The sequence below is a fragment of the Micromonospora sp. NPDC049203 genome (assembly GCF_043197215.1).
Classification (GTDB): Bacteria; Actinomycetota; Actinomycetes; order Mycobacteriales; family Micromonosporaceae; genus Micromonospora.
This window is the reverse complement of sequence record NZ_JBICSV010000003.1, coordinates 55,327-716,279: the sequence shown is the minus strand read 5'-3', so window position 1 is coordinate 716,279 and position 660,953 is coordinate 55,327. Positions and strand designations below refer to the sequence as shown.

The following is a 660,953-nucleotide window of genomic DNA, read 5'->3' as shown; positions in this document are numbered from 1 at the left end:
CATCCGCTGGGAAATCCGCGACGACATCCACGAAGCCTTCCTCAGCCTCGCCTGCGCCCTCATCTGCTGGCGCCAACTCCAACGTTAGGAGTTCTTATTAACGCCTGCGGTAGAGGAAGGGCCCCTTCTTAACAGCCGCAGGCCGGAGCATGGGGCGCGGGGGGCCCGGGACAGGACCCCCCGCAGGGAAGGGACGGCTGGCTGCGCTCAGCAGCCTCGAAGGCCGGCCGGCCGGCGCGCGGCCACGGCCCACCTTCATGGACGCGACTGGCATCTCGTCCACCCTGTCAACGAGGGCGTACCGAACGAGGTCACGCCGTCCCGGCGGGCCTGAGGTGTTAAAAAGGGCCCCTTCTACAACGCGAGGCGTTAAGAAGGGGCCCTTCCTTGCACGTCAGGCGGCGAGCTTGCGCGCCAGGTTCTCGTCGAGCGCGTTCATGAACTCGTCGGTGGTCAGCCACGGGGCGTCCCGCGAGATGAGCAGCGCGAGGTCCTTGGTCATCTGGCCGCCCTCGACGGTGTCCACGATGACCTTCTCCAGCGTGTCGGCGAACTCGGTGACCGCCGGGGTGCCGTCCAGCTTGCCCCGGTGGGCCAGGCCCCGGGTCCAGGCGTAGATCGAGGCGATCGGGTTGGTCGAGGTCTTCTCGCCCTTCTGGTACTGCCGGTAGTGCCGGGTGACAGTGCCGTGGGCGGCCTCGGCCTCGACGGTACGGCCGTCCGGGGAGAGCAGCACCGAGGTCATCAGGCCCAGCGAGCCGAAGCCCTGCGCGACGGTGTCGGACTGCACGTCACCGTCGTAGTTCTTGCAGGCCCAGACGTATCCGCCCTCCCACTTGAGCGCGGCGGCGACCATGTCGTCGATCAGCCGGTGCTCGTAGGTGAGGCCGGCGGCCTCGAACTCGGCCTTGAACTCGTTCTCGAACACCTCGGCGAAGATGTCCTTGAACCGGCCGTCGTACGCCTTGAGGATGGTGTTCTTGGTCGACATGTAGACCGGGTAGCCGCGGTCCAGGCCGTACCGGAACGAGGCGCGGGCGAAGTCCCGGATCGACTCGTCGTAGTTGTACATGCCCATGGCGATGCCGCCGCCGGGGAAGTTGGCGACCTCCATCTCCATCGGGGTGCCGCCGTCGGCCGGGGTGTAGGTGATGGTCACCGTGCCCGGGCCGGGGACGACGAAGTCGGTGGCCTTGTACTGGTCACCGTGCGCGTGCCGGCCGATGATGATCGGCTTGGTCCAGCCCGGGACGAGCCGCGGCACGTTCGACATGATGATCGGCTCGCGGAAGACCACGCCGCCGAGGATGTTGCGGATGGTGCCGTTCGGCGACCGCCACATCTTCTTCAGGCCGAACTCCTCCACCCGGGCCTCGTCCGGGGTGATGGTGGCGCACTTGACGCCGACGCCGTGCTCCTTGATGGCGTTGGCGGCGTCGACCGTGACCTGGTCGTCGGTGGCGTCACGGTGCTGGATCGACAGGTCGTAGTAGTGCAGGTCGACGTCGAGGTAGGGCAGGATCAGCTGCTCCCGGATCTGCTTCCAGATGATCCGGGTCATCTCGTCGCCGTCGATCTCCACGACCGGGTTGTTTACCTTGATCTTCGCCATCGGCCGGCGCTCCTCTCGGGGGACACGTGCTCAAGCAGTACGAGCGTACTGGAAACTGGCCGGCAGTCCCCAGGCGGCCCGGGTGGACCGCCGGAAAAGCGGGCTGCGTCGCGCCGCGACCCGCTGGCATCATCGTCCGATGCCGCACAGCCGCACCATCGGGTCTATCACGGTCACCGCGCTCAGCGACGGCGAGGGGCCCTTCTTCCAGCCCCGCGGCGAGGCCTTTCCCGACGCCACCGAGACGCACTGGGCGGCGGCCGACCGCCTCGATCCGGGCGCGGTCACCGACGACGGCCGGTGGTGGCTGCGGTTCCGCGCGTTCGCCCTGCGGGCCGACGACGGGCCGGTCACGCTTGTCGACGCCGGGATCGGCCCGGCCGACTCCCTCGCCGCGAGCTGGGCGCCGGTGCCGGGCCGGCTCCCCGCCGAGCTGGCCGCCGCCGGGATCGATCCGGCCGACGTCCGCACCGTGGTCCTCACCCACCTGCACACCGATCATGTGGGCTGGGCCGGACCGCTGTTCCCGAACGCGGACCACCTGGTCCAGCGCGCCGAGGTGGACGCGCTGGAGCTGTTCCACCCGGATCTGCCGGCCCGGCTGCTGACGCCGTTGCGCGCCGCCGGCCGGCTGCGGGTGGTCGACGGCGAGACGCCCCTCACCCCTGGGGTACGGCTGCTGCACACGCCCGGGCACACGCCGGGCCACCAGTCGGTGCTCATCGAGGCGGGCGACGACCGTCTCCTGATCACCGGCGACCTGCTCGTGCACGCGATCCAGCTGGCAGACCCGGCCCTCCCCTACGCGCACGAGGTCGATCCGGCCACGGCCCGCCACTCCCGGCAGCACCTGCTGGCGACCCTCTCCCCCGCCCTCCTGGCCACCCCCCACCTGACCGCACCCTTCACCCCATACCCGCCGCCCCGTCGATCATGAAGTTGACGGCGGAAATGGAGATCAACTCGACCGCCAACTTCATGATCGACAGGGGGGAACCGCGGGCGGGACGGCAGAAGGCCCGCCGGCGGAGCCGGCGGGCCTTCTACGCGTTTGCTACGTCACATGCTGGCGACGTCGCCCTGCTTGGCACGGACCGCCTCGGCGGCCTCCTTCAGCGCGGCCAGCTCGTCGGCGTCCAGGTCGGTCTCGACGACCCGCTTCACGCCCTCGGCGCCGATCTCGGCCTCGACGCCCAGGTAGACGCCGGAAATGCCGTACTCGCCGTCGACCCAGGCGCAGACCGGCATGACGTCGCCGGAGTCCTCGGCCACTGCCTTCGCCATCCGGGCCGCGGCGGCGGACGGGGCGTAGTACGCGGAACCGGTCTTGAGCAGCGCGACGACCTCGGCGCCACCGTTGCGGGTCTTGACGACCAGCTCCTCGATCTGCTCGGCCGGCATGACGTCACGCAGCGGCTTGCCGTTCACGGTGCTCTTGGACGGCACCGGGACCATGGTGTCGCCGTGCGAGCCGAGCGTCAGGGTCCGTACCGACTTCACCGGTACGCTCAGCGCCTCGGCGACGAAGTTGGTGAAGCGGGCGGTGTCCAGCATGCCGGCCTGGCCGAGCACCCGGTTCTTGGGGAACTGGGTCGCGAGCTGGGCCAGCGCGGTCATCTCGTCGAGCGGGTTGGACACCACGATGACGACGGCGTTCGGGGCGTACTTGGCGACGTTCTCGGAGACCTGACGGACGATCTTGGCGTTGGTCTCCAGCAGGTCCATCCGGCTCATGCCCGGCTTGCGCGGCAGGCCGGCGGTGATGACGACCACGTCCGAGCCCTCGATGGCGTCGTAGCCCTCGCCGTTCGGGCCGGTGGTGACGCCGACGACCTTGGTCTCGAAGCCCTCGACCGCGCGGGACTGGTTGAGGTCGAGCGCGAGACCCGCCGGCTTGCCCTCCACGATGTCGGTGATCACGACGGTGTCGAAGACGTCGTACTCGGCCAGGCGCTGTGCGGTGGTCGAGCCGTAGAAGCCGGCGCCGACGACAGTGACCTTCTTACCCATGGTCGTCCCACTCCCTGATACCAGTCGGTTTTCCGGACCGTATCAGCCATCCTGGCACCGATCGGGCCAGGGGCGGACGGTTATGACCTGGCTGGGTGTCAGCCGACCCGCTCGGCCCGTTCGACCACGTTGGTCAGGAGCATCGCGCGGGTCATCGGGCCGACGCCACCGGGCATCGGCACCACCTTGCCGGCGACCTCGGTCACCTCCGGGTCGACGTCGCCGGTGTAGCGGCCCTTGCCGTCGTCGCCGATCACACGGGTGATGCCGACATCGACCACGGTCGCGCCCGGGTTGACCATGTCCGCGGTGAGCAGGCCCGGCACGCCGGCGGCGACGATGACGACGTCGGCGGCGCGGGTGTGCGCGGCGAGGTCGAGCGTGCCGGTGTGGCAGAGCGTCACTGTGGCGTTCTCGCTGCGCCGGGTCAGCAGCAGGCCCAGCGGGCGGCCAACGGTGTTGCCCCGGCCGACGACCGCCACGTTCGCGCCGCGCAGCGGCACATCGTGCCGGCGCAGCAGCTCGACGATGCCGCGTGGGGTGCAGGGCAGCGGCGCGTCGTACCCGAGGACGAGCCGGCCCAGGTTGACCGGGTGCAGCCCGTCGGCGTCCTTGTCCGGGTCGATCGACTCCAGGGCGCGCTGGGTGTCGAGGTGCCCGGGGAGCGGGAGCTGGACGATGTAGCCGTGGCAGGCCGGGTCGGCGTTCAGCTCGGCGAGCGCCGCGTCGAGCTGCTCCTGGGTGGCGTCGGCCGGCAGCGTGACCCGCAGCGAGGCGATGCCGACCTCGGCGCAGTCGCGGTGCTTGCCGTTGACGTACGCCTGGGAGCCGGGGTCCTCCCCGACCAGCACCGTGCCGAGACCCGGGGTGATGCCGCGTTCCGCGAGCGCCTTGACCCGGTCTCGTAGCTCGTCCTTGATCTCCGCCGCGGTGGCCTTGCCGTCCAGGATCGTCGCCGTCACGTCGTGATCGTCTCACGTCCGCAGCGGAGGCCGGACGACGACGGCCGACGATCACGCTCAGCAACGTGGCGGAAGTCACGGAGAGTCACCAACCACCGGACGCGCAGGGCGAGCCGGACCCGGGCGGGCACGCACCGGACGTTCGGAGCCGACACCCCAGAGCCATCCGACGTCACCTCGACCGGGCCACCGATGACGAACAAAAGGCCAGTTCAGCACCACTACTAGCAGGCGGGAGCAACGACGGCAAGGTTCGGCGAACACGATCAGTCATCAATTGACCACGCATCAGTTGTCGAGGGGCCGACCCGCGACCTACGGTTACCACTCGTTGCGCAGAGTCACCCAGCGTCGGGACGACCGCGCAGCGTGAGGAGATGAGGAGACCCCCATGCGTGTTCGTAGGCTCGCGGCCTGGGCCGCGCTCCCGCTCGCGGTGACGCTCGGCCTGACGGCCTGCGGCTCGGGCGGTGGCGGCGGCGGCACCGGCGACTCCGACGCGGCCGTGCGGATCGAGATCGCCGAGCCGCAGCACCTGGTGCCCACAAACACAAACGAGACGAGCGGCTCCCAGGTCCTGTCGGCCCTGTTCAGCCCGCTCGTCGACTACGACGACGCGAACAAGCCGCACGAGGTGGCGGCCGAAAAGGTGACGACGTCGGACAACAAGGTCTGGACGATCAAGCTGAAGCCCGGCTACACGTTCCACAACGGCGAGCAGGTCACCGCCGACAACTACATCGACGCCTGGAACTACGGCGCGTACGCGCCGAACGGCCAGAACTCCAGCTACTTCTTCGAGAAGGTGGCCGGCTACGAGGACCTCCAGGGCGAGAGCCCGAAGGCCAAGACGCTCAGCGGCCTGAAGAAGGTCGACGACCTCACCTTCACCGTGACGCTCAGCGAGCCGTACGTGGACTTCAAGTCCATGCTCGGCTACACCGCCTTCTACCCGCTGCCCGAGGCGGCCTTCTCCGCGCCGGGCGTGCTGGCCGAGGGCTACGAGCAGGCGCCGATCGGCCAGGGCCCGTTCAAGATGAAGGGCACCTGGCAGCACGACGCCAAGGTCGAGGTGGAGCGCTACGACGCGTTCCCGGGCCAGCAGCCCAAGGTCGGCGGCGTCGAGTTCCGCATCTACCAGCAGCCGACCGCCGCGTACGCGGACGTGCTGTCGGACAACCTCGACGTGATCAAGACGATCCCGACCGAGAACCTGTCCACCGCCGCGACCGACCTGGGCGACCGCTTCCTCCAGAGCCCGGCCTCGTCGCTGCAGGTGCTGGCCTTCCCGACGTTCCAGGAGGAGTTCAGCAAGCCCGAGGTGCGCAAGGCGATCTCGATGGCGATCGACCGGGACGAGATCACCAAGTCGATCTTCAAGGACTCGCAGCAGCCGGCCCGCTCGTTCGTCTCGCCGGTGGTCGCGGGTTACCGGGAGAACACCATCGGCACCGCCGGCGCGTTCGACCCGGTCAAGGCCAAGGCCGCGTACGAGGCCGCGGGCGGCCCGAAGAAGATCGAGCTGTCCTACAACGGCGACGGCGGCCACAAGGACTGGGTCGACGCGACCTGCAACCAGCTCAAGGCCAACCTGGGCGTGGAGTGCGTGGGCACCGCGGAGCCGAAGTTCGCGGACCTGCTGACCAAGGTCAAGCAGAAGCAGCCGGTCGGCCTGTTCCGGATGGGCTGGGTCATGGACTACCCGTCCATGGAGAACTACCTCGGCCCGCTGTACAGCAGCACCGGCTCGTCGAACTACTACGGCTACAGCAACCCGGAGTTCGACAAGCTGCTCGCCGAGGGCGCCCGCGCGGCCACCGAGGACGAGGCGATCGAGAAGTACCAGGCGGCGGAGGACCTGCTCGCGCAGGACATGCCGGTGATCCCGCTGCGGTACGGGCAGAACAACTTCGGCCACTCGACCAAGGTCAAGAACGTCCACGTGGACCTCTTCGACCGGGTGGACCTGGTGAAGATCGAACGCGCCTGACACCCCGCTGACGGGCCGGGCCACCCCCACCGGGTGGCCCGGCCCTGGCATTGGCCCGCATTTCGCCCGGTTTCGGCAGACTTGCCAGCATGCTCCGCTTCATCCTGCGGCGACTGCTCCAGATGGTCCTCGCGTTCTTCGGAACCACACTGATCGTCTACGCGCTGATGTTCGCCGGGCAGGGCGACCCGATCCAGGCCCTCGCCGGGGAGCGGCCGGTGACCGCGGCGCAGCGGGCCTACCTAACCGAGAAGTACCACCTGGACGCGACAGGTGTCGGCGGCTTCTTCTACCGCTACTTCGACTACCTGCGCGGCCTGGTCCAGGGTGACCTCGGGCAGTCGCTCACCGGGCGGCAGATCAGCGACATCCTCGCCGCCGCGTGGCCGGTCACCGTGAAACTCGCCGTGATCGCGATGGCCGTGACGGTGATCTTCGGGGTCACCGCCGGCGTGATCGCGGCGATCCGCCGCTCCGGCGTGTTCGACCACGCCACACTCGTGCTCACGCTGCTGGTGCTCGGCATCCCCACCATCGTGCTGGCCCCGCTGGCCCAGTACTTCCTCGGCGTACGCTGGCCGGTCTTCCCGCCCACCGCCGGAGCGCAACCCTCCTTCTACGCGCTGCTGCTGCCGGGCATCGTGCTCGGCTCGCTCTCCCTGGCCACCGCGCTGCGGCTGACCCGTACCTCGGTGACCGAGAACCTGCGCGCCGACTACGTCCGCACCGCCCGGTCCAAAGGGCTGCGGCGACGCCGCATCGTCGGCGTGCACGTGCTGCGCAACTCGCTCATCCCGGTGATCACCTTCCTCGGCGTCGAACTGGGCAACCTGATGGGCGGCGCGATCATCACCGAGGGCGTGTTCAACGTCCCCGGCGTCGGCTTCAACCTGTTCCGCGGCATCCGCACCGAGGACGGCCCGCTGGTGGTCGGCATCGTGAGCGTGCTCGTCGTGGTCTACCTGCTGTCCAACCTGGTGGTGGACGTGCTCTACGCCGTCCTCGACCCGAGGATCCGCTATGAGTGAGCACAACGAGGTGCGGCCGTGAGTGACTTCGAGACGGTCGCGGCGACCGAGAACCAGGCCGCGCGGCGCGGTGTCTCCGGCGAACCGGGCACGCCCGGCCGCGCCGGGCGGCCGGACCGGGCCCGCAGCCTGGCCGGGGACGCCTGGCGTGACCTGCGCCGCAACCCGGTCTTCTGGATCAGCCTGCTGCTGGTGGTGCTGGTCGCCGCCATGGCCGTGGCGCCCGGGCTGTTCGCCGCCAACGACCCGCGCGACTGCGTGCTCTCCCGGCAGCACGCCGGGCCGTCCGGCGGGGCCGTCTTCGGGTACGACTTCCAGGGCTGCGACACGTTCGCCAGGGCCGTCTACGGCGCTCGCGCCTCGCTGCTCGTCGGTGCGTTCTCCGCGCTGATCACCGGTGTGATCGCACTCGTCGTCGGCATGGTCGCCGGCTACTTCGGCGGCTGGGTCGACGCGGTGCTGTCCCGGGTGATCGACATCGTGCTCGGCATCCCGCTGCTGCTGGCCGCGATCGTGCTGCTCAAGCGCGTGAGCACCAGCGGCGACACGGTACGGCTCTTCGCGGTGATCCTCGTGCTGGCGCTGCTCGGCTGGACCACCGCGGCCCGGGTCGTCCGCTCCTCGGTGATCACCGCCCGGGAGCAGGACTACGTGGCAGCCGCCCGGATGCTCGGAGCCGGCAACGGCCGGATCATGTGGCGGCACATCCTGCCGAACGCGCTCGCCCCGGCCATCGTGGTGCTCACCATCGCGCTCGGGTCGTTCATCGCGGCCGAGGCGACGCTGAGCTTCCTCGGCATCGGCCTGAAGGCGCCGACCATCTCGTGGGGCATCGACATCGACGCCGGGCGGGTGCACATGCGCGAGTCCGCGACGCCGCTGATCGTGCCGTCGACGTTCCTCGCCCTGACCGTGCTCGCCTTCATCATGCTCGGCGACGCGATCCGCGACGCCTTCGACCCGAAGCTGCGGTGACCCGTGCGAGCGCGAGGAGTGAGCGCAGCGAGCCCCGCAGTCGCGAGCGAAAGGCAGGCACAGCCATGACGCAGAACGCGGTCCGGCCCACGCCGGCCTCACCCACCCCGCCCGGCGGGCACCTGCTGGAGGTACGGGACCTGCACGTCGAGTTCCGTACCCGGGAGGGCGTGGCGCGCGTGATCAACGGGGTGACGTACCACCTGGACGCCGGTGAGACGCTCGCGGTGCTGGGCGAGTCCGGCTCCGGCAAGTCCGTCACCGCCCAGGCGATCATGGGCATCCTGGACACCCCGCCCGCGTACGTGCGCGGCGGGCAGATCCTCTACCAGGGGCGGGACCTGCTCGCCCGCCCGGAGGAGGAGCGCCGGCAGATCCGCGGCGCCGAGATCGCGATGATCTTCCAGGACGCGCTGTCGGCGCTGAACCCGGTCTTCCCGGTCGGCTGGCAGATCGGCGAGTCGCTGCGCGAGCGGGCCGGCATGTCGCGGGCCGACGCGCGCAGGCGGACCGTCGAGCTGATGGACCTGGTCCGGATCCCGGCCGCGGCGAAGCGGCTCGGCGACTACCCGCACCAGTTCTCCGGCGGCATGCGGCAACGCGTCATGATCGCGATGGCGCTGGCGCTGGACCCGAAGGTGCTGATCGCCGACGAGCCCACCACGGCGCTGGACGTCACAGTGCAGGCGCAGATCATGGACCTCCTGGCCGACCTGCGCCGGGATCTCGGCATGGCGCTCGTCCTGATCACCCACGACCTGGGCGTGGTCGCCGGTGTGGCGGACCGGATCGCGGTCATGTACGCGGGCCGGATCGTCGAGCACGCCGACGTGCACGCGCTGTACCGGGCACCGGCCCACCCGTACACGAAGGGGTTGCTGGAGTCGATCCCGCGACTGGACGTGCGCGGCCAGGCGCTGTCCAGCATCCGCGGGTTGCCGCCGAACCTGATGGCGATCCCGTCCGGCTGCCCGTTCCACCCCCGGTGCCCGTACGTCCAGCCGGTCTGCGTGGACGAGGTGCCGCACGACCTGGTGCTCGGCGACGGTCGGACCAGCGCGTGTCACTTCGCCCAGGAGGTGCACGATGACCGCGACGGCTGAACCCGCGAAGGTGCGCGGCGAGGCGATCCTCGCCGTCGACCAGCTGGTCAAGCACTTCCCGATCAGCCAGGGCGTGCTGTTCAAGAAGACCATCGGCCAGGTCAAGGCCGTCGACGGCGTCTCGTTCGAGCTGCGGCGCGGTGAGACGCTCGGCGTGGTGGGCGAGTCCGGGTGCGGCAAGTCGACGCTGGCCCGGCTGCTCATGCGCCTGGAGACGCCCACCGCCGGGCGGGTCACGCTCGAGGGACGCGACCTGCTCCGGGCCACCGGGGCGGACCTGCGCCGGCTGCGCCGGAACATGCAGATGGTGATGCAGGATCCGTACACCTCGCTGAACCCGCGGATGACTGTCGGCGACATCGTCGGCGAGCCGTTCGAGATCCACCCCGACGTCGCGCCGAAGCGCAGCCGGCGGCAGCGGGTGCAGGAGCTGCTGGACGTGGTCGGGCTCAACCCGGAGCACGTCAACCGCTACCCGCACCAGTTCTCCGGCGGCCAGCGGCAGCGCATCGGCATCGCCCGGGCGCTCGCGCTACGGCCCGAGATCATCGTCTGCGACGAGCCGGTGTCGGCCCTCGACGTGTCCATCCAGGCCCAGGTGATCAACCTGTTGGAGCAGCTCCAGGACGAGCTGGGGCTGTCGTACATCTTCATCGCCCACGACCTGTCGGTGGTGCGGCACATCTCCGACCGGGTCGCGGTGATGTACCTGGGCCGGATCGTGGAGATCGGCACCGAGGAGCAGATCTACCAGCGCGCGACCCACCCGTACACCCAGGCGCTGCTGTCGGCGGTGCCGGTGCCCGACCCGGAGGCCCGCGACCGGCGGACCATCATCCGGCTCACCGGCGACGTGCCCAGCCCGGCCGAGCCGCCGTCCGGCTGCCACTTCCGGACCCGCTGCTGGAAGGCCGAGGAGGTCTGCGCGACGCAGGACCCGCAGGCGGTGCCCCGCGCGGCGGACCCGCACCCCAGCGCCTGCCACTTCGCCGAGGTGCGCACCGAGGTGTGACGACGAAGGCCCCGTCCCCCGGAGGAAGAGGGGGCGGGGCCTCCGATGCGGGCACGCGTGCGGAAGGCGGACCCGGACGAACCCGAGCGGGCCCGGCGGCGTGAGGCGCGCCGCCGTACCGGCGCACGGCAGCTCGCGGCGGAACCGCCGGGTCGACGCGGCGGGTTCCGGTGCGGCGCCGACGCGGCGTCCCGGTGCGGGCTGCGGGGTTCGGTGCGGCTCAGGCGGCCGGCGGGGCGCGCGCGGCGAGCGGGCCACGCGGCGGGAGCGGCACGACCGGCGGCCGGGGCGCGGACGCGACCGGCTCCGGCACGACCGGGCCGGCCACGCGCGGGAGCGCGGCCGGGGCCAGGTCGTCCGGGCCGTCGGTGTAGCCGAGGCCGCCGCCGTGGTCGTGCCACGGCCCGGCGACAAGCTCCGACCAGGAGATTCCGGGGTACGGGGCACGCAGCGCGACAGCGCTCGTTCCGCTCGCCGAGGCGGTGGCCGCAGCGGGCGGCGCGGCCGATCCCAGTCCGGCCAGGACGAACGCCAGCGTGACGACGACGGCGATCAACCGGTCGCGAACGCGCATGGCACACCTGCCGGGCTCACAGACAGCGGAGACGCTCGATCGTCGCCGCGCACACGCTAGCAACCGCCTCCGGCGGCGGGCAACGGCCCGGCGTCCGGGTGCGTCAGTCGTGTGGACGACCGACGCGCCCGGACAGGCCGGGCCGGACCGGTCAGTGGAAGAAGTGCCGGGTGCCGGTCAGGTACATGGTGACGCCGGCCGCCTTGCAGGCCGCGATGGTCTCCTCGTCGCGGATCGAGCCGCCCGGCTGCACGATCGCCCGCACCCCGGCGTCGATGAGGATCTGCGGACCGTCGGCGAACGGGAAGAACGCGTCCGAGGCGCAGACCGAGCCGCGGGCCCGCTCGTCACCGGCCCGGCTGACGGCCAGCCGCGCCGAGTCCACCCGGTTCACCTGTCCCATGCCGACACCGACGGTGGCGCCGTCGCGGGCCAGCAGGATCGCGTTGCTCTTGACCGCGCGTACCGCCCGCCAGGCGAACGCCAGGTCACGCAGCGTCGCCTCGTCGGCCGGGTCGCCGGTGGCCAGCGTCCAGCCGGACGGGTCGTCGCCGGGTGCGTCGACCGCGTCCCGCGTCTGCACCAGCACGCCGCCGCTGACCTGCCGCCACTCCGCCGGCCGCACGGCGAACGCTGGCGCCCGCAGCAGGCGGAGGTTCTTCTTGGCCCGCAGCAGGTCCAGCGCGTCCTCGTCGAAGCCGGGCGCCACAAGCACCTCGGTGAAGATCTCCGCGACCTGACCGGCCAGCGCCGCGTCGACCGGCCGGTTCACCGCGATCACGCCGCCGAACGCGGAGACCGGGTCGCAGGCGTGCGCCCTGCGGTGCGCCTCGGCGACGTCCGCGCCCACAGCGATGCCGCACGGGTTGGCGTGCTTGATGATCGCCACCGCCGGCTGGTCCGGGAAGTCGTTGGCGGCCCGCCAGGCGGCGTCCGCGTCGACGTAGTTGTTGTAGGACATCTCCTTGCCGTGCAACTGCTCGGCCTGGGCCAGCCCGGCCGGCGCGCCCGGGTCGGTGTAGAGCGCCGCCGCCTGGTGCGGGTTCTCGCCGTACCGCAGCACCGCCTGGCGGCGCAACGCCAGCCCGGCGAACCGCGGCCAGCCGTCCTCGGCCGGCGACACGGTGGTGGCGAACCAGTCGGCCACCGCGACGTCGTAGTCGGCGATGTCGGCGAACGCACGGGCCGCCAGCGCCCGGCGCCGGGCCAGCGTGAACCCACCCTCGGCGAGCGCGTCCACCACCGCCGGGTACGCGGCCGGGTCGGTCACCACAGCCACCGAGGCGTGGTTCTTCGCCGCGGCCCGCACCATCGCCGGACCGCCGATGTCGATCTGCTCGACGCACTCGTCGGCGTCGGCGCCGGAGGCGACTGTGGCCTGGAACGGGTAGAGGTTGGAGACCAGCAGGTCGATGCCGGCGATGCCGTGCTCGTCGAGCTGGGCGGCGTGCGCGTCCTTGCGCAGGTCGGCGAGGAGGCCGCCGTGGATCTTCGGGTGCAGCGTCTTGACCCGCCCGTCGAGGATCTCCGGGGAGCCGGTGACCTGCTCGACCGGCGTCACCGGCACCCCCGCGCCGGCGATCGTCGAAGCGGTGCTCCCTGTCGACACGATCTCCACGCCGGCCTCGTGCAGGGCGCGGGCCAGCTCGGCCAGGCCGGTCTTGTCGTAGACGCTGACCAGCGCGCGCCGGATCGGGCGGCGGCCGGCGTCCTCAGTGGCGTTCACGGGATGGTGACCTTTCTGCCGGTGATCGTCCAACCTTCACGGACCAGGCGGCCGACCTGCTCGACGAGCTGGCGCCGCTCGGCGGACTTGATGCGCTCGGTGAGCGTGTCCTCGTCGTCGTCGTCGTGCACCGGCACGGCGACCTGGGCCACGATCGGGCCGGTGTCCATGCCGGCGTCGACGAAGAACAGGGTGGCCCCGGTGACCTTCACGCCGTACGCCAGCGCGTCGCGGGGGCCGTGGATGCCGGGGAACGCCGGCAGCAGCGTGTTGTGCGTGTTGAGGTAGCGGTCGCCGAACGCGGTCAGGAACTCCGGGCCGACCAGTTTGAGGAAGCCGGCGCTGATGACCAGGTCGGGCCGGTGCTCGGCGACCCGCGCGGTGAGCGCCTTGTCCCAGTCGGCGCGGGTGGGGTGGTCCTTGACGCGCTCGACGAAGGACGGCACACCCGCGGTGGCGGCCCGGTCCAGGCCGGCGATCCCGTCCCGGTCGGCGCCGACGGCGACCACCCGGGCGCCGTACCCGGGGTCGGCGGTGGCGTCCAGCAACGCCTGGAGGTTGCTGCCGGAGCCGGAGACGAGGACGACGAGGCGGGCGACGGACGCGGGCTCGGTCACCGGGTAACCCTATCGGGCAGGTCAGGCGGCTCGGCTGCGGGGCGGCAGCCCATCGGCTGACCTCGCCGGTGGCATGATCGCGGTACGCTGCCGGTCGCCCGGTGTCCGGTCTCGCGCCCGGCCCGCACCCCCACGTAGAACCCGGCACGCCGCGTGCCGTCGGACCGAGGAGTACTTCGCATGCAGCCCGGATACCCCCAGCAGCAGCCGCAGCAGATCGACAACAACATGACGATGTCCATCGTCGCGATCTTCCTGTTCTGGCCGCTCGCGATCCCGGCCATCATCAACGCGTCGAAGGTCAACCCGCTGATCCAGCAGGGTGACTACGCCGGCGCCCAGGCCGCCGCCGCCGAGTCCAAGAAGTGGTCCAAGTGGGCCCTCATCGTCGGCCTGGTCTGGATCGGCATCATCGTGGTGTGTTGCCTCTTCGGCGGCCTGGCCGGTCTCGTCAGTGGCAGCAGCACAAACTGACCGACAACCCGAACCGATCTGAGGAGCACCCAGACATGCAGCCCGGTTACCCCGGACAGGACCCGTACGGCCAGCAGCCGAACCAGGATCCGAACGCTCAGCCGCACGACCCGTACGCCCAGCCGCCGCAGGCCCCGCAGTACGGCCAGCAGCCGCAGTACGGGCAGCAGCCCACCTCGGGACAGCCGTACGGCCAGCCCACCTCGGGTCAGCCCGCCTACGGCCAGGACCCGTACGCGCAGCAGCAGCCGTACGGCGCCGCGCCGCAGTACCCGGGCGCCGGCTACCCGGCCGGACCGGGCCAGGCCCCGAACAACACGCTGGGCCTCGTGTCGATGATCCTCGGTATCGCCTCGATCCCGATGGTCTGCTGCTTCTACCTGGGCATCCCGCTCGGTATCGCCGCGGTCGTCACCGGCTACCTGGGCCGCCAGAAGGCCGCGCAGGGGCTCGCCAACAACGACGGTCAGGCCAAGACCGGTCTGATCTGCGGCGCGATCGGCGCCGGCCTGGGCATCGTCCTGATCATCCTGAGCGTGGTCGCCAACGTCAGCCTGCCGGCCCAGCCCTGATCGTCCCCCCGTCAGGGGCGTCCACCGACCGGTGGGCGCCCCTGACGCGTCTGTCGCCCTCGGTGACGACGACGGGTCGGCGGGCGCGGGTCAGCGTGCGGGGTGGCGGCGGGTCAGCGTGCGCGGGTCAGCGTGCGGGTGGCGGCGGCGCCGAGCACCGCGCCCACCCCGATGACCAGCGTGGCCACCGCTGCCACCGCCCACGGCGACGGGCCGATCTCGGCCAGCCGGCCGCCGCCGAGCGACCCGCCGGAGGCCGCCGCGAACAGCCCGAGCAGCGCGCCGGCGACCGGCCCGGCGAGCACGGCCGGCAGCAGCAGCGCCGGCCAGCCCACCTCGGACCGCTCCTCGGCCGCCGTGCGCAGCAGCCGCCGGGCCAGCAGCCAGCCGGCCGCCATCGCGGCCAGCAACGGCACGGCCAGCAACGCGCCACCCAGCCCGTCCATCGGCCCGCGCGGCAGGCCGGCCAGCAGCGGTACGGCCGGCAGCGCGCCGACGGAGACCTCGCTCGTGCGTACGGCGCTGTCGGTGCCGACCGCGAACCCGGGACCGAGCAGGTAGCTGGCCGACCAGGCGGTGGCGTTCGGCGCGTAGGCGAGGCTGACCAGGGTGACGCCCGCCTGACCGGCCACCCCGGTCTGGTACGCCCCGATCATGTCGGCCGCGTCGCCGCCACCGGTGGCCACCGCCAGCCCGGCCGCACCGGCGCCCGCGCCACACAGGAGCAGCGCCGCTACCAGTCCGGTACGCAGGCCGTCGCGCACCGGTGGTGGGCAGCGCGCGGCCAGCAGCGCCCAGGCGCCCGTGGTGCGCAGCGCGCCGACCAGCGCGCCCGCCACGCCGAACACGGCGAACGTGAGCGCGGCAGTGACCGGGGAGACCCGCAGGCCGCCCGCGTCGACAGCGAACGCGGCGAGCGCGCCGAGCAGCGCGTACCCGATGCCGACGGCGACCGCGACGGTGAGTGCCTGGCGCGGCGAGCCCGCCCCGCGCGCCCCGACGGCCCGGCTGACGTGCACCCCGGCGCGGGTGAGCCGCCAGACGGCGAGCGCGCTGAGCGCGAGCGGCGCCAGGCCCAGCGGCCCGGCGGTGGTCTGCAACGGGACCCCGTGGCCGAGCAGCCAGCCGGCCAGGCCGGCGCGCAACGCGCCGCCGAACGACCCGGCGTCCTCGCTGAGCTGGGCGAGGCCCAGCACCGCGGAGACCGGCAGCCAGGAGGTCAGCGCCGCCCAGAGCGCGGCCACCCCGGCGGCGACCGGCAGCGGGGCCCGGCTGCGTGGCTCCTCACCCGATCGGGGCGCGGGCACCCGCGCGGCCGGACGGGCGCGGCCGGGCGGCCGGACGCCGGCCGAGGGACCGGTGGCCGGACGGCGGGGCTGGTCAGGGGTGACGCGTGACATCGTGTCTACTCTGGCACGCCGCGCGAAGGACGGCAGTCCGATACCGGGTCGGCAGCGTGGCGAGTTCGCCGAACCCCGGCCGGGCGGCGGTGATCCGGTCTAGCCTCGGCCTCAGACGCGACCGTTCCCGTCGCGGCGCCGACCGCCCGGAGGAAGCCGTGCACGCTCCGTATCCGCCGCCACCGCCGCCACCGGCCGTCGGCCGCGACCGGACCACGCTCTGGGGCGTCCTCGGCATCGTCTTCGGCCTGTTCTGCTGCGGCATCCTGGGCATCGTCTTCGGCGCGCTGTCGATCCGCGACGCCCGGCGCAACCGCAGGTCGCAGTTGCTCGGCTGGCTGGGCGTCGCGTTCGGCGTGATCAACATCGTCGCCAGCGCCATCGTGCGCGCCCGAGGCAACTCGTACTACCCGTACTGGTACCGCTGAAGGGCCAGGGCCGGAAAGCCGATCTCCCGGGGCAGGTCCACCGGATTCCGATGGACCTGCCCCGGGAGTGTCTGACCCGGTGGGAGTCCCGTCAGTAGCTGACCACCACTCGGCTGACGTTGAGCGTGCCGCTGCTCTTGATGGTGAAGTGGTAATTGCCCTTGGCGACGTCGCCGAAGTAGAGGTAACCGTCACCGCCGACGCAGCTGATGGTGCCCCGCTTCACCTCGGTGTCCGGGCCCGTGGCCTCCCGATATACCGCGACCGTGGGGTTGTAGCTGCACTGACGGAACCAGATGTAGCCGTTTGTGGAATCCTTGTTGTTGTCGTACCAGGTACGCGACTCGAATCCACTCCCCGCCCCGCTGATGCTGCTCTCCCACGAGGCTTCGGCGTAGGCGGCGCTTGACACCCCGACCGCCGCCACCGTGCCGATCGCGATTCCGGCGAGTGCGAGCCGGGCGCTTTTCTTGTTCATCTCTTTCCCCTTCCGAGCCATGGACGAAGCCAGCGACTGGCGCCGGGACAGCAGGGGGAATTGCGTACGGTTTCCTTCGACGAACCAGTGCGCCGACCGTCGCGCGCCGATCGGAAAAGAGGTCGAAGGAATGACGCGTGCAGTTGCCGCTTTGAGCCCCCCGTGGGCCAACGCTGAGCGAGACGCTATCCGAGGTCAAGCAAGATAGTCAATACAGGACGCACGCGTGCGACCCTGTCGTATCGCTGGTGGATCTGCGCCGACAGGGGGCGGCCCCTGACACGCCGGCGGGGGGGTGCCGTCCCGACGCCCGTCGTGACCGATGGCCGACAAAGCGGTTGCCAGGCGCCGGAATTTGTCCTATTCCACGGCCCTTTTAGCTGCATTATCGAGCCAACCACCCCGGCACTCCCGCGCGACCAGGTGCTCGCGCCATCCCCTCCCCAACCTCGCCCGCCTGCCGGCCGCGGCTCGACGCCACGAACGTTGACCATTGACGGTATTGCTTGGCATCGGATAACGTCTCGCTCAGCGTTGGCCCACGGGGGGCTCAAAGCGGCAGATGTACGCATCAATCTCGCATGATCTCGAATCGACCGGTACGCACCGGTCTATTCGTTGACCCCCTCCCATCCGGGTGCCTTTCGCTGGCTTTTCCGTGGATCGGACCGAAGGGGAAAGAGATGAACAAGAGAAGCGCCAGGCTCGCACTCGCCGGAATCGCGATCGGCACGGTCGCGGCGGTCGGCGTGTCCGGCGCCGCCTACGCCGAAGCCTCGTGGAACAGCAGCATCAGCGGGGCGGGAAACGGATTCGAGTCGCGCACCTGGTACGACAACAACAAGGATTCCGTAAACGGATACGTGTACTTCTCGGGCTGCAACGCGAATCCGACAGTGGCGGTCTACCGGGAGGATCTGGGACCGGACACCGAGGTGAAGCGAGGCACCATCTACTGCCAGAACAGCAGTGGCTATCTCTACTTCGGGGATGTCGCCAAGGGCAACTACCACTTCACCATCAAGAGCACCGGCACCGGAACGCAGGGCCTCTCGGTCAGCTATGTCAGTGTAGTTTACTGACCAGCCGAGAGTTTCTGTCCGACCGCGGGCACGGCCTGGTGAGGACCGGACCCGTCGACGGCAGCGCGGATGCATCCGCGCTGCCGTCGCGGCGTTGGTGTCGGCGAAGGGCGGCTTCCCGGTCCGGCCCCCGTCGCAACATCCCGAACATTCCTGGGCCGGCACGGGCACCACAGAGGAGGCGCGCATGGCGCTGATCGCCGAGGACCTCAGCTTCTCCTACCGGTTCCGGGGGCAGCGGGTGATCGAGGATCTGACATGGCAGGTGCCCGCGGCCACGCGGACCATCCTGCTGGGGCCCAACGGCGCCGGCAAGAGCACGCTGCTGCGGCTGCTGGCCGGCATCCACCGACCACGCAAGGGCAGGGTCTTTGTCGCCGACGAGCAGGGACGGCGCACGGACGGCCGCGGCCTCCGCCGTCGGGTGGCCTGGATGCCCCAGGACGTCACCGCCATCCGAGGGCTCACCGTGCTCGAGCAGATCACCTACGCCGGCTGGCTCGGCGGGCTAAGGGAGTCCGAGGCCCGGCGACGGGCTCTGGCCGCCGTCGAGCAGGTGGCGCTCGCGGAGAAGTCGGCCGCGCGTGCCGAAACCCTCTCCGGCGGCCAGCTGCGGCGGCTCGGCCTGGCCGAAGCGCTGGTCCTTCAGGCGGACTTCCTGCTGCTGGACGAGCCCACCGCCGGTCTCGATCCGGTCCAGCGGGCCAATTTCCGCAGGGTCCTGCTCGACCTGCCGAGCTGCGGCCTGGTGGTCTCCACCCACCAGATCGATGACATCGCCGACGTGTTCGACCGGGTGGCGATGCTGGTGCGGGGAAAGGTCGTCTTCGACGGCTCGGAGGCCGAATTCCACGCGCTGAGCACAGACGGCAGCAACGGACGTACGTCGGCCGAGCAGGTCTTCGCCTCGCTCCTGCCCGGACTCGACCATTGAACCCGTTGGTCAGCCTCCGCTGGAGCCGAGGGCTGTTCGCGCTGCCGGTGCTGATGATCTCCGCGGTGGTGGTCGCCTACACCACCGCCTCCTCGGCCGTTGACGACTACCCGCTCCCGAGAGTCGCCGCCGCCCACCGCAGTCTCGTCCTGCTGTCGCCGTTGCTGGCGGCCTGGACCGCAGACCGCTCGCATGCCCTCCGAGGCTTCCTCCGCGCCCACGAACCGGTTCGGCGGCGGCCAGCCGCTTTGTTCCTGGCCCTCTGGCCGCTGTTCGCGGCCGCCGCACTCGCGCAACTCGTCGCTCTCGGGGCGGCTCGCGTCGTACCGTGGGATCCCCAGGCCGTCGGGATGACCGTCACCACCCTGGTCGCCCTACTGGCGAGCTTCGTGCTCGGTGCGGCAGCCGGCCAGGCGTTTCCCCGGGTCATCGCCCTCTCGGCGCCCGCCGTCGCGCTGTTCCTCTGGCATGTGGTGCCGGCCGGCGTCAGCCCGTACTGGCTGAGGTACGCGAATTCCACGTTCGTCACCTGCTGCACCCCGGAACAGCAACTCTCGACGCTGGTCTACCGGGCGTCGATCGGCGTCGCCGCCGTCTGGGCCCTGGGCGTTCTCATCCTGCTGGCGACCCGGCTCAAGGGCCGCCCGTTCAGTCTCGGCCTCGGCGTGGTGGTGGCGGTCGGCGTGGCTGCGGGTAGCGCACTCGTCGAGTCACCCGCTGGTGCCCTGACCGTTCAGGTTCGAGCCGAGCAGCCGGTCTGCGCGACGGAGAAGATCACGGTCTGCGTCTGGCCCGAACACGCCGATCAACTACCGGCCGAGGTCAGACTGTTCACGGCTGTCCGGGCCAGCCTGGAGAAGGCCGGCCTGAACATGCCGGACGCCTACAGCGAGTCGCCACTCCACCCGACCGGTGCGCTGCGCATTGAGGCGGCCTCCTACGCGACTGACGCGGATCGCCGGTTCACCGTCGCCACGGCGCTGCTGCCGGACCCGCAACGATGTGTGGTCGGCAGCGCCGAGGACGCCAAGGTGCACGGGGTGTACAACGGCGCTCTGCGCTGGTTGAGCCGGAAGTCAGGAATGACCGAGGCGGAGATCCAGTCCCGGCTGGGCCCGATCGACCCCTCCGACTCGACCATGAGCTCGGTGTTCGCCCTGCCCCCCGACGAGCAAAGACAGTGGTATCTGAAGCAGCGAGCCCTGCTCGACGCGAAATGCGGCGGATGATCGGCAGGTCAGATTGATGACGAACTGGTTGAAGACGCGCCGGGCCAAGATGATCTTTCTGTGGATCGCCGGGATGGCGGTGCTGTCAGCCCTCCTCGGCCAACGTGTCGTGGAGCTTCCCGCCGTGTTGGGCGGGGGGTCGAGTTCCACCCCCTGGGCGATCTTCCTGCCGTTGCCCGTGGTGATCGCACTGGCCCACGGTCTCTCGTCCCGGGCACGCGCGGTGGAGGCGGCGTGTCACAGGTCGATCGGCCGCTGGGACGCCGCACTCGTCGCCGGTACGGTGATGCTCTCGGCGCTCGCGCTCGGAGCCGCTGCTGTGGCCACGGACGGCATGCCTGCCCTGGCCGTCCGCAATCTGATGTTGCTGTCCGGCACCGCGGCCGTGCTGACCGCGCTGCATTCGGCCGAAGCCGGTGCCGGCGCGATCGCGCTGGTCGTCGTGCTCACCAACTCCATCGGTCCGAGCGTGCGCGGCTCGGGCCACCTCCGCGTGATGCAGGCTCCCGCCGACGACTTGTGGTCCTGGCTGCTGGCGTCGGCAGCGCTGCTGGCGGCGATCGCGCTTCTCGTCCGGGATCCTCGACCGACGCGCCACGTCGGACGATGAACGAGTGCGGGGGCGGCCCGATGGGCCGCCCCCGCACTCACTGTTGCCATTGTCCTAGCGGCCGGACATGAGCTCCCGCATCAGGTTGGCGGTCTCGGTCGGGGTCTTGCCGACCTTGACGCCCACCGCCTCCAGCGCGGCCTTCTTGGCGTCGGCGGTGCCCGCCGAGCCCGAGATGATCGCGCCGGCGTGGCCCATGGTCTTGCCGGGCGGGGCGGTAAAGCCGGCGATGTAGCCGACCACCGGCTTGGTGACGTTGGCCTTGATGAACTCGGCCGCCCGCTCCTCGGCGTCGCCGCCGATCTCGCCGATCATGACGATCGCGTCGGTCTCCGGGTCCGCCTCGAAGGCGGCCAGGGCGTCGATGTGGGTGGTGCCGATGATCGGGTCACCGCCGATGCCGACGCAGGTGGAGAAGCCGATGTCGCGCAGCTCGTACATCATCTGGTAGGTCAGCGTGCCGCTCTTGCTGACCAGGCCGATCCGGCCGGAGCCGGTGATGTCGGCCGGGATGATGCCGGCGTTCGACGCGCCCGGCGAGGCGATGCCCGGGCAGTTCGGGCCGATGATCCGGGTCCGCTCGCCCTTGGACTTGTTGTACGCCCAGAACGCGGCGGTGTCGTGCACCGGCACGCCCTCGGTGATCACCACGGCCAGGTCGATGCCGGCGTCGATCGCCTCGACCACGGCGGCCTTGGTGAACTGCGGCGGTACGAAGATGACAGTGACGTCCGCGCCGGTCTCCTTCATCGCGTCCGCGACGGAGGCGAAGACGGGCAGCTCGGTGCCGTCGAAGTCGACTGTGGTGCCGGCCTTGCGCGGGTTCACGCCGCCGACCACGTTGGTGCCGGCGGCGAGCATCCGCCGGGTGTGCTTGGAACCCTCGGAACCGGTCATCCCCTGCACGATGACCTTGGAGTCCTTGGTCAGCCAGATAGCCATTGTCAGACCCCCGCAGCTGCCAGCTCGGCGGCCCGCTCGGCCGCGCCGTCCATGGTGTCGACCCGCTGGATCAGCGGGTTGGCCGCGCCATCGAGGATCGCCCGGCCGGCCTCGGCGTTGTTGCCGTCGAGGCGCACGACGAGCGGCTTGGTGGCCTTCTCGCCGCGCTGCTCCAGCAGCGCCAGCGCCTGCACGATGCCGTTGGCGACGGCGTCGCAGGCGGTGATGCCGCCGAAGACGTTGACGAAGACGCTCTTGACCGACGGGTCGGACAGCACGATCTCCAGCCCGTTCGCCATCACCTCGGCGCTCGCGCCGCCGCCGATGTCGAGGAAGTTGGCCGGCTTGACGCCGCCGTGCCGCTCGCCCGCGTACGCGACCACGTCGAGCGTGGACATGACCAGGCCCGCGCCGTTGCCGATGATGCCGACCTCGCCGTCGAGCTTGACGTAGTTGAGGTCCTTGGCCTTGGCGGCCTGCTCCAGCGGGTCCACCGACGCCTGGTCGACAAGGGCCTCGTGGTCCGGGTGCCGGAACGCGGCGTTCTCGTCCAGGGTGACCTTGGCGTCCAGGAGCAGCAGCTTGCCGTCCTTGGTGGTGGCCAGCGGGTTCACCTCGACGAGCGTGGCGTCCTCGGCGACGAACGCCTGCCACAGCTTGACCGCGACGTCGACGACCTGGTCGGCGATCTCGGCCGGGAAGCCGGCCGCGGTGACGATCTCCCGGGCCTTCGCCTCGTCGACGCCGGTGTTGGCGTCGATGGGCGCCTTGACGACCCGATCCGGGGTCTCGGCCGCCACCTGCTCGATGTCCATACCGCCGGCCACGCTGGCGATGCAGAGGAAGGTGCGGTTCGCCCGGTCGAGCAGGTAAGAGAAGTAGTACTCCTCGGCCACGTCCGCGGTCACGGTGATCATGACCTTGTGGACGGTGTGACCCTTGATGTCCATGCCGAGGATGTCGGTGGCCCGGGCCACCGTCTCCTCCGCGCCCTCGGCCAGCTTCACGCCGCCGGCCTTGCCGCGGCCACCGACCTTCACCTGCGCCTTGACGACCACCCGGCCGCCGAGGCGTTCGGCGATCGCGCGGGCCTCCTCCGGGGTAGTGGCGACGCCGCCGGCGAGCACGGGCAAGCCGTGCCGCTCGAACAGGTCCCGCCCCTGGTACTCGTACAGGTCCACGTTTGCGCGTCCCGTCCCGTCTCCGCGGCGCGCCGTCGCGCCGCCACCAGCTTCGGAAAATCAGTTTGACGCCTGTCATCAGATGAGACAGGCCATTTGCCGCAGCCTAACGAGATGGGAACGGGCGGCAACCGAGCGGGTGCGCGGTGTGCGGTAATGCACAGGCCGGGCCCGGCCGGTCCGGTCACCGCCGCGCCGGCGCGGGCGGGCGTCAGCCGTACGGGGGATGTCCGGACCGGGGCGTAACCGCCCGTCGGGGGCGTCGTTGAGTGTGATGTCGGCGTGCTGGTGAAGCGCGACGACGGGAGCGGCCGATGCCCTGTCGGTCGAGGGGTGGCGGCGGGGCATCGTGCATAGAGGGGCCGGGCGTGTGAGGGGTGCGTCCGGCCCCTCCCCCGTGCCCGGAGCCGGGAACGCGGGGGCCGCGGACCGGCGGGTCAGCCGACCGGCTGGGCGACGTTCTCCCGCACCCACCCGACGATCGACCCGGTGGTCGCACCCGGGGTGAAGATCTTCGCGACGCCGAGCCGCTCCAGCTCCGGGATGTCGGCCTCGGGGATGATGCCGCCGCCGAACACCACGATGTCGGTGGCGTCGCGCTCGGCGAACAGCTCCACGACGCGCTTGAACAGCGTCATGTGCGCGCCGGAGAGCACCGACAGGCCGACCGCGTCCGCGTCCTCCTGGATGGCGGTCTCGACGATCTGCTCGGGCGTCTGGTGCAGGCCGGTGTAGATGACCTCCATGCCCGCGTCACGCAGGGCGCGGGCGACCACCTTCGCCCCACGGTCGTGGCCGTCCAGGCCGGGCTTCGCGACGACGACCCGGATACGAGAGCTCATCTGCGCACACCTTTCACCGGCACTCCTGACCTGAACGAACGGTAACCCGCCCGGACGGGAGGCGGGAAGCCGGGCCTGATCCGTCCCACAACCGGTCCCGCCCCTCTACTGCCCGGGCTCGCATGCGGAAAGCCGGACACCTCCGCCGTTCGGTCACTGTCCGCGACGAATGGGCAGTCGGCAGGCCATCCGACCGGCGGCACGAGATATAACAAGGCCGGATAGATTTGGACATAACGAATCGGCATTTCGGCGCTTCGGCTTGTGACAGGAGTGGCGGTTGGCTAACGTGTCCACGGTTGTCATCAAGTCCACGGACGGGTGACGACGCGACACCGGAGATTCAACCGAGCTTCACCGAGCGGTCCGGAGTCGCATCGGATCCCCGACAACGGAGGGTGTGCGTGCGCCAGCGCCTGTCGTCTGAGCCCGATCGATATCGCGGCCGCCGCCGCGTACCCACCCCCCCGCGGAGCCGCTACGCCGCGGTGGTCACCACCGCGTTCGTCGGTGCCGGCATCGTCGCCATCGGCGCGAACGCCCTCCCCGACGCCAAGAGCGTCAACCCGTCGGTCCTCGACGAGCTGCGGCAGGCCTCGGTCGCCAGCCAGGACGCCGCCGACCGCGGCAAGAGCGCGGACACCGCCTCCCGCTCCGACCGCTCCGACAGCAAGGCCGCCGAGCAGGACCCCTGGCTCCTGCCTCTGCACGGCTACGACTTCAAGTCCCCCTACGGCATGCGCTGGGGCAAGCTGCACACCGGCGTCGACCTGGTCGCCCCGGAGGGCACGCCCTACAAGGCGATCCACGCCGGAACCGTCACCAAGGCCGGCTGGTTCGGCGGCTACGGCTACGCCGTCATCGTCGAGCACGCCGACGGCAGCGAGGCCATCTACGGCCACTCCTCCGCCGTGACGGTCAAGGAAGGCCAGGAGGTGAAGGCCGGCGACCAGCTCGGCCTGGTCGGCAACACCGGCCACTCCTACGGCTCCCACCTGCACCTCGAGATCCATGTCAAGGGCCAGCCGCAGGACCCGGTGGCATACCTGAAGGATCGCGGAGTGAACATTCAGCTCGAACTCGAAGAGTTCTACAGCGACGCAGCCGCTTCCTGACGCTCCGTAACGCCTCTTAACCGCCCGGACCGCACGGTCCGGGCGGTTTCGTCTGTGCCGATGTCTCCCACGTCACATCCGCGAGTGTGAGCGGGACCACGCCGGTCGAAGATCGTCTCTTCGACCGAACCGGTCGCGCGGCGGGAAACCGGACGCGCCGCGACGACCCGTGCCACCGCCTCCGCACCCCCGATACCCGCTGCGAGCTGCGCCGACACCAGTATTTCGAGGTCACGTGCCCCTCGAACCGATGAAGGATCCCGTGCAGCACAGCAGCCCCACCCCGGACAACGCTCCCGCCCGGCACCGGCGCCCCGCCCGGCGTGCCGTCTACGTGGTCACCGGCGCGGTGGCCCTGCTCGGCCTCGGCATCGGAGGCGTGGTCGTCACCACCGCCCCGTCCGACCCGAGGCCGGCCGCCGTCGACCTCGGCGTAGCGGCCCGCGCCGACGACGCCGCCCGCGCCGACCGCTCGGCCCGTGAGCCGGTCACCCCGTCCGCCGTACCGGCCAGCCCGTCGCCGAGCCCGAGCGCGAGCGCGACCACCCCGGCACCGAAGAAGACGGCGGCCGCGAAGCCGAAGCCGAAGCCCAAGAAGACGACAGCGGCGAAGAAGCCGACCTGGGTCATCCCGATGAAGGGTGCCGCCGTCACGTCCTGCTACGGGCCCCGCTGGGGCACCCAGCACGCCGGCATCGACTTCGCCATGCCGGCCGGCACGCCGATCCACGCCGCCGCGGCGGGCACCGTGGTCAAGGCCGGTGACGTGGGCGACGGGTACGGCATCTCGGTCTTCATCGACCACCACAACGGCTACCTGACCCACTACGCCCACCAGAGCCGGCTCGCCGTCGGCGTGGGCGACAAGGTCACCGCCGGCCAGGTCATCGGCTACGAGGGCTCCACCGGCGACTCCACCGGCCCGCACCTGCACTTCGAGGTGCACCAGGGCGCGATGTGGAGCCAGATCGACCCGGCGCCGTTCCTGCGTGCCCGGGGCATCAGCGTGGCCTGCTGACGCGGGTGATCCATCGGCGTGGCCGAGCCGGAGACGGCTCGGCCACGCCTTCGTTTCGTCAGGGGGTCACCCGGGTGGCCGGGCTGTCCCCGGGCAGGCCCGACATGTCCGTCTCGACCGGCGGCACCGGAGTGGCGCCGAGGGCGCTGCCGTCGGTGGCGTACGCGGTGAGGGTGGCCGGCTGGTCCGGCGGTACCCGCGTGGTGCCCGCCTTCGACGCGTCGAGCGCGACGGCGACCGGAGGTGCGCCGCCGACCGTGACCGTGACCCGGGCCGCGTCCGGCGGGGCGATCACCCGCACCTGGCCGGTGGGCGGACGGGTGCCGTCGTCGGCCCGGATCCGCCAGCCGATCGGCCGCCGGTCGGCCCCCTCGGCCGGCAGCAGCAGCCGCAGGTCGGTCCCCCAGCCGGTGCGGTGGTCGCCGCGCATCGCGTACGCGATCACCCCGCCGCCTGCGGGCTGCACGGTGAGCAGCGCGGCAGGCCGGCCACCCTCGGTGCCCGACCACAGCACCCGTACCGTCGTCCCGGCCACCGGAAGGCGGCTGTCGAGGAGCGCCCATCCGGCGACGTCGCGCAGGTCGGCGTCGGCCATCGGCGTGCCTCGGGCGCCCCGCCGGGCGGCGGTGAGCAGGACGTCCATCTCCCGCCCGGTCGGGTCGATCCCGGCGTACGGGCCGCCGCCCAGACCGCCCTGGAAGAGCACATGGTTGTCGCCGCCGACCCGGACGACGGGTTCGTGCCGCAGCGGCCCGGGAGGCAGGACGGCGAACCCGGCCCCGCTGCCGTCTGCCCGCGCGATGTCCTCGTACTCCAGCGTTCCCCTCGTCGTGTACCGGGGGTCGCCACTGATCGTCACAGTCGAGCCCGGGGGCCCGACGACGACCGCGAACCCGCCCCCGTCCGGACCGGCCTGCATCAGCGTCATGACCGGGTCGTCGGCGGCCTCGCTGTGACCGGCGTAGCGCATCTGCGCGGCGTCGGCCCCGGCCGGGCCCGCGTACCAGACCAGCGTCTCCTTGGTGAGCAGGCCGAACCGCAGCGGCACCGCCACCAGTGCGACCCGGCGGCCCGGCCGGTCACTGCCGTAGAGCAGACGAATCCGGTCGCGATCCCCGACCTTCCAGAAGCCGTCCGCCTTCGAGCCGCCCAGTGCGGTGGGGCGGCCCATCGCCGGATCGGCGCTGATCCGCTCCCGTAACGTGTCCAGCCAGGCCCGGTCGCCGGCGAGCGCGCCCCGGGGCGGCGCGTCGAGCAGCGCCGCCGGGGCGGCGGCGACAGCGATGCCGGGCGCCCAGCCCGGGAGGGGCACCACGTTGGCCTGGACCCCGACGAGCGCGGCCACGACCGCTGCCACAGCCGCCCGGATCAGCCGGTTGCGCCGATGCCGTCGCTCGCGCCGGGCGAACCCCGGCCACGGGTCCTCGGGTACGCCGACACCGTGCGCGGCCTGGCACAGCGCGGGACCGAGCGTCGAACGGGCGAAGTTCTCGGTCATGCCGGATCCTCCTGGAGCCGTACCGGGGACGCAGGGGCGGGCGGGGCGAACTCGACCCGCAGCCGGGCCAGCCCGCGCGACGCCTGGCTCTTCACCGAGCCGACGGAGCAGCCGAGAACCCGAGCGGTGTCCGCCTCACTGAGGTCCTCGAAGTAGCGCAGCACCAGAACCGCCTGGGTCCTGGGCGGCAGCCGGCGCAGCGCGGTGAGCAGCAACCGTCGCTGCTCCACCTGCGCGTACTCGTCCGGCGTCAGTGTGGTGTCGGAGGCCAGCAGCGGCACCTCCAGCGGCCGACGCCGCCGTCGCCAGGAGATCGCCGTGTTGACCATCACCCGGCGTACGTAGACCTCGGGCGCATCCCGGCGCAGTACCCTTCCCCAGCGCCGATGGGTCTTCTCCAGCGCAGACTGCACCAGGTCCTCGGCCGTCCCCCGGTCGCCGGTCAGCAGGTAGGCCGCCCGGAGCAGCCTCACCCACTGTTCCTGTACGAACAGCCGGAACTGTTCGTCGTCCTCGTCGCGACTCACGCCACCTCCAGGTCGCATCCGTCTCGCGTCCACGAGCGGACGCAGAGGAAGACGCGAACGGAGACCTGCGGGGTTGAGTGCCGTCGGGCTACGAACGCCCAGCGCTCAGAGCTTGTCGATCGGGGCGTGCCGCAGCACCAGCCACATGGTCTGGTCGCCGAAGTCGATCTGCGCCCGGGCGCCCGGCCCGGCCCCCTCCACCGCCAGCACCCGGCCCAGGCCGTACCGCTGGTGGTTGACCCGGTCGCCGGCCGAGACCTTCGGGGCCTGCTTCAGCTCGCTGGCGGTGGCCAGGCGGCTCGCGTCCACGCCCAGCCGCTTGGCCAGCTCGGTCGCCTTGGGCGTGCCACCGGCGAAGCCGCCGCGGCCGAGCCGGTCCGCCCGGCCGCCGACGCCGCCGCCCCCGCCACCCCACGAGGTGTACGACCCCTCGGTGCGCTCCCAGCGGACCAGCTCCGGCGGCAGCTCCTCAAGGAACCGTGACGGCGGGTTGTACGCGGGCGCGCCCCAGGCCGACCGGGTCACCGCGCGGGACAGGTAGAGGCGCTGGCGGGCCCGGGTGATGCCCACGTACGCCAGCCGCCGCTCCTCCTCCAGCTCGCGCGTGTCGCCGAGCGAGCGCAGGTGCGGGAAGACGCCGTCCTCCAGGCCGGTCAGGAAGACCACCGGGAACTCCAGCCCCTTCGCGGTGTGCAGGGTCATGAGGGTGACCACGCCCTGATGGTCCGGGTCGTCGGACGGGATCTGGTCGGCGTCGGCGACGAGCGCCACCTGCTCCAGGAAACCGGCCAGGGTGGCCCGCTCGTCGTCGGCGCCGAGCGCCTCGATCCGCTCGGTGTACTCCCGGGCGACGCTCACCAGTTCCTGGAGGTTGTCCACCCGGCCGGCGTCCTGCGGGTCGAGGCTCTCCTCCAGCTCGGCCAGGTAGCCCGAGCGGGTCAGCACCGCCTCCAGCACCTCCTCCGGGGTGCCGGTGCCGGCCAGCTCCCGCGCCGCGTCGAGCAGCGCGACGAACTCGGCGATGCCGTTCGCCGCCCGGGTGGAGATGCCCGGCGCGTCCTTGGCCCGGCGCAGCGCGGCGCCGAAGGAGATGCGGTCCCGCGCGGCCAGCGCCTCCACGCACGCCTCGGCCCGCTCGCCGATGCCCCGGCGCGGGGTGTTGAGGATCCGGCGCAGGCTGACCGTGTCGTCGTCGTTCACCACGGCACGCAGGTAGGCGAGCGCGTCGCGGACCTCCTTGCGCTCGTAGAAGCGCACCCCGCCGACCACTTTGTAGGGCAGGCCGACCCGGATGAACACCTCCTCGAACACCCGGGACATGGCGTTCGTGCGGTAGAAGACCGCCACGTCGCCCGGGCGGGTCTCGCCGTCGTCGACCAGCCGGTCGATCTCCCGCGCCACCCAGTCGGCCTCGGCGTGCTCGGTGTCGGCGACGTACCCGACGATCTGCTCGCCGGACCCGGCGTCGCTCCACAGCCGCTTCGGCTTGCGGGAGGTGTTGCGGTCGATCACCGCGTTCGCGGCGTTGAGAATGGTCTGGGTGGAGCGGTAGTTCTGCTCCAGCAGGATCGTGCGGGCGTCGGTGAAGTCCCGCTCGAACTCCAGGATGTTGCGGATGGTCGCGCCCCGGAACGCGTAGATTGACTGGTCGGCGTCGCCGACCACGCACAGCTCGGCCGGCGGGATCCCCTCGGTCCCGGAGACCAGCTCCTTGATCAGCACGTACTGGGCGTGGTTGGTGTCCTGGTATTCGTCGACGAGCACGTGCCGGAACCGGCGCCGGTAGCTCTCCGCCACGTGCGGGTGCGACTGGAGCAGGTGCACCGTCGTCATGATCAGGTCGTCGAAGTCCAGCGCGTGTGCCTCGCGCAGCCGCCGCTGGTAGAGCGTGTACGCCTCGGCCAGCGCCCGCTCGTTGGGCCCCTTGGCCCGGCCGGCGAACTCCTCCGGGTCGACCAGCTCGTTCTTCAGGTTCGACACCTGTGCGGCCAGACCCCGGGCCGGGTAGCGCTTCGGGTCCAGATCCAGCTCGCGGGCGACCATCTGCATCAACCGGCGCGAGTCGTCCGCGTCGTAGATCGAGAACGTCGACTTCAGGCCGGCGTGCTCGTGCTCGGCCCGCAGGATGCGTACGCAGGCCGAGTGGAACGTCGAGACCCACATGAGCCGGGCACGCGGGCCGACCAGCGCGGCCACCCGCTCCTTCATCTCACCGGCGGCCTTGTTCGTGAACGTGATCGCGATGATCTCGCCGGGATGCGCGTCGCGGGCGGCGAGCAGGTAGGCGATCCGGTTGGTGAGCACCCGGGTCTTGCCGGAGCCGGCACCGGCCACGATCAGCAGCGGAGAGCCGGCGTGGGTCACGGCGTCCCGCTGAGGGCCGTTCAGGCCGTCGAGGAGGGCGCCCGGGTCCGGCCCGGGGCCCCCGGGACGGCGCGACGGGGTCGGCCGGGACTCCGGCGCGGGTGGGGACGCGGGAATGTCGAAGAGAGGATGCATCGCAGCCCGAGTCTATGCCGCCCGGCGGACACTTCCCCGCCCGCGCCGCCGGTCGGCGCACACCGGCACGTCTCACCTGTTGGTGCGTCTTCTTGCGCGCCCGCCCGGGTGGTCGGCATACTCGACGCGTGTTCGATCAGCGCTTCTCCTTTTACTACGGCACCGGGAGTCCGGCAGCCGTGGGTCGCGCCTGATCACTGACCTACGAAACGCCCCGGGCTCCCCAGAGCCCGGGGCGTTTTTCGTTCCGGGATCCGGGTACCGGGCCCGAGCCCCGAGAGGGACGACGATGATGACTGACGTGGTGGAGCCCAGCGGCAGCCTGGCGCGGCACGACCGGCCGGCCGGCGGCGACCCGACCGGGGCCGCCGCGGCCCGGACCGGCACCGACGACACGGCGGCGGCGGAACGGATCGGCGAGATCCGGCGGCGGATCGACGAGATCGACCGTACGCTCATCGCGCTCTGGCAGGAGCGGGCCGCGCTCTCCCAGGAGGTCGGCGCGACCCGGATGGCGTCCGGCGGCACCCGGCTGGTGCTCTCCCGCGAGCGGGAGATCCTGGAGCGGTTCCGGGCCGAGCTCGGCGCCGACGGCACGCAGCTCGCGCTCCTGCTGCTGCGCGCCGGCCGCGGCCCGCTGTGACGGCCGCGCGGACGCCGTGACGGCCGTGGAGACGACGAACCGCCTGCCGGCGTCGAGTTGACGCCGGCAGGCGGTCCGGAACGGATCAGGCCACCTCGTGGGTGACGACGATCTCCCGCTTCTCCGCGAAGTGGCAGGCGCTCGGGTGGTCCGAGCCCGGCCGGATCTCCAGCAGCGGCACCTCCTGGGCGCAGACGTCCTGCGCCTTCCAGCACCGCGTGCGGAACCGGCAGCCCGAGGGCGGGCTGACCGGCGACGGCACGTCGCCCTGGAGCCGGATGATCGCCTTGCTCTCCCGCACGGTCGGGTCCGGCACCGGCACCGCCGACAGCAGAGCCTGGGTGTACGGGTGGGTCGGCCGCTCGTAGATCTCGTCCTCGGTGCCGATCTCCACCATCTTGCCCAGGTACATCACGGCGACCCGGTCGGACAGGTGCCGCACCACGGACAGGTCGTGGGCGATGAAGACGTACGACAACCCGAACTCGGCCTGGAGCTTCTCCAGCAGGTTCATCACCTGGGCCTGGATCGAGACGTCCAGGGCCGACACCGGCTCGTCGCAGACGATCACCTCGGGCCGCAGCGCCAGCGCCCGGGCGATGCCGATGCGCTGCCGCTGACCGCCGGAGAACTGGTGCGGGTACCTGTTGATGTGCTCCGGGTTGAGGCCGACCAGGTCGAGCAGCTCCTTGACCTTGCTGCGCCGGCTGCCGCGCGGGGCCACCTCGGGGTGGATCTCGAACGGCTCGCCGATCAGGTCACCCACTGTCATCCGGGGATTCAGCGAGGTGTACGGGTCCTGCATCACGAGCTGGATCTGCCGGCGCAGTCGCCGCAGCGCGCCGCCGGAGAGCTTCGAGATGTCCTGGCCCTTGTAGAGGACCTGACCGGAGGTCGGCTTCTCCAGGTTCATCAGCACCCGGGCGAGCGTCGACTTGCCGCAGCCGGACTCGCCGACCACGCCGAGCGTCTCGCCGGCCTTGAGTTCGAAGGAGACGCCGTCGACGGCCTTGACCTGGCCGATGGTCTTCTTGAACACCACGCCCCGGGTCACCGGGTAGTGCTTGACCAGGTCACGAACCTCGATGATGTTCTCAGTCACGGTTCACCAGCTCCTCGGCGAAGTGGCAGGCGCTGGCCCGGCCGTTGCCCAGTTGCAGCAGCGGCGGGACCTTCTCCCGGCACACCGGCTGCGCCATCGGGCAACGCGGGTTGAACGCGCAGCCCGGCGGAATGTTCATCAGGTTCGGCGGGAGGCCCTTGATGGTGCGGAGCTCCTGGCCCTTCTCGTCCATCCGGGGGATCGAGTTGAGCAGGCCCAGCGTGTACGGGTGCGCCGGCTTGCGGTACAGCTCGTAGACGTCGGCTTCCTCGACGATCCGGCCGGCGTACATGACCGCGATCCGGTCCGCGACGTCGGCGACCACGCCGAGGTCGTGGGTGATCAGGATCATGCCCATCTGCCGCTCGCGCTGCAGTTCGCCGAGCAGGTCCATGATCTGGGCCTGCACCGTCACGTCCAGCGCGGTGGTCGGCTCGTCGGCGATCAGCACCTCGGGGTCCAGCGCCAGCGACATGGCGATCATGGCGCGCTGCCGCATACCGCCGGAGAACTGGTGCGGGTAGTTGCTGAACCGGCCCTTGGCGTTGGGGATCTTCACCTGGTCGAGCATCTCGATCGCGCGCTTCTTGGCGTCCGAGCGGCTCATGCCGCGCCGGACGCGGAACTGCTCGGCGATCTGGAAGCCGACCGTGAAAACCGGGTTGAGGGCGGAGAGCGAGTCCTGGAAGATCATGGCGATGCCCTCGCCACGGATCCGTCGCCGCTGCTCGGCGGACTGCTTGAGCATGTCCTTGCCGTGGAAGCGGACCTCGCCGCCGGTGACGAACCCGGGCGGGGTGTCCAGGATGCCCATGATGGTCTGCGCGGTGACGCTCTTGCCGGAGCCGGACTCGCCGAGCACGGCGAGGGTCTCCCCCGCGTCGACGTGGTACGTGACTCCGTTGATGACCTTGGCGACGCCGTCCCGGGTGCGGAACTCCACCCGAAGGTCGTCGACCTCGAGCAGGCGGCCCGAGGGGCGGCCGGATCCGTCGGCGCCCGGCGCGGACTGCTCGGACACGAGAATGTCGGACAACTCAGTTCCCCTATCGGAGCTTCGGGTCGAGGGCCTCGCGGACCGCCTCGCCGAGCATGACGAAGCTCAGCACGGCGGTGACGAGGAACGCGGCGGGGAAGAACAGCAGGAACGGCGAGACCCGGATGTAGTTCTGCGCCTCGCTGATCATGATGCCCCAGGAAACCACCGGGTTCTTCAGGCCGATGCCGAGGAACGAGAGCGTGGCCTCCGCGCCGATGAACGAGCCCACCAGGATCGTGCCGTAGACCAGCAGCGGCGCCAGGCAGTTCGGCAGCAGGTGCTTGAGGATGATCCGGCCGGTGCTCGCGCCCAGGGCACGGGCCGCGACGATGTAGTCGGCCTCCTTGGTGGAGAGCACCGAGGAGCGCATCAGCCGCATCACCACCGGCCAGGTCAGCACGCTCAGGGACAGGATCACCAGGCCCATGATCGTCCACTCGCCGTTGTCGGTGCCGGACCCGTTGAACGTGGTCAGGATGACGATCGAGCCGAGCACGAACGGCAGGCCGAAGAAGATGTCCGCGATCCGGGACAGCACCGCGTCCACCCAGCCGCCGCGGTAGCCGGCGATGATGCCCATGGCGCCACCGACGAACAGCGTCAGGAGGGTGGAGACCACAGCGACCACGATCGAGGCGCGGGCGCCGTAGATGACCCGGGCGTAGACGTCGCGGCCCTGCACGTCGTAGCCGAACCAGGCGGAGGAGGACGGCTCGACCCGGCTGCGCTCCAGCGCGCCGTTCACCGCGTCGCCGGAGGTGAACAGCGACGGGACGGCGGCCATCAGGATGAACAGCAGGATGAACGTCGCCGAGATCCAGAACAGCGGCTTGCGACGCAGGTCGATCCAGGCGTCGCCGAGCAGGCCACGGGGCTTCTGCTGCTTGGCGCTCTCGGGCAGACCGGCGTCGGTGGGTGCGCCCGACCCGGCCTCGGTGGGCATGGTCGCGGGCGGCGTCGTCACGATCGACGCGGAACTCGGGTCACTCATGCCCGCACCTCGTTGCGCTCGGCGCGGGCGTGGTTACCCGCGCAGACTGCTGGGACGATTCGTTCGCTGCGGCGGTCACTCATAGCGGATCCTCGGGTCGAGGGCGGCGTAGAGCAGGTCGACCACCAGGTTCATGACGAGATAGACAAGCACCAACACCACCACGATCCCCACAACGGTAGCGCTCTCCTTCGTGACGATCGAGCGGAGCACCTGCCGGCCGATGCCGTTGATGCCGAAGATGCCCTCGGTCACGATCGCGCCACCCATCAGCGCACCGAGGTCGGTGCCGAGCAGGGTGACCACCGGGATGAGCGAGTTGCGCAGCAGGTGCACGCCGACCACGCGGCGCATGGGCAGGCCCTTGGCGATCGCGGTACGGACGTAGTCGGCACGCCGGTTCTCGGCGATGCTCGTCCGGGCCACCCGCGCCACGTACGCCATCGACGCGCTGCCGAGCACGAACCCGGGCACGATCAGTTCGCTGAACCGCATCTCGTTGGAGACGGTCGGGTTGATGATGCCCCACTTGACGCCGAGCAGCCACTGAAGCACGAAGCCGATGACGAAGACCGGCAGGGCGATCAGGAAGAGCGTGGAGACCAGGACCAGGTTGTCCAGGAAGCCGTTGCGCCGCAGACCGGTCAGGATGCCCGCACCGAGACCGATCACGGCCTCGATGGTGAGGGCGACCACCGCCAGCTTCAGGGTGTTCGGGTACGACGTGGCGATGATGTCGCTGATCTCGCGACCGCTGAACGTGATACCGAAGTCACCCTGCAGAAGGTTCTTCATGTAGCTGGCGTACTGCACCCAGATCGAGTCGTCGAGATGGTACTTCTCGACCATCATGGCCCGGTAGTTCGGCGGGCAACCGCGGTCGCCGCACTTGCCGGCGAAGGGGTCACCGGGCACTGACCAGACGAGCCAGTAGATCAGGAACGTCGTGCCGATGAACACCGGTACGAGTTGCAGCAGCCGTCTCAAGAGATAACGGCCCATGGGGTGGTCCTCCAGACAGGGAGCGCCGGGTAGGCCGGCGCGGCGGCGACAACGTGCGAGGGGTTCGTTGTACACCCCCTCGCGGAACGGCCCCGGGTCGGGCTCACCGGTAGGCGAGCCCGACCCGGGGTCAGACCGTTCGGATCAGAGCTCGACCGAGGTGATGTCGAGCTCACCGACGTTGGACAGCTCCAGCTTCTTGATCTTCTCCGAGTAGCCGGACTGCTGGCCACCGAAGTAGATCGGCATGGAGGGGACGTCCTGGTCGATCAGCTTGACGGCCTCAGCGAACTTCTTGTGGGCCTCCTCGATGCTGGGGGCCGCGGAGGCCTCCTTGGCGAGACGGTCCACCTCGGGGTTGCTGTACTTGCCGTCGTTGGAGGAACCACCGGTGACGTAGAGCGGGTTGATCCAGTTCTCGACGTCCGGGTAGTCCTGCTGCCAGCCGGCCCGGTAGGCGCCGGTCATCTTGTAGGCGTTGATGTTGGCGCGGAAGACCGCGAAGGTCGGCACGCCGACCGCGACCGCGTCGATGCCCAGGTTGGTCTTGATCTGCTGGGCGACGGCCTCCATCCACTCCTTGTGGCTGGCGTCCGCGTTGTACGACAGGGTCAGCTTGCCCTGGAAGCCACCGGCCTCGGTGAGGAGCTGCTTGGCCTGGGCCACGTCGAACTTGCAGGCGGTGCAGTTCTTCGGCTCGGCACCCGGGGTCAGCGGGTTGGCCCAGCTGTCGGCCGGCTTGCGGTTACCGAAGAAGATCTTGTCGGTGATCGACTGCCGGTCGATGGACAGCGAGATCGCCTTGCGCAGCTTCGGGTTCTGGAAGCGCTTGTCGTAGATCGGGAAGGCGATGATGCCGGTCGACGGGGTGGTCGTCGGCATGGCCCGCTCGCCCAGGTCGGTCTTCCACTTCTCACCGGCCAGCGCGGAGACCGGAACCTGCTGCTGGAAGTCCAGGTTGCCGGCGAGCAGGTCGTTGTACGCCGCCGTGTCGTCCTGGTAGATCTTGACGGTGACGTCCTTGATCTTCATCTTGTCGCGCAGGCTGTAGTCGTCGAAGCGGGTCAGCTTGATCTCGACGTCGTCCTGCCAGGAGACGAGCTTGACCGGGCCGTTACCGATCGGCTTCTTGCCGAAGTCAGCCGGGGTGGACGAGAAGAACGCGTCCGGCAGCGGCATGAAGGCGCTGTAGCCGAGCTTGGTCGGGAACACAGAGGTCGGCGCGGAGAGCGTGACCTCGAAGTTCCAGTCGTCGACGACCTTCAGGCCGGACATGTCCTTGGCCTTGGGCTCCGGAGCCTTCTGCGGGCCCTCCGGGCCGTCCGGGTCCTCGGTGTAGACGTCGTCGAAGCCCTGGATGTCGGAGAAGAAGGAGGCGTTCTGCGCGCCGTTCGGGCCGTACGCCGCCCAGTTCCAGGCCTTGACGAAGCTCTCGGCCTTGACGGTGGTGCCGTCGTGGAACTTGGTGTTCTGCTTGATCTTGATCTTGAAGACCTTCGAGTCGGTCGTGTCGATCGACTCGGCGAGCAGGTTCTGCGGCGCCCCACCGTTGTTGGGGTACTCGACCAGGCCGCTCCACACCCAGTCGATGACCTTGCCACCACCGGTCTCGGTGGTGTTCGCCGGAACCAGGGGGTTCTCCGGCTGGGTGCCGTCGATGACGATCGCGCCGTCCTTGCTGGCGCCGGCGTCGCCACCGTCGTTGTTCCCGCTGGAGCAGCCGGACGCGACGAGCGCGAATGCCGCGCCCACCGCGAGCGCGCCGCTCGCCCGCTTCGAGACTCTCATTCCGAGGGGCCTCCTCTTTCTAACCTGGTTCCGTCGTGAGTTTCACGCACGTCTTGGGGGGTGACACCACCGGCGGCCCGAACCGCAGGACACCGGTTTACCGCAGAGGAATTCGGGACACCCCAGGGGTACCGATCCGCCGGGCGCCACACCCTGGACGAGGCACCGCGCAGGGTCGGCGACCACGCGGCGGCGCGAAAGACGGCGTCACGTGTTCGACGGGCCCGACGAAGTGCCTCACACCGGGGGGTGAGGTGCTGCCACTGTGACACCAACCGGCCCTTTCCGTGAAGGTGCCGTTATCAAGCCGTTAGTTGGTCGCCACGTTGCCGATACTTGAGAAAAGATCACAAAGTGTGCGGACGATAGGGCCCTGAACAGGCAGAACGGGCAGCAAGAGGTCGACGGGTGTCCCTACGGCAGGGGAGCTGTGACGTTCGCCGCGCCGGCGCGGACGTTCCTGGTGGGCGTACGACTGTCGCGTTTTCTGTCCGTCCGGATGATGTCATGCCGACTGAGCGGTCGACACGACCACCCCGGGGTACGAGGCCGCCGAGGCCCCGCCCCCGGGCGGCAGCCGGTCCTAGACCAGCCGGCGGTCGGCGGCCCAGCGGGACAACTCGTACCGGTTCGACATCTGGAGCTTGCGCAACACGTTGGAGACGTGCGTCTCGACCGTCTTGATCGAGATGTACAGCTCCTTGGCGATCTCCTTGTACGCGTACCCCCGGGCGAGCAGCCGCAGCACCTCGCGCTCGCGGTTGGTGAGCTGGTCCAGCTCGGGGTCGGCCACCGGCGCGTCCGGCCGGGAGGCGAACGCGTCCAGCACGAACCCGGCCAGCCGCGGACTGAAAACCGCGTCGCCGTCGGCCACCCGGCGGATCGCGTCGGTCAGCTCCTCCGGCGAGATCGTCTTCGTGACGTACCCCCGCGCGCCGGCGCGGATCAGGCCGATCACGTCCTCGGCGGCGTCGGAGACGCTCAACGCCAGGAACCGCACCTGCGGGTGGGTACGCCGCATCGCCTCCAGCACCGCGCGGCCACCGCCGTCGGGCATGTGCACGTCGAGCAGCACCACGTCCGGCGCGGTGGCCGCGATCCGGGTCACCGCCTCGGCCACCGAGCTGGCCTCGCCGACCACATCCACCCGTGCGCCCAGCTCGGCGCGGACGCCGGCCCGGAACATCGCGTGGTCGTCGACGAGGAACACCCGCAGCGGCCCGCGCGGCGTCGTACCCTCGACCGGTTCCTGCTCGGACATGTCACCTGTCCCTTTCCGCCGTGGGGCCGGAGCCGCTGATCGGCAGGATCAGCCGGACCTCGGTCCCTTCCCCCGGCTCGGACCGGATCTCCGCCCGGCCGCCGTGCCGCTTCATCCGTCCGATGATCGAGCCCCGGACGCCGTGCCGGTGATTCTCCACGGTATCCGGGTCGAAGCCCTTGCCCCGGTCCCGGACGAACACGCTCACCTGCTCCGGCTCCACCTCGGCGTACAGCGACACGGTCTGCACACCGGCGTGCCGGGCCGCGTTGACCAGAGCCTCCCGGGCGGCGGCCACTATCGCGCCCACCCGCTCGTCGGTCTCCCGGTCGCCGACCACCACCACCTCGACGGTGATGGCGAAGGTGTCCTCCACCTCGGCGGCGGCCTGCTCCAGCGCGGCCGCGAAGCGCTCGGTGGGCGACGCGGTCGGCTTGTAGAGCCAGTTGCGCAGCGAGCGCTCCTGACCCCGGGCCAGCCGCTGCACCGTCTTGACGTCGCTGGCGTTGCGCTGGATCAGGGCCAGCGTGTGCAGCACCTGGTCGTGCACCATCGCGGCCAGTTCGGCGCGCTCCTGCTCCCGGATGCGGCCCTCCCGCTCGGATCGCAGCTGGTTCCAGGTGCGCCAGAGCACCGGACCGGTGACCACGCCCACGCCGGCCAGCCCGACCAACGCGAAGATCACGCCGTTGAGCACCGCGTCGAAGTTCTGCGACGGCGAGTAGACGGCCGCCACGCCGATGATGCCGACCGCGACGAGCACGCCGCCGCCGATGAAGCGCAGCACGAACGCACGCCTGTCGCTCTCCTCCACCACCGCGCCCAGCCAGGGCACCGCGGAGTCGCCCCACTGCCGGCGGCGCTCCGGGGCGGCCTGGTGCCAGATGACGCCCGCGCCGACCGCGATGATCGCCACCAGCCAGCCGGCGGTGCCGGCCGCGCCCACCGAGTTGAACGCGACCACCTGGAGCAGCAGCACGCCGAGGCCGATCACCACGAACGGCAGCAGCTGGGCGAGGTCGCGGCGGGGCGGGGCGGCGGTGTCGCCGGGGCGGGGCGGGACCACCGCCCAGAAGGCGGCGTAGAGCAGCAGTCCGAGACCACTCAACCCGAGCAGCACCATGAACGCCACGCGGACCCGCAGCACCGGGATGCCCAGGTGCTCGGCGATGCCCGCGGCCACCCCGGCGGCCAGCCGGTGCTCGGTGGCCCGGTAGAGGCGCGGGGCGTGCGGTGCGGGGGTGCTGCTGATCGGAGACTCCCAGGTCGAGGCGGATGTGGCGGCAGCGCCGACGCTCAGATCGTCACACGGCGGCGACGCCCCGGACCACGGGGACGCCCCGGAGTTTCACCGGCCGCGGATCTCAGGGTGGGGTCAGGGTCGGGTCCGGAGGCTGTTCGGGCGGCCGGGGCAGCAGTATCGAAGCCATGAACGAGGACGCTGCCCGTCCGCCCCGCCCCTGGGCGGCAGCACAGGACGCCCCGCCGCCGCCCCCGCCGGGAGCGGCGCCCACCACCGACCAGGCGGCACCACCGCCCGGCGGCGGCACGCCGTTCGCCGGTCCGCCACCCGGTGGGTACGCCCCACCGCCCGGCGCCGCCGGCTTCACCACCCGGTACGGCCTGGTACGCCCTCGCCAGGGCCGCTACCTGGCCGGGGTGTGCGCCGCCATCGGCCGGGCCACGAACACCGACCCGGTGCTGTGGCGCGTGCTGCTGGCCGTGCTCGGCTTCTTCGGCGGCATCGGCATCATCGTGTACATCGCCGGCTGGCTCATCGTCCCCGGCGAGGGCGACACCGCCTCGCCGCTGGAGGCCATGCTCGGCCGGGGCCGGTCCAGCATGTCGCCGATCACGGTGATCGTGCTCAGCATCGTGGTGGCGCTCGGCTTCGCCTACGTCGTGACCGACGGGTTCCGGGCGATCCTCCTCGGCGCGGTGATCCTGATCGGCGGCGCGCTCCTGCTCAACCGCGACCAGCGCGGCCCGGCGCAGCGCCCGGCTCAGCCGGCGCCGCCGCACGGTCCCCCGCCGGGTCCGGTGCCGCCGGTGGCCTGGCCCGCACCGCAGGCCCCGGCGCCGGGTACATGGCCCGCGGCTCCCCCCGCGGCGCCGTGGACCGGCGCGCCCGCCGGGCCGGCCGTGCCGCCGGCACGCCCCGGCGTGGCGCCCGCCACCGGCCTGCCCGGCGCTGTCCTGCCCGCCACCCAACCGGAGCCCGGCTACCCGCCGGCCCGCCGCCCCGAGCCGGGGTACCCGCCCGCGCCCGAGCCCGGCCACCCGCCGGTGCCCGCCGCCGAGCCCGGCTACCCGACGCCGGGCGCCTCTGAGCCGGACAACCCCGTGACGTCCGGCGCGGAGCACGAGCCGGGCAACCCGGCGAGCTTCTCCGGGCCCGCGACCGGCTACCCGACGCTGCCCGCGCCGGGCTGGCCCGCCGCTGCGGGCACCCGGCCGGCCCCGGCCGAGCCGACGACCGTCTCGATGCGGCACGTGACCGGCGCGGTCGCCGACACCGCCTCCTGGCCCACATACGGCGGGAACCCGGCCTGGCCGGGCGCGCGGGACGCGGGCTCCCGGCTGGACGAGCCGGCCGCCGTGCCGCCGCCCGCGCCGGTGGGCGCGCCGCTGCCGCCCGGCGGCTACCGGCCGCCGTTCGCCCCGCACGGCCCCTACGCCGGATCACCGCCCGGCCCGCCCGTCCCGCCACCGGTCCGGCCGCCGCGGCCGCCGAAGCGGCCCAAGGAGCGCTCGGCGCTCGGCGCGGTCACGTTCTCGCTGATCTTCCTGGCGCTCGGCGTGGTGGCCATGCTCGACCTGCTCGACGTCTTCCCGGTCGGCGCCGCCGGCTACTTCGCCGCCGTGCTCGCGACCATCGGCCTCGGCCTGCTCGTCGGCACCTGGTTCGGCCGGGCCCGCTGGCTGATCGCGCTGGGCCTGGTGACCGCGGCGGCGCTCGGCATCGCCACCGTCGCCGAGTCCTACGACCGGGTACGCGGCATCGACGGCAACGTCACCTGGGCCCCGACCGACCTGCGCGACCTGGCGAGCCGGTACGAGAACAACCTCGGTGACGCGACGCTCGACCTGCGCGGTATCGACTTCGACAAGCAGGACGTCCAGGTGACAGTCGACGTGAACCTCGGCAACGCGACGGTGGTCGTACCGCCGAACGTCGACGTGACCACGGTGGCCGACGTGAACGCCGGTGACGCCACCGTCTTCGGCCGGCGCAGCGGCGGGCTCGGCGGTCGTCAGTGGGAGACCACCGACGCCGGCCCCGACGGTCCCGGTGGCGGCAAGCTACGCCTCTTCGTCCACGTGAACGCCGGCAAGCTGGAGGTGACCCGGTGAAGGCGCACCGTACCGACCTCGTGTCGCTCGCTTTCGGACTCCTCTTCCTCGGCCTGTCCGTCTGGTGGCTGCTGGCCCGGATCCTCGGCCTCGCCGTACCGCCGGTCGGCTGGTTCCTGGCCGGCGGGCTGGTGGTGATCGGACTGCTCGGGCTGATCGGCGCGCTGCGCTCGGGCCGCGCCCCGGAGCAGCCCGCCCCGCCGCCCGCACCGGAGGTCACCGTCGCCGCGCCGTACGGTTCCCCGGCCGGTGGCACGGCGACGGCCGGTGGCACGGCGACGACCGACGGCGCCGACGAATGGGCCACCGAGGCGACCACCGACCCCGCCGAGCCGGCCACCCGCGAACTGCCGCCGCTCGACGAACCAGCCGACGAACCGGTTCGGCAGCGCCGTACGCCGGAGGATCCGGCCTGACCGCGCCACTGCGGCGCCCTTCGGACGCGGCCTATGCTGGTCGGCGGAGATCTCGCCTCCGCCGGCCGGCCCGCGCCCCCGACTCGCCGGAGCCGCCGGTCGGGTCGCCGGAGCCGCCCCGTCCGTTCGCTATCTCGTCAGGAGCCCGTCCGACATGACCCAGTCCCCCGCCGTGCGCGTCACCGGTCCCTCCGGTGCGGTCCGCATCGGCGAGCGCGCCGCCCGCACGCTCGTCAGCGAGTTCGCCCGGCGTAACGACCCGAAGGCCGGCCTGCTGGTCGGTGCGACCCCGGAGTCCGCGGTGCTGGCCGCCGCGATCGAGGCGCTGCTCCCCGGCGACCGGCTGACTGTGGTGCCGGCGGAGGGCGCCGCCGTGGCGGCGCTGCGCGAACACGTCACGGCGCAGGGCCGCTGGGTCGCCGACCGGGTACGCGTGGCCGACACGCTCGCCGAGGCGGACGCCGCCGCGGTGGTGATCGTCGCCGAGCCGTTCACCGGCACCGCGGACGAGGCGCGCGCCGCCGTCGACGGGCTGGTGAAGTACCTCGCCGAGGGCGCGGTGCTGAGCGTCGCCGCGCCGCTGTTCCGCACCGAGGGCGCCGACGGCGAGCTGGACCGGCAGGGCGTGCTGCACGGCGTACGCACCGACCTGGTGCTGCGCAACACCCCGCCGGTACGCGTGCACCACCTGCGCTTCAGCCCGGCGCCGGTCGCGCTCGCGGCCTCGCTGTCCCCGGCGTACCGGCCGTCGAGCGTGCCGCTGACCCGGGGCATGCACATCGACTCGAACGGCGTGGCCGCCGCGGGCATCACGCTCGGCCTGGCCGCCCTGGCCCGGGCCGCGCGGCCGAAGTCGAAGCTCTGGCTGCTGCCGGCGCTGGCCGCCGCGCCGGTGGCCGCGTTCTTCCGGGACCCGGAGCGGGACGTGCCGGAGGACCCGTCGGCGGTGGTGGCCTCGGCGGACGGTCAGGTGCTGTCCGTGCAGCGCCTTCAGGACGAGCGCTTCGGTGACGGCGAGTGGCTGCGGATCGCGGTCTTCCTGTCGGTGCTGGACGTGCACGTCAACCGCGCCCCGGTGGCCGGCAAGGTGGTCGACTACTTCGTCGCCGACGGCGGGTTCGTCAACGCCATGAAGCCGGACGCCGAGCACAACGTGGCCGCGTACACGGTGCTGGACACCGACCACGGCACGGTGGTGGTCGCGCAGCGCACCGGGCTGATCGCCCGCCGGATCGTGCAGCGGGCGCCGGTCGGCTCGCTGCTGGCCCGGGGGGAGCGCTTCGGCCTGATCCGGTTCGGCTCGCGTACCGACGTCTACCTGCCGGCCGACGCCGCGGACCCGCTCGTCGGCCCGGGTGACAAGGTGGTCGGCGGCGCCACGGTGATCGCCCGCTGGCGCTGAGCGCCGCACACGAAGAAGGGGCGCCGCTCTCGCGGCGCCCCTTCTGTCGTTCTCGGGTCAGGCGGTACGGCGCTGGTGCAGCCAGAGCAGCGGGCCGCTGACCAGGTAGCCCACCACCACGAGGGCGAACGTGAGCCGGATGTCGACGAGCGCACCCACCACCGGGGCCAGCCAGAGCCACGGCGGCAGCCTCAGCAGCCGGGCGAGCTTGGCGTACGGGAAGCTGGACACCATGGCGAAGGCGAGCAGCGCCACGCCGGCCACCATGACCAGGCCGGGGACCGGCACGCCGATGGCCACGGTCAGGGCCAGCACTGCTGCCGCCATGGTGGTCGGCACGCCGCAGAAGAAGCGGCCGTCCTTCGGCGAGACGTTGAACCGGGCGAGCCGGATCGCCGCGCAGGCGGCGACGAGCGCACAGGAGACCGCGGCGGCCGCCGGGGGCGCCGAACCGGCCAGCGAGGCGTAGACCACTACCGGCGCGGCGAGGCCGAACGAGCACATGTCGGCGAGCGAGTCCATCTGCGCGCCGAACGGGCTGGCCACGCCGAGCTTGCGGGCCAGCGCACCGTCGAGGCCGTCGAACGCGACGCAGGCGATCAGGCAGATCGCGGCGATCTGCACGTCACCGCGCATGGCCAGGAAGATGGCCAGCATGCCGAGCATGAGGCTGCTCAGCGTGCACGCGTTGACGAGCGCGAACTTGGCCCGGCGGGCGGCGGTGCGCTCACCCGGCAGGAGCGGGATCGACATCGCCGAGGCCTCGTCGTCGACCGGGGCGGCCGGGGCGAGCGCCGGGCTGACCGGGCGTACCGCCTCGATCTCGGTGTCGAGCCGGCCGTAGCGCAGGCGCTGGCGATCGGCGTAGCGGTGGTCGGGGGTGACCCGGTCGGTCCCCGAGACGGCCATGCCGTCCCGGCGGCCCACTCGGACCAGCAGCACCTGGCGGGCGAACGTGCTGCTGCGGCGCAACCGGCCCGCCCAGCGACGCCCTGCGGGGCGCGGACTGTCAGTCGTACGACGCCGGCGCCATGGGGCTCTCGGCACGTTTCCTCCATCACCGGATCGGCTGGCCGCCCTTGGCGGGGCGGGTGTCCGGCTGTCTCGTGCCGGACCTTTCGGATCCGGCAGCCCTTTTGCGGAGTACACCATTGCACAGGGGACAGGGGCTTGGCGATAGCTGCCGGCGGTAGTTATATCTGGCGTAACCGCGCGAACCGCTCAATCATTCCCATCTCGGGCTTCATCGCCCGTTTTCGGTGTCAACCCTTGCTCCTGACTGTACCGGAGGTCACCAAGGGCGGCTCGGCGAGCGATTCAGCTCACCCTCCGGCCGGTGGCGCGGGCCGCCACGTCGGTCATCCGCAGGGCCGTGACCTGCTCCGGGGCGAACCAGGCCGCCCGCGCGGTCGAGCCACCGGCCAGCTCGGTCACCACCGCCTCGGTCGGCGCGTCCACGCGTACCCGGTAGATCACCCGGACGCCGTGCCAGTCCAGCGGGCGCCGCTCCGGACCGAGCGCGCCCGGGTTGTGCAGGTTGTCCACGGCGATCAGGTCGACCACCCGGCCCAGCTGCCCGGCCTCCTCGACCAGCTCGCGCAGCAGACCGGCGGCCGGCTGCTCACCGTGGTCGGTGCCGCCGCCGGGCAGGTGCCACTGACCCGCGCCCGGGTAGCCGTCGGCGATCATGGTGAGCAGCACCCGGCCGGCGGGGTCGGTGACCAGCCCGTACGCGGCGAAGCGCTGCCGTCGGTCGGCGGCCGGCCCGGCCGGGTCGACGGGCAGCCCCCGGGGCATGCCGGCCGGCAGTGGCGTCACCGGCAGGCCGAGCAGCTCGGCGGTGAACGGCATCAGCAGCCGGGCGGCCGCCTCCTCGGGCGTGAACCAGCCCACCTCGTCGGTGCCACCGGCCGGCTCGGGCCGCAGCCGCCCGCCCCGCGCCTCGACCTCGAAGATCAGCCGGTCGGTGTGCATCGCGACGGTCTCGGTGCGGAACGGGGTCACGTCGGCCACCGCGGCCCGGATCGCACCGGGCGCCACGGTCAGGCCGGTCTCCTCGGCGAACTCGCGTACCACGGTGTCGGCCGGGTGTTCCGCGTGCTCGACGCCGCCGCCGGGCAACTGCCACACCCCCGGGTACGGGCACCGCGCCGAGCCGCGCGCCAGCAACACCCGCCCCTCGGAGTCCCGCAGCACCCCGTAGGCCCCGATCCGCCGCCGCTGCTCCACAGCCCACCCCTCCCCCGCGCCCCACCCCGTCGATCATGAGGTTAGCGGTACCGAGGCGGACATCTCGCCCCGTCAACCTCATGATCGCCGGGGTGGGGGCCCGGAGGGGCCGGGGGTCAGAGGAGGTGGGCGGCCTGGACCGCTTCGGCCGTCACCTCGGTGAGGCGGTCGGTGGGGAGGGCGCCCAGTTCCTCGCGGCGGAACCAGCGGGCCTCGCAGGTGGAGCCGCCGATGTCGGCCACCGTGGGTGGCGCGGGCTGGTCGACGACCACCCGGTAGAACGCGCGTACGCCGTGCCAGTCGATCGGGTAGCCCTCCGGGCCGAGCGAGGCGGCGTCCCGGTGGCTGGCCACGCCGAGCAGCTCGACCAGGCGGCCGGTCTGGCCGGTCTCCTCGACGAGTTCCCGGATCAGCGCCGCGCCCGGCTGCTCGCCGTAGTCGGTGCCGCCACCGGGCAGGTGCCAGCAGCCGGCGCCCGGGTAGCCGTCGGAGACCCGGGTCAGCAGCACGCGCTCCTCCGGGTCGGTCACCACCGCGTACGCGGCGAAGCGCTGCGCCCGGTGCAACCCGTCCGGGCCGGGTACGGCGTAGAAGGAGGGGAACTCGGGCACCTCCTCCGGCACGATGTCGTCGGTGGAGGTGGGCAGGCCCAGGGCACGTGCGGTGAACGACCGCAGGGGCAGCTCCCGGGCCTCGTCGAGGGTGAACCAGCGGGCCAGGTCGGTCGGGCGGTCGACCCGCTCGGTGAGCGTCCCGCCGCGTACCGAGACGGTGTAGAGCAGCCGGTCGGTGTGGATCGTGATGTGCCGCTCGGGCAGCGCCCGCATGTCGGCGAGCACGTCCTGGAGACCGGCCACAGCCACCGAGAGCCCGGTCTCGGCAGCGGTCTCCCGTACGACTGTGTGTTTGGGGTCCTCACCGTGGTCGACCGCGCCTCCGGGGAGCGACCAGGTGCCGGGGGTGCCGGAGCGCTCCGATGCGCGGACCAGCAACACTCGGCCGTTTGAATCAGCACAAACTGCGTATGCCGCGATCCTGCGGAGCGGCTCCAGCGAGGTGGTCACGGGAGCAAATTCTCCCCGGAGCGGGTTACCGGGATCGAAAAGAGTCAGATTCCTGACTCTCGGCTGGCGTCTCAGGGACGGTTCAGGGTAGGCGTCCGGGCGGTCACCGAGGTCGCCCGCCACAGCGCGCGGGACCGTTGACACATGACCTTCCCGAACCCCTCCCAGGCCCCGTACAAGCAGCTCCGCCGACCGGTCAGCGACCGCATGATCGCCGGGGTGGCGAGCGGCCTCGGCCGCTACTTCGCCGCCGACCCCACGCTGATCCGGGTGATCTTCGCAGCCGCCACGGTGCTCACCGGCGGGCTCGCCGCGCTCGCGTACCCGATCATGTGGTTCCTGATGCCCGAGGAGCCGGCCGGCGCCCCCGCCTGGCCGCACCCGCCGGGCACCGCGCCGGGCTGGCCGCCGGTCCCGCCGACTACGCAGGCGCCGACTACGCCGCAGGTGCCACGGCCCGAGGCCGGACCGCAGGCGCGGCCGGACGCCGGACCGCAGACACCGCCGGCGGCCTGAGCCCCGTCACTCCCACTCGATGGTGCCCGGCGGCTTGCTCGTCACGTCCAGGACCACGCGGTTGACCTCGGCGACCTCGTTTGTGATCCGGGTGGAGATCCGGGCCACCACGTCGTAGGGCAGCCGCGACCAGTCGGCGGTCATCGCGTCCTCGCTGGAGACCGGGCGCAGCACCACCGGGTGACCGTAGGTGCGCCCGTCGCCCTGCACCCCGACGCTGCGCACGTCGGCCAGCAGCACCACCGGGAACTGCCAGACGCCCCGGTCCAGGCCGGCCGAGGTCAGCTCCTGCCGGGCGATCAGGTCGGCCTTGCGGAGCACGGCGAGACGCTCCTCGTCGACCGCGCCGATGATCCGGATGGCCAGGCCCGGGCCCGGGAACGGGTGCCGCCACACCATCGCCTCGGGCAGTCCCAGCTCCAGGCCGATCGTGCGGACCTCGTCCTTGAACAGCGTGCGCAGCGGCTCGACCAGCGAGAACTTCAGGTCCTCGGGCAGGCCGCCGACGTTGTGGTGGCTCTTGATGTTGGCGGTGCCGGTGCCGCCGCCGGACTCCACCACGTCCGGGTAGAGCGTGCCCTGCACCAGGTATTCCACGTCGCCGTGCGCGGCGATCTCCCGGGCGGCGGCCTCGAAGACCCGGATGAACTCCCGACCGATGATCTTGCGCTTCTGCTCCGGGTCGGTGACCCCGGCGAGCGCGCCGAGGAACCTTTCCCGGGCGTCGACCACCTTGAGCTTGATGCCGGTGGCGGCGACGTAGTCCTTCTCGACCTGCTCGGCCTCACCGGCGCGCAGCAGGCCGTGGTCCACGAACACGCAGGTGAGCTGGTCGCCCACGGCGCGGTGCACGAGCGCGGCGGCGACCGCCGAGTCGACGCCGCCGGAGAGGCCGCAGATGACCTCCTTGTCGCCGATCTGCTCGCGGATCCGGGCGACCTGCTCGTCGATGATGTTCGACGGCGTCCACGTCGGTTCGATGCCGGCGATGTCGTACAGGAAGCGGGTGAGCATCTCCTGGCCGTGCGCGGTGTGCCCGACCTCGGGGTGGAACTGCACGCCGGCCCGGCGGCCGGCCACGTCCTCGAACGCGGCGACCGGCGCGCCCGCCGACTCGGCGGTGACGGTGAAGCCCTCCGGGGCCTCGGTGACGCAGTCGCCGTGGCTCATCCAGACCGGCAGGTCGGCGGGCAGGTCACGCAGCAGCACGCCGGGCTCGGTCAGGCGCGGGCGCAGCGGGGTGCCGCCGTACTCGCGGTTGCCGGTGCGCGCGACGGTGCCGCCGAGCGCCTGGGCCATGGCCTGGAAGCCGTAGCAGATGCCGAAGACCGGAACCCCGGCGTCGAACATCCCGGCGTCGATCTGCGGCGCGTCCGGAGCGTAGACGCTGGCCGGGCCGCCGGACAGGATGATCGCGGCCGGGTTCTTCGCCAGCATCTCGGACACCGGCATGGAATGCGGGACGATCTCCGAGTAGACCTTCGCCTCGCGGACACGGCGCGCGATGAGCTGGGCGTACTGGGCTCCGAAGTCCACCACGAGGACGGGGCGAGGCGTGCTCATGTGCGCAAAGCCTACCGACAGTCACGGGACCGCCGGACGCGCCCCGGCGATGTGGCGGGATGCATGTGTTAACAGGGGGCCCTTCCTCTACCGGAGGCGTTAAGAAGGGGCCCTTCCTTTCACCGCAGGGCGGCGGGGGCGTGGGCGGGGACGGCGGGGCGCCGCGGCGCGACCGGCGCCACCCGGGTGTACGCCGACCCGGGCGCCGGGCGCGGGTCCGCCTCGCCCTTGTTGGGCCAGTACGACATGGCCCGCTCGGCCTGCGCGGTGATCGTCAGCGACGGGTTGACGCCCAGGTTCGCCGAGACCGCCGCGCCGTCCACCACGTGCAGCCCCGGGTGGCCGTACACCCGGTGCCACGGGTCGACGACCCCCTCGTCCGGGGTGGCGCCGATCACCGCGCCGCCGAGGATGTGCGCGGTCACCGGGATGTTGAACGGCTCGGTGACCGCACCGCCGGGGGTGCCGCCGATCTCCTCGGCGAGCAGCCGGGCCGCCGTGTTGCCGGCCGGGATCCAGGTCGGGTTGGGCTCGCCGTGGCCGGGGCCGGAGACCAGCCGGCCCCTGCGGTAGCGGGTGGTCAGCGAGTTGTCGACCGACTGCATGACGAGCGCGATGACGGTGCGCTCGGACCAGCGGCGTACCGACAGCATCCGTGCCGCCAGCACGGGCTGCCGGACGATGCTGCCCAGCCAGCGCCGGACCCGGTGGGGACCGCCGTCGACGAGCAGCGACTGGAGCAGGCCCATCGCGTTGGAGCCCTTGCCGTAGCGGACCGGCTCGATGTGGGTCTGCGGGTCGGGGTGGAACGAGCTGGTGATCGCCACGCCCTCGGTGAAGTCGAGGCCGCGCCGGCGGGCCGAGCCGGGCGCCACCGAGGCGCCGAGGATGGCCTCGGAGTTGGTCCGGGTCAGCTCGCCCAGCCGGGGCGAGAGCGCCGGCAGCGCGCCGGTCGCCTTCATCTCGTGCAGCAGCCGCTGGGTGCCGAGCGCGCCGGCCGCGAAGACCACCTGGTCGGCGTGGATCACCTCGCGCCGCTTGCGCAGCCACGCGCCGGTGCGCTCGGTGTGCACCGCGTAGCCGCCGGCCGGGTCCGGGCGGACGGCGGTCACGGTGGTCAGCGGGTGCACCCGCACGCCGAGCCGTTCGGCCAGCCAGAGGTAGTTCTTCACCAGCGTGTTCTTGGCGCCGTGCCGGCAGCCGGTCATGCACGACCCGCAGTGGTTGCAGCCGGTGCGCTCCGGCCCGGCCCCGCCGAAGTACGGGTCGGCCACCCGCTCGCCGGGACGCCCGATGTGCACGCCGACCGGCGTCGGGTGGTAGGTGTGCGCCACCCCCATCCGCTCGGCCACCGCGCGGACGGCCTGGTCCGCGCGGGTGTCGATCGGGTAAGTGGTGACGCCGAGCATCCGCTTCGCCTGGTCGTAGTGGCGGGCCAGCTCGTCGCGCCAGTCGGTGATGTCCCGCCACTGCGGGTCGGTGTAGAACGCGTCCAGCGGCTCGTAGAGCGTGTTCGCGTAGACGAGTGACCCACCGCCGACCCCGGCGCCGGAGAGCACCAGCACGCCGCCCCCGGCCTTGCGGTCGGCCGAGCGCAGCAGCGTGATCCGCTGGAGCCCGAAGCAGCCGAGCCGGGGCGCCCAGAGGAACCGCCGCGCCCGCCAGGAGGTACGGGGGAACTCGTCGTCGGCGAAACGCCGCCCGGCCTCCAGGACCCCTACCGAGTAACCCTTCTCGGCCAGCCGCAGCGCGGTGACGCTGCCGCCGAACCCGGAACCGATGACGACCACGTCGTAGCGCATGGACGCATCATTACCGACCGGTAGCTATAGCGCCAACGAGGCTTTTTCGCACATCATGCAGAGCGCTCGATCGCCGGGATTCCCGCCGTTGCAACCCGTGGGCCCACCTGGCGCGTCGAATCCACGGGGAGGAACGAACGTGACGAGACGACGCCTGCTGGGCCTGGCCGTACTGGTGGCGGCGCTGCTGGTGGCCACCGGGGCGGTGGTGACCACCCGGCTCGTCGCGAACCGTCCCGCCGCACCGGTCGCCGGCCCGACCACCCCACCCCCGACCCCGGCCTCACCCACGCCCGTCCCGACGACCGCCAGCCCGACGCCGCCGCCCGGCGCCGACCTGAAGGGCCCGCTCAACCTGCTGCTCGTCGGCGTCGACACCCGGGTCAGCATCCCCGGCTGGGAACCGCACGCCGACGCCGTGCTGCTGCTGCACGTACCGGCCGGGCTGGACCGGGCGTACCTGTTCTCGCTCCCCCGGGACCTGGTGGTGGACATCCCCGCCTACCCGAAGGCCCGCTACCCGGGCGGCCGGACCAAGCTCACCCACGCGATGAGCTACGGCAGCCGGGTGCCGGGCGACAAGGGCAACCCCAGCACCGCCCAGGGGTACGAGCTGCTGCGCACCACCGTCTCCCGCTACACCGGCCTGCGCATCGACGCCGGCGCGGTGATCACGTTCGGCGGCTTCGACAAGCTGGTGGACACGCTCGGCGGCGTGGACCTCTACGTCGACCAGCGGGTCGAGTCCCGGCACCGCCGCCCGGACGGCACCATGCGGACCCTGAGCGGCGGCGGCTACACCGGGCCGCAGATGGTCTACGAGAAGGGCACCCGGCACCTGACCGGCTGGCAGGCGCTCGACTACGCGCGGCAGCGCTACACCGCGGGCGGCGACTACACCCGCCAGCGGCACCAGCAGCAACTGCTCCGGGCGCTGGCCCGCAAGATCCTCGACCAGGGCACGGCCCGCGATCCGCAGCGGGTCGAGCAGGTGGTGGCCGCGCTGGGCAGGACCCTGGTGTACGCCGGGGGCGGCCGGAAACTGATCGACTTCGCGTACGCCCTGGGTGGCCTGCCGGCGGACCGGCTCACGCTCGTCGTGCTGCCCGGCGCCGGGGTGGGCAGCGGCGGCGCGTACCGGGGTGAGCAGCTCAGGCCGCTCGGCCGCGACTTCCTCACCGCGCTGCGCGGCGGGCGGGCCGACGCGTTCCTGGCCGCCCACCCGTCGCTGCGCGTGCGGAACTGACGCCCTACAGCGGCTTCGGGGCGGGCGGACGCTCGGTGCCGTACAGCCACGGGTCGAAGACCTTGGCCAGCTTCTTGCCGGAGATCCGCTCGGCCAGCGCCACGAAGTCGGCGGTGGTGGCGTTGCCGTTCTTCCGCTCCGCCGCCCAGGTGCGCAGGACGGCGAAGAAAGCGACGTCGCCCACCGCCACCCGCAGCGCGTGCACTGTCATCCCGCCCCGGTCGTAGACCGAGCTGCTGAACAGGCCGGCCACTCCCGGCTTGCCCGGCGGCGTACGCCACACCGGCCCGCCGGCGTTCGCGTACTTCTGCTCGAACGTGCGCTGCACGGTGGTCGAGCCGACGTGCTCGGCCCACAGCCACTCGGCGTACGTGGCCAGCCCCTCGTTGAGCCAGATGTCCTGCCAGCGTTGGATCGACACGCTGTTGCCGTACCACTGGTGGGCCAGCTCGTGCGCGACCACGCCGGTGTTGTCGCCCCGCTGGAAGAAGCTCGCCGAGTAGACCGGCCGGCTCTGCGTCTCCAGCGCGTACCGGATGCGCTCGTCGGCGATCACCACGCCGCCGTACGCCTCGAACGGGTACGGCCCGAAGACGCTCTCCAGGTAGTCGGCGACCTCGACGGTGCGCGCGATGGACCGGTCCGGCGCGCCCTGCGCCACCTGGGTGGTGACCGCGCTGTAGACCGGCCGTCCCTTGTGCCGCGCGGTGGTGATCCGGAACTTCCCGATCGCCACCATGGTCAGGTAACTGGCCGTCGGCGCGGTCTCCGACCACTTCCAGGTGGTCCAGTCGCCGCTTGTCGTCCTCCCCTTCGGCACGCCGTTGGAGATCGCCGTCAGTCCCTTCGGGACGGTGATCTCCATGTCGTAGGTGGCCTTGTCCGACGGGTGGTCGTTGACCGGGAACCAGGTGCTCGCCGACTCCGGCTGCCCGAGCGCGATCGCCCCGTCGGCGGTGTGCAGCCAGCCGCCCTCGCCCAGCGACTCGGTGCGCAGCGCCTCCGGCCGCCCGTCGTACCGGATCTCGGCGGTGAACCCGTTGCCGGAGGTCAGCCCGACGGCCGGGGTGACCACCAGCTCGTCGGCGGTACGGCTGTGCCGGGCGGCGGCGCCGTCCACTGTCACCGACCGGACGGTCAGCCCGGCCAGGTCCAGGTTGAACGCGGACAGGTCGGCGGTCGCGGTGGCCCGAAGCGTGGTGGTGCCGCTCAGCTTGTCCGTCTCCGGGTCGTAACGCACCTTAACCGTGTAGTGCGCGACGTCGTACCCGCCGTTGCCGTAGCTCGGGAAGTACGGATCGCCGGCGCCGGCCCCGCCCGGCGCGAAGCTGCGCGAGGTCGCCGGCGCGGGGCCGGCCGGGGTCGCGGGACCCGGGTCCGGCTCGGCCGAACCGCAGCCGGCCACCAGCACCGTGCCGCAGACCAGCAACCCGAGCCGTCGTCGTGCGCCGCGCCGCGTCATCGCCTCGATCCCTCCCGGGGGCCCGTTCGGCGGCCCCCGCCCACGGGCCGCTCCGACCGCGGCAGCCTACCCAGCGGCGGTCACGCGTTCGTCACGGCAGTCCCGGCGGCGTGCCACCGACCAGCCAGGCGTCGAGCAGCGCCCGCAACGGCCGCCCGGACGTGCGTTCGGCGTACCCGACGAAGTCGGCGGTGGTGACGTTGCCGTCGCGGTGCTGCGCCAGCCAGCCGCGCAGCACCCGGTAGAACGTCTCGTCGCCCACCGCGCGGCGCAGCGCGTGCACGGCGAGCGCACCGCGCTGGTAGACCGCGTCGCCGAACATCCCGGCCCGGCCCGGGTCGACTGTGGGCTTGGACCAGTCGGTGGCCGCGTAGCGCTCGGTCACCGTCTGCGCCACGGTCCGCCCGCCGTCGTGCTCATCCCAGAGCCATTCGGCGTACGTGGCGAAGCCCTCGTTGAGCCAGATGTCGCTCCACCGGGCCACCGAGACGCTGTCGCCGAACCACTGGTGCGCCAGCTCGTGCGCGACCACCTCGGTGTTCGGCAGGCCGTCGCGGAAGAACGCCGGCCCGTAGACCGGCCGGCTCTGCGTCTCCAGCGCGTACCTGATGCGTTCGTCGGCGACCACCACACCGCCGTACGCCTCGAACGGGTACGGCCCGAAGCGCTCGGCCAGGAAGTCGGCGACCTCGCCGGTGCGGGCCACCGACGCGGCGGCCGGGCCGTCGGCGGGCAGGCTCGCGGCGACGGCGGTGACAATCGGCTTGCCGGCGTGCGTGCCGCTGCTGACGCGGTAGTCGCCGATCACCAGCGTGCTCAGGTAGCTGGCCATCGGCGCGCGCTCCGACCAGCGCCAGGTGGTCCAGCCGCCGCTGGACGTCCGGCCCGCCGGCACGCCGTTGGACAGCGCGGCGAGGCCGTCCGGCACGGTGACCGCGAGGTCGTAGGTGGCCTTGTCCGACGGGTGGTCGTTCACCGGGTACCAGGTGCTCGCCGACTCCGGCTGGCCGAGCGCTATCGCGCCGTCCGGTGTGGCGTGGAAGCCGCCGTCACCGAGTTCGGCGTTCGGCAGCGGCTGCGGCACCCCGCCGTACGTCGCCTCGACGGTGAACCGCTTGCCCGACGGCAGCCCGCGCGGCGGAGTCACGATCAGCTCGGCGCCGTCGTGGCGGTGCTTCGCCGCCTCCCCGTCCACCCGCACCCGCTCGACGCCGAGCCCGGCCAGGTCGAGCTGGAACCGGGACAGCGCCCGGGTGGCGGTGACGGTCAGCGTGGCGGTGCCGGTGAGCTTGTCGCTTGCCGGGTCGTAGCGCACGTCCAGCGCGTAGTGGCCGACGTCGTAGCCGCCGTTGCCGGCCCCCGGCACGTACGGGTCACCGGCGTCCGCCGCGCCCGGCCGGAACCCGCCCTCGTCGCCGCCCCCGGTGCACCCGCTCAGCGCGAGCGCCGCCGCCAGCCCCGCCGCCCAGACCCGCCCGCGTCTCACCCGGCGAGCCTAGACGCGCGACGGCGCGGGCAGGGCCGGAACACGTCCGCGCCGCCGCCCGCGCCGCCGCGCGGTGCTCAGTGGTGATCGGTGGTGCTCAGCGGTCGAGGACCAGCCCGACCTTCTGGAACTCCTTCAGGTCGCGGTAGCCGCACTTGGCCATCGCGCGGCGCAGGCCGCCGAAGAGGTTGAGCTGGCCGTCCGGCTCGTCGGCCGGGCCGAACAGCAGCTTCTCCATCGAGCCGAGCGGCTCGCCGGCCACCTCGAACGCGCCACGGGGCAGCGACGGGTGGCTGGCCGCGGAGTGCCACCAGGCACCGCCGGCCGGGGCCTCCTCGCAGAGCGACAGCGGCTCGCCGAGCATCACCGCGTCCGCGCCGCAGCCGAGCGCCTTGGCGATGTCGCCGGACGTCTGCATGTCGCCGTCGGCAATCAGGTGCACGTACCGGCCGCCGGTCTCGTCCAGGTAGTCGCGGCGGGCCGCCGCGGCGTCGGCGATGGCGGTGGCCATCGGTACCCGGATGCCGAGCACCGACTCGGTGGTCGACCAGTCGTCGCCGCCGATGCCCACGATCACGCCGGCCGCGCCGGTACGCATCAGGTGCAGCGCGGTCTTGTAGTCGGTGCAGCCGCCGACGACGACCGGCAGGTCCAGGTCGGCGATGAACTCCTTGAGGTTCAGCGGCTCGTCGGTGGTGGAGACGTGCTCGGCCGAGACGAGCGTGCCCTGGATGACCAGGATGTCCACCCCGGCGTCGAGGATCACCGGGGCCAGCGCCAGGGTGTGCTGCGGGGAGACCCGCACCGCCACCGTGCTGCCGCCCTCACGCAGCTCACGCACCCGCTCGGCGATCAGGTCGGGGCGGATCGGCTCGGCGTAGACCTCCTGGAGGCGCTTGGTCGCCCGCGCGTCCTCGCCGAGACCGGCCAGCTCCTCCAGGATCTTCGCCGGGTTCTCGTACCGGGTCCAGAGGCCCTCGACGTTCAGGACGCCGAGGCCGCCGAGCTGGCCGAGCCGGACCGCCGAGGCGGGGCTCATGGTCGCGTCCGAGGGGTGCGCGACGCACGGGATGCCGAACTGGTACGCGTCGAGCTGCCACCCGGTGGAGACGTCGTCGACGTCCCGGGTGCGGCGGCTCGGCACGATGGCGATGTCGTCCAGGTGGTAACCGCGCTGCGCGGTCTTGCCCAGCCCGATCTCGACCACGTCACGCATGGGGGACTCCAGGTGGTTTGGGGGTGGTGGGTCAGCGGGAGTGGTAGTTGGGCGCCTCGACGGTCATCTGGATGTCGTGCGGGTGGCTCTCCTTGAGCCCGGCCGCGGTGATCCGGATGAGCTGGCCACGCCGGTGCAGCTCCGGGATGCTCTCCGCGCCGACGTAGCCCATCGCGGCGCGCAGCCCGCCGGTGAGCTGGTGGGCGACGGCGGACAGCGGCCCCCGGTAGGGCACCTGGCCCTCGACGCCCTCCGGGACCAGCTTGTCCTCGGCGAGCACGTCCTGCTGGAAGTAGCGGTCCTTGGAGTAGGACTTGGCCTGGCCGCGCGACTGCATCGCGCCGAGCGAGCCCATCCCCCGGTACGCCTTGTACTGCTTGCCGTTGATGAAGATCAGCTCGCCGGGGCTCTCCTCGCAGCCCGCGAGCAGGCTGCCGAGCATCACCGTGTCGGCGCCGGCCACGAGCGCCTTGGCGATGTCGCCGGAGTATTGGATGCCGCCGTCGCCGATCACCGGCACGCCGGCCGGGCGGGCGGCGCGGGCCGCCTCCATGATCGCGGTGATCTGCGGTACGCCCACACCGGCCACGATCCGGGTGGTGCAGATGGCGCCCGGGCCGACGCCCACCTTCACACCGTCGGCGCCGGCCTCGACGAGCGCCTTCGCGCCCGCGTACGTGGCGATGTTGCCGCCCACGATGTCGATGCTCACGTCCCGCTTGAGCCGGGCCACCATCTCCAGCACGGCCCGCTGGTGGCCGTGCGCGGTGTCCACGATGACGACGTCCACGCCGGCGTCGACGAGCGCGCGGGCCCGCTTGTAGCCGTCCTCGCCCACGCCGACCGCGGCGGCGACCCGCAGCCGGCCCGCGTCGTCCTTGGTGGCGTTCGGGTACTGCTCGCTCTTGGTGAAGTCCTTCACCGTGATCAAGCCGCGCAGCTTGCCGCCCGCGTCCACGATCGGCAGCTTCTCGATCTTGTGCTGGCGCAGCAGGCCGAGCGCGTCGTCCTTGCTCACGCCGACCGGGGCGGTGATCAGCGGCGTACGGGTCATGATCTCGCGCACCGGCGTGGCCGGGTCGGAGACGAACCGCATGTCGCGGTTGGTGACGATGCCGACGAGCTGGCCCTCCCCGTCCACCACCGGGACGCCGGAGATGCGGTAGCGCCCGCAGAGCGCGTCGACCTCGCGCAGCGTGTCGTCCGGGCTGGCGGTCACCGGGTTGGTGATCATGCCGGACTCGGAACGCTTCACCAGGTCGACCTGGAGCGCCTGGTCGTCGACCGAGAGGTTGCGGTGCAGCACGCCGATGCCGCCCTGGCGGGCCATGGCGATGGCCATCCGCGCCTCGGTGACCGTGTCCATCGCGCTGGACAGCAGCGGCACGGTCAGCTCGATGTTGCGGGTGAGGCGGGTGCGGGTGTTGACGCGGCTGGGCACGACGTCCGACTCGCCCGGCTGGAGCAGCACGTCGTCGAAGGTCAGCCCGAGCGGCACCACCCGGGCCGAACCGGCCGGCAGCTCGGGCAGATGGCCACCCAGCTCCCCGCCGTCGGTGCCGGCCGGGATCTCGGTGCTGGGCGAATTCTCCACGATTGCTCCCCTGAGCTGGTCGAACGGGCTGCAGCGAGGCGGCGCGCGGGGGCACCGGCAGGCGCCTGGTGACGGCGCGTCGCCTCATCGTACCCACCTACCCGTCCCGGCCCGGGCAGCGGCGGGCCCCAGGGTAGGCCGGGCCACAGCACGGGCTGGGGCGGGCTTTCCGGCGGCTCGGGGTCTACGGTGAGGGGGTGCACGACGAGCCCATCGACCCGTTCAACGGCGACCCGGCCGATCCGGCTGCCGGCCTGCACGATCCCGGCGACGACGACGCGCTCGACCCGCTGACCGAGGTCGAGCGCCAGGACGTGCTGGAGGATCTCGCCGATCTGGAGATCTACCAGGCGTTGCTCCAGCCGATCGGCGTGCGCGGCCTGGTGATCGAGTGCGAGGACTGCCGCGAGCCGCACTACTTCGACTGGGACCTGCTCCGCGGCAACCTGCGCCACCTGCTCAACTCGGGGCGTCCCCGGGTGCACGAGCCGGCCTACGACCCGGATCCGGATCACTACGTGAGCTGGGACTACGCCCGTGGCTACGCCGACGGCGTGCACGACACGCTCACCGAGGGCACCGACGAGTCCACCGAGGGCTGAGCGCCGCCGTCCGGGCGGTCAGGCCACCAGGCCGGCCCGGAAGCCGGCGGCCACGGCGTGCGCCCGGTCGCGCGCGCCGAGCTTGCGGAACAGCCGCCGGGCGTGCGTCTTGACCGTGTCCTCGGAGACGAACAGCTCCCGCCCGATCTCCGCGTTGCTCTTGCCCTCGGCCATGCCGAGCAGCACCTGAAGCTCCCGCTCGGTGAGCCCGATCGCGCTGCGCGGCGTCCGCGCCGGCCGCTGGGCCGCACCCGGCCGGGACGCGTCCGCGCCGTCGGCCGCCGCGGGGTCGTCCGGGTCCTCACCCCGTTGCACGGGCACCACGGTGGGCAGGCCCGCCGCGTCCACCGGCGCCGTCGCCGGCCAGCCGGGCCCACCCGGGGTACGCCCCGGCGCCGCCGACCGGGTCGGGCCGCCCACCGCCGCCGCGTCCCGGGCGGTGTCCGCCACCCGGTGCCTGTTGCTCCGGCCGGGGGCGGAGAGCAGCAGCAGCGCCTTGGCCACCGCGCTGGTCAGGTCGTGGTCGGCGTTCTGGATCAGACCCCGCGCTCCGGCGCTGATGGTGGCCGCCGCCGACTCCGACTCCTCGGCGCCGAGCAGCAGCACCGCCGCCTGCGGGGCGCGAGCGAGCACCCGCCTGACGAAGCCGGCGCTGTCCGGGCGGGTCAGCGCGGTGTCGGCGAGCACCACGTCCACCGGACGCTCGGCGAGCCGCAGCATCACCTCCGGATCGGAGACGGCCGTCCGGACGACGCCGGACAGCCCGAGCCGCGCCGCCGCGGAGGTCAGATGCTGGGCCGCCAATGGTGTCCGAACGCACACAAGAACACTACGCACAGTGGTCTCCTCTCCGACTCAGAGCAGACCATGCGGAGGTGGGCTCGGGAGGGGGTTCCGGGCAATCATCCGAACTTTTCCGACAGATGGGGCATATGACGCCGACTGTCCGAGCTTTTCGATCACAGATGTGTGAGGCGCGGACCGCTCGGGTACCGAGGGGTTCATCCGGAACCGGCATCCCGCGCGGACCGCCGCCCGGTAGCTGGCCACGAACATTCTCCGCGGTGCCGCGCGGGAGGAGGGGTGCTGATGTCGAACGTACGTAGGCTGCCTGGACCGATCGACGAGCTCTGGGACTGGCAGCGGCTCGGGGCCTGCCGTGGCCGCGACAGCGCGCAGTTCTTCCACCCGGACGGCGAGCGCGGCTCCTCCCGGATGCGCCGCGAGATGGGCGCGAAGTCCGTCTGCCGCGCCTGCCCGGTACGCGCCGAGTGCGCCGCCCACGCGCTCTCCGTCCGCGAGCCGTACGGCGTCTGGGGCGGGTTCAGCGAGTCGGAGCGGCTGCGGCTGCTCGCGCTCGGCTGGGAGGACCTGGCCGACCGCCGCCAGACCAAGGTGGACATCCCCCGGCTGGAGGCTCGCCTCGGCCGGCCGCACAACACCGCCGTGCCGGACCAGCGCAAGGTCGCCTGACCCGGATCACGATCCCCCGACGCCGCGCCCCGGACCCCGGGGCGCGGCGTCGTCTCGCCCCGCCCGGCAGCCCGCCCGCCTCAAGCGCGTCTCTCACGTCAAGACACCCGTAGATCTTGGAAGATTCGGGCCCCTATGAGGGCCATTTCCTTCCAAGATCTCTTTCGAGGGCGGGGCAACGGTGGTCAGGTGACCGTGACCTTGACGGTGTGCCAGCCGGTCGCGCCGTCCGGGGCGACCGGGGCGCGCTGCTCCGTCTGGGTCTCACCGGTCGAGTCACTCGCCCGCACCTGGAGCGTGTGCTCGCCCGGCGTCGCGTCCCACCGCCAGGACCACTGCACCCAGGTGTCCGCAGACACCGCCGGCGCCAGCGTCGCCTCCTGCCAGGGGCCGCCGTCCACGCGTACCTCGACGCGGCCGATGCCGCGGTGCTGCGCCCACGCCACACCGGCAACTGTCACCGGGCCGGCCGCCGGGCGGCTGCGCGGCCGGGGCGTGTCGATCCGGGACTGCGTCTTGATCGGGCCCTGCGCCGACCAGCCGCGCGGCACCCAGTACGCGTCGAAGTCGGCGAAACTGGTCAGCTCCAGCTCGGTCACCCACTTGCAGGCCGAGACGTACCCGTAGAGGCCAGGCACCACCATCCGCACCGGGAAGCCGTGCTGGATCGGCAGCGGCTCACCGTTCATGCCGACCGCGAGCAGCGCGTCCCGCCCGTCGCGCAGCACCGAGGTGGGCGTGCCGCAGGTCCAGCCGTCCACCGCGCGGCCCACCACCTGGTCCGCGCCCTCCTCCGGGCCGGCCTCGTCGAGCAGTTCCCTGATCGGTACGCCGAGCCAGCGCGCGTTGCCGATCAGGTCGCCGCCCACCTCGTTGGAGACGCAGGCGAGCGTCACGTACCGCTCCACCATCGGGCGGGCCAGCAGGTCGTCGAAGCTCAGCTCGATCGGGTTGCGCACCCGCCCGTGGACGCGCAGCCGCCAGGTGACCGGGTCGACCTGCGGCACCACGAGCGCCGTGTCGATCCGGTAGAACTCGCGGTTCGGCGTGACGTACGGCGCGAGCCGGGGCAGCGACAGGTCGGCTCCGGCCGGCACCGGCGGGGCGGGCGTGGCAGGGGCGGGCAGCGTCACCGCCTGCCGGGCCGCCGACACGCCGCGCCGGCCGGCCAGCCAGTGCCCGCCCAGCCCGGCCACCGCAGCCGCGCCGGTGAGCAGCCCGGCACCGCGCAGGAACCGCCGCCGCGACTCCGCGTCGTCGTCGTACCGCACCGGCTCCCAGCCACCCGGGGTCCCCGCTTCGCGGGCGAGCGCGGCGACCGCCGGAGGCGGCGCGGACGGATGCGCGGCGCGAGCTACCCGGTCGCCCTCCGCCGGCTCGCCCCCGTCGCGTTCCGCCGGTCCGGTCTCGGCCCGGTCGCGTCGCGCGGCGTCGGACCGGTCGCGTCCCGGTCGCTTCCGATCCGCCGGTTCGGCGCCCAGCGGACCGGCCACGAACGCCCAGAGGGTCAGCGCGCCCAGGCCGCCGCCGACCAGGGAGGGCAGCGCGTCGAACGCGTCCGCGCCGGCCCGGGTCAGCGCGGCGGCGACGCCGAGGACGGCGAACGCGGCGATGCCGGCCAGGCCGGTCACCAGCCGCCGGGCCGCCGCCAGGCCGAGCAGCGCCCCGAACGCGGCGAGCAGCAGTGCCGTCCCGACCAGCAGGGCGATCTTGTCGTACGTGCCGAAGACGTCGATGGCGAACTGCTTGAGCGGCTCGGGCACCAGGTCGACGACGAGTCCGCCGACGGCGACGAGCGGAGCGGACCGGGGGCCGGTCAGGACCGCCACGGGTTCGGCGGTGCCGAGTGCCACCACTGCGGCGACGACACCGGCCGACGCCGCCCGGCGGCGGGAGAGGGTGCTCACGGCACCCAGTCTGATCGACCCGCCGGTGCGGCTGCCAATTCCGTCAGCGTTCCGTAAGGACATACGCGTCAGGGCACACCACCTGTCGGCGGTGTGCCCTGACGTCGGGCCGTACTGCTCGGGTCAGAAGCCCGGGCCGTGCTGGTGGCCGTGGCCGTGCGAGTGGCCGTGCCCACCGACGGCCGGCTCCGGCTCGGCCGGCTTCTCCACCACGAGGCTCTCGGTGGTGAGCAGCAGGCCGGCGATCGAGGCGGCGTTGCTGACCGCGTTGCGGGTCACCTTCACCGGGTCGATGATGCCGGACTTGGCCAGGTCGACGTACTCGCCGGTGGCGGCGTCGAGGCCGTGGCCCCAGTCCTGGCCGACGACCTTCTGCACCACGACGTAGCCGTCGTGGCCGGCGTTCTGGGCGATCCAGCGCAGCGGCTCGACCAGCGACTTGCGCACGATCGAGACGCCGACCTTCTCGTCACCGGTGAAGCCCAGGTCGTCGTCGAGCGCCGGCAGGATCTGGGCCAGGGCGGCGCCGCCACCCGGGACCGTGCCCTCCTCGACCGCGGCCTTGGTCGCGGCGATGGCGTCCTCGATGCGGTGCTTGCGCTCCTTCATCTCGACCTCGGTGGCCGCGCCGACCTTGATCACGGCGATGCCGCCGGAGAGCTTCGCCAGCCGCTCGGCCAGCTTCTCCCGGTCCCACTCGGAGTCGGAGGCCTCGATCTCCTTGCGGATCTGCGCGACCCGGTCGGCGACCTCGGCGGCCTGGCCGCCACCGTCGACGACTGTGGTGTTCTCCTTGTCGACCACGACGCGCCGGGCGGTGCCGAGCACCTCCAGGCCGACCTGGTCGAGCTTGTAGCCCAGCTCCGGGGCGACCAGCTCGGCGCCGGTCAGGATCGCCATGTCCTGGAGCATCGCCTTGCGGCGGTCGCCGAAGCCGGGAGCCTTGACCGCGCAGACCTTGACGGTCTTGCGCAGCGCGTTGACCACGAGCGTCGACAGGGCCTGGCCCTCGACGTCCTCGGCGACGATGAGCAGCGGCTTGTTGTTCTGGAGGACCTTCTCCAGCAGCGGCAGCAGCTCCTCGATCGCCGAGATCTTCTGGGTGGTGATCAGGATGTACGGGTCCTCCAGGACCGCCTCCTGCGCCTCCAGGTCGGTGACGAAGTTCGGGGAGATGAAGCCCTTGTCGAACTGGAGACCCTCGGTCACCTCCAGCTCGGTGGTGAGCGCGGAGCCCTCCTCGACGGTGATGACGCCGTCGCGGCCGACCTTCTCCATCGCCTCGGCGATCAGCTCGCCGATCGCGGCGTCCTGCGCGGAGACGGTGGCGACGTGCGCGATCGACTCCTTGCTGGAGACCTCGACGGCCTTGCCGAGCAGCGCCTCGGAGACCTTGGCGGCCGCCGCGTCGATGCCCCGCTTCAGACCGGTCGGGTTGGTGCCGGCGGCCACGTTGCGCAGGCCCTCGCGGACCATGGCCTGGGCCAGCACGGTGGCGGTGGTGGTCCCGTCGCCGGCGACGTCGTTGGTCTTGGTCGCCACCTCCTTGACCAGCTGCGCGCCGAGGTTCTCGTACGGGTTGGTGAGCTCGATCTCCTTGGCGATGGTCACGCCGTCGTTGGTGATCGTGGGCGCACCGAACTTCTTGTCCAGGACGACGTTGCGCCCGCGCGGGCCGAGGGTGACCTTCACCGCGTCCGCGAGGGCGTTGACACCGTGCTCGAGCAGGTGCCGGGCATCGTCCGAGAAGCTGAGGATCTTCGCCATCAGTATCCCTTCGAAGCGACGTTGCCCCGGCCCGGCGAGCCGGACCGGGGCAACGACACTGATCGGTTGCTTACTTCTCGATGACCGCGAGGACGTCGCGGGCGGAGAGCACCAGGTACTCCTCGCCGGCGTACTTGACCTCGGTGCCGCCGTACTTCGAGTAGAGGACGGTGTCGCCGACCTTCACGTCGATCGGCACGCGGTTGCCCTTGTCGTCGATCCGGCCCGGGCCGACAGCGAGGACGGTGCCCTCCTGCGGCTTCTCCTTGGCGGTGTCGGGGATCACGATGCCCGAGGCGGTGGTGGTCTCGGCCTCGTTCGCCTGGACCACGATGCGGTCCTCGAGCGGCTTGATCGCAACCTTGGTCGCGGTAGTCACGGGCATACCCTCCCGGGTACTTGGTGTCGTTGCCGGCCGGCACGCCGACCAGCGTCAATCTGCCACATGCCACCGGGCGGGGCCGTCGTCGCGGGTGCCGGTCCGCCTGGCGCTCAACCCCCGGGCACGAGGCTCGGGCGTTGGCACCCTCAGGGTGAGAGTGCTAATCGCAGGTTATTCCTCGGCTAGCACTCCGTCAAGGAGAGTGCCAACGCGTCGCCCTCCGTGTCGCGCCGGAACCGGCCCGGGAGAATGGGCGCGTGGATCTCGACCAGCTCGCCGTGCTGCGTACCCCCGAGGGGTCGGCGGCGCTCGCCGCGGCCGGGCGGGTGGCCGGCGGCGACCCGCTGGCGGCGGCGGCCGCGCTGCGCTCGGCCGGGATCCCGGGCGACCTCGCCGCCGCCGCGCTCACCCAGGCGGAGCTGCGCCGCCGGGCGGCGGGCAAGTTCGGCCCGGCCGCCGCCGGGATGTTCCTCACCCGGGCGGGACTGGAGCAGGCCACCCGCCGCGCGGTCGCCGACCGGCGGGCCGCGCGGCTGCGGGCCGCGGGCGTGACCACGCTCGCCGACCTGGGGTGCGGCCTGGGCGCCGACGCGCTCGCCGCGGGCCGCGCCGGCATCCGGGTGTACGCGGTGGAGGCCGACCCGCTGACTGCCGCGATGGCCGCCGCGAACGCCGAGGCGGCCGGGCTCGCCGGCCTGGTGACTGTCGAGTGCGGCGACGCGACGGCCTTCGACGTGACGGGTGTCGACGCCGTGTTCTGCGATCCGGCGCGGCGGCGGGCCGGCACCGGGCGGCGCGTGTTCGACCCGAACGCCTACTCGCCACCGTGGGACTTCGTCACCGGCCTGGCCGCGCGGGTGCCGCGCACAGTGGTCAAGGTGGCGCCCGGGCTGGACCACGCGCTGATCCCGGCCGGCGCCGAGGCGGAGTGGGTGAGCGTGGACGGCGACCTGGTCGAGGCGGCGCTGTGGTGCGGCGAGCTGGCCGGCGTCCCCCGCCGAGCCACCCTGCTGCGCGAGAAGGAAGGGCCCCTTCTTAACGCCTCCGGTAGTAAAAGGGTCCCTTCCTATCACCTCACCGGCACCGGCGCGGCCGAGGCGGAGGTGGGGCCGGTCCGGCGCTTCCTGTACGACCCGGACCCGGCGGTGGTCCGCGCCCACCTGGTCGCCGAGCTGGCCACCGACCTGGACGCCACGCTCGCCGACCCGTCGATCGCCTACCTGTACGCCGACGAGGCCCGGCCCACCCCGTTCGCCCGCTGTATGGAGATCACCGACATGCTGCCGTTCTCGTTGAAGCGGCTGCGCGCCCTGCTGCGGGAGCGGCGGGTCGGCCGGGTGGAGATCCGCAAGCGCGGGTCGGCGCTGGAGCCGGAGAAGCTGCGCCGTGACCTGCGGCTGTCCGGCGACGAGGCGGCCGGCCTGACGCTGACCCGGGTCGCGGGCAACCCCACAGTGCTCGTCTGCCGGCCGGTTCCGGCCGGCGGCTGACCCGGCACGCGGTTTCGGCTCGCGCCCGGTCCCCGGCCGGGCTAGCTTGAGCCGGTGGCTGGCCCTGGCACTCCGGCGATCGCGTTGCTGAGCAAGCGGAAGATCGCGCACAGCACCCACACCTACGACGTCTCGCCGGACGCGCCGAACTACGGCGCGCTCGTCGCCGCCGCGCTCGGGGTGGCGCCGGAGCGGGTGTTCAAGTCGCTCGTCACCGAGGTCGACGGCGGGCTGACCGTGGCGGTGGTGCCGGTGACCGGTGAGCTGGACCTGAAGGCGCTCGCCGCCGCGGCCGGCGGCAAGCGGGCGACGATGGCGGACCGGGCCGTGGCCGAGCGGGCGACCGGATACGTGCGCGGCGGGATCAGCCCGCTCGCGCAGCGCAAGCGGCTACCGACGGTCATCGACGCCTCCGCGCTGGCGCACCCGACGGTGTACGTCTCGGCGGGGCGGCGCGGCCTCCAGGTGCAGCTCGCGCCGACGGATCTGGTGGCGCTCACCGGGGCGGCGACGGCATCGATCGCCGCCGTCTGAGCGGGCGCGTGACGGTGCGTGTGGGAGCGTTCCCGGTGCACCCCTCCCGGCGGCGTCTCGCGGGTGACAACCGCGTTGCTGAATTGTTACCGCCGCCAACAAACTTCTGACCTCGGCAGCCTTGCGGCGCATGGGTGACGGGGAATACGTTGCCGGGCACAACAAAACATCACCACTCCCCCACCTCCGAAAGGACCCTGCACATGCGCAAGGGCTTCCTCACCTTCGCGGCCGTCGGTCTCCTCGCGACCGGCAGCATGGCCGCCTGCGGCGACGACGGCGGCTCCTCGAACGAGGCCGGCGGCTCCAACGCCAAGAAGCCGAAGATCGGCGTGATCCTGCCGGACAGCAAGTCCTCCGCCCGCTGGGAGGGCGCGGACCGCAAGTACCTGGAGGCGGCGTTCAAGGCCGCCGGCGTCGACTACACGATCCAGAACGCCCAGGGCGACAAGTCCGCCTTCTCCACCATCGCCGACGGCATGCTGACCAGCGGCGTCACCGCGCTCATGATCGTCAACCTGGACTCCGGCACCGGCAAGGCCGTGCTGGAGAAGGCCAAGTCGCAGGGCGTGGCCACTATCGACTACGACCGGCTGACGCTGGGCGGCTCGGCCCAGTACTACGTCAGCTTCGACAACGAGGCGGTCGGCAAGCTCCAGGGCGAGGGATTGAGCAAGTGCCTCACCGACAAGGGCGCGCAGAAGCCGAAGATCGCCTACCTGAACGGCTCCCAGACCGACAACAACGCCACCCTGTTCAAGAACGGCTACGACTCGATCCTCAAGCCGAAGTTCGACGCGGGTGAGTACACGAAGGGCCCGGACCAGAACGTCCCGGACTGGGACAACGCGCAGGCCGGCGTGATCTTCGAGCAGATGCTCACCCAGGAGAAGGGCAAGATCGACGGCGTCCTGGCCGCCAACGACGGCCTGGGCAACGCGGCCATCTCCGTACTGAAGAAGAACCAGCTCAACGGCAAGGTGCCGGTGACCGGCCAGGACGCCACGGTCCAGGGCCTGCAGAACATCCTCGCCGGTGACCAGTGCATGACCGTCTACAAGGCGGTCAAGAAGGAGGCGGACGCCGCCGCCGACCTGGCCATCGCACTCGCCAAGGGCGAGCGCAAGGACACCGGCCAGACGGTCAAGGACCCGGAGGGCAAGCGGGACGTCCCGTCCGTGCTGCTGGAGCCCAAGGCCATCTACAAGGACAACGTCAAGGACGTGGTGGCCGACGGCTACGTCACCAAGGAAGAGCTCTGCACCGGCGCCTTCGCCAAGCTCTGCACCGACGCCGGCGTGAGCTGACCCACCCGGCTCAAGCGACGCCCGGTACGGGGGAACCCGTGCCGGGCGGCGCCCGCGCCGGACGGGATCCGAGACCTCCCTCCGCCCAAAGGAGAACCCCGTGTCCGCAACCCCCCTGCTGGAGCTACGCGGGATCGACAAGAGCTTCGGTCCCGTCCAGGTGCTGCGCGACGTCGCCTTCGCCGCGCACCCGGGCGAGGTGACCGCCCTCGTCGGCGACAACGGCGCCGGCAAGTCGACCCTGGTCAAGTGCATCAGCGGTATCCACCCCACCGACGCCGGCGAGTTCCTCTTCGACGGCCGGCCGGTGACCATCAACAGCCCCCGCGACGCCGCCGACCTCGGGATCGAGGTCGTCTACCAGGACCTCGCGCTCTGCGACAACCTCGACATCGTGCAGAACATGTTCCTCGGCCGGGAGAAGCGCAGCGGCATCGTGCTCGACGAGCCGACCATGGAGCAGATGGCCGCCGAGACGCTCGCCGGACTGAGCGTGCGCACCGTGAAGTCGCTGCGCCAGCACGTGGCCAGCCTCTCCGGCGGCCAGCGGCAGACCGTCGCCATCGCCAAGGCCGTGCTCTGGAACAGCCGGCTCGTCATCCTGGACGAGCCGACCGCCGCGCTCGGCGTCGCGCAGACCGCCCAGGTGCTGGAACTGGTCCGCCGGCTGGCCGACAACGGCCTGGCCGTGGTGCTCATCTCGCACAACATGAACGACGTCTTCGCCGTCTCCGACCGGATCGCCGCGCTCTACCTCGGCCAGATGGTCGCCCAGGTCAAGACCACCGACATCACCCACTCGCAGGTGGTCGAGCTGATCACCGCGGGCCGGTCCGGCAACCTCGGTCTCACCACCGAGCCGGGCAACGGCACCGAATCCGCCGACGCAACCTCGGGAGCCCTCCGATGACCGCCACCGCCGTGAAGAAGGAGGGGCCGGCCGCCGTCACGCCCGCACCCTCCGTCGGCGACCACGTCCGCAACTACCTCGCCCGGGTACGCGGCGGCGACCTGGGCGCCCTGCCCGCGGTCAGCGGCCTCGTCGTGCTCTGTGTGGTGTTCACCATCGTGCGCCCGGTGTTCTTCTCCGCGGGGAACTTCGCCAACCTCTTCACCCAGGGCGCGGCGGTCACCGTGATCGCCATGGGGCTGATCTTCGTGCTCCTGCTCGGCGAGATCGACCTCTCCGCCGGCTTCGCCAGCGGCGTCTGCGCCGGAATCCTGGCGAACGTGGTCAGCGTGCTCGGTTACCCGTGGTACGTCGCCGTCCTCGCGGCCCTGCTCACCGGCGTGCTGATCGGCCTGATCCTCGGGTTCCTGGTCGCGAAAGTGGGAATCCCGTCCTTCGTGGTGACGCTGGCCGGCTTCCTCGCCTTCCAGGGCGTGGTGCTGCTGCTCATGAAGGAGGGCAGCAACATCTCGATCAGCGACGACGTGATCGTCGGCATCGAGAACGGCCGCATCTCGCCGGCCGTCGGCTGGCTGCTGGCCGCCGTCGCGGTCGTCGGCTACGCCGTCGCCCAGCTGCTGCGCCACCGCAACCGGGTCTCCCGGGGCCTGGTGACCGAGCCGACGGCCGTGATCGGCGCCCGGATCGGCGGGCTGGCGCTGCTGATCGTGCTCGCGGTCTACGTGCTCAACCAGGAGCGCAGCATCAACCCGCTGATCACGTCGAACAAGGGCATGCCGGTGGTCGTGCCGATCGTCGCGCTCCTGCTGGTGTTCTGGACGTTCGTGCTCAACCGGACGGCCTACGGCCGGCACCTCTACGCGGTCGGCGGCAACGCCGAGGCGGCGCGGCGGGCCGGCATCAACGTGGACCGGCTCAAGATCTCGGCGTTCGTGATCTGCTCGGGCATGGCCGCGGTCGGCGGCATCATCGCCGCCAGCCGGGACCGGTCGGTCGACCCCAACACCGGTGGCAGCAACGTGCTCCTCTACGCCGTCGGCGCGGCCGTCATCGGCGGAACCAGCCTCTTCGGGGGCAAAGGTCGCATGATCAACGCGGTGCTGGGTGGCGCGGTGGTGGCTGTCATCATCAACGGTATGGGACTGCTCGACCTCAGCTCCGGGCTGAAGTTCATCTTCACCGGCCTGGTGCTGCTCCTCGCCGCCGGCGTCGACGCACTGTCCCGGCGACGTTCGGCCGCGACCGGTACCCGCTGATCCGGTCATCGACACCATGGCAGTGGCAATGCGCGCAGGCCCCAGTCAGGACGAGATCCGTCGGCAGAACCTGGGCGCGTTGCTCCGCTACGTACACGTACACGGGGCCACCACCCGGGCCGAGCTGACCACCGCGCTCGGGCTCAACCGCAGCACCATCGGCGCGCTGACCGCCGACCTGGCCGGCGCCGGTCTGGTCAGCGAGGGGACGCCGAAGGAGACCGGCCGGGCCGGACGACCGTCACTCGTCGTCCGGCCCGAGTCGGAGCGGGTCTACGCGTACGCGTACAGCGTCGAGGTGGACCGGCTGCGGGCCGCCCGGGTCGGGCTCGGCGGTGAGGTGCTCGACCGCCGGGAGATGGACCGGCCGCGCAGCCTGGTCGCCGGGGAGGCCGCCCCGCTGCTGGCCGGCGCGGTCAAGGAGATGCACCAGTCGGTGCCGCCGGACGCGGTCTGCGTGGGCGCCGGGGTGGCGGTGTGCGGCATGGTCCGCCGCGAGGACGGGCTGGTCCGGCTCAGCCCGACCACCGGCTGGGTGGACGAGCCGATCGGTGCGGCGCTCGCCATCGAGCTGGGGATAGACGTACCGATCACGGTGGGCAACGTGGCCGACGTGGCCGCGTACGCCGAGCACGCCCGCGGCGCGGCGGTCGGCTGCGACAACGTCATCTACATCTACGGCGACGTCGGCGTGGGCGCGGGCATCATCGCCGGGGGCCGGCGGCTGACCGGGCACGGCGGCTACGGCGGCGAGGTCGGCCACATGGTGGTGGTCCGCGACGGGGTGCGCTGCGACTGCGGCCGGCGCGGCTGCTGGGAGACCGCGATCGGCGAGCACGGGCTGCTGCGCGCCGCCGGCCGGTCCGAGGCGCGCGGCCGGGACGCCCTGCTCGCCCTCTTCGACGCGGCCGACCGTGGCGACGCCCGCGCCCAGACGGCGGTACGGCAGGCCGGCGACTGGCTCGGCTTCGGCGTGGCGAACCTGGTGAACATCTTCAACCCGGAGATGGTGATCTTCGGTGGCACCATGCGCGACCTCTACCTGGCCTCCGCCGCGCAGGTGCGCAGCCGGCTCAACTCCAACGGGCTGCCCGCGTGCCTGGAACACGTGCGGCTGCGTACCCCGAAGCTCGGTGACGACGCGGCGCTGATCGGCGCCGCCGAGCTGGCGTTCGAACGACTCCTCGCCGACCCGCTGAACTGATCGGCCCGCCGATCCGTACCAGTGTGCGGACGGGCGGCCGGCTTGCGCGGCCGTCCACCACACCCCGCGTACCGGTCCGGACCGAGGAGGCACCGCAACCATGGCATCGCTGGAATCCGCACGCCGCAAGCTGGCGCACCGGGTGGTACTGCTGCTCGCCGCGCTGGGCGCGGGGATCGGCGTCGTTCCCGGGACGGCGCAGGCCGCGCCCAACCCCGGCGTGCAGATGAACGCCGCCGACATGACGCTGCTCAACGGCGTACGGCTGGCCGGGTTGTGGGAGATGCCGGCCGGGCAGATGGCGGCCGAGAAGGGCCAGTCCGCCCGGGTACGCGAGGTCGGCGCGGAGATCGCCAAGCAGCACGCGCAGCTGGACCAGCTGGTGGTCGAGGCGGCCAACAAGCTCGGCGCCACCCTGCCGACGGATCCGACCGCCGAGCAGAAGGGGTGGCTGACCGAGATGCAGAACGCCACCGGCGCCCGGTTCGACCAGATCTTCGTCACCCGGCTGCGGGTCGCCCACGGCAAGATCTTCCCGGTGATCGGCGCGGTCCGGGCCAGCACCCGCGACCCGATCGTGCGCAAGCTGGCCGAGGACGCCAACACGTTCGTCAACGACCACATGACCATGCTGGAGAGCACCGGGCTGGTGCGCTGGCAGCAGTTGCCGCCGGCCGCGCTGCCGCCCGCGCAGAGCGACTCGCTCGTCGCCGCCGCCCAGGCCAACGTGGGCAGCGGCGGTGGGCTCCAGGTCGGCACCGGGGTGGTGTGGGCGGTGTTCCTGATCGCGCTCGGCACCGGCGGGTACGCGACCTGGCGGCTGGCCCGCCGCTCCTGAACCGGCCGCCGAACGGGCCCCGGCACGTCCGCCGGGGCCCGTCGCGCGTCCTCAGCCGTGCCAGGACCGCCACAGCGCGGCGTACGAGCCACCGGCCGCGACCAGTTCGTCGTGTGAGCCCAGCTCGGTGATCCGGCCGTCGGCGACCACCGCCACGCGGTCCGCGTCGTGGGCGGAGAAGAGCCGGTGCGCGATGGCGATGACGGTGCGGCCGTGCAGCACCGCCGACAGCGACCGTTCCAGGGCCCGGGCCGCCCGCGGGTCGATCAGCGAGGTGGCCTCGTCCAGCACCAGCGTGTGCGGGTCGGCGAGCACCAGCCGGGCCAGCGCGAGCTGCTGCGCCTGCGCGGGGGTGAGCGGGTGGCCGTCCGCGCCGACCGGCGTGTCCAGCCCGTCCGGCAGGGCCAGCGCCCAGTCCAGCGCGTCGACGGCGGCCAGCGCCGCGCGTACCCGCGCCGGGTCGGCGTCCGGCCGGACCATCGCCACGTTGTCGGCGAGCGTACCGATGAACACGTGGTGCTCCTGACTGACCAGCGCGACGTGGGTACGCAGTTCGGCCAGGGGCATGCCGGCGAGCGGCCGGCCGTCCACCGTCACCGCGCCGGCGCTCGGCGCGTGCACGCCCGCCAGCAGCCGGCCCAGCGTCGACTTGCCCGCACCGGACGGGCCGACCATCGCCAGCCGCTCCCCCGGCCGGGGTTCCAGCGTCACGCCGTGCAGCACGTCGTGCCCCGGGCGGTACGCGTACCGGACGTCGTGCGCGGCGAGCCGGCCCGCGCCGCCCGCACTGCCCGGAGCGGCGGCGCGCTCGTCCGGCGTGGCGAATGCCTTGGCGCGCTCGTCCGGCTCGGCGGCCACCCCCAGCAGCCGGGCCAGCGACGCGCCGCCGACCTGGAACTCGTCCAGCCAGCCGAGCAGCCGCTCGATCGGGTCGGTGAGCTGCTGGGCGTAGAGCGTGGCGGCGGTGACCTGGCCGAGGGTGGCCCAGCCCTTCAGGTGGAACCAGCCGCCGATGAGCAGGGTCGCCACCATCGGCACCAGGTAGCCGAACTCGGCCACCGGCCAGAACACGGTCCGCAGGTAGAGCGTGTAACGCTCGGCCGCGTACGACCGGCGGATGTCCGCGTCGCCGCGAGCCCGGCGGCGGGCCGCCTGCCGCAACGCCTCGGTGGTCCGCGCCCCCTCGACCGTCTCGCTGATCCCGTCGGTGATGTCCGAGTAGGCGGCGTTCTCCCGCAGGTAGCCCTGCGGCGCGCGGCGCAGGTACCAGCGCGTGCCGGCCCACAGCACCGGCACCGACAGCAGGCTGGGCAGCGCCAGCAGCGGGCCGGTCAGCACCAGCGCACCGAGGATCAGCAGCACTGTGAGCGCCGCGATGAGCGTCTCCGGCCCGGCGAACCGGACCGTGCGGGACAGCGCGGCGACGTCCCGCGAGGTGCGGGTGAGCAGGTCCCCGGTGCCGGCCCGCTCCACTGTGGCGAGCGGCAGCGCGAGCACCCGGTCGACGAACTCCTCCCGCAGCTCGGCGAGCACCCGCTCACCGAGCCGGGCGGAGGCCAGGTGCGCGAAGCGGACCAGCACCGCCTGCACCACCACGAACGCGGCGATCGCCGCCACGACCCGGTCCACGGTCGTCGCGGCGATGCCCTGGGAGATCCCCTGCACCAGGTCACCGAGCAGGCGCGGGGTGACGAGCCCGGCCCCGGCGGCGAGCGCGTGCAGGCCGAGCACGGCGGCCAGGCCGCGCGGGTGACGGCGGATCAGCTCCCGCGCGTACCGGCGGACCTGGGCGCCGTCGGCGACGGGCAGCGCGTTGCTCATCGGTCTTCCTCCCGGCTCACCGTGGCGGCGTAGCGCGGCTCGGTGGCGAGCAGTTCCTCGTGCCGGCCCTCGGCGACGACCTTGCCGTCCTCCACGAAGACGACGTGGTCGGCGTGACCGAGCACCAGTGGGCTCGTGGTGCAGACGAGCGTGGTGCGGCCGTGGCGGGCCGCGCCGAGCCGTTCGGCGACGCGCGCCTCGGTGTGCGCGTCCACCGCACTGGTCGGCTCGACCAGGATCAACGTCTCCGGGTCGGCGACGAGCGCGCGGGCCAGCCGCAGGCGTTGCCGCTGCCCGCCGGAGAACTCCCGGCCGCGTTCGGCCACCTCGCTGTCCAGGCCGCCGGGCAGCGCCTCGACGATGTCGGTGGCGCTCGCCGCGGCCAGCGCCGCCTCCACCACCCCGGGCCCGGCCCGGTCGTGCGGGTCCAGCTCCGTGCGCAGCACGCCGCTGAACAGCTGCGCGTCGTTGTCGGCCACCAGGATCCGCTCGCGCACCGTCGCCAGCGCCACCTCCCGCAGCGGTACGCCGTGCAGCGTGACGTCCCCGTCGGCGTACCGGCCGAGGCGGTCGGCGATCTCGGTGGCGTCCTGCGGGGTGGCGGCGGCCAGCGCGGTGAGCCGGCCCGGTCGCAACACCAGCCCGGACCGAACGTCCGCCAGCTCGCCCGGCCCGGCCGGCACCGGCACCGGGGTGGCCGGGTCGGTGAACTCCGGCGCGAGCCGCAGCAACCGGACCACCCGGCGGGCCGCCACGTGCCCGCGGGTCAGCTTGTCGGCCGCCTCGGTCAGGTTGCGCAGCGGGCTGACCAGGAACGCGGTGTAGCCGTAGAACGAGACCAGCTCGCCGGCGCTGATCTCGCCGCGCAGCGCGAACCGGGCGCCCAGCCAGGTCACCAGCACCACGAAGACGCCGGGCAGCAGGATCTGCGCGGCCTGCAACAGCGACTCGACGCGGGCCACCCGCAGCCCGTCCGCGCGCAACGCCTGCGACCGTTGCCGGTAGCGCTCGGAGAGCACCGGCTCGCCGCCGACACCGCGCAGCACGCGCAGGCCGGAGACGATGTCCGCGGCCCGGGCGGTGAGCCGGCCGGTGGAGTCCCGGTACGCGGCCTGCTGCCTGTGCAACGGGCGGATCAGCAACGCCACGAGCGCCATCAGCAGTGGCACCCCGAGCACCACCACGAGACCGAGCGCCGGGGAGGCGCTGAGCAGGATCACCGCGACGGTGACGATGCCGACCACCGAGCCGACGCCCCGGGCGGTGATGTCGATGGCGCTGCCGATGTGCTCGATGTCGGCGGTGCCGATGCTCACCACCTCGCCGGCCGCGACCCGCCGGGGCAGCGCGGCGCCGAGCCGGTTGGTGGCGTCCACTGTGACCTGCACCGTGCGGTAGGCGGCGCCGAGCCAGTTGTGCACCGCGCAGCGGTGGCGCAGGATCCCGGCGACGGCCTGCACCAGGCCCAGCCCGAGCAGGACCAGACTCCAGCGCACCAGCGCGTCCGGATCGCGTTGGGCCAGGCCGGCCTCCACGGCGCGGCCGAGCACGGCCGGCACCAGCGCCTGGGCCAGCATCCAGATCACGCCGAGCGCGAGACCGGCGCCGAAGAAGACGGGGTGCCGCCCGGCGAGCCACACGAGATACCGGGTGGCCGACCGCGCGTCGGGGGTGCCGGGATCACCGGCCGGTGAGAAGCGCATGACCCACCGACGCTAGGTGCCGGGACGACCCGGGCGCCAACCAATTCCGGCCGCCGTGACGACCCTCGCGTCAGCGGTCCACCTGGGTGAAGTCCCAGCTGTGCGGCGGGCGCGCGATCAGCCGGGCCGGCGGCTCGGTCAGCTCACGGGGGTTGTTCCGCCACTTGGAGATGACCACAAGCCGGTGGTCCGTGGAGGAGAACACCTCGCTGGAGACGTGCATGGGGTCGTGCTCGAAATCAGGCAGCGCGGTCTCGCAGACCCAGGTGATCAACTCGGCGAAGCCGTACGACTCGGCCTTCGCCTCCCACATCCGGACGATCATGTCGGTCCCCTCCCCGCTCACACACTGACCACTGTCAGCGGCATCGCCGAGTCGGCCGGCAGGTCCAGCCGGCTCGGCGCGACGCCCGCGGCGACCAGGTGGGAGCCGAGCGCGGCCACCATCGCGCCGTTGTCCGTGCAGAGCTTCGGCCGGGGCGTACGCACCCGGATGCCGTGCCGGCCGGCCCGCTGTTCGGCCATCGCCCGCAGCCGGGAGTTGGCCGCCACGCCACCGCCGATCACCAGCGTGTCGATGCCGCTGCTGCGGCAGGCGTCGATCGCCTTGCCGACCAGCACGTCGCAGACCGCCTCCTGGAAGGACGCGGCCACGTCGGCGACCGGCACCGGCTCACCGGCCCGCTGCCGCGCCTCCACCCAGCGGGCCACAGCCGTCTTCAGGCCGGAGAAGGAGAAGTCGTACCGGTGCCCGGCCAGGTCCTTCGCGGCGGTCAGCCCGCGCGGGAAGGCGATCGCCGCCGGGTCGCCGGCCCGCGCCTCGCGGTCGATGTACGGCCCGCCGGGGAACGGCAGCCCGAGCAGCCGGGCCACCTTGTCGAACGCCTCCCCCGCCGCGTCGTCGATGGTGGCGCCCAGCGGTACGACGTCACGGGCCAGGTCGTCGACACGCAGCAGCGAGGAGTGCCCGCCGGAGACCAGCAGCGCGATCGCGGGCTCGGGCAGCGGGCCGTGTTCGAGCGTGTCCACAGCCACGTGCGCGGCGAGGTGGTTCACGCCGTACACCGGCTTCTCCGCCGCCACCGCGTACCCCTTGGCGGCGGCGACCCCGACGAGCAGCGCGCCGGCCAGTCCCGGCCCGGAGGTCACCGCGATGGCGTCGATGTCGGCGATGGTGACGCCGGCTTCGCGCAGCGCCCGGTCCATTGTCGGCACGATGGCCTCCAGGTGGGCGCGGCTGGCCACCTCGGGCACCACGCCGCCGAACCGGGCGTGCTCCTCGACGCTGGAGGCCAGCGCGTCGGCGAGCAGCGTGTGCCCGCGCACGATGCCCACGCCGGTCTCGTCGCAGGAGGTCTCGATGCCGAGGATCAGGGGTTCGTCAGCCATGCGCGTCAGTCCTCGTTGCGCTGCATGACCAGCGCGTCGGTGTTGCTCGGTTGGTAGTAGCCGCGCCGTACGCCGATCGGCTCGAACCCGTAGGTGGCGTAGAGCCGTTGGGCGGGCGCGTTGTCGGCAGCGACCTCCAGCAGCGTGCTGCGGACGCCGCGCCGGGACGCCTCGGCGAGCAGCGCCTCCAGCAGCAGCCGGCCGATCCCCCGGCGGTGCGCGTCCCGGCGGACCGCGACGTTCTGCACCCACGCCTCGTCGGGCGGGGACACGGCCAGCCCGGCGTAGCCGAGCACGGCGCCGTCGTCGTCGGTGGCGACCAGGTAGAAGTGCCCGTTGGCGAGCTCGTTCCAGAACATCGCCGCCGACCACTGCTCGGCGCCGAAGAGGTCCGCCTCGATGGGCAGCACCTGGTCGATGTGCCACCAGCGGAACCGGCCCAGCCTCATGGCAGGACCGGCTTGTGGCCGGTGGCCGCGACCGCGTCCGGGCGGCGCAGGTAGAGCGGGGTGAGCGTCTCGCCGGGCGCGCCCGCGCGGATCCGCGGCGCGGCGAGACGGGCCAGCGCCAGCGGGTCCGGGTAGCGCGGCTCGTCGCGTACCGGCAGTCCGAGCACCTCGGCGTACCGGTGCGCGCCGTCGCCGACCGCGACGGTGACGGCCAGGTCGCGCGCCCGCTCCGCGACCACCGCCGGGGCCGCCACCTCCGGCCCGGCCAGGCGCCGGCCGGTGCCGTCGTAGACGGCCCAGTAGATCTCCCGGCGCCGCGCGTCGCTCGCCGCCAGCACCGGCTCGCCGGCGGCCGCCGGGTGGCCGATCCCGTCCAGCGAGCAGACACCGTACGTGGGCACGCCGAGCACCTGGCCCATGGTGGCGGCGGTGACCAGCCCGACCCGCAGTCCGGTGAACGGGCCGGGGCCGAGACCGGCGACGATCGCGGCCAGGTCGGCGGGACGCGCGCCGACGTCCGCCAGGACGGCGTCGACCTGCGGCGCGAGCAGCTCGCCGTGGGCGCGGGCGTCGACAGTGCACCGGGACGCGCGGACCGCGACGCCGTCCGCCGAGACCTCGGCCAGCGCCGCGGTCACCGCGGGCGTCGAGGAGTCCACCACGAGTACGAGCACGGTAAGCCAGCCTAGCCGTCCGCCCCGCCCGCCTCCGGCACGCCCTCGCCGCGCGCCCGGTCACGGTGCGTAGCGCCCCGCATCAAAGAGAAGAGGTGAGAGCCTTATGCCTCTGGGTCATGAGCGCTCCCAGTCGATGGTGGGCAGCCCCGCGTCGGCCAGCGCCTTGTTCGCCGCGCTGAACGGGCGGCTGCCGAGGAAGCCGCGCGGGTTCATCGGGCTCGGGTGCCCGGCCTCCAGCACCACGTGCCGCGGGTTGGTCACCAGCGCCGCCTTCTTGCGGGCGTAGCCGCCCCAGAGCAGGAAGACCACGCGCTGGTCGAGCCCGTCGAGCGCCCGGATGGTGGCGTCGGTGAACTCCTCCCAGCCCCGGTTGGCGTGCGAGCCGGGCGTGGCCTGCCGAACGGTCAGGACCGAGTTGAGAAGCAGGACGCCCTGCGCGGCCCAGCCGTCGAGGTTGCCGTTGCGCGGCTTCGGTACGCCCAGGTCCTCGCCCAGTTCCTTGAAGACGTTGCGCAGCGACGGCGGCACCGCCACCCCCTCGCGCACGCTGAAGCTCAGCCCGTGCGCCTGGCCCGCCTTGTGGTACGGGTCCTGCCCGAGGATCAGCACCCGGGTGTCGGCCGGCCCGCACAGCCGGTAGGCGGAGAACAGGTCCTCCAGCGGCGGGAAGACCGTGGCTGTCGCGTACTCCCGGGCGACGAACTCGGCCAGCGCCGCGGTGCGGGCCGGGTCGAGGTGGGGGGTGAGCACGGCACGCCAGTCCTCCGGCAGCAGGGCCGGCAGGTCCAGGGTGGGGGCGTCGGGCATCGGCAACCTCTCCTAGTCGGTCGCCCTCTTCATACCAGCCTCGACCGACACTCCCCGGCGGCGGCGGGGCCGGGCACTGGCGGGAAAAGTTACCGGAGCGTAACCTACCGGCAAGTTACTTACGCCACACCACCACTGTTAGCTTGCATCCACCACCATCGATGCTTGCTAGGAGTGCCCGTGAGCAGCAGAAACACCCGTCCCCGTACGCCCTCCGCAGCCCTCTCCCCTCGCCGCGCCGTCGGCCTCCGGATGCTGGCCGTCGCCGCGGCGGTAGCCACCTACCTGGCCGGATCCGGCGTCCCCGCGGCGGCCGACGGCGCCACGCCGGTGGTCTCCCGAGGCGTGACGATCCCGGCCTTCTACCAACCGCCCGCCGACCTGCCCACCACGAACGGCACGCTGATCCGCACCGAGCCGCTGCCGCTCGGCCTGAGCATCCCCGGGCTCGACGGCCGCCCGATGCCCGGCACGGCCACCCGGCTGATGTACCGGTCCACCGACTCCAACGGCCAGGCCGTCGGCGTGACCGGCGCCTACATCGAACCGTGGGCGCAGTGGCGGGGCACCGGGCCGCGTCCGCTGGTGGCCCTCGCCTCCGGCACCATGGGGCAGGGCGACCAGTGCGCGCCCTCGTTCGCCCTGCAACACCCGCTCACGCTCACCGGCGACACCCTGTCCGTCGGCTACGAGGCGCTGGCCGTCTACCGCCTGCTCGCCACCGGCGCCGCCGTCGTGGTCACCGACTACGTCGGTCTGGGCGCAACCGACCGGCTGCACACCTACGTCAACCGGCTCGACGAGGGACGCGCCCTGCTCGACGCGGCCCGCGCCGCCCGGGCCGTGCCGGGCGCGTCGGTCACCGACCGGTCCCGGGTCGGCCTGTACGGCTACAGCCAGGGCGGCGGCGCCAGCGCCGCGGCCGCCGAACTCCAGCCCACGTACGCACCCGACGTGCCGCTGGCCGGCACCTACGTCGGTGCGCCGCCGGCCGATCTGACCGCCGTCATCGGCGGCATCGACGGCAGCGCGCTGGCGGGAGCGCTGGGCTGGTCACTGAACGGCTTCGCCCAGTCCGACCCGGCGGTGCGGGACGTCATCGAGGCGAACGTCAACGAGGCCGGCCGGGCGGCGCTGAAGGACACCTCGACAATGTGCGTCGGGGACGCGATCCTGCGCTACGCGTTCACCAGGAGCAGCAGATGGATCACCGGCGGCCGGTCCCTCACCGCCGTCATCGCCGCCTCCCCCGAGGCGAGCGCCGTGCTCGACCGCCAGCGCATCGGCACCCTCAAGCCGGCCGGCCCGGTACGCGTGGCCACCGGCGTCCAGGACGACATCGTGCCGCACCGGCAGGCCCGCCAACTGGCTGTCGACTGGTGCCGCAAGGGCGCCGACGTGACCTACCAGGCCGTCAGCCTGCCCAACCTCGGGGACAAGCTCCTCACCAATCACCTGGCGCCGCTCATCACCGACCAGGGTGACGCGGTGGCCTGGCTGACCGACCGGCTCGCCGGTCGCACGGCCTACTCCAACTGCTGGACGATGCCGCTCCAGCCCTAGGACAGTCCGGCGACCCGGGCGGCCCAGTCGCCGCCGACCGGCTCCAGCGTGACCGCCCGGGTGTCGTCGTCCCGGCGGTCGATGCGTACCCGCAGGTGCGCGTCGGTCAACTGCTCGACCATGCCCTCGCCCCACTCCACCACGGTGACCGCCTCGTCCACCGAGGCGTCCAGGTCGAGGTCGTCGATCTCCGCTCGCGGATCGGCGGCCTCGCCCAGGCGGTACGCGTCGGCGTGCACGAGCGTCACCCGGCCGCCCCGGGCCGGGTCGGGCCGGTGCACCCGGGCGATGACGAAGGTGGGCGAGGTGATGTCCCCGCGTACGCCCAGACCGGCGCCGATGCCCTGGGTCAGCGCGGTCTTGCCGGCCCCGAGCGGCCCGCTGAGCAGCAGCAGGTCGCCGGCGCGCAGCACTCCTGCAAGCCGCCGCCCGAACCCGTGGGTGTCGTCGACCGTCTTCAGCTCCACGAGCACCGTCATAGCGAATCCAGGAACCTCTCCAGCGCCGCGTTGACCTCGTCGGCGTGCTCCAGCATCACCACGTGCCCGCTGTCGTGGATCTTCACGAACTCGGCGTCCGGCAGCCGGCGGACGATCTCCTCGGAGTGCGTCACCGGCGTGATCATGTCCTTGTCACCCACTATCACCAGCACCGGCGTGCCGGCCAGCGCGGCCAGCGCCGGGAACCGGGAGTGGGTGGCGATCGTGCGCAGGTAGCGGGTGACCGTGTCGGCCGATGTGCGCGAGTTCATCATCTCGACGTACGACACCAGGGCCGGGCTCGGCTTCGAGGTGCCGAAGCCGTACTTGCGGGTGAGCAGCCAGGCCACGTTCGCCGTCGACCGACGGGCCCGGTCGATCACGGTGCCGCCGTACCGGGTGGCGTTGCTCATCATGTAGAGCACCGGCGAACCGACGCGCCCGAGCAGCGCGGGCGCCACCAGCTTGGTCTCCGCCGCCAGGCCGCCCGAGGTGGCCATCAGCACGGTGCCGACCACGCGGTCACCGAACAGCTCCGGGTACAGCTCGGCCAGCGCCATGATCGTCATGCCGCCCATCGAGTGCCCGACCAGCACCAGCGGGCCGTCCGGGGCCACCTCGTCGAGCACCCGGCGCAGCGTGTGACCCAGCGCGGTCAGGTCGTACTCGCCGCTCTCCAGCCGGCCGGAGCGGCCGTGCCCCGGCTGGTCGTACGCGACCACCCGGTAGTCGCCGCGCTCGGTGAGCCGCTTGCGCTGGAAGTGGAACGTGCCCATGTCCAGGCAGAACCCGTGCACCAGCACCACCGTCGGGTGCCCGGCGACCGGTCGGGTCGGCTCGACCACCTCCACGTGGATGTCGGTGCCGTCCGGCATCTCCAGCCGGTACGCCTCGTCGTAGCGCTGCTCGCCGAAGACCTCGCCGGCGTACCTGTCGGTCGGGTCGTTCTTGAGCCGGCGGACCAGCACCCGCTCGCCGACCACGCCCGCCGCGAGCCCGGCGGCGGCCACGCCGACCAGCCCGGCGACCTTCCCGGCGGCGGTACGCGGACGCGGCAACCGGACGTTCACGCGCGCTCGCCGTCGTAGACGCGGGGCACCCGCACGCCGCCGAAGCGGGTCACGATCTCGTAGTTGATGGTGCCGACCGCCTCGGCCCAGTCGTCGGCGGTGGGCTCGCCGTCCGCGCCGCTGCCGAACAGCGTCGCCACGTCTCCGGCGGCCACCTCGTCGTCGCCGCAGTCGATCACGAACTGGTCCATGCAGACCCGGCCGGAGATGGTCCGGCGCTTGCCGGCGAGCTGCACCGGGCCGGTGTTGGAGGCGTGCCGGGGCACCCCGTCGGCGTAGCCGAGGGGCACCACGGCGAGGTTGGTCTCCTGCTCGGTGAGGTAGGTGTGCCCGTAGGAGACACCGGTGCCGGCCGACACGCGTTTGGTGAGCATCACCCGGGCGCGGGCGGTCATGGCGGGACGCAGACCGAACTGCTCGCCCGCCACCGGCGACAGGCCGTAGACGGCGATACCGGGACGGACCAGGTCGAAATGGGTGTCGGGCCGGGTGAGCGTGGCGGCCGAGTTGGCCAGGTGCCGGTAGCGCGGACGCAGACCGGCGCGGGCCACCATCTCCAGCCCTTCCTGGAAGACGGCGAGCTGACGGTTGGTGGTGGGGTGACCGGGCGAGTCCGCGTACACGAAGTGGCTCCACACGCCGACCACCTCGACCACGCCCTCGGCCTGGGCCTTCGCGGCGGCCTCCAGCAGCGCCGGCCAGTCGGCGACGGTGGCGCCGCCCCGGGCCAGCCCAGTGTCGATCTTGAGGTGCAGCCGGGCCGCGCGGCCCGCCCGGCGGCTCGCCTCGACCATCTCGTCGAGCTGGGTGAGGCTGGCGCAGCCGAGGTCGACGCCGACGGTGATCCCGTCGTGCAACGGCAGGCCCGGGTCGAGCAGCCAGGCCAGCACCGGCGCGGTGATGCCCGCCTCGCGCAGGCGCAGCGCCTCGTCCAGCGTGCAGACGCCGAGCTGGTCCGCGCCCGCGTCGAGCGCCGCGCGGGCGGCCGGCACCATGCCGTGGCCGTACCCGTCGCCCTTGACCACCGCCATCAGCTCGGCGCTGGTGCCGGCCTTGAGCCGGGTCACGTTCTCCCGGATCGCGTCCAGGTCGACGCGCACCTCCGACTGCCACATGTCCTCAGCCTACTTCCGTCAGTGATCATCAGAGCGGTGAGCCGGGTGGGCGGTGCCCCTCGCTACCTGGCGTCGCCGCCCGGATCAGCCCAGCCGGGCCAGTACCGGACGCAACGCGGCGGCCACGTCGGGCGCGGTCACCGGACCGCCACGCGCCGCCTCCCGCCCGGCCAGCCCGTGCAGGTACGCCGCCGCGGCGGCGGCCCGCTCCGGCGCCAGCCCGGCGGCGAGCAGCGAGCCGAGCAACCCGGCCAGCACGTCGCCGGTGCCGCCGGTGGCCAGTGCCGGGGTGCCGGTCGGATTCACGTACGCGCGACCGTCGGGCGTACCGATGACCGTACGGTCGCCCTTGAGCAGCACCACCGCGTTCATCCAGGCGGCCAGCCGCAGCGCGGCGGCGACCCGGTCCTCCCCCGGCATCTCGCCGCAGAGCCGGGCGAACTCCCGGTCGTGCGGCGTCACCACTATCGGCGCGTCCCGCCCGCGCAGCCGGTCAGCCAGCTTGCCGTCCACCAGGAGCGTCAGCGCGTCCGCGTCGAGCACCACCGGCACCGGCGCGGCCAGCACCGCGCGCAGTTCGGCGGCGGACTCCTCGCCGGTGCCGAGCCCGGAGCCGCAGACCCACGCCTGCACCCGGCCCGCGTCGGCGACCCTGCCGGTGGCGATCACCGACGGGTGCTGGTGCAGCACCTCGCCCTTGGCGCCCCCGGCGTAGCGGACCAGGCCGGTGGGGCCGGCGAGCGCCCCGGCGACCGAGAGCACCGCCGCGCCCGGGTAGGTGGCCGAGCCCGTGGCCACGCCGACCACGCCGACCACGCCCCGGGAGTATTTCTCCGACGACGCGCCGAGCGCCGGCCACCAGTCGGCCACGTCCGCCCGCTCGATCACCTGGAGCGCCGGAGTGCCGCGCAGCCAGGGCGTCAGCCCGATGTCGACCAGCTCGACCTCTCCGGCCAGCTCGGCGGCCGGGCCGACGACCAGTGCGGGCTTGAGCGCGCCGAAGGCGACAGTCACGTCGGCCCGGACCGCGCGGGGCCGACCCGCGTCGGTGAGCGGGACGTGGCCGGTGTCGACAGCGACGCCGCTCGGCACGTCGACAGCGACCACTGTGGCGGGCGTGCCGTCGCGTCCACGCTGCCCGGTCAGGCTCGCGGCCAACTGCTCGGCCGTCTCCCGCAGCCCGCCGGTGCCGCCGATGCCGACGATGCCGTCGAGCACCAGGTCGACCACCTCGGGCGGCCGGTCGGCCACCCGGCCACCGGCGGCGCGCAGGGCGGCCAGGCCCTCGGCGTGCGCCCGGCCCGGCGTGAGGAGCAGCGCTGTCACCGCCGCGCCCCGGCGGGCCAGGTGCGCGCCCGCGAAGAGGGCGTCACCACCGTTGTCGCCGGAGCCGACGAGCAGCAGCACCCGGGCGCCGTAGACGCCGCCCCGGCCGCCGAGCAGCAACGCGCAGCGGCGGGCCAGCCCGGCCGCGGCCCGCTGCATCAGCGTGCCGGGCGGGAGGGCGGCCATCAGGCCCGCTTCCGCCGCGCGAACGTCAGCGACCCGCCACACCCGTCTCATGCCACCCCACCCCGTCCGGTCGCGCCGGCTCAGCTTCCGCCCGCGGCTCCCCCGATCACGGCCTCACCCTACCGGCGGTACGCGGCGCGGACCGGCTGACGGAGCGCCCCTGTGGATAACCCCGGACGTTGTCCACAGGGGTCGGCGGACGCTGTCGAGTGCCGCCTAGCGTCCCGGTGTCCGGAGCCGGCCGGTGGCGCCGGGCGAGGGAGGGCACGTGGTGGAGAAACCGTTCGACGTCGACCCGGGGCTGCTGCGCACTGTGGCGCGCGAGCTGGCCGACGACGCCTACCGACTGGCTCGCGGGCCGGGCGCGGCGCCGGAGTCGTTGCTGGTGGCGGCACCGGACGGCTGGCGCACCGGTACGGCGCTGGCCGACCTTGAGTCGGCGGTTTGCCGCTGGTCCGGCGCGCTCGGTGCCCGGGTGGCCGACACCGCCGAGGCGATACGTCGCGGGGCGGACGGCTACGAGGCGGTGGACGAGCGAGCCGCCCGCCGCCTCGCCGGGGTGCTCCGGTGAACGGCGGCACCACCGACGTGCCGGCCGGCTACGCGCAGCTCTGGCGGGCCGACCCGGGCTCCTGGTGCACCGCCGCGACGGCGTGGCGTGGTCTCGCCGGGCCGGTACGGCAGCGCGCCGACGCGCTGACCGCCCGGATCGGCGCGCTCCGCCCCGGGTGGTCGGGTACGGCCTCGACGGCGGCGCAGCGGCGGATCGAGGGCCTGCGCACCGAGCTCACCGACGTGCTGCCGGCGTTGTTCGAGGTCGACCAGGTGCTCGCCGAGTTCGGCGCGCGGCTGGGCGCGGCGAAGGCCCGGCTCGGCGCCGAGGTGGCCCGCGCCGAGTCCGGCGGCCTGCTCGTGGACCGCACCGGAGCGGTCCGGCCCGATCCGGCCCGGCCGATGGCGCAGGCGGGGCCGGCGGTGGCCGACGCGCGGACCGGGATCCGGCGTGCGCTCACGCTCGCCGGAGCCGCCGACCGGGAGGCCGCCGCCCGGCTGGCGGAGCTGACCACCGCGGCGGTACGCGGCTGGGTCAGTGTCCCGCCCGCGTGGCGGCCCGGCCCCGGCGCCGGGCCGGCCGAGGTGAGCCGCTGGTGGGCGGCGCTGAGCCCGGCCGAGCGGCGCTGGCTGGTGGGGCGGGAACCGGGCCGGATCGGCCGTCTCGACGGGCTGCCGGCCGCCGCGCGGGACCAGGCCAACCGGCTGCTGCTCGGCCGGCGGCGGGAACAGCTGCTCGTCCGGCGGCTCGCCCTGCTGCGCCCGCTTCCGGCCGGCCCGTCGGAGGTGTCCCGGCGGGTCCGGCTGGCAGGTGTCGAGGCGGCGTTACGCGGGCTGGACGGGCTCGGTGAGCGGCTGGCGTCGGGCGGGGCGCCGCGGGCGTACCTGCTGGGGCTCGACCCGGCCGGCGACGGCCGCGCGGTGGTGGCGCTCGGCAACCCGGACCGCGCCGCCTCGGTGCTCACCTACGTCCCGGGCATGACCTCGGATCTCGCCGACGCCCCGGCCGAGCTGGACCGGGCGGCCCGGGTGTTGCGGCGGTGCGCGGCGCTCGGGCCCGGCGACGAGACGGCGGCGGTGCTCTGGCTGGACTACGACGCGCCGGACTTCCTCACCGAGGCGGCCGGCACCCGGCAGGCCGAGGACGCCGGCCCGGCGCTGCACCGGTTTCAGGAGGGGTTGCGGGCCGCGCACGAGGGCCCGCCGGCCCGGCAGACGGTGCTCGGGCACAGCTACGGCTCGCTGGTGGTCGGCGCGGCCGCCCGCGACCACGGGTTGAGCGCCGACGCGCTGGTCTTCGTGGGCTCCCCGGGAGTCGGCGTGGACCACGCCGCCGACCTGCGCATGCCCGCCGGGCAGGTCTGGTCGTCGACAGCGCCGGACGACGTGATCCGGCTGACCCGCCCGCCGGACGAGCTGGCCCGCCGCGCGCTGCTGGCGGGTACGCCGCTCGGTCCGGCGCTCGCCGCGCTGGACGGGCACGGCGAACGCCTCTGGTTCGGCGCCGACCCGAGCGCGCCGGGCTTCGGCGGCCGGCGCTTCCCGAGCGCCCCGCACGGCCACACCGGCTACTGGGATCCGGACAACCCGGCGCTGGACGGCATGGCCCGGATCGTGCTGGGCCGGTGACCAGCGCCCTCCGGCGGCGGCCCGGAACCGCCCGACGACCGCTCGCGTGGCAGGCCGGAAACGGCGCGGTCCCTCCACCCGGTGGACGAGCGGAGGGACCGTGGACGAGCCGGAACTACTCGACGGTGACCGACTTGGCCAGGTTCCGGGGCTGGTCGACGTCGTGCCCGCGGGCGGCGGCGATCTCGGCGGCCAGCACCTGCAACGGCACCGTGGTCACCAGCGGCGCCAGCAGCGTCGGCGTACGCGGCACGTAGATCAGGTGGTCGGCGTACCGGACCACGGCCTGGTCGCCCTCCTCGGCGATCACGATGGTGCGGGCGCCGCGGGCGCGTACCTCCTGGATGTTGGAGACGACCTTGTCGTGCAGCATGCCCCGGCCGACCGGGGAGGGCACGATGCAGATCACCGGGGTGCCCTTGTCGATCAGCGAGATCGGGCCGTGCTTCAGCTCGCCGGCGGCGAAGCCCTCGGCGTGCATGTACGCCAGCTCCTTGAGCTTCAGCGCGCCCTCCAGCGCCACCGGGTAGCCCACGTGCCGGCCGATGAACAACACCGTCGGCTCGGACTTCAGCTCGCGGCCCAGCTCGCGGACCGGCTCGATGCGGTCCAGCAGCTCCCGCAGCTTGCCCGGCATCTCCTGGAGCTGGGCCACCACGGCGCCCACCTCGTCGGCGAACTTGATGCCGCGCACCTGGGCCAGGTGCAGGCCGATCAGGTAGCAGGCGACGACCTGGGTGAGGAACGCCTTGGTGGAGGCGACGGCGATCTCCGGCCCGCCGTGGGTGTAGAGCACGGCGTCGGACTCGCGCGGGATGGTCGAGCCGTTGGTGTTGCAGATCGCCAGCACGCGGGCCTTCTGCTCCTTGGCGTGGCGCAGCGCCATCAGCGTGTCCATGGTCTCGCCGGACTGCGAGATCACCACGATCAGGGTGGACCGGTCCAGCACCGGGTCGCGGTAGCGGAACTCGCTGGCCAGCTCCACCTCGCAGGGGATGCGGGTCCAGTGCTCGATGGCGTACTTGGCGACCAGGCCGGCATGGTAGGAGGTGCCGCAGGCGACGATGAAGATCTTGTCGACGTCGCGCAGGTCCTGCTCGCTGAGGCGGACCTCGTCGAGGGCGATCTCGCCGGTCTCGGTGAGCCGGCCCAGCAGCGTGTCGGCGATGGCCTGCGGCTGCTCCTCGATCTCCTTGAGCATGAACCAGTCGTAGCCGCCCTTCTCGGCGGCCGACGAGTCCCAGTCGATGTGGAAGTCAGTGCCGCTCGCCGGCTGACCGTGGAAGTCGGTGATGTCGATGCTGTCCGGGGTGATCAGGACGATCTGGTCCTGCCCCAGCTCGACCGCGTCCCGGGTGTGCTCGATGAACGCGGCGACGTCGCTTGCCAGGTAGTTCTCGCCGTCGCCCCGGCCGACCACCAGCGGCGAGTTGCGCCGGGCGCCGACCACCGCGCCGGGGATGCCGGCGTCGACGGCGAGCAGCGTGAACGCGCCCTCCAGGCGCCCGCAGACCACGCGCATGGCGGCGGCGAGAAGCTGCGGGCTGTCGGGCTCGCCGGCCGAGCGCAGGTCGGCCAGCGCACGGGCGATCAGGTGCGCGGCGCACTCGGTGTCGGTGTCGCTGGTGAACTCGACGCCCTCGTCCTCCAGCTCGGCGCGGAGCTTCGCGAAGTTCTCGATAATGCCGTTGTGGATCACCGCGACGCGGCCGTCCGGGGAGAGGTGCGGGTGGGCGTTGCGGTCGGTCGGGCCGCCGTGCGTGGCCCAGCGGGTGTGGCCGATGCCGGTGGTGCCGTCGCCGATGCCGATCGGGCTGGCGGCGCAGTCCTCGGGGTTGTCCGCCGCCCGCTCGGAGAGGACCTTCTCCAGGTTGGCGAGCTTGCCGGCCTTCTTCTCGGTCAGCAGCTCGTCCTCGCAGACCACTGCGACACCGGCCGAGTCGTAGCCGCGGTATTCGAGACGCCGCAGTCCGTCGAGCACGATGCCGAGCGCCGGGCGGGCACCGGCGTAACCCACGATTCCACACATGGTCCGCAGCCTAACCGAGTTTCGCTCATCGCGCGTGCTCGGAAGGCCGGTTAACGATCACTGATTTTGAGCGAACCGAACGCCGAGGTGGCCATTGCCGGACAAAGCACCATAGGGGTCGTTCGGACCGCCCGGACCGGTTCGGGACGCGGCACGCGGACCGCCGGCCGGGACCGCGTGGCTGGCCGTCACCGCCTACATTGAGGCCGGGCGCCGTCCCCCGGCCCCGTCGTTCCGCGGTCGTCCGCGCCGTACCCCTGTGAGCTGAGCCCATGTCCGAGACGACCCCCTCCCCCGAACCGGCCCCCGGACCGGCCGACCCGACCGCCGCGCCGGCCACGCCGCAGCCCTCCTCCTGGACGCCACCGGACCCGCTGGCCGCCCCGCAGCCGTGGACGCCACCCGAGCCCTGGTCGCCGTCCCCGGCACCCAGCCCCTGGGCGGCCCCCGGCCCGGAGAGCGCGTCCGGGACCGACCCGGCCACGTCCCCGAGCGGCGCGGGCCGGCCGGTGGGCGGACCGGGGTGGGCGGCTCCGGCCGACCCGGCAGCCCCGCCGGCCCCCGGCGATCCCCAGTCGTCAGGCGTGCCGGGCGGGCCCGGGTGGCCGGCCCAGCCGGGCGTACCCGGCTCGTCGGCGCAGCCGGGCTGGACACCGGGCGCCTACCCGCCCGGCTCCTACCCGCCGGGCCCCTATCCGCCCGCGCCCTACCCGCCGCCGTACGCGCACCCCGGCGGGCTTCCCCGCCGCAGCGCCGGCGGCTGGGTAGCCGGTCTGGTGGTCGGCATCGTCACCGTTCTGGCACTCATCGTGTGCTGCTGCGTCGGGCTGTCCTTCCTCGGCCGGGGGATGGACAGCACGGGAGCCTCCGGCGAGCGGTACGACGGGCCGCTGTACGGCGAGCCCGACGGGCCGCCCGGGTGGGCCGACGAGCCCAGCCGCGCCCCGGCCCGGCCGGCCACCACCCCGTCCGGCGGGCCCGGCAAGTTCACCGTGCTGTACGAGGTGACCGCCACCGACGGCGAGGCCGAGGTGCAGTTCTACGACGCGGACGCGAACTTCCACCAGCCCGGTGCCGTGGACACGCCCTGGCGGCTGAGCTTCACGGCGAACGACCGCGAGCGGGTGCAGATCATCGCCAGCCCGGTCGAGTCCGGCGACGTGACCTGCCGGATCACCGTCAACGGCAAGGTCGTCTCCAAGGACTCGGGCGAGTACGGCGCGACCTGCTTCGGCTGGTGAGCACTCGGCGGCGGGCCGTAGGCTGGCCGCCGTGACGACGACCGATCCCCTGGTGGCCCGGATGCGGCCGTTCGGCACCACCGTCTTCGCCGAGATGTCCGCTCTCGCCGTGCGTACCGGCGCGGTCAACCTCGGGCAGGGCTTCCCGGACACCGACGGCCCGCCGGAGATGCTCGCCGCCGCCGCCGAGGCGCTGCGTACCGGCCACAACCAGTACCCGCCCGGCCCGGGGATCCCCGCGCTGCGCGCCGCCGTCGCCGAGCACCAGCGCCGGTTCTGGGGCCTGGAGTACGACCCGGACGGCGAGATCGTGGTGACCGCCGGGGCGACCGAGGCGATCGCGGCGAGCATCCTCGCGCTCTGCGAGCCGGGCGACGAGGTGGTCTGCTTCGAGCCGTACTACGACTCGTACGCCGCCTCGATCGCGCTCGCCGGCGCGGTCCGCCGCCCGGTGACGCTGCGGCCCGGCCCCGACGGCAGGTACGCGTTCGACCCGGACGAACTGCGGGCCGCGTTCGGGCCGCGTACCCGGCTGGTGCTGCTGAACTCGCCGCACAACCCGACCGGCAAGGTCTTCACCGCCGACGAGCTGGCCACTGTGGCCGAGCTGTGCCGGGAACACGACGTGTACGCGGTCACCGACGAGGTCTACGAACACCTGGTGTTCACCGACGCCGCCGCGCCGCACGTACCGCTGGCCACGCTGCCGGGCATGCGGGAGCGGACGCTGCGCATCTCGTCGGCCGGCAAGACGTTCTCCTGCACCGGCTGGAAGGTCGGCTGGGTCAGCGGGCCCGCGCCGCTGGTGGCAGCCGTACTGCGGGTGAAGCAGTTTCTGACGTTCGTCAACGCCGGGCCGCTGCAACCCGCGGTGGCGGTGGCGCTCGGGCTGCCGGGCGCCTACTTCTCCGGGTTCCGGGACGACATGCAACGCCGCCGGGACCAGCTCGCCGCGGGGCTGGCCGACGCCGGGTTCGGCGTGCTCGCGCCGGAGGGCACCTATTTCGTCACCGCCGACGTCACGCCGCTGCGCGGCCGGGACGGGGTGGAGTTCTGCCGGGCGCTGCCGGAGCGCTGCGGCGTGGTGGCGGTGCCGACGCAGGTGTTCTACGACGACGTGGAGGCCGGCCGCCGGCTGATCCGGTTCGCGTTCTGCAAGCGACCTGAGGTGCTGGCCGAGGCGGTGACCCGCCTGCACCGCCTGCGCACGGACTGAACCACGCCGCCCGCCGAGGGAGCCCTCGGCGGGCGGCGTGGTTCAGGCGACCGGGCTGGCGGTGCGGACCTGCTCGGCGATGCGCTCGGCGACCTCGCGCGCGGTGTCCTCGGTGGCCGCCTCGACCATGACCCGCACCAGCGGCTCGGTGCCGGAGGGGCGCAGCAGCACCCGGCCGGTCTCGCCCAGCTCCGCCTCGGCGCGCTCCACCTCGGCCCGGACGGCGGGCGCGGCGGCACCGACGGTACGGTCGCCGACCGGCACGTTGATCAGCACCTGGGGCAGCTTGGTGACCACCGAGGCCAGCTCGGCCAGCGAGGTGCCGGTGGCGGCCATCCGCGCCATCAGGTGCAGACCGGTCAGCACGCCGTCGCCGGTGGTGGCGTAGGCGGGCAGCACGATGTGGCCGCTCTGCTCGCCGCCGAGCGCCAGGCCGGAGGCGCGCAGCTCCTCCAGCACGTACCGGTCGCCGACCTTCGTCTCGACCAGCCGGATGCCGTGTTCGGACATGGCGAGCCGCAGGCCGAGGTTGCTCATCACGGTGGCGACGAGGGTGTCCTGGGTCAGCTCGCCGGCGTCCCGCATGGCCAGCGCGAGGATCGCCATGACCTGGTCGCCGTCGACCTCGTCCCCGTCGGCGGTGACCGCGACGCAGCGGTCGGCGTCGCCGTCGTGGGCGATGCCGAGGTGGGCGCCGTGCTCGACCACCGCGGCGCGCAGCGCGTCGATGTGGTTGGAGCCGCACCCGTCGTTGATGTTGAGCCCGTCCGGCTCGGCGTGGATGGCGATCACTTCGGCGCCGGCCTCCTGGTAGGCGACCGGGGCGACGTCGGCCGCCGCGCCGTTGGCGCAGTCCACCACGACCTTGATCCCGTCGAGGCGGTGCGGCACGGTGCCGACCAGGTGCTGCACGTAGTGGTCGGCGCCGTCGAGCAGGTCGTTGACCCGGCCCACGCCGGCGCCGATCGGGCGCTTCCAGGCGGTGGTGGCGTTCGCCTTCACCGCCTCCTCGATCCGCATCTCGATCTCGTCGGGCAGCTTGTGGCCGCCGGCGGCGAACAGTTTGATGCCGTTGTCCGGCATCGGGTTGTGCGAGGCGGAGAGCATCACGCCCAGGTCGGCCTTGATCTCGGCGGTGAGGAACGCCACCGCCGGGGTGGGCAGCACGCCGACCCGGACCACGTTGGCGCCGGCGCTGGTGAGCCCGGCGACCACCGCCGCCTCCAGCATCTCGCCGCTGGCCCGGGTGTCCCGGCCGACCACCGCGAGCGGCGGATGGCTCTTGTCGGTCTCGGCCAGCGTGTGGGCCGCGGCGACCGCGACCGCCAGCGCCAACTCCGGGGTGAGATCCGCGTTCGCCCGCCCGCGTACGCCGTCCGTGCCGAACAACCGGCCCATACCCGCCAACCTCCGTGGAACTGCCGATGAGAGGAGAAACGCGGAACGGCCGGTCCGCCTCCCGGGAAGGGGAGGCGAACCGGCCGTCCGTCAGAAGTACAAGACGCTTGTGATCAGCGCTTCGAGTACTGAGGAGCCTTACGGGCCTTCTTGAGGCCGTACTTCTTGCTCTCCTTGACCCGGGCGTCACGGGTCAGGAAGCCGGCCTTCTTCAGGGCCGGGCGGTCGTCGGGCTCGCTGACGATCAGCGCCCGGGCGATGGCGAGCCGCAGCGCGCCGGCCTGGCCGGTGGTGCCGCCGCCACGCAGGTTGGCGATCACGTCGAACGCCTCGGGCTTCTCGGCGGTGACCAGCGGGTCCTTGATGAGCTGCTGGTGCACCTTGCTCGGGAAGTAGGCCTCGAGGTCGCGGCCGTTGCAGGTGATCTTGCCGCTGCCCGGGACGATCCGGACCCGGACGATGGCTTCCTTGCGCCGACCCACGGTCTGGATCGGGCGGTCACCACGGGGCGCGCGCGCGACGGGCGCCGGCGCCTCGGTGGCCTCGGGGGCGACCTCGGTGGCGGTGATGTCGGTCATGCTGCTTCCTTCGCCCGCGCTCACTGCGCGATCTGCTTGATCTCGAACGGCACCGGCTGCTGCGCGGTGTGCGGGTGCTCGGCACCGGCGTAGACCTTCAGCTTCTTGATGAGCTGACGGCCCAGCTTGTTGTGCGGAAGCATGCCCTTCACGGCCAGCTCGATGGCCCGCTCGGGCCGCTTGGTCAGCAGCTCGTCGTAGCCGACCCGCTTCAGGCCACCCGGGTAACCGGAGTGGCGGTAAGCGACCTTGGTCTGGCGCTTGTTGCCGGTCAGCGCGACCTTGCCCGCGTTCACGATGACGACGAAGTCGCCCGTGTCGACGTGCGGCGCGAAAGTCGGCTTGTGCTTGCCACGCAGGAGCGTGGCGGCGTGGGTCGCCAGGCGGCCCAGCACGACATCAGAGGCGTCGATGACGTGCCACTGACGCTCGATCTCACCCGGCTTCGGGCTGTACGTACGCACAGGTCTACCTTGTCTCGTCGTCGGTCTGGGGTCGCGCGCCGAGGTGACCGGGAGTTCCCAGCCGGACCAGCGCGCACGAACGACCAAGCGTACCTGATGCGGCACGCCTAAGAATGTCGTACAACAGCAGGCAACGATACCCGGCCGCCCGGCGGCAGGTCAAAACGGGGTCGCGCCGTGCGTGGCCTGCGGGTCCGTCATGGCACAGGTCACACGCCGGCCAGCGTACGCGACCCGGGACGCAGGTAGACCACCCAGGTCACCAGGAAGCAGAGCGCGTACCAGCCGATGAACGCCAGGTAGGCGGCGTCGGCGGTGCCGGAGGTCAGGAACGACTGCCGGAACGCCACGTTCACCAGCACCCCGCCGGAGGCGCCGACCGCACCGGCGATGCCGATCACCGCGCCGGCCAGCCGCCGGGCCCGCCGCTGCGCCGCCTCCGGGTCGCCGGTCAGCTCACCCTCCGCGACGGCCCGGGCCCGGAAGATCGCCGGGATCATCTTGTACGTCGAGCCGTTGCCGATCCCGGAGAACACGAACAGCGCCAGGAACCCGGCCAGGTAGAGCGGGAACGACCGGTCCCGGGCGGCGTACAGCACCAGTCCGGCGCCGGCGGCCATCGCCACGAAGTTCCAGAACGTGACGCGGGCCCCGCCCAGCCGGTCGGCGAGCTGGCCGCCCACCGGCCGGATCAGCGAGCCGATCAGCGGCCCGAGGAAGGTCAGCCAGGCCGCGTCCACCGGCGTCGGGAACCGGTCGTGGAACTGGAGCTGGAGCACCTGGCCGAAGGCGAACCCGAAGCCGATGAACGAGCCGAACGTGCCGACGTAGAGCAGCGACATCACCCAGGTGTGCGGCTCGCGGGCCGCCGCGCGCAGCGCGCCCGGCTCGTTGCGCGCCCCCGGCACGTTGTCCAGCCACCGGGCCGCGGCCAGCGCGGCGAGCACGATCAGCGGCAGGTAGACGGCCGGCACGAGCCGGGGGTACGCGGCGCCGGCGGTCGCCAGCGCCGCCAGCCCCACCAGTTGCACCGCCGGTACGCCCAGGTTGCCGCCACCGGCGTTGAGCCCCAGCGCCCGGCCCTTGAGCCGCTCCGGGAAGAAGAGGTTGATGTTCGCCATCGACGAGGCGAAGTTGCCGCCGCCGACGCCGGACAGGCAGGCGAGCACCATCAGCGTGGCGTACGACACCCCGGGCTCGATCAGCAGTGCCATCGGCACCGCCGGCACCAGCAGCAGCAGGGCGCTCACGATGGTCCAGTTCCGGCCGCCGAAGCGCGCCACGGCCAGCGTGTACGGCAGCCGCAGCACCGCCCCCAACGCGGCCGGCACGGCGGTGAGCAGGAACTTCCCGGCCGGGTCGATGCCGTACCCGGGGCCGAGGAACAGCACCATGACCGACCAGAGGCTCCACACCGAGAAGCCGACGTGCTCGGCGAAGATCGAGACGTACAGGTTGCGCCGCGCCACCCGGGCGCCACCGGCGGCCCAGAACGCCCGGTCCTCCGGCCGCCATTCGGTGAGCCGGCCGGCGTCGGTGGCCGGCGGCGTGGTGGGTGCGGAAACGAGCGTGCTCACGGGCGACTCCTCCTCGTCGACGACGAGGCGACGCTCTCAGCCGCTGATTTCCCCGGCGTGCCCCGCGCGCGTCGGCCCGGCAACGGAGACCGCACGTCCGCCGGACAGCGCCGGTGAGACGGTCACAGCTCCTGGAGGATCCGCAGCGCCCGGCCGACCCGCTGCATGGTCTCGGTGTCGGCCACGTCCACGCACTCGGCGAACCACTTCTTCATCGGTGAGGAGATCCGGTCGGGCATCACCACGTACGCGCCCATCCGCACGGCGAGCGGCGAGTCGCGCAGCAGCGTCTCCTCGACCACCTCGGCCACGATCACGATGGGCACCGCCGTGGCGTTGTAGACGTCCGAGCTGATCACCAGACCGAAGCGTTCCCGGGCGCCGGAGATGCGCCAGACCTCACCCCTACGCAGCACGCGGGCGCCCGCCGAAGAGGGCGTCGTCGACGAGCGCGGCCTCCTGGGCGTCGGCCAGGGAGGCGGCCTCCAGGTCGAAGCCGGCACGGCCGACCGCGTCGGCGTGCGCGGTGAAGACCTCGCGCAGCGCCTTCTCCCGGGCAGCCTGGTCCATCCAGGCGGAGAGGGAGAGCCCTTCCCGCTTGGCGAACCGGCGCGCCTCCTCGATCGTCTCGTCGGAGAACGACAGGGTCACCTTGGCGGTCATGCCAGGAAGACTACCCAGCGGTATGACCGCCAGTCATCCTCGTGCCCGCCGATCGCTGAATCGGACACCAGCAGGTGAAACAAACGAAGCCAGTTGCGGATATTGCACTTGAGGGCGACGATGGACCAGGTCCGAACGGTTGGGACGACGCAAGCCCCATCTGCCACAGGGAGCCGTCATGAGCCTCAGCACCGGCATGGCCGCCTCGGTCATGCCCACCGAGGGAGTGGAGCGCCAGAAGGCGGCCGCCATGGAGGAGTTCCTCGTGCGGCACCCCCTCGCCGCAGGCGCGGACGCGGGCGCCGCCCGCCTCGTCTCCGCGAACGGTGACGAGGTCGAGGTTCCCGCGCAGATGTTCGACGTTCTCCGTCAGATCTCGGCGATGCTCGCCCGCGGCGACGGCGTCGCGATCAGCGCGGTCTCCCGCGAACTGACGACGACCGAGGCGGCGAAGCTGCTCGGCATGTCCCGCCCCACGCTCGTCCGCCTCCTGGAGAACGGGGCGGTCGCGTCCCACCGGGTCGGCAGCCACCGGCGTCTCTTCCTCCGCGACGTCCTCGCATTCCGGCAACGGCAGATGGACGAGCGACGGAAGTCGTACGAGGCGCTGATGTGGGAGTCCGACGCGCTGGGTTTCACCGACGACGTGTAGTTCCGGCCCCGGCCAGGAGGCGCTGGGTAGGGTGTCCACTGTGATCCCCAGTGCCTCACTGGTGTTCCTGGATGGAACGTTCTCTATTCCAGGACCCTTCGCGACTGGATCAGTCTTCTCGCGCTCGAAGGCGACTGCACCGTCTTCGACCTCCGGTACAGCGAGGACGTCCTGTCGGAATGGATGTATCGCCTGCGCCGGAAGCGACCCGAGCATTCCGAACAGGCAATCGGCGGGCAGCGCCGCAGGTTCGTCCAGGCGTTTCCGTACGGCCTCGTCACCGGCTGTTCGCCGCACGACGTCCCGTGCCCACCGGACCCGGACGACCGGTACGTACTGGCCGCCGCCGTCCACGGCCGCGCCGACATCCTGGTGACCGACGACCGGCGCGCCTTTCCGCCGGAATGCGTACGGGAATCGCTGTCGGTCCGCACCGGCGACGAGTTCCTCAACTGGGCGGCCGGCCGTTCGATGCCTCTGGTCATGAGGACGTTGGCGCGGCAGATCGACTACTACCGGCGCACCCCGGTTCGCCGAGCGGCTTGAGAATCACCTCGCCGATCCGTCCGGCCGCTGACCGCCGAAGACCGCGAAACGCCATTCCTTGAAGAAGCAGTCCACGTCCGCCAGGCCCGCCTCGGCCAGCCACCGGCACTGGTCTGCCACCGTGGCCGGCCGGTCGTGCCGCATCCGCTCCCGGGCGCCGGCGATCTCCTCGGCGTCGGAGCCCAGCTCGGTGATCCGCGCCGTCCACACCTCGTCGTAGCGGCGGTCCAGCGCCGGGGTCGGCCCGGCCACCTGCTCGGCGTTGACGAACACCCCGCCCGGGACCAGCGCGTCTGCGGCCCGCCGGTACAGCGCCCGCTTGCCCTCGTCGTCGAGGTGGTGGATGGCCAGCGCGGACACCACCGCGTCGTACCGCCCGGCGGGCAGCGGGTCGGCCAGGTCGGCGTGGACCGTGCGATGGGGCACGCCGCGTTCGCCCAGGTGCCCGGCGGCCACGGCGAGCATGCCGGTGGCGCCGTCCACGAGCGTCAGGCGGACGCCGGGGACGGCCGCGGCCAGCAGCAGGGACAGCAGGCCGGTGCCCGCGCCCAGGTCCAGCACCTCGGGGGTACGCCCGGCGGCGAGCGCGACGCGCAGCGGCGGCGCGGCCACCTCGACGGCGGTGCCGTAGAAGGCGTCGAAGCAGGGCACCAGGCGACGTCGAGCCTGGTCGTAGGTGCCGGCCACCGCGTCGAACGCGTCCGTCACGCTCATGATGCCTCCCGAAATATGAGATTGTTGTCCCACATTCTAGGCCTTGCGGGCCGTCCCGTCACGTGCGTGCGGTGTGAAGCGCTCGTGACAGGACCGAAACAGAGCAGACCCGGACCGGAAACCGCCCGACGGCACGCTTTTCCGACATGACAGACGGTGCACGCACGGCGACGCGAACGGAGCAACGCTCCGTCGAGATTGCCACGCACTGCCCGTACTGCGCCCTGCAGTGCGGCATGATCCTGCGCGCCACCGGCGACGGCGTCGAGGTAGGCGCCCGTGACTTCCCCACCAACCGCGGCGGCCTGTGCCAGAAGGGCTGGACCGCGGCCGACCTGCTCGACCACCCGGACCGGCTCACCACCCCGCTGCTGCGCGACCGGCCCGGCGGCGAGCTGCGCCCGGCGACCTGGGACGAGGCACTCGACCGCGTCGCCGCCGGGATCCGGGACGTGCAGCACCGCCACGGGCCGGACGCGGTCGCCGTCTTCGGCGGCGGCGGCCTCACAAACGAGAAGGCGTACGCGCTGGGCCGCTTCGCCCGGGTGACACTGCGGACCCGGCACATCGACTACAACGGACGCTGGTGCATGTCGTCGGCCGCCGCGGCCGGCAACCGGGCCTTCGGGGTCGACCGTGGACTGCCGTTCCCGCTCGCCGACCTGGGGCACGCGGACACGCTGCTGCTCGTCGGCGCGAACCCGGCCGAGACCATGCCGCCGCTGATGCGGCACGTCGCCGACCTGCGGGAACGCGGCGGCCGGGTGATCGTGGTCGACCCCCGCGCCACCGCCACGGCCCGGCAGGCCGACCTGCACCTGCAACCCCTGCCCGGCACCGACCTGGCGGTGGCGAACGCGCTGCTGCACATCGCGCTCACCGAGGGCTGGCTGGACCGGGCATACGTGGCGGAGCGGACCGCCGGCTTCGACGAGGTACGGCGGACGGTTGCCGGCTACTGGCCGGCGGAGGTGGAACGGCTCTCCGGCGTGCCGGTGGCCGACCTGTACGCGACAGCCCGTGCGCTGGCCACAGTGGATCGCGCGGTCATTCTCACCGCGCGGGGCGCCGAGCAGCACGCCAAGGGCGTCGACACGGTGACCGCCTTCATCAACCTGGCGCTCGCCCTGGGCCTGCCCGGCCGCCCCGGCTCCGGCTACGGCTGCCTGACCGGGCAGGGCAACGGGCAGGGCGGCCGGGAACACGGGCAGAAGTCCGACCAGCTCCCCGGCTACCGGCGCATCGACGACCCGGCGGCCCGTACGCACGTCGCCGGGGTGTGGGGCGTCGAACCGGACGCGCTACCCGGGCCGGGGGTGCCGGCGTACCAGCTCCTGGACGCGCTCGGCACGCCGTCCGGCGCGCGGGCGCTGCTTGTCTTCGGGTCCAACCCGGTCGTGTCAGCGCCCCGCGCCGCCCGGGTCGAGTCCCGGCTGCGCGCCCTGGACCTGCTGGTGGTGGCGGACTTCGTCCGCTCCGAGACGGCCGAGCTGGCCGACGTGGTGCTGCCGGTCGCCCAGTGGGCCGAGGAAAACGGGACGATGACCAACCTGGAGGGCCGGGTACTGCGCCGCCGGGCGCTGCGCGAACCACCCGCCGGAGTCCGTACCGAGCTGGCGATCCTCGCCGCGCTCGCCGGACGGCTGACCGAGGGCGGTACGCCGCTGCCGACCGACCCCCGCGAGGTCTTCGCGGAGCTGGGCCGGGCCTCGGCCGGCGGGCCGGCCGACTACGCCGGGATCACCTGGGACCGGATCGACGCCGACACCGGCGTCTTCTGGCCCTGCCCGGACCGTGACGGCCCGGACACGCCCCGGCTGTTCGCCCACCGCTTCCCCACCCCTGACGGCCGGGCCCGGTTCCATCCGGTGACCCACCGGCCGGCCGCCGAGCCGGTCTGCGCCGACTACCCGCTGCACTTCACCACCGGCCGGGTGCTGGCTCAGTACCAGTCCGGCGCGCAGACCCGGCGGGTGGCCGCGCTGCGCCGCGCCGCGCCCGGCGGCTTCGTCGAGCTGCACCCGGACCTGGCGGCCCGGATCGGCGTGACCGAGGGGGCGCCGGTACGGGTGGTCTCCCGCCGGGGTGAGCTGCGCGCACCGGCCCGGCTCAGCACGGCGATCCGGCCGGACACCGTCTTCGCGCCGTTCCACTGGCCCGGCGCGCAACGCGCCAACTCGGTCACGAACGACGCGCTCGACCCGGTCTCCGGGATGCCCGAGTTCAAGATCTGCGCGGTCCGGGTGGAGCCGGCATGAACGAGCGCATAGTCGTCGTCGGCTACGGCATGGCCGGCGCCCGGCTCGCCGCCGAGCTGCACGCTCGCGGCGGGGACCGGCGGATCACCGTGCTCGGGGCGGAGCCGCACCGCGCGTACAACCGGATCATGCTCTCCACGCTGCTCGCCGGGCGCATCGGCGAGCCGGACGTGGAGCTTGTCGAAGCCGTCGGGCCGGGCGTCGAGGTCCGCACCGGCGCGGCCGTCACCGCCGTGGACCGGGCCGCCCGCCAGGTGGTCACCGCCGACGGCGCCCGGCACGGGTACGACCACCTGGTGCTCGCCACCGGCAGCCGGGCCGTCGTGCCACCGCTGCCGGGCCTCGCCCCGCTGCCCGAGCGGGTCGTCCCGTTCCGCACGCTCGGCGACTGCCGGCGGATCCTCGCCGCCGCCGAGGGCGCGCGGCGCGTGACCGTGCTCGGCGGCGGGCTGCTGGGTCTGGAGGCGGCCCGTGGGCTGGCCGCCCGAGGGCTCGACGTGACTGTGGTCCACCCGGTCGGGCACCTGATGGAACGCCAGCTCGACCCGCCGGCCGGCGCGGTCCTCGCGGGCACGCTCGCCGGCCTGGGCGTCCGGTCCCGGCTCGGGGCGCCGGCGACCGCCGTGAGCGCCGGCACCGACGGCGTCCGCCTGCACCTGGCCGACGCCGAACCGCTCGACGCCGACCTGCTGGTGCTCTGCTGCGGGGTACGCCCCGACGCCGCGCTCGCCGAGGCGGCCGGGCTCGCCGTCGACCGGGGTGTGGTGGTGGACGACCGGATGCGTACCAGCGACAGACACATCTCCGCGATCGGCGACTGCGCCCAGCACGACGGGACGCTGACCGGGCTCGTCGCGCCGGCCTGGGCTCAGGCCCGGGTGGTGGCCGACGTGCTGACCGGCGCCGATCCGCTGGCCCGCTACCGGCCCCGGCCGGCGGTGACCCGGCTCAAGGCGGCCGGCATCGACCTGGCCGCGATGGGCGACGTGGCCGGGCCCGGCGACCCGGGCGGCCCGGTCGAGGAGCTGACCTTCGCCGACCCGGCCCGGGGCACGTACGCCCGGCTACGCATCCGGGACGAGCGGCTGACCGGCGCGATCCTGCTCGGCGACAACCCGGCGGTCGGCACCGTGGTGCAGCTGTTCGACAGGGGCGCGCCGGTGCCGGCGGACCGGCGTTCGCTGCTGCTCGGTCGGACGCTCGGTGACGCACCGGCCGAGCCGGCCGCGTCGCCGGCGCTGATGCCGGACGCCGCGACCGTGTGCCGGTGCAACGACGTGAGCAAGGGCGCGCTGGTGGCGTGCTGGCGGGCGGGCGCCCGGACGGCGGCGGCGCTGTCCACGGCGACCCGGGCCGCCACCGGCTGCGGCAGTTGCCGGGAGGCGGTGGCCGGCATCGCCGCCTGGCTCGCCGAGGCCGACCCGCTGACGACCGACGAGGAACGCGAGACGGTGGAGGTGGCGTCATGAGCGAGCCGATCAGGGAGCTGGTCGTCGTCGGGAACGGCATGGTGGGGCAGCGCTTCGTCGAGGCGCTGCGGGCCCGGGACACCGACGGGCGGTGGCATGTCACGGTCCTGGCCGAGGAACGGCGTCCGGCGTACGACCGGGTGCGGCTCTCCGCCGTCTTCGACGGGGTGGACGCCGACGAGCTGAACCTGCACACCCCCGACGCCGGTGTGGACCTGCGCCTGGGTGAGCCGGCCACCGGCGTCGACCGGGCGCGGCGGGTGGTGACCACCGCGGCCGGCGAGTACCCGTACGACGCGCTGGTGCTGGCCACCGGCTCGTACGCGTTCGTGCCGCCGGTCGACGGCGCTGATCTGCCCGGCGTCTTCGTCTACCGGACGCTTGACGACCTGGCCGCGATCCGGGAACACGCCCGGGGCCGCCGCACCGGCGCGGTGATCGGCGGCGGGCTGCTCGGGCTGGAGGCGGCGAACGCGCTGCGGCTGCTCGGGCTCGCCACGAGCGTTGTCGAGTTCGCGCCCCGGCTCATGCCGGTGCAGGTGGACGAGGCGGGCGGGGCGATGCTCCGGCGGTACGTGGAGGAGCTGGGCGTCACGCCGTACCTCGGGGTGGCCACCACGGCCCTGCGTTCCGGGCCGGACGGCACGGTGACCGCGCTCGACCTGGCCGACGGCCGCACCGTCGACGCGGACCTGGTGGTGGTGGCCGCCGGGATCCGGCCCCGGGACGAGCTGGCCCGCGCGGCCGGGCTGCCGCTCGGCCCGCGCGGCGGCGTGCTGGTGGACCCGGCCTGCCGGACCGCCGACGAACGGATCTGGGCGGTCGGCGAGTGCGCGGCTGTCGACGGGGTCTGCCACGGCCTGGTCGCGCCCGGGTACGCCACCGCCGAGGTGGTCGCGGACCGGCTGCTCGGCGGCGCGGCCACCTTCCCCGGCGCGGACACCGCGACGAAACTCAAGCTGCTCGGCGTGGACGTGGCCTCGTTCGGTGACACGCACGGCGTCACCGAGGGCTGTCTCGACGTGACGTTCACCGACCCGGCCACCCGGTCGTACGCGAAGCTGGTCCTCTCCGACGACGCGCGGACGCTGCTCGGCGGCGTGCTGGTTGGGGACGCGAGCGCCTACCCGGCGTTGCGCGCCAGTGTGGGCGGGCCGCTGCCCGCTCCCCCGCTGGCGTTGCTGGCGCCGGCCGGCGGCGCGGGCGCCGGTGCGGGCGCGTTGCCCGCCACCGCGCAGGTCTGCTCCTGCAACGCGGTGACCCGCGCCGACCTGGACGCGGCGATCGCCGGCGGGGCGACCGACGTGCCGGCGCTGAAGGCGTGCACCCGGGCCGGTACGAGCTGCGGCTCCTGCGTGCCGATGCTGAAGCAGTTGCTGGACGCCGCCGGGGTGCGCCAGTCCACGGCGTTGTGCGAGCACTTCGACCACAGCCGGCAGGAGCTGTTCGACCTGATCCGGGTACGCGGCATCGGCACGTTCTCCCGGCTCGTCGCCGAGCACGGGCGCGGAAGCGGATGCGACATCTGCAAGCCGGTGGTGGCCTCGATCCTGGCGTCGCTGGGCACCGGGCACGTGCTCGACGGTGAGCGGGCGTCGCTTCAGGACACGAACGACCACTTCCTGGCCAACCTGCAACGCGACGGCAGCTACTCGGTGGTGCCCCGGATACCCGGCGGCGAGATCACCCCGGAGAAGCTGATCGCGATCGGCGAGGTGGCGCGCGACTTCCGGCTGTACACGAAGATCACCGGCGGGCAGCGGATCGACCTGTTCGGCGCGCGGGTCGACCAGCTGCCGCAGATCTGGCGGCGGCTGGTCGACGCGGGCTTCGAGTCGGGCCACGCGTACGGCAAGGCGCTGCGCACGGTCAAGTCGTGCGTGGGCGACACCTGGTGCCGCTACGGGGTGCAGGACTCGGTCGGGCTCGCGGTGGCGCTGGAGCTGCGCTACCGAGGGCTGCGCGCGCCGCACAAGCTCAAGTCGGCGGTCTCGGGCTGCGCCCGGGAGTGCGCCGAGGCCCGGAGCAAGGACTTCGGGATCATCGCCACCGAGACCGGCTGGAACCTGTACGTCGGCGGCAACGGCGGTTTCCGGCCCCGGCACGCCGACCTGTTCGCCACCGACCTGAGCACAGCCGAGCTGGTCACCCTGATCGACAGGTTCCTCATGTACTACATCCGCACCGCCGACCGGTTGCAGCGCACCGCCGCCTGGATCGAGGCGATGGACGGCGGCCTGGACCACCTCCGGTCGGTGATCGTGGACGACTCGCTCGGCCTCTGCGCCGACCTCGACGCGGCAATGGCCCGGCACGTCACGAGCTACTCCGACGAGTGGCGCGACGTCCTGGAGGACCCGGACCGGCTGCGCCGCTTCACCTCCTTCGTCAACGCGCCAGACGTGCCCGACCCGTCCATCACGTTCACCCAGGAGCGGGGCCAGCCGGTGCCGGCCCGGGGCGCGCCCCCGGACGGCGGACACCGCCGCCAGCCCGTCGTTCTGGGCCTGCCGGAGGTACGCCGATGAGCCCCGTCGTCACGCTGGACTGGACACCGGTCTGCCCGCTGGGCCGGCTCGACCCCGACCGGGGTGTGGCCGCGCTCGTCGACGGCGTCCAGGTGGCCGTCTTCCGCACCGCCAACGGGCTGTACGCGGTGGACAACCTCGACCCGGTCGGCGGCGCGTACGTCATGTCCCGGGGGCTGGTCGGCAGCCGGGGCGGGGTGCCCACGCTCGCCTCGCCGCTGCACAAGCAGGTCTACGACCTCACCACGGGGCGGTGCCTGGACCTTCCGGGAGTGACGCTGCGCCGGCATCCGGTGCGCTGCCGGGACGGCCTGGTCGAGGTGCGGTTACGGCAGGAGGAATGATGCGGGACGAGCTGGCCGGCTTCACCATCGGGGTCACCGCCGACCGGCGGCGCGACGAACTCGCCGCGCTGTTCCAGCGGCGTGGGGCGCGGGTGGTGCTCGCCCCGGCGCTGCGGATCGTCCCGCTGGCCGACGACAGCGACCTGCGTGAGGCCACCCGGGCCTGCCTGGAACACCCGCCGGACGTGCTGATGGCGAACACCGGCATAGGCATGCGCGGCTGGCTGGAGGCGGCCGAGGGCTGGGGGCTGGCCGAGCCGCTGCGCACCACGCTCGCCGGGGCGTACGTGGTGTCCCGGGGTCCGAAGGCGACCGGGGCGATCCGCGCCGCCGGGCTGCGCGAGCACTGGTCCCCGGAGTCGGAGAGCTGCGACGAGGTGATCGAGCATCTGGTCCGGCGCGGTGTGGCCGGCCAGGTCGTGGCGATGCAACTGCACGGCGAGCGGCAGCCCGAGTGCGCCGACGCGCTGGTGGCGGCCGGGGCCACGGTGATCGAGGTGCCGGTCTACCGGTGGGCGCCGCCGGCCGACCCGGCGCCGCTGCACCGGCTCATCGACCTGGTGGCCGGGCGGCTCGTCGACGCGGTCACGTTCACCTCGGCCCCGGCGGCCGAGGCGCTGCTGCGGGCGGCCGGGGACCGTACCGAGACGGTGCTGGAGGCGCTGCGCGGCGACGTGCTGGCCGGATGCGTCGGCACTGTCACCGCCGAGCCGCTGGTACGGCGCGGCGTGCCGGTGAGCGCGCCCAGCCGGGCCCGGCTGGGCGCGCTCGTGCGCACCATCGTCGAGGAGCTGCCCCGGCGTACCGTCTCGGTGAAGGCGGCCGGGCACGTGCTGACGCTGCGCGGGCACGCCGCTGTGGTGGACGGGGAACTGCGCCAGCTGGCGCCGGCCCCGATGGCGGTGCTGCGGGCGCTCGCCGCCTCGCCCGGGAAGGTGCTCTCCCGCACCGCGCTGCTGCGTACGCTGCCGCGCGGCGCCGACGAGCACGCCGTGGAGATGGCTGTCGCCCGCCTGCGGGCCGGCCTGAAGGCGCCCCGCGTGGTGCAGACGGTGGTCAAGCGGGGCTACCGCCTGCGGGTCGACTGACCCGCAGGCGGTCAGCCCACCGAGGCCGGGTAGCCGTGCTCGGCCTGGAGGCGGAGCATGGCGTGCTCGACCACAGTCACCAGCACCTGCTTGACCGAGTCGCGCCGCCGGGCGTCGCACAGCACCATCGGCACGTCCGGGGAGATGGCGAGCGCCTCCCGGATCTCCTCCAGCTCGTAGTGCGGCGCGTCTTCGAAGCGGTTCAACGCCACGACGTACGGCAGCTTGCGGTTCTCGAAGTAGTCCAGCGGCGCGAACGCGTCGGTGATCCGGCGGGTGTCCACGAGCACCGCCGCGCCCACCGCGCCCCTGATGATCTCGTCCCACATGAACCAGAAGCGCGTCTGGCCGGGCGTGCCGAACAGATAGAGGATCAGGTCCTCGGCCATTGTGATACGGCCGAAGTCCATGGCGACCGTTGTGGTCTCCTTGCCCGGCACCTTCGACGCGTCGTCGATGCCCACGCCGGCCGCGGTCATCAACGCCTCGGTGGTCAGCGGCTGGATCTCGGAGATCGCCCCGACGAGCGTGGTCTTTCCCACGCCGAAGCCACCCGCGATCACGATCTTCGCGGAGATGATCTCCCGGCCGCGGTTCACCCCGTCGGGGTCATAGTTCGCGAAGTCCACTTAGCACCCTTCCAAGCAGGTTCATCCGCGCCGCGAAACCCGTCGCGGGAGCGGCAGTGTGTAGCGTCAGCAGGCCCTCGGCCACCATGTCGGCGACCAGCACCCGGGTGACGCCCAGCGGCATCCGGGTGTAAGCGGCGATTTCCGCAAGCGACTGCGCCCGGCCCTCACAGACCGAGGAGATGCGGTACTTGTCGTGCCCGGCGAAGCGCGCCTCGGCCGACTGCGTCGGCGTGCTCGACAGCACCGCTTCGAGCGCGATGTTCTGCAACGGCTCGGTGCGGCCCCGGGTGACCGCGTACGGCCTTACCAGCGCGCCACGTGGATCACGTCGCGGTTCCAATTCGCGATCACCTCCCCTCGTACGGAGCCGCACCGGCTCCGGTCGTCAGCACCCCGGGCCGATCAGGACCGGACCGCGTCCCTCGGCAGCGGGACCAGTGCCTGGCCGACCCGCTCCACCAGCAGCGCCATCTCGTAGCCCACCTGACCGACGTCGCAGCTGCGGGCCGCGAGCACGGCCATCGACGAGCCGTCGCTGATGGACATCAGGAACAGGTAGCCGCTGTCCATCTCGATCACGGTCTGCAGCACCCCGCCGGCGCTGAACATCCGCGCCGCGCCCTCGGTCAGGCTCACCACGCCGGAGGTGATGGCGGCGAGCTGGTCGGCCCGGTCGCCGGGCAGATCCCGCGAGGAGGCGAGCAGAAGTCCGTCCGCGGACACCGCCACCACGTGCGCGATGCCCGCGACGCTGTCGGCGAAGTTGGTGAGAAGCCACCCCATGTCCTGCATGGCCGCCGGCCTGTTCATCGGTTCGTCTCCTTGTTCGAGGTGCTGTTCAGGTCGGCGCCGGCCGTACGGCCCCGCTGGACGCCACGGTGGTAGGCGGAGAGCAGGCCGCGTACCTCGTCCGGCGTGCGCCGGCTGCGGTCCCGGCCGCTCTTCGGCTCGATGCCGCCGGGCACGAGCTGGGCCTGCGGCACCCGCTTGGGCAGGCCGGAACGGGTGGTGCCGCCGGTGGTGGGCTCCGCGGCACGGCTGGCCCGCGACCAGCCCTCGTCGGCCGCCGTACGCCAGGCCTCCGGGTCGATCGACGGCGCGGGCGCGGGCTCGGCGGCGGGCGGCGCCGGGGGCGGCGTCGCGGCTGCCGAAGGCGTGGACGGGACCTCCGGCGGGCTGTACGCCGGCGGCGTGGTCAGCCCCGACGCCTGGGCGCCCGGGGTACGGGTGGGCAGCTTCGGACGTGCCGACGCCGCGGGGGGCGCCACGGCCGGCTGTGCCGGCGCGGGCGGCTCGTCGAACGTGGGACGGGTGAAGATGGTGGTCTCGTCCTCTCCGTGCGAACGGAACCAGACCGCCTCCATCTCGCGGAATATCGGCGCCTCGGCCCGCTGCTCGGGCCGGGCCACCACGGGCGTCGCCGGGGTGCTCTCCACCGCCGGCGCCGCGGCGAGCGGCTGGTAGGCCGGAGGTGCGGCCTGGGTAGCGGGTTGCGCCGCATCGACACCCGGCGTCCGCTTGGGCAGCGGGTCGAGCGCGGGATACGCCACGGTCGGGCCGGCCGACCAGCCCGCGCCGGAGACCGGTGCCGGCGCGGCGGGGGCGGGCGCCGCCGCCACCGGGGCGGGCGCCGCCACGGTGGGCAGCGCGCCGGTCGCTCCACCCAGTTGTACGGCGGGCGTGGTGTCGCGGGTCTCGGCGGGCGTCTGCCACCGGGACGGCGGGGCGGTGGTCGCCCCGCGCCACTGGTCGGCGAGCGTGGCGGTGGCCGCGCCCCGCCCGGCGCCGGCCAGCGCGTCGGCGGCACCGACCTGGCTGAGCGGCGACTGCTCCACGGCGAGCGGCTGACGCGGCCGGGTCAGCGGGGCCTGACCCCGGTTGGCCGGCAGCACCACAGTCGAGTTCGGCAGCGTGACCTGGGCGACGGTGCCGCCCTCGACGTTGCGGCGCAGTTCGACGCGGATCCCGTAGCGGGAGGCGAGCCGGCTCACCACGGCCAGACCCATCAGCCGGAACGCGGCCACGTCGACTGTCGGCGGCGCGGCCAGGCGCCGGTTGAGCGAGTCGAGCTGGTCGTCGCTGAGCCCCAGGCCGCGGTCCTCGATCTGGATCAGCACGTAGTCGCGGATCCGGCGGCCGTCGGCCACCACCGAGGTGTTCGGCGGCGAGAACCGGGTGGCGTTGTCGAGCAGCTCGGCGACCAGCCGGACGACGTCGTTGACGGCGTGCGCGGCGACCGAGATGTCGGTGTCGACGGTGCCGAACTCGATCCGGTTGTAGAGCTCCACCTCGGACTGGGCGGCGCGCAGCACGTCGACAAGGAGCGCGTCGTCGCGACGCGGCACGGCCGAGTCGGCACCGGCCAGCACCAGCAGGTTCTCGTCGTTACGGCGCATCCGGGTGGCCAGGTGGTCCAGCTCGAAGAGCTGCGCCAGCCGCTTCGGGTCCTCCTCGGAACGCTCGATCGCGTCCAGTTCGCCGATCATGCGGTCGACCAGGCTCTGCGAACGGCGGGCCAGGTTGAGGAACATCGCCGAGACGCTGGTCCGCAGCGCGGCCTGCTCGGCCGCGACCCGGACCGCCTCGCGGTGGACCACGTTGAAGGCCACCGCGACCTGGCCGACCTCGTCGCGGTTGCTGAGCTTGATCGGGTCCCGTACCTGCTGGACGATCTCGTCCACGCCGCCGTCGCCGATGGCGTTGACGTTCTGCAGCCGGCTCACCGCGTCCGGCAGGTCGTGGTTGGCCACGGCGAGCGCGCCTTCACGCAGCCGGCGCAGCGAGTCGTTGAGCGAGCGGGCGAGCACCACGGCGAGCGTCACCGCGATGGCGAGCGTGAGCAGCACGAGCAGGCTCTCCACGATCGCCTGCCGGATCACGTCGGCGCGTACCTCGTCGGCGTCGGCCAGCATCTCGTCCAGCAGCTGGATCTCGGCCCACCGCATCAGGTCGTCGACCGCACCGATGGCGGCGGACGCCTCGTCGCGGGTGACCAGCGAGGATCGTTCGACGGAGCGGGAGATGTCGCCGGCGACGCGGTCGGCGAGCTGGACGGCGTCACCGGAGACCGTGCGGTCCACCAGGGCCCGCTGGCTCGGCGTCGCGGTCCGGGAGAAGGTCAGCAGCGCCTCCTGCTGGCCGGTGAGCGTGGCCACGAAGGAGGAGAACTGCTCGCCGTCGATCCGGCTGCCACCGAGGGCGGTGAAGGCCACCGCCTGTTCCTCGGCCACCGCGGCCTTGGCGTGGGCGAACGCGGCCACCGCGCGGCGGGCGTCGGCCAGGCTCTCCGCGCCCGGCTGCTGGGCCAGCGCGTCGCTGTACGCGACCAGGTCGCCCAGGACGATCCCGTAGCGCAGGCTGGCCTCGGCCACCGGCATCTGGAGCCGGTCCAGCACCTCCTGCCGGGTGCCGTTCAACGTGGCCAGGTGGGCGTCGATCACCTTGAGCTGGTTGCTGATCGCCGCCGGCAGGTCACCGAGGTCGGCGCGCCCCTTCTGGTACGCGTCGATGCGCTCGTCGGTCTGACGCACGCGCAGGTTGTACGCGTCCGGCTTCTGGTTCGGGTCGGCCAGGAAGACCGCCGCCGCCATTCGCTCCTTGTGCAGGTCCTGGGTGAGCGCCGAGATGTCGACAGACACCGCGCTCAGCGACCGGATCCGGTCCGCCTCGTACGCGCCCTGGCCCACCGAGATGAGTCGGATAGTTGCCAGTGCGATGACGGCTGCCACCGGGACGACCAGGATGAGGGCGAGCTTGGAGCGGATCCGCGCGTCGCGCAGCCTGGGCAGGCGCCGACGGCGGTTCCGCTGTTCGGCGTTTGGGCTCCCGGGCAGGGTCGTAGGTCCGGTGCTCACGACATCGCCTCCGTCGTTTCTTCCACGCGCGACCCACTGACCCGTGCCTGGTGCAGCGGCCAGCGCCGCACGCGGCACGGCCGCGATTTCATCAGACGAGATCGTGTTTGGGAAGCCGCAGTGGGGCAGGAAACGGTCGGGGGTGGCGCAACCCGGGATCCGATCACCTAATACCTTCTTTTCTCCAACCCCCTGAACAGGGGATGTCACTCCAGAGTGGTCATACGCTTCTGTGCAGTAATTGTCGGTTAATGTTCCGTGTCCCCAGCATGTGGGATAGCCGTCCCGAAACAGGACTCCGGATCCCGGCTTGACCACAGGCCCCGGCATTGGCAAGGTTTTGCAGGCTTCGCGCACACCGTACGGCACACCAATCCCGTTCCTCCACTGAGGACGGACTAGCGGCGGTGATCGGGCGTCGGCCCGCGCCGCACCTGGAGGACTGAGTTGAGCCCCATCCGCTCCGCGAGCATCGCGGCGCTCGCATCGGCCGTGCTGGCCACCACGCTCACCGGCTGCGGGATCGGCGGGGAACCGCAGGACACCAGCCCCATCGTGATCGCCGCCGATCTGGAGCTCTCCGGCGCCTCGGCGCCCGTCGGCAAGGTCTACCAACGGGCCCTGGAACTGAAGGTCGAGCAGTTGAACGCCTCCGGCGCACTGGGCGGCCGGAAGATCGATCTGAGGATCAAGGACAACCGCTCGGACGCCGCGGAATCCTTGCGGAACATCAATGATTTCAGCGGTGACTCGCGGGTGAGCGCCGTCATCATGGGCGGCTGCAACGAATGCGCCGTCGGTGCGGCCCGTACGATCGGCGAGAAGCGCATTCCGACGATCGCACTGGCGTCGTCGAGCGCCGTCACCGAGCCGGTGGCCGAGCGGCGATATGTCTTCAAGCTCGCCCCGAACGCCGCGGACAGCGCCGCCGCGCTCGCCGCCGAACTGGACCGGCGCAACGTCCGCAAGGTGGCGCTGCTGCACAGCGCCGAGGGCTACGGCCAGGAAGGGCTCACCGCCCTGCGCCGCGAGCTGAGCAAGACCAGCGTGAAACTGGTCGGCAACGAGTCGGTGCGGTCCACCGACACCGAGGTGACCACGCAGATCAACGAGCTGATCGAGGGCAAGCCGCAGGCGCTGGTCCTGTGGACCACGCCGGAGCAGGCGACGCTCGCCGCCACCACCGCCCGGCAGAGCAAGTTCCGCGGGTCGCTGTTCTTCGACGCCTCGGCCGCCGGTGACCTCTTCCTGGGCCCGTCGGCCCGATCCACCGAGGAGGCGACGCTGATCTTCACCCAGACCATGGTGATCGACGACGTGATCGCCACCACCCCGGCCAAGGCCGCGCGGCGGCAGTGGTTCCAGGACTACACCGCCCGGTTCGGCGGCTACAACGGCTTCTCCTCGTTCGCCGCGGACGCGGTCCAGCTGATCGCCGACGCCGAGCAGCGGGCCGGCGGCGAGCCCGGCAAGGTCGACCGGGACGCGCTGCGCGACGTGCTGGAGACCGCCCAGCTCGACGGGCTGTCCGGGCCGATCCGGATGACGCCGGACAACCACTCCGGGCTGATGCCGCAGGCGTTGACGACGCTCGTTGCTCGTGGTGGGCGTTGGCGGCTCGCCGGCTAGTCACTGTTGGGGGCGTGGCCCCACCGCAACCGGCTCCGGGCGGTCAGGCTTGATCCCTGCGCCGGTTGCGGTGGGGCCACGCCTGTCGTGGTCGGCCGCCATCCGTGGGTTGAGGTTTACCTTCTGGGTGCTCGGTCGACGTCGGGTTCTCGGGTCAGTGGCTAGCGGGCTGAGGTGGTGGCGCGGACCCAGGGCAGGGCCAGGCGCTCGATGAGGCTGAGGGCGGCGTAGAGCACGATGCTCATCAGGGCCACCAGCACGATCGCCGCCCACGCGGTCGCGGTGTCGCCGACACCGTTGTACTGCAGGATCTGGTAGCCCAGGCCCGGACGGTCCGAGTAGAACTCCCCGATCACGGCGCCGATCGCGGCCAGCGGCATGGCCACCTTGAGGCCGACGAAGATCTGCGGCAGCGCCGCCGGGAAGCGCACCTTGCGGAACGACTGCCACCACGACGCGTTCAGCGACCGGCCCAGTTCCGCCAGATCCGCCGGGGTGGTGGTCAGCCCGGTCGCGGTGGAGAGCACGATCGGGAAGAAGCAGAGCAGGAACACCATGGTCAGGATGGGCTTCTGCCCCCAGCCCACGGCCACCACCAGCAGCGGCCCGAACGCGATCTTCGGGACCGCGTTCACCGCCACCAGCAGCGGCGCGAACATCCGCTCCACCCGGCGGGAGGCGGCCAGCGCCATCCCGATCAGCACCCCCGCCACCGACGAGAGCAGGAAGCCGAGCACTGTCATCCAGGTGGTGATGCCCAGCGCGGGCAGCAGCACCTCGGTGGTGCCGGCGAGGGACCTCCCCACCGCCTGCGGCGGGGGCAGCGCGGCCGGGTGCACCAGGTTCAGCCCCGAGGTGACGAGCCACCAGGCCGCCACCGCGATCACCAGGCCGAGCGCCGGCAGTCCCACCGCCGCCGGGCGTACGGCGATCCCGCGCCGGACGACCGCCGGGCGCGGCGGCGTCTCCGGCCGGGCCTCGGTCGACTGTGTCAACGTGTGCTCCTCTCTGCGCCGGTCGGCGTGACCGGCACGCGAAGGGGGTGCGCCCCACCGGGGTGTCCGGCGGGTCGCACCCCCGTTGGCCCGAGCGGACCGGTCAGGCCTTCGGCGCGAGGTTGAAGTCGATGATCTGGTCCGGGGTGAGGTTCTGCTTGAGCGCACCTGCGCCCTGGAGCAGCGCGATGCTCTTGGCCACCCGGCCGCTGTCCAGCGTGCCGATCGCGGTGCCGGAGTTGCTCGACCGGACGTACGCGGCCATCAGCTGAAGCTCGGCGGAGGCAGCGGCCGGCACGGCGGCCGGCACGTTCTTCTTCAGGATCTCGGCCGCCTCGTCGGGGTTCGCCAGCGAGTACTCCAGGCCCTTGAGCAGCGCGGCGGTGAACTTCTTCACCATCTCCGGCTTCTCCTTGGCAATCTTCGAGGAGGTGATCAGCGCGTTGCCGTAGAGGTCCTGCATCACGTTGCTGTACGGCAGGACGACCGGCTTCTTCTTGGTCACCGTCTCCACCGTCGGCTGGCCGACGACGAACTGGCCGATGCCGTCCACCGACCCCGAGCCGAGCATGCCGATCAGGCCCTGCGCCTCACCGTTGACCCAGGTCACCTTGCTGCCGTCGATGCCGGCGAGCCGCGCGTACGTCGGGAAGAGGTTGCGCACGACGGACGTCGGGGTGTCGGCGAGCTTCTTGCCCTCGAGGTCCTTCGGGGTGGCGATGTTCTTGCCCTCGACCGTGACGATCGCGGCCATGGTGCGCTGCTGGATCGCGGCCACCGCCACGAAGTCCTTGGCCTGGCCGTTGCCGAGCTGGAGGATGCCACCGGTCAGGTCGATCGGGCCGAAGTCGGCCTGACCGCCGGTGATGGTCTGGATGACGGAGCCGGTGCCCTGACCGGGCTTGATGTCGACGTCGAAGCCGGCCTCCTTGAAGAAGCCCTTGTCCTTCGCCACCCAGGCGTAGGAGTCACGCCCGAAGTTGCCGAACGAGGTGAGGTACGTCACCTTTTCCAGCGCCGCGCCGTTGCCGCCGCCGCTCTCGGACTTGTCCGAGTCGCTGCTGCAGCCGCCCACCAGGGCGAGGGCGGTGGCCAGAGCCGCGGCGGCGACCGTACGGGTCAGCCTTCTCATCAGTGCACCATGTCCTTTCCGACCAGGACTTCTTCGCCGGTCGGGTCGTGGGTCCGACGGGGTCGGCAGGTGGTTCGGCCGACTGGACCGTCGTGAGGGGACTCTTCGCGCGCAACAGCGTACGAGAAGCCAGATGACCTGCCGCCGCCGTCCCGGTTGCGGAACGGAAACGAAGTTGCGTGACGGAAAGCGGACTGACGTCCACCCCGGACGGTGCTATAAGCACAGTCCCCCGCTACGCTAGCCCGGCTCGCGTCGGAGACGACGTGGCCGAGACGACGTGGAAGGGAGCCGGCAGGACATGATCCGACTGTCCGGGGTGTCCCGCACCTTCGACGGCCGTTCGGGGCGGGTGGAGGCGCTGCGCGGCATCGACCTCGACGTCGCCGAAGGCGAGTTCGTCGCCGTCCTCGGCCGGTCCGGCTGCGGCAAGTCCACGCTGCTGCGCATGATCGCCGGCCTGCTGCCGGTCACCGGCGGCGAGATCACCGTGGCCGGTACGCCGATCACGAAGCCCCGCCGCGACGTGGCCATGCTGTTCCAGCGACCGGCGCTGCTGCCCTGGCGCTCGGTGCTGGACAACGTGCTGCTGCCGGTGGAGATCTTCGGCTGGCGCCGGGCCGAGCACCGCGACCGGGCCCGCCAGTTGCTGGAGATGGCCGGGCTGGGCGGCTTCGAGAAGCGCCTCCCGCACGAGCTGTCCGGCGGCATGCAGCAGCGCGTGTCGCTGTGCCGGTCGCTGATCGGCTCGCCCCGGGTGATGCTCATGGACGAGCCGTTCTCCGCGCTCGACGCGCTCACCCGCGAGGAACTCTCCGGCGAACTCCAGCGGGTGCACATGGAGACCAGGGCGACGATCGTCTTCGTCACCCACTCGATCGACGAGGCGGTGCTGCTCGCCGACCGGGTCGTCGTGCTCAGCCCGCGCCCCGGGCGCATCCGCGAGGTGGTCGAGGTGAACGTGCCCCGGCCCCGCACGCTGGGCCGCCACGAACACCTGGAAGACGTCGCGCGGATCAACGCCGAGCTGCACGAACTGCTGATGGAGCGGGACGCCCCCGGCGTACCCGTCGGAGGCCGGTGACCATGCGGGTCTCGGTGTTCACCGAACCCCACCGCGGTGCGGACTACGACGACCAGCTCCGGTTCGCCCGGCTGGTCGAGGAGACCGGCTTCGAGGGCTTCTTCCGGGCCGACCACTACCGGGCCATGGGGGACGAGCCGGCGCCGCCCGGCCCCACCGACGCCTGGCTGACGCTCGCCGCGCTGGCCCGGGAGACCTCCCGGATCCGGCTCGGCACGCTCGTCACGTCCGCCACGTTCCGGCTCCCCGGTCCGCTCGCCGTCATGGTCGCCCAGGTCGACCGGATGAGCGGCGGCCGGGTCGAGCTGGGCATCGGTGCCGGCTGGTACGAGCGCGAGCACACCGCGTACGGCATCCCGTTCCCGCCCGTCGCCGAACGCTTCGACCGGCTCGCCGAGCAGCTGGAGATCGTCACCGGGCTGTGGCGCACCCCGTCCGACGAGACGTACAGCTTCACCGGTGAGCACTACCGGCTGGTCGACGCGCCCGCGCTGCCCAAGCCGGTGCAGCGGCCCGGCCCGCCGGTGATCGTCGGCGGCCGGGGACCGAAGCGCACACCCGAGCTGGCCGCCCGCTACGCCGACGAGTTCAACATGCCGTTCAAGAGCGTCGCCGAGACCGCCGCCGCGTACGACCGGGTGCGGGAGGCGTGTGACCGCGCCGGGCGGGCCGACTCCGGCCGCGCGCCGCTGACGCTCTCGGCCGGCATCGTGGTGGCGATCGGGCGCACCGACGCCGAGGCGCAGCGCCGGGCCGCGCCGCTGCACGTCACCAGCGCGCTGCCGCCGGAGGACCCGGTGGTCAGCTCCCCCGCCCAGCTGGTCGACCGGATCGGCGAGTTCGCCGCGATCGGGGCCAGCCGGGTGCACCTGCGCCTGATCGACTTCGACGACCTCGACCACGTGGAGCTCATCGCCGCCGAGGTGCTCCCCCGACTGGACGGACCACGATGACCGAACTCTCCGCCGACCTCGAACTCGGCCCGGTGGGCCAGGAGATCGTGTACGAGAACGACCGGGTACGCGTCTGGCACATCCGGCTCGAGCCGGGTGAGCGGCAGCCGCTGCACCGACACGACCACCCCTATCTGGTGGTGGCGATCCAGGGCGCGAAGAACGTGGTGCAGACCATCGACGGCGCCACCATCGACGCCGACGAGCCGACCGGCGGCGTGGTCTACCGGGATCCGGGCGCGGTGCACATGCTCACAAACGTCGGCGACACCACCTACCTCGCGCGCCTGGTCGAGCTGAAGTAGCCACGCCGGGAGGTTCGCCGCGCCGCGCGGCGGCAAGGTGGCGATCGGGGTCACCGGGCCGTAACGTGCCGGACATGGCCTTTCGGACGTGGGGCAGGCTGCTGCTCACGGCGCTCGGCGTGAGCGTGCTGGCCGGGGCCGGCCAGTTGGGCATCGCGTACGGCTTCGGAGTCGTACGCCTCGACGGCGCGTTCGTCGACGTCTCGGTCAACCGGTGGCCCGCCCAGCTCGTCTGGGTGGGCTGGTTCGCCGCTGTCGCCACGGTCGCCGGAGCCGTCCTCACCGAGCGCATCGCCCGCCGCGACGACGGTCCCGGCGGCACCACCGAACTGCTCTCCGTCGCCGGCGTCAGCGCGCTCGGCGCGATGGTGGTCGCCCCGCTGTGCATGCAGCCGGCCCGCGCTGCCGAGCTGGGCGGATCCGTCGACGCGGCCTGGGCCGCCGGCATCTGCGCCGCGCTCGGGGCCGTGGTCGGGGCGGGTGCCGCGATCGCCGTGCTGCTCAAGCCGCCGTTCGGCTGGGGAGTGGCGATCACCGCCGGGATCGTCTGGCTGTTCGCGCTGCTCTCCGTCGCGCCCACGATCCTCTCCAGCCGCCCGCTGGCCACCGTACGGCTCGGCGTGCTCGAACCCTCCTGGCTGGATGCGGAGGCGGCGCAACGCCTGTCCATGCTGCTGCTGCCGGTGCTCGCCCTGCTGGCCGGCGGGGCGGTCGGCGTGCTCGCCCGCCGGGCCGAATGGCCGCCGCTGGTCGGCGGGGCGGCCGGGGCGGCCGGTCCCGTGCTCGTCGCGTTCGCCTACCTGACCGCCGGTCCCGGCTCGGCCACCGACCGCTACCAGGTCGCGCCCTACTACGGCGCGCTGATCGCCGTGATCGCCGGTGCGCTCGGCTCGACCGCCACCACGATGCTGCCCCGGCCGGTCACCGCCAGCGGTGACCCCGACGCGGTCGAGGCCACCGACATCCTCGCGCCGCTGCCGCACTCGTCCGCCCCGGCCGCCGCCACCGTCCCGCCCACGCCTCCGGTGACGAGCGGCGCCGCCGCACCCGCTCACTGGAGCTGGCCCGAGCCCGGCGGCTCGACCACGACGTCGGCGCCCACCGGTGCCGACCTTCCCGCCGCCGACCCGCCTGCCGTCCCCGGTCTGCCCACCGCTGATCAGCCGGCGGGCGACCGTCCGGCCACCGTTGACACGACGACCCACGGCCAGCCCATGCCGGGCCTGCTGCCCCCGGGGCGCCGGACCTCGGCCATCGACGTGCTCGCCGCGGGCCGCCCCGACCCGATCCCGGCCCCGGGCACGGGTCCGGGCACGGGTCCGGGCACGGGTCCGGGCACGGGTCCAGAGTCGAGCGTCACCCCGGCCGCCGCCTCCGCATCCGCCGGCGGCGAGAGCGCCGCCCCCGCTGCCCCGGCCGCCGGGTCGGACGATGCGGCACCGGCTCAGGAAACGACGGCGGCCACGCCACGGGTCACCCGGCCCCGCCGTACCCGCGCCGGCCGGTCCACCGGCGGACCAGGGTCACCCGCCGACGGTCCCACCGCACCCCGCGCCGCGGATGCCACCTCCCCGGGCACCGCCGCCGAGGACGCCTCGCCGCTCACCGGCGGCACCCCCGAGAACCACGTCCCCGGCCCCCGGACGGACGGCGGCGACCTGACCGGACCGGACCGGGCCGACGCGGACAGCGCCGCCGCGCCACCGGCCGAGCCCACTGCCGGGACCGGCCGCCCCACCCGCTCGCGGCGTGGCCGCACCCCGAAGGCCGGACCACGCGCCACCGGCCCGGCCGCACCCGACTCCGCCCCGGCCGACGCCACGCCGACGACGCCGGTCGGGCAGGGCGGCCCGGCGGCGAACGCCGACCCGATCCCACCGGCCGCGAACCCGGCCCGGGACGACGCGAGCGCGGCCTCGACGCCCGGCAGTGTGGACCCCGGCACGCCCGGCGGTTCCCTCGACGGCCCGGCTCCCCGCACGGGCTCCCCGGCCGGCGAGGACGCACCGCCCGGTCGTACCCGACGTAGTTTCTTCTTCGACGACGGCCCGGCGCCGGCCCCGTCGCCCCGGCCCCGGTTCCCGATGTTCGAGGAGGTCGCCGGCGCGCCCGGCGAGGTGCGCCCGGCCTGGCCGATCACCCCGGCGAGCCGCCCGCAGCGCGCCACCGCCGAACCGGACGCGCCGGCAGGGGACAGCGTGGAGGCGGTCACCCCGGCCGAGCCGGCACCGCGTCCCCGCCGTCGGGGTCTGCCCGAGCCGGGCGCGAGCGCCGGCTGGGACGCGCTCACCACGAACGCCCGTCCCGCCGGGCCGGTTTCCCGGCCGGAGGAGAAGGCCGCACTGCCTGTCGCCCGACCGGAGCCGACGACCGCCGTACCGGCCGAGGCCGGTGCCGGCACCGCGCTGCCCGAGGCCACCGCGCCGGAGACGGGCGAGCCGGACCTCCGGCGCGGGCGGCACGCCGGCCCGGCGGACGCCGACACGCCCGCCGGGAAGACGAAGACCCGGCGCGGCCTGTTCCGGCGTAACCGGCCCAAGGCCGACCCGGAGCCGCCCGACCGTGCGGCCGAGCCGGACGCCGCTACCGACGACGAGTACGTCGACTGGGTCGCCGGTCTCGCCTCGGACGACAACGCCGCCGACGCCCGCTCGCTGCGTACCGGGCGGCACCACCGCGACTGAACGGCGACCCGGGGCGGGCCGGATCGACACGCCCGCCCCGGCCTCGCTCACGCCAGCGGCAGGTACACCCGTGAGCCGGAGGCGACGAACTCCTCCGACTTGCCGCGCATACCCCGCGCGGCATAGTCCTTCAGCTCCTGCGTGATCTTCATGGAGCAGAACTTCGGCCCGCACATCGAGCAGAAGTGCGCGGTCTTCGCCGGCTCGGCGGGCAGCGTCGCGTCGTGGTACGCCCTCGCGGTCTCCGGGTCGAGCGCCAGGTTGAACTGGTCGGACCACCGGAACTCGAACCGGGCCTTCGACAGCGCGTCGTCCCACGCCTGCGCGCCCGGGTGCCCCTTGGCCAGGTCGGCCGCGTGCGCGGCGATCTTGTACGCGATCACGCCCGCCTTCACGTCGTCGCGGTCGGGCAGCCCGAGGTGCTCCTTCGGGGTGACGTAGCAGAGCATCGCGGTGCCGAACATGCCGATCATCGCCGCGCCGATCGCCGAGGTGATGTGGTCGTACGCGGGTGCGACGTCGGTGGTCAGCGGCCCGAGCGTGTAGAACGGCGCCTCGTGGCACCACTCCTGCTGGAGGTCCACGTTCTCCTTGATCTTGTGCATCGGCACGTGCCCGGGGCCCTCGATCATCACCTGGACGTCGTACTCCCAGGCGATCTTCGTCAGCTCACCGAGCGTGCGCAGCTCGGCGAACTGCGCCTCGTCGTTGGCGTCCGCGATGGAGCCGGGACGCAGGCCGTCGCCCAGGGAGAACGTCACGTCGTACTTCGCGAGCAGCGAACACAGCTCCCGGAAGTTGGTGTAGAGGAAGTTCTCCTCGTGGTGCGCCAGGCACCAGGCCGCCATGATCGAGCCGCCCCGGGACACGATCCCGGTGACCCGGTCCACCGCCAGCGGCACGTACGGCAGCAGCACACCCGCGTGCACAGTCATGTAGTCGACGCCCTGCTCCGCCTGCTCGATGACCGTCTCGCGGAACACCTCCCAGCTCAGCTTCACCGGGTCACCGCCGACCTTCTCCAGCGCCTGGTAGATAGGCACCGTGCCGATCGGCACCGGCGCGTTCCGCACGATCGCCTCGCGGGTCTCGTGGATGCGCCTGCCGGTGGACAGGTCCATCACGGTGTCCGCGCCCCACCGGGTGGCCCAGGTCAGCTTCTCCACCTCCTCGGCCACCGACGAGGTGACAGCCGAGGTGCCGATGTTGGCGTTGACCTTCACCAGGAACGCCTTGCCGATGATGGCCGGCTCGCACTCCGGGTGGTTGACGTTCAGCGGCAGCACCGCCCGGCCGGCCGCGATCTCGTCCCGGACGAACTCCGGCGTCACCGACTCCCGGATCGCCACGAACTCCATCTCCGGCGTGACGATCCCGGCCCGGGCGTAGGCGAGCTGAGTCGGACGGGTGCCCGCCAGCGGCGTGCCGGCGCCGCGTACCGGGGCGACGTCGCCCCGCTCGGCGATCCACGCCCCACGCAGCGCGGGCAGCCCCGCCTCCGGGTCGGAGCCGGGACCGGAGGTGTCGTAGAGCCGTACCGGTGGGTTGTCCCCGGTCAGCGTCACCTCGGCGAACGGCACCCGGATGTCCGGGCGTGACCCTTCCACGTACACCTTGCGACGTGCCTGCATGACAGCCTCCCTGTCGCTCATGCGGACCAGCCGAAGTGGTCCAGCGGGCCGCGTCCCGCGCCCAGCTCCCAGGTCCGCGCGCCGGTCAGCGCGCGGGTGACGTACTCCTTGGCGGCCTCCACCGCGACCGGCACCGCGTCGCCCGCGGCGAGCCGGACCGCGACGGCGGCCGAGAACGAACAGCCGGTGCCGTGGTTGTGCCGGGTGTCCACCCGGGGCGCGCGCAGCAGCCGGGTGGTCCCGCCACCAGCGAGCACGTCCACCGACTCGCCGTCGGCGTCCACGTCGCCGCCGGTCACCACCACGAAGGCCGGTCCGCGCGCGGCGAGCGCCTCGGCCGCCGCGACCATCTCCTCCACGGTGCCCACCGGGCCTCCGGTGAGGGCCGCGGCCTCCGCGCAATTGGGTGTCGCCACCTCCGCGTACGGCAGCAGCCGCTCGACCGCCTCCACCACGCCGAGCCGGTGCCCGCTCGTGGCGACGAGTACCGGGTCGACGACCAGGTGCGGCAGCCGCCCGGCCCGGGCCGCCTCGGCCACCGCGTCGGCGACCGCCGGGGTGCCGAGCATTCCCGTCTTCACGGCCCGCACGTCGAAGTCGCCGAGCACGCTGTCCATCTGGTCGCGCACTGTCTGCGGTGGCAGCGGCAGGACGGCGTCAACACCCCTGGTGCTCTGCGCGGTGACGGCGGTGAGCACGCTCGTGCCGTACGCCCCGAGCGCGGCGAACGTCTTGAGGTCGGCCTGGATGCCCGCTCCCGCTCCGGAGTCGGAGCCGGCGATGCTGAGAACTGTTTTCGGCGTCACTTGTCTTCTCCGGTGGTTGCGGTTCAGGGCTGCGGCCGACCGTGCCCACTCCGGGCGGTCAGGCTTGATCCCTCCGTGGTCACGGTCGGCCGCAGCCCTTCTCGTGTGGGCCTTCGTCGGATCGCGCGGGGTGGGTGTGCGCCACACGGGTGGTCGCCTCCTGGAAGGCTCTGCCCAGCGTGGTGGCGGTTTCGGTGGGGTCGTTGGCGCGCATGACGGCTCCCAGGACTGCTACTCCTGTTGCGCCCGCCTCAACGCAGGCCGCTACCTGAGCTGCCGTTTCGATGCCGCCGAGGGCGAGCACCGGGACCGGGCTGGCTTTCACCAGCTCGCTCAATCCGTCCGGTCGCAACGCCGGGCCGTAGCCGGGCTTGGTCTTTGTCTCGTAGACCGGGGACAGCGTCGCGTAGTGCTCGGTGGTGAGCCGGGCCAACTCGGCGGCGTCGTGGCAGGAGCGGCCGACGAGTCCGACGGCGGGCGGCGGGTACGGGCCGGCGGCGGGCAGGTGCACCGCGTCCCCGTCGAGCGGGTCGGGTCCGGCGACGATCAGCGTGCCGCCCGCCTCGGCGAGGATCGCGCGCAGGTCGACGGCGAGCGCGAGGCGTTCGGCGCGGGGCAGGTCCTTCTCCCGCAGCACCACCCACCGCACTCCCCCACCCACGGCCCCCGCCACCACGTCAACGAGCCGCCTCCGCGCCACCCGACGATCGGTCAACAGCACGACCCCGGTCGAGCCGGTGTAGTTCTTGGTACGCGGCCGCCCCTGCGGGGGCGTGTCCGTACCAAGATCCGCGACGCGTAGGGCGGTCACAGGTCGGGCCGTCCCTCGTCGGGGGTGGACGCCTGGGCGTGGAAGCGGCGGGCGATGCGGCCCGCGCCGTACGCCAGGCGCCCGGCCTCGACCGCGTACCGCATCGCCGTGGCCATCGCCACCGGGTCGGCGGCCCGGGTCACGGCGCTCGCCAGCAGCACCGCGTCGCAGCCCAGCTCCATCGCGAGCGCCGCGTCGGACGCGGTGCCGATGCCCGCGTCGAGCACCACCGGCACGTCGACCGACTGCCGGATCAGCCGGATGTGGTGCGGGTTGCCGATGCCCAGTCCGGAACCGATCGGCGACCCGGCCGGCATCACCGCCGCGCAGCCCACGTCGGCCAGCCGCCGCGCGAGCACCGGATCGTCCGACGTGTACGGCAGCACCGTGAACCCGTCCGCCACCAGTTCCTCGGCGGCGCGCAGCAGCTCCACCCCGTCGGGCAGGAGCGTGCGCTCGTCGCCGATCACCTCAAGCTTCACCCAGTCGGTGTCGAACGCCTCCCGCGCCAGGTGCGCCGTCTTCACCGCCTCCACGGCGGTACGGCAGCCGGCCGTGTTCGGCAGCAGCCGTACGCCGCACCGCTCCACCAGGTCGAGCAGGCCGCCCGACCCACCGGGCGTGGTGTCCACCCGGCGCAGCGCCAACGTCACCAGCTCGGTGCCGGAGGCCCGGATCGCCTGCTCCAGCACGTGCAGGTTGGCCGCGCCGCCGGTGCCGAGGACGAGCCGGGAGCCGAACGTGACCCCACCGATCTCAAGCGTGGACATCCGCTCACCCGCCCTGGGTGGCGCTGAGCACCTCGACCCGGTCGCCGTCGCGCAGCACGCTCGCCGACCAGCCGCCGCGCGGCACCACCTCACCGTTCACCGCCACCGCGAGCCCGCGCTCCCGGTCGGTGACCGCGCGGACCACCTCCGCGACTGTGACACCGTCGGGCAGCGTCCGGCCGGTGCCGTTGACGATCAGTTCCACGTGCGCTCCTTCCCGAAGCGATCCGGGGTGAAGGGGGCGAGCGCGGGATCCGGCTCGCCGGTGACGATCAGTTCGGTGACCAGGTCGGCGGTGACCGGGGTGAGCACGATGCCGTGCCGGTGGTGCCCGGTGGCCGCGAGCACGCCCGGCCGCCCGGGCAGCGGCCCGATGATCGGCGCGTTGTCCGGCGTACCGGGACGCAACCCGGCCACGGCCTCCGCCAGCTCGTACTCGACGAGTTCCGGCACCAGCTCGGCGGCGGCGCGCAGCAGCGTCAGCACCCCACCGGCGGTGACAGCGGTGTCGGCGCGCTCCTCGACTGTCGCCCCGACGACGACCTCACCGCTGTCCCGGGGCACCAGGTAGACCGACTCGCTGTCCGCGTACCCCCGGATCACGTGCCGGAAGCCCGGCGGGCCGCCGCCCGGCGCGCGCAGCCGCAGCACCTGGCCCTTCACCGGACGGACCGGCAGGCTGGTCAGCGCCGCCGCGCCGCAGCCGGCCGCGACCACCGTGACGCGGGCGTCCACGTCGGACAGCGCGCCGACGCGGGCGGGGCGCAGCTCCGCACCGGCGCGTTCGGCGGCAGTGCGCAGCGCGGCGACCAGCCGCCGCGGGTCGACCTGGTGGTCGCCGGGGGCCACCGCGCCGCCGCGCACGCGCGGCGCCAGCGCCGGTTCGCGGTCGCGCAGCTCCGACGGCCGCAGCGGCGTGATCGGCAGTTCCAGACCCTGTTGGTACGACCACAGCCGCCCCGCCTCGGCCAGGTCGTCGGCGGTGAGCCCGACGACGAGCGTGCCCTCGGTGCGGTACCCGATGTCGACGCCGCTCGCCCCGGCCAGCTCGGCTGCGAAACCGGGCCAGCGGGCGGCGGACTCGACGAGCAGCGCGGTCAGCTCGTGCTCACCGAAGTACGCCTCGGCGACCGGCGACAGCATCCCGGCGGCCACCGACGAGGCGCCCGACCCGGGCCGGTCGTCGTGCACCACCACGCGCAGTCCGCGCTGCGCGCACCGCCACGCGATCGCCCACCCGATCGGCCCGCCCCCCACCACCGCCACGTCGGTAAGGAAGGGCCCCCTTTTAACGCCTCCGGTAGAGGAAGGGCCCCCTTTTAACACGTCAGCGCCCGCATCAGCTCGGCGGTGGCGTGTGCGGGATCGGCGGCCAGGCTGAGCGCGCCGACCACCGCCACCCCGTACGCCCCGGCGGCCCGCAACGTCGGCACGGTCCCGGCGGTGACCCCACCGATCGCGATCACCGGCACGCTCACCGCCTCGGCGACCGCGCGTATCCCCTCGGGGCCGATCGGATCCGGCAGGCCGGCCTTGGTGGTGGTGACGTGGCACGGGCCCACGCCCAGGTAGGTCGCGCCCGCGTCCACCGCCACGCGGGCGCCGGCCGGCTCGCGGGCGGTCGCGCCGAGCACGGCGTCCGGGCCGAGCACCCGGCGCGCGGCTGCGACCGGCAGGTCGTCCGCGCCGACGTGGCCCCCGGCGGCGTCCACCGCGAGCGCCACGTGCAGCCGGTCGTTCACCAGGCACCGCGCCCCGTACGGCCGGCAGGCGTCGACCACCAGCCGGGCCAGCTCGTACGCCTCCCGGTCGGTGGCGTCGTCCTCCACACGCACCTGTACGACGAGGTCGGCGCCCGCTACGGGCAGGGCGGCACGCAGCACGGCGAGCGGGTCACGCCCCGGCCGGGTGTCGGTGATGAGATGCAGTCGTCCCAGGGACAGCACGGCAACGCTCCTCCCTGCGCCGGCATTACCCGGATCAGGTTCGACGGTCGGGGGCTCCCAGCCCCCCTCTCAGCCCGGTCCGCACCGGGCTCCCGTGGGTCACTTGCGGCCTACCGTACGACGCCTCCCGCCCGTACGGAAGCCCTCCGTAACGTTCCTCCCACGCCAACGCGCGCCGATCTTGCAGTTGTCGCCCCCGCAGAAGCCGCGAAACGGGCACCCGAGGGGCAGAAACTGCAAGATCGACGCGCGGACGGTGGGGCGGGCGTCAGAGGATGGCGTCCAGGGCCTCCAGGTCCTCGTCTGAGGGCTGCCAGGTTCCCGCCTCGGCGTTGGACTTCACCTGCTCTGGGGTCGTCGCGCCGGCGATCACCGACGTTACGGCGGGACGGGCGGCCAGGCCGCCGATGGCCACCTGGAGCATGCTGATGCCGCGCTCGGCCGCGTACGCCTCGATCGCCTCGATGACGTCCCAGCGCGCGGCGGCCAGCCGTTCGGCGTACCGGCCGCCACCGGCCAGCCGGCTACCGGCCGGGGGCGCCTCGCCCCGCTTGTACTTGCCGGTGAGCAGCCCGTTTGCGAGCGGGAAGAACGGCAGCATGCCCAGGCCGAACCGCTCGCAGGCCGGGATGACCTCGTCCTCGACGCCGCGTTCCAGCAGCGAGTAGTGGTTCTGCGCGGAGATGAACCGGGTACGGCCCTGCGACGACGCGGTCCAGTCGGCGTCGGCGATCTGCCACCCGGCGAAGTTGGAGTTGCCCAGGTAGCGCACCTTGCCGGCGGTCACCAGGTCGTTCAGCGCGGCCAGCGTCTCGTCGATCGGGGTGCCCGGGTCGGGCTCGTGCATCTGGTACAGGTCGATGTGGTCGGTGCCGAGCCGGCGCAGCGACGCCTCGACGGCGCGGGCGATGTAGCGGCGAGCGCCCCGGGCGCCGTGGTCCGGCCCGTTCGCGCCGTTCATGTCCATGCCGAACTTGGTGGCCACCACCACGTCGTCGCGGCGGCCCTTGAGCGCCTGACCGAGCAGTTCCTCGGAGGCACCCTGCGGCTCACCGTAGATGTCGGCGGTGTCGAAGAAGTTGATCCCGGCGTCGAGCGCGGCGTCCACCACCGCCCGGGTGCCGTCGAGGTCGAGCTTGCGGCCGAAGTTGTTGCAGCCGATACCGACAACGGACACCACGAGCCCGGAGTCGCCCAGCCGGCGGAAGGTCATCTCACTCACGAGATCCACCCTATGCCCGCTCCCCGGGGCCCACCCTCGGGTAGCAGCTCAGCCCACGTCCCAGACCGGCTCCGGTGTCTCCACCACGTCGCCGTCGCCACGGAACAGCACGAACCGGTCGAAGGTACGGGTGAACCACCTGTCGTGGGTGACAGCGACGACCGTTCCCTCGAACGCGGTCAGCCCGGCCTCCAACGCCTCGGCCGAGGCCAGGTCGAGGTTGTCCGTCGGCTCGTCGAGCAGCAGCAGCGTCGCCCCGGACAGTTCCAGCAGCAGCACCAGGAAGCGGGCCTGCTGCCCGCCGGAGAGCGTGCCGAACCGCTGGTCGCCCTGACCGGCCAGCTCGTACCGGGACAGCGCCGCCATCGCGGCGTGCCGGTCCATGCCGGCCCGGTGGTCGTCGCCGCGCCACAGCACCTCGACGAGGGTCTTGCCCATCAGCTCCGGCCGGTCGTGGGTCTGCGAGAAGTGCCCGGGCCGGACCCGCGCGCCGAGCCGGACCACGCCGCCGTGCGCGACCGGCGCGAGCGCGCCCGCGCCGTCGACAGGCGTGTTGCCCGGCTCCGGGTCGGTGCCGCCGCGCGCCAGCAGCCGCAGGAAGTGCGACTTGCCGGTGCCGTTCGCACCGAGCACCGCCACCCGGTCGCCGTACCAGAGTTCCAGGTCGAACGGGTATGTCAGGCCGTCCAACTCCAGCTGCTCGGCGATCACCGCGCGCTTGCCGGTCCGCCCGCCGGTCAGGCGCATCCGGATGTCCTGGTCCTTCGGGGGTACGGGCGGCGGCCCGGCCTCCTCGAACTTGCGCAACCGGGTCTGCGCGGCCTGGTAGCGCGACGCCATCCCGTCGTTGTACGCGGCCTTCTGCTTGTACATCAGCATCAGCTCGCGCAGCTTCTGGTGTTCCTCGTCCCAGCGTTTGCGCAGCTCGTCGAGGCGGGCGTGCCGGGCCACCCGCGCGGAGTGCCAGCTCGCGAAGCCGCCCGGGTGCACCCAGGCGCTGCCGCCCTCCACCGCGACGACCCGGTCGGCGGTCTGCGCCAGCAGTTCCCGGTCGTGCGAGACGTAGAGCACGGACTTGGCCGACTCGCGCAGCCGCGCCTCCAGCCAGCGTTTGCCGGGTACGTCGAGGAAGTTGTCCGGCTCGTCGAGCAGCAGCACCTCGTCGGGGCCGCGCAGCAGCAACTCCAGCGCGAAGCGCTTCTGCTGGCCGCCGGAGAGCGTGCGGACGGGCCGTTCCCGGGCGCTGTCCCACGGCAGGTCCAGCACGATGGTGGCGACGGTGTCGAAGAGGACCTCCGCGTTGTACCCGCCGGTCTCACCCCAGGCGGCGAGCGCCTCGGCGTACGCGAGCTGGGTCTTGGCGGCGGCGGAGCTGTACTTGCCGCGAACCTCGGCCGCCCGCATGGCCGCCTCGGTCTCGGCGAGCCGCCGCCCGGCGTCGCGCAGCGCCGGCGGGGCGAGGGAGAGCGCCAGGTCGGCGAGCGTGGACTCGTCCCCGATCATGCCGATGAACTGGCGCATCACGCCCAGCCCGCCGGAGCGGGCGATCGCGCCGGTCTTCACCGGCAGGTCACCGGCGACCATCCGCAGCAGGGTGGTCTTGCCGGCGCCGTTGGGGCCCACGAGTGCCACCTTGGCGCCCTCACCGACCCGGAACGACACGTCGCTGAACAGCTCACGCCCGTCCGGGAGGATGTGCCCGGCCCCTGCCACGTCCACGTATCCCACGCGGGCATCCTGCCCGAGCCGGACCGGTGGGCGACACCGGATTACCGGGTGACCCGTAGCACCCGGTAGCCCTTCTGGCTGGCGTGCCGTTCGACCGACCAGCCCTGCTCGACCAGCCAGCGGTGCAGCGAGTCGCCGCCGAGGTGACGGGCGACGACGAGCCAGGCCACGCCGTCCGGGGCGAGCCGGGGCAGCCAGCGCCGCAGCAGGCCGTGCAGTTCCGGCTTGCCGATGTGGATCGGCGGGTTGGACCAGATCTGGGTGAACGTGACGTCGTCCGGCAGGTCGTCCGGCGCGACGGCGCGTACCCGGTCGGCGGCGCCGACCCTTGCCGCGTTGGCGGTGGTGAGGGCGCGGGCCCGTTCGTTGACGTCCACGGCCCAGACGGTGGCCTTCGGCGCGACAGTGGCGAGGACGCAGGTGATCGGGCCGAAGCCGCAGCCGATGTCGAGCAACGCGCCGGTGACGTCGGCGGCCGGCAGGTCGGCCTTGCGCAGCAGCACGGCGGTGCCCGGGTCGAGCCGGTCGGCGGAGAAGACGCCGCCGGCCGAGCCGAGTGTGTAGTCGCGCCCGGCGACTGTGAACTCGACCTCGCGCGGGCGGGCCGGGGTCGAGGGCTCAGCGGTGAAGTAGTGGTCGCCGGTCACGCGGGCATTCTCGCACCGGGCCGCAGCGGTTCCGGCGACGGTGTCACAGGCAGGGTTCGACGCCACTCCACCAGAATTTCCCGATATTACCCCTGAAAGGGACAATCAGTCCTACTCTATGCCACATGGTGTACCGGTACGAGTCCGATGAGGACGCCTTCCTGGAGTACCCGAAGCCCGGGTCGGCCCCGAACGGGCCCTCAGCCGTGCCGCCCCCGCCCGCGGGTCCGTCACGCTCCCGCTTCCCCACGCCGTCGCTGCCCCCGCCGCCGCGCCCCACCGCGCAACCCGCGCTGCCGCCGGCCGGCGCGGCCGAGCAGGGCGGCCCCGACGAGCAGGCGGCCGACGACCGTGCCCCGATGCCGGCGCCACCCGCCCCGGCACCCACACCCGGACGGCCCGCGCCACCACGGGAGCCCTCCCCGGTGCCGCAGCCCGCACCGCCGATGCCGGCGCCCGTACCGGCCGCGGCGAACCGGCAGACAGTGCCGATCCCGGTCGGCCCGACCGCCCGCGCCGCCGCCATCGAGCCGCCCCGGACCCGGCGCGCCGAGCGCCGTGGCGGCGGCCGGTTCTGGCAGACGCTCGTCGGGGGCGCCGCCGTGCTGCTCCTGCTCTCGCTCACCGGGCTCGCCGTCGCCGCGCTGCTGGACGAGCGCACCGCCGAGCCGCCCGCCGCCCAGCCCACCCCGCAGCCGACCGAGTCGAGCACGCCGTCCGGCGGCACCGACCTGGACTCCCGGGACACCGACCAGGCGTCGCTCACCGCCAAGGAGGTCTTCCCGGTCAAGGACCTGGTGGTCGCCGACGAGAAGCCGGCCTACCGGGTGCTGAAGACCCAGGCCAGCACGAAGTGTCAGGTCGCGGCCACCGGCGAGATCGCCGACCTGCTGGTCCGGCTCGGCTGCAACCAGGTCGTGCGGGGCACGCTCCGCTCCCCCGACGGCGACCACCTGATCACCGCCGGTCTGTTCAACCTCACCGACGTGGCCACCGCCCAGCGGGTACGCGACCGCATCCGGCCGCTGCTCGACGCGCGCCAGGGACGGTTCCGTGGCATGGCGGCGGGCGACGGCACCGAGGCGGTGGAGAAGGCCGCGGCCCGGGTCGCCTGGCAGGTACGCGGACACTACGTCGCCTACTGCCTGGTCACCCGCGCCGACGGCGAGCGCATCCCGAGTGACGACGCGACCGCCCGCGAGATCATGTACGACCTGGTCGAACTGCACCTGAACCGGGGTGTGCTGGACCGCCGCGCGGCAGCCGGAACGGCCGGGCAGCCCGACGCGGACGCGGCCGACGACAGCGCCGGTCAGCGAGGCACCGACTGAGCCGCGCTCAGCCCTCGGCCACCGGCACCCGCAACCGGCGGGTCTCCTCGGCGCGGCGGGCGTACTCGGCCGGGTCGGCCGGGTAGCCCACAGCGACCAGGGCGAGACCGTGCGCGGGCGCCACAGTCACCTCGCTGGAGCGTTCGCGGCGGGTCAGCAGACCGGCGGGCCACTGGACCGGCCGCCGCCCGTCGCCGGCCACCAGCATCGCCCCGACCAGGCTGCGCACCATGTTCTGGCAGAACGCGTCGGCCTGCACGGTGGCGACCAGGATGCCGTCCGGGTCACGCCGCCAGTCCAGCCGGGTCACCTCGCGCAGCGTGGTCGCGTTCTCCTTGCGTCGGCAGTACGCGGCGAAGTCGTGCTCGCCCACCAGCCCGGCGGCGGAGGCGTTCAGCGCCGCCAGGTCCAGGGGCTTCGGCCAGGCGAGGGTGTCGCCGCAGCGCAGCGGCTCGGCACCCCACGGGGCATCGGTGACCCGGTACTCGTAGCGCCGGAACGTGGCCGAGAACCGGGCGTCGAAGTCGACCGGCACCTCGGTCATCGCGCGTACCCGGACGTCCGGCGGCAGCAGCCGGGCCAGCCGGCGCAGCAGCCGCCCCTCGTGCTCCCGCCACACGGGAGTCGGCAGGTCGAGGTGGCAGACCTGCCCGGTGGCGTGCACCCCGGCATCGGTGCGCCCGGCCACTGTCAGCCCGGTGGCCGTGCCCACGCCGAGCACCAGGTCCAGCGTCTGCATGAGCACGCCGGCCACTGTGCGCCGGGTCGGCTGGGGCGCCCAGCCGGAGAAGTCCGTGCCGTCGTACGAGACGTCCAGCCGCAGCCGGGTCCGCTCGTCCACCTCGTACCTCCTGTCGACGGCGACGGGCCCGGCACCCCCGAGGGGATGCCGGGCCCGGTCGAGCCTGATCTCAGGCCTTGTCGTTCTCGGTGGCCTCGTCGCTGTCCTCACGGGCGGCGGCGGTGTCACCGGACGCGGAGACCGGCGCCTCGGCGTCCTGGTCACCGGCGCTGGAGCGCGGGGTCTCCTCGGCCGGGGCCAGGGCCTCGACCTTGTCCTGCTGGGCGGCCTTGCGGGCGGCGGTCTTCTTGTTCGCCTTCGGCTCGGCGACCTGAAGCTCCTCCACCAGCTCGATGATCGCCATCGGAGCGGCGTCACCCTTGCGCGGACCGGTCTTCACGATCCGGGTGTAGCCACCGTTGCGGTTGGCGTACCGGGGCGCGATCTGGTCGAACAGGGCGTAGACCACGTCCTTGTCCTTGACGACGCCCAGCACCCGGCGGCGCGAGGCGAGGTCGCCGCGCTTGGCCTTGGTGATGAGCTGCTCGGCCAGCGGACGCAGCCGCCGGGCCTTCGTCTCGGTGGTCTGGATCTTGCCGTGCTGGAACAGCGCGGTGGCCAGGTTGGCCAGCATCAGCCGCTCGTGCGCGGGGCTGCCGCCGAGGCGGGGGCCCTTGGTGGGCGTGGGCATGCTTGGTGCTCCTCAGGTGTGGCGGCAGCGCGGACTAGAGCTGCTCGGTCTCGCGGTAGTCGTCGGTGTCGTAGTCGGCCTCGCCGAAGGCGTCCACGACGTGCGCCGGGTCGAAGTTCGGAGCCGAGTCCTTCAGCCCCAGGCCCATCCCGGCGAGCTTCATCTTGACCTCGTCGATCGACTTCTGACCGAAGTTGCGGATGTCGAGGAGGTCGGCCTCGGTACGCCCGATGAGCTCACCAACGGAGTTGATGCCCTCGCGCTTGAGGCAGTTGTAGGAGCGGACGGTCAGGTCCAGCTCCTCGATCGGCAGGGCCAGGTCCGCAGCCAGCTGGGCGTCCTGCGGGGACGGCCCGATGTCGATGCCCTCGGCCGTCTCGTCCAGCTCGCGGGCGAGCCCGAACAGCTCCACCAGCGTCGAGCCGGCCGAGGCCAGCGCGGTACGCGGGCCCATCGACGGCTTGGTCTCGACGTCGATGATCAGCCGGTCGAAGTCGGTCCGCTGCTCGACACGGGTCGCCTCGACCCGGTACGTCACCTTGAGCACCGGCGAGTAGATCGAGTCGACCGGGATCCGGCCGATCTCGGCACCCGCCTGCTTGTTCTGCGCCGCCGTGACGTAGCCGCGCCCCCGCTCGACGGTCAGCTCCATGTCGAGCCGGCCCTTGCCGTTGAGGGTGGCGAGCTTCAGGTCCGGGTTGTGCACCGAGACACCGGCCGGGGGCTGGATGTCACCGGCGGTCACGTCGCCCGGGCCCTGCTTGCGCAGGTACATGCTGACCGGCTCGTCGTGCTCGGAGCTGACGCACAGCTCCTTGATGTTCATGACGAGCTCGACCACGTCCTCCTTGACCCCGGGGATCGTGGTGAACTCGTGCAGCACACCGTCGATCTTGATCGAGGTGACAGCCGCACCCGGGATGGACGACAGCAGCGTACGCCGCAGCGAGTTGCCCAGGGTGTAACCGAAGCCGGGCTCCAGCGGCTCGATGGTGAACCGGGAGCGGGTCTCGTTGATCGACTCTTCGGAGAGAGACGGTCGCTGGCTGATGAGCATCTTTTCTCTTCTCTTCCGGGGCGCCCGCTATTTGACGCCCACGACACAACTGTTCCGGTGGCCCGCCCCGGAGGACGGGCCACCGCAACGAGCCCTTACTTGGAGTAGAGCTCGACGATCAGCTGCTCCTGGACCTGGGTGTCGATCACCTGGCGGGCCGGGAGCGAGTGCACGAGGATCTTCATCTGGCTCGGGATCGCCTCCAGCCACGCCGGAACGGTCCGCGAGCCGGCCTCACCCTGCGCCACGAGGAACGGGGTGAGCTCCTTGCTCTTCGCACGCACCTCGACGATGTCGTGCTCCTTGACGCGGTACGACGGGATGTCGACCTTCTTGCCGTTCACCGTGAAGTGACCGTGCTTGACCAGCTGACGGGCCATGTCCCGGGACTTGGCGTAGCCGGCCCGGTAGACCACGTTGTCCAGCCGCGACTCGAGGATCTGCAGCAGGACCTCACCGGTCTTAGCTTCCTTGCTCACGGCCTCTTCGTAGTAGCCGCGGAACTGCTTCTCCAGCACGCCGTAGACACGACGGGCCTTCTGCTTCTCACGGAGCTGGAGCAGGTACTCCGTCTCCTTCGTGCGGCCGCGGCCGTGCTGCCCGGGCGGGAACGGCCGGGACTCGAACGGGCACTTCGGGCCATCGCACTTGCTGCCCTTGAGGAACAGCTTCATCTTCTCCCGCCGGCAACGGCGGCAGTCAGCACCGGTGTAACGAGCCATCTCTCTCTAACCTCTCAGACCCGGCGACGCTTCGGCGGACGGCAACCGTTGTGCGGCTGCGGCGTGACGTCGGAGATCTGCCCGACCTCGAGGCCCACTGCCTGCAGCGAACGGATGGCGGTCTCCCGGCCGGAGCCGGGACCCTTGACGAACACGTCGACCTTGCGCATGCCGTGCTCCATCGCGCGGCGCGCGGCGGCCTCGGCGGCGAGCTGCGCGGCGAACGGAGTCGACTTGCGGGAGCCCTTGAAGCCCACCTGGCCGGACGAGGCCCAGGAGATGACCGCACCGGTCGGGTCCGTGATGGACACGATGGTGTTGTTGAAGGTGCTCTTGATGTGCGCCTGCCCGTGGGCGACGTTCTTGCGTTCCTTGCGCCGGACCTTCTTGACGGCGGCTCCGGCACGAGCCTTCGGTGGCATAAGTCTGTGCGCTCCTAGTTACTTCTTGCCGGGCTTCTTCTTGCCGGCCACGGTCCGCTTCGGGCCCTTCCGGGTCCGCGCGTTGGTCTTGGTGCGCTGGCCACGCACGGGCAGACCACGGCGGTGCCGGATACCGGCGTAGCAGCCGATCTCGACCTTGCGGCGGATGTCAGCGGCGACCTCGCGGCGCAGGTCACCCTCAACCTTGTAGTTGCCCTCGATGTGGTTCCGGAGCTCGACGAGCTCCTCGTCCGTGAGGTCCCGAACGCGCTTGTCCGGCGAGATGCCGGTCGCGGCGAGCGTCTCCAGGGCGCGGGTGCGACCGACCCCGAAGATGTAGGTGAGCGCGATCTCCATCCGCTTCTCGCGGGGGAGATCCACGCCGACTAGACGTGCCATGTGCGGGCGTACTCCTCGTGATGTTGTGGCGGAGGTGTGGACCCGCCCCACCCCGCTACCGACCGTCCCTGTCCTTCCGGCGTCGACGACGCCGGCGACCGGGACCGGTCGCTGCCCGAGCGGGCCCCGGCCTCCGACCGGGGGTCAACCACGAGGGGTACGCACTGCGTACCAACCGCGGCTGGGGCGAGTTGGTGATGTGTGGGGCGTCAGCCCTGGCGCTGCTTGTGGCGCGGGTCGGTGCAGATGACCATGACCCGGCCGTGCCGGCGGATCACCCGGCACTTGTTGCAGATCCTCTTGACGCTCGGCTTGACCTTCACGGTTGCCTTACTTCCCATCTGGCCCGGAGACGCGACGCAGCGCGACCCGGACGTCGAAGACGGACACGGGAACGTCCCGGCCGCCGTCAGGCTTACTTGTAGCGGTAGACGATGCGCCCGCGGGTCAGGTCGTACGGCGAGAGTTCGACGACGACCCGGTCCTCCGGCAGGATGCGGATGTAGTGCTGCCGCATCTTGCCGCTGATGTGAGCCAGCACCTTGTGGCCGTTCGCGAGCTCCACCCGGAACATGGCGTTCGGCAGGGGCTCGATGACCCGACCCTCGATCTCGATGGCTCCGTCTTTTTTCGGCATGTACTCCGCTGTCCTGACGTCGGTTGCTCCGGACGGCCCACAACGTCTTACACGGGTGAACTGACCAAGATCAGAAAACCCGCGCCAGCCGCGGCTCCGACTCCCACCGAAGCGCAGGGTGGGCATGGCGGAGTGGACGCTGTGCGCCGATCTGAAAGTGTACGCCGACCCGCACGCGCTCGCCAAACCGACCGGCGCGACGGTCACCCGGACGACTCAGATATGACGCAGGTCACGCGTCGGGCAGCTCCCGCTTCGCCGCTCGCCGGGCATCCCGTTCGACCCGCTTGCGCCGCCTGCGCTCGGCGTCCCGCTCCGGCACCCCGGTGGCGAGCCCCTGCGCGGTCTGGTAGAGCACCACGGCGCCCCACGGGCCGAGCACCCAGAGCGGCCAGTAGTCGTCGAACTCACCCTCACCGAGCTGGGACACGAACCAGATCGCGGTGAGGATCAGGCCCACCTTGAGCCAGGGCCCCCAGAGCCCCAGCAGCCAGGCGCCGCGCGCACCGCCCGGGTCCACCGGGGCCGGGGCGGCCCGCGGGGGCGTCACGGCGCTCTCCCCGGCCGCGCGGGGCACCGGCAGGGGACGCCCCGCCGGCCCGGTGCCGGGCAGATCGGTCAGCAGCTCGTCCAGCTCGCCGTAGGTCTTCGACGCGTACGTCCGGCGCAGCCGCTCGTCGTACTCGTGCAGGTCGAGCCGGCCCTCGTTAAGCGCCGCCCGGAGTTGCTCCGCGGTGGCCTCCCGATCCACGTCGGCCGCTCGCATCCGGTTGCGCTCCTCCATGGGAGCAAGCATGGCATCCGACCGCCAGCCAGGCACGGCGTGCCCCGCCACGCGGGCGGGCGAAACCCGCCGGTCAGGCGGCCGGGGAGTCGACGGAGGTCTGCCGCGCGGTCACCAGGTCGCCCAGGCGGGCCCGGCCGCCGTCCTCGGCGGTCAGCACCCACACGCCGTCGTCAAGCAACGCCATCGAGTGCTCGACGTGCACCGCCATCGACCCGTCCCGGGTCACCACGGTCCAGCCGTCGGACAGTTCGACGGTACGCGGCGAACCCATCGTGATCATCGGCTCGATCGCGAGCGCCATGCCCGGCACGAGGCGCGGGCCCTTGCCGGGACGCCCGTGGTTGAGCACGTGCGGGTCCTGGTGCATCTCGGTGCCGATGCCGTGGCCGCCGTAGCCGTCGACGATGCCGTACCGGCCGCCCTTGCGGACCGCGCTCTCGACCGCGTGGGAGATGTCGGTGAGCCGCCCCTTGCCGGAGGCCGCACCACGCGCCGCGGCGGCGATCCCGGCCCACATGGCGTCCTCGGCCACCGCCGTCATCCGCAGCAGCGCCGGGTCGACCTCGCCGACCGGCACCGTGACCGCCGCGTCGCCGTGCCAGCCGTCCAGCACCGCCCCGCAGTCGATCGAGATCAGGTCGCCCTCGCGCAGCACCTGCTGGGGCGACGGGATGGCGTGCACCACCTGCTGGTTGACCGAGGAGCAGATCGACGCCGGGAAGCCGTGGTAGCCCTTGAACGAGGGCACGGCACCCGCCTCGCGGATGGTCGACTCGGCGATCGCGTCCAGGTCAGCCGTCGACACGCCCGGCGCCACCGCCTCCCGCATCCGGCGCAGGGCACGGGCGACGACCAGACCGGCGGCCCGCATCAGCTCGATCTGCTCGGGGGTCTTCAGCTGGATGTCCAGCTGGGGACGGCGCATGGTGGTGATTACCTTTCGTCGCGCGTACGCGGAGCAGCGGGGCACGTCGCACGTACCCCGCTGCTCGCACTCTATCCGTCGGGTGGTGGGTGGGACCTCAGCCGCCGTACGAGCGCAGCGCGTCGATGGCGCGGACGGTGACGTCCTCCACCGGGCCGGTCGCGTCGATGCCGACCAGCTTGCCCTGGGCGCCGTAGTAGTCGACCAGCGGCGCGGTCTTCTCGGCGTACTCCCGCAGCCGGGCCGCGATGGTCTCCGGCTTGTCGTCGTCCCGCTGGAACAGCTCCGCGCCGCAGCGGTCGCAGATGCCCTCCCGGCTGGTCGCGTCGAACTCGACGTGCCAGATCTTGCCGCAGCCCCGGCAGGTACGCCGGCCGGACAGCCGCCGGATCACCTCGTCGTCGTCGACGACGAGCTCCAGCACCAGGTCCAGCGCGGTGCCGAGGTCGGCGAGGAGCTTGTCCAGCGCGGCGGCCTGCGGCGTGGTCCGCGGGAAGCCGTCGAGCAGGAAGCCCTCGCTCGCGTCCGGCTCGGCGAGCCGGTCCCGCACCATGTTGATGGTGACCTCGTCCGGGACCAGCTTGCCCGCGTCCATGTAGCGCTTGGCCTCGACGCCCAGCGGCGTGCCCTGGGAGACGTTCGCCCGGAATATGTCACCGGTCGAGATCTTCGGCACCGAGAGGTGCGCGGCGATGAACTCCGCCTGTGTGCCTTTGCCCGCGCCCGGCGGGCCAACCAGAACGAGTCGCATCTACCGCAGGAACCCTTCGTAGTTCCGCTGCATGAGTTGGCTCTCGATCTGCTTCACGGTCTCCAGACCGACGCCGACCATGATGAGCACAGCGGTGCCGCCGAACGGGAAGTTCTGGAACTGCTGGTTGTCCAGCCAGATGAAGAAGAAGTTCGGCAGGATCGCGACGATACCCAGGTAGAGCGCACCCGGCAGGGTGATCCGGCTGAGGATGAAGTCGAGGTACTCGGCGGTCGGCTTGCCGGGGCGGATGCCCGGCACGAAGCCGCCGTACTTCTTCATGTTGTCCGCGACCTCGGTCGGGTTGAACGTGATCGACACGTAGAAGTACGTGAAGAAGATGATCAGCAGGAAGTAGATCGCGATGTGCTCCGGCGCGCTCGCCTTCACGATGTGGTTCTGGATCCACGCCTGGACCTTGCCCGGGTCGTTCTGATCGAAGAACTGCAGCGCGAGCTGAGGCAGGTAGAGCAGCGACGAGGCGAAGATGACCGGGATGACGCCGGCCTGGTTCACCTTGAGCGGGATGTAGGTGGACGTGCCGCCGTACATCCGCCGGCCGATCATGCGCTTGGCGTACTGCACCGGGATCCGGCGCTGTGCCTGCTCGATGAAGGTGACAGCCGTGATGACCAGCAGGACCAGGGCGATGACCAGGAGGAACATCCCCCAGCCCTTCGTGGTCTTGATCTTCCAGCCCTCGCTGGGGAGCCGGGCCGCGATCGAGGTGAAGATCAGCACGGACATGCCGTTGCCGACGCCCCGGTCGGTGATCAGCTCACCCAGCCACATCACCACGCCGGTGCCGGCGGTCATGGTCATGACCAGGATGGTCAGCGTCAGCCAGTCCGGGATGCCGGTGCCCTTGGGCACGATCGGGAACTGGTCGCACTGGTTGTTGAACAGCTGCCCGGAGCGGGCCAGCGCCACGAACGCCGAGGACTGGAGGATGCCCAGGCCCAGCGTCAGGTAGCGGGTGTACTGCGTGATCTTGGCCTGCCCGGCCTGGCCCTCCTTGCGGAGCTGCTCCAGGCGCGGGATCACCACCGTCAGCAGCTGCAGGATGATCGACGCGGTGATGTAGGGCATGATGCCCAGCGCGAAGACCGAGAGCTGGAGCAGAGCGCCACCGGAGAAGAGATCCAGCAGGTTCAGCACGCCAGTGCTGCCGCCCTGGATCGTGTCGAGGCACTTCTGCACGTTGCCGTACGAGACGCCCGGGCTGGGCAGCGTGGCGCCCAGCCGGTAGACCGCGATGATGCCTACTGTGAACAGCAGCTTCTTGCGCAGGTCAGGCGTACGGAACGCACTGAGAAAGGCGGACAGCAACTTCTTCCTCCTGCGCGACGCGGGCCGCCGGTGACGAATCCCTGGCGGGGCGGGGTGGTGCCGGACGGAGTGTCCGGTATCCATGGCTGGGAACGGACTCTAACAGCCCGGCCCCGGTCCGGGCAGATGTGCCCGGCTACATAAACCGAATCCGATGTTACCCGGCGCACACGTGGCCGGTAGACCATGGCGCCCGCCCAGTTGCGAACAACTGAGCGGGCGCCGTGGACATCGCCTTACAGCTCCGTGACCGAGCCACCGGCAGCGGTGATCTTCTCCTTGGCCGACGCGCTGAACGCGTGCGCCGAGACCTGGAGAGACACGCCACCGAGGTCGCCCGTGCCGAGCACCTTGACCGGGTGACCCTTGCGGACCGCGCCGGCCTCGACCAGCTCGACCGGGCCGACCTGGCCGCCGTTCGGGAACAGCTCGGCCAGCCGGTCCAGGTTGACCACCTGGAACACGACCTTGAACTTGTTCTTGAAGCCCTTCATCTTCGGCAGGCGCATGTGGATGGGCATCTGCCCACCCTCGAACGCCGGCGAGATGTTCTTCCGGGCCTTGGAACCCTTGGTACCGCGACCGGCGGTCTTGCCCTTCGAGCCCTCACCGCGACCCACACGGGTCTTGTCGGTCTTGGCACCCGGAGCCGGACGCAGGTGGTGCACCTTGATCGTCATTACTCGACCTCCTCGACCTTCACGAGGTGGTTGACCGTGAAGATCATGCCGCGGATCTCCGGCCGGTCCTCCTTGACCACCACGTCGTTGATCCGCTTGAGACCGAGCGAACGCAGCGAGTCACGCTGGTTCTTCTTGGTCCCGATCTCGGACCGGACCTGGGTGACCTTCAGGCGTGCCATCAGGACGCCACCCCCGCCCGCGACGCCAGCATGGCGGCCGGCGCGACGTCCTCGACCGGCAGACCACGACGGGCCGCGACCTGCTCCGGGGACTCGAGCCCCTTCAGGGCCGCCACCGTGGCGTGCACGATGTTGATCGGGTTGGACGAGCCGAGGCTCTTGGAGAGCACGTCGTGGATGCCCGCGCACTCCAGCACGGCACGCACCGGGCCACCGGCGATGACACCCGTACCGGCGGAGGCCGGCTTGAGCAGCACCACACCGGCGGCGTCCTCGCCCGTGACCGGGTGCGGGATCGACTGGCCGATCCGCGGCACCTTGAAGAAGTGCTTCTTGGCCTCCTCGACACCCTTGGCGATCGCCGCGGGCACCTCCTTGGCCTTTCCGTAGCCCACACCGACGGTGCCGTCGCCGTCGCCCACGATCACGAGGGCGGTGAAGCTGAAGCGACGACCACCCTTCACGACCTTGGCGACGCGGTTGATCGCGACGACCCGCTCGAGGTGCGGGGTCTTCTCGACGGGCGCGTTTCCGCGGCCGCCCTCACGGCGGTTGTCGCGGCGACCACCCTCGTTGCCACCGGACCCGCCGCCACGGCGCTGTTGACCTGGCATCAGCAGCCTTCCTTCTCTCTCGTGACGGGGTTTCTAGAACTCGAGCCCGGCTTCGCGGGCGGCGTCGGCGAGCGCGGCGACACGCCCCGCGTACCGGTTGCCACCGCGGTCGAAGACGACCTTCGAGACGCCGGCGGCCTTGGCACGCTCGGCGAGCAGGGCGCCGACCTTGCCGGCCAGGGCGCTCTTGTCGCCCTCGGCGCCGCGCAGCGAGGCGTCCATGGTCGAGGCCGACGCCAGGGTGTGACCCTTGGTGTCGTCCACGACCTGGGCCACCATGTGCCGCAGGGAGCGGGTGACGACGAGGCGGGGACGGTCGGCGGTGCCGCTGACGTTCTTGCGGACCCGGAAGTGCCGACGCGCACGCCCGACGGCACGCTTGGCGGCGACGCCGCGGCGGCGCTTGAGCAGCGTGGCGCTCACTTCTTACCTGCCTTTCCAGCCTTGCGGCGGATGACCTCGCCCTGGTACTTCACGCCCTTGCCCTTGTAGGGCTCCGGCGGACGGATCTTCCGGATGTTGGCGGCGACCTCACCGACCTGCTGCTTGTCGATGCCGGCGACGTGGAACAGCGTCGGCTTCTCGACGGTGAAGGTGATGCCGTCCGGCGCCGGCACGAGGACCGGGTGCGAGAACCCGAGCGCGAACTCCAGGTCCTTGCCCTTGGCGGTCACGCGGTAACCGGTGCCGGCGATCTCCAGGCTCTTGCGGTAGCCCTCGGTGACCCCGACGATCATGTTGGCCACCAGCGTACGGCTCAGGCCGTGCAGCTCCTTGGCCTTGCGCTCGTCGTTGGGCCGGTTGACGTGCAGCTCGCCGTCCTCGCCCCGCTCCGCCGTGATCGGCTCGGCCAGCACGTGGCTCAGCTCGCCCTTGGGGCCCTTGACCTTGACGGTCCGGCCGTCGATCGTGATGTCGACGCCGGCAGGTACCGGGATCGACTTACGTCCAATACGCGACATTTCTACCTGTCTCCCGTTACCAGACGAAGGCGAGGACTTCCCCGCCAACGCTCCGCTTGCGGGCCTGCCGGTCGGTGAGCAGCCCCTGGGACGTCGAAATGATCGCCACGCCCAGTCCACCGAGCACCCGCGGGAGCCCGTCCGACTTGGCGTACACCCGGAGGCCGGGCTTGGACACGCGCTTGATGCCGGCCAGGCTCCGCTCGCGGTTCTGGCCGTACTTCAGCTCGACGACCAGTCGCTTGCCGACGGCGCCCTCCTCGGGCTCCTCGACCGACCAGGTGGCGATGTAGCCCTCGGCCTTGAGGACCTCGGCGATGTTCGCCTTGATCTTCGAGTACGGCATCGTCACCCGGTCGTGGTACGCCTGGTTGGCGTTACGCAGACGCGTGAGCATGTCTGCGATCGGGTCGGTCATCGTCATGAAAACTCGTCAACCTTTCTCGCCGGGGTTCCCCGGACCAGGCCCGGGGCCTACGGCGAAGAGACAGTTCAGCTGACGCGCCGGAGCGCGCCGGGCTATTACCAGGAAGCCTTGGACACGCCGGGCAGCTCACCGCGGTGGGCCATCTCCCGGATGCACACCCGGCAGAGACCGAACTTGCGGTAGACCGCCTTCGGACGCCCGCACCGCTGGCAGCGGGTGTACGCGCGAACCGAGAACTTCGGCTTCGCGGCCGCCTTGAGGATCAGCGCCTTCTTGGCCATCTCAGTTCTCCTTGAACGGGAAGCCCAGGAGCTTGAGCAGCGCCCGGCCCTCGTCGTCGGTCGTGGCGGTCGTGACCACCGTGATGTCCATGCCCCGCTGGCGATCGATCTTGTCCTGGTCGATCTCGTGGAACACCGACTGCTCGGTCAGACCGAACGTGTAGTTGCCGTGCCCGTCGAGCTTGCGCCCGTCCAGGCCGCGGAAGTCACGGATACGCGGCAGCGCGATCGAGAGCAGCCGGTCCAGGAACTCCCACATCCGGTCGCCGCGGAGGGTGACCTTCGCGCCGATCGGCATGCCCTCGCGGAGCTTGAACTGCGCGATGGACTTGGTGGCCCGCCGGACCTGCGGCTTCTGGCCGGTGATGGTGGCCAGGTCGCGGACGGCCCCGTCGATCAGCTTGGCGTCGCGAGCGGCCTCGCCGACACCCATGTTGACGACGATCTTGACCAGCCGCGGCACCTGCATCGGGTTGGCGAACTCGAACTGCTTCTGCAGCTCGCCCACGATCTCGTTGCGGTACCGCTCCTTGAGGCGCGGCAGGGTCTTGGTTTCGGTAGCCGTGGTCATCAGAGGTCCTTACCGGTGCTACGCGCGATGCGGACCTTCTGGCCGTTGTCGTCGATCCGGTAGCCGACGCGGGTCGGCTTGCCGTCGGAGTCCAGGACCATCACGTTCGAGACGTGGATCGGGGCCTCCTGGGTGACGATGCCACCGGTCTTGGCGCCACGCTGGGTGGTGCTGATGCGGGTGTGCTTCTTGACCCGGTTCACGCCCTCGACCAGGACCTTGTCCTGCCGCGGGTAGGCCGCGATGACCTTGCCCTTGGCACCCTTGTCCTTGCCGGCGATGACGACGACCGTGTCGCCCTTCTTGACCTTCACGGTCACAACACCTCCGGCGCGAGAGAGATGATCTTCATGAACCGCTTGTCCCGCAGCTCCCGGCCCACCGGGCCGAAGATGCGGGTACCGCGCGGGTCCCCACCGTCCTTGATGATGACGGCGGCGTTCTCGTCGAAGCGGATGTACGACCCGTCCGGCCGCCGCTTCTCCTTGGCGGTCCGAACGACGACGGCCTTGACGACGTCGCCCTTCTTCACACCGGCACCGGGGATCGCGTCCTTGACGGTGGCCACGATGACGTCGCCGATGCTCGCGTAGCGCCGACCGGAGCCGCCGAGCACCCGGATGCACAGGATCTCCCGGGCACCCGTGTTGTCGGCGACGCGCAGTCGCGACTCCTGCTGAATCACGTCTATCTCCTATGTCTGCCGGTTCTCCGGCCGCTCGGGGCGGCCGGAGCCTGGCGGAACCTGCGCCCGACCGAGACCGGCCGAGCTCGAGCCTTCGCTACTTGGCCTTCTCGAGGATCTCCACGATCCGCCAGCGCTTGGTGGCGGACAGCGGCCGGGTCTCCATGATCAGGACGCGGTCGCCGATGCCGGCCGCGTTCTGCTCGTCGTGGACCTTCAGCTTGCGCGTACGACGCATGATCTTGCCGTACAGCGCGTGCTTGACCCGGTCCTCGACCTCGACCACGACGGTCTTGTCCATCTTGTCGCTGACCACGAGGCCCTCACGAACCTTGCGGCGGGCCCGCGCGGGGGCGGTGGTGTTCTCACTCATGATGCAGTCACCTCAGTCGGCGCGGCCGAGAGACCCAGCTCACGCTCACGCATGATCGTGTAGATCCGGGCGATCTCCCGACGGATGACCTGCAGCCGCCGGTTGTTGTCCAGCTGCCCGGTTGCGGCCTGCACGCGGAGGTTGAACAGCTCCGCCTTCGCCTCGCGCAGCTTCGTGACCAGCTCCTCTTCGGAGAGCTCACGCAGCTCGGAGGACTTGACGCCCGCTGCCATCAGGATTCACCCACTTCGCGCGTAACAATGCGGCACTTCATCGGGAGCTTGTGGATCGCGCGACGCATCGCCTCTCGCGCGATCTGCTCGTTGGGGAAGGACATCTCGAAGAGGACCCGCCCCGGCTTGACGTTGGCGACCCACCACTCGGGCGAACCCTTACCGGAACCCATCCGGGTCTCGGCCGGCTTCTTGGTGAGGGCCTGGTCCGGGAAGATCGTGATCCAGACCTTGCCACCACGCTTGATGTGGCGGGTCATCGCGATACGCGCCGACTCGATCTGGCGGTTGGTCACGTACGCCGGCTCGAGAGCCTGGATCCCGAACTCGCCGAACACCACCCGGTTACCACCCTTGGACGCGCCACTGCGGTCCGGGTGGTGCGGCTTGCGGAAGCCCTTCGGGGGCTTGCGCGGCATCAGCATCTGTCAGCCCTCCTGCTGCTGTTCTGCCGGCTGGGTCGCGGCTGCCGCCACGGCGCCGGCGTCGACCGGGTCACCGGCCGGCGTCTCCGCCTGCTGCGCGATGGTGGTCGCGGCAGCCCGGCCGGCCTCGGTGCCACCGGCGGTCGTACCGGACGAGCCCGAGCGGCCACGGCGCGGCCGGTCCGGCCGGTCGCCACGGTCACGGCGCGGGCCGCGCGACGGGGCGGCCTCGGCCGGGGCCTCGCGGCCCGGGACGGCGTCGCCCTTGTAGATCCAGACCTTCACGCCGATCCGGCCGAAGGTGGTACGGGCCTCGAAGAAGCCGTACTCGATGTTGGCCCGCAGCGTGTGCAGCGGAACCCGGCCCTCGCGGTAGAACTCGGTCCGGCTCATCTCGGCGCCGCCGAGACGGCCCGAGACCTGAACCCGGATGCCCTTGCAGGCCGGGTTCTTCATCGCGGACTGCATCGCCTTGCGCATGGCCCGACGGAAGCTGACCCGGCTGGAGAGCTGCTCGGCGACGCCCTGGGCGACCAGCTGCGCGTCCGACTCGGGGTTCTTGACCTCGATGATGTTCAGCTGGACCTGCTTGCCGGTGAGCTTCTCCAGCTCGCCGCGGATCCGGTCGGCCTCCGCACCCTTACGGCCGATGACGATGCCCGGCCGGGCGGTGTGGATGTCGACGCGGACCCGGTCGCGGGTGCGCTCGATGTCGACCTTGGAGATGCCGGCGCGCTCAAGGCCCTTGGACATCATCCGGCGGATCTTGACGTCCTCGCCGATGTAGTCCTTGTAGAGCTTGTCCGCGAACCAGCGGGACTTCCAGTCGGTCGAGATGCCGAGCCGGAACCCGGTCGGGTGAACCTTCTGACCCATTACTCGGCACCCTCCGTCGTGCTCTGCTCCTCAGCCGCCGGCTTGGCCGGAGCGGCCTTCTTAGCCGACTTCTTCGGCGTGGCCGCCGCGACCGCCTCGACCGCCACGGTGATGTGGCACGTGCGCTTGCGGATCCGGTACGCCCGGCCCTGCGCCCGCGGCCGGAACCGCTTCATGGTCGGGCCCTCGTCGACGAACGCCTCGCTGACGAGCAGCGCGTCGGGGTCCAGCCGCTCGTTGTTCTCCGCGTTGGCGATCGCGCTCGCGAGCACCTTGTACACCTGCTCGCTCGCAGCCTGCGGCGCGAACTGCAGCACCGTGAGCGCCTCCTTCGCGGGCAGGCCGCGGACGAGGTTGACCACCCGGCGCGCCTTCATCGGCGAGATGCGCACGTGCCGCGCAACCGCCCGCGCGCCCGGAAGCACCGGAGCGTCGCCCTTTCCTGGCATCGCTGTAACCCCTTGTTCCTCTATCCGTATGCCCGCGGCGTCAGCGCCGGCGGCTCTTCCGGTCGTCCTTCTCGTGACCCTTGAACGTGCGGGTCAGCGCGAACTCGCCGAGCTTGTGCCCGACCATGGCCTCGGTCACGAAGACCGGGACGTGCTTACGTCCGTCGTGCACGGCGATCGTGTGACCCAGCATCTCCGGGATGATCGTCGAGCGGCGCGACCAGGTCTTGATGACGTTCTTCGAGCCCTTGTCGTTCTGCGTCTCCACCTTCTTGAGCAGGTGGTCGTCGACGAACGGGCCCTTCTTCAGGCTGCGAGGCATGTCTTATCTCCCTCAGCCGCGCTTACGCGTGGCGTAGCGGCGGCGGACGATCAGCCGGTCGCTCGGCTGGCCCTTACGACGGGTGCGGCCCTCGGGCTTACCCTGCGGGTTGACCGGGTGGCGACCACCGGAGGTCTTACCCTCACCACCACCGTGCGGGTGGTCGACCGGGTTCATGGCGACACCACGGACGGTCGGGCGCTTGCCCTTCCACCGCATCCGGCCGGCCTTACCCCAGTTGATGTTCGACTGGTCGGCGTTGCCGATCTCGCCGATGCTGGCGCGGCAGCGCACGTCCACACGCCGGATCTCACCGGACGGCATACGCAGGGTCGCGTACGCGCCCTCACGGCCGAGCAGCTGGATGCCGACGCCGGCCGAGCGGGCCAGCTTGGCGCCGCCGCCCGGGCGCAGCTCCACGTTGTGGATGGTGGTACCGACCGGGATGTTGCGCAGCGGCAGGTTGTTGCCCGGCTTGATGTCGGCGCCCGGACCGGACTCGACGCGGTCGCCCTGCTTCAGGTCCTTCGGCGCGATGATGTAGCGCTTCTCGCCGTCGGCGTAGTGCAGCAGCGCGATGCGCGCGGTGCGGTTCGGGTCGTACTCGATGTGAGCGACCTTCGCCGGCACGCCGTCCTTGTCGACCCGCTTGAAGTCGATCAGACGGTACTGGCGCTTGTGGCCGCCACCGTGGTGCCGCGTGGTGATCCGGCCGTGGGCGTTGCGTCCGCCCTTCTTCGGCAGCGGAGCCAGCAGCGACTTCTCCGGCGTCGACCGGGTGATCTCGGCGAAGTCGGCAACGCTCGAGCCACGCCGGCCCGGCGTCGTCGGCTTGTACTTACGGATAGCCATTGTCTACACCCCTCAGCTGACCGGGCCGCCGAAGGCCTCGATACGGTCACCGTCAGCCAGCTTCACCATCGCGCGCTTGGTGTCCTTGCGCTTGCCGAACCCGGTACGGGTCCGCTTGCGCTTGCCCTCGCGGTTGAGCGTGTTGACCGTCAGGACGCGGACGTTGAAGATCTGCTGGATAGCGATCTTGATCTCGGTCTTGTTGGCGTCCGGGTGCACCAGGAAGGTGTACCAGTTGCGGTTCAGCTCGCTGTAGCTCTTCTCCGAGACGACCGGCGCGACGATGACGTCACGCGGATCGGCGATCGTGCTCACTTGCCATCCTCCTCGGTGGTCTCGGCGGGCACGCCCAGGAACTCGTCCAGGGCCTCCTTCGTGAAGACCACGTCGTCGGCCACCAGCACGTCGTAGGTGTTGAGCTGGCCGGCCTCGATCAGGTGCACCCGGCTGTCCCGCGCGTTGCGCAGGTTCCGCAGCGACACCCAGTTCAGCTCGTCGGTGCTGCTCAGCACGACCAGGACCCGACGGGCCTCGGTGAGCTTGGTCAGCGTGGCCAGGGCCGCCTTGGTGGACGGCTTCTCGCCGGAGACGAACGCCTCGACGACGTGCACCTGGCCGGCGCGGGCCCGGTCGGAGAGGGCGCCACGCAGGGCGGCGGCCTTCATCTTCTTCGGGGTGCGCTGGCTGTAGTCGCGCGGCACCGGGCCGTGGACCACGCCACCGCCGGCGAACTGCGGCGCGCGGGTCGAGCCCTGGCGGGCACGACCGGTGCCCTTCTGCTTGTACGGCTTCTTGCCTCCACCGGAGACCTCGCCGCGGGTCTTCGTCTTGTGCGTACCCTGACGGGCCGCCGCGAGCTGGGCCACCACGACCTGGTGCATCAGGGCGATGTTGGCCTGCGCGTCGAAGATGTCGGCCGGCAGCTCGACGGAGCCGCTCTTGGCGCCTTCGACGTTGATGACGTCAACGGTGGTCACTTGGCCGCACCGCCCTTCTTCACCTTCGCCTTGGCCGCGGTGCGGACCAGGACCAGCGCGCCCTTCGGGCCGGGGATGGCACCGCGGACGAGCAGGAGGTTGTTCTCGGTGTCGACCGCCTGGACGGTCAGGTTCTGGACGGTGTAGCGCACGCCACCCATCCGGCCCGCCATCCGGGTGCCCTTGAAGACGCGACCCGGGGTCGCGCAGGCGCCGATCGAGCCGGGCGAGCGGTGCTTGCGCTCGACACCGTGGCTGGCGCGCAGGCCGTGGAAGCCGTGCCGCTTCATCGGGCCGGCGTAGCCCTTGCCCTTGGTCTTTCCGGTCACGTCGATCACGACGCCGGCCGGGAACTCCTCGACCGTGACCTCGTGGCCCGGCGCGTAGTCCGCGGCGTCGGAGGTGCGCAGCTCGACGATGTGCCGGCGCGGCGCGACGTCCGCCTTGGCGTAGTGCCCGGCGAGCGGCTTCTTGACCTTGCGCGGGTCGATGACCCCGTACGCCAGCTGGACCGCGGAGTAGCCGTCCTTGTCGGCGCTACGAACCTGGCTCACGACGCACGGGCCGGCCTGAACCACGGTCACGGGCACAACCTTGTTGTTGTCCCAGACCTGGGTCATGCCGAGCTTGGCGCCCAGGATCCCCTTGACTTGCCTGTCCATTTGTCCGGTCCCTACAGCTTGATCTCGATGTCGACGCCAGCCGGCAGGTCGAGGCGCATGAGCGAGTCGACCGTCTTCGGGGTCGGGTCGATGATGTCGATCAGACGCTTGTGCGTACGCATCTCGAAGTGCTCGCGCGAGTCCTTGTACTTGTGCGGCGAGCGGATGACGCAGAAACGGTTGATCTCCGTGGGCAGCGGCACCGGGCCAGCGACCTGCGCCCCGGTACGCGTCACCGTCTCGACGATCTTCCGAGCCGAGGAGTCGACGACCTCGTGGTCATAGGCCTTGAGCCGGATGCGGATCTTCTGTCCCGCCATGGTGGCTTCTGTTCCTTCTCTCGATGCCGCTGTGTTGCGGGCGCCTGCACCGGCTGGCACAGGCCCACTTCCGCCGACCCCCGCGGTCGGGCGTGTCGCGCCCGTGGGCCAGGCTCCGCCCCGGGACTCCGGAGCGATTCTCTGACCACGCGGTGGGTCATGGCGCCGATCGCGGGGACCGCGACCTGGACGCCGCGCGAGGGTGGTTGACCGCCGATGGCGATCAACCACCCTACGCGAGACAGTCTGACTCCCGGAGGTCCAGCGTTAACCGGACGCAGGCGACCGACTGTCGTTACGCAACCTGACTAGTATGCCGCACGACCGGCGGCGACGCTAATCGGGGTTACCCAGCTCACTTGATGATCTTGGTGACGCGACCCGCGCCGACCGTACGACCACCCTCGCGGATCGCGAACTTCAGGTTCTCCTCCATGGCGATGGGCTGGATCAGCTTCACCGTCATCGAGGTGTTGTCGCCCGGCATGACCATCTCGGTGCCCTCAGGCAGCGTGACGACGCCGGTGACGTCCGTGGTCCGGAAGTAGAACTGCGGGCGGTAGTTCTGGAAGAACGGGGTGTGCCGGCCGCCCTCCTCCTTGGAGAGGATGTAGACCGTCGCCTCGAACTCCGTGTGCGGGGTCGTGGTGCCCGGCTTGATGACGACCATGCCGCGCTCGACGTCCTCGCGCTTGATGCCACGCAGCAGCAGACCGACGTTCTCACCCGCGCGGGCCTCGTCGAGCAGCTTGCGGAACATCTCGATGCCGGTGCAGGTGGTCTTCATCGACTTCTCACGGATGCCGACGATCTCCACCTCCTCGTTCGGCTTGAGGATGCCGCGCTCGGCGCGACCGGTGACCACGGTGCCGCGGCCGGTGATCGTGAAGACGTCCTCGATGGGCATGAGGAACGGCTTCTCGGTCTCGCGCTCCGGCTGCGGGATCGCGGTGTCCACGGCGTTCATCAGGTCCAGGAGCTTCCCGGTCCACTCCGGGTCGCCCTCCAGGGCCTTCAGCGCCGAGACCCGCACGACCGGCAGGTCGTCACCCGGGTACTCCTGCGAGGAGAGCAGCTCGCGGACCTCAAGCTCGACGAGCTCCAGGAGCTCCTCGTCGTCGACCATGTCGCTCTTGTTGAGCGCCACGACGATGTACGGCACACCGACCTGACGGGCCAGCAGCACGTGCTCGCGGGTCTGCGGCATCGGGCCGTCGGTCGCCGCCACCACCAGGATCGCGCCGTCCATCTGCGCGGCACCGGTGATCATGTTCTTGATGTAGTCGGCGTGACCGGGGCAGTCGACGTGCGCGTAGTGACGCGCCTCGGTCTGGTACTCGACATGCGCGATGGAGATCGTGATGCCGCGGGCCTTCTCCTCCGGCGCCTTGTCGATCTCGTCGAACGGCGTGTACGGGTTCAGGTCCGGGTACTGGTCGTGCAGGACCTTGGTGATGGCCGCCGTCAGCGTCGTCTTACCGTGGTCGATGTGACCAATGGTGCCGATGTTGACGTGCGGCTTAGTCCGCTCGAACTTCGCCTTCGCCACTGGGTCCTCCTGTGGACTTTCTTGGTTCGTTCGCCCCGGCGCGCCGTTCGGCGCTTAGGACTCTGTCGACAGCCTTTCCGGCCGGAAGGCCGGAGAGCTTTTGTGGGTTCTGCGGCGATGAAGCCTACAGGCCCGGTCTCACGCAATCCGATCGAGGTGGCCGCGGGCGGGAGAACCCTCCCGCGACCGCCCCCGTGTCATCGGATCAGCCGAGGGTGAGTGTCACTCACCCGTCGCCTTGGCGATGATCTCCTTGGCCACCGAGTTCGGAACCTCGGCGTAGGAGTCGAACTGCATGCTGTAGCTAGCCCGGCCCTGGGTCTTCGACCGCAGGTCGCCGACGTAGCCGAACATCTCCGACAGCGGCACCAGAGCCCGGACGACGCGAGCGCCGCTGCGCTCCTCCATCGCCTGGATGATGCCACGCCGGGAGTTGAGGTCGCCGATGACGTCACCCATGTTCTCCTCAGGAGTGGTGACTTCAACGGCCATCATCGGCTCGAGGAGAGCGGGGTCGGCCTTGCGGGCCGCCTCCTTCATCGCCATCGAGCCGGCGATCTTGAACGCCATCTCCGACGAGTCGACCTCGTGGTACTGGCCGTCCACCAGGGTGAGCTTGACGCCCACCAGGGGGAAGCCGGCGAGGATGCCGTACTGCATGGCGTCCTGCGCACCCGCGTCCACCGAGGGGATGAACTCCCGGGGGATGCGGCCACCGGTCACCGCGTTGGCGAACTCGTAGGTCGGGGCGTCGTTGCCGAGCGGCAGCGGCTCCACGCTGATGATCACGCGGGCGTACTGGCCGGAACCACCGGTCTGCTTCTTGTGGGTGTACTCGACCTTCTCCACCTTGCGGCGGATGGTCTCGCGGTACGCCACCTGCGGCTTGCCGATGTTCGCCTCGACGTTGAACTCGCGGCGCATCCGGTCGACCAGGATGTCCAGGTGCAGCTCGCCCATGCCGGAGATGACCGTCTGACCGGTCTGGTCGTCCAGCTTGACGCGGAAGGTCGGGTCCTCCTCGGCCAGCCGCTGGATGGCGGTGCTGAGCTTCTCCTGGTCGGCCTTGGTCTTCGGCTCGATGGCCACCTCGATGACCGGCTCCGGGAAGGTCATCGACTCCAGGATGACCGGGTTCGCCGGGTCGCACAGGGTGTCACCGGTGGTGGTCTGCTTCAGACCCTGCACCGCGATGATGTCGCCGGCCTGGGCGGAGCTGCGCTCCTCCCGCTTGTTGGCGTGCATCTGGTAGATCTTGCCGATCCGCTCCTTGCGGTCCTTGGTGGAGTTGATCACCTGAGAACCGGACTCGAGCGTGCCGGAGTAGATCCGGACGTACGTCAGCTTGCCGAGGTGCTTGTCGGTCTGGATCTTGAAGGCCAGGCCGGAGAACGGCTCGGAGACCGCGGGCTTCCGCTGCAGCGGGGTCTCGCCGTCGGTGGCCGTACCCTCGATCGCCGGGATGTCCAGCGGCGAGGGCAGGTACGCGACGACCGCGTCCAGCATCGGCTGGATGCCCTTGTTCTTGAAGGCGGTACCGGTGAGGACCGGGTTGGCCTTGCCGGCGATGGTGGCCCGGCGGATGGCGGCCTTGATCTCGTCGACCGAGATCTCCTCGCCCTCGAGGTACTTCTCCATCACCGAGTCGTCGACGTCGGCGAGGGTCTCCATCAGCTTCTCGCGCCACTCGGCGGCGGAGTCGGCGAGGTCGGCCGGGATCTCCTCGACCGCGTAGTCCTCACCCTTCTGGGTCTCGCCGCGCCAGGTGAGCGCGCGCATCTCGACCAGGTCGACCACGCCGATGAAGTCGGACTCGGCGCCGATCGGGATCTGCAGGACCAGCGGGGTGGCGTTGAGCCGGTCGATCATCATCTGCACGCAGCGGAAGAAGTCGGCACCGGTCCGGTCGAGCTTGTTGACGAAGCACATCCGGGGGACGTTGTACTTGTCCGCCTGCCGCCAGACGTTCTCCGTCTGGGGCTCCACGCCGGCCACGCCGTCGTAGACCGCGACCGCACCGTCCAGAACACGCAGCGACCGCTCGACCTCGACCGTGAAGTCGACGTGGCCGGGCGTGTCGATGATCTGGATCGTGTGGCCCTTCCACTCGCACTTGGTGGCGGCGGAAGTGATGGTGATACCGCGCTCCTGCTCCTGCTCCATCCAGTCCATGACGGCGGCGCCCTCGTGGACCTCACCGATCTTGTACGTGATGCCGGTGTAGAACAGGATTCGCTCGGTGGTGGTGGTCTTACCGGCATCGATGTGGGCCATGATGCCGATGTTGCGTACGTTGGCGAGCGCGTCTGCGGCGGCCACTTCAATCCCTACTTATCGTCGTCTCGACACAACTGGTGGCGGTTCCGGCGCCGGTGGGCGCCGGAACCTCAGGTGTTACCAGCGGTAGTGCGCGAAGGCCTTGTTCGACTCGGCCATCTTGTGCGTGTCCTCACGCCGCTTGACGGCGGCGCCGAGGCCGTTGCTCGCGTCCAGCAGCTCGTTCATCAGCCGCTCGACCATGGTCTTCTCGCGCCGGGCCCGGGAGTAGGTCACCAGCCAGCGCAGACCGAGCGTGGTCGCGCGGGACGGCCGGACCTCGACCGGAACCTGGTAGGTGGCGCCACCGACACGGCGGCTGCGCACCTCGAGGGTCGGCTTGACGTTGTCCATCGCGCGCTTGAGCGTGACGACCGGATCGGTGCCGGACTTCTCGCGGCAGCCCTCCAGGGCGGCGTACACGATGCGCTCGGCGAGCTGACGCTTGCCGCGCAGCAGGATCTTGTTCACCAGCTGGGTGACCAGCGGCGAGTTGTACACCGGGTCAGCGACCAGCGGCTTCCGCGGAGCGGGTCCCTTACGCGGCATGTCAGCTCTTCTCCTTCTTCGCGCCGTAACGGCTGCGAGCCTGCTTGCGGTTGCGGACACCCTGGGTGTCCAGCGAGCCGCGCACGATCTTGTACCGCACGCCGGGCAGGTCCTTCACACGACCGCCGCGCACGAGCACGATCGAGTGCTCCTGAAGGTTGTGGCCGACGCCCGGGATGTAGGCGGTCACCTCGATCTGGCTGCTGAGCTTGACACGAGCGACCTTGCGCAGCGCCGAGTTCGGCTTCTTCGGGGTGGTGGTGTACACGCGGGTGCACACGCCGCGCCGCTGGGGAGACCCCTTGAGCGCCGGGGTCTTGGTCTTGGTCGTCTTGGCCTGACGGCCCTTTCGGACCAACTGCTGAATGGTGGGCACCGGGTTTCTCCGCTCCCTTCGGCCGCTGCGAGGCGACCGCGCCGTCTGCTCCAGCCGTCCGGATGGGCGGCTCTCCTACATTCCAACCAGGGCCGCCTGACGGCACCCCAGCACCCGCGGTCGGGCGTGTCGCCCGAGTCACGGCCCGGTGTCGGCCGTGAGGCGTCGTACCGGATCTTCGGTCTTGGTGGTGCGATCGCGCGATCACCGGCTGACCGGTTCCAGCGCACGCACGCATTGCCCGGGCGGGCCCGGGCACAAGGGGAAAGAGTACCTACCACAGCCGCGCCGGTCAAAACGGATGGGTCGGAGAAGGACCGCTGTGCGGTCCGCCGCCCGGCCTCCGGGTCGCCGATGCGCCGGTGATGGGCACCTACAGTGACAAGTGTACCGGCTCGTCCGTCGCGCGGCCGGGCGGCCCCGGGACCGCCCGGCCTTCGGGCACCCGGACATACCGCTCAACCCCGGCCACCGGCCGCAGGCGTCGCGGACACGACCTCAGGTGATCTGCACCACCAGAGCCAGCGCGAGCCCGATCAGGCCGAACAACAGGCCCGCCGCGCCGCAGGAGATCCCGGCCACGGCCAGGCCGGCGCCGGTGAACCGGACCGCCGGTGGCGGCGGCTGCCGCCGGACCTGCCGCCGGGCGAGCAGGCCGGCCACCACCGCACCGACCCCGATCAACCCGCCGAGCACCGTGAACGCGCCCGCCGCCCAGGCGCCGCCGACGTTGCGGCCGGCCAGGCCGAAACACAGCACCAGCAGCGACACCCCGATCGCGGCGAGCCCGGCGACGAGCGACCCGATGGCCAGGCCCGAGGTGACCGGCGGCACGTCGAGGTGGACCACGCCGAACGGCGTACCCGGCACCGCGTCGACCCGCTTCGGCGGCCGGGGCGCCTCGGCCGGCGGCGGCGGAAGCGCCGGCCCGCCGTGCGGACGCCAGCCGCCGTGGCCGGGCGCGCTCCCCGGCGCCGCCCACCCGCCACCGTGCGCCGGCAGACTCCCCGGGTACGCCCCGAACGCCGGTTGGTGCGCGGGCGCGGACGCGGGACCCGGCGGGTACGGCCCGGGGCGGTTCGGGTCGCCTCCCGGCGCAGCCGGTTCCGTCACGGGATCCTCCTGTCCACACGCGCCCGCCGCGCGGCGGACACCGGCCAGGCTACCGTCGCCGATCACGGCCGGGTGGGCGGGCGCGGGCCCGCTCCCCCACCGGGTCAGTCGAAGTTCGGCGCGAAGTCGTGGCCGAACGAGGCGTCCGCGTGCCGGACCACACCGATCACCACCGCGGCGACCACCGCGGCGGCGGTGAGCACCAGGCCGGTCCGCGCCATCTGCTCGCCGCGCCGCAGCCAGTCCGCGCCGGTGAGGTAACCACCCGAGGCGTACGCCTCCCGGCGGGCCTGCCGGGCCAGCATGAGCGCGATGGTCGCCGGCACCGCGCCGCCGATGAAGCACCCGGTGAGCGCACCGATCAGCCCGAGCGCGAAGACCGCGCGGGCCTTGGTGGAGCGGACCGGCTCCGGATCGTGCGGATGGCGGTACGCCTGCGGCACGGCAGGCGCCGGCCCGGGCACTGTCGTCATGCCCTCCATCATGCCCCGGATCCCGCGCACCGGTCCCGGCACCGCGGACGCGACGAGGCCCCCGGCGGATGCCGGGGGCCTCGTCGTTTCCTACTGCTTAGCGGTACGACCCGAAGTCGAAGTCGTCCAGCGGAACCGCCTGGCCGCTGGCCGGCCCGAAGCCGTAGTCGGTCTCCGGGTAGCCGGTCATCGAGTAGACCTTGGCCTTCGCCTCCTCGGTCGGCTCGACCCGGACGTTGCGGTACTTGCTGATGCCCGTACCGGCCGGGATGAGCTTACCGATGATCACGTTCTCCTTGAGGCCGATCAGCGAGTCGCTGCGGGCGTGGATCGCCGCGTCCGTCAGCACCCGGGTGGTCTCCTGGAAGGAGGCCGCCGACAGCCAGGAATCCGTGGCCAGCGAGGCCTTGGTGATACCCATCAGCACCGGGCGACCGGCGGCGGGCTCGCCACCCTCGCCGACGAGCCGGCGGTTCTCCGACTCGAACAGCGCCCGGTCGACAAGCACACCCGGCAGGAACTCGGTCGAGCCGGAGTCGATCACGGTCACCCGCTTGAGCATCTGGCGGATGATGATCTCGATGTGCTTGTCGTGGATGAGCACACCCTGCGAGCGGTAGACCTCCTGGACCTCCTGGGTCAGGTGGACCTGGACCGCGCGCGGGCCGAGGATGCGCAGCAGCTCGTGCGGGTCGATGGTGCCCTCGGTGAGCTTCTCGCCGACCTCGACGTGGTCGCCGTCGTGCGCCCGGAGCCGGACCCGCTTCGAGATCTTGTCGTAGACGATCTCGTCGCTGCCGTCATCCGGGATGACCACGATCTTGCGGGACCGCTCGCCGTCCTCGATCCGGATGCGGCCGGGGGTGTCGGCGATGGGCGCCTTACCCTTCGGCACCCGGGCCTCGAAGATCTCCTGGACACGGGGCAGACCCTGGGTGATGTCCTCACCCGCGACACCACCGGTGTGGAAGGTACGCATCGTCAGCTGCGTACCCGGCTCACCGATCGACTGGGCGGCGATGATGCCGACCGCCTCGCCGACGTCCACGGTCTTGCCGGTCGGCAGCGAGCGGCCGTAGCACGCACCGCAGACGCCCAGCTTCGACTCGCAGGTGAGCACGCTGCGCACCCGCACCGTCTCGGTCCCGGCGGCGACGATCGCGTCCACCAGGATCGAGTTGATGTCCTGGCCGCGGTGCGCCACCACGGTGCCGTCCGGCCCCTTGATGTCGTCGGCCAGCGTCCGGGCGTGCACGCTGGTCTCGGCGTGCTCGTGCACGACCAGCTTGCCGTCGATGCGCTCGCCGACCTGCATCGGGATGGCGCGGTCGGTGCCGCAGTCCTCCTCGCGGATGATGACGTCCTGCGAGACGTCCACCAGACGCCGGGTCAGGTAACCCGAGTCGGCGGTACGCAGGGCGGTGTCCGCGAGACCCTTGCGGGCACCGTGCGTGGAGATGAAGTACTCCAGCACGGACAGACCCTCCCGGTACGACGCCTTGATGGGTCGCGGGATGATCTCGCCCTTGGGGTTGGCCACCAGACCACGGATCGCCGCGATCTGCCGGAGCTGGAGCAGGTTACCGCGGGCACCCGAGTTGATCATCTTCCACAGCGGGTTCTCCTGCGGCAGCGCGGTGTCCATCTCCTTGGCGACCTCGTTTGTCGCCTTGGTCCAGATCTCGATGAGCTCGCCGCGGCGCTCCTCGGCGGTCATCAGACCACGCTGGTACTGCTTGTCGATCCGGTCGGCTTCCTTCTCGTACCGCTCCAGGATCTCCCGCTTGCGCGGCGGAGCGATGACGTCCTCCATGCCGATGGTGACGCCGGACCAGGTGGCCCAGTGGAAACCGGCCTCCTTGAGCCCGTCCAGGGTGGCCGCCAGGGCCACCTTCGGGAACCGCTCGGCGAGGTCGTTGACGATCGCGGAGAGCTGGCCCTTGCGGATCTCGTAGTTCACGAAGCGGTAGCCCGGGGGCAGCGTCTCGTTGAACAGGACCCGGCCCAGCGTGGTCTCCACGGTCACCGGCTCGCCCTCGGTCCACCCCTCGGGGGCGGTCCACGGCTCGGCGCCGGCGCCGTTGTCCACGCCGACCACGTCGCGCAGCCGGATCCGGACCGGCGCCTGCAGGTGCAGCTCGCCGTTGTCGTACGCCATCCGCGCCTCGGCGTCCGAGCTGAACGCCCGGCCCTCGCCCTTGCCACCCGGGGTGAGGTGGGTGAGGTGGTAGAGACCGATGACCATGTCCTGGGTGGGCATGGTGACCGGCTTGCCGTCGGCCGGCTTGAGGATGTTGTTCGACGACAGCATCAGGATCCGCGCCTCGGCCTGGGCCTCGGCGGACAGCGGCACGTGCACCGCCATCTGGTCACCGTCGAAGTCGGCGTTGAACGCGGTGCAGACCAGCGGGTGGATCTGGATGGCCTTGCCCTCGACCAGCTGCGGCTCGAAGGCCTGGATGCCCAGACGGTGCAGGGTCGGCGCGCGGTTCAGCAGCACCGGGTGCTCGCCGATGACCTCTTCCAGCACGTCCCACACGACCGGCCGCTGCCGCTCGACCATCCGCTTGGCGGACTTGATGTTCTGGGCGTGGTTGAGGTCGACCAGCCGCTTCATCACGAACGGCTTGAACAGCTCCAGCGCCATCTGCTTGGGCAGGCCGCACTGGTGCAGCTTGAGCTTCGGGCCGACCACGATGACCGAACGGCCGGAGTAGTCGACGCGCTTACCCAGCAGGTTCTGGCGGAACCGGCCCTGCTTGCCCTTGAGCATGTCGGACAGCGACTTCAGCGGCCGGTTACCCGGGCCGGTGACCGGACGACCACGACGGCCGTTGTCGAACAGCGCGTCGACGGCCTCCTGGAGCATCCGCTTCTCGTTGTTGACGATGATCTCGGGCGCGCCGAGGTCGATCAGCCGCTTGAGGCGGTTGTTCCGGTTGATCACACGCCGGTACAGGTCGTTCAGGTCGGAGGTCGCGAAGCGGCCACCGTCGAGCTGCACCATCGGGCGCAGGTCCGGCGGGATGACCGGGACGCAGTCCAGCACCATGCCGAGCGGCGAGTTGCGGGTGTTCTGGAACGCCGCGACGACCTTGAGCCGCTTGAGCGCCCGGATCTTCCGCTGGCCCTTGCCGGAGCGGATCGTCTCGCGCAGGTTCTCCGCCTCGGCCTCCAGGTCCATGTTCTGGACCAGGGCCTTGATCGCCTCGGCGCCCATGCTGCCGGTGAAGTACTCACCGAAGCGGTCGCGCAGCTCGCGGTAGAGCAGCTCGTCGGTGACCAGCTGCTTCGGCTCCAGCTTGCGGAAGGTGTCGAGGACCTCGTCGAGGCGGTCGATCTCGCGCTGGGCCCGGTCGCGGATCTGGCGCATCTCGCGCTCTCCGCCCTCCTTGACCTTGCGCCGGACGTCCGCCTTCGCGCCCTCGGCCTCCAGCTCGGCCAGGTCGGCCTCCAGCTTGGCGGCCCGCTTCTCGATCTCCGAGTCGCGGCTGTTCTCCGCCTGCCGCTTCTCGGCCAGGATCTCGTTCTCGATGGTCGAGAGGTCGCGGTGACGCGCTTCGGCGTCCACGCTCGTCACGACGTACGAGGCGAAGTAGATGATCTTTTCGAGGTCCTTCGGGGCGAGGTCCAGCAGGTAACCCAGCCGGCTCGGCACGCCCTTGAAGTACCAGATGTGGGTCACCGGAGCGGCCAGCTCGATGTGACCCATCCGCTCCCGGCGAACCTTGGAGCGGGTCACCTCGACGCCACAGCGCTCGCAGATGATGCCCTTGAATCGGACCCGCTTGTACTTACCGCAGTAGCACTCCCAGTCCCGCTGCGGACCGAAGATCTTCTCGCAGAAGAGCCCGTCCTTCTCCGGCTTGAGGGTGCGGTAGTTGATGGTCTCGGGCTTCTTTACCTCGCCGTGGGACCACTGACGGATGTCGTCAGCGGTGGCGAGGCCGATGCGCAGCTCGTCGAAGAAGTTGACGTCGAGCACTATGTCCCCTATGTCGTCGTCTGTACTGCTAGCTAACGAGTGGGATCCGGGGCAGGGTCACCCTGCCCCGGATCACCACCTCAGACCTCTTCGACCGAGCTCGGCTCGCGCCGGGACAGGTCGATGCCCAGCTCCTCCGCCGCCCGGAACACCTCGTCGTCGGTCTCGCGCATCTCCAGGGCCACACCGTCGCTGGAGAGCACCTCGACGTTGAGGCACAGCGACTGCAGCTCCTTGAGCAGCACCTTGAACGACTCCGGGATGCCCGGCTCGGGGATGTTCTCGCCCTTGACGATCGCCTCGTAGACCTTGACCCGGCCCAGGACGTCGTCGGACTTGATGGTCAGCAGCTCCTGCAGGGCGTAGGCGGCGCCGTACGCCTGCATGGCCCAGCACTCCATCTCACCGAAGCGCTGGCCACCGAACTGCGCCTTACCGCCCAGCGGCTGCTGCGTGATCATCGAGTACGGGCCGGTCGACCGGGCGTGGATCTTGTCGTCGACCAGGTGGTTGAGCTTCAGGATGTAGACGTAGCCGACCGCGATCGGGTCGGGCAGCGGCTCGCCGGAACGACCGTCGAACAGCTGCGCCTTGCCGCTGCCGCCGATGAGCTGGTTGCCGTCCCGGTTGGGCAGGGTCGACGCCAGCAGACCGGAGATCTCCTCCTCGCGGGCACCGTCGAAGACCGGAGTGGCCACGTTGGTGTCCGGCTCGGACTCGTGCGCGTTGATCGAGCGGAGCTGGCGCTTCCACTCGGCGTCGTCGCCGTCCACGCTCCAGCCGGTCTTGGCCACCCACCCGAGGTGGGTCTCCAGGACCTGGCCGATGTTCATCCGGGACGGCACACCGAGCGGGTTCAGCACGATGTCGACCGGGGTGCCGTCCTCCAGGAACGGCATGTCCTCGATCGGCAGGATCTTGGAGATGACGCCCTTGTTGCCGTGGCGGCCCGCGAGCTTGTCACCGTCCTGGATCTTGCGCTTCTGGGCCACGTAGACCCGGACCAGCTCGTTCACGCCCGGGGGCAGCTCGTCGCCGTCCTCGCGGGAGAAGGTACGCACACCGATGACCGTTCCGGTCTCGCCGTGCGGCACCTTCAGCGAGGTGTCGCGGACCTCGCGCGCCTTCTCACCGAAGATCGCGCGGAGCAGCCGCTCCTCGGGGGTCAGCTCGGTCTCACCCTTCGGGGTGACCTTGCCGACCAGGATGTCACCGGGGACGACCTCGGCGCCGATCCGGATGATGCCGCGCTCGTCGAGGTCGGCGAGCATCTCCTCGCTGACGTTCGGGATGTCGCGGGTGATCTCCTCCGGGCCGAGCTTGGTGTCCCGGGCGTCGACCTCGTGCTCCTCGATGTGGATCGAGGTGAGCACGTCCTGCTGCACGAGGCGCTGCGACAGGATGATCGCGTCCTCGTAGTTGTGGCCCTCCCAGCACATGAACGCCACGAGCAGGTTGCGCCCGAGCGCCATCTCGCCCTCGTCGGTGCACGGACCGTCGGCGATGACCTGGCCGGCCTCGACGCGGTCGCCCTCGAAGACGACCGGCTTCTGGTTGACGCAGGAGCCGGCGTTGGAGCGGCGGAACTTGTGCAGCAGGTACGTCCGGCGGTGGCCGTCGTCCTGGTGGACCGTGATGTAGTCCGCGCACAGGTCCTCGACCACACCGCCGACCTCGGCGACGACCACGTCGCCGGCGTCCACCGCGGCGCGGTACTCCATGCCCGTACCGACCAGCGGGGCCTCGGCCTTGACCAGCGGCACCGCCTGACGCTGCATGTTCGCGCCCATGAGCGCGCGGTTGGCGTCGTCGTGCTCCAGGAACGGGATCATCGCGGTGGCGACCGAGGTCATCTGCCGCGGCGACACGTCCATGTAGTCCACGGCGCCCGGCGCGACGTCCTCGGTCTCGCCGCCCTTACGGCGGACCAGGACGCGATCCTCGGCGAAGGTGCCGTCCGACTTCAGCGGGGCGTTTGCCTGCGCCTTGACGAACCGGTCCTCCTCGTCCGCGGTCAGGTAGTCGATCTGGTCGGTGACCCGGCCGTCGATGACCTTCCGGTACGGCGTCTCGATGAAGCCGAACGGGTTGACCCGGGCGAACGTGGACAGCGCGCCGATCAGGCCGATGTTCGGGCCTTCCGGCGTCTCGATCGGGCACATCCGGCCGTAGTGGGACGGGTGCACGTCCCGGACCTCGAAGCCGGCCCGCTCGCGGGACAGACCACCCGGGCCGAGCGCGCTCAGCCGGCGCCGGTGGGTCAGGCCCGCCAGCGGGTTGGTCTGGTCCATGAACTGGGACAGCTGCGACGTACCGAAGAACTCCTTGATCGCCGCCACCACCGGGCGGATGTTGATCAGGGTCTGCGGCGTGATCGCCTCGACGTCCTGGGTGGTCATCCGCTCGCGGACGACCCGCTCCATCCGGGAGAGACCCACCCGGACCTGGTTCTGGATCAGCTCGCCCACGGTACGCAGGCGACGGTTGCCGAAGTGGTCGATGTCGTCGGCCTCGTAGCCCTCCTCACCGGCGTGCAGCCGGCAGAGGTATTCCACGGTGGCGACGATGTCGTCCTCGGTGAGCGTGCCGGTGGTGATCGGCACGTCCAGCTCGAGCTTCTTGTTGAACTTGTAGCGCCCGACCTTGGCGACGTCGTACCGCTTCGGGTTGAAGAAGAGGTTGTCGAGCAGGGTCTGGGCGTTCTCACGGGTCGGCGGCTCGCCAGGGCGGAGCTTCCGGTAGATGTCGAGCAGGGCCTCGTCCTGGCCGGCGATGTGGTCCTTCTCGAGCGTGGTCATCATGAGCTCGGACCAGCCGAACTTCTCACGGATGCGCTCGGCGGACCACCCGATGGCCTTGAGCAGGACGGTGACGGCCTGGCGGCGCTTGCGGTCGATGCGAACGCCGACCGTGTCGCGCTTGTCGATGTCGAACTCCAGCCAGGCACCCCGGCTCGGGATGACCTTGACGCTGGAGAGGTCGCGGTCGGAGGTCTTGTCCGGCTGCTTGTCGAAGTACACGCCCGGCGAGCGGACGAGCTGGCTGACCACGACGCGCTCGGTGCCGTTGATGATGAAGGTGCCCTTCGGCGTCATCATCGGGAAGTCACCCATGAACACCGTCTGGCTCTTGATCTCGCCAGTGGTGTTGTTGGTGAACTCCGCGGTCACGAACAGCGGCGCGCAGTAGGTCAGGTCCTTCTCCTTGCACTCCTCGATCGAGGCCTTGACCTCGTCGAAGCGCGGAGCCGAGAAGGAGAGCGACATGGTGCCGGAGAAGTCCTCAATGGGACTGATCTCGTCGAGGATCTCCGCGAGACCCGAGCGTGCGTGCGGGTCGTCCGCCGACCGGCCCTGCCAAGCCTCGTTGCCGACGAGCCAGTCGAAGGACTCGTTCTGGATGGCGAGGAGGTTGGGGACCTCGAGGTGTTCGGTGATCCGACCGAAAGAAACTCGGCGGGGCGCGAATGCGCTCGACGTACGACTGGTCTTCGCAGGGCGGGAAGCTGCCAAGATGCGTCCTTCCGAGGACCGGTGCTGCAGAACGGCTGGTACGCGTGCACTCCAATGACCCCACCAGAAATATCCACAATCGGACATTTCCGAGCAGGGGTCAAGTCGGAAGGCAGCGCAAACTAGCAGTGTAGCCGAGAGGCTAACCGCTGTCCAGCCCAACCCGCAGGTCGTCGCGGAACAAGCCCTGGGACCTCGGAAAACCGGGTCGACCGGGCCGCTCGGAACGCGACGCTCCTGCCGGTCCGCTCGGGTGCCGCGGCGGCGGTGCTGCCGTTGCCCTTACCCGAGAGGCGGCCGTTGCAAGCGCGGAAGGTCTTGCTGATGTTCAGCGTGCCTGGCAGGCCGGTGCCGCGTCAAGGGCCGGTTACCGCTCGGGGTGTCTTTCCCACCGACGGGCTACCGGCAGACGTCGCTGACCGGCCGATGAGAGGACGCTGTACGCCCTGCTCACGCCGTTCGCCCGCGGGTGGCACCAACACGGCGGGCGGTGACCCGGTCTCCCGGATCACCGCCCGCCGCGACGCGGTGTGCCCCGGCTCACGTGAGCCGGACGCGCGTCAGGTGGAGCAAGGTCACTTGAGGGTGACCTTGGCGCCCTCACCCTCGAGCTTGGCCTTGGCCTTCTCGGCGGTCTCCTTGTTGGCCTTCTCCAGAACGGCCTTCGGAGCGGCCTCGACCAGGTCCTTGGCCTCCTTGAGGCCCAGGCCGGTCAGCTCACGCACGACCTTGATGACCTGGATCTTCTTGCCACCGTCGGCGTCGAGGATGACGTCGAACTCGTCCTTCTCCGGCTCGGCCTCGGCGGCCGGGGCACCCGGACCGGCCGGGCCGGCCACGGCGACCGGAGCGGCGGCGGTGACCTCGAAGGTGTCCTCGAACTGCTTCACGAACTCGGAGAGCTCGATCAGCGTCATCTCCTTGAACGCGTCGAGCAGCTCTTCGGTGCTGAGCTTCGCCATGTCTGGCGTCCTTTCTCGCAATGAAAACTAAGAACGTGGTGCGCCGGGAGGGCCTCAGGCCGCCTCGGCGCCCTCCTGCTCGCGCTTCTTGTCCGCCAGGGCGGCCGCCGCGCGGGCGGCCTTGGAGAGCGGAGCCTGGAACAGGGCCGCGGCCTTGCTCAGGTTGCCCTTCATGGCGCCGGCCAGCTTGGCCAGCAGCACCTCGCGGGACTCCAGGTCGGCGAGCTTCGTGACCTCGGCCGCGGAAATGGCCTTGCCCTCGAAGACACCGCCCTTGATGACGAGCTTCGGGTTGGCCTTCGCGAAGTCACGAAGCCCCTTCGCCGCCTCGACGACGTCGCCCGAAACGAAAGTCAGCGCGGTAGGACCGGAGAACAGCTCGTCGAGGCCGGAGATGCCCGCATCGGTCGCGGCACGCTTGGCCAGCGTGTTCTTCGCGACCGTGTAGCTGGTCTCCTTGCCGAGCGAGCGCCGCAGCTGGGTGAGCTGCGAGACCGTGAGCCCGCGGTACTCGGTCAGCACGGTCGCTCCCGCGTTGCGGAAGCTCTCGGTCAGCTCGGCGACGGCCGTGGCCTTGTCGGCCCGGATCGGCTTGTCCGCCATGTCCCTCCTCTCTCGTTGCTCGGAGCTGGTACGCCGACGGCGAGCCGGGGCTCGGCGACGGCGGCGGAGGCATCACGACAACGAAAAAGCCCCGGCGCAGGGCGCACGGGGCGAGGGCCGGGGACACGGGCACAGTCGGCGGACCGTGCGTGACACCGAGTTTCGCTTACCGCCCTGCGCGGGTCGCCCGTCGTCGCGGGACCTTCGACCGTGCCGGAGCACGGTGACCAGCGGTCTTTGGGTGGAACTACCGCACCAGGTTACGCGACGTGCGCCGCAGCACCAAATCGCCCGGGGTGCTCCCGGTCACCCCGGCTCAGGCCCGGGTGCGCCGTGCCCAGGCGTAGCCGGTCAACGCCACCGCCGCCCAGAGCGCCGCCCAGCCGGTGAGCAGCAGCCCCTCGCCGGCCGCCACCGGCCCGGTGACCGCCCGCGCGGTCGCCATGACCGGCGGGGCCAGCCACGGCACGAGCGAGCCGGAGAGCCCGAGCACCACGACCCCGACCGCGCCGGTGACCAGCACCGCCACCCCGTAGCCGGCGCTGCGGGTCACCGCCCGGCTGGCGAGCGCGCCGAGCGCCACCGCAGCCGGCAGCGCGAGCAGGTGCGCCCAGAGCCCCAGGGCCACCCCGACGAGCACCGGCCGCTCCCCCGGCTCGACCGCCGTGGTCAACCCACCGAGCGGCCACGGCAGCGCCAGCGCGACGAGCACCACGACGAGCCCCGCCACCAGCGCCGCGAGCAGCCCGGCGGCCCGTTCCCGGGCCGGCCCGGCCACCACCCGGGCCATCCGGCGCTGCACGTCGGGTTCCACGTCCAGCAGGATCTTGGTCTGCCAGGCCAGCACCGGGAACAGCACCACCGCGGAGACGCCGTAGGCCTCCGCCGGCTCCGCCCGGCCGCCGCCGTAGAGGACGCCGAGGACGAGCAGACCCGCCAGCACCGGCGCCAGCGCCCGTCCGGTACGCACGAAGCCGGTCAGCCGCAGCCGCGTCAGCGCGATCACCGGGCCACCTCCGGCGCCGGGGGCGTGGCGGGAGGCGGGACGGCGTGTTCGCGTACCCGAAGGATCTGGTGGCCGTCGGCGCGCAGGCGGGCGACGGCGGCGGACAGCCCGGCGGCCGGCACCGCCAGCTCGACCACGGCGACGGCCGCGCCGCCCGACGACGCCGCCTCGGTCACCGAGCCGTCGGCGACCGACAGGTGCCGGGCGCCGGGCAGCCGGACCGTCTCACCACGGTGGTCGCTGACCAGCACCGTGCCGCCGTCGGCCAGCACCTCGCCGATGATCTCGGGGACCGACTCGCGGGCGGTGGCGTCCAGCCCCTCCCAGGGCTCGTCGAGCACCAGCAGGCCGGGCGGGCGCAGCAGCGCCTGCGCCAGGCCGACCTTCTGCGCGGTGCCCTTGGACAGCCGCGGCAGGCGCACGTCGTGGAAGCGAGTCAGGCCGAGCCGCTCCACCCAGTGGCGCACCGCGCGGTCGACGGCGGCGCCGGACAGGCCGGCGACGCGGCCCATCCCGGACAGGTAGGCCCCGACGGTGAACGGCTGGTCGGCGGGGAAGCGCTCCGGCACCCAGCCGACGACCGCCGGCCGGTCGGCGACTCGGCCCCGGCCCGGGCGCAGCACCCCGGCGGCGAGCTGGAGGATCGTGGACTTGCCGGCGCCGTTGCGGCCGAGCACCACAGCCGCCTCGCCCGGGCCGATCGCGACGTCGACCTGCCGCAGCACCCACGGGCCGCGCCTGTGGTAGCGGAGCCAGACGCCATCGAACCTCATGCGGCCGACAGTGCCACACCGGACGGACGAACGGGGCCCCGCCACAGCGTGGTGGCGGGGCCCCGTTCGGGAGTACGCGTGCTCAGCCCTCGGCCGAGCCCTCCTGGAAGTTCTTCACGACCTTCGGGTCGACCGGGACGCCCGGGCCCATGGTGGTGGTGAGGGTGACCTTCTTGAGGTAGGTGCCCTTGGCCGCGGACGGCTTGGCCCGCAGCACCTCGTCCAGCACCGCCGCGTAGTTGTCCACCAGCTGGTTCTCCGAAAAGGAGGCCTTGCCGATGATCAGGTGCAGGTTGGAGTGCTTGTCCACCCGGAAGGTGATCTTGCCGCCCTTGATGTCCGAGACGGCCTTGGTGACGTCCATGGTCACGGTGCCGGTCTTCGGGTTCGGCATCAGACCGCGCGGGCCCAGGATCCGCGCGATCCGGCCGATCTTGGCCATCTGGTCGGGCGTGGCGATCGCCGCGTCGAAGTCCAGCCAACCACCCTGGATACGGGCGACCAGCTCGTCGGTGCCCACCTCGTCCGCACCCGCGGCGACGGCCTCCTCGGCCTTCGCGCCGGCGGCGAAGACGATCACGCGGGCGGTCTTACCGGTGCCGTGCGGCAGGTTGACCGTGCCGCGGACCATCTGGTCCGCCTTGCGGGGGTCGACGCCGAGGCGCATCGCGACCTCGACCGTGGCGTCGAACTTGGTGTTGGTGGTCTCCTTGGCCAGCTTGACGGCCTCGACCGGGGTGTAGAGCTTCGACCGGTCGATGACGTCGGCGGCCTTGCGGTAGCTCTTGCTGCGCTGCATTTCTGGTGACTCCTGTGGTCTCTGGCGGGCGCGCGGCGTGCGCGGCCCTCCCACGAACAGAAAGATCGGGTGGAGCGGTGGAGCGAGGTCAGTCGGCGACGGTCAGGCCCATCGACCGGGCGGTGCCGGCGATGATCTTCTCGGCCTGGTCGATGTCGTTGGCGTTGAGATCCGCCATCTTCTTCTCGGCGATCTCGCGCAGCTGGGCGCGGGTGACCGAGCCGACCTTCTCCTTGTGCGGGACGCCCGAGCCCTTCTGCACACCGGCGGCCTTGATCAGCAGCCGGGCGGCGGGCGGGGTCTTCAGCACGAAGGTGAACGTGCGGTCCTCGTAGACGCTGATCTCGGCGGGGACGATGTCGCCCCGCTGAGACTCGGTCTGCGCGTTGTAGGACTTGCAGAACTCCATGATGTTCACGCCGTGCTGGCCGAGCGCGGGGCCGACCGGCGGCGCCGGGGTGGCCTGGCCCGCCGGGAGCTGAAGCGTGAACGTCTTGACGAGCTTCTTCTTCGGAGGCATGTCTCTTCCTGGGGCTTGGAACTGGGATTCTCGCCGGTCCGCGGGCGCGCACGGTCAGCACGGTGCGGACAGCCGACGTTCTAGGGTAGCGCAGCCGTCGGCCACCCTCCGCGCCGAGGTCGGCGGGCGGCGAAACGGCGCACCGGCGGCCACCCCCGAGAGGGCGGGCCGCCGGTGCCGACGTACGTCAGATCTTGGCGACCTGGTTGAAGTTCAGCTCGACCGGCGTCTCCCGGCCGAAGATCGACACCAGCACCTTGAGCTTCTGCTGGTCGGCGTTGATCTCGCTGATCGTCGCCGGCAGCGACGCGAACGCGCCGTCGGTGACGGTGACCGAGTCGCCGACCTCGAAGTCGAGGACCTTGACCTCGGGCTTGGCCTTCTTCTGCTCGGTCTCGACCGCCGGAGCCAGCCACTTGAGCACCTCGTCGAGGCTCAGCGGCGCCGGCCGGTCGGCCCGGTCGGTCGCGCCGACGAAGCCGGTGACCCCCGGGGTGTTCCGGACGCAGGAGTAGGACTCGGCGGTCAGCTCCATCCGGACCAGGATGTAGCCCGGAAAGACCTTCGCCTGCACCTGCGACCGCTTGCCGTTCTTGACCTCGACCTCTTCCCGGGTCGGCACCTCGACCTGGTAGATGAAGTCCTCCATGTCGAGGGAGGTGATCCGGGTCTCGAGGTTGGTCTTGACCTTGTTCTCGTAGCCGGCGTACGAGTGCACCACGTACCAGTCGCCGGGCGCGTAGCGCAGCTTCTGGCGCAGCTCGGCGACCGGGTCGAAGTCCTCGTCCGGGGCCGGCTCGGTGGTCGGGAACTCCGGCTCGCTGGCGGCCTCGACCGACTCGTTGTTGGCCGCCGTCGCCACCGTGGACTGCTCGTCCGGGGTTCCGGCGGTCTCGTCGTACTCAGGCACGCTCGCTCACTTCCGTCAGTATCGCTGTCCGCAGGTCAGCTGGGCTCGCCGAAGACCCACAGCACCGCCTTGGCGAAGCCGTAGTCCAGGCCGGCCACGATCGCCAGCATCACCGCGACGAAGGTGACCACCACAGCCGTGTAGGTCAGCAGCTCCTTGCGGGTCGGCCAGATGACCTTACGCAGCTCTGCCACGACCTCGCGGAAGAACCGCGCGATGCGGGCGAACAGCCCGATCCGCTCGGTGTCCTTGCGGGTCTTCCGGCCCTCGGCCGGCTCGGCCTGCGCCCGCTTACGGGTCGCGGTGCCACCCCGGGAGACCGGTTCGTCCGCGTCGGTGGCGTCGTCGTCGGCCACGTCGTCGTCGGCTACGCCGTCGACGGTCGCGTCGTCGTCCAGACGCTCGTCGCCGTCGTCCTCGCCGCGGCGCTTGCTCTTGGCCACTTCGCCCTCCGTGCGGGATATGGGGTCGCACGCCGGGCGGCGTGCGCGGCGTGTTGGTCACGCCGGCCGGACCAACCGTCCCGCGACGGGCCGCGGCCGGCGGACCGGCCGGGAGGTCCCGAACGCCTCGGAGCCACCCCACCGATGCCACCACCACGGGCCGAGCGCCGCCGGTGAGGGCGGCGCGACCCACGGAACGGTCAGGCCTGAGGCGCAGGGGTGACAGGACTTGAACCTGCAGCCTGCGGTTTTGGAGACCGCTGCTCTGCCAATTGAGCTACACCCCTGTGCGGCAACTCACCTCCACCCGGACACGCTGTGCCGAGCGGGGGTCACTTGCCCCACGGCGGACCAGTGTACGGGTAGTCGTGCGACTTTCCCAACCGGTCTACCCCTCGCGCGTCGGGCGGACCCTCAGCGCGTCGTGCGGATCAGTGCCCGGGCCTGCGACAGCACCTTCTCACCATGGCAGGTGGCGGTGACGTCCAGCCTGGTCAGACCGTCTTCGGTGACCTCCTTGACCACCGCCGACACCTCGATCTCGGTGCCCTCGTCGGTGTCCGGGACGACCACCGGGCGGGTGAACCGGACGCCGAAGTCGACCACCGCGTCCGGCGCGCCGGCCCAGCCGGCCACCGCCCGGCCGACCAGGGCCATGGTGAACATGCCGTGGGCGATGACGCCCGGCAGCCCGACGCCGGTGGCGGTGCGGTCGTTCCAGTGGATCGGGTTGAAGTCGCCCGAGGCGCCCGCGTAGCGGACCAGATCCGCGCGGGTCACCCGGTACGTCTGGGTGGGCAGCTCCATGTCCTCAGCCCTCCCCGCGTACGACGATCTTGGACCAGACGGCGACCACCGGCTCACCGTCCACGGTGCTCACGTCCGTGCGGGTGGTCAGGAAGCCGTGCCCGCCCCGGCTGGTGACCTCCTCGATGGTGTTCACGCACACCAGCTCGTCCCCGGCCACCACCGGCCGGGTGTACGCGAACCGCTGGTCGCCGTGCACCACGCGGCTGTAGTCGACACCGAGCGCCGGATCCTCGACGATCTGCCGGTTGGCCGCCATGGTGACGACCACCGGGAACGTCGGCGGCGCCACCACGTCGCGGTGACCGAGCGCCCGCGCCGCCTCCGGGTCGTGGTGGGCCGGGTCGGTCGCGCCGACGGCGGTGGCGAACTCGCGGATCTTTTCTCGGCCCACCTGGTAGGGGGCGGTCGGCGGGTACGTACGGCCGACGAAGGACGGGTCCAGGGACATGCCGCCGAACCTACACGGAAAACACGAACGCCGATCCGCCCGGTCGGGCGGCCCGGAGGCCACCCGTCAGGTGGATCGGCGTTCGAGAAGCTGGTGCGGTGCCGGCTGCGCCGGCCGCGATCAGCGGGTCTCGCGGTGGACGGTGTGCTTGCCGTCCCGGGGGCAGAACTTCTTCAGCTCGATGCGGTCCGGGTCGTTACGGCGGTTCTTGCGCGTGATGTAGTTGCGCTCCTTGCACTCCACACACGCCAAAGTGATCTTCGGCCGGACATCGGTCGCCTTCGCCACGGCGGAGTGCCTTCCTCGCTCACGGATAACAACTACGGCGTGTCAGCCTACGTGCTGACGACGCGGACATGCAAAGTGGGCGCCTGTGGCGCCCATCCCACCGGCCACCGGGCTGGGCCCGGAGGACGAGAGTAGCGGTGGCCGGACTTGAACCGGCGACACAGCGATTATGAGCCGCTTGCTCTGCCATCTGAGCTACACCGCCGTGGCGGGTCCAGCCGGACCCTCTGAGCCCCCTTACGGAATCGAACCGTAGACCTTCTCCTTACCATGGAGACGCTCTGCCGACTGAGCTAAGGGGGCCTGCCCGATCACCCCTGGGGGGTGTCGCGCAGGGGAAACAGTACACGACCGCGTCGCGGAGGTGAAATCGGATCCCCCAGGTGAGTGTCCGCCCTGGTCAGGGCACCACTCGCAGGCGCGGCAGCTCCCCCGCCACCACCGTCTCCGGGTCGACCTGGGCACCGAACCAGGCCTCCAGCCGCTCGTACGGCAGCGGGCGGCTGAACAGGAAGCCCTGGCCGATCTCACAGCCGATGTCCTGGAGCAGCTCCAGGGTCAGCTCGCTCTCCACACCCTCGGCCACCACCGCCAGGCCGAACTGCTGGGACAGCGTCACCACCGCGTTGACGATCGCCAGGTCGCCCGGATCGGTCGCCATGCCCTGCACGAACGACCGGTCCACCTTCACCTCGTGCACCGGCAGCCGGCGCAGTTGCGCCAGCGACGAGTTACCGGTGCCGAAGTCGTCCACCGAGAGCCGGACACCGAGGTCCCGCAGGCTGCGCAGGGTGGGTATGGGACGTTCGGTGCCGTCCAGGACGCCCGCCTCGGTGACCTCGAGCGTCAGCTGCTGCGGCGGCACGCCGTACTCGGCCAGCAGATCGCGTACCAGCGCCGGGAAGTGCTGGTCGGTGAGCGTACGCGCGGCGAGGTTGACCGCGACGGACAGCGGCTGTTCGCCGTGGCTCCAGTCGCGGCTGCGCCGCAGGCTCTCCCGGAGCACGAACTCGGTGAGCCGGCCGAGCTGGCCGGTGTGTTCGGCCACCGCCACGAAGTCGTCCGGCGCCACCGTGCCGTGCGCCGGGTGCTCCCAGCGGGCCAGGCACTCCACGCCCACCAGGCGGCGGTCCCGCAGCGTGACCTTGGGCTGGAAGTAGACCTCCAGCTCGCCCTCGTCCAGCGCCCGTTGCAGGTCCCCGGCGAGGCCGAGCCGGCGCAGCGACCGGGACTCCAGCGCCGGACTGTAGAGCTGCACGCTGCCCGGCACCGACTTGGCCGCGGTGGCGGCCAGGTCGACGCGTTGCAGCAGCGCCACCGCGTCACTGCCGTGGTCGGGGTGGACGGCCACGCCGACGACCGTGTCCACGTCCAGGGTGAGCGCGTCGAAGACCATCTCGTCGCGGATCTGTTCCCGGAGCTGGGCGGCGAGGTCCAGCGCCGCCTCGGTGCTCTCCAGCCGGAGCGTCACCAGGAACTCGTCCCCGCCGGCCCGGCCGACGAGCGCCGAGGAGGGCGCGCAGGCGCGCAGCCGCTCGGCCACCTCGACCAGCACCTTGTCGCCCGCCGCGTGGCCAAGCGACTCGTTCACCTCGCGGAGCCGGTCGACGTCGAACAGCAGCAGCGCCACCACCTCACCGGGCGCCGCGATCCGGACCGCCTCCGCCACCGCCGCCGTCATCCGCCGGCGGTTGGGCAACTTGGTGAGCGTGTCGTGCTCGGCGTCGTGCCGCAGCCGGTCGACCAGGCGGGTGTTCTCCAGGGCCACCGCGGCGTGGGCGGCCACCGTCTCGAAGACCGCTATGTCGGCCGGGGTGAAGTGGTTGCCGTCGCCGAGCCGGTTGGCCACCTCCAGGGTGCCGATCACCACCGGCCCGGACCGCAGCGGCACGGCAACCGCGTCCTTGATCCGCCGCTCCGCGAGGTCCGCGCGGAACTCGTCGTCCGTCGTCACGCCGTGCCCGACGGCCACGGTACGACGGGCCGACCGCACCTTCTCCCGCAACGCCTGGGGCGTACGTGCCTCGTCGAGCAGGCCGGGGTCGTCGACCCGTGCGGTCAGCAGCGTCTCCGGGTGCCGGCCCTGGGCCGGGAGCCAGAGTGTGGCGTACTCGGCCTGCATGAGTGACCGCACCCGGCCGAGGAGGGCGTCGGCGAGCGTTCCGCTCTGCCCGCTCTCCACCACGGCACGGGTCAGGTCGTACAGGTCGCTGAGGGTGCGGTGCTGCCGGAAGAACTGGGCGTACGACCGGTAGACCAGGACCAGCCCCGCGCCGAGGGCGGACAGCAGCAGCAGCGACCACCACGTGCTGCGGACCAGGATCAGCACGATCAACCCGACGGACACGTTGATGGCCGCCGTCAGCAGACCGGCCTTTGCGCTGCGCAGCGCGCCCCGCCCGGTCTGCCAGCCGTGCAGGAGGGTGTGCACCGCGACCACGCTGACGACGCTCACCAACAGCACCATGCTGACGGCGGCGACGATGCTCACCCAGGTGCGTGGCCCGACCCCCTGGATGGGCGGGAACGCCTGGAGGACCAGCACCCCCAGCGAGGTGCCGGCGGCAGCCCGCGCCACGTTGAACCAGACCTTCGGCGCCGAGAACCGGTGCCGGATGTGCGTGATGACCGCCGTCAGCGTGTAGATGACCACCACAGTCAGCGGCGGCAGGAAGTAGAGCGCCAGGACCAGCGGCAGCTCGGTGAGGGTGACGCCGAGCGTCTGCCGGCGTACGACCAGGCTCAGCAGGGGCAGCCCGGCGACGATCATGAGGCCCAGGAAGAGGAGCGCCTGCGGCCAGCGGCCGAAGGGATCGTCGGCGAGCAGGCCGGTCATCGTGGCGCACGCCACCGCGACGAGCGCCATCGGCGCCGTGATGATCCAGGCGTCCTCAGAGGACCTGCGTCGTGACTGATCGCGACGGATCATGCCGCTCCTTCGGATTGGCGGCGCGCCGCCCCCGTCGTCGACCCCGACAGTCGCCCGACTGATGCGTGCGAGTCGTGCCCGACTGATGCGCTGGTGTCGTGCCCGACTGACGCGCGGACGTCGTGCTCGACGGCAGACCGGAGAAGCCGGTCACTGCCAGACGATGTCCAGGGTCTGAATGCCCCCGTTGATGCCGCCGAAATCGACACCGCCGACACTGCCGCCCACGAGGGCGGCGAGCACAAGGAGTGAGCCAAGCAGCCGGCCCAGCCTTCGACCAGACATGATTGCTCCTGTCGAGAGAATTTCAGAGAGGGTGGAGGTTCCACGATCGTGCCACACCACACGCACCCACAAAAGCGCTGCGCGTGCCTCCATGACGCCCCGAACAGAGGAATCATCCGTTCGTCAGGCGTGCCCCGACCCTCCGGCCCAGGATGAGGTCACGATCAGTCCGGCCGCCGCCACGAAAGGCGCGCACAGCGACTTCAGGCGTAAAGCGCACCTTATCGTCTGATTCCCTCATCAGGCCCTCCACCGACTCACGCGCAGCCACAGTGACGGCTCACGCGCCTCGGCCTCCCGCTCCCCGGACAGCCTCTACCATCATCGATACCTGAGGCAAGGTTTCACGCCGGACGAACCGTGTCAATCATCAGTCAAGGGCTCTCCGGCTCATCTCTCCTCCCATGCCCGACAGATGCCGGTCCGACAGCCCACCTGGGGCGACGGCGCAGCGGCAGGGCTAGTGGCCGACTCAGGGACGACGTGCGGTCAGGGACCTACGAGGTGCGGTCCTCGTGTGAGTACGCGGAGCGGGGTCCGATCAAGTTCCGCAGGTGTCGTCGGCGTCTCCGGCCCCCGTCGCCCCGATCCAGCCTGTACCGGCGGTTCGGCCTCCTGCCTCTCGGCGTCCCAATCGCCACCACACCGCAGAGCCGATTCAGATGTCGGGTCTGAACCTCCGGAACGACAGCCATAGCCACTCCCTAAATCGAGGAGGCCGAGGTCGCAGGATGCTGCCGATTGAGCGACTGCACGTCCCGGACGCTGGGCCTAGCGGGCGGGCCGGCACCACAAGGGCTACCAGCCTTCCGGACGGGGCCAAGGTCGTTCGTCCGGTAGGGCGTCCCCGTTCGGGAAGGCTGGACTGTCTACGACTGCCCGGCAAGGAGATCCGCCAACCCCTTTGGGCGACGGCAGAGGGCAGGGCAGGGCATGATGCTCGGATGACGTTGGCCGATATCTGGCCCGTGCGCGGTGTGCGGGTGACGACGTCCGTGCTTGAGCTGGTTGTACCGGGTGAGGACGAGCTTGCCGAACTGGCGATTCATGCGGCAGCCGGCATCTACGATCCGCAGGACCGCTTTCTGGCGCGTTCGCCGGTAGCGGGGTGGGAGTCGGGGCCGTCTCCCCAGGCCGAGTGGTCGTTCCTGCGGTACTGCTGGGCGTCCCTGGCGGACTGGCGGCCGGGCAGATGGAACCTGGTAATGGCTGTGAAGGTCGATGGCGTCTGCGTCGGGGTGCAGGAGATCGGCGCGCAGGGCTTCGGGATCACCAAGACCGTCTCGACGGGGTCATGGATCGCGCGGCGGTTCCAGCGGCGTGGTTACGGCAAGGAGATGCGGGGCGCCATCCTGCATCTCGCGTTCGCCGGGCTGGGAGCGGAGCGCGCCGAGTCCGCCGCCTGGTCCACCAACGCGCCGTCGCTGGGAGTCTCGTGGTCGCTTGGCTATCAGTCGAACGGCACCACAATCCGGGCTTTCGAGGGTGCCCGCCAGGAGCAGATCAACCTGGTGCTCGACCGCGAACGGTGGGAGAGCCACCGCGACGACATCACGATCCACGGACTCAGCGACGAGATGCTTGAGCTGATGGACGCCAAGCGGGCCGCATCCCGGTGATGGCCGCTGCCCACGTGGCCGCACGTCCGTTGGGCTGTACGGCCACCGGTAAAACCAAGCTGGCCGACAGGCGTGGATGACGAGCGGCGGCAACCGACGAGTTGAGCAGGTCAGCCGCACCAGTCGACGCCAGCCGACAAACAGGCTTGATCCTTGCAAGGCAATGGCTCAGCCCACCGGTTGAGCTTGCGCCCAGCGCGTAACGAACTCTCGGCCGCTCTGGGTGAGGCCAAAATGCTCCATCATGGGCATCCCCATGATGAAGCCCTTCGGTCCTCCCAGGTCGACCGGCACCAGCAGACCGTCGCGGATCAGGTAGCTAAGCATGATCCTGAAGCCACCTGGTAGCTGGATCACGGACATCTCGGGCTCCGCCGCGAAGATTTCCAACAACCTGCGTTCAAGGTCGCCGTAGCGGTGGTTCAAAACAGAGAGGTTTGCCTTGTACTGGAACATTGCCTTGCGATCGATGTGCCCTTGATCGTAACGGGAGTGACACGTCGGGCAGAGAGCGATGATGTTCGCGAAGGTGTGCTCTTGGACCTTGCACCAAGGGTCAATGTGAGCGAACTCCGTTGGCACCTGGCGACACGTCGGGATCGCGCAGCGGTGGCCGGCCTCGACCAGGACGTCCCGCTGTATCGCCATGGGGATCGGTGGCCTTCCCTCTGGCATCTCGTCTCCCATCAGTACGTGCCAGCTACATGCCCGATCAGACGGACTAGCAGGGTCGACCGTGGTAAAACCGCGCGGAGACGACGAAGGCCCCCGACCTTGCATTTCCGCAGGTCAAGGGCCTTGCCGATCCCTGGTGGCGGGTAGAGGATTCGAACCTCTGTAGCTTTCGCGACGGATTTACAGTCCGCTCCCATTGGCCGCTCGGGCAACCCGCCAGGGCACACCACCGCGTCGCAACGCGGCAGCGGAAGCAAGGATAGCGGTTGCCCCCGGCACCACCGCAACCGGGTACCGTCAGGAGGTCCCACGCTGGTCAGTGCGGGACGGACCAGGACAGACCGCCGGACAGCAGGAGCATGAGCATGGCAGCGAACCCGTCGTTCGACATCGTGAGCAAGGTCGACCGGCAGGAGGTCGACAACGCCGTCCGCCAGTCGGAGAAGGAGCTCTCGACGCGGTTCGACTTCCGCGGCACCGGCGCCGAGATCTCCTGGTCGGGTGAGGAGGCGATCAGCCTCCAGGCGGAGACCGAGGAACGGGTCCGGGCCGCGCTGGACGTCTTCAAGGAGAAGCTGGTCAAGCGGAACATCTCCCTGAAGTCGCTCGACGCGGGCGAGCCCCGGCAGTCGGGCAAGATCTTCAAGATCGACGCCAAGGTGGTGCAGGGCATCGACTCGGACAAGGCCAAGGCGATCAGCAAGAAGATCCGCGACGAGGGCCCGAAGGGCGTGCAGGCGCAGATCCAGGGCGACCAGCTCCGCGTCACCGGCAAGAAGAAGGACGACCTCCAGGCCGTCATCGCGCTGCTCAAGGGCGAGGACTTCGGGCTGGCGCTCCAGTTCACCAACTACCGGTAAGCACGACCACCGCCGGTCGATCGAGTGGTGGCAGGTGACCGCATCGGTTCCCTGCCACACGTACGGTCCGGACCGGTGCGGGATGTGAGGGCCGGGAGCGGCAGTCGTCGCTTCCGGCCCTTTCTGCCTTCAGGCGACTTCCTTGGGGTACGGGCCGGGTGTGCGGTCGGGTGGGAGCCATGGCTCTCGCAATGTTCCTCCCCTATCGACCGGTGCTCCGCCAACCGGTACTTCGCCGGCTTCTGCCGGGGCTCGCGGCCTCCGCTCTCGGTGACGTGGCTGGCAGTACCGCTGGGCACGATGCTCGGCGGCCAGGCGGGCCCGCACGACCAGCCCGTCCGGGCGGGCGCGCCGGGTGATCGGGTACGGCCCCGGAGCGCTCTGCGACGGGTGAGCGGTCAGGCGACGAGCGTCTGCTCGGCGCGTACCGCTGTGGCCTCGGCCCGGGCGATCGGGCCGCCGGGCAGCGCGGCGACCGCGGCCCCGACGGCGACCGCCACCCCGGCGAAGACGAACGCCCAGGAGACGCCGCCGGCGTGGTCGATGATGAGACCCGCGATCGAGCCGCCGGCGGCGCTCGCCGCGATCGACATGGTGACCACCCAGGTGTACGCCTCGTTCAGCATGCCCGCCGGGGTGATCCGCCCGACGAGCGTGTTCTCCAGGGTGAGCGCGGGGGCGATGGCCGCGCCGCCGAGCACCAGCGCGACGCCGAGCGCGGCCGGGCCGGGCATCACCGCGAAGACGGCGAAGCTGGCCGCGACGGTGCCGAGCAGCCAGGCGAACTGGCGGGTCATGTTGGCGGCGGGCTTGCGTACGCCGAACCAGAAACCACCGATGGCGCTGCCGACGCCCCAGACGGCGAGCAGCACGCCGGCCAGGCTCTCCGGGTCGTCGGCGCCGGAGTTCCCGGCGAAGGCCGGGACGATGACGCCGGAGGCGCCGAACGCGATGCCGAGGCTGGCCACGCAGAGCAGCAGCGCGGGGAAGCCGCCGAGGCGCAGCGGGCCGAGGCCCCGGGCGTGGTGCTCGCGCGGGTGCGGGCGCCAGCCGCGCATGACCCGGCCGAGCGCGACGGCGCCGGTGCCGACCAGGGTGACCACGGCGGCGCCGACGAGCGCGGCGGAGGCGTCGGCGAACAGCACGAAGCCCGCCACCAGCAGCGGGCCGATCACGAAGACGACCTCGAAGAGGGTGGTCTCGGCGGCGAGCGCGGTGTTGCGCAGCTGCGCCCGGCCGGTGGCGGGTGCGGTGAGGTCGTTCCAGGCGCCCCGGATCGCGGCGGTGAGCGGCGGGTACGTGGCTCCGGCGAGGCCCGCTGCCAGGTAGATCAGCGCGAGGTTGCCGCTGTCGGAGCGGGTGGCGGTGAGCAGCCAGATCAGCGCGAACGGGTGGGCCAGCGCGGTGGCCAGCAGGACGGGGGTGGGTCCGACCCGGTCGGCGATCCGGCCGGCGACCGGGCTGAGCGCGGCGCCGGAGAGCGCGTAGATGCCCCCGGCGACGGCGGCCAGGGAGTACCGGCCGGTGACCTGCTCGACGACGAGCAGCAGCGCCAGCGGGGTCATGCCGATCCCGAGCCGCCCGATGATGCCGAGGACCAGCAGCATCGGAGCGCCGGGGATCCGCCAGACGCCCTGGTACTGGCGCAGTGCGGCCACTGTCAGACCTCCAGGAGGGTAATGAGTGGGAGACGTTTCGACCCTAACGGCGCGGCATGACCGGGGGAAACGCATTGTGCCCGGACACACCACCGCGCCCGCGTCGGGGACGCGGGCGCGGTGTGGGCGTACGGCGGGTCAGCGCTGGAACTGCACCGGCCCGGAGTTGCGGGCCATCTGCTCCAGGCGGGCCACCCGCTGCTCCATCGGCGGGTGGGTGGCGAACATCGCGGCGATGCCGCCGCCCCGCTTGAACGGGTTGTCGATCATCAGGTGGGCGGTGCTGGCGAGCTGGCCCTGCGGCGCCAGCGGACGCGCCTGCGTACCCATGTGGATCTTGCGGAGGGCGCTGGCCAGTGCGAGCGGGTCGCGGCTCAGCTCGGCGCCGGACTTGTCGGCCTGGAACTCGCGGCTCCGGCTGATCGCGAGCTGGATCACCGTGGCGGCGATCGGGCCGAGGATCAGCGTGAGGAGCAGCACTGCCGGGTTCGGGCCGTCCTCGTCGTCGGACGAGCCCAGCGGGATGAACCAGGCGAGGTTCGCCAGCATGGTGATGATGCCGGCCAGGCCGGCCGCCACGCTGGAGATCAGGATGTCCCGGTTGTAGACGTGCGACAGCTCGTGGCCGATCACGCCACGCAGCTCCCGGTAGTCCAGGACCTCCACGATGCCCTGCGTGACGCAGACCGCCGCGTTCTCCGGGTTACGGCCCGTGGCGAACGCGTTGGGCTGCGAGGTCGGGCTCACGTAGAGCCGGGGCATCGGCTTGCCGGCGAGCGTGGAGAGCTCCCGCACCATCTGGTACAGCTCGGGGAACTGTGCCTCGCTGACCGGTTGCGCCTTCATCGAGCGCAGTGCGAGCTTGTCGGAGTAGAAGTAGGTGACGCCGTTCATCAGCAACGAGACGACGACGGCGATGACGAGACCGCCGCTACCGCCGAACCAGTAGCCGATCGCGAGGATCAGCGAGGTCAACAGGCCGAGCAGCGCTGCGGTCTTGAGACGGTTGTGATGCACGATCTCTCCTTCGGTGCACGGGCCCTTGCGGGAGGCCCGCTGACCGGTTCAACACACCGGTACCCGTCAACCATCCGGCTCATGGCTGAAAGTTGGCTGGATGTTGCTGTGCGCAGGCTGAGGCGGTCGCCCATCCGGGCAGGAACCGGTCAGCGCGCCGCGACGTCCAGCACCAGCTGCGGTGCGAAACCGATCACCACCGCCGCCACGGTGGCCACGCCGAGCGCCAGCGCCACGGTCCGGGCGGGCCGGACCGCCGCCGCGTCGGTAGGCGTCGCGTAGAGCGAGGCGGTGACCCGCAGGTAGTAGGCCAGGCCGATCACCGCGTTCAGCGCCACCACGAGCGCCAGCCATCCCGCGTGCCCGGCCAGCAGCGCGCGTACCACTGTCACCTTGGCGAACAGCCCGGCCAGGCCCGGCGGCAGCCCGGCCAGCCCGATCAGCGCCAGCGCGAACGCGCCGCCCACCCACGGATGCCGCCGCGCCGCGCCACGCAGGTCGGCCAGCGTGCCGCCGTCGCCGTCCGCCGGGCGCAACGCCACCACAGCGGCGAACGCGGCCAGCTCCAGCAGCACGAAGAAGATCGCGTACGCGACGGCTGCCGCGTACGCGCCCGCCGGCGCGTCGCCGGTGCGGCCCGCGGCCAGCGCCAACGCGCCCAGCGGGGCGAGGATGTACCCCGCCTGGGCCACCGACGACCAGGCGAGCAACCGCACGGTACGCCTCTGACGCAGCGCCACCAGGTTGCCGACTGTCATGGTCAGCACCGCCAGCGCCGCCAGCACCGGGCCGGTCATGTCGCCGGGCAGGGCCCGCTGCACCACAGCCAGCAGCGCCACCACGCCACCGAGCTTCGAGGCGGTCGACAGGTACGCGGCCACCGGCAGCGGCGCGCCGTCGTACGTGGCCGGGGCCCAGGCGTGGAACGGCACGGCGGCGACCTTGAACGCCAGCCCGGCCACCACGAGCGCCGCCGCGACGCCGGTCAGCGGCAGACCGGTCAGGTCGTCGCGGGCGGCCAGTGTGGCGCCGAGCCGGTCCAGGTGCAGCGTGCCGGCGACCGCGTAGAGCAGTGCCGCGCCGAGCAGCGTCACAGTGGTGGCGACCACGCTCACCACGAAGAACGTCACCGCCGCCTCGGCACCGGCGAGGCTGCCCCGGCGCAGGCCGACGAGCACGTACAGCGGCAGCGTCAGCGTCTCCAGCGCCACGATCAGCGTGATCAAATCACCCGCCGCGCCGAGCACCACGCCCCCGGTCATCGCGCAGGCGAGCAGGAAGCAGTACTCGCCGACCGGGGTACGCCCGGCGCGCAGCAGCGGGCCGGACAGCGCCAGCACGCCGAGCGTGAGCAGGGCGATCACCGCCCCGACCAGCGCGGCCCGGCCACCCCACACCCAGGAGCAGTCCGCGCCCACGCAGAACGTGCGCCGCTCACCGGCCGCCCCGACCAGTGCCGCGCCGGCCGCGGTGCCGGCCGCGCCGAGCGCCGCCACCGCCACCGTGACGGCGGGCCGGGCCACCAGCAGGTCGAACAGGAGCACCAGCACGGCCGTGCCGGCGGCCAGGTACGCAGGCAGCATCGCCAGGTTGTCGACAGGCTGCACCAGGCTCATGGGACGACCCCCAGCAGCGCCTCCACCGGGCCGGAGGCGTACGACAGGACCAGCGCCGGGGCCAGGCCGACCGCGAGCGCGAGCAGCACCAGCGGCGCCCAGGCGGTCAGTTCCGCTCCGGCCAACCCGGGTGCGAGCCCCGCCACCGCCGGACTGGGCCGCCCGTGGGTGACCCGGCGCAGCAGCCGCAGGAAGTACGCGGCGGTGAGCGCCCCGCCCAGCGCGGCCAGCACTGCAAGCGTCAGCCAGAGCGGGCCGCCCCGCCGCACGGCGGCCACCACGGCGAACGCCTCACCCCAGAACCCGGCCAGGCCGGGCAGCCCCAGCGAGGCGACGGCCGCGAAGCCGAGCAGCCCGGCCAGCCGGGGCGCGGTCTCCCGCAGCCCGGACAGGTCGGCCAGCGAGCCGGTGTGCGCGCGGTCCTTGACCGCACCGGCCAGGAAGAACAGCAGGGCGGTGATGACGCCGTGGGCGATGTTGCCGATCAGCGCGGCCTGGAGCCCGGTGGCGGTGAGCGTGGCGACCCCGAGCAGCACGAAGCCCATGTGCCCGACGCTCGAATAGGCGATGAGCCGCTTCAGGTCGTCCTGCGCGAGGCAGACCAGGCCACCGATCAGGATCGCGGCGACGGCGAGGACGCCGAGCACCGGCGCGGCCCAGCGGGCGCCCTCCGGGGCCACTCCCACGGCGACCCGGATCAGCCCGTACGTGCCCATCTTGAGCAGCACCCCGGCGAGGATCACGCTGCCGACGGTGGGCGCCTGGGTGTGCGCGTCGGGCAGCCACGAGTGCAGCGGCCAGAGCGGGCTCTTCACCGCGAACGCCAGCGCCAGCAGCGTGAACGCCGCGAGCTGGGTGCCCCGGGACAGCCCGCCGCCGCCGGTCAGCGTGACCAGGTCGGCGGTGCCCGCGGCGGCCACCACCACGTAGACGCCGACCAGCAGCAGCACCGAGCCGAACAGCGTGTAGAGGGCGAACTTGCGGGCCGCCCGACGCCGGTCCGCGCCGCCCCAGCCGGCGATCACCGCGTACATCGGCAGCAGGACGACCTCGAAGAACAGGAAGAACAGCACCAGGTCGAGCGCGAGGAACGTGCCGAGGATGCCGACCTCGACCACCAGCAGCAACGCCACCAGCGCCCGCCCGCTGCCGCTGCCGGTCGGCACCCGCCACAGCGTGTACGCGCAGCACAGCAGCGTGAGCAGCGCGGTCAGCACCACGAGCGGCCAGGAGATGCCGTCCACGCCGAGGTGGAAGCGCAGGTCGAGCCCGGGCACCCACGGCAGGTCGACCTGATGCCACGGCTGCACCGCCGGGCGGGGCCCGTACCCGAACCAGCCGTGCTCGCCGCCGACCAGCGGCAACGTCGCCAGTAGCGTCAACGCGGCCGCGGCGGTGCCGACCACCCGGCCGGCCCGGTCGCCCGGCACGACCGCTGTGGCCAGCGCGCCGAGCGCCGGGACCGCGACCACGGCGACCAGCAGGACCTGCCCGAACGTCATGACGTGACTCCGATCAGGGCGGCCGCCAGGCCGATCAGCAGGGCGCCCGCGAGCACCCCGGCCGCCGCGCGCGGCAGCGCCGCCCGGTGCAGCGCGGCCAGGCCGCCGCCTGCCTCGGCCGCCGCCCGGCCGCTGCCCTCGACCAGCCCGTCCACGCCCAGTTCGTCACCGGTACGCACGGCCCGCGCGAGCGCGCCCGCCGGGCGTACGACGAGAGTGTGCTGGACGTCGTCGAGCCGGAACGCCCGGGCGAACACCGGCCGCAGCGGACCCAGGAAGCGGGCCGGGTCGGCGGCCGGGTCGCGGCGCCAGCCCGCCCAGGCGACGCCCGCACCGGCGAGCAGCAGCAGGAACGGCAGGATCAGGTTCGGCGCGAGGTGGACCAGCTCGACCGCCTCGCCGGTGTCGTCGCCCGGCACCCGCAGCCGGTCGGCGAACCACGGCGCGAACGCGGCCAGGCCCAGCAGCGCGGCCGGGACCGTGAGCAGCAGCACCGGCCAGCGCAGCAGCGCGGGCGGGTCGTGCGGGCGCAGCAGCGGCGTGCGGGTCGCACCGAGGAACGTGCGCAGCAGCAGGCGGCTCGCGTACCAGGCGGTCACCGCGACGCCGACCAGCCCGGCCAGCCAGACCAGCCAGCCCACCCAGGCCGCCGTCGGCCCCACGCCGTCGAGCGCGGCCGCCTCGGCGGCTGCCAGCACGCCGTCCTTGCTCCAGAAACCCGAGAGCGGGGGTACGCCGGCGAGTGCGCCCAGGCCGACCACCATGCACCAGAACGTCACGGGCATGGCGGTACGCAGGCCGCCCATGCGGGACATCAGCGTGGTGCCGACGGCGTGGATCACCGCACCGGCGGCGAGGAACAGCAGCGCCTTGAACGCGGCGTGGGTGAGCAGGTGGAACAGCGCGGCAGCGGGTGCGCCGACCGCCAGCGCGCCGGTCATGTAGCCGATCTGCGAGACCGTCGACCAGGCGAGCACCCGCTTGATGTCGTCCTGCGCGGTGGCGGCGAACGCGCCGAGCAGCATGGTGATCGCGGCCATCACACCCAGCACGGCGAGCGCGGCCGGTGCGCGCTCGAACAGCGGGAACAGGCGGGCCACCGCGTACACCCCGGCGGCGACCATTGTGGCGGCGTGGATCAGCGCGGACACCGGCGTCGGACCGGCCATGGCGTCGGGCAGCCAGGTGTGCAGCGGGAACTGGGCGCTCTTGCCCGCCACCCCGGCGAGCAGCAGCAGGCAGGCGGCGGTGAGCGTGCCGGTGCCGTAGTCGTGGGCCAGCACGTCGGCGATCCGGAAACTGCCCGCGCCCACGCCGAGCAGCGCGATGCCGAGCAGGAAGCCGACGTCACCCACGCGGGTGACCAGGAACGCCTTCACCGCCGCGCCTGGTGCCTCGGGCAGCCGCCGGTCGTGGGCGATGAGCAGGTACGAGCAGATGCCCATCACCTCCCAGCCGACCAGCAGCATGATCAGGTCGCCGGACACCACCACGGTGAGCATGGCGGCGGTGAAGATGCTCAGCTGGGCCGCGTACGGCGGGTAGCGGTGGTCGACGTCCACGTCGTCGTGCGGGCCCCGGCGCAGGTAGCCGATCGAGTAGACCTGCACGGCCAGCGCCACAGTGGCGACGGCTGTGGCGACGAGCACCGCGACACCGTCCAGCCGCAGGCCCAGCGTGACCCGCAGGCCACCCAGGTCGACCCAGGTGGTGGACGCCTCGACCGGGGCGTCCACGCGGACCAGCAGCGCCAGCGCGGCCAGCAGTGACACCGCCGCACCGGCCACGCCGAGCGCGACAGCCGCCCGTCGGGCCCCCGCCCGGTCCGGGCGCGGGGCGGGCGGCAGCAGCAGGCCGAGCAGCCCGGCGACCAGCGGCGCGGCGGGCAGCAGCGCGGCGAGCCACAGCGTCGGTGTGCTCACCGGACCGCTCCTTCCGCGCCCGGCGCTGCCGTCGCCGGCTGCCCGACGGGGGTCACCGCGACACCCGGTTCCGGCTCGGCCAGCGGCACGTCGTCGACAGTGACGCTGGCGCGCAGCCGGTAGAGCTGGAGCACGATGGCCAGCCCGACACCGATCTCGGCGGCGGCGAGCACGATCACGAACAGCGCGAACACCTGCCCGGAGTGCGGCAGCACGGCCTTGACCGTGGTGTCGGCGGTGACCAGCACCAGGTTCACCGCGTTCAGCATCAACTCCACAGCCATCAGCACCAGGACGGCGTTGCGGCGGCGCAACACGCCGTACACGCCGAGGCCGAACAGCAGCGCGGCGGTGACGTACGGGATGACCGGCCTCACGGACGCCCGCCCTCGTCGGCGGACCGGCGGCCGATGTCGGGGCGGGAGAGCACGATCGCGCCGACCAGCGCGGCCAGCAGCAGCACCGACAGCACCTCGAACGGCAGCACCCAGGAGCGGAACACCTGCTCGCCGATGCGCTCGGCGGTGCCGGCGGCGGGCAGGTCCACCCGGGACCAGCGGAACGCGTCGATCAGCAGCACGGCCAGGCCCAGACCGCTGCCCGCGCCGACGAGCGCGGCGGCCCAGCCCGGCCGGTCCAGGTCGTCCGACGGGCCGATCGGCGCGCGGGTCAGCATCACCGCGAACAGCAGCAACACCACCACCGCGCCGACGTAGATGAGCACCTGCACCCAGGCCACCAGCTCGGCGGTCAGCACCAGGTAGTCACCGGCGAGCGCGCCCAGGCAGACCACCAGCCACAGCCCGGCCCGGACCAGGTGGCGGGTGGTGACCACCAGCGCACCCGCGCCCACCGCCACCGCGCCCAGCGCGAGCAGCAGCACGTCCGCACCGGTCATGAGGCGGCGCCTCCGCCCGGATCGGCGGCGGCGTCGGGGCGTACCCGAGTGGGAGCCGGACGGGCCGACGGACCCGCCGCCTTCCGGGCGGCGGTGGTCTCCTCCTTGGAGGGGTCGCCGAGCGGGTCGTGGGCCGGCGGCGGCGGCACGGTGGCCATCCACTCGCCCAGGTGGTCCTTGTCGTGCAGCAGGTCCTTGATGTCGTACTCGGCGTACTCGAACTCGGGCGACCAGTAGAGCGCGTCGAACGGGCAGACCTCGACGCAGATGCCGCAGTACATGCAGAGCGAGAAGTCGATGTCGAACTTGTCGAGCACGTTGCGCTGGCGGGGGCGGGCGGCACCGGGCACCGCCACCTCCTCCTTGTGCGAGTCGATGTAGATGCACCAGTCCGGGCACTCGCGCGCGCAGAGCATGCAGACGGTGCAGTTCTCCTCCAGCAGCGCGATCACGCCACGGGAGCGCGGCGGCAGCTCAGGCTCGACGTCCGGGTACTGCTGGGTGGTCGAGCGGCGCGTCATCGTCTTCAACGTGACCGCCAGGCCCTTCACCAACCCGGCACCGGGCACTCCACCGTGCTCGCTCATGCCGCCCATCCTGCCCTGTGGCCCGGGCGAGCGCGACCACCACCCGGCTCTTGGCGGCGGTATCGTGAGCGCGGGGAGAACGACGCACCGGGAAGGGCTGGTCGGTGACCACTGACCTGGAGAGTTTCCGGCCGCCCCCGGGCGGGTGGACGACCGATCATCTGGACCTGCTGCCGGAGGACGGGCACCGCCGCGAACTGCTCGACGGAGTGCTGCTCATGTCGCTGCGCGGCCGGACCCACCAGAGCATCGCGGCCCTGCTCATGGTCGCGCTCGACGAGGACTGCCCCGACGGGTACGACGTGACCCAGGGTGTGGAGGTGCGTATCAACCGCACCCGCTCCTTCATCCCGGACGTGCTGGTCACCACCGCAACCGCCGCCGCGCGCGAGCCGTCCCGGTACGAGCCGCACGAGGTGGTGCTCGCCGTGGAGATCGTCTCGCCCAGCACCCGGTCCATCGACCGCGTCCTCAAGCCGGCGCTCTACGCCCAGGCCGGGATTCCGTTCCACTGACGGATCGAGATCGAGGACGAGGACATCGTCGTCTACACCTACAAGATCGATCCGGTGCACGAGGTCTACACGGAGACCGGGCGGTGGACGAAGTTCGTCGACACCGGCGAGCCGTTCCCGGTGAACCTGCCGATCAGCCGGATCACGCCTCGCCGGGTGTGAGCGGCGGCAGCATCTCCACGCCGAGCTGCTGGAGCACCTGGAACAGCTCGTTGACGCTCCACACGTCCAGGATCCGGCCGTCGTCGTCGAAGCGCAGGAACGTCGCGCCCGAATAACTGACCACGCGGCCGGTCGGCGGCACCGGGCCGAACTGCCCGGCCTGGGTGCCGGCGGCCCGCCAGCGCACCGCCACCCGCGTACCTGTCGCCACCACTTCGACGATCTTGTAACGCAGGTCGGGGAACGACGCACGCCGGTCCCGGTGCCACGCGAGCACCGCCGCCGGGCCGGCGCCGCCCAGCCCCGGGCAGTCCGCCGCCACCAGCTCGTACGCGCTCTCCTCGCGCCCGGCGTTCCACACGTCGGCGACGAAACGCCGGGCCGCCGCCTCCACATCGGTCACGGCCGGCAGCCTATGCCCCTCTGTGACGCACTCGCCCTGCCGGGAGCCGCCGGAGCGGCGATGATGGGAGCGAAAAGCGAACTCGGAGGTGGGTGTGGGCAGCGACGACGAGGTCCTGGACCGGACCGGCGGCAAGTACGTGGAGCCGGGTGGCGAGTTCACCCGCGACCAGCGCTACATCGCCACCCGGATCACCGGCGACGGGCGGAACGACTGGCCGGTGGAGCCGGGCCGCTACCGGCTGGCGGTCAGCCGGGCCTGCCCCTGGGCCAACCGGCTGATCATCGTCCGCCGCCTGCTCGGGCTGGAGGACGCCATCTCGATGGCGGTGGCCGGGCCGACACACGACAAGCGGAGCTGGACGTTCGACCTGGACCCGGACGGCAAGGACCCGGTGCTGGGCATCTCGCGGCTGGCCGAGGCGTACTTCGCCCGCTTCCCCGGCTACGAGCGCGGCATCACCGTACCGGCGCTGGTCGACGTGCCCACCGGGCAGGTGGTGACGAACGACTACGCGCAGATGAGCCTGGACCTGACGACCGAGTGGACGGCGTACCACCGGCCGGGCGCGCCGGACCTCTACCCGGAACCGCTGCGCGGCGAGATCGACGAGGTGAACGAGGTCGTCTTCGCCGACGTCAACAACGGCGTCTACCGGTGCGGCTTCGCCGGCAGCCAGGAGGCGTACGACAAGGCGTACCACAGGCTGTTCGACCGGCTGGACTGGCTGAGCGAGCGGCTGGCCGGGCAGCGCTACCTGGTCGGCGACACGATCACCGAGGCGGACGTACGGCTGTTCACCACGCTCGTCCGCTTCGACCCGGTCTACCACGGGCACTTCAAGTGCAACAGGCAGAAGCTCAGCGAGATGCCGGTGCTGTGGGCGTACGCGCGGGACCTGTTCACCACGCCCGGGTTCGGTGACACGATCGACTTCGTGCACATCAAGCGGCACTACTACGAGGTCCACCGGGACATCAACCCGACCGGGATCGTGCCGCTCGGCCCCGACCTGAGCAACTGGCTCACCCCGCACGGCCGGGAGGAGCTGGGCGGCCGCCCCTTCGGCGACGGCACCCCACCCCCGCCCCCACCCCCCTCCGAGCGCGTAGACCCGTCCCACACCCCGTTGCGCTGACCCGCGCCCTCACCCCGCCCCGCCTCGCCCCGCCCCGCCCCGCCTTACCTCGTCGATCTTGCACTTTGGGCCCTGAAGCTGAGGGCTTTGCCCCTTTCGCCGGGGCATAAAGTGCAAGATCGCCGGGGAGGCAGGGAGGGCGGGAGGGAGGTGGGGAGGGCGGGTTAGAGGGCCAGGCGGACTGCGGCGGTCAGGACGAGCTGGGCCAGGGCCAGGGGGACCAGGACCAGCCAGCAGAGGCGCTGGAGCTGGTCCTCGCGCAGCCTCGGGTAACTCACCCGCAGCCAGATGATCACGAAGGCGACGGCGAAGACCTTCAGCAGCGTCCACAGCCAGCCGAGCTGCGCGTCGGCGAACGGACCCTGCCAGCCACCGAGGAACAACACAGTGGTCAGCGCCGCGATCACCACGATGCCGACGTACTCGGCGAGCAGGAAGAACGCGAACCGCAGGCCGGTGTACTCGGTCATGTAGCCGAACACCAGCTCGGAGTCGGCCACCGGCATGTCGAACGGCGGGCGGCGGATCTCCGCCAGCCCGGCCACGAAGAAGATCACCATGGCCGGCGCCTGCCACAGCAGCCACCACGGCTGCCACGCCTCCACGATGCCGGGCAGGCTGAGCGTGCCCGCCGCCATCGCCACCGAGGCGGCGGCCAGCACCAGCGGCAGCTCGTACCCGAGCAGCTGGGCCGCGCCGCGCAACCCGCCGAGCAGGCTGTACTTGTTCGCCGACGCCCAGGCGGACATGAGCACGGCCAGCACGCCGACGCCCACCACGGCGAGCACGAAGAACAGGCCGATGTCCAGCGGCTGGGCGACCAGGTCACCCGGCCCGAGCGGGATGACCAGCAGCACCAGCAGGTACGGCACCAGCGCCACCGCGGGCGCCAGCCGGAACACCGGCCGGTCCGCGTCGCGCGGGGTGACGTCCTCCTTCTGCACGAACTTGATGCCGTCGGCCACGAGTTGGGCCCAGCCGTGGAAGCCGCCCGCGTACATCGGGCCCAGCCGGCCCTGCATGTGCGCCATCACCTTGTGCTCGGCCTGGCCCACGATCAGCGGCAGGGTGAGGAACGCGACAAGCACTCCGGCCACCCGCAGGACCAGTTCCAGCCAGTCCGGCATCAGCTCTCCCCCGTCGCGCCGGGTTCCGGCTCCTGGCGGGGCGGCCCGGTCGGCCGCTCCCCCGGCAGCGGCCGCCCGAGCGGACCCGCCTCACCGGCCGCCGGAGCAGCAGCGGACCCCGCCCCGGCCTCCCCGGAAACAGGCCCCTCCGGAGCATTCCCGGCAGTCGGCCGCGCCGGACGCTCAGCGGCAGCAGGCCGCGCCGGGCGCTCACCCGGGGCGGGCCGCGCCGGGCGTTCCCGGGCCGGGCGGGCCGGCGTACCCCCGCGGGGGCCCTCACCGGCACCAGCCGCACCCGCCGGCGTGGGCGTCGTGCCCCACTCCCCCGGCGCGGGCACGCCCGGCGGGCGGACCGGCCGGCGTCCGCCGCCCGCCTCCGACTCGCCCGGCTCCTTCGCGCCAGGCCACGGCTTGGCGACCCGGGAGGCGAGGACGAACTCCTTGCGCAGCGGGTGCCCCTCGAACTCCGGCGGCAGCAGCAGCGGTCGCAGCTCGCCGTGGCCGGCGAAGTCGATGCCGAACATCTCGTGCGTCTCGCGCTCGTGCCAGGCGGCGCCGGGGAACAGGCCGACCACCGACGCGACGACAGGCGTGTCGCGGGGCACCCGGGTGCGCAGCAGCAGCCCGTGCCGGTGCCGGACCGACCAGAGGTGCAGCACCACGTCGAAGCCGTCGGCCAGCTCGTCCACCGCCGACAGCCAGTCCAGGAAGTCGAGATCCAGCTCGGCGTCGTCGCGTGCCGCACGCACCGCGTCCGCCCAGCTCGCCGGGGGTACGTCGACGGTGGCGCGGGCGTACCCCTGACCGCCGGACACGGACGCGGTGGCCTCGACGGGCGCGAGCAGCGCGACCACTCGCGAGCCGACCTCTTCCGGAGTCATGCGCTGATCCTATGGCCGACGGCTGCGGACCGGGTCGGGCCGCCCGGGCCGGATCGTCGCTTTGCCGGACGCGCGGCGGCAGCGCGCGGAAAGATGGGTCCGTGCGCGCTGTGACTGTGACCCCCGGTGTCCCGGATTCGCTGCGGCTCGCCGAGGACTGGCCCGAGCCGCCGCCGGAAGAAGGCGCGATCCTGGTCGAGGCGCTGGCGGTGGGTGTGTGCGGCACCGATCACGAGATCGTGGCCGGCGAGTACGGCGAGGCGCCGCCGGGCCAGGATCGGCTGGTGCTGGGGCACGAGTCGCTGGGTCGCGTGCTGGACGACCCGACCGGCACGTTGCAGCCCGGCGACCTGGTCGCGGGCGTGGTCCGCCACCCCGACCCGGTGCCCTGCGCGAACTGCGCGGTGGACGAGTGGGACATGTGCCGCAACGGGCGGTACACCGAGCACGGCATCAAGGCGCTGCCCGGCTTCGCCCGGGAACGCTGGCGGTTGCAGCCCAAGTTCGCGGTCGGCCTGGACCCGGCGCTCGCCTCGGTGGGCGTGCTGCTGGAACCGGCGAGCGTGGTGGCGAAGGCGTGGGACCACATCGAGCGGATCGGCCGCCGTGCCGAGTGGAAACCGCAGACCGTGCTGGTCACCGGCGCCGGCCCGATCGGGCTGCTGGCCGCGCTGCTCGGCAGCCAGCGTGGGCTGTCGGTGCACGTGCTGGACCGCAACACCACCGGGCCGAAGCCGGAGCTGGTCCGGGCGCTCGGGGCGACGTACCACACGGCGCCGGTGCCCGAGCTGGACGTGAAGCCCGACGTGGTGATCGAGTGCACCGGCGCTCCCACGGTGGTGCTGGACGCCATGTGCAAGGCCGCGCCCACCGGCATCGTCTGCCTCACCGGTGTGTCGAGCGGCGGCCGGACCGTCAACTTCGACGCCGGGGCGCTCAACCGGGAGCTGGTGCTGGAGAACAACGTGGTGTTCGGCTCGGTGAACGCCGGGCGGCGGCACTGGGAGATGGCCGCCGAGGCGCTCGCCCAGGCCGAACAGTCGTGGCTGACCTCGCTGATCACCCGCCGGGTGCCGCTGTCGAGCTACCGCCAGGCGTACGCCTCGGTCGGTGAGGACATCAAGACGGTGCTGGACTTCACGCAGTGAGCCGGGGCGCCGGATCCGGTGCCCCGGCCCTTCAGATGCCGGGTAGCCGGCCGTTGCGGAACAGGTCCACGAAGAGCTGGTGGTCCTCGCGGGCCCGGATCCCGTACCGGTGCCCGAAGTCGACCAGGTAGTTGACGAACCTCTCCGGCTCGGCGTCGACCACGGCGACGATCGCCTCCTCGGTGGAGTAGTCGACCAGGTCGTGGCTGGACTCGTCGTCGGCGACCGAGTGCATGCGGGCCACCGCCCGGCCCAGGTCGGCGAGCACGCCGGACAGTTCCTCCGGCTCGTTCACGTCGGCCCAGTCCAGGTCGGCCGCGTACGGGGAGACCTCGGCGACGAGCTGCCCGACACCGTCCAGCTCGGTGAAGCCCAGCCACGGGTCGGCGTGCGCCTGCAACGCGCGCTGCGACTCGGCGGTGCGGTGCCCCTGGTGCCGGAAGTACGACCGGACCCGCTCGTCGTCGACGTACCGCGCCACGGCCGGCACCTGCGCCTGCTTCATGTAGATGACGACGTCGTTCTCCAGCGCCTGGGTGTGCCCCTCCAGCAGCACGTTGTACGACGGCAGCCCGGCCGACCCGATGCCGACGCCCTTGCGCAGCACCACGTCCTTGATGCCGGTGGCCACCGGACGCATCCGGGTGGCCGACTGCGGCAGCGTGTGCAGGTAGTCGGCGAACGCCGCGCAGACCTTCTCCCGGGTGGCGTCGTCGATCTCGTACACACCGTCGCCGAGGGAGAACCGGCGCTCGTAGTTGTCGACAGTGGTCTGCCCGGCGAGCAGGTCCACCCGGGTGTTCAGCCGTGCCTGCTGGAGCACCCGCCGCAGCACGCCGTCGGCGTTGTCGAGCGTGATCGAGCCGATCGCGTCGTCCCCGCCCGCGGCGATGGCCCGCAGCTCGGCCAGGTACGACCGCGCGAAGCCCGCCACCAGCTCGCCGATCACCCGGTCGGAGAGCGCCTTGGCGTAGCCGAGCAGCGCCACGCTGGCGGCGAGACGCTTCAGGTCCCAGGTGAACGGCCCGACGTACGCCTCGTCGAAGTCGTTGACGTTGAACACGAGCTGCCCGGAGGCGTTCATGTAGGTGCCGAAGTTCTCGGCGTGCAGGTCGCCGTGGATCCACACCCGGCTGGTCCGCTCGTCGAGGAACCTGTCGCTGCCGAAGTCGCCGCGCTGGTCGGCGTAGAACAGCGCGGCGCTGCCCCGGTAGAAGGCGAACGGTGACGCCGCCATCTTGCGGAACTTGCGGCGGAACGCCGCCGGGTCGATCGCCATGGACGCGCCGAACTCCTCGGTCAGCACGTCGATGATGAATGCGGAGCGCTCCTCCGCGAGGTCGGTCATGGCCGCAGGCTAGCCCCGCGCCGCCACCCGGCGGTTCAGCCGGCCGGCGGGCGTACCGGGGGTGCGGTCAGCGACTCGACCGGCCGCGCCACCGCGTCCGCCGGGGAGGTGAGCGCGTCGGGGCGGGCCACGCCGCCGATGCCGGACTGCTCGGCGGCGATCTTCTCCTGAAGGCGGAGGATGCCGTGCAGCAGCGCCTCCGGGCGCGGCGGGCAGCCGGGCACGTACACGTCGACCGGGATGAGCTGGTCGACGCCCTTCGTCACCGAGTAGGAGTCCCAGTACGGGCCGCCGCAGTTGGAGCAGGCGCCGAACGAGATCACGTACTTCGGCTCGGGCATCTGGTCGTAGAGCCGCTTGACCGCCGGGGCCATCTTGTCGGTGACGGTGCCGCTGACCACCATGAGGTCGGCCTGCCGGGGCCCGTGGGCGAACGGGATCACGCCGAGCCGCATGAAGTCGTGCCGGCCCATGCTGGTCGCGATGAACTCGATGGCGCAGCAGGCAAGGCCGAAGTTGAAGACCCAGAGCGAGTAGCGGCGGCCCCAGTTCAGCACGAACCGGATCGGCTCGCCGAGCACGGCCGGCACCTGCATCTCTGGCCTCCGTTCCGCTGTCCCCGAACCGACAGTCAACCACAGCGCCGGACCGGCAACTTCCGCAACCGGTACGGGCGTCAGGGCGTGTGACCGACGTGACCGCGTCGGCGGTACGCACACGGGGAGGACCAGGTGACGGTGACGAGGGAGCCGATGCTCGACGAGCCACCCGAGGGGACAGCGAGGCGCGTCGAGAGGCGCGAGGCGGTCGACTTCGACGGGCTCTACCACGCACACTTCCGGTCCCTGACGCTTCAGCTCACCGCCTACTGCGGTGACCTGTCCCAGGCGCAGGACATGGTGCAGGAGGCGTTCTGCCGGGCGTTCGCCCGCTGGTCCCGGGTGTCCCGCTACGACGATCCGGTGGCCTGGGTCCGCCGGGTGGCCTGGAACCTGGCCACCAGCCGCTGGCGGCGGCTGCGGACGGCCCAGGCGTGGCTGCACCGCCAGCGGGAGGAGTACGTGCCGGGGCCGGGGCCGGATCGGGTCGCGCTGACCGCCGCGCTGGCCGAACTGCCGCCGCATCAGCGCCGCGCCGTGGTGCTGCACTACCTGGCCGATCTCAGCGTCGCGCAGATCGCGGCGCAGGAGGACGTGCCGGAGGGCACCGTCAAGTCCTGGCTGTACCGGGGGCGGGCCGCGCTGGCGGCGAAGCTCACCACCACGAGCGAGGTGAACCACAGTGACTGAGCCCGACGACATCCTGATCGGCGGCGAGTTCGCCGAGTTCCGCACGGCGTACACGCCTGTGGTGCACCCGGCCGGGACTGCCGCGGTCCGGCGCACGGTCCGGCACCGCCGCCGGCGGACAGCGGTGGTCACCGCGGCGGCCGTGGTGCTCGCCGTGGTGATCCCGGTGGGCGCGAACGCCGCCCTGAACCGGAGGCCCGGACCGCCCCCGGTGCCCGCGCAGACAGTCACCCCGACTCCGTCCGAGAGCACGTCGCCGCCACCGTCGACACCGCCGAGCACCACCGCCCCGACGCGGAGCGCGCCGGACGGACGGATCAGCCGGGCCCAGCTCCTGGCGGCCCGGATCGACCTCGTGTCGTGGGCTGGCGCACCGAAGACGTGCGTCAGCGACAACGTCCGGCTCCGGTCCGGGCCGCAGGACGACTCGGTCCCGACGCTGCTGGCCGGACCGGAGTACGGCGACCTCGACGACGACGGCGCCACCGAGACGGTCGTCCTCGTCGCCTGCCGCATCGGCGAGGCGTCGGCCAAGCAGGTGCTCGCCCTCGACCGGGACCGGGACGGCCGGATCGTCACCATGGGCCGGGTCGTCGGCACCCGTGAGGGCATGGGTGACATCACCGATTTCTCGGTGCGGGACGGCGGGGAGGTCCGGGCGCACGTCGCCGACATCCAGCCCTGTTGCAGCACGCCGGAGTGGGCGCCGCAACGGCAGTGGCGGACGTACTCCTGGAGCGGCGAGCGGTTCCGGCAGGTCGCCGGACCCACCGGGTTCGGCACCGACCCCCGCCTGACCGACCTCGTGCTGACCGCCCGGGACGTGGTGGCCGGGCCGCCGGACAAGGCGGGGATCCGCAAGGTCACCGTCACCGTGACGGTGGAGAACCGGGGGCCGGTGGACGTACCCCGGCTCGGCTTCTCCGGCTGGTACGACCTCGTCCGGCCGAACGGTTCCGACCTGGACCGGTGCCGGGGCGTGCGGTCGGACGGGTCCGACGCCTGCGTGCTGGACCCGCTGCCGGCCGGTGAGCGCAGGAGCTACACCTTCACGTTCGGCCATCCGGTGCCCGCCAGCGGCCCGCCGACGCTGCGGGTCGTCCACTACGACTCGCAGGAGCGGTACTGGAGCGACCTGAACTGGAAGAACAACGAGGTCGAGCTGACCTCAGTCGGCTGACCGACAGATCGCAACCGACCGTCGGATCCCGACGTGTCACAGGCATCGGACGGGCGGAGATGCCGCCGTCCGGCAACGGGGAATCACGGGAGGAACAGCAATGACCACACGTACGGCACGGACCGCCACCGCACTGCTCGGTGGGGCCGCCGCACTGATCGCCCTGGCCGCGCCGGCCACCGCCGCGCCGAGCGCCGCCACCGGCCGCGTCGGCGTCACGGCGCAGCGGCTCGTCCTCGACCCGACCGACAGGGGGTACGTCGGGACGCTCACCGCGACGGTGACCAACCGGCGGTCGACCGCGACGTCGGTGAGCCTGGTCGTCACCGAGCCGGCGGGGGCGTCGTTCACCTCCATCGAGCCCGGCGGTGGTTGCCTCTACAACCGCCTGGTGGAGAACCGGCTGGTGATCACCTGCGGCGGCGACCAGATCGAGGCGGGCAAGAGCCTCACCTTCCGGCTCGGGTTCCACGTCTGGACCACCGCCCGCAGCTACCCGATGGTGGCGAACGGCGGGCGGATCGAGGTCGTCCCGGACGGTGCCGCCGCGGCTTCCGACGCCACCGGCTTCACCACCCTCTTCCGCTCCACCGGCGGCAGCCTGCGGAAGCCGCGCCCGTACGTGCAGGCCGTCGACACCGACCTCGGCATCCGGGGCAGCGCGGTGACGCTGGCCCCGCAGCCGGACGGCACCCTGCTCGGCCGGATGCCGGTCACCGTGCGCTACGGCAACGACGCGCCGACCTTCGCTCTCAACGTCGAGGCCGCCCTGCCCGCGGGCGTGGAGGTGCACCACATCGAGCCGCAGGACTCGCCGAGCTTCCCGTACTGGTTCTCCGTGCCGGGCGGCCGGTTCATGCCGGGCGAGGAGCGCACCTTCGACGTCTTCCTCTGGGCACCCGTCGGCACGGCCACGGGTGAGCTGGGCACCGGCCGCCTCACCGTGACCGGGAGCTACTTCTGGGGGGCCGACGACCCGCAGGACGTGGACCCGTCTGACAACACCACGTCGTTCACGGTGACCGGGGCCGCCGCGAGCTGACAGTCGCCCGCCCGGCCGGCGCCCACGCGCCGGCCGGGCGTCGCCGTGTCACCAGGCCGGGCGCTGGAGCAACCCGACGAACTCGGCGAGCAGCCGTTCCCGCAGCCGCGCCGGGGCGGCGTCGAGCAGCGTGTTGACCACCGCCATCCGGTCCGGCACACCGGCGCCGCCGGCCAGGCCGAGCCCGCCGGCCAGCCCGGCCACCATGTCCGGGGTGAGCGCCTCCGGCGTGAGGCTGCCTGCGAGCGCCAGCAGTTCCGGCGGCAGCACGACCGGCCCGGCGGCGCGGGCCGCCGCGACCGCCTCGGCCAGCGCCGGGCCGAACTCGGCCACCCGGGGCGCCACCGCCGCGGTGACAGTGAGGTGGACACTTGCCGGCAGATCGGCGTACGTGAGCTGGGGCTGGGTGTGCCAGCCACGCGCGGTCAGCTCGTCGACCAGCACGAACAGGTCGAGCCCCGGATCGTCGCTGGTGAAGCAGACCACTGTGGTCTCCGGCTCGGCCATCAGCCGCAGGCCGCCGGTGGCCCGGACCGCGTCGGCGAGCCCGGCGACCGCGTCCCGGGTCGCGGCGGCCAGCCGCAGGTAGCCGTCCTCGCCGAGGTGGCGCAACGTGGCGTACGCGGCGGCGATCGGCCCACCGGACCGGGTGGAGGCGATCACCGGGTTGACCATCGTGTATCCGGGCCAGTCCGCGTACGCGAAGAACTGCGCCGCGCGCAGCGCCGGATCGCGGTGCAGCAGCACCGAGACGCCCTTGGGCGCGTACGCGTACTTGTGCAGGTCCACCGAGATCGAGGTGACCCCCGGCACGGCGAAGTCGAACGGCGGCACCGGCGCGCCGAGCCGGCGCAGCCAGGGCAGTGCCCAGCCGCCGAAGCAGGCGTCGACGTGGCAGCGCACCCCGGCGGCCCGCGCGACGGCGGCGATCTCGGCGACCGGGTCGACGACCCCGTGCGCGTACGACGGCGCGGACGCCACCACGAGCACGGTCTCCGGACGGATCGCGGCGGCCATCGCTGCCACGTCCGGCCGCAACGTCACCGGGTCGACGGGCACGGTGTCCAGCGCGACCCGCAGGTAGTGCGCCGCCTTGGCGAACGCGGCGTGCGCGCCGGCCGGTGCCACGATCCGCTGCTCGGCCAGGTCGGGACGGGCGTCTCGGGCCGCCTTGACGGCGAGCAGCAGCGACTCGGTGCCGCCGCTGGTGACGCTGCCGACCACGTCCGGCGCGTCGGTGCCGGGGCCGCCGCCGAGCAGCCGGGCGGCGGCGCCGACCAGCGCGTTCTCCATCGCCAGCAGCGACGGGAACGCCGTCGGGTCGAGGCCGTTGACGTGCGCGCTCTGCGCGTACGCGGCCTGCGCCAGCTCGTCCAGCCCGGCCACGCCGGGGTCGTAGACGTACGCGAACAGCCGCCCGCCGTGCGTCGGCCGGTCGGCGGCGCGCAGCGCGCGGATCTCGCCTAGTACGTCCGTCGCGGGCATCCCCCGCGCGGGCAGAGCGCTCACACCTACCGTGTCGGTCATCGGGTGGTTCCTCTCGTGGGACGGGCCGGCGCTCACGCCCGCGCGGCCGGCGCGGCGTCGTCGACCACGGGTGCGGCGGTGGCCAGCTGCGCCGGGGTCAGTGTGTAGCCGCGCAGCAGCACCAGCGGGATCGCCACGAGCAGGGCGGGCAGCACGGTGAAGCCGAGCAGCACACCCAGCCGTGCCGAGTCGGACTGGACGGCGGCGGTGCCGGTGGACGAGGAGACGTAGCCGGAGAGCTGGAGCACCAGCCCGTAGATGCCCGGCCCCAGCGCCAGCCCGAACGTCTCCCCGGCGGTCCACAGCCCGGTGAACACCCCGGCCTGCCGCCGCCCGGTGCGCGCGGTGTCGTACGCGATGCAGTCCGGCAGCATGGCCAGCGCGAACACCTGCTGGCCCGCGTACCCGACGCCGATCACCGCGACCACCGCGTAGGCCGCGGCGGCGGGCAGAGCGGGCGCGGCGACCAGGGCCAGCGCTCCCGCCGCGAAGATCAGCGACGCGGCGACCAGCGACGTCCGCTTGCCCAGCCGCGCGCCCGCCCGCGACCACAGCGGCATGACCAGCAGCGCGGGCGCGACGAAGCAGGCGAACAGCAGCGTCGGGCCGCTGTCCGGCTCGCGCAGCACCTGGTCGGCGAAGTACTTCACCCCGGCCAGCACGGTTGCCACCCCGGCGGACTGGATCACGAAGCAGATCAGCAGCACCCGGAACGGCCGGTTGCCGGTGGCGACAGCGAGCTGCGCGCGCAGGCTCGGCTCGCTCTCCCCCACCGTCCCGGTCGGCGCCGACCGGGTGCCGAGGAAGACGCCGATCGTGCCGGCGACGATCAGCGCGGCGACGAACAGGCCCATCCACCGGTGGCCCGGCACGCCGTCGCCGCCCGCGCTCACCACCGCCGGGGCCACCGCGCCGGAGACCAGGATGGCCAGCGCCAGCACCGCGATCCGCCAGGTCATCAGCCGGGTACGCTCCGCCGGGTCGGCGGTCAGCTCGGCCGGCATGGCCACGTACGGCACCTGGAAGAACGCGAACGCGGTGGCGGTGGCCAGGAACGCCAGGGCCACGTACGCGGCGGCGGCCGGACCGTCGGCGAACGGCGCGGCGAAGATCGAGGCGAACAGCACCGCTAGCGCGAGCCCGCCACCGAGCAGGTACGGCCGGCGCGCGCCCCAGCGGGAGCGGGTCCGGTCGGAGATCCGCCCGGCGACCGGGTTGACCAGCACGTCCCACGCCTTCGGCAGCAGCACCAGCAGGGCGGCCAGTCCGGCGGCGACGCCGAGCGTGTCGGTGAGGTACGGCAGCAGGAGCAGCCCGGGCACGGTGCCGAACGCGCCGGTGACCAGGGAACCCAGTGCGTACCCGAGGTGCACCCGGCGGGGCAGGCCCGAAGCTGTCATGGCGCCGAATGCTACTCACGTTATGGCCCGCGTCACATCCCCTCGTCCGGCGACCAGGACGCCGCCGCCAGGTCCACCCGGTCCCCGCGCAGCGGGCACCCCTCGGCGAGCAGCCGTTCCCGCGCCTTGCGCTCGTGACCCGGCGGCAGCCGGCCGGCCGAGTTCACCACCCGGTGCCACGGCACGCCGCCACCGTGCCGCGCCATGATCGAGCCGACCAGCCGTGGCGACGCCCGCCCCGAGCGGTCGGCCAGCGCGTCGGCCACCGCCCCGTACGACATCACCCGCCCCGGCGGAATCCGCTCGACAAGCGCCAGCACCGCCTCGACGTACTCGTCAGGTGTCACGAGCTGCCACGATATGGGAACGCGCCGCGGCGCGGCAGACCGCAGCGCGCAGAATGGTCGGGTGCGCGAAGCAGTCACCTCGGCCCGGCGGATCGTGGTCAAGATCGGTTCGTCCTCGCTGACCACCGCGACGGGCGGCCTCGACGACGCCCGGGTCGACGCGCTCGTCGACACGCTCGGCGGGCTCGCCGCCGCCGGACGCGAGGTGGTGCTGGTCTCCTCCGGCGCGATCGCCGCCGGGCTCGCCCCGCTGCGGCTGCCCCGGCGCCCGCGCGACCTGGCCACCCAGCAGGCCGCCGCCAGCGTCGGCCAGGGCCTGCTCATCGGCCGGTACGCCGCCGCGTTCGCCCGGCACGGCCGCACCGTCGGGCAGGTGCTGCTCACCGTGGACGACGTGACCCGGCGGGCGCACTACCGCAACGCGTACCGGACGCTGCGCAAGCTCCTCGACCTGCACGCCGTGCCGATCGTCAACGAGAACGACACGGTGGCCACCGAGGAGATCCGGTTCGGCGACAACGACCGCCTGGCCGCGCTCGTCGCCGCGCTCGTGGACGCCGACCTGCTGGTGCTGCTCTCCGACGTCGACGCGCTCTGGACCGGCGACCCGGCCCGCCCGGGCAGCACCCGCATCACCGAGGTACACGGCGAGGGCGACCTGGCGGGCGTGGACGTCGGCGGGGCCGGCCGCGCCGGGGTGGGCACCGGCGGCATGGTGACGAAGGTCGAGGCGGCCCGCATCGCGACCGGCTTCGGCATCCCGGTGGTGCTGACCGCCGCGCCGCTGGCCGCGCCGGCGCTCGCCGGGGAGCCGGTCGGCACGTACTTCCACCCGAGCAGCCGCCGCCCCGCCGCCCGTCTGTTCTGGCTGGCGCACGCCACCGCCCCCCGGGGCCGGCTGCACCTCGACCCGGGCGCGGTGCAGGCGGTGGTCGGCCGCCGCAAGTCGCTGCTGCCCGCCGGCATCACCGCCGTCGACGGCGCGTTCACCGCCGGTGACCCGGTGGACCTGGTCGACACCGCCGGGGCGCCGGTGGCCCGGGGCCTGGTCAACTACGACGCGGTGGAGCTTCCCGGCCTGCTCGGCCGGTCCACCTCCGAACTCGCCGCGGCGCTCGGCCCGGCGTACGAACGTGAGGTCGTCCACCGCGACGACCTGGTCCTGCTGTAAGCAAGGGGCCCTTCTTAACAGACGTCTGTTAAGAAGGGGCCCCTCCTTGAACCCCGTCCGAAGGAGTACGCACGATGAGCGTCGTCGAGCAGGCCCGGCGAGCCCGGGACGCGGCGGAAGCCCTGGCCACGGCCACCCGTACCGTCAAGGACGCCGCGCTGCACGCGATGGCCGACGCGCTCGTGGCGCGTACCCCGGAGATCCTGACCGCGAACGCGGCGGACCTGGCGGCCGGGCGCGACGCCGGGCTGTCCGCGGCCGTGCTGGACCGGCTCGCGCTCGACGAGGGCCGGGTCGCCGCCATCGCCGACGCGCTGCGCCAGATGGCCGCGCTGCCCGACCCGGTGGGCGAGGTGGTACGCGGCTCGACGCTGCCCAACGGCCTGGAGCTGCGCCAGATCCGGGTGCCGTTCGGGGTGGTCGGCATCGTCTACGAGGGCCGGCCCAACGTGACTGTCGACGCGGCCGGAATCTGCCTGAAGTCCGGCAACGCGGCGCTGCTGCGCGGCTCCTCGTCGGCCGCGCACTCCAACGCGGCGCTGGTCGCGGTGCTGCGTGACGCGGTCGCCGGCGCCGGGCTGCCGGCGGACGCGGTGCAACTGCTCGACTCCAGCACCCGTGAGTCGGTCAAGGAGCTGATGCGCGCCCGGGGCCTGGTCGACGTGCTGATCCCGCGCGGCGGCGCGTCGCTGATCCGCGCCGTGGTCGAGGAGTCGACGGTGCCGGTGATCGAGACCGGCGTGGGCAACTGCCACGTGTACGTGGACGCCGCCGCCGACCTCGGCAAGGCCCTGGCGGTCACGCTGAACGCCAAGACGCAGCGCCTGTCCACCTGCAACACGGCCGAGTCGCTGCTGGTGCACCGTGACGTCGCGGACGGGTTCCTGCCGGCCGTGCTGGCCGCGTTCGCCGAGGCCGGGGTGACCGTGCACGGCACGCCCGAGGTCGCAGCCCACTCCGACGCAGTGGTCGCGGCCACCGAGGAGGACTTCGGCACCGAGTACCTCTCCGCCGACATCTCGGTCGCCGTCGTCGACTCGCTCGACGCCGCGGTCGCGCACATCCGCCGGTACGGCACCGGCCACACCGAGGCGATCGTCACCGACTCGCAGCGGGCGGCCCGGGAGTTCGTGGCCAGGGTGGACGCCGCAGCGGTCATGGTCAACGCGTCCACCCGCTTCACCGACGGCGGCGAGTTCGGCTTCGGCGCGGAGATCGGCATCTCCACGCAGAAGCTGCACGCGCGCGGCCCGATGGGCCTGCCGGAGCTGACCAGCACCAAGTACGTGGTCACCGGGGACGGTCACGTGCGCTGACAGTGAGGCCGGCTATGTGAGCTGGAGTGGGTCCCCGTCCGCCGAGGTGGCCGGGGCACCCGGTGTCGTGGGCGGCACGACGAGCGGGGGCATCCCCGGGGACACCGGCGCCGACGCCGAGCCGTCCTCCACCGCCAGGTCGGGCAGGACCGTCCAGGCCGACCACGGCGCGGGCCCGGCGTCCGGACCGGGCGACGGATCAGGGCCGGGACCGAGGGACCACTCGGGGCCGGATCCCGGCGGCACGTGCGGCGGCGGCGATTCGCCGGGAGGCGGCGGGACGGCAGGAGGCGGTGGGGCGGCGGGCGGTGGAGGCGCGGCGGAGGGTGGTGGCGCGGCCACGGCCGGCCGGCGCGGAATCGGCACGGCGGGTGGCGGGGGCAGCTCGGCGGTCTGCGGCACCACGAACGGCGCTCCGGACACCGGGGCCTCCGGCGTGTGCGGGCGGCACGCGCGGATCGCCCGCAGCGTGGTGTGCACGTCGAACTGGTGGCCGTCGTCGCTGTCCCAGCCGCCGTCGCTGCGCTGGGTCTCGGCGAGCCGCCGGCGCGCGGAGACCAGCAGCCACTGCTCCTCGCCCACGTCGACCCGGCGCAGTGTGGCGGCCAGCCAGGCCACGTCGGCCGGGGACATCCGGGGGATCCGGTCGGCAAGCACCGCCTGGATGCGCGCCGACTCGTAGTACATCCGCTGGCGGTGCAGCACCGCGGCGGCGAGCCAGCCGGCGGGCAGGAAGGACGGCCAGCTTCCGTCCGGCGCGAGCTGCGCGGCCAGCGCCTGCGCCGCCGCCTGCACCACACCGGCGTACGCGCCGCCGACCCGGTGGTCGAGTGGCCCGGCGGCGCGGGCGTCCAGCCCGGCCACGGTCAGCCAGAACCCCGCGTTCGCGGTCTGGTAGAGCCGGGCCTCGGGATCGCCGGGCGTGGCCCACTCGGGGGCGAGCCCGGCCAGCGAGGGGTCCTCGTCCCAGCCGCCGTCGGGCAGTTGCCGGGCGGCCAGCCAGTCCAACGCGTGCCGGGCGGCCGGGCGGCCCAGCGCCCCGAGGTCGTCCAGCTCGGCGAGGCGGTAGCAGGTCGCGTCGATCGAGGCGACCTCGCCGTCGAGGACGGCGGGCCAGCCGCCGCCGGGCGCCTGCCCGGTCTCGGCGGCGTCGAGCACGCCGGGCGGCACCGGAGCGCCGGTGCGCAGCCGGGAGAGACGGGCGCGGTCCACCGCGTCACCGTGAGCGACGACGAATCCGATCGCCGCGTCCAAGTCCACCACGGCACCGACGGTACTGGCGCGGCCGAAGTTACGCCTCGGTAGCTCGGTCAGGACCGCCCCGGCCCACCGGTCGCCGTGGGGGTTGCGTGACCCGGCGTATGCCCACGCCAAGGGCCCCGGAGAACACGACGGGCCCGCCCGGCGCACCGGGCGGGCCCATCGACGCGACTCAGTACGCGGGCAGCGACGGGTCGACCTGCTTGACCCAGGAGAGCACGCCGCCCTGGAGGTGCACCGCGTCGGTGAAGCCGGCCGCCTTCAGCGCGGCCAGTGCCTCGGCGGAGCGGACGCCGGACTTGCAGTGCAGCACGATCTGCCGGTCCTGCGGGAACTTCGCCAGCGCCTCACCGGACAGGATCTCGCCCTTGGGGATGAGCGTCGCACCAGGGATCCGGACGATCTCGTACTCGGCGGGCTCGCGCACGTCGACCAGGAAGATGTCCTTGCCGGAGTCCTGCCAGTCCTTCAGCTCCAGCGCGGTGATGGTCGAGTCGACCACCGCCTCCTGCGCCTCGTCGGAGACCGCGCCGCAGAAGTCCTCGTAGTCCTCCATCAGGTCGGTGAGGGTCGGGTTCTCGCCGCAGAGCACGCAGTTCGGGTCCTTGCGGACCTTGATCTTGCGGTAGCTCATCTCCAGGGCGTCGTAGACCATCAGCCGGCCGACGAGCGGCTCACCGATGCCGGCGAGCAGCTTGATCGCCTCGTTGACCTGGATCGACCCGATCGACGCGCAGAGCACGCCGAGCACGCCGCCCTCGGCGCAGGAGGGGACCATGCCGGGCGGCGGGGGCTCCGGGTAGAGGCAGCGGTAGCAGGGACCGTGCTCGGCCCAGAACACCGACGCCTGGCCGTCGAAGCGGTAGATCGAACCCCAGACGTACGGCTTGCCGAGCAGCACGGCCGCGTCGTTGACCATGTAGCGGGTGGCGAAGTTGTCGGTGCCGTCGACGATCAGGTCGTACCGGGAGAAGATGTCCCGGACGTTCTCCCGGTCCAGCGCGGTGTTGTGGATCTCCACGTTGACCAGCGGGTTGATCTCGCGGATCGACGCCGCGGCGGACTCGGCCTTGGACCGGCCCACGTCGGAGACGCCGTGGATGACCTGGCGCTGGAGGTTCGACTCGTCGACGGTGTCGAAGTCGATGATGCCGAGCGTGCCGACACCGGCCGCGGCCAGGTAGAGCAGGGCCGGCGAGCCGAGGCCACCGGCGCCCACACAGAGCACCCGGGCGTTCTTCAGCCGCTTCTGCCCCTCGACCCCGACGTCCGGGATGATCAGGTGGCGTGAGTAGCGGCGGATCTCGTCTACGGTCAGCTCGGCGGCGGGTTCGACGAGCGGGGGCAACGACACGGTGGACTCCCCGGGATCGGCGGTGTGACCGCGCCATTGTTGCTCGCCGGGACGGGGATCGGCCATGATGAGGGACACTGCGCCCGAACTGCGGGACCGGGAATAACTCAGACGCCGTCGGTGGGCTCGCCGGAGTAGCGGATCCCGCCGACGTACGGCCAGGCGTTCGGCACGCAGCCGTCCAGCCCGTACGTCTGCTGCTGCATGACCGGCGCGGGCGCCCCCGGCGCGGGGCAGGCCTGGTGCAGCTCGCCGAACTCGTGCCCGACCTCGTGGTTGATCACGTACGTGCGGTAGACCTCGATCGGGGCGCCGTAGTCGGGCACCGCCGTCATCCAGCGGGCCAGATTGAGCACGACCCGGCCGGGCAGCCGGCAGGAGGTGTACCGGTCGGTGCGCAGGCCGCCCTCGGCACACATCCGCTCCGAGGTGACCGGGGTGGCGAGGTAGACGGTGAAGTCGGCCGCCGCCGCCTCGGGCACCCGCTGCACCCGCAGCTCCCCGGAGGCGATCCAGCTCCGCGGGTCGCCCAGCACCGCGTCCACTGTCGCGGCGAAGCCGTCGGCGTCCTGCCCCGTACCCTGCTCCACCTCGACCCGGTAGCGGCGCAGCGGGCCGTCGTGTCCGCGTACCGGAGATCGGCCCTGGGCCACCGCGAACGTGCCGGGGCCGGCGGTGGGGTAGCCGGTCGGCGCCGGGGCCGGGAGGTCCGGCTCGGCGCCGCGCGCCAACGACGGTTCGGCGGCGAGCGGCAGCTGCGTGCGCCCGGCCGGAGGGGCGCTCAGCCGGGCGATGCCCAACGCGCCGCTGACGGCCGCGAGCAGCATCGCCAGCAGCAGCACCGAGCGGCGACGGCGACGGCGCATCCGGCGCAGGGTGGGACGCTCGGGCGGCGGCGCGGCAGGTCTGTCGTAGGGGTACGACGAGGTCATGACCTCAGCGTGCCATGCAATTCGGGCATTTAGCTGCTTTTGCCGCCTATGCCGCGAATGTTCCTCACGATCGGACGATCACAGGCTCGGCCCGGTGTACCGCTTCCCGGCCACGTAGGGCCACGGATTCGGCCGGCAACCCTTGAGGAACAGCGTCTGCTGCTGCATCACCGGTGCCACCCGGCCCGCGCCGGGGCACCCCTCGTGCCGGTGCCCCAGCTGGTGACCCACCTCGTGGTTGACCACGTAGAGCCGGTAGGTGTCCAGCGGCATCCCGGCGGCGACCAGGTGCGGCGCCGAGGTCCGCCACCGGTCCAGGTTGATCACCACCCTGCCCGGCACCCGGCACGACGTGTACGGCACCCCGCCCACCCGGATGTCGATCCCGCCCGCCCCGCACAGCCGCCGGGCCGTCTCCCGGGTCGCCAGGTAGATCGTGAAGTCGTGCCCGCTGTCCGGGCCGACCCGCTGCAACCGCAGCCTGCCACCGGCCCAGCCACCCGGACCGGCAAGCGCCCGCTGCACCGCCTCGCCGAAGTCGCGGACCTCCTCGCCGGAGCCGTTCTCCGCAGCCACCCGGTAACGGTGCAGCGGCCCCGAGCGGCCGAGCACGCCGCTGGTCCGGTCGTCGTACGCGAAGCTGCCCCGCCCCTTCGCCGGCCCCGGGCCGGACAGCGTCAGCACCGGCGCGGCCGGGGAACTGGGCACCACCGAGGGCGACGGCGGGACGCTCGGCGTCGACGGCGCCACAGTCGGGACCGGAGGCTGGGCGACGAACCCGTCGGTGCCCCGGGTGCCCGCACCCGCCGACGGCAGTTGCACGGCCACGCCGACGCCGACCGCGGCGGCGGTGACGAAGGCGCAGACCACGAGCGCGGAACGCCAGTGCGGGAAGGAGGAACGGGAGCGGGGCATCCGGCTCAGCCTGCCATGTCACGCCCCGTTCCGCTCTCCCCCGTGCCGGTGGCGCGCGACGGCGTCGCCTCGGCGAGCAACCCCAGCACCGCCCGCGCCACGGTCCGGGGCACCTCCAGCTGCGCCACGTGCCCGACGCCGTCGAGCATCAGCAGCCGGCTGTCCGGGATCACCCGGGCCGCCTGCGGCGCCACCCGCACGTCGACCAGCCGGTCCTGCCGCCCGCCCACCACCAGCGTGGGCGCCCGCACCGCCGCCGCCTGCCGCCAGAGCGCGCCCTCACCCGGCAGGTACGACCGCAGGAAGCTGCCGACCAGGCCCCGGAACGTGCGCACGTACGCGGCAGCGTAGTGGGCCGCCTCGTACCGGACCCGGATCTCGTCGATCGCCTCCTGCCGGCGCTGCTCGCTGATCCGGGTCAGGTCGGCCACGCACGCCTCCATCACCTGCTGCGCCGTCACCTCCGGGCTGAACTGGGCCAGCCGCCAGGCGGCCAGTCGTTCGCCCCGGGGGATCGCCAGCAACGGCAGCATCCGCCCCTGCAACGAGCGCCGGAAGTCCAGGAACGGCAGGGCGGGCGAGATCAGGGTGAGCGTGCGGACCAGATCCGGGCGCAGCGCCGCCACCCGGACCGAGATCGCGCCGCCCAGCGAGTTGCCGAACAGGTGCACCGGCCCCCTGTCGCTGTGCTCGATCCAGCTGATCACCCGCTCGGCGAAGGACGGGATGGTGTAGCGCGGCCCGGGCTCGCTGCGCCCGAACCCGGGCAGGTCGATCGCCTGGCCGTCCAGCCGGTCCGCGAGCAGGCCGGCCAGGTCGGTCCAGTTCTGCGCCGACCCGCCGAGCCCGTGCACGTACAGGGCGGGCTCCGCGCCGGGCCCGGTGGCCGGGGTGTCGCGGACGTGCACGAGAGTGCCGTCGAGGCGTACGTGCCGGCCGGGCCAGGGCGGCGGGACGTGGTGTGCGGGAAGGCTCTGCTCCGGCCACAGTGCGGCGCGCTTCATGTCTCCAGTCTTCCCCGCCCGCGGCGTACCGCACACCGCACTGTCGTACCGCACACCGGCGCTCAGGACAGCAGCGCCTCCAGCCGCCGGTTCACCGCCGCGAGCGTGGCCCGCACGACCGCCTGCCGGGGATCCCCGGCCACCAGCGCCGAGCCGGCCAGCTGTTCCACCCAGCCGTCGCAGACCAGCAGCACCACGACAGTCGCCACCTCGCAGTTGCCGAACGGCACCACGGCGGCGTGCTCCACGAAGCAGCGGCCCCGCTCACCGGCCGGGACGCTCCCACCGAGCAGTTCGTCCACCGCGGCGGCGGCGGCCACCGCGCAGAGCCGCAGCACGTACCCGTCGACAGCCGGCCCGGTCGCGTGGCCCTCGGCCGTCCGGTCGCCCGCGACCAGGCGCACCTCGGTGGTGGCGTCCAGGCCGAACGTGCTCACCAGGACGTGCTCGATCACCACCCGGGGGCCCGGCAGGCCGCCGGTGTCCAGCGGCCGCGACGGCGCGGTCTCCGTCGTGGTCATCTGACCACCGGAGTACGACGTACCGAGCGTGACCGGGCTGCCGGTGGACATGCCGGTCGGCGCGGCGGCGAGCGACGTCTCGTCCACCGTGGCCCGGCCCCGGTGGGTGGCCTGACGGCGGCGGCGCGGCGGCTCGTCCCCGTCGGCCGGCGCCTCGGCCGGACGCACGAGCCGGTCCGCGCCGAACCGCGCGTCGCCGGAGCGGTTCGCGGCCGGACGGACCACGCCGGTACGCGCCGGCGTCTCGTCGCCGCCCGGCTCGTCACCGTTGGGAGCCTGGGCACGGGGCTCGGGCTGCGCGGCACGGGCCTCGCCCGGCGTGGCCTGCGCCCCGGGCGCCCGGGTCTCGCCCGCGCGCGTCTCACCGGAGCGGTCCAGCCGGGCCGACCGGCGGCGCAACTGGGCCGGTGGCGGCACGGCCGGCGCACCGGGCAGGTTCTGCGGGGCGGCGGCCAGGCCCATCCGTTCCTGGAGCAGCCGGGCCACCAGGCGGCTCACCTCGGCCGGGTCCGCGCCGTCGGACAGGTCCAGCCGGAGGCTGTGCGCGCCGGCCGGGGTACGGCGCAGCGCGGCGTCGCGTACGCCCGCCACCTCCCGGACCGCGTCGAGGATCGCGTTGACGTCGAAGCCCTCCGGCCGCTCCCGCAGTGGCGCGGGTTCGTCGTCACGGCGCAGGTGGGTGGCGATGCGGGCGAGTTCGGGGGTCTCGGCGGACGGTTCCACTGCCGGTGGCTCCGGCACGACTGGCACGTCCGGTTCCGAGGGGACGCGCTGCGGCAGCACGGGGGACGGTTCCTCCGGTCGGGGCTCGGCGACCGCGTCGGCGGCCGGCACCGGTTCCGGTGCGGACCGGCGGGCCGCGTAGGGAGGGGCGCTCGTCGGGTGGGGCGCGGGGGTCTGGTCGGGGCGCGGCGTGCCGCTCGTGGCGGGAACGCCGGAGACGGGCGGGGCGGTGGCCGCCGGTTCGGCGGCGGGCGCCGGGGCGTATCCACCGGCGGACGCGGGCGGCGCACCGGTTACCGGCGCACCGGGCGCGGGCGGGACACTCGCCGGCCCGGGACCGGGGGGCGTGATCAGCGGCGGGACCGGCACCGGCGGCGCGGCCCACGAGGGTCGCTCGTAGCCGCGCGGCGGCTCGGCGTCGCCCCGCGGCAGCCGGAACGGCCGGGTCGCCTCGACTGTCGGCTCCGGCCCGGCCGGCGGCTCGTACCCGCGCGCCGGCTCGGGCCCGGCACCCGGCTCGTACTGCCGGGGCCCCTCGGACTCGGCGGACTGCTGGTACGACCGCGCCGCCTCGGGACCGGCGGACTGCTGGTACGACCGCGCCGCCTCGGACGCGGGGACCGGCTCGGCGCGCGGCGGCTCGTATCCCCGTACCGGCTCGGGCCGGGGTGGCTCGTAGGCGGCGGGCGGCTCGACGCGGGCCGGCTCGTACGGCCGCACCGGCTCGGGCGCCCACTCGGCCGCGCGGTCGTCGCGGACGGTGCGGTGGGCGGCGCTGTCGTCCGCCCACTCCCGCCGCTCGGCGGCGGGCTCCTCGGTGCGGCGGGCCGGTGGCTCCTCGGACCGGTCAGCCGGCGGCTCGTCGGTGCGGGCCCACGGCGGAGCCCAGCCGTCACCCCAGCTCGGGCGGTTCCAGGACGGCCCCGACCAGTCCGGTTCGGCGGCCCGCGGGTCGTCCGGCATCTGAGGATCGGCGGCGGCCCGCGGCTCGGCGGCGGCCGCCCGGCTCTCGGGCGGGTGGACCTCGCCCGGTGCGTGCTCCGGCCGGCTCGCCGCCGGCGCCGGAGTGACCGGCCGGTCGGCCCAGCCCCGGGACAGTGACGGGGTGGATTCGGTGTTCGGCGCGTGGAAACCCGGCGGCACCTCGAAACCGGAGGCGGCGGCACCGACCGGCGGGACCTGGAGGGCCGGGGGCGCGGAGGCCGGCCCGCTGTCGGCCCAGCGCGGCGCCCGGGTGGCCGGGTCGTCGGCGGCGTGCCGGGAGCCGGTGACGTCGCCCGGGTCGGTCTGCTGTTCGATCGTGGGCGCCGGGCGCGGGGCCGGGACGGCCAGCCGTTCGCCGTCGGCGGGCCGGGGCGGCTCGTCCGCGGGCGGGGCACTGACCGGCGCCTGGCGGGTCACTGGCGACTCCTCACCGGCGTGGTGCACGCCGTTGACGTGGCGGCCGTTGGCGCGGGCCGGTTCCGGCGCGGAGTGGCCGGGCAGCGGGGCCGGCAGGTCGCCGTGCCGGGGCGAGGAGGCGGCCCAGCCGCCGAGGTCGCCGTAGGGCCAGCCGCCGGGCGCCGGAGCGCCGCGGGACCAGCCGTTCGGCGGGGGCGCCCAACCGCCGCCGGCACGGGCCGGGTCGTCCTGCTGGCCCGTCCCGTCGCCGTGCTCTCCCGGGGTGGCGGCTCCGGGTTGCCCTGTTTCACTCACCGCGCGCTCCTTGGTCGCCCCCGCTGAGGCTACCGTGTGGTGACAGTGGCGATAAGTTACAGCGGCGGGCCAATTCCGCGACGGGTTCACGAACCCGGACCGGTTCGGGTGATACGTGCCGGCTCGTACGCAGATACTCGGAGGATCCGATGACCGCAGTGGGGAACGGTGCACAGACCGCCGGTCGGCCCACCCGCCTGCCCCGCTCGGCGCGACGTAAGCAGCTGCTCGCCGCCGCCCAGGAGGTGTTCGTCGCGCAGGGCTACCACGCCGCCGCGATGGACGACATCGCCGAGCGGGCCGGTGTCTCCAAGCCGGTGCTCTACCAGCACTTCCCCGGGAAGATGGAGCTCTACCTCGCGCTGCTGGACACGCACTGCGACGCGATAGTCGCAAACGTGCAGGCGGCGATGAGCGGCACCAACGACAACAAGGAGCGGGTCGGCGCGGCGGTGCGCGCGTACTTCGACTTCGTCGACCACGAGAGCGAGGCGTTCCGGCTGGTCTTCGAGTCGGACCTGCGCAACGACCCGGCGGTGCGGCAGCGGGTGGAGCGGGTCGAGCAGGGCTGCATCGCGGCCATCACCGACACGATCATCTCGGACACCGGAGTCAGCCGCTCACGCGCCGAACTGCTCGCCTCGGGCCTGGTCGGTGCCGCCGAGACGGCCGCCCAGTTCTGGCTGGCCGGCGGCCGGCAGGTGCCCAAGGCGGAGGCCGAGGCGCTGGTCGCAGCCCTGTCCTGGCGCGGCATCGCCAGCTTCCCGCTGCAAGGTGAGTCAGCCTGAACATCGGGCCGCCGGATCGGATAGCCTTCCCACGGTGGCTTTTTCGCCCCAGTTGAGGAGGCACAGTGGAGGTCAAGATCGGCGTGCAGTACGCGCCGCGGGAGCTGGTCCTGGAAAGCGCGCAGTCGCCGGCCGAGATCGAGCAGATCGTGACCGACGCCTTCGCCAAGAGTGAGGGCACCCTCTCCCTGACCGACGAGAAGGGCCGGCGCGTGATCGTGCCGGTCGGCAAGGTCGCCTACGTCGAGATCGCCGAGGCCTCGCCTCGCGCGGTCGGGTTCACCGTTCGCTGATTCCCGCGGCACCGGCCGCCGTGGCGGGCCTCCCGCCACGGCGGCTCAGTTGTTCGACCACACCGCTGTCGTCCGCGCGGCGTGCGCCCCGGTCAACCGGCGCAGCAGCCCCGGCGCATCGAGTGCGCCCCGGTGGGCGGCGGGCATCCGCCCCGCCTGGGAGAGCGCCTCACCGAGCAGCCGTCGGGCCACATCGACAGCCTGCCGACAGCCCGGGATCAGCCTCGATCGCGGCCGCGCCCCTCTCGCTGAGCGCGGCGCGGCGCAGGCCGTGCGCGTCGTATCTGTGACTCAAGTCACAACAGCGCGCCCCGCGCGCAGGGCCACCACCTGGGAATCGGGACGACCCAGTGACCGTTCAGGTAGGATGAGACAGTTGCCGTGGGCACCGATTCGGTCACTTTGCTGATCAACGCCGGTCCCCGACGCGCGTGCGGCCCGGTCCGGCTCGGCGAACTCGCCCCTGACCGCGTGGCCCGCGCCACACCGATCGCGCCCTGAGGACCTGAGGGGCGCACCACGAGAGGGCACCCCCAAATCCATATGAGCGAGCAGATTTCCGGCCAGCCACTGGCCCCCACCGCTCCGGTCCCCCCGGAGGCACCCACGTTCGCCGCGCTCGGCGCGCGGCAGGAGACAGTCGAGGCGCTGGCCGCCGCCGGCATCACCCGCGCCTTCGCCATCCAGGAGTACGCGCTGCCGATCGCGCTGCGCGGCGTCGACCTGATCGGTCAGGCGCCGACCGGCACCGGCAAGACGCTCGGCTTCGGCATCCCGCTGCTGGAGCGCGTGTTCGCCCCGTCCGAGGGCAGCGACGGCGTCCCGCAGGCGCTGGTCGTCGTACCCACCCGCGAGCTGGGCATCCAGGTCGCCAAGGACCTCGACGCCGCCGGCCGCACCCGGGGCGTCCGGGTGCTGCCGATCTACGGCGGCGTGGCGTACGAGCCGCAGATCGAGGCGCTCCGCAAGGGCGTCGAGATCCTGGTCGGCACCCCGGGCCGCCTGCTGGACCTGCAGAAGCAGAAGCACCTGCGCCTCGACCGGGTCCGCGCGCTCGTCCTCGACGAGGCCGACCGCATGCTCGACCTGGGCTTCCTGGACGACGTCGAGAAGATCCTGGCGATGCTGCCGGAAGACCGGCAGACCATGCTCTTCTCGGCCACCATGCCGGACCCGATCGTCGCGCTGTCCCGGCGCTTCCTGCGCCGCCCGGTGACCATCCACGCCGGGCACACCGCCGAGACCGGCCCGTCGCCGCAGACCAAGCAGCTCGCGTACCGCACGCACTCGCTGAACAAGGTCGAGATCGTGGCGCGCATCCTCCAGGCCGAGGGCCGCGGGCTGACCATGATCTTCACCCGTACCAAGCGGGCTGCCGACCGGGTCGCCGAGGATCTCGACTTCCGTGGCTTCGCCGTCGCCGCCGTGCACGGTGACCTCGGGCAGGGCGCGCGTGAGCGGGCGCTGCGGGCGTTCCGGGCCGGCAAGATCGACACCCTGGTCGCGACCGACGTCGCGGCCCGGGGCATCGACGTCACCGGCGTCACCCACGTGATCAACTACGACTGCCCCGAGGACCAGGACACCTACACCCACCGCATCGGCCGTACCGGCCGGGCCGGGGCCACCGGTGTCGCTGTGACGTTCGTCGACTGGGACGACATGCCCCGCTGGCGGATCGTCGACAAGACGCTCGGGCTGGACATGCCCGAGCCGCCGGAGACGTACCACACCTCCGCGCACCTCTACACCGACCTGGGCATCCCGACGGGGATCAGCGGCACCCTGCCGACCGCCGAGCGCACCCGCGCCGGCCTGTCCGCCGAGGTCGAGGAGGACCTGGGCGGCGGTGGCCGGGCGCGCCGGGGCGCGCGGCGCGGCGACAGCCGGGGCCGCGAGCGCGGCGAGGGGCAGGGCCGTGACCGCGGTCGTGGCCGGCGTGACGAGGGCGGTTCGTCCGCCGGGTCGTCCGCACCGCAGGCCGACGCCGGGGACGACGAGACCTCGCGTACGCCGCGTCGGCGCCGTCGCCGCCGGGCCGGCGAGACGGTGGCCGGTGAGCCGACCGCGGTGATCGGCACCGAGGGCGCGGCCGAGACCGCCGCTGCCGCACCGCAGCCCGCGGAGGGCGAGGCGGCGAGCAAGCCGCGTCGCCGCCGTCGCCGCCGCGGCGGCAGCACCGGCGTGCCCGCCGAGGCGACGAACGCCGACTGACCGACACCCACGGAAACGGCCTCCCGGACCCCGGTCCCGGAGGCCGTCCCCGTCCCGCCCCCACACTGCGACGATCATGAAGTTGACGGTGCGGCACGCCGTGCGCGCCGCCGCCAACGTCATGGTCGGCGGAGCGTCGGCGGGCAGGGCGGAAGCACGAGAGGTAGGTAGGGATGGCTGAGGCCTTGGACTCGGCGCTGGCTGAGGTGCGGGCGCTGCTGCTCGCGCCGGGGCTGACCCGCGCGGTCGCCGCCGGGCGCCGTCGTGGGCAGCGTCCCTCGGTGGTACGCGCGGAACTGCGGCCGGTCACGCTGAAGGCCGGCCCCCGGTTGCAGATCGCCGTCTCCGACGGCTCACGACCGCACACCCGCAACGTGGCACCTGGCACGGAGGCCGGCGCGGCGGTCGACGAACTGCTCGCCGAGCCGTTCGGCAACTGGCACGTCGAGACCGCCGACGCCACGCTCCAGCTCCGGGTCACCAAGTCCGGCGAGGCGCAGGTGCACCGCGCGGCGGCCAGCCGTCCGGCCGTCGAGCCGGGCGGGCACGACCGGGCCAAGGAGTGGCTGCTCGACCCGGGTGATCCCCTGTTCCGCGAGATCGGCGGCTCGGCGGCCAAGCGCCGCCAGGTCGACGCGTTCCTGCGTGCGCTCGCGGCCACGCTGCCCGACGACCTCACCGGCCCGCTGCGGGTGGTGGACCTGGGCTGCGGCAACGCGTACCTGACCTTCGCCGCCTACCGCTATCTGGTCGGGCGCGGCCTGGACGTGACCCTGGTCGGGGTGGACGTCCGCGAGGACCAGCGCCGCCGCAACACCGAGCTGGCCGAGCGCCTGGGCTGGTCCGACCGGGTCGGTTTCGTGGCCGGCACCATCGCCGAGGCGCCGGTCGACCCGGCGCCCGATCTGGTGCTGGCGCTGCACGCCTGCGACACCGCCACCGACGAGGCGCTGGCCCGGGCGGTGCGCTGGGAGGCCCGCTGGGTGCTCGCCGCGCCCTGCTGCCACCACGACCTGGCCGCGCAGTTGCGGGCCGGGCCGGCGCCCGCGCCGTACGAGCTGCTGACCCGGCAGGGCATCCTGCGGGAACGGTTCGCCGACGTGCTCACCGACGCGGTACGCGCCGCGCTGCTGCGCCTGCACGGCTACCGCGCCGAGGTGGTGGAGTTCGTCGACTCCCAGCACACGCCGCGCAACCTGCTGATCCGGGCGCGGCGGACGGCCGGCGCCCCGACCGACGGGCAGCGGGCCGAATATCGCGAACTGGTCGACCAGTGGGGCGTCACGCCCCGGCTGGAGACGCTGCTGGCCGAGGCGCGCTGACCGGGGGCCTACCGTCCCAGGTCGCCCCGGTTGCGGTCACCCCGGTCGAGCACCGACACCCGCTCACCGGAGCCGCGGCTCGGGGCCTGCTCGGCGTCGTGGGAGACGCTCGGGAACGGCACCACCTTCCCGCGCTGCTCGCCGTTCCCGGCGGCGGCGAAGGCGTTCCACGAGATGTCGACGAGCAGTCGCTTCAGTTCGGCGTGCCGGACGGCGGCGTTGCGCTGCAACGCCATCCGAGCGCCGAGCACCACCGAGACCAGCGTGGTGCAGATCGCGCCGGTCGCGGCGATCAGGTGTACGCCCGTCGCGTCGCCGCCGCGTACCGCCAGCACCAGTAGCCAGAGCCAGAAGCCGAGCGCGAACACCGCGGCCTTGGCCACGAAGAAGAGACTCACCGCGCCAGGGCGATGCGGCACGGAACGGTCCGGCTCGGCCATGCTGCTCCTCCATTTCGGTTCCCAGGGTTCCCCATTTTCTTACCCGAAGCAGATTACCCGAACCACACTTCCGCATTGATCGGTCCTGCCAGCGGGCCCTCCGGGCCGATCAGTCGGTTACTTCTCCCGCCGGGCGTACTACGCTCGATGGGCGAGCCGGGCCACCGGAGGAAGGGGACAGATCCACCAGGGATGGGTTCCGCAGACGTTTCACCGCAGATGGCCTTCGCGCGCTTCGTACGCCGGGCCATCGATGCCGCACGCGAGGAACGCGGCTGGACGGTGACCGACCTCGCCACCCACACCGGCGTGGGCCGTTCCACTGTGTTCCGCTGGCTGGCCGGAGACTGGCAGGACTATCCCGAGCTCGCCAAGGTGCGCGGCTTCTGCGCCGCCCTCGACCTGCCCGTGGCGGCGGCGTTCCGCGCGCTCGGGCTGCCCGACGCCGGGCCGGTGCCCCGCCGCCGTGGTGCCGAGGACGGCCCGGTGGAGGCCGACGTGCGGGTGATCCTGGACCGGCTCGCCGACCCGAACGTGCCCGCCGAGGAGAAGCACCACATCCGCGATCTGCTCCGCTACCTGGCCCGCCGCCCGGTCCGCCGGGCCGGCTGACCGACCGGGGCAGCGGCCCTCGGCTCAGGCCACTGTCAGCGTGAACTCGGCGGTCCGCACCACACCGCCGACCTGAAAGTCCAGGAACATCCGGTAGCTCCCCGGCCCCGGCGCGGTCAGCCAGAACGTCACGTCGTCGCCGTCGCGCACCGGCTCCGGGTGTACGTGCAGGTAGCCGAGATCGCCCTCGCGCAACGCCACAAGGTGCCCGTACGCACCGAGGTACGGCTCCAGCGACGCCGCCGCGCCGTCGGCGCCGGTGACCCGGAACCGCAGCGGCACCGCCTTCCCCACCTCCGGCGTGCCGGTGTGGGCGACGGTGAACCCGTCGACGGTGGCCGACGTGGCGGCTGCGGGCAGCGGCCGGGGCTGGTACGCGCCGGCCGCGGTCAGGTCGGCGCCGAGCACCACGGCGACCTGGCGGCCGTCGTCGGCGACCGTGGTGAAGTCGGCGTACATCCGCCAGGGACCCGCCTCCGGCGACGTGATCGGCACCGACCAGGTGCCGTCGGCGGCCATCGTCGGGTGCAGGTGCCGGTAGCCGCTGAGGTCACGCCGGACCATGATCACGTGCATCGGCTTGTCGTGCACGACGGCGAACCGGGTGACCGCCCGGCGCTGGTCGTCGCGGATCTGGAAGCGCAGCTCACCGGCGCGGCCCGCGACCAGCTCGGTCGACGGCACGAGCGTGTAGCCGGCCGAGGTGATCGACAGCCCCGTCGCGCCGTCGCCGCCGCCCTGGGTGACTGTGGCGCCGTCGTGCGTGTGCGCGCCGGTCCCGGGCGCGTGGGCGTGCGCACCGCCGTCGCCGGTGGCGACTCCCCCGGCCGTCGCGCCCGCGGACCGCACCGCCTCGGCCGGCGCGTTCATCCGCCCGAGGCCGAAACCGAGCAGTACGGCGAGCACCAGGCCGCCCACCACCATGGCCAGCCGCAGCGTCTCCCGGTCCACCGCGTCGCCGGGCCCTGTCGCGGGAGCGCCGGAACCGGCCTCGGCGTCGTCGGGGACGACGCCGGTGCCGGACGTGACCGACAACGACTCAGGCACCGCCGCCGACCAGCTCGTAACCCGCCTCGTCCACCGCGGCACGCACGGACTCGACGGACAGCGGCGCCGCGCTGGTGACGGTGGCGGTGCCGCTCGTCAGATCGATCCGGACCTCGTCGACACCGGGCAGCGCGGACAGCTCCTCGGTCACCGCCTTGACGCAGTGTTCGCAGGTCATCCCGGTCACGGTGTACGTCTGGACGACGGGTCGCTGCTCGGTCATGACCCCACGGTACCGCCGCCCGGACGCGGGCCGGACGACGGTCCGCCGACGGTGGTGACGCTCGCATTCCGCCCGGTCCGGGAACTTTCCGCCGCGAGCCGCGAACCGGCCGCGAACCCGCCGCGCCGCGAACCCGCCGCGACGGGTCAGCCGGCGACCGCGAGCGCCAGCGGCAGCACGTCCGGGGCGCCGGACCGGCGCAGCAGCCGCGCCGCCGTCGCCATCGTCCAGCCCGAGTCGACCAGGTCGTCCACCAGCAGCACCGGACCGTCCAGCCCCGGCAGCGCGCCGGCCAGGTCGTCCGGCAGGTGGAAGGCGCCGTGCAGCGCGCGTACCCGCTGGGCGCTGTTGCCGCGCGGCCCGCCACCGCCAGGCCCGGCCGGGACGACGTGGCCGAGCAGCGGAAGCCGGCCCACGGCGGCGATCCGCTCGGCCAGCGAGCCGACCAGCAGCGGTCGCGTCCGGGAGCCGACCGCGACCACGCCGGCGGGCCGCCGGGGCCACGGGTCGTCGCCGTGCGCCCACGCCTTCAGCACCTCGACCACGGCGGCCACCACGTCGTCGGGCACCGGGCCGTCCGGCGCCTCCGGCCCGACCAGCCCGCGCAGCCGCCCGCCCCACCCCAGGTCGGACAGGCGCCCCACGGCCCGGCCGGCCAGCGCCTGCTCCGCCGGGGGGATGCGGCCCTTCAGGGGTACGCCGACCGCCTCCAACCCGGTCGGCCAGAGCTTCTTCGGCGGGATCGGCACGCCGGGGCGCCCGAGGAACGTCTGCGCGGCGGTCAGCGCCGCCTCGGTGACCTCGGCGTCGAACAGCGGACCGGCGCAGTTGTCGCACCGCCCGCAGTCCTGCGCCCCGGTGTCGTCCAGCCCTTCCCGCAGGTAGCGCATCCGGCAGCGGGACGTCGAGGCGTACTCCCGCATGGCCCGCTGCTCGGCGGCGCGCGCGTCGGCGACGCGCCGCAACCGGGCCTCGTCGTAGACCCACGGCTCGCCGGTGGCGAGCCAGCCGCCGCGTACCCGGCGGACCGCGCCGTCCACGTCGAGCACCTTGAGCATCAGCTCCAGCCGGGTCCGGCGCAGGTCGACCACCGGTTCCAGGGCCTGGGTGGAGATCGGCCGCTCGGTGTCCAGCGCGGCGAGCACGGCGCGGACCTGTTCCTCGGGCGGGAAGGCGAGCGAGGCGAAGTACCGCCAGATCGCCGCGTCCTCCACGCCGGGCAGCAGCAGCACCTCGGCGTGCTCGACGGCCCGGCCCGCGCGGCCGACCTGCTGGTAGTAGGCGATCGGCGAGGGCGGAGCGCCCAGGTGCACGACGAAGCCGAGGTCGGGCTTGTCGAAGCCCATGCCGAGCGCGCTGGTGGCGACCAGCGCCTTGATCTTGTTGTCCAGCAGGTCCTGTTCGGCGGCCCGCCGGTCGGCGTCCTCGGCCTGCCCGGTGTAGGACGCGACCGACCAGCCCCGGCCGCGCAGGAACTCGGCCGTCTCGGTGGCCGCCGCCACGGTGAGCGTGTAGACGATCCCCGAGCCGGGCAGCCGGTCCAGGTGGTCGGCCAGCCAGGCCAGGCGGTGGGCCGGGCTCGGCAGATCGAGTACGCCGAGGCGCAGCGACTCCCGGTCCAGCGTGCCCCGCAGCACCAGCGCGTCGCCCAGTTGCTCGGCCACGTCCTGCGTGACCCGGGCGTTGGCGGTGGCGGTGGTGGCGAGCACCGGCGTGCGCTCGGGCAGGTTGGCCAGGAACGTGCGCAGCCGCCGGTAGTCGGGGCGGAAGTCGTGCCCCCAGTCGGAGACGCAGTGCGCCTCGTCCACCACGAGCAGCCCGGTGGTGGCGGCCAGCTTCGGCAGGACGCCGTCGCGGAAGTCCGGGTTGTTCAGGCGTTCCGGGCTGATCAGCAGCACGTCGACCGCCCCGGCGTGGATCTCGGCGGTGATCTGGTCCCACTCGTCCAGGTTCGCCGAGTTGATGGTGCGTGCCCGGATGCCGGCCCGGGCGGCGGACTCGACCTGGTTGCGCATCAGCGCCAGCAGCGGCGAGACGATCACCGTCGGCCCGTGCTGATTCCCCTCCCGCAGCAGCGCGGTGGCCACGAAGTAGACGGCCGACTTGCCCCAGCCGGTGCGCTGCACGCAGAGCACCCGCCGCCGGTCGACCACGAGCGCCTCGATGGCCCGCCACTGGTCCTCGCGCAGCCGGGCGTGGTCACCCGCCAGCCGCCGCAGCACCGCCTCGGCGCGTTCCCGGACGGCCATCCGATCCTGGCTCATCCGGCATTTCTACCAGGGGCGGCCGGCGTCACCGGCGGACCGGGCTGCGGCGCGGGCGGCAGGAAGACAAGCAGTTCGCGCAGCACGTCGGTCGCCGCCGCCGGCAGCAGGCACCGCGAGGCCAGCTCCTCCATCGACGTGTACGGGCCACGCAGCCTCCGGTCGACCACCACGTGCTGTGCCTGCGACCGGGTCAGTCCCGGCAACCCGACGATCACCTGGTCCGGCACCGAGTTGACGTCCACCAGTCCGCCGTCGTCGTACGCGCGGGGCAGGTCGGGGCGCCCGATGCGCAGGTCGTCGCGGGCCGACGGGTACTGGTAGAGCAGGTAACGGGCGTACTCCCGGCGCAGCCGGTTGCGGTCCGCGTACGGCCGCCCCCGCCAGAGGCCGCGCAACCAGGCGAGCAGCCGGCCGTTGAGCAGCACCACGTGCGGGACGCCCGCCGCCCAGGCGGCCAGCCAGATCGCCATCAGGGTGATCTCGGGTGCGGTGACCTCCTCGGACTCGCTGCTGCCCAGGACCGTCACGAACGTCACGGCCACGGTCAGGTAGCAGACGGCGGCGACGACGCTGCCCCAGCTGCGCCGCCAGAAGCCGTACAGCAGCACCACCAGCCAGGTGAGCATGCCGAACGAGAGCAGGGCGGTGAGCGCACCGCCCACGGTCACGACGACGCTCAGCCACCCCGGCACACCGGACGGACGCCCGGTCGGGGGCACGGCACCGAACAGCGGTGCGACGGGGGGCGAGACCCAGGCCGGCAGGCCGGCAGGCGGCTCGCCGGCCGGTGGCTGCGGGAGCGGACCGCCCGGCTGCGCGGAGACGGTGAACTGCACCGGCACGGTGAGCCGGGCCGAGACCGGCGCCGCAGCGGTGGGCGGAAACGGATTCTCGGCCGGATCAGTGGGCAGCGGCCGGCCCGGCGCCTCGGCGGGGCTCATGAGCGACGGTGGGGCCGGTGCGCCGGTGGGGGTACCGGCGGCGGCCGGAAGCGGCTCCGGACGGCCCGTCCACCTCCCGTCCGGCCCGGCCCGCTCCGGACGCGCCAGGAGGCCCGAATCGGCACGGAGGATCCGCCGGTGCAGATCCTGCAGCGGTTCGCCCGGTTCGATGCCGTACTCGTCGCGGAGCAACCCGGCGTAGTCGCGGTAGGCGGCCAGCGCCTCGGCCTGCCGACCGCTGCGGTGCAGCGCCAGCATGAGCTGCTGGCGCAGTCGCTCCCGGACCGGGAACTCGGTGACCAACTCGACCAGGCGTCCGACCAGCTCGCCGTCCCGGCCGTCGGCCAGTTCCAGGTCGGTACGCGTCTCCAGCGCGACCGCCCGCATCTCCACCAGCCGGTGCCGGGCCGCGTCGAAGAACGGGCCGGCGAACCCGGTGAACGGCTCCCCCTGCCACAGCTCCAGCGCGGCGCTCACCTCGGCCAGCGCCTCCGCCGTACGGCCGCCCGCCTGCGCCGCCCGCGCACGCTGCACGCCCCGTTCGAAGCACACCACGTCCACCGCCTCGGGCGGCACGCGCAACAGGTAGCCCGCGTCGGTGAGGGTGAGCACCCGGCCCGGCGTACGCGGCGACCGGTCGGGTTCCAGCACCCGGCGCAGACCGGCCACGTACTTCTGCACCACGTTGAGGCCGTTCACCGGCGCCTCGTCCGGCCAGACCGCCTCGACGATCTGCCCGGTCGGGACGGGACGGCCGGCGGCGAGCAGCAGCACGGCCAGCACCGCCCGCTGCTTGGCCGGGCCCAGGTCGAGCGGACGGCCGGCGTACCAGGCCCGCTGCGGGCCGAGCAGTTCGAAGCGCAGCGCCTCTGACATGCGAGTTTCCGCCCCCGTACCGGCTGCCGTCGCCCACTGTGGCCGACGGCAGTCGGACGGCAGCATATCGGCAGCGGGGCCGCCGTGACGGCTGCCGATACTTACCCGGCAACAATCACCTGGGAAAGTGAGTCGAACACCATGACGCAGCGATTCGGATCCGTCGTGAAACTCCGGCGGATCGCGGCTCTCGCGACGGCCGTACTGGCCACCACCGTCCTGTCCGCCGGGTGCGGGACCGGGGACGCCACCGAGAGCGCCGGGCCGGCCCCGAGCCCGTCGGCCGACCCGAAGGCCACGCTGCTGGCCGCCGTGCCGGACGAGAACGACCCGGCCTTCCGGTTCACCACGATCGAGGGCGCGGACAAGTTCGACGGGGTGGTCGACCCGGCGGCGCGCGGCCTTGAGCTGTCCATGTCGGAGAAGAGCAAGGACCCGGAGTTCACCATGGGGATGACCTTCCGCGTGATCGAGGAGGACATCTGGATGCGGGTGAAGATCACCGGAATGGCCGGCCTGCAGGACATGATGAAGCTGCCGAAGCGCTGGATGCTCCTGGACCGCACCAAGCTCGACGACACCTCGGAGGTGCCGGTCTACCAGAACGCCGACCCGGCCAACATGGGCGGTGTCATCCGGACCTCGGAGACGGTCGAGGACCGGGGCGACGGGACGTACGCCGGGTTCGCCGACCTGACCGCGAGCGCGGACATCCGCGAGAGCTTCACCACCGTGGACGTGGACGCGCTCGGTGACGCGGCGAAGAAGGTGCCGTTCACGGCCGTGGTCGGGCCGGACGGGAACCTCACCTCGCTGACCCTTGAGGTGCCGGCCGCGGGCAAGAAGAAGGCGATGAAGCTGGTCGCCAAGTACTACGACTTCGGCAAGGCGCCGAAGATCAGCGCGCCGACGGGCGCGCAGGTGCAGAAGGCGCCGGCGTCGGCGTACGAGATGCTCAACGGCTGACCACGACGCACGCTCGGGGGCGGGGGCCACACGGGGGGCCGCCGCCCCTCGCGCGTGCCCCACCGCTCCCTCCCACTCCCTCCCCGGCCTCCCCGCTTCCCGCCCTCCCGCCCGCCCCGTTGATCAAGGAGTTTGCGTCATCCTGGCCGTGGGATCAGGACACAAACTCCTTGATCAACGGGACGGGAGCGGGGCGGGTGGGCCGGGAGAGGGTCAGCGGGGGCGGCGGAGGGCGGCCAGGAGAGGGGTTACGCGGGAGCGCAGGCTGGCCAGGCCGCCGGGGAAGAAGTAGACGGCCAGGATGAACACGGTGCCCAGGACGAACAGGGGCTGGCTCAGCGGGTGGCTGAGGAACGCGGGCAGGCTGTTCACCGCGTCGCTGCTGCCGAACGCGGTGAGCCGGTGGTCCAGGTACATGTAGAGGACGCCGCCCAGCACCGGCCCCCACCGCGTGCCGGGGCCGCCGAGCACCACCATGACCAGCAGCGACAGCGTCAGCTCCGACGAGGTGATGTGCGGGCTGGCCCCGCCGACGATCAGCACGTAGACCACCCCGCCGGCCGACGCGAGACCGCCGGCGAGCGTGAACGCGACAAGCTTGAACCGGTACGGGTCGAGCCCGAGCACCCCGATGCGCCGCTCGTCGTCGCGCAGCCCGGCGAGCACCCGCCCGGTCGGCGAGGCGCTGACCCGGTGCACCACGAGGACCACGATCGCCAGGTACGCCAGCGCCAGCCAGTACAGGTTCACCGTGTTGGTGACCCCCACCAGAGCAGCCGGCAGTCCGGAAACGTCCAGCGGCAGGCCCTCCTCGCCGCCGGTGAGGCCGCCGAAGTCGCGGGCCACCAGGATCGCCCCGACCTGCGCGAACGCCAGCGTCACCATGGCGAACGCGATGCCCACCGTCCGCAGGGCCACCGCACCGAGCAGCGCGGCCAGGGTGGTGCCGCCGACCACCGTGAGCACTGCCGCCTGCCACAGCGGCAGCCCGGCCTTGGTGACCAGGATGTCGGTGCCGTACACCCCGGCGGCGAAGTAGAGCGCGTGGCCGAAGGAGAGCATCCCGGTACGCCCGAACAGCAGGTCGTATCCGGCCGCCAGCCCGCCGAAGACAAGGCAGATGGCGAGCAGTTGCAGCGTGCCGGGCGAGTTCAGCGGCCCCTCGAAGATCCCGGGCAGGTGCAGTGTGGAGTACGGCAGGATCGCCGCCACCACCAGCGCCACCAGCGGCAGGTACGGGCGAAGCCCGTGCCAGCGGGAACGCCCGGGGGTCAGTTCGTCGGGCACCTGCGCCGGAGGCGCGTCGACCACCGAGTTGGTCATGCGTGAGCCACCTTTCCGGCCAGGCCCTGCGGACGCAGCAGCAGCACCACGGCGAGCAGACCGACCACGCACAGGTCACCCAGGCCGGACGTGCCGTAGTAGTTGACGAACTGTTGCAGCAGCCCCACCGCGACCGCCGCGTACGCGGACCCGACCACCGAGCCCATCCCGCCGATCACCACCACGATGAAGGCGAAGATCAGCAGGGAGCCGCCCTGCCCCGGCGAGACGGTGCCGAAGTAGACGCCGCCGAGCGCGCCGGCCAGCGCGGCGGCGGCCCCGCCGATCGCGAAGACCAGCGTGAACGCCTTGCGCACGTCGATACCGAGCGCGGTGACCATCTCCCGGTTCTCCACACCGGCCCGGATGATCAGGCCGTACCGGGTCCAGCGCAGGAACGCCAGCAGCGCGCCGAGCACCACAGCGGCGGCGACGATCAGCAGCAGCCCGGCGTTCGGCACCTGCGCGCCGAGCACCGATGTCACGCCCCGGCTCCAGTCCGGGCGCGGGAACGGTCGCGGGTCGGCGCCCCAGGTGGCCTGGAGCAGCGCCACCCCGGCGAGCGACAGGCCGACGGTGACGAGCACCTGTTCGATGGTGCGGGAGTAGAGCGGCCGGATCAGCACCAGCTCCACGAGCACCGCGACGAGCGAACCGGCCAGCACGCCGAAGACGACTGCGAGCACGAAACCGAACCCGTCCGGCCCGGCGCCGGGCAGGTTGCCCGCCGCCCACCACGTCGCGTACGCGCCGACGCCGAGGAACAGCCCGTGCGCGAAGTTGAGCACGTCGGCGAGGCCGAACACCAGGGACAGTCCGGAGGCCACGAGGAAGTAGAGCGCCGCCAGGCCCAGCCCGGTCAGCGTCAGCAGGACCACCGTGTTCATGCCGTGCCGCCTTTCGTTCGCGACTGCGGGGCTCGCAAACCCGGCTCACTCCTCGCGCTCACCGGCACCTCCGCCGAACCCACACCGAGCAGCGACTTGGTCAGCGCGGTCTCCAGCAGCAGTTCCTGGGCGTCGCCGGTCCAGGCGACCTTCCCGGCGGAGAGCACCACCGCGTCGGTCGCCAGCCGCCGCACCACCGCCAGGTTCTGCTCGACGAGCAGCACCGGCACGGATTCCGCCACCCGTTCCAGCACCTCGGCCACCTCTGTCACCACCTTCGGCGCCAGCCCCTTCGTCGGCTCGTCGACGAGCAGCAGCCGGTTGTCGTTGAGCAGCACCCGGCCGATCGCGAGCATCTGCTGCTGCCCGCCGGAGAGCGAGCCGGCCCGTTGCCGTCCGCGCCGCTCCAGCTCCGGGAAGAGCGAGAACACCTTGTCGTACGCGGGCGTGACGCCCCGCCGTTCGGCGAGCCGCAGGTTCTCCGCGACGGTGAGCGCGGCGAAGACGCAGCGGTCCTCCGGCACGTAGCCGAGGCCGTCGCGGACCAGCCGGTGGGTGGGGCGGGCGAGCAGGCTGCGCGCACCCATCCGCACGGTCCCGCGTACCTCGCCGCCGCGCGGCGTCAGCCCGACGATCGCGCGCAGCGTGGTGGTCTTGCCGACGCCGTTGCGCCCGAGCAGCACCGTGACGCCGGTCGCCGCGACCTCGAACGACACCCCCTGGAGGATGTGCAGTCCGGCGATCCGCACGGACAGGTCCGCCACGGACAGGACAGGTTCAGTCATTTAGAGCGCCTCCCCCAGGTACGCCTCCTGCACGGTGGCGTTCGCCATCACCGTGTCCGGGGTGTCGCATGCCAGCAGCGCGCCGTGGTGCATCACGGCGATCCGGTCGGCCAGCTCCAGGATCACGTCCATGTGGTGTTCCACCATGAGCACCGCCCGGCCGCTGTCGCCGGTCAACGACTTGATCACGCTGACCAGCTCGGGCACGTCCTCGGCGCTCACCCCGGCCATCGGCTCGTCCAGGAGCATCACCCGTGGTTCACCGGCGAGCAGCAGCGCGATCTCCAGCTTGCGCTTCTCGCCGTGGGCAAGGGTGCCGGCGAGCGCCGTACCCCTGTGGTGCAGGCCGACCCGGTCGAGCGCCGCGTCGGCGGCGGCGGCCACCTCCCGGTCGGCCGCCGCCCGCCGCCACAGCTTCATCGAGCCACCCCGGTGTGCCTGTACGGCCAGCCGGACGTTCTCCCGCACGGTCAGCGAGCCGAAGACCGAGGACGCCTGGAAGGTACGTCCCAGGCCGAGCCGGGCCCGCCGGTGCGGCGCAAGCGCGGTGATGTCCGCGCCGTCCAGCAGGACAGTGCCCTCGGTGGGCCGGCGCAGGCCGGTGATCAGGTTGAACAGGGAGGTCTTGCCGGCGCCGTTGGGCCCGATCACGCCGAGGAACTCCCCCGGCGCCAGATCGAGGTAGACGGAGTCGACGATGGCGACCTCACCGATCCGCCAGGTCAGACCGCGGGTGGCGAGCACGGGTCAGCCCTTCATCTGCGCGACCGGCGGCGCGCTCTCGTCACCGGTGAGCGACTTCTGCGCGGTCGCCGTGAAGGCGGTGCCGCTGCCGGAGAGCTTCGCCTGGTACATCGGCTGGAGCAGGGCGTGGTCCTCGGCGCGGATCTTCATGGTGCCCTTGACGCCCTCGAACTCCCAGCCCTCAAGCGCCTTCACCATCTTCTCCACGTCGTCGCCGCCCTCCTGCACGGCGCGGACGACCATCTGCGCGGCGGCGAACCCGTCCGGGTGGAACAGGTCGAGCGTGCCGCCCGGCACCTTCGCCTTCGCGGCCTTGGCGGCCTCGGTGTCGCTGGCCCCGTCGAAGTAGTGCGACAGGAACGAGATCTTGCTGCCGGCCGCGCCGAACGTCGGCCAGGAGGCGCGGATGTCCAGGCCGGTGACGACAGTGGTGGAGGCGAGGACGCCCTGCTGGTCGAGCGTCTGCCACATGGCGCCGGCGGTGGTGCCGGCCCAGGCGACGAAGAGCAGGTCCGGCTTGGCGGCCTTGATCTGGCTGGCGAACGGCGTGAACTCGGTGGCGCTGGCCGGTGCCCGGACGCTGCTCACGTTCGCGCCCGCACCGCCGATCACGGCCTTGACGGCGGCCTCGTTCGCGTCGCCGAACGCGCCGTCCTGCGCGAACACGACGACCTTCTTGCCGCCCGCGTCGCCGATGAACGACCGGGCGGTCACCACGTCCTGCCAGGACTGCCGGCCGGAACGGAACGTGTACTTGTTCGCGCCGGTCACCGCGTCGGTGGCGGCCGGGCCGGAGATGAACAGCACCTTGTTCTGCGCGGCGATCGGCGCGACCTGGAGCGCCACCCCGGACGAGGTGGACCCGGCGATGATCTTCGTACCCTTGCCGATCAGGTCCTTCGCGGCGGACACGGCCTTGGCCGGGTCGCCCGCGTCGTCGGCCTCGCTCACCTCGATGGTGCGGTCACCGACCTTGCCGGTGCCCTTGGTGGCGAAGTCGAGGCCGGCCTTGAAACCCTCGATGTACTGCTTGCCGTAGCTGGCGAGCGGCCCGGACTGGGAGTAGACCAGACCGACCTTGACCGGGGCGGCGTCGCCGCCGCCGGATGCGGTGTCCTGCGGGCTGCCACAGGCCGTGGCGGCCAGAGCGACCGCCACCGAGGTGGCGGCGGTAAGGAACACCCGTCGCGTGTGCCGGATCGTCATTGCGACTCCAGGTGAGGACAGGGGAATGTCAGTTGTCGGCTCACGCTAGAAGTGACGTCACCCACGGGCTATGTGGTCGGCGCACACAAGTCCCCGTGACGGGGTGGCCGCTCGTTACAACGCCGGACATCGCCACGTAACCGCACCGACCCCGGATGGCCGCACCCACCACGCGCAGCTCGCCGGGAATGTCGGCCCACGCCATCGCGCGCCGGTCACCGCCCGCCGCAGTCCCCGTCGTGGTCGGCCGCCCGTGCGCACCGCCGGCCACCGTCGCGCGGCCGGTCGCACCAGACCCAGTGGCGTACGGACTGCTCGTCCTCCCGCGACACGGTCGTCCCGGCGCGCTCCACGTCGGCCAGGAACCCGAGCGCCCGGCAGATGGCACGCGCGAACCCCCGCGCGCCGTCGAGGTCGGCCGCGAGAACCGGCAGGTGTACGACGAACCGCTCCCGGCTCACCGCTGCGCGCCCGGGGTGAACCGGGACTGCCAGCTCTTGAGCGCTGCCTTGATGCGGGTGTTCTCCTCGGCGTACCGCGACGCGTCGCGCCGGGCCAGCGCCAGGTCACCGGCCACCCGGTAGAGGAAGGCGTGCACCTCCGCCGGGTCGAGCCCGTGCCGCACGGTGCGGAACCTCCGCTCGCGGACCTGCCCGACGCTCAGCGGCCGGCACGAATCCGATCGGTACCAGCCCTGGTTCGGCGGCCCGCCCTTGCCACGTCGCCGGGTTGACTGGAACAGGTTGAGCACGTTACGCACGCCGATCCTCCTCACCGAGCCGTGGAGGCGGCCCGCCCGCAGACAGAGGACGCGGGCGGACCGCCGACCCCGAGACCGCAGCCCGTTCGGCGGTACGACCCCGGAGCCCAATCCGGGTCCGACTCCCGAGGTTTGCCGAACCAACCGGAGCCGGACGCGCCTCAACCTACACCAGTATCTGGTTATGCGCGAGCCTCCACTCTCGACGTGCTGGGCAACTTGTTGCAGTTACTTGTGCAGGTAGGGCAGGATCGGATTTGCCGAACCAACCGGAGTCCCCACCATGCCCACAGCAGAAGCACCGTTCCGCCGTATCGCCAACGACATCGCCGCGAAGATCAAGAGTGGCGAGCTGAAGCCGGGCGACCGACTGCCCTCGACACGTGAGTTGGCCGAGACCTACGGCGTCCACATGAACACGGCCTACCGTGCGATGTCATTGCTGCACGATCGCGAGCTGATCACCGGCCAGCCCGGCCGAGGCACCTACGTAGCCGAACCGTCAAACCGCTAGAACTCGCCCTGGATCTTGAGTCGCGCCATACAGGGCAGGACACCATGGTGTTGTCAGATCATGGACTTCGCCCGGCCCGTTGCGCATCCGACCAAGGGCGTCACTGCTGCTCACCGGCACACTCGGCGGCTTGAGCACCCTCCGGCAACCCAACGACGGCCAGCGTGAGCCATTACTCAAAGCTATCTTCACATCACTGAAAGCAAGTGGCGTGGGGAGGGCTCTTGTCCGCGAACGAGGAATTCTTCCGCTCCAAGAAGGCAGCGGCCGCGCTCAAGCACGGCATCCTCAAGCGCTATCCAGTGGTGTTCGCGTCCAAAACGGGCCAGGGCAACCCGATCGTCTTCCTGGACGGCTACGCCGGCAGGGGCGAGTACGACGGCGGGGAGCCGGGTTCACCGCTGCTCCTGTCCCGGTGCGCCGAGTTCGTTCAGGGCTTCCGCGACGTGCTGGCGTTCTTCGTCGAGCAGGAACCGGACAGCTACGCGAACCTGGAGCAGGTCCTTCGCGACAAGGGTGGCCCAGTCCAGCGTGAACTGCGCCAGGGCAGCCTCGACCAGCACCTCCCCGAGTTGTTGGCTCGGGCCAAGGGCGCCTCGCTCTTCGCCTTTCTCGATCCCTTCGGCCCAGCCCTCGATTTCGACCTGATCCGCACCCGACTGCTCGGTCGACCCAATTGGCCACCTACCGAGGTGTTGCTGCACTTCAGCGTCTCCACCGTGGCCCGGATGGGGCGTGCCGTCCACGTCGCCGGCCAGCGGCCGGGCGGCCTGTCGGGGAGCGAACAGAAGACCGCCGCGCGACTGGATCGGTTCCTCGGCGGGCCCTGGTGGCGCGGCTATTTCGCCCAGGTGTCAGACGCGCAAGATGACGAGCGCGCCACGGACGTCGCACTGCGGGTCGCGGACAGGTACGCCCGGAACCTCACCGAGGGATCGGACTACCAAGCGGTGCGGATGCCCGTGCGGCCACGGCCCGGCCTCGCGCCGAAGTACGTCCTCACTCTGTTCACCAGGCACGGCGAAGGTGCCTGGCACTTTGCCGACACCCTGGGCAAGGCGGGTGTCGAATGGGAAGAGGCGTGGGTGAGGGAACAGCTACGCCGAGGCGATCACCTGGCTGACACGTTGTTCGGCGACGGTCCTGTCTTCGATGCCGAGCAGTACAAGGCCGAGAACGCCCAGCGCTGGTCGGGGACGATCGAGCGGAACCTCGTGAAGATGCTGGACCGGCATGTGTCTTGCAAGATCATGGATCACGTGCCTGAGGTCTACGGTGAGGTGCTCGGACAGGCCTGGGCCCCTCACGTGCGGCAAGCCGTCAAGGCGCTGCATCGGCAAGGCCAGATCAGCTGCCCTGGCACGGGCGACTTCTGGAAGGAGGTCGTCTGGCGCCCATGACGGGATCGCCTGACCTCTGCACACCTAGGCCGACGCGAGCGCGCGGGGCAGCGGCATCTCGTCCCAGGTCCGGCCGTCCAGCAGCCGACCTCCGACCTTCGGGGTGCGCCCGCCCCATTGCTTGAAGAAGAAGGCGGTGCCGGCAGAGCTGCACTGATCCCGTAGGTCACGGACCCAGGCCGGATCCATCGAGCGGCAGCCCTGCCCGGACTCTCCTCCTGCGATCAGCCAGTCGATGTTGTCGAGATCTAGGTTGGACAGTGGACCGAGCAACGGCTCCGCCGAGATAAAGCGCACCGAAGCTGGCACCTCTCGCAGGTGGTCGACCCGGTCTCGGTGCGTGCCGTCCTCGACGCTCACGCCCATCCAGACATTCGCCGGCCAATCGAGGTGGTGGGCGACCTTCGCCAATCGCGCAGCTCGCTTGGTGAGCACCTGAAAGGTGTGCCGTGGCGTCTCGCGCATCACGGCGAACACCTGTTGGACATAGTCGAGGGGAACTCGGGCATGAAAGAGGTCTGACATGGAATTGACGAAAACGGTGCGCGGGTCACGCCAGCGGCGAGGAATGTCCAGGGCATCGGCGTGCAGGGCGACACCGAACCCGGGCCCGGAGGTACGCGGGTCGCCGTCGGTCTGGTATTTCGTCGAGCCCATGGCCTTGAGGCGCTTCGCGAGCGTCAACGCGTAGCAGTTGTCGCAGCCGGCGGAGATGCGGTCACAACCGGTGGTGGGGTTCCAGGTTGCTTCCGTCCACTCGATGGCGCTCTTGTCGGCCATGCGCCCTCCTCCGATCGCGAAGTGCCATCTTGTCGAACATCCGTACGTATGGGAAGGGTGACGCAGCTTTCCGACCGATCTCTCGCCTTCATTGTTCCCAACGATTCCCTGATGGCCCGGGTGGCGGGGCACCGGGCGTGCTCGCCGAGCGGAGGAGCAATGAGGGTGCCCAGATATGTCCGGACACCCTCACCCCTACGAGCCGCGGATTAGCGCCTCCCCGGCATGGACGCGCTGGTCAGCGGCCGACTCGGGCGGCCACCGCCGTGTCGGGGTGATCGCTGAACACGCCGTCCAGGCCCAGGTCGAAGAACAGCTCGTACTCGGACGTGATGTCGCCACGCGTGTTCGGGTCGGCGCCGATGCGGAAGTCCACGGGCAGGAACTGGTTCTCGGCCCGGAACGTCCACGCGTGCACCACCAGTTTCTGCCGGTGCGCGTCACGGATCACCGGGGTCGGCGCGAGCAGCCGTCCGGCCGAGTCGCGGGGCACGATCAGGTTCTTGTTCAGGCCGACGCCGTCGGCGTACCGGGAGATCCAGGCCAGTCCGGCGGGCGTGGCCAGGTCGGCGTAGGTCCGCTTGTCGCCGCCCGCGACGAAGTCGTAGGGGGTGCCGCTCGCGTCCATGAGCTGCACCAGCCGTACGTCGATCATCTTGTCGAGCTTGCGCAGGTTGGCGGTCTCGAAGCTCTGCACGAACACCGGGTCGGCGCGGTGGGTGAGCCGGTTGCGGCGCAGCACGGCGACCAGCGGCTCCTCCAGCGGGCGGCCGATCGAGGCGAAGTAGGTGGGGTGCTTGGTCTCCGGGTAGACGCCGATGGTCCGGCCCCGCGCCTTCGACTCGGTTCGCGCCAGGTCGATGACCTCCTGGAACGTCGGGATCTCGAACTTGCCGTCGAACGCGGTGTTGGCGACCCGCACCTGCGGCAGGCGCTCCTTGGCCCGCAGCGTCTTCAGCTCGGCCAGCGTGAAGTCCTCGGTGAACCAGCCGGTGACTGTCACCCCGTCGATGGTCTTCGTCGCCTTGCGGCCGGCGAACTCGGGGCGGGCGGCCACGTCCGTCGTACCGGAGATCTCGTTCTCGTGCCGCGCGACCAGGACGCCGTCCTTCGTCGCGACCAGGTCCGGCTCGATGAAGTCGGCGCCCTGGCGGATGGCGAGCCGGTAGGCCTCGAGGGTGTGCTCCGGGCGGTAGCCGCTCGCGCCGCGGTGGCCGATCACGATCGGCCGCTGGGGCACGCGGGTCTGCTCGGCGGCGTGGTGGTCCGGGCCGGCCTGGGCGGCCACTGCCGGCACCACCACAGCGGCCGCGAGCAGCGCGCCGGCCATGCCGAGGGCGGAAAGGGTACGTCGCAACGCCGTCTCCTGTCGTTGATGGGTACGCACAGCAGACCGGGTGTGGTTGACCGCCAGTTGGTCGGTTCCTGACCTGCCGGTGAATCTCCGGACGGAAGATGACGGGGTGCGCCGCCTGCTCCGGAAGCCCGTACGGCTGGTGCCGTTGGGATTCCTGGCGGTGATCCTGGCCGGCACCGGCCTGCTCATGCTGCCCTGGGCCACGAGCGAGCAGCGGTACACGCCGTTCGTCACCGCGCTGTTCACGTCCACGTCGGCGGTGTCGGTGACCGGGCTGGCGGTGACCGACACGCCGAACTACTGGACCGGCTTCGGGCTCGTGATGATCACCGTGCTGACGCAGCTCGGCGGTCTGGGCATCCTGACCGGGGCGTCGCTGGTGATCCTCGCGGTGTCCCGCCAGCTCGGCCTGCGTAACCGGCTGCTCGTGCAGGCGGAGACCGCCGAGTTCGGTCTCGGCGACGTACGCCGGCTGCTGGTGCGCATCGCGGCCACCGTCTTCGCCACCGAGGCGGTGATGACGGCGGTGGTCGCCGCGCGCCTGTTCCTGGCGTACGACTACCGGCCGGGCCGGGCGCTCTGGTCGGCGGTGTTCCACTCGGTCCAGGCGTTCAACAACGGCGGGTTCGCGCTCTACTCCGACGGCCTGATCGCGTTCTCCCGCGACGGGTGGGTGGCGCTGCCCCTCAGCCTCGGCGCGATCATCGGCGGGCTCGGCTTCCCGGCGCTGTTCGAGGCGGTACGCGAGTGGCGGCAGCCGGCGCGCTGGGCGGTCGCCACGAAGCTGACCGTCTGGGGCAGCGTGGTGCTGATCGTCTTCGGCGTCGCCTACCTGCTGCTGGCCGAGTGGGCCAACCCGTTCACGATCGGCACCTACGACGTGCCGGGCAAGCTGCTGGCGTCGTTCGCCCAGATCGCGCTGAGCCGTACCGGCGGCTTCGACGTGATCCACGTCGGCCGGCTCACCGACGAGAGCTACCCCATGCTGATCGGACTGATGTTCATCGGCGGCGGCAGCGCCAGCACCGCCGGCGGCATCAAGGTCTCCACGTTCTTCCTGCTCGGCTTCGCCATCTGGGCCGAGCTGCGGGGTGAGCTGGACACCACTGTCGGGCACCGCCGGGTGGCCACGTCCAGCCAGCGGCAGGCGCTGACGGTGGCGCTGCTGAGCGTGGCGCTGGTGGCCGGCGGGACTGTCGGCCTGATCGCGATGACCTCGCAGGTGTCGTTCTCGGCCGCGCTGTTCGAGGTCACCTCCGCGTTCAGCACCACCGGCCTGACAGTCGGGGTGGCCGGGCAGCTCTCCCCGCCGGGCCAGTACGTGCTGACCGCGCTCATGTACGTCGGCCGGGTCGGGCCGCTCACCCTCGGCTCGGCCATCGCGTTGAACACCCGTCGACGGCTGTACCGCTATCCGGAGGAGCAACCCATTGTCGGCTAGGCATCCGGAGGAGACGGGCATCGCGGTGATCGGCCTGGGCCGGTTCGGCTCGCGCCTGGCGGGCTCCCTGTCACGCCTCGGTCACGAGGTGCTGGCGGTCGACCGTGACCCGGCCCGGGTCCAGCACTGGTCGTCCGACCTGGACCGGGTGGTGCAGGCGGACAGCACCGAGGAGGCGGTGCTGCGCCAGCTCGGGATGGCGGACTTCCGCCGGGTGGTGGTCGCGATCGGCGCGTCGCTGGAGGCGAGCGTGCTCACCGTGCTGGCCCTGGCGGAGCTGGGCATCGAGCAGATCTGGGCGCGCGCCGTCTCGGAGAAGCACGCGAAGATCCTGCACTCGGTCGGCGCGCACCATGTGGTCTTCCCCGAGGCGGAGACCGGGGAGCGGGTGGCCCACCTGATCGTCAGCCGGATGCTGGACTTCATCGAGTTCGACGACGACTTCGCCATCGCCAAGATCAAGGTGCCCGCGCCGCTGGTCGGGCGGTCCCTGCGCGACATCGCCCCGCAGGACCGGTACGGCGTGATGGTGGTGGGCGCGAAGCAGGCCGGGGAACCGTTCCGGTACGCCGGGCCGGACACGGTGCTGGCGGCGGACAGCGTCCTCATCGTGGAGGGCGGCATCACCCAGGTGCAGCGCTTCTCCGCGTTGACCTGACGGCCGCGCTGACCTGATGGCCGCGCCGACCTGACCGGAGCCGCCGGCCTGACCGTCAGCCCTTCTTCGGCCCCTTGCCCTTGCCGTTCCCACCCCCCTTCGGCCGGTCTACCTTGCTTTTCCCTTGCCGTTCTCCTTGCCCTTGGCCTTGCCGGGCCCTTCGGCCTTGGGCTTCGGTTTCGGCTTGGCCTTCGCCGGCCCGCTCTTGGCGGTGGCCTTGCTGGCCGGCTTGACCGGCGTCCGCACCGGCGGCGCGGTGGTCGGCGCCGAACCGGCGATGCCGGAGACCTGCACCCCGCAGGAGCTGTCCCCGACCCGGAACTCCACGGGCAGCGTGTTGCTCCCGGTGTAGCGGCCGGCCAGCGTCAGCTTCGTCGACGCACCGGGTGCCAGCGCCGGGTCCGCCGCCGGTGCGGCGATCGAGACGGTACGCCCCGCCTGACGTGCCGCGGGCTGGGCCGTGGTGACCGTCTGCTTGCCGGGGAACGTGAAGTCCATGGTCCAGTCGCGCAGTTCCCGGTCGCTGGTGTTTGTGAGCGTCAGCTCGGCGGCGAAGTCCTTGCCGGTGTCGCGGCGCAGCGAGTAGTCGACTGCGCAGGGGATCGGCTCGGGCATGCTCATCCGCGCCTCGGTCGGCTCCACCCCGCCGCTGGCCGGGCTGCGGGACGTCAGCCCCCACAGGGTGGCGGTCACCGCGATCAGGCCGACGGCGGCCACGCCCGCCTCCACCTTGCGCCGCCGTGCCACCGCCCGCCGCGTGCGGGTACGCACCACCGAGAACGGCAGCGCGTCGGTCTCCGCCGACCACGGCAGGATGGTGGTGCCGGCGTTCTCGGCGAGCGCCGGGTCCATCCGGCCGAACGCCGGTGACACCGGCACGATCGCCGCGATGCCGGCCGCCTCGGCGAGCGTACGGGCCACCTCGGCGGTGGCCGGGCGGTCCTCGGGGCGCTTGGCCAGGCACCGCTGCACCAGCGCGGCGACCGGCTCGGGCAGCCCCGGCACGGCGGGCATCGGGTCCGGGTCGCGGTACATGTGCGCGCGCAGCATCTCGGTGGTGGTGCTGGCCTGCCACGGCAGGCGGCCGGTCAGCATGCGGTACAGCAGCAGCCCGACCGCGTACACGTCGGTGGCCGGGGAGACGTGGCCGTTGTCCAGCCGCTCCGGAGCGAGGTAGGCGGGCGTGCCGAGCAGCGCGCCGTCCGGCCCCTTGTCGCTCTCCCCCACCAGCGCCGAGATGCCGAAGTCGACGACCTTCACCCCGGTCGGGGTCAGCATGACGTTGCCCGGGGTCACGTCCCGGTGCACCACGCCACGTGCGTGCGCGGCGGCGAGCGCCGAGGCGACCTCCGCGCCGATGGTCATGGCCTCCCGCCAGGGAAGCTGCCCGTCGCGACCGAGCCGGCCGCTGAGCGGACCGCCGTCGACAAGCTCCATGACCACGTACGGGACGGTCAGGCCGACCTGCACGGACTCGCCGTAGTCGTACACGTTGGTGATGTTGGGGTGGCACAGCCGCGCCGCGGCCTGCGCCTCCACCCGGATCCGGTGCCGGAACGCCTTGTCGCTGGCCAGCCGCGAGGCCAGCACCTTGACTGCTACCTGCCGGCCCAGCACCTCGTCGTAGCCGCGCCAGACGACCGACATGCCGCCCGCACCCAACTGCTCGACGAGCCGATATCGCTCGCCGAGCAGTTGCACGCCGTTCCTGACCGGTCCACCCATGGTCGGTCCTGTTGCCCGAAGTGGGCCCCGGTACACCTCAGCGGTCGGAATCGGTCAGGAAAGTCACCCGTTCAGGCGGTCGCGAGGAGCTGGTCCACCGGCGCGTAGTCGTCGGTGAGCACCATCGCGTCGCCCACCCACTCGGTCACCTGCGCCTCGTTCATCAGCTCGGCCCGCTCCGGCAGCAGCTTCAGCCCGGGCGGGATCGCGTCCAGCGGCAGCGGCGCGTCCGAGGCGACGATCACGAAGTTGGCGCCCTGCTCCCCGTCGATCGCGCCCGGTGGCGCGATCAGCGCGACGTGCGCGAACTCGGCCTTCACGGTGGCCAGCTCGGCCCGGATGAACCGGCCCGGCGGGTAGTCGATGACGTTCTGCACGTAGATCCCGTCCGGGCGCAGCACCCGCCGGATGTCGGCGGCCATCTCCCGGGTGGCCAGGTGCCACGGCACCACCAGGTGCCCGAACGCGTCGCCGACGATGAAGTCGCGGCTGTCGGTCGGCTCGCCGCGCAGCAGCACCCGCGCGTCACCCACCTCGGCGCGCATCAGCGGGCCGGTGCGCAGCCCCAGCTCCCGCCGGTCCAGCTCGACCAGCCCGCCGTCCAGCTCGAACACCAGGTTGTCGGTGCCGGGCCGGGTCGCGGCCAGGTAGTTCGGCACGGTGAAGCCGCCGCCGCCGAGGTGCAGCGCGTCCACCGGCTGCCTCGCCGGCCGCGCCACGTCCGCGACCAGGCCGATCCACTGCGTGTACGCGTACTTCAGGTGGGTGGGTTCACCCAGGTCGACGTACGAGTGCTCGGCCGAGTTGAGGTAGAGCGTGCGCCCCTGCGGCCACGACGGGTCCACCTCGACCCGGGCGCAGTGGTACGCGGTCTCCACGTCACACGGGTTCGGTGCCGCGGCGGTCAGCCCGGCTGCGGCGAGGCCGAGCAACGCCAGCGCGGCCTTGACCCGGCTCGGTGTGGACGGCCCGCCTGCGCCCGCCTGCCGTCGCAGCCAGACGCCGAGCGCCAGCCCGGTCACCCCGAGCGCGGCAGCGAGCCCGAGCACGATGACGGAGCTGGACAGCGCGGCCACCAGCACGAAGCCGGTGCCGAGCGTGGCGGTGATGCCGCCGAGCGTGCCGATGCTGGACAGCTTGCCCACCACCTGGCCGGTGCGGCGCAGGTCGGCGAGCTGAAGCTTCACCACGAGCGGGGTGATACCGGCCAGCAGCGCCGCCGGCAGCACCACCGTCAGCGCGGTCAGCAGGAGCACCGCGCTCGCCGCGCCGCCGCGCAACACCTCACCGGCGTACCTGACGATCGGCAGCGTGACAGCGGTGGCGATGCCGGCGAGCACCAGCGCCGGGGCGAGCAGCGTGCGCGGGTCACGCCGGTCGGCGAGCCATCCGCCGAACCACGCTCCGTACGCGATCGCGGCGAGCGCCATGCCGATCACCGAGCTGGTCACCTGGAGGGTCACCCCGACGTACGGGCCGACCAGGCGCAACGAGACGGTCTCCAGCACCAGCACCGCACCGCTGGAGAAGAAGACGAGGAACGCGGCGAGCCCGTTGGGCAGGGCCCGGGGCGGAACCGGGGCGTCGGCCGCCGGTTCCGCCATGACGTCGGACGATGTGCTGCTCACCGTGGCGATGGTACGCAGCGGTCCTGGCGGGCCGGGTCAGTACATCGAGATGTGAACATGGTTTGTGTGGTCCGCGGCCGGGCTGCCGCCGCCGCTGTACGCCCGCCAGCCGGTGTTCGGCATCCAGATCTGCCGGTACCAGATGACGTACATGATGCCGAGCCGGTTGGCGTTGTTCTTCGCCCAGGCGGCGAGGCTGTCGCCGTACGCCTTGTCGCCGCCGGTGGCGGTCTTGTCCTCGAACCCGCCGCTGGCGGCGGAGAAGTCGCAGGCCCGGCCCTTGGGGTGCTCGCCGCCGCCGCCGCTGCGGTGGCAGGAGGCGTAGCGCTTGTAACCGGCGGCCTTGGCCTGCTGGAGCATGTGCAGCGTGCGCGGGGTGATGCAGCCGGACGCGGGCGTCGGGTCGTCCACCGAGCAGGACTCCGACGGCCACGAGCCGTCCGAGCTGCGCGGCGCGGGCTTCGCCGAGGAGGAGGTGCCGTTGAACCCGGACCCGCTGCCGGAGCTGACCTTCGCCAGCGCCACCTCGGCGTCCTTCTTCTTGCGGGCCTGCACCGCGACCTGCTTGGCCTGCTCCCGCACCTCGGCGTCGATGGCGAGCTTCGCCTCGGCCGCCTGCGCCTTCGCGTCGGCCAGCTCCCGCAGCCGCTTGCTGTCCCGCTGGGCCATCACGTCCAGCTCGGCCGCGCGCTTGAGGAAGTCGTTCGGGTCGGCGCTGGCGAGCAGCATCGACGTCGCGGTCAGCCGGCCCATCCGGTACGACTGCGCGGCCACCTCACCGGCCTGCTCGCTGAGCCCGACGAGACGCGTCTCGACGTCGGCGAGCTGGGCGGCGAGCGCCTTCTGCCGGCGCTTGGAGTTCTCCAGCTTGTTCTGGGCCTCGATGTGACCCTTCGCCGCCGCCTCCAGCGCCGCCCGCAGCTGCTTGCTGCCGCCCTCGTTCGGGGCGTTCGGGCTGGGTACGGCGGCGGCCGGTCCGGCGGCCACGCCGGAGCCGAGAAGCACGGCCACCGCGGCGAACACGGCGAGCAGCGACCGCCGGACGCGCCGGCCGGTAGGGCTGGTCCTGGGCACGTGATGGTCCTTCCGTCGACCGCCGGCCCCCGCACACCGAGCGGCGTCTCCGCCGGCGCCGGATGGCGGCCTGCTGGCGGAGACCGCCGGTCACGATACCGGACCACGCGCGAGACGCCAGGCCGGCGACGGCGTACGGCGCCAGACGTCGACGCAGCGTGCCGGGCTCGTCGCGCAGCGCCGCTCAACCGCCCAGCAGGGCGGTGCTCACCTCGTCCCAGATCTCCGGGCTGGCCGCGACTAGCAGTCCCCGGCCCTCGTCGGCCGGGTGGTAGTCGGTGCCGTCGAACCGGCGGGCCACCCCACCGGCCTCGCGCACCAGCAGGGCACCGGGCGTGTGGTCCCACGGCAGGGTGCGCCAGAACAGCACGAACTGCTGCGCGCCGGTGAGGATGTCCAGGTATTCGCGGCCGGCGCAGTGCTGGCCGGGCAGCAGCTCGCCGATGCGGCGCCCGCCCTCCTCCACCCGGCGGCGGAAGTCCGCCGGCAGGAACCTCGTCGTCGCGGTGCCGCGCAGCGCGCCCACCTGCGGCTCGGTCTCCGGCGACCGCAGCGCCGCGCCGTCCAGCTCGGTGCCGGCACCGAGCCGGGCCGCCGCCATCGTGCCGTCGAGCGGGTCGTACACCCAGGAGGCCACCGGTGCGCCGTCGGTGAGCAGCGCCGCCATCAACGCGAACGGGCGGCGGCCGGCGGCGAAGTTGGAGGTGCCGTCGACCGGGTCGACGAGCCACACGTCGCCGCTGCCGCGCACGTGCCGCAGCAGATCCGGGTCCTCGGCGACGGCCTCCTCGCCGACCACCACCGACCCGGGACGCAGCCGCCGCAGGCCCTCCGAGATCAGCACCTCGGCCTCGCGGTCGGCGACGGTGACCACCTCGCCGGGCGCCTTCTCGGAGATGTCTGACGCGTCGAGCCGGCGGAACAGGGGCACGACGACCTTGGCCGCCGCCTCCTTGAGCAGCGCGCCGACGTCGTCCAGCAGCGGGTCAGCCACGCGGCGGCAGCTTGACCACGCTGACGAAGAACTCGTCGATCTGGCGGACCACCGAGATGAAGCGCTCGAAGTCCACCGGCTTGGTCACGTAGGCGTTGGCGTGCAGCTGGTAGCTGCGCAGGATGTCCTCGTCGGCCTGCGAGGTGGTGAGCACCACCACCGGGATGCGGCAGAGCTGCGCGTCCTTCTTGATCTCCTTGAGCACCTCCCGGCCGTCGCGCCGGGGCAGGTTAAGGTCGAGCAGGATCAGGTCGGGCGTCACCGCGTCCGCGTACTGACCCTCGCGGCGCAGGTAGGCAAGCGCCTCCGCGCCGTCGGAGACGACGGTGAGGCGGTTGCGGAGCTTGTGCTCCTCGAACGCCTCCTGGGTCATCAGCACGTCACCGGGGTCGTCCTCGACGAGCAGGACCTCGATCGGGCTCTTGCCGTCCGCGGGCGCGGTCATCCCACCGTCTCCTTCATGCCACCGTTTGTACCGTGTCGGTCCGCCTCCGCGGGCGACTCTTCGCGTGCCTCGCCGTCCGGCTGCCGCCCGGCGCCCGCCGGGTCGGTCTCGGTGCCCTCGGCGGCCGGCGCCTCGGCCGGCTCCGCACCGTCCGCCGCGTCCCCGTCCGCGGCGTCCCCGTCCGCTGCCGCCTCCGCCGCCTTGGCGGCCTCGATGTCGGCCTCCAGCGCGGGCAGCGTGAACCGGATGGTCGTGCCCTCCCCGGCGTCGGTGTCCACCCAGACCCGGCCGCCGTGATACTCCACGATCTTCTTCACGATGGCCAACCCGATGCCGGTGCCCGGGTACGCGTCCTTCGAGTGCAGCCGCTGGAAGATCACGAAGATCTTGTCGGCGAACTCCGGCTCGATCCCGATGCCGTTGTCCCGGCAGCTGATCTCCCACTCGTCGTCCACCAGCCGCGCCGACACGTGCACCTTCGGCGGCACGTCGGGCCGGCGGAACTTCACCGAGTTGCTGACCAGGTTGACCAGCAGGTTGGTCAGCAGCGGCTCCTCGCCGCGAATGGTCGGCATCTCGCCCCAGGTCAGATCCGCGTCGGCGTACTGCAACGCCGCCTCGGTCTGCCCCGCCACGTCGCCCATCACCTTGTTCAGGTCGACCTCGGTGAAACCGGTGGTCAACCGGCCGATCCGGGAGAACGCCAGCAGGTCGTTGATCAGCCGCTGCATCCGCTGCGCACCGTCCACCGCGAACGCGATGTACTGGTCGGCCCGCTCGTCGAGCTGCCCCGCGTAGCGCCGTTGGAGAAGCTGGCAGAAGCTCGCCACCTTGCGCAGCGGCTCCTGGAGGTCGTGCGAGGCGACGTACGCGAACTGCTCCAGGTCACGGTTGGAGCGGGTCAGCTCCTCGGCCTGCTTCTGCAACTGGCTGTTGACCCACTCGATGCGCTCCCGCGCCTCGCGTACCTCGTCCAGCTCGCGGGCGATCTTCATGCGCATCTGGTCGATGTCCTCGGCCAGCCGGCGGAACTCCGGCGGGCCGGAGCCCTCGATGTGGTGCCGGTAGTCGCCGTCGGCCACCTCGCGTACCTGGCTGACCAGGGCGGCCAGGGGGCGGATCAGGATCCGGTCCAGCGAGAGCAGCATGACCACGCCGGCCGTGGTCACCACCAGCGCGGCGACGATCAGCAGCACGACCAGCGCGTTGCTCGTCGAGTTGACGCGGTCGGCGGTCTCCTCCCGGACGGTGAGGATCTCGTCCTGGAGCGTGTTCACCGCCGACCGGATGCCGTCGAACTGCTGACGGGTCTCGTCGGTGATCAGCGCCTGGCCGGCCTCCGGGCCGTCCCGCTCGACAGTGGTGATCACCGGCTCGGCCACCTGGGCCCGCCACTGCGCGGTCTCCCGCTCCACCACGTCCAGCGACCGGCGCACGTCCGGATAGTCGGCGGAGAGGTCGCGGATCGACGCGGCCAGGCTCTGCTCCCGCTGCACGCCCTGCTGGTAGGGCTCCAGATCGGTGCGGTCACCGTTCACCGCGTACCCGCGCACCGAGGTCTCCTGGTCGAGCAGCACGCTCATCAGCTCCTGCGCCTGGACGCGCAGCGGGCCGGTCTTGAGCAGCACCGCGTCGATGTTCTCGCGGTTCTTCGCGGCGACCGCCGCCTCGGCGGCGGCCAGCCCGAGCAGCAGCACCACCACCACGCCGAGGAGCGCGACCACCCGCCGCCGCAGGGTCCACCCCTGCTGGTACGCCTTCACAGGTTCCTCCCCGTTGCCCTTCGCGCTCGCGCTCACCGTCCGCTGCCCCGCGTGACCAGCAGCATCGCCACGTCGTCGGCGAGCGGGCCGCCGTTTATCTGCTCGGCCCGCCCGACCAGCCAGGCGGGCAGCTCGGCCAGCGGCACCGCCCGGTTCGCCGGGTCGGCGAGCAGCCCGGTCAGGCCCGGCACGTCGAGGCGTTCGTCCCCGCCGTCCACCCGGCCCTCGATCAGGCCGTCCGTGTACATCAGCAGGGACCAGTCGTCGGTGTCGAACTCCAGGTCGAAGGCGATCGGGCGGCGTGGGCGTACGCCCAGCAGCAGCCCGCCCTTGGCCGGCACCGGCGCGACCTTACCGCCGCTGAGCAGCAGCGGCGGCGGGTGACCGGCGAGGCGTACGGTGGCCCGCGCCGACGCCAGGTCGAGCCGGGTGGTGGCCACCGTCGCGAAGATCTCCTGGAGTCGGCGCTCACTCATCAGCACCTGCTCCAGCGCGGGCAGCACCTCGTCGTCCGGCACCCCGGCCAGCACCAGCGCCCGCCAGGCCACGCGCAGTTCGACGCCGAGCGCGGCCTCGTCCACGCCGTGCCCGCACACGTCGCCGACGATGAGGTCGATGCGGTCCGGCTGGGTCTGCACCACGTCGTAGAAGTCGCCGCCGATCAGCGCGGCGTGCCGGCCGGGCCGGTAGAACGTGTGCACCGACACCTCGTCGGTGGTCATCAGCGGCTGTGGCAGCAGGCCGCGCTCCAGGCGGGCGGACTCGGCCTGGCGCAGCTCCACCTCGCGCAGCCGGCGGGCGTTCTCGTCGGCCCGCTTGCGCTCCACCGCGTACCGCAGGGCCCGGGTCAGCAGGACACCGTCGACCTGGCCCTTGACCAGGTAGTCCTGCGCCCCCTCGGCGACCGCGACGATGCCCAGGTGCTCGTCGGACCGACCGGTCAGCACGCAGACCGCGGCGCCGCTCGCCATCTCCAGCACCCGGCGCAGCCCGTCCAGGCCCTGCGCGTCCGGCAGACCCAGGTCGAGCAGGACGCAGTCCACGCCCATCACCCGTTGCCGGGCCTCGCTGAGACTCGTGGCGACCAGCAGGTCGATCATCGAGTTGGTCTCGGCGAGCAGCTCGCCGACCAGGAAGGCGTCGCCCTCGTCGTCCTCGACCAGCAGCACCCGCAGCCGCTCGCCCGGCGGTACGCCGCCGTGCAGCCCCGCCCCGGCCGACGGCACGTAGGCGGCACCCGACGCACCGGCCCCCCGGACCGGTCGGGTCACCGCCGCGAGTCGCGGGAGTTCGCTGGTGATGTCGGGCTCCTTCCGAATGCCCTGCTGATCCTGACTCAGACAACAGTCGCACACAACGCGACCGGCACCGGCGCGGCGGAGCGTGTGACCGGTCCACCTCCACAGCGGCACGGTCGACCCACGATGTTACGCGGCAACAGTTGTCGCACCGGCAGCGCACCGACCGAGGACTGCCGCCGCAGCCCTCGGGGGTGCAGGATGATCCCCACCCCGTAGATCCACCCCGAGGAGTCCCCGTGGGCGCACCCCCCACCCGCCCCGCCGACCGCGCGTTCACCAGGCCCCGCCGCCGGCCGATCGCCGCCGTGGCCGCCCTTGCCGCGCTGCTCGCCGTCGGGGCGGGCGTCCTGGTCGGTCTCGCCACCCCGGCGCCGCGTCCGGCGGACGCGCCCGCGGGCGAGTTCAGCGCCGCCCGGGCGTACCGGAACGTCCAGGTGATCGCGGCCGAGCCGCACGTGGCGGGCAGCGCCGCCAACGACCGGGTACGCGAACACCTGGTGGCGACGCTGCGCGGGCTGGGTCTGGAGACCGAGGTACAGGACGCGGTCGCGCCCGAGGCCGGGCAGTTGTCCGGCGCGGCGGGCGGGGCGACGCTGGCCCGGGTCCGCAACGTGGTGGCCCGGCTGCCCGGCACCGACCCGACCGGGAAGGTCTTCCTGGTCTCGCACTACGACTCGGTGCAGACCGGGCCGGGCGGCAACGACGACGCGGCCGGCACCGCAGCGATCCTGGAGGTGGCACGGGCGCTGACCACCGGGCCGCGACCCCGCAACGACATCGTCTTCGTGCTCACCGACGCGGAGGAGGCGTGCCTGTGTGGGGCCGCCGGGTTCGCCGGCGACCACCCGCTCGCCCGCGACGGCGGGGTGGTGCTCAACCTGGAGGCGCGCGGCTCCACCGGCCCGGTGATCATGTTCGAGACGTCCCGGGACAACGCGAAACTGGTCGAGATCTTCGGCAAGGCCGCGCCGCACCCGGTGGGCACCTCGTTCGCGGTGGAGATCTACCGGGCGCTGCCGAACGACACCGACTTCACCGCGTTCCTGGACCGGAAGTTCGTCGGGCTCAACTCCGCCTACATCGACGGCGGGGCGATCTACCACACCCCGCTCGACGTGCCGACCCGGGTGGACCGGGGCAGCCTCCAGATGCACGGCGACAACGGGCTCGGCCTGGCCCGCGAGTTCGGCCGTACCGACCTGGGCGACCTGCGCGCCGGGCACGACGCCACCTACTTCCCGGTGTTCGGCGCGCTGGTCCGCTACCCCGGCTGGCTGACCCTTCCGCTCGCGGTGGTCGCGCTGCTCGCGGTCGGCGCGCTCGGCTGGCTGCTGCGCCGCCGGGGCCGGGCCACCGCCGGCACGCTCGCCGCCGGCTTCGGCCTGGCCCTGGTGCCGGTCGTCGTGGCGCCGCTCGGCGCGTGGCTGCTCTGGGCCGCGATCACCACGATCCGGCCCGGGTACGCCGAGCTGCTCGACCCGTACCGCCCGGTCTGGTACCGGCTCGCGGTCGTGGCGCTCGCCGCCGCTGTGCTGTTCTGCTGGTACGCGCTGCTGCGCCGCCGCGTCGGCCCGGCCGCGCTGGCGTTCGGCGGGCTGGCGTGGCTCGGTGTGTTCGGGGTACTGCTCGCCGTGGCGGTGCCCGGTGGGGCGTACCTGACGACAGTGCCGGCGCTGGCCGGCGCGCTCGCCGGTCTCGTGGCGCTCGTCACCCGGCGTGACGGTCCGTGGCCGGTGGTGGCGGTGACGCTCGCCGCCTCGGTGGCGGTGGTGGTCCTGCTGCCGCCGGTGGTGCTGCTGTTCCCGGCGCTCGGCATGGGCATGGGCGCGGTAGCCGCGCTCGTCGCGGTGCTGCTCGGCCTCGCCGTACTCCCGGTGGTGGACCTGCTGCACCCCCGGGCCGGCGGCCAGCGCGGCCTGCTCGCGCTGCGCGCGCGCCGGCTCGGCGCGCTGCCCGCCGCGGCCGCCGCGCTGGCGGCGGTGGTGCTCGCCGGGGTCGGCCTGGCGGTGGACCGCTTCGACGCCGCGCATCCCGTGCCGACCCACCTGATGTACGCGCTGGACGCGGGCACCGGGAAGGCGGCGTGGCTGACTCGCGAGGAGAAGCCGCAGCCCTGGACCGACGGTTACGTCGACCGGAGCATCTCGCTGGCCGACGACTTCCCCGGGCTGGGCGACGGCGAGATGCGCGCCGGACCGGCCACGGCCGCGCCGTTGCCCGCGCCGAAGGTGGAGACGCTCTCCGACACTCGCGACGGTGACCAGCGTGTGCTGCGCGTGCGGGTGGTGCCGCAGCGGCAGGTACGCCTGCTCACACTGCACGTCGACACCGGCACCGCCACAGTGCGGTCCGCCACGGTGGCGGGGCGGAGCGTGCCGGTCGAGCCGGGCGACGGGAAGTGGGGCTTCGGAATCGTGTTCCACGCCCCGCCGCCGGAGGGTGTCGAGGTGACGCTGACGTTGACCCCGGCGGCCGGGCCGGTGAACGTGCGGGCCATGGACGCCAGTGACGGGCTGTCCGGGGTGCCCGGCTTCCGGCCTCGGCCGGAGGGTGTGGGCGTGGTCGGCTCGCACAGTTCGGAGATGCTGGCGGTGGCGCGCACGTACCCGCTCTGACCGCCGATTGATCGACTCCACCTCGCCGGAGTGGCGGTATCCCGCGTGCGGATACCGCCACTCGCGATCCCTGCCGGGCGTGCGGTTCCAGACCGTGGTGGCGATTCCGGCGTCCAGGAAGGCGCCGGCAAGCGCGCGACCCATCGGGCCCAGGCCGAGCACCGTGACAGACGCGCAGTCGAGCCCGTGGCTACGTTCGTTGATCGACGGCGGGCCACGTCCGCGAGACTCGGGGCATGGAGTTCTTCTGCTACCACCGCGATCGGCTCGGCTCGGCAGCTCTGCGTCAGGAACTGGTCGAGGAACACTGGTCCTACATGGACCGGTACGCGGGGCAGATGATCGCGCGCGGACCGACCCTCGCCGATGACGGCTCGCCCACCGGCAGCGTGCACATCGTGAGCCTGCCCGACCCCGCCGCCGCCCGGGCGTTCGCCTTCGACGAGCCCAACTACCAGGCCGGCGCGTACCGGGACGTGATGCTGCGTCGGTGGCGCAACATGCTGGGCCGCAGCATGTGGGACTTCCCCGGCGGCCGGACCGGTGGGAACCGCTACCTGGTGCTCGGCCTCGGCCCGGAGCAGAGCGGCGGCCCGGTGCTTCCGCAGCAACAGGACGAGCTGATCGCGTACGGGCCGCTGCTGTCCGACGACGGCGTGACATGGCTCGGTACGGCGGTGCTGGTGCGGGCGGCCGGGCCGGACGAGGCGCGCGCCGTGCTGGCCGACCGGTACGCCCAGGTGGAGTCGCACAACTGGATGTTCGGCGGACGCCCGGACCAGGGCGTCGCATCTCGGCGCAGCGAACGGGGGTGAACCCCGGTTGTAGGGTCGCGGAAGTGATCGACGCGATCTCGGCCGCCGTGGTGCGGCACCGACGTCCCCTCCTACTCGCGGGCCTGCTGGTGGCGGCCGGGAACGCCGCCGCCATGGGCTACGCCCCGGACGTGGCGCGGGCGTCGACCCTCCCGCTTCTCCTCCTCGCGCTGACCCTCCTGATCCTGGCAGTCATCCGCATGGGGACACGGCCCGCCGCTCTGGTGGTGTTGCCGCGAAACGCGGCCTTCGCCTCACCGGTCCCGGCGTGGCGGGTCCTCCTCGCCCTGGGGCTCCTCGGTCAGTCCTCCGCAACCGCCGGCTCATACCTGCGTTCCGTGGACGCGGGCACCGCGACCACGTCCGAGGTCGTCATCGGCCTGCTCTGGCTCGCGCTGATCGCGCTGCTGGTAGCCACGGCGTGGCGCGGGCACAGCGTGCGGCTCAGCCCGGACGGCGTACGCACGATGGGACTCCTCGGGTCGAGGATGATCCCGTGGGAGGCAGGGCCGCGCGTCGAGGGTCCGAGCAACGACACGCAATCCACCCTGCGGCTGCCGTTGACGATCGCGAACCCGGCGCTGGTACGGCGTCGTGGCCTGGTGGGCCGCCCCGCGATACCCGTCGACGACGTCCAGCCCGGCTTCCTCGCATCCGTGATCGACCACTACGTCGCCCACCCGGACCATCGGGCCACCATCGGCACGCCTGACGAATACCGTCGGCTGGTCACCGACCTGCGGGGTACGGCCGGCTGAGCCGGCTGCCGGCATCACTCCGTCACCGCCACGCCGACCGCCGAACCAGTGCCAGGCCTCGGTGATCGCCACGAGATCGCGGCCGACGACCGGCCACAGCAGCTCGACTGCTTCGACGAGTTCGCCCACGTCACGGCACGCTACTGGCGTGCCCCACTACTTCCAGCGGCATTAATCTCGGCTATCGGCAAGGACGACCAAAGCGGGCTTCCCGCCTCCCGACCTGGTACGCAGACTGTCGACAGATCTTGGTGTCATAGTCCGCGCAGCCCGACGCGCGGAGGCGAATCGGTGCACGTTGCCGCCCGCCACCCGAACCGTTTACTGATCGACGGCGCTGCATGCGGGCCAGCGATACGACCGGGGCATCGGAGATGGGGCGACTCGGCTAGGATTCGGTCTCCTCCTAGCGGAATTGGAGTTCGAGTGCGTCCAAACAAGGTCTTGGCTCTCCTTGCCGTCACAATTCTGGGAGTCGGCCCCGGCTTCGCCACCCCCTCCACAGCATCTGCCTATTCGGCCAGCGATGGCAATGCTCAGGCCCTAGAAGCGGGACCTGCCCCGAGCCACCCCCTGCCCGAGGATGCAAGTGCCGCCAGCGTGTGCGACGGGCCCTACCATCATGCAGAACTCCTCACGGCTTTATCTACCGAAGAGGATCATGGCTGCTATGCATTCGCCACGCCCTACAACGGGTGGATTGGGGTAAATGGCCAGATAACCACGCCGACTGAAGATCCACAGCTCTACTCGACCTACACTGATCACGTTAACGGGTTCGTGCAGATGGTGTCCACCGGGTCGAATTGGTCCGTCTGGAACGCGTGGCTGCAGATCGGTTGGTACAGCGGCACAATTCTTGGCTGCCCGACCACGCCGACCAACGAGTACCGCCTCTATGTCGAGTGGAAACTCCCAGGCCAAAGCACAAGCTGCAGGCAGGTGAGCCCGCTATCCAAGGGCGGATCAGTGATCTATCGGGTTGAGTTTGAAGGTAGCGGGTGCTGGCGGGCCTACTACAACTACAACTCGCTTGCAGAGCGGGTCTGCGGCCTGCCGAACTCGATGGCCGCGTCGACTTCAAACGAGCTGTACAACGGCACTGGCCGCAGCACCAAAATGCCCCGCTCCACGTTTGGGGCAAGCGATCCGAACACGAATGCAGCTCTGCGAATCAAGGGTGCTTCCGGCTATCAGCCCTGGGACAGCTCACTGACCAAAGGCGGCACGATCCTGAAGGACGAGAGGGGATCGTTTTGCCCTTGCTATGTGAACTCACCCTATGCCGCCTACTACCACACGGTGAGATACGGGGGATGATCCCTTAACGTGAAGCCCCGGAACGGCCATCGATCATGGCGGCCGAGAAGCGAGGACCAGGAGGAGGACGACCGTCCGGAGCCCGACGACGGCCGGGAACGGCATGATCCTGCTCCTGGCCCATCTGAACGGCCCACGGTGCGGGTCAGGGGGGTATGCGGCCGCTACTTCCAGCGGAAGTGCACGAACAGCCGGCCGAAGTTCTTCGAGTCCTTCTCGACCCGGTGGTAGAGCTGCTTCACGTCCTTCTGGTCGAGGAAGCGCAGCACCTTCTTCTTGAGCGCGCCCGACCCCTTGCCCGGGATGATCTCCACGAGCGTGGCCTTCTTCGCGACCGCCTCGTCCATGATCCCGCGCAGCGCGCGGTCGATGTCGTGGCCCTTGTTGTAGATGTCGTGGAGGTCGAGCTTGAGCTTCACGGTCCCATCCTAGGTACGCGGAAGGGCAGCCCGGGCGGGCTGCCCTTCCGCGTCATCGGTCAACGACCGACCTTGCCCTCCACCCGCCGCAGCGCGGTGGCGTAGTCGGTGTTCGTCGAGTACATCGCGGCCGCGATGCGCAGGTGCCGCAGCGCGTCCGCTGGCCGGTTCATCCGCTCCAGCGTGCGGCCGAGCACGTGGTGCGCGTAGTGGTCGCTCGGGTCCCGGTCGACCAGCTCGCGCAGCTGCTCCTCGGCCCGGTTGAGCTGGGCCGACTGGAAGTACGCGCGGGCCAGCAGCTGCCGGACCGAGGAGTTGTCCGGCTCGGCCTCGATGATCGGTTCGAGCAGCCGGGCCGCTCCGGTCGGGTCACCCGCTTCGAAGAACATGGTCGCCCGCCGGTACTCCGCCAGAAGATCCACTCGACCCACCTCCCCCTCGTGTCGCGCCAGGCCCTAAGGTCCGACGCTGGCACAACACCGGCGCGAGCGCGAGTGTTCCTGCCGGCGAAGATCAGCCGGTCGGGTCGTACCGGCCGCCGATCAGCTCCCAGGCTCGGACACCACCGACGATTCCGGCAGTGTTCGGGACGATCACCACGTCGTCGCCCATCCGGGCCACCTGCTCGGGCCGGATCAGCCGGGAGTTGCCGCCGCCGAGATACAGCCGGTCCCAGCGGAACACCGGCCGCAGGCCGTCCACCACCTGCCGGATCCGCCGCGACCAGAACGCGTCGCCCAGGCGCCGCCGTTCCGGCTCCCCCACGTACGTGTCGTAGGTGGTGTTCCACCGCACCGGCGCGTGCGACAGCTCCAGGTGCGGCGCCAGCACCCCGCCGTCGAACAACGCGCTGCCAAGCCCGGTGCCGAGCGTCAGCACCAGCTCGCAGCCGGTCCCGGCGACCACGCCCGCGCCGTGCACCTCGGCGTCGTTCAGCACCAGCGCGGGCACGCCGAACGCCTCGGCCAGCGCGGTGCGCGCGTCGTACCCGGACCACTCGGCCACCAGGTCCGGGTCGACGCGGCTGCGCGGCCCGGAGCGGGTCACGTAGTGGGGCGTGGCCACCACGACGCCGTGCCGGATCATGCCGGGCATGCCGACTGTGAGCCGGTCCGCCGTGGGCAGGCGGGCGCCGAGATCCAGCAGCGTCTTGACGAACAGGCCGGGCGGCAAGGGGTACGGCGTGGGCACGCGAAGCGGCCGGGCGCGCATGGTCCCGGCGGCATCCAGCACGGAGGCCTTGATCCCGCCGCCACCACAGTCGATCGCCAGTGTGGTCACCACGGCTGTGAGTCTCCCTCAGATCGGCGCCGGCGCGGGCGCGGGTCACGGTAATCCGGATGCGCCCGCCGGTAGGCTCGGTCACCTGATGAGCGCCACGTTGATCGCCAAGGACCTCACCGCCGGCCACGGTGACCGCATCCTCTTCGAAGACCTCGACCTGGTCGTCGCACCCGGCGACGTGGTCGGCCTGGTCGGGGTGAACGGCGCCGGCAAGTCCACGCTGCTGCGTACCCTCGCCGGTCTTACCCCCCGCGAGCAGGGCTCGGTCGCGCTGAGCCCGCCCACTGCGACTGTCGGCTACCTGCCGCAGGAGCCGGAGCGCCGCCCCGGCGAGACGGTCCGCGACTTCCTGGCCCGGCGGACCGGGGTGAGCGCCGCGCAGGCCGCGCTGGACGCCGCCACCGAGGCGCTCACCGCCGGGGCGGCGGGCGCCGACGACGCGTACGCGAACGCCTTGGAACGCTGGCTCGACCTCGGCGGCGCGGATCTTGACGAGCGGGCCGAACAGGTCGCCGCCGAGCTGGGTCTCGACGTCGGCCTGGACCACCCGATGACCGGCCTGTCCGGCGGGCAGGCGGCCCGCGCCGGGCTCGCGTCGCTGCTGCTCAGCCGGTACGACATCTTCCTGCTCGACGAGCCCACGAACGACCTCGACCTGGCCGGGCTGGACCGGCTGGAACGTTTCGTCACCGGCCTGCGCGCCGGGACCGTGCTGGTCAGCCACGACCGGGAGTTCCTCACCCGCACCGTCAACCGGATCGTCGAGCTTGACCTGCACCAGCGGCAGGTCAAGCACTACGGCGGCGGCTACGCGGCCTACCTGGAGGAGCGGGAGGTGGCGCGCCGGCACGCCCGCGAGGAGTACGAGGAGTACGCCGACACGAAGGCCGGCCTGGAGGCGCGTGCCCGCACCCAACGGGCGTGGATGGAGAAGGGCGTCAAGAACGCCCGCCGCAAGGCCACCGACAACGACAAGATCGGCCGCAAGTTCCGCACCGAGTCGACCGAGAAGCAGGCCGCGAAGGCCAAGCAGACCGCCCGGCTGATCGAGCGGCTGGAGGTGGTCGAGGAGCCGCGCAAGGAGTGGGAGCTGCGGATGGAGATCGCCGCCGCGCCCCGCGCCGGCGCCGTCGTGGCCTCGCTCCGGCAAGCTGTGGTACGCCGTGGCGGGTTCACGCTCGGGCCGGTGGACCTCCAGATCGACTGGGCCGACCGGGTGGCGATCACCGGGGCGAACGGCTCCGGCAAGAGCACCCTGCTCGCCGCGCTGCTGGGGCGGCTGCCGCTGGACGAGGGGCACGCCGCGCTCGGGCCGGGGGTGGTGGTCGGCGAGGTCGACCAGGCCCGGGGACTGTTCCTCGGCGACCAGCCGCTGCTCGACGCGTTCGGCGCCGCCGTACCCGATCTGGCACCGGCGGACGTGCGGACGCTGCTGGCGAAGTTCGGGCTGCGCGCCGACCACGTCCTGCGGCCGGCCGCGACGCTGTCCCCCGGCGAGCGGACCCGGGCCGCGCTGGCCCTGCTCCAGGGCCGGGGCGTCAACCTGCTGGTGCTCGACGAGCCGACGAACCACCTCGACCTGACCGCGATCGAGCAGTTGGAGTCGGCGCTGGCGAGCTACCCGGGCACGCTGCTGCTGGTGACCCACGACCGGCGGATGCTCGACGCGGTGAGCGTGAACCGGCGGCTGCGCGTGGCGGACGGACGGATCGCCGAACACTGATCCGTGCCGACCGGCGCGCGGGGGTCCACAATGAGCGCATGCTCAAGTGGGAGTACGCGCTGCTGGTCCGCCGCCGCCAGGCCGCCGCCACCGACGCCGGGTGGGAGGTCGTCTTCATCTGGTACGGCCCGGACGGCTCCATGATCGACGTGACGCCGTACGGCGACACCGCGCTGACCCACCTCAACCGGGCCGGTGACCAGGGCTGGGAGCTGGTCGCGATGAGCGAGGACCCGTCGCTGCCGGGCAACAACGAGCTGCACCGCTACCACCTCAAGCGGCCGAAGACCGCACCCGCCCAGCCCCGCCAGCGCATGCGAGGCTCCCGCACGGTCCGCCGAACCCTCTCCCCCTAACCCCCACCCACGCGATCTTGCGGTTTCGGCCCCTCGCTTGCCCCTTTTGCGAGCTTGGTCCGGGCCGAAAGTCCATGATCGAGCGGGCGGAGTCGCGAGTGCCGGGTGGGGTCAGGTGCCGGGGGCGGCGGCTGCCGGTGCGGGCTGCCGGTCGATGTCGGGTTCGAGGTAGATCGCCGTGGCGATGGGCAGCGCCCGGCGGATCCGCGCCTCGGCGTCGTCGATGGTGGCGGCGACGTCGGATCCCCGGTCTGAGGTGCTGATCGCGATCTTCGCCGCGACCAGGAGTTCCTCCGGCCCCAGGTGCAGGGTGCGCAGGTGGATGACCCGGTCGACGCCCGGGGTGGAGACCAGCTCGGTGTTGATCGTGCTCACCTCCTCGGGCAGGGCGGCCTCGCCGATGAGCAGGCTCTTCGTCTCGACGGCGAGGACGACGGCGATGACGACCAGCAGGACGCCGATGCAGAGGGTGGCGATGCCGTCGAAGAGGGCGTTGCCGGTGAGCACGCTCAAGCCCACACCGGAGAGGGCGAACAGCAGGCCGAGCAGGGCTCCGGCGTCCTCCAGCAGGATCACCGGCAACTCCGGGGCGCGGGCGTGGCGGACGAAGGAGACCCAGCTCCGCTTGCCGCGTACCTTGTTCGCCTCCTTCACCGCGGTCCGCAGGGCGAAGCCCTCCAGAGCGATGGCGATCAGCAGGACGGCGACGGCGATCAGCGGTGAGGACAGCTCGTGCGGGTCGCTGATCTTGTGGTAACCCTCGTAGACGGCGTAGAGACCGCCGAGGGTGAACAGGATGATCGCGACGATGAACGAGTAGACGTAGCGCTCACGGGCGTAGCCGAACGGGTGCAGCGCGGTCGGGGCACGGCGGGCCCGCTTGCCGCCCACCAGCAGAAGGGCCTGGTTCGTGGAGTCCGCGACCGAGTGCACGCCCTCGGCGAGCATGGACGCGGACCCGGTGATGCCGGCGGCGACGAACTTGCTCACCGCGATGCCCAGGTTCGCGGCCAGCGCCGTCACCACGGCCCTGGTGCTGCCCTCCGCAGCCATCGGCTGTTCCCCCTCGTCGTACGTCACGGTTTTGGGGGGTCAGTGTGCCAGCGGCCCGGCCGACCCGCCGACCGGGGTGCCGGTCGGGATTTCGGCCCGGCGGGCGGGGCGGAGCAGCCGACGGCCGGCGGCCCGGAAAGGTCTCCCGGGCCGCCGGAGACGGTGCTACCTCGTGCCGGTCAGGTCGCCGGCAGGTCGCCGCCGGTCCACTGCGGATGGCACATGAGTCACTCCTCTTCGCCGCCGCTCTCGTCGTCGCCGAAGGAGTCGAAGACCTCGTCGGCGACCATGCCGCCGGCGAAGCCGAGGGCGGCGCCACCGACCACGCCCGCGGCGACGGCACCCATGCCGGGGCCGCCGTGCCGCTCGTGGTGGTGCTCGTCCTTGTGGTGGCCGTACGCGGCGTGCCCGTATCCGGGAGCGCCGTACGCGGGCTGCCCGTAGCCGGGCGGCGGGGGCGGGTAGCCGGGCGTGCCGTATCCCTGGGCGGGCGGGGCGTAGCCGTGGCCGACGTGCCGGCTCTGGTAGCCGTCGAGTGCCTGGCGGACCCAGGCGTCGACCTGCGCCGCCCAGTCGACGCGGTCGGCGTCGGCGTGTGCGACGTGGTAGCGGCCGTAGGAGTCATGGCCGCCGGTGAACAGGCCACCGCGCTTGTCGAACTCCAGCACCACGTCGATTCCGTGCTCGTTCGCGACGAAGGTCAGCTCGACCTCGTTCACGCCGTGGGCGTACTGCGGGGCGGCGTAGTACTCGATCTCCTGGTAGAACGGCAGGCTCTGGTGCAGGCCGGAGATGTGCCCGCGTTCCAGGTCGGCGCCCTTGAACCCGAAGCCGAGCCGGCCGAACGCCTCGAGGACGCGCTCCTGCGCCGGCAGCGGGTGCACGTACACCGGGTCGAGGTCGCCCTTGTCGATCGCACCGCGGATCGCGACCTCGGTACGCAGGCCCATGGTCATGCCGTGCAGACGCTGCCCGTACAGGTCGGTCACCGGGGTCTCCCATGGCATCGCCACCTGGAACGGCAGCGACAACCGCTGGCCCTCGCGCAGGTGCAGAGCACCCGCCACCTGTACGCGGTGGAACTCGACGAGGGCGTCGTACTCCTCCTCCGCGCCGTCGATCTCCACCCGGGTGACCAGCCCGACGGTGATGTGGTCGATCTCCACGTCGTGGCTGCCACCGGTCAGGTTCACCTGCCCGCCCAGCATCAGCCCCGGGCGGGTACTCGGATTGGACAGGACCGTATCGACGCTCGGGCCGCCCACCCCGAACGCACCAAGCATCTTCTTGAACACCACGAACCTCTCCCTCGACGACCGCCGTACGCGCGACACGCGGACCGTGAAACCCTTGTGTCACAACGACATCAACGGCGTCCATGATGGAGGCCGCCGAGCGGGGAAGCCAGAAACGCCACCTGAGAAGTAGCTGGGTGAATCCAGGTGGCTACCCTCCGGCGCCGGGGCGGAGCGCCGCGACGGCGCGCATGGCGACGTCGACGGAGGCCTGCAGGTCCTCGCGGCTCGCGCCGGCCGCGGCGTGGACGGCATGCCCCTCGCTGAGCGCCATCACGAAACGGGCGAGCGCCCGGCTGTCCATGCCGTCCGGGAGATCGCCCTCCTTCGCCGCGCGGGACAGCCGCTCCTCGAGCGCGGCCTCGGTGGCCGCCCGGCCGGCGGCGAGGATCTCGGAGATACGGGCATTCTCCGGGGAGCAGGCGAGGCCACCCTGGATGGAGAGGCAGCCGGCGGGGTGGCCCCCGGCGGTCAGGTTGTCGGCGCTGGCGCGCAGGAAGACTTCGATCGCGGCGTACGCGGTCGGTTGTTCGAGGGCGGCGCGCGCGTTCGCGAGGTTGGTCTCGTGGTAGCGGTCGAAGGCCCGCTTGAACAGCTCCTCCTTGCTGCCGAACGCGGCGTAGAGGCTGGGCCGGTTGATGCCCATCGCCTTGGTGAGTGAGCTGAGCGACGCGCCCTCGTAGCCCTGCCGCCAGAAGACCTCGGCGGCCCGGTCGAGGACCGTCTGCTCGTCGAATGCCCGCGGCCGCCCGGGGGTCGGCGTCTCAGTACTCATGCCTCGACTATACCGCTCGGTACAGAACGTGACCCAGCCCACGAACCGGTCGGTACAGAATGCTGCTACGGTGAGCCGTGAACCGATCAGTACAAAACTGGGAAGGCGAGGGAAGATCATGACCGTCACCCTGATCACCGGCGCGAACAAGGGCATCGGCTTCGCGACCGCCAGACAGCTCCTCGACCTGGGGCACGTCGTCTACGTCGGAGCGCGCGACACCGGGCGGGGCGAGGAGGCAGCCTCGGCTCTGGGGGCGCGATTCGTGCCGCTCGACGTCACCGACGACGACTCGGTGGCCAAGGCGCTGGCGACCGTCGACGCCGACGAGGGACGGCTGGACGTCCTCGTCAACAACGCCGGCATCGCCGAGAACGGTGTCGTCGACGGCCCCACCGCCCTCCGCGTCTTCGACACCAACGCGGTCGGGATCGTCCGTGTCACGGAGGCGGCGCTGCCGTTGCTGCGCCGGTCGTCCAACCCCGTCGTGGTCACGGTGTCGAGCAGCGCCGGCTCCTTCTGGGCGGTCACCGACCCCGAGCGGCCGGAGTACAACCTGACCTCACCGCTCTACTCGGCGTCGAAGTCCGCCGCCACGATGATCACCCTCCAGTACGCCAAGTCCCAGCCGGGGATCAGGTTCAACGCGGTCGAGCCGGGCTACACCGCCACCGACCTGACCGCCTCGATCGGCGGCGGCAGGACCCCGGCGGAGAGCGCCAGGACCGTCGTACGCCTGGCGACGCTTCCCCCCGACGGCCCGACCGGAACCCTCCAGGACGACCTCGGGCCCTTGCGCTGGTAGCCACCCGCTCCGAGAAAGCAACTCCGACCAAGCAGACCGAGACCCCGGCCGGGGTCCGCACATCAGAGGACAGTGACATGACCCAGCACGATCTCCGCGACTGGTACCTGCGCTACGGCACACCGGTGAAGGAGTGGCTGGGCGTACCGCCCTCCGGCGCCTCGTTCGAGATCGTCGAGTACGCCATCTACAAGGTCAGCGACGGGCGGTTCGCGCAGATGACCGCCCCGCACGACTCGGCCGAGATGCTGCGGCAGCTCACCGCCGCCCGCTGACGGGCACCGACGATGACAACCATCGGCATCATCGGCGCGGGCGAGGTCGGCAGCCAGCTCGCCCGCGCGGCGGTGGCGGCCGGGTACCGGGTCGTGATCGCCAACTCGCGGGGACCGTGGACGCTGACGGACCTGGTGGCCGAACTCGGGCCGTCGGCGCGGGCGGCGTACGCGCCGGAGGCGGCGGCAGCGGGCGACTTCGCGATCGTCGCCGTACCGCTGAAGGTCGTGAACGACATGCCGGTCGAGGAACTGGCCGGCAGGGTCGTGCTGGACACGAACAACTACATGGTCTGGCGGGACGGGAACATCCCGGTCCTCGACTCGGGCGAGAAGACGGTCCACGAGCTGCGCCAGGAACAACTCCCCACGTCGAAGGTCGCCAAGGCGTTCACCCACATCCAGGCGCCACGGCTGCTGACCTCGGCCCGGCCCGCCGGCGCGCCGGACCGGCTGGCGCTGTCCGTCTCAAGCGATCACCCGGAGGCGGTCGAGCTGGTGACGCGACTGTACGACCGGTTCGGCTTCGACACCGTGGACAACAGCCCGCTGAGCGAGTCCTGGCGTACCGGCCCGGGCCAGCCGGCATGGATCCGCCACGCGCACCAGGACCGGGAGGAGCTGGTGCGCAATCTGAGGCGGGCACGGCGGCTCGTGACTCCGGTGCGGACGGCAGCGGAGAGGTGAGAGGCCCGGCGCGGAGAGCGATCCTCCGCGCCGGGCCCCGGGTGCCGGTTCCGGTCAGGCGGCGCAGGTGGCGGTGGCGCCCTGGCCGGTGCCGGTGCCCTGGAAGCCGAAGTTGGTGGTCTGGCCGGCTCCGACCTGCCCGTTGTAGCCCACGTTCGTGAACCGGACGGTGCCGCTGGTGCCGCTGGCCTGGGCGTTCCACGTGCCGGTGATCGAGGCGCCGCCGGGCAGCGCGACGGTCACGGTCCAGCCGTTGATGCCGGTGGAGCCGGCGGTGACGTTCACGCTCGCGGTGAAGCCGCCGTTCCACTGGTTGATCGCGACCGATGCGGAGCAGCCGTTACCGGCCGGGGGCGGGGTGGTCGGCGGCGCCGTGGTGGGCGGCGCGGTCGTCGGCGGCGCCGTGGTGGGCGGCGCGGTCGTCGGCGGCGCCGTGGTCGGCGGGTTGGTCGTCGGCGGCGCGGTGGTGGGCGGGTTCGGCGCGCCGTTCGCGAGACTGAAGGCCAGGTCCGGCTGGAACGAACCGGCCGTGTAGCGGCAGCCGTCCGCCTCACCCGGCGGCTTCACCCAGAGGTACGCGTCGATGTTGGCGTCGCCGGTGTTCGTGGTCGGGTACTGCCCGATCCGCCGGTCGGTGTTGTCGTCGGCGCACCAGTCACCGGCGGCTCCCCCGTTGCGGCTGGTGTCGATGACCTGCCGCTTGCCGGAGATGCCCATGCCGTTGAGCGCGGAGATGACCGCCCGGCCGAAGTTGGCCTCGCTGGAGGTGGGGTTGAAGTTCGACACGTTCGTGAAGAAGCCGTCGGCGTACTGCACGCCGGCCGCCCGCAGCCGGTTGGCCGTGTCGTTCGCGCTGTTCCAGGTCGAGTGGCCGCCGTCGAGGTAGACCTTGGCGTTGGGGTTCCCCGACTTGATGGTCTGGGTCGCCGTGGTGAGCGCCTGGTTGCGGGCGTTCAGCTCGCTGGGGCTCAGGCAGGTCTGGAGCGCGAGCGAGTCGGTCTCCAGGATGATCAGGACGGTCTGGTTGCCGAGTCCCCTGGCGAAGTTGGACACCCAGGTCTGGTACTGGTTGAGGTCCGGCGCCCCGCCCGCGCTGGCCCCGCCGCAGTCCCGGTTGGGGATCTCGTACACCGACAGCACCGGAATCTGCTGGGCCGCGTTGGCGGCGCCGACGAAGCCGGAGACCTCGGACTGGATGGTCGACGGGTTGAAGTTGGCGTACCAGCGGGCCTGCGGCTGGCTTGCGATCTTGTCGCGGATGACGGCTGCCCGCGAGTCACCGGGGTTGGCGGCGACCCAGCGGACGACCGCCGAACTCGGGTCGCGGTAGAGCGTTCCGGACACGGTGCCGGCGGACGCGCCGCCGACGGCGAGGCAGACACCAGCCGCGGCGGTGCCCGCGACGGCCGCCACGCTGATGGCCGCTGACCTGCGGCGGGACGAGAGGATAGCCACGACGTGTTTCCTCCTGATCACATAGATGTATCTAAGTTCATGGGAGCGTTCCCACGACGGTAACGGAGGCGGGCGTCTATGCCAAGATGTGAACGGCAGCCACTCTCGGAGGAAGTGCCCGGAGTCGGCCGGTCGGCACGTTCCACCGGTATGCCGGACGGCGGCCGCGCGGCCCTACCCGTAATCTGACCATGGTCACCGGCGCGGGCCCGCCGGCCGACCGACGACGCCGGTGCGGAGGGAGACCAGGGATGACGGCGCTACCAGGCCAGCGTCCGACCACCGTGGGTTCACCGGTCGCCGCGCGAGCCGCGGACGAGGACCTGCGGACGCTGTTCGGGCAGTCCATCGCCGTCTTCGCGGCCCTCGCGGGGCCGACGCACGTGGTCGAGGCGGCGAACCCGGCGTTCTTCGCGGCCATCGGCGAGGAGCGCGCGCGCACCGGGGTCACGCTCGCCGAGTTGATGCCCGAACTGGACGGTCAGGGCTTCATCGCCCTGCTGGACGAGGTCTACCGCACCGGCGAGTCCTACACCGGCCACGACGCCCGGATCATGCTGGGCACCGGGTCACAGGCCCGGGAGACGTTCTTCGACTTCACCTACGAGGCACGCCGCGACGCCGCCGGCACGGTGACCGGGATCCGGGTCATCGGAGTGGAGACCACACAGGTCAAGCAGGCGCAACGGCTGATGGCCGAGCACCGCGCCATGCTGGAGCAGATCGCCCGTCAGGCCCCCCTGGCCGAGGTGCTCGACGGGATGGCCCGCCGCATCGAGAACCTCGCGCCGCAGGAGGTGCTCGTCTCCGTCCTGCTCGCCGACACCGACGGCCGGCACCTGCGCCACGGCGCCGCGCCCAGCCTGCCCGACTTCTACAACGAGGCCATCGACGGCATCGCCACCGGTGAGGGCGTCGGCTCGTGCGGCACCGCGGCGCACCGGCGGGAACCGGTCATCGTCACCGACATCGCCACCGACCCGTTCTGGGTCGACTTCCGCGATCTGGCCGGGCGGGCGGGGCTCGCCGCCTGCTGGTCCACCCCGATCCTGGCCCGTGACGGCAGCCTGCTCGGCACGTTCGCCATGTACCACCGCACCCCGCGCGTCCCGCAGGACGCCGACCTGGCCCTCGCCCGGGTCTTCGCCGGCACCGCGGCCCTGGCCATCGAACGCCACCACATCGAGGAGGCGAAGGCCGCCGCGGACGCCCGCGCGCGGGCCGCCCACGACGAACTGGCCCGGGTGGTCCGGGCGGAACGGGAACTGCGGGCCGAGGCGGAGCAGCGCGCCGCAGCCGCCGCGGAACTCACCGCCCGGCTGCGCGCCGCCGCCGCCGCGCAGGCCGCCTCCCCTCGCCCCGAGCGGTGTCAGCTCGGCGGCAGCGACGGCTGCGCGGCACCCGCCGAGATCAAGGTCGCCGACTCGTGGGGCGACTCGGCGTGGGGCTGCCCGGTCCACGTCGAGGAGGCCATCATCAACGTCCGCTCGGTCTTCATCGCCAACGAGGAGCTCGGCGGCCTGGCCGCCTACGTCAACCGCTGACCACTGACAGTGCCCGGCGGCAACGTCCGGAACCTGTGCGTGCGGCTGGCCGTCACGCCCGGGTGCGGGCCTAGCGTCGGGCGGGCGCGGCCGGCTCGTGAGCGGGACGCGCCGCGGTGAACGGGCTCCGCAGGCGCGTCATGGATTCGGCGCTGACGTCCGCGGTCGGGCTGCGCTCGTCGTCGGTGGCCCCGAGCCCGTCTACACGGAAGGGGTTCAGGGCGAACGTGTTGTCGGGCACAAGGTGCTCCAAGGGAATCTGCACGGCAGCGCTCGACTCAGTCATCGCGGCTGGGAAACCGTGGGAGAAGCAAGGGGTGGCGATCAGTCTTCGGTACCCCGCGTCGTCAGCCTAGCGCGCATCGGCCGGGCGGGCGCGCCGCGGTCGAAATCGGCGATGTTCTTACAGCTGGACGACGTGCCCCACCCGTGGTGGCGTACGGCCCGCGAGGACGTCGAGCCACGCCTCCCGCAGCGCCTCCGGGCCGGTGCCGACCCGCACGTCGAGCCATCCGCTCACCACCTGGGAGAACCGCTGCCAGGCATCGGCGAACCGGTCGTCGAGGCCGGCGCGACCCCAGTCCCGACTGCGCTTGCGGATGCGTACCGGCGCGAAGAAGACCTCCCCGGCGGCGTCGGCGTTCGGCGTCTGCTGGGTGAGCCCGACGGCGATGTCCCGGACGAGGAGATCGCCGAGGTGCGTGCGCAGGGCGGCGCGGGTCGCGGGTGAGCCGGACAGGTCGAGGTAGACGGTCGGTGCGGCGTCGAGCGTGCCGATGTCGTCGTACGAGACGACCTCGTCGTAGCAGCCCAGCGCACTGGTGAAGGCGACATTGCCGGGCGAGGTGAGCCCGATCAGGCGTGGGCCGCGCCCGTGCAGTTCGAACGCGGCGGCGTACGCCGTCTTGCTCGACGCCGACGACAGCACCAGTGACCGCGCTCCGTAGGCGCCCTCGTCGAGGATCTGGTCGGCGAGCATGAACGAGGTGAAGAACAGCGGCCGGAACAGGATCAACAGGTCCTCCTGATCCGCCCGGTACGCCGGATCGCCGCCGGTCGACCGGTAGGCGTTGTACGGCGAGGGCAGGCCGGCCCGGTGTGTGCTCGCGTCGCGGAAACCGGACGCGTCCACCCGGTCCGGGCGCACCACGAGGTGACGGGCGGGCGGAAGATAGCCGTACACCCGCTGGCCCGGTTCGACCCCGGCCACCGCGGACGCCTCGACCTCGGCGAAGCCCCACAGTGGTGGGAGGCCCCACCGCTCGTCGAGCGCGCGGGGAGCGGGCGGGAAGAACTCCCAGTAGCGCATCGCCTCGCCGAGCACCGCGTACGTCACGTTGTTCGCGGTCAGGCCGACGCGCTCGACGCGCAGCAGCGCCTCCCCGTCGGAGAGGCCGGGCGCCGGGCCGCCGACGAGCGTGGTGTCGGCGAGGTCGTCCCGGGCCACAGCGAACGTCCACGAGTCAGGCATGGTCTGACGCTAGGCAGGCGCGGCCCCGGAGACAAGATGCACTGCGAGTGCAAAATCCCACTCCGCGCGGGTCACCGCACCGGCTCGGCCGGAAGCTGGTGCCGGCGGATCAGCCGCTGCCCGATGAAGGTGCGCCAGACCCGGTCGGCGACAGCCGGTTCGACGATCCAGAGGCGGCGCTGCGCGTCGGCGAGGGTGAGCGGCGCGCTGAACAGATCCAGGAACAGCCGGCTGCTGCGGTTGAGGGCGAACACCTGGCCGTCGGTGCGACGGAACAGGTGCCGGTTCGCCGGCAGCTCGCCGGGTGCGCCCTCCTGCTCGTCGGAGCGGATCCGCCGGTACGCGTCCCACACCTGCTCGTCGTCGCGATCCACGAAGACGCCGTTGGCGAGGAACTCGGTCTCGTCGTCGGTGTCGTGCCGGACCCGGTCGTGGGCGAGCACGCCGCGCACCGCCGTGCCGTACCGGTCGTGGTAGAAGAACGTGTGCGGGGTGTCGGTGCTGCCCAGCCAGGGCCGGTGGAAGTGGCCCGGGTTCAGGTCGGCCTTGGCCCTGGCCACCTCGGCCTGCGCCGCCTCGGTCACCGGCTCGTCGTACCGGAGCATCCGGACGATGTCCGAGCCCTCCACCGGCCGCACGTTGGTGATGCCGAACCGCTCCGGCTCCTTGGCGACGATGGCGCCCGGGGTCAGCATGAAGTCGCCGAGCCCGCCGAGGGTCCACAGGTCGGGGTTGTCGCGCAGGAACGTGATGCTGTCCAGCGCCTCCTCCCGGGTCTCGGTGGGGAAGCCGGTGAAGCCCATCATCTGCACGCCGATGTTGGCCTTCGTCATCGCGGTCATGGTGCGCCGCACCTGCTCCGGCTTGGTGCCCTTGTCGATCAGGTCGAGGATGCGCTGGTTGCCGGACTCGAAGCCGACCGACACGGCCACGCAGCCGCTGCGCCGCAGCAGCTCGCAGCGCTCGTCCGACCAGTACTTCTCCAGCCGGATCTCGGCGCCCCAGCGGAAGTCGAGCCCACGCTCGACGACCTGCTCGGCGAAACGCAGGATGGTAGCGGGCGCGAGCACGTCCACCGAGAAGTAGATGAACTTGGCGAACTTCGACAGTTCGGTGACGTCCGCGACCATCTTGGTCACCGTGTCCTGCCGCCACGGGCTGGTGGGGCCGTCGGTGTTCAGGCCGTAGTCGCAGAACGTGCACTTGTTCCAGTAGCAGCCGCGCGTCGGCGAGTAGTAGACGAACCGCTCCGGGCTGAGATAGAGGTCCCACGGCAGGCCGGAGAAGTCCGGCACCGGCACCTGGGCCAGGCGCTCGTAGCGCAACGGCAGTTGACGCTGGCGGCCGTACCTGGGGTGCAGGCGGACGTTCGGGTGCCCGGCCGGCAGCGTGCCGGTGGCGACCGCGTCCAGGATCTCGGTGTACGCGCTCTCCCCCTCCCCGACCACTATCGCGTCGAAGTCGGCGAGCACCTGGAAGACGTACTCGGGCCGGCCGGCGCACTTCCAGAGGTCGGAGATCTCCGTACCGCCGGCGACGAGGAAGGCGTCCGGGCAGGCCCGGCGCACGAGCCGGGCGATCCAGAGCGCGAACGGTAGCTGCCACTGGTAGGTGACGCTGATCCCGATCACCTGATGGTCGCCGGCGGCCAGCCGCGGGATGAGCACGTCCTCGTAGTACGGCTGGAAGGGCCGGTTGAGCCGGCCGAGCAGCGCCTCGTCGGTCAGCGCGGCCACCGAGCCGATCGAGACCATCGGTGGTGGCTGGAGCCGGAAACCGGCCCGGAACTGCCCGGGGAAACCGACCGCGCCGAGCGCGTCCATCCAGGAGATCACGCCCTCGACCGCGTCCTGGTAGTGCCGGTAGTCGTAGAACAGGTTCGGGTCCTGCAACACGCCGATCGACCGGCGCAGCCGCTCCGGGTCCGGGTCGGGCAGGCCGAGGTGGTTCGCCCGGGCCATCAACGCGTCCGGGCCGCTGAGGTCGTCGGTCGAGCGCCGGGACAGTTCCCGTCGCAGCCACTCGTACGCCCCCGGGGTGTACGAGTGGTGGAACGCCTCGATGTTGGCGTCGATGATCTCCGCCGGCCGGTGCCCCTGCGCCCGCGCGTACGAGTCGAGGTAGTTCAGCGAGTGGTATCCCGACGTGGGGTCGGTCAGCGGGGGGTAGACAAGTGCCGCCTTCACCGTTGCGGTCATCGACGCCTCCTCAGCCGATCCGGGCCGCTGAACCGGCCGGGCTGTCCTCCTGCGCGCGCTGCGCCACCGCCGGCAGTCGCGGTGCGCCGAACGCCTTGACGTACGCCACGAGCGGTTCGGCGGCGTACCGGAACGCCGCCAGGCTGTCGAAGCCCCGGTCCCACGCCGCCGCTTCCAGGCCACCGTCGTCGCAGCCCCACAACCGCGCGAAGCACCCGTCGACCACCTCGGTGCGGAAGTGGAGCCGGCCGCCCGGGCGGCGGTGTCCCGTCGTACGCGGGACGAGCGTCTCGTTCAGCGACGCCGCGGTCGCCGCGACCTGCCGCGCCGCGGCGAGCATCGCGCGGGTACGCAGCGGCGCCGCGACCATCCAGAGCGCCAGGCTGCGGTACGGCGTGGTGCCGAACGCCCGCACCAGCACCCGCAGCACCGCCTCGCGGTCGTCGATGCCCCGGTCCCGGTCGGTGAGCCATTCCCAGCCGCCCGGTGGCACGCCGGTGAGGCCACGGTCGCGGGCCGCCCGGTGGGCGCGCTCCTCGACCGCCGGGTGGGTGATGTCGAGTTCGGCCAGCCCGGCCAGCACCCCGCGCCGGTGCCAGGCCGGCGCCTCGGGATGCATCAGCATCAGCACCGCCGCGGCCTCCCGGTCGCTGACCCAGTGGCCGCCGACCGACGCCCCGGCGAACCGTGACCGCCAGCTGTCGAGGAAACGGGTGTGCAGGTTGTCGATCGGCTGGTCCCCGGCGTGCGCCGGGCACAACTCCGGCGCGTTCTCCGCCGCCATCGACAGCAGCAGCCGCGCGTCGGCGCCCTTGGCGTCCCCGGGATCGCGCCGTCGCCAGGTGAGGAACCGGTCCACCGCGCCCGCGGCCCCGGGCGGCGCGGTGCGCTCCAGCGCGCGGTACGACCGCCGCCGGAACGGCAGTTCCCGGGCGATGTCCAGCAGCAGCTCGGCCTCGGCCGGGCTGAGCACTCCGGCGGTGACCGCGCGGCGCAGCTCGACCCGGATGTTCACCAGCGGCTCGCTCAACGTGCGGTGACCCTCCTCGGCGGGCCCGTGCACCACCGCCACCTCGTCGTCGCCGGTGACCACACCGTCGCGGTAGAGCCGGAACACCTCGCCCACGCCACGCATGCCGAACGGCCACAGCTCGGCGGCGCGCAGCGCGCCCATGCTTGCCGCGCCGGCCACCGTCACCCCACGGTCGAGCAGGTCGAGGATCTCCCGGTGACGGACCGGCGGGTGTTGCAGGAAGAACCCGTCGATCACGAGGACCCGGTCGCCGGGGCCGACGTCCAGGCGGAGCAGGTCGCCGTGCGCGACAGGTGGCAGCACCACCGCCTCGGGCATCAGCCGGCCCACCTCGTCGGCCGGCAGGCTCGGTCCGATGAAGACGACATCAGTCACGCGGTGCTCCCGGTCGGGTGCTGAGGGCCCGCTCGTCGAACATGCGCAGGCCGGGGGCGAACACCTTGCTCACCGGGATGCCGATGTCGTCGTGCGTCAGGTCGACGCGGAACGGCTCGACTCCGGTGATCCGCTGCACCCGCGCCGCCAGCTCACGCAGCACCTGGGTCACGTCCCCGGCGGGCGGGGGGTCTCGGCGGACCGGCCCGGCGGGCCGGTCGACAGTGGGCGGCGGCACCGGCGGCGCGCCGACGTCGTGGTACGCCGTGGCGTCGATGTCGTCGCGGGCACCGGAGACCATGACCAGCCGGGACTGCGCCGCCTCCGCCATGGCCCGGCCGACAGCGATCTCGGGGTCGACGTGGCAGCCGAAGCCGCCGAAGGTGACCGGCAGGTCCGGGGACCAGATCGAGGCGGCGTAGCAGGGCACGCCGACCTCGTTCGTGATGTCGCAGACCTCCACCCAGCAGCCGGCCCGGAGCAGCGCCTCGTGCACGGTGCGGGTCATGGCGTTGGTGGCGGTGCCCGGGTCGGTGTAGGTGCGCTCGGTCAGCGGCGAGGTGCAGTACGGGGCGATGCAGTCGCGCTCGACGACCTCCAGCAGGGCGTGCAGGCTGGCCTCGGCGAGCGTGTTGCCGGTGGCCAGCCCGTTGCTGCTGGCGGTGAACAGGGCGCGGTCCCAGCCACGCCGGACGGTGAAGTCGAGTTCGATGGTGGCGCGGGGCACCAGGCAGGGCGTACCGGTAACCAGTCCACGGCCTTCGACCCAGTCGAGTTCGACGGCGGGGGTCAGCGGTGACCGCTCCGCCAGGTGCAGCCACCGCACGTCGTACGGCAGGTCCAGCGCCTCGGCCGGGGACCGGACGGCGGTCCCCGGCCGGAGGTTCTCGGCGTGCCAGGACTCGATGCTCTCCATCACCGCGCTGACCCGGGACTGCATCGCCGTGGCGCCGGTGCCGACGCTCACCGCCATGGTGGCGCCGACCGGCCGGTAGGCGACGTGCACCGGCAGGCCGATCTCGTCGAGCCGGGTGATGTCGGCGACCCGGGTGAGCCGGAACCGGTCGAGCATGCCGCCGACCCGTGCCCAGGTCTGCTCCACTGTGGCCGTCCGGTAGGTGCCGGATCGGAAGGCGATGGTCTCGGTCGTGTCAGTCATCGAGGCTCCCGGCGGGGGTGGGGGGAGGAACTCAGACGATGAGGACGGCGATGATGTTGACGTTGTTGTCGGCCGCCGCGGCCACGCCGCCGGCCACCGTCTCCAGTTCGGCCTCGGTCAGCTCGTTGAGGTCGACCAGCGGCACCTCGGGCACGTGCAGCACGTGCCGGCCGGGCGTGCCGGACCAGTCGGCGACGATCTGCTCCTTGGTGTAGAGCGTGGCGGGCTGGGCGCGGTCGACCTCGACAGTGGCGCCGGGGGCGACCGGCAGGCCGGCCGCGGTCGCGTAGCCGGTCGGGTCGGCGAGGAGGCGCTGGAGTTCCTCGTCGCTGCGCCACACGGCGGTGACCAGTTCCGAGTACTTGGTCACGAACCTGGCACCGTATTCCTGGTCGTCGTTGCTCATCTTTCGGTCCTTTCGTGGGGCTGCGGGCCGGGCGGTTAATTGCTGTGGCGAGAACGCTAGGAAGATCGAGGTGAGGCAATCAAGCATTTCCGCTGACTGCCATCAGAATCTGCCGTGCCGCCCGGCGGGCGGCAGACATCGGTGTCAGGTGCAGCAGCACGGACAGCAGCAGGCACAACTGGAGTCCAGCCCGGCGACGACACTGTCCAGTTCGTCCTCGGCCAGCTCCGCCTCGGCCACCGGCAGCAGCGACGGCACGAACAGCACGAAGGCGCCGGTGACCTCCGCCAGCTCCCACGACTCGACCTGCACCTCAAGGTCCGGATCGGCGTCGGCGACGTCGCGAACCACCCGGACCTGCACATCCTCCGGCAGATGAAGGCCGTAGCCGGCGAGGAACGCCCGCGGGTCGGAGTCCAGCGCCCGCTCCCTGGCCGGGTCGGCCCAGACGTCGGCGACCAGCCGGCTGTACGCGGCCACGAAGACCGCCCGATCGACGTTTGTCACACCCCTGCTCCCTTCGACGGTCGGCCGCCCCGCGGTGACACCGGGACGGCGAAGGCAGCGCGGGAGGCCCGGGCCACCGGTTTCCGATTCATCGTGGGCCCGTGGACCGTGCCGCCCCGCCGGGCGAGTGGGAATTTCATCGAATGTGGCCGCGACGGGGCCGCAGCGCGGCGAAAGCCGGGTAATTGGGAATCAACGGCGTGCCACGGATTGGCGATTCTAATGATTGTCATCAGTGTGAACAAGTAGTGATTCCTCGCCTGTCACCCGCGCGTCGCCCGCACCTAGGCTGCGATCGCCGGCTCGCCCCCGTGACAGCGGTCCGGCGGGGTGCCGTGTTCCGTCACCGAGCGCTGCCGGAGGCCACCGTGACCATCGACGAGGTGACGACGACGCCCGGCGGCCCGGCCGGGTACAGCGTGGAGGAACTCGCCCGCAAGGTCGGGATGTCGCCGCGCAACATCCGCGCCCACCAGGCCCGGCGGCTGCTGCCCCCGCCGGTGCGGCACGGCCGGGCCGCGCTCTACGACGACTCCCACGTCCGCCGGCTGGACGCGATCCTCGCCCTGCAACGACAGGGCTTCAACCTGGTCTCCATCGAGGCCATGCTCGGGGTCCGGGCCGGCGACGAGGCGCCCGACGGGCTGACCGCGATGCTGCAACGACTGGCCGCCGAGCGTCCCGCGCTGGCCCACTCGCTCACCCGGCACGGCGTGATCGGACGGGCCGCCGACGGCACCGTCCGGACCACCCGGCCGCGCCCGCTACGCGCCGCCCTGGACCTGCATCGGGTACGGGTCGGCACGGTGCCGGCGTTGCAGACCCTGAGCGAGGTGCTGGACAGCCTCCGGCCGGTCGCCGGCGACCTGGTCGCCGCCGTGACCGCGAGACTGCTGGCCCTCGCGCCGGAGCTGGCCCGCAACGGCAACCGGTCGTCCTGGGCCGACCTCGACCGGGAGACCCTGCTGCTGACCCAGGGGGTGGTCGGCGTGCTCACCGAGGCGTTCCGGCTCGCCGTGGAGAACCAGGCCGAGGCGCACATCGCGGAGCTGCTGGAGAACCACCTCGACACCGACGTGTGCCTGGAGGACGGCGCGGTCATCGACAACGGCTGACCGGGCGGTCAGCCCGCCGCGGGCTGGCCGTCGGGCTGCCGGCTCTCCGCCACGGCGTCGACGCGTCCCGGCTGGTCCACCAGCTGCCGCCGCGCCAGCCGGTGGAACAGCCCGTTCGGCTGGTCCATCAACTCGTCGTAGGTGCCCCGCTGGACGATCCGCCCCGCTTCGAGCACCACGATGGTGTCCGCCGCACGGACCGTGGACAGCCGGTGTGCGATGACCACCCGGGTCGCGGCCATGGTCGCGGTGCTCCTGGTGACCATCTCCTGGGTCCGGTTGTCCAGCGCGCTCGTCGCCTCGTCGAAGAAGAGGATCCGGGGCCGGGGCGCCAGCGCGCGGGCGATCAGCACCCGCTGGCGCTGCCCGACGGAGAGCGTCCCGCCGCCGAACGGCACCATCGTGCTCATCCCCATCGGCAACGCCTCCAGGTCGTCGGCGAGCCCGGCCAGCCGCGCCGCCTCCCAGACCTGGTCCAGCGGGAAGCTGCCGGCGCCGCAGATGTTGTCACGTACCGAGCCGGCGAAGAGCTGGCCGTCCTGCAGGACCACCCCGCACTGCCGGCGTACCGCGTGCACGTCGAGTTCGGAGAGGTCCTGGCCGTCGTAGAGCACCGCGCCCTGCTGCTGGCGCTCGAAGCCGAGCAGCAGCCGCAGCAGCGTCGACTTCCCGCAGCCGCTCGGCCCCACGACCGCGACGAACTCGCCCGGGCGGACGTGCAGGTCTATGTCGACGAGCACCGGCGGCTCGTCCGGCTGGTACGCGAAGGTGACCCGGTGCAGTGCGACCTCGCCGCGCAACTCGCCCGGGTCCACCCGGTCGGGCCGGGCCTCGGGCTCGGCGCGCAGGATGTCCCGCAGGCCGCCCAGCCGGGGCACCGCCGCGATCACCTCGACCCCGGCGGACACCAGCACGAGCAGCGAGCCGAGCAGCATCGCGAAGCCGACGTTGAGGACGAAGAAGTCGGTCGGCGAGACCCGGCCGGAGAGCGGGCCCATCAGCACGGCGAACAGGACGAGCTGACCGGCGACCGGCAGCGCGGTGGCGAAGGCGACGAGGCCCGCCTGGCTCTGCCGGACCCGTTGCAGCGCCGCCCGGGCAGTCGCGGCCGCCTCCGACCAGCGGGCGTGGGCGCGGGACTCGGCGGCGGCAATCTTGATCTTGACGATGCCCCCGAGTAACTGGTTCGTCATCGCCGCCGCCCGGTGCTCGGCCGGCAGCGCGGCGTGCTGCCGGCGGGCGATCAGGACGGCGAAGGCGCCGAACGTCAGCATCGTGACGACGACGATCCCCACCCCCCACAACCCGAGCACGGGCTCCACCACCAGGAGCATGCCGAGGGTCACCGCGACGGTCGCGGACGCGGACGCGAGCTGCGGCAGCAGCGCGCTCAGCGCCTCGCCGACGAACGAGATCCCCAGCATCGAGTTGGCGATCTCACCGCTGCTGCGACCGGTGAAGAACCGGGCCGGCAGTCGCATGAGCCGGTCCCAGATCGCCATGTGCGTGCCGGACTGCAACCGGCCGTCCAGCCGCAGCAACCGCAGGTTCTGCATCACACCGACCAGTCCCGCGACCACCGCGGCGCTGAGCATCAGCGCGAGGAAGCCGAACAGCCCGTCCACCTCGCCCTGCCGGGCCAGCTGGCCGAGCACCTCGCCGGTGGCCAGCGGCACGCCCAGGCCCAGCACCGCCACGCAGGCGGCGGCGACCAGCAGCCCCCGCACGTCGCGGGCCGCGCCCACGAGCCCGGCCCGCAGCAGGTGACGCATCCGGGCGACCGGCGGCAGCGGCGCCTGCACCTGGGTCGCCTCGGCGGCCAGCGCCGCTGCCCCCGCCGCGTCGATCGGCCCGTACGCGCGGGTCTCCGGGTCGACGTGGTGGTAGCGGCCGCGACGGAACAGCAACGGCACCGCGACGGCGGCCGACGGATCGTCGCCGGTCCGCCACCCCACCAGCGGCCCCAGGTCCCGCCGCCACCACCGGTCCGGAAGCCGCACCTCGCGCAAGAAGAGGCTGGACGCCCGGGACACCGCACGCACCGCCGCCCGGTCGTCCAGCGGCGCGCGGCCGCGGTCCGCCGGCTCGTTGACCGGGCTGCCCATCCCCTCGGTCACCACCCGGAGCACCGAGGCCGCCCGCCCGTACCTGTCGAAGCCGGCCTCCGGGTCCGGGACCGCAAGCGCAGCGCCCGCGCCGATCACCCCGAGTGACCGGCGGGCCGCCGCGGCGAGGATCTCGGCGTCGATCTGCCGACGCCGTTCCACGCCGTTCAGCAGTGCCGCGTCGGCCTCCTCGATCCGGCTCTCCACCAGCCGCAGCAGCCGCACCACGTGCTGGTCGACAGCCGACCGGAGCTGGCCGGTGACCAGCAGGTCCCAGCTGCCGTGGCTCTCCACCGCGCACGGCGACTCGGCCACCACCCAGTCCCGCTCGGCGATCAGCAACAGCTCGCGCTCCCCCGACACCTCCGCCGGGCCCCCGTCGTTGCGGCGCAACTGCCCGCCGGCACTACGCAGCCACCAGGCGCCGCCGGTGGAGACGAGGGTGCTCCCCTGCGCCAGCGACACGATCTCGTGCCCGCTCAGGGTGGACGCCTCCCGGGGCGCCTGCCCCCGCCGCAGCGCGTCGGCGACGGCGACGAGCACAAGGTCCACCGCCGCGACCAACTCCGTGGCGGCGCCGCGCGCCCGCGGCGAGACCTCCTCGTCCGCCGGAAGGCCGGGCCGGACCTGCCGCTCCAGGAGGGACAGGTGTGGCCGGGGCAGCGCGCGCAGTTCCGTGCCGGGCAGCGGCACCAGGATCAGCTGCCACACGCCGATCGCCGTGGACGTCGGCACCAGGCCGCCCGCGGGCAGCCGGGCGACGTGGTGCCGACGGGACGGGTTCAACCCGGTCCGGCGCACCGCGAACAGGTCGGCCTCGCCGCCGGTCACCAGCCAGCCCGCCACCGGGTCGTCCAGGCGGCAGACCTCGCGTACGCCCTCGGCGCAGAAGCCGATCAGGCTACCCGCCGCGGGACCCTCCACCGCGCCGCTCATCAGCGTCTCCTCGTGTCGTGGCGGTCAGTGGTCCCGGACCAGGCGCGCGTACGCGCCGTCGCGGGCGACCAGTTGCTCGTGGGTGCCGCGCTCCACCTCCCGGCCGCCGTCCAGCACGACGATCAGGTCGCAGTCGCGGACCGTGGACAGTCGGTGCGCCACGATCAGGCAGGTCGCCCCCCGGCGGCGCAGGTGCAGATCGATCCGGCGTTCGGTCTCGGCGTCCAGCGCGCTGGTGGCCTCGTCGAGCACGAGGACCCGGGGATTGCGGACGAGCGCGCGGGCGATCTCCAGCCGCTGCCGCTGCCCGCCGGAGAAGTTGCGGGCGTTCTCCCGTACCGGACCGGCCAGGCCGCCCGGGCGGGCCGCCACCTCGTCGTATAGGCAGGCGTCGGTCAACGCGGCGACGACGTCCTCGTCGGCGACGGTGAGGTCCCACATGGTGACGTTGTCGCGGATCGTCCCCTCGAACAGCCGCTGGTCCTGGTCCACCATGGCCACCGTGGCCGCCCACAGGCCGTCGTCGGTGGCCGTCCGTTCCAGGCCGTCCACAGTGACCCGCCCGGTCCACGGGCGGTAGAGCCCGGCGACCAGCCGGCCCACAGTCGACTTGCCGCTGCCGGACCGCCCGACGAGCGCCACCCGGGCGCCCGGCGGCAGGTCCAGACTGAAGTTCTCCAGCAGCGGGCGACCCAGCGGGTTGTAGCCGAAGGTGACCTCCTCGATGCGCAGGTGCCCCTCCATCGGGGTCAACCGCCGCGCGGGCCGGTCCTCGGCCGGCGGCAGCGGGTACCGCTCCACGTCGCGCAGCCGGTTGAGGTCGGCGCTCATGTCCTGAAGCCGCGAGCCCAGCGCGGTCAGGTTGCCCAACGGCCGGTTCATCGCGGCGGCCAGGCTCTGCATGCCGACCAGGACGCCGACGCTCATCGCCTCCGCCACCACCTGCCGGCTGCCCAGCCCCAGCAGCACCGCCGTGGTCCCCGAGGCGAGGAACGCGGGCAGGACGGAGAGCACCGCCGTCGGCACCCCCAGCCGCTGCTGGCGGGAGGCGACTGTGGCGTGCCGCGCCGCGAACCGGGCCACGGCGCGTTCCTCCTCGCCGCCGGCCTTCACCGTCTCGATCATCTGAAGCGTGGTGTAGACGGTGGTCACCATCTTGCTGCGGTCCGCCTGGAGGCCCGCGACGGCAGTCGACCGGGTCGAGGCGACGTAACGCAGCACGCTGACGTTCAGCCCGGCGAGGACCGCCGCGCACAGACCGAGCAGCAGGTCGTACTGGCAGAGCAGCGCCCCGTACGCCAGCACCAGTCCGGTGTCCACGACTGTGGTGGCCGCCCGGCGGGTGAGCACCTCGGCGACCACCTCGTTGCCCCGGACCCGTTGGCCGAGGTCGGCGGCCTGCCGCTGGTCGAAGAAGGCCGGCGGCAGCCGCAGCAGATGCCGGAAGAACCGGGCGGCGCTGCTCAGGGCGAGCGCCGTCTCGGCGCGTACGGTCAGGCGCTGCTGGAGCAGGCTGGCCAGGAAGGTCAGCACCGTCGCCACCGCCACCGCCGCCACCAGCCCGGCGAACGCGGCCCGGTCCTCCTGCAACAGCACCCGGTCGACGAAGACCTTCGCCATCACCGGGATGGTCAAGCCGACCACGGCGATCAGCAGGCCGAGCAGCAGCATCTGCGCGATCGCCGAACCCGGGCCGCGCCACCGCTGCGCCAGCGCCCGCAGCAGCCGGTATCGGGTGCCGCCCGGCCGGAACTCCGGGCCGGGCTCCATGGTGAGCGCGACGCCGGTGAAGGCGCCGTCGAACTCCTCCCAGCTCACCGCGCGCGGCCCGGTGGCCGGGTCGTTTATGTAGACCTTGCGGCCGAGCCCCTCCAGCACCACGAAGTGCTCGAACCGCCAGAACAGCACCGCCGGCAGCGCGACGGTGGCCAGGCCGGCCAGGTCCATCTGGAAACCCTTGGCCACCATGCCGTACTTGCGGGCGCCCCGGAGCACGGTGGCCGCCGTGGAGCCGTCCCGGCTCACCCCGCACACCCGGCGCAGCTCCTCCAGGGGTACGTGCCGGCCGTGGTGGGCGAGCAGGATCCCCAGCGCGGCGGCGCCGCACTCCACCGCCTCCATCTGGATCAGGGTGGGCGTACGCACGCGTCGGCGGCGGATCCGGGGAATCTCCGGCGTCGCGGTGGCGGCTGTCGTCGGCGCGGTCATCGGCCCAGCAACCAGTCGATCGGGTGCTCCCGGTCCACTGTGAACCAGGCGGTGACCTCGCTGGCCGAGTTGAGCTGGAACGGTGGCGGGGACTTGGTCCAGCGCAGGCCACCCGGCGCGGCCGGGTCGGGTTCCAGGGTGACGGTCACCCGCACCACGCTGCCCCGGGCGAGCAGCCGCCGGACGTCCGGCCCGGTGCCCAGGAAGGCGCGCAGCGAGGCCTCCGTCTCCGGGAAGGCGCCGATGGTGGTCACCCGCCCGGCCAGGGTGCCGAACACGTTGCGCGGCGCCGCCGCGGCGGCCACCTCGACCGGTACGCCCGGTTGCAGCAGCGGCGCGGCGACGGCCGGGGCGTAGACGACCGCCTGCAACGCGTCCCCGGCGGTGTCCAGCCGCTCCAGGTCGGCCAGGTGCGTGCCGGGGGTGACGATCTCGCCCTCGGACACCAGCCAGGCCACCACGTACGCGTCACCCGGCGCGTTCTCCACCCGCACCTTGCCGTCCATCGACCGCAGGCTGTAGAGGGGCGTGCCCTTCGTCACCCGCTGGTGCGGTGACGCCCACACCTTGGTGACCTGACCGCTGTCCAGCGCGTCGAGTGCGGAGATGCCGTTGGAGTGGATCAGCACGCCGGCCGCCTCGACGGTCCGGGGCACCACCGTACGCACCGACCAGACCCCGGCGGCGACCACGACGATGAGCAGAGCGGCGGTGGCCAGCCAGTTCGGCACGGTGGTCAGCCGGACCGCCCGGTCGAGCTGCTCGGGCGCCTCCAACTGGCGCAGCGCCTGCCGCCGGAACTTCACCGCCGGCCTCCCGCGCCGGCGGGGTGGCGGGAGCCGAGCAGGAAGTCCGCCACGCTCGGTTCGACGAGCGGGTCGAGCCCGGACAACTCGGCGAAGGCCTGGGAGTCCCCGGCGCCGAGAGCACACGGCGCCAGTCCCATCGCGGTGGCGACGAGATACATCTGCTGGGTCAGCACACCAGCGTCCTTGAGAATCATGGCGTAGCTCATCCCTTCGTACTTCCACATCAGCCGCTGCACGCGCGCGGTGACCACCAGGACCGTCTGCGGCGGCCGGGGCATGGCGCCGGCCGCCCGGGCGTACGCCAGCAGCCGGTCGGCGGCCACGCCCCACCCGGCGACCGGTTCCAGCCGGTGCCCGACGGCGTCGTAGTGGTAGAGCCCGGGGTCGAGCCCCGCGCAGCGCGCGACCAGCGGATAGATCTCCAGCTCGTAGACCCCGCCGCCGCCGGGGTAGGGCCGGTGGCCCACCTCCTGCCCGCCGGCCTCACCGGCGACAGTGGTGTGCTGCGTCCGGTACAGGAACTCCGCCAGCCGGTCCAGCGGCAGCGGCGCGGTGTCGTCGTGCTCGCGTACGGTGCGCCGCTCCGCGACGACCTGGCTGAACGCGGGTTCCGCCTTGGCGATCGTCGCCAGGTCGGGCAGCGGCAGCTCGATCGCCCGGTCCCCGTCGTACGGGCGGCGCAACGGCTGCGGCGCGAAGCGCTCCCGCATCCGGTAGGTGCCGCCCACCGGCAGCGCGTGCCGGCCGGCCCGGGAGCGGTGGTGCAGCCGCAGCTCCTCCGGTGACCAGTACGCCAGCGGCGCGTCGTCGTGCTCCGCCTCGTACTCGGCGTCGGTGACCAGGATCCGGGCGGTGGCCAGCTCGTCGAGCACCCGGCCGGCGGCCTCCGGCGACACGCCGAGCGTGCGGGCCACCGTGTCGGGTCCGAGGCCCGGCACCGCGGCGGCCAGGACCGCACCGAGGGCGGCGTCGGCGCAGCCGACGGTGAGGGTGCTCAGCGACGACGCGGCCACCAGCGTTCCCCGTTCGTGCTGGAGGGTGGCGAAGCGGGAGAGCCGGTAGCGGACCCCGGGGGTGTGCGGACGGCTCTCCGGCAGGCTGCCCCGGCCCAGGCCGGTGGGTACGAGGTCGAGCAGCGGCCGGTCGTCGACCTGGACGCGGCGTTCCAGCCAGCAGTGGGCGAGCAGCCGGCGCAGCAGCAACTGGGCCGGCAACACCCGGCTCTCCCCCTCCAGGCCGCTGATCAGCCGTCCCACCTCGACGTCGCCGACCCAGTCGGCGGCGAGCCGCAGCAGCAGCGCCCGCCGGCCCATGCCCGGTCGCTCCAGGGTGAGCCGGAAGCGGGTCTGCCGCAGCACCAGCGAGCCGTCCTCACCGAGCCGCAGCTCGGCGTCCCGGCGCAGCCGGTACGACTCCTGCACCGGCGGGCCGGCGGCGCCGGTCACGACGGCCACCGGCCGGTCGGGTCCGCCACGGTGCTCATCCCCACATCCCTTCCACGTTCCCGGCGGGCCGGGAGCGCCGGTCAGAAGAACACGTTCAGCGGATTGGCCGACGTCTCGTCGGCGGCCAGCGGGGTCCGGCCCAGTCGGCCCGGCACGTCCCACAGCCGTCCCGGGCCGAGCCGGCGCCAGAAGTGCCGCATGCCGGGCACCACGACCTTCACCACCGCCAGCTCCACGTCCGGACGGGACTGGTCGACGACGATCACCTCCAGGCCGGCCCGCTCCGCCCGGCGTACGCACCGGCGCACGTCGTCGCCCACGTCGCCGGTGGTCAGCGCCGGATGGTCGGCGAGGGTGCGCGACGGTCTGGCCGGATCCGGGGACAGCCAGGGCTGGTCGGCGACCCGTACGGTGCCGAACCAGCGCGTGGTGTCCGGGTCGCCGACGCCGTACCGGTTGGGGCCGGAGCCGGGCCCGCCGACGGCGGGCAGGAACTGGTTCACCTCGGTGAGCGCGCGGGTCAGCGCGACCCGCGCGTCCAGGTGCGCGCCGAAGCCCACCAGGACGTCCTCCGGCCCGCCGTCGACCCGCCGGGACACCGCGGCGAACACCGGTATGCCGAGGTCGGCGGTCAGGTCGAGGGCCCACAGCTCCCGGTTGAGGACTCGGGCGTGGTGGTCGGCGCAGGCCACCGCCCACGGGTCGGCGAACGAGGCGAGGTCCACCCCGGGCATCCGGGACCTGTGGTACCACCACAGGGCCACGCTGTCCCGCTCCACGAGTTCGCAGAAGCCCTGCACGATCGCCTCGGACAGGTTGCCGCCGGCCGCGCAGCCGTTCGAGTCGGCCGAGCACACGCCCAGCCCGGTCAGCTCCGGATGGCCGTACCAGCAGTACGCGGCGGGCAGCTCGCGCGGCTGCCGCCGGGTCAGCGACCAGCCGGTGGTCCAGTCCAGCTCCACGTCGTCGGGCAACGGGCGGGGAACCCGGTGCAGGTGGCCGAGGTCGCGGTTGAGCCGGTTCCGGTCGGCGTACTGCCGCTGCGAGAACAGCAGCAGCTCCCGCAGGTGCACCGCGCGGTCCGGACCGAGCTGCCGGTAGGCCGCCCGGTGCACCGGACGGTCGCCGCGCCACACCCCGCAGTAGCGCTCGACCGCCTCCCCGATCGCGCTCATCCGGGCCTGGAGGTCGGTCCGGCCCTTGCCACCGCTCTGCCCACGCAGGTTGCGGCGCAGGCCGTCGAGCCGGCTGGGCTGGGCGAAGTTGTGCCCGGCGGAGTAGGTGTGGGTGACGCCGTTGTCGGTGGCCTCCAGCGGGGTCAGCCGGCTCACCACGCCCAGGTACCTGCTGACGTGGTGCACGAGTGCCGCGTACGTCTCGGCGGCGTCCCGGGTGCGGGACTCCCCGGACCGGCTGGGCTGGGCGCCGCTCGGCGGCAGGTCGATGCGCGGTTCGGCCTTGCGGACGAGGTCCGGGTCGCCGCACGCGGGGCACTGTGGTTGGCGCACCAGCCGGTGGCTCTCCGTGCTGAGGTCCCGGGTGTCCAGGGCGACCATCCGGCCGGTGAGGCGGGGCGACGTGCCGAGCACGGCGAGCACGGCGAGTTCGGCGGCGAGCAGGCCGGCGGCCGTGGTGGCGAGTCCGGGCAGGACCGCCCGTCCGGGCTGCGGCAGCGGGCCGGCCGGGTCCTGGGCGCCGAGGAAGGCGTTCACCTGCTCGTTCTCCTGCCAGCGTTGCCTCAGGCAGGCCCAGCAGCCGGTACGGCCCGGCACCAGGTGCGGGCCGAGGAAGATCACGTTTCCGTGCGGCCGGGCCAGTGTCCACGCGCGGCCGGCGGCCAGGTGACGGTCGTTCATCGGCGCGAGCCGGGGGTCGAGCATCGACGACGGCAGCACCAGCACCTGGGCGTCGTCATCGCCGAGGTCGGCCGATTCGGGCCCGGCCACCGTCACGGCGAGCCCGAGGGCACGCAGCGCGTCGGCCGTCTCGGCCACCCGCGGCGCCCCGAGGTCCACGACGGTGACCTGGCCGCCGGCCATCCACCGCCGCCCCGCCTCGGGCGGGACCCCCCGGGCGTCCCAGCCGGCGGCCTCGGCCGGCGAGGTGTGCGCCGGGCCGGACGCCAGCAGGCCGTGGTCGCGCAGCCGGGCGAGGGCGGCGGCGACGGCGGCGACCGGGTGCCGGGTGGCGAGCCGGGCCACCACGTCGGCCAGCGGCGCGGCGCCGTCGAGCTGGCCGGCCAGGTCCGCGGCGACCGGATCGTCGACCAGCAGGCTTCGGGTCTCGCCCAGCACCACGAGCGGGCCGTCGGGCAGTCGCACCGGCAGGTAGTCCGATCGGAAGCGCGGACGCCACATGGTTCCTCCCGAGCCTGGTGGCCGGAGCGCGGCACCGCCGGCCCCGCCGGCGATCACGGTTGCTGCCATCGTCGCGTTCGGAGCGTCCGATCCCGCGTGATGCCACCGGTTTCAGCCGTCGGCGGGACGGTGCCCGGTCAGCCGGCGGTGACTGTCAGCGCGGTGTCGTTGAGTCCCAGCACCGAGGTGCCGGTGGCCTGCGCCGGTACGAGCAGCAGGAAGGTCTCCACCCGGGTGACCCGGATCGACTTGCCGCGCACCGCCGTACGGTGGCCGGTGGCGATCAGGTCCGGGCTCTGCGGGACCATCTGGACGGTGGCCGGGCCGCCGGGCGCCGGGCTCAGCGTGTCGGCGGCGTGGATCGTCAGGAAGGTCAGCGTGCCGGCCGGCGTGGTGACCGCGCAGTCCGACCACTTCGCCCGGTCCAGGGTCCGCCGGACCCCCGCACCGGCACCGGCGAGTTGCTGCCCGTAGACCTCCCAGCCGCCGGCGAACTGACCGTCGAGCAGCGGGCTCGACGCGAGCAGGGACCGGTTGCCGGTGGTCGACCCGATGCTGCGCGCGAAGACCTCGGCGGCGAGGGCCCGCCGGCTGGTCTCGTCCAGGGCGGCGCCGCCCGCCGTGGCCGCCCGCCCGTCGATGCTCCGGGCGGCCACCAGCGCGGACTGGGTGACCTGGACGTTGTGGCTGAGCTTCCACTGGCCGTCCGCGCCGAGCACGAACTGGCTGACGTCGGTGGGCGCCAGTTCCGAGCCGGCCAGCTTGAGGGTGGCGGTGACGAGGAAGCAGGACGGGTCGCCGGGCGGCACCGCGAACGCCGGGTTGATGTGCTGGAACGACGGTTGCGTCTGCTGGTTGTAGGCGGCCCGGCGGACCGCTGCGATGCTGAGGTCGAGCGAGGGCGGGACCTCCTGGGTCCGCAGCGTCTCGACGTCGCCGGCCACCGAGGCGGCCGAGTCTGCCTGGTCGAAGGCGGTGAGCACCAGCGCGGCCCGGTCCCGGCCGAAGGCGGCCGGGTCGTCGGGGGCCGGGGTCGCCGCGTCCACCGGCTCACCACCACAGCCGGTCAGGACGAGCAGCGCCACTGTGGCGGCGGCGAACGGCATCGCCGGCACGGCGAGGATACGCGGGCCCCTGACGGATCTTCTGCCCAGCATCTCGTCCTCCATCCACAACCGGTGCACGGGAATCGCGCCCGGTGCAGTCGAGTATGTGAGCGGCGGTCGGCCCCTGCCGGTGGCGGCGCGGCCTCGTGCTACCCGGCCCGTGGGCGTTGCACGGAACGACGTCATCCCGCGCGGGCAGCGGTCACCGATCGGTGTCATCGAGCCGGGCGACCCAGGCGACCAGCCCTGACCGGGAGGTGACGCCGGCCTTGCGGTAGATCCGGGTCAGGTGCGCCTCCACGGTGCGCGGGCTGATGTTGAGCTGCCGCCCGATCAGCCGGCTGGTGACTCCGGTCGCGGTCAGCCGCGCGATGTGCCATTCCCGGTCGGTGAGGGCGGCAGCCGCGCGCGGGCCGACCGGCCGGGCCAGTCGCAGGCCGACCCGTTCCGTTCCGCACCATCCGGCCAGTTCCAGCGCGCGGCGGCGGGCCCGCGCCGCCGGGCCGGGCTGTTCCGCGGCTTCGGCCGCCCGGGCCAGGGAGGCCAGCGCCAGGCTGCGCCGCAGGGCCATGCCGCCGGAACGGAACAGGTCGACAGCGGTCTCCAGGTGGAGCTGCGCCGCCGTGATCTCGCCGCGGGCGAGCAGCACCTCGCCGTACGCCGACTCGGCGAAGCCCCGCTGCCCGGGCAGGCCCACCTGCTCCGCCTCGGCCATGGCCAGCCGCGCCTGCCGTTCGGCGCCGGCCACGTCGCCCGCGGCGAGCGCGGCGGAGCAGAGCAGTTCGTGCCACATCGGCCGGACGGCGGGCTGGAGGCGGCTCAGCCGGCTGTCACCGCCGGCCGAGTGCACCAGTTCGGCGCAGGTCGCCGGGTCACCGGCCAGCAACGCGGCAGTCGCCAGGGCGGTCGCCGCGGCACGGCCGCACCAGGTGGCCGGGTCGGTGGCGATTCCGACGGCGCTGCGGCCCAGCGCCACCGCCCGGTCGTCGTCCCGGGGGTCGCCGCGCCAGGCCGTCGCCTCCGCCTCGGACGCCAGGGCGAAGCTCAGCAGGTGGTGGCTGCCGATGCGCCGGGCGACGATGCCCGCCTCGGTGGCCAGTCCGATGGCCGTGCCCAGCAGGCCCGCGTGGTACGCCACCTGGCTGCGCGCGAGCAGGAGCTGGCAGAGCCCGTCGTCGCGGTGCGAGGCGCGGACGAGCGTCAGCCCACGGTCGAGGTGCCGCACCGCGTCGGCCGGCCGTTCGAGGTACGACTCGCTCAGGCCGAGCGCGGTGAGGCAGTCGGGGTGGTCGCGCAGGTCCCGGTCTGGGAGCGAGTCGACGATGCGGCTTCCGGCGTCGAGCAGCCCACGCGCCTCGTCGAGCGCGCCGTCGTGCACGGCGGCCAGGCTGCGTACGGCCAGGAGGCCGGCCCGGTCGACGCCCGAGCCGCCCGGATCCGCGGTGAGCGCGTCGGGCAGCGCGGTCACGGGGCGGCCGGCCAGGATGCCGGCGACACCGATCTCGGTGGCGAGCCGGTAGCCGCCGGTGGGCCCGGTGCCGGCCGGCAGGGCGGCCAGCTCGCGCCGGCTGATCGCCGCCGCCTCCGCGTAGTTACCGAGCAGGCGTTCCACCCGCGCCCACAGCGCCACCGCGCGGGCCCGTCGTCCCTCCTCGTCGGCGGGGAACAACGGCACGATCTCCTGGAGCAGGGCCCGGCTCTCGGCCAGGTTGCCCGCCTCGCCGGTGATCTGGGCCAGCGCGAGCGACACGTCGCGGCGGCGCTGGGTCGAACCGGCCGTCGGCCGCAGCGCCCGCAACGCCTGCCGCAGCCAGTGGACGGCCAGATCCGGCGCCTCACGCCGGATCTCCTGTGCGGCCCGGGAGAGCACGTCGGCGCAGCGTTCGGCCCAACGGCCGTTCGGCAGGGCGAGCAGGCGTTCCGCGTAGCGCGCCTGGTCCACCGGCGGCGCGCCGAGATCGACGAGCGCGGTGAGCGCCCGCGCGCAGGCCTCCACCCGCCACGCCGGGTCGGTGTCCTGGGCGACCGCCATCCGCAGCACCGGGTGCCGGAGGGCGAACCGTCCGGTGCCGGGTACGCGGCGGATCAGGTCGAGCCGGGCCAGCCGCCAAGCGGCCTCGACCGCCTGTGCCGTCGGCACCTGCGCCACCTCGGCCAGCAGCTCCGGGGCGAAGGGCGCGTCGACGATCGCCCCGGCCCGCAGGCAGGCCAGCTCGACGGGCGGCAGGTCGGCCCACTCGCGGCGCAGGGCGGCCACCGCCGCGTCGGGCAGCCGGGCGCTCTGCGCGTCGCGGATCGGGTCGGTGCCGGCCGGAGCGGGTCCGCCCGGAAGCGCCGCCAGGTAACCCGGGTTGCCGCCGGTCAGGTCGTACCGGGCGCGCAGTTCCGCCGGATCGGCGTCGGGGTGCAGGAGCGCGACCTCGGCGAGGCTGAGCGGCAAGAGTTCGATCCGGTCGTGGGACGCCGGCTCCGGATCGGCGTTCTCGTCGGATTCCGGCGGGCCGAACGGCATCGGGGTCGCCGTCTGCCTCGGGCGGTAGACGAGCACGAGCAGCAGCGGCGCCGGCACCGGATACCGCAGCAGGTGGGCGATCAGGCCGGCGGAGGAGGCGTCCGCCCAGTGCAGGTCGTCGAGGACCAGCACCAGTCCGTCCCGGGCAGCCAGCCCGATCAGCCGGCGGGCCGCCTGGTAGGTCCGGAACCGCCTGACGTCCGACGCCCGCTCCGGTGCCGGTGGCGGCGCGGCGGCCTCCGCCCAGTTCTCCGCGGGTCGCCCGGACCGCAGCCCGCGCCGAGGTGGCTGGCCCTTCGTGAGGGCGTGCCGGAACACGTGGAAGGGAACTCCCCGCTCGTCCGGTGCGCACGTCCCGACGGCCCAGACGACGGCGGGGGCGCATCGTCGCAGGGCCTCGTGGACCAGGCGGGTCTTGCCGACACCCGGCTCGCCGACCACTTCACACACCATCTGCCGGCCCTGGCCGAATGCCGCGTCCCGGACTTTCCCGATACGCGCCAACTGCGATTCCCGCCCGGCGAAGCACGGGCCCGTTGACGCATCTCCCAGCCCAGGTGTCATCACGCAGATCAGACGCTTTCCGGCACACTCCATAGGGGATGGTCGAACTATAGCGGCGGAGCGCCGCCGAATGTCACGGGCCCTGAGGCGGTCGGGCCCTTATTTCATCGAAGTGCCGGAACGGCGATTCTTTCCGAGACCGCACCACAGCCCGCAGAAGGGACTGGTCACTACAAGGGCGGAACGATACCGATATCGCCATGATTATGCGCGGCCATGCGAACCGGCCCGAAACCGATATCGCCGACTTCCGCCAATTTCGGCGAGGCCGAGGCGGGTGACGGGCACCTGGGAGACGAAATGGAAAATGCGCGGGGTTCCCACCCCATGGAAACGGGCGGAGCACGGTCAGCGGAAACGGACGCTCCGCCCAGCCCTCGCCCAGCCCGGCGGGAGCACCGGGCTCACCTGCCGCGATTGAGACGGACGATGGCGCCGTTCAGCGCGGTGGCGAAGAGGGTCCACGCAACGTACGGGGCCAGTGCGGCTCCGGCCGGACCGTCGGTGCGCGCCGCGCGGCGCAGCAGCGCCAGGTTGGACAGGTTCAGCGCGGCGATCTCGGCCAGCGCGGCGGCCGGTCTCCGGGCACCGAAGAACAGGGCCGACCAGCCGGCGTTGAGCGCCAGGTTGAGCGCGTAGCCACGCGCGAAGGAGGCCCGCTCGGGCCCTTCGGAGCGGTCCAGCGCCCGGGCGCCGGCGACCGCGATCAGCCCGTACAGCGGGGTCCAGACGAGCGGGAACGCGGTGGACGGCGGCTGCCACGCGGGCTTGCGCAGGCCGCGGTACCAGCGCGAGGAGGTGGCGGACGAGGTGACGGCGGTACCCGCGGCTGCGGTCGCGGCCACCGCCGCCGCGGTCTTGACCAGGGTCGGTACTCGCATACCGCTCAGCTACCCGGTCAGCCTCGGATCAACCCGCGGGTGCGCCGCCTTCGTCCGCGATCCGTTCCGGGCACCGTCCCGGCGCACAGATCCTTCATCGGAGCACGCGTGAGTCGTAGACAATTTTCACACCCTTCGATAGCCTCGCCATTCAGTGATGCTTGTCGATAGGAGGCCCCATGCGACGGCTCGTGCTCTCCTTCACTCTGGCGGCGATCGGCGCCTGGACCGTGGCGCCGGCGCCGGCCTCGGCCGCACCCCGCCCGGCACCGGCACCCGTCACCGACGCGGTGACCGCCAAACTCCTCGGCCAGGCCGACGCCACCGCCCGGACCGCCGGGCCGCAGCGGACCCGGGTCACCGTCACCCGGGCGAACGGCGGGTGGGCGTTCGGCACCGCAGTGCTGCTGGCGGACCGGTCCGCCGACGCGCACCCCACCGGGTCGGTCTTCCTCGCGCGGGCCGGCGCCAAGGGCTGGACCGTCGCCTTCGACGGCGAGGCCGCGTTCGGTGACCTGGCCGCCGCGTCACCGCTGGTGAGCCAGGACGAGAAGGCGGTGTTCCGCACGCCCGTCACCCCAATGTACGCCGGGAGCGACTTCCGGACCGGAATGGCGCTGCCGTTCGCGGTCGGGCAGACGTGGACGCTCACCGGCGGGCCGCACGGCTGGGGCGGCGGCGCGCCGTGGAGTTCGATCGACCTCTCCGGCGGCGACCAGGTGGTCCGAGCCGCGCGGGGCGGAACCGCGTACACGATGTGCACCGGGTGGATCCGGGTCATCCACGACCGGGGGTACTCGACCGACTACTACCACCTGTGGAGCAGCATCTCCGTCAACGGCGCCGCCGTCGCGCAGGGCGCGTACCTCGGCTACACCGGCACCGACGTCACCTGCGGCGGCTCCGCCACCGGCCGGCACGTGCACTTCGGGCTGCGGCAGAACTCGGCCTACGTCCCGATCGCCGGTCACGGCATCGGGAAGTGGGACATCGCCAACGGCGCCGGTGAGTACCAGGGTGGCGCCCGGCACGGGTCCGCCTTCGCCGGCGTGGGCGGCGCCCTCTACAACTACGGCGCGCTCGGGCTCAACCAGGGAGTCGTCGACGCCAACGGCGGCGGCACGCTGACCCGGCGGTCCGGTCCCGGAACGGGGTACGGCGCCCTCGGGTCGGTCGCCGACGGCGCCACAGTGACCATCGCCTGCTCCGCCAACGGCACCTCGCACACCGGCCGGTACGGCACCACAGCGCTGTGGGACCGGCTCAGCGACGGCAGCTGGGTGTCCGACGCCTACCTCTCCACCGGCGTCAACGGGCCGATAAACGGCTGGTGCTGACCACTCCGGGCCGCGTGCGACCGCGCGCGGCCCGGAACCGCCACCCGTGCGAGTGGATCAGGGTGGCTGCTACCTTCCGGACGCATGGACGACTCCCCTCGCTGGTACCGCCCGGCCCCCGACCTGCTGCTCCTGGTCGGCAGCGCCACCGCGCTGCTCGGCTACCTGATCCCCTGGTTCCGCGCCAGCCGCCTCCACCAGTGGTCGTACTCGGGCTGGACCTACCTGGAGGCCGAGGGCGGCTGGACCTGGCTGGTCGTGGTGTCCCTGGCGATCGCCGTCCTCGCCGGACTCTGGGCCGGCCGGAGCGTGGCGTGCGCCAAGCTCGCGGTCGGCGCGGCGGTGGCCGGGATGTTCCTCGCCGGTGCCGTGGTCGCGGTGAGCCTGGACGCGCTGCCGGAGCGCGACAGCATCGACTGGGTCGGTGAACTGCCCTTCGAGATGGGGATGCCGCTCATGGCGATCGGATTCGGGGCCGTCGTCGCCGGGGCGGTGGGCGCCGTACGCCGACCCGTCGAGGAGTGACGCGACGTCACGCCGCCGGCAGGTCCACCACCCGGGTGGCCCAGCGGGCCATCAGCGCCGGGTCGTGGGTGATGACCAGGACCCCGGCGCCCTGCCGGCGCTGGTAGTCGCCGATGACGGCGGCGACGTGTGCCTGGGTGGAGGCGTCGAGCATCGCGGTGGCCTCGTCGCAGAGCAGGTAGTCCGGCCGGTGCACCAGGGCACGGGCCAGGCAGGCGCGTTGCAGTTGCCCGTCGCTGACCGCGTGCGGGCGGCGGGTCAGCAGGTCGGCGGTGAGTCCGACCAGCTCGGCCAGCTCCGCCGTACGGGCGGCCGCCCGCTCGCGCGGTGTGCCGGTGGCGCGTAGCGGCTCGGCGACGATGTCGGCGAGGCTCAATCGCGGGTCGGTGGCGGCGCGCGGGCTCTGGAACAGGATCGCCACGCGGGTGCGCACTTGCGCCGGCAGGCGATGGCGGACACCGTCGAGCGGTTGCCCGTCGATCGTGACGTGCCCGCTGTCCGGGGCGTGCAGCAGCGCGAGGACGCGGGCGAGCGTGGACTTGCCGCTGCCCGACGGCCCGCGCAGCCCGACCGTCTCACCGGGGGCGATGTGCAGGTCTACCCGGTCGAGGACGCGCTGCCCGCCGTACGCGACGCAGACCTGGTGCGCGGCGAGCCCGCCGGCCGGCGCGGCGCCCCGGGCGGCGGCGTCGGTGGCGTCCGGAACCGTGACCGTCATGCCGGTACCTCCTCGCGAAGCGGGTGGTGGCAGGCGACCCGGCCCGCGCCGTCGGCGGCGAGACGGGGCAGCGTCGCGCAGGTGTCGGTGGCGCGGGCGCAGCGCGGGGCGAAGGCGCAGCCGCCGGGCAGGTCGGTGAGCGCGGGCGGGTGGCCCGGCACCGGAACGAAGGCGCGGTCGGGCAGGGCGTCGAGCAGCCCGGCGGTGTACGGGTGGGCCGGGTCGTCGAACAACGCCTCGGCGGGGCGGTGTTCGACGATGCGGCTGGCGTACATCACCGCGACGGTGTCCGCGACGCGGCGCGCGGCGGCCAGGTCGTGCGTGATGAGCAGGACGGCGGCGCCGGTGTCGCAGCGGCGGCGCAGCAGGTCGAGGGTGTGGTCGACGAGCGGCCGGTCGAGGCCGGTGGTGGGTTCGTCGGCGAGCAGCACCGGCGGGTCGGGCGCGAGGGCGAGCGCGGTGGCGAGCCGCTGCGCCATGCCGCCGGACAGCTCGTGCGGGTACCGGTCGAGGGCGGCCGGGTCGAGACCGACGTCGGCGGCGATCCGGTCGGCGGCGGCGGGCGCGTCGCGGCGGGTGTGCCCGTGCGCGCGCAGCGTCTCCGCCAGCAGCTTCCGGCCGGTCCGCACCGGGGTGAGCGCGGTGGCGGGGCTCTGCGGGACGAGGCCGACGGCCCGGCCGCGTACGTGCCGGGCTAGGTGCCGTTCCCCGACGCCGATCAGATCGACCTCGTCCCGGCCCGGCGCGCGCAGGTCGGCCCGCCCGGTGACTGTGGCGTTGCGCGGCAGCAGGCCGAGCAGGGCGTGCGCGAGGACGGACTTGCCGCACCCGGACTCGCCGACCACGGCAAGCAGCTCGCCGGGCCGCAGCGTGAGGCTCAGGTCGGTGACGGCGTGCACGACGGCGTCCCGCAGCCGGAAGCGGACGGTCAGCCCGTCAACGGTCAGCAGCGCCGGGGCGGTCACAGGTGCAGCTCCGCCCGTACGCGCGGGTCGAGGCGGTCGCGCCAGCGGCCGGTGAGCGCGGCGAGCGCCAGCGTGGCCGCCACGAGCAGGAGGCCGGGGACGATGCTGGCCCACCAGGCGCCGGTGAGCAGCGACCGCTGCCCGTCGTTGATCATGTTGCCGATCGAGGCCAGGTGCGGCGGCAGGCCGAGGCCGAGGAAGGACAGCGCGGTCTCGTGCCAGACGGCGTGCGGCACCATGAGCGTGGTCGCCAGCGCCAGGCGCGGCAGCACGTGCGGCAGCAGGTGCCGGGTGAGCACCCGGGCCCGGCTCGCGCCGCCGGAGATCGCGGCGTCCACGAACGGCCGGTTACGCAGGCTGAGCAGCTCGGAGCGGACGATCCGGGCGGTGGACAGCCAGTGCGTCAGCGCGATGGACGCGATCACCGCACCCAGGCTGGGACGCAGCATCGCCACGATGAAGATGCCCAGCAGCAGGTGCGGCAGCGCGGCGACGGTGTCCACGACGCGCATGAGCGCCCTGTCGACCCAGCCGCCGACGCTGCCGGCGAGCGCGCCGACCAGGCCGCCGATGACGGCGGCGACGAGCGCCGCGACCGCGCCGACGAGCAGCGAGACGCGCAGGCCGTAGAGGCTGCGCACAGCCACGTCGCGGCCGAGGTCGTCGGTGCCGGCCAGGTGCTCCGGCGAGGGCGCGAGCCGGGTACGGGAGAGGTCGACGGCGCTCTGGTCCAGCGGCCACAGGACCGGGGCGAGCAGCGCGGCGGCCACGACACCGGCGAGCATGACGACGGCGACTGTCGTGCCCACGCTGCCGGGACGGCGCAGGCGCCGGACGCGCGCGGGGAGGGCGAGGTCAGTCATCGAGGCGTACCCGGGGGTCGGCGGCGGCGTAGGCGAGGTCGGTGAGCAGATTCGCGGTCAGCACCACGACGGCGGTGGCCAGCGTCGTGGCCGCGAGCAGCGGGAAGTCGGCGCCCAGCGCCGCCTCGACGGTGACCGCGCCGAGCCCGGGCAGGGAGAACACGGTCTCCACCAGGACCGCGCCGCCGACGAGTTCGGGCAGGTGCGTGCCGACCAGGGTGAGGAACGGCAGCAGCGCGGTACGCAGCGCGTGTCCGAACAGGACGACCCGGCCGGGCAGCCCTCGGGCGCGGGCGGCCAGGACGTGGTCGTCGCGCAGGCTCTCGGCGACCGCGTCTCGGACGAACAGCACGAACCACGGGGCCTGGGAGATCGCCAGCACTGTCACCGGCAGCACCAGGTGCCGGGCCACGTCGGCCGGGTCGGTGCCGGTGGCGGTGATGTCGGTGAGCCCCCCGGCGGGCAACCAGCCGAGGGTGAGGGCGAACACGGCGATGGCCGCGAGACCGATCCAGAACACCGGCATGGACTGCACCGCGTACGCGACGGCGCGCAGCGCCCTGTCGAACCAGCCACCCCGCCGGTACGCGGCCAGCGTGCCCAGCAGCACGCTCGCCACCAGCACCAGGGCCAGCGCGGTGCCGACGAGCAGCAGCGTCCAGCCGGCCCGGGACGCGAGCACGGACGTGACCGGTTCGTGCCGGCTGGTCGACCAGCCCAGGTCGCCACGCAGCAGGTTGCCGACCCAGCGGGCGTACCGCACCGGCAGCGGGTCGTCGACGCCCCAGTTGGCGCGGATCTGCGCCAGGTTCTCCTCGCTGGTGGTGAACGCCGCCGCGCCCGCGTACTGCTGGGCCGGGTCGATCGGGGAGGCGGCGCCGAGGGCGAACATGCCCATGCTTGTCGCGGCCAGCACCGGTACTGCGACCAGCAGCCGGCGCCGGACCACGACGCCTGCCCCGGCCAGCCGCCGCCGGCCGGTCACGACTTCTTCGTCCAGGTGTGCACGTTCCACCAGATGCTGTTGGCGACGTCGTGCTCGTGCGGCTCGACCCGCGGCGTCACCCCGGTCACGGAGTCCTTCAGCACGTAGGTGTGCTGGAGGTAGGTGAGGAACACCCACGGCACGTCGGCGGCGAGCTGCTTCTGGAACGTGGCGTACGCGGCCTTGCGGGCGGCCGGGTCGGCGTTGTCCCGGCCGGCCTGCAACGCGGCGTCGGTGACCGCCGAGCGGTACGAGCCGGGGTTGAAGAAGCCCTGCCCGGCGAAGGCCGAGCTGAACAGCTTGTAGGAGACGAAGTCCGGGTCGTACGGCGTGCCGTAGCCCATGATCAGCGCGTCCGTCTTCATCCGCGGGGTGATCGCGTCCCAGGTCAGGCCCTCCGGCGTGACAGTGATGCCGACCTTCTTCGCGTCGGCGACGACGGCCAGGGCCAGTTCCTTGCGCAGGCTGTCGGTGGCCGGGTACAGGATCGTGAACGCGGCCTGCCGCCCGTCCTTGACGCGGATGCCGTCCGGGCCGGGCTTCCACCCGGCGGCGTCCAGCGCGGCGGTCGCCGCGGCGGTGTCGGCGGCCGGCTTGCCGACGATCGACGGCTCGGCGTATTCCGACGTGGGCGGCACCGGCCCGAACGCGGGCTCCCCGGCGCCGCCGAGCACACCGGTCACCATGGCCTGCCGGTCCACCGCGACGTTCAGCGCCCGCCGGATCGCCAGGTCGGCGGTGACCGGGTTGCCCATCGGCAGCATGACGCCCCGGTAGTCGGCGGTCGGCACCTTGTGCACCCGGTAGCCGTCGCGGCTCTCGAAGCCGGAGGCGAGCTTCGGCGCCAGCTCCGCCGCGTCGAACTCACCGGCCCGCGTCCGCTGGGCCCGGACGTTGTCGTCGGCGACGAACGCCACCACCACGCCGGAGTTCGCCGGCTTGCCGTCCCAGTACGCCTCGTTCGCCGCAAGCACGAGCCGGTCGCCGGGGGTCCAGGACGTGAACCGGTACGGGCCGGTGCCGACCGGCTTGCGGTTGAAGGCGGCTTTGTTGACGTCCTGTCCGGCGAACGCCTTCGCCGGGACGATCCCCAGCGCCAGCCGTTGCGGGAACGGCGCGTAGGCGTACTTCAGGGTGAACACCACAGTCGCCGGGTCGGGCGCGGCGACGGAGGCGAGCATGTCGAGGTCGGAGCGCAGCGTCGAGTCGACAGCGGGGTCCAGCACCGCCTGGTAGGTGAACACCACGTCCTGGGCGGTCAACGGGCTCCCGTCGTGGAACAGCACGCCCTCGCGCAGCTTCGCGGTGACCGTCCGCCCGTCCGCGGAGACGGTGGGCAGCTCGCGGGCCAACGCCGGCACCAGTTGGTTGCGGGCGTCCCGGGCGACCAGCCCGTCGAAGATCAACGACGCGCCGTCGACCCCGTAGTTGAGCACCGGATTGAGCGTGTCCGGCTCACCGGCGGTGGCGACCACCACCGTGCCGGCCCCGCTCGTGCCGGTCGACGCCGTCGGCGACGAGCAGGCGGCAGCGAGCAGGGCGGCGGCGAGCAGGGCGGCGGCGAGCACCGCCGCCACGCGTACGGGCATGGGCCTGATCCCCACCGGCAGCTCCTTCGGACCGTCGTCCCGGCAGCAACCGGGCGGGTGCCCCGGCGAAGATCAGATCATCGCGTGCCCGGGCACCCACCCGTTGCTGCCAGCATCCTGTAGTTGCAAATTTTATGCAATAGAGCCGCGTCGACGGCCACGGCCTCCGGCGTCCCGCTCGCCAGGCGACCCGCGAGCAGGCTGAATATGCTCGACTGGTGGAGAACAGCGAACGGGCGGTAGTGGCCGGCATACTGCAGGCGGCCGAGGACGGCGCACCGGTGGAGGCGGTCGAGGCCGTCACCGCCACCATCGCCGCAGCCCTGAACGCACTGAGCGTCTCGCTGCTCATCGCCGACCTCAGCGGTCGCGCGCTGGTCCGGCTGACCCATCAGCCGGCTGACGACGGTCCCGGCCGTCGACAGGACGAGGAGGCCGCCGAGGTCCTCCCCTTCGACGGCGGGCCCTACGAGCAGGCACTACGCCAGCAGACCGCCCGGGTGATCCCCGGTCACGGCCGGTGGACGGTGGTCGCGCCGGTCACCGAGCGGGGAGAGGCGATCGGCCTTCTGGAGATCGACCTGCCGGCGAGCCGGACGACGCGGCGGTCGCCCGGATCGCCCGTACGGCGCACGCGCTGGCGTTCGTCGTCATCGCCAACCGCCGGCACACCGACCTGTTCGAGTGGGGGCAGCGCACCACGCCGTTCAGCCTCTCCGCCGAGATCCAACGCCGGCTCCTGCCCGCCTCGTTCACCTGCGAGGCCGGCGCCTTCACGCTCTCCGGCTGGCTGGAGCCGGCCGCCAGCGTCGGTGGGGACACTTTCGACTACAGCCTGGCGCGAGACGTCCTGCACCTCAGCGTCACCGACGCCATGGGGCACGGCGTGGCGAGCGCGCTCACCGCCACCCTCGGCGTCGGCAGCCTGCGCAACACGCGGCGGCGCGGCGGCAGCCTCGTCGCCCAGGCCGAGGAGGCCAACCGGGCCATCGCCCAGCACGCCAACGTGCGCGGCGCGTACGTCACAGCCGTGCTGGGCCGCGTCGACCTACCCACCGGCCGGTGCGAACTGCTCAACGCCGGTCACATCCCACCGATGCTGGTCCGCGGCGGCCGGGTCCTGCCGGTGGAACTGCCGGCCAACTTCCCTCTCGGCATGTTCCCCGAGGAGGGCTTCCGCAGTGGGGACGTGTCCCTGCGGCCCGGCGACCGGCTGGTGCTGGTCACCGACGGCATGCGGGAACGCAACGCCGCCGACCTCGACCTGCCCGCCGCCCTGCTCCGCCTCGCCCACCTGCATCCCCGCGAGGCGGTGCGAGCGCTGTCCGACGCGGTGCTGGCAGCCGCCGGGCCGGTCCTGGACGACGACGCCACGATGCTCGTCATCGACTGGCACGACGGTCACGGGCCACGGAACACCACCGCCGGCGCCGACCCCGCCCGCGTCAGCCCCGACGAGTGACGCTCAGCGCACCGCCGCCGGTGAGGCCTCCTCCGCCTCTCGCACCGTCTCGAAGAGTGGGATGACGCGGTCCACCGAGGTGATCGAGAAAACCTTGCGTACCGGCTGGCGCACGCCGGCCAGACCCATCCAGCCCTCGCGTTCCCGCAGGCTCTTGTAGGCGAGCACGAGTGCGCCCAGGCCGCTGGAGTCCACGAACCCGACCTGGGTCAGGTCGACGACCACCGCCCCCGCACCGGCCTCCACCACCTCGAGCAACCGGTCACGCAACTGCGGCGCGCTGGCCATGTCCAGATCACCGGCGACCTCGATCACCGGGCCGACAGGCCCCTGCCTGGTCGTCAGCGAGAACTCCACCAATCCCCCTCGACGCTAGCCGGTATGGCTGGTCCCATCCACGGTGCCAGAAGTCGGCTCCGATCGCCTCCCGTGGGTCCGGGTAAGTCACGGCGGCCGCCCGCCGCGTGGCGCAGGACACGCCGGTGCCGGTCACGTATCGAATTGTTCCGCCTTCCGAGCAACCTCGGGCGCCACAAGCGACGTGACTATCCCGAATCTGATCGGAGGTCCGAATGAGTGATCGCGACACGGCGTTCGCCGAGTACTTCTCGGCGAGGCACCACGCCATGCGCGCCACCGCGTATCTGCTCTGCGGTGACTGGCACCGCGCGGAGGATCTGGTCCAGACCGGGTTCACCAAGCTGTACCTGGCCTGGGACCGGATCGCCCGGCACGAGGTGCTCGACTCCTACCTGCGCCAGATCATCGTCCGGTCCTTCCTCGACGAACGGCGGCGGGGCTGGTGGCGGCGGGAACGGGTGGGCACGCCCGACGCCGATTCGCCGATGCCGGCGAGTCCGCACGAGGACCGGCTCGTGATGCTCCAGGCGCTCGCCGCCGTACCGCCCCGGCAGCGGGCCGTCCTGGTCCTCCGCTACTGGGAGGACCTGCCGATCGACGAGGTGGCGGCGCTGCTGGACTGCTCGCCGGGAACGGTGAAGAGCCAGTCCGCCCGCGGCCTCGACACGTTGCGCGGCCTCCTGTCACCCGTGCACTCACCGAGCGAGAAGGGGCAACGATGAACGGAGAACAGCTGCGCGAGGCTCTTCGCGACGAGATGCTCAGCGTCGCCACGGCGCCGCGACTCAGCGTCGACGGCATGCTGCGTACCGCCCGGCGGGCGCGCAACAGGCGGCGAGCCGTCCGGGCGTGCGCCGGGTCGGCGACGGCGGTTCTCGCGGTCGCGGGCGTCGTGGCCATCTCCACCCCGGACGGCGGCGATCGTCGCCCACCGGCCGCGCTGCCGCAGGCCGCCCCGCCGCCGTCGGCGGACAAAAGCGCCGAACCGATGCCGACCGGGCCCGACGGCCTGCCGCAGGAGGACCGCACCGCACGGGCGGGCACCCGGTACGACCAGGGCGCCCTGCTGCTCGACCGGCTCCTCGCCGGGGTGCCCGCCGGCTACACCGCCGAGAAGACCACGCCCGGCGGGACCGGCGAGAAGACGCCGGGGACGCATCAGGCGGACTTCACCGGCCGGGTCGACGGCGTCGAGGTGTGGAGCTACATGGCCTCTGTCGACGTGGCGAAGGGGACGTGGAAGGGACGCCTGCTCACCGAAGTGCACACGCCTGGGAACCGGCTGCCGGCCGAACCGTGCGCCCTGGCCCGTGAGTTCTGGCGCATGGGTGGCGAGTGCCAGCCGGTGACCGTCGGCGACGCGACGGTGGGCGTGGTGGTCCGGCCCGGCGCGGACGACCGGTTCGACCAGTGGGCCGCCTACCGGCACCCGGACGGCGTGGTGGTCTTCGTCGCGCAGGGCTCGTACGACAGGCAGACGCCCGCCGCGCCGCTGCCGTTCACCGCGCGCGAACTGGCGGCTCTCGCGGTCGACGAACGGCTGCACCTGCGGTAGCCGCCGCACGGGCGCGCCTGAACTACCCTCGCCGCGGTGGACACTGTGGAGATCGATGCGCCTGTCGTCGGCGTGACCGTCTACCCGGACCGCGCCCGGGTCACCCGCCGCGGCGGCGTCCGCCTGGCCGCCGGCGACCACCGGGTACGCGTCGCCCCGCTCCCGCCGGGCCTGCGCCGGGACTCGATCCGGGTGGGTGGCCGGGGCGCGGTGACGGTGCTCGGGGTGGACGTGACCGCGTGGCGGCGGGCGCGCAGCACCGACGCCCAGGTCGTCGAGCTGGAACGGCGGCGCCGGGAACTCGCCGACGAGCTGGCCGAGGTCGGTGACACCGACGCGATCGAGGACCAGCGCGGTGAGTTCCTCACCCGGCTGGCCGAGCGCGCGGGTGGCACGTACGCCCGGGCGCTGGCCGCCGGCGACGCGGCCCCGGCCGACGTCGCGGCCTTCACCGACTCGGTGTCCGGTCAGCTCGCCGAGTCACGCGCCCGGCGGCGCGGGCTGGCCCGTCGGCGCACCGAGCTGGCCGAGGAACTGGCCGCTGTCGACCGGGAACTGGACGCGACGCGTGGCAAGCGGGAGCCGGACCGACTGGCGGCCGACGTCTCCGTCTCGGTGGACGCGGACGACACCGAGGTGGAGCTGGAGCTGACGTACCTGGTGGACGGCGCCCGCTGGACGCCCTCCTACGACTTGCGGCTGGTCGGGGACACCATGACCGTCACCTGGTTCGGGCTGGTCAGCCAGGGCACCGGGGAGGACTGGCCGGAGTGCGAGCTCCAGCTCTCCACCGCCCGCCCGGCGGCGGCCAGCGGCGTACCCGAATTGTCGCCCTGGTATCTCGACCGGCTCCGGCCGCAGCCGCCGATGGCCGTGTCGGCCGCGTCGTTCGGCGGCGCGGTGCCGCCGCCGGCGCCCGGCGCGGCGCCGGCGGGCCGTCCGGAGACGGCGCGGGCCGCGGCGCCCCGGCCCGCGGTGCGGGAGAGCGTCGCCGAGGTCGAGCAGGGAGTGACGGCCGCTACCTACCGACCCGCCCGGCCGGTGGCGGTGCCCGCCGACGGCGGCACGCACCGGGTCACCATCGCGGTGCTGGAGCTGCCGGCCCGGCTGGACCATGTGACCGTGCCGGTGCGCGCCGCCGAGGCGCACCTGCGGGCGACGGTACGCAACACGTCGGAGCACACGCTGCTGCCCGGCCCGGCGTCGGTGTTCCACGGCGCGGACTTCGTGGCGGCGACGCGGCTGACGACGTGGGCGCCGGGCGAGGAGACCGAGCTGGCGCTCGGGGTGGACGACCGGCTGCGGGTGGAGCGGAAGCTGTCCCGGCGCACCGAGAGCAGGGCCACGCTCGGGTCGACGCGGCGGCGGGAGGTGGAGTACCGGATCACGGTGGCGAACCACACGCCCCGGGCGGCCACGGTCGAGGTGCGCGATCAGCTACCCGTGTCCCGGGACGAGGCGGTGATGGTACGCGAGACCACGCTGACGCCGCCGCCGGCCGAGCGTACGGAGCTGGGCGAGCTGACCTGGCGGCTGTCGCTGGCGCCCGGCGAGAGCGGCGAGATCGTCCTGGGCTTCCGGGTGGAGCTGGCGAAGGGCGTCGAGCTGACCGGCTGGCGGGAGTAGCCGCGCACGCGTTAAGAAGGGCCCCTTCTTATGCGGAATGCGTTAAGAAGGGGCCCTTCCTTCGGTCTCAGAGGCGACGGCGGCCGTAGGCGCCGGCGAAGATGGCGACGCCGATGGCGGCGAAGCCGACCTGGAGCGCCAGCTCGATCCAGTCGATGCCGGCGGTGTCGTCGACACCGAACGCGCCGGCCACCAGGGTGCCGACGATCGCGGCGACCACACCGATGAGCAGGGTCAGCCAGATCGGGATGTTCTGCTTGCCCGGCACCACCAGGCGCCCGAGCGCACCGATGATGAGACCGATGATGAGCGCGGTGAAGAAACCCGTGACCTCCACGAGAGCCGTCCTTCCCTCGGATGTGTTGGCGACTGGCTGGTTGCCCAGATCAACCACTCGACCAAACCCGGAAGCCGCTTTCGTCACGGAACTGTCATGACCGCCACTGATCAGTGGTCCGAGTGCTGGCGGCGGCGGGCAGCGCCCGGCGGCTCCTCCCGGTCGATGCGCAGTTCCCGTTCCAGCTCGGCGATCACCATGCGGAGGTCGTCCAGGCGCTGGCTGATCGCGATCCGGTCCACCTCGTCCGGGATCCCGTCGCCGTCTTCGTCGTAGTCCGGGGCCAGCCCCTCGGTCATCTCCAGCCGGCGCGCCTCCTCCATCGAGTTGACGATGACGGCGATGAGGATGTTCAGCAGGAGGTTCACCGCGATCATGACGAAGCTGACGTAGTAGAGCAGCGTCCACGGCGACACCTCCAGACCCTGTTCCAGCAGGTCCGGCAGCGTCTCCAGGGACAGCAGCACGAACAGCGTGACGAGCGAGCGGCCGATGTCGCCGTACTGCTCGGGGTAACGGTCACCGAAGATCAGCCAGCCCGCCATGCCGTACACGTAGAGCGTGACGGCGGCGAGCGCGAGGAAGGCCGCGACGCCGGGCAGGCTGCGCCACAGCGCGTTGACGATGGTCCGCAGACCGGGTGAGAAGCGGACCAGACGCAGGACGCGGGCGACCCGGATGAACCGCAGCACCGCCGAGTCGCCGCGCAGGCCCGGGATGAAGATGGCCGCGGTGACCAGCAGGTCGAAGACGTTCCAGCCGTGCCGGAAGAAGTCCTGCGGGCGGCGGCCGTACGCGAGCACCCGGATGGTGATCTCCACGACGAAGATCGCCCGGAACGTCCACTCCGTCCACCGCAGCACCGGCTCGGCGGCGCCGAGGTTCGGGTACGTCTCGATGCCCAGCACGATCCCGTTGGCCATGATGAGCACCACGATGGCCACCTCGAACGGCCGGGACGCGACGAGCCGGGCACAGTGGCCGGCCAGCCCACGTCTTCCGTCGCTGGTCCGGCGTCCGCCGCGCGGCGCCGGAACCGTGTCCCCGATCAGCGTTCCGCTCCGGAGCACCGAGGCCGGAGGGCACGCGAACGACAGGGGGTAGCCACCCGGACACTTTAGTGGATCACCGATGACCGGTGCTCCGGCCCGGCCCGGCCCGGCATCACAGCCAGCCCCGGCGCTTGAACAGCAGATAGAGCGCGCCGCAGACGGCGAGCATCAGGACGATCGCGAACAGGTAGCCGTACCGCCAGCCCAGCTCCGGCATGTGGGTGAAGTTCATCCCGTAGACGGTGCCGATCAGGGTCGGCGCGAACAGGATCGCCGCCCACGCGGAGACCCGTTTGATCTCCTCGTTCTGCTCGAAGCTCGCCGCGGTCAGGCTGCGCATCTCCTCGTTCTGCGCCTGCGACACCAGCGTGGCGTTGACGGTGAGGATGTTCTGGAGCAGATGCCGGAACCCGTCCACCCGCTCCACCACCTGGGTCAGGTGGTCGGCCACGTCACGCAGCCGGCGGCGCAGTTCCTCGTCCGTGCCGTACCTGTCGAAGCCGTGTGTGAGCTCGTCCACGACCTTCAGCAGCGGGCGGGCGGCCCGCTGGAACTGGATCACCTCGCGGCTCAGCTCGTAGATGCGGCGGCTGGCGTTCGGGTCGCCGCCGAACACCTCGGTCTCGATCTCGTCGATGTCGTTCTCCAGCCCGGCCACCACCGGCGCGTAGCCGTCCACCACCCGGTCCAGCACGGCGTAGAGCACGGCTTCCGGGCCGAGCGCGAGCACCTCCGGCTCGGCCTCCAGCCGCCGCCGTACGCCGGCCAGGTCGGGCGTGCCGCCGTGCCGCACGGTGATCACGAAACCGGGGCCGAGGAACAGGTGCAGCTCGGCGAACTCGACCGCGTCCCGCGCGTCCAGGTAGCGGGCGGCGCGCAGCACCACGAACAGGGTGTCGCCGTAGCGTTCCAGCTTGGGGCGCTGGTGGGCGTTGATCGCGTCCTCGACGGCCAGGTCGGGGAGCTGGAACTCGGCGGCAAGCGTGGCCACCTCCTCCCGGCCCGGCCGGCGCAGCCCGATCCAGGCCATCGCGTCGTCGAGCTGTTGCAGGCAGCGGAACGTGTCGGCGAGGCTGACCGGCGACGCCCGGCGTACGCCGCCGACGTAGACGCCGCTGTCGACCAGCCCGTCGGGGCGCTCCGGTTCGGCCACGCCGGCGTCGATGGCGTGCTCGTCCAGTTGCCGGCCGAACCCCTCCGAGGACCGGTTGTCCGCCATGCCCCTCCCCCGCCGCCCGACCGGCTCGCCGAATCCCCCGCCGGCGCCCGCGCAAACGTCAGGGGCGGTAGCGGTAGCCCATGCCCGGCTCGGTGATCAGGTGCCGGGGCCGGGCCGGGTCGTCCTCCAGCTTGCGCCGCAGCTGGGCCATGTACTGCCGCAGGTAGTTCGTCTCGTGGTGGTACTCCGGTCCCCACACGTCGTGCAGCAACTGGCGCTGGCTGACCAGCTTGCCCGGGTTGCGCAGCAGCTTCTCCAGCATGGCCCACTGGGTGGGGGTGAGCTTGACCTCGACGCCGTCGTCCCGGGTGACGGTCCGGTCGGCCAGGTCGACGGTGTGGCGGCCGATCCGCAGCGCGGGCACGGCGGGCGAGGCGGGGGCGAGCCGCCGGGTCACCGCGCGGATGCGGGCCAGCAGTTCGTCCACCCCGAACGGCTTCGTCACGTAGTCGTCGGCGCCCGCGTCGAGCGCGGCCACCTTGTCCTCGCTGCCGGCCCGGCCGGAGAGCACGATGATCGGCACACCGGTCCAGCCGCGCAGGCCCCGGATGACCTCGGTGCCGTCCAGGTCGGGCAGGCCGAGGTCGAGCACCACCAGGTCCGGCGGGTGCCCGGCGGCGGCCTTGAGCGCGGCGGCGCCGCTGTCGGCCACCTGGACGTCGTAGCCCCGGGCGCGCAGGTTGATCCGCAGGGCGCGCAGGATCTGCGGCTCGTCGTCGACGACCAGGATCCGGGTCATTCCCGCTGCCCCTCCGGCTGGCTGGCGGCCGGCAGCCGCAGCACCATGGTGAGACCGCCACCGGGCGTGGTCTCCGGGGTGATGCTGCCACCCATCGCCTCGGCCAGTCCCCGGGACAGCGCCAGCCCCAGACCCACCCCGGTCTGGTTGTCCCGGTCGCCGAGGCGCTGGAACGGCAGGAAGACGTGCTCCCACTGGTCCGCCGGGATGCCCGGCCCGGTGTCGATCACCCGCAGCTCGACCTGTCCGGCGTGCGCGCTGCCGGTGATCGCCGGCGGCCGCCCGGGCGGGCTGTGCCGCAGCGCGTTCGCCACGATGTTGACAAGCACCCGCTCCAGCAGGCCCGGGTCGGCCAGCGCCGCCGGCAGGTCGGCCGGGATGTCCGTGGTCACCTCGGCCGCCGCCGCACCCAGTTCGTCGAGCGCCAGGGGTACGGCGTCCTCCAGCCCGATCGCTGTGGCGCGCACGCCCAGCGCGCCGGCCTGCAACCGGCTCATGTCGAGCAGGTTCGCCACCAGCCGGCCCAGCCGGTCCAGCGACTCGTCGGCGGTGGCGAGCAGTTCCTCCCGGTCGTCCGCGTCGAACTCGACGTCGTGGCTGCGCAGGCTGCTCACCGCCGCCTTGGCCGACGCCAGCGGCGTACGCAGGTCGTGGCTGACCGCCGCGAGCAGCGCGGTCCGCATCCGGTCGGCGGCGGCGAGCGGACGGGCGGTGGCGGCCTCCTCGGCCAGCCGTTCCTGGCGCAGCGCGACGGCGGCCTGCGCGGCGAACGCCTCGACCACCCGCCGGTCGGCCGCCTCCAGCCGCCGGCCGGCGAGCACCACGCTGAGCCGGTCGTCCACAGGCACCACCGTCTCGCCCGCGCTCGGGCTACCAGGCGGCCGGTCGCCGACGCTCGCCACCACCCGCCAGGCGTCCGCCTCCCGGGCACGGGCCGGGCGCCCGCCCGCCTCGTCGGCCAGCTCCAGCACGCTCACCGCGCGCAGCCCGAACGTCTCCCGCAGCCGGTCCAGCAGCGCGGGCAGCGGCCGCTCGCCCCGCAGCACGCTGCCCGCGACGGTGGCCAGGGTCTGCGCGTCGGCGGAGGCCCGGGCCGCCTCCCGGGTACGCCGGGCCGCCACGTCGACCACCCAGCTCACCGCGATGGCGACGCCGACGAACACGCCCAGGGCGAGCAGGTTGTCCGCCTCGGCGATGGTGAGCGTCCGGTACGGCGGGGTGAAGAACCAGTTGAGCAGCAGCGAGCCGCCGAGCGCGGCGACCAGCGCGGGCCACAGCCCGCCGACCAGCGCCACGCCCACCACACCGGCGAGGAACAGCAGGATGTCGTTGGTCAGGGTGAGGTCGGGCAGCGTCCGCAGCAGGAGCGTGAGCGCCGGCATGCCGAGCAGCGCGAGCGCGTACCCGATCAGCCGTCGCCGCCGGGACAGCGCGGCGGGCACCGCCGCGCCCCGGCGCCCGCGCCCCGCCTGCGGGTGGGTGACCAGGTGTACGTCGATCGGGCCGGACAGCGCGGTGGTGGTCACCCCCACGCCCCGCGCGAACACCTGCGCGAACCGGCCCCGGCGGCTCGCGCCGAGCACGAGCTGGGTGGCGTTGACACCCCGGGCGAAGTCGAGCAGCGCCGCCGGGATGTCGGTGCCGAGCACCTGGTGGTACGTGCCGCTCAAACTCTCCACCAGCACCCGCTGCCGGGCCAGCTGGGCCGGGTCGGCGCCGGCCAGCCCGTCGCTGCGCGCGACGTGCACGGCGAGCAGGTCGGCGCCCTTGCTGCGGGCGGCGATCCGGGCGGCCCGGCGGATCAGCGTCTCGCCCTCCGGGCCGCCGGTCAGCGCGACGACCACCCGTTCCCGCGCCTCCCAGGTGTCGGAGATGCCCTGCTGGGCGCGGTACGCGTCGAGCTGTTCGTCGACCTTGTCGGCCAGCCACAGCAGCGCCAGTTCGCGCAGCGCGGTGAGGTTGCCGACCCGGAAGTAGTTGCCCAGCGCGGCGTCGATCCTGTCGGGCCGGTAGATGTTGCCGTGGGCCATCCGGCGGCGCAGCGCCTCCGGCGTCATGTCCACCAGCTCGACCTGCTCGGCGGCCCGCACCACCTGGTCCGGCACGGTCTCCCGCTGGGTGGTGCCGGTGATCTGCGCGACCACGTCGTTCAGCGACTCCAGGTGCTGCACGTTGACGGTGGAGAGCACGCTGATCCCGGCGTCGAGCAGCGCCCGCACGTCCTGCCAGCGCTTGTCGTGACGGGAGCCGGGCACGTTCGTGTGGGCCAGTTCGTCCACCACCACGACCTCGGGCCGCCGGGCCAGCACCGCGTCCAGGTCCATCTCGGTGAACTCGACGCCCCGGTAGGTCGTCGACCGGCGCGGCACCGTCTCCAGGTCGCCGATCATCTCGGCGGTGTGCCGGCGGCCGTGCGTCTCGACCAGGCCGATCACCACGTCGGTGCCGCGCTCGGCCCGGCGCTGGGCCTCCTCCAGCATCGCGTACGTCTTGCCGACGCCCGGGGCGGCCCCGAGATAGATCCGCAGTTCACCCCTGCCCACGCCCCCATCCTCCCTGAGTGCAAGGAAGGGCCCCCTGTTAACGCCTCGCGAGGTGAAGGGGGCCCTTCTTAACGCCTCCGTCAGCGCGCCGGGAACGCCTCGTCCAGCGCGAGGTTGAGTTCCAGCACGTTCACGCCGGGCTCGCCCATGAAGCCCAGCGCCCGGCCGGTGGTGTGCGCGGCGACCAGCCGCCGTACCGCCGCCGGGTCCGCGCCGCGCTCCCGCGCCACCCGGGCCACCTGGATCTCCGCGTACGCCGGGGAGATGTGCGGGTCGAGGCCGCTGCCGCTGGCGGTGACCGCGTCGGCCGGCACGGCGGGCCGGGCCGGAGCGTCCCCGCGTACCGGTGTGACGATGCCGCCCTCGGCCACGTAGTCGTGGCCGGGCCGGGCCGCCTCCACCGGCACGCCCTGCCAGGTGGTGACGAACGGTGTGGCGGGTGCGGCCTGGTTGACGCTCACCACGCGGGTGATCCGGCCGGTGAGACCGTCGGCGCGAAACACGGCGAGCACCGCGCCCACCCCGTCCGGCGTGCAGTACGGGCGCCGCCCGTCCACGCCGTCCAGTTCGCCGACCGCCTTGCTGCGGGCGCAGACCTGGGTGAGCAGGCTCTGCGCCGAGGTCTCCGGGTCGCCGGTGAGCGTGTCCACCACGCTCTCCGGGCCGAGGTTGCCCGCCGCCGTCGAGGTCGGGTCGTAGCCGTCCCCGGCGGCCGACGGGCGGGACTGGAAGTAGCGCGGGACCGGGTTGCCGTCCGCGTCGGTGAACGACTGGCCGATCAGCGAGCTGCCGGCGGTCCGTCCGCCGACGGTGCGCAGCGAGCCGTCGGCCCTGCCGTCGAGGCCGGGGAGCCGGCCCAGGGCGACCAGGGCGAGCGGATAGACCAGGCCGAGCAGCACGGTGAAGACGAGCACCGCGCGCAGGGCGGCCAGGTGCTGGGAGAGCCAACTGGGAAGGCGCATCACGAGATCCCCGGGACGAACTGGACGAGCAGGTCGATGAGTTTGATGCCGGCGAACGGCACCACGATGCCGCCGAGGCCGTAGAGCAGGAGGTTGCGGCGCAGCAACGTGGAGGCGCCGGCCGGGCGGTAGCGCACGCCGCGCAACGCCAGCGGGATCAACGCCACGATGACCACCGCGTTGAAGACGACTGCGGAGAGGATCGCCGACTCGGGGCTTTCCAGGCGCATGATGTTGAGCCGGTCCAGCGACGGGTAGATGCCGGCGAACATGGCCGGGATGATCGCGAAGTACTTCGCGATGTCGTTGGCGATGCTGAACGTCGTCAGCGCGCCACGGGTGATCAGCAGTTGCTTGCCGATCTCCACGATCTCGATCAGCTTGGTCGGGTCGGAGTCGAGGTCGACCATGTTGCCGGCCTCCTTCGCGGCCGACGTGCCGGTGTTCATGGCGACGCCGACGTCCGCCTGGGCCAGCGCGGGCGCGTCGTTCGTGCCGTCGCCGGTCATCGCGACGAGCCGGCCACCCTCCTGTTCCTTCTTGATCAGTGCGAGCTTGTCCTCCGGCGTGGCCTCGGCGAGGAAGTCGTCCACGCCCGCCTCGTCGGCGATCGCCTTCGCGGTACGCGGGTTGTCGCCGGTGATCATCACGGTCCGGATGCCCATCCGGCGCATCTCGTCGAAGCGCTCCCGCATCCCGGCCTTCACCACGTCCTTGAGGTGGATGACGCCGAGCGTCCGGGCCGGTTCCCCGGCGGTGTGCTCGGCCACCACGAGCGGCGTGCCGCCGCTGCCGCTGATCGCGTCGACCAGCTCGCCCACCTGCTCGGTCGGGTGGCCGCCGTTCTCGCGTACCCACTTCATCACCGCGGCGGCGGCGCCCTTGCGGACGTGCCGGACGCCGCCGTCGGCGTCCAGGTCGACGCCGCTCATCCGGGTCTGCGCGGTGAACGGCACGAACGTGGCGTGCGGGACGAGGCCGGGCTCGCGCTCGCGCAGCCCGTACCCGTTCTTCGCCAGCACCACCACCGAGCGACCCTCGGGGGTCTCGTCGGCCAGGCTGGACAGTTGCGCCGCGTCGGCGAGCGTGGCCGCGTCCACGCCGGTCACCGGCAGGAACTCGGCGGCCTGCCGGTTGCCGAGCGTGATCGTGCCGGTCTTGTCCAGCAGCAGCGTGCTGACGTCGCCGGCCGCCTCGACCGCCCGGCCGCTCATCGCCAGCACGTTGCGCTGCACGAGCCGGTCCATGCCGGCGATGCCGATCGCGGACAGCAGCGCGCCGATGGTGGTCGGGATGAGACAGACAAGCAGCGACACGAGTACGACGCCGGTGACGCCGGAGTCGGTGATCGCGGCGGTGTCAGGCGCGGCGGCCTGGTAGCCCTTCGCGAAGATCGCCATGGGCTGGAGCGTGACGACGGCGAGCAGGAAGATGATCGTCAGCGCGGCCAGCAGGATGTTCAACGCGATCTCGTTCGGCGTCTTCTGCCGGTTGGCGCCCTCGACCAGCGCGATCATCCGGTCGATGAAGCTCTCGCCCGGCTTCTGGGTGATCCGGACGACGATCCGGTCGGAGAGCACCCGGGTGCCCCCGGTGACCGCGCTGCGGTCGCCGCCGGACTCCCGGATCACCGGGGCGGACTCGCCGGTGATCGCCGACTCGTCGACGCTGGCGATGCCCTCGACCACGTCGCCGTCGCCCGGGATGACCTGCCCGGACTCGACCAGGACGACGTCGCCCTGCCGCAGTTGCGGCGCGGGCACCGCCTCGTCCCGGTACGCGTTCGCGGCGGCGCCCGGCGTCCAGCCGACGAGTCGCGTGGCGACGGTGTCCTGCTTGGCCCGGCGCAGCGTGTCGGCCTGTGCCTTGCCGCGCCCCTCGGCGACCGCCTCGGCCAGGTTCGCGAAGATCACGGTGAGCCAGAGCCAGACGGTGATCGAGACCGCGAAGACCGACGGGTCGGCCACCGCGAGCACAGTGGTGAACAGCGCGCCGATCTCCACGATCAGCATCACCGGGTTGCGCCACAGCGTGCGCGGGTCGAGTTTGCGCAGCGCGTCCGGCAGCGACGCGATCAACTGGCGGGGGTCGAGCAGCCCGCCGCCGACCCGGCGGCCCGGCGTGCCGGGGGCCGGTGTCTCGCCGAGGGCCGGCGCGTCGGCGGTCTGCACAGGTGCGGTCATGTCCTTGTCTCTCATGGTGGTCACAGCCCTTCGGCCAGCGGGCCGAGCGCGAGCGCGGGAAGGAAGGTGAGCGCGACGAGGACCACAGTCACGCCGACGACCATGCCGACGAACAACGGCCGGTGGGTCGGCAGGGTGCCCTCGGAGGCGGGTGTGGGTTGCTGGCGGGCGAGTGAGCCGGCCAGCGCGAGCACGAAGATGATCGGCAGGAACCGGCCGAGCAGCATGCAGAGCCCGAGCGCGATGTTCCACCACTGCGTGTTCACTGTGATGCCGGCGAACGCGGAGCCGTTGTTGTTGCTGGCCGAGGTGAACGCGTAGAGCACTTCGGACAGCCCGTGCGGCCCGACGTTGAGCGCTGTCGAGGCGTTGCCGGTGGCGAACGCGGCGGCGGTGCCGCAGAGCACCAGCGCCGGGGTGATCAGGAAGTACACCGAGGCGAACTTGATCTCGCGTGAGCCGATCTTCTTGCCCAGGTATTCCGGCGTGCGCCCGACCATCAGGCCGGCCACGAACACCGTGATCACCGCGAGGATCAGGAGCCCGTACAGGCCCGCGCCGACGCCGCCGGGGGCGACCTCGCCGAGCATCATGTTCCCGAGCGTCATCATGCCGCCCAACGCGGTGTACGAGTCGTGGAACGAGTTGACGGCGCCGGTCGAGGTGAGCGTGGTGGCCGCCGCGAACGTGGCCGAGTTCGACACGTCGAAGCGCACCTCCTTGCCCTCCAGCGCCGCGCCGACCGCCTGCGGCACCGTGCCGTGGCCGGTCAGCTCGAAGACGTTCGTGAGGGCGATGCTGGCGAGCGCCAGGATCGCCATGACGGCGACGATCGCGTACCCCTGCCGCTTCTGCCCGACCATCCGGCCGAAGACCCGGGGCAGGCTGAACGGGATCACCAGGATCAGGAAGATCTCCAGCCAGTTCGTCCACGCGGTCGGGTTCTCGAACGGATGGGCGCTGTTGGCGTTGTAGAAGCCGCCGCCGTTGGTGCCCAGCTCCTTGATGACCTCCTGGCTCGCCACCGGCCCGCCGGTGATCGTCTGCGCGCCGCCGGTCAGCGTGGTGACGTCGGTGCCGCCGGAGAGGTTCTGCACCACGCCGCCGAGCATCAGCGCGAGCGCGCCGAGCACCGCGATCGGCAGCAGGATCCGCAGCGTGACCCGGGTCAGGTCGACCCAGAAGTTGCCCAGCTCGCCGGTGCGGCCGCGGGCGAAGCCCCGGACCAGCGCCACCGCCACGGCGATGCCGACGGCGGCCGAGACGAAGTTCTGCACCGCCAGACCGGCCATCTGCACCAGGTGGCCCATCGTCGACTCACCCGAGTACCACTGCCAGTTCGTGTTCGTCACGAACGACACGGCGGTGTTCCAGGCGCCGTGCGGCACCACCGGGTCGAAGCCCAGCGAGAGCCACAGGTGGTTCTGCAGGCGCTGGAACGCGTACAGGAACAGCAGGGAGACGGCCGAGAAGGCCAGCACCGAGCGGGCGTACACGCCCCAGGTCTGCTCGGCGGCCGGGTTGACCCCGACCAGGCGGTAGATTCCCCGCTCCATCCGGGACGACCGGGTTCCGGCGACCACGCGGTACATGTGGTCGCCGAACGGCCGGTGCACGGCGACGAGCGCCACCACCAGCGACAGGACGAAGAGCACGCCGGCTGTCGTCGTGCTCATCAGAAGCGCTCCGGGAACAGCAGGGCGACGACCAGGAACACGCCCAGGCCGACCGCCAGCACCAGGCCGACGGCGTTGACGGCGTTCACAGCTTCTCCACGCCCCTCACCACGAGGGCGAGAGCCGCGAACAGCCCCACCGTCAGCAACACGAACAGCACGTCAGACACGGCTGATCTCTCCTAGCGGAAGATGTCCTCGCGACCGCCTCCCGGCCGCGCCGGCCAATCACAACGCCAGGTCCTGCGGTACGGACAGGGGCTTTGACGGGACCATCACGCGCGAGCGCGGTTTCTTGACGCGCTTTTCACGCCGCCTCCGGAGCCGGTGATCCCGGCCACCGGGTCGGACGCGGCGACGATCCCCCGGAGGTGGCGGAACCCGGCGAGCGGTGAGGCGTGAGTCAGCGGGCGGCGGCGCGGGAGACGAGCGCCTCGGCCACCTCGCGCAGCTTGCGGTTGGAGTCCTGGGAGAGCTTGGCCAGCAGCGTGAACGCCTCCTCGGCCGTGCAGCGCCGCTGGCCCATGATGATGCCCTTCGCCTGCTCGATCACGGCCCGGCTGCGCATCGCCTCCCGCATCTGCCGCGCCAGCGTCGCGGTGCTGTCGTAGAGGTGGGCGTTGGCGAGCGCGACCGCCGCGTACGCGGCGAACTCCTCCGCCAGCTCGATCGACGCCTTGTCGAAGGCGTGCGGGACGCTGCCGTGGATGTTCAGCGCCCCGGTGACCGCCTCCTGGATCGGCAGCCCGATCGACAGCGAGCTCCACACCCCCGCCGCGCGGGCCCGTGCGGCCCAGCCCGGCCAGCGCGGCTCGTCGGCCAGGTCGGGCAGGCAGAGGCTCACCGCGCTGACCGAGGCGTCCAGGCAGGGGCCGTCGTCGTGCGCGTACTGCCACTCGTCGAGGCTGCGGGCCAGGTCGCTGGTGTAGGCGATGGCCCGGTTCGCGCCGGCCTGCACCAGGGAGACGGAGACCTCGGCGCTGCCCGGGACCGCCCGGTTCGCCAGGTCGGCGACGCGCGCCAGGACGTCGTCGAGTGCCACCTCGTCGAGCCGGATCCGGCTCAGCTCCGCGAGCGCTTCACCGGGGTCGATACGGGGGGCTTCCATGCGGGGATCCTCTCCTGGCGGAGATCGTCGGCATCGGTCCGTTCCGCTGACGGTACCCGGGACGGCCGGATCGGAACGCGTCCCACGCTGCGTGCTCCACCCGGCCGACGTATGTTGGTAACGGGTCAAGACATGTGCCCTCCCGCTCGCCGCGCGTCTCGCCGGGGGCGTCCTCGAAACGCCGAGGTCGGAGGTGACATGTCGGGCGAACGGCCGGTCTTCGGCTGTCATCAGGTTCCCACGGCGTCCGGAGCGTTCCGGCCGGACGAGCCGATCATGTGGCTGAGCTGCGACATAGGGGCGGACGTGACCCGGATCGCGGTGGCCGGCGAGGTGGACCTCAGCAACGCGCACCTGCTCACCGAACTCGTGCGGACCGCCGTCGCGGCGTCCGCCCCGCTCGTGGTGATCGACCTGTCGGAGGTCACCTTCTTCGGCGCGTACGGCATCAGCGCGCTGGTGCTGGCGCGGCGGGTGCTCACCGAAAACGGCCGGCGGCTGGTCCTGTACCGGCCCTCCCCGGTGGCCCGTCGCGTCCTCGCCGTCACCGGCACGCTCGCCGCGTTCGAGGTCGTCGATCGACCGGCGCTACCGGCCGCCGGCGATCGGTCGGCACGTCCCGTCGTACCCACCCGCTCCGGGTCGTAGAGTTGTCCGGGTAGCCGACGTCCCGTCCGGGGCGTCACCAACGTGCGTCAAGAAGCGGCGCCGGTCCCGATCCATGCCGGAATCGGGGCGCTGGCCCGTCACCACGGGCCGATCCCCGCCGCTTCCCACAAGGACGTCACCGCTCATGCCGCAGGCCCACCCCGACCTCGCCGCTGCCTTGATCAGACTCGGTCGGATCAAGTACGACGAAGTCGACCTCGACGTGGTGTTGTCGACCATCGCCCAGGTCGCGAAGGACACCCTGCCCGGTACCGCCGAAGTCTCGGTCACCCTGGTGCAGGGCACGGAGGCGCACACCGCCGCGTACACCGGTGAGCTGGCGCTGACCCTCGACGAGTGGCAGTACGCGCAGGGCCGCGGCCCGTGCCTGGACGCGGCCACCACCGGCGCGGCGATGCTGGTGCCGGACATGGCGGCGGAGAGCCGCTGGCCGGAGTGGGCGGCCCGGGCGCACGAGGCGGGCGCGGCCAGCTCGCTGTCGATCGGCCTGCCCATCCAGGAGGCGATGGTCGGCGCGCTCAACATCTACGGCGCGTCCCCCGGCGTCCTGGACCAGCAGGTCGATCTCGCGCAGACGCTGGCCGGGTACGCCGCCATCGCGCTCGCGAACGTCCACCTCTACGAGAGCACGGCGACGCTGGCGCAGCAGATGCAGGAGGCGATGCAGAGCCGGGCCGTGATCGAGCAGGCGAAGGGCATCATCATGGGGCAGCGGCGCTGCTCGGCCGACGAGGCGTTCGCCATCCTGGCCCGGGTGTCGCAGGACTCCAACCGCAAGCTGCGGGAGGTCGCCGAGTCACTCGTCGACCGCGCCGTGCACGGCCCTCGTGACTGAGCGTGCGGTCAGCGCGGCATCGCCCGCCAGCCGGAACCGCTCGCACGCCACGCGCCGGCGAGGATGCTCGCCGAGCCGCGGCTCGGGCACTGCTGGATCTTGGATCGGCCGGATGCCCCACCGATCTGCGCCTGGACCTGCCACTGGCTTCCGTCAGTGCGGATGTAGACGTCACGCCGTCCGCGAGGGTTGCTGACGCCGTTCCACCAGTGTTCCTCGACCACCATGCCGTGACCGTACCCCAGGAGACCTGCAACGGCCCAGACGCAAATCGGTTGCCGCTGCCCGCCGTACGGCGGCACGCTGCCCGGATGACCTCACCGGACCTGCCGCGCCAGTTCACCATTCGCGAGGGCGACCTGCGCGTCCTCAACCCGTTCGACGAGGTCAAGCTGGCCACGCTGGGCCGCGCGATCCGGCTGCGGCCCGGCGACGACCTGCTCGACCTGTGCAGCGGGAAGGGTGAACTGCTCTGCACGTGGGCCCGCGACCACGGGATCACCGGCACCGGGGTCGACATCAGCACCGTCTTCACCGCCGCCGCCCGGGAACGCGCCGCCGAACTGGGCGTGGCCGACCGGGTACGTTTCGTGCACGGCGACGCCGGGGCGTACACCCCGGAGCGGCAGGTCGACGTAGCCGCCTGCGTCGGCGCGACCTGGATCGGCGGCGGCGTGCCGGGCACGCTGGAGCTGCTCGGCCACGCGTTGCGGCCCGGCGGCATGGCGCTCGTCGGTGAGCCCTACTGGCGGCGCGACCCGGCGGACGACGAGACGGTCACCGGCTCGCACGCCCGGTCCCGCGACGAGTTCCGCGACCTGCCCGGCCTGGTGGAGTCGTTCGGCGAGTGCGGCTGGGACCTGGTCGAGATGGTCCTCGCCGACCAGGACAGCTGGGACCGGTACGCCGCCGCGCACTGGCTGAACCTGCGCCGCTGGCTGGACGCCAACCCGGACGACGAACTGGCCCCGGAACTGCGGCGGGAGCTGACCGACGACCCGCTGCGCTACGTCCGCTTCCAGCGTGAACACATGGGGTGGGGCGTCTTCGCGCTTCTGCGGCGCTGACCTGCTTAACGAACGGCTACGCAGGGTAAAGCCAGATCATGGGACAGTTGCGCACCTCGCCGCCGCCGCCACAGGCCACTGAGCTGGAGCAGTGGGTGCTCGACAGTCCCGAGGATCTCCGTGAGCTGCGCGCCTCGCTGCGCGACGCGCTGAACCGGCACGGGCTGGTGCAGGGCGAGCACCTGGACGAGGTGCCGCATCTGGTGGTGCTCGTCGCCACCGAGCTGGCCAGCAACGCGCTGCGGCACGGCCGCCCGCCCACCATCGTCACGTTGCTCGCCACCGACGACCGGTTCCTGCTCGACGTGGCCGACCACGACGTGAGCTCGGTGCCGGAGCTGACCGACATCAGTCCGACGGACTCGGGCGGGCGGGGCCTGTTCCTGGCCCAGTCGGTCTCGCTCGACGTGGGCTGGTACGGCACCGACAAGACCAAGAACATCTGGGCCTCGTTCTCCCGGTGACGGCCCGGCCGGCTCAGTGATCCCCGGCCGGGATCGGGTCGTCGTACTGGCCAGGCGGCCCGACCAGCGGTTCGCCGCCCACCAGCGGCCACGCGTTCGGGGTGCAGCCGTGCAGGCCGAGCGTCTGCTGCACCATGACCGGCGCCGGTCCGCCGCCCCGGGGGCAGCGCTCGTGGCCGCGGCCCAGCCGGTGACCGACCTCGTGGTTGAGCAGGTAGTGCCGGTAGAGGTCGAGATCGGTCACGTGCGGCACCCCGTACACCCAGCGGGCCACGTTGATCACGACCTGGTCGCCGTTGCGGCAGGACGTGTAGCGGTCGCTCGGGTCGTCGCAGAGCCGCCCCCGGGTCACCGGCGTGGTGAGCAGCACAGTGAAGTCGGCCGCGTCGTCGCGGCCCACCCGTTGCAGCCGCCACCGGCCGTCGCCAGTCCAGCCCCGGCGGTCGGCGAGGGTGGCCGCGACGTCCCGGGCGAAGCGTTCCACGTCCAGGTTCCGGATGCCGTCCTCGACAGCGACCCGGTAACGCAGCAGCTCACCGGAGCGCCCGGCGACCGCGCCGACGGTGCCTGCGGTGCGGAACGTGCCCGCGCCCCGGGCCGGGTAGGCGATGGCGGGGGCCACCCGGCCGGCCGCCGGGACCGGCGCGACCGTCGGCGAGCGGCGGGCGTCCGGTGCCGGCGCGCTCGCTGCCGCCGCCGGGACGGCCGGCACCTCGGTGCCGCCCAGCAGGTCCGGGCTTCGCGCGGCGTACCCGCCGGCGGCGAGCACGGCACCGACCAGGGCCAGCGCCAGGAACCGCCCTGATCGCGACCTGCGCCGCCGGTGCAGCCCTCGCCCGTGCCCACCCACGTCGATCTCCATCCGTCGCGCCGCCCGCTCCGGGCAAGGGTACGGATGGCGGGCCCGGACGGTTGAACTGGTGGGCCGGGTACCGTCGGTGCCGGGGTGGGCGACCTGCCGCCTGTCGGAGTCCAGGGAGAGCCACCCGTGTCACCAGCCGAGCGACTGCTCGACGCCGCCGTCGCGACCGCGCGCGGCACCGACGTACGCGCTGCCGAGCGAGCCCTCGACGGGCTCGTGGTGGCCGACGGCGCGGCGGTGGACGCGGCGCTGCTCGCCCGGCTGACGCGGGACGTCGGCCGGCTCTGGCCGCGTGGCTGGCAGCCCGCCGACCTGGACCGGCTCGCCATCCGGCGGCTCACCCCACGCGGCGCCCGGCTGCTGCGCGACGCGATGGCCGCGCAGCGGCGCACACTGCCCGCCCCGGTACCGGCCTGGTTCGACGAGCAGCTCGCCGAGACCGGCGCCCGCTGGGACGACGACGCGGGCTGGCTGGACCGGCGCGCCGACGGCGACCGGATCACCGCCCTGCGGGACGCCGTCGACGCGGTCGTCCTGGTGGCGGGTCTGCCGCCGATCGCGGCGCTCCGGCCGCCACCCGGCTCGGCCGGCACCGCACTCGCCGCCGCGACACCGAGCGGTTCCCGGATGCTCGACCGGGTACGCGCGCTGCTCGCCAAGGCCGAGTCGACCGGCTACCCGGCCGAGGCGGAGGCGTTCACCGCCAAGGCGCAGGAGTTGATGGCCCGGCACAGCATCGACGCGGCGCTGCTCGACGCCGGGGCCGAGCGGTCCGGCGCCCCGGGCGGGGTGCGGATCGGCGTCGACGCCCCGTACGCGGCCGCGAAGGCGCTGCTCATCCAGGAGGTGGCGGCGGCGAACCGGTGCGAGTCGGTCTGGTCCGACGACCTGGGTTTCGCCACCGTCCTCGGCTTCCCGGCCGACCTGGCGGCGGTCGAACTGCTGCACACCTCGCTGCTCGTGCAGGCCACCGCCGCGATGCTGCGCGGCCGGGGCGAACGCGGCCGGGCCGGCGGGCGGCGCACCAAGGGTTACGACGAGTCGTTCCTCAACGCGTTCGCGCTGCGCATCGGCGACCGGCTGCGGGAGGCGAGCGCGGCGGCGGCGGACGAACTCGACGACGACCGGCTGCTGCCGGTGCTCGCGGCCCGCTCGGACGCCGTCCGGGAGCGGGTCGACCAGCTCTTTCCCGGCACCACCCGGCACCGGCTCCAGGTGCGCGACGAGCAGGGCTGGGTCTCCGGCACCAGCGCGGCGGACCGCGCCTCGCTCGACCCGGGCCGCCCGGCACGCCGTCCGCTGCGTGGGGGCCGCTGAACTTCTCCCGGGGGATGATGTCGGATCGGGCGGAGCGGCTCCGACCCGTCTGCGAGGCGCCACCGCCGGTGGCCCCCACCCGAGGAGTGCACAGTGAAGTACATGCTGCTGATCTGGAACCGGCCCGGCTTCGTGGAGGAGCTGACCGAGGCGGAACGCACCGCGATCTTCGGTGAGGTCGACGAGATCATGAAGGAGCTGACCGAGTCCGGCGAGCTGGTCGGCGGCGAGGCGCTGGCCCACCCCTCGCAGACCCGCACGGCCCGCCCGGCCACCGGTGGCGTCGAGATCACCGACGGGCCGTTCATGGAGAGCAAGGAGCAGTTCGCCGGCTATCTGACCGTCGACTGCGAGACCCCGGAACGGGCCGCCGAGATCGCCGCGCGCTGGCCGGACGTACGGCACGGCTTCGGCGTGCTGGAGGTGCGCGCGGTGATGGATCAGGCAGGGACGGAGATGTGACGGCACCTGCGGCCGAGGACCTGCTGCGTACGCTCGCGCCGCAGGTCCTCGGCGTGCTCGTCCGCCGCCACGGCCAGTTCTACGCCTGTGAGGACGCCGTCCAGGAGGCGCTGCTCGCCGCCGCCGTGCAGTGGCCGGCACAGGGCCTGCCCGACCGTCCCCGCTCCTGGCTGGTCACCGTCGCCACGCGTCGGCTCACCGACGAGTGGCGCAGCGAGCACGCCCGCCGGGAACGCGAGGTGGCGGTGGCGGTGCGGCAGCCGGCGTACGCCACTGTCGCCCCACCCGCCGACGAGGACCCGCCGGGCGCCGACGACACGTTGCGGCTGCTGTTCCTCTGCTGCCATCCGGCGTTGCCGGTGAGCGGGCAGGTGGCGCTCACGCTGCGCGCCGTGGGTGGACTGAGCACCGCCGAGATCGCCCGCGCGTACCTGGTGCCGGAGGCGACGATGAGCCAGCGGATCCGCCGTGCGAAGCAGCGGATCGAGGCGGCCGGCGCCCGCTTCACGCTGCCGTCACCGGCCGACCGCGACGATCGGCTCGCCGCCGTGCTGCGCGTGCTCTACCTGATCTTCAACGAGGGTTACACCGCCTCCAGCGGCGAGGCGCTGCACCGGGCCGAGCTGACCGCCGAGGCGATCCGGCTGACCCGGGAGCTGCGCCGGCTGCTCCCGGACGACGGCGAGGTGGCCGGGTTGCTGGCGTTGATGCTGCTCACCGACGCGCACCGGGCCGCCCGTACCGGGCCGGACGGCGAACTGGTGCCGCTGGCCGAGCAGGACCGCACCCGCTGGGACCGGGACGCCGTCGCGGAGGGGGTGGCGCTGGTGACCGAAGCGCTCACCTGGTCGGCGCCCGGCGCGTACCAGGTGCAGGCGGCGATCGCCGCTGTCCACGCGGAGGCGCCCACCGCCGGGGACACCGACTGGCGGCAGATCGTCGCGCTCTACCGGGTGCTGGCCCGGGTCGCGCCGAACCCGATGGTCACGCTCAACCAGGCGGTCGCGGTGGCCATGGTGGACGGGCCGCGTGCCGGGCTGGCGCTGCTGGCAACGCTCGACGCCGACGGCCGGACCTCGGGCCACCACCGGCTCACCGCCGTCCGCGCGCACCTGCTCGACATGGCCGGCGACCGCGCGGAGGCGCGGGCCGCCTACCTGGCCGCCGCGCGGGCCACCACGAGCCTGCCGGAGCGGCGTCATCTTGAGGTACGCGCGGCGCGCCTGGCCGACGACAGCGCAGTCCGGCCGGGCTGACGGCGTCGATCAGAACAACCGCCCACGGTACGGATGCGGCCGGCCCCACTTCTCCTCCCAGCGCAGCAACGCCGCTTCCCAATGCGGCAGGTCGGGGTGGAACTCCCGCGCCACGTTCGGATTGTCGGGGCTGTTGCGCAGGAACGCCCAATACTGTTCCAGCGCCTCGCGGAACTCCGGGAGCGGGTAACGGCCGTGCTCGCTGTCAACCCACTGGTTGCTGATGGAGACGCCCCCCGGCTCGACTGTCACCTCGTAGTTATCGCTGCTCCACTCCTCGAACGGCGGCCGGCCCTGAGCCACGTCCGCCAGCATGGCCAACGCGTCCAGGGCGACCAGGGCATGGTTGGAGATGTCGGTGGTGAGCCACGAGCCCAGCGCGTCGAGGCGCTTGTCGTCAGCCTCGAAGATCGGAAGTCCGAACTGGTCGGATGCGAACCGCGGTGTGCTCACGGATGGCCACCTCCCGCCATCGGGCGGACAGGCCGTCCGCGCAAGTCGTTTCCGCCCGCCTCAGAACAACCGTCCCCGGTACGGGTGCGGCCGGCCCCACCGCTCCTCCCACTGGAGCAGTTCCGCCTGCCATCGCGGCAGGTCGGGCCGGTACTCGCGGATCAGTTCGCGGTTCTCCGGGCGGCCGGCCAAGAACCGCCAGTAGGACTCGACCGCTTCCCGGGTTTCGTCCAGCGAGTAGCTCCCCCGCTCGTCCGCGACCCACTCGTTGACGAACTCGACGCCGGTCGGGGAGAACATGACCTCATATTTGTCGCTGTCCCACCCCTCGTCGAGCGGACGGCCGTTCGCCACGTCGTCGATCATCTGAAGGGCGTCCAGGCACGCCGAGTAGGAGACGGAGACGTCGGTGATCAGCCACGCGCCGAGGGCCCGATAGCGCTGATCGGACACGGTGAACAGCGGGAGCCGGTACTCATCGACGGAGAAACTGATGAACGCCAACGGAAGTCCTCTGGATCATGGGATGACGACCGGCCATCCGTGGGTGAAGCCGCCCGAGCCATTGTAGAAACCCTCGATCACCAGGCCCTTGTGAGTGCCACGCCACATGCTGGTGCCGGGCACCGGCTTCGCGTTCTGGAAGGCACCGGTGATGGCGTTGTCCACCTGGGCGGGCGTCCAGTCGTCGGGGAAGAACGAGCTTTCCCCGCCGTTGCCCTTCTTCGGCTTCCAGGCTCCGTGCGGAGGGTTCATGGTCGGGTCGAAGAACTCCGGTTTGGCGCTGTAGGCCCCGGTCTTGGGATCCTTGACGACGCTGCCGGGCTGAAGCCGGCGACCGGGGAAGTCCTCACCGCCGGGCCGGTAGTGGTAGCCCGACCCCTTGGGCATGCCCGGCTTCACGTGGCCGCCGAACACGTGCTCGGTGAAGTGCGGATTCATCCGGTCGGGCCGGTTGCGCGTCTTGGTCCGCTTGAGAAAGCGCAACGCGGCGCGCATCAACCGGCCGCCTGCTTTACCCCCGCCCATGTCACCTCACCCGTCGACGAGTTTCCAGAGGGCTTCCTGGACGAGGTTGCCGACGATGGTCCGGGCCAGCGTATGGAAGATCGGGATCTCCAGCAGCGAGGCCCCGAAGGTGACCGCCGCGGTGGCGACGGCCTGCGCGATCTGCACGGCCAGGATGACCAGCTGCACGATGACCGCGACCTTGAGGGCGAGCACGATCGCGCCGCAGATGATCAGGCCGGTGCCGGTCAGCACGGCGGCGGTGACACCGTCGCGCAGGCTGTCGGCGGGGCTGTCCTCCTTGTTCCACCAGGTCTGGAACGCGGTGATGTCCTGGCCGATGTGCTGGGTCCAGACCGTGGCCGCCCCGGTGTTCGCCTCGCTCACCACCCCGGAGAGGGTGTCGGAGAACCGGATCCAGGCGTTGCCCATCTCGAAGAGCTTGGTCTCGTCCGCCTCGGGCCAGGTGTAGCCGAGAACGCCGAGCAGCGACCGCAGCTCGCCGGGTAGCTCCATGCCCATGCTCAGCCTCCCAGCATCCGCCGCAGGCCGTCGAGGTTGCGGGTGATGGCCGCCTCGGTCTCGGCGTAGCTGACGGCCATCCGGCCGAGGTCGGCGCCGGCGGCGGCGATCTCGTTGAGCGCGCCGTCGAAGCACTCGAACGCGAACGCGGAGACCTCGTCGTGGGCGGCGCCGATGAGTGAGCCGATGTCGTCGGAACCCCAGGGGCGGCCGAAGCCGGCCAGCTCGGCCCGGAAGGCGGTGAGCGCCGCACCGAACCGGGTCGCGACCGAGTCCAGCGCCGACCCGGAGGCGCCCAGCCGCTCCGGATCGATCTCGACCGGCATCAGCGCCCGTCCTGGCGGGCGAGCCGGTCCTGTGCCTGCATCAGGGCATCGGTGAACATGCTGAACTGGCGCCCCGCGTCGGCCTGGATGCGGCGCAGTTGCTCACCGAGCGAACCCAGATCGACCTCGCCGGGAACGGTGGCGGCCTGCTCCCGCAGGTCGGCGAGAGCGGCGTTGACGGCCGCCTCGATCTCCTCGGCGAGTGCCTCGCTGGCCATCCGCATCACGCGGGGGTCGAGCGTCAGCCCGGTGACCTGCCCGGGTGGGCCGGCGGTGACCCGGATCAGGCCGTCGGCGGCCTCGCCCACGCCTTCCGACGGCGCCACCTGCTCGCCCGCGGCGGTCTGCCGCTGGAGCGCGGCCATGGTTTCGGACAGCACCCGGCCGAAGCCGGACGGGTCGGCGGGATCGGCCATCCGCGACGCTCCTCCCATTCGAGGTCGCTTCGCATCCTATGCACCGGAGCCGACACCGGTGGTCCCGCCGGATCGATGTGGACGGTGGCCTCCGCCACTCTGGAACGTCACCGTCCGTACACAGCACTCCGGGCCGGCCCGTGGGCCGACCCGGTGATGTGTGTGCGTCGCGTACTCAGCTCTTGAAGGCGTCCTTGATCTTCTCGCCGGCCTGCTTGAGCTTGGCGCCGGCCTGGTCGTTGCGGCCCTCGGCCTCGAGGCGCTCGTTGTCGGTCGCCCGGCCGACGCCCTCCTTGACCTTGCCCGCGGCGTCCTGCGACGTGTTGTCGATCTTGTCGTCGAGACCCATGATGACCTCCACTGTTGCGGTTGCCTGACGACAACTGGTTACCCCGTCGCCGGTCCGCGTAATCCCCTCACCCGATCGGGCGAAAGCGCCGCAGCCGGAGGCTGTTGCCCACCACGAAGACCGACGAGAACGCCATCGCCGCCCCGGCGAGCATCGGGTTGAGCAGTCCGGCCGCCGCCAGCGGCAGCGCCGCGACGTTGTAGGCGAACGCCCAGAACAGGTTGCCCTTGATGATCGCCAGCGTCCGCCGGGAGAGCCGGATCGCGTCCGCGGCGGCCATCAGGTCGCCCCGGACCAGCGTCAGGTCGGCCGCCTCGATGGCCGCGTCGGTGCCGGTGCCCATGGCCAGGCCGAGGTCGGCCCGGGCCAGCGCGGCGGCGTCGTTCACCCCGTCGCCAACCATGGCGACCACCCGGCCCTCGCCCTGGAGCCGCTCGACCACCGCGACCTTGTCGGCGGGCAGCACCTCCGCGATCACCTCGTCGATGCCGACCTCGGCGGCCACCGCCTTCGCCACGGTGGTGTTGTCGCCGGTGAGCAGCACCGGCTTCAGACCCAGCTCACGCAGGCGGGCGACGGCTGCCCGGCTGGTCGGCTTCACCGCGTCGGCCACCGCGAGCACGCCCCGGGCCCGCCCGTCCCAGCCGGCCAGGATCGCCGTCCGCCCGGCGGCCTCCGCGCCGGTCGCGGCCCGCACGACCTCCTCGGGTACGTCGAGACCCCGCTCCCGCAGCAGCCGCGCCCGGCCGACCACCACGGTCCGGCCGTCGACGGTGCCGGTCACGCCCAGCCCTTCGGCGTTGGCGAAACCCCCGACCGGCGGCAGCGGCCCGGCCTCGGCCGCGGCCTCGGCGACGGCCCGCGCGATCGGGTGCTCGGAGGCGGCCTCCAGCGCGCCGGCCACCCGGAGCAGTTCGGCGGCGTCCTCGCCGTCGGCGGGCAGCACCTCGGCCAGCGCCATCCGCCCGGTGGTCACGGTGCCGGTCTTGTCCAGCACCACGGTGTCGACCCGGCGGGTGGACTCCAGCACCTCCGGCCCCTTGATCAGCACCCCGAGCTGCGCGCCGCGCCCGGTGCCGACCAGCAGCGCGGTCGGGGTGGCCAGGCCGAGCGCGCACGGGCAGGCGATGATCAGCACGGCCACCGCGGCGGTGAACGCGGCGGTCGTACCGGAGCCGGTGCCGAGCCACCAGCCGAGCGTGCCGGCGGCCAGCGCGATCACGATCGGCACGAAGACGCCGGAGATCCGGTCGGCGAGCCGCTGCACCGCCGCCTTGCCGGTCTGTGCCTGCTCCACCAGCCGCGCCATCTGGGCGAGCTGGGTGTCCCCGCCGACCCGGGTGGCGCGCACCACCAGCCGGCCGCCGGCGTTCACCGTCGCGCCGACCACGGCGTCGCCCGGCCCCACCTCGACCGGCACCGACTCGCCGGTGAGCATGCTGGCGTCGACAGCCGACGTGCCCTCCTCGACCACACCGTCGGTGGCGACCTTCTCGCCGGGCCGGACCACGAACCGGTCCCCGACCGCGAGCTGCCCGACCGGGATCCGGGTCTCCTGCCCGCCGCGCAGCACCGCCACGTCCTTGGCGCCGAGTTCGAGCAGGGCGCGCAGCGCCGAGCCGGCGGTGCGCTTGGATCGGGCCTCGAAGTACCGGCCGGCCAGGATGAACACGGTCACCCCGGCGGCGGCCTCCAGGTAGATGTTGCCGGCGCCGCCGCCGCGGGTGATGTCGAAGCTGAACGGGTGCTTCATGCCGGGCATGCCGGCGTCGCCGAGGAACAGCGCCCAGAGCGACCAGCCGAACGCGGCCAGCGTGCCGAGCGAGACGAGCGTGTCCATGGTCGCCGCGCCGTGCCGCAGGTTGACCAGCGCGGCACGGTGGAACGGCAGCCCGCCCCAGACCACCACCGGGGCGGCCAGCGTGAGCGAGGCCCACTGCCAGTAGTCGAACTGCCAGGCCGGAACCATGGCGAGCACGATCACCGGCACGGTGAGCACGGCGGAGACCCAGAGCCGGGTACGCGCCGCGTGCAGCTCGTCCACCGGCTCCCCGGCCGCTGCCGCCTCCGCCTGCTCGGGCGGCGGCGGCACCACTGCGGTGTAGCCGGTCTTCTCGACCGTGGCGATCAGGTCGGCCGGCGCGATGTCGTCGGCGTACCGGACGGTGGCCTTCTCGGTGGCGTAGTTCACCGTCGCCTCGACGCCGTCCATCCGGTTGAGTTTCTTCTCGATCCGGGCGGCGCAGGACGCGCAGGTCATCCCGCCGATCGCCAGTTCGATCAGGTTCGGCGCGGTGGGCAGCGCCTTTCCCGTGGCAGTCATCGCGGCACCTCCGGCGCTCAACTGTGCCCGTGCCCCGGGGTGCCGTGTCCGGCGTCCGGGGTCGGTGCGGGGGTGGATGCCGGCGCGGCGGGCGCAGGCGCGGTCTGGTCGCCGGCCAGGACGGTGAACTCGGCGGTGTGCACCGCGTCGCCGTGCCGGAAGTCCAGGTAGAGACGGTACGCCCCGGCCGACGGCACCTCGGCGGCGAACGTGACCGCCGGGCCTGCGGGTGTGCGCCCGTCGCCGGGCGTGCCCTCCGGGTGCACGTGCAGGTACGCCAGGTCGCCCTGCCGCAGTGCCACCAGGTGCCCGTACGCGCCGAGGTAGGGCTGAAGATCGGTGACCGGCCGCCCGTCGCGGCTGACGGAGAGCGTGAGCCGGTTGGTCCGGCCCGGCTCCGGCGTGCCGGTCAGGGTGACCGTGTAGCCGTCGACAGTCGTGCTGGTCGCCGGTGCCGGCAGTGGCCGGGCGGCCAGCTCGCCGGGGACGGTGACGTCCAGGCCGAGGGTGAGCGGCTCCCCGCCGCCCGGGGTGAAGTCGGCGAACGCCCGCCAGACGCCGGGGCCGTCCACCGGCGAGGCGACGCGCCAGGTGCCGTCGCCGTCCATCTCCGGGTGGACGTGCCGGAAGCCGGAGAGGTCCCGCCGGGCGACGATCAGGTGCATACGCTTGTCGTGGGCCACCTCGTAGCGGGTGACGGGTGCGCCGTCCGGGCCGGTGATCCGGAAGGCGAACTGCCCCGCCGGGGCGGCGGCGGGCTGGAAGGTGTAGCCGCGTTCGGAGACGAGCAGGCCGCCGGGCAGGTGCGCGGAAGCGCCGCCCGTCTGGCTCTCGTCGCCGTGACCGGCGTCGCCGGCCCCGTGGTCGCTGTCGCTGTCGTCGTGGCGGGTCTCGGCGGCCGGGGTGACGGGATCGGCCAGGTTGCCGATCCCGTACGCCGCGCCGAACACCGCCACGAGGCCGAGGGCGAAGCCACTGAGCTTCGTCGCCGTGTTCATTGGTGTCTCCTCGGTTTCCGCGGGTCCGTCGGACCCGTCACGCACCGACGAGGTCGTAGCCGGCCTCGTCGACCGCCGCGCGGACCGCGTCCACGTCCAGCGGGTCCTGACTGGTGACGGTGACCCGGCCGCCGGCCAGGTCGACCTGGACGTCGGTGACGCCCGGAAGCGCGCTCAGCTCGGTGCTCACCGAGTTGACGCAGTGCCCGCAGGTCATGCCGCTCACCTGGTAGGTGCTCTCCATCTCGCCCTCCGATCTTATACCCCCCAGGGGTACGTTCGAGACGTTAGCATACCCCCGAGGGGTACGCTATCCTCGGTTTCATGACCGCGCCGTCCAGCCCGACCCGGGGCTACACCGCCAGCAAGGACCAACTCCTCGCCCGGCTCCGCCGGATCGAGGGTCAGGTCCGTGGCATCGAGAAGATGGTCGAGGACGACCGCTACTGCATCGACGTGCTCACCCAGATCTCGGCCATCCAGGCGGCGCTGGACAAGGTCGGCCTCGGCCTGCTCGACGGCCACGCCCGGCACTGCATGCACGAGGGCGCCGCCGAGGGCCGGGCCGACGAGATGGCGACCGAGATGATGGCCGCCGTCGGCCGCCTGATGAAGCGCGGCTGAGCGGGGACCTCCGGCCCCCGGAACCAGGCACATCGACCCGCGCCGACGCGTCGGGGCGGTCGTACCGTCGAAGTGGCGGGCAGGCCGACCCCGGCGGACCCGCGGCGACGGACGGAGGGCGGCCCGATGATGTGGCAGAGCCCGATGATGGGCTGGATGTGGATCTGGTCCCTGCTGGTGCTCGCGGTGCTGGCAGGGCTCGTCTGGGCGGCCGTGCGGTGGACCGGCCCCCAGTACCTGGGCCCGACGACGGCCCGGCGCATCCTGGACGAGCGGTACGCGCGCGGCGAGATCGACGAGGACGAGTACCGGCGACGCCGGGCCGGTCTGACCTGATCACGCGAGGCGAGCGTCACCGGTCCCGGTGAGGTCAGGCTGCCTACCATGGCCGGGCGACGACCCGGACGTGGTCGACACGTCCGCGCCGCCCGGGTGACCAGACCGGTCCGGCGGACCAGGCGTCGCCCCGACCGTTGGGAGACGCCATGGGTGCCGACCACACCCGCCCCGCACCCGCCGCGCCGCCGGGCGTACGCCGGCTGCTCGTCGCAGTGGTGGTGCCGCTGTTCGCACTCACCGTGATCGCGGCGCTGGTCCTCTGGCCCCGGCAGGACCGGGAGCCGGTCGGCGGCGCGGACGTCCCCCGCTACCACGGCACGGTGACCCGGGTGGTCACCGAGCCCTGCCCGCCGACCCCGGAGGCCCCGGACGGCGGGGGCGGCCCCTGCGGCACCGTGACGGTGACCGCCGAGCAGGGTCCGGACGCGGGCCGCCAGGTCGAGACGCCGATCCCGGCCGGGCCCGGCGCGCCCCGGGTCGCGGTCGGCGACGAGGTGGTCCTGGTCGAGCTGACCGACCCGGCCGACCCGGCGGTGAAGTCCTACAACATCGCCGAGCACCAGCGCGGCACGCCGCTGATCTGGCTGATGGTGCTGTTCGCCGCCGCGATCGTGGCGTTCGGCCGCTGGCGCGGGCTGGCCGCGCTCGCCGGCCTGGCGGCCAGCTTCGCCATCCTGCTCGGCTTCGTGCTGCCGGGCATCGGCGCCGGCCAGCCGCCGCTGCTGGTGGCCATCGTCGGCGCCGCGTTGATCATGTTCGTGGTGCTCTACCTGACCCACGGGATCACCGCGCAGACGTCGGTGGCGGTGCTCGGCACGCTGGGCAGCCTGGTGATCACCGGCGTGCTCGGCCTGCTCGCCACGTCCGCCACCCACCTGACCGGCTTCGGCAGCGAGGACGCCACCACGCTGTCCATGTTCCAGGCCGACGTGGACCTGCACGGCCTGCTGCTGGCCGGCATCATCATCGGCTCGCTGGGCGTGCTGGACGACGTCACGGTCACCCAGGCGGCCACCGTCACCGAACTGGCGCACGCCAACCCCGGGCTGTCCCGGCGGCAGCTCTACCGCGCGGCGACCCGGGTCGGCCGGGCCCACATCGCGTCCACCGTCAACACCATCGTGCTGGCGTACGCGGGCGCCTCGCTGCCGCTGCTGCTCCTGCTGGTCGCCGACTCCCGCCCGGTCAGCGAGATCCTCACCAGCGAGTTCCTCGCCCAGGAGATCGTCCGCAGCGCGGTGGCCACGCTCGGCCTGATCGCCGCCGTACCGCTGACCACCGGCCTGGCCGCGATCGTGACCACCGCCGGACGGCGCCCGCGCGGCGCGGAGCCGGCGCCGCCCGCGCCCCGGCCGCCGGCCGGACGGGACGACGCGCTGGAGGCGCTCGGCGGCGGAAGGAGTACGGAGGCCGCATGGTGAGACTCCGCAGCGTGACCATCGATTTCAAACGCGACGCTGGTCACGGTGCGCCACGGCGAAATCTCGCTATTGGTCGGCTTCCGGACGTAGATCCTCACGAGTGCTGTCGGGTAACCTCGCTGCCGGTCACCGCCGAAGGCGCGCACCGGCGCCAGCGGTGCCGCCGCCCAATCGCCCACGGGCGAGCCGGGGAACCAGGTACATGGGGTGAATCCGCGACAGCGGTAGGGGCCACTTCCGTCCCGAACCCGTCAGCTAACCCGGTCGGCGGCCGACGGAAGGGAACACTGTGACGGCACCCCTGCGCCGCTGGCTGACACCCGTGGTGGCCGTGCTGGCCTCACTGGCCGTGCTGGCCGGGCCGACGCCGGCGACCGCGGCCCCCGCCGCGGCGGCACCCGGCAACCCCTCGGGCCACGAGGAGGACGGCGAACCGCCGCTCATCACCGAGGCGATCGACTCCGCCAACCGGAACTTCCTCCAGGCCAAGGCGAAGCTCGCCAAGTCGCAGGACCGCCAGCGGCGGCTGGCGGCCGAGGTGAAGACGGCACAGGCCGAACTCGACGCGCTCAGCCCGCAGGTCAACCAGCTCGCCGCCCAGTCCTACCGGACCGGCCGGATGGGCGCGATGGCGATGCTGCTGGAGAGCAACTCCCCCGACTCGTTCGTCCGCCGGGTCAACGCCCTGGACGAGCTGAACCTCCTCAACGCGCAGCGCCTGGCCGCCATCAACGCGGTCAAGACCCGCGCCGAGCAGGCCAAGATCGCGATGGACGCCGAGGTCCGCGAGCAGGAGAAGCAGAAGAACGCGATGGAGCGCGAGAAGGTGCAGGCCGAGCGCGCGCTGAAGCTCGTCGGCGGCCTCGGCTTCACCGGCGGACTGGTCTCCGCCACCTCACCGGTCGCCAAGATCGCCCCCGGCCGCACCGCCGACGGCGGGTGGAAGGCCGAGTCGTGCAGCGAGGACGACCCGACCACCTCGGGCTGCGTCACGCCGCGCACGCTGCACGCGTACAAGGAGGTCCGGCGCGCGGGCTTCAAGCGCTTCGTGGGCTGCTACCGGTCCGGCGGGCCGTGGGAGCACCCCAAGGGCAAGGCGTGCGACTGGTCGCTGCAGAACAGCGGCTTCGCACCCTGGCACAACAACGACACCCGCAGGTACGGCAACGAGGTGGCCGCCTTCCTCATCCGCAACGCCGACCGGCTGGGCATCTACTACGTCATCTGGAACCGGCAGATCTGGTTCCCGGCCACCGGCTGGCGCTCCTACAGCGGGCCGTCGAACCACACCGACCACGTCCACATGTCGCTGCTCTGACGCCGGACACCACGAAGAAGGGGCCGCCCTCGGGCGGCCCCTTTCGTCTTCCCCGTGGATCAGCTCGCCAGCGCCGGGTCTGCGGGCGCCGCCGGGGCGGGCAGCGGGGCCGGGGCCTGCGCCACGGTCCGCACCTCGCCGCCGGCGAGCCGGTACGACATGCCGACCACCGTGCACCGCCCCGCCGCCACCCGCTCGGCCAGCACGCCGGACCGGGCCAGCAGCGTCTCCACGGTCTGCGCGATGTGCACGTCGATGATGCCGTCGAGGTCCTCGACGCCCTGGCGGGCGGCGCGCAGCAGGCTGGGCGAGACCGCGTCCACCACCGCGCCCAGGTGCCCGGCCGGGGCGGCGCCGGTCCGGACCCCCTCGCGGGCGGCCTGGACCGCGCCGCACGAGTCGTGCCCGAGCACCACCACGAGCGGAGTGCCCAGCACGGTGACGGCGTACTCGACGCTGCCGAGCACCTCCGGCCCGGCGGTGTGCCCGGCGGTACGCACCACGAAGAGGTCACCGAGGCCGCGATCGAAGATGATCTCGGCGGCGAGCCGCGAGTCGGAGCAGCCGACGATCACCGCGAACGGGTGCTGGCCGTCGGCGACAGCCGCCCGGTGGCCGGCGTCCTGATTCGGATGCTGGGGGACGCCGGTGACGAACCGGTGATTACCGGCACGCAGTTCGGCAAGTGCCTGCTCCGGGGTCCTCGGCGTCATGTCGCTCACCTCGTCTACCAGGGAACTACCAGGCCGGACGGCCTCGCGACCAACGTTCACACGCCCCTCGGGAGCCGTCAAGATTCGTGATACGCATTTCATACTTTCCCGTCGCCGCCCGCCTCCGGACCGCGCCGATTCGGCAGGTGGCGGCGGTGGCCATAGCATGACCACCATGGCGACCACACCAGTTGAGGACGGGAGCCGCCGTAACTGGACCTTCCTCACCAACCACGGCCACGTGCTGCTGGCTATCGCACGCAACCCCACCGCCCGGCTGCGTGACGTCGCCGACGAGGTGGGCGTGACCGAGCGGGCGGCCCAGGCCATCGTCGCCGACCTGGAGGCCGGGGGTTACCTGCGGCGTACGCGGGTGGGACGGCGCAACGAGTACACGATCAACCCGAAGGGCCGCTTCCGGCACCCGGCCGAGGCCGACCAGCAGGTCGGCGCCCTGCTGGCCCTCTTCGCCGCCGAGCCGGCCGGGGACGCCGCCGCCGACCGGTGACCCGGCCGGGCACCACGTGTGCCCGCGCGAGCGGGCGCGGCGGGTAATCTCAGCGCGTGCGCGACAGCTTGCGGCCGGGCGCGACCACGGGACGCGTCCGGGCCGGACACCGGATCAGGTCCGTCCTCTCCGGAGCGGCGGTGGCCGCCCTGCTCGGCGGCGCGCTCGCGGTGCCCGCGCCCGCGCTGGCCGCCCCGAAGTGCGGCCCGACCGGCGGCCCCGCCCCCACCGAGGTGCCCTGGGCGATCAGCCGCCTCGACCCGGCTGCCGCGTGGCGGGTCGGCAAGGGCGCCGGGATCACCGTCGCGGTGATCGACTCCGGGGTCTCACCGGCCCACCCGCTGCTACGGGGACGGGTGCTGCCGGGGGAGGACTTCAACCAGCTCGTCCGCCTGAAGGGACAGTGCGACCTGGTCGGCCACGGCACCATGGTCGCGGGCATCATCGCCGGCCGGGAGGGCACCGGCTCGCCGTACTCCGGCATCGCGCCGGAGGCGAAGATCCTGCCGCTGCGGGTGCTGGCCGAGAACAAGGAGAACTTCGACCCCAACGTGCCGGCCGAGATCGGCAAGGCGATCCGCTGGGCGGTCGACCACGACGCCGACGTGATCAACCTGTCCCTGGTCACGCTCGACGACCCGGCGCTGAAGTCCGCCGTGCAGTACGCGCTCGGCAAGGACGTGGTCGTCGTCGCCTCCGCCGGCAACCGGCAGGAGAACCGGGAGGACCGGCCGGCCTACCCGGCGGCGTACCCGGGTGTCATCGCCGTCGCCGGCATCGACGAGAAGGGCGGGCACGTCGGCAGCTCGGTCAGCGGCGACTATGTGGACATCGCCGGCCCCGGCCTGAACATCGTCGGGCCCGCGCCGCAGGGAACGGGCTACCGGGCCGAGCCGCAGGGCGGGACGAGCTTCGCCAGCGCGTACGTGTCCGGGGCGGCGGCGCTGGTGCGGGCCGCCCACCCGGACATCAGCACCGAGGAGGTCGCCTACCGGCTGACCCGCACCGCCGACAACCCGCCCGACGGGCACAACGCCGAGGTCGGCTACGGGATGGTCAACCCGTACCGGGCGGTCACCAGCCTGCTCGGCACCCGGAACGACCCGCCGCTGGGCGCGATGCCGCCACCGGCGCCGCCGGCCGACCCGCTGGCCTGGCAGCGCCCGGTCGCGATCTGGGTCGCCGTCGTGGGCGCGCTGCTGGCCGGCGTCCTGCTGACGCTGCGGCCCATCCTGGTACGCGGACGGCGGCGCGGGTGGCGGCCGGGCCGGCGCGACGTCCCGCAGGACGCCTGACGATGCACGACGGCTCCGCCCGGCACGAGCCGGAGCGGAGCCGCTGTGGACCGGTCGGGGTCAGTTGCCCCAGACCTTGGAGTTGCTCATCTCCGTGGTCATGTAGTTCTCGCGCGCGATGCCCACCGCGCCACCGATCTCGTTCAGGACCTTGTTGATGTCCCGCACGGCGGCGTCCCACTGGGCCTGGTGCTGCTGGTAGGCGGCCCGGTCCTGGCCCTCCCACTCGAGCTTGGTCAGCATCGCCCGCAGCGTGTCCAGCTTCTCGTCGATGGTCCGCGAGATGGCCTGCATCTGCTGGTTGCTGCTCTCCAGAACAGCGTAATCAACCTTGATGCTCATCGATTCCTCCTCTGCCTGTCTTCGCGGATCACGGGTTGAGAGCAGCGTGGAACTTGTCCAGCATCTGCTGCTGCTCTTCGTCGTTCACCTGGTGCGTGGTGCCCGACTTGTCGAGCAGGTCCGCGATGTTGTCCATCGCGGTCAGCAGCTTCGCCGTGTCCTCGTTCCAGCGGTTCATCAGGCCCTGGAAGCCCGTGGACGCCTGGCCCTTCCAGGCCATCGCCAGGTCGTCGACCACGTTCCACAGCTTCTTGAGCTCGCCGTCGACGTCGCTGCGCGTGGACCGCACGTCACTCGCGGCGGTGTGCAGAGTCGCTGCACTGACCTCGAACGCCATGCTTCACACCCTTCCGTCATCTTGTGGCGGCGGTTCCGCCGCGCCCTCCCCCGCGGCAAGGCGTACACACCCCACCGACGGACACTTCATCCGAACCGTAGCGGACGACGTCCAACCCGCGCAGCCCTGATGACCCATCGACGTATTCCGACAGCCCTCAACGGCAACGCGATCCGGCGTCGTCCGTACGAGGTGGACGGTCGCCGCCGAGGTCAGGGACGTTCCCGTGTGGATCTGACGATCGTCGACACGCCGAAGGCCAGCACCGCGATCAGCAGCACCACCACGACCCACAGCACCGGCTTGGTGAACGCGCGCTGGAACGCCAGCACCAGCAGCGCCGCGCAGGTGCTCAACGCCACCACCTCGGCGGCCCGCCGCAGCTTCGCCGAGCGGGTCAGCCCGGCGAACAGCATCAGGACCACGAAGACCGGGATGGTCAGCAGCACGTACAGCAACAGCGAGAAGAGCAGGGTTTCCACGCGTCGCTCCCGTCACCCGTAGAACTTGGAGTCCCGCACCCAGTCGATCTTGATGTCCTTGATGTCCGGGTCGGAGCCGGTCGGCGCCCAGCCGGGACGGGAGTCCGCGGTGAAGGTGAACCGGTCGTCGGTGTGGAAGGCGGCCAGCAGCGCGTGCAGCAGCGCGCTGATCTCGCCGAAGACCAGGACCAGGATGGCGGCCGTCGCGGCCAGGCCGGCGATGCCGATGGCCTGGGCCAGCGCCGTGGTGGCGGGAAAGAACTGGAGCGCGATCGAGGCGATCACCGCGACCAGGATCGGCATGAGCGCCTGGGCCAGGCCGGAGACCGCGTCGTTGTACGCGTCGCGGGCCGCGGTGAGCGTGTCCCGGTTGGCGGCGAACGCCTCGGCCAGCGAGTTGATCTCCGCGCCGAGCTTGCGGAGGAACAGGTCGAACGCGTCCCGGTCGTCGAAGTCCCACTCCGCCGCGTCCGGCGGAACCGCCGCCATGGCCGCGCCGAACTGGTCCGCGCCGAGCAGGCGGGCCGCCTCGTCCCACTTCTTGATCGACTCGTTCACCTGCTGGTTGTCGAACGACTCCAGATAGAGGATCGTGCCGATCAGCGCCGCCGAGGCGGCGATCCAGACCAGGTTGCCCTTGGCGATGGCCGCCGCCGAGCGGACCGGAGCCGTGGTCTGCGCGACCGACACCGAGCCGGTCACCGTCCCCGAGGCGTTGGCGATGAGGATCTCCGGTGGCATCAGGCGTCCCTTCCGTGGCGGACCCGGCCGGTCACTTGACCACCCAGGGCTGATCCGACTTCTCCCAGTTCTTCGCGCTCTGTTCGAGCTGCTCGGCGGCCCTGCGCAGATGCTCCACACCGCTGCGGACGTTGGCCAGGTGCCCGTCCACAGCCGCGTTGTGCCGCTCCACCGCCCCGGTGCCGAACCAGCTCAGCGCAGTGCCGGGCAGCTTGACCTCGGCCAGCAGCGTCTCGACGTTGCGCAGGTATTGGATCGGGCCGTCCGGGGCGTCGAGCCGCTGGCCGGCCTTCCGGATCGCGTCGACGTCGACGGTGTTCGGCATCGTCGGCCTTCCTCTCGTTCAGCGCCGCAGGTTGCGGGTCGGGTCGGACAGGTCCACCCCGAAGCGGCGGAACCAGTCTTCGGGGGTGAGCGTGCCGTTCTGCGCCTGGCGGACCATCTCGGAGTCGCCGAGCATCTCGCTCAGCATCTCGCGCTGCCGCTCCTCGAAGGCGGTGTACGCCGCGTCGATCGCGGCCTGCATCGACTCGGCCAGGGAGAAGCTGTCCAGCCGCATCGCCCGCGCGTTCAGCTCGACGTCGCCGACCTTCATGTCGCCGTCCACAGTCACCCGCACCAGCCCGTCCGGGCTCTCCCCGGTGACCCGTAGCTCCGCGCGCTGCCGCTGGAGCTCGGCCAGCCGGCGCTGCTGTTCCTGCGCCTGGCGCAGCAGGCCCTCCATTGCCGCACCGAAACCCGACGGGCTGCTCACCTACGCGCCCCTTTCCCACTCGCGACGATCGATCGGGCCGACGCTACCGGACCGGACTCCCGCCGTCCGTCCCGTCAGGCGGGTTCCGTCCACGCGGTCTGGATGAGCTGCTGACCGTCGCGGCGGCGCACGAGCGTGCCCCGGCCCGGCGGCTGCGGGGTCGGCCGCAGGTTGCCGAAGACCGCGCCCTCCTCCCGGCTGCCGGACATCAGCAGGCCCGGCGAGTCCAGCTCGCGCAGGCGTTGCAGCACCGGCTCGTACAGCGCCCGGGCGACACCGCCGACCCGGCGCGTGATGATCAGGTGCAGGCCGATGTCCCGCGCCTGCGGCAGCAGTTCGTGCAGCGCGCTGAGCGGGTTGCTGCCACCGGAGGCGACCAGGTCGTAGTCGTCCACCAGGATGTACAGCTCCGGGCCCTTCCACCAGCTCCGGTCGCGCAGCTGCGCGGTGGTCACGTCCGGGCCGGGCAGCCGGTTCTGCAGGGCGCTGCGGATCGACCCGAGCCCCTGGCTGAACACCTGGTTCGACGGCGCGTAGTCGAGCAGGTGATCCCCCTCGACCGCGCCCAGCAGACCACGCCGGTAGTCGGCGATGACCAGCCGCGCCTGGGCCGGGGTGTACCGCTCGGCGATCCCCCGGGCGATCAGCCGCAGCAGGTTGGTCTTGCCGCACTCGGCGTCGCCGAACACGGTCAGGTGCGGCTCCCCCGCCAGATCCAGGTAGACCGGGGCGAGCGCCGACTCGTTGACGCCGATCGGGATGCCCGGGGCGGACCTGTCGACCACCTTCGCCAGCTCGGTCACCGTCAGCCTGCGCGGCAGCAGCCGCACCTTCGGCGCCGGCTGTCCCGGCCAGTTCGCCGCGACGTGACCGGCCAGCGCCACCGACGCCTCGGTCAGGTCCTCGATGTCACGCTTGCCGTCGATCCGCGAGATCGCGGTCAGGAAGTGCAGCTTGTCCCGGGTCAAACCGCGACCGGGCGCGCCCACCGGCACGTTCTGCGCCGCCCGCCTGTCGATCTCCGACTCCGACGGATCACCGAGCCGCAGCTCCAGCTTGGTGCCGAGCAGGTCCCGCATGTTGATCCGGATCTCCGCCCACCGCACCGCCGTGATCACCACGTGCACACCGAAGCCCAGGCCCCGGTTCGCCAGGTTGGTGATCGTCTGCTCCAGCTCCTCGTACTCCTGACGCAGCGTGTTCCAGCCGTCCACCACGAGGAAGACGTCACCGAACGGGTCGTCGGCGAACTCACCCGCCGCCCGGCGACGCCGGTAACTGGCCACCGAGTCGATGCCGTGCTGAGTGAACCGGTTCTCCCGCTCGTCGATCACCGCGACCACCTCGGCCACCGTCCGCCGGACCGCCTCGGTGTCCCGCCGCCCCGCCACACCCGAGGTGTGCGGCAGCCCCTCCAGGCTGCGCAGCGCGCCGCCGCCGAAGTCGAGGCAGAAGAACTGCACCTCGCGCGGCGTGTGGGTGAGCGCCAGCGACGCCAGCATCGACCGCAGCATCGTGCTCTTGCCGCTCAGCGACGCCCCCACGATCACCACGTTGCCGCCCGCCCCGGCCAGGTCCACCATCATCGGATCGCGGCGCTGCTCGTACGGCCGGTCCACGATGCCCACCGGCACCGCCAGCCGGCCCCGCCCCGGCCAGTCGGCGGTGGTCAGGCCGTACGTCGGGTGCACGCTCAACTTCGGCAGCAGCTCGGCCAGCCCGGACGGCTCCGCCAGCGGCGGCAGCCACACCTGGTGCGCCGGCTTGCCGCGGCCCTTGAGCTGGCCGATCAGCACGTCCAGCATCGCCACGGCCTTGCCGTCGCCGGCCTGCTCCGGCTCCGGGGTCGCCTCCGCCGGGCTGGGCGTCGCGGGCGCCGGCACGTAGTCGATGCCGTACGGGACGATCCGGCGCTGCACCTGCGCCCGGGTGGAGCGCTGCACCTGCCCCGGCGCCCGGTACGGGCCGGACACGTAGGCGGCGCGGAACCGCAGCATGGTCGCGGTGTCGGTCTTCAGGTAGCCGTGACCGGGCGCGCTGGGCAGCTCGTACGCGTCCGGCACGCCGAGCACGATCCGGCTCTCCACCGCCGAGAACGTACGCAGACCGATCCGGTACGACAGGTGCGTGTCCAGGCCGCGTAGCTTGCCCTCCTCCAGCCGCTGCGAGGCCAGCAGCAGGTGCACGCCGAGCGACCGGCCGAGCCGGCCGATCATCACGAACAGGTCGATGAAGTCCGGCTTGGCCGCCAGCAGCTCGGAGAACTCGTCACAGATGATCAGCAGGCTGGGCATCGGCTCCAGCTGCTCACCGGCGGCCCGCGCCTTCTCGTAGTCGTACCGGGAGACGTAGTTGCCCGCCGCCCGCAGCACCTCCTGCCGGCGGTTCATCTCACCGGCGAGCGCGTCCCGCATCCGGTCGACCAGCGGCAGCTCGTCGGAGAGGTTCGTGATCACCGCGCTGGTGTGCGGCAACGCGTCCAGCGAGGCGAACGTCGCGCCGCCCTTGAAGTCGACGAGGACGAAGTTCAGCTCCTCCGAGGAGTGCGTCACGGCGAGCGCCCCGACCACCGTACGCAGCAGTTCGCTCTTGCCCGAACCGGTAGCGCCGATGACCAGGCCGTGCGGGCCCATGCCCTCGTGCGCGGACTCCTTGAAGTCGAGCTCCACCACGTTGCCGTCCGGGCCCAGGCCGAGCGGGATGCGCAACCGGTCGCGGTGGCTGCGCGGACGCCACGTCTGCCGGACGTCCACAGTCGCCGCGTCGCCGACACCGAGCAGATCGGGCAGCTCCATGCTGCGGGCCAGCGGCTCCTCGGTGCTCGCGCCCTGCTGCTGGGAGAGCCGGAACGGGGCGATCTGCCGGGCCAGCCCCTCGGCCGCGCTCAGGGAGAGCCGGTCCGGCCGGCCGAGCCGCGACGTGGCGGCGCCACGGACCAGGTCCAGCCCGGTGCCGTCCCCCGCGTCCAGGCAGAGCAGCCAGCGCCCGGCGTCGCGCGGTACCGCGCCGGACAGGTCGAACACCGTCGTGCCGAGCAGGCCCGGCCCGGTCAGCGCGCAGGTCGCCGAGACCTCGCCGCCGTCCAGCACCACCACCACGTGCGGAGCGGTGGTCAGCGGCTTCGCCTCCGGCGCGAACCGGGGCCGCCCGCCCAGATCCTGGGCCAGCGCGGTCTCCGCCTCGTCCAGCGCGGCGTACACCATCCGGCGCGCGCCCGCCGCGTCCGTACGCCCCGGGTGCTGGGCGTGCGGCAGCCACTTCACCCAGTCCCAGGCCGCCTGCCGGTCCGGCGCGGCCACCACCACCACCAGGAGGTCCTCCGGGGCGTGGAACGTGACCAGCTGGCCCAGCGCGGCCCGCGCCAGATCCAGCACCGCCTCCCGGTCGCCGCGCAACGCGATCCGGCTGAACGCGCGCAGCGACAGCGCGGTCGGCAGATCCGGCACGCTGGAGTGGGCCCGGACGAACCGGCGCAGCGCGATCGCGCTCATCGGTTCCAGGTCCTCCACCGGCTTGGTCTCCGGCGGCACGATCTCCACCGCGAGCCGCTGCGGGCCGAGCGCGATCCGCACCTCGCCGAAGTCGTCCTCGGTGATCCGCCGCTCCCAGAGCCGGCGCGAGGCGGCGATCGACCAGAGCGCGTCCGGCTCCGGGTGCCGCCACGTCATCGCGGCGCGCTGCTGCTCGGCCGCCCGCCGGGTGCGCTTGCGCATCTGCGCGAGGTAGCGCATGTAGTCGCGCCGCTGGGCGTTCAGCTCGGCCTTGTCCTTGCCGCCGTTGCCGAGCGTGCCGATCGCCATGCCCAGCATGGACACACCGAACAGGCCACCCGCGACGTACGTCATCATGCCGCCGCCGCGGCCCGCGTAGAGGAACGCCATCGCGCCGACACCGCAGAGCATCGGCAGGATCATCAGCACCTGGCCCATGCCCTTGGCCTGCGGCTCGGGCAACTCGGGCGGGGACTCCAGCAGCACCTCGCCGCGCGGCAGCGCGGGCCCCGGTTGACGCGGAAGTCGGCGGAACACCACCGTACTCACGGCTCTCCCTCCCCAGAAGCGGCCCTGATCGTGGTCTGCCACCGCCGGTGAGCGTCGGGTGGGCAACCTGTGCGACCGCCATCGTAGGTAATCTCCGTCAGGCGTCGTGGACCCGTGGGGGCGGCGCCGACGGCCCAGCGGATCGTATGCGAGCACGAGGAGGCCACTGTGGCGACGAAGACGGCGACCGGCGGACTGAGCCGGATCACCATCGTGGCGCCGCGTACCAGGATGGACCTGGCGCTGCCGTCCGACGTGCCGCTCGCCGACCTGCTCCCCACGCTGCTGCGGTACGCGGGCGAGGACCTGGCCGACGAGGGCGTACGGCACGGCGGCTGGGCCCTGTCCCGGCTCGGCGGCCAACCGCTCGACGGTGGCCGTACCGCGGCGCAGCTCGGGGTACGCGACGGCGAGGTGCTCTACTTCAACCCGCGTGCGGCGACCGCCCCCGAGATCGTCTTCGACGACGTGGTGGACGCGGTCGCCACCTCCACCACCCAGCGGGCGGGCGCCTGGCAGGTGGGCACCACACGGGTGTTCGCGGTCCTGCTCGCCGCCTCGGCGCTGGCCGGGGGCGCGGTGGCGACGCTGCTCACCGGCCCGCCGCAGCTGCCCGGCGCGGCCGCCGCCTTCGTGGTCGCGGTGGCGCTGCTGGTCGGCGCCGCGGTGCTGTCCCGGGCCGCCGGTGACAGCCGCACCGGCGCGGTGCTGGCCCTCGTCGGAATCGGTTACGCGGGCGTCGGCGGCCTGCTGGTGCTCGCCGGGGACCGGACGCTCGGCGAGCTGGCCGGCCCGCACGTCCTGCTCGCCGGCACCGCCGTGGTGGTGTTCGGCGCGATCGCCGCGCTCGCGGTCGGCGACCGCCTGCCGCTGTTCCTCGGCGCGGTGGGCGTGGGCGGCGCGGTCGGCCTCGGCGCGGTGCTCAGCCTGGCCTTCGGCATCGGCGCGGCGGCCTCGGCGGCGATCGTCGCGACGGTCGCGTTCGGCGCGCTGCCCGCGCTGCCGATGCTCGCCTACCGCCTGGCCCGGCTGCCGGTGCCGTCCATCCCCACCGGACCGGACGACCTCAAGACCGACACCGAGTCGGTGGACGGCCCGTCGGTGCTGCGCAACAGCGAGCGCGCCGACGGGTTCCTCACCGGCCTGCTCTGGACCGTCTCGCTGCTGGTGCTCGGCGGCGAGGTGGTGCTCGCCGAGGACGGCCGGCTCCCGGCGGTCCTGCTCTGCCTGGTGCTGGCGCTGCTGTCGCTGCTGCGGGCACGCCCGTTCCTCAGCCGCGCCCAGCGCACGCCGGTGCTGCTGTCCGGCACCGTCGGCCTGGGGCTGGTCGCCGCCGCCACGTTCGCCGCGGGCTCGCTCGCGGTACGGCTCGGGCTGATCCTCGGCGGCCTGGCCGTGGTGGCCGTGATCAGCCTGGTCTACGGCCTGACAGTGGCCGGCAAGCGGATCTCCCCGGTCTGGGGCCGGACCCTGGACATCATCGAGATCCTGCTGATCGTCGCGCTGGTGCCGCTGACCTTCTGGGTCTGCGGCGCGTACGGCTGGATCGTCAACCTTCGACCGTGACCGTCCCCATCGCGGTGCCGACCGGCGCGGTGGCGTAGACGCCCGGACCGTGCTGGCCGTCCAGCGGACGGGCCGGCACGCCCGCGCGCCGGGCCATCTCCCGGACCGCCTTGACAAGCGCCTCGGCGTGCCCGTCCATGGCCGCCACCCGCAGCAGCGGCGGCACCCGCCGGCCGCCCGGGAGCACCACCGCGGCGACCGTGTGCGAGGGCGCGGAGGTGGCCGTGACCGCGTCCACGAGCGCGCCGAGCGATCCGTTGGGGCGTACCCGCAGGGCCAGGCAGCGCTGCGTCCAGCCGCCCCCGCGCAGGCTGGTCCACGTCTCCACCGGGGACTCCGGCGCGAGGTCGAGCCCGGCCCCGGACACCACCGCCGCGTGCAGTTCGTCGCGGTCGAGCACCCGGTGGGCGAGGCCGGCGGCGTTGAGCGCCTTGCCGAGCCGGCCCACGCCGGCCGCCACCGTGCGGTGCACGCCGCGCAGCCCGCCGCCCCGGCTCACCGTCTCGGCCCGCGCGTCGGACACCGACAGGCGCAGCGCCACCCACACGGTCCGGTACGCGGACGGCGGCGCGCCGGGAGCCGGGTACCAGACGAGGGTGTGCGAGACGACCTGGGTCTGGGTGACCGGGCCGGAGAAGTCGGCGAGCACCGCGAGCGCGCGGTCCACCACCGCCGCCTCGACCGAGCCGGCGGGCGCGCCGGGACGGCCGGTCAACGCCAGCGCGGCGAACCAGCCCCGGTCGTCCTGCCCGATGCCGAGCCGGGTGCCGCGCTCGGTCAGCTCCACCACTGTCAGCTCCGGCGCGAGCGCGGCGAGCCGCGGGTCACCGCCGGGCGCCGCACCCCGGGCCCGGTCGCGGCGCCGGCGCAGCCGGCGGCGGAGCATCAGGTCCTCGTACCACCAGCGGCCGCCCCGGCGCGCGAAGGCCGCGCCCACGGCCAGCAGCGCCAGTACGGCGACCACCGCGAGCAGCCACGTCGGGCCGGCGGTGGCGAACCAGACGGCGAGCGCCGCGCACTCCACCGCCACGAGCTGCCCGACCACGATCGGGCCGAGCCGTCCCCGGCGGCGCCTGTCCGCCGGGGTGACCGGCCGGTCCGCCGGTACTGCGGGAGCGGTGGCGGTACGACCGGGTGGCGCCTGGAGCTGCGTCATCGGTGTGCGTCCCTTCTGGACATGCTGGGCCTCCGCCGGGCGGCTGCTGTCGTTCGGGCGGCGGACGGGGTCCGGCGCACCCCCGACGGCCCCTTATCGTAGGGAAGCCCGCGGCGCCGCTCGGACCTGTCGTCGTGGACCCACCCCCGCCGGAGGTTAGTCATGCGGACCCGCCGCGATCAGGTGCAGGCGTACCGCTTCGTCACCCGCCGCATCGTCTCCGCCCTGCTCTCCGGCGACCCGGAGACCAACGAGCTGCCGATGCGCCGCCTCGGCATGGCGGTGTTCGGCAGCGTCATCGCGGCAGCCGTGGTGCTCGGCGGCGTGGGCGCGTACGGGCAGCTCACCAGCAACTCCGCGCCGCTGGAGCCGAACACGCTGGTGATCGAGCGGGAGACCGGCGCGACGTACTACTTCGGCGAGGACAAGGTGTTGCGCCCGACGCTCAACTACGCCTCGGCGCGGCTGATCGTCAACGACGCGGCGGCGCAGCCGCGCACCATGTCCCAGGCGTCGATCAAGGACCGTCCACGCGGGCGGCTGGTCGGCATCGTGGGCGCCCCGGACGACCTGCCGGATCGCAAGTCCCTGGTCGGGCTCCCGTGGTCGGTGTGCGACGTACCGGATCCGAACGACCCGCAGCGCTCCACCACGCATCTGGTGATCGACCGCGCGCTGCCGGGCGGCACGTCGCTGGCCGACCGGGCCGTGGTGGTGCGGACCAGCGACGCCCGCTACCTGCTCACCGGCGGTTCCCGGCTGCGGGTGGCCGGTGACGAGCAGGCGCTGGTGGCGTTGAAGATGGCCGGCGCGACGAACCTGACCGTCGGGCAGCAACTGCTGAACGCGGTCCCGGTCGGTCCGGTGCTGCGCAAGCCTTCGATCGCCGGGGACGGCGGCGCGAGCGGGCTCACCGTGGCCGGCCGGCCGGCCCGGATCGGCCAGGTCTACCAGGCCGCCGGCCAGTACTACGTGCTCACCCGGCAGGGCCTGGCCACCGTCCGGGAGGTCACCGCGCTCCTGCTGCTCGGCGGCGGCGGCGAGGTGACGCAGATCACTCCGGACGAGGCGGGCCGGCTCCTCACCGACCAGCGGCTGGACGCGGACGGCCTGCCGGCCCGCCTGCCGGCGCTGCACGAGGTCCGCGTGGGCCGCACCGTGCTCTGCGCCACCTACCGGCCCGGCCCGGCGGGCCAGCCGCCGACCACCACGCTGGAGGTCTTCGACACCGCGCCGGCCGAGCTGACCTCGGCGACCGCGATGCCGGCGCGGCAGGGCGGCCGGGACGCGGTACGCACCGCCGAGCACGTGCTCCTGCCCGGCGGCAAGGGCGTGCTGGTGCAGGCCACGGCCGGCGAGAGCGGCAAGGCGGCGGCCGGGTCGACGGTCTACCTGATCACCGCGCAGGGCATCCGCTTTCCGCTGGGCACCGCCGGGGGTGACGCCAAGAGCGCGCTCGGATACGGCGACGTGACGCCGCTCGCGGTGCCCGCCTCACTGCTGGCGCTGGTGCCGACCGGCCCGACGCTGTCCCGGCAGGACGCGATGGCGTACTTCGATGCGTCAGCGCCCGCGGCGCCCGCCGCGACACCCTCGGCCGGTGGTGCGGCCGCCCAGGTCCAGGGCGGTTGACCGCCCTCCCCTCATCCGAAGTGGAGGATCCGCGTCACGGGTCGCCCGGGTTGGCACGCTTCGACTAACCTGAGTGCGGCGTACGGTTATCGACGAGGACTACGGGGATGCAGCCATGACGGGGCGCACGACAGTAGACGTACTGTCCTTGGAGGAGTTCCACCAGCGGCTCGAGCGGCGCCTGGACCAGGCGGAGTCGGTGTTGCGCAAGCTCAACACCCAGATGCAGTGCCGCCCGCCGGCCCTCGGCACGTTCACCGACGCGACCGACAACGCGCGTCGCTACTCCGAGACGCACCAGAGCTACGTCAACCACGTCGACCGGCTGCGCCGGGCGATCCTGGCCGCCCGCGAGGCGACCCAGAAGATCATGACGAACTACAAGACCGCCGAGGCCCGCAACGCCGCCGCCGCGGCCGACATCGCCGCCGCCCTCTCCGGGCTCGACGAGGCGATGAAGCAGCCGAAGGAGGACCCGCGTGTCTGAGTACACCCGGCGCTACGAGCACGTCAGCCACGAGGAGCTCTACCAGGACGTCAAGGCGGGCGACCCGAAGCAGATCGAGGCGCTGAGCGCCCAGTGGACCTCCCTGAAGGGCACGCTCGACGACCTCGGCCGCGATCTGACCGCCGACCTGGAGGCGCTGACGAAGACCTGGTCCGGCGACGCCGCGCGGGAGTTCCACCGCCGGCTGGGCATGGTCGTGAGCTACTCGGGCAGCCTCGCCGAGGGCATGACGGGCATCCGGCAGGGCCTCGACATGATGTCCAGCGAGCTGCGGGCCGCGCAGGCCAAGGCCGAGAGCCCGGAGAAGACGGAGGACAACGACAAGCTGCTCTCCGGCGCCGGCAAGGGCTTCCTGCTCGGCGGCGCCGCGGGCGCGGTGATCGGCGGGATCGTCGGCCACCAGCAGGACAAGGCCGAGCAGGAGAAGGCGCACCAGCGGATGGTGCAGGTCGTGGCGAAGCTCGCCGAGGGCTACGACTTCTCGGCGTACAGCCGGATCGTGGTGCCGGAGCCGCCGGCGGCCGAGCTGCCCGGCCACACCGGTAACGGTGACCCCACGCTGCAGAACGGCCCGTCGGTGAAGACGCCGTCGTCCGGCCCGAGCCTGGGCAGCTTCGGCCCGGGCGCGAGCGCCACCGCGACCAGCTCGGGCGTGCACCACGCGGCCCCGACCGGCGGCACGCCCGGTGCGGGCACTCCGGGTTCGGGCGCTCCGGGCGGCCAGCCCGGCGCGGGCACCCCGGGTTCGGTGCCGACCACCGGGACGGTCGACCCGGGCGGCACCTCGCTGGCCGGCGCCACTCCGCTGACCAGCACCCTCGGCGGTCCGACTGTCGGCGGCGGCCCGGGCTTCGGCCCCGGCGGCGGCCCGGCGACGATGACCGCCGGCGGCCCCGGCGGCGGCTCGCTCTACGGTGCCCCCGGCGTGCTGAGCACCGGCGCGCTCGCGGGCACCGGCCCCAACTCGGCGGCCTCGGCCCGCCTCGGCGGCATGCCCGGCGCGGAGACCCGCTCGGCAGCCGGCACGGGTCGGCTCACCTCCGGTCGCGGCCTCGTCGTCGACGCCGGGAGCAAGTCCGCCGAGCGCACCGGCGGCGCAAACGGGCGGCCCGCGATGGCCGGCCGCGGCGGCGTGCTGGGCGGGCGCGGCGGCCACGGCGACGACGAGTCGGACGGCCGGCTGACCTGGCTCACCGAGGACGAGATGGTCTGGGGCGACGGTGACGCCGCTCCGCCGCCGGTACTCGGCGGCAACTGACCCCGGCATCCACGAGACGGCGCGGCACCCCGGCAGGGGCGCCGCGCCGTCTCGCGTCGGGCCTGCGTGAGGGTCCGTCCACACCGACTCGTGTGGTGGCTCACGTAACCCGCAAGATCTTTGAGCTGCAAGATCGTCTGCCGACCGATAGGTTGAATTGGTGCTGCCCGTAGCGTTCGCCCCGTCCACCTGGACGGCGACGCTGCGCCGAATCGCCCGCACGGCGGTGGCCGGCCTGGTGCTGATCGTCGGCCTCCAGGGCATCGCCGCCACACCCGCCCACGCCACCGCGTCCTCGCACGCCACCGCCTCGCACGCCGTCGAGCACGTCGCGACGATCGAGCACGTCGCCGTCATCGAGCACATCGCGACGCCGCGGGCGGTCACGGCCGGCCACGCACGTTCCGCCGCACTCACGGCGGGCGACGCCACGACCACTGCCCTGCGGACCACCGGTCCCGGCACCGGCCCCGCCGTCGCCGAAGCCTCTTCCGCCGGCTCCGCCGGGCGCGTCCCCGGCACCGAGGTCGTCGCCGCCGCCGACCCCGGCCGCGCGCACATCGCCCGTCGCGGTCCGCCGCGCGCCTGACCGGGCGCCCTTCCGGTACGCCCCGGCGCGGCCTCACGGCCGCACGCCTCGCGCCCTGCCGCGCGTGCCGCGTCTCCGTTCACGACGCGCACCCGCCCGGATGCCCGGGCCACAACCGCTTATCGTCCTTCGTTCCACCTTGAGGTGCTGGTGATGCAGACCGTCTTCTCCGCCGTCCTGCCCGACATGCCCACGGCCGCCGTGATCTGGCTGGTCCTGCTCGCCGTGGCCGCGACAGTGGTGGCCGCGCTGATCGTCCGCCCGTCCCGGTTCCGCTCGGAACTCGTCGACCGGATCAGCGACGCCGCCCGGCCGAGCAGCATCGAACAGGCCGAGCGGGCCCGCGTACAGGACCGGGACCGGGACCGGGACCGGTACGCCGACGAGGTCGCCGTGGCCGCCTCCCGCGCGGCGGCTACCGCGGAGCGCAGCCGGGCGGAGTGGCTGACCGCCCAGGAGGAGGCCGAGTCGGCCTGGCAGGCGTACCAGGCGGCGGAGGACGACGTACGGCGCCTGGCTGCCGCCGCGGCGCTGCCGCTGCCCCGGACCGCCCGGACCCCGGCCGAGTACGCGGACCGGGAGCGCTGGCTGCACCGGGCCGCGATGGACGCCCAGTGGCGCAACGAGATCACGGTGCGGCAGCTCAGCGACATCCTCGGCGGCAACGGCTGGGACCCGACCCGGCACCCGGTCGAGCAGGAACTGCTGCTGCGCCGGCTGGTCCGGGACAACCTGGCGGCACGGCACCGGGCCGCCGCCCAGCGGGAGCAGGCCGCCTGGCAGGCAGCCGAGCTGGCCGCGGCCGCGGCGCAGAGCCTGCGCGACGAGGTGTTCGCCGCACTGCACCCGGTCGCCGAGCCGCAGGCGGAACTGTCCATCGTCGGGTTCGCCGGGCCGGAGACCACCCGGGAACTGCCGGCCGGGGCGGCGGCCGTCGAGGTCACCCGCGAGCTGCCCCCGGTGGCCCGGGGACGGGCGGCAGTCGCGGCCTGAGAGTTCGCTGCCGGCCGGTGCCACGTCAGCGGGCGGCACCGGCCCGGCTCGACTAGCGTGATGGCGTGTCCCGTGAAGCCTGGGTGCTCGTCGTGCTCGCCGCCGTCGTCGCGGTGGCGATGCTGGCCGGGGCGGTGGTCCTCGCCGTCCGGCTGGTCCGCACGCGCCGCATGCTCGGCGCGCTCGGCGCCGGCGGCAAGGTCGCGTTCTACGGCGCGCTGATCTACACGATCCTGCCGGTGGACCTGCTGCCCGACCCGATCTACCTGGACGACATGGGCGTCCTGGCGGGTGCGCTGTTCTACCTGGGCCGGCTGGTCGCCAAGCACCGCGCCGAGCAGCGGGCCGCCGGGGAGTCCCCGGTGAAGACGCTGCCGCCGGCACCCCGCCGCTGAGGTTCCACAGGTACGCCGAACGAGGAGACGACATGGCGGGACGGCACCGGTTGGATCCGGGCGACGAGCGGGTGGCCCGCTTCTTCGCGGACCGGCACCTCGCCACGCTCACCACACCCCGTGCCGACGGCACCCCGCACGTCGTACCCGTGGGGGTGACCTTCGACCCGGCGGCCCGGCTGGCCCGGGTGATCACCTCCGCCGGGTCGGCGAAGGCCCGGCACGTCGCGGTGGCCGGGCCGGACGGCGTCCCGGTCGCGGTGTGCCAGGTCGACGGCCGGTGGTGGCTGACCGTGGAGGGCCGGGCGGTGCTGCGCCGCGACCCGGAGTCGGTGGCCGAGGCCGAGCGCCGGTACGCCGAGCGGTATCGCACCCCGCGCCCGAATCCGGAGCGGGTGGTCATCGAGATCGCGGTGACCGGGCTACTGGGAAGTCTCCCCGGCTGAGCCGTCCGTCCGGTTCCGGTGTGGCCCCGGCCACGCCTGGAAATGGCGTGCCGCAGTAGGGCGGTTGAACTCTCCGTACGCCGAGCGCCACTCCTGGTGCCACGTCTCCCGCACGGAGCCGTCGACCCCCGAATGGAGCCTCGACAATGAATCCGATCATCCGTAAGTGCGTGCTGTCCGTCGCCGGCCTGGCCGCTGCCGGCGGTGCCGTCGCCGGCCCGGCCGCCGCCCATGCCGCCCCGGTCAAGGGCAAGGGTGACCGTGCCGCCGACTACGAGTACCAGGCGCAGCCGAACTACTTCTACTGCGGTCCCGCCTCGACCCGGATCGCGCTGTCGGCCGAGGGCAGGGACGTGAGCCAGGACGAGCTGGCCGCCAAGCTCGGCACCACCGAGAACGGCACCGACTCGGCCATCGACATCACCCGGGTGCTGAACGAGTACACCGGAGGCAAGTACCGGACCACCGAGATCCGCGACGACGTGGCCACCCGTGGGCAGGTCGACCGCCTGCGCGCGGACATCCGTACCGCTGTGGACGACGACCGGCCGGTGGTGGCGAACATCCTGGGCGGTGCCCGGGACATCGACGGGGTGGAGCACAGCTACCCCGGCCACTACGTGACTGTGGTGCGGTACGAGGGCGACGGCGACCGGGTGCTGATCGCCGACCCGGCCCGGCCGGACGAGCCGACGTACTGGATGGACGTGACCGAGCTGGCCAACTGGATCGCCGGCCGCGGCTACAGCTCCTGACCCCGCCTTCTGACGCACGGGCCGGTCTCCCCTGTGGAGGCCGGCCCGACGCCGCGGCGGCCACGCTCCCCATCCGGGGGCGTGGCCGCCGTCGTGTTCCGGCGCCGAAGCGGGCGTACGTCAGCGACCGGTGTCGCCTTCGCCGGTGCGCTGCTGCGCCATGTCGACGCCCTTGTCGATCTGCGCGTCGTACTTGCCGCCGCTGCGCTTGTCGGCGGCGTCGCCCGCCTTCTCGATCCCCTGGTCGACCTGCTTGTCATGCTTGTCCGCGAAGTCCTTGGCCTTGTCCATGAAGTTGCTCATGTCCGATCTCCCTTCGATACGTTGAATGCCTTCCCTGAGGCCGGGGGCACAAACACCGGGTGGGTGGTTACCGCCCTGGTGTCGGATCGATCCCTGTCGGGTACCAACGGCCACGATCGAGGAGGGCGACGTGGACGACGACGCTGGTATACCCGGGCGGGCACCGACCGCCGGACCGCGACAGACGTGGGCCGGACTTCCCTGGCCGGTACGCACGGCTGTCACCTGGAGCGCCTGCCTCCTGGTCGTGACGGCCGGGCTGTGGCTGCTCGGGCAGATCGCCGTGTTGCTCGCGCCGCTCGCCGTGGCGCTGGCCGGCACGCTCTTCCTCGCCGCGCTGCTCGACCCGGTGCTGGTACGCCTGCGCCGGCTGCGGGTGCCGGCCGGGCTCGCCGCGCTGCTGAGCATCCTGCTGCTGCTCGGCATCCTGGGCGGCGCCGGCGTCCTGGTCTGGAACCTCACGGCGAGCCAGTTCAGCGAGTTGAGCCAGCAGCTCGACGAGGGGTTGCAGCGCACCCGGGACTTCGTCACGTCGAGCCTGCCCGTCACCGACCAGCAGCTCGACCGGCTCGTCGAGCAGATCCGGCAGGGCCTGAGCAGCGGCGCACCCGACCCGGTCGCCGGGGCGCGCAAGGTCGCCGAGGTCGCGGGCGCGGTGCTGCTCGCCCTGGTGCTGCTGTTCTTCCTGCTCAAGGACGGCCGTTCGATGTGGCGTTGGGTGCTGCGCAGGCTGACCGGCCCGCGCCGGGAGCTGACCGCCGAGGCGGGACGGGCGGGCTGGCGGACGCTCGGCGCGTACAGCCGGGGCACGATGATCATCGCGGCCATCGACGCCATCGGCATCGGGCTGGCGCTTGTGGTGTTGCGTGTCCCGCTGGCCCTGCCGCTCGCCCTGATCACGTTCCTCGGCGGCTTCGTGCCGATCATCGGCGCCACGGTGGCCGGTGCGGTGGCGGTGCTCGTCGCGCTCGCCGCGAACGGCCCGACCACCGCACTGCTCACGCTTGCCGCCGTGATCGCCGTCCAGCAGATCGAGGGCAACCTGCTCGAACCCCTGGTGATGCGGCGGCAGGTGCAGCTTCATCCGGCGGTCATCCTGGTGGTGGTCACCGCCGGCACGCTGGTCGCCGGGGTCGCCGGTGCGTTCGTGTCGGTGCCGATCGCGGCGGTGCTCTGGCGTGTGCTGGACACCGTGCAGCGGCACCGCGCCGCCGAGCGGAGCGGGAACGCCGCACCCGGCCCGGCCGCCGATCCCGGCCGAGCCGCCGAAGCAGCGGGCTGACGGCTGACGGCTGACGGCTGACGGCTGACGGCCGGCACGATCGGACAGCCACCCGGCGCCGGCTGACTGCCGACACGAGTTGCGGGCCGCCGGGACCGCTCCACGCGGGCTGGTCAGGCGGGGTGCGGCTGGCGCAGGTGGGTGGTGAACCAGGTGCCGGCCTGGTCGGCCACCTGCTCCAGCGTGCCGGGCTCCTCGAACAGGTGCGTGGCACCGGGCACGATGCGCAGCTCGGCGAGCTCGCCCAGCGCGTCCCGGGCCTGCTCGTTGAGCACGATCACCTGCTCGTCCAGGCCGCCGACGAGCAGCAGCGTCGGTGCGCGTACCGCAGTCAGGGAGCTGCCGGCCAGATCCGGCCGCCCGCCCCGGGAGACCACCGCGCCCACCCGGTCCGGCCGGGCCGCGGCGGCGACCAGGGCGGCGGCGGCACCGGTGCTGGCACCGAACAGCCCGATCGGCAGCCGGCCCAGTTCCGGGTCGGCGTCCATCCAGTCGACGATCCCGGCGAGGCGCTCGGCCAGCATGCCGATGTCGAAGCGCAGCTCGGCGGTGATCTCGTCCCGGGCCTCCTCGTCGGCGGTCAGCAGGTCGACCAGCATCGTGCCGAGCCCGCGCTCGTTCAGTGCCCGCCCGACTGCCATGTTGCGCGGGCTGTGCCGCGAGCTGCCGCTCCCATGAGCGAACAACACCACCCCACCGGCCCTCGCCGGCACCACCACGTCCCCCACGAGCCCGCCCGCAACCACAGGAACCGAAACCTCACGCATCCCCTTCACCGCCCCTCCCGCTCTCCCCGCGCATACCCCCCACCCCGACGATCATGAAGTTGACGGCCCAGAAAGCGCTTCCTCACCCCGCCAACCTCATGATCACCCCCGCGTGAAGGGTTGCGTTGACGTCGGCGGCAAGGTTTAGCGTCAATCGGCAGAGAGGGACGGGGGCGGCGGATGCGGATCGGGGAGCTGGCGCGGCGGGCCGGTACGAGCACCCGCACCCTGCGCTACTACGAGGCACACGGACTGGTCCGTCCGCACCGGTCCGCCAACGGATACCGGGTCTACGACGAGGCGGAACTACGCGTCGTCCGCGAGATCCGGTCCCTGCTGGCGATCGGCTTCGGTCTGGACGACATCCGCCCGTTCGTCGCCTGCCTGCGCGCCGGGAACGACTCCGGTGACGTCTGCCCCGATTCGGTGGCGGTGCTGCGGCGCAAGCTCGCCGAGGTGGACGACTACCTCGACCGGCTCGGCGACGTCCGCCGCCGGCTGCACGACCAGCTCGCCCACGCGATCATCCAACGGGAGGAAACATGCCTCAGGACACGGGGACCGGACGGCTGACAGCGGTCACCGACGAGACCTTCGCGGCCACAGTGCTGGCCGCCGACCGGCCGGTCGTGGTGGACTTCTGGGCCGAATGGTGCCCACCGTGCCGGGTGGTGTCGAAGCACCTGGCCGAGCTGGCCGAGGAGTTCGGCGACGCGCTGCGCTTCGTGGCCGTCAACACGGACGAGAACCCCGCCACCACGCGCGACCACCGGATCATGTCCGCGCCGACCATGCTGGTGTTCCGGCGCGGCGAGGTGGTCGGCTCGATCGTCGGCTCCCGCCCCAAGGACCACCTGCGCCGCAGCTTCGCCCAGCACCTGGACGGCTGAGCCCTCGACCGGGACGGTTGAGACGCCGCCGGGCGGGAACGCGCGGGGTGACCACGGACCCCGACCGATCGCGAGGATCGTCATGGCGAAACAGGACAGGTCCCGGGAACAGGAACGCACCGACCAGGAACGCCGTGAGCAGGAGCTGAAGGACTCGCCGGACTGGGCCGACCGCGCCGCGACGGCGCGTACCGCCGACGACCCGCGGGCCACGGCGCCGCGCGACGCCGGCGGGCGTCCGTCGAACGGCCGCCAGTTCTGAGGTACGCCTACCGAGCGGTCCCGCCCCTGGGGGCGGGGCCGCTCAGTCCATGCGTTCGGGCAGGTGCATCAGCGGCGCGCGGCCCTGCGGCTGCTCCGGCTGCGGCCCCTTCGGGTGTGCCGGGGGCACCGGCACGGTGACCGGCTGCGCGGAGGTGACCCGCAACGGCTCGCCGTGGTGCCGCAACTCCACGACGGTGTCCGGCCCGCCGTTGCGCAGCGAGTACGTCGTCTGGTGCGGCCGGACGTCGACGCGCAGCCGCATCCCGTGCCACTGGAGTGAGAACTCCAGGCGGCTGAGGCGGCTGGAGAGCCGGGGTGCGAAGGAGAGCGTCCCGTCGTGGTCACGCAGCCCGCCGAAGCCGGCCACGAGCGCGATCCAGGCGCCGGCCAGGGACGCCATGTGCACGCCGTCGCGGGTGTTCTCGTTGAGGTCGTGCAGGTCCATCAGCGCGGCCTCGCGCAGATAGCGGTGGGCCAGTTCGAGGTAGCCGACCTCGGCCGCCAGCACCGCCTGGGTGCAGGCGCTCAGCGACGAGTCGCGTACGGTGCGCCGCTCGTAGTAGACGAAGTTGCGCAGCTTCTCGGCGGCGCTGAACGCGTCGCCCCGCCAGTGCATGGCGAGCACCAGGTCGGCCTGCTTGACGACCTGCTTGCGGTAGAGGTCGAAGTACGGGTAGTGCAGCAGCAGCGGGTACTTCTCCGGCGGCGTGTGCTCGAAGTCCCACTCCTGGAAGCGGGTGAACCCCTCCACCTGCTCGTGGACGTCGGTCTCCGCGTCGTACGGGATGTGCATGTCGTTCGCGGCGTCCCGCCAGGCGGCGGCCTCCTCCTCGGTGACGCCGAGGTCGAGCGCCTGGTCCCGGTAGCGCATCGCGCAGTCCGCCGCGGTCAGCAGGTTCCGCTGCGCCATCAGGTTGGTGTAGACGTTGTCGTTCTTCACCGCCGTGTACTCGTCCGGGCCGGTCACGCCGTCGATGTGGAACCGTCCGGCGCGGTCGTGGTGGCCGAGTGAGCGCCACAGCCGGGCGGTCTCGACGAGCAGTTCCAGGCCGATGTCCCGTTCCAGCGCCTCGTCGCCGGTCACCAGCACGTAGCGGCGCAGCGCGTCGGCGACGTCGGCGGCGATGTGGAACGCGGCGGTCCCGGCCGGCCAGTACGCCGACGACTCCGGCCCTTCGATGGTTCGCCACGGGAAGGCCGCCCCGGCGAGGTTCAGTGTGCGGGCGCGTTCCTGCGCCTGGGCCAGCGTGTCGTACCGCCACTGCAACGCGTCGCGCACGGCGCCCGGCTGGGTGTACGTGAGCACCGGCAGCACGAACATCTCGGTGTCCCAGAACGCGTGGCCGTCGTACCCCGGGCCGGTGAGGCCCTTGGCCGAGATGGGCCGCCGTTCCGCGCGGGCGCCGGCCTGGAGGACGTGGAAGAGACCGAACCGGACGGCCTGCTGCACCTCGGGGTCGCCCTCGACGCGCACGTCGGCGGCGTCCCAGAACGCGTCCAGGTATTCGCGCTGGGCCCGGCGCAGCCCGTCCCAGCCGTCGAGCCGGGCCGCGGCCAGTGCCGCGCCGACCTGGTCGCGCAGCGCCGGGAGGGACCGGCGGCTGGACCAGCCGTACGTGAGGTACTTGACCACCCGGAGCGTCTGGCCGGGCTTGAGCACGCAGCCGATGGTGGTGCGGACCCAGTCCTCGTACCCCTCGCTCTCGATCGTGGTGCGTTCGGGCCCGTCCACGTCGTGGCCCATCGCGGCGGCGACCCGCAGCCCGCTGACCTTGGTGCGGTGGATGAGCTGGCCGCCGTCGTCGGTGGTCAGCTCCTCCTCGGCCTGCAACGGCGATTCCAGCACGGCGGCCACCCGGGGGTCGCGGCTCTGCGGCGGCAGCGACTCGTTGGCGACCAGCTCGGACTGGAGGATCAGCCGCAGCGGCCCGTCGACCGGCTCGACCTCGTAGTGGATGGCGGCCACCGAGCGCTGGGTGAACGACACCAGCCGGGTGGTACGGACCTTCACCTCGCGTCCGGCCGGGGAACGCCAGTGCAGGTCCCGCTGGAGCGTGCCGGCGCGCAGGTCGAGGACCCGCTCGTGGGCGAGGAGTTCGCCGTAGCGCACGTCGAGCGGTTCGTCGTCCACGAGCAGCCGGATCAGCTTGCCGTTCGTGACGTTGACGATGGTCTGCCCGGACTCGGGGAACCCGAAGCCGGCTTCCGCGTACGGCAGCGGGCGCAGCTCGTAGAACGAGTTCAGGTAGGTGCCGGGCAGCCCGTGCGGCTCGCCCTCGTCGAGGTTGCCACGCAGCCCGATGTGCCCGTTGGAGAGCGCGAACACCGACTCGGACTGGGCCAGCACGTCCATGTCGAGCCGCATCTCCCGGACGTGCCAGGGCTCGACCGGGTACGCCCGTTCCCGGATCACGCGGCCGGCTCCGCGGCGAGCAGTTCGGCGAGGTCGGTGACCACCACGTCGGCGCCGTGCGCGAGCAGTTCGCCGGCCTGGCCGACCCGGTCGACGCCGACCACGTACCCGAATCCGCCGGCCCGTCCGGCGGCCACCCCGGCGAGGGCGTCCTCGAAGACGGCGGCCTGGGCCGGTTCGACGCCGAGCAGCCGGGCGCCTTCCAGGAACGTGTCCGGGTCCGGTTTGCCGCGCAGCCCGTTCGCGCGGGCGACCACGCCGTCCACCCGCGCCTCCAGCCAGTGGTCCAGCCCGGCGGCGTGCACCACGGCGGCGCAGTTGGCGCTGGCCGAGACGACAGCGCGGCGCAGCCCGGCCGCGGTGGCCGCCTCCAGGTAGCGCACCGAGCCCTCGTACGCCTCGACGCCGTTGTGCTCGATCCGCTGGAGCAGCACGACGTTCTTACGGTTGCCGAGACCGTTGACGGTGTCCGCCTCGGGCGGGTCGTCCGGCGATCCCTCGGGCAGCGTGATGCCGCGCGAGGCCAGGAATGTGCGCACCCCGTCGGCGCGCGGTCTGCCGTCCACGTACCGGTTGTAGTCCGGTCCGCTGTCGAACGGGTGGAACGGCTCGCCGGTTTCGGCCGACCGTCGCCTCAGGTACGCGTCGAACGTCTCCGCCCAGGCGGCGTTGTGCACCTTGGCGGTCTGCGTCAGCACACCGTCCAGATCGAAGAGACACGCGCTCACGTGCTCGGGGAGGCCCAGCATCGCTTGAATCTAACCAGAGCCCGCGCCGGGTAAACACCGTTCCGGGCTCAGCGGTTCGGACGCAGCGTCCAGATCACTGTGAGCGAGGAGGTGAGCGTGCCGTCCTCGGTGCGGACCTCCACCTCGACCGGGAACTCCGGCCGTCGGCCGGCGTCCAGCTCGGCCAGCACCTCGGCGGGGACGCCGCCGAGCCGCGCGGTCGCCAGCACCGGGCCCATCGCGATCTTGCGGAAGTGGACCGACGCGGTCACCGGCAGAGGTACGGCCCGGTCGAGCACCTGCCCGAAGGCGGCCAGGACTGCCGCGCCGGAGGCGCTCTCCCCCAGCGTGAACATGGCCCCGGCGTGCGGGCCGCCGAGGTGGTTGTGGTGCGCCGGCAGGTCGGGGAGCCGGGCCACGACGCGGACCCCGCCCTCGGCCTCGGGCGCCACCTCGACGAACTCGATCCCGAGCGTGCGGGCGAACGGCACGGCGTCGAGGAGACCGGCCGCCACCTGGCGAGAGTCGATGCTCATGCCCGAACGCTACTCGCCAGTAATAACACCGGCAAGGCCGATCCCCTGGTCAGCCCGCGCTCAGGTCGGTACGGCGGACGATCCACCAGACGACGAGGAGCGCCAGCGCGGTCAGGCCCAGGTAGCCGCCGGCGACGATCAGGTGGAACTCGGGGATCCGGCTGCCCGGCTGGTACTGGAGGTGCTGCTGAAGGTTGTGCTCGACGAAGCAGGCGAGCGTCCGGCCGGTGCCGTTGTCGGGTGGGCAGAGGTGTTGCAGCTCGACCCCGCTGAGCTCACGCCCGGAGGCGTCGAACGCGCCGGACGGCCCGTCGACCCCGTAGTCGATCATGCCGCCCTTGACGACCAGGGCGTTGTCGCGCAGCACACCCACGCCCGGCCCGCCGATGACGCGGTGCGCGGTCAGCGGCTCCATCAGCGTGGGGTAGCGCCACCGGACGAAATAGGTCAGGCCGACGAAGCCCACGATCACGCCGAACACGGCCGGCAGCGTGCGCTTGATCGCGGCGCCGAGCGCTACGCCGACCGCGAACCAGCAGAGGCTGATCACGGCCGGAAGCATCGCCGTGTTGAGGAACGGCCCGTACTCGAAGAGGCTCACCGGGGCGACCCGCGCCTGGAGTCGCTCCAGGTGGTCGCTGACGCCGGCGACGGCCGAGGTCACCGCCGCCACGAACAGGCCGAGCAGGGCCAGCCTCGTCCAGAGCCACCGCTGCGGGGAGACATCCTGACTCCAGGCCAGCAGCAGGGTGCGCTGCTCGTGTTCCCTGGTCAGCACCGGGACGCCGACGAACACGCCGATCAGCAGCGGCATCCACTGCACCACCTGCGACAGGACGGCCAGGGTCAGGACCAGGCTGGAGGAGCCGCCGAGCCGCCGGCCCTGTGGCGAGTCCTCCGCGCAGAACGTCTCGTGGCACTGGTGCCACAGGTTCGTCAGCTCCACGGACAGGTAGGTCATCCAGCCCACCAGGACGGCGGCCAGGACCAGCGTGCCGATCACCGTCCAGCGGTGCTGACGCCAGGTCAGCCAGAGCAGACCGCGTACGCCCCCGGCGTACCCGGGGTCGCTGCGGCGGTTCGTGGGTGCGGACAGCTGGCCGACCGGGCTCATGCGGCTGCCTCCCGCTCGTGCGGCGCGGCGGCCGACGCTCTGAGGTGGGTCAGGATCAGCTCGTCCAGGGTGATCGGCTGGGCGGTCCAGCCGGGCGCCACGACCGCGTGCGCCGCCGGTGCCGCCGGCCGCCGCAGCACGAAGGTGGACTGGCGGCCGGTGTGCTGCGCCTGGACGATCGTGCCCGGCCCGGGTGGCTGGTCGGCGCGGGGCCCGGTCAGCCGGACGTGGCTGTCGAGCAACTCCTCGACGTCGCCGGTGAGGACGGGCCGACCGGCGTCGAGCAGCAGCAGGTGGTCACCGACGCCGCTCAGCTCGGCGACGATGTGGGTCGACAGCACGACTGTCATGTCGTCGTCGGCGACCTCCGCCAGCAACTCGCCTGTCACCTCGACGCGGGCCAGCGGATCCAGGTTGGCGAGGGGTTCGTCCAGCAGCAGCACCGCCGGGCGGGAGCCGAGCGCGACCGCCAGCGCGACCTGCGCCCGCTGCCCGCCGGACAGCTTGCCGCAGCGCCGGTCCAGCGGGACGGCGAAGCGGTCGAGCCACGACAGCGCCCGCCGCTGGTCCCACACGCGGTTCGTCGAGCGGCCGAAGCGGAGCATGTCCGAGACGGTGAAGTCGCGGTAGAGCGGCTTGTCCTGGGCCAGGATCGCCACCCGGCTGCCGCCGTCGGCGGACCCGCCCCGCACCACCTGCCGGCCGCGCACCAGCACGGTGCCGCCGGTGGCCGCGAGGGTGCCGGCGATGATGCTCAGCAGCGTCGACTTGCCCGCGCCGTTCGCGCCTACGAGCGCGACGACCCGGTTGGCGGGCAGCGCGAACGAGCACTCCCGCAGCGCCCACACGGTGCCGTAGCGCCGGCTCAGGTCACGCGCCTCGACGGCGACCGGCTCGCCGTTCACGCCGCGCCCTCCGCGTTCTCTCTCCTCGCGGGTGTCGCGTTCGCCGCGATCACCGAGGCGAGCAGCGCCTGGACGTCCTCGTCCTCCAGACCGGCCTCGCGGGCCTGGCCGAGCCACCGGGCCAGGCTGCCGCGCAGGCGGGCCATGACGTGGGGATCGGCGTGCCCGAGCGTCCCGCTGACGAACGTGCCCGCCCCCTGCCTCGCCTCCACCAGGCCGGACAGCTCCAGCTCCCGGTACGCCTTGAGCACAGTGGTCGGGTTGACGGTGCACGAGGTCACCACGCTGCGCACGGTGGGGAGCTGGTCCCCTGGCCGCAGCGTCCCGATCCGCAGCGCCTCACGGACCTGCCGCACCAGCTGGGCGTACGCGGGGACGCTGCTGGACCGGTCGACATGAAAGTTGATCACCCTGGTGACCCTCCGTCAGATTGTTATGGTTGAGTAGAACACCAGTTAAGCGTCATGGCAACATCCGGAGGGCGTTTCGCCGGCCGCCGACTGCGGGTAGCCAGTGGCCCATGAACCGCGATCTCGCGCGTGGGCTGACGGTGGCGTGGGCGCTACCGGAGTTCCGCGACGGGCTGCGTCACCTCGTCGACCTCGACGAGGTGACAGTGCTGCTGGCCGCGCTGTCCCTTCCGGACCGCGACCGCGAGGTCGAGCGGAGCGCGCTGGGCCTGCTGCGGTCCGGGCTCGACAGCACCGAGGTCCGGGAGGCGGTGTTGCTGCTGCTGGAACGGGACACCGTACGCCGGCCGCTCGTCACCGCGGCGGTGGAGCCGATCGCCGACCGGCCCGGCCTGGTCACCGCCGTCACGTCCGCGGCCGAGGATCCCCGGGTACGCCACGAGGTACGGGCGATGCTGGACAGCGCCGGCGTACGCGAGCTGATCTGGCGGGCGGTCGACGACCAGGTGAGCGACAACCGGTTCGGGCTGGTCCGCCGGGCGGCGGTGCTGTTTGTCAGGCACCCCAGCGCACGGCGCCTGGGGTGGGCGCTCCGCCGCCACGGCGTGCTCCGCGAACTGCGCCGCAGGGCGTGACACCTGATCTTGCTGATGCCCGGTCGTGTCACCGCCGAGACGTTCGGACGCTAGTGTCCGGTCGATGCGATCCGGTGCGGCGAAGGCGGCAGCGACTCTGGTGACCGTGCTCGGCACACTGCTCGTCGTCACGAGCTGTCTCAGTTGCGTCCCGCTCCTGGCGCCCTCCGCGCCGTGCGACGGTGACACCTACGCTTCGGCGCAGGCGGCGAGGGATGCGTACGCCCTGCTGGTCCTGGCGATGACGGCGACGGCGGTTCTCTCCGTCGTCGTGGCCCGGGTAGGCCTCCAGCCCCGAATCCGGAACCCCTGGCCGTGGCTGGCATTCGCCGTACTGGGAATCGCAGTGAGCGCCGGCCTGATGATCCCGATCGATCGCGCCGCCTCCTGCTGAGGTCCGCGCGGCCGTCACTCGTATCCCATCGCGGGGATGATCTCGCCCAGTTCCCGCTCGACGTACGCGCGGGTGTCCGCGTCGAACTGGCCGTCGCGGTGCGCCAGCTTGGCTGACTGGAAGGTCGACGAGGTGGGGTAGTCCTCGACGCCGAGCCGCCCGAACAGGACACGCCGCTGGTCGGGCCAGTCGGCCGCCAGGTCTTCCGCCTTCACCTCGACGTATCGCCGGCCCGCCAGGTCGGTGGCGTTCTTCCAGGCCAGCCACCTGTCGTAGACCGGCAGCAGGTAGGCGAGCACACCGTCGACAGTGGACGGCGCCCACGGCTGGGCCAGGTGGGAGGCCAGCACCGCGACCGGGTGGCGCTTGATGTGCACGATCGTCGCCTCGGGGACCAGCTCCCAGAGGAAGTCCATGGCGAAGAGGTTGAACGGGGTCTTCTCGCACCAGGTCGGCTTGCCCGCGTCGGCCGCCGCCCCGCCGAACAGGGTGTCGACCAGGCCGCGCAGGACGCCGATCAGCTCGCCCCGGTCCCGGAAGTGCCTCGCGACGGCCCGCCGCCGGCTGGCCGGCCCGAACGGCCCGGCCGGCCGGTCGCCGTCGCCGAAGCCCTCCGGGGGTGCGGGTTCGTCGTACGCGTACGCGATGATCTGCGGCCAGAGCCGGTGTACGGCGTCCCGGTACCGGCCCACGCCGACCAGCTCGGGCACGGTCTTGCCACGGTCGTCCCGCCGTCCGGGGACCCGTACGGTGAGGAAGTCGCTCAGCCGGTGCAGGGCGTCCTCACCGACGATGGGGTCGTATCGTTCGGTGAGCGCGTCGGCCAGGTCCCGCAGGCCGCCCGGTTCGACGATGAACTTGGTCTCCATCGGGATCCGGTGGATCAGCGGATGCTGGCCGATGACGTCGGCGATCCGTGACGTGCCCGAACGGCCCGTACCAGCGACGAAGACCGGCGAGAGGGACGGCATGGACGGCAGTCAAACTCCCGGCCCGGCGCGGGGGCAATCCGATTATCACCGCCGCGATCAGCTGATCGACCTCCTGGCCGACGCGGTCGGGTCCGTCACCGTGGCGCACCCGACGCGGGTCGCCGTCGACGGGCCGCCCGCCGCCGGCAAGACCACGCTCGCCGACGAGCTGGCCGCCGTCCTGCGGGCCCGTGGCCGGTACGTCATCCGGGCGACAGTCGACGACTTCCTCTTCCCCCGGGAGCGGCGCTATCGACGCGGCGAGTTCTCGGCCGAGGGCTGCTACGTCGACACCCACGACCACCAGTCGCTGAACCGGGTGCTGCTCGACCCGCTCGGCCCCGGCGGCGACCGGCGCTTCCGGCTCTCGGTCTACGACCACGCCACGAACGCGGTGGTGTCCCCGCCGCTCGCGACCGCTCCCGCCGACGCCGTGCTGGTCTTCGACGGCGTCTTCCTCCTGCGCCCGGAACTGCTCGACCGGTGGGAGCTGCGCGTCTTCGTGTCCACCGCGCTCGACAAGACGGTGGATCGTGCCGTGATCCGCGAAAGCAGCGTGTCGACGAGAGCCGACGTCGAACGGCGCTGGCACGAGCGGTACCTGCCCGCCCAGCGGCTCTACTTCGCCACGGCCCGCCCGGCCGAGCACGCCGACGTCGTCGTGCACAACGACGATCCCCGGCAGCCGATCTGGGAGACCCGGACACACGCGGATGGCAGGCTGGCGACCATGGACAGGAATCAGGTGGCCGCCTGGATCGCGGCGTACGAGCAGGCGTGGCGCACACCGGGCACGGCGACGCTCGGCACGATGTTCACCGCCGACGCGAGCTACCAGCAGGGGCCGTACCGGGATCCGGTCGTCGGCCTGCCCGCCATCACCCGCATGTGGGACAGCGAGCGCGACGGCCCCGACGAGGTCTTCGAGATGACATCGGAGATCGTCGCGGTCGACGGCGACACCGCTGTGGCACGGGTGCAGGTCCGGTACGGCGACCCCGTCCACCAGGAGTGGCGCGACCTCTGGATCATGCGGTTCGCCGAGGACGGCCGGTGCCTGTCGTTCGAGGAGTGGCCGTTCGCGCCGGAGAAGCAGGCCGCCGCCGGGTGAGACCGGCCGTCTATTCGGCGGATATCTCCCCGAGGATGCGTCGCGCCTCGGCCGACTCCTCCGCGTCCTCGGGGTCGTCGAAGGTGCGGGAGTAGGTCGCCAGCGTCTTCCAGAGCGCCCAGCCACGTCCACGCGCCCAGGCCGCGTCGTCCACCGACAGCCGCTCGCGGAATGCCGCCCGGCCCTCGACGCTCAGCAGCGTCCAGGCGATCGCCAGGTCGCAGGCCGGGTCTCCGACGCCGCATGTCCCGAAGTCGATGACGGCGGCCAGCGAGCCGCTCGCGAGCAGCAGGTTTCCCGGGGCGATGTCGCCGTGGAACCAGCGGTCCACCCCGTCCCAGCGGGCGCCGAGCGCCCGCGCCCAGATCTCGCGAACCAGCGCGGCGTCGACGTGGCCGTCCAGCGCCGCGAGCGCATGCTCGACCTTCTTGTCGTACGTGCGCAGCGTGCCGCCCCGGAACCAGTTGTGGACGCCGGGCCGCGGACCACCGGCGGTGTCGACGTCCTGTAGGGCCGCGAGGAATCCGGCGAGGTCGAGGGCGAAGCGCACCGGGTCGGCGATACGGTCCACGCCCGCGGTCTCGCCGTCGAGCCAGCGGTAGATCGACCACGGATACGGGTAGCCCGCGCCCGGCTCGCCCTTTGCCAGCGGTACGGGGATGGGTAGCGGCAGCCGAGCGGCGAGGGCCGGAAGCCACAGGTGTTCCTTGTCGGCAGCCAGGGCGTACTCGGCGGCGCTGGGCAGGCGCACCAGCAGCTCGGGGCCGAGGTGGAAGGTCCAGTTGTCCCAGCCGCCGTTGGCGACCGGTTCGATCCGGAGGCCGGCCAGGTGCGGGAACTGGTCGGCGACCAGGAGACGCACCTGCTCCACGCCGACGGCGGTGCGCCGTGGCGGGGGACCGAGATCCGGTACGTCACTCACGCCCGTTTGGCGTACGCGACAAACGCCGTCCAGGTCGACGGAGTGAACGCCAAAACCGGCCCCTGCCGGTCCTTGCTGTCCCGCACCCCCACCACACCGGGCAGGTTGTCCGCCACCTCGACGCAGTCGCCGCCGTTACCGCTGCTGCGGGTGCTCTTGCGCCAGGTCGCGCCGGTCAACTCCATCGCTTCGCCGCCTCCGAGATCGCCGCCAGGGTCGCCCCGTGCGGCATCGCCTCCGCGCGAATGGACTCCCACGTCTGCCGCAGTGCGTTCACGTCCACCGCGCGCTCCACGATTGTGCCGTGCAACGGGTTGTCCAGGTAGCCCACATCGTCGCCGTCGGCCGGGGTGGCGAGCACGAACGCGCCGTTGAGCCCCGGATAGGCACCGACCGTCTCCGGCACCAGGTGCAGGTGCACCCGGGGCCGCCGTGCCATCTCGATCAGGTGCTCCAACTGCTCCCGCATCACCTTCGGCCCACCGACCGGGCGAGCCAGCACCGCGTGGTCGAGCACCACCACGAACTGTGGCGGCGCCGGGCCGTCCAGCACCGCCTGCCGAGCCAGCCGAGCGGCGACCTGGCGCTCGACGGCCTCGCCGACGAACTGCGCGGCCCCCTCGTAGAGGGCTCGGGCGTACTCCTCGGTCTGCAACAGACCGGGCACCACCAGCGGTTGGTAACTGCGCAGCGCCGTCGCCTCCTGCTCGATGCTCACCCACTCGCGGAACCACGGCATCAGCGCCTCCTGCATCAGCGCGTCCCGGATCCGCACCAGCAGGCCGCCGCCGTTCAACACCTCGTCGCAGCGCTCGGTGAACTCGGCGCGGGGCGCCCGGCGGCACTGCTCGACGGCCGCCACCAGCGACGCCGAATAGCTCACCCGCTCGCCCAGCGCCTCCTGGGTCAGCCCCGCGTCGGTACGTAACCGGCGCAGCTCACCGGCGAACAGTTCCCACAACGGGACACGGATCATCTGCACACCTCTGCACACGGCTGCACACGGAAGTCGGCCGGTCGGACGGCCAGGAAGGTGGGGGTGGAACGCCTCCCGACAGTAGCCGCGCCGTGACGAGACTGTCACGCAGCGGAGCCGAACTCGTCCGGTTCCCGCTAGCGAGAGGAGTGCAGGTGATCAGTCACCAGCTGGGGCAGCCGCCGGACGGGCCGGCACCGGACCGCCCCCGGCCGTACCCGCCGCACGCCACCCCGCACACGCCGCTGCGTCCGATGTGGTGCTGCCGGTCCTGCGGGCAGCCGTGGCCGTGCCCGACCGCCCGGCTGCTGCTCCACGGCGAGTACGCGGACAACCGGATCGGGCTGTCGATCTACTTGTGCGGGCTGATGTACGAGGCGACGCGCGACCTCTACCGGCTGAACCCGGACGACGCGCCCGCCCCGGCCGACCTGTTCGCCCGCTTCGTCGGCTGGGGCCCGTACCGCCGTCACCGGCCCGTCCCACCGGGCGACGGTTGTTAACAAGGGGCCCTTCCTCTACCGGAGGCGTTAACAGGGGGCCCCTCCTTTCACCGCCAGCCGACGTCGATGCGGTCGCCCCGCTCGTCGAAGAAGTGCAGCGCGTCCATCCGCACCTGCACGGCGAGCGGGTGCCCGGGCGACACCTGCGGGTACGGCGCGAGCCGTACCGCCAGTTCCGCCGGGCGGCGGTGGTGTCGGCCCGGGTCGGGCAGCACGCTCGTACGGTTGCCGCCGCCGGCCTCCGGGGTGGGAGCCGACGTCTCCGGGGCCCGCCCGGTGAGCCGCTGCATCACCTGGTTGAACCGGCGCAGGCCGCGCTGGCCCGGCGGGGCCTGCTCGACGGGGGTGCCCATCTCGTCGACGACGATCGCGGTGGCGCCGATGTCGAGGAACGCGAGCGACTCGTGGCCGTGGTGCTCCAGATAGCGGATGCGCCCGTGCAGCACGTCGCCGGCGGTGTCCGGGGCGACCGGGGTGAGCGCCTCGGCGCGCATGCCGACCACGATCCGCTCACCGTGGTAGTGCGCCACCGCCCGGCTGCGGATGTCGTCCCAGGGCAGGTAGAGCGACTGCTCACCGAGGCTCAGCGCGACATAACGGTCCAGGTGGACGTAGACCGACGCCTCCAGCAGGTTCATCCGCGGGCTGCCGAGGAACGCGGCGACGTAGAGCGTGGCCGGCCGCCCGTACACCTGGGTGGGGGTGCCCACGTCCTGGAGCACGCCCTTGCGCATGATGGCGACCCGGTCGGCCATGGTCAGCGCCTCGGCCTGGTCGTGGGTGACGTAGATGGTGGTGACGCCCAGCTCGCGGGTGAGGCCGGAGATCTCCGCCCGCAGTTCGGCGCGCAGTCCGCTGTCCAGGTTGGAAAGTGGCTCGTCCATCAGGAACAGGCCGGGCCGGCGCACTATCGCCCGCCCCATGGCGACCCGCTGCCGCTGGCCGCCGGAGAGCTGGCTGGGCTTGCGCCCGAGGACGTCGCCGATGCCGAGCGCGCTCGCCACGTCCTGGATCCGCTCACCGCGTGGCGCCGGTTCGACGCCGGAGAGCCGCAGCGGGAAACCGATGTTGTCGCCGACCGTCATGTGCGGATAGAGCGCGAAGTCCTGGAAGACCATGGCGATCTTCCGGTCGCGTGGTGGCAGGTCGTTCGCGAGTTCACCGCCGAGCAGGATCGCTCCGGAGGACGGGTCCTCCAGCCCGGCGACCATGCGCAGCACCGTCGACTTGCCGCAGCCCGAAGGGCCGAGCAGCACCATGAACTCGCCGTCGTTGACGTCCAGATTGATGGTGTCGACCGCGACTGTTCCGTCCGGGAACACCTTGGTGACATCCTTGAGCGCGACGGTGGCCACCGTCACCTCCCCAGTTCCTCGCCCCAAACCCGGGAATGACTGTGGCCAGGATCATCCGATTCGCACATCGGGTAAACGTGCCATGTTCGGCTCGTGACAGTCCTATTAAGCGGCATTCGCCGGGCTCCGAAGTTAAGTGACCTGCCGGTAACCGCTTTTACGGCGTTTCGCCGAGGAACACGCGGCGCACCACGCGCTCGGCGGCGTGCCCGTCGTCGAGCGCGCAGAACCGCGCCCGGAACGCCGACCGGGCCCGCTCGGCCGCCTCGCCGTCGACAGCGCCGGAGCGGAACACGTCGAGCAGGTCGGGAAAGTCCAGCGCCACCGCCCCGGGCGGCTCGGCCAGCAGGTCGAAGTAGACGCCACGGGCGACCCGGTAGGCGTCCCAGTCCGGTGCGTACACCACTACCGGCCGGTCCAGCACCGCGTAGTCGAACATCGCCGAGGAATAGTCGGTGACCAGCGCGTCCGCCGCCAGGTAGAGGTCCTCCACCCGGTCGTACGCGCTCACGTCCAGCACGCCGTCCGCCGCCGGTCCCCGAGGATGCCGCTCCCGGTCGTGGAAGTAGTGGCTGCGCATCAGCAGCCGGCCCCGCGGCCCGAGGACGTCGAGCATCCGGTCCGGGTCGAACGGTGGCCGCCAGCCCGGCAGGTGTTCCCGGTGCGTCGGCGCGTAGAGCACCACGTACTCGTCGGGTGCGATGCCGAGCGCGGCGCGGGCCTGGCCCCTGTCCTCGGCGGTGGCCAGCGCCAGCCGGTCGTTGCGCGGGTAGCCGACCTCCAGCGTGGTGTAGTCCGCCGGGTACGCCCGCTCCCACATCTGCGTGGAGAAGCTGTTCGAGGTGATGCTGTAGTCCCAGCGGTCGACGCGGCGCAGCAGCCCGGCGAAGTTCATCCCCATCGCGCCCACCGGGTAACGCTGCTGGTCGAGCCCCATCACCTTGACCGGCGTGCCGTGGTGGGTCTGCACGTGCACCGAGCCGGGCCGCTTGCGGACGAAGTCCGGGAAGTTGACGTTGTTGACGAGCCAGCGGGCGCGGGCCAGGACGCGGTGGTACTCGGGGGTGCCGGCCACCACGTACTCCACGCCCGGCGGCAACGCTGGCACCCGGTCCCGGCGGACGATCCACACGCCGCGCACCTGCGGCGCGAGCCGGCGGGCCGCCTCGTAGATCGCCGCCGGATTGCACGAGTAGCCCCGGTACCAGTAGGCCGCGTAGACGGCCAGCGTCGGGTCGATCGGCCGGTGCAGCTCGGCCCGGTAGTACTCGCCCAGCGCCAGGTCACGCGCCCGCCGGGCAGTACGCCGCACCACGGGTGCGACCCGTCGCCGGGCCAGCCGCGCGGTCCGCCGGGCCGTCTCCCCCGCCTGGTGCGCCTCGCGCAACGCGCTGAACGTCCGCCAACGGCCGGCCGCCACCAGCCGGTGCTTGAGCCCTTCCGGGCCGGGCGGGACCGGGTAGCCCTCGGCCGGCAGGAACCGCACGTAGTCGGCGTGCATCTGGGCGAAGAACGGCGCCCGCAGCTCGGGTGCGATCCGGTCGCCGTTGCCGAGCACCGTGAGGTAGTGCCAGATCATCCGCTCGAAGACCGCCGGCCGCAGCCCGGCCACCTCCGGCCCCCAGCGGTCCATCAGCCCGAACACCCGGTGCCACTGCGGGAAGACCTCGAAGTGCCGGTCGCCCCGGGTCCGGGTGATCGCGCCGGTGCGGCGCTGCCGGTAGTTCAGGCAGATCCGGTCGAGTACGCCGATCCGCCCGGCCGCCATCAGCGCCGGATAGCTGAACGAGACGTCCTCGTACCAGCCCGGCTCGAAACGCAGGCCGCGCTCGTTCAGGAACTCCCGGCGCACCACCCGGTTCCAGGCGGTGTGCAGCAGCTTCAGCGTCTCCGGCCGGTCCCGCAGCGTGAACGTCGTCGCGCCGGGCGGGACCGGGAACACGTCACGCATCGCGCTGCGGGTGCCGACGTTGTTCCAGTGCGCCCGGACGTGGTCGACGATCAGCACGTCCGGTGCGGTGTCGCGGAGTCGGCCGGCCACGTGCGGCAGGCAGCCGGGCACCAGCCAGTCGTCGCCGTCGACGAACCACACGTACTCGCCGACAGCCCGGTCCAGCCCGATGTTGCGGGCCGGACCGAGCCCGACGTTCTCGGCCAGGCTGACCGGGCGGACCCGGGGGTCGCGGAGCGCGTACTCGGCCAGGATCTCGCCGCTGCCGTCCGGGGAGGCGTCGTCGACGCCGATCACCTCGATGTCGCCGAACGGCTGGTCGAGGATCGAGTCGAGACATTCCCGCAGGTAACCCTGCACCTTGAAGGCCGGCACGACGAAGCTGATCAAGGTCATCCGGCCCGCCCTCCGTCAGCCCGCCGAGCGCACACCCCCATGGGCGCGGGCCGGCAGGACCACCCAGGCGAGGACCACGCTCGCGACGAAAACCACGAGAAGGTACGCACTCATTGTAGCCAGCGCGAAGCTCACAGTTCCGGCGGTTGACGCGGCTGCCAGCAACACCGAGCGGCCGAGCCAGCCCAGCGTGGCCGCGTGCAGCGGTGGTGCCGACTGCCGCTTCTCCAGCCGCGCGGTCAGGTCGTAGTGCAGCAGCGTGAGCACCAGGACGTACCCGAAGATCAACCAGGTCGGCGCACGGCCGGCCACCCCGACCGCGATGGCGAACAGATACTCGGCGGCCCGCAACGCGGCCGGCACCAGCCAATCGAGCGGCCCGTCGTGCGGTGCCCGCGAGCCCTGCGCCGCGCCGAGCAGCAGCACCAGCGCGAGCACCGGCACGAAGACCGGCAGGTCACCACCGCCGTGCACCGCGAGCAGCGCCCACACCAGCGTCCCCGCCGCGCCGAGCGCGCCGAGCACCGCCAGCAGCAGCGGTCGCCGCGCGGTGGGCAGCGTCCGCACCAGCAGTCCGTCGTCGCGGTGCAGAGCCGCGTCCACGGTGGTCAGCACCGGCACGCGCATCCACCGCGCCCGCAAGGTCCGCAACCCCCCGGTGTACGCGAACGCCAGCGTGCCCCAGACCAGCACCGCGACCAGCGCCACCAGCGGCCCGAACAGCGCGGCGGCGATCGCGATCAGCGCCCACCGCTCCCCGATCGGGAACACCACAGTGCGCTTCAGCCAGTACGACACCGAGCCGGTGTCCGCCTGCACCCGGGTCGACGCGGCGTTCAGCTTGCCGCCGATGCCGCCCGCGTCGGCGCTCACCACCTTCGGCCGGCGGGCCGCCTCGTCGTGCAGCGCGCCGTACCAGGTGTCGGTCATGTGCCGCACGGTCTGCAACGTCATTGCCGCCAGCGCCAGCGCCCAGCCGTACCGGAACCCGGCGTGCGTGGCGCCGTAGCCCAGACCGGCGTAGACCACGTACTCCTTGAACCGGTCGGCCATCGTGTCCAGCCAGCCGCCCCAGGCGCTGAAGTGCCGGGTGTAGCGGGCGAGCTGCCCGTCCACGCAGTCGAGCACGAAACCCAGGTAGAGCAGGACCGCGCCGGCCACCAGCGCCGGGCGTCCACCGGCGCCGAACAGCACCGCCGCGGCCACCGCGAACGCCACCGAGACCATGGTGACCCCGGTCGGGCCGATCCCGATGCGGGCGGCGGCCTTCGTGACGTACGGGGACCAGGTGCTGACGAAGAACGTGGTGAAGAAGTCGTCGCGCTCCTTCACCGACAGCTTCAACTCGGCCCGGTCCTCGTCGACGGCGGCCACCGCCGCCTCGGCCGCCGTCCGCTGCGCCTCGTCGCCGACCCGGTGCGCCACGAGCAGACGTACCCTCTGGGCGAAGATCAGCGTGCCCCGGGCGGCGAGGTCGGCCACGAGCCGGTCCACCGCGCGCAGCGGCCCACCCCCGGCGGCGCGGCGGGCGGCGTCGGCGAGCGCCGGCAGGTCGGCCGCGCCCACCCGCAGCGCGCCGCCGAAGACGCCGCTCGCGTCGGCGGCGCCGACCTCGACCACCTGCCCGCGCTCCTCGCGCACCGTGGCCTGCCCGGGAGCGGGCGGATCGGTGAGCACCAGCGCCACCGTCGGCCCGACCGGGCTGGTCGCGAGATGCTTGAGTACGGCCGTGTGCGCCACCAGGTCCGCGCCGCTCACCAGCACCGGGCCGGTCGCGGCGGCCACCAGGTCGGCCAGCTCGGTCAGGTCGGCGGCGACGCGCACGTCGTCCGCCCCGGCCCGGCGCCACTGCGCGGCCAGGCGTTCGGCGAGCGATTCCCCGTCGGGTCGGCCCGCCGCCGGTCCGGCGGCGAGCACGATGGCGAGCGTCACCGCTTCGCCGCGTCGGCGTAGGCGGCCAGCGCCTCGTCGATCGTCCCGTCGACGATCAGCCGTCCGGCGTCGAGGTAGAGCCCCCGACGGCAGAACCGGGTGAGGTCCTTGTCGTTGTGTGACACCAGCACCAGCGTGCGCCCTTCCGCGAGAAGTCGCTCGATGGTCGCATAGCACTTCGCGCGGAACTCCGCGTCCCCGACCGCTGTCACCTCGTCCACAAGCAGCACCGGGTGCGGCAGGTGCGCGATCACCGCGAAACCCAGCCGCACCTTCATCCCCGACGAGTAGTGCCGCACCGACGTGTCGATGGCGCGTTCCACCTGCTCACCGGCGAACGAGACGATCTCGTCGAAGTGCTCCCGCAGGTACGCCGTCGAGAGCCCGTGCAGCCCGCCCACCAGATACAGGTTCTCCCGGCCGGTCAGATCACCGGAGAACCCGGCGGACAGTTCGAGCAGCGGCGCCACCCGGCCCTGCACCCGGATCGACCCCTCGTCCGGGATGAGCACACCGGCGATCAGCCGCAACAGCGTGCTCTTGCCGGTGCCGTTGCGGCCCACCACGCCCAGCGTCTCGCCCGGCTCGACCCGGAACGACAGGTCACGCAGCGGCCAGAACCGGCCCGCGTCCGGGTCACGGGCGCCCCGGTGCACGATCAGCTCCCGCAGCCGCAACTGCCGGCGCCGGTTGCGGACGAACCGGATGCCGAGCCCGTCCGCCTCGATGATCGGGGCCATTCAGAGTTCCTTCAGCACTGCCGGTTCGAGCCGGTGGAACGCCCACCAGCCGAGCGCCAGCACCAGCACGCTGCCGGACACCGTGATGGTGAGCAGCCGGGCGTCCGGGAACTCGTCCGGATACCAGACCGCGTGGTGCAGCTGGAAGATCCCGACCAGCGGGTTCAGCTCGTACCCGAGCTTGACCCAGCCCGGCATGCCGGACTGCCGCACCAGGTCGAACGGATAGATGATCGGAGTCGCGTAGAACAGCAGCCGGATGACCAGCCGCATCGTGCGCTCGATGTCGCGCATCAGCACGTTGCCCGCCGACAGCAGCAACGCCAGGCCCACCAGCAGCACGAACTGCACCGCCACGGCGAGCGGCAGGGCCAGCAGGCTCCAGCCGGGGCGGATCTTCCCCTGGCTCGCGTAGATCGCCGCCACGGCGGCCAGGATCGGCAGCCCGGCCAGGTACTCGGCGAACCGGCCGGCGACCCGGCCGATCGGGAAGATCGGCCGGGGCAGGTTCATCGTGGTGATCAGCCGGGACTGCCCGGTGAGCGCGTTCGCGGCCTCGGTCAGCGCCGAACTCGCCCACATCCAGGCGAAGATGCCGGTGATCAGGAACAGCGGGTACGACCCGGCCGCCTCACCCAGGTGCCGCCGCGTCGCGCCGGAATAGAGCACGCCGAAGACGAACCAGTAGATCAGGCCCATGCCGAGCGGCTCGATCAGCGACCAGAAGTAGCCCAGCACCGACTGCTGGTACTTCACCGCGAGATCCCGCCGGACCAGGATGCGCAGCGAGGTGCGGGCGGACCAGAGCGCCGCGACGCCTGACGTCACCGCATCATGGTCGCGTCTTTTCCGTGCCGGCGCGTCGGCCGTCCGCGCCGGGTCACCCCAACGAGGTCAGCACTCGATCACGTTGACCGCGAGCCCGCCCCGCGCGGTCTCCTTGTACTTGACCTTCATGTCCGCGCCGGTCTCCCGCATGGTCTTGATGACCTTGTCCAGCGAGACGTGGTGCACCCCGTCCCCGCGCAGCGCCAGCCGGGCCGCGGTGATCGCCTTGATGCTGGCCACCGCGTTGCGCTCGATGCACGGGATCTGCACCAGGCCGCCCACCGGGTCGCAGGTCAGCCCCAGGTTGTGCTCCATGCCGATCTCGGCGGCGTTCTCCACCTGCTCCGGCGTACCGCCGAGCGCCTCGGCCAGCCCGGCCGCCGCCATCGAGCACGCCGAACCAACCTCGCCCTGGCAGCCCACCTCGGCCCCGGAGATCGACGCGTTCTCCTTGAACAGCACGCCGATCGCGCCGGCCGCCAGCAGGAACCGGACCACCCCCTCCTCGGAGGCGCCCGGCACGAACCGGGTGTAGTAGTGCAGCACGGCCGGGATGATCCCGGCGGCGCCGTTCGTCGGCGCGGTGACCACCCGCCCGCCGGCCGCGTTCTCCTCGTTGACCGCGAGCGCGAACAACGTCACCCAGTCCATCGCGCGCAGCGGATCCTGGCTGCCGGTCTCCGCCTCCAGGCCGCGCCGCAGCTCGGCCGCGCGCCGCCGGACCTTCAACCCACCCGGGAGTACGCCGTCGCGGGTGCAGCCGCTCTCCACGCACTCGCGCATCACCCGCCAGATCTCCAGCAGCCCCGCCCGGACGTCCGCCTCGCTGCGCCAGGACAGCTCGTTGGCGAGCATCACCTCACTGATCGACAGGCCGGTGCCGGTGGTGACAGTGAGCAGTTCCGCGCCGGTGAGGAAGGGGTGCTTCACCCGGGTGCTGTCCGCCTTGATCCGGTCCGCCCCGGCCGCCGCCTCGTCCACCACGAACCCGCCGCCGACCGAGTAGTACGTGCGCGCCCGCACCTCGTTCCCGGCCGCGTCGTACGCCGCGAACGTCATCCCGTTCGGGTGGTACGGCAGCGACCGCCGGCGGTGCAGCACCAGATCGGCGTCCGGGTCGAAGTCGATCCCCTGGCTGCCGAACAGGTCGAGCCGCCGCTCGGCACGGATCCGCTCCACGCGCGGGCCGACCGCGTCGGTGTCGACGGTCTCCGGGGCCTCGCCCTCCAGCCCCAGCAGCACCGCCCGGTCGCTGCCGTGCCCGTGTCCGGTCGCGCCGAGCGAGCCGAACAGCTCCGCCCGTACCCGCGTCACGTCGGCGAGCTGCCCGTCGGCCTTCAGGCCCGCCACGAACGTACGGGCAGCCCGCATCGGCCCGACGGTGTGCGAGCTGGACGGCCCGATACCGACGCTGAAGAGATCGAAGACACTGATCATTTTGCTGCTTTCCTCGCCGTCGTCCCCGTTGTGCGGATCCGAGCCGGTGCGTGGGTGCCGCGCCCGCCGGGCGGGTAGACGGCCGGCGCCCGGGGTGGGGGCGCCCGACCGGCGAGCCTACCTCGCCCCCATGAATACCCGCCCCCACTCCGCCACATGCCCGACGCCCCGGCCCGGCCTCGCCCCCTACCCGCTCCTTGTCGGGCCACCTCCCCGGCGGGCGATCCCTCAGGCCCCTCCACTCCTCGTCGATCTTGGAGTTGTGGCACCCGGAATAGCCCATTTCACGGCATACGAGAACCGCCACAACTCCAAGATCGGCGGACCCACCCCGGGCTCACGGCTCACGGCTCGGAGCTCCGAGATCTTGGTACCAAACGGCCCCCATAGGGGCACTTTCCTACCAAGATCTTCACTGATCCCAGTCGACGCGACGCATGTCTCGCAAGGCGGTCAGCACTCGACGCAGCAACCAGCCGGACGGCGTCCCCCGCACTCACTCACCCCGCCGCTCCCGCGATCTTGCAGTTGCAGCCCTCGCCAAAGGTGCGAATCGGGCACAACGAGGGCCGCAAGTGCATGATCGACGGGCGTGGGGAAGGAGGGGGCGCGGGCTCGGCTCGAGCGTGGCCTGGCTGAGCAGGGCCGGAGCATTGCGGACGGCGTCGCAACGGGGAGTGATCGTTGAGCGGCCGATCAGGCGGCGGCCGGTGGATCTGCTGCGGACGGCAGAGGGCGACGGCGGCAGAGGGCGACGGCGACAGAGGACACAGGGGCGAGTCGGTGGGGGCGGTCCGGGGTAAGCACCTACGGGTGCCCGGGTCGCCGATCCTCCTCGGGGCTGAGGGCGCGGCGCGTACCCCTCTCTACCGTGGAATCAGCGCGGCGGATCGCCGCAGAAGTGGGAGACGACGATGAGTCGCAAACTGGTCCGGCCCCGTGAGGGGCGCATGATCGCCGGTGTCTGCGCCGGCCTGGGGCAGCGGTTCGGCATGTCCGCCGGGATGGTCCGGCTGCTGTTCCTGCTGTCGCTGCTGCTGCCTGGCACCCAGGTCATCATCTACCTGGTCCTGTGGATCCTGATGCCGAACGAGGACCGCTACCTCGCCACCCGCTGACGCGAGACGAGCCGGGACACCGGCACGCGAACGCGCCCGCCCCTGACCATCGGGGCGGGCGCGCGGCGTACTGCGCGGTCAGGGTGCCGCGTAGGTGACAGTCACCTTCTCGTACCCGAGGGAGCGCAGCAGCCCTTCGAGCATCTTGCGGGTGTTCTCCTCGGCCCGGGCGGCGAGCCCGCTGTCCCGGGCGGCGGCGGTGATCCGGTCCTCGGCGAGCTTGTAGACCTGCTGCTGCCGGTTGGGGTCGCCGGCCACCAGGTCGTTGAGCCGGTTGATCAGGCCGCGCTGCTCGGCGAAGACGTAGCTCTTGTCCATGTCCAGATCTGTCTCGCCGAGCTGCGGCGCGGGCAGCTTGATCTCGGCGGACTTGCCGTCCTCGGAGACGACGACGGCACCGTCGGCGATCTTCGCGAAGTCGACGTACGCCTCGACCCGGCCCGCCCCGACGAACAGCGTGCGCTCGTTGAGCAGGAAGTCGGGCACGTTGCGCCGGTCGTTCTGCACGTCGACCACCACCTGGAAGTTGCCCTCGGCGGCGACGTAGCGGCTCAGGTCACGAATCGACTTGAGCAGCGGCGGCTGGCTGCGGTCGGTCTGCTCCTTGGCGAACGGGTTGCGGAAGTCGGGCAGCAGGCCGCTGGCCTGCACGCCGAGCATCACCACCACCGCCAGCGCCGCGGCGCCGAGCACCCAGAGCAGGCCGCGTGCCGCACCGCCGCCCGACGCCGGGGCGCCCGGCGCGGGGTCGTGCTCCGCCTCGGGCGAGCCCTCCGCCCGGTCGCGAAGGGAGTCGCTGGTGGGGTATTCCGGGAACTCCCGGGTGGGCTCGTTGTCACCGTCGCGGGCCATCGCCCTCACCGTCCTCGTCCGACACTGTGCTCGCCCGACACATCGCTGCTCGTCCGACCCATCGCTGTTCGTCCGACCGATCGAAGCTCGCCCGACCCATCGAAGCCCGGCCGACACATCGACTGACAATGACGGTACGGCCACCGTGCGACACTCGCGCGCCGAGCGACCCGATCGGGTGAAACCGCAGGTCAGGCGAACGCGGACAGGCCGGTGAGCCGCTGGCCGATGACGAGCTGGTGGATCTCGGAGGTGCCCTCGTACGTCAGCACGCTCTCCAGGTTGTTGGCGTGCCGCATCACCGGGTACTCCCCCGAGACGCCGTTGGCACCGAGGATCGTGCGGCACTGCCGGGCGATGGCGAGCGCCTCGCGCACGTTGTTCAGCTTGCCCACGCTCACCTGGTCGGGCCGCAGCGTGCCCGCGTCGGCGAGACGGCCCAGGTGCAGCGCGAGCAGCATGCCCTTGTTCCACTCCACCGCCATGTCGGCGAGCTTGGCCTGGGTGAGCTGGAACCCGGCGAGCGGGCGGCCGAACTGGGTGCGCGTGGTCGCGTACTCCAGGGCGGTCTCCAGGCAGTCGCGGGCCGCGCCGAGCGCGCCCCAGACGATGCCGTGCCGGGCCTCGGTCAGGCACCCGAGTGGCGCCTTGAGCCCGATCGCCTCGGGCAGTCGCGCGTCAGCCGGCAGCCGGACGTCGTCGAGCGCGATCTCGCCGGTGAGGGACGCGCGCAGCGACATCTTGTGCCGGATCTCGCGCGCCGTCACCCCGGGCGTGTCCATGGGTACGGCGAAACCGCGCACCCCCTCGTCGGTACGCGCCCAGATCACGCCCACGTCGGCGATCGGCGCATTGGTGATCCACAGTTTGCTGCCGTTGAGGATCCAGTCGTCGCCGTCGCGGCGGCCCCGGGTGGCCATCGAGCCGGGGTCGGAGCCGTGGTCGGGTTCGGTGAGCCCGAAGCAGCCGATCGCCTCACCGGCCGCCATGGCGGGCAGCCAGCGCTGCTTCTGCTCCTCGCTGCCGTAGCGCCAGATGGCGTACATGGCCAGCGATCCCTGCACCGAGACCAGCGACCGGACGCCGGAGTCGCCGGCTTCCAGCTCCAGGCAGGCCAGCCCGTACGCGACAGCTGACGCGCCGGCGCAGCCGTACCCGGTCAGGTGCATGCCGAGCAGGCCGAGCTTGCCGAACTCGCGGGCCAGTTCACGGGCCGGCACCTGGCCGTCCTCGTACCAGCCGGCGACGTGCGGGCGTACCCGGTCGGTCACGAGCCGGCGCACGACGGTGCGGATCTGCCGCTCCTCCTCGCTGAGCGAGGCATCGATGTCGAGCAGGTCCAGAGGAGTCATGGCGTCACCTTAACCAAGACTCAGGGAGGCGTCACTCGCCCTGGTCACCGAGGACGAGCACGCGCGCGTGGATCTGGTTGCGCTGCTGGAGCGCCGCGCGCAGCGCCCGGTGCAGGCCGTCTTCCAGGTAGAGGCCGCCGTTCCACTGGACCACGTGCGGGAAGAGGTCGCCGTAGAAGGTGGAGTCCTCCGCGAGCAGCTTGTCCAGCGCCAGTTCGCGCTTGGTGGTGATGAGCTGGTCAAGCCGCAGCGGACGCGGCGGAATCTCGGCCCACTGCTTCAGCGTGAGGTTGTGCTCCGGGTAGGGACGCCCGTCCCGGACCGCCCTGAAGATCACGGCGTGCTCTCCTCCCCAGGCCAGGCTGACAATGTGGATGTCAGCCTAACCGCTCAGGTCCACCGTCCCCGCCGCACCACATCCTGCACCGGACGCCGCCCTCGGCGCAGCGACGGTGACCGGTGGTCGACGGCCCGGTAACCGATAGTCAACGCACCGATCGGGTGCAGTTCCGGCGGTACCCCGAACGCCTCCCGGTACGCCCCGATCCGTTGCGGCGGGATGCCGAAGAAGCAGGCGCCCAGACCTTCGTCCACGGCGGTGAGCAGCATCAGCAGCGCCGCGAAACCGGTGTCCACGTACCAGTAGGGCACCGGCCAGCGGTCCTCGTCGCGGTCCGCCCAGCCCTTGTCCGGCTCGGCGTAGCGGTCCAGGTAGGCGTCGCGGTTGCCGTGCGGCACCACGATCAGCGGCGCCCGGCGCATCCCGGCCAGCCAGCGTTCCCGGCCGCCTCCGCCCGGCGTGGTGGCGGCCCAGAACCGTTCCCGGTCCGCCGGTTCCTCAAGCACCAGGAAGCCCCAGCCCTGCGAGAACCCGGCCGACGGGGCCCGGACGGCGTGGTCCAGCAGCCGGTCCACCACCTCCGGCGGCACCGGCCGGCCGGGGTCGTAGTTGCGCACCATCCGGCGGCGCCGGACGACGTCGGCGAACTCCACGCTCAGACCTCCGGGCGGACGCCCCAGGCGCCCCGCCAGGTCTGCCCCGGCTCCAACATGATCAGATCCCGGCCGGAGCGGAACGCGTCGGGCGGGCAGGTCATCGGCTCCACCGCCACCGAACGGCGGTGCCGTTCCCCGCCGAGCGTGTCCCCGGTGAACACCTGCCACCAGCCGAACTCGCGGTCCGCCCAGATCCGCAGCCCGGACGAGCCGTCCGGCGCGCTCAGCACCACCGCCGAGCCGCCGTCGGCGTCCCGCTCGACGTCACCGAACGCGGTGTCGAGCACCAGGTCGCCGATCGGGCGCGGGCTGGTGAAGTCGAACTCGGAGCCGGTCACCTCGGCGGCGGCGACCGGCAGCAGGCGGCTGTCCACCAGCACCCGCCGCCGGGCCGGCACGCGCAGCCGCATCTCGTTCACGCCGACCTTCGGCAGTTGCAGATAGGGGTGCACGGAGAAGCCGAACGGCGCCGGCTCGCCGGAGAGGTTCGTCGCCTCGTGCTCGGCCCGCAGGCCGTCCGGGCCGACGCTCCACCGGGCCCGCAGCCGCAGCGCCCACGGGTAGCCGGGGCTGGGCGGCAGGTCGTAGCCGATGGTGACGCTGTCCGCCGACTGCTCGATCGGCTGCCACCGCGCCCAGTTGACCAGGCCGTGCAGGGCGTTGTGCCGCTCCGGCTCGGTGAGGTCGAGCTGCAACGACCGCTCCCCCACCGTGTAGGCGCCGTCGCGGATGCGGTTCGGCCACGGCGCCAGCACCTGCCCGGCCGAGCCGGGGCAGACCTCGTCCTCGGCGTACCCGTCGAGGTGGTCCACGCCGTCGAAGCGGTAGGCCCGCAGCCCGCCGCCGACCTCGACCACGACGGCCTCGTGGCCGTCGGCGGCGATGGTCCACTGTGTACCGGACGGTGGCTGCACGTCGATCCCCATGCCGGCGACCCTACCGTCAGCGCCGGTCCTCGGCGGGGGTGACCGAGCGATAGCGAAGCAACGCCGGGAACGCCGCCACCAGCAACACCGCCAGGACGGCGGCGGCGATACCGCCTCCGACCATGGCGAAACCGGTGCCGAAGGCGGCGGCCGTCGCACCGGCGCGCAGGTCGCCCAGGCGCGGGCCACCGGCCACCACCACCGTGTTCACGCCCTGGAGGCGGCCCCGCATCCGGTCCGGCGCGTAGACCAGCAGCATCGACTGGCGCAGCGTGGCGCTGACCAGGTCGGCGGCGCCGGCGACGCCGAGCAGCACCACGGCGAGCCACAGGCGCCCGGCCAGGCCGGCGAGCGCGATCGCCACGCCCCAGGCGACCACCGCCACGGTGAGCGCCAGCCCCTGCCGGCGTACCCGGCCGATCCACCCCGAGGTCAGGCCGCCGAGCATCGCGCCGATGGCGATGGAGCTGTAGAGCCAGCCCACCGCCGACGCGCCGCCGAAGCGTTCCTGCGCCAGTTCCGGGAAGAGCGCCCGCGGCATGGCCAGGATCATCGCGATCAGGTCGATGGCGAAGGAGAGCAGCAGCACCCGCGTGGTGGCCAGGTAGCGGAAGCCGTCGACGATGCTGGCGAATCCGGCCTTGCGGACGCCGCCGCCCGGGTCCGGCGCGGGCGGCATCGCCGGCAGCCGCAGCGTGGCCCAGAGCGCCGCGGTGTACAGCAGCGCGTCCGCCGCGTACGCGATGGGCAGGGCCGTCTCGACCTGCCACCCGGCGAAGATCAGGCCCGCGGCGAGCGGGCCGAAGACGGCGGCGGCGGTGAACGTGGTGAAGTTCAGCGTGGTGGCCGCCGGGACCAGCTCGGCGGGCACGAGCCGGGGCAGGATCGCGCTGCGGGCCGGCGAGGTGATCGCGAATGCCGTCGACTGGAGGCCCACCAGCAGCAGGAGCAGCAGCGGGCTGCGCACCCCGGCCAGCGACTGCACCAGCAGCCCCAACGTCGAGGCCCAGAGCACGCAGCCGCCGACGAGCAGCACCCGGCGGCGGTCCCGGGCGTCGGCGATCGCGCCGCCCCACAGCCCGAACACCAGCAGCGGCACGAACCCGGCGATGCCCAGCAGACCGACCCAGAGCGAGCCGCCGGTCAGGTCGAACATCTCCACCGGCACCGCCACGGCGGTGAACTGGAAACCGAACATGGCGACCGCGTTGCCGGTCCACACCCGCCGGTACGCGGGCACGCGCAGCGGGCGCAGGTCGATCGCCCAGCGGCGCGGTTCCCGCCGCCCGGCCTTTGTGACATCGGTCACGGCGCGAGCCGCTCGACCACGAAGAACCCGCCATCGGTACGCCGGAAGCGCAGCCGGTCGTGCAACCGGCTGGCCCGGCCCTGCCAGAACTCGACAGTCTCCGGACGCACCCGGAACCCGCCCCAGTACGGCGGCGCGGGGATCGGCTCCACGTCGGCGAACCGCTCGGCCGCCGCCCGGTACGCCGAGTCCAGCGCGACCCGGTCCGGCACCACAGTCGACTGGGTGCTGGCCCACGCCCCGAGCTGCGAGCCGCGCGGCCGGCTGGCGAAGTACGCCTCGGTCTCGGCGCGGTCCACCCGCTCGACCCGGCCGGTCACAGTCACCTGCCGCTGCATCGGAAACCACGGGAACACCAGGCTGGCCCACGGATTCGCGGTCACCTCGGTGCCCTTGCGCGAGCCGTGATTGGTGTAGAAGACGAAGCCGTCCGGGTCGTACCCCTTGAGCAGCACGGTGCGGCCGCTGGGCCGCCCCCGGTCGTCGGCCGTGCCGAGCACCATCGCGTTCGGCTCGGGCAGCGGATGGGCCACCGCGTCGGCGAACCAGCGGGCGAACTGGGTGTGCCAGTCCGGCGCCAGGTCCGTCTCGGTCAGGCCCAGGTCGGCGGCGTACTCGTTACGCATGCCGGCCGGGGCGGGTGTGTCGCCTGTCACTGTGGTTGTCCCTCTCCCGGGCGTGCCGGCGTCCCCCGACGCTGGCCAGGCCCCGGTACCCAGTCTTCTCCTACTCTCACCGACGGCCAGCGGCGGGGATGTCGCGTGGCGCACAGTGGCTGTGGGTCGCGCAGTCTGTTACCCACCGGGCAAGATGTTCCGAACCACACCCCTGAAGGGTCGCCTGAGCTGCGGGGCTCGATCAGCCCGCCCGGGCGCGCCGAGCCGAAGCCAGGAGACGACATGTCCGATTTCAAACCGGGCCTGGAGGGCGTCGTAGCCTTCGAGACCGAGATCGCCGAACCCGACCGCGCGGGGGGATCACTGCGCTACCGGGGCGTGGATATCGAGGACCTGATCGGCCAGGTCTCGTTCGGCAACGTCTGGGCGCTGCTGGTGGACGGCCGGTTCGGCCCGGGCCTGCCGCCGGCCGAGCCGTTCCCGGTGCCGGTGCACTCCGGTGACATCCGCGTCGACGTGCAGTCCGCGGTCGCCATGCTGGCCCCGTACTGGGGGCTCAACCAGCTTCTCGACATCTCCGACGAGCAGGCCCGCGAGGACCTGGCCCGGGTGTCGGTCACCGCGCTGTCCTTCGTCGCCCAGTCGGCGCGCGGCCTGGGCCTGCCGGCCGTGCCGCAGAAGGAGATCGACAAGGCGGAGACCATCGTCGAGCGGTTCATGAAGCGCTGGCGCGGTGAGCCCGACCCGCGGCACGTCAAGGCCGTCGACGCGTACTTCATCTCGGCCGCCGAGCACGGCCTGAACGCCTCCACCTTCACCGCCCGGATCGTCGCCTCCACCGGTGCGGACGCCGCGGCCTGCATCTCCTCCGGCATCGGCGCGCTCTCCGGCCCGCTGCACGGCGGCGCACCGTCCCGGGTGCTCAGCATGCTGGAGGCGGTCGAGCGCAGCGGCGACGCCGACGGGTACGTCAAGGGCGTGCTGGACCGCGGCGAGCGGCTGATGGGCTTCGGCCACCGGGTCTACCGGGCCGAGGACCCCCGCGCCCGCGTGCTGCGGCGTACCGCCAAGGAGCTGGGCGCGCCCCGCTTCGAGGTCGCCGAGGCGCTGGAGAAGGCCGCGCTGGCCGAGCTCCAGGCCCGCCGCCCGGACCGCGTCCTCGCCACGAACGTCGAGTTCTGGTCGGCAGTGGTGCTGGACTTCGCCGAGGTGCCTGCGCACATGTTCACCTCGATGTTCACCTGCGCCCGGATGGGCGGCTGGTCGGCGCACATCCTGGAGCAGAAGAAGCTCCAGCGGCTGGTCCGGCCGTCGGCCACGTACGTCGGCCACGGCCCGCGCAAGCCGCAGCAGGTCGAGGGCTGGGACGCCATCCCGCACGGCGTCTGACGTGTAAGGAAGGGGCCCCGCTTAACGCCTCCGGTAGAGGCGGGGCCCCTTCTTAACGCCCGCCTCCGTGCACACGAGGCGCTGCGCCGCTGTGGCGCACGACTCAGCACCGACCGTGGGACCAGCCGCCGGTCCGGGCCGCCCGGGTGGGAGGATGAAGGCCGGCAGCGCTGCCGGCCGGGTTCGGACCCCGGCCGCCTCGTGCGCCCGGCGCACGCCCGGCCATCGGTCCGCGCCCGCACCAAGGGCTCGTCCCGCCCATGCGGAAGGATCTTGAAGACCGTGGCTGACGTACCGACCATCCGGATTCCCGACGAGATCAGGCCCGCCGACGGACGTTTCGGCTGCGGCCCGTCCAAGGTCCGTCCGGCCGCGGTCTCCGCCCTCGCCGACGTCGCCACCAGCTACCTGGGCACGTCGCACCGGCAGAAGACGGTCCGCGACCAGGTGGCCCGGCTGCGCCGCGGCCTGGCCGAGTTCTTCTCCCTGCCCGAGGGCTACGAGGTGGTGCTCGGCAACGGCGGCACCACCGCGTTCTGGGAGGTCGCCACGTTCGGCCTGATCCGTGACCGGGCCCAGTTCGCCAGCTTCGGCGAGTTCGGCGCCAAGTTCGCCAAGTCGGTCGCCGACGCGCCGTTCCTCGGTGAGCCGACCGTCCGCAAGTCCGACGCGGGCAGCGCCCCCACGCTCGTGGCCGAGGCCGGCGTGGACGTCTACGCCACCCCGCACAACGAGACCTCCACCGGCGTCGCGGTGCCGATCAGCCGGGTGGCGGGCGCCGACGAGGGCTCGCTGCTGCTCGTCGACGCCACCTCCGGCGCGGGCGGGCTGGACGTGGACGTCGCCCAGACCGACGTCTACTACTTCGCGCCGCAGAAGTGCTTCGGCTCCGACGGCGGCCTCTGGCTGGCCCTGATGTCGCCGGCCGCGCTGGCCCGGGCCACCGAGGTCAAGGAGTCGGGCCGCTACATCCCGGCCTTCCTCGACCTGGTCACCGCGATCGACAACTCGCGGCTGGAGCAGACGTACAACACCCCGGCGCTGGCGACCATCTTCCTGGCCGCGGAGCAGACCGACTGGATGAACTCCCAGGGCGGGCTGGGCTGGGCGGCCAAGCGCACCGCCGAGAGCGCCGGCATCGTGTACGGCTGGGCTGAGCGCTCGTCGTTCGCCACGCCGTTCGTGTCGGACCCGGCGCTGCGGTCCAACGTGGTCGCCACCGTGGACTTCGCCGACGGGGTGGACGCGACGGCGATCGCCAAGGCGCTGCGCGCCAACGGCATCGTCGACACCGAGCCGTACCGCAAGCTCGGCCGCAACCAGCTGCGGGTGGCGCTGTTCCCGGCCGTCGAGCCGGCCGACGTCGAGGCGCTCACCGCGTCCATCGACTACGTGGTCGAGCGACTCTGATCACGTCGTCACGGTGCGTGGTCGTCGGGGCTCCGGCGGCCACCCACCGTGATCGTTACCGCAGCTCAGTCACGACATGCCGGGGTGTCGCAGTCCCCATCTCCGGGTAGATGAGCGTACGGTGGTGCGAGACGCCCGGGTGGCCGGCTCCCGTGGCGTGACGGCCAGCGAAGCGGGACGGAGGCAAGCCCATGCGCCCAGTACGCTTCGTCGCCCTCTCCGAGGACGGCCAGGCCCTGGTGCTCGCCGACGAGGTGGGGCGCCTGCTGGCGCTGCCCATCGACGAGCGGATCGCGTCGGCGCTGCACGCCGAGCCGGGCGCCCCGCCGCTCGTGGTGGTGCCGAGCGCCACCGACCTGACCCCGTCGCTGTCCCCACGGGACATCCAGGCCCGGATCCGTTCCGGCGAGTCCGCGGAGGACGTCGCCCGCATCGCCGGCGTGCCCGTCGACCGGGTCCTGCGCTACGCCGGCCCGGTGCTCCAGGAACGGGCCATGCTCGCCCAGCACGCCCGGCGCACCCGGCTCAAGGGCGCGGAGAAGCCGACCCCGCTGGCCGAGGTCGTCAACGGCCGGCTGGCCCAGCACGGCATCGACACCGAGAAGATCTCGTGGGACGCCTACCGCCGCGACGACGGCACCTGGCGGATCATCGCGACCTGGCCGTCCGGCAAGGCCACCGCCCAGGCGGTGTGGGATCTGGACAAGACCCGGCAGCACGTCGCCCCGCACGACGACATGGCGCAATACCTCTGCGCCGAGCGGCCCACGCCGATCCTCGGCCAGGAGCCCGCGCCGGAGCGGGGCGGTCACGCGCTGCCCGGTCCGTCGCGCGGCGAGCCGAGCCGGGGTGGGCACGGCCTGCCGGCCGCCTCCGAGCACGCCCGTCCGGGGCGTGACCCGATCCGCGCCGGCCGGGATGCGCTGCTCGCCTCGCTGGACCGGCCGCTCGGCGGTACGTCCGGGCGTGGTCTCGACACCCGCTCTCCGGCCGCGCTGGCCGGGCCGGAGGCGCCCCGTCAGCGGGCCGTCGCCGGTGGTGCCGCGGCGCTGCTCGGTGGTGGGCAGGGTTCGGCCTTCGACGACGACTCGGACGCGCCGAAGGAGATCCCGGCCGTACCCTCGCTGGCTGTGCTGCGTCCTCGGCGCACCGGCCCCGCAGCGGCGACCGGCGGTGCGGCCGCCGAGTCCACCGAGGCCGGCGGCAAGCCGCGCAAGCGGCTGCCGAGCTGGGACGACGTGCTGTTCGGCACCGGCCCGGCGGCCCGCGAATCCTCCTGATCCACCGCTCCACCCTGGCCCGTTGAGAGGGCACTCTAAGTGCCGGCGTGCCAGGGTGGAGTCATGGAGTACACGAACCTGGGACGCACCGGTCTGTCCGTGAGCCGACTCTGCCTCGGCACGATGAACTTCGGTCCGCAGACCGACGAGCCGGACAGCTTCGCCATCATGGACCGGGCGCTCGAACACGGGATCAACTTCTTCGACACCGCCAACGTCTACGGCTGGAAGCTCGGTGAGGGCGTCACCGAGCAGATCGTCGGCCGCTGGTTCGCGCAGGGCGGCGGGCGCCGCGACAAGGTCGTCCTCGCCACCAAGGTCTACGGCAAGATGGGCGAGTGGCCCAACGAGCAGGGCCTGAGCGCCCGGCACATCATCCGGGCCTGCGAGGACTCGCTGCGCCGGCTCCAGACCGACACGATCGACCTCTACCAGATGCACCACATCTCCCGGACCACGCCGTGGGAGGAGATCTGGCAGGCGATGGAGACGCTCGTCGCCCAGGGCAAGGTGATCTACGTCGGCTCGTCCAACTTCGCCGGCTGGCACATCGCGCAGGCGCAGGCCGCCGCCAGACAGCGCAACTTCCTCGGCCTCGTCTCCGAGCAGTCGATCTACAACCTGCTGACCCGCCACGTCGAACTGGAGGTCGTCCCCGCCGCGCAGCACTACGGGCTGGGCATCATCCCCTGGTCGCCGCTGCACGGCGGGCTGCTCTCCGGCATCATCCGCAAGATGGCCGAGGGCAGCGCGGCGCGCGGCACCACCGGCCGCTCGGCCGACGCGCTGGCCGAGCACCGGAAAACCATCGAGGCGTACGAGAAGCTCTGTGCCGACCTCGGCCACGACCCGGCCGACGTGGCGCTGGCGTGGCTGCTGTCCCGGCCGGGCGTGACCGCCCCGATCGTCGGTCCGCGCACCATGGACCAGCTCGACCGCAACCTCGGCGCCCTCGACGTCCACCTGGACGAGCCCACCCTGACCCGCCTCGACGAACTGTTCCCGCCCGTCGGCAACGGCGGCCCCGGCCCCGAAGCCTGGGCCTGGTAGCCCTCCCTTCCTCCCCCGCCCTCGCCTCCTAGCCCCGTCGATCTTGCAGTTTGTGCCCTCGATTCGGGCGGTCAGGGCGTTTTGCCCGGGCCGAAACTGCAAGATCGCGGGCGAGAGAGGGTGAGGGGAGGACTACAGGGGCCAGGTGGCGACCGGGGTGTGGCGGGTGGGTGGGGCGGGATGGCTGCGGACCAGGGTCAGGTGGCCGGCGGGCCACTCCGGGCCGGTGTAGCCGTCCAGGGTCTTCAGGTCGGCGCGGAGGTCGGCCTCGGGCACCCGATCGCCGGGGCGGGCGATGGTCAGGTGTGGCCGGAACGGCTTGTCGTCGCAGGGCAGCCCGGCCTCGCGCAGCCCGCCGCGGATCGTCCCGGCGAGCGCTCCGAGCGCATCGATGTCGCCGCGCACGCCGACCCAGAGCACTGTGGACCGGCACTGACCGAAGCTGCCGCCACCGGCGAGGCGCAGTCGCGGGGTGCGAACCGTCCGGGCGGCCGGGGCGAGCGCGTGCTCCACATCGGTCAGGCGGTCGTCCGGCACCTCGCCGAGGAAGGCGAGGGTGAGGTGGAGGTTCGCCGGGTCGGCGAGGCGGGCGTGGCGGGCGCCCGCCACCCGCAGGCCCTTGATCCGGGCGGTCAGATCCGCGACCGCAACGGCAGGCGGGTAGATCGCCGCGAAGAGACGCACCCGCTCAGCGGTGTCGCTGGTGGTGCGCGGCGCGGGCGGCCGGCAGGGTCAGCCCGGCGGCGTGCAGCAGCCCTTCGACGCGTACCCGCTCGATCTCCCGGTCGACGCCGTCCAGTTCGCCGAGATGCTCGGCGATGCCGAGCGCGTGGCAGGCGGCGCGCAGCCGTTCGTCGTACGCCTCGATGACCGCGCCGTGCCACACCACACTGCGGTCGGCGGCGGCGAGCCGGTGGCCGCCGAGGCGGCGCAGGTCGGTGGCGAGCTGTTCCAGCGGACGGCGGCCGCCCTTGTCGAACTCGGTGAGGTCGATGTCGCGGGTCAGCGCCTCGGCCTCGATGGCCCGGTCGAGCCGCGCGATGGTACGGCGTTCCCGACGCTGCTCCCGCCACTCGGCCCAACCGCAGGCGACCCGATCGATGATCTCGTCTGCGCAGAACAGCAGCGCGAGCAGGGCGGGCAGGCAGCAGACGGCGAGGATCGCCAGAGCCAGCAGCAGTCCCTGCCCCACTTCCACACATCGAAGCTAAGCCCTGCCGCACCGGCCCGCCACCCGTTTGGGTAATCGGGCCGGTACGACCGGCTATCGGGGCTACTTGGCGCCGGGTGACACCACGTAGAAGCGGGGCATCGGCAGCATCCGCAGCCGAAGCCGGGCACCGGAGCGGCGCAGTTGCCAGGCGAGCGCCAGCAGCGCGGCGGTCAGCGAGATCAGGCCGCCGGCCCAGATGCTCGCGCCCGCACCGTACGTCTCGGCCACCCAGCCGATCACCGGGGCGCCCACCGGGTTGGTGCCCAGGAACACCAGCACCCACAGCGCCATCACCCGTCCCCGGAAGGACGCGTCGACACCGAGCTGCACCCGCTGGTTTGCCGCCTGGGCGAAGTAGACCATGAAGAACCCGGCGGGCAGGAGCAGCGTCACCACCAGCCAGTACGCCGGGGCGAGCCCGACCAGCGTGCCGAAGGCGGCGCAGCCGATCGCGGCGCCGAGCACCAGCCAGACCGAGGGGCGGCTACGCCGGCCGGTGCCGGCCAGCGCGCCGACCAGCGCGCCGACCGCGAGCGCGGTGCTGAACAGGCCGAACGAGGCGGCGCCGGTGTTGAACACGGTCTTCGCGAGCGCGGCGAGGGTGAGCTGGAAGTTGAACAGGCTCATCCCGATCACCGACATGAGGACCATCGGCAGCAGGATGTCCGGCCGCCGCGCCACGTACCGGAGGCCGTCGACCACCCGGGCCTGGTCGCGCTCGCCGGTCGGCGGCAGGTCCTTGCGGTACAGCTCCTCGGTACGCATCCGGACCACGTTCACCAGCGGGGCGATCGAGCTGAGCGCGGTGACCAGGAAGACCGGGCCGACGTCGACGGCGGCGATGGCCAGGCCGGCGACGGCCGGGCCGACGATCCGGGCGGAGTTGAACACCGCCGCGTTGAGCGAGAGCGCGTTCGGCAGCAGCGACATGCCGACCAGCTCGGAGACGAACGCCTGGCGCACCGGCGTCTCGACCGCGTTGGCGACGCCGAGCAGGGCGGCGAACGTGAAGACGTGCCAGAGCTGCACCAGGCCGGTGAGGACCAGGGCGCTCATGGCGAGCGCCAGCACGGTCCAGAACGCGTTGGCGACGAAGAGCAGCATCCGCTTGTCGTAGCGGTCGGCGAGCCGGCCGGACAGCAGCGTGAGCAGGAGTACGGGGGTGAACTGCAACGCGGTGACCACGCCGAGGGCGGTCGCGGAGTTGTCGCTGAGCTCGAGGACGAGCCAGTCCTGGGCGATGAACATCATCCAGACGCCGATCAGTTTGACCAGCTGTCCGGTGGCGAAGAGTCGGTAGTTACGGACTCGTAGGGACTGGAACATCGTGCTCAGCTTGGCCTGCACTCTAGGTGCGCCTCCTCGCGTCGGTACGTTTCATCCACGAGTGACGAAGCGAACCGCGGGCGGCGGTGTCAGGCGCGAGCGATGCCCTGGAGGATCTCCGCGGCACGCCGTAGCGTGTCGCGTTCGTCCTCGGTCAGTGCGGCCAGCCGGGTGGCCAGCCATTCGTTGCGGGCCCGCTCGAACTGGTCGAGCACGGCCCTTCCCCCTTCGGTAGCCGCCAGTATGACCTGCCGTCCGTCGGTCGGATGGGGAGTCCGCTGCACGAGGCCGCGTTCCTCCAACTTCGCGACGATCTTCGTCATCGTGGGTGGCTGCACCCGTTCGACATCGGCCAGTTCCCGTGGCGTGAGGGCGCCCGCCAGCTTGAGGCTGGTGAGCGCCGACAGCTGGGTGACCGTGAGGTCGCCGACCGGCCGGGCTTGTCGGACCCGCCGGTTGAGCCGGGTGATCGCATCTCGCAACTGAGGGGCCAGTTGCGCCGGTGGCACGCGTTTCGCCGTCACCGTCCGCTCCGTCACAACTAGTTAGCTTAACTAATGAGCCTGGCTAACGACATGCGTTATGACCAGGCTCACCAGCGTCAGAGCAACACGGACTCGACGGGCCCGCGCAGGAAGTACACGACGAACAGCACGGCGACCCCGTACAGCAGGGGGTGGACCTCGCGGGCCTTGCCCTTCGCCACCTTCAGCAGCACGAAGCTGATCACGCCGGCCCCGATGCCGTTCGAGATCGAGTAGGTGAACGGCATCAGCGCGATGGTGAGGAACGCCGGGATGGCGATCTCGTAGTCGGTCCAGTCGATCGTGCGGACCGCCGTCATCATCAGGAAGCCGACCACCACCAGCGCCGTCGACGCGGCCTCGAACGGCACGATCAGCGACAGCGGCGCCAGGAACATGGCGAGCAGGAACAACACGCCGGTGACCAGGTTGGCCACGCCGGTCCGGGCGCCCTCCGCGACGCCTGCGGCGCTCTCGATGTACGAGGTGTTGCTGGACACCGAGGCCGCGCCACCAGCGGCGGCGGCGATCGAGTCGACGAGCAGGATCTCCTTGGCCTTCGGCGGGGTGCCCGTCTCGTCGAGCATGTCCCCTTCCTGACCGATCGCGACCATCGTGCCCATGGTGTCGAAGAAGTCCGTGATCAGCAGGGTGAAGATGAACATCAGCGGCACCAGCCAGCCGACCCGGCTCCACGAGTTCAGCACGTTGAACTGACCCAGCAACGACAGGTCGGGCACGTCCACGATCTGCTTCGGCAGCTCGGGAACGTTCAGCGACCAGCCCTTCGGGTTCGGCTTGCCGTCGACGAAGGACGGGCCGACCTTGGCGACCGCCTCGACCACGATGGCCAGCACGGTGGAGGCCAGGATGCCGATCAGGATCGCGCCCCGGACCCGGCGCACCACGAGCACCAGGGTGATCAGCAGGCCGACCACGAAGACGAGCATCGGCCAGCTGACGATCTTGCCGTTGATGCCCAGTCCGACCGGCACCGTCGAGTTCGCCGCGTCCGGCACCCGCCTGACGAAACCGGCGTCGACCAGGCCGATGATGGTCAGGAACAGACCGATGCCGACACCGATCGCGGTCTTGAGCTGCGTCGGCACCGAGCGGAACACCGCGGTACGCAGCCCGGTGAGCACCAGGATGCCGATCAGCACACCCTCGATGACCACCAGGCCCATCGCGTCCGCCCAGGTCATCTGCGGCGCGATCTCGTACGCCACGAGCGCGTTCACGCCCAGGCCGGCGGCGAGCGCGATCGGGAACCGGGCCACCACGCCCATCAGGATCGTCATCAGGCCGGCGACCAGGGCGGTCGCCGCGGCGAGCGCCGGAATGGCGAGCGAACGCCCGTCACCGTCCTTCCCGCTGCCCAGGATCAGCGGGTTCAACACCACGATGTACGCCATCGTGAAGAACGTGGCGAGGCCGCCTCGGATCTCACGGCTCAGCGTCGACCCGCGAGCCGAGATCAGGAAGAAGCGGTCGAAGGCGTTTCGTGGGTGCGCGGGATCGGGCGGCGTGCCGTGATCCGGCGGCGGAGCAATGGACATCGGGTCCTCATCTAGGTCATCGACTGGATTTTGTCGCGCGCATCGTCCCAGATCACCCGCCTGGCAGGGAAGAACGATCACGTACGCTGGGCCAGTGTCACAGGAGCAACAGCCGCGGCCGGAGCCGCTCGACCCGCCGATGGTGCCGTTCGCCGTCGCCGGGCTGATCGCCTGGGCGGTGGCCGGCCTGGTGCTACTGATCTTCTTCCGGGACTGGCTCACCGAATCCGGGCGTCAGAACTGGCTCTGGACCTGCCTCGCCGGTTTCCTGTGGGGCTTTCCCGGCCTGGCGGTGATGATGCGGCACGACGCCAACCGGCGCCGCCGGCGCGCTGCCGCCGGGCGGCGGCAGCGCTGACCGGTCAGGGGTGGCCGTACGGCTCCGCCGGCTCGGCCGCCTCCACCGAGCCCGGGGCCCGGCTGACAGTCATCGCCTCGACCGCGCTGTCGTCGTAGACGGTGGGCAGTTCGTCGACTGGCGTCTCCGGCGTCTCCACAAGCGTCTCGGAGTGCGCGCCGCACCCGTGGTCGGCGCTCACCACCCGGCCGTCGTCCGGGGCGTAGAAGTTGCCGCAGGCGCCGAAGGCCAGGCGCAGCGAACCGGCCAGCGGCAGGTAGAAGCCGCAGGTGCCGCAGCGGGCGGCGGCCGGCGCGGCGACCGAGATCGCGGCGTCCGGGCCGTGGTCACCGTCGTACCAGCGCTGGGCGGCCTCGGCACGGCCCTCCCGGGACAGCACCCGGGGCCGGCCCAGGCCGAGCTCCCAGGCGGTCTCCTCCACTGCCGGATCGTCGGAGAGCAGGTAGCCGGGGGCGAGCCGCTCGTCGTCGGCCGGGGTGGGCAGCAGGTCACCCGGGCCCAGGTCGCCCGGCTTGAGCCGCTCCTGCCACGGCAGCCAGCCCGGGGCGAGCAGCGCGTCCGGGCCCGGTAGCAGCACCGTCTCGCAGACGGTGACGTGGCGGCTGCGCGGCACCCGGGTCACCGTGACGGCCCAGCGCCAGCCGCGGTAACCGGCCATCCGGCACTCGAAGTAGTGGGTGACGACCCGATCGCCCTCGGCGACCGCCTGGAGATGATCGCCGATGTCGGTGGGCTCCACCTCGGTGATCGCGTCGCGGGCCACCTCGACGGCGGCGGCGCAGACCTGGTCGAGCCGGGGAGCGCGGGCGGAGGCGGGCCTGGTCACCGGACCATTGTTCCCCATGCCCGTCCACGGGCGACAGGCACTCCCCGGAGTCATTCTCTCCGGGTGATGCGGCGCACGTGGAGCGGATGGGCGAGGATGGGACGCATGGCGCTGTCCTCCCGCTCCGGCCGCTCCTTTCTCGGGCGGACCGTCGGCACCGGCATCCGCGCCACCCGGCTGCTGCTGCGGGGCTCGCTGCACGGTGGGCGCTGGATGACCCGGCGGGCCGGCACCGCCCGGGCCCGAAGCGCGGGCAACGAGGTGGGCATGGTCCGCCTGTTCGACCTGCACGCGCTCTCCTGCGCCGGTGACACGCTCATCGCGATCGGCCTGGCCGGGACGATCTTCTTCGACGTGCCGCTGGGCGAGGCGCGCAACAAGGTGGCCCTCTACCTGCTGGTGACCATGGTCCCGTTCGCCATGCTCGCCCCGGTGGTCGGCCCGCTGCTCGACCACTTCCGCCACGGCCGGCGGTACGCGCTCGCCACCACCATGCTCGGCCGGGCGTTCCTGGCGTGGCTGATCTCCGACTACATCGGCGGTTTCGGGCTCTACCCGGCGGCGTTCGGCGTGCTCGCGCTCTCCCGGGCATACGGTGTGGCCCGCTCGGCGGCGGTCCCCCGGCTGCTCCCCGAAGGGCTGGGGCTGTCCCAGGTAGGGGCGCGCGCGAGCGTCTACGGCACGGTGGCCGGCGCGCTCGTCGCGCCGATCGGGCTGGCCGCGTTCTGGTTCGGGCCGCAGTGGCCGCTGCGGGTCGCCTCGGTGATCTTCCTGATCGGCATGGTGATCTCGCTCCGGCTGCCGCCGAAGGCCGACTCCGAGCCGCCCGAGCGGATGCCGCACCCGCTGCGCGCGCTGCGCCGCCGCGACGGCGAGCGCCCGCTGGGCCGGGGCCGCCCCAGCGGACGGCTGGTGATCGCCACGCTGATCGGCGCGGCGGCGCTGCGCGGGCTCTACGGCTTCCTGCTGCTGTTCCTGGCCTTCGCGATCAAGGCCGGTGACCTGACCACCGACTTCTTCGGCCGCGACCTCGGCGCCCAGGGCGCGCTGGGCCTGGTCGGCGGCGCGCTGGCGGTAGGCACGTTCCTCGCCACCGCGCTCGGCACCCGGCTGCGCATCCACCGGCCGACAGCGCTCCAGTCGAGCGGCACGATAGTGGTGGCCGGTGTGGCGGTGCTCGCCGCGCTGAAGTTCTCGCTGCCGATGGTGGCGCTGCTCTGCCTGGTGGCGGCCATGATGAGCGGGATCGCCAAGCTCGCGGTGGACGCCTCGATCCAGGAACGCATCCCGGAGCGGCTGCGCGCCAGCTCGTTCGCACACTCGGAGACCGCGCTGATGCTGGCGTTCGTGGCCGGCGGCGGGCTCGGGCTGGTGCCGTTCACCGGCCTGATCGGCGTGACGGTGGCCGCCGCGGTGGCCGCGCTGGTGGCCGTACGCGGCGTGCTCGTCGCCGGCAAGCTGCGCGGTGAGCACCTGGCCGGCCGGCCGCTCGGCGACGAGGAGCTGGCCGCGGAGCAGGCGACCCGCGACGAGAAACCGGCCACCACCTCGCTCGACGACCCGGCGCCCACCTCACCGGCGCCCCAGCGCTCCGGCCCGCCGCCGGACGACGAGGGGCTGGCACCGCCCGGCTTCCACATCTACCGGCCGTCCTCCTCGGTGGGCGGCCCGGGCGGCGTCGAGGACACCGAGCGGCGTGATCCCCGGGGGCCGGTGGCGTGAGCGGTCTGCTCGTGGTCACTGCCGTGCCGGCAGAGGCCGAGGCGATCCGTGCCGGCCTCACCGCACCGGCAGCGCCGGACATGACGGTGCCGCCGGGCGGGACGGCATCGCCGGACGTGACGGTGCTGCCCGTCGGGGTCGGCCCGGCCGTCGCCGGGGCCGCCACGGCACGGCTGCTGGCGCTGGCCGAGGCGGCCGGGCGGCCGTACCGGGCGGTGGTCAGCGCCGGCATCGCCGGAGGGTTCGTCGGCCGGGTCGCGGTGGGCGGCACGGTGCTCGCCGACCGCAGCGTCGCCGCCGACCTCGGCGCCGAGTCGCCCGCCGGTTTCATCCCGGTCGAGGACCTGGGCATGCCCCCCGAGTTGCTGGGCGGCGGCCGGATCGTCGCCGCCGACCCGGGCCTGCTGGCCCGTCTGCGCGCCGCGCTGCCGGGGGCCACCGTCGGCACGGTGCTCACCGTCAGCACGGTGACCGGCACCGCCGCCAGCACGGCGGCGCTCGCCGAACGGCACCCGGACGCGGTGGCCGAGGCCATGGAGGGGTACGGCGTGGCGGTCGCCGCCGCCCAGGCCGCCGTGCCCTTCGCCGAGCTGCGGACCGTCTCCAACCCGATCGGCCCGCGCGACCGGAGCGCGTGGCGGATGCGGGAGGCGTTCGCCGCGCTCACCGCCGCGGCGGCCGCCCTCCACTGATCCCGTCCACCTGTGGATAACCCTGTGGAGAAGTCGTCGGGCTGGGGACGGCGGGCTCAGATCGTGATGACGACCTTGGCTCGTGCGTGCTCGGTTTCGAGGTAGCGGACTGCCTCGGGCACCTCGGGCAGCGAATACGTCCGGTCGACCGCAGGGGTGAGCCGGCCGGCCTCGGCGTGCTCGCGCAGCACGTCGAGGTGCGCCCGGCCGGGTGAGGTGGCGAGGACGACGACGCGCTGGCTGATGACCGGCGCGACCAGCCGTCCCCGCGCCAGCAGCCCGATCGGGCCGAGAAGGCTGCCGCCCCGGTAGACGCCACCACCGGAGAGCACGAGCGTCCCGCCCGGCGTGAGCGCCCGCCGCAACGCGGTCAGGGGGCGGTTGCCGACCAGGTCGAACACCACGTCGTGGCGGCGCCCGTCGCGGGTGAAGTCGTCGTGGGTGTAGTCGACCACGTGGTCGGCGCCCAGGGAGCGGACCAGCGCGACGTTGCGGGTGCGGCACACGCCTGTCACCGTCGCGCCGAGCGCCTTCGCCAACTGGACGGCGAGCGTGCCGACGCCGCCGGAGGCCCCGTTGATCAGGACGCGGTGGCCGGGCCGGACCCGCCCGGCGTCGCGCAGCCCTTGCAGCGCGGTGACGCCTGCCAGCGGCAGCGCCGCCGCCTGCGCCGGGGTCAGGTTCGCCGGCCGCGGCGCGACCAGGTGCTCGGGCACGCACACGTACTCGGCGAACGCGCCGTCGGCCTCGCCGAGGTCGCCGAAGACGGCGTCGCCGGGGCGTACCTGCCGCACCTGGGCGCCGACCGCCTCGACCCGGCCGGCGAAGTCGCGGCCCCGGATGCGGGCCCGGGGCCGCGCGAGGCCGAGCGCCAGCCGCGACAGCCGGGGGTCGCCGCGCATGACGTGCCAGTCGTACGCGTTCAGCGCGGCTGCCTCGACCCGGACGAGGACGTCGCCGGGGCCGGGCGCGGGCGTCTCGACGTCGGCGAGCACGAGTGTCTCCGGTGGGCCGTACCGGTCCTGGACGATCGCCTTCATGTCGCCACTCCCTCCCAGGTGTACGGCGTACACCATGATGGGACAAGGCTAGGTGTACGCCGCACACCAGTCAAGGCGGTTACTGTGTCAACGGCCTTCGGGAGGACTGGGGACGACATGGCGAAGCAGGCGGAGACGGCACGAAGGGCACCCCTGACCAGGGATCGCGTCCTGCGTACCGCCGTCGTGCTCGCCGACCGGACCGGCATCGAGTCGCTGAGCATGCGCAACCTCGCGCAGGATCTCGGCGTCGTGCCGATGGCCCTCTACAAGCACGTCGCCAACAAGGACGAACTGCTCGACGGCATGATCGACATCGTCGTCGCGGAGATCGACCCGCCGGCGCCCGGCGACTGGAAGCAGGCGATCCGCCGGCGCATCCTGTCGGCGCGGCAGATGCTGCTCCGCCACCCCTGGGCGTCGCTGGCGATCGAGTCCCGGACCACGCCCACGCCGGCCGTCCTGGCCTACCTCGACTCGACAGTCGACGCGCTGCGGGCCGGCGGTTTCTCCACCGACCTGGCCCACCACGTCATGCACGCGCTGGGCAGCCGGGTCCTGGGCTTCAGCCAGGAACTGTTCGACACCTCCCGGCAGGCCGGGCGATCCGGCGCGACCAGCGCCGGCACACCGGCGGACCTGCCGCCGGAGGTGGCCGCCCGGTTCCCGCACCTCGCCGCCATCGCCACCGCCGCGTCCCACGACGACGACTCGGTGGTCAGGCCGGGCTGCGACGACCAGTTCGAGTTCGAGTTCGCCCTGGACCTGCTGCTCGACGGCATCGAGCGGCTGCACCGGACCGGCTGGACGTCACACCGGACGGGATGACGGGCCGCCCGGGCGACGGGGTTACGGTGGGACCGTGGCGCTCTCCCTGGCGATCTCCCCCTGCCCCAACGACACGTTCGTCTTCGACGCCCTGGTGCACGGCCGGGTGCCGGGCGCCCCGCCGGTCGAGGTGACCTACGCGGACGTGGACGTCACGAACACCGCCGCCGAGCGGGGGGCGTTCGACCTGGTGAAGGTCAGCTACGCGGCGCTGCCCTGGCTGCTGGAGGACTACCACCTGCTGCCCTGCGGCGGCGCGCTCGGGCGGGGCTGCGGCCCGCTGGTGCTGACCCGTGGCGACCGGACCGACCTGTCCGGCGCGACGGTGGCGGTGCCCGGCGAGCGGACCACTGCGTACCTGCTGTTCCGGCTCTGGGCGGCCGACCAGGCACCGGCGCGCATCGAGGTGGTGCCGTTCCACGAGATCATGCCGGGTGTGGCCGCCGGCCGGTACGACGCCGGCCTGGTCATCCACGAGGCGCGCTTCACCTACCCGCGGCACGGGCTGACCGCGCTCGTCGACCTGGGCGAGTGGTGGGAGGGCGACACCGGGCTACCGATCCCGCTCGGCGCGATCCTGGCCCGGCGGGGCGCCGTCGACCCGGTCGAGGCCACCGCCTGGATCCGCGAGTCGGTACGCCAGGCGTGGGCCGACCCGGAGGCCAGCCGGGAGTACGTCCTCGCGCACGCGCAGGAGATGGAGCCCGACGTGGTGGACCGGCACATCGGCCTCTACGTCAACGAGTTCACCGCCGACCTGGGTGAGGCCGGCTTCGCCGCCGTGGAGGCGCTGCTGGGCCGGGCCGCCGACGCCGGGCTCGTCCCTCAGACCTCCAGCTCGCGCGCCACCGCGTGGACCAGCTGAGCGATCTTCTGGGAGGTCTTCCGATCCGGGAAGCGACCCCGGCGCAGGTCCGGCTGGACCTTCGCCTCCAGCACCTTGATCATGTCTTCCACCAGGCCGTGGAGTTCCTCGGCCGGCCGGCGGCGCAGCTCCGCCACGGACGGCGGCGCCTCCAGCAGCTTGACCCCCATCGCCTGGGCGCCCCGCCGGCTGTCGACCACGCTGAAATCGACCCGCTGGCCACCCTTCAGGTCGGCGACACCCGCCGGTAGCGCGCCCTTCGGCAGGAACACGTCGCCACCCTCGTCACTGGTGACGAACCCGTACCCCTTGGCGGCGTCGTACCACTTCACTCGACCCGTCGGCACCTGTTGAACCCCGCTCCACTCGAACCGTCTACCCCTCCAAGGCTAGCCCGATGATCCGGTCCAGCGCCCTCGGGAATTCGACGAGATCATCAAGCACCAGATACGCCCCGGCCTCGGCCAGTTCGTCGGCCGAGCAGGGGCCGGTCGCCACTGCCACGCCGGGGATTCCCGCAGCTCGCGCGGCGGCCATGTCGGCCACGTGGTCGCCCACGTAGAGCGTGGCGCCGTGCTCGCGCAACGCGACCGCCTTCTGCTCCGCGAACACGTCCCCGGCCAGCTCGTCCACCGGCAGGCCGAGATGGTCCAGGTGCAGCTTCGCCAGCCGGCCGATCTTCGCGGTCACCACCATCGTCCGGCCGCCGCGCTCGTGCACCGCGCGCAGCGCGGCCTCGGCACCCGGCATCGGCACGGTCGGAGTGATCGCGTACGCCGGATACAGCTCCCGGTAGAGCGTCACCGCCTCCTCGACGCGCTCCGGCGGGAACCAGTGCGCCAGCTCGGTACGCAGCGGCGGGCCCAGCCGGGAGACGGCCAGTTCCCCGTCCACATGCACGCCCGTGCGCGCGGTCAGCGCCCGGAACGCGGCGGCGATCCCGGGCCGGGAGTCGACCAGAGTCATGTCGAGGTCGAAGCCGACCATCAGCGGAGGCATGCCGAGAACCTACCCAGCGGGCTAGCGTGGTACGACGATGACCACCTCACTCGCCGACCACCTGCGGGCCCTCCCCGACGAGCCCCTGGCCGCCCTGCTCCAACTGCGGCCGGACCTCGTCGTGCCGGTGCCGGCCGACGTGTCCGCCCTCGCCCTGCGCGCCCAGTCCCGGGTCTCCGTGGCCCGGGCGCTCGACGGGCTGGACCAGTTCACCCTCCAGATCCTCGACGCCGCCCGGCTCACCCGCGATCCCGAGGGCACCACCTCCACCGACCAGATCCTGGCCATGGCCACCGCCGGGCCGCACCCGCCCGCACCCACGACGGTCCGCGCCGCCGTCGACCGCCTCCGGGCCCGGTTCCTGCTGTACGGCCCCGAGCACGCCCTGTGCGTGGCCGGCGGCATCGACGAGGTGTCGCCGTACCCGGCGGGGCTGGGCCGACCGGCGGCGGAGCTGGACCCGCGCGCGGCGGCGCTCTGCGCGGACCCGGCGAAGCTGCGGCGGACGCTGCTGTCCGCGCCGCCCTCGGCCCGGGCGGTCCTGGACCGGCTCGCCGCCGGGCCGCCGGTCGGGACCGTGGCGCCCGGCGCGCTGGAGGCCCCCGCCACCGGCGCCGAGGACGTGCTCCCGCCCGACCTGGTCAACGGCGGCGCCCCGACCGGCTCGCCGATCCGCTGGCTGGTCGAGCACCGGCTGCTGGTCCGGATGTCCGGCGGCCGCAACGGCACCGTCGAGCTGCCCCGCGAGGTGGGGCTGGTGCTGCGCCGCGACGCCGGTCCGCTCGGGCCGCTGCGCACCAGCCCGCCGGTGGTGTCCGGCCCGGCGCGCGAGGTCAAGTCCGTCGACTCGGCCGGGGCCGGGCAGACCATGGAGGTGGTCCGGCACATCGAGGCGATGCTGGAGGCGCTGACCGCGGAACCCGCCCCGGTGCTGCGCTCCGGCGGCGTCGGCGTACGCGACCTGCGGCGGCTCGCCCGCGGTCTCGGGCTGGACGAGCCGACCACCGCGCTGCTGTTCGAGGTGGCGTACGCGGCGGGGCTGACCGGGGAGATGGAGCTGACCGGTGCGGCCACCACGCGGTATGGCGGTGACCAGCAGATCCTGCCCACCGGCGGGTACGAGGTGTGGCGCGCGGTGTCCCTGGCCCAGCGCTGGGACCAGCTCGCCCGCGCCTGGATGTCGATGCCCCGCCAGGCCGGCCTGATCGGGCAGCGCGACGACCGGGACCGGCCCATCTCGGTGCTCTCCGCCGAGGCGGAACGGGCCGGCGCGCCGGCCGCCCGGCGGGCCGTGCTCGCCGTGCTGGCCGACCTGCCGCCCGGCACCGCGCCGACCCCGGACGAGGTGCTGGAGCTGCTGGACTGGCGCACGCCCCGGCGGGCCCGGGGACGGGAGGCGGCGCACCGGGAGGTGCTCGCCGAGGCCGCCACGCTGGGCGTGACCGGGCTCGGCGCGCTCACCTCGTACGGGCGGCTGCTGCTCGCCGAGCTGACCGAGGCCGACGAGCGCGGTGACGACCCGCTCGGGCTGCGCTCCGACGCCGAGTCGGGCGACGCGTCGACGACGGTACGGGCGCTGGACGCGCTGCTGCCCGCCCCGGTCGACCACGTCCTGGTGCAGGCCGACCTGACGGTGGTGGTGCCCGGCCCGCCCGACCCGGCGCTCGCCGCCGAACTGGACGTGGTGGCCGAGCACGAGTCGGCGGGCGGCGCCAGCGTGCACCGGGTCACCACGGCGAGCATCAGGCGGGCACTCGACGCCGGCTACACGGCCGACGACCTGCACGCGCTGTTCCGCCGCCGCTCGCGCACCCCGGTGCCGCAGGGCCTGACCTACCTGGTCGACGACGCGGCCCGCAAGCACGGTGGGCTGCGCGTCGGGTCGGCCGGGGCATACGTGCGCAGCGACGACGAGGCGCTGCTCAGCGAGGTCCAGGCGGACCGGCGCCTGGAGCCGCTGGCGTTCCGCCGGCTCGCGCCCACGGTGCTGGTCACCCCGTACCAGGTCAACCGGATGCTCACCGCGTTGCGCGACGCCGGGTACGCCCCGGTGCCCGAGGACGCCAGCGGAGCGATGGTGCTGGCACGCCCGAAGACCCGGCGGGCGCCGGCCCGCACCGCGAGCGGTCGCGCGGTCGACCCGCTCGCCACGCCGAAGCTGCCGATGCCCCGCCTGCTCGGCGTGGTGGAGCAGATCCGCCGGGGCGAGGCGGCGGCCCGGGCGGCGCGGCGGGCCCCGGCGGTGGTCCGCGGCGGCCCGGCGGCGGCCGGTCCGACGCCGGTGTCCGGGCACGGCGACGCCCTGGCGGTGCTCCAGCAGGCGGTACGGGACAAGGCGCTGGTCTGGGTGGGCTACGTCGACGCGCACGGGGCGACCGCGTCCCGGCTGGTCCGCCCGGTGTCGATCGGTGCCGGCTACCTGCGCGCCGAGGACGACCGCACGGAGATGCTGCACACGTTCGCGCTGCACCGGATCACCGCCGCCGTGCTGGAGGAGTGAGCTACTCCCCGTTGCGGCGCAGCGTGCCGATCACCGACACGGCCAGCAGCAACGCGAACGCGGTGCCGGCCGCCTCACCCACCGAGTCGACGAAGCCCTGCTGCTGCACCAGCAGCCCGAACAGGAACCAGCCGAACACCCCCGCCGCGGCCGCCGCGTAGGCGAGCACCACCGCCGTGGGCACCTCCTGCTGCCGCGCCCGTTCGTCCTCGGGAAGCACGTCCTGGTCAACGGTCATGGCAGTCCCTCCCCGTCCCGGCATGGACCCGGCTTCCAGGGTTACACCAACCGGACCGCGCGGACAGGGGTTAAAACCCTGATCCGGGCGGTCCGGACACGGGTAGGGCGGGCGCGGGCCGGTTCGGGTGCCGGGGCGGCGTGCTCAGGTGCCGGGGCGGCGGCCGATCACCACCACGCGGGTGCCGACCGAGCCCAGCTCCCAGAGGCGTACCGCGTCACGGTGCAGCAGGTTCACGCAGCCGTGCGAGCCGATCGCGCCGTTGTGCAGGTAGGTGGTGGTCTCGTGGAAGCCGATCCCGCCGTTGAACTGCTGCCAGTACGGCAGCCACACCTCGTACGGGTTGGACCACTCGCGCGGGTTCTTCCAGCCCACCGAGTACGTGCCGGCCGGGGTGGCGTAGCCGGACATACCGGTACGGGTGACTGTCGGGCCCATCACGACCTTGCCGCCACGCATCGCCCAGACCGTCTGCCGGGTCAGGTCGACGCAGAAGGTGAGCCGGGAACCGGCCTTGCACCGCGCGGTGTCGGTGGCGGCCAGCCGCTTCGCCACGTCGTACGTGGTGGGGCCGGCGCGACCGGAGGACGGGCTGATCCCGTACCGGATCTGGAACTTCTTGATCGCCGCGCAGTCGGCGGCGGACTGCTCGCCGTCCACGGTCAGCGTCCCGAAGCCGCCCAGCCGGGTCAGGTACGTCTCCACGGCCCGCTGGTGCTCCCCCTGCGGGCACCCGGCGGACGCGCTCGGCTTCGGCTTGGGCTTGGTCGTCCTCGTCGCCTCCGGCGACCGGGAGGGTTTCGGCGAGGCCGTCCGGCTCGGCTGCGCCGACGGGGACGTGACCGGCTGCTCCGGCGCGGGCGACGCGCTCGCCCCCGATGCTCCCTCCGTCAGCCCGACCGGGCCGGGGGTGCTCCCCCCGGTGCCTTCCGCCTGCGGATCGAGCGCACAGGCGCCGACACCGACCAGCACGACCACCGCCAGGGCGGTGGCCCGTGCGAGAAACCGGACACGCTGCATGGGCCCTCCCTGGACAATCGTCCCGCTTGCTAGACGTGTGGGACGAGTATGACGTTGCCTGTCCAGCGAGACTTTTTTGCGGTGCCCTCCGGCGTGCAACACTGGATGGTCGGCCTGCGGCAGGTCAGCCGGGCGCAGACGGGTTCCGGGCGGCGGGTTCCGGGCGATGCGAGAGGACGCTGGCGTGAGCGGTGGACCACTGATCGTGCAGTCGGACAAGACGCTGCTGCTGGAGGTGGATCACCCCGACGCGCAGGCGTGCCGGATGGCCATCGCGCCCTTCGCCGAGCTGGAACGCTCCCCCGAGCACGTGCACACCTACCGGCTCACGCCGCTCGGCCTGTGGAACGCGCGGGCCGCCGGCCACGACGCCGAGGGCGTGGTCGACTCGCTGATCAAATACTCGCGCTACCCGGTGCCGCACGCGCTGCTGGTCGACGTGGCCGAGACGATGGACCGGTACGGCCGGCTCCAGCTCGCCAACGACCCGGTGCACGGCCTGGTGCTGCGCGCCCTGGACCGGGTGGTGCTGATCGAGGTCGCCAAGAGCAAGAAGCTCGCCGGCATGCTCGGCACCAAGATCGACGACGACACCATCGCGGTGCACCCGTCCGAGCGGGGGCGGCTCAAGCAGGCGCTGCTCAAGCTGGGCTGGCCCGCCGAAGACCTGGCCGGGTACGTGGACGGCGAGGCGCACCCGATCGAGCTGGCCGAGTCCGGCTCCGACGGCGGCAAGCCGTGGACGCTGCGGTCGTACCAGCGGGAGGCGGTGGAGGCGTTCTGGGCCGGCGGCTCCGGCGTGGTGGTGCTGCCGTGTGGCGCCGGCAAGACGCTGGTCGGCGCGGCGGCGATGGCCGAGGCGAAGGCGACCACGCTGATCCTGGTCACCAACACCGTGGCCGGACGGCAGTGGAAGCGGGAGCTGATCGCCCGCACGTCGCTGACCGAGGAGGAGATCGGCGAGTACTCGGGCGAGCGCAAGGAGATCCGCCCGGTCACCATCGCCACGTACCAGGTGCTCACCGCGCGGCGCGGCGGCGCGTTCACCCACCTGGACCTGTTCGGCGCCCGCGACTGGGGCCTGGTCGTCTACGACGAGGTGCACCTGCTGCCCGCGCCGATCTTCCGCTTCACGGCGGACCTCCAGGCCCGTCGCCGGCTCGGCCTCACCGCGACTCTGGTACGCGAGGACGGCCGCGAGGGCGACGTGTTCAGCCTGATCGGCCCGAAGCGGTACGACGCGCCGTGGAAGGACATCGAGCAGCAGGGCTGGATCGCACCGGCGGAGTGCACCGAGGTACGGGTGACGCTCACCGACGCGGAGAGGCTGGCGTACGCGACGGCGGAGGCCGAGGAGCGCTACCGGATGGCGGCGACCGCTCGCACGAAGCTGCCTGTGGTGCGGGCGCTGGTGGAGCGGCACCCGTCCGAGCAGGTCCTCGTCATCGGCGGGTTCCTCGACCAGCTGCACCAGCTCGGCGAATACCTGGACGCGCCGATCGTGCAGGGCTCCACCACGAACAAGGAACGCGAGCGGCTGTTCGACGCGTTCCGCTCCGGCTCGTTGCGGACCCTGGTGCTCTCGAAGGTCGGCAACTTCTCCATCGACCTGCCGGAGGCGGCTGTCGCGATCCAGGTGTCCGGCACGTTCGGCTCCCGCCAGGAGGAGGCGCAACGGCTCGGCCGGGTGCTGCGGCCGAAGGCCGACGGCCGGCAGGCGCACTTCTACACGGTGGTCTCCCGGGACACCATCGACACCGAGTACGCCGCGCACCGGCAGCGGTTCCTGGCCGAGCAGGGGTACGCGTACACGATCGTGGACGCCGACGACGTGCTCGGACCGTCGCTGCCGAGCGTCGACTGACCGGCGTGCCGGCCGGGCGGGCCGCCGTGCTGCGGCCCGCCCGGTCTCGCGGTCAGCCCTTGCCGCTGGCCCGGAACGCGACCCAGGCGTCGCTCATCCGGTCGGCCTGGCCCGGGGTGAACATGTTCATGCAGGAGTCCTGCGTGTAGTCCATGAAGTTGTGGATCGGGTCCAGCCCCGGCGCGGTGCAGGTGTCCGCCCCGATCGGGCAGTTGAACTGCGGCGCCGCCTCACGCGGCGTGTCGGCCACGAAGTCGCCGGACGCGGAGCAGCCGTGCGCGAACGTGTGCTCCAGCATCAGCCAGTGCCCGACCTCGTGCGTCAGCGTGTCGCCGAGCGCGTACTTGCCGGCCGTGCCGCCCGGCATCGACTCGTCCAGCATCACCACGCCGTCGATGTAGTCACGGCCGTTGTTGTAGCCCTTCGGGAAGTACGCCCAGCCGAGCAGCCCGTCACCGATGTTCGCCGCGTAGACGTTCAGCGTGCGGGAGTCGCCGGTGTAGAGCGCCTTCTTCATGTCCCGCTCGTTCTTGCCCGGCACCACCGTGTACCAGGCACTGTTGACGGTCCAGGTGGTGTCCACGAGCGAGAAGCGGAACGGCGTGTCCGACGCGTCCGCCGCCGTACGACCCGCGAACGAGTCGTTGAGCACCGTCATCTGCGCCGAGATGAGCGTGTTCCAGCGGGCCTTCTCGGCCGCGCTCAGCTCGTGGTCCGAGATCATGTGGAAGATCGTCGGCACGGTGACGCTGCCGTTTGCCAGGCGCGGCGCGTCCTTGATGACGCCGTACGCCTTGGCCTCGTTCGTCGAGTAGAGCGCGGGCTCCTTGGCGGTGGCGCCCTCGCGCACCCGGGCGGCGCTGTGGTTGCCGGCACCCGGCTCGCACTCGGCGACCACCGGGGAGGCGGCCACGGGTGCGGGCGTGGCGGAGGCTCCCCCGGCGGTCAGGAAGGTGGCGGCGGCAGCGACGAGCACCGCCAGGTGGATTGTCGGTTTCCTGTGCATCGTTGCACCTTTCGAGAGACATGAAAGGAGTACGACGCGGGGTTGTCAAAGCTGCGGATCGATGACGTCGTCGTCCCGCCATAAGACCACGTCAATGGGCATCGGCAACAGTCCCCGGCGGGTCCGTCGACGTCACGGCGTCGGTGATCACCCGCGCGACGCACTCGTAGTCGCGTACCAGCGGCCCGACCAGCGCACGGTCCGGCTCGAACGCGGCGACCAGTCCGCGTACCAGATCCCTGAACCGGTCGTCCGGGCCGAGCCGCCGCCCCCGGTGCCGGCGCGCGACGCTGCGCCAGCGGCGCAGGCCGACGTCGGCGAGCCGTTCGCGGAGCTCCGGCGCGGGCACCGGGCAGCCGTTCGCCCACAGGTCGGCGAGGCCCCGCATGATCGCCGTCCGGGTCGGGTCAGTCATGCCGGTAGCGGGCGCGGCGGCCAAAATGTCCGAAGCCGAGCCGCCGGTACAGCCCGGCAGCCGGATTGTCGTCGTTGACGCAGAGCCACACGGCGTCCGCGCCCCCGTCGGCGAGGCCGCGCAGCACACGAGCCACGAGGTAGGCGCCGACCCGACGACCGCGCCACCCGGGCACCACACCGACCTGGTCGATCCAGTCGTCGAGCACTGTGACGAAGCCGGCCGCCTCGCCGTCCGGACCACGCGCGAGCAGCGTCAGCTCCGGCCGGAAGTCCTCGTCGTCGCGCAGGTCGCCCAGCCACTCGCCGGCCTCGGGCTCCACGAAGCCGGGCCGGTCGGCGAACGACGCGCGGTAGGTGGCGAACAACTCCCGCCCCAGCGTCGCCGGCTCCACAGTCACCCCGTCCGGCGCGGCGACCTCGGGCAGCGCGTCGAGGTCGTGCCGCAGCACCCACTCCAGGAACGTCCGCATGTAGCCGCGTCTGGTGAGCAACTCCTCCGCGCCGACGTTCCACGTCTCCGTGGTGACCAGCAGGCCCGCGTCGCCGGCGTGCTTCTCGGCCCAGTCGAGCAACGCGCCGCCCAGCCCGCGTCCGCGCCACGCCGGGTGCACGAGTCCGGTGGCGGTGGCGGGCGTCCGCCCGGTGCCGACCCCGACGGCCGCGACCAGGTCGCCGCCGGACCAGGCGCCGTGGGTACGCGTCTGCAGCAGCCGCGCCCGCACCAACGGGGTACGCCCGAACAGCGGCAACCCGCCGTCAGCGACGAGGCACGCCCGCGCCAGGCCGGTCAGTGCTGGTAGGTCGTCCTCGCCGAACTCCCGCCAGACCAGCGCACCCGTCCCGTCCACGCCCACTCCCGTCGCCCGCCCCACCCGGCCGCCACGCTCCACCGAGGCAGTAGGCCCCACCCCCTCCCCCACGGTCAACCAGATTCCCCACCCGCCCCCGCCCTCGCCGCCCCACCCGCCCCGCCCCACCCGACCCGCCGATCTTGGAGTTATGGCGCCTCCAATGTCGACTTCGCGGCTTTTGCAAGGTGCCACAACTCCAAGATCGCCGCGATTCGTCAACGGCCGCCCGCCGCCGGCCCGGGATCCGCCGAGATCTTGGTACGGCCCCGCCCCCCCCATGGGGGCGCCCTCGTACCAAGATCTACCTCGGCCGGGGTCCTGGAGACGCGGCAGTTCACTCCCTACTGCGTCGATCATGCAGTTGTCGCCCCGGCGAAAGCCCGCAAAACCGGCACCCGAGGGGCAGGAAGTGCAAGATCGACGGCGAAGGCGGGAGGGAGGGAGGGCGGGCGGGTCAGGGAGTGGGGTTGGCGTGGATCTGGATCGTGGCGCCGGCGGACAAGGGGGCCAGCAGCCACCTCACGGGCTGCTCGTCCTCGGTCGGGTCCACCCGGAGGCGGTCGCCCGGACGCAGGTCGAGCTGGGTGGCGATCTCGGCGGCCAGGCGACGCCACGCGCCGAAGCTGGTGCCGTCCGGCGTCGCCGGGCCGGCCGGGTCCACCGCCGTGTAGTCCGGCGGGTCGGTGGGGTGCCGCAGCACCTCGGCCGACCAGTCCAACCAGCCCGGCGGCACCTCGGCGAGCGGGCCCGGCCCGGTGCCCATCAGGTAGCGGTGCGTCCCCTCGGGCACGTCCTCCAGCCAGTCGTCGAGGCGTTCCGGCGTCACGAACACCGCGTCGTACGGCCGGTCCGCGCCGGGTTCGAGCACCGGCAGGCCGGCCAGCGCGCGAGGACGGAACGAGACCGTCAGACCGACCGACCAGGCGCCGATCAGCACCGCCGCGGTACGCCAGTGCGGCGGCAGCAGCACCGCCACCCGGTCACCGGGGCGCAGCCCGCACCCGTCGCGCAGCAGCCCGGCACTGCGGGCCGCCCACTGGCCCAGCTGCGGCCCGGTCAGCTCGGTGCGCTCGCCGGTGGCGTCGTCGAGGTAGGTCAGCAGCGGCGCGTCGGCCGCGACGGCGGGTGCGTGGGTGGCCATCTGATGCGCTCCTGTCTGACGGTCAGCTCACCCTAGCCGGGCAAGCCTGTCGATCAGGAGGCCGAACCGCCGGACGGTAGTCGCGCACCCGCCCGACCGGCGAGGACAAGCCACCGCGCCCAGCCGTCACGCACCCCGGCGGCCAGCCGTCACGACCGCCCGAGCCGGACGCGGTGGCGCACCCGGACGGCCAGGCGAGCCGAGCCGGCGCACACGCGGGCGACCAGGCCGGGCAGGGCACTCGGGACACACCGGACGCCGCAGCAGAGCACCGGCCATCGACTTTGGTCGCCGGCTCGGTCGTCCGACGGCCGTATCCGAGGGCCGGGTGGCTGCGCGACGGTTGCGGTCATGACGACCGAACCCCCGTGTCGGCGGCTGGTGCCGGTGATCGCGCTGCTGCTGATCGCCCCGTGGACGGCCGAGTGCTCCTGGGGCGGCTTCACCCTCATCGGCATGCCGTTCGTCGTGCTGGTGCTCGCCCCGATGTACGGCGGGGCCGCGCTGCTGATCCGCGAGACGGCCCGGCGGCTCGGGCTCGGCTGGCCGGGGATCGCGCTGCTCGCCGCCGCGTTCGGGGTGGTCCAGGCCGGCCTTGTCGACCAGTCCCTGTTCAATCCCGGGTTTTTCGACGACACCCAGTTCGCCGGCACCCGGGCCGCCGCGGAGGCCACGCTGGTGCCCGGCCTCGGGTTCAGCGCGAGGCAGGCAGTCGACTACGTGGGCAACCACGTGGTGCTGACCATCTGCGCGCCGATCGCGCTCGTCGAGTCGTACCTCGGTGCGGGCCGCCGGGCACGGCCCTGGCTGGGCCGGCCGGGGCTGGCCGTGGCGGCGCTGCTCTGGCTCGGCGGCAGCCTGCTGGTGTTCGCCGACGACGGTGGCCGCAAGAACTTCCTGGCCTCGCCGGTCCAGTTGGCGTTCGCCACCGGCGTGGCGCTGGCCCTGGTCGCCGTCGCCCTGCTCCGCCACCGGCACGCCGCGTCACCGCCCACCGCACCGACGCCCGGGCCGACGTCCACCCGGCCGACGCTCGCCGGACTACCGCCCGCCGGCCGACCGCACACCGAAGCCGGCCCGCCCCGGCCGCTCCGGCCCGCGCTTGTCGTGGCGGTGGCGTACGTGGGATCGACGATCGCCCCCGGCTGGCCGGGAGTCGTGCTCGCCCTCGCACTCGCCGGGATCGCCGCCGTCCTGCTGACGCGCTGGTCCCGCCGGCCCGGCTGGGGACAGCGGCACGTACTCGCCACCGGCTCGGCCGGCCTGGTCGTCGCGGCGGCGCTCGCGTACACCGTGCCGACCTATGCCCCGGCGAGCCCGGCGGCGGCGCTGGTGGGTGACGTGGCGATCAGCGTGATCGTGCTGCTGCTGGTGGGCGGCGCGTGGTGGCGGATCACGGCAGCTCGGGTCCGCCGTCGAGCAGCGGGGCCAGCAGGTCGCCCTGCTGTTCCACCCGCTTGAGCACCTCGCCAGCTGTGTACGGCCGCGTCGACGGCCGCTTCCCCGCCGCCCCGGCCTCCACCTCGTCCCAGGTCAGCGGCGTGGACACCGAGGGCACCGACTGGGCCCGCAACGAGTACGGCGCCACTGTCGTCTTCGCCGCGTTGTTCTGACTCCAGTCGATGAAGACCTTGCCGGGGCGCAGGTTCTTCGCCATCTTCGAGACGATCAGCTTCGGGTGTGCCTGCTCCAGCTCCTGCGCGATCCGCTTGGCGTAGTCGGAGACGAGTTCGGCGTCCTGCGTGCCGGCGATCGGGCAGCAGAGCTGCATGCCCTTCTTCCCCGACGTCTTCGGGAACGAGGAAATCCCGTCGTCGGCCAGCCGGTCGCGCATCAGCAGCGCCACCCGGCAGCACTGCTTGAGCGCGGCCGGGGCGCCCGGGTCCAGGTCGACGACCATCATGTCCGGGTGCGCGCCGATCTTCCACTGCGGAGTGTGCAGCTCCAGCGCGGCCAGGTTGGCCAGCCACACCAGCGTGGGCAGCTCGTCGCAGACCACGTAGTCGATGGTCTCCCGCCCCTTCGTCGAGCCGGGCGCGGGCAGGTTCTCGGTGCGTACCCAGGCGGGGGTCGCGGCGGGGGCGTTCTTCTCGAAGAACGAGCCGCCGTCGACGCCGTTGGGGAACCGGATCCGGGTCAGCGCGCGGTCGCGCAGGTGCGGCAGCAGCACCGGGGCGATCCGCGTGTAGTAGTCGATCACCTCACCCTTGGTGAAGCCGGCCTTCGGGAACAGCACCTTGTCCAGGTTGGACAACTCCAGTGAGCGCCCCTCGACCTCGACCTTGAGCCGGTCAGCCGGCATCGTCGACCTCCTCCGGCGGTTTGTCCGGGCGTAGGCGCAGGATACGCGGGAAGCGCAGTCGGCCGTCCGGCGTGCGCTGGCCGTACTTGACCTCCACCACGATCCGGGGAGTTACCCAGATCGCGCCCCGGGCATCCTCGCGCGGCACGCCGGCCGCGAACGGCGACGCGGTGGCGCGCAGCGGTTCCAGTTCGCGCAGCAGTTCCCGTTCGATGGCCGCGCCGATCCCGCCGCCGACGCGTCCCCGGTAGATCAGCCGCCCGTCCGGGCCGGGCACGCCGACCAGCAGCCCGCCGACGCGCCGGGCGCCGGGCCGCCAGCCGCCGACCACGAAGTCGGCGGTCACCTCCAGCTTGACCTTCACCCAGTCCGGCGAGCGCACGCCGGGCCGGTAGAGCGAGTCGACCCGCTTGGCCATCACCCCCTCCAGCCCGTGCTCGCCGGCCGCCGCGTAGGTGGCCGGGCCGTCGGTGAAGACCGGCGGCACCGCCCACCGGGCGGCGCCGAGCCCGAGCGACTCCAGCGCCGCCCGCCGCTCCCGCCACGGCCGGGCGGTCAGGTCGACGCCGTCGAGCCGCAGCAGGTCGAAGATCATGTACGTGACCGGCACGGTCGCCGCCAGCCGCGCCGCCTTCACCGGGTTGCGTACGTGCATCCGCTCGGCGAGCGCGGTGAACGAGGGCTGCCCGTCGGTGAAGAGGACCACCTCGCCGTCGAGCAGCGCGTCGTCCACCTGCTCGGCCAGGTTGAGCAGTTCCGGGTACGCGGTGGTGATCTCGACGCCGGAGCGGGCGTAGAAGTGCCTGTCGCCGCGGGAGATGTCGGCGAGCGCGCGTACGCCGTCCCACTTGAACTCGTACGACCAAGCGGCGCCGGCCGGGAGCTGCCCGGTCGTCGCGAGCATCGGCTTCAACGGCGCGCCGGGCACCTCTCGACTGTAGTTGCGCACGGAAGCGCGTGCGTCTCGTTCGATCGTTTGCGATTCTGGTGGTCAACCGGGGAGAGGAGCGCGGGAATGCGGGCGATCTGGAAAGGAGCGGTCTCGTTCGGCCTGGTGTCGATCGGGGTGAAGGTCTACTCGGCCACCGAGGAGAAGGACATCCGTTTCCACCAGGTGCACCGTGAGGACGGCGGCCGGATCCGCTACAAGCGCACCTGCTCGGTCTGCGGCGAGGAGGTCACCTACGACGACATCGCCAAGGGGTACGACATCGGCGGCGGTGAGATGGTCATCCTCACCGACTCCGACTTCGCCGACCTGCCGTTGAGCACCTCGCACGCGATCGACGTGCTGGAGTTCGTACCGGCCGAGCAGGTCGATCCGATCCTCTACAACAAGGCGTACTTCCTGGAGCCGGAGGGCTCGGCGACGAAGCCGTACGTGCTGCTGCGCGACGCGTTGTCCGACTCGGAGCGGGTGGCGATCGTCAAGGTGGCGTTGCGCCAGCGCGAGCAGCTGGCCACACTGCGGGTCCGCGAGGGCGTGCTGCTGCTCAACACCATGCTGTGGCCGGACGAGATCCGCCGGCCGGACTTCGGTTTCCTGGACGAGGACCTGAAGGTACGCCCGCCGGAGCTGGCGATGGCCAGTTCGCTCATCGACTCGATGGCCGGCGAGTTCGAGCCGGACGCGTTCACCGACGACTACCGGGCCGCGTTGCAGGAGGTCATCGACGCGAAGGTCGAGGGCCGCGAGGTGGTGCAGCCGGAGGAGGAAGAGGCGGCGCCGGCCGCCGCGGTGGACCTGATGGCCGCGCTGAAGGCGTCGGTGGAGCGGGCCCGGGCGGCCCGGGGCGAGGCGCCGTCCGGTGGCGGGGCCGAGCCGACGCCGATCTCGTCCGCCCGCTCGGCGAAGAAGGCCGCGAAGAAGGCGCCGGCGAAGAAGGCCGAACCGGCGAAGAAGACCGCGGCCAAGAAGACGCCCGCGAAGAAGACGGCCGCCAAGAAGGCCGAACCGGCCAAGAAGACGGCAGCCAAGAAGACCCCGGCGAAGAAGAAGAGCGCCTGACGCGTACGGCGAGGGCCCCGCCCCCGGTGGACGCGGGGCCCGCGCCGCTCAGCCGCGGCCGAGCTTCTCGGTCGGCGTGACGCGGACGATGACGCGCTCCTCGCCGGGGCGCCGCCACGGGTAGGTGTCCTGCCCGAGGTACTTCTTCGCCATCCGGTCGATGTGCTCGTCGGCGCCTTCGGTGACGAACTCCGCGGTGCCCTTCACCCAGAGGGTGCGGAAGTCGTCGGCCTTGTCGACCACCGACACCGCGACCACCGGGTTGCGGGCCATGTTGAGGTACTTCTGCCGGCCCTTGGCCGTGTTGAACACGATGTGCTCGCCGTCGGTGTCCACCCAGACCGGGGTGACGTGCGGGGTGCCGTCGGACTCGACCGTCGCCACGTGCGCGAGCTGCGGTTCGCCGAGCAGTGCCAGGTCTTCTTCAGTGAGGATCGCCATGGCCGGACCGTACCCCGGCGCGGCGCCCCCGTATCGGGCTTCGTGTCCGGATCGTGGCGGGCGTATGGGCACGCTGGGGCTCCGGGCGGGTACCGTGTGCGCTGGCCTCGGCGGCGGCCCGCCGGGGGCGCACCCACCCACCTGCAGGGAGTCGACGTGAGCGAGCGTGTGGAGAACCGGTCGGAGGGCCAGGCCGCCCCGGCCACCAAGGCAGGGCGGCGGCTGGCCGCCCAGCTGGCCGAGAAGAAGGCCGCCGAGGCGCGTCGCCGCCGGCAGTCGATGCTGGGCGCGGCGGTCGGCGTGCTCGCCGTGGTGGCCCTGGTCGGTGGCCTGGTCTGGCTGAACAGCGGGGACGACGACAAGGCGTCCACCGCCGGTTCCTCGGCGAGCCCCAGCGCCCCGGCCGAGCCGACCGCGATGCCCGCTCCGGAGCTGCCCGCCGGCATCGACCCGGCGCTGAAGACCAAGCCGACAGTCAAGGCCGGCACGGGTGAGCTGACAAAGCTGACCGTCACCACCCTGGTCAAGGGCACGGGCCCGGCGGTGAAGAAGGGCCAGGAGATCACCACCAACTACGTGGGCGTCACCTACAAGGACGGCAAGGAGTTCGACGCCTCCTGGAACAACGGCCAGCCGGCCACCTTCCCGATCGGCGTGGGCCAGGTCATCAAGGGCTGGGACCAGGGTCTGGTCGGGGTGCCGGTGGGCAGCCGGGTGCAGGTGGACCTGCCGGCCGAGCTGGGATACGGCACCAACCCGCCCCAGGGTTACCCGGCGGGAGCGCTGCGCTTCGTCGTGGACGTGCTGGCGGCGAAGTAGGCCGCGGGTCTCGCGGGATGCTGGTAGGCCCGGCATCCCGCGAGACGGCCGTCTCCGCGCCCGATCAGCTCCGGAAGTAGGAGTTGGTGGTCGCCTCGTTGTACGGCGTGTAGTTCCAGAGGTGGTAGATCTGGCCCATCTGGCCCCACTTCGAGCGGACGTAGTTCCCGGTGCCCACCCAGATTCCCGAGTGGTCGTCGCTGGAGTAGGAGATCCTCATGCCGGAGTACCACACCAGAGGCGTGTGCCAGAGCGTGTAGCTGCCGTCCTGCCAGTACTTGTCGTCGCCGGGGCTGTTCATCCAGCGGTCGTTCGACGTGGCGGTGGAATACCAGGCGTAGGAGTGGCAGTTGTACTTGCGCGACGCGCTCCGCTCACGCGTCGCCGACGGGTAGTTGGTGGCGACGTAGTTGTTGTAGGACGTGATCTGCGCGCTGGTCAGTTCGGAGGTCATGACGATGACAGAAACCGATGTGCCCCTCGGCGTGGAGACTGTGCTCGAGTAGTCCTGCGTGCTGAACCCGTCGGTCACCTCGTGGCGGGCGAGCGGCTCGGCCAGGTGCCGGCGAACCGCGTCCACGGTGGTGGCCGTGGCGTCCGGCACCAGCTGGACGGCTTCGCGCAGCAGCTGTGACTGCTTCCAGTTCCAGCCTTCCCGCACCCCGAGCGCCCGGCCGAGCAGGACCGCGGTGGGCTCCAGCCCGGCCTCGCCGTACACCTTCGCGTGGCTCTGTTTCACGGTGAACTTCTCCAGCCCGAGGCGCAGGAGCGATTCGAGTTGGCCCGCCGACATGGCGTCGAGCACCTGCGGTTGCGCGAGCAGACTCTCCAGCTTCCAGGCTTCGAGCGTCCGATCACCCGCCTGCAGTTCGGTGGCCGTCGACGGGATGGCGGCATCCAGCTTCCGGTAGCGGTTCAGCAGCACCGCGCCCGCGTCGGGGCGGGCCAGCAGCTCGCGGAGCCCGGTGAACCGGGAAGCCACCGTCTCCAGGCCCTGCTGGACGTTGTTGAATGCCAGCGCGTCGGGCAGCAGGGGGTAATCCAGCACCGCCGTGGCGAGTTGTTCCGTGCTCATGGCCGCGACTGTCGCACGAGGAATCTGGACGGCTTCCACCATCGCCTTGTGCGTCGTGAGGCTGCGCCATTCGGGCGTACCGCCCTTGATCGCGTATTGGAATGGCGGAGGTGCCGCACCCACCGATTGTGCGGGCATGAGCCCGGCCGCCACCACCACCGCAGCCCCCGAGAGAACTGCCCTTCTCGTCACCCGACTGAGTCTGCCCATCCCTGGTCCTTTCGGTCCTCGCCGGCATGCCGGCACACTGAAGTAACTCGGCGCATCCCTTCGGATGCATAGAGTGAGATGAATCTATCGTTGATCGTCGTTCCCCGCTGCCCCTCCGCTTCCGCCCGGTCACCACGGGCAGTAAGTTCATGCTCACCGCGGGCGGTCCGGCCGCTCGCGGTGATCTGCCCACCGACGCGGAGGTGCACGTGGCGGCGCTGGACGAGACCGGGGTGACCCGGCAGATGTGGACGCTCTACGAGCCGGTCCACGCGGTGACCTACTTCCACCCGCGCGCCCGGGCCGCGTTCGAGGCGGTCGGGCTGCGGGGCTACTGGCGCGGCTACTTCGCCGGCCGGGCCGCGCCGCTCGGGCCGGTCGACGCGCCGGCGGTCACCGCCGCCTTCTTCAGCTTCGCGCCGGCGATGGTGGCCCGTGCGCTGCCCTCGGTGTGGCGCCTGGCCACGCCGGAGGAGGCGCTGCGGGCCCGGCTCACCGGGGGTGTGCAGGCGCTCGCCGAGTTCACCTACGAGCTGCCCGAGTCGCACCTGGTCGAGGCGGCCGACCTGCTGGAGGAGGCGGCCAGCCGGGTGGAGGTCGCCGGCCGGGTGCTCGGCGCGGTGAACGCCGCGCTGCCCCGGGGCGAGTACCCGCTGGCCCGGCTCTGGCAGGCCGCCGCCACGCTGCGCGAGCACCGCGGCGACGGCCACGTGGCGGCGCTGGTGACAACCGGGCTGGAGCCGGCGGAGGTGGTGGCCTGGCGGTGCCGGGTCGACCAGTCCCGCGAGTTCCACCAGCCGGCCCGGGGCTGGACCGACGAGCAGTGGGCCGCCGCCGAGCGAGGCCTGGTGGACAAGGGCTGGCTGACCGGCGACCTGAGCCCCACGCCGCACGCCACGGAGACGTTCCGCGTGGTCGAGGAGGCCACCGACCGGGCCGCGGCGGGCCCGTGGCGGGCGCTGGGCGCGGAGCGTACCGCCCGGTTGCGGGAGCTGCTGGAACCGATCGCGACGCGCTGCCGCACGATCATCCCGCCCAAGGCCCCGATCGGTCTTCCGGCGCAGCGTTCGGCGGGAGTGACGCTGCCCCGGTGAGTCCGGCCGTCGGCTGGGGCAGGATGGTCCTCGTGGTGGACGCGGTGCTCTTCGACCTGGACGGCGTGATCGTGGACTCCGAGCCGGTCTGGGAGGAGGTCCGGCGGGCGTACGTGGCCGAGCACGGCGGCGCCTGGCAACCGGACACCCAGCGCCGGCTGATGGGCATGAGCACCGGTGAGTGGGCTGCCTACCTGAGCGGTGAGCTGGGCGTCGACAGGTCGGCCGAGCAGGTCGCCACCGAGGTGGTGACCGAGATGGCCCGGCGGTACGCGCAGCGCGTACCACTGATCGACGGCGCGGACGCGGTCGTGCGCCGCATGGCCGCGCGGTGGCCGCTGGGGCTGGCCAGCTCGTCGCCGACCCGGCTGATCGCGGCGGCGCTGGACGCGACGGGCCTGGCCGGCTCGTTCGGCGCGACGCTGTCGACCGAGGAGACGGCCCGGGGCAAGCCCGCGCCGGACGTGTGGCTGGCGGTGGCGCAGCGGCTGGGCGTCGACCCGGCCCGGTGCGTGGCGGTGGAGGACTCGTCGAACGGGGTCCGCTCTGCCGCGGCCGCCGGATGCCGGGTGGTGGCGGTGCCGCACGCGTCGTACCCGCTCGATCCGGACGCCGAGGCGCTCGCGGCCGTGCTGCTCCCCTCGATCGGCGCGCTCACGCCCGAGGTGGTGGCGGGGATCGACTGAACCACCCACCTGCCGCCACCACCCGGCCTACGGTCGGTGACATGAGGGCTGTGGTGTACGAGGGGCCGCACGAGGTGGCCGTCAACGAGGTCGACGACCCGCGGATCGAGGATCCGAACGACGTGGTCGTCCAGGTCACGACGACCGCCATCTGCGGTTCGGACCTGCACATGTACGAGGGACGGACGGCCGCCGAGCCGGGCATCGTGTTCGGCCACGAGAACATGGGCGTGATCGTCGAGACCGGGCCGGGCGTGACGAGCCTGCGCGTGGGTGACCGGGTCTCGATGCCGTTCAACGTGGCGTGCGGGTTCTGCCGCAACTGCCGGGAGCAGCGCACGGGGTTCTGCCTGACGGTGAACCCGGGCTTCGCCGGCGGCGCGTACGGCTACGTGTCGATGGGGCCGTACCGGGGTGGGCAGGCGGAGTACCTGCGGGTGCCGTTCGCCGACTTCAACTGCCTGAAGCTGCCGCCGGGAACCGAGCACGAGAACGACTACGCGATGCTCGCCGACATCTTCCCGACCGGCTACCACGGGGTGGCGATGACCGGGCTGCGGCCGGGCGAGAACCTGACGGTGATGGGCGGCGGGCCGGTCGGGCTGATGGCCGCGTACTCGGCGGTGCTGATCGGGGCGTCCGAGGTGTTCGTGGTGGACCGGGTGCCGGACCGGCTGCGGCTGGCCGAGTCGATCGGCGCCACAGCGATCGACTTCAGCGCTGGCGACCCGGTCGAGCAGATCCGGGACCGGACCGACGGGGTGGGGACCGATCACGGCGTGGACGCGGTGGGCTACCAGGCGTCCGCGCCCAGCGGCGAGGAGCAGCCGGCGCTGGTGCTGAACACGCTCGTGGAGGTGGTGCGCGCGACCGGGGCGATCGGCGTGGTCGGGCTCTACCTCTCGGCGGACCCGGGTGCCCCGGACGAGCACTCCGCCCGGGGTGAGCTGCTGTTCAAGGTGGGCAAGCTGTTCGAGAAGGGCCTGCGGATCGGCACCGGGCAGGCGAATGTGAAGACCTACAACGCGTACCTGCGGAACCTGATCACGGCGGGGCGGGCGACACCGAGCTTCGTGGTGAGCAAGGAACTGCCGCTGGACGCGGCGCCGGAGGCGTACCAGCGCTTCGACCGCCGCGAGCCGGGCTACTCGAAGGTCGTGCTCAAGCCGGCCGCCTGACGAGCCGTCGTACGGTGGCCGGGTGCGCCCGGGGCCGCATGTTCGGGCGGCTGCCGGGTAGCGCACCCGGAAGGACGGCGGAGGGACGGCGATGAAGGCGATCGTGTACGAGCGCAGCGGGGACGCCTCGGTGCTCCAGGTGGTCGAGCGGCCGGTGCCGGAGCCCGGTCCGGGCGAGGTGCTGGTGCGGATGGCCGTGTCGGGGGTGAACCCGACCGACTGGAAGGCCCGCGAGGCGTGGCCGCTGCCGGCCGGCTGGCAGATCCCGCACCAGGACGGCGCCGGGGTGGTCGAGGCGGTCGGCGAGGGCGTGGACCGGACGCTCGTCGGTGAGCGGGTCTGGGTGTGGGAGGCGGCCTGGCAGCGGCCGTGGGGCACCGCGGCCGAGTACACGGTGGTACCGGTCCGGCACGCGGTGCCGCTCGGTCCGGCCTCGTTCGACCTGGGCGCGGCGCTCGGCATCCCGTTCATGACCGCGCACCGCTGCCTGACCGCCGGTGAGTTCATGCCGGACAGGTTGCACGCCGGCGCGCTGAGCGACCACGTGGTGCTGGTGCAGGGCGGCGCGGGCGCGGTGGGCAACGCGGCGATCCAGCTCGCGAGCTGGGCCGACGCGTGTGTGATCAGCACTGTGAGCAGCCCGGAGAAGGCGCAGCTCGCGGCGGCGGCCGGCGCCGACTTCGTGATCAACTATCGCGAGCAGGACGTGGTCGAGGAGGTCCGCAAGGTCGCGCCCGACGGGGTGCACACGATCGTCGAGGTCTCCGCCGCCCGCAACGCCGCCGCCGACGTACGGATGCTGCGCACCGGCGGTGCGGTCTGCGTGTACGCCGACGACGGTGGCGACGAGATCACGTTGCCGATCCGGCCGCTGATGGGCCCGAACGCGCGCTGGCAGTTCGTGCTGATCTACACCGCGCCGAAGGTGGCGAAGGCGCAGGCGGTCACCGACATCGCGGCGGCGGTGGCGCAGGGCGCGATCCGGATCGGCGCGGAGGCCGGCCTGCCGCTGCACCGGTATCCGCTGACGGAGGCCGCCGCCGCGCAGCGGGCGGTGCAGGACAGCGTGGTGGGCAAGGTGCTGGTGAGCACCGCCGACGAGTAGGCGACCGGATTTCCCCGACAGCCGGACAGACGCGAACAAGTTTCGCAACAATGACGGTGCGGGTCACCCCGTAACGGACGGGCGGCCCCGGCGCGGTGCGAACGCCGGGGCCGCCCTCTGGGAGGAATGTCCGTTGGGAACGCGTCCTACCCGTGTAGGCGACGGTACGCCCCGAAGCGTTACGACGCGGTCAGTTCCCGCACGTCGAGCCCGCCGTCGGCGTACCGGGAGCGCACCACCTTCTTGTCGAACTTGCCGACGCTGGTCTTCGGCACCGCGTCGATGAAAGCCCAGCGCTCCGGCAACTGCCAGCGGGCCACCGAGCCGGCCAGGAAGTCACGCAGCTCCTCGGCGGTCACCGAGGCGCCCTCGCGGACCACCACCGTGGCCAGCGGACGCTCGTCCCAGCGCTCGTCCGGCACGCCCACCACGCACGCCTCCAGCACCGCCGGGTGGGCCATCAGGGCGTTCTCCAGCTCGACCGAGGAGATCCACTCCCCACCCGACTTGATCACGTCCTTGGCGCGGTCGGTCAGCGTGATGTAGCCGTCCGGCGAGAGCGTGCCGACGTCACCGGTACGCAGCCAGCCGTCCCGGAACTTCTCCTCCTCCGGGGCGTCGTCGCCGATGTACCGGGCGGTCACCCACGGCCCGCGTACCTCCAGCTCACCCACCGACGTCCCGTCGGCGGGCAGCGGCTCGCCCAGCGGGCCGACGATCCGCGCGGTCACGCCCGCCGGGACGCGGCCCTGCGTGTAGCGGTAGCGCCAGGCGTCCTCGCCGGTCGCGCCGGCCGGTGCCCGGGAGACCGATCCCAGCGGCGACATCTCGGTCATGCCCCAGGCGTGGATGACGTCGATGCCGTAGCGGTCGTGGAACGCGTGCATCAGCGCGGGCGGGCAGGCCGATCCGCCGACGATCACCTCCTTCAGCGAGGAGAGATCCACCTCGTGCGCGTCCAGGTAGGCCAGCAGATCGGTCCAGATGGTCGGCACCGCACCGGCCAGCGTCGGGCGCTCGGCGGCGATCATCGTGGCGATCGGCTCGGCCTGGAGGAACCGGTCCGGCATGATCAGCGACGCGCCGGAGAGGAACGCCGCGTACGGCAGGCCCCACGACATCGCGTGGAACATCGGCACGATCGCCAGCTCCCGATCGTTCGGGCCGAGCCCGAAGCCCTCCGGCATGCAGACCTGGAGCGAGTGCAGGTAGATCGAGCGGTGCGAGTAGGCGACGCCCTTGGGGTTGCCGGTGGTCCCCGAGGTGTAGCAGAGGGCGGCGGCGTCGCGCTCGTCCACCTCCGGCCAGTCGAAGTGGTCCGGGCGGTCGGCCAGCAACGCGTCCCAGTGGTGCACGGTGATCCGGGCACCGGCCGCGGCCAGCAGCGGTGCCGGGTCGCCGCCACCGACCACCACCACGTGCGCGACTGTCGTCATCTCGCCGATCACCCGGGCGAGCAGCGGGATGAGCGTGGTGTCGACGAGCACCACCCGGTCCTGCGCGTGGTTGGCGATGTAGGCGACCTGGTCGGGAAAGAGCCGGATGTTGAGGGTGTGCAGCACCGCGCCCATGCTCGGCACGGCGAAGTAGGCCACCAGGTGCTCGTTGTTGTTCCACATGAACGTGCCGACCCGCTCGTCGCCGGTCACCCCGCACTCGTCGCGCAGCGCGTGGGCCAGCCGGGCGGCGGCGCGGCCGACCTCCGCGTACGTCATCCGGCGGGGCTCGGCGCCGGTCCAGGTGACCACCTCCGCCGCGCCGTGCACGGTGGAGCCGTGTTCGAGGATCCGGGCGACCTGGAGAGGGGCATCCATCATCGTGCTACGCATGGGTGACAAAGTAGTGGCGGCGGTCACATCTGCGTAACCCCCGGAATCGCCGAGGCGGCAGCGAACGGTGCGTAGATTGTCCGGGTGAGCATCTCGTGGGCCGACTCGTACGTCGGGCAGCTCCGCGCCCTGGCCGGTGACCGCACCCTGATGTTCGTCGGCGCCCGCGCCGTGGTGCGCGACAACGCCGCCCGGGTGCTGCTGATCCAGCGCTCCGACAACGGCCAGTGGGCGTTGCCGGCCGGTGCCATGGAACTCGGCGAGTCGATCGCCGACTGCGCGGTCCGGGAGGTCCGCGAGGAGACCGGGCTGCGGGCGCTGCGGGTGAGCGCGTTCGCGCTCTACACCGGCCCTGATCGCACCCACACCAACATGTACGGGCACACGTACCAGGTCTTCACCACCGCGTTCCGGGTCGACGAGTGGGACGGCGAGCTGACCCGGTTCACCGACGAGACCACCGACGCCGGGTTCTTCCGCCCGGCGGACTTCCCGCACCCGCTGTCGTCGAGCGTGCCCGAGACGCTCGCCGACCTCGACGTGTTCGAGCAGACAAACCGCCTGATCCTCAAGTAGCCGCGGCTCAGAGCATCGTCTGCGACTTCGCCTCCATCTCGGCGGCGGCCTCCTCCTTCGACTCCTTGGCCAGCGGCTTGCCGCCGGGCGCGGGCGCCTTGCCGCCGATCGGGTCGGCGCCGCCGGTGGCGCCCTGCGGGCCGGTGCCGCGCAACTGGTGGTTCGGCATGGCCAGCGTGACCAGCACGGCGACCACCGCGATCAGCCCGGTGGTCAGGAAGACCAGGTGCAGCGACTCCACGAACGCGGCCTGGACGGCGGCGCGTACCGGAGCGGGAAGCGCGAGGATGGCGGCCGGATCGTTGATCGAGAAGTTCCCGCCGGCCGCCACCGCCGCCCGCTGCTCCGGCGGGAGCTGCGCCAGCGCGCCCGGCAGCCGCGCGGACATCTCGGCGGTGAGCCGGGACGACAGCACCGCGCCGAGGATGGCCACGCCGAACGAGCCGCCGAGCGACCGGAAGAACGTCGCCGACGAGGTGCCCGCGCCCAGGTCGCGGACGCTCACCGCGTTCTGCACGGCCAGGATCAGCGACTGCATGCACAGGCCCAGCCCGACGCCGATCACCACCATGTAGCCGAACGCGAGCCAGAGCGAGGTGTCCACCTGGAGCCGCTGGAACAGCAGCATGCCGGCCACGAGTACGGCCGCGCCGGCCACCGGGAACCACTTATACCTGCCGATCCGGCTCATCGCCCGGCCGGTGAGCACCGAGGTGACGATGACGCCGGCCATCATCGGCAGCATCAGCAGACCGCTGCGGGTCGGCGAGGCGCCCTTGACGATCTGGAGGTAGAGCGGGATGAAGATGATCGACCCGAACATCACCAGGCCGAGCACGAAACCCGCCCCGTTGGCGAGCGCGAACGTGGCGCTGCGGAACAGCCGCAGCGGCAGGATCGGCTCCCTGGTCCGGGCCTCCTGGACGACGAACAGCACGCCGAGCACCGCGCCCGCGGCGAACAGTCCGACGATCACGCCGGAGCCCCAGGCGTACTCGGCGCCGCCCCAGCTCAGCGCCAGCAGCAGGCAGCTCACGCCGGCCACCAGCAGCGCCGCGCCGATCCAGTCGACAGTGTGCTCCCGGCGCTCGAACGGCACCAGCCGCATCACGTGCCAGCAGACCACGATGGCGAGGATCGCCAGCGGCACGTTGATGTAGAAGATCCACCGCCAGTTGTTCTCCGCGAAGTAGCCGCCGACGAGCGGCCCGGCCACCGACGACACGCCGAACACCGCACCGAACAACCCCTGGTAGCGGCCACGCTCCCGGGGGGACACCACGTCCGAGATGATGGTGAACGCCAGCGTCATCAGGCCACCAGCGCCGAGGCCCTGCACGCCCCGCGTGACGATCAACTGGGTCATGTCCTGCGACAGCCCGGCCAACAGCGAGCCGAGTAGGAACATGCCGATCGAGAACAGGAAGACCGGCCGGCGTCCGTACAGGTCGGCCATCTTGCCGTACAGCGGCGTCGAGGCGGTCGACGCCAGCAGGTACGCGGTGACCACCCACGAGTAGTGGTTGATGCCGCCCAGCTCACCGACGATCGTCGGCAGCGCGGTACCGACGATGGTCTGGTCCAGCGCCGCCAGCAGCATGCCGGTCATCAGACCGAACATCAGCAGGCGGATCTGACGGGCGGGCAGCGCGGGACGGGCGGCTTGGGCGGTCATCCCGCTTCCTATCCCACCGGGGGCGGATCATGCCCCCGGTGGGCGTACGAGTTTTCAGCGGGCGGCGTGTCGCCCTTCGGCGAACTCCTCGACGATCTTGTCGCAGAACGCCGGCAGGTCGTCCGGCTTGCGGCTGCTGACCAGCCCGTTGTCGGTGACGACCTCCTTGTCGACCCAGTTCGCTCCGGCGTTCGTGAGGTCGGTGCGCAGGCTCGGCCAGGAGGTGATGGTGCGGCCCCGCACCACGTCCGCCTCGACGAGCGTCCACGGGCCGTGGCAGATCACGCCGACCGGCTTGCCGGCGTCGAAGAACGCCTTGACGAACCGGACCGCCTCCGGGTCCGTCCGCAGGAAGTCGGGGTTCGCCACGCCACCGGGCAGGACCAGGGCGTCGTACGCCCCGGCGTCCGCCTCCTTGGTGGTGACGTCGACCTGGTACTGCTTGCCGTGGTCGAGGTGGTTGAAGGCCTGGATCGTGCCGGACTCGATGGAGACCAGCTCGACCTGGGCGCCGGCGTTCTCCACCGCCTCCCGGGGCTTGGTGTACTCGACCTCCTCGACGCCGTCGGCGGCCAGGAAGGCGATGCGCTTGCCCTGAAGTGTCGCTGCCATGCTGTTCTCTCCTCTCCGGGGTATACGTGTGAGACGGTTCCCCCGCCCGATGCCGCGAAACCGGACGCATCGGGTGGCCCGCGTCGCGTTTGGCCCGACGGCCCGGGGGGATCCGCAGAGGCATGGCAGGAGCAGCAGCGGAAGAGCGCCGGCTCGCCACCGTTGTGGCGAGCTGGCAGCAGCGTCCCGTGCTGGTCGTCGGGGACGCCATGCTGGACGAGTGGCGGTTCGCCGAGTCGGAGCGGCTCTGCCGGGAGGCACCCGCGCCGGTCCTCACCCTGCGGCGGCGGATCTCCGCGGCCGGCGGTGCCGCCAACACGGCGGTGAACGTGGCGGCGCTCGGCGGCCGGGTCGCGCTCGTCGCCCCGGTCGGCGCCGACGTGGCCGGTGACGAACTGCACGACTGCCTGGACCGGGCGGCGGTCTGGGACCGTACGGTGAGCCAGCCGGGCCGGCACACGCCGGTCAAGCGGCGGATGCTCGCGGGCAACCAGATCCTGCTCCGCGAGGACTCCGGCAGCCCGGAGGACGGGCTGGACGCCGACGCCGTGGCCCGCCTGCTCACCGCGCTGCACTGCGCCACCGAGGAGCTGCGCGCGGTGGCCGCCGGGCAGCCGGTCACGCTCGTGGTCTGCGACTACGGCCTGGGCGCGCTGCCCTCGGCGGTACGCGCCTGGCTGGTCGCCAACCGCGACCGGTACGGCACAGTGGCGCTCGACGCGCACGACCTGGCCGACTGGCGCGGGCTGAACCCGACTGTGGTGACGCCGAGCTTCGCCGAGGCGACCCGCCTGCTGGCCCGCGCCGCCGCCGGTTTCGCACACGCCGAGCGGGACGCCGTACCCCATGGAAGTGACCTGCACCTGGACCACCCGGCGGAGGCCGACGGCCCGTCCGAGCTGATGGTGGGCGCCGCGCCCGGTGGATCCGGCGACCGCGCGCCGGGTGGCCCGCACCCGGCCCCGGGCACGCCCGCCGCGCAGGCGCCCGCCGGCCCGACCGGTGAGCCGGTGCCCGGCGAGGAGCGGGTGGCGCTGACCGGGGACGGGCTGAGCGTCACCGGCACCGGCGTGACGGTGAGCGCGGCGGCCGGCGCCGGCGTGGACCGGGCCGTGCTGGCCGAGTCCCGCCTGCCCGAACTGCGCGCGCACACCGGCGCCGACGTGGTGGCGGTGACCCTGGACACCGAGGGCGCGGTGGTCGGCGGCGCCGAGGGCACCCCCCGGCGCAGCCACAGCACCCCGGTCCCGGCCAGCCACGCGGTGGGCGCCGGGGACGCCTACCTGGCGGCCATGACGCTGGCGCTCGCCGCCGACGCGGGACTGCCCACCGCCGCCCAGCTCGCCCAGCTCGCCGCCACCATCACGGTGGCCGACACCGGCACCTGCGTGTGCCGGCGGCAGGACCTGCTGGCCGCGCTCGGCACCGGCGCGGACGAGGGCGGCCACCCGGCTCTGGTGGGCGCGGACGAGCTGGCCGCGCTCGTGGACGAGCACCGGCAGGCCGGGCGGTCGGTGGTGTTCACGAACGGCTGCTTCGACGTGCTGCATCCCGGGCACGTCCGCTACCTGACGCAGGCCCGCGCGCTCGGCGACCTGCTGATCGTGGCGGTCAACTCGGACGGCAGCGTACGGCGGCTCAAGGGCCCGGACCGGCCGGTCAACCCGGTCGAGGACCGGACCGCCCTGCTGGCGGCGCTGGCCTGCGTCGACCACGTGGTGGTCTTCGAGGAGGACTCCCCGGCCCGGCTGATCGAGGCGGTCCGGCCCGACGTCTACGTCAAGGGCGGCGACTACCCGCCGGAGATGGTGCCGGAGGCACCGCTGGTACGGCGGCTGGGCGGGCAGGTGCGCACGCTCGGGTACGTGCCGGACCGCTCCACCTCGGCGATCATCGACCGCATCCGCGCCCAGTCGCACAGCATGGGCGAACGCACCGAGCGGAGCGAGGGCCGTGAGGTCATGCCCGGCGAGCACAGCATGAACGAACGCACCGAGCGGAGCGAGGGCCGTGAGGTCATGCCCGGCGAGCACAGCATGAACGAACGCACCGAGCGAAGCGAGGGCCGTGAGGTCATGCCCGGCGAGCACAGCCCCGCCGTGGGCGAGGGCAGGCCGGCGTGACCCGTCCGCTCGACCCGGGCACGCCCGGACGGTTCCGGCAGCACCGGCGGCTCGACGTGCTGATCCCCACCCGCAACCGGCCCGCCGAGCTGGCGGTCACGCTGTCCGGGCTGGCCGCCCAGGAGGGCGTACCCGGCTTCGGGGTGGTCGTCAGCGACCAGTCCGACGGCGAGCCCGCGTACGCGCACCCGGCCGCGGCCACGATGGTCCGGGCGCTGCGCCACCGGGGGCATCCGGTGCTGCTGACCCGGCGGCTGCCGCGGCGTGGCCTGGCCGAGCACCGGTCGTACCTGCTGGCCCAGTCGGCGGCCGACGCGGTGCTCTGCCTCGACGACGACGTGTGGCTGGAGCCGGGCGCACTGTCCCGCCTGGTCACCGCACTGGACGAGCTGGGCTGCGGGTTCGTCGGCAACGCGGTGCACGGGCTCTCCTACGCCGACGACGTCCGCCCGGACACGCACGAGCACTACGAGGAGTGGACCGGGCCGCCGGTGCCGGAACGCATCCTGCCCGGCACGCCGGAGTGGCACCGGGCGTCCATCCACCCGGCGGCGAACCTGCTGCACATCACCGAGAAGCTGCACCTCGCGGCGGGCGAGTGGCGGGCGTACAAGGTGTCCTGGATCGGCGGGTGCGTGCTCTACGACCGGGCCAAGCTCGTCGACTCCGGCGGCTTCGACTTCTGGGAGCGGCTGCCCGAGCGGCACCAGGGCGAGGACGTGGCCGCGCAGCTCGCGGTGCTGGAGCGCCACGGCGGTGCCGGGGTACTGCCCAGCGGGGCCTACCACCTGGAGTCGCCGACCACTGTCACCGAACGCGACGTGGAGGCGTGGGAGGTGGTGCTCAGCGAGTCACCGGCGGAGGTGTGAGCAGCTCGCGGGCCGCCTCGACCACCTCGGCGACCGGCACGTCGGCCACGAACGACACCCGGTGCGGACACTCGCCGTCGCCCGGCCGGTGCGGGTAGATCCCGGGTGTGCAGTCCACGCCGCACACCGGGCAGTGGGTGGTCCAGGCGGCGATCGGGCGGTGCCGCCCGCGCAGCGGCGACGCCCCGTTGATCAGGTTGCCGACCCAGAACACGCCCACTGTCGGCGCACCCACGGCGGCGGCCAGGTGCAGCGGGCCGGTGTCGTTGGAGACCACGAGCGCGCAGTCCGCGTAGGCGGCGGCGAGCGCGCCCAGGCTGAGCGTGCCGACCTGGGGACGCACCGGCACGCCGGCCGCCGCCACCACCGCGTCGACCGTCTCCTGCTCGGCCGGGGTGCCGGTGACAAGCACCTCGTACCCGTCTCCGGTCAGCTCGCGGGCGACCTCGGCGAAGCGTTCCGGCGGCCAGCGCCGCCGCGTGTCGGTGGCGCCCGGGTGCAACGCCACCCGGGGCCGGGTGGCTTCGCCGAGCACGGCGGCGGCCTCCGCCCGGTCGGCGGCGGTGACCGCCAGCGCCGGGGTGATGGTGGTGGCCGGCGCGCCGACCAGCGCGGCCACCTCCAGGTAGCGGATCACCTCGTGCTGGTAGTAGACGTAGCGCAACCACCGGTCCAGCGGCGGCGCGCCCTCGGCCCGCAGCCCGGCGGTGACCCGGGCGCCGAGCCCGGCCACGAGCGGGTTCGAGTTGCCGCCGCCGCCGTGCACCTGCAACGCCAGGTCGAACCGCTCGGCCCGGGCGGCGGCCTGGAACGCCGGCACGTCGCCCGGCGACTCGCCGGGCCCCGGGTCGCGGATGCCGGGCGCCGCCGGCACCACAAGCACCCGGTCCACCGGGCCGGGCCGGTCGCGCCAGAGCGCCGCGTGCCACGGCGCGCCGAGCAGCACGATCTCCGCCGACGGGTACGCCGACCGCAGCGCGTCCAGCGCCGGCAGCACGAAGATGAAGTCACCGAGCGCGTTCGCGCGCAGCACGGCGATCCGCTCGACGTCAGGGACTCGCTCGCCGACCGGTCCGAGCACCGACGAGTCGCGGCGCGGCGGCAGACGCGCCGAGCTGGAGTCGTCGGACGGGCTGGTCACGCGGCTCCTACGGCCTGTCGATCTCGTCGAGCGCGGTGTCCGGGTGGTGCAGTTCGCGGTCCGCGGCCGGGTCGGCGGGCATCGGCGTACGGTCGGCGGCCGGTCGCGGGCCGGTGCGGCCGACGGTGATGGTGCGCGGCGCGGGCCGGGCCGCCCGGGGCAGGCGCACCCGGAGCAGGCCGTGGTCCATCACCGCGTCGATCCGGTCCGGGTCCACGCGGGACGGCAGGTCCACGCGGTACTCGAAGCCCCGGGTGGTGAAGCCGCCCGGGATGCCGTGGTCGGCGTTCACCTCGGCCTCCGACCGCGCGCGTACGCACAGTTCCCGGTCGTCCAGCTCGACGGCGACCTCCTCCGGCGCGACGCCGGGCAGCCGGACGACCACCTCCCAGCCGTCGGCCGTCTCGGCCAGGTCCACGTCCTGGCCGCCGGACCGTCCGCCGACCAGCCGGCTCAGCTCCGAACGCAGCGACTGGAGCTCGCCCATCGGATCCCAGCCCTGCTGGCGGCCACGCCAGCCCCGTCCGCCACTCTGTTCCGTCATCGCACGTCTCCGATCCGCCGTGTCGCCGAGGGGGGTCGCAGCGAGCTGGGCGCGTTGAGATCGTGCTCCGGGTCGACGCCGACACCGAGCCGGTCCACCAGTTCGCCGCCGAGCCACGCGCTGACGCCGAGGATCGCCAGGGCGACCACCTCGATGGCGACGAGCGCGCCGCCGGCCGCCCGCGAGTCCGCGTTGAGCCGGACCACCCAGACGGCGGCGAACAGCAGGATGACCGCCACGTTGGCGGCGGCGTGGGTGAGCCCGACCCGCTTGGCGCGGGTGCCGGCCGGTAGGGCGAGCAGGTCGAACGCCCCGGCCGCCGCGGCCAGCAGGCCACCGATCAGACCGACGGTGATGTTCCAGTACGCGACCTCGGCGAGGAAGCCGGGCCCGCCCACGGTGTCCACCAGGTCGAAGATCACCGCGGTCACGAAGAGTGCCACCGGGAACATCACGAGCATCGGATGCACGGGATGGCCGAGCACCTTGAGTCGGCTCTCCATCTCGGCCTCCATCCGTCGCGTCCGGACGCACGCTGCGCACCGGTCCCTACCCGTCGGCCCCGGGGGCAAACCCGGCGCTCGACGCGCTCACCTAGGCTGACCATGGCGGATCGCGGCCCGTCGCGGGGCGGAACCGCCGTCGAGGTCAACGGACGGGGGAGGAAGACGTGACGATCCGGGAGATCACCGACGAGGCGGAACTGCGTGACGTGCTCGGCACGCCGACCGCGCGGGCGCTCGCCAAGGAACGCCGTACGCTGCACGAACGCGACCGGGAGTGGCTGGCCGCCTCGCCGTTCTGCCTGCTCGCCACCGCCGGCGCGGACGGTGCCTGCGACGTCTCCCCCAAGGGTGACCCGCCCGGCTTCGCGCTGGTGCTCGACGACAGCACGATCGCGATTCCGGAGCGGCCCGGCAACCGGCGGGCCGACGGCTACCGCAACATCCTGGCCAACCCGCACGTCGGGCTGATCTTCCTGATCCCCGGCCGCACCGACACCCTGCGGATCAACGGCCGGGCCCGGCTGATCTCCGACGCGCCGTGGTTCGCCGACATGGAGGTCAAGGGCCACCGGCCGGTGCTCGCCGTCGAGGTCGCGATCGAGCAGATCTTCTACCACTGCGCGAAGGCGTTCCTGCGTTCCGAGCTGTGGAAGCCGGAGACGTGGCAGCCGGACGTGCTGCCGACCCGGCCCCGGCTGATCAAGGAGGTGGAGGCCCCGGCGGAGAGCCTGGCCGACCTGGAACACCACTACGGCCCGGACTACGCCCGGAAGCTGTACGTCTGACTCACTCCTGCGGGGTGAAGCGCGCCGGCACGCCGACGTCGGACAGGGCGCGGGCGAGGTGCGGTGCAGTGGTCTTCACGTACGCCGCGCCGATGTGCGAGCCGCCCCGGTAGATGAGCACGTTGCCGAACACCACCGGGCACCTGTCGGTCGGGCAGACGGCGTCGAACAGGTCGATCATCTTGACCTTCGGCGCGCCCGCGACCGCCTGCCGCTGCATCCGGTAGCCCGGGTCCTGGTCGTGGCGCTCCCTGTCGAACGCGCAGGCGGACAGTCGCTTGCGGTTCTTGTCGGCACAGGCCACCGCCGCCCCCGGGTGCGGGTTGTTCGCCAGGACGACGACCTTGGTGCCCACCGAGTCGAGCTTCTTCCACGAGGCCCGTACGCCGGACACCATCGCGGCGACGGTGGCGCGCTTGCTTGCGCTGTCGAGGGCCGTGGACGCCGACTGCGAGGTGACCACGTAGTCGGGGCGCTCCTGCACCAGGCGTTCCAGCAGCGCGCGGTTCCACTGGATGCAGTCGGTGTAGGGCTTGCCGGACCCGTCGCCCTTGAGCACCTGGGCACTGGTGAAGGCGCATCCGGCCTTCGCCATGATCCGCAGCTTCCAGCCGTTCTGCGCGGCGAGCACCTGGAACGCGGGCAGCCACTGGTCCATCTTCGAGTCGCCGACCAGCGCGACGGTGGTGGCCCCGTTCGGGTCGCCGTACGTGCAGGACAGCACCTCGGCACCCTCGACCTGCTGGAAGCACTTGTCGCGGTTGGTGTCCGGCACGTCCATGAAGCCCTGCCGGATCTGCAGCGGATCCGGGGTGATCACGTCGAACCGCTCCGGGACCGGACCGATCGGCGCGGTGCCCGGTGCTGTCGACAGGAGCGCGGCGCCCGGGGCGTACCGGCTCTTGGTGGTGGTCGCGGCGGCGGCCCACGCGCCCATCAGCACCAGGACCAGGCCGGCGCAGATGCCGGCGAGCGTGAAGTTGCCGCCCAGGCTCAACGCCAGACGCGGCGACGTGGAGATCTTCCGCGAGTAGCGCAGCGGGTTCTCCACCAGCCGGAACGTGAGCCAGGCCGGCACCACCGAGGCGAGCGCCACCACCAGGCCCTGCGTCACCGACAGGTCGCCGAAGTGCGCGGCGGCCACCACGAGCATCGGCCAGTGCCACAGGTACAGCGAGTACGACAGGTCACCGATCCACTGGAACGGACGCAGGCCGAGCACCATCACCGGCCCCCGGGAGCCGGCTGCGGCGCCGGCCGCGATGACCGCCGCCGCGCCCAGCGTGGGCAGCGCCGCCGCGTATCCCGGCCACGCGGTCTTGCCGCTGACCAGCAGCGCCGCCGCCACGATCGCGACGAGGCCGAGCCACCCGAGGACGAGCGCCACCGACCGGGGCATCCGCGCGGCGCGGACCGCCAGCAGCGCTACCGCCGCGCCGACCGCCAGCTCCCACAGCCGGGTGGTGGAGACGAAGAACGCCCGCTCCGGCGAGTTCGCCGTCTCGACGATCGACCAGACGAACGACGGCACCGCCAGCACCGCGAGACCGGCCCACAGGACCGGCCGTACGTTCGCCCGCCGGAGCTTGCGCGCGGCGAGGAGGGCCAGCACGATCAGCAGCGGCCAGAGCAGGTAGAACTGCTCCTCCACGGCGAGTGACCAGAAGTGCTGCACCGGCGACGGCGCGACGTCCTCGGCCAGGTAGTCGACAGCGCGGTCGGCGAACCGCCAGTTGACGACGTAGGTCGCCGCGGCGGCGATGTCACCGCCGATGACCTGCCACTCACCCCGGGGTACGAACAGCCGGACCGCGACGGCGGTGGCCGCCAGCACCACCGTGGCGGCGGGCAGGATCCGCTTGGCTCGGCGCGCGTAGAAGCCGGTGAGCGAGACCCGCCCGCTTCGCTCGATCTCGGAGATGAGCTGCCCGGTGATGAGGAAACCGGAGATCACGAAGAAGACGTCGACGCCGACGAAGCCACCGGGGATGAACGGCAGCCCGGCGTGGTAGAGCAGCACCAGCCCCACGGCGACGGCCCGGAGCCCGGCGACGTCGGCCCGGAACCGGCTCGGCGTCGTCTCCCGGCCCGGCTCGCGCCCGGTCGCCGTACCGGCCGGCCCCTGGTCCGGTGAGCCCTCCCGATCGGCAACCTTCGTCAACGGCGGGGAAGTCATCGCGATCCTCAAACTCTGCGGGCTGGGGCCAGGGAACGATAACGGCTCGTCAGGCGGGGGGACAATCACGCCGCTCCGCCTCGATCGCATCCGGTGGGTGGCCCGGGCCTGCGATGAGGTTGAATCGGCGACGTGGCGAAGACCCTGACGATCACCACCCGGAACGCGAGCTTCCAGCAGTGGCAGGCGCTGCTGACCAACCGCACCAAGCGGCAGCGCTCCGGGGAGTTCCTGGTCCAGGGGGTACGCCCGATCACCGTGGCCCTGGAGCAGGGCTGGGAGATCCGCGCCCTCCTGCACCCGGACCGGCAGCCCCTGTCCCGCTGGTGCCGCGACCTGCTCGACCGCGCCGACGCCCGGCGGGTCGCGCTCGCGCCGGAGCTGATGCGGGAACTGAGCGGCAAGGAGGAGGAGTCCCCCGAGCTGCTGGCCGTCGTGGCGCAGCCCGCCGACGACCTGGCCCGCATCCCGGCCGGGCCGGCCATGCTCGTGGTGGTCTTCGACCGCCCCAAGACCCCCGGCAACATCGGCACCCTGATCCGCTCCGCCGACGCCTTCGGCGCCTCTGGCGTGATCGTCACCGGCCACGCCGCCGACCCGTACGACCCGAAGGCGGTCCGGGCCAGCACCGGGTCGCTGTTCGCCGTACCCGTGGTGCGCGTCGCCAGCCACCGCGAGATTCTGGACTGGGTCGCCGCGGTCCGCGCGGACGGGCTGCCGCAGGTCCAGATCATCGGTACGGACGAGCACGGGGACGTGGACGTCGCCGAGCACGACCTGACCGGCCCCACTCTCCTGCTGGTCGGCAACGAGACGCACGGGCTGAGCAAGGGCTGGCAGGAGGCCAGCGACCGGATGGTGCGCATCCCCATCGTGGGGGCGGCGAGTTCGCTGAACGCGGCGGCGGCCGGAACGGTGGCGCTGTACGAGGCCGCGCGGCAGCGCGCGAAGCAGCGGTAACCCGAGAGGGCCGGGCCGATTCCGACATGGGTCGGGATGGGGACCGGCCGTCCAGGCGACTGTCGATGCCGACCGTCCCGTCGGCATCAACACTGATCGGTGAATGGTCACCGGCTCGGTGGATGTCGGCGACGCTGCGTACAACTAGCTTCGGAGACGGCCCACACGACGACTCGGCGATCCGGCAAGGGGTGCCATGACCGATCACGAACCGGCTGCGGGAGCGTGGGACCTGACCTCGCTGCTGTCCACGCAGCCGGCTCCCTCGGCGGATCCCCCGGCAGCCGAGCCGCCTCCCCGGCCGGCCACGCCTCCCCGCCCCGAGCAGGCCCCGGCCGCCGACACCCCGCCCGCCGACACCCCGATCGTCGACACCACGCCCGACGACACCACGGCGCCGATCACGCCCGCCGAACCCGCCTCCTCGCCGTCGCCGGCGGCGGATGCGGATGCGGAAAGCACTCCGGTGTGGATCCGGGATGCCGCGACGACGCCCGCGCCGGACGCCCCGCCGAGCCGGTCCGTCGACCAGCCGGACCAGCCGGTGTACCCGACCGTCCCGAACCGGCGTGTGGTGCTGGTCGGTGGCGCCGTCGCCGCGGTGCTCCTGGCGGCGGTCGGCGGGGTCACCGCCGTGACGATGGCGAACCAGGGCGACCGGCAGACGCAGCCTCCGGCCGCTGCCCCGTCGCCGCCCGACGCCGGGTTCACCGAGTTCCCGGCCACGACCACCACCGGCGATGCGCCCGTGCCCGAGTCCACGCCGGCCGAGCCGGGCCCCGAGCCCTCGACCGACCCGGCGACCGGGCCGGAGGCCGAAGCGCTCGAGCAACTGGAGCAGCTACGCCAGCAGGACGCCCTCACGACGGTGTTCGACGGCCGGTTCGTCGCACAGCTCGCGTCGAAGAGTGTGGGCATCGTGGATCCGCTTCAGACCACCGCCGCCGGTTCGCACACCTTCACCGCGGCTGACATCCTGGCCGAGCACCTGGCTCTGCGGTCCGCCCCGAGCCGGGGCACGAGCGTGGTGCTCGTACTCAGCACCGACTTCGGCAAGCGGCAGCTCTACCAGGGCAACCCCCTGTGGGTCACGTTCGCGCTCGGTGACTTCCCCACCCGGGAGTCGGTCCAGCGCTGGTGTGCGAAACGGTTTCCCGGACTGACCGGGGAACGGCTGACCAACCAGTGCACGGCACGGAAACTCGAGGCGCACCAGTGAGTGACGTTCCACCGTGGGCGCGCGCTCGGCGGCGTACGGGGACGAAGCCGTCATCCCCGCCGCCACCGACGAACAGGCGGCGTGTCCTCGGACCGGCCGGCGACGCGGACCCGGCACACACCGGACCACCACCGTTCGACGGAGCCGGCTCCGGCAGACGGGCACCCGGCCCGGCCGGAGCCGGGCCGCCGAGCGGTGAGCGCACCTCCACCAGCGCACCACCAGCGTCCGCACCGCGACCACAGACGCCCACCACAACGGCCGGTCCGCTCGTGGGAGTCCTGCTGGGGCCGGTCCAGCCGGATGTCGAGACCCGCCGGTTCCGCGGCGCCATCGTGCTCTCCTGCGCTGCCGTGCTGACGATCGTGCTGACCGCGGTGCGTGCCGCCCTGGGCACCCTGGACGGCGTCATCGTCGCCGCCGGACTGCTCGTGCCGCTCGCGCTGGCCGCCGCCGGCCTGGCCGCGGCGCGGCTCAGCCGCCGGTACGCACGCGGCAGGCAGGACGGCGACGTCACGGTCCGCCGGTTCCGGATCCGGTCTCCCGACGGCGGAACCCATTGGTACGCGCTCCAAGGCAGCGTGCCCGACGAGGCCCTGCGCGCCGGTGACATCGTCCGGGCCCGGCGGGGCAGGCGGGGCCGGCGGGCGGACGTGGCGGTGGTACGCGAACTCGACGTCCTCGCCACGCTGGAGGGCCCGGTGATCCGGCACGTCCGGGGCCGGGCCGGCAGCGCGTATCTCGTGCGGGCGTGGATCGACCGCCTCTGCCTGATCGTCGCGTCGCTGGTCGGCGGCGGCGCCCTCGTGCTGGCAGCCGGCCTGCTGGCATGAGTGCACGCGCCCGCCGCACCGGGCGCGGGCTCAGTCGCCGAACACCACCACCCGCCGGCCCTGCGCGGGGCCGCCGGACGGGCCCGCGGCGGCACCGGGCGCCCGGCCCGCCGGCACCGCCCGTTCCCGGCCCCAGCCACGGATCTCCTCGATCTGCTCCGGGTTGGTCCGGCTGAGCGGGAACGTGTTGGCGAACGTGTCGGTGACGAACTCGCTGCGCAGGGCGGCCGCCCCACCGTTCAGCATGACCTCGGCGCCCACCTCGTGCAGGGCCGACTCGATGTCGCTGCCGGCGAACCCGTCGGACATGCCGACCAGCTTGTCGAGCAGTTCCGGTTGCGGCTCCTGCCCGACGTAACGCCGGTAGTACATGGCGATGATCTCGCGACGGTCCTCGTCGTCCGGCAGGTCGACGAAGAACAGCTCGTCGAACCGTCCCTTACGCAGCAGCTCCGGTGGCAGCGAGCGGACGTCGTTCGAGGTGGCGACCACGAACACCCGGTGCGCCGACTCCTGGAGCCAGAACAGGAACTGGCCGACCAGGCGGCGGCCCACACCGGTGCTGTCGTGCTGACCGGCGAGGCCCTTCTCGATCTCGTCGATCCAGAGCACGCAGGGCGCCACCCGGTCCGCCGTCTCCAGCGCCTCCCGCAACCGGCCCTCGGACTGGCCGACGTACTGGCCGAGGATCGCGGCGAAGTCGAGACGGTAGAGCGGCAGGCGCCACTCGCCGGCAATCGCCTTGGCCGACAGCGACTTGCCGCAGCCGGGAACGCCGACCAGCAGTACGCCCCGCGGCGGGCGCAACTCGCTGCCGCGCAGGTCGGCGACCATCAGCTTGTGCTTGCGGCGTAGCCAGTCCCGCAGGCTGGTGAGCCCGCCGACCTGGCGGTCGGCTTCTCTGAGGCGTACCCGTTCCAGGCCGGCCAGCGACCCGAAGTGCTTGTCCTTGAACTCGGCGAGGTGCTCGACGTCGCTGGTCTCGACGCTGCCGCGGGTCACCAGCGTGGCCATCACGTTGATCGCGGTGCCCTCCGGCACCCCGACCAGGAACTCGGCCGCGCGGCGGGCGTCCTGCTCGGTCCACGTGATCGGCACGATCCCGTGGTGGTCCCGCAGGAACTCGACGATCACCTCGTACATCTCGTCGGCGTCGGGCAGGTCCAGCGTGACGGACATGCCGAGCCGGCTCAGCCCGCTCCACATCGGGGTGTCCGAGATGACCACGAGGCTGCCGGAGTTGGCGTCGGCGAGCCGGGCGAGCTCGGCGACGTGCCGGGTCACCGAGTTGTCGCCGCTGAGATCCTCCGGGTCGACGAAGATCACGGTGGCCTGCGCCCGGCTGGTGAACTGCTGCGCGGCGAACTCGAGCGCGCCGGTCAGCGACCGGTCCTCCAGGGCCGGAGTGTTGTGCCGCAGGTCGCGTACCCCGGTGGCACGGGTGTAGATCCAGAACGGGAGCGCGGACCGTTTCGGGTTGGTCGCCATCTGCCGGACCAGGCGCAGCGCGCGGGTCTGCTCGATGGTGCGCACCCCGATGATCGGCACCCGGGCGGCGATGTAGCTGTCCAGGTCACGCAGGGATTCGGCGTAGTTCGACACGATGCCTCGGCTTCGTCAAATGATCACCCGGCGCGTCGGCCGGTGCGTGGGGGCGATGTCCCAGCCACCCCCGGGGGCGGCCGGCGTGGTGGTGAGGGCGTTCTCGCGTACGGTGCGCAGCCGGGCCTCGACGGCGGCCCGCGGCGTGCCGGTGCGTTCCAGCCGCACGATCTGGTCTTCGAGCGACGTCTGCAGGGACCGCACCTGGGCCTCGATCGTGTCGACGAGTCGTTGGCGCAGCTCGCCGGGGAGTCCGGGGTGTCCGGCGACCGCCCGGATGGGCGCCAGCCGGGCCCGCGCGTCGTGCATGGCACGGGCCGCGGAGAACTCGTCCCGGGCCCCGCTCAGCTCCCGCGACAGCAGGTCGGCACCCGCTTGCAGGCGCTGCGAGAGGGCGTCGGTGAGCCGGAGGACGAACCGTTCCCAGTTGTCGCCGTGCAGGTCGTCGTCGGCGATCGCGGGCAGGGTCGCCGGATCCGGGGTGGCGCCGGCGGCCCAGTTCTCCAGGAAGGCGGCCCACGCGGCGTAGTGGCCGCCGGTGGCGTACACGATCAGCTCCGCCGTGAACGCTGGACCAGGATCTCACCGGGCGGCAGGGGATCCCACGACGGCAGGCCCGTGACCATCCGGCGGACCCGGCTGGTGGAGCGGGGCTGCTGCGGCGCGGACTGGCGTGCCCACGGCACCGTGGCGTCGCCGGTGCGCTGCCCCGGTACTGACGATGCGGTCGGGTCGGGTTTTCCGGTCACCTCAGGCTCCTCCGGTGGCATCTGCTTCGCCGGCCACCCGGCGTTCGAAGGGGGACGCGGCGGCGCCCGACCGGGACAGGTCCTCGATGAGCGCGCGTACCGCTGGTTCCTTGCTGTCGGCGGCACGGAACGCGGTCGACCAGTCGGTCACCTCCGCGCTCGCGGCACGCAGTTGCAGGATCGAGTCGTGCTTGGCCTTGGCGATGAACCGGGCCGCCTCCTGCTGCCGGGTCGCGGCCGTCTGCGATCGCACGTAGAGCACCAGGAACCAGATGCCCGCGGTGGCCAGACCGAACAGGATGCCGGCGGCCTGCAGGCAGAGCGTGAACACGACGAGCACGGCGGCGCTGACGATCCCGGGAATGATCGACTGCTTCATCCAGTCGAACCCGAGACTGGCCAGGTACGGCTGGGAGGTGCGGTCCCAGTGCTGGGCGAGCGACTGCTCCAGCTCGGGAAGCGGCCTGGTGAACGAGCCGACCCAGCGGGGTAACTGGAAGACGCGTGCGCCTGGGTTGTGGGTGCTCTGGAACACCGCTTCGACGTTGGCCGGCAGGCCCTGCCGGTAGCTCATGCTGAACTCGGCGTGCGCCGTGGCGAACCAGTCGTGGCAGAACGCCACCGCCATCCGCTGCGTCGATCGGGAGACGCCGATGCCGGCCGGGTTGAGCGCCGACTCGGACTGGATGGTCAGGTAGTCCAGCGTGGTCTCCAGGGCCGCGAGGTCGGCCGGCACATCCTGCTGCGCGGCGGCCAGGTCACCCTGGTGCCGGATGATCGCCTCGTTCAGCGCGTAATCCCGGCGCAGCGGCAGTTCCTCGTCGTCGTACTCGTTCACCAGCTGGTCGAGGATGTCGTCGACGGCGTCCTCCAGCTGACCGGCCACCACGGGCTCCTCCGCCGCCAGCGCCGCGTACTTCGTGATCAGGTTCTGGTGCGCGTCGGCCCGGGCCAGCGCCTCGGCCATCGCCGGGAACTGCGGCGAGAGCGCGGCGAGGCGAGGGAACCGCTCCGGCGTGGGTGCCGCCACGTGCCGCTCGACCTCGGCACGCCACCGGTCCACCTGGGCCCGCCGCATCGCGTCGTCGTCGAGAAGCTGCGCCTGCCAGGCCTCCAGCCGCTCCTGCACCATCTCAAGGCCGGCCGGCCCGAACGCCCCCTGCGCGACGCACTCAAGCACCACCGCGAAGTGCCGGCCCAGCCTGGTCGGGTCCTGCGCGGCGAGGTACTGCCGCAGCCAGCGCACCGAGCTCTCCCGCCGGCCCTGCCGGCGCAGGACGAGCGCCATGAACAGCGACGTACGCCCGGCTGAGCGCCGGAACGCCTCCTGGATCGCCCGGTCGCACAGATCCGGCTCGTCGCCGGCCCACGCACCCAGCGCGACCAGGGCCGGAGCCAGCCAGTACCGGGGATTCTGGATCATGAGCTGCTCGCTGACCGAGCGGACGGTCTCCTCGGAGAGCAGGCCGACGTCGAAGCCCTGGAGCACACCGACCGCCGAGCGGCGGACCACCTTGTGGTGGCCGAACTGATACTCGAGCCGGCTCTCGATGGTGCCCTTGTTGGTCAGCGCGTTCTGGAGGTTGTCGGCCTTCCGCGCCTCCAGCACGAATCGCTGGAAGTCCGCGATGAGCCGGGCCAGCTCGTTGTGTGTCTCGTCGGCACGCTGTCCCACGCTGGCCACCTGGCCGCTGACCAGGTCGATGCGGGTGTTGAGTTGCACCGTCAGGTTCTCGAGGCGGCTCAACTGGCGGGACAGGGCCAGGTCGTTCGTGCTCACGATCGTCCTTCCGATCCGCCGACGACGGAGCCGTCGGGCAGTACGGGATGCAGGGTGCCGCTGGCGTAGACCTCGATGTACGCGTACGCGCCGGTCCGGGCGAGCATCCGCGCCTGCGCGAACGGCTCCGGCATCACGTCGCCCGGGGCGTAGTGCTCGACGATGGAGTGGAACAGGTCCAGCCGGTGGTCGACGTACGGCGGACCCAGATAGCAGGTGGCGACGAAGCCGAGCGGCACGTCGCCGAACTCGCGCTCGTACTCGTCACGCACCCACTTGGCCAGTTCGGCCCGCGCGCCGGCGTCGAGGTGACCGTCGAGGCGCCGGACCGCTTCGAAGAGGCCGGCGTGCCGCCGCTTGCGCGTGTCCCGGCTGGTGGTCTGTCGTTGACGACCGAGTCCGGTGACGTCGAGCTTCGCGTTCAACGGCGCCTCGACCCGACGCCGGTGTGCGGATTCCATTATTCCTGGACCTCGGATTCTTCCAATTCGGAACGTGTACGCCAGACTTCGTCGTATCGATACGGATCGCAAGGCCCATCGCGCCACCTTCGCTGATCCAGATGAATGGACCACCCTCGCATGATCGGTGGGGACGGTTGGACGACCGGTCCGATTGACAGGACTACCGGTGCCCGGCCCCACGTCGAACCTGCCACGTTCCTGCTGGCGGATCCCGGATTAAGCCGGGATCCAGGTGCGGCAACAGTCGATGATGGACACTCCTGCCCGGCCGGAGGGCGGCCGTCTGATCCTTGTCGGCATTTCCCGGGCGTGGCAGACTTGCGCAGCCTCATCGATTCCCGAGCCCATTTCCGGCGCGGTTTAGCGCGCCTTTTCACCCCTGACCTGGAGGGGCCGTGGCCATCACCGGCACGCGAACGCATGCGACCGCGCCGTTGTCTGCCGGCGAATCGTTCATCGCATTCCCGCTCGTCGCGGCAATGGCGGGGGACACCGCTCAGGTGACCGAGTCGGATGTCGGACACGACCTGCCGGAACGGGGCCTGCCCGGGTGCGACCGGTGGTGGGCGGCACGATGACCGTGTACGCGCTGCTGGTAGGTGTCGACGCCTACCGGGCGGTCAGTCCGCTCCGGGGCTGCCGGGCCGATGTTACGGCCGCCCGGGACCTGCTGACCGCCCAGGTCAAGGGCACGCCGCCAGCGATCCGCACGCTGCTCGACGGCGACGCCACCCGGGCGGCGGTCATCGACGGCATCCGGATGCACCTCGGCCTTGCCGGGCCGGGCGACACGGCGCTCTTCTGGTTCGCCGGGCACGGCTCACAGGCACCCGCCCCGCCCGGCCTGTGGTATCTCGAACCGACCGGCATGGTGCAGACCCTGATCTGCGCGGACAGCCGGGAGCACGGCACACCCGACCTGTACGACAAGGAACTCGCCGTGCTGCTCGGCGAGGTGGCGGCCACGGGCGCGCACACGGTGGCGGTGCTCGACTGCTGCTACGCCGGCGGCGCGGCCCGCAACGAGGTACCGGAGCAGGAGGCACGCGCCCGGTACGCTCCCGCGCGCCACGACGTACCCGACATGGCGGCCCTGGTGGCTGCCGCGCCGCTCGCGGCCGACGCGGAGTACGTCGCCCTGGCCGCCTGCCGCTCGTTCGAGCTCGCCCAGGAGTTGCCGCTGAACGGCCTCACCCACGGTGTCTTCACCTGGGCGCTGTTGCGCGCTCTGGCGCGGCTCGGACTGCACGCCACCAGCCGGGACCTGCTGACCCGGGCCCGTTGCCTGGTCGAGGACGTGGTCCCGAACCAGGTTCCGGAGCTCTTTCCCCAGGTGCCCGGGCCCGGCGACCGGCCGTTCCTGGGTGGTCCCCTCGCCGTGGGCGGCGCCGGTGTGGTGATGCGCCACCTGCGCGGCGCCTGGGAGATCGACGCCGGCACCTGTCACGGCCTGCCTCCGGGCACCGGTGACGGGGTGCGTGTCGCCGTCGCGGGCGAGCCGGTACGGCGGGAGGCCCGGGTCGTCTCGGTACGCACCGAGCGCAGCCTGGTCGAGCCGGCCGGCTGGGAACCCGACGAGGAGAAGCAGTACCCGGTGGTGCTGGCGAGCATGCCGTTGCCGGCCACCACCGTCGCGGTCGACGGCGACGAGCCGTTGGTCCGCGCGGTGACCGAGGCGATGGCGCCGTCCCCACACGTACGGCTTGCCGTCGCCGAGGTGCCCGAGCTTCGGGTACGAGCCGACGCCGGCGGCCGGATCCGGATCCTCGGCACGGACACCACACCTGTCGCGCCGGAGATCGCCGGCGGCCCGGCCGCCGTCGGCCGCGTCGTCGAGACGCTGGAACACATCGCCCGCTGGCGGCAGGTCAAGGCACTCGACAACCCGCTCTCCGCGCTCGCGTCCCGGGTGGTGGTGGAGATCGTGGAGGCGCGGCCGGGCGAGCGCCGGGCGCCGCTCGACCGCCCGCCGATCCGGCCCGGTCCGGACGGATCGGTACGGCTGAACTACCGCTTGTCGGGCCACGGCTGGGTTCCGCCCACCGTCTTCATCCGGCTGCACAACCACGCCGGCCGCCCGCTGCATCTCGTCCTGCTGGACCTCACCGACCGCTATCGGGTGTGGGCGGGTCTCTTCCCCGGTGGCCGCGTCGAACACGGCCGTGCCGCGGCAGCGCTGGAGGGCCGCCCGGTCCAGATGGGTCTCCCGCCGGATGTGCCCCCGGCACCGGGCCGGGCGGTGCGGGACTGGTTGAAGCTGTTCGTCGCCGAGGAGCACTTCAGCTCCCGTCCGTTCGAGCTGCCCCGGCTCGGTGAACCGGGGCTCTCGACGCGACGCGACGCGATCGGGCTTCGCGGCGTGCTCGACCGGCTGGGGCGGGCTGCGGTGCACCGGGACGCGAGCGCGGTTGCCGTCGACGACGTCTACGACTGGGCCACCGTCACGGTTCCGATCCGGACCGTCGTTCCGGACGGCCGGCCGTGACCGCCGGCTTCGACGAGCCATCGATCGACTATCAGATCGCCTGGCTCACCGAGGCGTTCGATCGGGCCGAGGGCACCGACCGCGCCGACCTGGCGGTGGCCCTCGCCGAGACGTACACGCAGCGCGCCCAGGACAACGAGGACCCGGCCGACCTGACCGCCGTCGTCGACCTGTTCACCCGCCTGCTGGCAGACCACCCGGACGATCCGGACACCGACGAGTGGAGATTCGAGCTCGGGCTGGCGTACGGCAGGAGGAGCCTGCTCACCGACGACGCCGCCGACAGCGAGCAGGCCATCGCGGTGTGGGAGCCGCTGCGGGCGGAGACCGCGCCGGGCAGCCCGGAACGCGCGCTGGTCGCCGCGCATCTCGCGCAGGCCCACTGGGACAGCTGCCGCCTGCGCCCGGACAGCGGACCGGCGGAGATCCGCCACGCCGCCGAGGCGGTCGACGAGTTGCGTCCGGACGTGGCCGGCACGGATTCGGCCGCCTTCGTCACGCTCCAGTCGGGCATGCTCCACCTGCTCCTGGCGGAGCGACTCGGCGACACCGACCAGTTGCGCCTGGGCATCTCGATGCTCGACGCCGCGCTGCCCGACGCCACGACCGAGACACCGGGCTACCCGCTGGCCGCGTGGATGTTCTGCCGCGCAGGCATCGAGCAGTTCCTGCTGGCGGGCGACCCGGCGATCCTGGACCGGCTGATCGCCGAGGGCCGCCGCGCGGCGGACACCCTCCCGGCGGACTACGACCTGCTGGTCGACCTGGCGGACGCCTACCGGCGCCGGTGGGAGGCCCGCGACGACGCGGCCGATCTCGACGAGGCGATCGCGTGCCTGCGCCGAGCCCCCGACGACCAGCCGGCCGAGCTGGCGGCGGCGACCCGCGCGGCGTGTGGCGAGTTGCTGCGCCTTCGCGCCGTGCGAGACGACTCCGCGGCGGATGCGGACGCGGCGGTACGGCTGGTCGAGGAAGCAGACGGGCTGGCTCCGGGCCAGTGGGGACAGGAACTGGCCGGCGCCCTCTTCGCCCGCTGGCAGGTCAGCCACGCGCTGCCCGACCTGGAACGGGCCGGCGCCCGCATCGACCAGGTCCTGGCGGCCGGCCCGGCGGACCCGGACGCGCTGATGCGGGCGCACATGTTGCGGCTGGCCATCAGCGACGGTCAACTGGCGGACGAGTGGCGCCGCGAACCGGGCCGGGTGCCGGCGAGCGGTCCGCGGGTGTCCCGCGAGGTGGAGGCGGCCCGGCGGGCATGGCCGGTCGTCGACCGGCACGCCGGGCCGCAACCGCGTGCCGCGTTCGCCATTTGTCTGGCCCTCGCCGAGGTGTCTATCTGCGCCTGGAACCCCGGCGCGCTGCCCTCCGACCGGATCGTCGCCCTCCTGGACGCCACCGAGGGAACGGACGGCCTGCCGCCCGAGCTGGTGGACCTGCGCAACCTCGGCCGGAGCGTCGTGTCCTACGCACGGGAAGCCGGGCATCCGGGCCGGTGGGACGAGGACGGGGAGGGGTTCCAGGCCGCCCTGCGCCTTGCGCGCCCGGACGCCCATCCCGAGGTCCGATCCCGGGCGCTGGGGGTGCTTCACCTGATGCTGAACGGTGTCTCCACCCGCTCCGGTGACCTCCGCGCGTTGCAGGCGGCCAGGGAGCAGCTCCGGTCCCTCCGGTCGCCCGACGGTGAGCCGGACCGGGAATCCGTCCTCCTCGCCCGGTTGTTCGAGCTGGGCATTCCCGGCCGGAACCCCGAGGAGTTGGTGGCGGAGGCGGCCGAGTTACGCGGGCTGCTGCGGGATCCCGAACTCCCGTACTGGGCCCGTCTGGCGATGCCGATGGCCGAGGCCCTGGCCGACCTGTCAGCTGCCGCGGGCGGAGAACCGATCGAGCCGCCCGGAGTCGTCGCGGACGGGGACAGTCGTACGCAGTCGATTCAGATGCTGCGGCTCCTGCCGGCCGTCGTGTCGGCTCTCACCCGCCGCGACGTCGCCGCCCTGCGCGCGGCCGCCGAGCAGCTCGGGAAGCTGATCGAGCTGCTCCCGCCGGAGCACATCGGTCAGCTGGGAGCGGCGGTGTTCGGCGGTCGGGCCGAGCTCGGCGTCGCCGAGATCGACCCGGGCGACACCGCCGCGGCCGAGCGCGGGGTGCGGCACCTGGCCCGTGCGATCGACCTGCTCGGCGGCCCGGACCACTACAGCTGGTCGAACACCCTGATGACGTACGCCTCCGCGCTGCGGACCGCGAACCTGCCCGGCGGCCCCCGCCACGCCGACTCACGCGAAGCCGGACTGAGCGCACTTCGTGGCGACCTGGGGCAGGTGCTCGTGCAGTCCGGAACCGACGACGCCTTCACGGCCGCCCGCGACGCGGCGGGTCACGCGGTCACCGTCGCCACCTGGTGCCGTCAGGACACCGCCGACGACGACCTGATCGCCGCGCTGGACGCCGGCCGAGGGCTGGTCCTGCACGCCGCCATGTCGTCACGGCTCATCGCCGACCAGCTCGCCGCCGCCGGCCGCGAGGACCTGGCCGTGCGGTGGCAGCATTCGGCCGGATACGGACACGACCGGCTCACCGGTACGCCGTTGGGCGCCCTCCCCTCGCTTGCCGAGGTGCCGGACGACCTGCGGGCGCAGGTGCTCAGGACCCTCCTGGCGGAGGACCGGAGCGGGATCCTCCAGCCCGCCCGGCCCGCCGAGATCCGGGCGGCCCTGGCCGCGGTCGAGGCCGACGCGCTCGTCTACCTGGTACCGACCACGGCGGACGCTTCGGGTGCGGCGGTGCTCGTACCCCGCGAGGGCGAGGTCGACGTCCTCGCCCTGCCCGACCTGCGGCTCGACGCGGCCGCCGGCTTCGGCCGGCACACCGGCCGGTTCCGCGACGCCCAGCCGGCCGAGCCGTCGGCGGAACCGATGTCGATCGACGACATCTGCGCCTGGGCCTGGTCCTCGGCGATGGGCCGGCTGGTCGCCCACGCCCACCGGTGGCGTAGCGGGAACCGGCCGGCACGCCTCGTCCTGATCCCGCTCGGCCTGCTGGCCACAGTGCCCTGGCACGCCGCCTACCGTGGCGACGGGACCACCCGGCACTACGCGATCGAGGATGTGGTCGTCTCGTACGCGGTCTCGGCCCGCATGTTCTGCACCAGCGCCCACTTCCCGGTCCGGCCGGTACGCTCCGCGCTGGTCGTCGGCGACCCCACAGGTGAACTCGGTTTCGCCGCCGCCGAGGCACGAGCCGTGCACGCCGCCTTCTACCCGGACGGCACCCACCTCGGCGGCGACGTCCCCGGTGACCCCGAGGGCACCGCCACACCGGCCCGGGTGCTCTCCTGGGTGTCGTCGGCCGCGCCCGGCCCGTCACTGCTGCATCTCGCCTGCCACGGCCGGGTGGATCCGCACCGGCCCGCGGACGGGCACCTCGTGCTCGCCGGTGGCGTCCTGCCGGCCCGCCGGCTGCTCGACGAGTCCCGTCTCGCCGAGCTGGCGATCGAGCGGGTGTTCCTGGCCGCCTGCACCACAGGCGTCACGCACACCGACCACGACGAGGCGTTCAGCCTCTCCACCGCATTCCTGGCGGCGGGCGCGCGGACCGTCTTCGGATCGCTGTGGGCGGTGCCGGACGCCGAGACCTCGCTGCTGATGTTCATGGTCCACCACTTCCTCAACACCGAGGGGTGCGAGCCGGTCGACGCGCTGCACCGGGCCCAGCGGTGGATGCTCGACCCGCAGCGCCGGCCGCCGCCGGGCATGCCGGCGGAACTGAGCCGGCAGACCACCGGCGACTCCGTGGCGAGGCCGGAGTCCTGGGCCGCCTTCACCCACTCGGGACGGTGAGCGTCACCAGCCCAGGTGCAGGAACCCCGCCCAGGTCGACAGGTCGTCACCGTCGAGATCGGCCACGCGGCGGGCCAGCGCCGCCGGCATGTCCGCCGGAACCGCGCGCTCACGGTCGACCATCCACCGCTGAGCCCGGTTCAGCGCGTCCGCCGGCCGGCGACCCTCGGCCCGCAGGTAGTGGTGGGCCATGAACATCAGCAGCGAGGTGGCGTCGCTCGGCACCTGCCACAGCGACCCGAAGACGGTCCGCGCGCCGGCCGCCAGGAACGCGGTGGAGAGGCTGAACGCCTCGTCGAACGCTCCGCTGGGGACGCTCGTCGTGCAGGCGGCGAGCGCCACCACACCGATCGCCCCGTCCTTGCGCCCCTCCAGGATGTCCCGTGCGGTGAGCCGGGCCCGGCCGGCCAGCAGCAGGTACGAGCCGTCGATGCCCTGTCCCACCGCGCCGTGGCAGGCCAGATGCAGCATGGGTCGTGCCCGGCCGGCGCGGCGCAGCCAGGCGAGCACCGCCTCGGGGGTGGCCGCCGACGAGGCCCCGGAGTCGTCCGCGTCGTCGACGAGCAGCTCGGCGTCCGGATAGAACGCGGCCCGCACGGCGAGCGCCTCGGTCCGGGCATCCGGCAGGTCGTGGGTGGGATCCCCGACCACCAGGCCACTTCCGTCCTGGGGGATCGGCGTGCGGTCGGCGTTCTCGCAGAGCAGCCGGGCCGAGGGCGCGTAGGAGAACTCGGCCTGCTGCACCGCGTACCAGCCGTCGTGGTCGCGCGCGGCGTGCCAGGGCACGGCGGCGAGCCGGCCCATCGGTACGAGCAGCAGCCGCGGCGCCCGGGACAGGCCCCACCGCCCGGTCTCCGCGAGCAGCGGGCCGATCGCCACCCGCCACGCCCACCCCGCGAGCCGGTCCAGGGAGTCCCGCCACCTGGTGACCGGATCGGCGGTCTCGGCGTCGCCGTCCCCGCCGCCCACCTCGCCCGCGTCGCGGGCCGCCAGCAGGCGGCTGTATCGCCGCACCGGGTCGTCGTCGGACTGCACCAGTGACGGCAGGGACAGCGCGAACGGCTCGCTGCCGTTCGGCAGGACCACCGCCGCACCGGGCACCCCGAGGCGCCCGGGCACCAGGTAGACGAGCGCGTCGTGGCGCATCGCCCGCAGCGCCGTCCGGATCTGGTCGAGCGACGGTGGGTCCAGCACGTCCGGCACCGGCACGTCGCTGAGCCGTGCGCCGGTGAGCGCGGCCAGCACGTCACGCCGTACGTCGGGGTCGTCACTGCCGGTCTGCCAGCGGCGGGCCAGCTCGTCGTGGCCGAGCGCGTGCAGCCGGGCGGGGATCCCCATGGTGACCGTCGCGGCGTACAGCATCAGGCAGCGCCCGGCGTCGAGCGCGCCCACCGCGCCGCCCGCGTCGCCGTCGGCGAGGCACCAGCGGGCGACCTCGGTCGCGTCGTCCACCACATCCCTGGCGGCGGCTGCGGCGTCGGCGGTACCGGCCTGCAGGAGCACGCTCCAGGCGTAGCCGCGCAGCGCGCGTTTACCGGCCTCCCGGCCCTCGGCGCGGCGGCCCGCCAGCCGGTACGCGTGCGCCGAGGCCATCTCGGCGAACGCCCACACCGGGTGCGCCACGTCCCCGGTCGCCCGACGGGCCCTGCCGAGGCGGCGCAGTGCCTCGTCCAGCGCCTCCCGGCCGGCGCCGAGCTCGTAACGCACACAGAGGAACCGGCCCAGCATGACGTCGATCAACGGCCGGTGCGGATAGTCCGGGGGCGCCACGTCATAGGCTCGGCGCAACTGGTTCACACCGCGCGCCAACCGGTCGGCGTCACCTCGTTCGACTGCCTCACGGCAGATGCCGACGCCGGACACGATGAGGTGGAGCGCCCGCTCGCCGGCCGACAGGCCGGGGTCATCGGCGGCTTGGCGCTGTGCCTGCTCGGCTCCGGGCACCCCCGTGAGCACCGCGCCGGCAGCGATGTACCGCCGCAGCGTCGAGGTGCTGGGCGCGGCCGCCGGTAGCCGGTCCACCAGGCCATTCAGGCGCTGAAGGGAGTCGATTACGTCCCCGGTCTCGCCGCGCTGACCGGACCCGAGTGCGTCGACGGTCTCCAGGATGATCTCGGCGAACTGCCGTTGTTCGCCTGTCACCCCGGCGTCGAGCATGGCCCGCACCTGAGCGCGGGTCTGCCGGGCATCGGCGTAGAAGCTCCGGTCCTGCCCGCGCTTCGTCAGCAGGGCCATTCGCAGTGCCACGGCGACCCACGCGAACGGGCCCCCGGCCGCACGGGCCACCAGCTCGTCGGCCCGGACGAACGCGGCGGCGGTGTCGAAGTCGGCGTCGTCGGTGAGCGCCGCGCCGGTGTCGACCATGCCGTGAAGCAGAGCCGCGGCCGTCTCGTCCAGGCCGATCGAGTCGATGGTGGCGCGCTCACGGACGGCCTGGAACTCCTGGCCCCGCAGGGCGGCCCGCAGGGCACACAGGACCAGGGTCAGCCCGACCACAGTGCGCTCCGGACCGGTGTACGCGGCGGCGGCGAAGTCGGCTTGGGCGCGGGCCAACGTCGCCGCATCCCCGTCCCCCTCGTAGCGGCGCAGCCATGCGTAGGCGCGGGCCAGCAGTTCCGCGCTGCCCAGCGGAGGCTCCGACCGGGACAACGCTTCCAGCGCGGCGGTCACGTCCTCCGGTGCGGCGACCCGCAGATGCGCGACCGCGGCGACCGGATCGTGCCACCGTACGCTCGTGGTAGCCGTCACAGGGCCTCCTCGGCACGTCGGCGGAGCCGGTCCGGGTCGGTGACGGTGATCCGGCGGTAGCCGGTCCGGATGACGCCGTCGTCGCGCATCCCGCGCAGCGTCCGCTGCACGGTGTCGTCGACGGCGCCGACGAGCGTCGCGAGTTCGGCGTGGGTCAGGTCGACAGCGATGCGCACCCCACCGTCCACCGGATCGCCGATCACCTCGACCAGCTCCAGCAGCACCCGGGCGAGCCGGACCGGCACCGGGAAGGCGCTGAAGTCGGCGCGACGCAGGTTGGCCCAGTGCAGGCGCCGGCCGACGGTGGCTGTCACCTCGTTCGCCACCTCGAGATGCCGGCTCAGGAAGGCGCGGAAGGCAGCCTGCTGGATGACGGTGGCGCGGACCTCCCCGCAGGCGGTGACGGTCGCGGTTCGCTGGCCGTCGGTGAGCGCGGCGAACTCGCCCACGAGGTCACCCGGGAGGCGTACGGCCAACAGCTGCTCGGTGCCACCGACCGACATGGTCACCTTGGCGACACCCTGCTGGATGATCTCGACGTGGGTGTCCCGCCCGCCCTCGATGAAGATCCGCCGGCCCGACGAGATGTCGCGCGTGACGCCGAGGGCCAGCAGTTTCCCCTGCAGCTCCGGCTCGAGCCGATCCAGAAAGGAGCCGGGTGCCCACGAAGACATGAAGACATTCGAACCGGTCCATCACTACGGCGCAATGGCACGGTAGGGCCGGAAACAAAGGGGCTGTGGGCTGATCGGTCGGCCGAACGACATCCACCGGTGTCTCAGTCGTGGGTACGGCGGGCCGGACGGCCGATACTGTCGTCGTCGATGCACACGCCCGTAGGCTGCGATGCGGAGTGACCGCGAGCCACGGCTACCGACTCCAGGTCGACTGTCAAGCGTGGGCGGGACCGAATGGAGGATCCGGTGAGCTGGGTCGCCAACGTGATGCTGTCGGTGGGCCTGACCGACCGCCGGAACGCGGAGGCATTCATCGGCTGGCTCGACACCCAGTGCCGCTGTCGTGAACCGGGCACGAGTTCGGGCGGCTGCGGTAGCCTGCGCCTCGTCACCGCCGTGGACAACCAGTGGGGCGGGCACAAGAACCCCGAATGTCAGGTGTTCGCTGGTGCACTCAACCACGCCGACCTCACCGCTGTCGTGGCGCGTTTCGGGTCCGGGGCCTGGCACAACCCCAACGCCGTGCAGCTCTTCGTGATGGACCAGGAGCAGTTCTTCTTCCGCGTCTGGATGATCCGCGACGGCGCTCTCCGCCAGTACGCCCCTTCGTCGCCGGACGAGGACGACGACGGGTTCTGGCCTCCCGCCGGTGGCGTGACCGACCTCGGGAAACGGCGAAGCCCAGGCCGATGACCTGGGCTTCTGTACCGAGCCGCCTGACGGAATCGAACCGTCGACCTACGCATTACGAGTGCGTCGCTCTAGCCGACTGAGCTAAGGCGGCAACGATCGTCAAGTGTACGGCACGCCCCGCCGGAAGCCGAACCGGATCCCCCCACCCCGGAACCCGGACAACGGACCACATCCGCCCCGCTACGGGAGAGACTTCGCGCCGCGTCCGGACTACCCTGCGGCGGGTGACCGACGAACCGCCGCGACCGGCACCCGAGGCGCATCCCGGCGAGCGCGCCACCCGCCGCCCTCGCCGTATCGACCCCCGGGAGCTGGGTTTCACCCCGCGCCGGCCGGTGCCCTGGCTCGCGCCGCTGCTGCTGATCAGCACCGGCCTGCGTACGTTGCTGGCCATGCTCTTCGGGGCGTACCTGGACAAGCGCGAGTTGCAGAACGCGTTCAGCGACGGCACGTTCCGGCAGGTCGGGCCGGACGGCGGTCTCTGGCTCGACTACGTGGCCGACCTGGGTGACGGCTTCGACGCCACGTACTCGGTGGCGTACCTGCTCGCCCAGCCGGAGCTGACCGTGGACGGGCGCCGGCTCCCCCGCGCGCAGACGCTGGTGATGGGCGGCGACCAGGTCTATCCGGCGGCGGGCTACGAGGCGTACGAGGACCGGTGCAAGGGCCCGTACCAGGCGGCGCTGCCTGTTGCCCCGCCGGAGCAGCCGACGCTGTTCGCGGTGCCGGGCAACCACGACTGGTACGACGGGCTGACGGCGTTCCTGCGCCTGTTCGTGCGTACCCGGGACCGGCACTTCGCCGGTTGGGGCACCGGCCAGTCCCGCTCGTACTTCGCTGTGGAGCTGCCGGCCGGGTGGTGGCTGCTCGGCCTCGACGACCAGTCCGGGTCGTACCTGGACGACCCGCAGCTCACCTACTTCGACGAGGTGGCGCGCAAGCTCACCCCGGAGTCGAAGGTGATCCTGGCGGTGCCGGCGCCGACGTGGGTCAAGGCCGTCGACCACCCCAACGCGTACGACTCGATCGACTACTTCATCCGTACGCTCGTCGCGCCGACCGGGGCGCAGGTGCGGGTGCTGGTCTCCGGCGACCTGCACCACTACGCCCGTTACGCCGGGCCGGACCGGCAGCTCATCACCTGCGGCGGTGGCGGCGCCTACCTGTACCCCACGCATCGGCTGCCGGAGACGCTGGAGGTGCCGCCGCGCGACACGCTGACCCGGCGGGCCAGCAACACCCAGGAGTACGACCTGGCCGCGCGCTACCCGGACAAGGCCCGGTCCCGCCGGTACGGCTGGGGGATCTTCGCCCGCCTGCCGTTCCGCAATCCGGGCTTCGCCACGCTGCTCGGCACCCTGCACACGCTGCTGATGCTGGCCATGGCCGGGGTGGCGGCGCAGCGGGTGGGCACCACGGAACAGCGGCTGTTCAGCGTGCCGCTGGCGATCATGCTGGTGGTGGCGATGATGGGCGCGGTGTTCTTCGCCAAGCCACCCACGGCGGGCGGGAAACGGCACGCCCGGCACTGGATCCTCGGGGTGGCGCACGGGCTGGCCCAGGTGGCGCTCGCCGCCGGGGGCACGTGGGTGTGGTTGCGGCTACCGTTCTACGACTGGCCGTGGCCGTTGCCGGCGGTCGCCGCGCTGGTGCTCTACGGCCCGGTGATCGGTCTGGTCGCCAGCCAGCTCGTGGCGCTCTACCTGCTGGTGGCGGGCGCGTTCGGGGTGAACCTGAACGAGCTGTTCGCGGCGCAGGGCATCGAGGACTCGAAGGCGTTCCTGCGGTTCCGGATCGACCCGGACGGCACGCTGACGATCTACCCGATCGCGGTCGACCGGGTGTCCCACGACTGGCAGCTCAACCCCGACCAGTCCCCCACCGCCCCCTGGCTGACCCCGAAGACCCCGCTGACCCCCCGCCTGGCCGAACCCCCCATCGTCATCCGCTGACCCGACCACCCCGGTGATCAAGGAGTTCGTGTCCTGTCCGGGCGCGATCGGAGACACAAACTCCTTGATCACCGGGGAAAGGGTGGGGGGAAAGGTGGGTGGGTCAGCGGTTTTCGTGGGCCTGTCTGGGGCCGCAGACCGAGGCTCGGGAGCACATCGAGCGGGAGCCGTCGGCGTCCAGCCGGACCGTCACCGCGTCGCGCGGGACACTGTGGCCGACCACCTTGCCCTCGCCCTGCGGCGTGGACACCCGGCTGCCGACCGCGGGGGCCGTCTCCTGGAACTTCTGGTACAGCGGGTGCTCGTACTTCAGGCAGCACATCAGCCGCCCGCACGCACCGGAGATGCGCAGCGGGTTGAGCGGCAGATCCTGGTCCTTCGCCATCCGGATGGTCACCGGCTCGAAGTCGTTGAGGAACGTGGCGCAGCACAGGTCACGCCCGCAGGAGCCGATGCCGCCCTGTACGCGGGCGGAGTCGCGGGCGGAGAGCTGCCGCAGCTCGACCCGGCAGTGCAGCGTGGCGCCCAGGTCGCGGACCAGCGAGCGGAAGTCGACCCGGTGCGGCGCGGTGAAGTAGATGGTGGTGCGGTCGCTGCCGTTCTCCGGGGTGGCCAGGACGTGGTCGACGGCGACCACCTTCATCGGCAGGCCGTGTTCGCGGATCAGCCGCTTGGCGGCCACCTTCGCCTCGGCCTTGCGCCGGCGCAGCGTCTCGTCGCGGCGCAGGTCGTCGTCACCGGCGATCCCGGCCAGTTTCGGGAAGCCGTCGGTGTCCTCGCTGACCCACTGCGCGGCCCACACGCACTCGGCCACCTCGGGCCCGTCGTCGGTGGGCACCAGCACCCGGTCGCCCACCTGCGGGCGCAGCTCGCCCGGGTCGAGGTAGTAGAGGCGCCCGTACCGGTTGAAGCTGACCGCGCAGAGCATGCCCATGCGCCCCACCCTACGCGGATCGATGCCCGCCGCACGGCACACCTGTCGCCGCCCGGTCACCCGCCGCAGCGATCATCGTCGTCGACCCGGCCGAACCGGCCCCTTCGCCTCGCCCGGACGGCTGAATCTGCGTCGCCCCCCTGACAAACACCGCGTGAGCGCGTTGAGTGAAGGCATACCTGCGGGGGGTGCAGGGGAAGGCCACGGCGCCGCCGCCGTCACCGGCCACGGCCGGTCCGGCGCGCGGCGCCGTGGACCGTCAGTAGCCGATCCGGGTGGTGCCGCCGTAGCGCGGGGCGGTGGTGGCGCGGTCCCGCCAGGGCATCTCGGTCAGGCTCGGCCCCCACTGCCGCAGCAGCGTCTCGGCGCCGTCGTAGGCCACCCCGAGCACGCCCAGGACCCTCGTGGCGATCTCGGCCGCGGCCGATGCCCCGAACCGGCCGGGCTCGACGCCGGGCCGGGTCGCCGCGTGCACCGCGACCGCCTCCGCCGAACCCAGCACCTCGGCCAGCGCGCGGGCCAGCGCGGCCCGGCTGCCCTCCACCCAGCCGGCCAGCGCGTCGGCGTAGCCCGCCGTCGACTCCAGCCGCCCGACCAGGCTCTCCGGCCCCTCGTCCAGGTGTCGCAGCAGCGCGGAACGCGCCTCGTCGTAGGCCGACGCGGCGGTGCCGGACCAGGCGACCTGGTCGGCCAGCAGGGCGCAGGTGTCGTCGTACCCCCGGACGAGCCGGCGCACGGCGTGCCCGGCGCCGGTCAGCAGCGCGGGATGCAGGTCGAGGAACTCGCGCACGGCGACGCCGGGAAGGACCTGCATCCGGCGCAGCAGCGGCCAGAGCCGGTGCCCCTCGGGCGCACCGGCGGCCAGCAGCGTGTCGACGCGGGCGAGCAGGTCGAGGCCCGGCTCGGCGAGGCGGTCGAGGGCGTCCATCAGGCCTCCCGGGCCAGCCGCCGGGCGACCGCGTCGTCGGCGGCGGCGTAGCGGTCGGCGGCGCTGCGCAGCGCCGCCGCGGCGGCGGCCAGCCGGACGGCGGCGGCCTGCGCCTCGCGTGCCCGGTCGGCGGTGGCGAGCATCCACTGGCGGTGCAGCGCGCGGCCCACCTCGCCGGGGCGGCCGGCGGCGTCCGCGCCGAACGCGGGGTGCGGCGGGTCGGTGGCGGTCACCGTGCGGGCCAGCGTGGCGAGGGTCGCGCCGGCCTCGTCGAGACGGGCGGCCAGGGCACGCAGCGTCTCCATGTCAGGCTCCCGCCAGCGGCCGGTAGGCCGCGAACGTCTCGTTGTGCAGCTTCTCGCGCGCCCACTGGGCCGCGTCGGCGGCAGCGGTCACCGCGGCCTGCACCGAGCCGGCCACGTCGCGTGGGCTGCGGTGGTGCAGCGGGCCGAGGAAACGCACGTCGGTGATGCGCCCACCGGCGGTCACCACCACCTCGACGAGCCCGTCGGGCGAGCGGACGGTGACCTCGACCGTCGCGACCGCCTGGTCGAACTCGGCCTGCAGGTTCTCGATCCGGCGGTAGCGCCGCACCGCCTCCTCGATCCAGGCCTCGTCGATCTCGCCCCGCGGCATCGGCGGACTCCTCCCGGCCGGTCGGCCAACCCTCACTGAGCGTGCCGCCACGATCACCACGGCATCACCGGACCGTACCGCACCTCAATCGCGCGTGTCGATGCCCTGTGGACAGCGCGGACGGGCCCGGCTCAGCCGCGCCAGAGGGCCAGCATCATCGCCTCCACGGCGATCCGCGGCTTGACGTTCGCCTCGATCGCCGCGCGGCACTCAAGCACCGCCTCCAGGCGGCGCAGCGAGCCCTCGGCGTCCCACTTCTGCGCGCCCGCCCCGGCGAGCGACGCGGTGTCGGCGTGCACCGGGGCGACGGGCGCCCGCAGCGCCATGGTGAGCGCGTCCCGGTAGAACCCGGCCAGGTCGACCAGGGCGCGGTCGAGCGCGTCCCGCTGGGCACGGGTGGCCCGCGACTTCTGCCGCTTCTCCAGGTCCTTGAGCTGACCGGCCGCGCCGCGCATGGCGCCGGCCGCGCCCCGGCCGGTGCCGCCCGCGCCGAGCGCGGTCTGCAACGCCGTACGCTCCGCCTCGTCGATCTCCGCGACGGACGCGGCGGCCTCCGCCTCGGCGGCCTCGATCAGCGCCGAGGCCGCGTCGAACGCCGCGCCCACGCCGGTCAGCCGGCGCGGTACGGCCAGCACCGCGTCCCGCCGCTGCCGGGCCTCCGGGTCGCGGGCCAGCCGCCGGGCCCGGCCCACGTGCCCCTGCGCCGCCGCGGCGGCCCACTCGGCCACGTCCGGCGCGATCCCGTCGCGGCGCACCAGCACCTCGGCCACCGCTGTCGCCGGCGGCTGCCGCAGCGGTACGACCCGGCACCGCGACCTGATGGTCACGGAGATGTCGTCCGGGTGGGTGGACGGGGTGCAGAGCAGGAAGACGGTACGCGGTGGCGGCTCCTCGATCGCCTTGAGCAGCGCGTTGCCGGCGGCCTCGGTGAGCCGGTCGGCGTCCTCGATGATCACGATCTGCCACCGGCCGCCGGACGGCGCGCTGGCCGCCCGCAGCACCAGCGCGCGCATCTCGTTGACGCCGATGGACAGGCCCTCGGGCACCACGACCCGCACGTCCGCGTGGGTGCCGGTGAGCGTGGTGTGGCAGCCGGGGCAGCTGCCGCACCCGGTGCCGTGCACGCACTCCAGCGCGGCGGCGAACGCGCGGGCGGCCACCGAGCGGCCCGATCCGGGCGGGCCGGTGAAGATCCAGGCATGGGTCATCCCGGCGCCGGGATCGGCCTGCGTGGCCGGTACCGGAGCCGGATCGCCGTCGTAGTCCTCGGCGAGCGCGTCGAGGTCGTCGTACCCGCCGGCCGGCCCGCCCGCGCGGACGGTCACCGACGCGGCGGCGCGCAGCAGCGCGGCGGCCGAGGCGGCGGCCCGCCGCAGCGTGGCCACCGCCTCGTCCTGCCCGACCAGATCGCCGAAGACGTCTGTCATCTTCGGGGTTGCTCCATCGTCACCAGCTCCGCGTCGGATAACTCGGGCTGGACCGAGGTGTCCGGGCCCTGCGCCGGACGGGGGTGCACGATCCCGCCGGGATCGGCGAGGAACTCACCCACCCGGCCGGCCACCGCCTCGGCGATCTCGTCCACCGGGCGGGAGGCGTCGAGGACCAGGTAACGCTTCGGGTCACCGGCGGCCAGGTCGAGGAAGGCGTACCGGACCCGCTCGTGGAACGTCAGCGACTCGGCCTCCAGCCGGTCGGTGCCCTCGTTGCGGCCCTCGACCCGGTTCAGGCCGGTACGCGGCTCGACGTCGAGCAGCACCACCAGGTCGGGCTTGAGGCCGCCGGTGGCCCAGGAGGAGAGCCAGGAGACCTCGTCCACCGGAAGCGTCCGGCCGGCGCCCTGATAGGCCAGCGACGAGTCGACGTACCGGTCGCTGATCACCACAGCGCCGCGCACCAGCGCCGGGCGGACGACGGTGGCCACGTGGTGCGCCCGGTCGGCGGCGTAGAGCAGCGCCTCGGCGCGCGGCGACGGTGCCTCGTCGGGAGCGGTGCCCAGCACCAGGGAGCGGATCCGCTCGCCGACCGGCGTGGCGCCCGGCTCGCGGGTGACCACCACGTCGCGGCCCTGCGCCCGCAGGCGCTCGGCGAGCACGGCGAGCTGGGTGGACTTGCCCGCGCCCTCGCCGCCCTCGAAGACCACGAACAGGCCGCTGGAGACGAACGGCTCGGCCGGCATCAGCGGACGGCCCCGGATCGAGCCCCACAGGTCGGCGAGGACCGGTACGCCCTTCTTGTCGTCCATCTGGCCGAACGCGCTGATGCCGGCGATGATGCCGGCCGCGCCGGCTGCGAGCAGCAGCAGACGGGTCGAGGAGATGGAGATGCCCAGGTCGGCGATGGTGAGCTGGCGGGAGCCGCCGACACCGACCAGGAGGCTGCTCAGCGCGATGGCCAGGATCAGCACCAGCCGGGTGCCGATCTGCACCACGGCGAAGACCCGGCCGCGTACCTCGTCGGCCACCTCGCCGCCGAGCAACGTGGTGCCGGCCAGGAACGCCATGCCGGCACCCGCGCCGACCAGGATCGCGCCGAGGATGGCCATGGACAGGTGGATGGCGAAGGCGAGCACCAGCACGGAGGCGCTGGCGAGCACGATGCTCATGCCGAACCAGCGGCGGCGGGACATGTCCCGCACGATCATCGGCCCGAGGCCGATGCCGAGCGCCAGGCCGACGAAGATCGCGCCGAAGAGCAGCGAGAACGCGGCGTCACCGGCGCCGAGCGAGTTGGCGAAGAACTTGCCGGTGCCGACCACGATGCCGCCGCCGGCGAACGCGCCGAAGATGCCCAGCACCAGGCCGCGGACGAGCGGGGTCTGGCCGATGTATTTCCAGCCCTCGGAGAACTGCCGGAACATGCTCTGCTCCGTGCGCTCCGCCTCGGCGCGCTGGGCCTGGCTGATCTCCTTGATCCCGAACGCCACCACCAGCGCGGTGGCCAGCCGGGAGAAGGCGTTGAACCAGAGCGCGAGCTGGGCCGGCTCGGCCCAGTCGGGCAGGTTGCCGCCGACCGCGCTGGGCAGGCCGCGGGTCAGCACGGCCAGGGCGACGGCCGCGGCCACCGGCGTGAGGCCGTACGTGGTGATCAGCGTGAGCTGGTTCGCCGCCTCCAGCCGGGTACGCGGGATCAGGTTGGGGACCGCCGCCTCCTTGGCCGGGATCCACAGCAGGGTGATCGACTCGATCAGGAACGTGGCGATCAGCGCCCAGCCGACCACCAGCCCGCCCGCCGCGCCGGTGAGCGCGTACAGCGGGATCGAGGCGAACAGCACGAAGCGCAGCAGGTCGCAGATGACCATGGTCCACCGGCGGTCGAACCGGTCGGCGAACACGCCGGCCACCGGGCCGAGCACCAGCGCCGGGAGCAGCCGGATCGCGGTCACGCCACCGAACGCGGCGCCCTGGGCGGTGCTGCCGGAGACCTGGGAGGCGGCGAAGAGCGCGGTGGCGAGCAGGCCGAGCCAGTCGCCGAAGGAGGCGGCGCTGAGCACGATCCACAGCCTGCGGAACGGCCGGATGCGCAGCACCGAGCGGATGGCGCTGAGACCCGAGTGGTCGGCGGCTGTCCCGGGCGACGACACGCCGGGCGACTCGCCGCTGTTCTGGCTTTCGATGGCCGTACCTCCACGTGCCGGCCCAGGTCTGGGCATCCCCGGTGGAACACTCTAGTCGCGCAGGAGAGGTCGTCCCCCGCGACATTCACCTGCTCGCCGAGCCTAGGCCGCTGAGACCACCGGCCGCAGCCCGGACAGACGCGAGGGTATTTCGCATTGCCGTCCAGACAGTTAGCGTGCAGACGTGGCCATCGACCGTGACAAAACTCGCGATCGTCTCGACCGGGCGACCGCTCACCTCGACCCGCCGTACGCCGTGGTCGACCTCACCGCGTTCGACGCGAACGCCGAGGCGCTCGCCGGCCGGTCCGGCGGCAAGCCGCTGCGCGTGGCGAGCAAGTCGGTACGGGTCCGGGAGCTGCTGACCCGGGCGCTCAAGCGTCCCGGCTGGCACGGCGTGATGGCCTTCACGCTGCCCGAGGCGCTGTGGCTGGTCCGCTCCGGCGTGAGTGACGACGTGCTCGTGGCGTACCCGACGGCGCACCGCGGCGGCCTCGCCGAACTGGCCGCCGACCCGGCGCTCGCCGACGCGGTGACGCTGATGGTCGACGACGCCGCACAGCTCGACCTGATCGACCGGGTGTGCCCGCCCGCGCGCCGGCCCGCGCTGCGGATCTGCCTCGACCTGGACGCCTCCTGGCGCCCGCTGGGGGGCCGGGTGCACGTCGGCGTGCGCCGCTCCCCGGTGCACAGCGCCACGGCGGCCGGCACGCTCGCCGCCGTCGTCGCCGGCCGGCCCGGCTTCCGGCTGGTCGGCCTGATGTCGTACGAGGCACAGATCGCCGGCCTCGGCGACGCGCCGCCCGGACAGGCGATGCTCGGCTCGGCGATCCGGGTCGCGCAGCGCGGGTCGTACCGGGAACTGCTCGCGCGCCGCTTCGCCGCGGTCAGCGCGGTACGCGAGCACGCCGACCTGGAGTTCGTCAACGGCGGCGGCACCGGCAGCGTGGCCGCCACCAGCGCCGACCCCGCGGTCACCGAGGTCACCGCGGGTTCCGGCCTGTACGGGCCGACGCTGTTCGACGCGTACCGTGCCTGGCAGCCGACCCCGGCGGCGTTCTTCGCCTGCGCGGTGGTCCGCCGCCCGGCGCCCGGGCTGGCGACGGTGCTCGGCGGCGGCTGGATCGCCTCCGGCCCGGCGGCGGACAGCCGGCTGCCACGGCCGTGGCTGCCGGCCGGGCTGAAGCTGCTCGGCGCGGAGGGCGCCGGTGAGGTGCAGACCCCGCTGGCCGGGAAGGCCGCCGACGACCTGCGCGTCGGCGACCGGGTGTGGTTCCGCCACGCCAAGGCGGGCGAGCTGTGCGAACACGTCAACGAGGTGCACCTGGTCGAGGGGGACGCGGTGGTCGCCACCGTGCCGACCTACCGGGGCGAGGGGCACGCCTTCCTCTGATCTGCTCCACCACGTGACGACGGCGGGCCCCGGCGCCTCGGGAACCCGCCGTTCACCGTGTCGCTCAGCCCTGGTGGGCGGCCTCCGGGAGGGCGTTCACCTGCCGGTGCAGGTACTCCCGGATGAGCGCCTTCGCCTCGACCAGCACCCGCTCGTCGCCGTCGGTGCGGCGGCGGAAGGCCAGCTTGATCAGGGCGTCCGCGGCCTCCACCGCGACCTCCAGGTGGAACCGCAGGTCGGGCACCCCGGCCAGGCCGAAACGCTCGGTGAGTACGCGGGCGAGCTGCTCCGCGATGACCCCGTTGTTGTCCCGCTGGTCGTCCAGCAGGTGCAGGTCGACCACGTCGCCGAAGTGCAGGGTACGGAAGCCGGGGACGGTGCGGTGCATCGAGATGTACTCGTCGATCGCCGCGTCGACGCCGTCCCACCAGTAGGTCAGGTCGTCCGAGGAGAACCGCTCGTCGAGCCGCTGGAGGTAGGACTCCATGGTGCGCAGCGTCAGCGCCTGCACTATCGCCCGCTTGTCCGGGAAGAACTGGTAGACCGACCCGATCGCCACCTCGGCGCGCTCGGCGAGCAGGGTCGTGGTCAGCCCTTCGTACCCCACCTCGTCGACGAGCTCGGCGCAGGCGTCCAGCATCCGCTGGACCCGCGCGACACTTCGACCCTGCACCGGTACCCGACGCAGCGGCCCGGTCGTGGCGGCTGGTGTGGACACTCGGCGCCACCCCCCTTCGACGGATGAACATATCTGCACGTCACGAGTCTGTGACTACCGGTACAACGAGCCGGGCTCGATTGCGGTATTTACCAGGCACAACGTTCCTGATATGAATTCACTTCATATTCATGTCGAGGAGTGGCCGTCATGACCGGTACCCCCACCTGGTCCAACTGGGCCGGCAACCAGCACAGCACCGCGCTCCTCACCGTGCGTCCGCGTAGCGTCTCCGACGTCGTCGAGGCGGTCCGCCAGGCCGCCGCGGCAGGCCGGACCATCCGCGCCACCGGCAGCGGCCACTCGTTCACCGCCACTGCCGTCGCCGACGGGCACCGGATCGACCTCGCCGAGTTGGAGACGGACGTCACAGTAGATGTGACGCGCCGCCTGGTCACCGTACCGGCCGGGATGACGTTGCACACGCTCAACGATCTGCTCGCCGGACACGGGCTGGCGATGCCGAACCTCGGCGACATCGACGCCCAGACCATCGCCGGCGCGCTCTCCACCGGCACCCACGGCACCGGGGCGAAACTGGGCTGCCTGTCCACATTCGTGGCCGGGCTGACGCTGGTCACCGGCACCGGCGAGGTGCTGCGCTGCTCGGCCGAGGAGAACCGCGACGTGTTCGACGCCGCCCGGGTCGGGCTCGGCGCGGTGGGCGTGCTGGTCGAGGTCACGCTGCGCTGCGTGGACGCGTTCGTGCTGCGCGCGCACGAACGCCCGGCCCCGCTCGCCGAGGTGCTCGACGACCTTCCCGGCCTGTACGAGGCGCACGACCACGCCGAGTTCTACTGGTTCCCGTACACCGACCGGGTGCAGGTAAAGACCAACGACCGGGTACCCGCCGACGACCGGCCGCTGCCCCGCTGGCGCGGCTGGCTCGACGACGAGTTCCTCTCCAACACCGTCTTCGCCGGCGCCTGCCGCCTCGGCCGGGCCGTACCCGCCGTCGCGCCCACGATCAGCGCCGTCTCCGCCCGCGCGCTCACCGAACGCACCTACACCGGCCGCTCCGACCGGGTGTTCTGCACCCCGCGCCGGGTCCGCTTCGTGGAGATGGAGTACGGCCTGCCACGCGAGGCGCTGCCCACCGCGCTGACCGAGCTGCGCCGGATCGTGGACCGCCTGCCGTTCAAGGTGCTGTTCCCGGTCGAGGTGCGCTTCACCGCCGCCGACGACATCTGGCTGTCCCACTCGTACGGGCGGGACTCCGCGTACATCGCCGTGCACCAGTACGTGGGCATGCCGTACGAGCCGTACTTCCGGGCGTTCGAGCAGGTGGCGACCGAGTTGGGCGGCCGCCCGCACTGGGGCAAGATGCACTGGCGCGACGCGGATTCCCTGGCGAGGGCCTACCCGAGATTCGCCGACTTCCAGTCCGTCCGCGCCCGCCTGGACCCCGCCCACATCTTCCAGAACCCGTACTTGACTCAGGTCCTAGGCTCCTGAAGATCTTGGAAGGAAAGGGCCCTCATGAGGGCCCTTTCCTTCCAAGATCCCGGCTGGCGGTCACCCCGGCCAACCCGCCGTACGCAGGGCGGCGCGGAGTTGGGCGATCACCTCTTCGGGATGGGCGCGCAGGGCCCAGGCGGGGAACCGCAGAACCCGGTCGCCCTCGACCCACAGGTCGTTCTGCCGCCGCATGTCCGCCCAGGCGTGCGCCGGATCGAGATGCTGCCCGCCGTCCACCTCGACGTGCACCCGCCACTGCTCGAAGTACGCGTCGAGGTAGCGCCGCCGGCCGGCGGAGTCCCGGCGGACCACCTGTCGGGTCGGTTCGGGCAGGCCCGCGCTGCGGACGAGCCCGAGCAGGTCGAGTTCGCCCAGGGAGTGCGCACCCCCGACCGCATCGGTGGCGGTGGACAGGATCAGTCGTCGTCGGCGGATCCGGGGCATCCGCTCGACCACCTCGTGCAGATCGTCGCTGCCCACCAGCCGCTGCTGGAAGGCCGCCGCGACGATCGCCCGAGCCTGCATGTCGTTCGGTGCCCACTGCGCGGCGTCGACGATCGACCGGGCCGCCGCCGTCCGGGGCGGCGCGGCGACGGGCACCACGTCGGAGTCGGGCAGGTGGGTCGTCCGGTGTGCCAGCACGCCGGTCGGCAGCGGTGACCGACGGGTCGTGGCGGGCAGGAGCAGGTGGACCACCCGGTCCGGGAACCCGCGCAGCCCGCCCGCCTGGGCAGCCGTCACGCCACCCAACAGGGCGGTGGGCCCGGCCGCCAACACCGCGATCCACCGCCGCTGAGCGGGACCGACCGGGCCGTTGTGCGCGACGAGAACCGCGCGATGCGCCTGCCGCCACCGGCCGGTGGTCACCCGGTGGCGGATCGCCCTACGGGTCAGATGTGCCCGTGCCTGCTGAAGGCTGAGCACGTCCTCCTGCCGGAAGAGCAGCCAGGTCAACTCGTCCGCGTCGTCCGACGGCAGCGCCCGCCGCATCCCGCCCAGGAGTTCCCCACCCGCCCACAATGGCCACCCGGCCGGCTGTCCGCCGCCCCTGTGGACAACCACAAGATCTTGGAAGGAAACGGCCCTCATAGGGGCCCTTTTCTTCCAAGATCTCGGGAGGTCACTCGTTCGGGGTTGAGGTCGCCTTCTTGGGGGCGGCCTTCTTGGCGGGGGCCTTCTTCGCTGCCGTCTTCTTCGCCGCGGCCGTCGTCTTCTTCGCCGCCGTGGTCTTCTTCGTTGCCGCCGTGGTCTTCTTCGCCGCCGTCTTCTTCGCCGGGGCGGCCTTCTTCTTCGGGGCCGGGCCCTTCGCGCGCTTCTCGGCCAGCATCTCCGACGCCTGCTCCAGCGTCAGCTCCTCCGGTGTCTGCCCGCGCCGCAGCGACGCGTTGAACTCGCCGTCTGTGACGTACGGCCCGAAGCGCCCATCCTTGATCACCAGCGGCTTCTCGGTGAGCGGGTCGTTGCCCATCTCCCGCAGCGGCGGCGCGGCGGCCCGGCGCTGGCGCGTCTTCGGGGCGGCCAGCAACGCCAGCGCCTCGTCCAGCGTGACGGTGAACATCTTGTCTTCCGAGTCCAGCGAGCGGAACTCGTCACCGCGCTTGACGTACGGGCCGTAGCGGCCGTTGTTGGCGAACACCTCGGCGCCGTCCGGGGCCACGCCGATCAGCCGGGGCAGGCGCAGCAGCTGCAACGCCTGCTCCAGGGTGAGGCTGTCCGGCGTCTGCGAGCGCAGCAGCGACGACTTGCGCTCGCCGCTGGCCACGTACGGGCCGAACCGGCCGGACTTGAGCAGGATCGGCTCGCCTGTGGACGGGTCGTCGCCGAGCTTGCGCTCGCCGCCGCCGCCGAGGAACAGCTCGTGCACCTTCTCCGGGGTCAGCTCGTCCGGCGCCAGGCCGTCCGGGATCGGGGCCCGGTCGCCCTGCGAGCCGCCCTCCTCGCCCTCACCCTCACCAGAGGCCGAGGCCGAGCCCGAAACCGAGCCGGGCAGCGCCCGCTGCAGGTACGGCCCGTACCGGCCGACCCGGACGACGACCTCGCGGCCCTCGTCGTCGGTGAACAGCGGGATGGAGTTGACGCTGCGCGCGTCGATCTCGCTGAGGTTCTCGGTGACCAGCTTCTTCAGGCCACCGGCGTGCGCGATGGCCTGGTCGCCGGTGCCGTTGGTGCTGCCGAAGTAGAAGGAGGTGAGGAAGTCGACGGCGGCGTGGTCGCCACCGGCGATCTCGTCCAGCTCGTTCTCCATGCTGGCGGTGAAGTCGTAGTCGATCAGGCGGGGGTAGTGCCGCTCCATCAGCCCGATCACCGCGAACGCCAGGAACGACGGGATCATGGCCTGGCCGCGCTTCACCACGTACCCGCGGTCCTGGATCGTCTGCATGATCGACGCGTACGTGGAGGGCCGGCCGATGCCCAGCTCTTCGAGAGCCTTGACGAGCGACGCCTCGGTGTAGCGGGCGGGCGGCTGGGTGTGGTGGCCCTGCGCGTTCAGCTCGTCGGCGGTCAGCGGCTGGTCCTTCACCAGCGTGGGCAGCCGCCGCTCGGCGTCCTCCGCCTCGGCGTTCTCGTCGTCGCTGGACTCGACGTACGCGCGCAGGAAGCCGGGGTCGGTGATGGTCTTGCCGGTAGCGCCGAAGTCGGCCTCCTCCTGGGCGGAGGAGACGGCGCGGATGCGCACCGACACGCTGGAGCCGACCGCGTCGGTCATCTGCGAGGCGATGGTGCGCCGCCAGATCAGCTCGTAGAGCTTGAACTCCTCGGCGGACAGCTCCTTGGCCACCTCGCCGGGGGTGCGGAAGTTGTCGCCGGCCGGGCGGATCGCCTCGTGCGCCTCCTGCGCGTTCTTCACCTTGCCGGTGTAGCGGCGGGGCTCCGGCGGCACGCTGCGCTCGCCGTACAGCTCGACGATCTGCCGGCGGGCCGCCGTGATGGCCGTCTCGGACAGGTTCACCGAGTCGGTACGCATGTAGGTGATGTAGCCGTTCTCGTACAGGCGCTGCGCGGTGCGCATCGTCTGCTGCGACGAGAACCGCATCTTGCGGGCCGCCTCCTGCTGAAGCGTGGAGGTGATGAACGGCGCGTACGGGCGGCGGCGGTAGGGCTTCTCCTCGACCCGGGTGACGGTGAACGGCTGGTCGGCCAGGCGGGCCGCGAGCCCTCGGGCGCCGCCCTCGTCGAGGTGGACCACGCCCGCGCCGGGCCGCACCCGGCCGGTGGTCGGCTCGAAGTCCTTGCCGGTGGCGATCCGGTCGCCGTTGAGCGCGACGAGCGTGGCGTTGAACGTACGCGGGCCCTCGCCCGGCTTCGCCACCGCGAGCGTGGCCAGGATGTCCCAGTACTCGGCGGTGCGGAACGCCATCCGCTGGCGCTCCCGCTCGACCACGATCCGGGTCGCCACGGACTGCACCCGGCCCGCCGACAGCTTCGGCATGACCTTCTTCCACAGCACCGGCGAGACCTCGTAGCCGTAGAGGCGGTCGAGGATGCGCCGCGCCTCCTGGGCGTCGACCAGGTCGCGGTCGATCTCCCGGGGGTTCGCCACGGCGGCCTGGATGGCCGGTTTGGTGATCTCGTGGAAGACCATCCGCTTGACCGGCACCTTGGGCTTGAGCGTTTCCACCAGGTGCCAGGCGATGGCCTCGCCCTCGCGGTCCTCATCCGTCGCCAGGAAGATCTCGTCGACCTCCTTGGCCAGCTTCACCAGCTTGCTGATCTGCTGCTTACGGTCGGGCGAGACCACGTAGAGCGCGTGGAAGCCGTTGTCGACGTCGACGCCGAGCCGTGCCCACGGCTCACCCTTGTACTTCGCCGGGACGTCGGCGGCGTTGCGGGGCAGGTCCCGGACGTGGCCGAAGCTGGCCTCCACGACGTACCCCGGGCCGAGGTAGCCCGAGATCGTCTTGGCCTTCGCCGGTGACTCGACGATGACCAGACGGGTGGTTCCAGCGTTGCTCGGCACGTCTCTCCCCGACCTCACTCCTACGCCATGCCCGCTTCGGGCCGTGTTGCGCCACCCGGACCACACGCGGTCCGGATGTCCAACGTAACGCGCCGTCCGCGTTCCGGGTTTCGTGGGCGGCAAACGGGCCGCCCTCCCGGTGCCCGCCGGCCGCACCCTGCCGGACGGCGTCACGGTACACCGTGGGTAGGGCAGCAGGCGTGTCACTGTGACGATCGCGCACTCCGGCGGATCCGTAGCCGGGTGTCAGGCTTCGGACACCGGCTGTCATCCTCGGGAGCCCGGCCACTCCGCCACCGGCGCCGTCGCCGGCCGTTCCCCCACCAGCTCCGCGAGCCGGGACATCCGCCGTGCGCCGATCCGGAACGCGGGCCCGCCCTCGTCCGGCTCCACGAACGCGGCCGGCAGTCCCACCGCCGCCAGCGCGGCGCGGACCACCGGCCAGGACGGCTCGTCGGCCGGTCCGAGCCGCAGCCGGAAACCGGCCGGCTCGGCCGTGCCGGCGGCGGCCACCCAGAGCCGCAGCCGTCGCCCGTCCAGGTGGAAGCGGGCCGGTGGCCGCTTCACCGCGCCGCGCAGCCAGGCCCGCGCGAGCGGCGCCAGCATGCTCGTGTACGCGGTGCGCACCCGGTGCCGGCCGTCCTCGGCCGGCTCCCAGCTCGCCGGCACGCCCCGGGCGCCCAGCTCGGCCACCAGCACGTGCACCCGCCAGGCGGCGTCCACCACCACCGAGATCCGGGCGGTGCCGCCCATCCGCCCCACCTCACCCGGCCCGGCGAGCAGGCCGGCGAGATCCGCCAGCGCCGGATCGGCCGCCTCGGTGGAGAACAGCGAGGGCTGGCGGGCGGGGTTCGGGGTGGGAGGGGTCAGCGACACTCCGGGACCTCGTCGAAGGCCTCTTTCAGCTCTGTCGAGTTGAGCTTGCTGGTGTCCAGCGCGCTCGCGTCGTACTCCTTGTTCAGCGTGTCCACTGCGGCGCGCACGCCGTCGTAGAACGGGCCGGCCTGGGCGGTGTCGAGCCGGTCGATGGAGTCCCGGGCCCGGCCGTACGCGTCGCGCATCTTGCCCAGCGACCCCAGGAACCCGGCGGACACCTCGGCGCCGCGCTCGGCCTCGGGCACGCCCGCCTCCTCGACCTTGCGCCGGGCGTCCTCGCTGGCCTGCTCGGCCCCGGCGAACAGCCGGACCAGGTTCTCCTTGGCCTGCGCCGGGGTGGTCTGCGCGGTCATCTGCTGCTGCGTGCTGCTGGTCAGCTTGGAGATCTCCGCGCGCCACGGGGCGAGCGCCTGGCACACCGACGCGGCCCACACCCGGGGGCTGGGACCGCCACCGCACCCGGTGACGACGAGGACCAGCGTGGCCAGGACCACCGTGAGCTTTCCGGCGGTTGCCGCCCGGCGCGTACGCATGCGATGCAGCGTACGACCTCCGGGCGGAACCGCCACCGGTCAGGTTTGCCGGGTGCGGGGTTCCCGGCCGGCCGGGGCCGGCCGGGAACCGTCGCGTGCGATCAGGCGTTCACCGTCTCCGGACGCTGGTCCGGGGTGCCGGCGTCGCTGTCCGAGTCGGTCATCGCCACGCCCTTGCGCTTGCTGAACACCACGGCCCCCGCGATGATCAGCGCGGCGACCACGGCGATCGTGATGCGCAGCGGGTTGTTCTTGTCGTCGCCCACGCTCCAGGCGACGACGGCCGGTGCGATAAGCAGCGAGACCAGATTCATCACCTTGAGCAGCGGGTTGATCGCCGGGCCGGCGGTGTCCTTGAACGGGTCGCCGACGGTGTCGCCGATGACAGTGGCGGAGTGCGCGTCGGAACCCTTGCCGCCGTGCGCGCCGTCCTCGACCAGCTTCTTGGCGTTGTCCCAGGCACCGCCGGAGTTGGCCAGGAACACCGCCATCAGCGTGCCCGCGCCGATCGCACCGGCCAGGTACGCGGCGAGCGCACCCGCGCCGAGGCCGAAGCCGACGGCGATCGGGGCCAGGATGGCCAGCAGGCCGGGGGTCATCAGCTCGCGCTGCGCGTCCCGGGTGCAGATGTCCACGACCTTGCCGTACTCGGGCCGCTGGGTGCGGTCCATGATGCCGGGCAGCTCGCGGAACTGGCGGCGTACCTCCATCACCACTGCCCCGGCGGAGCGGGAGACCGCGTTGATGGCCAGGCCGGAGAAGAGGAAGACCACGGCCGCGCCGATGATCAGGCCGACCAGGTTGCGCGGGTTGGCGACGTTCAGCAGCTCGTCGATCAGCGCGGTGGTGTCCTGATTCCCGGTCGCGTCCGCGTACGCCGTCTTGAGCGTGTCGGTGTACGAGCCGAACAGCGCGGTCGCGGCCAGCACCGCCGTGGCGATCGCGATGCCCTTGGTGATCGCCTTCGTGGTGTTGCCGACGGCGTCCAGCTCGGTGAGCGTCCGCGCGCCGTGCTCGTCGATGTCGCCGGACATCTCCGCCACGCCCTGCGCGTTGTCGGAGATCGGGCCGAACGTGTCCATCGCGACGATGACGCCGACCGTGGTGAGCAGGCCGGTGCCGGCCAGCGCGACGGCGAACAGGGACAGCGTGAGCGAGCTGCCGCCGAGCAGGAACGCGCCGAACACGCCGGCGCCGATCAGCAGCGCCGAGTAGACGGCCGACTCCAGGCCGACGCTGATGCCGGCGAGGATGACGGTGGCGGCGCCGGTCTGCGAGCTCTTGCCGATGTCCTGCACCGGGCGCCTGTTGGTCTCGGTGAAGTAGCCGGTCAGCGCCTGGATCGCGGCGGCCAGCACGATACCGATCACTACCGCGCCGATGGCGACCAGCCGCGGGTTGCGGTCGACGTCGGTCAGCCCGCCCTCCAGCTCGGCGAACGTGGCCGGCAGGTACGCGAACGCGGCGATCGCGACGAGCACGGCGGCGATCAGCGCGGACAGGTAGAAGGCCCGGTTGATCGCGGTGAGGCCGTTGCGGTCGCTGGCGCGCAGCCGGGTGATGAAGACGCCGACGATCGCGACCAGCACGCCGATGGTGGAGATGATCAGCGGGAAGACCAGACCGGTCTCACCGAACGCGGCCCGGCCGAGGATCAGCGCCGCGACGAGCGTGACCGCGTACGACTCGAACAGGTCGGCGGCCATGCCGGCGCAGTCGCCGACGTTGTCGCCCACGTTGTCGGCGATGGTGGCGGCGTTGCGCGGGTCGTCCTCGGGGATGCCCTGCTCGACCTTGCCGACCAGGTCGGCGCCGACGTCGGCGGCCTTGGTGAAGATGCCGCCGCCGACCCGCATGAACATGGCGAGCAGCGCGGCGCCGAAGCCGAAGCCCTCCAGCACGGTCGGCGCGTCGCCCCGGAAGATCAGCACGACCAGCGCCGCACCGAACAGGCCGAGGCCGACGGTGAGGAAGCCGACCACGCCGCCGGTGCGGAAGGCGATCTTCATGGCGCCCTCGCGCCCGCCTTCCCGCTCCCGGGCGGCCGCCGCGACCCGCAGGTTGGCGCGGGTGGCCAGCCACATGCCGGCGCCGCCGATGAACGCGCTGAACAGCGCACCCACCACGAAGAACGCCGAGCGGCCGACCTTCACCAGCGTTTCGTTGCCGTCGGTGTCGTGCACCGGCAGCAGGAAGAGCAGCACGACGGCGATCACCACGAAGATCGCCAGCGTGCGGAACTGCCGCAGGAGGTACGCCGACGCGCCCTCCTGCACCGCGCCGGAGATCTCCTGCATGTTGGTGGTTCCCTTACCGGCCGCCAGGACCGCCCTGGTGAGGGCGGCCGCGAAGACGAGCGCCACCAGCGCGATGACCGCGGCGATGACGACGTACGTCACGTTGGCTCCGGTAAGGGACAGTGCGCCGCCGTCGGCGGCCAAGGTCCCGGACATCTATGTCCTCCTGTACCGAACAACTCGCGCCGACCCGTGGAGACGCACGGGCCGACGCCTGGATGCGGACTCGCAAGCGCGTGCCGACCCACCCCGGCGGATCAGCGATGCTCCCGTTCCCGCCGGCTACGGGATGGGATCACTTGCTGACAACCCGCGTACTGTAGCCCTCTGGCGTGGCGGAGGTCACACCGAGGGGGCACCGTGTCTCGATGATCTTCGCAACTGTGTTATGCGAAGAAATCTGATATATGGCGCGACCAATACGACGAGGCCGCGCCCCCTGCGTGAGCGCGGCCTGCGTGTGCGAAACGGGTCAGGCGCGGCCGGCCGGCCAGGACATCCGCACCTCGGTGCCGACGCCCTCGTCGACCGGGCGGACCTGGAGATCCTCCACGAAACCGGCGAGCAGCGCGAAGCCCACGCCGGTGGTCAGCGCGTCCTCGCTGAGCGACTCCTTGGCCAGTTCGTCCGGCCCGAGCGCGGCCAGGCCGAGGCCCGCCTCGATCGGGGCCCGGTCCACCACCCGGACCGTGTAGCCGCCGCCGTCGGACATCTCCACGTACACCGGTTCGGCCAGGCCGTACTGCCTGTGCAACGCGACCGCCCGGGTGCACGCCTCACCGATGGCCAGGCGCACCTCGTCCAGCAGGTCCTCGCGTACGCCGGCCCGCCGGGCCACCGCGACGCCGACCAGGCGGGCGGTGCGCACGTGCACCGGAGCCGGAGAGAAGGACAGCTTGACGGTGGCCATCACGCGCCGGTGGAGTCGGCGGCGATGGCCGCGTCGACTGTCGGATGCAGCGGGAAGACCTGGTCGAGGGCGGTGATCCGGAAGATCTTGAGCAGCGGCTCCTTGTCGCAGACCAGCGCGAAGGAACCCCCGGCCGAGCGCAGCCGCTTGAGCGCGCCGACGAGCACACCCAGCCCGGTCGAGTCGAGGAAGTCCACCCGGCCGAGGTCGACCACCACGTGGCGGGCCCCACCGTCGATCAGCTCCAGAAGCCGTTCCCGCAGGCGGGGGGCGGTGTAGACATCCACCTCACCGCCGACCTCGAGCACCGTGTGCTCCCCCACGGCGCGGGTCGCCAGCGACAGCTCCATCGGCCCCTCCTCGGTAAACTCTCCTGGGCATCTAACCATCTCCCCGTGCGGCCCCTCGGGTCACCGCCAGGGCTCTCCCCTTACCCCCACCCTGCGGTTCCCAATTCCGAACACCAGTGCGAGAGTGCAGGACGTGACCGACCACAGCTCCGGCCCGCGGCGTGCTCCGGGTGAGCTGCTGCACCGGCTGCGGCTGCGCCACAGCTCCGACCCGGTCACCCACGTCGAACGCGTACCGGCCCGCGTCGGCGAACCCGTCGGGTGGCCCGGGTGGGCACCGGAGGAACTGCGGGCGGCGTTCGCGCGGCGCGGCGTCGTCGCCCCCTGGCGGCACCAGGCCGAGGCCGCCGAGCTGGCGTACGCGGGGCAGCACGTGGTCGTCGCCACCGGCACGGCGTCCGGCAAGTCCCTGGCGTACCAGCTTCCCGCACTGAGCACGCTGCTCGCCGACCCGCGCGCCACGGTGCTCTACCTGGCACCGACCAAGGCGCTCGCCGCCGACCAGCTCCGCGCCGTCGCCGGTCTCGAACTCGACGGGGTACGCCCCGCCACCTACGACGGGGACACCCCGCGCGCCGAGCGGGAGTGGATCCGCCGGCACTCCCGGTTCGTGCTGACCAACCCGGACATGCTGCACCACGGCATCCTGCCCGGCCACGCCCACTGGTCCGGGTTCCTGCGCCGCCTCGCGTACGTGGTCGTCGACGAGTGCCACACCTACCGGGGCGTCTTCGGCTCACACGTCGCGCACGTGCTGCGGAGGTTGCGGCGGCAGTGCGCCCGCTTCGGGCGTACTCCCGTGTTTCTGCTGGCCTCGGCCACGTCGGGCGACCCGGCGGCGGCGGCCGGGCGGCTCACCGGCCTGCCCGTCACCGCCGTCACCGAGGACACGTCGCCGCGCGGCGGGGTGACGTTCGCGCTCTGGGAGCCGCCGCTGCTCCCGCCGACCGACTCGTCCGCCGACGCCGACCTCGTCCAGGTCCGGCGCTCCGCGCTGCGCGAGACCGCCGACCTGCTCGCCGACAGCGTGATCGAGGGGGTACGCACGCTGGCGTTCGTGCGGTCCCGCCGGGGTGCCGAGGTGGTGGCCGCGAACGCCCGGCGGTCACTCGACGAGGCGGTGCCCGGCCTGGGCGACCGGGTGGCCGCCTACCGGGCCGGCTACCTGCGCGAGGAGCGCCGCGAGCTGGAACGGGCGCTGCTGCACGGCGACCTGCTCGGGCTCGCCTCCACGAACGCGCTCGAACTCGGCGTCGACCTGGTCGGGCTGGACGCGGTGCTGATCTGCGGCTGGCCCGGCACCCGCGCGTCACTGTGGCAGCAGGCCGGGCGGGCCGGGCGCTCCGGCGACGAGGCGCTCGCCGTGCTGGTGGCCCGGGACGACCCGCTCGACACCTACCTGGTGCACCACCCGGAAGCGCTGTTCGGGCGCCCGGTCGAGGCGACGGTGCTCGACCCGGCCAACCCGTACGTGCTCGCGCCGCAGCTCGCCTGCGCCGCCCACGAGTCCCCGCTCACCCCGGCCGATCTGGACCTGTTCGGCGAGGGCGCGAAGGAGGCGGTGGACTCGCTGGTCGAGGCGGGGGCGCTGCGGCAGCGGCCCACCGGCTGGTACTGGCGGCACCGGGAACGCCCCGAGGTCGACCTGCGCGGCGAGGGTGGCGCACCGGTGTGCGTGGTGGAGGAGTCCACCGGCCGGCTGCTCGGCACCGTCGACGGCGGGTCGGCGCACTTCCTGCTGCACACCGGCGCGGTCTACCTGCACCAGGGCGTCTCGTACGTGGTCGACTCGCTCGACCTGGCCGACGGGTGCGCGCTGGTGCACGCCGAGGAGCCGGACTGGTCCACCCACGCCCGCGACGTCACCTCGCTGTCGGTGGTGTCGGTCCGCTCGTACGTGGACGCCGGACCAGTCGGCCTCTTCCTCGGCGAGGTGGACGTGACCAGCCAGGTGGTGTCGTACCAGCGGCGGCGCATCGCGACCGGCGAGGTGATCGACACCCGGCCACTCGACCTGCCCGCGCGGGAGCTGCGCACCGTCGCGGTGTGGTTCACGCTCTCCCCCGAGTCACTGACCGCCGCCGGTGTCGAGGCGGCGGACGTGCCGGGCGCCCTGCACGCCGCCGAGCACGCCGCCATCGGGCTGCTGCCGCTGATGGCGACGTGCGACAGGTGGGACATCGGCGGGCTGTCCACCGCCCTGCACCCGGACACCGAGGCGCCGACCGTCTTCGTCTACGACGGGCATCCCGGCGGGGCCGGTTTCGCCGAGCGGGCGTACGGCACCGCCACCGCCTGGCTGCGCGCCACCCGGGACGCGATCGCCGAATGCGGGTGCGAGACCGGGTGTCCGTCCTGCGTCCAGTCCCCGAAGTGCGGCAACGGCAACAACCCGCTGGCCAAGCCGGAGGCGGTGAAGGTCCTCGACGTGGTGCTGACCAACCTCGCCGCGGCCGGTCCCGCGGACGGCCCGGGCGCGGGCGGCCCGGGGGCGGGCGGCGGCCTGGGTCCGGAGGTGGGGCGCGGTGAGGCGCTGCCCCGCCAGGGCGACCGGGTGGCCCGCCCGGCTCCGGCGACCGGGGGCACACCCGCCTGACCCGCACGGGTCGCGGCCGGCAGGCCGGCCCGCCGGACGGGCGACCCACCAGCCGGAGGTTCGACCGCCGCTTGGAGGGGGTCGCGGTATCGGAAGGCGCTGGATCTCATCACTTCGGCCGACCGGTGCGGATCACGCGATTTCGGAGGGCATGCAGCGGGCCGGTGTGTCTGGTTGGTGGGACGAAGGCATGAGCGTGGGGCGGTCGGGGCATTGATGTATGGGAGCGCTTCCATGCATCATTTCCGGTAGCGCACAGGTGACCCGAGACCCGTCCCGCCGGAGGTGCAGCCGTGGCCGACACGATCGCCGAGACCGTCGAACTGCTCTACACCATCGACCAGGAACACCTCACCCCCGACCAGCAGATAGCGCTGGGCACCGCGATGGCCACCCTCGCCCAGGCGGAACGGCTGGAGCAGATCAACGAGCGTCTGCGCGGCATCCATCAGGTCCTGAACACCTGGGCGATGAAGGCCACCGTCGACGGCGGCCGCTGACCCTTGGGCATTGCCCGGACGTGCCCGTCGGGTCCGCAGCCCGGCGGGCCGGGCCGGGCGGGTCGGGCTGGGCGGGTCGGGCTGGGCGGGCGGGTCCGCCGGGCCGGGCGGGTCAGGCGGGTTGCGGCGCGGCGGCGCACACCCTGCGCGACGTGTCGGCGCGCAGGTCCCGCATGGGTTCTGCCCGCCCGGGCAGTGGTGGTGTGATCGGGCCAGCGGCGGTCGGTCTGCTGTGCGAGACTCCGGCGACCCTCGAAGGAGATCTGATGTCGCCCGATAACCTGCAGGCCCAGCACCGATTCATCATCCGTCAGCGGATCCGGATGATGGTCAACCAGTACGAGGTGCACTCGGTGGCGCCCGACGGCTCCGAAGGAGGGCTGCTCGCGTTCGCGCAGCAGAAGCGGCTCGCCTTCAAGGAGCAGGTGACCATCTACACCGATGACACCAAGCAGTACCCCCTTCTCGGCTTCAAGGCCCGTCAGCGGCTCGACCTCGGGGCCACCTACGACGTGACCGACCACGCGGGCAACCCCATCGGGCTGTTCCGCAAGGACTTCGCCCAGTCGCTGCTGCGCTCGACGTGGCACGTCGAGCAGCCCGGCCTGCCGCCCGCCACCGGGCAGGAGCGCAGCATGCCGGTGGCGCTGCTGCGCCGGTTCGTCGACTCGCTCTCCTGGCTGCCGTACCACTTCGATTTCGTGGCCGGCGGCCAGCCGGTGTTCTCGGTCGACCGGAAGTGGGGGCTGCGGGACCGGTACTCCGTGGAGATCCAGCACCCGCAGATCGACCGTCGACTGGTCATCGCCATGGCGGTCGGACTGGACGCCCTCCAGTCCCGCTGACCCGCCGCCCCCGGCCCGGCTCTCGGCCCGGCACTGGCGGCCGCCCGTCAGGACCGGGCCGGGCCGGCCCGGGACGTCGCGGCGGCGTCCCGGGTCAGTCCCGGCAGCGGTGCGACACGTACCCGCGCCGTGACGATGAGGTCCAGCCCGTCGACCCGGCACCCGGTCATCCGGCCGCCGTTTGCGGAGACCAGGTCGGCGGCGCGACCGCAGGCGGCGTCGGTTCCGTCGAGCACCTGCCCGGCACCGGCCAGCGCCCCGAAGTCCGCCGCGTTGCGGGCCTGATGCCGCGCGCACCGGGCCGCCCCGAGCGCGGCACCGAACACCCCGACCAGCACGAACACGAGCCCGATCGCGAGCAGGCACACGGTGGCACCGCCCCGGTCCGCCGAGGACCTGCCGCCGGGCTCCCCGCGCTTCACCGTCCCGCCCGTGATCGGCGGTCCTCCTGCGGCGGGCCAGCGGGAGGACGAGCAGGCCGGGAAATCGTCAGCGCTCACGGCACCGGCCCCGGCGCACCGGGTTCCACTGCGGCCACTGCCTCCCCCGAGACGACCAGGCGAGGCAGCCGCGTACCGAACGTCCGGACCGGGGCCCGGACCGTCGCCGTCACGCGGTCACCGGCGACAGTCACGGCCACCTCCGCGCCGTCCGGGGCGTACCGGGTGCCGGCTGGCGTACCGGGCTCGCCCCGGGCCGCGGCGAGAGCCGCCTCCCGGGCCGCGTCGACACACGCGACCCGGGTGCCCACCGCGTTGACCGCGGTCAGACCGGCGACGAGGAGCATCATGAGCGCCGGCAGGCCGGCCGCCAACTCGGCGGTGAAGGAGCCCCGCTCGCACGCGGCCCACGAGCGCCACCGCCGCCACACCGCCCCGGCCCGGGCGCTGGCGGCGTCCCGGAACGGGCCGGGCTCGGCCGATACGCCCATCGGGACCGCTGAGGTCAGCCACCGACCGTGACGGCCGGCCCGCCGGCGCCCGGTCACTTCAGGGCCCGGTCGATGACGGCGGTCAGCGCGGACTGCACGTTGCCGGAGGTGAGCACCTTCAGCAGGATCCCGGCGAAGGCCACCGCGGCGAGGGTGCCCACCGCGTACTCGGCGGTGTTCATGCCGGCGTCACCCCGCAGGCGGGTGAGGAGCTTGCGCATGTCGTACGTCCCTTCTCGATGGATCACAGCACGTCGCCGAGGACGGCGACGATCACCGGCACCAGACCGGCGAGAATGAAGGCGGGCAGGAAACACAGCCCGAGCGGCAGCACGATGAGCACCCCCGCCCGGCGGGCCGCCGCCTCCGCCGCTGTCGACCGTTCGGCACGCAGGTCGTCGGCCAGCCGGGTCAGCGCGCGAGCCAGTGCGGCACCGCTGTTCGACGAGCGGACCGCCGCCGCGACCACGGGTTCGGCCCCGGCGACGCCGCTCAGGTGCGCCCATGCCTCTCCGGGGCCGCCACCGAGCTGCAGCGTGCGGCCGACCCGGCCGAGCCGGTCCGCGAGCGGCCCGCCGAGCGCCTCGGCCACGGCGAGCGCCGAGCGGTCGACCGGTGCGCCCGCCCTCAGCGCGGCGGCCAGCAGATCCGCGGCCAGCGGCAGGTCGGCGGTCTCCCACAGGCGCCGTTCCCGGACGGCGCGCGGCTCGATCCGGCGCAACAGACGGTCGGCGGCGACACCGGCAAGCAGCCCGAGGAACGCTCCTGTCGCACCGCCGACCACCACCGTCACGGCGATACCGGCCAGCGCCGCGCCGAGGCGTACCCGATCCGGCCACCACGCCGGGCGGGCCGGCGTCGGCACCGGGGCGAGCCGGCGCAGCCGCCGCGCCGGGCGGGCGACCGGACCGGCGACGACCAGCAACGACGCGGCACCGCCGAGACAAACGGCGGCCAGCACCTGCCGTGCCATCAGGCGGCCCGTCCCGGCGTGACGCCGAGCCGCTCGGCCCAGAGCAGGCCGCCGACCTGCAACACGACCGCCGCGATCGCGCTACCGGCGCCCACCGGCGTGTGCAGCAGCACCGCCACCGGGTCGACCCCGATGCCGTAGCCGAGACCGATCCCGCCGAGCGGCAGCGCCGCGAGCAGCCAGGCGGTCGCCCGCGCCCCGGCGGCCTGGGCGGCGGCAGCCGCAAGGCCCCGATCGGCGGCGCGGGCGTCGGCCTCGATCCGTTCCAGCAGGTCGGCGAGCGGCGCGCCGGTCCGGTCGGCCAGCCTTCCGGCGGCGCGGGCCAGCCGGGCGACGCGTCCCGGACCGGCGTCGGCACCGCCGTCGACAGGTAGCCCGGCCCGCAGGTCTGCGGCGACGGCGGCCAGCCGGTCCAGGTCGCGGCGGTGCGCGAGTGCGGCCGCCCGGTGGGTACGCCGGCGCAGCACCGCCCGAGCCGCGAGCACGCCGTAGGTGGCGAGCACCACGGCGGCCACCGGGCCACCGAGCAACGCCCCGGCCACGGCCCCGCACAGCGCCGCCGCGGGCAGCGCACGTCGGGCGGAGAGGCATGGCGCGGCGGCCCACCGCCGGATCCGACGTCGTGGCGGGTCCGGCGGTGCCGGACGGGCACCCTCCACCCGCTCACCTGGGATGCGTGCCGTACCCAGAACCGCCAGCCGCCGGGCGCGACCGGCCCGTACCGGCCAGGCGACGGCGACCGCCGCGGCGGCCAGCAGCAGGACCGCCTGCCACAGGTGACCGGTCACGACGGTTCCCCCGGGTCAGGCCAGGCAGCCTGGAGGATCGGCGGCACCGGCGCTCCCCGCTCCCGCACCAGTCCGGCGAGCGTCCGGGCCGCCGGACCGAGCCCTCGGCCGCGTACCCATGCCGGGACCACAGTCACCACCCGGTCGGGCCCGTCGGGCAACAGCAGGCCGATGGAGTCCAGTACGCGTCCCTCGCCGGTACGGCGAAGCTGGAGGACGACCTGCAACGCGGCGGCGACCTGGGCGTGCAACGCGAGCCGGGGCAGACCGCCGAGCATCCCCAGCGCCTCCAGCCGGGCCGGGACGTCGGCAGGGGCGTTCGCGTGCAGCGTCCCCGCCCCGCCGTCGTGGCCCGTGTTCAGCGCGGCGAGCAGGTCGACCACCTCGGCGCCCCGGCACTCGCCCACGACCAGCCGGTCCGGCCGCATCCGCAGCGCCTGCCGTACCAGGTCGCCGAGCCCGACGGCACCGGCACCCTCGACGTTCGCGGTGCGCGCCTGCAACCCGATCACGTGCGGGTGCACCGGGCGCAGTTCGGCGGCGTCCTCCACCAGCACGATCCGCTCGGTGCCGGGCACCAGCCCGAGCAACGTGTTGAGCAGCGTGGTCTTGCCGGAGCCGGTGCCGCCGCTGACCAGGTACGCGAGGCGGGCCGTGACGATGGCGGCCAGCAGCGGGGCGACCGGCCGGGACACGGTGCCCCGCTCGACCAGTTCGTCGAGGGTGAACGGCCGCTGCCGGAAGGTACGCAGCGACAGGTAGGGCCCGTCGGTCGCCACCGGAGGCAGCACCGCGTGCAGCCGGGTGCCGTCGGGCAGCCGCGCGTCCGCGTACGGGGAGGCGTCGTCCAGTCGCCGCCCGGCCGCCGAGGTGAGGCGCTGCGCCAGGCGGCGTACGTCGTCGAGCGTGCCCAGTGGCACGGCGACCTGACGCAGTCCCCGCCCTCTGTCGACCCAGACTCGGACCCCGTTCACCAGCACGTCGGTGACCTGCGGGTCGGCGAGCAGCGGCGCCAGTGGACCCGCGCCGACCAGGTCGTCGTGCACCCGGTCGGCGATCCGCAGCAGCGTGGTGTCACCGAGCACCGCCGCCGCCGGTTCGGCGCGTACCGCGGAGACGATGGCCGCCGGCGTGACCGGGGTGGCCTCGGCGGCGAACCGGTGCCGGACCCGGGCGGCCAGCTCCCCCGGTTCGGGCGTGGTCACGCCGCACCAGCCGCCGACGAGCCGATCATCTCGTCCACGAGCCGCTGGCAGAGCGCGGCGAGCGGCCCCTTCCCGCTCGCGCCCGGCGCCTCGCCCCGCTCCAGCCCACGGCACAGTCCCGGCTCGGGTCGCAGCGTGCCGGCGAGCGGCAGGCCCAGCGCCCGGGACACCTCGGCCGCGCGGAGCCGACCGGGCGCCGGGCCGCGCACGATGACCGAGAGGTCGACGCAGTGTGGCGCGGCGACAGCGGCGACCCGGGCCGCCGCGGCCGCCGCCCTCAGCTCGGCCGGTACGACGAGCAGAGCGCGGTCGGCGGCCTGGAGCGCGATCACCGCCGCGTCGTCGAGGTGCCGGGGCAGGTCGAGCACCAGCAGATCCCGCCCTCGCCGTCCGGCGTCTACTGTGGCGGCCATCGCCTCAGCCGGCAGGTGCCGCAGGTCGCCCCGGTCCCAGGAGAGCACCACCAGATCGCCTCGGCTGGGCAGCGCGCGGATCAGCGACGGCGGGTCGACCCGCCCGTCCGTGCCGGCCAGTTCGGGCCACCGCAACCCGTCGAGCTGCTCCCACCCGAGCACCAGGTCGAGACCGCCGCCGAGCGGGTCGGCGTCGACCAGCAGCGTGCGCAGCCGGGACCGGGCCGCCGTGACGGCGAGCCCACCGGCCAGCACGCTGGCCCCGGCGCCTCCCCGCCCGCCGAGCACCGCCACCACCCGGCCCGGCCCCGGGCCCGCCGGCCCGGCCACGCATTCGGCGAATCGGTCGACCAGCCAGGGCTCGGCCGCCGGCAGCGTCGCGACGTGCTCCGCGCCGATCAGTTCGGCCAACTCCGTACCCGGATCGAGCTCTCCGGAGCGACCGACCAGGACCGTGCGGGCGCGGCGGGGAAGGCGTGCCCGCAGGCAGGCCGCCGCCTGGTCGGCGCCGACGAGCACCAGCGGCGCCGGGGCCCAGCGGGCCCGGGCGGCGGCCGGATCGGCCGCCAGCTCGACCTCGGTGCCGCCGGCCGCCGCGAGTCGCAGCAGCTCGTCGAGGAGGTCGCCGTCGGAGGTGACGAGCAGGGGCAGACGACGGTACGGCGGAAGCGGGGTACGGGGCGGCATGGCGGCCTCCATCAGTCGGACTCGGACGTGCCGGGTGCAGCCTGCCCGGCCGGACGGTGCGAGACCGGTGCCCTGTGGACAACCGAGAGGGTTGTGGACAGACCTCGGTACGCCGGTTGATCTGCTATGCGCCCGAGACGAAGGTGTCGAGTGGACCGTCTGCCGTTGACGCCAGAGACCGTCGTTGACCTCCTCTAGGCCCACCGGCCGATGGCCGTGGTCGACTGGATCAACTACGAGCGCCGCCGGCAGCAGTACGCGGTGCTCCGGCCCGGCCAGTCGGACCGGCAGCAGACGTACGTCGGTCGTCCCTGGGTGGTGGCCGACGAGCGGGGCCGAGGACTGGTGTGTTTCGAGCCGGCCCGGTACACCTGCGCACCGTGATCCGCTGAGCCGTGCCGGGTGCCCTCAGGACGTCTGGCTGTTCGGCCGGGGTCGTTATCAGCCATCTGCTGTGGCACTGCGGACATGCGGCCCGACGGCCGCCCGTTCCTGGGCTTCGCGCGTCGACTCGTACCGACTGGTCGCCCTGGCCAGATATCTCTGCAACTCAATGTGACGGAACTGGTAGACCGCTCCAATCTGGCGGAGGACACCGAGGCGGTGAGCGTCGTCGACGAATTTCATGAGACGCCACGGCAAGTCACCCCGGACGGCGAGCCAGAAGCGGGCGATGACGAACGGGCCGTACGAGGACTGGACGCACGCCGCCACCAGCCCGACGGTCAGACCGGCGGCGAGGCCGACGCTGGGGCGTACGCCGAAGGCTGCGCCCAGGCCAAAGGCGAGTCCGCCGAGGGTACCGACCATGAGGAAGGTCCCGCGGTCGCGTTGGAGCACGCTCAGCGGGTCCGCGATCTTGTTCGGGTCTACGGTGGTGCCCTCAAGACCAGCGGCCAGGCCGCCGAGCACTCCGACGACGATGCCGGCGAGGATCCCCAGGCGAAGCTCGGAGCGCAGCCACACCTGTGTACCGATGGCGAGTCCGACGGTGATCCCGACGACGAGACCGACCTTTGAGTAGTGCAGGGCCCGCACCTCCCGGGCCGGACGGCGCAGGCCGGTGAGCACGACGACTGCGCCAGCTGCCAACCACGCGGCGACTCCGTCCACCAGACCCGCGACCACGCCCCTGCCCAGACCGGCGGTCAGTGCCACCGCCATGCCGCCCAGGAGGCCGCCCGCGAATCCCCGGCGTCTACCACCGATGGCACCGGCGCCGATGCCCGCACCCAGACCCCCCATGAGGCCGGCCCAGACCGGGGTGCCCCGCAGGACGTGGCAAAGCATCCCCCCGGCCAGCGCACCGAGAAGACCACCGACGAAACCCGCCGCCATGCCGCCCACGATGCCGACGCGTCGAGGCACCATCAGGAGTTGGAAGGTGTTCGGGTGCCGACGGCCCGATCCGTTTCCCGGGTGCCCGATCGGCAGAAACACCACGGCCAGGGCGACGAGGATGCCGAGACCGAGACCCATCCCGAGCGTGTCACCGAACGCGGCGACCAAGCCGACCGCGAGCGCGGGCAGGGCGCCGACCGAGAGAGCGATCACCGGAGCGCCGACCTTCTCGCGCAGCTCCCACCAGGCCAGGTCGACTACGGCCCGCTTCTCCAGCCAGACGGCGAGGAGGCCCAGCCATCTGATCGCGCGTTCCTTGTCACAGAACGGCTCGGGTTTCTGCCCGGGGAACTGCCGGTAGGCGGCGGGCAGGAACCCGGCGAACAGGTGCTGATCGAGCGCCGCCCGGTCCCGGAAGCGGTCGCTGTCGGTTAGCTCGTCGGGGTGAGGCAACTCATCCAGGGGCTCCTCAGAACGAGGGTTGTAGATCGCCCGGGCCAGGCTGATCTGAAGCGGGGTGGTGAGAACCTCGCGCAACGGCTCCGATCGGGTTGCGGCAGCGAAGACGCCCGACCACCGCTCCTCCCCGCCCTCGGCAGCCAGGTAGTAGCGAGCCGCAGGGAGGCGTACCGACTCGATCTCAATGGCCAGGGTTAGGTGCAGTCGGCCAGCCGTGCCGGGATTGTCGTCGACGAGTTCGGCGAACTCTTCCGTACGGGAAGAGAGCACGAAACCGGCGCCTCGGCGCATCTCGTTGTTGATGCCGTCGCGGGCAGCGGCGCGCAGTGCTGCGGGCAACTCGTCGAACCCGTCGAGGACCGGCAGGAGCAGGTCTGCGTCGATCAGTCGTCGTGCCCAGGTGACGCCCCGGCCATCGGTCTCCCCCAGTTGGGGGTGGTCGTTGGAGAGCCGCGTCTCCAGCCAGTCGTACAGACCGGTGTGTTTCGGGTCCCACGACGCGAGTGAATAGAGGACCGGGACAGCGTTGACGCCCTTGGGCGTGCCGCGCAATTTGAGCAGGCGCAGAACGAGGCGGACCAGCGCGACGGTCTTGCCGGAACCGGCGCCGCCGAGCACGAGCAGCCGCCGAGTCGGCGCCCGCCGCAGTAGCACCTCGGCAAGGTCGAGGTCGTCACCTGCCAGGGCGGTTGAGCGCGCCCAGCCGCCTTCGGGTGCCGGCCACCACTCACTTGCCGCAAGATGAAGCGTGCTGAGCGGGGTGGTCAGCTCCGCGGGCGCCACCTTCCAGCCCAGGGGGAACGGGCGCGGTTCGTTGAGGTTCCGCGTGCCCATCTCCGTCGTCCATTGACTGCTTATCGCGTCGGCGAGGTTGTTGAGCACCGCGTCCAGCGACGGCTGCTCGTACCTCTGATCGCGCTCGCGGACCGCAACGGCCAGGGCGAGGACGACGGCAGCCCCGGACAGTGCCCACTGGCGCGTTCCCCACTCGTCAGGAGTACCGCCGGTAGCAAGGTTGATGAGGGCGGGCACGACGACGAGGCCGATCAAGGTGCTGGGAATCACCGTCCGCCGCGAAGCCATGCACCCACGGTAGCGATCCGAGCAAGCCTCACCCTTGTTCGGCTGACCTGCGTCCGCTGATCGAAAAGTACGCCCCGTCCAGCGGTCGCCCGAACGCCTCGAAGATCGACTGATAGCCGACACGAGCCCCGTCCAGCAGCGTTCCGCGATCGAGCGTGAGCCGCCGTACCCGATGGGAGCCGGCGGCGGGTCGGAGCCGTAGAACGGACGTACCCCGCACGTCCACAGTGGTGCCTGTCTTTAAGAGCTGCTTGTCGGCCTCCCAGGCGATACGCGCCTCAAGTGCCGCGTCGCCGAGTCCCCGTGCCCACTGGTTGAGGGTGCGGTGCAGGACGAAGCTGGTCACCCGGTTCGCGTCCGTGGGGGTTCCCTCAGGAGCTGTATTGATCATCAGGACATGGGTGGCGCCATCGGCCAGCGCCGGATACAGGGGATCGGGCCAGAGCAGTCCGCCGTCGAGGTAGCGATGGCCATCGAGCCGGTACGGACGACCTGCGAGGATCGGCAACCACGACCCGGCCATGAGATAGCGGTGGATGTCCGGGGCGACATCTCGGACATCCAATGGCTCCGGCAGCATCGTGTCCACATTTGACAGGGCGATCCGCACGTCGAAAGGCGAGTCGGCCAGCGCGACGGTGTCGAGCGGAACTTCCTCCCGCATCACCCGCTCGAACACGTACGGCATGTTGAGGCGCGGTCGGTGCACCAGGTAGGCCGGATTAACGAAGCCGCGCGGAAGGTGGTCGTAGTAGACGGAGAGAGCATCCCAGCTGCCGCCTGCCGCGAAATATGCCAGATTGATGGAGCCCGAAGAGGTGCCGTACATCCGGTCGAAGACGCGGGTGATGCCCAGGTCGCGCAGTGCGATGAGCATCGCGCCCGACACCACGCCGCGCATGCCGCCACCCTCGAGGGTGAGCGCCAGGACATGGTCGTCGGGCTTTCCGGCGAGCCGGTCGCGGATGACCTGCCAGACGTCCGGCCGTGCCATTTCGTCGCTCACAGCCTCCACCTTCGCCCACCGCTGGGCGAGGCGGCAAGGGCGGCCGGTGACGCCGGTCGCCACCTGAGGCTGCCGGCAGGTGCCGCCGCCTCGTCTCTGGACGTCACCGATCTCGTGTTCATGCCGGTCGGTTCAACAGGCGTACCTGTGCCGCCGGGTGGATTCCGCCCTGCGCTGGCTGGCCCGCACCGCCGAGACCGTCGTCGGCCCGGCTACGCGCCCCGACCCGACCGGCTGGTCAGACCGCGTGAACTGAACCTGTCACCTACTGGTCCAGCAGACCGTCCCCGGGTGCCGGTGACCTGCGGTGGCACGCTCCCACCACAAAGGGACGACCCCCGTCGGGGGGAGACGGGGGTCGTCTTGTGGTTCGGCTCCGGGGGGGTCGAGCCGAACCGACTCAGCGGTTACGGGGGGTGCAACCGCCGAGGGTCGAGCGGCGCCGGGTATGCGAACTCCCGTCGCGTGCACAAGCATGCCGCAGTCGACCCTTATACGTCGAGTGTTGTTCACTCCACGCAAAGCTAAATTCATCGATAACCGCCTGTGACCGACGTCACTCCTCCGGGTGCTCATCGGCTTTCGCCACCCGGGCGGACGCCCGGACGTCGCCCGTCGGGCTAGACTTTCGCGCCGTGGGCCGTAGCGCCGCTTTCTTCGATCTCGACAAGACCGTCATCGCCAAGTCGAGCGCCCTGGCGTTCGGTCGGCCGTTCTACCGGGACGGGCTGATCACCCGGCGTGACGTGGTCAAGTCGGCGTACGCGCAGTTGATGTTCCGGCTGGGCGGCACCGACGAGCAGACCATGGCCCGCACCCGGGACTACCTCGCCACGCTCTGCAAGGGCTGGCCGGTGGAACAGGTCCGCCAGATCGTCGCGGAGACGCTGCACGAGCTGATCAACCCCTATGTGTACGCCGAGGCGGCCGCTCTGATCGAGGAGCACCAGGCCGCCGGGCGGGACGTGGTGCTGGTCTCGGCGTCGGGCGACGAGATGGTCCGGCCGATCGGTGAGCTGCTCGGGATCACCGACGTGATCGCCACCCGGATGGGTGTGGTGGACGGCCGGTACAGCGGCGAGGTCGAGTTCTACGCGGCCGGTCCGAGCAAGGTCGAGGCGGTCAGCGAACTGGCTCTGGAGCGCGACTACGACCTGGCCGACTCGTACGCGTACTCCGACTCGTACTCCGATCGGCCGTTGCTGGAGTGCGTGGGGCATCCGACGGTGGTCAACCCGGATCGGGCGCTGCGCAAGCTGGCGGTGGAGAACGCGTGGCCGGTGCTGGAGTTCCGGCACCCGATTCCGCTGGGTCGCCGGCTGCGCGAGCGGCCGGCGGTGCCGGTCGCCGCGGCGGCACTCGGTGTGGGCGTCGGCGTGGCCATCGGCATCGCCTGGTACGGCCGGCACCGCCGCGCCCGCACCGCCGCACCCACCGCGTGACGCCCGCGCACCTCAGGACGCGGCGAGGATCTCGTCGCCGATCAGCGTGATCTGGTCGGCGCCGACCTCCACCGCCGTCATGTAGTGCCGCAGCCAGGAGCGCAGGCCGTCGGGCGTGCCGGTGGCGAACGCGCCGGCCGCGCCGACGTACTCCGGTTCGCGCTCGCAGTGCCCGACGTCGACCGCGACCAGCCCGCGGGGGTCGAACCCGGTGGAGATCAGCACCAGCCGGGCGGCGGCGCGGGCCACCACCCCGGACGGGCCCGGGAACGGGCGCAGGTTCAGCAGCTCGCCGTGGACGACGGCGGCCAGCACCAGCGGTGGCACCTTCGTGCCGCCGGCGACCAGGGCGGCCAGCCCGTCGAGGCGGGCCGCGACCACCGGGTCGGCGACCGGGCGGCCCAGTTCCTCCTCGGTCACCACGTCCCGGGCGGCGAGTACGTGCAGCCGGGCCATCACCTGCCGGGGTGCCTTGGGCCAGAGGTCGCTCAGCCCGGGCAGCGCCCCGGCGACCCGCAGCGCGCCCTGGAGCACGGGGTCGGTGACGGTGCCGGCGCGTACCTCCTCGCGGTCGTGGACGCGGCCCTCCAGCGCGGCGCTGGCCACGGCGGAGCGGAGGCTGACCTCGGCGGCGACCTGGCCGCCCTGGCGGCGCAGCGCGCGGTGCCGGTGGGCCTGGTCGACCCGCTCGCGGGCCTGCTCGACGGCGGTGGCGACGTCGGCGAGCGCGAGCAGCGGGGCGAGCGGATCGGTGGTCACCCCGTCACGCTAGCGACCACCGGACTCCTCCCGAGCCCGGGGTTGTTAATAAGGTGCCCTTCCTCTACCGGAGGCGTTAATAAGGGGCCCTTCCTTACACCTCGGCGCGAGGGGAGGGCCGCTGGGCGCGCGGTGAGGGGACGGGCGGTCGCGGGCACGGTAGCCGGGGCTAACCTTCCCCGCAGTAGGAGACGCAGGTCACGCGACGAAGGAGTCACCGCATGAGCGAGGCATTGGCCAACTTGCTGAACGAGACGCGCCAGTTCCCGCCGCCGGCTGAACTCGCCGCGAACGCCAACGTGACCGCCGAGGCGTACGAGGAGGCAGCCGGCGACCGGCTGGCCTTCTGGGAGCGCCAGGCCGGCCGGCTGGCCTGGGCCCAGCCGTGGGAGCAGGTGCTCGACTGGTCGAACGCCCCGTTCGCGAAGTGGTTCACCGGGGGCAGGCTCAACGTGGCGTACAACTGCCTGGACCGGCACGTCGAGGCGGGCCGCGGCGACAAGGTGGCGATCCACTGGGAGGGCGAGCCGGGCGACACCCGTACCGTCACCTACGCCGACCTGCACAAGCTCACCTGCCAGGCGGCGAACGCGCTGACCGAGCTGGGCGTGACCGCCGGTGACCGGGTGGCGATCTACCTGCCGATGATCCCGGAGGCGGCGGTGGCGATGCTCGCCTGCGCCCGGATCGGCGCCACGCACAGCGTGGTGTTCGGCGGCTTCTCCGCCGACGCGCTGACCAACCGGATCCAGGACGCCAGCGCCAAGGTGGTGATCACCGCGGACGGCGGCTTCCGCCGGGGCAAGCCGTCGGCGCTCAAGCCGACGGTGGACGAGGCGGTGGCGAACTGCCCGTCGGTGGAGCACGTGCTGGTGGTCCGGCGTACCGGTGAGGAGGTCGCCTGGTCGGCGAAGGACCACTGGTGGCACGAGACCGTGGAGACGGCGTCGCCGGAGCACGAGGCGCAGGCGTTCGACGCCGAGCACCCGCTGTTCATCCTCTACACCAGCGGCACGACCGCCCGGCCGAAGGGCATCCTGCACACCACCGGCGGCTACCTGACCCAGACGTCGTACACCACGCACGCGGTGTTCGACCTGAAGCCGGAGACGGACGTCTACTGGTGCACGGCCGACATCGGCTGGGTGACCGGGCACTCCTACATCGTGTACGGCCCGCTCTCCAACGGCGCCACCCAGGTCATGTACGAGGGCACGCCGGACACCCCGCACAAGGGCCGGTTCTGGGAGGTCGTCGACAAGTACAAGGTGACCATCCTGTACACCGCGCCGACGCTGATCCGCACCATGATGAAGTGGGGCGAGGACATCCCGGCCGGGTACGACCTGTCGTCGCTGCGCCTGCTCGGCAGCGTCGGCGAGCCGATCAACCCGGAGGCGTGGATCTGGTATCGGCAGCATGTCGGCCGCGCTGAGCTGCCGGTGGTGGACACCTGGTGGCAGACCGAGACCGGTGCCATCATGATCTCGCCGCTGCCGGGCGTGACCGAGGCGAAGCCCGGCTCGGCGATGAGCCCGCTGCCAGGCATCGTCGCCGACGTGGTCGACGACCAGGGCCAGTCGGTGCCGAACGGCGGCGGCGGATACCTGGTGCTGAAGGAGCCGTGGCCGTCGATGCTGCGGACGATCTGGGGCGACGACAACCGGTTCCTGGAGACGTACTGGTCCCGGTTCGGGGCGGGCGCGAACACCGGCGACGAGTGGGTCTACTTCGCCGGTGACGGCGCGAAGAAGGACGACGACGGACACATCTGGCTGCTCGGCCGGGTGGACGACGTGATGCTGGTGTCCGGCCACAACATCTCCACGACCGAGGTGGAGTCGGCGCTGGTCAGCCACCCGTCGGTGGCGGAGGCGGCGGTGGTCGGCGCGACGGACCCGACGACCGGCCAGGCGATCGTGGCGTTCGCCATCCCGCGTGGCAGCGCGGAGACCGCGGGTGACGCGGGCGAGCAGCTCATCGCCGACCTGCGCAACCACGTGGCGAAGACGCTCGGCCCGATCGCCAAGCCGCGGCAGATCATGCTGGTGCCGGAGCTGCCGAAGACCCGGTCCGGGAAGATCATGCGCCGGCTGCTGCGGGACGTGGCGGAGAACCGGTCGCTCGGCGACGTGACCACTCTCCAGGACTCCTCGGTGATGGAGTTGATCTCGTCGGGGATGAGCGGCAAGTCTGACGAGGACTGACCAGGAGGCTTCGGCAGCCCAGTGGTTGTGGTGGGTGGTGGTCCGGCGGACCGCCACCCACCGTCGTCTGCGCGTGGTGCCGTACGCCGGCAGGGACGGGGCAGCACGCGATCATCGGGCGTGGGACAATGACCTTCGTCGAGTTCCTTCGAACGGGGGTGGCGGAAATGGTCATGCTTACTTGACGCGGATGCATCCATAGGGACTTTCCGGCCTCTTCGGCCAGGATCATTTCTTCACCTCATGTGCGGGCTGTTCATTGTCCACACATTGGTCGCTCCTTGGTGCGCAATATTCACCCACCGCACCCGTGCGGATTCATTGTGCGCTCTTCCGCGTCGCCTCCCGAGGAATGCCGATGTTGAGAGTCACCATTCACGCAAGTGATCCCGCCGCTCGGCGCATGATCGCCGACCTCCTCACCTCGGCCGGCGTGACCGTCGTGCCGGCGATGTCCGGGGCGGAGGCGTCCGGGGCGGAGGCGTCCGGGGCGACCTGTGCGGCGGGCTCGGGCCGGCTCGAGCCCGCCGCGCCGCCGTGTCCCGCCGACTCACCCGAGCCACGTTGTGTGCTGGTGGTCGAGGCTCCGACGGCAGCGCGGCAGCCGCCCTGGCCGGTGTCGCCGCCGCGAACGGCGCCGGCCGGCGGGCAACGGCTGTCCCAGCGGGAGAGCGAGGTACTGGAGTGCATCGCCAGCGGCCTCACCCACGGGCAGACCGCGGTGCGGCTGCAGGTCAGCATCCACTCGGTGAACACCTACGTCAAGCGGCTGAAGGCGAAGCTCGGCCACGGCAACAAGGCATTTCTCACCCGGGCCGCGATCGACTCCGGGAAACCGGCGGACGGCCGACCGGAATGTCCGTGAGACGGGCCGCCAGCGGCGTCGGGCCCGCCGCACGAAAGCTCCTGTCCCTCGTTTACGGGACAGGCGGTCCCGAGCCGGCATCACTATTCTTCGATTACACGTCGCCGCGCCGGGACAACCCCCACCAGACGATCGGCGCAGCGATTATTCGACCGGAGTGGAGGACCATTTGAGAACAGCGACGACCCCTTATCGGCGCATTGCCGGGGTGCTTGCCGCGCTCATGATCGGCAGCGCCGCGGCTTTCGCCGCCCCCGCGTCGGCGATGGCGGAGATCATCGATCCGGATGAGCCCTACGACGGCATCGAGGGAAACTTCACCGGCGGTGACGTCACCGACCCCGGGCTCGAGCAGCCGACCGACGACCAGACGAACCTCAAGCTCCAGATCTCCCAGGAGTGGTACGCGGTCAACGTCCAGGGGGCGGATCCGACCCAGCTCACCAAGCTGCAGAACGACTACACCGCACAGTACGGCGACTCGGGTTACGTCGATCCCGGTGACGGCGCCGGCCTGCGTACCACGGCGGCCAGCAGCCGTATCCTGCCCTTCGTGCAGTACGCGCAGGCCAAGGGCTACTACTGCGGTCCCGCCTCGGGCTACATGATCATCCGCTACCTGCACGGCTCCGGGTACACCAGCCGCTACAACGGCAACAGCCTCTCCCAGGCCAACCTGGCCAACAGCGCGCACATGAACACCGAGGCCAGCCACAGCACCACGTGGACCAGCAAGCGGTTCGCCACGGGCATCAACCGTTGGCGCAACGTCCCCTGGTACGTGCAGGTGCCCAAGCCCAGCGGCTCGCTGCTGCCCAAGATCTTCACGCACAGCGTGGGCGGCAACGGCATGCCGATCGGCGCGGACACGGTCGAGTTCGCCGGTGGCTCGCACTACAACGGACACCCGACCAACAAGACGATCGGCCACTGGATCGTCGGCTACGGTTACGTCCAGTCCGGCCAGAACACCACCTGGGCCGATCCGGCCACCTCGGTGTGGTCGAGCACGAAGAAGTCGTTTACCTACACCACCTCCACCTTCGCCACTCGGTTCCTCCAGTCGAACGGAGTCGTTTACTAGCCATGCGCCGGACACTGACAGTTGCGTTGATCCTTCTGACTGTCGGTGGCTGTGACGACGGTAAGGGGGAGGACGCCGCCGGACGGGCAGCGTCCTCCCCCGTCTCCTCACCCAGCGCCGACACCGACAGCGGCTCGACCACAGGTGCCCCTTTCGAGATCGGCTCCCGGCACGCCACGAAGGACGCGGCGAGCGCGCGAGAGGGCCGCGAGCTGCGTGGAGGCTTCGTCGTGGGGGGTGCGCAGGCAGGCGGCCGCACGCTCAACCATCTTGGCCTCACCCCCGACGGTCAGCTCATCAGCGCCGCCAACCCCGTTCCCAAGACGGGTGACGGCGAGCTGGGCATCGGCCAGAGCCGGGTGGGTCTCTACTCCGGCGGGCGGGCGCGCACCCTGTCCCCGGCCCCGAGCGGCCCGCCCCGACAAGCCATCTACGCCGACGCGGACGACCGGACCGTGGCCTGGATGGAGACCTCCAGCACCGACATGTACCAGATGGACTGGCTGGTGTACGGCTTCGACCGGAGTTCCGGCCGCTCCGTGCTGCTGGGTGACTCGGCACCGATCGCCAAGGGCAAGAAGATGCCCATCCCACCGGGCAGCTCCATGCTCTCCGTGGGCACTGATCGGGTCTACTGGACCACGACCGTCCCCACGACGGGCGAGCGTGACTTCGGCGCGCAGATCCTCGCCAGCTCGCCGGCCGGCGGTGCGGCGCCATCGGTCGTCGCCCAGCGGGCGAAGCTTCCGGCCGCAGCCGGCAAGGACCTCTACTATGTCCGGTCCGAGGACGTGGCTCCCGGATTCCCGAAGAGCCGCTACGAGATCCACAAGGTGAGCGGCGGCCGTGACAGCGTGTACGCCTCCGGCCCGCTGACCGGAGAGCAGCAGGTCAGCGCGCTCACGGCGGAGCCCGGGCACGTCTCCTGGATCGTGACCGGCGCCACCGAGGAGACGCCCGGGACCTTGTTCGTCCTGCCGTCGGCCACCAAGCGGGCCATCGAGGTGACCCTCGGCGACAATGGCCCCGCCATGACGCTCGGCTCGTCGCCGAAGCTCGTCTGCTGGAGCAACGGCAGTGGCAGCGGCGACGCCGGCCAGTACGTGCTCGACGTGGCGACCGACCGGATGTGGCGGCTCGGCGAGGCGCCGGGCCTGAGTCTGGCCTTCGCCGGTGGCGACTTCGTCGCCTGGTCGAAGTTGGGGTCGGAACCGCAGAAGCCAGAGCAGAACTCGCTGAGGGTGGCGCGGTTCGTGGGCGGGAAAGCCTGACCACGACGCGGACGGCACGGCCGTCGATCGGCGGACCCGCCGCTGACCCGAACGGGCAGAGCCGTCGGCTCACCCCTGTCGATGGCGCGTTTGGTCGGCTACGTTCAGCCGAACCGGCGGAATTCGACAGATGTCACTGAGTCGCCGACCTTCACCATTCCCTACGAACGGAGTGGCATGCTCCCCATGTCGCAGCACAGGGCACGGCGACGCCTACTCGTCGCGCTGCCCGCCATCGCGCTCGCGGCCACGTCGCTGACCGTGACGGGCAGCGCGGCGGCTCAGCCTGCCCGGTCCGCACCGGTCACGATCGGGGCGGACGAGCACTACATCAACTACGCCGAGCCCGAGGTCCAGCCGGACACCGGCGGCAAGGAGGTGAAGGGCCGCGACGGCGTCTTCTCCTCACCGGCGGACGAGGCCCGCGCCTACGACCGCAAGTACGCCGGGGGTAACCCGATCGCGGCGCGCGAGCTGGCCAAGCTGGAGGCCAAGTCCATCCGGACCGGCAAGAGCCCTCGCAAGATCAAGCAGGCCAAGAGCACGCAGACCGCCAAGCTGCTGACGCTGCTCGTCGAGTTCAACGACAAGGCCAACGACGACTTCACAGGCGTGATGGTCCCGAAGACGGTGTTCGAGGACCGCACCTGCGTTCCCGGCACCGTGCAGAACGGGCCGCGCCACAACACGATCCCGAACCCGGCCACCCTGCCGCACAAGGACAACAACTCGATGTGGGTGCCGGACTTCTCGCCGGCCCACTACGACAAGATGCTGTACAGCAAGAAGGGCATCACCGAGCGGGTCCGCAAGGACCTGAAGGGGCCGGACGGCAAGCCGGGCATCAGCCTCGCCGGACGGACCATGCACAACATGTACCTGGAGATGTCCAAGGGCGCGTACACCGTGGACGGGCAGGCCAGCCCGTGGATCACGGTGCCGCACTCGGAGGGCTGGTACGCCGCCTCGCGCTGCTTCCAGGACGAGAACGGCAACTGGGTCGCCGGGCGTGAGCAGTCGATGAACGGCCACCCGGACAACCCGCAGGGTGCCGGCCGGCTCGCCACCGACGCGATCGACGCGCTGGCCGCGGCCGACCCGAACTTCCCCTGGGCCGACTACGACATCGAGGACCAGAGCGACCGCGACGGCGACGGCAACTACCACGAGCCGGACGGTGTGATCGACCACCTGGTGCTGGTGCACGCCAACCAGGGCAAGTCCCGCGGTGGCGGCGACGTCGGCATCTACTCGGTGTGGGCGCACTCCTCGACGGTGACCGGTGGCTACACGATCCCGGGCACCAACCTGAAGGTGTCGAACTACATCGTGCAGCCGGAGGACGCCGGCGTCGGCGTCTTCGCCCACGAGTTCGGGCACGACCTGGGCCTGCCGGACCTCTACGACACCTCCGGCAACGCCGACTCCGACGTGGACTTCTGGGACCTGATGGCGTCCGGCTCGCACTCCGGCGAGATCTTCCAGGCGCTGCCCACCCACATGGGCCTCTGGGACAAGTGGGTGCTGGGCTGGGCCGAGCCGAAGACGTTCGGTCCGGGTGACCGGTCCAAGCTGGTCAAGCTCGGGCAGACGTCGCGTACGCCGGTCGGCACCGAGGACGGCATCAAGATCGACCTGCCGGACAAGGTGATCTCGCTGGCGACGCCGCACAGCGGCTCGAACATGTGGTACTCCGGTGCCGACCAGAACTGGGCCGACGTCAAGCTCAGCCGTACGGTGTCCGTGCCGAACGCCGCCGACGCGAAGTTCTGGATGTGGAACAACTTCGTCATCGAGACGGACTGGGACTTCGGCTTCGTCGAGGTCTCCACCGACGGCGGCGCCACCTGGAACGAGCAGAAGGTGTACGCCGAGGGCGGCGCGCTGGTCTCCACGAACGACGGCTACGCCGACCCGAACGGCCGCATGGTCGACTTCGGCAACAAGAAGTACGGCCTGACCGGCAGCACGGGCGGCTGGCGGCACGACTACGTCGACCTGTCGTCGTACGCCGGGCAGACCGTGCAGGTGCGGCTGCGGTACGCCACCGACGAGGCGTTCGTGGAGCGCGGCTGGTTCGCCGACGACTTCTCGGTGACCGGCGGCGGTGCCACCACCTGGAGCGACGACGTGGAGAGCGGCGCGGCGGGCTGGACCCAGACCGGCGGCACCTTCACCGACACCAGCGGCGCGGGTTGGTACATCGACTCGGGCACCCAGGTGAAGTCGCACTACTACCTGGCCGAGTGGCGTAACTTCGACGGCTTCGACAACGGTCTGAAGTACACCTACGACACCGTCTACTCGCACGAGGCGTGGAAGGTCGACCGGATCGCGTACAACGCGCCGGGCATGCTGGTCTGGTACCGGGACACCCAGCTCGGCGACGTCAACCACGTCACCGCGCAGATGACCGCGCTGCCCAGCTACGGCGCCAAGGGCGGGCTGCTGATCGTCGACTCGCACAACGACCCGCTGCGCCGCAAGGGCGTCGCGGCCGAGAAGGACCCGTCGGTGCTGAAGAACCTGCCCAGCCGGCCGCAGTCCTCCAACGCCGCGTTCGGCCTGAAGCCGACGTACCCGTTCAAGGAGTGCCTGGAGGCGGCGGACGAGCCGTACAGCGAGTACTGCACGAAGTTCGGCCCGCAGGCTCCGGTGCGCGGCTTCACCGACGCCAAGGGCTGGTACCCGGGCATCGAGATCCGCGACGGTGCCGCGTACGCGCGGGACAACGACGCCTCGGTGGTCGTCCCGTCGCGGGGCAACCAGCAGTACACGACCCGGGTGGTGAACCCGGACGGCACTCCGGCGACGGACTACTACGGTTCGACGCTGGGTGGCGGGGCGATCGTGCTCGGCACCGGCAACCCGGGTGACGCGGGCGTCCAGTACGGCGTCTCGATCATCATCAAGCGGGCCGCCAAGGACAACTCGTACGCTCAGGTGTACGTCGTCCCGCCGCGGAGCTGAACCGTACGTTCAAACCGGAACCGGAATGACCGAAAATGAGCTGAACAAGCTCGATGGGGGAAGGGTGGGGGGGGGGGGCGGGGCGGGCGGCGCCGGGGGGGGGGGGGGGGCGGGGGGGGGCGCGCCCCCCCCCCCCCGGGGGGGGGGGGGGCCCCCCCCCCCCCCCCCCCCCCCCCCCCCCCCTTCCGCGTTACCGCTTAATCCATGACTGTCACTGCAATCCATGATCGAGACATCGCTGCTGGTCAACGGCTCGGTGACAGGCCGGTGTGTGACGGCGAAAAGCATCCCCAACAAAAAGTTGCTACAAATCGACGCACACATCTTCCCACCAGTCGCAGCAGTGTCTATGTTCACCCTTGGTCCCACTAGTGGGACGCTCCACCGGCCCGTACCCCCAGTTGGGCCGGTTCCCTCACACCGGAGGTACCACGTGCGCAAAGTCGCAGTGGGTCTGCTCGGGCTTTCGCTGACCGCGACGGGCTTGGTGGCAGGCACGGCCGCCAGCGCCGCGCCGACGCCGAAGCTGCCGGCCGCCGCTCCGTCGGTGGCCGAGCCTGCGCAGGCTGAGCACGACCTGCCCAACCCGCTCGAGGAGAAGCGGCGCGCGCTGCGCCAGGAGGGCCTGAGCGAGGTCCTGTCCGGCAGGGCGAAGGCCGAGAAGATCAACGGCAGCACGGTCGTCAAGGTCGGCGAGCGCGCTGCCGCGGGTCCCTCGGCGGGCAGGTCCGCCAAGAGCACCAAGGCCGGCAAGGGCCCGGTCAAGGACCAGTACGTCGAACTCTCCCGCAAGCAGACCGACAAGATCTTCGTCATCCTCGCGGAGTTCGGCGACGAGCGGCACCCGAGCTACCCGGACCAGGACACGAACCCGAACATCCCGGGTCCGGCCCGGTTCGACGGACCGCGCGTCAACCAGATCCCGCAGCCCAACCGGGCGGTGGACAACTCCACCGTGTGGCAGGCCGACTACAGCGCCGACCACTACCGGCAGCTGTACTTCGGCACCAACCCGGGTGACGAGTCGCTGAAGCAGTACTACGAGGCCCAGTCCTCGGGTCGGTACAGCGTCGACGGCGAGGTCACCAACTGGGTGAAGGTGCGGTACAACGAGGCTCGCTACGGCCGCTCCGGCGGCTACCCGTGCGCCTCGAACGTCTGCACCAACACCTGGGCGCTGGTCCGCGACGCCGCCAACCAGTGGGTCGCCGACCAGAAGGCGCAGGGCCGCTCCGACGCGGAGATCGCCGCGGACGTCAAGGCGATGGACCAGTGGGACCGGTACGACTTCGACGGCGACGGCAACTTCAACGAGCCGGACGGCTACATCGACCACTTCCAGATCGTCCACGCCGGCGGCGACGAGGCCGACGGTGACCCGTACCAGGGTGAGGACGCCATCTGGAGCCACCGGTGGTACGCCTTCGCCAGCGACCAGGGCAACACCGGCCCGGAGAACTTCCCGGCCGGCGGCACCCAGATCGGCAACACCGGCGTCTGGATCGGTGACTACACGATCCAGCCGGAGAACGGTGGCCGGAGCGTCTTCTACCACGAGTACGGCCACGACCTCGGTCTGCCGGACGACTACAACGTGGTCAGTGGTGGGGACAACAACAACGAGCACTGGACCCTGATGGCCCAGAGCCGGCTCGGTGCCAAGAACGACGGTGGCATCGGCGAGCGCGGCGGCGACCTCGGCGCGTGGAACAAGCTCCAGCTCGGCTGGCTCGACTACGAGGTCGTGGTGGCCGGACAGAAGCGCACCCTCCAGCTCGGCCCGCAGGAGTACAACTCCAACAAGGCCCAGGCTGCCGTGGTGGTGCTGCCGCAGCGGGAGTACACGTTCCAGAACGGCAAGCCGTTCGAGGGTACGAAGCAGTTCTTCTCGGGCAACGACGACGACCTGAACAACGCGATGACGCGCACTGTCGACCTCACCGGGAAGACCAGCGCCGCGCTGTCGATGAAGGGTCGTTACAGCATCGAGGCGGACTACGACTACCTGTTCTTCGAGGCGTCCACCGACGGTGGCCAGACCTGGGCCTCGCTGCCCGGTACGGCCAACGGCGCCCCGCTGAAGGAGATCTCCCCCGGGCGCTACGCCCTGGACGGCTCCAGCAACGACCAGTGGGTCGACATCAACATCCCGATGGACGCGGTCGCCGGCAAGGTCGTGCAGTTCCGGCTCCGCTACCAGACGGACGGCGGTGTCTCCGAGGGCGGCTTCTACGGTGACGCGATCACCGTGACCGCCGACGGTCAGACGCTCCTCACCGACGGCGCCGAGGCCGGCGCGAACGGCTGGACCCTCAGCGGCTTCAGCATCGTCGAGGAGACCTACACCCGTAAGTTCGACAACTTCTACATCGCCGGCAACCGGTCGTACGTCTCGTACGACAAGTACCTCAAGACCGGCCCGTACTTCTTCGGCTACGCGAACACCCGCCCGGACTACGTGGACCACTACGCGTACCAGGAGGGTCTGCTGATCTCCTACTGGAACCTCCGGTTCGCGGACAACGACACGTTCGCGCACCCGGGTGAGGGTCGGAACATGATCATCGACGCGCACCCGCGGCCGATCTACAACCTGACCGGGCAGCCCTGGCGAGCCCGCGTCCAGGTCTACGACGCGCCGTTCAGCCTGAAGAAGGCCGACTCGTTCACGCTGCACCTCAACAGCCAGCCGCAGTACATCCGCGGCCAGGCGGCGCAGCCGCTGTTCGACGACACCAAGCAGTACTGGTACCCGGAGCTGCCGAACCACGGCGTCAAGCTCCCGGCCACCGGCACCAAGATCAAGGTCCTGGAGCAGAACGGCACCTCGATGAAGGTCCGCTTCTCCTGATCCACTGATCGACGCACGACGCGATGCCCGGGCGGGTGAACCGCCCGGGCATCGCCCTTTGCGGGGAACCCGGCGCACCCCGCCGGCGTCCCATCCGGGTGACGCCCCGTGCCACGCTGCCGGCCGCCCTCGCGCTGGTGCCGCTCGCCGGCACGGGGGTGCGGCGGAGACGGAGGATCCGTGCCTGACGACCCCCAGCCGGCCCCGAGCGGCGCCGGCGCGCCCGCTGATCGCCCCACCCCGCTGTCCGCCACCGACCTGCCGACGCTGCGCCGGCCCGCCGGCCCGCCGAAGAAGCCGACCGACAACCGGCCCACCGGCGTCGTCGTCGGCTGGATCACCCGGGGCGGGTCCGGGCCGTGCTACGGGCTGATGGACGAGAACGGCACGGAGTACGCGGTGTACGGCCCGAACGCCGGCGAGCTGCGCAAGGGCGACCTGGTCACGCTACGGCTCACCGCGCGGGACCGCGCCGTCGACTGCGGGCCCGGCATCCCGATGCGGATCGTCAATGAATGACGTCCGGTAGCTACGCGACTCCGGGTGCCCGCCCGGAGAAATCCCTGATCCTGGTCACCTGCGGGGCCGGTGGGCCACCGGCGGCCCTAGGCTGTGCCCCATGACCGACCAGCGCGGCGGACCCGTCGACGAGTCCTGCGTACTGCCCGAGGGGCCGTGGACGCACCGGTTCGTCGGCGCCAACGGCAGCCGGTTCCACGTCGTCGAGGCGGGCACCGGTCCGATGGTGCTCTTCCTGCACGGCTTCCCCGAATACTGGTATGCCTGGCACGAGATGCTGCCGGCGGTCGCCGACGCGGGCTTCCGGGCGGTCGCTGTCGACCTGCGCGGTTACGGCGCGAGCGACAAACCACCCCGGGGGTACGACGGCTACACGCTCGCCGCCGACGTCGCCGGCCTGATCCGGGCGCTCGGGGAGCGGTCGGCCACGGTGGTCGGCACCGGTGCGGGCGGGCTGATCGGCTGGACCGCCGCCTCCTTCCACCCGACCCTGGTCCGGCGGCTCGTGGTGCTCGGCGCACCGCACCCGCTGCGGCTGCGGGCGGCCATCTTCGCCGACCCGCGCGGCCAGTTCACCTCGGCCACCGCGACGCTGAAGTTCCAGCTCCCCCGCTACGAGCACGTACTGACCCGGGACGGCGCCGCCGAGGTGGAGGAGACGCTGCGCCGGTGGGGCGGGCCGCGCTGGGTGTCCGGTCCCGACTTCGCCGACTACGCCCACTGCTGCCGGGTGGCGATGCAGATCCCGCAGGCCGCGTTCTGCGCGATGGAGGGCTACCGCTGGGCGTTCCGCTCGGTGCTGCGGCTGCACGGCTACCGCTTCGTGAAGCTGATGCAGAGGCCGCTGGTCACGCCGACCCTGCAACTGCACGGCGCACTCGACCAGGCCTCACTGCCCCGCACCGCCCAGGGCTCCGGTCGCTACGTCACCGCCCCGTACGAGTGGCGGCTGCTCGACGACGTGGGGCACTTCCCGCACGTGGAGGCGCGGGACCTGGTGCTCGGCGAGGTCCTGCGCTGGGCGAAGTCCTGACTCAGACCCGCTGCTCGCCGAGGTCGGCCACCTCGGCAGCGGGTGCCCAGCCCTGGTAGACGCCGAAGTCGAACGCCTCCAGCCCCATCGCCTCAGCCACCGGCCAGCGCCCACCTGTGTACTCCAGCCGCAGCCAGCCCTCGTGCTCGGCCAGCACGATGAACGGCTGCCCCTGCCAGGTGCAGGTGGTCCGCACGTACGCCAGATCGTCGACCTCGGTGGCCGGCACCACCCGGACGTACCGGCCGGGACGCACCTCGGTGAATCCGTCGTCCGGGCCGGGCTGGTACAGGCGGACGTCGTCCCCGTCAGGACTGGCCTGGTACTCCCGCCCCCGCCAGCGGGCCACGTAGCCGTCGCGGCTCACGCCTCGGCCGCCTTGCGCCACAGCAGCTCGTCGGTGTCCAGGACCGCGACCAGCCTGCTGTCACCGTCCGCGCCGACCCGCCACAGCTCGGCGCCGTGCGGAAGCCGCGCACTGTCCACCTTGAACTCCGCGATCACGTCGCTGCTCTCCCCCGGCGCGAAGCCGTTGCCACGGAACGGGGGCCGCTCGATCACCCAGCCCTCCATCGCCCGCATCGCCGCCTCGTTCGGGCCGCCGTACGGGATCCGGTAGAGGCTCGGCCGGTAGGCGGGCCACCGCAGCAGGTAGATCTCCTCGTCGTCGGGGGAGAACGGCGAACCCGGGTGGCCGAGCCCGAGCGCACGGTACAGCTCCACCGGCGTACGCAGGTGTGCCAGTTCCCCGGCCCGGTGCACGAATCCGGAGACGCGGTCGTAGCCCCGCTCCAGGTAGTAGGCGAGCTGGCTCGCCGCGATCACCTTCTGCATGGTCACCGGCCGGTTGTCGGTGACCGGGTGCCCCTGCGGACGCGGTCGCTCCGCCGGCTGCGGCGCGGCGGCGGGCTCCGGATCGTCGCCCAGGCCCACCTCGGCCGCCCAGTTGGCCAGTGCGAGGACCTGCTCCCCGGGGTACGACGCGCCCACCGGACTGCCCGGGTTGACCCGGAACGACCAGGCCGCGTCCGGCCACCTGCGGATGAGCTGGACGAACTTCACCCGTACCGTCTCGACCTGGCCCTCGGTGTGCTCCGCCAGGCGCTCCGGCGAGGTGTAGACAGAGACGCACGTCTCGCCGTCGACCGGCTCGGTGTGCCAGACGAAGCCGGGGTCACCCGGCCGGCTGCCGGCGGCCGAATCAGGCGCGACCGGCAGCAGCACCCGGGCCAGCAGCAGGGTGGTGAGGAAGCCGTCGGTGCTTCCGCTGCCCGCGGCGGCCAGCAGGTCCTCCTCCACGTCGTTCGCCGGCACGAAGTCGGCAGCCGCGTCCGCGGTGCTCGGTCCGGCGGCGGGTGGCGGGTCGACGGTCGCGGGCTCCACCGGGGCCGGCGTGGACAGCGCCACAGTCGGGTCACCGGGCGCGAACAGCGCAGTGGTGACCGGCTCGTCGGTCACCGGCTCGAAGAGGGACACGGTCGGCTGTTCCGCCGGCACGGGCTCGGCCGGTGCCGGGCCGGTCAGCGGCTGGGTCGGCACCCGGTCGAACAACGACACCGTCGGCTCGGCCTCAGCCGGACCGGACAGCGGCTCGGCCGGCGCAGGGTCGAACAGCGAGACCGTCTGGTCCGCCGACGGCGACGGCGCGAACAGCGGCGCGGTGGCTTCGCCTGCCGGGGCCGACGGCTCGAACAGTGACGTCGTAGGTTCCTCGGAACCCGGCCCGAGCGACACCGTCGGATCGTTGAGCGGCGTGCTCCGGTCCGGCGTGCCGGTCACGCCGGCCTGGGCCGGCGCCGGCTCGGCGAGGTTCACCGTGTCGTCGGCGACCAGCGGCTCCACGGGCGACGACACGGTCGGATCGCCCGTGCCGCCCCATGGCGCTGCCGCGCCCCCGGCCGGTTCCGGGCGCGCCGGGCCGGCCTGCTGCGCGGACCAGAACGGCGCGGGCTCGGTCAGGTCGCGGGCCTCGATGACGGTGCCCTCGATGACGATGGGTGTGAAGTCGCGGCGTGGCGCGGGCGGCGCGGAGACCGGTTCGGCGAACGACGGGGACAGTTCCTCCGCCGGCTCGTCGACCGTCTCCCACCCGGTCTCGGCCGCACTGCCGCCCGGTGCGGCCCCCCACCCGTCAGCCGTGGCCGCGGGTCCGGCCGTGACCGGGTCGGCGTGCGCCGCCGGAGCGGGTGGAGCGTGCCGCCGGGGCAGCGCCTCGGTCGCGTCCTCCTCGGGCGGGCGGGTGGGCCGGAACGCCCGGGTCGCCTCCTCCGAGCGGGACGCGGGCGGCGGCTCGTCCGTACGCGCCGGGAACGGGTGGGTGGGGCCTTCGCGGACCGGCTCGTTCAGCGGCCGTCGGCGCGGGAACGGCTGCCCACCGGCGAACCGGGTCGGCGGGGTGGCCCGGTCGCCGGCCCGGCGTGACGGGTCCAGCGTCGACGGGCGCCGGGCCGAGCGGCCACCGGACGAGGGTTCGAAGAAGGAACGGGACGGCGGCGGCGCGGTGGCCACCGACGGCTCGTCGGCGGGTGCCGCCGGGGCGGCCGCGAAGGGGTCCGGCTCGTCCGGGCGGCGGCGCAGGTCGGTGAGCCAGCCGTCGAGGGCGTCCGTATCCGGCTCGGCGGCGGCGCGGCCCGGGACGTCGGCGTCCGCTGCCCGGCGGCGCGGCGGCACGGTGGGCAGCCGTCGCCCCAGGACCGAGGCGGCCCGCATCGGCACCGTCGGCGGCTCGCCGGTTTCCACCAGCCGCTCGTCCCCGCCCGGCGCCCCCGCGACCGGCGGTACGGCCGGAGGCGGCACGACCGATGGCGGAACAACGGCGGAGGGTACGGCCGGCGGCGGCATCGCGGCGGACGGCATGCTCGGCGGCGGAACAGCGGCAGGCGGGACGGGAACGGCCGGCGGTCGGGGCGCGGCCTCGGGCACCGCGTTCCGGGCCGCCCGGGTGGCGCTCTCCACGCGCTCCAGCCGGGCGCGGGCGCCCATGGTGCGGCCGGGCAGCCGGACGTCGCCCCGGGAGAGCTGAGCGACGTACCAGGCGGGCAGGTAGCCCTCGATCGGCAGGCCGGGATTCACCGCCAGCCACCACTCGGGGTTGGGCCAGCCGGCCGCCAGATCCGGGTAGGGGACGCGGCGGGTGGGCCCCGCGTTCTCGCCCAGGCTCGCGCGCAGCGCGGCGGCGGAGGTGAAGGCCAGCACGTGGGTGCGGCCCTCGGCGGTCCAGGTGCCCCACCCGGCGGCCGGCCCACCCGCTACCGGAAGCAGGAGATCGACGCGGGTCAGCACGCGGAAGTACTGCTGCTGGTCCTGCGCACGCAGCGCGTCCCGCATCGCCACCTCGGCCTCGGTGGCCGGCTCCCATCCGGTCACGGCCACCTCTCCTTCCGCGAACAGGCCACAGGCATCGCCTACAACCTACAAGGTCGCGGCAACATCAGGACTTCTGCCCATCGACGGTCGGCCCCGAACCGAACGAGCCGCTAACATCCCGTTCCGGAGTCGACACATTACGGAGGTCGTCGATGTCTCGGCCAGTCGCGTACCCCGTTGTGGCCACTCTGGCGACGCTCCTCGTCACCGCGTCTCCGGCCGCCCCGGCGACGGCCGCCGCGCCGGCCGGCTGCGCCGGGCCGCTCGCGCCGGTCCGCCCGGTGGCGGACCAGCCGTGGCCGCAGCAACGGTACGCCCCGGACCGGCTCACCCCGCTCGCGACCGGCGCCGGAGTCGTGGTCGCGGTAGTCGACTCGGGAGTGGACAGGTCCCATCCACAGTTGGCCGGCCGCGTTCTCGACGGCGCCGACTTCCTCGACCGGGGCGGGGACGGCACCCGGGACTGCGCCGGGCACGGCACCGGCGTGGCGAGCATCATCGCCGCCGTGCCGCAGCCCGGCGTCGCGTTCCGCGGCCTCGCGCCGGGCGTGCGCATCCTGCCGGTACGGGTGAGCGAGCAGCAGGTGGTCGAGGGGCGGGAGTCGGGGCGCACGGTCGACGCGGCCGGATTCGCCCGGGCCATCCGCTGGGCCGTGGATCACGACGCCGACGTGCTGAACCTGTCGGTCGTGCTGTACGCGGACGACCCGGCCGTACGCGCCGCCGTCGCCTACGCGGTGCGGCGGGACGTGGTGGTGGTGGCCGCCGCCGGGAACCTGCACGACAACGGGGATCCCCGGCCCTATCCGGCGGCGTACGAGGGGGTGCTCGGCGTCGGTGCGATCGGGCGGGACGGGACGCGGTCCGCGTTCTCCCAGACCGGCTCGTACGTGGACGTGGTCGCCCCGGGTAGCGAGGTGCTGATGGCGGCGCCCCGGGCGGGACACCAGCGGGCGGAGGGGACCAGCTACGCCACCCCGTTCGTGTCGGGCACCGCGGCGTTGCTACGCCAGTACCGGCCCGGGCTGAGCGCCGACGAGGTGGCCGGACGCATCATGGCCGCCGCCGACCCCGCACCGGGCCGGGACGCGGGCTACGGCGCGGGGGTGCTGAACCCGTACCGGGCGGTGACCGAGTCGGCCGGCGCGGCGGGTCCCCGTAGCCGGCCGGGTGCGGTGCTTCCCGCCGACCGTCCCGATCCGGCCGCCCTCGCCCGCCAGTCGCGCCGGGACACAGCCCGGGATCGGGCGCTGCCGGCCGCCGCCGTCGCGGGCGGGGCGGTGGCACTCGTCGCGGCGCTCGCCCTGGTGCTGCCGCGCGGCGCGCGCAGGCGATGGCGGGCGGCCGACCCGGCCGGGACGGCGGCGCCGAGATGACCGCCGGTCACAGACGCAGCCGCGCGGCCCGGGTCACCTGCCCGGGCCGCGCGGCGTCGGTTCACTGGAACAGGTTGGCGTTGCGCTTCTCGGTGTCGAGGTAGTCGGCCGCGGAGTCCTCCACCGCGAGCTTGATGTCGCGCAGCATCGCCTGGAGATCCTGCGAGGCGGCCCGCCACCGGGACTGCCGCACCTCGTACGCCTCGCGGGCCTCGCCGTTCCAGCTCGCCACCAGCGGGGCGGCGTCGCGTTCGAGCTGACCGAGCTGGCTTTCCAGTGTGGACAGCGCCCGTTGGATGTCGGCGCCGGCCTGTTGCAGGGCGGCGAAGTTGACGACCAGCACACCGTGCTCCATGAGTCGATCCTTCCGGTTGTCAGAGGGGCAGCTGGATGCCGCGGTTGGTGCCCGCCACCCGGCCGGCGGCCTCGGTGTCGGAGACGTCGTACTGCCGGCCGGCGGTGCGGATCGCGGTGGCCGTCTCGCGCAGCGCTCGCTGAAGGGTGGCCTGATCCCGTGCCCACTGCTGCTTGACCTGCGCGAACGAGCGCCCGCCGGCACCCCGCCAGGCCTGTTGCAGCACCTCCAGCTCGGCCATCAGGCCGCTGAGCATGGTCTGGAGCGACTGGTCGACCTGCTCGAACTTCGCGGCGGTCTGCTGCATCACCGCGGCTTCTGCCTGGGTCTGGGACATCCCGGACGTCACCTCGTCTCCTCGGTCGTGGCTGGCCAGCGTGTGACCACCGTGGACTCGTCGGCGGCGCCCGGGGCCGGTGGAGGGGAAGCCTGGCGGCGGCGAGCACGCATCTCGACGATTTCGTCGCTGACGGTAGCCGCCCGACTCCGGTTCTGCCACCCCTGCGGGCTCCCCTGTGGACAACCAGCCCACTACGATGAGCCACGGCAGCGTCACGCGGAGGTCCGGCGAGGAGGTGCGGTGACCGCGAGCACGTCCGAGCGGCACGCGTCCGCCCCGGTCCGAACACCACAGTGGACGACCCGTCCGGCAGCCCGACTGCGCGCCGGCCAGATCGTGGCGACCCAGGTGGCAGCGGCGGTCGTGATCGCGGCCGCCGGGCGGGGCATGGTGCCGACGGCCGTCGCGCTGCTGTCGGCCGCGCTGCTGCTGCCGGCCGCGTGGGTGCGGGTGCGGGGCCGATGGCTGCACGAGTGGCTCGCCACCGCCGCCGCGTACCTGACCCGGCGCCGCGCCCTGTCACCGGCAGCCGATCCGGTGGCGCTGCTGGAACTGCTCCGGCCGGGTTCGGTGATCGGGGCGACGGAGGCGTCCGGCGGCGCCGCCGTGCTGCACGACGCCGCCGGCCTGACCGCGCTGCTGGAGCTGGGCGACCCGGACGACCTGCTCGGCGAGCACGCCCGCGATCTGCCGACGCCGTTCGACCTGCTGCCCCCGGCCGGTCCGGACGCCCCCGCGATCCGACTGCAACTGGTGTTCTCGTCGTCGCCCGCACCCGCGCCCGCGATCGCCGGCGGCCCGGCCGGGACGTCGTACCGCCAGCTCACCGACGGGCGGGTGGCCGGGCGGGCACGCGTGGTGCTGGCCGTCCAGGTGCTGCGCGCCGACGGCCGGCCGGACGAGGACCTGTTGCGTACGCTGTCCGGCACCCTGCGGCGGCTGGTCCGCCGGCTCGGCCCGCTCACCGCCCGGCCGCTGGGCGGCGACGCGGCGTTGCGGGTGATCGCCGAGCTGGCCCATCACGAGCCCGGCGCACCGGTGCGGGAGACCTGGCCACTGCTCACCGTGGGTGGCTTGACGCAGGCCACCTGGCGGTTGCGCCGGTGGCCGGATCCGCACGGCGAGGCGGCTCGCGGGCTGGTCGGGCGACTGCTCGCGCTGCCCGCCACCGCCACCACCGTCGCGCTCACCGTCGGTCCGCGCACCGGCCCGGCACCGGTCCCGGCCGAGCTGGCGGTACGGGTGGCTGCCGGGAGCCCGGCCGAGTTGTCGGCCGCGGAACGCACGCTGCGCCGGGTCACCGGGGACGTCGGCGGTGAGCTGCGCCGGCTCGACGGTGAGCACCTGGCCGGGCTGGCCGCCACGCTGCCGTTGGCGGCCTCTGCGGGGGTCATCCCGGCGGCCGGGTCGCCTCCGCCCGCACTGGACCTGCCCTCGGCCGCCGCCGGGCTGATGGTGGGCGCCAACCGGCACGGCACCGCGCTCACCGTGCGGCTGTTCCGGCCGGCCCCGACCCGGGTGCTGCTCGTCGGCGGCGTGCCCGCGGCGCAGCTTCTCCTGCTGCGGGCGCTGGCGCTCGGCGCGCGCGTGGTGGTGCAGACCGGCCGTCCCCGGTTCTGGGAGCCGTTCGCGCGCGGCGTCGGGACGCTCGGTGGTGGCGTACCGCTGCTTCCACCGGGGCGCCCGATCGGCGGCGCCCCCGGCTCGCCGCTGCACCCGCTGCTGGTGGTGGTGGACGCCGGCCCGGTGCCGCCGGAGGCCGGTCCAGCCGCTGCCTGGCAGTCGGTCCTGGTGGTGCGCGACGAGCTGACGCCGGCCGACGCGCCCGCGTTGGCCCGCGCGGACCTGGCCGTCCTCCAGCCGCTCGACCCGGACGAGGCCGCGTTGGCGGGCGCGGCGCTGGGTCTGGGCGGCTCCGCCGAGTGGCTGACCCGGATCCGCGACGACATGGTGGCGGTGGTCAACCGGCGGGCCCTGCGCTGGGCGCTGCTCTCGCCCACACCCGTCGAGTCGCAACTCGTCGGCCGTCCGGCCCGGCACTGAGGCACCGGCCCGGCAGGCGGCGGCCCGGTGCGCCCGCACAGCCCAGCAGGTCGGCAGGCCCGGCAGGCCCCGGCATGGCAGCTTCCCCTGGTGGTACGGCCGTGGCACGATCCCGGCCATGGATTTCCTGAAGGGTCTTCTGATTCGCGTTGGCTCGACGGCCGTGGCGTTCTGGCTCGCCACGCTGATCATCCCCGGCATCTCGCTCGACTCCGGCTCGACCGTCGAGACGGTGATCACGCTGGTGCTCGTCGCGGTCATCTTCGGCGTGGTGAACGCGGTGCTCCAGCCGATCATCAAGACCGTGGGGTGCGGCTTCTACCTGCTGACCCTCGGTTTGATCGCGCTCGTGGTGAACGGCCTGCTCTTCCTGCTCACCAGCTGGATCGCCGGTGAGGCCGGACTGCCGTTCCACGTGGACGGGTTCTGGCCGGAGGCGGTACTGGGCGCGCTGTTCGTCGGCATCGTCACCTGGATCCTCGGCGCGGTCCTCGACCGCGACTGACGCCGGCCCCCGGCCGGTCACGCCGGCCGGGGCCACCAGGCCAGCAGGAGGGAATTGGCTGGCGTGCGGGCCGGGTCGCGGTACTAGCCTCGGCCGGGTGTTCACCCTGACCCGCGCGGACGGCTACGAGATCAGCACCGACCCGGACCGGCTCGACCTGGACCGGGTGCACGTCTGGCTCTCCACCGACGCGTACTGGGCGCTGGGGCGGGAGCGGGAGACGGTGGCACGCGCGTTCGCCGGCTCGATCGGCTTCGGCGTCTACCGGCCGGGTGACGGCGCTCAGGTGGCTGTCGCCCGCGTGGTCACCGACCGGGCCACGTTCGCCTGGCTCTGCGACGTGTACGTGGACCCGGCCGAGCGGGGTCGCGGGCTGGGATCCTGGCTGGCCGGCGCGGTCCGCGACCACCTGGCCGAGCTGGGCGTACGCCGGATCCTGCTGGCCACTCTCGACGCGCACGGGGTCTACGCGAAGGTCGGCTTCCGGCCGGTCGGGACGGATCGGTGGATGGAGCTGGATCAGCGGGTGACGCCGGTCACCGATAAGGACCAGTCGGGCGGCCCGCCACTTACGGTGGAGCCGTGAACCAGCTCCGGCTCGGCTACCTGTACGGCGTCGGCGCGTACCTGATCTGGGGTTTCTTCCCGATCTACCTGAAGCTGCTGCGCCCGGCCGGGCCGGTGGAGATCCTCGCGCACCGGATCCTCTGGTCGGTGGCGTTCGTGGCGCTGCTGCTGGCCGCCACGCGGCACGTCCGCTTCCTGCGCAAGCTGGCCCGGCGGCGACGCGCGCTCGCCGGCATCGGGCTGGCCGCCGCGCTGATCGCCGTCAACTGGGGCACGTACATCTACGGCGTGAACTCCGACCGGGTGGTGGAGACGGCGCTCGGCTACTTCATCAACCCGCTGGTGTCGGTGCTGTTCGGCGTCCTGGTGCTGCGGGAACGGCTGCGCCGGGCGCAGTGGGCGGCACTGGGTGTCGGCGCGCTGGCGGTGGCGGTGCTCACCGTCGACTACGGCCGGCTGCCCTGGCTGGCGCTCACCCTGGCGTTCAGCTTCGCCGGGTACGGGCTGGTCAAGAAGCGGCTCGCGCTGCCCGCCACGGAGGGGCTGTTCGTCGAGTCGGCGGTGCTGGCGCTGCCCGCGCTGGCCTACCTTGGGTGGCTGTCGGCGCGCGGCGACTCGACGTTCGGGCACGTCTCGGCCGGGCACACCGCGCTGCTGGTGCTCGCCGGCGCCGCCACCGCGATCCCGTTGCTGCTCTTCGCCGGGGCGGCGAACAGGCTGCCGCTGTCCACTGTCGGCATGTTGCAGTACCTCGCGCCGATCCTCCAGCTCGGCTGCGGCGTGCTGATCTTCCACGAGCCGATGCCACCGGCCCGGCTGGCCGGCTTCGCCCTGGTCTGGCTCGCCCTGGTGGTCTTCACCGCCGACGCCCTGCGCCACTCCCACCGCACCCGCCAGGCCGCCCGCACCGCGTCCCCCACCCCCACCCCGTCCCGCTGATCTTGCACTTTCCGCCCCGGCAAAGCGGGCGAAAGACCCACACCGGGGGCCGAAACCGCAAGATCGACGAGGCGGGAGAGGGCGGGCGGCGGCCGAGGGTCAGCGGAGGTCGTAGGCGAGGACAGGGGAATCGGTGCCTCGGAGCAGCTCCAGGCGGACCAGCTCGCCCTTGGTGAAGCGGGTGACGCCGGAGAAGCGCAGGTCGTCGCCGGGGGCGGCGAGCCACGAGCCGATCTGCTCCGTCGCGCCGTCCGGACCGTGCGCCACCAGCCGGAACGTGTACGCCTCCCGGTGCCCGGCCCGCCTGTCGTACCCGCAGTGCATGGTGACCTCGGTGCCCCACGGCGTCTCGGTCAGCCCCACCTCGGCGTGCACCGGCACCGTCCCGGCCACCGGCCGCATGGAGGCCAGCGCCACCGGCGGCTCGGCCGGGCCGCCCGGCGACTGCACGATCCCCACCCCGACGCCGGCCAGCACCGCGAGCGCGGCGGCGGCGAGCGCTGTCAGCGCGTACCGTCGGCGGGAGCGCGACCGCTCACGGCGCTTGCGCTCGCGCGCGGCGTCGAGCAGCGCGGGCACCCGCGACGTCTCCGGTCCGACCTCCAGGAACTGCTCCAACCCGGCCGGGTCGAGCCGGCCCAGCAGGCCGGGCAGCACGGCGATCTCGGCCACCGCCTCCCGGCACTGCGCGCAGCCGGCCAGGTGGCGCTCGTAGGCGACCCGGTCCGCCGGGGCGAGGGCGCCGAGCACGTACGCCCCGTCGTCGTGTGCGAACTCGCAGCGTGTCATCCGGTCACCCCCATCTCGGCCAGCGCCAACCGTAGTGAGCGCAGCGCGTAGTGGGTACGCGACTTCACCGTCCCCGGTGGTACGCCCAGCCGCGCCGCCGCCTCGGCCACCGAACGCCCCTGGTAGAAGCACTCGACCAGCACCTCCCGGTGGGTCGGGCTGAGCCGGTTGAGCGCCTCGGCGACGGTCCACGCCTCCACCGCGCGCTCGGTCTCGTCGACAGTCTCGGCGGTCTCGGGCAGCTCGTCCGTGTAGACCTCGCCGACCCGGGCCGAGCGTCGCCGCCAGGCGTCGATGGCCAGGTTCCGCGCGGTGGTGAACAGCCAGGCGCGTACCGAGCCGCGTCGCGGGTCCAGCGACTCGGGGTGCCGCCAGGCGCGCAGCAGCGTCTCCTGCACCAGGTCCTCGGCCCGGGGCCGATCGCCGTTGACCAGCCGCAGGGCGTGCGCGTACAGCGCGTCGGCGTGCTCGTCGTGCAGCGCGCGCAGCAGTTGGGCGTCGTGGTCGCTGATGGCGGTACCTCGCTTCCGGCGGCGGGAAACCGGGCGATGCGTTCGTCCTTCCATACGTGCCGTGACGCCGAACGGTTCATCCGCAGGTCAGGGCGGAGCTGTTCACGTCCGGTTCAGATTCGGGCCGATCCCCGCTCACCGGGCCCTGGCAGCGTCCGGCGGGTAAGCGCCCGGGCCGTCTCGCCCGGGCGCCTTCCCCGACATCCGATCAGGAGGCTCCACCCCATGAGCGACCGGCCTCGCCTGCTTCCGCTGCTGGGCGGCACCCGCCACGGCAGCCGCGACGCGATGACCTGCCTGTACCGGTGCGGCAACGCGTGCGACCACCCGGTGCCGAACCCGACCGACAACCCGTACTTCGGCGACGTGGTCGGCACCGAGATCTCCCGGCGCGGCGTGGTCCGGGCCGGCGCGGTCGGCGCGCTGGTGCTCGGCTTCGGTGGCGCCGCCGCCGGCGCGCTCGCCGGCGCCGCCCCGGCCGCCGCCGCTCCCGCCGCCCCGCCCGCCCCCGGCGGCGACGTCGCCGTCACCGGCGCCGGCCACCCGGGCAGCGGCGCGCTGACGTTCAAGCCGATCCCGCCGAACAAGCTCGACACCCTCGTCGTGCCGAACGGGTACGACCACTCCGTCGTGATCCGCTGGGGTGACGAGGTCGTCCCCGGCGCGCCCGCGTTCAACCTGGGCCGGCAGACCGCCGCCGCCCAGTCCAAGCAGTTCGGCTACAACAACGACTTCGTCGGCGTGCTGCCGATCGACCGTCGGCGGGCACTGCTCGTGGTCAACCACGAGTACACGAACGAGGACCTGATGTTCCCCGGCTTCACCAGCCAGGACGCGCTCACGGTGGAGCAGGTGCGGGTCGCGATGGCCGCGCACGGCATGTCCGTGGTCGAGCTGGAGCGGGTGGAGAACACCGGGCAGTGGCAGCCGGTACGGCGCGGGCGGCGCGAGTACAACCGCCGGGTCACCGCGCTGGCGACGAAGTTCGAGCTGACCGGCCCGGCCGCCGGGTCGGCGTGGCTGCGTACCGCCGCCGACCCGAAGGGCCGGACGGTCATCGGCACGCTCAACAACTGCGCCGGTGGCGTCACCCCGTGGGGCACTGTGCTCTCCGGCGAGGAGAACTTCAACCAGTACTTCGTCGGCGGCGACGGCGCGCCGGAGGAGCAGAAGCCGAAGCTGACCCGCTACGGCATCCCGACGGACGTACGCCACCCCGGCGGCAGCCGCGAGTGGGAGCGGGCGGACGAGCGCTTCGACCTGGCCAAGCACCCCAACGAGGCGAACCGGTTCGGCTGGATCGTCGAGATCGACCCGTTCGACCCGCAGTCCAAGCCGCGCAAGCACACCGCGCTGGGCCGGTTCAAGCACGAGGGCGCCAACGTCATCGTGGCGCGCAACGGCCGGGTGGTCGCGTACATGGGCGACGACGAGCGCTTCGACTACCTCTACAAGTTCGTCTCGGACAAGAAGTTCATGCCGGGGAAGTCAGCGGTGGCCCGGCGGCACAACCTGACGCTGCTGGAGTCCGGCACGCTCTACGTCGCCAAGATCGAGGGGGACAGCCCGGCCGCCGAGATCGACGGTTCCGGCACGCTTCCGGCCGACGGCGGCTTCGGCGGCCGGGGCCGCTGGATCAAGCTGGTCAGCGGCAACCGCTCGTACGTCGAGGGCATGACCGCCCCGGACGTGCTCACCTTCACCCGGCTGGCCGGCGACAAGGTCGGCGCGACCAAGATGGACCGCCCGGAGGACGTCGAGCCGAGCCTGCTCACCGGCAAGGTGTACGTGGCGCTGACGAACAACAGCGACCGGGGCAAGGCCGGCAAGGCGCCGGCCGACGAGGCGAACCCGCGCAACAGCAACCGGCACGGTCAGATCCTGGAGCTGGTCGAGGAGCGCGGCGACAACACCGCCGAGACCTTCTCCTGGTCGCTGCCGATCGTCTGCGGCGACCCGGCCGACGCCTCCACCTACTTCGCCGGGTACGACAAGACCAGGGTCTCCCCGATCTCCTGCCCGGACAACGTCGCCTTCGACGCCACCGGCAACCTGTGGATCTCCACCGACGGCAACGCGCTGGGCAGCAACGACGGCCTGTTCGCCACCGCCGTCGAGGGTCCGGAGCGCGGCCACCTGAAGCAGTTCCTCACCGTGCCGCTGGGCGCGGAGACCTGCGGCCCGTTCATCACCGGTGACAACCGCTCGGTCTTCGTCGCCGTGCAGCACCCGGGCGAGGTCACCGGCGCGTCGGTGGAGAACCCGGCCTCCACCTGGCCGGACGGCGACTTCGCCAAGCCCGGCGTGGTGGTCACCTGGCGTCTGGACGGCGGCCCGATCGGTAGCTGACCCACCCCTGGAGCGGTCCGGCGCTGGACCGCTCCGCGCGGGGCCGTCGACCCACCAGGTCGGCGGCCCCTCGTCAGTTCGCGGCCCCTCGCCAGTCCGCCCCTCGTCGGTTCGCCGCCGCTCGTCAGTTCTCCGAGGCGATCCCGTCGGCGATGGCCCGCGCGGCGGTGAGCAGCTTGGCGCGGACCACCCGGGCCGAGGTCATCATCTCCCCGGCCGGCAGCGCGCACGCCAGCACCACCCGGCGCTCGATGTCCTTGTCCGGGGCGACGAGCACCGCGGCACACGCCACGCCCTGCCGGAACTGCCCGAGTTCCAACTGCATGCCGCGCCGGTCACCGGCGGCCAGGTCCGCCTCGAACGCCTCGACGCTGGTGAGGGTGGCGTTCGTGAACGGGCGCATGCCGTACTCGCGCAGGTAGCGGAAGCGCTGTTCGCTGGTGAGCGTGGCGAGCAGGCTCTTGCCGAGCGCGGTGGCGTGCGCGCCCTCGTCGAACCCGGGCACCAGGTCTTCCAGGTAGGGCGAGCGCGGCCCCTCGGCGGACGCGGTCACCGCCACCTGGCCGCCGACGAAACGGCCGAGGTAGTGGCTCCAGCCGGTGTCCGACGCCGCGCGACGCAGCGCCTCACCCACCGCCGGTGGCCCCCGGAACGCGGTGACCAGCTCGCGGTAGCGGTCGGCCACCTCCAACCCCACGATGTACGTCCCGTCCTCGCGCCGGATCACGTAGCCCTCGTAGGCGAGCGTGCGCACCAGGTGGTAGGTGGTGGCGACGGTCAGCTCGCAGCGCCGGGCGATCTGCTTCACGGTGAGCCCTCTCGGCGCACGGCCGACCGATTCGAGCACGCGAAGCGCGCGGGAGACGCTACGGATCAGGTCCGAAGGTTCCGCCAAGGGGTCGCGCACAACCACCTCCGCCGCCGGGGACTTACACCATATGAAAAACCGGCCGAGTGCGAAATGCCTGTTCGGATGGAGGATGCCAGAAGACCGGACACAGACGGTACGCCCACCGACACGATGAGCAGCCAAAACGCGCGGGCGTAAGGTGTGCTCGCGATGACTGAAACAGTTTCGCGAGCCACCCCTCCGACGTCCCGGCGCGCGGTCACGGTCGGCGCGGGTGCCACCCTCACCACGATCGTGTGCGTCCTGCCGGTGTTCCTGGTCGGCGGGCTCGCCGTACAGCTCGCGGACGAACTCCGCTTCAGCCCGGCCGGGCTGGGTCTCGCCGTCTCGGTCTACTTCGGCGTGAGCGCGCTCGCCTCGGTGCCCTCCGGCGCCCTGGTCGAGCGCTTCGGCCCGGCCCCGGTCGCCCGGGCCGCCGTCGTGCTCTCCGCCGCCTCGCTGCTCGCCGTGGCCGGGCTGGCCCGTTCGTACCCGGTCCTGGTGGCGCTGCTGGCCCTGAGCGCCGCCGCCAACGCCCTCGGGCAGCTCGCCAGCAACGCCGCGCTGGCCGAGCACGTGCCCGCCAGCCGGCAGGGCCTCTCGTTCGGCGTGAAGCAGGCCGCCGTACCGGCCGCCACGTTGCTGGCCGGTCTTGCGGTCCCCACTGTCGCGCTCACGGCCGGCTGGCGCTGGGCCTTCGTGGCGGCCGCCGTGGCCGCGCTGGCCGCGCTGCCGGCCGTACCCCGGGCCGGACGGGACCGGCGGGCCGGGACCGCCTCCGGTCGCCGTCCCGGCGGCAGAGGCCCGCTCGTGGTGATCGGACTGGCCGCGACGCTCGCGGCGGCCGCCGCGAACGCGCTCGGCACGTTCCTCGTCGACTCGGCTGCGGCGCGTGGGCTCTCCCCCGGTCTGGCGGGCCTGACGCTGACGCTGGGGAGCGTGGTGTGCGTGCTCGCCCGGGTGGGCTTCGGCTGGCTGGCCGACCGGCGCACCAGCGGGCACGTCGGGCTGATCGCCGGGATGCTGCTGACCGGCTCGGCCGGCCTGATCCTGCTCGCGGTGACCGGCTCGGCGCCGCTGGTCGCGGGCGTGGTGCTCGGCTTCGGGCTCGGCTGGGCATGGCCGGGGCTGATGAACTTCGCCGTGGTCCGGCTCCACCCGCAGGCGCCGGCCGCCGCCACCTCGATCACCCAGACCGGGGTGTACGCGGGCGGCTGCCTGGGTCCGCTCGGCCTGGGCGCGCTGGCCGGCGCGGCCGGCTACCCGGCGATGTGGCTGACGGCGGCTACGGCGATGCTCGTGGCCGCCGTCCTGATGCTGCTCGGCGCCCGCCTCCTACGCCCCACTGCCACCCTCGCCTGACCGCCCACGCCCTCGCGCCCGACCCGCTCGACCCGCCCCGGCTCGCCCCCTCGGCGTGGCGATCATGAAGTTGGCGGCGCGACACGCCGGGCACGCGGCAGCCAACCTCATGATCGACGAGGCCGGAGCGTGGCAGGCCAGGGCGGCGGGGTGGCCGGGTGAGGGTGGGTGGGCGCGACGGGGATCAGCTGGTGCGGTCGGCGATGTAGTCGCAGAGCGACTCCAGCGCGCGGCGGGCCGGCCCCTCGGGGAGCGGAGCCAGCCGGGCGCGTGCGTCCTCGGCGTAGCTGCGCACCGTCTCCCGGGCGCGCTTGAGCGCCGGGGACTCCCGCAGCAGTCCGAGCGCCTCGGCGTGCAACGCGTCGTCCACCAGCGGGCCGGTGGACAGGATCTCGCGCAGCCGTACGCTCGCCGCGTCCGCGTCGTCGGCGGCCAGCGCGTACAGCACCGGCAGGGTGGGCACACCCTCGCGCAGGTCGGTGCCGGGGGTCTTGCCGGACTGGACCGACTCGCTGGCGATGTCCAGCAGGTCGTCGGAGAGCTGGAACGCGACGCCGATAATCTCGCCGTACCCGGCCAGGGCCTCGATGTGCTCGGGCGACGCGCCGCCGAACATGCCGCCGAAGCGGGCCGACGTGGCGATCAGCGAGCCGGTCTTCTCGGCGATCACGTGCAGGTAGTGCGCGACCGGGTCGGTGTCGCGCGGGCCGACAGTCTCGGCGATCTGGCCGTGCACCAGCCGGGCGAACGTGCGCGCCTGCAGGCGTACCGCCTCGGGGCCCAGGTCGGCGGCGATGTCCGCGGCCCGGGCGAAGAGGTAGTCGCCGACCAGGATGGCGACCGAGTTGGTCCAGCGGGAGTTGGCGCTCGGGGCGCCACGCCGCACTGCGGCCTCGTCCATCACGTCGTCGTGGTAGAGCGTCGCCAGGTGGGTGAGCTCCATCACCACGGCGGCGGGTACGACCTGGGGTGCGTCCGGCTCGCCGAACTGGGCGCCGAGCGCCACCAGCAGCGGACGGAACCGCTTGCCGCCGGCCTCCACCAGGTGCCGGGACGCCTCTGTCACCAGCGGATCGGCGCTCGCCACGCTCTCCCGCAGGCTCGACTCGACCCGGTCGAGCACGCCCAGCACGGAGGCTTCGACGCGCGGGTCGGCGAGGTGCAGGCCGAGCGCGCCGAACTGACCTGAACGCTCGCCAGCCGGGTTCGCCACGTCCTCAACCATGCCACACCCGTTCGACCTGCTCGTCGACGGGGATACGCCGAGGGCCGGCACGCCACGGCATACCGGCCCCCGGTGTGATCACCTCTGTCATCTGACGAATTCGGCGGCACCGGTCGTCAGGTCGAGCAGCGGGCCGGGCACCACGCCCAGCGCCAGCGTGGCCACCACGCCGATGACCAGGGCGGCCGAGGTGAGCGCACCCGGCACGGTCACCGTGGGGGTGGACTCGCCCGGCTCGGACAGCCACATCATCACCACGACCCGCAGGTACGGGAACGCCAGCACCATGCTGGTCAGCACACCCGCGATCACCAACCACGCCTGGCCCGCCTCCAGGGCCGGACCGAAGACCGCGAACTTGCTGGTGAAACCGCTGGTCAGCGGGATACCGGCGAAGGCCAGCAGGATGAACGTGAAGATCGCCGCGAAGAACGGCGAGCGGCGGCCCAGCCCGGCCCAGCGGGACAGGTGGGTGGCCTCCCCGTCGGCGTCGCGCACCAGCGTCACCACGGCGAACGCGGCGAGCACCGAGAAGCCGTACGCGGCCAGGTAGAACATGGTGCCGGAGAGCCCTTCGCGGCTCGGCGCCAGCACACCGACGAGCAGGTAGCCGGCGTTCGCGATCGACGAGTACGCCAGCAGGCGCTTGATGTCGGTCTGGGTGACCGCCAGCACGGCGCCGACCAGCATGGTCAGCACCGCGATCGCGCCGAGCACCGGGGTGAAGTCCCAGGAGGCCCCGCCGAACGCCACGTGGAAGACGCGCAGCAGCGCGCCGAACGCGGCGACCTTGGTGCAGGCCGCCATGAAGCCGGTGACCGGGGTCGGTGCGCCCTGGTAGACGTCCGGCGTCCAGACGTGGAACGGCGCGGCGGCGGCCTTGAACAGCAGGCCGATGGCGAGCAGCGCCATGCCGGCGAACAGCAGCACCGGGCTGGACGGGGAGTCGGTGACCGCGGCGTGCACGGTGGCGAAGTCGACGCCCGCCGTACGGCCCGGGATCCCGGAGGTGAAGCCGTAGATCAGGGCCACACCGAACAGGAAGAACGCCGATGCGTACGCGCCGAGCATGAAGTACTTCAGCGCCGCCTCCTGGCTCAGCAGACGCCGGCGGCGGGCCAGCGCGCAGAGCAGGTAGAGCGGCAGCGAGAAGACCTCCAGCGCGACGAACATGGTCAGCAGGTCGTTCGCCGCCACGAAGATCAGCATGCCGCCGATCGCGAACGACATCAGCGGGTAGACCTCGGTGGCGCCACCGACGCCCTCGGCCTGCCGCCGGTCCTCCGCCGACTCGGCGGTGACCGCTGCGTGCGCCACGAACGCGCCGCCCCGCTCCACGGTGCGCTCGCCGACGAGCAGCAGCGCCATCACCGCGAGCACCAGGATGGCGCCCTGGAGGAACAGCGTCGGGCCGTCGATCGCGATGGCACCGCCGATGGTGATCAGCCGGTCGTCGGAGTTCAGGATCACCATGACGATCGCGGCGAGCATCGCCACCAGGGCGAGCCCGAGCTGCACCGCGTTGCGCAGGCGACGCGGCACGAACGCCTCGACCAGGACCCCGAGCAGCGCCGCGCCCAGCATGATCAGGATGGGAGCGAGTGCCGCGTAGTCGATCGACGGCAGCCTCAGTTCACTCACTTCGCAGCCTCCTGGACGCTGCCGACCTCAGGGGCGGGATCGGACTTGCCGACGTCCTGCATGGTCGCCTGGACGGCGGGGTTGATGACATCGGTGACCGGCTTCGGATAGAAGCCGAGCAGCACGATCAGCGCGATCAGCGGCGCGACGACCACCTTCTCGCGCAGGGTGAGGTCACGTCGCATGCCCTCGACCTCGGTCAGCGCCGGGTTCAGGGTGCCCTGCGTGGTGCGCTGCACCATCCACAGCACGTACGCCGCCGCCAGGATGATGCCGAGCGTGGCGATCACCGCGACCGGCTTGTTGACCGTGAACGTGCCGATCAGCACCAGGAACTCGGAGACGAACGGCGCGGTACCGGGCAGCGCCAGCGAGGCCAGACCGGCGAAGAACAGCACCCCGGCGAGCACCGGCACCAGCTTGCCGGCGCCGCCGAAGTCGCTGATCAGCGCCGATCCGCGCCGGGCGATCAGCATGCCGACCACCAGGAACAGCAGGCCGGTGGCCAGGCCGTGGTTGAGCATGTAGAGCACCGCGCCGGTGCCGGCCTGGGTGGTGAACGCGAAGATGCCGACACCGATGAACCCGAAGTGCGCGATCGAGGTGTACGACACCAGGCGCTTCAGGTCGTTCTGGCCGACCGCCAGCAGCGCGGCGTAGATGATGCCGATGACGCCCAGCGCCAGCGCCCACGGTGCGAACCACCGCGACGCCTCCGGGAACAGCGGGAGGCAGTAGCGCAGGATGCCGAACGTGCCGACCTTGTCCAGCACGCCGACAAGCAGCGCGGCGGCACCGGCCGGTGCCGCGCCACCGGCGTCCGGCAGCCAGGTGTGGAACGGGAAGAACGGCGCCTTGATCGCGAAGGCCACGAAGAAGCCGAGGAACAGCCAGCGGGCCGTGTCGGTGGCGAACTCCGCCTGGCTCAGCGCCTGCCAGTCGAAGGTCTTCCCGCCGACCACCCAGAGGCCGATCACCGCGGCCAGCATGAACAGACCGCCGACCAGCGAGTAGAGGAAGAACTTCACCGCCGCGTACTGCCGCTGGTGGCCGCCGTAGCTGCCGATCAGGAAGTACATCGGCACCAGCATGACCTCGAAGAACACGTAGAACAGGAAGACGTCGGCGGCGGCGAAGACGCCGATCATCGTGCATTCGAGGACGAGCAGCAGAGCGAAGTACGCGGGCACCGAACGCTTCGACGCCTCGGCGTCGTGCCAGGACGCCAGGATCACCAGCGGCACCAGGATCGCGATCAGCATCAGCATGACCAGCGCGATGCCGTCCACCTCGAAGGTGAAGTTCACGCCCCAGTTCGGGATCCACGGGTACGACTCGCGGAACTGGAACCGGTCACCACCGGCGGAGAAGGCGAACCACATCACCACCGAGAGCACCAGCACCAGCAGCGACCAGCCGAACGCCACCAGCTTGGCCAGGTCGGGACGGCTGCGCGGCAGCAGTGCCACCACCAGGGCGCCGACCAGCGGCGCCACGGTCAGCACCGAGAGGAACGGGAAGTTGGACATTATTCGGCCTTACCTCCGTCGTGACTGCGTGGCCCGCCGGCGGGGGCGGCCGCGTTGAGGTCGATCACGCCAACCACCCCGCCTGCACCGCCAGGAACGCCGCCACCACGAGCAGCGCGCCGGTCAGGATCGAGGTCGCGTACGACCGCACGAAGCCGGTCTGGAGCCGCCGGAGCCGGCCCGAGCCCCCGCCCACGGCGGCGGCCAGGCCGTTCACCAGCCCGTCCACGCCCCGGTTGTCGAGGAACACCAGCGCCCGGGTGAGGAAGATGCCCGGCTTCTCGAAGACCGCCTCGTTGAAGGCGTCCGTGTAGAGGTTGCGGCGGGCGGCGGTGACCACCACGCCGGCCGGCTGCGGCTCGGTGGCCGTACCGGAGCGGAACAGGAACCAGGCCAGCCCGGCGCCCAGCACGGTGAGCAGCAGCGACAGCGCGGTGAGCAGCCAGTGCGCCAGCACCGGCGCGTGCTCCCCGCTCTCGGCCGCGAGCCCGTTGGTGGCGGTGAGCCAGTCCGGCACCGAGGTGGCGAGCAGGAAGCCCGCGCCGACCGAGCCGACCGCCAGCAGGATCAGCGGGATGGTCATCAGCTTCGGCGACTCGTGCGGGTGCTCGATGTCCTCGGTCCAGCGCTTCGGACCGTGGAACGTGAGCACGAACAGCCGCGTCATGTAGAACGCGGTGAGCCCGGCGCCGAGCAGCGCGGCCAGCCCGAACAGCCAGGCCGTCCAGCCCTCCCGCTCGAACGCGGCCACGATGATCGGCTCCTTCGAGAAGTAGCCGGAGAACGGGAACATGCCGATGATGGCGAGCCAGCCCATCATGAACGTCAGCCAGGTGACCTTCATGTACTTGGACAGCCCGCCGAAGCGGCGGATGTCCACCTGGTCGTTCATGCCGTGCATGACCGAGCCGGCGCCGAGGAACATGTTGGCCTTGAAGAAGCCGTGCGCCAGCAGGTGCACGATGGCGAGCGCGTACGCGCCGCCGCCGAGACCGACGCCGAGGAACATGTAACCGATCTGGCTCACCGTCGACCAGGCCAGCACGCGCTTGATGTCGTCCTTGGCCGCGCCGATGATGCAGCCCATCAGCAGGGTGAGCGCGCCGACGCTGACCACCACGAGCTGGAGCGTCTCGTTGGCCGAGAAGATCGCGTTGGAGCGGGCGATCAGGTAGACGCCCGCGGTGACCATGGTGGCCGCGTGGATGAGCGCGGACACCGGGGTCGGGCCCTCCATCGCGTCCGGCAACCACGCCTGGAGCGGGAACTGACCGGACTTGCCGGCCGCGCCGAGCAGGAGCAGCAGGCCGAGCACCAGCACGGTGGTCGAGGTCATCGAGCCGACCCCGTTGAACACCTCGTCGTACTGGGTGGTGCCGAGCATGGCGAACATGATGAAGATGCCGATGGCCAGGCCGGCGTCGCCGACCCGGTTCATCAGGAAGGCCTTCTTGCCGGCGGTGGCCGCGCTGGGCCGGCCGTACCAGAAGGAGATCAGCAGGTACGACGCCAGGCCGACGCCCTCCCAGCCGAAGTAGAGCATCACGTAGTTGTTGCCGAGCACCAGCAGGAGCATGGCGGCGACGAACAGGTTGAAGTACGCGAAGAACAGCCGCCGGCCCTTGTCGTGCGCCATGTACTCCACGGCGTAGAGGTGGATCAGGAAGCCCACCCCGGTGATCAGCAGGACGAAGACCGCGGCCAGCGGGTCGAAGAGCAGACCGAAGTCCACCTTCAGGTTGCCGACCGCCATGAAGTCCCAGAGGCTCAGCTCGACCTGCTTGTTCTCCAAGCCGCGGAGCTGGAAGAAGTAGGTCAGCCCGAGCACGAAGGCGGCGCCGATGGCGCCCACGCCGAGCCAGTGGCCCCAGCGGTCGGCCCGCTTGCCGAGCAGCAGCAGGATCGCCGCGCTGACCAGCGGGATCGCCACCAGCAGCCAGACACTGCCCAGCATCCCGTCCGCCGTGGCGAAGGTGACGGCTTCGGCTGGCTCAGACTGGGCGATCGTCAGAATCTGTTCCACCACGAGCCCCTCAGTACTTCAGCAGGTTGGCGTCGTCGACGCTGGCCGAGCGCCGGGTCCGGAAGATCGCCATGATGATCGCGAGCCCGACCACGACCTCGGCCGCCGCGACCACCATCACGAAGAACGCCATGATCTGGCCGTTCAGGTCGCCGTTGATCCGGCTGAACGTGACCAGGGTCAGGTTGGCCGCGTTGAGCATCAGCTCGATGCACATGAACAGCACGATCGCGTTGCGCCGGACCAGCACGCCCACGGCGCCGATGGTGAACAGCACCGCCGCGAGGATGAGGTAGTAGTCCGGGGTCATTTGTCAGTCCCCTTCGGTGCGGTCTCCTCGGCCGTCAGCTCGCGCACCGGCAGGATCTCCGGGATGCTGCGGTCGGTCAGCCGGCCGTCGGGCAGACGGGCCGGGGTGGCCACCGAGGAGGACGTGGCGTAGACACCCGGGCCGGGCTTCGGTCCGGGGTAGTTGCCGGGGCGGAACCGCGCCTTCATGGTGGCGATCTGGTCCATCCGGTCCGCCTTGCGCCGCTCCACGTGCGCCAGCACCATCGCGCCGATGGCGGCGGTGATCAGCAGCGCCGAGGTCAGCTCGAAGGCGAAGACGTACTTGGTGAACAGCAGCCGGGCGATGCCCTGCACGTTGCCCTCGCCGTTGGCCTGGTCGAGCCCGACCGCCTGGACGCCGTCGAGCGCGCGGTACAGGCCGGTGCCCACCAGGCCGGCGAAGCCGAGTCCGAGGACCACGGCGGCGACCCGCTGGCCGCGCAGCGTCTCGATGAGCGAGTCGGACGCGTCCCGGCCGACAAGCATCAGCACGAACAGGAACAGCATCATGATCGCGCCGGTGTAGACGATGATCTGCACCATGCCGATGAACGGCCCGGCCTGGAGCACGTAGAACACGCCCAGGCAGAGCATGGTCAGCACCAGGAAGAGCGCGGAGTGGACCGCGTTGCGGGCCCACACCATGCCGACCGCACCGAGCAGGGCCAGCGGGGCGAGGATCCAGAAGGTGACCTCCTCGCCGCCGGACACCTGGCCGGCGGCGGCGAGCACCGTAGCCGAGGTCATGCCTTGCCTCCCTTGCCCGCCGCGGCGGCGGACCGCTGCTCGGCCTGCTCGGCGCCGGGGAAGGTCACGCCCGGGTGCTCCTCGACCTGGTACCGGCCGGGGCCCATCGGCGAGCGCTCGGCGCCGGCCGAGGTGCCCGGGTTGGTGAGCGCGCCGACGTAGTAGTCCTTCTCGCTGTCGCCCAGCCGCATCGGGTGCGGCGGCTGCTCCATGCCTTCGAGCAGCGGCGCGAGCAGCTGCTCCTTGGTGAAGATCAGGTCCTGCCGGTTGTCCCGGGCCAGCTCGTACTCGTTGCTCATGGTGAGCGAACGGGTCGGGCAGGCCTCGATGCAGAGCCCGCAGAAGATGCACCGGGCGTAGTTGATCTGGTAGATGCTGGCGTACCGCTCACCCGGGGAGAAGCGCTGCTCCTCGGTGTTGTCGCCACCCTCCACGTAGATCGCGTCGGCCGGGCAGGCCCAGGCGCACAGCTCGCAGCCGATGCACTTCTCCAGCCCGTCCGGGTGCCGGTTGAGGATGTGCCGCCCGTGGTAGCGCGGCGCCGAGACCGGCGGCTTGAACGGGTAGTCGGTGGTGACGACCTTCTTGAACATGTGCGAGAAGGTGACACCGAAGCCCTTGAACGTTCCGGTGATCGCGCCCACGTCACACCTCCCTGGAGTCCGGGCCGGCGACGACGTTGGCCGGCTCCCGCTCGGCGAGCACGCGCTTGGTACGCGGGCTCGGCGGAACCTGAAGATCCATCGGCGGCAGCGGGAAGCTGCCGTACGGCCGGGTGTCCGCCTGCTCCTGGAGCGACGGCTTCGGCTCCTTCTTCCGCGACGGCCAGAAGAGCGTGATCAGCAGCAGCACGCCCGCGCCGACGGCGGTGACGAGCAGCCGGTCCCGGGTCTGCCAGTCCTCGATCGAGCGCAGCCCGGCGAGCACCATGATCCAGACCAGGTTCAGCGGCAGCAGCACCTTCCAGCCGAAGCGCATGAACTGGTCGTACCGGAGCCGCGGCAGCGTGCCGCGCAGCCAGACGAAGACGAACACCAGCATGATGACCTTGCCGAAGAACCACAGCATCGGCCACCAGCCCTCGTTGGCGCCCGACCAGATCGTGATCGGCCACGGCGCGTGCCAGCCGCCGAGGAAGAGCGTCACGGTGAACGCCGACATGGTCACCATCGCGACGTACTCGCTGAGCATGAACAGCGCGAACTTCAGCGAGCTGTACTCGGTCTGGAAACCGGCCACCAGCTCCGACTCCGCCTCGGGCAGGTCGAACGGCGCCCGGTTCGTCTCACCGACGATGGCGATGAAGAACATGATGAAGCTGGGCAGCAGCAGGATCGCGTACCAGCCCGGTGCGGCGAGGTCGAAGCCGCCGATGCTCAGCCGGGTGCCGTCGCCCTGCGCGGCGACGATCCCGCTCGTCGACATGGTGCCGGCGGTCATGAAGACCGCGACCACGCTCAGGCCCATGGTGACCTCGTACGAGACCAGCTGGGCCGCCGAGCGCAGGCCGCCGAGCAGCGGGTACGTGGAGCCACTGGCCCAGCCGCCGAGCACGATGCCGTACACGGCGAGCGAGGAGAAGGCCAGCACCACGAGCACCGCCACCGACACGTCGGTGACCTGCAGCGGCGTCCGGTGCCCGAAGATGCTCACCATCGGCCCGAACGGGATCACCGACAGCGCGGTGACCGCGCAGACCACCGAGATCACCGGAGCGAAGAAGTAGACGACCTTGTCGGCCTTGCGCGGGAGGATGTCCTCCTTGAAGGCCAGCTTCACGCCGTCGGCGAGCGTCTGGAGCAGACCGAACGGGCCGGCCTGGTTGGGGCCGGGCCGCACCGCCATGCGGCCCACGACCCGGCGCTCGAACCAGACGCCGAGCAGCGTGGCCGCCACGGCGACGACGAACGCGAACAGGATCTTGCCGAGGACCAGCCACCACGGGTCCTTGCCGAAGTCGGCAAGCGTCGGGTCCTGCGCCGCGAGGATGACGGGGTTCACTGCACCCACCTTTCGTTCCCGCCTGCGGAGACGCTCACCACGTCGCCGGACGTCGCGCCGAGGCCGCGCCGCACGGTGGAGCCGGGTGAGTTGGTCGGCAGCCAGACGACGCCGTCGGGCATCTCGGTGATCGCCGCCGGCAGCGTGATCGCGCCGCGGTCGGTCCCCACCGTGACCGGGTCACCGTCGGCCACGCCCAGCGCCTCGGCGGTGCCCTTGCCCAGCCGGACCACCGGCGGGCGGGCGGTGCCGGCGAGGTGCTCGTCGCCGTCGGTGAGGCTGCCCAGGTCGATCAACTGGTGCCAGGTCGCGAGCACCGCCTCGCCCGGTCCGGGCTCGCGCACGGCGGCCGGCTCGACCGAGGGCGCCGACGGCCGCTCGATCCGGGTGCGCGGCAGCGCGCCCAGCTCGCGCCGGATGCTCGGCACGTCGCCGGTGCCCAGCCGCACGTCGAGCTGCGCGGCGAGCGCGTCGAGGATGCGGGCGTCGGTCATCGCGCCGGTGTCCAGCACCTTCTCGAACGTGCGCAGCCGGCCCTCCCAGTCCAGGAAGCTGCCGGCCTTCTCGACCACGGGCGCGACCGGCAGGACCACGTCGGCCCGGCGGGACACCGCGCTCATCCGCAGTTCCAGGCTGACCAGGAACGGCACCGCGTCCAGTGCGGACTCGGCCAGGCGCGGATCGGCCAGGTCGGCCGGGTCGACGCCGGCCACCACCAGGGCGCCGATCTGGCCGTTCGCGGCGGCGGTGAGGATGCCGTCGGTGTCGCGGCCGGCCTGGCTCGGGATCACCCCGGCCGGGATGTCCCACGCCTCGCCCAGCTCCGCGCGCGCGGCCGGCTCGGTGACCACACGGCCGCCGGGGAGCAGGTTGGGCAGGCAGCCCGCGTCGACAGCGCCGCGGTCACCCGCGCGCCGCGGCACCCAGACCAGCCGGGCACCGGTACGCCGGGCGACGTCCGCCGCCGCCGACAGCCCGCCCGGCACCTCGGCCAGGCGCTCGCCGACGATCAGGATCGCGCCGGGCCTCCCCAGCGCCTCGGCCACAGTGGCGTGCTCGGCCAGCACGCCGGCCTCCTCGCCGGGCACCACGCGGGCCAGCTTCGCCCCGAGCTTCTCCAGGCCCCGGGTGGCGAACGGCGCGATCGCGTACACGGTGAGCTTCTTCTTCAGGTACGCCTTGCGCAGCCGCAGGAAGAGGATCGGGCACTCCTCCTCCGGCTCCAGGCCGACGAGCACCACCGCGGGCGCGTTCTCCACGTCCGTGTAGGTCACGTCGGTGACCCCGGCGACGCTGCTGGCCAGGAAGTCGGCCTCCTCGCGGGAGACCGGGCGGGCCCGGAAGTCGATGTCGTTGGTGTGCAGCGCGATACGGGCGAACTTCGCGTACGCGTAGGCGTCCTCGACGGTGAGGCGGCCGCCGGTCAGCACCGCCGTGCCGGTCGCGCCGTCGCGGGCCGCGCGCAGCCCCTCGGCGGCCCGGGTCAGCGCCTCGCTCCAGGACGCCTCGCGCAGCTCACCGGTCTTCTCGTCGCGCACCAACGGCGTGCTGATCCGGTCGAACGCGCGGGTGTACTGGAAGCCCCAGCGGCCCTTGTCGCAGTTCCACTCCTCGTTCACCGCCGGGTCGTCGCCGGCCAGCCGGCGCAGCACCTTGCCACGCCGCCAGTCGGTGCGCTGGGCGCAGCCGGCCGAGCAGTGCTCGCAGACGCTGGGCGTGGAGACCAGGTCGAACGGGCGGGCCCGGAACCGGTACTGGGCGCCGGTCAGCGCGCCCACCGGGCAGATCTGCACGGTGTTGCCGGAGAAGTACGAGTTGAACGGGACGTCACCGGCGTCGCCGTCCTCGCCGTACTCCTCGTCCCGGTAGATGTTGATCTCCTCGTGCGAGGAGCGTCCCATCAGGTCGATGAACTTGTCGCCGGCGATCTCCTCGGAGAACCGGGTGCACCGCTGGCAGAGCACGCAACGCTCGCGGTCGAGCAGCACCTGGGTGCTGATCGGCAGCGGCTTCGGGTACTCCCGCTTGTGCTCGTGGAACCGCGAGTCGGTCCGGCCGGTGGACATCGCCTGGTTCTGCAGCGGGCACTCGCCGCCCTTGTCGCACATCGGGCAGTCCAGGGGGTGGTTGAGGAGCAGCAGCTCCATCACCCCCTCCTGGGCCTTCTTGGCGACCGGGGAGGTGAGCTGCGTCCGCACCACCATGCCGTCGGCGACGGTCTGGGTGCAGGAGGCGACCGGCTTGCGCTGGCCCTCCACCTCCACCAGGCACTGCCGGCAGGCGCCGGCCGGGGCCAGCAGCGGGTGGTCGCAGAAGCGCGGGATCTCGGTGCCGAGCTGCTCGGCGACGCGGATCAGCAGCGCACCCTTGGGCGCGGTGACCTCGACGCCGTCGATGGTCAGCGTGACGGTCTCGGTCTGCTTGGCTACGTCGGTCATCAGTGAGCTCCAACCAGCTGCTTGTCGGAGAGCTTCGGAGCGGTACGTCCCTCGATGTAGTCGAGGTAGTCCTGCTTGAAGTACTTCAGCGACGAGGTGACCGAGCTGGTCGCGCCGTCACCCAGACCGCAGAACGAACGGCCGAGGATGTTGTCGCAGGTGTCGAGCAGGGTGTCCAGGTCCTCGTGGGTGCCCTGGCCGGCCAGGATGCGCCGGTAGACCCGGACCATCCAGTAGTTGCCCTCCCGGCACGGGGTGCACTTGCCGCACGACTCGTGGTGGTAGAACTCCAGCCACCGGTAGGTCGCGTACACCGGGCAGTCCTGGTCGGAGAAGATCTGCGTGGCGGTGGTGCCCAGGATCGAACCGGCGCCCGCCACCCCCTCGAAGTCCAGCGGCACGTCCAGGTGCTCGGCGGTCAGCAGCGGCGTCGACGAGCCACCCGGGGTCCAGAACTTCAGGTTGTGCCCGGGCTTCATGCCGCCGGCCAGCTCGATCAGCTCGCGCAGCGTGATGCCCATCGAGCACTCGTACTGGCCCGGGTTGGCGATCCGGCCGGACAGCGAGTAGATCATCGGGCCGGACGACTTCTCCGTGCCCATCGTCTTCCACCAGTCCGCGCCACCGAGCACGATGTACGGCACGCTGGCGATGGTGCCGACGTTGTTGACCACCGTCGGGCTGGCGTACAGGCCGTGGGTCGCCGGGAACGGCGGGCGCAGCCGGGGCTGGCCCCGGAAGCCCTCCAGCGAGTCCAGCAGCGCGGTCTCCTCACCGCAGATGTACGCCCCGGCGCCCGAGTGCACCACCAGGTCCAGGTCGAAGCCCGAGCCGAGGACGTTCCGGCCGAGGTAACCCTTGGCGTACGCCTCGGCGACCGCGCTGCGCAGCCGCCGGGCGGCGTGCACCGCCTCACCACGGATGTAGATGTACGCCCGGTTGGCCCGGATCGCGTACGAGGCGATGATGACGCCCTCGACCAGCGAGTGCGGGTCGTAGGTCATCAGCGGCAGGTCCTTGCAGGTGCCCGGCTCGCCCTCGTCGGCGTTCACCACCAGGTAGTGCGGCTTGCCGTCGCCCTGCGGGATGAAACCCCACTTGAGACCGGTCGGGAAGCCCGCGCCGCCCCGGCCGCGCAGCCCGGAGTCCTTGATCAGCTGGATCAGGTCGTCCGGGTGCGCCTTGAGCGCCTTGCGCAGGGCGGCGTAGCCGTCCAGCTTCTCGTAGGTGCCGAGCCGCCAGGCGTCCGGCGACAGCCAGCGCTTGGTGAGCACCGGCGTGAGCTTGGCCAGCGTCTCCGGCCGAGGAGTGGTCACTTGCGGACCCCCGATCCGTTCGCGTCCGCCGGGTCGGCGCCGCCCGCGCCCGTACCGGATTCCGCTTCCTTGAGGTTGCGCTCCTGCGCGCCGGCCGCGTCGCCGGCGGGCTTGCCGTCGCCGGCCGGCGGGTTCGCCGCCGCGCCGGCCGCCTCCGCCGCCTGCGCGTCGCGCGACGCCGGGGCCGGGCCGTCCACCGGGACCTTGGTGCCGGGCGCGTCCGGCACCGCGGTGCCCGCGTCCGGCTGCCGGGTCTCGGCGGTACGCACCTGCGGCGACTTGTCGTCCGGGGCCTTCACGTCCGGCGCGGTGCTGCCGGTGGCCGCCTCCGGCTCGGCCGCCTCACCCGCGCCCGAGTTGCCGGCGGGTGCCAACTTGACCGGCTCGGGCGCCGGGGCCGGCTTCTCGGCCTTCGCCTTCGCCTCGGCGGCGGCCCGGTCGGCCTCGGCCTTGCTGCGGATCGGCGTCTTCGGGTCGAAGCCCGGCACCGAGACGCCGTGCTGCTCGGCCAGGCGCAGACCGCGCAGGCTCGGCTCGCCCGGCCCGCCGTCGGCCACCGCGCCCTCGCGCTCGTCGGCGAAACCGGCGAGCTGGACGGCCATCTCCTTGAGCGTGCACAGCCGCGCGCCCCGGGTGGGCATCGGACGGCCACCGGCGCGCAGCTCCTCGACCACGTCGAGCGCGGCCTGCGGCTCCACGTTGTCGAAGAAGTCGTAGTTGACGGTCATGACCGGGCCGTAGTCGCACGCCGCCAGGCACTCGGCGTGCTCCAGGGTGATCTTCCCGTCGGCGGTGGTCTCCTCGTGCCCGACGCCGAGGTGCTCGGCCAGGGTGTCGTAGACCTTCTGCCCGCCGAGCACGTCGCACATGGTGTTGGTGCAGACGCTGACCAGGTAGTCACCGGTGGGCTTGCGCTTGTACATGGTGTAGAAGGTGGCGACGGCGCCGACCTGGGCCTTGTTGAGCCCGAGCACCTCCGCGCAGAACTCGACACCGGCCGGGGAGACGTAGCCCTCCTCCGACTGGACCAGGTGCAGCAGCGGCAGCAGCGCCGAGCGGGACCGGTCCGCCGGGTACCGGGCGATGATCTCCCGCGCCCGGAGCCGGGTCTCTTCAGTGAACGTGCTCATCGGTCACAACCACCCATCACGGGGTCCAGCGAGGCGCCGCCGGCGATCACGTCGGCGATCAGGCCGCCCTCGGCCATCGCCGGGAGGGCCTGGAGGTTGACGAAGCTCGGCTCCCGGTAGTGCACCCGGTAGGGCCGGGTGCCGCCGTCGGACACCGCGTGCACGCCCAGCTCGCCGCGGGGCGACTCGATGCCGACGTACACCTGGCCCGGCGGAACCCGGAAGCCCTCGGTGACGAGCTTGAAGTGGTGGATCAGCGATTCCATCGACTGACCCATGATCTTGGCGACGTGCTCCAGCGAGTTGCCCATGCCGTCCACGCCGATGGCGAGCTGCGCCGGCCAGGCGATCTTCTTGTCGGAGACCATCACCGGGCCGGGCTTCAGGCGGTCCAGCGCCTGCTCGATCAGCTTCAGCGACTCGCGGATCTCGGCCACCCGGACCAGGTAGCGGCCCCACACGTCACCGTCGGTGTGGGTCGGCACGTCGAACTCGTACGTCTCGTAACCGCAGTACGGCATGGTCTTGCGCAGGTCCCAGGCGAGGCCGGCGCTGCGCAGCACCGGGCCGGTGACGCCGAGCGCCATGCAGGCGGTCACGTCGAGCACCGCCACCTGCTGCGTGCGCTCCAGCCAGATCGGCTGGCCGGAGAGCAGGTTCTCGTACTCCTTGAGCCGCTTCGGCATCAGCGTCAGGAAGTCGCGGATCTTGCGGATCGCGTCGTCCGGCACGTCCTGCGCGACACCGCCCGGCCGCACGTACGCGTGGTTCATCCGCAGGCCGGTGATGGTCTCGAAGATGTCGAGGACGTACTCCCGCTCGCGGAAGCCGTACAGCATCATGTTGATCGCGCCCAGCTCCATGGCGGTGGTCGCCAGCCAGACCAGGTGCGACGAGACGCGGTTGAGCTCCATCATCAGCACGCGGATGGTGGTGGCCCGCTCGGTGATGTCGTCGGTGATGCCGAGCAGCTTCTCCACCGCGAGCGCGTACGCCGTCTCGTTGAACAGCGGCGAGAGGTAGTCCATCCGGGTCACGAACGTCGAGCCCTGGACCCAGTTGCGGTATTCCAGGTTCTTCTCGATGCCGGTGTGCAGGTAGCCGACGACCGAGCGGGCCTCGCGGACCGTCTCGCCCTCCAGCTCCAGGACCAGCCGGAGCACGCCGTGGGTGGACGGGTGCTGCGGACCCATGTTGACGACGATCCGCTCGTCGTTGATCGGGTCCGTGCCGGAGACGACCTCGTCCCAGTCCCCGCCGGTGACGGTGAAGACCTTGCCCTCGGTCGTCTCGCGCTCGGTCGCGTAGTTCGACGTGGTCATTGGTACGACCTCCTACGGTCCGGCGGGGGGATCTCCGCACCCTTGTACTCGACGGGGACGCCGCCCAGCGGGTAGTCCTTGCGCTGCGGGTGGCCCTCCCAGTCGTCCGGCATGAGGATCCGGGTCAGGTTGGGGTGGCCGTCGAAGACGACGCCGAACATGTCGTACGCCTCCCGCTCCTGCCAGTCGGCGGTCGGGTAGACGGCGGTGACGCTCGGGACGTGCGGGTCCTCGGCGGAGACCGCCACCTCCAGCCGGACCATGCGGCGGTAGGTCATCGAGGTCAGCTGGTAGACCACGTGCAGGCGGCGCTCCGCACCCAGGTAGTCCACACCGGACACCGAGGAGAGCAGCTCGAAGCGCAGCGCGAGGTCGTCGCGCATCACCTGGCAGACCTCGGCGATCCGCTCCGGGCGGACGTGCAGGGTCAGCTCACCCCGGTCGACCACGACCTTCTCGATCGCGTCGCCGAAGTCGGGATACGCCTCCTCCAGCGCGTCCCGCACCTCGTCGAAGTAGCTGCCGTACGGCCGGGTCGCCTCCTCGATCGGCTTGCGCTGGCGGACCAGGCCGCCGTAGCCGGAGACGTCGCCGGTGCCCTGGTTGCCGAACATGCCCCGGCCGGCCGGGCTGGCCGGCGGGTACTCGGCCGGTGCGGTGGAGCTGGCGCCGACCGGGGTGGTGGGTACCGGCACCCCGCCGTCGTTGGTCTTGTCGTTGCTCATTTCGGGCCCCTATGCGACGCCTGAAGGTGGTTCTGCGCCTTCATCCAGTTCTCGATCCGCAGCTGCTCCTCACGCCCCTCGCGGACCGCCTTCGTCCACTCGGCACGGCGGGCCTTGTCGCTGCGGTACGACGAGGGCATCGAGCCGTACGGCACCACCGGCACGTCGCCGCGCGCCTGGCGGGCCTCAAGCATCTTGCGGCCGTTCGGGCCCAGCGGCTCGTGCATGATCTTCTCGCGCAGCTTGAGCACCGCGTCGATGAGCATCTCCGGCCGGGGCGGGCAGCCGGGGAGGTACATGTCGACCGGTACGACGTGGTCGACGCCCTGCACGATGGCGTAGTTGTTGAACATGCCGCCGCTGCTGGCGCAGACGCCCATCGAGATGACCCAGCGGGGCTCGGCCATCTGGTCGTAGATCTGGCGCAGGACCGGGGCCATCTTCTGGCTCACCCGGCCGGCCACGATCATCAGGTCCGCCTGGCGGGGCGAGGCGCGGAAGACCTCCATGCCCCAGCGGCCCATGTCGTAGTGCGGGCCGCCCGCCGCCATCATCTCGATGGCGCAGCAGGCCAGACCGAACGTGGCGCCCCAGACCGAGGTCTTCCGCGTCCAGTTGACCAGCTTCTCGACGCTGGTGAGCAGGACGCCGGAGGGGAGTTTCTCCTCGATGCCCATCTGCTACCTCCTCAGTCCCAGTCCAGGCCGCCGCGCCGCCAGACATAGGCGTAGGCGACGAAGACCGCGACGATGAACAGGACCATCTCCACGAAGCCGAAGATCGGCAGGGCGTCGAAGGAGACCGCCCAGGGGTAGAGGAAGATGATCTCGATGTCGAAGACGATGAAGAGCATCGCCGTCAGGTAGAACTTGATCGGGAACCGGCCGCCGCCGACCGGCTGCGGGCTCGGCTCGATGCCACACTCGTACGCCTCGAGCTTGGCCTTGTTCAGACGCCGCGGGCCGGCGAGTCGGGCAGCGGCCACGGAGAACAGCGCGAACGCCGCAGCGAGGGCGAACAGCCCGATGATGGGTGCGTAAGGAGAGAGCGTCATCGTTGTCCCCTGCTCGTCCTTCCCTGACCTCGGTGGTTGGCCAAAATCACACTATTCACGTCCCTGAGACCTCGGTCGTCGGGGGGTCGATCTCTGTCCGGCTCGTGGTCGGTGGTCTCCTACACGGCCGGGGCCACCTTCGTCATCGCGTTGATGACCCGGTCCATCGCGTCCCCGCCGCGCGGGTCGGTCAGGTTGGCCAGCAGCTTGAGCACGAACCGCATGAGCATCGGGTGCGGCATGCCGTGCTTGGTCGCCATCCGCATGATCTCGGGGCGGCCGATGAGCTTCACGAAGACGCCGCCGAGCCGGTAGTAGCCGCCGAAGCGGGCCTTCAGCTCCTGCGGGTACGCCATCAGCGCCCGCTCGCGCTCCGCGCCGGCCGGGCGGGCCAGCGCCTGCACCAGGACCTCCGCGGCCATCTCGCCCGACTCCATCGCGTACGCGATGCCCTCGCCGTTGAACGGGTTGACCATGCCGCCGGAGTCACCGACAAGCAGCACGCCGCGGGTGTAGTGCGGGACCCGGTTGAAGCCCATCGGCAGCGCGGCGCCGAGGGTCGGACCCTCCGCGTTGGACTCGTCGGTCATCCCCCAGTCCTCGGGGGTGTTCGCGAGCCAGTCGGTGAGCAGCTTGCGGTAGTTCGTCTTGCCGAACGCCGAGGAGGAGTTGAGCACACCCAGGCCGACGTTCACCCGGCCGTCGCCGAGGCCGAAGATCCAGCCGTAGCCGGGCAGCAACGCGTCGCTGCCCTTGGCCCGAAGCTCCAGCCAGGACTCCAGGTAGTCGTCGTCGTGCTTGGCGGGCGAGCGGTAGTAGCGGCGGACCGCCACGCCGATCGGGCGGTCCTCCCGCTTGGCCAGCCCGAGGGCGAGCGGGAAGCGGCCGGAGACGCCGTCGGCGGCGACCACGAGCGGCGCGTGGAAGGTGGCCGGTTCCTTGTCCGGGCCGACCTCGGCCTGCACGCCGATCACCCGGTCGTCGGCGTCGAGCACCGGCCCGAGGACGTTGACGCTGGTGCGCAGCTTCGCCCCGGCGGCGACCGCCCGCTGGGCGAGCAGGTCGTCGAAGTCGAGCCGGGTCCGCACGAGGCCGTAGTTGGGGAAGCTGGCCAGGTCGGGCCAGTCCAGCTCCAGGCGTACCCCGCCGCCGATCACCCGCAGGCCCTTGTTGTGCAGCCAGCCGGCCTCGGGCGAGGTGTCCACGCCCATCCGGATCAACTGCCGTACGGCGCGGGGCGTGAGCCCGTCGCCGCAGACCTTCTCCCGGGGAAACTCCGTCTTCTCCAGCAGCAGCACGCGTACGCCGTGCCGCGCCAGGTGGTACGCCGTGGCCGATCCTCCGGGACCGGCGCCCACGACGATGACGTCGGCGTCGTTCTCCACCGCGGTCATCCGCGCCTCCTCCCGCATGCTCGTGAAATGCTTCACAAGCCGATCCGGATGGAGTCTATGACCGGCGTTACACCAGTACGCGCTGAGGGGGGCCTAACTTGGCGGAAACGCGCCGGTAAGAGCGTCGAGAGCGGTCACGGACGGGCCTGCGCGGCCGGTCCCAGCCCGGCGTCGAGGCGGATCGCGTCGGGCAGGTGGTCGCGCAACGCGCCGCCGGCGGCCCGGTCCAGCGCGGCGAGCACCTCGGCGACGACCTGGCGGACATCGGCGGGATCCGCGCCGGCCAGCTCGCGGAGCTGCGCGATCAGCTCGGCGGCGTCGTCGTCGGTGGCGGCCTGGTCTGGTCCCGTCATGGAGGCGAGCCTACGGGACAAAGTAGACCAGAATCGGATATTTACGAAATGGGTGGTCAGTGCGGCCGGACTGTCAGTTTCGGACTGCCCGGTGCAGCGCCACGACGCCGCCGGTCAGGTTGCGCCACGCCACCCGGCCCCAGCCGGCCGCCGCGATCCGCCCGGCCAGCGCCGCCTGGTCCGGCCAGGCCCGGATCGACTCGGCCAGGTAGACGTAGGCGTCCGGGTTGCTCGACACGGCGCGGGCCACCGCCGGCAAGGACCGCATCAGGTACGACAGGTAGACGGTGCGGAACGCCGGGTTGACCGGCGTGCTGAACTCGCAGACCACCAGCCGCCCGCCCGGCCGGGTCACCCGGGCCAGCTCGGCCAGCGCCGCGTCGGTGTCGTTGACGTTGCGCAGCGCGAAGGAGATGGTCACCGCGTCGAAGCTGGCGTCGGCGAACGGCAACCGCAGCGCGTCCCCGGCCAGCAGCGGCACCGACGGACGCGTGCGCTTGCCGGCGTGCAGCATGCCCAGCGACAGGTCGGCGCCGACCGCGTACGCCCCGGAGTGGGCCAGCTCCTCGGTCGACACACCGGTGCCCGCGCCCACGTCCAGCACCCGCTCGCCCGGCCGCAGCCCGAGCGCCGCCCGGGTGGCCCGCCGCCAGGACCGGTCCTGCCCGAAGGAGAGCACTGTGTTCGTCAGGTCGTAGCGGGCCGCGACACCGTCGAACATCGCGGCGACCTCGTGCGGCTGCTTGTCCAGGCTGGCGCGCTGGCCCTGCGGGGTACGGCTCACCCCTCCACTCTGCCAGCCGCGCGCCGCCCGCCTCCGCCCGGGTACGCGGCAGGGCGGGGTGGTCGCCCACCCCGCCCTGCCGTCATCGCCGCTCCGGTCAGTCGCCGGCGCGCTCCTCGTCCGGAGTGACCAGGACCACCTTGCGGCGGCGGGACAGCATCATCAGCGCCGCACCGGCCACGAGCACCGCCGCGCCGGTCCCGCCGATCAGGCCGATCTGCATACCGGTCACCGGCAGGCCACCGTCACCGGTGCCGCCACCCGTGCCACCACCCGCGGTCGGGGTCGGCACCGCCGTCGCGCCGCCGGTCGGCGTCGGCCCGGCGCTCGGCGACGAGGTCGGCTGGGCGGTCGGCGACGGGCTCGGGGTCGGGCTCGACGGCGGGCTCTGGTCGACGAAGACGTCGAACAGCGCGGTGTTGTCACCGTCGTCGGTCTCGGCGAACGCCCGCCGCTGCGCCGAGCTGGCGACGCGCGGCTCCTCCTCGGCCGCACCGGCGGCACCGTCGAGGCCCTTGGCCCAGACGATCCCGGGCCGGAGCAGCTTCTCGGTCACATCCGCGCCGACAGTCACCCGGACGTCGGCGGTGTAGTACTGGCCCGGCTTGAGGACCGCGCCCGCGTCCTCGCAGTACGCGTTGAGGACACCGCCCAGGTTCTGCTCGACGCAGCCCTCGGGCAGCTTCGCGAAGGTGACTCCGGCCGGCAGGCCGATCCCGTACGCGATGCCGGTGGCACGCTTGCTGCCGTCGTTGAACACGGCCCAGTCCAGCGGCGCGGTCCCGCCCGGCCGGACCGGGCGCAGGCCCGGCTCGCCCGCGTCGTCGCCGTCGACCACCACGTCGGCGTACACGTCCTGCACCCAGGTGGTGAGGTCGTAGCCCGGCTCGGTGACGGTGATGTCGTGCTCGATCTCGTCCAGCACCCTGGTGCTCTCGCCCGCGCTGATCGCGACCGTGAGCGTGCCGGCCGCGCCCTTGCCGCCCTTGGCGAACAGCGGGATGCCGAAGTCCTCGGAGGTGCCGGCGGGCAGGTCACCGAGCAGGCAGGAGAAGGCGGTCCCCCGGATGTCGCAACCGGCCGGGACCAGCACGCCGACCTTGCCGGTCTTGAGGCCGTTCGTCTCGACGGTGACCCGGACGTCCTTCGCGTCCACGGTCCCGACGGTGTTGTTCACCTGGAACTTGAACGGCTTGGCCTTCGCCTCGCTGACGCCCTTGGCGAGGTGGTAGCTGAGCGGGATGAGCTGGAGGTCGGCCTCGTCGGCGGCCTGCGCCGGGCCGGCGAGCGCGCCGAGACCGGCGGTGGAGAGCAGGGCCACGACGCCGGCGCGGGCCAGCGTGGACCGGTAGCGGAAGGTCATTGTTCCCCCGGGGATAGGGAGGCGTGATCACGCCGAACGAACGGACGGTACCGGAGCGACGCGTCGTGACGCCAGGACCCGGAGGTGGGAATTCCCATCGATACCGGCAGACGGCAGGGGCGGGATGGTCACCCATCCCGCCCCTGCCGCGGTGCGTTATGTGAACGGCCCTCATGGGCCGATGGAGGACGACGGTCCCCGACGACGCCGCAAGCGTAATGGCGTCGCCGGCTCACCGGGCCGCGCTCGCCCGGGTCGCCGCCGACCTGTTACCTGCCTGCTCGCGGCCCGGATCGGTGGTGTCGCGCGGGCAGGCTAGCCGCCGGTGATCACGCGGGTGAAGACCCTGGGCCGAAGCTTCACCGGAAACGGGCGGACCTCCGGCCGCATGACGGACCCCGACCGGCCGAACGGCGGAACCGGGTCAGTTGACCTCGACCAGCGGCAGCGACTTCCCGGCCCCGCCGCCGGGCAGCGCGATCGACGAGAAGTGCGAGACCACGCGGTCGTCGCTCGGGTCGTCGGCGGGCGTGTGGTGCACCGCCAGCCGGTTGTAGAGCGTGTCCCGCTGGGCCGGGATCCGGTCGGCCGACCGGATCATGCCGATCAGCTCGTGCAGGTTGGACCGGTGCCGGGCACCGGCCGAGGAGATGACGTTCTCCTCCAGCATGATCGAGCCGAGGTCGTCCACGCCCATGTGCAGCGCGAGCTGCCCGACGTCCTTGCCGGTGGTCAGCCAGGACGCCTGGAGGTGCGGCACCGTCTCGAAGAACAGGCGGGCCACCGCGACCAGCCGCAGGTATTCCAGCGTCGTCGCCTGGGTGCGGCCCTTCAGGTGGTTGTTCTCCGGCTGGTACGTCCACGGGATGAAGGCCCGGAAGCCGCCGGTGCGGTCCTGCACGTCGCGGATCATCCGCAGGTGCTCGATGCGCTCGGCGTTCGTCTCGCCGGTGCCCATCATCATGGTGGCCGTCGACTCCAGGCCCTGCCGGTGCGCCAGCTCCATGACCTCAAGCCAGCGGGCGCCGGACTCCTTCAGCGGCGCGATCGCCTTCCGCGGCCGGTCCGGCAGCATCTCGGCGCCGGCGCCGGCGATCGAGTCCAGGCCGGCGGCCTTGATCCGGGCGATGGCCTCGTCCAGGCTCACGCCGGAGACCTTCGCCATGTGCAGGATCTCGCTCGGGCCGATCGAGTGGATGGCGAGCTGCGGGTACGCCTTCTTGACCGAGGAGAACAGCTCCTCGTAGTACTCGACGCCGTAGTCCGGGTGGTGCCCGCCCTGGAGCATGACCTGGGTGGCACCCAGCTCGACCGCCTCACCGCAGCGGCGCAGGATCTCCTCGGTCGGGTGGGTCCAGCCCTCCTTGTGCTTGGGGGCCCGGTAGAACGCGCAGAACTTGCACGCCGTCACGCAGACGTTCGTGTAGTTGATGTTGCGATCGATGAGGTAGGTGACGATGTTGTCCGGGTAGCGGCGCCGCCGTACCGCGTCGGCCGCCTCGCCCAGCGCGTGGAAGGGCGCGTCGGTGTAGAGCAGCAGCGCCTCCTCGGGCGCGATCCGCCCGCCGTCCGCGCCGCGTTGCAGGATGTCGTCGATCTCCCGGTTCGCCGTCACATCCCCGAGCGTACGTCGCGACCGGTGGATGCCGCCGTACTGGGCCCTCCGGTGTGAGCCGAACGCACTTCCCCAAAAATATCCTCAAGATCGAAATAAAACATCGTTGGTTCGTTGACAAGATGTTGAGCATCTCGCATCATCTTGTTCGACATCCATCGACGCATCGGGGTGGGACGTGAGCGAGACGGACACCGCTCCAGGCATCGCGGCCCGGTGCCGAGCGGACGGAGGACTAACGGAAGCAACCCTCGGCGAGTTGCGGGACGAGTTGGGCTACCGCAAGCTCGGCCGCTGGGTCCTGGCCGAGATCGCCGACACGCTCAGGGCGACCGGCCTCGGTTTCTTCCCTCCCCACCGGCTCGACGCGGCGCTCAACACCGAGCCACGGCAGTCGCAGACGGTCTGGATCTACGTCCGGGACGGCGGCCCCCGAGCACGTGTGATCGATGCAATCCTTCAGCCGGACGACTGTGACGTCCGAGCGGAGCTGGACGTCATCGGCACCAAGAACCCCGCCGGCCTGACCGCCCGGCAGAAGCTCGACCGCATCAGGGAAATCGTCAACGCCTGACCGGGTCCGAGCAGCGACAGGAGAGCCTCGTCCCATGACCGCGCACGTCTTCGTCGACGAGACCAAGGAGCGAGGGCTACTCGTCGCCGCCGTGGTCATGCACCCGGCCGACCTGAACGCTGCACGCCGGTCGATTCGGGATCTCATCCTGCCCGGCCAAGGCCGCATCCACTTCCACAAGGAGAGAGACGACCGGCGCCGTCAGATCATCGACGGGTTTCTCGCGCTCTCCGCGCACGCTGTCATCTTCGACGCGAAGGACCATCGCAACGCCCGGGTCGCTCGCGAAGCCTGCCTCGTCTCTCTGGTGGAGCACACGGCGAAGATCGGGGCTGCCCGCCTCGTCCTGGAACGCGACGACTCGACCTTCCAGGCCGATCAGCGCCTGCTCTTCGAGCAGGTCAGGAAGTGTGGGGTGGACGGAAGGCTGCGGTACGACCAGCTACGCGCCCACGAGGAGTGTCTGCTGGCCGTTCCCGACGCGTTGGCCTGGTGCTGGGCCAAAGGCGGGCGCTGGAAGGACTCCATCCGCCGCATGATCAGTGAGTCGCGACAGGTCTGACGAGGCGCAGACAGCGCGAGACCCGGCTCACCCACCGTCCGGAAGGCTGCCGGGTCCACTTCCACGGGGCTAGTGCCCCTGGCAGTTGAAGGTTACCGCTGTCCGAACCGTTCGGACAAGAAATGGACGTGGCAGGCCGCGTCTACGCTCTCGGCGTGTCAGTCGTATCGCCCTCACCCGCTCCCGTACGCGTGGCCGGTGCCCGCTCCGCCCTCTGGTCCCTCACCATGACCGCCGTGCTCGTCGGCTTCGGCCTCGCCGTGATCGCGGTCAGCGCGGTGGTCGGCCACCTCACCGTGGGACTGCCGATCGCCGTGCCGATCTCCGTCGCCCTGGCCGGCTGCCTCGCCTTCGCGGTCGGCCTGCGCCTGCTGCACCGGGGCTGGTGGCTGACCCTCCTGTCGGTGCTGCCGGCGCTGTTCGTGCTGGTGGGCACCGTGCAGCTCGCGCCGGAGTCGGTCCTCCGGGAGCGCGGCGTCGCCCAGCAGGTGACCATCACCGACGTGGAGACCGTCGGCAAGCGGCACGAGTTCGTCCTCCAGGGCGACACCGGCCGGCTCGACGAGCCGTTGGTCTACCGGGGCAGCTCCCCCGGCTACCGGGTCGGCCAGCGGCTGACGGTGGTCGTCGACCCTCGGGGCGAGGTGGAGCTGGCCGACGAGCGGGACGTGGACCCGGACGGAAAGCGGGCCATGCTCGTGCTCGGTGCGGCGGGATGGACCCTGCTCACGCTGGTCGGCGGGTGGCGCGGCCACGTCAGCCGGGCCCGTGGCCGCGCCGCCACGGCACCGCCCGTGGTGTTCTGACCGGCGGCGCCGCTACGCGTCGTAGTCGACGGTCAGCTCGTCGGTGACCGGGCTGGACTGGCAGGTCAGCACGTAACCGGCGGCCACCTCGTCCGGCTCCAGCGCGTAGTTGCGCGCCATCGTCACCTCACCCGCCGTCACCTTCGCCCGGCAGGTCGAGCAGACGCCGCCCTTGCAGGCGTACGGCAACTCGCCGCGCACCCGCAGCGCCGCGTCGAGCACCCGCTCGTCCCGGCCCATCGTGAAACTCGACGAGCGGCCGTCCAGCACGATCGTCACGTCGGTGCCGGACCCGGGCCGGTCGGCCTCGCGGCGGACCGGCTCCGGCGGCGCGTCGACGTGGAACAGCTCGGTGCGCACCGCCGCGTCCGGCACGCCGCGGCCCGCCAGCACCGCCTTGGCGTCCACCACCATGCCGTACGGGCCGCAGAGGAACCACTCCTCGATCTCGTCGCCGGGGACGAGAGTGTCGAGCAGCCGGGTCAGCCGGTCGGCGTCGATCCGCCCCGACAGCAACGCCGACTCGCCCATCTCCCGGGACAGCACGTGCACCAGGTGCAGCCGGGTCGGATAGCGGTCCTTCAGGTCGGCCAGTTCCTCGGCGAACATCACCGAGTTCGCCGTGCGGTTGCCGTACACCAGCGTGAACGTGCTGCGCGGCTCGGTCGCCAGCGCGGTCGCGGCCAGCCCGAGCACCGGGGTGATGCCGGAACCGGCGACCACCGCGCCGTACCGGCGGGCCCGGTCCGGGGTGAACGCGGAGGTGAAGTGCCCCAGCGGCGGCAGCACCTCGACGGTGTCGCCGCCCCGCAGCGCGCCGCAGGCGAAGGCGGAGAACGCCCCGCCCGGGACCTCACGCACCCCGATCCGCACCCGGCCGTGCCGGGCCAGCTCGTCCGGGGTGGAGCAGATCGAGTACGACCGCCGCACCTCCCCGCCGTCGCCCTCGGCCGGGCGGCGGACGGTGAGGTGCTGCCCGGCGGAGAACGCGAACGTCTCGCGCAGCTCCTCGGGCACGGCGAACGTGATCGACACCGAGTCGTCGGTGAGCCGGTCCACGGCGGCCACGGGCAACGGGTGGAAGACCGGCCGGCGGCGCACCGGCCGGGTGATGGTGACAGTCACAGCGCCTTCAGGTGGTCGAAGGGTTCGGAACAGGAACGGCAACGCCACAGCGCCTTGCACGCGGTGGAGCCGAAGCGGCTGATCTGGCTGGTCTCCGGCGACCCGCAGCGCGGGCAGCGTACGGCCAGCGTCAACGGCACCACCGTGTCGTCGCCGCGCGGCGCGGGCGGGGCGATGCCGGCGGCGGCCAGCTTGGCCCGGCCGGTGTCGGAGATCCAGTCGGTGCTCCACGCCGGGTGGTAGACGGTACGGACCTCGGCGTCCGGGTGCCCGGCGGCGGCCAGCGCCCGGCGGATGTCCGCCCGGATCACGTCCATGGCCGGGCAGCCGGTGTAGGTGGGGGTGATGGTGACGACGACCCGGCCGGTGTCCGGCTCCTCGTCGACCGCGCGCAGGATGCCCAGCTCGTCGATGGTGATGACCCGGATCTCCGGGTCCACCACCGCCGCCGCGGCCGCCCTCGCCTCACTCACCAGTGCCACTCCGGGCTCCGCTTCCCCGCACTCACCAGTCGGCTCCGGGGTGGGCGCGGTGCAGCACCTGCATCTCGGCGAGCAGGTAGGAGAGGTGTTCGGTGTGCAGGCCGTCCCGGCCGCCACCCGGCGTCCAGCCCGTCTCCGGGCGGGTGAGCGTGGCCTCGTCCAGCACCGCCGTCACCGTGGCGTCGAAGTCGGCCCGGAGGCCGGCCGGGTCGACCGGCGCCGCCGGGGACGGGTCGAACAGCTCGTGGACGTACGGCCACACCTGGTCGACCGCGTCCTGCATGCGCCGGTGCGACTCCTCGGTGCCGTCGCCGAGCCGCTTCACCCACAGCGCGGCGTGGTCCAGGTGGTACGCCGACTCCTTGCGCGCCTTCGCCCCGACCGCCGCCAGCCGCTCGTCCGCGCAGCCGGCCAGCGCCGTGTAGAGCGGCACCTGGTACGCGGCCAGGAAGAACAGTTTCGCCATGGTCACGCCGAAGTCGCCGTTCGGCAGCTCGACCAGCAGGCAGTTGCGGAACTCGCGGTCGTCGCGCAGGTAGGCCAGGGCGTCCTCGTCCCGGCCGGCGCCCTCCAGCTCGCCCGCGTACGTGAGCAGCAGCCGCGCCGCGCCGAGCTGGTCGAGGGCGATGTTCGCCAGCGCGATGTCCTCCTCCATCTCGGGAGCGCGGGAGGTCCACTCACCGAGGCGCTGCGCGGCGATGAGCGCGTCGTCGCCGATGGCGAGCGTGAAGTCGAAACTCATAGGTGGGCAGCCCCTTCGGGGACCTCGTAGAACGTCGGGTGGCGGTAGACCTTGTCGGCGGCCGGGTCGAAGAAGGCGTCCTTCTCGTCGGGGCTGGACGCGGTGATCGCGCTCGCCGGCACCACCCAGATGGAGACGCCCTCCTGGCGGCGGGTGTAGAGGTCCCGCGCGTTGCGCAGGGCCAGCTCGGCGTCGGGGGCGTGCAGGCTGCCGACGTGGGTGTGCGACAGGCCACGGCGGGCCCGCACGAACACCTCCCACAGGGGAGATGACTCACTGCTCATGCCGCGACCGATTCCTTTCGCTCCACCCGCTTCGCGGCGTACGCCGCGGCGGCCTCCCGTACCCACGCGCCGTCGGCGTGCGCCTTGCGCCGGTGCGCCATCCGCTCCCTGTTGCACGGCCCGTCGCCCTTGATCACCCGCATCAGCTCGTCGTAGTCGGGCTGGGTGTAGTCGTACGCCTGCCGCTCGTCGTTCCAGCGCAGGTCCGGGTCGGGGAGGGTGAGGCCGAGCACCTCCGCCTGACCGACGCACATGTCGACGAAGCGCTGACGCAGCTCGTCGTTGGAGAAGCGCTTGATCTTCCAGGCCATGGACTGGGCGCTGTGCGTCGAGTCGCCGTCGGGCGGGCCGAACATGGCCAGTGACGGGTACCACCAGCGGTCGACCGCGTCCTGGGCCATCGCCTTCTGCGCCGGGGTGCCGTGCGCCAGCGTGTGCAGGATCTCGTAGCCCTGCCGCTGGTGGAACGACTCCTCCTTGCAGACCCGGATCATCGCGCGGGCGTACGGGCCGTAGGAGCAGCGGCACAGCGGCACCTGGTTGACGATCGCCGCGCCGTCCACCAGCCAGCCGATCGCGCCCACGTCGGCCCAGGTCAGCGTCGGGTAGTTGAAGATCGAGCTGTACTTCTGCCGCCCGTCGAGCAGCAGCTCCACCAGCTCGTCGCGGCTGATCCCGAGCGTCTCGGCGGCGGCGTAGAGGTAGAGGCCGTGGCCGGCCTCGTCCTGCACCTTCGCGAGCAGGATCGCCTTGCGCTTGAGCGACGGCGCGCGGCTGATCCAGTTGCCCTCCGGCTGCATGCCGATGATCTCGGAGTGGGCGTGCTGGGCGATCTGCCGGATCAGCGTCCTGCGGTACGCCTCGGGCATCCAGTCGCGGGGCTCGATCTTCTGATCCGCGCTGATCACGTCGGCGAAGTACGCCTCGACATCCTCGTCGGGCACCGCGCCGCCGCGCCGGGACCGCGCCGCCGCCTCGCGCAGCGCCGCCTCCGCGGCCTCCACCTCGCCGAGCAGGCCGCCGCCCGGAGCGTCCTCCGGCGGGGCGAAGTCGTTGCCATACATGCAGCCAGTGTTACAGCTCGGCACGAACCACACCAGGGGGTGTAACAGGTTTCGGCGATCGTCTCGCGCAACCGGGCACATGCGCCCCCTCATCGGCCCAGGTCGCTGTGATGTCGATCACTCAGCTCCGGTTAAACCTCCCAAGAGAGGCAAAGTGGCTCAATATCCCGCCGACCCGGCAAAGTCATGGGTGTCGAGACCTGTCATCAGGACTGTCCGGAAGTAGACTTCCCCCCGGCAAACCGTTCGGCTTCATGATCGTCACCGTTCAGGCCATCGTCCCCCGGCCTGTCGGCGACCGGGCCGGACCCATGCGAAGCGCCGGTCCCCCCGGCCAGACATCTGGAGCTCACCACTCATGCGACCTCGCGTGACCATGGCGGTCGCCATCGTGGCGATCCTCATCGGTGGCGTCATGCTGGTGCCGGCCGCGTACGCGAAGTTCTCCGCCGGCGCGGGGGGCATCGGCGGCGGCGAGCAGGTCCCGGTGCCCGCCCCGACGGCGCCGGCTGCGCCGACGCTGCGCGACGCGCCGGTGTCGGTGAACTTCAAGGGCGAATTCTTCTCCTGGGCCCTGATGGATCGCGAGACCGGCAGGGTCACCGGCGCGCAGAACATGAACCAGACCAGCTCCACCGAGTCGATGCTCAAGGCCTGGATCGTCGCGGACTACCTTCGCCAGCTGGGCGACAAGCAGCCGAGCGCCGGGCTCAAGAAGGCGGCGATCCTGGCGATCCGGGACAGCGACGACGACGGCGCGAACGCCGTCTACCGGGCGGCGGGCGGCTCCTACAAGCCGCAGCCGGGCGGCCGGCCCGACCCGGTCATCGCCCGCGCTATCCGGATCTGCGGTCTGACCGACACCCGGCCCGGTACCGTGCCCGACTACAAGGGCTGGTGGAGCTTCACCGAGATGTCCCCCCGGGACGCGGCCCGCCTCGGTGACTGCATCGCCGACGGCCGCGCCGCCGGCCCCAAGTGGACCGAGTGGCTGCTCAGCGAGATGACAAAGGTGGCCGGTAGCGTCACCAAGCAGGCCACGCGATCCGGCGGCGGCCGGTGGGGCATCATCGACGGCCTGCCCGCGACGATCAAGGCGCAGGGTCCGGTGCACATGAAGAACGGCTGGACGCAGCTCGCCTACGACGGCAACTGGCACGTCAGCTGCCTTTCGTTCACCGACAAGTGGAGTCTCGCCGTGATGATGCGGTACCCGGGAAGCGCCGGCCTGCCGTACGGTGCGAAGATGTGCGCCGCCGTCGCCACCCAGCTCGTGACGCCGCAGCCCGGCGCGGCGCTCAAGGTGCCGCAGCAGCCGGTCGGGAAGCTCTGATGGCCGGTGCCCGGCGTCGGCCCGGCAGCTATCGGCGCCCGCTCGCGTTCAGCGCCCTGGCGGTAGCCCTCGTCGGCCTGCTCGGCCTCTCCCTGCGGGTGATCCCCGGCTCACCGCTGGAGGCGACCGCGAACTCGCGTCCGGAGCCGGCCGGCGAGCGGTCCGCCCAGCGGACCGTGGACCGCGGCGCGAAACCGCGGGTGGCCCCCTCGCGATCCCTGGAACCGCTGCCGTTCGAGGCGAAGAACCTGGACAGCCTCAAGATCAAGGGCTGGTACGGCTGGTCCGTGCTGGACAAGCGCACCGGAAAGATCATCGGCTCGGCGAACATGGGCCAGACGAGCACCACCGCGTCCCTGATCAAGTCCTGGGTGGTGGCCGACTACCTGCGCCTGAGCGCGGAGGACGGCAAGACGCCGAGCGACGCGAAGCTGGCCGACGCCACGAAGATCATCCGGGACAGCGACAACACCCGGGCCCAGGAGTTCTACCGGAGCGTCGGCGGCACCGACTCGATCGAGCGGCTCATCTCGATCTGCAAGCTGACCGACAGCGAGGTCGCCTCCGACGGCGGCTGGAGCCAGACGCTGCTGTCGCCCCGGGACGCCGCGCGCCTCGGCCTCTGCATCGACGACGGCCGGGCCGCCGGGCCGAAGTGGACCAAGTGGCTGCTGAACGAGATGCGCCAGGTACGCGCCCCCGGTGACTTCGGCATCCGCAAGGCGTTCCCGGCGGCCGAGCAGAAGAAGATCGCCATCAAGAACGGGTGGATCGACCGGCAGGACGAAGAGGAGTACCACGTCAACTGCCTGGCCATCGGCGACACCTGGACGATGGGCGTGATGCTCCGCACCCCGTTCGGCGTCGAGGGCGGCTGGGACTACGGCATGGACGCCTGCGAACGGATCACCAAGGCGCTGCTGCGCCCGGCCACCTGAGCAAGCTCAGCCCTGGAAGAACTCCGGACCGTCGGCCGGCAGCGCCGGCACCTCCCCGTACGCGGCCGCCCGGCGGGCGAACTCGCGCAGCCCGGCCACCTGCCGCTCGCCGAGCGAGAAGTCGAGCGCGCGGAAGTACGTGGCGAGCGTCGCCGCGTCGAACGTCTCCCAGCGGGCCGCCGCCTCCGCCACCTGGTCCAGTTCGGCCAGGCACAGGTCACGGGAGCGCAGGAACGCCTCGTGCACCTCCTTGACCAGTCCCGGGTGGGCGGCGGCGAACTCGCGGCGTACCGCCCAGACGGCGAACACCATCGGCAGGCCGGTCCAGTCGTGCCACGCCTGCCCCAGGTCGGTCACCTCGAGACCCTTGGCCGGCGCCTCGTAGAGCGCGCGCAGCGCCACGTCGCCGATGAGCACTCCGGCGTCGGCCTCCAGCAGCATCTGGGTCAGGTCCGGCGGGCAGCGGAAGTACTCCGGGCGTACCCCGTGCCGCTCGGCGAGCAGCAGCTGGGCCAGCAGCACCCCGGTACGCGAGGTGGAGCCGAGCGCCACCCGGGCGCCGTCCAGCTCACCCAACGGGCGGGTGGACACGACGTTCACCGAGAGCACCGGCCCGTCGCTGCCGACCGCCAGGTCGGGCAGGAGCAGCAGGTCGTCGGCGTGCTTGAGGAACTCCACCAGCGTGATCGGGCCGATGTCCAGGTCACCGGCGACCAGGGCGGCGCTCAGCCGGTCCGGCGAGTCCTTGTGCAGGTCGACGTCGATGAGCGCGCCGGATCGCATCAGCCCCCAGTAGATCGGGAGGCAGTTGAGAAACTGGATGTGCCCCACCCGGGGGCGGGCGATGCGGTCGGCCATGCCCCGACCGTATCGCCGTGGCTTGCGTCGCGCCGCCGGGGGAGCCGATGGAGTGGTGAACTCCGCACCCGTAATGAAAGGAAGGGCCCCCTGTTAACGCCTGCGGTAGAGGAAGGGCCCCTTGTTAACAGCGGCGGTCACGCGGGCTCCGCCGCGGCGGGTGCGGCGCGGGCGGCGCGGGCGGCGGGTGCGGCGCGGGCGGCGCGGGCGGCGGGTGCGGCGTGGGCGGCGGCGCGCTCGGCGCGTACCGCGCGGCGGACCGGCCAGGCCAGCGCCACCACCACCAGCAGGCCGGCCACGCCGCACCCGGCGACGAGCGTGCGCGGGCCGGCCACCTCCAGCAGCAGGCCACCGACCAGGTAGCCACCCATCGCGGCGCCCTGGGCGGCCGCACCGAAGGTGGCGAAGGCCCGGCCCCGGGCCGCCTCCGGCACCCGCCGTGCCAGCAACAGGTTGTTGAAGACGTTGTCGCCGCCGTTTGCCACGCCGCCCAGCAGCCAGATGGGCACGAGCAGCCACGCCGAGGGCACCGCCGCCGAGACCAGCACCGCCACGCCGCATCCGCCGAGCAGCACCAGCCCGGCCCCGAGCAGCGCGCCGTCGTCGGCGAGCCGGCGGGCGACGCGGGCGAACAGCCACGCGCCGAGCACGATGCCGAGCGTCCACGAGCCGGTGACCAGGCCGTACACGGTGGCGCTGCTGCCGAGCGTCTCCCGGATGAAGAAGACCTCGATGACGTTCACCGCCCCGACCGCGCCGACCACGGCGGCCAGGCTGCCGACCATCACCGTCAGCAGCGGGTCGCGCCGCAGCCGCCACCGGGGTGCGGCCACGGCGGCGGTTCCGGCCGCCGCCCTGCGGCCTCCCCTGTGGGTACGGACGAACAGCCCGGCCGCCACCAGCGAGAGATAGCTGAGGGCGCCGAGAAGCAGTGGCACCCGGGTGCCGAACTGGCCGACGAGCAGCCCGGCCAGCGCCGGCCCGGCGAGTGCGCCCAGCGTGCCGGCGGTCTGGTTCAGCGCGCCCGCCCGGGGCAGGTCCTCGGGCAGCACCATGACCGGCACCAGCGCGGAGATCACCGGTTGGGTGACCGCGAGACCGGTGGCCAGCAGCGCCACGAGTGCGATCACCAGCACCGGATCCGTGGCGTACGCGAGCGCCACGCATGTCGCACCCTGGCCGGCCCCGGCGGCGATCAGCAGCACCCGGCTGTCCACCCGGTCGGCGAGGCGGCCGGTCAGCGGGGCGAGCGCCACGAGCGGCAGTGTCGCGGCGAGCAACAGCCCGGAGACCGCGAGCCCACCGGCCCCGGCGGACTGGAGCGCGAGCGTGAGGGCGCTGGTGACCAGGAAGTTCCCACAACTGGAGACGCCGCGCGCGGTCGCCGCGAGCCAGACGTCCGGCCAGCGCGACTCGTCAGTTGTGAAGGACATACTTCGAAAGTAATCCTTCACAACTGACGCGCGCAACCCCTCAATCGAGCGGCATCGCCCGGTACTGCGTCGCCACCGGCCGCGCTCCGGCCGGTGGATCGGCCCGGGTCCGCCGCCGGTACGGCTCCAGCAGCGCCTGGATCGCGTGATTCAACTCGGTCAACTCCTCGGCGGTCAGGAGCAGCATGCTGTCGCTGAACCAGGTCGCCGCGTACCACTCCGGCGGCTCGTCCGGCGCGCGGCGCAACCAGTCCCGGACCCGCTGGGCGTCGCGGACCATGTGCGCCTCCACCAGCGCCGCCTCGGCGGCACGCGCCTCCGGGTCGGCGCCCGGCCCCACCTCGACGCGGTACGACGGATTCACCGCCTGCCAGACCCGCTCCCGGGCGTCACCCCGGCCGGGAGCCTGCTGGACCAGCCCGAACTTCGCCAGCTCGCGCAGGTGGTAACTGGTCGCACTCGGCGACAGCCCGGCGATCTCGGCGCACTCGGTGGCCGTCGCACCGCCCTCCAGCGTCCCGAGGTGTTCCATGATCGCCATGCGGGCCGGGTGAGCCAGTGCCCGCATCACCTGCGGGTCACTGATCGTCACCCGACTCCTGCCGGGAAGCGCCTCCGTCATGCCTCAATGATCCCGGGTCCGCCGACGCCGCCACCAGCCAGATCTTGGTACGGGGGCGCCCTCATGAGGGCGGTTCCGTACCAAGATCGGTGCCTGCTTCGGAAATTCGGTGGCGTCGGCGTTCGGGGCCGGTAGAGTCGAGGGCCGCCCGACGGCCGCGGTGAGCATGCACCGCAGCGGACGTCCCCGCGCCGGGAGCAGGCCAACCGCCCCGGACACGCGAGCGAGCCTCAGTTGAGCCATCGGAGTTCATCGTGCCCGCAACCGACCTTGACGCCACACCGAGCCTCGACGCCGAACTGGCCGCCGAGCGTGCCCACCTCGACGCCTCCCGCGCCGCGCTGACCCGGATGCGGGAACGCGCCGAGGCGCTCTTCGCCACCGGCGACAAGGTGGCCGGTGACTCGTACACCGCCGAGCAGCTCGGCCGGCACATGGCCCGGCGGGTCAAGGAGCTGGCCGACGACCCGAGCACCCCGCTGTTCTTCGGCCGCCTGGACTTCGGCGGCGACGACCCGGACCACGCCGGGCGGGACTACCACGTCGGGCGGCGGCACGTCACCGACGAGCTGGGCGAGCCGCTGGTGCTGGACTGGCGGGCACCGGTCTCCCGGTCGTTCTACCGGGCAAGCGCACGCGATCCGCAGGGCGTCGCCGTACGCCGCCGGTTCGGGTTCAGCGCCGGGACGCTGACCAGCTTCGAGGACGAGCACCTGGCCCGGGGCGAGGAACTCGGCACCGCCAGCCGCATCCTCACCGCCGAGATCGAGCGCCCGCGCGTCGGCCCGATGCGCGACATCGTCGCCACCATCCAGCCGGAGCAGGACGAACTGGTCCGGGCCGACCTGGCCGACTCGATCTGCGTACAGGGTGCCCCGGGCACCGGAAAGACGGCGGTCGGGCTGCACCGCGCCGCGTACCTGCTCTATCTGCACCGGGAACGGCTGCGCCGCTCGGGTGTGCTGATCGTCGGGCCGAACCGGGCGTTCCTGTCGTACATCGCGGCGGTGCTCCCCGCCCTCGGGGAGGTCGAGGTCGAGCAGGCCACTGTGGAGGACCTGGTCGCTCGGGTGCCGGTCCGCGCGGTGGACGACCCGGCCGCCGCCGCGCTCAAGCACGACGTCCGGATGGCCGAGGTGCTGCGCCGGGCCGTCGAGGCCCACATCGGTACGCCGACCGAGCCGATCATGGTGTCGGACGGCTCGTACCGGTGGCGGATCGGGCTCGACCCGCTGCACCGGCTGATCACCGAGACGCGCCGGGAGGGCCTGCCCTACGCGACCGGCCGGGAGCGGGTCCGGGCGCGGGTGGTGGGGCTGCTGCAACGCCAGGCCGAGGCCCGCCGGGCGGAGTCACCGAGCGACGCCTGGCTGCGCCGGATGAGCCGGATCAAGCCGGTCACCGACCTGCTCGACGCGGTCTGGCCGGCGCTCACCCCGGACGGCCTGCTGCACCGGCTGCGCACCGACGCCGACGCGCTCGCCGCCGCCGCGGACGGCCTGCTCACGCCCGAGGAGCAGGAGCTGTTCCGCGCCGGCAAGACCGCGCGCACCGCGAAGGCGACCCGGTGGACCGCCGCCGACGCGGTGCTCGTCGACGAAGTCGCCGGGCTGCTCGAACGGCCCGCCGGCTTCGGGCACGTGGTGGTCGACGAGGCGCAGGACCTCTCCCCGATGCAGTGCCGCGCCATCGCCCGGCGCAGCGAGCACGGCTCGATCACGCTCCTCGGGGACCTCGCCCAGGGCACCGCGCCGTGGGCGGCTACCGACTGGCGGGAGTCCCTGGCCCACCTGGGCAAGCCGGACGCCGCCGTGGTGCCGCTGAGTGTGGGCTTCCGGGTGCCGGCCGCCGTGGTCGCGTTCGCGAACCGGCTGCTGCCGGCGCTCGCCGTCGACGTACCCCCGGCCCGGTCGCTTCGCCACGACGGCGCGCTCGACGTGCGTACCGCCGAGGACCTGACGGCCGCGACGGTGGCCGAGGTGCGGGCGGCGCTCGCGCACGACGGCTCGGTCGGTGTGATCGCCGCCGACGACGCTGTCGACCGGCTGCGCGCGGCGCTCGCCGACGCGGGTGTCGAGACCGCTACCGCCGACGACGTCGAGGCCGCGGCGCGCGTCACCGTGGTTCCGGCGACGCTGGTCAAGGGCCTGGAGTACGACCACGTGGTGGTCGTCGAGCCGGCCGCGATCGTGGCCGCCGAGCCGCGTGGGCTGCATCGCCTCTACGTGGTGCTGACCCGGGCGGTCTCCCGGCTGGCCGTGCTGCACCGCGAGCCGCTGCCCGCGCCGCTGACCGCCTGACGCGGTCAGACGGCCAGCGCGGCGGCTACCTCGCGCAGCGGGCGGCCCGACTCGGCGATCGGCACGGTGAACGACAGCCAGGAACCGTCGGTGAAGTCGATCCGCAGCCGCTTCGGGTTGAGCCGGTGCCAGCCCACCCGCGCGGAGGCGATTTCCGCACGCGCGGCCGACCAGGCCACCGCGGTCTCGGCCAGCGCGCGTTCCTCGGCCTCGCGCCCGGCGAGCAGCTTGACGCCGCCGGTGCGGCAGACCACCAGCCGCCGGTCGGTGACCGCGAGCAGCGTCTCCCGGACCTGGAGGTCGGGCCGGGCCGGGCGGAGCGCGCGGTGCAGCCGGGAGGCGGCCGAGCCGGGTGCGCCGCGCCCGGCGATCCCCCAGCCGATCGCGTCGACCAGGCGGTCGCCGCGATCCCAGGTGGCAAGGGGCAGCAGCACGTTGAGCAGCACCGAGCCGGCAGTCCGCCGGCTCGGCTCGGCGGTGGGCTCCGGCTCGGGCGGCGGAGCCGGGGCGAGCCCCTGGCCGACGTCGGCCTTGGCGTGGGCCAGGACGCGCTCGCCCGGCTCGACGAGCAGGCCGATCCGGTCGCGGTATCTGGTCTCGTCCATCGGCTCAGTATCGGTCGTGGCCGTAGCCGTCGTCGGCGGGGCGCTCCGCGCCCGGCGCGTTGCTCATCACCTCGCCGACGATCTCGCGGACCCGGGCGGCGGCGGCCTCCTGCGCCCGGTTCGCCGCCGAGGTGATCTCCTCGGCCAGCGTGTACGAGTCGAGGCGCATGGCCCGTGCGTTGATGTCGGTGGAGAGGATCTTGCCGTCGGCGGCGGCCACGACGGTGACCAGGCCGGAGTCGCTCACGCCCTCGGCGCTGCTCTGCTCCAGCTCGGCCATCCGCGCGCCGAGTTCACGCTGCCACCCGTCCAGGTTGCGGGCGAGCGCCTCGATCCGGTCCAGGGCCGGGAACGTCATTGCTGCCTCTCAGTTCACGATCGAGTCGAACACGTTCTGCACGCCCTTGGTGTACGGGCCGAGATCGTCGCGGTACGTGCCGTCCACCAGGTAGTTGCGGTCCTTGCGCCCGTCGGAGACGTCGTGCAGGCCCATGCCGGTGTCGAGCAGGGCACCGCCCATGCCGGGGATGTTCACCGGGGACGCCTGGTTGATGACGAACTTGCCCGGGAAGAGGACGGCGGCGCGTTCGACCTTGAAGGCGAGCGCCGCCTTCGTGTAGCCGGACTTGTTGAACGCGCTGTACGCCTTCTTGGCCCGGCGCAGCTCCATCACCACCTTGGCGTAGTGCTCGATCAGGTTGGCGACCTTCTGGAGCTTGGTGGCGAGCTTCGTGAGGATCTCCGCGAACCGCGCCACGATCTTCACCATGCGGCCGACCGTGGTGGCGAGTCTCGCCAGCACGCGTACCACTGTGGCGGCCAGGCTCACCCCGGCGCTCAGCACCGCCGCCACCGCCGCGATGATGACCTCGGTCAGGAACCAGAGCAGGAACTCCAGGATCAGTTCGACCAGCAGGTTGAACGCGTCCACCGCCGCGTTCGCGGAGTCGACCAGCACCTCCTTGGTGCCGTCCAGCCCCGCTGCGAGGTCGTCCATCGCCGCCTCGATGGACTGCATCGAGGCGTGGAACTTCTCCGCCGCGTGGCCGTTCCAGGCGCCGCGCAGCCGGGCCCGGTCCGCCACCTGGTCACCGGCGATCTGCCGGACCGCCTCGCCGGTGGTCATCGCGAGCTGGGCCGCCCGCATCAGGTCGTCCGGCTCACCGGCGACCAGTTCCAGGAGCTGCTCGAACGGCCAGAGCACCGCGTTCGACAGCGGCTTGAACGGGTCGGGCGTGCCCGACACGATCTGCTCGAAGTAGGTCTTGTTGCGCTGGAGCGCCTCGGTGCTCATCGCCCCACCCCTCAGCCGCCGGCGGTGAACATGGTGTCGTTCGCCGCGTCCGTGTCGTCGTAGGCGGCGGCCGTCTCCATCAGGCCCGAGGCGATGGTCAGCATGGTCTCGGCGCCGTCGGCCAGCCCTTGCAGGCACGCCTCGAACTGCTGCTCGTACGCGGCGGCGAGGCTGAACGACGCGGGCATCACGCCGAAGGAGTGCCGGGCCACGTGGCCGTCGCGGAACATCCGCTCCAACTCGCGGAACCGGGAGGAGCGGTCCCGGGAGGCGAGCGCGAACGTCCTCAGCGCCTCCGGCTGGACGTCGAGATTCCTGCTCGGACTGGTCACGGACCCTCCCCAGTGTCCGGTCGGAACTTCCACCGTCGTCGACGGCGTCACCAGACTAGGGGATGCGCGCAGCCGGGCACGGGACACCGCGACTGGCGCGGGCACGGTAGACAGGGGATGCACAGCCCCTCCGCCCGAGGAGACCACCGATGATCCTGGCCCGCGCCGAACAGGTCAGCCGCCGCTACGGCGAGGTGCTGGCGCTGGACCGGGTCGACCTGACCGTCCGGGCCGGGGAGCTGGTCGGCCTGCTCGGGCCGAACGGCGCCGGCAAGAGCACACTGATCAACCTGCTGGTCGGGCTGCGCCGCCCCACCGCCGGCCGGGTCGAGCTGTGCGGCGGCGATCCGCGCGACCCGGCGAGCCGGCGGCAGCTCGGCGTCACGCCGCAGGAGACCGGCCTGCCGGGCACGCTGCGGGTCGGCGAGGTGGTCGACTTCGTCTCGGCGCACTTCCCCGACCCGGTGCCGCGGGGCGAGCTGCTCGACCGGTTCGGCCTCGCCGACCAGGCACGCCGGCAGACCGGCGGTCTCTCCGGCGGGCAGCGTCGCCGGCTCGCGGTGGCGCTGGCGTTCGTCGGCCGTCCCCGGCTGGTGGTGCTCGACGAGCCGACCACCGGCCTCGACGTGGAGGCGCGGCACGCGCTCTGGGACGCGATCCGCGGCTTCCACGCCGACGGCGGCACCGTGCTGCTGAGCAGCCACTACCTGGAGGAGGTGGAGGCGCTCGCGCAGCGGGTGGTGGTGATCGGCCACGGGCGGGTGCTGGCCGACGACTCGGTGGCGGCCATCCGCGGGATCGTCGGCGTACGCCGGGTCAGCCTGGTCGCCGACGACCTGCCGGCGCTGCCGGGCGTGGTCACCACCGAACGCGCCGACGGGCGGGTGCACCTGCTCACCACCGACGCCGACCAGCTCGTCCGCGACCTGGTCACCTCCGGGGTGCCGTTCCACGATCTGGAGGTCCGGCCCACCTCGCTGGAGGAGGCGTTCCTCGCCATCACGGCCGACGACCGGCCCGCGCCCACCCCCGCCTAGGAGACCGCCGTGCCGCTCGCCCTGGTCCACGCCCGCTACCACCTGTTGGAGATCATCCGGGTGCCGGTGGCGGTGGTGGGCAGCGCGTTCTTCCCCGCCGCCTCGATGCTCTTCTTCGTGGTGCCGTTCGCCGGCGACGACCCGGCCGGCGCCACCTACGCCACCGCCGCCATGGTGACGTTCGCGGTGATGACCGCCAACATCTTCCAGTACGGCGTAGGCGTCTCCGAGGACCGCGACCAGCCCTGGAACCCGTACACCCGGACGCTGCCGACGGGACCGGCTCCGCGGCTGGCCGGGCGGATCCTGGCCGGGGTGGTCCTGACCTACGTGTCGATGATCCCGGTGGTGGTGATCGCGGCGGTCGCCACCGAGGCGCGGGTCAGCGCGGTGCGGTTCCTCCTCGGCCTTGGCGCCGTGGCCGTGGTCTCGGTGCCGTTCACGCTGCTCGGCCTGACGATCGGCTACTCGCTGCCGAGCAAGGCCGCGATCGTGGTGGCACAGGTGATCTTCTTCCCGCTCGCGTTCGGCGGTGGGCTCCTCTCCGGGCCGGACGACGCGCCCGGCTTCATCAAGGCGATCGCCCCCTACCTGCCCACCCGGGGCGCCGTGGAACTGATCTGGGCGGCGGTCACCGACTTCCGGCCGGACACCCGGGCGCTGGTGATGCTCGTGGTCTGGGTGCTGGTGCTCGCCGCGCTCGCCGGCTGGGCGTACCGGCGGGACGAGGGACGCCGCTTCAGCTGACCTTTTGTCCGGTTCCGGCCCGGTGGCCGACCCGGCGGTGCCACGATGCCGACAGGGCGGGCGAGCGGAGCCGCCCCCGGCGAGAGGGGTCACCGTGAACGGCGTCGAGCCCGGCACGCCCTGCTGGACGGACCTGGCCACGCCCGGTCTGGACGACGCCCGACGGTTCTACCCCGAGCTGTTCGGCTGGACCGGGCAGGTCTCCCCCGAGCCGGAAGCCGACGGCTACACCGTCTTCCGCAAGGACGGCAAGGCGGTCGCCGGGGCCGGGCCGCCCGCCACGCCGGACCAGGTGCCGGTCTGGTCGATGTACGTGGCGACCGACGACGCCGACCTGGTCGCGACCCGGGTGGAGGCGGCCGGCGGGCAGGTGGTCGTCTCGCCGTTCGACGTCGCCCAGCAGGGCCGGATGGCAGTGCTCGCCGACCCGGCCGGCGCGGTGTTCAGCGTCTGGCAGCCGATGGCGATGCGCGGAGCCGAGCTGTACAACGCGCCGGGTGCGATGTGCTGGAACGAGCTGGTCACCCCCGACCCGGAGGGCGCGAAGGAGTTCTACGCGCTGGTCTTCGGCTGGCATCCGGAGGAACGACCGGCCGGGCCGGACGCGTACACCGGCTGGCGCTGCGGCGCCCGGATCGTCGCCGGGATGCTGCCCCGGGCCGAGCCGCTGCCGGCGGACCTGCCCGCGTACTGGGCTGTGTACTTCGCCGTGGAGGACACCGACGCGACCGCCGCCCGGGCCGCCGAACTGGGCGGCACCATCCTGGTCCCGCCCCGCGACAACCCGGCCGGACGCGGCGCCGCCCTACGCGACCCGTCCGGCGCCCTCTTCTCCATCTCCACCCTCCGCTGACCCACACCCCCCACCCCCACCCGCCGTCGTCTTGCAGTTGCGGCCCTCCCGACGGGGCATACACCCCTTTTGCCGGGACTAAAAGTGCAAGATCGCCGGGGTGAGGCGAGGACCGTCGAGATCTTGGTACGAATCGGCCCTGCCGGGGGCCATTCCGTACCAAGATCTATCTGCCATCCCGGGAAACGGGACACCGATCCAGGATGCGAGACGGCGACCGCCGAGGGAGGGGGTCAGGTTGGGCGGACGGGGACCACGAGGGGGCCGTGGTCGCCGGGGATCACTCGGATGTGGGCACGGTAGTGGCGGGCCAGCAGCTCCTCGGTGAGCACCTCCTCCGGCGGCCCGGCGGCGGCCACCCGGCCGTCGGCGAGCAGCACCAGGCGGTCGGCGTACTCGCCGGCGATGGAGAGGTCGTGCATGGTGGCGAGCACCGTCAGGCCGTGCTCGCGGCGGAGCTGGTCGACCAGTTCCAGCACCTCCTGCTGGTGCCCGATGTCCAGCGCGCTGGTCGGCTCGTCGAGCAGCAGCAGGGTGGCCCCCTGGGCCAGCGCCCGGGCCAGGAAGACGCGCTGCCGCTCGCCACCGGAGAGCGTCGCCAGCTCACGGTGGGCGAACGGGCCCAGGTCGAGCCGGTCCAGCACCTCGTGCACGGCGGCCAGGTCGGCGGCGGACTCGCGGCCCAGCGGCGGGATGTACGGGGTACGCCCGAGCAGCGCGTAGTCGAACACCGACATGCCGATCGGCACGACAGGCGACTGCGTCACGGTGGCCACGACACGGGCGCGGTCGCGGCGGCGGAGCGCGCCGATCGGCGTACCGAAGAGTGCCACCTCGCCCGGGCCGGTGAGCAGGCCGCCGACGACGCGCAACAGGGTCGACTTGCCGGCGCCGTTGGGTCCGATCACGGTGACCCACTCGCCCGCCGTGACGGTGAGGTCGACGCCGGCCAGGACCGGGCTGCCGCCCAGGTCGACGCGCAGGTCGTGGACGCGTACGGCGGGGGCGTTCACATCGCCACCCGGCGGGCGGTCCGCAGGACCAGCACGAAGAACGGGCCGCCGAGAAGCGCGGTGACCACGCCGATCGGGATCTCGGCGGGCGCGGCGGCGGTCCGGGCGACCACGTCGGTCAGGGCCAGGAACGCGCCGCCGAACAGCATCGACAGCGGCAGGATCACCCGGTGGCTGGAACCGGCGAGCAGCCGCATGGTGTGCGGCACGATGATGCCGACGAAGCCGATCAGGCCGGACGCGGAAACGGCGGCGGCGGTGCCGAGCGACGCGGCGGCGATCAGCAGGTAGCGGGAGCGCTGCGGGTGCAGGCCGAGACCGGCGGCCTCGTCGTCGCCGACGGAGAGCACGTCCAGCTCGCGGCGGTGCAGCAGCACCACCACGGAGGTGAGCACGAAGTACGGCAGGACCAGCCACACGTCGTGCCAGCCGGCGGTGGCCAGCCGCCCGAGCAGCCAGGAGTAGACCTGCTGGATGTTGTCGGAGTGCTGTTGCAGCAGGTACGTCTGCCCGGCGGCGAAGAACGCGGACACCGCCACGCCGGCCAGGATCAGCGTGGCGGGTGACCGGTCCCGTCCCCCGGCCGCGCCGAGCAGGTACGTCAGCATCACCGCGCCGAGCGACCCGACGAACGCGGCGAGCGGGATGGTGATCGGCAGCCCGGTCAGCGCACCGCCCGCGCCGGCGCCGAGGACGATGGCCGCGGTGACCGCGAAGCCGGCGCCGGCCGCCACGCCGAGCAGGTACGGGTCGGCCAGCGGGTTACGGAAGACTCCCTGGTAGCAGCCGCCGGCCAGGGCCAGGAGCGCGCCGACGAGCAGGCCGAGCACGACCCGGGGCAGCCGCAACTCGGTGATGATCGCGACTTCCCGCTCGGTGAGCCCGCTGTCCAGGTGCACACCGGGCAGCAGGTTGAGCAGTTCGGCCGCGACGCTGCCGGGCGGCAGGCTGACCGGGCCGAGGGAGACGCCCGCCACGAGCGCGACGAGCACCGCCACGACACCGGCGAACAGCCAGCGTTTGCGCAGCCCGGCGGGGCGGATCGGGGCAGCGGCAGTGCCGCGCGCCGCACGCCGCCCGGGGCGGGGCAGCAGCCGGGCACCCGGCCGGGGCGCGTCGGGCGTCCCGGCCGGGCTCGGGGCGGAGTCCGCCTGTCGTAGGGCCACGGTCAGGCCGGGACCTTGGCGGTGGCGTCCACGATCACCTTGAGCAGGTCGACCACGCGCGGGCCCCAGCGCGAGGCGATGTCGTCGTCCAGCTCGACGATCTGGTTGTTCTTCACGGCGGTGATGCCGGACCAGCCGCTGCGCGCCTTCACCGTGTCGGCGCTCTGCTTGCAGCACTTCGTGTCGGAGAGGAAGACGAAGTCGGGGTTCGCCTTGACGATGACCTCCTGGGAGAGCTGCGGGTAACCGCCGTTCTTCCCGTCGGCGTCGGACGCGTCGGCGATGTTCTCCAGCCCGGCGAGCGCGTAGATGGTGCCGATGAAGGTCTTGCTGGTCGCGCTGTACAGCTCCGGGCCCAGCTCGTGGTAGTAGGTCAGCTTCTCCGTACGCTTCGGCAGGTCCTTGGTCAGCGCGGTGATGTCGTCCTTCATCTTCCGCACCACGGCGTCCGCCTCGGCGCGGTGACCGGTGAGCGTGCCCAGGTCGGTGAGCTGGCGGTACGTGTCGTCGAGCGTGGTCGCGGCGGGAACCTGGAGGACCGGGATCCTCAGCGCGACGAGCTGGTCGGCGATCTTGTTGAGGTTGTCGGAGATGACCACCAGGTCGGGGTTGCGGGAGGCGACCGCCTCGGCGTTCGGCTGGTAGCCGGACAGGTCGGTGCGGGGCGCCTCGGGCGGGTAGTTCGACTGGTCGTCGACGGCGGTGACCTGCTTGCCGGCGCCGATGGCGAACAGCATCTCGGTGGAGGTCGGCGCGAGGGAGACGATCTTCTCGGGCCGCTTGTCCAGCGTCAGCTTGCCGACGGTGGCCGGGAACGCGCCGCCGGAGCCGCCGGCGGCGGGGGTGTCGTTAGAGGTCTTCTCGGCACAGCCGCCGAGGAGCAGCACGCCGGCCGCGAGCGCGGCGGCGAAGAGCCGGGGGGTACGTCGGGACATGGAACCTCCTGTCGGTCGAGGAGTGTGGTGCTTCGCCGACAGGAGGAAAGGCCCGCCCGCGAGGCGCCCTTCCTCGAGAGCGCGTGTCGCGACCGGGCCGCAGGCGACCTGGCTCGTCCCACGTCCGTCGGCGCCGGCGGAAGGCCGGCGCCGCGCGTACGGGGCATCACAGTTGCGGGACAGCGCCGGTTTCACACCGGCTTCGCTGTGGCACGGTCGGTGCCACCGTAGCGCACGACCAGCGGAGATCGTCGGGACGGGAGGGGTGAGCGGGAACCCCGGCGGGGGTGGAACCGGGGTTCCCGCCCGGTGGTGAGGTCAGCAGTACTGGCTCTGCTTGCCGATCGCCCGGTACGGGCAGTCGGCGTACTCGGACAGCAGCAGCACGGCCTCCCGGTTGCGTGAGGTCTGCGCCGGGATCACCTCGTCCGGCGGGTAGAAGCCGCCGCCGGAGGCCGAGCCGGGGTACATCTCGAAGGTGTACGCCCAGATCTTGTGGGCACCCCACATCCAGTCGATGCTGGTGCCGTCGGCGATGTAGAGGTCGCTCGACTGTTCCGGGGTGTAGTTGTTCGTCGCCGCCATCTGCCGCCCGATGGTGGCGAAGGTGTTGTACTGGTCGGTGTTCATGCCGGTGGCGGTGTTGTTGTACGTGTAGCCGTACGGCCAGAGCACCAGCTGCGAGTAGGTGTGGAAGTCGATGTTGGCCTTGATCTGCTGCACCCCGCCGACGACCCGGCTGTTGACGAAGTTGCGCAGCGCCGCGGTCTCCGGTGCGGAGAAGGCGGAGGGGCCCCGGTAGGTGTCCGACGACTTCGTGCTGGACGAGCCGCCGCAGCAGCCCCACTGGTAGCCCCAGTTTCGGTTCAGGTCCGTGCCGACGGCAGTCGACCCGCTGTTGGGTTGCCGGTTCTTGCGCCAGGACCGGTAGGAGCCGGTGGCGATGTCGTACTCGCTGCCGTCCGGGTTGACGGTGGGGACGATCCAGATCTCCCGGGAGTTGACGATGCTGGTGATCCGGGAGTCGCTGCCGTAGTTGTCGGTGAAGAGGTTGAGCAGGTAGATCGCCATCTCGACGGTCAGGTGCTCGCGGGCGTGCTGCTGGGCGTTGAACAGGATCTCCGGCTCGGCCTCGTCGGTGGCGACGTTGTCGGAGATCTTCACCGCCATCAGGTCCCGGCCCTGGTACGACGTGCCGATGCTCAGCTTCCGGGCGATCGTCGGGTGGTCGGCGACCACCTTGTTCACCACGGCGGTCAGCTCGGCGTAGTCGTGGTAGTTCGAGTCGGCGGGAGGGAACGCGTTGGCGGTCATGCCCCCGTCGGCGGGTGCCGGCGCGACGTCCTTCTCGAGCCGGAATCCGAGCCGGGTGATCGCGTTGGCCTCGGCCCTGGTCGCCGTGACGTGCAGCACGCCGTGCTCGGAGTAGTCGATCGCGGCCCCGGTGGAGGCGACGGCGGTGCGGTCGGCAGCGGTGCGTGGGCCGAGCACCCGGTAGGCGACGCTGGTCGGCTCACCGGAGCCTTCCGGCGCGGGGCGGGCGACAGCGGGGGCTGCGGCCGCGGCGACGATGGTCAGGCCGACGGCGGCGGCGAGCGCCAGCCGGCGGCGGAGCGGAGAGGCGCGGAAGGCCATTGACAACCTCCTGGGGGTACGGGAGATCCCGTTGTCCGCACACTCCACCAGGAGACACATGGTCATATCAATATCCGTCTCTATCTTTACCCATCCCGACCTGATCCTCACTTCGGCAATGATTTTCTATGCCTGAACATCTGGCGAAACTTCCCGCCAAGCGCGACAGTGAACGGCAACGATGCCGTCTCCCTGTGGAGCTGCCATGTTCGGAAGACCCATGCGCGCGGCCGCCCTCGCCGGGCTCACCGCGCTCACCCTCCTCGGCACCAGCGCACCGGTCCAGGCACAAGCCCCGCGGCCGGGCGTCACGCACGACGAACAGATCACCTTTCAGGAGTTCTCCCGCTTCCCCGACTGGCGTAGCGGCACCCACCAGGGCACCCGCGCCGTACCGGGCCGCCACCCGGCGCTGACCATCGACCGCCCGGCGGGGACCACCGAGTTCACCGACGAGCACACCGGCGCCACCCGCACCTGGGAGTACGCCACCTGGACCTCGCCCGAGCGGCGGATCGGCTTCGACGCCAGCGAGATGGTCGCGTCGTGGAACGCCGCCACCCCGGCCGGCACCTGGATCCAGGTCGAGCTGCACGGCACGTACAACACCGGGGCACAGACCCCGTGGTACGTCATGGGCCGCTGGGCCTCCGGCGACCAGGACATCAAGCGCTCCACGCTGGACGGGCAGGGCGACCCGTGGTCGAGCATCTGGACCGACACGTTCTCGATCGACGACGCCGACGCCGGGGTGCTGCTGCGCTCGTACCAGTTGCGGCTGACCCTCTACCGCGCGCCCGGCCAGGCCGCCGCGCCGCAGGTCCGGATGCTCGGCGCGATGGCGTCGAACGTGCCGGACCGGTTCACCGTCACCCCGAGCCGGGGCGGCATCGCCTGGGGCACGGAGCTGGCCGTGCCGCGTTACTCGCAGAACATCCACATCGGCGAGTACCCGGAATACGACGGCGGCGGCGAGGCGTGGTGCTCGCCCACCTCGACGGAGATGGTGGTCGAGTACTGGGGCCGTAAGCCCTCGGCCGAGGACACCTCCTGGGTCGACCCCTCCTACCCCGACCCGACAGTCGACCACGCCGCCCGGATGACATACGACTACGAGTACGAGGGCGCGGGCAACTGGCCGTTCAACACCGCGTACGCGGCGAGCTTCCCCGGCCTGGAGGCGCGGGTCACCCGGTTGCACTCGCTGGACGAGGCGGAACGCTTCATCAAGGCGGGCATCCCGGTGGTGACCTCGCAGTCGTTCCTCGCCAGCGAGCTGGACGGGGCCAACTACGGCACCTCCGGGCACCTGTTCGTGATCGTCGGTTTCACCGCCGAGGGCGACGTGATCGTCAACGACCCGGCGTCCTCGTCGAACGACGCGGTCCGCAACGTCTACAAGCGGGAGCAGTTCGAGCAGATCTGGCTGCGCACCAAGCGCTACCGGGCCAACGGCACAGTGGCCTCCGGCTCCGGCGGCATCGCGTACCTGATCAAGCCGGCCGACCGGCCGTGGCCGGTCGTCCCGGGCTCGACCAACTGGTGAACCGCTCGACCGGCTCGACCGGCTGGTGAACGGCGAAGGGCCCGGCGTGACATCGTCCGCCGGGCCCTTCGCCCGTCCGCTCAGCTGTCGCGGCGCTCGCCGTCCGGCTCGGCCTGGTCCTCACCGGCCAGCGCGGAGCGCAGCCGCTCCTTCTCCACGCGACGCCGCTCCGCCGCCTCCGCCATCTCCCCGGCCATCTCGTCCCGCACGCCCTTGAGCAGGAAGAACGACAGCGTGGCGGAGAAGATCAGCGCCAGCATCAGCCGCAGGAACATGTTCATGTCGACGAACCAGAGGGCCGCCATTACGACGACGAACAGCCCGATCCGGCCCAGCGTGTACTTGAGCGCCGCGCTCATTCCCGCATTCCCACTCTCTTCGTGCCTCAGCCCGTACGCCGGGCCAGCCAGTGCACGCCATGAAACCAGACGGTGGCGTAGACCACGGTGAACACCGCCGCGGCCAACGCTCCGGTGAACAACGCGGGCAGCCCCGAGGCCAGCCCGGCGGCGAGCAGACCGGCGAGTACGCCGAGCGCGATGCCGGCCAGCGCGGCCACCACCCGGGCGGCGCCGAACTCCCAGGCCCGGAACTCGTCCCAGAACAACCAGAGCGGCAGGATCACCGCCAGCCAGCCGTTCGTGCCCCCGAATCCGCTGTCGCCCACCGTGGCGAACGCGAACTCGAAGACCAGCAGCGCCAGCACCCCGATGACCAGCCCGGCCAGGGTCACACCGAGCAGGTCACCAAGGGTCAGGATGCGCCCCTCGGCGTCACGCCGGGGGAAGGCGCGCTGCTGTTCCTCGCCGCTCATCGCCAGGTCAGGCCCAGACCTGCTGCGGCTCGGACCGGCGCTCCGCCGCGGACGGGGGCGCGTCGTACTCGCGGACGATCTCGTAGCGGGTGTTCCGCTCGACCGGACGGAAGCCCGCGTCCCAGATCATGTGCAGCAGGTCGTCGCGGTGCATGGTGTTGGGGGTGCCGTACGAGTCGGCGTCGTGCGTGATCTTGTATTCGACGACCGAGCCGTCCAGGTCGTCGACGCCGAAGTTCAGCGAGAGCTGCGCCACCGACAGGCCGTGCATGACCCAGAAGCACTTGACGTGCGGCACGTTGTCGAACAGCAGCCGGGAGACCGCGAACGTCTTGAGCGACTCGGCCGGCGAGGCCATCGTGGTCCGGGCCTGGATCCGGTTACGGATCTTGCCGTCCGCCGAGTCGACGAAGTCGTGCTGGTAGCGCAGCGGGATGAAGACCTGGAAGCCGCCGGTCTCGTCCTGCAGCTCACGCAGCCGCAGCACGTGGTCGACCCGGTGCCGGGGCTCCTCGATGTGGCCGTAGAGCATGGTCGACGGCGTCTTCATGCCCTTCGAGTGGGCCAGCCGGTGGATGCGCGACCAGTCCTCCCAGTGGCAGTTGTGGTCGACGATGTGCTGGCGGATCTCCCAGTCGAAGATCTCCGCGCCGCCGCCGGTGAGCGACTCCAGGCCGGCGTCCATCAGCTCGTCGAGGATCGCGTCGGCGGTGAGCCCGCTGATCTTCTCGAACCACTGCACCTCGGTCGCGGTGAACGCCTTGAGCTTGACGTTCGGCAGCGCGGCCTTCAGCTCGCGCAGCACCTTCGGGTAGTAGCGCCAGGGCAGCGTCGGGTGCAGGCCGTTGACGATGTGCAGCTCGGTGAGCTGCTCGTCCTCCATCTCCTTGGCCTTGCGGACCGCCTCGTCGATACGCATCGTGTAGGCGTCCTTCTCGCCCGGCTTGCGCTGGAACGAGCAGTACGCGCACGACGCCGAGCAGACGTTCGTCAGGTTCAGGTGCCGGTTGACGTTGAACATCACCCGGTCGCCGTTGAGCTCGGTACGCCTGTGGTGGGCCAGCCGGCCCAGCCAGGTCAGGTCGTCGCTGGCGTAGAGGGCGATGCCGTCCTCGCGGGTCAGCCGCTCCCCCGCGTACACCTTCGCCTCGAGTTCGCGCTTGAGTCCGGCGTCCATCCGTTGGCCACGTCCTTCCACCTGGGTTCCCGATCGAGCCTACGTCGCGGGTCCGACCGCCCGCCGACGTGGTGCGCCGGTTCACCGGCCGTCACGCTCCGCACATCGACATCGTCGCAACCGTGAGGTAAGACAGGGTGGGGCGGAACACACACCAGGGCCGTCCTGTCCCGACACGCCCCAACCACGCGTGACGGACCCCAGACCGGACGGGGAGCGGAATGGCTCACAGCACCAAGGCCCGACGGCGACGAGCACGGCAGCCGGTGATCTCACCGATCCTGCGCCCGGCGCTCTGGTCCGCCCTCCTGGGTGCGGTGGCGGCCGCGGCGCTCGCCACACCGGCGTGGGCCGATCCGCTGCCCGACGCCGTGCCCGACACCGGCTCCCGGCCCCAGGTCACCGGCCCCCTGCAACTGCCCGGCTCGTCCGGCGCCGTTCGCGGCGTACCAGGCACCGTTCCCGGCGTACCAGGCACCGTCCCGGGTCTGCCGGGCACCGTTCCCGGCACCGTCCCGGGCCTGCCCGGCGTCACCACTCCCGGCGGCGCGGCGGGCCTGCCCGGCACCACAGGCGTCACCAACCCGGGCGACGGCCCGCTGATCGCGCAGATCAACCAGCTCGACGCCCGGGTCACGCTGCTCGGCGAGGAACTGCTCCGGATCAAGACCGAGCGGGACGCCGCACAGACCGAGCTGACCCAGGCCGCCGCCCGGCTCAAGGAGGCCCGGGACGCGCTCACCCGCGCCCAGGAGAACGCCAAGAGCGCCGCCGCCGACGCGGTCAAGGCGGACGCGGCTCTGCCGCCCGGCGAGTTCGGCGCCAGCCTGCGTGACTTCGCCAACCTTCAGCGCATCACCCGGGGCGACAAGGCCGAGGGCGCCACCACGTCGGTGACCGGCGAGCTCCTCCGCGCCACGAGCGCCGAGCGGGTCGCCCGGGAGGCACACGACTCGGCGCGGCGCCGGGCCACCGAGAAGGGCGCGGCGTTCACCCGCGCCGGGGCCGACCTGCGCAAGCAGGAGACCGCGCTCGTCGCGCTGCGCAAGGAGAACGCGGCGAAGCTGCTGGAGATCGAGCGCCTGGCGGACGCCGCCGAGCAGCGGCTCGGCACCTCGTACGTGGTCGACCAGAGCATCGACGGCCTGGTGGCGGACCCGAAGGCGCTGGCCGCCGTGCGCTACGCCCTCGCCCAGCTCGGTGACCCCTACCTGTGGGCCGCCGAGGGCCCGGACCGGTTCGACTGCTCCGGCCTGATGCTCGCCTCCTACCAGTCCGCGGGCTACCGGGGTCTGCCCCGCGTCGCCAAGGACCAGTACTTCGCCACCCGTTCCCGTACCGTCTCGCCGAACGCCCTGCTCCCCGGCGACCTGCTGTTCTTCGCGTCGAGCAGCAGCTGGACGAGCGTCCACCACGTCGCCATGTACATCGGCAACGGCAAGATGGTCGAGGCGCCACGAACGGGTGACGTGGTCAAGATCTCGGTGGTCCGCTGGTCCCGGCTCTACGCCGCGACCCGGGTGATCGGAGCGGTACCCGCCCCGGCCACCCCCGTACCGCCGCCGGCCGTGCCGACGACGCCGGCCACCCCGAAGCCGTCGACCACGCCCAAGCCGACGCCCAGCACGCCGAAGCCGTCGACCACGCCCAAGCCGACGCCCACCACCCCGAAGCCGACCACGCCCACCCCGAAGCCGACCACGCCCACGCCGAAGCCGACGACGTCCAGCCCGGCGCCCACCACGCCGCCGCCCAGCCAGTCGGCGGAGCCGGAGCCCAGCCAGAGCGCGAGCGCCGAGCCGGACACCAGCAGTGCCGCACCGAGCAGCAGCAGCGTCGCCCCGTCGAGCAGCACGTCCGGCAGCGGCTCGGCCAGCCCGAGCAGCAGCGCCGACTGACCCGACCGCCGCTCCGGCTGTGTTCCCGGGCCGGAATATGGCACGGTGAGATCCAGGCACTTCCGGTCGGCGCCACGGCCGGAGGCGAGCGTGGGTGCGGAGGGCGAGATGGGCGAGCAGGACGTTCCGGCGGCGAAGGTCCACCCGGGACCGACGCCCGACCCCGCCGACCCGACCGGCGGCGACGACGGCTCGGCCCTCGCGGGGCCGGTGGCCGTCGCGCGGGCGCGGGTATCGGTCGCCGGCGCGGCCGTAGCGCCGCCCGCCGGTGCCGAGCAGCCGCTTCCGCAGGCCGGCCCCACCACCTATCGGGCGGGCACCCCGGCGGACACCCCACCGCCGCTGGACCGGCGCCTGCCCGGCGCCACAGTGCCGCCGTCCAGTTGGTCCGCCTTCTCCGTGGCCGAACGTCAGGCGACGCCCCAGCCGGTCACCGTGCCGCCCGGCTCGGCCGGCATGGCGCCCGGGCCCGTCGCCACACCGGCGGAGCCGGACGGCGACGCCTCCCCGGGCACGCCCGGCGGCGCTCCGGCGGCCATCCCGGCGCCCCGCGTCTCCGGTTCCGCACGTGTGCCCGCACCCGCGCCCGCTCCGCCCGCACCCAGGCCGTCGGCATCCGCGCCGCCCGCCGCCACGGACGCGGCCGCAGGGGACGTCGCGGCACCCGCCGACGCCGTGGACTCGGCAGGCCCTGACAACGCACCGGCCCGGCAGGCGGACGCCGCCGACGGAACCGGCTCGGGACCGCACCACGGCTCCGCGACCTCGCCCGCCGAATCCGCCGAGCCGACGCCGACCGCCGCCGACCGCCCGGCCCCGCTCGGTGGCGCGTCCTCGGCAGCTGAGTCAGGCGCACCCGCCCGGGCCAGCGCATCCGTGCCCGGCCTGAGCCGCGTCTCGGCCGAGGAGGTCGCCGCCTCGGTGGGGGCCGCCCCGCCCGCCGCCGCCACCGTCTACCGGGCCGGGCCGGTGAACCCGGAACCGCCGGAGCCGGTCCAGCCACCGGAGCCCGCGCAGCCTCCGACGCCGAACGGCCCGGAGCCCGAGCCGGCGCCGACCCCGGTGCCGGGTCCGACGCCGCCGTCGCCGCCGGTCCCCGAGCCGGAACCTCCGCTCCGGCCCACGCCGCCTCTGCCCCCACCGCCCGCGCCCACCCCGCCGGCGCCGGCCCCACCCGGGCCGGTGCCGCCGGTGCCCGGGCCGCCGGTGCCGCCGCCGGGTCCGGCGGTACCCCCGCCACCGGCCCCGCCGGGACCGATGCCCGCGCCGCCGTTCCCGCCACCACCGGCGATGACCGGCGCTCCGGACCCACTGCCCGCGCCGCCGTTCCCGCCACCATCGGCGATGACCGGCGCTCCGGACCCGCTGCCCGCGCCGCTGTTCCCCGCCCCGCCGGCCGCACCGGCGTTCCCGCCCGCGCGGGCCGCCGTACCGGGTCCGCCGGCGACGCCGGCCCCGCTCGTCGCGCCACCGGTCACGCCCGGCACGTCGGGCGGTGCGCAGCCGTCGTGGGCCGTCGCACCCGTGCCGGACCCGCCGCCCGTGGTGCCGGCCCCGGCGCTGCCGACCTGGCCGCCGCCGGCCGCGCCCGCCCGCGACGCCGACACGACCCGTCCGGTACGCCCGCAGCCCGCCGGCCCGGACCTCGCCACCGCCGCGTACGGCGGGACGGACGGCCCGGGATTCGCCACCGTGTCCTTCCCGCAGGGCAACCCGCTGGAGAACTCCGGTTCCCTGACCGGGCACATCCTGGCCCAGGGCTGGTCCGAGGACAGCCCGGCCGCCCGGGGCGGCAACACCAAGGTGATCATCGTGTTGGCCGTCGCGCTGGCCATGCTCATCGGGATCAGCCTGCTCGTGGTCGTCCTGGCCAACGACGCGTTGAGCGGCCTGACCGGGACCATGCTCATCGAGTGACAGGGGTGAGCCCGCCCACTACCGCCTCGCACTGTCGTGGCGGAGTGGGCGATTCGCCGTACACTTGTCTGCGATCACTGACCCGGCGCGCCCCGAGTGCGCGCCCATGGGCGATCTTGCGGGCGATTCGGCGGCGTGACAGGCCGCGGCGGGCCATCGCGAAGATGCGCCCCGCTCGAGAGGTATTTCTTGACCACGTTCGCTGAACCCAGCACGTCCCCGTCCGTCGACCCGACCCCGGAGAACATCGACTTCGCCTCCCTCGGCCTGCCCCGGCAGGTCGTCGAGGTGCTCACCCGGCAGGGCATCACCACCCCGTTCGAGATCCAGCGGGCCACGCTGCCCGACTCGCTCGCGGGCCGCGACGTCCTCGGCCGGGGCCAGACCGGCTCCGGCAAGACGCTCGCCTTCGGCCTGCCGGTGATCTCCCGGCTCGCCGACCGCAACCGGGCCCGGCCGCTGCACCCGCGCGCCCTGGTCCTGGTCCCCACCCGGGAACTCGCCATGCAGGTGAACGACGCCCTGATGCCGCTCGGCAAGGCGGTGGGCGTGTTCCTGAAGACCGCCGTCGGCGGTGTGCCGTACGACCGGCAGATCGACGCGCTGCGCCGTGGCGTGGAGATCGTCGTGGCCACCCCCGGACGGCTCGGCGACCTGATCGAGCGCGGCGTGTGCCGCCTCGACGACGTCGAGATCACCGTCCTGGACGAGGCCGACCAGATGGCGGACATGGGCTTCCTGCCCGAGGTCACCCGACTGCTGGCGAAGACTCCGGCGGACGCGCAGCGGCTGCTGTTCTCGGCCACTCTGGACAACGACGTCGACACGCTCGTCAAGCGGTTCATGACCGACCCGGTCACCCACTCGACCGCACCGGCCACCGCCGCCGTGTCCACCATGGATCACCACCTGCTGCTGATCCCGCCGCACGACAAGTTCGCGGTCGCCGCGTCCATCGCCGCCCGTGAGGGCCGCACCATGCTGTTCGCCCGTACGCAGCTCGGCGTGGACCGGCTGGTCGAGCAGCTCGCGGCCGTCGGTGTGCGGGCCGGTGGGCTGCACGGCGGCAAGACCCAGCGCATGCGCACCAAGACGCTCGCCGAGTTCCGCGAGGGCCGGACGCCCGTGCTGGTCGCGACCGACGTGGCGGCCCGGGGCATCCACGTCGACGGCGTCTCGCTGGTGCTGCACGTGGACCCGCCGAAGGACCCCAAGGACTACCTGCACCGGGCCGGCCGTACGGCTCGGGCCGGCGAGTCCGGCGCGGTGGCGACGCTCGTGCTGCCCAAGCAGCGCCGCACCACGCTGGCCATGATGGAGAAGGCGGGCGTCGAGCCGGCCGAGACCCGGGTCCGGGCGGGCGACGAGGCGCTGGCCGAGCTGACCGGCGCGCGCGAGCCCAGCGGCGTACCGGTGCGGGACGAGCCGGAGCCGAGACGCGGCGGCGGCCCGCGTCGCTTCGGCGACCGCGACGGCCGGGGCTTCGACCGTGGCGGACGCGGCTTCGGCGGCGGACGCGACTTCTCCGACCGTGGCGAGCGCCGCTTCGGCGACCGTGACGGCCGGGGCGAGCGCCGCTTCGGCGACCGGCCGGCGGGCGAGCGGTTCGCTGATCGCGGCGGTGACCGCCGGTTCGGCGACCGGCCGGCGGGCGAGCGCTACTCGGGCGAGCGGTCCGGCGGCGAGCGCCACTTCGGGCGGCCGGAGCGCCGCGACGACCGGAGCTTCGGCGGCCAGCGGTCCGACGACCGCGCTCCGCGCGGCGACGACAGGCGCTTCGGCGAGCGGTCCGACCGGCCGTACGGCGACCGGCAGCGGCCGGTGGCCGGACGCGGGTACGACCGCGACGAGCGGCGGTACGACGACCGGCCCAGTGGTTCGCGCGGCTTCGGCGACCGGCGCCAGGACGACCGCCCGCAGGCCGAGCGCCGTTTCGGTGACCGGGGCGACGCGCGTCCGGCCGAGCGCCGGAGCGGTTTCCGGGCCGAGGGGCGGGGCCGGGACGACAGGCGCGGTTTCGGCGGTCGTCCGCCGGCACGTACCCACTGATCTGAGCGCACCCACTGCCGCCGTCGAGCATCCGCTCGGCGGCGGCAGTGCGTCTGTGGTGATTTCGGCTCCCGTTCTAGCTGCGCGGCGTGAGGACGGGATACCGCCGGGTCGGCTCATTCCACAGCGACAGGCGATGACGAGGCCGCCAATCGGGCGGTGGCGTCGGGATGGTCTTGTCGATGGTCTGCCGGAGGCTGCGCCGAGCGGACCGGCCCCACGACCAGGCGACCCAGCAGCCGAACGCCTGGGCGATGACGGCGGCCAGCAGCAGACCGGTGCCGATCGGGTCAGACATTGCGCACCGACCGCAGCCAGCCCAGGAACCGGACGTGCATCTCGGCGGGGTCCGGCGGCTCGGAGTAGAGCCTGGTCAGGTCGACGGTCGCCTGCCGCATGAGGGCAGCCAGATCGACGGCGAGGTTACGCCGGTCGTGCTTGTAGTCAGCGACCAACTCGACCTTTGCGTTTTCGCACGGCCAGTTGAGCAGGTCTGCCGTGCAGACCCAAAGGGGTTTCAGCGGAGCGTGGCGCTGGGTCACTCGGGGCCTCCTGCCGTGGGTCGGCTTCCAGGTGGCACCCCCGTCCGCCGCGAACTCGCCACCGGGCGGGGGGCCTGATCCATCAGATCGCCCCCTCGTCGCCCCTGTCAACATTGACGGGCCCACGTAGGCGTGATCATTTGTTCGCGTCAGCATAGGCGGGTCAGCCCGCTCCTACCTTCGAAGTCGTGACCAAGGAGACGGGACCGGGCGAACTCGTCGCGGCCGGTGAGATCTTGAAGATGCTCGGCGTGGGCAGATCGAGATTCCGCGAGATCCGGCGGCATCCCGCATTCCCCGCGCCGTATCAAGAGCTGTCGGTCGGCGCGGTCTGGCTGAAGCGGGACGTGGAGCGGTACATCCGGGACCACCGGCCGCCCCGGCCGGCGGACGACGACGAGTAGTCCGACGAGGCATGATCCGTACGTCTCGCGCCTCCTTCGTCGGGTGAGACGACCACGCCTGTACGGGCCCGGCGAGCTGGCCGCCCTGTTCGGCGTGTCGCGTCAGCGGGTTCTCCAGATCACCCGCCGCCCCGGGTTCCCTGAGCCGCTCGCCCGACTGATCGGCATGAACGTCTGGGACGCTGACGAGGTCGACGAGTGGGCCCGCCACAACCGGCCGCCGCGCCCCACCGAGGGCGACGAGCAGGGGTAGCCGGTGACCCTCCGGCCGGCGGCGGCGTTCGCGCATCCGCTGCCGCCGACGGCCGGGTCGCGTAACGTCCGGACCATGCCGAAGTCGCTCTTCTGGGCCCGGACCGACACCGCCGGTTCCGAGCACGTCGTGCTCGACGACGGTCAGGGGCTGACCGCGCAGGGTGTGGCGCTCGCCGTGGATCCGATCCCGTACACGTGCCGCTACCGGCTGGCCGTCGGGCCGGACTGGGCGACGAACCGGCTGGAGGTCGAGGCCGAGGGCGCCGGCTGGTCGCGGAGCGTACGCCTGGAGCGGGGCGGGGACGGGTGGCGCGTGCGTACCGGCGAGGAGGGTGACCTGGACGCGGCGCTGAGCGCGGCGGGTCACCCACCGGCGGGCCTGCCGGGTACCGACGATCCGGGCCGGCTGGCCGAGGCGCTCGACGTGGACCTGGGCGGTTCCCCGCTGACGAACACGCTGCCGATCCGCCGGATCGGGCTGGGGCGGCTGCCCGCCGACCTGGCGACGGCCGTGAACGTGGCCTGGGTGCTGCTGCCCGGCCTGGCAGTGGTGCCCGCCGAGCAGGTCTACACCTCGCTGGGTCCGGGCCGGGTCCGGTACGCCAGCGGCACGTTCACCGCCGACCTGGAGGTCGACCCGGACGGTTTCGTGGTGCGTTACCCGGGGCTGGCCGAGCGGGTCGACCCGCGCTGACCGCCCGGTTCAGGCCGGCCAGGTGCCCTCGGTCAGGAACCGGTCGATGGTGGCGAGGTGCGGGGCGAGGTCGAGGCCCTGCGCGGCCACCCACTCGTCGGAGTAGTAGGTGTCAACGTACCGGTCGCCCGGGTCGCAGATCAGCGTGACCACCGACCCGGTACGCCCGGCGGCGCGCATCTGGGCGATCAGCCCGAACGCGCCCCACAGGTTGGTGCCGGTGGAACCGCCGACCCGGCGGCCGAGCACGGCCGAGCCGGCCCGCATCGCGGCCAGCGACGCGGCGTCCGGCACCTGCACCATCCGGTCCACCACGCCGGGCAGGAAGGACGCCTCGACTGTGGGCCGCCCGATGCCCTCGATCCGGGAGCCCCGGTCGGTGGACACCGACCAGTCGCCGGCCTGCCAGGCGGGGTAGAACGCGGAGTTCTCCGGGTCCACCACGCAGAGCTTGGTGGGCAGCCGGCGATAGCGGGCGTAGCGGCCGATGGTGGCGCTGGTGCCGCCGGTGCCGGCCCCGACCACGATCCAGGCGGGCACCGGGTGCCGTTCCAGCGCGAGCTGCGCGTAGATCGACTCGGCGATGTTGTTGTTGCCCCGCCAGTCGGTGGCCCGCTCGGCATAGGTGAACTGGTCCATGAACCGGCCGCCGCTGTCCTCGGCGAGCCAGCGCGCCTCCACCACCACCTTCGACGGGTCCCCGACCAGGTGGCAGCGCCCGCCCTGGAACTCGATCTGGGCGATCTTCTCCGGCGACGTGGAGGCGGGCATGACCGCGATGAACGGCAGCCCGAGCATCCGGGCGAAGTACGCCTCGGAGACGGCAGTCGAGCCGGACGACGCCTCGACGATCGTGGTGTCCGGGCCGATCCAGCCGTTGCAGAGGCCGTAGAGGAACAGCGAGCGGGCCAGCCGGTGCTTCAGCGAGCCGGTGGGGTGCACCGACTCGTCCTTGAGGTAGAGGTCGATCCCCCACTCGCGGGGCAGCGGGAAGGGCAGCAGGTGGGTGTCGGCGGAGCGGTTGGCGTCCGCCTCGACCGCGGCGATCGCCTCGGTCACCCAGCGCCGGCTGGCCTCGTCGCACCGGTCGAAGTGAGTCACGACGGCAACGTTACAAGCGAGGTGACCTCGCGTTTGCCTGGACCCGGCGGGCCTGCCGCCGCTGGCCGGCCCGCCCGGCGGCCCGGATCACCGGTGTGAGGGCCAGCGCGAGCCGGGGGAAGGCGTCCAGGAGCCGTACCTGGGCGCCGCGCCAGCGCGGCAGGCTGACCACCGGTCGGGGCCGCCGGGCCAGCCGCACGGCCCGCGCGGCCACCCGCTCCGGCGTGAGCAGCGAGCCGGTGAAGGACGCCAGCGCTCCCGGGTCGTCCAGCTTGTCGTGCAGCATCGGCGTCCAGATCCCGTCCGGGCACAGGCACGACACGTGTACGCCCCCGACGCCGGCCATCCGCAGGTCGCTCTGCGTGCCGAGGCTGAACGCGAGCAGGGCGTGCTTGCTGGCCGCGTACACCGTCTCGCCCGGCGCGGCGATCAGCCCGGCCAGCGAGACGACGTTGAGCACGTGGCCGCGGCCCTGCTCGCGCATCACCGCGACGGCGGCGAGCGTGCCGTTCATCGCGCCGAGCGCGTTCACCTCGACGACCGCGCGCCGGGTCGGGGCGTCGTGCGCCCAGGACGGGCCGGTGACCAGGATGCCCGCGTTGTTCACCCAGAGCCCGAGGCCGCCGGGCGCGGCCGCCGCCTCGGCGGCGACGTCCGCGCAGGCGGATTCGTCGCGTACGTCGAGGGCGCGCGACCAGCCACCCAGCGGCGCGGCGGCTTCCGCCACGGCACCCGCGTCGACGTCGGTGAGCAGCACGTTCCACCCGTCGGCGTGCAGGGCGGCGGCGATCGCCCGCCCCAGCCCGCCGGCCGCGCCTGTGACCACCGCCGCACCGCGTCCCGAACTCGTCATCGGCGCACGGTAACCGCAACCCCCGCGCGGAGGCCAGAGGCGTCAGGCGGTGGGTGGTTCCAGCGGCTGCGGGCGGTTCTCCCACTTGGTCGACAACGCGATGCTGGTACGGGTGGACGCCACACCGGCCGTCCGGTTCAGCCGGACGATCAGCTGCTCCAGCTCGGCGATCGTGCCGACTCGCGCCTTGAGCAGGAAGGACTCGACGCCGGCCATGAAGTAGCAGGACTCGATCTCAGGAATGCGGCGGAACGACTCCAGCACATCGTCGGTGTCCGCGTCGGAGTCCTCGATGATGCCGATCAACGCTGTGACGCCGAGCCCGATCGACTCCGGCTCGACCTCGGCCCGGTACGCCCGGATCACGCCGCTGGACTCCAGCTTGCCGACCCGCTCGTGCACGGCCGGGGCGGAGAGGCCGACCTGACGGGCCAGCTCGGCGTACGACAGACGGGCGTTGCCCCGCAGCAACTCCACGAGGCTCAGGTCGATCGTGTCCACGGAGAGTGACCCTATCCGCTCGACGGCTACCGAACGCGGTCGGTACCCGCGGCCCGGCCCTTCACAAACGTACGATCAGGGGGTTCTCCGCCGGTACCATTTCCGAACTTCCCAGTGTGTGCGTTTTTCGCGTTTGACGGACACGCCCGGTAGCCGGTGCTGTAATTGCCATACGTCCCTCATGACGGCTCTGGGCTCGCACCGGCCGGGGGCAGTGTGTTCAGCCGGGGGCTTCGTCGACGCGAGGAGGGGGCTGTGGACACTGGAGATCGCCTGCTGACACCGGGTGAGGTCGCTGCGCTGTTTCGGGTGGACCCGAAGACCGTGACCAGATGGGCAGCGGCCGGCCGGATCGGCAGTATCCGGACTCCAGGAGGGCACCGCCGGTTTCGGGAATCCGAGGTGCGGGCCCTGCTCGAGGGGGAGGGCATGCTGGACGAGGCGGAGGACATGGGCAAGGCCCGCAACATGGGCCAGACCGCTTCCACCGGCCCCGGACCGGCGAACGCCGGCATGTACTGAGCGTGCTGGGCGCGGTCCGATCGAGGGCCGCGCCCCCGCACGCCGGGGCGGTCAGTCCGCAGCGGCCTCCCGGCGGCCGGCGGCCAGCTCGCCGGACCACCGCCGGAACAGCGTGTGCTCCACGCCGAGCGCGTCGAGCACCTTCCCGGCCACGAAGTCCACGAGTTGCCCGGCGGACGCCGACGCGCCGGCGCCGTAGAAGCCCGGGCTGGCCGGCAGCACCACCGCGCCGGCGTCGTGCAGCGCGATGAGGTGTTCCAGGTGACTGCGGGTCACCGGCGTCTCCCGGGGCACCACCACGACCGGGCGGCGCTCCTTGAGGTTCACCTCGGCGGCGCGCTGGAGCAGATCCTTCGACAGCCCGATCGCGATGCCGGCGCACGCGGCGGTGCTGGCCGGCACCACCGCCATGCCGCGTACCGGGTAGGAGCCGCTGCTCGGGCCGGCGGCCAGGTCACCGGCGGGCCAGTGCCGCAGGTCCGCGCCGGTGAGGTCGCGGTCGAGCCAGGCGGCCAGGTCCTCGGCCCAGTGCGCGTCCCGGAAGGGCCGGCCGGTCTCGTCCAGCACCGTCAGCCGGGCCGCCCGGGAGACGATCAGGTCCACCGCCTGGCCGGCGTCCAGCAGTGCCCGGACGACAGCCGCCGCGTACGGCGTGCCCGAGGCTCCGGAGACACCCACCACCCATGGTTCGCGCATGCCCTCAAGCGTGCCTGGTCGCGGCGGACGCCGGGCGGGGACCCCCGATCGGTCGGCCCGCCCGGGATGTCCAGCGGATTCACGCGACATCCCACGGCATGAAAGTCTTCGATCGGCGATCGACTTCCACGGAGGGGCCGGTGATGACGGGGGCGGTGCTGCGGGCGCTGCGCTCCGACTGCCCCGTCGCACCCCGCATCTCCCCGTACGCCGACCGGGTGCAGGGCTGGCTGGTGGAGCACGTCGACCGGCTCGGCCTGCCGGCTGACCCGGACACCCGGCGACGGCTGGCGCGGGCCGGCTTCGCCCGGTACGCGGGCCGCCTCTACCCGGACGCCACCGAGCCCGACCTGCGGGTGCTCACCGCGCTGTTCACCTGGTTCTTCCTGGTCGACGACGCCTGCGACGGGCGGGACGGGCTGACCCCGGCGCAGATCCGCGCGTTGCGCGACGGCGCGCTCGCGTTGCTGCGCGAGGGTCCGCGCGCCCGCCACCCGGGCTTCTCCGGCCCGCTGCGGCGTCTGCTGGTGCAGGCGTGGCGGGAGCCGCGCCGCCGGATGCCGGCCCGGTGGCGGCTGCGTTTCGCCGACGCGGTCGCCGACCACCTCGACGGGGTGCACCGGGAGGCCACCGCCACCACGTCCGGCCGTGCACCGGGCGTCGCCGAGTACGTGCGGCTGCGCCGGGCCACGTCGGCGGCGTACGTCTCGTACCCGCTGATCGAGTTCGCGTCCGGGCGTCCCCTGCCCGACGCGGTCTACCACCATCCGGCGCTGCGGCGGCTCGCCGACCTCGCGAACGACCTGCTGTCCTGGTTCAACGACATCGCCTCGCTGGAACGCGACCGGGTTACCGGCGGCGGACACAACCTGGTGCTGGCGATGGCCGCCGAGCGGGGCGTGCCGGTGCCGGCGGCGGTCGACCTGGTGGCCGGGCACTGGCGGGCCGAGATGGGGCGATTCGCCGCGCTCCTGGCGGCGGCGCCGTCGTTCGGGCCCACGCTCGACCAGGCCGTCGCCGTCCACCTCGACGGCCTGGCCGCCGCCGTGCGCGGCACCGTCGACTGGACGCTGGAGAGCGCCCGCTACCCGGTCGGCGCGACGCCGTGAGCCGGTCCGGGTTTACGGCCGCAGGCCGAGCCGGATCACCAGGTCGAGCAGCGCGAGGACGAACAACGCGATGCCGACGAAGCCGTTCGCGGTGAAGAACGCCCGGTTGACCTTGCTCAGGTCGGTGGGGCTGACCACCATGTGCTGGTAGGCGAAGGCGACAGCGGTCAGCGCCAGCCCGATCCACCACAGCCAGCCGAAGCCGACCCAGGCGCCGAACCAGATGAACAGCGCGAACGTCACCACGTGCGCGACTGTGGACGCGTGCAGCGCGAAGCGCCGGCCGTACCGGGCGGGGACGCTGTGCACGCCGATCTCCCGGTCGATCTCCGAGTCCTGGCAGGCGTAGATCAGGTCGAAGCCGCCGATCCACAGGCCCACCGCCGCACCGAGCAGCCACGCCGGACCGGAGCCGTCGAGCGTGCCGGTGACCGCCAGCCAGGCGCCGACCGGGCCGACCGCCTGCGCCACCGCGAGGATCGCGTGCGGCCAGTTGGTGAACCGCTTGCCGTACGGGTAGACCACCAGCGGCACCACGGCGAGCGGCGCGAGCACCAGGCAGAGCGGGTTGAGCAGGGCGGCTGCGGCCAGGAACACCACGAGCGCGACCGCCGCGCCGGTCCAGGCCGTCCGCACGCTCACCGCGCCGGTGACCAGTTCCCGGTTCGCCGTACGCGGGTTCCGCGCGTCGATCCGCCGGTCCAGGATCCGGTTCGCGGCCATGGCGAACGTCCGCGCGCCGACCATCGCCACGGTGATCAGCAGCAGGTCTCCCCAGCGCACCCGGCCGCCGTTGAGCTGCATGGCGGTCAGCGCCGACAGGTACGCGAACGGCAGCGCGAAGACGGAGTGCTCGATGGCGACGAGCTTGAGGAAGGACGAGACCCGGCCGGGCCGTTCCTGTACTGCCGCCGTCATCAGATCCCGTATTCCTTCCAGCGCTTGTCGACGAGCGAGACCACCTCGGGCGACATGCGCATCTCCTCCGGCCAGCCCCGGGTGTAGCCCTCCTCGGGCAGCTTCCGGGTGGCGTCGATGCCCGCCTTGCCACCCCAGAACTGCTGGTACGAGGCGTGGTCGAGGTGGTCGACCGGCCCTTCGGTGAGCATCAGGTCACGGGCGTAGTCGACGTTGCCGAAGGCGCGGAACGCGACCTCGTTGTAGTCGTGCACGTCGCAGTCCTCGTCGACGATCACGATCAGCTTGGTCAGCGACATCATGTGCGCGCCCCAGATCGCGTTCATGACCTTCTGCGCGTGCTTCGGGTAGCGCTTGCGGATCGACACGATCGCGCAGTTGTGGAAGACACCGGCGGCGGGCAGGTCGTAGTCGACGATGTCCGGGATCAGGAAGCGCAGCAGCGGCGCGAAGATCCGCTCGGTGGCCTTGCCGAGACCGTGGTCCTCCTGCGGCGGCTGGGACGTGACGATCGAGTGGTAGACCGGGTCGCGCTGCGTGGTCATGCACTCGATGTGCATGACCGGGAACGGCTCGACCGGCGTGTAGAAGCCGGTGTGGTCGCCGAACGGCCCCTCGGGCAGGCGCTCGCCCGGCTCGATGTAGCCCTCCAGCACGATCTGCGCGTGCGCCGGCACCTGAAGCGGGACGGTCAGGCAGTCCACCATCTCGACCCGCTCACCGGCGAGGAACCCGGCGAACAGGTACTCGTCGATGTCGGCCGGCAGCGGCGCGCTGGCCGAGTACGCCACGACCGGGTCCGCGCCGATCGCGATCGCCACCGGCAGCCGCTGGCCGAGCCGCTCGGCGACGGCGTGGTGCGCCGTGGAGTTCTTGTGGATCTGCCAGTGCATGCCGATGGTGTTGTGCGAGTGCTGCTGGAGCCGGTAGAGCCCGAGGTTGCGCTTGCCGGTCTCCGGGTGCTTGGTGTGGGTCAGCCCGAAGTTGTGGAAGATGCCGCCGTCGCCGGGCCACACCTGCAACCCGGGCAGCCGGTTCAGGTCGACGTCGTCGCCCCGGTAGACGACCTGCTGGCAGGGGGCGGTCTTGACCTTCTTCGGCGGCATCGACTTGAGCTGCATGACCTTGCCGAGGCCGCCCATCATCCCGGAGAAGCCCTGCGGCAGCTCCGGCTTGAGCATCTCGCCGATCCGCGCGCCGATCTCGTCGAGGTGTTCCACCCCGAGCGCCATCGCCATCCGCTTCTCGGTGCCGAACAGGTTGATCGCCACCGGCATCTCGCCCCGGGTGGGGCGCTCGAACAGCAGCGCGGGCCCGCCGGCCCGGACGGTGCGGGTGACGATCTCGCTGATCTCCAGCGTGGGGTCGACCGGCGCGCTCACCCGCCGCAGCTCGCCCGCACGCTCCAGCGCCGCGAGGAAGTCCTTCAGATCGGTGTACGGAAAGCGAGCCGCCATAACCCCCATCCTCCCCCACCTCCCTGAGATGCAAGGAAGGGCCCCTTGTTAACGCATCCGGTGGAGGCGGGGCCCCCTGTTAACACCTTCGCCGCATGGACGGAGGTCGGCCGGGTAGTCGGCGGCATGGACGAACCGCGGGTGCCGGCGGGCTTCACCGAGCAGCGGGCCAGAGCCGGCGACGTGGAGATCAACTATGTCCGGGGTGGCCGGGGGCCGACCCTGGTGCTGCTGCACGGCTATCCCCAGTGCTGGCGCATGTGGCGGCACGTGCTGCCGGAGCTGGCCCGGTCGTACGAGGTGATCGCCCCGGACCTGCGCGGCTTCGGCGACAGCGACGCCCCGCCCGGCGGATACGACAAGAAGACGATCGCCGCCGACCTGCACCGGCTGCTGACCGGTCTCGGTCTCGCCGAGGAGATCCGGCTGGTCGGGCACGACCTGGGCACCATGGTCGCGTACGCCTACGCCGCCGCCCATCCCGAGTCGGTCACCCGGCTGGTGCTCAGCGAGGCGCCGATCCCCGACGAGAGCATTTACGCGATCCCGGCGCTGACCGCCGTCGGCCCGGCGGTGTGGAACTTCGGCTTCTTCAACGTCCCCAACGGCCTGCCCGAGCAGCTCGTCGCCGGGCGGGAGGCGCTCTGGGTCGACCGGTTCACCGACTCCATCATGGTCAACAAGGGCAGCCTGGGCCCGGGCGACATCGAGGAGTACGCGGGCCACCTGCGCGACGAGGCGCACCTGCGGGCGAGCTTCGGCTATTTCCGGGCGTTCGGGCAGGACGTCGCGGACAACACGGCGTACCGGGGCACGAAGCTGCCGATGCCGGTGCTCGCCGTCGGCGCGCAGGCCAGCCTGGGCGGGCAGGTGGCCGAGCAGGTCCGCCGCTATGCCGGCGCGGTCACCGGGGCGGTGGTGGAGGACTGCGGCCACTGGCTGTTCGAGGAGCAGCCGGCGAAGCTCACCGCGCTGCTGCTGCCGTTCCTGCGGGGCTGACCGGCGCCGCGCGGCTCAGTGCCGACGGGCCGACCGACGTTGCGCATCACGTGGCGGAGTTGTGCCACACATCAGCTGTCGGATCACATGGCGTAGGGCCTCAGGCGGCGGGCGTCCAGGCGTACGCGGCCAGCGGCGGGTCGAGCGGCGCCTCGGTGAGCCGGTTGGCGAACGTGGAGATCGTGTACGTGCCGACGCCGAGCACCACGTCCAGCGCGTGCCGTGGCTGCCACCCGGCGGCGAGCAGCGCGTCCAGGTCGGCGTCGGGGACCGCGCCCCGGTGGTCGAGCACGGCGACGGTGAAGCGGCGCAGCGCCTCCAGCCGGGGGTCGGGTACCGTCGCGCCGGTCCGTAGCGCCTCGATCAGCGCCGGCGCGGCGGCGTGGCGGACCAGCGTCGCGGTGTGCATCGCCACGCAGAGGTGGCAGCCGTTGCGGGTGGCGACGGTGAGCACGACCACCTCCCGGGCGACCGGGTCCAGGTCGGTGGCCTCGAACGCGGCGTTGGCGGCGAGGAAGCCCTTTAGTAGTTCGGGCGAGCCGGCCATCAGGCCGACGGCGGCGGGCAGATGGCCCAGTGAGCGGCGTACGCCGGCCATGACCGGGCGGGCGGCGGCGGGCGCGGTGTCCGGCTCGTACGCGGTGAAGCGGGACATGACTGTGCCCCTCTCGTAAGATGGTCAACGTGGTTGACGGAATGGTAAACGTGGTTGTCGAACATGGCAACGCCTGACCGCCCCGGCTTCGCGCTGCCGCTGCTCCTGCTCGCCGGCTTCCGTACGCTCGTCGATGACCTGCACGCCGAACTGGCCCGCCAGGGGCACCCCGAGCTGCGCCCGGCCCACGGCTTCGTGCTCCAGGCCGTCGGCCCGGCCGGGACCACCGCCTCCGACCTCGGCCAGCGCCTCGGCGTCTCCAAGCAGGCCGCCGGCAAGACGGTGGACCGGCTGGTCGCCCTCGGCTACCTGGAACGCGTGGACGACCCCGCCGACGCCCGCCGCAAGCTGGTCCGGATGACCGCGAAGGGCCGCGACGGGCTGCACCGCTCGGCGGTGGTCTTCGACGAGCTACGCAACCGCTGGGCGGCCACGCTCGGCGCGGACCGGGTCGCCGCCATCGAGGACGACCTACGCCGGATGGTCCCCGCCGACGTGTTCCGCCTGGACGTCCCCGGCTGGTTCGGCGGGTGAGACGCCCGCTCAGCGCCCGTAGAGAAGTGCCGGGTCTACCAGGACCACATCCGCCCGACCGGCCGCGGCGTCGACGAGGTCGTCCTCGAAGCCGTGGCCGCCCGCCAGCAGCAGCCGCGCTCCGCCCGCGTCGAAGCCGGGTCGCTGCCGCACCAGCAGGGCCCGGATCCGCTCCAGCCGCTGGAGGTCGGCCCGGCCCAGCCGGCGACCCCACTTGACCTCACCGATCGCCAACAACGGGCGAGGGCCGTCGCCCGGTGGCGGCTCGCCCACCGCGACCAGGTCGAGTTCGTGACGCGTCCGGGTGTCCGGGTCGGTCAGCGTCGCCGCGCTCACCTCGGCGACGTGCCCGCCGAGAAGCTCGGGTTCGGCGAAGCGCAGCGACCACTGCCGCACGATCTCCTCGAACCGGGGCCCGAGCACCGCGCTTGCGTAGCGCCGCTGTGAACGACGCCAGACGTCGGCTCCGCGCCGCTGCTCCAGAGCCGTCCACGCCGGGCGCATCACTGCCTGGTAGAAGGTGATCAGCGGTTCGGTGATCCGGTAGCTGCTGCGACCGCTGCGCAGCGGGTCGGGCTCACGCACCAGCAGTCCGGCGTCCTCCAGCACGGTCAGCGGGTGCTGGAGGTCGGTGGCCTTCCGCCCGATGTAACCGGCGATGCCGCCACGGCTGGCGTTCCCTTCCGCGACGGCGGCGAGAACCGAGTGGTACAACGCGGTGTCCCTCAGGTCCGGATCCTCGGCCAGCAGGTACCGGGCCTCACGGAACAGCGGCCGGGCCGGGTTCAGGACCGTCCGCACGATCCAAGCGTCGAAGTCGTCCGGCCCGGCCGGGGTGTCGTCCTGGACGTACTCCCGGCGGTACGCGGGGGTGCCGCCGACGACGGAGAAGACGCGTACCGCCAGCAGCGGGTCGTCGATCTGCCAGAAGGCCGCCGCAGCGCGGAAGTCCAGTGGCTGCACCGGCAGCTCCAGACCGGCCCGCCCGCGCAGCGGCGCCGATCCGGCGAGCAGTCCTCCCATGAAGGACAGCGCCGAGCCGCACAACAACAACCGCGCCCGGGAGCCGGTCCGCTCCGGACGCCCGGGCGTCAGCGCATGCTGGATGATCGACGGCAGGTCACGGGCCGCACGCACCAGGTACGGGAATTCGTCGAGGACGACAGTGACGGGGCGTTCCCGTCCCACCGCGAGCAGCGCGTCGACCGCAGCACCCCAGTCCGGCAGGTGGACGGGACCGGGTGACCCGGAATACGCGCCCAGCGCCTCACCCAGCCGGCGCAGCGATTCCGTCGACGTCGCCTCGGTAGCGCCGAAGTAGAAGCCGTCGCTCGCCTGCGCAAGTTGGTACAGCAGCAGGGTCTTGCCCTGCCTGCGGCGGCCGCTGACCACGCCGAGCGTCGCGCCGGGCCGGTCGTCGGCCACGAACCGGGCCAGTTCGGCCCACTCGACGTCCCGGTCGAAGATCTCTGCGGGCTTTCCGAGCAGCGGCATACCGACACCACACTTCTTATAACTACAGTTCTAAGAAGTGTAGTCCTACATTCTGCGTCACTGACAGCTTCGCCGACGGCGGTTCATCATCGACGGATGGACGACGCGTACGTGGCAGGTGACCCGGACGGCCTCAGCCCGCTCCAAGCGGAGATCCGCGACGCCGTGGCCCGCGAACTGCACGCCCAGTTCGCGCTGCGGGCGGACCGCCTCGAACTGGCCGATCTGCCGGAGGTGGCCTACCAGGTCACGCGCCGGGTGGACGAGGTGCTGAGCGGTCGCCCGGCCGCTACACCCCGGCGTACGAGTGCAGGCCGGTGAAGAAGAAGTTCACGCCGAACAGGTTCATCATCACGGTCAGGAAGCCCACGATGGAGATCCAGGTGGCCACGTTGCGCTTCACGCTCGGCGTGGCCCGGGCGTGCAGGTACCCCGCGTACACCACCCAGGAGATGAACGCCCAGGTCTCCTTCGGGTCCCAGCCCCAGGCGCGACCCCAGGCCGCCTCGGCCCAGATCGCACCCGCGATCACCGCGAAGGTGAAGATCGGGAACGAGAAGGCGTGCAGCATGAAGGTCAGCCGTTCCAGCCCGGCCGCCTCCGGGAGGCGGCGGGCCAGGGTGTACGGGAAGCTGCGCCGCCCCTGCTCCCAGCCGGACCGCATCAGGTACGCGGCGGCGGGCACCACGCCGAGCAGGAAGATGCCCGAGGCGAAGATGATCGTCGAGACGTGGATGATGAACCACCACGACTGCAGCGCCGGCATCAGCGGCTCGATCGGCACGTAGAGCTTCAGCTCGGCGAACGCCAGCAGCAGCACCATGACCAGCGTCAGGAACAGCCCGAGCCGGCGCAGCCACGGCTGCTTCCAGAGCACCACGAGCCAGGCCGCCATGCCGATCCAGGTGCCGGTCAGCACGAACTCGTACATGTTGCCCCAGGGCATCCGGTCGGCGGCGAGGCCCCGGGTGACCACGGCGCCCAAATGCAGCGCGGCGGCGAGCACGGTGAGCCAGCCGGCGATCCGGCCGGCCAGCACGGCCCGCGCGCCGGTGCGGTCCGGGCGCTGCGGCGTGGCCGGGACGGCCGGCTCGTCGATCGCGCCACCGGCACCGCCGACGCCCGCGCCCACCAGCTCACGCGCCGGTGCGGCAGCGGGCACCTTCCGCGCGTTGCCCAGCGCGAACTCCACGGCGTGGCTGATCATCGCGATCAGGTACGCCAGGATCGCGAACGCGACCAGCTGGTCGGAGAGTGCGGACATCACTCGTCTCCTTCTCGCGCCCGCCGCGCGTCCGGCGCGTCACCGCTCACCGCGGCGAGGAGCTGCGCGAACTCGTCGGCGAACCCAGGGTGCTCGGTGCGCGGCAGCCCACCGGCCTCCACCAAACTACTACCGCTCGTCGGAGATCCGCCCTCGGGGGCCGAAACCCGGAACCAGACCCGGCGCCGCCGGGCGAACAGCGAACCCATCAGGCCCAGCAGCAGCGTGCCGCTCGCCACCAGCAGCAGCGTCTGACCGGGCGCGTGCCGGACCGCCAGCGTGACGTACGGCTCGGTGCCGAGGAACTCCAGCGTGCTGCCGTCGTCGAGGGTCCACTTCTCCCCCGGCCGCAGCAGCTTGGTGCCGATCTCCTTGAGCTTGCCGTCGTCGATCTGCCGCCGGTCCAACGCGTAGACCGAGCCGGGGATGCCGGCGTCCATCCCGAGGTTCCCCCGGTACGCGGTCAGGTTCACCATCGGGTTCCGCTCGGCCGGGTACTGCGACGAGACGTACGGCGCGCTCTCCGGCCCGGTCGGCAGGTAGAGCCCGTCGAAGGCGATCTGCTGGTCCGGGGCGCGGGCGCCGGTCTTCGGGTCGACGTTGGCGTCCGGGAAGATCGCCACGCCCTCCTCGGTCGCGTTCGAGTCACCGGTACGCAGGAACGGCGCGTCGCTGGTCTGGCTGCGGCCGTACTTGTCGGTGTACTTCAGCAGCGGCGCGTAGCCGTTGCCGAGCAGGTAGACGTTCGCCGAGCCGAGCCGCAGCGGCGAGTTGACCGAGAAACCGGCGGTCCGCGCCTCGCCGCCCGGCTCGTCCACCGTCACCGTGGCCCAGTAGCGGGACGCCAGCCCGGACGGCAGGTAGTCGGCCTCGAACTTCTCCAGCGTCAGGCAGAACGGCGGCAGGTCGGAGCTGTCCACGCGCGGGCCGAGCGACGCCTCGGCGTACTGCTGGCGGGTGTTGCAGAACGCGTTGTCCGCGCCCGCCACCAGGATGCGGTTGCCGTGCCAGCCGTACCAGGAACCGAGCGCCACCCCGAGCAGGACGGCGACCAGCGACACGTGGAAGAGCAGGTTGCCGGTCTCCTTGAGGTAGCCCTTCTCGGCGGAGACCTCGTTGCCGCGCACGGTGACCCGCCACCGGCGGCGACGCAGCACCGCCGCGATCGCCTCGGGGTCGGCGGCGGCCGGGGCCTCCAGCACCGCGTGCTGCGGCAGCCGGTCGAACCGTCTCGGCGCGGCCGGCGGCCTCATCCGCAGCGCGCGGACGTGATCGCGGGCGCGGGGCAGGATGCAGCCGATCAGCGAGGTGAACAGCAGCAGGTAGATCGCGGAGAACCAGACCGAGCCGAAGACCTCGAACGCGCCGATCTGATCCAGCCGGGGCGCCAGGTCCGGGTGGTCGACGAACCACTGGTTGACCCGTTCCGGGTTGACGCCGCGCTGGGGCAGCACTGAGCCGGGGATGGCCGCGACGGCGAGCAGGAACAGCAGGATCAGCGCGGTACGCATGCTGGTGAGCTGCCGCCACGAGTTGCGCAGCAGCGCCAGCACCGGGTTGACCCGCCGCCGGGGCGCCTGCGCGGGCGGGGTCGACGGCCGGTCGTCGACTGCCGTCATCAGATGCTCACCTCGCCCACGCCGACGGTCGTCTGCAACCAGATCACCACGTTCACCCAGCCGCCGGTGATCAGCGCCAGGCCGATCGCGATCAGCAGCGCGCCGCCGATCCGGGTGACCCAGCGGCTGTTGCGCCGGACGGCGCGGAAGACCCCGAGCAGGCGCTGGAAGCCCAGCCCGAAGACGACGAACGGTATCCCCAGCCCGAGGCAGTACGCCACGGCGAGCAGCACAGCCCGGTCGGTCCCGCCCTCGGTGGCCGCCATGCCGAGCACCGCGCCGAGCGTCGGGCCGGTGCAGGGCAGCCAGCTGAGCGCGAAGACCGCGCCGAGGACCGGTGCGCCGAGCAGCCCGGCGGCGGGCAGCCAGCGGATACGGAACTCGCGCTGCATGCCGGGGATCACACCGAGGTAGCCGAGGCCGAGCACCACCACCAGCGCGCCGATGACGATCTCCAGCGTGCGCTCGTACCGGAAGAACAGCTTGCCGACGCCGGAGAAGAGGATCGCGGTGGCGACGAACACGACTGTGAAGCCCGCGATGAACAGCAGCGTTCCGGCGAGCACCCGGCCCTTGACGGCGGCGGCGGTCCGTTGCGGCGCCGCCCGCTCGGCGACGCTCACGCCGCCGCCGGTGTCGCCGCCCGCGGTGGTGCCGCCGCCCGCGAGGGTGGTGCCGGTGTTAAGAAGGGGCCCTTCCTCTACCGGAGGCGTTAAAAGGGGGCCCTTCCTTGCACCCTCCAGGTCGGAGCCGGCCAAGCCCGTCACGTACGACAGGTAGCCGGGCATCAGCGGGAGCACGCACGGGGAGAGGAAGCTGACCAGTCCGGCCAGTGCCGCCGCGCCGACCGCGAGCAGCAGCGGGCCGGACTCGGCGAGCTGGCGGAACGTCTCGCCCATCAGCGGGAGCCGTTCGGCGGCGGCGACTCGGCGGCGACCTTCTCGACGATCGGCCGCAGCTCGTCCTGGGTGACGGCCCGGCGGATCACCACGGCGACCCGGCCCTCGCGGTCGAGCACGACGGTGGCCGGGGTGGTGTTCGGCGGGATGTCGAAGTTGAGCGCCTGCCGGCTGGCCGGGTCGAAGATGCTCGGGTACGTGACCCGGCCCTCCTCGAAGGCGATCGCCTTGTCCTTGCTGTCCTGCACGTTGATGCCGAGGAACGTCACGCCGGAGCCCTTCGTGGCCTGGTAGGTGGCCTCCAGGTCGTCCGCCTCGGCGCGGCAGGGGGCGCACCAGGAGCCCCAGAAGTTGACCACGACGACCTGACCACGATCGCGGGAGATGTCGTAGCTGCCGCCGGTGAGCAGCTCACCGCTCACCTTCGGCGTCTTGGAGCGCTGCTCGGGGGCGCAGGTGACCGTCGAGCCGTCGGCGTCGCACCGGCTCTCCTGGCTGTCGGAGGAGCAGCCGACCAGCGCCGTACCGGCGGTGACGGCGGCGAGCAGGGCGGCGGCAAGCCTCCGGGTGAACATCAGGCCCCCTTGGCCGTCCGGGCGGTCGGCGAGATCGAGACGAGGTGGGCGGCCGGCTCGGAGTACCCGATACCGACGATCTTGGCGCCGTCGAAGTGGAACGAGGTGAGGCTGGCCAGGCCGCACTGGCGGCGGCGCGGGTCGTGCCAGAGGCGCTTGCGCTCGACGTGCCGGCGCAGCGTCCAGATCGGGAGCTGGTGCGACACGAGCACCGCCTCGCGCCCCTCGGCGGCGACCCGGGCGGCGTGCAGCGCGGCGAACATGCGCTCGGCGATGGCCCGGTACGCCTCACCCCAGGACGGGGTCACCGGGTCACGCAGCACCCACCAGTTGCGCGGGTCGCGGAACGAGCCGTCACCGGGCGAGACCTTCTTGCCCTCGAACCAGTTCGCGCTCTCGATCAGCCGCTCGTCGACGCCGACGGAGAGGCCGAACTGCGCCGCGATCGGCTCGGCGGTCTGCTGGGCACGCTCCAGCGGGCTGGCCACCACGTGCACGACGGTCCGGTCGGCGAGCGCCTGCGCCGCCGCCTTGGCCATCTGCACGCCCAGCTCGGAGAGGCGGAACCCGGGCAGGCGGCCGTAGAGGATGCCGTCCGGGTTGTGCACCTCACCGTGCCGCAGCACGTGCACCACTGTCTCGGCCATGGTTACCCCCCGTGTCCCGCCGCTGCCGCCGCCCGCGCCGCCACCGGCAGGGCGGCGGCGATCTGCTCCCACGCGGCGTCGTCGATCGCGGTCGAGACGAACCACGACTCGAACGCGCTCGGCGGCAGGTAGACGCCACCGGCGAGCATCGCGTGGAAGAACGCCTTGAACGCGGGCACCACCTGGGTGCGGGCGCTGTCGTAGTCGTGCACGTCCGCGTCGGTGAAGAAGACCGAGAACATGTTGCCCGCGGTGGACAGGCGGTGCGGCACGCCCGCCGCGGACAGCGCCTCGGTGGTGAGCTTGCCCAGCGCGGCGGCGGTCTCGTCGAGCCGCCGGTAGAGCGCGTCGTCGGCCAGTCGCAGCGTGGCGAGCCCGGCCGCGCAGGCCAGCGGGTTACCGGAGAGCGTTCCGGCCTGGTAGACCGGGCCGGCCGGGGCGAGCCGGGCCATGATCTCCGCACGCCCGCCGAACGCCGCGGCGGGCAGGCCACCGCCCATGACCTTCCCGTACGTCCACAGGTCCGCGTCCGACGGGTCGAGGCCGTGCCACCCGGCGCGGGACACCCGGAACCCGGTCATCACCTCGTCGACGATGAGCAGCGCGCCGTTGGCGTGGGCGATGCGGGCCAGCTCGGCGTTGAAGCCGTCACGCGGGGCGATCACGCCCATGTTGCCGGCGGCGGCCTCGGTGATGATCGCGGCGATGTGCTGCCCCTCGGCGGCGAACGCCTCCTCGACCGCGCGCAGGTCGTTGTACGGCAGCACGATGGTGTCGCCGGCCGCCGCGCCGGTCACGCCGGGCGAGTCGGGCAGGCCGAAGGTGGCCACGCCGGAGCCGGCGGCGGCGAGCAGCGCGTCGGAGTGGCCGTGGTAGCAGCCGGAGAACTTAATGATCTTGGCGCGGCCGGTGAAGCCGCGGGCCAGCCGGATCGCCGACATGGTCGCCTCGGTGCCGGAGTTGACCAGGCGTACCTGCTCCACCGGCGTCCGCGCGATGATCTCCTCGGCCAGGTCGACCTCGCCCGGCGTCGGCGTGCCGAAGCTGGTGCCGAGCACCGCCGCCTCGCGCAGCGCCTCCACCACGGCCGGGTGGGCGTGGCCGAGGATGAGCGGGCCCCAGGAGCAGACCAGGTCGACGTAGCGCCGGCCGTCGGCGTCGAAGAGCCACGGACCCTCCCCCCGGACCATGAAGCGCGGGGTGCCGCCGACGGCACGGAACGCGCGTACGGGAGAGTTGACCCCGCCGGGCACGACGGCCTTGGCGCGGTCGAACAGGGCCTCGGAGGCCGGGGCGTCGGCCGGGTAGCGGCCGGATCCGGCGGAATGCGTCTCGGTCACGATGGGGCCATTGTGTCAGCGCCGGAGTGCTGCCTGGCAGGCACCCCGCAACGGGGGTTACCAGGCTCACCCGCCGGAGCGGCGCGACGGGCCGACGGCGATCGGCTCGACAGGCCCGATGGTCGAGATCGCGATAGGCTGACCGGGTGGATCGTGCCGAACTGTCCATCACCGTACACCGGACGGGTGACGAAGCAGTGCTTCGCCTGGCCGGTGAGATCGACATGCTCACGGCCGCCCAGCTCTCGACTGTGGTGAACGAGGTGCTGGCGGATCCGCCCCCGCGCATCGTGCTCGACCTGGCCGGGGTCACGTTCTGCGACTCGCAGGGCCTCGGCACGCTCGTGGTGCTCAGCCGCAAGGCCAGTCACGCCCAGTGCCTGCTGATCCTCACCAACGTGGGCGACTTCCTGATCCGCGTCCTGGACATCACGGGCCTCCGCAGCGCCCTGATGATCCGCAACGAAGCCACCCAGTAACGCACGCCCCTCCTTCGCGATCTTGCACTTGCGGCCCTCGACCTGGGCGATTTGCCCCGTTCGCCGGGGCCGCAAGTGCAAGACGCTTCTATGTGTGTGGTGATCGGTTCGGCTGGTTGCCGTTAGGGTTCGGCATCGATGATCACTTGGGTGACTCTTCGTCGATCCGGCCGCTCGGGTTGTGGGTGTGCCTTGTGCAAGACCTGTCCCCGGGTGGTCGTCGGCGCCGGCCCGGTCCACCCTGCTGGCCTGATCAGAAGCCTGCCCGTGCGAGCACACGTGGCCCATCACAGATCTGCCGCCGTGGTGACTGCTTCCCGAGCCGACGCCAACTGTCCCGGTCGTCGCTGGCTAAGGAGCAACAATCCGAGATGGCAAGGATCGTAGAGCGGGTCGCGGATCGCTGCGACGTGGTGGTGGGGGTGGACACCCACACCGACACGCATACCGCAGCTGTGGTTGACCGGCTCGGTGGGGTGTTGGCGCAGGTCACCGTGTCCACCGACCCAGACGGGTTGAGCCAGCTGTTGGCCTTCGCCGTCGAGCACTGAACCGCCCCGAGTCTGGTGGATTCCTCAGACTGTGACCAGCTGCGGCTGGTCGGGCTGGTGTTGAGCGTAGAACATCGATTCGTGTTCGGCGGGTGGCCGGTGTCCGATGGCTGAGTGCAGGCGGTGGTGGTTGTACCAGTCGACCCATTCGGCGGTGGCCAGCTCGACGTGGGCGAGGCTGCGCCACGGCCGCCTGGGTTTGATCAGTTCGGTCTTGTAGAGGCCGATCGTGGATTCCATGAGCGCGTTGTCCAGGGCATCGCCGACGGTGCCGATGGAGGCGTCGATGCCGGTGGCGACGAGGTGGGTGGTGAACCGGAACGACGTGTATTGGGATCCGGCGTCGCTGTGGTGGATCAGGCCGCGTTGCACGGTCCGGCCGTCGCGGTCGCGGCGCCACAGGCCCATGTCGAGGGCGTCGAGGACGAGGGGTGTGCGCTTGTTGGTGGCGGCGGACCAGCCCACGGTCGCCCGGGAGTAGACGTCGACGACGAATGCGACGTAGACGACGCCGGCGAAGGTGGCCACGTGGGTGAAGTCGGCGACCCAGCAGCGGTTCGGGGCTGCGGCGGTAAAGTCCCGGGCGACCAGATCAGCGGCGCGGTCGTGGCCAGAGTCGGCCACGGTGGTGCGGATCTTCTTGCCCCGCACGATCCCGCGTAGGCCGGCGTCACGCATCAGCCGCTCGACCGTGCACCGGGCCACCTCGACGCCGTCGCGGCGCAGCTGCTGCCACACTTTGCGGGCGCCGTAGACGCCGTAGTTGTCCGCGTGGACCCGGCGGATCTGCTCGGTCAGTTGCGCGTCGGCCACGGCCCGCGCCGAGGGCGGCACCGCCTTGGCCTTGTAGTAGGTGGAGGCCGCGATCTGCACGCCGTGTCCGGTGAGGGCACGGCAGATCGGCTCGACTCCGCCGAAGCGGGCCTTATGCTCGTCGATGAACCTCACGAGCGTGTGTGTGGCCGGTCGAGCTCGGCCGCGAAGAAAGCCGACGCGGCTTTCAAGATCTCATTTGCCCGGCGTAGTTCGGCGTTCTCCCGCTTCAACCGGCGCAACTCGGTTGACTCCTCGCTCGTCACGCCCGGGCGGGTGCCCTGGTCGACCTCGGCTTGGCGGACCCACTTACGCAGCGTCTCGGCCGACCCGATCCCGAGCTTCGCCGCGATCGACCCGATCGCCTCCCACTCTGTCCCGTAATCGGCACGATGCTCACGAACCAGGCGCACCGCACGATCACGTAGATCCCTCGGGTACTGCTTCGGCATGGTCAGATCCTCTCAAGCAAAGAGGTCTCCACCAGCACCGGGGCGGTTCACGTCACCGCCGCGATCGCCCTGACCGCCTGGTCCCACCCCGGCCGCATCCGATCAGAAGCCGCCTACGCCACCCTCGCCGGCGCCGCCCCCATCCCCGTGGCCAGCGGCCGCACCGACCGACACCGCCTCAACCGCGGCGGCGACAGAACCCTCAACAGCGCCCTGCACACCATCGCCCTGACCCGCCGCCGCATCCACCCCGAAACCCGCGACTACATCACCCGACGCCGCGCCGAAGGCCGCACCACCAGAGAAATCACCCGCTGCCTCAAGCGCTACATCGCCCGACAGCTCTACCGCACCATCACCAACCACCACCGAACCACTTGACAACCCCCACTCACAGATCGGCGCGGCCTAGGCGACGGGGAGGTCGCGGCGGCGGAAGGTGAGCAGACCTGCTGTGGCCAGGGTGACCGCCAGGGCGGTCAGCACGTAGAGCGGGGTGGGGGTCCAGGTGTCGCGGAGCACCTGCGGGGTGTGCGTGAACGGGGACGCGTCCAGCAGCCACTGGTCCAGCTCCAGCACGGCGCCGAGCTGACCCAGCAGCACGCAGGCCGCCAGCACCACCCAGGCGGCCGGCGCGAGCCGGGGCAGCAGGCCGTAGAGCAGCACGGCGAGCCCGGCCAGCACCCACGCCGCCGGCACCTGGGCCAGGCCGGCGGCGAGCATCCGGCCCAGTTGGCGGGGCACGTCACCGGTGCTCAGCCCGTACGTCAGGCCGGTGGCCAGCCCGGTCACCGCGAGCACCACCACCGGGCCGAGCAGCGCGAACGTCACGTGGGAGAACAGCCAGGTCGAGCGCCGGGTCCCGGTGGCGAGCACCGGCTCGGCGTGCCCGGCGGACTCCTCCGCGCGCATCCGCAGCGCGGCCTGGATGCCGTACCCGGCGGCGGCCAGCCCGGCCAGGCTCAGCGTGACCCCCAGGTAGGCGTCGGCCATCCCCGACGCCCCGCCGAGCCGGGCCACGATCTCCTCCATCCGCGGACTCCCCTCGACCGACCGGCCGGCCGCCTCGGCCGCGCCGCCGAGGATCAGCCCGAGCAGGCCGAACCCGACCGACCACCAGAGGATCTGCCCCCGGTGCAGCCGCCAGGCCAGCCCGAACGGACCGGACAGGGCACCACTCGCGGCGGCCGGGCCGAGCCGGGGCGGCAGCACGCCCGCGCCCAGGTCGCGGCGGACCGAGATCGGGTACGCGAGCGCGGCGAGCAGCACCGTCGCCGCCAGCGGCAGCAGCAGCACCCACCACCGCTCCCCCTCGTACGGCCGGACGCGGGCGGCCCAGCCCAGCGGGGACAGCCAGCTCGGCCAGTCGTTGCCGGCGGTGTCCCCGGCCAGGCGCAGCCCGAACGCGGCGCCGAGACCGGCGAGGCCGATGCCCCGCGCCCCGCCCGCGGTCTCGGTGAGCTGGGCGGCCAGCCCGCCGAGCGTGGCGAAGACGGCGCCGGTCAGCACTGTGGCCAGCCCGTACGCGACCGACCCGCCGACCGGCAGCCCGGTCGAGACCAGCCCGGCTGCGGTGAGCAGCCCGAGCGCCAGGTCGGCCGCGTACGTGACGAGCAGCGCGGCGGTCAGCCCGGCGTGCCGCCCGAGCACGCTGCCGCCGAGCAGTTCCCGCCGCCCGGCTTCCTCCTCGGTGCGGGTGTGCCGGATGACCGTGAGCAGGCTCGCCAGCGCCACGATGAGCAGCAGGAAGCCGCTGCGCTGGGCGGTCAGCCCACCGATGCTGTCGCCGTACGCCGGGCCGAGCAGCGCGACGATCGACGGATTGCGGGCGGTGCCCTCCAGGTACGCGGCCCGCTCGGCGGCGGTGGGGAACAGCTCGGAGAAGCTGGCCGCGTACGTGATTGGCAGCACCGCGAGCACCAGCACCCACAGCGGCAGCAGGAGGCGGTCCCGGCGCAGGATCAGCCGGACCAGGTGACGGGTGCCGGTGAGCGTGCTCATGACCGGCCCGCCGTCTCGGGGCGGGCCGGGCCGGAGGAGGGCGCCGACGCGGAAGGCGCCGTCTCGTAGTGCCGCAGGAACAGTTCCTCAAGCGTGGGCGGCGTGCTGACCAGGCTGCGTACGCCCAGCTCGGTGAGCCGGCGCAGCGCGGCGTCGAGCGACGCGGTGTCCACGTCGAAGCGGACCCGCTGCCCGTCCACCCGCAGGTCGTGTACGCCCGGCAGGTCGGTCAGGCCGTCCGGCGGCGCGGTGACCTCGGCGTCGATCGCGGTGCGGTGCAGGTGGCGCAGATCGCCGAGCGTGCCGGACTCGACGGTCCGCCCGGCCCGGATGATCGTCACCCGGTCGCAGAGCGCCTCCACCTCGGCCAGGATGTGGCTGGACAGCAGCACCGTGCGCCCCTCGTGGACGGCCCGGCGGACCCAGTGCTGGAAGACCTCCTCCATCAGCGGGTCGAGCCCGGAGGTCGGCTCGTCGAGGATGAGCAGTTCGACGTCGGAGGCGAGCGCGGCGACCAGGCCGACCTTCTGCCGGTTGCCCTTGGAGTAGGTGCGGCCCTTCTTGCGCGGGTCCAGCTCGAACGACTCCAGCAGTTCGGCGCGGCGTCTCGGGTCCAGCCCGCCGCGCAGCCGCCCGAGCAGGTCGATCACCTCGCCGCCGCTGAGGTGGGGCCAGAGCGTGACGTCACCGGGCACGTACGCGAGGCGGCGGTGCAGCGACACCGCGTCCCGCCAGGGGTCGCCGCCCAGCAGCCGGACGGTCCCCGCGTCCGCCCGCAGCAGGCCGAGCAGCACCCGGATGGTGGTCGACTTGCCGGATCCGTTCGGGCCCAGGAAGCCGTGCACCTCTCCGGTGCGGACGGTCAGGTCGAGCCCGTCGAGAGCCCGGGTGCGGCCGAACGTCTTCACCAGTCCGGACACATCGATTGCTGTTTCCATACTTCAGAAGTTACGCTCGTTTCACAAACTTGTGAAGACTGTAGGGTCACGGGGTGAGTGTCGAGGAGCCGACCATGAACGTGCCGCCCCAGCACGACGAGGAGGAGGTCCACCTCTTCGTCGAGCGGATGGCGATGGCCTTCGCCGACGTGGGCTTCCCCCGGATGGCCGCCCGGGTCCTGTTCACGGTGATGAGCGCCGACGACCCGCTCACCGCGGGCGAGATCGCCGCACGGCTCGGCGTCAGCGCGGCAGCCGTCAGCGGCGCGGTCCGCTACCTGACCCAGTTCGCCATGCTGATCCGCGAGCCGGTCAAGGGGTCCCGGAGCGACCGCTACCGGATGCCCGACAACCCGTGGTACGAGGCGACGATCACCAAGACCACGCTCTACAAGAACTTCATCGACATCGCGGCCGGCGGGGTCGACGCGCTGCACGGGCGCAGCACCCCGGCCGGCGAGCGGGTCGCCGAGATGCGCGACTTCTTCCTCTTCGTACAGGAGGAACTGGAATCGCTCGGCGACCGCTGGCGGGCCCGGCGGGCCGCGACCGGGCACGGTGGCCCGGCCGGCGGCTGAACCGTCAGCGGGCGTTGCCCCAGCGCGCCTGCTCCAGCAGCTCCACAGCGCGCTCCCGGGTCGACGGGTCGTCGTCGGCGCGCAGCAGCGCCGTCGCCTCGTCCACCGCGTCGGTCAGGTGCCGCCACTGCAGATCCCGCTCGCGCACCAGGTCCGACTGGGCGGCGAGCTGCCGCGTCTTCACCCACAGGTCGACGAAGACCGTCACCTTCGCGCGCAGCACCCACGGGTCGAACGGCTTGGTCAGGTAGTCGACCGCGCCGGCCGCGTAGCCGCGCAGAGCGAGCTGGGCGTCCTTGTCCGCGGCGGTCAGGAAGATGATCGGTACGTGCCGGGTGCGCTCGCGCCGCTTGATGTGGGTGGCCGTCTCGAAGCCGTCCATGTCCGGCATCTGGGCGTCCAGCAGGATCACCGCGAAGTCGTCCACCAGGAGCTGCTTGAGCGCGGCCTCGCCACTCTCCACCGCGACCGACTGCACCGGGAGACCCTGGAGGATCGCCTCCAGCGCCATCAGGTTCTCCCGCCGGTCGTCCACCAGCAGGGCCTTGGCCGTCTGCGTCACGCGTTCTCCTCGTCGCCTCGGCTCCGGCTGATCCAGGACGCCATCAGTTCGATCAGCTCGTCCAGGTCAACCGGCTTGGTGATGTAGTCGCTGCCGCCGGCGCCGAGCGCCGACTCCCGGTCGCCGGGCATCGCCTTGGCGGTCAGGAAGACGATCGGCAGGTCCGCGAACCGGTGGTTGCGGCGGATCTGCGCTGTCGTCTCGTACCCGTCCTGGTCCGGCATCATGGCGTCCATCAGGACGATGTCCACCTCGGGGTGCTCGGCGAGATGGCGCACGCCGTCCGCCCCGTTGTCCGAGTACAACACGGTCATCCCGTGCAGTTCCAACGCGGACGTCAGCGCGAACACGTTCCGTACGTCGTCGTCGATGATCAGCACGGTCACGCCGTCCAGGCGCCGGGTCGCCGGCGTCTCCTGTGGCTGCGGCAGCTCCATCGGCATGAGCAGCGACGACGGCAGGCCCGCGCGGCTCGGCGACGGCGGGGCCGGCGCCACCACCGCGTCCGGCGCCAGCACATCGGGTACGAAGAGAGTGAACGTCGAACCCTGACCGGGCGCGGACGAGACGGTGATCGTGCCGCCGAGCAGGCGGGCCAGATCGCGGCTGATGGACAGGCCGAGCCCGGTCCCGCCGTAGCGCCGGCTGGTCGTGCCGTCCGCCTGCTGGAACGCCTCGAAGATCAGCGACAGCTTGTCGTCGGAGATCCCGATGCCGGTGTCGATCACGGTGAACGCGATCACCCGCTGCGCGTTCGTCAGCGCCGGCACGTCGAAGACGGCGTTCTCGGCCGCCGGGCCGATCCGCAGCGTCACCGCGCCGTTGTCGGTGAACTTCACCGCGTTCGACAACAGGTTGCGCAGGATCTGCTGCAACCGCTGGGCGTCGGTGACCAGCGCGGGCGGCAGGTCGCGGCTCACCCGCACCTGGAAGTCCAGGCCCTTCTCCTCGGCCTGCGGCGCGAACGCCTGCTCCACGTAGCCGCGGATCTCGGCGAACTGGATCTCGGTGGGCTCCACGTCCATCCGGCCCGCCTCGATCTTGGACAGGTCGAGGATGTCGTCGATCAGCGACAGCAGGTCCGACCCGGCGCCGTGGATGGTCCGGGCGAACTCGATCTGCTTCGCGCTGAGGTTGCGCTCCGGGTTCTCGGCGAGCAGCCGGGCCAGCAGGAGCAGCGAGTTCAGCGGCGTACGCAGCTCGTGGCTCATGTTCGCCAGGAACTCCGACTTGTACGCCGACGCGCGGGTGAGCTGCTGCGCCTTCTCCTCCAGGCCGAGGCGGGCCAGCTCGATCTCCCGGTTCTGCGTCTCGATGTTGGCCTTCTGCTCGGACAGCAGCTTCGCCTTGTCCTCCAGCTCGGCGTTCGTGCGCTGCAACTCGGCCGACTGGTCCTGCATCTCGTGTGCCAGCCGCTGCGACTGCGCCAGCAGCTCCTCCGTACGCCGGTTGGCCTGGATGGTGTTCACCGCGACGCCGATGGTGAGCACCAGCCGCTCCAGGAACGCCAGGTGCAGCTCGGAGAACGTGGCCACGCCGGCGAACTCGATCACGCCGAGCAGTTCGCCCTCGAACTGGACCGGCAGCACCACCAGGTCGGCCGGGGGCGTGTCGGCCAGCCCGGACCGTACGACGAGACGTCCGTCCGGCTGCGCCTTGACCCGGATCGTCCGGCGCGACAGCGCGGCCTGCCCGACCAGCCCCTCACCGGGGCCGAACGTGACGTCGTGGCCGCGCGCCACGTACCCGTAGGAGGCGGTGAGCCGCAGCCGCATGCTGCCCTCGGAGCTGTCCGCCAGGAAGAACGCGCCGAGCTGCGCGTCCACCAGCGGGGTCACCTCCTGCATGATCATCCGGCAGACCTCGCCCAGGTCGCGCTGGCCCTGGAGCAGACCGCCGATCCGGGCCAGGTTCGAGTCCAGCCAGCCCTGCTCGGCGTTCTTCTTCGTCGTCTCCCGGAGGGTGACGATCATCTGGTTGATGTTGTCCTTCAGCTCGGCGACCTCGCCCTGCGCCTTCACGTTGATCCGCTGGGTCAGGTCGCCGCGGGTCACCGACGTGGAGACCTGCGCGATGGCACGCAACTGCGTGGTCAGCGTCGAGGCGAGCTGGTTGACGTTCTCGGTGAGGTCGCGCCACGTACCGGAGACGCCCTTGACCTGGGCCTGACCACCCAGCTTGCCCTCGGTGCCCACCTCGCGCGCCACGCGTGTCACCTCGTCGGCGAACGACGAGAGCTGGTCCACCATCGTGTTGACGGTGTTCTTCAGCTCCAGGATCTCGCCCTGCGCGTCCACCGTGATCTTCTGACCCAGGTCACCGTTCGCCACGGCCGTGGTGACCGAGGCGATGTTGCGCACCTGGCTGGTCAGGTTCGACGCCATCGAGTTCACGTTGTCGGTCAGGTCCCGCCACGTACCCGAGACGCCCTTGACCTGGGCCTGACCACCCAGCTTGCCCTCGGTACCCACCTCGCGCGCCACCCGGGTCACCTCGTCGGCGAACGACGACAGCTGGTCCACCATCGTGTTGACAGTGGACTTCAGCTCCAGGATCTCGCCCCGGGCGTCCACAGTGATCTTCTGCGACAGGTCACCCTTCGCCACCGCCGTCGACACCTGGGCGATGTTGCGCACCTGCGCGGTCAGGTTCGACGCCATCGAGTTCACGTTGTCGGTCAGGTCGCGCCAGGTGCCGGCGACGCCGCGCACCTGGGCCTGGCCGCCGAGCTTGCCCTCGGTGCCCACCTCACGGGCCACCCGGGTCACCTCGTCGGCGAACGAGGAGAGCTGATCCACCATCGTGTTGACAGTGGACTTCAGCTCCAGGATCTCGCCCCGGGCGTCCACTGTGATCTTCTGCGACAGGTCACCCTTCGCGACGGCGGTGGTGACCGAGGCGATGTTCCGCACCTGGCTGGTCAGGTTCGACGCCATCGAGTTCACGTTGTCGGTCAGGTCCCGCCACGTACCCGAGACGCCCTTGACCTGGGCCTGACCACCCAGCTTGCCCTCGGTGCCCACCTCACGCGCCACCCGCGTCACCTCGTCGGCGAACGACGACAGCTGGTCCACCATCGTGTTGACGGTGTTCTTCAGCTCCAGGATCTCGCCCTGCGCGTCCACAGTGATCTTCTGACCCAGGTCGCCCTTGGCGACAGCCGTGGAGACCTGGGAGATGTTGCGGACCTGGCTGGTCAGGTTGCCGGCGAGCTGGTTCACGTTCTCGGTGAGGTCACGCCAGGTGCCGGACACGCCGCGCACCTGCGCCTGACCGCCCAGCTTGCCCTCGATGCCCACCTCACGCGCCACCCGCGTGACCTCGTCGGCGAACGACGACAGCTGATCCACCATCGTGTTCACGGTGTCCTTCAGCTCCAGGATCTCGCCCTGGGCGGCCACCGTGATCTTCTGCGACAGGTCACCCTTCGCCACCGCCGTCGACACCTGGGCGATGTTGCGCACCTGCGCGGTCAGGTTCGACGCCATCGAGTTGACGTTGTCGGTCAGGTCCTTCCAGGTGCCGGCCACGCCCGGCACCTCGGCCTGGCCGCCCAGCTTGCCCTCGGTGCCCACCTCACGCGCCACCCGGGTCACCTGCTCGGCGAACAGCCGCAGCGTGTCCGTGAGCGAGTTCATCGTGTCGGCCAGCTCGGCCACCTCGCCGCGCGCCCCGACCGTGATCTTCTGCGACAGGTCGCCCTTCGCCACGGCTGTCGCCATCTGCGAGATCGACCGCACCTGCCCGGTGAGGTTCGACGCCATGGTGTTCACCGAGTCGGTGAGGTCCTTCCAGGTGCCGGCCACCCCGCGTACGTCGGCCTGGCCGCCCAGCTTGCCCTCGGTGCCCACCTCACGGGCCACCCGGGTCACCTCGTCGGCGAACGACGACAGCTGGTCCACCATCGTGTTCACTGTCCGGCCGATGCGCAGATACTCACCGCGCAGCGGGCGACCGTCGATCTCCAGCGCCATGTGCTGGGACAGGTCGCCGTCGGCCACCGCCACGATCACCCGGGCGATCTCGGTCGTCGGCCGGCCCAGGTCGTCGATGAGCGAGTTGACCGCCCGCTGCCCCTCCGCCCACGAACCGTCCAGGCCCTCGTCGTCCAGGCGCTCGGTGAGCCGGCCGTCACGGCCGACGATCCGGCTGATCCGCCGCAGGTCGAGGTGCTGCCGCTCCTGCAACGACACCACGTCGTTGAAGGCGTCGGCGACCTCACCGGGCAGACCCGCCCGCCGGGGCAGGCGCACCCGCAGGTCGCCGCGCCCCACCCGGCGCAACGCCTCGACCAGTTCGCCGAGGAGCACCTCGTGGTCGGACGCGGACGGGTCAGCGGTCATCGACTGATTCACCGTGGCCATCGTTCCTCGCTCCGCTCGGGCTCGTGCGGTCACACGGGCCATCCCATCATTGTGCCGCGCGATCCGTCGAGGTCACCGCGTGTGCTCGCGCGTCACGCGCGGTATCAGCCCGGCCGGCGGGTTCGGCCGGATGCTTGGCACCCGGGGTGGGCGCGGTGGAGGATACGAAGGTGTCAGCGGAGGCAGGGCCTGCTAGCGGCGGCGCGAACGAGCGCGTCCGCCGGGTCCGCCTCCCCGCCGACCGGCGCACCCCGGCGGCCGCCCGCGCGCTGGTGCGCACCATGCTCCTCGAAGCGCGGCTGCCCGAACTGCTGAACGAGGCGCTGCTGCTCACCACCGAGCTGACCACGAACGCCGTCGAACACGCCCGTACCGAACTGGACATCGAGGTCGACACCGACCGCAACGGCCTCACCGTGACCGTCACCGACTTCGCCTCCGGCCCGGTCGACGAGCTGATCGTCGGTGTGCGAAACACCACGTCCGACATCACCGAGGTGGCCACACGAGGGCGCGGGCTGCTGCTCGTCGACCACTTCGCCAGCCGGTGGGGCACGACCTACCTGCCCACCGGCAAGGGCGTCTGGTTCCGCCTCGACCGGCCCGGCCCCGGCGGTTCCGCCCGGCCGTCGGCCGGCCCACTGCGCGTCGCCGAACGGACCAGCGACGGTACGCCGAGCGCCGCGGCCATGAGCGACTTGATGCAGATCACCCCCGACGCGTACGCCGACGAGCCGCTGTCCGAGTTCGCCACCGGGCTGCTGACCCGGGTCGCCGAGATGGTCGGCGCCGCCGGTGGCACGGTCCGGCTGGACCGGGGCGACGGGCTCGGCACCCAGGTGTTCGCCAGGTACGGCCGGCCGCCGCGCGAGGACAACGAACTGCTGCGCGTGCCGTTGGCCGTGCACCGGCCGTACTCCGGTGAGCTGGAGCTGGACGCGGCACCCTCGGCGTACGCCCGGCCGCTCGCCGTGCTGGCCGCCGAGCGGCTGTCGCTGCACCTGGAGAACGACAGGCTGCGCCGCGCCGACGTACGCCGCTCCACCTGGCTGACGTTCCTGGCCGAGGCCAGTGAACTGCTCGCCCAGTCGCTCGACGTCGAACTGACCATGGCGCTCGTCCCGCAGCTCGTGGTGCCCCGGCTCGGCCAGTGGTGCGCGGTGCACACCACCGACGAGTGGGGCCGGCTGCGGCTCGCCGCGTCGAGCCACGCCGACGAGGCGATGCTGCCGCAGCTGCACCGGACCCTCCAGGAGACCGGCCCGGACTCGATCCAGTCGCGGCTGCGCGAGGCGTCCCGCAACGCCGCCCAGGTGCCGCTCGGCGGGCCGATGGAGGGCTTCGCCGTACCGCTGATCGCCCGTGGCCAGCGGCTCGGCACCCTCGCCGTGGGCCGGCACCAGCGGCACCGGCACGACCCGGACGAGGTCTCGGTGCTGGAGGACGTGGCCCGCCGCGCCGCCCTCGCCATCGAGAACGCCCGCATCCACGCCGAGCGCCGCCGGGTCGCCCAGACGCTCCAGCAGTCGCTGCTGCCGCCGGTGCTCCCGGTGGTCGAGGGCATCGGCTTCGCCGCCGAGTACGTCCCGACCGGCGACGACGCGGAGGTCGGCGGCGACTTCTACGACGTGCTTCCGCTGCCGGACGGCCGCTGGCTCGTGGTGGTCGGCGACGTGTCCGGCAAGGGCGTGCAGGCCGCCGCCGTGACCGGGCTGGTCCGGGACGTGATCCGGGTGCTCGTCGGCGACGGCAAGCCGCTGCCCGAGGTGCTCGGCCGGCTCAACGAGACGCTCGTCGAGCGCGGCGGCGGACGCTACTGCACGCTTGCGCTCGCGTCCGTCGCACCCGGCGACGGCGACCAGCTCGACGTCTCGCTGCACCTGGCCGGTCACGACCGCCCGGTCCTGCTGCACGGCGGTGGCGGCGCGACGTTCGTCGGTGTGGGCGGTACGGCGCTCGGCCTGCTCGACGCCATCACCACACCGACCGCCGAGCTGTCGCTCAAGCCCGGCGACGCGCTGATCTTCTACACCGACGGCGTCACCGAGCGGCGACGCGGACGCGAGTTGTTCGGCACCGAGCGGCTGCGCGAGTCGGCGGCGCCGCTGGCCGGGTACTCGGCCGACGTGGTGGCCGCCCGGCTGCGCGCCACCACCATCGCGTTCTCGGCCGAACCCCCACGCGACGACATAGCCGTCCTGGTCCTCCGAAACGACACCCCCTAACCCCCGGCCCCGGCCCCGGCCCCGGCCCCGGCCCCGGCGATCATGAACTTAGCCGCTCAATTCGCCCGATTCCTCCCCGCCAACTTCATGGTCAACCCGCTCCGGCCCACCCGCCGTGGACGCCTGAGCCGGCCCCTCGTGGCACCCCAGCCGCCCGCCTCGCGCCTCAACCCGCCCATCGGCGGTGATCAAGGAGTTTGTGTCCTCTGGGGGCGCGAAATCTGACGCAAAGTCCTTGATCACCGGGCGAGGCGAGGCGATCACCGGGCGGGCCAGGGCGGGGCGGGGCGGGGACGGAGGACGGGGACGCGGGTGGAGCCGAGGCTGAGTGCGGGCCGGGGGTGCCCAGCAGGTGGGGACGCCCGGCAGGCAGGGTGCGCCGGCAGGTGTGGGCGCCCCCGGCGGGCGGGGCACCGGCACGGGTGGGCCGGGCGTCGGCAGGCTGGTGCCCAGGGGTCGGGGCTGGTCAGAGGCCGCCGGGTAGGCGGCCGGGGGCCAGTCGGCGGTGCGGGTCCAGGTGGGCCTTGGCGCTGCGCAGTCGCGGCAACGCGGGCAGCTCGCCCCAGAGGTCGACGCCACGGCGTACCGCCGCGGGCGCGGCCACCACCACGCACCGGCCCCGCCGGGCGATCAGCACACTGCGGACCGCGGTGAGGATCGAGGCGACCCGGTCGGGTGGCAGCGCGCCGGACAGGGCGGCGTGCACGGTGCCCGAGCCGGCCGAGCCGCGTACCGGCACCGGGGCGCCGGTGGCGTCGCGCAACGCGTAGACGGCGGCGTGCAGGTCGTTTATCGGCACCTCGATACGCAGCGCCGTGTCGCCTGGCGCGAAGGGGTAGCGCCCCCACCATTCCGGCGCGTGGTGACTGACAATCGTCTCGGGGCCGAGGATCGCGGTGAGGCGCTCGGCCCGTTCGGTCACGTCGGCCGGGCCGCCCTCCAGCAGCACCACCAGGCTGCCCGCCGCCGGGCGGCCGGTCACCGCGGGATGGTCGGGGCGGTTGACCACCGACGGGTGCGTGGCCGGAATCCGTCGCCGGGGCAGCGGCACCGGCACCGGCAGGTCCAGCTCCACGGCGGCCGGGTCGACGCCGGCGGCGAGGACGGCCTGCACCAGGTCGTGCACCTCCAGCGGCGTCCAGACCGGGCGGGACACCCAGAGCCGGCCGGCCGGTACGGCGTGCACCCGCATGGTGGCCGAGACGAGCACGCCGAACCCGCCCTGCGAGCCGCAGAGCAGCCGGGCCACGTCCAGCCCGGGCACCTCGCCCCGGCCGAGGATCGCATCGCCGCCACCACGAACCGGATCGTCGCCGAACACACCACCGGCGGAACCGCTGTCACCGGCGGGACCGCTGTCACCGGCGGAACCGCCAGCGCCCGCCGGACCGCGTCCGCCCGCCCGGCCACCGCCACGGCCGGGGGCGGCTCGGCGGAGGGCCGCCGTGCCGGACTCGCCGACGCTCACCAGCTCGCCGTCGGCGTCGAGGTAGCGCACGCCGACGAGCTGGGCACACGGGCTGCCGTGCCGGTGCCGCAGCGGGCCGGTCTCGTCGGCGGCGAGCACACCGCCGAGCGTCGCGCCGGGCGAGGGCGCGTCGACCGGCAACCGCTGGTTGGTGCGCGCGAGCGTGGCCTGGACCGCGCGCAGCGGCGTACCGGCGCCGATCTCGGCCACCGCCGCGTCGCGCGACTCGTGCCAGACCCCGGCGAGGCGGCCGGTGTCGAGCATGATGTCCACCTGCGCCGGTGCGGCGCCCCAGTCGATCTTCGTGCCGGCGCCGCGGGGCACCACGGTCAGGTCGTACGCGGCGGCCAGCCGCAACACCTCCGCGGCGGCGTGCGGGCCGCCCGGCACGGCCACCCACCGGGCGGTACGGCCGGCCACCTCGTCGGCCGGGCCGGCGAAGCGGGCGAACGGGTCGCCGCAGATCGCGGCCAGCTTCCGGGTGATGTCGAGGGCTCCGAGTCGGTCGGTGGAACGTGCCGCATCCGCCATGGCGGCTATCGTACACATGTTCGAAAGACCTGGCGGCGAGTCGCGGGATTCGGTCGGCGGGCGACCCCGGCGGCCGCCCGGCGCCCGGTAACGTGGCGCCGTGACCGAAACCCCACCGCCCGTCGCCAAGCGCGTCCCCACCGAGCGCGTCCATCACGGTGACACAGTCCTCGACGAGTACGCCTGGCTCGCCACCAAGGACGACCCGGACACGATCGCGTACCTGGACGCGGAGAACGCGTACACCGAGGCGCGCACCGCCCACCTGGCCGGGCTGCGCGCTGAGCTGTTCGAGGAGACGCGCCGGCGCACCCAGGAGACCGACCTGTCGGTGCCGACCCGCAAGGACGGCCACTGGTACTACACCCGCACGGTCGAGGGTCAGCAGTACGGCGTGCAGTGCCGGCGCGCGGTCCGGCCCGGCGAGACCGCGCCCCCGGTCAGCGCGGACGGCGCCCCGCTCGACGGTGAGGAGGTGCTGCTCGACGGCAACCAGCTCGCCGAGGGGCACGACTTCTTCTCCCTCGGCGCGTTCGACGTCAGCCCGGACGGCCGCTGGCTGGCCTACTCCACCGACTTCTCCGGCGACGAACGCTTCACGCTGCGGATCAAGGATCTGACCACCGGCGAGTCGCTGCCGGACGAGGTGCCGGACACGTTCTACGGCACCGCCTGGTCGAGCGACGCGTCCACGCTGTTCTACGTGACAGTGGACGACGCGTGGCGGCCGAACCGGGTCTGGCGGCACACCGTCGGCACGTCGTCCAGCGAGGACGTGGTGGTGTACCAGGAGGACGACGAGCGGTTCTGGGTCGGCGTCGAGCTGACCCGCTCGGAGCGCTTCGTGGTGATCGACATCCACAGCAAGGTCACCAGCGAGGTCCGGGTGATCCCGGCGGCCAACCCGACCGGTGAGCCCGCCGTCGTCGCGCCACGGCGTCAGGGCATCGAGTACGCGGTGGAGCACCACGGCCACCGCTTCCTGATCCTGCACAACGACGGCGCTGAGGACTTCGCGCTCGCTTACACCTCGGCGGACGCGCCGGGCGAGTGGACGCCGCTGATCCCGCACACGCCCGGCACCCGGCTGGAGGCCGTCGACGCGTTCGAGGACCACCTCGTCGTGTCGCTGCGCGCAAACGGGCTGACCGGCCTGCGGGTGCTGCCGGTGGGCAGCGACGACAGCTGGGACATCGACTTCCCCGAGCCGATCTACAGCGTGGGGCTGGACGCGAACCCGGAGTACCGCACGAACGAGGTGCGGCTGCGTTACACGTCGCTCGTCACCCCCGACTCGGTCTACGACTACGACCTGGTGACCCGCGAGCTGACGTTGCGCCGGCAGAAGCCGGTCCTTCCCGGGCCGGACGGGCGGCCGTACGACCCGGCCGACTACGAGCAGCACCGGGACTGGGCACTCGCCGAGGACGGCACCCGGGTGCCGATCTCGCTGGTCTGCCGCCGGGGCACGCCGCGCGACGGCTCGGCCCCCGCTGTCATCTACGGCTACGGGTCGTACGAGGCGAGCATGGACCCGTGGTTCTCGATCGCCCGGCTGAGCCTGCTCGACCGCGGCGTGATCTTCGCGGTGGCGCACATCCGGGGCGGCGGTGAGCTGGGCCGGCGCTGGTACGACGAGGGCAAGCTGCTGGCCAAGAAGAACACGTTCACCGACTTCGTGGCCTGCGCCCGGCACCTGGTCGAGGCGGGCTGGACGGCGAGCGACCGGCTGGTCGCCCGGGGCGCGTCGGCCGGCGGCCTGCTGATGGGCGCGGTGGCGAACCTCGCGCCGGACGCGTTCGCCGGGATCGTCGCGCAGGTGCCGTTCGTGGACGCGCTCACCTCGATCCTCGACCCGTCGCTGCCGTTGACGGTCACCGAGTGGGAGGAGTGGGGCAACCCGCTCGACGACCCCGAGGTCTACGCGTACATGAAGTCCTACACGCCGTACGAGAACGTGACCGCCGCCGACTACCCGGCTGTCCTGGCGGTGACCAGCCTCAACGACACCCGCGTGCTCTACCACGAGCCGGCCAAGTGGATCGCCCGGCTGCGCGCGCTCGCGCCGTCCGGCGACTACCTGCTCAAGACCGAGATGGGCGCGGGCCACGGCGGCCCGAGCGGCCGGTACGACTCCTGGCGCGAGGAGGCGTTCGTCAACGCCTGGATCCTCGACCGCGTCGGCCGGGCCTGACCCGTACCCGATCGGATGAGCGACGAGGAGCAGCCGGCGGCGCGACGCGCGCCCGCCTGGCTGCTCCTCGTGGTGGTCGCCGCCGCGCTCGTGGTGTGCTGCTGTTCGACTGTCATCGGGCTGGCCGTCGCCGGCTCCGCCGGCCTGCTCGGCCGCTGACCGGTCAGGTGCTGCGCAGTTCCTCGACCGAGGTCGCGGCGCGCAGGAACAGCAGGCCGGCCACGACCGTGCACAGCACCGCCGCCAACCCGCTCGCCGCGAGCCAGGCCAGATGATCCCACGGTACGTCCGGCGGGACCGTCGTCTTCGGCACCCACTCGACGCGAATGTACGGCGCGGCGGTGGCCGGATCGCCGCACAGATCCGCACCGGCGTCGCAGAAGGTTCGCGCGAAGCCACCGTTCCCCGGCGCCGGCATGACGCCCCGGACCAGCAGGTAGCCGACGGTCAACGCGAGCCCGATCGCGGGTACGGCGGGGGCGAGCGCGGCCCAGAGCAGTGCCCGGCCGATGGTGGCTCGTGGCACGCCGGTCGCCACCTGCGCCGCGTACGCCCGTCGCCGGCTGGTGATGCCCTCGACCACCGCCACGAGCAGCCCACCGCCGGCGATCGCCATCGCCACCACGACCGCGAGGTCGACCAGGTCCATCGCGCCGAGGTAGAAGCCCGGGTCGGCCATTCCGGAGCCGGTGCGGCGGGTCACCTCGGCCTGGGCCTGGAAGTCGGCACGCATCGCCGCGGCACCGGCGCCGAAGATCAGCGCGGCGAGCAGGGCGGCGAAGGTGCGGCTGCCGGCCCACGGGTCGGCGACCAGCCGGCGGGCGGCGAGCAGGGCGGCCGGGCCGCGTCCGTGCCGGTGCAGCAGCCGGCCGGTGTGGTACGAGATCCAGCCGGTGCCGGACACGACACCGATCGTCGCGGTCAGCCCGCCGACGACGAGCAACGTCGGCACCTGCCAGTCGGGTGCCACGGCGCCACGCCGCTCGTACCAGAGCAGGAGCGGGCGGATCGCGGCGAACATGGCCAGCGCGGCGAGGATGAGCACGCCCGGCCACGGCCAGGGCGCCCGGGTGCGGACCTTGCGCACGACGCCGAACGGGGTGGTGGTGACCCGCCGCAGCAGCAACGCGCTCACCAGCGCGGCGGCCAGCGGCAGGCCGAGCACGACGGCGGCCACCGCCATCGGCGCCGGGTGCACGTCGGTGGGCAGCGGCAGCCGCCCGTCCGCGTCGGGCCGGTGCAGCAGCCCGCGCCCGGCCAGGAAGACGGCTAGGGCCTGTGTCGAAGTCCGTGCGAGGGCTTGAGCTGTTGGGTGAGGATCTTGGCGTGTCGGTGTTCGAGATGTAGCGAGGTCTCCGGTATCTGGTTCAGCGACCAAGCAGAACCCGAACACCGGAGACCTCGTGGACACCCTAGCGGTGACGAGGCGGCACGACCTGACCGACGCACAGTGGGCGGCGCTGGAGCCGTTGCTGCCCGCGGGGCGTAGGCCAGGCCGGCCGTCGACATGGACGAAACGGCAGCTCATCGATGGGATCCGGTGGCGGACACGGGTTGGCGCCCCGTGGCGGGACGTCCCGGACTGCTACGGGTCCTGGGCTGCGGCGTACGCGTTGTTCCGGCGCTGGCAGCGGGATGGGACCTGGGCGAAGATCCTGATCGCCCTGCAGGCCCTGGCTGACGGAGCCGGACGCGTCGTCTGGGACGTGTCGGTGGACTCGACGGTCGCCCGAGCGCATCAGCATGCCGCTGGAGCGCGTAAAAAGGGGATCTGCAGGCCGAGCCGCCGGGCGGGGTCACGGTCGAACCGGACGATCACGCGCTCGGTCGCTCGCGGGGCGGCCTGACCACGAAAGTGCACCTCGCGTGTGAGCAGGGGCAGAAGCCGCTGTCGATCGTGTTGACCGCCGGGCAGCGCGGGGACAGCCCGCAGTTCATCCCGGTGCTCGACGGGATCCGGGTGCCCCGCCTCGGCGGCGGCCGGCCCCGGACCCGCCCAAACCGGGTCCTCGCTGACAAGGCGTACACGTCGAAGGCCAACCGCCGCTACCTGCGCCGACGTGGGATCGCCGCGACGATCCCGTCGAAGGCCGACCAGGACGCGAACCGGCGTAAGAAGGGGTCGAAGGGCGGCCGGCCACCGGCCTTCGACCCACAGCGGTACCAGCAGCGTCACGCCGTGGAGTGCGGCATCAACCGCCTCAAACGCCACCGCGCCGTGGCCACCCGCTTCGACAAACTCGCCGTGCGCTACGCGGCCACCGTGCACGTCGCCGCCATCAACGAATGGCTGTGACCGACTTCGACACAGGCCCTAGGCCGACGAGGGTGCCGATCAGACTCGCCACGCCGGTCTCGGCGACCGCGACCCGGGTGACCTGCCCGGGGGTGGCACCGGCCAGCCGGAGCGCGGCCAGCCGCCGGTCCCGGCCCGGCGCGCCGAGGCGGGCACACTGTCCGGCCAGGCCGAGGACCGGCACGCAGAGCAGCAGCAACGCGAACGCGACGCCGGGACGGAGGCCGGGTTCCCGCAGCAGGGCGTTCGTGTACTGGTCGGACTGCGTCCAGGCGTCGCCGGGCGGCTTCACCACCGACAGCACTGTCAGCGCGGCCAGCCCGGCCAGCGTCGCGAGCGCGGCGCTCAGCGCGGTGAGCACCACCCGGGCGACGTCGGTGCGGGTGCCGGCCAGCGCGAGCCGCAGCAGCGTGCCCGGTCTCACCGTGACCCACCCGGCAGCGCCGGGTCGAGCCCGAGCCCGGTGTGGTCGACCATGCCGTCGCGCAGGCTGACCTCCCGGTCCGCGTACGCGGCGATGCGCGGCTCGTGGGTCACCAGCACGACAGTGGTGCGCTGCTCGCGGGCCAGCCGGACGAGCTGGGTGAGCACCTGCTCGCCGGCCAGCGTGTCGAGCGCGCCGGTCGGCTCGTCAGCGAAGATCACCCGTGGTTCGGTGACGAGCGCCCGGGACAGCGCGCAGCGCTGCTGCTGCCCGCCGGACATCTCACCCGGCCGGGCGTCGGCGACGTCGGCCACCCCGAGCCGGTCCAGCCAGGAGAGCGCCGCGGTCCGCGCCGCTCGCCGCCCCTTGCCGGCGAGCAACAGCGGAAGCGCGACGTTCTCCGCGGCGGTCAGCTCGGCGACGAGCTGACCGAACTGGAACAGCACCCCGAATTCGGTACGGCGCAGCCGCGAGCGCGCCGCCTCCGACCACGTGTCGATCCGTTCTCCGCGCCAGGTGACCTGACCGGCGTCGGGGCGCAGGATGCCGGCGAGGCAGTGCAGCAGCGTGGACTTGCCACAGCCGCTCGGGCCGGTGACCGCGACGATCTCGCCTTCGGCCACGTCGAGCGTCACACCGCGCAGCGCGGGGGTGTGACCGTAGGCGCGGACCACTCCGCGCGCTTGCAGGAACGTCACGAGCGCACCTCCCGGTGCCAGTCGGCGACCCGGTCCAGGGTGGTATGCAGCCACCGGAGATCGGCGTCGAGGTGGGCGATGGCGAAGTCGGCGGCGACCACCTCGTCGAGGCGGACGCCGGGGGTCGTCTTCAGCGCGGTCAGTTCGCGCAGGCGTTGCGTGTGCGCCTGCCGCTGGGCGATCAGGTAGGTGCGGGCCTGGCCGACGTCGGCCACCAGGAGTGCGACCACCACCTTGGCGAAGAGCGTGCTGGCCACGTACGGCATCGGCGGCTCGACGGTGCCGAGCCAGTGGTCCAGCGCCGCCCGCCCGTCGTCGGTGAGCGCGTAGGCGGTCCGGTCCGGACCGCCGTCCCGCTCCTGGCCGGTCGGCACGACCAGGCCGTCCCGGTGCAGGCGGGCCAGCGTGGCGTAGACCTGCCCGAAGGCGAGCGGCCGGGCCCGGGGCAGCCGCTCGTCGTGCGCACGCTTCAGCTCGTAGCCGTGGCGTGGCCCGGCGGCGAGCAGCCCGAGCAGGACGTGCTGAGTGGACACTCCCTTACTATTCGCTGAGTGAATAGCACTGTCAAGAACGGCCCGCGCGGGACAACGCGGGCCGTTCGGTTCAGCGGGCCCAGGCCGGGTCGCGGCCGGTCCGGCCGAGCAGCGCGTCCATGCCGTCCGGTGCCGCGCCGGTGGGCACCGGCGGGCCGAACGCGCCCATCTTCTGTCCCATGTCGCCCATCCGGTCCATGAACTCGTGCCCCGCCGCCACCACGGCCGGGTCCACTGCCAGTTCCTGGCCGGTGGCCCGGGCGAGATCCCATCCGTGGACGGCGAGGTCGATCAGGGCCATCAAGCCGACCGTCTCCTGCGGCAGCCCCATCCCGGGCGAGACGCCATCCTGCGCGGCCGGGTCGGACCACGCCTCGGTCAGCCGGTCCGTCTCGGCAGCGAACCGCTCCCGCCAGCCGCCGGTCAGATGGTCGGCCTTGCCGGACCAGTCGACCTCCTCCCGGCGGGCCAGCGTCTGGAAGTTGACCACCACGTCGAACAGGTGGCCGAGCAGGTCGCGCACCGTGTAGCCGGGGCAGGGCGTGGGCAGACCCAGCTGGTCGTCGGAGATGCCGCGTACCACCGCCACCGTACGCGGCGCCGCGACGGCGAGCAGCTCACTAGTCTTCGTGCTCATAGGGGCAGCGTATGAGGGCGGTCTTGAAGAAATGCGACACGAACCGCGACGCGACAACCGGGGCATCCTCGATCCGGACCGGCTGCGCCGGCGGGTACGGTTCCGACGCCGGCTGCCCGCCCCGGCGCTGCGCCTGTGGGTCGAGCACTACTGGCTGATCGACTGGGACCTGGACGAGCCGTTCGAGCAACGGGTGGTGCCGCACCCGGCCGTGAACGTGGTGTTCCAGGCGCAGGAGGGCGCGCCCGAACAGGGCGAGATCGCCGGCGTCGACACCGGCCTGTTCGCCGTCACGCTGCACGGCGCCGGCCGGGTCTCCGGCGTCCAGTTCCGCCCGGGCGGTTTCCGGCCGTTCTGGCGGCGCCCGGTCGCCGAGTTGACCGGCCGGCGCGTACCGATCCCGGACGGGCCGGTCTGCCCGGGCACCGACGACGAGCGCTGCGCGAAACTGGACGCCCTGCTGACCTCGTGGTCGCCGGTCGCTGATCCGCTCGCCGCCGAGGCCACCGCCCTGGTCGAGGAGATCCGCGCCGACCGGACCGTGCTACGGGTCGCCGACTTCGCCCGGCGGCACGCCGTCTCCACCCGCCGGCTCCAGCGCCTCTTCCTGGACCACGTCGGCGTCGGTCCGAAGTGGGTGATCCGCCGCTACCGGCTCCAGGAGGCGATCGAACAGGCCGCCGCCGGGCCGCTCGACTGGTCGCGGGTCGCCGCCGATCTGGGGTACGCCGACCAGGCCCACCTGGTCCGCGAGTTCACCGCCGTCACCGGGGTCTCCCCCGCCGCGTACGCCCGCTCGCTGGCCGCCCTGCGCCAGTGAGGCGCGGTCCTCAGCCCGACCGCCGCGGTCGCCCGGATTTCCGGACTCCCGGACTTGCTCTGCACCCCCCGGCGCGCCGCTCTGCTCCCGCCCACGACCGCCCGCCGCGCACCCATCAAGCAACCGGAGAGATCTTGGTACGAAAGTGCCCCCATAGGGGCCATTCCGTACCAAGATCTCGCAGTTGCCGATGGGCGCGGAACACGGTCAGCGGCGGCGGACCGCCACCACCGCCACGTCGTCCTGGATCTCCGGCGGCGCCAGCTCAACCAGCAGTCGCTGGCAGAACTCGTCCAGGTTGTCGTCGACCCGGGTGGCGGCCACGCCGAGCGCCGCCATGCCGTCGTCGATGGTGGCGTCCCGCCGTTCGATCAGCCCGTCGGTGTAGAGCACGAGCGTGGCCCCGGCGGGCAGCACGAACTCCAGATCCGGCGGGCGATTCGCGCGCACCCCGAGCAGCGGCGCGGACTGCGCCACGAACTCGACCCGGCCGTCGCGGCTCAGCAACGCCGGCAGGTGCCCGGCGCTCGCCAGCCGGACCAGCCCGGTCGGCGGGTGGAGCAGCAACACGCAGATGGTGGCCAGCTCGTTCGGCAGCAGGGTGCGCATCAGCTCGTTGACCCGGTCCAGGATCACCCCGGGCTGATGGCCCTCGACCGCGTACGCGCGCACCGCGTGTCGCAACTCGGCCATCACGGTTGCGGCGTGCAGCGAGTGCCCGGCCACGTCGCCGATCGCCACCAGGAGATGCCCGTCGAGCATCACCAGCTCGTAGAAGTCGCCGCCCACCTCGGTCTGCGCGCTCGCCGGCTCGTACCGGACGGCCAGGTCCAGGCCCACGACGTCGGGCAGCCGCTGCGGCAGCAGGCTGCGCTGCAACGTCACAGCGATCCGGTGCTCCTCGTCGAAGGACCGTTGCGCCTCCACCGCCGAGGCGACCGCCTGGGCGAGCTGCACCAGCACCGGCGTGCGGACGGTCTGGGTGGCGGTCGGCACCACCACGTAGAGCGGGGCGCGGTCCTCCCGCAGCCGGGAGGCGGCAACCGTCACCGTGTCACCGTCCGGCCAGTCCGCCACCGCCCAGTTGGCCGGCTCGTCGACCCGCACCCGGGTGCCGATCGGCACGCCGGTGTCGTCCACCACCCACGGCACGATCCGGGCCGGCGTGTGCGGGTCGTCCGCCACCCCGGCCAGGCAGTCCCCGTCGAACGTCTCGGCGACCACCGCGGCCGGGGCCTTGAAGATCCGCGCCGCGCCGCTCGCGGCGGCCTCCAGCAGCCGGACGAAGTTCGGCGTCGCGTGCATCTCCACTGTGGCGTCGGCGAGCGCGGCCAGCCGTTCGGCGAGCTGCTCGGCACGCAGCCGGGCCTGGTAGTAGCGCAGCACCGCGTGGGCGGTGGCGACCAGTTCCTCCGGCTCGATCGGCTCGGCCAGGTAGGCGTCCGCGCCCCGGGTGAGACCCTGCGCCCGGTCCACCACGTCGACCGCGTGGGCGGAGACGTGGATGACCGGGATGTACGGGTACTCGTCCTTGATCCGCTCGCACACCTCGAAGCCGCTCATGTCGGGCAGCCGCACGTCGAGCACCACGAGGTCGATGTGTTCCCGGCCCACCCGCTCCAGCGCCGCCGTGCCGTTCTCCGCCTCGACGGTGACGAATCCGGCCCGGGTCAACCAGTTGACCAGCAGGTATCGCTTGGGGCCGCTGTCATCGACCACAAGCACGGTCACCGGCCCGCCGTCCACCGTCACGCTCCGCCCGCGGGGAGGACCACTGTGAACCTGCTGCCCCGGCCGGGTTCGCTGGTGAGCTCCAGCGTCCCGCCGAGCAGCGTGATCAGCCGGCGCGCGTACGGCAGGCCGAGCCCGGTGCCACCGACCCGGGTCGTGCCGGGCACCTGGTAGAACTCCTCGAAGACCCGTTCGTGCAGCTCCGGCGGGATGCCCACACCGGTGTCGGTGACCGAGAGCGTCCACTGGTCGCCCTGACGTTCGGCCCGCAGGCGCACCTCGCCGCGCTCGGTGAACTTCAGCCCGTTGTGCAGCAGGTTGCGCAGCACCTGGGCGAGCAGCACCTCGTCCGAGCGCAGCGTCGCCTGAGCCGGCGGTTCCTCCACCACCAGCTCCACCTCGGGGCGCGCGGCCAGCGCCCGCAGCGTGCCGCGCAACTGCCCGAACACCGCGCGCAGATCGACGTCGGACCAGTCCGGCTCGATCCGGCCCGACTCCGCCTTGGCCAGGTCGAGCAGCTCGTTGACCAGCCCCAGCAGGTCGCCCGCCGAGGATCGGATCAGCCCCACCTGACGGGCCTGTTCGCCGGTGAGCGGGTCGGAGGCGGAGTCGGCGAGCAGCCGGGCCAGGCCGATGATCGCGGTGACCGGGGCGCGCAGCTCGTGGCTGACGTTCGCCAGGAAGCGGCTCTTCGACTCGCTGGCGGACCGCAGTTGGGCGGACTTCTCGTCCAGCTCGGCGTAGAGCGCCACCACGCCGCGGTTGGTCTCCTCCAGCTCCTCGGTGAGCTGGTTGTAGAGCGCCATCACACCACGGTTGGTCTCCTGAAGCTCGGAGTTGAGCACCGCCAGCTCGTCGCGCTGGCTGCGCACCTCGTCGAGGGCGGTGATGAGCTGCGCGTTCTGGGCGGCCAACTCGTCAAGCGCGGAACCCGGCGCCCGCTCGGCCAGCTCGGCGCGCAGCTCGGCGGCGCGCTCCACCGTCAGCTCCTCGCTGTTGTCGGGCACTCGTCGGGACATCCTCACGACCGTATCGCCATCGACAGCCACCACCCGCAACGTGTCCACCAGTCGCGCGACGGCGCCGGACTGCGGCTCGTACCGCCCGCCGGGGAGCGGACGCAGCGGCGACAGGTCCACCTGGAGGACCCGGCGGCCGACGGCGTCGCGGTCGAGGGCGAACGTGACGTCCGCGCCGTCGACACCGTGCAGCAGCTCCCGGGCCACCTCGCTCAGCGCGGTGGCGATCCGTACCTGGTCCTGGTGTTCCAGCCCGACCGCCGCGGCCACCTCCCGGCCGCGCTGCCGGACCAGGAAGATGTCCTGCTCCACCCGGAGCGCGAGGTGCAGGAGGGGTTCGGTCATGCCGCCCCCCGGGCCACCAGGACGCAGGCGTCGTCGCGTCGGACACCGGCGTCACGCAGCAGGGTCGCGGCGGCCAGCAGCGGGTTGCGGCCGGCGAGCCCGGGATAGTCGTCCAGATCCCAGCGATCCACCACCCCGTCACTGTGCATGACCAGGGTGGCGTCGCGCGAGAAGGGGTAGTCGTATCCCCGGATCGCCGGACGCTGGTGCCCGGCGATGCCCGGCAGCGAGACCAGCCCGCGCCGCCGCTCGCCCGGCGCGACGATCATCGCGGCGATGTTGCCAAGCCCGGCGTAGCGGAGCACTCCGGCGGCCGGATCAAGCTCGGCCACGGCGAGCGCGGCGCCCCGGGTGTGCGAGATGGTGGCGTGCAGGTGGCGCACCACGACGTCCGGCGGCCCGTCCGGCGCCGAACGGAACGCGGACACGGCCGCGCCGGTCGCGGCGGCGGCGAGCGGCCCGTGTCCCAGTCCGTCGGAGACCAGCACCTGCCGCCGGCCGTCCAGCTGGCGGACCGCGTACCCGTCGCCGCTGGTCTGCTCGCCGGTGATCGGCCGGGCCAGCCCGGCGGCCCAGTCCGGCTCGGGCGGCGCGTCGTCCCAGACCTGGACGACCAGGACGGTGCCCCGGCCCGGCGACGAGTAGCCGTCGAACCGGCTCGACTGCCGGGTGATCGCGCCGAGACCGATGCCGAGCGTGCCAGCTGTGGAGTGGCCGTCGACGGAGGAGAGCGTGAGGTCGGCCATGCCGGGGCCGGAGTCGATGGCCACCAGTTCCACCCCGGCCCGCTCGCCCCGGCGGGCCGGACGCATCAGGAGCGTGCCCTCGCGGGCGTGCTTGACCAGGTTGCTGGTGATCTCGGCGGTGACGATGGCCAGGTCCGCGACGCGCGGCGCGCTCAGTTCGAGCTGCCGGCCGAGGCGTTCGGCCGCCCGGCGTACGCTGCCGGCTGTCGCGCCGGTGTCGACCCGGAACCAGATGCCGTGGTCAGGTACCACGTCGGAGATCATCGCGACCACTTGGTGACGGTGATCCGCGTCCCCTCGCCGACAGCCGTCCGGATGTCGAAGTCGTCGACGAGCCGGCGGGCGCCGCTCAGCCCCAGGCCGAGCCCGCCGCCTGTGGTGTAGCCGTCGGTGAGCGCCAGGTCGAGGTCGGGGATGCCCGGTCCCTCGTCGGCGAAGACGATCCGTACGCCGCGCCGCCGACCGTCGGACACGGTGCTCACCTCGGCGCTGCCCCCACCGCCGTAGATCAGCGTGTTGCGGGCCAGCTCGCTGGCGGCGGTGACGAGCTTCGTCTGGTCGACCAGGGAGAGCCGGGTCGCGACGGCTGTGGTACGCACCAACTGCCGGACCCGCACCACGTCCTCGTCGCTGCGGATCGCCTGCGTCGCCGGCACACCCAGGTCGACGCCCACGGTCATGCCGTCGCCGTCGTCTCGGTGTCCTCGTCGTCGGCCGCCTCGTCCCACTCGTCGGGACGGCTGGCCGCGATCAGCTCCATGCCGCGCTCGACGTTCAGCGCGGTACGGATGCCGTTGAGCGACAGCCCCAGCTCGACCAGGGTGATGGCGACGGCCGGGCGCATGCCGACCACCACCGTCTCGGCGTCCAGCACCTTCGAGATGGACGCGATGGTGGACAGCATCCGGCCGACGAAGGAGTCGACGATGTCCAGCGCCGTGATGTCGATGATCACACCGTGGCAGCCGGTGGCGACGATCCGCTCGGCCAGGTCCTCCTGCAGCTGGATCGCCGTCTGGTCGGACATGTCGACCTGGATGGAGACCAGGAGGATGTCGCCGATCTTGAGGATCGGCACCCGTTCCATCAGGACTCCCGGCGCGGGCGGCGAGCGGTGGTCTCGACCCCGGTCAGGCGCAGCACGTGGCGCAGCGCGTCGGCGAGGCTCGCCTTGGTGGCGATGTCGCCGAACTCGATGCCGAGGGCCACGATCGTCTGGGCGATCTGCGGGCGGATGCCGGAGATGATGCAGTCGGCGCCCATCAGCCGGGCGGCCACCACGGTCTTGAGGATGTGCTGCGCGACCTGAGTGTCGACCGCCGGCACGCCGGTGATGTCGATGATCGCGTACGGCGAGCCGGTGTCGACGAGCGTCTGGAGCAGCCGCTCCATCACGACCTGGGCGCGGGCCGAGTCCAGCGTCCCGACCAGCGGGACGGCGACCACGCCCTCCCAGAGCTTGACCACCGGGGTGGAGAGCTCCAGCAGCTGCTCCGCCTGGTCGGCGATCAGGCTCTCGCGGGCCCGGACGAACGTCTCGAACGTGAACAGCCCCATCTGGTCGATGAGCGCGGAGAAGGCGACGAAGTCGCGCAGGGCGTCGGTGCCCTTCTCGTCCTCCAGCACCTCCAGCAGGGTGTCCTTGAGCGCGAACACGCTGATCGCGGTCTCGGTCGCGGAGAACCCCTGCCGGGCCCGGTTTGTGGACAGCTCGGACAGCACCGCCCGCAGCTCACCGCCGTGCTCGTCGGCCAGGTCGGAGACACCGTGCTGACCGGCCTCGACCAGCGCCCGGTGCAGTTCCTGGACCTGCCGGGCCAGCTCGGCCCGGCTCAGGCGACCGCGCAGCGAACTCGCGACGATCTCCGTCCAGCGGTTGGTCAGCCGATCCGCGTGCTGACTGAGCAGGTGGGCGAGCCGACCACCCTGTTCGGCGCTCATCGCCATGCTGACCTCCCTGATTTGGACGGGCGGACTCTATCACCGGAGCCTGACGCGCTACTTGTCGCAGAGCAAAGAATGATCGGCCGCACCTGTGACCGCTCCCGTTCTGCGCGACGCGCCCGTCGTGGGATACCGTTTCCCCCGAACACAGGAGGTCGACGAATGTCCTTGACGGTGCACACGGAACAACGCGGCGACGTGGTCGTCGTGTCGGTCGCGGGCGAGCTGGACATGGCCACGGCACCGCAGCTCCAGGACCAGATCACGGATCTGCTGGACAAGGGGCGCAGCCGCCTCGTCTTCGACCTGGCCGAGGTCTCGTTCTGCGACTCCACCGGCCTGTCGGTGTTCGTGCGGGCGAAGAACAACTGCGACGAGGCCGGCGGCGTGGTCCGGCTGGCCGCCCCGCAACGCGGCGTGCTGCGCATCCTCGAGGTCAGCGGCCTGGTCGAGGTGCTGCACACGTACCCGACGGTGGAGCAGGCCGTCGCGGGCGATCCCACCCCGGCCTCCTCCTGACCGATCCCGCTCAGCGCTCGTCCTCGATGTAGCGGGGACGGGCGATCACCATGCCCGCAGCCGTCTGCACGGCCAGCGCCACCAGCAGGAAACCGATCGGGGCGGTCCAGCCGCCGGTCGCCTCGTAGAGGATGCCCACCAGCAGCGGCCCGAGTGCGGCGATGACGTACCCGGTGCTCTGCGCGAACGCGGACAGCGCCACCGTGCCCTCGGCGGTCCGGGCGCGCAGCCCGATCGTGGTCAGGATGAGCGGGAACGCGCCCTGGCCGAGCGCCAGCAGCAGCACCCACAGCGGTGCCAGGCCGTGCGGGGCGAGCGCCAGACCGGTGTACGCGGCGGCGGAGAACACGGTCAGCGACAGCACCAGCGGGCGCAGCGTGGCCAGCCGGCCGGCCAGCGCCGGCATCATCAGCGCCACCGGCACGCCCAGCGCGGTCACGCCGGCGAGCAGCAGCCCGGCTGTCTCCGGCCGGTATCCGGCGTCCCGGAACAACTGGGCCAGCCAGCCCATGATCGCGTACCCGCTGAGCGACTGCGCCCCGAAGTAGACAGCCATGGCCCAGCCGAGCCGGGTCCGGCCCGGCTGCACCCGGGCCGGGGCGGCGACCGCCACCGCCGGGGGCGCGGCCCGTCGCGCGGCGCGGGCCCGCAGCGCCAGCGGCACCCACGGGAGTACGGCCAGCGCGGCCAGCCCGGCCCAGATGCCGAGTCCGGCCCGCCAGGAGCCGAACGCGTGCGCCACCGGCACGGCGGAGGCGGCGGCCACCGTCGTGCCCACCGTCAGGGCCATCGTGTACGCCCCGGTGACCAGTCCGGTGCGGTGCGGGAAGTGCTGCTTGACGAGCATCGGCAGCAGGATGTTCGCCACCGCGATGCCGGCCAGCGCGAGCGCGCTGGTCAGCACGAAGATCGCCGCCGAGCCGGTGACCGCGCGCAGCACCTGCCCGACGGTGAGCGCCAGCATGGCCAGCACCAGCACCCGGGGCGCGGCCCAGCGGCGGACCAGCCACGGCGTGAGCGCGCCCAGCCCGGCGAACGCGATGGTGGGCAGCGTGGTGACCAGGCCGGCCATCGCGCCGGACAGCCCCAGCCCGACCCGGATCTCGTCGAGCAGGGCGCCGAGGCTGGTCACCGCGGCCCGCAGGTTCAGCGCGACGAGCAGCATCCCGGCGAGCACGAGCAGGCCGCCCCGGACCGGACCGGCCGCCGGGGCGGGGGCCGGCGCGGATGCGGCACCCGGCGTGGGCACTGCCGCGGCGGGCGCAGTTGGCGGAGTCATGACCTCGAACCTACAATCATGGGATGAATTTCGGCACGAGGTGTAACCCGTGACACCCGCCCGGGATTCCGTCACCGTGCCGCCCCGCGGTCACCGGGTCCGGCAGACGATCGAAGCGCTCCGGGAACGGATCCTCGGCGGCGAGTGGCCGGTGGGCGGGCGCATCCCCACCGAGCCGCAGCTGGTCGCCGCGCTCGGCGTCGGGCGGAACACCGTCCGCGAGGCGGTCCGGGCGCTCGTGCACGCCGGGGTGCTGGAGTGCCGGCAGGGCTCCGGCACGTACGTGGTGTCGACGGACGAGCTAGCGCCGGTGGTGGCCCGCCGGCTCACCGACGACCGGATGACCGAGGTGGTCGAGGTCCGGCGCGCGTTCGAGGTGGAGGCCGCCCGGCTCGCCGCGCTGAGGCGTACCCCCGACGACCTGGCGGCGCTCGACGGCGCGCTCGCGGCCCGCGAGGCCGCCTGGCGCGGCGGCCGGGTGAACGAGTTCGTCGAGGCGGACGCCGCGCTGCACACGGCCGTGGTGGCCGCCGCGCACAACGCCATGCTGGCCGAGCTGTACGCCTCGGTCGGCGCCGCGCTGCGCAGCACTGTGGCCCAGGCGATGGGCGAGGCGCTGACCCCGGAGCGGTACGTGGATCACGGCCGGCTGGTCGAGGCGATCCGGGCCGGCGACCCGCAGCGGGCGGCGATCGAGGCCGGTGCTTTTCTCGAAGGCCCCGCCGAGGCATAGGTTGTCCCCGACGCAGACTCATCAGGGCACGGGAGTACGGATGCTCAAGGGCTTCAAAGACTTCATCATGCGCGGCAACGTCGTCGACCTCGCGGTCGGTGTCGTCATCGGCGCCGCGTTCACAGGCGTGGTGACCCAGCTCACCAAGTCGTTCCTGGAACCGCTGGTACGCGTGTTCATCGCGCTGATCACGGGCAGCAAGGACGGCCTCAGCGGATCGACCCCGAAGTTCCGGGGCATCCCGTTCGACTGGGTGGCCTTCGTCAACGCGGCGATCACGTTCGTGCTCACCGCGGCGGCGCTGTACTTCCTCGTCGTCTACCCGATGAACAAGCTCGCCGAGCGCCGCAAGCGCGGCGAGGAGCCGCCGCCCTCGGCCCCGAGCGAGGAGGTCAAGCTGCTCACCGAGATCCGGGACGCGTTGCTCGCCGGCAACCACGGCACGCCCGGCCAGCGCAGCGCCCTGGACGACGTGCTCGGCCGCCGGCAGGAGCCGCCCGCGCCGCGCTGACGCCATAGCCGATCGGCCCCCGCGACGATCTCGCGGGGGCCGACGTGCATCGAACACATGTTCGATAGAGTCCGGGCATGGAGCAGCGCAGGCACTGGTGGAACGGGAAATGGGGACGCCTCGCCCGGCGTGACGTCTTCCTCCGGGTGGACGGCGACCGCTGGCACGTGGAGCAGCGGGCCGGCGGCGCCGAGGGGGTCTCCCGGTTCTACGAGCACGCCAGCGTCGAGGAGGCCGAGGAGACGGTCCGGGCGCTGCTGGACGGCACCGACACCTGGCGCGAGCTGTCCCCCCGTCCGCCGGGCGGCTGGGCCCCGTCCGTTTAGCGCCCGCGCGCCCCGGGAACCGCTTCCGCATGAGCCAGCAGCAGGACACCGTCTCCCGGGTCACCACCGGCATGCGCGTGGTCGACTCCGCAGGCGTCGAGGTGGGCACAGTCGATCTCGTGCAGCGCGGCGACCCGGCCGCGGTGACCGTGCAGGCACCCGCACCTGTCGACCCGGGCAGCAGCCTGGACGAGCTGATCGAGTCGGCGGCGGTAAACGAGCCGGACGTACCGGCCGACCTGGCCGCCCGGCTGCTGCGCGACGGCTACCTCAAGGTCTCCACCGAGCTGGTCCGCACCGGCGCGGTTTACGTGCTGGCCGACCGGATCGCCGCGGTGAGCGACGGCGCGGTACGCCTCACCGTCCCGGTCGCGGAGCTACCCGCCGAGGAGTGACCTCGACCGCTTCCCTCTCACCCCGTGTGGCCTGCTCCGGCACGGACGGGGTCGCGCGGCGGCGGAACAGCAGCAGCATCAGCCAGCCCGCTATCAGGCCCCAGAACGCGCCGCCCACCCCGAGCAGGCTCACCCCGGAGGCGGTGACCACGAACGTCACCACCGCCGCCTCCCGCGCGCCCGGCTGGGCGACCGCCGCCGTGACCGCGCCGGCGAGCGCGCCGAGCAGGGCGAGCCCGGCGACGGCCTCGACGAGCACCGGCGGAGAGAGCAGCACCAGGGCGGTGGCCACGCCGGCGCCCATGCCGAGCAGGGCCAGGCCGATCCCGGCGGTGACCGAGGCGATCCAGCGCCGTTCCGGGTCAGGGTGGGCGTCCGGTCCGGCGGCCAGGGCGGCGGTGATCGCTGCGAGGTTCACCGCGTGGCCGCCCGCCGGGGCGCCGAGGGCGGTGGCGAGGCCGGTCACCCGCAGCGCCGAGCCCAGCGGGGCGCGGTAGCCGTACCCGGCGAGCACAGCGGTGCCGGGCACGTTCTGGGCGGCCATGGTGACCAGGAACAGCGGCAGCGCGAGCCCGACGACTGCGGGCAGCGTCCAGGCCGGCGCGGTGAGCGCGACGACGGGTGCGGCGTCCAGCCGGGCCGGCCCGGAGGTGGTGAGCGCGATCGCGACCACTGCCACGGCGAGCGCGCCGGGCACCGCCCAGCGGCGGGCGAACCGGTGCAGCAGCAGCCAGACCAGCACCACCGGCCCGGCCAGCCGGGGCACCTCGACCAGGGCGCGTACCGGTGCCGTACACAACGGCAGCAGCACCCCGGCGAGCATGGCGGAGGCGATCGGGGCGGGGATCGCGGCGACCGCGCGGCCGAGCGCGGGGATCAGCCCGGCCGCGATGATCAGCAGCCCGGCGACCAGGAAGGCGCCGACTGCGGCGGGCCAGCCGCCGGGGACCGGCCCGGTGGCCACGAGCAGCGCCGCGCCCGGCGTGGACCAGGCGATGGCGAGCGGCAGCCGGTGCCGCAGGCCGAGCCAGACCGCGCAGGCGCCGCTGGCGACGCAGAGCGCGAGCAGGCCGGAGGCGGCCTGGTCCGGATCGGCGCCGACCGCGCGCAGCCCGGCCAGGACGACTGTGAACGAGCTGGCGAAGCCGACCAGGGCGGTCACCACGCCGGCCAGGACGGGTTGGAGCCGACCGCCCATGCCCACCTCCTCCGACCGTTCCGTTTACGGAACGGCACGGTGTAGCACGATAGCCCCCATGACAGCCGCCGCACCAGCCGACGACCGGGGCGCCCAGGAGGTGGGCCGGCGCATCCGCTCGCTCCGTACCGAGCGGGGCATCTCCCTGTCCGAGCTGGCCCGCCTCGCGGGCGTCGGCAAGGCCACGCTCTCCGGCCTGGAGAACGGCGTGCGCAACCCCCGGCTGGAGACCCTGTACGCGATCACCGCGCAGCTCGGCGTACCGCTGACCGCCGTGCTCTCCCCGCCCGGCGAGACGCCGACCGTACGCGGCACGGCGGTCGGGGCAACGCTGCTTGAGGTGTTCGACGACAGGGAGGCGACCTACGAGCTGTACCGGATGCGGGTCGGCCCGGGGCCGGCGCAGCTCTCCCCCGCCCACTCCGGCGGCGTCACCGAGCACGTGACGATCTTCTCCGGGGTGCTGCGCGCCGGCCCGGCCGACGCCCCACTGACCGCCGGCCCCGGGGGCTACCTGCGGTGGACCTCCGACGTGCCGCACGTCTATGCGGTGGTGGGCGAGGAGGAGGTCCACGCGAGCCTTCTGCTGCGTTATCCTCGTCCGTCCACACCGGACAGTTGACGCATACCCAGGATGTAAGCGGATGACATTTCTTTCAGTAGACCCGCCAGCGCGTGCAGACGCGGAGCCGTTCTTCTTGGCAAGCTTGTCGTCATGACGCTCATCCTCCGCTCGGCCATCCTCAACGACGTCGGCCTCGTCCGGACCAACAACGAGGACTCCGCCCTCGCCGGTGACCGCCTCGTGGCGGTGGCCGACGGCATGGGCGGACTCCCCGCCGGCGAGGTGGCCAGCGAGATCGTCATCCGGATCCTGGACGAGCTGACGCCGCCCACCGGCGCCGACGAGGCGGCCGACGCGCTGCGCGCCGTGGTCAGCACCGCGAACCAGCGCATCCGCGCGGCCATCACGGTGGACCCGGCCCGCGACGGCATGGGTACCACGCTGACCGCCGCCCTGCTCGCCGGGGACACCCTGGTCCTGGCGCAGGTCGGCGACTCCCGCTGCTACCTGCTGCGTGACCACGAGCTGACCCAGCTCACCCGCGACGACACGTTCGTGCAGGCGCTCGTCGACCAGGGCGCGCTCTCCCGTGACCAGGCCCGGCACCACCCCCAGCGCTCGCTGGTCACCCGCGCGGTACAGGGCTCCGACGCGCCACCCGCCGTCGGCGCGCTCACCGTCTTCCCCGGTGATCGGCTGCTGCTGTGCAGCGACGGCCTCTCCGACTACGTGGAGGACGCCGCCATCGCGGCGGCGCTCGCCACCTACGGCGACCGCCAGCAGTGCGGCGAGCAACTGGTGAAACTGGCCCACCAGGCCGGCGCGCCGGACAACGTGACGGTGGTCATCTCGGACGTCACCGAGGCGTGAGCCGCCGCCCTTTCCGGTTGCGGACCACGGCGGGTGCGGCTGGGATGAACGGATGCACATTCGCCGGCTGGCCGCCGATGAACGACTGACCACCAGCTTCCCGCTCCAGGCGTACGCGTTCGAGGCCTCGCCGATGGGCGCCACCCGGACCGACCAGTTCCGCGCCTACCTGCCGTACAACGCCGGGAACACGACGCTGGTGGCCGAGGAGGACGGGGTCACCGCGGCGGCCGCGTCGGCGATACCGATGCGGCAGAACCTGCGCGGCGCGGTGCTGCCGATGGCCGGTGTCGCGGGCGTGGCCACCCATCCGCTGGCCCGTCGGCGCGGCCACGTCCGCACGCTCATGCAGCAGCTCCTCGACGGCGCGCGCGACGAGGGCCACCAGCTCACCGCGCTGCACCCGTTCCGCGCCTCGTTCTACGAGCGCTTCGGCTACATCGGGCTGCCCCGGCGGCGTACCGCGATCTTCGACCCGGCGGACCTGGCGCCGCTGCTGCGCGCCGAGCTGCCCGACGAGCTGGTCTGGGAGCGGATCGGCGCGGGCTATCCGCGGTGGCGCGCGTACACCGAGCGGTGCCTGCGCGAGCGGCACGGCTTCGCGGTCTTCCCGGACTTCCGGGCGGTCGGGCTGCGCGACCGGGACGACCGCTGGCTGGTGAGCGTGGTGCGCGGCGGGAAGACGGTCGGCGCGGTCACCTACCGGATCGACGACCATGCCGGCACGCTGCTCGCCGACGACCTGCTCGTCGACGACCCGTACGCCCGCGCGTCGGTGCTCCAGTTCTTCGCCCGGCACGTCGACCAGGTGGCGCGGATCAGCGTGCAGGTGACCCCCGACGAACTGCCCGAGCTGTGGCTCACCGACCTCGACGTGCGGGTGGAGGCGCGGGTGGCCCGGCCCGACCCGACCGCGCCGATGGCCCGGCTGCTCAGCCTGGAGGCGCTGGCCGAACAGCCGGTCGGGGCCGGCCGGGTGCTGGTCGAGGTGGTCGCCGACAGGTGGCTCGCCGGCCGGCACCTGCTCGACGGCACCACCGGCAAGCTCGCGGTGCTGCCGGCCTCCACCGCCGCCGAGGGCAGCGTGCCGACCGCGCGGCTCACCGCCGCCGGTCTGTCCGCCCTGGCGTACGGCGTGCTCGACCCGGCCGAGGTGGTCGTACGCGGGCTCGGTGAGGTTCCGGTGGACGCGGCCGGTGAGCTGCGACGGCTCTTCCCCCGGGAGCTGCCGCACCTGTTCGCCGACTTCTGACCCGGTTGGCGGCACGCGCCCGGGGGTAGGGTGCAGCGCGTGCCGGAGTGGCTGGAAGCGGGATTCTGGGGCCTGCTCGCCGGGTCGGCCCTGCTGATCGGGGCGGCCGTCGGGTTCTTCGCGCGCGTACCGCGCCCGGTGACCGCCTCGGTGATGGCGTTCGGGGCGGGCGTGCTGCTCTCCGCCGTGTCGTTCGAGCTGATCGACGAGGCGCACGAGCAGGGCGGCCTGCTGCCGGTGGCGATCGGCGCGGCGGCCGGCGCGCTCGCGTACACCGGGGCGAACGTGCTGCTGGCCCGGCACGGCGCCCGGCACCGCAAGCGTTCCGGCGACGAGCAGCCGTCCGAGCGGGAACAGCCCGGCTCGGGCAGCGCCATCGCGGTCGGCGCGCTGCTCGACGGCGTACCCGAGTCGGTGGTGATCGGCGCGAGCCTGCTGGCCGGCGGCCCGGTCAGCCTGGTCACCGTCATCGCGGTGTTCCTCAGCAACGTGCCGGAAGGGCTTTCCAGCGCGGCCGGCATGCGGCTGGCCGGGCGCACCCGGCGCTACGTGTTCGGGCTGTGGACGGCCATCGCGTTGATCTCCGGTGCGGCGGCGCTGGCCGGGTACACGCTGCTCGGCGGCGCACCGCCGGAGGTGCTGGCGACGATCACCGCGCTCGCCGCCGGCGCGATCCTGGCGATGATCACCGACACCATGGTCCCGGAGGCGTTCGCCGACGCGCACCTGCTGGTCGGGTTGATCACCGTGCTCGGTTTCCTGGTCGCGTTCGCGCTCTCGCACGCCTGACCGGCCCGCCCGGCACCCGGCTGATCATGAAGTTGGCCGCCTCGCCCGCGCGCCTCGCACCCCGCCCTCTTCAGCCCGTGATCAAGGAGTTTGTGTCACCCAAGGAGATCAACTAGGACGCGAACTCCTTGATCATCGGGGCGCGGGCGGGGTGGGGGTGGGGTGGGTCAGTAGGGGTTGGGGTGGCCGGGGAGGTGGCCCCGGGTCAGGGCGGCGGGGCGACCGGGGAGCGCCGGGTCCGGGGACAGCGGCGGGGAGTCGGTGCCGGCCCGGTTGGCCATACCGGCGAACAACTCCTTCAGGGCGGTCACCGTGTCGACGGCCGGGGCCCAGCCGAGTTCGGTCTCGGCGCGGTAGCTGGACATCAGCGGCACGTTCAGCGCCAGGTCGACCCAGCCGGTGTCGACCGGTTGCAGCCGCGCCCGCCAGGTGACCGCCGCCGCGGCGCGCAACACCGGAGTCGCCACCGGCAGCGTCCAGCCGTGGAAGTGCCGGGCCACCAGCTCCGGCGTCAGCACCGGGTCGGCCGCCACGTTGAAGGCGCCGCTCGCGTCCCCCAGAACCGCCCGGGCGTACGCGTCCGCCACGTCGTCGGCGTGCACCGCCTGCATCCGGAGTCGCCGGTTCGCCGGCACCAGCGGAATCCGGCCGTACCGCAGCAGGCGCACCGGCACCAGCGGGCCGAGGAAGTAGCGGCTGATCTCCGTACCGGCTTCCCGCTGGAAGATCAGTCCGGGCCGCAGGCGTACCACGCGCAGCTTGGGGTGCTCCCGTTGCACGCCGTCGAGTAGTGCCTCCACCTCCGCCTTGTCCCGGCTGTACGACGACGTGTCCACCCCGGTCGCCGGCCAGTTCTCGCTGACCGGGTGGTTCTTCGGGCCGGGCGCGTAGGTGCCGACGGATGAGGCGTACACCAGGGCCGGAACGCCGACCCGGACGGCGGCTTCGATCACCGCGCGGCTGCCGCCGACGTTGGTCCGGTAGAGCGTGCGCCGGTCGTGGCTGGGCTGGATCTGCCAGGCCAGGTGCACTACCGCCCGCGCCCCGGCGAAGATCCGGACGAGCTGGTCGGCGGCGCCCGGTGCGCCGATGTCGCACGAGTGCCACTCGACGTCGTCGTACGGTTCACCGGCGTCCGGCCCGGGCAGCCGGCGGGCCACGCCGACCAGTTCGGTGCCCGCCTCCCGGCGCAGCCGGCGCAGCACCGCCGTCCCCACGTTGCCGGTCGCCCCCACGATCACGATGCGCATGGTCGTGCCGTACCCACTGGATCGGGCAGCAACCGCTCACGGACGGGGGTTCGTGCGTACCCAGCCCTTCTCGCGGTCGCGGCGGCCCACCGTGGCGGCCAGGCAGCGCGGGCAGAGCCAGCCTTCCGGGTCGGCCTCGGTGAGCACAACCCCTGGGGTACGCGGGCCGAGCGCGTACTCCCGTGGTGGTAGCCCGGTCGACGACTCCGGGACGACGACCGGCGGCGGTGCGCGTCCATACGCTGCCGCCGTCACCACTTGCCACGACCCCGAGGAGTCCCAGATGCCGATCCGTCACCTGCTCGCCACCGCAGTCGTCGGGGAGTTCGCCCCGGCCGCGCACACCACGCTCGCCACCGGGGGCATCGGCGGCTCCGGCCGGGTCGGGGCCACTGTCTTCGCCGTGGTGGCCCTGGCCAGCGTGGTCGTCGGCGGGCTGGCGCTGAGCCGGTCCGGTCGCGGGGCGGGCGAGGGCCGCGTCCAGGCCCTGGTGGCTGCCGCGGCGGGAGTGGTCGGCCTGGTCCTCAGCGCGTGGCACCTGGCGCTGACCACCGAGGGTCTCGGCAGCGGCCAGGGGCGTGCGGGCGCGGTCGCCGGGGTGGCGTTCGGGCTGATCGGGGCGGTGCTGGGCGGGCTGGCGCTGGCCCGTTCCCGCCGCACCGCCTGACCGGGTCGCTCGTCCGTCCCGGCGGCTCGCGTCGGCCCGGTCGCTCGCGCAGGCCGGGCTGCTCCTTCAGGAGGCGGTGAGCCAGCCGGGCACGGTGAGCCCCGACTCGTACGCGAGCACCACGAGCTGGGCCCGGTCCCGTACCCGCGTCTTGGTCATGATCCGGCTGACGTGCGTCTTCGCGGTGGCCGGGCTCAGCACCAGGCGGGCCGCGATCTCGTCGTTCGACAGGCCGGCGGCGACCAGGGCGAGCACTTCCCGCTCCCGTTCGGTCAGCGCGCTCAACCGAGGACCCGGGTCCGGATGCCGGGTGCGGGCGGCGAACTCGGCGATCAGCCGGCGGGTGACGGCCGGGGCGATCAACGCGTCGCCCCGGGCCACCACCCGTACGCCGTGGATCAGCTCCGCCGGCTCGGTGTCCTTGACCAGGAAGCCGCTCGCGCCGGCCCGCAACGCGCCGTAGACATAGTCGTCCAGGTCGAACGTGGTCAGGATGATCACCCGGGCGTCGGTGCCGGCGACGATCTTCCGGGTGGCGGCGAGCCCGTCCAGCAGCGGCATCCGGATGTCCATGAGGACGACGTCCGGCCGCAGTTCCCGCACCAGCCGGACCGCCGTGGCGCCGTCGGCGGCCTCGCCCACCACCTCGATGCCGTCCTCCCCGTCGAGGATGGAGCGGAAGCCGGCGCGTACCAGGGTCTGGTCGTCGGCGAGCAGCAACCGGATCACGTCGTCTCCCCCAGTTCCGCGCGTGGCCCCGGGACCGGCAGCGGGGCGGCCCGCAGCGGCAGGCGGGCCCGCACCAGGAACCCGCCGTCCGGGCCGGGCCCGGTGGTGAGCGAGCCGCCCAGAGCCCGGGCCCGCTCGTCCATGCCGAGGATCCCGGTCCCGGGCGGCCCGGCGGGACCGGCGCCGTCGTCCGCCACCTCCACCACCACCTCGTCGCCGTCCGGCACGACCCGGACCACCGCCGTGGTCGCGCCCGCGTGACGGCTCACGTTCGTGAGCGCCTCCTGGACGATCCGGTACGCGGACAGATCCACCTCCGGCGGCAACGGCCCGGTACCCGTCACCTCGGTACGCACCGCCAGCCCGCAGCGCCCCGCCGCCGTGACCAGCTCGCCGAGGCGGTCGAGACCGGGCGCGGGCCGGCTCGGGGTCGTATCCTCCTGCCGGAGCACGCCCAGCGCCGCCCGCAGCTCGCGCAACGTCTCCCGGCTCGTCTGCTTGATCACGGCGAGCGCCTCCGCCGACCGCTCCGGATCGGGCCGGTGCAACGCGGCGCTCGCCTGCACACTGATCAGCGAGAGATGGTGGCCGAGCAGGTCGTGCAGCTCACGGGCGATCCGCAGCCGCTCCTCGGTGGCCCGGTGCCGGGCCTCCTCCTCCTTGCGCCGCTCGGCCGCCAGCACGCGCGCCTGCACCTCGGCGAGGTAGGCCCGCCGGTTACGGGTCACGCCGACGATGACCGCGACGAGCCACCCGGCGTGCAGCAGCGTCGCGCCGTTCCCACTGACGCCGGTCCGGGTGTAGCTGTCGGCGACCGCGAAGGAGACGACAGAGGCCAGACCGAGCCCCACCGCGACAGCGAGGTGCCCCTCGTCGACGACCGTGTAGAGCGCCACGACGAACACCAGCATGATCGGCCCGGGGCGGTGCAGCAGAGCCCCGTACGCGGCCACCGCGGCCAGCGCCACCGCGCCCACCGCCACCGGGTATCGCCGGCGGAGGTAGAGCGCCGCGGAGGAGGCGAGGACGACAAGCAGCGCCACGATCTCGGCTGTGGTGTCGATGCCCTCCGACTGCACGATCAGGCCGAACAGGGCGACCAGGGCGACGGCGGGCACCAGTGCGGCTTCCGCTTTGAGGCCGTGTCGGCGCCAGCTCGACATTGCCGAAGCGTAGCGGTTCGCGGACGCAGCGGAGGGTCCCGAAGTGGGGCCGTGGCGGGCCGGAGGATGGTCGGGAGGGTCGATGAGCGACGCACGCCGGGCTGATCGGCTTCGGGTAACCTGTGCGTGCGGGCCGCTAGCTCAATGGCAGAGCTGTGGACTTTTAATCCATAGGTTCAGGGTTCGAGTCCCTGGCGGCCCACTCCGCTCCAGCTCAGCGGCCCTTTGTTGGGCCGCTGTTCGTGTCATTCGGGCCGATACAGCAGCGAAGTACAGCAGCAGCCGCCTCACCGGTCCAGTGCGCTACCGAGCCGCTTGAGCGCGTCGCGGGTGGCCGCCGACGAGACCACCGTGTAGATCTCCATCGTGATGGCGAACTGGGCGTGCCGGAGGATCTGCATCGCCACCCGGGGGTGGACGTCCAGGTCCGCCACGAGTGAGGCGCAGGTCCGCCGGGCGTCCCGTACGGTGATCCGCCGGACGCCGGCCGTGTCGCAGCGACGGTCCCAGAAGCGGTTGAAGTTGCGTGGCTCGACCGGCCGCCCGTAGCGGGTGGTGAAGATCAGGTCGGAAGGCTGCCATGCCGGGCCGGCGGCATCCCGGGCGGTGGTCTGGGCGGCACGGCGGCGGCCGAGCGCCACGGTGCAGATGTCCGGCAGCGGGAGGGTGGCGTCCGAGGCGGCCGTTTTCGTCTCCCGGTGCAGCAGTTCGGCACCGACCCGCTGGAGTTGCCGGTCGATGGTCAGCTCCCCAGCGTCAAGGTCGACGTCAGCCCAGGTGAGCCCCAGCATCTCGCCCTTGCGCAGACCGAGCACCAGGACCAGGACATACGCGGCGTAGAGCGGATCGTCGTCCGCGCGGGCCGACTCCAGGAAGCGCCGTGCCTCGTCGCTCGTCCATGCCTTCCGGTTGCGCTTGCGTACCGGGGGCAGCTTCACCAGGGATGCGACGTTGCGGGTGATCAGCCCGTCGGTGATCGCCTGGGACAGCAACGTCCGGAGCACGGTCCGCAGGTGCGTGACGCTGGTTGCCGAGGGTAGATCCTGGCAGCAGCGGCCGAGGGCACAGCAGCGACGCTGAGCCGGCTTCCGCCGCTCGTCCTTGCGTTGGGCGCAGCACTGGCAGGTCCGCCCGACCTCGTTGATCCACGTCTGCACGTCGCTGACCCGGAGCTTGTCGAGGCGCTTCCGGCCCAGCCCAGGCACAAGGTAGAGCCGGACGACCACCTCGTAGGTGACGTAGCTGCCGGGGGCGAGGTTCGGCTTGACGATCTCGCGGAGCCAGTAGCCGGCGTACTCCCCCACCGTCGGGGAGCGGGTCGCCACCGGGCCGACCTTCGCCTGCCCGTGCAGCTTGATCCACTTGTCGTGGACCTCCTCGCGGGTCTTGCCGTAGACCCACTTCCGGCCCCGCTTGCCGTCGGGCTTCTCGACCCAGACGTACGCGGCGAAGCCGTTGCGGTACGGGAAGATCGAGCCTTCGCCATTGGCTCGCGCACGTGCGGGCATCAGGCGGCCTCCTGGCGTTCGACCTGTTCGCGGATGTAGTCGTCGACCCATTCGGGGAGGATGCGGCGGTACTTGCCGTCCTTGATGGAGCGCAGCTCGCCGGTGGCGATCTTCATCTTGACCTTGGAGATGCCGAAGCCGAGCAGCACGGCGACCTCTGCCGGCGAGTACCAGCGGGGGCGGAGGTCGTGGTTCATGCGGCGGCCCCGGCGAGCCAGGATTCGTGGGCAAGTTCTTCGCGGCCTATACGACTGCTCTCCCGCCGCTGCATCGCGGCGGTGTTGACGAGCAGGGCGTCTCCGTCGGAGAGCCAGCCGGAACCGATGTAAGTAAGGGTGCCAACGGTGATCGTGTCTGCGAGTTCGTCGTCTTCGGTGCGACGGTAGGTGGTGCGGAAGTCGCGGAGCTGGCCGAAGGTGACGGAGTAGCGGCGGGCCTTGGTGAGGAAGTGACCGCCGAAGCCGAGCATGTGCGCCCAGCGGCGCAGCCCGCCGTACACGTTCGGTTTGGTGTCAAGGCCGTCTTGACGGTCGTTGGCGGTTGCGGCGCCACTGCTCGTATCTGTGTGGGTGGGCGTGCCGAGATGCCAGCAGGCGTCGATGAGGCGGGCAGCGTGGTCGCCTTCGGGATCGGCGTAGTCGTCGATCGTGGCCGGGGTGAGCCGGGCTGACGAGTGGCCGGTGGCCTCGGTGGCCTTGGTGGCGTACTTGGCGAGGTAGGCGGCCACCTTGCCGTCAGTCAGCTGCCCGCCAACGGTGTTGATGCGTCGGACGTCGACCTGCTCGCCCCAGGCGATCAACCAGCCTTCGGGCTGGTCGGGGTGCGCGGGCGTGGTGACGGTGATCTGCCGGGCGGCGGCGTGGATCGCGTCTTCCAAGTCGTCGACGGTGATGCCGGCTGGTGGCGGCACGAGCGCATCCGGGTCGTCGGGATCGACGCCGTCGAGGCGCAGTAGGGCGTGGAAGTGTACGGCTCCCCGGCGCTGCATTTCAGCGACCTTGCCGTGCGACACCCGTACCGGCGGTACCCATCGGACCTTGCCTGAGGCGGACACGACCCGGACGAAGGGGATACCGCGCTTGCGGCAGATGGCGGCGAGGCGGCGGTCGGCCGCTTGCTTGGTGCGTCGCCACAGTTCGCCGGAGAAGTGGTTCCAGACGACCTGGTGGGCGTGGTCGTAGCAGTCCCGGCACAACGGCTGGCCGAGCCGCGGATCGTCGGCTTCGTGGCGGGCGAAGCACGCCACGGACTGCCAATGGGCGCAGGTCCCGGCGCTGCTGCGAGCGCGGCAGGGTGCCGGTCGGCAGTCACAGCGATGCCGGTTGCGGCAGGTGTGGCGGGGGATGTGCCGGCGATGGACCGGGCCGAAGGACGGGGCGGTAAAGGTGGCGAAGACGACCGGGTGCCGGCCGACGGAGGCGGGGATGCCTTTGCCGCCGGTAAGGCCGCGACAGACGACTTGGTAGGCGTCGCCTTGGTAGACCCAGGCGCAGTCCCGGCAGACCGACTCGCGGCGGTTGCCGCACGCCTTGTAGAGCGTGCGGTCGGGCAGCTCGTCGGTGTGCATCTGGCCCGTGATGCGGCCGGTGTTCCGGTCGACGGCGGCGATGGTGCCGGTGAGGCGGATCGGACGGCTACAGCCGCCGGCGGGGCGGGTGTGCTCCAGCCAGCCGGAGAACTCCGGCGATGCGGCGCGGTGCAGGATCTGGGCGTCACGACCGGCGGCGAGGCCGGGGCGGTAGGCGGTGAGAATGGTTGTCTCCTCTTTAGGGGTGGCAGGGACGGGAGACGAAGCACCACCAGTCGTGGACGCCTGTCCGCTGGTGGTGTTCGTCGTGTCTCCTGGCACCGCCGAGAGGGCGGCTGACGCCGGAGGGCGGATTCGTGGTCGTGCCACTACCGCCGATCGGTCATGTCCTTTCGCGCTCGTGAACTCGGTCATGAGGGCCGGCACGGGTGGGGAGCCTGGGATATCGGCATCCGGCGGGTTTGCCGCAGGCTGCCCCACCCGTGGAGGTGTGCGAATCCGGGCCATCGTGGACGGCAGGCAAAGGCCGTACTGGGCCGCTCAGCGGATTCGGAGAGCCGGCATAGGGGCCGGTTCGATCGAGAGCCGACGGGACGTGGCCCGCATCAGCGGCAGGACGGCCGCTCGGCATCTCAGAAGTCGAGTCCGGCGATCCGGCAGGAAGGCCGCGCTGGCGTGCTCGACGAGCGCCAGAGTAGCACCGGGTACCGACACGTCAACCCGTCGTGACCTCTTGCGCCGGGGCGGGAAGGCCGGCTGCCGGCCGGTGTGGGAGGACTTTCTGTACGTCTATCAAGGCGGCCCTGAACGGGCCGCACGCGCCGCCGCCTGGGCGCGCGTCCGTCGCTCCGCTGGCGCTCCGACTCCGGCCACGCAACACGCCCGGCGGCTGGCACGGAGAGCGGGGAGCCCAGGGGCCGCCGCAGACGGTATAGCGGAAAGAGGGGTGAGGTCTGTCGCCGGCAGCCGGCCGTGCCGCGCTTGAGCAGCGCGGCGCAGGTGACGCACCGCCGGGTCCGCGCGGCAAGCCCCAGGCATGGGGCCGTGTCCGCCGAGGGCATGCCGGTTGTCCAGGAGCCGGCTCCGCAGCCGCTCACGGTCAGGTCAACTGCTCACCTAGGAGGAGAGGGTGGCCGCCGATGGCCAGCTCCGACCCTAGGAGCCGGGTCCGTGCCGGGCGAGGTCAGGTCAATTGCGCCACTGTGGCGGTGTCCGCCGGGGGCGCGGTTCGTGACACGAAAGCCAACTCGGTCCTTTCGGCAGGAGCCGTCCGTGCGTCAAGGCCGTCTTTGACGAGGCGGGACGGGGGGTGGCCCGGCTTCCCATGAGGGGTTGACGGCAGCGAGATGGGACCCTGCCAATGTAGAACAATCGACTATGCAGTTTTCCCTTCCTTCTGCTCGTCCGAGACATCAGGGTCCAGCCGGATGAGCTTGCCTTCCTTCAGTTCGTAGCCAATAGGCCAGACCGGGTGGGACTTAAAATGAACGTTTTTGAACGAAGCCGAAGGGGTGAACTTTGCGTATGAGAAGTTCGTCTCTGCAAAGAATTGTGCTCCGTCAAAGAACGTTACCGCGCTTAGGAAATGCGCCTGGTTGAAGCGGGCTTCGAAGAGGAATCGGGCATCCTTGAAGCTTACCTGGTCGTGGAACTTCGAGTGCCCGAACCATACTCGGCAATGGAACGTCGCACGATCAAAGAATGCGCGCCACTTGAAGGTTGTAACACCAAACAGTGCGCTGTCATAGAAGTTAGCATCAACAAAGACCGCCTTGTGTAGAACGGCGCCCGAGAATGCTGCTCCAATTAGAGCGGCTCCGCTCAGGTCTACGTCAGCATCCCGCCAGAAGTGTGCATGTGAGGGGCGCAAGCGCTCCTCCACGAGACTCAGGGCCGTAATCCTGACGTTGCGCTCAGCGAGGTCGACGTCTAGGGCGGCTGGATCGAAAGGCATCCGCAAATAAGCGCAGATGACCTTCATGCAGGTTTCCCGATCGCGCTCAGAATCGTCGGCGATTCGGGCAAGCGCGTACATACCTGCCAGTCGTACGGCTGCTGCTTCGTGGCCGAGTTGCTCTGATGCCTTTGTGAAGCGATCGGTAAACAGTCGGTCATGCTCTCTCACGCTATTGGACTCGTCATTTCGCTGCTTCCGGTAGCTGACATAAATTGCGGCCCCCGCGCCGGACCCAGCAACGACGGTCAGTGATGTCTTAAGGGCGTCGAGACTATTATCCTGCGCTCCAGGGATCCATCTTACGAAGAGAAGGTAAGCGGTTAGTGCGACTGCAGCGCCAAGCATGAGGAGCAGCAAGTAGACAACCAAGAAGGGCTTGGTTTGATGGCCCTTGGGTCGGCTGCTGTGACACCTTTCCCTGATTGATCGGAATAGTGTACCAATTCTCCGACTCGCTCTGCCGGACAACCATCTAGCCATGCGGGCATCCTAGTAGGACAGACGCCTCTTTATCCGGTGCGCATCTCAAGGAGACTACCGGGGCACACACGGGCACAAGACAGTGTGAAACGTCGGCAACCAGCCATCAGAGTCGTGAGCCCCGGAGTAGGCGTGACCAGTGCGTCGACCAGGCCGCCGCAGGTCACGGGAGAGGCGGACTAAGTTCCGCTTCAACGTCTGACACCCTAGCTGGGTGACCAACTGGGTGACGATGGGCGCGAGCAACGCCGGACGTCCGTGGATTCCGGTGGACCGTTCGGACCGGTCAGCCCTGCCGCTGGCGCAGCTCATCGACGGCTGATGGTTCCTTCGGGATGAAGAGGTCAAGCAGCGTTAGCGAGGTGGCCGGCGGGACGGAGGTGGCGGCACGGCACCTGGGCGCTGACCCGTATCCGACAACATCGCCCCACAGGGCTCTGCGAGGTGTTTCACTCTCGCATCTTTCGCCTAGCCTCTAGCAGGTGACCGACACGTTGCTTCGCTCGCTACGCGAGCACCTACTGGACGAGTCGGAGCCGCTCGCCGGGTTGCTCCGCAAGTGCCTGCTGCTTGGTGCCGAGACCGGGTCCGAGGCCCTCCGAGACTGGGCGCGCAAGGAGCTAAACGGGTACTCCGACGAGGATGAGGTTCCGACGTACCGCAAGTTCCATGACGTGCCGCTCTCGATGGACTCGACCAGCGGACGTTTCTGGAGGCAGGGCGACACCATCAGCCGACTCAATGTGCCGCCTGCAGCCCGGCAGTATGTGCCGGAGGAGATCACGTTCAAGCAGCCGGTCGAGGAGCTGCAGCAACTTGCAGGGCAACAGAAGTTGAAATTCACGGAACGTGGGCTGGCCGTTGCCCAGGCCGTCTGGAGCAGGGAGCTTGGTGCGTTTCAGAACATCGACAGCCTGTACTTCGTCATGAGCGGCTCGACGATAATGGGTATCCTCGGTCAAATCCGCACCAAGCTCGTGGACGTAGTCGCGGACCTCACTGGCGACACGCCGATGTCGGAGCTACCTAAGAAGGGCCAGGTCGACGCTGCGGTGAACCATCGTCTTGGGGACATCTACAACACGACGATCCAGACAGCCAGCGGGCCTGTCGCCATAGGCGCCAAGGCGAAGGCCAGCACCGAAGGCTTGACCGTCGAGGATGCACTTCGGCTGCTTGACAAGGTGCAACAGGCGGCAGCTGACATCGCAGAAACTCAGCGGCGCGAGCTGCTCGATGCCCTGACCGAACTCCGTAACGCCATCGAGAGCGAGGAGGCGGACACCGGCGACGTGGTCAAGAAGGTCGGGAAGCTGCGTGCGGTCGCCAACAAGCTCGGCGTCGCCTCAGTGGCCGCCGCCACTGGTGGAGCCGCCCAGGCCATCACCGAACTGGCCGTCAGTGGGGCGTTCGGCTGACTTCACATAGCCGCCGCCGTGTGCGACAGCAGCGCTGACAGCAACCGGCCGGGACGAGGGCAGCCGCCGGCGGCCGATCACGGACAGCCGCCCGAGGTCGCAGACGTGGACAGACGCTGCCGGACGGAGCGCCCAGAACTTACAAGCGAGGGGTCCTAGCACCCAGCGACGGCCCTTGCTCGTCATCAGCTAGTCCAGGCCTCAGCTTCCGCGAGGGCTTGAGAGCTGGCTGGTGGCAGGGATAGGCCGTTGGCTGAACCCGGTTGCCAGCTGTACCTTCAGCCGATGGTGAACGAGCCCACTACCGACGACTCGATCAAGGCTGTCTACATCGAAGGAGACAGCGAGGCCGAAGTCTTCAGCCGCGCTGCTAGCTGGTTCGGCCAGCGCGACGGGGCGGTCGAGATTCAAGCCGTCCACTGGCGCCGGCTCCACCACAAGTTGAACGACACCGAAGGCCTGTTCGAGCTGCACGTCTACTTTGAGCCACAGTCGGGATTTGAAGACTGACTTGCAACAGGCGACTCCGCCCGAGGGCCGGAGGCAGCGGGTAGGCATCATACCCGTCAGCAACCGCCAGCAGAAGACGATACAAGGCAGCAGACCAGCGGTGCTCTGTAGCGCAAGACCGCACCGGGAGGCATCAGATGATGCGCCATACAAGCGTTTACACCGAAGAGGTTCGTCCGTTAGCCGCTCGTCAGTTCTCGACCGCGCTGGAGCGCTTCGTACTCAGCAGTCGACGGCGCTTGAGCGATGTAACCCTGTGACACGACCATCTGGCGCAAGCTGTAAGCCCGGTTGACGTTACCTGCCTCGGACTCGTTGACCCGTAGAAGCACGTAGTCAGATGGTCCGCCATCCTTCAGTTCGTCGACAGCTTGAGAAAGCTCCGCTGGCTCCGTGACAAGCTGAACACCGTAGACCTGAGTCCCGCCTGGCATCCAGCCCCGCATGGTCCGCTCACGGTTCAGGCGAAGCTCCTTCGTCTGCTCCTCGGCAAGCTCCTTCTCAGCCTGTTGCCGGGCTCGCCAGTCTGCCCAAGCTGAGCGACTGCCGAGCAAAGCTATTATGCCGAGAACGACAGCAATGAGGCCGCTGACTGCATCGCCGAGGTTGCCTAGGTCATCGATGGTCACGCTCGTTAAAGGTATCGGGTCAGCGCAACCGGCGCGCTCCGGCTCGTAGCGCCTAGGGCTTGCAATCGAGGCATCAGGCGGGACCGAGGCAGCGAGAAGGCAGCGCGAATATCGATCAAGGACGGTTCCAAGGGTCGCTCGACGACGGCCGACGCCTGCTCGCCGATGAGGGTCGCCACCAGTTGGCAGCAGCCGACAGGTTGAGACCGCATCCCCCGACGGGGGTCGCCGAGGTTGCGTCAGCGGCCGACGCGGATGCGGTCGGCGGCGTACAGCTCGCGGGAGCCATCGGCGCGGAAGATCACGATGACCGGGATGCCCTCGCCCATCTCCAGCTCGCGCCGCTCGACAGGGGTGGGCATCCGAGCAGCGGCGGTGTCGCCCTTGAGGAGAGTCACCGTTTCGGTCGGCTCGACGGCCCGGACGAACGTCCCGCGCGGCGGTTCCACAATTACGAGCCCTTCCGACCGGAGCAGTGCTACCGCTTGTCGGACGCTGGTGCGGCTCAGCCCGTACTCCTGAGCCAACCGCAGCTCGCTGGGCAGTGAGGCCCCGGGCGCGAGGTCGCCAGACGTGATCCGGTCTCGCAGGAGGTCTGCGAGCTGCCGGAACACGGCGCGATCCGCACTCGGGTCGATCACGAAAGTGACGCTACGTGTCCAACAGCTCTACATCTTATTGTATCTACAGTCCTACGTCGTTACGGTGATGTGAGCTGCAGCGTCACGCTGTGAGCCGGTCTGCGGGGGGCACCCGCAACCTTGATCGAGAGCCGAGGGAGGCCCGATGCCTCGTGTCTCGTACGAGGAGTACCTGATCGCCGTCGCGCTCACTCTGGCCAGGCGGCACCGGCCGGTCTGGTCATGGGAGCGATGGCGGAGGGTCTGCCGATGCGGAAGCGAGCTGCCCTGTCGTACAACGCATCGGATCCCGATCAATCGAGGCCACTGGCCTTCTGAGAACGACCGGCAAGACGCCCGCCCAACGAACCAGGAGGCGGCGAAGGGGCTGCGGAGATGACGACTCACCTCCCGGTCACACCGGCTTGGACCTGCGGCGGCTGCGGTGCCGACTGGCCCTGCCAGACGCGGCGACGCGAGCTGCGAGCCGAGTACGACCGCGCCCCGGTGTCGATGGCTCTCTACCTGGCCGCCCAGCTCGTTGACGCCGCCCAGGACCTGGCCCACGTCCCCGCCGGCCACCTGCACCACCGATTCCTCGGCTGGACCCGATGAGCATCCTTCGGCCCGGGGACGAAAAGTTCCACTACAGCGACGGCTCTCACAAGTGGACCCCGCCAGACCTGGACTACGACCAGGAGGTCTGGGAGGAGCAGGTCCGCCAGCACAAGCAAGGCCACCTCAGGAACGAGCGCCCCAAGGTCCGCATCCAGCGGCTTATCTGATGCCAGCAGTACAGCAGCGAAGTACAGCAACCGTGCCAGCCGAACCAAGCCGAGAAGCGCGCCAGCAGGCCCGATGACCTCGCACCGCGCCCGACCCAGCCAGTTCGCCGGCAATCCATAGGTTCAGGGTTCGAGTCCCTGGCGGCCCACTCCGTTCCAGCTCAGCGGCCCTTTGCAGGGCCGCTGTCTTTGTCAGCACGCCTCGTACAGCAGCGAAGTACAGCAGTAGCGCCTCACCGGTCCAGTGCGCTGCCAAGCCGCTTGAGGGCGTCGCGGGTGGCCGCCGAGGACACCACCGTGTAGATCTCCATGGTGATGGCGAACTGCGCGTGCCGGAGGATCTGCATCGCCACCCGAGGGTGCACGTCCAGGTCCGCAAGGAGCGAGGCGCAGGTCCGCCGGGCATCCCTGACGGTGATCCGCCGGACTCCGGCCGCGTCACAGCGCCGGTCCCAGAAGCGGTTGAAGTTGCGCGGCTCGACTGGCCGCCCGTAGCGGGTGGTGAAGATTTGATCTGAGGGCTGCCAGGCGGGACCGGCGGCATCCCGGGCGGCACTCTTCGCGGTGCGGCGGCGAGCGCCACGGTGCAGATGTCCGGCAGCGGCAGGGTTGCGGCCGAGGCGACCGTCTTCGTCTCCTGGTGCAGCAGTTCGACACCGACGAGCAAGGGCTGATGGCCTGCTATAAAATTATCAACCGTTGCTCGCCGAGGCAACATTCCAGCCAAGTAGCGCGGCGGCGCTAGCGAATTGGCTAGCGCCGCCGCAATTATCATTCGCAGATTGGCTAGCTTGAGCTAACCTAGCAAACCCGAGTCGGCGAAAGCTCCACCTTGGTCACCCTGATACCGTTGGGATACCACACCGTGGAGTCGTTGCAGAACACATCCCGCTCGCCGCTGCTATAGGTGATGTATCCGGACCAAGCTACGCTCGAAAAGCTGCCCGCATCCTTATTGAACGGGTAGTAGGTACCGGTGCAGCTGAACGTAGATTTAGTTCCGTCCTTGTACCTAAGTACTGCCTGTACGCTGCTGGGCTGGCAACTCTGCACTCTGGCCTGCGCCGGGGCTGCGGCAACTAGGGAACTGGCGGCGACAGTGGCAGTGGCAAGAAACGTCAACGCTACTGCCTTATTAGTGTCAAGCAACTTCTTTGCCCGCATCTTCATAACACTAACCCCCGCCGGGTCTCGTTGAGTGATTGTGGCGAATATATGGCATCTGCCTCTCGCTTGCAAGAGGGCAACTGTCAGTAACCATGCGTGGCAGCATCAAGGACCGAGGTGGCGATGGATTGCGCCGCTCGTCGAGTCCGCTCACGCGCACTCACGTTGCGTGAGGTGCGCCGAAATCTCGCCACTCTGGAACAAGGGCCTCGACGCATCGTGAGTGGCTGAGTGGCGCGTGGGGAGATGGCCCGACACCGCACGCTTCCTTAACCGTGTCCGCTGGACACCAGAGGCCGCCGACTGCGACGAGGGGATCCGCTCGGGGCGCGAAGGGGCACAAGACGCCGTCAAACGTCGGCCACCATCCGGCAGCGGCAGAAACCCACGACAAGGCGCGGCCAGCGTGCCGACGGCAGCCGGCACTCCGATCAAAGCTTGCGGAGCTGATCGGCGCAGCGCTCTGGGCACTTCCACCTCGACGAGCGCGGAGGAAACGAGCGGTACGTCGTCGTGATCGTTGAGCCAGGAGACAAGGTCCACGCTGCACACCTCCTGCCGAACCAGCTTGACGACGGCAGCTGAAGCGAAATAGATCAGCAGCGTCTCTCGTCACGCATCGCAGCGAGCGGGGCGGCCACATCCACACTCTCGTCACCGAGCTTTGGTGCGAGTGGAACAGAGCCGCCGACGGTGGGGGCGACAGCTCGCCCGGCCGCTACCAACTTGACCAAGACCGACCGGTCATCGCCAACGGGGACAATTCGGGCGATCGGTCGGCCACGGTCGGTGATCTCGACGGTCTCGCCGCCACTCACCCGAGCCAACACCTGGCTCGTGTTCTGGTTCAGCTCCCGGACCCCGATGCGTTCCATGGCTATCAGTGTCGAACAACGTGTTCTACGGTTCGAGCTTCTGGCGTCGGCCGCGCTTCCTGTTCGCTGACCAGAAAGTTCCGCGAGCCCTGGGCCACGGCGACCGACTGGCGCTGACGGGCCTAGAGAAGGACGGAATTGTCCGCTTCTGATCCCCGCCGCGTGGGTCGCGAACACCAGCGCGTGTATCGGATCTCCAAGGACGACCTGCCTCGGTCGGCTGACGCCGATCGTGGCGTTGTCCTGGAAGAACAACGACAGTCAGCTACCCTCCATCGCATGGATTCCCCTCGCTACGATGACGCCCGCCGGCGTCGATAGAGGCGCCGCCACGGGGGAGGTAGCGTCCACATGAAACGCCTCAGAGCTGCTGTCCCGATCGCCGTCGTCGCCGCCGGGCTCACCGTCGGCTCTCCGGCCTCAGCCGCCACTTCCTACGATGTTCCGCTGAAGAGTTGGGCCTATCTCGACTCGCAGAGCCCCAGGGCGAAGTTCGTCGACGCGGACGTGACGCCGCCGGTCGGCACGTCCCGCGACGCGGCCGGTCGGACGCACACCTACCGCTCCTACTTCACGTACGACCTGAGCAACTTGAAGGGCACTGTCGTCCACGACTCGTACCTGTGGACCGTCGAGAAGACGGTCACCGACTGCTCCGCCCCGGCGACCATCGAGGTGTGGCGGACCCGCCCGGTCACTGACAGCACCACCTGGCTGCGTCCGCCGGCCGAGGTCGAGAAGCTCCTGACCACCACTCGGGGGGCCGGCGCCTCCTGCCCGGCCTACCTGGGCCTGGACATGGTGGCCACGCTCAACGCGGCGCTGAGCCGGCGCGACAAGAGCATCACCGTGGAGATTCGGGTCGCCGCCGTTCAGGAGGCCGACGTGCGGACCGGTCGCACCTTCGCCAAGCCGGTGCTGAGTGCCACGGCGAACCATCCGCCCACGATCACCGGCCTGCAACTGAAGTACCCGGACCGGCCGTGCGGAACGCTTGCCAAGCCGTCGCCCGCGGCGCGGAACACGGTGTTCGCGGCCACCGCCAGCGATCGGGACGAGGGCGACTACACCACCGTGCTGTACGCGATCTGGCCGGTCGACCATCCCGATCAGCGTCGCGAGTTCCACGACTACTACGGCACGGACCTGAGCCAGTACGCCGACGGCACGGTCCTCGCCTGGCAGGCCCGGGCCAGCGACTACGACGACGAGGGGCCGTGGAGCAAGACCTGCTACATCGTCATGGACGTGACCGCTCCGGCGAATCCGCCGCAGGTCTCGTCGCGGACGTATCCGGAGGGCGACTCCCCGGGCGGTGGCACGGGCATCGAGGGCACGTTCCGCTTCGACGGGGCCGGCGACCGTGACGTGGTTGCGTTCGCCTGGCGTGACTCCTCGGGGTATTCCGGGCAGGTTCCCGCCCGGCGCCCGGGCGGCACGGGGATCCTGAAGTACACCCCGAAGCTGCGGTTCAGCACCGACCTCTACGTCGCGTCCGTCGACGCGGCGGGCAACCGCGGACCCGAGAAGAACTACCGGTTCCGGGTCGCCGAGACCGCGCCGTACGCCGAGGTCGTGGTGAACGGCGTCGGCCTGCCGAGCACGATCACGTTTGTCGCGTCGAAGCCCGAGACCACCGCGTTCGGGTATCAGCTCAAGGACGGCGCTGAGGTCCGCCTCCCGGCGGTCGACGGCAAGGCCACCGGTCCGATCACGTTCACCACAACAGGCCAGATCGAGATGGCTGTCCGCAGCTATGCCCGGAACAAGCTGATCGGGCAGGAGACGCTGAACGTCTGGGTCACCGACGCCCCCGGCGTCGAGTCGGCGGAGTTCAACCTGGACACCGACCAGGTCGCGGGCAAGGTCGGCACGTTCCGCTTCACCCCACGCAACAGCGACGTCGTCGCCTACCAGTACTACCTCGACGACGAGTAGAAGACCATTTCGGCGGCCGAGGACGACATCGCCGTGCTGTCGTGGACGGCGACGCCGGGCTGGCACTCGATGGTCGTCCGGTCGGTGAAGGCGGACGGTTCCACGTCGATGGAGACCCAATATCAGTTTTTCATCATCGACGCGCGCCCGACCGCCTACGCGCACGACCTGTCCAGTTGGCCCCGCCGGGACGGGGTCGGCGTGCCGTTGAGCATCGAGTTCGGAAGCCGGCTGCCGAACCTGACCGGGTTCGTCTACCGGTTCGACGGCGGCGCCGAGCAGACCGTGTCCAGCGAGGGCAACCCGTACGCCTACGTCACTGTCACGCCGCAGCACTCCGGCGACAACACAGTGGTCGTTCAGGCGCTGTTGTCGGACGGCACCCGATCACCCGCCACCACCTACACGTTCCGCATCTGGTCCGGGCCCGTGGTCACGCAGACGCCGGAGGGCGACGCCGTTGTCGGCCGGCCCGTGACGTTCACGTTCCGTCCGGGGCTGCCGGATGTCGTCTCGTACCGCTATCTGCTGAGGGGTGCCGAGGAGCAGACGATCGCGGCCGGTCCCGACGGCACCGCGACTGTCACGTACACGCCGGGTTCGTGGGGCTACGACGACGTCCGGGTCACGAGCGTCGGCGCGGACGGCACCGAGTCGGAGCTGCGGATCGCGGCCTTCAGCGTCCGGGACAAGATGGTCAGCGTGTACAGCACCTACGACTGGTCGCGGAAGGGGATCGGCTGGACCGGTTACTTCTACTTCCACACGCAGCTGTTCGGCGAGGTGACCGAGTACCACTACCGCGTCAACGACGGCCCGGAGCAGGTCCTGCCGGCGAGCACCGAGGGCACGTCGACGCGGGTCGCGGTGCCGTTCGAACGCAACGGCACCAACACGATCCACGTGCGGAGCCGTACGGCGGACGGCGAGTTCTCGCCGGTGACGGACTTCGAGTTCACCGTCGGCAACGCGCCGTACGTCGTGAGCGCTCAGTATCCGGACGGCACCTGGTCGGGCGGCGCCGGTGTTCCCGGCACCTTCGAGTTCAGCGGCGGCACCCCGGGAATCGTCTCCTTCACCTGGCAGATCGACGACGGACCGGCGACGGACGTGCCGGCGGACAGCCAGGGGAAGGCGTCGATCACCTACACGCCGACGCAGAACTACCAGACGTACACCTTGTCGGTGACCGGCCACAAGGCGGACGGCACCGACACCGATGTCACCCGCTACTACATCTACGTCGCCAACGGCGGCTGACGACGCGGTACGCGGCCGGCACTGTCTGTCGATCGGGTGCCCCCACGCTAACGCTCGTTAGGTCTATGGTCAGCGACCATGGTGAATGCGAATCGCAATCTGGGGCTGGGGCACGGCAGCGCATTCGGCGAGCGTGGGGTGGCGAAGAGACTCGGCACATTGAGCCGGCACACATCGCTGACCGGCCGGCGATTACTGGAGATCGGCTGCGGGGACGGCACGTACACGATGCGGCTGGTCGACGCGTTCGCGCAGATCGAGGCCGTGGACATCCAGCAGGACCGGCTGAAACTGTTCCGGGATCGGCTGGCCGACGATCCGGCGGCGGCCCGGAAGATCAACGTACGGGAGCTGTCCGCCACCGAACTGGACTACCCGGACGGCAGCTTCGACCTGGTCACCGCCATCGAGGTGGTGGAGCACATCGACGACCTGGATGCGGCCCTGCGGCAGGTCCACCGCGTGCTCGTGCCCGGCGGCCGGTTCGCGCTGACGACGCCCAACCGGTGGTTCCCGTTCGAGACGCACGGCTTCCTGATCCGAGGCCGGCGGTACCGGCCGGCGCGGGGTCCGTTCCTGCCGTGGATCGTGCCGCTGCACCGTCGGCTCGCCGACGCCCGCTCCTTCACCGCCCGTGGATTGTCCGGGCAACTCCGGCGGGCCGGGCTGGAGCCGATAGCGGTGGACTACATCATGCCGCCGTTCGACAGGTCCCGCTTCGGACGCCGCATCCGGCCGGTGACCGACGCGATCGAACGCTCGCCGCTGAAGTTCTTCGGCATGGCCCTGGCGGTTGTCGCCCGCCGCCCGGCATGACGGTCCTGCCACGGGAAGCGTCCCAGGTTTAGCAGCTTGCCGGATGGTTATGAGGGGAATCGATCCGTAGACCGACGATCGAGGAGAGAGCCGATGGCCAGCGGTGCGATCCCGTCCGACGATCCGACCCGTACCCTCGTCCACGCCCGGCCCGACGACCCCGGCCTCGCGCACCTCGCCATCGCGGGCGGCACCTACACGATCCTGGTCACCGGTGAGCAGACGGCCGGCCGGTACTGCCTGATCGACATGCGGGTTCCGCCCGGTGGTGGCCCGCCTCCGCACCGGCACGACTTCGAGGAGATGTTCACGGTGCTCGACGGGGCGGTGGAGTTCACGTTCCGGGGCGAGCAGACCGTGGCGCGGGCCGGTGAGACGGTGAACATTCCGGCGAACGCGCCGCACTTCTTCCGCAACTCCTTCGACCAGCCCGCGCGGCTGCTGTGCATGTGCACGCCGGCCGGGCAGGACGAGTATTTCCTGCGCGTCGGCGACCGGGTGGACGGTCCCACCTCGCCGCCGCCGGCTCTCACCGAGGAGGAGCAGGCCGAGCGCCGGAACCGGGCCGCCGCGCTGGCGGCCGACTACCGCACCGAGTTGCTGATCGGCTGACACCGGCAGCACGCGAGCACCACGAAAACGGCTAACCGCCGTGGCCGAGACCACGACGGTTAGCCGTTTTCCGTACGAGGAGGTCAGCTCGCCGCGACGAGCTGGAACCGCTGGTTGGCCTGGCCGTTGCAGTCGTAGATCTGCACCTGCTGGCCGTTGCCGGTGCCCCAGACGTCGAGGCAGCGGCCGGACTGGACTCCGCTGATGGTGCCGTTGGAGTTCACGTTCCACTGCTGGTTGGTCTGGCCGTTGCAGCTGTAGATCTGGACGGCCGAGCCGTTGCCGGAGCCGGCGGCGTCCAGGCACATCGAGCCGTACACGGTCAGTTGCCGGCTGGAGGTGTAGGTCCACCGCTGGTTGGTCTGGCCGTGGCAGTCGTAGAGCTGCACCCGGGTGCCGTTGCTCTGCGAGGAGTTCGGTACGTCGATGCACCGGCCGGACTGGCTGCCGACGATCCGGCTCGCGCCGCCGGTCGGCGGCGGCGTGGTCGGTCCGCCGGTCGGCGACACGGTCGGCGTCACGGTCGGCGTCACGGTCGGGGTGGGGTTGGGCGTCGCGGCGTTGAGGGCGTTGAGGACCGAGTTGTACGCGGCCTTCTTGTTGCCGCTGCCGTCGAACAGCAGCGGGTTCTCGTTCGAACGCCACGAGTCGCTGTCCCGCACGCCCCACACGGTGATGCCGATGCAGCGCGGCACGTTGATGCACGCCTGGGTCAGCCCGGCGTACTGGCTGGTGGAGGAGTTGGTGACGTCGACCTCGGTCAGCGCCACGTCGACACCGAGGGCGGCGAAGTTCTGCAGCGTGGTCTGGAAGTTGCCCGGCAGCGAGCTACCACCGGTGAAGTGGGTCTGCAGACCCACGCAGTCGATCGGCACCCCACGGGACTTGAAGTCCCGGATCATGTTGTAGACACCCTGGGTCTTGCCGTACGACCAGTTCTCGATGTTGTAGTCGTTGTAGCAGAGCTTGGTCGACGGGTCGGCCGCCCGCGCGGTCCGGAACGCCACCTCGATCCAGTCGTTGCCGGTGCCCTGAAGGTTGGAGCTGCGGCGACTGCCGTCCTCGTTGAACGCCTCGTTCACCACGTCCCACGCGGCCAGCTTGCCCTTGTAGTGGGCCATCACGCCGTTGATGTGGTCGATCATCGCCTGACGCAGGTTGCTGCCGTTAAGGCTCTGCATCCACGGCGGCTGCTGCGCGTGCCAGGCCAGCGTGTGCCCGCGGACCTGAAGACCACGCTGGGTGGCCCAGTTGTAGATCTGGTCACCCGAGGAGAAGTTGAACTGGCCCCGGTTGGGCTGCAGCGCCTCCGGCTTCATCTCGTTCTCGGCAGTGATCATGTTGAACTCACGCGCCGCGATCGTGCTGTAGGTCGAGTCGTTCAGCCGGTTCGCCGCGATGGCGGTGCCGAAGTAGCGGCCGGACTGTGCCGCGGCGGCGCCGAGCGTGCTCGCCGCCGCCTGGGCCAGGCTGGGCACCACGAGCGCGGCACCGGCAAGTGCCAGCGCGCTGGTGACGGCGGCCAGCACCACGCGGTGGCTGCGCCTCGGTAGATGTTTCATGACACTCCTCTGCATATCGGACGATGATGCGCTGGCGATGCCCGGCTGGACGCGGACGGGGCCGGCGGTGCGCAGGCCCTCCGCGTCACTGCCCTGAAACTTTCCGAAGATGTACCGGTAACTTCCCTGGGAAGATATCCGCGACGGCACGATCGGTCAATGTCGATGCCACGTCGAATATGGGCGCGCCCCGCAGGATCAGGGCAGCAGCCCATGGACGACAGTCACGGCGCGACGTTCGGCCCCAGACCGTCAGAGCACAACGAGGACCGAAAGTTTCGGAGAATCCCGGCGGGGCCGGTCAGCGATCGGCGGTGTCGTCGTACCGCTCGCGGTTGGCGCGCACCTCGTCCATGTGCGCCTCGGCCCACAGCTTCATGCCGTACATGAGCTGGTGCAGCGACTGACCGAGGTCGGTCAGCTCGTAGGTGACAGTCACCGGCACGCTCGGCGTCACGGTGCGGGTGACCAGGCCGTCGCGCTCCAGCGAGCGCAACGTCTGGGTGAGCATCTTCTGACTGACCCCGGCCAGCCGGCGGGACAACTCGGAGTAGCGCATGACCCGCGGCTCCGCGTTGCGGTCCGGGCCGTCGCGGCCCAGCGCGGCCAGGATCAGCGCCACCCACTTGTCGGAGATGCGGTCCAGGAGCTGCCGGCTCGGGCATTCGGCGAGGAACGCGTCGTACTCCTCCCGCGCCTGCGCCCGCCGCTGCGCCGCCGTCTGCGTCGGCATCGTCCGCGCCTCCTACCCGGGGGTACCCAACGCACTCCGAAGTGCGTACTTCCCGAAAGAAAGTTACCCCTCCATCGTGGAGCGGGAACACCCCTCACGAACAAGGAGACACGATCATGGGTACGCGTACCTTCCGCGCCGCCGTCGTCCGCACCCCGGCCGGGCCGGACTCGATCGAGATCATCGACGTCGCGCAGCGCGAGCCGGAACCCGGCGAGGTCCGGGTGGACGTAACGGCCGCCCCGGTCAACCCGGCCGACCTCGGGGTCGTCGGCGGTTTCTTCCACTCGCTGGGGCTCGTCAACCAGCCGCACCACACCGGTCTGGGCTGGGACTTCGCCGGTGTCGTCGCCGTCGCCGGGCCGGGCGTCGACCTCGCCGTGGGCACCCGGGTCGCCGGGCTGGTCGGCGGGTTCGACCGCGACTTCGGCACGTACGCCGAACAGCTCGTCGTACCCGTGTCCGACCTGGCCGTCGTACCCGATGAACTGGACCTGGTGGCGGCGGCGACAGTGCCGCTCAACGGCCAGACCGCGGCGCAGATCGTCGACCTGCTCGGCGACGCGCCCGACGGCGGCCGGCTGCTGGTCACCGGCGCGGCCGGCGCGGTCGGCGGCTACGTCGTGCCGCTCGCCCGGGACCGGGGATGGCGGGTGACCGGCCTGGCGCGGGCCGGGGACGAGAAGTTCGTCCGCGACCTCGGCGCCGACTTCACCACCGCGGCCGAGCCGGGCTGGGACGCCGTCGCCGACGCCGCCGGGTGGCAGGAACAGGGGTTCGCGCTGGTCCGCGACGGCGGCGTGTTCGTCGGCGTCCGGCCGAACGCCCTGCCGGCCGCCGAGCGCGGAGTCACTGTGCGCGCGGTCGACGTGCGCCCCGACGGCGCACGCCTGGCCGGCCTGCTCGCCCGCACCGCTGCCGGTGAGCTGCCGGCCCGGGTGCACGCGGTGGTGCCGCTGGACCAGGTGGCGGACGCGCACCGCGCGGTGGCGGAGGGCGGGGTACGCGGGCGCTACGTGCTGCGCCCCTGACCGCCGCGCGCCCGGTCCAGCACCTCCTCGACGGTGAGCGGGCTGCGCGGATGGTGGGTCAGCGACAGCGGGGTCCGGATCTTGCGGGGTGCGGCGCCCTCGGCGGCGAGGTAGAACTCGCCGACCGTCAGGCGGGAGATGTCCGGCACGTCGCCGCCCTTGGCCCGGGCCATCTCGCGGGCCGCCTCGATCTGGATCGGGCTGTTCATCAGGCCGTAGAGCTGGGTGGCCGCGTTACCCGGGATGCGGTTGTGCAGACCCTTCGGCGCCTGGGTGGCGAAGACCAGCCCGAGCCCGTACTTGCGCGCCTGGGCGGCGAGCGCAAGCGTGCTCTGGGTGCACGCGGTCATCGCGCCGGACGGGGCGAACGTCTGCGCCTCGTCCATGATGAGCAGCCCGAGCAGCGGGCGGTCCCCGGCGGGGTTCTTCTTGATCCAGGCGAACAGGGCCATCTGGAGCTGGTTGACGAAGCTCTGCCGGACGTCGTCGGACGGCAACCCCACCAGGCTGACCACGGAGACGCGGGCCCTCCTGCCGGGCGCAGGGGTGAGGAGCACGCCGGGATCCATCGGCGTGCCCTCGCCCCCGAACAGCGGATCGTTCACCATGGCGGCGGTGAGGGTCTGCGCCAGGCTCAGGCCGATCCGGTCGGCGTCGTCCAGGTCGATGAGCCCGTCCGGCAGGTCGGCGAGCGTGTCGATGAGGCCCTGCAGGCGGGAGCCGCCGCGCCGGCCGTAGTGCTCGACGGCCTTGCGCAGCACGGCCAGCCCGAGGTGCGCCCGGGTGGCCCGGCCGGTCACCATGGCGCGCGGCGCGAGCGACGCGACGGCCGCCTCGACGGCCTCGGCGAACTCGTCCGGGTCGTCGCGTACGCCGGTGAAGTCGGGCAGCGGCTGGAAGCTCAGCGGGCGGCCCGAGTTGCGGCGCGGTGTCCAGACGACGACGTCGGTGTGCGCGAGGTAGTCCCGGGCCCGGTCCGCGTCGCCCGGTCGCCACTGTGGCGGCGGCTCGGGCCATTCCTCGCCGAGGCGGGCTAGGTCGTTGTTGGGGTCGAGCACGATGGCGGAGACGCCCGCCAACGCGCACTCCTCGACGATGCGGCGGATGAGGACGGTCTTGCCGGAGCCGGAGCCGGCGAAGATCGTGGTGTGCTTGCGCAGCGCCTCGAGCGCCAGCGGCACCGGTTCGCCGTCGTCGTACCCGTGCCCGATGACGAAGGACGGGTCGGCCGGAGCGGTGGCGGCCGGCGTCGGCCCGGCGGGTTCCGGCGAGGGCCCGGCGTCGGCGGTCCAGCGGTCCACATCGGCCAGCGCGTGCTGGAGGAACTTCAGTTCCCGGGTCGGCTGGCGCGCGGCCAGCCAGCCCTGGAGGTCCATGGTGGCCTCGGCGAGCATGACCCGCAGCGCGGACAGGATGCGCACGTCCTCCTCGTCGACGCCGAGCGTCTGGCCGCCCGCCTCGGTGAACGCGGCGACCGCCTTGCCGGTGGCCGCACTCGTCGACCAGGCACGGTTGCGCAGCAGGAACAGCTTCCGCCGGCCAGATCCGGTGTCGAGGGCGGCGGACACGCTCGCCTTGCGGAGCCGGGCCAGCGCGGCGTTGCCGTGGTGGTCGTCGGCGATCGCCCGGAAACACCAGTGCACCTGGTCCTCGGTGCGCTCGTCGAGCGTGAGCCGCAGCCGGGCGTGCAGCGGCGGGTCGGTGCTCGGCGGCGGGTCGACGCTGAACGCCTCGCCCGCGTCGCCCCGCTCCAGGATCCAGGCGGTGAGCCCGGCCGCGAGCAGTGGCGGCATCACCTCGTCCTCGGACACGCGCCGCAGCGGCCCGGTGACGTCGGCGGCCTCCCGCAGCTCGGCGAACCGGGCGTCGTACCGGTCCATCTCCTCGCCGGTGGCGGTGACCGGGGCGGGCCGGGGCGCCCGGGGTTCGGCGGTGGGTGGCTCGCCGAGCGTGGTCATCTCCCGGACCTCGTCGTCGGCGATGCACGCGCGGATGTGCCTGTCGATCTCGATGAGCAGTTGGCGCGGGGTGAACGCGCCGGCCTCGGCGAAGGCGCGCGGGGACACCGGCCATGACGGGTACGGCGGCACGAACCCCGCCTCCCGGTAGCGGACGGTGAACCGCTTCTCGATGATCGCCCGAGCCAGGTCGGCGTCGTCGATCCGGCGCAGTCGGGGCGCCTCGCGGAACCGGTCGGCCACGGTGTCGGCGGCGGCGGACCTGATGACGGTCCACGAGTTCGGGATGCACGCGAGAACGGTGAGCGTGCGGCGGGTCGACTGCCGCAACGCCATCAGGCCGTCCGCCATCCGGGCCAGCATCAGCGCCTGCTCCGGGCTCATCGCGGCGGCGCCGACCAGCGCCGGGTCGCTCTGGATCGCCAACTGGGCGATCAGCGTGTCGATCTGGTCGATCGCCACCACCGACGGGCCGGTGAGGGCGAGCAGCCAGGACAGGTCCTGCACGATCTGCTGGGCCGGGCGCGGGACGCGGCGCATGCCCCAGGCCGCGCGTTCCCCGGCGACCATCTCCTCACCGGAGAGGAAGTAGTTCTCCGCGACGTCGCGGTGGGCGATGTCCTCGGAGGCGCTGAGCGCCAGCGCCCGCGCCGTCTCCTGGCAGGTGCGGGCGGTGTGCCTGTCGAAGTCACCGAGCCCGTCCAGGAAGGCGTCGAGCGCCGCCTTCGTCAGTTCGGTGTCGCCCATGACGGCCCGGCGTGCCGTCCGGGGCGCCCCAACCTTCGCGGACAACCGCCGCAGCAGCAGTTTGAGCTGTGTCTCGCTGCTGCCGGGCACCGGCCGGGACAGGCCGTCGAGCATCGCGGCGAGCACACCGTCCCAGAAGCCACCGGCGTCGAGCAGGCCGACCAGGAAGAAGTAGCCGCCGCGCTCCTGCACCTGCTGGCGGATCACGCCCAGCAGGTGGGTCTTGCCGGAGCCGCGCTGGCCCTGGACGACCAGGCCGAGCGGGCTGCCGTGCGGGTTCTGCGCGGCCTCGTCGACCCCGGCGAGAACCTCCCGCACCACTGGTACGTGCAGGCCGTCGACGTGGAAGGGCAACGGGCGCCACACGTCGTCGGGCACCGGCGCCCAGTCGAACCGCAGGGCGGCCAGCGCGTTCCGTTCCGCCTCGTTCATTACCCGCCGATCGCCAGCAGGTGATTGTCCTGCCCGCCGAGGCGAAGCGCGGCCTCGATGTCGGCCCCGGTGAGCGTCTTCTGGTTCGACTCCGGCGCGATGGTGACGCCCTCGGAGAGGCTGAGCCGGCGCAGGGCCTCGTCCAGGTCGCCGCGCGGCACGTCGGCGAAGAACGGCCGCAGCCGGCGCAGGCTCACCCAGGCGCCGGGTTCGTCGGCGAGCGCCCGGTACGCGGCGACCACCCGAGCCTCCATCGACCCGGACGGCTCAGCGGCAGGCGCGCGCACGTCGGTGAGCGCGAAGAGCTCGGCGAGTGTCGCGCAGCCGCTGCGGGCCAGGACCCGATCGCGCAGGCTCACCTGCAAGGCGGTGAGCGCTGCGCCGAGCGCGCTCGCCCCGCGCAGCGCGAAGTCCAGCTCGCTCTGCATCCGTACCCAGCCCTTGTCGTCCAGTTGCAGGGCGTACGTCGGCCCGCTCTTGCGGCTCGCGACGTAGTGCAGGCGGGTGAGCTTGTCGCGCTGCGGCTTGCGTACGACCAGGCCGTAACGGTCCCGCAGCTCGGTGCTCAGCACCTCCCGCGCCTCGGCCATGAGCACGACGAGGATCGCGCTCTCGGATGCGGTCAGGTCATCGCCGGCCATGGTGCCGTCCTTCCGCCAGGTCTCGGCGACGGGCCCGCAGACAGGTGCCGATCTGCGCGACCACGGTGCCGACGTCGTGGATTACTCGGGCGTTCGTGAAGCGCAGGACGGCGTAGCCGTCCAGTTGCAGTTGGACGTCGCGTTGCCGGTCGGCCTCGAACCGGACCGGGCGGCAGTGCTCCGGACCGTCGATCTCCACCACGCATCGCTCGTCCGGCCACAGTAGATCCAGGCGCACCGGTGCGGCCAGGCGGTGCGACTGGTAGCTCTGGTTCCATCGCCGCCCGGCCGACCAGCTCTGCGCCGCCAGCGCCGCCTCCAGGCGCTTCTCGGCGTCGCTGCCCGGATGCGGTCTACCCGCCGCCGGCGCGTGCCCGGCGGGCGGCGCGGCGGGCACGGCCGGCGGCGTGGGGAACGCCGGAAGACCGTCCAGCCCGGCCGCACCGGCGCCGACCAGCCAGACCGCCGGACCGCCGTGCTGCACGAGCCATCCGCCACCGGCCGCGACCACGGCGGCGTCGCCGTGGACCGGCTCGACCAGCAGCACCATCTTCCGCCGACCGAACGCGCCGGCCACCAGACGCGCCAGCGCGGCGGCCCGCACACGCAGCGGGAGCGTCGTGACGCTCGGCCGCCGCCCGGTGACCGCGAAGACGGCCAGGTCGGTCAGGAACGAGCCGGGGTAGCGGTCCCGGCGCGAGCGGGCGGCGGCGGCGGCCCGTACGGCGGCGAGGCCGGAGACGTCCGGGCGGACGCCGTCAGCGGTCTCGGGCAGCCAGGCCGGGAGCAGCTCGACGGCGACCTGTTCGAGCCGGTCCAGCGCGGCGTGCACGAAGTCGGCCGGCATCGCGTACGCCGAGGCCGGGCGGTGCACGACGGCGGCCGGCTCCGCGTGGTCGTGGGCGATCGTCATGGCGACCGTGTCGGCGTGTGCGCCGGGCAGGGCGACGACGCGGTCGGTCGGCAGACCGGCGAGGACCGGCTCCATGCAGCGTCGACCCTCCCCCACCGTCGACCCCCGACGTCGGATGACCAGAGTACGAATCGTCTTCGGCCGGCGCCAGCCCTGATACGCCGGACGGCGACGAAATGGCGACGCTCAGGTGATGTCGCGGCGCATCGGGACGACCACGGCGACCGCGGCGGCGGCGAGCGCGTACCCGGTCAACAACAACGCACCGGTCGCCGGTGGCAGGAGCGCGACGGCGTCGCTGCCGAGCTGCGCGGACATCGCGTCGGCGACGTAGGTGAAGTCGGTGAGGGCGGCGGTGGCGCCGCCGGGCAGGAGCGGGTAGAGCGCGTTGACGCCGGGGATCATCATCAGTACGGGCTCGGCCAGGTACAGGTAGCCGACCACGACGCACACGGCAGCGACCTGGTTGCGGAGCAGCGCGCCCACGCCGGTGCCGACAAGGAGGTACACCCCCATCGCGACGCCGATGCGGGCGAGCAGCGCCAGCACTGTGGGAGCGGGCAGGCCCAGCGACACGCCACGCGCGGCGGCGACGGTGAACAGGGCCACCGCGGCGGAGCCGGCCAGGGCGACCCCGTAGCCGAGGCCGACGATCGCGTGGGTGGCGAGTTTGGCGGCGAGCACCCGCCCTCGGCGCGGCGCGAACATGAACGTGACGGCGGCGGTGCCGTGCCGGTACTCGGACGTCGCCGCGAGGGCCCCGGCCGCGGCCGGCACGAAGGCGGTGAAACCGAGGAGGCCGAGGATGGACCGCAGGCCCTCCTCGGTGTGCAGGCCGGGCATCGGCGGGTCGAAGTTCTCCGGTCCGGCGAGCGCCATGAGCCCGACCAGGCCGCCGCCGAGCGCGAGGGCGGCGAGCAGCAGCCCGGTACACATGTGGGTGGCCAGCACCCGGCGAAGTTCCGCTCTGACCAGGTTCATCGGGCCTCCGCCGTGTCGGTGGTCAGGTCGAGGAAGAGCTGTTCGAGGCTTGTGGTCTCGGTGACCAGCTCGTGGATCCGCAGCCGGTGGTCCGCGGCGAGGTCGGCGACGCGCGGCGCGTCCAGTCCGCGTACCCGCAGTCGGCCGGGCCCGGCCGGTTCGACGGACCCGGCGCCCGCCGTCAGGGCGGCGGCCAGGTCGGTGGCGTCCGGCGAGGTGACGAGCACCGTCGGCGGGCCGGTGAGCCTCGACCACGGCCCGGCGGCGACGAGTTCACCGCGCCGGATCACCACCACGTCGTCCACCACCTGCTGGACCTCGTGCAGGACGTGGCTGGAGACCAGCACGGTGCGGCCCTCGTCGGCGAGCCGGCGTAGCAGGCCGCGCAGCCACGACATGCCTTCCGGGTCCAGGCCGTTCGACGGTTCGTCGAGCAGCAGGACGCGGGGGTCGCCGAGCAGCGCCGTGGCGAGGCTGAGACGTTGGCGCATGCCGGTGGAGAACTCCCGGGTACGACGGTCGGCGGCCGGCAAGAGGCCCAGCAGATCCAGCAGTTCCACGACGCGACTGTCCGGGCAGCCGGCCATCGCCGCGTAGACACCCAGGTGGTCACGGGCGGTGTGGCCGGGGTGGAACGCGTTGCCGTCGAACACCGCGCCGACGGTCCGCGACGGCTGGGCCAGCCGGCCGTACGGCTGCCCGCCGATCGTGGCGGTGCCGCTGGTCGGCGTCACCAGTCCGGTCAGCATGCGCATCGTGGTGGTCTTGCCGGCGCCGTTCGGGCCGAGGAAACCGGTGACCGCGCCGGGTCGTACGGTGAAGGTCAGGTCGCGGACGGCGGTGACGTCGCCGTAGCGCTTGGTCAGGCCCGACGCCTCGATCGCCAGTCGGTCGCCGGTCATGGCCGGCCCCTCGTCGCACGCCCGATCGCCTCGGCGAGGTGCCCGGCGGCCGGATCGGAGACGACCACCTCGTCGAACTCCCCGCCGGCCGCCGCGCGGTCCAGCACCAGGTGCAGCCCGGGCTGACCGCGCCGGGCTGCCACGAGCTGCCGGGGACCGCCGAAGATGCCCCAGACACCGACCTTGGCGAAGCCGGAGACGGTGTACCCGCGCCGGGCGCCGCGGGCCAGCCGGATCGGCTCGTCCACCGGGGCGGCGTGCCGCACGGCAGCCAGGCGCAGCGTGAATCGTTCCCGCCCGACCCACAGTCGTTCCCATCCGGTGAACCGGATGTCGATCACGTCGCCGTCAAGCGTTGTCGAGGCCATCAGTCGTCGCCCTTCGTCGTGTCGGAGTCGTGCGCTGACGTGGGTGTGTCGCCGGGGGTCGCCGGGCGATCGGCGGGCATCAGGACCGTCGCGAGCAGCCGGGGGATCCGTCCGTCGCCGGGGCCTCTGGTGAGGAACGGGCCGACCAGCGCGTTGAGCCCGGCCGCGAACTCGTGCAGCTCGGCGTCGGTCAGGTGCAGGACGAGCTGCTGGTATCCGACGCCGTCGGCGACGAAGTCGACGGACTCCCGGGCGAGGTAGCGGGAGAACTCCGACAGCAGACTCGACACGAACGCGGTGAAGTAGCGCGCGTGGTCCTCCGGCGTCGCCGTCGCCAGGGCCGCGGGGTCCAGTGCCGCGCCGTGCGCGGGCAGCGCGTACACCCGCTCGACGGCCCCGCGGACCTTGCGCTCCTGCACCACGTCGAGCATCCCGGTCTTCACGAGCGTCGCCAGGTGGCGGTAGAGGGTGGCCTGGGGGACGTCGGGCAGCAGCTCGACCAGGTCGTGCGTGGTCACCCGGGCACCGGCGACCGCGCGCAGGATCCGGATCCGCACCGGGTGCAGCGCGATCTCCGCCCACCGCTCCATCGACGTCGTCACACCGCAGACGTTATCACTATCGAGAACGATAATGGTAGACCGGCGAAAGAGGACGGTGCCGGAAGGCAGCCGTCAGGCGGACGGACGGGTGTGGTGGGCGAGCACCCGCGCCAGCAGCCGGGTCAGGTCCGCCCGCTCGTCCGGCGACAGCGGCGCGAGCAGCTCGTCCTGCACGGCGGCGAGTCGCTTCTCCAGCCGCCGCAGCTGCCGCCGCCCGGCTGCGGTGACGGTGACGACGTTGCGCCGCCGGTCGGCCGGGTCCGGGCTGCGGGTGACGAACTCGCGCTCGGCGAGTTCGTTCAGCGCCGCCACCACGTCGCTGACATGGATGCCGCTGCGCCGGCCGAGCGCTGCCTGGCTGGCCGGCCCGAACTCGTCGAGCGTGGCGAGCAGCCGGAAGTGGTAGCCCCGGGCGTCGGCAGCCGCGAGGCCGTCGGCGACCAGCCGGCCGGCGCGTACGGCGGTCTGGGTGATCAGCCAGCTCGGCAGGCCGGCCAGGCGTGTCGGCACGAGGTCCGGCTCCGGGTTCTCCACGCGCCCAGCCTATCCGAAACCGTTGGCGCCCCCAATGATCTACGTTACCGTTTGTCATACCAACGTTAGTGTCACCAACGAAAGGCGGAAGCCGTGATCGAGCCGTTTCGCGTCCACGTCCCCCAGGCCGACCTCGACGACCTGGCCGACCGCCTCGCCCGCACCCGCTGGCCCGACGAGCTACCAGACGCCGGGTGGGACTACGGCATCCCGCTGGACCGGGTACGGGAGCTTGCCGAGCACTGGCGCACCGCGTACGACTGGCGGGCGGCCGAGGCCGAGCTGAACCGGTACCCGCAGTTCACCACCACCATCGACGGGCAGAACATCCACTTCCTGCACGTACGCTCCACCGCCCCGGACGCGCTGCCGCTGCTCCTCACGCACGGCTGGCCCGGCTCGGTCGTGGAGTTCCTCGACGTGCTCGGCCCGCTGTCCGAGCAGTTCCACCTGGTCGTACCGTCGATCCCCGGGTTCGGCTTCTCCGGGCCGACCCGGGAACGCGGCTGGGACGTCGACCGCGTCGCCCGCGCCTGGGCCGAGCTGATGCGCCGGCTCGGCTACCGGCGGTACGGCGCACAGGGCGGTGACTGGGGTTCGGTCATCTCCACCCGGCTCGGCGGCATCGACGCGGAGCACGTCGTCGGCGTCCACCTCAACTACCTGCCCACGCCCCCGCCACCAGGCTGGACCGGCGAGGCCGGACTGTCCGGCGAGGACCGGGACCGGCTGGCCCGGATCATGCGGCTCAAGACGCAGCGGCACCCCCACCAGGTGCTCTACGCCAGCCGTCCGCAGACCGTGTCGTACGCGCTGCACGACTCACCCGCCGGGCAGCTCGCGTGGATCGCCGAGAAGTTCACCGAGTGGACCGACCCGGGGTCGGCCGTCAGCGTGGATCGCATCCTCACCGACGTCTCGGTCTACTGGCTCACCGGCACCGCCGCCTCGTCCGCGCGGCTGGTGCGGGAGAGCGCGTTCGGTGGCCCGCCCGCACCCTGCCCGCCCCCGCTCGGGGTGGCCGTGTTCGCGCACGACATCACCCGGCCGGTACGCCCGATCGCCGAGCTGACGTACACGATCCGGCAGTGGAGCGAGTTCGACAGGGGCGGTCACTTCGCCGCCCTGGAGGTGCCGGAGCTGTTCGTCGACGACGTCCGGTCGTTCTTCTGGAACCTGCGGTGACGGCCGCGCTCAGCTCAGGGCCGCCGCGAACATCCCCGGCTCGTACGAGCCGCCGCGCTGGTGCACGAGCACCGCGAACCGGTTCGCCGCGTTGATCAGCCCGAGCAGGCACACGAGCGCGGCGATCTGGTCGTCGTCGTAGTGCTTGCGCACCCGCTCCCACGTCTCGTCCGACACCCCCTGGTGGGCGTCGGCGAGCCGGGTGCCCTCCTCGGCGAACGCCAGCGCGGCGCACTCGGCCTCGGTGAAGACCGTCGCCTCACGCCAGGCGGCGACAAGGTTCAGCCGGACCGCACTCTCGCCCCCGGCCACCGCCTCCTTGGTGTGCATGTCGATGCACCAGCCGCAGCCGTTGATCTGGCTGGCCCGCAGCGACACCAGCTCCTGGACGGTACGGGGCAGCGACGACTGGTGGACCACCAGGCCCGCGCCGGCGAAGCGCTTCATGAACGTCGCCGAGACCGGGTTGTCGAACAGGTTGAATCGGGTCTGCATGGTGGCGCCCTCTCTGCTGGGTTGGGTGTGGGACGAACACGAGATGCCGGAGGCCCGTCCGGCGTGACGGCGACGGCGGGTGAGGACCGCCACAGCGACCCGATGTCACAGGGGGACGGCGGCCGGCGTCTGGTGGGCGACGCAACCGAGCGGCGAAGGAGTCAGTCATGGCGGACCCGGCCACCGAGGACTTCCTCGCGCACCGGAACCTGCTCTTCACCGTCGCGTACGAGATGCTCGGCTCGGCCGCCGACGCGGAGGACGTGGTGCAGGAGACCTGGCTGCGGTGGGCCGGGGTCGACCTCGGCGCGGTCCGGGACCGGCGCGCGTACCTGGTGCGCATCACCACCCGGCAGGCGCTGTCCCGGCTGCGCACGCTCGGGCGGCGCAAGGAGTCGTACGTCGGGTCGTGGCTGCCCGAACCGCTGCTCACCGCGCCCGACGTGGCGGACGACGTGGCGCTGGCCGAGAGCGTGTCGATGGCGATGCTGCTGGTGCTGGAGACACTGACGCCGACCGAGCGGGCCGTGTTCGTGCTGCGCGAGGTGTTCGACGTCGGCTACGACGAGATCGCCGAGACCGTCGAACGGAACCCGGCCACGGTGCGGCAGATCGCGCACCGGGCGCGGGTCCACGTCGCGGCACGCCGCCCCCGGCGTACCGTCTCGGCGGCCGAGGCCCGCGACGCGCTCGACGCGTTCCGGCGGGCGGTCGAGACCGGCGACCTGGACGGGCTGCTCCGCGTCCTGGCCGACGACGCGGTGCTGGTGGGCGACGGCGGCGGGATCAAGCAGGCGATCGTTCGGCCGATCAGCGGCGGCGACATGGTGGCCCGCCTGCTCGCGGGCGGCTGGCGCCGGGTCGCGGCCGTGGCATCGATGGAACCGGCGCAGGTGAACGGCTACCCGGCGCTGCTGGTACGCCTCGACGGTGAGCTGGACACCGTCGTCGCGGTACGCCTCGACGACGGCCGCATCAGCGGCCTCTACGCGGTGCGCAACCCGGAGAAGCTGTCCCACATGACCCGGGAAACCACACTGCGCCGGTAGGCCCGCGATCGTGCGACGATCGGGCGATGAGCAGCGCCCCCTCCCCCGACGTCAGCGCCCTCGCCGTCAACGTGACGGTGCCGGAGGAGCTGCGCTGGACCGACACCCGGCGCGGCGAGGAGTTCGCGCTGACCACGCTCAACATCAGGCTGCTGCCGGACGGGCGCCTGGCCGCGAAGGCGTACGGCCGGCCCACCGCCGGCGGCCGGGGCGCGTACGTCTCGTTCCGGGTGCCCGACCGGCCCGAGCTGGCCGCGCTGGTGGCGGCGGCGGCCGACCGGGCCGCCGCGCTCTGGGGCGCGCACGGCGGCCTGAGCTGACCGCACGGCTCAGCGGCGGAGGCCGACCCCGCCGTAGCCGTGCGACACCGCCGCCTGCGGTTCCCCGTCGGGCCGCCAGTCCGCCACCTTGACCAGGCCCGGCTCGACCAACTCGTAGCCGTCGAGGAAGCGGGCCACCTCGTCGCGGGTGCGGGGCACGAGCGGGGAACTGCTGCGGCGGTAGACCGCCGTGCCCTGCTCGGTGGGCAGCGTCGGCAGGCCGTCCAGGGTGAGGTGGGACAGCGCGAGCACGCTGCCCGGGACTGTCGCGTCGCGCAGCGTCGCCACCGCCGCGTACGGGTCGTCGGCGTCGGGCACGAAGTGCAGCACCGCGAGCAGCAACACCGCCACCGGCTCGGACAGGTCGATGGCGGCCCGCAGCGTCGGGTCGGCCAGCAGCTCGCCGGGACGCCGCAGGTCGCCCTGGAGCACGACAGTGCGGCCGTCGGCAGGCAGCAACCGCCGGGCGTACGCGACGGCGACCTCGTCGTGGTCGACGTAGACCACCCGGGCGTCGGGACGGACCGTGCGGACCACCTCGTGCACGTTGCCCTGGGTGGGCAGGCCGGCGCCGATGTCGAGGAACTGGCGTACGCCCTGCTCGGCGGCCCAGCGCACGACCCGGCGCAGGAACGCGCGGTTGCTCTGCGCGGCGACGCCGGTGTCCGGGAAGATCTTCAGGATCTCCTCGGCGGCGGCGCGGTCGGCGGCGAAGTTGTGGCAGCCGCCGAGGTAGTAGTCGTACATCCGGGCGACATTGGGTCGGTTCTCAGCCTCCGTCACGCCTCGATGTCTAGCACTCTGCGCGACACACCGCTGACCCGTCGTGTCGGTGATCCGGTTGATCCCGCCCCCCACCTGGTACGACGGTGGGAATACACCGTCGCGAGGAGGTACCGATGACAGGTGGACGGGAGACAGTGGAGGTCGAGCCGGCGGTGTTCCGCGCCGTCTACGACTCGCCCGCGTCGCTGCCCGGGCGGCACCGGTGGACCACCCCGGAGGCGGACGTACGGCGGCTGGAGAAGCTGCTGAACATGCCGGCGCGCAGCATCGGCGCACCGCTGTGGGTCAGCGGCGACGACCCGGACTGCCCGAAGTGCGGCCGGCGGGTCACCTGGTACGACATCGTCGCGTCCGCGCTGCACGGCGTGCACGACCACACGATGATCGCGCGGGTGATCCTCGGCGACCGCAAGTACGTGAACACCGAGGTGCCGGACGCGATCCCCGGAGTCCACTGTGCCGACTGCCGCACCCCGATCACCGGGCTGCGCAGCTTCAAGTGCCACAACTGGGCGTACGCGTTCGAGGCGCTGGAAGAGGTCGTCGCCCGGATGTCCGGCCTGCCACCTCAGTCGTCGCCGCCGGCCGCCTCCTGAGCGCGCCGTTCCGGACGGCGGCCGGGCGGGGCCTGCGGCTCGGGGCCGGGGTCGGGCACCGGCGGCATCGGCCGGGTGACCGGCCCGTCGCCGGTGACCCGGAGCTGTTCGCCGTGGTGCCACAGCTCCACCGCGTCGCCCGGCCCGGCGTCCGGCAGCTCGTAGCGGGCCTCCCGCTCGGTGAGCGTGACCCGCAGCCGCTGCCCGTGCCGGCGCAGGTGGAACGCGAGCCGGCTGATCGGCCCTGGTAGCCGCGGCTCGAAGGAGAGCACGCCCCGGTCGTCGCGCAGCCCGCCGAAGCCCTGCGCCACCACCAGCCACGCGCCGGCCAGCGACGCCAGGTGCAGCCCGTCGGCGGTCTTGTCGCCGAGGTCCGCGAGGTCCTGCAACGCCGTCTCGGCGAACAGGTCGTACGCCAGGTCGAGATGCCCGACCTCGGCGGCGAGGATCGCCTGCGCGGACGCCGACAGCGACGAGTCCCGGACGGTCCGCGCCTCGTAGTAGGCGACGTTGCGCGTCTTCTCCTCGGCCGTGAACTCCCCCGGGCAGCGCAGCATGGCCAGCACCAGGTCGGCCTGCTTGACCACCTGCTTGCGGTACAGCTCCAGGTAGGGGAAGTGCAGCAGCAGCGGGTAGTCGTCCTCGCCGGTGCCGGCGAAGTCCCACTCCGGCTGCGCGGTGAAACCGGCCGACTGCTCGTGCACGCCGCGCTTGCCGTCGTACGGGACGAACATGGCGTCGGCGGCGGCCCGCCAGGCGGTCACCTCGGCGGCGTCGACACCGAGCCGCGCGGCCACCTCGGGGCAGTCCTCCGCCGTGTCGGCCGCGCCGCGCAGGTTGCGCCGGGCCATCAGGTTGGTGAAGACGTTGTCGTCGACCAGCGCGGAGTACTCGTCCGGGCCGGTGACGCCGGTCAGGTGGAACGCGCCGCCGTCGTCGAAGTGGCCGTATCCGTGCCACAGCCGGGCGGTCTCGATCAGCACCTCGGCACCGCACTCGGCGAGGAAGGCGGTGTCGCCGGTGGCCGAGACGTACCGCAGCACCGCGTCGGCGATGTCCGCGTTGACGTGCAGACCCGCGCTGCCGGCCGGCCAGTAGCCGGAGCACTCCCGGCCGCTGAGCGTCCGCCACGGGTAGGTGGCGCCGGTCAGGCGCAGCTCGGCCGCGCGCTCGCGGGCCTCCGGCAGGTGGGCGTGCCGCCAGCGCAGCGCCGAGCGGGCCAGTTCCGGCGCCAGGTACGTCAGCACCGGCAGCACGTAGCCCTCGGTGTCCCAGAGCACGTGCCCGTCGTAGCCGTTGCCGGTCAGCCCCTTGGCCGGGATGGTCCGGTCGCCGTCGGCGCGGCCGGACTGGAGCAGGTGGAACACCGAGAACCGCACCGCGAGTTGCAGCTCCGGGTCGCCGTCCAGTTCCACGTCGGCGGTGGCCCACGCCGCGTCGAGCGCGGCGCGCTGCTCGGCGAGCAGGGCGTCGAATCCGTCGTCCCGGGCCGCGCCCGCCTCCGCGACGACCAGGTCGGCCAGCTCACCGGCCGGGGTGCCGTCGACGTCGGCGCACTCGTACGCGGCGAACCGGGTGACCCGGATGCGCTCGCCGGGGCGTACCGGGCCGGTGAGCGCCAGCCGGAACCGGTCGGCGGTCAGCTCGGTGCCGGTGGCGACCTCGCCGGGCGCCTCGATCCGGTGCGCGACGGCGACGGCGACCCCCTGGCCGCTGCGCCCGGTCCGGTGCACGAGCACGCCGTCGAGACCGTCTTCGCGGCGGAGTTCGCCGGTGAGCGGATCGTGGATCACGGAGGCGGCCCGGGGGTCGTCGGCGCGTTCCGGCACCCGCTGGTTGGCGAGCAGGTCGGCGCCGGCCCGCAGCCGGACCGGCCCGTCCAGCGGCTCCGCCGTCCAGTCGAGCGCGGCGACCGGGCGGCGGGTCAGCGAGACCAGGCGGGTGCTGCGGATCCGCACGCCCCGGCCGCCCGGCGAGACCCACTCGGTCTCCCGGCGCACCACCCCGGCACGCAGGTCCAGCTCCTGGTGGTGCCGCCGGATCGTGCCGGTGCCCAGGTCCAGCGGCTCGTCGTCGACCCAGAGCCGGATCAGTGCGGCGTTCGGCGCGCTGATCACGGTGTCGCTGAGTTCCGGGAACGCGTACCCGCTCTCCGGATAGCTCAGCTCGTGCTGCTCGTGGAACCCGTTGAGGTAGCTGCCGGGCATGCCGCAGGGCTCGCCCTCGTCGAGGGTCCCGCGCCAGCCCACCCAGCCGTTCGCGAGCGCGAAGACGGACTCGGTCTCACCCAGCCGGTCCAGGTCCGCGCTCGTGCGCCGGATCCGCCAACCGTCGTCGCCGTGCGACACGTGCCCTCCCGAGTCCGAAGCCTGGACCGCCACCGAACCAGACCCGGCTGGGAGGTGGCTGGGACTCCGATACCCGTGGCGAACCCGCCCGCACCCGCGGGTGGCCGATCACACGGTGACGAGCACCATCGCGGCGGCGGTGCCGAGCACCAGGAACGGCCCGAACGGCAGGTGCCCGGACCAGCGGACCCGCCGGGCGGCGAGCAGCACCACCCCGGCCAGCCCGGCCAGGGCGAGCGCGAACACCAGCCCGGTCACCAGCGCCGGCCAGCCGTACCAGCCGAGCAGCGCGCCCGCGCCGAGCGCCAGCTTGGCGTCGCCGAGGCCGAAGCCGCGCCGCCCGAACAGCAGCGTGGTCGCGGCGAAGCCGCCGGCCAGCGCCAGACCGGCCAGGACGGCGCGTCCCCACGGGCCCGCTCCCGGACCGGTCAGCGCGGCCACCCCGAGCAGTGCCCACACGCCTGCGGCGGACGGCCAGGTGAGCCGGTCGGGCAGGCGGTGCGCCATCGCGTCCACGATCGTCATCGGCACCGCCCAGACCAGCCACCACGCCAGCGCCAGCCGCGCGGCGGGCGCACCGCCGGCGAACAGCGGCACCGCCACCGCGAACAGCAGCGCCACCTCCACCACCGCGGGCGGCGCGCCGACCCGGGCCCGGCAGCCGGGGCAGCGGGCGGCGGGCCCGAGCGCCGGCAGCGGCCGGGCCAGGCCGATCGGGGCGCCGCAGCCGTCGCACGCCGTCCGGTCCGGACACCCCTGCGGTACGGCGTAGCGCGCCACCGCCAGCCGGAGCAGGGGTACGACGGCGAGGGCGGCCGGGAGCCCGGCGTCGACCACCGATCCGGTACGCCGCACCCGCTCCGCCGTCATGCCGGCCCTCCCGTTCGATCGCCGTGCGTTCCATCACCGAGTACGCAGAGTGATTCTGGTTCATCTTGCGATGTGACGGTTGCACGCCACACGTGCACCTGACGCGACGCGCCGGAGACCGCGCCGAGCCGGGGCAGGCGCCGGGCGGATCGGCGGGACGGATCGGACGAGCGGCACCCTCCCCACCCATACCGGCGGCTCGTCACCACCGCCGCGGCGTGTACGGGCGAGCACACGCCATCCGGCTCGAAGCCCCGCCGGAGCCCACTCGTCATCGTGGTGACACACACCGACCACCACCTCCCGTCTTCACTCACCGTGTTCACGTGAATTACCTCTGTTGCATCGGCGGACGTGAGCCTATGCTCGCCCCTTGGGTACGACGCAACCCCCGATCAATTGGCGTCGTAGGCACCAGGCACCGAATCCGCAGTGATCAGTACAGGTAAATACCAGTGGTGGCGACGGGGGCCCGGAGTGACAGTTCCGGGCGCGCTTCCGCATGCCCGGAGCAGGTCGGCGTGATCGCCCCGGGCCGGCACCGAGGAGGATCGGCGTTGCGCACACGGCACTCCCGCCGATGGAAAATCTTCCTGCTCAGCCTCACGCTGACGGTCGGTTCGGCCGGCTGCGGCACCGAGCCGGAGGCGGCCACCGGGCCCCTGGCCGGCCGTGCCGCCGCCCCCGCCACCCATTCCAGCGCCGAGGAGAACGCGGCCGGAAAAGCGGCTCTGACCGCATATTCCGGCTATCTCGACGCGTCCCGGGCGGCCAGTGCGCGCAGCGATCCGTCCCATCCCGCTCTGACCCGATTTCTGGCTGACCCGCTGCTGACCCGGGTGCGAATGGCGATTCTCGACGCGAAGGAGCACGGCGCGATGCGTACCGGGAAACTGCTCTCCGACCCCGAGGTCGTCTCGGTCGACCTGGCCGCCCGCCCACCCACCGTCGAGATCCAGGACTGCCTGGACTCGAGCGGCTACCGGCTCGTCTACGCCAAGGACCGCAAGGCCGTACCGGGCACCCGCGGCGGGCGCTACCTGGCCACCGCCACGGCGGTCCGCTTCCCGGACGGCCGGTGGCTGATCAACGGCGGCAGCGCACACCAGGACCAGCCGTGTTGACCTGGGGAGGAAGGGGTGTCCCGGCCCGGCCGACCCGGGCCGGGACGTCCCGCCGGCTGCTGCTCGCCGCCGGCCTGGCCGCGTTGCTGACGCTCACCGGCGCACCCGTGCGCGCCGCCGACCCGGGCGGTTCGTGCCCGCCGGAGCAGACCGACTGCGACGTCTGGGACGACGACCCCGGCACCCCGGGCGGGCCGGGTGGCCCCGGTGGCGGCGGGGACAACGGCGGCGGGGGCGGCAACGGCGGCGGCACCGCGAAGTGCCAGTGGAACGGCCGCGCCATCCCCTGCTACAACGAGGCGCTCGGCTGGTTCAACAACGCCGACGGCTGCTACTACAAGCTCGCCGAGCCGCAGGACGAGGCGCCTCCCGGCAAGCAGTGGTACCAACTGACCTGCAACGGCGGCGACACGGGCAGCATGCGCCAGGCACTCCTGGACGCCCCGCCGCCCGGCTACGGCACGCCGCCGGACCCGGAGGAACTGGCCCGCCGCGCGCTGGCGTCGATCTCGCTGCTCCCGCCACGCGCCTCGGTCGCGCCCCGGCGCAGCCAGGGACCGGGCCTGGTCGGGCTGCCGGTCTGGATGTGGGCCAGCCCGGGTGCCTCGTACTTCGGGCCGCTGTCCGCCTCCGCCTCCGACCGGGGGCTGACCGTGGAGATCACCGCCAGGGTGGACCGGATCGTCTGGCACATGTCCGACGACATCGACGTCACCTGCCACGGGCCGGGCACGCCGTACCGGGCCGACGGGCCGAACGCCGGCTCCGCCTCACCCGACTGCGGCCTCGACCAGGGCTATCCGAAGGCGGGCACCTACCGGGTCAGCGCCACCACGTTCTGGACCGTCGAGTGGTCCGGCGGCGGGGAGAGCGGCGTGATCGCCCAGAGCCGGTCCAGCGGCGTCATCCCGGTACAGATCAACGAGCTTCAGGTGGTGACCCGATGAGTGTGGTGGCAGCCCGTAACGGATCCCCGGTGGAGGCGCCGGTCGCCCCGCCGAAGGTGGTCCGGCAACGACGCGTCCGGCCCGGCCTGCTCGGCCTGGCGGTCCTGCTGATCGCCCTCGGCGGGCTGGGCGCGGCGTTCGCCGTCACGTCGGTCCGCTCCACCGGCACGTACCTGGCCGTGGCCCGGCCGGTCGACGTGGGACGGCAACTGACCGCCGACGACCTGGTGCCGGTACGCGTCTCCGGCGGCCGCGAACTCCGGCCCGTACCCGCCGACCGGATGGACGAGGTGCTGGGACTGCGGGCGGCCGTCCGGCTCACCCCGGGCACGCTGCTCACGGCGGCGCAGCTCACCGAGGCCCCGCTGCTCGGCCCCGGTCAGCAGCAGATCGCGCTGGGGCTCAAACCCAAGCAGGTGCCGGCCCGCAAGCTGCACCCCGGCGACAAGGTCCTGCTGGTCAGCACGCCGAGCAGAAGCACCAACAGCACCGACGCCGCGCGCGGCGGCGGGACCCGGTTCGAGGGCACGGTGATCGACAGCGTCACGCCGCAGAGCGGCGACGTGGTGGTCTACCTGGCGCTGACCGTACGGGACGTGCCGGCGGTCGTGGCGCTCGCCGCCGACGACCGGATCGCGCTCGTCCTCACCGAGGCGGCCTGATGGCGATCATCGCCCTGGTCTCGGCGAAGGGCTCGCCGGGCGTCACCACGGCGGCACTCGCCGCCGCGCTGAGCTGGCACCGGCGGCTCGTGCTGGCCGAGTGCGACCCGGCGGGCGGCTCGATCCTCGCCGGTTACCTCGGCGGGGCGCTGGACGGCCCGCGCGGCATCGGCGAACTCGCCGTGGGCGAGCTGCGCGACGGCAGCCTGGAGCGCGCGTTCTGGTCCCAGCTGGTCGACCTGGACGCGCCGCGCCGCGAGCGGCTGCTGCTGCCGGGCGTGGTGGACCCGGCCCAGGCCGGCAGCGTCATCCCGCTCTGGCAGCGCTTCGCCGACTACTTCGTCGGGCTGGAACGGGGCGAACCGCCGTACGACGTGCTCGTCGACTGCGGCCGGCTGGCGGTCGGCGGTCCACCGTGGCCGCTGCTGCGGGCCGCCGCGGTGGTGCTGCTGGTCACCCGCGCGCACCTGCCCGACCTCTCCGCCACCCAGGCCACCGCCCGCGCGATCGAGCGGGACCTCACCGAGCACCGCGTACCGCCCGGCACGCTGCGGCTGCTTGTGGTCGGCGACGGGCACGGCACCAGCGAGATCAGCAAGGTGCTGCGGCTACCGGTGATCGCCCGCCTGCCGCACGACCCGCGTACCGCCGAGGTGCTCGGCCACGGCGGCACCGTACGGGCGAACCGGCCGCTGATGCGCGCGGCCGGCGCCCTTGAGGTGCCCGTCCGGGCGCTGCTGGACCGGCGGCGGGCCCGGCTCGCCTGGCCCGGGGCGACCTCACCGCGCGCGGTGACCGCGTCGAGTGCGCCGGGGGTGCCCGGTGCGGTTTGAGCCGGTCTCCCACGACCCACGCGGACAGCAGCCGGGCGTCCTCTCCACGGTCCCGCCGCTCGCCCCGCCGAACGGCCGGCACCACGTCCCCGGTCCGGCACCGGCCGCGGCGCCGGCGCCACCGCCGCGCCCCCGGGTCGACTTCGCCGTGGTCCGCGAACTGCGCCGGGAACTGAGCGAACGGCTCACCCACTGGCAGCGCGGACGCGAGTTCGACGCCGACGCCGAGGAGGTCGAGCGCGCCCGGCTGGCGGTCGCCGTGGTCTCCGCGTACGCCGACTCGGTACGCCGGTCCGGCACGCCGATGGCCGCGGACGAGGAACGGCTGCTGCTCGACCAGGTGACCGCCGAACTCGTCGGGCTGGGCCGGCTCCAGACGCTGCTCGTCGACGACAGCATCGAGGAGGTGCACATCCTCGGCTGCGACCAGGTACGCGTCACCCGGCACGGCGGCGGCGTCGACTGGGCCGAGCCGATCGCCGAGACCGACGACGAGCTGGTGGAGATCCTCCAGGCGGCGGCCCGCCGCGCGGGTGCCACCGAGCGGTCCCTGTCCACCTCGAAGCCCACGCTCGACCTGCAACTACCGGACGGCAGCCGGCTCGCCGCCGTGTTCCTGGTCAGCCACCGCCCGTACGCGGTGATCCGCAAGCACAACACGCTCGAAGTCAGCCTGGAGGACATCACGGGCGCCCGGCCGGACCTGGACGAGATGATCGATCCGCTGCTGCGCGACTTCCTCCGCGCGTCCATGCGCGCCGGGCTGAACATCATGGTCGCCGGGCTCGCCGGGGCCGGGAAGACCACGATCATCCGTGCGCTGATGGACGAGATCCCGGCCGACGAGCCGTACGTGCTGCTGGAGGAGAGCCGGGAACTGCTGCCCGCCCGGCGCGGGCACAAGCACCGGGCGGTGATGAGCTTCGAGTCCCGGGAGGGGCACGGCGAGCGCGGCGCGGACGGGCGGCCGGCGGGTGAGGTGAGCATCGCCGACCTGATCCCGGTGTCGCTGCGCATGGGCGTGCTGCGGATCATCGTCGGCGAGGTGCGGTCCCGGGAGATCGTGCCGATGCTCCAGGCGATGACCACCAGCCGCGGGTCGATGTGCACCATCCACGCGCGTACCCCCTCGGGGGTGAGCGAACGCATCATCGAGCTGGCGCTGTCGCACGGCCGGGAGATGACAGTCGACCAGGCCCGCCGCATGGCGGGCAACGCGCTCGACCTGATCGTCTACGTCACGGTCGAGGACGAGACCGCCATCGGCGGGCGTAAGTACCGGTTCGTCTCACACGTCGAGGAGGTCATCGGCGTCGGCGAGGGCAACCGGATCACCACGACGACCGTCTTCGGTCCCGGGCCGGACGGCCGCGCGGTCCCCCGCCACCTGCCCGAACGCATCCGCGACCAGCTGCTGCGCGTCGGCTACGACGCCCGCCTGCTCACCCGGTTCGTCGAGGCCGGCGTGGGCGCGTGGCGGCGGCCCCGGCACACCCGCCTCGGCGCGCGGCCGAACGGGGGCCGGGCGTGACACAGATCGAACTGATCGCCCTGGTCTCCGGTGCCGCGTGCGTGGCCGGGCTGGTGCTGACCGTGGTGGCACTGGTCGGCACCCGCCGTCCACCGGGCCCGGCACCGGGCGCCCGGCCGGGCCTGAGCCGGCTCTGGACCGGGTCCGGCGCGAGCCGCGCCGACCAGCGCCGCTACCAGTTCCTGCTCGGCGCCGCAGTGGTGGCCGGGGCGTTGGCGTTCCTGCTCACCGGGCTGCCGGTGGTCGGCCTGCTGGTGGCGCTCGCGGTGCCGGGCGTGCCGTGGCTGTTCGCCGTCGGCCGGGCCGAGCAGCGGGCCATCGCGCGGGTCGAAGCCGTAGGCGAGTGGACCCGGCGACTCAAGGACATCTCCGCCACCGGTCAGGGCCTCCAGCAGGCGATCATCGGCACCATCGCCACCGCGCCGGAGGAGATCCAGGAGGAGGTACGCACGCTCGCCGCCCGCCTCCAGGCCGGCTGGCTGGCCCGCTCCGCGCTGCTCGCCTTCGCCGACGAGATCGCCGACCCGGTCGCCGACCAGGTGGTGGCCGCGCTGATCCTGCACCTCACCGATCGGGGGGAGCGCCTCGGCGACGTGCTCGGGTCGATCGCCACCGCCGCCTCGGCCGAGGTGACGACCCGGCGCGAGGTCGAGGCGAAGCGCACCCAGCCCCGGTTCGCGGTCCGCTTCCTCACCGGCATGACGCTGGCGACGCTCGCGTACGGGCTGGTGAACAGCGACTACATCCGTCCCTACGGCACGGTGACCGGCCAGCTCGTGATGGCGGTCCTCGGTGCCGCGTTCGTCGGCCTGCTGGTCTGGGTGCGCTCGATGAGCCAGCCGCCCCGGCCGGCGCGCTTCCTGCCGGCGCCCGACCTGGAGGAGGCGATCGCGTGAGCGCACTCAACTGGCAGATGGCCGTCGCGGTGGTCGGCGGGTGTGCGATCGGGCTCGGGCTGTTCCTGGTGGTACGCGAGGCGCTGCCCGCCACTCCGGCGCTCGGCCCGGCGCTGCGCCGGCTGCACCAGCCGCCCGGCCAGGCCCCGGCCGCCGGTGCCGGGCCGGACTGGCTCGGCGGGTTCGCCCGCTGGCTGCGCCCGCCGCACCGGCAACTGGCCCTGCTCGACCGCACCCCCGAGCAGTACGCGCTGTCCGTCCTGCTCTCCGCGCTCGTCGGATTCGCCACCCCGGCGGTCGCCTCGGCAGTGCTCTTCGTCGGCGGGGTGGCGCTGCCGATGGCCGTACCGGTGCTGGCCAGCCTGGGCCTGGCGCTCGTGGCCGCCCTGCTCGCGCACCGCTCGGTGCTGGTCAAGGCGGACGCCGCCCGGGACGAGTTCCGGCAGGCGGTCTGCACCTACCTCGACCTGGTGGCGTTGCAGCTCTCCGCCGCGCACGGCCCGGTGCAGTCGCTGGAGCGCGCGGCGGCGGTCTGCGACGGCTGGGTCTTCGACCGGATCCGGGAGGCGCTGCGGCTCGCCCAGCTCCAGATGCACTCGCCGTGGGACGAGTTGCAGGAGCTGGCCGAGCGGATCGGCATCCCGGAGCTGGGCGACGTGGGCGCCATCATGCGCTCCTCCGGCAGCGAGGGCGCCCAGGTGCACGAGACGTTGCGGTCCCGTGCCGACTCGCTGCGCGACCAGATCCGCACCGACAACCTGGCCCGCGCCGAGGGGGTGACCAGCAAGTTGGACATCCCCGGCTCGCTGCTGGTGTTCGTCCTGCTCGGCTTCGCCATCTATCCGTTCCTCGCCCGTCTGTGAACCCCATCCCGCGAAGGAGACGACCATGTACCTCTTGACCTACCTGTATGTGGCAACCCGAAGCCGCCTCGCCGAGCTGCGACGGGACGGCGAGCGGGGCGACAGCCCGGTGCCGACCGCCGTCATCATCTTCGGCCTGGTCGCGGTCGCCATGGCGGTCACCGCTGTCGCCCTGGCCAAGGCCAACGACTGGATGGACGCCATCCCGGACCACGTCGAGCCGGGCGCGGAGTGATGCCCCGCCCCGCCCGTACGGTCCGGAG

Annotated in this window: 638 protein-coding genes, 6 tRNA genes, 8 pseudogenes and 3 riboswitches (1 of these 655 running past the window's edge); of the genes and pseudogenes, 231 read left to right on the top strand and 421 right to left on the bottom strand. The window is 72.4% G+C overall.

Annotated features, from left to right (window positions below; translation table 11 throughout):
- Positions 1 to 394: 394 nt before the first annotated feature.
- Positions 395 to 1,612: an NADP-dependent isocitrate dehydrogenase gene (locus ACGFIA_RS12445; RefSeq protein WP_013288497.1), complete on the bottom strand. Its 1,218-nt coding sequence runs from the start codon at positions 1,610 to 1,612 to the stop codon at positions 395 to 397.
- 139 nt (positions 1,613 to 1,751) lie between these two features.
- On the opposite strand from ACGFIA_RS12445, the gene ACGFIA_RS12440 reads away from it, so the two are divergent.
- Entirely contained in the window at positions 1,752 to 2,549 is a 798-nt protein-coding gene (locus ACGFIA_RS12440; protein WP_357388789.1) for an MBL fold metallo-hydrolase, read from the top strand.
- 122 nt (positions 2,550 to 2,671) lie between these two features.
- On the opposite strand, the gene mdh is transcribed toward ACGFIA_RS12440, so the two are convergent.
- Positions 2,672 to 3,622: a malate dehydrogenase gene (gene mdh / locus ACGFIA_RS12435; RefSeq protein WP_357388791.1), complete on the bottom strand. Its 951-nt coding sequence runs from the start codon at positions 3,620 to 3,622 to the stop codon at positions 2,672 to 2,674.
- 98 nt (positions 3,623 to 3,720) lie between these two features.
- Positions 3,721 to 4,584, bottom strand: a complete 864-nt coding sequence (locus ACGFIA_RS12430; protein ID WP_393259839.1) for a bifunctional methylenetetrahydrofolate dehydrogenase/methenyltetrahydrofolate cyclohydrolase — start codon at positions 4,582 to 4,584, stop codon at positions 3,721 to 3,723.
- 391 nt (positions 4,585 to 4,975) lie between these two features.
- On the opposite strand from ACGFIA_RS12430, the gene ACGFIA_RS12425 reads away from it, so the two are divergent.
- The 5 genes from ACGFIA_RS12425 to ACGFIA_RS12405 all read left to right on the top strand — a co-directional run bounded on the left by ACGFIA_RS12425 (position 4,976) and on the right by ACGFIA_RS12405 (position 10,692).
- Complete coding sequence (locus tag ACGFIA_RS12425; protein WP_357388795.1) at positions 4,976 to 6,574, top strand: ABC transporter substrate-binding protein; 1,599 nt, start codon at positions 4,976 to 4,978, stop codon at positions 6,572 to 6,574.
- Between the two features lie 89 nt (positions 6,575 to 6,663).
- The gene (locus ACGFIA_RS12420) at positions 6,664 to 7,602 is read left to right on the top strand and encodes an ABC transporter permease (RefSeq protein WP_357388797.1); all 939 of its coding nucleotides are present in this window, start codon (positions 6,664 to 6,666) and stop codon (positions 7,600 to 7,602) included.
- 18 nt (positions 7,603 to 7,620) lie between these two features.
- Positions 7,621 to 8,577, top strand: a complete 957-nt coding sequence (locus tag ACGFIA_RS12415; RefSeq protein ID WP_357388799.1) for an ABC transporter permease — start codon at positions 7,621 to 7,623, stop codon at positions 8,575 to 8,577.
- Positions 8,578 to 8,642: 65 nt separating this feature from the next.
- Positions 8,643 to 9,680 (top strand): ABC transporter ATP-binding protein, encoded by a 1,038-nt coding sequence (locus ACGFIA_RS12410; protein ID WP_357388801.1) that lies wholly within the window; start codon positions 8,643 to 8,645, stop codon positions 9,678 to 9,680.
- Positions 9,664 to 10,692, top strand: coding sequence for a dipeptide ABC transporter ATP-binding protein (locus tag ACGFIA_RS12405; protein WP_357388803.1), 1,029 nt, complete (start codon positions 9,664 to 9,666; stop codon positions 10,690 to 10,692). Before ACGFIA_RS12410 ends, ACGFIA_RS12405 begins: the two co-directional genes overlap by 17 nt.
- 220 nt (positions 10,693 to 10,912) lie before the next feature.
- Here ACGFIA_RS12405 and ACGFIA_RS12400 read toward each other — a convergent pair whose 3' ends face one another.
- The 3 genes from ACGFIA_RS12400 to purN form a co-directional block, all read right to left on the bottom strand.
- A complete protein-coding gene (locus ACGFIA_RS12400; RefSeq protein ID WP_357388805.1) occupies positions 10,913 to 11,266 on the bottom strand; it encodes a hypothetical protein in 354 nt (117 codons plus the stop codon).
- A 151-nt stretch (positions 11,267 to 11,417) separates the two neighbouring features.
- Complete coding sequence (purH, locus tag ACGFIA_RS12395) at positions 11,418 to 12,992, bottom strand: bifunctional phosphoribosylaminoimidazolecarboxamide formyltransferase/IMP cyclohydrolase (RefSeq protein ID WP_393259834.1); 1,575 nt, start codon at positions 12,990 to 12,992, stop codon at positions 11,418 to 11,420.
- On the bottom strand, positions 12,989 to 13,609 hold the full coding sequence (gene purN, locus ACGFIA_RS12390; RefSeq protein WP_357388809.1) for a phosphoribosylglycinamide formyltransferase: 621 nt from the start codon (positions 13,607 to 13,609) through the stop codon (positions 12,989 to 12,991). Before purN ends, purH begins: the two co-directional genes overlap by 4 nt.
- 180 nt (positions 13,610 to 13,789) lie before the next feature.
- Here purN and ACGFIA_RS12385 point away from each other — a divergent pair, with 180 nt between their 5' ends.
- Together ACGFIA_RS12385 and ACGFIA_RS12380 are read left to right on the top strand one after the other, a co-directional pair.
- Positions 13,790 to 14,083, top strand: a complete 294-nt coding sequence (locus tag ACGFIA_RS12385; RefSeq protein WP_357388811.1) for a CD225/dispanin family protein — start codon at positions 13,790 to 13,792, stop codon at positions 14,081 to 14,083.
- A gap of 35 nt (positions 14,084 to 14,118) precedes the next feature.
- Positions 14,119 to 14,655: a DUF4190 domain-containing protein gene (locus ACGFIA_RS12380; protein ID WP_357388813.1), complete on the top strand. Its 537-nt coding sequence runs from the start codon at positions 14,119 to 14,121 to the stop codon at positions 14,653 to 14,655.
- Between the two features lie 113 nt (positions 14,656 to 14,768).
- Here ACGFIA_RS12380 and ACGFIA_RS12375 read toward each other — a convergent pair whose 3' ends face one another.
- A complete protein-coding gene (locus ACGFIA_RS12375) occupies positions 14,769 to 16,055 on the bottom strand; it encodes a DUF6350 family protein (RefSeq protein ID WP_357388815.1) in 1,287 nt (428 codons plus the stop codon).
- A 158-nt stretch (positions 16,056 to 16,213) separates the two neighbouring features.
- Between ACGFIA_RS12375 and ACGFIA_RS12370 the strand changes: the two genes are divergently transcribed.
- Positions 16,214 to 16,483: a DUF4190 domain-containing protein gene (locus ACGFIA_RS12370; protein WP_357388817.1), complete on the top strand. Its 270-nt coding sequence runs from the start codon at positions 16,214 to 16,216 to the stop codon at positions 16,481 to 16,483.
- Positions 16,484 to 16,574: 91 nt separating this feature from the next.
- On the opposite strand, the gene ACGFIA_RS12365 is transcribed toward ACGFIA_RS12370, so the two are convergent.
- Positions 16,575 to 16,961: a hypothetical protein gene (locus tag ACGFIA_RS12365; protein ID WP_357388819.1), complete on the bottom strand. Its 387-nt coding sequence runs from the start codon at positions 16,959 to 16,961 to the stop codon at positions 16,575 to 16,577.
- Positions 16,962 to 17,644: 683 nt separating this feature from the next.
- Here ACGFIA_RS12365 and ACGFIA_RS12360 point away from each other — a divergent pair.
- From ACGFIA_RS12360 to ACGFIA_RS12345, 4 genes are all read left to right on the top strand, one after another.
- Positions 17,645 to 18,043, top strand: coding sequence for a hypothetical protein (locus tag ACGFIA_RS12360; RefSeq protein ID WP_357388821.1), 399 nt, complete (start codon positions 17,645 to 17,647; stop codon positions 18,041 to 18,043).
- A gap of 187 nt (positions 18,044 to 18,230) precedes the next feature.
- Positions 18,231 to 18,977 (top strand): ABC transporter ATP-binding protein, encoded by a 747-nt coding sequence (locus ACGFIA_RS12355; protein ID WP_357388823.1) that lies wholly within the window; start codon positions 18,231 to 18,233, stop codon positions 18,975 to 18,977.
- A 65-nt stretch (positions 18,978 to 19,042) separates the two neighbouring features.
- Positions 19,043 to 20,206, top strand: a complete 1,164-nt coding sequence (locus ACGFIA_RS12350) for a hypothetical protein (protein ID WP_393259828.1) — start codon at positions 19,043 to 19,045, stop codon at positions 20,204 to 20,206.
- Positions 20,207 to 20,222: 16 nt separating this feature from the next.
- A complete protein-coding gene (locus ACGFIA_RS12345; protein ID WP_357388827.1) occupies positions 20,223 to 20,816 on the top strand; it encodes a hypothetical protein in 594 nt (197 codons plus the stop codon).
- Between the two features lie 54 nt (positions 20,817 to 20,870).
- Here ACGFIA_RS12345 and sucD read toward each other — a convergent pair whose 3' ends face one another.
- The 3 genes from sucD to ACGFIA_RS12330 form a co-directional block, all read right to left on the bottom strand.
- Positions 20,871 to 21,758 (bottom strand): succinate--CoA ligase subunit alpha, encoded by an 888-nt coding sequence (sucD, locus tag ACGFIA_RS12340; protein WP_210896349.1) that lies wholly within the window; start codon positions 21,756 to 21,758, stop codon positions 20,871 to 20,873.
- A gap of 2 nt (positions 21,759 to 21,760) precedes the next feature.
- Positions 21,761 to 22,939, bottom strand: a complete 1,179-nt coding sequence (gene sucC / locus ACGFIA_RS12335; protein ID WP_210896351.1) for an ADP-forming succinate--CoA ligase subunit beta — start codon at positions 22,937 to 22,939, stop codon at positions 21,761 to 21,763.
- A gap of 437 nt (positions 22,940 to 23,376) precedes the next feature.
- On the bottom strand, positions 23,377 to 23,781 hold the full coding sequence (locus ACGFIA_RS12330) for a cobalamin B12-binding domain-containing protein (protein ID WP_357388830.1): 405 nt from the start codon (positions 23,779 to 23,781) through the stop codon (positions 23,377 to 23,379).
- Positions 23,782 to 24,185: 404 nt separating this feature from the next.
- On the opposite strand from ACGFIA_RS12330, the gene ACGFIA_RS12325 reads away from it, so the two are divergent.
- A complete protein-coding gene (locus tag ACGFIA_RS12325) occupies positions 24,186 to 24,896 on the top strand; it encodes a M23 family metallopeptidase (protein ID WP_357388832.1) in 711 nt (236 codons plus the stop codon).
- A gap of 250 nt (positions 24,897 to 25,146) precedes the next feature.
- On the top strand, positions 25,147 to 25,914 hold the full coding sequence (locus tag ACGFIA_RS12320) for a M23 family metallopeptidase (RefSeq protein ID WP_357479947.1): 768 nt from the start codon (positions 25,147 to 25,149) through the stop codon (positions 25,912 to 25,914).
- Between the two features lie 58 nt (positions 25,915 to 25,972).
- On the opposite strand, the gene ACGFIA_RS12315 is transcribed toward ACGFIA_RS12320, so the two are convergent.
- The 3 genes from ACGFIA_RS12315 to pcrA form a co-directional block, all read right to left on the bottom strand.
- Entirely contained in the window at positions 25,973 to 27,412 is a 1,440-nt protein-coding gene (locus tag ACGFIA_RS12315) for a hypothetical protein (protein ID WP_357388836.1), read from the bottom strand.
- On the bottom strand, positions 27,409 to 27,939 hold the full coding sequence (locus ACGFIA_RS12310; RefSeq protein ID WP_357388838.1) for a SigE family RNA polymerase sigma factor: 531 nt from the start codon (positions 27,937 to 27,939) through the stop codon (positions 27,409 to 27,411). The genes ACGFIA_RS12315 and ACGFIA_RS12310 overlap by 4 nt, the downstream gene beginning before the upstream one ends.
- Positions 27,940 to 28,044: 105 nt before the next feature.
- Positions 28,045 to 30,438, bottom strand: coding sequence for a DNA helicase PcrA (pcrA, locus tag ACGFIA_RS12305; protein WP_357388840.1), 2,394 nt, complete (start codon positions 30,436 to 30,438; stop codon positions 28,045 to 28,047).
- A gap of 289 nt (positions 30,439 to 30,727) precedes the next feature.
- Between pcrA and ACGFIA_RS12300 the strand changes: the two genes are divergently transcribed.
- Positions 30,728 to 31,081 carry a chorismate mutase gene (locus ACGFIA_RS12300; RefSeq protein ID WP_357388842.1) on the top strand — a complete coding sequence of 118 codons (354 nt, stop codon included), beginning with the start codon at positions 30,728 to 30,730 and terminating at the stop codon, positions 31,079 to 31,081.
- An 85-nt stretch (positions 31,082 to 31,166) separates the two neighbouring features.
- On the opposite strand, the gene ACGFIA_RS12295 is transcribed toward ACGFIA_RS12300, so the two are convergent.
- The 7 genes from ACGFIA_RS12295 to ACGFIA_RS12265 form a co-directional block, all read right to left on the bottom strand.
- Positions 31,167 to 32,183, bottom strand: coding sequence for a dipeptide ABC transporter ATP-binding protein (locus ACGFIA_RS12295; protein WP_357388844.1), 1,017 nt, complete (start codon positions 32,181 to 32,183; stop codon positions 31,167 to 31,169).
- Complete coding sequence (locus ACGFIA_RS12290; RefSeq protein ID WP_357388887.1) at positions 32,176 to 33,204, bottom strand: ABC transporter ATP-binding protein; 1,029 nt, start codon at positions 33,202 to 33,204, stop codon at positions 32,176 to 32,178. Before ACGFIA_RS12290 ends, ACGFIA_RS12295 begins: the two co-directional genes overlap by 8 nt.
- A 25-nt stretch (positions 33,205 to 33,229) precedes the next feature.
- Positions 33,230 to 34,213, bottom strand: a complete 984-nt coding sequence (locus tag ACGFIA_RS12285) for an ABC transporter permease (RefSeq protein WP_357388846.1) — start codon at positions 34,211 to 34,213, stop codon at positions 33,230 to 33,232.
- 75 nt (positions 34,214 to 34,288) lie between these two features.
- Positions 34,289 to 35,215 (bottom strand): ABC transporter permease, encoded by a 927-nt coding sequence (locus tag ACGFIA_RS12280; RefSeq protein WP_357388848.1) that lies wholly within the window; start codon positions 35,213 to 35,215, stop codon positions 34,289 to 34,291.
- Positions 35,216 to 35,359: 144 nt separating this feature from the next.
- Positions 35,360 to 37,003 (bottom strand): ABC transporter substrate-binding protein, encoded by a 1,644-nt coding sequence (locus ACGFIA_RS12275; RefSeq protein ID WP_357388850.1) that lies wholly within the window; start codon positions 37,001 to 37,003, stop codon positions 35,360 to 35,362.
- Positions 37,004 to 37,586: 583 nt separating this feature from the next.
- Complete coding sequence (locus ACGFIA_RS12270; protein ID WP_357388852.1) at positions 37,587 to 38,264, bottom strand: response regulator transcription factor; 678 nt, start codon at positions 38,262 to 38,264, stop codon at positions 37,587 to 37,589.
- A 1-nt stretch (position 38,265) separates the two neighbouring features.
- Entirely contained in the window at positions 38,266 to 39,516 is a 1,251-nt protein-coding gene (locus ACGFIA_RS12265) for a PspC domain-containing protein (protein WP_357388889.1), read from the bottom strand.
- A gap of 176 nt (positions 39,517 to 39,692) precedes the next feature.
- Between ACGFIA_RS12265 and ACGFIA_RS12260 the strand changes: the two genes are divergently transcribed.
- The 3 genes and pseudogenes from ACGFIA_RS12260 (at position 39,693) to ACGFIA_RS12250 (ending at position 43,436) form a co-directional block, all read left to right on the top strand.
- Complete coding sequence (locus ACGFIA_RS12260; RefSeq protein ID WP_357388854.1) at positions 39,693 to 41,618, top strand: PspC domain-containing protein; 1,926 nt, start codon at positions 39,693 to 39,695, stop codon at positions 41,616 to 41,618.
- Positions 41,615 to 41,798, top strand: a pseudogene (locus ACGFIA_RS12255) (hypothetical protein); the annotation flags it as partial. The gene ACGFIA_RS12260 and the pseudogene ACGFIA_RS12255, both read left to right, overlap by 4 nt.
- 390 nt (positions 41,799 to 42,188) lie before the next feature.
- The gene (locus ACGFIA_RS12250) at positions 42,189 to 43,436 is read left to right on the top strand and encodes a phosphatidylserine decarboxylase (protein ID WP_357388856.1); all 1,248 of its coding nucleotides are present in this window, start codon (positions 42,189 to 42,191) and stop codon (positions 43,434 to 43,436) included.
- Positions 43,437 to 43,493: 57 nt separating this feature from the next.
- Here the strand turns inward: ACGFIA_RS12250 and ACGFIA_RS12245 are convergent, their stop codons facing one another.
- The 3 genes from ACGFIA_RS12245 to ACGFIA_RS12235 form a co-directional block, all read right to left on the bottom strand.
- On the bottom strand, positions 43,494 to 44,408 hold the full coding sequence (locus ACGFIA_RS12245) for a CDP-alcohol phosphatidyltransferase family protein (RefSeq protein WP_357388858.1): 915 nt from the start codon (positions 44,406 to 44,408) through the stop codon (positions 43,494 to 43,496).
- 345 nt (positions 44,409 to 44,753) lie between these two features.
- Entirely contained in the window at positions 44,754 to 45,665 is a 912-nt protein-coding gene (locus ACGFIA_RS12240; RefSeq protein WP_357388860.1) for an NUDIX domain-containing protein, read from the bottom strand.
- A gap of 116 nt (positions 45,666 to 45,781) precedes the next feature.
- Positions 45,782 to 46,729 carry an NUDIX hydrolase gene (locus ACGFIA_RS12235; protein ID WP_013288532.1) on the bottom strand — a complete coding sequence of 316 codons (948 nt, stop codon included), beginning with the start codon at positions 46,727 to 46,729 and terminating at the stop codon, positions 45,782 to 45,784.
- A gap of 144 nt (positions 46,730 to 46,873) precedes the next feature.
- Between ACGFIA_RS12235 and ACGFIA_RS12230 the strand changes: the two genes are divergently transcribed.
- Positions 46,874 to 47,245: a PspC domain-containing protein gene (locus ACGFIA_RS12230; protein ID WP_357388862.1), complete on the top strand. Its 372-nt coding sequence runs from the start codon at positions 46,874 to 46,876 to the stop codon at positions 47,243 to 47,245.
- Between the two features lie 6 nt (positions 47,246 to 47,251).
- Here ACGFIA_RS12230 and guaA read toward each other — a convergent pair whose 3' ends face one another.
- The gene (gene guaA / locus ACGFIA_RS12225; RefSeq protein WP_357388864.1) at positions 47,252 to 48,808 is read right to left on the bottom strand and encodes a glutamine-hydrolyzing GMP synthase; all 1,557 of its coding nucleotides are present in this window, start codon (positions 48,806 to 48,808) and stop codon (positions 47,252 to 47,254) included.
- Positions 48,809 to 48,927: 119 nt separating this feature from the next.
- Entirely contained in the window at positions 48,928 to 50,610 is a 1,683-nt protein-coding gene (locus ACGFIA_RS12220) for an FAD-dependent oxidoreductase (RefSeq protein WP_393259814.1), read from the bottom strand.
- 139 nt (positions 50,611 to 50,749) lie between these two features.
- Here ACGFIA_RS12220 and ACGFIA_RS12215 point away from each other — a divergent pair, with 139 nt between their 5' ends.
- A complete protein-coding gene (locus tag ACGFIA_RS12215) occupies positions 50,750 to 51,856 on the top strand; it encodes an LCP family protein (protein WP_357388868.1) in 1,107 nt (368 codons plus the stop codon).
- 4 nt (positions 51,857 to 51,860) lie between these two features.
- On the opposite strand, the gene ACGFIA_RS12210 is transcribed toward ACGFIA_RS12215, so the two are convergent.
- From ACGFIA_RS12210 to guaB, 4 genes are all read right to left on the bottom strand, one after another.
- A complete protein-coding gene (locus ACGFIA_RS12210; protein WP_357388870.1) occupies positions 51,861 to 53,318 on the bottom strand; it encodes a M1 family metallopeptidase in 1,458 nt (485 codons plus the stop codon).
- Positions 53,319 to 53,409: 91 nt separating this feature from the next.
- Positions 53,410 to 54,804, bottom strand: a complete 1,395-nt coding sequence (locus tag ACGFIA_RS12205; protein ID WP_357388872.1) for a M1 family metallopeptidase — start codon at positions 54,802 to 54,804, stop codon at positions 53,410 to 53,412.
- Between the two features lie 97 nt (positions 54,805 to 54,901).
- Positions 54,902 to 56,020: a GuaB3 family IMP dehydrogenase-related protein gene (locus tag ACGFIA_RS12200; RefSeq protein WP_357388874.1), complete on the bottom strand. Its 1,119-nt coding sequence runs from the start codon at positions 56,018 to 56,020 to the stop codon at positions 54,902 to 54,904.
- 31 nt (positions 56,021 to 56,051) lie between these two features.
- Positions 56,052 to 57,614: an IMP dehydrogenase gene (gene guaB, locus ACGFIA_RS12195; protein WP_357388876.1), complete on the bottom strand. Its 1,563-nt coding sequence runs from the start codon at positions 57,612 to 57,614 to the stop codon at positions 56,052 to 56,054.
- Positions 57,615 to 57,811: 197 nt separating this feature from the next.
- On the opposite strand from guaB, the gene ACGFIA_RS12190 reads away from it, so the two are divergent.
- Positions 57,812 to 58,216: a DUF5319 domain-containing protein gene (locus ACGFIA_RS12190; protein WP_357471978.1), complete on the top strand. Its 405-nt coding sequence runs from the start codon at positions 57,812 to 57,814 to the stop codon at positions 58,214 to 58,216.
- Positions 58,217 to 58,234: 18 nt separating this feature from the next.
- Here the strand turns inward: ACGFIA_RS12190 and ACGFIA_RS12185 are convergent, their stop codons facing one another.
- Entirely contained in the window at positions 58,235 to 59,053 is an 819-nt protein-coding gene (locus ACGFIA_RS12185; RefSeq protein ID WP_357479928.1) for a response regulator transcription factor, read from the bottom strand.
- Between the two features lie 252 nt (positions 59,054 to 59,305).
- On the opposite strand from ACGFIA_RS12185, the gene ACGFIA_RS12180 reads away from it, so the two are divergent.
- On the top strand, positions 59,306 to 59,689 hold the full coding sequence (locus tag ACGFIA_RS12180) for a WhiB family transcriptional regulator (protein ID WP_357388882.1): 384 nt from the start codon (positions 59,306 to 59,308) through the stop codon (positions 59,687 to 59,689).
- A 185-nt stretch (positions 59,690 to 59,874) separates the two neighbouring features.
- Here the strand turns inward: ACGFIA_RS12180 and ACGFIA_RS12175 are convergent.
- The 4 genes and pseudogenes from ACGFIA_RS12175 to groES all read right to left on the bottom strand — a co-directional run.
- Positions 59,875 to 60,939: pseudogene (locus ACGFIA_RS12175) on the bottom strand (molybdopterin-dependent oxidoreductase); the annotation flags it as partial.
- 221 nt (positions 60,940 to 61,160) lie between these two features.
- Positions 61,161 to 61,659, bottom strand: a pseudogene (locus ACGFIA_RS12170) (molybdopterin-binding oxidoreductase); the annotation flags it as partial.
- Between the two features lie 60 nt (positions 61,660 to 61,719).
- Positions 61,720 to 63,363, bottom strand: a complete 1,644-nt coding sequence (gene groL, locus ACGFIA_RS12165) for a chaperonin GroEL (protein ID WP_393259807.1) — start codon at positions 63,361 to 63,363, stop codon at positions 61,720 to 61,722.
- 70 nt (positions 63,364 to 63,433) lie between these two features.
- Complete coding sequence (gene groES / locus ACGFIA_RS12160; protein ID WP_018222648.1) at positions 63,434 to 63,748, bottom strand: co-chaperone GroES; 315 nt, start codon at positions 63,746 to 63,748, stop codon at positions 63,434 to 63,436.
- A gap of 254 nt (positions 63,749 to 64,002) precedes the next feature.
- Between groES and ACGFIA_RS12155 the strand changes: the two genes are divergently transcribed.
- The 7 genes from ACGFIA_RS12155 to ACGFIA_RS12125 all read left to right on the top strand — a co-directional run bounded on the left by ACGFIA_RS12155 (position 64,003) and on the right by ACGFIA_RS12125 (position 71,284).
- Complete coding sequence (locus tag ACGFIA_RS12155; protein WP_393259804.1) at positions 64,003 to 65,235, top strand: methyltransferase domain-containing protein; 1,233 nt, start codon at positions 64,003 to 64,005, stop codon at positions 65,233 to 65,235.
- A gap of 54 nt (positions 65,236 to 65,289) precedes the next feature.
- Positions 65,290 to 65,769 carry a Cys-tRNA(Pro) deacylase gene (gene ybaK / locus ACGFIA_RS12150; RefSeq protein WP_357389069.1) on the top strand — a complete coding sequence of 160 codons (480 nt, stop codon included), beginning with the start codon at positions 65,290 to 65,292 and terminating at the stop codon, positions 65,767 to 65,769.
- A gap of 203 nt (positions 65,770 to 65,972) precedes the next feature.
- Positions 65,973 to 67,076: a substrate-binding domain-containing protein gene (locus ACGFIA_RS12145; protein ID WP_357389067.1), complete on the top strand. Its 1,104-nt coding sequence runs from the start codon at positions 65,973 to 65,975 to the stop codon at positions 67,074 to 67,076.
- 100 nt (positions 67,077 to 67,176) lie between these two features.
- Positions 67,177 to 67,986: an ATP-binding cassette domain-containing protein gene (locus tag ACGFIA_RS12140; protein WP_357389065.1), complete on the top strand. Its 810-nt coding sequence runs from the start codon at positions 67,177 to 67,179 to the stop codon at positions 67,984 to 67,986.
- The gene (locus ACGFIA_RS12135) at positions 67,983 to 69,242 is read left to right on the top strand and encodes an ABC transporter permease (RefSeq protein WP_357389063.1); all 1,260 of its coding nucleotides are present in this window, start codon (positions 67,983 to 67,985) and stop codon (positions 69,240 to 69,242) included. Before ACGFIA_RS12140 ends, ACGFIA_RS12135 begins: the two co-directional genes overlap by 4 nt.
- 28 nt (positions 69,243 to 69,270) lie before the next feature.
- Entirely contained in the window at positions 69,271 to 70,446 is a 1,176-nt protein-coding gene (locus ACGFIA_RS12130; protein ID WP_393259799.1) for an ROK family protein, read from the top strand.
- 100 nt (positions 70,447 to 70,546) lie between these two features.
- Positions 70,547 to 71,284, top strand: coding sequence for a DUF4142 domain-containing protein (locus ACGFIA_RS12125; RefSeq protein ID WP_357389059.1), 738 nt, complete (start codon positions 70,547 to 70,549; stop codon positions 71,282 to 71,284).
- A gap of 51 nt (positions 71,285 to 71,335) precedes the next feature.
- On the opposite strand, the gene ACGFIA_RS12120 is transcribed toward ACGFIA_RS12125, so the two are convergent.
- The 7 genes from ACGFIA_RS12120 to ung all read right to left on the bottom strand — a co-directional run bounded on the left by ACGFIA_RS12120 (position 71,336) and on the right by ung (position 78,130).
- Complete coding sequence (locus ACGFIA_RS12120; protein WP_357479916.1) at positions 71,336 to 73,105, bottom strand: ABC transporter ATP-binding protein; 1,770 nt, start codon at positions 73,103 to 73,105, stop codon at positions 71,336 to 71,338.
- The gene (locus ACGFIA_RS12115) at positions 73,102 to 74,808 is read right to left on the bottom strand and encodes an ABC transporter ATP-binding protein (RefSeq protein ID WP_393259795.1); all 1,707 of its coding nucleotides are present in this window, start codon (positions 74,806 to 74,808) and stop codon (positions 73,102 to 73,104) included. The genes ACGFIA_RS12120 and ACGFIA_RS12115 overlap by 4 nt, the downstream gene beginning before the upstream one ends.
- 70 nt (positions 74,809 to 74,878) lie before the next feature.
- Positions 74,879 to 75,133 carry a hypothetical protein gene (locus tag ACGFIA_RS12110; RefSeq protein ID WP_393259792.1) on the bottom strand — a complete coding sequence of 85 codons (255 nt, stop codon included), beginning with the start codon at positions 75,131 to 75,133 and terminating at the stop codon, positions 74,879 to 74,881.
- Between the two features lie 17 nt (positions 75,134 to 75,150).
- Positions 75,151 to 76,197 (bottom strand): tRNA (adenosine(37)-N6)-threonylcarbamoyltransferase complex transferase subunit TsaD, encoded by a 1,047-nt coding sequence (gene tsaD, locus ACGFIA_RS12105; protein ID WP_357479909.1) that lies wholly within the window; start codon positions 76,195 to 76,197, stop codon positions 75,151 to 75,153.
- A gap of 5 nt (positions 76,198 to 76,202) precedes the next feature.
- Positions 76,203 to 76,646 (bottom strand): ribosomal protein S18-alanine N-acetyltransferase, encoded by a 444-nt coding sequence (rimI, locus tag ACGFIA_RS12100; protein ID WP_393259789.1) that lies wholly within the window; start codon positions 76,644 to 76,646, stop codon positions 76,203 to 76,205.
- Entirely contained in the window at positions 76,643 to 77,320 is a 678-nt protein-coding gene (gene tsaB, locus ACGFIA_RS12095) for a tRNA (adenosine(37)-N6)-threonylcarbamoyltransferase complex dimerization subunit type 1 TsaB (RefSeq protein ID WP_357389047.1), read from the bottom strand. Before tsaB ends, rimI begins: the two co-directional genes overlap by 4 nt.
- Before the next feature lie 117 nt (positions 77,321 to 77,437).
- Complete coding sequence (gene ung / locus ACGFIA_RS12090) at positions 77,438 to 78,130, bottom strand: uracil-DNA glycosylase (protein WP_357479903.1); 693 nt, start codon at positions 78,128 to 78,130, stop codon at positions 77,438 to 77,440.
- A gap of 180 nt (positions 78,131 to 78,310) precedes the next feature.
- Here ung and ACGFIA_RS12085 point away from each other — a divergent pair, with 180 nt between their 5' ends.
- Positions 78,311 to 79,693 (top strand): lipase family protein, encoded by a 1,383-nt coding sequence (locus ACGFIA_RS12085; RefSeq protein ID WP_393259786.1) that lies wholly within the window; start codon positions 78,311 to 78,313, stop codon positions 79,691 to 79,693.
- Here the strand turns inward: ACGFIA_RS12085 and tsaE are convergent.
- From tsaE to ACGFIA_RS12065, 4 genes are all read right to left on the bottom strand, one after another.
- Positions 79,690 to 80,172, bottom strand: a complete 483-nt coding sequence (gene tsaE / locus ACGFIA_RS12080) for a tRNA (adenosine(37)-N6)-threonylcarbamoyltransferase complex ATPase subunit type 1 TsaE (protein WP_357479896.1) — start codon at positions 80,170 to 80,172, stop codon at positions 79,690 to 79,692. The genes ACGFIA_RS12085 and tsaE overlap by 4 nt on opposite strands.
- Positions 80,169 to 81,242, bottom strand: coding sequence for an alpha/beta hydrolase (locus ACGFIA_RS12075; protein WP_357389041.1), 1,074 nt, complete (start codon positions 81,240 to 81,242; stop codon positions 80,169 to 80,171). Before ACGFIA_RS12075 ends, tsaE begins: the two co-directional genes overlap by 4 nt.
- A complete protein-coding gene (gene alr / locus ACGFIA_RS12070) occupies positions 81,239 to 82,357 on the bottom strand; it encodes an alanine racemase (protein ID WP_357389039.1) in 1,119 nt (372 codons plus the stop codon). Before alr ends, ACGFIA_RS12075 begins: the two co-directional genes overlap by 4 nt.
- Before the next feature lie 84 nt (positions 82,358 to 82,441).
- Complete coding sequence (locus tag ACGFIA_RS12065) at positions 82,442 to 83,920, bottom strand: NAD(P)H-hydrate dehydratase (RefSeq protein WP_393259782.1); 1,479 nt, start codon at positions 83,918 to 83,920, stop codon at positions 82,442 to 82,444.
- Positions 83,921 to 84,137: 217 nt separating this feature from the next.
- Between ACGFIA_RS12065 and ACGFIA_RS12060 the strand changes: the two genes are divergently transcribed.
- Positions 84,138 to 84,440, top strand: coding sequence for a hypothetical protein (locus ACGFIA_RS12060; RefSeq protein WP_357389035.1), 303 nt, complete (start codon positions 84,138 to 84,140; stop codon positions 84,438 to 84,440).
- On the top strand, positions 84,437 to 86,050 hold the full coding sequence (locus tag ACGFIA_RS12055) for an alpha/beta hydrolase (protein ID WP_357389033.1): 1,614 nt from the start codon (positions 84,437 to 84,439) through the stop codon (positions 86,048 to 86,050). Before ACGFIA_RS12060 ends, ACGFIA_RS12055 begins: the two co-directional genes overlap by 4 nt.
- Positions 86,051 to 86,165: 115 nt before the next feature.
- Here the strand turns inward: ACGFIA_RS12055 and glmS are convergent, their stop codons facing one another.
- Positions 86,166 to 88,079, bottom strand: coding sequence for a glutamine--fructose-6-phosphate transaminase (isomerizing) (gene glmS, locus ACGFIA_RS12050; protein ID WP_357389031.1), 1,914 nt, complete (start codon positions 88,077 to 88,079; stop codon positions 86,166 to 86,168).
- Positions 88,080 to 88,351: 272 nt separating this feature from the next.
- On the opposite strand from glmS, the gene ACGFIA_RS12045 reads away from it, so the two are divergent.
- Together ACGFIA_RS12045 and ACGFIA_RS12040 are read left to right on the top strand one after the other, a co-directional pair.
- On the top strand, positions 88,352 to 89,320 hold the full coding sequence (locus ACGFIA_RS12045) for an MmpS family transport accessory protein (protein ID WP_357389029.1): 969 nt from the start codon (positions 88,352 to 88,354) through the stop codon (positions 89,318 to 89,320).
- A gap of 31 nt (positions 89,321 to 89,351) precedes the next feature.
- The gene (locus ACGFIA_RS12040; protein WP_357389027.1) at positions 89,352 to 90,536 is read left to right on the top strand and encodes a pyridoxal phosphate-dependent aminotransferase; all 1,185 of its coding nucleotides are present in this window, start codon (positions 89,352 to 89,354) and stop codon (positions 90,534 to 90,536) included.
- A gap of 42 nt (positions 90,537 to 90,578) precedes the next feature.
- Here ACGFIA_RS12040 and glmM read toward each other — a convergent pair whose 3' ends face one another.
- The 6 genes from glmM to ACGFIA_RS12010 form a co-directional block, all read right to left on the bottom strand.
- Positions 90,579 to 91,934, bottom strand: a complete 1,356-nt coding sequence (glmM, locus tag ACGFIA_RS12035) for a phosphoglucosamine mutase (RefSeq protein WP_357389025.1) — start codon at positions 91,932 to 91,934, stop codon at positions 90,579 to 90,581.
- 113 nt (positions 91,935 to 92,047) lie between these two features.
- On the bottom strand, positions 92,048 to 92,512 hold the full coding sequence (gene rpsI / locus ACGFIA_RS12030; RefSeq protein WP_088991922.1) for a 30S ribosomal protein S9: 465 nt from the start codon (positions 92,510 to 92,512) through the stop codon (positions 92,048 to 92,050).
- 20 nt (positions 92,513 to 92,532) lie between these two features.
- Positions 92,533 to 92,976 carry a 50S ribosomal protein L13 gene (rplM, locus tag ACGFIA_RS12025; RefSeq protein ID WP_354870501.1) on the bottom strand — a complete coding sequence of 148 codons (444 nt, stop codon included), beginning with the start codon at positions 92,974 to 92,976 and terminating at the stop codon, positions 92,533 to 92,535.
- 209 nt (positions 92,977 to 93,185) lie between these two features.
- The gene (locus ACGFIA_RS12020) at positions 93,186 to 94,553 is read right to left on the bottom strand and encodes an MFS transporter (RefSeq protein WP_393259774.1); all 1,368 of its coding nucleotides are present in this window, start codon (positions 94,551 to 94,553) and stop codon (positions 93,186 to 93,188) included.
- Positions 94,554 to 94,675: 122 nt separating this feature from the next.
- Positions 94,676 to 94,969, bottom strand: a complete 294-nt coding sequence (locus tag ACGFIA_RS12015) for a type II toxin-antitoxin system PemK/MazF family toxin (protein ID WP_357389021.1) — start codon at positions 94,967 to 94,969, stop codon at positions 94,676 to 94,678.
- Positions 94,959 to 95,216 (bottom strand): DUF6364 family protein, encoded by a 258-nt coding sequence (locus ACGFIA_RS12010; protein ID WP_357479889.1) that lies wholly within the window; start codon positions 95,214 to 95,216, stop codon positions 94,959 to 94,961. Before ACGFIA_RS12010 ends, ACGFIA_RS12015 begins: the two co-directional genes overlap by 11 nt.
- Before the next feature lie 178 nt (positions 95,217 to 95,394).
- Between ACGFIA_RS12010 and ACGFIA_RS12005 the strand changes: the two genes are divergently transcribed.
- Together ACGFIA_RS12005 and ACGFIA_RS12000 are read left to right on the top strand one after the other, a co-directional pair.
- Positions 95,395 to 95,868 (top strand): helix-turn-helix domain-containing protein, encoded by a 474-nt coding sequence (locus ACGFIA_RS12005; RefSeq protein ID WP_357471933.1) that lies wholly within the window; start codon positions 95,395 to 95,397, stop codon positions 95,866 to 95,868.
- 183 nt (positions 95,869 to 96,051) lie between these two features.
- Positions 96,052 to 96,414 (top strand): hypothetical protein, encoded by a 363-nt coding sequence (locus ACGFIA_RS12000; RefSeq protein WP_393259770.1) that lies wholly within the window; start codon positions 96,052 to 96,054, stop codon positions 96,412 to 96,414.
- A 3-nt stretch (positions 96,415 to 96,417) separates the two neighbouring features.
- Here the strand turns inward: ACGFIA_RS12000 and ACGFIA_RS11995 are convergent, their stop codons facing one another.
- Positions 96,418 to 97,128: a class I SAM-dependent methyltransferase gene (locus tag ACGFIA_RS11995; RefSeq protein WP_393259767.1), complete on the bottom strand. Its 711-nt coding sequence runs from the start codon at positions 97,126 to 97,128 to the stop codon at positions 96,418 to 96,420.
- 146 nt (positions 97,129 to 97,274) lie between these two features.
- Between ACGFIA_RS11995 and ACGFIA_RS11990 the strand changes: the two genes are divergently transcribed.
- From ACGFIA_RS11990 to ACGFIA_RS11970, 5 genes are read left to right on the top strand one after another with little or no spacing between them, the layout of a single operon-like run.
- On the top strand, positions 97,275 to 99,386 hold the full coding sequence (locus ACGFIA_RS11990; protein WP_357389011.1) for a molybdopterin oxidoreductase family protein: 2,112 nt from the start codon (positions 97,275 to 97,277) through the stop codon (positions 99,384 to 99,386).
- A complete protein-coding gene (locus ACGFIA_RS11985) occupies positions 99,383 to 100,855 on the top strand; it encodes an FAD-dependent oxidoreductase (RefSeq protein WP_393259764.1) in 1,473 nt (490 codons plus the stop codon). Before ACGFIA_RS11990 ends, ACGFIA_RS11985 begins: the two co-directional genes overlap by 4 nt.
- Positions 100,852 to 103,383, top strand: coding sequence for a nitrite reductase large subunit NirB (nirB, locus tag ACGFIA_RS11980; RefSeq protein ID WP_357479880.1), 2,532 nt, complete (start codon positions 100,852 to 100,854; stop codon positions 103,381 to 103,383). Before ACGFIA_RS11985 ends, nirB begins: the two co-directional genes overlap by 4 nt.
- Positions 103,380 to 103,727, top strand: coding sequence for a nitrite reductase small subunit NirD (gene nirD / locus ACGFIA_RS11975; protein WP_393259761.1), 348 nt, complete (start codon positions 103,380 to 103,382; stop codon positions 103,725 to 103,727). The genes nirB and nirD overlap by 4 nt, the downstream gene beginning before the upstream one ends.
- Positions 103,727 to 104,815: a uroporphyrinogen-III synthase gene (locus tag ACGFIA_RS11970; RefSeq protein WP_357389005.1), complete on the top strand. Its 1,089-nt coding sequence runs from the start codon at positions 103,727 to 103,729 to the stop codon at positions 104,813 to 104,815. The genes nirD and ACGFIA_RS11970 overlap by 1 nt, the downstream gene beginning before the upstream one ends.
- A gap of 11 nt (positions 104,816 to 104,826) precedes the next feature.
- On the opposite strand, the gene ACGFIA_RS11965 is transcribed toward ACGFIA_RS11970, so the two are convergent.
- From ACGFIA_RS11965 to ACGFIA_RS11950, 4 genes are all read right to left on the bottom strand, one after another.
- Entirely contained in the window at positions 104,827 to 105,444 is a 618-nt protein-coding gene (locus ACGFIA_RS11965; protein WP_354870472.1) for an ATP/GTP-binding protein, read from the bottom strand.
- Positions 105,425 to 105,787, bottom strand: a complete 363-nt coding sequence (locus tag ACGFIA_RS11960) for a DUF742 domain-containing protein (protein ID WP_030501578.1) — start codon at positions 105,785 to 105,787, stop codon at positions 105,425 to 105,427. Before ACGFIA_RS11960 ends, ACGFIA_RS11965 begins: the two co-directional genes overlap by 20 nt.
- 62 nt (positions 105,788 to 105,849) lie before the next feature.
- Positions 105,850 to 106,257, bottom strand: a complete 408-nt coding sequence (locus tag ACGFIA_RS11955; RefSeq protein ID WP_013288588.1) for a roadblock/LC7 domain-containing protein — start codon at positions 106,255 to 106,257, stop codon at positions 105,850 to 105,852.
- A complete protein-coding gene (locus ACGFIA_RS11950; protein WP_393259757.1) occupies positions 106,254 to 109,301 on the bottom strand; it encodes a nitrate- and nitrite sensing domain-containing protein in 3,048 nt (1,015 codons plus the stop codon). The genes ACGFIA_RS11955 and ACGFIA_RS11950 overlap by 4 nt, the downstream gene beginning before the upstream one ends.
- A 447-nt stretch (positions 109,302 to 109,748) precedes the next feature.
- Here ACGFIA_RS11950 and ACGFIA_RS11945 point away from each other — a divergent pair, with 447 nt between their 5' ends.
- Positions 109,749 to 110,930, top strand: a complete 1,182-nt coding sequence (locus ACGFIA_RS11945) for an ABC transporter substrate-binding protein (protein ID WP_357471912.1) — start codon at positions 109,749 to 109,751, stop codon at positions 110,928 to 110,930.
- 161 nt (positions 110,931 to 111,091) lie between these two features.
- Here ACGFIA_RS11945 and ACGFIA_RS11940 read toward each other — a convergent pair whose 3' ends face one another.
- Positions 111,092 to 111,925, bottom strand: coding sequence for an ABC transporter permease (locus ACGFIA_RS11940; RefSeq protein WP_357388998.1), 834 nt, complete (start codon positions 111,923 to 111,925; stop codon positions 111,092 to 111,094).
- A 103-nt stretch (positions 111,926 to 112,028) separates the two neighbouring features.
- On the bottom strand, positions 112,029 to 113,057 hold the full coding sequence (locus tag ACGFIA_RS11935) for an ABC transporter substrate-binding protein (protein WP_135242057.1): 1,029 nt from the start codon (positions 113,055 to 113,057) through the stop codon (positions 112,029 to 112,031).
- Positions 113,058 to 113,358: 301 nt separating this feature from the next.
- Between ACGFIA_RS11935 and ACGFIA_RS11930 the strand changes: the two genes are divergently transcribed.
- From ACGFIA_RS11930 to ACGFIA_RS11915, 4 genes are all read left to right on the top strand, one after another.
- The gene (locus tag ACGFIA_RS11930; RefSeq protein WP_393259752.1) at positions 113,359 to 114,141 is read left to right on the top strand and encodes an ABC transporter ATP-binding protein; all 783 of its coding nucleotides are present in this window, start codon (positions 113,359 to 113,361) and stop codon (positions 114,139 to 114,141) included.
- Between the two features lie 2 nt (positions 114,142 to 114,143).
- Positions 114,144 to 115,094 (top strand): LLM class F420-dependent oxidoreductase, encoded by a 951-nt coding sequence (locus tag ACGFIA_RS11925; RefSeq protein ID WP_393259870.1) that lies wholly within the window; start codon positions 114,144 to 114,146, stop codon positions 115,092 to 115,094.
- Positions 115,091 to 115,399 carry a cupin gene (locus tag ACGFIA_RS11920; protein ID WP_073828925.1) on the top strand — a complete coding sequence of 103 codons (309 nt, stop codon included), beginning with the start codon at positions 115,091 to 115,093 and terminating at the stop codon, positions 115,397 to 115,399. The genes ACGFIA_RS11925 and ACGFIA_RS11920 overlap by 4 nt, the downstream gene beginning before the upstream one ends.
- Positions 115,400 to 115,473: 74 nt before the next feature.
- Positions 115,474 to 118,083 carry a hypothetical protein gene (locus tag ACGFIA_RS11915; protein ID WP_393259749.1) on the top strand — a complete coding sequence of 870 codons (2,610 nt, stop codon included), beginning with the start codon at positions 115,474 to 115,476 and terminating at the stop codon, positions 118,081 to 118,083.
- A gap of 47 nt (positions 118,084 to 118,130) precedes the next feature.
- Here the strand turns inward: ACGFIA_RS11915 and thiC are convergent, their stop codons facing one another.
- From thiC to ACGFIA_RS11865, 10 genes are all read right to left on the bottom strand, one after another.
- Positions 118,131 to 119,714 (bottom strand): phosphomethylpyrimidine synthase ThiC, encoded by a 1,584-nt coding sequence (thiC, locus tag ACGFIA_RS11910; RefSeq protein ID WP_357471903.1) that lies wholly within the window; start codon positions 119,712 to 119,714, stop codon positions 118,131 to 118,133.
- 17 nt (positions 119,715 to 119,731) lie between these two features.
- A complete protein-coding gene (gene thiD, locus ACGFIA_RS11905; RefSeq protein WP_357388990.1) occupies positions 119,732 to 120,520 on the bottom strand; it encodes a bifunctional hydroxymethylpyrimidine kinase/phosphomethylpyrimidine kinase in 789 nt (262 codons plus the stop codon).
- 79 nt (positions 120,521 to 120,599) lie between these two features.
- Positions 120,600 to 121,241 carry a thiamine phosphate synthase gene (locus ACGFIA_RS11900; protein WP_357472044.1) on the bottom strand — a complete coding sequence of 214 codons (642 nt, stop codon included), beginning with the start codon at positions 121,239 to 121,241 and terminating at the stop codon, positions 120,600 to 120,602.
- Between the two features lie 86 nt (positions 121,242 to 121,327).
- On the bottom strand, positions 121,328 to 122,101 hold the full coding sequence (locus ACGFIA_RS11895) for a thiazole synthase (RefSeq protein WP_357388988.1): 774 nt from the start codon (positions 122,099 to 122,101) through the stop codon (positions 121,328 to 121,330).
- 4 nt (positions 122,102 to 122,105) lie between these two features.
- Complete coding sequence (gene thiS / locus ACGFIA_RS11890; RefSeq protein WP_354870441.1) at positions 122,106 to 122,306, bottom strand: sulfur carrier protein ThiS; 201 nt, start codon at positions 122,304 to 122,306, stop codon at positions 122,106 to 122,108.
- A complete protein-coding gene (thiO, locus tag ACGFIA_RS11885) occupies positions 122,297 to 123,427 on the bottom strand; it encodes a glycine oxidase ThiO (RefSeq protein ID WP_357388985.1) in 1,131 nt (376 codons plus the stop codon). The genes thiS and thiO overlap by 10 nt, the downstream gene beginning before the upstream one ends.
- The gene (gene thiE, locus ACGFIA_RS11880) at positions 123,421 to 124,047 is read right to left on the bottom strand and encodes a thiamine phosphate synthase (RefSeq protein ID WP_357388983.1); all 627 of its coding nucleotides are present in this window, start codon (positions 124,045 to 124,047) and stop codon (positions 123,421 to 123,423) included. The genes thiO and thiE overlap by 7 nt, the downstream gene beginning before the upstream one ends.
- Positions 124,042 to 124,153, bottom strand: a riboswitch (TPP riboswitch). Its footprint overlaps the gene before it by 6 nt.
- Positions 124,154 to 124,315: 162 nt before the next feature.
- Positions 124,316 to 125,278: an aldo/keto reductase gene (locus ACGFIA_RS11875; protein WP_357471900.1), complete on the bottom strand. Its 963-nt coding sequence runs from the start codon at positions 125,276 to 125,278 to the stop codon at positions 124,316 to 124,318.
- Positions 125,279 to 125,317: 39 nt separating this feature from the next.
- Positions 125,318 to 126,997: an ABC-F family ATP-binding cassette domain-containing protein gene (locus ACGFIA_RS11870; protein WP_393259743.1), complete on the bottom strand. Its 1,680-nt coding sequence runs from the start codon at positions 126,995 to 126,997 to the stop codon at positions 125,318 to 125,320.
- 41 nt (positions 126,998 to 127,038) lie between these two features.
- Entirely contained in the window at positions 127,039 to 127,644 is a 606-nt protein-coding gene (locus ACGFIA_RS11865; protein WP_357383560.1) for a methyltransferase, read from the bottom strand.
- 125 nt (positions 127,645 to 127,769) lie between these two features.
- Here ACGFIA_RS11865 and ACGFIA_RS11860 point away from each other — a divergent pair, with 125 nt between their 5' ends.
- Positions 127,770 to 128,975: a hypothetical protein gene (locus ACGFIA_RS11860; protein ID WP_357479871.1), complete on the top strand. Its 1,206-nt coding sequence runs from the start codon at positions 127,770 to 127,772 to the stop codon at positions 128,973 to 128,975.
- Between the two features lie 7 nt (positions 128,976 to 128,982).
- Here ACGFIA_RS11860 and truA read toward each other — a convergent pair whose 3' ends face one another.
- From truA to ACGFIA_RS11575, 57 genes are all read right to left on the bottom strand, one after another.
- Positions 128,983 to 129,816, bottom strand: a complete 834-nt coding sequence (gene truA, locus ACGFIA_RS11855) for a tRNA pseudouridine(38-40) synthase TruA (RefSeq protein ID WP_393259739.1) — start codon at positions 129,814 to 129,816, stop codon at positions 128,983 to 128,985.
- 70 nt (positions 129,817 to 129,886) lie between these two features.
- The gene (rplQ, locus tag ACGFIA_RS11850) at positions 129,887 to 130,447 is read right to left on the bottom strand and encodes a 50S ribosomal protein L17 (RefSeq protein ID WP_013288611.1); all 561 of its coding nucleotides are present in this window, start codon (positions 130,445 to 130,447) and stop codon (positions 129,887 to 129,889) included.
- A gap of 34 nt (positions 130,448 to 130,481) precedes the next feature.
- Positions 130,482 to 131,504, bottom strand: coding sequence for a DNA-directed RNA polymerase subunit alpha (locus ACGFIA_RS11845; RefSeq protein ID WP_007073009.1), 1,023 nt, complete (start codon positions 131,502 to 131,504; stop codon positions 130,482 to 130,484).
- 95 nt (positions 131,505 to 131,599) lie between these two features.
- Positions 131,600 to 132,226 carry a 30S ribosomal protein S4 gene (gene rpsD / locus ACGFIA_RS11840; RefSeq protein WP_073828936.1) on the bottom strand — a complete coding sequence of 209 codons (627 nt, stop codon included), beginning with the start codon at positions 132,224 to 132,226 and terminating at the stop codon, positions 131,600 to 131,602.
- 14 nt (positions 132,227 to 132,240) lie between these two features.
- Positions 132,241 to 132,648 (bottom strand): 30S ribosomal protein S11, encoded by a 408-nt coding sequence (gene rpsK, locus ACGFIA_RS11835; RefSeq protein WP_013288613.1) that lies wholly within the window; start codon positions 132,646 to 132,648, stop codon positions 132,241 to 132,243.
- A gap of 18 nt (positions 132,649 to 132,666) precedes the next feature.
- Entirely contained in the window at positions 132,667 to 133,047 is a 381-nt protein-coding gene (gene rpsM, locus ACGFIA_RS11830; RefSeq protein ID WP_013288614.1) for a 30S ribosomal protein S13, read from the bottom strand.
- A gap of 209 nt (positions 133,048 to 133,256) precedes the next feature.
- Positions 133,257 to 133,370, bottom strand: coding sequence for a 50S ribosomal protein L36 (gene rpmJ, locus ACGFIA_RS11825; protein ID WP_012184307.1), 114 nt, complete (start codon positions 133,368 to 133,370; stop codon positions 133,257 to 133,259).
- A 92-nt stretch (positions 133,371 to 133,462) separates the two neighbouring features.
- Positions 133,463 to 133,684, bottom strand: a complete 222-nt coding sequence (gene infA, locus ACGFIA_RS11820; protein WP_007073013.1) for a translation initiation factor IF-1 — start codon at positions 133,682 to 133,684, stop codon at positions 133,463 to 133,465.
- A 232-nt stretch (positions 133,685 to 133,916) separates the two neighbouring features.
- Entirely contained in the window at positions 133,917 to 134,450 is a 534-nt protein-coding gene (locus ACGFIA_RS11815; RefSeq protein ID WP_357472040.1) for a DUF1707 domain-containing protein, read from the bottom strand.
- 91 nt (positions 134,451 to 134,541) lie between these two features.
- Positions 134,542 to 135,396, bottom strand: a complete 855-nt coding sequence (gene map, locus ACGFIA_RS11810) for a type I methionyl aminopeptidase (RefSeq protein WP_357383552.1) — start codon at positions 135,394 to 135,396, stop codon at positions 134,542 to 134,544.
- Between the two features lie 97 nt (positions 135,397 to 135,493).
- Positions 135,494 to 136,147, bottom strand: coding sequence for an adenylate kinase (locus tag ACGFIA_RS11805; RefSeq protein WP_030501603.1), 654 nt, complete (start codon positions 136,145 to 136,147; stop codon positions 135,494 to 135,496).
- Complete coding sequence (gene secY, locus ACGFIA_RS11800) at positions 136,148 to 137,476, bottom strand: preprotein translocase subunit SecY (RefSeq protein ID WP_357383550.1); 1,329 nt, start codon at positions 137,474 to 137,476, stop codon at positions 136,148 to 136,150.
- 236 nt (positions 137,477 to 137,712) lie between these two features.
- Complete coding sequence (rplO, locus tag ACGFIA_RS11795) at positions 137,713 to 138,156, bottom strand: 50S ribosomal protein L15 (RefSeq protein WP_018784561.1); 444 nt, start codon at positions 138,154 to 138,156, stop codon at positions 137,713 to 137,715.
- Positions 138,156 to 138,338, bottom strand: coding sequence for a 50S ribosomal protein L30 (gene rpmD / locus ACGFIA_RS11790; RefSeq protein ID WP_013473693.1), 183 nt, complete (start codon positions 138,336 to 138,338; stop codon positions 138,156 to 138,158). Before rpmD ends, rplO begins: the two co-directional genes overlap by 1 nt.
- Positions 138,338 to 138,952, bottom strand: coding sequence for a 30S ribosomal protein S5 (gene rpsE / locus ACGFIA_RS11785; RefSeq protein WP_013288621.1), 615 nt, complete (start codon positions 138,950 to 138,952; stop codon positions 138,338 to 138,340). Before rpsE ends, rpmD begins: the two co-directional genes overlap by 1 nt.
- A gap of 33 nt (positions 138,953 to 138,985) precedes the next feature.
- Positions 138,986 to 139,375: a 50S ribosomal protein L18 gene (gene rplR / locus ACGFIA_RS11780; protein WP_357383547.1), complete on the bottom strand. Its 390-nt coding sequence runs from the start codon at positions 139,373 to 139,375 to the stop codon at positions 138,986 to 138,988.
- Positions 139,372 to 139,914: a 50S ribosomal protein L6 gene (gene rplF, locus ACGFIA_RS11775; protein WP_018784558.1), complete on the bottom strand. Its 543-nt coding sequence runs from the start codon at positions 139,912 to 139,914 to the stop codon at positions 139,372 to 139,374. The genes rplR and rplF overlap by 4 nt, the downstream gene beginning before the upstream one ends.
- 16 nt (positions 139,915 to 139,930) lie before the next feature.
- Entirely contained in the window at positions 139,931 to 140,338 is a 408-nt protein-coding gene (gene rpsH, locus ACGFIA_RS11770) for a 30S ribosomal protein S8 (RefSeq protein ID WP_013288624.1), read from the bottom strand.
- A gap of 98 nt (positions 140,339 to 140,436) precedes the next feature.
- Positions 140,437 to 140,622, bottom strand: a complete 186-nt coding sequence (locus ACGFIA_RS11765) for a type Z 30S ribosomal protein S14 (RefSeq protein WP_007073023.1) — start codon at positions 140,620 to 140,622, stop codon at positions 140,437 to 140,439.
- 1 nt (position 140,623) lies between these two features.
- The gene (gene rplE / locus ACGFIA_RS11760) at positions 140,624 to 141,193 is read right to left on the bottom strand and encodes a 50S ribosomal protein L5 (protein ID WP_013288625.1); all 570 of its coding nucleotides are present in this window, start codon (positions 141,191 to 141,193) and stop codon (positions 140,624 to 140,626) included.
- A complete protein-coding gene (gene rplX / locus ACGFIA_RS11755) occupies positions 141,193 to 141,513 on the bottom strand; it encodes a 50S ribosomal protein L24 (protein WP_013288626.1) in 321 nt (106 codons plus the stop codon). The genes rplE and rplX overlap by 1 nt, the downstream gene beginning before the upstream one ends.
- Positions 141,510 to 141,878, bottom strand: coding sequence for a 50S ribosomal protein L14 (gene rplN / locus ACGFIA_RS11750; protein ID WP_007073026.1), 369 nt, complete (start codon positions 141,876 to 141,878; stop codon positions 141,510 to 141,512). Before rplN ends, rplX begins: the two co-directional genes overlap by 4 nt.
- Positions 141,879 to 141,975: 97 nt before the next feature.
- A complete protein-coding gene (rpsQ, locus tag ACGFIA_RS11745; RefSeq protein ID WP_357383543.1) occupies positions 141,976 to 142,251 on the bottom strand; it encodes a 30S ribosomal protein S17 in 276 nt (91 codons plus the stop codon).
- Positions 142,248 to 142,484 carry a 50S ribosomal protein L29 gene (gene rpmC, locus ACGFIA_RS11740; protein WP_357383541.1) on the bottom strand — a complete coding sequence of 79 codons (237 nt, stop codon included), beginning with the start codon at positions 142,482 to 142,484 and terminating at the stop codon, positions 142,248 to 142,250. Before rpmC ends, rpsQ begins: the two co-directional genes overlap by 4 nt.
- The gene (gene rplP, locus ACGFIA_RS11735; RefSeq protein ID WP_007465292.1) at positions 142,484 to 142,909 is read right to left on the bottom strand and encodes a 50S ribosomal protein L16; all 426 of its coding nucleotides are present in this window, start codon (positions 142,907 to 142,909) and stop codon (positions 142,484 to 142,486) included. The genes rpmC and rplP overlap by 1 nt, the downstream gene beginning before the upstream one ends.
- 3 nt (positions 142,910 to 142,912) lie before the next feature.
- Positions 142,913 to 143,785, bottom strand: a complete 873-nt coding sequence (rpsC, locus tag ACGFIA_RS11730) for a 30S ribosomal protein S3 (protein WP_318335719.1) — start codon at positions 143,783 to 143,785, stop codon at positions 142,913 to 142,915.
- Positions 143,785 to 144,234, bottom strand: a complete 450-nt coding sequence (gene rplV, locus ACGFIA_RS11725; protein WP_013288630.1) for a 50S ribosomal protein L22 — start codon at positions 144,232 to 144,234, stop codon at positions 143,785 to 143,787. The genes rpsC and rplV overlap by 1 nt, the downstream gene beginning before the upstream one ends.
- Positions 144,235 to 144,274: 40 nt before the next feature.
- A complete protein-coding gene (gene rpsS / locus ACGFIA_RS11720) occupies positions 144,275 to 144,556 on the bottom strand; it encodes a 30S ribosomal protein S19 (protein WP_007073032.1) in 282 nt (93 codons plus the stop codon).
- A gap of 12 nt (positions 144,557 to 144,568) precedes the next feature.
- Complete coding sequence (rplB, locus tag ACGFIA_RS11715; protein ID WP_013288631.1) at positions 144,569 to 145,408, bottom strand: 50S ribosomal protein L2; 840 nt, start codon at positions 145,406 to 145,408, stop codon at positions 144,569 to 144,571.
- A 12-nt stretch (positions 145,409 to 145,420) separates the two neighbouring features.
- Positions 145,421 to 145,723 (bottom strand): 50S ribosomal protein L23, encoded by a 303-nt coding sequence (gene rplW / locus ACGFIA_RS11710; RefSeq protein WP_013288632.1) that lies wholly within the window; start codon positions 145,721 to 145,723, stop codon positions 145,421 to 145,423.
- Positions 145,720 to 146,385, bottom strand: a complete 666-nt coding sequence (gene rplD / locus ACGFIA_RS11705) for a 50S ribosomal protein L4 (RefSeq protein ID WP_135242074.1) — start codon at positions 146,383 to 146,385, stop codon at positions 145,720 to 145,722. Before rplD ends, rplW begins: the two co-directional genes overlap by 4 nt.
- On the bottom strand, positions 146,382 to 147,047 hold the full coding sequence (gene rplC, locus ACGFIA_RS11700) for a 50S ribosomal protein L3 (protein ID WP_357383537.1): 666 nt from the start codon (positions 147,045 to 147,047) through the stop codon (positions 146,382 to 146,384). The genes rplD and rplC overlap by 4 nt, the downstream gene beginning before the upstream one ends.
- Positions 147,048 to 147,058: 11 nt before the next feature.
- Positions 147,059 to 147,367 (bottom strand): 30S ribosomal protein S10, encoded by a 309-nt coding sequence (rpsJ, locus tag ACGFIA_RS11695; protein WP_007073037.1) that lies wholly within the window; start codon positions 147,365 to 147,367, stop codon positions 147,059 to 147,061.
- A 355-nt stretch (positions 147,368 to 147,722) separates the two neighbouring features.
- Positions 147,723 to 148,916: an elongation factor Tu gene (gene tuf / locus ACGFIA_RS11690; protein ID WP_013288635.1), complete on the bottom strand. Its 1,194-nt coding sequence runs from the start codon at positions 148,914 to 148,916 to the stop codon at positions 147,723 to 147,725.
- 222 nt (positions 148,917 to 149,138) lie between these two features.
- A complete protein-coding gene (gene fusA / locus ACGFIA_RS11685; RefSeq protein ID WP_357383535.1) occupies positions 149,139 to 151,235 on the bottom strand; it encodes an elongation factor G in 2,097 nt (698 codons plus the stop codon).
- Between the two features lie 75 nt (positions 151,236 to 151,310).
- A complete protein-coding gene (rpsG, locus tag ACGFIA_RS11680) occupies positions 151,311 to 151,781 on the bottom strand; it encodes a 30S ribosomal protein S7 (RefSeq protein ID WP_013288637.1) in 471 nt (156 codons plus the stop codon).
- A gap of 1 nt (position 151,782) precedes the next feature.
- Positions 151,783 to 152,157, bottom strand: a complete 375-nt coding sequence (rpsL, locus tag ACGFIA_RS11675) for a 30S ribosomal protein S12 (protein ID WP_007465318.1) — start codon at positions 152,155 to 152,157, stop codon at positions 151,783 to 151,785.
- Between the two features lie 498 nt (positions 152,158 to 152,655).
- The gene (locus ACGFIA_RS11670) at positions 152,656 to 153,027 is read right to left on the bottom strand and encodes a hypothetical protein (protein ID WP_393259867.1); all 372 of its coding nucleotides are present in this window, start codon (positions 153,025 to 153,027) and stop codon (positions 152,656 to 152,658) included.
- 347 nt (positions 153,028 to 153,374) lie between these two features.
- On the bottom strand, positions 153,375 to 153,743 hold the full coding sequence (locus tag ACGFIA_RS11665) for a hypothetical protein (protein WP_393259728.1): 369 nt from the start codon (positions 153,741 to 153,743) through the stop codon (positions 153,375 to 153,377).
- Between the two features lie 97 nt (positions 153,744 to 153,840).
- A complete protein-coding gene (locus ACGFIA_RS11660; RefSeq protein ID WP_043328234.1) occupies positions 153,841 to 157,728 on the bottom strand; it encodes a DNA-directed RNA polymerase subunit beta' in 3,888 nt (1,295 codons plus the stop codon).
- 80 nt (positions 157,729 to 157,808) lie between these two features.
- Entirely contained in the window at positions 157,809 to 161,240 is a 3,432-nt protein-coding gene (locus ACGFIA_RS11655) for a DNA-directed RNA polymerase subunit beta (protein WP_013288641.1), read from the bottom strand.
- Between the two features lie 575 nt (positions 161,241 to 161,815).
- The gene (rplL, locus tag ACGFIA_RS11650) at positions 161,816 to 162,202 is read right to left on the bottom strand and encodes a 50S ribosomal protein L7/L12 (protein ID WP_357383530.1); all 387 of its coding nucleotides are present in this window, start codon (positions 162,200 to 162,202) and stop codon (positions 161,816 to 161,818) included.
- Between the two features lie 54 nt (positions 162,203 to 162,256).
- Positions 162,257 to 162,805 (bottom strand): 50S ribosomal protein L10, encoded by a 549-nt coding sequence (gene rplJ / locus ACGFIA_RS11645; RefSeq protein ID WP_120573081.1) that lies wholly within the window; start codon positions 162,803 to 162,805, stop codon positions 162,257 to 162,259.
- 316 nt (positions 162,806 to 163,121) lie between these two features.
- Positions 163,122 to 163,811 carry a hypothetical protein gene (locus ACGFIA_RS11640; protein WP_357383527.1) on the bottom strand — a complete coding sequence of 230 codons (690 nt, stop codon included), beginning with the start codon at positions 163,809 to 163,811 and terminating at the stop codon, positions 163,122 to 163,124.
- Entirely contained in the window at positions 163,808 to 164,584 is a 777-nt protein-coding gene (locus tag ACGFIA_RS11635; protein WP_357383525.1) for an ATP-binding cassette domain-containing protein, read from the bottom strand. Before ACGFIA_RS11635 ends, ACGFIA_RS11640 begins: the two co-directional genes overlap by 4 nt.
- A gap of 82 nt (positions 164,585 to 164,666) precedes the next feature.
- Entirely contained in the window at positions 164,667 to 165,383 is a 717-nt protein-coding gene (gene rplA, locus ACGFIA_RS11630) for a 50S ribosomal protein L1 (protein ID WP_357383523.1), read from the bottom strand.
- A gap of 88 nt (positions 165,384 to 165,471) precedes the next feature.
- The gene (gene rplK / locus ACGFIA_RS11625; RefSeq protein WP_013288647.1) at positions 165,472 to 165,903 is read right to left on the bottom strand and encodes a 50S ribosomal protein L11; all 432 of its coding nucleotides are present in this window, start codon (positions 165,901 to 165,903) and stop codon (positions 165,472 to 165,474) included.
- A gap of 187 nt (positions 165,904 to 166,090) precedes the next feature.
- Positions 166,091 to 166,813 (bottom strand): transcription termination/antitermination protein NusG, encoded by a 723-nt coding sequence (nusG, locus tag ACGFIA_RS11620; RefSeq protein WP_073828961.1) that lies wholly within the window; start codon positions 166,811 to 166,813, stop codon positions 166,091 to 166,093.
- Positions 166,814 to 166,848: 35 nt separating this feature from the next.
- Positions 166,849 to 167,256 (bottom strand): preprotein translocase subunit SecE, encoded by a 408-nt coding sequence (gene secE / locus ACGFIA_RS11615; RefSeq protein ID WP_357383520.1) that lies wholly within the window; start codon positions 167,254 to 167,256, stop codon positions 166,849 to 166,851.
- A gap of 214 nt (positions 167,257 to 167,470) precedes the next feature.
- Positions 167,471 to 167,543: transfer RNA gene (locus tag ACGFIA_RS11610), tRNA-Trp, on the bottom strand.
- 127 nt (positions 167,544 to 167,670) lie between these two features.
- Positions 167,671 to 168,063, bottom strand: a complete 393-nt coding sequence (locus ACGFIA_RS11605) for a MaoC family dehydratase (protein ID WP_357383518.1) — start codon at positions 168,061 to 168,063, stop codon at positions 167,671 to 167,673.
- Between the two features lie 4 nt (positions 168,064 to 168,067).
- Positions 168,068 to 168,514 carry a MaoC family dehydratase N-terminal domain-containing protein gene (locus ACGFIA_RS11600; RefSeq protein WP_357383516.1) on the bottom strand — a complete coding sequence of 149 codons (447 nt, stop codon included), beginning with the start codon at positions 168,512 to 168,514 and terminating at the stop codon, positions 168,068 to 168,070.
- 120 nt (positions 168,515 to 168,634) lie between these two features.
- Positions 168,635 to 168,802 carry a 50S ribosomal protein L33 gene (gene rpmG / locus ACGFIA_RS11595; protein WP_013288652.1) on the bottom strand — a complete coding sequence of 56 codons (168 nt, stop codon included), beginning with the start codon at positions 168,800 to 168,802 and terminating at the stop codon, positions 168,635 to 168,637.
- A 132-nt stretch (positions 168,803 to 168,934) separates the two neighbouring features.
- Positions 168,935 to 169,007: transfer RNA gene (locus ACGFIA_RS11590), tRNA-Met, on the bottom strand.
- A 25-nt stretch (positions 169,008 to 169,032) separates the two neighbouring features.
- A tRNA-Thr gene (locus tag ACGFIA_RS11585) sits at positions 169,033 to 169,105 on the bottom strand.
- Positions 169,106 to 169,202: 97 nt separating this feature from the next.
- Positions 169,203 to 171,731: a bifunctional diguanylate cyclase/phosphodiesterase gene (locus ACGFIA_RS11580; protein WP_357383514.1), complete on the bottom strand. Its 2,529-nt coding sequence runs from the start codon at positions 171,729 to 171,731 to the stop codon at positions 169,203 to 169,205.
- A 150-nt stretch (positions 171,732 to 171,881) separates the two neighbouring features.
- On the bottom strand, positions 171,882 to 172,016 hold the full coding sequence (locus ACGFIA_RS11575) for a hypothetical protein (protein WP_357383512.1): 135 nt from the start codon (positions 172,014 to 172,016) through the stop codon (positions 171,882 to 171,884).
- Positions 172,017 to 172,960: 944 nt separating this feature from the next.
- Between ACGFIA_RS11575 and ACGFIA_RS11570 the strand changes: the two genes are divergently transcribed.
- Positions 172,961 to 173,635 carry a GNAT family N-acetyltransferase gene (locus ACGFIA_RS11570; RefSeq protein ID WP_357479865.1) on the top strand — a complete coding sequence of 225 codons (675 nt, stop codon included), beginning with the start codon at positions 172,961 to 172,963 and terminating at the stop codon, positions 173,633 to 173,635.
- Between the two features lie 168 nt (positions 173,636 to 173,803).
- Here ACGFIA_RS11570 and ACGFIA_RS11565 read toward each other — a convergent pair whose 3' ends face one another.
- Together ACGFIA_RS11565 and ACGFIA_RS11560 are read right to left on the bottom strand one after the other, a co-directional pair.
- Positions 173,804 to 174,310, bottom strand: coding sequence for an HNH endonuclease signature motif containing protein (locus ACGFIA_RS11565; RefSeq protein ID WP_393259717.1), 507 nt, complete (start codon positions 174,308 to 174,310; stop codon positions 173,804 to 173,806).
- A 134-nt stretch (positions 174,311 to 174,444) separates the two neighbouring features.
- Positions 174,445 to 174,528, bottom strand: a tRNA-Tyr gene (locus ACGFIA_RS11560).
- A gap of 147 nt (positions 174,529 to 174,675) precedes the next feature.
- Between ACGFIA_RS11560 and ACGFIA_RS11555 the strand changes: the two genes are divergently transcribed.
- The gene (locus ACGFIA_RS11555) at positions 174,676 to 175,170 is read left to right on the top strand and encodes a YajQ family cyclic di-GMP-binding protein (RefSeq protein WP_013473720.1); all 495 of its coding nucleotides are present in this window, start codon (positions 174,676 to 174,678) and stop codon (positions 175,168 to 175,170) included.
- A gap of 398 nt (positions 175,171 to 175,568) precedes the next feature.
- On the opposite strand, the gene ACGFIA_RS11550 is transcribed toward ACGFIA_RS11555, so the two are convergent.
- The 8 genes from ACGFIA_RS11550 to ACGFIA_RS11515 all read right to left on the bottom strand — a co-directional run bounded on the left by ACGFIA_RS11550 (position 175,569) and on the right by ACGFIA_RS11515 (position 184,370).
- Complete coding sequence (locus tag ACGFIA_RS11550; RefSeq protein WP_357383506.1) at positions 175,569 to 176,828, bottom strand: MFS transporter; 1,260 nt, start codon at positions 176,826 to 176,828, stop codon at positions 175,569 to 175,571.
- A 138-nt stretch (positions 176,829 to 176,966) separates the two neighbouring features.
- Entirely contained in the window at positions 176,967 to 177,845 is an 879-nt protein-coding gene (htpX, locus tag ACGFIA_RS11545; protein WP_357383503.1) for a zinc metalloprotease HtpX, read from the bottom strand.
- Between the two features lie 149 nt (positions 177,846 to 177,994).
- Positions 177,995 to 179,461, bottom strand: coding sequence for a proton-conducting transporter membrane subunit (locus tag ACGFIA_RS11540; protein WP_357383501.1), 1,467 nt, complete (start codon positions 179,459 to 179,461; stop codon positions 177,995 to 177,997).
- Positions 179,458 to 180,963: an NADH-quinone oxidoreductase subunit M gene (locus tag ACGFIA_RS11535; RefSeq protein ID WP_357474154.1), complete on the bottom strand. Its 1,506-nt coding sequence runs from the start codon at positions 180,961 to 180,963 to the stop codon at positions 179,458 to 179,460. The genes ACGFIA_RS11540 and ACGFIA_RS11535 overlap by 4 nt, the downstream gene beginning before the upstream one ends.
- Positions 180,960 to 182,885, bottom strand: coding sequence for an NADH-quinone oxidoreductase subunit L (locus tag ACGFIA_RS11530; protein ID WP_393259712.1), 1,926 nt, complete (start codon positions 182,883 to 182,885; stop codon positions 180,960 to 180,962). The genes ACGFIA_RS11535 and ACGFIA_RS11530 overlap by 4 nt, the downstream gene beginning before the upstream one ends.
- The gene (gene nuoK / locus ACGFIA_RS11525; RefSeq protein ID WP_357383495.1) at positions 182,882 to 183,262 is read right to left on the bottom strand and encodes an NADH-quinone oxidoreductase subunit NuoK; all 381 of its coding nucleotides are present in this window, start codon (positions 183,260 to 183,262) and stop codon (positions 182,882 to 182,884) included. The genes ACGFIA_RS11530 and nuoK (ACGFIA_RS11525) overlap by 4 nt, the downstream gene beginning before the upstream one ends.
- Complete coding sequence (locus ACGFIA_RS11520; RefSeq protein WP_357383493.1) at positions 183,259 to 183,783, bottom strand: NADH-quinone oxidoreductase subunit J; 525 nt, start codon at positions 183,781 to 183,783, stop codon at positions 183,259 to 183,261. The genes nuoK (ACGFIA_RS11525) and ACGFIA_RS11520 overlap by 4 nt, the downstream gene beginning before the upstream one ends.
- Positions 183,780 to 184,370, bottom strand: coding sequence for an NADH-quinone oxidoreductase subunit I (locus ACGFIA_RS11515; protein WP_357474150.1), 591 nt, complete (start codon positions 184,368 to 184,370; stop codon positions 183,780 to 183,782). The genes ACGFIA_RS11520 and ACGFIA_RS11515 overlap by 4 nt, the downstream gene beginning before the upstream one ends.
- Positions 184,371 to 184,474: 104 nt before the next feature.
- Here ACGFIA_RS11515 and ACGFIA_RS11510 point away from each other — a divergent pair, with 104 nt between their 5' ends.
- Positions 184,475 to 184,885, top strand: a complete 411-nt coding sequence (locus ACGFIA_RS11510; RefSeq protein WP_393259708.1) for a Uma2 family endonuclease — start codon at positions 184,475 to 184,477, stop codon at positions 184,883 to 184,885.
- 142 nt (positions 184,886 to 185,027) lie between these two features.
- Here the strand turns inward: ACGFIA_RS11510 and ACGFIA_RS11505 are convergent, their stop codons facing one another.
- Complete coding sequence (locus tag ACGFIA_RS11505) at positions 185,028 to 185,450, bottom strand: ester cyclase (RefSeq protein WP_393259705.1); 423 nt, start codon at positions 185,448 to 185,450, stop codon at positions 185,028 to 185,030.
- A 94-nt stretch (positions 185,451 to 185,544) separates the two neighbouring features.
- Here ACGFIA_RS11505 and ACGFIA_RS11500 point away from each other — a divergent pair, with 94 nt between their 5' ends.
- Entirely contained in the window at positions 185,545 to 186,588 is a 1,044-nt protein-coding gene (locus ACGFIA_RS11500; protein ID WP_393259702.1) for a glutathione S-transferase family protein, read from the top strand.
- A 164-nt stretch (positions 186,589 to 186,752) separates the two neighbouring features.
- Here ACGFIA_RS11500 and nuoH (ACGFIA_RS11495) read toward each other — a convergent pair whose 3' ends face one another.
- Together nuoH (ACGFIA_RS11495) and ACGFIA_RS11490 are read right to left on the bottom strand one after the other, a co-directional pair.
- On the bottom strand, positions 186,753 to 187,715 hold the full coding sequence (nuoH, locus tag ACGFIA_RS11495; protein WP_013288672.1) for an NADH-quinone oxidoreductase subunit NuoH: 963 nt from the start codon (positions 187,713 to 187,715) through the stop codon (positions 186,753 to 186,755).
- A complete protein-coding gene (locus ACGFIA_RS11490) occupies positions 187,715 to 188,596 on the bottom strand; it encodes an NADH-quinone oxidoreductase subunit C (protein ID WP_393259699.1) in 882 nt (293 codons plus the stop codon). Before ACGFIA_RS11490 ends, nuoH (ACGFIA_RS11495) begins: the two co-directional genes overlap by 1 nt.
- Before the next feature lie 101 nt (positions 188,597 to 188,697).
- On the opposite strand from ACGFIA_RS11490, the gene ACGFIA_RS11485 reads away from it, so the two are divergent.
- On the top strand, positions 188,698 to 189,744 hold the full coding sequence (locus tag ACGFIA_RS11485) for a glucose 1-dehydrogenase (RefSeq protein WP_357383485.1): 1,047 nt from the start codon (positions 188,698 to 188,700) through the stop codon (positions 189,742 to 189,744).
- A gap of 31 nt (positions 189,745 to 189,775) precedes the next feature.
- On the opposite strand, the gene ACGFIA_RS11480 is transcribed toward ACGFIA_RS11485, so the two are convergent.
- Both ACGFIA_RS11480 and ACGFIA_RS11475 read right to left on the bottom strand, forming a co-directional pair.
- Positions 189,776 to 191,092 (bottom strand): DUF2252 domain-containing protein, encoded by a 1,317-nt coding sequence (locus ACGFIA_RS11480; RefSeq protein WP_357383483.1) that lies wholly within the window; start codon positions 191,090 to 191,092, stop codon positions 189,776 to 189,778.
- A 35-nt stretch (positions 191,093 to 191,127) separates the two neighbouring features.
- Positions 191,128 to 191,688: an NADH-quinone oxidoreductase subunit B family protein gene (locus ACGFIA_RS11475; protein WP_357383481.1), complete on the bottom strand. Its 561-nt coding sequence runs from the start codon at positions 191,686 to 191,688 to the stop codon at positions 191,128 to 191,130.
- Positions 191,689 to 191,823: 135 nt separating this feature from the next.
- Here ACGFIA_RS11475 and ACGFIA_RS11470 point away from each other — a divergent pair, with 135 nt between their 5' ends.
- The 3 genes from ACGFIA_RS11470 to ACGFIA_RS11460 all read left to right on the top strand — a co-directional run bounded on the left by ACGFIA_RS11470 (position 191,824) and on the right by ACGFIA_RS11460 (position 194,603).
- Entirely contained in the window at positions 191,824 to 192,381 is a 558-nt protein-coding gene (locus ACGFIA_RS11470) for a SigE family RNA polymerase sigma factor (RefSeq protein ID WP_357383479.1), read from the top strand.
- The gene (locus ACGFIA_RS11465) at positions 192,374 to 193,561 is read left to right on the top strand and encodes a hypothetical protein (protein ID WP_357474146.1); all 1,188 of its coding nucleotides are present in this window, start codon (positions 192,374 to 192,376) and stop codon (positions 193,559 to 193,561) included. Before ACGFIA_RS11470 ends, ACGFIA_RS11465 begins: the two co-directional genes overlap by 8 nt.
- Positions 193,562 to 193,661: 100 nt before the next feature.
- Positions 193,662 to 194,603 (top strand): hypothetical protein, encoded by a 942-nt coding sequence (locus ACGFIA_RS11460; RefSeq protein ID WP_357383475.1) that lies wholly within the window; start codon positions 193,662 to 193,664, stop codon positions 194,601 to 194,603.
- Positions 194,604 to 194,651: 48 nt separating this feature from the next.
- Here the strand turns inward: ACGFIA_RS11460 and ACGFIA_RS11455 are convergent, their stop codons facing one another.
- The 3 genes from ACGFIA_RS11455 to ACGFIA_RS11445 are packed head-to-tail and all read right to left on the bottom strand — an operon-like array spanning position 194,652 to position 197,877.
- Complete coding sequence (locus ACGFIA_RS11455) at positions 194,652 to 196,130, bottom strand: aminotransferase class V-fold PLP-dependent enzyme (protein WP_357383473.1); 1,479 nt, start codon at positions 196,128 to 196,130, stop codon at positions 194,652 to 194,654.
- Positions 196,131 to 196,162: 32 nt separating this feature from the next.
- Positions 196,163 to 197,530, bottom strand: a complete 1,368-nt coding sequence (locus ACGFIA_RS11450) for an MFS transporter (protein ID WP_357383471.1) — start codon at positions 197,528 to 197,530, stop codon at positions 196,163 to 196,165.
- Between the two features lie 32 nt (positions 197,531 to 197,562).
- Complete coding sequence (locus ACGFIA_RS11445; RefSeq protein WP_260039899.1) at positions 197,563 to 197,877, bottom strand: MGMT family protein; 315 nt, start codon at positions 197,875 to 197,877, stop codon at positions 197,563 to 197,565.
- A gap of 13 nt (positions 197,878 to 197,890) precedes the next feature.
- On the opposite strand from ACGFIA_RS11445, the gene proB reads away from it, so the two are divergent.
- Together proB and ACGFIA_RS11435 are read left to right on the top strand one after the other, a co-directional pair.
- A complete protein-coding gene (proB, locus tag ACGFIA_RS11440) occupies positions 197,891 to 199,048 on the top strand; it encodes a glutamate 5-kinase (RefSeq protein ID WP_357383468.1) in 1,158 nt (385 codons plus the stop codon).
- Positions 199,049 to 199,122: 74 nt separating this feature from the next.
- Positions 199,123 to 200,364: a glutamate-5-semialdehyde dehydrogenase gene (locus tag ACGFIA_RS11435; protein WP_357383466.1), complete on the top strand. Its 1,242-nt coding sequence runs from the start codon at positions 199,123 to 199,125 to the stop codon at positions 200,362 to 200,364.
- A 444-nt stretch (positions 200,365 to 200,808) separates the two neighbouring features.
- On the opposite strand, the pseudogene ACGFIA_RS11430 reads toward ACGFIA_RS11435, so the two are convergent.
- From ACGFIA_RS11430 to ACGFIA_RS11405, 6 genes and pseudogenes are all read right to left on the bottom strand, one after another.
- Positions 200,809 to 201,678, bottom strand: a pseudogene (locus tag ACGFIA_RS11430) (hypothetical protein); the annotation flags it as partial.
- A 118-nt stretch (positions 201,679 to 201,796) separates the two neighbouring features.
- Complete coding sequence (moeZ, locus tag ACGFIA_RS11425) at positions 201,797 to 203,044, bottom strand: adenylyltransferase/sulfurtransferase MoeZ (RefSeq protein WP_357383464.1); 1,248 nt, start codon at positions 203,042 to 203,044, stop codon at positions 201,797 to 201,799.
- A 41-nt stretch (positions 203,045 to 203,085) separates the two neighbouring features.
- Positions 203,086 to 203,910 (bottom strand): DUF3152 domain-containing protein, encoded by an 825-nt coding sequence (locus tag ACGFIA_RS11420; RefSeq protein ID WP_357383462.1) that lies wholly within the window; start codon positions 203,908 to 203,910, stop codon positions 203,086 to 203,088.
- Between the two features lie 78 nt (positions 203,911 to 203,988).
- Positions 203,989 to 204,825 (bottom strand): DUF3152 domain-containing protein, encoded by an 837-nt coding sequence (locus ACGFIA_RS11415; protein ID WP_357383460.1) that lies wholly within the window; start codon positions 204,823 to 204,825, stop codon positions 203,989 to 203,991.
- Positions 204,826 to 204,830: 5 nt separating this feature from the next.
- Complete coding sequence (locus tag ACGFIA_RS11410; protein ID WP_357383458.1) at positions 204,831 to 205,829, bottom strand: alpha/beta hydrolase; 999 nt, start codon at positions 205,827 to 205,829, stop codon at positions 204,831 to 204,833.
- A 62-nt stretch (positions 205,830 to 205,891) separates the two neighbouring features.
- Positions 205,892 to 208,768, bottom strand: coding sequence for a hypothetical protein (locus ACGFIA_RS11405; RefSeq protein WP_357470003.1), 2,877 nt, complete (start codon positions 208,766 to 208,768; stop codon positions 205,892 to 205,894).
- 149 nt (positions 208,769 to 208,917) lie between these two features.
- Here ACGFIA_RS11405 and ACGFIA_RS11400 point away from each other — a divergent pair, with 149 nt between their 5' ends.
- Together ACGFIA_RS11400 and ACGFIA_RS11395 are read left to right on the top strand one after the other, a co-directional pair.
- Positions 208,918 to 209,556: a TetR/AcrR family transcriptional regulator gene (locus ACGFIA_RS11400; RefSeq protein WP_357383454.1), complete on the top strand. Its 639-nt coding sequence runs from the start codon at positions 208,918 to 208,920 to the stop codon at positions 209,554 to 209,556.
- 65 nt (positions 209,557 to 209,621) lie between these two features.
- Positions 209,622 to 209,849 carry a DUF3107 domain-containing protein gene (locus tag ACGFIA_RS11395; RefSeq protein ID WP_013288692.1) on the top strand — a complete coding sequence of 76 codons (228 nt, stop codon included), beginning with the start codon at positions 209,622 to 209,624 and terminating at the stop codon, positions 209,847 to 209,849.
- A gap of 45 nt (positions 209,850 to 209,894) precedes the next feature.
- Here the strand turns inward: ACGFIA_RS11395 and ACGFIA_RS11390 are convergent, their stop codons facing one another.
- Positions 209,895 to 210,041, bottom strand: a complete 147-nt coding sequence (locus ACGFIA_RS11390; RefSeq protein WP_357383452.1) for a hypothetical protein — start codon at positions 210,039 to 210,041, stop codon at positions 209,895 to 209,897.
- Positions 210,042 to 210,392: 351 nt separating this feature from the next.
- Between ACGFIA_RS11390 and ACGFIA_RS11385 the strand changes: the two genes are divergently transcribed.
- Complete coding sequence (locus tag ACGFIA_RS11385) at positions 210,393 to 212,063, top strand: DEAD/DEAH box helicase (RefSeq protein WP_357479496.1); 1,671 nt, start codon at positions 210,393 to 210,395, stop codon at positions 212,061 to 212,063.
- 173 nt (positions 212,064 to 212,236) lie between these two features.
- Complete coding sequence (locus tag ACGFIA_RS11380; protein ID WP_357383448.1) at positions 212,237 to 213,385, top strand: SAM-dependent methyltransferase; 1,149 nt, start codon at positions 212,237 to 212,239, stop codon at positions 213,383 to 213,385.
- 8 nt (positions 213,386 to 213,393) lie between these two features.
- Here ACGFIA_RS11380 and ACGFIA_RS11375 read toward each other — a convergent pair whose 3' ends face one another.
- Positions 213,394 to 213,783: a hypothetical protein gene (locus tag ACGFIA_RS11375; RefSeq protein WP_393259688.1), complete on the bottom strand. Its 390-nt coding sequence runs from the start codon at positions 213,781 to 213,783 to the stop codon at positions 213,394 to 213,396.
- Positions 213,784 to 214,017: 234 nt separating this feature from the next.
- On the opposite strand from ACGFIA_RS11375, the gene ACGFIA_RS11370 reads away from it, so the two are divergent.
- Complete coding sequence (locus ACGFIA_RS11370) at positions 214,018 to 214,437, top strand: helix-turn-helix transcriptional regulator (protein ID WP_026268433.1); 420 nt, start codon at positions 214,018 to 214,020, stop codon at positions 214,435 to 214,437.
- A gap of 24 nt (positions 214,438 to 214,461) precedes the next feature.
- Here the strand turns inward: ACGFIA_RS11370 and ACGFIA_RS11365 are convergent, their stop codons facing one another.
- From ACGFIA_RS11365 to ACGFIA_RS11350, 4 genes are all read right to left on the bottom strand, one after another.
- Positions 214,462 to 215,484: a hypothetical protein gene (locus ACGFIA_RS11365; protein ID WP_357383443.1), complete on the bottom strand. Its 1,023-nt coding sequence runs from the start codon at positions 215,482 to 215,484 to the stop codon at positions 214,462 to 214,464.
- Positions 215,477 to 215,707, bottom strand: coding sequence for a heavy-metal-associated domain-containing protein (locus tag ACGFIA_RS11360; protein ID WP_302905479.1), 231 nt, complete (start codon positions 215,705 to 215,707; stop codon positions 215,477 to 215,479). Before ACGFIA_RS11360 ends, ACGFIA_RS11365 begins: the two co-directional genes overlap by 8 nt.
- Before the next feature lie 146 nt (positions 215,708 to 215,853).
- A complete protein-coding gene (locus tag ACGFIA_RS11355; protein WP_357383441.1) occupies positions 215,854 to 217,971 on the bottom strand; it encodes a DEAD/DEAH box helicase in 2,118 nt (705 codons plus the stop codon).
- Positions 217,968 to 219,791, bottom strand: a complete 1,824-nt coding sequence (locus ACGFIA_RS11350) for a BTAD domain-containing putative transcriptional regulator (RefSeq protein ID WP_393259685.1) — start codon at positions 219,789 to 219,791, stop codon at positions 217,968 to 217,970. The genes ACGFIA_RS11355 and ACGFIA_RS11350 overlap by 4 nt, the downstream gene beginning before the upstream one ends.
- A 165-nt stretch (positions 219,792 to 219,956) precedes the next feature.
- Here ACGFIA_RS11350 and ACGFIA_RS11345 point away from each other — a divergent pair, with 165 nt between their 5' ends.
- Positions 219,957 to 220,757, top strand: coding sequence for a hypothetical protein (locus ACGFIA_RS11345; protein WP_393259683.1), 801 nt, complete (start codon positions 219,957 to 219,959; stop codon positions 220,755 to 220,757).
- 213 nt (positions 220,758 to 220,970) lie between these two features.
- Here the strand turns inward: ACGFIA_RS11345 and ACGFIA_RS11340 are convergent, their stop codons facing one another.
- From ACGFIA_RS11340 to ACGFIA_RS11310, 7 genes are all read right to left on the bottom strand, one after another.
- A complete protein-coding gene (locus ACGFIA_RS11340; RefSeq protein ID WP_357469992.1) occupies positions 220,971 to 222,080 on the bottom strand; it encodes a branched-chain amino acid ABC transporter permease in 1,110 nt (369 codons plus the stop codon).
- The gene (locus ACGFIA_RS11335; RefSeq protein WP_013288704.1) at positions 222,077 to 222,967 is read right to left on the bottom strand and encodes a branched-chain amino acid ABC transporter permease; all 891 of its coding nucleotides are present in this window, start codon (positions 222,965 to 222,967) and stop codon (positions 222,077 to 222,079) included. The genes ACGFIA_RS11340 and ACGFIA_RS11335 overlap by 4 nt, the downstream gene beginning before the upstream one ends.
- Positions 222,964 to 223,752 (bottom strand): ABC transporter ATP-binding protein, encoded by a 789-nt coding sequence (locus tag ACGFIA_RS11330; protein WP_357469988.1) that lies wholly within the window; start codon positions 223,750 to 223,752, stop codon positions 222,964 to 222,966. The genes ACGFIA_RS11335 and ACGFIA_RS11330 overlap by 4 nt, the downstream gene beginning before the upstream one ends.
- Positions 223,753 to 224,496 (bottom strand): ABC transporter ATP-binding protein, encoded by a 744-nt coding sequence (locus ACGFIA_RS11325; RefSeq protein ID WP_357469985.1) that lies wholly within the window; start codon positions 224,494 to 224,496, stop codon positions 223,753 to 223,755. It abuts the gene before it with no gap.
- Positions 224,497 to 224,499: 3 nt separating this feature from the next.
- Positions 224,500 to 225,702 (bottom strand): substrate-binding domain-containing protein, encoded by a 1,203-nt coding sequence (locus tag ACGFIA_RS11320; protein ID WP_357383427.1) that lies wholly within the window; start codon positions 225,700 to 225,702, stop codon positions 224,500 to 224,502.
- A gap of 215 nt (positions 225,703 to 225,917) precedes the next feature.
- Entirely contained in the window at positions 225,918 to 226,163 is a 246-nt protein-coding gene (locus ACGFIA_RS11315) for a hypothetical protein (RefSeq protein ID WP_047894639.1), read from the bottom strand.
- The gene (locus ACGFIA_RS11310) at positions 226,160 to 226,462 is read right to left on the bottom strand and encodes a DivIVA domain-containing protein (protein WP_357479507.1); all 303 of its coding nucleotides are present in this window, start codon (positions 226,460 to 226,462) and stop codon (positions 226,160 to 226,162) included. The genes ACGFIA_RS11315 and ACGFIA_RS11310 overlap by 4 nt, the downstream gene beginning before the upstream one ends.
- A 283-nt stretch (positions 226,463 to 226,745) precedes the next feature.
- Here ACGFIA_RS11310 and ACGFIA_RS11305 point away from each other — a divergent pair, with 283 nt between their 5' ends.
- Both ACGFIA_RS11305 and tcmP read left to right on the top strand, forming a co-directional pair.
- Positions 226,746 to 226,976 (top strand): winged helix-turn-helix domain-containing protein, encoded by a 231-nt coding sequence (locus tag ACGFIA_RS11305; protein WP_357383424.1) that lies wholly within the window; start codon positions 226,746 to 226,748, stop codon positions 226,974 to 226,976.
- A 224-nt stretch (positions 226,977 to 227,200) separates the two neighbouring features.
- The gene (gene tcmP, locus ACGFIA_RS11300; RefSeq protein WP_357383422.1) at positions 227,201 to 228,376 is read left to right on the top strand and encodes a three-Cys-motif partner protein TcmP; all 1,176 of its coding nucleotides are present in this window, start codon (positions 227,201 to 227,203) and stop codon (positions 228,374 to 228,376) included.
- Between the two features lie 24 nt (positions 228,377 to 228,400).
- Here the strand turns inward: tcmP and ACGFIA_RS11295 are convergent, their stop codons facing one another.
- Complete coding sequence (locus tag ACGFIA_RS11295) at positions 228,401 to 229,156, bottom strand: phage Gp37/Gp68 family protein (RefSeq protein WP_357383420.1); 756 nt, start codon at positions 229,154 to 229,156, stop codon at positions 228,401 to 228,403.
- 238 nt (positions 229,157 to 229,394) lie between these two features.
- Positions 229,395 to 230,513: a glycerophosphodiester phosphodiesterase gene (locus tag ACGFIA_RS11290; protein ID WP_357383418.1), complete on the bottom strand. Its 1,119-nt coding sequence runs from the start codon at positions 230,511 to 230,513 to the stop codon at positions 229,395 to 229,397.
- A gap of 106 nt (positions 230,514 to 230,619) precedes the next feature.
- On the opposite strand from ACGFIA_RS11290, the gene ACGFIA_RS11285 reads away from it, so the two are divergent.
- Both ACGFIA_RS11285 and ACGFIA_RS11280 read left to right on the top strand, forming a co-directional pair.
- Entirely contained in the window at positions 230,620 to 231,954 is a 1,335-nt protein-coding gene (locus ACGFIA_RS11285) for a potassium transporter TrkG (protein ID WP_357383416.1), read from the top strand.
- Positions 231,944 to 232,612: a TrkA family potassium uptake protein gene (locus ACGFIA_RS11280; RefSeq protein ID WP_357383414.1), complete on the top strand. Its 669-nt coding sequence runs from the start codon at positions 231,944 to 231,946 to the stop codon at positions 232,610 to 232,612. Before ACGFIA_RS11285 ends, ACGFIA_RS11280 begins: the two co-directional genes overlap by 11 nt.
- 108 nt (positions 232,613 to 232,720) lie before the next feature.
- Here ACGFIA_RS11280 and ACGFIA_RS11275 read toward each other — a convergent pair whose 3' ends face one another.
- From ACGFIA_RS11275 to ACGFIA_RS11245, 7 genes are all read right to left on the bottom strand, one after another.
- On the bottom strand, positions 232,721 to 234,337 hold the full coding sequence (locus ACGFIA_RS11275) for a serine/threonine-protein kinase (protein ID WP_357383412.1): 1,617 nt from the start codon (positions 234,335 to 234,337) through the stop codon (positions 232,721 to 232,723).
- A 71-nt stretch (positions 234,338 to 234,408) separates the two neighbouring features.
- The gene (locus ACGFIA_RS11270) at positions 234,409 to 235,941 is read right to left on the bottom strand and encodes a fused MFS/spermidine synthase (protein ID WP_357383577.1); all 1,533 of its coding nucleotides are present in this window, start codon (positions 235,939 to 235,941) and stop codon (positions 234,409 to 234,411) included.
- A 60-nt stretch (positions 235,942 to 236,001) separates the two neighbouring features.
- The gene (locus ACGFIA_RS11265) at positions 236,002 to 237,039 is read right to left on the bottom strand and encodes a hypothetical protein (RefSeq protein ID WP_357383410.1); all 1,038 of its coding nucleotides are present in this window, start codon (positions 237,037 to 237,039) and stop codon (positions 236,002 to 236,004) included.
- Positions 237,040 to 237,223: 184 nt separating this feature from the next.
- A complete protein-coding gene (locus ACGFIA_RS11260) occupies positions 237,224 to 238,033 on the bottom strand; it encodes an inositol monophosphatase family protein (protein WP_357383408.1) in 810 nt (269 codons plus the stop codon).
- A complete protein-coding gene (locus ACGFIA_RS11255; protein WP_210896790.1) occupies positions 238,026 to 238,478 on the bottom strand; it encodes a response regulator in 453 nt (150 codons plus the stop codon). The genes ACGFIA_RS11260 and ACGFIA_RS11255 overlap by 8 nt, the downstream gene beginning before the upstream one ends.
- Complete coding sequence (locus tag ACGFIA_RS11250; RefSeq protein WP_357383574.1) at positions 238,475 to 240,241, bottom strand: ATP-binding protein; 1,767 nt, start codon at positions 240,239 to 240,241, stop codon at positions 238,475 to 238,477. The genes ACGFIA_RS11255 and ACGFIA_RS11250 overlap by 4 nt, the downstream gene beginning before the upstream one ends.
- A 32-nt stretch (positions 240,242 to 240,273) precedes the next feature.
- On the bottom strand, positions 240,274 to 241,512 hold the full coding sequence (locus ACGFIA_RS11245) for a fused response regulator/phosphatase (RefSeq protein ID WP_357383405.1): 1,239 nt from the start codon (positions 241,510 to 241,512) through the stop codon (positions 240,274 to 240,276).
- A 266-nt stretch (positions 241,513 to 241,778) separates the two neighbouring features.
- On the opposite strand from ACGFIA_RS11245, the gene ACGFIA_RS11240 reads away from it, so the two are divergent.
- From ACGFIA_RS11240 to ACGFIA_RS11225, 4 genes are all read left to right on the top strand, one after another.
- The gene (locus tag ACGFIA_RS11240; protein WP_393259676.1) at positions 241,779 to 244,157 is read left to right on the top strand and encodes a M28 family peptidase; all 2,379 of its coding nucleotides are present in this window, start codon (positions 241,779 to 241,781) and stop codon (positions 244,155 to 244,157) included.
- Between the two features lie 236 nt (positions 244,158 to 244,393).
- Positions 244,394 to 244,972, top strand: coding sequence for a YciI family protein (locus ACGFIA_RS11235; protein ID WP_357383401.1), 579 nt, complete (start codon positions 244,394 to 244,396; stop codon positions 244,970 to 244,972).
- A 23-nt stretch (positions 244,973 to 244,995) separates the two neighbouring features.
- Positions 244,996 to 245,730 (top strand): hypothetical protein, encoded by a 735-nt coding sequence (locus ACGFIA_RS11230; RefSeq protein ID WP_393259674.1) that lies wholly within the window; start codon positions 244,996 to 244,998, stop codon positions 245,728 to 245,730.
- A gap of 426 nt (positions 245,731 to 246,156) precedes the next feature.
- Positions 246,157 to 247,050, top strand: coding sequence for a hypothetical protein (locus ACGFIA_RS11225; RefSeq protein WP_357469970.1), 894 nt, complete (start codon positions 246,157 to 246,159; stop codon positions 247,048 to 247,050).
- 164 nt (positions 247,051 to 247,214) lie between these two features.
- On the opposite strand, the gene ACGFIA_RS11220 is transcribed toward ACGFIA_RS11225, so the two are convergent.
- From ACGFIA_RS11220 to ACGFIA_RS11210, 3 genes are all read right to left on the bottom strand, one after another.
- Positions 247,215 to 247,469, bottom strand: coding sequence for a Smr/MutS family protein (locus ACGFIA_RS11220; RefSeq protein ID WP_013288724.1), 255 nt, complete (start codon positions 247,467 to 247,469; stop codon positions 247,215 to 247,217).
- A 59-nt stretch (positions 247,470 to 247,528) separates the two neighbouring features.
- Positions 247,529 to 247,891: a tetratricopeptide repeat protein gene (locus tag ACGFIA_RS11215; RefSeq protein WP_357383397.1), complete on the bottom strand. Its 363-nt coding sequence runs from the start codon at positions 247,889 to 247,891 to the stop codon at positions 247,529 to 247,531.
- Positions 247,892 to 247,982: 91 nt separating this feature from the next.
- Positions 247,983 to 248,753 (bottom strand): ROK family protein, encoded by a 771-nt coding sequence (locus ACGFIA_RS11210; protein WP_357383395.1) that lies wholly within the window; start codon positions 248,751 to 248,753, stop codon positions 247,983 to 247,985.
- Between the two features lie 85 nt (positions 248,754 to 248,838).
- Between ACGFIA_RS11210 and ACGFIA_RS11205 the strand changes: the two genes are divergently transcribed.
- Positions 248,839 to 250,476 (top strand): ABC-F family ATP-binding cassette domain-containing protein, encoded by a 1,638-nt coding sequence (locus ACGFIA_RS11205; protein WP_357383393.1) that lies wholly within the window; start codon positions 248,839 to 248,841, stop codon positions 250,474 to 250,476.
- 38 nt (positions 250,477 to 250,514) lie between these two features.
- Positions 250,515 to 250,832 carry a hypothetical protein gene (locus tag ACGFIA_RS11200; protein WP_357383391.1) on the top strand — a complete coding sequence of 106 codons (318 nt, stop codon included), beginning with the start codon at positions 250,515 to 250,517 and terminating at the stop codon, positions 250,830 to 250,832.
- Positions 250,833 to 250,943: 111 nt separating this feature from the next.
- Here ACGFIA_RS11200 and ACGFIA_RS11195 read toward each other — a convergent pair whose 3' ends face one another.
- The 3 genes from ACGFIA_RS11195 to ACGFIA_RS11185 form a co-directional block, all read right to left on the bottom strand.
- Complete coding sequence (locus ACGFIA_RS11195; protein WP_357383572.1) at positions 250,944 to 251,885, bottom strand: cation diffusion facilitator family transporter; 942 nt, start codon at positions 251,883 to 251,885, stop codon at positions 250,944 to 250,946.
- A 227-nt stretch (positions 251,886 to 252,112) separates the two neighbouring features.
- Positions 252,113 to 253,183 (bottom strand): sporulation protein, encoded by a 1,071-nt coding sequence (locus ACGFIA_RS11190; RefSeq protein WP_393259671.1) that lies wholly within the window; start codon positions 253,181 to 253,183, stop codon positions 252,113 to 252,115.
- A gap of 148 nt (positions 253,184 to 253,331) precedes the next feature.
- Positions 253,332 to 253,955 (bottom strand): TetR/AcrR family transcriptional regulator, encoded by a 624-nt coding sequence (locus ACGFIA_RS11185; RefSeq protein ID WP_357479517.1) that lies wholly within the window; start codon positions 253,953 to 253,955, stop codon positions 253,332 to 253,334.
- A gap of 118 nt (positions 253,956 to 254,073) precedes the next feature.
- Here ACGFIA_RS11185 and ACGFIA_RS11180 point away from each other — a divergent pair, with 118 nt between their 5' ends.
- From ACGFIA_RS11180 to ACGFIA_RS11170, 3 genes are all read left to right on the top strand, one after another.
- Positions 254,074 to 254,760 (top strand): SDR family NAD(P)-dependent oxidoreductase, encoded by a 687-nt coding sequence (locus ACGFIA_RS11180; RefSeq protein ID WP_357383385.1) that lies wholly within the window; start codon positions 254,074 to 254,076, stop codon positions 254,758 to 254,760.
- Positions 254,761 to 254,837: 77 nt separating this feature from the next.
- Positions 254,838 to 255,035, top strand: a complete 198-nt coding sequence (locus tag ACGFIA_RS11175) for an ester cyclase (protein ID WP_357383383.1) — start codon at positions 254,838 to 254,840, stop codon at positions 255,033 to 255,035.
- A 12-nt stretch (positions 255,036 to 255,047) separates the two neighbouring features.
- Positions 255,048 to 255,722: an NADPH-dependent F420 reductase gene (locus ACGFIA_RS11170; RefSeq protein WP_393259668.1), complete on the top strand. Its 675-nt coding sequence runs from the start codon at positions 255,048 to 255,050 to the stop codon at positions 255,720 to 255,722.
- A 54-nt stretch (positions 255,723 to 255,776) separates the two neighbouring features.
- Here ACGFIA_RS11170 and ACGFIA_RS11165 read toward each other — a convergent pair whose 3' ends face one another.
- Positions 255,777 to 257,177 (bottom strand): glycoside hydrolase family 6 protein, encoded by a 1,401-nt coding sequence (locus tag ACGFIA_RS11165; protein WP_357383379.1) that lies wholly within the window; start codon positions 257,175 to 257,177, stop codon positions 255,777 to 255,779.
- A 251-nt stretch (positions 257,178 to 257,428) separates the two neighbouring features.
- Between ACGFIA_RS11165 and ACGFIA_RS11160 the strand changes: the two genes are divergently transcribed.
- On the top strand, positions 257,429 to 258,721 hold the full coding sequence (locus tag ACGFIA_RS11160) for a GAF domain-containing protein (protein ID WP_357383377.1): 1,293 nt from the start codon (positions 257,429 to 257,431) through the stop codon (positions 258,719 to 258,721).
- A gap of 403 nt (positions 258,722 to 259,124) precedes the next feature.
- Here the strand turns inward: ACGFIA_RS11160 and ACGFIA_RS11155 are convergent, their stop codons facing one another.
- The 6 genes from ACGFIA_RS11155 to ACGFIA_RS11130 all read right to left on the bottom strand — a co-directional run bounded on the left by ACGFIA_RS11155 (position 259,125) and on the right by ACGFIA_RS11130 (position 265,870).
- Positions 259,125 to 260,192 carry a DUF2855 family protein gene (locus ACGFIA_RS11155; RefSeq protein WP_357383375.1) on the bottom strand — a complete coding sequence of 356 codons (1,068 nt, stop codon included), beginning with the start codon at positions 260,190 to 260,192 and terminating at the stop codon, positions 259,125 to 259,127.
- A gap of 71 nt (positions 260,193 to 260,263) precedes the next feature.
- On the bottom strand, positions 260,264 to 262,390 hold the full coding sequence (locus ACGFIA_RS11150; protein WP_357383373.1) for a radical SAM protein: 2,127 nt from the start codon (positions 262,388 to 262,390) through the stop codon (positions 260,264 to 260,266).
- Positions 262,391 to 262,400: 10 nt separating this feature from the next.
- Positions 262,401 to 263,798, bottom strand: a complete 1,398-nt coding sequence (locus tag ACGFIA_RS11145) for a TfuA-like protein (protein ID WP_357383371.1) — start codon at positions 263,796 to 263,798, stop codon at positions 262,401 to 262,403.
- Complete coding sequence (locus ACGFIA_RS11140) at positions 263,791 to 264,957, bottom strand: YcaO-like family protein (protein WP_357383369.1); 1,167 nt, start codon at positions 264,955 to 264,957, stop codon at positions 263,791 to 263,793. Before ACGFIA_RS11140 ends, ACGFIA_RS11145 begins: the two co-directional genes overlap by 8 nt.
- 31 nt (positions 264,958 to 264,988) lie before the next feature.
- Positions 264,989 to 265,363 carry a hypothetical protein gene (locus ACGFIA_RS11135; RefSeq protein WP_357383367.1) on the bottom strand — a complete coding sequence of 125 codons (375 nt, stop codon included), beginning with the start codon at positions 265,361 to 265,363 and terminating at the stop codon, positions 264,989 to 264,991.
- Positions 265,364 to 265,507: 144 nt separating this feature from the next.
- Positions 265,508 to 265,870, bottom strand: a complete 363-nt coding sequence (locus ACGFIA_RS11130; protein WP_357383365.1) for a hypothetical protein — start codon at positions 265,868 to 265,870, stop codon at positions 265,508 to 265,510.
- 335 nt (positions 265,871 to 266,205) lie between these two features.
- Here ACGFIA_RS11130 and ACGFIA_RS11125 point away from each other — a divergent pair, with 335 nt between their 5' ends.
- Positions 266,206 to 266,985 carry a MerR family transcriptional regulator gene (locus ACGFIA_RS11125; RefSeq protein WP_357383363.1) on the top strand — a complete coding sequence of 260 codons (780 nt, stop codon included), beginning with the start codon at positions 266,206 to 266,208 and terminating at the stop codon, positions 266,983 to 266,985.
- An 8-nt stretch (positions 266,986 to 266,993) separates the two neighbouring features.
- Here the strand turns inward: ACGFIA_RS11125 and ACGFIA_RS11120 are convergent, their stop codons facing one another.
- From ACGFIA_RS11120 to ACGFIA_RS11085, 8 genes are all read right to left on the bottom strand, one after another.
- On the bottom strand, positions 266,994 to 270,026 hold the full coding sequence (locus tag ACGFIA_RS11120; protein WP_357383361.1) for an ATP-binding cassette domain-containing protein: 3,033 nt from the start codon (positions 270,024 to 270,026) through the stop codon (positions 266,994 to 266,996).
- Positions 270,027 to 270,050: 24 nt separating this feature from the next.
- Positions 270,051 to 272,234, bottom strand: a complete 2,184-nt coding sequence (locus ACGFIA_RS11115) for an NHLP family bacteriocin export ABC transporter peptidase/permease/ATPase subunit (RefSeq protein ID WP_357383359.1) — start codon at positions 272,232 to 272,234, stop codon at positions 270,051 to 270,053.
- Entirely contained in the window at positions 272,231 to 273,040 is an 810-nt protein-coding gene (locus ACGFIA_RS11110) for an HlyD family efflux transporter periplasmic adaptor subunit (protein ID WP_357383357.1), read from the bottom strand. The genes ACGFIA_RS11115 and ACGFIA_RS11110 overlap by 4 nt, the downstream gene beginning before the upstream one ends.
- Complete coding sequence (locus ACGFIA_RS11105; protein WP_357383355.1) at positions 273,037 to 274,488, bottom strand: SagB family peptide dehydrogenase; 1,452 nt, start codon at positions 274,486 to 274,488, stop codon at positions 273,037 to 273,039. The genes ACGFIA_RS11110 and ACGFIA_RS11105 overlap by 4 nt, the downstream gene beginning before the upstream one ends.
- Positions 274,489 to 274,568: 80 nt before the next feature.
- A complete protein-coding gene (locus tag ACGFIA_RS11100; RefSeq protein ID WP_357383353.1) occupies positions 274,569 to 276,845 on the bottom strand; it encodes a TOMM precursor leader peptide-binding protein in 2,277 nt (758 codons plus the stop codon).
- Positions 276,846 to 276,982: 137 nt separating this feature from the next.
- Positions 276,983 to 278,014 carry a hypothetical protein gene (locus tag ACGFIA_RS11095; protein WP_393259662.1) on the bottom strand — a complete coding sequence of 344 codons (1,032 nt, stop codon included), beginning with the start codon at positions 278,012 to 278,014 and terminating at the stop codon, positions 276,983 to 276,985.
- Positions 278,015 to 278,153: 139 nt separating this feature from the next.
- A complete protein-coding gene (locus ACGFIA_RS11090) occupies positions 278,154 to 281,027 on the bottom strand; it encodes an ATP-binding protein (protein ID WP_393259660.1) in 2,874 nt (957 codons plus the stop codon).
- 404 nt (positions 281,028 to 281,431) lie between these two features.
- Positions 281,432 to 281,908 (bottom strand): TspO/MBR family protein, encoded by a 477-nt coding sequence (locus ACGFIA_RS11085; protein ID WP_357469952.1) that lies wholly within the window; start codon positions 281,906 to 281,908, stop codon positions 281,432 to 281,434.
- A 179-nt stretch (positions 281,909 to 282,087) separates the two neighbouring features.
- Here ACGFIA_RS11085 and ACGFIA_RS11080 point away from each other — a divergent pair, with 179 nt between their 5' ends.
- The gene (locus tag ACGFIA_RS11080) at positions 282,088 to 283,245 is read left to right on the top strand and encodes a peptidoglycan DD-metalloendopeptidase family protein (RefSeq protein WP_357469949.1); all 1,158 of its coding nucleotides are present in this window, start codon (positions 282,088 to 282,090) and stop codon (positions 283,243 to 283,245) included.
- 84 nt (positions 283,246 to 283,329) lie between these two features.
- Positions 283,330 to 283,770, top strand: a complete 441-nt coding sequence (locus ACGFIA_RS11075) for a hypothetical protein (RefSeq protein WP_357383343.1) — start codon at positions 283,330 to 283,332, stop codon at positions 283,768 to 283,770.
- A 7-nt stretch (positions 283,771 to 283,777) separates the two neighbouring features.
- On the opposite strand, the gene ACGFIA_RS11070 is transcribed toward ACGFIA_RS11075, so the two are convergent.
- The 5 genes from ACGFIA_RS11070 to ACGFIA_RS11050 are packed head-to-tail and all read right to left on the bottom strand — an operon-like array spanning position 283,778 to position 288,905.
- Positions 283,778 to 284,488 (bottom strand): dipeptide/oligopeptide/nickel ABC transporter ATP-binding protein, encoded by a 711-nt coding sequence (locus tag ACGFIA_RS11070; protein WP_357383341.1) that lies wholly within the window; start codon positions 284,486 to 284,488, stop codon positions 283,778 to 283,780.
- Positions 284,485 to 285,453 carry an ABC transporter ATP-binding protein gene (locus tag ACGFIA_RS11065; RefSeq protein WP_357383339.1) on the bottom strand — a complete coding sequence of 323 codons (969 nt, stop codon included), beginning with the start codon at positions 285,451 to 285,453 and terminating at the stop codon, positions 284,485 to 284,487. The genes ACGFIA_RS11070 and ACGFIA_RS11065 overlap by 4 nt, the downstream gene beginning before the upstream one ends.
- The gene (locus ACGFIA_RS11060) at positions 285,450 to 286,316 is read right to left on the bottom strand and encodes an ABC transporter permease (RefSeq protein ID WP_357383337.1); all 867 of its coding nucleotides are present in this window, start codon (positions 286,314 to 286,316) and stop codon (positions 285,450 to 285,452) included. Before ACGFIA_RS11060 ends, ACGFIA_RS11065 begins: the two co-directional genes overlap by 4 nt.
- Entirely contained in the window at positions 286,309 to 287,331 is a 1,023-nt protein-coding gene (locus ACGFIA_RS11055; RefSeq protein WP_357479527.1) for an ABC transporter permease, read from the bottom strand. Before ACGFIA_RS11055 ends, ACGFIA_RS11060 begins: the two co-directional genes overlap by 8 nt.
- Entirely contained in the window at positions 287,298 to 288,905 is a 1,608-nt protein-coding gene (locus tag ACGFIA_RS11050; protein WP_393259656.1) for an ABC transporter substrate-binding protein, read from the bottom strand. Before ACGFIA_RS11050 ends, ACGFIA_RS11055 begins: the two co-directional genes overlap by 34 nt.
- Before the next feature lie 505 nt (positions 288,906 to 289,410).
- Between ACGFIA_RS11050 and ACGFIA_RS11045 the strand changes: the two genes are divergently transcribed.
- A complete protein-coding gene (locus ACGFIA_RS11045) occupies positions 289,411 to 290,352 on the top strand; it encodes a PP2C family protein-serine/threonine phosphatase (protein ID WP_393259654.1) in 942 nt (313 codons plus the stop codon).
- Positions 290,353 to 290,355: 3 nt separating this feature from the next.
- Here the strand turns inward: ACGFIA_RS11045 and ACGFIA_RS11040 are convergent, their stop codons facing one another.
- The gene (locus ACGFIA_RS11040; RefSeq protein WP_393259652.1) at positions 290,356 to 290,709 is read right to left on the bottom strand and encodes an STAS domain-containing protein; all 354 of its coding nucleotides are present in this window, start codon (positions 290,707 to 290,709) and stop codon (positions 290,356 to 290,358) included.
- Between the two features lie 215 nt (positions 290,710 to 290,924).
- Between ACGFIA_RS11040 and ACGFIA_RS11035 the strand changes: the two genes are divergently transcribed.
- The 3 genes from ACGFIA_RS11035 to ACGFIA_RS11025 are packed head-to-tail and all read left to right on the top strand — an operon-like array spanning position 290,925 to position 293,893.
- Positions 290,925 to 291,434, top strand: a complete 510-nt coding sequence (locus tag ACGFIA_RS11035) for a SigE family RNA polymerase sigma factor (RefSeq protein ID WP_393259650.1) — start codon at positions 290,925 to 290,927, stop codon at positions 291,432 to 291,434.
- On the top strand, positions 291,431 to 292,267 hold the full coding sequence (locus ACGFIA_RS11030) for a hypothetical protein (RefSeq protein WP_357479532.1): 837 nt from the start codon (positions 291,431 to 291,433) through the stop codon (positions 292,265 to 292,267). Before ACGFIA_RS11035 ends, ACGFIA_RS11030 begins: the two co-directional genes overlap by 4 nt.
- A gap of 36 nt (positions 292,268 to 292,303) precedes the next feature.
- Positions 292,304 to 293,893 (top strand): DUF4139 domain-containing protein, encoded by a 1,590-nt coding sequence (locus ACGFIA_RS11025; RefSeq protein ID WP_393259648.1) that lies wholly within the window; start codon positions 292,304 to 292,306, stop codon positions 293,891 to 293,893.
- Positions 293,894 to 293,960: 67 nt separating this feature from the next.
- Here the strand turns inward: ACGFIA_RS11025 and ACGFIA_RS11020 are convergent, their stop codons facing one another.
- The 10 genes from ACGFIA_RS11020 to ACGFIA_RS10975 all read right to left on the bottom strand — a co-directional run bounded on the left by ACGFIA_RS11020 (position 293,961) and on the right by ACGFIA_RS10975 (position 305,711).
- Entirely contained in the window at positions 293,961 to 294,230 is a 270-nt protein-coding gene (locus tag ACGFIA_RS11020) for a GlsB/YeaQ/YmgE family stress response membrane protein (protein WP_357383323.1), read from the bottom strand.
- A gap of 110 nt (positions 294,231 to 294,340) precedes the next feature.
- Positions 294,341 to 295,300: an ion transporter gene (locus tag ACGFIA_RS11015; RefSeq protein WP_357383321.1), complete on the bottom strand. Its 960-nt coding sequence runs from the start codon at positions 295,298 to 295,300 to the stop codon at positions 294,341 to 294,343.
- 94 nt (positions 295,301 to 295,394) lie between these two features.
- A complete protein-coding gene (locus tag ACGFIA_RS11010; RefSeq protein ID WP_357383319.1) occupies positions 295,395 to 296,501 on the bottom strand; it encodes a magnesium and cobalt transport protein CorA in 1,107 nt (368 codons plus the stop codon).
- A 58-nt stretch (positions 296,502 to 296,559) separates the two neighbouring features.
- A complete protein-coding gene (locus tag ACGFIA_RS11005; protein WP_357383317.1) occupies positions 296,560 to 297,240 on the bottom strand; it encodes a response regulator in 681 nt (226 codons plus the stop codon).
- Entirely contained in the window at positions 297,237 to 299,783 is a 2,547-nt protein-coding gene (locus ACGFIA_RS11000) for a DUF4118 domain-containing protein (RefSeq protein ID WP_393259645.1), read from the bottom strand. The genes ACGFIA_RS11005 and ACGFIA_RS11000 overlap by 4 nt, the downstream gene beginning before the upstream one ends.
- 80 nt (positions 299,784 to 299,863) lie before the next feature.
- A complete protein-coding gene (locus ACGFIA_RS10995; protein ID WP_393259643.1) occupies positions 299,864 to 300,745 on the bottom strand; it encodes a potassium-transporting ATPase subunit C in 882 nt (293 codons plus the stop codon).
- Positions 300,745 to 302,928, bottom strand: coding sequence for a potassium-transporting ATPase subunit KdpB (gene kdpB / locus ACGFIA_RS10990; protein ID WP_393259641.1), 2,184 nt, complete (start codon positions 302,926 to 302,928; stop codon positions 300,745 to 300,747). Before kdpB ends, ACGFIA_RS10995 begins: the two co-directional genes overlap by 1 nt.
- A 20-nt stretch (positions 302,929 to 302,948) precedes the next feature.
- Entirely contained in the window at positions 302,949 to 304,604 is a 1,656-nt protein-coding gene (gene kdpA / locus ACGFIA_RS10985) for a potassium-transporting ATPase subunit KdpA (protein ID WP_393259639.1), read from the bottom strand.
- The gene (gene kdpF / locus ACGFIA_RS10980; RefSeq protein WP_393259637.1) at positions 304,604 to 304,693 is read right to left on the bottom strand and encodes a K(+)-transporting ATPase subunit F; all 90 of its coding nucleotides are present in this window, start codon (positions 304,691 to 304,693) and stop codon (positions 304,604 to 304,606) included. The genes kdpA and kdpF overlap by 1 nt, the downstream gene beginning before the upstream one ends.
- Positions 304,694 to 305,006: 313 nt before the next feature.
- Positions 305,007 to 305,711: a GAF and ANTAR domain-containing protein gene (locus ACGFIA_RS10975; RefSeq protein ID WP_357383307.1), complete on the bottom strand. Its 705-nt coding sequence runs from the start codon at positions 305,709 to 305,711 to the stop codon at positions 305,007 to 305,009.
- A 198-nt stretch (positions 305,712 to 305,909) separates the two neighbouring features.
- On the opposite strand from ACGFIA_RS10975, the gene ACGFIA_RS10970 reads away from it, so the two are divergent.
- Positions 305,910 to 306,359, top strand: a complete 450-nt coding sequence (locus tag ACGFIA_RS10970) for an STAS domain-containing protein (protein ID WP_357383305.1) — start codon at positions 305,910 to 305,912, stop codon at positions 306,357 to 306,359.
- A 145-nt stretch (positions 306,360 to 306,504) separates the two neighbouring features.
- Positions 306,505 to 307,215, top strand: coding sequence for a GAF and ANTAR domain-containing protein (locus ACGFIA_RS10965; RefSeq protein WP_357383303.1), 711 nt, complete (start codon positions 306,505 to 306,507; stop codon positions 307,213 to 307,215).
- Between the two features lie 8 nt (positions 307,216 to 307,223).
- On the opposite strand, the gene ACGFIA_RS10960 is transcribed toward ACGFIA_RS10965, so the two are convergent.
- Positions 307,224 to 307,442 carry a hypothetical protein gene (locus tag ACGFIA_RS10960; protein ID WP_026267975.1) on the bottom strand — a complete coding sequence of 73 codons (219 nt, stop codon included), beginning with the start codon at positions 307,440 to 307,442 and terminating at the stop codon, positions 307,224 to 307,226.
- Positions 307,443 to 307,526: 84 nt separating this feature from the next.
- On the opposite strand from ACGFIA_RS10960, the gene ACGFIA_RS10955 reads away from it, so the two are divergent.
- Positions 307,527 to 308,282, top strand: a complete 756-nt coding sequence (locus ACGFIA_RS10955; RefSeq protein ID WP_393259634.1) for an SAM-dependent methyltransferase — start codon at positions 307,527 to 307,529, stop codon at positions 308,280 to 308,282.
- Between the two features lie 38 nt (positions 308,283 to 308,320).
- Positions 308,321 to 308,746 (top strand): ATP-binding protein, encoded by a 426-nt coding sequence (locus tag ACGFIA_RS10950; RefSeq protein ID WP_357383299.1) that lies wholly within the window; start codon positions 308,321 to 308,323, stop codon positions 308,744 to 308,746.
- Positions 308,747 to 308,759: 13 nt separating this feature from the next.
- On the opposite strand, the gene ACGFIA_RS10945 is transcribed toward ACGFIA_RS10950, so the two are convergent.
- Positions 308,760 to 309,608 (bottom strand): DUF3152 domain-containing protein, encoded by an 849-nt coding sequence (locus ACGFIA_RS10945; RefSeq protein ID WP_393259632.1) that lies wholly within the window; start codon positions 309,606 to 309,608, stop codon positions 308,760 to 308,762.
- A gap of 126 nt (positions 309,609 to 309,734) precedes the next feature.
- Between ACGFIA_RS10945 and ACGFIA_RS10940 the strand changes: the two genes are divergently transcribed.
- From ACGFIA_RS10940 to ACGFIA_RS10930, 3 genes are all read left to right on the top strand, one after another.
- Positions 309,735 to 310,925: a DUF2786 domain-containing protein gene (locus ACGFIA_RS10940; protein ID WP_393259630.1), complete on the top strand. Its 1,191-nt coding sequence runs from the start codon at positions 309,735 to 309,737 to the stop codon at positions 310,923 to 310,925.
- 102 nt (positions 310,926 to 311,027) lie between these two features.
- Positions 311,028 to 311,387: a YciI family protein gene (locus tag ACGFIA_RS10935; protein WP_393259863.1), complete on the top strand. Its 360-nt coding sequence runs from the start codon at positions 311,028 to 311,030 to the stop codon at positions 311,385 to 311,387.
- Positions 311,384 to 312,643, top strand: a complete 1,260-nt coding sequence (locus ACGFIA_RS10930; RefSeq protein ID WP_393259628.1) for an RNA polymerase sigma factor — start codon at positions 311,384 to 311,386, stop codon at positions 312,641 to 312,643. Before ACGFIA_RS10935 ends, ACGFIA_RS10930 begins: the two co-directional genes overlap by 4 nt.
- Positions 312,644 to 312,652: 9 nt before the next feature.
- Here ACGFIA_RS10930 and ACGFIA_RS10925 read toward each other — a convergent pair whose 3' ends face one another.
- The 10 genes from ACGFIA_RS10925 to ACGFIA_RS10880 form a co-directional block, all read right to left on the bottom strand.
- Positions 312,653 to 313,096, bottom strand: a complete 444-nt coding sequence (locus ACGFIA_RS10925) for a hypothetical protein (RefSeq protein ID WP_393259626.1) — start codon at positions 313,094 to 313,096, stop codon at positions 312,653 to 312,655.
- A 60-nt stretch (positions 313,097 to 313,156) separates the two neighbouring features.
- Complete coding sequence (locus ACGFIA_RS10920) at positions 313,157 to 313,600, bottom strand: hypothetical protein (RefSeq protein WP_393259624.1); 444 nt, start codon at positions 313,598 to 313,600, stop codon at positions 313,157 to 313,159.
- A gap of 15 nt (positions 313,601 to 313,615) precedes the next feature.
- A complete protein-coding gene (locus ACGFIA_RS10915) occupies positions 313,616 to 314,095 on the bottom strand; it encodes an EndoU domain-containing protein (protein WP_393259622.1) in 480 nt (159 codons plus the stop codon).
- Positions 314,096 to 314,131: 36 nt separating this feature from the next.
- Complete coding sequence (locus tag ACGFIA_RS10910) at positions 314,132 to 314,626, bottom strand: hypothetical protein (protein ID WP_357383287.1); 495 nt, start codon at positions 314,624 to 314,626, stop codon at positions 314,132 to 314,134.
- 2 nt (positions 314,627 to 314,628) lie between these two features.
- Positions 314,629 to 314,952, bottom strand: a complete 324-nt coding sequence (locus ACGFIA_RS10905) for a hypothetical protein (protein WP_357383285.1) — start codon at positions 314,950 to 314,952, stop codon at positions 314,629 to 314,631.
- Positions 314,952 to 315,368 carry a YbaB/EbfC family nucleoid-associated protein gene (locus tag ACGFIA_RS10900; RefSeq protein WP_393259620.1) on the bottom strand — a complete coding sequence of 139 codons (417 nt, stop codon included), beginning with the start codon at positions 315,366 to 315,368 and terminating at the stop codon, positions 314,952 to 314,954. The genes ACGFIA_RS10905 and ACGFIA_RS10900 overlap by 1 nt, the downstream gene beginning before the upstream one ends.
- A 175-nt stretch (positions 315,369 to 315,543) precedes the next feature.
- Entirely contained in the window at positions 315,544 to 315,717 is a 174-nt protein-coding gene (locus tag ACGFIA_RS10895; RefSeq protein ID WP_116511121.1) for a CsbD family protein, read from the bottom strand.
- A gap of 67 nt (positions 315,718 to 315,784) precedes the next feature.
- Positions 315,785 to 318,040, bottom strand: a complete 2,256-nt coding sequence (locus ACGFIA_RS10890) for a heavy metal translocating P-type ATPase (RefSeq protein ID WP_357469920.1) — start codon at positions 318,038 to 318,040, stop codon at positions 315,785 to 315,787.
- A gap of 17 nt (positions 318,041 to 318,057) precedes the next feature.
- A complete protein-coding gene (locus ACGFIA_RS10885) occupies positions 318,058 to 319,038 on the bottom strand; it encodes a hypothetical protein (RefSeq protein ID WP_393259617.1) in 981 nt (326 codons plus the stop codon).
- A gap of 37 nt (positions 319,039 to 319,075) precedes the next feature.
- Positions 319,076 to 319,282, bottom strand: a complete 207-nt coding sequence (locus ACGFIA_RS10880) for a heavy-metal-associated domain-containing protein (protein ID WP_357383276.1) — start codon at positions 319,280 to 319,282, stop codon at positions 319,076 to 319,078.
- A gap of 80 nt (positions 319,283 to 319,362) precedes the next feature.
- On the opposite strand from ACGFIA_RS10880, the gene ACGFIA_RS10875 reads away from it, so the two are divergent.
- From ACGFIA_RS10875 to ACGFIA_RS10860, 4 genes are all read left to right on the top strand, one after another.
- Positions 319,363 to 319,662: a metal-sensitive transcriptional regulator gene (locus ACGFIA_RS10875; RefSeq protein WP_013283780.1), complete on the top strand. Its 300-nt coding sequence runs from the start codon at positions 319,363 to 319,365 to the stop codon at positions 319,660 to 319,662.
- A 126-nt stretch (positions 319,663 to 319,788) separates the two neighbouring features.
- Positions 319,789 to 319,998 carry an SHOCT domain-containing protein gene (locus ACGFIA_RS10870; protein WP_210895789.1) on the top strand — a complete coding sequence of 70 codons (210 nt, stop codon included), beginning with the start codon at positions 319,789 to 319,791 and terminating at the stop codon, positions 319,996 to 319,998.
- Positions 319,999 to 320,147: 149 nt separating this feature from the next.
- On the top strand, positions 320,148 to 321,422 hold the full coding sequence (locus ACGFIA_RS10865) for a YibE/F family protein (protein ID WP_357383273.1): 1,275 nt from the start codon (positions 320,148 to 320,150) through the stop codon (positions 321,420 to 321,422).
- Between the two features lie 154 nt (positions 321,423 to 321,576).
- Positions 321,577 to 321,708, top strand: a riboswitch (cyclic di-AMP (ydaO/yuaA leader).
- A 3-nt stretch (positions 321,709 to 321,711) separates the two neighbouring features.
- The gene (locus ACGFIA_RS10860) at positions 321,712 to 322,740 is read left to right on the top strand and encodes a hypothetical protein (RefSeq protein ID WP_357383271.1); all 1,029 of its coding nucleotides are present in this window, start codon (positions 321,712 to 321,714) and stop codon (positions 322,738 to 322,740) included.
- A gap of 59 nt (positions 322,741 to 322,799) precedes the next feature.
- Here ACGFIA_RS10860 and ACGFIA_RS10855 read toward each other — a convergent pair whose 3' ends face one another.
- Positions 322,800 to 323,453: a carbonic anhydrase gene (locus tag ACGFIA_RS10855; protein ID WP_357469913.1), complete on the bottom strand. Its 654-nt coding sequence runs from the start codon at positions 323,451 to 323,453 to the stop codon at positions 322,800 to 322,802.
- Positions 323,454 to 323,619: 166 nt separating this feature from the next.
- On the opposite strand from ACGFIA_RS10855, the gene ACGFIA_RS10850 reads away from it, so the two are divergent.
- The gene (locus ACGFIA_RS10850; protein WP_357383267.1) at positions 323,620 to 323,961 is read left to right on the top strand and encodes a helix-turn-helix domain-containing protein; all 342 of its coding nucleotides are present in this window, start codon (positions 323,620 to 323,622) and stop codon (positions 323,959 to 323,961) included.
- A 56-nt stretch (positions 323,962 to 324,017) separates the two neighbouring features.
- Positions 324,018 to 325,256, top strand: a complete 1,239-nt coding sequence (gene mycP, locus ACGFIA_RS10845) for a type VII secretion-associated serine protease mycosin (protein WP_393259613.1) — start codon at positions 324,018 to 324,020, stop codon at positions 325,254 to 325,256.
- Positions 325,257 to 325,316: 60 nt separating this feature from the next.
- On the opposite strand, the gene ACGFIA_RS10840 is transcribed toward mycP (ACGFIA_RS10845), so the two are convergent.
- The 7 genes from ACGFIA_RS10840 to eccCa form a co-directional block, all read right to left on the bottom strand.
- Positions 325,317 to 325,598: a WXG100 family type VII secretion target gene (locus ACGFIA_RS10840; protein ID WP_013283773.1), complete on the bottom strand. Its 282-nt coding sequence runs from the start codon at positions 325,596 to 325,598 to the stop codon at positions 325,317 to 325,319.
- 28 nt (positions 325,599 to 325,626) lie between these two features.
- A complete protein-coding gene (locus tag ACGFIA_RS10835) occupies positions 325,627 to 325,935 on the bottom strand; it encodes a WXG100 family type VII secretion target (protein ID WP_354868205.1) in 309 nt (102 codons plus the stop codon).
- Positions 325,936 to 326,147: 212 nt separating this feature from the next.
- A complete protein-coding gene (locus ACGFIA_RS10830) occupies positions 326,148 to 326,417 on the bottom strand; it encodes a hypothetical protein (protein WP_357383262.1) in 270 nt (89 codons plus the stop codon).
- Between the two features lie 12 nt (positions 326,418 to 326,429).
- Positions 326,430 to 327,158, bottom strand: coding sequence for a hypothetical protein (locus tag ACGFIA_RS10825; RefSeq protein ID WP_357383260.1), 729 nt, complete (start codon positions 327,156 to 327,158; stop codon positions 326,430 to 326,432).
- A 31-nt stretch (positions 327,159 to 327,189) separates the two neighbouring features.
- A complete protein-coding gene (locus ACGFIA_RS10820; protein ID WP_357469906.1) occupies positions 327,190 to 327,483 on the bottom strand; it encodes a hypothetical protein in 294 nt (97 codons plus the stop codon).
- A gap of 18 nt (positions 327,484 to 327,501) precedes the next feature.
- Positions 327,502 to 327,912 (bottom strand): YbaB/EbfC family nucleoid-associated protein, encoded by a 411-nt coding sequence (locus tag ACGFIA_RS10815; protein WP_393259610.1) that lies wholly within the window; start codon positions 327,910 to 327,912, stop codon positions 327,502 to 327,504.
- Between the two features lie 74 nt (positions 327,913 to 327,986).
- Positions 327,987 to 331,952 carry a type VII secretion protein EccCa gene (eccCa, locus tag ACGFIA_RS10810; RefSeq protein ID WP_357383254.1) on the bottom strand — a complete coding sequence of 1,322 codons (3,966 nt, stop codon included), beginning with the start codon at positions 331,950 to 331,952 and terminating at the stop codon, positions 327,987 to 327,989.
- A gap of 168 nt (positions 331,953 to 332,120) precedes the next feature.
- On the opposite strand from eccCa, the gene eccD reads away from it, so the two are divergent.
- Positions 332,121 to 333,518 carry a type VII secretion integral membrane protein EccD gene (gene eccD / locus ACGFIA_RS10805; RefSeq protein ID WP_393259608.1) on the top strand — a complete coding sequence of 466 codons (1,398 nt, stop codon included), beginning with the start codon at positions 332,121 to 332,123 and terminating at the stop codon, positions 333,516 to 333,518.
- Here the strand turns inward: eccD and ACGFIA_RS10800 are convergent.
- The gene (locus ACGFIA_RS10800; RefSeq protein ID WP_357383250.1) at positions 333,502 to 334,674 is read right to left on the bottom strand and encodes a type VII secretion protein EccE; all 1,173 of its coding nucleotides are present in this window, start codon (positions 334,672 to 334,674) and stop codon (positions 333,502 to 333,504) included. The two genes, eccD and ACGFIA_RS10800, sit on opposite strands and share 17 nt — an antisense overlap.
- Before the next feature lie 162 nt (positions 334,675 to 334,836).
- Here ACGFIA_RS10800 and eccB point away from each other — a divergent pair, with 162 nt between their 5' ends.
- From eccB to ACGFIA_RS10760, 8 genes are all read left to right on the top strand, one after another.
- Entirely contained in the window at positions 334,837 to 336,306 is a 1,470-nt protein-coding gene (eccB, locus tag ACGFIA_RS10795) for a type VII secretion protein EccB (protein ID WP_357383248.1), read from the top strand.
- Between the two features lie 115 nt (positions 336,307 to 336,421).
- Positions 336,422 to 336,793, top strand: coding sequence for a hypothetical protein (locus ACGFIA_RS10790; protein WP_393259605.1), 372 nt, complete (start codon positions 336,422 to 336,424; stop codon positions 336,791 to 336,793).
- Positions 336,786 to 338,072 carry a WXG100 family type VII secretion target gene (locus tag ACGFIA_RS10785; protein WP_357383244.1) on the top strand — a complete coding sequence of 429 codons (1,287 nt, stop codon included), beginning with the start codon at positions 336,786 to 336,788 and terminating at the stop codon, positions 338,070 to 338,072. Before ACGFIA_RS10790 ends, ACGFIA_RS10785 begins: the two co-directional genes overlap by 8 nt.
- Before the next feature lie 160 nt (positions 338,073 to 338,232).
- A complete protein-coding gene (locus ACGFIA_RS10780; protein WP_357469889.1) occupies positions 338,233 to 338,661 on the top strand; it encodes a hypothetical protein in 429 nt (142 codons plus the stop codon).
- Between the two features lie 153 nt (positions 338,662 to 338,814).
- On the top strand, positions 338,815 to 339,654 hold the full coding sequence (locus ACGFIA_RS10775; protein WP_393259603.1) for a hypothetical protein: 840 nt from the start codon (positions 338,815 to 338,817) through the stop codon (positions 339,652 to 339,654).
- Between the two features lie 65 nt (positions 339,655 to 339,719).
- The gene (locus ACGFIA_RS10770) at positions 339,720 to 340,049 is read left to right on the top strand and encodes a YkvA family protein (RefSeq protein ID WP_357383238.1); all 330 of its coding nucleotides are present in this window, start codon (positions 339,720 to 339,722) and stop codon (positions 340,047 to 340,049) included.
- A 32-nt stretch (positions 340,050 to 340,081) separates the two neighbouring features.
- Entirely contained in the window at positions 340,082 to 340,495 is a 414-nt protein-coding gene (locus ACGFIA_RS10765) for a pyridoxamine 5'-phosphate oxidase family protein (protein WP_357383236.1), read from the top strand.
- A 146-nt stretch (positions 340,496 to 340,641) separates the two neighbouring features.
- Entirely contained in the window at positions 340,642 to 341,250 is a 609-nt protein-coding gene (locus tag ACGFIA_RS10760; RefSeq protein ID WP_393259600.1) for a C39 family peptidase, read from the top strand.
- A gap of 120 nt (positions 341,251 to 341,370) precedes the next feature.
- On the opposite strand, the gene ACGFIA_RS10755 is transcribed toward ACGFIA_RS10760, so the two are convergent.
- Complete coding sequence (locus ACGFIA_RS10755) at positions 341,371 to 341,553, bottom strand: antitoxin (RefSeq protein ID WP_357387651.1); 183 nt, start codon at positions 341,551 to 341,553, stop codon at positions 341,371 to 341,373.
- A gap of 130 nt (positions 341,554 to 341,683) precedes the next feature.
- Here ACGFIA_RS10755 and ACGFIA_RS10750 point away from each other — a divergent pair, with 130 nt between their 5' ends.
- Positions 341,684 to 342,835: an AI-2E family transporter gene (locus tag ACGFIA_RS10750; RefSeq protein WP_393259598.1), complete on the top strand. Its 1,152-nt coding sequence runs from the start codon at positions 341,684 to 341,686 to the stop codon at positions 342,833 to 342,835.
- Positions 342,836 to 342,948: 113 nt separating this feature from the next.
- Here the strand turns inward: ACGFIA_RS10750 and ACGFIA_RS10745 are convergent, their stop codons facing one another.
- Positions 342,949 to 343,602 (bottom strand): dienelactone hydrolase family protein, encoded by a 654-nt coding sequence (locus ACGFIA_RS10745; protein ID WP_393259596.1) that lies wholly within the window; start codon positions 343,600 to 343,602, stop codon positions 342,949 to 342,951.
- A 180-nt stretch (positions 343,603 to 343,782) separates the two neighbouring features.
- Between ACGFIA_RS10745 and ACGFIA_RS10740 the strand changes: the two genes are divergently transcribed.
- The 3 genes from ACGFIA_RS10740 (at position 343,783) to ACGFIA_RS10730 (ending at position 344,754) form a co-directional block, all read left to right on the top strand.
- On the top strand, positions 343,783 to 344,175 hold the full coding sequence (locus ACGFIA_RS10740) for a MerR family transcriptional regulator (RefSeq protein ID WP_357479571.1): 393 nt from the start codon (positions 343,783 to 343,785) through the stop codon (positions 344,173 to 344,175).
- Positions 344,145 to 344,492, top strand: a complete 348-nt coding sequence (locus tag ACGFIA_RS10735; RefSeq protein ID WP_357479574.1) for a thioredoxin domain-containing protein — start codon at positions 344,145 to 344,147, stop codon at positions 344,490 to 344,492. Before ACGFIA_RS10740 ends, ACGFIA_RS10735 begins: the two co-directional genes overlap by 31 nt.
- An 82-nt stretch (positions 344,493 to 344,574) precedes the next feature.
- Positions 344,575 to 344,754, top strand: coding sequence for a hypothetical protein (locus ACGFIA_RS10730; protein ID WP_350816704.1), 180 nt, complete (start codon positions 344,575 to 344,577; stop codon positions 344,752 to 344,754).
- A 42-nt stretch (positions 344,755 to 344,796) separates the two neighbouring features.
- On the opposite strand, the gene ACGFIA_RS10725 is transcribed toward ACGFIA_RS10730, so the two are convergent.
- Genes ACGFIA_RS10725 through ACGFIA_RS10700 form a run of 6 tightly spaced genes read right to left on the bottom strand, consistent with a single transcriptional unit; the run spans position 344,797 to position 350,862 of the window.
- Complete coding sequence (locus ACGFIA_RS10725) at positions 344,797 to 347,169, bottom strand: glycoside hydrolase family 65 protein (RefSeq protein ID WP_357387639.1); 2,373 nt, start codon at positions 347,167 to 347,169, stop codon at positions 344,797 to 344,799.
- Positions 347,166 to 347,918, bottom strand: a complete 753-nt coding sequence (locus tag ACGFIA_RS10720; RefSeq protein ID WP_393259593.1) for a beta-phosphoglucomutase family hydrolase — start codon at positions 347,916 to 347,918, stop codon at positions 347,166 to 347,168. Before ACGFIA_RS10720 ends, ACGFIA_RS10725 begins: the two co-directional genes overlap by 4 nt.
- A gap of 47 nt (positions 347,919 to 347,965) precedes the next feature.
- On the bottom strand, positions 347,966 to 348,433 hold the full coding sequence (locus tag ACGFIA_RS10715) for a DUF4442 domain-containing protein (protein ID WP_357479584.1): 468 nt from the start codon (positions 348,431 to 348,433) through the stop codon (positions 347,966 to 347,968).
- Positions 348,434 to 348,482: 49 nt separating this feature from the next.
- Positions 348,483 to 349,547, bottom strand: coding sequence for an ABC transporter permease (locus ACGFIA_RS10710; protein WP_393259591.1), 1,065 nt, complete (start codon positions 349,545 to 349,547; stop codon positions 348,483 to 348,485).
- Positions 349,544 to 350,452 (bottom strand): ABC transporter ATP-binding protein, encoded by a 909-nt coding sequence (locus tag ACGFIA_RS10705; protein WP_393259589.1) that lies wholly within the window; start codon positions 350,450 to 350,452, stop codon positions 349,544 to 349,546. The genes ACGFIA_RS10710 and ACGFIA_RS10705 overlap by 4 nt, the downstream gene beginning before the upstream one ends.
- Positions 350,449 to 350,862: a GntR family transcriptional regulator gene (locus ACGFIA_RS10700; RefSeq protein ID WP_091414760.1), complete on the bottom strand. Its 414-nt coding sequence runs from the start codon at positions 350,860 to 350,862 to the stop codon at positions 350,449 to 350,451. Before ACGFIA_RS10700 ends, ACGFIA_RS10705 begins: the two co-directional genes overlap by 4 nt.
- A 110-nt stretch (positions 350,863 to 350,972) precedes the next feature.
- On the opposite strand from ACGFIA_RS10700, the gene ACGFIA_RS10695 reads away from it, so the two are divergent.
- Entirely contained in the window at positions 350,973 to 351,497 is a 525-nt protein-coding gene (locus tag ACGFIA_RS10695; protein ID WP_393259587.1) for a hypothetical protein, read from the top strand.
- Between the two features lie 64 nt (positions 351,498 to 351,561).
- Entirely contained in the window at positions 351,562 to 351,891 is a 330-nt protein-coding gene (locus ACGFIA_RS10690) for a hypothetical protein (protein WP_393259585.1), read from the top strand.
- Between the two features lie 14 nt (positions 351,892 to 351,905).
- On the opposite strand, the gene ACGFIA_RS10685 is transcribed toward ACGFIA_RS10690, so the two are convergent.
- Positions 351,906 to 352,862: a sulfotransferase family protein gene (locus ACGFIA_RS10685; protein ID WP_393259583.1), complete on the bottom strand. Its 957-nt coding sequence runs from the start codon at positions 352,860 to 352,862 to the stop codon at positions 351,906 to 351,908.
- Between ACGFIA_RS10685 and ACGFIA_RS10680 the strand changes: the two are divergent.
- Both ACGFIA_RS10680 and ACGFIA_RS10675 read left to right on the top strand, forming a co-directional pair.
- A pseudogene (locus ACGFIA_RS10680) lies at positions 352,861 to 353,565 on the top strand (hypothetical protein); the annotation flags it as partial. The gene ACGFIA_RS10685 and the pseudogene ACGFIA_RS10680 sit on opposite strands and share 2 nt — an antisense overlap.
- A 27-nt stretch (positions 353,566 to 353,592) precedes the next feature.
- Complete coding sequence (locus tag ACGFIA_RS10675; protein ID WP_357470031.1) at positions 353,593 to 353,973, top strand: nuclear transport factor 2 family protein; 381 nt, start codon at positions 353,593 to 353,595, stop codon at positions 353,971 to 353,973.
- 10 nt (positions 353,974 to 353,983) lie between these two features.
- On the opposite strand, the gene ACGFIA_RS10670 is transcribed toward ACGFIA_RS10675, so the two are convergent.
- Genes ACGFIA_RS10670 through ACGFIA_RS10660 form a run of 3 tightly spaced genes read right to left on the bottom strand, consistent with a single transcriptional unit; the run spans position 353,984 to position 355,871 of the window.
- The gene (locus ACGFIA_RS10670; protein WP_393259581.1) at positions 353,984 to 354,895 is read right to left on the bottom strand and encodes an aminoglycoside phosphotransferase family protein; all 912 of its coding nucleotides are present in this window, start codon (positions 354,893 to 354,895) and stop codon (positions 353,984 to 353,986) included.
- Entirely contained in the window at positions 354,892 to 355,080 is a 189-nt protein-coding gene (locus ACGFIA_RS10665) for a DUF397 domain-containing protein (protein WP_357387625.1), read from the bottom strand. Before ACGFIA_RS10665 ends, ACGFIA_RS10670 begins: the two co-directional genes overlap by 4 nt.
- Positions 355,071 to 355,871 (bottom strand): helix-turn-helix transcriptional regulator, encoded by an 801-nt coding sequence (locus ACGFIA_RS10660; RefSeq protein ID WP_357469867.1) that lies wholly within the window; start codon positions 355,869 to 355,871, stop codon positions 355,071 to 355,073. Before ACGFIA_RS10660 ends, ACGFIA_RS10665 begins: the two co-directional genes overlap by 10 nt.
- Before the next feature lie 155 nt (positions 355,872 to 356,026).
- On the opposite strand from ACGFIA_RS10660, the gene ACGFIA_RS10655 reads away from it, so the two are divergent.
- A complete protein-coding gene (locus ACGFIA_RS10655; RefSeq protein WP_357387621.1) occupies positions 356,027 to 356,374 on the top strand; it encodes a hypothetical protein in 348 nt (115 codons plus the stop codon).
- A gap of 47 nt (positions 356,375 to 356,421) precedes the next feature.
- On the opposite strand, the gene ACGFIA_RS10650 is transcribed toward ACGFIA_RS10655, so the two are convergent.
- The 6 genes from ACGFIA_RS10650 to ACGFIA_RS10625 all read right to left on the bottom strand — a co-directional run bounded on the left by ACGFIA_RS10650 (position 356,422) and on the right by ACGFIA_RS10625 (position 365,013).
- The gene (locus ACGFIA_RS10650; RefSeq protein WP_357387662.1) at positions 356,422 to 357,729 is read right to left on the bottom strand and encodes an ABC transporter ATP-binding protein; all 1,308 of its coding nucleotides are present in this window, start codon (positions 357,727 to 357,729) and stop codon (positions 356,422 to 356,424) included.
- Between the two features lie 157 nt (positions 357,730 to 357,886).
- Positions 357,887 to 360,076: a CDP-glycerol glycerophosphotransferase family protein gene (locus ACGFIA_RS10645; RefSeq protein WP_393259579.1), complete on the bottom strand. Its 2,190-nt coding sequence runs from the start codon at positions 360,074 to 360,076 to the stop codon at positions 357,887 to 357,889.
- A gap of 15 nt (positions 360,077 to 360,091) precedes the next feature.
- Positions 360,092 to 362,008, bottom strand: coding sequence for a DUF5941 domain-containing protein (locus ACGFIA_RS10640; RefSeq protein WP_357387617.1), 1,917 nt, complete (start codon positions 362,006 to 362,008; stop codon positions 360,092 to 360,094).
- Entirely contained in the window at positions 362,005 to 362,748 is a 744-nt protein-coding gene (locus ACGFIA_RS10635; RefSeq protein ID WP_357387615.1) for an ABC transporter ATP-binding protein, read from the bottom strand. Before ACGFIA_RS10635 ends, ACGFIA_RS10640 begins: the two co-directional genes overlap by 4 nt.
- Positions 362,749 to 363,576 carry an ABC transporter permease gene (locus tag ACGFIA_RS10630; RefSeq protein ID WP_357469855.1) on the bottom strand — a complete coding sequence of 276 codons (828 nt, stop codon included), beginning with the start codon at positions 363,574 to 363,576 and terminating at the stop codon, positions 362,749 to 362,751.
- A gap of 66 nt (positions 363,577 to 363,642) precedes the next feature.
- On the bottom strand, positions 363,643 to 365,013 hold the full coding sequence (locus tag ACGFIA_RS10625) for an L-serine ammonia-lyase (protein ID WP_393259576.1): 1,371 nt from the start codon (positions 365,011 to 365,013) through the stop codon (positions 363,643 to 363,645).
- 914 nt (positions 365,014 to 365,927) lie between these two features.
- Between ACGFIA_RS10625 and ACGFIA_RS10620 the strand changes: the two genes are divergently transcribed.
- Positions 365,928 to 366,131 (top strand): PspC domain-containing protein, encoded by a 204-nt coding sequence (locus ACGFIA_RS10620; RefSeq protein ID WP_357387609.1) that lies wholly within the window; start codon positions 365,928 to 365,930, stop codon positions 366,129 to 366,131.
- 78 nt (positions 366,132 to 366,209) lie between these two features.
- Here the strand turns inward: ACGFIA_RS10620 and ACGFIA_RS10615 are convergent, their stop codons facing one another.
- The 7 genes from ACGFIA_RS10615 to pdxH all read right to left on the bottom strand — a co-directional run bounded on the left by ACGFIA_RS10615 (position 366,210) and on the right by pdxH (position 372,192).
- Complete coding sequence (locus ACGFIA_RS10615; protein ID WP_357387607.1) at positions 366,210 to 366,983, bottom strand: DUF4230 domain-containing protein; 774 nt, start codon at positions 366,981 to 366,983, stop codon at positions 366,210 to 366,212.
- 191 nt (positions 366,984 to 367,174) lie between these two features.
- Complete coding sequence (locus ACGFIA_RS10610) at positions 367,175 to 368,335, bottom strand: acyl-CoA dehydrogenase family protein (RefSeq protein WP_393259573.1); 1,161 nt, start codon at positions 368,333 to 368,335, stop codon at positions 367,175 to 367,177.
- 31 nt (positions 368,336 to 368,366) lie between these two features.
- Entirely contained in the window at positions 368,367 to 368,672 is a 306-nt protein-coding gene (locus ACGFIA_RS10605; protein WP_013283726.1) for a type II toxin-antitoxin system VapB family antitoxin, read from the bottom strand.
- Positions 368,673 to 368,725: 53 nt separating this feature from the next.
- Positions 368,726 to 369,328, bottom strand: coding sequence for a nitroreductase family protein (locus ACGFIA_RS10600; protein ID WP_393259571.1), 603 nt, complete (start codon positions 369,326 to 369,328; stop codon positions 368,726 to 368,728).
- A 2-nt stretch (positions 369,329 to 369,330) separates the two neighbouring features.
- Complete coding sequence (locus ACGFIA_RS10595) at positions 369,331 to 370,257, bottom strand: aldose 1-epimerase family protein (protein ID WP_357387601.1); 927 nt, start codon at positions 370,255 to 370,257, stop codon at positions 369,331 to 369,333.
- Between the two features lie 16 nt (positions 370,258 to 370,273).
- On the bottom strand, positions 370,274 to 371,566 hold the full coding sequence (locus tag ACGFIA_RS10590; protein WP_393259569.1) for an MFS transporter: 1,293 nt from the start codon (positions 371,564 to 371,566) through the stop codon (positions 370,274 to 370,276).
- Positions 371,563 to 372,192 carry a pyridoxamine 5'-phosphate oxidase gene (gene pdxH / locus ACGFIA_RS10585; protein WP_393259860.1) on the bottom strand — a complete coding sequence of 210 codons (630 nt, stop codon included), beginning with the start codon at positions 372,190 to 372,192 and terminating at the stop codon, positions 371,563 to 371,565. Before pdxH ends, ACGFIA_RS10590 begins: the two co-directional genes overlap by 4 nt.
- Before the next feature lie 273 nt (positions 372,193 to 372,465).
- Here pdxH and ACGFIA_RS10580 point away from each other — a divergent pair, with 273 nt between their 5' ends.
- The 4 genes from ACGFIA_RS10580 to ACGFIA_RS10565 all read left to right on the top strand — a co-directional run bounded on the left by ACGFIA_RS10580 (position 372,466) and on the right by ACGFIA_RS10565 (position 377,312).
- The gene (locus ACGFIA_RS10580; RefSeq protein ID WP_013283721.1) at positions 372,466 to 373,572 is read left to right on the top strand and encodes a citrate synthase 2; all 1,107 of its coding nucleotides are present in this window, start codon (positions 372,466 to 372,468) and stop codon (positions 373,570 to 373,572) included.
- Between the two features lie 282 nt (positions 373,573 to 373,854).
- Positions 373,855 to 374,982: a phosphoserine transaminase gene (gene serC, locus ACGFIA_RS10575; protein WP_393259567.1), complete on the top strand. Its 1,128-nt coding sequence runs from the start codon at positions 373,855 to 373,857 to the stop codon at positions 374,980 to 374,982.
- A gap of 191 nt (positions 374,983 to 375,173) precedes the next feature.
- Positions 375,174 to 376,262 carry a septation protein SepH gene (gene sepH / locus ACGFIA_RS10570; protein WP_357387595.1) on the top strand — a complete coding sequence of 363 codons (1,089 nt, stop codon included), beginning with the start codon at positions 375,174 to 375,176 and terminating at the stop codon, positions 376,260 to 376,262.
- A gap of 63 nt (positions 376,263 to 376,325) precedes the next feature.
- Positions 376,326 to 377,312, top strand: coding sequence for an aldo/keto reductase (locus ACGFIA_RS10565; RefSeq protein ID WP_393259565.1), 987 nt, complete (start codon positions 376,326 to 376,328; stop codon positions 377,310 to 377,312).
- 132 nt (positions 377,313 to 377,444) lie between these two features.
- On the opposite strand, the gene thpR is transcribed toward ACGFIA_RS10565, so the two are convergent.
- The 5 genes from thpR to ACGFIA_RS10540 all read right to left on the bottom strand — a co-directional run bounded on the left by thpR (position 377,445) and on the right by ACGFIA_RS10540 (position 381,934).
- Positions 377,445 to 377,996: an RNA 2',3'-cyclic phosphodiesterase gene (thpR, locus tag ACGFIA_RS10560; protein WP_393259563.1), complete on the bottom strand. Its 552-nt coding sequence runs from the start codon at positions 377,994 to 377,996 to the stop codon at positions 377,445 to 377,447.
- A 4-nt stretch (positions 377,997 to 378,000) separates the two neighbouring features.
- Positions 378,001 to 378,510: a hypothetical protein gene (locus tag ACGFIA_RS10555; RefSeq protein ID WP_357387589.1), complete on the bottom strand. Its 510-nt coding sequence runs from the start codon at positions 378,508 to 378,510 to the stop codon at positions 378,001 to 378,003.
- Positions 378,511 to 378,585: 75 nt separating this feature from the next.
- Complete coding sequence (locus ACGFIA_RS10550; protein ID WP_357387587.1) at positions 378,586 to 379,872, bottom strand: MFS transporter; 1,287 nt, start codon at positions 379,870 to 379,872, stop codon at positions 378,586 to 378,588.
- Positions 379,873 to 379,940: 68 nt separating this feature from the next.
- On the bottom strand, positions 379,941 to 380,390 hold the full coding sequence (locus ACGFIA_RS10545) for a MarR family winged helix-turn-helix transcriptional regulator (RefSeq protein ID WP_393259560.1): 450 nt from the start codon (positions 380,388 to 380,390) through the stop codon (positions 379,941 to 379,943).
- A 62-nt stretch (positions 380,391 to 380,452) separates the two neighbouring features.
- The gene (locus tag ACGFIA_RS10540) at positions 380,453 to 381,934 is read right to left on the bottom strand and encodes an NCS2 family permease (protein ID WP_357387583.1); all 1,482 of its coding nucleotides are present in this window, start codon (positions 381,932 to 381,934) and stop codon (positions 380,453 to 380,455) included.
- A gap of 94 nt (positions 381,935 to 382,028) precedes the next feature.
- Between ACGFIA_RS10540 and ACGFIA_RS10535 the strand changes: the two genes are divergently transcribed.
- Positions 382,029 to 382,292: a DUF2530 domain-containing protein gene (locus ACGFIA_RS10535; protein ID WP_393259558.1), complete on the top strand. Its 264-nt coding sequence runs from the start codon at positions 382,029 to 382,031 to the stop codon at positions 382,290 to 382,292.
- Positions 382,293 to 382,296: 4 nt separating this feature from the next.
- Here the strand turns inward: ACGFIA_RS10535 and ACGFIA_RS10530 are convergent, their stop codons facing one another.
- Positions 382,297 to 383,136 carry a DUF3027 domain-containing protein gene (locus ACGFIA_RS10530; protein WP_357469838.1) on the bottom strand — a complete coding sequence of 280 codons (840 nt, stop codon included), beginning with the start codon at positions 383,134 to 383,136 and terminating at the stop codon, positions 382,297 to 382,299.
- Positions 383,137 to 383,223: 87 nt separating this feature from the next.
- On the opposite strand from ACGFIA_RS10530, the gene ACGFIA_RS10525 reads away from it, so the two are divergent.
- Both ACGFIA_RS10525 and ACGFIA_RS10520 read left to right on the top strand, forming a co-directional pair.
- Complete coding sequence (locus ACGFIA_RS10525; protein WP_357469835.1) at positions 383,224 to 384,840, top strand: MFS transporter; 1,617 nt, start codon at positions 383,224 to 383,226, stop codon at positions 384,838 to 384,840.
- A complete protein-coding gene (locus ACGFIA_RS10520) occupies positions 384,837 to 385,532 on the top strand; it encodes a futalosine hydrolase (RefSeq protein ID WP_357469832.1) in 696 nt (231 codons plus the stop codon). Before ACGFIA_RS10525 ends, ACGFIA_RS10520 begins: the two co-directional genes overlap by 4 nt.
- Before the next feature lie 56 nt (positions 385,533 to 385,588).
- On the opposite strand, the gene ACGFIA_RS10515 is transcribed toward ACGFIA_RS10520, so the two are convergent.
- Positions 385,589 to 386,572 (bottom strand): NAD(P)-dependent alcohol dehydrogenase, encoded by a 984-nt coding sequence (locus ACGFIA_RS10515; RefSeq protein ID WP_357469829.1) that lies wholly within the window; start codon positions 386,570 to 386,572, stop codon positions 385,589 to 385,591.
- A gap of 117 nt (positions 386,573 to 386,689) precedes the next feature.
- On the opposite strand from ACGFIA_RS10515, the gene ACGFIA_RS10510 reads away from it, so the two are divergent.
- Complete coding sequence (locus tag ACGFIA_RS10510) at positions 386,690 to 387,400, top strand: TetR/AcrR family transcriptional regulator (protein ID WP_393259556.1); 711 nt, start codon at positions 386,690 to 386,692, stop codon at positions 387,398 to 387,400.
- Positions 387,401 to 387,434: 34 nt separating this feature from the next.
- Entirely contained in the window at positions 387,435 to 388,265 is an 831-nt protein-coding gene (locus tag ACGFIA_RS10505) for a 1,4-dihydroxy-6-naphthoate synthase (RefSeq protein ID WP_357479620.1), read from the top strand.
- Here ACGFIA_RS10505 and ACGFIA_RS10500 read toward each other — a convergent pair.
- The gene (locus ACGFIA_RS10500; protein ID WP_030503574.1) at positions 388,226 to 388,612 is read right to left on the bottom strand and encodes a cold-shock protein; all 387 of its coding nucleotides are present in this window, start codon (positions 388,610 to 388,612) and stop codon (positions 388,226 to 388,228) included. The genes ACGFIA_RS10505 and ACGFIA_RS10500 overlap by 40 nt on opposite strands.
- Before the next feature lie 28 nt (positions 388,613 to 388,640).
- Positions 388,641 to 389,264, bottom strand: a complete 624-nt coding sequence (locus ACGFIA_RS10495) for an HAD hydrolase-like protein (RefSeq protein WP_357469818.1) — start codon at positions 389,262 to 389,264, stop codon at positions 388,641 to 388,643.
- Between the two features lie 37 nt (positions 389,265 to 389,301).
- Between ACGFIA_RS10495 and ACGFIA_RS10490 the strand changes: the two genes are divergently transcribed.
- Positions 389,302 to 391,764, top strand: coding sequence for a helicase-associated domain-containing protein (locus ACGFIA_RS10490; RefSeq protein WP_393259555.1), 2,463 nt, complete (start codon positions 389,302 to 389,304; stop codon positions 391,762 to 391,764).
- Position 391,765: 1 nt separating this feature from the next.
- Here ACGFIA_RS10490 and ACGFIA_RS10485 read toward each other — a convergent pair whose 3' ends face one another.
- Both ACGFIA_RS10485 and ACGFIA_RS10480 read right to left on the bottom strand, forming a co-directional pair.
- A complete protein-coding gene (locus ACGFIA_RS10485; protein ID WP_269702695.1) occupies positions 391,766 to 392,002 on the bottom strand; it encodes a hypothetical protein in 237 nt (78 codons plus the stop codon).
- Between the two features lie 144 nt (positions 392,003 to 392,146).
- Positions 392,147 to 393,022, bottom strand: coding sequence for a L,D-transpeptidase family protein (locus tag ACGFIA_RS10480; protein ID WP_393259553.1), 876 nt, complete (start codon positions 393,020 to 393,022; stop codon positions 392,147 to 392,149).
- Positions 393,023 to 393,206: 184 nt separating this feature from the next.
- Here ACGFIA_RS10480 and ACGFIA_RS10475 point away from each other — a divergent pair, with 184 nt between their 5' ends.
- Entirely contained in the window at positions 393,207 to 394,886 is a 1,680-nt protein-coding gene (locus tag ACGFIA_RS10475) for a DNA repair helicase XPB (RefSeq protein ID WP_393259551.1), read from the top strand.
- A 52-nt stretch (positions 394,887 to 394,938) separates the two neighbouring features.
- Here ACGFIA_RS10475 and ACGFIA_RS10470 read toward each other — a convergent pair whose 3' ends face one another.
- The 4 genes from ACGFIA_RS10470 to ACGFIA_RS10455 all read right to left on the bottom strand — a co-directional run bounded on the left by ACGFIA_RS10470 (position 394,939) and on the right by ACGFIA_RS10455 (position 398,301).
- Positions 394,939 to 395,892 (bottom strand): zinc metalloprotease, encoded by a 954-nt coding sequence (locus ACGFIA_RS10470; protein ID WP_357387561.1) that lies wholly within the window; start codon positions 395,890 to 395,892, stop codon positions 394,939 to 394,941.
- A gap of 91 nt (positions 395,893 to 395,983) precedes the next feature.
- Positions 395,984 to 396,307 (bottom strand): hypothetical protein, encoded by a 324-nt coding sequence (locus tag ACGFIA_RS10465; protein WP_357387559.1) that lies wholly within the window; start codon positions 396,305 to 396,307, stop codon positions 395,984 to 395,986.
- Complete coding sequence (locus ACGFIA_RS10460; protein WP_357469803.1) at positions 396,300 to 397,157, bottom strand: GNAT family N-acetyltransferase; 858 nt, start codon at positions 397,155 to 397,157, stop codon at positions 396,300 to 396,302. Before ACGFIA_RS10460 ends, ACGFIA_RS10465 begins: the two co-directional genes overlap by 8 nt.
- Before the next feature lie 457 nt (positions 397,158 to 397,614).
- Positions 397,615 to 398,301 carry a TIGR03089 family protein gene (locus ACGFIA_RS10455; protein ID WP_357387556.1) on the bottom strand — a complete coding sequence of 229 codons (687 nt, stop codon included), beginning with the start codon at positions 398,299 to 398,301 and terminating at the stop codon, positions 397,615 to 397,617.
- 351 nt (positions 398,302 to 398,652) lie between these two features.
- Here ACGFIA_RS10455 and ACGFIA_RS10450 point away from each other — a divergent pair, with 351 nt between their 5' ends.
- Positions 398,653 to 399,762: a hypothetical protein gene (locus tag ACGFIA_RS10450; protein ID WP_393259548.1), complete on the top strand. Its 1,110-nt coding sequence runs from the start codon at positions 398,653 to 398,655 to the stop codon at positions 399,760 to 399,762.
- Here ACGFIA_RS10450 and ligD (ACGFIA_RS10445) read toward each other — a convergent pair.
- Together ligD (ACGFIA_RS10445) and ligD (ACGFIA_RS10440) are read right to left on the bottom strand one after the other, a co-directional pair.
- Positions 399,695 to 400,603: a non-homologous end-joining DNA ligase gene (gene ligD, locus ACGFIA_RS10445; RefSeq protein WP_393259546.1), complete on the bottom strand. Its 909-nt coding sequence runs from the start codon at positions 400,601 to 400,603 to the stop codon at positions 399,695 to 399,697. The two genes, ACGFIA_RS10450 and ligD (ACGFIA_RS10445), sit on opposite strands and share 68 nt — an antisense overlap.
- The gene (gene ligD, locus ACGFIA_RS10440) at positions 400,593 to 401,531 is read right to left on the bottom strand and encodes a non-homologous end-joining DNA ligase (protein WP_357387550.1); all 939 of its coding nucleotides are present in this window, start codon (positions 401,529 to 401,531) and stop codon (positions 400,593 to 400,595) included. Before ligD (ACGFIA_RS10440) ends, ligD (ACGFIA_RS10445) begins: the two co-directional genes overlap by 11 nt.
- Positions 401,532 to 401,618: 87 nt before the next feature.
- On the opposite strand from ligD (ACGFIA_RS10440), the gene ACGFIA_RS10435 reads away from it, so the two are divergent.
- A complete protein-coding gene (locus tag ACGFIA_RS10435; RefSeq protein ID WP_357387548.1) occupies positions 401,619 to 402,611 on the top strand; it encodes a Ku protein in 993 nt (330 codons plus the stop codon).
- A gap of 48 nt (positions 402,612 to 402,659) precedes the next feature.
- On the opposite strand, the gene ACGFIA_RS10430 is transcribed toward ACGFIA_RS10435, so the two are convergent.
- Positions 402,660 to 403,052: a PPOX class F420-dependent oxidoreductase gene (locus ACGFIA_RS10430; protein WP_281585313.1), complete on the bottom strand. Its 393-nt coding sequence runs from the start codon at positions 403,050 to 403,052 to the stop codon at positions 402,660 to 402,662.
- Between the two features lie 156 nt (positions 403,053 to 403,208).
- Here ACGFIA_RS10430 and ACGFIA_RS10425 point away from each other — a divergent pair, with 156 nt between their 5' ends.
- Entirely contained in the window at positions 403,209 to 403,871 is a 663-nt protein-coding gene (locus ACGFIA_RS10425; protein ID WP_357387544.1) for an FKBP-type peptidyl-prolyl cis-trans isomerase, read from the top strand.
- 64 nt (positions 403,872 to 403,935) lie between these two features.
- Here ACGFIA_RS10425 and ACGFIA_RS10420 read toward each other — a convergent pair whose 3' ends face one another.
- Positions 403,936 to 404,946, bottom strand: coding sequence for a hypothetical protein (locus tag ACGFIA_RS10420; RefSeq protein WP_357387542.1), 1,011 nt, complete (start codon positions 404,944 to 404,946; stop codon positions 403,936 to 403,938).
- Between the two features lie 455 nt (positions 404,947 to 405,401).
- Between ACGFIA_RS10420 and ACGFIA_RS10415 the strand changes: the two genes are divergently transcribed.
- From ACGFIA_RS10415 to ACGFIA_RS10400, 4 genes are all read left to right on the top strand, one after another.
- Positions 405,402 to 406,250: a hypothetical protein gene (locus ACGFIA_RS10415; protein WP_357387658.1), complete on the top strand. Its 849-nt coding sequence runs from the start codon at positions 405,402 to 405,404 to the stop codon at positions 406,248 to 406,250.
- A 23-nt stretch (positions 406,251 to 406,273) separates the two neighbouring features.
- The gene (locus ACGFIA_RS10410; RefSeq protein ID WP_357470025.1) at positions 406,274 to 406,936 is read left to right on the top strand and encodes an HAD family phosphatase; all 663 of its coding nucleotides are present in this window, start codon (positions 406,274 to 406,276) and stop codon (positions 406,934 to 406,936) included.
- Between the two features lie 41 nt (positions 406,937 to 406,977).
- On the top strand, positions 406,978 to 408,114 hold the full coding sequence (locus tag ACGFIA_RS10405) for a glutathione-independent formaldehyde dehydrogenase (RefSeq protein WP_030274411.1): 1,137 nt from the start codon (positions 406,978 to 406,980) through the stop codon (positions 408,112 to 408,114).
- A gap of 91 nt (positions 408,115 to 408,205) precedes the next feature.
- Entirely contained in the window at positions 408,206 to 409,219 is a 1,014-nt protein-coding gene (locus tag ACGFIA_RS10400; RefSeq protein ID WP_393259543.1) for an NADPH:quinone reductase, read from the top strand.
- 179 nt (positions 409,220 to 409,398) lie between these two features.
- Here the strand turns inward: ACGFIA_RS10400 and ACGFIA_RS10395 are convergent, their stop codons facing one another.
- Positions 409,399 to 411,033, bottom strand: a complete 1,635-nt coding sequence (locus tag ACGFIA_RS10395) for a fatty acid--CoA ligase (protein WP_357470022.1) — start codon at positions 411,031 to 411,033, stop codon at positions 409,399 to 409,401.
- 99 nt (positions 411,034 to 411,132) lie between these two features.
- Between ACGFIA_RS10395 and ACGFIA_RS10390 the strand changes: the two genes are divergently transcribed.
- Positions 411,133 to 411,624: an NUDIX domain-containing protein gene (locus ACGFIA_RS10390; RefSeq protein ID WP_357387538.1), complete on the top strand. Its 492-nt coding sequence runs from the start codon at positions 411,133 to 411,135 to the stop codon at positions 411,622 to 411,624.
- Between the two features lie 7 nt (positions 411,625 to 411,631).
- On the opposite strand, the gene ACGFIA_RS10385 is transcribed toward ACGFIA_RS10390, so the two are convergent.
- Positions 411,632 to 413,299 carry an MDR family MFS transporter gene (locus ACGFIA_RS10385; RefSeq protein WP_357469793.1) on the bottom strand — a complete coding sequence of 556 codons (1,668 nt, stop codon included), beginning with the start codon at positions 413,297 to 413,299 and terminating at the stop codon, positions 411,632 to 411,634.
- A 54-nt stretch (positions 413,300 to 413,353) separates the two neighbouring features.
- Positions 413,354 to 413,911 (bottom strand): type 1 glutamine amidotransferase domain-containing protein, encoded by a 558-nt coding sequence (locus ACGFIA_RS10380; RefSeq protein ID WP_357387534.1) that lies wholly within the window; start codon positions 413,909 to 413,911, stop codon positions 413,354 to 413,356.
- A gap of 122 nt (positions 413,912 to 414,033) precedes the next feature.
- On the opposite strand from ACGFIA_RS10380, the gene rfaE2 reads away from it, so the two are divergent.
- A complete protein-coding gene (gene rfaE2, locus ACGFIA_RS10375; RefSeq protein WP_393259540.1) occupies positions 414,034 to 416,034 on the top strand; it encodes a D-glycero-beta-D-manno-heptose 1-phosphate adenylyltransferase in 2,001 nt (666 codons plus the stop codon).
- Positions 416,031 to 416,903 carry a glycosyltransferase family A protein gene (locus ACGFIA_RS10370; RefSeq protein WP_357387530.1) on the top strand — a complete coding sequence of 291 codons (873 nt, stop codon included), beginning with the start codon at positions 416,031 to 416,033 and terminating at the stop codon, positions 416,901 to 416,903. Before rfaE2 ends, ACGFIA_RS10370 begins: the two co-directional genes overlap by 4 nt.
- Here ACGFIA_RS10370 and ACGFIA_RS10365 read toward each other — a convergent pair.
- Genes ACGFIA_RS10365 through ACGFIA_RS10355 form a run of 3 tightly spaced genes read right to left on the bottom strand, consistent with a single transcriptional unit; the run spans position 416,878 to position 419,091 of the window.
- On the bottom strand, positions 416,878 to 418,044 hold the full coding sequence (locus ACGFIA_RS10365; protein WP_393259538.1) for a glycosyltransferase family 9 protein: 1,167 nt from the start codon (positions 418,042 to 418,044) through the stop codon (positions 416,878 to 416,880). The two genes, ACGFIA_RS10370 and ACGFIA_RS10365, sit on opposite strands and share 26 nt — an antisense overlap.
- Before the next feature lie 7 nt (positions 418,045 to 418,051).
- Positions 418,052 to 418,588 (bottom strand): Hsp20/alpha crystallin family protein, encoded by a 537-nt coding sequence (locus tag ACGFIA_RS10360; RefSeq protein ID WP_357387528.1) that lies wholly within the window; start codon positions 418,586 to 418,588, stop codon positions 418,052 to 418,054.
- Positions 418,585 to 419,091 carry a DUF2231 domain-containing protein gene (locus tag ACGFIA_RS10355; protein WP_357387526.1) on the bottom strand — a complete coding sequence of 169 codons (507 nt, stop codon included), beginning with the start codon at positions 419,089 to 419,091 and terminating at the stop codon, positions 418,585 to 418,587. Before ACGFIA_RS10355 ends, ACGFIA_RS10360 begins: the two co-directional genes overlap by 4 nt.
- A 167-nt stretch (positions 419,092 to 419,258) precedes the next feature.
- Between ACGFIA_RS10355 and ACGFIA_RS10350 the strand changes: the two genes are divergently transcribed.
- On the top strand, positions 419,259 to 419,879 hold the full coding sequence (locus tag ACGFIA_RS10350) for a pyridoxamine 5'-phosphate oxidase family protein (RefSeq protein ID WP_357387524.1): 621 nt from the start codon (positions 419,259 to 419,261) through the stop codon (positions 419,877 to 419,879).
- A gap of 1 nt (position 419,880) precedes the next feature.
- Here the strand turns inward: ACGFIA_RS10350 and ACGFIA_RS10345 are convergent, their stop codons facing one another.
- Entirely contained in the window at positions 419,881 to 422,055 is a 2,175-nt protein-coding gene (locus tag ACGFIA_RS10345) for an acyltransferase family protein (protein ID WP_357469787.1), read from the bottom strand.
- A gap of 132 nt (positions 422,056 to 422,187) precedes the next feature.
- Between ACGFIA_RS10345 and ACGFIA_RS10340 the strand changes: the two genes are divergently transcribed.
- The 3 genes from ACGFIA_RS10340 to ACGFIA_RS10330 all read left to right on the top strand — a co-directional run bounded on the left by ACGFIA_RS10340 (position 422,188) and on the right by ACGFIA_RS10330 (position 425,067).
- Positions 422,188 to 423,015: a TrmH family RNA methyltransferase gene (locus tag ACGFIA_RS10340; RefSeq protein ID WP_393259535.1), complete on the top strand. Its 828-nt coding sequence runs from the start codon at positions 422,188 to 422,190 to the stop codon at positions 423,013 to 423,015.
- A 196-nt stretch (positions 423,016 to 423,211) separates the two neighbouring features.
- Complete coding sequence (locus ACGFIA_RS10335) at positions 423,212 to 424,234, top strand: hypothetical protein (RefSeq protein WP_357469784.1); 1,023 nt, start codon at positions 423,212 to 423,214, stop codon at positions 424,232 to 424,234.
- Positions 424,235 to 424,506: 272 nt separating this feature from the next.
- A complete protein-coding gene (locus ACGFIA_RS10330; protein ID WP_393259533.1) occupies positions 424,507 to 425,067 on the top strand; it encodes a hypothetical protein in 561 nt (186 codons plus the stop codon).
- Between the two features lie 30 nt (positions 425,068 to 425,097).
- Here ACGFIA_RS10330 and ACGFIA_RS10325 read toward each other — a convergent pair whose 3' ends face one another.
- Genes ACGFIA_RS10325 through ACGFIA_RS10305 form a run of 5 tightly spaced genes read right to left on the bottom strand, consistent with a single transcriptional unit; the run spans position 425,098 to position 429,659 of the window.
- A complete protein-coding gene (locus ACGFIA_RS10325) occupies positions 425,098 to 426,669 on the bottom strand; it encodes an AAA family ATPase (RefSeq protein ID WP_357469778.1) in 1,572 nt (523 codons plus the stop codon).
- A 15-nt stretch (positions 426,670 to 426,684) separates the two neighbouring features.
- On the bottom strand, positions 426,685 to 427,218 hold the full coding sequence (locus tag ACGFIA_RS10320; protein ID WP_357387512.1) for a hypothetical protein: 534 nt from the start codon (positions 427,216 to 427,218) through the stop codon (positions 426,685 to 426,687).
- Positions 427,219 to 427,220: 2 nt separating this feature from the next.
- A complete protein-coding gene (locus tag ACGFIA_RS10315) occupies positions 427,221 to 427,418 on the bottom strand; it encodes a hypothetical protein (RefSeq protein WP_357469775.1) in 198 nt (65 codons plus the stop codon).
- Position 427,419: 1 nt separating this feature from the next.
- Complete coding sequence (locus ACGFIA_RS10310) at positions 427,420 to 429,198, bottom strand: hypothetical protein (RefSeq protein ID WP_357469773.1); 1,779 nt, start codon at positions 429,196 to 429,198, stop codon at positions 427,420 to 427,422.
- Positions 429,195 to 429,659, bottom strand: coding sequence for a hypothetical protein (locus ACGFIA_RS10305; protein ID WP_357469770.1), 465 nt, complete (start codon positions 429,657 to 429,659; stop codon positions 429,195 to 429,197). The genes ACGFIA_RS10310 and ACGFIA_RS10305 overlap by 4 nt, the downstream gene beginning before the upstream one ends.
- Positions 429,660 to 430,221: 562 nt before the next feature.
- On the opposite strand from ACGFIA_RS10305, the gene ACGFIA_RS10300 reads away from it, so the two are divergent.
- Positions 430,222 to 432,147, top strand: coding sequence for a caspase family protein (locus ACGFIA_RS10300; RefSeq protein WP_357469764.1), 1,926 nt, complete (start codon positions 430,222 to 430,224; stop codon positions 432,145 to 432,147).
- Complete coding sequence (locus tag ACGFIA_RS10295) at positions 432,144 to 435,980, top strand: CHAT domain-containing protein (RefSeq protein WP_393259530.1); 3,837 nt, start codon at positions 432,144 to 432,146, stop codon at positions 435,978 to 435,980. The genes ACGFIA_RS10300 and ACGFIA_RS10295 overlap by 4 nt, the downstream gene beginning before the upstream one ends.
- Before the next feature lie 3 nt (positions 435,981 to 435,983).
- Here the strand turns inward: ACGFIA_RS10295 and ACGFIA_RS10290 are convergent, their stop codons facing one another.
- Together ACGFIA_RS10290 and ACGFIA_RS10285 are read right to left on the bottom strand one after the other, a co-directional pair.
- A complete protein-coding gene (locus tag ACGFIA_RS10290) occupies positions 435,984 to 438,728 on the bottom strand; it encodes a CHAT domain-containing protein (RefSeq protein WP_393259528.1) in 2,745 nt (914 codons plus the stop codon).
- Positions 438,725 to 439,402 carry a Crp/Fnr family transcriptional regulator gene (locus tag ACGFIA_RS10285; protein ID WP_357387496.1) on the bottom strand — a complete coding sequence of 226 codons (678 nt, stop codon included), beginning with the start codon at positions 439,400 to 439,402 and terminating at the stop codon, positions 438,725 to 438,727. Before ACGFIA_RS10285 ends, ACGFIA_RS10290 begins: the two co-directional genes overlap by 4 nt.
- A gap of 249 nt (positions 439,403 to 439,651) precedes the next feature.
- Between ACGFIA_RS10285 and ACGFIA_RS10280 the strand changes: the two genes are divergently transcribed.
- Positions 439,652 to 440,098 (top strand): squamosa promoter-binding protein 15, encoded by a 447-nt coding sequence (locus ACGFIA_RS10280; protein ID WP_357469755.1) that lies wholly within the window; start codon positions 439,652 to 439,654, stop codon positions 440,096 to 440,098.
- A 17-nt stretch (positions 440,099 to 440,115) separates the two neighbouring features.
- Here the strand turns inward: ACGFIA_RS10280 and ACGFIA_RS10275 are convergent.
- Positions 440,116 to 440,189, bottom strand: a tRNA-Thr gene (locus ACGFIA_RS10275).
- 133 nt (positions 440,190 to 440,322) lie between these two features.
- Here ACGFIA_RS10275 and ACGFIA_RS10270 point away from each other — a divergent pair.
- Entirely contained in the window at positions 440,323 to 442,050 is a 1,728-nt protein-coding gene (locus ACGFIA_RS10270) for a metallophosphoesterase (RefSeq protein ID WP_357469752.1), read from the top strand.
- Between the two features lie 103 nt (positions 442,051 to 442,153).
- Here ACGFIA_RS10270 and ACGFIA_RS10265 read toward each other — a convergent pair whose 3' ends face one another.
- The 6 genes from ACGFIA_RS10265 to tmk all read right to left on the bottom strand — a co-directional run bounded on the left by ACGFIA_RS10265 (position 442,154) and on the right by tmk (position 448,128).
- The gene (locus tag ACGFIA_RS10265; protein WP_357387490.1) at positions 442,154 to 442,984 is read right to left on the bottom strand and encodes a regulatory iron-sulfur-containing complex subunit RicT; all 831 of its coding nucleotides are present in this window, start codon (positions 442,982 to 442,984) and stop codon (positions 442,154 to 442,156) included.
- A 259-nt stretch (positions 442,985 to 443,243) separates the two neighbouring features.
- Positions 443,244 to 443,912: a hypothetical protein gene (locus ACGFIA_RS10260; protein WP_393259525.1), complete on the bottom strand. Its 669-nt coding sequence runs from the start codon at positions 443,910 to 443,912 to the stop codon at positions 443,244 to 443,246.
- Entirely contained in the window at positions 443,912 to 444,217 is a 306-nt protein-coding gene (locus ACGFIA_RS10255; protein ID WP_393259523.1) for a hypothetical protein, read from the bottom strand. The genes ACGFIA_RS10260 and ACGFIA_RS10255 overlap by 1 nt, the downstream gene beginning before the upstream one ends.
- Before the next feature lies 1 nt (position 444,218).
- Positions 444,219 to 444,548: a YbaB/EbfC family nucleoid-associated protein gene (locus tag ACGFIA_RS10250; RefSeq protein WP_013473591.1), complete on the bottom strand. Its 330-nt coding sequence runs from the start codon at positions 444,546 to 444,548 to the stop codon at positions 444,219 to 444,221.
- A 131-nt stretch (positions 444,549 to 444,679) separates the two neighbouring features.
- Positions 444,680 to 445,975 (bottom strand): DNA polymerase III subunit delta', encoded by a 1,296-nt coding sequence (locus ACGFIA_RS10245; protein ID WP_357390683.1) that lies wholly within the window; start codon positions 445,973 to 445,975, stop codon positions 444,680 to 444,682.
- On the bottom strand, positions 445,972 to 448,128 hold the full coding sequence (gene tmk / locus ACGFIA_RS10240; RefSeq protein ID WP_357390685.1) for a dTMP kinase: 2,157 nt from the start codon (positions 448,126 to 448,128) through the stop codon (positions 445,972 to 445,974). The genes ACGFIA_RS10245 and tmk overlap by 4 nt, the downstream gene beginning before the upstream one ends.
- Positions 448,129 to 448,345: 217 nt before the next feature.
- On the opposite strand from tmk, the gene ACGFIA_RS10235 reads away from it, so the two are divergent.
- A complete protein-coding gene (locus ACGFIA_RS10235; protein ID WP_357390687.1) occupies positions 448,346 to 449,554 on the top strand; it encodes an amino acid deaminase/aldolase in 1,209 nt (402 codons plus the stop codon).
- Between the two features lie 64 nt (positions 449,555 to 449,618).
- On the opposite strand, the gene ACGFIA_RS10230 is transcribed toward ACGFIA_RS10235, so the two are convergent.
- Complete coding sequence (locus ACGFIA_RS10230) at positions 449,619 to 450,194, bottom strand: TetR/AcrR family transcriptional regulator (RefSeq protein WP_357474607.1); 576 nt, start codon at positions 450,192 to 450,194, stop codon at positions 449,619 to 449,621.
- A 228-nt stretch (positions 450,195 to 450,422) separates the two neighbouring features.
- Here ACGFIA_RS10230 and ACGFIA_RS10225 point away from each other — a divergent pair, with 228 nt between their 5' ends.
- Positions 450,423 to 451,727, top strand: coding sequence for a D-arabinono-1,4-lactone oxidase (locus ACGFIA_RS10225; RefSeq protein WP_393259520.1), 1,305 nt, complete (start codon positions 450,423 to 450,425; stop codon positions 451,725 to 451,727).
- 60 nt (positions 451,728 to 451,787) lie between these two features.
- Here ACGFIA_RS10225 and ACGFIA_RS10220 read toward each other — a convergent pair whose 3' ends face one another.
- From ACGFIA_RS10220 to ACGFIA_RS10190, 7 genes are all read right to left on the bottom strand, one after another.
- Positions 451,788 to 452,720 carry a DUF559 domain-containing protein gene (locus tag ACGFIA_RS10220; protein WP_357500719.1) on the bottom strand — a complete coding sequence of 311 codons (933 nt, stop codon included), beginning with the start codon at positions 452,718 to 452,720 and terminating at the stop codon, positions 451,788 to 451,790.
- 130 nt (positions 452,721 to 452,850) lie between these two features.
- Positions 452,851 to 455,688, bottom strand: coding sequence for a type I DNA topoisomerase (gene topA / locus ACGFIA_RS10215; RefSeq protein WP_393259518.1), 2,838 nt, complete (start codon positions 455,686 to 455,688; stop codon positions 452,851 to 452,853).
- Positions 455,689 to 455,955: 267 nt separating this feature from the next.
- A complete protein-coding gene (locus ACGFIA_RS10210) occupies positions 455,956 to 456,564 on the bottom strand; it encodes a hypothetical protein (RefSeq protein WP_393259516.1) in 609 nt (202 codons plus the stop codon).
- On the bottom strand, positions 456,555 to 457,097 hold the full coding sequence (locus tag ACGFIA_RS10205; RefSeq protein ID WP_357390696.1) for a hypothetical protein: 543 nt from the start codon (positions 457,095 to 457,097) through the stop codon (positions 456,555 to 456,557). Before ACGFIA_RS10205 ends, ACGFIA_RS10210 begins: the two co-directional genes overlap by 10 nt.
- Before the next feature lie 101 nt (positions 457,098 to 457,198).
- Positions 457,199 to 459,550: a sodium-translocating pyrophosphatase gene (locus ACGFIA_RS10200; protein WP_357390698.1), complete on the bottom strand. Its 2,352-nt coding sequence runs from the start codon at positions 459,548 to 459,550 to the stop codon at positions 457,199 to 457,201.
- A 316-nt stretch (positions 459,551 to 459,866) separates the two neighbouring features.
- Positions 459,867 to 460,304: an ATP-binding protein gene (locus ACGFIA_RS10195; protein ID WP_357390700.1), complete on the bottom strand. Its 438-nt coding sequence runs from the start codon at positions 460,302 to 460,304 to the stop codon at positions 459,867 to 459,869.
- Entirely contained in the window at positions 460,304 to 460,654 is a 351-nt protein-coding gene (locus ACGFIA_RS10190; protein WP_013283649.1) for an STAS domain-containing protein, read from the bottom strand. The genes ACGFIA_RS10195 and ACGFIA_RS10190 overlap by 1 nt, the downstream gene beginning before the upstream one ends.
- A 133-nt stretch (positions 460,655 to 460,787) precedes the next feature.
- Between ACGFIA_RS10190 and ACGFIA_RS10185 the strand changes: the two genes are divergently transcribed.
- From ACGFIA_RS10185 to ACGFIA_RS10175, 3 genes are all read left to right on the top strand, one after another.
- Positions 460,788 to 463,250: a DEAD/DEAH box helicase gene (locus ACGFIA_RS10185; protein ID WP_393259514.1), complete on the top strand. Its 2,463-nt coding sequence runs from the start codon at positions 460,788 to 460,790 to the stop codon at positions 463,248 to 463,250.
- 293 nt (positions 463,251 to 463,543) lie between these two features.
- Positions 463,544 to 463,750, top strand: coding sequence for a hypothetical protein (locus ACGFIA_RS10180; RefSeq protein ID WP_357390706.1), 207 nt, complete (start codon positions 463,544 to 463,546; stop codon positions 463,748 to 463,750).
- 266 nt (positions 463,751 to 464,016) lie between these two features.
- Entirely contained in the window at positions 464,017 to 464,595 is a 579-nt protein-coding gene (locus tag ACGFIA_RS10175; RefSeq protein WP_357390708.1) for a hypothetical protein, read from the top strand.
- A 47-nt stretch (positions 464,596 to 464,642) separates the two neighbouring features.
- Here ACGFIA_RS10175 and ACGFIA_RS10170 read toward each other — a convergent pair whose 3' ends face one another.
- From ACGFIA_RS10170 to ssd, 7 genes are read right to left on the bottom strand one after another with little or no spacing between them, the layout of a single operon-like run.
- Positions 464,643 to 465,095 carry an Rv3654c family TadE-like protein gene (locus ACGFIA_RS10170; protein WP_357390710.1) on the bottom strand — a complete coding sequence of 151 codons (453 nt, stop codon included), beginning with the start codon at positions 465,093 to 465,095 and terminating at the stop codon, positions 464,643 to 464,645.
- Complete coding sequence (locus ACGFIA_RS10165; RefSeq protein ID WP_357390712.1) at positions 465,092 to 465,526, bottom strand: TadE family type IV pilus minor pilin; 435 nt, start codon at positions 465,524 to 465,526, stop codon at positions 465,092 to 465,094. The genes ACGFIA_RS10170 and ACGFIA_RS10165 overlap by 4 nt, the downstream gene beginning before the upstream one ends.
- A gap of 53 nt (positions 465,527 to 465,579) precedes the next feature.
- Positions 465,580 to 465,747 carry a DUF4244 domain-containing protein gene (locus tag ACGFIA_RS10160; protein ID WP_013283643.1) on the bottom strand — a complete coding sequence of 56 codons (168 nt, stop codon included), beginning with the start codon at positions 465,745 to 465,747 and terminating at the stop codon, positions 465,580 to 465,582.
- Between the two features lie 23 nt (positions 465,748 to 465,770).
- Positions 465,771 to 466,499, bottom strand: a complete 729-nt coding sequence (locus tag ACGFIA_RS10155) for a type II secretion system F family protein (RefSeq protein WP_357390714.1) — start codon at positions 466,497 to 466,499, stop codon at positions 465,771 to 465,773.
- Positions 466,499 to 467,287: a hypothetical protein gene (locus ACGFIA_RS10150; RefSeq protein WP_393259511.1), complete on the bottom strand. Its 789-nt coding sequence runs from the start codon at positions 467,285 to 467,287 to the stop codon at positions 466,499 to 466,501. The genes ACGFIA_RS10155 and ACGFIA_RS10150 overlap by 1 nt, the downstream gene beginning before the upstream one ends.
- Positions 467,284 to 468,492 carry a TadA family conjugal transfer-associated ATPase gene (locus ACGFIA_RS10145; protein WP_357481198.1) on the bottom strand — a complete coding sequence of 403 codons (1,209 nt, stop codon included), beginning with the start codon at positions 468,490 to 468,492 and terminating at the stop codon, positions 467,284 to 467,286. The genes ACGFIA_RS10150 and ACGFIA_RS10145 overlap by 4 nt, the downstream gene beginning before the upstream one ends.
- Positions 468,489 to 469,592: a septum site-determining protein Ssd gene (ssd, locus tag ACGFIA_RS10140; protein WP_357481195.1), complete on the bottom strand. Its 1,104-nt coding sequence runs from the start codon at positions 469,590 to 469,592 to the stop codon at positions 468,489 to 468,491. Before ssd ends, ACGFIA_RS10145 begins: the two co-directional genes overlap by 4 nt.
- Before the next feature lie 210 nt (positions 469,593 to 469,802).
- Here ssd and ACGFIA_RS10135 point away from each other — a divergent pair, with 210 nt between their 5' ends.
- The gene (locus ACGFIA_RS10135; protein WP_357391209.1) at positions 469,803 to 469,976 is read left to right on the top strand and encodes a hypothetical protein; all 174 of its coding nucleotides are present in this window, start codon (positions 469,803 to 469,805) and stop codon (positions 469,974 to 469,976) included.
- Between the two features lie 57 nt (positions 469,977 to 470,033).
- Here the strand turns inward: ACGFIA_RS10135 and ACGFIA_RS10130 are convergent, their stop codons facing one another.
- Positions 470,034 to 472,475: an NACHT domain-containing protein gene (locus ACGFIA_RS10130; RefSeq protein ID WP_357391207.1), complete on the bottom strand. Its 2,442-nt coding sequence runs from the start codon at positions 472,473 to 472,475 to the stop codon at positions 470,034 to 470,036.
- 28 nt (positions 472,476 to 472,503) lie between these two features.
- Entirely contained in the window at positions 472,504 to 473,481 is a 978-nt protein-coding gene (locus ACGFIA_RS10125; RefSeq protein WP_357391205.1) for a patatin-like phospholipase family protein, read from the bottom strand.
- A gap of 635 nt (positions 473,482 to 474,116) precedes the next feature.
- Between ACGFIA_RS10125 and ACGFIA_RS10120 the strand changes: the two genes are divergently transcribed.
- Positions 474,117 to 474,923 (top strand): HAD family hydrolase, encoded by an 807-nt coding sequence (locus ACGFIA_RS10120; RefSeq protein WP_393259508.1) that lies wholly within the window; start codon positions 474,117 to 474,119, stop codon positions 474,921 to 474,923.
- A 12-nt stretch (positions 474,924 to 474,935) separates the two neighbouring features.
- Here the strand turns inward: ACGFIA_RS10120 and ACGFIA_RS10115 are convergent, their stop codons facing one another.
- Positions 474,936 to 475,682 (bottom strand): oxidoreductase, encoded by a 747-nt coding sequence (locus ACGFIA_RS10115; RefSeq protein WP_393259506.1) that lies wholly within the window; start codon positions 475,680 to 475,682, stop codon positions 474,936 to 474,938.
- Positions 475,683 to 475,903: 221 nt separating this feature from the next.
- On the opposite strand from ACGFIA_RS10115, the gene acs reads away from it, so the two are divergent.
- The 8 genes from acs to ACGFIA_RS10075 all read left to right on the top strand — a co-directional run bounded on the left by acs (position 475,904) and on the right by ACGFIA_RS10075 (position 488,482).
- Entirely contained in the window at positions 475,904 to 477,889 is a 1,986-nt protein-coding gene (gene acs / locus ACGFIA_RS10110; protein WP_393259504.1) for an acetate--CoA ligase, read from the top strand.
- A gap of 403 nt (positions 477,890 to 478,292) precedes the next feature.
- On the top strand, positions 478,293 to 478,754 hold the full coding sequence (locus ACGFIA_RS10105) for a LuxR C-terminal-related transcriptional regulator (RefSeq protein ID WP_393259502.1): 462 nt from the start codon (positions 478,293 to 478,295) through the stop codon (positions 478,752 to 478,754).
- Between the two features lie 169 nt (positions 478,755 to 478,923).
- Positions 478,924 to 479,838, top strand: coding sequence for a hypothetical protein (locus tag ACGFIA_RS10100; protein ID WP_393259500.1), 915 nt, complete (start codon positions 478,924 to 478,926; stop codon positions 479,836 to 479,838).
- Between the two features lie 230 nt (positions 479,839 to 480,068).
- Positions 480,069 to 481,109: a hypothetical protein gene (locus ACGFIA_RS10095; RefSeq protein WP_393259498.1), complete on the top strand. Its 1,041-nt coding sequence runs from the start codon at positions 480,069 to 480,071 to the stop codon at positions 481,107 to 481,109.
- Between the two features lie 186 nt (positions 481,110 to 481,295).
- Positions 481,296 to 484,079: an immune inhibitor A domain-containing protein gene (locus ACGFIA_RS10090; RefSeq protein WP_357477907.1), complete on the top strand. Its 2,784-nt coding sequence runs from the start codon at positions 481,296 to 481,298 to the stop codon at positions 484,077 to 484,079.
- 448 nt (positions 484,080 to 484,527) lie between these two features.
- Positions 484,528 to 486,930, top strand: a complete 2,403-nt coding sequence (locus ACGFIA_RS10085; protein WP_357478256.1) for an immune inhibitor A domain-containing protein — start codon at positions 484,528 to 484,530, stop codon at positions 486,928 to 486,930.
- Positions 486,931 to 487,110: 180 nt separating this feature from the next.
- Positions 487,111 to 487,449 (top strand): hypothetical protein, encoded by a 339-nt coding sequence (locus ACGFIA_RS10080; RefSeq protein WP_357477910.1) that lies wholly within the window; start codon positions 487,111 to 487,113, stop codon positions 487,447 to 487,449.
- A 100-nt stretch (positions 487,450 to 487,549) separates the two neighbouring features.
- On the top strand, positions 487,550 to 488,482 hold the full coding sequence (locus tag ACGFIA_RS10075; RefSeq protein WP_357391037.1) for an alpha/beta hydrolase: 933 nt from the start codon (positions 487,550 to 487,552) through the stop codon (positions 488,480 to 488,482).
- 1 nt (position 488,483) lies between these two features.
- On the opposite strand, the gene ACGFIA_RS10070 is transcribed toward ACGFIA_RS10075, so the two are convergent.
- Entirely contained in the window at positions 488,484 to 488,849 is a 366-nt protein-coding gene (locus tag ACGFIA_RS10070) for a hypothetical protein (RefSeq protein WP_357391035.1), read from the bottom strand.
- A complete protein-coding gene (locus tag ACGFIA_RS10065; RefSeq protein WP_393259496.1) occupies positions 488,846 to 491,848 on the bottom strand; it encodes an SseB family protein in 3,003 nt (1,000 codons plus the stop codon). Before ACGFIA_RS10065 ends, ACGFIA_RS10070 begins: the two co-directional genes overlap by 4 nt.
- Positions 491,849 to 492,000: 152 nt before the next feature.
- Here ACGFIA_RS10065 and mycP (ACGFIA_RS10060) point away from each other — a divergent pair, with 152 nt between their 5' ends.
- Positions 492,001 to 493,224, top strand: coding sequence for a type VII secretion-associated serine protease mycosin (gene mycP / locus ACGFIA_RS10060; protein ID WP_393259494.1), 1,224 nt, complete (start codon positions 492,001 to 492,003; stop codon positions 493,222 to 493,224).
- Between the two features lie 61 nt (positions 493,225 to 493,285).
- Here mycP (ACGFIA_RS10060) and ACGFIA_RS10055 read toward each other — a convergent pair whose 3' ends face one another.
- Positions 493,286 to 493,579, bottom strand: a complete 294-nt coding sequence (locus ACGFIA_RS10055; RefSeq protein WP_135242906.1) for a WXG100 family type VII secretion target — start codon at positions 493,577 to 493,579, stop codon at positions 493,286 to 493,288.
- 19 nt (positions 493,580 to 493,598) lie between these two features.
- A complete protein-coding gene (locus ACGFIA_RS10050; protein ID WP_393259855.1) occupies positions 493,599 to 493,916 on the bottom strand; it encodes a WXG100 family type VII secretion target in 318 nt (105 codons plus the stop codon).
- A 243-nt stretch (positions 493,917 to 494,159) separates the two neighbouring features.
- Between ACGFIA_RS10050 and eccE the strand changes: the two genes are divergently transcribed.
- From eccE to rarD, 4 genes are all read left to right on the top strand, one after another.
- A complete protein-coding gene (gene eccE, locus ACGFIA_RS10045; RefSeq protein ID WP_393259492.1) occupies positions 494,160 to 495,962 on the top strand; it encodes a type VII secretion protein EccE in 1,803 nt (600 codons plus the stop codon).
- A gap of 118 nt (positions 495,963 to 496,080) precedes the next feature.
- Positions 496,081 to 496,467, top strand: a complete 387-nt coding sequence (locus ACGFIA_RS10040; protein ID WP_357474278.1) for a phage holin family protein — start codon at positions 496,081 to 496,083, stop codon at positions 496,465 to 496,467.
- A gap of 97 nt (positions 496,468 to 496,564) precedes the next feature.
- Positions 496,565 to 497,053 carry a GNAT family N-acetyltransferase gene (locus ACGFIA_RS10035; protein ID WP_357477924.1) on the top strand — a complete coding sequence of 163 codons (489 nt, stop codon included), beginning with the start codon at positions 496,565 to 496,567 and terminating at the stop codon, positions 497,051 to 497,053.
- The gene (rarD, locus tag ACGFIA_RS10030; protein WP_357477928.1) at positions 497,050 to 497,973 is read left to right on the top strand and encodes an EamA family transporter RarD; all 924 of its coding nucleotides are present in this window, start codon (positions 497,050 to 497,052) and stop codon (positions 497,971 to 497,973) included. Before ACGFIA_RS10035 ends, rarD begins: the two co-directional genes overlap by 4 nt.
- Before the next feature lie 99 nt (positions 497,974 to 498,072).
- Here the strand turns inward: rarD and ACGFIA_RS10025 are convergent, their stop codons facing one another.
- Together ACGFIA_RS10025 and ACGFIA_RS10020 are read right to left on the bottom strand one after the other, a co-directional pair.
- On the bottom strand, positions 498,073 to 498,762 hold the full coding sequence (locus ACGFIA_RS10025; protein WP_357477931.1) for a zf-HC2 domain-containing protein: 690 nt from the start codon (positions 498,760 to 498,762) through the stop codon (positions 498,073 to 498,075).
- Positions 498,759 to 499,328, bottom strand: coding sequence for a sigma-70 family RNA polymerase sigma factor (locus ACGFIA_RS10020; RefSeq protein ID WP_357477935.1), 570 nt, complete (start codon positions 499,326 to 499,328; stop codon positions 498,759 to 498,761). Before ACGFIA_RS10020 ends, ACGFIA_RS10025 begins: the two co-directional genes overlap by 4 nt.
- A 171-nt stretch (positions 499,329 to 499,499) precedes the next feature.
- Between ACGFIA_RS10020 and ACGFIA_RS10015 the strand changes: the two genes are divergently transcribed.
- Entirely contained in the window at positions 499,500 to 501,623 is a 2,124-nt protein-coding gene (locus ACGFIA_RS10015) for a PhoX family phosphatase (protein WP_357477938.1), read from the top strand.
- Between the two features lie 124 nt (positions 501,624 to 501,747).
- On the opposite strand, the gene ACGFIA_RS10010 is transcribed toward ACGFIA_RS10015, so the two are convergent.
- Complete coding sequence (locus ACGFIA_RS10010) at positions 501,748 to 502,530, bottom strand: helix-turn-helix domain-containing protein (protein WP_357386929.1); 783 nt, start codon at positions 502,528 to 502,530, stop codon at positions 501,748 to 501,750.
- 153 nt (positions 502,531 to 502,683) lie between these two features.
- Here ACGFIA_RS10010 and ACGFIA_RS10005 point away from each other — a divergent pair, with 153 nt between their 5' ends.
- Entirely contained in the window at positions 502,684 to 503,874 is a 1,191-nt protein-coding gene (locus tag ACGFIA_RS10005) for an MFS transporter (protein ID WP_357386927.1), read from the top strand.
- Positions 503,875 to 504,058: 184 nt separating this feature from the next.
- On the opposite strand, the gene ACGFIA_RS10000 is transcribed toward ACGFIA_RS10005, so the two are convergent.
- The 20 genes from ACGFIA_RS10000 to mqnC all read right to left on the bottom strand — a co-directional run bounded on the left by ACGFIA_RS10000 (position 504,059) and on the right by mqnC (position 526,864).
- Positions 504,059 to 505,099 carry a polyprenyl synthetase family protein gene (locus tag ACGFIA_RS10000; protein ID WP_357386925.1) on the bottom strand — a complete coding sequence of 347 codons (1,041 nt, stop codon included), beginning with the start codon at positions 505,097 to 505,099 and terminating at the stop codon, positions 504,059 to 504,061.
- Positions 505,100 to 505,186: 87 nt separating this feature from the next.
- On the bottom strand, positions 505,187 to 506,740 hold the full coding sequence (gene nuoN / locus ACGFIA_RS09995; RefSeq protein WP_357386923.1) for an NADH-quinone oxidoreductase subunit NuoN: 1,554 nt from the start codon (positions 506,738 to 506,740) through the stop codon (positions 505,187 to 505,189).
- Positions 506,737 to 508,269, bottom strand: a complete 1,533-nt coding sequence (locus tag ACGFIA_RS09990) for an NADH-quinone oxidoreductase subunit M (protein ID WP_013473559.1) — start codon at positions 508,267 to 508,269, stop codon at positions 506,737 to 506,739. Before ACGFIA_RS09990 ends, nuoN begins: the two co-directional genes overlap by 4 nt.
- Positions 508,270 to 508,333: 64 nt before the next feature.
- Positions 508,334 to 510,295, bottom strand: a complete 1,962-nt coding sequence (gene nuoL / locus ACGFIA_RS09985; protein WP_393259487.1) for an NADH-quinone oxidoreductase subunit L — start codon at positions 510,293 to 510,295, stop codon at positions 508,334 to 508,336.
- A 7-nt stretch (positions 510,296 to 510,302) separates the two neighbouring features.
- Positions 510,303 to 510,602 carry an NADH-quinone oxidoreductase subunit NuoK gene (nuoK, locus tag ACGFIA_RS09980; RefSeq protein ID WP_013283611.1) on the bottom strand — a complete coding sequence of 100 codons (300 nt, stop codon included), beginning with the start codon at positions 510,600 to 510,602 and terminating at the stop codon, positions 510,303 to 510,305.
- The gene (locus tag ACGFIA_RS09975) at positions 510,599 to 511,369 is read right to left on the bottom strand and encodes an NADH-quinone oxidoreductase subunit J (RefSeq protein WP_357477941.1); all 771 of its coding nucleotides are present in this window, start codon (positions 511,367 to 511,369) and stop codon (positions 510,599 to 510,601) included. Before ACGFIA_RS09975 ends, nuoK (ACGFIA_RS09980) begins: the two co-directional genes overlap by 4 nt.
- Positions 511,366 to 512,013 (bottom strand): NADH-quinone oxidoreductase subunit NuoI, encoded by a 648-nt coding sequence (nuoI, locus tag ACGFIA_RS09970; RefSeq protein WP_030500778.1) that lies wholly within the window; start codon positions 512,011 to 512,013, stop codon positions 511,366 to 511,368. Before nuoI ends, ACGFIA_RS09975 begins: the two co-directional genes overlap by 4 nt.
- 1 nt (position 512,014) lies before the next feature.
- Complete coding sequence (gene nuoH / locus ACGFIA_RS09965; protein WP_357386918.1) at positions 512,015 to 513,370, bottom strand: NADH-quinone oxidoreductase subunit NuoH; 1,356 nt, start codon at positions 513,368 to 513,370, stop codon at positions 512,015 to 512,017.
- Complete coding sequence (locus ACGFIA_RS09960) at positions 513,367 to 515,808, bottom strand: NADH-quinone oxidoreductase subunit G (protein ID WP_357477944.1); 2,442 nt, start codon at positions 515,806 to 515,808, stop codon at positions 513,367 to 513,369. The genes nuoH (ACGFIA_RS09965) and ACGFIA_RS09960 overlap by 4 nt, the downstream gene beginning before the upstream one ends.
- A complete protein-coding gene (gene nuoF, locus ACGFIA_RS09955) occupies positions 515,808 to 517,124 on the bottom strand; it encodes an NADH-quinone oxidoreductase subunit NuoF (protein WP_357386914.1) in 1,317 nt (438 codons plus the stop codon). Before nuoF ends, ACGFIA_RS09960 begins: the two co-directional genes overlap by 1 nt.
- Positions 517,121 to 518,254 (bottom strand): NADH-quinone oxidoreductase subunit NuoE, encoded by a 1,134-nt coding sequence (gene nuoE, locus ACGFIA_RS09950; RefSeq protein ID WP_357386912.1) that lies wholly within the window; start codon positions 518,252 to 518,254, stop codon positions 517,121 to 517,123. Before nuoE ends, nuoF begins: the two co-directional genes overlap by 4 nt.
- On the bottom strand, positions 518,251 to 519,576 hold the full coding sequence (locus ACGFIA_RS09945) for an NADH-quinone oxidoreductase subunit D (RefSeq protein WP_357386911.1): 1,326 nt from the start codon (positions 519,574 to 519,576) through the stop codon (positions 518,251 to 518,253). Before ACGFIA_RS09945 ends, nuoE begins: the two co-directional genes overlap by 4 nt.
- Positions 519,573 to 520,301, bottom strand: a complete 729-nt coding sequence (locus ACGFIA_RS09940; RefSeq protein ID WP_357386909.1) for an NADH-quinone oxidoreductase subunit C — start codon at positions 520,299 to 520,301, stop codon at positions 519,573 to 519,575. Before ACGFIA_RS09940 ends, ACGFIA_RS09945 begins: the two co-directional genes overlap by 4 nt.
- Entirely contained in the window at positions 520,298 to 520,978 is a 681-nt protein-coding gene (locus ACGFIA_RS09935) for an NADH-quinone oxidoreductase subunit B family protein (RefSeq protein WP_013283602.1), read from the bottom strand. Before ACGFIA_RS09935 ends, ACGFIA_RS09940 begins: the two co-directional genes overlap by 4 nt.
- An 11-nt stretch (positions 520,979 to 520,989) precedes the next feature.
- Positions 520,990 to 521,355 carry an NADH-quinone oxidoreductase subunit A gene (locus ACGFIA_RS09930; protein WP_013283601.1) on the bottom strand — a complete coding sequence of 122 codons (366 nt, stop codon included), beginning with the start codon at positions 521,353 to 521,355 and terminating at the stop codon, positions 520,990 to 520,992.
- A gap of 119 nt (positions 521,356 to 521,474) precedes the next feature.
- Positions 521,475 to 522,749, bottom strand: a complete 1,275-nt coding sequence (locus ACGFIA_RS09925; protein ID WP_357477949.1) for a geranylgeranyl reductase family protein — start codon at positions 522,747 to 522,749, stop codon at positions 521,475 to 521,477.
- Between the two features lie 134 nt (positions 522,750 to 522,883).
- Positions 522,884 to 523,102, bottom strand: coding sequence for a hypothetical protein (locus ACGFIA_RS09920; RefSeq protein WP_357386904.1), 219 nt, complete (start codon positions 523,100 to 523,102; stop codon positions 522,884 to 522,886).
- 73 nt (positions 523,103 to 523,175) lie between these two features.
- The gene (locus ACGFIA_RS09915) at positions 523,176 to 523,886 is read right to left on the bottom strand and encodes a demethylmenaquinone methyltransferase (protein WP_357386902.1); all 711 of its coding nucleotides are present in this window, start codon (positions 523,884 to 523,886) and stop codon (positions 523,176 to 523,178) included.
- 97 nt (positions 523,887 to 523,983) lie between these two features.
- Positions 523,984 to 525,249 (bottom strand): cell wall anchor protein, encoded by a 1,266-nt coding sequence (locus ACGFIA_RS09910; protein WP_357477953.1) that lies wholly within the window; start codon positions 525,247 to 525,249, stop codon positions 523,984 to 523,986.
- Positions 525,250 to 525,673: 424 nt separating this feature from the next.
- A complete protein-coding gene (gene mqnC, locus ACGFIA_RS09905) occupies positions 525,674 to 526,864 on the bottom strand; it encodes a cyclic dehypoxanthinyl futalosine synthase (RefSeq protein ID WP_357477956.1) in 1,191 nt (396 codons plus the stop codon).
- A 178-nt stretch (positions 526,865 to 527,042) separates the two neighbouring features.
- Here mqnC and ACGFIA_RS09900 point away from each other — a divergent pair, with 178 nt between their 5' ends.
- The 3 genes from ACGFIA_RS09900 (at position 527,043) to ACGFIA_RS09890 (ending at position 528,806) form a co-directional block, all read left to right on the top strand.
- Positions 527,043 to 527,438, top strand: a complete 396-nt coding sequence (locus ACGFIA_RS09900; RefSeq protein WP_120572083.1) for a hypothetical protein — start codon at positions 527,043 to 527,045, stop codon at positions 527,436 to 527,438.
- Between the two features lie 34 nt (positions 527,439 to 527,472).
- On the top strand, positions 527,473 to 528,000 hold the full coding sequence (locus tag ACGFIA_RS09895; protein ID WP_393259483.1) for a hypothetical protein: 528 nt from the start codon (positions 527,473 to 527,475) through the stop codon (positions 527,998 to 528,000).
- A 155-nt stretch (positions 528,001 to 528,155) separates the two neighbouring features.
- Positions 528,156 to 528,806 (top strand): hypothetical protein, encoded by a 651-nt coding sequence (locus tag ACGFIA_RS09890; RefSeq protein ID WP_357386894.1) that lies wholly within the window; start codon positions 528,156 to 528,158, stop codon positions 528,804 to 528,806.
- Between the two features lie 12 nt (positions 528,807 to 528,818).
- On the opposite strand, the gene paaE is transcribed toward ACGFIA_RS09890, so the two are convergent.
- Genes paaE through paaA form a run of 5 tightly spaced genes read right to left on the bottom strand, consistent with a single transcriptional unit; the run spans position 528,819 to position 532,503 of the window.
- A complete protein-coding gene (paaE, locus tag ACGFIA_RS09885; protein ID WP_357386892.1) occupies positions 528,819 to 529,931 on the bottom strand; it encodes a 1,2-phenylacetyl-CoA epoxidase subunit PaaE in 1,113 nt (370 codons plus the stop codon).
- Entirely contained in the window at positions 529,928 to 530,404 is a 477-nt protein-coding gene (paaD, locus tag ACGFIA_RS09880; RefSeq protein ID WP_357477965.1) for a 1,2-phenylacetyl-CoA epoxidase subunit PaaD, read from the bottom strand. The genes paaE and paaD overlap by 4 nt, the downstream gene beginning before the upstream one ends.
- A gap of 31 nt (positions 530,405 to 530,435) precedes the next feature.
- Positions 530,436 to 531,155 carry a 1,2-phenylacetyl-CoA epoxidase subunit PaaC gene (gene paaC, locus ACGFIA_RS09875; protein WP_357386888.1) on the bottom strand — a complete coding sequence of 240 codons (720 nt, stop codon included), beginning with the start codon at positions 531,153 to 531,155 and terminating at the stop codon, positions 530,436 to 530,438.
- Entirely contained in the window at positions 531,152 to 531,439 is a 288-nt protein-coding gene (gene paaB / locus ACGFIA_RS09870) for a 1,2-phenylacetyl-CoA epoxidase subunit PaaB (protein WP_357477971.1), read from the bottom strand. Before paaB ends, paaC begins: the two co-directional genes overlap by 4 nt.
- On the bottom strand, positions 531,436 to 532,503 hold the full coding sequence (gene paaA, locus ACGFIA_RS09865; protein WP_357477974.1) for a 1,2-phenylacetyl-CoA epoxidase subunit PaaA: 1,068 nt from the start codon (positions 532,501 to 532,503) through the stop codon (positions 531,436 to 531,438). The genes paaB and paaA overlap by 4 nt, the downstream gene beginning before the upstream one ends.
- A 358-nt stretch (positions 532,504 to 532,861) precedes the next feature.
- Here paaA and ACGFIA_RS09860 point away from each other — a divergent pair, with 358 nt between their 5' ends.
- Together ACGFIA_RS09860 and ACGFIA_RS09855 are read left to right on the top strand one after the other, a co-directional pair.
- Entirely contained in the window at positions 532,862 to 533,836 is a 975-nt protein-coding gene (locus tag ACGFIA_RS09860) for a hypothetical protein (protein ID WP_357386884.1), read from the top strand.
- The gene (locus ACGFIA_RS09855; protein ID WP_357386882.1) at positions 533,836 to 534,774 is read left to right on the top strand and encodes a hypothetical protein; all 939 of its coding nucleotides are present in this window, start codon (positions 533,836 to 533,838) and stop codon (positions 534,772 to 534,774) included. Before ACGFIA_RS09860 ends, ACGFIA_RS09855 begins: the two co-directional genes overlap by 1 nt.
- Positions 534,775 to 534,780: 6 nt before the next feature.
- Here ACGFIA_RS09855 and ACGFIA_RS09850 read toward each other — a convergent pair whose 3' ends face one another.
- The 3 genes from ACGFIA_RS09850 to ACGFIA_RS09840 all read right to left on the bottom strand — a co-directional run bounded on the left by ACGFIA_RS09850 (position 534,781) and on the right by ACGFIA_RS09840 (position 537,687).
- On the bottom strand, positions 534,781 to 535,632 hold the full coding sequence (locus ACGFIA_RS09850; RefSeq protein ID WP_357477977.1) for a menaquinone biosynthesis protein: 852 nt from the start codon (positions 535,630 to 535,632) through the stop codon (positions 534,781 to 534,783).
- A 137-nt stretch (positions 535,633 to 535,769) separates the two neighbouring features.
- Complete coding sequence (locus ACGFIA_RS09845) at positions 535,770 to 537,065, bottom strand: MFS transporter (RefSeq protein WP_357477979.1); 1,296 nt, start codon at positions 537,063 to 537,065, stop codon at positions 535,770 to 535,772.
- Positions 537,066 to 537,105: 40 nt separating this feature from the next.
- The gene (locus tag ACGFIA_RS09840) at positions 537,106 to 537,687 is read right to left on the bottom strand and encodes a winged helix-turn-helix domain-containing protein (RefSeq protein ID WP_357386878.1); all 582 of its coding nucleotides are present in this window, start codon (positions 537,685 to 537,687) and stop codon (positions 537,106 to 537,108) included.
- A gap of 254 nt (positions 537,688 to 537,941) precedes the next feature.
- On the opposite strand from ACGFIA_RS09840, the gene ACGFIA_RS09835 reads away from it, so the two are divergent.
- Complete coding sequence (locus ACGFIA_RS09835) at positions 537,942 to 539,987, top strand: HelD family protein (protein WP_393259479.1); 2,046 nt, start codon at positions 537,942 to 537,944, stop codon at positions 539,985 to 539,987.
- A 5-nt stretch (positions 539,988 to 539,992) separates the two neighbouring features.
- On the opposite strand, the gene ACGFIA_RS09830 is transcribed toward ACGFIA_RS09835, so the two are convergent.
- From ACGFIA_RS09830 to ACGFIA_RS09815, 4 genes are read right to left on the bottom strand one after another with little or no spacing between them, the layout of a single operon-like run.
- Positions 539,993 to 540,592: a hypothetical protein gene (locus ACGFIA_RS09830; RefSeq protein ID WP_357386875.1), complete on the bottom strand. Its 600-nt coding sequence runs from the start codon at positions 540,590 to 540,592 to the stop codon at positions 539,993 to 539,995.
- Positions 540,593 to 540,596: 4 nt separating this feature from the next.
- Positions 540,597 to 540,950 (bottom strand): YbaB/EbfC family nucleoid-associated protein, encoded by a 354-nt coding sequence (locus ACGFIA_RS09825; protein ID WP_357386873.1) that lies wholly within the window; start codon positions 540,948 to 540,950, stop codon positions 540,597 to 540,599.
- 9 nt (positions 540,951 to 540,959) lie between these two features.
- Entirely contained in the window at positions 540,960 to 541,886 is a 927-nt protein-coding gene (locus ACGFIA_RS09820; RefSeq protein ID WP_393259477.1) for a WXG100 family type VII secretion target, read from the bottom strand.
- 11 nt (positions 541,887 to 541,897) lie between these two features.
- Complete coding sequence (locus ACGFIA_RS09815; RefSeq protein ID WP_357386869.1) at positions 541,898 to 542,218, bottom strand: type VII secretion target; 321 nt, start codon at positions 542,216 to 542,218, stop codon at positions 541,898 to 541,900.
- A gap of 149 nt (positions 542,219 to 542,367) precedes the next feature.
- Between ACGFIA_RS09815 and ACGFIA_RS09810 the strand changes: the two genes are divergently transcribed.
- From ACGFIA_RS09810 to ACGFIA_RS09800, 3 genes are all read left to right on the top strand, one after another.
- A complete protein-coding gene (locus ACGFIA_RS09810; protein ID WP_357386867.1) occupies positions 542,368 to 543,255 on the top strand; it encodes an ABC transporter ATP-binding protein in 888 nt (295 codons plus the stop codon).
- A 9-nt stretch (positions 543,256 to 543,264) separates the two neighbouring features.
- Positions 543,265 to 544,002 carry an ABC transporter permease gene (locus tag ACGFIA_RS09805; RefSeq protein WP_357386865.1) on the top strand — a complete coding sequence of 246 codons (738 nt, stop codon included), beginning with the start codon at positions 543,265 to 543,267 and terminating at the stop codon, positions 544,000 to 544,002.
- A 94-nt stretch (positions 544,003 to 544,096) separates the two neighbouring features.
- On the top strand, positions 544,097 to 544,855 hold the full coding sequence (locus ACGFIA_RS09800; protein ID WP_357386863.1) for a VOC family protein: 759 nt from the start codon (positions 544,097 to 544,099) through the stop codon (positions 544,853 to 544,855).
- Positions 544,856 to 545,088: 233 nt separating this feature from the next.
- Here ACGFIA_RS09800 and ACGFIA_RS09795 read toward each other — a convergent pair whose 3' ends face one another.
- From ACGFIA_RS09795 to ACGFIA_RS09780, 4 genes and pseudogenes are all read right to left on the bottom strand, one after another.
- Positions 545,089 to 545,868, bottom strand: a complete 780-nt coding sequence (locus tag ACGFIA_RS09795) for an ABC transporter ATP-binding protein (protein ID WP_357386861.1) — start codon at positions 545,866 to 545,868, stop codon at positions 545,089 to 545,091.
- On the bottom strand, positions 545,865 to 546,962 hold the full coding sequence (locus tag ACGFIA_RS09790) for an iron ABC transporter permease (protein ID WP_357386947.1): 1,098 nt from the start codon (positions 546,960 to 546,962) through the stop codon (positions 545,865 to 545,867). The genes ACGFIA_RS09795 and ACGFIA_RS09790 overlap by 4 nt, the downstream gene beginning before the upstream one ends.
- Before the next feature lie 74 nt (positions 546,963 to 547,036).
- Positions 547,037 to 547,969 carry an ABC transporter substrate-binding protein gene (locus ACGFIA_RS09785; protein WP_357474239.1) on the bottom strand — a complete coding sequence of 311 codons (933 nt, stop codon included), beginning with the start codon at positions 547,967 to 547,969 and terminating at the stop codon, positions 547,037 to 547,039.
- A gap of 107 nt (positions 547,970 to 548,076) precedes the next feature.
- A riboswitch (cobalamin riboswitch) is annotated at positions 548,077 to 548,170 on the bottom strand.
- Between the two features lie 120 nt (positions 548,171 to 548,290).
- A pseudogene (locus tag ACGFIA_RS09780) lies at positions 548,291 to 549,604 on the bottom strand (M14 family metallopeptidase); the annotation flags it as partial.
- 205 nt (positions 549,605 to 549,809) lie between these two features.
- Between ACGFIA_RS09780 and ACGFIA_RS09775 the strand changes: the two are divergent.
- Entirely contained in the window at positions 549,810 to 551,150 is a 1,341-nt protein-coding gene (locus ACGFIA_RS09775) for a C39 family peptidase (RefSeq protein WP_393259474.1), read from the top strand.
- 80 nt (positions 551,151 to 551,230) lie between these two features.
- Here the strand turns inward: ACGFIA_RS09775 and ACGFIA_RS09770 are convergent, their stop codons facing one another.
- Genes ACGFIA_RS09770 through mqnE form a run of 3 tightly spaced genes read right to left on the bottom strand, consistent with a single transcriptional unit; the run spans position 551,231 to position 553,141 of the window.
- Complete coding sequence (locus tag ACGFIA_RS09770) at positions 551,231 to 551,509, bottom strand: DUF4229 domain-containing protein (protein ID WP_393259472.1); 279 nt, start codon at positions 551,507 to 551,509, stop codon at positions 551,231 to 551,233.
- Positions 551,510 to 551,535: 26 nt separating this feature from the next.
- Positions 551,536 to 551,964, bottom strand: a complete 429-nt coding sequence (locus ACGFIA_RS09765) for a hypothetical protein (protein ID WP_393259470.1) — start codon at positions 551,962 to 551,964, stop codon at positions 551,536 to 551,538.
- 7 nt (positions 551,965 to 551,971) lie between these two features.
- Entirely contained in the window at positions 551,972 to 553,141 is a 1,170-nt protein-coding gene (mqnE, locus tag ACGFIA_RS09760) for an aminofutalosine synthase MqnE (protein WP_357386851.1), read from the bottom strand.
- A gap of 221 nt (positions 553,142 to 553,362) precedes the next feature.
- On the opposite strand from mqnE, the gene ACGFIA_RS09755 reads away from it, so the two are divergent.
- The 3 genes from ACGFIA_RS09755 (at position 553,363) to ACGFIA_RS09745 (ending at position 559,005) form a co-directional block, all read left to right on the top strand.
- Complete coding sequence (locus tag ACGFIA_RS09755) at positions 553,363 to 555,039, top strand: NlpC/P60 family protein (RefSeq protein ID WP_393259468.1); 1,677 nt, start codon at positions 553,363 to 553,365, stop codon at positions 555,037 to 555,039.
- Positions 555,040 to 555,084: 45 nt separating this feature from the next.
- A complete protein-coding gene (locus ACGFIA_RS09750; protein ID WP_393259466.1) occupies positions 555,085 to 556,956 on the top strand; it encodes a hypothetical protein in 1,872 nt (623 codons plus the stop codon).
- A gap of 189 nt (positions 556,957 to 557,145) precedes the next feature.
- The gene (locus tag ACGFIA_RS09745) at positions 557,146 to 559,005 is read left to right on the top strand and encodes a DEAD/DEAH box helicase (RefSeq protein ID WP_357386845.1); all 1,860 of its coding nucleotides are present in this window, start codon (positions 557,146 to 557,148) and stop codon (positions 559,003 to 559,005) included.
- A gap of 76 nt (positions 559,006 to 559,081) precedes the next feature.
- On the opposite strand, the gene ACGFIA_RS09740 is transcribed toward ACGFIA_RS09745, so the two are convergent.
- Both ACGFIA_RS09740 and ACGFIA_RS09735 read right to left on the bottom strand, forming a co-directional pair.
- Positions 559,082 to 559,303, bottom strand: a complete 222-nt coding sequence (locus ACGFIA_RS09740) for a hypothetical protein (protein ID WP_355511321.1) — start codon at positions 559,301 to 559,303, stop codon at positions 559,082 to 559,084.
- The gene (locus ACGFIA_RS09735; RefSeq protein ID WP_393259464.1) at positions 559,296 to 559,547 is read right to left on the bottom strand and encodes a flavin reductase; all 252 of its coding nucleotides are present in this window, start codon (positions 559,545 to 559,547) and stop codon (positions 559,296 to 559,298) included. Before ACGFIA_RS09735 ends, ACGFIA_RS09740 begins: the two co-directional genes overlap by 8 nt.
- 188 nt (positions 559,548 to 559,735) lie before the next feature.
- Between ACGFIA_RS09735 and ACGFIA_RS09730 the strand changes: the two genes are divergently transcribed.
- The 3 genes from ACGFIA_RS09730 to ACGFIA_RS09720 all read left to right on the top strand — a co-directional run bounded on the left by ACGFIA_RS09730 (position 559,736) and on the right by ACGFIA_RS09720 (position 560,900).
- Entirely contained in the window at positions 559,736 to 559,951 is a 216-nt protein-coding gene (locus tag ACGFIA_RS09730) for an AlpA family transcriptional regulator (RefSeq protein WP_282289669.1), read from the top strand.
- Positions 559,952 to 559,994: 43 nt separating this feature from the next.
- Positions 559,995 to 560,204, top strand: a complete 210-nt coding sequence (locus ACGFIA_RS09725; protein ID WP_041798756.1) for an AlpA family transcriptional regulator — start codon at positions 559,995 to 559,997, stop codon at positions 560,202 to 560,204.
- A 75-nt stretch (positions 560,205 to 560,279) separates the two neighbouring features.
- Positions 560,280 to 560,900 (top strand): putative glycolipid-binding domain-containing protein, encoded by a 621-nt coding sequence (locus ACGFIA_RS09720; RefSeq protein ID WP_357478009.1) that lies wholly within the window; start codon positions 560,280 to 560,282, stop codon positions 560,898 to 560,900.
- A 9-nt stretch (positions 560,901 to 560,909) separates the two neighbouring features.
- On the opposite strand, the gene ACGFIA_RS09715 is transcribed toward ACGFIA_RS09720, so the two are convergent.
- From ACGFIA_RS09715 to ACGFIA_RS09705, 3 genes are read right to left on the bottom strand one after another with little or no spacing between them, the layout of a single operon-like run.
- Positions 560,910 to 562,001: a PLP-dependent cysteine synthase family protein gene (locus tag ACGFIA_RS09715; protein WP_393259462.1), complete on the bottom strand. Its 1,092-nt coding sequence runs from the start codon at positions 561,999 to 562,001 to the stop codon at positions 560,910 to 560,912.
- A gap of 10 nt (positions 562,002 to 562,011) precedes the next feature.
- Positions 562,012 to 562,854, bottom strand: a complete 843-nt coding sequence (locus ACGFIA_RS09710; protein WP_393259460.1) for an SDR family NAD(P)-dependent oxidoreductase — start codon at positions 562,852 to 562,854, stop codon at positions 562,012 to 562,014.
- Positions 562,855 to 562,896: 42 nt separating this feature from the next.
- Positions 562,897 to 563,355, bottom strand: coding sequence for an Lrp/AsnC family transcriptional regulator (locus ACGFIA_RS09705; RefSeq protein WP_018787850.1), 459 nt, complete (start codon positions 563,353 to 563,355; stop codon positions 562,897 to 562,899).
- Between the two features lie 255 nt (positions 563,356 to 563,610).
- Between ACGFIA_RS09705 and ACGFIA_RS09700 the strand changes: the two genes are divergently transcribed.
- Positions 563,611 to 563,877, top strand: a complete 267-nt coding sequence (locus ACGFIA_RS09700; protein ID WP_357386835.1) for a BldC family transcriptional regulator — start codon at positions 563,611 to 563,613, stop codon at positions 563,875 to 563,877.
- Positions 563,878 to 563,928: 51 nt separating this feature from the next.
- On the opposite strand, the gene ACGFIA_RS09695 is transcribed toward ACGFIA_RS09700, so the two are convergent.
- On the bottom strand, positions 563,929 to 564,573 hold the full coding sequence (locus tag ACGFIA_RS09695) for a UbiX family flavin prenyltransferase (RefSeq protein WP_393259458.1): 645 nt from the start codon (positions 564,571 to 564,573) through the stop codon (positions 563,929 to 563,931).
- 143 nt (positions 564,574 to 564,716) lie between these two features.
- On the opposite strand from ACGFIA_RS09695, the gene ACGFIA_RS09690 reads away from it, so the two are divergent.
- Entirely contained in the window at positions 564,717 to 565,682 is a 966-nt protein-coding gene (locus ACGFIA_RS09690) for a terpene synthase (protein ID WP_393259456.1), read from the top strand.
- Positions 565,683 to 565,694: 12 nt separating this feature from the next.
- Here ACGFIA_RS09690 and mqnP read toward each other — a convergent pair whose 3' ends face one another.
- A complete protein-coding gene (gene mqnP / locus ACGFIA_RS09685; RefSeq protein ID WP_357468236.1) occupies positions 565,695 to 566,600 on the bottom strand; it encodes a menaquinone biosynthesis prenyltransferase MqnP in 906 nt (301 codons plus the stop codon).
- Complete coding sequence (locus ACGFIA_RS09680) at positions 566,600 to 568,057, bottom strand: menaquinone biosynthesis decarboxylase (RefSeq protein ID WP_357386827.1); 1,458 nt, start codon at positions 568,055 to 568,057, stop codon at positions 566,600 to 566,602. The genes mqnP and ACGFIA_RS09680 overlap by 1 nt, the downstream gene beginning before the upstream one ends.
- Positions 568,058 to 568,183: 126 nt before the next feature.
- Here ACGFIA_RS09680 and ACGFIA_RS09675 point away from each other — a divergent pair, with 126 nt between their 5' ends.
- A complete protein-coding gene (locus tag ACGFIA_RS09675; protein ID WP_357386825.1) occupies positions 568,184 to 569,056 on the top strand; it encodes an alpha/beta hydrolase in 873 nt (290 codons plus the stop codon).
- 100 nt (positions 569,057 to 569,156) lie between these two features.
- Here the strand turns inward: ACGFIA_RS09675 and ACGFIA_RS09670 are convergent, their stop codons facing one another.
- Positions 569,157 to 569,711, bottom strand: a complete 555-nt coding sequence (locus ACGFIA_RS09670; RefSeq protein WP_357386823.1) for a carboxymuconolactone decarboxylase family protein — start codon at positions 569,709 to 569,711, stop codon at positions 569,157 to 569,159.
- A gap of 63 nt (positions 569,712 to 569,774) precedes the next feature.
- Here ACGFIA_RS09670 and ACGFIA_RS09665 point away from each other — a divergent pair, with 63 nt between their 5' ends.
- Positions 569,775 to 570,245 (top strand): MarR family winged helix-turn-helix transcriptional regulator, encoded by a 471-nt coding sequence (locus ACGFIA_RS09665; RefSeq protein WP_357468242.1) that lies wholly within the window; start codon positions 569,775 to 569,777, stop codon positions 570,243 to 570,245.
- 9 nt (positions 570,246 to 570,254) lie between these two features.
- On the opposite strand, the gene ACGFIA_RS09660 is transcribed toward ACGFIA_RS09665, so the two are convergent.
- Positions 570,255 to 571,739: an ATP-binding protein gene (locus ACGFIA_RS09660; protein WP_393259453.1), complete on the bottom strand. Its 1,485-nt coding sequence runs from the start codon at positions 571,737 to 571,739 to the stop codon at positions 570,255 to 570,257.
- 96 nt (positions 571,740 to 571,835) lie between these two features.
- Between ACGFIA_RS09660 and ACGFIA_RS09655 the strand changes: the two genes are divergently transcribed.
- Positions 571,836 to 572,060 (top strand): hypothetical protein, encoded by a 225-nt coding sequence (locus ACGFIA_RS09655; protein ID WP_357386817.1) that lies wholly within the window; start codon positions 571,836 to 571,838, stop codon positions 572,058 to 572,060.
- On the opposite strand, the gene ccsB is transcribed toward ACGFIA_RS09655, so the two are convergent.
- The 6 genes from ccsB to hemL are packed head-to-tail and all read right to left on the bottom strand — an operon-like array spanning position 572,029 to position 578,083.
- Positions 572,029 to 573,003: a c-type cytochrome biogenesis protein CcsB gene (gene ccsB / locus ACGFIA_RS09650; protein WP_357386815.1), complete on the bottom strand. Its 975-nt coding sequence runs from the start codon at positions 573,001 to 573,003 to the stop codon at positions 572,029 to 572,031. The two genes, ACGFIA_RS09655 and ccsB, sit on opposite strands and share 32 nt — an antisense overlap.
- Positions 573,003 to 574,622, bottom strand: coding sequence for a cytochrome c biogenesis protein ResB (locus ACGFIA_RS09645; RefSeq protein ID WP_393259450.1), 1,620 nt, complete (start codon positions 574,620 to 574,622; stop codon positions 573,003 to 573,005). The genes ccsB and ACGFIA_RS09645 overlap by 1 nt, the downstream gene beginning before the upstream one ends.
- Complete coding sequence (locus ACGFIA_RS09640; RefSeq protein WP_393259449.1) at positions 574,622 to 575,521, bottom strand: cytochrome c biogenesis CcdA family protein; 900 nt, start codon at positions 575,519 to 575,521, stop codon at positions 574,622 to 574,624. The genes ACGFIA_RS09645 and ACGFIA_RS09640 overlap by 1 nt, the downstream gene beginning before the upstream one ends.
- Positions 575,521 to 576,096, bottom strand: coding sequence for a TlpA family protein disulfide reductase (locus ACGFIA_RS09635; RefSeq protein WP_393259447.1), 576 nt, complete (start codon positions 576,094 to 576,096; stop codon positions 575,521 to 575,523). The genes ACGFIA_RS09640 and ACGFIA_RS09635 overlap by 1 nt, the downstream gene beginning before the upstream one ends.
- Positions 576,096 to 576,743 (bottom strand): histidine phosphatase family protein, encoded by a 648-nt coding sequence (locus tag ACGFIA_RS09630; protein WP_013283542.1) that lies wholly within the window; start codon positions 576,741 to 576,743, stop codon positions 576,096 to 576,098. The genes ACGFIA_RS09635 and ACGFIA_RS09630 overlap by 1 nt, the downstream gene beginning before the upstream one ends.
- 2 nt (positions 576,744 to 576,745) lie before the next feature.
- Entirely contained in the window at positions 576,746 to 578,083 is a 1,338-nt protein-coding gene (hemL, locus tag ACGFIA_RS09625) for a glutamate-1-semialdehyde 2,1-aminomutase (protein WP_393259445.1), read from the bottom strand.
- Between the two features lie 146 nt (positions 578,084 to 578,229).
- Here hemL and ACGFIA_RS09620 point away from each other — a divergent pair, with 146 nt between their 5' ends.
- Both ACGFIA_RS09620 and ACGFIA_RS09615 read left to right on the top strand, forming a co-directional pair.
- Positions 578,230 to 578,562, top strand: a complete 333-nt coding sequence (locus tag ACGFIA_RS09620; protein WP_357386803.1) for an STAS domain-containing protein — start codon at positions 578,230 to 578,232, stop codon at positions 578,560 to 578,562.
- Between the two features lie 371 nt (positions 578,563 to 578,933).
- On the top strand, positions 578,934 to 579,113 hold the full coding sequence (locus ACGFIA_RS09615; RefSeq protein ID WP_393259443.1) for a hypothetical protein: 180 nt from the start codon (positions 578,934 to 578,936) through the stop codon (positions 579,111 to 579,113).
- Between the two features lie 24 nt (positions 579,114 to 579,137).
- Here ACGFIA_RS09615 and ACGFIA_RS09610 read toward each other — a convergent pair.
- A protein-coding gene (locus ACGFIA_RS09610) for an IS3 family transposase (RefSeq protein ID WP_393259441.1) occupies positions 579,138 to 580,378 on the bottom strand; the annotation gives its coding sequence in 2 pieces (ribosomal slippage) (positions 579,138 to 580,102 and positions 580,102 to 580,378; 1,242 coding nt in all).
- Here ACGFIA_RS09610 and ACGFIA_RS09605 point away from each other — a divergent pair.
- Positions 580,355 to 580,759, top strand: a complete 405-nt coding sequence (locus ACGFIA_RS09605) for a transposase (RefSeq protein ID WP_393259852.1) — start codon at positions 580,355 to 580,357, stop codon at positions 580,757 to 580,759. The two genes, ACGFIA_RS09610 and ACGFIA_RS09605, sit on opposite strands and share 24 nt — an antisense overlap.
- Before the next feature lie 27 nt (positions 580,760 to 580,786).
- Here the strand turns inward: ACGFIA_RS09605 and ACGFIA_RS09600 are convergent, their stop codons facing one another.
- Positions 580,787 to 582,379 (bottom strand): ABC transporter permease, encoded by a 1,593-nt coding sequence (locus tag ACGFIA_RS09600; RefSeq protein WP_393259439.1) that lies wholly within the window; start codon positions 582,377 to 582,379, stop codon positions 580,787 to 580,789.
- Positions 582,376 to 583,317 carry an ATP-binding cassette domain-containing protein gene (locus ACGFIA_RS09595; protein WP_393259438.1) on the bottom strand — a complete coding sequence of 314 codons (942 nt, stop codon included), beginning with the start codon at positions 583,315 to 583,317 and terminating at the stop codon, positions 582,376 to 582,378. Before ACGFIA_RS09595 ends, ACGFIA_RS09600 begins: the two co-directional genes overlap by 4 nt.
- 53 nt (positions 583,318 to 583,370) lie before the next feature.
- Here ACGFIA_RS09595 and ACGFIA_RS09590 point away from each other — a divergent pair, with 53 nt between their 5' ends.
- Entirely contained in the window at positions 583,371 to 583,895 is a 525-nt protein-coding gene (locus tag ACGFIA_RS09590) for a MarR family transcriptional regulator (protein ID WP_357386797.1), read from the top strand.
- Between the two features lie 4 nt (positions 583,896 to 583,899).
- Here the strand turns inward: ACGFIA_RS09590 and ACGFIA_RS09585 are convergent, their stop codons facing one another.
- Positions 583,900 to 584,457 (bottom strand): response regulator, encoded by a 558-nt coding sequence (locus tag ACGFIA_RS09585; protein ID WP_357386795.1) that lies wholly within the window; start codon positions 584,455 to 584,457, stop codon positions 583,900 to 583,902.
- Positions 584,454 to 588,821, bottom strand: a complete 4,368-nt coding sequence (locus tag ACGFIA_RS09580) for a HAMP domain-containing protein (RefSeq protein WP_357386793.1) — start codon at positions 588,819 to 588,821, stop codon at positions 584,454 to 584,456. The genes ACGFIA_RS09585 and ACGFIA_RS09580 overlap by 4 nt, the downstream gene beginning before the upstream one ends.
- Before the next feature lie 170 nt (positions 588,822 to 588,991).
- On the opposite strand from ACGFIA_RS09580, the gene ACGFIA_RS09575 reads away from it, so the two are divergent.
- Positions 588,992 to 591,046, top strand: a complete 2,055-nt coding sequence (locus ACGFIA_RS09575) for a SpoIIE family protein phosphatase (protein WP_357386791.1) — start codon at positions 588,992 to 588,994, stop codon at positions 591,044 to 591,046.
- Positions 591,047 to 591,512: 466 nt separating this feature from the next.
- Here the strand turns inward: ACGFIA_RS09575 and ACGFIA_RS09570 are convergent, their stop codons facing one another.
- Entirely contained in the window at positions 591,513 to 593,045 is a 1,533-nt protein-coding gene (locus tag ACGFIA_RS09570; RefSeq protein ID WP_357478034.1) for an FAD-binding oxidoreductase, read from the bottom strand.
- A gap of 100 nt (positions 593,046 to 593,145) precedes the next feature.
- On the opposite strand from ACGFIA_RS09570, the gene ACGFIA_RS09565 reads away from it, so the two are divergent.
- Together ACGFIA_RS09565 and ACGFIA_RS09560 are read left to right on the top strand one after the other, a co-directional pair.
- A complete protein-coding gene (locus ACGFIA_RS09565; protein WP_357386787.1) occupies positions 593,146 to 595,239 on the top strand; it encodes a S9 family peptidase in 2,094 nt (697 codons plus the stop codon).
- Between the two features lie 15 nt (positions 595,240 to 595,254).
- Positions 595,255 to 595,398, top strand: coding sequence for a hypothetical protein (locus ACGFIA_RS09560; protein ID WP_167796966.1), 144 nt, complete (start codon positions 595,255 to 595,257; stop codon positions 595,396 to 595,398).
- Between the two features lie 4 nt (positions 595,399 to 595,402).
- On the opposite strand, the gene ACGFIA_RS09555 is transcribed toward ACGFIA_RS09560, so the two are convergent.
- A complete protein-coding gene (locus ACGFIA_RS09555; protein WP_393259434.1) occupies positions 595,403 to 596,422 on the bottom strand; it encodes an FtsX-like permease family protein in 1,020 nt (339 codons plus the stop codon).
- Positions 596,423 to 596,657: 235 nt separating this feature from the next.
- Here ACGFIA_RS09555 and ACGFIA_RS09550 point away from each other — a divergent pair.
- A protein-coding gene (locus tag ACGFIA_RS09550; RefSeq protein WP_393259850.1) for an IS5 family transposase occupies positions 596,658 to 597,535 on the top strand; the annotation gives its coding sequence in 2 pieces (ribosomal slippage) (positions 596,658 to 597,047 and positions 597,050 to 597,535; 876 coding nt in all).
- 16 nt (positions 597,536 to 597,551) lie between these two features.
- Here the strand turns inward: ACGFIA_RS09550 and ACGFIA_RS09545 are convergent.
- From ACGFIA_RS09545 to ACGFIA_RS09530, 4 genes and pseudogenes are all read right to left on the bottom strand, one after another.
- Positions 597,552 to 597,959, bottom strand: a pseudogene (locus tag ACGFIA_RS09545) (ABC transporter permease); the annotation flags it as partial.
- The gene (locus tag ACGFIA_RS09540) at positions 597,956 to 598,657 is read right to left on the bottom strand and encodes an ABC transporter ATP-binding protein (protein WP_393259432.1); all 702 of its coding nucleotides are present in this window, start codon (positions 598,655 to 598,657) and stop codon (positions 597,956 to 597,958) included. The pseudogene ACGFIA_RS09545 and the gene ACGFIA_RS09540, both read right to left, overlap by 4 nt.
- Positions 598,654 to 599,190, bottom strand: coding sequence for a PadR family transcriptional regulator (locus ACGFIA_RS09535; RefSeq protein WP_357386780.1), 537 nt, complete (start codon positions 599,188 to 599,190; stop codon positions 598,654 to 598,656). Before ACGFIA_RS09535 ends, ACGFIA_RS09540 begins: the two co-directional genes overlap by 4 nt.
- Before the next feature lie 70 nt (positions 599,191 to 599,260).
- Entirely contained in the window at positions 599,261 to 599,827 is a 567-nt protein-coding gene (locus ACGFIA_RS09530) for a TIGR03086 family metal-binding protein (protein WP_357386778.1), read from the bottom strand.
- A gap of 31 nt (positions 599,828 to 599,858) precedes the next feature.
- Between ACGFIA_RS09530 and ACGFIA_RS09525 the strand changes: the two genes are divergently transcribed.
- Complete coding sequence (locus ACGFIA_RS09525) at positions 599,859 to 600,647, top strand: AraC family transcriptional regulator (RefSeq protein WP_357468268.1); 789 nt, start codon at positions 599,859 to 599,861, stop codon at positions 600,645 to 600,647.
- Positions 600,648 to 600,854: 207 nt separating this feature from the next.
- Here the strand turns inward: ACGFIA_RS09525 and ACGFIA_RS09520 are convergent, their stop codons facing one another.
- From ACGFIA_RS09520 to ACGFIA_RS09495, 6 genes are read right to left on the bottom strand one after another with little or no spacing between them, the layout of a single operon-like run.
- Positions 600,855 to 602,393, bottom strand: a complete 1,539-nt coding sequence (locus tag ACGFIA_RS09520; protein ID WP_393259429.1) for a SpoIIE family protein phosphatase — start codon at positions 602,391 to 602,393, stop codon at positions 600,855 to 600,857.
- Positions 602,394 to 602,395: 2 nt separating this feature from the next.
- Positions 602,396 to 603,742, bottom strand: a complete 1,347-nt coding sequence (locus tag ACGFIA_RS09515) for a sensor histidine kinase (RefSeq protein ID WP_357386772.1) — start codon at positions 603,740 to 603,742, stop codon at positions 602,396 to 602,398.
- Positions 603,739 to 604,752 carry a SpoIIE family protein phosphatase gene (locus tag ACGFIA_RS09510; protein ID WP_393259427.1) on the bottom strand — a complete coding sequence of 338 codons (1,014 nt, stop codon included), beginning with the start codon at positions 604,750 to 604,752 and terminating at the stop codon, positions 603,739 to 603,741. Before ACGFIA_RS09510 ends, ACGFIA_RS09515 begins: the two co-directional genes overlap by 4 nt.
- Positions 604,749 to 605,168, bottom strand: a complete 420-nt coding sequence (locus ACGFIA_RS09505) for an ATP-binding protein (RefSeq protein WP_357386768.1) — start codon at positions 605,166 to 605,168, stop codon at positions 604,749 to 604,751. The genes ACGFIA_RS09510 and ACGFIA_RS09505 overlap by 4 nt, the downstream gene beginning before the upstream one ends.
- Positions 605,165 to 605,575 carry an STAS domain-containing protein gene (locus ACGFIA_RS09500; protein ID WP_357386766.1) on the bottom strand — a complete coding sequence of 137 codons (411 nt, stop codon included), beginning with the start codon at positions 605,573 to 605,575 and terminating at the stop codon, positions 605,165 to 605,167. Before ACGFIA_RS09500 ends, ACGFIA_RS09505 begins: the two co-directional genes overlap by 4 nt.
- A complete protein-coding gene (locus tag ACGFIA_RS09495; RefSeq protein WP_393259425.1) occupies positions 605,575 to 606,435 on the bottom strand; it encodes an STAS domain-containing protein in 861 nt (286 codons plus the stop codon). The genes ACGFIA_RS09500 and ACGFIA_RS09495 overlap by 1 nt, the downstream gene beginning before the upstream one ends.
- 159 nt (positions 606,436 to 606,594) lie before the next feature.
- On the opposite strand from ACGFIA_RS09495, the gene ACGFIA_RS09490 reads away from it, so the two are divergent.
- Complete coding sequence (locus tag ACGFIA_RS09490; RefSeq protein ID WP_018789120.1) at positions 606,595 to 606,951, top strand: STAS domain-containing protein; 357 nt, start codon at positions 606,595 to 606,597, stop codon at positions 606,949 to 606,951.
- Between the two features lie 10 nt (positions 606,952 to 606,961).
- Here the strand turns inward: ACGFIA_RS09490 and ACGFIA_RS09485 are convergent, their stop codons facing one another.
- Complete coding sequence (locus ACGFIA_RS09485; protein ID WP_357386762.1) at positions 606,962 to 608,230, bottom strand: MFS transporter; 1,269 nt, start codon at positions 608,228 to 608,230, stop codon at positions 606,962 to 606,964.
- Between the two features lie 49 nt (positions 608,231 to 608,279).
- Here ACGFIA_RS09485 and ACGFIA_RS09480 point away from each other — a divergent pair, with 49 nt between their 5' ends.
- The 4 genes from ACGFIA_RS09480 to ACGFIA_RS09465 all read left to right on the top strand — a co-directional run bounded on the left by ACGFIA_RS09480 (position 608,280) and on the right by ACGFIA_RS09465 (position 610,195).
- Positions 608,280 to 608,963 (top strand): FCD domain-containing protein, encoded by a 684-nt coding sequence (locus ACGFIA_RS09480; protein WP_357386759.1) that lies wholly within the window; start codon positions 608,280 to 608,282, stop codon positions 608,961 to 608,963.
- Positions 608,964 to 609,003: 40 nt separating this feature from the next.
- Entirely contained in the window at positions 609,004 to 609,474 is a 471-nt protein-coding gene (mscL, locus tag ACGFIA_RS09475) for a large conductance mechanosensitive channel protein MscL (protein WP_187690944.1), read from the top strand.
- A gap of 77 nt (positions 609,475 to 609,551) precedes the next feature.
- Positions 609,552 to 609,800, top strand: a complete 249-nt coding sequence (locus ACGFIA_RS09470; RefSeq protein WP_026268772.1) for a hypothetical protein — start codon at positions 609,552 to 609,554, stop codon at positions 609,798 to 609,800.
- Positions 609,801 to 609,829: 29 nt separating this feature from the next.
- Positions 609,830 to 610,195: a hypothetical protein gene (locus ACGFIA_RS09465; RefSeq protein WP_393259422.1), complete on the top strand. Its 366-nt coding sequence runs from the start codon at positions 609,830 to 609,832 to the stop codon at positions 610,193 to 610,195.
- Here ACGFIA_RS09465 and ACGFIA_RS09460 read toward each other — a convergent pair.
- Positions 610,158 to 611,393, bottom strand: coding sequence for a benzoate/H(+) symporter BenE family transporter (locus ACGFIA_RS09460; protein ID WP_357386755.1), 1,236 nt, complete (start codon positions 611,391 to 611,393; stop codon positions 610,158 to 610,160). The genes ACGFIA_RS09465 and ACGFIA_RS09460 overlap by 38 nt on opposite strands.
- Positions 611,394 to 611,451: 58 nt before the next feature.
- Here ACGFIA_RS09460 and ACGFIA_RS09455 point away from each other — a divergent pair, with 58 nt between their 5' ends.
- The 4 genes from ACGFIA_RS09455 to ACGFIA_RS09440 all read left to right on the top strand — a co-directional run bounded on the left by ACGFIA_RS09455 (position 611,452) and on the right by ACGFIA_RS09440 (position 614,869).
- Positions 611,452 to 612,015, top strand: coding sequence for an XRE family transcriptional regulator (locus ACGFIA_RS09455; RefSeq protein ID WP_357468289.1), 564 nt, complete (start codon positions 611,452 to 611,454; stop codon positions 612,013 to 612,015).
- Positions 612,016 to 612,108: 93 nt separating this feature from the next.
- Positions 612,109 to 612,828 carry a PP2C family serine/threonine-protein phosphatase gene (locus ACGFIA_RS09450; RefSeq protein WP_013283512.1) on the top strand — a complete coding sequence of 240 codons (720 nt, stop codon included), beginning with the start codon at positions 612,109 to 612,111 and terminating at the stop codon, positions 612,826 to 612,828.
- Positions 612,829 to 612,880: 52 nt separating this feature from the next.
- On the top strand, positions 612,881 to 614,080 hold the full coding sequence (eis, locus tag ACGFIA_RS09445; RefSeq protein ID WP_393259420.1) for an enhanced intracellular survival protein Eis: 1,200 nt from the start codon (positions 612,881 to 612,883) through the stop codon (positions 614,078 to 614,080).
- Positions 614,081 to 614,119: 39 nt separating this feature from the next.
- The gene (locus tag ACGFIA_RS09440) at positions 614,120 to 614,869 is read left to right on the top strand and encodes a ZIP family zinc transporter (protein ID WP_357386749.1); all 750 of its coding nucleotides are present in this window, start codon (positions 614,120 to 614,122) and stop codon (positions 614,867 to 614,869) included.
- 167 nt (positions 614,870 to 615,036) lie between these two features.
- Here ACGFIA_RS09440 and ACGFIA_RS09435 read toward each other — a convergent pair whose 3' ends face one another.
- Together ACGFIA_RS09435 and ACGFIA_RS09430 are read right to left on the bottom strand one after the other, a co-directional pair.
- Positions 615,037 to 616,119, bottom strand: a complete 1,083-nt coding sequence (locus ACGFIA_RS09435; RefSeq protein ID WP_393259418.1) for an NAD-dependent epimerase/dehydratase family protein — start codon at positions 616,117 to 616,119, stop codon at positions 615,037 to 615,039.
- 36 nt (positions 616,120 to 616,155) lie between these two features.
- Positions 616,156 to 616,377, bottom strand: coding sequence for a hypothetical protein (locus ACGFIA_RS09430; protein WP_357390793.1), 222 nt, complete (start codon positions 616,375 to 616,377; stop codon positions 616,156 to 616,158).
- Between the two features lie 25 nt (positions 616,378 to 616,402).
- On the opposite strand from ACGFIA_RS09430, the gene ACGFIA_RS09425 reads away from it, so the two are divergent.
- Complete coding sequence (locus ACGFIA_RS09425; RefSeq protein WP_393259416.1) at positions 616,403 to 616,786, top strand: DUF6223 family protein; 384 nt, start codon at positions 616,403 to 616,405, stop codon at positions 616,784 to 616,786.
- A gap of 66 nt (positions 616,787 to 616,852) precedes the next feature.
- On the opposite strand, the gene ACGFIA_RS09420 is transcribed toward ACGFIA_RS09425, so the two are convergent.
- Together ACGFIA_RS09420 and ACGFIA_RS09415 are read right to left on the bottom strand one after the other, a co-directional pair.
- Positions 616,853 to 617,515 (bottom strand): response regulator transcription factor, encoded by a 663-nt coding sequence (locus ACGFIA_RS09420; protein WP_357500508.1) that lies wholly within the window; start codon positions 617,513 to 617,515, stop codon positions 616,853 to 616,855.
- Complete coding sequence (locus tag ACGFIA_RS09415) at positions 617,512 to 618,678, bottom strand: sensor histidine kinase (protein ID WP_393259414.1); 1,167 nt, start codon at positions 618,676 to 618,678, stop codon at positions 617,512 to 617,514. The genes ACGFIA_RS09420 and ACGFIA_RS09415 overlap by 4 nt, the downstream gene beginning before the upstream one ends.
- A 130-nt stretch (positions 618,679 to 618,808) precedes the next feature.
- Here ACGFIA_RS09415 and ACGFIA_RS09410 point away from each other — a divergent pair.
- Positions 618,809 to 618,880: transfer RNA gene (locus tag ACGFIA_RS09410), tRNA-Lys, on the top strand.
- An 85-nt stretch (positions 618,881 to 618,965) separates the two neighbouring features.
- Here ACGFIA_RS09410 and ACGFIA_RS09405 read toward each other — a convergent pair.
- From ACGFIA_RS09405 to ACGFIA_RS09390, 4 genes are all read right to left on the bottom strand, one after another.
- On the bottom strand, positions 618,966 to 620,186 hold the full coding sequence (locus ACGFIA_RS09405; RefSeq protein WP_393259412.1) for a tyrosine-type recombinase/integrase: 1,221 nt from the start codon (positions 620,184 to 620,186) through the stop codon (positions 618,966 to 618,968).
- Entirely contained in the window at positions 620,186 to 620,383 is a 198-nt protein-coding gene (locus ACGFIA_RS09400) for an excisionase family DNA-binding protein (RefSeq protein WP_089001262.1), read from the bottom strand. The genes ACGFIA_RS09405 and ACGFIA_RS09400 overlap by 1 nt, the downstream gene beginning before the upstream one ends.
- The gene (locus tag ACGFIA_RS09395; protein ID WP_393259847.1) at positions 620,380 to 621,939 is read right to left on the bottom strand and encodes a replication initiator; all 1,560 of its coding nucleotides are present in this window, start codon (positions 621,937 to 621,939) and stop codon (positions 620,380 to 620,382) included. The genes ACGFIA_RS09400 and ACGFIA_RS09395 overlap by 4 nt, the downstream gene beginning before the upstream one ends.
- Before the next feature lie 1,150 nt (positions 621,940 to 623,089).
- Positions 623,090 to 623,839: a pentapeptide repeat-containing protein gene (locus ACGFIA_RS09390; RefSeq protein ID WP_393259410.1), complete on the bottom strand. Its 750-nt coding sequence runs from the start codon at positions 623,837 to 623,839 to the stop codon at positions 623,090 to 623,092.
- A 794-nt stretch (positions 623,840 to 624,633) separates the two neighbouring features.
- Here ACGFIA_RS09390 and ACGFIA_RS09385 point away from each other — a divergent pair.
- Entirely contained in the window at positions 624,634 to 625,569 is a 936-nt protein-coding gene (locus ACGFIA_RS09385; RefSeq protein WP_393259408.1) for a hypothetical protein, read from the top strand.
- A gap of 285 nt (positions 625,570 to 625,854) precedes the next feature.
- Complete coding sequence (locus ACGFIA_RS09380) at positions 625,855 to 626,079, top strand: hypothetical protein (protein WP_393259406.1); 225 nt, start codon at positions 625,855 to 625,857, stop codon at positions 626,077 to 626,079.
- A 179-nt stretch (positions 626,080 to 626,258) separates the two neighbouring features.
- Here ACGFIA_RS09380 and ACGFIA_RS09375 read toward each other — a convergent pair whose 3' ends face one another.
- The gene (locus ACGFIA_RS09375) at positions 626,259 to 626,708 is read right to left on the bottom strand and encodes a hypothetical protein (protein WP_393259404.1); all 450 of its coding nucleotides are present in this window, start codon (positions 626,706 to 626,708) and stop codon (positions 626,259 to 626,261) included.
- 239 nt (positions 626,709 to 626,947) lie between these two features.
- The gene (locus tag ACGFIA_RS09370; protein WP_393259402.1) at positions 626,948 to 627,349 is read right to left on the bottom strand and encodes a GntR family transcriptional regulator; all 402 of its coding nucleotides are present in this window, start codon (positions 627,347 to 627,349) and stop codon (positions 626,948 to 626,950) included.
- Positions 627,350 to 627,724: 375 nt separating this feature from the next.
- Between ACGFIA_RS09370 and ACGFIA_RS09365 the strand changes: the two genes are divergently transcribed.
- Positions 627,725 to 627,943, top strand: a complete 219-nt coding sequence (locus tag ACGFIA_RS09365) for a flavin reductase (protein ID WP_355514593.1) — start codon at positions 627,725 to 627,727, stop codon at positions 627,941 to 627,943.
- Positions 627,944 to 628,346: 403 nt separating this feature from the next.
- Here the strand turns inward: ACGFIA_RS09365 and ACGFIA_RS09360 are convergent.
- Positions 628,347 to 628,792 (bottom strand): annotated as a pseudogene (locus ACGFIA_RS09360) (tyrosine-type recombinase/integrase); the annotation flags it as partial.
- Between the two features lie 1,084 nt (positions 628,793 to 629,876).
- The gene (locus ACGFIA_RS09355; protein ID WP_357468306.1) at positions 629,877 to 630,155 is read right to left on the bottom strand and encodes a type II toxin-antitoxin system prevent-host-death family antitoxin; all 279 of its coding nucleotides are present in this window, start codon (positions 630,153 to 630,155) and stop codon (positions 629,877 to 629,879) included.
- Positions 630,156 to 630,163: 8 nt separating this feature from the next.
- Between ACGFIA_RS09355 and ACGFIA_RS09350 the strand changes: the two genes are divergently transcribed.
- The 5 genes from ACGFIA_RS09350 to ACGFIA_RS09330 all read left to right on the top strand — a co-directional run bounded on the left by ACGFIA_RS09350 (position 630,164) and on the right by ACGFIA_RS09330 (position 634,781).
- Positions 630,164 to 630,307: a hypothetical protein gene (locus ACGFIA_RS09350; protein WP_357468309.1), complete on the top strand. Its 144-nt coding sequence runs from the start codon at positions 630,164 to 630,166 to the stop codon at positions 630,305 to 630,307.
- 199 nt (positions 630,308 to 630,506) lie between these two features.
- Positions 630,507 to 632,093, top strand: coding sequence for a hypothetical protein (locus ACGFIA_RS09345; RefSeq protein ID WP_357468312.1), 1,587 nt, complete (start codon positions 630,507 to 630,509; stop codon positions 632,091 to 632,093).
- Between the two features lie 33 nt (positions 632,094 to 632,126).
- Entirely contained in the window at positions 632,127 to 633,353 is a 1,227-nt protein-coding gene (locus ACGFIA_RS09340; protein WP_393259399.1) for a hypothetical protein, read from the top strand.
- Between the two features lie 159 nt (positions 633,354 to 633,512).
- Positions 633,513 to 634,169 (top strand): class I SAM-dependent methyltransferase, encoded by a 657-nt coding sequence (locus ACGFIA_RS09335; RefSeq protein ID WP_357468318.1) that lies wholly within the window; start codon positions 633,513 to 633,515, stop codon positions 634,167 to 634,169.
- A 93-nt stretch (positions 634,170 to 634,262) separates the two neighbouring features.
- A complete protein-coding gene (locus ACGFIA_RS09330) occupies positions 634,263 to 634,781 on the top strand; it encodes a cupin domain-containing protein (RefSeq protein WP_043327473.1) in 519 nt (172 codons plus the stop codon).
- A gap of 83 nt (positions 634,782 to 634,864) precedes the next feature.
- Here ACGFIA_RS09330 and ACGFIA_RS09325 read toward each other — a convergent pair whose 3' ends face one another.
- Together ACGFIA_RS09325 and ACGFIA_RS09320 are read right to left on the bottom strand one after the other, a co-directional pair.
- Positions 634,865 to 636,343: an endo-1,4-beta-xylanase gene (locus tag ACGFIA_RS09325; RefSeq protein ID WP_393259397.1), complete on the bottom strand. Its 1,479-nt coding sequence runs from the start codon at positions 636,341 to 636,343 to the stop codon at positions 634,865 to 634,867.
- Between the two features lie 301 nt (positions 636,344 to 636,644).
- A complete protein-coding gene (locus tag ACGFIA_RS09320; RefSeq protein WP_357468326.1) occupies positions 636,645 to 637,076 on the bottom strand; it encodes a helix-turn-helix domain-containing protein in 432 nt (143 codons plus the stop codon).
- A 116-nt stretch (positions 637,077 to 637,192) separates the two neighbouring features.
- On the opposite strand from ACGFIA_RS09320, the gene ACGFIA_RS09315 reads away from it, so the two are divergent.
- The gene (locus ACGFIA_RS09315) at positions 637,193 to 638,107 is read left to right on the top strand and encodes an NADP-dependent oxidoreductase (protein ID WP_393259395.1); all 915 of its coding nucleotides are present in this window, start codon (positions 637,193 to 637,195) and stop codon (positions 638,105 to 638,107) included.
- On the opposite strand, the gene ACGFIA_RS09310 is transcribed toward ACGFIA_RS09315, so the two are convergent.
- From ACGFIA_RS09310 to ACGFIA_RS09275, 8 genes are all read right to left on the bottom strand, one after another.
- The gene (locus ACGFIA_RS09310) at positions 638,089 to 641,244 is read right to left on the bottom strand and encodes an ATP-binding protein (RefSeq protein ID WP_393259393.1); all 3,156 of its coding nucleotides are present in this window, start codon (positions 641,242 to 641,244) and stop codon (positions 638,089 to 638,091) included. The two genes, ACGFIA_RS09315 and ACGFIA_RS09310, sit on opposite strands and share 19 nt — an antisense overlap.
- Positions 641,244 to 641,885, bottom strand: a complete 642-nt coding sequence (locus ACGFIA_RS09305) for a hypothetical protein (RefSeq protein WP_393259391.1) — start codon at positions 641,883 to 641,885, stop codon at positions 641,244 to 641,246. The genes ACGFIA_RS09310 and ACGFIA_RS09305 overlap by 1 nt, the downstream gene beginning before the upstream one ends.
- Positions 641,872 to 642,873, bottom strand: coding sequence for a DUF559 domain-containing protein (locus ACGFIA_RS09300; RefSeq protein WP_357500370.1), 1,002 nt, complete (start codon positions 642,871 to 642,873; stop codon positions 641,872 to 641,874). The genes ACGFIA_RS09305 and ACGFIA_RS09300 overlap by 14 nt, the downstream gene beginning before the upstream one ends.
- A gap of 111 nt (positions 642,874 to 642,984) precedes the next feature.
- Positions 642,985 to 643,779, bottom strand: coding sequence for an ABC transporter permease (locus tag ACGFIA_RS09295; RefSeq protein ID WP_357500368.1), 795 nt, complete (start codon positions 643,777 to 643,779; stop codon positions 642,985 to 642,987).
- Positions 643,776 to 644,681 (bottom strand): ATP-binding cassette domain-containing protein, encoded by a 906-nt coding sequence (locus tag ACGFIA_RS09290; protein ID WP_357500366.1) that lies wholly within the window; start codon positions 644,679 to 644,681, stop codon positions 643,776 to 643,778. The genes ACGFIA_RS09295 and ACGFIA_RS09290 overlap by 4 nt, the downstream gene beginning before the upstream one ends.
- Positions 644,678 to 645,049, bottom strand: a complete 372-nt coding sequence (locus ACGFIA_RS09285; protein WP_357468339.1) for a hypothetical protein — start codon at positions 645,047 to 645,049, stop codon at positions 644,678 to 644,680. Before ACGFIA_RS09285 ends, ACGFIA_RS09290 begins: the two co-directional genes overlap by 4 nt.
- Complete coding sequence (locus ACGFIA_RS09280) at positions 645,049 to 645,651, bottom strand: helix-turn-helix domain-containing protein (RefSeq protein WP_357500365.1); 603 nt, start codon at positions 645,649 to 645,651, stop codon at positions 645,049 to 645,051. Before ACGFIA_RS09280 ends, ACGFIA_RS09285 begins: the two co-directional genes overlap by 1 nt.
- Positions 645,652 to 645,723: 72 nt before the next feature.
- Positions 645,724 to 646,185: a MarR family transcriptional regulator gene (locus tag ACGFIA_RS09275; RefSeq protein ID WP_357500363.1), complete on the bottom strand. Its 462-nt coding sequence runs from the start codon at positions 646,183 to 646,185 to the stop codon at positions 645,724 to 645,726.
- A gap of 93 nt (positions 646,186 to 646,278) precedes the next feature.
- Here ACGFIA_RS09275 and ACGFIA_RS09270 point away from each other — a divergent pair, with 93 nt between their 5' ends.
- Positions 646,279 to 647,370, top strand: a complete 1,092-nt coding sequence (locus ACGFIA_RS09270) for an epoxide hydrolase family protein (RefSeq protein WP_357500362.1) — start codon at positions 646,279 to 646,281, stop codon at positions 647,368 to 647,370.
- 9 nt (positions 647,371 to 647,379) lie between these two features.
- Here ACGFIA_RS09270 and ACGFIA_RS09265 read toward each other — a convergent pair whose 3' ends face one another.
- Positions 647,380 to 647,865, bottom strand: coding sequence for a carboxymuconolactone decarboxylase family protein (locus ACGFIA_RS09265; protein ID WP_357500360.1), 486 nt, complete (start codon positions 647,863 to 647,865; stop codon positions 647,380 to 647,382).
- 167 nt (positions 647,866 to 648,032) lie between these two features.
- Between ACGFIA_RS09265 and ACGFIA_RS09260 the strand changes: the two genes are divergently transcribed.
- Complete coding sequence (locus tag ACGFIA_RS09260; protein WP_393259388.1) at positions 648,033 to 648,914, top strand: RNA polymerase sigma-70 factor; 882 nt, start codon at positions 648,033 to 648,035, stop codon at positions 648,912 to 648,914.
- Between the two features lie 26 nt (positions 648,915 to 648,940).
- The gene (locus ACGFIA_RS09255) at positions 648,941 to 649,234 is read left to right on the top strand and encodes a hypothetical protein (RefSeq protein WP_393259386.1); all 294 of its coding nucleotides are present in this window, start codon (positions 648,941 to 648,943) and stop codon (positions 649,232 to 649,234) included.
- A 9-nt stretch (positions 649,235 to 649,243) separates the two neighbouring features.
- Here the strand turns inward: ACGFIA_RS09255 and ACGFIA_RS09250 are convergent, their stop codons facing one another.
- The gene (locus ACGFIA_RS09250) at positions 649,244 to 650,017 is read right to left on the bottom strand and encodes an SAM-dependent methyltransferase (protein WP_357500357.1); all 774 of its coding nucleotides are present in this window, start codon (positions 650,015 to 650,017) and stop codon (positions 649,244 to 649,246) included.
- 116 nt (positions 650,018 to 650,133) lie between these two features.
- Between ACGFIA_RS09250 and ACGFIA_RS09245 the strand changes: the two genes are divergently transcribed.
- Positions 650,134 to 650,616: a hypothetical protein gene (locus ACGFIA_RS09245; protein ID WP_357385030.1), complete on the top strand. Its 483-nt coding sequence runs from the start codon at positions 650,134 to 650,136 to the stop codon at positions 650,614 to 650,616.
- Here the strand turns inward: ACGFIA_RS09245 and ACGFIA_RS09240 are convergent.
- Together ACGFIA_RS09240 and ACGFIA_RS09235 are read right to left on the bottom strand one after the other, a co-directional pair.
- Positions 650,589 to 652,964, bottom strand: a complete 2,376-nt coding sequence (locus ACGFIA_RS09240; RefSeq protein ID WP_393259384.1) for a glycoside hydrolase family 65 protein — start codon at positions 652,962 to 652,964, stop codon at positions 650,589 to 650,591. The two genes, ACGFIA_RS09245 and ACGFIA_RS09240, sit on opposite strands and share 28 nt — an antisense overlap.
- 108 nt (positions 652,965 to 653,072) lie before the next feature.
- The gene (locus ACGFIA_RS09235) at positions 653,073 to 653,834 is read right to left on the bottom strand and encodes a prepilin peptidase (RefSeq protein ID WP_393259382.1); all 762 of its coding nucleotides are present in this window, start codon (positions 653,832 to 653,834) and stop codon (positions 653,073 to 653,075) included.
- 557 nt (positions 653,835 to 654,391) lie between these two features.
- Here ACGFIA_RS09235 and ACGFIA_RS09230 point away from each other — a divergent pair.
- The 9 genes in view from ACGFIA_RS09230 to ACGFIA_RS09190 are tightly spaced (at most 25 nt apart) and all read left to right on the top strand, a layout consistent with a single transcriptional unit that may run on beyond the window.
- Positions 654,392 to 654,958, top strand: a complete 567-nt coding sequence (locus ACGFIA_RS09230; RefSeq protein ID WP_393259380.1) for a hypothetical protein — start codon at positions 654,392 to 654,394, stop codon at positions 654,956 to 654,958.
- Positions 654,952 to 655,905 carry a hypothetical protein gene (locus tag ACGFIA_RS09225; RefSeq protein WP_393259378.1) on the top strand — a complete coding sequence of 318 codons (954 nt, stop codon included), beginning with the start codon at positions 654,952 to 654,954 and terminating at the stop codon, positions 655,903 to 655,905. The genes ACGFIA_RS09230 and ACGFIA_RS09225 overlap by 7 nt, the downstream gene beginning before the upstream one ends.
- Positions 655,902 to 656,567 (top strand): SAF domain-containing protein, encoded by a 666-nt coding sequence (locus tag ACGFIA_RS09220; RefSeq protein WP_357385038.1) that lies wholly within the window; start codon positions 655,902 to 655,904, stop codon positions 656,565 to 656,567. The genes ACGFIA_RS09225 and ACGFIA_RS09220 overlap by 4 nt, the downstream gene beginning before the upstream one ends.
- Positions 656,567 to 657,400: a ParA family protein gene (locus ACGFIA_RS09215; protein WP_357385040.1), complete on the top strand. Its 834-nt coding sequence runs from the start codon at positions 656,567 to 656,569 to the stop codon at positions 657,398 to 657,400. Before ACGFIA_RS09220 ends, ACGFIA_RS09215 begins: the two co-directional genes overlap by 1 nt.
- On the top strand, positions 657,390 to 658,931 hold the full coding sequence (locus tag ACGFIA_RS09210; protein ID WP_357478076.1) for a CpaF/VirB11 family protein: 1,542 nt from the start codon (positions 657,390 to 657,392) through the stop codon (positions 658,929 to 658,931). Before ACGFIA_RS09215 ends, ACGFIA_RS09210 begins: the two co-directional genes overlap by 11 nt.
- The gene (locus ACGFIA_RS09205; RefSeq protein ID WP_393259375.1) at positions 658,874 to 659,827 is read left to right on the top strand and encodes a type II secretion system F family protein; all 954 of its coding nucleotides are present in this window, start codon (positions 658,874 to 658,876) and stop codon (positions 659,825 to 659,827) included. The genes ACGFIA_RS09210 and ACGFIA_RS09205 overlap by 58 nt, the downstream gene beginning before the upstream one ends.
- 17 nt (positions 659,828 to 659,844) lie before the next feature.
- Positions 659,845 to 660,690: a type II secretion system F family protein gene (locus ACGFIA_RS09200; RefSeq protein WP_357385314.1), complete on the top strand. Its 846-nt coding sequence runs from the start codon at positions 659,845 to 659,847 to the stop codon at positions 660,688 to 660,690.
- A gap of 25 nt (positions 660,691 to 660,715) precedes the next feature.
- Positions 660,716 to 660,925 (top strand): hypothetical protein, encoded by a 210-nt coding sequence (locus ACGFIA_RS09195; RefSeq protein ID WP_357385046.1) that lies wholly within the window; start codon positions 660,716 to 660,718, stop codon positions 660,923 to 660,925.
- Positions 660,925 to 660,953, top strand: the beginning of a protein-coding gene (locus ACGFIA_RS09190) for a TadE/TadG family type IV pilus assembly protein (protein WP_357385048.1). The gene runs 454 nt beyond the window's last position; only the first 29 of its 483 coding nucleotides appear in the window; it begins with the start codon at positions 660,925 to 660,927; its stop codon lies beyond the right edge, outside the window. Before ACGFIA_RS09195 ends, ACGFIA_RS09190 begins: the two co-directional genes overlap by 1 nt.

Bases quoted from the DNA above. Each gene is read 5' to 3' on its own strand.
- ACGFIA_RS12445 (WP_013288497.1), bottom strand. From the start codon at position 1,612: ATGGCGAAGATCAAGGTAAACAACCCGGTCGTGGAGATCGACGGCGAC.
- ACGFIA_RS12440 (WP_357388789.1), top strand. From the start codon at position 1,752: ATGCCGCACAGCCGCACCATCGGGTCTATCACGGTCACCGCGCTCAGC.
- mdh (WP_357388791.1), bottom strand. From the start codon at position 3,622: ATGGGTAAGAAGGTCACTGTCGTCGGCGCCGGCTTCTACGGCTCGACC.
- ACGFIA_RS12425 (WP_357388795.1), top strand. From the start codon at position 4,976: ATGCGTGTTCGTAGGCTCGCGGCCTGGGCCGCGCTCCCGCTCGCGGTG.
- ACGFIA_RS12420 (WP_357388797.1), top strand. From the start codon at position 6,664: ATGCTCCGCTTCATCCTGCGGCGACTGCTCCAGATGGTCCTCGCGTTC.
- ACGFIA_RS12410 (WP_357388801.1), top strand. From the start codon at position 8,643: ATGACGCAGAACGCGGTCCGGCCCACGCCGGCCTCACCCACCCCGCCC.
- ACGFIA_RS12405 (WP_357388803.1), top strand. From the start codon at position 9,664: ATGACCGCGACGGCTGAACCCGCGAAGGTGCGCGGCGAGGCGATCCTC.
- ACGFIA_RS12400 (WP_357388805.1), bottom strand. From the start codon at position 11,266: ATGCGCGTTCGCGACCGGTTGATCGCCGTCGTCGTCACGCTGGCGTTC.
- ACGFIA_RS12385 (WP_357388811.1), top strand. From the start codon at position 13,790: ATGCAGCCCGGATACCCCCAGCAGCAGCCGCAGCAGATCGACAACAAC.
- ACGFIA_RS12380 (WP_357388813.1), top strand. From the start codon at position 14,119: ATGCAGCCCGGTTACCCCGGACAGGACCCGTACGGCCAGCAGCCGAAC.
- ACGFIA_RS12375 (WP_357388815.1), bottom strand. From the start codon at position 16,055: ATGTCACGCGTCACCCCTGACCAGCCCCGCCGTCCGGCCACCGGTCCC.
- ACGFIA_RS12365 (WP_357388819.1), bottom strand. From the start codon at position 16,961: ATGAACAAGAAAAGCGCCCGGCTCGCACTCGCCGGAATCGCGATCGGC.
- ACGFIA_RS12360 (WP_357388821.1), top strand. From the start codon at position 17,645: ATGAACAAGAGAAGCGCCAGGCTCGCACTCGCCGGAATCGCGATCGGC.
- ACGFIA_RS12355 (WP_357388823.1), top strand. From the start codon at position 18,231: ATGGCGCTGATCGCCGAGGACCTCAGCTTCTCCTACCGGTTCCGGGGG.
- ACGFIA_RS12345 (WP_357388827.1), top strand. From the start codon at position 20,223: ATGACGAACTGGTTGAAGACGCGCCGGGCCAAGATGATCTTTCTGTGG.
- sucD (WP_210896349.1), bottom strand. From the start codon at position 21,758: ATGGCTATCTGGCTGACCAAGGACTCCAAGGTCATCGTGCAGGGGATG.
- ACGFIA_RS12330 (WP_357388830.1), bottom strand. From the start codon at position 23,781: ATGAGCTCTCGTATCCGGGTCGTCGTCGCGAAGCCCGGCCTGGACGGC.
- ACGFIA_RS12320 (WP_357479947.1), top strand. From the start codon at position 25,147: ATGAAGGATCCCGTGCAGCACAGCAGCCCCACCCCGGACAACGCTCCC.
- ACGFIA_RS12315 (WP_357388836.1), bottom strand. From the start codon at position 27,412: ATGACCGAGAACTTCGCCCGTTCGACGCTCGGTCCCGCGCTGTGCCAG.
- pcrA (WP_357388840.1), bottom strand. From the start codon at position 30,438: ATGCATCCTCTCTTCGACATTCCCGCGTCCCCACCCGCGCCGGAGTCC.
- ACGFIA_RS12300 (WP_357388842.1), top strand. From the start codon at position 30,728: ATGATGACTGACGTGGTGGAGCCCAGCGGCAGCCTGGCGCGGCACGAC.
- ACGFIA_RS12285 (WP_357388846.1), bottom strand. From the start codon at position 34,213: ATGAGTGACCCGAGTTCCGCGTCGATCGTGACGACGCCGCCCGCGACC.
- ACGFIA_RS12280 (WP_357388848.1), bottom strand. From the start codon at position 35,215: ATGGGCCGTTATCTCTTGAGACGGCTGCTGCAACTCGTACCGGTGTTC.
- ACGFIA_RS12275 (WP_357388850.1), bottom strand. From the start codon at position 37,003: ATGAGAGTCTCGAAGCGGGCGAGCGGCGCGCTCGCGGTGGGCGCGGCA.
- ACGFIA_RS12270 (WP_357388852.1), bottom strand. From the start codon at position 38,264: ATGTCCGAGCAGGAACCGGTCGAGGGTACGACGCCGCGCGGGCCGCTG.
- ACGFIA_RS12260 (WP_357388854.1), top strand. From the start codon at position 39,693: ATGAACGAGGACGCTGCCCGTCCGCCCCGCCCCTGGGCGGCAGCACAG.
- ACGFIA_RS12250 (WP_357388856.1), top strand. From the start codon at position 42,189: ATGACCCAGTCCCCCGCCGTGCGCGTCACCGGTCCCTCCGGTGCGGTC.
- ACGFIA_RS12230 (WP_357388862.1), top strand. From the start codon at position 46,874: ATGACCTTCCCGAACCCCTCCCAGGCCCCGTACAAGCAGCTCCGCCGA.
- guaA (WP_357388864.1), bottom strand. From the start codon at position 48,808: ATGAGCACGCCTCGCCCCGTCCTCGTGGTGGACTTCGGAGCCCAGTAC.
- ACGFIA_RS12220 (WP_393259814.1), bottom strand. From the start codon at position 50,610: ATGCGCTACGACGTGGTCGTCATCGGTTCCGGGTTCGGCGGCAGCGTC.
- ACGFIA_RS12210 (WP_357388870.1), bottom strand. From the start codon at position 53,318: ATGACGCGGCGCGGCGCACGACGACGGCTCGGGTTGCTGGTCTGCGGC.
- ACGFIA_RS12200 (WP_357388874.1), bottom strand. From the start codon at position 56,020: ATGCGTGACGTGGTCGAGATCGGGCTGGGCAAGACCGCGCAGCGCGGT.
- ACGFIA_RS12180 (WP_357388882.1), top strand. From the start codon at position 59,306: ATGTCGAACGTACGTAGGCTGCCTGGACCGATCGACGAGCTCTGGGAC.
- groL (WP_393259807.1), bottom strand. From the start codon at position 63,363: ATGGCGAAGATCCTCAGCTTCTCGGACGATGCCCGGCACCTGCTCGAG.
- groES (WP_018222648.1), bottom strand. From the start codon at position 63,748: ATGCCCGTGACTACCGCGACCAAGGTTGCGATCAAGCCGCTCGAGGAC.
- ACGFIA_RS12145 (WP_357389067.1), top strand. From the start codon at position 65,973: ATGCGCAAGGGCTTCCTCACCTTCGCGGCCGTCGGTCTCCTCGCGACC.
- ACGFIA_RS12135 (WP_357389063.1), top strand. From the start codon at position 67,983: ATGACCGCCACCGCCGTGAAGAAGGAGGGGCCGGCCGCCGTCACGCCC.
- ACGFIA_RS12130 (WP_393259799.1), top strand. From the start codon at position 69,271: ATGCGCGCAGGCCCCAGTCAGGACGAGATCCGTCGGCAGAACCTGGGC.
- ACGFIA_RS12125 (WP_357389059.1), top strand. From the start codon at position 70,547: ATGGCATCGCTGGAATCCGCACGCCGCAAGCTGGCGCACCGGGTGGTA.
- ACGFIA_RS12120 (WP_357479916.1), bottom strand. From the start codon at position 73,105: ATGAGCAACGCGCTGCCCGTCGCCGACGGCGCCCAGGTCCGCCGGTAC.
- ACGFIA_RS12115 (WP_393259795.1), bottom strand. From the start codon at position 74,808: ATGCGCTTCTCACCGGCCGGTGATCCCGGCACCCCCGACGCGCGGTCG.
- ACGFIA_RS12110 (WP_393259792.1), bottom strand. From the start codon at position 75,133: ATGATCGTCCGGATGTGGGAGGCGAAGGCCGAGTCGTACGGCTTCGCC.
- tsaD (WP_357479909.1), bottom strand. From the start codon at position 76,197: ATGGCTGACGAACCCCTGATCCTCGGCATCGAGACCTCCTGCGACGAG.
- rimI (WP_393259789.1), bottom strand. From the start codon at position 76,646: ATGAGGCTGGGCCGGTTCCGCTGGTGGCACATCGACCAGGTGCTGCCC.
- ung (WP_357479903.1), bottom strand. From the start codon at position 78,130: ATGCCCGACGCCCCCACCCTGGACCTGCCGGCCCTGCTGCCGGAGGAC.
- tsaE (WP_357479896.1), bottom strand. From the start codon at position 80,172: ATGACGGTGCTCGTGGAGCTGAAGACGGTCGACGACACCCACGGGTTC.
- alr (WP_357389039.1), bottom strand. From the start codon at position 82,357: ATGTGGCAGTCGGAGGTGCGCGTCGACCTGGACGCGATCCGGGAGAAC.
- ACGFIA_RS12065 (WP_393259782.1), bottom strand. From the start codon at position 83,920: ATGAGACGGGTGTGGCGGGTCGCTGACGTTCGCGCGGCGGAAGCGGGC.
- glmS (WP_357389031.1), bottom strand. From the start codon at position 88,079: ATGTGTGGAATCGTGGGTTACGCCGGTGCCCGCCCGGCGCTCGGCATC.
- ACGFIA_RS12045 (WP_357389029.1), top strand. From the start codon at position 88,352: ATGTCCGAGACGACCCCCTCCCCCGAACCGGCCCCCGGACCGGCCGAC.
- glmM (WP_357389025.1), bottom strand. From the start codon at position 91,934: ATGGGCCGGTTGTTCGGCACGGACGGCGTACGCGGGCGGGCGAACGCG.
- rpsI (WP_088991922.1), bottom strand. From the start codon at position 92,512: ATGACCGACATCACCGCCACCGAGGTCGCCCCCGAGGCCACCGAGGCG.
- ACGFIA_RS12010 (WP_357479889.1), bottom strand. From the start codon at position 95,216: ATGACCGCCAAGGTGACCCTGTCGTTCTCCGACGAGACGATCGAGGAG.
- ACGFIA_RS12005 (WP_357471933.1), top strand. From the start codon at position 95,395: ATGAGCCTCAGCACCGGCATGGCCGCCTCGGTCATGCCCACCGAGGGA.
- ACGFIA_RS12000 (WP_393259770.1), top strand. From the start codon at position 96,052: ATGTATCGCCTGCGCCGGAAGCGACCCGAGCATTCCGAACAGGCAATC.
- ACGFIA_RS11995 (WP_393259767.1), bottom strand. From the start codon at position 97,128: ATGAGCGTGACGGACGCGTTCGACGCGGTGGCCGGCACCTACGACCAG.
- ACGFIA_RS11990 (WP_357389011.1), top strand. From the start codon at position 97,275: ATGACAGACGGTGCACGCACGGCGACGCGAACGGAGCAACGCTCCGTC.
- ACGFIA_RS11985 (WP_393259764.1), top strand. From the start codon at position 99,383: ATGAACGAGCGCATAGTCGTCGTCGGCTACGGCATGGCCGGCGCCCGG.
- nirB (WP_357479880.1), top strand. From the start codon at position 100,852: ATGAGCGAGCCGATCAGGGAGCTGGTCGTCGTCGGGAACGGCATGGTG.
- nirD (WP_393259761.1), top strand. From the start codon at position 103,380: ATGAGCCCCGTCGTCACGCTGGACTGGACACCGGTCTGCCCGCTGGGC.
- ACGFIA_RS11970 (WP_357389005.1), top strand. From the start codon at position 103,727: ATGCGGGACGAGCTGGCCGGCTTCACCATCGGGGTCACCGCCGACCGG.
- ACGFIA_RS11955 (WP_013288588.1), bottom strand. From the start codon at position 106,257: ATGAACAGGCCGGCGGCCATGCAGGACATGGGGTGGCTTCTCACCAAC.
- ACGFIA_RS11935 (WP_135242057.1), bottom strand. From the start codon at position 113,057: ATGAGAAGGCTGACCCGTACGGTCGCCGCCGCGGCTCTGGCCACCGCC.
- ACGFIA_RS11930 (WP_393259752.1), top strand. From the start codon at position 113,359: ATGATCCGACTGTCCGGGGTGTCCCGCACCTTCGACGGCCGTTCGGGG.
- ACGFIA_RS11925 (WP_393259870.1), top strand. From the start codon at position 114,144: ATGCGGGTCTCGGTGTTCACCGAACCCCACCGCGGTGCGGACTACGAC.
- ACGFIA_RS11920 (WP_073828925.1), top strand. From the start codon at position 115,091: ATGACCGAACTCTCCGCCGACCTCGAACTCGGCCCGGTGGGCCAGGAG.
- ACGFIA_RS11915 (WP_393259749.1), top strand. From the start codon at position 115,474: ATGGCCTTTCGGACGTGGGGCAGGCTGCTGCTCACGGCGCTCGGCGTG.
- thiC (WP_357471903.1), bottom strand. From the start codon at position 119,714: ATGCAGGCACGTCGCAAGGTGTACGTGGAAGGGTCACGCCCGGACATC.
- ACGFIA_RS11895 (WP_357388988.1), bottom strand. From the start codon at position 122,101: ATGTCCACGCTTGAGATCGGTGGGGTCACGTTCGGCTCCCGGCTCGTC.
- ACGFIA_RS11860 (WP_357479871.1), top strand. From the start codon at position 127,770: ATGGTGTACCGGTACGAGTCCGATGAGGACGCCTTCCTGGAGTACCCG.
- rplQ (WP_013288611.1), bottom strand. From the start codon at position 130,447: ATGCCCACGCCCACCAAGGGCCCCCGCCTCGGCGGCAGCCCCGCGCAC.
- ACGFIA_RS11845 (WP_007073009.1), bottom strand. From the start codon at position 131,504: ATGCTCATCAGCCAGCGACCGTCTCTCTCCGAAGAGTCGATCAACGAG.
- rpsD (WP_073828936.1), bottom strand. From the start codon at position 132,226: ATGGCTCGTTACACCGGTGCTGACTGCCGCCGTTGCCGGCGGGAGAAG.
- rpsK (WP_013288613.1), bottom strand. From the start codon at position 132,648: ATGCCACCGAAGGCTCGTGCCGGAGCCGCCGTCAAGAAGGTCCGGCGC.
- rpsM (WP_013288614.1), bottom strand. From the start codon at position 133,047: ATGGCACGTCTAGTCGGCGTGGATCTCCCCCGCGAGAAGCGGATGGAG.
- infA (WP_007073013.1), bottom strand. From the start codon at position 133,684: ATGCCGAAAAAAGACGGAGCCATCGAGATCGAGGGTCGGGTCATCGAG.
- ACGFIA_RS11815 (WP_357472040.1), bottom strand. From the start codon at position 134,450: ATGCGAGCGGCCGACGTGGATCGGGAGGCCACCGCGGAGCAACTCCGG.
- map (WP_357383552.1), bottom strand. From the start codon at position 135,396: ATGCGCCGTCCCCAGCTGGACATCCAGCTGAAGACCCCCGAGCAGATC.
- ACGFIA_RS11805 (WP_030501603.1), bottom strand. From the start codon at position 136,147: ATGCGACTCGTTCTGGTTGGCCCGCCGGGCGCGGGCAAAGGCACACAG.
- rplO (WP_018784561.1), bottom strand. From the start codon at position 138,156: ATGACGATCAAGGTGCACCACCTGCGTCCGGCTCCGGGTGCCAAGACC.
- rpmD (WP_013473693.1), bottom strand. From the start codon at position 138,338: ATGGCACGCCTGAAGGTCACCCAGGTCCGGTCCGAGATCGGGACCAAG.
- rpsE (WP_013288621.1), bottom strand. From the start codon at position 138,952: ATGCCAGGTCAACAGCGCCGTGGCGGCGGGTCCGGTGGCAACGAGGGT.
- rplF (WP_018784558.1), bottom strand. From the start codon at position 139,914: ATGTCGCGTATTGGACGTAAGTCGATCCCGGTACCTGCCGGCGTCGAC.
- rpsH (WP_013288624.1), bottom strand. From the start codon at position 140,338: ATGACGATGACCGACCCGATCGCAGACATGCTCACGCGTCTGCGTAAC.
- ACGFIA_RS11765 (WP_007073023.1), bottom strand. From the start codon at position 140,622: ATGGCCAAGAAGGCGCTGATCCTCAAGGCGGCCGCGAAGCCGAAGTTC.
- rplE (WP_013288625.1), bottom strand. From the start codon at position 141,193: ATGACCACGGCTACCGAAACCAAGACCCTGCCGCGCCTCAAGGAGCGG.
- rpsQ (WP_357383543.1), bottom strand. From the start codon at position 142,251: ATGAGTGAGAACACCACCGCCCCCGCGCGGGCCCGCCGCAAGGTTCGT.
- rpmC (WP_357383541.1), bottom strand. From the start codon at position 142,484: ATGGCAGCGGGCGTCAAGTCCTCCGAGCTGCGTGAGCTCTCCGAAGAG.
- rplP (WP_007465292.1), bottom strand. From the start codon at position 142,909: ATGCTGATGCCGCGCAAGCCCCCGAAGGGCTTCCGCAAGCCGCACCAC.
- rpsC (WP_318335719.1), bottom strand. From the start codon at position 143,785: ATGGGTCAGAAGGTTCACCCGACCGGGTTCCGGCTCGGCATCTCGACC.
- rplV (WP_013288630.1), bottom strand. From the start codon at position 144,234: ATGCCAGGAAAGGGCGACGCTCCGGTGCTTCCGGGCGCGCGGGCGGTT.
- rpsS (WP_007073032.1), bottom strand. From the start codon at position 144,556: ATGCCTCGCAGCCTGAAGAAGGGCCCGTTCGTCGACGACCACCTGCTC.
- rplB (WP_013288631.1), bottom strand. From the start codon at position 145,408: ATGGCTATCCGTAAGTACAAGCCGACGACGCCGGGCCGGCGTGGCTCG.
- rplC (WP_357383537.1), bottom strand. From the start codon at position 147,047: ATGGACAGGCAAGTCAAGGGGATCCTGGGCGCCAAGCTCGGCATGACC.
- rpsJ (WP_007073037.1), bottom strand. From the start codon at position 147,367: ATGGCGGGACAGAAGATCCGCATCCGGCTCAAGGCCTATGACCACGAG.
- rpsG (WP_013288637.1), bottom strand. From the start codon at position 151,781: ATGCCGCGTAAGGGACCCGCTCCGCGGAAGCCGCTGGTCGCTGACCCG.
- ACGFIA_RS11665 (WP_393259728.1), bottom strand. From the start codon at position 153,743: ATGACGACAGTGCCCGGGCCGGCGCCTGCCGTGCCGCAGGCGTACCGC.
- rplL (WP_357383530.1), bottom strand. From the start codon at position 162,202: ATGGCGAAGCTCAGCACCGAAGAGCTGCTCGACGCGTTCAAGGAGATG.
- rplJ (WP_120573081.1), bottom strand. From the start codon at position 162,805: ATGGCGGACAAGCCGATCCGGGCCGACAAGGCCACGGCCGTCGCCGAG.
- ACGFIA_RS11635 (WP_357383525.1), bottom strand. From the start codon at position 164,584: ATGAGGTTCGATGGCGTCTGGCTCCGCTACCACAGGCGCGGCCCGTGG.
- rplA (WP_357383523.1), bottom strand. From the start codon at position 165,383: ATGCAGCGCAGCAAGAGCTACCGCAAGGCCGCCGACGTCATCGACCGG.
- rplK (WP_013288647.1), bottom strand. From the start codon at position 165,903: ATGCCTCCGAAGAAGAAGCTCGTCAAGACGTTCACGCTTCAGCTCCCG.
- ACGFIA_RS11605 (WP_357383518.1), bottom strand. From the start codon at position 168,063: ATGGAGCTGCCCACCCAGACGTACCGGGTGACCCGCGCGGATCTGGTC.
- ACGFIA_RS11600 (WP_357383516.1), bottom strand. From the start codon at position 168,514: ATGTCCCTGGACCCGTCCTTCGTCGGCCGTACGTACCCGCCGACCGCC.
- ACGFIA_RS11580 (WP_357383514.1), bottom strand. From the start codon at position 171,731: ATGATCCGTCGCGATCAGTCACGACGCAGGTCCTCTGAGGACGCCTGG.
- ACGFIA_RS11575 (WP_357383512.1), bottom strand. From the start codon at position 172,016: ATGTCTGGTCGAAGGCTGGGCCGGCTGCTTGGCTCACTCCTTGTGCTC.
- ACGFIA_RS11570 (WP_357479865.1), top strand. From the start codon at position 172,961: ATGACGTTGGCCGATATCTGGCCCGTGCGCGGTGTGCGGGTGACGACG.
- ACGFIA_RS11565 (WP_393259717.1), bottom strand. From the start codon at position 174,310: ATGCCAGAGGGAAGGCCACCGATCCCCATGGCGATACAGCGGGACGTC.
- ACGFIA_RS11555 (WP_013473720.1), top strand. From the start codon at position 174,676: ATGGCAGCGAACCCGTCGTTCGACATCGTGAGCAAGGTCGACCGGCAG.
- ACGFIA_RS11540 (WP_357383501.1), bottom strand. From the start codon at position 179,461: ATGAGCCTGGTGCAGCCTGTCGACAACCTGGCGATGCTGCCTGCGTAC.
- ACGFIA_RS11535 (WP_357474154.1), bottom strand. From the start codon at position 180,963: ATGACGTTCGGGCAGGTCCTGCTGGTCGCCGTGGTCGCGGTCCCGGCG.
- ACGFIA_RS11520 (WP_357383493.1), bottom strand. From the start codon at position 183,783: ATGACCGGTGCGGACGTGCTGCTGCTCGCGCTGGGCGCGGTGGCGGTG.
- ACGFIA_RS11515 (WP_357474150.1), bottom strand. From the start codon at position 184,370: ATGAGCGAGCACGGTGGAGTGCCCGGTGCCGGGTTGGTGAAGGGCCTG.
- nuoH (WP_013288672.1), bottom strand. From the start codon at position 187,715: ATGCCGGACTGGCTGGAACTGGTCCTGCGGGTGGCCGGAGTGCTTGTC.
- ACGFIA_RS11490 (WP_393259699.1), bottom strand. From the start codon at position 188,596: ATGACTCCGGAAGAGGTCGGCTCGCGAGTGGTCGCGCTGCTCGCGCCC.
- ACGFIA_RS11480 (WP_357383483.1), bottom strand. From the start codon at position 191,092: ATGACCGACCTCGCGGAGGAGCGCTCCGCATTCATCATCGACGTGCTG.
- ACGFIA_RS11475 (WP_357383481.1), bottom strand. From the start codon at position 191,688: ATGCAGGTGCCGGCCGTGCTCGGCGAGCCGATCCGGTTCGTGCTGAAC.
- ACGFIA_RS11460 (WP_357383475.1), top strand. From the start codon at position 193,662: ATGACCACACGTACGGCACGGACCGCCACCGCACTGCTCGGTGGGGCC.
- ACGFIA_RS11455 (WP_357383473.1), bottom strand. From the start codon at position 196,130: ATGACCGACACGGTAGGTGTGAGCGCTCTGCCCGCGCGGGGGATGCCC.
- ACGFIA_RS11450 (WP_357383471.1), bottom strand. From the start codon at position 197,530: ATGACAGCTTCGGGCCTGCCCCGCCGGGTGCACCTCGGGTACGCACTG.
- proB (WP_357383468.1), top strand. From the start codon at position 197,891: ATGGGAACGCGCCGCGGCGCGGCAGACCGCAGCGCGCAGAATGGTCGG.
- ACGFIA_RS11435 (WP_357383466.1), top strand. From the start codon at position 199,123: ATGAGCGTCGTCGAGCAGGCCCGGCGAGCCCGGGACGCGGCGGAAGCC.
- moeZ (WP_357383464.1), bottom strand. From the start codon at position 203,044: ATGGCCGATCCCCGTCCCGGCGAGCAACAATGGCGCGGTCACACCGCC.
- ACGFIA_RS11420 (WP_357383462.1), bottom strand. From the start codon at position 203,910: ATGACCTCGTCGTACCCCTACGACAGACCTGCCGCGCCGCCGCCCGAG.
- ACGFIA_RS11415 (WP_357383460.1), bottom strand. From the start codon at position 204,825: ATGCCCCGCTCCCGTTCCTCCTTCCCGCACTGGCGTTCCGCGCTCGTG.
- ACGFIA_RS11410 (WP_357383458.1), bottom strand. From the start codon at position 205,829: ATGAAGCGCGCCGCACTGTGGCCGGAGCAGAGCCTTCCCGCACACCAC.
- ACGFIA_RS11400 (WP_357383454.1), top strand. From the start codon at position 208,918: ATGACCGCAGTGGGGAACGGTGCACAGACCGCCGGTCGGCCCACCCGC.
- ACGFIA_RS11385 (WP_357479496.1), top strand. From the start codon at position 210,393: ATGAGCGAGCAGATTTCCGGCCAGCCACTGGCCCCCACCGCTCCGGTC.
- ACGFIA_RS11380 (WP_357383448.1), top strand. From the start codon at position 212,237: ATGGCTGAGGCCTTGGACTCGGCGCTGGCTGAGGTGCGGGCGCTGCTG.
- ACGFIA_RS11370 (WP_026268433.1), top strand. From the start codon at position 214,018: ATGGGTTCCGCAGACGTTTCACCGCAGATGGCCTTCGCGCGCTTCGTA.
- ACGFIA_RS11360 (WP_302905479.1), bottom strand. From the start codon at position 215,707: ATGACCGAGCAGCGACCCGTCGTCCAGACGTACACCGTGACCGGGATG.
- ACGFIA_RS11355 (WP_357383441.1), bottom strand. From the start codon at position 217,971: ATGAGCCAGGATCGGATGGCCGTCCGGGAACGCGCCGAGGCGGTGCTG.
- ACGFIA_RS11350 (WP_393259685.1), bottom strand. From the start codon at position 219,791: ATGTCAGAGGCGCTGCGCTTCGAACTGCTCGGCCCGCAGCGGGCCTGG.
- ACGFIA_RS11340 (WP_357469992.1), bottom strand. From the start codon at position 222,080: ATGACCAACTCGGTGGTCGACGCGCCTCCGGCGCAGGTGCCCGACGAA.
- ACGFIA_RS11335 (WP_013288704.1), bottom strand. From the start codon at position 222,967: ATGAACACGGTGGTCCTGCTGACGCTGACCGGGCTGGGCCTGGCGGCG.
- ACGFIA_RS11330 (WP_357469988.1), bottom strand. From the start codon at position 223,752: ATGACTGAACCTGTCCTGTCCGTGGCGGACCTGTCCGTGCGGATCGCC.
- ACGFIA_RS11320 (WP_357383427.1), bottom strand. From the start codon at position 225,702: ATGACGATCCGGCACACGCGACGGGTGTTCCTTACCGCCGCCACCTCG.
- ACGFIA_RS11305 (WP_357383424.1), top strand. From the start codon at position 226,746: ATGCCCACAGCAGAAGCACCGTTCCGCCGTATCGCCAACGACATCGCC.
- ACGFIA_RS11295 (WP_357383420.1), bottom strand. From the start codon at position 229,156: ATGGCCGACAAGAGCGCCATCGAGTGGACGGAAGCAACCTGGAACCCC.
- ACGFIA_RS11275 (WP_357383412.1), bottom strand. From the start codon at position 234,337: ATGGGTGGACCGGTCAGGAACGGCGTGCAACTGCTCGGCGAGCGATAT.
- ACGFIA_RS11270 (WP_357383577.1), bottom strand. From the start codon at position 235,941: ATGGCGGAACCGGCGGCCGACGCCCCGGTTCCGCCCCGGGCCCTGCCC.
- ACGFIA_RS11255 (WP_210896790.1), bottom strand. From the start codon at position 238,478: ATGACCGCGCCCGCGGACGGCAAGAGCCCGATCGAGGTCCTGCTCGTC.
- ACGFIA_RS11235 (WP_357383401.1), top strand. From the start codon at position 244,394: ATGGAGTTCTTCTGCTACCACCGCGATCGGCTCGGCTCGGCAGCTCTG.
- ACGFIA_RS11205 (WP_357383393.1), top strand. From the start codon at position 248,839: ATGAGCGCCACGTTGATCGCCAAGGACCTCACCGCCGGCCACGGTGAC.
- ACGFIA_RS11200 (WP_357383391.1), top strand. From the start codon at position 250,515: ATGCTCAAGTGGGAGTACGCGCTGCTGGTCCGCCGCCGCCAGGCCGCC.
- ACGFIA_RS11195 (WP_357383572.1), bottom strand. From the start codon at position 251,885: ATGGCTGCGGAGGGCAGCACCAGGGCCGTGGTGACGGCGCTGGCCGCG.
- ACGFIA_RS11185 (WP_357479517.1), bottom strand. From the start codon at position 253,955: ATGAGTACTGAGACGCCGACCCCCGGGCGGCCGCGGGCATTCGACGAG.
- ACGFIA_RS11180 (WP_357383385.1), top strand. From the start codon at position 254,074: ATGACCGTCACCCTGATCACCGGCGCGAACAAGGGCATCGGCTTCGCG.
- ACGFIA_RS11175 (WP_357383383.1), top strand. From the start codon at position 254,838: ATGACCCAGCACGATCTCCGCGACTGGTACCTGCGCTACGGCACACCG.
- ACGFIA_RS11170 (WP_393259668.1), top strand. From the start codon at position 255,048: ATGACAACCATCGGCATCATCGGCGCGGGCGAGGTCGGCAGCCAGCTC.
- ACGFIA_RS11160 (WP_357383377.1), top strand. From the start codon at position 257,429: ATGACGGCGCTACCAGGCCAGCGTCCGACCACCGTGGGTTCACCGGTC.
- ACGFIA_RS11155 (WP_357383375.1), bottom strand. From the start codon at position 260,192: ATGCCTGACTCGTGGACGTTCGCTGTGGCCCGGGACGACCTCGCCGAC.
- ACGFIA_RS11150 (WP_357383373.1), bottom strand. From the start codon at position 262,390: ATGACCGCAACGGTGAAGGCGGCACTTGTCTACCCCCCGCTGACCGAC.
- ACGFIA_RS11140 (WP_357383369.1), bottom strand. From the start codon at position 264,957: ATGACTGACACGACCGAGACCATCGCCTTCCGATCCGGCACCTACCGG.
- ACGFIA_RS11135 (WP_357383367.1), bottom strand. From the start codon at position 265,363: ATGAGCAACGACGACCAGGAATACGGTGCCAGGTTCGTGACCAAGTAC.
- ACGFIA_RS11120 (WP_357383361.1), bottom strand. From the start codon at position 270,026: ATGAGCGGCGCGGTGGAGGGTCCCGCGGCGGGTAGCCTGATCGGCTTC.
- ACGFIA_RS11115 (WP_357383359.1), bottom strand. From the start codon at position 272,234: ATGACCGCGCCGACGACAGCCGCCACCGCGACGCCGGAGATTCCCCGG.
- ACGFIA_RS11100 (WP_357383353.1), bottom strand. From the start codon at position 276,845: ATGTGGCGTCCGCGCTTCCGATCGGACTACCTGCCGGTGCGACTGCCC.
- ACGFIA_RS11095 (WP_393259662.1), bottom strand. From the start codon at position 278,014: ATGGAGGACGAGATGCTGGGCAGAAGATCCGTCAGGGGCCCGCGTATC.
- ACGFIA_RS11090 (WP_393259660.1), bottom strand. From the start codon at position 281,027: ATGACACCTGGGCTGGGAGATGCGTCAACGGGCCCGTGCTTCGCCGGG.
- ACGFIA_RS11085 (WP_357469952.1), bottom strand. From the start codon at position 281,908: ATGCGAGTACCGACCCTGGTCAAGACCGCGGCGGCGGTGGCCGCGACC.
- ACGFIA_RS11080 (WP_357469949.1), top strand. From the start codon at position 282,088: ATGCGACGGCTCGTGCTCTCCTTCACTCTGGCGGCGATCGGCGCCTGG.
- ACGFIA_RS11075 (WP_357383343.1), top strand. From the start codon at position 283,330: ATGGACGACTCCCCTCGCTGGTACCGCCCGGCCCCCGACCTGCTGCTC.
- ACGFIA_RS11070 (WP_357383341.1), bottom strand. From the start codon at position 284,488: ATGACGGTCACGGTTCCGGACGCCACCGACGCCGCCGCCCGGGGCGCC.
- ACGFIA_RS11060 (WP_357383337.1), bottom strand. From the start codon at position 286,316: ATGACTGACCTCGCCCTCCCCGCGCGCGTCCGGCGCCTGCGCCGTCCC.
- ACGFIA_RS11035 (WP_393259650.1), top strand. From the start codon at position 290,925: ATGAGTGATCGCGACACGGCGTTCGCCGAGTACTTCTCGGCGAGGCAC.
- ACGFIA_RS11030 (WP_357479532.1), top strand. From the start codon at position 291,431: ATGAACGGAGAACAGCTGCGCGAGGCTCTTCGCGACGAGATGCTCAGC.
- ACGFIA_RS11010 (WP_357383319.1), bottom strand. From the start codon at position 296,501: ATGGCGGACAACCGGTCCTCGGAGGGGTTCGGCCGGCAACTGGACGAG.
- ACGFIA_RS11005 (WP_357383317.1), bottom strand. From the start codon at position 297,240: ATGACCCGGATCCTGGTCGTCGACGACGAGCCGCAGATCCTGCGCGCC.
- ACGFIA_RS10995 (WP_393259643.1), bottom strand. From the start codon at position 300,745: ATGCGCCTTCCCAGTTGGCTCTCCCAGCACCTGGCCGCCCTGCGCGCG.
- kdpB (WP_393259641.1), bottom strand. From the start codon at position 302,928: ATGACCGCACCTGTGCAGACCGCCGACGCGCCGGCCCTCGGCGAGACA.
- kdpA (WP_393259639.1), bottom strand. From the start codon at position 304,604: ATGAGCACGACGACAGCCGGCGTGCTCTTCGTCCTGTCGCTGGTGGTG.
- ACGFIA_RS10975 (WP_357383307.1), bottom strand. From the start codon at position 305,711: ATGGAAGCCCCCCGTATCGACCCCGGTGAAGCGCTCGCGGAGCTGAGC.
- ACGFIA_RS10970 (WP_357383305.1), top strand. From the start codon at position 305,910: ATGTCGGGCGAACGGCCGGTCTTCGGCTGTCATCAGGTTCCCACGGCG.
- ACGFIA_RS10965 (WP_357383303.1), top strand. From the start codon at position 306,505: ATGCCGCAGGCCCACCCCGACCTCGCCGCTGCCTTGATCAGACTCGGT.
- ACGFIA_RS10960 (WP_026267975.1), bottom strand. From the start codon at position 307,442: ATGGTGGTCGAGGAACACTGGTGGAACGGCGTCAGCAACCCTCGCGGA.
- ACGFIA_RS10955 (WP_393259634.1), top strand. From the start codon at position 307,527: ATGACCTCACCGGACCTGCCGCGCCAGTTCACCATTCGCGAGGGCGAC.
- ACGFIA_RS10950 (WP_357383299.1), top strand. From the start codon at position 308,321: ATGGGACAGTTGCGCACCTCGCCGCCGCCGCCACAGGCCACTGAGCTG.
- ACGFIA_RS10945 (WP_393259632.1), bottom strand. From the start codon at position 309,608: ATGGAGATCGACGTGGGTGGGCACGGGCGAGGGCTGCACCGGCGGCGC.
- ACGFIA_RS10935 (WP_393259863.1), top strand. From the start codon at position 311,028: ATGCTGCTGATCTGGAACCGGCCCGGCTTCGTGGAGGAGCTGACCGAG.
- ACGFIA_RS10915 (WP_393259622.1), bottom strand. From the start codon at position 314,095: ATGCGCGCCGCGTTGCGCTTTCTCAAGCGGACCAAGACGCGCAACCGG.
- ACGFIA_RS10910 (WP_357383287.1), bottom strand. From the start codon at position 314,626: ATGGGCATGGAGCTACCCGGCGAGCTGCGGTCGCTGCTCGGCGTTCTC.
- ACGFIA_RS10905 (WP_357383285.1), bottom strand. From the start codon at position 314,952: ATGCCGGTCGAGATCGATCCGGAGCGGCTGGGCGCCTCCGGGTCGGCG.
- ACGFIA_RS10900 (WP_393259620.1), bottom strand. From the start codon at position 315,368: ATGGCCGATCCCGCCGACCCGTCCGGCTTCGGCCGGGTGCTGTCCGAA.
- ACGFIA_RS10895 (WP_116511121.1), bottom strand. From the start codon at position 315,717: ATGGGTCTCGACGACAAGATCGACAACACGTCGCAGGACGCCGCGGGC.
- ACGFIA_RS10890 (WP_357469920.1), bottom strand. From the start codon at position 318,040: ATGACTGCCACGGGAAAGGCGCTGCCCACCGCGCCGAACCTGATCGAA.
- ACGFIA_RS10885 (WP_393259617.1), bottom strand. From the start codon at position 319,038: ATGAACACGGCGACGAAGCTCAGTGGCTTCGCCCTCGGCCTCGTGGCG.
- ACGFIA_RS10880 (WP_357383276.1), bottom strand. From the start codon at position 319,282: ATGGAGAGCACCTACCAGGTGAGCGGCATGACCTGCGGGCACTGCGTC.
- ACGFIA_RS10875 (WP_013283780.1), top strand. From the start codon at position 319,363: ATGACCGCGCCGTCCAGCCCGACCCGGGGCTACACCGCCAGCAAGGAC.
- ACGFIA_RS10870 (WP_210895789.1), top strand. From the start codon at position 319,789: ATGATGTGGCAGAGCCCGATGATGGGCTGGATGTGGATCTGGTCCCTG.
- ACGFIA_RS10865 (WP_357383273.1), top strand. From the start codon at position 320,148: ATGGGTGCCGACCACACCCGCCCCGCACCCGCCGCGCCGCCGGGCGTA.
- ACGFIA_RS10855 (WP_357469913.1), bottom strand. From the start codon at position 323,453: ATGACGCCGAGGACCCCGGAGCAGGCACTTGCCGAACTGCGTGCCGGT.
- ACGFIA_RS10850 (WP_357383267.1), top strand. From the start codon at position 323,620: ATGACCACCATGGCGACCACACCAGTTGAGGACGGGAGCCGCCGTAAC.
- ACGFIA_RS10840 (WP_013283773.1), bottom strand. From the start codon at position 325,598: ATGAGCATCAAGGTTGATTACGCTGTTCTGGAGAGCAGCAACCAGCAG.
- ACGFIA_RS10835 (WP_354868205.1), bottom strand. From the start codon at position 325,935: ATGGCGTTCGAGGTCAGTGCAGCGACTCTGCACACCGCCGCGAGTGAC.
- ACGFIA_RS10825 (WP_357383260.1), bottom strand. From the start codon at position 327,158: ATGCCACCGGAGATCCTCATCGCCAACGCCTCGGGGACGGTGACCGGC.
- ACGFIA_RS10820 (WP_357469906.1), bottom strand. From the start codon at position 327,483: ATGCCGAACACCGTCGACGTCGACGCGATCCGGAAGGCCGGCCAGCGG.
- ACGFIA_RS10800 (WP_357383250.1), bottom strand. From the start codon at position 334,674: ATGACGCAGCTCCAGGCGCCACCCGGTCGTACCGCCACCGCTCCCGCA.
- eccB (WP_357383248.1), top strand. From the start codon at position 334,837: ATGCGGACCCGCCGCGATCAGGTGCAGGCGTACCGCTTCGTCACCCGC.
- ACGFIA_RS10790 (WP_393259605.1), top strand. From the start codon at position 336,422: ATGACGGGGCGCACGACAGTAGACGTACTGTCCTTGGAGGAGTTCCAC.
- ACGFIA_RS10775 (WP_393259603.1), top strand. From the start codon at position 338,815: ATGCAGACCGTCTTCTCCGCCGTCCTGCCCGACATGCCCACGGCCGCC.
- ACGFIA_RS10765 (WP_357383236.1), top strand. From the start codon at position 340,082: ATGGCGGGACGGCACCGGTTGGATCCGGGCGACGAGCGGGTGGCCCGC.
- ACGFIA_RS10760 (WP_393259600.1), top strand. From the start codon at position 340,642: ATGAATCCGATCATCCGTAAGTGCGTGCTGTCCGTCGCCGGCCTGGCC.
- ACGFIA_RS10755 (WP_357387651.1), bottom strand. From the start codon at position 341,553: ATGAGCAACTTCATGGACAAGGCCAAGGACTTCGCGGACAAGCATGAC.
- ACGFIA_RS10745 (WP_393259596.1), bottom strand. From the start codon at position 343,602: ATGCGTGAGGTTTCGGTTCCTGTGGTTGCGGGCGGGCTCGTGGGGGAC.
- ACGFIA_RS10740 (WP_357479571.1), top strand. From the start codon at position 343,783: ATGCGGATCGGGGAGCTGGCGCGGCGGGCCGGTACGAGCACCCGCACC.
- ACGFIA_RS10735 (WP_357479574.1), top strand. From the start codon at position 344,145: ATGCCTCAGGACACGGGGACCGGACGGCTGACAGCGGTCACCGACGAG.
- ACGFIA_RS10730 (WP_350816704.1), top strand. From the start codon at position 344,575: ATGGCGAAACAGGACAGGTCCCGGGAACAGGAACGCACCGACCAGGAA.
- ACGFIA_RS10720 (WP_393259593.1), bottom strand. From the start codon at position 347,918: ATGCTGGGCCTCCCCGAGCACGTGAGCGCGTGTCTCTTCGATCTGGAC.
- ACGFIA_RS10715 (WP_357479584.1), bottom strand. From the start codon at position 348,433: ATGAGCATCGACTCTCGCCAGGTGGCGGCCGGTCTCCTCGACGCCGTG.
- ACGFIA_RS10710 (WP_393259591.1), bottom strand. From the start codon at position 349,547: ATGAGCCCGGTCGGCCAGCTGTCCGCACCCACGAACCGCCGCAGCGAC.
- ACGFIA_RS10695 (WP_393259587.1), top strand. From the start codon at position 350,973: ATGAACCGCGATCTCGCGCGTGGGCTGACGGTGGCGTGGGCGCTACCG.
- ACGFIA_RS10690 (WP_393259585.1), top strand. From the start codon at position 351,562: ATGCGATCCGGTGCGGCGAAGGCGGCAGCGACTCTGGTGACCGTGCTC.
- ACGFIA_RS10685 (WP_393259583.1), bottom strand. From the start codon at position 352,862: ATGCCGTCCCTCTCGCCGGTCTTCGTCGCTGGTACGGGCCGTTCGGGC.
- ACGFIA_RS10675 (WP_357470031.1), top strand. From the start codon at position 353,593: ATGGACAGGAATCAGGTGGCCGCCTGGATCGCGGCGTACGAGCAGGCG.
- ACGFIA_RS10665 (WP_357387625.1), bottom strand. From the start codon at position 355,080: ATGGAGTTGACCGGCGCGACCTGGCGCAAGAGCACCCGCAGCAGCGGT.
- ACGFIA_RS10660 (WP_357469867.1), bottom strand. From the start codon at position 355,871: ATGATCCGTGTCCCGTTGTGGGAACTGTTCGCCGGTGAGCTGCGCCGG.
- ACGFIA_RS10645 (WP_393259579.1), bottom strand. From the start codon at position 360,076: ATGACCTTGATCAGCTTCGTCGTGCCGGCCTTCAAGGTGCAGGGTTAC.
- ACGFIA_RS10635 (WP_357387615.1), bottom strand. From the start codon at position 362,748: ATGGCCCCGATCATCGAGGCGGACGGGCTCGGCATCCGGTTCGTCCGC.
- ACGFIA_RS10625 (WP_393259576.1), bottom strand. From the start codon at position 365,013: ATGATCAGTGTCTTCGATCTCTTCAGCGTCGGTATCGGGCCGTCCAGC.
- ACGFIA_RS10620 (WP_357387609.1), top strand. From the start codon at position 365,928: ATGAGTCGCAAACTGGTCCGGCCCCGTGAGGGGCGCATGATCGCCGGT.
- ACGFIA_RS10615 (WP_357387607.1), bottom strand. From the start codon at position 366,983: ATGGCCCGCGACGGTGACAACGAGCCCACCCGGGAGTTCCCGGAATAC.
- ACGFIA_RS10610 (WP_393259573.1), bottom strand. From the start codon at position 368,335: ATGACTCCTCTGGACCTGCTCGACATCGATGCCTCGCTCAGCGAGGAG.
- ACGFIA_RS10595 (WP_357387601.1), bottom strand. From the start codon at position 370,257: ATGGGGATCGACGTGCAGCCACCGTCCGGTACACAGTGGACCATCGCC.
- pdxH (WP_393259860.1), bottom strand. From the start codon at position 372,192: ATGCGTAACGAGTACGCCGCCGACCTGGGCCTGACCGAGACGGACCTG.
- ACGFIA_RS10580 (WP_013283721.1), top strand. From the start codon at position 372,466: ATGTCCGATTTCAAACCGGGCCTGGAGGGCGTCGTAGCCTTCGAGACC.
- sepH (WP_357387595.1), top strand. From the start codon at position 375,174: ATGCGCCCAGTACGCTTCGTCGCCCTCTCCGAGGACGGCCAGGCCCTG.
- ACGFIA_RS10565 (WP_393259565.1), top strand. From the start codon at position 376,326: ATGGAGTACACGAACCTGGGACGCACCGGTCTGTCCGTGAGCCGACTC.
- ACGFIA_RS10540 (WP_357387583.1), bottom strand. From the start codon at position 381,934: ATGTCCATTGCTCCGCCGCCGGATCACGGCACGCCGCCCGATCCCGCG.
- ACGFIA_RS10530 (WP_357469838.1), bottom strand. From the start codon at position 383,136: ATGGGGAACAATGGTCCGGTGACCAGGCCCGCCTCCGCCCGCGCTCCC.
- ACGFIA_RS10525 (WP_357469835.1), top strand. From the start codon at position 383,224: ATGGCGCTGTCCTCCCGCTCCGGCCGCTCCTTTCTCGGGCGGACCGTC.
- ACGFIA_RS10515 (WP_357469829.1), bottom strand. From the start codon at position 386,572: ATGAAGGCGATCGTCCAGGACCGGTACGGCCCACCGGAGACACTCGTG.
- ACGFIA_RS10510 (WP_393259556.1), top strand. From the start codon at position 386,690: ATGGCGAAGCAGGCGGAGACGGCACGAAGGGCACCCCTGACCAGGGAT.
- ACGFIA_RS10495 (WP_357469818.1), bottom strand. From the start codon at position 389,264: ATGCCTCCGCTGATGGTCGGCTTCGACCTCGACATGACTCTGGTCGAC.
- ACGFIA_RS10490 (WP_393259555.1), top strand. From the start codon at position 389,302: ATGACCACCTCACTCGCCGACCACCTGCGGGCCCTCCCCGACGAGCCC.
- ACGFIA_RS10485 (WP_269702695.1), bottom strand. From the start codon at position 392,002: ATGACCGTTGACCAGGACGTGCTTCCCGAGGACGAACGGGCGCGGCAG.
- ACGFIA_RS10480 (WP_393259553.1), bottom strand. From the start codon at position 393,022: ATGCAGCGTGTCCGGTTTCTCGCACGGGCCACCGCCCTGGCGGTGGTC.
- ACGFIA_RS10470 (WP_357387561.1), bottom strand. From the start codon at position 395,892: ATGCACAGGAAACCGACAATCCACCTGGCGGTGCTCGTCGCTGCCGCC.
- ACGFIA_RS10465 (WP_357387559.1), bottom strand. From the start codon at position 396,307: ATGACTGACCCGACCCGGACGGCGATCATGCGGGGCCTCGCCGACCTG.
- ACGFIA_RS10455 (WP_357387556.1), bottom strand. From the start codon at position 398,301: ATGGCCACCCACGCACCCGCCGTCGCGGCCGACGCGCCGCTGCTGACC.
- ACGFIA_RS10450 (WP_393259548.1), top strand. From the start codon at position 398,653: ATGACGACCGAACCCCCGTGTCGGCGGCTGGTGCCGGTGATCGCGCTG.
- ligD (WP_393259546.1), bottom strand. From the start codon at position 400,603: ATGCCGGCTGACCGGCTCAAGGTCGAGGTCGAGGGGCGCTCACTGGAG.
- ACGFIA_RS10435 (WP_357387548.1), top strand. From the start codon at position 401,619: ATGCGGGCGATCTGGAAAGGAGCGGTCTCGTTCGGCCTGGTGTCGATC.
- ACGFIA_RS10430 (WP_281585313.1), bottom strand. From the start codon at position 403,052: ATGGCGATCCTCACTGAAGAAGACCTGGCACTGCTCGGCGAACCGCAG.
- ACGFIA_RS10420 (WP_357387542.1), bottom strand. From the start codon at position 404,946: ATGAGCACGGAACAACTCGCCACGGCGGTGCTGGATTACCCCCTGCTG.
- ACGFIA_RS10415 (WP_357387658.1), top strand. From the start codon at position 405,402: ATGTGGACGCTCTACGAGCCGGTCCACGCGGTGACCTACTTCCACCCG.
- ACGFIA_RS10410 (WP_357470025.1), top strand. From the start codon at position 406,274: ATGGTCCTCGTGGTGGACGCGGTGCTCTTCGACCTGGACGGCGTGATC.
- ACGFIA_RS10405 (WP_030274411.1), top strand. From the start codon at position 406,978: ATGAGGGCTGTGGTGTACGAGGGGCCGCACGAGGTGGCCGTCAACGAG.
- ACGFIA_RS10400 (WP_393259543.1), top strand. From the start codon at position 408,206: ATGAAGGCGATCGTGTACGAGCGCAGCGGGGACGCCTCGGTGCTCCAG.
- ACGFIA_RS10395 (WP_357470022.1), bottom strand. From the start codon at position 411,033: ATGGATGCCCCTCTCCAGGTCGCCCGGATCCTCGAACACGGCTCCACC.
- ACGFIA_RS10385 (WP_357469793.1), bottom strand. From the start codon at position 413,299: ATGACCGCCCAAGCCGCCCGTCCCGCGCTGCCCGCCCGTCAGATCCGC.
- ACGFIA_RS10380 (WP_357387534.1), bottom strand. From the start codon at position 413,911: ATGGCAGCGACACTTCAGGGCAAGCGCATCGCCTTCCTGGCCGCCGAC.
- rfaE2 (WP_393259540.1), top strand. From the start codon at position 414,034: ATGGCAGGAGCAGCAGCGGAAGAGCGCCGGCTCGCCACCGTTGTGGCG.
- ACGFIA_RS10360 (WP_357387528.1), bottom strand. From the start codon at position 418,588: ATGACGGAACAGAGTGGCGGACGGGGCTGGCGTGGCCGCCAGCAGGGC.
- ACGFIA_RS10355 (WP_357387526.1), bottom strand. From the start codon at position 419,091: ATGGAGAGCCGACTCAAGGTGCTCGGCCATCCCGTGCATCCGATGCTC.
- ACGFIA_RS10345 (WP_357469787.1), bottom strand. From the start codon at position 422,055: ATGACTTCCCCGCCGTTGACGAAGGTTGCCGATCGGGAGGGCTCACCG.
- ACGFIA_RS10335 (WP_357469784.1), top strand. From the start codon at position 423,212: ATGACCGATCACGAACCGGCTGCGGGAGCGTGGGACCTGACCTCGCTG.
- ACGFIA_RS10305 (WP_357469770.1), bottom strand. From the start codon at position 429,659: ATGGAATCCGCACACCGGCGTCGGGTCGAGGCGCCGTTGAACGCGAAG.
- ACGFIA_RS10285 (WP_357387496.1), bottom strand. From the start codon at position 439,402: ATGTCTTCGTGGGCACCCGGCTCCTTTCTGGATCGGCTCGAGCCGGAG.
- ACGFIA_RS10265 (WP_357387490.1), bottom strand. From the start codon at position 442,984: ATGGGCATGCTCTGCGCGGTCAGCTTCAACCGGTACGGGCGCCTCTAC.
- ACGFIA_RS10260 (WP_393259525.1), bottom strand. From the start codon at position 443,912: ATGGACGCCCTCGACCGCCTCGCCGAGCCGGGCCTCGACCTGCTCGCC.
- ACGFIA_RS10255 (WP_393259523.1), bottom strand. From the start codon at position 444,217: ATGGAGACGCTGCGTGCCCTGGCCGCCCGTCTCGACGAGGCCGGCGCG.
- ACGFIA_RS10250 (WP_013473591.1), bottom strand. From the start codon at position 444,548: ATGCCGCGGGGCGAGATCGACGAGGCCTGGATCGAGGAGGCGGTGCGG.
- ACGFIA_RS10245 (WP_357390683.1), bottom strand. From the start codon at position 445,975: ATGACAGACGTCTTCGGCGATCTGGTCGGGCAGGACGAGGCGGTGGCC.
- ACGFIA_RS10230 (WP_357474607.1), bottom strand. From the start codon at position 450,194: ATGCTGGACGCCTGCGCCGAGCTCGTCGACGAGGTGGGGTACGAAGGG.
- ACGFIA_RS10225 (WP_393259520.1), top strand. From the start codon at position 450,423: ATGACCGGTACCCCCACCTGGTCCAACTGGGCCGGCAACCAGCACAGC.
- ACGFIA_RS10220 (WP_357500719.1), bottom strand. From the start codon at position 452,720: ATGCGGCGGGCGCTGCCGTCGGACGACGCGGACGAGTTGACCTGGCTG.
- ACGFIA_RS10205 (WP_357390696.1), bottom strand. From the start codon at position 457,097: ATGCGTACGCGCCGGGCGGCAACCGCCGGAAAGCTCACGGTGGTCCTG.
- ACGFIA_RS10200 (WP_357390698.1), bottom strand. From the start codon at position 459,550: ATGTCCGGGACCTTGGCCGCCGACGGCGGCGCACTGTCCCTTACCGGA.
- ACGFIA_RS10195 (WP_357390700.1), bottom strand. From the start codon at position 460,304: ATGGCCACCGTCAAGCTGTCCTTCTCTCCGGCTCCGGTGCACGTGCGC.
- ACGFIA_RS10190 (WP_013283649.1), bottom strand. From the start codon at position 460,654: ATGGAGCTGTCGCTGGCGACCCGCGCCGTGGGGGAGCACACGGTGCTC.
- ACGFIA_RS10175 (WP_357390708.1), top strand. From the start codon at position 464,017: ATGTCGCCCGATAACCTGCAGGCCCAGCACCGATTCATCATCCGTCAG.
- ACGFIA_RS10165 (WP_357390712.1), bottom strand. From the start codon at position 465,526: ATGGGCGTATCGGCCGAGCCCGGCCCGTTCCGGGACGCCGCCAGCGCC.
- ACGFIA_RS10160 (WP_013283643.1), bottom strand. From the start codon at position 465,747: ATGCGCAAGCTCCTCACCCGCCTGCGGGGTGACGCCGGCATGAACACC.
- ACGFIA_RS10155 (WP_357390714.1), bottom strand. From the start codon at position 466,499: ATGGCACGGCAGGTGCTGGCCGCCGTTTGTCTCGGCGGTGCCGCGTCG.
- ssd (WP_357481195.1), bottom strand. From the start codon at position 469,592: ATGCCGCCCCGTACCCCGCTTCCGCCGTACCGTCGTCTGCCCCTGCTC.
- ACGFIA_RS10135 (WP_357391209.1), top strand. From the start codon at position 469,803: ATGGCCGTGGTCGACTGGATCAACTACGAGCGCCGCCGGCAGCAGTAC.
- ACGFIA_RS10130 (WP_357391207.1), bottom strand. From the start codon at position 472,475: ATGGCTTCGCGGCGGACGGTGATTCCCAGCACCTTGATCGGCCTCGTC.
- acs (WP_393259504.1), top strand. From the start codon at position 475,904: ATGAGCGAGGCATTGGCCAACTTGCTGAACGAGACGCGCCAGTTCCCG.
- ACGFIA_RS10105 (WP_393259502.1), top strand. From the start codon at position 478,293: ATGATCGCCGACCTCCTCACCTCGGCCGGCGTGACCGTCGTGCCGGCG.
- ACGFIA_RS10090 (WP_357477907.1), top strand. From the start codon at position 481,296: ATGTCGCAGCACAGGGCACGGCGACGCCTACTCGTCGCGCTGCCCGCC.
- ACGFIA_RS10075 (WP_357391037.1), top strand. From the start codon at position 487,550: ATGACCGACCAGCGCGGCGGACCCGTCGACGAGTCCTGCGTACTGCCC.
- mycP (WP_393259494.1), top strand. From the start codon at position 492,001: ATGTCTCGGCCAGTCGCGTACCCCGTTGTGGCCACTCTGGCGACGCTC.
- ACGFIA_RS10055 (WP_135242906.1), bottom strand. From the start codon at position 493,579: ATGGAGCACGGTGTGCTGGTCGTCAACTTCGCCGCCCTGCAACAGGCC.
- ACGFIA_RS10050 (WP_393259855.1), bottom strand. From the start codon at position 493,916: ATGTCCCAGACCCAGGCAGAAGCCGCGGTGATGCAGCAGACCGCCGCG.
- ACGFIA_RS10040 (WP_357474278.1), top strand. From the start codon at position 496,081: ATGGATTTCCTGAAGGGTCTTCTGATTCGCGTTGGCTCGACGGCCGTG.
- ACGFIA_RS10025 (WP_357477931.1), bottom strand. From the start codon at position 498,762: ATGACACGCTGCGAGTTCGCACACGACGACGGGGCGTACGTGCTCGGC.
- ACGFIA_RS10020 (WP_357477935.1), bottom strand. From the start codon at position 499,328: ATGGAAGGACGAACGCATCGCCCGGTTTCCCGCCGCCGGAAGCGAGGT.
- ACGFIA_RS10015 (WP_357477938.1), top strand. From the start codon at position 499,500: ATGAGCGACCGGCCTCGCCTGCTTCCGCTGCTGGGCGGCACCCGCCAC.
- ACGFIA_RS10005 (WP_357386927.1), top strand. From the start codon at position 502,684: ATGACTGAAACAGTTTCGCGAGCCACCCCTCCGACGTCCCGGCGCGCG.
- ACGFIA_RS10000 (WP_357386925.1), bottom strand. From the start codon at position 505,099: ATGGTTGAGGACGTGGCGAACCCGGCTGGCGAGCGTTCAGGTCAGTTC.
- ACGFIA_RS09990 (WP_013473559.1), bottom strand. From the start codon at position 508,269: ATGTCCAACTTCCCGTTCCTCTCGGTGCTGACCGTGGCGCCGCTGGTC.
- nuoK (WP_013283611.1), bottom strand. From the start codon at position 510,602: ATGACCCCGGACTACTACCTCATCCTCGCGGCGGTGCTGTTCACCATC.
- ACGFIA_RS09975 (WP_357477941.1), bottom strand. From the start codon at position 511,369: ATGACCTCGGCTACGGTGCTCGCCGCCGCCGGCCAGGTGTCCGGCGGC.
- ACGFIA_RS09960 (WP_357477944.1), bottom strand. From the start codon at position 515,808: ATGACCGACGTAGCCAAGCAGACCGAGACCGTCACGCTGACCATCGAC.
- nuoE (WP_357386912.1), bottom strand. From the start codon at position 518,254: ATGAGCACGTTCACTGAAGAGACCCGGCTCCGGGCGCGGGAGATCATC.
- ACGFIA_RS09945 (WP_357386911.1), bottom strand. From the start codon at position 519,576: ATGACCACGTCGAACTACGCGACCGAGCGCGAGACGACCGAGGGCAAG.
- ACGFIA_RS09940 (WP_357386909.1), bottom strand. From the start codon at position 520,301: ATGAGCAACGACAAGACCAACGACGGCGGGGTGCCGGTACCCACCACC.
- ACGFIA_RS09935 (WP_013283602.1), bottom strand. From the start codon at position 520,978: ATGGGCATCGAGGAGAAACTCCCCTCCGGCGTCCTGCTCACCAGCGTC.
- ACGFIA_RS09930 (WP_013283601.1), bottom strand. From the start codon at position 521,355: ATGACGCTCTCTCCTTACGCACCCATCATCGGGCTGTTCGCCCTCGCT.
- ACGFIA_RS09925 (WP_357477949.1), bottom strand. From the start codon at position 522,749: ATGACCGCGGTGGAGAACGACGCCGACGTCATCGTCGTGGGCGCCGGT.
- ACGFIA_RS09920 (WP_357386904.1), bottom strand. From the start codon at position 523,102: ATGACGGGACCAGACCAGGCCGCCACCGACGACGACGCCGCCGAGCTG.
- ACGFIA_RS09910 (WP_357477953.1), bottom strand. From the start codon at position 525,249: ATGACCTTCCGCTACCGGTCCACGCTGGCCCGCGCCGGCGTCGTGGCC.
- ACGFIA_RS09895 (WP_393259483.1), top strand. From the start codon at position 527,473: ATGACCGCGCACGTCTTCGTCGACGAGACCAAGGAGCGAGGGCTACTC.
- paaC (WP_357386888.1), bottom strand. From the start codon at position 531,155: ATGAGTTTCGACTTCACGCTCGCCATCGGCGACGACGCGCTCATCGCC.
- paaB (WP_357477971.1), bottom strand. From the start codon at position 531,439: ATGAGCAGTGAGTCATCTCCCCTGTGGGAGGTGTTCGTGCGGGCCCGC.
- paaA (WP_357477974.1), bottom strand. From the start codon at position 532,503: ATGTATGGCAACGACTTCGCCCCGCCGGAGGACGCTCCGGGCGGCGGC.
- ACGFIA_RS09860 (WP_357386884.1), top strand. From the start codon at position 532,862: ATGCGACCTCGCGTGACCATGGCGGTCGCCATCGTGGCGATCCTCATC.
- ACGFIA_RS09855 (WP_357386882.1), top strand. From the start codon at position 533,836: ATGGCCGGTGCCCGGCGTCGGCCCGGCAGCTATCGGCGCCCGCTCGCG.
- ACGFIA_RS09850 (WP_357477977.1), bottom strand. From the start codon at position 535,632: ATGGCCGACCGCATCGCCCGCCCCCGGGTGGGGCACATCCAGTTTCTC.
- ACGFIA_RS09845 (WP_357477979.1), bottom strand. From the start codon at position 537,065: ATGTCCTTCACAACTGACGAGTCGCGCTGGCCGGACGTCTGGCTCGCG.
- ACGFIA_RS09840 (WP_357386878.1), bottom strand. From the start codon at position 537,687: ATGACGGAGGCGCTTCCCGGCAGGAGTCGGGTGACGATCAGTGACCCG.
- ACGFIA_RS09830 (WP_357386875.1), bottom strand. From the start codon at position 540,592: ATGGACGAGACCAGATACCGCGACCGGATCGGCCTGCTCGTCGAGCCG.
- ACGFIA_RS09825 (WP_357386873.1), bottom strand. From the start codon at position 540,950: ATGACGTTCCCGGCCCTGGACCGGATCGAGGCGCTCGCCCGCAACCTG.
- ACGFIA_RS09820 (WP_393259477.1), bottom strand. From the start codon at position 541,886: ATGAGCACCGAGGCGCTCCAGCGCAACAAGACCTACTTCGAGCAGATC.
- ACGFIA_RS09810 (WP_357386867.1), top strand. From the start codon at position 542,368: ATGATCCTGGCCCGCGCCGAACAGGTCAGCCGCCGCTACGGCGAGGTG.
- ACGFIA_RS09785 (WP_357474239.1), bottom strand. From the start codon at position 547,969: ATGTCCCGACGTACCCCCCGGCTCTTCGCCGCCGCGCTCGCGGCCGGC.
- ACGFIA_RS09775 (WP_393259474.1), top strand. From the start codon at position 549,810: ATGTTCGGAAGACCCATGCGCGCGGCCGCCCTCGCCGGGCTCACCGCG.
- ACGFIA_RS09770 (WP_393259472.1), bottom strand. From the start codon at position 551,509: ATGAGCGCGGCGCTCAAGTACACGCTGGGCCGGATCGGGCTGTTCGTC.
- ACGFIA_RS09765 (WP_393259470.1), bottom strand. From the start codon at position 551,964: ATGAGCGGCGAGGAACAGCAGCGCGCCTTCCCCCGGCGTGACGCCGAG.
- mqnE (WP_357386851.1), bottom strand. From the start codon at position 553,141: ATGGACGCCGGACTCAAGCGCGAACTCGAGGCGAAGGTGTACGCGGGG.
- ACGFIA_RS09755 (WP_393259468.1), top strand. From the start codon at position 553,363: ATGGCTCACAGCACCAAGGCCCGACGGCGACGAGCACGGCAGCCGGTG.
- ACGFIA_RS09740 (WP_355511321.1), bottom strand. From the start codon at position 559,303: ATGTCTGACCCGATCGGCACCGGTCTGCTGCTGGCCGCCGTCATCGCC.
- ACGFIA_RS09720 (WP_357478009.1), top strand. From the start codon at position 560,280: ATGCCGAAGTCGCTCTTCTGGGCCCGGACCGACACCGCCGGTTCCGAG.
- ACGFIA_RS09710 (WP_393259460.1), bottom strand. From the start codon at position 562,854: ATGACGAGTTCGGGACGCGGTGCGGCGGTGGTCACAGGCGCGGCCGGC.
- ACGFIA_RS09695 (WP_393259458.1), bottom strand. From the start codon at position 564,573: ATGCGCGAACCATGGGTGGTGGGTGTCTCCGGAGCCTCGGGCACGCCG.
- ACGFIA_RS09690 (WP_393259456.1), top strand. From the start codon at position 564,717: ATGACGGGGGCGGTGCTGCGGGCGCTGCGCTCCGACTGCCCCGTCGCA.
- mqnP (WP_357468236.1), bottom strand. From the start codon at position 566,600: ATGACGGCGGCAGTACAGGAACGGCCCGGCCGGGTCTCGTCCTTCCTC.
- ACGFIA_RS09680 (WP_357386827.1), bottom strand. From the start codon at position 568,057: ATGGCGGCTCGCTTTCCGTACACCGATCTGAAGGACTTCCTCGCGGCG.
- ACGFIA_RS09675 (WP_357386825.1), top strand. From the start codon at position 568,184: ATGGACGAACCGCGGGTGCCGGCGGGCTTCACCGAGCAGCGGGCCAGA.
- ACGFIA_RS09670 (WP_357386823.1), bottom strand. From the start codon at position 569,711: ATGTCCCGCTTCACCGCGTACGAGCCGGACACCGCGCCCGCCGCCGCC.
- ACGFIA_RS09665 (WP_357468242.1), top strand. From the start codon at position 569,775: ATGGCAACGCCTGACCGCCCCGGCTTCGCGCTGCCGCTGCTCCTGCTC.
- ACGFIA_RS09660 (WP_393259453.1), bottom strand. From the start codon at position 571,739: ATGCCGCTGCTCGGAAAGCCCGCAGAGATCTTCGACCGGGACGTCGAG.
- ACGFIA_RS09655 (WP_357386817.1), top strand. From the start codon at position 571,836: ATGGACGACGCGTACGTGGCAGGTGACCCGGACGGCCTCAGCCCGCTC.
- ccsB (WP_357386815.1), bottom strand. From the start codon at position 573,003: ATGTCCGCACTCTCCGACCAGCTGGTCGCGTTCGCGATCCTGGCGTAC.
- ACGFIA_RS09645 (WP_393259450.1), bottom strand. From the start codon at position 574,622: ATGACGGCAGTCGACGACCGGCCGTCGACCCCGCCCGCGCAGGCGCCC.
- ACGFIA_RS09640 (WP_393259449.1), bottom strand. From the start codon at position 575,521: ATGGGCGAGACGTTCCGCCAGCTCGCCGAGTCCGGCCCGCTGCTGCTC.
- ACGFIA_RS09635 (WP_393259447.1), bottom strand. From the start codon at position 576,096: ATGTTCACCCGGAGGCTTGCCGCCGCCCTGCTCGCCGCCGTCACCGCC.
- ACGFIA_RS09630 (WP_013283542.1), bottom strand. From the start codon at position 576,743: ATGGCCGAGACAGTGGTGCACGTGCTGCGGCACGGTGAGGTGCACAAC.
- ACGFIA_RS09615 (WP_393259443.1), top strand. From the start codon at position 578,934: ATGGCAAGGATCGTAGAGCGGGTCGCGGATCGCTGCGACGTGGTGGTG.
- ACGFIA_RS09600 (WP_393259439.1), bottom strand. From the start codon at position 582,379: ATGAGCACGCTCACCGGCACCCGTCACCTGGTCCGGCTGATCCTGCGC.
- ACGFIA_RS09595 (WP_393259438.1), bottom strand. From the start codon at position 583,317: ATGGAAACAGCAATCGATGTGTCCGGACTGGTGAAGACGTTCGGCCGC.
- ACGFIA_RS09580 (WP_357386793.1), bottom strand. From the start codon at position 588,821: ATGGCCACGGTGAATCAGTCGATGACCGCTGACCCGTCCGCGTCCGAC.
- ACGFIA_RS09570 (WP_357478034.1), bottom strand. From the start codon at position 593,045: ATGGCGGATGCGGCACGTTCCACCGACCGACTCGGAGCCCTCGACATC.
- ACGFIA_RS09560 (WP_167796966.1), top strand. From the start codon at position 595,255: ATGAGCGACGAGGAGCAGCCGGCGGCGCGACGCGCGCCCGCCTGGCTG.
- ACGFIA_RS09555 (WP_393259434.1), bottom strand. From the start codon at position 596,422: ATGGCGGTGGCCGCCGTCGTGCTCGGCCTGCCGCTGGCCGCCGCGCTG.
- ACGFIA_RS09530 (WP_357386778.1), bottom strand. From the start codon at position 599,827: ATGAGCACGAAGACTAGTGAGCTGCTCGCCGTCGCGGCGCCGCGTACG.
- ACGFIA_RS09525 (WP_357468268.1), top strand. From the start codon at position 599,859: ATGCGACACGAACCGCGACGCGACAACCGGGGCATCCTCGATCCGGAC.
- ACGFIA_RS09515 (WP_357386772.1), bottom strand. From the start codon at position 603,742: ATGACCGAACCCCTCCTGCACCTCGCGCTCCGGGTGGAGCAGGACATC.
- ACGFIA_RS09510 (WP_393259427.1), bottom strand. From the start codon at position 604,752: ATGATCTCCGACGTGGTACCTGACCACGGCATCTGGTTCCGGGTCGAC.
- ACGFIA_RS09505 (WP_357386768.1), bottom strand. From the start codon at position 605,168: ATGACCGTGGGCGTCGACCTGGGTGTGCCGGCGACGCAGGCGATCCGC.
- ACGFIA_RS09500 (WP_357386766.1), bottom strand. From the start codon at position 605,575: ATGGAACGGGTGCCGATCCTCAAGATCGGCGACATCCTCCTGGTCTCC.
- ACGFIA_RS09495 (WP_393259425.1), bottom strand. From the start codon at position 606,435: ATGGCGATGAGCGCCGAACAGGGTGGTCGGCTCGCCCACCTGCTCAGT.
- ACGFIA_RS09490 (WP_018789120.1), top strand. From the start codon at position 606,595: ATGTCCTTGACGGTGCACACGGAACAACGCGGCGACGTGGTCGTCGTG.
- ACGFIA_RS09485 (WP_357386762.1), bottom strand. From the start codon at position 608,230: ATGACTCCGCCAACTGCGCCCGCCGCGGCAGTGCCCACGCCGGGTGCC.
- mscL (WP_187690944.1), top strand. From the start codon at position 609,004: ATGCTCAAGGGCTTCAAAGACTTCATCATGCGCGGCAACGTCGTCGAC.
- ACGFIA_RS09470 (WP_026268772.1), top strand. From the start codon at position 609,552: ATGGAGCAGCGCAGGCACTGGTGGAACGGGAAATGGGGACGCCTCGCC.
- ACGFIA_RS09465 (WP_393259422.1), top strand. From the start codon at position 609,830: ATGAGCCAGCAGCAGGACACCGTCTCCCGGGTCACCACCGGCATGCGC.
- ACGFIA_RS09460 (WP_357386755.1), bottom strand. From the start codon at position 611,393: ATGGGCGGTCGGCTCCAACCCGTCCTGGCCGGCGTGGTGACCGCCCTG.
- ACGFIA_RS09455 (WP_357468289.1), top strand. From the start codon at position 611,452: ATGACAGCCGCCGCACCAGCCGACGACCGGGGCGCCCAGGAGGTGGGC.
- ACGFIA_RS09450 (WP_013283512.1), top strand. From the start codon at position 612,109: ATGACGCTCATCCTCCGCTCGGCCATCCTCAACGACGTCGGCCTCGTC.
- eis (WP_393259420.1), top strand. From the start codon at position 612,881: ATGCACATTCGCCGGCTGGCCGCCGATGAACGACTGACCACCAGCTTC.
- ACGFIA_RS09435 (WP_393259418.1), bottom strand. From the start codon at position 616,119: ATGCGCATCGTGATCGTGGGGGCGACCGGCAACGTGGGGACGGCGGTG.
- ACGFIA_RS09425 (WP_393259416.1), top strand. From the start codon at position 616,403: ATGCCGATCCGTCACCTGCTCGCCACCGCAGTCGTCGGGGAGTTCGCC.
- ACGFIA_RS09415 (WP_393259414.1), bottom strand. From the start codon at position 618,678: ATGTCGAGCTGGCGCCGACACGGCCTCAAAGCGGAAGCCGCACTGGTG.
- ACGFIA_RS09405 (WP_393259412.1), bottom strand. From the start codon at position 620,186: ATGCCCGCACGTGCGCGAGCCAATGGCGAAGGCTCGATCTTCCCGTAC.
- ACGFIA_RS09400 (WP_089001262.1), bottom strand. From the start codon at position 620,383: ATGAACCACGACCTCCGCCCCCGCTGGTACTCGCCGGCAGAGGTCGCC.
- ACGFIA_RS09380 (WP_393259406.1), top strand. From the start codon at position 625,855: ATGGTGAACGAGCCCACTACCGACGACTCGATCAAGGCTGTCTACATC.
- ACGFIA_RS09365 (WP_355514593.1), top strand. From the start codon at position 627,725: ATGACGACTCACCTCCCGGTCACACCGGCTTGGACCTGCGGCGGCTGC.
- ACGFIA_RS09355 (WP_357468306.1), bottom strand. From the start codon at position 630,155: ATGGAACGCATCGGGGTCCGGGAGCTGAACCAGAACACGAGCCAGGTG.
- ACGFIA_RS09345 (WP_357468312.1), top strand. From the start codon at position 630,507: ATGAAACGCCTCAGAGCTGCTGTCCCGATCGCCGTCGTCGCCGCCGGG.
- ACGFIA_RS09330 (WP_043327473.1), top strand. From the start codon at position 634,263: ATGGCCAGCGGTGCGATCCCGTCCGACGATCCGACCCGTACCCTCGTC.
- ACGFIA_RS09325 (WP_393259397.1), bottom strand. From the start codon at position 636,343: ATGAAACATCTACCGAGGCGCAGCCACCGCGTGGTGCTGGCCGCCGTC.
- ACGFIA_RS09320 (WP_357468326.1), bottom strand. From the start codon at position 637,076: ATGCCGACGCAGACGGCGGCGCAGCGGCGGGCGCAGGCGCGGGAGGAG.
- ACGFIA_RS09315 (WP_393259395.1), top strand. From the start codon at position 637,193: ATGGGTACGCGTACCTTCCGCGCCGCCGTCGTCCGCACCCCGGCCGGG.
- ACGFIA_RS09310 (WP_393259393.1), bottom strand. From the start codon at position 641,244: ATGAACGAGGCGGAACGGAACGCGCTGGCCGCCCTGCGGTTCGACTGG.
- ACGFIA_RS09305 (WP_393259391.1), bottom strand. From the start codon at position 641,885: ATGGCCGGCGATGACCTGACCGCATCCGAGAGCGCGATCCTCGTCGTG.
- ACGFIA_RS09300 (WP_357500370.1), bottom strand. From the start codon at position 642,873: ATGGAGCCGGTCCTCGCCGGTCTGCCGACCGACCGCGTCGTCGCCCTG.
- ACGFIA_RS09295 (WP_357500368.1), bottom strand. From the start codon at position 643,779: ATGAACCTGGTCAGAGCGGAACTTCGCCGGGTGCTGGCCACCCACATG.
- ACGFIA_RS09290 (WP_357500366.1), bottom strand. From the start codon at position 644,681: ATGACCGGCGACCGACTGGCGATCGAGGCGTCGGGCCTGACCAAGCGC.
- ACGFIA_RS09285 (WP_357468339.1), bottom strand. From the start codon at position 645,049: ATGGCCTCGACAACGCTTGACGGCGACGTGATCGACATCCGGTTCACC.
- ACGFIA_RS09265 (WP_357500360.1), bottom strand. From the start codon at position 647,865: ATGCAGACCCGATTCAACCTGTTCGACAACCCGGTCTCGGCGACGTTC.
- ACGFIA_RS09260 (WP_393259388.1), top strand. From the start codon at position 648,033: ATGGCGGACCCGGCCACCGAGGACTTCCTCGCGCACCGGAACCTGCTC.
- ACGFIA_RS09255 (WP_393259386.1), top strand. From the start codon at position 648,941: ATGAGCAGCGCCCCCTCCCCCGACGTCAGCGCCCTCGCCGTCAACGTG.
- ACGFIA_RS09245 (WP_357385030.1), top strand. From the start codon at position 650,134: ATGACAGGTGGACGGGAGACAGTGGAGGTCGAGCCGGCGGTGTTCCGC.
- ACGFIA_RS09235 (WP_393259382.1), bottom strand. From the start codon at position 653,834: ATGACGGCGGAGCGGGTGCGGCGTACCGGATCGGTGGTCGACGCCGGG.
- ACGFIA_RS09220 (WP_357385038.1), top strand. From the start codon at position 655,902: ATGAGTGTGGTGGCAGCCCGTAACGGATCCCCGGTGGAGGCGCCGGTC.
- ACGFIA_RS09215 (WP_357385040.1), top strand. From the start codon at position 656,567: ATGGCGATCATCGCCCTGGTCTCGGCGAAGGGCTCGCCGGGCGTCACC.
- ACGFIA_RS09200 (WP_357385314.1), top strand. From the start codon at position 659,845: ATGGCCGTCGCGGTGGTCGGCGGGTGTGCGATCGGGCTCGGGCTGTTC.
- ACGFIA_RS09195 (WP_357385046.1), top strand. From the start codon at position 660,716: ATGTACCTCTTGACCTACCTGTATGTGGCAACCCGAAGCCGCCTCGCC.